We start from the raw sequence: 922746 nt of genomic DNA, 5'->3' as shown, positions 1-922746 counted from the left end.
ACGCTGTTAGATGTGTACCGTGCTGTCGATGTAAGCGAGGATGAAGAATTATTTAACTTTCATCAGCCCGTCATCGCATGCCCGATTGGTCAAGTGATGGATACGAGACTGCGGCATGAACTAAAAGAAGCACAAGCTGCACTTGAGAATCACCTCAAGCAAGTGACAATTCAGCAATTATTAACAGAGGCGGAATAAAAAAGCTCGTACATTAGAGCTTTTTTTCCACCTTTGTTGTAACCATTTCGATTATAACGAATGCACATCACCGTTGAACGAAAAATGAGGAGGTTAACAAATGAAATTATTAGTAACAGGCGCAACGGGACAACTTGGATCGCTCGTCGTCAAGCATTTGCTTACAAAAGTACCGGCTGAACAAATTGCAGTCAGTGTTCGAAATCCGCAAAAAGCAGCACATTTGAAGGATGCTGGGGTGGATGTACGCCATGGAGACTTTACTCAGCCAGACACCTTGACATCAGCATTTGAGGGCATTGACCGTCTGTTGATCATTTCAACAGCGGATGGAGACCGCGTGCAGCAGCATAAAGCAGCAATCGAAGCGGCAAAAGCAGCAAATGTGTCGTTTATTGCTTATACAAGTGTTGTCAATGCTAGAGAGAGTCAGCTTGTCCTTGCAAATGACCATGCCAAAACAGAAGAAGCCATTTTGGCCTCTGGCATTCCTCATGTATTTTTAAGAAACAACTGGTATGTTGAAAATGAAAAAGATACGATTCTGGCGTCAGTCAGCGGCGCACCATTTTTAAGCCCTATTGGCGACGGGAAGGTTGGCTGGGCGACAAGAAATGACTACGCAGAAGCGGCAGCAAATGCGTTAACACTTTCGGTTCATGATCAGGAGATATATGAACTGTCAGGACCGCTTCGATCGCACACTGAACTTGCACAAATTGTTAGTAAAGTGAGCGGAAAAGAAATCAAAGTAGAAAAAATAGATGTGGACACATTTGGAGAAATTTTAGCTTCAAATGGTGTACCGAAAGAAGCAGTGCCATTTGTCAAAGCCATTCAAAGCGGCATTCGCGATGGTGCTTTAGCCGTCGAAAGCCAAGATTTCGAAACATTACTAGGCCGTCCGTTAACACCTATTGAAGGAAAAATTCGTGAATTGATTTCAAAATAAACATAAAAAACGCCCTATGAAAAGGGCGTTTTTTTCATTTAGTCACACGAGCCATAAGTACAAATTTTAGACAAATCACTTCGTTGAAATTTCAGAAATTTGGGATTAAAATGAAATTAAGGTCTGTTATTTAGTCATCAGATGATCAGAATGATGAATCAAAATGCAGCAATAGAAGGGAAGTTCGCCGATGAAAGTCCATTTATTCGTTACTTGTTTAATTGACACGATGCAGCCAAATGTAGGAAAGGCGACAGTGGAAGTATTGGAAAGACTCGGTGTTGAAGTGGAATTTCCAGAAACACAAGTGTGCTGCGGGCAGCCAGCCTTTAACAGCGGCTATACAAAAGAGACAATCAAAGCAGCGAAAAACATGATCAAAGCCTTTGAATCAGCTGAATATGTTGTGACACCATCAGGTTCGTGCAAGGCGATGTTTTTAGAATATCCTCATCTTTTGAAAGAAGACCGAGAGTGGTCGGCCAAGGCTGAGGCACTTGCCGCAAAAACATATGAATTAACAGAGTTTATTGTAGATATATTACACGTGACAGATGTAGGGGCGAGCCTGAAAGGAAACGCGACCTATCACACCTCCTGTCATATGACGAGACTGCTGCGCATTAAGGAGGCGCCTTTTACACTGTTATCAAATGTCAAAGATTTGACGATGAAACCATTGCCCCGCGCAGAAAATTGCTGCGGGTTTGGAGGAACCTTTTCAGTGAAAATGACCCCTATTTCTGAGCAGATGGTCGATGAAAAAGTACAAAGCATAGAGGAGACAGGCGCTGAATATATCATTGGTGCTGACTGCGGATGTCTGCTGAACATTGGCGGGAGGCTGAACCGTCTTGATAAACCCATCCAGGTCATGCACATCGCAGAAGTATTAAACAGCCGCGGACTTTAAGAGGAGGAACGGCACATGAGTATGAAAATTGGAGAAAAGGCCTTTAAAGAACGGATCGGGGAAGGTTTAGAAGACGCTGTCATGAGAGGTGCTGTCTCCTCAGCACAGGAACGTCTGTATAAAAGGCGGCTGACTGCAAGCGAGGAGCTTGGCAATTGGGAAAAGTGGCGTGAGCTTGGCGAGGAAATCCGGCAGCATACGCTGACGCATCTTGATGACTACTTATATCAATTAAGTGAAAGTGTAAGTACACGCGGAGGTCATGTCTTTTTTGCGAAAACAAAGGAAGAGGCATCAGCATATATTCAAGACGTGGCACAGAAAAAAGCAGCCAAAAAGATCGTCAAATCAAAATCAATGGTCACAGAAGAAATCGAGATGAATCAAGCGCTTGAAGAGATCGGCTGTGAAGTGGTCGAAAGCGATCTTGGCGAATATATTCTGCAAGTGGATGACCATGAACCGCCTTCACATATTGTGGCACCTGCCCTTCATATGACGAAAGAACAAATACGGGAAGTTTTTCATGAGAAGCTAGGGTATGAGATGTCAGAAACACCTGAAGAAATGACGAATTTTGTGAGAGCCATCTTGCGTGAAAAATTCCTCGAAGCTGATATTGGTGTGACCGGCTGTAATTTTGCAGTGGCCAACACAGGGTCCATCTGCCTTGTGACAAATGAAGGGAATGCGGATCTTGTCACGGCTATACCGAAGACGCATATTGCCGTTATGGGAATGGAACGGCTTGTTCCAACGATGGAGGAACTGGATGTCCTTGTGGGTCTTTTGTGCAGAAGCGCAGTCGGTCAAAAATTAACTAGTTATATTTCTGTTGTGGGACCAAAAGGAGAAGGAGAAGTGGATGGACCAGAAGAATTTCACTTGGTCATTGTGGACAATGGGCGGTCAAATATATTAGGAACGGACTTTCAGCCTGTTCTCCAATGTATCCGGTGCGCAGCCTGCATCAATGTATGCCCGGTTTACCGGCATGTTGGCGGACATTCGTATGGTTCGATTTATCCGGGGCCAATCGGTGCTGTTCTTTCACCGCTTCTTGGCGGCTATGATGACTACAAGGAGCTCCCCTTTGCATCAAGTCTGTGCGCAGCCTGCACGGATGCTTGTCCAGTGAAAATTCCACTTCATGAGTTATTGATTAAACATAGACAGGTGATCGTAGAAAAAGAGGGCAGAGCGCCTAAAGCTGAAATGATGGCGATGAAAATGTTTGGCATGGGGGCATCGTCTCCCGGGATGTATCAATTTGGAACAAAAGCAGCCCCTGCGCTCTTGAATCGTATGGCTTCAAACGGACAAATTTCAAAAGGAATAGGCCCTTTAAAGAATTGGACAGATATTCGTGACCTGCCAGTTCCAAGTAAAGAAAGATTCAGGGATTGGTTTAAAAAGAGACAAAAGGAGGAGAAGTGATGAAGGGGACCATTTTTCACCGAGAGTCGTTTTTATCTCATATCCAGCATCAATTAGGTAAAAGCTCCTCCCCATCTGCATCAATTCAGCGTCCGAAATGGAGGAATCAAGTCCAGTGGGAAACAAACGGATGTTTGTCTAAAGATGAATTGCTCGAGCAATTGAAAAAGCAATGTCAGCAAATTCACACAAGAGTGGTCGAAACAACACCAGAGGAAGCGCCCTCTGTATTACGATTATTGATTATAGAATATGGTGAGGGTTCTGTAGTAACATCGCATGATCATCGTTTTGAACAATATGGATTCCGCCCTATGTTTGACAGCTTGCAACAAGACGGAATGTCCATCACCTGCTGGAATACAGACGCATCAAGAGAAGAAAACTTAAGGCAGGCAGAACAAGCGAAATATGCAGTTGTGTTCAGTGATTATACCCTTGCAGAATCAGGTACAGTTGTTCTTTCATCCCACCAAGGTCAAGGAAGAGCGCTGCATTTTTTACCGACGATGTATATCGTGTGTATAGAGAAAAGCTCGATTGTTCCGCGAATGATTCAGGCTGTTTCGGCTCTCAATCGCTCAGTAGAAGAGGGGGAGCAGGCGAAAAGTGCCATCCATTTCATATCAGGTCCAAGTAATTCTGCCGATATTGAAATGAATTTAGTAGTAGGGGTTCATGGTCCAGTTCAGGCCGTTTATCTGTTAATAGATGATGAATGAAGGCTTTCGTGATGAAAGCCTTTCAGCGTGTAGACAAACCCTCGCATTCTTTGTCAGTCCTGCGCGCCTGTGCTCACGAATGTTCAATTCGCTCCGCGCCAATGCTCGTCCTTCCTAGACTTCAAAGGTTTTCTATCACGCTGAAAAGAAGACAAAGGGCTAAAATAAAAATCATTTTAGCCCTTTGTCAACAATCTGGAAGGCTTTCGTGATGAAAGCTTTTTTTCATCCAAAAAGCTCACGCCAGTTTTAAAAAATCATCTTGCCACTAGGTGAATGGACATAGTAAGATGACGACATACAAGATGAACTGCTCATCTACTGCTGATGTAAAGGAAGCTGCTAATGGAAATGAAGACAACTGCTCAAACGAAATCAATTGCACTGCCGCTTGTGATTTCAATTATTGCCATTTCGTTTTCTGCAATCATTGTGAAATGGTCAAATGCACCTGCTGCTATTTTAAGTATGTATCGAATGATCTTTGCGGCGGCTCTCATGCTGCCGTTTATCCTGCCTAGAAAAAAAGAATTTCTCTCGATAAAACGCAGAGACTGGTTTTTCTTATGTATGTCAGGCTTCTTTTTAGGACTCCATTTTGTGTTGTGGTTTGGCTCACTGAAGCTGACGACAGTGGCAAGCTCTACCATTATTATCGCCCTTCAGCCAATGGTCTCCTTATTAGGCGGATTCCTCATTTTCCGTGAACGAACGACGATGTCTGCTCTATTGACGATGTGTGCAGCGATTGTTGGTGCCCTCATGATAGGCTGGGGAGATATTGGTCATAGCAAGGAAGCCATCTTAGGAGATATTTTATCCTTTTTGAGTGTGATCGCTGTTGTTTGTTATTTGTTAATAGGTCAACAGGCTGTAAGAAAAATATCTCATTGGATTTATAGCTTTTGTGTATTTGGTTTTGCCGGTCTTTTTTTAATTTTATTCAATCTGCTTCAGCAAACTCCTTTTATAGGCTATCCGGGTAAAGAGTGGGGAATTTTTTTATTGCTCGCCATCATACCTACGATGTCTCATGTCATTAATAATTGGCTATTAACCTATGTTAATGCGACAACCATTTCAATGAGTATTCTTGGTGAACCTGTTGGGGCAACGATACTTGCTGTATGGCTGCTTGGAGAGAAAGTCACACTGCTTCAAATGCTTGGCGGTCTGCTTGTTCTTTTAGGCGTCTTCTTCTTTTTGATGCAGCAGCGTCAAGGAATCGTGATGAAAACAAAAAAATCCGGTTAACTCCCGGATTTTTTACTCTTTTAAATCGTTTTTTTCAATCACTTTGTTTAATCTTGCTTCGATTTTTTTCAATTCCATTCGTTTTCTTCTGATCATGCGAAACGCGATGACAATGATGGTCACAATAAAGGCAATGAATAGAAGAGAGAACACTTGAAATAGAAGATCTCCCATGTTGAATGCCATATTCTCTCCATTTAACATACGTAAAACCTCCTTTTCTATCTATATATTACCATATTCAATAAAAGATTGAGATTTATCCATAATTTATCTATAATAGGTAAAATATCACTCATTAAAGGAGAACCAATATGAGAACTTTAGTCCTTTTAAGAGGTCTCCCAGGCGTAGGTAAATCAACATGGATTAAAGAACAAGGCTTAGAGCCTTACACTTTATCAGCGGATCAAATCCGGCTGTTGACGCAGCCGCCGCAGCTATCAGTCAATGGGAAACTAGAAATTTCAAGCAAGCATGACCACAAAGTTTGGTCTTTATTATTCGATCTACTCACAGCCCGTATGGAGCGCGGAGACTTTACTGTGATTGATGCGACACATATTTCAAGTAAATCGATTTCTCAATATAAGTCTTTAGCGACATCTTATCGTTACAGGGTGTATGTCGTCGATTTCGCGCAGGTACCCCTTGAAACAGCTCTTTTGCAAAATCGCTCACGTGAATCTCACAAAGTGGTGCGTGAATCTGTTTTGTATCAAATGAACGAGCGGTTAAAAACAGAAAAGGTCCCATCATGGGTGACTGTTTTGCAGCCGGAGGAATATCCGCAAGTGATGACCTATCAGCCTCGATCCTTTGATCAATATGAGGCCATTCATGTTTTCGGAGATGTTCACGGGTGTTACACCGCACTTACCACCTATTTGCAAGGAGACATCAAAGAAAACGAACTTTATATTTTTGCAGGTGACTTGCTTGATAGAGGCATAGAAAACAAAGAAATATTAGAATGGATGCTCGCCCATAGAGAATGCCGGAATGTCATCGTCATTGAAGGCAATCATGATCAGCATTTATACCGGTTTGCACATGGTGAAAAAGTTAGAAGCAATATGTTTAACAGGTATACTGCGCCTGAAATCGAAGCAGCAAACTTTGATTTGAAGGAAGTACGACAGTTTGTCAGAACCTTTCATCAGCTGACTTATTTTACGTACCATGATCAGACATTTCTTGTTACCCATGGCGGTCTTGCTCATTTGCCGAAAGAGCTTCTTCATGTCTCAACACAGCAGCTCATTCACGGCGTAGGAGAATATTCAGATGACATTGATCACTTATTTGTTCAAAATACAGCTGGGCTGGATATCATCCAAATTCACGGGCATCGCAATTTATATAGACTGCCTATTCACGCAACGGAAAGATCTTATAACCTAGAAGGTCAGGTAGAATTTGGGGGGCAGCTGCGGGTGTTGAAAATCACAGCTGACGGGATTGAGACTCATGAAATTGACAACCCAGTCTACAGAGCCTCTGAGAAAAAACAATCGGCTGCTGTTCTGCCAGATATATCACTGGATGATTTTTTAGCTCATTTAGATCAGCATGAATACGTACAGGAATTAAAGCTTCCACACCATATTTCGTCTTTTAATTTTACGAAAAAGGCTTTTAGTGAACGTCAGTGGGATGATGTGAATGTGAAGGCAAGAGGTTTGTTTGTCAATATGGTTTCAAAGCAGATTGTGTCTAGAAGCTACAATAAATTTTTTAACATTGATGAGCGTCCGGAGACAAGAATGCAGCATTTAGTGAACCATCTACAATTCCCTGTCACCGTATATGATAAAGCAAATGGATACTTAGGAACTGTTGGGTATAATGAAATGGAAGATGAATTGGTGTTTACGTCCAAATCGTATACATCACATGTGAAACAAAATCAGCATGCTACCTGGGTCGAAGAGCTATTTTATAAGACCTTCAGTGACGTGCAGGCTGATTACATCAAATCATACGTTCGTGACCACCATGTATCTCTTGTGTTTGAAGTCATTTTGCCAGAAAAAGATCCGCATATTATCACCTATGAACAAGATCAACTCATTCTACTTGATATTGTGAAGCGGCAATTAAGCTATGAAAAAGCACCATTCGCTGAAGTGAAAAGATTAAGTGAACAGCTTGGAATATCCTGCAAGCAGGAAGTGGCTGTTTTCCATGATTGGACGTCTTTTTATAAATGGTATCAAGCAGTCTCTCATGATGACACAATTAAAGAAGAGGGGTATGTTATTGAGGATGATCGCGGCTTTATGACCAAACTCAAGCTCCCTTATTATCAATTTTGGAAGCAGATGCGCGGGATAAAGCAGCGCGTTGCAGAGAAGCGTTCCTCGCAAAAATATATGAATGCTTTACAGACAGCGGAGCAAGCTAGATTTTATACATGGCTTCTTGAGCAAGAAGCAGATCATGTGAGGAATAGCACAATTATTGAACTGCGATCACAATTTGAACAAAGCGGTACTGCCCAAATGAATAATGATGAAATAAATGCATAGTCTAACAAAGAGTCTTTTCTAAGGAAAAGGCTTTTTTTGATGCAATTGAAAGGTGGACACTTATATGCCTGACCATATTGAAGTCATTCTTCGGACGATGTTTGCTTTTGCGATTTTATTTGGAGGAGCACGTCTTTTAGGGAAACAAACCATTGCGCAAATGAATATTTTTGATTTTATAGCAGCCATTAGCTTAGGTTCAATTGCAGCGAACCTGGCGTTTAATACAACGCTCCCGCTTCAGCACACAACGATTTCCTTTGTGTCACTTGTCTTGATTATTTATGTGATTTCCCTGCTTGCATTAAGAAGCCGGAAGATGAGAGGGTTCATGGCTGGTAAACCAACACTTGTCATACAAAATGGAAAAATTCTTGAAGAAAATATGAAAGGGATGAGATATACCCTTGATTATTTAAATCAGCAGCTGAGAGAAAAAGACATCTTTAATATTAGCGAAGTTGAATTTGCGATGATTGAAACAGATGGGCATATGTCAGTGAAAAAATATCCTTCGTTTGAAAATGTCACGCGGAAGGATCTTGATTTGTTCATGAATGCAGAGCGTTACATGCCGATTGAAGTCATCATGGACGGGAAACTCATCCAAAAGAACATACATGAAAATCAATTAACAGAGCAATGGATAGAAGAAGAGCTTAAAAAAAGGCAGCTTTCCTTAAAGGACATTGTTTATGCTGTTCGTTCAAGTAATGGAAACTTATATATTGATACATATGACGATCATATTCAGTCTCCAATCGATCAAGAATGAATGTGTAGTGCCGATGACACCCACATGACACAAATTTGCCAATCTTTATAAGTCCTTTGGATGTCATGTGACTAGGTATCATTTCTTAATTATTATTATTTTCAGAAAATGTGATGACGTAATAAAATAAGTATGTTTAAGTATAAATAGATGAAATTAAAATATTAATATAATATACCGCAAACGGAATGAACGTTCATTCCTATATTTTTATAAGGAGGGGATGAAGTGCCAGCAGTGACTGATAAACAAGAACAGATTATGAAGGCTTCACTAGACTTATTTATTGAACGGGGCTTTGATGGCACAACGATGCCGATGATTTCAAAAAGAGCAAACGTCGGAGCAGGAACCATTTATCGTTATTTCGACAGCAAAGAGGCACTCGTCAATATTTTGTATCAACGTAGTCTATCTACTTTTATCGAAAAAATGAACACAAACAGTCCAGATCCAAAAGCAAGTATCAGGGATTACTTTAAGCATGTATTTTATTGTTTGGTTTTGTTTACAAAGGAGAATCCAACCGGGCTATATTTTTTAGAAATTGATAATCGGTCCCATTACTTAGACGAGACAAGCAAAGAGAAAATGCAGCATTTGTTAAATGAGCTATTCCTTATCTTTGAAGAAGGGAAAAAGGATGGGATTCACCCGAATCTTTCAGGTAGAACCATTTTATCGATTGTATTTGGTGCCTTTGTGCAACTGCATAAACAGATCCTTGCAGAGGAAATAGAGCCAACAATTGAATTTATAGAGGAAATTGAGCAATGCTTATGGCGCGCCATTAGCGTTGCATCTAAATGAAATAAAGGGAGTGGGAATATGCAACAAACATCAATCATTCCAAAACCAAAAACATACGGACCGCTAAAAAACATCCCTCTGTTGAAAAAGGGAGAGCTATCTCAAACTTTTTGGCGGCTGGCAGATGAATTAGGAGCGATTTATCAATTTGAATTTTCAGATATAACCGGTGTTTTTGTTTCCAGTCATGAGCTTGTCCAAGAAGTATGTGATGAGAGCCGATTCGATAAATTCATCGGGATTAGTCTTGATAAAGCAAGAGCATTTGCAGGAGATGGCCTATTTACAAGCTGGACAGAAGAACCAAACTGGAGAAAAGCTCATCAAATTTTGATGCCGGCGTTTAGTCAGCAGGCGATGAAGGGCTATCACGAGATGATGCTCGATATTGCAACGCAGCTTGTGCAAAAATGGCAAAGAACAGGCCGCGATGAAGAAATTGAAGTAGCAGAGGATATGACAAAACTCACTTTAGATACAATTGGTCTTTGCGGTTTTGATTTTCGGTTTAACAGCTTTTATAAAGAGAATCAGCATCCATTTATCGAAAGCATGCTGAAAGGCTTAAATGAAGCGATGGACCAATCGAAAAGATGGCCGATTGCAGATAAACTCATGATCAAAAGAAGAAAAGAATTTGAGCAAAATGTCGATTTTATGAAGCAATTAGTAGATGATATTATTCAGGAACGGAAAAAACAAGATAAAACGGGCGATGATTTGCTGTCCCTTATGCTGCATGCGACGGACCCTGAAACAGGTGAGCGTTTGTCAGATGAAAATATCCGTTATCAGATCATTACCTTCTTAATCGCGGGGCATGAAACGACAAGTGGTCTGCTATCATTTGCGATTTATTTCTTATTAAAGAATCCAGAGAAACTAAAGAAAGCCGTCCAAGAAGCAGATGAGGTGCTACAGGACGGTCTGCCGACATTTAAGCAGGTGCAACAGCTAAGCTACACCCGTATGGTGTTACATGAGGCACTTCGACTTTGGCCGACTGCGCCTTCTTTCTCAGTTTACGCTAAAGAGGACACAGTAATCGGGGGGAAATATCCGATTCAAAAGAATCAAAGTGTCTCTGTTCTGCTCCCTAAATTACACCGTGATCCAGCGGTATGGGGAGAGGATGCTGAAGAATTTAAACCAGAGCGGTTTACGCATCCTGAGAACATCCCGCAGCACGCCTACAAACCCTTTGGGAATGGACAGCGTGCATGTATCGGTATGCAGTTCGCCCTGCATGAAGCTACGATGGTTCTCGCGATGGTTCTGCACAATTTAGAGTTAATTGATCACACATCATATGAGCTTGATTTAAAAGAATCTCTCACAATTAAACCTAACGATTTTAAAATCAAAGTGCGGCCAAGGAAGCAGCAATTCTTTATGGCACCGCCGAAAGAAGAACCGAAGAAAAGCACCAAATCTCATGAGTCAAAAGTGGCGAGTCACGGTACACCGCTGCTAGTTTTATACGGATCAAATCTTGGTACGGCGAAGCAAATAGCGAACGAATTGGCTGAAGACGGGAAAGCAAAAGGGTTCGATGTGACCACTGCGCCGCTTGATGACTTTACACGCCAATTGCCAGATACAGGCGCTGTCTTCATCGTGACCGCTTCATACAACGGACATCCACCTGACAATGCGAAGCAATTCGTGGATTGGTTGACGCGGGATGAGGCGCAGGATTTATCAAACGTGACATTTGCGGTCTTTGGATGCGGGGATCGAAATTGGGCGAGTACGTACCAGCGGATCCCCCGTCTAATTGATGAAGCTCTGGAAAGAAAAGGAGCCAAGAGAGTAGTTGATTTAGGAGAAGGTGATGCAGGCGGTGATATGGATGAGGATAAAGAAATCTTCCAGAAAACAGTCTTCGAACAGCTTGCAGAAGAATTTAAGCTCACCTTCCAAGAAAAAGGTAAGGAAAAACCAAACCTATCAGTTGCTTATACTAATGAGCTAGTGGAGCGTCCTGTAGCTAAAATATATGAAGCCTTTTCAGCTGTTGTATTGAAAAATGAAGAATTACAATCAGAAAAAAGCACGCGGCAGACAAGACATATTGAACTGAAATTGCCTGCTGGAAAAGCATACAAAGAAGGGGATCATATTGGGATTGTACCGAAAAATAGTGATGCACTCGTTCAGCGTGTGACCCGCCGCTTTAAACTAGATCCAGAGCAGCACATAAAGCTTTCATCTGAGAAAGAGGCAAGTCATTTACCATTAGATCATCCGATTCCAATCAAAGAATTACTTGCCTCGCATGTTGAGCTTCAAGAGCCTGCGACACGTACACAGCTAAGAGAGCTTGCAGCACATACTGTATGTCCGCCTCACCGCGTGGAACTTGAACAAATGGCTGGTGAAGCATATCAAGAAGCCATTTTAAAGAAACGAGTAACCATGCTGGATTTATTAGATCAATATGAAGCGTGTGAGCTGCCGTTTGTGCACTTTTTGGCGCTTTTACCAGGTTTGAAGCCGCGTTATTATTCGATCTCTAGCTCGCCAAAGGTAGATGAAGAAAAAGTCAGTATCACAGTGGCAGTTGTAAAAGGTAAAGCATGGAGCGGCAGCGGAGAATATGCCGGAGTCGCATCAACCTATTTATGTGGTCTGAAAGAAGGAGAAGAAGTAGCCTGCTTCCTGCATGAAGCGCAAGACGGATTCCAGCTGCCTCCTTCATCAGACATACCGATGATCATGATCGGACCAGGTACAGGAATCGCTCCATTTAGAGGATTTGTTCAGGCAAGAGAAGTGTGGCAGAAGGAAGGGAAGCAGCTAGGCGAAGCACACCTATATTTTGGCTGCCGTCATCCTCAGGAAGATGATCTGTATTTTGATGAAATGCAGCTTGCAGCGCAAAAAGGAGTTGTCCATATCCATCGTGCTTATTCTCGTTACGATGAGCAAAAAATATATGTCCAGCATTTGTTGAAAGAAGACGGCGGCATGCTGATCGAATTGCTTGATCAAGGTGCTTATCTGTATGTGTGCGGAGACGGAAAAGTAATGGCCCCAGATGTAGAGGCTACACTGATCAATCTCTATCAAAACGAGAAAAAATGCTCGAAGGAAACAGCTGAAAATTGGCTGACAGCTCTCACAAATGACAATAGATATGTAAAAGATGTGTGGAGTTGACAAAGAGGAAAGACCGCCTATTAGGCGGTCTTTTTCTGCTCTCATAGAAAAAGATCGATAGAATGAAGGTTGGGAAGATACAAAACACCTAATTTGAAAATGAAATATTTTGTAAAAAATAAGAATATTCTCTCATTTACTCCAATATGAAACAATCGTATGATTTTTGATATAGGACATAAAGGAGGAATATGATGAAAAAGGTGAAAATGTTACTCCCTTCTCTTCTCGTTTTTGGTGCTTTAAGTGTGCCTAGTTTTGCCCATGCCGCATCGGATTCAGTACTAACGTCTGATTATGACATGGTGACTTCTGATGGAAAAGTGATCTCTTCAAGTGATTTCCACAATGATACGAAAGCCCCCTCATCCTTTGACAAAGTGGATGATCTTTCTTCTACTGTTGGCGAAAAAGTAAAACCACTATCAAAATATTTAAAAGATTTTCAAACGAAAGTCGTCATTGGAGACGATGGTAGAACCAAAGTAGCAAATACAAGAGTGGCACCATACAATTCGATTGCTTATATTACATTTGGCGGCTCCAGCTGTACGGGGACACTCATTGCTCCTAACAAAATTTTGACAAACGGACACTGCGTATACAATACAGCATCGAGAAGCTATAGTGAAAAAGGAACTGTATATCCTGGTATGAATGATAGTACTGCGGTGAACGGTTCAGCAAAAATGACTGAGTTCTATGTGCCAAGCGGGTATATTAATACTGGTGCAAGCCAATATGACTTTGCCGTGATCAAAACCGATACGAATATTGGCAATACGGTCGGCTACCGATCCATCCGCCAGGTGACAAACTTGACTGGGACAACCATTAAAATCTCTGGATATCCTGGTGATAAAATGAGATCGACTGGTAAGGTGTCACAATGGGAGATGTCAGGTCCTGTGACGAGAGAAGATACGAATCTAGCATATTATACGATTGATACATTCAGCGGAAATTCAGGTTCTGCCATGCTAGATCAGAACCAGCAAATCGTTGGAGTTCATAACGCTGGGTATTCAAACGGAACGATGAATGGCGGTCCGAAAGCGACAGCTGCCTTTGTCGAGTTTATAAACTATGCGAAAGCGCAATAAAAAATAAAGCTTGTTTCCTTCATAGGGGACAAGCTTTTTTGTATGGATCGATTTAATAGGAGTCTTATTTCTAACCATCATTTTTTTTCATGTCTTCCGCGAACCACTCATACATTAAAATGACACATTTCCTTTCAGTCAAGATGATGCTTAAGATGGATGAGGAGGTCACGCGCTTTTGAAGATGAAAAAAGGCTGGATCGCTGCTGTCGCCTTATGTTTTGTGATATGGATGGGCACGTTGTTAGGTGGATTTGGAGAGAAGCAGGCAGCAAAAGGTGCTGATCGATATGATCATGTTGTTCAATTTCCAAAGGAACGATACCCTGAAACAGGCAGTCATATTCAAGATGCCATTCGAAAAGGGCATTCAGATGTGTGTACCATTGACCGAAATGGAGCAGATGCCCGCAGGCAAGAATCATTAAAAGGAATTCCGACAAAACCTGGCTTTGACCGGGATGAATGGCCGATGGCGGTTTGTCTTGAGGGAGGAAAAGGCGCAAGCGTTCAATATGTCAGTCCATCTGATAATAGGGGAGCAGGCTCATGGGTCGGCCATCAAATCAGTGGGTTTCCTGATGGAAAAAGAATATTATTCATTGTGAAATAAATCTGGAAAGAGTCTCCTTAGAGTGGGAGGCTCTTTTGTTTATCATCAGAGCCTATTCGAGATAGCAGGGACAAAAGATTCAGTGGTACAATCAATCTATAAGGTACAAAGACTGACAAGAAGAAAATGTGAAGGGACATATGCTTATGGATAAGAACCGTGCATTATACGATTTTTTTATGCAGCATGCAGAGAAGCTGACTGAAACATGGTATGAATCAATTGAGGACGATGATGCAGAATCCATATATCGTTCAACAGATTCCAGCATCATAGCAGAGCTAAAACGGCAGAATCAAGATTATTACCAGCATTTTATACGAGCTATTATTGAAGACAAGACGTATTTACATACTGAATTTAAAAAATGGTCTGAGGACTTAGCCAGTGATCCGAAGCACTTAAATACACCATTAGATTACGTCGTGAGAGAATACATGTCCAATCAAAGAGTGGTTCTGCATTACTTAAAAGAATTTATAAAACAGCGGCAAGATGAAATTGATATTGACCGCATCTTTTATTGGTATGATTTAATTTCCGAAGCGTTTAACATTTCAATCCATGTGTTTATCCAGCAATATGTGAAAAATACCACGAAGAAGCTTGTGGCTCAAAGAGATATGATTTACGAATTGAGCTCACCGGTGATTGTCTTAAAAAGCCAGATTGCGTTATTGCCTTTAGTAGGTGACATTGACACAGCTAGAGCAAAGATTATTTTAGAAAATACGCTAAAACAGTGCTCGCAAAAAGGTGTTCAGCATTTATGTATAGATTTATCGGGTGTTGTCATTATTGATACAATGGTGGCTCATCAAATCTTTGATCTTGTCACGTCACTTCGATTAATTGGAGTAGAGACGACCATTTCAGGGATTAGACCAGAAATTGCCCAAACAGCAGTGCAGCTCGGGCTTCCTTTTAATGAATTTCGCACGGCATCATCACTTGCTCACGCGCTGGACCGCATGACCGAATTTTCTCCAATATAAAAACCAGGCCGATGAAAGGCCTGGTTTTTATTTAGATGACAGCGTCAATTTTAGTTACTTTCCAATCTTTTTGTACTTTTTCGTACGTTACAGTTCGTTTTACTTTGCGTCCATCAAGTGTTGGGACTGTGAATTCATATGTGCGGATCGTTTGTTTTTTTGAAACAAGTTTGGGTGTGGCTTTTTCCCAATTGAGCATGTTGTCACCGTCACCGACTGGAACAGCCATTTTGCCTTTATGAACAATGAACTGATAATCTTTTAAACCATGTTTGATGGCATCTTTAGTGAAAACTTGAGATAGATAGCTGTTTAATTTTTTCTTTGTATCAAATGTTTTAGAAAGATAGTTGTACGTCATATCTTTATAGCTAAATGATTTTAATTTGTAATCAGAATGTTCTTTAATTTTGTAGCCTGACATTGCACTCCAAAAATGTTCTCTTGCATCAAGGGCAATATGTAACGCTTCTTTATTTGTCAAAGCGGCTGATTTCTTGGAAGCGGCCAATGTTGTCGTTTGTAATGAGATCATAAGCATAATAGCAGTTAATAAAACAAATAATTTTTTCAAGGCAATTGCCTCCTTTTCTCAATGAAAACTTCTTATGTTACAAATGTTACAATAATTACAGTGATATTACAAGTATTAAATCTAAATGTTCTTTTATTTCTTTTGTTTCTAATTATATAACGTTTGAGGGAGACAAAAAGTTTTCATTTTTTTTATTTTTCTTCTTAATGATTATTTAACCGTTCTAAAGAAGAATGAAACGTCTTTTGGAAAAATTTCTATTTAGACGTTTAACACACTCTTTTTTATTTATGACATATACTGTCGTGATGAATGTCTAAAGAAAGTGGTGTTTCGTATGTATCAACCGTATGAAGGTGTGTATAATGGGTATTCATATGATAGGCAGATGCAAGGATTTCCATCTGTTGGTATTCCTCAAGGTGGAGGGTTTCCTGGGTTTCCGATAGGAGGAGGAGGTACTTGGCCAGGGCAAGGTTCAGGCGGACACTCAGCACCGCCGGCACCGCCACAGCATATCATTTCCCAGTATCAGCAAGCACTCTCTCAGCCACAAAGTATGCAGTCGCTTATATCTGGGCAAGGTGTAGGCGGAGGCCATCAAACTGTACAATTTGCAGCGGGATGTAATAGAAGATGGACGATTGTGCTTTTGAGAAACGGTCAAGTATTTTTAATGTATATCCTTTCGTCACAGCCATTTGGCCGAACTACTGGCTTTATATGGCCGAACTTTACATTTGGTTCCTTCCCAAGTTCAAGTATTCTTGCCTATTCTTGTGCATAAAAGAAAAAGCCGGTTCTCATCGGGACTGACCCCCGATTTTGAGACAGGGATCAAAACACCTTTATGAAACAGCCAGTTGCCGAAACTCTTTTGGTGACTGGTTGTTTAATTTCAATTGAATTCGGATATTGTTATAATAATCAATATACTCTCTGACTGTTTTTTCTACAATGGCTGTTGTAGTCTTTGTCAGGTGGTGGAGATAGAATCCTTCTGATTTTAAACTGGAGTGGAAGGATTCGATGGGGGCATTATCAGCGGGCATTCCCTTACGGGACATGCTCATTGTAATGCCTTTTTCTTTTATCGCCTTTTGATAAGCATATGACGTGTAGACTGAACCTTGATCACTATGAAGTACGCAGCCTTTAGGCAGTGTCTGTAACTGGTTCAATGTTTCTAAAACAAGAGATACATCCTGTTTATCACCAATCGTATAAGCCACAATCTCACTAGTATATAAATCTTTTATGCTGGATAGATAAAGTGTTTTTTGCCCAAATGGCAGATACGTTATATCTGTCACCAGTTTTTCAAATGGCTTCGTGGCAGAAAAATCTTGTTTTAAGTGATTTTCTGCAATGTAATAGGGTTGACCGGTCTGTTTACGCTTTTTCATTTTCACACGACACTGTAAACCGTAGGTTTGCATAATACGTTGTACCGTCTTATGATTCATTTTCATTTCTTTCTGCAAGAGAGCTGTGATTTTACGATAACCGTACGTATATTGATATGATTCACAAAGTGATGAAATCAACTCGATTAGTTTCTGTTTTTTTGGCTGATGGTTTTGTTTTTTCCATCGATAAAATGAGGATCTTGCAAGCTCAAACATCTGACAAAATGCGCTTATACTTACTTGATTTTTTACGGTCTCGTAAATCGACACTAACGCTTCTTTTTTCACTTCCTTTCCCATTCTATATACTTTTTTAATATGTCAATTTGTTGTTTTAGAAAACGATTTTCTGTTTTTAACTTCTCGTGCTCATCTTGATATTCAGGTCCTTTCCCGTATGAATACTGCTTCCCAACTGGTTGATGAAACCGATGGTTTTCACCCTCACGATACCATTTCATCCACGTTTTTACTTGTGTCCTATTCTTAATTCCTAGCTTGTCCATGATTTCTTTTGTCGGGATCCCTGCTAATCTCATTTGAACGGCCTCTTCTTTTATGCTAATTGGATAACTAACTCTTTTTCCCATACAAAAACACCTCCAAATTGTTTTCAGGTATGCTATACCCGATTTTCAACTTAAAGGTGTTTTTATTTGTCTCGCTTTATGGGGTCAGTCCCCATCAGCAGCTGATGAAATACCGGCTTTTTTTAATGAATATTTCGAAATACGCCAATCACTTTACCTAGTATACTCACATTCTGTAAAATAATCGGTTCCATAGATGGATTCTCTGGCTGTAATCTAAAGTGTGTATTTTCTTTATAGAAACGTTTCACTGTCGCTTCATCTTCCTCTGTCATGGCGACCACAATATCTCCATTGTTAGCGGTGCTTTGCTGACGCACAATGACATAGTCCTTGTCCAAAATGCCTGCATCAATCATACTTTCTCCCATAATTTCAAGCATAAACACTTGTTCATCTGGTGCTGCAAAAGTCTCTGGAAGAGGGAAGTATTCTTCTACATTCTCAACAGCCGTGATAGGCAGGCCGGCTGTTACTTTTCCGATGACTGGGACGTTCATTACAGCACTCTTTGGAATATTCATTTCCTCTTCATCTAGTACTTCGATCGCTCTAGGTTTTGTCGGGTCTCTTCTAATTAAGCCCTTTGTTTCTAGTCTAGCTAAATGTCCATGGACCGTTGAACTGGATGCTAGACCGACAGCTTCTCCAATTTCACGGACGGATGGGGGATAACCCTTGCTTTTTACTTCATCTTTGATGAATTTTAGGATATCGAGTTGTCTTTTTGATAGCTTCGTCATCTTTTGCACCTCAAAACGTCAATTTTAAAGAAATTATAGCATGTTTTTCCTAACAGTACAAACATAGGTTCGAAAAAAACGTTTGACAGAAACGTTTGTTCGTATTTATAATGAGTGACAGAAAGAGCGAACACATATTCTATTAGGAGAGATGACATTATGAGGTTAAAAGAATCTATTATTTTTATTGGGGTATTCTCATTCATCGTTGGCATATTTCTCTCACTTATTGCAGTCACAAGCCATAATGATTCAAATCAGTATGTTAAAATAGAGGTTCAATCAGGTGATACTCTTTGGGGGTTAGCTGATCAAGTAAATGACAGCAAATCAATCGACAAAAATGCATTTATTGACTGGGTCACCGAACACAATGATCTTGCTTCAACAGAAATCCAGCCAGGAGACATTCTTGTCATACCCGTCAAAAAAGAGCATCCAGTCGTATATCAACTTGCAACAGTACAGTAGAAAGGTCGATTTTAGACATGAACGCAATCATTTATGCGAGAGTAAGCACTGTCAAAGAAGAGCAGGAAACCTCGCTGAAAAGACAAGAAGAAGAACTGCTGGCGTTAGCTGCTATACACAAGATGAATGTGGTCAAAGTCATCAAAGAAAAAGCAAGTGGATACGATCTAGATCGTGATGGTGTGTTTGAAATGCTTGCTGCACTGAAGGAAGAGTCAATCGACGCCGTTCTTATCCAAGATGAAACACGTCTTGGAAGAGGACAAGCAAAAATTGCGCTTCTTCATTGTCTATTTAAAGAGAACGTAAAGGTATACAGTGTGTTTCATAGAGGAGAGCTTGAGCTTTCAGAAGCAGATGAAATGGTCATTGAGATTGTAGGAGTCGTCGAAGAGTACCAACGGAAAATTCATAACCTGAAAATCAAGCGGGGGATGAAAAGGGCTGTTGAGCGCGGATATCAGCCTGAACTGAATTTAAGGCAGCAGGACCATGCACCTGGCCGTGAACGTATTGAAGTACCGATTTCAGAAATTGTTCGATTAAGAAAAAACAACATGACGTTCGCCGAAATTGCCGCAACTCTTCAGGCATTAGGTTTTGACATTTCAAAAGCAACGGTGCATAGAAGGTATCAGGAATACGAAAAAGGCCTTACCACCTAAAGCGTGATTTGTTGTCAAAATGATTGATATTTAGTAGTATGTAGAGAAAATGCTTTAAAGGAGTTTGTCATGATTTCTAAAGAACAGCTTGCAAGAATAAATGAGCTTTCAAAAAAGTCGAAAGAGACCGGTTTATCAGACGCTGAAAAAACAGAACAAAAGAAGTTGAGAGAAGAGTATTTGAAAGCTTTTCGTTCTTCTATGAAAAATACACTTAAAACCGTTAAAATCGTTGACCCTGAAGGAAACGATGTCACACCAGAAAAATTAAAAAGAGAAAAAGATCAGAACCTTCATTAAGGCTGTGATTTCTTGAATTTTGAAAAGATGGGAAGAATATTCTCGTCTTTTTTCATATTTGCATAACTTTTTAGGTGATCGATAAACTAAATGTGACAAAATCCTTCTTTTTCAGCGTGAAATAGTTGTGAAAAAAGGACAGTAGATTTATGATAATGGTGTACACAAGATACGGAAGGGGATTTATATGGAAACGATTGAATTGAAATCTATTGCAACAATACGTACTCTCTCCATAGACGCAATTGAAAAAGCGAATTCCGGTCACCCAGGAATGCCGATGGGTGCTGCACCAATGGCATACGCTTTATGGACGAATCACTTAAACGTAAGTCCGCAAAATCCAAATTGGTTCAACAGAGACCGCTTTGTTTTATCTGCAGGACATGGTTCTATGCTTTTATACAGCATGCTTCATTTAAGCGGATACAACCTGAGCATCGAAGATTTAAAACAATTCCGCCAATGGGGAAGCAAAACACCTGGACATCCTGAATTTGGACATACAGAAGGCGTAGATGCGACAACTGGTCCTTTAGGCCAGGGAATTGCTATGGCAGTAGGAATGGCACTTGCAGAAAGACATCTTGCGGAAACGTATAACAAAGACAACTTTCATGTTGTAGATCACTATACATACAGCATTTGCGGAGATGGAGACTTAATGGAGGGGATTTCCTCTGAAGCTGCTTCACTTGCTGGTCATTTAGGCTTAGGCCGTTTAATCGTTCTTTACGATTCAAATGACATTTCTTTAGATGGCGACCTAGATCGTTCATTCTCTGAAAATGTGAAGAATCGTTTTGAAGCGATGAACTGGGAAGTTCTTTATGTGAAAGACGGCAACAACATCGAAGAAGTAACAGCTGCTATTGAAAAGGCGAAACAAAGCACAGACAGACCTACATTAATCGAAGTGAAAACAACGATCGGTTTCGGGTCGCCAAACCGTGCGGGAACGTCTGGTGTGCATGGTGCACCGCTTGGCAGTGAGGAAGCAAAGCTGACGAAGGATGCTTACTCTTGGACGTTTGAAGAAGATTTCCATGTACCTTCTGAAGTGTACGATCATTTCAAAGAAGCTGTAAAAGACGCAGGACAGAAAAAAGAAGCAGCGTGGAATGAGCTGTTTGCGCAATACGAAAAAGAATATCCAGAGCTAGCAGCACAGCTGAAGCTTGCGATTGAAGGAAAACTTCCTGAGAATTGGGATCAAGAGGTTCCTGTTTATGAAGCAGGTTCAAGCCTTGCCTCCCGCGCATCTTCAGGCGAAGTGTTAAATGGCATTGCGAAGCAAGTTCCTTTCTTTATTGGTGGTTCGGCTGACCTTGCTGGATCAAATAAAACAACGATTAAAAACACGGATGATTTCGGAAAAAATAATTATGCCGGCAAAAACATTTGGTTCGGTGTCAGAGAATTTGCAATGGGTGCTGCGCTCAATGGTATGGCACTTCACGGCGGTCTTCGTGTATTCGGCGGAACGTTCTTTGTTTTCTCAGATTACTTAAGACCAGCGATTCGTCTTGCTGCCTTAATGGGACTTCCAGTCACATACGTCTTTACTCATGATAGTATCGCTGTTGGTGAAGATGGTCCGACGCATGAGCCGGTTGAACAGCTTGCTTCATTGCGTGCGATGCCTAACCTTTCAGTTATCCGCCCAGCAGATGGAAATGAAACAGCTGCAGCGTGGAAACTAGCTGTATCTTCAACGGATAAACCGACTGCACTAGTTCTTACTCGTCAAAACCTTCCAACGATTGACCAAGCACCAGAGAAGGCATATGAGGGAGTAGAAAAAGGTGGATACGTTGTGGTTGAAGCAGCTGATGCACAGCCAGAAGCACTTCTACTCGCTTCAGGATCTGAGGTTGGTTTAGCGATTGAAGCGCAAAAGGCACTTGAAAAAGAGGGTATCCGCGCGTCTGTTGTCAGCCTTCCTGCATGGGATCGCTTCGATCAGCAGTCAGACGAATACAAAGAATCCGTTCTTCCTAAAGCAGTGCGTGCACGTGTTGCGATTGAAATGGGCGCTTCACTTGGCTGGGAGCGTTATACTGGCCTTGATGGTGACGTGATTGCAATTGATAAATTTGGTGCTTCTGCTCCAGGTGAAACCATTATCGAGAAATACGGATTTACTGTCAGCAATGTAGTCAGCCGCGTGAAAGCGAAGCTGAATAAATAAACGATCTTCAAGCATCATGCTTTTTTGCTATCTGTTTGCAGAGCATTTTCATTCGCTCTGCAAACTTTTTTCTTTTTTCTTGTTTTTTTGACAAAACTAGTTTCTTCTTGCTTCATATATAGACAATTCTTTCTTTCACATTTTTGTATAATACAAGCAATAAATGAGATTGACGAAATGTGAAAGGAAGGGATAGACATGGAACGCCATTATTATATTTATTGGATTGAGGATGAATTTGCGCATCACTATTTTGGCAGAGAATCAATTTTGTTTCATTTGTTTGAGTCGTTACACTGGACGAACCGCACTGACGATGAGTTGGTTATGCTTGTGAAGCAAGTGGATTATGTGACGAAACGAATCCCTGCTTTTCATATGCACCAGCGTCTAATGAATAACTTAACGAACATTCACTATACACAAATAGGCTCGATTTACAGCGCCTCCTTACCAGATGGAAAAGGAACTGCAGCATTTATTATAAAAGACAGGTATATCCAAATGTCTGCCACTGGCAGTTATGAGGCAGAAGCGGTGTTTTTTGAAGTGCTGAGAAAAATCAGCCCTTGTTTTCTTGCGATGGACTTTAGTTCAAAGAAGCACGGGTGGCTTAATCCAGTAAAAGTGAGGAATTTTGTTTAAAAAAATAAAATTGAACGTGAAATGTTGTATAATAGCCTTTTGTTTAGTACACTTTATACGAGACAACATGAAGGAGGAAGAATTATGGATTTATGGGTTGTCATCCTTGTAGGCGTTGTTGCACTGCTTGCAGGAGTTGCACTCGGATTCTTTATTGCTCGTAAGTATATGATGAGCTATTTGAAAAAGAATCCACCGATTAATGAACAAATGCTTCGAATGATGATGATGCAAATGGGCATGAAACCGTCCCAGAAGAAAATCAATCAAATGATGAAAGCCATGAACAACCAAGCGAAATAATACGTACGATATTATGATCATAGATGGAACATGGTTATAAAGAATGGACAAGCGTTGTCCTTTCTTTATTCAATTCACCTTCATCAGACGCTTAAAACCACTGTACTTGCATGAATGAAGCAGGGAAGGTGGTTTTTATTATGGCGTCAAGCAACATGTAAAAAAACAAAAAACCCCTATGTCAGAGGTTTTTGTTTCGTTTATGGTCACCATATCAACTGTTCTAATAATTGTGCGGCATGTTTGATATCATGAAGTATGATTAGTTGGCTGAGTTTGAGTGTAAGTGTCGTTGATATTGTAAGAGGAGATGATCTAGCTGCTGGCTATGTTCGATGGTCACTGTTGATGTCATCCCATTGTGCAAGACAACTTTCATCAGCTCTTCTCTTTTTTCTTCGATTTGAGTTAATAATGATGTTTTTACCAAAGTCATGTTCCTTTCATGCAAATCTTGATAAAAAGAATCGATTCTATTATATCCATTTTAAGGTTTATTTTCAAATTTAAAGGATTCATTATCTTGATGTCAAATTAAATTATATAAGGTTTTAAGAGAATAGACCATCTTTATTGAGGTGATGTAAAAAAAATGAAATGATTTTGTCATCTCTTATTGTATATTGTAAGAAGGGGGTGTTCTTTTGACAGATTTGAATTACTTTTTAGCATTTGGAGCAGGATTTCTTTCTTTTATTTCACCGTGCTGTCTGCCGCTTTATCCAGCGTTTTTATCGTATATTACGGGCGTTAGTATAGATGAAGTGAAATCTGAGAAGGTGATGCTGAGAAGAAGAAGTCTGCTTCATACATTATTCTTTTTAGTTGGGTTCTCTATTATATTTATTGCGATTGGCTTTGGGACATCGTTTGTCGGGAAGTTTTTTAATGATTATCATCAAGCGATTCGTCAAATTGGAGCCATCCTCATTATTTTCTTTGGTTTTATGACTCTTGGCGTATTTAAGCCCTCTTTCCTCATGGGCGAAAAGAGAATACAGTTCAAAAATCGTCCTGCTGGTTTTTTTGGATCCATTCTCATCGGAATGGGCTTTGCCGCTGGATGGACACCTTGTACTGGACCTATTTTATCCGCTGTCATCACACTGGCAAGTAACAATCCTGAGTCGGCGGTCATGTATATGATTGCGTATATATTTGGATTTGCCGTCCCGTTTTTTATTCTCTCCTTTTTCATTACGAAAATGGGGTGGATCAGAAAGCGTCAGCAGCTCATCATGCGAATTGGCGGGATCATTATGATTGTGGTAGGGATTTTGCTGTTCTTTGATCTTCTCACATGGATTATCATCATGTTCTCATCATTGTTTGGCGGCTTTACAGGCTTTTGAAATCGTTTTCTACAGTCGCGGCGAATGGTTTTTTTTCGTCAATTGGAGTATATTATACATAGGCTGACCTTAAAGAATAAAGGAATGATTTGATATGATGATTTTGATCTCTTCTATAATAGCGATATGTATGGCGGTGGCCGTCATGTTTATTCGCATTAAGTCATCTGCAAAACCTGCAACTGCGAAAAAAATTATTTTACCTCCTATTTTCATGAGCACTGGTGCACTGATGTTTTTTGTTCCTATGTTTCGGGTAACTGGAGCTGAATTTCTAGAAGCGATCACAGTGGGGATGTTTTTCTCTATATTTTTAATCAAAACATCAAAGTTTGAAATTAGAGGCAATGACATCTACTTAAAGCGTTCAAAAGCATTTGTGTTCATTCTCATTGGACTTCTTGTCCTTCGTATCGGAATGAAGACCATCCTGAGTTCTTCTATTGATTATGGTTCATTAAGCGGTATGTTTTGGATTCTTGCCTTTGGCATGATCGTGCCTTGGCGCGTTGCGATGTATTTGTCGTTTAGAAAGCTGTCCAAACAATTAGATCCGCAGCAGATTCAAATGAATTAAACCTCCTTTAAAAAAGGAGGTTATTTTAATAACGATTCATATGGCGAGTGATCAATGTTTTTTTCTTGAAGGCGCTTCAGTAAAAACTTATGATCCCGCTTCGGTGTAGCCATAATGTAGCCGCGAATGATTAAGTCTAAATTAATGCTGGCAGCCTGTTCTTTTAATGCCAGCTCGCCAATTTTACCCGCAATTTTTTCTTTGGCAACATCTCTAAACAGCTCTGGAACAGGCAATACGAGTTCATTTAACAGCTGTTTGTCCTCATCCCGCCATAGGTGAAGGCTCTTTTGAATATATTCATCCTGCCAATCAAGTTCTGATTTCCCATCTTCCTTTGGCAATCGTTTTAAAAATTTGCGAAACATAAAAAAGCCACCGATTGCGAGTAATCCGATCATCACTGTACCCCAAAATAAAATGAACCACAAAAACCAGCCGCTTAACATGTTCTCACTCCTTATACCCCTTATCTCTCTATTTTATATTACATGAAGAGAGGATAGAAGAAAATAACAAAAATGTATGTCTATTATCTCTATAAACGCCCTTTTTCATTGATAGCCGCCCATTTACTAGAATGACCCAAACCAATCAATAGAAAAAGAATACATTATCATATAGCGACTCTACTATTTGGCCATGGTGGTTCGCAAAAGGTATTGACTTGAAACGAACGGAAGAGAGCCCACCTAAATAAAGGTGGGCTCTTAATGTTTGAAGTGCGGGATTTGAAAGGAAAATGCACCGTTTGGATGGTCGGAACATTTTTTAATTTTTATCGATATGATTCGGTTTTCATAATCTGTTTCAATGTCTTTGTCGTTTAAATAAAAAGGGAGCATCACGCTTTTTTCAATTGACTGTTCGCCTTCACCATTTGGTTTTTGTACTGTGTAAGTCATCGTCAGCTCATGTTCAGCGAAGGTCAGTTTTACATCAGTGATCGATAGGGTGGAGACATCGATTTCGATAATATAGTCACGGCTTGTTTCATAAAGATCAATTGGGAGGTGTTCATCATACCAGGCAAATGGATCATCCATTAAAACATTGAGCCAATCATCTATTTCAAGAAAATCAGAGGAATTCGATTGCTTTTCATTCTCCATAAACACTCCTCCATCACATCTCATAATAAATCATATGATGAAAATGGAAATGTGTGAAAGACCTAAAACATCCCGTTTGGTCACGGGATGAGAGAGGAATGTTTACATATCATGATGAGAATTGTTCTTTTGTCTTGTATGGTTGCGGTTTTTCACTTTTTTACTGCCTGATAATGGCTCAGGCTGTCCGCCTTGATGCTCCTTAGGAGAGTTTTGACGGATGTCTTTCCCTGTGTTTTTATTCGTCATGATTTTTGGCTCCTTCTTATTGATTCTTTTTGCGTTTTTTATTGTTTTGTCTTTGTTCTTCTGTTAAAACGAGTTGATCATCTTCCGTATAGCCTGCGCCATTACCCTGGCTTTTGGCTGCGTTCATGCCATTAATGACATGATTAGCTTTGCGTTTTGTCATGTTATATCACCTCATTTGTAGTATGAGCCCGCTCCGCTTCGTTTATGAAGAGTAATCATTTCCTGATGATAAGTTAAACTTATTGAATTTAATAAAAGCATTGTTATTTACTTATGTATGAATTTGTTTTAAGATGAAATTGTGAGAAAATTGTGGTGAAATACGACGATTTTTCTGAGAATTGAAATTGATCTTGATCATCAAAAGGGGGATTTTGGACATGTCGAAACAGCAGCAAGTCGCTAAACAAGACGCTTTTCAATCTAGAAAAACGTTTTCGACAAATGGGAAAACGTATCACTATTATTCGTTAGAAGCACTAGAGAAACAAGGAATCGGAAATGTTTCTAAGCTGCCTTATTCCATTAAGGTACTTTTAGAATCAGTGCTTCGCCAAGTAGACGGTAGAGTGATCAAGAAGGAACACGTTGAAAACTTGGCAAAATGGGGAACTGCCGAGGTAAAAGAAATTGATGTTCCATTTAAACCTTCTCGTGTTATTTTACAAGACTTCACGGGTGTACCAGCCGTCGTTGACCTTGCTTCTTTAAGAAAAGCAATGGCAGATGTAGGCGGGGATCCGGATAAAATCAACCCTGAAATTCCAGTTGACCTTGTTATTGACCACTCAGTACAAGTTGATAAAGCTGGAACTGAAGATGCATTAAACATTAACATGGATTTAGAATTCGAACGTAACGCAGAGCGTTATAACTTCCTTAGCTGGGCAAAGAAAGCGTTTAATAACTATCAAGCTGTGCCGCCTGCAACAGGAATTGTTCACCAAGTGAACTTAGAGTATCTTGCAAGTGTTGTTCATGCGATTGAAGAAGATGGCGAGATCATCACTTACCCAGATACATTAGTTGGTACTGACTCTCATACAACGATGATTAACGGTATCGGTGTACTTGGATGGGGCGTTGGCGGTATCGAAGCGGAAGCTGGTATGCTCGGTCAGCCTTCATATTTCCCAGTACCAGAAGTTATTGGTGCTAAATTAGTTGGAGAGCTTCCAAACGGAACAACTGCAACTGACCTTGCACTAAAAGTTACACAAGTTCTTCGTGAAAAAGGCGTAGTTAACAAATTCGTTGAGTTCTTCGGACCTGGTGTTGCACAATTGCCGTTAGCAGATCGCGCAACAATTGCGAACATGGCGCCAGAATACGGTGCTACTTGTGGATTCTTCCCAGTAGATGAAGAAGCGCTTGCTTACCTTCGCCTTACTGGACGTGATGAAGAGCAAATTAATATCGTTGAAGAATATTCTCGCGCAAATGGCTTATTCTATACGCCAGATGCAGAAGAGCCAATTTTTACAGATGTTGTGGAAATTGATCTTTCTCAAATTGAATCAAACTTATCTGGTCCAAAACGTCCACAAGATTTGATTCCACTTTCTCAAATGAAAGAGACGTTCCATAAACACATCGAAAGCCCAGCTGGTAACCAAGGGTTTGGCTTAGATAAATCAGAGCTTGATAAACAAATCGAATTTGATCTTTCAAACGGTGAAAAAGCTGTGATGAAGACAGGTGCGATTGCGATTGCGGCGATTACGAGCTGTACGAATACATCGAACCCATACGTTTTAATCGGAGCAGGTCTTGTTGCGAAGAAAGCAAGTGAGCTCGGTATGAAGGTGCCAAACTACGTGAAAACGTCACTAGCGCCAGGTTCTAAAGTTGTAACAGGATACCTTGTGAATTCAGGACTTCTTCCATATTTAAGAGACCTCGGATTTAACATTGTTGGCTATGGCTGTACAACATGTATCGGAAACTCAGGACCGCTTGCACAAGAAATTGAGGATGCTGTCTCTGAAAACGATCTGCTGATCACTTCTGTTTTATCAGGTAACCGTAACTTTGAAGGTCGTATCCATCCGCTTGTGAAAGGGAACTACCTTGCATCTCCACCATTAGTTGTGGCTTATGCACTTGCTGGTACGGTGAATATTGATTTAACAAAAGACCCTATCGGTGTCGATAAAAATGGCGAGAACGTTTATTTCAATGACATTTGGCCATCAATGGATGAAATCAACAGCGTCGTTAAAAGCACTGTTACACCTGAGCTATTCCGTTCAGAGTATGAAACTGTTTTTGACAACAATGACCGCTGGAATGAAATTAAAACGACGGATGATGCATTGTACAAATGGGATGAAAATTCCACATACATTGATAACCCGCCATTCTTTGAAAACCTATCAGTTGAACCTGGTAAAGTTGAACCGCTTAAAGGCTTGCGCGTCGTTGCGAAGTTCGGTGACTCTGTCACAACTGACCATATTTCTCCTGCTGGAGCGATTGGTAAGGACACACCGGCGGGCAAATACTTGCAAGAAAGAGGCGTGTCGCCTAGAGACTTTAACTCATATGGGTCTCGCCGTGGTAACCACCATGTTATGATGAGAGGTACTTTTGCAAACATCCGTATTAAGAACCAAATTGCACCAGGAACAGAAGGCGGATATACAACCTACTGGCCAACTGGTGAAGTGACATCGATTTATGATGCATGCATGCGTTATAAAGAGGATGGAACAGGTCTTGCGATTTTAGCAGGTAAAGACTACGGAATGGGTTCTTCACGTGACTGGGCTGCAAAAGGAACAAACCTTCTTGGAATTAAATTTGTTCTAGCTGAAAGCTTTGAGCGTATCCACAGAAGTAACCTTGTCTTCATGGGCGTACTTCCTTTGCAGTTTAAAGACGGAGAAAGTGCAGAAACTCATGGCCTAACAGGAACAGAAACATTTGAAGTTCATGTTGACGAAACAGTTCGTCCGCGTGATCTCGTCACTGTGAAAGCAATTGACACAGATGGAAACGAGAAAACGTTTGAAGTAGTGGTTCGCTTTGACAGTGAAGTCGAAATTGACTACTATCGTCATGGCGGTATCCTTCAAATGGTACTTCGCGAAAAATTGGCAAGCAACTAATTCAGCAAAGAAGAGAAGGCGATCTAACAGCTTTCTCTTCTTTTTTAAAATAGTGGAGGATCAATCATGTGGAAAAAAGGAATGGCAAGCGCTGTTTTACTTGTGTTGATTGGTTTACTTGCGTGGAATTTATTTGGGCCAAAAGAGCCCGCAATCGGTCTTGAAAAAGGCGATCAAGCCCCTGATTTTGAACTGAAAACCCTTGACGGCAAAACCGCCTCGTTATCTGATTACCGAGGGAAAAAGGTGCTCGTCAATTTCTGGGCGACATGGTGTAAGCCGTGCAGGACGGAAATGCCGGATTTAGATGCGATTAGGAGCGAAAATGACGGGGTCGAAGTACTAGCGGTGAATTTGACGACCACTGAAAAGAGTGTGGATCATGTGGCAGCATTCACAAAAGAATTAAAGGTGAGCTTTCCTGTATTATTGGACCAAAAAGGCATTCAAGCAAGATATCAGGTGCTTTCATACCCAACGACATACATATTAGATGAAAAAGGACGCATCATGTCTGTGAAGCATCAAATGCTGACAAAAAAAGAAATTGAAAAAGAGCTGGATCTATAATGATTCAGCTCTTTTGCTTATTTTCTAAATGTTTTGGCGAAAATGTAATCATACATATTTGGAGGTGAGTGGAATGAGAAGAAGAAAACGACGCACATTTGAAGAGCTTGTGCTTGAAAATAAAAAAGAATTATTAAGCAATGAGGAATTTTTAAACCAGCTTGAAGAAAAGTTGGAAGAGCGATTTAGACAAAAATAAGTTATGAATTATCCGTTTTCGTTCATCCTAAAGAAGAGGGAGGGATGAATGATGGGTAGAGAGCATGATAAACAAGCACAGTTTACACCAGACCATTTAGGGACGAAGCCTGTAGCATACAAACGGAATAAAGGTAAAAAGATGCATAATAAATCAAATGAACAGCCTGATGTGATCCAGACAAAGGGCGAATAAGGAGGGAATCGTGATGAATGACAAGTCATATCAATCCAATCCAGATGATCGTTCTGATAATGTTGAAAAGCTGCAAGATATGATCGAGAACACACTTGACAATATCGATGAATCTGAAGCAGCGATGTCCCTTTCGACAGATGCAGAAAAGCAAATGATCAAACAAAAAAACGATAACCGCAAAATGAGTATTGATGCGATGCGTTCTGAAATTAAGGATGAAGAAGCGGCAAGAAAGAATGGCTATACCGAATAAACCAGGGATTCCTGGTTTATTTTATTGCCTCTTTTAGAAGAACCATTTGGAATGTGGTAAAATGGCAGAGACAGACCTTAGGTTTTGATAGGAGAGCGATGAAAACGTGTATATATCAAAAAAAGAAATAGAAGTCCGTTATGCAGAAACAGATCAAATGGGCATCGTGTATCATGCCAATTATTTAGTCTGGATGGAAGTTGGCAGAACAGCATTGATTAAAGAATTAGGTTTTTCCTATGCGCAGCTAGAAGCAGACGGTGCTCTTGCGCCTGTGATAGACTTGCAGGTTCAATATAAAAAACCGTTGCTGTATGGTGAAACAGCAACCGTTCATACATGGATTGAAGAATATAATGGTGTCAAAACGGTGTATGGGTATGAAATTCAAAAACCTGATGGACAAACAGCGATTACAGGGACAACCGCGCATATTTGTGTAGATAAAGACACCTTTAGACCTATTCAATTTAGAAAAGCCTTTCCTGCCTGGCATAAAGTATATGAACAGTCGAAGAAACAGGTTTAATCCATGGCTTTTGGTATTAAACGAAACGATTTAAACGCTTGGAAAACAGCTGTCCAGCAAGGGAAAGTTGCTTTTTTAACACACTATTGGCTTGATGACCGTTTTCCAAATGCCAATACCGTCACAAAAGCTGCCTGTCAGGATATGAAGCAGTTAGTTGAGTGGGGAGAAAGACACGGATTAAAAAAAGAATGGATCCATGACCGCGCAGGGTTTCCTCACTTTGACTTGATCGGAGAACCGCAAAAAAGAATTCTGCAAAAGGAACGGTCTTTAGGAAACATTCTGGAGTATGGACTGTATATTGAAGTGTAAAACAAAAAAGATACCCGAGGGATGAGGTATCTTTTTTGTTTATTCATAATGAAATTCTGGTTCTTTCACGGACTCGTTATAATCAATATGCAGATCATGGTTGTCAAAGTACCAAATATCACTTTCCTCAATAAAGAAAGTAATACCTTCTATTTCAGCGGTTGCGCCGGCATTTTGAGGTTCATCTTTTGCGACGCCGAGAGAAAAGCCTTTTTGTACATTACTGCACCCGCCATATCTCACAAAAAAGCGAACTTGATCACCTTTTTCTAAATCTAATTCATCTTTGTACCAATTGAGTGCATCTTCTTTTATCGTTAATTTCATTGTGATCGCCCCTTTTTGAAGTCATGCTGTTTTTTAAAATGCAGGATGCAAAAACAGCTTTTCTTTACTTTTACCACATATTTAAATGGATGAAACGGCTAGAGCCATTTGATTTTCGGTTCAGTTTTGTTGAGAATTCGTTTGAGGTTGGCGATGTGTCTGTAGATCACAAAGCCAGCAAGAACGGCAACAACAATGATTAAGAATAGGTCTTTGGTGAATATGCTGTAAATAAATGTATAGATCCCGGTCAGCATAGATGATAGTGAAACATATTTACTAATGTATAAAAATAAGAAAAAAGCAGCGATCATCGTGATAAATAGGAATGGGGCATAAAATAGCAGCACACCGCCTGATGTAGCGACTGCTTTTCCCCCTTTAAATTTTGCAAAGACAGGAAAGCTGTGACCGATAACAGCAGCAACTCCTGCTAATAAGGGATGGATGTCCAGCTGCATGAAAAACGGTAAAGCTGAAGCAAGCGTCCCTTTTAGGATATCAGCAGTAATCACAATAGACCCTGCTTTTACACCAAGTGTACGAAATGCATTCGTCGCACCTAGGTTTCCGCTGCCATGTTCACGGATATCGATTCCCTTTGCAGCTTTCCCGACAATGAGACCGGATGGAATACTGCCGAGAAGATAAGCCAAAATAAACATCAAAGCAATTAACATCTGCATAACTCCTTTATATTCTCCCTCTTGTCTTACATTTTAACATGATCTTGTGAAAAACATGGGGAACTTTTTTTGAAAAAATCGAAAGCAGATGGATTCAGCTTTGTTTTTAAGCAGAAATTCGCTAAAATAGAGGAAAAGGAGTGTCTTGATGAACAATCCTACGAAAGAAGAAATTGGCCGTATATTAAAGAGCAGTAAACGAATTGCTGTTGTTGGATTATCAAATCAGCCGCACCGGACATCTTATATGGTGTCTAAAGCGATGCAGGATGCCGGGTATGAGATCATTCCAGTGAACCCTACGATCGATGAAGCTCTCGGTGTGAAAGCAGTCTCTTCTTTAAAAGACATAAAAGAGCCTGTCGATATCGTCAATGTTTTTAGACGTTCAGAGTTTTTGCCAGAGGTGGCAGAAGAGTTTCTCGAAATAGACGCACCTGTTTTTTGGGCGCAGCAAGGCATATATCACGAAGAAGCGAAAAGGCTGATTGAGGAAAATGGCAAGGTCGCCATCATGGATTTATGTATCAAGGTGGCTCATGCGATGACAAAAACTCATTAAATCGTCAAAAATCCTTGGTTTTTCAAGGATTTTTGCTTTTTTGTTGCAGAAACATATTTGCGATTCTAGAAGAAAGCGATAAAATAAGGCGACAGGGACATATCGGCAGCCTTGCATATCGAGAAAAAGAGCGATAAGATAAATATAGAACATTTGTTCTGTTTCGCTAAAACCATCATATGATTGCAGTTGGCTTATGAAACAGTCTTGTTTATAATGGACTTCTAGTTCTGATTGCAGAATATAGAATGATTCTCATAGCTGTGCAAAAGAGCATGTATTGGTGAATTACACATGCATGGTGATGATGCAGCTTATTAAAGTGGAAAGTAATGAGCAGCATGATCATCATTAAAATCTAGAGAGATCATTTGATGATTAGCCGGTTATGTTTGTTAGTGAAAGGGGATTAAGCATTTGGTTAAAAAGCAGCAAGTAGATTATAACGATGATTCTATTCAGGTGCTAGAGGGACTTGAAGCGGTCCGTAAGCGTCCAGGGATGTATATTGGATCTACGGATTCACGCGGTCTTCATCACCTTGTCTATGAGATTGTAGACAACTCTGTCGATGAAGTGCTCGCTGGCCATGGAGATCATATCATTGTCAAAATACATAAAGATAACAGCATTTCTGTCCAAGATAAAGGACGAGGAATGCCTACTGGTATGCATAAGCTTGGAAAACCGACACCTGAGATCATTTTAACGGTCCTTCATGCAGGCGGAAAATTTGGTCAAGGCGGATATAAAACAAGTGGTGGACTTCACGGAGTTGGGGCATCTGTTGTGAACGCGCTGTCAGAATGGCTCACTGTCACAATTGAACGTGACGGGTATATTTATCAACAGCGCTTTGAAAACGGCGGTAAACCTGTCACATCACTTGAAAAAGTCGGAAAAACGAAAAAAACGGGAACACTGATTCATTTTAAGCCGGACCCTACCATGTTCAGTGTCACGACCTATAATTTCGATACATTATCAGAGCGTTTAAGAGAATCTGCCTTTTTATTAAAAGGGTTAAAAATAGAGCTGATCGATGAACGGCATGATGTACAAGAAACGTTTTATTATGAGACAGGTATTGAGGCCTTTGTTGCTTATTTAAATGAAGAAAAAGATGTTCTAAGTGAAGTCGTCTCATTTGAAGGAGAGCATCAGTCCATCGAAGTAGATTTTGCTTTTCAATTTAATGATGGCTATTCGGAAAATATCCTTTCCTTCGTTAATAACGTCAGAACAAAAGATGGCGGAACACATGAGTCTGGTGCCAAAACGGCCATGACGAGAGCCTTTAACGAATATGCACGTAAAGTGGTTCTTTTAAAAGAAAAAGACAAAAATTTAGAAGGCACTGACATTCGTGAGGGACTGTCTGCTATTATTTCTGTCAGAATTCCTGAAGAGCTGCTTCAATTTGAAGGACAGACAAAAGGAAAGCTTGGGACAAGTGAGGCTCGTTCAGCTGTTGATGCTGTTATTTCTGAAAAGCTTGCGTATTTCCTTGAAGAAAACCGGGAAACAGCGACTCTTCTTGTGAAAAAAGCGATTAAAGCGCAGCAGGCAAGAGAAGCTGCTAGAAAAGCCCGTGAAGAAGCGAGGAGCGGCAAGAAACGGAAAAAGTCTGAAGCAACACTGAGCGGCAAATTAACACCTGCTCAATCTAGAAACCCAGCAAGAAACGAACTATACCTAGTTGAGGGTGACTCTGCGGGCGGGTCAGCAAAACAGGGGCGTGACCGTAAATTCCAAGCGGTGCTGCCGCTGCGCGGAAAGGTCATCAATACAGAAAAAGCAAAGCTTGCTGATATTTTCAAAAACGAAGAAATCAACACCATCATTCATGCAATCGGTGGAGGCGTCGGTGTCGATTTTAATGTAGAAGACATCAATTATGACAAAATCGTGATCATGACAGATGCGGATACGGATGGAGCGCATATTCAAGTGCTTCTCTTGACATTCTTCTACCGCTATATGAAGCCGCTGATTGAGCATGGCAAAGTGTTTATTGCACTTCCGCCTTTATATAAAGTCAGCAAAGGCTCAGGGAAAAAAGAAATCATTGAGTACGCATGGTCTGATGAAGAAATGGATGACGTATTGAAGAAAGTTGGAAAAGGATACACGATTCAGCGCTACAAAGGGTTAGGTGAAATGAATGCCGACCAGCTATGGGAAACGACAATGAATCCAGAATCGAGAACACTAGTCAGGGTCAAAATTGATGATGCTGCACGTGTGGAACGCCGCGTCACAACTCTTATGGGGGACAAAGTAGAACCACGCCGTAAATGGATTGAAAAGAATGTCGCCTTTGGACTTGATGAGGAAAGCAACATTCTTGAAAATGAAAACTTGTCGCTAGCTGAGGAGGTTTAAACATGGCACAACAAGAACGATTTCATGATTTACCATTAGAAGAAGTAATCGGCGACCGGTTTGGCCGCTATAGTAAATATATTATCCAAGACCGTGCACTTCCAGATGCACGTGATGGACTAAAACCTGTACAACGAAGAATTTTATATGCGATGTACGCAGAAGGAAATACGCAGGATAAAAACTTCCGTAAAGCCGCTAAAACCGTCGGTAATGTGATTGGTAACTATCATCCGCATGGAGACTCATCTGTTTATGAAGCGATGGTGAGAATGAGTCAGGAATGGAAAGTACGAAATGTGCTGATTGAGATGCACGGGAATAACGGAAGTATCGATGGAGATCCGCCTGCTGCCATGCGTTATACGGAAGCAAGGCTGTCTGCCATTGCTTCAGAGCTTTTAAAGGACTTAGACAAGGAAACAGTTGAATTCGTTGCAAACTTTGATGATACAAGCAAAGAGCCAGTTGTATTACCAGCGATGTTCCCAAACCTTCTCGTAAATGGATCAACAGGGATTTCAGCAGGTTATGCCACTGATATCCCGCCGCATCATCTTGGAGAGGTCATTGATGGTGTCATTAAACGAATTGAACAGCCGCATTGTACGGTTGAGGATTTAATGACGGTCATTAAGGGGCCGGATTTCCCAACAGGCGGTATCATCCAAGGTGTCGACGGTATTAAGAAGGCGTATGAAACAGGAAAAGGGAAGATTATGATTCGCGGAAAAGCGGAGATTGAAACCATCCGCGGCGGACGCCAGCAAATCGTGATCACAGAAATTCCTTACGAAGTGAATAAAGCCAATCTTGTCAAAAAGATGGACGAGTTCCGAATTGAAAGAAAAGTAGAAGGCATTTCAGAGGTCCGAGATGAGACAGACCGTACTGGGCTTCGAATCGTAGTAGAGCTGAAAAAAGAAGCAGATGCAAATGGTGTGTTGAATTTCTTATATAAAAACTCAGATCTGCAAATCCCATATAACTTTAATATGGTAGCGATACATAATCGAAGACCGACCTTAATGACACTCACAACTATATTAGATGCATATATTGCCCATCAAAAAGAAGTGGTGACGAACCGTTCAGCGTACGAGCTTCGAAAAGCGAAGGAACGCCACCATATTGTCGACGGCTTAATTAAGGCACTTTCCATCTTAGATGAAGTCATTGCCACGATCCGCTCCTCTAATGATAAGCGAGATGCAAAGAACAACTTGATGGTGAAATATGACTTTACAGAAGCACAATCAGAAGCGATTGTTTCACTCCAGTTATATCGTTTAACGAATACAGATATTACGCAATTAAGAGACGAAGCAAGAGAGCTGGATGTGCGCATAGCAGAGCTTGAAGACATTTTAGCGAATGAGAAAAAGCTGCTGAAGGTCATAACAAACAGCCTGAAAAAGCTCAAAAAGACATATGCTGATGAGAGAAGATCCGTCATTGAGGAAAAAATCGAAGAAATTAAGATTAACCTTGAAGTGATGATCGCATCAGAGGATGTTTACGTCACAGTCACGAAGGATGGTTACATCAAACGGACAAGCCAGCGCTCCTATGCTGCCTCTAACGGTAAGGACTTTGGTATGAAGGATACTGACCGTTTGATTCATCAGTTTGAAATGAATACAACAGATGTTCTTCTGCTGTTTACGAATAAAGGAAGCTACATTTATTGTCCTGTTCATCAGCTGCCAGATATACGCTGGAAAGACATGGGGCAGCATATTACGAATATCATTTCGATTGATCGTGAGGAATCAATCCAAAAAGCCATTCCAATAAAAGAATTTGATGAAACGTCATATCTTTTATTCTTTACGAAAGGCGGAATGGTGAAGAAAACAGAGCTTCTTCAATATAAAGCGCAGCGTTATTCGAAACCGCTTGTCGCCTTAAACCTAAAAGGTGACGATGAACTCGTAGATGTTCATGTCACAACAGGACAGCAGGAATTGTTTATTGCAACGAAAAATGGTTACGGTTTGTGGTTTGATGAAGAAGAAGTAAGTGTTGTTGGTCCGAGAGCGGCCGGCGTCAAAGGAATCAACTTGAAGGAAGGGGACGAGGTAGTCTCTGGCCAGATCATTGATCCAAAGAACGATGTCCTTGTGCTCACGACACAAAGAGGGGCTGTAAAGCGAATGAACCTCTCTGAATTTGATAAAACATCAAGAGCAAAACGCGGAGTTCTTATGCTAAGAGAATTAAAGAAAAACCCGCACCGTATTGTGGCTGTAATTGCTGCAGCACTGCACGATACACTTGAGATAGATACAGAAAAGGGGACAACGATTCCACTTGATATCTCTACTCTCAGAGCAAATGACCGCTATAGCAATGGATCATTTATTGTAGATGAGGAAGAGCAGGGAGAAGTCACTCATGTCCTTCTGACACCTGAATCCGCCTCAGATGACAATAAATAAGCAAACGAAAACCCCCTGCGACTGGGACTGACCCCATAAAGCGAGACAAATAAAAACACCTTTAAGTTGAAAATCGGGTATAGCATACCTGAAAACAATTTGGAGGTGTTTTTGTATGGGAAAAAGAGTTAGTTATCCAATTAGCATAAAAGAAGAGGCCGTTCAAATGAGATTAGCAGGGATCCCGACAAAAGAAATCATGGACAAGCTAGGAATTAAGAATAGGACACAAGTAAAAACGTGGATGAAATGGTATCGTGAGGGTGAAAACCATCGGTTTCATCAACCAGTTGGGAAGCAGTATTCATACGGGAAAGGACCTGAATATCAAGATGAGCACGAGAAGTTAAAAACAGAAAATCGTTTTCTAAAACAACAAATTGACATATTAAAAAAGTATATAGAATGGGAAAGGAAGTGAAAAAAGAAGCGTTAGTGTCGATTTACGAGACCGTAAAAAATCAAGTAAGTATAAGCGCATTTTGTCAGATGTTTGAGCTTGCAAGATCCTCATTTTATCGATGGAAAAAACAAAACCATCAGCCAAAAAAACAGAAACTAATCGAGTTGATTTCATCACTTTGTGAATCATATCAATATACGTACGGTTATCGTAAAATCACAGCTCTCTTGCAGAAAGAAATGAAAATGAATCATAAGACGGTACAACGTATTATGCAAACCTACGGTTTACAGTGTCGTGTGAAAATGAAAAAGCGTAAACAGACCGGTCAACCCTATTACATTGCAGAAAATCACTTAAAACAAGATTTTTCTGCCACGAAGCCATTTGAAAAACTGGTGACAGATATAACGTATCTGCCATTTGGGCAAAAAACACTTTATCTATCCAGCATAAAAGATTTATATACTAGTGAGATTGTGGCTTATACGATTGGTGATAAACAGGATGTATCTCTTGTTTTAGAAACATTGAACCAGTTACAGACACTGCCTAAAGGCTGCGTACTTCATAGTGATCAAGGTTCAGTCTACACGTCATATGCTTATCAAAAGGCGATAAAAGAAAAAGGCATTACAATGAGCATGTCCCGTAAGGGAATGCCCGCTGATAATGCCCCCATCGAATCCTTCCACTCCAGTTTAAAATCAGAAGGATTCTATCTCCACCACCTGACAAAGACTACAACAGCCATTGTAGAAAAAACAGTCAGAGAGTATATTGATTATTATAACAATATCCGAATTCAATTGAAATTAAACAACCAGTCACCAAAAGAGTTTCGGCAACTGGCTGTTTCATAAAGGTGTTTTGATCCCTGTCTCAAAATCGGGGGTCAGTCCCACTGGCAGGGGGTTTCTTTTATATACGGGTCATTTAGCTCTCGTGGTTGCCAAACATGCTTGTAATGGCGTGCACTACTTCAATTCCTTGGTAGACGAAAAGAGAAAGTGAAGTGACAGAGAATAGACCTAGAATGAAAATTCTTAAGAAAAATAACATCGTGTAAAACCTCCCAATTTTTGTTTTGATTTAGATGGTTGGGTTAAACACGAGCTTGTCGGAAATAAGAAGATTGATAGAACACTGCAAGTAAATGCTTCTTTTTCCGGTCAAATCGATCAGTATGAGTGATGCGTGCAAATCCAGCTGTCATGCTGCCAATAATCAGCAGTGCTGTAAATGCGGCAAATACTGCGCTCACATGTTTTTGTTTCTTTTCATCGCCCATTGTCTGAACGATTTTCATTTCATGTGATTCTTGATCGGCAACCACCTTTGCATGATGGTATACCTGAACGGAATGAGGCATTGAGAACAAATGAAAACTTGCAAGTGCTATGAATAAAACACCTAATTTTAATAGCATATTTTTTTTCATTTTTCTCACCCCTTCCTGGTTATTTTCATGATCTTACCACGTTTTCAGTTATTTGAAAAGTCTTATTTTTTTACTTTCCCTCTTTAAAAAAGCGATAAACATCAGGACATCTATAGGACTGTTTCACTTCATGAAAGGTTTCAATTTTATTTATTAAATTTAAAAAAAGTGCCATGATCAAGGATCAGACACGTTTAGTGAGTTTGTAATGAATGTGGTTTTGCTACAGATTTTGTAAAGATTCCTGCAATACATATGGCAAATAGAACAAAGATAAAGGCATGAAGCAGTCCTACTTGATTGGCAAGCAGCCCTAAAATAGGAGGGCCGGAAAGGGAGGCGGTGTAACCAGATAAGGTCACAATACTGACGCGTTTGACAGCGTACCGGCTATCATCGCCAGCTGCAGAAATGGTCAGCGGGAAGCCTAAAGATGCGCCAAGTCCCCATAAAAAGATCGATATCATACATACAACAAGTGAAATCTTCAAAATAACTAAGAATAGGCCGGCAGCTGCTGATAAAATCGCAACTCTTAGTAACAATACTCTGCCAAAGCGATCGATCAAACGTCCACTGATCAATCTGCCGCTAATCATGCCGCACAAAAACAAAGCATAGATGACCGTACTCATGGAATGTGAAACTTGGTAGCCATCCACCATTGCAAGTGGAATCCAATCATTGGCCGAGCCTTCGACAAACGCAAGACATAAGGCGATCATCGCAAGAGATATCGTTCGTTTGTTCAGCCATGCCATTTGAGTAGACTCAACTGTATCGGTCTGCTTCTCATGCTGATCCTTTCCTGTTCCATGCGGGATAAACCGTGTACAAATCAATATACTGAGGAAGAATAGAAGGGCGATAGCGAGAAGGTGTATCAATACAGAAACCCCTAAATGAATAAAAAGAATACCAGCACCTGCTCCAATTAAAGTCCCAATGCTAAAGGAAGCGTGCAATATAGGCAGAATGGTTTTCTTGATGCTGTACTCAATCTCTGTTCCTTCTAAGTTCATCGCCACATTGCACATGCCAGAGCCTGCTCCAAAAAGAAAAAGACCAGAAGTGACGACAAAGATAGAAGAGAGCGTTGAACCAATGGCAAGAGTAGTGAATCCAAAGAACATCAAAAAAGCACTGATCACAATCGCCACTCGGCCGCCTTTTTTTCGGACGAATACATTTGAAAGAACAAGTCCAACAATTGAGCCAACAGATAAACCGAGTAAAATAAGTCCCATTGTTCCTGTGTTTGCTTGTAATAAATCTCTAACTTCCGGTGTCCGTGAAAACCATGTAGAAATGGAGATTCCAGACATCGTAAAGATCACAATAATTGCTTTATACCACTTTAATTCCATCTAATCCCTCACATTTAAAGATGTATATGTTATTGAACAAATCTACTCGATTATAAATGAGACTTGCTGATTCGTAAATAACAGGAGGGAGGAACGTAATGAAAAATGTTAGCCAAATGAAATTTCTTTTGTTGAGAGGTGAAATTGCTGGGTACAAATTGAGATTGATGAGCATTTTTGCAATTGTACTGTTAGATGAACGTATTGACATTAGAATGTGATTGAATTTGGCAAACAGTCGCAATCGAACAATCAACTGGCGCAATGCAATAATGAACGATTGACTGCAATGCTCATGGCATCTAGCGCTGTGAATGTTTATGGCGGTGAAATCGTGCGAATATCATAAAAACATTTAGATGAATCAATTTAATTAATTTTTTCTTTTCTGTCTCAATAAGATAAGTATACTTAGTTTTGAGACAAGAGAAATTCGTTTGTAGTTTAACTTCCTAGAATATATATTATGTAAACTAAGAAATGAGAATACATACTTTCGGACATGTATCAGATTCCCCTTCCTTATTAAATTAAATTGGTCGTAAAGATCCTCCTGAGAACCTTTACGACCAATTTAATTTGTCTCATTCATTCCATTATTCATCCAGCCATTAAAATCCTCAATAATAACATTTTCTTCTTTTGAAAATAATTTTGTAGAGTCTCTCAGATCTACAATATGCTACAGCCCATGTTTTATATCCATTTGTATAAGTGAAATCATCACAAAATCATTTAACAACAAAAGTTAGTTAATATCCTGCTGTTTAAAATCTTGTTGTTCAACATTTTGGCGCTTATTCTGATATCCTACGTTATTATTACCCCAAAGGTTCTCGTAATCCCATCCTGTTAGCGCTTTCAAAACACTTCTTGTTTCATCATCAGCCTGTTCCATTGAACCATTATCCTTTAACCTATTAATTTCATTAATCATAATGGAATGAGTTTTCTTAGATAATTTAAATCTAAATGATATAACTAAACTAATACCGACTAGCCCTACAGTTCCGAAAAACAGAATACCTACAATCCCATTTATTGCTGTAGTAGACTGTGTCGTCGCACTTGCAACGAATCCACTTTCCTGTAAAATAACTCCTACCAAGAATGTGGCTAAAGCTGTAGTACTCTTGCGTGTAAAAGTCATAATACCTGCAAATATTCCTTCTCTTCTTTTACGTGTGACCATTTCATCTACATCAGGAATGAAAGTGTAAATATTCCATGGTATATAATATAATCCACTCTTTCCGATTCCTAAGATAACAGAGAAAGCATACAGCGCTATAACCATATAAGTTGGTTGTGTGAAGTATAAAAATATATAACCACTTATACATGTAATAATAGCAATATAAGATATTCTCAAAGATGGCGCAGGACCTATTTTAATCACGAGCCAACCAAACAATATTGTACATAACATTTGAAGTAATGAACCAATAGATAATAAATCGGCTGCGAGCACTGCATCTTTATTTAAAGAAAACACAACAAAGTAGACAAAGACAGCGTTTAAAATATCCATGGCCGTAAACGAACAAATATACATCGTGAGGTGCTGACGGAAACTTCTAATCCTAAGAGTAGATGTTAAGTCAATGATGAATTTTTTTATGGATTCTATAGCAGGTACTTTTTCTACACCATCAGGTTCTATCATGTCTTCTTCTATTTTACGTTCCCATGTTGTTCTATGTGTAATTAATAATGAAGCCATAAAAATAAAGGTGAAGATAATCCCATTGTAGAGAAAAACTTGCGGCGAATCTTTTCCGAATATTTCGAATAATCTGCCTGGAATAAAGGTAGCTAAAAATGTTCCTAGTCCTGAATAGATTAATCTTATTGTTGAGAGCTTGGTCCGTGCATTAAAATCATTCGTCATTTCAGCTCCAAGTGTTTCAAATGGAATTAATACCATTGCTGCAAGGAATTCTAACAAAATATAAACCGTTAAATAGTACCAGTAATTCATATCTGAAATCCAAAGAAGGGAATAAATAACCATCAAAGGGCTTCCAACTAGCAAAAAGAATCTGCGTCTTCCAAATTTTTTCCCAAGTTTTGTACGACCAAAATTGTCAGTGATATGGCCCATAAGTGGGCTTGCTAAAGCATCAATAATACGAGCAATTGCAATAATAGATCCTGCTTCAACAGGGGTAAGACCACAGTATGTAATGAAAAAATATAACATCCATGCGCCTATTATAGCGAATGCTCCCCCTCCAAATAAATCCATTGTTCCATAACCAAGATAATTTTTGAGTGTTAGTTTCCTGCTCTCAGTCCGCATTCTTATTTCTCCTTTCCAAGCCTACTTATAAATTTTTAAAAAAACATATAAAGTAATGATGTATGACAAGGAAATATAAAAATATTAAACACCTGAATACGCCATAAAACCTCCATCAACAGGAATTGTCACTCCGGTCACAAATGCTGACATATTATCATCAACAAGCCATAATAAGGTACCAAGAAGATCTTCTGGCGTACCAAACCTTCTCATTGGTGTGTTCGAAATAATCTTATGAGACCTTTCTGTATAACCTCCTTCTTCATTTAGGAGAAGGTTTTTATTTTGTGAGGTTAAAAAGAAGCCCGGTGCAATAGCATTTACTCTAATTCCTGCCTCAGCCATATGAACAGCTAACCATTTTGTGAAATTTTCAATTGCTGCTTTTGCCGCGCTATAAGCAGGCACTTTGGTCATTGGAGAAGGAGCACTCATAGATGACATGTTGATGACAACTGCTCCCTTTTGATGAACCATATGTTTAGTGAAAATTTGTGTAGGAATGAAAGTCCCCATAAAATTTAAATCAAATACATTTTGCACACTATCTGTACTTAAATGAAAAAAAGTATTTAACTCAGGATTAGTAAGGTCTTCTGTTTGAAATATTTCGTTGGTTGTATTTGCACTTGAGTGGTTACCACCAGCTCCATTTATCAATATTGTACACATGCCTAATTCCTCTGTTACAATCTTCTCGGCTTGTTCAACACTATCTTTATTCATCACATCACATTTAATCGCAATCGCTTTCCCGCCCATAAGGTTAATTTCTTCGGCTACCTTTTCACCCTTTTCGACTGTTCTATTTAAAATAGCCACAGACACGCCATGTCTAGCAAGTTCCTTAGCCATGGCGCTGCAAAGTACTCCACTCCCTCCTGTTATGACAGCTACTTTACCTTCTAAATTTTTATTTTCTTGTCTGTTTACCATGTAGCTTCCCCCTTTGCTTCTTTTAGTTTTAAAGCATCCCAAGCTCCCCACAAATACATAATTCCAAGTGCTCTATCATAAAGACCATATCCAGGCCTGCATTGTTCATCCCAAATGTGTCTTCCATGATCGGGTCTGCAATAACCTTTGAATCCGCTTTCATAATAAGCATGTATAATGGCTGAAACATCTACTGATCCATCTTTTGATCGATGCGATGTTTCAACAAAGTCCCCGTTATCATATACACGTACATTTCTTATATGAGTAAATGGTATTCTATCAATAAATTCGTGAATCATAGAAACTAAATCATTTTCTAAGTTTGCTCCTAAAGATCCTGTACAGAGCGTTATACAATGATATGGGCTGCTATTTAGTTGTAAAATTTTTCTGATGTTTTTTTGGTTCGTTACGATTCGCGGTAGACCAAAGACAGGCCAAGGTGGATCGTCAGGATGAATAGCCATTTTAATATCATGAAGTTCTGCAATTGGAATAACCTGATCTAAAAAATATTTCAAGTTGGCCCATAAATCATCTTCTGTTATATTTCTGTAGGCTTCAAAAAGTTGGTGAAGGTGATTTAACCTCTCTGGTTCCCAGCCCGGCATGGTTAAACTGGAATTCTCACTAATTTTATTTACTAACTCTTTCGGATCAATATCTTTAATTCGACTATGTTCATAAAATAGAGCTGTAGATCCATCAGAAAGTGTTTTATTTAAGTCTGTACGGATCCAATCAAATACAGGCATAAAGTTATAACATATGACTTTAACACCCACCTTTGCTAGCTTCTGAATTGTTTTTTTATAATTTTCTATGTATCGATCTCTAGTTGGAAGTCCGAGCTTAATGTCTTCATGAACATTCACGCTTTCAACCACTTCAATATGAAGGTTATGTTTATCAGCTAATTTTTTCATTTCTAACATTCTTTCTATTGGCCACTCTTCTCCTACGGGCACATCATGCAGTGCCCAAACAATTCCTTCCACTCCTGGAATCTGCTTTATTTGTTCCAGTGTGATCGTGTCGTTTCCTTCTCCAAACCATCTAAATGTCATCCTCATCTACCATCACCCCTAAAAATATAAGTAAAAACCTATTTTTATTTAAAATAATTTGGATATTCTTTCTTCAATAATTCTTTATCAACAAGTGCAATTTTCAAATGCTCTTCCATGATTTTTTCAGCTTTATTAGCATCTTGATCTTGTATAGCTTTTAAGATATTTACATGTTGAGAAAAAATATTATCCCAATTATAATCTGTTACTAGCCTTAACATGCGACTCCTATTAAAGTGTACATTCATCTGTTGAATAACTAACCATGTTTTTTCTTTTTTACACCGTTTGAAAATAGTTCTATGAAACTCCTCATCTAATTCAAACATTTTTTTATAGTCTTTTTTCTTAACGCAAATTTTTTGCATACTTAAATTCATATCTAAATCAATCATCAACTCTTCAGAAAATTCCTGACAGGCTAGTCTAATAACTGCTTTCTCGAGATGTTCTCTCATAAACCGTGCTTCCTCCACAAGGTTCAAATCAATTAAAGAAACAAATGTACCTCGTTGAGGATAGATACTTAATAATCCTTCTTGAGATAATTTTAAAAAGCTTTCTCTTACAGGAGTTCGACTCACATTAAATTGAACTGATATTTCTTTTTCAGAAATATTTGTCCCAGGTGGAAGCTTCAGGCTTAATATTTGATCTTTTAGCATATTGTAAACTTGTTCCCTCGTAGAGAGGTTTTGGTTTTTTAAATCAATATTCATTATTCTAATCCCCTTTCTCTAACATACTACCATACAAGTTCATTAGAATGGTAGACATTCATTTCATTTTTCTGAATATTTGTACTGTGAGTATTTGTTGATTCCAACTATGTAAGCGATGATCAATAAATAAAAGTGAGGGATATTAAAAAGAAAATTCAAAAAACTATACAAAATTCAAAAAGATTGAGTTATAATGTTTTTGAGCTACCATACTAGTATAACTAGAATATTAATAAGACTAACGGTACTCTGTTCTATCAGTTAGGTGAATCATTAAGTTTTTTGAAAGCGCTATCTCGTTATTGGAAGTGAAAATTTATCTTCTTGCAGAAGGGAAAGATTTATATGTCCAACATCGCAATTATAGGAACTGGATCTATTGCAACTGCCCATATCGAAGCTTATCTTGCAATGCCTGAAATGAGTAAAATTGTAGCTTTAGCTGATATTTATCCTGAAAAAGCAATGTCTGTAGCAACAAAATATAACCTAGAAGCACGAGTTGTCGCTAACTACCAAGAGTTATTGAATGATCCTACTATTGATGCCGTTTCCATTTGTACACCCCCTTATATGCACGCAGCCATTGCCATCGATTTTCTTAAAGCAGGCAAACATGTCTTAGTAGAAAAACCTATGGCTTCCTCTCTAAAAGAATGTGACGAAATGATAAAAGCATCTATTGAAAGCCAGAAGCTTTTATCCGTTGTTGCTCAAAACAGGTTTATGACTCCCATTATGAGATTAAAACATGTCCTTGATCAAAACCTAATTGGAAAAATCGCTCATACTCAAGTTGATTCTTTTTGGTGGCGTGGTCATAGTTATTATGATTTATGGTGGCGCGGTACATGGGAAAAAGAAGGTGGAGGTTGTACACTTAATCATGCTGTCCATCATATTGATATGTTGCAATGGATGTTAGGATTGCCGACTGACATTTTTGCAGTAACTAGTAATACCTTGCATGATAATGCAGAGGTTGAAGACCTTTCTATTGCTGTACTTCGCTATGGAAATGGCAGCTTAGCACAAGTAACCAGTTCTGTTGTTCATCATGGAGAAGAACAACAACTGATTTTTCAAGGTGAAAAAGCTAGAGTATCTGTCCCATGGAAAGTAAATGCTCAAATAGCTAAAGAAAATGGCTTTCCTCAAGAGAAAAATGATGAGGATTTAGAAAATCGTATTCAGGAAGCTTTTCATCAATATCCGGAATTACTATTTGAAGGACATAAAGGACAAATAAATAATTTTTTAATGGCTATCAAGGGTAGCCAGAAGCTGCTGATTGATGGAACAGAAGGAAGAAAAACACTAGAACTTATTACAGCCATCTATAAATCGGCAAACCTAGGTGTTCATGTGAAGCTTCCCCTTTTAGCAGACGATCCTTTTTATACACGTGAAGGAATGCTCGCGAACGTTAAGCATTTTTATGAAAAACAAAGCAGTGTAGAAAATTTTTCAGACGATACAATAACCGTTGGAGGAAATTACGAGAACATATGAGTTTAACGTTATTACGTTATAAGTATTAAAAATAAACTAGAAACTAGCTTGAGGAGGAACAATCATGCAGAAAAGTGATGGAATGAATTATGCTCCTAAGGGAAAAAGTGCCCCTGTCGTTACAGAAGGACAATTCGTAATGGCAGCTATAGGTCTTGATCATGGACACATCTATGCAATGTGCAATGGATTAACTGAAGCTGGGGCTACATTAAAATGGGTTTATGATCATGATCAGAAAAAAGTACAAGAATTTTGTAAAGCATATCCGGAGGTACAGATAGCCAAAAGTGAGAAAGAAATTCTCGAAGATCCAGATGTAAGGCTCGTGGCAGGCGCAGCCATTACATCTAAACGCTGTGATTTAGGGCTGCGTGTTTTAGATCATGGTAAGCATTACTTTACGGATAAATCCCCTTTTACAACGTTAGAACAATTGGAGCTTGCTCGTAAAAAAACAGCTGAAACGGGACTTAAATGGGCTGTTTATTATAGTGAACGTTTGCACGTGGAGAGTGCCGTATTTGCTGGTCAATTGATTGAGCAAGGAGCAATTGGCAAAGTGGTACAAGTTCTTGGAACTGGCCCACATCGTAGTAATGTAGAAAGCAGACCAAGCTGGTTTTTTGAAAAAGAATATTATGGAGGTATTCTATGTGATATTGGTAGTCACCAAATTGAACAATTCCTCTTCTATTCTGGCGCAAAAGATGCAAAAGTTGTACATAGTAAAGTGGGCAATTATAAACATCATCAATATCCAGAATTAGAAGACTTTGGCGATGCTACTTTGATTGCTGATAATGGGGCTACAAACTACTTTAGAGTAGACTGGCTGACACCTGATGGCCTTAGCACTTGGGGGGATGGGCGCACATTCATTCTCGGAACAGATGGGTATATTGAAATTCGCAAATACGTAGACATAGCAAGGGAGAAAACAGGAGACCATTTATACTTAGTAAATCAACATACAGAGCAGCATTTTTCTCTAAATGGTGAAGTAGGATTCCCTTACTTTGGTGAACTTATTTTAGATTGTTTAAACGATACTGAAAATGCTATGACTCAAGAACATACTTTTAAAGCTGCAGAACTATGCTTAATTGCACAACGAGACGCAATCTACGTAAATACGGAGTTTGAATTAAGTAAGATCTAAAAAAGTGAGGTGTTATTTTTGTTAATAACACCTTATTTCATTTCATTGAGATTTTCTAAACTTAAGTTTGAAGGATAAAGAAAATAAAATGTATAGAGGTGACTATATTGTCTACATTCCTAAGCGAAGATATGATGCTTAATCACGAAAGTTCAAAAGTTCTTTATCATGATTACGCGAAAAATATGCCAATCTATGATTTTCATACGCATTTAATGGCTGATGAAATTGCTACTAACAAAAAATATGAAAATATGACTGATATTTGGCTTAATGGAGATCACTATAAATGGAGGGCTATGCGATGGTTAGGCGTAGAAGAAAAATTTATCACGGGGAATGCAAGTGCCAAGGAAAAATTCTTAGCTTGGGCCCAAACTGTTCCATATACAATAGGAAACCCTCTTTATCATTGGTCACATTTAGAATTAAGTCGTTATTTCAATATAAATGAGTTGTTCTCAGAAAAAAATGCACATCAAGTTTGGGATATCTGTAATGAGAGATTAAATGAAAGTAACATGTCCACAAATGGAATTTTAGAAAAATTCAATGTGAAAGTTGTATGTACTACTGATGATCCAATCGATACTTTAGAATTTCATCAAATCATACGTAAAGATGTAGGAATTACAACGAGGGTCCTCCCTACATTTAGACCGGATCATGCTTTAAATATTGAACAATCAAATTTTGTGAATTATATAGAAAAATTAGGTGATTCAATCAACGGCGTTGTTTTAACATATGAAAACTTTATCGCTTCATTACATTCACGAATTGATTATTTTCACGCGAATGGATGCAGAATTTCTGATCATGGTTTTGAAAGTTTTCCGTTTTCACCAGCTACTGAACAAGAAGTGTCTTCTATATTTGTACGTGCTCTGCAAGGAAAAACACTATCCCTAGAGGATATCAATAAATTTAAAACAAACACTCTTATCCACCTGAGTAAAAAATATCATTCTCTTCATTGGACCATGCAATTACACATAGGTGCTTTAAGGAATAATAACACACGAATGTTCAAGTTAACGGGAAAAGATAGTGGGTACGACTCTATGTCTGACTTCCACCTAGCAAGACATTTAAATGGTTTTTTGAATGAATTAGACAAAGACAATCTTTTACCTAAAACAATTATCTATAATTTAAATCCCGCTCATAATGCGATTGTGGCCTCTACTATAGGGAATTTTCAGTCTTCTGATGCCAGAGCAAAAATTCAATTTGGGTCTGGGTGGTGGTTTAATGATCAAAAAGACGGCATGCTAGATCAAATGAAAACATTATCTAATATAGGTTTGCTTAGCACTTTCGTAGGTATGCTTACAGACTCAAGAAGCTTTTTATCGTTCCCTCGCCATGAATATTTCAGAAGAATTTTATGTCATTTATTTGGGACTTGGATAGAAAATGGTGAGCTTCCAAGGGATTACGAATTTATAGGAAAAATAGTCAAAGATATTTGTTATAACAATGCCGTGAATTATTTTAACATTGAAATAAATGAGACAGTACCAATAAAAACGAATTAATCATACCGTAAGATATAAATTTTCTTTCCTAATAAAAAGCTCATTAAAAAGAGTTTTCGCCTATAGAGAAAAGCTCTTTTTGACGAGCTTTTTCTAATCAATATCGGAAACTAATACGTTGTCTGAAAAGTCACCGAAATTTTCATCAAACTGCTGAAGATAAACTACCTCTTCATTCTTAAACAATCTGGTAGCGAAGTTTATATTTATAATTGCATGTGATTCAGGACCAGCTGCTGCTGAAAATAAGAAACACCGTTTAAGCTCTGTGCCATCTTTTTACTTTAAATTTAATGTAACCACTCCAATTGAAGAACCCTTTTTCAAGTCTTTGCTAAAACTCTCTAAACATTTATATAATAAAAATAAAGCTCATGTTCAGGAACACAAGCTTTGACTGTTTATTATGCTTATGCTTTTTTATAGCGTATGTACATGTCTCGTATAATCTTTGTCATAACAGACGTGCACATACATAAAAAAGTCACAATAGCCACCCAATACATATTTGACATATCAAACCCAGTGTAAGTAAATATGAAGATGGTTGAAGTAATAAATGTGATAATTAGAACCACACGAATCTTCTTAAAGATTAAATAACCAATAATCCCCCAAGCCAAATATAATAATGGCAATGTGAATAAGACAAGACCCATGGGTTGAAGATAATGTAAGTTAATATACTCCACTCTCCTTGTCAATTATTTCACAACTTCTAAGCTTGTCATTTCCCAGTCTTTATCAGATTTTAGCGGTATCTCCTTAGAGTCTTTGCTTTCAATATTATATTCAATAATTCTGGCAATAATTCCATCCTTATCTCTATTAGACATCTTCACCAATCCGAATACCTTGCCATCTAAAATCTTAACCTCTTCTAGGTGTTCATCTTCTGATTTTAAATTAAGTGGAATCTTTTCAGAAGATATCTCTTTGAGGTCTCTGTTAAATGTCTTGACTTCTCCTTCATAGGAGGCTATCGTGACTCTATCCTTGTCTACATGGGTCTTGTAGATAGTGAAACCATCATCCATGACAACCTTTCTTTTCGTAACGAGAGTTTTTTTGTCGAGTATAACCAACATAGAATTTTTCTTGCTATCAACATCGTCGTTTACGGCAACCAACAATTCCTTATCGTTCAATGAGTTCAAAGACTCATTGTTATCAGGGAAGAAAACTGAGTCAATGTCTATCTTTTCGTTTTTCTTTATGAGTTTTAGGGTCTATGGAGGACACTATAACGCTATCATTATTATTATTAATAACAGCATAAATTCTCCCATCTTCAAATATTGCCGAAGTCAACGACCCTTCAAGTTCAACCTGCTGCTTATCATTGTCATCCTCTTTCCAGTACACTAGCTCGCCTACTAAGCCATCTTCTGCATAACCAACGTTTATATCATGCAATATGTACCCATTAGAGTAATTAATAAAGAACGCACCCTCGTCTTCTGTAGATTTTGAAAGTGATTTTGTACTTAAAGGCTCTACCTTCCCAGTCTTTTTATTTAGAGCTACATGATAATTAGACCTGTTGGATGAAAAGTAGATATTATTATTGCTCTGAGTAGATGAGGTAAATCCCACGCAGTCTTTCATTGTTATACTCGACAATTTCTTTCCTTTATCATTGTAGTTAACCATCTCGCATCCTCTGTCCATTGTCTGCGAATATATGATAGCAAATTTACTATCTTTCATATTGCTCAATTCTCTCTTAGGTGAATCCACAACAACCTCCTCTTTCTTTGAACATGCTGTACATATTAATGCTATGGCGCAAGCTGATAAAAGTAACTTAAAGTATTTCATTCAATCATCTCCTTTCAATTTTAAACAAGCAAAACAATCGGGGAAGATCCCCGACTGCTTATTAACTTACTTTTTCTTATGATAAAAGACCTTCGTGTTGTTAGAGTTGACTAATTCCATTGGCGACACGACTAAATCATTTTTAAAATTGTCAATATCGTGTCCTTGATTTTTCCAAGCTCTCCAAGCTAATTGAGAGCAATAGAATTTTTTTGTAGTTTTCTTGTCAAAGAAGTTCAGGTTATATGGCTTCTTTTGACTAGCTTGTTTTTCAGCATACTTAGCCGCATTTACATATTTGGTATTATTAGACTTCTTCACCCATAGCCCATATACCTTCTTTCTTTTTCCCCAAGTATTTTTATAGAGTCTAACACCCTGCTGTTTAATGGGACTCCAATTCTTATGCCAAGCCTCTACAGTATTTGTCTTGGTTCTTGACACAACAGCCGCATGTCCAAAACCAATTGCAGAACTGCCTGAATTCAAGTCGTAACTAACCAACACATCTCCCTTAGTTCCTAATGCAGTAGCATTGGTATTCATCTTATCTTTCTCTTCGTTGTACTTAGGTAAATATTCGTCAATCACACCATCTTTGATATATTGTTCGATATCTTTCTGCGACTCTTCGAATATAGCTTCTGCTTTTGCTTCTGTAGATACAGAGTCATACTCCTTTTTACTCATCTCGTAAAGTTCATTAATCTGTTCAGAAGTCATTCCTTCTGCTTTCATTTCTTCTATTTCTTCTTTGGCTCTTTCATTGTTCATAGAAGGGTAGACATCTTTCGCTTGCGCATTTCCCTCCAATCCAAGCCCAGTGAATAACAGGGATGTTGACAACAAGGATGTGACAATAACATTACGTTTTTTCATATTATTACCTCTAATACCTTTTTTTAGTGTGGTCCACATTAATCATAATAATAGTTAATATGGATCATATAAACATATATAGAAATTTAAGGATACTTTAATATATGGTGAATTGACATCTGAAATTTGAGTGAATTTTTAAATTAAAAAGAGACTACTTTTAGTAGTCTCTTCATCTGCATTTAATTTCACAACCCCTCCTACCCTCTCAATAAATGAGATCGGTCGTAGAGGTTGTGCCTTTTTAAGCTTCCTTATTGGCTGCTACAGAAAATTAAATACTTTGGGATATTTCTTTTAAAAATATCTTTCTCTTTTCATCTGTTGTTAAGTTAACTCTCGAAAAATGAATCCATTTGGTGTCTTCATTTTTAATTCCCAAGTCAGCAAGAGTTCTGTTAATAAAAACGCTTTGAATCGCATTCCCAGCTTCAGATTCTATATAATCCTTATCTGTTGTAGATGTCGAGATCACGGTTGTTTTTTTAATATTTGTCAATAATCCCTTCAAAGCACCAGTATTTTTATCTTCCAAGAATGCGAAACCTCTTAACATCACTTTATCAATAAATCCTTTTAAAATAGCAGGTAAATCCCACCACCAGACAGGAAATATAAAAATTAATTCAGTTGACTGATTTAATTTCTCTTGATAATCCTTAACTAATTGATCAGGTGTTTCTCCTTTATGAAAATATTGCAATTCTTCAGCTGAAAAAACAGGATTAAATCCATCTTTATATAAATCGATCACTTGAAATGGTTCTCTCTTTGTTTCTAGATTTTCTGTAATGGAAGTCAAAATGGCATGATTATAGCTTCCATCCCAAGGATGTGCATAGACAATCGTTTTCATTATTCATTCACCCTTTTTTGTTATTTTCATCATATTTTGATGTACATTCATTTTATTGTATGCTATAACGTACTACAAGTACGGTAATTAAAGTGCGATACTAACCTAAAGGAGAGTGTGAAATGACTAAAGAATCCTTTACTGCTAATGTTGACCTAAAAGAAACTGGATTTGGATACACTTTATCATTAATTGGTGGGAAATATAAGATGACGGTACTGTATGCTTTATATGCAAACAATGCTCCTATTCGCTATAATCAGTTGAAACGAATGCTTGGGGTTATCTCTTTTAAAACATTAACCAATACACTTAAAGAACTGGAAGCGGATCAATTAATTAATCGTAAAGAATATCCTCAAGTGCCTCCAAAAGTAGAATATAGTTTATCGGAAAAGGGATTATCATTGATACCTGTATTAGATGCGATTTGTTATTGGGGAGAAGAACAAATGAAAAATAGTTAGACTGGGAAGAAATTACAATTGTTTGTTTAAAAATGCTTTCTCAGGAGCTTTTCCCTCGAATGCATGATTCGTGTAAATCCTCATTCAATAGATCAAGTAGATCTTTAGCTAAAGTCTTCGAACCTGATATGCCTTAAATATTATTGTTCCCTTGAATAGATCAGCAACATTTAATAGAATAGAGAGCCTCAAATAGACTCTCAGCAAAACTTTAAATATCCAAACCTTTTTAAAATGATCTCATTCGACCATTATGGTTACATTTGCATCAGGTGGATTTATGATATAGCGCAATCCAAAAGCTGCTTTATGATTGAGGGTATCTGCAATTAATACGTGAGAAGAAAATCTCCAGCTTCCTCTAAATGTTTTGCGACATCACCGATCCCATCATCATAGAAAAAAGCATGGGGAACAGAATAGACTAACTTAATCCAGTCTTTATCTAATGCTCTAATCATACGAATGGCTTCAGTGTTTAGTTCGATAAAATCATTAAGATGAGATTGGATGTTTAACTTGATGCCCTCTTGTTCAAATATAGGCATCAGCTCATCCATCGATTTCAAAAAAGCTGCCGAGTTTATCGACAGCTTCACTTTAATGATCCTTCTTCTTGTCTTGGTACAGCCTCTGTGTTACTTATTCAACTTCCGCCTTTTTAGTATTCTCTTGATCATTTCAGAATGATTCTAAAAATGAATGATTCCTAATTCTATTGATGTTTTAATTGCTTCAGCTCTTGAAGTCACATTTAGTTTTTGATAAATGTTTGTTAAATGTGCTTTTACAGTTCTCTCGGAAATTCCCATATCAAATGCAATTTCCTTACTCCGAAACCCTCTAGCTACTGCTTGCAAAACGAGCATCTCTTTTTCGGTAAGCAAGTGGTTGTCTGTTTTCAATTTTTCTTGAGGTTCTTTGTGTGCGGTTGATTCAAACACCTTTGAGGCCACATTTGATTGAAGTAAAATGTCTCCTCTGATGGCTGCTTCAATTGTATTGAATAAATTTTCTCTGCTGGCATCCTTTAAAAGGTAGCCTTTTGCACCAAGCTGTAACCCTTGGATCATTAATTTTTCTTCATTATAAGTAGTCAGAATGAGTACGGGAACTTTTATTTGAAGAGATTTCATTTCTCTAAGCATATCAAGCCCGCTCATCATAGGCATGTTGAGGTCAAGTAATACAAGGTCTGGGGATTTTTCTGTTATGACATCTATCCCCTTTCCCCCATCTTCTGCTTCTCCAACAACTTCAAATCTTTCGTCTGTTTCAAGAATTAATTTTAATCCTTCTCTCACAACATAATGATCATCAACAATCACAATTCGATAAGACACTGTATTTACTCCTTTTTCAAAGGTATGTTCACTATTACTTGTGTACCTTCATTTTTTTTACTTTTCAAATGAATCTGTCCACCAAGCAGCCGGACACGTTCTGACATACCAATGATGCCATAATGTCCAAAAGTGGATTCTAATTTTTTCTCATCAAACCCCACTCCATTGTCTGCTATGTCCAAATGGATGTGATCACCTTTTTGTATCATCACAAACTCGACATGGCTTGATTTGGCATGTTTTGAAATATTCGTTAAGCATTCTTTTATAATATAAACGGTATGTTCAATCAAAAAAGGCGACATATTCTGAGGTACAGAGATCTTTGTACGAATTGTGATGTTCGTTGCTGTCATAAATCGATTTACTTCATTTTTCACTGTTTCAGTTAAATCGTATTGATTATGACGATCCTTTCGAAGATCATCGATCACCAATCGTGCCTCACCTAATGTTTTTCGCGCTTGGCTCATTGATCCCTTGATAATGCTTTGAGCACGCTGGGTATTTTGATTCTCTAAATGTGCTTGAACAGCTTCCAATTGCATAATAATGCCTGCAAGCCCTTGTGCAAGGGTATCATGTAAATCTCTAGCCATTCTTTGACGTTCATTAGCAAGGGTTAACTCCTCCACCTGCTGATGTGCGAGTTCGAGTTCCTTTAGAAACGTTTGAGTTCGAATTCTAGCCTTTACTTGTCTAAAAAATAAGATAGAGTATGCAACGACCACAATAAGGATAAGAAATAAAATCGGAATGTAGACAGTCAGATCATCTGTATCATTAACCAAAATAAGAGCTAGAAAAAAAAGCACATAAAAACAAAGTCCTGTCAAAATAATCTTTAATGTATGATAGTATACACCGATGCTTTGAGAAATTAATAACGGTAAAAGACCAATTAAAATAACAGGAGAGGCAGCTTGCATAGCTAAAACACAAAGTAGAATAACGATTCCTTGTATGAAGAAATAAATCCAAGGCTTCTTCTGGAACCAATAAAATGACCACCAGTGCAAAATGAGATGAATCGCGATAAGGCCAGAAAAAAACAAACTTGAAAGCGATAAAGATGCTGTTAAAAACTGAAAAATCATCGCTGCAACATACACAAGAACGCCCCATAATAACGTGGGAATTCGGGAATAGATCATTTCATTAAATGGGTCTATCCGTTTCTTAACCATAAACTCTCACCTTCCAAACCCCATCATAACACGAAAAATACCGCCCGCCTTTTAAAGAGGCAATGGCGGTATTAGGATTTTAACATTTAAAAAAGAATACATTATATAATCTTCTTTTCTTTTTGAGCAATTGACTCTCCTTCAATATCAATATGCGGAAGCAATCGTGCCAGCCATTTTGGTAAGTACCAATTTGCACGCCCTAATAGCATCATACAAGCAGGGATAAAGGTCATTCTAATGACAAATGCATCGAATAAAACCCCAAATGCCAATGTTAATCCCATTGTTTTAATAATCAAGTCTTGAGCAAAAATAAAGCTTGCGAAAACGAAAATCATAATTAAGCCTGCTGCAGTTACAACTCTGCCACTATGCTGTAATCCAGAAATAACCGATTTCTTTGCATCATGAGATAGCAGGAATTCTTCCCTCATTCTACTAACTAAAAATACTTCATAATCCATTGCAAGACCAAATAATATTCCTGTCACTAGTACAGGCATAAAGTTTAACAACGGTCCTGCTGCAGGTATTCCAAACAATGAGGCAAGGTGTCCATCCTGTAAAACAAAGACAGCAAAACCTAATGTAGCAGTTAATGTCATTAAAAACCCTAGTACAGCCTTTAATGGAACAAGGAATGATCTAAATACAAGAATCATTAACACAAAAGCAAATCCAATAATGACTCCTGCAAATTTCGGTAATGCTTCACTGAGTCTATTTGAAATATCTATATTCACGGCAGTAGAACCAGTCACAAGAAACTCTGTATCAGTCACACTCGATTCATTTCGAATGTCTTTCACTAATTGCTTCGTTTCTTTTTCCTCAGGACCACTTCTAGGTAAGATTGTTAACATTGCGTACTCACCCGATGGATCAGGGATCGCCGGCGTTATTTGTTTGACACCATCCATTTTTTCTAACAATTTTGATGATTCCTCGATGGACTTGGACTTCATCGTTTTATCTGCTTGAGAGGCATCTATGATGACAACAAGTGGCCCATTAAACCCCTTGCCAAATCCTTCTGCTAAAAGATCGTATCCTTTACGTTCAGTTGTTTCTTTACCTTTCATACCGTTGTCTGGAAGACCAAGCTCCATATGAAGTGCTGGCCAGCTTACCAATCCTGTCAATAAAATGACACCTATCAATATTTTACCCGGATGCTTTTGAATAAATCTTGCCCAGCCCATTGTTTTTTTCTCTTTTTTTGGCTGTAATTTAGAAAATAACTTATTTTGCCTAGAAGGACTCACCTTATCTCCAAGAAGCCCTAGTATAGCTGGAACAATCGTGAGAGAAACAAGCATAACAGATAGTACCATAAAGGCTCCCACAAGGCCCATTATGCCTAAAAATGGTATGTCAACTAATACAAGTCCACATAATGCAACAATAACAGTGACGCCCGCAAATAATACAGCACTTCCTGCGGTACCCACAGCTCTAGCCGCAGCCTCATTTAAATTGTAGCCCTCTGCTAACAGCTGTCGATATCTTGAAATGATAAACAGTGCATAATCAATTCCTACTGCAAGACCAATCATTACCGCTAATGTGAGACTAAATGCAGACATTTCTACAAAGTTTGAGGTGATTAAAATGACCATAACACCTATTACTAACCCAATCACAGCCGTCAATATTGGTAATCCTGCGACCAAAAGTGAAGCAAATGTAAAGGCTAAAATCAAGAAGGCGAAGACAATCCCTATGATTTCAGAAATCCCGCCTACTTCAATTTCAGAGAATGTGACGGAGCCGCCTAATTCCGTTTGGATGCCCGCATCTTTTGAAATCTTTATGCTATTTAATACTTTCTCTTTTGAGGATTCCTTTACCTTATCCGCTTTCACTCGATACGTAATATCCGCATATCCTATTTTCTTATCTTTACTGATCGTAAAGGTCTCATATAAATCGGTCACTTGCTTAACTGCTTTATCCTTTTTAATTTCTTTTATCGTCTCATTAATTTTATGTTTCACTTTCTTTGCTTCTAAAGTTTTATCTTTAGGTGCTTTAAATATCAGACGAATCGTTCCCCCATCATCACCTGCTGGGAACTTCTTTTCCAAGAGATCCATCGCTTTTTCAGATTTTGTTCCTGGAATCGACATATCTCCATTAAATGAAACGCCTGTCCCTATTGTTGCTGCAACTACAGCTACTAAAATAAGTAACCAACCGATTAACATTCGTTTAGGCTTAGTAAAAGCAAAGTTTCCTAAGTTATATAAAAATTTAGCCATTCACTTACTCCTTTTTCATCGAATTCATGATATTCACCTCTTTATTCTACGTAATGAAATAGTCGATTGAAATTGTACTTTTGGGCAAAAGGGATTGTACATTTAGGCAAGAAAAAGAGCATCTCTTTTGAGATACCCTTCTATTTATAGAGAGCGTTCATTTTATCTATATCATCATCTGGCCAATTCCGGATCAGTTGTATTAGTCATATCTGGTTATTTTGATTTAATTCCTGCACCACAAAGAGGTATGACGATTGTTTCTTTTGATTCCTTTTTATATTTCATGTAGCCAGCAAAATTGACTGCAGATGTCACTTCCACATAAAATCCTTTCTCACTTAATTTAGAGCGAGCATTCAATATCTCATCTTCTTCAATATCTATAAATGTACCATTGGTATGTTGTACAGCTTCTAGAATTTGTTTGGAGCGTGCCGGGGCAGCAATGGCTATCCCTTCTGCTAAGGTCCCTGTATTCGTAACAGGCGATGCTGATTCCTCTTTATTTTGATAAGCTTTCACAAGAGGTGCACAGTTTTTCGCTTGTATGGCAATGATTTTCGGTATTTTATGAATCAGACCATTTTCAAATAACTCTTTAAAACCATAATAAGCACCTAGGAGGAGAGTACCATTTCCAACCGGAATGATTAAAGCATCAGGTGCTCCTTTTACTTGTTCATAAATTTCATAGGCGTATGTTTTTGTTCCTTCAAAAAAATAAGGATTATACACATGGCTTGCATAAAAAACGTTTTCGTCGTCTACTGCTTTTTGCGCCGCGGCTGCAATATCCTCTCGTGTACCGTGAATTTTTTTAATCGTTGCTCCATGGGCTTTTATTTGAGCGACCTTTTTAGGTGAAGTTTCATCGCTTAGATAGATGTCACATGCAATCTCGCAACGAGCTGCATAAGCGGCAATTGCTGTTCCTGCATTCCCGCTGCTATCCGCAATGACTTTTGATACCCCTAATTCCTTTGCCTTTGTCATTAAAACAGCAGCTCCTCGATCTTTAAAGGAGAGCGTAGGCATCATATAATCAACTTTTACATAAGTGTTTGGCTCATTAGGATCTAAAACGATTAACGGAGTTTGACCTTCACCCATTGTCACAGATTCCCAAGTCTTAGAACCTTTTGAAAATGGCATCGTTTCAGCATAACGCCATAATGAGTTTGGATAGTGATCCCAAGCCGCAATATCTATTTTAGGGGTATCTTTCACCAGGTTTAATACTCCGTTACAATCACATTTCCATAGAGTGGGTGTCATCTCATACTTTGTCCCACAATCGTTACAAATCAATTGATTCATCAATCATCAGCCCCTTTGAATAATTTTTTATATGAAATATACTTTTTTATATATCATGGGCAAAAAAATATTCTAAATATAAGAAATAGCATCAATTTCAATCTTGAAACCAAAATGTAATTCATTCGTTGGTACAACAGTACGTGCTGGTTTATGTTCACCGAAAAATTCAGTATAAACCGCATCTACTTTGTCCCATAAATGAATATCCGAAATGTATAATGTCATACGCAAAATCTTTTCTTTTTTACTTCCAGCTGCTTCTACAATCATTTCCACATTCTTAAGTGCTTGTAATGTCTCTTCTTCAATGGTGCCGAATTCTTTTTCTCTTGTTTCGGGATTGATGGCAAATTGTCCTGAAACATAGACCGTGTTTTGATGAATGGTTGCGAATGCATAGTGTCCGTTGGATGTTAGATTCCCTACCTCAAGGATGCTTTTCATTTCTTTTCTCCTTCATTCGATTTATGTTTGATTTCATCCAAATAGCTATAGACGGTGACTTTAGAAATACCTAACATAGATGCGACCTTCTCAACAGAACCTTTCATTAAAAAGATTCCCTTTTCATCCATGAACCTTATTAATTCAATTTTTTCATGGCGTTTCATGACTGGGTGAACACTGTTTTGAATGATCTGTTGAATCAATTGATCTACTATTCCTTCAACATTTTCAAGATCATCATTTGATGTTGTTTCATTCTCTTGAACTTCAACTTTTGTAGAAAGAAAAGTATCCATAAATTGCTGCATTTGATTCAATGCTTCAACATCAAAATTGATACAGAATGCACCGATCACCTTTTGCTTCGAATCACGAATTAATGAAGTCGAAGAACGAATGGTACGGTTGTCTTCGGTTTTAAATGTATACCCAGCAAGATAATCTTCTTTAAAATCTTCTGATTGTAAAACTGTCTTTACCAAATGATCAAATGATTGACCGATTTTTCTTCCCGTCACATGATGATTGACTGTAAACATGACAGATGCTTGAGGGTTCGTTAAATCATGAATAACTACTTCACAATTTGGTCCAAACATTTTTGCCGTAGATTTTGCTAAAGGAATATAACTCTCTAATAAATTCTTCGTATTTTCCATGCCTAAGCACCTCATTTGTTTATTCCACTAGATTATATAATTTTTTACATATAAAAACAATATGTAGATTTTTTTATATGTATTGAGAAAATATAAAAAAGCAGCCATTGACTGCTTTTTCTTTTGCTCCTTTCTAATTGACTTCTTGCTGGATTCCATACAAAATGACTTCAATTCCCCACCTGAACCGTTCCATTGATACGGTATCACCTGCAAACATTTCTTCTTTCAGGCTATGGATGAAAGGAAACCGCGTTTTGTCTGCATCATGAAATGCTTTTTTTGTATCTGAAATCTGCGAAGAGCCGTGTTTCTTCCAAGAGACCTTTTCGTATGCTACAGAAGATACGTATAACAGTAACATGTCTACTCCCCATGCAGCGGATGTAGATTTGATCCCGCCTTCATGCAATGCAGCGAGAATATGTTCGGTCAATTGTAAAAAGTTCGTTCCTTGCGGGATGGTGGAAAGAGAAATTTCAGCAAGACCAGGTTTTTCGAATAACAGTAGGAAATAAGTATGCAATATGTCAAATAACTGTTCTTTCCATGTGCCATTCACTGAATCTGGATAAACCATTTGGCCGAGACCATAATCCAATACGTAAGCACTTAGTTCTTGAAAATTGTTCACGTAGACATACAAGGATGCAGGACCCGTATCGAGTGCTTTAGCCACTTTACGCATACTCATGCCCTCTAACCCTTGCTCCTTTAGAAGCTCATAGGCGGTTTTCACAATGAGTTCACGGCTTAAGGGCTCTTTTGCCGGCCGAGACCGACGACTTATAATACGACGATTTGAATTGTTCATAATCTCTTTATAACATGTCAAAGTCAAATAGTAAATTGAGCATCAATCACCGTTCTCTTGAAAAGAATTCATCATTTCAGCAAACTTGACTGCAGCATCTTTTGAAAAACACAGTTTTAAACTTTTTTCTGATTCATGAGCTTTCTCCGATGAATATTCGTACATCATGTCTTCGTATTCTTCAATAGCCTTTTCAATATGATAAGGATTTCGGACAATTGCAAGTGCAAGCTCCATTGCATCAAACATCGCCATGTTTACACCCTCCCCTGCAAATGGCGACATGACATGAGCGGCATCACCGATAAGCGTTACTCCTTTATGGCGGTTCCATTTAAAACCGACAGGAAGCGTATAAATCCGTCTTGGAATGATGGCATCTTCTGCATAACGAATATAATTTTTCAGCTGATCGTCCCAATCACTAAATAACTGTAATAATTGTTCTTTTGCTTCTTTCGCTTGATGAAACGGAATACCACAAGTCTCAATCCAGTTACGTTCTACCATAAGGCTTGCATACACTTTGATTCGTCCATCTCCGTTTAACTGACCAATCAGTCCTTTATGGTCTGCTAAAGCAAACATCTTACCACGTTTATTAAATGCAGCTAAATCAGGGTGGTTCACCTCTACGTTGAGGATATTCAATTCCAGCATCGTGAGTCCGGCGTATTCAATATCAATATCTGTTAACAGAGGACGCACACGAGAAAAAGCACCATCTGCCCCAATTACAAGATCAACTGTCTCGACAACTCCGTTTTCAAAATGAAGCTCCGTCATGCCGCTTTCTAATGAAACGCAACTTTCTAGTTTATATCCATATTTGATGTTTTCAGCATCAATTTGATCTAACAGCAGTTCGCACAAAACACCACGATCAATTTCTGGGCGGGTACCTTTTTGATCTGATTCCGTTTCTTCATCTAAATAAATTCTTCCTGATTTATCAAGTAAGCGGAAATCTTCTCCTTCATAGCGGGCGTTCCTTTGAAATTCCTCATAAACTCCTGCTTCTTTTAAAGCTTTTTGACCTGTTTCTTCATGAATATCCAGTGAGCCCCCTCTTTCAAGACTCTTGTCATGCATCTCTCGTTCATAGATGGTCGTTTGTATACCGTAATTTTGCAGAATTAAGGCGAGTGTTAACCCCCCAGGTCCCCCTCCAATAATAGCGATCTTCTTTTGGTCCTTAGATAATGCCGTCATCGTATGCATCTCCTCTTCTTTATGGAAATCGTTTTAAAACCCCATCACATTTATATTATAACGAACACTGTTCGCAAAGAACAGTGTTCGTTTAAAAAGTTTATTTCACGATTGTGTACTTTAATGAAAAGAAACCAATCGCCCGCCGCCATATGATACACTCCAACTAGGAATGTGAAAGGATGTCGAATCATCACAATAATTCCTGAATCAGTCGTTTCCATTATTCTAATTCTGAGTGTAAGAGGTGTTTCTATGAATAAATTATTTGCAATGTTAATATTAGGATTGAGTTTTAGTGGTGCCGCTCTCATTCTTTCTGTCCCTTTGTTATTCAAGTCCAAACCAGAACAATTAGAGCTGGTGTTTGCAGCTGGATCAGCGGGCGCTTTCGCAGTATTCGCTGTCTCATGTCTAGTTCTTCGAAAACAATTCAACCGCTAAAAAACCTAAACAGCCGCCATTAGAACAATGGAGATTTGTTTAGGTTTTGTGACTTACCTTGATATGAACTTAAAGAATGTGGTACAAGCTAACCCCGATACTGAGAGCGAATAACACGAGTGCAGGGATTGCTTTTTTGAAGGGGTCTTTGGCTAATACGATTAGAGTAAAGGCAGCTGCCAGCATCGTGCCTCCTAACAATAAGCCTGATAATATTGCTATTGTTGGCATCCATATACCGATCAGCATTCCAGCTGCGCCGAAGAGCTCAAAGGCTCCAGTTAACACATTAAAAAAAGCAGGTAAACCAAATCGTTTGAACTCTTCTGCCATTTTTCCTGATATAATTTTCGACCCTGTTACAAAAAAGAAAACAGCCAATACAATTTGTAGAATAAGTATGAAAATCGTGATCACATCTTTCTCAATTATTTGACCAAAAAGGTGTCATTCAATGGACATAGCTTTCTGGAGTCATCTTTATAAAATCTCACTTTCACATTGAATGGTGAAATTTATATGTCATAGCATATATCGTACATAAATAGAGGTGGTTCTTACTTTACAGATTTATCAAGATGGATAGTCTGAATGAAATAATTTGTTCAAAAGTAATTTTAATTGTTGAATCTCTTCATCGCTTAATTGCTTTGTCACCGTTTGATGTGCATCCATGACAACAGGAAGAATGGCTTTTTTGACCTCGTCCCCTTTTTCTGTTAAAAGCAGGTGATGCGAGCGCCGGTCTTGTTCATTATAGATTTTTTTGACAAGCCCTTTTCGTTCCATTGACTGGATCATTCTGACGACAGTCGTTTGATTTTTATCAATTCCTTCTGCCAATTCTTTTTGAGTAGTTCCCTTTTCACTGCTCAGAATACTGATAATACTCCATTGTTCAGGAGTGACCCCATAAGGCTTTAACCTGTTCGTAAAATAATTTGTCATTTTGAGATCAGTACGATGAACGAGATAACCTATTAAATCTTGTAAATCCATGTAAACACCCTCTATGAAATTTTATATGCTATAGCATTTATATTAGTGAAGCCTTTGAAAATTGTCAAATCAACTATCTGCTTGTTTAAAATCAATTCCTGACAAAATATATGGCACTGCTGATTTGATAAACTCCTCTGATGATATGTGCGAACTATTTTTTCTCCACTCAACAGAAGCCCCGTGAATTCCCCAGCTTAAAAAAACAGCTGTGACCTTCAGAATTTGCTTTTCGACATTTGTATATTGATTGATTAACAATTGATAAAAAATAATTTCAAGCTGTTCCCTAACAATAGGAGCAAGTTCCGTTTCATATTCTACTTGGCAGCGGTTATGCAGAGATTGTTGAAAATTCGTTAATGCTTTAAAAATATTGATAATCGTATCTTCATCTAGTTTACGATGATTGAAATGAATACTTTCTAAATTAATCAATAATACTTCTGATAGCGTTTTATCCAGCAAATCGTATTTATCCTCAAAATGATAATAAAACGTCGCTCGGTTGATCATGGCTTCTGCTGTGACATCTTTGATCGTAATATCCTTAAATTCCTTTTTCGATGAAAGTTTCATAAAAGACTCCATGATTAACTTACGCGTTCTTAGAACCCGAGGATCTGTCTTTGACTGCGTCATCTTATCCCCCCTCCTTTTTCAACACATCTATCAATCTGTTGGATAAACAACAAATTGAAGAAATTATTGGTGTTGGTCTCACTCGTTGTGTCTTAAGATCTAATTGTAATGCAATTGATTGATTCAAACAACTTCTAGGGAATAGCGTTTCCTTGCAAAAATTGAGGAGGTAAATGAAATTGAAAAACAATGAGATGTTTTGTGATATAGAAACAGGAGTTTGTGGTGTAGGTGAAGATGAGGATATCCAGGTCATTGATTTTCAACAGCCTAAAAAAACAATAACGTTCTATTATGTAACAGATCCGATTTGTTCGCATTGCTGGGCAATTGAACCTGTCCTGCGTCGATTTAAAGAGCAATATGGACATTATTTTCATTTCCAACCTGTGTTGGGTGGACTGCTAGAGAAATGGCATGACGGTCCAATTGATCCGGCAAACGGAATTTATAAACCTGCCGATGTTGCTGGTCACTGGAGAGAGGTTGGAGAACATTCCCGCATGCCAATTGATGGGTCTTTAATGATTGACAATCCTGTTCAATCCTCCTACCCGCCCTCTCGCGTGTTCAAAGTAATTCAAAAACATCATGATGATGCACTAGCTTATACTTTTTTACGCCGTGCAAGAGAAGCGCTATTTGCCTTCAATCAAAATATATCTGATATCACCGTGTTGATTGACATCGTCAACAACCTTGGACTTAACGGAGATGTGATTGTACATGAAGCCGAACTCCCAAGCGGCCAAGAATTATTAAATCAAGATTTTGCTCTTGTTCGAGATCTTGGTGCTAGAGGTTTCCCAACGATCATCTTCGTCAACGAAGAAAATAAAGGAGTCAAAGTGACGGGTAGCCGGACATTTGAAGTCTATCTTGAAGGATTAAAGCAAGCTCTAAGCGCAGAAGAACTTCAACCGAAAAAGCGTCCAGCTGTTTCTACCCTGCTCGAAAAAGAAAAGCTTTTATTTTCTAAAGAAATTGAAGTGATGTACGATGTTGACCAATCAGATGTAAGGCTTTTTATGGAGAAGGAACTTCAGCAACAGCAGTATCAAATGAAAGAAGTGCTTGGGGAAGTCTATTTTACAACTTCAAAATAAGGAGAATGACGATGGCACACTTATTACAGGTGGATTTTAAAATGAAGGGCCCTTTCGGTGATGAAATGGCAAAAGAGTTTTCTGATTTAGCGAAAAGTATGAAGGAGGAAGACGGATTCATATGGAAAATATGGACAGAGAATCCGGAGAAAAATGAGGCTGGCGGAATCTACTTATTCGAAACAAAAGAAGCAGCTGAAAACTACCTTGATATGCATTCTAAAAGAATTACTAGCTTTGGAATAACAGACATCAATGCTAAAATCTTTGAGATTAATGCTCAGCTTTCTCATATCACAAAAGGTCCATTAAAAACTCATTAAGGTAGACACAACAAAAAAAGAGCGGCTGATGGCTGCTCTTTTTTTTGTTGTGATTTCATCGATTCATCCACTTTACATTTTCTTTTTTCTCTTCATTGACTATGAGCTGGAATACATCAGGTCTTGAATAATGTCCTACGACATCGAAGTCAAATTGACTAGAAGAAATATCACGCAAATCAAGATCTGCCAGCAGTATCTCTTCCTGACCATAGACAGGTTCTTTTATATATTCGCCTAACGGACCGACGATGGCACTTCCCCCTCGGCACATTTCATCAGGAGAAGATGCTAATTCATCATAGCAGGCTAAATCTTTAGGATACATCTCTTTATTCACATATTGATTACAAGATAGAACGAAGCATCGGCCTTCTGCGGCAATATGGCGAATCGTAGATTGCCATAGCTCCCTGGAATCTGCCGTAGGGGCTATATAGATTTGGACGCCTTTTGCATACATCGCTGCTCTAGCTAATGGCATATAGTTTTCCCAGCAAATTAAAGCGCCTATTTTACCATACGGTGTATCGAAAACCGGCAGTGTGCTGCCATCCCCCTCTCCCCATATGAGTCGTTCGGAACCAGTCGGCTTTAGTTTGCGGTGCTTTCCAAGTAAGGCTCCATCTGGTCCGAAAAACAATACGGAACAATATAAAGTCCCGCGACTTGATTCGTCATCTCTTTCAATGACACCGATGACGAGGTAGACACCAGCTTTCCGGGCTGCTTCTCCTAATCTGTCAGTCGTTTGACTAGGAACTGGAACTGAATTTTCTAAGTAACGAAGCCAGTCCTTTCTTCCTTCTGGAGAACGGCTTCCTACTGTGGCGCCAAAAGCTAGTCCTCTAGGATAGGCAGGTATAAAAGCTTCAGGAAATACAACAATATTGGCTCCTTTTTCTCCGGCCTCAAGTGTTAACGAAATGGCTTTTTCAGTACATGCTTCTCTATCCATAATGACAGAAGCAGCTTGCACAACAGCAACTCTACATGTTGACATCTTACCCCCTCCTTATTCTCAGTGTAAAAATAAACGTTTATAATGTACAATATATCATCATCATAATAAGTATGCCTTATTGGAATAATGGGAGGGTAAAATGAACATACGGGACTTTGAAATATTTAAAACGATTGCGGATTGTGGAAGTTTTTCAAGAGCAAGTGAAAAGCTTTTTATCGCCCAGCCTTCCCTCTCTAAAACCATTCAAAAATTAGAGAAAAAACTGGGTGTCATCCTTTTCGATCGGTCAAATCGAATTTTCAAGTTAACGGATGAAGGAGAGCTTGTATATGAAAAAGCGATTGCGGTGCTTCAGCAAATGAATGAGTTGCAAATGGAGCTGGGTGATACAGAAACGTATATTCGCGGCCATCTTAAGATCGGACTGCCGCAAGTGATTGGAACCTTTTTCTTTTCGAAAGTGGCAAAAGCTTTTACTAAAAAGCATCCAGATGTGACGCTCGAAATAATTGAAGAGGGCGGCTTACATGTAGAAAAACTCGTTGAGAAAGGCGAAGTAGATGCGGCCTTTGTTGTCATACCTGCGCAAAGTCTTGAATTAGAGGAACAACTCATTTTTGAAGCGCCATTTGTAGCTTGTTTACCAAAAAATCACGCTTTAAAAGATGAGCAACAGCTCTCACTCAAACAGCTTAAAGAGGAAAACTGGATATTGTTTGATTCTTCATTTGCGTTGAGTCAAGTGATTTTAGAAAGCTGCCGTAAGGAACATTTTGTTCCCAAAATCGCTTACAGCACAACACAATGGGATTTGCTGATGACATTAGTTCGTGATGAACTAGGAGTGGCGATCCTTCCAAGTCCTTTAACGGACATGTACAGAGATGCCATTTGTGTCAAACCCATTAGCAGTCAATATATTCCCTGGAAAATTGGAATTGTCGTGAAGAAAGGTCGATATAAGACACGTGCTTTGAAGGCTTTTTTAAAAATCGTCGCGGATATATACTCTGGGGATCAGAAAATAGGAAATTCATATGTTGTAAACAAAAATTGGAATTTAAGGAATATTTAATCTGAGGTGAATTGACATTCTGAATGTATCTCATGTTGAATGGAAAAAGACTGCTTTCAGTAAGCAGTCCATTTTGCTAAGCTTTCAAATATTCAAGCTGGAGCATATTGATATGTGAAAAGAGAATCTAACTATTTATCACCTGAATGATTTTTTCCTGAGCGTCTTGTGCCTCAGGGATTGGCATGACGACAAATACATGCAGCATTTCTGGATAAACAAAGGTTTTCATGTCAATTCCTTGTTCTGTTAGCTTTTCATCAAGCTTTATTGCATCTGGATATAAAATGTCGTGTGTTCCAATAAAATGAGTGATCTTCGCAAGACCGTTAAAGTCACCGTGAATTGGACTGATTAATGGGTCAGTTATCCCTTTATCTGCTGCCCAAATTTTTGTAATGACGTCTATTCCTTCAGGGGCTAAAATGGGATCTTTAAAGGCATATTCAGATATAAGAGGATTGCTTAAACTCATATCAACACATGCAGATAATAAAATGATATCCTTTGGCTGCGGCAGACCTTCCATCTTTAAGAGATGTGCCAAGCCAAGTGAGATATTTCCGCCCGCTGAATCTCCCATAATCGTTAATTGATTGGTACTCTCAACCGTTTTCAGTATTTCTTTATATAGATTTAAGATTTTCGGATAGGTATCTTGGTAGCTGTAATGAGGTAATTTAGGATAAATAGGTGCTATCACTTTGGCGTTAAGGGACCTAGCCATTTTATCCATGTACCACCAATGGAAATTGAGAGGCTGGTTTACCCAGGCACCACCATGTATATATAAAATCACCTTTTGTTTTTGCGACTTTTGGTCATTCAATGTGAAAACCTGCATTCCTTCGAAAGTCTGCTCCTTTACCTCACTTTTTAATTTCACATCATCTCCGATTGCATAAGGCTTTATATTTTCTATTTGAGACAGAAAGTTTTTGGTTCTTTCAACACTAGCAAAACTCTCTTTATTACTTTGGGACGTGAATAATTTTTCAAATTGAATACTTTCTTCAGAACGTTCTCCATTAAAAATGTCAATACTCATTTTGTTTTCTCTCCTTTAAGCAGATATGTTTATTCGTCATCCTGATTCATCACACGAAATGATTTGAGATACACTTGTACTTCTTTCTCAGGAGTCTTTAATAAGTTAGATAGAAGGTCTTGAATGAGACGAAGACTGTTAATTTTCTTTTCAATTTCTTCATGTTTTTGATGTACAATTCTTTTTAAAGTATCAAGTTCTATGTCTTGACTCAGCATTTCCAATATTTCTTTTATTTCCTTTAGGGAATAACCCAATGATTTGGCATCTTTGATCAATTGAATTTTCACAATGTAATCTTCTGTGTATCGTCTATAACCGTTCGAATGGCGTCTTGGGACAGGTAAAATGTTGTGTTCTTCATAGTAACGAATTGCGGCAGGACTTATTCCTGTTTGTTTGGCAAGTTCTCCTCTAGTCATCAACTCCGTCGTTACTCCTTTTTCGTGATTTTGTCTTTCTATATTTACATTATAAAGGTTGAACTATACTTCAAGGTCAAGATATGTTTTCGTGAAAAAAAACACCATCACATGCAGCCGGTTAAAGGCTCTGAGATGGTGTTTTAAATCATTCAATATGTTTTTATAGGTTTTCTCCATTTGATGCGATTACATTTTTGTACCAGAAGAATGAGTTTTTTAAGGTTGCTGTAAGGTTCAGATTAATACAGGTTAAGGTTGAGGTAGTACAATGTGTTTGTAGTAGTTAATAAATCATAGAGGTGAAACGTTTTGAGAGAAAATAAAGTCTTGTCATCATTATGTTACTTCAGTATCTTTTTCGCACCATTTTTGTTCCCAATTATCGTCTATTTCTTAGGTCAGGACGAAGTGAAATATCATGCGAAAAAATCATTATGGACGCATGTCATACCTTATTTGATTTTTGGTATTGGCATCCTTGGTTCAGGTTTACTTGGTATGAAAGATATCAGCCATGCGGGGCCTTTCTTAATTGCGACATATGCAGTGACATTCCTTGTTGCCATCTACTTCTTCATTTGGAACATTGTCAAAGGCATCAAAGTGTTTTCAGAATAAATAATAGGTGAAAAAAACGGTTCTGTTGTTGATCAGAACCGTTTTTTTGTATGTTTTCATGCTGGTAGTTGGATATCAATTGTTGTTCCTTTCCCCACGCTGCTGCGGATGGTGATATCCCCGCCGTGCTTGACGATAATATCCTTTGCAATCGCCATCCCAAGACCAGAGCCTGCATGCGAAACTCCTGTATTCGTCCCTCTGTAATAGCGGTCAAACACTTTTTCCAGCTCTGCTTCTTCTATTCCTTTGCCGTTGTCTTTAATCGTGATATGGTTTTTTTCTTTTTGTTCAAGCTGTACAGTGATCGTCACATCAGGATCGTTGTGAACGAGGGCATTTAAAATAAGATTGGTAACTGCTCTTCGAATGAGGATTTTATCAATATTCAGCATAAGCTTGTCTTCATTTGTTTGAAGCTCAATCGTCTGATCCGCATATCTTGAATCGTTTAAAATATCAATTAACGTTTCCCGCAGCAGTGACACAATGTTGACCAGCTCTTTATTTAGCATGACGCCGTTATTTTTCAGCCTTGTCGTTAAATTCAGATCCTCCATGACATCTTTGATGTAAAGTGATTTATTCTCAATGATGCCTGCGTAATGTCTGATGTCTTGCTTTGAAAGAGGATACTTTGGATCTTTGATGATTTCTGCATAGCCTTGAATAGAAGCTAGCGGCGTTTTAATATCATGAGAAATATGGGTGATCCATTCTTCCCGCATTTGCTCTAATTTGTCTTTTTCTTTTTTGCTTGAAGCGAGCTGCTCTGATAAGTGATTGACATTATAAAAGACATCTTTATAAATTCCTTTAGCGGGCAGATTTGTCGTGTAATCTCCGTTTGCCAGCTGCTGGATGCCATGAATGGCACGACCGAGCGGTTTTGTGAGCTGCCGGCTGAAAAAGTAACCAATGAGTAACGCAATGATGGCATCGATTGATAATAAAATCATCGTCCCGATATTGAATTTTGTCACTAAGTCTTTCGTGTCGAACGAGAATAGGTATTTTCCAATAGAAGGGTCTTTAAATCCGATAAAGTAGCTATATTCTTTGCCCTTTACTTTTTTTCCGCCAGCAAAAATGGTCGAAAATAATTGCTTATCCTTATATTTATGTAAGTTCACGATTTCTATTGGTGTATATTTGTTCTTTAATCCTTTAGGTGCCTGCGCATGATACACGTCTTGTCCATTTTCGTCTAAAATTTGAATCCATGCATTCTGTTGTTTTAAGGCTTGCTGCCCTTCTTTGTTTACGGTCATTCCTTGATCAGAAAAAGAGACGTATTGTTCAAATGATCTTGTGAAGGTTTCGGGCGTATTTTCCTCGTTATACTGGCTGTTTGCCTGAAGTACGAGCCAAATCATAAATACGAATAAGTTGATAAAGACCGTGATTATGGTCACGATAATGACAGAGACCATATATCTGCCTGTTAATCGCCATTTCATCCTTACGCATCCTTTACAACAAATTTATAGCCAAGCCCTTTGACTGTGATGAGAAACTCTGGTGTTGACGGGGAATTCTCTATTTTTTCCCGGAGTCTTCGTATATGAACCATTACCGTATTGTCAGAACCGAAAAAGTCTTCTCCCCAAACAGTTTGATAAAGCGTTTCTTTATTGATGACACGGTTCGGGTGCTGCAGGAAATAAGTCATAAGCAAAAGCTCTTTCGGTGTGAGCTCAATGACCGCGCCATTTTTAGTCAGTTCTGCTTGCTGCTCGTTTAACTCAAACGGCCCTTTTTTGATCACGGCATCGGCTTGAGTTGCCTGCCAGTATGAGACCCGTCTCAGCTGCGCTTTCACCCTGTAGGCGACTTCCTTTGGGCTGAACGGTTTTGTAATGTAGTCATCCCCGCCGATGGCAAGTCCTACAATTTTGTCTGATTCCTCTCCCTTTGCTGATAAAAAAATAATCGGAACATGGGAGGTCTCTCTGATTTGTTTGCAAATATCATAGCCTTCACCGTCTGGCAGCATAATATCAAGTATGACAAGATCGGGTTGTTCTTGATGGAATTTTGCCAAACCATCACGGGCAGTTGAAGCTGTTATGACGCGATCAATGCCTTCTCTTGTTAATACTGTGTTGATTAATTCTAAAATTTCTTTTTCGTCATCGATGATTAATACTTTGCTTTGTAGCTTTGGCATACATTGATCACTCTCCTGAAGTCATTGTCATTATTATACCCAATGTGCGTACATAGTGATAAAATCAACTTCCTATTTGCATAAAAAAAGCCGATTTTCTCATTTCAAAAGAAAATTGGCTTTTCGTGATTCAATTCATTCTAGCGTTTGACTACAAATGTGGTCACACTTTGAGCTGGGAGATGGGCCCAAAATTGATTACCTGATATATTTAAGTCTGTACCAGGCTGAAGGTTGCTGTTGCTGCTTGTAATCCATCTTGACGCTTGCGAAGCAGTTCCATTTTGCATCACAAAGTGTTGATTGACTCCTGTATTGTTTTTGTTAATCGCGACAATGACGACCTGGTTGTTTCCTTTATAGGCAGATACGAAAACATTTGGTTCAGGACTTTTCGTTGCATCAATTCTGATGTATCCTGGGCGTACAAATTTGGAGAAATGCGCCATGTTGTAACCGCGTTTACTGATCATTCCGTCTTCCTTCATAGGACCGTAGGATCTGCGGATGTACCACCAAACATATGCCTGAAAGTCCCCTTCTACCATCGAATGGTGAATATGCTCTGAAACCCCTAATGCCTCAGGCCAGCGGTCGGCTGAATTGTTATCGCTATTCGGGTAGTAGACCTCTGTCATCCAAAGCTCTTTTCCCCCTCCTTTTTGTTTGAATAGAGGATACGGAAGCTGGCTGATTTGGGTTCCGTACAAATGGGCTCCGAGAATGTCCATATTTCCAAGCGCCTGCGGATCGTTTAAGATAGGATCTGATATATTTTTAAGGTATTGAAAGGACTCTGGCGCAATCACGCGGGCATTAATGGAGCCGGCATTTTCTCTCATGAAACGCAGGATTTCTTGAGGAGTCCACCATGTCCATTCATGTGCATAATCGGGCTCGTTTTGTACTGATATCGCATAGAGGTTGACGCCATTATTTTTCATATACGTCACAAAATCGTTCAGATGCTGAGCATATGCGGCGTATTGATTGTATCTCAGCCGCTTTGCAGTTGTACCATTACGGTTGAAGGTCTCCACCATTTGGCTTGGAGGATTCCAAGGTGAAGCGATTACTAAAGCTCCATGATCTATGGCTCTTTTGGCAGTGGCGACCTCTCTGTGCCAATTATTTCTGTTCTCATCTACATAAATTCTTAGAATGGAAAATCCTAACTGATTCTGCCTATTTCCAAAGGCAGTTTCTCTTTGAGGTGCGGTCAAATCACCAATCCAAGCCGGGTGGTTCATTCCGCCAAATCCGCGAATCACTTGTCTTTCTGCATTGATATTAATATTGGCATCTGCTGCTGAAACTTCAGTCACGAAAGGTCCGATGAACATGACAGACAGCATGGTGAAGCAGACCAATAAAGTGCAGATTGGTTTTTTGATCATTGACATCAAATTTTTCCACTCTCCTATCATTTTGTCATCCTTTGTTATTGAGTAAACCGCCAGGAATCAAATTGAAATAGGTTTGCACCCGTTCCTTTAAAGACAAAAAATACGTTGTGTACGCCAGCTGCTCCGTTTACAGTTGTTTCTACTTCTCGCCAGTTGTTCGTTCCGCCTGTGGAAGGGACATTTAGTGTTCCGACGAGTCTGCCGTCAGGGCTTCCGAGGCGTACTTCTATTTTCCCGCCTGCATTTGATGCGACATTCGCTTTAAATGTTCTTGCGCCGTTTGATCCGAAATCGACGTTACTGGCAGCCACCCAATCTCCGTTTTGAATGTTTGTGACATGCTGATTATTGACCGGTCCGCCTGGGGCTGAGGAGGCCTCTGTTAAAATGCGTCCATTCCAAGCAAATGTTTCAGCTTCTACCCGCTGATAAGGATTCAGGTTCGAAAGCTGTTTGACCCCTTCAAAATTGGCTGCAACCTCTCGAAGGGAGCCGTCAGCATTATGCACAAGCTTATTAATGTGCGGAGATCTGTAGCCTTTTCCTGCTCCATATAAGGCAGAGCTGACCGTTTGGGTATGATACACGACATACCACTCGTTTTTAAAATTGAACACAGCGTGATGGTTGTTACCGCCTCCCCCGAAAAATGCACCCGGATTTTTCAGGAAGTGCCCTTTATACGTAAAGTTACCCATAGGACTTGAGCTCGTCATATAACCGATCTCACCAGGTGGTTTATCTGCTGGGTGGGAGCCGCCAAAGTTGATGCAATAGGAATAGTAATAGGTTCCGTTATACTTATGCATCCCAGAGTCTTCAAACATAAAAGGAGCATCAATGGTCGAGGCGCTGCCCACAACACTTGTCATATCAGGCCCTAGTTTTAGCACTCTTGCTGTTTTAGGATTGGCCCATTGTCCCTGCGTAGGATTAGAACCGCCTGGAACGCCTCCACCGGCATATAAATAACCAGTGCCGTCATCATCTACAAAAACGGCTGGATCAAACAGCCATACAACACCGGACATTCCAGGTGTATTTGGTGTGACGAGCGCTTTTCCGATAGGATCTGTCCATGGACCGATTGGGGAGTCTGCTGTCAGAACGCCAATCCCTCCGCCGCTGTTCGCGAAATAAAGGAAAAATTTATCCTTCCCATTGATTTTTTTCACCGCCGCTGATGGAGCCCAGGAAGCACCTGCCCATTTAGCAATTCCTCTGCCGCCATTTGCCCCATTTGCTCCGGCTACTGGAATCGCGCCATGATCTGTCCAGTTCACCATATCTGCTGAAGAGATGACGAAAACCCTATTCAAATTGGCAAAAGAATTATCTTTAATCGTTCCGTTGCTGTGATATTCATAGTCATCACTCGACATATAAATGTACACTCTTCCGTTATAGGTGAGCGCAAACGGATCAGCGCCCAAGTGGTGGTCTATGAGCGGGTTTGCATTTCCTACACGTTTAGCAATTGTTGTGCTTGCCGCACTCGCATCATATACGGGTAAAAAGCTCAGTACCAAAGCAAAAATCAATAAACCAACGCCGCACTTCATCCTCGTCCTCATCGTTTCATTTCCTCCTGTTTTCATCTTCCTAATATTGGGGTTTAGGCCCAATTTCAAAATATGTTGATAGGTACTGATGAAGAATGAATAGAAAGAATGATTTCTAGTGCAAATCCTTGATGGAATCAAGATGAAAACCCTTACTTTTTGACTAGGAGACAACAAAAAATGCAGTCTCCCATGCTGGGGCTGCATTTTTTCATCATGATTCATTGCATGTAGCTTACATATAACGAGCGGTGACCATTTTCTTTCTTGTGTAAAATTCTACTCCGTCAGTACCATTGGCATGCAAGTCTCCGTAGAAAGAATCCTTCCAGCCGGAAAACGGGAAGAATGCCATTGGTGCGGGTACACCGATGTTTACGCCGAGCATGCCCGCTTCGATGTTTTCGCGAAATTCTCTTATGCTTGATGCACTGTCCGTATACAGGCAGGCACCGTTCGCAAATTTTGATTGATTGGACAGGTCGATTGCTTCTGCTAATGAAGAAACACGGACAATTGATAAGACTGGGGCGAAAATCTCGTCCTCCCAAATTTTCATTTGATTTGTGACATGATCAAAGATTGTCGGTCCGACGAAATACCCTTCTCCATTTGTTTGATCATCTTGCCGGCCATCACGAATGAGGCTTGCTCCTTCTTCAATCCCTGACTGGATGTATTGAAGCGTTCGTTCTTTATGTTCCTTTCGAATGACTGGACCAAGAAAGACGTCTTCATTAATCCCGTTTCCAATGACGAGCTCGTTTGATTCATCAACTAATTTTTGAATCAACTCATCCGCCACTTCTTCTTCCACTGCGACAACGGCTGCGGCCATGCAGCGCTCTCCTGCTGATCCGAAGGCAGCCCCGATGATTTGTTTGGTTGCCGCGTCTAAATCCGCATCTTTGAGGACGATAGAGTGATTCTTTGCCCCTGCAAGTGCTTGGACACGTTTGCCATGCTCTGTTCCTTTTTTATAGACATATTCTGCGACTGGCTGAGAGCCGACAAACGATATGGCTTTGACCTTTTGATGTTCAAGCAGGCCGTTGACGACATCGTGCGCTCCATTGACAATGTTGAGAACACCTTTTGGAAGACCTGCTTCTTCAAACAGCTCTGTTAACCGTGCTGCAAGAATAGGTGTTCGTTCTGAAGGTTTTAAAACAAACGTATTTCCGCAGGCAATGGCAAGCGGGAACATCCAGCATGGAACCATCATTGGAAAGTTAAATGGCGTAATGCCGCCGATGACGCCAATTGGATAACGGTACATGCCAGACTCTAGCCCGGTTGCAATATCAGGCAATTGTTTTCCCATCATTAAAGTTGGGGCGCCGGCTGCGAATTCGACGCATTCAATGCCTCGCTGTACTTCTCCTTTTGCCTCAGTTACACTTTTTCCGTTTTCAATCGTGACAAGTTCAGCCAGCTCATCCCAGTTCTCAACGAGTAACTGCTGGTATTTAAATAAAATGCGTGCACGTCTGGGAACAGCAGTATTAGACCAAGTAGTAAACGCTTCCTGTGCTGCTTGTACCGCACGTTCAACATCTGTTTTTGTTGAAAGCGGCACTTCCGCGATGATTTCGCCAGTGGCTGGGTTATACACTGCTTCTGTTTGACTTGTTTCTGCTTCAATCCATTGTCCGCCGATATAATTTTTCAACGTTTGTACATCTGTTTTGGTCATGTTCCCTCTCTCCTCTTTGTTAAAGAATGTCTTGTTAAAGGATGTGTATGTATCGTCATTGTCTCATCTAACGGGCATTCATCTGTATACACTCTTTGTCAAATCAAACGGCAGTTTTGGTTTACGTTGTGATAAACTGGTTTGTTTGTGACATATGACACTAGAATGCCAAAAATTCATGGTGTTTTTTTGGTTAACTGTTGATTAACTTTAGAAAAATCATAATATTAAAATGGCCCTCAGTCAATCCTCTTTTTGCTTCATAACAAAAACCTGATGCGCGGTGCATCAGGTAGAGACTGGTTCATTTCTGTTATTTGGTTGATGCGGCATATTGATTTGGTTCTATATAATTTGGCAGCATCTCTCCATGTGCTTCAATGAGTTCATCACATAATTTAATGGTGTCGTCAATTGATAATTCAGCGCTTGTGTGTGGATCCAGTAGAGCCGCTTGATAAATGTGTTCTTTTTTACCGCTGATTGCTGCTTCAATGGTCATCAGCTGTGAGCTGATATTCGTTCGGTTGAGTCCAGCCAATTGTTCAGGAATCTCTCCGACATAGCATGGCATGATGCCGCTTCGATCTGCCACACACGGTACTTCTACACAGGCTTTTTCAGGCAGGTTGTCAATGAGCCCGCCAGTGTTTAGAACATTTCCTCCAAATTTAAAGGGAACGTTCGTTTCGATGGCTTCAATGATACGGGAACCATATTCTTTAGAGCGGGTATGTGTGATCTGTGTGTTTCCTACAAGGTCATGCTTCATTGTATTCCAATTTTTGATTTGTTCCTCGCAGCGTCTCGGGTATTCATCGAGCGGAATGTTAAACTGACCGATTAGTTCTGGGTACCTTGATTTGATGAAATATGGATGGTATTCGGCATTGTGCTCTGAGGATTCTGTGACATAGTAGCCGAATTTATCCATCAGTTCAAAACGAACCATATCATGATGCCGCGATTGCTGTTTTTCTTTTGCTCGTCTTTTGATTTCTGGATACAAGTCTTTACCATCCCGTTTTACCTCTAATAACCATGCCATATGGTTAATGCCGGCGATTTTTTCTTCAATGCCTTCATGATCCATTTCAAGAGATTCAAATAGGTCCTTTGTACACACCTGCACACTATGACAGAGACCAACCGTTTGAACCTGAGTATAGCGCAGCATCACCCCAGTCAGTGTGGCCATTGGGTTCGTGTAATTTAACAATAAAGCATTTGGGCAAACCTCTTCCATATCCTTTGCAAAGTCAAGCATGACAGGGATTGTTCGAAGGGAGCGGAAGATGCCGCCGATCCCTACCGTATCTGCAATCGTTTGTCTTAATCCGTATTTTTTTGGTATTTCAAAATCAATGACAGTACTTGGACGGTAGCCTCCGACCTGGATGGCATTGATGACATATTTCGCATCCTGTAAGGCTTCTTTCCGGTTGTGATAGGACTGGATGGTCACATTTGCACCGTAATTTGCTTTTAAATGCCGGAGCATCGTTTCTGATTCTTTCAGCCGGTTGTGGTCGATATCATATAATGCGAATTCAAAGCCTGCAAGGGCGGGAACAAACAGACAATCTCCTAATATATTTTTAGCAAACACGGTACTCCCTGCACCGATAAATGTAATTTTAGACATAGACGATTCTCCTTTTTACATCCATATTGGGCTAGCCTTTGACAGAGCCTTGTGAAAGCCCTGCGATAAAATGTTTTTGCAAAAGTAAAAACATCGTGACCATTGGCAGCATCGCAATGAGTGCAGCTGCCCCAACGAGCTGAAGCTGATGCTGATTTTGACCAAAAAAATGGGATAAGGCGACTGTGAGTGTATGCATCTCTTTATCTTGCAGAAAGAAGATAGCAAATTGATAGTCGTTCCAAATATACACGCAGGCAATGATTAACACTGAAGCGGTAATGGGCTTCAAAAGCGGAAATACGACAGTGAAAAAAACTCTGAGTGTCCCTGCCCCATCAATACGGGCAGCTTCTTCAAGTTCCTTTGGAATTGTCGACCTGATAAAGCCTGCGTATAAGAAAATCGTCAGCGGCAAAAAAGCAGCCACATTATTTAAAATAGCAATTTGATAGGTATTCATCATCCCGATTTGAACGACCATTTTATAGAGCGGGACAAGGGCTGTAAGCGGTGGAATGACCATAATGGCAATAAATAAAACATAGACTGCTTTATTCAGCTTTGTGTTCCTTCTTGCAAGCGGATAGGCTGCAAGAGATCCAAAGAAAATGAGCAATACAGCGGAACTGAACGTAATGATCACTGTATTCAAAAAGGACTGGCCAAGCTGAGCCTCTGTCCATGTTGTGCGGAAGTTTTCAAGATGCAGTGCTTTCGGAAACAGCCATTTTGAACTAAAATCTCCTATCCCCTTTAATGATGTCGTCACCAAAATATAAAATGGAATGAGGTGTAGCAATGTGATCAATAGTGCGAGGACGGAGTACCATTTTTTCTTGCGTTTATAGGCGTTATCCATCACACCTCGGTCTCCTTTCGTTTGAAATAAATCAGCGCTGCGACACTAATGACAAGGATGATGACCGCCATGAAAACCCCTTGTGTCGCTGCATAGCCTGCATCCTGACGTTTGAAATACAGATCATACATAAAGGTCGACATGGATTGCGAGGAATCTCCAGGACCGCCGCCTGTGAGTGCCACAATGACATCAAAGAGCTTGAGCCCGCCAATGACATTCAGCACAACATTAATGGTGATCGACGGCATAAGCAGCGGCAATGTGATCCGTCTGAATTGCTGGAGGCTCGATGCGCCGTCTAATTGTGCCGCTTCATAATAATCCTTTGGAATACTTTGAAGTCCTGCTAAATAAATGATCATCGCAATCCCGACGAATTGATATGTGTTGACAAGCACAATGATCCATGTGTTTAATTGCGGGTTGCCGAGCGCATTCATTTGATCAAATCCAAAAAACGTCACCACATCATTTAAGGCCCCGCCTTGGTATGCAAACACAAAATACCAAATATAGCCCATCGCAATCGGGCTGATCATGACAGGTAAATAGATGACCGTTCTTGTGATGGCTTTCATCTTTAAGCTTTGATTTAATAAAAGAGCATATCCAAGTCCGATGATATTTTGTAAGATGGTGCTCCCAATTCCATAGAGAAGCGTGTTTTTGACAACAAGCCATGTCGCTGGATCCTGCAGCAGCCTTTGATATTGCTCAAGACCAATCCATTGATAAGTTTGTGAGAAACCGTTCCAATTCGTAAAAGAAAGCTGAATGCCGTTCAAAAAAGGATAAATGATAAAGGTACTGACGACGAGAACAGCTGGCATGTACATCCACCAAAGTGAGGTGTTCTGGCGTTTTTGTATCTTTTGTTTTGGTAAAGAGGTGAATGCGGCTGGCTGCTTTGCTTTTGTGATGTCATTCATTGGCTTCACTCCTGTTTCAGCATCCATCGGCTATTGTTTTTTCAAACGCTTATATTCCTCTTCCATTTTCTTTGATAACTGTTCTGGTGTGATGGAGCCTGCTAATAATTCTTGCCCCGTTGTTGCCATGACCGCCCACATTCCGCTTGGTAAGTATTTTCGATCGAAATACGGTTCAATCTTCACCTGTTCGTATTGATCGTAAAAGGTAGAGTAATAGTTTTTCGCTTTCACTTGTTTTAGAGCTGTTTCAGAGGATGTGCCCTCTGCTATTTTTTTTGCGTTTTCAGGTTTTGCTAAAAAATCGATGAATTGTTTTGCTTCTTTTAGATGCTTAGAGTCTTTCCAAGCAGCGACAGTAAACCGTTCGCCGCCAATCCAGCTTTGTTCATCTCCTTCATGAATGGCTGGAACAGGCATCGTGCCTACTTTGATCGATGAATTCAGCTCTGTTGCTTCAGGTCCTAAGGATCCTCCGACAAAGGTGAAGGCGATTTTGTTTTGTGCCATGAGTTCAGGCGCTTGAGATAGTTTCGCTGTTAGGACATCCTTGTTTAAAAGGTCTTGATCCTTCAAATCTTTCATAAACTGGGCAAGCGGTGTATAGAGAGACCAATCAAATGATCCGTTTTCAAGTTCTTTTCCGTATTGATGCTTTTGATCGGTGATTAATAAAGGCGTCGCCAGCTCATCAAAGACTTGGGCAATATTTGAGTTATCTCCTCCTGGTATCCAGAGCGGCACAACATCTCCTTTACTTTTTTCTTTCACCGTCAGCAAAGCAGATTTTAATTCATCAAGTGTTCTAGGGACTTCAATGCCATAATCCTTTAATAGATTGGCATTAAAGCTAAGCCCGTCTTTTGCTTGATTCAGCGGATAGGCGTACACTTTGCCATCTTGGTCCTTTAAAATCTGGTCGAGTGAAGGATCAAGCTGTTTGACCCAATCCATCTCTTTTAAATCAGCCACATACTCGCTATAGCGCAGTTTGGCCCAGCCATGTGTATCAAACAGGTCTGGCATATCATTTGCCCCCATTTTGACGCGGATCATATCTTCATAGCTGTTGCCTGGGAAATTGGCATCGATTCGAATCTGTTGATGCTCCTTTTCAAACTCACGAATGACTTCTTCAAACGCTTTTCTTTCCCCGCTGTTGCTCATCGTTGAAAATAGCGTCAAGGTGATCTTTCCATTTGCTTCAGAAGAGCCGTTATTGCCGCAGGCAGACAACATCATGGTCAAGAAAATGGCTGCAGTCAGCAGCATGATTTTTTTATTCATGTTTTCCTCCTTTTGATCACTGAAAATTCAGACGATAATCGGTAGAATTCATGCAGTTGCGGAAACAAAAGAAGTCCATTATACTGGAATTCTATTCTTTTCAAAGAGATAAGAGAGCATATCGGCAGGCTGCCTTGTGTTCAGCATGATCTGGCCATCATGCTAAGCAGCTTGCTTTCTGCTTTTTTGTCTCTTTTTTTGTTAGCTGAAATCGATGGTTCACCTCCTTTCATGGATGAGACATGTACTGCCTCGCTCGATGAGTGTTGTTGGCACGACGACTTTTAGAGGAAGTTTTCTTCCGTTTATTCTCTCAAGCAAAAGCTTCAGGCCGACTTCCCCCATTTCTTCTGTATATACTTTGACGGTTGTAAGCGGCGGGCTTGAAAATGAAGCGGCTTCAATGTCATTAAATCCAACAATGGATACATCTGAAGGTATGTGTAGACCGGCTTCATGCAGAGCGCGCATTGCCCCGATTGCCATAGAGTCACTTCCAATGAAAAAGGCTTGCGGCAGTTTTCCTTTTTTGATCGCTTGCTGCATCAGCGTATAGCCTTCTTGCATGGAGTATTCACCAATGTGGATGTCTTCCATATGAAGAGTTCCCGCCTCCTGCATTCTTTTCATAAACGTCGTTTGTCTTTCGTCCTCAATCACAGCATTACCTTCAAAATAATGCTCCCGCTCTTTCCCGCCAATATAGCCTAGATGTGTATAGCCGAGAGATTGCAGATGGCGAATGGCGCGATCTGCCGCTCTGACAAAATCCACATGTACACAATCATACAAATCTTCATCCGCATAATGATTGATAAAAACAATGTGTTCCATTCGATTTGTCATTTTTTCAACCGTATCTGGGCTGATTCGTCCAATGACGATCAAACCGTCAATATCCTTTAGTATCGCCCCTTTATCCATGCTTCTTAGGCGAAAGGTATGGAGAGTGGACAAGCCTTGTTTGGCATATTCTTTTTCAATTCCTTTTCGAATCGAGGAAAAAAAGGGATCATTTAATTCTTCGTCAATGGATTGAGCGACAACGACACCGATGACTGGGGATTCAGATGGGCTTTTTTCTTCTGCTTGATCGGCTTTTCTTGCTCTCACTGGGGTGTAGTTTAACTTCTTAGCAATGTCGAGGATGTTTTGTCTCGTTGCGTGTGAAACAGCAAGCGTTTGATCGCCATTTAACACACGGGATACAGTGGAAACGGACACTTTTGCATCATGAGCAATATCTTTGAGTGTGGTCATAGGCAAACTCCTCATCGTTATTTGACTAAATATTTACTAAAGATATTTGAAGGATAACATATTAATAAAGCGCTTTCAATTATGAATTTGTGATTTTTCTTTTGTTTTTGGGTAAGTTTTGGTGAATGAATTGTGTTTTAGTAAAATTTGCGTAAAAAAGAGGATGGTTTTCATCCTCTCTTTTACTAACGTGATTCGATTGAGGCTGTTTCTTTTGCAAATATTTGCTTCATTTTGTCCCAAGCAGTATCGAGTTCTTTATGAAGTCCAAATAAACCTGAGGTGCCGATGATGTAGATCTCATTTCCAGCCTCAGCAAGCAGCCGGAACGTGCTCTCATTACAAGAACCGTCTACTTCAATTGAAAACGAGTATCCTCCGTGTTTTTTGATATTTCTCACCTGTTTAATTTTCTGAAGCATTTCTTTAATAAAAGGCTGTCCGGCAAAGCCTGGATCGATTGTCATGATCGTCACTCTGTCTATTAAATGAATAAAGGAATCTAATGCTGTAACAGGTGTGGCGGGATTTAGAACAAAGCCAACCTCACATTTTCTTTGGTGAATATGCCGGATCATTCGAAAGGCATCTTTTTGCACGACTTCTGGGTGTAAACAAATCATCGTTGCGCCTGCATCAATACATGCATCGATTAAAAATTCCTGAGGGTGTTCGGCCATTAGATGAACATCAATCGGTAAATTTGTTATTTTCCGAAGCTGTTCAATGAAAAAGGGTGATAACGTCATATTCTTCACATAATGCCCATCCATCACATCGACATGGTACCGGTCTGCTCTCGTGTTGAGAAGATGAATTTGTTCACGGAAGTGCGTTAAATCCATGCACATCAGTGAAGGTGAAAAAACGGCTGTCATTCTCTGGCTCCTCCTTTACAGCTGAAATAAAAACTTGATCAATCCAATCAAGATTCCGATGATACCAAAGTCTGTATCTCCGAACGTTGTCCCTTCAAAGCCAAGGGTTCCTAACACAGGTAATAAACAAGCGGGTAGAAAGGAAAGAAGCAATCCATTTACAAAGGACCCAGCGACAGCACCTCTTACCCCTCCTGTTGCATTGCCATATACGCCTGCTGTAGCACCGCAAAAAAAGTGCGGGACAAGACCAGGGACAATGACAGTTAAACCAAACAAAGGTAAAAGAAAAATGGATACGATGCCTCCTGCAAAGCTGCATAAAAAACCGATAATGACCGCATTTGGGGCAAATGGAAAAACAGTTGGCGCATCAAGTGCCGGCTTTGCCCCCTTCACGAATCGATCGGCAATCCCTTTAAAAGCAGGCACGATCTCGCCAATGGCCATCCGTACCCCTGCTAAAATAATGTACACACCAGCAGCAAACGTAATCGCCTGAATAAGAATGAAGACAGCGAAGTTCGTGCCCCCGCTAATTTGTTCTATAAAAGGAATTCCTGCAAACGGTGCAATGGCAAAGAACAGCAAAGCCATCGTAATCGAAATGGCAACAGATGTATCTCTTAGAAAACCGAGTGATTTAGGCACTTGAATGGTTTCCGTTGATTTTTCTGGAGATCCAACCCATTTGCCGATCATTCCCGCAGTAAAATAACCGAAAGTACTGAAGTGTCCGAGCGCGAGATCATTGCTTCCGGTGACTTTCCTCGTAAACGGCTGAAGGATTGCGGGTGCAATGACCATAGCTGCACCTAATATCATGGAACCAGTGGAGATGAGCACCCACCCGTGCATGCCGGCTGTCGAGAGAACGACGGCGAGCATCGCCGCCATATACAACGTGTGGTGACCAGTCAAAAAGACGTATTTAAAGGGTGTAAATCTTGCAAGTAACAAATTGACCAGCATACCAAAAATCATGATAAGTGCTGTCTGTGTACCGAATTCCTTTTGAGCAATGGCGGCCATAGCATCTGTATTTGGGACAACCCCTTGAATGTGAAAGGCTGCTTCAAACATCTTTCGAAAAACCCCAAGTGAATCAGAGACGACTGTAGCGCCCGCCCCTAATATTAAGAAACCCATGGTTGTTTTCAAGGTGCCTGACACAGTGTCTGCAGCAGATTTTTTCTGCAAAAGTAAACCGGCTAGTGCAAACAAACCGATGAGAATGGCAGGTGTGCCCAATATATCATTCATGATCAGTTCTATCATGATGTGAATCCCCCTTTTTCATGACTTAAATGTGTTGACGAAGGACGTCTTTAATGGCTTTCTGGTCTAACAAATTATTTAAGCCAGCCACATTTCTTGTGCCGTCATTCAGCTGGTCAATAATATCAGCTGCTCCGATATAAAGGTCTGCTTGTTCATTTTTACTTGTACTGAGATCGGTATGATCCACTTCAGCTTTAAGACCTAATTCTTCTAATGCTTTTTTGACATTCATTTCTACAATAAAGCTGCTTCCTAACCCGTTTCCACACACAACAAGAATTTTTTTCATTTTCTTACTCCCCCTTTATACTTGTGAAAATTGATCAATTAGTTTTTGAACCGATGCTAAATCTTCTGCTTCAATCAATTGTTTCGTCCGTTTCTCTTCACTTAACAGCATGGTCAGCTGTTTGAGTGCTTTCAAGTGGCTCATGCTGTCAATGGCAGCTAACACAATGACGAGCCGCACCTGCTTTTTTCCATCCTTTGAAAACGAAATGGGCTGGTTGAATGACATAAGCGTCATGCTCAATTTGTTCACGCCTTCCTCGGGCCTTGCATGTGGGATAGCCACTTGTGGTGCAATGACAATATAAGGACCATTTTGATGAACAGACTGTATCATGGCTTCCACATAACTTGGTTTAATAGCATTTTGCTCAAGTAATGGCTGCGACGCTTTTGTAATCGCCTCTTGCCATGTGTCGGCTGTTTGGTGGAGCTTGATGGTTTGTTCTGTTAATAAATCATTTAACACTGGGTTCCACCCTTTCTGATAGGATACATATGTGGGATGAAGCAGCTCCTGAATGTCATGAAGCAGTGCTTGTTTATTTTGTACAATGGTATGCTGCTGAATGATGTTGAATAAAGCGTTTACATGCTGCTCGTCAACCTTCGTTTCTAAGCCTTTCCCGTATTGAAGTAATGTTTTTTTCTCATAGGCAGTTAAAATAGGATGAACGAGATGAACTGGTTTTCCTTTAAACGATATAGGTGTTGTTGACACAACGAAATCTGCATCAACGGCTGCTAATTCTTCATATGCACGCTTTGATAACAGTCCGCGTACTTCAATGTAGCCGATTAATTCGAGAAGCTGAGTTTTCAGCATGTTACTTGTGCCAATTCCTTCTCCGCAGACAATGTATACAGAACGCCTGACAATTGATGAAATTCCTTCTCTTCTCATCCAGCTGCCAAAATGCATGGCGAGATATGCAATTTCATGGTCACTCAACTTTGAACAGGCCGCCTTTTCTAAATGGCATGCAACTTTCTGAGTGATTTCAAACACTTCTGGCTGTGTTTTTTTTATAGAATCCGTCAGTTCGTTGATCATACCAATGTGATAGATGAGCCTGTAATAAGCTGGAATTAAATGCATTGTTAAGTTTTGCTCTAATGCTTTTGGTTCTTGAAAGGAAATACAAGCATATCGCTGAAAGTCCAATATCATTTGTCTGGCGATGGTGCGAATGAGATGTTCTTCTGGTTTTTTAATTGATGGAAGTTTTTGTTTTTTGGCACTGAGCCATAAGGTGCTAAGAAAATAGATCTCATCATCATGAACAATGAGACTGGCCTCTTTTTGAATCTGCGCCATGAAACGAATAGCCGCCAAGCATTCCTCTGTTTCCTGCAATGTTCGCTTTTCTTCGTTTGAAATGTGTACAGCATGCCCTAGCTTCATCCGCTTGAAGTAAAAAAAGAGATCCAAAGAGAGCTGATCCAGCATCTCATCTGCAAATTCAAGCTTAAGTTCTTGTTCTGACTGCTGGAGGAGCTGGTGTACCCGTTTGGATGAAATAGGTCCCTTTAACCAAAACGATGGAAACGTTTTTTCGTTTTTGATCATTGTGCGAATGAAATATATATAAGGCTTGAGTGCCAATCGAATGGCCCTTTCGTCTCCTGACATCACATAGCCGCTTGCTGATTGATAGCGGAGCGTGATCTCCTGCTTTGAGAGCGCTTCTTTTAGCTGTTTCATATCCTCGAGCAAAGTATTTCGGCTCACCTTTGTCATCTTCATAAAATCATCAATTCTTAGGCAATGCTCGCTACATGCAATGGATAAAAGCAAGATGGCCCTTCGTTCCTTTACACATGGTTCATAATCTTGACCAATAAGAATGGTGTCGGCTTTTTGAATAATGACTTCTTTTTCATGAGGATTTAAATAATAGCCAAGATGGCCTTTTCGCTGCACACCACTAAGCTGATGTGTTTCCAGCCAGCTGTTCATTCGTTTGATTTCAGCGTAAACGGTTCGAGTCGAGACATTCATTCGATTCTGTAAATCTTCTATTGATAAATAAGATGTCGTATGAAGCAGCATAGATAGCAAAGTAGTGCCCCTTTTGGTTAAGTACAGTTGGAATTCCTCCTTTCTTCCCCTTTGGTTATAAGTCTAATCAACTCACATACATCAAAGAAGCCCAAATGTCTTCAGCGCGTGCTGTGCAGCGATTGTGTGCTCCTTTCATAAGAAAAACACACCATTTGAGTGTGCTTTCAGGTTTGTATACAAAGAGTCCTTTGTTTTCTTTTACTTGTTTGAGGACGAATAAACACAAAAAGCCTTGAATGGTATAAATCCAGTCAAGGTTTTTTCACTTCTTATCATTTTTATTTTTCCCATATGTGACGCTTAAATTTATTTTTTGTTTAAACTAAATCCAAAATCCAAATCGTTTTCAAATGAAATACAAATACACCAATCACCTTCTAATGATATAAAGTAGTGGTGCTGTGGGATATCTAAAAAATAGACTAGTAACTCTTCTAGATGTTTTAATTCAAACTGGTACCCAAACTCTGTAAGGTTATCCCCTATGTAAATTACTTGTAAGTTATTATCTAAATATTTTTCTTTTAATTCAGTTATAAATAGAAGAGCATCAGAAAGTAACGATTCATGATTTGAGCTCTTACTATGATGTTTATTGGTTTGTAGCCAATCTATTTTTGAACCAGCAAAATCAAATTTTTGGTCTATTAAGTCTAAATAAATTTTTGGATTTTTATGTACTTTGACATATTTAAGAAGGTCTTTTAATTCCAAATCCTTTATTAGATCTTCATCATAAGAATTCAATAAAATTAACCCCTTTTGTGTTTTTTAATGTCTTTCTTGTCAAAATCCATAGGAATCGCTGTTTCGACATTTTGTTGCAATCAATTCAGTGTACAATGCCATTGTAGCTTGCTGATCCGTCTCTGACAAAGCATATTCATCTTTTTGACCGAGTTATATTAGCAAAACTTCATTCTTCTATGTTCAATCCAAATAATAAATATAGTGCTGAGTTGAAGAATCTATTGTCATCCCCATTTTTTCATACAATTGTTGTGCTTTTATATTAGAAGTCGCTGTTTCTAAACAGATAAATCGGGCCCCTTTTTCGTTTGCAAATGAAAATGCTTTTTTCATCAATTGCTTACCTATCCCCTTTTGACGAAAATCGTTTATAACAAACAAATCATTTAAAATGAACGCATCTTTCATCGCGACAGATGAAAATGTTGGATACAATTGGACAAATCCTAAATACTGTTCATCTTGCTTTGCAACAAACAAAATAGACTCTTGTTTACGGTATCGTTCCGCTAGAAAATGATAAGCACCTTCTACATTAGAAAGCTGCTTATAAAATTGGCGATATTGATCAAACAGAACCGCAACTTGCATTAAATCATTTTCATTCGCTCTTACTATATCCATTCTTCTAACCCCTTTTCGTATCAATTAGTAGTATAATAATCGATATTCTGACATGTGAAAATGTACAGATTTATACTTTATAAAATGTCAGAAGGGAGGAATGAAGAGATGAAACATTATGTTTTCCCTTTCAGTGTCAATCAACCAAAATATAAACAAATTTATGAGCAATTTAAAACATTAATCGAGGAGGGAAATTTAAAAACAGGAGAAAATCTTCCTTCAATTCGTTCACTAGCAGATGATCTAGGTGTTAGTCGCCACACAACACTACAAGCATATGATCAATTATTAGCTGAAGGATACATTCAAGCCAATGAGCGTAAAGGCTATACTGTCAATGAATTTGAACCGATATTTCTTCACACTCCTATTCTTGAAGTACCTAGAACTCAACCAACACCATCGATCGATTTCATTGATTTCAAAGCAAGTGCTGTTGATGAGGAACAATTCCCTTTAAAAGTTTGGCGGCAAATTTCCAACAGAGTCCTGCAGCAATCCATTAGCTTTCAATATGGAAATCCTTTTGGAGAGCCGGAGTTTAAACAAGAACTGGCTGATTACTTATTCCAAGCGAGAGGTATGATCATTAACCCCAAAAACATGATTATTGGAAGTAATACACAACAACTACTGTTGTATTTAGGATTTCTATTAAAAGAAAGTTTTTCTAGTATGATTGTTGAAAACCCTGGTTATAGCGGTGTACGGGAGGTCCTTGATTTACATGGATTTGAAATTGAGAGTATTCCTGCATCAAAACAGGGCGTATTATTGGACTCACTCGCAAATAAAAATGGGAAATTATTGTATATTACACCTTCACATCAATATCCTACTGGTACTGCACTATCGATTCAACAAAGAATGGAATTGATTCAATGGGTACGATCAAATAACGGTTACTTATTAGAGGATGATTACGATGGAGAATTTCGATATGGACAAAAACCATTTCCTGCTTTAGCCTCTTTAGACGCTGCACATGTCATTTATTTTGGGACGTTTTCAAAAGCATTTCTACCTGCTATACGATTAGCATATATGGTTTTACCTGATTCATTAATCAATATCTATATTAGTCAATTTCAACATTTCGAACATAATGCTTCTTTACTGCATCAGCTGACCATGACTGAATTTATGAAAAGTGGGGAATGGACAAAGCATATTAAGCGTATGCGCAATACTTATAAAAGGAAAATGAACTTATTGGTTCAACAAGTTCACCATCTATTTGGAGAGCAGATTGAGATCATTGGTGACAAGGCAGGATTATATATCATGTTACGTATACACACTCCCTTTTCCGAAAAAGAATTAATTGAAAAAGCTCTGCAACAGCATGTAAAAGTTTATCCAACAAGTCATTTATTTATAGAAGATCCACCTGTACTACCTCACATACTGCTCGGTTTCGCAAACCTTTCTCTTGAACAAATCAAAAGAGGTATTTGTTTATTAAAAGAAGCATGGAAATAAGATTGATGGTTCATTTTTTGAAACTTTGAGCGTGAATTTTGTGAATCGACTCTTTATCACAATTTCACTTGACCTTTCTACTTTACCAATTGTGATACGGCTCACCGTCATGTCTCTAATATGAGGTCTAACCAGCATTGATTATGGACAATATAGGAGTAGTCTCTTTTGTAAACTTTCCAAGATTTCTACAGGCATTTCCCTGACCTTGATATCCTCGCCTAGGAAAAATAGCCAATTTGTTATTTCGGATATTTCTTCTGAATGATTAACATCGATAAAAGTCTTTAGAATGGCTGTAGTTTGGTAAGGGTTCGTATAAGAAATTGACATTTTGAAAGGATGGTATTTTTTGAACTGTGCAATTGCCTTTGGACCAAGTTCAAGGACAAGGTTGATTACTTCCTCCTGCTTACTTAGTTTTTCTAAAATCTTTTTCCTGCTTAATCTATTTTTTGTAGAGCATGGTTCTACATCTGTGAGATTGTCGACAGGCAAAATCCGTTTCTTCTCTTCCTTTAAATCAAAGCCTTCAATCAGCCACAGGCTTTTTTCACGATAAAGGTTCAAAAGGTAAATAGGATAGGACTTTATCACTTTCTCCTCTCTCATGGTAATCAGTAAATATCGATCCAAAATAAGCAGTTGGATTAATTTTTCTAACATGGGATGAGGGAGATCTGTCAAATCAAGCAGGTCAGGATTATTCGGATTAGTCCCTTCAAATAGCAAGAGGCGATTTAAAAGAACAAGGTCATCTTGCTGAGTTTCTGAGATGAGTCCTAGTAATTTTTCAGCTAAAGACTGGCGACTCTTTAAATAAGGGAGTTGTTGGTTTCTCGTGGCCATAAAGGCAATAAAAAGAGCTTTAATCTCATTATCGGTAAAACGAACAGTTGGCAGGACAGAGTTGTTCATCACAAAATATCCCCCGTCCCTTCCGACTTCTGCGACAAGCGGCATCCCCATAGCTTCAATTTCTCTGATGTCTCTAATTGCTGTCGAACGAGAGATATTAAATTCTCTCATGATTTCAGAAATTGTAAAGTGGGCGCGGTTGTTAATATAACGCATGATGGTATTAATCCGTTCAACTTTTTTCATCTGGTCCCTCTAAACAGTATCATTTTTTGACATGGTTTAAGCCTATTATATACCTATCAAGTGAAAGAAAGAATCATTTGATTCATTTTTTGAAGAGGATGTGTAGAATATGACAGATTATATACTAGAAGAAAAAGACAGCTTTAACGTGTTAGGTATTGGAACTGAACTTAAGAGTCATTACACAGACTATGCGGGCATCACGAAGGAAAAAGCAGACTTTTGGCAAGCAGTCACACAAGAAGGTAAGCTTGACACTTTAAAAGCCATTGCCACAAATGACTATATTTTTATCGTAAACGAAGCGGTAAATAACAAGCTGATGCATTATGTCGGGGTCATGACAGAGGAATCGTTACCAGAAGCAGACAGAGTGATTCAATTTCCTAAAGGGGAATATCTAATCGTTAAAGGGGAAGCTAAAACGGCTGATGAATTGCATCAAACGCTTACTGGTATTGCATTTGGTCAAGTCTTGCCTGAAGCAAAGAATTTCGCCTATGTTGGTGGACCAAATGCAGTGGTAGAGATGGGTCAGCGAAACGGCTTATTACTTGGTGAGATGTGGATTCCTGTTGTACGGAAATAAGAAGGATATGGAGGGATAGAAATGGCTTATATCGTTGATTTTAAAAATGTGTCTACGATTGGTTTAGAGTCTTCACCTGTAGCAGAAGCACTTGCTGGCTTACGAGCTAATGAGGCTCGTTACTTTATGAACAAATATAAGCATGAATTTACAGTATTGCCTGCTAGCGAAAGTCAAGATACCCTTGATTATGTGAACCGAGTGTTAAAAGAAGAACGTGAATTAGAGTTTGCAGCCAAACCTTTAGAAACGGCAAGTTTTCAAGTAGAAAATATCAAATGGACCTACGTCTTTTATGAGGATGGTCTTGCAATTAACGTCCTGTATACATTGGATGACCCGAAAAAACGTGCTGTTGGTTTTAAGCTTTCTGAAGGTATGGAAGTACCAAAGGAATTAGAAGGGAAATTTAAATTTGCTAGGCAGAAGTCTAAACTAGCTGGAACGATTCGTGGGTCATTTTTTAAAATTAAAGGGGAATATTGAACTCGAATTTGTGAATCTGATTGAACAAATAAATTAAAATTATTTCCCCTTCTAAACAGAGCAGCATTCTCTATGTATTATTAGAGGATGTTTTTCTGTTTATTGTACCAACTTCATTTCTTATGAAAAAGTTCGCTGTTAAAGTGGCTTGGCTATTTCACTGTTTAACATCTATACTTTTTTCAGACCTATATTCAAAGAAAATGATGTAAAGTATCCCTCATTCAAAAAACACTCACCATAAAATCTAATTAAATTTATTAATTGTATTGTCTTTAATCATCCTACTAATTTCAATACATAATTGCTCAACTATTTTCAGAGGTTGCTTTTGTCAATTGGCCAATCTATATCTTTCAAATGCCTTCCTTAACACCTCACTAATAGTTTTCTTATCCTGGGGATACTCTGTAATATACATGTTACAGACTTGCTCAAGATAATAGTAGAATGTTTGATAATCAACAATAACCTCATCATCATGAAGTGCAAATAGTACTCCATGAAAGGGCTCCTCGTCGGGTTCCAGATCATTTGGAAATGAGCAATCAACATCGTTAATTCCATAACCTACTCCCGTAGATAAATGCTGAACAATATTTACAAAGCTATCATCAGTAATGGCATTGAAAAAAGCCACCACAGGAAAATGTTCATCTCTTAACATTTGAGTTTCTAAAATTTTTTTTAACATACTCTGAATCCTCCCACCTATAATTCAGGATAAAACGAGATCACTGCCCCATCCTTATCTGTATAACCTCTCCATTTTATACCTTGTCCATTATAACCTTCCCATTAATCGAGGGCTTTTTCATACCAAGGCGGTTGGCGAGCGCTTCTTGTTCCTTTGCGATCTCGCGGGCTTCTTCTTGTTCTTTTTTGATTTTCAGATATTCAGAAGTTTGCTTCTCAATATCGCTTTTTGCCTTGTAGATTTCACTATTTTGATACGCTTTCTTGTCAAAATTCATAGGCGAAATCGCTTTTCCATCATTTGTCGCATTCATCATTTCAGCGTACAATGCCATTGTAGCTTGCTGTTCCGTCTCTGACAAAGCATATTCATCTTTTAAATTTTGATCAAACTCTCTTAGATCTTTGACCGTCTTTTTTCGTTCATCTTCCGCATCTTCTATTTTTTCATCAAAGGTTTGACTATCAAATACCTCTAGAGAAATGAGGTCATCAATGTCTTGAAAAATGGTTTTGAGTGCCTTTTTTTGATCCTTTACAATGCTTTTGGCGTTTTTGATGCCCATATGTACTGCGTTGTCTAAAAAGTGTTCCTCTATAAAGGTATCGCCGCCAAAGCTCGTATCATCCAGTGTTCCAGGAACACCTTCATGAAAGGCTTTTTGCTTATCAATGAAGCTAATAAACATGTCTACATTTCCAGCAAGCTCTTTATAAAAGCTTTTAATATTATCGGCACCTTTCCCAGTGAAATCATCACCAAGATTGGCAACATCTTGTAATGCCTTTTTTAAATCTACCATTTGTTCACGGAGTTCCTGATAGTGTTTTGCCCTTGTGTCCATGGCACTGGTTAGTGCTTTTGCATCAAGTATCTTACCCAGAAGAATTCACTCCTTCCTATTCATTGACAAGGTCAATTTTACCAATACAAGGAATGTCATGAAATGGGAATAAAGATACAAAAACAGCTTCTATTTGATCAGAGAAAGGTGCGTTTCTTCAAAAAACGGACACCAATCAAAGCATTTAAAGTGCTCAATGATCAGTGTCCGCAGGTTCTTCTTTCTGGACAACATATTCGGTTCGTTTTTCTTGTCTATTATACGATGATCCACATAAAAAAAGTTCTTATTCAGGATGTATTTATTTACGCAGTAATGGCTGAGTCGTGCATCGGAAAGCGCCACCAAAGCTTCTTGTTATTTTAAAATCAACATATTCCACTTTGATATCTCTTTTTTCTAATTCTTTTCCAATTGTATTTTTATATGCTATATCTGTTACATATACTTTTTCATTAATCGGTAGCCCATTAATAGCCAAATTTTGCGCATCTTTGTAGCTTACTTTTATTTTATCCCAATCTTTTAATTCATCTGGAATTCCGTTTGGTAGTGAGTCTTCATTCACAATCATTAGACCGTCTCGCACAAAACTAATGGCGCAATCAAGATGAAGTGTATTTTTTTCGAGTTTTACTTCAACTACTTTATAACCATCTGGTGTTAAATAATTACGGAGCCAATCGATTCCTTCTTTATTAGATGCTTGACCAGAGTTTCCAACAAAAATTGTTTTCCCGTACACAAGAATATCTCCACCCTCTAAAAACGGGCCAGTCTTTGAATTTATCCCCTTTGAAACATCGGGCTGTGGAACAGCAACATATGGATTCTTGTTTGCTTTTACTTCTTTTAAAAGGATATCTCTTGCTGGAAGAACTTCTAGTCTACGGTAGCTTGAAAAGAACGATCCTTCGATTATGTGATTTCCGATTGTAAAGAATGGATCTCTCACAAAGAAATTCGTAGCACCTGCTCCACCAGTTATACCATTTTCAGCTAAACCTAATTTCTTTTCATCCTCTGTTAAAAGGCGTGGCATTTGGGTGTCTACATCGTATTTCTGAAGTACTTTTTTAAACTCTTCACGCTCTTTTTCCATTTTGATTTGAATATCTTTCATATCTTCCATCATGTTTGGGCCGCTATCTTCCTCCGGAAAATAAACTTCAGACTGAGACAAAACGACACGTTTTAATGGAGCGAATTCACTTTCTACATACACACTTCCTTTATTTTTTTCGTTTTCAGCTGAGACTTTTTCCGCTTTTACTTTCACGCTGTCTGAGCTTTTTGACTGCGAACACCCTGTTACAATAATGGCCATTACCGCAGCAAAGCTAACTAAATGAATAAATTTTCTTCTCATTTCAATTAACCCTCCATTTTATTTATTTTGTGGTTAATCAAAATAGTAACGATTAAATCTTAAATATTTATTAACTCTTATGCTTTTTTTATTTTTAAAGTGGAAAGGTTTCAGCTTATGGTAACAATCCTTTTTCATCTCTAAACCTTTGAATCTATTCAAGTGATAGTTCACCGAATTCATCTTCTGTATATCAGATCCAAAGAAATCTAAAATTCTTCATCCAGTGCAGGTTTATTTTTTTCATTTAAAAAAGCACACCTAAAAATTATCAAGCCCTAAATTGAAAATAAGTTAAATAAATGAAAGGGTATAACATATTTTATATGACTTATATGTTATACCCTTTCTTCTTAAACTAACTTCACCTGTTAGCATTATTATTTTATTTTTTTTAGCATTTTAAAATTAGCCAACTTAACCCCCTTTTTTTCCACAGTTTGTGAACAAACAATTTTGTAACCTAGATGTTCAAAAAATGGCTTAGCTGTAATACTTGCTTCGGTATCAATTTCTAAAAGCTTTAGTTTCTTTGCCTCAGATTCGAGCATATCAACTAAAGCTGTGGCTATACCTTGTCCTTGATAATCTTTATGAACGAATAGTCTATCTAAGTACCCGTTATGCGTTAAATCGCTAAAACCAACAACTTTATCATTAACTTTAGCAACAAATGTTATATTTTGTTCCAATGATTCCTTCCAAGAATTAATTTTAAATTCTTTTTCATCTCTTGGTGCCCAAGCATCCAATTGTACTTGGGAATAATCTTTTGAATTTACGGAATGAACTGTTTCATAAAACAATGAAATAATCTCTTTTGTATCCGTATCCTTAAACTTTATAATCTTCACTTTCTGTTATACCTCCCCTTTTTAGGATAAGCATCCTAATATACTTATAATTATTTCATCAACTTCTTCTTGCGCTATACTGCTCCGTTAGTTGAAGGAGGGAGAACGTTGTTCTCTCTTATAAATTTTTATAGACATCTGCATATGCTACTTTCAGTTGCTCTCTTAATTGCCTATTTTCCTCTTCCAACTTTTTGTTTTTTCTTTTTAGAGATGCAATGAGAGCATCTTTGTTGTTTTCGTTCATTTCTCGCTTTACTTGTGTAGTTAACGCATCAGTGTGCTTTCTTACGATTTAGACTTAAGCAATTGCAGCTCTTGTTCCATTATTTCAGCTGCTTCTGAAATGAATTGAATGATTAAATCTAATTCTTCTGGTTTGTATTCGTTTGTGAGCTGTTTGGTTGATGTTGATAAGGATTGGAAGAGTTCTTTCACCTGTGATTTCCCAGCTGTTAGTGGGACAATGATGACTCTTCGTTTGTCCTTTGGGTCTTTTTCTCTTTTTGCGTAGCCCGCTTTTTCAAGCCGGTCAATGAGTGCTGTTACTGCACCGGAGCTAAGGCCTGTTTTTTCACTTAATTCCCCCGCTGTGAGGGGGCCGAGTTCGTTTAATAGATCGGCGGATTTGAGATCTGTTGGAAAAAGGCCGAGCGATTGAGCGGCTGCTTGGTGGAATAAAACGGTTCGTGTGGCGAGGCGCCTCATTGTATGTATGATCTGGGCTGCTCTGTCTTCAGCCTCGTTCTTTATTGACAACTTGTTCTCCTCCCTTTAAAATCAATTTATCTTGATCATCAAGATAAATGTTCTCTTACTTTATGGTTAAGTTGATCATAGCAAAAATAATGAGAGAACGTAAGCAGGAGGTAAATGAAATGAATCATGTGGATAAAGGCAAGGCATCCACTCGCTTTGTTGTCATCGGTTTGCTGTTAGGGATTTTTATGGCAGCGATGGACAATACCATTGTTGCAACAGCAATGGGAAGTATCGTAGCAGATTTAGGCAGTTTTGATAAATTTGCTTGGGTGACGGCTTCTTATATGGTGGCAGTGATGGCCGGAATGCCGATTTACGGAAAGCTTTCTGATATGTATGGTCGAAAGCGTTTTTTTCTGTTTGGACTTATTTTCTTTTTAATTGGATCAGCGCTGTGCGGTATCGCACAAACGATGGATCAGCTCATTATTTACCGAGCCATTCAAGGGCTTGGAGGCGGTGCACTTCTACCGATCGCATTCACGATTATCTTCGACATCTTCCCGCCTGAAAAGCGCGGAAAAATGTCTGGTATGTTTGGAGCAGTCTTTGGTTTATCAAGTGTACTCGGACCGCTTTTAGGTGCTATTATTACGGATTCGATCGGCTGGCATTGGGTTTTCTATATTAACGTGCCAATCGGTATTGTCAGTGTCTTCTTGATCGCCAGATACTATCAGGAGTCGCTTGAACATCGTAAGCAGAAAATCGACTGGTCAGGTGCCATTACACTTGTCGTTGCGGTTGTCAGCTTAATGTTCGCGCTTGAGCTTGGCGGTAAATCTTATGCTTGGGATTCGGTGCAAATCCTCACACTTTTTGCTGTATTTCTTGTGTTCGGTACGATCTTCTTTATTGTTGAGCGTAAGGCTGAGGAGCCGATTATCTCATTTTGGATGTTTAAAAATCGTTTATTTGCGACATCTCAAATTTTAGCGTTTTTATATGGCGGGACATTTATTATTCTTGCTGTCTTTATTCCTATTTTCGTGCAAGCGGTGTACGGTGAATCTGCGACAAGTGCAGGGTTCATTTTAACACCGATGATGATTGGATCAGTCATTGGCAGTATGATTGGCGGAACGATGCAGACGAAAGTGCCTTTCAGACGTCTGATGACCATCTCTGTCATTTCATTTTTCGCTGGGATGCTGCTGCTTGCCAATATGTCACCAGATACAGCAAGACTGTGGCTCACACTCTTTATGATGATATCAGGCTTTGGCGTCGGGTTCAGCTTCTCCCTTCTGCCGTCAGCTTCAATGAATGATCTTGAGCCGCGCTACCGAGGCAGTGCAAACTCGACCAATTCATTCATGAGATCACTTGGAATGACCCTGGGTGTCACGATTTTCGGAACGATTCAAACCAATGTGCTGACAAATCGTTTGGCAGATGCCTTTAGCGGAATGAAAGGAGCCCCTTCTCAAGTAGGCGATCCACAGGCTATTTTCCAAGAAGGTGCCCGCTCACAAATTCCGCCAGATATTTTAAATAAAGTCATCGATGCGATGTCACAAAGTATTACGTACGTATTTTTGCTTGCGTTATTCCCGATTGTACTTGCGGCGATTACGGTCGTATTTATGGGAAATGCACGGGTACGCACATCTAATGAAATGAAAGAAAACGAATAAAGGGAAAAAGCAGAGCGATAGCGGCTCTGCTTTTTTTCGTCTTATTGATATAATGGATGGGCTTTGCCCTCACTGCCAACGATTCGTATTTTCGATTGGACCATGTCTTTTGCTGCTTGTTTTGCTTTTTGTAAATACATACGTGGATCTAAACTTTCAGGTTCGTTTGAGAAATGATCACGTATCGCCTCGGAATATGCATTTTTCAGTTCAGTTGAGACATTCACCTTAGCCATACCAAGTGCCACGCATCGCTTGACATCCTCATCTGGTACAGCGGAACCGCCGTGCAAGACAAGTGGTACATCGACCAGTGCTGCAATTTGTTCTATGCGGGCAAAATCGATATCTGGCACCCCTTTATAAATGCCATGGGCAGTACCAATCGCAGGCGCTAAAGTAGGCACCCCAGTTTCTTCTACAAATTGACGGCATTCTGATGGAACGGCTTTTTCAGCATCCTTTTCGTCGACAACGATATCATCTTCTACGCCGCCTACCTTGCCTAGCTCTGCTTCGACATTCACACCTACTTTTAATGCAAGATCCACGACTTCTTTTGTCCGGCGTACATTTTCCTCATACGAATGCATGGATGCATCGATCATAACGGATGTATATCCGGCCCTGATACAGGTGAGAATCACATCAAAGTCTGTGCAGTGATCCAGGTGAAGACCGATTGGGATTTGATATTGATCAGCCGCCGCTTTCACTGTATCTGCAATCGCTTTTGCTCCAAGAGATTGAACTGTTCCAACCGTTGTTTGCAAAATCACAGGTGACTTTAATTCTGCGGCAGTTTCGAGCACCCAATAGATACTGTCAAAGGAGTGCACATTGAATGCCACAATTCCGTATTTTTCGTTTTTCGCAGCCTCAAGCATCGGTGTTGTTGAAAGTAAAGGCATGATCAAACATCCTCTCTAGTTAAAATATCCGTTTCTAATACAGCAAGCATGTCTTCATTTGTTCTTGTTTCCAGCAGTTTTTGTCGTTTCGCTTCATCCATTAAGCCTCGTGAAAGGGCAGAAAGAGCCTTTAAATGAGTGGTCCCTGCTTCATTTTTGGGGATCAGTAAGGATAAGAAGAAAAAGCAAGGCTTCCCATCAAAAGCGTCCCATTCAATTCCTGTTTCCGTGCGGACGATCACAAGTGCTGGTTTCGTGATGGCTTCTGTTTGTGTATGCGGAATGGCAAATCCATCTTGAAATCCGGTTGTACTAAGTGCTTCTCTTTCCGCTAAGCCTTTTTTGACATCCTCTGGTGAGGTGCAAATACCTGCTTTGTAGGCAATGTCAGCAATGGCTGCGAAAACACCAGCCTGTGAAGAAGCTGTTTCGTGAAGATTCATATAGATATGTTCCATCATTTCTCTTCCTCCCTCTTAAACTGCGGGTTTGTCTATTTTTTTACGGTAAAGGCCGTATAAAATTGCACCTACAAGTGATCCGATTAGTATGGAAAGCACCCACTGGAATGCCCCTGTGACGACTGGAAGGACAAGGAACCCGCCATGCGGAGCTGGAACCTGTACGCCAAAGAGATACGTCAATATAGCAGAGATGGCGGAACCAAACATGATAATTGGCAGGACAACGACCGGGTTTTTGGCCGCAAATGGGATGGCTCCTTCTGTAATATGTGTCGCCCCCAGAATATAGTTGATGGCGCCTGCATTTCGTTCCTGCGGCGTGAAATGTTTTCGGAAAATGGTTGTAGCAATCGCAATGATAAGCGGCGGTGTGATACATGCTGCTGACACACCTGCCATGAAGTAAAGGTTACCTTCTGCAAGTAAAGCCGTTCCTGTGACATAGGCTGCTTTGTTAAAAGGTCCTCCCATATCAAATCCACACATCGCTCCAACAATTAAACCTAAAAGCAGTGGATTCGTGGATTGAACTGCTGAGAGAAAATCCATTAATGAATTATTTAAGCCTGTGATTGGAACTAATAGAGGTGTCATCACAGCCCCAATTAAGAAAATACCAATGACAGGATAGATGAAAATTGATTTTAATCCGTCAAGTGATGCAGGTAATTTTTGAAGCAGGAATTGAAGAAGTACGATGATATACCCTGCTGCAAAACCAGCGATAATACCACCTAAGAATCCAGCGCCTCCATCATTTGCAAGGAGACCACCTATAAATCCAACGACCATCCCTGGGCGTCTTGCGATCGAATCAGCGATAAATGCTGCTAAAATTGGCACCATTAAACTAAAGCCGAGTCCGCCAATGCTTTTCAAATAGGCAGCAAACGGATGATACGTTTCATGCTTAGGATCAGCAGAGTAGATACCGAATAAGAAAGAAAGGGCAATTAAGACACCGCCTCCAACAACAAATGGCAGCATGTGTGATACACCGTTCATTAAGTGCTTATAGATGGTGTGTATCCATTTATTTGCCGACTTTTGTTGAGTGGATGAAGGAGCAGATGGTTTCTCCGTTCCAGAAGTTCTTCCTTTCACTTGATGAACGGGGGCATCTCCATTGATAATGCCTTGGATCAGTTCATTTGGCGTGCGGATACCCTTCGCTACAGGCACTTCAATCAGTGGTTTGCCGTGAAAACGATCTGTATTTACATCTTTGTCAGCTGCCACAATGACCCCATCTGCTTCCATAATGTCTTGATCAGTTAAAGCGTTTTCAATTCCTACTTGACCATGCGTTTCAACTTTGATGTCTACCCCTAGTTGCTCGGCAGCGATTTTTAATGCTTCAGCTGCCATGAATGTGTGTGCAATGCCTGTTGGACAGCCGGTTGCAGCGACAATTTTTTTACGGCTCATGTGTTATTCCCCCTTATATCTTCTGAATGTGTATATGCTCAATCAATGAATCAATGTCATGTAAATCACTTAAGCCTTTCGAAAACGCAGTGGATGCTCCCGTTGCAATGCCGTAACGTAAGCACTCTTCAGATGAATGACCTTCAAGCTGTTTACTAAGAAAGGCTGCGAGCATCGCATCTCCAGAGCAAGCGGTATTTACTACAGTGCCTGTCGGTGCGTTTCCTTTTAAGACGGCGTCTTTCGTAATGAACAAAGCCCCTTCTCCCCCGCGGGAAATAAGCACTTGCTCTGCACCCATCTCAATGAGCTTCTCTCCTGATTGAATGAGTTCTTTTTCTGACAAAGGATGTGTTTTGCCGAAAAAAGCAGCGATTTCTTCTTCATTCGGTTTTAATAAATACGGCTTGTATTGAAGCGTCTCAAGAACTGCTGCGGAGCTTGTGTCTAAAATGAACTTGACCTTCTGTTGATGACAAATAGCTGCTACTTCTGAAAAAATGCTGGCAGGAACGCCTTTTGGCAGACTGCCTGACATGATAAGGATGCCTCCCTGCGGGATAGCCGCAATTTTCTCACGAAAGGCGTGAAGCGCTTTTTCTTCAATCGCTGGACCTTGATTCACGAGCTTGTATTCTTCTGTCGTATTGATAAAAACATTAATGCGTGTGATGCCTTCAACCGAGATAAAATCGGTCTGAATGGAGAGATCCTTTAAGGATTGTTCAATATAAGAGCCTGAAAACCCAGCAATAAATCCTAAAGCAGTGCTGGTGAAGCCATATTTCTTTAACATAATCGACACGTTCACGCCTTTTCCATTCGGCTGATAATCTTCATCTTCTGTGCGATTGACTGCATTTGCCCGCATTTCTTTTAATGCAATATATAGGTCAATAGCAGGATTTAAGGTGCAGGTATAAATCAATTGGTTTCACCTTCTTTCTTTTCTCTAAAGAAAGTATCTCATACGATTCGGTGAAAATGTTTTCAGAATGTGTAAAGGTTTTCATGAGAAAAAGCCTTCCAGATCAAAGTCTCGAAGGCTTTCTTATTGGTTATTTCATTCGGATCACATAGGCGTCGAGTAAAATGCGGGCAATGACATGAAGAGACAGGCGGGATCTGACTTCATAATCTGGGAAGAAAGATTGTTCCCCTTTATATCCGACTAGTGTCATGTCTGATATTTTGCTTAATGTAGAATCTATTCTTGTCGTGACAGTAATGGTTGTCACTTGCTTCATGCTGAGGTTTTGACACGCTTCAACGAGCTCAGCTGTTTCACCATTTAATGAAACAAAGATGGCAAGCTCACTTTTTTCAATGTCTCGCGATTTCAGCCGAATGATATTGGGATCATCGTGTACTTCACATGTTTTTCCGATGAGCTGTAATTTGATGGTCATCTCTTTGGCGATCATCTCTGAGAAGCCTCTGCCGAAAATATAAATTTTGTCTGCATTATGTATTTTTTGAACGGCATCTTCAATTTGCCCAATACTTTGCAGCTGTATCGTTTTTAAAACCTCTTCTTCATTTTTCCGAATCGCTAGTTTGATGTCTTCATCAATATTTTTGAGCTGGTCGCTTGCATCTGTCATTTTCTTTTCTTGTTTCAATCGATATTTAAAGGATGTATAGCCGTTATAGCCAATTTTTTTCATCAGCCTGACTATCGTGGCAGTCGATACATTGGCTCTTTCGCTTAAAGTGACAATGGATAAGGTGGAGATATCCTCTAAATGCTTGTGAATATAATTGAGTAAATAACGTTCTGTTTCACTTAACGTTTGATATACATCGCTTGGGATGTTAAATAATGATTCATTCAATTCGATTCCCCCTTACTCATTTCATACTATAATTAATTGCCCAATAAAAACAAGATGATTCTTTTGTCATATATTTTGATGAACGGCGAAAATGAGTGAAATTTTAATTTTGACATAAACTAAGGAAAAGTTGTGTCTATGTGAAAGGAGCTGATCCGTATGCTTCATCTTTTGTTTTATCTGATCCTTCTCTATGTCGTTTATGTCTTTTTGACCGCATTTGTTTTGTTTTATTTACCGATACAAAAAACATGCAAAGAACATTGTATCTATAAAGCCTCTTCGATCTCAGGCGACGATCAGGGTACAAATCAAGTGATGCTTCTTGACGATGGTTTTGAGTCTGGTCAGGCCAGAATCCAAATGATACGTGAGGCAAAGAGGATAATCCGCCTTAGCTACTATTCCATTCAAAAGGGAAAAACAGCCGAATGGGTACTAGGTGCTTTAATTGAAGCCGCTGATCGAGGAGTGAAAGTCCAGCTGCTTTTAGACGGCATTTGCCACAGCTTGCGTGGACCGCTAAAGGATTTACGATATGCCGTGGCAAATCACCCGAACATGGCCATTCGGTTTTATGAGCCTTTTCGGTTATTTCAGCCATGGACGTGGCATAACCGCCTTCATGATAAGCTGCTGCTGGCAGATGGCCGAGTGGCTATAATGGGCGGAAGAAATATCGGTGATAAATACTTTGCAGATCAGCCCCCGAAAGACTTTGCATTTGACCGCGATGTGCTGCTCTATAACGACAAAAAAGGAAAAGTATTAGATGAAATGGAGCAATATTTCGTTTATTTATGGAATCATGACTTTACGAAAAGAACAAAAGCTGTATTCTCTAAACGAAAAGCAAAAAAAGGCTTAAAACTAAGAAAGAAACTGCTTAGATCCTATCAGGAGGCAGTGCATGCGAAAGAACCTTTTGTGATGTCGTCCTTTAATTGGGCAGCAGATGGCACCTCAGTGAAACAGATTGCATTTTTTACAAATCCTGTGGAGCGTTTCAATAAGCGTCCTCTTGTGCTGAAAAAACTAAACGATCTTGCTCACCGGGCAAAGCGTTCTGTGCTCATACAGACGCCCTATGTCATCCCGACACGTCCCATGAAAGACGGCCTCACTCCCTTAGCTAGCGGGATTCAAACGACAGTTGTCACGAATTCTCTTACAGCGACGCCAAATCCGTTAGCTTTTGCAGGTTACTTAAGCACGAAAAAGGAACTGATGAAAACAGGCGTTCATTTGTACGAATATGAAGGTCCGTATTCCATTCATGCGAAATCAATGGTCATTGATGATTATTTAAGTATTATCGGAACATATAATTTAGATGCGAGGTCTAGTTTTTTAAATACAGAGTCGATTTTGGTCATCGATAGTGCCCCGTTTGCGCTATCACTTACTGAGGCAATTGAACAGAAAATCGCTTATAGTTATCTCGTCGCGAAGGATAAAGCAGCTTATAAAGCGGGGTCATATGGGCAGAAAAAAAAGCCTTTAATGAAAAGGCTCCTTTTAAATGGTTTATCCGCGATAACCATTCTATGGCGGCGGTTGATCTAAAGGGCAGCTACTCTTGTGGCAGCCCTTTTCCTTCTGATTGCTCCTCTTCTGCTGACTCCAATTTGGTCAATTTAAACACCAAGATCCCCGCAACAATCACAATGACACCTAATAGTTTTGTGGTAGAAAATTCCACCTTCTCTAACCCAAGCCAGCCGAGCGAATCGAACAAAAGCGCGGAGCCGAGCTGTGAAATCAGGACAATCGAGATTCCATAAGTCGGACCAAGACGTTTAATGCTTTGAACGAGGCAGATGACCACCCCTACTCCAATGGCTCCGCTAATCCAGTACCACGCTTCCATATGTCTTAATTGAAACATGCCGGTTCCTTCTAACAAAAGACCCATCAAAAGTGAAGCAATAAAGCCCATACCTAGAACGAGAGTGGTCGTTGACCAAGAGCCTGTCTGCTCATTGACCTTACTGTTAAAAATGGTTTGTAAGCTGACAAGTGCGCCAGCTGCAATGGCTAATCCTATTCCTATGATCATGTATGTATCCCTTCATTTCTTCTATTCATAAATGTTTCGCTCCGCTATTTCTAAGAGTCCTTCCCGGTCAAGAATCGTAATCTCTCCTCTTTGCCTCTCGATCAGCCCTTTTTCACAAAATTGCTGAATCACCCTGTTAATATGTCGGTAGCTTGTACCAATTAAGCTCGCCGCATCTGTGAGACGAAGTGCGCTCGCGCTGTTATCGCCTGTTAATACGGACAATAAGTAGCTTGCGAGCCTGACCTCTACAGGATATAAAAGATGGAAGCTCAAATCGTTTGATTTCGTATAAAATTTGTTTGTGATGCCCTTTAGTAAAAAGGTTAAAACACGGGGATCATCCTTCGCATGGCGCATGAGCGCTTGATGAGAAATCCTTAGCATATGTACTTCTGTGACAGCCTCCACTGTATTGACCATATCTGTCTGCTGAACGTATTCAATATCTCCAATCGCTTCTAGAGGATGTTTAAAAGAAAGAATAAAGGTCTTCCCTTCTTTTGTGGTGGTGAAAATCTTTAATTTTCCTTTTACTAACAAGTACAAGTGCTCCCTCTGATCTCCCTTTGAACAAATCAGCTCACCTTGCTCATAGCGCCATAAGCTGACGTGTGATATGAGTTTCTGATGAAAGACGTTTTCTAATTCATGTGCCTTGAGATAAGAGGAAAAAAGTGATTTATCATGAAGCTCCTCCATCTAACGCCCTCCTTTATAGCTTTAAAATGATCACGCCTGCGATCATCAATAGAATTCCAGCATAATGCGGCCATTTCATTTTCTTTTTCTGTACACCAAACCATCCTTTTGCATCGATTGCAAAGGTGAAAGCAAGCTGTGCAATGAGTAAAGCAGCGATGGTCAGTGTGACACCGATCATTTGAATCGCAGTCACTTCGTTGAAAATAATAATGGCTGCAAATGCGCCGCCTATTAAATAAAGCGGCTTCACCTTTCGATATTCTCGAAAGTGTCCGTCACGTACGATCAGTAAAATGATCAGTGCGATCATAAAACCGGTCAGCTGCGTGATGGTTGCCGCCTGCCATGTCCCGATATCCTGGCTGATTCTTGCGTTTGCTACGCCTTGCAGTGTAATACAAGCGCCTCCTAATAAAGCGAAAATAACACCTTTCATTCGTTCAAATGCTCCTTCTTTTTCAGTCTAGTTCCATTAAAAGATAGATGCCCTCATGTTGAAAAGGACATATGTCCCACTTTGCGTATTATATCAGAAACTTTTTCTTTTACAGTTGCATCGTTTTAGATTTTTCACAGTGGGTACAGTTTTATATCACCTGAAAACAGAATATTGAATTGAATCACATATAAAAAGGAGACATGTCAGAATGAGAAATCAAGAGAAACATTTTATTAACGGAGAATGGATCGCATCAACAGGAAACGAAACGACGGAGGTCATCAATCCTGCTACAGAGGAAGTCATTGGCACCATTAGTTTAGGAACAAAAGAAGATTTAGACAAAGCAGTCAAAGCAGCTCGTGCCGCCTTCCCTTCTTTCTCAAAAACATCTCGAAATGAACGCGTAAAGATGCTGGAAAACATTGTGCGCGGCTACGAAAAACGTAAGGATGAACTAATTGAAGTCATGACACAAGAGCTAGGTGCACCGCTGAAAGTATCAGAAGAGGTTCATTACAAAATGGGACATGAACATTTTTCTAAAGCAGCGGAAGCACTTAAATCGTATACATTTACTGAGGACCGCGGCGGACATACCATTATAAAAGAAGCGATTGGTGTCAGCGGATTGATTACACCTTGGAATTTCCCAACGAATCAAACATCATTAAAAATCGCGGGTGCCATTGCAGCAGGCTCACCAGTTGTCTTAAAACCTGCAGAAATTACACCTTTTGCCGCAATGATTCTTGCAGACATCATTGATGAAGCAGGCGTACCGAAAGGCGTCTTCAACCTAGTAAACGGAACTGGTGATGTCATTGGTGACGGCATTAGTTCACACCCTGATATTGACTTTGTTTCATTTACTGGATCAGGTGCTGTCGGTTCTAAAATAATGGAAAATGCTGCAGACAATATTAAGAAAGTGGCTCTTGAGCTTGGCGGGAAATCCCCTCTTATCGTCTTAGATGATGCAGATGTGGATGAGGCAGCCGAAACAGCCGTTCATCATATTGCGATGAATACAGGTCAAGTATGTTCCGCAGCTACACGTGTGCTGATTCCTGAATCAATGAAAGACGCATTTGAAAAAGCGCTGCTGAATGCCCTGCCGAAGTTTACAGTTGGTGATCCGCGAGAAGATCACGCCACTGGCCCGCTTGTCTCCAAAAAGCAATGGGATACCGTGCAGTCTTATATTGAAAAAGGAATTGAAGAAGGTGCTCACCTGCTTGCTGGGGGAACTGGTAAGCCGGACGGACTAGACAAAGGATATTTCGCCAAGCATACTATTTTCACAAATGTGAAAAATGATATGACCATTGCGCAAGAGGAAATATTCGGACCCGTCATGAGTGTGATCACATATAAGGATCTGGATCATGCCCTTGAGATTGCCAATGATACAGTGTATGGACTTGCTGGGTATGTAGTTGGAAAAGATGAAAAAACATTAAAATATGCAGCTGAACATATTCGTGCTGGCCAAATTACCATTAACAATGCCGAAACAGATTACTTTGCCCCGTTTGGCGGCTTTAAGCAATCTGGTATCGGAAGAGAATGGGGAGACTTCGGAATCGAGGAATATTTAGAAGTGAAAGCTGTGATGGGACTTCCAACAGCATAATTTGAGAAAGGAGAAAAACCTTAAGGTTTTTCTCCTTTTTTATGATAGAAAGAATCTGCCCCCTCCTCCCTACTTATCCATCATGATTTTATATTTTTCGACCTTTGCTTTAGGAGGAAACGATTCTTGTAACTCATCAAACCAAACCTCAATCGTTTGACCCTGTGACAGCTCTTTAGTATCTACTTTCGTTAAATCCATAACGATGAGATCATTTTTATACTTTTCAATAAGAAGATGAGTTTTCAATGAATCATCGCTTTTTAGAGGCGTTTTATTGTTTATAAGAAGTAAATTCGTCTCCCCTTTTCTTAGCAGGATGCCTTTTTTTGAAAAAGGTGCTGTTGTTTTATTCTGATTGTATGTATCCTTTATATTGCCCTTTGGAGAATTGCACGCTACTAATAAAATAAGAAAAATCAAGATGACAAACCGAAAACATTTTATGTTTTTAAATTTTAGCTGCATCAACTTTCATACACCCCTTTTTAATTCCTTACGATCGCTTCTTCATTCAAAACCGCCCATTTTTCTTAAGGTGCTTTATACAGTTAAGCGATTCACCTTCAAGTTCCTTCACCTTGCAAAGGTATTAGAAATCTTAATCATGACAATCAATATTATATATTTTACTTAATGGCAAACTTTCGGTAAAGTTCAAATTGAACCTATATATATAATTCCTATCGAATTAATCTATGTTTATATTCCTTGTGAGGTGGATATCGTTGCAACTTCATGTATTGAACAGTCCGTTTAGTCAGGAGCAGGCAGAACTGCTTAATCAGCTGCTTCCGACTTTAACAGATCAGCAAAAAATTTGGCTTACCGGTTATTTATCAGCACAGGCAGCTTTAGCCGGATCAGAAAATACTGCCCTAGCCCCTTCTCCTTCTGCTGCAGCACCAGCGCAGCCTGTCAGCAAAGATGTGACCGTACTTTATGGCTCGCAAACAGGAAATTCTGAAGGGTTAGCAAAAAAGACAGCGCAGCATCTTGAAGAGAAAGGTTTTCAAGTGACGCTCTCTTCTATGTCAGATTTTAAACCAAATAGTCTGAAAAAAATACACAATTTACTGATTATCGTCAGCACACATGGTGAGGGAGATCCGCCTGATAATGCCCTTTCTTTCCATGAATATGTTCACGGCAGACGTGCACCAAAGCTCGATCATTTAAGCTTTTCTGTCCTTTCACTTGGTGACAGCTCCTACGAATTCTTCTGTCAGACAGGTAAAGAATTTGATGAGCGCTTAAAAGAGCTTGGCGGAACGCGTCTTTTCGACCGAGTGGACTGTGACCTTGATTATGATGAGCCGTTTTCTGAATGGCTTCAAGGGGTGGCATCTTCACTTAGCGAAGGCGAAGCCGCAGCAAACCCGCAAGAATCAGCGGATGCAAGCACTCAAACAGCAGCATCTGAATACTCAAGAACAAATCCTTTTTATGCTGAAGTGCTTGAAAATATTAACCTAAATGGCCGCGGCTCTAACAAAGAAACCCGTCATTTGGAGCTTTCTCTTGAAGGATCAGGACTTGTTTATGAGCCGGGTGACAGCCTTGGTATTTATCCAACAAATGATCCTGCGCTTGTTGATGAACTGATCACAACATGCGGATGGGATGCAGAGGAAGCCGTAACTGTTCATAAAAACGGTGACACACTTCCTTTAAAAGAAGCACTCACCTCTCATTTTGAGATTACCGTATTAACAAAACCTCTTCTTCAAAAGATGGCGTCCTTTACAAAAAGCGAAGCCTTGCAAGCCCTTTTAGAAGAAGGAAACGAAGAAAAGTTAAAAGCGTATTTAGCAGGAAGAGATTTAGTAGATGCTGCTCGCGATTTCGGTCCTTTTGAAGGAACAGCGGCAGACTTCACTGCGATTTTAAGAAAAATTCCAGCACGCCTTTATTCCATTGCAAGCAGCCTGAAAGCAAATGAAGAAGAAGTTCATTTGACGATCGGTGCTGTGAGATATGATGCTCACGGAAGAGAACGTCAAGGTGTCTGCTCGATCTTATGTGCAGAGCGCTTAGAGCCAGGTGATACGCTGCCTGTTTATATCCAGCACAATCAAAACTTTAAGCTTCCTGAAAACCATGAAGCACCGATCATTATGGTGGGACCAGGCACAGGCATCGCCCCTTTCCGTTCCTTTATGCAGGAGCGCGAGGAAGTTGGTGCAGACGGGAAGTCATGGTTATTCTTCGGAGATCAGCACTTTGTGACGGATTTCTTATATCAAACCGAATGGCAAAAGTGGTTAAAAGATGGTGTGTTAACGAAAATGGATGTGGCTTTTTCAAGAGATTCAGAGGAAAAAGTATATGTCCAGCACCAAATGAAGAAGCAAAGTAAAGAATTATTCGAATGGTTGGAGCAAGGTGCCTATGTATATGTCTGCGGAGATGAAAAACATATGGCGCATGATGTTCATAATACCCTTCTATCAATCATCCAAGAAGAAGGTGCGATGAGCAAAGAGAAAGCAGAAAGCTATCTAGCCAACTTGCAGCAGCAAAAACGCTATCAGCGTGACGTATATTGATTGAATGCTTGAAAGAAAGGAGCTTTTACTTACATGGTGAAGACAGCATTAACAGCGCCGGATGGACCTCCGAGCGACGTAGAGGAAATCAAAGAAAAAAGTGATTATTTACGGGGTACATTAAAAGAAGTGATGCTTGATCCGATTTCAGCGGGTATTCCTGATGATGACAACCGCCTGATGAAGCATCACGGCAGTTATTTACAGGATGATCGTGACCTGAGAAATGAAAGGCAAAAACAAAAGCTTGAGCCTGCCTATCAATTTATGCTGCGCGTCCGCCTGCCTGGAGGAATCGCCACATCCAAGCAGTGGCTTGTGATGGATGAGCTTGCTCATAAATACGGAAACGGTACGTTAAAGCTGACAACTCGTGAAACCTTTCAGCTTCACGGCATTTTAAAATGGAACATGAAAAAGACCATTCAAGACATTCATTCCACTATGCTTGATACGATCGCTGCTTGCGGCGATGTGAACCGTAATGTCATGTGTACGTCAAACCCCTATCAATCAGAAGTACACCATGATGTATACGAGCTCGCTAAAAAATTAAGTGATGACCTGCTTCCGCAAACAAGAGCGTATCATGAAATTTGGCTTGATGAGGAAAAGGTAGCAGCAACCCCTGATACAGAGGTTGAGCCGATGTATGGTCCGCTTTATTTGCCAAGAAAATTCAAGATTGGTGTGGCGGTCCCTCCTGCTAACGATATTGATGTTTTTTCGCAGGATTTAGGCTTCATTGCGATTATTGAAAATGATCAATTAGTCGGCTTTAATGTCGCGATTGGCGGCGGAATGGGCATGACTCATGGTGATACAGCGACCTATCCTCAGCTCGCAAAAGTAATTGGCTTTTGTACACCGGAACAAGTTGTAGAGATTGCCAAACAAGTGATCACTATTCAGCGTGACTATGGAAACCGTTCGGTGAGAAAAAATGCCCGCTTTAAATATACAGTGGACCGCCTCGGTCTTGAGAATGTAAAAGAAGAGCTTGAGCGCCGCCTTGGTTTTTCCCTATTAGACGCAAGAGATTATCATTTTGACCATAATGGTGACCGCTATGGCTGGGTAAAAGGCATCAATGGCAGATGGCATTATACGATGTTTGTAGAAGGCGGCCGGATCACTGATTACGATGATTATCCGCTAATGACGGGCATTCGTGAAATTGCAAAAATTCATACAGGTGACTTCCGCTTGACAGCGAATCAAAATTTAATGATTGGAAATGTCACATCTCATAAAAAGAAACAAATCGAGCAGCTCATTCAGAAGTTCGGTTTATCAGATGGCCAGCAGCACTCTGCACTGCGCCGCAGTTCAATGGCGTGTGTTTCTCTTCCAACATGCGGCTTAGCGATGGCAGAAGCAGAACGCTACCTACCGCGCTTGATTGACAAAATTGAAGAGATTGTCGAAGAAAACGGCTTAAGTGATAAAGAAATCACGATTCGAATGACTGGATGTCCAAATGGATGTGCCCGTCATGCGCTTGGTGAAATTGGTTTTATCGGGAAATCACCTGGCAAATACAACATGTATCTTGGCGCTGCGTTTGATGGCAGCAGATTAAGTAAACTGTACCGAGAAAATGTAGGAGAAGAAGACATTTTAAACGAGCTTGGCTCTCTACTCCCTCGCTATGCAAAAGAACGCGAGGAACATGAACATTTCGGTGATTTTGTGATTCGGGCAGGTATTGTAAAAGAAACAACAGATGGCACGAATTTTCATGTGCAATAAAAAAGACAGGACGCTCTCCTGTCTTTTTTTATGGACTCTGTTTCCTTTTCAAGTATTCACAAATGCTTTCGTACACCTTCGGATCGTCTAAAGAAGATAGGTCTGGTGAAGGCTGCTGTTCATAAGCTCCTTTTAATAAACGACGGACGATTTTTCCGTTTCTTGTTTTCGGTAAAGCTGAAATGAGATGAATTTCCTTTGGAGTGAGCGCTTTCCCCGCATATGAACCAACATGTGTTTTGAGCTCTCGAATGAGTGCTGCTTCTTCGAAAGACGGTGCACTGGTCACAATGAAACAAACTAGTGCCTCTCCCTTCACCTCATCCTTTACTCCAATCACAGCGGCTTCGTGTACGGCTGGGTGCCCGACAAGAATGGATTCAATTTCAGCTGGACCGACGCGTTTTCCTGCTGTATTAATGACATCATCCGATCTGCCCGTGATATGGAATGCGCCATCCTCTGATTGCCTCACCCAATCACCGTGTGTCCACACCCCATCAAATCGTTTGAAATATGTGTCTTCATATCGCTCCGGATCTTTCCAAAATCCACATGTCATGCCGACCCATGGCTTTTTCACAACAAGTTCCCCTACCTCATTCATAATGCTCTGTCCTGCCTCATTAAACACATCTGCCGCCATTCCTAAGATTGCCGCATTAAAAAGGATCGGTTTGATTGGACGAAGCAGCGTACTTCCTACAATACCGCCAGAAACCTCTGTTCCCCCTGAGTAATTTAAGATCGGAATGTGCTTTTGACCAATTGTGTCAAAAAGCCATTGCCATGGTGCTTCATTCCACGGTTCACCTGTAGAAATGATGGCTTTCACATGCGGCAGCTCAATGTCTGAAAGGTTTTGCTGCATCGCAGATCGAACAAAAGTTGGTGAAAGCCCAAAATGGGTGACTTTTTGCTCGTGGATGAATGACCAGAGATGCTGTTCATTTGGATAATCGGGGGCGCCGTCATATAAAACAATTGCAGCTCCATTGATCAAGCCACCAAAGACGAGAAATGGCCCCATCATCCAGCCCATGTCTGTGAGCCAAAACAAGCGGTCTCCTTTTGCAACGTCCATACAAAGACCGGCATCAAAAGCAGCTTTTACAGGAAAGCCTGCGTGTGTATGGACAGCCCCTTTAGGTGTACCGGTTGTTCCAGACGTGTATAAGATCATAAGCGGATCTTCATTTGAAAGATAAGTCGTTTCACTTAGTGGTTCTTCTTTTAACAAATCGTTTAGCTTGATATCCTCTTTATATCCAGTATGAGAGGAAGCGTGTACAATGACTGTTTTGACGGTCTTGGTTTTGTCGATTGCTTCTGCCGCACATTCCCGCATGTTGATCGTCTTTCCCCGGCGCGTCACGCTTGAGCCTGTGACGACAATACTTGCACCGGATGCGCGAATACGTACGGCTAGAGGCTCGCTTCCATAGCCGGAAAAGACTGGGCTAAAGATGACACCAATCTTTGCAAAGGCAAGCATAATGGCAGCCGTTTCCGGAAGCATCGGCATATAAATGACGGCCACATCCCCTTTTTGGATCCCCTTCTTCAAAAAACCAGCAGCGAGACGATTGACCTTTTCCTGAAGTTCGAGGAACGTCCATCTTCTCTCTTCTCCTGCTTCATTTCTCCAAATCACGGCTGGGTGATGCTGGGTTTCTTCATTCTCTGCCCATTTGTCAACAGCCGTTTCGACCACGTTGAGCCGGCCGCCTTTATACCAATTGGGCCACATGAATGAATCTTGGCCTAATGCAGCTTCATACGGCTCCTTCCACACGATGCCGACTGCCTTTTCGGCTTCTCTCCAAAACCAATCGGTACGCTCGATACTAGCTTGATAGAACGCATCGTAAGTTGTAAAACCAAGTGAATGCATCCATTTGTAAAGACGTGTTTGTTTCATCATCTGGTCTTCGGGTATCCACGCTGGTTTTAGGTTCATCATGAGGCCGCCCCCTTAGACCGGATAAACCGGATGTTTTCGTCTTGTAAATGTCATCTCTTTAGAGGTATAGGCTTGTAATCTACGACAAAGCTCATCTCGCAAATGGTCAAACGGGATGACACCATCAACAATCATTTCAGAGGCAAGCTCATATATATTCATATCTTCTTGGTATTCTTTGCGTTTCTCTTGTATAAATGCCGCCCTCTCTTCTACAGGCAGTTCGGCAATTTTATTCGCATAAACAGCATTTACAGCGGCTTCTGGCCCCATGACAGCAATTTGCGCCGATGGAAGAGCGAGACAGCAGTCCGGTTCAAAGGCTGGTCCTGCCATTGCATATAAACCTGCACCGTATGCTTTACGAACAATGACGGATATTTTCGGAACGGTTGCCTCTGACATGGCGGAGATCATTTTCGCCCCGTGCCTGATAATACCTGCTTGTTCCACTTTTGTTCCGATCATAAACCCGGGTATATCCGCAAGGAAAAGGAGTGGAATATGAAAGGCGTCACATAGCTGAATAAACTTGGCGGCTTTGTCGGCTGAGTCATGGAATAAAACGCCGCCTTTTACCCTCGGCTGATTGGCAATAAGACCGACAGGCTGCCCATTCATGCGGCCAAAACCTGTGATCAGCTCGGCGGCAAACAGCTTTTTGATTTCAAAAAATGACCCTTCATCAATGAGTAAATCAATGAGCTGATACATATCAAAAGGGGTATTCTGCCCTTTAGGGATAAGGTCTTGGAGGGTGATCTTTGATGGTTTAGGTGCAATTGCAGCTGCCCGTTTTGGTTTTTCTGTATAGTTGGCAGGCATGTAAGTTAAATAAGTGCGAGCGATTTGAATGGCTTCTTCCTCTGTTTTTGCTAAAATATCGCCGCATCCAGAAATGCTGCAATGCATTTTTGCTCCGCCCATTTCTTCAAGTGATACTTTTTCTCCAATGACCATTTCGGCCATTCGCGGTGAGCCTAAATACATTGAGGCATTCCCTTCGACCATGACGACGATGTCACAAAAAGCAGGAATGTAAGCACCTCCAGCTGCCGAAGGACCAAATAGTAAACAAATTTGCGGAATACGTCCAGACAGCTTCACCTGGTTATAAAAAATACGGCCAGCGCCTCTTCTGCCTGGAAACATGGCGATTTGATCGGTGATTCTAGCACCCGCAGAGTCAACTAAATACAGCATCGGGCAGTTGAGCTTTTCGGCTGTTTCCTGGATTCTAATGATTTTTTCTACCGTTTTGACGCCCCATGATCCTGCTTTGACGGTAGAATCATTTGCCATAACGCAAACAGGCTGCCCATTCATCCGCCCCGTCCCTGTGACAACACCATCTGCTGGTAAATGTTCATCCTGACACTCAGCAAACATGGCATCCTCAATAAAAGAATCCTCATCTAATAACAACTGGAGGCGGTCACGGACGAACAATTTTCCTTTTTTTTTGTTTTTTTGATGGTATCGCTCAGCCCCGCCTTTCAGAATCTGCTGTTTTTTCAGTTCATATTCTTCAATCATACTCATTCCCCTTTCTTGCTACCTGCCTCTGTATTGAGGCGTGCGTTTTTCTTGGAAGGCTTGAAGACCTTCCGTTCGATCTTCTGTATCAATGAGCCGTAAATAGGCTTCGTATTCCTTCGTCAGACCTGTATGCAAATCGTGATCAAGGCTTGATTGAATCGCTTGTTTCGCTTCTTTTAAGGCAAGCGGGCCATTTTTGATGATTTGTTTTGCAAGAGAGATGGCATCGTTCATGAGGGAATCTGCTAAAGAGATATGCTCAATGAGCCCGATTTGAATGGCTTCTTCTGCTTGTAATGATGCGCCTGTGAAAATAAGTTCTTTTGCTTTACCGAGTCCAATGAGCCGCGGAAGGCGCTGCGTCCCTCCGGCTCCTGGTATAATAGCTAGTCCTGTTTCAGGCAGGCCGAGTCTTGCTCCGGCTCGTGCAATGCGGAGATCACAAGCGAGCGCGAGTTCAAGTCCTCCGCCCAGTGCGTGTCCGTTCATCACTGCAATGACAGGTACAGGAATGGATTCAATTTCGATAAAGGTTTGCTGAATCGAAAGAACAGCTCCTTTTGCTTCTGCTTCTGTCATCAATCGTCGTTCTTTTAAATCTGCTCCAGCGCAAAAGACTTTAGAACCGGCTCCTGTAATGAGCAGGCAGCGGATGCTTTCATCGTGTTTGATTTCTTGAATGAGTTGATTGATCTCCTCCAGCATTGGAGCAGATAGGGAATTCGCTCGCTCTGACCTGTTTAAGGTCATTATGCCGATCTGTTCATCTTGTATCGAAAAATGGACCAATGATGTCATGTTATTCATCCTTTATGAAGTAGTCTGAGAGTGAAAAGCGCGTAAACAATGACTAGGCAGGGTTCGATCAACTTTTGCTTCAATCCATTCTGCCGCTTTAATTAATGCAGGAAGATGAATATTTGTCTCAATTCCTAGTTTTTGAAGCATATGCACCACATCTTCTGTCGCCACGTTTCCGCTGGAGCCAGGTGCATAAGGACAGCCGCCAAGCCCCCCGCTAGAGGCATCAAATATGGTGATGCCTGCTTTTAATGCTGTATAAATATTGGCAAGCCCCATTCCTTTCGTATCATGAAAATGAAGAGCGATTTTATCAGCAGGAAAGCGTTCAAGTAAAATGTCTAAGCGCCTTTCTACTTGAAGCGGATGGGCTTCACCGATGGTGTCACCGAGAGATATTTCATCAATGCCATAAGAAAGCAAAATATCCGTTAACCGCAGGATTTGATCCATTGGCACTTGTTTTTCATACGGGCAGCCAAACACAGTGGAAATATACGCGCGCGTGTTTTTTCCTGCTGCTTTTAAATCAGCTGTCATTTGTTTGATGACAGGAAGTGTTTCGTTGATGGATTGATTCATATTTTTCTTGTTATGTGTTTCACTCGAAGAGATAAACATAGCGCCTGTGTCAAGATTGGCTTCAAAAAAATGAGCTAAGCCTTTTTCATTGGGAATAAGTGCTGCATAGGTAATGTCGTCTTTTTTGTTTAAGGATTGGGTGAGTTCTTTGGCATCTTTTAAGGCTGGAACCCATTTAGGATGAACAAATGATGTGGCTTCAATATAAGGGAGCTGGGCTGTTGCGAGCAGATCAATCCACGTTCGCTTCTCGCCTGTGTCCAGCCAGACTGATTCATTTTGCAGTCCGTCCCGCGGGCCGACCTCCCTGATAAGCACACTCTTTGGTAATGCCATCTGGCTCCCTCCTATTCTGATAGTTCTAAAAGAACCTCTCCTTCATCGACAAACTCTCCCTCTGCCTTATACACTTTGCTGATGATCCCGGCCTCTTCAGCAACGATCGGAATCTCCATTTTCATTGATTCTAAGATGGCAACCTCTTGTCCTTTTTGCACTTCATCGCCTTGTTTCACAAGAAGTTTCCACAAGTTTCCGGCCATTTGAATTGTGACAGTTTTCATGAACGGTTTTCCTCCCTTTTTTTCATGAGAAAATCGGTTGTGATGCTGCCTTGTAAGAATGCAGAAGATCCGGCCATTTCCCTTAAAAGCGGTAAGTTGGTTTTGATCCCTTCTATTTCATATGCTTGTAAGGCCTCTTTTAATCGTTCTATTGCAAGTTTTCGTGTATCACCGTAAACGATCATTTTCGCAATCATTGGATCGTAAAAAGGGGTAATGATGCTTCCCTTTGTCACGCTTGACTCATGACGGATATATGGCGCTTCAGGCGTTAAAAGCTGAGTGATCGTTCCTGGTGATGGATAAAAGGTGACGGGATCTTCCGCATAAATTCTAACTTCGATGGCATGCCCGATTTGATGAATATCCTCCTGATTGAAAGAAAGCGGCTCACATGCAGCGATTTTCAGCTGCTCCTCGACAAGGTCAATGCCTGTAATTTCTTCTGTGACAGGGTGCTCTACTTGTAATCTCGTGTTCATTTCTAGAAAATAAAATTGTTGATGCTGATCAACTAAACATTCAATTGTTCCTGCATTTTCATACCCAATCGCTTTGGCTGCTTTGACGGCCATCTCCCCCATCTGTTGGCTCACCGATTCATCGAGACAGGCGGCTGGTGCTTCTTCAATGATTTTTTGATGTCTTCGCTGGAGTGAACAGTCGCGCTCAAATAAGTGAACCCCATGGCCGAAAGAATCAAAAAGGACCTGAATTTCAATGTGCCGAGCGTTTTCAATGACCTTTTCCATATACAGCGTCCCATCGTTGAAAAAGCTTTGCGCTCTTTTTTGATTCCCTTCAAAAGCCCTGTACAGCTCCTCGTCATTTTGCACGATCTGCATGCCAATTCCCCCGCCCCCGCTTGATGCCTTGAGCATGATCGGATAACCGAGTGACTGCGCTTGACTCACTCCTTCTTCTGCATCATGCAGCGGAGCTGAAACGCCTGGTACAATGGGGATACCTGCTTGAGCCATCGTTTTTCTTGCTTCAATTTTATTCCCCATTCGCTGAATGACTTGTGCGGATGGTCCAATAAAGGCCATTCCTTCGCTGCGGCAGCATTCTGCAAAGGCTGCATTTTCTGATAAGAGGCCATATCCTGGGTGGATGGCATCTGTATTTGACTGCTTGGCTGCCCTAATGATTGCTTCCATGTTTAAATAGCTTTCAGATACTTTTGCGCCTCCAATCGGATAGGCGCTGTCTGCTTCTTGCACATGAAGTGCATGCTGATCTGCTTCTGAATAAACGGCGACGGTGTGGATCCCGAGCCTTTTACACGTTCGAATAATTCGCCGGGCAATTTCGCCTCGATTTGCAATCAGTACTTTTTGAAACATCGCTGCCTTCACTCCTTTATTAGATCAAGCGCCTGCTTTTTCAGACGAAATTTTTGAATCTTCCCTGATGCGGTCATTGGATACTCGTCAGTGATGAAAAAATATTTAGGAATTTTGTAGCGTGCCATTTGCGACTGACAATAGCTGGTGAGTGTCTCAATGGTCACCGTCCTACCTTGTTTAAGCCGAATAAATGCGGCGGCTTCTTCTCCATACGTCTCGTCAGGTATACCAACGACCTGTGCATCAAGAATGTCCGGATGAGTATAAAGAACGTCCTCAATCTCTTTTGGGTAAACATTCTCCCCGCCTCTAATGATCATATCTTTCAGCCTTCCTGTAATTTTCACATAGCCGTCCTCATCCATCTCTGCTAAATCACCCGTATGAAGCCAGCCGTCCTGATCGATGACTTCATTTGTGGCTTCTTCATTTTTATAGTAGCCTTTCATCACATGATAGCCTCTTGTACACAGTTCGCCTTGTTCTCCTCTTGGTACTTCCTCCGGCGTAGCTGGAACGGTGATTTTCACTTCGATGTGAGGAAGCGCCCGGCCAACCGTTTGAACCCGTCTTTCAAATGAATCATCCGTTCTTGTTTGGGTAATGACAGGAGAGCTTTCGGTCTGTCCATAGGCAATCGTGAGCTCCTTCAGTCCCATTTGTTCAATGACGGCTTTCATCACATGGGATGGGCAAAGAGAACCTGCCATAATGCCCGTTCGTAATGTGGACAGATCGTATTGGTGAAAATTCGGATGGTCGAGTTCTGCAATGAACATTGTCGGGACGCCGTGAAGGACGGTGCACTTCTCTTTTTCCACTGTTTGAAGAACTCTCTCTGGATGGAAGGATTCAATTGGAATGATCGTTCCTCCTTTTGTGAGACAAGCTAGCACGCCAAGAACGGATCCAAAGCAATGAAAGAAAGGAACGGGGATACACATTCGGTCCTTTTGGGTGAGCTTCATACAATCTGCGATTTGTCTGGCATTGCAGACAATGTTTGTATGGCTGAGCATGACTCCCTTTGGGTAGCCGGTTGTGCCTGAAGTATATTGCATATTAATGACATCATCAGGCGCTAGCTCATCCATTCGTTTCTCCCACTCATGATTCTCTGTTCTTTTAGCAGCTGCTTGAATACTGTCCCAGCTGCGCATGCCCTTTGGCGTGTGCTCGCCAATATAGACGACACTTTTTAAATAAGGAAAAGATGAGGATGTGATCTCACCTTGATGAGCGTTTTGAAGCTCCGGTATGAGTTCTTCAAGCATTTTGACATAGGATGTCTCTTTAAAGCCGTCTACGATAAACAGCATGCTGCTATCAGAATGCTTGAGTAAATAAGCGAGTTCTTGTGCTTGAAAGTTCGTATTCACGGTGACAAGAACGGCTCCAATCGACGCGCAGGCGAATTGCAGCATAAGCCATTCAGGTACATTGGGCGCCATGATGGCGATATGATCCCCTTTTTGAACCCCTAATGCCATAAGACCTTTCCCAGTTTCCTTGACTTCTCGATAAAACGCTTCATATGAATAACGTAAAGAACGTTCTGGATACACAATGGCTTCATGTGCTGGGTGCTGCTCCCTTTTCTCTTTTAATAGGGAGCCGATCGTTTGTGGATGAATCGACATCATGGGTTTCCTCCTCCATTGATGGTAAGCGTTTTCATTATCGAATTACGCTAACAGTTGTCTTGCGATGACTAGACGCTGAATTTCAGAGGTCCCTTCTCCAATTTCCATCAGCTTGGCATCTCTCACCAGCCGTTCTACACCACTTTCTTTCATGTAGCCTGTTCCTCCGTGAATTTGGACAGCATCAAGACTTGCTTTTGTCGCCATTTCAGAAGCGAAAAGCTTGGCATAGGCAGCTTCTTTTGTAAACGGCTTGCCGTGATCTTTCAGCCAAGCGGCTTTCCACACCATTTGTCTAGCGAGTTCTATTTGCATCGCCATATCTGCCAGCTTAAACTGAATGGCTTGGAAGGAAGAAAGGGTCTGCCCAAATTGCTTTCTTTCCTTTGCGTAAGAGAGCGAAGCATCTAGTGCAGCTTGTGCGATGCCAACTGATAACGCAGCGATTGAAATGCGCCCCCCGTCTAATGTATATAAAAATTGCTTAAAGCCTTTCGCTGGGTCTCCTAAAATATTCTGGGCTGGTACACGTACACCGTCTAAAATGATTTCTGCTGTATCTGAACCGCGCACGCCCATTTTGTCATATGGATTTGTAATGGTCAGCCCTTTTTGCCCTTTCTCCACAATAAAGGCGGAGATGATTGGGCGGCCGTTTTCATCTTGATCCGAGACAGCAGTGACGATAATGGTTCTGGCAAAATTGGCGTTTGTGATCCAACACTTCTCCCCGCTAATGACATACTCTTGTCCGTCTTTGACTGCTTTTGTTTTTGTTCCTTTTGCATCTGATCCTGCGTTTGGTTCTGTTAATCCGAAGGAACCAAGTGCTGTCCCAGAAGCCAGCGGGACAAGGTGGTCCATCTTTTGCTCCTCTGTACCGAAGTAATAAAGCGGGCTTGCGCCTAAGGAGACGGCTGCGGCATAGCTAAGACCTGTACTGCCACACTGTTTTCCGATTTCTTCTACAGCGAGTGCATACGATATCGTATCTCCTCCTGAGCCGCCGTATTTCTCTGGAAAGGGGATGCCCATAAAGCCGAGCTCCCCCATTTTTTGAAACGTTTTGGCTGGGAATACGGCCTGTTCATCAATCGTTTGAGCGAGTGGTGCAATTTCTGCTTTGGCGAAATCTTTGACCATCTGGCGGATCATTTGTTGTTCTTTCGTTAATTCAAAATCCATCTTGCTTCCCCCTTTGGCTCTTTTCTATCATATTTATTAATCAAGCAGCTGCTTCATGCCAAGCTTGATTGAATTCAGAAAATTAAAACAAAAATAATAGAAAAAAAGCATGAACGAAGAAAATCTCATTCATGCTTTTTCGTTATTTCACTATTTTTGTAGAAGGCTTGCTTTCGTGATGAAGACGATTAAGAGCCGTAATCTTGTAAGTATCCATTTTCTTTTGATTAACTGGGAGGTCTTTAATCGTTGTTATGGCGCCTTTTTCTTTTCTAACGGTTTGCAGTAATTCATATGTTCCTTTATTTGTTAATCGATAGACTGCATAATAGGATACGGTAGAATGCGGATCATTTTTGATTTGTAAAGCCGCACCATCCGCTGTCTTTTTCACAGATTGAATGATTGGTTTTTTAGGTGCTTTCTGATGAAGCCAAGGCATCTCTGGAATGAGAGCTGGTTTGCGGTATGACTCTTCGATCAATCGATCCTTTACATTCAAAGGGTTGCGATTGAGATCCTTCAAGCTGAAATGCATGCTTCCCTGCACAAGCTGTGACTGCCTGTTCAGCTTAATCTGCCTAAAATATTCTTCAGGGTCAGACCAAGCAGGATCACTGTTTTGATTAATTTTATACGCCGCCTGCCCAATGTACAGGTGAACCGGCTCCCCTTTCACTTCATTTGACCACCATTTCGTCAGCACATCATAAGCGGCTGCTTGAAAGCCGATGCTCCAGTAAATTTGCGGAGTGACATAATCAATATCGTGCTGCTGAATCCACTCTCTTGTATCAGCATACAAATCATCATAGTTGGTCATTCCTGCAGTGGTGTTTGAACCAGTCGGGTCATCTTTTATGTTGCGCCATACTCCGAATGGACTAATACCAAATTTCACATACGGTTTTTCTTTCTTAACGGTGTCATTGATTTGCTTCACCAGCTGATTCACATTATCTCTTCGCCAATCTTCTATATGTGCAAATGCTTTTTTTCCATATGTTTCATACGTTTCTTGATCTGGAAATGGTACACCGGCTATTTTATATGGATAAAAATAATCATCCATATGCACTGCATCAATATCGTATTTTTTCACAACTTCTTCTATACCGCCGATAATGAAGTCCTGAGTTTCAGGAATACCAGGATTGTAATAAAGCTGATTACCATACGCAATCGTCCAATCAGGATGCTGTCTTGCAGGGTGATCAGCAGACAAACGGCTGAGATCAGTATGATTCATTGTGATTCGGTAAGGGTTAAACCAAGCGTGAAATTCAAGGCCGCGTTTATGAGCTTCTTCGATCATAAACTCAAGCGGATCGTACCCCGGATCTTTCCCTTGTGTTCCAGTCAAATATTCTGACCACGGCCCGTATGCTGAAGGGTAAAATGCATCAGCTGTTGGTTTAATTTGCATAATGACGGCATTCATATTCATCGCTTTGATTTCATCTAACAAACGAATAAACTCTTGTTTCTGCTCTGCTACGGGCAGCCCCTTCTTTGAGGGCCAATCTAAGTTATAAACCGATGCAATCCATACCGCGCGCATCTCTCTTGTGCTCTCAAGCTTCCCTTTTGGCACTGCACGAGCTGCTAGACTGCTAGAAGGAATCAATAAGAATACAAACATCAACATCAGTGTTAAAACTGTCATACTGATCTTTTTCAGCATGTTTTGCATCACCTCATATTCAGTTTATTCCGCTTTTTGTGAGGGAATGCCAGCAGATGGTGTAAGCAGAATGTTTTTCATTTCATTGAGCTGAAATTCAGGGACTTTGCAGGACTCAATTAAATACCGCTCTGCACTCCCATATGTCTCCAGCATCTCGTGCAGCACATCTTCAAGATAATCTTGCTGCACACCGACAAGCGGCTGAATTTGTTCTTTTGACACCCGGTATAAACTCATTAATCGGACAAATCGTTCCTGTCTTTTGACAAGCATTTGCACGCCTTCGTTAGACCGCATGTATTCACTTAAAACGACAGGCAGCGGTACACCTGCCGCTAACTGAATCAGGGCAGATAAAAAACCTGTACGGTCCTTGCCACTCGTGCAGTGAAGCATCAGCGGGTAATTGTTTTGATCTGAAAGCAGTGTGAACAGCTGCTGAATCTCTTCTTTACGCTCTGTCAGCATGCTCTGATATAAATCTTTCATGATCGGTGTAAATGAGAGAGACTTCCCTTCTGTTACCAGCATACGAAACATGGTCCATTTACTCGGCATCTTACTGTCAGGCTGCATCGGAATATGGACGATTTTGTCGTGTTCCTTGATCTTTGGTGGATGTGATTTACGTTCTGAGGCTGTACGGAGGTCGCAAACGGTTTGAATTCCGAGTGTTGAGAATATCTCGATGTCTTGTTTCGTCAAACGTGATAAGTCTGCGGATCGATAAATCATTCTCTCTTTGATCACCATTCCCTCTGTTGTTTGAAGTCCCCCTACTTCTCTAAAATTCGCAAGCTTTGAAAATGGGTTGTTTGATTGATTCATAGAAGTGAAAGTCCTTTCTGGTTCGTTCTTTTCTCTATCATACGCTTTTATATCAAAGGAGAAAAGAGAATCAATTGACCTAATCCATGTAAGAGAATTTATTGGTATAATGGAAAAAGGACATTCGGATTGATTGGAGATATGAAGCATGATAAAAACGAAACGGATTCAGCAAATCAAAGAGTATGTGTTTGACCGGGAATCTGCCTCACTTGATGAGCTTGTGGCGCATTTTGGTGTCTCAAAAAACACGATACGCCGAGATGTACAGGCGTTGGTCGAGTCCGGCGTGCTCAAAAAAGTGTATGGTGGAGTGGCTGTGAATCACTCAACGTTAGTGGTGTATCAGGAGCGAAAGACACGTCAGCTCAGTAAAAAGCAATTGATTGGTCAGACGGCTGCCGCTTTTGTAGAAAACGGGGATATGATTTTTGTTGATTCTGGTACAACAACGCTTGAGATGCTCCCCTATTTGACTGAGAAACAAGTGACCATTGTGACCAATAATGTGGATTTCATTACACAGGCAATGCCTTATGACAATCTCACCATCTTTTCCACTGGTGGGATGCTGGAAAGAAAAACGAATTCTTTCGTTGGCTATCAAAGTGTAGAGCGCCTAAAAGCTTATAATGTGAATAAAGCCTTTATCGCATCAACTGGTTTATCTATTGATCACGGCGTCACGAATTCGTCTCCGCTTGAAACCGATATTAAAAAGACGCTTGTTCAAAAAAGTGCCAAAACGTTTTTATTAGTGGATGATAGCAAATTCAATCATTACGCCTTAACCACGTTTTGTGATTTGCACGAGATTGATGTCGTCGTGACCAATCAGAAGCCAAATGAAGATTATCTTCAATATGGAAAAGAGCATGATGTACGGTTTGTCACGCCTATATCAAATGAATAGATGGACAAAAAAACGGCTCAGGAATTTGAGCCGTTTTTTGATTCATTGATTTCAAGCTGCATGATCATACGGAATAAAAATCGGTACACGGCCGAGATGACGTCAATGAAAGCCGTATCTTCGTGAATATCCTCAAGCTCAAGAAGCTGTAAATTCACATCAAATAAGCCATCTTGTCCATTAAATTGAAGCTGGGCACCATTTAATGGTGATAGCATGTCCTTTAGAATACCCGTGTCTTTTTTAGGACGTTTTAAACCGAATAACACGGTATACGTTTGAAACACTTCGTCCCATTCAATGGCCAATCCATCCACTTTCACGACATCAAACCACTTTGATTCGATATAAATAAATTCTTTTTGATGTTTTTTCACATATGTAAGCGGTGTGTTTAGAAATGAGGCGTTTTCTGTTTGAATCATGTCCTCTGATTCCTTGTCTACACGTTCTATATATACATCGCCAAAGCGGGCTTCTTCTTTTATTCTCGACCCTTCTAATGTCCAATTGCGGCGCGCCGCTTCATCATATTCGAAGTCTGTCAGCGCCTGTCCTTCTTTTAATAGTTCTTGTAAGCGATTTAGTAACGACATGGCTATGTCTCCTTTCTTCTTCATGTGCATTCATTATTTTAGCATAACTCATGAAAAGAAAGATATGTCCTAGCATATGATGGTATGATAGTGTCAAAAGAAACATCTCGGAGGGGTACGTTTTGCTCACAATGACACTGGCAGAAAAAATCGTAGACGAGGTTAAAAAGGTGCTGACTGAGGAAATCATCATCGCACAAACAAACGGCACCATCATTGCAGCAACAGATCCAGCGCGCGTTGGACAATTTCATGAAGGAGCGTATCTGACATCTTTTGAAGGACAGAAACGAATTCTCACAAAGGATGACCAGCAGCACATGAAAGGCGTCAAAGCTGGCATCAATCTGCCTATTTATTTTAAGCAAGAGGTCATTGGGGTCATTGGGATGACAGGAGATCCTGTACATGTGTCTCCTTTTGGCGAAATATTAAGAAAAATGACCGAGCTGCTTATTCATGAACATGAATTTTTTCAAGAAACTGAAACGGATGAACGGCAGCTTGAAGCGTTTGTATTCGACTGGCTCCATCTGCCAGAGACAGCAATGGATCTCACTGAAAAAGCGTCGCGGCTTCGGCTTGATATCAACAAGGAGCGCGCGGTTGTCCTGATCGATTGTCAGGATGAATCGTTTATGAAGCAGAATCAATACAAAGAATTGAAGGAAACGCTGCATCTCAATAGTCAGGAGATCATCGTCCGCTGGGGGCATGCCCGCTTTCTGATCATGCTGCAAACAACAGCAGATCATCGTAAAGCCTTGCAGCAGCGCCTATTTCACATCCATGCCTCTCTTACGGCGCGGAGCGCGCATGGAGTTTTGATTGGAGCGGGAAAACCAGCAGCTGCTCATTTGATGAAGCAATCCTTTCAACAAGCCTTTCGTGCATTAAAATTGGCACATGCTGATACGCCGATTGTATTTGATGAAGATTTAACGCTTGAACTTTTTATGGAGGAAGTGAGTCAGGAAACAAAGGAAGTGTTTCTTGATCGAACGATCGCTCCCCTTCTCCCCTATCCTGAATTAGTGAAAACATTGCGGATACTCATGACATCTGATTGCTCATTGAAATATACGGCAGAAGCGATGCATGTCCATATCAATACACTGCATTACAGGCTAAAACGAATCCAAGATTTAACGACACTTGATCCAAAACGCATGCAAGATGCCATGCTCTTTTATTTAGCCTTCATGCTATTAGATGATGATCTAAAAAAACGAAGCAAACAGCCTGATATTTTGTAGAATCGTCCATAGGCATGAGGCGATTCTTTTTTTATACTGAAAGAAACGATACGTCTCATCAATTGGAGTTGAATGCGTGTGTTAAATTCTGAATTTTTAAATCAATTAAAAAAGATTGTTGGTGCGTCTTACATGCAGGACAGTAAAGCCGATCGGCTTGCCTACTCTTATGATGCAACACCGAATTTTCAGCATATGCCAGATGTCATTGTAAGCCCGCATACGGCTGAGGAAATCCAGCAAATTGTCCGGCTCTGCGCCTCATACAACATACCGATCGTGCCAAGAGGATCAGGAACGAACCTTTGTGCAGGCACATGTCCCACACAAGGCGGACTTGTGATGCTGTTTACAAGAATGAACCAATTAATAGAAATAGATGAAGAAAACCTGACAGCAACGGTACAGCCTGGTTTGATCACACAGCAACTCATTCATCAAGTAGAGGCGAAAGGCCTCTTCTATCCACCTGATCCTAGCTCTATGAAAATCTCTACATTAGGCGGAAATATTAATGAAAATTCAGGTGGTCTGCGGGGGTTAAAATATGGTGTGACAAGAGATTATGTCCTTGGACTTGAAGTCGTTCTCCCAAACGGTGACATCATCAAAACAGGCGGCAAACTTGCAAAGGACGTTGCCGGATATGATATGACCCGTTTGTTCGTAGGTTCAGAAGGAACGCTTGGGATTGTCACAGAAGCCACGCTGAAACTTTTGCCGCTTCCAGAAACAAAACAAACGATGCTTTGCTTATATGAAAGCCTAGAGGAAGCCGCCGCTTCAGTGTCGGCGATTATTGCAGAGCGTATCATCCCTGCCACATTAGAATTTATGGATCAGCCGACTCTGGAAGTCGTTGAAGACTTTGCAAAAATCGGTTTGCCGACTGACGTTCAAGCGGTGCTGTTAATCGAACAGGACGGTCATCCTGAGGCAGTTTCCCGAGATATGCAGCGAATTGCAAATGTCTGTCAGCAGCACGGTGCAAAAGAAGTGAATATCGCTCATTCTGAAGAAGAGGCAAATGCACTTTTAACAGCGAGACGATCCGCTTTATCTGCCCTCGCCCGGTTAAGCCCGACGACCATTTTAGAAGATGCCACAGTCCCTAGGTCTGAAATTGCCCGCATGGTGCGGGCGATCGAAGACATTGCGAAGGAGTACAAAGTGAAAATCTGTACATTTGGTCATGCAGGTGATGGAAATTTGCATCCTACTTGTGCAGCAGATGCAAGAAATGAAGAAGAAATGAAGCGGGTAGAGGAAGCCTTTCAGGCCATTTTTGAAAAAGCAGTCTCACTTGGCGGCACCATTACGGGTGAACATGGCGTGGGTCTTATGAAAGCCCCTTACTTAGAACTAAAGGTTAAAAAAGAAGGCATTGCCGCAATGAAAGCGATTAAACAAGCGCTTGATCCGGAAAATATCATGAACCCTGATAAAGTGTTTGGAAAAGACGCAAGAAAGCGGGTGGTGATTTCATGAGTTCCTCTAAACAAACAGAGATTCAGCAAACATTCCAGCAGCAAATGGACGAAAAAGAGCTGCTCAATTGCATGCGCTGCGGCTTCTGCCTCCCTTCCTGCCCTACTTATATTGAATCTGGTCAGCAAGAAACACACTCTCCCCGCGGCCGAATTGCTTTAATGAAGGCGGTGAGAGACGGCGTCATTGAGCCAGATGAAGATGTCGAGCATTCACTGAATCTTTGTCTTGGCTGCCGTGCATGTGAACCGGTTTGCCCTTCCGGCGTCAAATATGGACGGTTACTTGAGGATGCAAGAGACATCATTCAGCAGCACAAAAAACAATCCATCCCTGTCAAACTTGTAAGACGTGCCGTGTTTAAAGGTCTCTTTCCTTCACAAAGCCGAATGCGGAAAGCAGCAGGACTTCTTCGCTATTATCAAACATCTGGTCTGCAAACGGCTGCCCGCAAAACTGGCATGCTGAAGGTGCTTCCACCGCACTTACGCCTGATGGAACAGGCGCTTCCAAAGGTGCCGCCTCAACAGAAAAGCCGTTTGACGGAATACAAAGCACTTGGCCCAGCAAGAAAACGTGTCGCCTTTTTTACTGGCTGTTTAATGGATACCGTTTTTTCCAGCACAAACGAAGCGACCATCCAGCTTTTGCAGCTGGCAGGCTGTGACGTTATCGTCCCTCCTATTCAGACGTGCTGCGGAGCGCTCCATGGCCATAGCGGTGAAAAAGAACAAGCGAAACAGTTAGCAAAGCGGAATATAGAAGCATTTGAAGAGATAGATGCGGATGCCATAGTCATGAATGCTGGCGGTTGTGGTGCCTTTTTAAGTGATTACGATCATTTGCTTTGCGATGATCCGGATTTTCAAAAGCGAAGTAAATCCTTCTCAAAGAAAATCACGGATATATCAGACATTTTAGTGGAACTCGAATTTCACCGCCGCATGCCGCTTGCTTTGCCAGAGCAGGTCATCACCTATCAGGATTCTTGTCATTTGCGGAACGGAATGGGTGTACAGCATGCACCAAGGATGCTGATGAAGGCCATTCAAGGTGTATCATTTAAAGAAATGAAGGATTCGGGCCGTTGCTGCGGCTCAGCTGGCATTTACAACATCTTGCAGCCAAAGATGTCGATGCAAATTTTAGATCATAAAATGACAGAAGCCACTCAAACAAAGGCCGCTGCCATCGTTACGTCTAATCCAGGCTGTCAGCTGCAAATGGCAGCAGGCATCAAACGCTCAGGGCACTCACCGAGCATGCGCGCCGTCCATTTAGCTGATTTATTATTAGAAGCCGTTCAATATGGAAAAAAAGCGTCCAGCCCAACAAGCTGAACGCTTTTTTTATGCATATCTTCAAACAATTGGTTAGATAATAGAGGCAAATCACGGAAGGAGCTGGTTCAAATGCTGAAGAAAAACAAACAACAAAAGGACCCGAATTCAGTATTTGAAGCATTGTCACGTTCTGCTGATTTTACAAATGAGCTGTCTCGAAATGGAGATTTCCTGTATAGGATTTCCTTTTTTCGATCTTTAATTAATGGACATCTTCTACATGAACAAATTCTCCCCTCCCTCAAACAACTGCACCTGACACCCACTCTTGAAGAGCTGAAAGAACGAATTCCCATTGAGCAGGCTGTGATCACGAGCGATCTTCAAAAAGTGGAACAAGCCCTTCACCGGGGCAGTATTGCCATTAGACTTGAGACAGACTGGGGCAAAACGCTTCTTTTGCCGATTGAAGAAAAGAAAGGCAGACAAGTAGGTCCGCCTGAGATTGAATTTGGCATTATCAGTGCACAGGAAGCATTTGTGGAGGTTTTAGATACCAATTTAAATTTGGTCAGGCGGCGGCTGCCGACGCCTAACTTGAAAGTTGAGGAAAAGAAGGTTGGTACGCTCTCTCAAACAAAAGTTGCCGTGCTATATATTGAAGATATCGCTAACCCGCAAAATATCGAAACCGTTCTTCAGCGAATTGAGGACGTTGATTATGATCAGATTTTAGATGCGAATTACCTCGCTCAAATGCTTTATGATGTGTCCAACACGATTTTTCCGTTGTTTTTGAATACAGAAAGACCCGACCGCGTGTCTTCAGGTTTATCAGAAGGGAAAATTGCCATATTAGTGGATGGCTCGCCTCATGTCTTGCTTGCCCCAACTATTTTACTTGAGTATTTTTCCACTATGGAAGACTACAATATGTCATGGATTGCGGCTTCTTGCTTTAGGCTGTTACGCATATTTGCTGTGATATTTTCCATTTTTGCGACACCTTTATATGTCGCCGTTTTAACCTTTCATTATGAACTGATCCCAAAGGATTTATTAGAAACCATTGTCTCCTCGCGCTATCTGGTGCCATTTCCTCCGATCATTGAGGCACTATTTTTAGAGATTTCGATTGAATTACTAAGAGAAGCAGGTTCAAGGCTCCCAGCTAAAGTCGGTCAGACGCTCGGGATTGTTGGAGGGATTGTCATTGGACAGGCTGCTGTAGCAGCAGGCTTAACGAGCAATATTTTACTCATTATTGTTGCCTTGTCTGCTCTCGCCTCATTTGTCACCCCTATTTACAAAATGGGCAGTGCCATTCGGCTGCTGAGATTTCCTTTTTTAGTTGCAGCACAGGTTTGGGGCGCATTAGGTATTGCTGTGATGGGCTCTTTTCTTCTCACCCATTTAATGAAATTAACCTCTATTGGCCGGCCGTATTTAGAGCCTATTTTTCCAATGCGCCTTGCTGATTTAAAGGGCAGTTTGATTCGTCCTCAGCTCCGTTTTTTGAACAAAAGGCCGGAAAATTTACGTCCGCAAAATGAAACCATCCACCGCTCTAAGCCGAAGCAAGGCCGCAAGGGGAAAAATGATTTTTATGAATAAGGAAGTGAAGGCATGAGCTCTTCTTCTGTCAAAGAGAAATTTCAAGTATCCCCTTATTTTGTGTTTTTTCTCATCAATGCCAATCAAGTCGGTGTCGGCATTTTAAACTTTCAAACAAACCTTGTTCGTTCTATCAATAACGATGGATGGATCGCTATTTTGATTTCTGGCATGAGCGTCAATGTGATGATCTTTCTCATGTACTTGATGTTTAAAAAGGCACCTTCGGATGAATTTGGTGAAATTACGCAATATGTATTTGGCAAATGGATTGGGCAATTATTCAACATTCTTTATATCTTATATTTTGCTTCTTTGTCGCTGACCGTCATCATCCATTATATGGATGTAATCCATGTATGGCTGTTTAAAGAAATTCCTGGTCTTTTGTTTGCATCTGTACTGCTGCTGCTTGTGTATTACATTCATACCGGCGGCTTTAGAACCATTGCTGGGTGGGCATTTTTTAGCATTGTACTGACGTATTGGATGACGTTTATTTGTTTTTATGCCATGAAATATAGTCACCTTCGTTTCATGTTCCCAATGTTTGATCATACATTTTCGCAGCTGCTAGTGGGAATCAAAGATGCATCCTTATCCATGTTTGGTTTTGGCACGCTGCTTGTCTATTATCCCTTTATTAAACAAGCTCAGACATCTCAAAAATTTGCTCACATGGGGGCATTATTTACGACATGCTTAAACTTACTCACTTTTCTCGTCTCTATAGCGTATTACTCAAGTGCTCAGCTCAAATTAACAAAATGGCCGACGCTAACGTTAACAAGCATTGTGAAGCTTCCGTTTATCCAGCGCTTTGAATTTATTGAAGTGTCTCTTTGGCTGTTTTTGATCATTCCAAATATCACGATTCCATTATGGGCTGCGAGCCGAATGGCAAAACAAGTGCTTCATACGAGCCAGCGCGTCACGTTCATCGGGCTCAGCATCCTCATTCTGATCATGTTTTCGTTTTTTGCCAGTGCAACTTCTTTTGAAACCTTTAATCAATGGGTGGAATTTAGCGGATTCATTCTGATCTATGGATTGATTGTCTGTATGGTCATTGCACTGATGCTGAAAAAAAGGAGGGTGAAAAAACGAGCATGAAACGTTATATACTCTCGGGTCTCATGTTGTGTAGTCTTTTGTTAACCAGCTGTGCAGAGCCCCGCCTTTTAGATGAATTAAATATCTCTCAGGCGGCAGGATTTGATTTAGTGGAAGATGGAGAAATGAAGGGCTTCTTTGTCTTCCCTGTCTTTAAAAGTCAAGAGCAAGGAAGTTATCAAATATTAAGCGCGAGGTCAAACACCATTAGTAATATTCAGTTTCTCGTGTCAGAAGAATCACCTTTCCCAGTAGTCATGGGCCAGGTGCTTGTTATTTTAGTCAGTGAAAAGTTAGCAAAAGAAGTCGGCATGATCGATTTAATGAATTACATTTATCGTGATCCTATCATTGGTTCACGCCAAGTGTTTGCCATTGTAGGCGGAGAAGTTGAAGAGTTATTATACACAAAAATGAATCAAACGAACTTAAATATAGGTGTATATCTCTCTGATCTGCTGGCCCAAAATATGCGAAATGGCAATGAACCTGTCACCAATCAGCATATTTTTATGAATCAGATGCTGGCAAAAGGGGTCGATGCATATCTCCCCTACATCAAGAAAACAAGTAATGGCATCAAGATCACAGGAGTCGCTCTGTTTGATCATGAAAAAATGGTCGGTCATATCCCCGGAAAAGACACGTTCACATTTAAAGCGATGATTGAAAACCATAAGAATGGCATCTACGAGTTTCAATTGGCTGATCATGCAAAGACCCATGTCGTCATTGAAAATATCAAATCCCATGTGTCTTACCGAATCAAACCAACGGAAAACCTAACAAAGAAGCCTCAGATCATGATTGATATCAAACTGAAAGGTGAATTAAAAGAATTCATGAAGTCCAAAAAAATTGATAAGCCATCTATATTGGACCATGTTGAAAAAGAAGTTGAAAAACGTGTCACAAAGCAAGGACAAGACCTTGTTCAATCCTTTAAAAAGCAAAATATAGACCCGCTTGGACTTGGCCTTAGGTATAGAGCAAAAGACAAAGCTTTGACACCAGAAAAATGGCAAGAAATTTATCCTGATGCAGATGTACAAGTTAAATGCCACATGAAGATTGTTCAAACCGGAGTCAGCCAATAAAAAGGCTTATTCAAATATGTCTTGCTTGTTCTCCAAGATGTTGGACACTTTCATTTTCACTCGTGGAACCTGATCTTTTTGATTAACATCATGTAAAATCTTATCTACTTCATTTTTATCAGTTTTAAGGATTTTAGGTGAATATTGTTCCACTAGGGCCGGCCTATTCCCTTTTGCACAGTTAGCCATTGTATCTAGTGCAATTAAGCAGAAAGGTCTTCCTTTGTTCAGCCAAGATTTCATTCTCTCCCAGGTTGGGCAGCTGACGGCTGCCAGCCTTCCCCACTGAACGGAAACGGTGCAGGCAAATAAAAGCCTCTAGCGGCCATTCTTTTTCACTGATCGATTTCAATTTTTCTAATATATGATGTAATCCCTCATCTTCTGGCAAACTGCTGGCTGCTGCCCATGAAAGTGGATAATGGAATTCTTCGTCCGTCTGATCCAAAAGTTCCCTCACCCATTCAGCGGCAAATGTATCTAGAACATCAGCCGCGATTTCTAATCATTCGTGATTTCACTTCGGCATGCTCCGTTTCATAAAATCTACTTTTAATAGAAGCCAAGATTTTTTGCTGATCGTGCTGTTTCAGAACGTCGATGACATCATCCTCAAGAAACCACCTAGTGATTGAAAAGTCTAATAAAGACTCCAAATCTGCCTAACGGCTTGTAATGTTGGTGCTTTCTCGCTTTTGGTGATGATGACTTCCTCCTCTAATTGAAAAGCCTGTCCGTCCTCCCCATAAAAATCATCGTGCAGTAAAAATTGTTTAGGAGAATGGAGAATAGCTAGGTTATACCATTCAATAGGCCGTAATGAATAGGTGAGTAGTCTTTCGTGGCATTGCTGGCATAATTGAAAAGGCTGTTTCGGTTCATCAGACCCTTCTACAACATTCATTTCGTTTTTTTGACAGGCTTCACATAAAGTAGTTGTCCCCTTTATTTTCACTTGCTTTTACTGCTAATGAATGGTCATTCTGCTTCTTTCAAATAGAGATTATTCTATCTATCACCCACGGCCATTAATCCATGTTGAATCAATTGAAAAGATATTCTAATCTTCATCCTTTACATCGGGGTCTTCTGGAATCGGTTCATTTAAGATCTCTTGGACGAGCTCTTTATATTGTTCGAGCTGCTTTAAATGCGTTTGAAACTGCCCTTGATAAATGAGATAAGATTCCCCGTCAAAGACGTAACGGATCTTTTTTTGCTGGATTAATTTTTCAATATACGCTTCTGATACTTCCAAGTATTCAGCCGTTTCTGCGATTGTTAAATACATGTATGTGCACCACCGTTCGTTTCATCTTACAAATTATATCACGAGCTGGTGAAAAAACAGATATCGCTTGTTCATGTTTATTTCATCTTTTCTTCACTGATTCGTCAACTCGCTTTTGTACAGTATTCATACACCCACTCAAACACTAGGAGGTGATGATCCTTCGCATGGCAAAGAAAAATATTCGGACCTATGCCGCATTTTTAACTGTAGGCGCTAGCAATACGATGATTGACTTTCTGTTCTTCTTTTTTTTAACTGCTTGCTTTGTTCCCTCTTTTCTTGCACAGTGCTTGTCCTATACCGCAGGAATGCTGAACAGTTATGTTTGGAATCGAAAATGGACGTTCCAAGTGAAAAAGAAAGCTGACAAGTGGGAATGGATCAAGTGGGCCACAGTCAACGGCGCAGCGTGCCTCCTCACCTATGTTGTCTTATATGTCATGCAGAAAGCAGGTTTCTCATTATTCATTAGTAAAGCGATTGGTACCCTTCTTGGCATGATGATCACTTTTACTGGAAGCCGCCTATGGGTTTTTCCATCAGAAAATAAACCATCAGAAATGGAGCGATGATTCAATGAATATCAAAAAAGCCGTTATACCAGCAGCCGGATTAGGCACACGTTTTTTACCCGCAACGAAAGCACAGCCAAAGGAAATGCTGCCTATTATCGACAAACCCGCCATTCAATACATAGTTGAGGAGGCTGTTCAATCAGGCATTGAAGATATACTAATTATCACAGGAAGAAATAAAAAATCGATTGAAGATCACTTTGACCGTTCGTTTGAGCTAGAACACACGTTGCTTGAAAAAGGAAAAAATGAACAGCTGGCTGAAATCAAACATATTGCGGATATGGCCAATATTCATTATATTCGTCAAAAGGAGCCTTTAGGTCTTGGACATGCGGTATTATGTGCACGTCATTTTACTGGCAATGATCCTTTTGCGGTCCTTTTAGGTGATGATGTCATGGTGTCAGAAAGACCTGCACTCTCTCAGCTCATGGAAGTCTTTGAAGACAAACAAAGAGAGGTCATTGGCGTCCAGCAAGTGGATCGTCTAGATGTCAGTAAGTATGGTATGATAAGACCAGCTAGAGTAGATGGTCAAGTGTTTGAAGTCACAGACTTAGTGGAAAAGCCAGCTATTCATGAAGCTCCTTCCGATTTAGCCGTGATGGGCAGGTATCTGTTAACACCATCGATTTTTCCTATTCTACAAGGAATCGAGAGAGGTGCTGGGAACGAAATTCAGCTGACAGATGCGCTGAAAATCATTGCACATGAATCACCCATTTATGCTAAACAATTAGATGGGATGAGATTTGACGTTGGTGATAAGCTGGGCTCATTTAAGGCAGCGGCTGAAATTGGATTAATGCGTCATGATATGCGGCCAGCCATGCTAGCATATATGCAAAGCATACTCATGAGAGAAGCAAAACAAGCATAGGCTCTTATAAGGATGCTTGAAGAAAATTCGTATTTAAAGGCAGAGTGAAATGAATGGGAACTTTTTTTAATGAAATTTTAACCTGGCTGACAAGCCTTGGTTATGTAGGTGTAGCACTAGGGCTGATGATTGAAATCATTCCGAGTGAAATTGTACTTGCCTACGGCGGATATATGGTGTCAACAGGCACAATTGGTTTTGTTGGAGCTGTTATTGCCGGCGTCATTGGAGGTACACTCGCCCAGTGTTTTATTTACTGGATCGGTCTGTACGGCGGAAGGCCTTTTTTAACAAAGTATGGAAAGTATTTATTCATCCATGAACATCATATCGCGACTGCAGAGCGCTGGTTTGACCGGTATGGAACCGGTGTAGTGTTTACCGCACGCTTTATCCCTGTTGTCCGCCATGCCATCTCGATTCCAGCGGGTATTGCCAAGATGCCTTTTTTGAAATTTGTTTTCTTGACAGGATTAGCTGCCATTCCTTGGTCCATCTTATTTATTTATCTTGGCATGCAGCTTGGGACAAAATGGGATCATATTCAAAGTGTTGCTCATGCTTATACAACCCCTATTATGGTCATTGCCATCGTCCTGATTGTTCTCTACTTTGTACTCAAAAAAATTCGGACGAATCGAAAACGGACAATCTAACAAAAACGCCTTTCACTGATCTGGTGAAAGGCGTTTTTTTATGAGTGTGCTGATTGTTTTTCCATATATCGGGATAGCTCAATTATCATTGCACCCATTCTCTCAAGTGACGGGGCAAGAATTCGGTCTATTCCCTCTTCTTTTAAAGCTTCAGCAGTGACTTTCCCGACAGCTACCGCCAGTACGTCCTGCTCGAATAATGATTGCAATTCTTCTTTTCTGCCCCAATCTGCGGCTAGTTTGAAAAAGGCGTGAACCTGGACAGCGGTTGTAAAACAGACAGCATGAACTTGTCCATCTTTCATTTCTTGAAGAAGCGTTTCAGCAGCCTCTGGTTCAGGTGGTGTGTGCTGATATGGTAAAAGCGGCAAAACATCTGCCCCCTTGTCACGTAAAAACTGAATGAGAGCTGGTGCATTTTCACCATGAAGCTGCACCATCACGCGTTTTCCTTGAAATTCCTTGTCTTCAAGCTTTGAAATCAAGTCACGAACCGTTCCGTCTTCATCAGAGACCTCTGGCTGAATTCCGCGTTTTTTCAACGCAGCAAAGGTTTTGTACCCTCTTGATGCAATATGTGCATTTGATAGAATGTTCATAAATTCTTTACCAAGCTGCAGCTCTTCTGCACTCTCAATCAATGTATCTGTACCGATGCCTGTTGTCAAGATCACCCAGTCGGCCCCTTGTTTCACAAAGGTCTCTATGCCTGGCTTTAATTCCTCTTTGGCTAAAAATACGGTTCCTTGAAGAGAGCGAATAACGGCTTGTCCTCCTTGCTTTTCGACAAGTATACGCATTTCTTCTGTTTTTCTCGTTCCACAAATAGCAATCGTTTTTCCAGATAAGCCTTTACTCATTTTATCCCTCTTTTTCTATCACATTTGATATGTATTAAATATAGATTTATTTGGAAGACGATGCAAGTGTCTACTAAAAAAGAGCTTGACGTTTCTATCGAATTCGAGTATCTTTTGTAAGTGCAAATTGTAGGAGGTCATTATGGAAAAAACAGAATGTTCAAGCAATTCGATTATCAATTGCAGACCCAACACCACTTGGTTTGTTTGGTTTAGCAATGGTGACGCTCGTTGCGTCCTCACAAAAACTAGGAATCACAGATGGCACTTCCCTTATTTTACCTTGGGCTATCTTCCTTGGAGGAATCGCGCAGCTGATCGCGTCCATACAAGATTCAAAGCATCATAATATTTTTGGAGCCACTGCCTTTGGCGCATTCGGTCTTTTCTGGATGGGTGTTGGAACGACTTGGCTCATTCAAGCCGGCGTTTTTGGGAAAACGCTTGCGGGAGCAGCAGATCCAAAACAGCTAGGTTTTGCGTTTGTTGGTTATTTGATTTTCAGCTTGTTTATGACGATTGGTGCAATGGAAACACATAAAGTGTTATTTTTGATTTTCGTCTTTATTGATTTCTTATTCATTGGTCTTTCCCTTAGCACTTTTGGTGTGATGTACGATGTGACTCATACCATGGCAGGTATTGCAGAATTGATCATTTCCCTGCTTTCATTTTATGGTTCTGCAGCTGTTGTCCTTAATACACATTTTGGTCGTATTGTTCTGCCAATCGGACAACCATTTCGCATTTTTACAAAAGCATAAATAAAAAAGAACTGCTCTGTGCAGTTCTTTTTTTATGTTTATTTTTCTTGTGCCTCTTGAAAGATCTCTCCGATTATTTCATACGATCGCATTCTTTCTTGATGATCAAACATATCCGAATTAATCATTAATTCATCTGCTTGAGTAGCTTCAACAAAGGCTTCTAATTCTTTTTTCACCTTTTCTTTATCCCCGATCATGGTTGAACTTAATTGTTCATCCACCATCGCCTTTTCATATGGGCTCCAAAGACCGTCCATGCTGTCGACAGGCGCCTTCAGTTTTCCTGGTGTGTTGCGAATGAGACTTAAAAAGCGCTGATAATGAGAGGTTGCCAAGTATTCAGCCCGCTCTGTTTGATCTGCAGCAAAAACCGTCACACCGACCATGGCATAAGGCTCTTTTAACACATCAGAAGGTCTAAACGACTGTCTGTACAACTCTAACGCGGGAATTGTATTTTTAGGTGAGAAATGTGCTGCAAAGGCAAATGGCAATCCAAGTTCTCCTGCAAGTCTGGCGCTAAAACCACTTGAACCAAGGAGCCAAATTGGAATGTCCAGACCTTCTCCTGGAACAGCTCTTACATGTTTTTTAACCTGACCAGTCGGCTTGAAATATTGACGAAGTTCTTCAAGCTGCTCTGGGAAATCTTCTCCGTTATGAAGATTACGTCTAAGCGCTCTTGCTGTTAACTGATCTGTCCCTGGTGCTCTACCAAGACCTAAATCAATTCTCCCCGGATACAATGTTTCAAGTGTGCCAAATTGTTCAGCAATGACAAGTGAAGAGTGGTTTGGCAGCATAATCCCACCAGACCCTACTCGAATTTTTTCGGTTCCTCCCGCAATATATCCAATTAAAACGGACGTTGCAGAGCTCGCAACCCCTTCCATGTTATGGTGTTCTGCCAGCCAGTATCTATGATAGCCCCACTTCTCCGCCTTCTTTGCTAAATCCATACTACGCTCAAAAGATTCTTTAATGGTACCTCCTTCTGTCACAGAGGATAAATTTAAAACGGAATAGGCTTTGCCGTGTAAAACTGATTGACTCATAAATGATGTCCCCATTTCTGTCAAAAATCATACTATTTTATACTTTCAACACCATAACACAAATCCATGAAAGATTTAAATGATTTGATTCGATGATTTTCGAAATGATGATTTTCTAGGTTTTACTTCCAATTTGTAAATTTGCACATAGAATGAAATATCAATTTTAGGAGATGGGCAATTTGTACAATCAATTCGATCACAAATGTCCCTTTTGCGGTAAATACCATGAACAGCCTCATTACAAAAGATCACGTCATGACCGTCCTCGAAAAAGAGACTGTCCATTCATTAAACAAGAATACTCAAAACAAAATATATCTCAAGAGAATCAACCTTGCCACATTGCAAAAGGAATAAAACAATCAAAACCAAATCAAAGAGCTGGACCAAGAGGCCCGGCAGGCCCAGCCGGTCCCCCTGGACCAACCGGAGCTACTGGACCTGCTGGCGGGTTAACCGGCGCCCTCCCTTTTGAGCCCTCACAATCACAAGATTACGATGCAGGGCAAGTGGTCACGTTTAATGGCAGTACTTACATTGCCAATGTTGACGATCCATCAGGAATACCTGGACTCTCCCCCGACTATACCCTTTTAGCTGCTTCTGGAGAAACTGGTCCTACGGGTCCTACTGGGATCGGATTAAGTGGTATTGAAGCCTATGATCCTGTTATGGCACCAACATATTCAGTAGGTCAAGTGGTCACTTATGGTGGTGGTACGTATATTGTGGATTCTGCACCACCTTCAGGTACGCCAGATACGTCGCCAGATTACACACTTTTAGCAGCACCGGGTGAAACTGGATCAACTGGTCCTACCGGCGCCACTGGGATCACCGGATTAACCGGACCCACCGGTGCGACGGGGATCACTGGAGCTACTGGTGATACAGGTGATACAGGCAGCACTGGACCAACAGGTCCTACTGGTGCAACTGGTATCACTGGATTAACCGGACCTACTGGTGCGACGGGGATCACTGGGTCAACTGGAGATACGGGCGCTACTGGGATCACTGGGTCAACTGGTCCTACCGGCGCCACTGGGATCACCGGATTAACCGGGCCTACCGGTGCGACGGGGTTCACTGGATCAACTGGTCCTACCGGCGCTACAGGGATTACCGGATTAACTGGAGATACGGGCGCTACTGGGATCACTGGGTCAACTGGAGATACGGGCGCTACAGGGATTACTGGATCAACTGGACCTACCGGTGCTACTGGGATCACTGGGTCAACTGGTCCTACCGGCGCTACAGGCAGCACTGGAGCTACTGGACCTACAGGCGCTACAGGCAGCACTGGAGCTACTGGACCTTCAGGCGCTACAGGGATCACTGGAGCTACTGGACCTACAGGCACCACGGGGATCACTGGATCAACTGGAGATACGGGCGCTACAGGGATCACTGGGTCAACAGGTCCTACCGGCGCCACTGGGATCACCGGATTAACCGGGCCTACCGGTGCGACGGGGTTCACTGGATCAACAGGTCCTACCGGCGCTACTGGGATTACTGGATCAACTGGAGATACGGGTGCAACTGGTATCACTGGTTCAACTGGACCTACTGGTGCTACTGGGATTACTGGATCAACTGGAGATACGGGTGCAACTGGTATCACTGGTTCAACTGGACCTACTGGTGCTACAGGGATTACTGGATCAACCGGAGATACGGGCGCTACTGGGATTACTGGACCAACAGGTCCTACCGGGACTACGGGGATTACTGGGGCTACTGGAGATACGGGCGCCACGGGGATCACTGGATCAACTGGACCTACAGGCGCTACAGGGATTACCGGATCAACTGGTGATACGGGTGCTACAGGCAGCACTGGACCAACAGGTCCTACCGGAGCTACAGGGATTACTGGGTCAACTGGAGATACGGGTGCCACTGGTATCACTGGTTCAATAGGTCCTACTGGTGCAACTGGTATCACTGGATTAACCGGACCTACTGGTGCGACGGGGATCACTGGGGCTACTGGAGATACGGGCGCCACAGGGATCACCGGATTAACCGGACCTACCGGTGCAACTGGTATCACTGGATCAACTGGTGATACGGGTGCTACAGGCAGCACTGGACCAACAGGTCCTACCGGGGCTACAGGTATCACTGGATCAACTGGAGATACGGGTGCCACTGGTATCACTGGATCAACTGGTCCTACCGGCGCTACAGGGATCACTGGGGCTACTGGAGATACGGGCGCTACAGGGATCACTGGGTCAACAGGTCCTACCGGCGCCACTGGGATCACCGGATTAACCGGAACTACCGGTGCGACGGGGATCACTGGATCAACTGGTGATACGGGTGCCACTGGTATCACTGGTTCAACAGGTCCTACCGGCGCTACTGGGATTACTGGATCAACTGGACCTACTGGTGCAACGGGGATCACTGGACCAACGGGTCCTACCGGAGCTACAGGGATTACTGGGTCAACTGGAGATACGGGTGCCACTGGTATCACTGGTTCAATAGGTCCTACCGGCGCCACTGGGATCACTGGGTCAACTGGAGATACGGGCGCTACAGGGATCACTGGGTCAACAGGTCCTACCGGCGCCACTGGGATCACCGGATTAACCGGACCTACCGGTGCAACTGGTAGCACTGGATCAACTGGAGATACGGGTGCAACTGGTATCACCGGATTAACCGGACCTACTGGTGCTACGGGGATCACTGGGTCAACTGGAGATAAGGGCGCCACAGGGATCACCGGATTAACCGGACCTACCGGTGCAACTGGTAGCACTGGATCAACAGGTCCTACCGGCGCTACTGGGATTACTGGGTCAACTGGTGATACGGGCGCTACAGGCAGCACTGGACCAACAGGTCCTACCGGCGCTACTGGGATTACTGGATCAACTGGAGATACGGGTGCCACTGGTAGCACTGGTTCAACTGGACCTACTGGTGCTACTGGGATTACTGGATCAACTGGAGATACGGGTGCCACTGGTAGCACTGGTTCAACTGGACCTACTGGTGCTACTGGGATTACTGGATCAACTGGACCTACCGGTGCGACGGGGATCACTGGGTCAACTGGTCCTACCGGGGCTACAGGGATCACTGGAGCTACTGGACCTACAGGCGCTACAGGGATCACTGGAGCTACTGGACCTACAGGCACCACGGGGATCACTGGATCAACTGGTCCTACCGGGGCTACAGGGATCACTGGAGCTACTGGACCTACAGGCGCTACAGGGATCACTGGAGCTACTGGACCTACAGGCACCACGGGGATCACTGGATCAACTGGTCCTACCGGGGCTACTGGAGATACGGGCGCTACTGGGATCACTGGGTCAACAGGTCTTACCGGCGCCACAGGGATCACCGGTTTAACCGGAACTACCGGTGCGACGGGGATCACTGGATCAACTGGTGATACGGGTGCAACTGGTAGCACTGGATCAACAGGTCCTACCGGCGCTACTGGGATTACTGGGTCAACTGGAGATACGGGCGCTACAGGCAGCACTGGACCAACAGGTCCTACCGGCGCTACTGGGATTACTGGATCAACTGGAGATACGGGTGCCACTGGTAGCACTGGTTCAACTGGACCTACTGGTGCTACTGGAATTACTGGATCTACCGGACCTACTGGTGCTACTGGAATTACTGGATCAACTGGAGATACGGGTGCCACTGGTATCACTGGTTCAACTGGACCTACTGGTGCTACTGGGATTACTGGATCAACTGGAGATACGGGTGCAACTGGTAGCACTGGTTCAACTGGACCTACTGGTGCTACTGGAATTACTGGATCTACCGGACCTACTGGTGCTACTGGGATTACTGGATCTACTGGAGATACGGGTGCCACTGGTAGCACTGGTGCTACTGGGATTACTGGATCAACCGGAGATACGGGCGCTACAGGGATTACTGGGTCAACAGGTCCTACCGGCGCTACAGGGATTACTGGATCAACTGGACCTACCGGTGCTACGGGGATCACTGGGTCAACTGGTCCTACCGGGGCTACAGGGATTACTGGGTCAACTGGTGATACGGGTGCCACTGGTATCACTGGTTCAACAGGTCCTACCGGCGCCACAGGGATCACCGGATTAATCGGACCTACTGGTGCTACAGGGATTACTGGATCAACCGGAGATACGGGCGCTACAGGGATTACTGGACCAACAGGTCCTACCGGGGCTACGGGGATTACTGGGGCTACTGGAGATACGGGCGCCACGGGGATCACTGGATCAACTGGACCTACCGGCGCTACAGGGATTACCGGATCAACTGGTGATACGGGTGCTACAGGCAGCACTGGACCAACAGGTCCTACCGGAGCTACAGGGATTACTGGGTCAACTGGAGATACGGGTGCCACTGGTATCACTGGTTCAATAGGTCCTACTGGTGCAACTGGTGCAACTGGTATCACTGGATTAACCGGACCTACTGGTGCGACGGGGATCACTGGGGCTACTGGAGATACGGGCGCCACAGGGATCACCGGATTAACCGGACCTACCGGTGCAACTGGTAGCACTGGATCAACTGGTGATACGGGTGCTACAGGCAGCACTGGACCAACAGGTCCTACCGGGGCTACAGGTATCACTGGATCAACTGGAGATACGGGTGCAACTGGTAGCACTGGATCAACTGGAGATACGGGTGCTACAGGCAGCACTGGACCAACAGGTCCTACCGGCGCTACTGGGATTACTGGATCAACTGGACCTACTGGTGCAACGGGGATCACTGGAGCTACTGGACCTTCAGGCGCTACAGGCAGCACTGGAGCTACTGGACCTTCAGGCGCTACAGGGATCACTGGAGCTACTGGACCTACAGGCACCACGGGGATCACTGGAGCTACTGGAGATACGGGCGCTACAGGGATCACTGGGTCAACAGGTCCTACCGGCGCCACTGGGATCACCGGATTAACCGGGCCTACCGGTGCGACGGGGTTCACTGGATCAACAGGTCCTACCGGCGCTACTGGGATTACTGGATCAACTGGAGATACGGGTGCAACTGGTATCACTGGTTCAACTGGACCTACTGGTGCTACAGGGATTACTGGATCAACCGGAGATACGGGCGCTACAGGGATTACTGGACCAACAGGTCCTACCGGGACTACGGGGATTACTGGGGCTACTGGAGATACGGGCGCCACGGGGATCACTGGAGCTACTGGACCTACCGGCGCTACAGGGATTACCGGATCAACTGGTGATACGGGTGCTACAGGCAGCACTGGACCAACAGGTCCTACCGGCGCTACAGGGATTACTGGATCAACTGGACCTACTGGTGCAACGGGGATCACTGGAGCTACTGGACCTACAGGCGCTACAGGCAGCACTGGAGCTACTGGACCTTCAGGCGCTACAGGGATTACCGGATCAACTGGTGATACGGGTGCAACGGGGATCACTGGTTCAACTGGACCTACTGGTGCTACAGGGATTACTGGATCAACCGGAGATACGGGCGCCACGGGGATCACTGGATCAACTGGACCTACCGGCGCTACAGGGATTACCGGATCAACTGGTGATACGGGTGCTACAGGCAGCACTGGACCAACAGGTCCTACCGGAGCTACAGGGATTACTGGGTCAACTGGAGATACGGGTGCCACTGGTATCACTGGTTCAATAGGTCCTACTGGTGCAACTGGTATCACTGGATTAACCGGACCTACTGGTGCGACGGGGATCACTGGGGCTACTGGAGATACGGGCGCCACAGGGATCACCGGATTAACCGGACCTACCGGTGCAACTGGTATCACTGGATCAACTGGTGATACGGGTGCTACAGGCAGCACTGGACCAACAGGTCCTACCGGGGCTACAGGTATCACTGGATCAACTGGAGATACGGGTGCCACTGGTATCACTGGATCAACTGGTCCTACCGGCGCTACAGGGATCACTGGGGCTACTGGAGATACGGGCGCTACAGGGATCACTGGGTCAACAGGTCCTACCGGCGCCACTGGTATCACCGGATTAACCGGAACTACCGGTGCGACGGGGATCACTGGATCAACTGGTGATACGGGTGCCACTGGGATCACTGGTTCAACAGGTCCTACCGGCGCCACTGGGATCACCGGATTAACCGGACCTACCGGTGCAACTGGTAGCACTGGATCAACTGGTGATACGGGTGCCACTGGGATCACCGGATTAACCGGACCCACCGGTGCGACGGGGATCACTGGATCAACTGGTGATACAGGTGATACAGGCAGCACTGGACCAACAGGTCCTACTGGTGCAACTGGTATCACTGGATTAACCGGACCTACTGGTGCGACGGGGATCACTGGGTCAACTGGAGATACGGGCGCTACAGGGATCACTGGGTCAACAGGTCCTACCGGCGCCACTGGTATCACCGGATTAACCGGGCCTACCGGTGCGACGGGGTTCACTGGATCAACTGGTGATACGGGTGCCACTGGGATCACCGGATTAACCGGACCCACCGGTGCGACGGGGATCACTGGATCAACTGGTGATACAGGTGATACAGGCAGCACTGGACCAACAGGTCCTACTGGTGCAACTGGTATCACTGGATTAACCGGACCTACTGGTGCGACGGGGATCACTGGGTCAACTGGAGATACGGGCGCTACAGGGATCACTGGGTCAACAGGTCCTACCGGCGCCACTGGTATCACCGGATTAACCGGGCCTACCGGTGCGACGGGGTTCACTGGATCAACTGGTCCTACCGGCGCTACAGGCAGCACTGGATCAGCTGGTCCTACTGGTGCAACTGGTATCACCGGATTAACCGGACCTACTGGTGCTACGGGGATCACTGGGTCAACTGGAGATAAGGGCGCCACAGGGATCACCGGATTAACCGGACCTACCGGTGCAACTGGTAGCACTGGATCAACAGGTCCTACCGGCGCTACTGGGATTACTGGGTCAACTGGTGATACGGGCGCTACAGGCAGCACTGGACCAACAGGTCCTACCGGCGCTACTGGGATTACTGGATCAACTGGAGATACGGGTGCCACTGGTATCACTGGGTCAATAGGTCCTACCGGCGCCACTGGTATCACTGGGTCAACTGGAGATACGGGCGCTACAGGGATCACTGGGTCAACAGGTCCTACCGGCGCCACAGGGATCACCGGATTAACCGGACCTACCGGTGCAACTGGTAGCACTGGATCAACAGGTCCTACCGGCGCTACTGGGATTACTGGGTCAACTGGTGATACGGGCGCTACAGGCAGCACTGGACCAACAGGTCCTACCGGCGCTACTGGGATTACTGGATCAACTGGAGATACGGGTGCAACTGGTATCACTGGTTCAACTGGACCTACCGGCGCAACTGGGATCACCGGATTAATCGGACCTACTGGTGCTACTGGGATTACTGGATCAACCGGAGATACGGGCGCTACAGGGATTACTGGACCAACAGGTCCTACCGGGGCTACAGGGATTACCGGATCTACTGGACCAACTGGAGATACGGGTGCCACTGGTATCACTGGTTCAACAGGTCCTACCGGTGCGACGGGGATCACTGGATCTACTGGACCTACTGGTGCAACGGGGATCACTGGACCAACGGGTCCTACCGGCGCTACAGGGATTACCGGATCTACTGGACCTACCGGGGCTACAGGCAGCACTGGATCAGCTGGTCCTACTGGTGCAACTGGTATCACCGGATTAACCGGACCTACTGGTGCGACGGGGATCACTGGGTCAACTGGAGATACGGGCGCCACAGGGATCACCGGATTAACCGGAACTACCGGTGCCACTGGTATCACTGGATCAACTGGTGATACGGGTGCTACAGGCAGCACTGGACCAACAGGTCCTACCGGGGCTACAGGGATCACTGGATCAACTGGAGATACGGGTGCCACTGGTATCACTGGTTCAACTGGACCTACTGGTGCTACTGGGATTACTGGATCAACTGGACCTACCGGTGCGACGGGGATCACTGGACCAACGGGTCCTACCGGGGCTACAGGGATCACTGGAGCTACTGGACCTACAGGCACCACGGGGATCACTGGATCAACTGGTCCTACCGGGGCTACTGGAGATACGGGCGCTACTGGGATCACTGGGTCAACAGGTCTTACCGGCGCCACAGGGATCACCGGTTTAACCGGAACTACCGGTGCTACGGGGATCACTGGATCAACTGGTGATACGGGTGCAACTGGTAGCACTGGATCAACAGGTCCTACCGGCGCTACTGGGATTACTGGGTCAACTGGAGATACGGGCGCTACAGGCAGCACTGGACCAACAGGTCCTACCGGCGCTACTGGGATTACTGGATCAACTGGAGATACGGGTGCAACTGGTAGCACTGGTTCAACTGGACCTACTGGTGCTACTGGAATTACTGGATCTACCGGACCTACTGGTGCTACTGGAATTACTGGATCAACTGGACCTACCGGTGCTACAGGGATTACCGGATTAACTGGGCCTACTGGTGCAACGGGGATTACTGGATCAACAGGGCCTACCGGTGCCACAGGCAGCACTGGGCCAACAGGTCCTACCGGTGCGACGGGGATCACCGGAACAACTGGTGATACGGGTGCTACAGGTATCACTGGGGCTACAGGACCTACTGGTGCAACGGGGATCACCGGGGCTACTGGAACAGGTGGTTTTACAGATACTGCACTTTATGCTGCTAATAGTTCTGGACCTACCATTGTTACTGTAGCCGGTGGAACGAATATTCCTCTGCCAAACTTTCAAAACATTACTGGTTTTACGGCAAACGGCACAAGTACTGTTTTTACCGTTCTCCAAACTGGAAAATATTATATTACGTATCAAGTCAACACCACTACAGCTCTTTTGATTAGTACACGTTTGCTCTTAAATGGAGCAACTACTATTTCTGGTTCTGTTCAATCACCTGTTATCTCAACTTCATTAATAAACAACACTGTTATTGTTAATTTAACAGCTGGTAATACCATCTCACTGCAGTTTTTTGGGGCGGTTGTCACAGCTATTTTAGTTGGCGGAGGTGGTGCTGCTGGAGCAGCCTTGACCATCATACGGCTTAGCTAAACAAAAAAAGAAAGGCTTTTTCAGCCTTTCTTTTTTATGTCTTCTATGACATTTATACATTGTTCAATATCATCAGATTGTAAAAGGTGAAAAATAGATTGGATGACGGTAAACTCTAAATTCCACCATTCTACTAACTGCAGTTTTTTGATTATTTCGGATGAAAACCGATATTTCATGAGCTGCTGGGGATTTCCTGCGGCAATTGCATATGGCGGCACATCTTTTGTGATCACACTATTTGCGCCGATCACGGCCCCGTTTCCTATACATACTCCTGACATAATCGTCGCACCATATCCAATCCATACGTCATGTCCAATATGAACATCTCCCTTCGATTTGGGGTGTCCTTTGATGTGGGCAGCTTCGTTGAAGATTTGATTAAACGGATACGTTGTGACCCAATCTGTACGGTGTTCACCACCTAGAAAAATTTTCACTTCGTTTGCAATGGAACAAAACTTCCCAATATTTAATGTCGTTCCTTCCCCCCAAGTCAACACTTGGAAATCTGGCCCGGCATAAGAAAAGTCACCGATATTGTGCGAGCTTAGTTCACTTCTTTGATTCAAAAACATAGAAGATCCGGCCTCCTTAAAAGTGAAAGATCTTCGTATGTATATGCTGCTCTACGCCTTCACATTATGATTGAACAAGCGCTACAATCTGTTTTTTCTTCCATACGAGCTGATAGTAGCTGTATTGGAGGAGTAAGTTTACAAAGAAAGCTGCAGGGTAGCCAATCCATATTCCTTTAATGCCAAGGGATGTATAGTGTGATAGCACATAAGCGACTGGTACTTCTACAAGCCAAATGGAACAAATACTAAAGATTGTCGGCCATAGAACCGTCCCGCTTGCTCTCATTGTGGCTGCAACAATTTGGGCCGTTCCAAAAATGAGATAGCTCCATAGTGTAATGACAACCAAACTATAGGCAATGTCTATCGTCTTAGGATCTGTTAAAAAGATAGATAAAATCTGCGGTGCAAAAATATAAACGAAAATAATGATACATCCGCCTATGGCGAAGTTAAGGCCTAACCCAATCTTAATGACATCTTTCAATCGATTCATATTCCCTGCACCAATGAATTGTGCTGCAAAGATCGAGACCGCAATACCAAGACTCACTGCCGGCATCTGCACATAACTCACGACTTGATTGACAACACCATAGGCTGCTGTCGCCTGTGATCCATAATCGTTAACAAAAGAAATAACGGCAATTTCTGATAAAGAAATGAGAATCATATTAATGCTTGATGGGATACTGAGCTTTAATAACGTTTTTAATAGATCCCCTTTCATCAATAAATGCTTTCTCACCGATGCATCAATGCGAAGCGGGTGCTTTGTCTTATATAAATAGATATGTAGAATAATAAACGTCACAATTGTTGAAATCACAGAAGCATATGCAGCACCGTATAAACCGAACGCCGGCAGTCCCAGCCAGCCAAATAATAAAATGGGCAGCATCAAAATATTCGTTGCCGTACTAATCATTAAGAAATAAAATGGTGTTTTCGAATCCCCTGTCCCTCGCAAGAAGGTCGTATAAACAAAATAAAGAAATAAGATCGGCATTGAGATGAATAGAATTCTAGCATAGCCCGCACTTTCCTCCACGATATTAGCGGGTGTTCCCATGAGGTTTAAGATATCTGTTGCGAAAAAACCTCCAATGATCGCTAAAGATACTCCGATCAAAAAAGTGAATGAAAGTGTTGTGCCAATAATTTCTTTTAATTTCTGTTCATTTTTTGCCCCGTACGCTTGTCCAATAAGGATCGAGCTTCCCGATCCAATTCCAATGGAAAAAGAAACGAGTAAAAAGAAAAGCGGAAAGAATGCAGAAATGGCAGCTACTGCATCCTCTCCAATCCATCTCCCGACAAGAACAATGGACACTAACTGTCCGATCGATTGCAAAATATTGCTTAGCAAAAGCGGGATGAGAAAAATGGACATGGTTTTTACTAAAGATTGATTGTTATCTAACGTCATGATGGTTCTCCTTCTCTCTCTAAATCTAAAGATTCTCAGCTAATATGCTGACAATACGATCTTCTATCTCTTTCCCTTTTTCGTCATCAACAAGGTGATTTAATAAGATGGAAAAAGCGAGCGTCTTTCCGCCCTGCGTATCAATATATCCAGAAAGTGTGCTGACCGTTGTTAACGACCCTGTTTTTGCACGTACTTTTTCTAGTGTAGCTGGTTCTTTTAATCTGTTCCTTAACGTCCCTCCGACCATTCGGTCACTTGCCCCTGCTAAAGGAAGCGCATGTTCATAGGTTTTAAACCATTTTTCTTTTTGAATGTTTGTTAAAAAGAAAGTGAACTGGTTGGCAGAGACAAGGTTAATAGGTGATATCCCCGATCCGTCACGCAGTACTGCAAGCGAAGGATCAACGCCAAACGCAGGAAGCCGTTCATTCATGACGTCCAGCCCAGCTTCAAAGCTCCCTTTGTTCTTCACTTTTTTTCCTAGTTCCTTTAGCAAAATTTCTGCATGAGTATTGTTGCTTAATTTCATCATAGGAACAAGCAGCTCTGATAATGGCATCGATGTATGGGAGGTAATTTTTTTTGCTTTTTTAGGAACTTGTTTGGATTTCAGTGGTCCTTTTACTTGAATGCCTTCCGCCTTTAACGCCCGTTTCATTAAGTCTAAAGCATAGGCGGACGGATCCCATAAAGCTACCCATTGTTTAGATGAGCTTGCTTTAACCGGAATGGTTCCAGTCAACGTTATCTTGTTAGTTCCGTGAGAGCGCTTAAAAGAAATTTTCTTTTTTCCGCCTTCTGGAACTGTTTTCACTTGATTGATGACTTGAGCGACATCCGTCTTCGGGATCATATCAAAGGCGGCTTTCTGTCCTGCTTTTTTTCCAGGTTTTACTTCGAGAATCACGGTCCCTGCATCATAATCTTGATTTGGTGAAGCCGTGAGGGCAGAAATTTGTGCACCGTAATATTGATCCTCATCACTCCAAGGCAGATCAATGGAGTATCTCGTGTCATCAAACCAAGTGTCATCTGCCGCAAGCTGTCCGCGAATGGTATGTATTCCGGCCTTTTTGACTTGTTTGGCAAGTGCTGCAAAATCCTCCTCTAATAAAGTCGGATCTCCGGTGCCGCGAAGATAAAGGCTGCCATGTAACGTTTTCTTTTGAATGGAACCATCCATCCAGATGTCTGTAGGGAATGTGTGTGTTTCTCCAAGAATATCAAGTGCGATGGCTGATGTGAGCAGTTTCATATTAGAAGCAGGAGTAAGACGGATATCGGCTTGATGTTCATAAAGAAGAGAGGTGTCAGAAGTATCGCGGACGCTGATGCCAGAGATCGCGCCCTCTAAATCAGGTGCTGTTCGGATGAATTCGTCTAAAGCTGTCATCCATTGAAGTGAATCGTCACGAGCTTTGAGTTGTTCATCTTTCGCTGAAAAAGGGAGAAATAAAATCGACAGGATACATATTTGTAAAAACATGAGTTGTGAAAAGCGCTTCACGCAATCCCTCCTTTTTGTTGCAGCCAATTTTAGAAGAATATGTTCATTATACACAAAAGAACGTTTGTTCTCAAAGGTTTTTTAAACAGAAAAGTCAGCTTTCTTTGACGAAAACTGACAAGCCCTTTACCTCTTTTCTGGATTCCAGCCATCGGTTCCGCGAAGAACAGCCTGAACTGTGATTTGACTTGCTTCATTTTGGGTTAAAATGGTTGACCATTTTACGCGGTTTGCTGGACTGCTTCCTGCTCCTGTCGATCCAAACTCTTTATATCTGGCCGTTCTTTCGTTGTCACGGTTATCCCAATTATGCCATCCCTCTGCTTTCACATGATCATCCATTTTTGTATGGAGGAATGTTACAGCCGAATGAGGTCTCCACGGACGACCTAAATAAACCGATTGCGCAGCTGCCGTCCCCTTTTTCAGCGTAGAGTCCATGAATACATAGCCGTACCTTTGCGCTTCTGTTGTGGATGCTGCAGTAATATACCCATTTCCAAGACTTTTTATTTCAGCTCTTTTAAACACAGCTGTGGCTGATCCAAAAATAAAATCGACCGTGCCTTCAATATAGCAGTTTTCATAATATTGCCGTCCTGTGCCTGTTGCATAAAGTGTATCTTGATAGCCTAACACGCGTATTTGTTTGAACACAGCCCTGTCACCAGACACATACAGCGCAACTGCCTGACCAGCATGTCTGCCAGCTGTATTTTGAAAGGTGATATTTTCTGCATAAAAATCGTTTGCACGAATCATTGTGCTTGAGCTGTTTGTTGTACTCCCAGTGCTTGCATTTGTATCATCATACGTAAGGATCGTGTTATGCTGGTTTTCGCCAATAAAGGATACGTGTGGTTTATTTTGCGGAAGCAATATTTTTTCTTTATATACGCCATTTTTAATATAGATCGTTGCCCGTTGTTGATTGTTTGCTGGAATCGCATCAATGGCAGACTGAACGGTGCGGTATGATCCGCTTCCCTTTTGATCAACGACAAGGACGCGGTTCGTTTCATACTGATGCCCGGCTTCTGCTGCTTGAAGTGAAGCGAAGTCAAAAAGAAAGAAAGACAAAACTATAACCATCCATACGTTTCTATATTTCATCACATATCTCCTCCTCGTTTTGTGAACGTTTTCTAAACATTCTTTTTGATCCTATTCCATACACGCACAAAAAAACACCCACGTTTTTATGTTGTGGATGTTTTTTTAGACTTCTCATATTGCATCGCATAAATCCCTTCATTTTCAATCCATTCACAAAATAGAACATCTCGATAGGAAGAAATATGCTGCTTTTTTAATTGCTCATTCAGCCAGGATTCATCAAAACCCGCTTCTTTTAGATCCTTTTTTAACATTTCGCCGTCAATAATAAACGTTCTAGGCAATTTGACTTCTTTTCCCTTCACGTTCACATCTTCTGCTGTGGCTGGTGCGTATTTCATTTTCGGAAGAACACTGACAGAGCCGTCAGTTTCCAAAATGGCATATTCAATTTCATTCAGTGCAAAATGGCCTTTTGCGCGAACCAGTGTCTGCAGCTGATTGATATCAAGCATATTCTTCTTCAACCGGTTGTAACGAATCTTCCCCTTATCAATCACAAGAGTAGGTCTTCCTTCTAAAAAAGCGCGAAGGGATTTAAAGCGCTGTGAAAGCGATTCAACTGTATAAATGAGAGCGCCCCATACCGCAACAGCAAATAAAATGTGCTGAATCTTGACTTCCGGATCAAAAATGGCGTTTCCGACCATTTCGCCTAAAATCAGTGCAGAAATAAAATCAAACGGCGTGATTTGTGCAAATTGTGTTTTCCCTAATAATTTTGTAATAATAAATAAAGCGAAAAATCCGATTAAGAGTTCGATCAAAATATTAACGAACGGCACAAAAATTCCTTCCTTTCTTGCTGCATTTATATACAGCATATACATGAAAGGAAGGATCTAAACCATTTATGAAGGCAATAAAATAAAGACATTGTCTCCTTCAACGAATGTTTCATATGTTTTAACGCATCCGTGATCTGGTGCTTGAACGTTTCCTGATGAAAGATCAATTTTCCAATCATGCATTGGACAGAAAACGTGATTCCCGCTGACCATCCCTTCAGCCAAAACGCCGCCTTTATGTGGACAGCGATTTTCAATGGCTTTGAACTGCTTATTAGAGGTTTGAAAAACAGCTAATTCAAGTGTACCGGCTTCAACTGTTTTCCCTAGCTGGAGCGGAAAATCTGATAGGGTGCCAATGTGAACTTTAACAACTGAAACTGTCATATGATCTCATCCCTTCAATTGATTTATACGGAAGCCGTCGCTTTTTGAAATAATTGTCTCGTGTCTTTTTGACTCTCGCGAAGCTCCTGCCAAGGCTCTTCATATGTTGAAAGCGCAATGTCCATTCTTTCGATTAAGGCTGCTCGTTTTTCATCATCCAGGAGTACTGATTGAATATGTTCTAACCCAAATCGTTCAACCCAAGCAGAGGTTCTTTCTAAATAATTTGCCGTTTCTCTGTAATATTGCAGGTATGCTGCGGCCATTTGCTCTACTTCTTCTGCTGTACTGACCTTCATTAATAAATCTCCAGCCCGCAGATGTGTGCCGCCATTTCCGCCGGCATACAATTCAAACCCTCCATCAATTCCCACAATGCCGAGGTCTTTAATTCCGGACTCTGCACAGTTTCTCGGACAAGCAGAGACGGCCATTTTTACTTTATGCGGTGTCGCGAGACCTTCAAATTTCTTTTCAAGTGCAATTCCAAGAGCCATGGAGTCCTGCGTGCCGAACCTGCAAAATTGTTCTCCAACACATGTTTTAACTGTTCTTAAAGATTTCCCATATGCATAACCCGATGGCATATCTAGATCCGCCCACACTTTTGGTAAATCTTCTTTTTTGACACCTAGAAGGTCAATACGCTGACCGCCAGTCATTTTCACAAGCGGTATTTCATATTTGTCGACGACATCGGCTATTTTCCTCAAGTCATTTGCATTGGTGACGCCTCCGTACATTCGCGGAACAACTGAATAGGTGCCATCGTTTTGAATATTGGCATGCATGCGTTCATTTACAAAGCGTGAACTCTTTTCATCTTTGTATTCAAGTGGATGAAGCATGCCTAAATAATAATTCAGTGCAGGTCGGCATTTTGAACAGCCCTCTTCTGTATTCCAGTCAAGTACATTCATCACTTCTTTGACATGCTGCAACCCTTTCTCTTTGATTTCGTGAATGACTTCATCTCGTGAAAGAGTGGTGCAGGCGCAGATGGTCTCTTTTTGAGCTGTCCTGCTTGCATCTTCACCTAGCGTATGCCAAAGAATATCTTCGACAACAGGCTGACAGCCTCCGCAAGATCGTGAGGCACTTGTACATTGCTTGACTTCCTGAAACGTTGTTAAGCCTTCTTTCTGAATGGCTTCCACAATCTGCCCTTTTGACACGCCATTACAGCCGCAAACGATATGGTCGTTTGCCATGCTGTCAATCATGCTTTCTTGCGCTGGATCATTGGAGGTTAAGACAGATACCTTCTCCATATCCGACATATCTATTCCTTCTTTAATGTACGAGAATAAACGAGGTCCATCGCTTGTTTCTCCAAACATGACCGCGCCTACTAATCGGTTTTGCTGGAAGACGAGTTTTTGATAGATGCCTTTTTGTTCGTCAAAAATCTTAATCGCTTTTTTCTCATCGTTTTCAATAAAATCACCAGCTGAAAATACATCAACTCCTGATACTTTCAGCTGTGTTGACAGAACAGAGCCTTCATATGGAGCAGGGTTCAAGCCGCATACATGCTTGGCAAGTACAGTCGCTTGATCGTATAAAGGGGCAACTAATCCGTACGTTTGTCCCCTGTGTTCCACACATTCTCCGACAGCATAAATGCCCGGGACACTTGTTTCCATAAAATCATTGACGATAATACCACGGTTCACTTCAAGCCCGCTTATTTCTGCAAGAATTTTACTTGGTTTAATTCCCGCAGCCATGACGACTAGGTTCGCCTCAAGTGTAGTGCCGTCTGAAAATGATAAACCTTCTACTCTTGTATCTCCTAAAATCTCATTTGTCTGTTTTCCTAGCAGAAATTTCATGCCCTGTTCTTCTAATGCTTTTTGAAGAAGCTGGCCTGCAATAGGGTCTAGCTGGCGTTCCATTAAATGAGAGCCGAGGTGAATGACATTCACTTCCATGCCTAAGTTTAATAGACCGCGTGCTGCTTCAAGCCCAAGGAGTCCGCCTCCGATGACTGCGGCTTTTTTGTACATAGTAGAGGCATTGACCATTTCCTCAGTGTCTTGCAATGTACGAAAAGCCGTCACGCCTTTTTTATCACTCCCTGGAATTGGCAGGATAAATGGACGTGACCCTGTTGCTAAAATCAATCGGTCATAATGCACGGTCCGTCCTTGATCACTGGTGACTGTTTGGTTCTCTGTATCGATCTTCACAATGGTCTCGTTTGTAAACAGCTGAATATCATGCTTTTGATACCAGTTCCAATCGTTTAACGTAATATCTTCGACCTTCGTATCCCCTTGAAGCACTTTCGATAAAAGAATTCGGTTATAGTTAGGATGCGGTTCAGTCCCAAATACCGTCATGTCGAATCGTTCGCCGTCTGTTTTTAAAATGTTTTCAAGGCTTCGAATGCCGGCCATACCGTTCCCCACTAATACGAGTTTTTCTTTCATGAAAAAACACCCCTCATGTGATCATTTTTTAGAAAGTACCATAATCTAAACATAGATGGAAAATACATGTTAAAATTTCTCACATAGTTTTTCATTCACGTAGGCTGACAGCTGTACAGGACAATATTTAAAACCTGGCATTTTACTGTACGGATCAAGTTGATCATCAATTAATTGATTAATTGATTGATGTTTGCTCCAATGAAATGGAACAAATACGGTATCTTTTCGAATGGTGTCTGATATGCGGCATCTGATGATAACACTTCCTCTTTTTGACTTGATGGTCACGAGCTCCCCGTGCTGAAGTCCATACGTTTTCGCTGTGTCAGGATGAAGCTCTGCATATGCTTCAAACTGTCTGGCAACAAGAGAGGTGCTCCTTCTTGTTTGAACGCCTGTTTGGTAATGAGCCATCACCCTGCCGGTCGTTAAATAAAGAGGGTATTCTTGACTGACGGGTTCCTTTGCAGCCTTTTTTCCGTGTGTGACAACGGCAAACTTCGCTAAACTGTCAGAATGTGAGAATGCATGTTCAAATAATCTTTCAGTTCCCGGGTCTTCTAAATGAGTACAAGGCCACCTTATACCATGTTCCTTCCTTAGCCTTTCATAGGTTATGCCTGAATAATCAGCCTTTGCACCTTTCGTTACGGCTCTTAATTCCTCAAAGATCTCTTCTGCGGATGAAAAGGAAAAATGGCTGCCTTTGCCTAATACAGCTGCTATTTCACAAATGATTTGCCAATCGTGCTTTCTTTGGTGTTTAAGTGGATATGTTGCTTCTCTAAGCGTAACGCGCCCCTCTATGTTTGTCACGGTACCTTCATCCTCTAAATATGACGAAGCAGGTAAAATTACATCTGCCAGTGCAGCTGTCTCAGACATAAATAAATCAACAGCAACAAAAAAGGACAAGTTCTTGATGGCTTGCTGAATCAAGTGCGCGTTCGGCCCTGACTGGACAGGATTTGAGCACATTAAAAAGAGCGCTTTGATCTCACCTGCCTGCATTTTTTCAAACATCTCAAAAGCAGACACGCCCTTTCCTGGGAGTTCTTTTTCATCAATGTTCCATCGTTCAGCCATTTCTTTTCTATGAGCAGGGTTTGAGATATCTCGATATCCTGGGAGCTGATCTGCTTTTTGCCCATGCTCTCTTGCTCCTTGGCCATTTCCCTGGCCGGTTATTGCGCCATACCCGCATCCAAAGCGGCCGATCTTCCCAGTAACAAGCAGAATATTCAGGAAATTACGCACAGAGGCTGTACCGTCTATTTGCTGCTCAATGCCTCTTGCTGTAAAAATCATGCCTGTCTTTTCTTGCGCGAATTTCCTTGCTATTTTCTGCATCACATCAATCGTCACGCCAGTTTGCTCAGCAATGTCTGGCAAGGAGATGCGTGAAATGTGCTCCTTTAGTTCTTGGAAACCTGATGTTCGTTGATGAATAAATGATTCATCGATTAAATGCTCATGCAGCATGATGTGTAATATGCCGTTTGCCAAGGCGGCATCTGACCCTGGTTTTAGGCTGACATGTAAATCGGCTAATTGGGCTGTCGGAGTTTTGCGCGGATCAATGACGATGAGAAATGCGCCATTGTTTTTTGCCTCTTCAATGTAGGGCAGGAAGGTTGGCTGACATTCCGCTATATTCGTTCCAACCAATATCAACACCCGTGCATGCTTGATGTCGCTTAAAGGAAAGGTCAGACCACGGTCAAGTCCGAATGTTTGATTTGCGGCAGTTGCTGCCGAAGACATACATAGTCTGCCATTATAATCGATGTATTTCGTTTTCAGCGCCACCCTTGCAAATTTTCCGAGTAAGTACGCTTCCTCATTTGTAATTGATGCGCTTCCGTACACACTGATCACATCATGGCCATGCGACAGCTGAAGGGATTCTATGTTTGTTTTGATTTCTTCGAGAGCCTCCTGCCATGTCGCTTTTACAAATTGTCCGTTTCTTTTGATCAGCGGGTGATTCAGGCGATCTTTATGAAGCGCGTGCTGGTGTGCATGCTGTCCTTTCATACAAAGTCTTCCGTGCGTAGTTGGATTGTGTACACCAATCGTTTGGTAGCGTGTTCGCCCTTCCACATGCTGCTCGATTAATTGCATTTTGCACTGCATACTGCAAAAAGGACATTGGGCTGGGAACACTCGCTTTTGTTCTTCCTGCTTTGATTTTTGCTGGGCATATTGTAAAAAAGATTGACTCATACCTTCACATCCTTATGTCTTACATTTCCTTGTCTTCTTTGGTCAAATTGCGCACAGAGCTCTTCTCTTATTTCCTCATCAAGTAACTTTTCTCGAATAGAAATGTTCCCTTGCCGGGAAAGCCAATCGCCAATGGATTCTTGAAAGTAAGCATTTTTTCTATACTCTTCAAGCAGCGCTTTTAAAAAAGGAATAAGCTCACTTGAATGAGCCAAGGTGTAAAAAAGCTGGCCTCCTATATAAATGTTCCATTCACCCAGCTGCTTTTTCAGACAGATGTCATCAATTAGAGCAAGTTTACACGTGCAAGAAGCACCGGTGATATGAATGGATGTGACAGCTGGTAAAAGTGTATCTTCCACTTGTCTTTCCAGCTCCATCACAAGTGACGTGACAGCTGGATCGTCACAGTCGCATGAAAGGATATGAGATAGTCTTCTTTTCTCATTAGGCATAATTGGCCAATGATTTTTGACGATTTGTGCCGCCTGTTTTGACACACCGATGAGCCGTATTCGTTTATGCTTTGTCAGCTCTGCCTGCTCAATCAGCCTGTTCTCTAACAAAGACGTAATGATTTTCAAAAAATCCAGATCAAGCAACCCTCCATATAATTGAGGAATCAACATGTCTTCCTGATCAGCAGCGCCGATTTTTTCCACCGATCCTTGAAATTGCTCGAGATAGTATTGAATGGCCGGACGGCAGATGCCGCAGCCGTGATTCGTTTTCCATTGAAAATGTCTTCTTATTTCTTCAGCATTCACCGGCTGCTGCTTTTTAATAAACGAAAAAATGGTCTGCTCCTCTACTTCTGTACATGGACAAAAAAAGGCCTGCGATTCCGTTTGTTCATGTGATGGTAACTGGCAGCAAGCACGGACGAGCTCTTGACAGCCGCCGCACCCAGTTGCTGCTCCTGTCTTTTTTTTCACCTCGTCTAAGTTTGTCAGCTGATGAACCGAAATGCTTTTTAAAATCGTCCCTTTTGTAACGGTTTGACATTGGCAGACGAGGTCTTCCATTTTTAATGAATCTAGTGGGGATGATGGCTTTTCATGAAGGGCTTTCATGACCACACTTTTATCACGTCCCACTTTTACATCTTGCAAAAGCTGATCGGCATTCCCCAGCTCTCCGACCAATAAAATACCTGCCAGCGCCTGACGTTCAAAGACGAATTTTTTATACACCTCTTGCTCTTCATCTAAATAAGTCACAGCTGACATAAACGGAGAATGATGTTCAATACATCCAGCAGAATAAATCGGCAAATCAGGTACTTTTAATTTTGTTGAGTAAATGGGCTTTGTTGTATGTGTGATTTTTTCTCCTAAAAAATGCTTAGCGAGCACCCTTGCTTGTTCATAAATGGGCTGAACAAGACCATGCACCATCCCTTGGTGCTCTGCACATTCTCCAATCGCATAAATATTCGGGACATTTGTTTGCATCACTTCATTAACGACAATGGCTTTTCTCGTGTGTATGCCATGATTCTCTGCAAGCTGTATATTCGGACGGATACCTGTTGTAAAAATAACAAGATCAGCATCCACGATGTCGCCATTTTTCAATAGAACGCCTTCTACCCTCTCACCGCCTAAGCATGCAATGGTATGGGCATTTGTTTTCACCTGAATGCCTTTTCGTATGAATTGTCGCTGTAATAATTCGGCAGCTGTTTCATCTAATTGGCGCTGCATCAGCCTCTCCGTATGATGAATGATGGTCGTTTCCAGCCCCGCAATCTGCAGACCGGCTGCTACCTCCACACCAAGCACACCGCCTCCGATCACTGCTGCTTGTTGATAATGCACCGCATCCGCACAAATGGCCTCATAATCATCAATTGTCCGAAAAGCGTATATCCCTTTTTTGGACACACCCTGAATAGGAAGAAAATTCGGCGATGAACCCGTTGCAATGACGAGCTTGTCATAGGGAATTTCCCGGCGCGCATCTGTCATGACACACTTTTGATTTGTATCGATATGTACAACTGATTCTCCTTTGTACAATGTGATGTCATGCGCGGTGTACCATTCTTTTTCCTTTAGTTGAATTTCAGCGAATGATTCGCTTTTTTGTAAAATCGACGAAAGTTTTATGCGATTGTAGGCAGAGTGCTTCTCTTTTCCAATGACTGTTATGGCATAATGTTCTGGCTGCTTTTGAATGATCTCTTCGATACATTTCATACTCGCCATGCCGTTTCCGATAAACACAAGTTTGCGTTTTGCCATCTGAAATCAACCTTTCTAAGCCTCTTGCTCGAGCACATTGTATGGATTGATTATGGCACACACTTGTAAAAAAGTGTTTATTCATGTCAATTTTTCTCACATAATACTTTCATTACATAAGTGAACTCGTTATCTTTAAGTCAGAAAATTCAAAATAGAGGAGGCGTTTTATGAAACTCTCAGAATTAAAATCAAGTGGTCATCCTAAGACATTGTTTGGTTCCTTTTTATATTTTGATGTGAGCTTTATGATTTGGGTTTTGTTAGGGGCGCTGGGTGCTTTTATTGCGCAAGATTTTGCTTTATCAACCGTAGAGAAAGGCATGATTGTGGCCATTCCAATTCTATCTGGTTCTTTTTTTCGGATTGTGCTTGGTTTATGCACCGATCGAATAGGACCTAAAAAGACTGCAGTGATAGGAATGCTTTTAACGACCATTCCGCTTGTTTGGGGGTTTATCGCTGGTACAACCCTTTCAGAGCTCGTACTGATAGGGATTTTGCTTGGAGTAGCAGGAGCAAGTTTCGCTGTTGCTTTGCCAATGGCAAGCCGCTGGTATCCTCCTCACTTACAAGGAGTAGCCATGGGGATTGCAGGCGCCGGGAATAGTGGAACACTAATCTCCACCTTATTTGGTCCAAGGCTTGCGGAGATTTACGGGTGGCATGCCGTAATGGGGTTCGCTCTGCTTCCGTTAAGTCTTGTCTTTTTGTTTTTTATTTTCACTGCTAAAGATGCACCAAATCAGCCTGCTCCTCAGCCGATTCGGTCGTACTTTTCAGTATTTCAAGTGAAATCGACATGGTTTTTCTGTTTGCTTTATGCGATCACATTCGGAGGGTTTGTCGGGCTTTCCAGTTTCCTCAGTATTTTCTTTGTAGATCAATATGGGGTTTCGAAGATTCATGCTGGTGATTTTGTGACCCTTTGTGTGGCGGCAGGCAGCTTCTTTCGGCCTGTGGGCGGTCTCATTGCCGATAGAATAGGCGGAATGAAAGTACTGCTTGCATTATTCGGAATCATCGGCATCTGCTTAGGAGGAGTGAGCAGTCTTCCAGCTTTACCTGTGGTTATTGCGCTTTTATTTGTGGGGATGATGTGCCTTGGGATGGGGAATGGCGCTGTTTTTCAGCTGGTGCCTCAAGTATTTCATAAAGAAATTGGGATTGTGACCGGAATTGTTGGGGCTGCTGGAGGCATTGGCGGATTCTTTTTACCTAATATTCTTGGCAGTTTAAAAGAATTGACTGGCTCATATACGTTTGGCTTTTTGACCATTTCCCTTTTTGTTCTTATTGTCTTCCTCTGTTTAGTCGTATCGCAGCTTAAACGTAAAAAAGTGTTAATCAACCATACCATTTCTGAATCATAAAAAGCCATGACCATATGCTGGTCATGGCTTTTCTTTATATTGTAACACCCTTTGTTTGACCTATTTTGGCAGAACCGAACTCCCCATTAAATAACGGTCTACCTCGTGCGCCACTTGTCTGCCTTCATTAATTGCCCAGACAATCAAGCTTTGCCCGCGTCTTGCATCTCCCGCTGCAAATACGCCTTCTACATTTGTTGTATATTCCCCATATTTTGCGTCAATGCGATTGTTTTTGCTGTCCACGCCAAAGTGTTTCACAAGCGGCTGTTCAGTTCCCTCAAAACCAATTGCAATAAAGACGAGCTGAGCAGGCCATACCTTCTCTGTCCCTGGAATTTCATGAAATTCAAACTTCCCTTGTTCGTTTTTCACCTTTTCCATTTGAATGGTATGAAGCTCTTTTAATTTCCCATTTTTATCTGCCACAATCTTTGTGGTTTGAATTGAATATTGACGCGGATCTTCTCCGAATTTTGCTTGTGCTTCTTCATAAGCATAATCCAGCGAGAAGACATAAGGCTGTTCTGGCCACATGTTATCCCCTACACGTGTATCCGGAAGCTTTGGATGCTTCCCGAATTGAACAACACTTTTTGCTTTTTGGCGAAGTGCAGTTGCGACGCAGTCTGCACCTGTATCTCCTCCGCCAATCACAATCACGTCTTTTCCTTTTGCATCAATGAAGTTTTTATCTTTAAATCCTGAATCAAGCATGCTTTTCGTTGCGAGGGTTAAATAATCCATCGCAAGGTGAATTCCTTTTGCTTCCCGGCCTTCAATCAACAGATCACGCTGCTTTTGTGCACCTGTACAAAGGATAACTGCATCAAACTGCTCTTTCAGTTCGTCGGCAGTTATATCTACGCCGATTTCTGTGTTCGTCACAAAGTCAATGCCTTCTTGTCTTAGAAGTTTGACTCTTCGCTCGACCACTTCTTTGTCGAGCTTCATATTCGGAATCCCGTATGTCAGCAGTCCGCCAAGGCGGTCAGAACGTTCGAACACTGTTACAGCGTGCCCTGCTTGGTTTAATTGATCAGCACTTGCAAGTCCTGCTGGTCCTGAGCCGACAATGGCAATTTTCTTCCCTGTACGGCTTGAAGGGATTCTTGGTGTGATCCATCCATTTTCAAAGCCTTTATCAATGATCGTGCGTTCGATATTTTTAATCGAAACAGCTGGATCATTAATAGCGACTGTACATGAACCCTCACAAGGCGCAGGACATACTCTCCCAGTAAACTCTGGGAAATTATTTGTTTTTTGCAGTCTTTCGAGAGCTTCTTTCCATCTCCCGCGATAGACAAGATCATTCCACTCTGGAATTAAATTGTAGATCGGGCAGCCAGACACGCCGCCCCTGATCTCCATCCCAATTTGACAAAACGGTGTTCCGCAATCCATACATCTAGCGCCCTGCTTCTTCAATACGTCATCTGTATAAGGAGCTGAATATTCTTTCCAGTCATTTTGACGAGTGAGAGGGTCACGTTCATTTGGCTTTTCTCTTTTATAATCCATAAAACCTGTTGCTTTGCCCATTGTCCTCTCCCCTTTCTTAATGAGCGAGGGCTGCTTTTTGCCCGTTTGCCGTTTCTTGATTTTTCGGTTTTGTGTTTGCTTCAAAGGCAAACATCACCGCTTCTTCATGACTGAGGCCCGCTTGTTTTTGTTCTTCGATGCTTTGAAGCATCATTTTGTAATTTCTCGGGATGACTTTGATGAATTGATTCTTTTCTTGCTCCCAGTTTTCAAGAAGTGCTGCTGCTTTTGAGCTGTTTGTATAATCAAGGTGCTCCTTAATCATTTGTTTCACTTCTAATTCTTCTTCATGATCTGTGAGCTTTTCAAACATGATCATTTCCATGTTACACATTCTTTTGAACTGTTTTGCATCTGATGTATGGATGTAGGCCACACCGCCAGACATACCTGCACCAAAGTTTTTCCCAACATCTCCTAAAATGACGACACGTCCACCAGTCATGTATTCACAGCCGTGATCTCCGATTCCTTCAACAACGACATGTACACCTGAATTACGAACAGCAAATCGTTCACCAGCACGCCCGTTAATATAAGCTTTTCCGCTAGTTGCACCGTAAAATGCGACGTTACCTACAATGACGTTTTCATGTCCATTTTGTACAAAGTGATCAGATGTTTTCACAGCAATTTTGCCTCCTGAGAGTCCTTTGCCGATATAGTCATTTGAATCACCTGTTAAATAGAGAGACATGCCCTTTGGTACAAATGCGCCGAAGCTTTGTCCAGCTGAACCAGTGAATCTTAATGTGATCGTATCCTCTGGCAAGCCCTCTTCCCCGTAGCGCTTAGACACTTCACTGCCAGTAATGGTTCCGGCCACACGGTTGATATTGCGAATGTTCAATGATAGATCAACCGGTGTTTGATGATTCAGCGCTTCTTGCACATAAGGAAGGATTTCATTCATATCCAGCGATTCGTCAATTTTATGATTTTGCGGTGTTCTGAATGTCCTCGCTCCTTCTGGCTGATAAAGCAGTGTTTCAAGGTTTAGCTGGCCTGCTTTCCAGTGAGCTTTTGCTCGTTCACTGACCGTTAGGACGTCCGTACGTCCGATTAATTCATCCATTGATGTAAAGCCAAGTTCCGCTAAGATTTCTCTTACTTCCTCTGCAATAAACATCATGAAGTTCACAATGTGATCAGGGTTACCCATGAACTTTTTGCGAAGCTCTGGATTTTGTGTGGCAACACCGACTGGGCAAGTATCTAAATGACATGCTCTCATCATTACGCAGCCCAGCACGACAAGTGGAGCTGTCGCAAAGCCGTATTCTTCTGCTCCTAAAATCGCAGCCATCACAACGTCGCGGCCAGTCATTAACTTTCCGTCTGTTTCAAGAACGACTCTCTCGCGAAGACCATTTAACACAAGTGTTTGATGCGCCTCTGCCAATCCAAGCTCCCAAGGAAGCCCTGTGTGTTTAATACTTGTTTTCGGTGAAGCTCCTGTACCGCCATCATACCCGCTGATGACAATGACGTCCGCAGTTCCTTTTGCTACACCTGCTGCAATCGTACCAACTCCGGCTTTAGATACAAGCTTGACACTGATGCGTGCATCACGGTTCGCGTTTTTCAAATCATGAATCAGCTGTGCCAAATCCTCAATGGAATAAATATCATGATGCGGCGGTGGTGAAATCAATCCGACACCTGGCGTAGAACCACGTACATCGGCCACCCAAGGATACACTTTATTTCCTGGCAGCTGTCCGCCTTCTCCAGGTTTTGCTCCTTGCGCCATTTTAATTTGCAGTTCATCTGCATTGACCAAGTAATGACTTTTCACACCAAATCGGCCAGAAGCGATTTGTTTAATCGCACTTCTACGGTCATCTCCATGTTCATCTACTGTAAAGCGGGCAGGATCTTCTCCGCCTTCTCCGCTGTTACTTTTACCGCCAATTCGGTTCATCGCAATCGCAAGTGCTTCATGCGCTTCTTTACTTAAAGATCCAAATGACATGGCACCTGTCTTAAAGCGGCGCACGATGGATTCAGTAGATTCAACCTCTTCCAGACGAACTGGCTTTTGTTTTGGCTGAAATGCAAACAAATTTCTGAGGAAGCCGATTCTTTCTTCATCTGCTGCCTTTGTATATTGTTTAAATAGATCGTAATCTTCATTACGGCATGCCCACTGGAGCGTATGGATCGTTTTTGGGTTAAAAGCATGGTGTTCTCCATCTTTTCTCCACTGGAATTCACTGCCTGATTCAAGCGTCTGGTCAGTTGCTGCTTGATACCCTGCTTCATGGCGAAGTTTCGCCTCATGGGCAATGGTGTCAAGATCAATCCCGCCAAGCTGAGAAGCTGTTCCTGTGAAATACTCTTGAATGACGTCTTCACTAATTCCGACTGCTTCAAAGATTTGCGCGCCTCTATAACTCTGTACAGTGGAAATTCCCACTTTGGACATGACTTTGACGACACCTTCTGTCACGCTTTTACCAAACTTTGTAACTGCTTCATCAAAGCTGATCGAAATCGCTTCGTCTGCAATCAGCTGTTTATACGTTTCATAGACAAGGTAAGGATGGATCGCATCTGCCCCGTAGCCAATCAGTGCGGCAAAATGATGGACCTCTCTCACCTCTCCAGATTCAACGATCAGACTGACCTTTGTCCGTAAGCCTTGACGCACAAGGTGCTGATGAAGTGCACTTAGCGCAAGAAGTGGTGGAATCGGTACTTTTTGTTCTGTCATTTCACGATCTGAAAGGATTAATAAAGAGACACCTTCTCTGATCGCTTTTTCCGCCTCTTCAAACATCGCATCCAGTCCGCGCTTTAAATCATCGGTGAAAAGTGTATGAATGGTTTTGCTTTTAAAGGCATTATGAACAATCGTTTTCAAGCCGTTAAATTGTCCGCTTGTTAAGACCGGTGTATAAAGTTTAATTCTTCGGCATGAATATTCATTTGGATGTAAAATATCGCCTTCAGCACCTAACCAAGTCATGGTTGATGTCACGAGCTGCTCACGAATGGCATCAATCGGCGGATTCGTGACTTGTGCAAACAGCTGCTTAAAATAATGAAAAAGAGACTGCGCACGATCTGATAACACAGCAAGAGGTGTGTCACTTCCCATTGAACCGATTGGGTCCTTGCCTTCCTCTAGTAATGGAATTAAATACTTTTGAATGTCTTCGTACGTATAATGGAACGCACGTTGACGCGTCAATAAATCATCCATTATACTAGAATTTTCTGAATTTTCTTCCGAGCGATTGACATGGACCATTTCTTCATCGAGCCATTTTTGATAAGGAAGTTCATTCGCAATGGTCGATTTCACTTCTTCGTCAGAAATAATTCGTCCTTCTTCTAGATCAATGAGCAGCATTTTACCAGGCTCAAGACGATCTTTATACTTAACATCTTCTTCATTCGTGTCGATCACGCCAACTTCAGAAGAGAAAATGATATGATCATCATTTGTGACATAATATCTTGCCGGTCTTAATCCGTTTCGGTCTAAGATCGCCCCGATTTGTTTACCATCCGTAAAGGAAATGGCTGTTGGTCCATCCCACGGCTCCATGAGAGAACTATGGTATTCATAAAATGCCCGTTTCTCTTTCGACATGTGCGTGTTTTCCGTCCAAGGCTCAGGAATCAGCATCATTGCTGTATGAGCAGGTGTTCGGCCTGCAAGCACAAAGAATTCAAAGGCATTGTCTAAAATGGATGAATCACTTCCGTCTGCATTCAGCACTGGCAAAATCTTGTCTAAATCGTCTCCGAAGGCTTCAGATACGAATTGTTGTTCTCTTGCTCTCATCCAATTGATGTTTCCTCTTAATGTGTTGATTTCTCCGTTGTGAATTAAGTAGCGGTTTGGATGGGCTCTTTCCCATGTCGGAAATGTATTTGTACTAAATCTTGAATGAACAAGTGAAAATGCAGAAACAAATGTTTCATCCTGTAGATCAAGATAAAACGCATCAACTTGATCTGATGTTAAAAGTCCTTTGTATACGATGGTTTGGCTCGAGAGACTGACAAAGTAAAATTGCTTTTCCTCTCTTGTTCCCCAGTTCTCAGCCTGTTTACGAATGACATATAATTTTCGTTCAAATGACAAACGATCTGTGATGTTGTCGTTTGCTCCGATAAAGACCTGTCTCACAACCGGACAGCTCTTCGCTGCGACAGTACCAATTTTTCCGGCATCGACAGGAACCGTTCTCCAGCCAATTAATGTTTGACCTTCTTGTTTAATGAACCCGTTGATTTTCTGTTCGATGGCTTGACGCGTTTTTTCGTCATCATCTTTTGAAAAGAAGACCATTCCTACCCCGTAACGGCCTTTTTCAGGAAGTGCAAATTCTTTGCAGTTCTTTCTAAAGAAAGCGTCTGGCAGCTGTACCATTAAACCGGCACCATCACCTGTATACGGATCACTGCCTTGCCCGCCGCGGTGATCAAGCTGGCACAGCATTTGTAATCCCTTTTTGACGATGCTATGTGTCGCCTCCCCTTTTAAATGGGCGTACAGTCCGATTCCACATGCATCATGTTCAAATTCAGGACGGTAGAGACCTTGTGGTTGTGGTAGTTGATTATAAGTCATCGTTTCTCTCCCCCGTTTAAAAGATCCGTTTTTTCACAGTAATAAAATCTCACAAACTCTGTAACTTATTTTAAGTTTTCAAATTGATATAAACAATATATAATTTAGATCAAAACAATCTCTTTTTGAGATAGATGGGTGTGAAGTGCAAAAATGGAGCTTCGTCAGTTACGTTATTTTGTAGAAGTCGCAGACCGTGAACACGTGTCAGAAGCGGCTGAAAACTTACATGTTGCCCAATCTGCTATCAGCCGGCAGATTGCGAATTTAGAAGAAGAACTTGGAGTGGCCTTATTCGAACGAGAAGGACGAAATATCAAATTAACGAAGATCGGCAGACAATTTTTAGATCATGTCAGAACTGCACTCAAAGCCATTGATTATGCGAAAGAGCAAATTGATGAATACTTAGATCCGCACAAAGGAACGGTGAATATTGGCTTTCCTACAAGTCTAGCAAGCCAAGTACTCCCTTCTGTTATCTCCGCCTTTAAGCAGGAATATCCAGAGGTCGATTTTTTACTTCGTCAAGGATCCTATAAATTTCTCATTGAAGCGGTCAAAAATCGAGATATCGATCTCGCCTTTTTAGGCCCTGTACCGACAAACGATTCTCAAATAGAAGGAAATATTTTATTTTCCGAAAGCATATATGCCCTTTTACCGGTTAGCCACCCCTTTAGCGGACAAAGGAGTATTCATTTAAGTGATTTAAGAAAGGATCATTTCGTGTTATTTCCTGAAGGGTATGTGCTGAGACAAATTGCGGTTGATGCTTGTAAGCAGGCAGGCTATGAGCCCACCATTTCATCTGAAGGAGAAGATTTGGATGCCATTAAAGGTCTCGTATCGGCAGGTATGGGCGTTACCTTATTACCCGAAAGCGCCTTTTATGAAACAACACCGAGATTTACAGTGAAAATTCCGATCGATTTCCCTCAAGTGAGAAGAACGGTTGGAATTATTGCATCTAAAACAAGAGAAATGTCTCCTTCTGCCCATGATTTTTATGTGTTTGTGAAGGATTTCTTTTCGAAAATTGAACAATATAAATAATTCACTAAAACAAGACATTTCATTTGTAGAAATAATCCCTCTTTGTATATGATGGGTTACAGAACAAAAGACTATATGGAAGAAAGGTATTCGTATGAAATCAATTTTATCGTTTTTAAAGCCGTATCGGCTGTCCGTTGTGTCCATTGTCATTCTCACTTTTTTAAGCAGTATGCTCCAGCTGTATTTACCGACGTTAACAGCAGATATCGTTGATGTCGGTATCGTCCAGGGAGATATTGCTTACATATGGAAGGTTGGCGGCTGGATGGTGGCTTGTTCTTTACTCGCCATTTTGCTCACCATTTGGAAGTCTTACTTGTCATCAAAGACAGCGCTTGGCTTCGGGCGTGATATGAGAAGACAGCTTTTTGTACATGTCGAAAAATTTTCATTAGAAGAATTTCAAAAGATCGGCACATCTTCCTTTATTACAAGATCAACAAATGATGTGAAACAAGTCCAAGATGTGACGATCATGATTTTACAAATGATGACGCGGGCCCCGCTCATGCTTGTGGGCGGAATCATTTTGGCTGTTTCCAGGGATGCTGTCCTGTCTCTTATCTTTTTAGCAGCCCTCCCCCTTCTTGGCGGATTCATCTATTTGGTGTCAAGAAAAGCCATTCCGCTATTTGGCCAGCTTCAGAAAAAAACAGACCGGCTGAATTTAATTATGCGAGAATCTCTTTCAGGCATCCGCGTCATTCGTGCCTTTAACCGTGTAGATGATGAAAAGGAGCGATTCCAAGAAGCCAACACGTCCTATAAGGATACTGGTCTTAGAGTCAACCGATTAATGGCTTACTTGTTTCCATTTATGCTGATCATCATGAACTTCACAAATATCGGCATTGTCTGGCTTGGGGCAAACCGAATTGATGCCGGGGAAATGGAAGTTGGGAATCTCATTGCCTTCATTCAATATGCGATGATGATTTTAATGGCACTTATTATGCTGTCGATGAGCTTTATTATGGTCCCAAGAGCACAAGCTTCAGCTAAACGCATGAATGAAGTGTTAAACATGGAGCCGAAAATTCAAGACAAAGAAGAGTCTATGACGGACCTGCGCACACCAGCTCAATCCATTCGCTTTGAGGGTGTGTCATTTTATTACTCAAATGCTGAGAAACCGGCCGTTCAAGGTATCACGTTTGAAGCCAAAACTGGTGAAACGACAGCCATCATCGGAAGTACGGGTTCTGGGAAAACCACGCTTCTTCAGCTGATGACGCGCTTTTATGAAGTGACAGAAGGCCGGATTACACTAGACGGTGTAGACATTAGAGAGCTGCCTCAAGAGAAACTGAGAAACCAGATGGGCTATGTCTCTCAAAAAGCTGTTTTATTCAGTGGAACTATTGCCGAAAATGTGCGCTTTGGCAATCAGGATGCAAGCGATGAAGACGTCTGGAAGGCGCTGCGAACTGCACAGGCCGAAGAATTTGTTCTGCAAAAAGATGGCGAAATTGATGCAGAAATTGATCAAGGTGGTTCCAATCTATCCGGCGGCCAAAAGCAGCGGCTTTCCATTGCAAGGGCGCTAGTGCGAAAACCATCATTCTATCTGTTTGACGATAGCTTTTCAGCACTTGATTACAAAACAGATGCGAAGCTGCGGGCATCATTAGAAGCAGAAAAAGCTCATGCAGCCCTCATCATTGTGGCTCAACGAATCAGTACAGTGAAGCATAGTGATAAAATCATTGTACTTGATGAAGGGAAAATCGCAGGTATCGGAACACATGAACAATTATTAAAGGACAATCTTGTATACCAAGAGATTGTCGCATCTCAGGAAGGTCAGGAGGTGGAGCGAGGATGAGTAAGAAAATGTCTTCCGGCATGGGCCATAAAGGCGGTCACCCTAAAGGGCCGGCCGCAAAACCGAAGGAATTTAAGAAAACACTGCTTCGTTTGACAGGCTACTTAAAACCTAGGAAATTTCAGCTGATCATCGTCTTCATTGCAGCGATTGGGTCAACTGTCTTTAACGTCATTAGTCCGAAGCTGCTTGGGGATGCCACCTCTTCCCTATTTGACAGCTTTACGAATGGAACAGCCGTTCAATTTGACGTCATTTCACGAATTCTTTTGCTGCTTGTCGTGCTGTACGTCGTTGCTTCTCTCTTTTCATTCGTTCAGCAATATGTCATGGCCGGTGTCTCTCAACAGACCATCGCTGAATTACGGAAAGAAGCAAATGACAAGCTCACACGTCTCCCCCTTCGTTATTTTGATAAAACAACCCACGGGGACACACTAAGCCGTGTGATGAATGATATCGATAATATTAATACATCGCTTCAGCAGGCGCTCACCCAAGTGATTACATCTGTGATTACAGTCATTGGGATTGTCGTGATGATGCTCTTCATCAGTCCGCTGCTTACGCTTCTTGTTTGTTTGACGCTGCCACTCAGCCTGTTTGCGATTCGCGGTATTACGTCATTTTCTCAAAAGCATTTTAAAGCGCAGCAAAAAGAGCTTGGGACGATTAATGGACATATTAATGAGATGTTCACAGGACATCAGACAGTTCGTGCGTATGGCTACGAAAAGAAAGCGATCGATACATTTGATCAATTAAATGAAAAGCTGTATGAATCATCAAGGAAAGCGCAGTTCATTTCTGGTTTAATGATGCCCATGATGACCTTTATTGGGAACCTTGGCTATGTGGCAGTCAGTGTAGCCGGCGGGATTCTTGTCATTAACGGGAATATTCGTGTCGGGGATGTGCAGGCGTTTATCCAATACACACAGCAAATGTCTCAGCCGCTTGTGCAAGCATCAAGTGTCGCAAACTTAGTTCAATCAGCGATCGCGTCTGCTGAAAGGGTGTTTGAAATCCTTGATGAGGAAGAAGAAAGTACCGAAGAAGATGCGGCAATTGATCTTGCATCACTATCAGGTGATGTAAGCTTTGAACAAGTTCAATTCGGATATGAAAAAGATCATCCGATTATTAAAGATTTGAATTTAGATGTGCAAGAAGGACAGACGGTTGCCATTGTCGGACCAACAGGTGCAGGAAAAACAACTATCATCAATCTTTTAATGCGTTTTTACGAATTAGATCAAGGCTCCATACGCATTGGCGGTGTCAAAACTACTGACATCAGCCGTCAGCAAGTACGAGACTTATTTGCGATGGTTCTTCAGGATACGTGGCTCTTTGAAGGAACGATTTACGACAACATTGCCTATGGCAGGCAGGATGTTTCCAAAGAGGATGTCATCAAAGCCGCCAAACATGCCTATGCAGATGATTTCATCCGCACGCTTCCAGATGGATATGACACACTGTTAACAGAAGATGCAGGCAACCTGTCTCAAGGTCAGCGCCAGCTGTTAACCATCGCCCGTGCCATTTTATCAGATCCAAAGATCTTGATATTAGATGAAGCAACAAGCAGTGTGGATACACGGACAGAGATGCATATTCAAAAAGCAATGAATGAATTGATGAAAGGCAGAACGAGCTTCGTGATTGCACACAGACTTTCAACAATCAAGGATGCAGACCTCATTTTAGTCATGAAGGATGGCACCATCATTGAAAAAGGATCGCACAGCGAACTTTTAAAACAAAAAGGCTTTTATGCAGACTTATATATGAGTCAATTTGCCGAAAATCAAGTGGGTTAACATCAAAAAAGAGGATAGACGCGCATGTCACATGCTGTCTATCCTCTTTTCATTTGTCATCTGCTCGCTTCTTCACTTTTACACTGAGCTTCGTTATATACTCTGCTTCATCTTTAGACATGAGCGAATGAAGTAAATACTCCTCAAATACATCTCCATCCAGCATCATGCCCTCTTTCTCGATTGCATCTAATAAATGCGAATAAGCAGATTCGATCTCTTCATATGTTCCTTGATCATACATCACCGCATAGAGCCCGCCAGGTTTTTTGACTGCCCCTGGGCCATCCATACGGCAGAACAGCTGATCTGACTCATCATAGTGCCGCTTACAGAACTGCTCCTTTTTTAAGACAGAACCATTTGCCGCAGCCCCTTTTATGCCAACTCCCTTTAAAAACTCCCCTACAATACGTGATATTTCTTCTACAGGTGTATTGAAGTCGATCGGGTTTGATGCACTTAGTATAACTGGTTCTTCTGGCAGCTCTTGAAACAGGACCTCCCCTATTTTCACAGTTGCTAATTCATGTGTCGTCTCCATCACCCGCATAAGAAAAGCCTGGATATCTTGAAGCTTTTCAATCTCTTGTTTGACCTTTTCTATTTGGTCGGCCGCTAGGCTTTGCAGTCTCTCGCGGGAAGGCTCTGTGAAGTATTGTTTTAACTCTTTGATCGGAAATTGAACAGCTCGCAGAGATTGAATCGCAATAAAATGGTCAAATTGCTCGAGTGTATAGTAACGGTATCCATTTTCATGAACACCAGCCGGCTTAAATAAATCGATTTTATCATAATACAGAAGCGTATCCTTTTTTACATCAAATAGCTTGGCAAATTCTCCAGTGAAAAACGTTTTTTGCACATCATTGATCATGATGAAGGCTCCTTTCTTGACTATGGAGTAACTCCACCCTTTATCATAACATGCAGAAACATCACTACGCAGAGAAAGGATAAGAAAATGAACAAAATAACTCAACATGAAGTGACATTAGCACAAGCAAATAAAGAGGATTTCCCTTCTATGAAAAAAGAGCTGCAGAAAGCTTTTACTGCTGGCGTGATTGACGCATTTGGCGGTGCAGAGGATGGTCCGATTCCTCCAGATGAAGTGATTGATGAGTCTTTTCATTCCAATGACCACATTGTTTATCATATTATGCTAAATGGTGAAAAGGCAGGCGGCGTTGTGATCAAAATCAACCAAGAGACACATCACAACTCGGTTGATTTGCTATACATCTCATCATCCTCTCACGGCCGGGGCATTGGTCAGGCAGCATGGAAAGCGATCGAGGCGCAATATCCAGAAACGATTGTATGGGAGGTTGTGACCCCTTATTTTGAAAAACGCAACATTCATTTCTATGTCAATAAGTGCGGCTTTCAAATCGTTGAATTTTATCACTTACACCATCCAGATCCAAACGCACCTCATGAAGCAGCAGATCCAGGCAATGAACCTTTAGCACCTGAGGAATTTGAATTTTTTAAATTTGAGAAGGTCATGAAACCAATAACAAAATAATTGAGATCCTTTCAACCACAAAAGTCGATCCTTCTACTACTATTCGAAGATCGACTTTATGATTTTTATTAATCTAGCGTTATTTTAAAACCGTCATATGCAAACATCATATCCTCAGGTAAGTATTCACCTCGTTGAATGATGTCTATGTCATGTGATAAGTGTGTTAAGATCATTTTTTTCGGTTGTAACTTTTGTTTTAACTCCATTGCTTCATTCACATCATAAACCGACCTTTTATTGGGCGGCTGATTTTCTTTCCAGAAAGAAGTCCCGAATATCAATGAATCAAGGTGGTAGAAAGGCAACCATTGCTCATCAGTTACTTGAAAGGAATCAGATAAATAGGCCCATTTATATCCATTTATTTTTTGAACTAAAATTCCATAAGACGAACCGTTATGACCATGATTTACTTTATGAAAAGAAATTTTATTGCCATCACTTACCCATTTCGTTGTTCCTACAAAAGTTAGCCCTTTTCTATTATTTAAGTAAGGAAATCGCTCCTTTAACTGATTAATTACATCTGGAGGACTCACTATTTGTACTTGTTGATTATGCCAGAAGCATAAATCTGCAAAATCACCTAAACCACCGATATGATCGTTATGAGAATGAGTTATAAACACAACTGAAGGAATTGTTCTATTATTATAAGTTTGAAACTGGATCTTGAAATCGGGTGAAATATCGATAAGATAGCTCTTGTTGCCTAAATAAAATTCACAACTCGGCCTAGTTCGTTGATTGTCTGGTAAGCCCGATTTACAAACTGGACACTTGCATAACAATCTAGGTACCCCTTGAGCATCGCTTGTTCCATAAAATATAAGTGAATCCATCTCATTTCTCCTTTTATAACTCAGCTAAATTTTAGATTTATTATCTAATGAAACCTACTATTCTCCATAGTTAATCAACATTTGTAATCAGACTACCAATTATAGTTATAAAAGTAAATATATTGATTGATATATATATATCCAAACTTTCTAATTATCTAAGAATTTCATTATTAATTTGAAAGCTAGTTTTTAAGTATTCGTGCAGTCTCACTAAAAAACACTACCCCATAAAAAGGTAGTGTTTCTTGAATCTTTTCTAGCTTCTAATCTGACCGTCACCACTTAGAAGCAGCTTAGTTGTCGTAAGTGCAGGAAGTCCCATCGGCCCTCTTGCGTGCAGTTTTTGAGTAGAGATGCCAATTTCAGCTCCGTAGCCAAGTGCGCCGCCGTCTGTAAAGCGAGTCGATGCGTTATGATAAACGGCTGCCGCATCTACTTCGTTTAGAAACGTGAGTGCATTTTTTTCATCTTCTGTCACGATGGCTTCTGAATGTTTTGTGCCGTACTGATCGATATGGCTGATCGCTTCCTCAATTGAATCGACTACCTTTACCGCAAGATCCAGACTTAAATACTCATCTGTCCAATCTACTTCCCCAGCAGGAACCGCGTTTGAGAAGTAAGACTCTGCTGCCTGATCGCCATGAACAGTGACATGGTGTTCCTGCAAAGCTTCATTTAATGAGGCAGCATTCTCTTTCAGCCAATCGCGATGAATGATCAGCGTCTCAAGTGCATTACATACAGCCGGACGATTCGTTTTTGCATTGATCACAATTTCAACGGCTTTTTTCACATTCGCGGTTTGATCAATATAGACATGACAGTTTCCTGTCCCTGTTTCAAGCACTGGGATAGTGGATTCTTTTACCACTGTTTTGATTAAAGAAGCTCCGCCTCGCGGAATTAACACATCGATCCATTCTTTTAGTTGAAACATCGCCTGAACCGATGAACGGTCTGTTTGTTCAATCAATTGCACCGCATCACGCGGAATTGTTGTTTGATCCAATGCTTCATGAATCACACTGACAATGGCTTTGTTGGAAGAAATAGCGGAGGAACCGCCTTTTAAAATCACTGAGTTGCCTGCCTTAAGGGCAAGGCCTGCTGCATCGACAGTGACATTCGGTCTCGCTTCATAGATCATCCCGATCACGCCGAGTGGTACTCTTCGGCTTTTCACGTGTAAGCCGTTATCAAGAGTCCATTCATCCAATATTTCTCCAACAGGATCTGTTAATCTCGTCACAAGCCGCAAACTTTCAGCAAACTCATGAATTCTTTCTTCATTTAACATTAATCGATCCATAAGTGCCTCTGAGAAGCCCTTTTCTTTACCAGCATCTAAATCCTTTTGATTCTCCTCTAAAATGAAGCTGCTTTTTTGCTCTAACGCTTCTGCCATTTTAAGCAGCGCGTCATTTTTTTCCTCTGTCTGAAGTAAACCAAGTTTTTTTGAAACGTGCTTTGCCTTTTTCGCTTTTTCTTTGACCGATGTGACAACTTCAGCTGTCAGTGTCATGGAATTCCTCCCTTTTTGGTTAACAAACTGGTATTGATAAATCTAAATGACAAACAAATGCTTCAAGATCGACAACATGCACGATTTCATCTTGTAACAAGTCACTCTTACGTGCGAGTTCATCTGATGCATAATTCACAACGCCAAGCCCTATTTCTCTTCCATCTTGATCTAAAATACGGACAACATCGCCTTTTTTAAACGAACCTTTCACATTGACAATCCCATCAGAATCAAGGCTTCCCTCACGGTGCATGAGGAATTCCTGTGTTTTCTCTTGAACCACGATCTCACCCTTTGGTCCAGAATGAAAGGCAATCCACTGCTTCTTATAGTTGAGCGGCGCTACATTTTCGTCAGCGGTAAAATAAGTGCCGTCCTCTGTCCCATTGATCGCTTTGTCTAAAATGTGAGGCGTATCGGCTTTTCCTAAAAAGCCGTTAATACCTGCGGCCATTGATATTTTAAAGGCATCGAGCTTTGATTTCATTCCGCCTGTACCTACGCTGCTGCCTGCGTCTCCAGCAGCTGCTTCGATGTCTTCTGTGATGTCTGTCACTTCGAGAATTCTCTTCGCATTTGGATTAGTATGAGGATTATCTTCATACAAGCCATCGATATCAGATAAAATAACAAGGAAATCCGCATCAATGAGTCCAGCTACTTTTGCAGACAATGTATCGTTGTCTCCAAACTTCAACCGATCGATCGTCACTGTATCATTTTCATTAATAATTGGGATGATGCCTCGATCCAATAACACGTTCATTGTGTTACGCACATTTTGATAGCGCGTTTCATCAGAAAAATCACTTCTTGTGATTAAGAGCTGTGAGGCAATATAACCGTGTGATAAAAATAAAGTAGAATATGATTCCATTAAAAGCCCTTGCCCAATTGAGGCAGATGCCTGCTTTTCCGGCAGTGTTTTGGGTCTATCGATAAATCCTAGTTTTCGGTAACCAGCTGCAACCGCACCAGATGAAACCAAAATGACTTCGTGTCCTTCATCTTTAAGTTTCACAATTTGATTGACGAGGTTTTCTAGTTTTTTCAAACTAATCTCACCTTGAAAGCTAGTAAGAGAGCTGCTTCCAATTTTCACAACAATTCGTTTTCTCTCTTTATCTGCGTACACCTTATCACTCCTGTACCTGAGCTCTATTTATATAGATACTTTTTGTTTTTGCTGATTGCTTATCTCTTTTGATCGATTGGCAGCATGTTTGACAGCTTGCTTGATCGCTTCTCCCCCGCCAAAATCATCTAATGCATTCAGTCCTGCAGCAGTTGTTCCATTTGGTGACGTAATTTTCTCTCTTAAGACTGAAGGATTTTCCTCTGTTTCTTGCAGCATTTTTGCCGCACCGAGGAGGGTCTGCGCGCCAATTTGGCGAGACAATTCCTTTGATAAACCTGCCTCTTCTCCTGCTTCTTCGATTCTTTCCATTAAGAAATAAAAGTAGGCAGGCCCGCTTCCAGCTATTCCAGTGAAGATATCCATTTGCTCTTCCTGAATGGTATAGACTTCGCCCATTTCAGATAAAAGAGCCTGACTTATGCTCATATGATCGTTTTTCACATAACGTCCAGCAGATAAAGCAGTCGCTGACGCCCCGATCGTACTTGATGTATTTGGCATGACCCTCATAACAGGCTGGCCTTCGTGCAGCATGTCTTCAATATACGATAGCTTCACACCTGCAAGGACAGACATGATGAGCTGATCTGGCCGAATATGAGGTTTTAATGATTCAAGTGCTGCTTCAGCATCCTTTGGTTTCATGGCCAGGATCAACATATCCATTTCTTCAAAAGGAAATGAATCCATTGCGGCTGTTTGGATTCCGTATCGTTTCGTTAGGTCATTCAATCGAAGTTGATTTTGTCTGTTTGTTGCGTAAATTTGGCCTAGCGGCATCTGTCCTGATCGTACAATCCCTGCGATCATTCCTTCCGCCATAGAACCTGCTCCAATGAAAGCAACTTTCTTTTGATCAATGATATTGATCCTCTCCCTTGTTCGCTTTTTGTTCGTGTTTTTCACACGTTAGTTATCGTAACATGATGAGAAATCGTGTCAAGAAAGAGCCAGCGCTTTTCAAAAGTCCCGAATGCATGGCCGGCAGCTTGCTGCAAGTATGTTAGCCGTGTTTTTCAAATACAGTAATTTAGATCAAAAGAACTATGATCATTTGAATCATAGGACCCTTTCGTTCGACTGAATTCACCATTTTATTTTTGGTTTCGGTGACTTCACTTCTATTTTTTAGAAAGCGCTCTCATTTTAATAACTTTCTATTTTCCTATATGGTGAATGTGCTTGAATCTTTCGATTAGACTATTGACATATTTTAGAAAACATGTCCGTTGAAATGATATTTTTCTGGTGATACCGTGAAAGAGAAATCATGTGAAAAAGGAGCGTTCATAATGAAAGTGAAAGAAAACTATGTCAATGTGATTCCAATGAAAGAAATCCGTTCTACCAATGACCTTCTTTTCCCATTCCCTATTTACAATGAGCTGCGTGCAGAGAGTGATATTAGATATGATGAGACAAGAAAGTGCTGGGATCTCTTTCGATATGCAGATATCCAGTCTGTTCTAAAGCAGCCTAAAGTGTTTTCTTCACAGCGAGGAAGAAGCACGTCTAAAACAAGTATTTTAACGATGGATCCTCCAAAACATACAAAGATGAGAGCGCTTGTGAATAAGGCATTTACCCCAAAAGCGATCAAGCAATTAGAAGATAAGATCAAAGACCTGACACATGATCTATTAAATCAAGTCAAGGATCAACGTACGTTTGATATTGTGCAAGATTTAGCAGCTCCCCTGCCAGTGATGATCATCGCTGAGCTTCTCGGTGCAGAGGTGCAGGACAGAGAGCTGATTAAAAAACATTCTGATGCCCTTGTGGCAGGTGCTAAGGATGAATCAAAAGAAGCCATTCAGGCTGTTGTAGATATGCAGAAACGCGCCGAAGAGGAGCTGTCCGTTTATTTTGCTCATTTGATCAAAAAACGAAAAGAAACGCCTGCCGATGACTTGATCTCACTTCTCATTCAAGCGGAAATCGATGGAGAGCGTTTAACCGAGAATGAACTGCTTGGCTTTTGTATTCTATTACTCGTTGCAGGCAATGAGACAACGACTAATTTAATAACCAATGCCGTACGACTGCTGACAGAGCAGCCTCATATCGCTGAAACAGTTCGACAGGACCCCTCTCTTATTCCTCAATTGACTGAGGAAACGCTGCGGTATTATCCGCCTGTTCAAGCCATTGGCCGAATCGCCGCAGAGGATGTTGAAATTGCAGGCGCACGCATTGAAAAAGGAGACTACCTCATCAGCTGGGTTGCTTCAGCAAATCGGGATGAACTGAAGTTTGAAGATCCAGATACGTTCCGGCTTGACCGGAAATCAAATCCGCATATGAGTTTTGGATTTGGCATTCATTTTTGTCTCGGTGCACCGCTTGCCCGGCTTGAAAGCAACATTGCGCTTGACGTTTTACTCCATACGTTTCAAGACATCACCTGTATTGCAGATCAGCTAAAACCTATTCAAAGCACGTTTGTTTTTGGGGTAAAAGAATTTCCTGTACAAGTCACCCGTTTTTAAAAGTCCCTTTTCAGGGGCTTTTTTTCATTTTCTTCAATTCATCATCTCTTTCTTACCTTCCTCCTCCGAACATGCTAAAATAAAGTCCATACAAAGTGATAACGGAATGCAGAAAGGAAGCCGAAAACTCATGACCGATTATACAGCGATGAAAGACGGAATATTCAAATCAGTTTGTTCGTTAGATTGCCCGGATCAGTGCGGTCTTTTAATACATAAAGAAAATGGAAAGATCGTGAAAGTGCAAGGAGATCCGGACCACCCTGTCACACAAGGAAACATATGCAACAAAGTGCGTAATGTCACAGCCCGTTTATATGATGAAAAAAGGCTGACCACTCCTTTAAAACGTGTTGGGCAAAAAGGCGAAGCACAGTTTGCGCCGATTACGTGGGAAGAAGCCATTGAAACCATTCGGCAAAAATGGACAAAGCTGATCGAAGAAAAAGGGTCAGAAAGCATTCTGCCTTACAGCTTCTATGGAAACATGGGCAACCTCAACGCAGAAGGTATGGACCGCCGCTTTTTTTACCGTCTTGGTTCAAGTCAGTTAGACCGGACGATCTGTCAGTCAGCGGGAACGACTGGCTATAAATATACAATGGGTGCGAGCATTGGGACAGATCCTGAAGACACCATTCATACGAAACTATTTATCTTTTGGGGCATCAATGCCGTGTCGACAAATATGCACCAAATTACCTTGGCACAAAAAGCGCGAAAACAAGGAGCGAAGATTGTTGTAATTGATGTTCACAAGAACCAAACCGGCCGGATGGCAGATTGGTTCATTCCGCTTCGGCCAGGTACTGACAGTGCGCTTGCCCTTGGCATCATGCATGTCCTTTTTAAAGAGGAACGTACAAATGAAGCATTTTTAGAGACTTACACGGTCGGCCATAAAGAGCTGCGCGAGCATGTAAAGCAGTATGATCCAGACACAGTTGAGCGCATCACGGGTGTGCCTAAGGATGACATCATCACACTTGCGAGAATGTACGCTGAGACATCACCCTCTCTTATTCGCATTGGGAATGGTTTACAGCATCATGATAATGGCGGGATGAGTATTAGAACCATTTCCTGCCTCCCTGCCCTGACTGGTCAATGGCTGCACAAGGGCGGCGGAGCGATGAAATCAAACTCTTCTTTTCTCAGCTATAATGAAACAGCTCTTCAGCGGCCGGATTTATTAAAAGAACGCACGCCTAGATCATTTAATATGAATCAGCTGGGCAGCGTGCTGACAAGCGCAGAGCCTTCCGTTGATTCTCTCTTTATCTATTCGTGCAACCCAGCGGTTGTAACACCAGAAGCGAATAAAGTAAGAGAAGGCTTGCTGAGAGAGGATTTATTTACAGTGGTTCATGATTTATTCCTGACAGAAACAGCGGCGTATGCAGACATTGTCCTGCCGGCGACATCAGCCTTTGAAAACGAGGATTTCTATACGTCATACTGGCATCATTATATTCAAATTCAGGAGCCCGTAATTGAACGCTACGGAGAAAGCAAATCCAATACTGAAGTATTCCGCCTGTTAGCCCATGCGATGGGCTTTGAAGATGAAGCCTTCCGCGAGACAGATGCTGAACTGATGGAACAAGCCCTTCATCATCCAGAAAATCAGCATTATGAGGACATTTCATACGAGGCATTAAAAGAAAAGAAATGGATCAAAGCGAAACGTGGATCTTTCGAGGAATTAAAGCTTCAAACCCCAAGCGGGAAAATTGAGCTTTATTCTGAACAAATGAAGAAAGACGGGTATCCAGCACTTCCAACCTATGTGCCCCTTTATCAGGAAAGCGATTATCCGCTTACCTTTATACCGGGACCGAACCATAACTTTCTGAATTCTACCTTCTCACTTCATGAAAAGCATCAAAAGCTTGAGAAATTTCCGAAGCTTCACATGAATGAAGAAGATGCAAAGGAAAGAAAGATTGAAGATGGTGACATGGTGCGTGTGCTGAACGATCGAGGAGAGTGTGAGCTTGTCGTGTCAGTCGGTCAAAATGTATTATCTGGTGTTGTGGTCAGTCAAGGATTATGGGCAGATCAAAAAGGCAAAAAGCATTTAGTGAATGGGTTAACGCCTGATCGATTGGCAGATATGGGCGGCGGCGCGACGTTCTTTTCTGGCAGAGTGGAAGTTGAAAAATTATCATAGAAAAAGTAAAAGCCAGCAAAAAACTGCTGGCTTTTTTATAAGCTTTTATCGTCCAATAAACAGCTGATTGGTCATCACATTCGCACTTCCGCTGCTCTGGTAGCCTTCTACAGTAAATGCCGTTTCATACATTTTACCCATTGGCATGCCTAAGCTTTCCCATTTATTAAAATGCGCACTGACGGAGACCGTTCCGCTTGTACGCTTTGTTTGCCGTACACTCCAGTATTGCTTGAAGGTCGCGATCCCGATAATGGAAGGCTGATTGACGCGGGTCGTTTCATAAATGTCATATGTGCCTCCATCAGCATAAAATGATCCTTTATACGCTCCTGTTGGACGATACGTGCCCCATGAATCAACAATGTAGTATTCTGCTAGTGGAGATTGTGTCCAGCCATAGACACATAAGTAGGAATTCCCACCTGGGTTAAAGGCTGCGTTGTAATTGATGGAGATGTTGCCAAGCTGATGATGAGTTTTAGTGGAATCAAACTTCTTTCCTTTCCGAAATAAAGCATTTCCGATATTGTTCCAGCCTGCACTAAATGCGCCGCCGTTATTGAGTGTCATCGAGGTGTTTCCGTGATCCTTCCATAATTCATAATCGTACCCGCTATGTGTACCCATTTCATTATTATAAATCGTTCTTGCATGAGCTGGCACAGCAGTCAATATCATCACAAATCCAATACACATCACAAACAACAGCCTCAATCTTTTCAAATTCATTTTCCATCCCTCTCCTTTTTTCATCCATATTGTTCTGTCATCCCTAAGGTGAAAAACCCATCACCTCCTTTCATGCAGACCTTTCTGCTAGATGGAACGATACTGCTTTAACCCGGCATGGATGTCTCTTGTTTGTGTATAAATCCTTTGATACAAATGAAATAGATCGGCATATACTTCCGCATGCTGCTGCTCTGGCTCATAAACAGCAGCTTGATGAATCAACTGATTAGCACATGCTTCAAGTGACGGATACCATCCGCAGCCAACCGCGGCAAGCATAGCTGCACCTAAAGCAGGCCCTTGTTCGTTGTCTAACTGGATGACTTCAGCCTGAAAAATGTCTGCTTGCATTTGAAGCCATGTCCGGCTTCTCGCACCGCCGCCAATAGACACAATAGAATCTATGTTTTTTCCTGCCTGCCGGAATAATGCGATAGATTCATTCAGCGAAAAGGTAATTCCCTCTAACACAGCCCTGACAACATGTGCCCTTTCATGCCTGCTGTCTAATCCAATCAAACTGCCGCGAATGGTCGAATCCGCATGAGGTGTTCTTTCCCCGACTAAATAGGGTGTAAAGAGCAATCCTTTCGCTCCTGGCGCTACATGAGCTGCACCTTCTAAAAGTGATTGAAACGATTCCTCAGGAGCCAGTAAGTGTTTTGCCCAGTTAAGACTATATCCTGCTGAAAGGGTGACACCCATTGTGTAAAAAGCGTCTTTTTTTGCATGATGAAACAAATGCAAATTCCCTTGAAGCTCCCTTTCATGATTCTCTTCGTAGGAGAGAATCACCCCAGATGTGCCGATACTGCATAACGTGCGGTCAGACGATAAAATGCCAGCACCAATTGCTCCGCAGGCATTATCTGCCCCGCCGGCAAAAACCTTCGCGTCTTCTTTCATCCCAACTTCACGTGCAATGTGCGGCAAAAGTGTACCAACCTCCGCCTCTGATGTGACAAGCGGCGGGCAAATATGAAGAGGAATATCAAATGCCTGACAAATCTCCTCACTCCACGTCTGTTCACCGATATTTAACAGCAAGGTGCCGGCCGCATCAGAATAATCGATATGGACAGCGCCTGTTAAACGAAATCTGACATAATCTTTTGGAAGTAAAAACATGTCGATTTGCTGATCAATATGTGGTTCATGTTCCTTTACCCATAATAATTTAGGCAGTGTGAATCCTTCTAACGCCTGGTTTTTTGTGATCTTTTGCAGCCGGTCTCCCAGCTTTTTTGTGATATGCGTACATTGTGCTGTCGTTCGTGTATCATTCCATAAAATTGCAGGGCGGAGCACTTCGCGAGATTCATTTAATAGAACTAAACCATGCATCTGTCCGGAAAAACTGATGCCTTCGACTTGTCTTGAATGGACAGGCTGCTTTGCCAACAGTTCTTTCATCACAGCGATTGTCTGCTCTACCCAATCCTCCGGGTGCTGCTCACAATACCCTGGTTTTTCTTGAATGAGGCGGTAAGGCATAGAGGCTTCGCAGCACACCTTTCCGCTCTCATCGACTAATATCGCTTTAACCCCGCTCGTTCCAAGATCAATTCCCATTACATACTTCATGTTTTCACTCCTTCAAAACAGGGCCGCCCCTTCAATTAATCTTCTAACAAGTATTGATTTAAACGAGCTTTCAGCTGTTCCTCTCTTCCCGATTCGTTTCTGATCAAAGGATGTTTCATCGCATATTCTTCTAATGTATGAAAGTTTGCCTTCCCTTCTGAAATGTCACGTCCAATTCCTTCAGAAAAGCTGCGATACCGGTTCTTTATAACATCCTCAAACACACGATCTTCTATGAGTCTATGAGCGACCCGCAGTCCTTTTGCGAATGCATCCATCCCAGCAATATGGGCATATAAAATATCTTCAAGTTCAAAGGAAGCTCTTCTCACTTTTGCATCAAAATTGAGACCGCCAGCCCCTAGCCCGCCATTTTGCAAAATTTCATACATGGCGAGAGTTGTGGCATACAGATCGGTTGGAAATTCGTCTGTATCCCACCCAAGAAGCGAATTTCCTTGGTTCGCATCAACAGAACCTAGCAGACCATGAATTCTTGCGACACGTAATTCATGCTCAAACGTATGACCAGCCAGCGTCGCATGATTGGCTTCGATATTTAATTTGAAATGTGAATCTAATCCGTATTGCTTTAAAAAGGCGATGGATGTCGCTGCATCTGTGTCGTATTGATGAGTTGTTGGCTCCTTTGGCTTTGGCTCGATTAAAAATTGGCCAGTGTACCCAATTTCTTTTGCATAATCAACAGCCATATGCAAGAAAGACGCCATGTGATCAAGCTCCCTTTTCATATCTGTATTAAGCAGCGTATCGTACCCTTCTCGTCCACCCCAGAAGACATAATTTTCTGCACCGAGTTCTTTGGCGGTTTCGATGCCTTTTTTAACCTGTGCGGCCGCATAGGCAAAGACATCTGCATGACAAGATGTCGCAGCGCCGTGTACAAATCTAGGGTGCTTGAACATATTGGCCGTGTTCCACAGCAGCTTTACTCCGCTTTGCTTCATGTATTCTTTCATTCTTTCTAAAATGATGTCTAATTGTTGATTGGTCTCTTGAAGCGTCTCCCCCTCTGGCGCGATGTCACGGTCATGGAATGAAAAATACGGAACATCCAATAGGTCAAAAAGCTGAAAAGCGACTTCCAATCTCGCTTTTGCTAAATCCATTCCGCTATAGGAGTCCCATGCTCTTTGCATCGTCCCAGTTCCAAACATGTCTGTTCCATCAGCAGTCAATGTATGCCAATAAGCAACTGAAAAGCGCAGGTGGTCTTTCATTGTTTTTCCGCCAATCACTTCGCTTGCATTATAGTATTGAAAAGCGAGTGGATTTTTTGATTGTTTCCCTTCATATTGAATTTTGCCGATTCCTTCTAGACTGTATAATGTTTTCATATTTGATTTAGCCATTCTTCATTCCTCCTGAGTACACTTTGTAAGTTGATACAACAAACTAATGATCAATCTATGAAAAAAACACTTTGAATTTTCCATATTTTTTAGTTTTTTAGAAATATTTTCGTTATAATAAAGTTAAAATCATCTTTCTTATCGAATACATGCGAAAAAAAGCAGCTCTTCTCAACTTAATCTAAAGACGAAACAAATGGAGTGGATAACGTGGATATCGCTGATCAGAACTTTGTCAAAAAAATAAATCAAAAACTTTTATTAAAAGAAATTCTCCAGCATGCGCCTATTTCGAGAGCAAAATTATCTGAACGCACTGGATTAAATAAATCGACTGTTTCTTCTCAAGTAAGTACGTTAATGAAAGAACATCTCGTCTATGAGATCGGTCAAGGTGAGTCTAGCGGCGGAAGAAGACCGGTTTTATTAATGTTTAATAAACGTGCTGGCTGCTCTATTGGGATTGATGTCGGCGTTGATTATGTCAATGGCATATTAACAGACCTTGAAGGGTCCATTCTTTACGAAGAACAGATCATGCTCCCATCCAGCTCTCCTGATGTGACGATACGTAAATTAATTGAATTAATACAGCAGCTCATCACACAAATGCCCTCTTCACCATACGGGCTCGTTGGCATTGGCCTATGCATACATGGGTTAGTGGATGCAGATGAACAAATCGTGTTTACACCCCATTCCAAATGGAAAAATGTTGATCTGAAAAAGACGCTCCAAGACACGTTCCAAGTACCGATTTTCATTGAAAATGAAGCAAATGCCGGTGCATATGGTGAAAAAATCTTTGGTGCCGCTAAACATTATGACCATTTGATCTATGCAAGCATTGGCACTGGCATCGGGATCGGAATCATCATCAATCATCATTTATACAGAGGGGCGTACGGCTTTTCTGGTGAAATGGGACATATGACGATCGATTTTAATGGCCCAACATGCAGCTGCGGAAACCGCGGATGCTGGGAATTGTATGCTTCTGAAAAAGCTTTGTTTCAGTCTCTTCAAACAGATGATCAGCATATCTCCCATCAAGATCTGGAACAGCTGGCCAAGTTAAATGATATGAAAACGCTCAATGCCCTGCGCAACTTTGGTTTTTACCTTGGCGTTGGTCTCACAAACGTCCTCCATACCTTTAATCCGCAAGCCATTATTTTAAGAAACAAAGTGATCGAATCACATCAATCGGTTCTACGCGTGATTGAGGAGGAAGTATCCTCGCGAATGGATACGCAATTCAGCTCACATGTAGAGCTGCTCCCTTCATCATTAGGACACAATGCACCAGTATTGGGGATGACATCTCTTGTCATAGAAGCTTTTCTGCAAGATGCCACTCTCACAACATGATCTATAGAATTTTCAAAAAGAGGCAGCCCATAGCGAGTTGTCTTTTTTATTCGTCTGTTTCTTCATAGCGAAAATAGTGAAAATCAGCAGGAAGACGCTCGCCGCTTGTATCTTGGCACTGCATACCGACAAATGCCCCTGTAAAAAACCCCCCACCTCGAATGAAATCATCGGATAAATGGATGGATTCAAGCGGTACATCAATTTCCTTCCACTCTTTTTGATCAAAAGAATAAGAATATTTATATGTCTCTTTCCGAACGGTCACTTTTAAATAGACATAAGTGACCTCGTCAGGAATGATGATTTTATGTGCCAATGGCTGAGAAAAGGCAAGGTTTTTACAGACAGATAGTTCAAGCGTGCGGCCAAGTTCCTCATCATATGTCACCTGGAGTGCTGTCCAGTTTTCCGTATTATAATAATTCACAAGACCTGCGGCTTGCTGAAAGTTTTCTGGGAAGAACGAAACAGCAGTCTCTGCCTCAAAATAAAAGCTTTGCCAGCGCCTTGCAACGAAAGCTTGGGTGAATTTAGACGTTAAGGATTCGTGACCGAATAACCTTAAATGCTGTGGTTTCTCCGTTAACGAACCAATCTGATCGGTAAACGGAATTCTTAATGTTTGAAAGTGTCTATTTAGTGTTGATTCTTTAAATTCATCGACTGTATGATAAGTTGGTGCAAAAACCTTTTCGTCGATCTCTGGCGCTTCAACCTCAAGTGTCCCCTCTTTTCCGCCTACAACATAAGGCCAGCCATCCTTCCATTCAAGCTTTTGAATCGCTGTTTCTCTTCCTAAAGGACACCACCCTCTCTGTTGAAAAATAGATTCCTTGCTTGATTGAATCGGGCGGCCAGTGAGATGAGCGAGATACCATTCATTTGTATGCGTTTGAACGATTGAAGCATGCCCGCATTTTTGAAGCGGATGTTCAGGCGTATGGAAGGCACTTAAAATCGGGTTATCAGGATGAACCTCATAAGGCCCTTCAATATGCGGGGACCGGGCGATTGTTGCTGCATGCTCATACCTAGTACCTCCTTCTGCCGTTAATAAGTAGTAGTAGTCACCGATATGATACAGATGCGGCGCTTCTGTCAGTTTAATCGGTGTGCCTTTAAAAATAACCTTCCGTTGACCGATGAGCTTCTTTTCAGCCACACTATATTCCTGCAAGGCAATACCTGCAAAGGAATGATGCTTTTCCCTATGATCCCACAGCATATTTAAGACGTATTTCTTCCCGCTGTGATCATGGAATAAAGATGGATCAAAGCCGGAGCTGTTGAGCCGGATCGGTTCACTCCAATCGCCGTCCACTTCGCTTGCCGTGACCAAATAATTATGACCGTCTTTAAATGGACCTTCCACGACTTTGATATCTGAATAAATAAGCCAAAACTGCCCATCCGCATAGCTTAAACACGGCGCCCATACTCCGCCAGAATCAGGATTTCCCTTCATATCCAGCTGCGACGTTTTTTGCAAAGGACGCGCAGCAAGTCGCCAATGGACGAGATCCTTTGAATGGTAAATTTGCACCCCTGGAAACCATTCAAATGTAGAGACGGCCATATAATAATCTTCTCCTACACGGCAAATACTTGGGTCGGGGTTAAACCCTTTGAGCACTGGATTGGTAATCTTCATTGAACTTCCTCCTCTTTCAGAGACCTACATTTTAAAATCGTCCATATGATCGATATATACCTTGTCTCTATTCTCAAGCTCCCGTACGACTTTTTTATGTTTTTCTTCATCTAGGTTATAAAAATTAATATCAATCATCGCTAAAATCAGTAAGCATACAGGAATCACCGTTGTCGTGATTAAAATGCCCAGTAATGCTTCTGGTGTTTGCATTTGATTCGCAATGTAGCCAAAGCGATCGAGTACAAGCCCTGGCACAATCCCGCCTAATGCCATCCCAAATTTAAAGAAGAATCCGATGATGGCATAGATGAGTCCGCCCATCCTTTTCCCTGTTTTATATTCGCCATATTCAACGGTTTCAGGAATGAGTGCCCACATGTAAGCACCGGCTGTAATACTCCCTGCAGCTGCGACGAGCCTGAAAACAAGTATTAAAGTGATTTGACTCGGCGGTATCACAAGTAATGCAAGAAGACCTACAATATTCAGCAATAATGAATAATTAAGCAGCTTTTTCTTTCCTAACAGCTTGTGCAGTTTTGGAATAAACGGCAGCACCATTAAAGCTGGCAGACTGCCAATGAGCCCGTACCATTTCACTAAATCTTCTCTGCCAAGGTTATACGTCACATAATAAATCCCGACAGAGTTACTGATCGAGTTCACGCCAAAAATAATAATAAAGAAAATGCTTAATACAACAAGCGGACGATTGACACGTAACTGGACAAAGATATCACTGAACTTAATTTTTTCCTCCGGCTTTTGAAGCGTGACACGTTCATTTGTGCTTTTAAAACAGAAAATAAGTAAAGCACCGCCAAGAACGCCGAGTAAAGCCATCGTCATCTGCCAGCCGAGTGCTGTATTTCCTGTTGTATCACTCAAAAAAGTCGCAAGAAAAGGAACAAAAAAAGCAACAACTAGACCTCCAAGATTAGCAAAAAGCATACGAACCGACGTAATACTGACAACCTCTTGGTTATTTCTTGTCATTGCGGAAGTTAAAGCACCATAAGGAACATTGATAAATGTGTATGTAAGCGATAAACCAACATACGTGATGTAGGCATAAACGAGTTTACCCATTTCAGAAAAATCAGGTGTTGTAAAGCAAAGGATGGCGAGTACCACAAAAGGAAATGCACCGAATAGCAAGTAAGGTCTGAACCTGCCAAAACGGCTGTTCGTTCGATCCACCATTGCACCAATAAACGGATCTGCAAGCGCATCAATGGCGCGAACAACTAAAAACATCGTCCCTGCTGCCGCCGCTGATAAACCATACACATCTGTATAAAAAAATAATAGATACGTAGAGACAGTTGCATAAATCAAATTACATGCGAAATCTCCTGAAGCATATCCCACTTTTTCAGACATACGAATCTTTTTTAAATTCTCACTTACCATGAGCTTTCTCCCTTCTTCTCTTAGCCTCTTCTAACGAACAGATGATGGAGGGCAGCAGCAGTCAATGCAAAGAATATAAAGCGCTTTCAATTTGTTGTAAAAATGAAGCTGAATATCTAATCTTTTCAGCTTAGCCCACATACGCAGCAAATGATTTGAATGACAGAATCATCCCCTTTAATGGTCGGATCATCACTTGGAAACCATCTTAGTTTATCGACTAAACAAACTAAGATGAATTCATTTTATAAAATCTGATCTGACTTTTCAATATTTTTTGAAAAAATAATCCAAATAATTGATTTCTTGTCATTTTTCCGGCTGAAATGACGTGAAAAACTGAAGTGAATCATTTAATGGTTGCAATTCAGCTCACCCCATGCTATATTTATCAAGCGATGAGCTGAATTGTGTAAGTCGGGTAACATGTCTCCTTGAGACACACACGAATGTGGCGTGTGGTTATTCCGCCTCAATACGCAAAAGACATCTTCTCAGGAAGATGTCTTTTTTCTTATCCTATTTTTGTCCCATTTTCAACCGGCTCATCTGTGGCTAGTAAAACCACGTCTTCTTTTGACGGCATGCCCCCTAAGACAAGCACTTCTGATTTGAACCCTGCAATTCTTCTAGGCGGAAAATTGACGACTGCTACGATTTGTCTGCCAGTGAGACTCTCAGCCGTATAACGTTTTGTGAGCTGGGCACTGGATTGCTTTAGACCAATCTCTTCACCAAAATCAATCTTGAGTTTTAATGCAGGTACTCTTGCCTCTGCAAAAAATTCTGCTTCTATAATCGTCCCAACACGTATATCTAACGCCAAAAACTGTTCAATATCTGCCATCTGATTCTCTCCTCTTCTTTCAAGGGTAAGTTCATTTACTAGAGTCATCTATTGTTTTTTCATTGTAGCACATTCATCTCGTAAAAAAGTGAGTCAAAAAGCCGATTCATTGCAAAATCTTTTTAGTTTACATAATAATTTTATCGTCATGTATTAAATGTTTGCATCCTGAAAATGAATTCAGTAAAATGGCAAATAATCCTACTGCTTCCTCCCAAATATATCAGGGAGGGGTTAACACTTGTTTACATTATCGGATATGTGGACGTTTTGCTGGTCGTTTTTCGTCATTCTTCCTATCGTTGCCATCCTGCATCAGCTTGGCCATATTATGGTCGCATGGATGTTTGGCGCAAAGGTTTCTTTTGCTCTTGGCAGAGGCAAAAAAGTATTGAAAGTAGGCGTTGTTGAAATTAGACGAATCTATTTTCTAGATGCATTTTGCCACTATGAAGAAATGAGGAAAAATAACCGGTTCTCGCACATTCTTGTCTACCTAGGCGGATCATTATGCAACCTGCTCAGTGTTCTCATACTGAATACAATGATCGCCAATGATATCCTGCCAGAACATCAATTTTTCTATCAGTTTGCTTACTTCTCAGTCTACTATGTATTTTTTGCACTGCTGCCAGTCCAGTATGCAGATCATCATCCGAGTGATGGGCAAGCGATTGTGAACATCATTCGGCACGGTGAACCATGTGACATCATTGACTAACAGGGTGACTTTCACTGTCAATTTGATAACGAATTGTTAAAAAGAGAATACCGAATAGCTTCATTTGATGAACGGCTGTGAGACTTTTATCTGTCTCCGGCTTCATATGAAAGCTTTCTTCCATTGGCAGTTTCATGGTGATAAAAGGCGTATGCAAATACAATCCTTCGTCACCGGTACTGCCTTTTGGACATGCACTTTTTAATAGAAAGTCCTCCTTTTCATTAAAAGGTTTTAAAAGAGCGGTCATCTGAGAATATGGCAGCGGCAGCGCAATATTCATATAGCCCGCAGCTGCATCGTGATGATGAGCATAAAGTGCAAAAAAGACCTGCTCCCCTTTTTCGTTGTGACGAATCCACGCCCTGACATTCTTTCGCTCTTCTTTCGGATGTTGAAATGTAGTCAGACGTCCCTTCATTTCATACGGCATACGAGATGTTCCCAAATAGAGCTGCCCTATTTTCTTAAAAATTGGCTGAAGTAAAAAAACAAACGGCCTCACCCACCAATGAAAACAGACTGCTGCTTTTAACGTAAATGCAGTCGGATTTTCATAAAACCTTCGAATCACAGGTGACACCCTTTCAGCTGAAAACGTCGTTCCATTTAAATCATCAAGTGAATCGACTAAACCGAGCTTCTCTTGATCATACATTCTTTCCTTTTGAAAAGAGATCAAATGAAAACGGCCATGCACTCTTGATATCGGAAAATCCTTCTGCTTCAATTGATCCTTTGGCCCTTCGATCAGCCATCCAATCAGACCTGGTAAAATAACAAAAAAGGCATTGATACTGCCATGAAACCAAATCATCTGATCAATGCTGATGTAGGTCACGCGCAAGAGCATGCCAGCGGAATAAAGAAGAGATAGCACGATCGTCCCCATTAACACGCAGCTAGAAAACACAATCAGCACTTTTGCCACTTTCGTTCGAAACCTTGTTTTCATACAAAGAATACCGTACAAATAGAGGGCAATGACATATAGCGTGACGCTGAACGTATCAAACAGACGGGAGAAGCTAATCCCAACAGCAATCATCAAAGGCGACAGCAAAATCACCCAGCCTGCCGCTTTGTATAAAGCTGTCTCTTTTTCTCTCTGTCTCCCTAAAAATCCATAGAAAAGCGGGATAAAAAAAGCAGAGTAATGAAAATGAATAGCGGTCAAAAGCACGATGATTGGTGAAAAGGTCATTACCTGTATATCTGCTGTGTACAGCCAAAACCAAAGCCCTCCTAAAGCGATATACATCCATGCACCATCGATCATCAATTCATGAAGCGGAAAGATTCCCCTTTTCAGCAAACGAGTAAAACCGTATAACGCCAAAATGATCGTATACAAAAACCAGCCAGATGCAAACAAGGCGGAATGATAGATGAATGCAGCCGTTGCACAAAAAGCAGCTAATGGAAAGGCTTTCATTAAAATGCCGATCAGTACTCCCGGCTTTCTCTCCCGCTCTTCCTTCGCAAAAAAGAATAAAACTGCAGGAAGGAAAAACAGAATCGCTATCAGTACAAACAACTCTGCTACCTGACCTGTCATTAAACGGGTGGCGATAAACCAGCACATGAAGAGGAGGCTTGATATCAAATGCCATTTATTCATCAAAAGACACCACCCTTTCAGTAAACCGGCCTTTATATGTAAAAAGGGTCCCAAACAGTCGATTTTTCACATGCACATGAATGGTATACTCACCTGTATGCTCCTCGTAGCCTTCTACGACATCTGACACACCATAAAGCCATGAAGGCAGCGGCCATTCACGTCCTAACATGAGCAGCTTCTGCCGGCCGGATTGAATGTGAAGGAACCCATGCTTTGTTACTGTAAAATGAAGCTCTGACATAAGAAGTCTAGGCTTTCCAAAATAATCTAGTACTTTATGACTCTTCTGATCAATGATCATATCTGCATCAAAGTGCCGTTCCTTCTTTGGGAAATAAAACGTACGAAACCAGTGCATACCCTCCTCTCCCTTATTGGTCATAAAGGGTTTATTGACAATTCGAAAGGGAATGTTTTTTCCTCTCTCAGGGAAAAAACAGCGAAACAGTGGACCAATTTTGAATAAAAATCGAATGAGCCAGGTCCCGCCGCCTATTTCCTCCATGGTGCCTTCAGCGGTAAACGCACGGTTGTATCTCTCTTTTAATTTTGGGTGCAGCTTATCGTAATCCTTTACTTGATGATGATGAACGACCATGTCTACCTCCCCTTTTTCGTTTGATCGAAAATACATCTAGACAATCTTTTAAATTAATCATCCCTGCAATAGATAGAATCAAAAATGCACTCATCACAAGCGGCTCATGAAGTGTGGTTTGTGGGGATAAGATCCCGATACAAAGCATCATCAGCAGAAACACGCTTTGAAGAATGAACAGATATTTCTTTGATAGCTTAGGTATGAGCCATGATACGCCTATAAGGGCATAAAACAATCGGAATCCGGTGCTATGATCAAAAGCAGAATGTGAAAAAGGGATGATCGCTTGGCATAACCAGACGATGGCAAACAGCAAACAAATTCCATAATGGGCAAGTGTTCTCTCCAGTAACAACCGAGGGTGCGTACCCTTTTCAAGCCACGTCTTTAGTGCGCCAAAACTAAAGGCTGTCATAAACCCTATCATCGGGCGAAAAAGAAATCGATCTGCCCACGCCCATCCTTTTCCTTCTTTCGGTTCATAATCAAATTGCGTTTGAAACACAATATGATCGTTCGTTTTCACATATTTCCAATAGCCGCCGCCTTCTTTGATAAAAGACAACGGGTGTGACGATTTGAATTTTAGCGAGGATGCCCGTTCATTCCGTTCATCCATCATTCTAGTTCGATATGCTCCTGTCCCTGTGACACTTACACCAAATCCAAGATGCTTTTCATACAAAAAAGTTTGGGGCTGTTTATCTTGAGGTCCATTTAATGAAATGGTTGAAAAACGCAAATCCCACTGTTCATGAAGCTTTGGATTTTGCGTATATTCCCATACTTTCTCTAAAGGTGCATGAATGGTTGTTTCCACATAAACAGGCTTTCTTTTCATCTGCCTCTACTCCTCTATGTGAATTATTTCACATAATAAGCATACCATGTTTCACAAAACTGTCAAATCTTTATTCGTTTTCTCTCAAAAAAATTATTCCAGAAGGATGCTTCTCTATGATATCGGTTCGCTGTAAAAAAAAGACCTGTCAAATAGACAGATCTTCTTTTTGCAATACTCCCGTGATATAGAGCCGGACCGCATAGCTCACACTTTCTTCAAGCTGTTCTTTTCGTTGAAATCCCTTTTTATTAGAAATATCACCGAAGCCGTGCAGTAAGCTTCTCAGTCCTCTGACGACATGCGTCATTTCCTCTTCTTTTACACCAAAGCGTGACATAATGGATTGAACAAACTGAACAAGGCGCTCTGCTGCAATACGTACTTCTTTTTCATTCATATGTGAAAAGGCAGCTTCATAAAGACCGGGGTGTGTTCGGACAAATTGCACATATTGTCTGGCAAAGGCCAAAACAGCTTCTTCTTTTTCTAGCCCCTCTGTGACTTGCATCCCTTCCTCACAAAGGATGGAGAGCCCCTTTACTGCAAGTGCTGCCTGAATCTCATGAAGGCCGGATACGTGATTATAAAGAGAAGGCGGCCTGATATTCAGCCTTTTAGACAATGTAGCAATGGTCAAAGCGGAGAAGCCCTCTTCATCAACAAATGCAGCCGCTGTATCCATAATTTTTTCTTGTGTAATTCCCATTCTTGGAGACACGGTTTACTGCACCCCTTTCATTAGCTGGCGCTGTCTTTTTCTAACGGCTGCTTGCAGCTTTTCATGTGGCTCTATGATAAGGTCACCATGTCCTGCAGCAAGACAGGATATGCGCAGCGCTAGTAATTTTTCAGCGCTTTTTAATGCGGTTTCCGCATCCCATGTGGCAAATGCCGGGAACGGGAAGCTCCACCGAAACTCACCCGTAACCGATAAGCCGCCTTTTGTCACAAGTGCATCCCCTGCAATGACAACTCCTGATCTTTCATCGTATAAAGAAATGCTGCCAGGTGTATGCCCTGGTGTTGCAATCACTTTGAGCGGCCCAATCTCATCTCCTTCTTCGACAAGCACATCTGGTTTTGTATGAATATTTTTTATAAAACTGCCTTTAATTTTTTGCTGAGGTTCATCAGGGAGCAAGGAAAAGTCACCTTCAAAAAGACGTGCATCACGTTTTGATAAATAGACGACTGCCTCTGGAAAAGCCTTCTTCACCTCATCTAATGCGCCGATATGATCCATATGACTATGAGTGAGAATAATCTTATGAATTGGTTTGTTCTTTTTACGGGCAAATTCGATGATCGAGTTCGCCGCCATTTTTAAAGCAGCATCAATTAAGATGAGTTCTTCTTCTTCCTCAAATACATAGCAATTTACCGGAAATAATCGCGGCATCAATGTAAGCTGGTGCAGACGGTCAAAAGTTGTCATTCTCATGATTGTCCTCCTAAAACTAATGTCGTTAGTTTTATATTAACTAATACCATTAGTTTTAGCAATCATTTTTTCATCAACCGCAATATAAATGTCAATTTGCGCTTCTTTTGGATCAATAGATCTTTCATCATACCATTCAAAATCACCTGTATAAGTGCGGTATTGACGCTGATCCCACGTCCAAATCTTGTGCCATGTTTCAAGCACGACCTCTTCAATCGGTCCCTTTCTCGTTCGAAATCTTGCATAGGTAGACGCAGGAATCTCTTTTACATGTTCGATCTGCTGATCCGCGAACTGCCCTGCTGTAAATAAATAAGAACCATGTTCATCTTTTTCATAATCTGAATACAGCCCTATGACTGGGGCTTGTCCTCCATGAAGCTGCTGCGCAAAAAATTCCTGCCAGAGCGGTGCAATCTTCCGCTCTTTTGTTTGCTCTATTTCGTTTGTTGTTCGAACAGACAACCCTTTGATCCATTGTTTCTTTAATAACACGATATCGTACATACATTCTCATCTCCTTTTTTCCCATCATATAAAAAGAAACCTGACAACTGTGTGTCAAGTTCCTAATCGCTTCATAAATTGTTTTAATTGGAGATTAAATGCTTCCTTGATATGCTTCGGTGAAAGAATGTCAACATCCGGTCCTAAATGAAATAGGAAACTATGCAGCCAATCGTCTTGCGGCACGGTCATTGCTGCAAGATACGTTCCATCTGAACAGACAATCAATTCGTTCTCATCCACCCATTCCTTCACTTTACCAACTGATGCTTCCGTTAACCTAAGCGTGAGTGTTGTGACTGATGGTTCTTCATGCCAAGAATCATTCCAGGGCTTCTCTTCATTTTTAATTTTTTTCGGCCTGAAATATCCCGAAATGGTGATGAGGTCTGTCATTCTTGTCAGCTTGAACAGACGAAAAGCTTTTTTCACACAACAAAACGCATATAAATACCAATGCCTTCCTTTTAAGACTAGCGTATAAGGCTCCACTTTCCGTGGAAGTGTTTCACCTTTCGCATTGCGATAAGTGAACTGAATGAATTGATGCGCGGAGGCAGCTGTATGGATCAGCTGAAGCTTCTTTTCTGCCTGGCTGTCTTTCCCCCATGAGCTTAAATCAATAAAGACATGGTGCTGTTTCTCGCTTTCATCGCTTTGTGGCGGAATGAGAGATTTGATTTTTTTCAGTACATGTTCACTTTCTTTAAAGGAGTATGCACTTGTCATGCTTTCTAGGGCTGTCAAAATAAGCTCTATGTCATCATCGGTAAATAATTTTTTCTCTAAACGATAGTCGTCAACAAGTGAAATGCCCCCGCCTGCTCCTTGTGTTGTCACAACAGGAATCCCGGCTTGATTGATGGTCTCAATATCGCGATAAATCGTCCTCACACTCACTTCGTGAAGTTCAGCGAGGTCCTTCGCTTGCACTTGCTTCTTGCTAATGAGCAGCATCACAATAGACAAAATACGATCGATTTTCATGCCTTTTCCTCTTTTTCATAAATGTAGGTTTTGATTTGATAAAAAAAGAAAGAATGGTAAAGATAAGGAACAGCCAGCATCGTTTACATCCCTGCACATGCAGGAGGAGGTTGCATCATGACACATCACGTGTGGCAGTTATTCATAATTGGGAGCATTATGCTGATCTGCATTATCTTTCGAATGAATCGAATGAGACGCTATCAGCGTGTACGCCCGATCAGTCTTTTGATGAGAATGTATGTATTTGGACTCACTGCCCTTATTCTTCTATCAGAAGGCTGGCAAAACCACAGTATTTTCATCTATGCCGCTATTGGTATGCTCTTTGGAAGCAGTCTGGCCGTTCATGCCTATGAGACGATCCGTATGAAAGAAGAAAATGGCCGTCTTTATGTGAAAACGAGTAAATGGATTGAAAGCTTCATTTTATGCTTATTTTTATCTAGACTTAGTTTTAAGCTGAGTGAGCTGACGAACCATTCGCTCACAAAAATTGGTGTCGTTGAACTGTATCAGCATATTGTGAGTGATGATGCCCTGACCATGCTCAGCTTTTTTCTGTTAGCTGCTTACTATGTTGTTTTTTCTTATCAAATGATGAAAGCAGGTAAAAGATCAGCACATATGCATCATGCGTAAAAACCTTCCTATATGAGTAGGAAGGTTTTTATTAGTCATGCTGCGCATGATGAATCATTTGTTCAAGTACTTCCATCACATGCTGATCTTCAGGGCTGTAAAAAATCGATGTCCCTGCTCGTCTAGATTTCACGAGACGAAGGTTTTTTAAAAAACGCAGCTGATGAGAAACTGTTGATTGCATAAGATTCAGCGTTTCTGCGATATCATTTACCGAGTATTCACCTTGAGACAGCAGGTGCAGAATACGAATACGTGTCGGATCAGATAAGGCTTTAAAAGTTTGGGAGACAAGAAATAAACTTTCTTCATCCAGCTCCATCCGTTCCTGTTCTTGATTTGTATTCAGTTCTTCCTTCATTTCGCTTCACCTTTCTTGTTAGTCAAATCACGACTTATTCTATGTATCATCATATACTAAAACGTGCGGCGTGCAAAGCGGGCACACTTTAGAAAAAAGATTTATTCAAATAGCATTGACACTTGGTAGCATTCTTTTTAAAATGAGCATTATTTATTCATTTTTTTAGAGGAGCTGATAGGCAAATTGACTGAAGAGCCAAGACTAAAACGCAGCCTGACTGTCTTTCCACTTGTTGTGATCGGGCTTGCTTATATGGATCCACTTGTCGTATTTGATTCATACGGCATTGTTGCTCAGCTGACGAAAGGACACGTAGCTGCAGCTTATATATTTACGCTGCTTGCATTACTATTGACAGCGCTTAGCTATGGGAATATGGTGAAGGCTTTTCCAAAAGCAGGATCTGCTTATACATATGCGCAAAAAAGTATTCATCCTCATGTCGGCTTCCTTGTGGGCTGGACACTTTTACTGGATTATTTATTTCTGCCTATGGTGAATTTTGCGATCGGAAGTGCTTATTTAACCGCAGCCTTTCCTGATGTACCTCATTACATTTGGATCATCATACTTGCTATCGCCATAACGACTGTCAATGTAATCGGTATTCGGCTTACAGCCAACATTACGGCGCTATTTGTGACGTTTCAGGTCATTGTCGCCGTCACCTTTGTTGGGTTTGTTATTTATGGACTCACGCAAAACGCTGGCAGTGGAGAGTTATTGTCAGCCCGGCCTTTTTATTCAGCGAGTTTAGATCCAGCGCTTATTTTTTCAGGAGCGACCATTTTATGTTTCTCCTTTCTAGGATTTGATGCGATTTCGACGATGTCTGAGGAAACCATTAAACCCAAAAAGACGATCCCGCTTGCCATTTTCTTAACAGTTGCGATTGGAGGCGTACTGTTTACTTTGACGTCTTATTTTTTGCAGCAGGTGTTTCCAAATTTTCAGCAGTTCAAACATCCTGATGCAGCCTCACTTGAAATTGCAGAATTTGTGGGCGGCGCATTTCTCCACTCATTCTTTTTAGCTGGCACAATGGTCGCTGTCATTTCTTCCTCCTTATCGTCACATGCGAGTGCAGCAAGGCTCCTATATGCAATGGGAAGAGATCAATCGTTACCGAAGCATTTCTTCGGGTATATTCATCCGAGATTAAAAACCCCTGTTTTTAATATTTTATTAATCGGAGCTTTCTCCTTAACCGCAGTCGTTGGCGAACTTGAAGTCATTTATTCCTTTATCAGCTTCGGCGCGTTAATTGGATTTACCTTTGTGAATTTGTCTGTTTTTGCATACTTTTTCGTCAGACAAAAACAAAGAGGTGTATTGAATACATTGAGATATGCAGTGATCCCTCTATGCGGGATGGCGTTTTGTATTTGGCTGTTAACAAGCATTAGTACAAATGCATTAATCATTGGCGTGATTTGGCTGATTATCGGTTTTGTTTATTTCTGCTTCAGGCTGAAAACACGACCTGAATTTACGTTTGGGTATGATAGATTATAAGGTTTTCACTTGGTATCCTGCACAGGATATGGCATAATAAAAAGGCTGTACTTCCCTTTTAAAAGCGGGGCAAAACAGGGGTGAACTGACCTTGAAAAAGAAAAAAACAGGATGTTTTGCCATTTCAGGCTGTTTCACGATTTTTCTCTTTGTTTTCGTATTAGCAGCCATTGCCATCTCCTTTAATCAAAAGGAGTTAAAAAAGCTGCCGATTGATACGGAATCAATTGTTTTGTCGAGATTGGATGATTACAAACCGCTTGTAGAAACAGAGTTAAGAGATCAAGATTTAGATCAGTATACCGCGTTAATCCTCGGTATGATGTATCAAGAATCAAAAGGCAGAGGCGGAGATCCAATGCAGTCCTCTGAATCTCTTGGTTTGAAACGAAATGAAATCAATGACCCTCAGAAAAGCATTAAACAAGGAGTCCATCATTTTTCGACTATGTACAAGCATGGAAAGAAAAAAGGCGTTGATTTGGAAACCATTATTCAAAGCTATAACATGGGAATCGGCTATATTGATTTTGTTGCAAAAAACGGGGGAAAACATTCCGAGAAATTGGCAAAGCAATACTCCAAAAAGCAAGTGAAACGAAACCCCAAGGTCTATACGTGCGGTGGCAACAAAGATAACTTCCGCTATCCGTATTGCTTCGGTGATTTCACTTACGCTGAAAAAGTAAAAGAAAAAACGAAAACAGTTGAAGAAAAGATGAAATTGGCTTCATCATCCTCACCATCATCGTAAAAAAAGCACTTCCGTAAAGGAAGTGCTTTTCATTTTATCGCTGTTCTTTCCCAATTTCCGGGAGGATCGTTTTTGCTAAATGCTGGTCCATTTCCTCATATTCATCATAATGAATCGTTTCATAGAGCTCTTTTCTCGTTTGCATATCCCCAAGTATCCCCTGCTGCGTTCCCTTTTCCATGATTTCTGTAAATAAACGCTCATACGCTTTTGCAGCAACTCTAAGTGATGACACAGGGTAAATGACCATTTGAAAGCCAAATACAGAAAATTCGTCTGCATGATAATAAGGCGTCTTGCCAAACTCCGTCATGTTTGCAAGGAGCGGACCTTTAATATAGTTTGACGCATGCGTGAAGTCCTCTGCTGTGATGAGTGCCTCAGGAAAAATAGCATCAGCTCCTGCTTCTACGTAAAGATTGGCCCGGCGGATGACATCCTCCATTCCATTTACGGACTTTGCATCGGTTCTTGCAATCACCAAAAGTGTTGGTGCCGCTTGTTTGATGGCTTTGATTTTTGCGACCATTTCTTCTACTGGAACGAGTGATTTCCCGTTTAAATGCCCGCATTTTTTTGGCATTTGCTGATCTTCAATTTGAACAGCTGCCACTTTGCTTTCAACCATTTCTTTTGCCGCTCTTGCTGCATTTAAAACACCGCCATAACCTGTGTCCATATCGACCAAAAGCGGCAGCTGGGAAGCTCGAATAATCTCCTTCGCTTTTTCAGCCATTTCTGTTGAATGGATCATGCCGAGGTCTGGCAGTCCTTTGCTGGCACAAAAAGCGGCACCTGATAAATAGAGCCCTTGAAAGCCCATTTTTTTCGCATAGAGCGCAGACATTCCATCGTGAACGCCTGGAATTTGAAATAAAGCTGATTTGTTCATTTGTTCTTTAAAGGCTGCGGCTAAATCAGCCTGACTTCTTTCTTCATTCACGATCCACACGCTAGCTCCCCCTTATATAACGAATAAGTCCATAAATGCTGGTACTGTTGTTGTTTTTAATTGATTTGGATTTTGGCAGAGTGACACAATTTGATCCACTTGCTTTTGCGGAAATCTTGTTTTCAAATGATAGACCCATTTCTTTTCAAGCAGCGGAATGCCTTCCTGTCTTCTTCTGCGATGACCAAGCGGGTATTCAATCTCAATTCGGTCTGTCATCGTCCCATCTTTAAAGAAAATTTGTACACAGTTTGCAATCGATCTCTTTTTCGGATCTAAATAATCCTCTGTATAACGTTTATCCTCTTTCACAACCATTCGATCACGAAGACGATCAATGGCCGGATTTTGCGCCGTTTCTTCTTCATAATGGTCCGCTGTCAGTTCACCATAAATCAGTCCTATGGCTGTAATATACTGCAAGCAATGATCACGGTCTGCCGGATTATAAAGGGGCCCTTTCTTATCAATAATCCGAATCGCTGACTCATGTGTCGTAATCTCTACCCGGTCAATGTCATCTAAACGATCTTTTACAGCATCATGCAGCATCACAGCCGCCTCTGCAGCTGTCTGCGCATGAAACTCAGCAGGGTAAGCAATTTTGAAAAGAACATTTTCTATGACGTATGATCCAAGGGGCTGAGCAAGCGTAAGCGATTTTCCTTTCATGAGAACATCTTCAAATCCCCACTTCTCTGCACTAAGCGGCGTTTGATAGCCCATTTCTCCTTTACGAGTCATCATTGCCAGTCTCACTCCGCGGCTTGTTGCATCCCCTGCTGCCCATGATTTCCTCGACCCTGTGTTTGGGGCGTGGCGATACGTCCTAAGCGGGGAATTATCAACAAACGCTTGTGATAAAACATGCTGGACTTCTTCCTTTGTTCCGCCAAGCATTGCACATACAACTGCACTTGTTGCCACTTTGACAAATAACACATGATCCAATCCATTTCGATTCAGACAATTTTCTAAAGCGAGCACACCTTGAATTTCATGTGCCTTGACGATTGCATGCAGTACGTCATTCATCGTTAGCGGCTCTTCTCCGTTTGCAAGGCGTGTTCTGCTGATATAATCACTTACAGCTAATATTCCGCCTAAGTTATCTGACGGGTGCCCCCACTCCTGTGCAAGCCACGTGTCATTATAATCTAACCAGCGGATCATACAGCCAATATCAAAAGCCGCTTGAACAGGATCTAGCACAAACGAAGTACCGGGAACTCTTGCTCCGTTTGGCACGACTGTTCCAGGTACGATGGGTCCAAGGTGCTTCGTACATTCTGGAAAATTGAGCGCCAGCATTCCGCACCCAAGTGTGTCTATGAGCACATACCGCGCCGTTTCAATGGCTTCTTTACTCGTAATTTCTCCGTCTACTGCATAGGCTGCGATTTCTTCTAATAGCTGATCTGTTTGATTGGCGACTGCTGTTTTGTTCATGTTCATTCCCCCGTTTTTCCATCATCATTTGAAACCTTTAATCCTCTTGGCCCTAAATACCGGACTCTCGGTCTAAAAATGCGATTATGCAAATGCTGTTCAATAACATGTGCGGCTAATCCGCTAGCTCTTGCAGCAAAGAAAATGGGTGTATAAAGTGAAATAGGAATTCCGAGCACGTAATAAATCGGTGCGGCGTAATAATCAAGATTCGGATAGAGGTTTTTCTGCTCTTTCATGTATGCCTCTCCTGCTACACACATGTCATATAGTGTTGTATCGCCTTTTGATTCCGTAAGCGTTTTCAATGAACGTTTTAAAAGAGCCGCTCGCGGGTCCATTTTTCTCATGTATACCCTATGTCCAAAGCCCATCATCTTTTCTTTTGCGGCTAATTTTCGTTCAATGAGCGCAAGAAATCCTTTTGTTGTTTTTCCTTCTAGAAGCATGTGCATGACAGCTTCATTCGCTCCTCCGTGCAGGTCACCTTTTAATGAAGAGATCGCTCCAGTAAAAGCACCATACATGTCAGAATGCGTGGATGCAATGACTCTAGCCGCAAACGTTGAATTCGGCAGCTCATGTTCACTATATAATGTAAGTGTTTGGTCAAAAGCGGTGATTTCGTCTTGTGTCGGGGTGCGTCCAGTTAGCATGGATAAAAAGTTTTCAGTGTAGGATTTGGTCTGATCTGGAGAAATAGCGGCGTCTTTTGTGAGAATATAATAGCTCCCAGCAACAATGGCCGGCAGCTGGCCTAGTAATCGAACTGCACGCCTCTTTTGGCACGCTTCAGATCGATCATGTAATGCGTCATCATACCCTGCAAGAGCAGATAAGCACGTTCTCATTGCATCCATAGGGTGAGTGGATTTTGGCAGCTTGGTTAAAATGGTTTGAATGGTTGGATGTAAGCTGGTTTGTGAGGATATATCTTGCTGAAATTGATGATATTCCATCTTATCTGGTAATCTTCCATAAATAAGCAGATAGGCTGTTTCTAAATATGTCTTGTTTTGTGCCAGCTCAATGAGGTCGTACCCGCGAATCACAATTTCCTCTTGCTCCACATCTAAGTATGATATGGACGTTTCGCTTGCCACAATGTCTTCAAGCCCCGGTTTATACTGCAATTGTTCAGTCATCATATAACCCCCGTTTCGTCCAATTGTTGATCTCCAAACGAGCAAACGGCCAGAAATGATGCGAATCTATAGATGGGAAGATACCGTGCAAGTCGGATACCCAATTCCCATTTTATCCAAAGCACTTCATCTTGTAAATAAAAGAACGTATGTCCAGTTGGACATACGTTAGCTGTAATATGGAGAAATCATGATATATACAATGACACCAGTGAGACTAACATAGAGCCAAAGCGGCATCGTCCAGCGGGCAATTTTACGGTGACGCTCGACCTGCATCTGTGCGCCTCTAAATAGTGTAATCAGTGCAAGCGGTACAATAATAGCTGAGAGCACAATATGTGTAATCAAAATAAAGAAGTAAATTGGACGGATGATCCCTTCTCCTCCGAAGTGTGTATCAGCTGCCATTGAATGATACGTCACATACGAAATTAAAAAGACAAGTGTTGTTGAAAATGCAGCAAAGATAAATCGTCTATGCGCTTTAATGTTCTTTTGTTTAATCATAATGAGTGCTGAAAGTAAGAAGATAAACGTAAAGCTGTTCATCACGGCATTCAGTAACGGCAGAAATGTAATATCCAGATGACTAAATTTATCTGTTTTTGGCATTAAAAATAATAAAGCGATTAATCCGTTTATGGCAATTGTTAAAATGACAACAATGCCGGTGAAATTTTTCGGTTTTTGATTCTGTTCGTTCATGTTTGAAAACCTCTCTTTATTAGTTCCGACTAAGAGTATGTTATTTAACTTTCTCTATAAAGTCAATGAATTCGCTGTCTTCGTCGAATTTTAGACAAACTTGCCGAAGATCGGCATTCTAACGGCTTGAAAGATCCATCCACTTCCTTTAAAATTGGAATTTATGTGATTTTTATCATTTCTTATATGAAAGGAGTAATGGACTTGTCAATCTTACAGGAAACACCCAAAGATGTGAAGACGTTAGAGCAAGAATTACAGCAATTGCAGTTCCAAATGTATCGAATGCAAGAAAATATGAAAGATATTTCGAAAAAGGCAAAGATCATTGGCATTGATCAGGCGAAAGAAGATGAATGGATGATTGTCTCTGCCATTGAAAATGCTGATACATGTAAAATCATGCTGACCGATTGTGAAAAAGCTTTTCGCGGACAATCTGATTTTTCCTTAATTGCTGAATATCCTGAAGAAGGAAAGATTCATATTGCTGATATTAAAGGCCCTCCCGATAATGGATACGGCTCAATCTGTATGAAGCATTTAAAAGAAATCGCAAGAGAGCAGAACATTCCAGTTATTACAGGTGATCTCGTCAAAAGAGATTGGAATCACGTGGACCGCTTGATTCACTTTTATGAAAAGCACCAATTTGATGTCCAAATTAATTGGAAAGAACAAAGCGGAGAAATTTATTGGGTGGACAGCTAACGACAAAAAACCAGCGTGTATGACGGAATATACGCTGGTTTATGTCGAAAATGCAAATTTTTCTGAAAAATATGTGTTTTTTTGACCAAAAAAAGGGTACAATAAAAGCATCAGGCCGCCACCTGATGCTTTCTTCCAAAAAACAATAAGTTACTAGTTAAGTACTTTCACTTTGACTGATTTTACGCCCCAATTTTTTGCTTGGGATTTGCTTGGTACATGTACATCAATTTTGTTACCTTTAATTGCGCCGCCAGTATCTGCTGCGATGGCTTCACCGTAGCCTTCAACATAAACCTTACTTCCTAATGGAATGACACTTGGATCTACTGCAATTACTTTTGCATTTGGGTTTTTGTTTAAGTTTACCCCTGTTGCAGTGATACCTGAGATGCCACCATCATTTGCTGTATAAGCCGTAGCCGTTACAGTCATTTCTTTTTGTACACTTTGACTAGCAGAAGATGATTCTGCTTTAGCTGTTTCCTTTTTAGGAGCAACTTTTTTCGTTGTTTCCTTTTTAGGAGCAGCTTTTTGTGTTGTTTGCTCTTTTTGGACAGGCTCCTGTTTTTGTACAGGCTCTGAGCTTACCGGAGCTGAGCTTTGACCAGCAACACTTAGTGTTGAACCAATCATAATTATATCTGAGTTTAAGTTATTCCAAGACTTAATATCGCTAATTGACACATTGAATTTTTGAGCGATTTTCCAGAGGCTGTCCCCCTTCTGGACTTTATACTGCTCCTGAGTTTTCTCTTTTGAAGAGATTGTCAATTTATCACCTACATAAATCATGTCAGTAGATAAATTGTTCCAACCCTTTAGGTCCTTTAGAGACACATCATTTTTTTGAGAGATTCCCCAAAGTGTATCACCTTTCTTCACAGTGATTTCCTTTGCAGAAGCTTGCTGTGCTCCAAATGCTGTTGTTGAGATTGCTGCAACAGCAACCAAGGACATAATAGTCTTCTTCATAAAGTAAATCCTCCCTTGTTAGCTTTTTATGGCGGCTAACGAGTGCTATCGTAACATATGTAAATGTCAATTCAATAACAAAACGATATGTTTTAGATTACAGTTCCTTTACATGAAACATCTCTCTCCATTGGTAAATCAGACCACAAAACAGCTCAATTACCCGCCATATCAAGGTTTTGAAAGGATCAGAAATGTCCTGATGAAAACGTGTCCAAACGCAGCGAAAAAAATTTATTTTTCTTCTTCAATCTCTTTATTTTTCTCTTTTTCTATAAATAAATGGATTTCTTCTAAAAAAACATCCCCGTATTTCTCTCTTTTTTGAGCGCCTATTCCCTTAATATGGAGAAGTTCTTCTTCTGTTTTAGGCTGAACGGCTGACATTTCCTTCAAGGTTTGATCAGAAAATACAACAAATGGCGGAACGCCCTGCTCTCTCGCCAGCTTCATTCTCACCGCTCTCAGCTGCTCAAATAATGCATCGTTTTCTTGAATCGCCTCTCTTTTAACTGCCTGCTTTTTATACACAGCCTCTTGTCCGACTAACACTTTCTTCCCTTTATATGTCACTTTTAATGTTGGATAAGCCCCTTCAGACATGTGCAAATACTCTTCTGTAATTAAAAATTCGATGAAATCACTGATTTGCTGGGCTGATTGCTGCTTCATTAAAGCATATGTAGGAAGACGGTTGAAACCGAGGTCAAGCACTTTTTTATTTTTAGAGCCTGCCAGTACTTGTGCAATCATCATTTTTCCAAATCGCTCGTTCATTCTAACCGTACACGATAAAACCATTTGTGCTTCTCGAGTAACCTCTTCACGCTCTCTCTCATCAAGGCAATTGCTGCATTTTTGGCAAGGGGTACTTGCTGTTTGATCAAAGTAGTCCATCACAAATTGCTGCAGGCATTGCTCAGTGTGACAGTAATCGACCATTTGTCTAAGTTTAAGCAGTTCATGCTGATAACGCACTTCATCCTCTGTTGACTGTTCAATGAGGAAGCGCTGCATTCGTACGCCCTGCGGCGAAAACAGTAAAATGCATTCACTTTGGAGCCCGTCTCTGCCGGCGCGTCCAGCTTCTTGATAGTAGCTTTCAATATCCCTCGGTATTTGATGATGAATCACAAAACGGACATTTGACTTATTAATTCCCATGCCAAATGCAGATGTAGCGACCATGACCTGGATGTCATCATTTAAAAACAGGTTTTGCTGCTCTTCTCTCACATCATCATCTAACCCGCCATGATAAATGCCCGCTTTGATCTTTTGTTTCTTGAGCCGATTATAAATATTTTCAGCTTCTTTTCTTGTAGCAGTATAAATAATGCCGGACTCAAGCTTATTTTTCTTCATATAATGTGTGATAAAGCGGTCACTATTTTCTCCTTTGACCACCTGAAAAGATAAATTCTCTCTAGCAAACCCAGTAAAAATGGTTTCTTCTTCGTTCATGCCAAGCTGTTCACATATATCCCGGTGGACCTTTTTCGTGGCTGTAGCCGTTAATGCGACAATCACTGGCCTTTTTGTCAGCTGATTTAAGCATTCTTGAATAAAGCGATAGCTTGGCCTAAAATCATGCCCCCACTCAGATATACAGTGTGCTTCATCAATTGCAATTAAAGGGATCGTTAACCGATCAAGCAGCTGAAAAAAGCGTTCATTTTGTAAACGTTCAGGTGTAATATAAAGCAGCTGATATTCCCCATTTTCACATTTTTTCAGCCTTTTATTCATTTCAGCTGCTGAAAGTGTGCTGTTTAAGAAGGACGATCGTATGCCCATCTCATTTAGCGCATCGACTTGATCTTTCATTAGAGAAATTAGCGGGGATACTACGATTGTTGTTCCTTCCATCATCAAGGCAGGAATCTGGTAGCAAACCGATTTCCCTCCGCCTGTCGGCATAATGCAGACGGTATCCTTCTGTTTGTTTACAATCGATTCAATGGCTTGCTTCTGTCCCTCTCTAAAGGCGTCAAAGCCAAAGTATTGTTTCAGGAGTGCTTCTGCTTGTTCTAACATCCAATTCCCTCTCCGTCTTTTGTTTTGTCTATTTTAACATACATTCATGCCTCTTCCGGCTGTCTATTCAATTTCGTTTTTTCACAAAATAAAAAGCCATTTTCCGAAATGGAAAATGGCTTGAATGATCATAGGAAAAGCTGCGGATGCCGTAATCTAAGTAAGAAAGTTTTAAACCACCACTCCTCAAAGTGGGTGTTTGCAGAAACGTTCCTGTCTTCCTCGCTAAGGAGGCATGACATTCCGGCTTCAATATAAAACTCCCTATTACAGCTTAAAGGTTAAAACTTAATTAACATTACGCACATCGCAGCCTTTAAACTATATTACACGAAAGTTTATTAAATTTCAAGAGATCTTTTTTCTACGAAAGACTCATGTATACAAGTTATTTGTTTATGTGTACATAAGAAAAAATTATTCTGAAAAAATTTAACCTTCACTTATGATCCTATTTTTCCTCATCTACATCCACATCTTGCTCTTCCTCTAATCTTTCATACGTATCTGAATGCATCTGATCCATTGTTTCTCTATTCGTTAAATCGCGCATTTGATCGGAGAATGAACGGTCAAACTCGTTTGGATCTTGAGTGTTTTCTTCATTTTTCTTTGCATCGATTGAATAACGTGTATATGGAACTGCTTTTAAACGCTCGTATGGGATCTCTTTCCCTGTTTTCTCACATATCCCATATGTTCCGTCTTCCATTCGTTTCAATGCTGCATCGATTTCACCTTCAAGCTGATCATCAACTTGATCCAGCGTTTGTTCTGTCATGCGGTCTAAATAGATGCTCCCATGATCAGCGATATGATTCCCAACACCATTTGAAATCTCACTCGATTCAACGAGCATCGATTCTTCTTTCTTTTTTGATCCCTTCACATCTTCTTTTAACTGAATCAATCTTTCGTATAAATCAGCTTGTTGTTCTTTAGTTAAGCCCACGGTCAATCACTCCTTTCTCATTACCTTCCCGCTGAATGGGAAAAGAAAACATCAAAAAAGCCGCCGCCTATTTGGCAGCAGCTTTCTTCTCTTACAGATGGCGAAGTGCTTCTTCTACTGATTTATCGCCTTTCATCAAGTCAAAGGACTTATTTTTCACATTGGATTCTGTTAAGCTTTCCACAAGAACAATGGCTACGTCCTCTCTTGAAATCTCAATGTTTTGATCATCTGGAATATGTTCGGCAGCTTCAATCTTTCCTGTCTTCCCCTCATGCAGCAAGGCACCTGGACGGACAATCGTATAGGAAAGACCAGACTGTTTTAAGTGCTCGTCTGCTTTTCTTTTCGCTTCATAATAAGTTTCCATACTTCCTTGCCCTTTTCCTTGGTTCGGATCATCAGCATTATAAGCACTAAGCATAACAAAATGCTGGATGTTTTCTTTTTTCGCTGTATCAACGAGGCGTTTTGCACCTTCTTGATCCACCGCAATGGTCTTATCTGCGCCTGTTTTTGATCCTGAACCAGCTGCAAAGATGACAGCGTCTGCTTGTTTCACAGCATCGGTCACATCGTTTTCAAGATCACCGATGACAGGTGCTGCACCAAGTTCTTTTAGCGCATCAGCTTGTTTTTCATCTCGAATGAGAGCAAGCGGCTCATGTCCTTTTTCTTTTAAATAACGAATGACAAGTCTACCTGTATGTCCATTTGCTCCTGCAACCAACACTTTCATTGTTCATTCTCCTTTCTATATCTGTTTCATCTTTATCCTTTTTTTCTATCATTCAAACACTTAAGCAGAAAAAAGCCCTTCCCATCAGATGGGAAAGGCTTAGCAATGTGCGGTCTATAAAAATAAGAACGAAGAATGAGAAAAGTGCATATGATCTATGTAATCGCAAGATTGATCAGCAAAGATGTTTTGTCAAAATGGCTTGCACATCACTCAAATCCGTCTCTTTAGAAAAGTCGAGTTCAAATACTTTTGAGCTTGTGACAATCAGCATACCTGTGTCCTGATCAAACACGCCAGCTTCTTGTATGGCAAAACTTTCAATTGATCGATACGGCAAGGAGACCCTGACTTTCTTCTTAGAAAATACGCGGTTATCGCCAAAGATCAGTCGTTTATTAGTAAAGCAAATTTGGTCGTGACGCAGTCTGTAAACAGCCTCAATTCTTTCCCCTTCAATCAATAAGGATTCGAATTTCTTATCATTTTGTTTACTGACAGAAAAAATACCCACGTAAACCCCCTCTTCCTGCATCAAATTCCTTTATGACAAAACGGCCACACGGCTCTGTGGGTACGTTTTATTCTCACTTATAGAATACGCTATAAATGGTTGTTATTCCATTACGAATAGATTAAATTTCATTTAACTTTTACTTTTTGATCCGATGCTCTTTCCTCTACTTATTTAGACAGTTAAACCAGGAAAAAAGTTTCAGTTCTTTTCGAGAAAAATGCTGAATCATTCCAATAAAAAAACAGTGATTATGCCAAATCACTGTTTTTCAAATGACTATTCGTCTTTTGGTGTATCAATCGTTCCCTCGGCATACACATCGGAAATCTGTTCAAGCGTAATCGCCATATCAGCGTCCTCGTGTTCATGCCATGCATTTTGATTTTTCTGCTCGTCATTTTGCTGCTTTTTCATCATCATCACCCTTTACTGTTTTTCTTAGTATGAGTGATGACCCTCAAAATCATTCAGCCGAAATATCTTCGAAATACTCCTTGTAATACCCGCCTACTTTACCCGTATTGTCCACGACAAACAGGAATTCCTCTGTTTCATTTTTCACTTCATATGTGCTTCCAACCGTTAATGCCCGGTCAACCATATATTTTTTCGCGTTAGTATGTACACATTTTACTTGTTTTAACGTTTGAGCCGTTTGCCAGTTTTGATGGATCATGATTTAAAAACTCCTTTTTTCATCTATACATTTATTGTAGCCAAATTTTTGCGAAATGCAATGAGTGTTATGGATTGCTTTCAAACATGTCGTGTAATATGATAATTGTATACGTTTACATCTGTGTGCGTATACAAATTCGTTGCATGTCCGCTTTCCCACCTAGAACTCGCAGAAAACAATCCATATCTTTAAGGAGGTTTGTTTATTTATGAGCTCTACAACACTTCAAATTAGTTCAAAACTCGAATCTTTTCTCCAAGGGACGAAAAAACTCTACATTAATGGTCAGTTTGTCACAAGTCACGATAACAAAACCTTTTCTACTCCTAACCCAGCCACAGGTGAAACCCTTATTGATGTATATGAAGCAGGTGCAAAAGATATTGATGAGGCCGTAAAAGCAGCAAAAAAAGCCTTTCATGGTCCTTGGCGCTCAATGTCTGCCGCTGAACGCGCCCGCCTCATGTTCAAGCTTGCTGATTTAATGGAAGAAAATCAAGAAGAGCTTGCACAGCTAGAAACTTTAGATAACGGAAAACCAATTAATGAAACAACAAATGCAGATATCCCCCTCGCTATTGAGCACATGCGCTATTATGCGGGCTGGACGACAAAAATGAATGGACAAACCATTCCTGTCAGTCAAGGATATTTTAATTATACCCGCCATGAACCGGTTGGGGTTGTAGGACAAATCATCCCATGGAACTTCCCGCTGCTTATGGCCATGTGGAAAATGGGCGCCGCACTTGCAACAGGATGTACCATCGTTTTAAAGCCAGCAGAACAAACGCCGCTCTCTGCTCTTTATTTAGCAGAATTAGTGGACAAGGCCGGCTTCCCAGAAGGCGTGATTAACATCGTTCCTGGATTTGGTGAAACAGCCGGAGATGCCTTAACTGATCATCCTGACGTGAATAAGCTTGCCTTCACAGGGTCAACAAGTGTTGGAAAATTAATTATGGAGAAAGCGGCTAAAACCATTAAGAGAGTCACATTAGAGCTTGGCGGAAAATCACCGAATATTATTTTGCCAGATGCAGATTTAAAGAAAGCCATTCCAGGTGCTTTAAATGGTGTCATGTTTAACCAAGGCCAAGTATGCTGCGCAGGCTCCAGAGTCTTTGTTCACCGGAGCCAATATGATGAAGTGGTCGATCAAATGGCCAAATATGCAGGATCACTCAGACAAGGCGCTGGTCTTCATCAAGATACGCAAATTGGACCTCTTGTAAGTAAAGAACAGCACGAACGCGTGTTAGGCTATATTGAAAAAGGTAAATCCGAAGGGGCAACAGCCGTTGTCGGTGGCGATTGCCCTTATGAGGCTGGTTATTTTGTCTCCCCTACTATTTTTAAAGATGTAGAAGATGAAATGACCATTGCCAAAGAAGAAATCTTCGGACCTGTCTTATCTGCAATTCCTTACGATTCCATTGATGAAGTGGTTGAACGAGCCAACCAGTCTGAATATGGATTAGCAGCAGGACTTTGGACAGAAAACTTAAAGCATGCCCATGATATCGCTGCACGTCTTGAAGCAGGAACGATTTGGGTCAACTGCTATAATGTTTTTGATGCCGCCTCCCCGTTTGGAGGATATAAGCAATCAGGTCTTGGCAGAGAAATGGGATCATATGCCCTTAACAACTATACAGAAGTCAAAAGTGTATGGATTAATCTCCAAGACTAATGACGTTAAGAAAGTCGGTGACCCTGTCATCGGCTTTTTTGTGTTTGCATGTGACAGGCCGGCTCCTGAATATAGTATGAAAGGAAAGGAGCATGGCCGCTTATGCAAGATTTTCATACAAAAGTAAACGAATTTATCGAAGAATTGCACATGCAAATGCAGCGTAGACAACGAGAAGATGGCGCCTTTGTTTTCTGCTTTGAAGGTCCAATGATGACAAATGCTTTTTTGATTATGCTGTTAAAGGCTGTTGGTGATACGGATCAGGCTTTGGTTGATCAATTAGCAGAAGCAATACGCGAAAAGCAAAATGAGGATGGGTCTTTTTCTTTGTATCATGATCAAACGGGCCATGTAACTGCCACTGTGCAAGGCTATTGCGGAATGCTTGTTTCAGGCAGGTTTCAACAAGATGAGCCGCATATGGAAAAAGCAGCGCAATATATTCGATCAAAAGGTGGATTAAAGAACGTTCACTTTATGACAAAGTGGATGCTCGCCGTCAACGGCATGCACCCTTGGCCGTACTTCTATGCACCACTTTCATTTTTACTCGTCCCTACATACTTTCCGCTGCACTTCTATCACCTTAGTGCATATGCAAGAATTCACTTTGTGCCAATGATGATTGCACTCAACAAACGATATACCTCTCATGAGAAATTCCCAAGCCTAGCACACCTTGATGCAAACATGACTAAAAATCCATTTGACTGGTTTATGGCAACAGAAGAACGTTCCACTCATCACTTTCTGTCTTACATGCGATCGTATACAGCACTTGACAGCCGGCTGGACTTTTTCGGATATGAAGCAGCAAAGCGATATATGTTTGACCGCCTTGAAAAAGATGGCACGCTGTACAGCTATTTAAGTGCAAGTATTTTTATGGTCTATGCACTGATGAGCCTTGGCTACTCACCGGGACATCATCTCATTTTAAAAGCAGTCAAAGGCATGAAAAAGCTAGTCACAAACTGTCAGGGCAGAATGTATGCAGAAAATTCCACATCCACAGTTTGGGATACAGCACTTGTCAGTTATGCTTCTCAAAAAGCTGGCAAAAAACAAGAAGACCCAGTCATCACAAAGTCTTTCTCATACTTACTGAATCGGCAGCAAATGAAGAAAGCAGATTGGGCGATCCATAACCGGCATGCTGCTCCGGGAGGCTTTGGTTTTTCAGATATCAACACGAATAATCCTGATTGTGATGATACACAAATTGTCTTAAAAGCCATTCCTCGAACGTACGCACCAATTCAGTGGCAACGAGGATTTCATTGGCTTCTTTCCATGCAAAACCGTGATGGCGGGTTCTCTGCTTTTGAAAAAAATCAAGATCACTTCCTGCTTCGACATCTGCCGCTTGAATCTGCGGAGGATGCAGCGATCGATCCATCGACTCCCGATATTACAGGCCGTGTGCTTCATCTCATTGGTCTTGAAGAGAAAAACATGTCACTACCTATTCACAGCCAAAAAGATCAATGTGTTAAGTGGCTCCTAGATCATCAAGAGAAAAATGGATCATGGTTTGGCAGATGGGGTGTTTGCTATATTTATGGAACGTGGGCAGCATTAACAGGACTAAAAGCTGCCGGCATCCCCTCCACCCATCCTGCTGTTCAAAAAGCGTGCCGATTTTTAAAGCAGATTCAACGAGAAGATGGCAGCTTCGGAGAATCGTGTAAAAGTGCAGAGGTAAAAACGTACGTCCCTCTCCCGTTTGGCACAGTGGTTCAGACCGCTTGGGCAGCAGAGGCACTTTTACAATATGAGAAGCCTGATGACAAAACGATTTTAAAAGCCATCTCATTTTTGATCCATCATCAGCACACGAGTGAAGCCTTGTACTATCCAGTAGGCATTGGCCTGCCAAAGCAATTTTACATCACCTATCATAGCTACCCTTTTGTTTTTCCCATGATGGCTTGTTCTACATTTTTAGAAGAAATGAGGCGTAAGAATGAATAAGGAAGAGTATCGAATGCAGCTCAAAGAGTGGCTTAGCTCCATTCAACCCGCTATTCAAGATGACAACATCCGTCAGAAAGTAGACCATTTATGGTTCTCAATGGATGATGAACATTCCAGTGAACAAGAGTGGTACGAACTGGCAGAACGTATTGCTGAGAATATGAAACCACAAGAAGACATGCGAGAGGTAGCAGCTGGAAGTCACAAGTTACCTCCTCTCCCTTACCGGTATGATGCACTAGAACCGTTTATTTCAAAAGAAATTATGTATTTGCATCATCAGAAGCATCATCAATCATATGTAGATGGTTTGAACCAAGCTGAGCTTGCATTAAAAAATGCAAGAAGAACCAATGATTTTAAAATGATCAAACATTGGGAACGGGAGCTTGCTTTCAATGGTGCGGGGCACTATTTACATTGTATTTTTTGGTTTTCCATGAGTCCTTCAGGAAAACGAAAGCCCACTGGACAAATGCTTCGTCTCATTGAACAATCGTTTGACAGCTATGATGCATTTAAATCTCAATTTTCAGCAGCGGCCAAACAAGTAGAGGGTGTTGGCTGGGCTATTCTCGTATGGGCGCCAAGATCCCAGCGATTAGAGATTTTACAAGCAGAACGCCATCAATTTTTGTCACAATGGGACGTAATCCCCCTCCTAGCGCTTGATGTATGGGAGCACGCCTACTATCTTCAATATCTGAATGAAAAACCGAAATACGTAGATCGTTGGTGGAATGTAGTCAACTGGCATGAGCCAGAAGCAAGGCTTAAGCAAGCACAGCAAGTGAAATGGACCCCTTTTTAAGACGATGCTCCATATAGGCAAATGCTTATATGGGGTATTTTTAGTTTACATAATTTTATTATTAACACCTTTATAAAGAATGGGTTGTTTTTTCAGAAAATTCGTTTAAAATAGGAAAGATATGTGAGGAAAGTGAGATGAAGCAATGAATGAACATTCTTTTAACCATTAGTCAATTTGCAGGAAGAACCTTTGCAATCTGGGTCATTATCTTTGCATGTCTTGGATTTGCTTTTCCTGACGTATTTTCTCAGATTGGACCGTATATCCCTTTTTTACTAGGCGTCATTATGTTTGGGATGGGGCTTACGTTATCCGGTGAAGATTTTAAGGAACTTTTTCGTAAACCTCTCTATGTGCTCATCGGGGTTTTGGCGCAGTACACACTCATGCCGCTGATCGCCTTTCTATTAGCTTACGGATTACGGCTGCCGTCTGAAATTGCAGTAGGCGTTATTCTTGTGGGCTGCTGCCCAGGTGGTACAGCATCCAATGTCATGACTTTCTTGGCAAAAGGCAATATGGCATTATCCGTAGCGGTCACAACTATATCGACCCTTCTTGCTCCCTTTTTAACGCCTCTCTTTATCTATATTTTTGCAAGATCATGGTTACCTGTATCACCGGAGGCATTATTTTTGTCGATTGTCCAAGTTGTGCTAATTCCTATTATCTTAGGTGTTATCGTTAAGGTGTTTTTCAAAAAACAAGTAAACTATGCGGTTCAAGCATTGCCGCTTGTATCTGTTGCTGGAATTGTGTTGATCATTGCAGCGGTTGTCAGTGCAAATAAAGAGCAGATTCTTCAATCTGGATTGCTGATATTTGCCGTTGTTATATTACATAATGCACTTGGTCTCTTATTTGGTTACCTGATCGCAAAGTGGTGCAAAATGGATATCCCTTCTCGTAGAGCGATCTCGATCGAAGTAGGCATGCAAAACTCCGGGCTCGGTGCAGCCCTTGCGACAGCACACTTCTCACCGCTCTCAGCCGTACCAAGTGCGATTTTTAGTGTATGGCATAACTTATCTGGTTCCTGGCTTGCGACGTATTGGTCAAAACGAGGACAACATGACAGCGAAAAGAAAAAAAGCTAGTACCTTAATAGGTGCTAGCTTTTTATAATTGAAGATTATCCTTCAAGTAATAACTGCTCAGGATCTTCAAGCAGATTTTTAATCGTAACGAGGAATCCAACTGCTTCTTTACCATCGACAATACGGTGGTCATAAGAAAGAGCTAAATACATCATTGGACGGTTCTCAAAACGTTCTTCATCAATTGCCACCGGACGAAGCTGAATTTTATGCATACCTAAAATTCCAACTTGCGGGCTGTTTAAAATCGGAGTTGAAAGCAGAGAACCAAATGTTCCGCCGTTTGTGATCGTGAATGATCCACCTTGTAACTCATTAAGAGACAATTTGTTATCTCTTGCTTTTTTCGCAAGATGACCAATTTCTTTTTCAATCCCCGCAAATGACAATCTGTCTGCATCACGGACAACCGGTACGACAAGTCCTTCGTTTGCAGCAACAGCGATGCCGATGTCATAGAACTTCTTCAAGACAAGCTCATCACCTTGAATTTCTGCATTAAGCAGCGGATATTTCTTCAGTGCTGCTACAACTGCTTTTGTAAAGAAGGACATGAAGCCAAGCTTGACATCATTTTGTTCTAGGAAGGCATCTTTACGACGCTTTCTTAAATCCATCACAGCTGTCATATCGACTTCATTAAATGTCGTCAGCATCGCTGCCGTTTGTTGAACTTCAACTAAACGTTTTGCAATTGTTTGTCTGCGGCGTGACATTCTTTCACGTTCAACTGGCTTTCCTGGTTGTTCAGTTTGCACCGCAGCATTTGCTTTTGGCGCGGCTTTCGGTGCACTTGCAGGTGCTTCATTCTTTTGATAAGAAGCGACATCCTGCTTTCGTACCCTGCCCAGCGGATCTACGGTTGGAATCTCAGATAAGTCTAATCCCTTCTCTCTCGCTAGTTTTCTAGCTGCAGGAGAAGCGATGGTTCTGCCATTACCAGCTTTCGGCTCTTCTTTCACTGCTTCTTCTTTTTGAGCAGCTGCCGGTTCTTCTTTCGAAGCTGGTGCAGAAGCTTGTTCAGGTGCTGGAGCTGCGGACTCGCTTCCGCCAGCTTCACCTGCTGCAATCGTTCCGATGACCTCTCCAACTTGTACTGTGTCACCAGAATCTTTCAGCACTTCTTTTAGTACACCAGATTCTTCAGCAGTCAGTTCGACATTGACTTTATCTGTTTCAAGTTCTAGCAGGTACTCCCCCTGCTCCACATAATCGCCCGGCTGCTTTAGCCATTGAGCAATCGTTCCTTCCGAGATTGATTCCGCTAATTCAGGTACTTTAATTTCCGCCATTTTTCATTTCCCCCTTAGTTTTTGCGAGTCAAGCTATCAGATACAATTCGTTCTTGTTCTTTTTTATGCACAGTTGGATCACCCTCAGCCGTACTTGAACGTCTTCTTCGGCCGATGTAACGTACTTTTACTTTTTCAGGCGCAATTTCACGTAAATATGGCTCAATGTATCCCCAAGCTCCCATATTTTGTGGTTCTTCTTGCACCCATACGATTTCTTCTAAGTTTGTCAGCTTTGTTAAAATTCCTTTAATATCTTTGGCTGGGAACGGATATAGCTGTTCCACTCTTGCAACGTGAAGCCAATCTTTCGGCTCTTCCATTTGAGTAAAACGATCACTAATATCAATGGATACCTTCCCGCTAGATAGCACGAGACGCGATACTTTTTCGTGATCATGTACAAGACCTGGCTGTTCAAGAACTGGACAGAACTGTCCATCCGTTAATTCTTGGACTTCAGACAATGTGTTCGGGTTACGAAGCAGACTCTTCGGTGTCATAATGACAAGCGGACGAATCTCTTCACGAAGCAGCATTTTCGCCTGTCTTCTAAGAATATGGAAATATTGCGCTGCACTTGTCAGGTTCGCAACTGTCCAGTTATTCTCAGCAGCTGATTGCAGGAAGCGCTCTGTTCTTCCACTTGAATGCTCAGGACCTTGTCCTTCATATCCATGCGGCAGCAGCATGACTAAACCTGATTTTTGTCCCCATTTTGCACGGCCTGCTGAGATAAATTGATCGAAATACACTTGAGCCGCATTTGCGAAGTCTCCGAATTGAGCTTCCCAAATCACTAACGTTTCAGGAGAATAGACATTATAACCATATTCAAACCCGATGACTGAGCCTTCTGACAGTGGACTATTATGAACAGTAAACGATGCATTTGCATCACTCAGTTCATGAAGAGCAATAAATTCATCACCCGTTTGACTGTCGTGAAGAACAAGGTTTCTTTGAGCAAAAGTACCACGCTCTGAATCCTGTCCGGTCATTCGAATTGGCGTACCGTCTTTTAATATTGATGCAAATGCGAGTGCTTCCCCAAGTGACCATTCTACTTTACGGTCATCTGTAAACACTTTTGCACGTTTTTCAAGGATCCGCTTCAGCTTTCCAAATACTTGGAAATCATTCGGCCAGCTGATCAATTCTTCATTCAGCTTTCGCAATACATCAAATTCTACTGATGTATCCACTGCTGGGAAGCCGTTTGATACAGGTTCTGGCAGTTCGATTTCTTGAATCGTATGCTCTTTCTTCGAAGGCACCTTTTTATAGGCTTCTTCTATTTTAGACGTCACAGCCTGCTCGATTTCTTCACGCTGTTCTTTTGTCAAAAGACCTTCTTCGACAAGTTTATCTGCAAAGATATTCTTGACCGTTTTGTGCTTTCTGACCGCATCGTACAGCATTGGCTGAGTTGTAGAAGGTTCATCCATTTCGTTATGACCGTATCTGCGGTAGCCGATCAAGTCAATAAGGAAATCCTTCTTGAAACGTTTGCGGTATTCTACAGCTAGCTGAACAGCCGCTAAACACGCTTCTGGATCATCTGCATTGACGTGAACAATAGGAATCTCAAACCCTTTTGCAAGGTCACTTGCATATTTCGTCGAGCGAGATTCATTGCTTTCCGTTGTAAACCCGATCATATTGTTGGCAATAATATGGATGGTTCCGCCTACTTGATAGCCTACAAGCTGGCTTAAATTTAATGTTTCTGCCACAATTCCTTCACCAGGGAATGCTGCATCCCCATGAATTAAGATGGCTAACGCTTTTTCAACGTCTTGAACTGGATAGCCTTTTTGAGTACGTGATTCCTGAGCGGCACGCGTGCTTCCTTCAATGATTGGATCAATGAATTCCAAGTGACTTGGGTTATTAGCAAGCGTGACTCTAGCACTCTTTGTATCTTCGTCTTTGATTTGACGGTCAGCTCCAAGATGGTACTTAACATCCCCTGTCCATCCGTAGCTGATGCCAATAGAGCCTTCTGATGGAACGAGCTCTTTATTTGGCGCATGCTGGAATTCTGAGAAAATGATCTCATATGGCTTTCCTAGCACATGTGCTAATACATTTAAACGGCCTCTGTGTGCCATTCCAATGTTAATATTTGAAGTCCCTTGTGTAACAGACTCTGAAATAATCTCATCAAGTACTGGAACAAGTGCGTCTAAACCTTCTATAGAAAAGCGCTTTTGCCCAACAAATGTTTTATGAAGAAACTGCTCGAACTGCTCAACTTCTGTTAATCTCTTGAATACAGAAACTAATTTATCTGCTGGTTTTTTCTTAAATAGTTCACCAGACTCGATCGATTTTGAGAGCCAGTTTCGCTCTTCGAAGTCATGCACGTGATCAAACTCAAATGAAATGGTACGCTTATACGTATTTCTCAAATGGTTAATGGCTTCTATGCCGTTTGAAATGTGTTTTGGTGCATCCGGACTAATAATAGAAATCGGAATATTCTTGACATCTTCTTCTGTTAAACCGTACTCCTTTAAAGGAAACAGCTCTTGTAGTTCCTTTTCTTTGCGAAGAGGATTGACGGAAGCATTTAAATGGCCATACGTTCTGATGTCTTCTGCCAGTTTAACGACTGATGCTATCTTTTGGATTTGTTCAGAAGTAACTACGCTATTTTCTTTTTTCCCAATTTCCTCCTTCATTTCACTCGGTGGTGCACCAAGTTCATCAAATATGCCTCTTAGATCTTCATCAACACTAGTAGGATCCTGGACATACTGATCGTAGAGCTCGAGCACATAGCCGAGGTTCGGACCATGAAATTCTTCCCAACTCAACGGTTGTTTCACATCATTTTGAAACATTTTGAACACTACCCCCAACTTTGATCATCAAGTGATTGAACACTATCTCGATATAACTTCCAGAACACAATGACCAAATTTATGTAATAAAACGCTTCCAATAATATTCTACCACTGTTTTGGATTACTTTCTACATTCTTTGTTCAATTAAAGATAAAAAATTCACAGAAAAACAAAAAATTTAAATCATTCCGAAAAATAATTTGAAGAAAGGGGCAAAACCTTATGCCCCAATGCTTTTATGCAGCAGTTTCTTCAGTAATGGATATAAAACATCTGGCAATGTATCGACATCTGGTACAAAAATGCTGAACTTGCCATACATATCTTGAATGGTTTTCATCTGCGATTCTTCTATCGGCGAATTGGATAAAAACACATTGATTACCTCAATGCCCTTTTTCCTCGCCTCAAGAACTGCTTCATGCGTATCGACAATCCCATTTTGTTCGTAGCTGAACGCAGCTGGCTCTCCGTCTGAAAAGACAATCAGAAACTTTTGCTCTTCTCTTCGTTTTAAAATCATCTTAGTCATTTGGCGGATCGCATAGCCATCCCGGTTATCCTCTTCTGGCTCAAGAGACATAATGGAAGGACCTGCATCAAATAGAGAATCTTTGAACGACACGACTGTGTTGAAGTAGTTTGGCTGACTTGTCTCAGTCACGTCGTTTGTATCTTCCCAAAACCCAACAATTTGATGTGGAACTTGCACGGATTTTAACGCTTCATGAAATAGAACAATGCCCTTTTTCGTCTCATCCATCTTGTCAAACATGCTCGCTGAACAGTCAACTAATAAGGTGAAAACAGCATCAATCTGCGAAGATGGTGCCTGTTTTTTATAGAAAAGACGCGGATTAGATTCTGTAAAATAGCGAATCAGCTTTTTGCTGAGACGTCCTGCATGAAGGTCTGTTTTAGGCCATGATTTTTTATGTTCAAGAGTTTTTTGGATCATTTGTTTTAAGCGTTTCTGGTAAGGCTCAATTTCCTTCGCATGCTGCTTGTATACATCGATTTGTTCTGGCCTAGGAGGATCTGGTGAAATCATGACTGGAAACGCATATTTGTTCTCTTTTCCATTTTCATGACCGTCTGCTCCGCTTTCTTCACCTTCAGCCTCTTCCAGCGCCTCAAGCTTTGAATAATCTTTTCGGTGTGTTTGCTTTGCAGAGCCTTGGACAGTTCCGAGTGCCTGATCTCCGTCATCACCTTCTCTTGCTGCATCCTTACCAAGATCACTTTTACCGCCGTGCTCTAAATCAAATTGAAGGAAGCTTTTGGATGGCGCTTCGGTTTCTCGATGCCACACTTCCATATACTCTTGGTGAATGTCTTCATCGCCTTCTTTTTCTCTGTCGACTTTGATGTCCTCACTTAATTTAGGTTTTCTTTTTAAGTCATGGAACAGCGGTTCTTTTGCCGCTTGTTCATAGTCCAATTCAGGGAAGAAAAAGTACGTATTCAGCATGTCCTTTTCAAGAAGCTCATCGAAGCCTTCCATTAATTCTTTTACAATAACTGCGATGTCTGCTGTTGAACCCGCATCATATACACGTTCAAGACTTGACTCAATAAACGGAATCATCGGGTTGATCTCCTCATGAAGAGGCGGGATCTCTTCGAGCGGAGAATCAGCTGTCAGCTTCACATAAATCGCACAAAAGAGTGCATCCGTTAAAATGCTTCGTTCTTGGTTAATTGTTAATTGCGTCTTAAAGTGACGCCGGTATAACTCTCTTCTTCGTTTAAATACCTTTTTTGTTCCAGGGCGGCTTCGTTTAATCCGCTCTTCAATTCGGATATCTTCAAACAGCATAAACAATTGTTTACATACATCAGGAATGGATAATGTATGGGCATAGCGAATGATCTCCTGAAATACAGTAAGATCGCTATAAACCGTCCCTACTGCACGAAGGAACACATCGCTTTTCAGCCCTGCTATCATATCTTCTTGTTTACGATCATCCCAAAAATGACTGATGAAAATTTTCTTTTCAAACGGTTCATAGTAGGACTGCACACCGTATTCAAGCTCGACATCATCACTTTTTGCTAACGTTTTGGCTAAATCCGTTAATTCCATAAATAGAAATGAATCGATTCTGCTGTCATTAAATTTGATGAATTTCAAAAGTCAGAACCTCACTCGAATAATGTTTGGGCGATATTTCTTACCGCTGCTTTTTCCCGGTCATCTTCCAGCTTTTCAACAATCCCTCGTTCAACGGCACGAAGCGGCGGGATGTATTGCGCAAGATCACAAGTATCTAAGAGCGCACGGATGGATGCTGCTTCTTCACTCACCTGTCCGTTATGAGCTTGTGTAATCAGGTCTGATGAGAGCTGTACGAATTGATCGATTAACCGCTCATCTTTTAAAACAGATTGAGATTGCAGTACATCTTTCAGGATACCGCCGCCGATATATGGAACGTCAATGACAACAAAACGATTTTTTAACGCTTCATTTAGAGGCACTGTGCCGACATATCCTTCATTGATTGCTGCAATGACGCCAAAGCCTTCTTCTGCTTTAACTACCTCACCTGTAAATGGGTTTGTCATCATTTTTCTGTAGTCGAGTACACCGTTTAAAATAGGCAATGTTTCTGGCTTTGCCATGTTGATTTCATCAATATATAAAAGATGGCCTTTTTTCATTGCTTTCGTCACAGGTCCTTCAATAAATTCAATCGAAGCCACCTGACCATCATTGTGGATGGTTTTATAGCCAATCAAGCTTTCAGCATCAAGATCTACCGAGCAGTTCACACTGTGCATCGGCTGCTGAAAGAAAGCGGATAATGTTTCTGCTAGTTTTGTTTTACCTGAGCCGGTCGGTCCCTTTAAAAGAACGTTTTTTCCTAGTGCTAATGCAATCATGGCATCTTGAATGATAGAAGTATCCTGTGATTCATAGCCGCCTGTTCCAATAAGGGGACGAAATTCTTCTTCCAGCATTTTTGCTTTTGCTTCAATCATTGCTTGAATTTCTTCTGGGAGTGATTGTTCGTTAAACATGTATGATTAATTCCTCTCTTCGATCATTTTCCTCACCAAGTATACTAAAAAAACCTTTATGCACTCAATACATAAAGGTTAGACTTCTGTTATTTTACCATTTCTTTTGTGATCGCTCCGCAAGCGATCCGTTTCCCTGAGTTCCCAGAAGGGTTACTTAAGTAATCATCTGCTTCTGCATGAATGATAAAACTTCGCCCATTTTGATCGATTAATTGATTTGGGCCTCCCTTTAACGTCACATCTGGTACATTCACGACAACATCAATTTGTCCATCTGCCCCTACCTCTAAATTAGGCATATCTCCAGCATGGTGCCCCTTTGGATTGTCAAAACCATGCTCTCTATGGGTTGGATTAAAGTGAGCCCCTGCCGTTTCAAAATCTGGCGCTTCACATATTCCTGTTTCATGAATATGAAAACCGTGAGGACCTGGCGGCAGTCCTTTCGCTTTCACATGCAGATCCAGCCCATTTTCTGAGGACTCTCTTATTTCAATGCTTCCTATTTTTTGTCCGCTTTCGTTTATGAGTGACGTCGTGACTGGTGCTTGTTTAGGTGCGGCAACTTCGCTTGTTTCTTCTGTCGTTTCTTTTTTCGGCGGTGCATGACATGCTGATGTGGTAAAGATCAAACATATCATGATCATCCACACTGACTTTTTCATTTGTGACTGCCCCCTTTTGTTATCAGTATGGACAATCACAGCAGCGGGCAAACAAAAAAAGCCGAAAATCGGCTTTTTTTAGAAGAAACGTTTTGCACCTAAGTAGGCTTTTTTCCAATATGGGTTGCTTAAGTTCGAGATTCCTACTCCATTGTCACTTGCATGAAGGAAATCTCCCCCTCCAAGGTATAGTCCCATATGAGAAGGGCCCGCTTTGTACGTTGTAAAATAAACAAAATCTCCAACTTGAGGTGTGCTTACAGAAGTCATCATATTCCAGTAGCCTGCTGTGCTTAATCTGGATACAGATGAAACCTTGTTAATGAGATAGTAAACAAAGCCGCTGCAGTCAAATCCTGCGGGTGTATTACCGCCCCATCTGTAAGGAACGCCTGTCAGCTTTTTCCCTTCTTGGATCATTGTCGTGATCTTTGCATTCATTGGTACATCATTTTTGTTATTGTCGACTGGCTTTGTTGAACCGTTAGACGTAGAGCCATTCGTTCCAGTTGAACCGGAAGCTGCACCATTGATTTTTAATACTTGTCCAATTCTAAGCACATCACTTTTCAAGCTGTTGGCTGTACGGATCGATTGAACCTGTACTTTGAATTGATTCGCAATTTTCCATAAGGAATCGCCTGATTTTACAGTATAAGATGTTGTTTTCCCGCTAGAAGACTGGTTACTGTTTGAATTGTTTGGTTTAGTAGGTTTCGGCTGACTTGGTTTTGATGCAGCCGTCCCTTTTACTTTCAATACTTGATTCGGATAAATCATATCAGATTTTAATCCGTTCAATGTTTTGATTTCACCAATCGACATATTTAGCGAATTCGCAATTTTCCAAAGTGAATCCCCTAATTTGACCTTGTATGTACTTGATGATGATGAACTATTTGAGTTCGTAGGCTTATTGCTTGAGCTGGAATTTGAAGATGAGTTTGAATTTGATGACTGGCTTCCACTCGTCTTCGTGCTTCCAGATACCTTTAGCTTTTGACCTGGTCGAATCAGGTCGCTGTTTAAGCTGTTTAGGCTTTTTAAGCTCGCAACTGACATTTTATGATTTTTTGCAATCAGCCATAAAGAATCTCCAAGTTTCACAGTATAGCTGGAAGTCGTAGAAGCACTTGACTTCGTTGCTTTTGATCCTGTTGATGAACTGGATTTCTTGCTTTTTTCGCCAGGAATTTTCAAGCTTTGTCCTGCAAAAATCATTGTCGTTTTTAATTGATTAAGAGATTGAAGCTCCGAAATACTTGTATTGTACTGTTCGGCAATCTTCCAAAGTGAGTCCCCGCTTTTCACCTTGATCGTCTGTGCTTCTGCCGGTGCTGCGAACACAGCTGAGCCAGCGATCGCTGAAACTGTGAGGCCGGTTACTACTTTTTTCTTCATAGAGGAATCTCCGCCTTTCATGATTTTGTCCAATAAGACTTATGTACTAGTTTTGAGTTTAGCATTTAATGGTTCTGCTTCTCTTGCACTATTTTATCTTTATTTCTATTATATTACTCGACATGAAGACGTTGGGCAATAACAAATAGGCTAAAGCAGCCAACTCAAAATGCTAAAACAAAGCCATATCGTTTCTATCGGCTGTTTGTTTTATTTATAAACATTTTTCAAGGAATTTTTAAGTTGACGTTTAGAAATTTGTCAAAACAAGCACGCTGCTAGTTTCATAGTTTTATTCTACATGACAAATTTTTCTGTATCAAATGACTTTTTACTTAATTGGCTGTTTTTTCTCCGCAAAAAAAAAGCATCCTTCGGAATGAAGAATGCAGCGTTCGTTTTTATTTTCTTATTTCCGGATCTTTTACGGTAAGCGGATAAAGCACGCCTTCTTTCGCAAACGACATTTTCCCCGTTTCTTCTGACACGACAAGAACAAGTGCATCAGTCATACCAGAGAGACCGATCGCTGCCCTATGCCTTGTACCGAGCGAAGGGCTCACTTTTTTTGATGTGAGCGGCAGCACATTTGCAGCAGAAACAAGTGTATTTTCTTTGACTAAAAGAGCACCATCATGCAGTGGATTTCCCGGGTAGAAAATGCTTTCTATTAAGGAAGCACTAATTTTCGCATGAAGGTTTGTCCCTTTTTGAATAAAATCCTCAACCTCATCCCGTCTTTGAATCACAATGAGTGCGCCATGCTTTTGTTTTGATAAATTCTCAATGGCTAAAGAAAATTGAGCAAATCCTGGTGTGAATTCTTCCATATACGCTTGTAAATAAAACGACGAAGCCTCTGCATGCATTTCATTAAACTGATCATGCAATGATTCGAGATCACAAAGTAAGCACTGCTCTGTCTCATCAAGAGAATCAATGATGTCACTTGCATCTTTCATAATGTTCATCAAATGTGTTCTCATTCCTGCTTTAAAGATCACTTCTTCGTTCGTCCGATGGATCATCTGACCTTTTCCCTCCTTCTTTCGCTTGTTGTTATAAAATAGCAAATTGTGCACATTCTATTTGTATGGAGGTGAACTTAATATGACCATTCAGAAAATCATCCAATATGCTTGCAGCATTTTAGGTGTTGTCAGTCTTTCTTTTATTTATGCCCAAATGTTTAAAAAAACGAAGCCATCTAAGAAAAATAATCCGACGGAGAATTGATTTTTTTACATAGCATGATATAATTCCTCTCGTTATTTCTGTTCAGAGAGGAACTTATGATGAGAGAAACGAATAGTATTCGAGCAAAGCTGACACTATTTTTAACCATTTTGATTCCGATTTTAATTACCCAAGCAGGTCTTTCGCTTATTACCTTTTTAGATACGGTGATGTCTGGAAAAGTGAGTGCAGAAGACCTTGCGGGTGTTGCGATCGGTTCTAGTATTTGGACACCTGTTTATACCGGACTTGCCGGTATATTGATGGCTGTTACTCCGATTGTGGCTCAGCTGATGGGGGCTGGGCATAAAGAAGATGTTCCCCGAGCTGTCTTTCAGGCGATCTATTTGTCCTTTCTTTTAAGTATCGCTGTGATTGTTATTGGTACGATCAGCGTTCCTTACATACTCGGAGGACTTGGACTCGAGCACTCCGTAGAGGATATTGCCCGGCATTTTCTCAGCTTTCTTGCTTTTGGCATCATCCCGCTGTTTGGTTATTCGGTGCTGAGGTCATTTATTGATGCATTGGGGAAAACACGTGTGACGATGTTCATCACTCTCACAGCACTTCCAATTAACTTTGTGTTAAATTATGTATTAATTTTTGGAAATTTTGGTTTTCCAAAGCTTGGCGGTGCGGGTGCCGGCCTTGCATCTGCAATGACGTATTGGGCGATTTTCATCATGAGTATTTGTATTGTTTTCAAAGCAGAACCATTTGCCTCATTTCGTTTGTTTCAAAAACTGCCTCGATTGAATATCTCCCGTATAGGGCAAATTCTGAAAATTGGTCTTCCTATCGGGTTTGCAATCTTTTTTGAAACGAGTATCTTTGCAGCAGTGACCCTATTAATGGGGCACTTTGATACCATTACTATCGCCAGTCACCAAGCAGCGATGAACTTTGCTTCTATCCTCTATATTTTACCGCTTAGTATTTCAATGGCGTTAACAATCGTTGTTGGCTTTGAAGCGGGGGCAAAGAGGTATAAAGACGCGCAAAGCTACAGCTATATCGGCATTGGAACGGCGGTTTTATTCTCGTTATGTACGGCCGCACTCATCTTGTTATTCAGACCAGAGATCGCTGGTTTATATACAACTGAATCAGCTGTTTTACAAATGACACAGCACTTTTTGATTTACGCGATCTTTTTCCAGCTGTCAGATGCGATTGCTGCACCCATTCAAGGTGCTCTGCGCGGCTATAAAGATGTGAATTATACGCTGATTGCTGCTTTTGTCTCTTACTGGGTGATCGGTCTTCCTGCCGGTTATCTGATTGGCACATATACCTCATTTGGGGCGTTTGGTTATTGGATCGGACTGATTGCCGGGCTTGCCGCCGGTGCCATCGTCCTCTTTATCCGTCTCAAGTTGATTGAAAGACGATATTCATTCTCAAATACATAATCAACCGAATCCTTCTCGGTTGATTTTTTATTTGATACACTACTCATCAAATGTTCATCATTAGATAACTTAATTGCTTATTTTTTTACTGCCCGGAAGCAGGAGGCATGAAAAGGTCATTGTTATTTTAATTTACGGACTTTTTTACTTTTAAATAGAATGTGATGAAAAGAGAGACAATGACGATCAGAAATAACATAACATAGCCGACATTTGATTTTCCTGCTGGTACCACTGTGATCGTTAAAATACCGATAAGCGAAATCTGACCTAATAACTTAAACGCATTGATTAAAGAGTTGACACGTCCCATAAACGCATTATCAACATAATGAAACAGATAGCTTTTTCTAAAAATTCTAATTGATGCATTTGCGTTTCCCAAAAGAAAACTTGCTGCAATAAATGTGAATGAATGAGGAATTATGAAAATAGCCATTATTGAGGTGGCAAAAAGAATCATAAACAAGATAATTCCCGGAATATCCTCGACTTTCTTCGACATTTGATACGTGATGAAGCCGGCGCTAATTGCTCCGATTGCGTAAAAAATATTTGCGATACCAATCACTGAAGGCCCCTCATTCAAGAAATGATAAACAAAAATCGGATCCAAATAATTTGCCACAATAATGACAATGCTAGGCACAAAAGTTGTTAATAAAAGAACAAACACAACTTTACGATGAAAAAGATATTGAAGTGATGATGTGAAATTCGCCCAATATGATACACTTTTTGTAGAATGGGATTGTTCCTTAATTGAACTGCTAGATTGATAAGGCAATTTATAAATGAGGATTGATGCGATAACGTATGTGATCACATTCATAATCAATATAAGGGTTATCGATATTTGTCCGATCAAACAAGCGGCTAAACCAGAGCTAATCATTAATGCTGCTTGACCTTGAACTTCTAAACTGCTATTCACTTTGCTATATTCACTTTGATTAAACATTTCCTGAGTTAGAGCTGATAAAGTTGGATATTTTATTGAGTCATATGTCGTATTGTACAAGGTCAATAAAACAACAAGTATCATATTAAGAAGTTTTGAAATATCAAAGAGAATGAGAAAAATAAACAGTGTGACTGCACCAATGATCTCTAATTTAAGAAATATGCTTTTTCGAGAGTGTCTATCAACCAAGCTGCCTAAAAAGGGCGAGGAAAAGAACACAAAAGCCATCGTAACCATAGTTAAAATACCATATAATACTGACTGATTTAATTGGTCTACTAACAACCAAATAATTAAATAAGAAGTAACTCCTGTACCCACAGTAGAAATAAGATTTGCCGCTAATAACAATCTTAGCTTGCCCATTATGATATCTCCCTTTTTGAATAAAATGTTCCTTCTACTGAATTTCAAATGATTAATATTCAGATAAATAGGTGTATAGGTAGAAATAATAGCAAATTTCATAACAAAATTCGCTTTTCAATAGGTGAAATTTACCATATCATATATTTTCAGTCAATACATAAAAAGGATGAGAAATATATTTCTAATAAAGAATTTGTTTCAATGATAGCTGTTAGATAAAAAAGAGAAAGAGGCTGTCAAAAACATATCGACAGCCTCTTTCTTATTTAATCATTCCATTGGTACGTCCAGAAAATTTCTTCATCGAACCATTTTTGGACGACTGGTTCTTTGTTTTTCAGCTTTTGTTCAAGCTCTCTCAGCATGCCTTCTGTTTGCGTTCTATGCGCTCTCAGTGCATTTAATTTGATATCTGCAACATCTGTAATATCAATCACAATATCGGCATTTCCAAGTACTTCTTCTCTATTTTTCGTAATGGCCATGCAGTATGTGACAGGACGGTCTTCTTTTTTCTTGCGGTATAGAGCACGAATCACAGCTTCGCCTGTCGCATCATGATCAGGATGGACACCGTGTCCTGGATAAAACGTCACAATGAGTGTCGGTTTGACTTCATCAATAATGGTTTCCATCACATCTGCCAAATACTCGTCGTCTTCAAATTCCAATGTTTTATCACGCAAGCCAAGCATACGTAAGTCTGTGATATCCATTTCTTTGCAGGCATTGATTAATTCCTGTTTTCTTAATTCAGGAAGTGTTTCACGGTTAGCATATGTTGGGCTGCCCATATTTCTGCCCATTTCCCCAAGTGTCCCGCATGCATACGTGACGGGAATTCCGCGTTTTCTGCTTTGTGCAATGAGACCTGCAACCCCAAAGGATTCATCATCGGGGTGAGGCAGCATCACTAGTACATGTTCGTTCATGACTTGTCACCCTTTCTTCTACACCTGAAATGGTGTTTCACTAATTTGTAATGAGATCGCTAGTTTCCCGTCTGGCAAGTGCCCAGCTAAAAGCAGTCGGCCTTTGTCATCAAACACATAATCGGTTAATCCTTCTGCGTAAATCCAGCCATCTTCTGTTTTCATTCCAACACGGTATGGACCTTGTCCTTTTATTTTCGCCTGTGAATAGACGACTTTCGCGTTGCGGATATACGCCACAACCGTCATATTTTGTTCATTTACATGAGCTGAATAAGAACCAGTTGTCGTTTCAAGATGAACGAAGACTGGACGATTTAAAAACGATTCGAGATGTGCTGTGACATCTTCCGTTTGAATTGGTTTCATGAGTGGTTCCTTCCTTCATTTTGAATTAATTCTCGCAGCTTTTTCGTATGTAAGCTGATCAGCTGCAGCTGATGATCATGCTTAAGCTCACTATCTAAAATTCTTTCCACAGCAAGCACATACTTTTGGTGCAATGATTTTCTCGCCCGTGGGTGTGTTCGTGCATCCAGTAAATCATCACAGATTGCCTCGTGTAAAGAAGACATATCATCAACATCAAGCTGACGATTTTTCCATAAAGATTGATAGGCGGCTGCAAGCTCATGAGCTGACGACATATGATCACCTCTACAGTTTTGGTAACAACTTATTATGACATGATCCGCCTGCAAAAAAAAGCAAACTGCTCGTTTAGCTTAATGAGAATTCGCTGTTTTTTTCATGCGTAATTGAGAGGTGGTAAACAGTAAAATCGCCACCCAAATACAAAGAAACGTCACAATTTTAGCTGCGGATAAGTGTTCGTGATAGACAAACAGCCCTAAAAACAGCGTAATCGTCGGTGCAATGTATTGCAGAATGCCCACTTGATAAAGTGGAATTCTTTTTGCGCCTTCTGAGAATAAAAGAAGCGGCACGGCTGTAAAAACGCCTGCAAAAAATAAGAGACCGAGCGACCCGAAGCTGTTAGGATTCATAGTCACCACAGGTTCTTTTAAGAAAAATAATAAGTACACAAGTGCAGCCGGTGCGAGAAGCAGCGTTTCAATCGTCAAACCAATCGCGCTCGTGAAGCTCATCCTTTTTTTAATCAAACCATAAAAACCGAAGCTAAGGGCCAATAAGAAAGCAACGACAGGAAATGACCCGTATTGAACTGTTGAAAGGATCACCCCAAATGCAGCAATGAAGATGGCAATGGTTTGCAATTTATTTAGTCGTTCTTTTAAGAAAATAATACCTAATAGAACGGATACAAGCGGATTAATATAGTACCCTAAACTTGCTTCTAGCATAAGACCATGATTGACTGCCCAAATGTATACATACCAGTTAACTGAAATTAAAATAGCAGATAAAAGTAATGAAAAAAATGCTTTACCATCCAGTAGGAGACCCTTTACTGTCTGCATCGCTGGGCGGACTTGTTTTAAATACAAAAGAATACCGCACATAAACACAAATGACCATAAAATTCTGTGCGCTAAAATTTCGCCTGACGAAATATGCTCCATCAGCTTCCAATATAATGGGAATAAACCCCAGAGTGTAAAAGATGCTGCCGTGTAGAGAACACCTTTTGATTGCTGTTCGTTCAATGTAACCATCCCTTTCTAAATCTAACGTATATTATAGCACGCACGCAGGTGAATGGGCATATACTAATTCAGGGCATTTAGAAAGGATGATTCGCATGTTCGACTGGAACCGATTATTCCCTTTTCAAAAGCAGTTCTCAAAGGAAGCCTTAAAGAATTCAGACCCTAAAGACGTTGAGCAGTATGTCAATCAAGTCATGGAAAGTGTATTCGGCTCGAATTATCCTGCTCAGTTCCCATTTCAGGACCCCCTTTCTCAAAATCAAAAAACGAGAGAAACTGACGTCCAAAAAGAAAAAGAGCCAGAAGTCGAAGTGTTCGAGACGACTGATCATGTGTTTGTCAAAATAGAACTTGCTCGTCCGAACACAGAAAAAGTCAAAATCAAACATACAGCCAATCTGCTGTTTATTGATCATTTTCCTGAAGAAGGGGCGCAAAAAAAAGTCGTCCTCCCTGCTGCTGTGAAACGAAAAGGAACGAAGGCATCGTATCAAGACGGCATTTTGGAAATAATGTTTTTAAAGCATGATGATCCAGGAATTTCTGAAATTGATATTCCATTATAAAAAGCCTGCTTTGGAATGGAAGCAGGCTTACTCTTTTTTCTTAATAATATGGTGGATATCCGCCGCCATATGGTGGTGGAGCAGGTGGTGGCGGTGGCGGGTAATAAGGACGGGGATAATTAAAAATCGCACTTCCTAGAAATCCGCCAAGCAGTCCGCCGACTAAAGGAGCTCCAAAACCAAAAAACAAAGGGACTCTGGATTCATATGGCGGAATGCCAGGGGCGCCGCCTCGAAAATACGGAGTATGAGGGTACATGCATTTCTCCTCCTTTGTCATGTGCCTAACATCAGCATATTCATCAGGAGTCAAAACGTTTGGGCAAACCTGAAACTAGGCTTGCTCCTTTTTCTCGTGAGGTCCCGTATACTCCCCTGCCCACCTAGATACCTCATGAAACACATCATGTAACGCATTCCCTTTTTCAGTTAAACTGTAAATGACTTTGACAGGCGTCTCAGGCAGGACAGTCCGCTCTATAATTCCTTCTTGCTCAAGCTCTTTTAAACGCTCTGCGAGCATTTTTTGACTGATAGATGGGATCGTGTCTGTGAGGTCTTTAAAGCGCTTTGGACCATCAAGCAATACATGAATAATGAGCCCATTCCACCTTTTGCCTAGGAGTAAAAAAGCTTGCTGAATGTGTGGACATAATTGGAATTCCATAAATTTCAGCCTTTCTTTTCATGATTGTTTGACAAACTAACGGTGTACAATTTAAAATATCTCTAGTTACAATAAGTAAGTTTCTCACTTTTTAGTTATTGTACCATACTATTTGTAAAAACGGGAGGAAATATCCATATGGCGACCGATCAAAAAACGATTGACATCTTAAAACAAAGAGCTTCAGTAAAAGAGTATGATACTACTCATGAAATGACAAAAGAAGAGTTAACAGAGCTTCTTGAAATCACAACGAAAGCACCATCTGCTTGGAACCTTCAGCATTGGCATTTCACTGTTTTCCATAGTGCTGAAGCAAAAGCGAAGTTACTTCCAATCGCGTACAACCAAAAGCAAGTATCACAAGCATCAGCTGTTATTGCAGTTCTAGGTGACCTTGAAGCTAACCAAAATGGCGAAAAAATCTACAGTGAGCTGGCTGAACAAGGCTTTATTACTGAAGACATTAAAGAAACATTGATGACTCAAATCAATGGCGCATACCAAAGCGAGCAATATGCACGTGAAGCAGCGTATTCAAATGCTTCATTAGCTGCTATGCAATTAATGATTGCGGCAAAAGCAATGGGCTATGATACGTGTGCAATGGGTGGCTTCAGTAAAGAAGCGTACATTAAAGAATTCAATGTGAGCGGCCGTTACGAGCCAGTTATGCTGATTTCAGTTGGTAAAGCAGCGAAAGAAGCTCATAAAAGCAATCGTTTCGACATCGAAGAAGTATCTGATTTCCTTTAAAAATTGGCATGGCCTCAGCTTTTATGCTGGGGCTTTTTATTTACATTAAATATTATTTCTCCATACTTTCTTTCATCTTCCCCCTCTTTTCATCATCACTCTTTCTCCTTTTTCAAGAATGAAAGCGTTATATTAGTATGATATTCATCAAAATGATTGTTTTTTCTGAAAATGGTCTTGTGATCTAATCTGACAACTGCTATTATTATGAAATTACAAAATATTCAGGAGGAAATCATGAGTAAAAAATTGATGCTGGCACTACTTATCGCGATTCCATTCATCGGACAGCTCGCATTGCTGCCTTTTGCGAATCGCATACATCCATTTGTCATCGGGCTGCCCTTTTTCCACTTCTGGCTCTTACTATGGATTGTACTCACGCCAATTTGCACATTTATCATTTACAGGATGCAACATTCAAATGGAGGAACTGACTAATGCAAGGAAATTTAACAGCTTTATTGATTACTGCAAGTATTATTTTCATCGTTGTGGTCATCGGATTTGCCGCTGGTCGTGACAAATCATCAAGACAGTCAGTTGAAGAATGGTCTGTCGGCGGGAGAAAATTTGGCGGACTGCTCGTCTGGTTCCTCGTTGGTGCAGACTTATATACAGCTTATACCTTCTTAGGTCTTACAAGTACAGCTTATACAGCTGGAAGCGTCGCTTTTTTTGCTATTCCCTATTCAGTTCTAGCTTATTTTATTGCTTATTTCTTTTTACCGAAATTATGGACGGTTGCGAAAAATCACAAGCTCACCACCCTTGCCGATTATGCACGTGAGCGGTTTGACAGCAAGCTGTTATCCAGTTTGATTGCGATTGTTGGAGTACTTATGCTGATTCCTTATATTTGTCTTCAGCTGAGCGGGATTCAAGATACGTTAACTGTCGCTGGAACTAGTTATATTAATGTGAATGCAGTTGTTATTATTTCATTTATTTTAGTCGCACTTTATACATTTTTTAGTGGTATTAAAGGTCCTACATATACAGCCATTATTAAAGATATTCTTGTTTGGGTGATCATGCTGTTTATGGTCGTTTCACTGCCAATCATTCACTTTAACGGCTGGACACCGATGATGAATACGTTAGCCAAAGAGGCGCCTCAGCTTCTAACGATCCCTGAAGGCGGACCTAAAGGCATTTTATGGTTCATTACTGCTTCAGGCGTTTCTGCCCTTGCTTTGTTTATGTGGGCACACGCGGCAACTGGGGTTTTTACAGCCAAAAGCGCAGATGCCATCCGTAAAAACAGCATGTTTTTGCCTCTTTATAATATTGTATTGATTTTGGTCATCTTCCTTGGATTTATTGCCTTTTTAGTCTTACCAGAAGATACAAATCCAAGATTTGCTCTTCTTCATTTAATTCAAACGTCATATGGCGGCGTGATGCAGGGACTCGCTTATTCAACGATTGCACTGGCTTCCCTCATTCCATGCTCCATCATGGCCATTGGCGCATCGAATTTATTTGCTAATAATTTATACCGTGACTTAATTCATCCGAATGTGTCACCTAAAAGATTGACCATCATAACACGTTCGATGGTGTTTATCGTCATCGGGCTCGCTCTTTTATTCGGGATGCTGTTCCCAACTGCACTTGTCACACTTCAGCTCATTGGTGTTTCAGGAATGGTTCAAATCTTCCCAGCTATTGCTATCAGCTTATTCTGGAAAAAACAATCGAGAGAAGCAACGATTACCGGGTTAGTCGTTGGAATCATTGTCACCTTTACAGCGAATATCTCACAAGTCACGTTTGGTCTTTATGAAGGTTTTCTTGGATTACTAGCAAACGTCGTGGTCATCTTGATTTTGAATCCATTCTTCCAAAAGAAGGTCACCTCCAATTCTGTCATGAATGATCTATTCGAAAAGGATGATAAAAAAACAGAAGCGATCACAAGATAAGAAAAAGCAGTCCCCTATGAGGACTGCTTTCATCTTGTAGACAAAGTCTACAAGATTTTTTGTATAACACAATTCAAAATGTACATGCTCGAGTTTTATTTTTTTACGGCATGAATATAATGAATCGTCTCAAAAGCCGATAGGTAATCTTCTCTATTGTTAAAATACAGTTCATTAATTTTATCAGGTGATAAATGTTCGTAAATGAGTAAATCTGCTTTCTCTAATACCTTTTCGATTTCAAAGTACGAAAAACATGATTTCATCGGTTCTCCGCTTATTGAAGCCATTTTCACCATATTTTCAACTCTATTAGAGGTTCCTTTTTCTTCGAATAGTTTTTCATCTGCATAATCAAAAACGATTGAACTCCCTGATGGAACCTTGGTGAATAAATAATCTATTAAGCTTGAAACTTCCTTTTTCGTTAAATAGTATGAAACTCCCAAAAGACTAAAGAACGTCTTTTTGTTATCAAATCCTTTACCTATTAGGTTTTGATAAGACAAATTTTTGGTGAAGTCCATAGAAACAAAATGAAGATTATTTGGGATTTTTAATTTAGCCTCGTCCAATCTTTGCTTTTTAAATTCTTGTGTAGTGGGATGATCAATTTCGAATATTTCTAAGCTACTTTCCAATTCTGGATGTCGGAAACTAAAAGTATCTAATCCAGCACCAAGTATGACATATTGGTTTAATCCTAACTCTACCTCATGAAGCAATACTTTTTCGCAATACGCAGCACGTGATAAGGTTATTGGAGATAGTTGGATTTGTGTAATCCATTTTAATATTTCTTCTGTATTTCCCTCGAATTTTTGTGCAATATCTTTGTTGAAGAAGTGTATGCCTTGAACCATATTCTCTTTGATGTCATTGAATTCTTTTTCAGAAATTAAGTCTTTAGCTATATAATCATCAAAGATTTTAGGGGTATCAAATTGACTATGATAGGATCTGCCAAAAGCCGATATTAACGAAGTTACACTTGACTCATCTTTCTTCATACAAACACACTCCTTCATTTTAGAACAAAAAAATAGGATTCCCCTGGCCAGGAGAACCCTATTATATATTTTAAAAATATAAAAGTAAATTATAGCACAATTAAATTTTTTTGTCAATTAAAAAATCATTTATGACAGCTTTTTTCGTACAAATATTTACACCTAGCAAACTAGACTTGGAAAGAATCGAGTCCAGCGTAAACACTTTATATTTTTATCAAAAAAACACAAAACCCCATCTTTACTTCAAGTAAGATGGGGTTTGTCTAAAGCAGTCCCCTTATGAGGACTGCTTTTTCTTTATTTCATTTCTTTTTTCAAGACTTCAATGGCTTTTTTCATTTGTGTATCGTTGTTCTTTAGCTTATCTTGGATCTTTGTCATCAGTACGGTCGTTGTATCTCCTGTCAGAATACCGTCTGCCTTCAGATCATTGTCTGTTTGGAAGCTTTTGACGATAGACTGGAATGCTTGATCGTACTCACCGTTTGCTTTTGCTTTGTAGCCAAGCGCTTGGAACATTTTTTGAGCCGCTTTGACTTCATCTCCATTGTCATTTAGCTCATACGTTTTTTTCGGGCTTAAGTAAGGCAGCTTTGCATAGCTTGGGAGAGCTGCTTTGACCTGTGGTTCAATTCCTTTTTTGTGAATCCAAGAACCGTCTGGTGTCAGCCATTTTGCAATGGTTAACTTGACACTAGAACCATCATTATAGTTTTGCGCATTTTGAACAGTTCCTTTGCCGAACGTCTTTTCACCCACAATTTGAATGCCTGAAGATTGATGCAGAGCCGCCGCCATGATTTCAGCAGCGCTGGCCGAGCCGCCATTTACAAGGACAACTGCCGGCTGATGGACTTTACGTTCTTTTTCAGCCTTGTACACTTGTTTTTTCCCTTTTTCTTCAACCTGCATAATGACTTTCCCTTTATCGATAAAGTCATTACTCATTTCAATGGCTTCTGTCATGATGCCGCCTGGATTATCTCTCAGGTCAATGACAAAACCTTTCGCCCCTTTTTTCTCGAGGTCATCAATTGCTTTATCCAGCTCTTTCGATGTGGTTTCAGCAAAGGACGTAATTTGGATTTCTCCTATTTTGTCTTTTGTGAGTTTTGCATAAACCGTTTCAAGCGGAATCGTGTCTCTTGTGATGGTCACATCTACATTGCCAACCCCTTGACGGTTGAGGTGCAGCTTAACATCCGTTCCTTTTTTTCCTCTGATGAGAGAGACTGCTTTATTGACCGACATTCCTTTGGTGCTTTTTCCATCCACTTTTAAAATATGATCATGCGGTTTCAAACCAGCTTTTTCAGCAGGAGAGCCTTTAATCGGCGCGACAATTAAAATTTGTCCATCCTTCTCTTCTACTTGTGCACCAATTCCTTCAAATGAAGAAGATATGGTATTGTTAAATCCTTCGGCTTCCTCCTGATCCATATATGTAGAGTATGGATCATCAAGTGATGCAATCATTCCTTGGATCGCACCATCTACTAGTTTTTGATCATCCGTTTTTTCGTAATACTCATCTTTTACCTTCGTATACGCAGCCATGAGTTTACTAAACTTCTCGTCTCCTGAGACGCTGACAGCACCTTGTTTTGTGATCACAAATGTAATCGCTGAGGACAGTGCAGCAGTCAACAGAATGGCTACCACGAACTTAACTTGTTTTTTCAAAAAAACACCACCTTTATCTCCTTTCATTATTATCAAGGACGATGCTTCATCCGTCAACCAAAGGATCAACTTCTATTTGAAAAGATAAGCCATTTGCCCTTCTATTGCATAATCTTTAGAGAGGAACAGATAAGGAAAGAAGGGATTTTATGAGTGACTATGTAGAAATGCTTGCCTATTTTGGCGTATCAAGTGCCCATCCTGGCGGAATAGAGTTAACAAAAACGATGATTGAGCATATAAAACTGCCGCCTCATGCACGTATACTGGACGCCGGATGCGGTACAGGACAGACGGCCGCCTATTTAGGAAATGTAGGTTATCAGGTGGAAGCCATTGATACGCATCCATTGATGATTGAAAAGGCGAACCTGCGATTCAAGCGGGAAGAACTGCCGATACGCGCTTTAGAGGCATCCATTGAGCAGCTGCCCTTTCCAGATCAATCGTTCTCTCTACTCATCAGTGAATCTGTTTTGAGCTTTACCAAGCTGCGTGATGCACTAGCTGAGATCAAGCGCGTCCTTGCTCCTGGAAGCCAATTGATTGCAAATGAAGCTGTGTTAAAAGCCCCTCTTACGCCTGAAGAGATGGCAGTTGTTCGAGATTTTTACGGCTTTCACTCGCTCTTGTCGCTTGAAGAATGGAAGGAGCAGTTAACCGAAGCGGGCTTTCGTGACATTCAGATTCTCTCATTCGATGAACATATGGGGCAGGAGGAACCAACAGAAATGGAATTATCTGAACACATACCGCCTTCTCTTTACGAGACACTGCAAACACATTACGATCTCATTCAAGCACACCGAAAGCAGTTAAGTCACATTCTATTTGAATGCACCGTATAAAATGAGCGAATCTCCTATATGTTTTGTCCAAACTCTATGAAGTCTCTCGCATAGGATAAGAGTGAATAGAGTTTTGTCATAAGGAGGAAAAACATGGAGCGCTACTACAAGCTTTGTCAGCAGCACATGGGGAAAGTCGCTAGAATCACTGATCGTAATGGCAGAGTACATGTCGGACGCATTGAGCGTGTGACAAACCGCAAAGTTTATATTCGTCCAGTCGGCGGGTCTCGCGGGGGCTATGGTTATGGCTATTGGGGCGGATATTACGGCTGGGGTGCAGCGTATGGCATCGGCCTCGGTTTCATTACCGGCTTCGCATTAGCAGGATTGTTCTTTTTTTAAAAGAAGAATAAGAGAAGGCCTCCCGAATAGCTGGGAGGCCTTTTACTTGTTTAGATTTTCTTTACTTTGTTCATGTATTCTTCAAATGTTAAATCGTGATCATGCATCGCTTTTGCAGCTTCTTTTCCAACATAGCGCAAATGCCACGGCTCATATTCGTATTTCGTAATGTCTTCTTTTCCTTTTGGATAACGGATGATAAAGCCATATTTATAGGCGTTTTTAGCCACCCATTTGCCGTCTGGTGTTTCACCAAACTTTTCAGAGATCTCAAATCCGGCACTTTTTGAGGAAATGTCCATGGCTAAACCTGTTTGATGTTCACTTTCGCCTGGTAGAGCGACTGCTTCTTGTGCTTTTTCTTTGCCTTTTAATTTGACCTCACTATCAAAAATGACTTTTTGACGGTCATAGGAGCGATAGCCAGATACTGCAGCAAGCTCGAAGTTTTCTTTTTTTGCACCTTTGAATAACTTCTCAAGCGCTTCCGCTGCTTCTTTGCGGATATATCGTTTTTCGATATCCTCCGAAAAAGAGAATTCTACTTTTGGTACAACGAGATCAGAAGGTTTATAGGTTCCTGGTAATGCATAATCTTTGTTGACAAGTGCTAGCACGTTTTCAGGATTTTGAATGGTTTTCAGACCGCTCACAACCTTGATGTCATTGAAATATTCACTCTTTAACGTCAGCTCTTGATTCGATGAATCTGCCGTATCGTTTGAGTTGTGCTGGGGAGATGAACTTGCTGCGTTTTTTTGTTCGTTTGTTTTGTTTGATTCAGATGTACCGCTTTTTTGATCCAGCAACTGGCAGCCTGATAGCGCGGCTGTCAAACCAAGAATCGATGCGATTGAGAGTATTTTGTAGCTTTTCTTCATGACATACCTTCCTTTTGCTCTTCTAAAAAAATAAAGATGCGCTACGTTGTAGCACACCCACTATACTATTATAAAACGGAGTCTAGCGCAATTAAGATCATTTCATCAAACGTTGTTTGACGTTCTTCAGCCGTTGTTTCTTCTCCTGTTAGAACATGATCACTCACAGTCAAAATTGATAACGCTTTTCGGTCAAATTTTGCTGCAAGAGAATAAAGAGCGGTTGTCTCCATTTCGATCGCTAGGATACCATATTGAGCCATAAGCTCAAGTGGTTTTTCATTGTAAAATTGGTCTGCTGTAAATACATTTCCGACTCGTACAGCGACATTTTTTGCTTCTGCCGTGTCGTAGGCTTTCTTGAGCAGGCCAAAATCAGCGCATGGCGCATAATCAATCGGTCCAAAAGCGACACGGTTCATTTGTGAATCTGTTGATGATGTCTGGGCTAAAATGACGTCACGTACATTGACATCCCTTTTGATGGCGCCGCAAGATCCAACACGAATTAAGTTTTGAACATCATAGCTTTGAATGAGTTCATTCACATAAATCGAAATAGATGGTACGCCCATTCCAGTGCCCTGTACAGAAACACGTTTTCCTTTATAGGTTCCAGTATAGCCATACATTCCGCGCACTTCGTTATAGCACTCAACATCTTCTAAATATGTATCTGCAATATATTTCGCACGAAGCGGATCGCCCGGCAGCAATACCGTTTCTGCAATTTGTCCTTTTTCTGCTCCAATATGTACACTCATTTTTTAGCCTCCACTTACGTTTACTATGTATTTTATCCTATTTATTATAAACGATCGAGCTTAAAAAAGAAAATACCAGCTGAAGCTCAAGCTGGCATCATCACTCATTTATTTAACTTATCGTCATCATTCGTTCACTGCGTTTCCATCCTGCCGGAGAGAGCTGATAATAGCACTTCCCCTTTTTCCTATCATCAATCACAACTATATCACCTGTTGTGATAAACCGCGCATTGTAATCATTAGGGACTGTATCATGTACATTAAATGTCGAGAATGCTTTTTCCAGTACATCAAGGTGTGTTCTGCCGCCAATCTTTGTCCGGTACACAGGCTGATGCCCGCTTGCAGCGCCATATTCAGGTGTCTGATAAATGGTTAAGTGAAATGCTGAAGGTTTCTTTTGAAAAAATCTCAACGTCAATTGCATTCAAATCCCTCCCCTTTCATATAAAATTGGCTGGGATCTGTCAATTTCCTTCTTCTATTTTTGTCGAATGACAGACAATCTTTCGTCAATCTTTTTACAAATAAGAAATAAAGCAAGTCCTATCGCAAAGCCTCCAGCGACATCTGTCAAATAATGCACGCCGATATACATCCGGCTGATGCCAATGACCAGAACACCCAGCCCCGTGATCAAATAGACGATTTTTTGTCTTTCTTTCAGCCATGGGATCATTTCAACTAATAGATAAGCGATAAAAGGATAGATGGTGGCTGCATTCATCGAATGTCCGCTCGGAAAGCTGTAATACGTTTCACCTACAAGGTGATTAAATGCCGGACGCTCTCTAGCAAACAGCCCCTTTAATTCATGATTGACTGTCTTTTCTGTGAAATATAATAAAAAAAGCAACATGATAGAGTAATAACGCTTATACATAAACAAGACCACACTAAAAATGAGCATGATGGGAACGAGCAGCGCGCTGATGCCAAAGTCCGTCAAAGCCAGCATGACATCATTTAAAAAAGGGAGTCTGATGCTTTCAAACCATAAGATGATCTGGTTGTCCAAATCTTGACAAACCCCAGATACCATGAGTGCAGCAATGGCGCCAAATAAAATAAAAAGAAATAGGATATACACGCGAAAGATTCCCCTCCCTCTCTCTTCAGAATCTCTTCAAAGTATAGTGCCTACCACGCCTCTTCTTCAACTATCATTGCTTTTTTCAGCATATATTCAAATGTAATGTCAGCCAGCTCAAACGTTTCAAGCTCAGCAGGTATGTACCCTCTTTTGATCAGCTCCATGTAGAAGAACTCCGCAATTTCCTCTGTATCAATCACCAAATCTGCTTCTTTCATTGCATTCCGCCTCCTTTTTTATGATGTATGAACGCCGGCTGTTTTTTATTACAGTTTGTCATAATGGCTCATTCCATACATATAAATGCAGTAAACAAAAAGAAAAGGGGCTTGAGGCAATGAAATGGTTAAGCATATTAGATGGAGAAACATTTGATCAGGTGATGGGCCGTATCTTGAGGGGATGGTTTTATGTGATTGCATTTTTTTGTGTGCCTTATTTTTTATTCGTGTTAGGACAAGTCTTTCTTTAACCAAAATGTTCGTGTAAACTTTCCAAAATAAAATCCATCATATCCTTATATTCTGGATCTTTGAAAAATTCGTAGAGAATTTTATAATCATTATAGATATCAAGAAGCTCATCCACTATAGATACAGCGAGAAATTCAAGTGAAGCTTCGCTTTCTTGTTTCTCTTCTAGCTGCAATAGAGCTGTTTGAACCATATCTTCTTCTAACTCTTTAGAGGTTTCGCCGACGTAATGCACAAAAAGAAGCTGATGAACAAACTGGTCCATCTCATATTTCCTTAGGACAAGCGTTAAATCTTCCTCTTCTGTTTCCAGCCACTCTCCGTCTTTTAGCCTCGTGAGTTCATAAATGACATCTTCCCAGCCATCTTCAAGGTAGCGCCATATTTCAGTCCGATGACCGATGATTTTAAATAGCTCTTTTCCGTAATCTTTTACATATACAACATCGCCAATGAGGAACTCATATTCAATGTCCAGCTTTTCTGTATCGACAATCACCCCGCTATACTCATCGTAAAGCTGAAGTGATGTTTCAAAATAAAGCACCTCATTATGATTGACCTCATATAAATAGTGCTGGTCAATTTGATGGACTTTTGTAATCGTTCCGACTGTGCCGTACATGACAACGACGACAATATCCCCTACTTGATATTTTGGTGCTTTCGCCTTCATTCTGTCTCCCCCTTGCCCGACTTTTGGTCTTAACGTATCGTATGCCGGCGCAAGGAATTCTGCATGGGCAACCACACCATGCAAAACGCCATTTTATTTCTCATGAAAAAACCGCCTCTCCATTCGGATAAGCGGTTGTGTGTTATTTTTTTTTGACTTCTACTTCGTATTGCTCAAATGCTTCGTCAAATGTCGTCATTGAGCTTAAATAATCACCATTTAATTCTAAATAGGCACACAGCTCATGATAATCTGTGGAAGCTTTAGGAAAGCTGTGATCCTCATATGCAGCATTTGCAAAATGGCTGATTTCATCTTTCGGTTTTGGATGTCTGAACTTCATTAAATAATGGTAAAACGACTTCACCTGTTTTTCCCTCCGCGACTCTCTATTTTGTTGTTATATTATACAGCAATTTGATGACTTGTATAGGCGGAGGTACAACTTATGATGAAAAGTCAAAGTAATTTCGCTTTAATAACCGCTCCATGCTCATTAATTCTTCATAGGAGATTTTTTCTGGAAGTTTTGTCTGATCCACTAAAATTAATTGATCTTCAATCTCTTTGACCGTCTCATCCTTTTGATAGGTCATCCCGCAATGCGTGCAGGAAATGGACGGCGTTTCGATGATTTCAATTGATTGTGTGCCCGTGATCAGTTCCCAATAGACTGTTGTCTGCTCTGCCTTTGCTTTGTTTTCCTCACACCAATCACATGTCAGCAAGGCTATTTCTCCTCCTTCACGGTTTGTTCTTTTTTGAGCTGCGCTTGATATTTCTTTTCTTTTAATTCATCTCGTTTTTCACGTTTGTTTTTGAGTGTGTCGTGCTCAGGATTTGTCTCATATGCTTCTCTACGTTTCATTCGGCTTAAATTCTCAGGCGTAAACGATCTCGCTTCATCCTCAAATAATGCTGTAACACCAATTGCCGGTTCTTGTTTCTCTTCGTAAATTTCATTGAAATACGCATCTGCCTGACCTGCGACGTAATGCTCTGGTTCTGGATATGAGGTGATGACACCTTCAAAGTTACGAAGGACGACTTTGTCAGGGCTTTGCGATAATAAATAATTTGGCTGTAAGGCAATTTTCCCTCCGCCTCCTGGCGCATCTACAACAAAGCTTGGTACTGCATATCCGCTCGTGTGTCCTCTTAAGCCTTCAATGATTTCAAGCCCTTTTGATACTGGTGTTCTAAAGTGGCCAATACCCTCAGATAAGTCACATTGATAAATATAATATGGTCTGACCCGAATCTTTACGAGGTCGTGCATCAGCTTCTTCATAATCGGCACACTGTCGTTAATACCTGCAAGGATCACGGCCTGATTCCCAACAGGGACGCCGGCATTCACAAGACGTTCGCACGCTTCTTTTGCTTCTTTTGTAATTTCAATACTTGTGTTGAAATGAGTGTTCAGCCAAACTGGGTGATATTTTTTCAAAATCTCGCACAGCTCATCTGTAATACGCTGCGGAAAAACAACCGGCGCGCGGGTTCCGATCCGAATGATCTCAACGTGCGGAATGTCTCGTAAGTTTTTCAAAATGTATTCAAGCACTTGATCATTGATTAACAGCCCATCTCCGCCAGAAATTAACACGTCCCGCACCTCAGGTGTTTCTCTAATATATCCAATTGCAGCATCTAACTGCTTTTTCGGCACTCCCATACCAATCTGGCCGGAAAAACGTCTTCTCGTACAATAGCGGCAGTACATGGAGCACTGATTTGTCACAAGAAACAGCACACGATCTGGATACCGGTGCGTGAGCCCCGGGACAGGTGAGTCCTCATCTTCATGCAGCGGATCTTCCAAATCATATTTTGTTTTATGAAGCTCTTCTGCAATTGGCACAGATTGCATACGTATTGGACATCTTGGATCGTCTGGATTCATCAGTGAGGCATAGTAGGGTGTAATGTTGAGTGGAATGGTTTTGGTGGAAATCTTCACCCCTTCTCGTTCCTCTTCTGTTAAGTTGACGATTTTTTCTAAATCCTCAAGCGTTTTCACGGTATGCGTCAGCTGCCAAATCCAGTCGTTCCACTTTTCTTCAGGTACATCCTTCCAAAGCTCTATGTCCTTCCAGTGACGCGCCGGTTCATACAATTTCTGATTCATATCCATTCCCCCTATCAGCATTCACTTTATACTATGCAAGTTATGTGCCAACATGGGAAAATGCCCCTATTCTTTACAAAAGGAGCTTTACCCGTCATATTCAATTGAATGTTGTGCCTACAATTCGGCACCTGCATATTTCTTCAGTTTATATTGCAGTGTTTGTCGAGGGATTTTTAAGGCGGCGGCGGTTTTTTTAATATTTCCATTATGCTGATGTAAAGCTTCTTGAATCAATGTTTGTTCAAATGAAGACACTTGATTTTTTAAAGAGGATTCAGATGTTTCTTTTTCCAGCTTTTGCTCACGTAAATGCGCCGGAAGGTATAGAGGGGTGATCTCTTCCGCTTCCTTTGGCATCATCAACACGGCATGTTCTATTGTATGTTTTAATTCTCTGACATTCCCAGGCCAGTGGTGAGCCATAAACAATCGTTCCGTTTCTTCAGAAAGACGTGTGACGTTTTTTGAAAACTGCTGATGATAGGTTTGAATGAAGTGGCGGGATAGCAGCGTGATATCTTGCTTTCTCTCACGAAGCGGCGGGATATGAAAAGATGACACATGCAGTCTATAAAATAAATCTTCTCTTAAAATTTGCTTTTTCACTGCTTCAAATGGGTCCATATTGAGCGCCGTAATGAGCCGAACATCCACTTGAATGGACTTTGCATCACCGATGCGGCGTACAACGCCATCCTCTAACACACGTAATAATTTCGTCTGAAGCGTGAGCGGCATCGCTTGCAGCTCATCAAGAAAAAGCGTGCCTCCATCAGCTAATTCGAAAAGTCCCTTGCGATCAATTGCACCCGTATAGCTTCCTTTGACAGATCCGAACAATAGACTTTCCAGTAATGATTCTGGGAGTGCTGCACAGTTTTGCGGAATGAACACTTGGTTTTTTCGGTCAGATTCATGGACAATGGCTTGAACGAGCACTTCTTTTCCTGTCCCTGTTTCACCGTAGACAACTACTGATGACGGATAAGCAGCTGCTTTTTTTGCCCTTTCAAGCATTTCTTTTAAAAGCGGATCATTTGTTAAAAATGAAGCAAAATCATGCATTTTTTCTACCCCAGCCACGTCATGTGTCCGCTTTTTTTGGCCTAAACGATTTGAAAGAGCCGACAGCTTCGATACATCTTTTGCCACTTCGACCGCACCTATTAACTCATTGTCTTCAATAATAGGCAATGTCGTGTTCACTGTTTCAATTCTTTCTCCGTTTTTATTCAAATAAGTTTGCAGCGAATGATAAATGGGCTTTCCTGTTCTCAAAACATGCATGAGCGTACTTGTTTTTTCAGTTAAAGAGGGATACACATCAAGGATGTACTTGCCAATCACCTCTTTTTTTTGTAAACAGTCAAACTTAGCGGCATTATGATTGTAAAAAATTGTCACCCCTCGATTATCTACAACGTGGATGGCTTCATCAATGGCTTCTAAAATTAATTCAAACCAATCTGCTCTTTCGACAACCTTCCCCATTCTTTCCCCCTCACTTTCAGTGCTAAAAAACCGGCATCAATTGCCGAGTTTTCAGCGGCTTGATCATCTCTAAATGGTTCCCTGTCCTTTTCATGTTTCGCTTTTTCCTTTCTACTTCCTGCAATAATTGTTAAAAAAGCACCCCTCTTATGAGGAGTGCTTTCGTCCGGATGTTTGATAAAGAGACATATCGAATTCTTGCAGCGATTCCCTATACAGCGGCACAATCGGCTTTCCTTCTAGAAATAACGTAAATTGGGATGGGTACAGCTTTATCGGCTGATGATAAAAAGCAAATCGTTTCACGACCTCAGGATCAATTCGGCAAAAGGTATGATGCACTAGTAAATAAACATCTTGTTTCCATTTAAACAGCCGCCTGTTTGGCGGACTGAAAACAGGAGAAGCTTGAATGATGCTGCCATCCTCAAATGCCTGAAGCTGATCATTTGAAATCGTATAGATCTCTTTTGGGTGAAACTGAAAATATTGCACGTCACGTTTTGAAGCAAACCGTCTTTTTTTCTGATCTTCAATATAAAAGAACGTTTTCCCATAATCTGCGGTAACGACTGTATAATTGGGTACTGCCAGCTTCTCTTTCATTTCATATTTCATCTCACATAACAGCGGAACACGGATCGCACGCCTGTTCTTTTCATTTATCCAGCGTTTTTCAATTCCATGAAATTTCCCGTCTGCGATTTGATAATATTCCCCTTCTTTTTCAATGACCGTTCCGTCAATTAAATCATACGGCATACTCGAAAATAGATGATGAAAGGAATGGGGCGTTTTATACGTTGTATCCAGTACATCTTTTAATGGAAAAAACGCAGCGAAATGATTCAGTCTCATCCAAAATACAGAATCTGCATGATGCCAGTGCTTTGGCTCATCGTCCCAATATTGTCCGTATTTTTCATGAATGAGTGGAAGCAAGCAGCTTCTGTGCATGACCGAACAATGGTCCACTTGAAAGGATGCATGCTCTAAGATTTGACCTGCTTCTCGAACATAGCTCGTTGTTTCCACTAAATGCTGATCAACATGCACGACCCGCTGCGAGGAATATACAATATCTACATGAGGATTCGACCGAAAAACATCCACCATTTTAAGCAAACGATCTTTATGGTACACAGTATCATCGGTTAAATAACAAATGAGTTCACCCGTTATACGGGTTAATGCTTCATTAATAAGCGTCGCATATCGTGCGGTTAACAGCCGTTTTGCCGGATGAACTGTGTGCGAATACAGCTGAATGCGTTCATCACTTAAATAGGGCTGAATTTTTTGAATGGTGCCCTGTTCTGAGCCATCATCCATAATCAAAAGCTCCCAATTTGGATACGTTTGTTCTATCATACTCTTTAGCACACGATCAATGAAATCTGGTTTATTGTAGCTTGTTAAAATCACCGATACTTTCATGATCATTATCCTTTTTGATTAGATTAAAAAGCCCCCCAGCTGACAATGTTCACATAAGGAACACTCACTCTTAGCTGATTTGTCGCGTTTTTAAAGACCGCTACCGTATCAAACAATTGCACGACAACCACGTTTTGAAGTACATCTCCATTGACTAAATGAACACGCGGCACCGGAATGCCAAGCTCAAGCCATGGACGAAGTAATTCTTTGATGTCTGACACATTCTCTTCCTCACTTTCTTCTAAAAGACGAAGAAGAAGTAAAATCAAGATGACTTCAAGCACTCCTTCCGACTCTAGTAAATCTTCGTTCCAACCATCTAATAATTGTTCAAATTCCATTCATAATCCCTCTCTCTTCACATTTAATCTTTACTAGAGTATGAGCGTCGCTTCATTTAGCCTCAGCATTTGAAAACATTTTTAAAAATGTGTGAACTGATTAATTGAAAAAAAGAATCAGGAATCAGCGTTATGCTTATGCCAAAAAAAATGAACGGCATATACATAGGGGTGAGTTTGAATTGATGAAGAAAGGATGGGGAAAAAATGAACGACAAGCGTGCCGAATTAAAAAAAGAACTATTGAAAGTGTTTTTCAGACCACTAACTCGTGCATTAACAGTTAACCTTGAAGAAGGAGGAGTTCAAATGGAAGAGAAATTGAATGATTTATTAAGTGAAGTGGCAGCTGAGGCATCACCTTCAGATTCTGCTACAACACTCGATGTATCTCAGCCAGCAAGATGGATTTTTGCAAGACTTTCACCAGGAACTGTCATTAGCATTGTCACTGATTCAGGAGACTTAATCGGGCCAGTTCAATTCGTATCATTCGATGCGTCAACAGGTGTTGTCTTTGTTACACAAGAGAGCTCTGTCACACCTACAGGCTCAGCAACGACTCTATTAGATGTAGATAAAGTTGAAAGTGTTACGTTCACATCTTAATGTGAGAGGGCTATCATGAAGCTTCTTTATATTAGCTCTGGCTACAGCGGAATCTATCACATGTTTGATCAATGGGTAGAAGAGAGCTTCATTGATTCCCCCTTTTCATGTGTAAAGATTGAACGAGAATCTCTACCCGCTCACATGCACAAAATCCGGACATTTTCTCCGGATTTTGTTTTGATGATGATCGGTGATCATGTTCCGAGCGAAGTACTTCATCAATTCAAACAAGAAAAGATCCCGATTGTTCTATGGATGACAGAAGATCCCTTTTATACAGATGTATCGGCTGCTTGCGCACAAGATGCGCGGATCATCTTAACAATCGATGAAGGGGTTTTGCCATTTTACAAACAATTAGGCGCTGATCATGCGCACTACTTTCCCATTCCGACAAATACACGTATCTTTCACAAAAATGAATCACTAGAAGAGATGTGCACGTATGACATTGCACTCATTGGCTACCCTTATCCCAACCGCATCAAAGCCATCGATACACTCTTGCAGCAAAACAAATGGCGTATTCTCGTTGCAGGTAAGGAATGGCACCGTCATTTAAATAAATCACGGAGACATTATCGAGATTTCACACTGATGACCAATTGGCTGAGTCCTCAGCAAATGGCGGACATTTATCAGCAAACATCGATAGTCCTGAATCCGCATAGGCCGGCTCAATTTGTATATAACAAAAACAAAGCCATGATTCAAAATATGAGTCTCAATAACAGAGCGTTTGACATTGCTGCAACTGGAAGTTTTCAATTGACGGATCTACCTCCTCCGCATCTTTTTTCAAGCTTTGCTTTTTACAAAGATGAGGACGATTTGATAGAACAGATTGAATACTATGGATCAAATGCAGATGAAAGAAAGGCGATCGCACTTAACAACTACGAGCAAACCGTTCGCTGGAATACATTTGATACGATGCCACAAAGGCTTTATGAGATCGTAAAAAGCGCCCTATAACTGGGCGCTTTCAGATTGTTGACAAAGGGCTAAAATGTTCTTGATTTTAGCCCTTTGTCTTCTTTTCAGCGTGATAGAAAACCTTTGCAGTCTAGGAAGGGCGAGTACCGGAGCGGAGCGAATTTGACATTCGTGAGCACCGGAGCACAGACCTGACACCGAATGCGAGGGTTTGTCTACACGCTGAAAGCGCCCTATAACTGGGCGCTTTTTCTTGCTGAATGCCAGCTTACGCATGATCTTCCGCATCTCGGCGAACCAATAAGACGTTCTCGGCCTCTTTCCTGCCTGCCTCTTGTTTCACCACAAGCGACCGCGTGTGATCCATCATATATGCTCCGACAGATCCTTCTAAAAAGGAATGAATGCATTCTTTTGCATAATGAGCATGAAAAGCATATACCGCACCATTAAGACGACCATACGTATATGGCTGCTCATGCTTTGGCATGAAAAAGTAATGATTGTCCTTATATAAAGTGGCTTCATTGTTTTCATGCAGTGTCCAAGTTTCATTTGGGTTCTCTAACGCCTCTGTAAAAGATGCCGTGCAGTCATATCCCCCCTCCACTAAAAGCTGCAAGCACTTCTCGATATCTGCCGGCTGTCTTAGAGGAGACGATGGATGCAGATATATCACAATGTCAAAGGTTTTCCCCTCCCGCTCTAAATAAGCAAGCGCATGCTTCACAGCTAACAGCGACGGCGTTTGTTCTGTTACATGTGTGCTTGGCAGTTCAATCACATTTGCTCCGTAGTGAGATGAAATGATTTGCGTATTGACATCCTCTGAAGAGACAATGACTTCATCTAACTCAATCATTTGCAGTAACGGCTGAATGGTCCAATAGATAAGCGGCCGCTCTGCCAATATACGTATGTGTTCATCATGCTGGCCGTCGTGACTTCTAAATGCAGGTATCATAGCTAAAATACGATTTCCCCTATACATGTCTTCTCTTCTCCCCTCGCGCACAGCTCCCTTACCATTTTCTTCTCGAGCTGACCGCAGTACTGAAGTATTCAGGTCTCTCGTTTTTCTAGTTGATCTCTTATCTCTCCATATTCTATTAAGACGACTAGCAGATGGTTATAATTTGTTCACCTAATTTATGCATGAAGTGGTTCTTTTCCTCAAACGAATGCCGCTCTTTCACATATGATGCAAAGTAGAGAAATGAGAGTTGGGGGATTAGATATGTCCAAACAGATAGAAACGTCTTTGAAGACCTTTTTTCGTGACAAAACGATATTAGTTACAGGCGGTACGGGGTCCATCGGCCGGCAAATCGTAAATAAATTAACAAGTTGCTCTCCAAAGAAGATAATCGTCTTCAGTAAAGATGACAGCAAACAATACATGATGAAAAATGAGTACGCAGATCATCCAGAGGTCGTATTCGCTTTAGGAGATGTCCGGGATGCAAGCCGCGTGAGACAGCTCGTCAAAGGTGTGGATATCATTTTTCATGCAGCGGCCTTAAAACAAGTACCCACTTGTGAAGATAATCCGTTCGAAGCCGTTCAAACGAATATCATCGGCGGGCAGCACGTCATTGAAGCCGCAATTGAACATGAAGTGAGTCATGTCGTCAACATTTCAACTGACAAAGCGGTTTCTCCAACTAATGCCATGGGTGCAACAAAATTGATTTCAGAAAAACTATTTTTCCAAGCAAACGAAAGTATTCCAAATCAAAAAACCAAGTTTTGCTCTGTACGTTTTGGCAATGTACTTGGATCTAGAGGTTCCGTCATTCCGATCATGCTCCAGCAGCTATTAAATGAAAAACCTTTGACCGTGACTGATCCTCATATGACACGTTTTTTTATGTCCATTGAAGAGGCTGTTTCCCTCACACTTCAAGCAGCAATCATGATGAAAGGCGGCGAAACCTTCATTCTCAAGATGGAGTCCTTACAGCTTGCCGATCTCTTAAAAGCGTTTCACGAATATGCCGCTCAAATCAATGCTAAATCTCCGGATATTCTTGTAGTCGGAAAAAGACCTGGCGAAAAGCTTCACGAGGAGCTCACATTCCCGCACGAAGCAGATGCACTGTTTGAACATGAACAATTTTATGCCATTTTACCAAGACCACATCTGCACCCTGCCTTTCAAAAAGTTGAATTAACGAATTACACCTCAAAAGAAGCACCGCTCATTACAAAAGAAAAGCTATTCAACATCATCGAACAATTACATCATACACATCATAAAAAATAAAAAATCGTCACACGGAAGCAGATGCTTTCCATGTGACGATTTTTAAATGGATCAATCAAATAGATGTTTCAAATCCCCGTAGCCTTCTTTTTCAAGATCATCCTTTGGGATAAACTTTAAAGCGGCTGAATTAATACAATACCGAAGACCGTTTGGCCCTGGTCCATCAGGAAAAACATGACCTAGATGAGAATCAGCTGTTTTACTGCGAACCTCTGTCCGCACCATTCCATGACTCGTATCAACCTTCTCTGCTACTTCTTCGTCTTCAAGCGGTTTTGTAAAACTTGGCCAGCCGCAGTGGGCATCAAACTTATCTAAAGAAGAAAAAAGCGGCTTTCCAGAAATGATATCTACATAGATCCCTTCTTCTTTATGATCCCAAAATTCATTTTGAAATGGCGGCTCTGTGCCATTATTTTGCGTGACTTCGTACTGCATGCGGTTTAATTCTTTTATACGCTTTTCTTTTTCATTTGCCATTACTTATCACTCCAATGGGACTCAATAAAACCGGCTCTGCCCGAACCGACATGATATCGTTCGTAGTGCATTTTGTTTTTCTTATAATAATGCTGATGATATTCCTCTGCTGGATAAAAAGGACCTGCGTCTAAAATTTCTGTAACGATTGGCTTTTGGAAAATCCCGCTTTGGCTCAGCTGCTCTTTCGATGCTTCTGCAAGCTTTCGCTGCTCGTCATGATGAACATAAATACCTGTACGGTAAGATTCCCCTCTATCGCCAAATTGCCCGCCATCGTCTGTTGGGTCTATTTGCTGCCAATATAGTTCTAGCAGCTTCTCATACGGGAACAAGTCAGGATCAAACGTGATTTGAACCGCTTCTCTATGTCCCGTTGTATTTGTACATACTTCCTCATAGGTCGGATTCACTGTATGTCCGCCAGTATACCCTGATTCAACTTTGATAATGCCCGGCTGTTCATCAAAAGGTTTAACCATACACCAGAAGCAGCCTCCTGCAAATGTGGCTAATTCTTGTTTTTCAGACATATTAGTGCCCCCTTCATTTAAAAAATGGTATCATCATATTATAACATGATAAAAAATAATGAAAATGATACGACTTGTATACCTAAAATAAAAGAAAGCATTCTGTCGTATCTTTAAAATATAATGGGGGTTTAATGATTGGAACAAAGAAAACAAATGATGTACGAAATGGACACTTTACTGAGAACCGTATTTAAGCAGATCCGTTATGAAATTAACAGCCTGCTCGAAAACGAATTATCTCGGAATGAATTTCTTATTTTAAATCTGCTCCGTGAGCAAGGTGCAAAAAAAGTAACGGAATTCGCTTCCATTCTTGGAGTGTCAGCAAGTCATATTACCGCTGTGACTGACACACTCGTAGAAAAAGGCTGGATCACCCGTATCCGTTCAAAAGAGGATCGCCGCATCATCAAAATCCACTTAACCGATAAGGGTAAGGAAATTACTGAGCATTTTGAGAAAAAGAAAACGGAATACTTTATGGAGCGATTTGAATCATTTGATGACGAAGAACTAAAAACCATGATCAAATTATTTAAAAAGCTGGATAAAAGTCAAAAGGATTAAGCATAGATTTTAGCGCTCAGGACATGCTACGGATAAAAAGAGGTGGAATGAACCATGACAAGCCCTTATCTTTGTCCAAACTGTAAAACAAACAGAACGCGCTTTAATCTCATTGAGCAGCTTTCAGAACCTGTAAAGCTAGATCCATCGACGGGAGCAGTTGTCGAAAGATACGAAGGAGAGCAGCTGTCTCCTTTTCACTTGAGTTATCAAGGTCCTCAAATGAAAGTCCAGTGCGGCGTTTGTGGTTTAATTGAGGAAGAAAAAACGTTCATTAAACTAGCTGAATATCATCAATATTCTTCTCCTTCTTAACATGCCGGCCTGACGGAATACGTCAGGCTTTTTTCTATGCTTCTTTTGCCTATACAGATCGCCTTTTTCATGCATACGCTACAAAAAACACCATTGTATGAGAAAGAAAGGATTGATGACATGCAGCAGCTCTTTTATCATGACTTTCCATATCGGCCATTCGCTGACATCTACGAGCATCTTCAAAGCAGCCCTTCATCAAAAGCCTTTATTCGATTATTTCACGCTGCGCCAGATCTAAGTGAGCTCGCTGTTTATGTGAACCGGAAGCAGGTAATGAAACCAATGCCTTACAGCCATTTGACGGCTTATATGGAGTGGGACGAAGGAATGTATGAAATAGAAGTGGTCAAATTGGCTACAAATGAGAGAATTCTTCATTCCCGCATTCGATTTAAGAGCGGCGAGGTCTACACATTATGTATCACAGGTGCACGTGCAGGCTTTGCACTGCTGACTGAGCAGCAGACTACTTTGATCAAACAAGAAGACCTGTCAGCACTTACGTTTGTACAGTTGTCTCCGGATCTTCCTTCTATAGATATATATGAACGAGACCAAGGGATCATATCGAAAGAACTTAATTATGTAAACAGCACCCACATTCATCATTTCTCTCCAAATAAATATCATTTTGAATTGAAAGCCGCTGGCACTCAAAGTGTACTGCTTGATATCCCAAAAGTTCATCTGCAAACAAAGCGTGCATACCTGATTCTGCTTCATGGTTTTGCTAACGGAGATCCTGAACTTATGGCAAAGGTGGTTTTGTCTCGGCAATTATAATAAAGAGCCTTTCCTAAGTGGAAAAGGCTCCTTAAGAGACATCTTCAGCTTTTTCTTGCTTTTGAAAATCAAAAGCAAGAATCATCGTGCCTAGAAATAATGCACAGTAGGCAATATTTAAGTAAAACTGATCGATATTTTCTGCTTTTAAAGCATTGGCAGCTGTTATGCCAAAGTACGCAGCAAATAAAAACGACAGTAAACTAAAATATTGATAGACTCGCTTCATGATTTCACTCCTGACTCACACGTTCTATTGCTTTGGATGATAATATGAAAATTCAATCTCATCGTTCTGTAGATCAATTTTGTTTGCTTTCACATACATATCATTCGTCAGCGGCATTTCTGAAAGACGCACTTCAACCGTTTTTTGATCCGGTTTTACATGAACAAATTCTGGCAGCTCATAGAACTGACCCATGTAGCTTAAAACAAAACTAATCGGAATGCTCAATTGTCCAATTGAAAAGTCATCCACTTTCAAAAGCACATCACCATTATCTTCAACAGTTGGCGTAAATGAGACGTTGGCATCAATCGTTGAAGAGAAAGCTTTAATCGCGCCTGTTACTTTCACATCTTGATCAATCGCTACATGAAAGTCTGGCATATCATTTGATCCTTGATTTTTCAAATAATCATTCACAAAGCTGGTAAGTGATTCCTTTGAGCTGGATATATTAAAAGCATATTCGCTTTTCACTTCTTTGGTTGAAGCGGATTGACCGCCTGGCAGCATGATCAAAATACCGCAGCCAATCACAATCAATAGATTGATTGCAAGTAAAATAAAAAATAAGCTTTTCCATTTTTTCATCTATTTCACCCTATTCCTTCGGCAGTCCTTCTTTTTTCACTTTGGAGAATAAACGATTTGCCATAAGAGAGTACCCCTTTTGGTTTGGGTGGAAATCATCATCTGCCAGTAATTTTTCATCAGAACCTTCTTCAAATAAATCTGCTACATTGATCATATCCGCATTGCCGTCTTTTTTGAGTTCCTTTTTGGCAGCGGCATTCCAGTCTTGAACGACTTCATCAATATCTCGCAGCTCAGACAAACTGAATTTAAAAGGATTGTACATGCTGACATACATGATTTTCGCATGGTCATTCTGTTCTCTCAGTTGAGCAAGAATGGTTTTAAAGCGCTCCTCAAAAGGACCTTGCTCTTTTTGAAAAGGAGCAAACGTCAAATTAAGCACATTTTGACGAACAACATGCATGAGATCATTCCCGCCGATCGTAAAGAAAATATAGTCAGCGTCTTTCAGTCCGTCCTGCACCTTTTTTTCTTTTAATCTTTTTAGTAAATCTACTGTTCTACTGCCTTTAATGGCATAGTTTTTTAATGTGACAGATTGCACGCCGTCCACAGCTTCTATCTTGTCACGAGTTATGCCTGCATAGCCTTTTTTATCTTGATCTCCGATCCCTTCTGTTAAGGAATCTCCAACCGCTGCGATGGTAATATGTTCTTTTACGTTTTGTGTGTCTTCTAGTTTATCCTTTATGCCAGCCTCTTGCGCGGAACATGCAGAAAGAACAAAAGCTAGAGACATCACAATCAAAATCAAACGAGCCTTCAAACGATGATGTCCCTCCTTTTTCTGATTAAAAAAGTGTATCATGTTTTCGCTCATTTGAACATCCTTATGCTAGCTTCGGCTAAGCGTTTTGATATCCTTGATGATGTCATCATATGGTGTGTTTTGCACGCCATCATAATTTTTCATCACTTTCCCTTCTTGATCGACAAGGAAAAACAGGGACTGATGAATCACTTGGTCTTCATCTTCAGGTTTTTTTACAATGGTTTTAAAGCTTTTCATTGCGAATTTTTCAATTTCTGACTGTGAATACCCAGTGAGAAAATCCCAATTTTTAAAGGACAATGGATATGCTTTTGCAAAATCTTTTAGCTTTTTCGGTGAATCGACCTCAGGGTCCACGCTAAAGGAAATGATATGCGCATCCAATTTTTCTTCTTTTAACCGTTTTTGCAGCTCTGTCATATGAGCGGTCATCGGCGGACAGATCGTTTCACAGCTTGTGAAAATAAAATCTGCTACCCATATTTTCCCCTTCAAATCATCCAATGACACCTTTTGACCATTTTGGTTTTCAAACTCAAACGGCTCTATTTGATAATTTAACGCATCCTTGATTTGTCCATTTGAACATGAGACTAAAAGAAGCACGCTTATCATCATAAGCGCACCAAGCAAGGCTCCCCTTTTTCTATCCATGATATGTCCATCCCCTTTTTCCATCAATCGGTATAAAAAGTAAAGCCTATAGCGCCCTTTCCGGTATGACACGAAATAATCGGTGTTGTGTAGGCAATATCAATCAGTGCTTCAGGTGTGTGATCAAGCAGCGCGTTTTTTAGCTTTTCGGCGAGTTCTAATGCATCTGCATGCGCTATGCCAATGGCTTGAACTGTTTTTCCTTTTACCGCCTGTACATACTGTTTTGTCAAATGGCGGACAAGCGCAGAGTAGCTTCTCACATTTGCTTCTGGCGTGTATACCCCGTCTGTTAAGCTGGCAATTGGTTTGATGTGAAGAAGTGAGCCGATCAGCGCCTTTCCTCTTCCAATTCTGCCACCTTTGACGAGATTTTCTAATGTATCGATTGTGACATATAGCTTGGTTTGAAGACGGATTTTATCTAATTCAGTGATGATGTCTTCACGGCTTGCACCCTTTTTGGCAAGTTCTGCTGCTTTGATGACTTGAAATCCTAATCCATAGGAAATAAAATTCGAATCAATCACCGTGATGTTTCCATCTACCATCTTCGAAGCGCTTTCAGCAGTTTGAACAGTACCACTCATTCCACCAGTTAAATGGATACTGATCACTTCACTTCCATCTGCCGTCAGTTTTTCATATAATTCGACGAATTGACCGATCGCAGGCTGAGACGTTTTCGGCAGTTCCTCAGCGGCCTCCATTTTTTCAATAAATTCATCTGGCTGTATATTCACTCGGTCAATATAATCAACTCCAGAAATGGAGATATTGAGCGGAATCACGTGAATGGAAAGATCATTGATTTTCTCTTGCGGAAGGTCCACAGTTGAATCTGTTACAATTTTAATTTGTTTCACTATCGTCTCATCCTTGCTGTCTTAGTCTTTACTTATGATATTACCTTATTTCCTGCATACTTGAAAACAACTCACCTAACGTTTTTGAAATTGTCACATTTTCTTCTTGTCACGAAAAAAATCCTTGCCAAACTGAGCAACGGCCACTTCAAAATGGCTGCTTCCCCCTTTTGACAAAGATTCCTGCTTACGCATTGTGTTTCAGTGTAGGCTCTTGATAGATCTGTTCATATGTGCTCCACTTGACGTTACGTTTCACATCCTCTCTGAAAGAGTACACAGCTCTCTTTCCTTTAGATACATAGACTTTTTTCAAGAAAGCTTCAAGTCTAAAGGTGAGCATGAAACGATACGTCTCATCTCCCTTTAGAACAGGGACTTCTGTTACCTTGATCTGAGCTCCATCCATCCGTCTAAAACATATTGTTTTGAGCAGCACAAACGATCAATCCTCTTTTCCAATTATCTGTTAAGCCTAAATAAATAGGTGGAATAAATCTTGATCTTTATTCACTTCAACATAGTGGAAGCCTTTTTTATCCATCCGATCAATCAGCGCGGCATAGTCATCTCTTTCTTTCAATTCGATGCCGACTAGCGCAGGGCCTTTGCTTCGGTTATTCTTTTTCGTATATTCAAAGCGTGAGATATCGTCATTTGGCCCTAACACTTCATCTAAAAATTCACGAAGTGCTCCTGCTCTTTGCGGGAAATTGACAATGAAGTAATGTTGAAGCCCTTCATAGATCATTGAGCGTTCTTTGATTTCTTGCATTCTGCCGATGTCATTATTTCCTCCACTGACAATACAGACAACATTTTTGCCTTTAATTTCCTCGCGATGGGCATCTAATGCTGCGATCGGCAATGCGCCAGCCGGTTCTGCTACAATCGCACATTGATTATACAGCTCTAAAATCGTTGTACATACTTTCCCTTCTGGTACAAGACTGATTTTATCAACAACAGATTGAAGCGATGTAAACGTCTTTTCACCAATCCGTTGAACCGCTGCTCCGTCTACAAACTTATCGATCGAATCAAGTGTCACAACCTCGCCCTTCTCATGTGAAGCATGCAGTGAAGCTGCGCCAAGCGGTTCGACTGCAATAATTTCGGTTTCTGGTGAGATATTTTTGATATATGTACCAACACCAGATAACAGACCTCCACCTCCGACACTTGCAAATAAAAAGTGAGGCTCCTCTTCGATATCATTTAATATTTCTACAGCAGTCGTTCCTTGTCCTGCCATCACATCCAAATCATCAAACGGATGGATAAATTCGCGCTTCTCTTCATCTCCGCATTTTACAGCTTCATGATACGAATCATCAAACGTATCTCCGGTTAAAATAATTTCAACATATTCTTTTCCGAACAGCTCCACTTGTGATACTTTTTGCCTTGGCGTCGTAGCAGGCATAAAGATTTTCCCGTGGATGCCTAAATATTTGCAAGAATAGGCAACACCCTGCGCGTGATTTCCAGCACTTGCACAAACAATGCCATTTTCTAGTTTATTTTTTGGAAGCTGGCTCATTTTATTAAAAGCGCCTCTTAATTTAAAGGAACGAACTACTTGAAGATCCTCTCTTTTTAAGTAGACATTACATTCATATCGTTCAGAAAGTCGCTCATTTTTTTGAAGTGGTGTATGAATGACTACATCCTTCAAATTTTGATGGGCTTTTAAGATGTCTTTCACTTGAATTAGCGTATTTTCTTTGAGCAACGGTTTCATGTACAAGATCCTTTCTCTTTAACCTTATTTAATTTGTCATTATAACATGAATATTCAAAAAATAAACCAATAGATCACGGATCAATCATAAATTTTATAAACTTTTTCGTTTTCCTGTACATTTGTTTTAATTGGGTGTTACAATTGAACCAATTAGAACCACAAAGAAAGGAATCACCCTATGGCTACACATTCGTTCACTTCTATATATGGAGATCATCAAGACATCAAGCATGCTATTCATCTGGCAAAACAATTCTCAGGAAACGACCAGCCTGTCTTGATAACAGGAGACATCGGCACAGGCAAAACGCTATTCGCCCAAGAAATGGCGAACGCATCACTGACACACATGTATTGCCCCACCTTGAATGAAGAAACCTTACAGAAAGCCTTCACAGAAAAAAACAATCAAATTCTTTATTTAGATGAAATCGGCGCATTAAGTATTTCTATGCAGCACCAGGTCATTCACTTTCTAGAAACGTCACCTGCAACAAAAGTAATCGCTTCTTCGTCTTTATCAATAGAGGCACTCAGGGTTTCTTCTACCTTTTTACCCGAGTTGTTTTATCGTCTGAATGTTCTTCATTTGGCCCTTCCGGCTTTAGCCGAACGAAAAACAGACATTCCTGTGTTAACAAATGCTTTCTTTCAAGAGCTGAACATGGCACCTGATATTGATCCAAGTGTTTGGGAAGCCTTGCAGCAGTATCCATTTGAAGGAAATGTGCAAGAGCTCAAAAATATCGTTCATTACGCTGCGGCCATACTCGAAGGCCACACAGTATTTTTACATCATTTACCGCCCTTTGTGTTAGCACCTCTTCCCTCAGCCGTAAAAGGAAAAAAGGAAGAACACCAGCTCACACTAATGGAAAAACAAGAATTTGTTTTCTTGCTGGAAGCCATTAAATCTCTCAATGAAAAAGGAGAAGCAGCCAGCAGGCGCATCTTGTCTGAATTAAGCAAACAAGGAGACATCCCGCTGACCCCTCAGCAGGTGAGAAACCGCTTAGATGATCTTGAGAAAAAAGCATACGTGACGAAAGGAAAAGGCAGGGCCGGAACAAAGATTACACTTGAAGGTCTTTCATTCCTGAAGTCGCTTGATGGTTATATACCGGTTCAATAAAAGGAGGAGATCCATTGTTTACTGTAAAAGAAGAAATTGCAAACGCCATTACACATGGCATTGGTGTTATTTTATCCATCCCAGCCATTGTGTTTCTCGTCTTATTCGCTGTTCAATACGGCACCGTCACAGATATTATCAGCTTTTCAATATTTGGTGCATCCATGCTGCTGCTCTATTTAAGCTCAACCCTGCTTCATAGCATTCGGCACAAAAAAACAAAAGATATTTTTGAAATACTCGACCACTCGGCTATTTATGTATTGATTGCTGGTACATATACACCCTTTTTACTTGGACCACTAAAAGGAGCACTCGGCTATACGCTCCTTGCGATTGTATGGGCCCTTGCTGCTGGTGGGATTGTCTTTAAAATCTTTTTCGTCAAACGTTTTATTATCGTATCCACCCTCGTCTATTTATTAATGGGCTGGATGATTATCATTGCCATCAAACCGCTTTACATCCAATTAACAGGTGTAGGATTTGGTCTCTTACTGTTAGGCGGCATTTTATATTCAGTCGGAACCATCTTTTATATTTGGCGGAAAATCCCCTATCATCATGCGATTTGGCACAGCTTTGTTCTCGGCGGCAGCGCGTCGATGTTCTTCTGTATTTTATTCTATTGCGTAAACGTTCCTGCTGCATGAAAAAAACCAGCATCCACTATTCGGATGCTGGTTTTTTCTTATGCACGCTTTTGTGCGAAATCACTGATCAAGACAGGTGCTTTAATATGAATATCGACATTAACAGGTCGCATTCTTTTCACGATCTTCCCCGTTAAAAGACGATCCGTTCCGCTTGTGTCAATTGGTACAAGCGGACAAGCGGATTCTTCAGCAAGCGCCTCTGCAATGTGACGATATGCTTCTGAAAGCAATATACTCTGCCCAGACATGATTCTTTCTTTTGCTTCTTCTAACAAGACCTCATCCGTTTGATTCTGATGGATAACCGCCATTTTATTCAGCCATTGTTTTAAAATCGGATATCGAAAGAGCTTCGGCTTTGCCATGAAAGCAAATGGCTTCTCAAGGTGGCCAATCAATAATGTCGTCGTAACTGGATTCAGCTCTTTTGTGACATAAATAACCGGGCCATCTGGCAGCTTCTTTTGCTGATGAATGGTCATGACTGATCCTGATTGATCAATACATCCCCGGGCAAACCTTTTTGCATGCTCATGAATGAGATGCATTCGTTTCGTATAGGAAATGCGTGGATCTGTTAATTCATGATCGTACAAATGCCTCATACTTTTTAAAAAGGATACAACAACATAAATCGTTAAAAACCAATAACGAAACAACCGTACTCCTCCTACTCACTTATCCTTTTTTGTCATATACGACAAATTCATAATTGTAGGGGTTCATTTCGTCACGATGGCCTTTTTCGCGTGATACAATCGTCCATTCGTCTTCATTGTAATACGGGAAATAGCGGTCTCCTTCAAACGCATAGTGAATGTGCGTGATATATAACCGATCCGCATATGGCATCATTTCTTCATACAGCTTAGACCCGCCAATGATAAATAACTCTGTCTCGCTTTCCCCAATTGCCAAAATATCAGCAATTGAATGAACAACCTCGCATCCTTCTGCTTTAAAAGAAGAACTTGTGGTGAGCACAATGTTTCGGCGGTTAGGCAGCGCTCGTCCAATAGATTCAAAGGTTTTTCTGCCCATGACAATCGTATGACCGCCTGTGACTTTTTTAAAATACGCTAGATCTGCTGGTAAATGCCAAGGCATTTGATTATCTTGACCAATGACTCTGTCTTCTCCTGTCGCCACAATCATGGAAATCATACACTGACTTCTCCTTTAATATGCGGATGCGGATCATAGTTCTCAAGCACAAAATCATCAAAGGTAAAATCAAAAATGCTCTTTACATCCCTTGTGATACGAAGCGTAGGAAGCGTGCGCTCCTCGCGCTCTAGCTGCATTTTCACCTGCGGAAGATGATTTTGGTAAATATGAGCATCTCCTAGTGTATGAATAAACTCACCTGGCTCAAGATTTGTGACTTTGGCAATCATCATCGTTAGAAGAGCATATGAAGCGATATTAAATGGCACGCCTAAAAAGATATCTGCTGATCTTTGATATAGCTGGCAAGAAAGCTTTCCGTTTGATACGTAAAATTGAAACAGACAATGACAAGGAGGAAGCGCCATTTGATCAATTTCCCCCGGGTTCCAAGCACTGACTATCAGTCGTCTTGAATTCGGGTTGTGTTCAATATCATGGATCAGCTTTGTGATCTGATCCACTGTCTCGCCGTCTCCGCTCGCCCACGATCTCCACTGCGCCCCGTATACACGGCCCAGCTCTCCATTTTCATCTGCCCATTCGTTCCAAATCCGGACACCATTTTCTTGAAGATATTTGACATTTGTATCACCTTTTAAAAACCAAAGCAACTCATGAATGATCGATTTCAGGTGTAATTTCTTGGTGGTTAAGAGAGGAAATCCTTCCTGTAAATCAAATCTCATCTGGTAACCGAACGTACTGATTGTACCTGTACCCGTTCTGTCACCTTTTTCATCCCCGTGCTGTAATACATGACGGCATAACTCTTTGTATTGTTTCATTTTTTTTCATCCTTTATTTATGTTCTTGTTGTAGTTTACCTTATTTCAGCTTTTGTTGAAACCAAAAAAACATGCCTGCATGATGGAGCAGACATGTTTTTCTTTTTATGCTTGATTCACTCGTTCCTGCTCTTCATCCTTAATATCTTGGTGTGAGTGAGCAATGCGGCTTGCAGCTGCTGCGGCAAGTGCAGCGACTAGGTCATCAAGGAAAGTATGCACTTCGCCTGGACGGCCCTCATCTAATTCTCGAATAATACCAAATTTCTCTTTATCTAAATAACCGAAGTTGGTCAAACCGATTGATCCATATACATTGACAATGGAAAGCGGAATAATCTCATCAATTCCATATAGCGGCTCATCTGTTTCAACTAAGTGCTGTAAAGGTTCTGGTAAAAGCTTTTTTTCTGCCAGCTGATCAAGGGCAAGTCCTGTTAAAACTGCATGGACAATTTCTCTTTTATTCAGCACTTTTTCAACATTTTCAATACAGACACTAAGTGGAAGGTTTGGATGATATTTTTCCTGGAGCTTCAGCACAATGTGTGCGATATCTTCAATTTTCACTCCGCGTTCGTTTAACATTTGTTTTGTAATCTGCACCATTTCGTTCATTGTATATTTTTTCAATTGGCATGACATCTCCTTCTAGTGGCTCATCCAGCTCGGCGGGGTGTTTTTATCCCAGTAAATATTACCGAGTTCATGATGCGTCTGGAATCCATCTTCTGCTGTATGGTAATGAAAGTTAAACCAATATCCGCTGTGAGGCGGCTGATCTCTTCTGACATGAAAACGGAGCAAATCTTCTCCGGTCTTGCGATTGTAAATGTGGAAGATTTTTTCGCCATTTCCGCTTGAAGGCTGATCAGTTAAAACAACATCTTGAAATTTTTCGTCATCTTTGAAATTTGTTAAATAGTCGGTTAACACTTGTTCAATCTTCGGCTGAATCTCTTCTCTGTACTCGTCCTCAATGACAGGTGTGATTTTACGGCCAAATTTGAGAAAGGATTGATTTTCTGCACTTGACAGCACCTCTTGCTTATATTGCTCAAAGGGGTCTATCTGCTCTTTGCTTTCCTCTTGCGTTAGTTCCCAGCTGCGCAATTCATCTGATGTATCATAAACAGCTGTATAAGGCGTTTTATCAGATGAAGAAAGTTCAGAGGGCTTGTCTGTCATCAAAGCCGATGGAGGAGAGACTAAACCAAAAGTTGCAATCGTAAAGAGCACAACAAGCGTTTTTCTCATCCACATCTTCATGATATCTAATTCCTTCCATAAGTTATCATACTGCTATTCTAGCATATAATGAATTTTCAGTCATTCAATTTGGCCGCCGATTTGAGACTTTCTTTTTCATAATAAAACGTTTACAATAGCAGTAAGGGCGACTAAAATTTGGGAGGAATGGGTATGCTTGAAGGGTTTTTTATTACGGCTTCCTTGCTGACATTATTTTATTTTGTCTATATGGAGATTACAGATTAAAAGCCCTAAATAAGGGCTTTTTTAGATGATTGACAAGGAATTGAAGGAGTTGTCTGCACACCTGAGCCTTTAGTGAGGGCTTTTTTCTTTCTCAATATATCCATAATGAAATTGGGCTGTTTTTCGTTTTAAAACGTGAAATTGATAGGAGTCTGCTAGAAATCGTGTGCTTTTCCAATGATCTTTTAAAACCACTCTTTTTCTCGCCACTCTCAGTGCTTCTTGGACGGCTGTTTCGTGGTCAAAGTCGTGCTCTGCTGCATGACGTAGCGGGGCGATACTTGCAGATTCTTGAATCGTCTCCTCAAACATCGGGTCAAAATAGACGACATCAAATGATTCATCAGAGAGCTTTTTTAGCTGCTCGATACTGTCTCCACTTACAACAGATATCCGTTTCATCGCTTCATCTGCCTCTCTTACCCCCGTCTCCCATGTGTTTAGTCCTTCTCGTACTAATAATGCTGTCATCGGATTCTTTTCGATACCGATGACCCTTCCATTCGTACCTACTCGCATGCTTGCTGTAATGGCATCTGACCCTAAGCCAAGCGTACAATCTAAAAAGGAATCGCCCGGCTGAAGCTGCGTGGCTTCGATTAAAGGATCCTTTTCTCCGCGCAGGAGCCTCTTCACTCTGAACATCGCTGAGCTTGGGTGGAAGAAGAATTTTTCACCATTTGGCTGATACCATTCGAATCTTTCATTCCCCACAACAAGGACGTCTCCTCGTTTCATCGCAAGCTGCTTGACGGATTGTTTGCGCCTGTCTACATACTCACCGTGTAAATCCTCTGCAAGGGCTTTTGCTGTTTCAATTGTTTCTTCATTTGCTCTAAAGCTTGTTGTGATAAGCATGCGGTTCCTCCATCATGATCAAGAAAAAATGCCCTGATTCGATCACAGGACATTTCAACATTTGTATTAGCAATGTTTTTCGAATGCAGATAAGACGTTGTTCATGATGTCTTCCATTTCATGACCTTCAATTTCTTCACGCGGGATAAAATGAACGAGTTCATTTCCTTTTAGAAGTGCCATAGATGGAGACGATGGCTCTTCGCCTGTGAAGTATTCTCTCATTTTTGCCGTTGCTTCCCTGTCCTGACCAGCAAAAACTGTTACAATTCGATCTGGAGTTTTTTCTGCCTTCATCACAGCTTGTGTAGCAGCTGGGCGTGCTAAGCCTGCAGCGCACCCGCATACAGAATTGACTACCACAAATGTCGTTCCTTCTTTTTCTTGCATCGTTTGTTCTACTTCTTCTTCCGTTGTTAGTTCTTGAAATCCTGCACTTGTCAGCTCTTGACGCATCGGTACAACGAGCTGGCGCATGTATTCTTCATATGCCATTGACATAAAAAAGCCCCCTCTATATAATCCTTATGTTGTGAATAAAGGATACTATAGAGAGAGCCAATTTTCAAATGTTCGATATTAGATTAAATTTTCATGATTCCGCCTGTATTGGCTGATGTCACAAGTTTTGAATATCTAGCAAGATAACCCGTTTTCACTTTTGGCTCAAAGCCTTTCCAGTTTGCTTTTCTTCTTTCCCATTCTTCCTCTGGAACATCTACGCTTAAAATGCGCTGCTCGATATCAACAACGACATGGTCACCATTTTCAACAAAGGCAAGCGGGCCGCCCTCAGCTGCCTCTGGAGAGACGTGTCCAATAGACAATCCGCGAGAAGCGCCAGAAAAACGTCCGTCTGTAATTAAAGCAACCTTTGGTCCAAGTCCCATGCCGACGATTTGTGAAGTAGGTGCAAGCATTTCAGGCATGCCAGGTCCGCCTTTAGGTCCTTCGTAGCGAATAATGACAACATGTCCTGCTTCTACTTTTCTATTAATGATGCCTTCAAGGGCTTCTTCTTGGGATTCAAATACGATCGCAGGTCCCTCGTGGCGTGTGATCCCGTCTTGTACCCCGCCCGTTTTAATGATGGCTCCATCTGGCGCAAGGTTTCCAAATAAAACGGCTAAGCCGCCTTTTTCAGTAAATGGTTTGTCAATTGGATAAATGACGTTATAATCTTTTACCTCATGCCCGGCAATGTTCTCACCAAGCGTTTTCGCAGTGACGGTCATTGTATCTAAATGAAGAGCTCCTTCTTTTTTAGACAATTCATTTAGTGCCGCTGTAACGCCGCCTGCTTCATGTAAATCCTCAATATAAACATCTGAAGCTGGAGCAAGTTTCGATAAATGAGGCACACGTTCTGCTACTTCATTGATGCGTTCAAGTGAATATTCAACACCTGCTTCATTTGCAATCGCCAATGTATGAAGAACGGTATTGGTTGAACCACCAAGTGCCATATCTAATGCAAATGCATTATCAATTGCTTTTTCAGTGACAATATCCCGCGGTTTAATGTCTTTTTTGATGAGCTCCATGAGTTGTTTTGCAGACTTTTTCGCAAATTCTCTTCGCTCTGGTGATGTCGCCAAAATCGTTCCATTGCCAGGAAGAGCAATCCCGAGTGCTTCCGCTAAACAGTTCATTGAGTTAGCTGTAAACATACCTGAACAAGATCCACAGGTTGGACAGCCAAACTGCTCTAATTCATTTAATTCCTCTTCATTGATTTTACCTGACTGGTATGCACCAACGCCTTCAAATACAGAAGAAAGAGAAATTTTTCTGCCATCACTTGTTCTACCCGCTTCCATCGGTCCGCCGCTCACAAAAACAGTCGGGATATTCACGCGCATCGCTGCCATCATCATTCCTGGTGTGATTTTATCGCAGTTAGGAATACAAACCATTCCATCAAACCAATGAGCAGATACAACGGTTTCTACAGAGTCAGCAATGATTTCACGGCTTGGCAATGAATATCTCATCCCGATATGACCCATGGCAATTCCATCATCGACGCCAATCGTATTGAATTCAAATGGCACCCCGCCAGCTTCACGAATGGCTTCTTTCACAATCTTCCCGAATTCCTGAAGATGGACATGTCCTGGGACAATATCAATATAGGAATTACATACGGCAATAAATGGCTTGCCGAAATCCTCATCCTTTACCCCCGCCGCTCTTAGTAAGCTTCGGTGAGGTGCTCTGTCGATTCCTTGTTTAATCATATTACTGCGTAGTTCTGCCATCTGTTTAAAAAGCCTCCTATACTACAAGTCTTGTTGACTGCATGATTTTGAGTTGATTTTATTTTACAAATTTTCTGTTTATTTAGCCACCTATGAATGACTGATGACTAACATGGCTGCTGAAGCAAGCGCTCAGCAAGGTTCGTGTCATAAAATCTGACCTCCAATATTCTATATTGGTACTACTATATAGAGTTTTTTCGCATATTTCAACAATATTCAAAATAATTTTTCTAAAAAAATTTTTCTGTCTATCATTTTTAGAAAAACAAGCTGCTTTTCATTGGCAGCTTGTTCATCTTTCTCATCATTCGGATGCATTCTTTCTACTTTCTGTCATTTGCTTCCATACAGAGCCTTTCGCTTCTTCTCCATGCTCAATGCGCTCAATCGCCATTTTCACTTGAAGACTGACTTCAAACTCAGGGTCTTGCTCTGCTTCTTTTAATGCTTCAAGTGCCGTTTCGTCTCCTTCTTCATAAAGGAACATAGCAGCACGCCAGCGGACAAGCTTACTCGGGTCCTTTAATGCTGCGATCATGGCTGCTATAGCACTAGGGTCACCAAGGTCAGAAATACAGTCGCCAGCCGTTCTGCGGACCGTCACTGTTTTGTCTTCGAGCCCCTTATATAAAATAGGCAGAATGGCAGGATCTTCAATCATGCCAGCATTCACAACGGCTTGTCTGCGAATAGACGTTTTTGGATCCTCCATTGCTTTCATTAAAACAGGTATATCCTTTTGCTCTGGCTGCATTTGCTCTAAATGGGCAAAACGTTTTTTCCAATCTTCCTCTTGCAGCATGTCTTCTGTTACATCATACGCCTTTCGGTTCACCTGTCTATCTACAGCTTCCTGTCCCTCTTTAACTGCCTCTGTTAATCGGGCTAAACGCTCATCATCATAGGCTGCTTGCAGCTCCTCTGTGACTTCCTGACCGATATCAGCAAATTCCCCAAAACGAACGCCGTGTTCTTTCCACACACGCTCAAACACGACATTGTCTGAGCTGCTTCTAAGCTTTAAAATGGCTGCTTGAAAACGTTCAGGCATGCCAAACCGTTCTTCTCTTTCACCATCTGACAGTTTGACCTGCATTGGAATACCATTAAACATTTGGACAAACACTTTCACTTCGCCAAATGTGTCATCACCTGACTGCGATCCTTCCTGAAGACCTTCTGTTTCTTGTCCAAAGGCTTCTCTGACCTGTTGTAAAATACCCTGCCAGTCAAACTTTGCATTTCGCTCGACCGCTAAGAAGTCTGCGACATGATAAACCCCTTTTACACCTTCAATGCTTAAAATACGCTTGATCATTTCTGGCGCTTCGTCTTTTTGATCCTTTTTGTAGTTGTTGCTTTTACCGCCTGCAAGTGCTTCTGTCAAAATAACCTTCATGGTATTCGGACTTGGCGTTGGTTCTATTGCTGTTATTTTCATTGATATATCCTCCTTACACACATAAAGACCCTACTCATCTGTAAGGCCGCATTCTTCTTTCCACTTCTTGATAAATAAACTCATCAATTCATGCCGCTCATCGGCAAGCTGCTTTCCTGCATGAGTGTTCATCAAGTCTTTTAATTTGAGCAGTTTTTCTTCCATATGCTTTAGCACAGAGCCCTGCTGCGTGTCCTTTGTATAATGGGGCTCACCTGTTGCGCCAGCATACGTAAACACTCTAGCGATGCCGCTTGCTCCTATCGCATCCAGCCTATCCGCATCTTGAACAATAGCCCCTTCTAACGTCATTGGCCTAAACTGCTTATGCCGATGACGAAAAGACATCGTTGTAATGATGTCCATAATATAGCGGATATCCCGCGTGCCCACTTCCCACAAAAGGAGCTGGCGCTCAAGCTGCTCCTTCGTAATCTTCCATTCACTTGACAGCTTTTCATCAATGACATCATGTACAATTGCCGCCATTTCGATGATAAAAAGAGAGCCGCCTTCCTGATTTGCAATACGAACGGCAAGCTGGCGCACACGAGCAACATGAGCCGCATCGTGTCCAGTCGGTTCATCCTTCAGCCTATCTGAAACAAAGGAGGCAGCTGCCTCCAATTGTTTTTGCTGCATGATCGTCAGCACCTTATTTGTCCAACAGAGCGATGATTGAGCTTTCCAATTCTTTTGGAGGTGTTTTCGGAGAGAATCGTTCAGTGACTTCTCCGTTTTGGTCCACGATAAATTTTGTGAAATTCCATTTCACTGTTTTTGTCCCAAGCACACCTTTCGCTTCACTTGTTAAATGCTTAAACAGCGGGTGCGCCTCTTCGCCATTGACATCTACTTTCGCAAACATTGGGAAGGTCACTCCATAATTCAAAGAACAGAATTCTTGAATGGCTTCTTCTCCTTCTGGCTCTTGGTTCATAAATTGGTTACACGGAAATCCTAAAATTTCAAGGCCCTTTTCATGATATTGATCATATAGCTCTTGTAATTGTTTAAATTGAGGAGTCAGTCCACATTTGCTTGCTGTGTTTACAATAATGAGCACTTTTCCTTTGTAGTCTGCCATCGATTTTTCCTCACCGTTAATGGTCTTGACCTGAATATCATAAATTGACATCTCATAGCCTCCTAGGATTCACTTTTTCTTATCGTAACATGCTTCTTTTAGAAAATCGCTTTTTATGCTCCCGTTTAAAAGAGTCCTGTCACACTGCCGTCTTCTAATAAATCCATTTCAAGAGCCGCAGGTTTTTTAGGTAATCCAGGCATTGTCAAAATGCTTCCAGTTAAGGCCACAATAAACCCTGCTCCTACAGATGGCTTTAACTCTCGAATCGTAATGGTAAAGCCTTTAGGTCTGCCGATTAAAGCTGGATCATCCGAAAGAGAATATTGTGTTTTTGCCATACAAACCGGTAAATGAGCCCAGCCGTTTTCCTCAATGGCTGCCAGCTGCTTTCTTGCTTTGGATGTGAGCGTGACCCCTTCTGCCCCGTATACCACTTTGGCTACTTTAGATAACTTTTCTTCAATGGAATCATTCTCTTCATACAAATAGGTAAAGTTGTTCTTTTTCTTTTCAATGAGTGCCGCTAGTTCCTCGGCAAGAGCTGTCCCGCCTTCTCCTCCTTCTTCCCATACATTCACGGCTTTGACTGGATGGCCATGTTTGCCGCACCAATCTTCTATCGCTTGAATCTCTTCTTTTGTATCCGTAATAAACCGGTTTACCGCGACGATATATGGAAGACCAAAAGCTTGTACGGTTTCAATATGCTTTTCTAAATTATGTATACCTTCTAATACGGCGTGTGCATTCTCTTCTTTCAGTTCGGTTTTCTTCATTCCGCCATGCATCTTTAATGCTCTAACTGTTGCCACAATAACAACTGCACCAGGTTTGAAATCACCAGTTCTTGTTTTAATGTGAAGGAACTTTTCTGCTCCAAGATCTGCTCCAAATCCAGCTTCTGTTACGACATAATCAGCTAATTTTGCTGCCATCTTGGTTGCAATTAAACTATTGCATCCATGTGCAATATTGGCAAAAGGACCGCCATGGACAAGGGCTGGAGTTCCTTCAATCGTTTGAACAAGGTTCGGTTTGAGTGCGTCTTTTAAAAGTAACGTCAGAACACCTTCATATCCAAGTGCTCCAACTGTGACTGGCTCGCCCTCTTGATTATAGGCAACAACAATAGAAGAAAGACGTTTTTTTAAGTCGTTTAAGTCGTCTGCTAAACAGAGGATCGCCATCATTTCAGAAGCCACTGTAATGTCAAATCCGTCTTCTCTAGGATACCCATTTAACTGACCGCCAAGTCCGACAACGACCTGTCTTAATGCACGATCGTTTAAATCAAGAACCCGCTTCCACACAATACGGCGCGTGTCGATGCCGAGTTCATTTCCGTGATGGATATGGTTATCAATAAATGCAGATAAGGCGTTATGTGCAGATGTAATGGCATGAAAATCTCCAGTGAAGTGAAGATTGATTTCTTCCATTGGCAGCACCTGTGAATATCCTCCGCCCGCTGCACCACCTTTAATTCCCATTGTAGGACCTAATGATGGCTCACGCATCGCAATGATCGCTTTTTTGCCAATTTTTTCGAAGGCTTGACCAAGGCCGACAGTTACAGTGGATTTCCCCTCACCTGCTGGCGTAGGATTGATCGAAGTGACAAGAATCACGTGCCCTTCTTTTTGTTCCTTTAAACGGTCAAAAATAGTCAAAGATATTTTCGCTTTTGTGAAACCATAGCTTTCTAATTCTTCGTCATGTATTTGCAGCTTTGCTGCGATGTCTTGAATCGGTCTCAGTGTAGCCTTTTGGGCAATGTCAATATCTGATAAATGCTTTGTGATCATAACAAAATGGCCTCCTTTTTTTACAGAAACAGCATTCTTTTTTGCTCTATTTTTCATTGTAACATAATTGAAACATTGAAATATCGCCAGAAAGTTCCTATAATGAAGTGAAATTAGCTTTGGTTCAGGGGGTGGCGAGTTGCCTATTAACATACCAGTTCATCTGCCGGCAAAACAAATACTAGAGAGCGAAAATATTTTCGTCATGGATGAGACAAGGGCATTCAAGCAAGATATCCGTCCTTTGAATATCGTGATCTTAAATTTAATGCCAAAAAAAATACAAACTGAAACGCAGCTGCTGAGAATGCTCGGAAATTCTCCTTTGCAAGTGTACTTCACGTTTTTGATTCCAAGTACACATACACCGAAGAATACGTCGAGAGAGCATCTAGATGAATTTTATACGACCTTTGAATCGATCCGCCATAAAAAATTTGATGGAATGATCATCACTGGCGCACCAATTGAGCACTTACCTTTTGAAGAAGTTTCTTATTGGAAAGAGCTGCAGGACATTTTAGACTGGAGTAAAACCAATGTGACATCTACCCTTCATATTTGCTGGGGTGCACAGGCAGGTTTATATCATCATTACGGGATTGAAAAAATCAAGCTTCCTGAGAAAAAATTTGGTGTATTTGAGCATCTTGTGAAAGAGAAAAAAGAAAGATTAGTCAGAGGTTTCGATGAAGTATACTATGTCCCACATTCTAGGCATACAGATATTAATACAGAACAATTAAAAAACACGCCGAATTTGAAGGTTTTGAGTATGTCTGAAGAAGCGGGTGTTTGTTTAATTGTTTCAGATGATGATAAACAAGTATTTTTAACTGGACATCCTGAATATGATACAGACACATTGATGCAGGAATATGAAAGAGATTTGTTGAAACATGATACAGTCCAAAAACCTGTCCACTATTTTATAGAAGATGGTGACACATTAGTCCCAGTAAATCGCTGGAAAGCCCATGCCACCTTATTGTTTATGAATTGGCTTAATTATTATGTTTATCAAGAGACACCATACGTTTGGGAATAAATAGACTGTCGTCTGATGATAAATCGACAAAATGTGTTAAAATACAAATGGCTCTGTCTTCCATTATCAATTGAATCTGTTTGTTTTTTAAAATTAGTTTAATTCTTTCGTAACGAATGATATGCTCTAACTGTTTATATGTTATCTTTATGTATATGTAGACCTATGAGATTAATAGTTTTCGTACGAAGTTTTGTTGTTGTTGATTACATTTGAGGTGAATATTCTTGAATACCAATAAAAAAATATTAATCTTGACCGCAAATTATGGAAATGGACATATGCAGGTAGCAAAAACACTGTATGATGAATGCAAATCCCAAGGGTTTGAACATGTTTTAGTTTCTAATTTGTATCAAGAATCGAATCCCATTGTGTCAGAAGTGACTCAATATTTATACTTGAAGAGCTTTTCCATTGGGAAACAATTTTATCGCTTGTTTTATTACGGTGTAGATAAAATTTACAATAAACGCAAATTTAACATTTATTTAAAGATGGGAAATAAGCGTCTCGATGAATTAATTCAGTTACACAATCCGGATATCATCATTATTACATTCCCGATGATTGTTGTACCAGAATACCGAAACAAAACAGGTAAAGTAATTCCAACTTTTAACGTCATGACAGATTTTTGTCTCCATAAGATTTGGGTACATGAAAACATCGACCGATACTATGTTGCAACCGATTATGTGAAACAAAAATTAGTGGAAATCGGCACACATCCAAGCGATGTCAAGGTGACAGGCATTCCTATTAGACCACAATTTGAAGCAGACGTGCCAAAATCGATGATCTATAAGAAATATGGATTATCATCAGACAAAAAAGTTCTTCTCATCATGGCTGGTGCTCACGGTGTGTTAAAAAATGTGAAGGAATTATGTGAGGCGCTTCTTCTCGACAGCGAAGTACAAATTGTTGTTGTATGCGGAAAAAACGCAGCGCTGAAACAATCGCTTAGCGAACTTGAAAAAGCACACCCAGACCAATTGAAGGCGCTTGGATATGTGGAACAAATTGATGAATTGTTCAGAGTAACAGATTGTATGATTACCAAACCAGGCGGCATTACTTTAACAGAAGCAACTGCAATCGGTGTCCCGGTCATTCTTTACAAGCCTGTCCCTGGACAAGAAAAGGAAAATGCTCTTTTCTTTGAGGATTATGGCGCTGCCATTGTCATTAACAGACATGAAGACATTTTAGAATCTGTGACCAACTTGCTGCAGGATGAAGAAAAATTAGAAACAATGAAACAAAACATGAAAAAACTGCATTTAAAACAATCTTCTCAAACCATTTTGGAAGATATCGTCGAGCAGTCAGATATCATCATGAATAACAAAACGTATGCTCGCGCATTATCATAAAAAGGTGTCCGTCATTGACGGACACCTTTTCTTTACCCTTGATTTCCATTTGTTGTGTATACTTCCTCAAACGGCTGAACGACAACAAAGCCGCTTCCGCTAAACTTCATTTGAATTGACTCTCCGCTTCCCCTGCCGATAAAGGTTTTAAATGAAACATCTGTCACAAATTCAGTTTTTAAATCCCCAGACCAAGCAACTGTCGCATTCGGATCTGTAAAAACTGAGTCACCCGGCTGAACAATGAGCGTCAGCGGCTCATAATGACTCGTAACCGCAACTAAGCCCGGCCCTTCTAATTTGACATTAAATAATCCGCCTGCAAGCATGCCAGACACTTTTTTCATCAATTTGATATCCCAGCGGACAGACGGTTCAAAAGCGAGCAGGTCGTTTCCATTAACAAAAACGGATTCCCCTTGAGCCAAACGAAGAATCGAGATTTTTTTGCCTTGATCTGCCACATATAATTTTCCATCACCTGTCGCCTTCATCAGTGAGGTGCCTTCTCCTGAGAGCATTTTTTTGAACATCTTTGAGACGCCGTGTTCAAAAACACCCTCACGTTCAAATTTGATTTTCCCTCGATAGGAAACCATGGAACCTGTTTTTGCCCAAATGGTGTCAGTCAAATTAATTTCTAAAAGCCTTGGTGTTTCAAGTTCGAAGACCCCTTCTCCTTTATCTTCTTGCTGCGTATTCTGAACAAATTCTTCAAGTGTATAACGATTCATGATTGCACCTCTTTCTGTATTTTTTTATATACGGACAAGCTGCATGTTAGGTTTCGAATAGAACGTTTTATATTTCATTGTTATTCACCAAAAAAACAAAAAAATCAAACATTCTGCTCAAAATTTGGCTCGATAGCTTGACGCTTTACTTTTGATGGTGTATAGTGGAACCATCATTTAACAACTGCAAAGTCGTTAGGTGATGAAAATTTTTTTTAGTACGCCAAAAGGTGTGCTACAGTACTAGGAGGAAAAAGCAATATGCAAAACGGTAAAGTAAAATGGTTCAATAATGAAAAAGGTTTCGGCTTCATTGAAGTTGAAGGCGGAGACGATGTATTCGTTCACTTCACAGCTATCGAAGGAGACGGTTACAAGTCTTTAGAAGAAGGACAAGAAGTTTCTTTTGAAATCGTTGAAGGTAATCGTGGACCTCAAGCTGCAAACGTAACAAAAATCTAATCAACTAAATCAATGATGAAACGACAAAATAAAGAGAGGCATATGCCTCTCTTATTTGATTTTCAGCTGAATTTCAATTGCTAAAATATTTTGCTTCAGTCGTTGTTCAATTTCAGAAATATCTTTTTCGAGAAAAGGTCTTCCCTTCTTTGCTACATCTACTAGTTGCTCTAGATCGCTGTACACCTCTTGAAATGTTCGATGTAATACCGTTTCGAAATCCTTATTATTCATGCCGGCCTTCCCCTTTTCCTCTATTATCCGTCACTTAGTCAAAAAGTAACTCAACCAAAACTTTCTATAGTTATATCGGCTCATTTTTCAGAATATGTTCTTTTTTTACACATTCTCTTCGTGTTTTTTTCATGAGCGGATGTTTGAGCAGGGAAAACCGTGTCACAGTGCTTACTTTTTAAGCAGTGTCTGTCCGTATTCTTTTATTTTCTCTCCTACTGTGCATTGCTGGATACAAAAGGAGTGAGCGTATTTTTTGCCATATTCTTTTCGAAAATGCTTCTTAATCAAACAATCTGAACAATACGTGTCTTGGAGATCCGTCAATTCTTGTACTGCTGTTTTTTTATCCACATTATTCAGCTCCGTCTGCTTCTAATTTCAATTTACTTTCGATTGGGACGTCTGCAAGCATTTGCCTTGCAAGCTGATCCGCTTCTGCATTTTGTTTACGATCGATGACTTCATAGGTTGGCGTGAGCTTCAGCTCCTTTAAAGCCGCTTCAATCCGGTCCAGCCATTTGTTATGTACATCATCATAACAAGGCCATTCTCCTTTTAATTGATTCATGACAACAAGTGAATCGCCCCTAATCGTGACAGAATTTCTGCTTGCCCCAAGGTCTTTTAACGCTTTTACTGCCTCAAATAAAGCCGCATACTCTGCTTCATTATTGGTGATTCCTTGGAAGGGATGATTTTTTCTCAAACGATAAGCATCTTCTCCAAGCTTATAGTACACGACAACGCCAAGGCCAGAGTCACCTGTTTCTTTGTGAAAACTTGCATCAAAATAGACCTGAAGCTGATTAGGTTCAAGCTTTAGTTCTTCATTTAGCTTTTCAAGTTCTTTAATAGACCACATCGCCCCTTTTTCATCTTCAAATGATAGGAGTGACTGTGGTTCTTTTTTGTCGATATGTTTTGCTAAAATCAAGGCCTCTTTTAACTCCATCCAATCTTCTTGGAAAAAAGCAATGGACCCAATCGATTTCACTTTCATTGTATAGTGCGCTCTTAATTTCATTGATCACATCGCCTTCCCGTGCTTTTAAGGTAAACGTTCGTTATGCTATAATCAAAAAGTTACATTTTACAATGAGAAAGGAAGTTCATGTCACTTGTTTAATGAAGGTATTTGGATCTTATTTGCGATCATTAATTTTATCATTGTTCTTCTATTTTATAAAGGATTTGGCAAAATGGGCCTTTTCGTCTGGATTGGCTTTGCGACGGTTGCTGCAAATTTACAAGTGGTCAAAACCGTTGAATTGTTTGGCTTAACAGCAACACTTGGAAACATTTTATATGGCAGTGTGTTTTTTGCAACGGACGTATTGAATGAAAAATATGGACAAAATGAAGCGAGAAAAGCTGTCTGGATTGGTTTTGCCACTCTTTTAACGCTTACCGTTGTCATGCAGGAGGCTTTGCTATTCCATCCCGCTCCATCTGATATCTCGCAATCATCGCTGGAAACGATATTTGGCTTTATGCCAAGGGTCGCACTTGGCAGTCTTGCTGCTTATATCATCAGTCAAATGTTAGATGTTTATGTATATTCGTTTATTCGCCGGATATTTCCTTCCGATGGTGCGCTCTGGGTGCGTAACGCTGGAAGTACGATGATTAGCCAGCTGCTTGATACACTGATCTTCACAACCATTGCCTTTCTTGGCACCTATCCATTTCATGTATGGATTGAAATCTTCATCACGACTTATGTGATTAAATTTATCGTCGCCGCGATTGCGACACCATATGCATATGCAGCGAAAAAAATGGTTCCGCTTGATGAAAGGGTGAAATAAATTGCCAGCTGAAATATACATTGATGGTGCTAGCGCAGGTAATCCAGGTCCTTCTGGCATCGGCATTTTCATTAAATATGATGGAAAGGCAGAATCTTTCTCGATTCCTCTCGGATCCATGAGCAATCACGAAGCAGAATTTACCGCTCTTATTGAAGGGATGAAAATCTGCGTAGAAAAAGGACTGCGTTCCGTTTCGTTTCGAACAGATTCACAGGTAGTTGACCGTGCGGCCAATGCAGGATTTGCTAAAAATCCAGCCTTTCAGCATTTTATAAAAGAGATGATCGAGCTTCAAAGCCAGTTTGATTTATTTTTCATTAAGTGGATTCCAAGCAAGGAAAATCAAGCAGCTGATCAGCTCGCTAGAAAAGCGATTCACCTTTCTAAAGGATGAATCGCTTTTTTTCGGTTATGCTAATGTATGAGGTGATACTGATTGGATAAAGAGAATAAAGGTCGTGTCACAAATGGGACAACCCCTCAAGGTGATGCGCAAACAAAAGATAAACAGCCACTATCTCAGCTCGAAAATAGAGCAAAGAAAAGCAATACAAAAAGATGACCTTAGAGATCAGCTTAGCTGATCTCTAACAAAGGGCTAAAATGATTTTTATTTTAGCCCTTTGTCTTCTTTTCAGCGTGATAGAAAACCTTTGCAGTCTAGGAAGGGCGAGTACCGGAGCGGAGCGAATTTGACATTCGTGAGCACCGGAGCGCAGACCTGCGGGCGAATGCGAGGGTTTGTCTATACGCTGAGAGATCGGCTTAGCTGATCTCTATTTTACTTAATCGATTCACCATCGGTTCAATCCCTTTGATTTGATGGTATCGCAGCATGGAAGCAGCTCGTTCTTGATTGATGTTCATTTTCGTCTCATCAATTGGACAGCTCAGCGGGACATCACATTTGATCTCTGCCAATAGACGGGAGAGCTTCAAATCTTCTAATCCTGCTTGCATTTTCTTTTGCTGTGCCGCCGTTAGTTCATGAACATTTTCTAATAACCCATCAATGGTTTGATATGTTTGAATAAATTTTAATGCTGTTTTTTCTCCGATTCCTTTGACGCCTGGGTAATTATCACTTGAATCCCCCATAAGTGCTTTCATATCGATCAGCGCCTTTGGAGAGATGCCCATTTCCTCTTCAAATAGGGCTTTTGTATAATGCTTATAGTTCCCAATTCCTTTTTGCATTAGAGCAACAGTCACTTGCTCATTCAAAATCTGAAGCAAATCTTTGTCTCCAGTTAGAACTGTCACACGTGCTTCATTCTGATAGAGTGCCGCCAGCGTGCCGATACAATCATCTGCCTCAAAGCCCTTTAAACCAACGTTTACAATTCCTAATTCTTCTGTCGCTTCCTTTGCTAAATCGAATTGCGGAATGAGCTCGACAGGCGCCTCTCCTCGATTTGCTTTATAATCTTGAAACAATTCATTTCGGTATGTTTGGCTTCCCATATCCCAGCAGCAAACAATATGAGTTGGCTCAAATGTCTGTACAGCGGTTAATAAATGCTTCAAATAGCCATTCACTCCATTTGTCGGGACACCGTGATCATTTATCATAAAATTGCGATGGACAGCCGTTGCATAGAACGATCTGAACAGAAGCGCCATGCCATCAACAAGCAGTACGTGTTTATTCATTCTTATAAACTCCCTTTTTCAAAACAATACTCCTATTCTATCACAGAACATAGAATTCGACATAAAAAAGGCGCCTTCTTCTTTTGGAAAAGAAGTGGCACCTTTGGATTACTTTTGACCGTATTGCATTTTTTTCGATTCTGCTTCTGCGTAGGACGGCATCTCTTTTTGTTTAGGATTACGCTCATCCTGCTTTTTTGCATGCTTCTTTTTTTCCATCATCATTCCCCTTTCTCGGTTCACTTGTTAAGATGACCAAAAAAGAGAAAGTTACTCTTTACTTCTGTTTTCGTTCGACATACTCCTTAACCATATCAATCGTGACATGCTTACGCAGCGGAACAATTCCGCCTCGTGCAAGCTCATTCATCTTTGAGGTAATCGCATTGATCTCGTCAGTTGTAAATGGTTCGTTTTGCTCACACTTGAAAACAGCAGTCTCTATTGCCTGCTCTCTTTTCTGCTCAAGCGCAAGAAACGACTTGATATGAGCATTCTGTTTTTGTGAATGTGCGGAAATCTCTTCGTGTACGCTCGTCATTTTTTATCAACTGCTTTCTTTTTTATATAGTCTATCATGGATTAAATGGTTTTCAACTGATTCTTCCATTCATTTGTTTGCTTGTATACTTGTTCTATCATCGCCTGCTCTTTCGCATCTGTCGTCAAGCTCATGATAAATGTTTGTTTTTGTTCACTCAGCTGCTTGAGCGCTTCTGTTTCATATCTTTCAGTAAAGGTCTTCACCATCATATCGTATCTGCTCTGTAATTCTTCTTTTTCTTTATCTGCCCATTTCGTCGTTAACTGGAAAAGGACATCTCGAATCGCTTCAATAAACGCTGCCTTCCCGTTCTGTTCAAAGAAAGCTTTCGCTGATTTTTGCTTCTTTAAGAGCGGTTCAAACGGCGTCAGGTCCGCTTCCACTTCAATTTGTTTCAGCTCTGCATTTTTCTCATCTGGCGGCGACAAACGGAGAGAAAAGTAAGGATCTTCTGCACACGCAGCCTGTAATCCTTTCTCCCACTCCTCTTTGAAATATTGAGTGATAAACGATTCCATTCGAATATCAAGCGCCTTTAGCTCCTGTACAAATTCAAATTCATAATCCTTTAGCGCCTGTTCAAGCGCTTTTTTCAACTCCTGCCTGAAGTCCCCTTGAGATATTCCAGGATAAAAGGCTGTCTTTAACAGATCATTTGCATAAAGTGACAAGCGCTGAACAATGTGGTAAAGCTGTTCGTGCAAGTCCTTTTTCACACTTTCTGTCACTAGCTTAGAACGTTTAATATGGCTCATTTGATCAACGATCGCTTCATAGGATGTGTCTATCTTTTTCTTTTCCGCTTGCTTTTCATCTTCCGACTGGTGCAGCGTCTCATGCAGCCTCTCAACTGTTCTACATAATGTACTAGCTTCAAAATACAGAAGCTCAATCGCATCTTTCGTTAATTCTTCTTCAATAAAATAGTCAAGCTGTGTTCTAAGCTGTGCATACTGGTTATAAGGCGATTGGCCCTTGCCTTCAATCTCTTCCTTACTCGATACATGATGAAGATTTGGATGCCTGATGCCTTCTTTTGTGAGCTCATTTTTCACATAGTCAAAGACGGTTTCAAGCTCTGCTTGATCCTTTGCGAGGTCAGCTGCATTGATAATAAAAAACATCTTATCCATGCTAAATGAATCTTTTACAAGCCCGAGTTTGCGTAAAAATGACCGGTCTGCTTTTGAGAAAGAATGCTGGTAGTAAGTTAAATAAAGAAGGGCATCAGCATCCTTCATATATTGAAAGGCAATCTCTGTATGGCGTTTATTCATACTGCTGGCGCCTGGTGTATCAACAATTGTCAGTCCTTTATCGGTTAAAGGTGTACTTAAATACACCGTCACTTCCTTTACCACACAAGAAACAGCCTCTTCAGCCACATATGGCTTTAATTCTTGAAGGGTGACATTAAGCGGCGTTTGTTTTTGAATGTAATCACGGAACTTGTCATGAGCATTTAAAAAATGCTCAACAATGATGCGGTGATCCTGTTCAAGCTCTCTTTTTTTCAGCGTTCGCTCTAGTTTCGCTTGAAACGTATCTCCCTTTTCTTCTGTTATAGAAAAACCGAGAATTTGATCGAGCTCCTCTAATATTTCCTGCTCGGTTTTGAAAACCACTTTCACACTTTCATGCGGATGGTCTTCTGTCGGCCTCGTCAGCTTATTGATCGTGGCCGTCGTTGGTGTAGGAGATGATGGCAGCACCTTTCTCCCAACTAGGGCATTGGCAAACGAAGATTTCCCCGAACTAAAAGCACCGAATAAGGCAAGTGTAAATTCCTTCGCTTGCAGCCGCTTTGTTCGTTTTTCAAAGGACTTTCTTTGAGATTGAAGCGCGTTTAATGGCATTAAAATTTGAGAGAGCTGCTCAAACTGGTCAATCGACTGCGCTGTCGTGATGTGCTGTGATTGACGCATTTGATCAAGCTCTGTATGCTGCTGATGTTCTTTCTCGCTTTCTTCCGCATGAGTTGACGTTTGATTCTGCTTTAGCTCGTCATGCTGCACCCGATGTTTTTTCGCATAAAACCAATCTTCTTCGACCTGCTCATTTGTTCCGTTTTGCCATATATCCCATATATGTTCAATATCTCTTCTGATTTGATCATTTTTTTCCATGCTTTGCTCCAGCGATTGGAGCTCCTGAGCTGCCTGGGCCCATTTTTCTTGCTGCTTTCCCTCTTCATTCATGAGCTGGGTTTTCAGCCTCTCGGTCATTTGTTCAATCAATGGTATTGCTTTCTGTTTGGTCTGTCTTTTCAGTGCTTCACCAGCATCTTTCGCATATTGTAAAACGTATTCATTAGAAAATGTTGCACCATGATGAATCACGTTTTCAAGCAGTGATTCTTCTACAGGTGTTTCAAATGCCATCACTTGATTTAATAGCTCTTCACCAAGCTGATGCTTCTTGACTTCTTTTTTGAGCAGCTCAGCAATATGCCAGTCCACTTCTGCTTTCATTCTTGCTTTGACATCTGCTAAGAAATCATTCGCACGCTTTTCTTTTTCCTGCTCGGTTTTATTTTTAGCGAACAGCAGTCCTACCTTAAAGCCAGGTGCTTTCGATTCAATATAGTCACTTGCGAGCTCTCTCATTTTAAATGGGGTTAGGTTTGCATTTTTTAAAATGTTCTCGACTTCAGAAGACACTTCATCTTCTAACTGTTTTGCTCCATTCTCAATGAAGCTTCTTTTCGCTTCAAGTTCCTTAACTTCCTTTCTTTTTTCTTGAAGCTGTAAATCAAGATCCTCTTCCTGCAGCTCTTCTTTTAGCGAGCCAATATGTTCTTTTAAAACATGCTCTATTTTCTGCTCGGTATAGGCGCGAAGCGATGCTTTCGGCAATGTTTGTAATTCTTGCAGTTTCTCGATTAAACGAATCATTTCGTTTCTTGGATGCGACTCATCAGTTACAGATGTAAAGTATAGATGTTCTTCTTCAATGCCTTCTTTTTGAAGCATATCAACTATTTGATTTTTGTAGTCTTCAAATGCTGTCTCATGCTCATCATGCCGGTCGACTTGGTTTACGATGAAATAAAGATTTGGCACTTTCTCTTTAATGGAGCGAATGAAACGAATGTTTTCCTCCGAATGAACATGGTTGTAGTGAACGACATAAAAAAGAGCATCTGCTTGATGAAGAATTGACGCAGCAGATAAAAAGTGGGCATGATCCGTTGAATCAATTCCGGGCGTATCAATCAGTGCCACCTTTTCTTCCAGTCCTCGATAGTCACCGCTAATTTCCACCATTTCAATCTGTTCTCCATCCTTACAAAAACGCTGAACTGCTTCTTTGTCATAAGAACCGCTCATTTTTGCAAAACGGCCATCTGAAGTGTGAAGCTTTACTTCACTCTCCCCTTTTCTCACGACGACCAAGTTTGCACTTGTTGGGATTGGGCTCGTTGGCAGGATATGATCATGAAGCAGATGATTCACAAGTGACGACTTTCCAGCAGAATAGTGGCCGGTAAATGCGATGTACACTTCTTCTTCTGCTTCCTTTTTGATAATCGATGCTAGTTTGGCTGCGCGTTCATGATCATCCCTTTTGAGAAGGCTTTGATATAAAGCACCTGTAGTTTGAACGAGCGAATCTCGAATAGACAAGTCTTTCATGACGATAAACCCCTTTGTTTTTAGAAAAGTCAGTTATGTATGTGATACCATTTTACACAAAATGAAGAGATTTTTCTTCTGATCTGAGGAAATAAAAAAAATCTGCTGCCCGATCAGTCACAATTGACTGCGATCAGGAAGCAGATTTTTTAGAAACACCTTTTAATACGAAGCCAATTAATAGGCTGTATACACAGACCGTACCGAGTAAGAAAACCATTGTCATGTGATCACCGTCCATCCTTCGTGATTGAGAATGCTTATCATTAATGAAAGTGTATCACAATTGATAATGATTTTCAATATTAATTTAATAAATACTGATTGAGCGCTTTCTCTTCTGTTTGAATTCTCACGGCCATCATCCATGCATTTAAACATGTGAACAAAATGGCGGTAAAATAGGCATTAAACAAAAGCGGGATCAGCATCAGCTCAATTGCCACCACTACATAGTTAGGATGCTTTAACCAGCGATAAGGTCCTTTTTTAACAATCATCGCATTTGGTACAACTAAAATCTTTGTATTCCAATACGTCCCAAGAGAACATAATGCCCAGTATCGAATCACCTGTGTGGCCAGCAGAAAAACGAGCAGCACAAGAAAATAGCGCGACGGCGGCCTGTTTAACCCCCATACCTCAACCATGAGTGAGAGAAAAAAGCCCGCATGCATAGCGACCATATAAGGATAATGACTAGCACCAAATTCAATGGCACCGATCGCTTTCACTTTCTTTTCATTTCTTTTGGCCACAAGCATTTCAATAAGCCGCTGACAAACGAAGAAACCAATGATCAGCCAAACGATCATGACATGACCTCCTCCCATTTCATGAGCAGAAGTTCTGAGGAAAAGCCAGGGCCAAGCGCTCCGCAAAGACCCAAATCCCCCGCTTCAGCGGATTGATGTTTAAGATAATGCTTGATGACATACATAACTGTGGCAGAGGACATATTCCCGTGTTGTTTAAGTACTTCTTTTGATGAAAAAAGCTGATCCTCTTGTAAGGATAGACTATCAATATAGGCATCAATCACTTTTTTTCCTCCAGGATGGGCAAGAAAAACCGATAGATCTTCTGCCGAATACCCTTGCTGCTCTAAAAATTGATCGACTTGCTCCTTTAACCAGCCTGAAATAATGGAAGGGATGTCACGGGAGAAAATAACCCGAAAGCCGTCACTTGTAAATTCCCAGCCCATCACATCCTCAGACTGTTTCATTGTGACGGATTGTGTACCAAGCACTCTAGGAACTGTTTTTAGATCGGCGTATTCAGATACACCTTTTTCTCCAGTTAAGAGTACCGCTGCTGTCCCGTCTCCGAACAAAGATGTACCGATTAAATTGCTTTTTGATTGATCTTGCGGCTGAAAGGTTAAACTGCACAGTTCACAGGCAACAACTAGTACCTTTGCTTCTGGAAATGCCCTTATGTATTCGTAAGCCCGGGACAATCCTGCCGCCCCGCCTCCGCACCCTAATCCCCAAATCGGCACTCGTTTCGTATAAGGCGAAAAAGGAAGAACGTTCATCAGTTTTGCATCAAGACTTGGTGTCGAAAGTCCGGTGCTTGAAATAAAAAACAATGCATCGATCTCTTCAAACGGAATCGGCTTTTTCAGGAACGCCTTCTCATGAAGACAATGTATGACCGCTTCTTTTGCATGAGCCAATGCTTTTTCCAAATAGAGATTGTTTTTCTCCTCAAAAGAGTGGTGCGTCTGATACCATTCAATTGGCTGCACAAACTGTCTGCTCTCGATTTCTCCGTTTTGAAAAGCTCTCAGCAGCCGGTCGATATCTTTAAACGATCGTTTAAATTGAGATCTTGCAAAATCAGCCGCCATTTTCTGATCCACATGATGTTTTGGAAGACTCGTTCCAACAGAAAGAATGTACGCCATCGGCTTCACCCCTTTTTTCGATTAATATCCCCTATCGAAAAAAGGATATACATGCCAAAACGTCACAATTCAGTCAAAATATTTTCCTCCGGCTAACTTTTTGTCTTGACGACAATTGATAAATATTGGATAATATAGGTGAAAACATGATGTAGTTTTCCTCCTTCACAGGTTCGTTCTAAGCCAAGCGAACCTGCTTTTTTTATGCAAAAAAACACTTCTAAAAGAGAAGTGTTCAGACCGTAGACCCACCCCTTTACTTTAAATGAAATTTCGATCATTATTTAGAATGATTTTATTTAAACATGAATGGATCACCTTTTTTTGCTGATCAACTCAAAGTAACAACCATAAATTTCTAATTTATTTGAATTTTCTATATTAAAAGGATTTTTCCCACTATATACTTAATCAATATGAGTACCAAGAAAAACAGTGAAAAAAGAAAGGATCTACAACATGGTTCAGCTCAAAATTTAATTGACTGGAGTGATTGTAATGAAAAAGGTTTCCAAAAAAAAGACACCCTACAACACGACACTTCTCTCAAAGGTAATTGGTTTAGTGCTTCTTACACTGTTTCTCTTTTTTATCTGGGATATGTCTAAACCCCATTTGCAGGCGACAAATGGGCAAGCAAAAAATGTTGCCAGCAGTGACTTCCGTGACACAAGCATCAGTCTGAAAGCAAAAGATCAGTCTACAAGAACATTGGATACACATTTTAAGACCAATCCAAACCAACAGGCAACGAATAAAACGGTCTATTTAACATTTGATGATGGTCCTTCTGCTACATCAATTCAGCTGTTAAATGTATTAAAAGCACATCACGTGAAGGCGACCTTCTTCATGCTTGGACCGCAAATCCAAGCACACCAATCAGCTGTGAAAAGACTTTATCAAGAAGGACATCAATTAGGTCTTCATGGCATGACGCATGATATAAACCTCTTTTATCAGAACAGCGAGTCTCCTGCAAATGAAATGAGAGAAGCTCAGCGTATTCTTGCCTCTGTTACAGGCGTCTACAGCCGTCTTGTAAGAACCCCCTATGGCAGTGTTCCAAATTTAACATATCATCAAAAAGTACGTTTAAACCAAAATGGCTTTATTTACTGGGACTGGACGATTGATAGCCTTGACTGGAGATATAAAAACTCACAATATGTTCCAGAGGTATTGAATCAATTGCAAATGTTTGAGAAAAATAAACCATGGAAACCAAAAGTTATCTTAATGCATGATCAACCCTCTACCACAAACTATTTAGATAGCCTGATTATACAGCTAAAAGCAAGGGGCTATACATTTGCAGTCATTAACGAAACAATGCCGCCGGTACAACATTAATAGTGCTAATCACAAAAAGCCCGTATCCAAAAGATGCGGGCTTTCAGCTTGTAGACAAACCCTCACACGCTCCTTCCTAGGATCCTAGGACTTCAAAGGTTTTTTATCAAGCTAAAAAGAAGACAAAGAGCTAAAATAAAAGGTCATTTTAGCTCTTTGTCCATAATCTGAACCCCTCTCCAAGAGAGGGGTTTACATAACAGATTGCTTAGGTTCTTCTACCAGGTCATGCCCGGCTTCTTTTTTAAAAGGAATCATGTGATAAATAATATGAAGCAAAATAGCGGTAAAGCTACCGGCCACGATGCCATTACTTGTTAATAATTTGATTGATTCTGGCAGATGCTCAAACATTTGCGGCACAACGGTGACACCTAAGCCGATCCCCACTGAGCATGCAACAATGAGCAGGTTTTCCTGTTTGGCAAAATCCACACGCGAGAGCATTTTAATACCGTAGGCAATGACCATCCCAAACATCGCAACCATTGCGCCGCCAAGAACGGACTTTGGAATAATCGTCGTAAATGCAGCAATTTTAGGAAAAAGTCCAAATAACATGAGCAATGCACCTGTCACAACGATAACTTGGTTTTTCTTGACGCCTGTTAACTGGATCAATCCAACGTTTTGCGAGTAGGCTGTGTACGGAAAAGCATTGAATATTCCGCCTAATAGCACAGCAATCCCCTCTGCCCGATAGCCTTTAGCCAAATCCTTCTCTTTTAATGAACGGTTTGTTAAATCACCTAGTGCGAAATAAACGCCTGTTGATTCAACTAATGACACAATCGCAACTAACGTCATGGTCATGATCGGTGCAAATTCAAAGGTCGGCATGCCAAAATAAAATGGCTCAATCATGCGGAAAACCTGGGCGTTTGCCACCTCAGCTGTTTCCACTTTCCCCATGAATGCAGCAACGGCTGTCCCAAGGAGAATACCGATTAATATGGCGATCGCCTTCATAAAGCCAGTTGTGAATCGATAGAGCAGTACAATGATAAACAGCACAAGGAAAGCAAGGCCTAGATTTTCAAAAGAACCATAATAAGCACTTCCTTCTCCTCCTGCCATATTGTTCATCGCTACTGGAATAAGGGTTATCCCAATAATGGTGACGACAGACCCTGTCACGACAGGTGGGAAAAATTTCACAAGCTTCCCAAAGAAAAAGGAAAGCAGAATGATGATACACCCCGAAGCAATAATACTTCCATAGATAGACGATATTCCATACTTAGAGCCAATCGCAATCATAGGAGAAACTGCAGTAAATGTACATCCCAATACAACAGGCAGACCGATCCCAAAGAAGCGGTTTTTCCATACTTGAAGCAATGTGGCAGCCCCGCACATGAAAATATCTGCAGAGATTAAGTAAGTCAGCTGTGCAGGCGTGAGCCCGAGCGCATCTCCAACAATGAGCGGCACAAGAACAGCACCGGCATACATCGCCAGCACATGCTGAATGCCAAGCGAGAGCGTTTTGACTTTTTTAGCGGCACTCATGATTGTACCTCCCGTACAAACGTGACTTTCCCTTCCTCAAGTGATTCAATACGTGCGAGGGACTCAACGCGGTAGCCCATTTGCACAAGCGCATTTCTTCCGGGCTGGAATGACTTTTCAATGACAATGCCAAATCCAGCTACTTTCGCCTTCGCTTGCTTTGCAATCGCAGCAAGCCCTTTCGCAGCTTCACCATTAGCTAAAAAGTCATCGATGATTAACACACAATCATTTTCACTCAAATGTGTATTTGAAATAGCAATCGTGCTTTCTACTTTTTTGGTAAAAGAGTACACACTGGCTGTTAACAGGTTATCCGTTAATGTGAGTGATTGACGTTTTCTTGCAAACACAACAGGTACTTGAAGAGCAAGCCCAGCCATCACAGCAGGCGCGATGCCTGAAGATTCGATTGTGATGATTTTTGTAATGCCATCATGCTTAAATAATCTAGCAAACTCTTGCCCAATCTCATGCATTAACACAGGATCAATTTGATGATTTAAAAAAGCATCCACCTTTAACACTTGATTTGACAGAACGATTCCTTCGTTCTCAATTTTTTGACGTAACAATTCCATCATTCTTCCCCCTAGCATATTGGCAAACATTCAATTTTTTGCATAAAAAAAGCATTGCTGTCCATGAGGAGCAAGCAATGCGAAAACGATCCACGGATCATCAGCTCAAACAAGAGCTGTTTCATTTTGCTCACTCATAGTCGGACCGTATCGGTGTCCGGTAGAAACTTGCGTGCCATCATCACGCGATTATATGAGTGTTATAGTGTTCAAATTATAACAAGATTTCATACGCTTGGAAAGCACTTTTCTAGAAAAATACCGAACTTAAATAATAGATCAGCACCAAATGTTCGTTTTTAGAATATTCAAGCATCAGAAAAGCACCCTTCTCATGAAAGGGTGCCCTTCTTTTATGATAAATACAGTTTCGTATATTTATCCGTTAAGTAGTCGATTAAATATTGAACATTTAATTCTTCGCCTGTTGCATCTTGAATGATTTCAGATGGCTTTTTCCGTTTTCCATGCTGGTGAACATGTTCCGTCAGCCATTCTTTTATCGGTGCAAAAGACCCAGTTTGAATGAGCTCATCAAAATTTGGTAAATCTTTGATCATTTGCTGCTTTAATTGCGCCGCATACATATAACCAAGGGCATATGAAGGGAAATATCCAAAGCTTCCATCAGACCAGTGAACATCCTGCAAAATACCGAGTGCATCGTTAGGAGGCGTAATGCCAAGATACGCTTGATATTTTTCATTCCAAAGTGCAGGCAGATCCTCAACCGCTACTTCTTCATTGAAAATTGCTTTCTCAATTTCATAGCGGATGATAATGTGAAGCGGATACGTCAGTTCATCGGCTTCAATTCGAATGTAAGTCGGCTTCGATTCATTCACTGCATGCACAAAGTCTTCTAATGAAACATCTTTAAATTGCTCAGGAGAGGCTTCTTGCAGTTTTTGATAATACGTTTTCCAGAAATCTTCGTGTCTGCCGATAAAGTTCTCAAAGAAAAGAGACTGTGATTCATGGATACCCATCGAAGTGCCATCACATAAAAGCGTTCCGCTCAGTGCTTCATCAATGTTTTGCTCATAGATCGCATGACCACATTCATGAATCGTGCCAAAGATCGCCATTCGAAAATCATGTTCATCATAACGGGTCGTTACACGTACATCGCCTCTGCTTAAAGTCACTGCAAATGGATGAACCGTTGTATCAAGGCGGCCTGCGTCAAAGTCATATCCTAATTCTTTTAAGAAAAAGAGGCTCAATTCCTTTTGTTTATCGATTGGAAAGCTTTTCGATAAAAATGAAGTATCCGGCTTATTAGGAGAGGCTTCAATTTTTTTCACGAGAGGAACGATGGCGTCACGAAGTGCACCAAATTTTTGATCAAGCTGTTCAACCGTCATATCTGGCTCATAGTTATTGAGCAGCACATCATAAGGCGTTTTTTTCACGCCCCAATATTGGATGAAACGCTTGTTAAAGTCAATGAGCTGTTTTAAGTATGGTGCAAAGAGTGAAAAGTCTGATTTCTCCCTTGCTTCTACCCAAACATGCTCTGCTTTTGACTGTAAAATCGAGTATTCTTTAAATTCTTCTTTCGGAATTTTGCTATTTTCATCATACTCTTTTTGTGATAATTCGAGCGCCTTCTGTGTATCTTTTGACAGCTCATCTCGATGTTTGTTTAATGCGAGAAGAATATCTCTCATTTCATCAGAAGTCTTCATATTAAAAATATCACTTGATAATTGACCGATCGTTTCAGCTCTAAAATCTGCACTTTTTTTAGGTGCTTGTGTTCTAGAGTCCCAATAAAGTAAATGGAGCGCCTCTGTATAATGGGCGATTTTCCCTAGTAATTGATAAAACGCTTTCTCAGTTGCTTCTAGACTCATGCGTTTGTTCCCCCAATCAATAAAATATGTATGTACGTTTCAAGGCTACTTCAATGAATGTTCTTTTGTCAATGAAAAAGGAGGATACACAGTGGTATCCTCCTCATTTGCAAGTTTTCACCTATTTAAGATGTGATGATGGGCTTCACTGGCAGGACGGATTCAATTTTACTTTGAAGCTCAGTATCTTCCTGACGGTCAAAGTAAATATGAATGCTTCCTGCGTCTTGGCTTGTCCGGATCAGTCTTCCGATACCTTGGCGTAAGCGAAGCAGCATATACGGAAGGTCAACTTCAGCATGTGCATCCTTTGCTTCATTCCGTTTCGCTTCAAATACCGGATCATGCGGCGGATAAGGAAGTCCCCAGATGATCACATTCGTTAATGATTGACCTGGAATATCAAGCCCTTCCCACAGATGAACAGAGCATAACACGGATGTCTCATCTGCTTGGAACTTTTGAACAATCGAGCTGATTTCCTCGTCTCCCTCAAAATATACGTCAAACGGCAGTGATTCATTTGCTGCTTCAAGCTGCTTTCTAAAGAAATGGAGTTCGTCAAATGAAGGGAATAATATCAGAGATCGTCCTCCATTTTCTTTCAGCTGTGTGATCACTTGCTGTGCTTTTTCCTCTTGTTCAGCGAGCTGCTGAATTCCGTGGAAATAAATCTTCATTTGTTCATCGTAATCATACGGTGAAGCGACACTCATTGATAAGTAATCTTTAATCCCAAGACTTTCAGCTAAATAATCAAAGGATTGATTCTCAGACAATGTAGCGGAAGAGAAAATATATGGTCTTTTTTGCGAGAATACTTTTTCGCCAAGCACCTCTGCAACCGTCTTCGGCATCACAACAAATGTTGTATCTAATTCCTGTTTTTCCAGCCAGCTAATGGCATTTTTTTGATAAAGCGATAAAGAATACGCCATTTGTTCAATGTATTCTTCCACAACAGATAATTCGTATTGATCGATCGTATACATCTCAGATTCAAACACGAGCGCTTCTCCGATTTTTTCAAGCAAGTCACACAATTCACTTGCAGAACGCTTTACCTCATCCACACGCCCAATTTCAAGCCGGTGCGAGCCTTTGACTTCTTTGGCATGTGTTTTTAAAAGATAAAAGAACTCATCGTTTGTTGCAAGTGCATCTTCAACAAGCTCTGCAAATTCTTCACGTATATCGTTTTGTAAAAGACGCTCCAAAAATGTTTCGAGCGTTGATTGCTTCACTCGGTAAGTCAACGCTTTTTGTGCGGCAAACTCGAGAAGGTGTCCTTCATCAAAGACAACGGAGCTATGCTCAGGAAGCAGCGGAAGCTGGCCCTCACGTTTTCGGGATTCTTTCGTCCACACATGCTCCATGTAAAAATCATGTGAACAAATGATGAGGTCTGTCGCTTTCCGGTAATGATCTCTTGATAAATTCAGACCGCAGCGATGACGCATATCGCACGTCAGGCAGTCCTGAAATGAGTCATAGCCAATTCGTGACCATTCATCATTTGATAATTCTGGATACTCTTTTCGATCGCCATACGGATAAAAGGTTTGCATGCCATGAGATTCATGAACAAATGAAGGCAGTGCTTCATAAATATCAAGCCACTTTTCATCATCTTCACGCTGCATCGTTTTTTCTAGTTTTTTTAAGCATAAATATTGATCATGCGATTTACTTAATCTCGCATCTATTTGAATATCAAGGTGATTGGCAATTTTATAGATATCACCTTCTTGTTTAACGAGCTGTTCAATTAACGTTTCGTCCGCACATGCAATAATTGCAGGCTTCCCTGTATACCTTGCATATGTGACGGCAAATAAAAGATAGACGATGGTTTTGCCTGTGCCTACCCCAGCTTCGGCAAACATTACACTTTTTTCTTTAAAGGCTCTTTCTAGCTGAAAAGCCATAAATATTTGTTCATCTCGAAGATCAAAGCCCTTTTCTGGCAAAATGTCATAAAACACATCACCAATCCAGTTGCCCAGTTCTTCGTAAAAATTATGTTCTTTTGATAATGAAAAAGGCAAACGAGATGCTGTCACCTGCTTCAACCCCCAACTTTTGAATCATTCAGACATTCAATAGTACCATTTACGCTGGGGAAACACAATCTTTTTTTATGAGCGCAGGCGATGTTGATAGTTTTCCTTCATTAAAAAAGCATGCTCAGAACGTTCTATGTATGCCTGAGCCAGTGCTAAATCTTCGATGGCTGCCGTAAGCTGAGCAGATTGTCCACCTTCATGCCCTTCTATTTCTTGAGCAGTCGAAGTGAGTGCTTTTTGGATTAACTGAATTTGATCATAATGAATCATGAAGACACCTCTTTTTTTAAAATCAAGTTCAGTTTATTCCGCCATGCGAGGAGTTATACCTTTTCAGCACAAAAAAGCCGCACCTTTTTTTCGGTGCGGCTTTTTATTACGATTCGGTTGTTTGTTTTCTAGGCGGGCGTTTTCCCCAATATTGATAATAATCTGTTTTGATAAATCCGTTAAACAGTTTTCTCTTTTTAGTCGCTTTTCTTCCGAAGCACTCTTCGAATTTTTCGTGTGACGTTAAGATGTAAATGGACCAGGTGTCTAGGTTCTTAAACGCTTCACCCATTCCTTGATACATTTTTTCAACTGCTGGTTTATCACTCAGTCGTTCACCGTAAGGAGGATTTCCGACAATCACACCGTACTCTTCTTTTGTTTGAAAGTCTTTTACTTGCATTTGCTTAAACTCAATCAGTTCACTTAATCCTGCTTCTTCTGCATTCATTTTTGCAATGTCTACCATACGATGGTCGATATCACTAGCAATAATGCGGAGCGGCTGGTCATAGTTTGCTTTTTCTTCTACTTCCACACGCGCTTTGTTCCATACGTCTTCACCGATCCATTCCCATGATTCAGACGCAAATTCCCGGTTAAATCCTGGGGCAATATTTTGTCCTATCATGGCTGCTTCAATGGCGATTGTTCCTGATCCACAGAAAGGATCCACAAACGGACGGTCAGGTGTCCAGTTCGTTAATAAGACGAGCGCAGCAGCAAGCGTTTCTTTAATAGGTGCTCCGCCTTGATCTACGCGGTATCCGCGCTTATGAAGACCCACCCCAGATGTATCAAGAGTAAGCACAGCTTTATCTTTTAAAAGAGCGATCTCGATTTTATATTCAGGTCCTGTCTCTTCAAGCCAATCAGATTGAATGTTGTAGGAGGATTTGAGCTTTTGCGCGATGGCTTTTTTGACGATGCGCTGGCAGTCCGGCACACTGGCAAGCTGAGATTTTACAGATTTACCGATGACAGGAAACGTACTGTTTTTCGGTAAAAAAGCGGCCCAGTCAATCGCCTTTGTCCGTTCAAAAAGCTCATCAAATGTTTTTGCCGAAAATTCAGCAACTTGTACCTTGATCCGATCTGCTGTACGCAGCCAAAGGTTTGCACGGCAAATCGCCAGAGCATCTCCCTTAAAAATCACTTTTCCGTTGTCGACTGTGCACTCATAGCCAAGGTCTTTTACTTCTTTTGCAACAACTGCTTCGATTCCCATTGGCGCTGTTGCGATGAGTGTATAGGTTTTCATTGATTTATCACCTGTTTTCTCGTTCTTTTATGTATTCAAGATAAAAGCTCTCCATATGTTGAAATAGGAGAGCTTTGTTTTCATCATGTTTATTATAACGGATATAACGTTCTGTAAGCCATGTTTTGTTCCATCGTACTGCAAACGGCAAATGCCTCGTACTCAGGTGGTAATCATCTATCTACAGAATTCTCTGTCCTTCTCTCCGTTTGGTTCCTTTGAGAAAGTTCCCCTACCAAGTTTGGGTTTCTCGCTCGAGGGGTTTACCGCGTTCCACTCTCACCATTTCTAGTGAGACTTCGTCACTGTGGCACTTTCAAGGATACTTTGCCATATCCTAAAAGGACGTAGGCATTTTTCCTGCCGTCAGCCTTTCCCAGGCTGCCCTGGCTTATTTTTTCGCCAGGCACGAACACTACGGGCATCTCAGCACCGTGCGAGCATGGACTTTCCTCTGCAATGCCCTAAATAGCATTACAGCGATTACCCGAACGTTAATCAACAAGCGTTATTATAAACGACAATGACATCTGGCACAAGCTTTTTCAGCAAGACTCAATCATAAAGTTTGCTGCCGAAAACGTGTTTCTCAAGGTTCGATAGTCTTTTTAAAATATCAAAGTTCGTTGTATTAGACTGTGCAGGCTGTCTTTTCCCTTGTTCAACAGCTTCTTCTAGCTGTTTTGACAAGTGAAGGTTTTCTTGTTGAAGTTTTTCGATTTCTTGGTTGAAGGTCTCATAGTCTTTAATGACCATATCTAAAAATTTATCGACTTCTTCTTGTTTGTACCCTCTGACACCTGTTTTAAATTCTTTTTCTAAAATTTCTTTCGCAGAAAGCTTTACTTTATCAGCAAGCATCTTTTTCACCTCATATCGTGAATTCATAGTATATTTTTTCAGAAATACGTGACGTTGTCAAATTTTCTCTTGCTTTTAATCAAAAAACGGATCTTCCGCCTCAACCTGCGCTCTTAGATCATCCATCGTGATGTACATAATGGGGTAATCGGTATAGGCTTCCGCTTCTCTTATCATATACTTCGGTGATCCCTCATGCTCGGGATCATATAAGACGAGTAGACCATCTGTTTTTTCAATAAAAAAGCGGTTCTTTTGTTTAAATTGTGCCGGACTTTCATACGGTCTATGCGTGACACTTTCTACAAAATCGGCCTGTGCAACAATTCCTTCATACAACTCTTTGTTTTGTTCATTCCAGCGCTCTTCCTGTTCGTAAAATGGCGTAATGACTGCAAGTTTTAACGCTGGATATTCCTCCTGAAGCTCAAACACCACTTCGGCTGTCCAAATTTCTGCCCCAAGCTGGCCTGATATGAGAACCCATTCCAGACCTTCTTCGATAAGGGCTGTCAGCCTTTTTTGAAGCTCCGCTTTTATGTATTGAAGTGCAGGCTCGTCTTGTTTGAATATCCCAAGCTCAAACGGCTTGTACCCTGTGACAGCAATAATTTTCATTTTTTCACCTGCTTTTAAAAAATGGGACTTATAAAAGTCCCATTCACTTTATCTGTTACAGCAAGGTCCACCGCAGTTAAAGTGTTGATGTGTTGCCGGGTCCACCTGAGAAAACGTATGCGGGAAGTAGTGAACATGTTGGAAATTTTGATGGTGAACATTTGTCACATGCTGCGGGTGGATATGCGGCACAATTGTTGTTGACTCGCTGTGTGTACAGCAATGATTCGTCGGATGAACAATTGGCTGTGTAACATTCGGATGGCAATGATGATGATGGTACATGTAGCATTCCCCTCTCCTTTATTTTCTTACATTAACAATGTATGAATCAAGAGGTGTACATGTACTAATGCATTAACCTATTTTAAAAGTTGGCAAGAAAAATATCTTTATAGTTTGAAAACACAAAAGCGACCAAAATGACCACAAGAAAAAACAAGTAGAAAAGACCCTTATACATGCTATACGCTCCTCATCCAATATCTAACGTTATTTTACAGGATTCGCGGCTTTTCTACAATAAAAGTGCTAAACAATTTTTATTTTCGGCCGAGAGCCGAACGTTGTCATTTTTTGCGCTTTCCCGGGTAATAATATTTCATTGCCCAGCTTTTCTCAATAGCCGTTTTTTTCGCTTCTCAAGCTCTTCCGTGTCTCGCTCGCTTAACGATGAGAAAGATAATAAAGATTCTGTGATGGAAAGAGCTGACCTTGCATCTTTTTGGCGATGCTCTTTAAACTTCGCAAGCTCTATACCCGCTTTTAATGCTAAATGGACATCACTTGATTCAAATAATGTTTCCCATATTCTAATCGCTTCATCCCATTCGTTTAGCCGTTTATATTGTAAGGAGAGATCATAAGCTGCCTGATTGGCATGCTCAAAATCAGCACCTGTTAATTCCCGCAAATGCTTCGTGGCTTCCTGTACATCACGATGCGCAAGGTGCCACCTAGCCAGTGCATATTTCTCATCGTGCTCCTTTACCGCATCCATAGAAAGAATTTTTTTGGATAGATGAATGTAGAGGCTGATTAATGATAGGACGTCTAATTCATTATGAGTCAAAATCCCTTCAATGAGCTTAGGATTTTGTTCCTTTAAAAAATGAAAATAGATCATCGGTGCCAAAAAACCCGGTGTGTCGCCTTCCCGGTGGACGTGCAGCTCTTCTTTTTCAACCACGGACAACGCCATTCGTTCATATTTATGCTTCCACAATCGTCTTGACCCGTGCAAAAGATCAAAATGGCCAAACTCTGGAAGTGCAGGGATTTGATCTCGTAATAAGGTATGTCTCGTTTTCACTTGCGGCCAATCGAATGATTTTCCATTATATGTTACTAGAGATTCTACGTTCACTTCATCGAGAAAGCTTTTATAAAGAGCCGCTTCATTTCCCGGATTCGTGAGCAGGTGCTGTTTCACGACTACTTTGTCAGCAAAAACCCGTGCATGTCCTAGCAAGAAGATCATATTTCCCGTCCCGCCAGATAATCCTGTTGTTTCTGTATCAAAGAAAAACAGTTCATGCGGCTTGTAACCTTTAGCCGATAGAGAATGCTGGATGCCGCTTTTGTTCCATGCCTCGATGATCTTTGGCAGTTCCGCAAACGAGTAGAGTCCATGCTTATCATTTAATGAATAGGTGACTTCTCGAATGAGACAAAAGGAATCCTCAAAGTGATATGGAGCTGCACCCAATTGCTCCCATTCCTTTAAAAATGGGATGTTTTCGGCCGTCACAGGCTGATGTTGTCCTTCCACTGCTTTTTGCCGTTTTTCATTTGGCTGGTTGTGCGACAGGTGCTTCTTCATTCGATTTAATTTTCCTTTTAAAGACATAAGTAGGTGCCTTCCTCCTTTCCCTTAAAATACAGACATCAATTCAACAATGCTGCTTTTTCCATTGACCTCTTTCATTTCCATGCCAATGCATGATGGACAGCCGTTCTCACAGCGGCACCGCTCTATCAGCTGAATGGCTGCACCTGCTATTTCATCGAAACGAGCTTGGACTTCTTTGCTTAAGCCGATTCCGCCAGGGTAGTGGTCATATAAAAAGACTGTCGGTTTACCGGTATGTGCCGCTTTAATTTGTGAAACAACATGAATATCTGAGCGATCGCACATCACAAAAGCAGGTACAATGTGCTGAAGAACATTTGCGATGCCAAGCAGCAGCTGTTCAAGTGTTTTCTCTTCAAATCTCCGCTCTGCTTCATGTAATTCAAACCAGGCCGCACTTGTATGAATTTCTTCTTCAGGTAAGTGAATCGGACCAGAACCGATATTTTCACCGGTGCTGAGCCGGATTTTTTTGAAAATGGTCGGCATTGCGTTGACGGTCACATCACCGTAGTGAACAGATACCGCTTCTTTCTCTGTCGTCTGATCAATTTCAAGCACCTTGAGCTGAACAGCTAAATTAGCATCTGTATAGTATTCTACATCCACCTGTTTCACATAAGCCTTCAAATGCTCGTAATCTAGCTTTTCTACTTGATACTGAACCCCTTCATGTAAATAAATCGCTTCATCATGAAGCAATGTCATTGCACTGAATCGATCCATCTCTCCAATAATCCGAACATTCGCTACGTCGGATTGATCCACAATCACCACATTTTCCTGGCTTGCAGACCGCAGGCTGATCCCATGCGCTGGGAACGATTGATCTGACCAATAATACCGGTTCCCGCTAAAATGAAGAACCCCTTCCTCATGTAAGTATTGCAAAATGTCTTCTACTTCCATGTCGCCAAACTGTTCATCCGTCCGAAATGGCAGCTCGTAAGAAGCACATTTTAGATGATCCACTAAAATAATGAGGTTTTCAGGATTGATTCTGGCTGCTTCAGGCGGTCTATTAAAGAAATATTCAGGGTGTCTGACAATATATTGATCAAGGGGTGAGGAACTCGCCACCATGATAATGAGCGCCTCCTCATGACGTCTTCCAGCACGTCCTGCCTGCTGCCATGTACTCGCTACACTGCCAGGATACCCCGTCATAATGCACACCTTTAGCTGACCTATATCTACCCCTAATTCTAGTGCGTTCGTGCTGACGACTCCTAAAATGTCCCCTTCTCTTAATCCCTTTTCAATCACGCGCCGCTCCTTTGGCAAATAGCCACCCCGATACCCGCGAATCGATTTTGGACCGATTTCTTTTTTCACAAGCTCTTGAATATGACTTAAAATCACTTCTACCCGTACTCTGCTTCTAGCAAATACGATCGTTTGGATTTTTTCTTTTAAAAATGTTTTAGCCAATTGATTGACGACAGTTGCAGCGCTTTGTCTAATATTTAATGGCTTATTCACCACTGGCGGGTTATAAAACACAAAATTCTTTTTACCGCTAGGCGCTCCGTTTCGTTCAATAAGATGCACTTTGCTCCCTGTGAGCTGCTGCGCCAGCTCTTTTGGATTCGCAATCGTTGCGGAAGTACAAATAAACACCGGATCACTTCCGTAAAATGCACAAATTCGCTTTAACCTGCGAATCACATTGGCCACATGACTGCCAAACACACCTCGATATGTATGAAGCTCATCAATGACAATATACTTCAAATTCTCAAACAAGCTGACCCATTTCGTATGATGAGGCAAAATAGCTGAATGCAGCATATCTGGGTTAGTGATGACAATATGTCCTGCTTGTCTGACTCGCTGCCGAATGGCTGGGGAGGTGTCCCCATCATATGTTTCACTATGAATCGGAACATCCATCTCGTGGATAATCTCGTTAAGTTCACTCTTTTGATCCTGTGCGAGCGCTTTTGTTGGGAATAAATAAAGAGAGCGGTTTGTCTGGTCTTCTGCAATCGACTGAAGAACAGGCAGATTGTAGCAAAGCGTTTTACCTGAAGCAGTTGGTGTAACAGTCACTACATGCTCACCATTCATTACACGTTCAAAGGCTTCTTTTTGATGAATGTACAATTCTTTCACGCCTCGTTTTTCAAGTGCCTTTTTTAGCCTGTCATCCACTCTTTCCGGAACGGGAGAGGTCTGTGCAGGCTTTGCTTCAATTTCATGCCAATGCTCTACCTGTTCGTCTTTCTTTAATTCTTCTATCAGTTCGTTCATTGTTTTCTTTTTCATATTGCGTCCACCTCTCATTCTAGTGTACCGAATATTTGTTTGCATGACTAGGCGGCAATTTTTTGATGCTGAGCTTATGAGCAAATACTTTGAACTGATGTAACAGTATCGATTACACTTCTATAGTGAAATGATTTTATCAAGGAAGAAGATGATCAGATTGAAAAACGAATTTAAGCCTTTATTTGAACCATTTACGTTTCCTGGAGGCGCCTCTATTGATGGCCGGTTAGTGGTTGCTCCAATGACACACTTTGGTTCTCATGACGATGGCACCATTTCAAAAGACGAAATTGACTTCATTACAGCTAGATCAAGTGAAATGGGCATGGTAATTACAGCATGTGCGAACGTGACTCCAGATGGAAAAGCATTTGAAGGACAGCCTTCTATCGCAAGAGATGAAGATATCCCTGGCCTGAAAAAATTGGCTTCAGCTATTCAGGCAAAAGGAACAAAAGCCATCATTCAAATTCATCACGGCGGCTCTCAGGCTCTCCCTCATTTAGTTCCAAACGGTGATGTGGTTGCGCCAAGTGATGTGTTTAAAGATGGAAAACAAATTGCACGCGCTTTAAAAGAAGAGGAAATTACTCATATTATCGACTCCTTTAAAGAAGCGGCAAGACGAGCGGTTCAAGCAGGGTTTGACGGCGTGGAAATTCACGGGGCGAACGGTTATTTATTACAGCAATTTTACTCACCGCATAGCAATCAGCGTACAGATCAATGGGGAGGAAATGAAGAAAAACGTCTAGCTTTCCCTATTGCTGTTGTAGATGCAGTCAAAGAGGCGATCAAAGAGCATGCGGCTAAACCGTTTATCTTTGGATACCGGTTATCTCCTGAAGAACCAGAAACACCTGGTTTAACAATGACAGAGACGTTTACATTAGTGGATGTTCTCAAAACAAAAAACCTCGATTATTTGCATATCTCTTTAATGGAGATTGGCTCTAAAGCAAGACGAGGCGCAGATTCTAATAAGACACGTATGGAACTGCTAAAAGAACGCTGCGGCGATACTCTTCCGCTTATTGGAGTAGGCAGCGTCATTACAGCTGAAGATGCACTCCATGCTTACAATCAAGGGATTCCTCTCATCGCTGTCGCACGAGAGCTGATCGTCGACCCAGATTGGGCAAAGAAAATTAAAGAAGGCAGAGAACAAGAGATTGAAACCGTCATTAAACGCAGCCAAAAAGACAAGTATCTCATTCCAGAAGGATTGTGGTCTGTCATGGAAGCGAGTCAAGGCTGGGTTCCAATGGAGGATTAATGTCCTCACCTCAATAAAAAAACTACCCTATCAATGGGTAGTTTTTTCTATTCATGGATTACTTCATTTTCACTGTAAAGAGCTTGGACGTCTGCTTTTCAACAGAGCCTTTTGGTTCTTTATCAAGTCGTTCGACCAGGTCACCATTCATAATCACAATCGGTGTCACTGTACTTGATGCTTTCTCTTCAATCAATTCTAAATCACACGTAATAAGAGGATCACCGATTTTCACTTTATCCCCTTCTTTAATGTGTGCTTCAAATCCTTCACCATTTAATCCAACTGTTTCAAGTCCGATATGAATTAGAAGCTCAAGCCCCGAGAGTGTTCGAATGCCAATTGCATGTTTTGTATGGAAGAGCTGAATGATTTCACCCTCTACTGGTGACACAATCGTCCCACTTTTTGGTTTTACTGCTACGCCGTCTCCCATCATCTTTTGAGAAAAGACGGGATCTGGTACATCAGTCATATCCATTAACTCTCCATCAACTGGAGAATAAATGACTTCTTCCTTTACATCATCTTGGTTTTTTCCGAAACCGAATAATTTTTTCAGCAATGTCTATTTGCTCCCTTCAAGCTTTGCTTCCTAGATCTATTCAGTGTATGAAACTTTGCACCCATACACCTTGCTTCATTAACACTATTTAATCATAATTTTTTCCTCTCATCAATTGATAACCGCCTGAGCCCTTTCTGCATAGGCTGTAGATGAGAGGTGATTCAGATGAAACATGAAGGCGAAAAGAAACATGAAATGCTGGCAAATGAAGATATGCTATATGAAGCGATTGAACACTTTTTTGCATCCTCCCCGTTTCACGAGATATTAAATAGTGCGGAGGCACTCATGACCACATCGCACTCACTTGCATCAATTACGACCGATGTGACTGAGGATGAACAAAATGTGTATATCGAGATTCAATTTCCAGACCATTTTGTCGAAGGAGACATTGCGCTAGAAGTAAAAGCCCAATATTTACACTTATCAGTGCAGGAAAAAATCAAAACAGATACGACTTCTTCGTATTCCAGCTTTACCAAAACCATTTTAATGCCGGCAAAAATAGATGAAACGAAAATGAAGAGTTTGTGGAAAGATCAATCGCTTCATGTGTCTGCGCCAAAGCAAACAACCCAATAGATCGATCTATTGGGTTTTAACTATGCTTTAAAAATGCTTGTAAATCCTTTCGCCAATGAGCCTACTTGATTCATTGTACTCATCATTTGGCCAGCTGTATCAAACATTTTGTTAAAATCGTATTGCCCATTAGTCTTTTTGAATTGTGACAGCACACTTTTAAATTGAGATGGCTGCTGTTTTTGCGGTCTTGGCAAAGGATAAGGATTCATCGGCGGCTGCATAGGCATCATGCCTGGCGGCTGCATTTGGGGTGGATTCATCGCTTCGGGCGGCTGTAAAGGCGGCACGTTTTCTTGGTATCCATAAGGCGGCTGATAAACAGTAGATGGTGCCTGGTTCATTCCACCTCCACCTTGATATGGCGGCATGAAATAGTCTGGAGGCTGCGGAGGCTGCTGCTGCATCTCTGAATACGGAAAAGGCCTTTGCTTGAATTGATTGAATTCATAAGGCTGCTGGTTTGAATAAGGGATCATCTATCTCGCTCCTCTCGCTCTCAACACATATTGATGTCACTCATATATTATGACCAAGAACAGAAGATGTGCCTAAAGAAGCCATAAGAAAAACGCAGCATATGTCTTCAGCTGCGCTTTTTGATTTCTTCTATTAAAAGGTTCAGTGTGTAAACCACTGACTCAACTAAATTTTTCACACGGGGTGCGTGCTGTTTACCAAAATAAGATTGCAGGACAACCTCTTTACCATTTTCTTTTACAGCTTCAAGCTGTTCTTGGTGTAAATATCTAGGTTTGGCCTGCTCAATAAACGAGATCGCAGCGGTGAGCCACTCTTCCATTTTCTGATCAAATGTAATAACGGCCGGCTGAATATCCGTATAAAAATCATAAGATGGGTACTCCTCTTCAGCCTTTCCCTTTTGGTACTGCTCATACGCTTCTTCGATCCATATTCTAAGCTCTTGTGTATGTTCAAGCAATGTTTGATTATCCAAAGTGTTCACCTCTATGAACCATCCTATCAAACGTTTACCTATTGCTCAAATAGAAAAGCTATCCGGCGTGATATGCCGGTCTTGCCGTCAGTTTATACTCGGCTGCATGAAGCTTCACTTCACAGTCCTTTACTTCTGATTCAAGCCTGTCAATCATTTGTTCTTGCTCTTCTATCGCTGCACGTTTTGTCTGCTTCACAGCAAGAGACAGCTCTTCCTCCACCGCATCAATTTTTCGCTCGATTTCCTCTAACAACTGCATAATGGATTCTTTTGATACAAATTCGCTCATCATCAGATTCCTCCTTTATCGTCTCTCGTTACATTCTCTTTTCTTTCTCCCCCTCCTTCACACATGACAAAACTAGAAGCAAATCGCCAATCTAAGTGTAGATGAGCGCTATTTCTTCCTTTTCGACAGATGCTTGTCCTTCTTTGTATGATTGCGTCCGATTGTGTAAATTCTAAGGACAAAAGGAGGTAGATTTCATGAAAAAGCAGCCAGCACCAAAAGAGCAAAAGCCAAAAGGGAAAGAAAACAGTACAGATCAGCTTGATAAAAAGCTCGGCGGTCCTAATCGTCCATCAACGTAAAAAAAGCAGGCACCCCCTGCTTTTTATTTATGCAAAAAATAGTGCTCTAATGAGAAAAGAAAACGAAGCTGTCTTTTTTTATGAAAATACCAGTCGGTCAGCTCAATTTGTTTTGGCAGCGGCTCTGCCTCAAATAAAGATGGACTCAATTTCTTTTGAAACCAATCTTCCCTTTGATCGTCTAATGAATGTGTCATCACCGGATAAACCGTTCGAAGAAAAGGTGTTGACCTTCTAGCGATCCCTAAAAAAGGCTCAAAATCAAACCGAGACCCAGTATGCGGAACGGTATGCAAAAAATGATAAAAATCCGAAAACAAATCGGCTCGAAATAATAGTTTCGCTAGTTTTTTTCCTAATGTAATTCGCTCCTTTACATTGGAAAACTTCCGTATGGTTAATCCGTACAAATGTCCGTCCACCGTTGGAAAAACAACGGTTTGGAAATGTCCCCACTCGCTGAAAAGATATTGAATCGAGTGAAAAACATTCTTTTTCAGAAGAGGATTTTGTATAATAGGAGATTGTATAGTATATTGTTCATTTATGATGAGTGCATAAAGCAGACGCTCTCTGTCACGCTTTAGCCAGAAACGTTCCCACTCAGCACTCATAAAACGAGACACAGAGAAATAAGGCAGCAGATGAAACAAAGGTTTATTGCACCTTTTAGACCATTCATACAAAAGAAGCTGCGGGTAAGCATCTGAAAAGATCAGCCAATTCGCTCTTTCATATGCTGTGAAAAAAAGGTGCCCCTGCTGATCCGTTAAACCTGGATGGAAGAGCTCGCCCTTTAAATCTGTCATGGACCACCCAGCATTTCTCGAGACAAAGGAAGCGAGCAGCGACCATTTCATCTCTGGATGCCGGTCATAAAAGCGCTTGTAAGCATTTGTCCTCGTGAGGTTGTCTTTATTTTTCGCTTTTGTTTCACGCAAAATTTGCTGAGTGATGATGTGCTCTTCTTGGGACAACATGGTGATCTCTCCAATACAAAATGCATTAAAAGGAGGCTGAAACTTGATGATTCGGTATCCAAACGGAAAATCGTATCAGCCCATTCAACAAATTGGGACAAAAAAAAGAATCAGCGGCGAATCCTCTTATAGTAACCGCGGGATGACGCTTGAGGCTGATTTAAATGAAACGAACCAATACTATTTGGTCAACGGGATCGCAGTCATTCATAAAAAGCCTACCCCAGTTCAAATTGTGAATGTGGATTATCCAAAAAGAAGTGCTGCTGTCATTAAAGAAGCCTATTTTAAACAATCATCCACAACGGACTATAACGGGGTGTACAAAGGTCGCTATATCGATTTTGAAGCAAAGGAAACCAAAAGCACTACCTCGTTTCCGCTCAAAAATTTCCACGACCATCAAATTGAGCATATGAAACAGGTTGAAAAGCAAGGCGGTATTTGTTTCGTTATTATATCCGCTTTTGGCTCCGTTTATTATTTGCCCGCTTCAGATCTCTTTTTCTTCTGGGAGCGGCAGCAGCAAAACGGCCGTAAATCCATTAGCAAAGACGAATTAATGGAAGCAGGTCACATAATGACACTTGGATATTCGCCAAGAATTGATTATATTAAAGTAGTGGAGACACTTCATTTTTCGGATGAAAGCAAGCAGCAATTACGTTCGAAAAAGGTTTAACACGAAAGGTTGAGATGTGATGTCTGATCAATTTACAAGTCGTGAACAGCGACGTAAAGCAAGTCAAGAAAACAATAAGAAGCAAAAGAACAAAAAAGGCAAAAAGAAAGCAGGTCTATTTAAAAAAATATTTTTATCTTTACTCGTGATCGGTCTACTTTGTTTAGTTGCCGGAATCACAACTTTTGCCGTTTTTGCATCAAGCGCTCCTTCTATTGATGATAGTAAGCTTAAAACACCATACTCTTCAAAACTTTATGATAAAGACAAGAAAGTGTTTGCAGAAGTTGGTGCAGAAAAAAGAACGTATGTCTCGATAAAAGATATACCCGATGTGGTAAAAGACGCGTTTATTGCGACTGAAGATGCACGTTTTTATAAGCACCACGGGATTGATCCAATCCGTATTGGCGGTGCCCTTGTCGCAAACGTTGAGGACGGCTTTGGGGCTGAAGGCGGAAGTACAATTACGCAGCAGGTTGTGAAAAACTCCCTCCTGAGCAATCAAAAGACGTTAAAACGGAAAGTACAGGAAGTATGGCTCTCGATTCAGCTTGAGCAAAAATACTCTAAAGATGAAATTTTAGAAATGTATTTAAACCGTATTTTCTTCTCTCCTTATGCTTATGGTGTTGGGAAAGCAGCTGAACAATTTTTCGGAGTGACAGATTTAAATAAATTAACTGTTGCACAGGCTGCCACACTTGCAGGGATGCCGCAGAGTCCTTCTGCCTATAACCCAGTGAAACATCCCGAGGCAGCGGAAAAACGCCGTAATATCGTTTTAAGCCTTATGAAAAAACAAGGCTACATTTCAGAAAAAGACTATGACGTTGCAAAAGCAACCCCTGTCAATAAGACAGTTGTCTCAGCTAGTAAATATAAGAGCCAAAACTCAAGTAAGTACTCTGCTTACATTGAAGAAGTAATGGAAGAAGTACAGAAAAAAGCCAAAGTTGATGCGTCAACTGATGGATTGAAAATCTATACTTCCCTTGATCGAAATGCACAGGATCATCTAAATGATATCATCAATGGAGATTCAGTTGGATTTACGAAAGGGATGCAGGCGGGTGTGACCCTGCTTGATACGAAAAATGGTGAAATTCGCGCCATTGGCGGTGGACGTGATGTACCAGCCGGCGGCTTTAACTATGCGACGGATGCAAAACGCCAGCCAGGGTCCACAATCAAACCGATCTTAGATTACGGCCCAGTCATTGAAAACAAAAAATGGTCAACATATCAGCAAATTAATGATGCACCATATACGTACTCAAACGGTACGCCGATTAATAACTTTGACAGAAGACACTTAGGGAAAATGTCGATGAGAAGTGCTTTGGCACAATCACGTAACATTCCTGCCCTAAAAGCTTTCCAAGAAGCTGGCATGGACAATGCCGTTCAATTCGCTAATAACTTAGGTATGGACTTACCTTCTGACATTCCAGAGTCCTACTCAATCGGTGGATTTGACGATGGTGTCTCCTCCCTGAAGATGGCTGGAGCATTTAGTGCATTCGGTAATAACGGATACTATAACGAACCGCATGCTGTCACGTCTGTTGAATTTAATGACGGTACAAAACTTGACCTTACGCCGGACTCAAAAGCAGCAATGAGTGATTATACAGCATTTATGATCACAGATATGCTGAAAACTGCTGTCCAATCTGGAACTGGTACACTTGCACAAGTACCGAACGTTCAAGTAGCTGGTAAAACAGGTACAACGAACTTTATAGAAAAAGATATTAAGACACACAATATCCCTTCTGGCGGTGCAAAAGATTCGTGGTTTGTCGGTTATACGCCGCAATACACAGCAGCCGTTTGGACTGGAATCGGTAATTCAAAAGATGCAGACGGCAAAGTATGGCTGAATGAAAACGAGCAGCGTGTTGCCAAAATTGTCTTCCAGCGATTAATTTCTCAAATTGATGATGGAAGCGGCTCATTTGAAAAACCAGACAGTGTCGTTGAAGCTACGGTTGAAAAAGGATCCGACCCTGCAAAATTAGCCGGACCGAATACACCAAGTGACAAGAAGACAACAGAATACTTTGTTAAAGGAACGGTACCAACAAAAGTCTCTGACACATACGAGAAAAAAGAAGCCGATAAGCCTTCTGATTTAAAAGCGGTGTATGATGAAGAGAAAAAATCCATCACACTGACATGGGGCTATTCTGACGACGCTGATGCTACATTTAATGTCAAGCAAGCAGTTGATAATGGCGGCTATAAAGATATTCAAAACAGCTCTGCTAAAGAAGCAGTCATCTCTGATGTGAAGCCTGGCTCCACATATAAATTCCAAGTGACAGCCACTGTAGATGATGTCACAAGTAAAGCGGCTTCTACCTTCCTCACCATTAAGGATGACGCAGATGAGGAAGAAAAAGCGGATGATGAGAATAAAGAAGAAGAAGAACCACAGAAGCCTGACGACGAGCAGACAGACCAAACAGACGATAACAAAAATCAGCCCCCTGGCACTGACGAGCAAAAGCCTGATGATAAAAAAGATCAAGATCAAGGCGGAAATACAGAAAACGGAAATAATGGTTCTTCTGGTGATGGCTCAGACAGTACAAATGGGAACAGCGGCAACTCACAAACAGACAATAAAGATAAAAAGAAAGATGATGAGAAAGCCAACTCTCAAAGTTCCAATTCGCAATCAAATTCTCCTTCTCGAAAAGAAGATGAATAATGAAAAAGCACTTGCCGTAGAAGGCAAGTGCTTTTTTTTAACGCTGCTGTCTGATTTTTTTAAGTGCTTCATATTTTCCATATTGCTTTTTTAATTCCGTGTATAGCTCGTCCAATTGAATAAAGCAGTGATATTGAGTTGGTTTTAGCAAAATGAACTCTAAACGTTCCGTCCAATTAATTGGAGCAACTGGAAATGTCTCTTGCTTGATATGTTCCCATTCAAACGTTTGGATACTCTCCCCTTTGATCCAGTAAAGCATCGCGATCATACTGACGATTCCTTGCAGCATATCATCTTCTTCACAGCGGGATTTTCTTGTTTGGAAACGAGGAAGCATTTTTTCTTTTAATTCGTTCCACAGCTCAAACATCACAGGAACAAATTCTTCTGTTTTCTGCCATGGAAGCTCGTCTGTTAAAGGTTCTGAAGATAGATCATATGCAAGTGGATTGGCTCTCAGTATATCTACTCGCTCACCTTTAATCTCTACCTTTTTTTCTTTTAGCTTTTCAACATATGTGGTGAAAACAGCTGCTCCGCTCATGCCAGCTTCACCAGTCCTTTTTTCAGCCTCTTCTGCCCTTCTCTGCACATATCAAGAAGCGGACACGATTCACACTGCGGCCGCTGCGCCTTACAATGATATCTCCCAAAAAAGATCAGGCGGTGATGCGTCACAGACCAATCTTCTTTTGGCACCTTTTTCATCAAGGTTTGCTCTACTTCAAGCACAGAATCCTTCCAGCGGCAGATGCCTAGACGCTTGCTGACTCGTTCTACATGTGTATCTACTGCTATTGCCGGTACCCCAAAAGCGACCGAAACGACGACATTTGCTGTTTTCCGGCCAACCCCAGGAAGCTTGACAAGCTCATCCCGGTCCTTTGGTACTTCACCGCCATAATCTTCAATCAGCATTTTGCTCAACTTTTGAATATTTTTTGCCTTATTCCGATAAAGACCAATCGAGCGAATATCTTGCTGCAGTTCTTCAAGCGGTACACTTAAATAGTCTTCTGGTGATTTATATTTTTGAAATAGCGTTTTGGTGACCTTGTTGACAAGCACGTCTGTACACTGAGCAGAGAGTGCAACAGCAATCACAAGCTCAAATGGATTGTCATGAACAAGCTCACACTCAGCCTCTGGAAACATATCTCCTATAATATCTAAACACTCATTGATTTGTTTTTTGGTTAACATGCCTTCTCCTTTATTGGTTATTGTTCCAGCCAATTATAAAAAGGAACTTGTCGTTTGTAAGTGGACGTCTCTTCTTTTGAAGGTGGCGTTTTCTGCTGAGAACGGAAATGCTGGCTATGCTCTTTTGCCTCTTCCGCCGTTTTCAGCCCTTTCTTTTTCCACTCAAATAAAATTCGATCAATATAACGGAAATTTAATTTCCCCGACAAAACGGCTTCTCTTAGTGCCAGACGAATCATCTCAGCATCATGATGGTCTTGATCCATCCAGATCGAAAGTGTTTCTCCTTCAAGAGGAGACAGCGGTCTGCCGAATTCATCTTCAAATAAAACATATAAAGATTTTTCAGCCTGCACATGATGTTTTTGCGCTTCTTTCGCCTGTTTTGCTTCTAAAAAGTCATACAGCACGCCCCATAAAGGTTCTACTGAGTAACGGTCATGCTGAATACCAGACCTGTCTTCAAATGGCTGAATCGAGATAAATCCTTTTTGAATGAGATGCTGAACCATATACGCACACTCTTCCGCTGAAATGGTCATACCATGAGAAAGCTCTTCAAATGTTTGGAAGAAAACGCCTTGTTCTTCATTCATTTTAATTTTAAGCATCACCATCATCTGTGATTCATTCAGTCCTAACTGCTCATAATGAGCAATCAGCAAATTGGGCAAACTTGTCGACCCCATTTGCTGCATATTAATAAATTGCTGCCTATTCATCGGATACACCTCTTCATTTTAAGTATATCACGTTTTATTTCACGTGCCCCTCTAAAAAGACGTTTGAAAAAGCCTCCATTTGTTGGAGGCTTTCATGTCTTAAGGGTATAAACGGTTTAATAATCTTGGGAAAGGAATGGTTTCACGCACATGCGGCGCTCCACTAATCCAAGCAACTGTACGTTCAAGTCCAAGACCAAAACCTGAATGCGGTACAGAACCGTATTGTCTTAATTCTGTATACCATTTGTAAGTTTCCTGATCAAGCCCATGTTCTTTCAATCTTGCTTCAAGAAGCTCTAAATCATGTACACGCTCAGAACCGCCAATAATTTCTCCGTAGCCTTCTGGTGCAATCAAGTCTGCACAAAGGACAACATCTTCACGATCCGGTGCTGGCTGCATATAAAACGGTTTTAATGATGTTGGGTAATGAGTGATAAACACTGGTTTATCATAGCTTTCGGCGATCGCAGTTTCATGAGGCGCTCCGAAGTCATCTCCCCATTCGATATCATCAAAGCCTTTTTCTTGCAAGAATTTAATCGCTTCATCGTAAGTGATGCGCGGGAATGGTGCTTTGATGTTTTCTAATTTCGCTGTATCACGGCCTAGTGTATGCAGCTCAACTTTACAGTTTTCAAGTACACTTTGAACAACATGAGACACATAATTTTCTTGATACTCAAGGTTTTCATTGAATTCGACAAAAGCCATCTCAGGCTCAATCATCCAAAACTCAATTAAATGACGTTTTGTTTTAGATTTTTCAGCTCTAAATGTTGGACCAAATGAGAATACTTTTCCGAGTGCCATTGCCGCAGCTTCCATGTAAAGCTGACCACTTTGAGAAAGGTATGCATCTTCATCAAAATATTTCGTAGCAAACAGTTCCGTTGTGCCTTCAGGTGCACTTCCAGTTAGAATTGGCGGATCTACTTTTACGAAACCTTCTTGATGGAAGTATTCATATGTAGCACGAATAATTTCGTTACGGATTTTCATAATGGCATGCTGTTTTTTAGAACGAAGCCACAAATGACGGTGATCCATTAAGAATTCTGTTCCATGCTCTTTAGGTGTAATTGGATAATCTGTCGCTTCATGAATCACTTCAATGGATTTCACTTGCAATTCAAAACCTAATGGTGAACGCTCGTCTTTTGTCACTTGACCTGTCACATAGACAGATGTTTCTTGTGTAACTGATTTCGCAAGCTTAAAGACTTCCTCTTCCACTTCTGCTTTTACTACGACTCCTTGAATAAAGCCTGTCCCGTCACGCAGCTGCAAAAATGCAATTTTTCCGCTTGAACGTTTATTGGCAATCCATGCGCCGATGGTTACTTCTTGATCGACGTGTTTAAACACTTGATTAATCGTTGTTTTCAACATAATTCCCTCCAAAGCCAGAAAGAAACTCACCTATTTGGCAGGTGTGAATCTTTAATTCATACATTTTATTATAACCGTTCTAAATCAGCATGGTCAACGCAAGACAGGAGAAACTACGGTGTTAAATTTTTTTCCACGTGTCCTGTCGAGAAGTCGACATAGCTGAAGCTATATTGATTGTTCTCATTTAAGTACGTCACTTCCCAAAGGAGTACGTCACCTTCTCTCGCTAATTTGACTTCTTTTAGCTTAGAGACCGTGTTCTCCTTTTGAACGGCTTGTACTGCTTGATTCGAGGTAATGCCTTCTTTTGCTTTTTTTGCGATCACTTTTTCCTTTTTGCTGGCAGGAACCCAAACGTAGATCGTTTCATTCTGTTTGTTTTTCCCTTCAACAATAAATTGTTTTTCTTTCCCGACAAAGGTTTCCACTTGCTCCACTTGTACGATGTTTGCTTGTTTTTTTGCTCGTTCGATCGCTGCGTCATGCCCTTGTTCTCTTTGTCCCATGGCAATTTGATAAATCCACGTAAAGCTGATGATGCCAATAAGCAGAACGAGAGCCACTACAGATGAAATAATCCAGACTATTTTTTTCATGTCAAGCTTCCCCTATGTGCGATATATCGTAAATACCGCTTGATTTTGGTCTTCTTGATCTAATGCTAATCCAAACATGAGATCTTCTCTTTTAAGCGTTCTGTTCAATAAGTCAACGATTTTGTATAGGTCTTCTGAATGCTTAATTTGAACAGTTGAAAGTACCTCTATTTTACTTTCCACTTCTAATTCCTCCTCGGTACGTAAATATTGTTAGTCATACTTTTCTGGACGGGAACCGATACTATTTTTACAACGGAACACAAAAAGCCGTTACGATAAATTAACTCCAAACCCACACCAGCTAAAGGCCGCTTATGACAGCGGCTTTTCGTTGTTAATGTCTTCTATATACGCTTCAAGTGACTCTTTTGACATCTCGTGAACTGGTGCATGAGGGAGTGATTCTAAAAATAGTTTTCCATATGAAGCGGTTTTCACTCGGCGGTCTAAAATCAGCAATGTGCCTATGTCTTTTTCTGAGCGCAATAAGCGTCCAGCTCCTTGCTTAAAGGTTAGCACAGCTTCTGGTAAAGCGACGGCTTTAAACGGGTTTTTTCCTTGTTTTTTAGCTGCATCACATTTTGCTTCAATGAGCGGTGAATCAGGCGGCCGGAACGGAAGACGTGCCATGATGACCGTTGTCAGCTCTGAGCCTGGAAAATCAACACCTTCCCAAAAACTACCCGTACCAAGTAAAATGGCTTGTTTTGCTAATTTGAACATTTTCGTTAATTTTACAGGGCTTCCGCCTGTCAAACCTTGAGCAAAAAGGGCGGACTGCATCCCTTCTGTTTTTAGCTCTTCATAGACTGCTTTTAACATCTCATGTGAATTAAACAAAACCAATATTTTTGCATGCTGCTGCTTTTCCATGATCTTAATATATCGTGCGGCTTGTTTCACATAATCTCGTTCATCACGGTTCGTAATCGGCGGCATGTCTGCTGGAACAATGACCTTAAGCTGTTTTTCAAGTTCAAAAGGTGAATCAATTTGCACAAGATGAGGGTAAAAATCTTGCAGGCCAAACCGTTCCAAGCAATAATCAAAGCGGTGATTGATGGTGAGTGTCCCCGATGTGAGGACAACACTCTTTTTATTCATAAAGAAGCGATCAGCCAAAAGTTCCCCAGTATCTAACGGCTGTGCATGCATAAAGACTGCGTTTTTCGCACCTTTTGCATCAATTTCAATCCAAACCGTTTCATCGTTTTTCGGTTCAAAGATAAACCGGTAAAGCGTACTGCAAAAAGTATGCATAAACGACATGACTTGGTCGTATTCCTCTGCTTCAAAGGCAAAGTGTTCTGTCAGCTGATCACTTTTTTGAAGAAGCTCATTTTTTTGTTGTTCATACAGCTTTTCACAAGCAATTAACAAGGAACAAAGCTTACTTGCCGTTTCTTTAATCCGTTTCCACTGAGCATGCTTTGAATGATGACGTACTCTATGAATGAGACGATTGATGTCGGCTTTTGGTTTTGTCCTTTTCACAAATGAATGGACGGTGCTAAAGAAAGCGTCACTTTCCATTTGAAGCTGATTGAGATACTCATCCATTTCGATAAAGGTGTCCGTCTGTAACCCTGCATGATGAAATCTCTTTTTCAGTTTCTTTAACAGTCCGCCTTGTAAGGAGCCAAGCTGCGTTAATTTCGCATGAAGCTGAATATAAGATGCACTATCCCCTAGTGTTTCATTGGCTGTTTTCTCGAATTGATGGGCTTCATCTATCACATATACGTCAGCATGCTGAAAGATAGACGATGCCTCCGATTGTGATAAGAGCAGACGATGATTCGTTAAAATTAAATCAGCTGTTTTTGCCCTTCTTTTCGCGCGCTCATAAAAGCAATACTCTTTAAAGCGGCGCTTTTTCGATGTAAACGGCATATGCACACAGGAAATGCGGTCTTTTATATTGGCAGCTCCTGACGGTAAATTCAGTTCAGATAAATCACCTGTTTCTGTTACAAGGAGCCACATTAAAATTTGCGCTTTCGTTAAGACGACATCATAGTTATCATCTTCCTCATGAAGCACATGCTCAAACTTATCTAAACAAATATAATGCGCCCGTCCTTTAAATACACAGGCAGCCGGCTCAAACGGGAGCAGTTGATTCAACATCGGCACATCGCGCTGAAGCATTTGCTGCTGCAAAAGAATGGAATATGTACTTATAATGACAGGTTTTCCTGATTTCTTCGCTTCTAGAGCAGCTGGGATGAGATAAGCCAGCGTCTTCCCAATGCCCGGTGCCGCTTCAATTAATGCATAGGCTCTTTCATGAAACACGTCTCTCACTTTATTCATCATCGTGAGCTGGCCTTCTCTTACTTCATAGCCTTCTATCGTTTGCGGGAGCTTTTTTTTGATTTCTTCAAACAGCTGTTCATCATCTTCACCTACTGTATGTGTCGTCTCAGTGATAGGATTGGTGACATCTTTTACAGAAAAAGAGCCGACTTCCACCAAAGAATCTTCCCGGCTTGCATGGCTCGTTTCAAGCTGCTTAATTAAAAGTCCTATATCACTTAAGAGATAAGAGGATAATCTGCGCAGCTGTTTCAGCACATTTGGCGGTGTATGTTTTAATTGATGCAATAATGTTAAAAATAACATGGCAGTAACTTCCGCATCACTATCCGCCCTGTGCGGGTGGTCATGTGGAAGCATGAGCTCTTCACTTAATTCAGTGAGCTTATAACCTTCAAGCTCAGGATAAAGAATTCTAGAAATCTCAACTGTATCAATTGCTAGCACATCCAGCTCATTTTTCCCGCATGCTTTTAGTTCATCATTTAAAAAATTCAAGTCAAAATGAACATTGTGCGCAACAAAATAAGCACCCTGTATGAGATCATACACCTCTTGGGCAATATCCTCAAAAAACACCGCATCATCAACCATATGCTGCTGAATGCCTGTCAGCTGTTCAATAAATCCAGGGATTGCTTTTCCCGGGTTCACATATTTTGAATACCGTTCGACAATTTGTCCATTTTCAATGACCACCGCAGCTATTTGAATGATTTTATCACCCTTTTTAGGTGAATTTCCGGTGGTTTCAATATCAACGACAACAAACCTTTGATCGGTCATAAAATGGACACCTCAATTCCTCGTTTCACCCTGAAGTGAAACACGCTCTGGACAAAATAGATGAAACAGAACAGCTTCTTTTCATAAAACTGTTCTGTTTCCATGGAGCTTGCGTTATAAAATCGTTCTCGCAGGCTCTTGCCCAATCATTTGTTCAATTTGATTTTGTTTATTTAACACGACCACTTTTGGTGTATGTGTCTTTGCTTCTTCTTCTGACAGCATCCCATAAGCGATAATAATGACTTCATCCCCTGGCTGAACGAGTCTCGCTGCCGCACCATTTAGACAAATGACACCGCTCTTTCTTTCGCCGGGAATAATATATGTTTCAAGTCTCGCGCCATTATGATTATTGACAATTTGTACTTTCTCATTTGCCATCATACCTGCCGCATCAAGTAAATCTTCATCAATTGTAATACTTCCTACATAATGTAAGTTTGCTTCTGTTACCGTCGCTTTATGAAGCTTAGATGTCATAAAGGTTCTATACATGTTTTTCACCGCTTTCAGGAACATGGAAAATCACATTATCAATTAGTCTTGCCCGTGAGAATTTCACCGCAATCGCCATAATGACTTGACCTGCTAACTGCTGAAGCGGCTCAAGTTCTGGATAAGAATAGATCTCAATATAATCAATTTCTCCGCCCGTGTGCACAAGTTCCTCTTCAATCAGCTGATACACACGACTGACATCACGTTCACCTTTTTCAACAGCTGACCGGCCTTTTTTTAATGCGCGGTATAAAGCAGGTGCTTCTTGTCTTTCTTTTTCTGACAAGTACACATTCCTTGAGCTTTTCGCTAAACCGTCTTCTTCTCTGACTGTCGGTACAGATACAAGGTGAAGATCAAAGAAGAAATCCTTGATCATCGCATCGATCACAGCGACTTGCTGTGCATCCTTTAGTCCAAAGTAGACATTTGTTGGTGACACAAGATGAAACAGCTTTGTGAGCACAGTGACAACACCGTCAAAATGTCCAGGACGTTTTTTTCCGCATAAGACATCCGTCCGCTTTTGAACCGTCATCGTAATAGATGGTTCATTTTGATACATTTCCTTCACATCAGGTGTAAATAAAATATCCACCCCTGCTCCTTCTGCAAGACGCTTGTCTCTTTCCATATCCCTTGGATAGGATTCAAAGTCTTCATTTGGTCCAAATTGCAAAGGATTGACAAAAATACTCATCACGACAATGTCATTTTGACCTCTTGCCTCTTTCGCCAGAGTCAGATGTCCTTCATGAAGAAAGCCCATCGTCGGAACAAAGCCGATGGAATGCTGCTTTTCTTGATGCTGCTTGATCAATTCTTTTAGCTCGTGAATATGGGTGACAACGTTCATTTTTTGATTCCCCCATATAAGCCATCAAGGACTTCTTCTTTGATATGAAACGTATGCATGTCCTCTGGAAATGTGCGTGCTTTTACTTCTTTTGTATATTGAATGAGCGCTTCTTCTAAAACAGTATCAATTTGCGCGTATTGTTTCACAAACTTAGGTGTTCTAGACACCCCGTATCCTACCACATCATGGTAAACGAGAACTTGTCCGTCTGCCTCAGCTCCTGCACCAATTCCGATCACAGGAATCTTCAGCATGTCGGTAATTCGTTTTGTCAGTTCGCCAGGTACGCATTCCAGCACAAGCGCGATTGCACCAGCTTCCTCACATTTCAAGCTGTCTTCAATCAATTTTTGAGCACTTTCGTGGTCTTTTCCTTGCACTTTATACCCGCCAAGTACACCAACTGATTGAGGTGTGAGGCCTAAATGACTGACGACAGGAATTCCGCCTCTTGTTAGAGCTTGAATGGATTCAAACACTCCATCTCCGCCTTCTAGCTTTAAGGCATCGGCACCGCTTTCTTGCATGATGCGAGCTGCATTTTTCATTGTTTCTTCTAAAGAATAATGGTAAGACATAAATGGCATATCAGTCACAACAAATGTGTCTTTTGCGCCTCTTTTCACTGCTTTTGTGTGATGGATCATGTCATCCATCGTGACTTGAACGGTAGAATCTAGTCCAAGTACAACCATCCCAAGTGAATCACCAACTAAAATCATGTCGACTTCCGCTTTTTCCGCTTGCTTTGCAGCTGGATAGTCGTATGCGGTCAGCATCACGATAGGTTCGTTTTGTTCTTTCATTTTGAAAAAATCTAGCTTTGTCTTCATTTGTTCCTCCTCATTCTGGAGAGGAGATGGCTTGCCTCACATCACATGCTTTGATTTCTCATGTGCGGCGAATCATCCCTCTGTCCAAGTCCCTTAGGATCAAGGCAGAAATTTATCAAATTTTTCTTCCTAACAGGTACAGTTCTTTGCAGATACTGCCCACACGAAGTATATCAAAAATGTGCCGGGTGTTCCACTCAAGTCGACTTAATCTCAATGTCTGCGGAGTAGATTTTTTGGATACCGTCCTCCGTTTCAAGCAATAAAACACCTTCTTCATTGATTCCAAGCGCCTGCCCCGTATATTGCCCATTGACGGTGCGGGCAACAATATGTTGACCGATCGTCATCGCAAACGATTCCCATAATTGTTTAATCGGCGCAAATCCTTGCTTCATATAATCATCATATCTTTTTTCAAAAGTGGACATGATCTGTTGTATGAGTGCAGCACGATCCACTTTTTCATTCAGTTCCATCCGCAGACTTGTAGCAACATCCTTTAGGTCATCCGGGAAGTCATCAGCTGTTTGGTTCACATTTATGCCCGGTCCAATAATGACCGCATGAACCTGGTCAGCTTCTGCTTTTAATTCAGTCAAAATGCCAACGACCTTTTTTCCATTCAACAAAATATCGTTTGGCCATTTAATAGTTGGATTGAGTCCTGTTTGCTGCGCAATAGCTTCTGCGATGGCTACAGATGCCAAAAGCGTCATTTGCGGCGCTTTATGCAGCGGAATTTCAGGCCGCAGAATGAGGCTCATCCAAATGCCTGTCCCATCTGGTGAATGCCACGTTCTTTGAAGACGCCCTTTTCCATTCGTCTGATGATCGCTGACAACGATCGTGCCGTGGGGCGCACCTTCATTTACAAGATCATGGGCAATCAGCTGAGTTGAAGCGACTTCTTTCTGAAAGTAAATATGCCTGCCGAAACTCTCTGTTTCCAGACCAAACAAAATTTCGTCCTCACTAATTTTGTCCGGTTTACGAAGCAGACGGTACCCTTTTCTTCTAACTGCTTCTACCTCATACCCCTCTTTTCGCAAATCCTCCATATGCTTCCATACAGCTGTTCGGGAGCAGCCAAGCTCATCACAAATTTGCTGACTTGAGACAAAGTCCTGGCTGGATGCTGTAAATAGTTCTATTAATCGTTTTCTAATTGCTGATCGCATGCTGTAAGCCACTCCTCTATGGCTTCTTTTCGGTTTTCCAAACGGTTTTGCAAAACGGCTTTTTTTATAAAATTAAGCTCCTCTGCAATCCATTTCCCAGACGACTTTTGCCGAAATGCCATTAAATCTTTTCCTGAAACAGCGAGGTCTTGGAGCTTTTTAATCGGCAGTGCATCATAAGAACGCTTCGCTGCCTCCAGCTCATCAAAGAAAATGCGGCGCTCATGTTTTAGCTGCGTGATCTTCAAACTAGATAAGAGCACGTGTTCACCAGCTTCAAACATGTTTTCCGCATCCCAGTCACAATCTACGTATTGACTAATAGCTACTGCGTCTTTCAAGAGCTTCGTTGACAGCTTCCATTCTTTTAAGAAGACCGCAGCCTCCGCTTCATCTAAACCTAGCAAATGGATGAAAGCCCCCCATACCTCTTCTAGTCCATCCAGTAAGTAATACGGAAAGGATTGGAAGGATTCATGAAGACGATCCTCTTTGAGACCTGGCAACTCTTCATATAACTTGGTAGAAATGAGCACTTGAATGGCCTGCTCACAATGACGGCCTTTTAAAAGCTTTTCCATTTCAATCTTTTTGCGCTCAACCGATATATTGGCAAGCAGATGCTTATCTTTTTTCATTGCTTCAGCCGTCTCATCAGCGAGCTCAAAGCCAAGCTGGCTTAAAAAACGGACAGCTCTCATCATGCGAAGCGCATCTTCTTGAAAGCGGCACGCAGGATCTCCTACGGTTTGAATTCGTTTCCGCTTAATATCCTGTTTACCGCCTACATGGTCAATGATTTCTCCATTTATATCCATGGCCATCGCATTAATCGTTAAATCTCTTCTTAAAAGATCTTCCTTCAGCGACGTGATAAACGCCACTTCTTTCGGTCTGCGAAAATCTTCATATTCTGATTCCGTTCGAAACGTCGTGACCTCATAGCTGACACCATCATGCAACACAATGACAGTGCCATGCTCCTTACCGACATCTACTGTTTTTTCAAATAAAGACTCAACCTTATCAGGTGTTGCATCTGTCGCAATATCGATATCACCGATTTCCCGTCCTAATAGAACATCTCTCACCGCTCCGCCGACAAAGTAAGCCTGATGCCCATGTTCGTGCAGTGTATGTAATATAGGGATCGCATGTGTGAATGGTTCATTCATCTTCATCATCACCTTCGATCAATTCTAGGTAAAGCTTTTCATATTCACTCACAATCTTATCAGAGGAGAAATGAGCTTGAACACTAGACTGAGCTGCCGCTGACACTTTTTCATGAAGCGCTTCGTCTTTCAGCAGTGACACTGCGTGATTTGCTGCTCCGTCTATATCGCCGAGCGGGACAAGAAACCCTGTTTCTCCATGTGTAATGACCTCTGGAATACCGCCGACATCTGTCCCAATACAAGGGACACCGCACGCCATTGCTTCAAGAAGCACAAGCCCAAAGCTCTCCTTCTCCGAAAGAAGCAGCTTCAAATCACTTATTGAATAAAGCTCCTCAACCTTCTCTTGCTTGCCTAAAAACAACACGCGGACTGTCAGTCCTAGTTTTTTCACAAGCTCGCATACAACCGATTTTTCAGGACCATCACCAATGAGCAGCAGCTTTGCCTGCACCTGTTCAGAAATCTTTTGAAACACATGAATCACATCATGCACCCGTTTCACCTTTCGAAAGTTTGATACATGGATGATGACCTTTTCGTTCGGTAAAAGACCATAATGTGTCTTTAGCAAATCGTGATCTTCCCGCAAATACACCCGTTCATCAACAAAATTATGAATCGTATCAATCTTTTTATCTGGTTTGATGAGATCGTACGTCTGCGCAGCTAATGAATGTGACACCGCCGTCACGCCATCCGATGATTCGATGGCGAACCGGATTACTTCCTTTAATGATGGATCATAGCCTAAAACCGTAATATCCGTTCCATGAAGCGTCGTAACGACTTTCACAGAGTGTCCAGTCATTTGTTTGGCTAAGAACGCACAGACGGCATGCGGGACCGCATAATGCGCGTGAATAATATCAAGCTTTTCTCGTTTTGCGACTTCTGCCAATTTACTTGCCAGCGCAAGGTCATAAGGCGGATATTGAAAAACAGCATATTGATTCACATCCACCTCATGAAAATAAATATTCGGATATACTTTATTAAGCCTAAACGGAATGCTAGAGGTAATGAAATGAACATCGTGCCCTTTTTCAGCTAAACGTTTTCCAAGCTCTGTGGCTATAATGCCTGAGCCGCCGACACTTGGATAACAAGTAATTCCGACCTTCAGTTTTTTCATAATTACCCCCCAAGTAAGTCATCGTCCATCAACAGTGGTTTCTTTGTGATAAACCCTTCTGCATAAGCTTTGTTGACTTCTCTTCCATACATAGACTCTCTCATTTTGACAAAATCAATATAACCGTTCACAAGAGGTGTCTCTACTGAATTTGCCGATTTAACAAATTGGCTTTTATACGCATGCAAGCTATCAATTTTTTGGTGCATCTCTTCAGAAATATCAATCACAAAATCTGGACGATGGTGCCCATTAATCATGTAATAATACATTTGGCTTATTTTATGCGCTGGCTGCTTGTATGAATCTTCAAATTTATGTATACCTGCAGAAAAAGCGGCCTCTTCTACAAGTGAGCCCGCATGGCCATGATCAGGATGGCGATCTTGGTGGTGCGGAGCGAAAATCAGTTTCGGTTTGTATGTTCGAATCACGCCCGCAATTTCCTTCATCGCTTCATCATTTAGATACAGCCCTCTATCTGGCAGTGTGAGCTGGATTCTCGCTCTGACACCTAAAATAGCGGCGGCGGCTTTTGCTTCTTCTTTGCGGCTCTCTACCGTTCCATTTGAAGATAATTCGGCCTGAGTTAAGTCGCAAATCCCGACGCGCGCCCCTTTTTTTACGTATTTTGCAATCGTTCCGCCCATGCCGATCTCTACATCATCGCTATGGGCACCGAATGCAAGGATATCAAGTTGTTTCATTTGTTCCTCCGTTTTTTGCTACATCTCGAAAATCAAACGTACCTTTATTTAAATTCCTGACTAAAATTTCAGCTGTTCCCATATTAGTGGCTAATGGTATGGTATACACATCGCAAAGCCGGATGAGTGCAGATACATCCGGTTCATGCGGCTGCGCAGTTAGCGGGTCTCTAAAAAAGAGCACAAGATCCATTGCATTATCAGCAATTAAAGCACCGATCTGCTGATCTCCCCCAAGTGGTCCTGACTGGAAACGATGAATGGGAAGCCCCGTCGCTTCTCTCACTCTTAAACCTGTTGTCCCTGTTGCGTAAAGTGTATGATCTGCCAAAATATCACGGTACGCGGTGGCAAATTGAATCATGTCACTTTTTTTCTTATCGTGAGCGATTAAAGCAATGTTCATCAGGAATCCACTCCTTATTAGTCGATGATATTTTCTAAACCATAGACGAGCTGATCAATATGCATGACCTGTTCCACTGAAAGCTTCACGCCTGACATAAAGGATGCACGGTTATAAGAATCATGACGAATGGTGAGCGTCTGTCCGTCCATTCCAAACAGTACTTCTTGATGTGCAATCATACCAGGAAGTCTCACGCTGTGCAGACGGATACCATCATAATCTGCTCCTCGTGCACCTTCAATTAATTCTTTCTCTTCTGGATGTCCCTGTTTCTTGCTTTCTCTTACTTCTGCAATCATTTCAGCCGTTTTTAAGCCCGTACCGCTTGGGGCATCTAGTTTTTTATCATGGTGAAGCTCAATGATTTCAACGTCAGGAAAATAATTCGCTGCCATTTTGGCAAATTTCATCATTAAGACCGCACCGACAGCAAAGTTTGGTGCAATAATACAGCCTATGCCCTTTTCTTCTGTTAATTGCTGAAGCTCTTTTAGGTCATCTTCTGAAAATCCAGTTGTTCCTACGACTGGACGCACGCCATGTTCAAGTGCTTTTTTTGTATGTACTTTCCCGATTTCTGGTGTTGTCAGATCAATTAATACATCTGGTGCTGTTTCTGAAAGACACACATCAATATCCGTATAAATTGGCGCATTAGATGTCGTATGAATCACATCAGATAATTTTTTTCCTTCATGCGCGTGATCAAGTGCGGCCACCAGCTCAAAATGGCCTGTTTCTTCCGCCAGCTTCACAGCCTCTATCCCCATTCTTCCTCTTGCTCCAGCGATTACTACTTTGATGGTTTCGTTCGTCATCGTCTCTACTTCCCTTCTTTTTTCGTCCAGCGGTCTTTATCTCTTGTATTGAATTTATGCATCACACGATCATGTGCTTCTTCTAGTGAAATATCAAGTGAATTAGCGAGGCATGTTAACACAAACAAAACATCGCCAATTTCTTCTTCCATGCTTTTTTCTGTTTCCGTTGTTTTTTTCGGCTTTTCTCCATAGTAATGGTTAACCTCTCTTGCCAGCTCCCCTAATTCTTCTGTCAGACGGGCCATCATCGCAAGCGGGCTGAAATAGCCTTCTTTAAATTGTCCTATGTAATCATCTACTTCTTGCTGCACGTGACGCAGCGTTTTTTCTTTCGTCATGAAGCTCATCCTCCTATCCATCTCTTACATGTTAGCGAAATCATAAATATTTGACAAATGTTTAAGACTCAGTTTGCTTGTTTCTCTCCCATACCATATAATATTATCGCTGTCTAAGCAAAAAAAGGAGTGGTCTCTTGCTAAAAGAAATTCGTCTTAAAAATATCGTCTTTATTTTAATAGGATCTGCGATTTTTTCTTTCGGTCTTGTTCATTTTAATATGCAGAACAATTTGGCGGAAGGCGGATTTACAGGTATTACACTGCTTTTATATTTTCTATTTCACATTGACCCATCTATTTCAAACCTTGTCTTAAACATTCCGATCTTTTTTATTGGCTGGAAAATGCTCGGCAGAACGATGTTTACTTATACAATAGTAGGAACAGTCAGTCTTTCTGTCTTTCTTGCTATCTTCCAGCGCTTTCAAATACATATGCCTCTCCAGCACGATTTAGCCTTAGCCGCCCTCTTTGCAGGTGTGTTTATCGGAACAGGCCTTGGGATCATCTTTAAATTCGGCGGTACAACAGGCGGTGTGGACATCATTGCAAGACTGATCAATAAGCATTATCAAGTGGCCATGGGACGAACAATGTTCATCTTCGACGCATGCGTCATTACCATCTCTCTTACCTACTTAAATTATAAAGAAGCAATGTATACACTAGTCGCAGTGTTTGTTGCTGCGAAGGTCATTGACTTCATGCAAGAAGGCGCTTACGCTGCCAAAGGCGCCATGATTATCTCTGAAAAAGACGACATCATTCAAAAGAAAATCACAGATGAAATGGAGCGCGGTGTCACCATCTTAAAAGGAGTCGGTTCCTATACGAAACAGGAGCGCAACGTTCTTTATTGCGTCGTTCCGAAAAACGAGCTTGTCCACCTCAAAAGCGTCGTGACTTCAGTCGATCCTCATGCGTTCGTATCTGTCAGTGACGTGCATGATGTACTCGGTGAAGGCTTTACATTAGATGAACACAAAAAGCCGCTCAATCCGCATTAAAAAAGAAGCACCAGTTTTGGGCTTCTTTTTTTATGATTTAGGATAATCAGCCTGACGTTTTTGCTTCTTTTCTTTTTCAGCACGATATTTCCGAAATCCAACATACGTTAACGTTAATAAAATGATACTCCCGGTTGTTAAGATGACCCATAAAAGTGATGGATCAGCTTCATCTTCATCGACGTGAGCAAACACACTCGATAAATCCTCTTCCAGCTTCGTGAGACGTTCAAGCTTTGTCCCACTTGATGCTTTTAAAAATTCACCTTGCTCAATCACTTCCATGTGCTGCTTAATCGTTTGGAGCTTTTCAGGCGAAATATCAATGGTTAAACTCGGATAGATCATATCGTATAAAGAAACCAGCTCATTCCAAGTTTCATAAAATGTCGTCGATTCTGGATCTTTCACTTCTTTTTTCAAAGTAGGAAAAGACCCCATAATGGGCTTCTCGAGCGAACCCCAAAGAGGCTCAGAATCCGACTGGATCGCATCGAGCAGCATTCTAAATTGAGAAGCATAACGAAGCTTTTCGCGCTCATTCAATTCTTCCTGCGGCAGCCCTTTGATCATATCTTGATAGCCAAGTGTAATTTGCCGAATCTGCGTATTCGTCAAAGTTCCACGCCAATTCTCAGCTTTAAATGTCTTTTCTACATACAATGCGACTTGTAATGCCTCATCATATTTAGCTTGTCTCGTTAATTGAAAGATGGAATCTGATAGTTCCGTTAATTCTTGCAGCGTGTTAGCAGCTGTTCCCTCACCCTTGACAACAGCTGGCTGTAATACGAGAAAAAATAATAGAATCATCGCGATTGGCTTTCGTTTCATGCAAGTCCCTCCTAGCCCTTCTCCTTACAGCGTATGAAGAAAAGGACAAGGTTAGACCAACATTGTTAAGGGAGTTCCAGCTTGACCGATTTTTTCGATAGAACGAGATAATACGAAACAAGAAGAACCGCGATACTTAACCAAAACGTCGCGTAGCCGATCTCATTTGAATAGGCAGACAACATAGAATAACGCGGCATCATACCAAATACATAATCAATCACATCGTTATGTAAAATCCAAATGCCAGCTACCACGAGATGTCGCATTTGAAAACGATAATACGGCGCAAACAATACGGCCTGAACCGCCATCGCAAAGTGAGACCCAATCAGCATGTATCCTTCCCACGGAAAATCATCAACAGATAAAAGCACAAAGATATTCATTCCTACCGCCCATAGCCCATATTTAATCAAGGTTACAAGAGCAAGTGCTTCAAAATAAGGAGCGTTTCGTTTCATTAAAAACGCAAGTAATACAAATAAAAAGAAAAAGCTGGCCGTTGGACTATCTGGTACAAAAGCTAAAAAGACAGCCGGCGTCTCTACGAGCTGCGGAATATACCAATAGTATCCATACACAGTGCCAAGGAAATTGATAATAAGCACCAGCACAAGCATGTAGCGCGTCGCTAGCAAATATTGAATCCATCTCATATGTCTCTTCACTCACGATCTGTTAAAATCAGAAAAAAGCTGACAGCGCCAGCTTTTTCTCTTTTGAGTATATCCTTGTACTTGCATTTAAACAACTGAATTATTTTGATTTGACCTCAGATAAATATTTAGAGAGCTTTTCGAGTTCTTCATCACTGCCTTTAAAGACACCCTTAGGCATGTTGCCTTTTCCTTCTACAGCGATTTTAGCGATCTCCTCAGGCGAAAGACCGTTGTCAACAAGTGACGGTCCGGCTGCTCCGCCCTGCATGTTATCCCCGTGGCAGGAGATACATGTCTGCTCTTGATAAATTTTATACTCCTCAGCTGAAGTATCAATTTCCGCTTCTTTCTTAATCTCACCTTGTTTTGCCGCTGCTTCCCAATCATGAGTTGCAACAGACTCCCACGTTAAATATGTTGCTGCGCCGACTGCAAGGATCATCATCCCGACTGCAATTGGTCTTCTATACGGTCTGCGTTCTGGACCTGAGTCAAGAAATGGTGCGAGCAAAAGTGCACCAAACGCAATTCCAGGCATAATCATCGCGCCAACGACAGTGAATTTTCCTGCAGCAAATTCATATTTTAATAACTGGTACAAAAATAGGAAATACCAGTCTGGCAGCGGAATATAGCCAGTATCTGTTGGATCAGCCATCCGCTCAAGCGGAGGCGCATGAACAACAGTTAGGACAAGAAATCCAATTAAAAAAACGGCACCTACAAGCCATTCCTTTAAAAGAAAGTTCGGCCAAAAGGCTTCTGTTTTTCCCGGATATTCGGAATAGTCTTTAGGTATGTTAGGTTTTCTTTCTGCCGGTATTCTGGAATCTCCGACAAACTTCATCCCTTTTCCCCTATGCAAAGTCATCCCCTCCTCATTGAACATTCATCAAACGCAACATTTTATAGCGGTCCAGAAATTCCTTGCTTACGAATCATAATAAAGTGGGCAGCCATCAGCCCAAATAATGCCGCTGGCAAGAAAAAGACATGGATAGCGAAAAATCTCGTCAGCGTTTGTGCCCCTACAATGTCCGGATGACCTGCAAGCAGCGTTTTGATCTCTTTACCAATGAAAGGTGTTGCTTCTGCAATTTGAAGACCAACCTTCGTCGCAAACAGCGCCTTCATATCCCATGGTAAAAGATAACCTGTAAAACCAAGTCCAAGCATCACAAAGAAAATGAGCACACCAACAATCCAGTTCAGCTCTCTAGGCTTTTTATACGCCCCTTGGAAAAAGACCCTTAGCGTATGTAAAAACATCATCACAATGACTAAACTCGCACCCCAGTGGTGCATCCCTCTGACAATCTGGCCAAATGCCACTTCATTTTGCAAATAATAGACAGATTCCCAGGCATTTTTAATATCCGGCACGTAATACATCGTTAAAAACATGCCCGAAAGGACTTGAATGACTGTCACAAAAAACGTTAAACCACCAAAACAATACACAAAAGCGGAGAAATGATGTGCTGGATTGACGTGCTCTGGCACCTCGTGATCCGCGATATCTCTCCATATCGGTGTAATGTCCAGCCGCTCATCTACCCAATCGTAAATCTTGTTAAGCATCGTTACCCTTCCCCTTTCGGCACAGCTTTTCCAAGATAGAGGTATCCGTCCTTCACTTGCTGCTTATAATGGTCAAGCGGTGCAAGCGGTGGAGTTCCGGGTACGTTTGTACCATCCTTGTCGTACAGCCCGTAGTGGCACGGGCAGAAAAATTTGTTTGGATTTTTCGGATCACTGTTCCAGTTCACTGTACATCCTAAATGTTTACAGATTGGCGATAAAGCGACAATTTCATCCCCTTCTTTGTACACCCATGCTGACCTAGATTCCTTTGACTCGTACCATGCATCTACTTGATCAATTTTAAAGTCAAAGCGCTTCGGTTCCTTTGTCAGTTCATCTACACTGACAACTTGAACCATATCCTGATCCTCTGTTCCTTTTAGCACAGGGTCAAGCGCAAAGCGAACCATAGGCATGAGCATTCCAGCGGCCATAAATCCCCCCACGCCGGTCAACGTGTAATTCAAAAATTGACGCCTGGACACTCCATGTCTCTTCTCGCTCATTTTTTTCTCCCCCCCTCAGGTCGTCAGCTACTTTATAACTGAATTAGAAAAAATTTCATAAAACTAGGACACCCTCATAATATATCAATCTATTCACAAGGTCAACATCCTAAAAAGCTATGTACAATGCAAATGTAAGGGTTTTTATGAAGGGTTCCATTTTTGTAACAAAAAGTTCAAAATTTGTTCTACACTGTCTTGAATGACTTTTTGCTTTAATTCAACCTTCAAATGCTCCAGCGGAACAGGCTTGAGCAAAAATAGCGATTCACTGATCTCAGCATGCTCTTTCCACTTGTGATCAGATGTGATCAATATGACATGCTGAAAATGATCTTTGAGCGACTGCTTCATTGTGAGTATGTCTTCTTGTCTCCGGTCACTCACTTCCAAATATGTATGTGGCGGAAAAAGAAAAACCCGTCCTTTTAACTGTCTTTCAAGTTCATCTGCTACAAGAATAGTAAATTCTCCCAAAGACACGGTTTGTTTCATTTGATCCGCATCAATCCCAACTAATGGAATGATAGCGGTATCAATGTAATCTTTAGATTGCAAAAAGCGATCCGCGTCCTCTGATTGAAACCTCATCAAATTCCCCTCTTTCATGACATAAGCCCTGCCTGTATAGGGCAAGGCTTATTCGTTCAGTTTATGACAATAGGCTTAATTCTTTTGCCAGCTTATTAAATGTTTCTTGATCATGACGGTCAAGTGCTTCATCTATCTCTTTCATAAGCCGTTCTTTTTGGAAAGTTGCGATTGAGTGCTCAAGCACTTTCTCAGCAAGATCCTTATCTTTTTCGTTCTCATAAAGATCCTTTGGAATATGAGGATTTGTTTCAAGAACCGCTGCATATTCCGGCGAACGATATGCAGAACGGAAATTCAATTGAATAAACAAATCCTGCTGTTTATTCAAACGAATATCATGAAATGACTTTTCAGCATCTGTCGTCATGATGTTTTCTTTATAAAATCTAAAGGGAACTTCATCCACACAATGTGTCGACATGATGATTCCCCTTGGGCAAAATTCTGCTTGCTCTACAAAATGAACCTTTTCCATCAAAGAGTCGTGACTCATTAAATAATTTAATATCCAAACACACTCTCTTCGCTTTAGCTGATAATGGTTTAAGAACCACCGGATAAATTCCTTCTTTTCATTGACAGAAACAGGGGTCTGCATGTTATTCCCTCCTCTATCGTAAATTAAATTGCTATACATGAATTATTCAACAAACCAGTTCTTCATTCCTGCAAACTATAAGGAAATTTCGTCTTCAATTCTTAAAATCGTTTCTTCAATTTCTTCATTCGTGCCATCTTTCTCAAGAACTTTGCGTAATAACGGCAATGCCTCTTTTTGTCTGCCCTCTTCTAAAAGGAACGAAGCGTATTCATATAAAAAGTCACGTTCCTCATCAAAATCAGGCAGGGCAAGCTTGAAATACTCGGCAGCTTCTTTGTATTCTTCTCGTCCGACAGAAGCAGATGCAGCATACCAATTCCATTTAGGATCATCTTCCCCAAAGCTTTTAACCTCTTTAATAACATCTAGAATTTCATCAAACAGCTCTTCATTTAAATAGATCGCCAGCAATGTTTGAACTGCTTCAATATAACCCGGATCGAGAGCAAGTGCTTCTTGAAGCAGTTTTTTCGCATCTTCTGAATCTCCATTTTTCAAATCAATCTTGGCACCATATAAATATAATTCTTTGTTATACTCATCAACTTTAATACCCTCTTTTACTACCTCTAAAGCCTCGTGATATAGTCCTTCTTCCTCATAACTTTTCGCTAAAGGCATATAAAGTGACGAATAGGACGGATCAATATCTTTCAATTCTGTCAGCTGCTGAATGGCTGTTTTCGTTCTGCCAGCCCTCATTGCTGTAAATCCGTAGCCAAAAAGAGTATTCGGGTCTGCTTGATCTTTTACTGCCTTTTCGTACCATTCAAGTGCATCCTCAAATTCTCCAGCTGTGCTGAGTGATTCAGCGAGCCGCTGATACACATTGACACCGCCAACCTCATGCTGTTGATCTGCCACTTTGTAGAAATAATCGGCCGCTTTCTTTGAAAGACCTTGAGAAAAATACAACTCACCTAATGCAAAATCGATGATGGCTTCATTCGGAAGTAGTTCTTTCGCTTTTAAAAGCTTTTGTTCACTGACTTCAAATAGTCCTTGCATTTGATACAAATCTGCCATTAACAATAAACTCTCTGGGTACGCATCATCATGTTCAGGAATCGTTTCTAATACTGCAATCGCCTTCTCTTCCTCATCAGAGTCAATCAACAGCTCTGCATAAAAACACGTTAAACCTGTTTCCTCTGGATATAAATCATGTAAATCACTGATGAGATTCCGTGCTTTATCGATATCTCCCCAATCATAATATAATTGAGCCGCCTGCGCCTTTTCTTCATCATGCAAATGCTTCTCTGCTTGAGCAAGTGTTTGGAGTCCTTTTTCAGTCTCACCTGCCTCAACTAATTTTATGGCTTCTTGTAATGAACTATTCAAATCAAACCGTTCCTTTCTGTTTCCAAAAACCTAAACTATTGTTACTTCATATCATAATCGACAGGTACGCATCCAGCAAATATGTTGCTCTTTTAAATTGAACCCATTTTTGTGTTTTAAAGACTGTTTTTCATTTCATCCTTTACGAAACTGATGATTTGTAAACTGCAAGCACTGTTTTTATCGAACAAAATGATTTTTTTCAAGGTTTCACCTTGAGACAAGCTATGCTATATTTCTGACAAATATGCAAAAGGAAAGAAAAAGCCTGAGGACATCCTCAGACTGTTTTCGTTAAGTATTCAATGTGTTCAAAGAAATTCGGGTATGAGACACGAACAGCATCTGTATCTTCAATCTCAATTGCTTGCTTTGTCACACATGCGGCAATTCCCAGCATCATACCGATACGGTGATCTCCGTAGCTTGAGACGACTGCGCCGCCTTGAAGCGTAGTTTTACCATGAATCTTCATACCATCATCTGTTGCTTCAATATCAGCACCGAGTTTTTTTAGTTCTGATACGACTGTATCAATTCGATTGGTTTCTTTTACCTTTAACTCAGCAGCATCTTTAATGATCGTTGTTCCTTCTGCTTGGGTCGCAAGAAGCGCAATAATCGGAATTTCATCGATGAGTCTTGAAATCATGTCACCAGAAATTTCAATCCCTTTTAATGATGAAGTAGATATCGTTAAATCACCATACGGTTCTCCGCCTTTGGCATCTACTTCATTGATCTCAAGGTTTGCACCCATAAGTTTCAGCACATCAATAATACCGGTTCTTGTTTTGTTTAGCCCGACATTTTTTAAAACGATTCGGCTATTAGGAACGATTGATCCAGCTACAAGGAAAAATGCAGCTGAAGAGATGTCTCCAGGAACAAATATATCTGTTGCTGTTAATGTCTGGCCGCCTTCAATGGAAACACTTTGTTCATCTTCAGCTAGTTTTACACCAAACATAGAGAGCATTCTTTCTGTATGATCTCTTGATTTATGTGGTTCAATTAATGTCGTTGTTCCCTCTGCTTGAAGCCCAGCTAAAAGGACAGCCGACTTAATTTGTGCACTTGCCACCGGAGATTCATAAGAGATTCCTTTTAAATGCCCGCCGCGAATAGAAAGTGGTGTATACTCGCCATTTGCTCTGCCGTCTATTTTGGCTCCTAGTTGTTTAAGCGGACCCGTCACTCGTTTCATTGGTCTTTTGGCAATACTCTCATCACCGATTAGTGTACTGTGAAACTCACAACCAGCTAATATTCCCATCATTAATCGAATGGTTGTACCAGAATTGCCCACATCAAGAATGTCAGACGGCTCCTTGAGCTCTTTCAGTCCCTTACCATGAATGACAACATCTGTCCCTTTTTGTTCAATTTCAACGCCCATCTTTCTAAAGCAATCAATCGTACTTAAACAATCCGCTCCAGGAAGAAAGTTTTTCACTACTGTGGTCCCATCAGCAATTGCACCAAACATCACTGATCGATGTGAAATAGATTTATCACCTGGGATATGAATTTCTCCATTCATAGGAGCATTTTTATGAATTTTCATGTTTGTCACCTCAGTCAGCATAAAATGTATCGTAATTCGCTCTATTTTTTATACAGATTTCTGCACGCTTTCGGTCGTCATCTGTTTGAAAACTAATGCGTAAAATCCCATTAATGTCTTCCCGTGTCTCAATAATACGGATATTTGTAATACTAATGTTTTCACTTGCTAGATGACCTGTGATCTCTGAAATAACCCCAGGGTGATCCGGAACATCGACATACAGATCATAAAAAGCAGGAATGGCTCCTTTTTTCCTTAGAGGAAGTCCATCGCGATATTCCTTTGCATCTTGAAAATAAGAGAACAATCCTTCAGCATCTTCTTGCTGTACGAAGGTTTCAATGCGGTTGATCTCTTTTTTCCATTCATGAAAACGGTCTAAAATCTTGTGTTTATTGTGCAGCAGGATATCCCGCCACATTGCAGGATTGCTTGAAGCAATTCGTGTGATATCACGAAAGCCTCCAGCAGCAAACCGTTTAACAAGTGGGAATTGTTCTTCAAAATGATGTGCTTGATGCACAAGGCTGGCTGCAACAATATGAGGGAAATGGCTAATAACACTTGTCACAGCATCATGTTCTTCTGGTGTCATCTCGATGAAATGAGCATTTGTCCCCTTTAACAAATCCATCAACTGATCAACAGCTTGACGGTTTGTTTCCTTTGCAGGCGTTAATATGTAGAACGCATTTTCAAATAAAAAGTCTTTCGCTGCAATAACACCTGACTTATGAGAGCCTGCCATTGGATGTCCACCAATAAATTGGTAATGCTTAGGCAATGCTCTTTCAGCAAAATGGACGACCTTTTGCTTTGTGCTGCCGACATCAGTGATTGTGAGTTCTCTATCAATTCCAGAGTCTGCAATATCGCTAAGCATCTTCACTGTTTGCTGGACAGGTGTTGCCAAAATAATGGTCGAAGCTTCTTCTAAGCCCGCCATAAACGAATCAGCGGCTAAATCAATGATACCCAGCTTTGTTGCAGCAACCATTTGCTCTTTGGAAACATCAAATCCTACAATTTTTTTATGAGGATACTCTTTTTTAATTGAGAGTGCAATGGACCCTCCAATTAAACCGAGTCCAGCGATTAATATTGTTTCGTTTGCATCATTCATATTCATCACCTGATTTTTCGCGAAAATTAAACAACCTATTTCAACAGCTTATATGTATTGAGGTTGGTACAATGAAAGTCATATCCCGCCTTAGGATATGACTTTCAGGTTATGCTACGCACGAATGCCTTGCATTAAATCGGCAAGTGTACTTAAAATTTCTTCATTTTGCTCTTTTGTTCCGACGGTAATACGTAAAGAAGTCGGAAAACCAAGTGCTTTCCCGGAACGAACAATGTAGCCTTTTTTCAATAATGCATTGAACAATTCATCGGCATCTCTTTTAAAATCAATCAGCACAAAGTTTGTTTGAGATGGATAGATATATAGTCCAAAACGGTCAGCAAAATCTTGATATTGCTTAAGGCCTGCTTCATTTTTCTGTCTGCATGCTTGAATGAAGTCTTGATCTTTTATCGCTGCACGCGCAGCTGCCTGAGCGATACGACTAGTATTAAACGGTTCTCTCGCTGGTTCAATGGCAGTAATCAGCTCTTCTGATGCAATTCCGTAGCCTACTCGAAGCGCTGCAAGTCCATACGCTTTAGAAAACGTTCGAAGTACAATGACATTTTGATAAGTTTTTAATAAAGATAAACTGTTTGGAAAATCTTCCGCACGAACGTATTCAAAATACGCTTCATCTAGTACAACAAGCGCGTGAGCTGGCACTTCGTCTAAAAACTCCACAATCTCAGATTCTGACAAATGATTTCCTGTCGGGTTATTTGGATTACATACCCAGACAACCTTCGTGTTTTCATCGATCGCATCCAGCATACCCTTCAGATCGTGAGCTCCTCCGTCTAAAAGAGGCACTTCTCGAATTTCAGCATGTTCAATCACTGCATTGTGACGGTATTGCGGAAAAGATGGTGATGGGATGACGGTATTTGTATGTTGGTCAAGGAATGCTCTCGCAATAATTTGCACAAGTTCATCTGAGCCATTCCCGAAAATTAATTGTTTTTCACTTACTTGAAGAAACTCAGCAAGCTCCGTTCTTAAACTTGCGCTGTATCCATCAGGATAAATCGCTAAATGTTCGAGCTCAGCTTGTATTGCCTCTCTTGCATGTACAGAACATCCAAAAGGGTTTTCATTTGAAGCCAATTTCACAATTTTGTCTAATTGATATTCTTTTTTGACCTCTTCAATTGGTTTCCCAGGTTGATACGGTTTTAGCTGTTTTAATTGATCTTTGATTTGCAAAATGTTTCACCTCATTTGAATGAATAGAGGGGACTAAATGTTTTTGCATATGTTTCAAATTCTCTTAAAGCCTCTTGGCGTGTATCACTTGCTAGCAATTGCTCTTGAAGCTCTTCAATTTTTTTCACAAGTGCACTTCCGACAACAACACCGTCACTCAGTTTATTCATTGAGTCTACCTGCTCTCTTGTTGAGATGCCAAAACCGACCGCAACCGGTATGTGACTCAGCTGTTTCACTTGTTGAATAAAATCTGTAATTGACGCGTCAAAGGATTGTCTGACACCTGTTACACCAAGAGATGAAACACAATACACAAAACCTTCTGCCTGCTCCACAATGTTTACTAATCGTTCCTTGCTTGTTGGTGCAACGAGTGAAATATATGAAATGTCATGTGTTTGACAGTTCTTTTGCAGCTCGCTGCTCTCTTCAAACGGCAAGTCGGGTGTTAAGAGTCCCGAAATATGATTTTTGCGCAGTAAAGCGAAAAAGTATTCTGTGTCTAATTGTAACACAGGATTATAATACGTAAATAGAATTACAGGAATTTTTACACCGTTTTTTTTCATCTTTCCTGCTAATTCTATCGCTTTTACGATATTCATGCCATGATTTAGAGCTCTTTTGGAGGCTCTTTGGATGACAGGACCGTCCGCTAGTGGATCGGAATAAGGAACACCTAGTTCAATCGCATGTGCACCGGCTGCTTGAAGGGAGATAGCTAAATCAATCGTGATGTCTTCTGACGGATCTCCCGCTGTGATAAATGGGATAAATAATTTCTCGCCTTGCTCTAATTGAAATGTGATCATTTTGCTTTCCCCTCACTTTCAAGCACGTTCATTAATGTATGCACATCCTTATCGCCTCTTCCTGACAGGCAGACAAGGACGATTTCATCTTCATTCATCGTCTTGCTTACCTCAAACGCCTTGGCTAGTGCATGTGCAGATTCAATTGCTGGCAGAATTCCTTCTTTTTCAGTCAGCAGCTTTAGGGCATCTAGTGCTTCTTGATCTGTCGCACTTACATATTGAACCCGTCCGCTCGCATGTAAATATGCGTGCTCTGGTCCAATTCCCGGATAATCTAAACCAGCGGAAATAGAATATGGCTCAATAATTTGGCCAAATTCGTCTTGGATTAAATAGGTCAAAGATCCGTGAATCACTCCTTTTGTTCCTTTCGTGATGGTTGCAGCATGGAGCTGAGTATCGATTCCTTTTCCAGCGGCCTCTACACCAATGATATCTATCTCTTCATCTAAAAACGCCCGGTACATTCCAATGGCATTACTCCCGCCGCCGACACAGGCAATGACTTTATGAGGAAGCCTGCCCTCTTTTTCAAGCAGCTGCTCTTTTGCTTCATCACCAATCATCCGCTGGAACTCGCTGACGATTTGAGGATACGGATGAGGGCCTACAACAGAGCCGATCATATAAAAATGATCACTGCAGTGCTGAACCCAATAGCGGATGGCCTCGTTGGTCGCGTCTTTTAATGTGCCATTCCCGCTTGTGACAGGTATGACTTCAGCGCCAAGCAGTTTCATTCGGAAAACATTGAGTGATTGTCTTTCCACATCTTCTTTTCCCATAAATACCGTGCAGGATAGCCCGAACTTTGCGGCCACCGTTGCAGCAGCTACTCCGTGCTGACCTGCGCCTGTTTCCGCGATGATGTTTGATTTCCCCATTTTTTTCGCAAGCAGGGCCTGCCCTAGCGCATTGTTAATTTTATGAGCACCTGTGTGATTTAAATCTTCTCTTTTCAAATAGATTTTTGCGCCGCCGAGGTATGCTGATAATTGGTCAGCATATGTAAGCGCAGTAGGTCTGCCTGAATAGTTTCGAAGTAGTGATACATATTCTGCTTGAAAAGCAGGGTCTTCTTTTAATTCACGAAATGCTTGTTCGATTTCTGCAAGTGGCTGCATGAGTGTTTCCGGGACAAATTTCCCTCCGAATTCTCCGTATCTGCCAATCTCATTTGGATATGCGTACATCATTTAACATCCTTTCTTCGAGCGCTTCGATCTTAGCGCTGCTTTTCTTCCCGTTTTCTTCTATTCCGCTTGAAAGATCGATCGCTTCTGGACCATAGACAAGGAGCTCTGCTACCGTTTTTGGTGTGATGCCGCCTGCAATTATGCAAGTCTTCCCTAGCCGTTTTGCATGTTTAACGTATAGAGGCACTGCCTCCCAAGCAAAAGCTGTTCCAGAGCCGCCTCTCATCCCTTTTACTTTCGAATCAATGAGGAAGCCATCGACAACAGGCGCAAATGCCGTCATTTTTTCAAGCGTTCTTGTTACATCGGACTCGTGGTGGAACACTTTCCAAACGACAGCCCCTGTTTGTTGTTTGATTTCTTTTGCGTCATCCTGCGTTTCATCTCCATGAAGCTGTACGATATCTAAAGGAATATATTTAGTGATGTCACACACTTTTTGTATCTCTTCATTTACAAATACACCGGCGATCTTTTTCTTACACTTTGTTTGGATGAGCCATTGTTTCACTTGATCTGGCTGGACTTGTCTTTTACTTGGAGCAAAAATAAATCCGATGGCATCTGCGTGAGATTGCGCAATGCATTCCACATCTTCTTGAGATACTGCTCCGCAATATTTTAAATAAGGCTTCATCGTATTCATTCTCCAAACAATGTCTGAACGGCTTTTTCTTGTGATTGTTCTCTCATTAATGATTCACCTACAAGGACTGCACCAGCTCCATGTTTCTTCACAAAGGTTAGATCATCGAATGTTTGAATACCGCTCTCACTCACTAGTAAGGCATCGTTTGGAACGAGTGGTGCGATCTCTTTTGTTTGTTCGACTGTTGTTGTAAATGTATTTAAATTCCGGTTGTTCACTCCAATGATTTCCGGAGTGAACAACTTTAAAATATTTTCCAGTGTATCTGCTGCATGTACTTCGACAAGGACATCAAGGTATTTCTCTTTCGCTTCAGCATAGAGCTCGTGCAGCTTTTGCGGCTCAAGTACTTCTCCAATTAATAAAATGGCATCTGCTCCGATACGTCTTGACTCTTCTACCTGTATGGAGTCAATGATGAAATCTTTTCTTAAAATCGGACGATCGATTTGTTTTTTAATTAGGGACAGATATTCGTTTTTTCCTTGAAAGAACGGTTCATCCGTTAAAACAGATAAGCAATCAGCGTTTGATTTTTCGTAAGCTTTTGCTGTTTGTAAAGGATCAAAATTCGGTTGAATGATTCCTTTGGAAGGAGACGCTTTTTTCACCTCAGCAATTAGACCAATTGAGCGATGAGGATTCATGAGTGCTTCTTTAAATGATCGTCTTTCAAAGTGTCCATCCTCTGGTAAATGCAATGTTTGGATATGTTCTTTTTTGCGGGCAATGATTTGATTAAGCATAAATCTCTTCCTCCTTCGTTTTTTGTTTTAAACGAGCCAATTGTTCTTTGGCTGCACCATTTTTAATTGTTTCAAACGCTTTTAATGTTCCTGCCATGAGGCTTTCTGACTTCCCTGCGACATATAAAGCCGCTCCAGCATTCAGGGCTGTAATATGAAGCGGCGCTCCTTCTGTTTGATGATTCAATATATTCTGAATCAATTTGGCACTCTCTTCCGGTGATTGGACCTGAATATCTGATAAATATCCTTTTTGCAGCCCAAAGTCTTCGGGGTTTAGTGTATATTCTGTCATGACATCTTTTTTGAGTTCAATCACATATGAATTTGCAGTAATCGTTAATTCATCCAGTCCATCTTCTCCGCAGACAAACAGCACATGTTCTGGCTCTAACGGCGCAAGGGCTTTCGCCATTAATTTCGCCTTTTCCTTTGAGTAAACGCCAATGATTTGCTTTTTCGCTTGCATTGGGTGGCAAAGCGGGCCTAATAGATTAAATACCGTCCGGAAGCCGAGCTGCTTGCGGACTGCGGCTACTTGTTTCATAGATGAATGATACAAGGGGGCAAATAAAAAGCCCATGTTTTTCTCCTGTATTTGTCTTCTTGTTTCTTCTGGTGTGGATTGAATGTGAATCCCAAGACACTCTAGTACATCAGCACTCCCGCTTTTAGAAGAAACTGATCGATTTCCGTGTTTGGCGATTTTAGCTCCAGCAGCGGAAGCGACAATGGCGGCAGCAGTTGATATATTAAAGGTGGAGAGTCCATCGCCTCCTGTGCCGCAAGTATCAACAACATCAAGCGATCGTTCCATTGGTTCTGCATTTTGCCGCATGGCTTTCACGAAGCCTGTCATTTCTTCAGCGGTTTCTCCTCTATGCGCTAAAATCGAGAGACTTGCAGCGACTTCCGCATCTGTTAAAGTGCCGCTCATCATATCATGCATGAGTTTATTTGCTTCATTTTCTGATAGAAAGCCTCCATTAACAAGAGCTGATAGTCGGTGATTCATCCTGCACACTCTCCTTTTCTGAGAAAATAAGTTCCGCAAGCTGAATGGCTTTCAGAAGTGCTCCTGCCTTGTTACAAGTTTCTTCCCATTCATTTTCCGGGACAGAATCAGCCACAATGCCGGCGCCTGCTTGTATAGAAGCGGTCTGATTTTTGACGCTCATCGTACGAATGGTAATACAGGAGTCAATATTGCCGTCGAATCCAATATAGGCAATACAGCCGCCATACGTTTCCCTTGGCTCAGGCTCCATTTCATTTAGTAATTGCATCGCTCTTATTTTGGGTGCACCTGTTAATGTACCTGCAGGGAAAGCGGACATGAGCGCATCAACTGGATGTGTATCCCGCTTTAACTTTCCTGTCACAATAGAGATAATGTGCATGACATGTGAAAAATTCACTACTTTTGTAAAGGTCGGTACGGACACACTGCCGTATTCTGCCACACGGCCTACATCATTTCTGGCAAGATCCACTAACATGTAATGCTCCGCTTTTTCCTTTTCATCTTCAAGCAGCTCTCTTGCTAGCTCAGCATCCTCTTCTCTTGTTCTTCCTCGTTTTCTTGTGCCTGCAATAGGATGAATTTCTAGATGCCCATTTTTAGCATGAATTAATCGTTCTGGCGAGCTTCCGACTAAATCACGATCTTTTAATTTCATAAAATACATATATGGAGATGGATTTACAATCCGAAGCACGCGGTATAACTCAAATGAACTCACTGACACAGGGATATCAAATCGCTGTGAGAGTACGCCTTGGAAAATATCACCCGCTCGAATGTAGTCTTTGATTTTTTCTACGTCTTTTAAAAATTGCGCTTTTTCATAGGTTGACGTCACATGTTCAAAGGACGGCGGCTCATTCATATTCCCTGATAAAATCAGTTCTTTCATATCAACCTTTGAATGGAGCTTGTGAATCATCTGTTCAAGCTGCTTTTGATTTTCTTTGTAAGCGCGTATTTTTTCGTCTTCTGTTTCATGTCCGGTTAGCTCGGTGTACTGGATAAAATGAACATGATTTGTTTCATGATCAAAGGCAATCATTGTTTGGCAGACAAATAATGTGCAATTTTCTGCCAGCGATGCGCTTCGGTGAGGCCTGACAGAAGGTTCAATGTTTGGGATCAGATCGTAGCTTAAGTACCCAACAGCCCCGCCTGTAAATGGGATATCAATATCTGGCGTTTTGATTTGATATTGCTCTTTCATCCAATCTAGCAGTTCTTTCAGCTCTTGCTTTTGCATGAATTCCTGCCCCGCAGCGTCACGTGCAATGTATTTGTTTTGGTCATCGTGTAAGGTTAAAAACGGGTGCAATCCAATGAAGGAATATCTCGACCAGCTGGAAGACTCATCTTTGCTTTCTAGCAAATACACAATATCTTGTTTGAGTTTTTCAACAATTTGAATCGGTGAGAGCGTATCGACTGTAATGGTTTCAACAATTGGGATCGTTTTGTAGGACTCACTGTCCTTTAAAAATTGGGTCAGGTTTGATTGGGAATTCATAAGCACACTCCTTAAATGGGATTAAGGAGAATGAGGGGACATATAGAGGGTTTGTATGAGTATACGAAATAAGCCTAAAAGAGGGTTACTCTTTTAGGCAGTATGATTAAATAGAAGTATCGTATCTCTGCTCAACTCTACTCATCTCAACTACCCTAGTCTCATTCTCATCTTCTCTAAGCTTGCAATGCCGTTTACACCTGTGTGTAAACTTCGGCTGTTCATATCGTATTATAATTCCTTGTTTTTTGTCAACTGTAAATCAGGGCGAAGCGTCACTGCTTCTTCCAAGTACACATGCTGTATGTCTTCCTGCTTTGTATCTGTCTGGACAGTCATTAAGACACGAATACATTGCTTTAAACCGCCATCAATGTCCAGTTCCTGCATACATGTAACAGGTACATATGTCCATCCTTCAATCTGACGAAGTGCTTTTGCCGGAAAAACGGAGTGAATATCTTGTGTAGCTGAAATCAAGATCTGCACGACACGTTCTGGATCTACTTGGTTTCTTGAAATGATCGCTTCTAGCAGCTGTTTCGTTTTGTTTAACACTTCTGTTTCTGTATCTTCTATCACAGTTGTAGCCCCACGTATCCCGCGAAACATCATAGACATCCCTCCTCCCGTTTCCATTCTTCGAGCCAGTAGTGCAGCTCATCTTTTGTGAAAGACTGTAAGGTGACGTCTCCAACCTGTTTTAATAAAACAAATTGAACACTGCCGCCTCTTGCTTTTTTATCACCAATCATCCGGTCAACAAATGTTTTCGTGGAAATATCTTGTGTGACTTGCACCGGGAACCCGAGCTCTTTCATCCACTCTTTTAGTTCCGTACGATTGAAACTGAGTCCCAGCTGCTTTTCGCTCACATACAGCGCAAACTGCATGCCGATTGCAATGGCATCTCCGTGCGTGATGGCGCCGTATCCGTACTCTGCTTCAATGGCATGCCCGAGTGTATGGCCTAAATTCAGAAATGCACGCACGCCTTGTTCTTTTTCATCTTCTTGAACAATTGACGCTTTGACTTGAATGCCTTGATACAGCATATGTGCCAGATCGCTCTTTGATATATCCGTCAGAGAACGAATGGACATCAGTTCTGATAAAAATTCTTCACTTGAAATCAGTGCATGTTTGATGACTTCTGCAAAGCCTGATCTTCGTTCAATTTGAGATAGAGTCTCAAGCATACTCGTATCATAGATCACAGCTTTCGGCTGATGAAACGCACCGATTAAATTTTTACCGAGCGGATGGTTGATCCCTGTTTTCCCGCCAACTGCACTGTCATGTGCCAGCAGCGTCGTCGGAACTTGGATAAAGTCAATGCCTCTCATATAAGTAGCAGCTGCAAAGCCAGCCAAATCTCCAATCACGCCGCCTCCCAGCGCAATGATGCAGGAAGAACGATCAAGCTGAAATTGAATGGCTTTCGTATGAATATGCTCAAATTCGGCAAAGGATTTTGACTGCTCTCCGCTTGGCACAACCACTTTGTTCACAGGCCACTTCTGCTGAAGTAAGCGAACCATCTCATCACCATAAATGGCATCAACAGCTGCATCTGTGACGATTAAGAGCTTCGTATAGGAATGCCCAGTGGAAGTTATCAAGTCAACGATATTGCGTTTAATCCCATCACCGATAAATACAGGATAAGTGGCTGAAGACGTCTTAACTTCCAGTGTTTTCATTAAAATTCCCTCTGAAGCTGGCGCATTTTTTCAACATTTTCTTTAATGCGGTCGATTTGGTCAAGGCCAAACTGCTCTACAACTGCATTGGCAATTTCCCATGCCACGACTGCTTCTGCGACAACACTTGCAGCAGGAACGGCACAGCTGTCAGAGCGTTCAATACTTGCAGAGAAAGGTTCTTTTGTTTCAATGTCAACGCTTTGAAGCGGCTTATAAAGCGTAGGGATTGGCTTCATCACTCCTCTTACGACAATTGGCATACCCGTTGACATTCCGCCTTCAAGACCACCGAGGCGATTTGTTTTTCTCGTATAGCCCTTTTCTTCATCCCAGATGATTTCATCATGGACCTCACTGCCATTTTTAGAGGCTGCCTCGAACCCAATACCGAATTCAACCCCTTTAAAAGCGTTGATACTAAGTACGGCGCCAGCAAGCTTGCTGTCTAATTTACGGTCATAATGAACATAGCTGCCAACCCCAACCGGCATTCCTTCAACGATGACTTCAACAATTCCGCCAATTGAATCACCATTTTTCTTCGCTTCATCAATCGCATCCATCATTTTCTGACCTGCTTCACTGTCATAGCAGCGAACAGGTGATTCTTCTGTTACCTTTTGCAAATCTTCAATAGACTCATATGCTGTATGAGCTGCCTTCACTCCGCCAATTTCGAGAACATGTCCAGCTACTTTAATCCCTAGATGCGCCAAGATTTGTTTGGCAACTGCGCCTGCTGCTACGCGAACAGTTGTCTCGCGGGCTGATGAGCGCTCTAATACGTTTCTCATATCACGGTGTCCATATTTGATCGCACCATTTAAATCCGCATGTCCTGGTCTTGGACGGGAGATTTGACGCTTCATTTCACTTTCTTCTTCTTCTGTGATCGGCTCTGCCCCCATCACCTTTGTCCAGTGCTTCCAATCGTTATTTTCAACAACAAGTGCGATTGGAGAACCCAATGTTCTCCCGTGGCGAACACCACTTAACACTTTTGCCTGGTCTTTTTCAATCTGCATTCTTCTTCCGCGGCCATGACCTTTTTGTCTTCTAGCCAATTCATAATTGATGTCATCCTGCTCTATGTAAAGTCCCGCTGGAACTCCTTCAATGATTGTGGTCAGTTGTGGACCATGTGATTCACCTGCTGTTAAGTACCTCATGACTCAATCTCCCTTCATCGCATTAACGCTTTTAAGTAAAAATATAATAACATACTTGCTACTAAAAAGTCAGCTACATACCCTTCTTTTGATAAAAGAAAGTATCAGCAGATGTCAGTCCAAACTTTTCTGGGTGAAAAATTTGCTCTGTAGAACCAACAAATAATACGCCATTTTGTTTTAAACTGCTGCTCATTTTCAAGTAAATTTCTTCTTTTGCCTCTTCAGTAAAGTAAATCAGTACATTTCGGCAGACGATGAGGTCAAGCTGTTTTTCATATGGATCTGCCAAAAGGTTGTGCTTCTTAAATTGAATATGCTTTCGAACCTCATCCTTCACAGTGTAAAAGGAAGAATCTTCTTTTGTGAAATATTTTTGCTTGATATGATCTGGTACCTCTTGCAGAGAGCGTTCATGATATCTGCCTTTTTGAGCTGACTGCAGAACTTTATCATCAATGTCAGTTGCAATAATTTGGAAGTCTTTCACAAGAGGATGACTTGACAGCAGCATGGAAAGTGTATATGGCTCTTCTCCTGTCGAACATGCTGCACTCCAAATCTTTAATGTACCGCCATTTTTCGAAAGCAGCGGCAGGATTTTTTGATCAAGTACTTCCCAGCGCTGATAGTTTCGGTAAAATTCTGACACATTAATCGTCATGCGGTCCATCGTCTCATCTAATAGTGCTCTGTCCTTTTCAAGCGCGGCCGCGAATGCTTCAAAATCTCTATATCCTTTTTTATCATAAAGTGATGTTAATCTTCGTTTCATTTGTGCTTCTTTATATAAATTCAGATCAACCCCGGTTAGTTTTTTCCATTTTCCCACAAATACTTGATATTGATCCATCAATGTCCTCTCCTGTCTCATCTATCTTTGTCCTAGTATAGCTGTTTTTGTCGAAAATTTATATCTTCTCATGCGAAATTTCGTGTAGAAAGTGTAATATAAAAAAAGCCAAAGTGCTCATTGGATGAACACCTTGGCTTGAACCTTAATAAATCCAGCTTGAGATGGTTTGATCCCAGCTTGTGAGTTCTTCTTGTTTGAAGAATAAGTTAATTTCTCTTTCAGCACTTTCTGGTGAGTCTGACCCATGAATAATGTTTTTCCCAACAGTCAATCCATAGTCTCCTCTTATTGTGCCCGGAAGCGCTTCCTTAGGATTTGTTTTACCGATAATCTGTCTTGTTACGTCTACTACCTGTTCGCCTTGCCATACCATTGCAAATACAGGTCCTGACGTAATAAAGTCAACCAATTCCCCGAAAAACGGTTTTTCTTTATGCTCTCCGTAATGTGTTTCTGCTACTTCCTTTGGAATACTCATTAGTTTTGCACCAACAAGCTGAAGCCCCTTTTTTTCGAATCTTGACACAATGTCACCGATTAATTGTCTTTCCACACCATCAGGTTTGATCATAAGAAATGTTTTGTCCATATACGTTCTCCACCCCGTCGTTATGTATGTATAGGCTTACATTGTTACAAAGTGATAGTATCATTTTTTATTATAATAATCAATTTTTGACAAAAAATTTCACAAAAAAACCAATCAACGTAACGTTGATTAGAATTTTCGTTTCCCAATATATTTTGCAATGGAGGCGAGTGACGTTCTCGCTCTTCCTCGAGGAAGTTTGTCGAGCTGTTCAAAAGCTTTTTTCAAATACATTTCACTCACTCGAATCGAGCGGTCAATCGCATCTGTTTGTTTGAGGCTTTCAATGACAGGCTTCAGCTGCTTCTCCGTCGTTTCACTATTGATCAGCTTCAATTGACCTTCTAGTGTCGGATTCTTCAGTGCATATAAGACTGGGAGTGTGACATTCCCTTGCAAAAGGTCTCCTCCAACAGGCTTGCCCAGCTCTTCTTCAGTTGATGTGAAATCAAGGACATCATCAATGATCTGATAAGACATGCCGACATAGTATCCAAACCAATAGAGGGCTTTATGTGTTTTTTCATCTGTACCTGCTGCAATGGCGCCTAATTGACAGCTGCCTGCAATAAGCAAGGCTGTTTTTCGTTTGATTCTTCTTAAATATGTACGCAGGTTCTGTTCCATATTATATTTATCTTTCACTTGCTCTATTTCCCCAAGACAGAGCTCAACGACCATTTTTGACAAAATTTCATGTGCCATTGGGTGGTTGATTTTTGTCATGTATTCAAGTGATCTTGCAAACATATAATCCCCTGTGTACATGGCAATTCTGTTATCCCATTTTGCCTTAATCGTTGGTTTTCCTCTTCTCAGCTCTGCATCATCAATGACATCATCGTGAACGAGTGATGCCATATGAATCAGCTCGAGGGCAACGGCAACATATTTAATTTTATTAATGTCATAGTCACCAAACATGCCTGAAAGGAGAACAAAAACGGGGCGGATTCGTTTTCCGCCCGCTTGCAGCAAATGAAGACCTGCTTCACTTAATAATGCATAATCAGAGCGAACTGTTTGTTCAAGCTCTTTTTCAATTATATCGATATCTTGATTTAAAAAAGAGATCATTGCTTTTAGTTTCATTATCTTCACCCAAATATCGTTTATTCAAAGCTTCTTTCCGATATGTGTTGCTGCTACACCGCCTGTAAATGGATGATACGAGACATCAGACAACCCGGCCTCTTCGAACAGAGCGGCGAGCTCTTTCATGCCAGGGAACGTTTTGGCTGATTCTTGAAGCCATGAATACTCCTGATAGCTTTTGGCAAACAGTTTACCAAAGAGCGGCATAATGTATTTGAAATAGATATAGTAGCCTTGCTTAAAGCCGATCATCTCAGGCTGTGAAGTCTCAAGACAGACAACCATTCCACCAGGCTTCACTACTCTTGTCATTTCCTTTAGCACCGTTAAATAATCAGGGACGTTTCTAAGTCCAAAACCGATGGTGACATAATCAAATGAGTTATCTTCAAAAGGGAGCTCCATCGCATTGCCATGAAGCAATTCAATCTGTTTGTAGCCCCCAGTTTTCACCTTCGTTTCTCCAACACTCAGCATGTTTTTACTGAAATCAAGGCCTTTGACTTCGCCTTTCTCTCCAACAGCATCTGCGAGCGCAATTGTCCAATCGGCTGTTCCGCAACATACATCTAATGCTTTAGAGCCTTTTTGCACATTCATGAGTTTCATTGTTTTATCGCGCCATTTTTTATGCTGTTTAAAGCTGATGACAGAGTTCATTTGATCATAGTTTTTATAAATTTTTTCAAATACACCGTGTACTCGCTGTTCTTTTGATTGCTGCATGACTTACCCTTCTTCCACTTTCTGATGGTACGCAGGCTCATTTTTCATATGATCCAAGCGATTTAATAGCTCTTTTTGAACGACCGGAGATGAAACAAGATGCTCCTTGATCGGCCGTTTGGCCTTTTCATAGCCTTCATTCTCAAAGTTGTCAAAGCACGAATAGGCGTCCGTATAACTATCGTTCAAAAAAAGTTTTAAATGTTTATCATCTTCTGCCTGTTTCATGAAACGCTTATAAACAAGGAAACGACTTGCAATCTCATTCCAATGCGTCAATTGAAAATGCTCAGAAATCCTTTGGAATAGTGCAGATTCAACTGTAGCTACACTTTTGTAAAAGTGCGCTGCATCTTGAATGGACCGGTCATACAGTCTAATTTTATGTTCATTGATCTCTTTGATCGCCGTAGCGAGCGTCCGGATCATATAGATGTCTTTCATGTCAGAGAGAAGAGAATAATAGAGACCGCTGAAATAGTCTCCTGCTAGGATGGTCAGCTGACGATTTTTGAATTCGTCTTGCTTGATGGCTGCAGCAGTTGTGACTTCGTCATGGGTATCAAGGGCAATTTGCACAAGCATCGCCGTTAAAATATAATTTTCTTTTTTCTCTGCATCAATTTGAGCTTCATCAAACATTGCATGAAAAAGAAGGAGCTTGTCTTCATCGATGAGTGGAGCGCGTAAATGCTTCGCCAAATAAGGATGAGAAAGCTTTTTATTTAATTTTATATTTAGATTAGATAAAATTCCGTAGATGTCTTGCAAAGATATCACCCTTGTCCCAAAAATTACAGTTTCATATGTAGCCCTGCACATTGTATAGAGATTTATTATACCATATCAGCTCTCACTTTTATGCTATCAAGTGCATACAAGTTCTTTATTTCTTTGCTTCGCTTTGAATTTCGCCGAAGCTTGTTTGAATGACAGCATCGCCTCTTACTTTGATCGCTGACGTATGCTCAGTAAATTGTGCAATGATTACTTCACCTTTATCGAGCTTCTCGGAATGGTGAAATCTTGTATCAGAGCCTCTTGTTAGGCCGATGACATTTACACCATTATCAATGGCTTTAATCACCACAAAATCAGATGCTTTATTTTCACTCATTTTGTTCACCTTCCATCTATTGAATTAGTCGTTTTTAATAAAGGAAAGCACTTCTGCTCTTGCGGCTGCATCATTTGCAAATGTGCCGCGGACTGCTGAGGTTACTGTTTTAGCGCCTGGCTTTTTCACTCCGCGCATCGTCATGCACATATGCTCTGCTTCAACGACAATCATCACACCATGCGGATTAAGTGTTTCCACCATACTATCTGCAATGGTTGATGTAATGCGTTCCTGAAGCTGCGGGCGTTTTGCCACGGCTTCGACAGCTCTTGCCAGCTTACTAAGTCCTGTTACTTTTCCGCCGCGCGGAATATAAGCGACATGGGCTTTCCCGTAGAAAGGCACGAGGTGGTGTTCACACATTGAATGGAAAGCAATATCTTTTACAAGGACGAGTTCTTCGTGGTCTTCGCCAAAAATGGTTTTAAAATGTTCTTTTGGATCTTCATTTAATCCCGAGAACACTTCTTCATACATTTTTGCTACTCGTTTTGGGGTATCAAGAAGTCCTTCACGGTCCGGATCTTCTCCGATTGCTTTTAATATATCGCGTACCGCGTGTTCGATTAATTCTTTATTTATTTCACTCATGTATTATATCCTCCAAAGGCGATTACATTTCATTCAGATTCTAGCACACTTCAGATCCTAAAAGCAAAGGAGAGCGTTCTAAACGAACCTTTTGATTCAAAAGGAAAAGCCCCTTATGAAAGGGGCTTTTCTAGACCAGTGTGAAACTGTATATGTATAACTCCTTCAACAGGATCATTACACATAACGATTATTTACCTGCCACCGCGTCTTTAAGTGCTTTACCTGGTTTGAAAGCAGGTACTTTGCTTGCAGGGATTTCGATCTCTGCACCAGTTTGTGGGTTACGTCCTTTACGAGCTGAACGCTCACGTACTTCAAAGTTACCAAAACCAATAAGTTGGATTTTGTCACCATTTTTAAGTGCATCTAAAATTGTATCAAAAACAGAATCAACTGCTTTTGTCGCGTCTTTTTTAGATAACTCGCTTGCTTCAGCAACCGCGTTAATAAGTTCTGTCTTGTTCATGCCTTTCACCTCCTCCCAAAAATATGCATTCAGTAGATTGTTATCATTTCTTCACAATTCATCTTCTTTCTATACCCTTTTTCAGAAAAAAAGAGCGTCTAGAAAGCGTTATACATGGCTTTTCATTAGAAAACAACTCTTTGAAGGAATGTTTGTCCAACAAAGTGAAGATTTTCTGTAAGTAGATTAACACATATGAAATACCATATCAAGCATTTTAAAGGGAAGAATCCTTATTCGTCAAGGATTAAGGGCACTTTTGCGAACGAATATTCCTAATTTCAACCTGAATCTGACTAATCTTTATACAATTGTCTTTTTATGACTCATTCTATACACAAAAAAAGACCCCATCAATGAGAGGTCTCAATTGCTATAAAATAATCGCGATCAAACCGCCTGATCCTTCGTTGATGATTCTTTCAAGTGTTTCCTTCAGCTTATATCTTGCGTTTTCCGGCATGAGAGACAGCTTTGCTTGAATGCCTTCTCTAACAAGGGAGCTGAGGGAGCGGCCAAATATATCTGAATTCCAGATGGAAAGCGGATCATCTTCAAAGTCTTGCATTAAGTAGCGGACGAGCTCTTCACTTTGTTTTTCTGTTCCGATAATCGGTGCAAATTCGCTCTCTACATCTACTTTGATCATGTGAATAGATGGAGCTACCGCTTTTAATCTGACGCCGAATCTTGATCCCTGCCTGATGATTTCTGGCTCATCTAAACTCATATCTGACAATGCTGGTGCTGCAATCCCGTAACCAGTCTGCTTCACCATTTTTAATGCGTCTGATACTTGATCATATTCTGTCTTAGCATGAGCAAAATCTTGCATGAGCTCTAGTAGATGGTCTTTTCCCCTAATTTCTACACCAACGACTTCTTTTAAAATATGGTCATATAGATCATCTGGCGCATACAGGTCAATCTCCGCAATCCCCTGACCCATTTCAATTCCTGCTAAACCCGCTCTTTCGATAAAATCAAATTCACTGAATTGACCAACGACACGGTCGACATCTCTTAATCTTTTAATATCCTTTACGGTTTCCTTCACTGAATCCTGATAGCTTTCTCTCAGCCAGTGATCTTCTTTCAGCACCATCACCCAGCTTGGCAGGTTCACATTCACCTCTAGAACTGGGAATTCATATAATGCTTCACGAAGAACACTGAGTACGTCTTGTTCTCTCATACTTTCTACGCTCATGGCGAGTACTGGAATATCATACTTTTGGCTAAGTTCCTGCCGCAGCGCTTCTGTTTCAGGATGATATGGCCTCACAGAGTTGATGACCATAATAAACGGCTTTCCAACCTCTTTGAGTTCATCAATCACACGTTCTTCAGATTCAATATAATCATGTCTTGGGATTTCTCCAATAGATCCATCTGTTGTAATCACAACACCTATTGTTGAATGCTCTTGAATGACCTTGCGTGTACCAATTTCCGCTGCTTCATGGAACGGAATTGGCTCTTCATACCACGGCGTATTGATCATTCTAGGGCCATTTTCATCTTCATACCCGCGCGCACCAGGGACAGTGTATCCCACACAATCGACAAGCCTGATGTTGACATCAAGACCGTCACTCACGTGAATAGATGCTGCTTGATTCGGTACAAATTTTGGCTCTGTGGTCATAATGGTTTTTCCTGCTGCGCTTTGCGGCAATTCATCCTGTGCTCTTGCACGATCTGCCTCATTATTGATATTCGGGAGCACCACGAGCTCCATAAACTTTTTAATAAACGTAGATTTCCCTGTACGAACAGCGCCAACGACTCCTAAATATATATCGCCTCCTGTTCGTTCAGCGATATCCTTGAAAATATCGACTTTTTCCAAGTGATCCCCTCCCGGACTTGCTATCCTCGTTTTCAAATTAAATACTCTATACTTCAATCAAACTGTGCTTGAAAGGTGTCTGGACAATATATGTGTATGACGTTGTCCTATTTGAATATGACACCTTTTTGTTTTGAGAGTAAGTTTAGCCATAAAAAAACCTTTCTCCTCATTTATATGCAGAGGAAAAAGGTTCATTCTTGTTTATGACGTCTTTTTTTCTAAAAAGGCAGGCTCACCTTTTTTGTTGATGGTATATGGGACAGAAAACGCGGGTACAAACGGGGTTTCCTGCCAATATACATCTTGAATGTTTTCATCTGGTTTCAGCTTTTGCTTCGTATTCTTCAAAATATGAGCAAAATCACTGCGGTAGTCTACATAGATTTCGCCGTTTGATGAAATCAGTAATGGGAGGGAATTCCCTGTCACAGGACTCATGACCGCAGGCGGCGATTTTAATCCTAGTTTTTTTTCATTTAACGTATATAAATTGGCTGATACTACTTTGCCGTATGGCGGATATGTATGTTCATCTTGATACACCTTAATCCTAAGCCGTAATTCATTGATGGTCTGCGTCATTTTGACATCAAGCAGTTTCACAGTTGGTTTTTTTTCGACGTCTGTGAGGACATATATATATTCGCCCCCGCCTTCATAAGATGTAGACGGTACATCGTGTAAATATCTTGGTGACAAGCGCTTAAAGTCGATGACATATTTCTGATAAACCGGCGTGTCTGCTTCTTTCGTTTCTATAGGCAGAAGACCATTTGTTGCTTTTTGAAATTCCTCAATCGCTGTCTGTACACTTTGCAGCTGCTCTTCGTATGGCACCCGGTTTTCAGCTTTGCGATTCTCTGGATACAGACATCCTGTTAATAAAATAAGTGCTAACAGCGTGACACTGACTTTTGCTTTGATCATCACATTCTTCCTTTTTCTTTATTCATTGACCGGTCCGCTAAAGACAACTAAAAACACAATGATACCTGATATAAGCATCAAGCTGTAGGCGACGGTTGAGGCTGTTATTTTAAGAAATTTACTTTTCAGCTTAAACCTGCTGAAATAAATGGTTACTACGGCTAAAAACATGAGCCCCATTGAACCAAGTGCAAACCACATCTTGATTAAAGCAAAACTCATCGTGCCTGTCCCCCTTCAAAACGAACGAATTGTAAGCGTTTATATTTCATTCTAAACCAAAAATAAGGTAAATATCAATCATTTTTCCAATCATTCAGAAAAAAGTGCATAAAAAAACTGAAGCAAAGAGGGGGACTCTGCTTCAGTCATTGGATCGACTATATTCCTCATTCTGTAGAGGCAAAGCTCTATTCAAACTTCATTGCTATGTTATGCAAGTCTTCCCCTTCTTGCATCCTCTACATGCCTAAGTTCAGTCTTTCCTTTTATTTTGTTTGGTTTTCAAACATGTTCACAAGGTCTTCCATTTCATGTGTTTTCACACGTGCCATCAATGATTCTACAGCATCGTCAACCTTTTTCCCTTCAAACAGGACGCCGTAAAGAGCCTCTGTAATCGGCATGCTGACCTTGTATTCTTTGGAGAGCTGATAAGCGCCTTTTGTCGTGCGGACGCCTTCGACAACCATCCCCATTTTTTCAAGCACTTCTTCGAGCTTATATCCTTTACCAAGTAAATTCCCGCAGCGCCAGTTACGCGAATGAACACTTGTACATGTCACGATCAAATCGCCAACGCCTGTTAATCCGGCAAATGTAAGGGGATTCCCTCCCATTTTTGTGCCTAGACGTGCGATTTCAGCGAGTCCTCTAGTGATAAGCGCCGCTTTTGCATTGTCTCCATATCCAAGTCCGTCTGTGATCCCAGCCGCTAGAGCAATGATATTTTTCAATGCGCCGCCAATTTCCACCCCAATCACATCAGGGTTTGTGTATACTCTAAAATGATTGTTCATGAACAAATCTTGAACAAATTGAGCTGCTTCAATATTTTCTGATGAGACAGTGACAGTTGTCGGATGACGCAGACCTACTTCTTCTGCATGACTCGGCCCTGATAGGACAACGACAGCCTCTCTTTTCTCAGATGGGACTTCTTGTTCAATCATTTGAGAAATTCGAAGAAGTGTATCTGGTTCAATTCCCTTACTGACATGAACAAACGGCACCTTCGATGAGATCAGCTCATTTGCCTGCTTTAATACCTCACGAATGGCCTTTGTTGGCACAGCAACAATAATCGCCTCTGCCCCTTCTAAAGCCTGCTTCATATCAGTTGTCGCCTGAATAGACGCTGGCAGTTCGACATTTGGCAAATAATCATGATTTTCATGCTTCTCATTGATTTGATCAATAAGCTCTTGTCTATGTCCCCACATGTGTACATCATGATGATTATCAGCTAATACAAGCGCAAGAGCTGTTCCCCAGCTGCCTGCTCCAAGTACTGAAATTTTCTTCATCCTGCTCACCCTTTTTATTTTCTCGCTCTCGCAAATATTTTAATCGGTGTTCCTTCAAAACCAAATGCATCTCGAATACGGTTTTCTAGGAAACGCTCATAAGAAAAGTGCATAAGCTCTGGATCGTTTACAAACACAACGAAGGACGGAGGCTTAATGGCCACCTGTGTTGCATAGTAAATTTTCAAGCGCTGTCCGTTATGAGTCGGCGTTGGATTCATCGCCACCGCATCCATGATGATATCATTTAAAATATTGGTTTGAACGCGCATTGCATGGTTTTCACTCGCTGTGATAATGGACGGCATTAATGTATGAATTCTCTTCTTCGTAAGAGCTGACATAAACAAGACAGGTGCATAGTCAAGAAATTGAAAATGCTCGCGGATGTTTTGTTCAAACTCCTTCATCGTACGCTCATCTTTTTCAACAGCATCCCATTTGTTCACAATGATCACAACAGCTTTTCCTGCTTCGTGTGCATAGCCTGCAATACGTTTATCCTGCTCAATAATGCCCTCTTCACCATCAAGTACAACAGCGACAACATCAGAACGATCAATGGCTTTTAATGCACGAAGCACACTGTATTTCTCTGTTGTTTCATATACTTTTCCTTTTTTCCTCATACCTGCTGTATCAACAATAACAAAGTCACGCTGATTGTACGTAAACATCGTATCGACAGCATCTCTTGTTGTACCAGCGATATTGCTGACAATGACGCGGTCTTCTCCGAGCATAGCATTCACTAAAGAGGATTTCCCAACGTTCGGGCGGCCAATTAAGCAGAACTGGACAACTTCTTCAGCATATTGCGTATCCGGTAAATTCTTAAAATGTTCTGCCACTGCATCAAGCAGATCACCAAGACCTAATCCGTGTGTTCCAGAAATCGGATACGGCTCGCCAAATCCGAGTGCATAAAAGTCATACACGTCGCTTCTCATTTCAGGGTTGTCCAGTTTATTGACAGCAAGTACAACTGGCTTTTTCGTGCGATATAAAATTTTTGCGACTTCTTCATCCGCAGATGTCACGCCATCTCGGCCATTCACCATAAAGATAATGACATCCGCTTCGTCCATTGCGATTTCTGCCTGATGGCGAATTTGCGCCAAGAATGGCTCATCTCCAATATCAATTCCACCAGTATCTATTAAATTAAAGTCATAATTTAACCATTCAGCAGAGCTATAGATTCGATCTCTTGTTACACCAGGTGTGTCTTCTACAATCGATATTCTTTCGCCTGCGATTCGATTAAAAATTGTAGATTTTCCAACGTTGGGCCTTCCAACAATGGCTACGACAGGTTTACCCATAGTACCCTTCCTTTCAATCCAGCCGCGATTCAATATGTTCATCATCATGTTTCAACCGGGATTTAAAATTTTCATTCAGTTTTATGAAATAAACCCTTCAAACATGAAGGGTTCAACTTATATATTATATCAATTTTTAATCAGACCACAATGAATAACTTAAAAATGTTTGACAATCAAGTAAAGATCTTCTCCAATGCCGTGTGCAATTCCGTCTAAAATGGCCTCTAAATTCATGGCATACATGTCGAGCTCTTCTTTATTTTCACAGAAAAAAACCGCTGTTCCGCCAATAACCCGCTCTTTATTTGTTGTTGCCACAGCCAATATAAATTGTTCAATGGTGTTCGCCATGCCTTATTACCTCACTTTCTTTTTAATGAAATCTGTCGGCATTCTAATGGCATTTTCTAAAATAGGCACCTCTTCTAATACACGGACAGCTAAATCTTCACGCTGCCATTGCGGTAAAATGAACACGCCAAGTGTGCCGTTATTCAGATCACGTTTTGCGAGCGGACAGAGCGATGGTTCACCAGAATCGCGGTACACGCCAAGCACGTTTGATAAATCAAATAAAATTGCTTGCCGCTGTCCAAGGTTGGCAATCGTTGTAGCAGAATTGAAATTTTTCGGCGTCAAAATAAAGCCCATCCCATGTTCTAAAATGAGTTTTTGCTTTTCGGGCAGCCCGATATTCATAATGTATATATCATTCACATAAAGCCCTGCCCCATCAAAGCGAAGCTCGCCTTTTTGAATGCTGACGATATCCTTTAATTGACTGCCTGACATTAATAGCTTTGCCATGAAAAAACAAAGAATACCGACCACTGTTCCAACAACAAGTGAGAAGAAAATACAGGCTGTCGTTGTAATAAGTGCAGTGAGAATCGCAATATAATTTCGACTTTCAAAGGCAATGGCAATGCCTTCTATATATGTACTGCCTCGTGAAACAAGCTCATACGAATCCATTTGGGTTAACGTATTTCTTTCCATATTTCTGACATCTCGAAATTGCGTGGCTGCCAAAGTGAGAAAAGTAATCGCCGTAAATTCCTCCTGAATCAGTGCAGGCATAATGATCGCACCTAAGCCTGACGCAATAAAACCAAGCGCAATGTGAATCACTTGTCCATGAATATACGTAGGATATTGCCGGTAATCCGTTCTTAACATGTAAAGTCTGGCTGCCATCCCAAAGATGACACCAATAATCACAGGAAACGTATAGTCTGTCATGTTGATTTTGCAGCCCCTTTTACTGATTTTCTTGATGAACGGGCGTTCAAGAGCTTTTCAAGCTGATCGACACCTAATAGGAAGACCGCTCCTTGAACAACGAAGGAAAGAAAAGAGAGGTCCCCTATAACAATTGATGATGTGAGGCGGTGAACCGTCAGCGCATAAAGGGCTTCGCCGAGACATACTGACATCATCCATAGGGTGATTCGTTCCGCTAACGGCTGTCCATATGTCATACACATTAAGATCAGCAGGGAAAATACAACCCAATCCACCTTTATTATCGTGAACCAAACGGGGTCATATAATGCAAACATCATAAAAAAGGCATACGCACTCACCATTGAGCCCAATTGCATGATTCTCATGATTCGATAACTAGACTTGAATATGACGAAAGCAACACATGCATATAAAAAAGTCATCAAAAATCCCGCATTGATGCTTATATCTAAAACGGATATCATGACATGACTGAATATAATATGGACAAGTACACAAATGCCCAGCACGCTGCGCCACAAACTTTTTTCCATGATAAATGTCACCATAATCCAAACGAACCATATAGACCAATAATAGTACAATGCCTCCAACGCCTCATCACCTCAATTACATTATGGGAAAATCTCCAATTTTTAAACATGCAGATCATTACCCGCTTTGCATGAAATAAACAAGAGGTGACACCCTAATGATTGAGGAGGGATGCATGATGGGAAAAGATAGACAGGAAAAACGTTTAAAGGCGTCAAAAAGAGTGGAATCTGACCGTGATCAATCCATTCATCATAAGGGTGCAACAACATTAGAAGGTCCAGAAAGCGCTCGAAAAAGAAATCAATAAAAAAAGGCATGTGATGATCACATGCCTTAGATTTGTTGACAAAGGGCTAAAATGTTCTTTATTTTGGACCTTTGTCTTCTTTTCAGCGTGATAGAAAACCTTTGCAGCCCTAGGAAGGACGAGTACCGGAGCAGAGCGAATTTGACATTCGTGAGCACCGGCACGCAGGACTGACACCGAATGCGAGGGTTTGTCTACGCGCTGAGGCATGTGATATCACATGCCTCTCTTACTATAGTACGTTGTGTCGACGCCTCTTTCTTTGAGCCAATGACTTGTTTCCCCTGAAATCACAACCTGAGCTTGTCTCAGTTCTTCAATCGTCTTCACGCCAAGCACTGTCATCATCATCTTGATATCTTCTTGAAGATCCATGATATCAGCGATGAGGCCGCTTTCTCCTCCACTTGTCAGTGATTTTAAGAAAAATCCAGCAAGACCAGCAGCAGATGCGCCAAGAGCGATTGATTTGGTTACATCAAGAGCATCTTGAATACCTCCGGAGGCTAAAATCGTTTGATTCTGAAAGGCTGTATGTACTTCAGCAAGACTCGCTGCAGTTGGAATCCCCCATTGATCAAAATAACGAAGTGCTTTTTGGCGGCGGAGATTTTCAATTTTAGAAAAGTTCGTTCCACCAAATCCGCCTACATCAACTGCTGCAACCCCAGCATGAAATAACTTTCTTGCCGTTTCCTTGCTCATGCCAAATCCGACTTCTTTCACGACAACAGGCACACCAACTGATTCAGCGATAGCTGCAATCCGCTCAAGTGCTCCCCTAAAATCGCGATCCCCTTCAGGCATGACAATCTCTTGGATGACATTCAGGTGAATCTGGAGCATATTTGCCTCGAGCATGTCGACTGCTTCCTGAGCTTGCTTCATTGTCGCTTCACTGCCTAAATTTGCAAATACAATTCCATCCGGATTAACTTTACGAACGACTTCATATGTTCGTCTTTCTTCTTTATCTTTCAGTGCAGCCATTTGTGATCCAACTGCTACTGGGATATTGGTCTCCTTCGCTGCGATCGATAAAGAGCGGTTGATCTCATAGGTGGATTCTCCGCCCCCGCCAGTCATTGCATTGATAAAAATTGGCGAACCGAAAGTCAGTCCGCCAATTGTCGTATGTGTATCAATTTGTGATGTCGCAAGATCTGGTAAACTGGCGTGAACGAAGGAAACATCATCTAAACCTGTTGCTGCATGCTGGCCAGTGGACAACGCATGCTCAATATGCTGCTTCTTTCTTTCTGCTCGCGTCAATTTTGATCACCAAATTATTTTAGTTTATTGAGTTTATCGCCGATCAGGTCACCAAGCTGGAATCCGCTTGTGTTTTCTTCTTTCGCCTGATATTGACGATAATCCTCTTCGATTTGTTTTTCAGGATTTTCTTCTAAATCACGAATGCTTAATGAAATGCGCTCTTCGTCTTCATTCACATCAAGCACTTTCACTTTCACAGTCTGCCCTTCTTCAAGGACTTCTTGCGGCGTGCCGATATGTTTATGAGAGATTTGGGAAATATGCACAAGCCCTTCTACACCTGGCAGAATTTCAACAAATGCACCAAAGCTCACAAGACGCTGAACAGTTCCTTCAAGCACATCACCTTGTTTTACCTTTTCACCAATTTGGCTCCAAGGTCCTGGTAATGTTTCTTTAATAGATAGTGAGATACGTTCGTTATCACGATCAACAGCAAGTACTTTAACTTGGACTTCCTGTCCTTCTTCTACTACGTCAGATGGCTTTTCAACATGCGCATGGGATAGTTGAGAAATGTGAACTAATCCATCAATGCCGCCAATGTCAACAAATGCACCAAAATCAGTAAGCCGCTGCACTTTACCATCAATCACACTGCCTACTTCAAGCTTTTGCAGGAAGTCTTGCTTTTTGTCTAATTGCTCTTGCTCAACGACTGCACGGTGCGAGAGAATCACGCGATTTTTTTCGCGGTCAAGTTCTACCACGACAAGTGAGAGTGTTTTCCCTTTGTAATCTGTGAAGTCTTCTACATAGTGTGCTTCTACAAGAGATGCAGGAATAAACCCACGCACACCAATGTCAACGACAAGACCACCTTTTACAACGTCTTTTACTTCAGCTTCAAATACTTCTTTTGTTTCAAACTTTTTCTCTAGGTCTTCCCAAGCGCGGTCTGCATCAACAGCACGTTTCGATAAAATCAAAGCATCGTCTTCGACCTTTGTTACTTTAAGCTCTAACTCGTCGCCATCTTTCACGACATCTGATGCTTTTTCAACGTGAAGACTTGATAATTCACTGATTGGGATGATACCAGGTTGTTTCACATTGACGATATCTACATTGACATGCTTGTCCTCAACTTTAGAAACAATCCCTTTCACTACATCTCCAACCTCTGGTACCTGAACATCGATTTGATTCATTTCCTCTGTCATTTCGATAACCTCCTTGGTCCAAACCTACACAGCTTAGTTAAAACGACTGGGCGAATATGTGTCTTAAGCATGATGATTGCCAGCCGAATATGTATTATAGAAACATTCAAATCAATATAATTGCTTGAATGATCAATAAAAATAGTATTAGTATAAACTTCTAATAAAAGACCTTGTTTGTCAAGAGATAAACCTCTAACTTATAAAAGTTTTCTAAAATTTCTTACTGTTTCTCCACGCGGTCTGCTGCATCTAAAATTTTCCCTGCCACCTCTTCAATAGAAAGAGAAGTTGTGTCAATTTCAATGGCGTCATCCGCTTTCTTCAAAGGTGAAACTTCGCGCTCAGAATCAAGCTTATCGCGTCTTGCAATCTCTTCGATCAGCTGATCGTAATTGACATCGTAGCCTTTTTTCTGATTTTCTTCAAAGCGGCGTTTTGCTCTTTCTTCTACTGATGCAAGCAAGAAAATTTTCACTTCGGCATCTGGAAGTACGTGAGTGCCTATGTCTCTTCCATCCATAACGACGCCGCCTCGTTTGCCAAGCTCTTGCTGCCTTCGGACCATTTCTTCCCGAACAGCTCTATGCTTTGCAACAACCGATACTTGGTTGCTTACGCGGTCTGTGCGAATATCCTCTGTGACATCCGTATTGTCTAGATGGACTTTTTGACCCTCGCCTGTTGTTACGAGTTCAATGACCGTTTTTTTCAGTAATGAATCAAGTGCCTGTCCGTCTTCAAGATCTACACCTTGATTGAGTGCCGCAAGTGTAATCGCGCGGTACATAGCGCCTGTATCAATATAAATATATGATTTTTTTGCTGCGACAATTTTTGCCACAGTGCTTTTTCCTGCTGCTGCAGGACCATCAATTGCAATAGATAATTTCTTTTTCATAATACCTCTCCTTGATTGAATCTCCCTTATGAATTGTAACACGATCACCGCTCAAACGGGGGAATTTTCTATCAATCCTTCTGCTTAAACGTCTCAATCCATTCTTCAATGCTCATGTTATTTACACCCTCATACTGCACGACTTTTGACAAAAAGAGTTCTCCTTTCGTCAAATGAAGTGTGATCTGAACGGTTAGCAATAAAACAAGCTGAATGAGTACCACTTTCAATAACCATCTTTCCATTGTCTTCATACAAAAAGCCTCCACGCTAGATTCTTTCCTCTCTAGTATGGAAGCTTTTTACACCCTTTATTCTTATGCTTTTTTTACACGTGTTAAAAGCTGCTGCTGGAAGCAGTATTTCATGATGTGCTGCTGGTGGTCATTTGTGATCTCAGAAAACTCCATGATCGCTCTTGTTTTGCCAGACTGTTCATCTTGATATACTCGACTCATCTCTGCAACCGCTTTTATTTTCACGGGCTCTTTCAAAGGAAGTTCAAATTCTGTGACCACTTCTCCATATTCTTTCAATGACACGCCTTCAGGAACAGCAATCGCCACGCCGCCAGCACTCATATTCACAATAAACGTTTCAAAGGCCTCTTCATCCGTTTGCATGATGGTGGCTTTGACCATCGTATCCACTCTCAAGTATGCTCTTCGCTGAAGCCGGATCATTTCTTCTTTTGGCGGAATGGAAATAACAATCATCGGGATATCTTCTTTTCTTTTTCCGATGACTTCGCTTGTACATTTGTATGGAATTTGACTTTCGTCAAAAAAGAACACGGTGATTTCTGTTTGCTGGTTTAAGTAGATGGTGCGTCCCGTTTCTTTATCAGCTGGATAATTAATGCAAATATCATCGTTATTATTTTCCAAAACCTTCGATTTTGCTGTTTTCACTTCTTTATTCTCATTGACATATTCAATTGTGATTGCATCCCCTATTTGTAACATTCCTCATCACTCTTTTCATCTGTGAAATCGTATCCTCTCCTATATTAAACCATGTCTAAAACAAAAGGAAAAGACTTATTAGCCTTTTCCTTGCTTCCTTTTCTACAGGTCTTTATATATAGGTTCTGCGTTCTTTAGTTTATCTACCCGTTCTTCTTTTCCAGTATCTGCATTAATGAACATGCGGTACGTATCGTTTTTTATCGTTCCAAGGAACTCATAGCATAGAACTTCCTCTGACATATCATTTTGCACAATCGCTAAATGAGTATCTTCGATCTTTACATGCTGATTCAATGTTTTCTTCGCTTCTTTTTGTGAGATTTTAGGCGCTTTGATGTCTCGTGTTTTATGATTCATCAAGTAGTCTTTCGCTGAAAACCCAACAACCTCGCCATCATCCAATGCGACTTTCATGCGTATACTATCTGGATAAAGCAGGACATTTTTTTGAAGAGGCACATAGGTAAATACGCCGATATTATCAAATTGTGCACTTTCATCTAAATGGAACGATTCTGTGTTAAACCCTTGCTTTTTTAAGAAGCTGAGTGCTTTTTCTGATGCATCATTTAAACTGATTTTCTGTTTTTTCACGTCACGATTCTGAAGGAGGTAGACTGGGTGTCCTCCTTTTTCAGTCAAGTCTAAGTAAAAGTTTGCATGACTGTCTGGATCAGACATCGATAAGCTGTAAACGTCACGATTGGTTTTGCTGCCGCTTTTTCTCACTTTAAAATGCTGGTTGTGGTCGGGTGTGAATTGCTGTGCAATGCGGATCGCTTCTTTTTTTGAAATCTTATCGCCTTTTAAATGATTGTAGCCTTGTGTTTCTTTTTCTGTCGACACATTTGTAGGCCCAAGATCAACATCTGCAAATGCATCTGCATTTCTCTCGACTGTTTTCAACCCGTCAATGATGGTGTTGTCGTTCTTTCGATCACCGTCAGCGAGCGCCATCTCAACATCCATCCATTTTAAGTTTTTATTAAGAACGAGGTGCTGCACTTGTCTAAGTTCGTTTTGGATATCTGACGCTTGATCATATAGTGCTGTAATGGTTTTGTGTGTATCTTTATTTAATGGTTCATCTGATAAAGATTTGACTGATGATTTGTAGCTGAAGTCTCCGACATTCGCCAGGAATTCTTCCGTTTTATTAAACGGCATCAATGTAAGCGGGAGTTGACTGACATTGTTATGCGCTTCCGATGACATTCTCCATACATCTGCAAGTGCTGGTGAGATCGATGTTTGACTGTTCATCGCAAGTGTTGCACCCAGTTTGTCATGCAGCTGATCCACCTGATACGTTAAATCGTGGAAAGCTCTTTGGTAGTTATTCTCAGCATGAAGCAGTACGGCGTCTTTTTCTTGATGTTCTTTATAGCCCCAGTAACCTGTTGAGATGACAGCAATTCCTAAAATAGCAATCAATATTCCTCTGATCATTTATTTACACCTCTTTTTATTCGCAGAATATATGTTTCCCGATTCGTTTAATTTGTGGTCTTCCCCAAATCCATGGACTTGTTGCTGTATCAGGATTAAAGTAATAGATCGCACTCTCAGACGGGTCCCAGCCATTGATTGCATCAAACACAGCCTTTTTGGCCGTTTCATCTGGCGACATATAAAATTGACCATCTGCTACAGCAGTAAACGCAAGCGGTTCAAAAATGACCCCTGCAATCGTATTTGGAAAGGTCGGATTGTTCAAACGGTTTAAGATGACGGCAGCGATGGCCACCTGTCCTTCATACGGCTCACCTCTTGCTTCACTGTAAACAGCTTGCGACAAGAGCTGAATGTCATTACTAGAAAAACCACCAGGCATGTTGGCTGCTGTTTGTTTCGGTGTTTGATTCCCCTGCTGGCCGCCTGACTGATTGCCAGACTTCCCAGATGATCCACTTTGACTTTTTTGATTTTCTTTTGTACCTTGAGCTGTCTTTTTTTGCGAGCTTCTTTGCGCAGGAGCCTTTGTTTGCTGATCAAGAGGCTTTCCGCCATAATGGGTAAACTGGTTCCCTTGCTGCAGCTGCTTTTGCACAAACTCTTTGTAGTATTTCGTCTTTTGAACTAATAAGTTTTTTGTTTTCTGACCTACAAGTCCATCGACCTTCTTCATGCCAAATTGGTTTTGAAAGTTGCGAACGGCCCAATACGTCCCCCAGCCATAGACGCCATCGATTTTGCCATTGTAAAAACCATTGTATTGGAGCCGCGCTTGCAGCTCGACTACATCTTCTCCTGTTGCCCCGCGCTGGATGACTTGGCTGGTGAAAGCTTCACTTTTACTCGCTGTCAAAAGTGAAGACGCAAGAAGAACGATTGAGAAGATAAGAACGATTTGTTTCATGAAACGAGCTTTATCCATATTTGATCCTCCTGTACTTTTGATGTTTGAATATATGTTTCTTCCGATCCCTATTTTTATACATTCAACACAGGAGAGAATTGGATGGAAAAGACAAAAAAACGCCCTATAAACAAAAAGGACGTTTTCCAAATTAAATTTGCACCATTTTTACCGCACGGGCTTTTTTTGCTTTCCTTAAACCAAACCACCATAAAAAAATCATAAACGGCACCATGATATATCCCCAGTTTTTCATCCCTAATAGAATGAAATCATACAGGCCGTGAAACAGCACAGGGAGCGTTAAAGAAAGGAACAGCCATTTGCGCTGCTCTTTTTTATCAGAGAAACGGGCTTTTCCGATATAAAAACCCATCACAACACCAAATAATGCGTGACTTGATACAGGTAGTAAAGCACGGGTAAATGCATATTCGACCCCATGACCGACTAAATAAAGAATATTTTCAAGTGTTGCAAAACCAAGTGAGACACTCGTTCCATACACAATCCCGTCATAGTGTTCGTCAAACTGGGCATGCGCATAAACGCTGACCATTAAAATGAACCATTTTAACGATTCCTCTAAAAAGCCCGACGTCACAAATGAAATTAAGATAGGGTTTGTTGCGATATTTTCCTCTTGAAGGACATATTGAATAAACATGGTTGGAAACACAAGTATGACACCTAGCATAAAAGATCTGATGACCATGTGAACCGGCTCATTGTCGTACTGATCTTTTAAATAAAAATAACTTAAAAGTGCGATGCCGGGAGCTAAACCTGCTGAGATGATTGCGATCATAACCAGACCTCTTTCCCTACATTATCCTTCATTATCGTACCATGATTTACCCTTTTTTTATATGACTCGGGCCCATTTTTCTAAAAATATCTTTCTATATAATCCCAATTTATATAAAAAGAACCGAACCCCTTTGAAGGATTCAGTTCATTTTTTATCCGTTGATTCTTTTGTTGATTTCTTCTGCAATGAGTCCGCCATGAAATCTTCCATTTTCGATAAAAATTTCATTGGCATTATTTCCAGCTGCAATGACTCCTGCAATGAAAATGCCTTCAACATTCGTTTCCATCGTCTGTTCATCAAATGCTGGGCGGCCTGATTCTTGGTCAATCGTGACACCCATTTTTTCTAAGAAAGAATGATCTGGATGATAGCCAGTCATGGCAAATACATAGTCACTTTTCACTCGATCCGTTTGATCTTGCTGATTTGTAAAAATCACATCTTTTTCTGTGATTTCTTTCACCTGCGCGCCAAACTCCATTCGAATTGTTCCATTACGGACAAGCGCTTCAAACTCTGGTAAAATCCAAGGTTTGATGCTGGATGAATATTCAGTTCCTCTATACAGCACAGTGACTCTGCTTCCACATTTCACAAGTTCTAGCGCAGCATCCACACTGGAGTTTTTCCCGCCGATCACCGTCACATCTTTATCAAAATATGGATGTCCTTCTTTAAAATAGTGATACACGTGAGGAAGGTCTTCTCCTTTGACGTTCATATAGTTTGGATGATCATAGTAGCCAGTCGCAATGACGACGTAATCACATGAATAGTTGTCTTTTGATGTACTCACCGTAAAACGGCCATCTTGTTTTGTCACGGCGTTTACTTTTTCAAAAGCATGCACACGCAGGTTTTTTCGTCTGACGACCTCTCGGTAATAGGAAAGTGCCTGAATACGAACGGGCTTACGGTTTTCAGTAATAAAAGCGACATCACCGATTTCAAGCTTTTCACTTGTACTAAAAAAGGTTTGATGTGTTGGGTAATGATAAATACTGTTCACGACATTCCCCTTTTCAATCACAAGTGCATCAATCCCAATTTGCTTGAATGCGATGGCAGCTGATAACCCGCATGGGCCGCCTCCTATTATGATCGCTTTTTCTTGTTTCATTTGTTCCACTCCTGTCAATTCACTGCAATAACAATTGCTGGGCTGTTTGATTCTTTGTTCCATTCCATAAAAAAATCTCCTATTTAAGGATAGGAGATTTTAAGGCGCGATGCAAATAAGCCGCTTAAATCCAGCCTCTGAATCGAGAAGCTTCAGCCATTTTACGTACACCGACCATATATGCAGCAAGACGCATATCGATTCGGCGGTTTTGCGCCATTTCATAAATATTATTAAATGATTTCACCATCATATCTTCTAAACGAGTTTCAACTTCTTCTTCAGTCCAGTAGAACCCTTGGTTATTCTGAACCCATTCAAAGTAAGAAACAGTTACACCACCCGCACTCGCAAGTACGTCTGGAACAAGCAGTACACCACGATCTGAAAGAATTTTGGTTCCTTCCAGTGTCGTTGGACCATTTGCTGCTTCTACGACAATTTTGGCTTTAATGTTTGCCGCATTATCTTCTGTGATTTGGTTTTCAATGGCTGCAGGTACTAAGATATCACAATCCAGCTCAAGCAGCTCTTGGTTTGTAATTGTATCGTTAAATAGTTTAGTGACGGTTCCAAAGCTGTCACGTCGGTCAAGCAAGTAGTCAATGTCTAGACCATCTTCATCGTATAATCCGCCGTATGCATCTGAAATCCCTACGATTTTTGCTCCAGCATCATACATGAATTTAGCTAAGTAGCTTCCTGCATTTCCGAATCCCTGTACGACAACACGAGCTCCGTTAATGTCAATTCCTTTTTTCTTCGCCGCTTCTTTGATGCAGATCGTCACACCTTTTGCTGTTGCAGTATCACGTCCGTGTGATCCCCCAAGAACAATTGGTTTTCCTGTAATAAATCCTGGCGAGTTAAATTCATCAATTCTAGAATATTCATCCATCATCCATGCCATAATTTGAGAGTTCGTAAACACGTCTGGTGCTGGAACATCTTTTGTTGGTCCAACGATTTGACTGATGGCGCGAACATAGCCGCGGCTTAATTTTTCAAGCTCTCTGAATGACATTTCTCTTGGATCACAGATAATACCGCCTTTTCCTCCGCCATAAGGAAGATCCACAATTCCACATTTTAAACTCATCCAAATTGAAAGCGCTTTTACTTCTTTTTCCGTAACGTTCGGGTGGAAACGAATTCCGCCTTTTGTTGGACCGACAGCATCATTGTGCTGTGCGCGGTAACCAGTGAAAATTTTCACCGATCCATCATCCATACGTACTGGAATTTTGACCGTTAATAGACGAATTGGCTCCTTCAGCAATTCATACACTTCCTGCGGATACCCTAATTTGTCTAGCGCTTTATGTATGACGGTTTGAGTTGACTTTAAAACATCTAGCTTATCTTCTGCGTTATGAGCGGCGTTTTGATCGGCTGCCATTAAAATAAACCCCCTAGAAATCTTTCATGATCTACTGCTCCCTTTCAAGCAATAGTATACACCTTCGTACTGGTAAAGCAAAGGTAAAAAGCGTTTTTTATCAAAATAAAATATCAGCGTTTATAAATATAAAAAAGGATATAAAAAAATACTGTTGTTTCATCACAACAGTATTAAATATAATAGATAAAAGTGATTAAAAATACATTTGAATCGTTTTCACAGCATCTTCTTGCATGATCACTTTTCCATATTCTTTTAGCCGGTGAATGGTGAGTGTCGTAGGTGAACCAAACTCTGCTAAAATCGAAATGACTGTATCAGCAGATAATTCTCCAACATCATCCAGGCTGAGATAATATTGACCTTCATAATGGTAAACTGTACCCCCTAAAAGTCCAATACGACTTAAACTATGGGACAGTTGAATCACATCTTCAAACGAGGCAAATTGATAGAGCACGTGCTTGCTCTCGTCGAGCTTGACTTGCATCTCAATGTAATCTTCATCAAACTCATCATCAGCATCTTCCTGCTGACTCTTTGTGACAATGACGACCATCCCCTGCGCCTGAAGAGAAAATACTTCAACAGCAATCGGTCCATTCGCTTCAAAACCGAGCTCCTGATTCGCCTCGTTCATCATGTCTTTAAACAGCTGATGGACTTTGAACGAATCTTTCCAAAGGTCTTCTTTCGTAAGACCTCGGTCTGTCAGGTCATCTAGTGTGAGAAAAATTTTGATTTTATTATAATTCAGACGCTCCAGTCGCATAACGTTCCCTCCTGCCTCTTCTAAACACACATCATACTGTAGTATATGAGATGATGAGTCATAGGTTCTTAATTTTGTATTCAGTTTACACTGTGTCAAGACGGAAGACAAGCATGAAGCTATGCTTACGGTGACTTTTATGGAAAATATTGAGGGTGCCGCAAGTTAACGCGTTTTTAGAGGCATTAAATAGATCAGATGCGTTTCTGGTTCTGCTCCTAGACGCATTGGAATCTTTGTGGTCCCGTAGCCATTACTAATGAGAAAGAACGCACCTTTTACCTGGCCTGTTCTTCCTTTTTCATACGGACCAAATTTCCCAATCCGGATCTGTCCCCCATGCGTATGACCGCTCAGGACAAGATCGATTCCCTCTTCTTCACTCATCAAATGATGCACATCTGGATTGTGTGATAAGAGAATATTGACATCATCTTTCACAAACTCAGGCCGTATCGCTTCATAATCTGCTTTTTCAAGCCGAATATCATCAATTCCCCCGATTTTAATTCGCTGGCCTTCGAAATTCCATACAGCCGTTTCATTTTGCAAAGTCGTGACATCATATGCATGAAGAATCTCTTTAAACTTTTGCTGGTGCAGCTCATGATCATTATTTCCCCAAACAAAATAAACCGGCGCAATTCTTGATAAACGTTTCACATTTTCTTCAATCCTTGCATAGGGTACACCTTTTTCTGCTAAATCTCCGCCAATCATAATCACATCTGGCTCTTCCTGTCTGATTTCTGCTAATAAAGTGTCACTGATGAGACGTCTGTGTGTATCAGAAATAAAGAAAATGACAGCAGGCCGGTCTGATTGAAGTGCTTCTATTGTAAAGTAATGCTTTTTGATGTTGTTTTGTTTTGCCGTTTTCACCATTTTTGCCGTTACACACACACCTGTTGTAACAGCCGCAATGGCGGCAGTAAATCCGATGGCATATTTCATCACAAATGGCTCCCTTACATATCTTTCTTTCATAAGACGCTTGAATGAAAAAAGACGTTTCAACTGTTAAACGTCTTTTTTTCTCATTTATTTACTTTCATAATAGAGATTAATGTCATATTGCTTCTGCATATAGTGAAAAACCGTCTCGCGCTCTTTCCACTGATTTGACTGCGGCCATAAATCTGTGCTTTTTTGTATAATTTCACATCGAAGCCGATGATATTCATCCTCAGCCTTTTCTTCTTTTTTCTTATAGTAATAAGATGCGTAAAAAGCAAAGACCTCAGCCATGATCCAAAACAGAAAAACTTCATGACCAAGCAGTGTTGCAATCATGGCTTCTGGCTGAAGCGAGCCGCCTCCTGCATTTGCCGTGATCACAAAATAAAACAAAAGAATGGCCAGCGATAGAAGGGCTGTCCATTGCCATCTTTTGCACTGCTTGGCAAAACCCTCATATTTATGCTTTCTTTTGATCAATGTTTCCATCATTTTCTGTGTCGGCTGATCCATATATCGGCTGATTGCGTGCAATGTCATCACATACACCCTGTCCCTTTTTTCTACATATGTATGTGCGTACTTCTTCAATCATGTCAGGTGATTAGTTTTCTAGTGGAATATTCAGCACTTGACCACTGTACACGCTGTTACCTTTCAAATGATTATAGGCTCTAATTTTCTCTTCACCCGAACGGTTTTTGTAATACTTCATTGAAATTCGATACAGGTTTTCCTCTGGACCAACAGTGTGCTGCACGACACGAACTGGCTTTTCTTCCTGCTGCTTTTTCTCTTCGGCTTCTTTTCGTTTTTTCTCCTCCTGCTGCTTTTGCAGGGCTAGCTGCTGCTGTTCACGCTTTTTGGCAGCTTCGGCTCTCGCGCGTTCTTTTTCTTTTGCTGCTTGTTCACGCTCTTCTTTCTCTTTAGCAGCTTTTTCTTTTTTCTTCTGTTCAGCTTTTTCTTTCAATCGCTGTTTTTCTTTTTCTTCATCTTTCTTTTGCTTCTCATCATCAGACGCATCCGCTTTATCAGCATTAGAATCATTTTTCGTTTCGACAAGTGCTGACGGGACTGGGTCTGTGTCAGCACTTGATGTAGAATCAATATTATATACATCTTGATTATTATTATGGTTGATTTCCTTTGACGTGTAGTAGATCAAAAGGAAGAACACCGTGACGACGATAATAGGAAAGATAATAGCCAGTGTTGTAAACAATGGATTGCGTACCTTTTTCGTGCGCTGCTTTTTATATTCATGAAAATCTTCTCGTGTAGGAAAGTGAGAGTCATCTGAAGGCTGTACTTCTTCTTCAAAAATTTTCTCTGCATCATCGTCATGGATGTTTGTCAGCTGCTCCTTCTTTCTCTTCATTCTCGACATTTCTTCCATGTTCATCCCTCCCCCTATATTTCAAACGAATTTGACAAGCAAAGACTAAGTCAATGACAAAATGGGTCATGACAGGAACAAATAAATTCCCCGTCCACTCGTATAAAAGTCCTAAAAAAATACTAATAGAAACCACAAGGATAAACAAGAGTATTTTTGATAAGTAGCGAAAGTGAAGGAGCGCAAACACAATACTGGCAATTTCCAATCCAAATTGCTGCTGGACGATCCCTCGGAATAGAATTTCCTCTGAAAAGGCGATGAGCAGTGTTAACCAAACAATATGCGGGATGCTGCGGTTTTTGAACATTTTTTCATTTAATCCGCCATCATCATACATATGAGCAGGAAACACCTTCATGACAATCGCATCCACAATGATCACAAGCACAGCGCCGCCAATTCCATAAGTTAGTATCCGCGCATCTTGAATCTTCCAAAGGGATGTGAAATCTGTCCAATGACCGAACATAAATATACCTAGTAAAAAAGAAATGACCAGCATCAGCAGCTGCGTGAAATACAGCTGTTCTACCACTTGTCGATCGGTTAATTTTTCGATGATTCGGCGATGTTGTTCAATCAATGCTGCGCCTCTTTTGTCAAATAAAACATACGATGCAGCACGGTCTTCCAGTGTGTCATTTCATTCAGCTCCAATGGTTGATCTTTTTTTTCATAATCAGACAGGTCAAGTCCGCAAGAAGAGCAGCAGCTGCCAGAGGATGCACTCTCCGTTTGATCAAGCTGTTCGTAAAAGTATGATAACAGAGATTGTCTAAAGCAGCTATGATCTGTGATCCGCTCCTTAAATTGCCACACTTTTCTCAGTTTTTCAGTTTGTCTGTCCTGCAATTTCTCTTTCAGTTTCATCAGGAGCACACGAGGCTCGTCAGACTGATACATCCTGTAATAATGGATCAGCATTCTTGCACGTGTCTCCTGAAGCCCTGATTCCATCAATTGTTCACGTAATTTCTTTTCATCATTTGTCTGCATTTGTGTCAGCCTGGCTAAGAAGTAATCAATTTCTGGATCATCAAAGCCTTCTGCTTGTATTAAATGCTGTTGAATATCTGCATCCTCTTCTGTATATAAAAGAATGCTCACACTATTTTCCCCGTCCCGCCCTGCTCTTCCAATTTCCTGCATAAATGCTTCAATTGACTGCGGCGGGCTCATATGAATAACAAATCGTATATCTGCTTTATCAATTCCCATTCCAAAAGCACTTGTACAACAAATGAGATCAAGCTGTCCGCTGATAAATTGCTGCTGAATAAGCATGCGGTCTCCTGCATCCATCCCGCCATGGTAATACTCTACACGCTGATGGGTTTTTTGTTTCATAAAAAGCGCCATATCTTCTGTCATTTGCCGGGTTGGGCAATAAATCAGGCCGGGGCCTTGCAGGAATTCAACCAGCTCAATAGCCCGTTTCTCTTTTGCTTCTTTCGTTTCGTGCGCTTCTTTGACCAATGCGATGTTTGGCCGGTTGACAGAATGAATATGAAAGTCTGGATGCTGCAATCTTAACGTTTGCACGGTATCTTTAAGTGTTTGTTTCGTTGCAGTTGCCGTCAGCGCTAAAGCGACAGGTTGACCTAACGCTTCTCTCCATTCTCCCAGCTTGGAATATTCCGGACGGAAATCATGCCCCCACTCAGATATACAATGGGCTTCATCGACGACGAACAGACCAATATGCATTGATTTGAGCTGTTCTAGCAGCACCTCTGACATTAATGCCTCAGGGGCGACGAATAAAAATTTATATGATGGCAAATGCCGAATGATATGTCGTCTCTCCTGAAAAGACAATGTGCTGTTCAGTGCCGCCACTCGTTTTTCTCCACGCATTTTCATTCGTTCGACTTGGTCCTCCATAAGCGATAACAGCGGCGAAATAATGAGAACTAATCCATCTGTCATATAGCCGGGAATTTGATAGCAGATGGATTTCCCGCCGCCAGTGGGTAGCATGGCAACCGTATCTTTTTGATTCAGTACACTTTGAATAATGTCCTCTTGACCTGCTTTAAATGAGTCGTAACCAAAATATCGCATGAGCGTCTGATGAAGCTTATCCATTTGCTTTCACCATCCTTGTCAGAGCCAATCTTATTTGAAAATAAGTAAATGGATGTTCGAGTTTTTCTTTAATCAGCTTCATTTTATTTGTTTGAAGCTCCCTGGCTACTGCATGAATGGCCTGCTGCTCTTCTTCGCTCACATACGCCTCTATTGAGAAGCTCGGTTCATGTATGGACAACTCGACAATATGGTCTTCGATCGTTGCCTTTTTTAATGAACGAATGTGAGCAATCTGATCAATGTCAAAGCCTTTTTGCACAAGCTCGAGCGTTTTATGGGTAGAGGTTGTTAGCACACGTTTGAATTCAAGGTCACCTACGAGCTGCTGCATGACCTGCGCCTCACCTTTTTGGGCAGCATGAATAAAATAATGGAGGACATTCCAAAAAAGCAGGTACACATACCACACATCTTCTTTTAGCCACTCTGCCATTTGCTGATACGTACGCCCAATTCTTTCATTTGACGTCAATGAATAAACAAAAATCAGCGCCTCTTGATCACTTATATGGGTAAGGAGCTTGTCTAGTTCATGATGCAGCTCTTCTGAAAGCTTATTCTTCTCGTGATGCTGTTTTAAGAAGGACTTCGTCCAGCTTTGTACAGATACATCTCTTTGTATTGGGACATATTGATGTGATCCAGCCAGATGGTGAGAAAGCACTTGTACAAGTAACGAGAGCCTCATCCATAGCACCTTTGCTTTAGCATGATATTTGGCACCATGAAAATAAGCGGGCATCGGTTTTTCTGAAAAATACTGGTTTAGCATATGCTGTCCTGCATCTGTAACAGTGAATGTCTCCCCTGTTTTTTTGATGTAGTGCTTTTCGTCAAGCTTTATAACAGAGCGATTCAGCTGATCCCTCGTAAACCCCGGGTAACAGCCGAAGTACTTTGAAAGCTGAAACAAACTGGCGTCCTGTATAGTTTGTGATGATTTTTTTCCTTTAAAAAGATGGTAGACAGCACTTATGGAGCGTTCGCCGTTCAATTTATGTACGCTGTCCATTAACATGACATCCAAGTAATGAAGAGTCATTCGCCAAAGCACCTGTCTTCCTGACAAAATTCGAATATTTTCTCCCTTTATTTTAACAGATTTCATAGAAGAAGAAATGTTTAAACTCAATTTGTGGGGGAAAGTTATGAACAAACCCTTATGTGATAAGCATTCTCAATCACTTTACAGTTGAAATGTGAAATTAAAATCATTACAATAAGGTTTGAGGAAATTGTTTTTTATCGGTGAAACTAAAAAGGTTAGACCATTTGTTCCATCGAACAATCTGGGAGGTATTTTTTTAACATGGCAAAATATACAATTGTAGACAAAGACACATGTATTGCTTGCGGCGCATGCGGTGCAGCTGCTCCAGACATTTATGATTATGATGATGAAGGCATTGCATTTGTTACGCTTGATGACAACCAAGGGACTGTAGAAGTTCCAGAAGTACTTGAAGAAGATATGCTTGATGCATTTGAAGGATGTCCAACGGATTCAATCAAAGTTGCGGACGAATCTTTTGAGGGTGACCCGCTTAAGCATGAATAGTATAAAAGCCCCTTATGCAGGGGCTTTTTTTATATTAACTATTTTGAAGTCGGCGTTTATTTTCAAACCATGGACGCATTTTCACAAAAATGAGGCTAAACACGATGGTAATGATGATGCCTTTTATAAAGTTAAATGGTAAGATCCCTGCTGTAATGGTCGTCTTGAGCGCATGATCGGATAGTTCCGGCGCGTTTAAGAACCATGTGTAAGCTGGCAGGAATAAGAAATAATTTAAAATACTCATCATCACAGTCATAAGCAATGTACCCACGATCATAGACCATGCCATCCCTTTTGCTGATTTGATTTTTTTGAACATAAAGGCGACTGGTAAGATAAATAGTGTGCCTGCAATGAAGTTTGCGACTTGCCCAACTGGAACGCCGGACATACTGCCTTGAATGAGGTAATGCAGTACATTTTTTAATGCCTCAACAGCAATCCCTGCACCCGGTCCATAAATTAAAATGGCAATAATCGCCGGGATATCACTGAAATCAATTTTCAAATACGCTGGAAGACCCGGGAAAGGAAAATCCAATAAAATTAATACAAACGAAATACTGCTGAGCATACTGGTAACGACTAAACGCTTTACTTTACTTTGATTCAATATTCTCTCTCCTTTTCGATCAAATCTTTCGAAAAGAGGATTGTTCCATTTTAGCCACAAAAAAACCGCCCATAAAAATAGGAGCGGGGAAATTGGGCTAGACAAATAAACGTGTGAACATGAATGTTTTCAACGTTTACGAACCTCCATCTTCTCCCATCCAGACTATACTGTCGGCTTCGGAATCACACCGAATCCTGCCAAAAAGGCTCGCGGGCTTAGAGACTATGCTCATCACCGCCGGTAGGGAATTACACCCTGCCCCGAAGATTGATCATTATTCAATTCGACATCATTATATATGATATATGAGCATTTGTACAGATAAAAATCCTGAGCAAATTCATCAGTTTTAATAAATCGTAAAAAACACAAAAATTCTAATGACAAATGCGCAAAAATTGGTTATCTTTTGTTTAAAGGTGTTCATTCTTTATAAAGACACAAAGAAATGTTCGTGTTTCCTTTTTCACTTTACTGCTTTAATTTGATTGACACAGTGAAAAGGAATATGGTAAATTATCAGATATTTATGACGTTTATTTTAGGAGGAAATCTAACGATGTTTCGAGTATTAGTCTCAGATAAGATGAGCAATGATGGTCTTCTACCACTTTTAGAATCAGATTTTGTTGAAATTGTCCAAAAAAATGTAGCAGAAGCAGAAGATGAATTACACACGTTTGATGCCTTACTTGTCAGAAGTGCCACAAAAGTAACGAAAGAGCTTTATGAAAAAATGACTTCATTAAAAATTGTCGGCCGTGCCGGTGTGGGAGTAGACAATATTGACATTGATGAAGCGACAAAACACGGTGTCATTGTGATCAATGCACCAAACGGTAATACGATCTCAACAGCTGAGCATACGTTCGCCATGATTTCATCACTTATGCGTCATATTCCGCAAGCCAATATTTCTGTCAAATCAAAAGAATGGAACAGAGGCGCATATGTTGGTGCTGAGCTTTACGGAAAATCTCTAGGGATTGTCGGCTTAGGAAGAATCGGAAGTGAGATCGCCCAGCGTGCAAGAGCCTTTGGCATGACAGTTAACGTGTTTGACCCATTTCTCACAAAGGAACGTGCAGAAAAAATTGGTGTCAATGCGAAATCACTTGATGAAGTACTCGAAGTATCAGATATCATTACTGTACATACGCCATTAACAAAAGAAACACGAGGACTTCTCAATAAAGAAACGATTGCAAAAACGAAAAAAGGTGTTCGCCTTGTAAACTGCGCACGCGGCGGTATTATTGACGAAGCTGACCTTCTTGAAGCTCTTGAAAGCGGTCATGTTGCAGGAGCTGCACTTGATGTATTCGAGGTAGAACCTCCAACTGATAATCCGCTAGTGGATCATCCACACGTCATTGCAACTCCGCATCTTGGTGCCTCTACAAAAGAAGCACAATTAAATGTGGCAGCGCAAGTATCTGAAGAAGTCCTTCAATTTGCAAAAGGTCTTCCTGTCATGTCATCTATTAATCTACCAGCGATGACAAAAGACGAGTTCAAAAAGATCCAGCCTTATCATCAGTTTGCAGGAAAACTTGGACGTCTTGTCTCTCAATCAATGAGAGAACCTGTAAAAGAAGTAGGCATTTCTTATGAAGGCTCTATTTCAAAACTCGAAACATCCTTTATCACCAAAAGTCTCCTCTCAGGCTTTTTAAAAGAGCGTGTTGATTCGACTGTGAATGAAGTAAATGCTGGAATGGTGGCAAAAGAACGCGGCATTAGCTTTAGTGAGAAAATTTCTTCCAGCGAATCTGGTTACGAAAACAGTATTTCTATTGAAGTCAAAGGTGATCTTTCAACCTTTACTCTAAAAGCGACTTACATTCCGCATCTAGGGGAACGCGTTGTTTCTATTAATGGATTTAATATTGATTTTTATCCAGATGGACACCTAGTCTATATCCAGCATACAGATGCACCTGGTGTGATTGGAAAGGTTGGACAGATTTTAGGCGACCATGATGTCAACATTGCAACAATGCAGGTAGGACGTAAAGAAAAAGGCGGCGAAGCCATTATGATGCTTTCTTTCGACAAGCATCTTGAGGACGAAATTGTGAAAAAATTAACTGAAGTGCAGGATATTCTATCTGTCCGCCTGATTGATCTATAAAAAACAGTAATAAACCTCATGCTTTGCATGAGGTTTATTTAGTTGAAACCATTAAACGGTCTCCTGTTCGAATGAGATGAGTCGTCAGCTCATTGATCTTTTTCAATTGTTCCACAGTCATTTCGTGCGCCTTTGCTATCGACCACAGGGTATCCCCTTTTTGAATGACATATGTATTTTTTTCATGTCCATTTACATGAAGAGCCGGCTCTTTGAAACGTTCCACTGCAATCATTTTGAGCGGATCTATCGCATCCTCTTTGCTGACTGACCAATTTCCACGATGTACCTCAAAATGTAAATGAGTGCCTCTAGAAGCTCCTGTGTTGCCAATGATGCCAATCGGCTCTCCCGCTTGTACTTGGTCACCCTTTTTCACAAAACGCTCGTGTAAATGAGCATAGACGGTTTCGTATCCATTTGGATGCTGAATAAATACAACTTCTCCATATGTAGCAGATACATACGAACGCGCGACCACACCTTTACTTGCAGCAAAAATGGATTCTCCTTCTGGCGCAGCTATATCTAATCCCTTATGCGAGCCGCCTCTTGTCCCAAACAAGTCAGTGACTTCTCCTTTCACTGGTTCCACCCATTCGTTTGTCTTCTGCGCATGGGCAAATGGCGCTAAGATCAAGAACAAAAAACAGCTGGCACCTATGAAACAATACCTTTTCATCAGTGACTCCCCTTCTTTGAGGTTCTTTTCATGACAGCTTAGTATACAGCAAGAAGGCCGTTTTCTATACATAAAAAAAAGAACGCAATGACTTGCTTGCGTCCTTTAACGATCTTTGATGACAACAGGATTCGGCAGAGCCGGCACCTCTATTGGTTCGTTCATTTCATATGGTCCTACTTGATCTGTTCCTGCATATTGAATGGTGACATCTGTAAAACCAAAATCTTTCGCTGTAAGCAGCAGACCTTCAATGAGTAGAGTATGATCAATTGAGTCCGTTAATTGTGCTGATGCTCCAAACGTGATGGTCACATGCTTACCTTTTGATGTCACTTCTTTAATTGGTTCTTCTTCTTTAATTAATGGTTCAAGCCCAGAATCACTCGTGCGTTTCATGGCCTCTACCGCATCTTCATAAGAAGAATAATGCGTTTTTGAGGGCACCAAAAAAGTCCCGCTCTTATTTTCTAACACGTAATAAGCTTTCTTCGTTTGTTTATCAATTGATATCGTGCCAATACTGCTAGCCCCTAATTGAAGATGAGAACCTTTGTCTGATTTGACTTCCACTTGTTTATACCTGCTCCATTTGAGCGTTTCTTTTACCATATCTTTAAATCGATTGGCTTCCTTTATCGTATCAAGGGACAAATCATTTTTTAACTGAAAAACAAGTGTATTCCCCTTTTCACGAAGGTCCACCATCTCAAGATAAGATCGAAGAGGCTTTGTCATTTCAGGCAGCTGCACCTGTTCATATGTGCTCATCATTTCCTGCAAATGGTCCTGTTCATTTTCTTTTTCAATACTAATGGGAACCACTTGAGATGTTGATTCATCTATGTATGCAACCGTCATATACTTTTGCTTATCTTCATGAGAAACAACATGCGCGGTACCATTTGTCTGTTTCACAGGCTCTACTGTGGCATTCACCTGTCCTTTGTCAGCACTTGAGTCCATTTTCATCTGTTGATGATGTTCTTGAGCAGCCGGCTGAAATAAATGAGGAGAAATTAAAAACGCCATAAATAAAACCACAACGGTTGCCACCGCTGGACCGATCCATTTGACACTTTTCTTTTTCTTCCCGCTTGCCATCAGCATCTGCTGGTATATCTGCTTAGATGAACGGTTGTCCTCCACCTTTGGAAGCTGACTTAGTAACACCTTGATTCGTTCTTCGCTCCAATCGGACCTGTTCGTTTTCATTCACTAGCTCCTCCTTCAAAAGCTCCATATGTTTTCGGAGCACTTTCAGGCCTCGGTGCTGCGTTGTTTTGACTTTGCTTTCCGAGAACTTTAGCGCCTTTGCCGTCTCCATGATTGAGTAGCCCTGGATAAACCTTAAAATGATGACAGCTCTTTGATCAATCGTACAGTGATCAAGTGCGGCATAAATTTCTTTTGTATTTTCATCCTGTACAGCCAGTTCGTCTGGGAGCAAGTCTGGGTCTTTTACATCCTGCTTATCCCAATCAAACGTGCCAAGCACCCGTTGTCTAATGGTTTGCTGTTTGCGAAACCAGTCAATCGCTACATGCCTTGCAATTGAAAACAGCCATGTTTTCTCGCTGCTTCTTCCTTCAAAAGTTTTATATGAGTGAAGTACCCGAATGTAAACCTCCTGCACGAGATCCTCTGCCTGATTTTTATCTTTAACCATATAAAATAAAAACTGGTACAAATCTTGATGGTACGAATCATATATTTTTTGAAAGGTTTCATGCATAGGAAACCCCTCCGTTCACTTATTTTTGTCGAGTGACACTTACAAAACGTTACATTACAACTTTATGACAAATATATTACAAGTTCGACAGTTTGGAAAGGGCTTTTTGTTTAACTTATCCTTAAAAATTTGAAAATAGAAAAAACACTTCATTTTCTTTCGAAAAGAAGTGTTTCTCATGTAACAAGATTCTTCGTCAAGATTAGACGAGTTCCTGCTTTTTTCTCGGAATATAGAAGGTAAAGTGAGTACCTGCCCCCGCTTTGCTGTGAGCATGTATGGAGCCTTGATGCGCCTCTACGATGTTCTTCACAATCGCAAGGCCAAGTCCAGTACCAGATCGTCCTCTTGTCCTTGCTTTATCGGCTTTATAGAAACGTTCGAAAATAAAGGGCAGATCCTCTTCGGGAATTCCGCTCCCCGAATCTTTCACATCCATTTTCAGCCCGTTCTCCACCGATTGAACCGAAAAGTGAACCTCTCCGCCCTCTGGTGTATGACGAATGGCATTATCAATGAGATTCGTAAACACTTGCTCAATCTTATCTGGATCGAATACAAAGTACGGTTCATCCACTTGAATATCATACGTAAGGTCGATTTGTTTTTCTTTCGCAATGCCGAGAAACTTACGGTAGATCTTCTCAGTCAGCTCTTCTGTATCTGTTGATTCAAGATTCAGTGTAATGTGACCTGCTTCCATTCTCGCTAGATCTAGAAGATCATTCACAAGTCGTCCCATTCGCAGTGATTCATCATAGATAATTTGCGCAATCTCTTTCTTTTCCTCTTCTGAGCCTGCGATATCATCTACAATCGCCTCACTGTACCCTTGCAGCATGGCAATTGGCGTACGAAGCTCATGACTGACATTGGCAATGAAGTCTTTTCTCAGCTTGTCAAGTCTTCGTTCCTCCGTCATATCACGAAGGACCGCAACTGCTCCCCTGACATCCTGCTGATTATAAAGCGGAGACATGAGAAGAACCCAAGTACGCCCTTGCAGTGTGACTTCGATCATTTGCTCTTTTTCTGTGCTGACAGCTGTATGAAATAGCTCGCGCGCTTCCGGCGGCAGTTCATCTCCATCTTTGATCTTCATATTTTGCTCGTAATACCATGCCTGCAAAAATCGTTCTGCAGGAGGATTCGTCATTAAGATCGTTCCATCAATATTGATGGTGATAACGCCATCTGCCATACTGCTTAAAATATTAGACAAATGTTCTTTTTCTTGATTTAAGGCTGTGATATGGAATTTAAGCTGCTTCCCCATTTGATTAAAGGCGATAGCCAGTTCTCCAATTTCATCTTGCGTTAAAATAGGAATCTTTGTATCAAATTTCCCTTTCGCCAAATCTTGAGCACCCTCTCTCATCTTTCTGAGAGGATAGGTGACACGTGTTGACAAGAAGAAAGCGAATATAGTGGTCAGTACAATGGCAATTCCGGCTGCTAAGAAGATGTAGCGCGTTGTGTGTTTCGTTGTTTGTTCTACAGCGAGGAGTGACTGAGAAAGAAAGACCATGCCTTTTTTTCCGTTCGCCTCAAATGGAACACCGACTACAATCCGTTCATCTTTTTGATTGCCTGCATCAGGTTCTGCACGTTTACTGATTTTTTTACGATCTTTCAGTGCTTGATTTAAATCGCTGTCCGCTTCAATTTGTTTCTTTGTAATTGCAGGAAGCTTCCCGTCTTTTTCAGACGAATACCACTCTAGCCCGTCCTCTTGGATGATCGCAATACTCGTCAATTTGTCAGCAAGTTCTGATGTAATTGACCTTGCAAGCGATTGATCCTCATGGCTTTCCAAAATGACCGCTACTTTGTTTGCCATTTGTGTTAAATCAGACTTTGCTTCTTCTACATGATAATTCTCAATGAACTCTAAAAGAAGCACAGTTAAAATAGATAAAACGATCAGGACGAGGAAAAGAATGGTTAACCATAGCTTTCCTACAACACTTTTCCACAGTTTCATTCAGCGCCGACCTCAAATTTGTACCCGACGCCCCATACAGTTACGATTTTTTTCGCTGCTTCTGGTGACACTTTATTCAGTTTTTCACGAAGTCGTTTGACGTGGGTATCGACTGTTCGTAAGTCTCCAAAGAACTCATATTGCCATACTTCTTTTAACAGCTTTTCTCTGTCATAAACCTTATCTGGTGTTTTTGCAAGGAAATATAAAAGCTCATATTCCTTCGGCGTGAGGCTGACTTCTTTGCCATCAGCGGTCACCCTATGGGCATCATGGTCAATAGAAAGATGAGAAAACACAAGAACATCCTTTGTTGTTGTCCCAGTATTAAGATAAGACGTTTGAGACGATCTTCTGAGCAATGCCTTTACACGTAAAACAACTTCACGCGGGCTGAAAGGTTTGACGATGTAGTCATCCGTTCCTGCCTCAAATCCTTGAACGCGGTTGGCTTCTTCTCCTTTTGCCGTCAGCATAATGATTGGAGTCGCTTTTTTGTCTCGAATTTGATTACACACCTCGATTCCATCTGTACCAGGCATCATTAAATCGAGCAAAATGAGGTCGTAATCGGTTTGAAGCCCTTTTTGAATCGCCTCATCTCCATTTTCCGCTTCATCGATTTCATAATTTTCACGTTCTAAATACATTTTTAAAAGGCGGCGAATTCTTGCCTCATCATCTACGACTAATATTTTCGTTTGAGTTGTGTGTTCCATTAGACAGTCCTCCTGCTTTCTCCGTTGTTACATTCATTTTAACAAAAAGCCGAATTGAATCATAAAAGTTGGCTTTTCCTTGTGTTTATGCGTAAGAATGAAGCCCTGCAATAACAAGGTTGACAAAGATGAGATTAAACATAATAATGGCGAAGCCGATCACAGCAAGCCAAGCCGACTTTTCGCCATGCCAGCCTCGCGACAAGCGAAGATGAAGATAGGCTGCATAAAAAAGAAACGTAATCAATGCCCATACTTCCTTCGGGTCCCAGCCCCAAAACCTAGTCCATGCAATTTGCGCCCAGATCATGGCAAAGATCAGCCCGCCTAGCGCAAATACAGGGAAACCAATCGAAACAGCTCTATACCCAATTTCATCGACTAAATCTAGGTTCACCTGTTTTACTAGCGGTTGAAGCAGTGCGCTCAGTCGTTTGCGAATGATCAATCGAATGAGTCCGTATATAATCAGACCCACGCCAAATGACCATAACACTGTATTGACCTTTCTACCTGAAAAAACAGGCGGCAGCTCAACAAACGGCTCCAAACGATCTTCCGTCACAAGCTCCCCTTTATGAGGTCCGACAAGAGCTGGCAGCTCATAGACCATCTCACTTTTTTCTTTGTTTTTATCGATCCAATTAAATGTTGCTTCATATCCTGTCATTCTAAAGATAGACGTGACAGCGATAAATGCAAGTGTGACGACAATCATAAACATGACAAGCTCTAAACCAAACGTCTTCTTCCCTGGCTTTGTTTGATCCACATGCTTTAATAAAAAGATGACACCTGCCACAAAGCTGATGGCTAAAATGGCTTGGCCAAGTGCTGCTGTTGTCACGTGAATATAAAGCCAATTACTTTGAAGTGAAGGAATCAGCGGTGAAATGTCTGATGGAAACATACTTGCATAGGCAATAATCAATAAAGCGATTGGAAGTGTGAATAAACCAAGTACAGACACTTGATACACAAAATATAAAATGATGAATGCAAGCACCAGCATCATGCCAAAAGCGGTTGTGAACTCAAATAAATTACTGACTGGTGCATGACCAGACGCGATCCATCTTGAAATAAAATAGCCCAACTGGCTCAAAAAACCGATGATGGTAAGCGTAATGCCAATGAGTGCCGCCTTATTCCTGCGCGGTCCATCTTCTTTCTTTTTTCCTTTAATGGCACCACCAAAAAAAGGAACTGCCGCTAAATAAAATAGAAAAGCTGCAAATAACAGATTTTCACTGACTGCCGCCATCTAATCCTTCCCCCTTGCTTTTGCTGATACTTGTTGTATCAGGCAGTTCTTTTTGATCTACTGGCTGTTTGATGCCACTTCCGCTCAGTAACACGTTAAGATCGGACTTTAAGCCGAACCAGTTTTTGTTTGTATGTCCTGCCACAAATACTTTTCCATCCTTTGCCGACAGCCAGATTCTTCTATGCTGCCAATACATCCCCTGCACGACACCAATCATGAAGATGATTCCGCCTACAATGAGCACCCCAAGTGTTAAATCCTTTCTAACAGTTAACCCTGTGACGTTTTTCGTTTCAACCCGATCAAACTTCATTTTATATAGATTGTTATCTGAACCCTCTACTGTCTCTTGAATGGCCACAAAGCTTTTTTCACCTTTAGGTTTTTCAGGAGAAATCATTTCAAACACGAAAGCAGGATTATTCGGATTCCTTGTTTTCGTACTCGGCGTTCCATCATCGTCAAAATAAAAATCAGGCAGATAGCTCATCACTTTGACTTTGTAACCGCTACCAAGATCATATTCTGACTTAGGCTCCAGCAGATTAATCTTCACTGTACCGAAAGATTTTTCTGTATCTTTACGAATCAGCTGAAAGACCATTTGATCGAGTTCATTTTGTTTAAAATCCACTTGATATAATGAGAAATTGTCAAACTTGAGCGGTTCATTCACTTTGATATCGTGTTCTGTGACCTGCTTCAGCTTGGGCTTTTCACCCAATACAACTTCTCCTTCACGTTTGTATAAGACGGCATCCGTTTTATAGCTTTTCACCACTTGACCGTCGCCAGCTTTTTCAATAGCATTCTCAAACACTTCTTTTTCATTCCCAGATTGATAGCGATCAATTGAAAACGCATTATTTTTCAAGAAGTATTGACCATCCGTGCCTGGAATCGGTGCGGTTTCACCTTCTCTGACCCACAGCGTTTCATCCACGTACATGCCCGGGACAAACCGGAGCATCGATCCAATGAGAAAGATGATTAACCCAATGTGATTGACGTAAGGTCCCCAGCGTGAAAAACGTCCTTTTTCGGCTAAAATATGCCCATTTTCTTCTCGCACGCGGTAACGCTTTTGTTTCATTGCTCTTATGATGCCTTCATATGTATGCTGATCTAATGTTTTGTCTGTCTCGCTGAACAGACGCTGTCTTCTCATAAAGCCTTCTTTTTTAATAACCCCTTGGTTTTTGAGTGCTCGATAAAGAGGAATAACGCGGTCGAGACTACAAATGACAAGGGAGATTCCAATTGATGCGACAAGAGTTAAAAACCACCAAGAATTATAAAGATCATGGAATCCAAGTGTGTAATACAGCTTGCCAAACGATCCATATTGCTCTTCATAATACGTGGAAGCAGATGCACCCGGCGGAATAAATCGCTCCTGCGGAAAAATCGTTCCAAGCGAAGAAGCGAGCAGTGTAATGACAATCAGCCACACACCCACTTTAACGGAAGAAAAAAAGTTCCATACTTTATCAACAATCGTTTTGTTGTATGTTTGCGAGCGCCTTGCACTGCCGTCATATCTCATATCAAGCAGCTTTGAAGAGTTTTTCTCTTTAGCCGCAATGGGATTCCCGCATGATTCACATAGAACAGTACCGATTGGATTAATATGTCCACACTCGCACTTTACCTCTTTCATTCTATGACCCCTTTGGTTTAATCAAATTCATATACTCATAGATTTGACGTTCTGTCATTGTTCCCTTTATGACTTTGATTACGTTGCCTTCAGGATTAAGCAAAAGCGTAGTTGGCAGCTGCCCAATATCATATGCCTCTGTCACTTGACGATCTTTGTCCATGGCAACAGGAAAATTCACGCCATAGGATTCCATAAAATTTTTCACGGCAATCTTGGATTCCGCAACATTGACTGCAACAATTTCCACACCGCGATCCTTGAACACTTCATATTGATTCGCCATATAAGGAAATTCTTGTTTACACGGACCACACCATGTACCCCAAAAATTAAGAAAGACACCTTTGCCTTTTAAGTCCTTTAACTCAATCCGATCCCCATCCACAGATTGAAGGACAAAGTTTGGCGCAATAGATCCTTCTTTGACTCGATCCTGTTTGGCAAATACTGAGTTATACATTGTATAACATAGTGCAGCAAGCATCACGAGGAGAATGCCCGTCCGCATGAAAAACCGTCTTTTTTTCATCTGAAGTACCCCTTCCCCATAGACATTCAGGTAAATTATAGCATTCTCCTTCTTTTGATGCTTCTTCATTTTTTGAAGTTTATGTGAAAATTAAAAAGCGCTTTTCCCATGATCCGCAATTGCTCGCAGGCGCTTTACTTCATGCGGAGACAATTCTCTGCGGTCTCCTGGTCTCATACCTTCAATATGAAGGAACGAATATTGCTCTCTTTTTAGCTTTAACACATCATGTCCAATCGCTTCAAACATGCGGCGCACCTGTCTGTTTCTGCCTTCATGAATGGTTAATTGAACAATACAAGTTTGCTTTCGTTTATCAATAGAAAGCATTTTCGCACGAGCAGGTGCTGTTTTTTTATGATCTAACATGATCCCTTTTTCCAGCTTTCTAAGCAGTTCCTTTGATGGAATGCCTTTTAGCTTCGCTGCATACGTCTTATCAATTTCGTATTTCGGGTGCATGAGCTTATGGGCAAATTCCCCGTCATTTGTAATCAAAATCAAACCGCTCGTATCATAATCTAACCGGCCGATTGGATAAAGGCGCTGCGGGACATCATCAAAGAAATCTGTGACGACCTTACGTCCTTTATCATCCTCGGCAGCAGAAATGACGCCGCGCGGTTTATAAAGCATAAAGTAAACCGGTTCTTCCCTTTCAAGCTTTAATCCATTGACTTCAATTTTATCTGAAGAGCCCACCTTCACTCCGAGCTCTGTCACTGTTTGACCATTAACGGTAACTCGTCCTTCTTTAATTAATTCTTCAGCCTTTCGTCTTGAAGCGACGCCGGCATGTGCAATTACTTTCTGTAAACGTTCCATTTGTCTTTCACCTCATGTACTATCTTACTTGCTTGACTTAAAACAAACAAGCATTCGTGGAAAAATAAGCGTTTCGTCTGTCTAATTTCAGCTAAAAAACGATTTTCCATCCATGAAATACAAAAAAGCGCCTGATTAGGCGCCGCTAAATAACAAACTGACGATAATCACAGATGCAATGACACCAATGAGATCTGCTAGCAAACCTACTTTCAGCGCATCTCCCATTTTTTTAATACCGACTGCTCCAAAATAGACCGTTAAAATGTAAAGGGTGGTGTCTGTTGACCCTTGCATGACAGCTGCGAGCTGGCCAATAAAAGAATCTGGGCCATAGGTCGCTATCAAGTCAGACGTCATTCCGAGTGCAGCCGTTCCTGATATCGGGCGAATAAATGCAAGCGGCACGACTTCTGCCGGGAAACCAATCGCTGTAAAGACTGGTTTTAACAGTCCCATGACAAAATCAAGCGCACCTGACGCACGGAATATCGTAATGGCCACAAGCATACCGACTAAATAGGGAATGATTGAAAAGGCAATTTGAATGCCCTCTTTTCCTCCCTCTACAAATGTTTCATAGGTTGGTACCTTTTTAATGGTTCCCGCAATCAAAATCCCTGCGATGATCAGTGGAATCAAAGCAAGTGACAGCCAGTTAATAAATGCCACAAGATCACCCCCGCCTGCTTCTGCGATAGTGGAAATATCGATCGATGAGAATTGCACCGATTCCTGAAATGAGTGTTGCTAAAATGGTTGGTCCTACAATGTCTGTTGGCTGATCTGCCCCATACGTCATTCTTATGGCAATGACGGTGGTTGGCACAAGTGTGATAGAGGATGTGTTGACCGCTAAAAATGTAATCATAGACCGGCTTGCCTCGTTTTTTCCGCCGTTTAATACTTTCATCTGCTCCATCGCCTTAATCCCAAGCGGTGTAGCAGCATTCCCGAGACCAAAGAAATTCGCCATGAGATTGGACAAAATATACCCCATTGCAGGATGATGAGGCGGAATATCCGGGAATAGCTTTGAAATAAAGGGCCGGCACAATTTACTAAAGAAATTTAACAGCCCTGCCTCTTCGGCAATCTTCATGAGCCCGAGCCAAAAAACGAGAACACTAATCAAACCAATCGAAATGGTGACCGCTTCTTTTGAGCCCTTAAATACAGCCTCGTTCACTTCCTGCATCGTTCCATTAAACATCGCATAGACAAGACCGATGACAGTGAGAAATACCCAAATTAGATTGACCATGAAGATCCGCCTATAGATGTCTGAAAGACAGACTTAAACATTTCTTGGAAGCTTTTTTGAGGCATGCGGTTTCGTTTATTTTCATAAAAAATCGGTAATTGCTCGATCACCTGTCCATCTAATAAAATCGTCATTTTTCCAACAACATCTGGGATGGCTTCAGCGTTTTTTTTCCATTTCTTTTTAGGGGTGAGCATTTCCGTTTCAATTTTGACAAGTTTTTTCTCATCTTCATTTAAAAAATAGTCCACATCACGCTTGATAAACGCTTTTTTTTCGTAAAAGGTCCCTTTTAATGAAGCGAGCCTTCCTTTTTCAGCAAGCACATACGTTTTGTAGTGATCAAATGCATATTCAAACATAGAGATATGATCCTTCCAGTCGTCCGGCGCATTAATGGTCACAGCGATCAGCTCAGCATCCCCTTTTGCAGCGGTTGAGACGAGTGTGCGTTTTGCAAGCTTTGTATATCCCGTTTTCCCTCCAGTTGAATATTGGTATAAGCCGGTGAGCAGCTTGTTTTTATTTTTCCAATAGCCTTCCATTGTCTTCGCTTTATAGAAAGTCGTACCGGCAATTTTTTGATATTGTTTATGCTTCATCGCGTATTTTGTTAGGATTGCCATGTCATAGGCTGATGAATAATGATTTTTATGATCATCGAGTCCGTGCGGATTTTGAAAATTCGTATTCTCCATTCCTAATTCAGCCGCCTTTTGATTCATCATAAAAATAAATCCTTCTAAGCTGCCGCCAACATGCTCTGCAATGGCAACAGCTGCATCATTTCCAGAACGCAGCATGAGCCCGTACGTCAAATCTTCTAAGCTCACCTTCTGCCCTTCCTTTAAATAAATGGATGAGCCCTCCGCTTGAATCGCACGTTTTGATACTTTAACGGTATCTTTCATTTTTCCTGATTCAATGGCTAATACAGCCGTCATAATTTTTGTAATACTGGCGATTCTTCTTTTTTCGTGCTCGTCTTTTCCAAATAGGACTCTGCCTGACTGTCCATCTATTAAAATGGCGCTTCTTGCACTCACTGATAATGAAATGTCTGCTTTGGCATGTGAGGAAAAAGGCAGTAAGAGTGTAAATAGAAGAAGGACTGCTGTTCCAATTTTTAAATAGGGCATGTTCATTCACGTCCTTGTCCGTTTTGTACAAGTGTATGCTCAGCTGAAAAAGTTATGATGCCTCGTCCATAAAAAAAAGCGCCTCTACATATAGAGGCGCTTCTTCCAGTTGCTTATACCATTTTCACTTGCTGATGAGAAGTCGTATATTCCAGCTCTTCTCTCATCGCTAAAAAGTCTTTTTCTAATAAAGAAAATAATTTTTTCATATCAGCGGATACTTCATGGTGAAAAACAATGCTGCTTTTTCCTGTATAAGCCGAACGGCTGTCTTCATACCATGTATCCTTTTTTGGCGTAAAAAATTCTTCAATACATTGATGATAAATACGGTGGAGCATCTGCTGTGCGGCTTGCTGCGGGAATGTCTGCTGCTGGCCAATTTTCCTGCAAACTGCTGCTGCATCCTCACTATACACTGCAAGCTTCCGTAATGTACTCAATATGTCACAATAATAGGCTTCCGCTTCGGGGTTTAATCGTTTCAAGCTTGATAAGGTGGTTTCGTTCAAAAAACCATTCATTTCAATTGCAACCTTTGATAAAAAGACGCCTGCTTGATCAACTTGAGCCTTTACATTCATATGTGCCATTTGTTTCGTGTTTACCTTCCCCTCATGGCTTTGTCACCATTTTATCTGTCATCAAAAGATTTTAGACCTAAAATCTTTTTTATATTTTACCATACATTTTTCCTTCTTTTGAACTATTTTATGTCTTCAAATGTTTGATTGAAGTTTTCAAAAAATAGATCGGCCTCTTCTTGTACTCCGTCTGCTTCCACATTCTCTGGAAGCGGTGGTAATTCGTCTAAGGCTTTTAAACCAAATTGCTCTAAAAAAGTAGGGGTTGTCCCATAAAGAATCGCTCGCCCCGGACCATCGGCACGTCCTACTTCACAGAGCAGTGCTTTGGCTACTAAGCTATGAAGTACCCGCTCTGATTTGACTCCTCTAATCTCCTCTACCTCACTGCGTGTAATGGGCTGTTTATAAGAAACAATTGCAAGCACCTCAAGCGCTGCCTGCGACAAACCTTTGGATGGTGTTTCGACCAATTTTTTTAAATAAATACTGTATTCCTTTTTCGTCAGCAGCATATATGAATCTGCATATTCAATGAGCTCGATCCCTCGTTCTTGTTTTTGGTATTCTTCTTTTACAGCAGACATAATGTCGAGTAATACCGACTCATCTACTTCAAGAACAGACATGAGCTGTTTTCTTGTTAAGCCTTCGTCACCTGCTGCATACAGCAGCGCTTCTAAGATGGCTTTCCAATTCACGATATCAAGCGTCATGAATCGTTTCACTCCCTATGATATAAATGTCTTCAAAGTTCCCTTCCTGCTCTAGCATAATTTGATGACTTTTCATCAATTCGAGAACAGCAAGAAACGTCACGACAAGGTGTTCCTTTTGATCATGTTGAAATAGAGTCATGAAATTGGTCCGCTTTTTTGTTTTTCTTAAATGGTTCATAATCTCATTCATTTTGTCTTCAATCGGGATTTCTTGTCTTGTAATCTTTGATGGTGCTGGTTTCGTTATTTTCTTTCGATTTAATACCTTTTGGAACGCACCTAACATATCATACACCGTTACGTGTAAATTTGTGTCCTTCGCTTCTGATTCTTTTGCAAATTCGCTTAAATCACTCGGTGGTTTTGTAAAGGCATTTTGCCTTTCTTCTTCGCGTTCCTTTAATTCTTGTGCTGCATTTTTATACTTGCGGTATTCAATTAATTTGCCAATCAGCTCTTCGCGAGGGTCTTCTTCCTCTTCGAGCAGGTCTTCATCAAACAGCTCTTCCTCTTGTTTCGGAAGAAGCATTCTGCTTTTAATACTCAGGAGGGTTGCAGCCATGACCAAATATTCGCTCGCAACATCGAGCTCAAGCTCCCTCATCGTGTGGACATATAATAAATACTGCTCCGTAATTTTAGCGACGGGAATATCATAAATATCAATTTCCAACCGGTTGATTAAATGTAAAAGCAAGTCCAAAGGACCTTCGAACGAATCTATTTTCACCTGATATTCCAGCATCATTTTCTCACCATTTCTACTGTCTTCTAAGTACCGTTTCACCGGCTAACCTTTAGTATAAGACAGGATAAAGCTCTCGTCCAATATAATTTCGGCCATGATGCCTTAGGCAAATCGAGAAAAACTGTGGATCCGCCCATACCAATAAGGGCATTTATACATAGAATACCATTGTAATCAGAACTGATGAAAAAGGAGGCCGTATCATTATGGGAGATGGCTATAACTTCGGCGGAGGATTCGCGCTAATTGTCGTGCTTTTCATCTTGCTGATCATCGTTGGCGCGGCTTGGGTTTATTAAAGAAACAGAGCGTCCTTTTCACTAAAGGGACGCTCTTTCTTCTTTTCTTTTCGATATGTTAGACTGAGAGTGGAAAAGGAGATGACCGCTGTGTATCCTGAAGCGTACGTGGCTTTTTTACACGAATTTCATACGACAAGAGATTATTTTGAGTGTCATGAAATTCTAGAGGAATATTGGAAAGAAGATCCCCCTGAGCAGCGCAAAGAATATTGGGTCGGGCTCATTCAGCTCGCAGTTGCCTTGTATCATCAAAGACGGGGAAATGGAAAAGGAGCAAAACGGCTCATTTCTAACAGTCTTCACTTGTTAGAAGCAAATCGTTCAGTTTTATCGAATCTCGGTCTGGATGATGAGGCATTTCTGCTGCTTCTGCGAACGCTGAAAAAGAAGATGGATGAAGACATGCCCTATGAGAGTGTGATGCTGCCGATCAAAGATGAAGCACTTCTGTCTTTATGCCAAGAAATGGCCCAAAAAGAAGGACTGCTCTTTGGACAGGAAAGCAACTTATCCGATACATTTTTAATCGAAAAACATAGACTCCGTGACCGGACAGATGTATTGCTGGAACGACAAAAACAGATCGAACGTAAAAAAAGCAGAGGACTGTAGCCTCTGCTTTTACATGTGTGATATTTAATTTGTTTCACTGTGACACTTATGAAAGAAGCCTTGCGTTAATTCATTTGGAATGAGAGTTTTGGTTTTAAATATCTCTTCCACGGCTAAAACCATTTCCTTGCCGATTCCTTGATCACGATGGGATGGATTCACACTAATATGCTCGATTTGTACTTGGTCGTCTGTTTTCAGCACACCAATAGCACCTACGATATCCTCGCCATCTTTCCATAGGAACAGCTGCCGATCTTCATCCATTTCATATGACTTCATCGTCTGCTGAAGCTGTTTGACGTCTTTCTCACCCGGCATAAAGGACAGGAGTCCCATGGCAATTTTTTCAAAAGACCTCTTGTAACGAATTAACATATATACCCCTCAATATTCAAATTATCCTAATTTCCAGCAAATGGCTTATGAATCATTTGCTCATCACACATTATAAACATTTTTATACCGTTTTTAAACTCTTTTTCACTAAATTAAGAAAACGTTCGATTTAGATTCGCCATTTCAATAGCAGCTGCAGCCGATTCGCTGCCTTTATTTCCAGCTTTTGTACCAGCTCTTTCAATGGCTTGTTCAATCGATTCTGTTGTCAGTACACCAAAGATAATCGGAACCCCTGTTGACATAGCACTTTGGGCAATTCCTTTAGCCGCTTCATTACAAACGTAATCATAGTGAGTCGTTGCGCCTCGGATCACGGTTCCAAGTGTAATGACTGCATCATATTTTTTGGTTTCAGCTAATTTTTTTGCCATGTACGGAATTTCAAAAGCGCCTGGTACCCACACAACATCGATATCATCACCGTTTGCGCCGTGTCTGAGTAATGTATCTTCTGCTCCATCTAGCAGTTTACTTGTAATAAAATCATTGAATCTTGCTACGACAATTGCAAATTTTAGTCCTTCTGCTACTACATGACCTTGTATTGTATTCATATGTTGATCATCCTTTTTTGTGATTTTTATTTTGTTTCAATAGTGGCTGTTCGATGATTGTTTAAATATGTCTGTAATGCTTCTATTGTCAGCATCTTTAAATCATGCTGTTTTTGGATCTCATTTAGTTCAGGGACGCGCGCCATTGATCCATCTGCATTCATAATTTCACATATGACACCCGCTGGCTCTGAACCTGCCAGTTTAGCAAGATCAACCGCTGCCTCTGTATGACCTGGTCTTTCTAGTACACCGCCCTCTTTTGCAATGAGCGGAAAAACATGACCTGGTCGGGCAAACTCTTCTGGTTTTGCGTCTTTATTTAACATGGAAAGCATGGTCGTGGAGCGCTCAAAAGCACTAATACCAGTCGTCGTTGTCACATGGTCGATGCTTACTGTAAATGCTGTATGGTGTGCATCCGTATTATGTTCAACCATCGGATGCAGATTCAGGTGTTTGGCGATCGACGCATCGACTGGCGTACAAATGAGGCCTCTTCCATGTAATGCCATGAAGTTAATCACTTCAGGCGTGGCATGCTCAGCAAGTGCCACAAAGTCTCCTTCATTTTCTCTGTCTTCATCATCTACTACGATAATGATTTCTCCTTGTTTAAGGGCATTTACTGCCTCATCAACTGAATGATACATACAATCGCCTCCTAGAATCCGTGCTCTTTTAGAAATGATGGGGTCAATCGAGATGGCTGTTTTTCGCCTTGCTCTTTTGTTAAAAAGCGATAAATGTATTTACCGATCATGTCACACTCTATATTCACGATATCCCCCATAGATTTAGTCGGGAAAATAGTTCCTTCAAGCGTGTGAGGAATAATAGAGACTGTGACATATGAATCTCGCAAATCGAAAATGGTCAAGCTGACACCATCTATTGCGATCGAACCCTTTTGGGTGAGCATATCTGTGAGGGTCTTGTTCATCTTTAAATCATAGTAAATGGCATTACTCTTCTTTTCTATCCGGGTAATGACAGCCGTTCCATCAACATGGCCTGAGACAAAGTGGCCGCCAAATCGTCCATTTGAGGACATGGCTCGCTCTAAATTCACTGGACTGCCTTTTGTCAGCTGATCCAGTGATGTTGCTTTGACCGTCTCTGGCATCACATCTGCCGCGAACTGTTCTTTTGTGAAGCTTGTGACCGTGAGACATACTCCATTAATGGCGATACTGTCTCCGAGATGAACATCTTCCAGCACACGGCTGCATGTTATGACAATTTCCATGGCATCTGCTGATTTTTTACTTAATGACTGGACGGTGCCGACTTCTTCAATTATCCCCGTAAACATGTGATCCTCCCTTTCTTTTCATTTGTATTTCTCACTTTTTAAAAAAGCGATGTTAGGGACATGTGATCGATTGAGCACCTTCGTCGCTTTTTATGGTCCATACAAGGTAAATGAGGGATCACCTAATAAACACTGCATGCAGTCTACTAACGACAAAAACATACAGAAAGCCCCGGAAAAAATTCCGGGGCTGTGGCTTTTTTGCATCAGAAATAAAACTATGATCAACAAATATTTTTCGTTCATAGCTTTCTTTATCCTTCTCCCATCCAGACTTTCACTGTCGGCTTCAGCTTTTCACTGAATCAACCGTTAATAAATTAACGGGTCACGGGCTGTAAAGCATTTGCTTTATTACCGTCGGTCGGGATTTTCACCCTGCCCCGAAGGATACAATCGATATTTAGCTGTCCTTATGGGCTATTATAGCGATCCTTGTTGTTAAATGCAACAATCATGATTTCTTCACAAAAAAAGCCTCCTTATAGGAAAGGAGACATGTTAATTAACGACTTTTACTACTTTTATCAGTCCATCTATTCTTTTTTCATTACTAAAGTAGGCTTTAATACGATCGCCTTTTTTCAGATCGGCCACATCATCTTCAAATTTCTTTCCATTAAAAATAATTTTTGTGCCATTCTTTGCTTGACCGTAATATTCATCTCCATCAATTTTCGTAATGGTATATTCATAGATGGTGTAATCTTTATCATTATTTGTTAAGCTCTCGCCAATAGCTGTTGGCACATCTTCAATTTTCATGCCATTCATGTATAAATAACCTGCGCCTAAACAAAGCAGTAAAACAAATAAGATCGCAATTTTTAATTTAATTTTCCCCATATTTAGAACCTCCATCATCTGCACTTCGCCTATTTGTATGTTTTATTCCTTCTTTTTTTGAAATAAAACCAAAAAAGCTGATTTTCATTAATGGTTACTTATATAACGATTCAGATGGCCCTTTGGTTCCACCTCTTAATCATTACATATGATACGAATATGCGTTCTTTATTAAGGGGGTCTTTTTCCTATTTATCAGTTCGTAACACACCATACTGCAGCTTTTCGACTAGATTCTTTTTTCGAGTGCGAATAAGTCTTCCTCTAACAATTGGGACCGCTGGACAGCGATGCTGCGGCTGTCACGAACCCCTTGATTATAATAGTAGCTTCCAAGGTTTTTTGTGATAAATTCTAGTATATTGATGGCTGCTAATTCACCAATCTCTTCTTCTCGTTCTTCGGCAAAGTAACGCTGAATGGTCGTCACCATTTGATTTTTTTCTTCTTTTGTGAGTGGTTTCAAAGTCTCCCCTTCTTTCTTTTCGTTTTCTTCATTTGCATCTGGATGTGCTGGCATCCCACAAATACGAATGTTTGTTCTCTTATCATATCATAAAAACAGCTTCTGTGCATGACTGCCCTATAAGAAAAAGCGTAATTTGATGTATTGGATCAAATACGCTTTCACTATGCTGTATGATTTTTTCACGGAAGCTGTCATAGCGTGTTGTCCATTTTATTTTAAAATGGATAAGATCGTCGCTACAGAATGATCTACAAATGAACGCTCTGGGCGTGACTTCATGAGTACGGTAAGCCCGATGAAAGAAACGACCAGTGTCTGTGCTAAGGCTTTCGCATTCAAGCCGCTTTCGAGCTCACCCGAGCGAATACCTTGCACAATCTTTTCTTCAAATATGACCGAAAGATACATCTGATGTTCTCTTGTCAGAATTTCAAATTTCTCTTCGTGTGGAGCAAGTTCCACTATTGTATTAATGCAAAAACAGCCTTTACTCGGGCCATCTCTATATTCTTCTTCCACTACATCTGCAAATAATGTATGAAATGCTTCCTTTACAGATGGATTGTTTTGAAGTTTTGTTCGAATACGGGCTGCATGCTGCTTTGTATATTTGCGTAATGCAGCCTCAAATAATTCCTCTTTATCTCCAAAGGCTGAGTATAAGCTTGGCCGCTGTATTCCCATTTTTGCAGTCAAATCGCTTAACGTTGTAGCTCTATACCCCTTTTCCCAAAAAAGCCCCATTGCATCATCCAACGCTTTTTCCTCATCAAACTCACGCTGTCGAACCATCATCAATTCCTCTTTTCAATAATAAAATCATTTCACCAAGACAATTATTCATTTTTATTTGTAAGGATATCATTTTCTTATTCATTACCAATTAGTACATTATAATTTTATTTTATTCATGTAAACATGTCAAACTGCCTTTCTTCTTTCAAGAAGAACACAAAATAACCGGATTAAACTCTTGACTTTAAAACATTTTGTTGGTTATCCTTAACAGGAATCATTTTATACCGATCAGTATATTATACTTTTGAGTATAAAAAGGAGAGGATGCAATGAATGGTTAAAGATAAAATGACTCCAAGAGATCATCCTGATATGAGAACTGCTCATTTACGATCAAAGATGACTCACTATATGGCACTACTTTTTGCAGCAGCGTGCGGGATGGCTGTTGCAAACATATACTTCGCACAACCGTTACTAGATTCACTGGCAGACGAGTTCGGTATCACGTATTCATCCATCGGTATTGTCATTACGATTACTCAGCTTTGTTATGCGGCGGGGCTGCTACTGATAGTACCACTTGGTGATCTGCTGAATCGACGCCGGCTCATCATAGGTCAGATGCTTTTATCTGTGCTTGCCCTCATTCTAGTCGGCATCGCTCCTATCGTCACCGTCCTATTTCTAGGATTAGCAGTGGTTGGACTGCTCGCTGTAGTCACTCAGGTACTCGTTGCGTTTGCAGCAAGTTGGGCTGCTCCAGAAGAGCGCGGCCGTATAGTCGGCTTGGTGCAAAGTGGAATCGTAATCGGCATTCTTCTCGCCCGAACCTTTGCTGGTGTATTAACCGATTTTGCTGGCTGGAGGTCTGTTTATCTTGTTTCTGCCGTCATCATGCTTATCCTAACTGGCGTATTGTTTCGAGTGCTCCCGGGTGATGACAGCAAAAGAGAGTCATTATCATATGTTCATCTGCTTCGTTCAATGTTTATATTGTTTATACAAGAACGAATCCTGCGCATCCGCGGGATTTTGGCTCTTCTGATTTTTACCGTCTTTGGTACGTTATGGACTTCACTCGTGCTGCCTCTCAGTACCGCACCATACTCTCTTTCACATACTGCCATTGGCGCATTTGGTCTTGCTGGAGCAGCCGGAGCGTTAGGGGCTACTCGGGCAGGCATCCTTGCTGATCGAGGTTTTGGACAGTACACAACCGGTATAGCCCTTTTCCTATTATTCATTTCATGGTTTTTCATCGGTTTGACTGAACATTCACTTATTGCATTAGTTATTGGCATTATCATTCTTGACCTATCTGTGCAGGCAGTACACGTGACCAATCAGAGTATGATTTTCACAGTACGGCCTGAGGCGAGAAGCCGGCTTACTGCCGCTTACATGATTTTTTACTCCATCGGCAGTGCGACCGGTTCAATTGTTTCAACCAGTATATACGCGACCTATGGCTGGAGCGGAGTATGTCTTTTTGGTGCCTCTATCAGCGCTTTAGCCATTTTGTATTGGATCATCACCTACCGCCTAACGGAAGAACTCACAGTAGTCTCAGAAACAAAATAAAAAAACACCGCGATTAAGCGGTGTTTTAGATTAAGCATCTACAACTTCGACTTTTTCCATGCCTTGACCTTGCTCCATATCAAGTACAGCCTCGATACCAGATGTTACCTTGCCAAAAACAGTGTGAACACCGTTTAAGTGCGGCTGCGGGTCATGTACGATAAAGAATTGGCTGCCGCCTGTGTCTTTACCAGCATGCGCCATTGATAATGAACCTCTTTCGTGCTGATGTGGATTTCCTTCTGTTTCACATTTAATTGTGTAACCAGGACCACCCGTTCCATTACCGTTTGGGTCGCCGCCTTGGCTGACGAAACCAGGGATCACGCGGTGGAATTTCAATCCATCGTAGAAGCCTTCATTCGCTAATTTTTCAAAGTTTGCTACTGTACCTGGAGCAGCCTCTGGGTAAAGTTCAAACTCAATTTTCTTTCCATTCGTTAATTGTATGTATCCTTTTTTCGCCATTTTTCACATTCTCCTTTCAGGTTAAACAACGCTCATTATAGCACATTTTTGGTGATGTTAAACATCCCCTGCTCTTCGATTGTCATTTACCTCTTAACTGATGATTGATAAAATAGGGTTGCTTCATTCTTTTTTCCTAATAAAATGATATCTGACTAAATGATATGTTTTCATTTATTGGAAAAGGGACACATCTTAAAAAGAAAATTGAAACGTCGAGCCAATTTGTTACGTCTATATGATGGAGTGCACTACTTTACGTGTACTCAAAAGATGAGTTTCTCTTGAAAGAGGAACGCTTTCGACTTGAAGGAGGTCAACATGTTTAAAAAAATGATGCTTGGTATGATGGCAGCGCTCCTTTTCCTTATTGGTGCGCCAAAAGTCAGCTTAGCGGATGCAGCTGTCGGCGATGTCATCGTCACACTCGGGCAAGACTTAACTCCGGCTGATCGCCAGAAGGTGCTTGACGAGTTGAATCCACCTGAAAATGCGACAAAAATTGAAGTAACCAATAAAGAAGAGCACGAATATTTAGGAAAATACATCCCTCGTTCTTCTATCGGGACGAGAGCATTATCATCTTCATCGATCACCATTGAAAAATCAGGTACTGGTCTGACTGTGGACACACACAATATCAAGACTATTACAGATGAGATGTATTTAAATGCTTTAATGACAGCAGGTGTCAAGGATGCCAAGGTTGTCGTGACTGCGCCATTTGAAGTATCTGGTACAGCCGCACTGACAGGCTTACTAAAAGCGTATGAGGTGTCAAGTGACAAAGCCATTCCAGAAGATGTGAAGCAGGTAGCAAACGAAGAGCTTGTGACAACTTCTAAATTGGGTGACTCTATCGGGAAAGACAACGCTTCTGCCCTTATTGCAAAAATCAAAGATGACATTGCAAAAAACGGTGTCCCTAAAACCACGAAAGAAGTAGAAGAAAAAGTGGATCAGGCTGCTTCTGATTTAAACTTAAATCTGACGCAGGATCAAAAAGATCAGCTTGTCTCGCTCTTCGATAAAATGAAAAACATCAATATCGATTGGAACCAAGTAGGATCTCAAATTGATAAAGCAAAAGACAAGATTACTAAATTCATAGAATCAGATGAAGGGAAAAACCTCCTTCAAAAGATTTGGGATTTCTTTGTCTCCATTTGGAACGCGATCGTCTCTGTATTCACTGGAGGAAAATAATTCATGAAAAAAAGCTGCCTGTACACCAGGCGGCTTTTTTAAGTAGATGATTTCACTTTTGATTGATACGGTAAATCAAGTTTGACAATGTCCTCATATGTTTCACGCTCAACCACAAGCTGCGCTTCCCCGTCCTCTACAAACACAACAGCTGGGCGCGGGATGCGGTTATAGTTGTTTGACATACTATAGCCGTAAGCTCCGGTACAAAAGACAGCTAATAAATCCCCTTGTGATAACTCTGGCAGATCGATATCCCAAATAAGCATATCTCCGCTTTCACAGCATTTACCGGCAATTGAAACCGTTTGATCATGCGTTTGGCTCATTTTGTTGGCACTTGCCGCTTCATATTTCGCTTGATATAAAGCTGGACGAATGTTATCACTCATTCCGCCGTCTATCGCAACATAATCGCGGATTCCAGGTACATGTTTTGATGATCCGATCGTATAAAGAGTCGTCCCAGCATCTCCAACAAGAGAACGGCCTGGTTCTATCCAAATCTCCGGCATATCAAACTCATAGCGGGCCACGTTCTCTTTCACAGCTTGGATAATTTTCTCGACATATTCTGTCGCAGGAAGTGGTTCATCCTCTTCTGTATAACGAATCCCAAAGCCGCCGCCTAAGTTTAACACTGTAGAAATAAAACCAAATGATTCTCTCCATTCATCCAGCTTCAAAAAGATTTTATCTGCTGCAAGGACAAAACCAGCCGTATCAAAAATTTGTGAACCGATATGACAATGGACTCCTAAAAGCTCGATGACTTCTGATTCAAGCACTTGTTTCACCGCTTCATCTGCTTGTCCATTGTGAAGATCAAAGCCAAATTTTGAATCCTCTTGACCTGTCGTAATGTAATCATGCGTATGCGCCTCGACACCAGGCGTGATGCGGAGCAATACTTTCACTTTTTTTGACAGCTCTTGACCAAGCTGTTCAATGAGCTTCATTTCATAGAAATTATCCACAACAATACAGCCGATCCCATGCTCTAGGGCCATTTTTAATTCTTCTCTGCTTTTATTATTGCCATGGAAATGAATTTTTTCTACTGGAAATCCAGCGCAAATGGCTGTGTGAAGCTCACCTCCTGATACGACATCAAGAGATAATCCTTCTTCTTTGGCAAGCTGAAACATAGCGATGGAGGAAAATGCTTTACTCGCATATGCTACCTGCGCCGTTAGTTCTTCTTCTATAAATGCTTTTTGAAAGCTTTTTGCGCGCTCCCGTATTAAAGCCACATCATATACATAAAGTGGTGTCCCATACGTTTCAGCTAAAGAAACGGCATCAACACCACCAATTTCTAAATGACCGAGTTCATTTTGTCTGCAAGTGCCGTGTAAATACAATGTCATTCCCTCTTTCTCCGCTTCGGCTGAAAAAAGGCAGCTGCGTGAGCTGCCTTTTGCCGTGTCTCAAAGTTAAAAATACAATATCACAATCTTCAGCCACTTTCAATGAGCGTTAAGAATTTGGCGGAATTTTTGATCTGTTTTGAGGGTGAACGATGCTCGGCCTTACTTTTGAGCCAGGAACAGACGTCCGAATCAGCACTTGCCACAAAGCCTTCCCATTGAAAGGAAGGAACGGCCACATATAAGGCGTCTGCAATGAACGAATGGATGTTAAATAAATGATTAACAACGTAAAACCAATGATAAGTCCATTCAGCTTAAAGATTGCCACTAGTGCTAGGATGATGAGCCTTACAATCTTATTGGCGACACTCAGCTCATAGCTTGGCGTTGTAAAGGTACCGATCGCAGCCAGCGAGACGTATAAGATGACCTCTGGTGTAAACAAACCGACATCAATGGCGATTTGTCCAATTAAAACAGCCGCGATCAGCCCCATGGCGGTCGACAATGCGGTTGGCGTATGAATCGCTGCCATCCTTAAAAATTCCACCCCGAAATCAGCAAGGAATACTTGAAGAATGACAGGGATATGAGAAGGTTTATTAAACCCGATATAGCTTAAATTGTCAGGCAGGAGATTTGGTTCGAGGATAAAAAGAAACCAAATCGGCAAAAGAAAGGTAGAACATAAAATACCTAAAAAGCGTACCCATCTTAGGAATGTACCAACGGCCGGTGCCTGGCGGTATTCTTCTGCATGCTGAACGTGGTGAAAAATAGTGGTTGGTGTAATGATGACACTAGGGGATGTATCTGTAATGATGATGACATGCCCTTCTAATATGTGGTTAGCAGCGACATCCGGACGCTCGGTGTAACGCACTAGCGGAAAGGGATTATATCCTTGCTTAATAATAAATTCTTCAATCGTTTTATCAGACATCGTCAGCCCATCGACTTTGATTCCTGATACTTCTTTTTCTATAATATCGACAAGATCTGGATCTGCAATATCTTCAATATAGCAAACACAGACATCCGCTTTTGAACGTTCGCCTACTTTGAGCATTTTGTATCGCAGCTTTTCATCCCGTACTCTTCTTCGAATAAGCGCTGTATTCACAATAATGTTTTCAACAAAGCCGTCCCGTGCTCCCCGGACAACCTTTTCTGTATCCGGCTCCTCAGGCATTCTGCCAGGATAGCTTCTAACATCAATGATAAATGCGTAGTTTTCACCTTCTACAACGACTGCTACAAGCCCAGACAGCACTTGATCTACTGCTTCATCCAGCGTTTCTACCTTGGAAACCTGCTGATTGACAAGGCGGTTCTCGACTACATGTGCAAGATCATCTGATTCAGGTTCGTTATCATTGATTTCGATTAGTTCTTTTAATAAGTAGATGATATACTGCGTATCACACAATCCGTTTACATAGTAAAGCTGGACTTCCTGATCGTGTATATAAATTTTCCGAACACCAAGGTCAAAGCTGAGACCCATTCCGACATTTTCCTTGAAGTAATCTTCATTTTTCTTCGGATCTCGGTACACGTTTACCTTGTCTTTCTTCATAGTAACCACTCCTTTCTAATATTAATTCCACTGCTTTCATCGTGATTGGAGATCCCTTGCTCAGATCATCTTTCCGTCCCATCTTGCCAATATCTCCAATCCCGACAACGAACGGAAGGTTGAGGGAGTCAAGGCAATACACTGTATCCCCGCTCATTTTATGGGGCTCCATTTCGGGAAGACCGTGTTTGTCGACACCATATTCTGTCAGTTCACCTTCCCGGTCAATGGAGACATGGACCTTTGTCCATTCTGCTTGATGTGTCTTGGATGCAACTGCGATCGCACCAATGACTTCAATTTCAGGATGGCGCGCCACATGTTTCATTGCCGTCTCCCCTGTTCCTTCACCTGTCAGGCCAGAATCATCAAACATCACAAAGACTGGATCATACGGCGTTTTTAAAATCATCTGGACAAGTTCAGGTCCTGTCCGCTTGCTTGGATTTCCTTTTGAGCTGGAAATACATCGCCCGCCGACGTTTTTAGCAGCAAGCTCAATGGTTTTGGCAGCATATATATCTCCGTCTGTCACTAAAATGACTTTCCGTCTTTGCCCCATATTTGGTTATCCTTTCGGTTTAAAGATAAGTGCGACAATAAATGAGAATAAAATCGCAGCTGATATTCCAGCAGAGGTTAATTCAAAAATACCGATACCGATGCCGATGAATCCATGTACATCTGCCTGATGCATTGCCCCATGAAGCAAGCTATGACCAAAGCTGACGATTGGTACGGTGGCGCCTGCACCTGCAAATTCAATAAATTTATCATAAATACCGAATCCATCTAAAATGGTACCCGCTACAACAAAAGTAGTCATGACATGTGCAGGCGTGAGTTTGAGTACATCTAGCAAAAGCTGGCCAATGACGCAAATAAGTCCGCCTGCCACAAAAGCGATAAGGTAATCCATTAGCTCTCTCCTCCTGCACGCTCAAATACGACACCGTGCGCAATGGTTGGGATGGTCTCTTTTTGCTGAACCATCATCGGGCTGAGTAACGCCCCGGTTGCCACGACGAGTACTCTTTGCAAATTCCCTGCTTTCATTTCTTGAAAGATATGACTAAATGTCACAATAGCTGAACAAGCACAGCCGCTGCCTCCAGCGAATACGTTTTGATCGGGCGTATAGATGATTAAACCGCAATCATCGTGCTTTCGCCCAAGCTGAATACCGTCTTCTTTCAGAAGATCCTTTAAGATCGGCGAACCAATGCCTGATAAATCTCCAGTCAAAATCAGATCGTAATCATCTACTGTTCTTCCTAAGTCTTCTAAATGCTGCTTGATGGTGTCTGCCGCTGCCGGTGCCATGGCCGATCCCATATCAAATGGATCTGTAATGCCAAGATCCATGACCCTGCCTACCGTTGCGCTCGTAATTTGAATGTCAGAGGCTTCTTGGCTGATAATAACGGCTCCGCTTCCTGTCACTGTACTTGTTGCTGTATCTGGCTTTTGTCCGCCGTATTCTGTCGGATTACGAAATTGGCGTTCTGCGGTCGCATTATGGCTGCTTGTCGCAGCGATGGCTCTATTTGCAAAGCCGCCATCAATGAGTGCTGACGCAATGGCAACCGATTCCATTGAGGTGGAGCATGCCCCAAACAAACAAAGGAAAGGGATCTTCAGTTCTCTTGCCACATAGTTTGCAGTGACGTTCTGATTGAGTAAATCCCCAGCCAGCAAAAGGTCAATATCGCTTTTTTGCAAATTTGCTTTTGATAAAGCACTTGATATCGCATCATCCATGAGCTTTCTTTCAGCCATTTCCCAGTTCTTTTGATCACAGTGCATTTCATCGTACGTTTTATCAATTAAATGACCAATCGGGCCTTCTTTTTCTTTCGGTCCTGCAGCGGTTCCTTCTGCATTGACATAAAGCTTGTTCTCAAATACCCAAGATTGTTTACCTGTTAGTTTCACCTTTCATTCCTCCTACGAAAACATCTTTTCCAAGACGTATCGAATGATCCCTACGACATATGCCGAAACGACACCAAATACAATGACGTTCCCAGCGAGCTTAAACATATTTGTGGCAACACCTAAAACAAGCCCTTCACTTCTATGCTCAAGGGCAGCACTTGTCATGCTGTTTGCAAAACCTGTCACTGGTACAGCCGATCCTGCTCCAGCAAACTGTCCAATTTTATCGTAAATACCAATTCCAGTTAATATAGAAGAAATTAAAATGAGGGTTGCCACCGTCGGGTTCCCTGCTGTCTTTTCGTTAAAATCAAAAAAGTGGATATAGAAATTTTGCAGCCCCTCACCTATCAGACAGATTAAGCCGCCAACTAAAAACGCCTTGATGCAGTTGAGGACATAAGGAGGTTTGGGCTGATATGTTTTCACCTTAGATGGATAGTTTTCTTTTAAACTCGACACGTGTTGTTCCCTCCAATTTCTTAAATATAAATAAGCCAATGAAATAGTGAACCAAATACCTTTCCTAAGACGATGGCCATGAGCAGCAAAACAATTTTCCCGTCCATTCCAATTCTTTTCGTTAATATAGGAAGTACATTTAATACTTCAGTAAGTGCAGCTGCAAGCATACCGACGAAGATGCCTGATAAAAGACCAACCGGCAGCGCCAGCCATTTGGTTAAATGCAGATGCATTTGACTTAAGGTGGCCCATCCGCCAACGACCGCCCCGCTAATGACAGCCGCCTCGTATCCTTGAATAAAGCGCTGCGTTTTGGTTAATTGCATTAAGCGGGGAATGATGCCAAGCACTGTAAGAAATGCCACAAATCCTGCTCCGACCGTTAAACCGCCGCCAAGTCCAACGAGGACGACAAAAAGCCATTTACCGATCATGGATATCTTTCAATGTTTCTTTATTTTCGTTGAGTGCGACATAATGATCGAGATCGAGCTGATATTTAAACATTTCCACTTCGAGCGGACTTGGTTCTTCATTTAAACGCTTTTTAAATACATGATTGAAAAACAAAATCATGCCAAAACCGAGTCCAAAGCTATATGGAATTTGTAATAAATACGGATGCTCAACCGTTTTTCCAGTGATCATTTCATATAGACGGATATGAACGAGCCGCATACTGACATCCTCGTGGAAATTCATAATGGCAAGCGCCGCTCCGACAAATAATAGGAGCCATACAAACACAAATAAAACGGGAGAAAGCTGGCGTTTGCCTGTATCAATTTCAACAATGGCTTCAGAGCCGCCAACGGTTTGAATGTCGATATCTGGCCACGTTTTTTTGATTGTTTTGACGACATGCATGATATCAAGAACGACGATGTGACGATCCTTTTTGCTGACATGATACACCGGCATTTTGCTAAGCTTTTGCACAGCAAACTCATCACCAGTGATTTGGGCGATATCCTCTAAATAAATGAGCTGATCAATACCAGTCTTGATTCGATGGCGCAGCCGAATAAAGATTTGTCCGTCCATCCAAGTCACTTCCTATACGATGGGTTAAAAATAGTATGTGGTGAAAAATGGTTCTCATACCGACAGAACTTCATTTACCGGTAATTACCACACAAAAAAAAGCCAGCCGAATTGGCTAGCTGTCTTTTTGATCCATTTGCATTTGAATTTGTTTTAGAATTTTCTTTTCAAGCCGTGAGACTTGAACTTGTGAAATGCCTAGTCTTTCTGCAACCTCAGATTGTGTCTGGTCTTTATAATACCTTAAATACACAATGAGTTTTTCCCGTTCTTCTAATTCCTTGATCGCTTCTTTCAGTGCGATTTTGTCAAACCATCTTTCTTCAGAATGATCGGCAATTTGATCAAGCAATGTAATCGGATCCCCATCATTTTCATACACCGTTTCATGAATGGATGATGGGGAACGCACCGCTTCTTGGGCAAGGACAACATCCTCTGGTGTGATATCAAGGTATTCGGCAATTTCCTGAACGGTCGGCATTCTTCCATGAGACTTAGACAATTCATCCCTTGCCCGCCGAATTTTATTTCCGAGTTCCTTTAGTGACCGGCTGACTTTGACCGTTCCATCATCCCGAATGAATCGCTGAATCTCACCAATGATCATTGGAACAGCGTACGTCGAAAACTTTACATCATATGACAAATCAAATTTATCAACAGATTTCAGCAGTCCTATACAGCCAATCTGAAACAGATCATCTGGTTCATATCCCCTATTTAAAAAGCGTTGAACAACGGACCAAACAAGACGCATGTTTTTTTCTACGAGGAGGTCTCTTGCTTGCTGATCACCGTCTTGGCTTTTTTTGATGAGCTCTTTGACTTCATCATTTGACAGCTGGGCTTTTTTTGCTTGCTTTTTTACCTCCACATCCATATGAGCAGCTCCTTTAATTACAAAGCGCTTTGCTTTTTGATAGATGCTTTGTTAAACGGATGGTCGTGCCCATTTCTGGAGATGAGTCCACCATGACATCATCCATAAAATTCTCCATGATAGTAAAGCCCATTCCAGAGCGCTCTAAGTCTGGTTTTGTGGTGAAAAGCGGCTGTCTTGCTTCCTCAAGATCTGTAATACCCATCCCTTCGTCACGGATGGTGAGGTAAACGACATGATCATCTAATGTGACATGGATATGCACCTTGCCATCTGGATTCCCATCATAGCCATGGATGATGGAGTTTGTCACTGCCTCAGATACAACGGTTTTGATCTCTGTTAATTCATCTAAAGTCGGATCAAGCTGGGCGATAAATGCCGCGACTGTTACCCTCGCAAACGATTCATTTTGGCTTAAGGCCGAAAAAGTCAGGTTCATTTCATTTCTCATGATGCCACCCCCAATGTTTGCAAAGCCGTTTGCTCTGAAGGCTCCATACGAATGATTTTAAACAAGCCAGACATATCAAATAACCGGTTCACCGCTGGCGAGATGGCACAGACGACCATTTCCCCGCCAAGCTGCTTAATTTCTTTATATCTTCCTAAAATCACTCCGAGTCCAGAGCTGTCCATAAACGATAAATCAGCCAGATTCAGCACAATGTGGCGAATATCCTCTGTTTCCAAATAATTCGTCACCTTTTGTCTCAATGTTTCTGCGGAGTGATGATCGAGCTCTCCTGTTAACCGAATGCAAAGTACGCTCTCTTTTACTTGAAAATCAATACCAAGGCTCATTTTTTATTCCTCCTTGCTCTAATTTCGGATAAAGAGTGTTTCTCTTTTATATGAAGTAAATCCTTCACCATGACAAAACTAGTGACCATTCGTCACATTTAGATGTTCTTTTCTTTTTCCTCATAGCAAAAAGACTGCCAATTACAGCAGCCTTTCTCCTTTTATTTCCATTTCACAAAATCAGCCATTGCTCGTTTGAAGAAAGTCCAAACGCCCGCTTTTTCCATTCCTTCTTTTGCTTCTACAGGGCTTTCATGCAGCACTTTTCCGTCTTTTTTCAAGACGATCGTACCAAGTTCCGTTCCTTTTGAAAATGGAGCCTTGACATCATGAGACAATTTGATTTCTTTTTTGATCTGATCCACATTTTCGCCTTTTTTCGTTAAAAGGGAGATCGGTTCAGAAGTAACGAGCTGAATGTTTTTCTTTTTCCCTTTGCTCACTTTGACCTCCGCCACATCTTGCCCTCGTTTGTAAAGCGGGTGAGTCGTATATTGACTAAATGCGTAGTCTAACATTTTGACTACCTGAGCGTTTCTGTCTTTCGGAGTGCTTGCGCCGAAGACAACGGCAATGACGCGCATGTTGCCTTTTTTAGCAGATGCAGTTAAACAATATTTCGCTTCGCCTGTAAAACCGGTTTTCACCCCATCGACACCCGGATAAAATTTAATCAGACGGTTTGTGTTGACAAGCCAGAATTTTTTATCTGTGTTTTGCCGGAGATAGTCTTCGTAGACACCTGTGAATTTGGTGATTTGTTCATATTTCAACAGCTCTTTTGCCATTATTGCCATATCGTGAGCTGTGCTGTAATGGTCTTTTTCAGGAAGTCCTGTTGGGTTTTGAAAGACTGTTGAGTTGAGGCCAAGCTCTTTCGCCCTTTTGTTCATCTGCTCTACGAACTGTTCTTCAGATCCTGCAATATGCTCTGCCATGGCAACTGAAGCATCATTTCCTGACGCAATCGCAATGCCTTTCAGCATTTCTTTCACGGTCATTTCTTCTCCTGGTTCAAGGAAGATTTGTGAGCCTCCCATGGACGCTGCATAGTCGCTCGTTCTGACCTTGTCTGTCATTTTCAGTTTTCCCTGATCAATGGCTTCCATGATGAGAAGCATCGTCATGATTTTGGTCATACTTGCGGGTGCAAGCTTTTCATCGCTGTTTTTGTTGTAAAGTATCTTTCCTGTGTCACGTTCTATTAAGATCGCTGATTTGGCTTCGTGTGCCAATTCTGATGTTTGTTTTTCTCCTGGTTTTTCAATTTTTTCTTTTGCTGTCGCTGATGGTGAAACCATTGAGATAAGGATCATTAAAATAAACAATGCACATATATGACGTTTCAAGTGGCAGACCTCCATTATCGTAATCCTTTCTATTTTTTCCTCATACAGGCTGTTTTATTCAGAGATCGTATGATTGCAAATAAAAAAGCCTTCTGCTTGGGTAGCAGAAGGCTTCTGGACACATGCTATGAAAGTTGTTTGACGATGTCTTTTACTAAATCAAGAAAACTTGCTTTCACTTTTTCCGTTACTTCGATCACTTCATCATGAGACAGCGGCTGATCCAAAATACCAGATGCCGCATTGGAAATGCATGAAATGCCAAGCACTTTGATTCCTGCATGACGCGCAACAATGACTTCTGGAACAGTCGACATTCCTACCGCATCTGCTCCAAGTGTTCTTAGGAAACGAACTTCAGCAGGTGTTTCATATGAAGGGCCTGTCATCCCTGCATAAACCCCTTGCTGTACAGATATACCTAAACGCTGGGCTGTTTCTTCTGCAAGTGCCAGCAATTCTTTATCGTACGGTGCAGACATATCAGGGAAACGAACGCCTTGACTGTCATTTGGGCCAATTAATGGATTGGTTCCCATCATATTGATATGATCTGTGATCAGCATGAGATCTCCTGGACGGAATGACGTATTCACACCGCCAGCTGCATTTGTGACAATGCATGTTTCAATGCCAATTTCTTTCATCACACGGACAGGAAACGTCACTTGCTTCATATCATATCCTTCATAGAAATGAAAACGTCCTTGCATCGCGCAAACGACAGTGCCTTTAAGCGTTCCGATCACGAGCTGCCCTGCATGTCCCTCTACTGTTGAAACAGGAAATCCAGGAATATCTTCATATTTTATTTTGATTGGATTTTCAATCTCATCTGCTAAAATGCCAAGCCCTGATCCTAAAATCAATCCAACTGTTGGTACATATGTCGATGCTTGTTTAATGTATGCCGCCGCTTCTGAAAACTGTGCTCCCACGAGATTTCCCCCTATTTGAGTTTAGATAAAAAGCTTGTTCCGTATTTTGGCATCGCTATCTTGAAATTATCTGCAACGGTTGCCCCAAGATCAGCAAACGTTTTTGCTGTTGGCAGTTCATTTGCTTCCTGATGCTTTTTACTGTAAGCAATGAGCGGAACGTATTCTCTTGTATGGTCTGTTCCGTGATGAACCGGGTCATTTCCATGATCTGCTGTGATCACAAGAAGATCATCCTCTTTCATCAGGTCAAACACTTCAGGAAGACGTGCGTCAAATTCCTCTAGTGCTTTTCCATAACCCTCTGGATCTCTTCTATGTCCGTAAAGAGCGTCAAAATCAACAAGGTTTAAAAAGCTGAGTCCTGTAAAGTCTGTTTTAAGTGTATCGACCAGCTTGTCCATTCCATCCATGTTCGATTTTGTTCTGAGAGATGATGTGATTCCTTCGCCGTCATAAATATCAGAGATTTTTCCGATCGCAATGACATCGAGCCCATCATCTTTCAATTCATTCATGACTGTACGGTCAAATGGTTTTAACGCATAGTCATGACGGTTTGGCGTTCTAACAAATGCGCCAGGCTCTCCGACAAACGGACGAGCGATAATCCGTCCAACCATATATTTTTCATCTAATGTAAGTTCACGGGCAATTTCACAAATACGGTAAAGCTCATCTAATGGCACAACTTCTTCGTGCGCAGCAATTTGCAGCACAGAATCCGCAGATGTATAAACGATTAAATCGCCTGTTTTCATGTGCTCTTCGCCAAGCTCATCTAAAATTTCCGTACCGGACGCGGGTTTATTTCCAATAATGCCTCGGCCAGTTTTTGCTTTTAGTTCATTTAATAGTTCATCTGGGAATCCGTCTGGAAAGACTTTGAATGGTGTGTCTATGTAAAGACCCATGATTTCCCAGTGTCCCGTCATTGTGTCTTTACCGTTTGATGCTTCTTGCATTTTTCCATAATACGCAAGCGGTTTTTCATCCGCTGGAATTCCTTTGATTTCTTTAATATGACTCAGCCCAAGCTTCGCCATATTCGGCATATGAAGCCCGTTCATTTTTTCAGCAATATGTCCAAGTGTATCTGCACCTACATCATTAAAATCAGCAGCATCTGGTGCTTCCCCAATCCCTACTGAATCCATTACGACGAGGAAAATGCGTTTATACTGATAATCAGGCATTAAAAAGCGCCTCCTTCAATATTCTTGTCTTTTGACCTTTCAAACAGAGAGAGGTCAGACATCTCAAGTATAAACCGTTTACAAGCCAGTTGACAACCATAAACGGTGTAAACAAAAAAAAGCATGACACCCGTTCACCGTGTCATGCTTTACTTATGCCCTTGGATGGAATTTGTGATACACATCTTTCAGTCTTGTTTTCGTCACATGTGTATAAATTTGTGTTGTTGAGATATCGGCATGTCCGAGCATCTCCTGTACGGCTCTTAAGTCCGCACCGTTTTCAAGCAGGTGTGTAGCAAATGAATGTCTGAGCGTATGAGGCGTCAGTTCCTTTTGAATCCCTGCTTCGATGGCTCGTTTTTTTAAGTTCTTCCAGAAACCTTGCCGCGACATTTTTTTTCCGTGATGATTGAGAAATAGGGCATCTGACGGCTGTTTTTTTAACAGCTTGCTTCTTCCCTTTTCGATATATTCTTCAATCGCGCTTGCAGCAGCTTCACCAATTGGCACAATTCGCTCTTTTCTTCCTTTTCCAAAACAGCGGATAAAACCCATTGTGAGGTGAACATCCGCAAGGGTCAGATCCAGCATTTCACTGACGCGAATGCCAGTTGCATATAAGAGCTCAAGCATTGCTTTGTCTCGGTAGTCAAAGGGCGTGTGCTGATTTGGTGTATCAAGCAGCTTTTCGACCTCTCCTAATGATAGAACTTTCGGTAAAGTCCGCTCTGTTTTTTGCGTTTCAATGTTCCATGACGGGTCATCCGTTGTCACTTTTTCCCGAAGCAGAAATTGATGAAAGGAACGAATCGATGATAGATGCCGTACAGACGTTTTACTCGATTTTCCTTCCTCTTTTAGCTTCTTTAAATAATGAATAATATGCAGGCGCGTGACATCGCCAATATCCGTCAGCTGTTCATGTGTCATTAAAAAAGACAAGTAGTTCTGTAAATCTCTTTTATAAGAAACAATGGTATTTTCAGAGAGTCCTCTCTCTACTGTCATAAAATGAATAAAGTCGGATAATTGATCGTTCAATGATTTCTACTCCCCGTTTTGATAAAAATAAATCAATCGGTCTTGCCAGTTGTCTTGATTCGGCTGATCCATTTCCATCACTTTAATTGCTGCACCCTCTGGTTTATCATAACGATGGTAGCTTTCATATTCTGAATTTATCCATATCATAGCATAATAGAACAGGACGGTAAAACCAGTGAACAAGATAAATACTTTCATCACTTCACCTGTTGTTTTGAGCCATTTTCGCATGATCTTCATGTCCTTTCTCACCTTCTCATTACTTCAGCATATGCCAGGTAGGACAAGGAATATACAGCGAAAATGCAAAAAACCTCTTCATCTTAAATGAAAAGGTTCCAATTCGGATTATTTGCCGGATTCATCATCATGACACCGGTGGCAGATACCATGGAATGTCAATCTATGATCCTTAATTTTAAATTTCCAGTCACGTTCAATAATCTCTTCGACATCTTCTAATAAATCATCTTCTATCTCATCGACTGTTCCACATTCCATGCAGACAAGATGATGATGGAAGTGAGCGGCTCCTTCTTTGCGAAGATCATATCGCGAAACGCCGTCTCCAAAGTTAATTTTATCAACAACTTTCAGTTCAGTGAGCAATTCTAACGTCCGATAAACAGTAGCAAGACCAATTTCAGGAGACTTCTCTTTTACGAGGAGGTATACATCTTCTGCACTTAAATGGTCTTCTTCATTCTCAAGCAGTACTCTTACTGTTGCTTCACGCTGTGGCGTGAGCTTGTAGCTGGAAGAATGAAGCTGTTTCTTAATTCGATCAATCCTATTTTCCATTGACTTTCCCTCCTACGCCACATTACTTGATCATTATATCAAATGATGTGCTGAGAGCCAACTATAATCATTTTAAATTGATAAATAAATTGATTATTAATTAATAACTATTATAAAATAATGCCTGCCAGCTTTTTCATCAGCATGAATGATACGTACGATTCAAAAAAGGACGAAAGGGCAGCAAGCGCTAAAATCATCAGCAGAACAGATGCATATCGGCCAAACCACTGGACGGGTGCTTGACTGATGGTTTTTTTCATGAAAAGCTGTCCAATGAGACGGATGGAAAATGCAATCGCACAGGTGCCAATCACTAAATAAGCTGGAATGAGCAAAATGTTTTGCGGAAGCACCGATACGAACGAGAGAAAAAATCCACTCAGCCCCATTTGATTCACGAGAAAACCAACAGTAAACCCAACAACAATTCCTTTTAAAAAGATCATGAGAAAGATGAGCGGCAGACCAACGATGGATATTCCCAGTATCCACATAAGACCTAAATATTTCATATGATGCAGAAAGCTTTGTATAAACATTTCTTTTGATTCTGCTGCTTTCTCATTTGTCAGCTGACTAAAAAATTGATTTAAATAATAGAATAAATCCTCTTTCTGACTGAATGTCATGCTATTGACAATGATGGCCCCGAAGATCACACCCATTAAAAAGAGTACAGAGACAAATAAATAAATCGAGAGATGATCTTTTACGTGCTGAAGAAGATGTTCCTTCCAAGACTTTTTCCGCATGTGTCTTCCTCCCAAATAGTAAGGTTACTAGATTCTATGAGAGAGATTACGAAACATGACAGTTTTATCGAAAGAAAAAAGAGAAAGCAGTCTGCTCACTGCTTTCTCTTTTTCAGTTATCGCGCGGCTTTTTGTACGTTCACAAGCCCTGCACCATAATAAAAAGGTTCTCCAAGTTTTGTTGCCGTTTTTGACAGTCTCTCACGCACTTCATCGTTTGTCAGATTCGGATGTTTTGATAGAATGACAGCCGCAGCCCCCGCTACATGCGGTGACGCCATTGACGTTCCGCTCATGTAGCCATATTCGTTATGAGGAATGGTGCTCAGCGTTGAAACGCCTGGTGCTGAGACTTCCACTTCCTCGCCAACAGATGAATCAAAGGCTCTTTGCTTTCTTTGGTCTACTGAAGCAACTGCCATCACTGAGCTGTATTTAGCCGGATAGTCAATCGTATTGAGAGATCCATAACTTCCTTCATTCCCTGCAGAAGCCACAATGAGAATCCCTTTATCATACGCTCGATCTACCGCTTCTTTCAGCGCCTCAGATTCACTTGCGCCCCCCATACTAATATTGATGACATCCATGTCATTCTCAATGGCCCATTCAATCCCTTTAATGATCCAGCTATAGTAGCCGTCACCATTTTCATCTGCCACCTTGACAGCATAGATAGAAGCCTTTGGCGCAACACCCACGACACCTACCTTATTATCTAATGCGGCAATTGTGCCTGCCACATGCGTTCCATGTTTATGCGGGTCAACAAGCGGATCAGACTCTGCCGGAACAAAGCTCACCCCGCCGGTGACATGTAAATCCTCATGTTTGCCGTCGATGCCGCTGTCAAGGACTGCTACTTTGACATTCTGTCCAGCGTATCCTTGTTTATGTACCTTTTTTGCTTTGATGCTTTTAATGCCATATGGAATAGTTTGACTGCTTGTTTTTGCTTTTTGGTCTTCCTCAATGAAGGCCACTTCTTTTGCTTCATTCAGTTTCTTTTTCGATGCCTCATTCAACGACACTTTCATCATATCTATTTTCTCTATTGATTCTTTCACATGCCCGCCAGCTTCTTCTACAAGCTGTTTTTGTGTTTTGTCTTGAACGGAAGAAGAAAAGCCGATCATGTACTCTTTTTTTGCTTGCTCCTTTGCTGAAATATCTGACGCGCCAAACATGACCGATGCCACAAGCACACTTGCCATACAAAGCCCTGCTCCAAATGACTTGACGTTCACGATACTCACTCTCCCTTTCGTTTCTTTTTGTCATTTAACTACATTTTTAGACAAAAAGAAACGACCGTTTGTCCTATTTTTTAAAATTTTTCCATTTATTTGATCTAGTTGTCATAAAAAAGCAAAATAAAAATGCTTATGATCCTCTTGATAGTGATCATAAGCATTTCGTCCTTTATGTTTCTTCATCATGTGCTGCAAGGTTTCTTGTTTTGTTTTTGTCTTTCTTTCGTGTGTGCTAAAATGCGGAATGTCTCCTCTCGACAGTTCTGGATTTCGGCTCTGCTGCCTTTGGATATGCTCTCGTTTTTTCTTTGCTTTGCTTTTTCCCATTTGGCAAAACTCCTTTCGTTGACGTTATGATACACGATGTTGCATAAAAAAGATAGACGTATACACGCCTATCTTTCTGTTTTCACCATATCAAGATGCGGAATCCCATCTTCATCATAAACATGTGAGACGGCCTTGAAACCAAATGATTCGTAAAATGACTTCAGGTAGGCTTGCGCCTGTATTTTGACACTTGTTTCACCTAGTTCACTAAGCTTTTCCAAAGCCTTGATGAGCAGCATCTTTCCATACCCTTTTTTCCGGCCGGCCTGCGTCACAAGAATGCGGCCGATGGACGCCTCCTTGTACATGATCCCGTTTTGGAAAATTCGGCAATAAGCCACAATCGTGCCGCTCTCTTTTGCGATGAGATGAAGCGCTTCTTGGTCCCGGTGATCAATTTCAGGATAAGGGCATGTTTGTTCTACAACAAACACGTTGACTCTTTCCATGAGAATCAAGTAAAGATCCTCTTTTGACAATTGTTCAAACGTTTGACATGTCCATTTAATGTGACTCATGATTGATATCCACCTTACCGTATACTCCGCCTCCACCAGCGATCAGTCCCACTTCACCCTTCCTTGCTTTGATGATGTAGCCCGCTGTCTTTTCTGGCAGAACGGCTTTTAGTTCTTGTTCTGTTGCTTGATGTAGAATATTCATCTCTGTGTGAAACACGGCTTTTAGCTTCTCCAGCGTTTTGGGTCCCACACCCGGAATAAACTGAAGCGGGAGCTGATGAACATAAGGAGGTCTCGTTCCTTTTTCACTTTCTTGGTCAGCAAGCTCCTTTAAACGCTCACTCACTCCTTTTGTCATCCGGGTATGTCCGCATACGTGGCACTCTTCTTGATCTGGTGCGTGAGGTCTTACCCCGCATTTCTCGCAGGTCGTATGATAGTACTTCCCAAGCCGCGGAGCAAGTCCATAATTTCCAGTAACGGCTCTGCCATCTTTTTCTTCTAGGGCTAGCTTGAATTCTTCAAAAGAGGCATGATCCATTTTGATTTTTGTATATTCACGCGCGATTTTTCCTAAAGAATGAGCATCTGAATTCGTTAAAAAGGGATAACGGTTCAGCTCACTCAGCTGGGACGCCATTGACGTATCGCAGCTAAGACCAAGCTCAACAGCATCAATAAGATCAGGATCAAATACTTCTGTTAAAGAAGTGTTGACGCCTTTGCCGTATAGACTTTTATGCGGCGTGAAAATATGAGCAGGAATAAACAATCCTCCCAGCTCCTTAACCTTGCGTTGAAGTGTTTTCCCATCAACATAGAGGCGCTGTGAACTCAAATGCACATTTTTCATATGAAGCGAAAGCCATGCGGAAAACTCAGACATTTTGTGTAGTGTGGGCATAAATGCAAGCACATGAATCGGACCCTTTGAATGGTCATCATTGATTTCTAATTCACTGCCTAAAAGCAGCACTGTCTGTCCAAATGATAAACCGCCGTCATTTAGTTCAGTGTACCTGCCTTCCTCTACACCTTCTATTAATTCTTCTAGGACTTCTGGAGATTGTGCATCAATCACACCAATCATCCCCATCCCTTTACTTTCTGCAGCTTCAATAAGAATTTGATCAATTGTCAGTGACCTTGCACCTGTAATTTTGACAGCTCTGCCTGTTCTTGTTCTGCCAATATGAATATGGATGTCTGCAAAAAATTCCTTCATTTTGTTGACTCAAGTACCTCTTGCAGTTGTAAGTACTGAATGGCATAGGCTGTTTTTGCATCATAAATATGCTGCTCTTCAATGAGGTGCAAGGCTTCTTCTAATGAAACTTCCATTACTTCGACAAATTCATCTTCATCCAGCTCTCTTTTTTCTTCAAGCGGAACTAGCTGATCCGCTAGATAGATGTGGACAATTTCATCTGCAAAACCAGGTGATGTATAAAAGGCCGTCAGCTTTTGAAGCTGCTGAGTTGTATATCCTGTTTCTTCTTCCAATTCTCTTAATGCTGTATGTTCCGGCTCTTCCCCTTTTTCTAGTTTTCCGGCCGGGATTTCAACAATGGATCTCTCTAGTGCTTTACGGTATTGTTTGACCAAGATGATTTTATTTTCGTCTGTACGTGCAATGACGGCTACTGCACCAGGATGTTTAATGATTTCGCGTTTGCCCTGTTTTCCATTAGGCAATTCTACATCTTCAAGAACCAAATCAATAATTTTTCCGTTGTATAATTCTTTAGACGATAATGTTTTTTCTTCAAAGTCCTTCAATTTTGTCAGCTCCTCGTTCTACTTTCACTTTTTACTTCATTTATTTTAACATAGATGATTTAAGAGAAGCGAAAAGCAAAACGCTTGCTTCAATGCGCCATTTGAAATCACCTAGCTTGAATTCCTTATTTTTTTCACTTAATGTGAAAGGATAGGAGTGTGATGGAATTGAAAAAAAGACGAATAGGCACCTCAGATCTCTTAGTGAGCGAAGCGGCACTAGGATGCATGTCTCTTGGGACTGAAAAAGAAAAAGCGCTCTCTTTATTAGATGAGGCCATTGATCTCGGAATTAACTATTTGGATACAGCCGATTTATATGATTTTGGGACAAATGAGGAAATTGTCGGAGAAGCCATTAAAAACAGACGGCAGGATTTGATTTTGGCGACAAAAGGCGGCAACCGCTTTGAAAAAGGCAAATCAGGCTGGGACTGGGATCCTTCAAAAGCGTACATAAAGGAAGCAGTAAAACAAAGCCTCAAGCGGCTTCAAACAGATTATATTGATTTATATCAATTACACGGAGGCACGATTGATGACCCCATTGATGAAACGATTGAAGCTTTTGAAGAATTAGTAGAAGAAGGGGTTATTCGTTATTATGGCATTTCATCTATCCGTCCAAATGTCATAAAAGAATATGCCAAAAAGTCGAATATCGTAAGCGTGATGATGCAATATAGTTTACTCGACCGCCGCCCAGAAGAATGGTTCTCTCTTCTTGAAGAACAAAGTATTAGTGTCGTCGCAAGAGGTCCTTTAGCGAAAGGATTATTAACTGAAAAGCCACTTTCTCAAGCAAGTGCAGCGATTCAAAAAAATGGCTATCTTCAATATTCATTTGAAGAGCTCCAGCAGATCATTCCTTCTTTAAAGAAAGTCGCTTATGACCTATCACTCACTGAACTGTCCATTCAGTACATACTGAAACATTCTGCGGTCAGTTCCGTTGTATTTGGCGCAAGCTCGGTGGATCAATTAAAAGAAAATATAACAGCAGCAAATGCACGTTCTTTAAGTGATCAAGAAATCAAAGCATTGACATATTATACAAAACCATCTGTGTATGAGGCGCACCGGTTCAAATAAGAAAAAAGATCACATCTGTGATCTCTGAGATTGTAGAAAAACTTATGTTTTTCTACAATTTTTTATTTTAGCGTATGTATGAGGCTCAACCGGCTGTGGAGAAGCCTCTATTGCACAGCTCCGTTTATGCACCTTTTTTCTGGAGCTAATTGTAGCTTATTTGATCAGTCCGAAAAAGTGGATTTTCTCTATTAAAAAAGAGAAGAGGGCAGAAGCGTTTTTCTTTTAAGCACTTATGTTTCTGCTGTGGATCTATCTCAATGATGATGAATTGAAAAAAGGAGCTTCATTGCTCCCCTTTTTTAGCTTTTATACTTTCTCCAGTCTAAATGGCTTTCATCTAGCAGTTCTGAAAAGCTTTTGTTTTTTTCTTTTTCTTTCTGCTGCCGAAGGAGGTCTTGTCGTTTTTGTTCTTCTCTTTTTTCTGTCTCGACGGCAAGGTTCTGCTTCATTTGAAGAAGCTGCTGTTTGACATCATCGTTTATGCCGTCCTTTAATTTCGCTTGATCTTGTTTGGTCTTTTTCATTGTGCCTCTCTCCTTTTGACTTAGTGTATCATCCGTTTTATTTTCTGAGCAAGAGGCACGCCAATCTACCAACATGTGGTATGATCATCATAGGAAAAACTTCGGAAAGGAGGAATCGGCTAGATGAAGAAATGGATCGCTATATGTGCCTTCATATTATGTCCACTCGCTGCAATCGGCATTTTTTTCACCAATAAAATGATGTATATTCGAAAATTAACGGATGAAGAGCTCATCAAACGAGAATCAGATGGAGGCCATTATCATCACGAGGAATTTCAACAGCTTAAAAAAGAGAAAGTGTGTATTCCTTCAGCATTTGGTTATGATCTCCATGGTTATTTTGTGCCGTCTTCTCAAACAACACGCACAATCGTCCTTTGCCACGGTGTTACCGTCAGTTTGATTAATTCCGTTAAGTATATGAAATTATTCCAAAAGCTCGGATGGAATGTGATGCTTTATGATCATAGAAGACATGGGATGAGCGGCGGAAAAACCACGAGTTATGGATATTACGAAAAAGAAGATCTAGCGAAGATCGTAAAGTGGCTCAGACAAAAGCTCGGAGAAAGTGCCATTATTGGGATACACGGAGAATCAATGGGTGCAGTCACGACCTTGTTATATGCCGCAAAGCCGGAAGCAAACGCCAATTTTTACATAGCAGACTGCCCTTTTGCTTCTTTTGAGGACCAGCTTCTGTATCGATTAAAAACAGATTTTCGCCTTTCTGGGCAATGGATTCTTCCACTAAGTGATCAAGTGTTGAAATGGCGGGATGGATACCGCATCCGGCAGGTTTCCCCTCTTGATGTGATTGATCAGGTGAAAGAACCGGTACTTTTTATTCATAGCCGCCATGACGACTATATCCCCTGTGAGCAAAGTCAGCAGTTATATGCACGAAAAAAGGGTGGCAAACAGTTATTTATTGCGCCACACGGTGCGCATGCAATGTCTTTTAGCGAAAATAAGGAAGCTTATGAGCAAGAAGTTCAAGCATTTCTTCAAAGATTTGAATTGAATGAAAATAAAAGAGGAGAATGAACAGCAGTTCGTCCCCTCTTTTTGAGCTAACTTATGCGATAGTCACCACTGTTGTATGGTGTCTGCCCGCAAGCTCCATATGGCTCTCTTCCGATTGCTGCTGACTCATGACCGATAATCCTGCAGTTGCTGCCAATAAAAGAACTATCAAACTCGTTTTCATATAAATGACCCCCATTTTGAATTTTTGATATAGCTTGAATTTTCCTTTCGTAAAACCGGGTAGATACTTCAAAGAGTCCAAGCTCATTGTAATAATGAGCCGCATCAAGTGCCAATTCCTCAATATCTGGGTATAAGCGCTTGTCCTCGAGCAGGTCTAATGTATCGTCTATGATTGTTATGTCTGCATCAACGTATAATGCTTTTAAGAACTGAAATTTGCAGATGTAAATTTCATCTTCTAATTCACAGGCCTTCATAATACCTTGTTGATAGAGGGTTAACGACTCTTCTATTTGTTTTTGTTTAAACAGGATTTGTGTCAGCATAAATAGTGGGTCTAGAGAGCGATTAAGATGGGTTAAATTCTCCTTTTCAAACACTTCAATAGAGTCTTTCAGATAACGGCTTGCTTCCGCAAGATCGTTCATTTGATAATAACAGTTACCTAAGTTGAAAAGGGCCGAACCTATGACTCGAGGGTTTCCAATTGAGCGTGCTCGCTTTAGAGCATTTTTAAAGTAGGGCAATGCATGTTCATAGCATTTCAAATCATCATAGTTTGCACCAATGACAAATTCACAGTGGATGATTCTCAGCGTGTACGTTCTGTAGGCAGAATACGTATCTAACGCTTGCAAGGCATAGTGCATCGAAAAGTGGGTTTGTTTCATGTGGTAGTAAATTTCTGCTAATTTAAAGTAAAATTCTGCTCTTTCTATATCATCTGATATGAGATTGAGCTTTTTTTCTGCTGAGCGGTAGTAAGCAATGGCACTTAAATAGTTTCTCTGTTCAAATTCAAACATTCCTGTGAAAAAATGAACATAATATTCAAGCATATCCGTTAATTTCGTTTGTGAATGTTCAATCGTTTCTAGCAAATTCTTAATCTCTTCATCATTCGAGGCTTTCTTTGCCGGTTCAAAATATTCAAGCATCACCTTATGGCGAAAATCCATCAGCTGGTAAAACAATAACAAGTTTTGATCCTGCTCCATCTCGAGGATTTCCTGCTCGATCTCCGCCTTCAGCTTCTCTGCTTTCATCACATGAAATCCGCAAATCTGCCTATACCATTCGTTTATTTTGATTCCAACCTGAGGCGATGACAGCTTGAGCTTCAATTCACTTTAGCACCTCCCTTCTCATATACGATACATGTTGTATTCTATCACATTTCCTCGAATGGAAGAAATATGAAAAGTCGTTTTTCGCAAAGTTTTCGGTATCCCGCAATAAACGCTGCAAATGCCTATTTTTCGGCATTTATAGCTACTATTTTTTTATTTCCAGCTTGCTCATTTTGTCGAATTGTTTGTTGAAAAACGGCTTTTTTTCGCTTCAAAAGATCATTTTTCAGATTAGACAACCGTGCTGTTTGATGAGATGATGAACGCACGAAAAAAACCCTTTCGAAAAAGGGCTTTTATAATACATCTGTTACTTGTTCCATATTTTCTTTGATCCAATTGACAGCTAATTCGAGCGTTGGAAATTCTTCTGTTTCAAATGTGACTTCATCTTGAAGAAGCCAAACGTCCTTTTTCACCGAATCCATTCCACCTATTGACCAGTGCAAAAGGCTATAGGGATGATTGTTATTTAAAAACGACACCCATGTTTTATTCTGTGCCGTATTTTGTATCACTTTTAGCTTTTGATCCACTACATTTCCACCTTACTTTACAAATATACCCATTCTTGGGCTGAGTATTTGTTGAGGACTTTTCAACATGAGTGTGTTGGCTTTTTCATTAAAATCAATCGTCATTTCCTCGTCAAAAAAGACCTTTTGTGCTGTGTGTATATACAGCTTAAAGAGCTGATTATGCTTGAGCTCTTCCCATTCACCTGTTCGTTCACCTGTGAGCCAAATCATTGGGACACCGCTTACCGCACAGCCGCACCCATCTGAATCATAGCGAAGAAGCAGTTCTTTTGTTTCATGCCCTGCTTGTTGTTTTGTAAGGAACGCTGCTGCTGGTTCTGTTATATGAATATACATGCCGAACATCCTTTTTTCGTTGATTGTTACATTGTAACATATCAGTCATCAATTAAACATGTTCACGCCCTGTCAGCTCTTATGTCTGATCTTTTTCTTTAACTGATCTGACCAATTGTACGCTTCTTGTTCAATTTCTTTAATGAGCCCATCTTTTCCTTTCATATAACTTGCCATATCTTCAGGATAGGCTTTTGCCAATTGACGCTTTTTATCTGCATAGGCTTTGGCACGATCAGGTGAAGCTTTTAAATAATCTCGGAACACCAAATGCCTTTTTACATCATCATGTCCAGCTTCATAGGCGTGAACGTGATGTGTTCGGTTCAAGCCGCCTTTTCTAAAAAAACGTCTTCCCTTGAGTCCATTTTCTCCGAGCGGTTCATATCCAAGCTGGCGAAACAGATGGTTACACTCATCTAAGCCGCTGATATGTTTTACCTCTAGCAAGATATCAATAATTGGCTTAGCGGCCATTCCTATGACTGACGTACTGCCAATATGGTGGCCATATATCCAGTTGTCTCCAACTATCTTTTTCAGCTTGTCATGCTCCTCTTGAAATTGTTCTGGCCAGCTCGATTGGTATTCAATCACTTCCACCTTTCGAAGCATCAAACGTTCCATTTTTGTTAACATCAGATTGTTTTCCACCTGCAAACGGTCCTTCTGTTTAAATCCTAGTTTTTCATAAAGCTTGATTGCTGGTATATTTGCTTCCGCTGTTGTGAGCTCGATTGTTTTTTGATGCTGGATAATGGATTGCATGAGCGCTGTCCCGATTCCTTGATTGACATGATGAGGGTGCACAGCTAACCGGCTGAGGATGATCCGATCGTCGTGCAATTCATATGAAGCGATCCCTATCAAATGCCCCTCTTTTTCAAATCCTATGAAAATCTCTTCTGTTTCCATTATGTCTTTAATCGTTTCTTTTAAGGGCGGTAAATCTTGATAGCCAATTTGTTCTGCCTCCCGCTGATATGCGGACAATTGGATATGTAAAATCTCTTTTGCTTGTTCTTTATTTTTTTGATTCAGTCTGATGATCATGCGTTCGCCTCCAGCTTTTTCACAAATAGCACCCGATCTTCATGAATGCCGTCGTAATCTGAAAAAACCGAAATGCCATCCACTGTTTTATCTCCCTTTTCTATCTGAAAACCGAGCTTTGTATGGTAAGCAATCGAGACTTTATTTACAGGAGCTGTAATGGCCTTAATCGTTGTTCTTCCTTCCTTTTCAGCCGCTTCATAAAACGCTTGATAGAGAATTTTGCCAATCTTTAATTTCCGGTGGTCTGGATGTACCCCAACAAAGTGAATATACGCTTCATCTGAATGCGATTGCGATAAAAAACCGACTAAGAAGCCGATCAGTTCACCTTTTTCAACAACGACAAAACTTGTTTGCTGAAAATGTTCGAAAAATAGCTTTGGCAATTTCGCGCGCAAATCTCTGCCTCCCCACCAGTTTTGAATGACGGATGTGACCGCGTAAAAATCTGACGGCTTCACTTGACGTAGCATGATGGCCTCGCCCCTTTTCATTTTTAGCTGCATCTCTCTTTTTTCACAAAAAATCAACTGTTTCAATAGTCTACCTGTCTGATCAATTGTTTGTAAAGGTGATGTATCAGCCTTTTTTCCTTTCAGCTTTGTTGGTTCTTCGTCCTTTCGCCGTCATCTCCTTTTAAATCTTCACACTTATTTCAAAAAGTTCACTTTTTGTGCGAAAGATTCATTCTTTTGTTATGTTAAAATTGTTCATATAAGAAATGTAACAAATGTTTATTGGAGATGATGATATTGGTTTGGATTGTTACTTCACTTGTTGTGTTTAGTCTTTTAAAGCTACTTGTCACTTCACTGCCTTCCGGTGTTGTTGAACGCCTTTTTAGTCGTTATGCAGTGCATGCAAAAGTAACAAGTGATCAAACAACGATGACGTTTCAAGGACGTCCACTCGATGATCAGCAAACATCTGAAATTATTCAACATTTTAATGATGCGATCTTTATTGAACGCTATTATATTTATCCTGGTGACGAAGAGCGTTTTCTTCATCCTCAGGAAGGGCCGGCACCGCTTACTATGCAAACAAAGCTTGGCAAGCATGATGTGACCCTTTATCTGTATCATTACGATGACCACGTGGATGTGGTGCGGCAGTTTACCCATAAGCCTAAGAAAAAGCTAACGGCCTATCGTTTGCGTTCTGAGCCGCTCCAAACATCAAATAACTTAGCACATGCTTAAAATAGCTCATTTTACACAGATGAGACGAAGTGGAGACACTTCGTCTTTTTTGTATGGATTTATACTCTTCCCTTTGAATGATTTACCAGTATCAATTTCACCTTCTGGCGGTTACAATAATACAGAACATACGTTCTAAGAGGTGAAAATCATGAATGAACGAGCCATTCTGCTTGTGGATATGCAGTCGTTTTATGCGTCAGTCGAAAAAGTGGAGGCTCCCCATTTGAAGGATGTGCCGCTCATCGTCTCAGGAGATCCCGAGCGGCGGAGCGGGGTCGTACTTGCGGCCTGCCCGCTCGCTAAAAAACGGGGCGTACAAAATGCATCAAGATTATGGGAAGCACAGGAGAAATGCCCTGAAGCCGTCGTCGTACGTCCACGTATGCAGCGCTACCTTGATGTTTCTGTCATGATGACAGAACTGCTTGAACAATACACGGATCTTGTCGAACCCTATTCAATTGATGAACAGTTTCTCGATATTACGGGAAGTGTGACACTACTCGGTTCGCCGCGCGAGATCGCTCAAAATATACAAACGACCATTATGAACCAGACAGGCATTTACGCACGTGTTGGCATTGGTCCTAATAAAGTGCTCGCTAAAATGGCCTGTGATCATTTTGCTAAAAAAAACAAATCTGGCATCTATGAACTTCGTGCAGACCGGGTTGCGGCTGATTTATGGCCGCTTCCGATTGGAAAATTATTTGGTGTCGGCAAACGGATGGAGCACCATTTAAAACGAATGGGCATCAGTACCATCGGGACGCTTGCTACTTATCCGTTAGACCGGCTAAAAAAACGCTGGGGAATCAACGGGGAGCTTCTGCAGCGAACAGCTTTAGGACACGATCCCTCCCCGGTCACTCTTCACACACATGATCAGCAAAAAGCGGTTGGGCATCATATGACCCTTCCCCATGATTATGCGTCTTTTGAGGACATCAAAGTCGCCATTCTTGAATTGAGTGAAGAAGTGGCAAGACGTGCGCGCTTTAAGCATTATGTTGGGCAAACGGTGTCTGTTGGCGTAAGAGGCGCTGATTTTTCTCATCCGACTGGATTTCATAGACAAATCAAGCTCCATTCACCCACACAGTACGGGACAGATATTGCAGATGCAGCCATTCAGCTATGCCAGCAGCACTGGGACGGCCAGCCCATTCGCAGTGTAGGCATTACTCTCTCGCAGCTGCAGCCTGACAGCCAATATCAGCTGAGTTTATTTGATCACCATTTAAAAAAAGACAGACTCAGCAAAGTATTTGATGCGATCCATATGAAGTATGGACCTGCTGCACTCTTGCACGCTTCGTCCCTAACAAATGCAGGGCAGGCGTATCACCGCGCCGAAAAAATTGGTGGACATTACAAATAACGGAGGCGAACAGCCATGAATCCCAATAAATTAACACCCGGATACAACATCATGTGGGAATCAAGCCGAATGATGCTCCCAGAGCACCGTGAACAGCTGCTTGCTCAAAAACGGAAGAAAAAAGAATACACGCCTCCTCCACTGAGCACTGATCAGTTAGAGGAAATGAATTTTTTGATCACACAGTCGATTACAGAGGACCAAGCGATTTGCGTGACATATGCTGCAGCAGGTATGAAACAGCAGTTTTGGGGCTGGGTGAAAGCCATTCATTATGAAACGCAGCGCATAAAAATCGTCAATGATGAAGATGTTCTCCACCTGTCCTTGCAGCAAATTGTCGCGATTGATCTTGATTAAATTGTCTTTAAGTGATCGTACGAATCAGCATATCTAAAAGACATAGAAGCACCGAGAGAAAAAAACAAGATTTCGAATTTGCGTAGCCATAAAAAGCTCCTCTGCCATATGGCGGATGTCTCCTCCATCAAATTGTGTATTTAATTTGCACAATTTTTCATGTATGATTGGAACATCTTAACACTCAGGGGAGAAACAGCATGAAAAATAACTTACGTACTTTACATCCACTTAGTTGGACAATCATCATCGGTACCATATTCGGCAGAATGGCGACGTCCATGAGCATTCCTTTTTTAGCCGTTTATTTGACACAAGTCAAAGGGGCCTCAGCTTCTTCAGCTGGGTTAATCATTGCCGTCAGCTCTCTTATTGGGATCGTTGCGAGTTTTTACGGCGGCTATGTTTCTGACCGAATCGGCAGAAAAAAAGTCATGCTTCTATCCATCTTCGGTTGGTCATTTGTCTTTGTTGGCTTTGCGTTTGCAGATGCCATTTGGGTCTTCTTTCTCATGAACGCTTTAAACGGACTGTGCCGGGCACTGTTTGAACCAACGTCTAAGGCGCTCTTATCTGATGTCACCCCATCAAGTATTCGGTTGTTTGTTTTTAATTTACGGTATACGGCCATTAACATTGGTGTAATCTTCGGCCCGCTGCTTGGCTTATATCTTGGGTCATCGAAAACAACGTTTCCTTTTCTCGTCGCTGCCTTCATTTATTTGTTATACGGATTAACGCTGGCTTGGCAATTTCAGAAGCATCCAGTTGCTGCTCCAGAAAACACGAAACAAATCAGCGTCAAAAAAGCCCTTTCCATTATCCAAAAAGATACGGTCTTTAGCATCATTCTCATCGGCGTTACCTTATGTTCGTTCGGATATTCACATTTAAGCTCAACACTGCCGCAATACTTATCAGCGTCACCTATGATTGAGGATGGTCCTAAACTGTTTGGATATCTTTTATCTTTAAATGCAGTTGTTGTCATTGTCATACAATACCCGCTCATCATGATTGCAAAGCGCTACTCCACCATTTTGTCGCTGACTACCGGGAATATTCTTCTTGCAGGCAGTTTGTTTGCCATTGCTTTTTCACAAAGTCTCGGCATGCTTGCTTTCATCATTGTCGTGTTTACAATTGGGGAAGTTCTGCTGTTTGCGATGATGGATCTTTTTGTAGACAATATTGCAAAGCCAGAAGTAAAGGGATCGTACTTTGGTGCGATGGGATTTTCTCAGCTCGGCAGCGTGGTCGGACCATTTGTCGGCGGACTGTGCATTGACTATTTTGGCGCAGCCCATCCCCTCTCCATTTTTACGGTCTTGTCGATCATCACCATCGCAGGCGTTCCGTTCTTACTCATTGGGTACTATCGTCTGAAAAAACGATCGGCAGCTGCCGTAGCTGTTAAAGTAAGTGGAGGTCATTAAAAAAAAACCGCTCTCTCGTTTGAGCGGTTTTTTCTTTATACGCGGCGGATGGCGATCTCTTCCACCTTGTGCTGATCACCTTTTTTCAAAATGAGGTCAGCTCGATATTTTGTCGGTAAAATATTTTGATATAAATTAGGGCGATTTACGGTATTCCAAATCGTGCTTGCCATTTGATCTGCCTCTTCATCCGTCAAATCTTTATATTGATGAAAAAAGGATTCAGGATCTTGGAAGGCTGTTTCTCTGAGCAAACGAAACCGTTCTTTATACCATGATTGAATTTGCGTTTCAGCGGCGTCTACATAAATCGAAAAATCAAAGAAATCTGATACAAACACACGCGGTTCATCCTTCAGATCATCCAGCGCTGGTGATTGGAGCACATTGATTCCTTCAATAATGACAATATCAGCATCCTCTACTGTTTCATACACCCCTTCCAGCCGGTCATAGGTCAAATGCGAATATACCGGGGCATGCACAGTTTGTTTACCTGATTTTAATTCATTTAAAAAAGACAGAAGAGCTTTGACATCATAGCTTTCCGGGAAGCCTTTCTTTTCCATCAGTCCTCGATCCTTTAATTCTTTTTGAGGATATAAAAAGCCATCTGTTGTCACAAGACTCACCTTCAGCCCATCTCCAAGCCTCGATAAAAGCGTTTCAATGATACGAGCCGTTGTGCTTTTCCCGACAGCTACACTTCCAGCAATTCCAATTAAAAAGGGGATTTTGGCATGATGCGGGTAGTTTAAAAAGGCATTCACATGCTGGTTTTTTTGTTTTTCTGCAAAGACATGTAATGTCAGAAAACGAATAAGCGGTATGTAAATATCTCGAACTTCTTCAAGCGATAAATAGTCATTTAACCCTTGCAGCGCTCTTGCTTCTTCTTCAGAAACAGATACCGGCATATATTCTCCAAGAGCTGCCCAAGCCTCTCTCGTATGGCGTGTATATAGCGTATTAAAATCTAGTCGCGTGTCACTCAAAGTCTTTCCCACCAATCTTCACTAAACTCGTAACCCAAAAAGACGATAATCCGATTGTAGCCTAAAATGAAGGCGCTGTCTTTATTTTTCAACTAAAGTTTGCTTGTTTTGCGAAAAAAAGCATTAAAATAAGGAATATGAGGGTAAATAAGAGTATTCAGTACGATAGATAGAAGGGAGCACACCAAATGAAATATGTGATGATTGGCGGAGATGCAGCAGGAATGAGCTGCGCTATGCAAATATATAGAGAGGATCCAGATGCACACATTGTTGCTTTTGAAAAAGGAGAGATTTTCTCATATGGACAGTGCGGACTCCCCTACTTGATCGGCGGTCTCGTTGATGATCACAGAAAGCTGATCGCACGCAGTGCTGAAACCTTTCGTGACAAATATGGAATTGACGCCAGATGCTTGCACGAAGTGACCTCCATTGACCCAGAGCAAAAAACAGTATCGGGTCATCATACGAAAACAAAAGAACCCTTTACAGAAAGCTATGACCGCCTCTTAATTGCGACAGGAGCAAGCCCTGTCACACTGGATTTAGACAGCCAGCCATTAGAAGGCGTACATGTATTAAAAACCATTCCACATGCGCTGTCCATTTTAGACCATTTAAAAAAGGACATCACACATGTCACGATCATTGGCGGTGGATATATTGGCCTTGAAATGGCTGAAAATTTAAAAGCGCTGGGAAAAAACGTACATATCATTCAGCGGGGAGCAACCCTCGGCCCGGGCTTTGACTCCGATATGGCAAAATACCTGAAAGAAGAGGCTGACGCCAAGGGCATTCACGTATCACTTGGAGAAACGGTACAGCAATTAGAAGGCAAGTCACATGTCACAGCTGTTATCACAGACAAACAAACCATTCAAACAGATATGGTCATCATGGCCATCGGCGTCACTCCTCAAACCTCCTTTTTACATAATACCGGAATTAAGCGGCTTCAAAATGGCGCTATTGCAGTGAACCAATACATGCAAACCAATATAAAAGACATTTATGCTGCCGGTGATTGCGCGGCGACCTATCACCGCATCAAAAAATCACTGGATTATATTCCACTCGGCACAACTGCGAATAAACAAGGGAGAATCGCAGGATTTCATATGACAGGGACAAACCGAGCGTTTCAAGGCGTGACTGGAACAGCTGTCATGAAATTTATGGACATGACAGCGGGACGAACAGGCTTATCAGAAAAAGAAGCCGAAGAAGCGGACATTCCTTTCTCCGTCATCACTATTGATAGTACAGATCGCGCAGGGTATTACCCAGAAGCGGAGAAAATGAAAGTGAAATTGATCTACCGAAGCGATGACCATACTTTGCTTGGTGCCCAAATCATCGGGAGAAGCGGTGTAGATAAACGGATCGATGTAGTAGCGGCTGCCCTTTACCAAGAGCTGACCGTAACAGATCTTGAAGATTTAGATATTAGCTATGCACCGCCTTTTAACAGTGTATGGGATCCGCTTCAGCAAGCGGCAAGACGGATATAGAAAGTGTCACAATGAAGCTTTACCTCAAAAAAAGAAACCAGTTAAAACCGGTTTCTTTTTTGTTACTTTTTCATCATCGCTTTGCGTGCTACTTTTTCAAATAAAAATGGAAACAGCTGATACAATTTGCTCCCAGCATTCATCCAGCCAGGCAGATTAATCTCTCTCTTTTTCGTCATCATGGCTGATACGACCTTCCCTGCCACCTTATCCGCACTCAGCATCATAAAATCAACGTTCTTCACATATTCACCGCTGCGGTCAGCGATGGTAAAGAAGTCTGTTGCAATCGGTCCTGGATTGACCGTTGTCACGTGAATGCCTGAGTCTGCCAGCTCCATTCTGAGGCTGTTTGAAAATCCAAGAACGGCATGCTTTGATGCGGAATAAACAGCTGATTTGGGTGTCGCAATCTTTCCTGCTTGGGATGCGATATTGATAATATGTCCCTGCCCTCTTTGCTTCATCTCAGGGATGACCTTTTTCGTGCAGGCGATTAAGCCAAACACATTCACCTCAAACATCGACACCATTTCCTCTATGGAGGCATCTTCTACGAGATCGAATACGCCAAAGCCGGCATTGTTGACCAAAATATCGACCGGCCCCACTTCTTCATACGCGCGATCAATGTCCTCAAGCTGGCTGACATCAAGCTGAGCAATGTGACACACCCCGCCAGCACTCATAATTTTCTCTTTCACACCAGTAAGCTTGTCCACTCGTCTTGCTGAAATAATGATTTCTGCGCCTTCTTCTGCTGCCAAGTACGCCATTTTTTCACCAATGCCCCCAGATGCGCCTGTAATCCAAATTCTTTTTCCTGTCAATCGTCCCATGCGTTTCACTCCTTAGTTTGCCCTGTAATAGACGATTCCGTCTTTTTGCACTTCTTCAATTTGCCCAGCCGCTAAGAGCACATCGAGCTGACCGACTGTCTCTGACATCGTTAAAAACAAGGCCTCTTCATACATCACAGGAAATAACTTACGGCAAAGATGAAAGGCCGTCATTTCTTTTTGTTTAAGCAGCTGATACATCGTATTTGCTCGTTTCTCTTGTTTCTTAAATCTTTCTTCAATCAATTCATGGTGGGATGTGATGAGCTGACCGTGTCCTGGATAAATCGTCTTGATTGGCAGACGCAATAACCGATTGAGTGATGCTTTATATTGAAGCAGTGATTTTTGACGTTCCTCGCCTTCATACGGTGCTTCCATTAACGGATTTGAAGAAATGGTCGTCAAAAGCAGGTCGCCTCCAATAAAATTCCCCGTTGTTTCATCTAGAAAGGAAAGATGAGACTGTGCGTGTCCGGGTGTTTCCATCACAAAGAAGTGTTCATGCCCGCTTAAACGATCACCTTCTTTTATGATCTCATCTACATGTGAAGTACAAGAATATGTATAAGATTGCTTCACTATTTTTTCACACTCATTTTGTCGAAGCGGGACACCTAACTGCTGAAAAAAAGGAATCATAAAATCCACTTGGCGCTGCTTAAACAGTGGATCCTGACTAATATATGGCTCATTTAGCTGGTGTCCGATCACACGGACATGAGGTTTCATCAAATTTAATAGACCGACATGATCTGCATGATGATGGGTCAGCACCACCTGATCAATATCGTCTATCGATAAACGATGTTCCTTTAATTGCGTGACAAAGGCATGCTCTGCCTCTTCTGTCATCGGCCCGCAATCTACTAAGGTTACGGCCTCTCCTTTTAATACATATGCATGCACATCCCCAACGGCAAACGGCGTCGGGATGGATAATTGAATGATCTCTTCTTTCACTTTTATACGTCATCTCCTGCTTTTTGACTCATGATTGTGGGACTCAGTCTTCTTACTTCATTGTATCTTGCAAAAGGCAGACTGTCATGCGGTTTAGATGGGCAATTTTTTAACTGCCCCTATTGACATAAACTTGTCCATCGTTGCATAATGAACAACAAATATATGATGCGCGATGACAAGGATTAGTAAGCAAAATAATGATGCAAGAGAGTGAGGTCCGCCGGCTGAAAGACTTCACCATCCTCTTATTTGCTGAACCTGCCCTTTGAGCTGTTAGGCAAACCTAAACGTTTCCCGCGTTAAGGGACTAGAGCTGAGTATGCATGTTTGCATACTAATTGAGGGTGGTACCGCGAAAAACCTTTCGTCCTTTTCAGGCGAGAGGTTTTTTTATTTTCTACAAGGAGGAGCAGCTTATGAGTAAAATTGGATTTATCGGTGCAGGCTCAATGGCAGAGTCTATGATCAAAGGTTTATTAAAAAGCGGCATGATGTCGAATGAAGATATCATTGTCACAAACAAAACGAATGAAAAACGATTAGAAGAATTACAGGTACGTTATGGGATCAAAACGGATTTCGCTCGGTCCTTTATTTATGAAGAAGCGGATATTCTCGTTTTTGCCTTAAAACCGAAGGATGCAGAAAGCGGAATTTCTGAAGTCCAGCCTCATTTACATGGACAGTTAATCATTTCTATTTTAGCGGGTATTTCCATTGAAACGATTCAACACTATGCTGGCGGAAAGACTGCAGTCGTTCGTGCGATGCCAAATACATCAGCGGCGATTCAGCAGTCAGCAACAGGTATTGCCGTAAGTCATGAAGTCACAGAGGAGCAAAAGAAAAAGGCCGTCGAGCTGTTTGAAACAATCGGGCATGTCACAGTATTAGATGAATCGCAGCTAAATGCTGTGACAGCCATCGCAGGCAGCGGCCCTGCCTTCATTTATCATTTGATTGAAGGAATGGAGCGAGGTGCTTCGGAACTTGGAATGGATCAAGCAACTGCGAAATTACTCATTTGCCAAATGATTGCGGGCGCCGCCAATATGCTTCAAGACAGCGGAAAAGAACCTGCCGAACTGCGCAAAGAAATTACAAGTGAAGGCGGAACAACAGAAGCCGGCCTGAACACATTGGCTGCCTATCAATTCGAAGAAGCCGTTGTCGATTGTGTCAAAACAGCCACAAAACGCGCAGCAGAATTAAATGAATTGTTTTCAGCAAGTACGTATAAATGAATTTGAAAGCACCTGTTTTGATGACAGGTGCTTGTTCATTACCTCTTTGACATGATGACTTTGATTTGGTCCAGATGATGTTGTTCATGTAAAGCGATGGTTTCAGCTAATCTTTGGACGGTCATCAATCCTTCTTCCGGATGCAGACCGAATTGTTCCCATATATCTTTTTCTAATAGCCGAAGCGTGTTGTTTCTTCTCTCTTTCATCCGTTTGATCAATGCTTTGATCTCCTCTGCGTTATACCATTCATACGCTCTTTCTCTCACATATATTTCAGGATCATACGATTGAAAAGGCGTGTGATCATCTGATATCGCCTGCTCTATCCGCTCTGACCAGACTTCTTCTGTGTCATACAAATGCCCGGCGAGCTGCTTGATTGACCATTTCCCCTCCCCTAAAGATTGATCCAGTGTGTTATCATCACAAGCCTCCACTAGCTTCTCTAGTTCACTCATACTTTCCTGAAGCGATGTGATGATGTCTGTTTTTGTTAATTTCCCAGTTTCCATTTAATTTTCTTATCCCCCTTCAAATAAATGTAATTCTTCTTAATATCATACTCTATTCAACCAAGTGGAAGAATCGTTTATTTATAAATAGAAGCCCTATCATCAAGATAGGGCTTTTCATCACATCTACTTACTTTTTCTCTAATAAAGCATGAATCGTTGATTCTAGTAGTTCTGGCAAAATGCCAAAAGAGAATGGGACGTGCAGCCGCTCTGTCCATTTGTGCGGGTCCTTTCCTAGTGGACCTACGTTGATGACTGGAACGTAAAGGGCTTCCTTTTCTCCTTGTGGTAAAGAATAGCCTTTTTGGTAAAGCGGCATATTGGTCGTGTAATGACCTACCTCCTGCTTTTCGAGCTGCAAGTAACTTAAATCAGACAATCCCGGGAAATATTTCACTTCCTCTACTTCAAGTCCATACAACTCTTTTGCCTCTTTTTGAATCTTCTTTAATGTCGTCTGAATATGCGGATCTTCTGTTGAGGACACAGAAGGGTAAAATGGCGGACTATAAAATAGCACAATCAGCGGCCCTTCTTCCTTACAGAGTGTCGTCAGCTCCGAGACAATTTTCGTTGAAAAATCACGATCTCCAAGCTCACCTCGGTTGGCGAATGCATAGTTGACAATGCGCTCGACTTCCTGTTCACCAGAGCGTTCTGCGGCTTTTTGATACAGCTCGTAATACGTGAGAACCGTAACCCTAGTGTCTATTGGTGTAAAGTGTTTAAAGCGCTGAAAGTCAGCTGTTTTCTGCTGAAGATTGGCCTCGATTTGGTCTGCTGCTTGCTTCGCAGTTTCATAGAGAAGACCGTGCAGTTCTTCACTTGAACGTTTCATCATGAGCACATTAAATAAAGATACAGCTGTGTGAGGTGTTTGAACAGAATAGGCTTCTTTTAAGTCTTTTTGCATTAAGTTCGTCGGGGGCGGTGTTACTTCACCATCTACTTCCTCACAATAATCACTATTGAGCTCTAACAGCCTGTTTAATTCAGATACCATAAAATTCGCATTTAAGCCTGAGAAAGGCTCTCCTACATGCGTTTCGATCCCTTTACAGAAAAATCCAGCTAATACCTTTCCTATGCTGCCTGTATACATATAATGATGTTCATCCCCTGGATACTTTTCAAACATGGGCTCACTGTTTAAACAAGCAGTATAGTCAAGATCATGCTTTTCTTTGAGCTCCTTTAGTTTCGGCACAGCCTCAAGCATTCCTTGTGAATTCACTTCTTCATCAGGAACTGTGACGAGCAGGACATTTCCATCAAATGTTTCTGTCATCGCTCTTTCCAGCATAGAAAGCTGCACGGTGAGACCTGCTTTCATATCCATGGCCCCTCTTCCAAACAACCAGTCTCCTGAAGTAAGGTCCTCTCTTGCCCTCTTTGGAAGAAGCGTACTTTTTTGCGAAAAGGAGGCCATTAACTCTTCAGGCTTGCATGCCATGTTTTGAAATTCGCCGTAATCTTCTGTATCGACTACATCAAAGTGGCTAAGAAGCAGCACGGTACGCTGGAGCGTACTGCGCTTCACAAGTGCCGTTAAATAATACCGGCCATCTTTCATCGGATGCAAAGCCAAATGATCAGGGTTCTGCTCAAAATAAGGCCGCTCCCTTAGCAAGTAATATAAATATTCCGCTAACGCGACTTCTCCTGTTGTACCTGATATGCTTTCATACTGCATAAGAGCTGTCAGGAGCTCCTTTAGTTCACTCTCTGTTTGCCATTTCATCCGTTCTCCCCCTTTGATGTCTCTATCTCTCCATTATACAAAAACGTGTATAAAAGCTATATTCTTTGAGCACCTTTTATGACGAAAGTTTGAATGGCTGTTATAATCGGCTATACAATTCCATGAGGAGGCGAAGATATTTGGAAACAAAACTCTTTTCACCTTGGACATTAAAAGGTGTTACACTGAAAAACCGCATCGTGATGTCCCCGATGTGTATGTATTCATCCTATGACCGTGATGGGAAATTACAGCCTTTCCACTTCACACATTATATTTCCCGTGCACAAGGTCAGGCTGGCCTCATCATGGTGGAAGCAAGTGCTGTTTCTCCCGAGGGAAGAATTAGTGATCAAGACCTCGGTATATGGAGCGATGAGCACATTGAAGGTTTCGCTTCATTAAACGAACAAATTAAAGCATATGGAACGAAGACAGCTATCCAGCTAGCCCATGCAGGACGTAAGGCTGAACTTGATGGAGACATTCTTGCACCGTCAAGCATCCCATTTGATGAAACATCTAAAACCCCTGTCGAGATGTCTATTGATCAAATCAAAGATACTGTTCAGGCGTTTCAGGATGCAGCTGTACGGGCAAAAAAAGCGGGCTTTGACATCATTGAAATTCATGGTGCACATGGCTATTTAATCAATGAATTTCTTTCACCGCTGGCGAACCATCGAACAGACGACTATGGCGGCTCACCAGAGAACCGTTATCGTTTCTTAAGAGAAGTCGTAGATGCAGTCAATGCCGTATGGGACGGACCTTTATTTGTCCGTGTGTCGGCTTCTGATTACACGACAAAAGGACTTGATATTGCAGATTATATTGGGATTGCCACTTGGCTCAAAGAGCAAGGTGTCGACTTAATTGATGTCAGCTCAGGTGCTGTCGTACAGGCAAAAATCAATACATTCCCCGGCTACCAAGTAACATTCGCAGAGAAAATAAAAGAAGGTGCCGGCATTCAAACAGCTGCTGTTGGTCTCATCACATCTGGTGTACAAGCAGAGGAGATTTTACGAAATCAGCGTGCGGATTTGATCTTTATTGGCAGAGAATTTTTACGGGATCCATACTTTCCAAAAACAGCTGCTCAAGAGCTCCGTACCTCCATCGAAAGCCCGCGTCAATATGATCGTGCTTGGTAAAAGCTCTTAGGAAAAAAGGTGTCTATTTTTCGAAATAGGCATCTTTTTTGTTTTTAAGAGAAACATATCTGCCTTTTGTGCCGTCTTTTAGCTAAAGAACCACTTAGAGGAGATGGAAGAATGAATTCGGCAATGATTGAAAAAATGTATCATATAGATGGACACCACTTTTATACAAAACATCGTCAAGGCAAAAGGCAAGCCACGATTATCTTTGAAGCAGGCTACGGGATTTCTAGTGATACGTGGTCGAATATGGCACGTGATATTGACCCAGAGCTTGGGGTTTTCTTATACGACCGTTTAGGAAATGGAAAGAGCAGTGAGAGCGGTGAAGGAAGAACCTTGCATGACCTCGCTGATGATTTAGATGCGCTGCTGAAAGAAGCCAATATTCAGCCGCCATTTCTTATTGTCGCTCACTCATTTGGCTCACTTGTCAGCCGGCTATGGGCAAGCCGCAGAGGAGATGATGTCATTGGCATGGTGCTGTTAGACCCAGCAAGTGAGGAGCAAGAGCAGGTGATCCTGCCGCTTTTATCAAAGGAAGAACGCACTTCATATATGGCGCAATTCACAGCAGAATGTACGCATGAGGATTTTCAGCAAATGCTAAGCACAATCAAAGAGGAGCAAACTCATTATGGGATGATGCCGCTTCTTGTCATTTCATCAGGTAAGAGCCGGTTGTTTCATCCCGCGCATGAAGCTTGGCTCAGACTTCATAAACGCATGCTGTCTTTGTCATCTCAAAGCGGATGGATTCAGGCGCAGAACAGCTCGCACTATATTCATCATGATGAACCGCATATTGTACAGCTGGCCATCTATGATGTATGGTGCGCAGCCAAACAACCTGTCTCCTATTATCAAACTGCCAATTAAAACAAGAAACTCCTTGACCCGTTATGAGTCAAGGAGTTTCTTTTATTTATGCCGTTGGAGCAGATTGACTTTTTTTAGAAAGCAGCTTTTCAATGCTGACAAGCTGAACACATAATGTAAAGATGTCGATCGCTTGCTCTAGTTCTTCAAGTGCCGGGAATGTTGGTGCAATGCGAATGTTACGATCAAGCGGATCTTTTCCATATGGATATGTTGCACCTGCACCTGTCATTGTGACACCTGCTTCTTTTGCTTTTTGCACAACAGCTTTTGCACAATGATCAAGTGTATTTAAACTAATGAAATATCCACCATTTGGCTTGTGCCACTCAGCGATGTCTTTCCCGCCAAGTTTTTCGTCAAGAATGGAAAGAACGAGGTCAAATTTCGGCTTAATGATCGCTGCATGCTTTTTCATATGTTCCTTCAAGCCTTCTGGATTCTTAAAGAAACGAAGATGTCTTAGTTGATTGATTTTGTCTGGTCCGATCGTTTGAATCGAAAGCTGCTTTTGAGTGAAGCTCACATTGTCCGGGCTAGACGCCATCAGTGCAACACCTGAGCCTGGGAATGTAATTTTAGATGTAGACGCAAACATAAACACACGGTTCGGGTATCCTGCCTCTTCTACTGCGTGAAAAATATCTTTTAACGTATCAGGTGTATCCGTTAGATGGTGGACTGCATATGCATCATCCCAAAAAATACGGAAGTCGTCTGCTTTTGTTTTCATTGAAGCTAGGCGGTCAACGACCTCATCTGAATACGTAATGCCGTCTGGGTTGCTATATTTCGGTACACACCAAATGCCTTTAATCGCTTCATCTTCTGCGACCAATTTTTCTACCTGATCCATATCAGGTCCATCAGCCTTCATATCAACCGTGATCATCTCTATGTTAAATAGCTCACAAATAGCAAAGTGACGGTCATACCCTGGGCTTGGTGCAAGGAACTTTACCTTTGGCAGCTCTCCCCAAGGTGTTGTGCTGTCACATACGCCGTGAGTCATCGCACGTGCAATGGTATCATGCATCATATTCAGGCTTGAGTTACCGCCGATGATGATTTGTTCTGGCTTTAAATTGAGTACTTCTGCAAAAAATTTCTTCGTTTCAGGAAGGCCTGTCAAGCCGCCATAGTTTCGGACATCTGTGCCATCTTCAGCTGTCATTGCATCCTTTGATGTCACAACATCGAGCATGCCCATAGACAAATCGAGCTGTTTTGGTGAAGGCTTCCCTCTAGACATGTCTAAGTGCAAGTTTTTACTTTTGTAAGTTTCATACTCATTTTGTAGTGCCACATATAAGTCATTCAATTCTGCTTCACTTAATGCTGTAAAACCGCTCATCTTTGATTGTGCCTCCCGTATTCTTCATAGTTTGATTCGTCATTTGTTTTTCTTCACCATTTTACCACTACCTGAAAAAGAGCGTCATCATAAATATCAAAAAAATCACACAACTTTTTTTGACGATTTATCCAATTTTTACAGGCTGCGTTCAATGGGGAATGAAGAGAAATCATGTGCAGCTTCTGTCAGCGGGAATATATCGCGGGCTTCTTTCAACAGTTGTTTCAGTGCTTCTTCTCCTTGGTAACGTGCACTTATATGGGTCAAAATGAGCCTTTTTGCGCCTGCTTCCAGTGCTGTTTTCGCTGCCTGTTCTGTTGTGCTGTGATAATAATTGTAGGCTAAATCTGCATCTTCTTTACCGAATGTTGCTTCATGGACTAACACATCCGCATTTTTGGCAAGCCTTGTTATATTCTCGCACAAACGGGTATCTCCTGAAAATGCAACGATTCTCCCTTTTTTAGGGGGTTCCAAATAATCGGTTCCATCGATGATTCTTCCATCTTCGAGTGTCACGGTTTCCCCATTTTTCAACTTCTGATACAAAGGTCCAGGTTTTACACCGATTTCTTTTAGGTCTTCGGCTTTTAGTGAACCAGGCATATCTTTTTCCACAATCCGATATCCGTAAGCTGGTATTCCGTGAGAGACTCTTCTTGCTTCTACTTGAAAGGTATCATCTTCAAACACGATCCCTTCATCTATTTCTATGATATGCAGTGGATATGTCAAATGCGTTTGCGAGGCTGAAAGTGCTGCGTTCACAAAGGCCTTGATGCCCTTTGGTCCATAGATTGTCAATTCATCCTCCCCGCCTTGAAAGGATCTGCTGCCAAGAAGTCCCGGTAGGCCATATACATGATCACCGTGCATATGTGTGATAAATATTTTCTCGATCTTTCTCGGTTTAATCGTTGTATGTAAGATTTGATGCTGCGTCGCTTCTCCGCAATCAAAAAGCCACACTGCATTTCTTTCTTCTAAAAGCTTTAGCGCTGTGCAAGTGACATTTCTTGTTTTTGCAGGTATGCCTGCACCTGTTCCTAAAAAGAGCAGTTCCATTTACTTTTCCTCCTAAAGCCGGTATACAATATCTTCATTCATATAGAATACATGAAGACAAGGTAAATGTGAATTCAGCGGAATTTTTGAAAAAAGTGAAATGAGAGCAGAAAAAGTCGAATCAAATGTTTGCTTTACGAACAATGAAGCTTTAAAATAAAGAAAATGTACATACATTCTCGGTTTTTACAACAATGCTACGAATAAAGTGAGGTACTTCTCGTGAATACAGAAACTAACAACCCTAAAGCAGTCATTGTCATTTTTGGCGCAACAGGAGACCTTGCCAAACGCAAGCTCTACCCTTCTATACATAGACTTTATCATAGCGGTAAGCTAGGTGATCAATTCGCTGTTGTCGGAGTTGGACGCCGCCCGTGGTCTCATGAGGACCTCAGAGCTGTGGTAAAGGAATCTGTTTCTTCTGATGATGCAGAAGCGAAAACAGAGGAATTCATTTCACATTTCTATTATCACGATTTTGACGTATCAAGCCCTGCTTCCTATCAAGCGCTTAACACGCTTTTAACAGGCCTTGAAGATACGTACAGTATCCCAAATAACCGCATGTTCTATTTAGCTATGGCACCTGAATTCTTCGGAACGATTGCGAAGTTCCTAAAGAGTGAGGGCGTATCAGAAACAACCGGCTGGTCACGACTTGTCATTGAAAAGCCATTTGGGCATGACCTGCCAAGTGCCAAAACATTAAATGAAGAAATTCGTGATGCATTCACAGAAGATCAAATTTATCGTATTGACCACTATCTTGGTAAACAAATGGTTCAAAACATTGAAGTCATCCGCTTTGCGAATGCTATCTTTGAACCACTTTGGACAAACCGCTATATCTCAAACATTCAAATTACATCCAGTGAATCCTTAGGGGTTGAAGACCGGGCTCGATATTACGAAAATTCTGGTGCACTAAGAGATATGGTCCAAAACCATATGCTTCAAATGGTTGCCCTTTTAGCAATGGAGCCGCCAATTAAACTCAATACAGAGGAAATCCGCAGCGAAAAACGGAAAGCATTGCGCGCTCTTCGTCCTTTTTCTAAAGATGAGGTCGATCAATTCTTTGTCCGCGGACAGTATGATGCTGGTACAATGGATGGCAATGTCGTTCCTTCTTATCTGGAAGAGCAAAATGTTGATCCGAACTCAAACACAGAAACGTTTGTGGCGGGGAAACTGCTGATTGATAACTTTAGATGGGCCGGGGTGCCATTTTACATTCGTACAGGAAAACGGTTAGAAAAGAAATCTACTCAAATCGTGGTTCAATTTAAAGACATTCCAATGAACCTGTACTATGGAAACGGGAATGCCATGCATCCAAACTTACTTGTCATTCACATTCAGCCAGATGAAGGCATCACCCTTCACCTGAATGCTCGAAAGCTCGATGGCGGCACGTATGCGAAACCGATTAAGCTCGATTACCAAACAAACTATAACGACATCATGAATACACCAGAAGCCTATGAAAAGCTGATTCATGACTGCTTGCTAGGCGATGCGACAAACTTTGCTCACTGGGACGAAGTGGCACTTTCTTGGAACTTCGTTGATCCGATTTCTGAGAAATGGGCAGAAAGCAAAACATTAAAACCAAACTATCCTGCTGGTTCTATGGGACCGAAAGAAGCTGATGAGCTTCTAGAAAAAGATGGATACCATTGGTGGAACATATAAAATCAAATGAAAAAAGAGCAGTCTCCCTTGGGGGTTCTGCTCTTTTTTTAACGTCCTGTTTTCGTGATTTCAACCGTTGAAAAGTCAAATTTATCATAGCGATGATGGCTAAATGAATATTCAAATGGCTGCCCTGCGTTTAAATAAGCAACCTGTTCGACTTCAAGCACAGGATCTGTTGGGTCACACCCTAAATACTGCTGATCCAGCTGATCTGATTTAGCCGCTCTAATTTTCTTGTGCGCTCCTGCTATTTTTAAATGAAGCTGATTTGAAATGTAGCCATAGATAGAACCCAGCAGAACTTCTTCATCTATGCCCTTAATGAGATTGACAGGCATAAACGTTTTTTCTAATACATAAGGCTCTTCATCCACAAGACGGAGCCGGATGATATCGTAAACAGGTGTGGTTGAGTCAATAGATAGATGGGCTGCCACCTCTTCGCTTGGAAAATGGACATCAAAATGAATGATTTGAGTCGTGACGTTTTTATCCGCCATGACTTTTGTGAACCCTTTATTTTCATGGCCTGATACATTGATTGCCCCTTGATTAAGCGCTGCCTTTACTATAAATGTACCGTGGCCTCTTTTTCTAAAGAGCAGACCTTCTGCAACGAGAAGATCGAGCGCACGTTTCATTGTCATTCTGCTGCATTGAAATTCGGCGGCAAGCGAGTTTTCATCTGGAATGGGTTGATCTTCTGGATAATATGCTGTTGCTATTCGTTTTCTGATTTCTTCTGAAATGAGTTCGTACTTCTTCATCTCACACCACCAACTGACTTGTTTTTTCATAGCGCTTTATTCTAGAAGGAAATATGGCGTTTTTTAGCCTTCCTCTCATTTTACACTAAGGGATGTGAGCTTAAAAGGTGCCAGCCATTTTTGTTTCATCCACTTACCGTCACATAAGAAAAATACTTGCTCTTTTCAAGGAAAGAGCAAGTATTTTGATTAAAAACCGTTATTCTCTGAAACTGATTGAAACCAGTATCCACTTTTCTTAATCGTTCGTTTCCCGTCTTCTTGAAGATCAACTGAGACAAATCCATAACGGTTTTTATATGCATTCGACCAGGACCAGTTGTCCATAAAGGTCCATAGATGATAGCCTTTCACATTGCTTCCTTCTTGAATGGCTTGATGCACCCATTTGAGATGCTCAGAAATAAAGTCAATGCGGTAATCGTCATGAATCATTCCTTCTTCATCCTTAAACCGCTCTTCTCCTTCGACGCCCATTCCATTTTCAGAAATAAAGCATTCAATATTATCATAGTCTGTTTGAACTTTTTTCAATATATCGTAAATGCCTTTTTCATAGATTTCCCAGCCTCGATACACATTCATTTTTCTCCCCGGCATCTCAAAAGAATCAAAATAATGATTCGGCATAAATGGTGCTTGAGGATGCGGCATATGCTCTTTCGCTTTCACTCTTCTTGGCTGATAATAATTGATGCCAAGAAGATCAATCGTATTCTCTCGAATGAGCTCAAGGTCCCCTTCTTCCATACTTGGCATAAAGCCTTCTTTCTTTAAGACTTCTACTAGCTTTTCCGGGAAATGACCCTTCACCGCAGGATCTAAGAAGGAACGGTTAAAGAAAGCATCAGCCATCTCTGCTGCTTCTACATCGCGCGGATTCTGGCTTCGCGGGTACGAAGGGGTCAGGTTTAGGATGATGCCAATCTTACCGCCTTGCTGCAACTCTTTATAAGCCGCAATCGCCTTAGCATTTGATAAAAGTTCATGAAAACCGACCTGTACAGCCTTTTGGAAGTCGACTTCGTTTGGATAATGAAAGCTATACATATATCCGCCCTCTACAGGAACAATCGGTTCGTTATGGGTAAACCATTTTTTCACCCGGTCGCCAAATAATTGGAAGCATAATGTCGCATAGCTGACATAATCGTCGACCACTTGTCTGTTCACCCAGCCGCCTTTCTCCTGCAGCGCCATTGGCATATCGAAATGGTACAGGTTTACAAACGGCTCGATATCATGTGCAATCAATTCATTGATCACATCATTGTAAAAAGATACTGCTTCTTCATTGACGGCACCTGTTCCTTCAGGTAAAAGGCGTGACCATGATATCGACAGCCGAAATGAATTGTGGCCAATTTCTTTCATGAGACGGATATCCTCTTTATATTTTCGATAAAATTGAGATGTCACGTTCGGCCCTACGCCATCAAAAAAACGAGTCGGCTCTTGTTCAAACCAATGATCCCAAATGTTCGGTCCCTTTCCATCTCCAGGGACGCTCCCTTCCGTTTGCGTTGCAGAAGCAGAAGATCCCCACCAGAAACCTTCTGGAAATGTATATGATTGTTTGTTAGTTTCCATCGACATGTATTGAGTCTCCTTCGCCTTTGATGTTTGTTTCCTTCGTTTTTTCTGTTGTCGTTATTTTTTCATTTTTCACATTCATACGGTCAATAAATTTCAGGAACGGGAACCAAATGACAAACACAATCATCAGGTTAAACAACTGAAGCAGACCGCCCGCTAGTGAATTTGTTGCCATCATTCCGCTAATAAAGATCGGCACTGTCCATGGGATATTCACACCTGTCGGGGGCGGTACAATGCCTGATGCCATCGCAAAATAAGTAATACATGTAATGACCATTGGCGCCAAAATCCACGGAATGAGAATAAGCGGGTTCATGACAATCGGTAAACCGAAGATAATCGGTTCATTGACGTTAAATAATCCTGGTCCTAAACCAAGCTTGGCTACTTGTTTTAATTGCTTACTTTTCAGGAAAATTAAAATCGTAAACACAACAGCAAGCGTCATACCGGTTCCACCCATTCCAACCGTATAGATTTCAATAAACTGCTTGCTGATAATATTAGGAACCTCACCTGTTTTTGTGTAGCTCTCTAGGTTTTGAATGGACAATGTATTCCAAATCGGATCCATGACAGAGTTGATAATAATTTGGCCATGGAGCCCAAAGAACCACAGAATTTGTATAAAGAAAACAGCGATCAACGTCGGAATGATACCGCTTCCAAGACCGACAAGCGGCGCCTGAATGGCATGATAAATCAAATCATGCATATTTGTTTTAAAACCTTGTGTAATGATGATATTAATGAGCAAAAACGTTGTAAGTGTCAAGGTAGCCGGGATCAGTGCAGCAAAAGACTTTGCAACAGCCGGCGGAACCCCTTGCGGCATATTGATCACAAATTTCTTTTGGACAAAATAACGATAAATTTCAGCAGACAAAAAGCCTGTGATCATTCCTAGGAACATCCCCTTTGCGCCTAAACGATCGACTGGAATAACGCCTGCAATCGTTGCACCACCTTCTTGTTCTAGTAAAAACGGAGTCAGAAGCAAGAAAGAGGCTAAAGCAATCACACCGCCAAAGACAGCTTCCACATCATAGCTTTTTGATAAATAATAGCCAATCCCAAATACAACAAACACACTCATAATGCTGATGGTCGCACTCGGTGCGATATTCAGTGCAGACTGGACTCCTTCCAGTGCTGTTTGACTCATGATTTTATCTAAAAATGGCAAATTCATCAGCACAACCATAATGGAACCAAAGATGGTGAGCGGGAACGCAAGCATAAAGGCATCCCGTAATACGCCTAAATAGCGGTTGTTGTTTAATCTCCCAGCAATCGGAACCAAAATGGCACTTATTTTATCAAACATTGGTTTCCCCCCTTGTTTACACCCTTTATTGTTTAAGCGATTGGAATATCGGCAGGAGCTCTCCCACAAGCTCCTTGATGGTAATGGTCGACATTAAGTGATCTTCAGCGTGCATGAGCAGTAAGGAAAAGGATGTTGTTTCTCCTCCTGCCTCTTTCTGTACGAGTTGAAAATGGATGTCATGTGCATGCCGTAAATCTTCTTCCGCTTCCTTCATAAGAGAAAATGCCTCTTCTTCTAGACCTTCTCGATATTGTTTAAGAGCCTGAAGCAATTTGCTGCGTGCATTCCCGCTGTGTAAGATCAATTGAAAGCTCACTTGTTCATCCGTGAGCCCTTCGAGTGTTTTCTTTTCCATCCTTTAAGATTCCCCCATCAATGTAAGTGCCTGTTCATACGCTTTTTGTCCATCGGCAAGTCCGTACGCCTGCATATCAATGACCTCTACCTCAATCCCGTATTTTGCTGCTTCTTTTTGAAGGTCTCCTTTTAAAAAGCTCATTTGCGGTCCGATTAACACAACATCCGCATTCGCCATTTCTTTTTTCGCTTGATCTTGCCCCACTGCCCAAATTTCTGCTTTGTCCCCAATTGAATCAGCGTGTGCTTTCATCTTTGTCACTAGTAAACTCGTAGACATTCCCGAACTGCATGCTAATAAAATACGTTTCATTTCTCTCACCCCATTGTTGTAATAAAAGCGCTTCCAATTAATATTATATATTTTTATTTTTAAATGTCTAGACATTTAATTTTATTTGTCTGTATTTAATATAAAAAAGAGCGTACAATACGCTCTTTTTCTTAATTATCTTATCCTTTTCCTGCCTGGAACCCAGGATACTTTGTCATGCCGCCGTCTACATATAACGTCAAGCCTGTGACATAGCTGGCTTCTTTTGATGCCAGCCAGACAGCGCATGCTGCCACTTCTTCTGGCTTTCCAATATAACCGATTGGAATCAGCTCAATCACGCCTTTTTTCAAAGCTGGATCATCGAATTTCTCCGCATTAATCGGGGTATCAATGGCGCCTGGTGCAATACTGTTTACACGGATTTTTTTAGGGGCATATTCAAGCGCCAATGTTTCTGTCAGAAGCTTGGCGCCTCCTTTACTGGCTGCATAATGCACAAAATGAGGCCAAGGAATTTGCTGATGAACCGACGACATATTAATGATCGAGCCTTCTATCCCATGATCCGTCATATACTTCAGTGCATCACGGCATCCTAGAAACATACCTGTTAAATTGGTAGACATCACTTTGTTCCAATTATCCAGCGTCATTTCGGTAGAAGGCACTTCATTTTCAATGCCTGCGTTATTGATCATGACATCAAGACTGCCAAATGTATCAACGGCTTTATCAATCATTGCCTGCATATCCTCTTCTTTTGATACATCTCCCTTGATTTTCACAGCCTGTCCACCATTTTTTTGAATATCTGCAATGGTTTCATCCGGATTTTCTTTATCGGAGAAGTAATTGATCACCACATTAGCTTTTTCTTGTCCAAATCGGCGGGCCATCGCTTGACCAATCCCTGTACCTGCGCCTGTAATCAGAACTGTTTTTCCTTCTAAATCTGGATACATTCGTGTAACCTCCTATTTTGTAAAGCCTAGCAGCACACCGCCTGCAATGATCATCAAGCAGCCTGCAATGACAAAGCTTTTTCTAGATGCTTTCTCTTTTAATAAGTAAATGCCGCCTAGTGTTGAGATGACAATCCCAGTTTGTGACATCGAAAAGCTGACGGCTACGCCAATTAATGGAATAGCCAAAAGCAGCCCAAGATTTCCTGTTGACCAAACAAGACCGGCAATGATATTTCTAAACGTATATTTGCTAAAGGGATCCTGCTTTAAACTAATCGCTAAGGATGAAAGCAGCATGCCGACGGATTGCGGGACAAGTGCAGACCAGCCATCAATATCAAACCATCTTAAAATGACGACATATCCGACGTAGCCAACGGTTGAGATAAGCAGAATAATGATTCCTTTTTTAAAATTCCCTCCATTCTCGCCGCCATTCTTTTTTTGACCGAGTGATGTCATGACAACACCTGCAATGATCAGTAAAATGGCGCAAGAACCAATGAGTATAACCGTCATCGTCTGCCATTCTTTGAAGACCATGACGCCAAATAGCGTTGTGCTCACAAGCTGCATGCCCGTTGATAAAGGAACCGCTTTAGACACACCGAGAAAAGCAACACTTGAAAGCTGATTCATTTGTCCAATACTCCAGAAGATGCCTGAAATGATGGAAACCGCGAAAATAAGCGGTGTCAGCTCTGGCATTTTGATGAAAAACGCTGCAATCGAAAATAAAAACGCACCGAGCGTAATGCCGAGGGTTTGCTGATACGCATTCCCGCCTAGTTTGACACTGATGAGAACAATACTTCCCCAAAATATCGCTGGGAGAAGTGCATATAAGATGCCCACTTCTATCCCTACTTTCTTGTCTTTTTTACATAGCATCCCTCTTTTTCGCATTTTTAGCCGAAAATATGCAAACAAAAAAACCTTACCAAAGGTAAGGTTTTTCAGTCGTTCTCTATTTATTTCATCCATTCAGTATGGAATACGCCTTCTTTATCTGTGCGCTCGTACGTATGTGCACCGAAATAGTCACGCTGTGCTTGAATTAAATTCGCTGGAAGGACAGCTGTGCGATAGCTATCAAAGTATGCAAGTGCACTTGAGAATGAAGGAACAGGAACTCCTTGTTCCACTGCAAGTGAAATGACTTTACGAAGTGATGATTGATAGTTTTGAGCAATATCCTTAAAGTATGGATCAAGCAATAGGTTTTTCAGTTCAGGATTACGGTCATATGCTTCTTTAATTTGTTGTAAGAAGGCTGCACGAATGATACATCCGCCGCGGAAGATCATCGCAATTTCACCGTATTTCAAATCCCAGTTATATTCATCAGACGCTGCTTTCATTTGCGCAAAGCCTTGTGCGTAAGAGCAGATTTTACTCATGAATAGGGCTTTTCTAACCGCTTCGATCAGCTCTTGTTTATTCTCAGCTGATTTTGCCGGCTCAGGACCTTCAATCAATTGACTTGCTTCCACACGCTCATCTTTCATTGCTGAAATGTAGCGCGCAAAAACAGACTCAGTAATGATTGGAAGCGGGACACCTAGATCAAGTGAGCTTTTGCTTGTCCATTTTCCAGTTCCTTTTTGACCAGCTTTATCTAAGATCACATCCACAAGCGGTTGGTTTGTTTCTTCATCCACTTTTGTGAAAATGTCAGCTGTAATTTCGATTAAATAGCTGTCAAGCTCGCCTTTATTCCACTCTGAGAATACTTCATGAAGCTCCCCTGCTGACAATCCAGCTACATGCTTCAAGATAAAGTATGATTCAGAGATCAATTGCATATCTCCGTACTCGATACCGTTATGAACCATTTTGACATAATGTCCTGCTCCATCTGGGCCGATATAAGTAGTACAAGGCTCGCCATCTACTTTCGCAGAGATCGCTTCTAAAATTGGTTTCACTAGCTCATGCGCTTCTTTTTGACCGCCTGGCATGATAGAAGGACCTTTTAGCGCGCCTTCTTCACCGCCGGAAACACCTGTGCCAATGAAGTGAATTCCACTTTCTGCAAGCTCTTGATTACGTCTTTGTGTATCCTTGTAATATGTATTTCCACCATCAATTAAAATGTCACCTTTCTCTAGGTGAGGAAGTAATGATTGAATGGTTGCATCTGTTGCTGCACCAGCTTTTACCATTAAAAGAATTTTACGCGGTGTTTCAAGCGACTGAACAAATTCTTCGATGCTGTATGTGCCAACAACGTTTTTTCCTTCTGCTTCTTGAAGAAACTCTTCTGTTTTGCTGCTAGATCTGTTATAAACGGATACGGAGAAACCGCGGCTTTCAATATTGAGGGCAAGGTTTTTCCCCATAACGGCTAGTCCAACCACACCGATTTGTTGTTTTGACATAATTCTGACGTCCCTTCTAACACACTATATTGATTACTGCTGAAATGATGTACCCTTTGAAATTACCACAACATCACCTCTTTTATCAAGTTTTCAGGCTAGTCATTTCCTCTTTCGTCCTGAAAAAAATCTTTATTAAAACTTGTCCCGCTTGTTTTGCTCTCTTTTTCCTTAATGGTGATCCCTCTTTGCACCAATGGTTTTCCATATTTTTCTTTCAGTCCATCTAAAATGGTTTGGAGAGGCTCTTCTTTTGCATCTTCTGTATATGAAAATAAATCAAGCTGTTTAACAGCTGCTTTTCGTTCGACAAGGTCTGTCCCTGTCACACCTAAGAGCCTCACTGGCTGGTCATTCCAATGTTTAAGGAATAACTGCTTTGCCGCTTCAAATATGTCTTCCTTTCGATCCGTTGGATTCGTAAGCATGACACTTCGCGTGATATTTTTCCAGCTTGCATACCGAATCATGATGAGCAGCCGATTCGCCATCACTTCTTTTCTCCTTAACCTTGCACTCACAGAGTGTGACAGCTTATCAATTAACGTGACAAGTTCATCTGAATCATCAGAATCATGAGGAAGAGTGGATGAATTGCCGACGGATTTAAATTCGTATATTCTTTCTGGATCCACGATGCCGTCATGTTCACCATTCGCCTTTTGCTTTAATCTCGGTCCATTAATGCCAAGCAATTCTTTTAGCGTATACTCATTCGCTTTCGCTAAGTCTTCAATGGTATGAATTCCGATTTTTTTTAATTTATCTGCCGTTTTTTGTCCAACCCCGTGCATGTCACCAGCCGGAAGCGGCCAGAGCATGTTCGGAACATCTCGTTTACGCAATATGGTGATGCCCATTGGCTTTTTCCAATTAGACGCCATTTTCGCTAAAAATTTATTCGGTGCAATGCCGATACTTGAAGGTAGCATCAGTTCCTCTACAAGCCTTGTTTGAATATCATGAGCCGTTTTTACCGCATGCTCGGCATATGGCGTATGCGTTAAATCAATATAGCCCTCGTCAATAGAGACAGGTTCGACTAAATCACTGTATTCTCTTAGTATTGTAAACATCTCTTGTGAGGAGCTGCGGTACCGGTCAAAGTTCGGGGTGCGGACAATGAGTCCCGGACATAGCCGCTTCGCCTCCCACAAGGGCATCGGGGGCTTCACACCTAGTGCTCTTGCCTCGTAGCTGCACGTCACAACAATCCCTTTACGCTCTTTTGCATTTCCGCTGATGGCTAAAGGTTTCCCTCGCAAAGAAGGATCATACGCCATTTCTACATTGGCATAAAAAGCATTCATGTCTATATGAAAAATAATATTTGACATTGGCATAACCCCATTTTCTTGTCTACCTGTATTTTGATCAGCTGTTTTCTAATATCCCTTTTATGCTCAATTATACATTGATTGATTTCATCTTTCCTCAAAAAAACCTTCTCTAAAAAAGAGAAGGTTCCCCGTCCGTTTAAACTTTTTCTTCAAGTATACCATGTTGATATTGAATGTCCTCATATGTGAATACTTCATTTTTTTGATGATTTAAATGTTTCACAACAGGAGTGGGCTGCTGATTAAAATTCATACTCAAACTTTGATTGGAGTAATGTCCAGCCGGATCAATATAATACTTGTAATCAATGACTCTTTCTACATCAATTTCAGCGTAAGCAATTCCCTCTGTTTCAGCTGGAACCATATCACTGATCGGTTCCCCGTCCGGCCCGTAAATGCACGTATGCCCGCTCTTAAATGTTTCAAAGTAATCTCTTTGCTCCTGCGTTAAACAAATCATCTCTTTCATTTCTTCCGTATATATAGATGATGTCATCAGCACAAATGTCTGTGTCGCGATAGCATAATATCTACTTGATATTTCATCATCAAAATAACCTGGCCAAGAGGCTACATGTACCTGCTCATTTTGGGCATTCATCGCCATAAGATCAAGTGGGACTTGATGCTCCCAGCACATCAATCCGCCAAGGTTTCCAATTTCAGTTTGAAACACCGGCATCATACTTCCACTTCCATCCCCCCAAATGAGTCTTTCTGCTACAGAAGCTCTCATTTTCCGATGTTTTCCTATTAAATCCCCATTAGGATTAAACCAAAGCTGAGCTAAATAGAGAGAACCGCCATCTTTTTCACTGCATGATATACAAACGTACGTTTCATTTCTCTTTGCTGCCTCACTGATTTTTTGAATGGCTAAGCTAGGGATTTCAACGGCATTTTTATATAATTCATGATAGAACTTTCTCGTATATTCTGGATGACCAATAAAAGCAAACCAAGGATAACCAGGTAAAAATGCTTCTGGGAATGCCACAAGCTTTGCACCATTTGAAGCTGCCTCGTCGATCAGTTCACATGATTTCTCAACGCTTGCTTCCAAATTTAAGTAGACAGGTGCTGCTTGCACGGCAGCTGCTCGAAACTTTGGGTAAATACTTGTCATATTCAAAACCTCCATTTCTTTTATCCCCCTCATTATAGGATAGGAAATATGAAGTTTGGATGACATTTACTATTTTATGAAAAATAAGGAATTTTATTTAATAGAGAAAACACGTGGTTCTGTTAGACATTTAACCATGTGTATAGTACACTGTGAGTAATGAAATGGATGTGATAATCATGATTATTGATACATTCAATGAAGTCTTTTTCCTTGTTGAATTCTTTACGATTATTCTTCCAGCGCTGACGGCCATCGGCATTGCGTTTTTACTAAAAGACTGCCGTATGAACGAACATCTTGGTGGACATCGTTTGGAAGAGTTGGACGCATCTTGCTTGAATCGAACAGACTTTCTGTTTATCATATATGATCGCATTACAACTTGGATTAGTAAAGTCATTCGAATGAAAAGATCATCTAATGATGATGAAGACCATTCGCTTCCTCTCACTAATTAAATTTTTTTAATCATGAGGAGGAAACGAATTGAAACGTTTATTGACTGTTTTTACGACTTTATGTTTGATGATGATTGCGTCACCTGCATTTGCAGCGAGTGCGCAAACGAATACGAGCTCTGATGGGTTTTTCCATCATTATTTTGTTCAGCCTTTTTCTGAGCTGATCATTTGGCTTGCGAACTTTTTCCATGATGATTATGGTTTATCTATTATGTTCGTCACCTTGATTGTCCGCCTGCTGATTTTCCCGCTTTTTGCGAACCAATTTAAGAAGCAAAGAGTCATGCAGGAAAAAATGGCACTGGTGAAACCACAGATTGACCAAATACAAAGCAAATTGAAGAAAACGAAAGAACCTGAAAAACAAAAAGAACTGCAAATGGAAATGATGAAAGTATATAAAGAGAACAATGTGAACCCGCTGGCAATGGGCTGTCTGCCTATGCTGATTCAAATTCCAATTGTTCTTGGCTTTTACTCAGCGATCCGCTCAACACCTGAGATCGCAACTCATACGTTCTTATGGTTTAACTTAGGACAAACCGATTTATTGGTGGCGGTCTTTGCAGGAGCTATGTATTTCTTGCAATTTTATGTCACTCAAAAATATGCGAAGCAATCAGGCACCCAGACAGAGGCTGCGCTGAAACAGGCGAAAGTGATGGGCATGATTTTCCCAATCATGATGCTGTTTCTTTCAATCAATGCACCCGCTGCTCTTCCTTTATACTGGATGACAAGCGGACTATTACTCACGATTCAAACGATTATTTTAAATGTCATGTACCAAAAATCAAAAACGAAAGCTGCGGCTAACGAACAAGCCAAACCAGCTGCTGAATAAAAATAAACCCCTTATCTAGAGATAAGGGGTTTTCAAATTGTTGACAAATGGCTAAAATGATTTTTATTTTAGCCATTTGTCTTCTTTCAGCGTGATAGAAAACCTTTGCAGCCCTAGGAAGGACGAGTACCGGAGCGGAGCGAATGTAATATTCGTGAGCACCGGCACGCATACCTGACACCGAATGCGAGGGTTTGCCTACACGCTAAAAGCCCTTATCATTAGATAAGGGGCTTTTCATTATGCCAATTCTTCTTTCAACCGGTCTGGCAATTGATCGAGGTCCTCAATTTTCCCAAGGAACTTATTTGGGTCCACTTGTAAAATCATTTTGTTTTCTCTCTCCACAACGCCGAAGAAATATTCAGAGGCCTTCGTGTTCATATGAAATGGCTTGATCTCGCTTTGCTCGATATCGATGATATCTTTTGCATCTGAGACAAGACAGCCAATCATTTGATCGTTTACTTCAAATAGCAGCACCTTGGACTGCTCGTTCACATCAAGAGGTTTTCCATGAAGCATCACACCTGTGTCACTGACAGGAATGACCTCTCCTCTTAATGACATCAGCCCTTTAATTTCTTTTGGAAGGTTCGATACTTCTTGTAAGTAAGGGACCTTTTCAATCGAACGAATATGCTCTACACTGATGCCAAAATCCTCTTGTCCCACCTGAAAAATAATAATCTTTTGCGTGCTCACAGAGTCTCCTGCCTTTACGATGGATTTGTCGTTTCTTCGATAATGGCGAGAACCATTTCAGCTGTTTTGACTAATTCTTCAATCGGCATTTTCTCATTTTTCGTATGAATATCTTCATATCCAACAGCTAGGTTGACAGTTGGGACGCCGTTGCCTGCAATGACGTTTGCATCACTGCCTCCGCCGCTCGTCTGCAGTTCTGAAGGACGGCCAATTTTTGCTGCCGCTTTTTTCGCCACTTCTACGACTTGATCGCCGTGTGAGAATTTGAAGCCTGGATACATGATGTCAATTTGTACATCGGCACTTCCGCCCATTTCTTTAGCGGTTTTTTCAAAGGCTTCTTTCATCTTCGCTACTTGAGCTTCCATTTTTGCTGGTTCTAAAGAGCGTGCTTCCGCCAAAATATCGACTTGATCGCACACAATATTCGTTTGTGTTCCGCCTTCAAAACGGCCGATATTCGCCGTTGTTTCTTCATCAATCCGGCCAAGCGGCATGCTGGCAATTGCTTTAGATGCAATGGTAATCGCAGACACACCTTTTTCAGGCGCGACACCTGCGTGAGCTGTTTTTCCGTAAATCGTTGCGCGAACTTTCGCCTGTGTTGGTGCAGCTACGATAATCGTACCGACCTTGCCATCTGAATCAAGGGCATAGCCGTATTTCGCTGTCATCAAATTCGGATCTAACGCTTTTGCTCCAACAAGACCTGATTCCTCGCCTGCTGTGATCACAAATTCAATTGTCCCATGCGGTAAATTTTTCTCTTTCAACACACGGACCGCTTCAAACATAGCAGCAAGTCCTGTTTTATCGTCAGCGCCAAGAATCGTTGTTCCATCTGTTTTCACATAGCCGTCCTCAATGACTGGTTTTACGCCATTCCCTGGTACAACTGTATCCATATGAGAAGTGAAATAAATCGTATCTGCCTCTTGATTTCCTTCTAATGTGCAGACAAGGTTGCCTGCGCCGTGGCCTGTTACCGCTTTTGAATCGTCTTCAACTACTTTTAGACCAAGCTGCGAGAATTTTTCTTTTAGGACTTCAACAATTTTCTCTTCGTGTTTTGTTTCTGAATCAATCTGAACTAATTCTAAAAATTCGTCTAGTAAGCGTTTTTCATTGATCATGATGATGCTCCTCCTCTTATAGCGGCATGTTGCCATGCTTTTTTAACGGTCTATCTTCTTCCTTACTGCGAAGCACATCAAATGAGCGGATCAATCGCTCTCTCGTTTCAGCTGGCATGAAAATATCGTCTATCAGACCTGCCTGAGCCGCTTTCCATACACTTGGTTTGTTCATAGACTCGCGCGAAGCAGGATGAACGATTTCGTCTGCGAACGTTTTCCCCATGACATCAATTTCGGCCTCTGGCCATGCATAAACAAAGTCAGCGCCTAAGCCCTTACTATTCATCGCGACATATGCACCGCCAAACGCCTTTCTTAAAATCACAGTGATTTTTGGAACAGTTGCTTCAGCGTACGCATATAAAAGCTTTGCACCGTGGCGGATAATTCCCGCATGCTCGGCTTTCTCCCCTGGTAAAAAACCAGGAACGTCCACAAGGGTTAAGATCGGAATATGAAACGCATCGCAAAATCGAATAAACCTGGCCGCTTTATCGGCAGCGTCGAGATCAAGGCTTCCTGCCAATACCTTTGGCTGATTGGCAACAATACCAATGGAGGCTCCTTGTAATCTGGCAAAACCTGTGACAATATTTTTTGAGAAACAAGGCTGCGTTTCAAAGAATGAGTCTGGATCGGTTATCGCTGTCACCACTTGTTTGACATCATAGGTGCGTGATGGATCCTTTGGCAGGATGCTGCCTGGATCGGCGGTATCATGCTTTCGTGCTTCAGTGTGCATGACAGCCTGCTGTTTCGTTTGTATGTACGTTAAAAGAGTTCGAACTGCTTTTAACACGTCCTTCTCATCTTTCCCAGTATAGTGCACATTCCCGCTTGTCTGATGCTGAACACTTGCACCGCCAAGACGGTCAGGACAGACCGTTTCTCCTGTTGCCTTTTCTATTACTTTCGGACCAGTTAAAAACATATGAGCTGTTTGCTCTGTCATGAAGACAAAATCAGTCAATGCAGGAGAATAGACTGCACCTCCAGCACATGAGCCTAAAATAACAGATATTTGCGGGATTCGACCAGAGTACAGCACATTCCGTTTAAAAATCTGTCCGTATCCTTCTAATGATACCACACCCTCTTGAATTCTCGCACCACCTGAGTCTTTTAGACCGATGACCGGCATCTGATTTTTAGCTGCCAGGTCCATTAAAGAAGCAATTTTTTTCGCATGCATTTCGCCTAAAGAGCCCCCATATACTGTTGCATCTTGAGCATATACACATACTGGCTTTCCATGAATGAGTCCCGTTCCAATGACGACACCGTCACCAACATGCTCTGACAGATCACCTGTTGCAAATGACTGAATTTCCATTAAGCTGCCCTCGTCAAGAAGTGTATGCAGCCGCTCTCGCACCGTCAGCTTTCCTTTACTTCTGTGAGCTGCTGCTCGTTTTTCGCCGCCGCCCATTAACGCTTTCTTCCGCCATTCAGACAAGTCATTGAACGATTCATTCATCGCTATATTTCTCTCCTTTCAAGGACTCGCACAATTCAAATAACACACCTGACGTTTCTTTAGGTGAAATAAATGCAATCTGCTTACCGCTGGCGCCCACCTGTGCTTTTTTTTGGAGAAGCTGCACGCCAAGATGATCGAGACGGATAAGATCACCCTGAATGTCACCTGATTTTAGCGCAATATGATGGAGCCCCTCTCCTCTTTTTGCTAAAAAGGTATGTAGTTTGCTGCGTGCTGATATCGGCTCAATTAATTCAATGTGCAGATCATGAAGTGAAGCGAAGGACGCTTTAATCTCCTGCTCAGGAATCTCTTGTATGTCTGAAAAATGCCAGTTAAATAGCTGATGAAGCGTTTGAGATGTTTCTTTAATAGAAAAGACGGCAATGGCAATATGATCGATTTGGTTCATCCGTTCACTTCCTTTGCTGATCACTTGTCGCATATGAAAAAACCAGATAAAATAAAGGCAAGTGCGGTTTTCGCAAAAATCTTCGGTAATAGGGGTGCGATATGTCTCAAAAATTCATGAAATTTATGGTATTGCTTATGATTAGCCTGCTGTTAGTTTCTTCACTTTTAGCAGGAGCAGCAGCCTTTTTATAAGGTTTGAATAAAAAGCAGACAAGCAGGTGATTCGTGATATCAACGAATGGCCTGTTTGTCTTTGGCAAGCGTTTCAAAGGAAGCACTTGATTTTGTAATCCATACCTTGGTGCCAATTGGCAGCTGATCAAACAAAAGCTCTACATCTTGATTATGAAGTCTCACACAGCCTGCCGTGATAAATTTCCCAATCGATGTTTCGTCACTCGTTCCATGAATTCCGTAGGTTCTGCCATCTGTTCCTCGTGCATCAAACCCAATCCATCTTCGCCCTAGAGGATTATTCTTCGCACCGCCTTCAATATTTTTTCTTCTGTAATAGGGATCTTTCGCTTTGATCATAATGGTAAATTCACCTTCTGGCGTTAAATCCTCTGTTTTTCCTGTTGAAGCCGGATATACTTTTTGAATTTTCCCTTGATCAATAAAGGCCAGTTCATTCGTTTGTTTATTAATAATGACAAACGGGTCACCTGGAAGCGGGTTTTGTCCAAGCGGCCAGATAGGTGAAAGGGACATGGTCAGTACGGTATAAAATAAAAGACGCATAGGCTCCTCCTTTTTCATTAGATTGACCAATGAAGGAGGAACTCATGCGTCTCTATTCTTTCATCCCTTTAAAATAGCTTTTCAGTACTAAATATTGTTCCATTTCACCGAGGAAATGAAAGAGTGCAGCTCTTGCCTCAAATTCTTCTCGTGTTTGCGGTAGCGGAAGTGCATCGAACTCTTCTTTCATATCAATGAGACGTCTTAAAAACTTATGCGCTGTGTTCCCTGGGTGAATATGTTCGCGTAAGTCTCTAATGTATTCTGCAATGATTTGTCCATGCTCCGTTGTGACGGAAATCGACGTAATTTTGGGCAGCACACGCTCAATGATTTCAAATTGCTTTTGTCTCATGTTGAAATAATGATAATACAGGTTTTCATGTCTTAATACATGGTTTTCAACATCACGGTATGCAAGAGCTTTCGCTTCTTTGATCAATTGATGTGTCTCTGGTATTTCTTTTCCTGTCCAGTCTTGTTTCCCTGTCATTAAATATTGCTCGATTTCCTCAAAGATTTTAGCAAAGTTGGCTTCAATCTGTTCGCTGTAGCGTTTGAGTTTTTTATCAACACTTGGCATATAGAGGTTCATAATGAGCGCTACCCCAACACCAATGGTAATCAGCAGCAGTTCATTCCAGATGAGATGCAGGGTAATCCCGCCAGACATGTATAAATGGAGGATGATGACTGAACTTGTGACAATCCCTTCTTTAATTCGAAGCAGAACCGTTGTCGGAATAAAGACAAGCAGCATCAAACCGATCACAAAAGGATGATACCCAATCAGATCGAAAAATAAATAAGAAAATAAAATAGCAAGACTGCATGCTGCAAAGCGGGCTCCCGATGCTAAGAGGGATCTTTTCTTTGTTACCTGAATACACAGGATCGTAATAATCCCGGCAGCTGAATAATTTTGCAAGCCAAGCAATTGTGCAATATAAATAGCGATCGCTGTTCCTAATGCTGTTTTCAGCGTTCGGTAGCCGATTTTAAACATGGTGTGATTCACTCTTTTCTGTCTTGTTTCCATTCACTTTTGTGAAATGATGAACTTTTTTTACTTTCCCCATTATAATCAAAAAAAGAAGGAGATGTTAAGTCTCCTTCTCTTATTTCTTTATAATATTTTTTGTAAGAAGTCTTGCGCACGCTGTGAAGACGGTGATTCAAAAAATTGTACAGGGTTTGCATCCTCTACTATTTTCCCATCATCCATAAAGATCACGCGGTCAGCCACTTCTTTTGCAAAGCCCATTTCATGTGTGACGATGACGAGTGTCATTCCAGATTGAGCCAGCTCTTTCATGACCTCTAATACTTCCTTGACCATTTCTGGATCTAGGGCAGACGTTGGTTCGTCAAACAGCATAATGTCTGGTGTCATCGCAAGCGCACGCGCAATCGCCACACGCTGCTTTTGACCGCCGGACAAACGGTTTGGGAAATCATCTTTTTTCTCTAAAAGCCCTACCTTTTTGAGCAGGTCTTCAGCTTGTTTGATGCTGTCTTCCTTCGATTGATTCTTCACATTCATTGGAGCATACGTGATATTTTCCAGCACAGTTTTATGCGGGAACAGATGGAAATGCTGAAACACCATTCCGATGTTCTCACGCACTTTTAGTGCATTCGTTTTTGGGTTGGTGATTTCGGTGTCCTTAATCGTAATGACACCAGAAGTCGGCTTTTCAAGTAAATTTATGCAGCGAAGGAACGTCGATTTTCCTGAACCAGATGGTCCAATGACCGCAACAACTTCCCCTTCTTTAATGGTGGTGTCGATCCCCTTTAAAACTTCGTTTTTACCAAAAGATTTTGTGAGTTTCTCTATTTTAATCATTTGATTTTAACTTCCTTTCCACCGATTTGCCGACAAAGGTGAGAACAAGCACGATGACATAATAGATAAGACCCGCAAAAATAAGCGGTTCAAGATAATTATACGTGACGGCCCCTGCTTGATAGGCTCGTCTCATGACATCGCCCAGTCCAATGACTGTTACAATCGCTGATTCTTTTGTCAGTGTAATCGTTTCATTCACAAGTGCAGGTGAAATATTTTTAAACGCCTGCGGAAGCAATAAGTCCTTCATCATTTTAGCATAAGGGATGCCTAAAGCAACGGCTGCTTCTTTTTGACCTTTATCAATGGCATTAATCCCCGCACGAATAATTTCAGATACGTATGCCGCCGAGTTGAGTGAAAATGCAGCTACAGCAGCCCAGTATTGGTCGATTTGAAACCCAAGAAGCTGAGGCAGACCAAAATAAATAATGAGCAATTGAAGCACAAGCGGTGTGCCTCGGAAAATTGACGTATAAAAATCTGCAAGCCAAATGAGCGGTTTAAACACACTAATTTTACAAAGCGTTAATAAAATTCCTAAGATAAATCCAAGAAAAAGGGATACCACTACTATAGAAAGCGTGACCTTAAGTCCTTCTAGAATAAAGGGCATCTGAGGTATTACATCTTTAAAATCCAACATGACATTCTCCTTTTATTTGCCTTCAGACGAAATCAAAAAATAAAACAGGAAAAAAGTTCAACACGAGTTGAACTTTTCAGCGCTTTCTATTTTCATGAATGACGCTGATCCTTTTCCTGACTTACTTTTCATCAGCAAACCATTTTTTAATTAACTTATCAAGTTCGCCATTATCTTTCATTTCTTTTAATGATTTATTAAATTTCGCTGTTAAGTCGCTGTTTTTCTTGAATGCAATGGCTGAACCTTCGTTCGAGCTGTTCAGTCCAAACGCTTGGAAATCTTTTTCCTTTTTCAAGTAACCAGCAGCTACTTTATCTTCAATAATTGCTGCATCAAAACGGCCTGCTTTGATCTCTTGAATGATATCAGAAATTTTATTGCGGTCTTCAACGGTTAGGTTATATTTCTTTTGCAGTCCATTTGCTTCATCCTGTTGAATAGAACCTAATTGAACGCCGACTGTTTTGTCTTTTAAATCTTTCTCTGCTTTTATACCGCTAGATTTCTTTGATACAACCAAGTTTTCAGCATTATAATAAACATCAGAGAAATCAACTTGCTTTTTACGTTTTTCTGTAGGTGTCATTCCTGCAAGGACAATATCAGCTTTGTTTGTTTTAAGTGCTGATACAAGACTTGCAAAGTCCATATCTTGAATTTCTAGCTTGTAGCCATTTTTTTTCGCTAGTGCAGTTGCAAGATCTACATCAAAACCGACAATTTTATCTCCGTCTTTTGATTCAAATGGCGGATAATCTGCTGATGTCGCCATAACGAGTGTCTTGTCATCTCCTGATGCGTTTGAATTATTAGAAGAAGTTCCACAAGCTGCGAGTGCAGCTGCAAGACCAGCTGTCATAAGTAATAATAACCACTTTTTCATATGATGATGCCTCCCAGTATTTAAAATCATGTGTTGATTTGAATATTTATTCACTATAATGTATTTTAAACACTTTCTTTTTAAGATGCAATAGTATTTTGCTAAAATTATTTTGATTCTATTGTCTTATATAAACAAAAAGCAGACCGATCTAAAGACCGGACTGCTTTATATTTATTCATTCAAAAGTCACATGTTAGATTTCTTCGCAATGCTCATCGAAAGCGGCTTGTAGTTTTGACACGACTTCCATTGGCTCATGCCCTTCAATTTCATGACGTTCAACCATTTTAATGATTTTTCCATCTTTTAATAAGGCAAAAGATGGTGAAGATGGCGGGAAGCCTTCAAAGTATTCACGGGCTCTTGCCGTTGCCTCTTTGTCCTGTCCAGCAAACACTGTCAGCAATTGATCTGGACGTTTATCGTAATGAACAGAATAGCCGGCAGCTGGTCTTGCAATACCGCCTGCACAGCCGCATACTGAATTCACCATGACAAGTGCCGTTCCTCTTTTAGTCAGTGCTTCGTCTACTTCTTCAGCTGACGTGAGCTCAGTGTAGCCTGCCTGCTTAATTTCTTCTCTCGCTTGTTTCACAATATCATTCATAAATAAATTAAAATCAATATTCATGTCCGTCCACTCCTTTTGCGTACCAAAACCATTTTAACTCCATCATATCAAGTAAAACGCCTGCGGGCAAATGTGTTGTCTTTTCCTTCGCCTCTTTTTCCGAACATCGTTTATGAGCTGTCAAATTGGGGAAAAGTGATGATAAAGAGATGAAAGGGAGAACTGCGTGATGGCACAATTCAAAAAAGCGATGCTCATTTATAATGGAAATGCTGGACAAAAAAACATGGAAAAAACACTCGGTCAAACAGTGCCTCTTCTTTCTCTACATATTGATGAACTCATTCTGAAACCAACAAAGCAGCCAAATGATGCTTATGATTTCTGCCGTCATATTGATGAGACGGTGGAATTGCTCATTATATTAGGCGGAGATGGAACCGTGCATGAATGCATGAACGGTATTGGCGGTTTAGAAAAAAGGCCCGCTGTAGCGATATTGCCAGGCGGGACATGCAATGATTTTTCTAGAACACTTGGTATTCCTCAACAAATGCAAAAAGCCGCTCAAATGATTGTAGACGGCAAAGAGAAAAAGGTCGACTTAATCAAAGCAGAAGATCGATACGTGTTAAACTTTTGGGGAATTGGGCTGATCGCAGACACGTCCAACAATATTAACGACAAGGAAAAAGCCGTACTCGGCAAAATCAGCTACTTCACTAGTGCCCTGCGCACCTTGCAGCAAACAGATCCTTTTCACGTACGTATTGAGACAGAAGAGGAAAGCTGGGAAGAGGAAGCCGTCATCGTTCTTGTCATGAATGGACATTTTATCGGTACAAATAAAATTGATTTGCCTCATGCAGCCATTGATGATGGAAAAGCAGAAATCTTAATTTGCAGAAATACGAGTTTCTCTGCTTTAAAAGAAATCTTCTCAATGAACCGGGAAGAGCTGGAGGATTTCACCGGCGATCTGTCTCTCATTCAAGCGTCCAGTATTCGTATCCACACAAAAGAGGAAATGGATGCTGATACGGATGGTGAGGTTTATATGAAGGCCCCCTCTTCTTTAGAAGTGTTAAAACAGCATTTGACCTTTATTGTTCCAGCAGAATAAAAAAATGCCCGACATCATTTTGATTCGGGCGTTTTTTTGATATAGCGTCTGTATAAATATTCAAGTGCATATCCGAGAAGTGTCCCAGCGAGAAGTGATATTCCTAAAAAGCTATTGGCTGCTCCTTTAAACCCGCCGACAATCAGCAGACAGTACACGATTTGAATGATTGAAACGATCGATATGATAAGCAGTAATCGTTCAGGATGATTGCGTGATTTAGAAATGTACCGCAGAAAAGCGAAGGCAATCGCTGTGATAAACATGAGACCAATCGTTAGAAAAGCAAAAAAATCTAGTCCAGACATATCATCGCTCCTTTCTCCTAGATGTGGAAATCCCCCTCTCATGCCGGGAGGGGGAAAATATTGTTTTAATAAACAGATGTCTGCTCGTCGATGCCTTCAAGGATTTGTTTAATTCGCTGAAGGAATCTGCCGCATACAAGACCATCTAGTACTCTGTGATCTAATGAAAGACAAAGATTGACCATGTCTCTTGCCGCAATCATTCCGTTTACTATCATTGGACGCTTCACGATCGATTCTACTTGTAAAATCGCCGCTTGCGGATAATTAATGATTCCCATTGATTGTATCGAACCAAAAGATCCCGTGTTGTTGACAGTGAAGGTACCGCCTTCCATATCACTTTGCTTGAGCGTCCCTTGTCTCACCTTAGACGCCAGCTCATGAATTTCTTTGGCGATGCCCTTAATGGTCTTTTCATCCGCATCCTTAATGACTGGAACAAAAAGCGCGTCATCTGTAGCGACAGCAATCGAAACATTGATCGCTTTCTTCTGCACAATTTTATCTCCTGCCCACATGCTGTTCATTTCAGGGAATTCCTTTAAGGCTTGAGCCACTGCTTTGACAAAGAACGCAAAGAACGTCAAGTTAAAGCCTTCTTTTGCTTTAAACTGATCCTTCAGCTGATTTCTTCTTGTCACTAGATTTGTCACATCGACTTCCATCATCGTCCATGCATGCGGAATTTCATGTTTGCTTCTCAGCATATTGGCCGCAATTGCCTGACGGATCGGCGTGACTGGCAGCTCAACATCACCAGGCATGGAAGGGACGGCAGGCGCCGCTTTTGCTTGAGATGACTGCGCAGGCTCCGGTTGAACGGCACGTTCATTGACAGGTGCTGTCTTCTCTTTGACGCCGCCGTTTTCAATGAGCTGGAGCAAATCTTTTCTAGTAATTCGGCCGCCTGCTCCCGTACCTTGAACAGCCGCTAAATCAATGCCATGCTCATCTGCTAAACGAAGAACGGCTGGAGAGTAACGTTTCTTTTGACTTTGATTCTCATTTGTTTGATCTGCTTCAGGCGCTTCGCTTTGCTCAGGTGCTTCTTCTTTTGCACTCTGCTGCTCGCTTCCTTCTACTTCAATTTCACAGAACACTTCTCCTACTTGCAGCGTCTCGCCTTCCTCAGCCGATAGCTTTGTAATCGTTCCTGTAAAAGATGACGGGACTTCTGCGTTCACTTTATCCGTCATGACTTCCGCAATCGGATCGTATTTATTCACATGATCGCCAGGTGAAACGAGCCATTTGCTAATAGTTCCTTCTGTTACACTTTCACCTAGCTGAGGCATTTTCATTTGTTCAATTGCCACTTTGAAACCCTCCTCTTTCTTAAAACGCCGCCAGCTCTCTCATTTCAGCTTCTACCTTATCCGGGTTGACCATGAAGAATTTCTCCATTGCCGGCGCATAAGGCATTGCCGGAATATCTGGTCCAGCAAGACGTTTGATTGGTGCGTCTAAATCAAATAAGCAATGCTCCGAAATGATCGCCGCAACCTCACTCATGATGCTGCCTTCTTTTGTATCTTCAGTTAACAGAAGCACTTTACCTGTTTTAGAAGCCGCTTCTATAATCGCTTCCTGATCAAGCGGGTACACTGTTCTCAAATCGAGAATATGAGCGGAAATGCCGTCTTTAGCAAGGCGGTCTGCTGCTTGCAGCGCAAAATGGACACAAAGGCCATATGTAATGACCGTGATATCATCGCCTTCACGTTTCACATCTGCTTTTCCAATCGGAAGAGTGTAATCCTCTTCAGGTACTTCTCCTTTAATCAGACGGTATGCACGTTTATGTTCAAAGAACAATACAGGATCTGGATCACGCACTGCAGCCTTTAAAAGACCTTTGACATCATAAGGTGTAGAAGGCATCACAATCTTCAAACCAGGCTGGTTAGCAAAAATGGCTTCGACCGATTGTGAATGATAAAGTGCCCCGTGTACTCCGCCCCCGTAAGGTGCGCGGATGACCATTGGACAGCTCCAATCATTATTTGAGCGGTATCTAATTTTTGCAGCCTCTGAAATGATTTGGTTGATTGCAGGCATAATGAAATCCGCAAATTGCATTTCTGCAATTGGGCGCATTCCATACATTGCTGCCCCAATACCTACACCAGCAATGGCTGATTCTGCAAGAGGTGTATCCATGACGCGCGCTTCTCCAAATTGCTCGTAAAGACCCGCTGTCGCTTTAAATACGCCGCCTTTTTTCCCGACATCCTCTCCGAGCACAAACACTTTCGGATCTCGCTCCATTTCTTCTTTCATCGCCAGTGTAATGGCGTCTATATATGACATAACAGGCATTTTTCTTCCCCCTTACTCCGCATACACGTAACGAAGTGCGCTTTCTGCATCAGCATAAGCTGCGTTTTCCGCTTCATCAGTAGCTTCGTTTACGATTTGCATGATTTCTTTTGTCATCTCTTCTTTCATTTCTGAAGTCATGACGTTTCCTTCGATTAAATACGTTTCATATTGGATGAGCGGATCTTTCTTTCTTGCTTCGAGCACTTCTTCTTTTTCTCGATAGCTTGAATCATCGTCATCACTTGAGTGCGCAGTTAAACGGTAAGAGATCGTTTCAATCAATGTCGGGCCTTCGCCTCTAGCCGCACGGTCTCTCGCTTCTTTGACAGCCGCATATACTTCAAGCGGATCATTTCCATCTACAGTGACGCCAGGCATACCATACCCAATCGCACGATCTGAAATGCGTTCACAGGCTACTTGTTTGTCATATGGCACGGAAATCGCATACTTATTGTTTTCACACATGAAAATAACAGGCAGTTTATGCACAGCAGCAAAGTTTGCGCCTTCGTGAAAATCTCCTTGGTTTGATGAGCCTTCACCGAACGTGACAAAGCTGACAAAGTTTTTCTGCTCTAATCGTCCAGCAAGGGCAATCCCCACCGCGTGAGGAACCTGCGTTGTTACAGGTGAAGAGCCGGTCACAATTCGATTTGCTTTTTGCCCAAAATGCCCTGGCATTTGTCTTCCGCCTGAGTTTGGATCGTCTTGTTTTGCGAAACCAGACATCATTAAATCTTTTGCTGTCATTCCAAAAGCAAGGACAACTCCCATATCACGATAGTAAGGTAAGACGTAATCTTCTTCTCTATTAAGAGCAAATGCAGCGCCTACTTGCTGCGCTTCCTGTCCTTGACAAGAAATGACGAATGGAATTTTCCCCGAACGGTTTAAAAGCCACATCCGTTCATCGATTTTTCTCGCTAAGAGCATTGTTCTATATATATCAATTGCTTGTTCATCTGATAATCCTAATTCCTGATGACGCATGTTACTCATCATGTTTCCCTCCTTGATTAAAAATGGATCGCCTTCCCGTCAACAGCAAGCGCTGCCTCACCAATCGCCTCTGATAAGGTCGGATGCGGGTGTATCGTCTGCCCCACTTCCCACGGGGTTGCATCAAGTACTTTGGCTAATCCAGCTTCAGATATCATATCTGTTACATGAGGACCAATCATATGAATTCCTAAAATATCATCTGTCTTTTGATCGGCAATGATTTTGACGAATCCATCAGACTCCCCGTACACAAGCGCTTTTCCAATCGCCATAAATGGAAATTTCCCTATTTTGACTTCAAAGCCCTGCTCTTTTGCCGCCTGTTCAGTGAGTCCAACACTTGCAGTTTCTGGGTGAGAGTAAACACATTTAGATACGAGCGTTTCATCGAGCGGCTTCGGATCTTTCCCAGCCATATGTTCTACAGCAATCATACCTTCGTGTGAAGCGACATGTGCCAGCTGAAGCCCGCCAATGACATCTCCTATTGCGTAAATATGCGATTCTTTCGTTTGATAATGTTCATTCACGACAATGCCTTGTTTTTCGGTTTGAATGTCCGTGTTTTCAAGACCTATGCCTTCGATATTAGGTACTCTGCCGACTGAAAGAAGAAGTTTTTCCGCTTCAAACGTCTGAATGTCTCCATCCTTTTCCGCTTGAATTGTCACGAGATTCTCCTGCTTTCCTACACTATCTGGCAGTACCTTCGCATTTGTCACAAAAGTGATGCCTTTTTTAGATAATAGTTTTTCCATTTCTTTAGAAATGTCATGATCCTCTGTTGGCAAAATGCGGTCTGCAAACTCAATCACAGTGACGTTCACACCAAAATCATTGAGCATAGACGCCCACTCGATTCCGATCACTCCGCCTCCGACAATCAGCATCGACTGTGGAAGCTCTGGCAGTTCAAGTGCATCATCTGATGTGAGGATGTGTGTTCCATCTGCTTCAAGCCCTGGCAGCACACGCGGTCTTGATCCTGTCGCGATGATGACCTGCTTTGGAATGAGCATTTCATTTTCCTCTCCATTTGCCATTTCTACGGAGATCGTTCCTGGCATTGGAGAAAAGATAGATGGGCCAAGAATACGGCCGATCCCTTCATATACATCAATTTTTCCTTGTTTCATTAAATGTTTGACGCCGCCTGCTAGTTTTTCGACGATCTCTGTTTTTCTTTTCTGCACATTGACAAATTGCAAGGCAACGCCGCCTGCCTCAACACCAAAATCAGCTGCGCGTTTGACGGTTTGATAAACTTCTGCACTTCTGAGCAGCGCTTTAGACGGAATGCAGCCTTTATGAAGACATGTTCCGCCAAGCTTTGATTTTTCTACAACTGCTGTTTTCAATCCAAGCTGTGAGGCACGGATGGCTGCCACATAGCCGCCTGTGCCTCCACCAAGAATGACGAGGTCATATTCAGTTGCCATGACTTGTCACACCTTTCTCGATCCGTTGATCATTTGGGTATTCTTTCGGTGATTCTTCTTCTTTTAAAATACGAAGCGCACCTTCTGCTAACGATTGCAGCTCATTTTCACCTGGATACACGACAACATCTGAAATCCAGTCAATATAGCCGCGAATACTTGATGTAATCTGTTTGCTGTACGCAAGGCCGCCTGTTAACACAATCACGTCAACTGCTCCTTTTAAGACAGCACTCGCTGCACCGATTTCCTTGGCAATTTGATAACTCATTGCTTCATAAATAAGCGCAGCCCGCTGATCACCTGCTTCAATCATGCGTTCCACTTTCACAGCGTCTGTCGTGCCAAGATAGCCCGCAAGTCCGCCTTCACCAATAATGCGTTTGAGCATTTCCTCTTGGGTATACTCACCCGAAAAACAAAGATTTACAAGATCACCTGTCGGCAAGGTTCCCGCACGCTCGGGGCTGAAAGGACCTTCGCCGTGCAGACCGTTATTGACATCGATGACTTTTCCTTTTTCATGAACACCAATGGTGATACCGCCGCCCATATGAGTAATAATCATGTTTAAATCTTCGTAACTTTTTCCAAAAGAAGCAGCTGTTTTTCTTGCGACCGCTTTTTGATTTAATGCATGAAAAATGCTTTTTCTTTCAATCGTTGGCAGCCCTGAAATACGAGCAATTGGTTTTAGTTCATCCACTACAACTGGATCGACAATAAAAGCTGGGATATTCAGGCCAAGTGCAATTTCTCTCGCGATGATTCCGCCGAGATTGGATGCGTGCTGGCCGGCATATCCTTCTTTTAGGTCTTCCACCATTTGCTCATTGACTTCATATGTGCCTCCTTCAATCGGACGAAGAAGACCGCCGCGCGCACAAACTGCATCAAACTTTGAGATGTTCATCCCCTGTTCATGCAGTGTTTTCAAAATGGTTTCTTTACGGAATGAAAATTGATCAATGATATGAGGAAACTGCTTTAATTCCTCATCTGTATGTCTAAGTGTCGTTTCAAAAATAGAACGTTCATTATGAAACACACCAATTTTTGTTGAAGTAGAGCCAGGATTAATCGTGAGAATACGCCATTCTTTTGTCAGCAAAAACAAAACCTCCGTTTCAACTCATTCTTCAAATTAGCGACGGCTTAAAATATGTTGACCATTTTGCAAGAATTGACTTCTTGATTTGCGCATTCTTTCAATTCTCTCTTCAGCCAATCGGTCTGCCGCTTTATATGTTGGAATGGCATCACGGTTTGAGATTTCAATCACTCGTTCAATATTTTGATAAATGCCTTCGACTTTTTTCATCGCACGATCTGCATTATAGCCATAAAGCTCATCAGCAACGTTAATCACACCGCCTGCATTGATCACATAATCAGGAGCATATACAATCCCCATCTCATGGATAAGGTCTCCGTGATGCGTTTCTCTCAGCTGGTTATTTGCAGCACCTGCAATCACCTTTGCTTTTAACTTAGGAATGGTCACATCGTTAATGGTTGCACCAAGTGCGCACGGTGCATAAATATCACATGCTTGATCGTAAATATCGTCAGGGTCGACTGCTTTTGCGCCGAAGTCTTCAACAGCTCGCTTGACAGAGTCTTTGTTGATATCTGTGACAATGAGCTGCGCGCCTTCTTCGTGCAGATGTTTACACAGGTTGTAAGCGACATTTCCAACACCTTGGACGGCAATTGTTTTTCCTTCTAATGAATCGGTCCCAAATGCTGCTTTGGCAGCGGCTTTCATCCCTTTGTATACACCGTAAGCAGTGACTGGAGACGGATTTCCGGATGAACCAAATGCAGGAGAGATCCCTGTGACAAAATCTGTTTCTTCATGAATGAGATCCATATCTTCTACCGTTGTACCAACATCTTCCGCTGTAATATAGCGGCCATTCAGCCCTTGAATGTAACGTCCAAATGCACGGAACATTTCTTCATTTTTGTCTTTTCTCGGGTCGCCGATGATGACCGTTTTTCCGCCGCCAAGATTAAGTCCTGCTGCCGCGTTTTTATAAGTCATTCCTCTTGCTAGACGCAGTGCATCTTCAATGGCTGCTTCTTCGTTTTCATACGTCCACATTCTCGTTCCGCCTAGTGCCGGCCCAAGTGTTGTATCATGAATCGCAATAATGGCTTTTAAGCCAGACTGCTCATCCTGACAAAATACAAGCTGTTCATAATCGTATCGTTCCATATATTTAAAAAGTTCCATCGTGTTATTCCTCCTATTACTTCCGCTTAATTTGATGTACAGATGGCAAGTGCAATTGAATAAAGCTTACTTTCGGCTGAATCCGACCGGCTTGTTAAAGCAATCGGCGCCTTCGCTCCTGCCACCACAGCTCCCACCTTTGCATGTGCAAAGTAGATGAGAGATTTATAAAGAATGTTTCCTGCCTCAATTGTTGGCACAAGCAATATATCTGCATGGCCGGCTACATCACTCGTAATATTTTTATGAGAAGCTGCCGTTTGAGAAATGGCATTATCTAAAGCGAGAGGCCCATCAATCAGGCATCCAGAAATCTGCCCCCGCCGGTTCATTTGCGCAAGACTTGCCGCAGTCAAAGTTGAATCCATTGCCGGATTCACGACCTCCACCGCAGAGAGCACTGCAACCTTTGGCATGTCGTTACCGACAGCTTGTGCTACTTGAACAGAATTGATCGTTATCTCCTTCAGCATATTTAAATCGGGCGCGATGTTCATCGCAGAATCCGTGACATAAATAAAGCGGTCAAAGCCCGGCACTTCGAATGCCGCAACATGTGATAGGACACTTGCTGTCCTGAGCCCATATTCTTTATTCAGTACCGCTTTTAAAAGAACGGCTGTCGGGACATGCCCCTTCATCAAAATATCTGCATGCTTCTCGCTCACTGCCTGCACGGCAATTTTGGCCGATTCTTCGGGAGAATCTGAATGAATAATATCTATCCAGTCCTCATTGATTTCATGCTGCTTCACTAGCTCCTTCAGGTTGCGTTTGTTCCCAACCAGGAGAAAGCGAGCGACCTTTCGTTCAATTGCCATCTTGATGGCATGAAGCACTTCTTCGTCTTCTGCATGAGCCACAGCCGCTGTTTTATTCTGCAGCCGGGCGGCTTTCATAATCAGATCGTCAAGCTTCATATATGCCCACCTTTCCTTGTGCTCGGTTCATGTTTTATATGCAAGTTCCGTGCCAGTTTGAAACGCAGTGAAATGAGGCAGTTCGCATGACATTCATGCAATCTTTTGCAGTTTACATGCATTTTATTGCATGCTATCTTTTGCAAGTTGATATTTATCCATTTTATAGTAAAGGTTCCGAATACTGATCCCTAACGTTTTCGCTGTTTTCGTGCGATTGAATTGATGCTTTTCAAGGGTTTGTTTAATGAGCTGCGCTTCAAATGCCTCAACAGCATCCGATAGCGTCTCTCCCTCAAATTGACTGACAGCCAGTTCCTGCTGCTCTTTTTCTTCCTGATCTTCTGACTCCATGAACGAAATATGCCCCTCATCAATCCATTCTTCTTGCGGGTTCAAAAAGATCATGGCTCGTCCAAGTACATTTTCAAGCTCTCTTACGTTCCCAGGCCACTTATATGACCGCAGTCTTTTGAGAGCCTGTTCCGTTAAGCCGCTCACGTTCCGTCCATAGTCTAAATTGATCTTTTGGATGAGACGTTTGCTTAACGACTCAATATCCTCAAGACGCTGCCTTAGAGGCGGGATGGAGATCGGATATCTGTTCATCCGATAATATAAGTCCTCTCTGAACTTCCCTTCCGCCATCGCTTTTTCGATATTGACATTCGTTGCCGTGATGACACGAACATCGACCGGTATAGCCTTTGTTCCGCCTACTCTTACAATTTCTTTCTCCTGCATGACGCGCAGCAGCTTCGCCTGTGTACTTGGCGTCATTTCACCAATTTCATCTAAAAAAATGCTGCCTTGGTTCGCCTCTTCAAACAGCCCTTTTTTCCCGCCGCGCCTTGCACCAGAAAACGCTCCTTCTTCATAGCCAAAAAGCTCTGACTCTAAAAGGGTCTCTGATAAGGCCGCACAGTTGACCCGTACAAAGCGATTATATTTTCGGTCACTTTCATTGTGAATGGCATGCGCAAACAGCTCTTTTCCAGTTCCTGATTCTCCCCGGAGTAATATCGTGGCTGGCGTTTTCGCGCCTAGCTTTGCCTGCTCAAGCGCCACAAGCATTTGCTCACTTTCCCCAATAATGTCTTCAAAAGTGTACTTTGCTTCAAGTGTTCGGATGAGCTGTCTTGCTTTATTTAATTCATTCGTGAGTGATTGAATTTCTGATACGTCATGAATGACACCGACACTGCCTTTTAAGATGCCATCAACGATGACTGGGGCTACGTTGACGATCACATCTTTTTTATTCGGCCCGACTTTCATTCTGACGCCTCGAACTGGTCTTCTTGTTTCAAGTACCTTCAGATGCATGCTTTCTCCTTCAGAAATATCTGCACCTGCTGGTTTCCCCACAACTTCTTTATCTGTTAATCCAGTCATTTTCGTGTAAGCTCGGTTGATTAAGATCCCTTTTCCCTGTTCATCAACAACTGATATGGCTTCATCCGACGATTGAATGATCGCCTCCAGCATCGTTCGCACTTCTTTAAGGTTTGTCACTTCCTCCGCAAGCTCAACGGCATCTGTAATATCTTTAAAGATGGATAAAGCGCCTAGCATTCTCCCCGCGTCATCAATAATTGGCAAACGCGTTGTGACAATTTGTATTTGCTGATTCAGAAACTGTTTTTGATTAAATTCTGGCTCTCTCGATCTTAAAATGTCGGGTAGCTTTGTGTTTGGGATTACTTCTCGTATGTGGCGGCCAATCGCATCTTTTTGCGAACATCCAACCATTTTGGCTGCTGATCGATTAAATAGGACGACTTCTTCATCCATGTTTATAAAAATCATCCCGTCGTTTGTTGCATTAAAAATGCGGTCATGCTTATAGGTTTGTTCCTTTAAAATTTGAATCAGCTGCTGTTTTTCTGACATTAATTCTGAGATCACGTAAGCCATCGAACTTGGAACAATGACAGCGTGCTCTGGCTTTTCTTCCATCAGTTCTTTCAGCACTGCTGAACTGCCTGTTGTTTCAATGATGATATCAATGTCATCTTTTATGTATTCTTTCCAATCCGTTGTCGTATCAATTCCATTCTTTTTCGCTTCTGCCATCCCCGGTGCCTCAAGATCAAGGTCGGCGATCGCAATGATTTGAATCGTATTTGTTTTCAGCAATGTTTCAAGCAATGCTGATCCACCCTGTCCTGCACCGACAATCAAGACTCTCTGCATCCCGTTACCCCTTTATATGAAAAAATTTGCACACCATATTTTTCCGTTGCAAAAAATTGCACAACTCTTATATTACCACGTTTTCCTTTCTTGACAAAATATTTTTTGAATTAGACAATGGAAGTAAATGACGTTTAAGGGGACATTTGATGGGGAGAATACTTGCACTAGTGATTATTTTAATACCTGGCGCGCTTGCAGCACTTGGGATTAAGCTGCTGCGTGATACTGTTTTCGGCATCATCATTGAGCCATTTCCATTTTTATGGCTGCAAGGAATTGCAGGGTTGGTATTTTTAGGGGTGGGACTTTATGTAGTGGCTGGCTTTATTTTATATAGAGACCGTAAACGAAATAAAGTAACTGCTCGCTTTAAGCAGAGATAAAACGTGAAAAAAAGACCCGCTGATAATAGCAGGTCTTTATTTCATCTCTTCTCTTATTTTCACGGCTCGATCAGGAAAATCAGTGAAAATGCCATCGACACCTAAGGAAAACATGTTTTTCATTTGCTTTTCACTATTTACTGTAAACGGCCTGATCACTTGCTGAGATGCATGGAGAACTGACACAACCTCTTTGGTCACACCTGCACCCTTGATATTCGGATGGTAGCCTCTTGCTGGTACTGTTTTTATATACATCTCCGGCTGATGAATCACATCCATTGTGAGAACAGCTAGTTCAACATGCGGCATCAGTTTGTGAAAAAGAGCTAAACTGCCGTGATGAAACGATGAAACAAGTACACGATCTTCTATTTGAAAATGCTCAATTTGCTTTTTTACTTTCTCCTCGATACCCGGATATCGATAAATGGAGTTTTTCAGTTCAATATTGATGATCAATGATGATTGCTGCGTCACTAGCTCTAATACTTCCTCTAAAAGCGGAATGGATACAGCACCGGTTTCTTCATAGAATGAATGACTCGCATCTCCTGCTTTTAATTCTTCATATGTATGGTCTTTTACTAAACCTTTCATATTCGTTGTTCTGTTTAGTTTCTCATCGTGAATGACAGCAAGTCTGCCGTCTTTTGTCAGCTGAACATCCAGCTCAATTCCGTCAGCTCCCGAATGGAGTGCATGCTCGAAGGCTATCATGGTGTTTTCAGGATAGATGCCTTTAAAGCCTCTGTGTGCAAAAATTTTCGTCATAGGTCACCTCTAAATATGATGCTTCCTTTCATTATGACGTGTCTTTTTTCATTTTTCCAGTTTGAGCACATAAAAAAACCTCTTCTGATTCGTACGAAGAGGTTGACAGATAAATTCGATCACGTAATCGCTCTGATGGCTTGCTCTGTCGTCTCTGCGTCAAGAGCAAAAAGGGAAGAAACAACTGCGACTGCTGTAACAACGGTTACACCTAACAACAACTTTTTCATAAGATAACCTCCACTTTCTTTTGAAGTATTTGTGCATCGAATTTCTTTTCAAGAAAACGAATGGCGTTTTGATAGTCATTTCGTTCTTTGAAGTATTTCGATATTTGTTCAGACAAATCCTCAAGTTCCACATATAATCTATTTTTTTCTATGTAGTCTAATTTTTCAGAGAATACGTCTGCTGCCCCACTATTCTCGCACATCAAATCCAAAATTTCAAATTTTACTATATATTCATTATTTTGGATATCGCAACTATACAGAATACCCTCTTTAATATATCCCCTCGCCTCTTGATCTCCTAGATGAACCAAGGCATTTGCCAGAACATATAAAGACTGGATGTAATAATGGCTATTATCACGGTGAATTTGAATGCCCATCCCTTTTTTGGCATAATGTGCGCTTTTTTCATAATCATGCTTTGCATAATAAAGAACCGCTAAATTGTGATAGCATTTCCCAATCAGCACTTCATTGTTAATGCGCTTACTTTTCTCAAGTGCTTCTTGATACTTTTCCTCTGCTTCATTGAATTGGAACAAATCAATACAATTACTTGCATGTAAAATCAAGCTGTCAATCGCCTGCGCTGTGTACTCTTCATGCGCTTTGAATGTATCAATGGCTTTTTTAATATGATTAATGGATATGAAATTTTGTTTCAGTTCGTAATAGACCGAAGCAACCTTATGGTGAAAAGTTCCTACTTCCAGATCTTCATTCACACGTTTTAGCCGCTGTTCTGCAATTTTGTAAAAACTGATGGCTTCATCATACTTTTTCACATATGCAGCATATTGGCCTTTGTAAAAATAAAAATAAAAATTAATAATGTCATCTGCCTTATCATCGAGCGTTCCGACACTTTTCATAATTTGATTGGCTTTTTCAATATTTCCAAGTAACATTTCATGTCTGCCGTCAACAAGCTGATAATAAAGGAGAACTTCACGGTCTTCATCTGTATTTTTTAGCAAATTCTGAATTTTCTCTTTATAGACAGCAGATTTTTCTAGGTCATTCTGAGAAATGACCCTCGTCCACTTGCTAATTTCGTTCGCTACCTCAGCAGAGTGGATTTTCAGCTTCCCCATAACCTCACCCTCTTCTTTTCATTATTATAGCATAGTAAAAGAATGTGAAAATTATTAAATTCGACAATGGGAATATTCAGTTCAAATGGCACAATCTCTAAGAAGCCAGTGACTTTAAAACGCCAATCAATCAGGTCAATAGAAATAGAACTTTCGATCTCGTTTGCTTTAATTACCAAATCCATAAGACCTTTTCCTCTCATCCTTTTTCTTACGAATGAGCGTTTTCTTCTTCTATTTTGAAAACTTAACGATCGATTGGCGCAGCTGATTACCACTACTTTATGTCATTTTTATTTTATTCATGCTTTATTTTTCATTTTATTCTGAAAATAAAGATACCCGTTTGTCCAATTTAAACATTAAGATGATTTTATCAAACCTAACCAATTTTTGACAACATCTTTCAAAATAAAAAAACGTCTCAATAAAGAAACGTTTTTTATGAAAAATATACTAGCTTGCTCTATGCTCTAAACGCAGACGATCGGCTACCATGGCAATAAATTCTGAATTGGTTGGTTTCGCTTTTGACATGCTGACAGTATAACCAAAGAGTGAGGAAATGGAATCAATGTTTCCTCTGCTCCAAGCCACTTCAATGGCATGACGAATCGCTCGTTCTACCCTGCTGGCAGTCGTGTTAAATTTCTTCGCAATGTCTGGGTACAACACTTTAGTGATGCTTCCGAGAAGCTCAATGTCATTGTACACCATAGAAATCGCTTCTCTTAAGTATAAATAGCCTTTAATATGAGCGGGCACGCCAATCTCATGAATGATGGTCGTAATGCTCGCATCTAAGTTTTTACGTTTCGGTTCAGGTTTGTTACGAAGAACACTGTTTTGGATAGATGAAGAGCGATGGGTAACTTGTGTGCCGTTTCCACTGACTTGACGAATATGACCTACTAGGTTTTCCATATCAAATGGCTTTAAAATGAAATAGGATGCGCCCAAATCAACTGCTTTTTTCGTGACATCTTCTTGTCCAAATGCCGTTAGCATAATCACACTTGGCTGTTTCGTCATTTCATTGTTTTCACGGAGGCGTTCCAGTACAGCAAGACCGTCTAAATGAGGCATGATAATATCTAAGAGGAGAACGTCGGGCTCTTTATCTTTAAATAATGTCAGGCATTCCTGACCATTATACGCCACGCCAAGTACTTCCATATCTTCCTGTCCCTCAATGTACTCTGTCAACAGGCCAACAAGCTCTCGATTGTCATCAGCTACACACACTTTAATTTTCTCCACGTTCTTTCCTCCCCAATGTCGATTCCTTTAGTCTTTTGCATTTCTCTTCTGAGTGTTCAATTCGACAAAACCATGCTATCCCCTTTAAAAAACTTTAATTTTCCGAATAATAGAGCATTATCTAGCTTTTTCTACGTTTTTCTTAACGAATCGACGATTATTGCAATTTGACAACATGCTTTTTTCCATTTTGTCGAAAAATCTCTTTTTCCTTATTTTATAACATGATGGAAGAGAAAGAAAGGGTAGAAAAAAACTGCCGGAAGATTCGCGGCAGTTTGATGATCAGCTTGCTTTTTTGTTTTTTTGATAAAGATCGATTCCTGCTTCTGACAGCATCCATTCAATGTGTACGCCGTACCCGCTAGTCGGATCATTGACGAATACGTGTGTGACTGCTCCAATGACTTTGCCATTTTGGATGATGGGGCTTCCGCTCATTCCTTGGACGATTCCGCCCGTTTTGCTTAAAAGACGCTCATCTGTTACCTTTAATACCATTCCTTTAGTTGCTGGGAATTTCTGAGGTGTTGTGCTGACGATTTTAATATCAAACTTCTCCACTTTATCATGATCCACAACAGTTAAAATTTCTGCTGGGCCTTCTTTTACTTCATTTGATAAAGCGACTGGAAGTGGTTTATCTGCTATATGATTTTCAAGCTTTTCGGTTAACGTACCAAAGATACCAAAAGGGCTGTTGCGGGAGATATCTCCTATTGTTTTTCTTTCGGAAGAGAATCTCGCCAATTTTTCTCCAGGATTACCTCCTGTGCCTTTTTCAATCGATGTCACGGTTGATCTGACAATTTCACCATTGTCGACAACAATTGGTTTTTTTGTATCCATGTCAGAAATCACATGCCCAAGGGCACCATATTTTTTAGATGAAGGTTCAAAAAAGGTCATCGTGCCGATTCCTGCTGCAGAATCACGAATGTAAAGACCAATTCGATAGATGCCTTCACTCGCATCTTTTGCGGGTGTTAATGTTGTTTGAAAGGTTTTATGATCTCTCTTTACGAGCAAACGAAGCGTTTCACCCGTTTTCCCGGCTTTCTGGATAAATGGGGTGAGGTCATTCATTTTCTCCATTTTTTGACCATTGATTTCAATGATCATATCCCCTGATTGAATGCCTGCGGCTTCACCTGGTGATTTTTTGCCGTCTGCTGTTGTGATTTGATGAAAACCTACAACGAGAACTCCTACAGAGTGGAGCTTGACGCCAATGGATTGCCCTCCAGGAATGACTTTTAATTCAGGGAGAACGTCAACTTTTGTTTTCTTAATAGGAAATCCTTTAAAATCATAAACAATTTCAGCTTTTCCCGCCTTTTGTCCTGTAATATCCAGCTGATTCTTTTTCTCTGAAAGGCTAAAGGCTGGCGAAGAAGCATTGGCTGACGCTTCAATCGATGTGTCAATCGAGTGCTTCTGTTTTTCAAATACAGCAACATTTGTTGGAATGCTGATGTACTCCTTCACTATGCTCATAAACCCTGTACTTATTAAAGAAACAAGGAGAATCACACCAATGGCTTTTCTCATCTTTTCGGGCATTCATTTTTCACTCTCCTCGCTCCTTACCCACACCAGAACACTCATGTTTTGGCTACATCTTTACTTTTGCCTTCTTCGAGAGGATTTATAACCGGCAGCTTTAGAAAATGATTGGATAAATTGATAAAAGAAAAAGACGATTTTTTGGGTATATACGCGGGTTTTTAGACAACATAAAAAAAGGCAGCCGATGATTCAGCTACCCTGTTGTTTTGACATCATTTGCTTGGTGCAATAGTTCTTTTGCGTGCTGTTTTGTCAGCTCTGTCACTTCCACACCGGCAATCATCCGGCCAATTTCACTCACTTTTTCTTCATGACTTAATGGTTTGACACTTGTCAGTGTTCTGCCCGCTTTCGAGCGTTTCGAAATGAAAAGATGTGTGTCGGCCATTGCTGCTACTTGAGGCAGATGTGTAATGCAGAGCACTTGTGACCCAGACGCTACTTTGTGAATTTTTTCGGCAATGGCCTGTGCGACTCTGCCGCTGACGCCTGTATCAACCTCATCAAAAATAATGGATGTGACGTCTTGTTTGGCTGAGAAAATACTCTTCACAGCGAGCATGACACGTGAGATTTCTCCTCCGGAGGCTACTTTCGATAAAGATTTCATCGGTTCGCCTGTATTTGTAGAAATGACAAATTGTGCTTGGTCGATTCCATTTTTTCCGAGCTGGACAGGTTTTCCGTCTAAAAGCGGACAATCTGTGCTGCCAAAAGGCGCATATCGAACAGAAAAAGCTGTGTCAAATGCTGACTTCTCCATATACAAATCCTTGAGCTCCGTTTGAATTTGCTTGGCTAGCTTTTTGGCCCATTTTTTTCGCAGCTCCGAAACATTAAGTGCTTCAAGCAGAGCATCACGACTCATCGCATCCAGTTTATTTTTGAGCGTCTGGAGGTGGCTGTCTCGATTTTGAATTTGATCTATTTCTTCTTCAATCTTCGCCGCATACTCCAAAATTTCCTCAACGGTTGTGCCGTATTTTCGTTTTAACTGCTTCATTTCATTCAGCCTGGATTCAATAAAATCAAGACGAGCCGGATCGAATTCTAATTGATCCAGCATGCTTCGCATTTGGAAGGTTGAATCCTCTAATAAGTAGTAGGAGTTCGACACTTGTTCGGATAGCTTCTTCAAATCATCGTTGATCTCAGACACCTGCTCAAGCTCGCTTGAGGACATGCCAACCCAATCAAGTCCTCCTTGTTCATTACGCAAGGCGTTATACGCGTTTTGAAGTGAGGAATAGATTTTTTCGTAGTTGCTGATTTGATGACGCTCTTCCTGAAGCCTCTCATCTTCTCCTGGCTCTAATTGCGCCGCCTCAATCTCCTCTAGCTGAAATTGCAGTAAATCTAACCGGTGCACCATTTCCTGCTCGTTCTCAGACAGCTGCCTTAGCTTTTGAGCCGTCTTCATATATTGATCATATGCTTCTTGATACTGCAAGAGAGCCGGTGCAATTTCTTCTGCCCCAAATTGATCAAGCAAATGCAGATGATTTTCATCTTCCATGAGCAGCTGGTTATCGTGCTGACCATGTATATCAAGCAAAAGCCGTCCTACTTCACGTAAAATTGAGATGGTGACAAGCTTTCCATTAATACGGCAAATGCTTTTCCCGCTGTTGTTAATATCACGGCGGAGGATCATCATTTCATCTGACGCATCAATTCCTTGCTCTTCGCAAAGAGCAAATACAGGATGATCGGCTGGTACAAGAAAAAGCCCTTCCAGCTCTGCCTTTTTTTCACCGTAGCGGACAAATTCAGAAGAACCTCTTCCTCCCACGAGAAGTGAGACAGCGTCAATCATGATGGATTTTCCGGCACCTGTTTCCCCCGTTAGGACCGTGAGTCCTTTTTCAAATGAAACCGTTAACTCTTCAATGATTGCAAAGTTTTTAATGGTTAGTTCTGCTAACACTCATTTGACACCTCTTTTAGTAAACCTGATTCTTTATAGAAGCTCTAAAATTTTGCTCGAAACTGTCTCTGTATCATCTGGGGTGCGGCAAATGATTAAAATGGTATCATCCCCGCAAATCGTTCCCATAATTTCTTCCCAATCTAAATTATCCATTAAAGCACCAATCGCCTGAGCATTACCCGGCATTGTTTTAAGAACAATCAAATGACTGGCAGCATCCATTTTAATAAATGCATCCATCAGGGAACGCTTCAGCTTTGACAGCGGGTTAAACCGCTGATCCGCAGGAAGACTGTATTTATATGTCCCATTGTTCGTCGGAACTTTCACTAAATGTAATTCTTTAATATCTCTAGAAACGGTCGCTTGTGTGATGTTATATCCATCGGCTTTCAAAATATCGACCAATTCATCTTGTGTTTCGATTTCTTGGCTTGCAATGATTTCTCTAATTTTAATATGCCTTTGACCTTTATTCATATATTAGACCCCCCTAGGCGTTTCATTCTCAGTTTGTCTTTACGTTCTATGTTATATGATGCACACTTCAAAAAACAAGCATTACGTGAGATACAGCCGATTCTCATCTTTTGACCATGTAAAAAGGAATAATAGCGAGCTATTATTCCTTTTGTTTCAACGAGTTCATGTGTCAGCCGGCTCAGGGCTGTTTTTCTTCTCTTTCAATACGGAGTGGGCTTCCTTGACGATCTTTTCAAGTTCTGAAACCGGAAGTGCCGCATTTTCTTCTTGATCAGGATGAAGCACTAAATGAAGCAGAAATTCAATATTTCCGTCTCCTCCAGTGATAGGCGAAAATGATACAGCTTTTACATCATAGCCTTCTTTAGCAGCAAATTGATTCATCTCTTCTAGTACACCCAGGTGGACAGACGGCTCACGCACGATGCCTTTTTTCCCAACAAGCTCTCTGCCCGCTTCAAATTGAGGCTTAACGAGTGCAATACAGTCACCACCGGGAACAAGAATATGCTTTAAAGCCGGCAGAATGAGTTTAAGTGAAATAAAAGATACATCAATTGATGCCACTTCTGGCAATCCTTCAGTAAAATCAGCTGGAACTGAATGGCGGAAATTGGTGCGCTCCATGACGATGACCCTGTCATCCTGCCTTAATTTCCACGCAAGCTGATTGTAGCCAACGTCTACAGCATATGATTTGACCGCTCCATTTTGAAGAGCACAATCTGTAAATCCGCCTGTTGATGAGCCAATATCAATCAGCAATTTCCCTTCAACTGTCAGGTCAAATTCTTTGAGCGCTTTTTCGAGCTTCAACCCGCCGCGGCTTACGTATTTGAGAGGATTCCCTTTCACTGTGAGCGGTGTATCACGAGCAATTTTCTCTCCTGGTTTATCCAAACGGTTTTCATTTGAGTAAACGATACCTGCCATGATGGCACGCTTTGCTTTCTCTCTTGTTTCCATTAGTCCTTGTTCGACTAATAAAACGTCAAGTCGTTCTTTCTTTGATGTCATGATCCAATTCCTTTTCTTGGTGCTGCAGGAAGCAGGTCACGTAAAGTCTCAGCAACCTGTGCTTTCGTCAGACCAATTTCTTCGAGCAGAGCATCAACACTTCCATGCTCAATAAATTCATCTGGGATACCCATGCGTTCTACTTTGATATGTGATGCTTTCTTGTCGTGTATATATTCTAATACGCTGCTGCCAAACCCGCCTTGGAGCACAGCTTCTTCAATCGTTAAAATCGGAATACCTTCAGAAAGAATATCATTTAGCATTGCTTCATCAAGCGGCTTAATAAACCGAGCGTTGACGACACGAATTGATTTCCCTTCTTTTTGAAGCTCCTCAGCTGCTTGCAGCGCCATTTTAATCGTCGTACCGAATGTTAAGATCACGGCATCCTTCCCTGGACGAAGAACCTCCCAAGACCCAATCGGAATGGTTTTCAGCTGTTCATCCATTTTCACGCCCAGCCCATTTCCGCGCGGGAAACGCATGGCAATAGGACCGTCATCGTACTGAATGGCTGTATTGACCATGTGCTGACCTTCATTTTCATCCTTCGGCATCATAAGTACCATATTCGGCATATGACGCATGAAGGCAATATCAAACACGCCTTGATGCGTTTCTCCATCTGCACCGACAAGACCCGCACGGTCAATCCCGATAAATACATTGAGGTTCTGGCGGCAAATATCATGCAGCACTTGATCATAAGCTCTCTGCAGGAATGTTGAATAAATCGCTAAAAATGGCTTCATATCCTGCGTTGCAAGCCCAGCTGCCATTGTGGCTGCATGCTGCTCAGCAATCCCTACATCAAACATTCGCTCAGGAAATTCCTTTGCGAAGCCTTCAAGTTTTGAGCCAACAGGCATCGCAGGCGTGATGGCCACAATTCGCTCATCTTTCCGCGCAAGCTTTCTGACTGTTTCACTGACAAGACCACTCCATGACGGTGCAGCAGCTGCTGGTTTTACAAAATCACCTGTATCAATTTTGTATGGACCTGTGCCGTGCCAAGTCCCAATTTTATCGGATTCTGCCGGCTGATAGCCTTTTCCTTTTTTCGTGATGACATGCAGCAGGACAGGACCTTTTGTTTTCTTTGCATATTCAAGGTTTTCAAAAAGATCTTCATAAGAATGTCCATCGACAGGACCTAAGTAAGTGAATCCCATTTCCTCAAAGAACATGCCAGACACAAGTAAATATTTGAGGCTGTCTTTAATACGCTCTGCTGTGGCAGCAAGCTTTCCGCCTACAGCTGGAATCCGCTTGAATAAATATTCGAGCTCGTCTTTTACCCATTGGTATTTGCCTGCTGTGCGCAGTCTGCCAAGCATTGTGTGAATCGCACCGACGTTTGGTGCAATACTCATTTCATTATCGTTTAAGATGACGATCATATCTTTCTTTTCATCACCGATATGATTCAGAGCTTCCAGCGCCATACCTCCGGTTAATGCACCATCTCCAATAATCGGAAGGATATATTCATCTGTCCCTTTAATATCCCGCGCAGCCGCCATCCCCATTGCGCCAGATAATGAGGTTGAGCTATGGCCTGTTTCCCAAACATCATGCTCACTTTCGTTTCGTTTAGGAAAACCGCAAAGTCCTTTATATTGACGAAGTGTATCAAACTCCGCTCCTCTTCCAGTTAACAGCTTGTGAACGTAAGACTGATGTCCAACATCCCAAAGGAATTTGTCTTTCGGGCTGTCAAATACTTTATGAAGGGCAACTGTGAGTTCAACGACACCCAGGTTCGGACCGATATGCCCGCCAGAGTTAGCTAAGGACTCAATTAAAAACATGCGAATGTCAGCACTAAGCTCCTCTAATTCTGCATTTGACATTCCTTTTAGAAACGTTGGATTTTTTATTGATAAAAGATCCAATCAGGATCAACTCGCTTTCAACAAAATTTCTATCTACATATATAATGCCTTATTCCTAGGAAAACCAAGCAGGAATAAGAGTTGTCTCATCATGATAAACTGTTTACAGTTTACCACAATTGCTCGAAGACCCTCAAATCTAGGCTGTTTTTAATGATCTCTTGAGGCGATCAGATCACATAACTCATGCAGCAATTGCTGCTCTAATTCAAGATTTGAGACGATTTCTTTTGCACGTGTGATGTGCTCGTGCAGCTTTTCTTTTGCTCCTGAAAGCGTTAATAAAGAAGGATATGTCGACTTTTCATTCGCTGTATCAGAGCCGACCCGTTTTCCTATTTTTTCTTCGCTTCCTTCGAGATCTAAAATGTCATCACGGATTTGAAAAGCAATCCCGATATGATAGCTGAATTCTCTTAGTTTTTCGATATCGTCATCTGATGCTCCTGCCAGCATTGCACCTGCTGTAACGCTGAATGTGAGTAGCTTTCCTGTTTTCCGGGCGTGAATGGATTCTAGTTCAGCAAGCGGCACTTGTTTTTGCTCTGCTTCCATGTCATCAAATTGACCGCCAACCATTCCTAGTGCACCTGCTGACTTCACAAGCTCATCGATGATTCTGAGCTTTTGGTCAGCAGAGACGCTGTTAGATAGCTGCGATGTAATCAGGTGGAAGCTTTCCGTTAAAAGAGCATCTCCAGCGAGGACCGCGGTTGCTTCCCCGTATACTTTATGGTTGGTCGGCTTTCCTCTGCGAAGGTCATCATCGTCCATGCAAGGAAGGTCGTCATGTATCAATGAATACGTATGAATCATTTCTACAGCACAGCCAACCGGTATGCCATCTTCTTCGTTTTTTCCGTAGGCATGTAATAAAGCAAGAACGAGAACTGGACGAAGTCTTTTCCCTCCAGCTTCAAGAGAGTAAAGCATCGAAGATTTTAGGTCTTCTGGAATCTTCAATTCCTGGACATATGTAAATAAATAATCTTCAATGGCCTGTTTTCGTGTTGTTAAAAAATCCTGCAAATTACTTGTCACCAGCATCTGCCTCCTTCACTGAGAAAGGAGCCAGCTCACCGTCCTCTTTTAAAATGAAATCCATTTGCTTTTCAACGTGCTGTAATTTTTCATGACAAAGCTTTGAAAGTGTCATGCCTTCTTGGAAATAATGAATGGCTTGCTCAAGTGGTACATCTCCTTCTTCGAGCTTCCCAACGATCTCCTCAAGACCTTTCATCGCTTCTTCAAATGTCATTTGTTCTTCTTTTTGTTTATTTGATTCTGTCATGATGATTGCCCCTCCTTCTCAATAACCTCACAAATCAGACGTCCATCCTTCATGGTGATAGCCAGCTGATCCTTCGTATCGACTTGATTCACACTTTTAATCAGTTCATCATCTTTATAGGCTAAACTATAGCCTCTTTCCATCACTTGAAGTGGATTTAATGCATTTAGTTTACCAAGAACAGATTGGAACTGCGAATGTATTGTTTTCATTTGCACATTCATGCTGCGAACGAGCTGTTCTGTTTCATTGGCGTGGCGTTTCTTCGCCTGAAGCAGCTGCTCTTTTGGATGGAGCGGCTTCAGCCTGTATGTTTGGCGGTCTAGTTGACTGCGTTTTTGTTCAATTTGTCTCGTCAGCTGTTTTTGAAAACGGTCAAATACCAAATCGAATTGCTGCTCTTTTTGCTCCTGCAATCGTTTTGGAAAACGAAAGGCATAAGAGGATTGCAGCGCCACAAGACGGTCTTTCGCTTGTGAAGTTCGATTTTTCACAGCCCTTGTGAGCCGAATGTCTATGGATTTGATTCGTTCTATTAAATCGGCTGTGCTTGGAACAGCGAGCTCAGCTGCTCCTGTTGGTGTGGGTGCTCTCATGTCTGCAGTGAAATCACTGATCGTAAAGTCCGTTTCATGCCCCACTGCAGAAATGATTGGAATGTCTGATGCGAAGATCGCTCTTGCGACAGCTTCTTCATTAAAGGCCCAAAGTTCTTCAATCGAACCGCCTCCTCTTCCGACAATCAAGACATCACAGAGCTGTTTGTCATTTGCTTCCTTGATCCGCTCTACGATTGAACGGGTGGCATTCTCACCTTGGACTAGCGCCGGAAGCACAATGATTTTCGCCTGCTGATAGCGCCGGTTAATCGTTGTAATGACATCTCGAACAGCCGCTCCTGTTGGGGATGTAATGACACCAACAACCTCTGGATATTCAGGAATTGGTTTTTTATAGCGCGCATCAAATAAGCCTTCACTTGCCAGCTTTTTCTTCAGCTCTTCATAAGCAAGATGAAGAGCACCAACACCATCAGGCTGCATTTCTTTTGCATATAATTGATAGTTGCCGCTTGGTTCATATACTTGAATCCCGCCGCGTACAAACACTTTCATTCCGCTCTTTGGTGAAAAAGGCAGCTTTGATGCGGAACGCTGGAACATGACAGCTTGCATGCGTGCGTTTTCGTCTTTTAAGGTGAAGTACACGTGACCTCTTGAATGTATCTTCACATTGGATAACTCACCTTTGATCCAAATATCTTCTAAATGCGGATCAACATCAAATTTTCTTTTTATGTATTTTGTAAGGGCTGTGACCGTCACAAAGGCTTTTTCACTCATGACGTATTCCTCCTCTTCAAAAACGCACATTCATCCACCGGCAGTATGCAGGTGGATGAATGGATAAAGCTTATGCTAATGTACGTTTTGCTGATTTAACCGTATTGTGTGCAAGCATCGTAATCGTCATTGGACCGACTCCGCCAGGGACTGGTGTGATGTAAGAAGCTTTTTCTTTTGCTTCTTCAAAATCAACATCCCCAACAAGTTTCCCAGTGTCCAAACGATTGACTCCTACATCGATGACAATTGCGCCTTCTTTGATTTGGTCAGCTTTAATAAAGTTTGCTCGACCGACGGCAACAACTAAAATGTCCGCTTTTAACGTATGTTCTGAAATATTCGCCGTTCTTGAATGGCAGTAAGTAACCGTTGCGTTTTCATTTAACAGCAATTGTCCAACTGGTTTGCCGACAATATTGCTGCGTCCAACAACGACTACTTCTTTTCCAGAAAGACTGACACCCGTTTTGTTCAGTAATTCAACAATGCCTGCTGGTGTACAAGGAAGGAATGTATCTTCCCCAAGCAGCATTTTCCCGATATTTAATGGATGGAAACCATCCACATCTTTCTCAGGTGAAATACGTTCAATGACGGCTTTTTCAGAAATGTGTTTAGGCAGTGGAAGTTGAACAAGAATCCCGTGGAATTGATCGTTCGCATTGTACTGATCAATCAGCTGAAGCAATTCTTCTTCTGTTAAAGAAGCATCTAAATGATCAAGCTGGAAATGCATGCCCATTGCTTCTGCTGCTTTTTTCTTCCCGCGTACGTAAGAAAGTGAAGCCGGATCATCACCGATTAGAATAACGGCAAGACCAGGTGTGACTCCTTTTTGTTTTAGCTCTTCTACTTCTTTTGCTAATTGTTCACGCTTTTCTTTTGCTGTTTCTTTCCCATCGATGATTGTTGCTGTCATGTCGAATCCTCCTATTGCTGCTTTAGGTCGTTTTTAATGTTTGAAAGTACACCATTTACAAATTTCGGTGCTTTATCATCGCCGAATAATTTGGCGAGTTCAATCGCTTCATTCATTGAGACACTAAGTGGGATGTCTTCTTGATACACCATCTCGTACACAGACAGCCTTAAAATGGCTCTGTCTACGTTTGCAATACGATCGAGTTTCCAATTCACTAGATGCTGAGAGATCATGTCATCAAGCTTGTCCTTTTGTTCAAGCACACCGAAAACCAGTTCCTCGAAGAAAGGATCTGATTCTTGTTCATCCAGCGCATGTGTAATGGCCTCTTTCGGATCAATATTGCTCACATCAATTTGAAATAATGTTTGTAGCGCCTTTTCTCTTGCAGTTCTTCTTTTCATTATTTACTCCTTTAACCACTTTATCCGCTTGTCGTTAAGCCATACAGAGATCATAACATATTTTGACCGTGGTCGCACCAAGATCCATGCGAGCTGTGACGAAAAACGAATCAATCAACGCGTGACGTTATCAATATTCGGAAATTACTCAAAAATGGGCTTTAAAAAACCAAAGAGGCAATGCCTCCTTGGTTTCACTTGAACCCTTCTTTACATTTCTTGATCTACTTCAGCCTCAGGTGCTTTTGTATCAAATTGAATGCCAACGACATGAATGTTAATTTCATTAATCGTTAAGGCAGTCATGTTCAAAAGGGTTTGACGGATATTTTCTTGTACAGCAGTGGATACCTTTGGAATGGATAGGCCAAATTCAACCACACAATACACATCGATTGTGATTCCTTCATCAGAGACATCTACTTTTACACCTTTACGGTGATTTTTCTTACCAAAGCGTTCTGCTACATCAGCAGCGAAATTGCCGCGCATTTCGGCAATGCCTTCGACTTCTGAAGCGGCGATCCCAGCAATGACTTCAATCACTTCTGGTGCAATTTGCACTTTTCCCAATTGATCTTCATCAAGGTTCATTTCAAGCAAATTGTTTTCTGACACGATCATTCACCTCCGAAAGCTGTGATTATTTCATGATTTGGTATGTTTCTAAAAACTTCGTATTAAAATTACCGCTCACAAATGTTTCATGCTCGAGCAATCTAAGGTGGAATGGAATCGTTGTATAGACTCCTTCAATGACGAATTCTTGAAGCGCACGTTTCATTTTTGCAATCGCTTCTTCTCTTGTCTTACCATATGTGATCACTTTTGCAATCATGCTGTCATAATATGGCGGAATCACATAGCCCGGATAAGCGGCAGAATCAACACGTACTCCTAAACCGCCTGGCGGAAGATACATTTTAATTTCACCAGCTGAAGGCATGAAGTTTTTCTCTGGGTTCTCTGCATTGATGCGGCATTCGATCGCCCAGCCTTCATATACGACATCCTCTTGTGTAAGAGAAAGCTTCTCACCTGATGCAACCTTGATCTGTTCTTTGATCAAGTCTACACCTGTGACCATTTCTGTCACAGGATGTTCTACTTGAATACGAGTATTCATTTCCATGAAGTAGAACTTCTCTTCATTATAATCATAAATGAATTCCACTGTTCCAGCACCAGTGTATTCAACAGCTTCTGCTGCTTTTACGGCTGCTTCACCCATTTGCTCACGGATGTCTGCATTCAGTGCTGGTGATGGCGTTTCTTCAAGAAGCTTTTGCATTCTTCTTTGGATCGAGCAATCACGCTCTCCTAAATGAATCGTATTGCCATGCTGATCTGCAAGCACTTGGATTTCCACATGTCTAAAGTCTTCAATGAACTTTTCTAAATAGACACCAGGGTTCCCAAAGTTTTGTGCCGCTTCCTGCTGCGTGATGGTCACTCCGTTAATAAGCTCTTCTTCTGTACGAGCCACACGGATTCCTTTACCGCCTCCGCCTGCAGTTGCTTTAATAATCACAGGATACCCAATACTAGCTGCTGTTGAAACAGCATCATCAAGATCTTTTACAATTCCTTGAGAACCAGGAACGATCGGGACGCCTGCACTCTTCATTGTTTCTCGCGCGACATCTTTCGTTCCCATTTTGGAAATCGCTGACGCAGTTGGGCCAACAAAGATCACATTACATTCCTCGCAAAGCTCTGCGAAGTCTGCATTTTCTGCTAAAAAGCCGTATCCTGGATGGATGGCATCTGTCCCTGTTAATTTTGCTACGCTGACAATATTCGTGACATTTAAATAACTATCTTTAGAAGCAGTCGGTCCGATGCAATATGCTTCATCAGCCATTTGTACATGCAGCGCATCGCGATCCGCTTCAGAAAATACCGCAACAGTTTCAATTCCAAGCTCCTTACAAGCGCGGATAATTCTAACTGCGATTTCTCCTCTGTTTGCAATTAATAGCTTTTTAATCATGATCGTACTCCTTACTCTGCTTTCACTAGAAAGAGGGGTTGTCCGAATTCTACAAGCTGACCGTTTTCAGCTAGTACTTCGACGATTTCACCTTTTACTTCTGCTTCGATTTCATTAAACAGTTTCATCGCTTCCACGATACATACAACTGAATTTTCCTTCACCTTAGAGCCTGTTGTCACGTATGGATCTGCTTCTGGTGAAGATGAAGCATAAAATGTGCCAACCATTGGGGATGTGATTTTATGCAGATTTTCAGACGCAGCTGCCTCTTGTGCAGGGGCTTCGGTCTGAGCTGGAGCTTGTGCTGTAGGAGCTTGTTGAGCTGGAGCTGCTTGGACTGGAGCCACTGGTGCTGGTGCCGCAACTTGCTGAACGACTTCTTTATTTTTTTTCAGTTTGATTTTTGCACCTTCGTTTTCGTACGTAAACTCATCGATTGTAGAGTCGTCAATTAATTTAATCAGTTCATGAATTTCTTCGATTTTTAACATGGATTTGCACCCCTATGTATGGATTTATCTTTTTATTATAGGCTAGTACTAAAAGTACATACTATAACCATCTTACAGGAGGATTTCAATGAATTCAACTACTATTGTGGTGAAGCGCCTCGCGTAAGCACCTTGGAGAGGGCGTCAAGCCGCATCAAAAAACGCCCTTTTCGGTAAAAGGGCGCCAGTTCTTTTTTATTGATTAGTCGGCTCAAAAGTGACAGCTACATTATCAAGACCTCTCATTTCTTTTGTGACCATATCAATAATATCCGCTGCTTGAGACTTTGATTTTTTATCAGAACGAACCGTGATGCTCACTTTGTCTCCTTCAGCACTTACGAGCGCATCTTTATAGCCTTTTGTTTTGATCAAGGTTTCGAGCTGACGCTCAGTTCCTTCTGCCTCACTAAGTGCGGTCATTTGATCGTATGCTTCACTTTTTTCTTGTGCCGTTGCATCGTCACTGGACACGATTTCGTTGAATTCTTCGCGCTGCTTGCTTCGTTTATCTTCAAGCTCTAGTCTGTATGTTGTAAAAAGCTCATCATCTGTTTGCTCTGACACAGCCTTTCCTTCTTCACCGCTTGTTTCGATATCCTCTTGTTTGCCGTTTGTTTCTTTGTCAGTGGATTTCTTATCTGCACCTTTATCCGTCCCTTTATCCGTCCCTTTATCCGTCCCTTTTTCTGTTTCAACCTTTTTCTCTTCAGTGCCTTTTGATTTCGTATCTTCTACTGTCACTGCATTTTCACCCTGTGGAGACATGATATAGTACACACTTAATACGACAACTAAACTTAGCATCGTTAATAGCCACACCGTTTGTTTTTTTAACATCATTCCGAATCCTCCTTGATTTTTTTAGGGGCAACAGCCACTCTATGGCTCGGTACATCAAGCACTCGTGTAACCGCTTCAATGATGGTTTTCTTTATTTGAACGTTGTCTACTCCTTGAGCAACAACGAGGACACCTCGAATTTCTGGCTTTTTCGTTTGAACAACAACTGGTGTTTCTTCATTACCATTTTTGATGATGACCACTTCTTCTTCTTTTGTTTGATCGGTGACACTTCGCACGCCGCCTTCTTTATCTGTTTCCTCGGTCGTTGTACTTTTATTGGATTTGTTTTTTTCAAACACTTTTAAAGAAGTTGCATCTACATTGACCACAATTGATACATCCTCAACGCCAATGATGGTCTCTAAAATTTCTTTCAGCTGATTTTCGTATTCCTGCTCTACGTCCTCAATTGAATTCTTTGGTTTACCTGAGGATGCCGGTTTGAATACCTCCTGCTCTTCTGAGGATGTTTTTTTAGATGCAGGAACCGCAGCTTGTTGTTTGCTTGATGGCGGTGACAAGATCTGACTGACTAACATGAAAGATACGCCGATAATGAATACAAGCAGCAAGTAATGGTGCTTCGTTAATTTGGGTTTTCCTTCACCTTTTTCAGGCGGCTGGAAGAATGATTTCAGCTTTTGTTTCCAGTCCTTGTTATTCATGATCTGCTGCGTCACCTCCCTCAATGTTCAGCGCGATATGCTCAGGACTCGTATTCCAAACATCAGCAAGTGTCTCTTTCACCCTCGTGATCTCTTTGCTAGAAGATCCAGCGCTTTCCTCCTTTTGCCTGGAGAGATCAATGTCCACCTTTGCCACCGTTTCTACAGCATCACCTGTGAGCGGGGAAAGAACTGCTTTGATGCGAAATTGATCCGCCTCCATATTCTGATCCAGATGCTCCTCATCAGCCAGCACTTCTACGTGTTTCATTTCATAGCTCTCCTTCTCCAGTGGCTCCTTTGCGCTTTTTTCTAGTTGGACAGCCATTTGCTTTAAAATATATGCACGCTGAGAGGCTTGTATTTCTTTTTTTTCTAAATTCATCTGATTTTTTATTTCTTCTGACTGCGCTTCTTCCTTCCCTTTCATCAATTCTGAAAAAATTTGGTCAGGATCTGCTCGAAATAAAGCAAAAATCGGATTGAGCATCACCACGATTAGCAGCAGGCTGACGACCATTTTTGCATACTTTTGCATGCTCGAATTGGGAAGCAGAAGATCAATAACAATCGCAAATAAGATAAAGAGAATAATGCTTGTGATCCATTCCGTGAGAAAGCTCAAAAGGTGTCCCCTCCTTACTTCATCATCATGGTCAGGTTACCCGCAGTAATGATGACGGTAATGCTTAAAAAGAACATGAGCGACACAACTGCAAGTGCGGCAAATATATACAGCACACTTTTTGAAATGACATCAAGACAGCTGATGATGGGTCCGCCCCCTAACGGCTGAAGGATGGCAGCCGCAAGCTTATAGATAAGGGCTAACGAAAGTACTTTAATTGCCGGGAAGGCGGCAATTGAAATCAAAATGGCGACCCCAACTAGTCCGACTGTATTTTTGAGCAAAACTGAGGCGCTGATCACAGTATCCGTCGCATCTGTAAACATTCTGCCTAGGACAGGGATGAAGTTTCCGGTAATGAATTTGGCTGTACGAAGGGCGATTCCATCAGTAACCGCCGCAGATGCACCCTGAACGGAAATGACGCCGAGAAAAACGGTTAAAAAAACGGCAAGCCCGCCAATTGCCACATTTCTTAACAGCTGAGCAAGCTGGGTGACCTTGTATTGTTCGGTCAGCGTACTAATAATGCTCAATATCGCTGATAAAAAGATGAGCGGGAGAACGACATACTGTATGAAAACACCGCTCGTGTTCATTAAAAATAAAATAACGGGATGAAAGAATCCGGCTGAGACAAGCCCGCCTGATGAAGCAATAAGCGCTAGTAAAAGAGGAATAAGAGCAAGAATAAAGCTGGTCATCGTTTGAATGGCCTCTGTTGCATAGGAAATCGCCACATGAAAGCTGTTGAGTGCAATAATGATCAGCACCATATAAACAAGAGCATATGCGACTTTGCTGACGGTGCTTTGTTCAAAGGCATTTTGCAAAAGCTGCAAAAGCGAACAAAAGATGGTGAGTAAAATGAGAGTACCTAGGAGCTTTCCGTTTGCAATGACCTCGTGAAATAGATAATGTACAAAGGCTTTCAGCCATGTTTTGGGAGACAACTCTTTATCGCCGTCAATCATTTCCTTCACTGTGCCCTTTTGGCTTTCTGGCAAAAAGCCGCCATACTCGTCCAATATGGTTTCCCAAAAGTCACTGATGGAATGAAGCTCAAGTGCATCAGCCTGTCCATTCGCCACTTCTTCTGCTGCTGGCTGTTCATTAGATAAAGGTTCTTTTTCTTCTGCACCTGCATGAGGAGCAATCAGCCAAAAGAAAAGCATCAATCCTATAACAGCAGTCACCCGTTTCATTATCATCACCTCTTTTCATTTACGTCATGGACGGGATCATTCCTAAGATCGTCTCAATGATGACTGTTAAAATCGGGACCGCCATAACCAAGATGAGGATCTTGCCGCCTAGCTCTATTTTTGATGCAATGGCGCCTTGTCCAGCATCCTTTGTCAGCTGAGCGCCAAATTCCGCAATATAGGCAATACCAATGATCTTCAATATGGTTTCAACATACTTCATATTGACGCCGGCACTTGCCGCAATTTTTTCAATCATCGAGATAATGGCATAGATTTGATCAATTAAATAAAGAAAAATCACACATCCGGTAAAAACCACAAGCATAAAGGCGAAGGTTGGCTTTTGTTCTTTGACGATTAATGCTAAAAAAGTAGCGATTAAACCAAGTCCAACAATTTGTATGATTTCGATTTGTAAGCCCTCCCCTATCCTTGAAATAGAAATACGGCTTTAATCTTTTTAAACAAATCGTCTACAATGGTTGCCACCATAAACAAAATGTAGATAAACCCAAGCAGCGTCACCCACTGAGCGTACTCTTTCTTCCCCATTTGGTCTAAAATCGTATGGAGAAAGGCCACGACGATGCCTACTCCGGCAATTTGAAAAATGACGTTTACATCAACGCCCATGCTCTCGACTCCCTTCCTCTCACATCAATAAAAGAATCAGTAGTAATCCGCTTAAAAACCCAAGGCTTCTGACCATTTTTTCATTTTTTGCTTGGGCGATTTCAGCTTCTTTCTCCTCTGATTCCAAATGGCCTAAAGCAAGCTTGATATACTTTTGCTGAGAAGTGACATCATGCTGGCCAAGTGTTTCTCCAAAGTGTTTCAATGCCTCATATTCGCCTTTTTTTAATACGGTTTTTTTCCAAACATCCTCAAGACTTTCGTTCCATGCATGACGTGCAGAAAAAGTCCCCAATTTCAGCTTTTCTGCAAATTGTTCAAACAGCTGATTCACAGGAGGACCTACCTGCGCTGCAATTTGCTCTGCCGCCCGCGCTAAAGGGGTTTGGCCATACATAATTTCAGCTTCAAGAGACTGGAGAGCAAACCGCAGCTGCCGAATTTGTTTAGGTCTGTCACTATATCGTTTGGCAAACTCGAATCCTCCCCAAGTCGTGGCCGCGACAATGAAAATAGCGCCAATGAGTTTTAACACACTCCCCGCCTCCATTTCATCTCTTGGCCGTCCCCGCCGTACATCCGCCCAATCGTGCCTGGTCCATTGTTTCGATTTAATTCAACATATCGTTCAAACACACGAAGCTCCCATAACGGCTTAAATGAGGGACGTTTATATACATCTTCAAGTGAATAGCCATGAGCTGAGACGATGATGTTGACTCCGGCATGAATCGCTTCTAAAAGTGCCTCGACATCCTCACTTTTTCCGATTTCATCGACAATCATGACCTCTGGGCTCATAGACCGAATCATCATCATCAACCCTTCAGCCTTTGGACACGCATCGAGTACATCAATCCGGTGGCCAAAATGGTGCTGCGGCACCCCTCTGATACATCCGGCGATTTCAGAACGCTCATCAATAATGCCTGTTTTTCTAGGAGGAATTGTCTTTGTACCTGTACTAGCAAGACGGGCTATATCCCGGAGTAATGTTGTTTTCCCCGTTTGCGGTGGACCGATGATGAGTGTATTGTGCCAGTGTTCTTCATATAAATAAGGAAGAAAAGGAAGCGCAATCCCGATTTTTTCTTTGGCAATGCGGATGTTAAATGAAGAGATATCTCTTAACCCTTTGACGAATCCATTTTCAACGATCACCTTTCCTGCAAGTCCCACCCGGTGTCCGCCAGATATGGTGATATAGCCCTGTTTTAGCTCTTCCTCAAGTGTGTACATGCTGTAATTGCTCAGCCTGCCTAAAAGCTGAGACGCATCTTCCCCTGTTGTGTGATAAGAAAGAAAACGTGGTTTTCCTCCTTGCATCAGTTCTATAGGACGATCCGTGCGAATGCGGATTTCTTCTATTTGCGCCCATTCTGCCTCTTTCAACAGTCTGAGTTCTTGTCCAATCGAGTTCGGGAGAATATCCAACAAACTCCGCAACGAATTCCCCTCCTTTTTTTCTTCTCTAAAATGTATGATGTGAGCCGTTAATTATGCCAAGCCGTTTCACTTATAGATCCCAACGAGAATAAACACGACACCAATGAAAATAAACACGAGCTTGGCATAGGATAGCTGCCCTGCAATTTGATAGATTCCAATCGTCATCGTGATAATAAAAATGAGCGGCCCGATAATCGCCAATATACTATTAATGACTACCGCTTTCCGTACATCATTTGTGATTAAAATGAGGATGGCTGCCGTCAGTTCAATAGCGGCAGATAAGAACCTCATACCTGCCATTGCAGCGACTGACGGGTGTAGACCTGGGAGAAATTGTTTCATATAGAACCTCCAGCTTTTTTTACACTATATGCTTGACTAGCTGGAAGTAGTCTTGTTTTTCAGGAAGAAAGAGAGATGAATGAGAGAATTGGGAGAGGGCTTTTCTTAAGGAGTCATTTTTCCAATAAAAAAAGACTGTAAACACGAGGTTTACAGTCTTTCTTCGTTCATTACGCTCTTGAGACGTATGAGCCGTCTGATGTATTAATCACTAGTTTATCTCCTTGGTTCACAAAGAATGGAACGTTGACGATTAAACCAGTTTCAGTTTTAGCAGGTTTCGAGCCGCCTGATGTTGTGTCACCTTTAATACCAGGCTCTGTTTCTACTACTTCTAGTTCTACTGTGTTTGGAAGTTCTACTCCAAGTGTTTCAGCACCGTACATCACGATTTGAACAGACATATTTTCAAGCAAATATTTCAGTTCATCTTTAATTTGTGCTTCACTTAGTTCAAGCTGCTCATAAGAACTTGTATCCATGAAAACATGCTGATCGCCATTTGCATACAAGTATTGCATTGTTTTTGTTTCGATTTGAGCTTTTGCTACTTTTTCGCCTGCGCGGAATGTTTTTTCTTGAATGGCACCAGTACGCAGGTTACGCAGTTTCGAACGAACAAACGCTGCGCCTTTCCCTGGTTTTACGTGCTGGAAATCCACTACTCGCCAAATACCGCCGTCCACTTCAATTGTCAGGCCAGTACGAAAATCGTTTACTGAAATCATTTTGTCATCCTCCTACATTTCACCATCATAATATGATAAGTTCTTTCGGTGAGTGGGTCAATCGTTTATTGCCGTCAGCTGTCAGGACAATATCATCCTCAATTCTCACGCCGCCGACATCTGGCAAGTAAATTCCCGGCTCAACTGTGACGACCATTCCCTCTTCTAAGACGACCTCTGATCGTGAGGAAAGGCCTGGTGCTTCATGTACTTCCATACCCAGCCCATGCCCAGTTGAATGCCCGAAGTATTGACCAAAGCCATACTTTTCAATGATGTCTCGTGTGATGCGATCAGCTTCTTTTCCTGTTAAGCCTGGCTTGATTCTATCCACACCAGCGTTTTCTGCTTCTAATACGATATGATAAATTTCCTTTAGCTTGTCGCTTGGTGTTCCAACAGCAATCGTTCTTGTCATATCAGAACAATAGCCTTTATAGTAAGCACCGAAATCGAGTGTCACTAAATCACCAGATTCTATGACCTTTTCACTCGCTCTTCCGTGCGGGAGGCTTGAACGAACACCTGAGGCAACAATCATATCGAATGAAGATCCTTCAGCACCTTCTTTTCTCATGAAAAATTCAAGCTCGTTCATGACAGCAATTTCCGTCAGGCCCGGCTTGATGTAAGTGAGAATATGATCAAAGGCGTGATCTGCAATCTTCGCAGCTTCCTCTAATATCTTAATCTCTTCACTAGACTTAATCAAGCGCAACTTTTCAACTGATTCAGAGACTGGAACAAGCTCTATACCGCCTGCTTTGGCTGCGTACTGCTGATACGTGGCAAATGTCATATGGTTTTGTTCGAACCCAAGGCGTTTCACTCCAAATTCCTTTGCCGTTTGGGCAGCCGTTTCCACAATGTTTCCTTTATGTTCAATGATGTCATAGCCTTTGACTTGATCCTTCGCTTGCTCTGTATAGCGGAAGTCTGTGATAAAAGCTGCCCGGTCCTTTGAAACGACAGCAAGACCGGCTGATCCGGTAAAGCTGGTCATATACTGTAAATTAAAACTGCTTGTAATGACAAGGCCATCGATCTCTAATTCACTTAAAAGTGCTCTTAGTTTTTCAAGTTTCATGATGCTACTCCCCCTTCACTGACTAAATAGCGAATCGCCAATTTATACCCTTCTAAGCCAAGCCCAACGATTTGTCCTTGGCATACTGGAGCAAGTACAGAATGATGGCGGAATTCCTCTCTCTTATGAACATTTGTGATATGTACTTCAATGACTGATAAAGAAATACTTGCAATGGCATCTCTCAGCGCATAGCTGTAGTGGGTAAATGCACCCGGGTTAAACACGACACCATCGTACTGATCTTCTGCTTCATGGAGCGCATCAATCAAATCCCCTTCGTGATTTGATTGGAAGAACGTTAATTGGATGTTTGCTCGTTCTGCGAACTGGAACAAATCCGTCTCTAAATCTGTCAGCGTCTTACTTCCATAAACAGCAGGCTCTCTTTTGCCAAGCCTATTTAAATTGGGTCCATTCAGCACAAGAAAATGAGGCATATGAACACTCCTTCACCCTAATTTAATCTATAGCGATATCTATTTCTTTTTCCTTAGAAACCTTTCGTTTCCAAAAATATTTTATCATATGAATAGGTGATTTACACTTTATTCTGTCTTTTTCCCGAGTGCCCTCGCAAGCTTCTGACTCGTCAATTCATTATATTCAAACGAAATGCTGTACCCGACAAACATGCCATATAAAATATATAGGCAAAATGTCGTGACAATGGTGCTTTGCTGCAACTCTTGTACTTGCTTTACATCTGGGAAAATGGGATTAAACACGTAAAAAACGAGCAGCCATAAAAGCCCGCCATATATCAAACCCATCCAAAAACCTTTGATCCTTTTTAAAAGCCCATAATAAATAAAGGCCGCTCCAATCGATAAAATTCCTAACAGCACAATACTGATAAAAGTGCCAAGTCCTCCCTTTTTCCAATCTCCAAGTACAAATGGCTGAAGCAGCATATTCGGACTCACCTCTGAAAAATGAAACACATGGGTCAGAAACCCGATAAAGCCCCAAAAAACCCCGCCGACAAAACCTGTAGCAGCTGCTCTTGCCACAAGTGATGTCGTTTGCACGGACTGATTTTTTTCTTCTTGGTTTTTCTTTTCATCACGTTTCAATTGTGAACACCTCCAGCAAGTAGTATGTCCAAAATGTCATGAAAAAAAGGATTTCCATGCGTGAGTGTAAAATTTTTATAACAGGGTATACTGGCTAAAAAGAGGTAGATAGAATTCTAGTAGATAATCGACCTGTGCGCTAGTGATTTCCCCTCATTTCCTGTACAATAAAGGTATAAGGAAATGCATGTAAATTACAGGAAACAGGCAGGTTGATGAAATATGTCCAATCAAACAAAACCTCCAGCATATGGAGGGCAGGCAGTTGTCGAAGGTGTCATGTTCGGAGGTAAAAAGAACTATGTGACAGCGATTCGGCGAAAGGACCAGTCCATTGAGTTTTTGAAGCTTCCCCGGACCTCCAATAAACGAACCGCCTTTCTCAAGAAAATCCCCTTTGTCAGGGGTGTTGCTGCACTTGTTGAAGCAAGCGCAAACGGCAGTAAGCACTTAAACTTCTCCAGTGAGCGATATGACTTAGATCCTTCTGAAGATCATACTCTTGAAAAAGAACAAAAAGGCTCGAAATTATCCATGATCTTCGGCATTGCTGTGATCGGAGTTCTCTCTCTACTCTTTAGTAAATTTGTCTTTACACTAGTACCTGTCTTTTTAGCAGAGCTTGTGCGCCCCATCTTTTCAGGGAATTTCGCACAAATCGCAGTGGAAACATTCTTCAAATTGGTCCTTTTATTAGGTTATATTTACTTTATTTCCATGACCCCTTTAATTAAAAGAGTATTTCAATATCATGGGGCAGAACATAAAGTCATAAACTGCTATGAACAGAACCTTGACATCACAGTGGAAAATGTCCAAAAGCAATCCCGTCTGCATTATCGATGCGGCAGCAGCTTTATTTTATTCACTGTCATTGTCGGGATGTTCGTCTATTTACTCGTACCGACAGATCCTTTATGGGTGAGAGTTCTGAACCGCTTGGCGCTCATTCCGGTTGTTCTGGGCATTTCATTTGAAGTGCTTCAGCTTACGAACAAACTCCGAGAAGTGCCTGTGCTTAAAGTGCTTGGCTATCCTGGCCTTTGGCTGCAATTGCTCACAACAAAAGAACCCTCTGACGTTCAAGTCGAGGTAGCCATTGCAAGTTTTAATGAACTTCTTCGTTTAGAGGAAGCGTCTCTGAAACAAGCGTCAGATTCTGCTCATCAAGTGATCTAGCTTATAAATCCGGTAAATTCCTTCGGAGGTGGACAGTTATGAATCGCCGAGTACATCCTGCTTTTACCATTATTTTCGCTTTAGGTGTTTTGGGATTTGTGTACTTACTCACAACGAACCCAGGCAGACTTTTTACCATGCTGCTATCTGTTGTGATCATTGGAGCGGCCCTATTTTTCCTATTTAGATGGCTGATGAATCGAAGAACTGGAACAGAAGGCAATCTTTATCGTAAAGCAGTCAAACAATCAAAACGTCGCTACCAGCAGCCTAAACCAAAAACGAAAAGCCAGATGAAAAATCGGGTCACTCATTTGCGAAGCGTGCCGACTGACCACAAGTCTAAGCCCGTCCTTCTCAAAAAGAAAAGCCAAACACATTTGACTGTGATTGAAGGCAAGAAAAACAAAAAGAAGAATCGCGCCTTATTTTAAAATGTCCAGCTTTTTAAAAATTGCTCGGCCTTCTGTCTGCCTAGATCGACGAGCGCCTTTTTCTTTTCTGTCATGAGTTGAAAATCAGTGGCAATGACGTGTTCTACAGGAATAAAAATAACATGACGTTCGTGTTTTGTGGCGATATGTCTTTCGTCATGAGCACCACGCATCGTTTCAAAAAGAGCGCCAAACAGTTCAAACGCATTGCGGATGGAGTGTTGAGGGCGTTCTTTTTCGTTTGGCGTTAATGTAACACCAACGAACGGTCTTTTTTTCTCTTCAGCAAACAGCCAAATTGGAAAATTGCTAAGCACTCCTCCATCTACAATGGTACAAATGCCTTTTGAAGACTTCAGTTTGACAGGTTCGAAAAAATACGGCAGGCTGCAGCTCATTCGAATGGCCCTCGCCACGGAAAACCGCTCTGGATTTAAGCCATATGAAGGAAGGTCGTCTGGCAAAACGAGGATTTTTCCATTCGTTAAATCGGACGCAACAATTTTCAGCGAATCTTTTTTGAGGTCTCCAAACACGGTGACCCCTTTTCGTTTTAGTACATCGGTCAGCCATTTTTCCAGCCGGTCTCCTTTATAAAGACCTAGACGCCAGTAAATGGATACCCACCTAAGCATTTTAAACGGGATGAATTGACATCGCCTATCAAGCAATTTGTGTTCATCCATTTCATCTAAAAGCGACCGAATTTCCTGGCTTGTAAAACCCGCTGCGATGAGTGAAGCAATGATTGCTCCAGCACTTGTACCAGCAAGACGGACAAATTGAAATCCTCTCGCTTCAAGCGCTTCATAGGCACCTGCAAGCGCTGCCCCCTTAATGCCTCCACCTGAGAACACACCATCTATCTTCATCAAGGAGCCCCCTTTGATTTCACGCTAATAATAGTGTAGGAGCATTTGCTTTCAATTAGAACTTTAATCAAAAAGGACACCCTTAGCACAGGTGTCCTTTTTGATTAAGATTCTTGATTTGTTTGTTCGTTTTTCTTTTGAATCGCTTTCAGCTGAACAGATCGCTCATCGTTTTCTTCAAAGAATTGAACAAGATCGCCGATGCGGTCAATGCTGTTCCAGCTGAGATGATGTTCAATGCCTTCTACATCATCATAAATTTTCTCTTCATCTACACCAATGATTCTTAAAAATTGCTCTAGCAGTTCATGTCTGTATACGAGACGTTTTCCAATTTTTTTGCCTTTCGGGGTTAAAATTAGACCACGATACTTCTCATAAATGAGGTATTCATCTTTATCTAGCTTCTGAACCATTTTTGTTACAGAGGAGGGATGGACAGCGAGTGCTTCTGCAATATCAGAGACTCTGGCATATCCTTTTTCTTCTATCAGCATATAAATTTGTTCAATGTAATCTTCCATACTAGGCGTAGTCATAAAACCCCTCCATAATGCACCTTTACTTAATAATCAACCCAATTCTACACCAACGTTCATTAAAAAACAAGGAGTGTCCATCGTCTTAACGCTTGTAATTCCAATCATCTGAGGCATATTTCGTTTTGGCGAGATGATGGACAAACGCTAATTCTTCATCTGTCAGCTCATAAGGCTCAAGCTCAATATTTAATCCTTTTTCAAACCCTTTTTTAAACGCAGCACGCGCATCGTCTATCGTACATGTTCGGTCTGAGATTTCATTGATGGCAACCGCTTTGTTTTTAAAGCTTCGCTGCATCCGCTCTCTCACCCGGTCGTTTGGATATAGGAACAAATCGAACAATTTGTCCTCATCAAGGTCAATTAAAATAGATCCATGCTGGAGGATGACACCTTTTTGTCTCGTCTGAGCACTGCCCGCTACCTTTCTGCCTTCTACAACAAGCTCGTACCATGAAGGGGCATCAAAGCATACAGATGATCTTGGGTTTTTTAAGCTTTCCTTTTCTTTATCTGTACGAGGAATGGCAAAATACGCATCGAGTCCCAGCTCTTTAAAGCCCTCTAAAATGCCTTCTGAAATAACGCGGTACGCCTCTGTCACCGTCGCTGGCATTTCTGGATGTTCCTCTGACACAATCACGCTGTAGGTCAGCTCCTGATCATGAAGTACTCCCCGTCCTCCGGTTGGTCTGCGGACAAATCCAAGACCATATCGCTTGACGGCTTCTAGGTTGATTTCTTTTTCAACGTTCTGAAAATACCCAACAGATAATGTCGCCGGATCCCATCCATAAAAGCGGATAACAGGCGGGATGAGCTTCTCACTATGCCAATAAAGCAAAGCTTCGTCCATTGCCATGTTAAAGGCAGGGTCTTGGTTTCCTGAATCAATGAAACACCATTTCTCTTTTTGCATATAAAATCCCTTCTCTTTTACGTAGTCAATGTTAGATGATGGTGGTGACCACCGGTTTTCTCTCTTCATCAGTCTATCAAATAGGGACGGAATTGAAAATAATTCTTACCATTTATGATGACAAGTTTCTTATGCTTTACTATAATAGTATTTGTCTAAAACGTACCATCAGACAGGCTACTGTGCTGATGCTCAAGAAGGAGTCGAGTTGTATTGTCAATATTCAACTATATCGTCCTCTCACTTTGTGGACTTTTCGTTCTTTATTCCATCGGCAGCTACATTTATCAGCAGCGCATTATGAAAACGCTGACGGAAGAAGAATTTATTAAAGGTTACCGCAAAGCCCAGCTCATTGATGTGAGAGAGCCAAATGAGTTTGAAGGCGGACATATTTTAGGGGCAAGAAATATACCCCTTTCCCAACTAAAGCAGCGCAAAAATGAAATACGTCCTGACAAGCCTGTTTATCTCTATTGTCAAAATAATTTCAGAAGCGGAAAAGCAGCCCAAACTTTACGTAAAAACGGCTGCCGTGAGATTTATAATTTAAAAGGCGGCTTTAAAAAATGGGGCGGCCGCATCAAAACGAAGAACTAACAAAAAAGACTCTGGGAGCATGATTTCCCCCTGAGTCTTTTTTCTTTATTTTCTTTCAAAAACGAGAACCGGGTTCCGTGCGGCCTTTGTTTCGTCCATACGTTTGACAACCGTTGTATGAGGCGCTTCCTGTACCACTTCAGGATTCTCTTCTGCTTCTTTCGCAATTTGAATCATTGCTTCGATGAATGCATCAAGTGTTTCTTTTGATTCTGTTTCAGTCGGTTCAATCATGATACATTCCTCTACATTAAGCGGGAAGTAAATCGTTGGCGGATGGTAGCCAAAATCAAGTAATCGTTTGGCAATATCCAGTGTCCGCACACCTAATTTTTTCTGACGTTTACCTGAAAGGACAAATTCATGCTTACAGTGACGATCAAACGGCAAATCGTAATGAGCACTTAAGCGGCGCATCATATAGTTCGCATTTAACACCGCATTATCGGTTACAGCCTTTAAGCCGTCTGGACCCATAGAGCGGATGTACGCATAAGCTCTGACGTTAATGCCAAAGTTGCCATAGAATGGCTTCACGCGTCCAATTGATTCAGGACGGTCATAATCAAAGTAAAAACGGCCTTCCTTCTTCACAAGCACTGGCTTTGGCAAGTACGGAATCAAATCCTTTTTGACGCCAACAGGACCTGAGCCAGGACCTCCGCCTCCGTGTGGGCCTGTAAAGGTTTTATGAAGATTTAAGTGGACAACATCAAATCCCATATCACCCGGTCTTGCTCTGCTTAAAACAGCGTTCAAATTAGCCCCGTCATAATAAAGCTTACCGCCCGCTCCGTGAACGATTTCAGCCATTTCTAAAATATTTTCTTCAAATAGGCCGAGTGTATTCGGGTTTGTAAGCATTAAAGCTGCTGTTTCTTCATTGACAACGCGGCGTAAATCTTCTAAATCAACAAGTCCGTTTTCATCAGATGCGACGGTAATGGTTTCAAATCCAGCCACTGTCGCAGATGCCGGATTCGTTCCATGAGCAGAATCAGGCACAATGACTTTTGTACGATGATGATCTCCTCTTGCTTCATGATACGCACGGATCATCATGAGTCCCGTCCATTCGCCATGTGCTCCTGCCGCAGGCTGTAATGTCACAGCGTCCATCCCCGTAATTTCTTCAAGATGGTCACCTAGATCGTATAGTAATTCTAATGCACCTTGCACAGTGTCTGCCTCTTGCAGTGGATGGACCTGTGAGAACCCTGCAAGGCGTGCAACCTTTTCATTAATTTTTGGATTATATTTCATCGTACAAGAGCCAAGAGGATAAAATCCGGAATCGACCCCATGATTGCGTCTTGATAATGCTGTATAATGACGCATAATATCAAGCTCAGATACTTCAGGAAGCTCAGCATCCTCATCACGGATGTACGTCTCATCAAATAAAGACGGGATCTCCTGTTCAGGTACATCTAAATCTGGCAGGCTGTATCCTATTCTTCCTTCTTTAGATAATTCAAAAATAAGCGGCTGATCTTGTTTATTCATGGCGATCCCCCAATTCCTTGATAAACGTATCAATTTCTTCTTTTGTTCTTAGCTCTGTCACGGCTACAAGCATGTGCTGCTGAAGCTCTGGGTAGTCTAGCCCTAAGTCGTAGCCGCCGATGATTCCTTTTTCCAGCAATCGTTTATTGGCTTCTTTCACAGGCTCCTGTAACTTGATCACAAATTCATTAAAATGAGCTCCTTCTACATCCGCCTGCAGTCCATATTTTTCTGCCTGCGTCTTGGCATAATGGGCTTTTTGCACGTTTTGATAAGCGATGTCTTTTATGCCTGTTTTCCCTAGTGCCGTCATGGCAACAGAAGCAGCTAATGCATTTAATGCTTGGTTTGAGCAAATATTTGACGTCGCTTTATCTCTTCGGATGTGCTGCTCACGTGCTTGAAGGGTAAGAACAAATCCACGAACACCATTTTCATCTTCTGTCTGCCCGACTAAACGACCTGGCACTTTTCGCATCAACTTTTTCGTCACAGCAAAATATCCGCAATGAGGTCCGCCAAATGCAGCTGGGATGCCGAACGGCTGCGCATCACCAACGACAATATCAGCCCCGAGTTTTCCAGACGGCGTCAACAGCCCGAGTGCGAGGGGATTACTAGAGACAATGAACAGGCTTTTTCCTTTATGTGCAATAGGTTCAATGTCTTTTAACGGCTCGACTACACCAAAAAAGTTTGGATATTGCACGAGAACTGCTGCTGTATCATCGCAAACGGCCTTTTCCAATGCAGCTAGATCTGTCTGCCCTTTTTTCGCAGGCACTTCAACGACTTCAATATGCTGTCCTTTGGCGTATGTTTTCAGCACCGCTCTTGATTCAGGGTGAACCGTTTCAGAAACAACCACTTTTTTCTTCTTTGTGTGTCCCGCAGCGAGCATCGCCGCTTCAGCTAGTGCCGTCCCGCCATCGTACATCGAGGAGTTGGCCAGATCCATACCAGTCAGCTCAGCAATCATTGTTTGAAATTCAAAGATGGCTTGCAATTCACCTTGCGAAATCTCCGGCTGATAAGGTGTATACGCTGTATAAAATTCAGAGCGTGAGATAACATGATCGACAATGACAGGCTGGTAATGATCATATACACCTGCACCAAGAAACGATGCATAGGAAACTGTATCCTTATTCTTTGCAGCTAGCCGGGATAATTCCCTTACAAGCGCTGTTTCAGATGCGGCTTCTTTGATGTTGTATGCTCCTTTGAATCGAACTTTCTCTGGGATATCTGAAAAAAGCTCATCAATCGACTGAACGCCGATGACATCCAGCATTTCTTTTTGATCTTGCTCTGTTTGCGGCAAATACCTGTGCTTCATCCTCTATTCCCCCTCGTTATTTGGCTCTTTTATAAAATGGTGTTGCGACGATTTTGGCTTTTAGACGTTTTTTGCGAACTTGTACTTCAACCTCTGTTCCAAGCTCCGCCTCTGAAGTTTCGATCAAAGCAAGCCCGACATTTTTCTTTAATGTTGGGGATTGGGTACCCGTTGTGACAATCCCAACCTGCTTTTCTCCTGAAAAGACTGGATAATCTGTACGCGGAATCCCTTTATCAATCATTTCAATGCCGACAAGCTTTCGCTTCAGTCCCTCTTCTTTTTGTTTTTTGAGTGCTGCTTTTCCGATAAAATCAGCTTCTTTATCCGTTTTGACAGCAAAACCAATGCCGCCTTCTAATGGAGAGATATCCTTTGTCAGCTCCTGGCCATAAAGCGGGAGCCTTGCTTCAAACCTCAAGGTGTCACGTGCACCGAGTCCGCATGGTATTAATCCTTTTGGCTGACCTGCTTCTAATAAAGCAGTCCAAATATGGACCGCATCTTCTGACTGGCAGTAGATTTCAAAGCCGTCCTCCCCTGTGTAGCCTGTTCTGGAAACAAGCACTTCTTTATTTGCGACCTCAGCTTTTGATAAAAACGTAAATGGTTTAAGCGATGTCACCTCTTCATCCGCCACCTCTTTGATGATGTCAGCGGCAAGAGGTCCTTGAAGCGCTAGCAAGGCGGTTTGATCAGAAATATTTTTGATCAATACGTCATCCTCCCCTTGGTGCTTCAAGAGCCAATCTACATCTTTTTCGATATTTGATGCATTGATGACAAGCAAATAGTGATTCTTTTCTTTTTGGTAGACGAGCAGGTCATCTACCGTTCCGCCATCTTCATAACACATGGCTGTATATAGTGCCTTACCGTCTGTCAGCTTAGACACATCATTGGTTAATAACCTTTGTAAAAAAGGAAGGGCATCTTGACCTTTGACGTCCACCTCACCCATGTGAGACACATCAAAAAGCCCTGCTTTTGTTCGAACAGCTTCATGTTCTTCTTTAATGGAAGAAAATTGGACAGGTAATTCCCAGCCCCCGAAGTCAATGGTTTTTGCGCCAAACGTTTCATACGCATGAAAAAGCGGTGTTCGTTTCAACATCAATCGTTTCCCCCTTTTTTCTTACAGTGCAAATGCAAGCTGAATTTTCAGAAAAAAATCACAGCAAAAAAGGACAGAGCGCTCCCTTTTATCAAAAAGAAGTCTCTGTCCTTGCACCTGAAAGTTTACAGCACAATATCATTGTGCGTTTTCCCCTTTGGTGGTTTGCTAAAACCCTTAAGCAAACACTCTCCAGAGTTGCGTCCGGTAAGAGTACTTTTGCCTGAGAGATTCACTGAATCATTCAGCTTGCTCCTTCGGCGCCTGCCAGTGCAAAATAACCGCCAAGTCTCTCCCCATACCATCATCCGCTCATATTTTTCACATCTATTGGACATACTATCAAAATGGGTGACTTATTTTCTAGATCACTTACCAACATCCTACCATTAGAAATGGATGAAGAGCAACAGAAAAATCATTAACATTTTTAAAATAACCATTCGATATCGTTCGCTTTTATTCATATATCTAGTCTTTTAAAGACCTCTTAAAAAATGAAGCGTTTAAAAACAGAACAATTTTATCAGACCCTACTAGAAAGAAAGGCAGGCGACCACAATGAATATTCAAACGATTTTTGATCAGGAATGGACAAATGAATTTCAACAGCGGCTTTCAGCAGACGGCCCCTGGGCGAACTGGGATATGTATCGTTTAGCGACGCAGGTTCAAAAAGTCACAGCCATTGATTCATTCGAGGGGCTGCAAGCTCCTGCGCACCTGCCTGCATTCACACCTTTAAAGCACCAGCTCGAAGTAGCCAGAAGAGTCGTAGAAGAAATGAATGGGAAAGCCATTCTAGCAGATGAAGTGGGACTTGGAAAAACCGTAGAAGCAGGACTCATTATCAAAGAATACATGATTCGTGGACTTGCCAAAAAGATTCTCATTCTCGTCCCCGCCTCTCTTGTATCTCAGTGGGTACAGGAGCTGCGGACGAAATTTTATATTGATGCTGTTGAACAAAAAAAGAGCTATGTGTGGGAGCAGTGTGACGTTGTGGTTTCTTCCATTGACACAGCCAAAAGACAGCCGCATCGAGACACGATTTTATCGATTGCCTACGATATGGTCATTATCGATGAAGCACACAAACTGAAAAACAATAAAACGAAAAACTATGAATTTGTGAGAAACCTGAATAAGAAGTTCTGCCTGCTGCTGACAGCGACACCTATTCAAAATCGGATCGGAGAAATATTTAATCTCGTTTCCCTTCTGAAGCCAGGCCACCTAGGAAATGAACATCAATTTAAAGATGTCTTTGCCAAAAAGGACTTGCAGCTTGAAGACCATGACCGATTAAAACAGCTCGTCAATAAAGTGATGATTCGAAACCGAAGACAAGACACAGGCATCGAGTGGACAAAACGGCATGTCAAAACGATTTCTATTGATTTCTCTCCGACAGAACAAGCCCTGTATGATGAAATCTGCAAGCTGAAAGAGAATCCGTCTTATACAAAGCATATGTTTTCCATTATGACCTTGGAACGAGAATGCTGTTCAAGCCGTGAGGCAGTTTATATGACGATTAAAAAAATGCAGGAAGAAGAAAAGCATATTCTCGGATCTTCTGCTATAGCGCAAATCATGGAGAAAATCAATCAAGTTGAGCAAAACTCAAAAGCGCTTGAAGTCGTCAAACTCATTCAGCAGTTAAATGAAAAGGTGATTATTTTCACCGAATACCGTGCGACACAAATTTATTTACAATGGTTTCTACAGCAAAATGGCATCAGCTCCGTTCCATTTCGGGGCGGCTTTAAGCGGGGCAAAAAAGATTGGATGAAAGATTTATTTAGAGAACGGGCGCAAGTGTTAATTGCTACAGAAGCTGGCGGCGAAGGGATCAACCTGCAGTTTTGTAACCAAATCATCAACTACGACCTCCCGTGGAACCCGATGCGTTTAGAACAGAGAATTGGACGTATTCACCGCCTTGGCCAAGAGCGAGATGTCCACATTTACAATATGTCAACGAACGGAACAGTTGAGGAGCACATTTTAAAGCTTTTATATGAAAAAATTCAGCTGTTTGAAAACGTCATAGGCGATTTAGATGATATTTTAACGAGAATTGATATTGAAGAAGTCGAAACAGAATTGCATCAAATTCTCTTCCAGCATGAACCAGGAGGAGACATGAAAAAGAAATTAACCCAGTTTGCTTCTTATTTATCTGAAGCACAAACACCACTTTTAGAAAAAAGACAGCAAGGCTCATAAAGGAGAGTTGATCAATGGAGCAGCGTGACATTCACACCTTTCTTCTCCGTTTTTTCAAGGCGAATCAATGCAGCATATTAGAAGAAAGTGCAGGACATATGACCGTCCAGCTGACAATCGAAATGGATAAACTGATTATGAACCGCCCTTTTTATTGGCACTGGCTTGAAAAAACTGGCGGTGTACCTGAACCGCGGCAATTGACTTTCATCACAGATCAAAAAAAAGCAGGTGATAAGATCGAGGGTGAATTTATCCATTTCGGCTCCCCTCGGTTATTTCAAATATTTGAGGCGGTCAAAGAGCAGGGCCGTTTTATCCGGCTTTATGAACGAGTGACCCCGCTTTCAAACAACCAGATCCCACTTGAGCCATGGCTTGGTCTCAATGTAAAAATTTCTTACCTTGCAGACCGGAAGAAAGATAAGCTTTTATCATTAGGCCTTCATCTCATACGCGGAGAAGTCATTGAACAATTTCAAGAAAAGCTGGAAGCCCGCGAGCTTTCGTCTCAAATTCCCGATTATTGCTTTACGATGAGCACAATGATTAAGCCAGAGAGCGGAGTCAAACGGCTCTACAGCCTTATGGAGCATTATGCCCATGAGGAGCCGGACGACTGGGCAGTGCGAGCCGTTCAAAAATGGAAGGAAGACTCCGAACTTTTAAACCAATTTTATGAAGGGACTTCAGACACATCTGTAGAATATGAAATAGAAAGACAAGCACTCAAAACTTTATACGAACCAAAAATCAGTCTTACGATTGAAAATGGCGGACTTTTTTACTTACAGCAAAAAAGAGGAGGTTGACTGATAGTCCCCCTCCCTTTTATGTGACATACAATTTTCGATCAGTCTAAAGCTAAGTTTGTCTGTTTGTATTGGGCGGAAACATGACGCAAGCAAACTATGAGGTCTTACCACCTAAGTCTTTCCATTTCATGCGTTAAGTGCCTGAAATACATGATTCAGTATTTTAGGAGGGTATTTGTATGGAAAAGAAAACGAACAAATTAGACAGTGAATGGGTTCAATTATTACGCGAAGCTCGTAATGCAGGACTAACAGTTGAAGACGTCCGTCATTTCCTCAAATCAAATGAAAAGTCCTCTAAGTCTCCCCCTCTGGTAAGAAGTCATTCTATCAAACCTTTCTGAATGTGCTATAATATCGAAAGGAAGGTGATGACATTGATTGGCCAGCGTATTAAACAATACCGCAATGAAAAAGGCTACTCACTATCAGAACTGGCCGAAAAGGCTGGGGTAGCGAAGTCTTATTTAAGCTCAATAGAAAGAAACTTGCAAACAAACCCCTCCATTCAATTTCTTGAAAAAGTCTCCGCTGTTCTGGACGTCTCGGTTCATACACTTTTAAACGAAAAAGATGAAACCGAATACGATGGTCAATTAGATAGTGAATGGGAAAAACTAGTTCGAGATGCAATGACATCAGGGGTTTCGAAAAAGCAATTTCGTGAATTTTTAGATTATCAAATCTGGAGAAAAAAGCAAGAAGAGGAGTAAAGCGCACGTTTTAGCGCATACTCCTCCAATTGCTATGCAGACCTTGATATCAGCCTAAAGACTGGCTTTATTTTTTATCTTCGCTGTGTGCTTTTTCGTTTTCTTTCACGTAGCCTTTTTCATCCGTATGCTTTTTTGGATTGATCGTTAAACCATTCCACTGAGTCGCTTCGAAGGAAAGATCAATTTGAATCGCATCGCCTTGGTATTTATTTTGGATATAGTGACCAGCTTTATCCTTCGTCTGGTCATTGATAAATTCAATGATCATTTCCATTTTATCGTAATCAAACGGATTCTTTGGAATGCCGTCATACTCTGGAGCCACTGTTCCATCAACAGTTGCTACATTAATTTTCCCACTTTCATGTAAAAACTTCTCATCGACGGCATGACGAAGCTTTTCAAATGCGGTCTGATCCTGTTTTGACGTTAATTGATGCAAGTCAAGCAGGTTTGCATGGTCTAAAATAATGTTTTTCGGATAACCATTTCCACCTTCGGCTCCAACCGTAAGAACACTCACCTGAAACTGGCTGAGAAACTCTTCAGCTGTATTTTTACCGCCATTCTTCGCGGAAGATCCATCTATAAACTGGCTGTAATCAAGACTCATCAGCACTTGGTTTATCGCTAGTGATCCCTTATTATCAAAATGAAATTCTTTCTTGATCCGATCACCAGGTTTTAAGTTCGAAAGGTTGATGGCGCCGGAGTTCTCTTTAGCAGATAAATCCAGCTCTCCTGTCGAGTAGACCGCGTTTGCCTTTTCAATATCATTAAACGCCGCCCATGTTCCCCCGCCAATTAATGCAAGACCTAAAGCCCCTGATAATACACCTAAACGAATTGATTTCTTCATTGCCATGAATAAACCCCCTAATATATTGTTTTATTGAAACCTGATTAGGTTACAAACGATTTAAGCTTGTTCCTCTGACATATGTACATCAGCCGTGTGTCTACGATGTTTCGCTGCGCCCACAAAATGAATGGTTGAATAAACGAGCAGCATGACACCTGGTATAATAAGGAGCAAAGCAGTTCCAGCTGATGTCCCTGCATACGAAAGAAGCTTTCCTGCATATGGGATGCTTATTCCCATATACTGCGCAGTTACCTGATCCGCTTTTACCAGCGTGCCGTCCTGATACATATTTTTGTCACCCTTCGTCTCAAACGCTTTATTTGCTCCCTTTCCCTTCTCCCCAACAATTCGATGGGTTACATAGGACTGATCCTGTTTCGTTTGAAACGTGATAATATCTCCTTTTTTGAGCTTCTCAGGTGAGGCAACTTGTTTTACGACAATCAGTGACCCAGCTGAAAATTCTGGTTCCATCGAACCTGATAATACTTGCTTCAATTGATAACCGAAGATCTGAGGTTCTCCTCCTGTTGTTCTTGATGACAACACGACAATAATAGAGGCTATCATCACCGTGAACACCATCACATAAAGAATACTCCCAGACATCTTCATCCATTTTTTCATAACCCCTTCTCCCCTTCGCCTATCTTTTTTTCACTTTAAAAGACATCTCCATTTAGGACGTCTTTTCTTGACACTTTGAGAGCACCATCGGTTTAGACCAAAAGTACGCCTGATCTGATGCGCCAAACCCTTTAGGATAATAGATTTTAAATGCATAGATTCCATTTGTTTTTGCTTTATCTGTCGTGACAGTCGCTGTTTCTTGCGACAATAGGGACTTTATGGAGCCCTTTTCAAGAATATGACCATCTTGCAATGGCTTCTGATCACTTCCCATTTTATGTAACTCCCACTTCCATTCAGAATACGCAATAGGCTGTCCACTATTTTTTAGTGTCATGCTCAGCTTTTGAGGTGCGCAGACTGTTCCTTCGATCATCGTTTGATCGATAAGCTCCAATTGACTTTGATCCCATTTTTTCGGCTGACAATGCTGATCTGTCTGTTCAAAATTTTCACATGTTTTCATGACAAAGTTTTTGTGCTCGACATCGTTAAAAGAAGCATTTGTTGGTGTCATGATGGAAGACGTCAAAATCAAACAAATGGCACAAAAGAGTACAAAGAGCGACTGTTTCATTAATCCCTTCAACTCCTTGAACAATTGTTCTTTAAAAAGAACGATTATATACAGTATAAGGAAATACCTATAAAAACCAAAACGTCAAATTAGTCCATTTTGTTCTTAAACAAGAACCATTACGAGAAAATTCTTCCATTTTCTCATTCTTTCGCCATATTCAATATTTTTTTGTGTGACATTTGTACTTCTTAAAACTTACATAAAAATGTAGGATTTGGTCAGGATAATAAGAGGTGAGGTGATGTTAAGTGAAATATGGAAAAATCATAATCATGCTCAGTTTACTGCTGAGTCCTATGATCCTAGACGTCAAACCTGTGAATGCGAGAGGTTTGACTGCGGCAGCAGATCAATGGGAAATGCGGGCAGTCAAAGAAGCAAAAAAAAGATACCCGCTAACGCAAGTCTTATTTAAACAAAAAGTATGGGACCGCCACCGCGATAAGGAATCTGTGAAACAGTATCATATTACGTTAAAAGACCATACAAAAGAATTTGGGGTGTTTGTCACCATTTCCTATAACCCTTACTCAAACAAGGTGAATAAAGTAATTGTTGTGGAGGAATACAGCTAAAACGGCATAAAAAAACCGCCTGCTGGCGGCTTTTTACTTTCGGCGGTGTCGCTGACGTTTTTTAAGCATCATTGAGAAACCGAACGGCAGAACCCCAAATAAACGCTGTGAAAACGGCGGTTTCGTTTCCATTTTTTCTTGTTTGTGTTCCTTCCGTTCGTCACGTGGTGTATTCATATATTTAATGATTTCCTGCGTCATATATTTTACATAGTCATTTGTTTTCAAGCACAATCACCTCTTCTTTCTTCAAGTGTTACCAGAAAGAGGATGATTTTATACACTGGCTAATCAGGGTTTGCCCATCTCATGATTTCACCGGTCTGCCCATCCAGCATTAGTTCCCGCTCATCGGATAAACCATCTTTTATTTTCACCTTCACCAAAACAAGGACAAGTTTTTTCTTTCGATCACATTTCATCTGCTTCAGTGTCACACGGCCTTCTTCAGTATCAATATGGGTTTTCTTTTTCTCACAAATACGTTCTACTGTGCTTGCAGCTTCACTCGTCCCCACCCTAAAAAGCTGCTGTTTTTTATAAAAAGAAATCGTCAGCTCTGCACTTCTCAGCTCTTTTTGAAACCCTATCGTTATCGCTCCTAGGATCAAGAGAAAAAATAGAATCGCCGAAAGTACATGCGGATAGATAAACCCTTCCTCTCTTTTCACGATTTAGGAACCACCCCTTTATATGTGAAAAAAACGGCTTCATACACCTTACCAGATTCATCTGTGACTTTCAGGGCAGCTCTATGCTGACTCGTTCTTACGTGAAATTGTTTCACCTTATGCAATAAAGGAAGGTGTCCAGCTTGATCCGTTCGTTTTCGAAGCATCTCTTGATATGGCTCAATCGTTACCACTCGCCCTTGATCGGAAATATACTCTAACACTTTTCCTCCTTTCACCGATTTCACAGCAGCTGCGCGACTTAACTCCTCATCTAATTGCAGGACAGTCTGTTTCCACTCCATTTGAGAAAATCGATTGATATCTTCAAAAGGACGAGCTTTCTCCGCTGCTGAAAAGATCAGCACACAGCCAAAAGAAAGAAACAGAAATAGCTGCAATTGCCACAAAGCTTGTAGAAGGGTAAAAGCTTGTTCATCGGCCCACTTGCCGAAAGCATATGGTCTGCTTTTTTTGTACTTTGTATGAAACACATCCTTTCTGTTTACGCCAATTGAAAACATATGTGATCTCGCCTCTCTTCTTTTTGATGGAAGATGTTGTCCCATTTATGAACGCTTCATTCATCTGTTCATGCAAAATCTGATAAGCTTCAAGTTTGGCTCTTACTTCCTTTTTCCCCATCATGAGTTTTTCGTAGACAGGCATGAGCACAAGTGCAGCAAATAGAAAGAGATGACAAGCAAACAGCGTCTCAAACGTACTAAATCCTCTATTGTTTTTGAACATGGATTCGCCCGCTTCCTAAATAGATCGTGAGTTTATACGATTGACTGCCAAATTCGACAATGAGAGATCCACCGCTGCTTGGATGTCCGTTTGCATTAAAATAGATATCTTGCGAGAATGTAGAAGTTTTGATGCTGCCTTTTTTATGCTGATAAGAAGCAATGACTTCGTTACTCTTTTGGTCTATTACCTGATAAGATACATGCGGCGGATGGATCTCAACATGAACACGTGTTTTTTTGATAAATGCAGTATATGATGCCAATTGAAGATCTTGTTTCATGATGTTTATTTGTCTTTTGGCTTCAGCGCTCTCTATTATATTTGGGATTTTCCCTCCCATGATCGACAATAAAATCGATAAAACAAGTAAAATCAACAGCTGTTCAATCAGGGTAAAACCCTTCTCATGTAAAATTAATTTATTCATGCTTCACGTTGCCGTTTTGAATGACAATCGCTTTTCCATTAGGACAAGTTAACCCCTTTTTGACATAACCTTCTTTTTCTAATTCAGCTAAAGATGGCGTCTTCCCATCATGCTCCAATTCATATGCCATCACTTGTGTACTGACCATTGATTTGAGCCCTTCACAGCCCTTTGCCTGAATAGCTTGGTGATGACGTGTGATATTCGGTATGGTAATGAGTAAAAGAATGGATATTACGAGCATGACAATTAACATTTCTAACAGGGTAAATCCTTTATCATTCATGTTTCTGTCCTCCTTCTTACACTTGCTCCATTAATTGATACATTGGTAAAAGAATAGATAAATACACGATGAGTATCAGAAGTGCTGTCACCCCATAAATAACCGGCTGCAGCCAAGAAATCCATTTTTCAATTTTCAGTTCTGCATTTTCTAATAGAAATTGGCTGTACGTGTACATTTCTCTTGCAAGCTTTCCGCTGGCTTCACCATGCTTGATGATGGCTGCAAAATGTTTTTCGAAAAAAGGACTCACGCTTACTTGATGTGCCATACTTTCTCCTTTTCTTAACTCATCCATCATTTGTTCACCTATTTCTTGAAGAAAAGGCAGGTAGCTTTGCTGTTTAAAAGCTTGCAAACCTTCGTACATCGATAATCCAGCCTGAAGCAGTCCGCTGAGCTGAAGAGAAAAAAGGTACGTATGCATCAGCTGCATCCCTTTATATAAAAAAGGCAGTTTACTCATCACCCTTAATTTTTCAAGGGTCGACTTTTTCCTAAAAAACACAGCATAATATCCGGTAAGACAGATACACATACAACTAGTGATGAGCAGAAAAGCATGAAGGAATTGAAACATTCCAAACATTCCTTGAATCAGCCAAGACATGCGAGTATCCATTGATGAGTACAAAACAGAAAATTGAGGAATGATCATATTCTGAACGAGTATCAGCACGACCAGAACCGTGAAGATGAGGAAGAGCGGGTAACGTAACATGCGCTTGAATGTGTCTACTTGCCTGATTTTTTTCTCTAAAAAACGGGCGCTTTGTTCAAGAGCTCTTGCCAGGCTGCCGTGCTTCTCTGAAAAACAAAGAATAGCGATGGCTTCCCGCTGAAAATGAAGTCGCTCAAGCACAACGTAAAAAGGCTCCCCTTCAAGCAGCCACTGAATACCTGGCGTTAATCGCTGCTGCTGTTTTTTTGATAACTGAATATTCACCATCGTTAATGCCTCAACCAATGTATATCCAGCTTGAATCAATTGAGCAAGTTTCGATAAGAATTCAGCTTGTTCTTTTTTAGACCAAGCTTTAGAGGCTCGCTTCTTCATAAACCCAGCGATGATATGTGCTTTTTGATAAATAACCGAGTGCCACTCCTTTCCGAATTAATCTTTGTAGTGTTTCGTATGACGAATGAGCGTATTCTCCTTTGGCCTCTTTGATACAATCACCAAGCTCCTTTCCATAAAGCAATTCAAATACATTTGTTCGTCTGTAAGGACGATTTAATTTACAGTAAAGCTGACATGTTTCCCCGCAAAAAGGGCATATAAGCTCAATTAATCGCTGGGCAGCAATCGCAACCATGGTTTGTTCGAGTTCATTCATCGTCACACCAAATTCAAGCATGCGGTAAAGGGCTCCTTTTGCATTTTTTGCATGAAGCGTACTCAATACTAAATGGCCTGTCAGTGCTGCCCTAATCGCCGTTCTAGCCGTTTCCGCATCTCTTATTTCTCCCAGCACAATCATATCTGGATCATGTCTTAAAATAGCGCGTAATCCAGCGGCATACGTGATGCCGGCTTTTTCATTCACTTGAACCTGTAACACTTCTTCATTCCTCGTTTCGACAGGGTCTTCAAGGGTAATAATATTTCGATTAAAATTCTTTTTTGCAAACTGGATTAATGAATATAGTGTTGTTGTTTTCCCTGAATTTGTTGGCCCAGTAAATAAAATGAGTCCATGCGAATGCTTCAAAAATGATAATAATCTAGTTGAGGCTTTCGGAAATAATGATAGATGTTTTATTTTCGGAACATGATCCTGCGGTAAAATTCTAATCACTAAGCTCTCATCATTCACTGTCGGCAAGGTAGACATCCGAATAAACACTTGTCCTTTTCTTAGCATCACAGCTAGTGAGCCATTTTGCGGTCTCCTTTTTTCCCCGATATCCATAGAAGATAAAAATTTAAAATGTGCAATAAGCCTCTCTCCGCTTTTTTTATCAATCGTTCGCTGCTGGATTAAATCTGAGTCAACACGGAAAGACACCGAAGCTTCCTTTTCTTTTGGCACAATATGCACATCAGAAGCCCTCATGCGGCATGCTTCTTCTAGCAGCTCTTGCCTTAAATATTCAATCCCATACAAGTGGATCACTCCTTTCTCTGACCACATTGTAGGATGGAGAAACCTGAATGACAAAAGAGCAATTTATGATTTTCATGACTAATCAAGCATGAAAACCCTCAACTCGTGATGCATCACATCATTTTTTAGAAAAGAGCATATAAAAAAACCTGACTTTTACAAGTACAGGTTTTTTGGTCATGATGTGGCTTCTTGCGGCTGCTCTTCAAAGATGCGAAATCCTCTTTTTTCTAACGCTTTTGCAAGGCTATGCTCAGTATTTACTTTTGAGAAATCAATGCCGAGTTTCACTACAGTTTGAGCGATCTCTGGGCGAATGCCTGAAATAATCGTCTCAATTCCTAGCAGCTTCGCACTATCGACCACTTTAAACAACTGATAAGCGACCATCGTATCAACAACGGGAACGCCAGATATATCAATAAATAAGTGCGTTAGACGAAGTCTAGATGCCTGTTCTAGTACGGATTCCAAAATGATTTTGGCCCGATACGTATCGATTTCTCCGATCAGTGGCAAAATCCCGATTTCCTTTGATACTGGAATAACAGGGGCACTCAGTTCTTGAATCATCTCTCTTTGTGCATTCAGCTGACTGAGTGTCACGCGGTCATATTCTTCTGATAAACGCTCAATCATATCATCAAATGTGGCGTGAAAGTGCTGATTCCACTGACACACATCTTGCAGCGTCACTTCAAGCTCTGTTTCTTGGGTGAATGTCTCAATTCTCGAACAGAAAATGTGGCGGAAGATCTTAAATTGTCCAATGATTTCATATAGCGGCACCTCGTGCACTGCTCGATCACGTGCAATATCAACAGACCACTTTTTCAAATGGTTTTCTACTTTGTCTGACAGTGTCACAAGTGTTGCTGCAATGGTTTGAATAAAAGCTGTGTTCTGTTCCTTCAGCTTCATTTCCGTTTCCTCTGAAGCATGTTTAGAATATAATGAGCCTTCTTCTGTTCTTGTTTTTAGCCATTCTTCGGTCATGACAGGGGCTTCTTTTAGGATAAATTCGTATAATTGCTTTGATTTTTCATTTTTCATTTATTTCTTTCGCTCCTTTTTCACTCGTGACATCAACTTTTATGTATAAATGACCGCAGATGGTGAACAATATCATTACACGTTTGATATTGGGCTATAGCCAAGTGGTAAGGCAATGGACTTTGACTCCGTGATCGTTGGTTCGAACCCAGCTAGCCCAGTTCAGCACAAAAACGAAGACGGCTGAAGCTTGTTTCAGCTGATCTTCGTTTTTTATTAGGAAACTGATTGATGAATCGCTTTCTTCTTTGATATTTTCATGAGTTCTCCTGGATTATAACCTACTACCAATTTATTTCCATCAATAATGATTGGTCTCCGTAGCAGTTTTGGTTTTTCAATGAGAAGCTGTAAGACCTCGTTTACTTTTAAGTCATTAATATTTAAATTTAAGCTTTTAAAAGCTTGACTTCGTGTGGCTAAAATTTCATCCATTCCTTCTGTTGTTAAAGAAAGGATCTTTTTTAATTCATCTAGAGTTGGCGTTTCTCTGAAAAGGTGACGCTCTTTAAAATCAATTTGATTCGCCTTTAACCAATGTTTTGTTTTGCGGCAAGACGTGCAGCTCGGGTATGAATAAAAAGTAATGTCACTCATTAGTCTTCCTCCTTAGGTCGTTAACCTTTTCTCTTATGGAGTAAGTACCCTCATGTATTTCGCCATAAACACTTTTTCTTCACTTTTTCAAAAAAATTTTTTCTACATTCAAATTAAATTGTTCACACGTTGTCAAAAATGTAAATGTTTACATAACAAGTGGTGATCAGCTATAATATGAATCAAAGGGGTTTTTAAGGGGAGGGAAAGAAATGAATCGCATGTTCCGCGTGCTTGGCTTTTGGACGGGTATTTTTGCTGTCATGTTCTATTTAGGACATATGAAAGATGCATCGCTGCTGTTCTTCGGTCAAACCGTTCTTTTTGTATTTTTATCCTACTTGAATTTATCCGAAAGAATGTATATTTACATTTTCGGAGCGTACTTGACGATTTTCTTTGCCGGATTTACATATTATTCGATTTTCATCATGGTTCCCGGTACCGGACATTAATTGAAAAAAGCATCTCTTTAAAAGAGATGCTTCAGATTGTTGACAAAGGGCTAAAATAATCTTGATTTTAGCCCTTTGTCTTCTTTTCAGCGTGATAGAAAACCTTTGCAGTCTAGGAAGGGTGAGCACCGGAGCGGAGCGAATTTGACATTCATGAGCATCGGAGCGCAGACCTGACACCGAATGCGAGGGTTTGTCTACACGCTGAGCATCTCTTTAAAAGAGATGCTTTTTTCATGCCTGCGATTAAAGAGAAAATCCATTAATAAATGGATTTTGCTCCTGCTCCGTCTGAACAGTGGTTTCCCCGCCATGTCCGCTTAAAACAAGAGTTGATTCTGGCAATGACAATAATTTATGATGGATTGATTGTAGCAGCACTTCCTGACTGCCGCCTACTAAATCTGTTCTCCCGATGCCGCCTTCAAATAGCGTGTCACCAGAAATAACAAAGCCCTCTTCCGCCGAATAGTAAGACACACTGCCAGGTGAATGCCCTGGTGTATGGAACATTTCTAATGTAAACGACCCAATTTGAAGGGTTCCTTCTGACGTAATCAATTTTTCAGCTTCTTTGACCGTAATTCCATTCCCAATCAAACGAGCTGAACCGTTTAATTCAGCGTTCGTGAGCCATTCTTTTTCATTTTCATGTACATATAGCGGCACTCCCCACTCTTCGCGTACCTCATCTGCCGCACCAATATGATCAAAATGAGCATGTGTCAATAAGACAGCAAGTGGTGTGAGCTGTTTTTCTTTTACATAGGAAATCAGCTTTTGCGCTTCACCGCCTGGATCAAAAATTAAGCATTCTCCCTGCTCGTTTTTCCAAATATATGCGTTCGCTTGTACATAGCCTAGTGGCATTCTTCTCCAATTCATTTTCATCACCTACTTTATTCATTCTTTTTTATTATGAAGGCTATTCAATAAAAATTCAAACAATCGTCAACTGGAATCTACTCGACAAGCTTTATGAAAACGGTTAAAATGAAAAGAAAGGAAATCAAGGGGATTGATGACAAAGGGGGACTTTCACATGATGCTCGTCATTATTTTTGGTCTAGTCACGATTTTAGCTGCGCTCGGCATCTATCGCTCACTAAAAAAAGTGAACGTACTTGCCATCGCTTTTGCTGGCGCTACATTTTTGGTTTTTGGATGGTTCACTGTCATGACCATCATCTATAGCGGTTATCCAACTGCACATTAAAAAGCCTGCATTTAGCAGGCTTCGGATTGTTGACAAAGGGCTAAAATGATCTTGATTTTAGCCCTTTGTCTTCTTTTCAGCGTGATAGAAAACCTTTGCAGTCTAGGAAGGACGAGCACCCGAGCGGAGCGAATTGAAACATTCGTGAGCACCGGAGCGCAGACCTGACAAAGAATGCGAGGGTTTGTCTACACGCTGAAAGCCTGCATTTAGCAGGCTTTTTTTATTGATGTAAGTGCTTATTCACGCTTTCTAATTTGCTTGTAAGCGTTGTGGTTTGATCCCGTCTGTCATCGATGCGAATATTGGTCGCTACTCGGTGCAATCCCTTTTCAAAAGGGGCTTCATGAATGCGCTGAATGACCTCAAATAAAACAGATAATTCGCCTTCAATTAACGTATTCATCGGTGTTAATTGATATTTGATTTTCCCTTCTTGTTGAAAGCCTTCTAAAATTCTTTGTACATCTGCTACATAAGCACTGACACTTGGTGTTTCAGTGCCTATCGGAATGATGGTGACGTCTGCTATAGCCATCGTTTTTCCCCTTTCAATTAAATTCTTATGTTTTCTCGTCCTCATTGTAACCTATCCTCATTCAATCATGCCATGCTCACGTTGCATTTAAGGCAGGTTTGTCTCGTTCTATTGTCAAATCCGCTCGCTCTACCTTCCCGATCTTTGTAAACAGAAGCAGGCATATACCAGAAACAGCTTCAATGATGCCGCCAGCCGCAATGACATACCCAGACCCAAATATTGTTGCCATATAGCCGCCAAGGAGGGCGCCTAACGGAATCATTAAGTAGGAAATCATGTTGATGATCGCATACACTTGCGGCTGATCCTCAGCCTTTACTGACAATTGAATCATCGTATGTTCGGGTACGTTAACTGCACTAATGGCTGCTCCTAAAGCAAAAGCTGATATAAACACAAGAGGCAACAATGCATTCATGCCTGTGATGAAAAAGGCGATTCCATCAACGATCCCAGCGCCTATAAACAGCAATCCATACCGATTCACTTTTATCTTTGTCAAAACAAATCCCATCAAAAATGCGCCTAGTGCGGTTGTGACTTTGATGAATGAATAGACGACTGGTCCACTATGTAAGTCTTCAGTTAAATAAATAACAGACAATGCTTCCCATGGTGCCGCAGCAAAGTTTGAACAAACACAAAAAATCGCTAAGGGAAACAAAATATGATGACTTCTAACAAGTGAAAAACCTCGAATTAATCTTTTGCCGTAAGATAATCCTTTTTTGGCTTTATCGATGATGACTTCTGTTTGATATGAAATCATTAGCACCAATAAAGCGGACAAGAGGTAAAGTGGAATGATCACAAGCATTGTATAACCTACTCCTACAAATGCAATCATGACACCACAAATCGTGACCGTCACAAGTCTTACTACATGACTTGCTGATTGGATCGTTGCATTTGCTTTTTGTATGAGGTCCTCATGGACAAGCTTTGGAATAATCGATACAGATGCCGGTTCATAGGAGCCTCCTGTCGCTGAATGCAGCAGCATACAGCTAATGATGAGGACTAATGGTGTGAAACCATAAAAATAACTGACCATGATCACAAGGATAATCGCTCCTCGTGTTAAATCAGCAAAGCACATCCAAAATTTCAACTGATGCGGCTTCATCATAGGCGTAATAAATGGCCCAACAATTGCTTGAGGAACAAAGCTGACTGCAATAAAAAAAGCTGTCCCGATGGCCCCTTTTCCTCCTAGTACCAATAGCCATAAGATGGTGTTGAAAGATAAACTATCAGCCGTAATTTTGCACATTTTAGAAACAAATAAATAAGTGAAATTTCTTTTCCACAGGCTTTGAGCACTCAATAGTCGACATCTCCCTAAATCATATCCTTTTTTTTACATCCATATCTTTCACAATAGCTTACAAGAAAGCCTTCGTCAATTACTTCAACATTGTTTTTATTGACCATAAGCAATTGATTGTTGCTCCAATATGAAAAAGCACCAGACAGGTGCTTTTAACACTTACACGCTTCCCATAAAAGCCGCTTTGTTTTTTCATAAATCGAATCAAATTGATCCATGGAAAGAGGATTTTTCCCTAGACCAAGCTCGACTGTATAGCCTTCACTATGAAATTGATAAATAAACCAATCGCGATAGCCTGCATAGCTGTCGAGATATTGGATCGGTTTGTAGCCGCTCACTTGTTCGAATCGTTTGACCGTTTCTTTTGAGATGGCTGGCTCATGGCCAAGAAAACCCCAATAGATCTCTTCTCCTTGTGTATGAAGGGCGATCAGCCGGTCAAATCGTTTTCGCAACGCAAGATTTGCCATCGCTTTCGCTTCTGGTTCTGTTAATGGCTCTCGCCCAGGATAATCACGGTAGGACGGTGCCTTCGACTGATGACGATAATACTCGATTTCCCAATAAGCAGGGAATTGATTGTTTAAATCTACACCTCGAATATTTGCTTTCCATTCCCGGTAATCAGAATATCCACCGTTTAGCAGTATGAATTCTTCACGATGAATACCTAGTGACTCCGGTCCATTACGAACCAAATCCACCCCATCTGGATTGACCATTGGCACGATGGATAAAGCGGTGGTCTGGAGGATATGAACCGCCTCATAATGTCTTGCCTGCACCGGGTCAGACGCTGCTAAGCAAAGCGATTTCAGCCATTTTAATAAAACAGATGTCGTGATCCATTCATTTGCATGAAATGAGGCATTGAGATGAATAGAATGTAAATGTTGAACAGGCTCTGTTCGGATTTCATAAATAGGTGTATCAAGCACTGATTGGCCAACGACACTGATATGAAGAAAAGGAAATACAGCTTTCAAGCGGCTCAGCTCTTCTTCTAATTGAGCGCTATCATATTCAAATGTTCCATTGATCCAATCATCGGATTGCTGCAGTCTATAAGGTGCGATAAATCTCTGTACATCACCTATCGAATCAAATACATGGACTCCTTCTGGAAGTCTATATCCCGGTAAAAGAAGCTCATCAGTGCTTGATTGATTAGATAAATGAAAAGCAGCTTTGCCAATGCCAAGCTGCTTTGCCACATCATCCTTCCCTGTTTCATGCAGCTGCCATTCAATTTTTCCAAACGACGTTGTCTTCATTTACATCCCTCCTCTCATACTATATGAGCCGTCAGGCAAAAAAAGAAAACCTCTGCTTCTAAAATAGCAAAGGTTTTCTCATCTGTTAGGACGCCTTTTTCAGCTCCGTTTCACCTTCTTTTTTGGATGGTGAATGGTCCGGGCTGTTTCGATCATAAAATCTAAGAAGATCCCCGTAAATGATTTGATCAGAGAATTGAAGCTCCTGCTTCGCTTTCTCTTCATAAGACTGACACACGTTTTTATCATCTGCTGGCTCGCCTGTTTCTTTATTGTAGCAAACACCATCTGTAAAAATGCTGTCCTTCGTAATAAAGCTTCCATCACGGAGTACTGTAAAGTCATTCGTATCTTTCGATAAAAGGTCATGACCAAATTGAATTTGTTTACTTGTATCAATTCCTAGAAGATTGAGTACAGTTGGGCGGATATCGACCTGACCGCCTACCGTATCAATTTCTTTTGGATGTTGATCTGTCACCCCTGGAATGTGTACAACAAACGGGACTTTTTGAAGCTGCACTTCTTCAAATGGCGTAATCTCTTTATTTAAGAATTGCCCCATAGCTTCGTTATGGTTTTCAGAAATTCCGTAGTGATCCCCATACAAAACAAAAATGGAATTATCGTATAAGCCAGCTTCCTTCATCTTTTTAAAGAAAAGCTTAAGGGCTTCATCTTGATAACGCACTGTAGGGAAATACTTGTTCAGCGTTTTACTCTTTGAATCATATTCATCAATGAGCTTATCTTCTTCATCTAAATCAAAAGGGAAATGGTTCGTTAATGTAATCAATCTCGTATAGAAAGGCTGCGGGATCGATTTCATTAATTCAGCGGACTGTTCAAAGAACGGACCATCTTTCAGTCCCCAGCCAACCGAATTTTCTTCATTCACATCAAATGATTTAATATCAAAGAACTTGTCGTAGCCAAAGCTATCGTAGATAAGGTCGCGGTTCCAGAAGCTTTTGTTATTCGCATGAATAACAGAAGAATGGTAGCCCTCATCCTTTAACAGCTCAGGTGTCGCTGTATACTCATTACTTGGATTTGTGAAGAACACAGCCCCTCTACCTAGTGGATAAAGAGAATTATCTACAATAAACTCTGAGTCAGATGTTTTCCCTTGACCTGTTTGGTGGTAAAAATTAGTGAAGTTATAGCTCTTCTTGATCAATTTGTTTAAAAACGGAGTAATTTCTTTCCCGTTTAATTTTTCATTGATTACGAAACTCTGTGTAGACTCAAGTGATACAAGAATGACATTTCGTCCTTTTGCTTGACCAAATGTCTTTTCATTACGGTCCGTTTGATTTGCGCTTACATAGTTTTCAATTTCAGTTAAGCTATTACTATCAGCAAGAGCTCGTTGGGCGGACTGCTTCGATTGCAATACCCCATCATAAATATGGAAGTTATATAAGCTGATATTTTTCACCAGCATCTCACGGTCAAATGAGCGAGTAAGCAGTTCTGGTCTTTCTGTTTCAGCTAAACCAAGGTTAAAGAAAAATGTAGCTGCCACAAATAAGTAATATGCCGCTCGTTCTTTTCGTGAAATTGTGACATCTGTTCTAAAGGAAGGCTGTTTTTTATAGAGCCAAATTAAAATGATGATATCAACGAACATCAGTAAATCGACTGGTTCAATTAAAGAGGTAATACTTGACCCGAGGTCACCCATATTGTTTGTTTGAAATAGGACGGGGATGGTTAGAAAATCACTATAGAATCGATAAAACACAATGTTGGCTAACAAAATGAATGTCAGGATAAAGCTTGTCACAATGATATATCGATTGCGATTTTTTTCTTTGAAAAATAAACCGATACCGAAGATAAACAAGAGAAAGCTAAGTGGATTAATAAACAGGATAAACTCCTGCATGAAATTTTCAATTTTAATATTGAAGCTAGATTTATAGATAACATAGGTTTTGACCCACATGAGCAATGTCGCAATCAGTAAAAATGAAATCGCCTTTAATCTTTTCTTTCGCATTGTAACCTCCTTATGCTAAGCACGCACCTAGGCTCTGGATATACCCTAATTATTGGTGCTTCTTGAAAAATAACTAAAGTATATCTTATCCTGTATATGATGGAAAATCAATGTCTTTTTCCTTATGACAAACTTATGAATATGCTAAACATTCAATTTCATGCCTATCTATCGCTTTTTTTAATAAAAATGACATCATTATGACTTTTTGTTCAAGACAGCCATTTGTTTTTTGCCATCCATGCACCGCCGATGACCCCTGCATCGTTTCCGAGTGATGCAATTACCACTTCGACATCGTCTGCGCAAGGCGGGAAAGCATGTTGTTTCACAATGCGCTCTACTTTACTGCGAAGAAGTTCACCTGCTTTTGAAACACCGCCGCCAATCACAATTTTTGTTGGGTTTAAAGCACTAGCAAGATTCGCTAGGACAAGTCCAAGATGTGTCGTCACTTCTTCTACGACACGCATTGCAAGATCATCTCCATTTTCTGCCGCTTCAAATACATTCTTTGCTGATAGCGAAGCGAGAGTGCCAAGTGAAGATGTGTGCTGCTCGGTTTCTAATTTATCCTTTGCAATCCGGACGATGCCAGTTGCAGATGCGATCGTTTCAATACAGCCTGTTCTTCCGCAGTTACACGGTGCTCCTTGGAATGGAACGGCACAAATATGGCCAATTTCTCCGCCAGCACCTGTCTCCCCTTGAACAACTTCACCGTTTACGATGATGCCGCCGCCAACCCCTGTTCCAAGTGTGACCATCAGGATATTTTTTGCGCCATCTCCTGCACCCTTCCACATTTCACCGAGTGCAGCAATATTCGCATCATTTTCAATGACAGATGGAAGCCCCGTCTCTGCCTCTAGATGATCTTTCAACGGATAGTTTGTCCAGCCCAGATTCGTTGTTTTATAGACGATTCCAGATACTTTATCAACAGGTCCAGGTGCACCCATTCCGATCCCAATAAGTGCTGATTTCGGCATACTGATCTCAACCAGTTTATGGTCAATTGATTTGGCAATATCGACTGTGATCGTCTGCCCAGATTTATCCGTAGGAATCTCCCACTTATGCTGTATTTCACCATATAGATTAATGAACGCAAGCTTAATTGTCGTACCGCCAAGATCAATACCTACAAACCAATCCCCTGTCATATGCCCTCCACCTTCACATTGTTTTTCGATTTAATTTGGCTAGTTCCATTTGAAGAATGGTCATTGCATTTGACCATTCGGCCCGGTCAATAACGCCCGATGTATACATTTCCTTCAATTCGTCTGCCATAAATTCTAATTCTACTTCACGATCTCCGAAATACACATAATTTCCAAATCTCATGAGCAGCTGCTGTACATCATATAACGTTTTCATTGTTTCCACCATTTCTTCTCATCAACAGATAGGATAAGCGTATTCATAAATGCGCTTTCAGTCAAGTCATTCAACGTGTTTGACTATTTTCGATATATTGTTTCAACTTTAAAAATTGATCATTTTGAGGATCTTGTTTTAACGCTTTCTCTAATAAATCCTCTGCTTTCGCTTTCTCTCCTTTTTCTACGAATAACAACGATAAATGATACAGTTTATTTGGATCATCTGGATCTTTTTCAAGCGACTTTTGCAAAAATTGAATAGCTTTATCAAGACGGCCCTGCTGCGCTTCCGATAGTGCATAGATATGAAGTGCCTCAGCTGATGCATCTTGATCGTGCACATATTCCTCTAGTCGTTCACTTGCTTCGCTATATTTTTTCTCATCAAATAAACTCGCTGCCTCACTTGCAGCCGCTGCTTCCTTTTGATCGTCAGAATGAAACCCTGTATACAACCCAAAACCGCTAATAAAGAGCAAGGCAGCACTCGCAAGAAGCATTTTGACAGGCTGCACCTGTTTAGGCAGACGGACGGCTAATGCCGTGAAAAAACCGCCAACCAGACCGCCAAGGTGCCCTGCATTATCAATACCTGATACAGTGAAGCCTATTCCAAGGTTGATGAGGATAATGACAATAATATTTGTACCCATCGTCCGAAAGAAAAGCTTCCGGTTGGAGATGGCTAAATATAACAGTGCACCTAAACAGCCAAAGATCGCCCCTGATGCGCCGGCTGCAATTGCCGTATTAAACACAAAGCTCGCTATAGAGCCAAAAATGCCGGAAATCAAATAGATGAGCAAAAATCTTCCCGACCCATAAATTCTCTCAACAGCCGCTCCAACGGACCAAAGAGCAAAAGTATTAAAGAGTAAATGCGTCAAGCCAATATGTAAAAACATTGGTGTAATCAGGCGCCACCATTCTCCATCTAAGATCAGCACATTATTTTTAGCACCAAATGCTGTTAAAGTTGCCGTATTGGTACTACCGCCAGACAGCTCAAGTAAAAGAAACATTACTACTTGAACAGCAATCAGCAAGTAGGTGAAAATGGGTCTGCCATTTTGAAAAACAGCCAATTCTCGTTCACGCTGCTTTTCCTGATCATCAAATGCTTGAAGCACGTTTATTTTAAGCTGCATTGCATCCTCAGCTGTGTCTCGCTTCGCTTCTTCTACATCTACTGCAAGCGATGTATTCAGCCATTTTTGCAGTTCGTTTACATCGTTTTGAAGCTTCTCTACATTGAGCAGCACAGGAGTAACTGTCACCTTATTCTCTTTTTGCGGCTGACCGTTTAGGTCTTCCCAATCATCTACTGGAACATCAGTTGTAAATTGCAGCTGCAAGAGATGAAGAGATCGTTTACGCATAGCTTCTCTCAGCTGATTGATCCGGTATGTTTGCTCCTCGATATCTCGAACGATCTCTTGCCTAAAATTCACATCTTTTCTATATAGACGGATAAGATCATAACCTGAGTTTCGTGGTGCTTCAAAAAAAATTTCATTTTCTGGGTACGGACTTTGAATCATCTCGTATCCTTTTTGTCTTAGTTCATCAACAACTCGCCAAAATAGACTATCTATGACATTCATACATTCGCGCTCCATTTTTTACATTATTATAGCAAGAATCGTTCTTATCCGCATTTCTAAACAAAAAAATCCCGGCTTTTGCGGGATTAGAATGCTTGGCGAATAAATTTCGTCCGAAAATATGGAATTTTCATCAGCCATTTAATTAAAAAGTGACGTACTTGATTTTGGCCTAAAATCAAATTCATGAGCCGATAACGATTTTGCACGAGAACGAATGCAAACAGTGTGAACACAATGCTCCAAATCATTTTATTCATCATATTCCCTCCTATGTTCGTATCGTGGCTTAAATAGGATTTGTTTATGCATGAACCATCGTTTTTATCGCTTAAAAGGTCCCTTTCATAAGCAGGCCTTCACAATCTAATCCCTTGTTCTTTTGATTGAATATAATAGACCTCTCCGCACTTTGATTGATCATAAGAAACTTCAAATCGATGAAGGTCGATTAAATCCTTGAACGTATGAGGCATCTTACAATTCGGCTCTAACTCCTCCACCTTGTGCGGGAAGTAACTGTCGTATGGATTTGGTGTATGTACATATACAGCGTCGCAACAAGGGTCATGTTCGTGAATACAAATCCAAGTTTGGTATGGCTTTTCAAAACATATCCCCCGTCAGCTAAAATGCCTTTTAATGAAGAATGTTGATCGCTATCGTTCATATGACTTTTATTCATAAGCAAGCACTTTCACTCAACACAAAAAGCCCGTTCATACGTATAAGCAGCGGACTTTATTTTGGATATAAGGTACCTTTCTCACTGACCATGATTGAGACCGGGATGTCGTGCGTTTCAGCCGGAATATGCTCAGTTTGCTGTACTGACAAACAAAGGGCAAGCGTTTCACCGTGATAGTCAGCTAAGTAGCGGTCATAATAGCCGCCCCCATATCCGATACGGTAGCCTTGTCGATCGAAGCACACACCAGGCACAATGATCAAATCGATTGAATCTTTATGTACAGCGGCCGACGTCAGTGGGTCTGGCTCTGATAGCCCAAAGTAGCGGGATAACATTTTCGTTTCCGGTGTATATTCATAAAACGTCATCTCTTTTGTTTCCGGAAAACAGGTGGGTACACATACTGTTTTCCCCTCCTGCCATGCTTTTTCAATTAGAGGCATTGTCGGTACCTCTTTTCCTCTAGACATGGTAAGTGCAATCGTATTCGCTTGTTTCCATGCTGGCAGTTGAAACAAATGCTCATGAAGTAAAGCGGTGCTTCGCTTGAATTCCTCGGCACTCATCTCGTCCAGCTTGGCTAATGTTTGAAGGCGAAGCTCTTTTTTCACACAGATCATCTCCCATCATAAAAAAACAGCAGGAAAATTCCCTGCTGCTTACTTTGTTTCACGATGTAAAGTTTGTTTTTTATCACGTGAGCAATACTTTTTGAATTCAACGCGATCTGGATTGTTTCGCTTATTCTTTTTAGTAATATAGTTACGCTCACCGCATTCAGTGCAAGCTAGAGTAATATTTACGCGCATGTTTTTCCCTCCAAACTAAAATCAATTCACATTCAGACCTAACTATAATACCACTTCTAGCTTAGGAATGCTAGAATGTTTTTTCACCAATTTCAATTTCAGTGCAATCCGTCCGCGTTCTGATCTATATCGCACGGTCATTTCATGAAAAATGGCCTGCTCCCCTATAAAACGTCAATCTTTGTCGTACTGTATACATGAGAAACCCTCTTTTATTTTGACAGCGAGCAAGGTTTTCATACTCGTTTTTCATATAAAAAGAAAAAAGATGAAAAAAAGGTGATTTTTTCAGCAATTCCTTTTGAAACTAGCTTTTTTATGGTATAAAAAAGAAGGGTCGAAAACTGTCTGAAACAATCATGAAAGCTTTTATGGCTTTCAGCATTAAAATATGAATAAAAGGTGATGAAACATGGAAATTGCAATTATCGGATTGCTTGTTGTCAGTATCGTACTGATCGCATTCTCATATTTTCAAAGAGAGCCGATTAAAGAAGTCGAGCAGGAACTTGAAACACTTCAACTATCTGCAATGCAAGAAATCTATAAACTGAAAAAGAAAATGAAGGTTCTTGAAGAAGAATTGCTTGAAACAAACATCGTCGTCCGCAAACATTCAGAAATTGATCCATCTATCGCAAGACAAATCATTTCAAAGCATCAAAATGGCATGTCTCCTGAAGCCATTGCGCGCGCTGAGCATGTATCTGTAGAAGAGGTCAACATGATCATTAAAGACAACGAGAAGGTGCTTGTATGACGAAAAAAAGCATCCAAACGTTTGCGGCAGGTATGATTCTTGCAACTGGTGTTCTGGCGATCGTTTTTTTCCTCACTGGAAAAGATGAAGCGGCTGCTGATACAACAACAAAAGAAACGCTCGCAGCGAAAGTAACAGACACTGACGTGAAAAACTATTTAGACTCTAAAAAAGAAGTCTCCGTCAGCCGTGAAACATATCAGCAGCTTCTTGATTATAAAGAAAAAGCACTGAAGGCAAATGAAGACGGCGATTCTAAGAATGATAAAGAAACATCTAACAAGCCTAAAGGCAAATCGATCAAATTCGTCATTAAAAATGGGATGAGCACAAGTGATGTTTCAGACATGCTTGAAAAGGACGGAATCATCAACTCGTCTAAAGATTTTAATGATTACGTGATTGACGCCGGCTACCATAAAGAAATTCGTGCAGGCAAGTTCAATTTAAAAACAGGGATGACGTTCAAACAAATCGTCAAAGCCTTAACAAAATAACAACAAAAACCCCCTGGCGGCGATGACCTCCAGGGGGTTTTTATTATCCAAATCGACCAGATATATAATCATTGGTTCTTTGATCATTTGGCTCAGAGAACATCACATTCGTATCATTGACCTCAACAAGCTCCCCCATTAAGAAGAAGGCTGTTCGGTCTGATACCCTAGCCGCTTGCTGCATGTTATGCGTCACAATGGCAATCGTGTATTTCTCTTTTAATTTCATAATCAATTCTTCAATCTTTAATGTTGAGACAGGATCAAGCGCTGATGTTGGTTCATCCATTAATAAGATGTCTGGACTTGTAGCAATGGCTCTTGCGATACAAAGACGCTGCTGCTGACCGCCAGAAAGACCTAATGCAGGCGCACTTAATCGATCCTTCACTTCATCCCAAAGGGCAACATCACGAAGCGCTTTTTCAGCAATTTCTTTCAATTGCTGTTTGCTCTTCACTCCGTGAATTCTTGGCCCGTAGACGACATTATCAAAGATAGACTGAGGGAATGGGTTCCCTTTTTGAAAGACCATCCCGACGTTTTTACGCAGTTCCACTAAATCGACACGGCCTTTTAAAATATTGTCACCGTTATACATCATATCCCCGGTAATTTTCACACCTGGCACTGTTTTGACCATGAGATTTAAGGTCTTTATAAATGTTGACTTTCCGCAGCCGGACGGACCGATAATCGCCGTGACTTCATGCTCTCTAATGTCTAAATCAATATGCTTCAGTGCGTGATGCTGTCCGTACCAAAGGTTCATATCATTCACACGAAACACTTCTTTTTTGGCTGTTTCAGTTGCTACTGCATTCATCAAAATCCACCCGCCTTATCCAAATCGACCATTGATATAGTCTTCTGTTTTTTGCTGCGCAGGACGTGTAAAAATACGTTCAGTGGCATCATATTCTACTAGATCACCGTTCAGGAAAAAGGCCGTATGATCAGATACACGTAACGCTTGCTGCATGTTGTGTGTCACAATGACGATCGAATAATCATTTTTCAACTCTGATAGTAACTCTTCAATTTTTGCATTTGAGATCGGATCTAGGGCAGATGCTGGTTCATCTAATAAAAGAACGCTGGGCTTCATCGCAAGTGTACGTGCAATACAAAGGCGCTGCTGCTGGCCGCCGGATAATGACAACGCCGAGCGGTGCAGACGATCTTTGACTTCATCCCAAAGCGCCGCTTTTGTTAAACTTTCCTCTACCGCATCATCAAGCACTGATTTTCTTTTTTCACCTGCATACTTTAACGCGTGGGTAATGTTATTGTAGATTGATTTAGGAAATGGGTTTGGTTTTTGGAAAACCATACCGATCTCTCTTCTCAAATTCACCACATTAATACGGTCATCCAAAATATTGAGCCCTTCGTACATGATCGCCCCTTCACTTCTCGCACCTGGGATCAAGTCGTTCATGCGGTTAATGCTGCGTAAAAAGGTTGATTTCCCGCAGCCGGATGGGCCAATTAATGCGGTAATTGCGTTTTTCTCTATTTCAAATGAAATGTGATTGACCGCTCTTTTTTCACCATAATAAATGCTTAAATCCTGCACCTGTAAAATCTGTTCCGCTTGAAGTGGAGCCTTTTTTGCTGCAATCTCTTTTTTTTCTGCTAGCATTTGAACCATATCCCCTTCACACCTCTCTCATATTATTTTGACGTAAGCTTCTTATGAATAAATGAACCAAGCCATCTAGCTCCTAAGTTGAATACTAAAACTGAAAGCACAAGTACGGCTGAGGCACCATTTGCAATGGCCTCTGCATCTGGAATAATTCCTTGTGTATTGACGCTCCATATATGAACGGCTAATGTTTCTGCCGGTCTAAAAATATTCAGCGGTGACGTATCAGAAAATGGACTCCAGTTTGTAAAATCAAGACGCGGTGTGGTGAGACCTGCTGTGAAAAGAAGCGCTGCTGCCTCGCCGAAGACTCTTCCAGATGCTAAAATCGCACCGGTAATAATAGAAGGAATCGCACCTGGAATCAGGACCGTCTTCACTGTATGCCATTTTGTCACACCAAGGGCAAGTGATGCTTCCTTTTGATCCTTCGGTACAGAGCGAAGTGCGTCTTCTGTCACCCTAACCATCACTGGCAGGTTAAACACCGTAAGCGCAAGAGCTCCTCCGATGATTGTATAGCCCCATCCTGTTAAATTGACAAACATAAGTAAACCAAACATACCAATGACAATGGAAGGAAGTGAAGACAACACTTCGATACACGTGCGAATAAAATCAGTGACTTTGTTTTGAGGCGCATATTCAGCCATGTACACTCCGCCCCCGACACCAAGCGGTACTGTGATCATCATTGTAATAAACAAAATGTAAAACGAGTTAAACAACTGATCCCTAATGCCGCCGCCAGAGCCAATTGCACTTGAGCGGGTTGTCAAAAAGTCAAAATTTAATTCTTTTGCACCGTTGAAAATGATATAAGAAAACAAACCAATTAGGATCGCCGTAATAATGGCGGCACATAATCCAAAAACAAACGTGGCAAAACGATCAGTCATTTTGCTATTCATTAAATCTTCCTCCTAGACGACAAGTATCTGATAATGAGAATGAACATAAACGATACAACTAGAAGGACAAGACCCATTGACCAAAGTGTATTGTTTTCAACACTTCCATACGTTGTGTGACCCATGTTTAACGTAATAATGGTTGTTAATGTACCAGCTGTATCCATAATGCTCTCTGGTAAATTACGCGTGTTTCCAATGACCATCTGAACGGCAAGGGCCTCACCAAATGCTCTTGCCATTCCAAGCACAACCGCTGTCATTAACGTCGGAAACGCTGCTGGCACAAGAACACGTCGGATCGTTTGCCATCTTGTTGCGCCTAATGCATATGATCCTTCGCGTAAACTTTTTGGAAGTGATGCCATTGCATCAGTTGCAATAGATGTAACGGTTGGCAAAATCATAATAGACAGAACGATCGTTCCTGCTAACAAACTGTGCCCTGAGCCGCTTGACTTGAATTGTCCAATAAACGGCACTAATACTGTAAGACCTATGAATCCGTAAACAACGGATGGAATCCCTACAAGCAATTCAATGACTGGCTGGAGAATTTTACGTCCCCATGCAGGTGCAATTTCTGTCATAAAGATCGCTCCTGCGATGCCTAGCGGCGCTGCAATAAGTGCCGATAGAAGCGTGACGGCAATTGATCCAAAGATAAAAGGAAATGCGCCGTACTCCGGGTTTTCTGCTGTTGGGTTCCAATTGATACTGGTTAAGAACTCAATTGGGCTTACACCATTTACGATGAAAGATTGTAAACCCTTAATGCCAAGGAAGATGGTGATGGCGATGGATACTGCAATCATTAAGAATGCGCAGAATCTCACCAAAATACTTCCTCTTACTTCATCCATTTGCCTATTTTTCTTCGAGCTGATCAGTCGATCGCTCGCTTCTGTATGTTCTATCTGCTTCATCTTTTTCTACACTCCTATGAATGTCATAAAAGGAAAAGTGAAATGCTCCACTTTTCCTTCATCAGCAATTCAAGACCTCTTACTTATCTGATTGTTTGCCTGCTGCGTCTCTTTCTACTTTCATATTAGAAACTGAGATGTAGCCTTGGTCTTTGACGATTTCTTTTTGTACTTCGTCACTCATAAGGTAATCTAAGAATTGTTTTGCTAGACCTTCCGGCTCACCTTTTGTATAAGAGTGCTCGTATGCCCAAATTGTATATTTACCGCTTTCTACATTGCTTTCTTCCGGTTTCACACCATCAATGCTAAGCGGTGTAATTTTATCTTCCTTTAAATAAGAAAATGCTAGGTATCCAATTGCACCTGGTGTTTCTGCAATGATTTTTTGCACATTATTTGAAGATTCTTCTGTAATACCTTCTGCAGGTGTTGCGCCATCAAGTGCATATTTCACAAACGTTGCACGAGTTCCTGAAGAATCAGGTCTGTTAACAAGCGTGATTTTTTGGTCTTTCCCACCAAGCTCTTTCCAGTTTTTGATTTTACCAGTGAAGATTTTTTTCAATTCGTCCTTTGTGATGTCTTTGACACCCACTTCAGGGTTTACAGCTGCGGCCATTCCAACAACTGCTACTTTGTGGTCTTTTAAAGCTTTTGCGTCGATTCCGTCTTTCTCTTCAGCGAATACATCTGAGTTACCAATTTGTACAGATCCTTCTGATACTTGAGAAAGGCCTGCTCCAGAACCGCCGGCTTGTACTTGAATATCGGCTTTTGGATGTTTATCCATGAATTTTTCTGCTGCCGCAAGAACTAAAGGCTGCATCGCAGATGATCCTGAGATGGTAATGGAACCTGATGCCTCATCTTTGTTTGAAGCATTTCCTTTACTGTCTTTTGAATCTCCGCTTGAGCTGCTGTTTCCGCATGCTGTGACGAATGCTAACAATGCGATAGTAAGGAAAGTAAGCAGCCATAATTTGTTCTTTTTCATTTCAAGAATACCCCCTGAATAATTTGTCCTACGAGTAATACATTAAAGGTTCTTTATTAATTTCGTTTAAATGGAATGTTAAGGTTTTGTAAATGTCGAAGTTTTGTAGAGAAATTGCGGCGTTTTTTATGAATTTTGTCAATTTATATCGGAGTTTTTGAAGAAAACGTAAAAAAACGCCCACAAAAAGTGAGCGTTTTTACCTATGAAAGGTCTAGTTATTTGTTTCTGCTTCATTTTCAATTTTGTTTTTGTTTTTCGCCTGTGTATCATTGCTTTCCTGTTTTGATTTCAGTTCAAAGTACTTGTCTAATACTTGTTCACCAATATCATTTGTAATTGGATATCGCTGGTTGTAGTCTTGATACACCCATGGCACGACAACAGAAATGGCCACTTCTGGATTATCAGCAGGCGCATACGCTACAAGAGTTGTGTTATACGTCGGTGTACCGCGCTTGCTTTTAATTGGACCGTCATAGAATGATTGAGCGGTTCCTGTTTTGCCTGCTGGATTATACTTTTTGTTGCCAAAGTTTGAATAGGCTGTCCCTCTTGGGTTCTGCATGACAAGCTTAAAGCCTTGCTGGACACGCTTGATTTCATCACTTGTCATGTCTAGCTTATTCAATACATCTGGTTTGACGGATTCCGTTACAGCTCCAATACCGCGCTGCGGATCTGGCTCTCTTACTTCTTTGACAAGCTGCGGACGTAAACGATACCCGCCATTTGCAATGGTTGAAACGTATTGCGCCATTTGCAGCGGTGTAAATGTATCATACTGTCCAATCGCATAGTCAAGTAAAAGGCCCGATTGTGTAGACGATCCTCTGTAGCCTGTTGCTTCGTTTGGCAGGTCAATACCTGTTTTAACTCCAAGGCCAAATTTACTAAAATTGTAGCGGAACGTATCAAATGCTTTCGGATCAATTGGGAGCGGCTGATTCTTACGATATTCGCTTTTCCCAATGGCGATTGCTGTTTTAAACATATACACGTTTGATGAACGCTCTAGTGCTGTTAAATCATTAATGAGTCCCATATTTTGATAGGATTTCTTTGGCGGTGACTGGGCGATATAGAGGGGTTCATCGTATTGGGTACTTCCAATATGAATAGCGCCTGTTTTATATCCAGTCAGTACCGTTGCCCCTTTTACGGCTGATCCCATCGCATATGAGGAAGTCATCGTTCCTAAAGAGTAGTCATCGAATTTGTATTTTCCGTTTTTGTTAGAAATCTGCTTACCCGCAACAGAAAGAACCTCTCCGTTTCTTGGGTCCATCATGACAACAAATGCGCGATCAAGAAGCTCAGTTCCCCCTCTTTGTTTCGCACTTCTCAAGTTCTTTTCAATAATTTTTTCAACCGCTTTTTGCAGCTGAATATCAATTGTAAGCACAAGGTCTTTCCCGCTCTTACCTTCTGTTAACACTTTAGAGCTTGTGACATTGCCCTGTTTATCCGTTGTACTTTGTTCTTTTTCCTTTTGGCCCTGCAGGACATCTTCATATTGATATTCAAGATAGCTTTTTCCTACACGGTCATTTCGGCTGTAGCCGAGTGATAGATAATGCTCAAGAAGTGACTGCGGAAGACCTTCATCACTCGAAGACACACTGCCGAGCATACTGCGGAGCAGTCCTTTATACGGATAGCTGCGTGACCAGTCTGTCGTCACATCAACACCTGGCAGCTCGTCCAAATGCTCAGAGACATAAGCAATTTCACTTGGCTTTACATCTTCATTTTTAATAAATTGAGGCGTCAGTGCATAACCTGCATCCATCTGCCTTTTAATGGCAAGCACTTGTAAATCTTTTTTCGTCAGTTGATTTAATTCCTTGTCTGTGATGCGTTTTAACTGAAGCTCATATAGTTTATCATCAGAGACCTTATCGTCACCCTTTAATTCTGATTCCTTTTGAACAAGCTTTTTCGATTCATTCGGATGCGTTAAGATCCAGAAATCTTTTTTGTCACGATCTGTGATTTTTTTCGTACTCACATGAATCATATCCGCTAATTTTGATGCCACTTTGAGCCGCTCTTCTTGTGAAGTCGTCGAGGTTCTCGTATATGTAATGGCATTTAGTGCTTTATTGCTGACAATCGTATTGTAGTTTCGGTCGTAAATTTTTCCGCGCGGAGCAGATGAGCTGACATTCACATCCTCTTGTTTTTCTGCCTGCTTTTTATAATCTTCTCCATTGACTATTTGCACAAACCCGAGTCTAACGACAACGCCGGTAAAAATAATAAACGCAGCTAAAAATAATAAATTCAGCCGGATCGGAAGTGTTTTGCGCCCTTCCTTCGCGTCTTTTTTGTTTTTCTTGTTTCTCATCACATCACCTTTTCTATCAAGAAAGAAATGGCACCCCTTTTTGTGTATAAAAGGTGCCATCATCATTTTAGCGGTTTTTCTATCATTTATCTAGAAATTTGATGTTCCATTGGTAAGAAATTTTACCTTTCTCCCTTAATAAGGTTCGTGTGAGAAACTGGCTTTTGACCGTCAGCCTCTTTCATATCAGCTGTTTTTTCTTTCAAATGAATATCTTTTACAAAATAATAAATGAGGGTATGTCCCGCTCCGAGCACAACAAGAGATGCAGGGATTCCGAGCTCATCACCTAGTAAGGTGACAGACAGCAGGAACAAAACAATTGAACAAATTCGGCCAGCATTTAAAAATAGCTCTCTGACCACAATATATTCAATTCGGGCCTTTCTGGCATACCTTGCATGGCCGATGACATCATATGTTAAGGATACATAAGGAACAAGCAGGAGCGGATATCCTATTGCAATGGCTACCGCATACATCAGAAGTGAAACATAGGACAAGTGGAAGACGATTAAAAACAAGGCGCCGTATAAAATCAGCCCGCCAAGCATGATAGCCTTCTTCCGCCACTTTTTCTTAATCAAACGTGTAGCGAAGAAATATGCAAAAAACGCAACACCTGAATTCACTAAACCAAACGTCCCGAGAGCAAGCTCACTGTTTGTTGCAATAAACACGAAGACACTGATTAAGAAGACAAAGACCCCTTCACGAAGCCCTTGAAAAAAATGAGCTGTTGTAATCTTACGCCAATTCTCGTCTGCATGGCGTTCTTTCCAAATTTGTTTGATGATAAATTTGCCTTTTGACTGCCTTCTTTTGAGGAAAAAGCTCATCACAACCGCTAGTGAAAACAAAAAAAGCGATAACGTGAAAATGACTGTGTAGCCTGTATCATCCGTTAACTGAGAAATGACAATCCCCGCAATGAGAGGACCAATCATGCCGGCAGTTGAAGTAAGCACTCCGAGAAATCCATTAAAGAAGTCTCTTGTTTCGGGCTCGGTGATTTCAAAGGTGAGTACGTTAAATGCAAGCCAGTAAAAACCATAACCGATCCCAAGGACACTTCCCAATAAAACAAGCCGTGCGGCCGCTTGTTCTCCTGCCATTAAAACAATTAAATAAAAAGCGGCTAAAAAAATGACACCGAAACGAAGGACAAACGCCCGGTCTATTTTTTTAGCGAGCCGGCCAGCGAATAAAAACGTAATGGGCTGAAGCACCACAATGGCCAAGTTATAAATCGCAAGATCCGTGAATTTCCCAGACTGTTTCCATAAGTACACATTTACAAACGTATTCGAAAGCGCAATGGCAAGTGCATATAACCCGCCAATCGTGAGGAGGAGCAATAAATCTCTTGTAACATCCATGTCCCCGAACATTTTTTTTAATCTGCTCATACAATTCATTCTCCTTTTCTACACAATAGTCTGTCTCATCAAAAGGCAGATATGTAAAAAAAGGAGGGAAAATATAAAAAGACCTGCTTCTCTTGAAAGCAGGTCTTTTCGAATCAAATCATTATTTTGCTTCGCTGTAAAGGCGAGCTACTTCATCCCAGTTCACAACATTCCAGAATGCTGAAATGTAATCAGGACGACGGTTTTGGTAGTTTAGGTAGTAAGCATGCTCCCAAACGTCTAATCCTAGAATTGGCGTTTTTCCTTCAGTTAAAGGAGAATCTTGGTTTGGCGTGCTTGTGATTTCAAGTTTTCCGTTGTTCACAACAAGCCATGCCCAACCAGAACCAAAGCGTCCTGCAGCTGCTGCAGCGAAATCAGATTTGAATTTTTCAAATCCACCTAATTCTTTTTCGATTGCATCTGCAAGTTCACCAGTTGGTGCGCCGCCACCGTTTGGTGAAAGAAGCGTCCAGAATAATGAGTGGTTCACATGTCCTCCGCCATTGTTACGTACAGCTGTACGAATGTTTTCAGGCACTGAGTTTAAGTTAGCCACTAGCTCTTCAATTGATTGATCTTCAAGAGCTGATACACCTTCGATTGCTTTGTTTAAGTTTGTTACGTATGTGTTGTGGTGTTTTGTGTGGTGAATCGTCATTGTTTCCTTGTCGATATGTGGTTCTAATGCATCGTAAGCATATGGTAATTCTGGAAGTTTAAAAGCCATGGTTAAATTCCTCCTTAAAATGTATGTACTGAAATGCTTCCTTTTGTAAGTCAGCAATTCACCCTACTCAAAGAGTATCAAAAGAAACAGCTTGTTTCAACGTTATTGCTCATGTTCTGAAACATTTCAGTGTTTATTTTGTAATTAGCCCTTTTGAAAAAGTTTTAAACACCCTTTTTCAACTAGCGTAGGACATAAAATAAAAAGATGCCCAGCATCAGCGCTTGAATCAATCCTTTTGCAAAAACACCTGATACAAATCCAATTAATGAGCCTAATCCAACTTTTACACTCGTCTTCAGATCTTTTTGATGAACAAGGAGCTCTGCAATGACACTCCCGAGAAATGGACCAATAATAATTCCTGCAATGGGTATCACAAAAGGACCAGCTAATAACCCAATGGTGCTTCCCCAAATAGCTGCCTTGCTGCCACCAAAGCGCTTTACCCCAATAAGATTTGAGACATAATCTGCCGCAAATAAGACGGCAGTAAACATGGCTTGAATAAGCCAGAACGTCAGTGTTAGCGGCTCGAAGCTAAAAAAGAAACCATATAGAATAAATCCGAGAACCATAAAGACCACACTCGGGATAATTGGATAAACCAGTCCAACAAACGCAATGATAAATGCACAGCCAATCAGTATCCAATACAGAACGTCCAAGACCCTGCCGCCTCCTTTTTATTTGCTGTATACATTATGCCTCATTCCCTCTATCTTAACCAGTGATGAAGGCCATACTTGTACTTGATGGATAGACATTGATACAATATGAGAAATAGAAAAGAATGTAGGAAGTGAATGGGTATTGAACGTATTTAATCTATTGTTAAAAGGAATTTATTCACCAAAAGATATTGCTAAAGCACGGTTTACAGGGATCGGTAAAGCGATTTTATTCATTTTTATCCTCTCAATCATCGCAGCAGTTCCTCAGGGGTATCATATGAGCCAAGAAATCTCGAATGCGATGTCAGGATTTCAGCATGTGATCAAAAAAGATTTACCCGACTTTTCAATCGAAAAAGGAAAGCTTCAAGCAGATCAAAGTGAACCAATAGAAAAAGAAGAAAACGGCATCACGATCATCTTTGATCCTGCTGAAAAAATAAAAGCAAGTGAGCTTGAATCAAAGCAAACGGCTATCGCTTTATTAAAGGAAAAAGCAGTGATTGCCATTGATGGACAAACGACAGATATTCCATACCAGCTCCTTGGTGGAACACTGACAAAAGATGAACTCGCTAGCGTCACAAATCAGAACCAAGCGATTATCATCCCTGTCATCTGTGTACTGCTATATCTATCAACTGCGGCTCTCATGTTTATCAGCGCAACATTCCTTGCGATGCTTGGTACATTTATTAAACGAATGCAGCAAAAAGAGCTGTCCTTCCAAATGCTTTGGAAGCTCTCCGCTTATTCACTCACATTAACAACGGTCTTTTTCGCCATTATGAGTGCATTAAACACGCCTGTTGCAAACTCATTTTTATTAAATTGGGTCATTAACTTTATCTTTTTATATCTTGTTGTGAAAGAAATTCCTGCAAAAAAAAGCAAATGATCAATCCAACATGGATTTGTCTACACAATGAAAGCTCCCCCGGATCGGAGGAGCTTTTTATGTATGGTCATGCTAGGACTCATCAGGATGAATGATCGCAAACAAATAGTGATCCTCCCACACTCCATTAATCTTTACTTTTTTACGATTTAGTCCCTCATTTTCAAAACCTGTCTTTTCAAGTACACGAATGGAACCCTTATTACTCGGCTTTACTCCAGCCTCAATACGATGGAGATTCAACTCAAAAAAGGCATAGTCAATGATTAAACGAATGGCTTCTGTCATATATCCATTTCCGCCCTGCCTTTGATCGAGTACATACCCAAGCCATGCTCCTTCTATTGGACCTCTTACGACAGAACTTAATGAGATCGTCCCAATTAAAGCATCGGTTTCATTTAAGAAAATACCATGCATGTAAGATTCATCTTGTGCACTTCTTTGCACACCGCGCTGAATCCGTTCAATTTGACGAGGTAACGTGAAGAAATCATCTTTGACCAAAGGTGTAAATTCTTGAAAATATGAGCGATTCTCAAGCTCTAATGTTAACAGTGATTCGGCATCATTTTCTGTTAGTGTTCTCACATATATATGCTGACTAACCTTCTTCATAAAATCCCCCCCTTATTATTTTATCATAATGTCCATATGAGGTTGCTCTCCTATTTACTACACCAGCGGGCCAAGAAGTTTTTATTACAAGGCTTACTAGAACTAACTAGAACCATCCTTTCCAGCTTTTCTCCTCTTTTTGGTTCTATCATTTCAGGACATGCATAGACTGAAGTAAACTCTTAAAAGCGGTGAGTAAAATGCGGCGAATTCTTTTTTTACTAATCAGTTTGTTTGTCCTCTTTATTATCTTTTTTGATTTAAAAAATGGAACCATTCCTGTTGAAGAAAATCCAGCCGTTCCAGCAAGTGCCCTTCAAACAGCTGAGAAAAAGACATATAAGAACGTCACTGTAAAACAAGGTGAAACAGTCCTCTCCATCGTACATACAAGCAAGCCGCTTGATGACGTCATTAAAGATTTCGAGGAGCTGAATCAAGGTGTGAAAGCGAACGAAATCAGGGCCGGCAGCACATATAAGTTTCCTGTCTATAAGAGATAAAACGTTAATTCCTTGTCATTCATACAAAGAGACTGTTACAATATGAACTGTAAAACACGACGTACACGGCAAAGGATTGCTTGTACACTAAGGAGCGATTGACAAGTGAGTGAAGTCACACATCGTACTAAAACGCGTCCCGTCAAAGTGGGACCTTTAACTATAGGTGGAAATAATGAGGTTGTCATTCAAAGTATGGCAACAACCAAAACACATGATGTCGAAGCGACAGTCGCTGAAATTAAACGTTTAGAAGAGGCAGGCTGTCAAATCGTGCGTGTCGCATGTCCAGATGAGCGTGCAGCAAATGCAATTGCGGACATTAAAAAACAAATTAACATCCCGCTTGTTGTGGATATTCATTTTGACTACAAGCTTGCGCTGAAAGCGATTGAAGCAGGCGCAGACAAAATCCGAATCAATCCAGGAAACATCGGAAGAAGAGAAAAAGTAGAAGCGGTTGTCAAAGCAGCAAAAGAAAAAGGCATTCCAATTCGTATTGGCGTAAACGCTGGTTCATTAGAGAAAAAAATTCTTGATAAATACGGCTATCCAACAGCAGATGGTATGGTCGAAAGTGCACTGCATCACATTAAAATTCTAGAAGACCTAGACTTTCATGACATCATCGTCAGTATGAAAGCATCTGATGTAAACCTTGCAATTGAAGCATACGAAAAAGCGGCTAAAGCCTTTGATTATCCTCTTCACCTTGGGATTACAGAATCAGGTACGTTATTTGCAGGTACAGTCAAAAGTGCAGCTGGACTTGGCGCTATTTTGAATATGGGGATTGGGAACACACTCCGTATCTCATTAAGTGCTGACCCAGTTGAGGAAGTAAAAGTAGCACGTGAATTGTTGAAATCATTTGGTCTTGCATCAAATGCAGCAACACTGATCTCCTGCCCAACCTGTGGACGAATTGAAATTGACCTCATCAGCATTGCCAATGAAGTCGAAGAATATATTTCTAAAATCAAAGCACCGATTAAAGTAGCAGTTCTCGGCTGCGCTGTTAACGGTCCTGGTGAAGCACGTGAAGCGGACATCGGAATCGCAGGCGCTAGAGGCGAAGGCTTATTATTCCGTAAAGGTGAAATTGTTCGTAAAGTACCAGAAGAAACAATGGTCGAAGAACTGAAAAAAGAAATCGATAAAATCGCTGAAGAACATTATGCGAAAATGGAAGCTGAAAAAGAAAAACACGCGAATGCCTAACAAAAAACGCCTGACTGTGACGTCAGGCGTTTTTCTGTTCTTGTTAAAAGAACGGGGTGATAAATATGCCTAGGATGACGGAAACAATTCCGATCCCAATTGACCACGCGCCAAGCGCATGTGCTCCTTTTCTTCTTGCAATATAACCAACGACGATTGCCGCTACCCCTAATAGCACCGGCAAGACAAATAATGAGATAATCGCAATCGCGAGTGCTGTATAGCCTATCCCTTTACTGCCTGAATCGTCACCTGCATGGTCACGTCCTCGTCTATCTTCTCGATCTCTTGAAGCTTGATATGGCTCTGCAATTTCAGCAGCTGTTTCCTCTAAATAGCCATCATCATTACTAAAATGTGTGTCGATTTCACGATCATTTCTTCTGAAATCCTCGTCTCTTTCCATGATCAATTCCCCCTTTTGGTTAATAGAAAGGAGCTTTTTTAGTATGAGCAAAAATGTCTGTTTCATGTTTGCTAAAACTTGCTGGAATTGTGAATTGATTATGTTACACTTTAAGAGTATAAAAATGAGGAGTGTGGGCATGTTACGTTTAGGAATTGATATTGATGGTACAGTGACGGCACAGGACACCTTTGTTCCCTACTTAAATGAGTCGTTCCAATGTGCCATGACACTAGATGATATGACAGAGTATGATTTGACGAAGCTTTTAAAGATTTCTCAAGAAGAATTTTGGGGCTGGATGGATCAGCACGAGCCTCTTATTTATAAACAGGCAAAGCCTGCTGAGGATGCAAAAGAGATCCTCGACCAATTGAAGCAGCAGCACAAACTGATTTATATTACAGCAAGAAGGCAGCAGCATTCGGATATTACCTACAAGTGGTTTCAAGAACATGATGTGCACTATGATGCTATTGAGCTGGTTGGCGGTCATCATAAGCTGGAAGCCGTTCAAAAGCACAAGATTGATGTATTTTTTGAAGACCATCATGGCAATGCCACAATGATTGCAAAAGAAGCTGACATCCCGGTTATTCTTTTTAACTCCCCTTATAATCAAATGCCAATTGACGACAGAATTATTCGCGTGAACAACTGGCAGGAAGCGTCTCAATGGATCAAACAATACGAACAGCGTCTGCAAACTGCTTATTAATATAACTGAGTGAGCACCGAAGCGGAACAAACCCGAGGAATAGTCTACACGCTGAAGCCGATACATTTAATGTATCGGCTTTTTTGATGGAGCAAGCTGCCCTTCTTTCATTAGAAAATGGTACAGTGCCCCCTTCATGCCTGCCTGATTCAAGTAGTAGCAAGTTTCCAGCTTCACCTGAATATTCTTCCACGCATGCAGTGTATGTAAATGTTTTTCAATGTTTTGTAATAAATCTGGTCTTGCACTTACGCCTCCGCCAATGAGGATTTTCTCTGGGTTAAGAACAGTCGCTACATTGTAAATGCCAATGGCTATTCGCTTGTACCATTGATCCACCAGCTTCTCAATGGCCGGATCATGCTTCGTCTTTTCAAAAATTTCTTGGCCGTCTATTTGAGTACTTTGCGGAATTCCTTGCTTTTCTTTATAGCTCCGAATTAATCCTGCTGTTGAAGCGCTGCTGTTGAGAGTTGTAAACTGGCCATTTTCCGTTTCTGTCAGCATCATGCCAAATTCACCACCGCGGAAGGAAGCCCCGCGCACAAGCTGACCATCAGCAAAAATACCACCGCCAACACCCGTGCCAATCGTCATACAAATAAAGCTGTCACAATCTTTCGCATTGCCGCTATATTTTTCTGCGAGAGCTGCACAGTTCGCATCATTCTCCACTTCTACACGAAGAGAAGTTTTCTCTTCTAAAAGTGTTTTTACATTTTGACCATTCAAGGCGATGATGGCGCCTGCAAATTCTGTATAACCTGATTCACTGTCCACAAAGCCCGGAAGACTGATGGCGATACCGCTGACATCCTGCATCCTTTGATATTGCATGACCACATTCGCCATGGCTTCTAAAAACGGTTCAAGCTGCCGGCAGTTCGTTTCATAGTCACCGCTTGTGACCAGCTCCCCATCCTGATCCATTAATCCATGTTTTGTTCTCGTCCCGCCTACATCAAACACGACATAACACGCCACTTTTGACCCTCCCTTTACTCCAAAAGACACAAATTTCTTCAGTACCTTGTTCTCATTTTAATGAAACAGCCGCCCTTTGTAAAACGTTTTCAAAAAGACAAGAGAAATCGCAGATCTGCGGCTAACTGATTCGGTTTTGAAGTATCAATAGAACACCATTTAGCATGAAGTTTATTATCCATTACATTAACAATAGAAAAAGCAATGGAATTGATTTTCCATTGCTTTTTAAGTTAATTTATATACTTTTCTTGGTACGCTTTAAATTGTTCTTCGTATTTTTGCAACTTTTCCCCATCAACTTTTGAATTTAATTTCGGTTTTCGTTTTCCAATCACCATCACATCTTTATCAACAATAGGACTTGATAAAAAGATGTATGGTGCAAAACGATCACACTTCGTATTTGGGAGGGTTACGGATAACCTGGCATATTCTTCTGTCGGGAATTGGTTCGAAATTTCAAGTTGCTTGAGCCCCTCTAATTCCGATATCGGCTCTAAAGACTCGTCCTTCACTTTTATATTTGATAAGCACAGATATTTTAAATTCTTGAGGTATCTTAAAGGTTGAAGAGTATTTATATTTAATGTATTCCAAATCCCGCCTGACAATTGTAACAATTCTAAACCAGTGTTTTTTTGCAAAGGGGCTATGTCATTTAACTTTGAAAAATCTGTTATGGATAAAGATTTTAAAAAAGTGTTTTTTGATAAATCCCATAAACTTTGTGCCTTTGTATTCCATTCAAGTGCCAATACCTCAACATCTTTAAGAGAACTGATGATTGATAAATCTTCTACTCTTAGTTCATGCACAAAGAGCATTTTGGGATTAACTAAGCTCAAGATCGTATTGAAATCCTTTTGGTTCACTTTGTAAATCCACAATTTCGTCAGCTTAGAAAAAGATTTCAACCTTTCAATATTTTTTGTTTTTCCTGTGATTAACAACTCAGTGGAATTTTCATCTACATCGGCTAAATCATGAACAACTTCTGATCGTGCATCATTACGAAAAATATATTCAGGGTGTTCTTTTAGCATTCTTTTACCTCCACATCTACTAATGACGGATTATCTAAATTAATTTTATCAGAATTTTGGAGTCAAAACATGATCATCGTTAGCTCCTCCCGATATTTCTAACAAGGGAAGTTAGTAAAATGCCTATATAAAAACAAATAAAAGAACTCCAATTCAAATACGAATTGGAGTTCTAATCAGCTGACTGATTTATTTTTTCCACTTTAAAACCGAACCTGTTACTCTGCGGCTGGCTGTTTTATGAATGAACTTCCTTCGGTTCGCAGGAAGGACACGTTCCGTATATTTCAAATTTATGTCCGCTAATATGATAATCCTCTAGATCGGCGTCCAGTTTGTCCATAGGGCAGGCATCGATCTCCTTTGTTTTCCCGCATTCAAGACAAATAAAGTGATGGTGATGATGGGAAAATGAACATTTAAAACGGAATAGTTTCTCTCCTGACAATTCCGTTGTTTCTAATATTCCAAGGTCTTCATATAGTGACAAGTTTCGATAAATTGTATCAAAGCTAAGACCAGGGTAGTCTTCACTTAGTGCCGTCAGCACATTTTTAGCGGTCAAGTATTTATCAGAATCAGAAAACAATTGAAGCATGTCTTCACGTTTGCTTGTATATTTGTAGCCTTTTTCCTTTAATAAATCAAGCGCTTCTTGTACGTTCATGTTGATTCCCCCTTTTGAATTTCCCAATAAAAATACATCCGATTAAAATCAAAATGGACAGCATCACAATGGTTCCGCCTGGCGCTAAATCTAGATAATAGCTTAAGATCAACCCTGCCAATACAGACAATTCACCGAACAAGATCGAAAGGAAGATCGCCTGTTTGAAGCCTTTGGCAATGCGGATACTTGCCGCAACAGGAAGTGTCATGAGCGCAGAGACAAGCAGTGTACCGACGATACGCATCGATGCCGCAATGACAAGTGCAACAACTAAGATAAAAATGAAATGAATCCATTTCGCTGAAATACCAGAAGCCTTTGCATGCTCTTCATCAAAAGAAAGTAAAAATAATTCTTTATATAAAAGCACCACAACTAACACCACAATGAGTGAGATCCCAACAACAATCCAAAGATCTAATCTTGACACCGCACTGACACTTCCGAATAAATAACTAAACAAATCTGTATTAAAACCATTTGCTAGTGAAATGAAGATAACGGAAATCCCAATACCGCCTGATAAAATAATGGGGATCGCCAGCTCCTGATAATGCTTATACACGGAACGCAGTCGCTCAATGAACAATGACCCTGCAACAGAAAAAGCCATTCCTAAGTAGAGCGGGCTTACCCCTGTCAAAAGCCCAAACTTTTTATCAAGGAATAGACTTGCGGCAATACCGGCAAGTGATACGTGACTAAGGGCATCTGCAATAAGCGAGAGCCTTCTTACGACAATAAATACACCAAGTAAGGGCGCAATAAAACCGATCAGTAACCCTGCGATAAACGCATTTTGTAAAAATTCATAATGAAAAAATGGAAATAGCATTATTCATGTCCCCCATGATGGTGATGATCGTGATGAATCACTTGAATGTCATGCCCGTAAAATTGGGATAGCGCCTGATCATCCATTGAATCAAACGCTTCCGCATCCCCATGGAAATGCAGTGTCTGATTTAAGCAAGCCACATGGGTGACTTTATCAGAAACGGTGCCAACGTCGTGTGTGACGAGAATTAAAGACATTCTTTTTTCTTTGTTCAATGTTTCGAGCAGCTGATAAAAGCCTTCTACTGTCCGCTGATCGACCCCAACCGTGGGCTCATCCAAAATGAGCAGCTTCGGCTGACTGACAAGCGCACGGGCAATAAATGCACGCTGCTGCTGCCCGCCAGAAAGCTCACCGATGTTTTGATGCTTTAAATCCTGTATGCCAACTGAGCGAATGGCCTCTTCCACTTGCCATTTATCCTGTTTGCTCATTCGTTTAAACAAACCAATTTTCGCGGTCAGTCCGCTTGCGACGACCTCATATACAGAAGCAGGGAAACCCGTATTAAAGCTATTCGCCTTTTGAGAAACAAATCCAATTTGATCCCAGTCTCTAAATTTTGAAACAGGCGTGCCAAATAGCTTTAATTCACCTTGCTGCGGTTTTATGAGCCCAAGCAGGCATTTTAATAAGGTTGTTTTACCAGATCCATTCGGTCCAACAAGTGCTAGAAAGTTTCCTTCCTCTACTGTTAAATGAATGTGATCTATGACATTTCGCTGTCCATACGAGTACGAAATGTCCTTCATTTCAATAATTGGCTTTGCCATGGATCTTTCCACCTTCAATCAATATAAAAAGAATGATTACGATTTATACAACAAAAAGAAAATGGCTTTTGCCATTTTCTCTGTTCATACATACATTTCATTATATAAAAGAAAGATAAAAAAGTAAAATAAAAGCTAATGAATGGCTGTTTTGAACTTACCGCCTTTTGTTTCATGCGTATCCATAATCGTAATAAATGCTTGGCCATCAATTTCAAATACAATGGATTTCAGCTTTGTAATTTCAAGCCTTGTGACAACGGCGTAGATGACATCTTTTTCTTCATCTGTATAGCCGCCTTTTCCTTTCAGCTTTGTCGTTCCCCTGCCAAGTCGATGCAGAATCGCATCTGAAATTTCATCATAATAATCTGATACGATAATAACAGCTTTTGTTTCATCAAGCCCTTGAATAACAGCATCAATTGTTTTCATTGCCAAATAATATGTCATCACAGAATACATAGCCTGCTCTGGTCCGAAGACAAAGCCCGCCCAAATAAAAATGAACACATTGACGATCATGACAAACTCACCGACGGAGAAAGGAATTTTTTTCGTCAGAAGAATTCCTAAAATCTCTGTTCCATCCATTGAGCCTCCATTACGGATGACAAGTCCAACACCAAATCCAAGTAATAGCCCGCCAAATACAGTGGCTAAGATCGGCTGTGTTGTAAATGCCTCTACGTGATGAAGTGAAGATTCAATCACGGCTAAGCTGACAATCCCAATCACAGTGGAAATCAGAAAGGTTTTCCCAATATGTTTGTATCCTGATATCATAAATGGAATATTTAAAATGACAACAATCGTCGCAAAATTAATAAACGGGTTATCTGTAAAGAGATAATCCAAAATAAGCGAAATACCGATGATGCCTCCATCAATAATATTGTTTGGCACTAAAAATAATTCAATGCTGACTGCTGCACATGCAGCACCTACTAGAATCAGAAAAATTCTCAAAATAAAATGAGGCACTGATTCCTTTTTATGCTGTTTACTATTTGCCATACGTTCTCCCTTCTACACATGTTAAATTTTCAATGAACATTTTATTCACTTTACTATTTTATCATTTCACAGAATAAAATAAAATTTTTTGCACATTTTCCGTTTTCGCCCATACATTGTTACAGAGGGGAGGAATGGAATTGATTTTAATTCAAAAAATTGTCCTGCAGCGGCTCAATCAGATCACAGCAAATGATTTGTTAAGGTATGCGAAACAGTATGGCGTCAGTTTAACGTCTAATCAAGCTGCTGAGGTTGCCAAACTCATGAACGGGAAAAACATCAATATTTTTAATGATTCAGAGCGCAACCGGCTTCTTAAGCAAGTGGAAGCGATTACTTCTAAACAGACAGCACAGACTGTGAATGATCTGTTTAACCAATTTACAAGTTAGGCAAAAAAAGGGCCGCATTTAGCGGCACCTCATCATGTTGCATCCTTTTTTATTGACCCGTAATTTTATCTAGTAAGCCTTCATCAAATTGCTTTTCTTTCAGCATCGCAATTTCGAATTTGTAAGGTGGTTTTTTGTTCTTTTTATCTTCACCTACATAAGGCGTTTCTAGAATTTTCGGCACATCTTGAAGCTGGGGATGATGCACAATATAGCTCAGTGCATCGAAACCAATTTCACCAAAACCGATATTTTCATGTCGGTCTTTTCTTGCGCCTTGTACGTTTTTACTGTCATTAATATGAAGAACTTTGATTCGGTCAATGCCGACAATTCGGTCAAATTCTTCTAACACACCATCAAAGTCGCTCACAATCGGGTAACCAGCATCGTGCGTGTGACACGTATCAAAGCAGACAGAAAGAGCTTCGTTATGTGTCACTCCATCAATAATTTGGGCAAGCTCTTCAAAGCTTCTTCCGCACTCTGAGCCTTTTCCTGCCATTGTTTCAAGTGCAATTTGAACCTCTTGACCTTTCACAATGACTTCGTTTAAACCTTCAATGATTTTTTGAATCCCTGCTTCTGCCCCTGCTCCGACATGCGCACCCGGGTGGAGAACAATTTGTCTTGCTCCCAGCGCTTCCGTACGCTCAATCTCAGAGCGAAGGAAGTCTACACCAAGCTCAAATGTCGCTGGATTCACCGTATTTCCAATATTGATAATATACGGAGCATGCACAACGATATCCGTCATGCCATGCTCTTTCATATGCGCTTGTCCAGCTTCAATATTCAGGTCTTCAATTTTTTTGCGGCGCGTATTTTGCGGTGCACCTGTATAAATCATAAACGTATTCGAACCATAAGAGGCAGCTTCTTGACTCGCTGCAAGAAGCATATGTTTTCCGCTCATGGATACATGTGAACCAATCTTCAACAATGTTTCCCCCTACTTTCCATTACGCTTTGACTTTCTACGTTCCTGTCTTTTGATTTTATCCATCTCACGTGTCATTTTCTTTTTATATCCAGGTTTGACGGCTTTCGGTTTTCTCACAAGACGTTTTGCTTTTTCTTCAATTTCATTTGGTGCTTTTTTACGTCTTTGACGCTTCAGACGGTCATCTGCATCTCGCCATTCGCCATGAACAATGGTTTTGTTTTCAAACACAACGCCCATTTTCTCAATTTGAATGAGTGCATCCTCATCAGCCAGTTCATAAATGGTCATAGCAATTCCAGATGAACCAGCACGAGCTGTTCTTCCAACGCGGTGCACATAAAAATCAAGATCAGATGGAAGTTCATAGTTAATCACGTGGCTGACGCCTTTAATGTCAATTCCGCGTGCTGCAAGATCAGATGCCACAATATAAGTGAACTCCAAATCTTCAATTTGTTTCATGACTTTTTTACGTTCACGCGGCGTTAATCCGCCATGGAGCACACCGATTTTCATTCCTTTTTCTTGTAAGAATGCGGCGATTTCATCAACAGTTGTTTTTGTATTGGCAAAAATGATTCCTAAATAAGGCTGTACATTCGTCACCATTTCATGAAGCAATTTTAATTTATCACGCTGTTTAGACGGAACTAAAATATGCTGAATATTTTCTGCTGTAATCCGTTTTGGTTCAACATGCGCATACTTTGGATTGTCCATATATTTTTTCAGGAAAGGCTTTAGTTTTTCCGGGATGGTTGCAGAGAACACAAGCATTTGCAGCTGTTCTGGCATTTGTGCACCAATACGGTCCACATCTTCTAAAAATCCCATATCCAGCATTAAATCCGCTTCATCAATGACAAGAGAGGTCGCTTTGTAAACATTGAGCGCCTGCTCATGAATGAGGTCAGCAATACGTCCAGGTGTGCCGACAACCAAATGCGGCTGGTTTTTTAGCTTTTGAATTGATTTCTGCTTGTCCGTTCCGCCAATATAAAGTTTTGCTTTGATCTCTTCTTCTGGAGAAGCATTCTTTAAAATCGTTTGAGCTTCTTTGAAAATTTGATTGGCTAATTCTCTTGTAGGTGCAGTAATCACCACTTGTACCTGCTCTTTGCTTGGATCAATTGAATGAATCAGCGGCAGTAAGTACGCATGAGTTTTTCCTGTTCCTGTTTGTGACTGGCCAATCACGCTTTCTCCTTTTAAAACAGCAGGGATGATTCTTTTTTGAATATCAGTCGGCTCATAAAAGCCTAGTTCATGAATAGCATCTATAATAAAAGGCTTTAATTCATATGTCGTAAATTTCGTTTCTTTCATGTTTTCACTCCTTAAGGCAATGCCTTTTTGCTCATCTCCTCATTATAGCTGATTTTCAGTAAAAAAACCATGTCCGCTTTTCCTACAGGAAACCAATTGATGCTTCCTTGCATAACCTATGAAGAGAAAGAGAATGCAGTAAGGGAGGTACAAGTATGTTAGGGCAAAGGCCTATGGGCGATTTTCAGCCGCGCCGTCCCTCACGCCGGCACCTTGGAAATGGCGGACAGCCCGGAATTTTTCAAAGAGGGCAGCAGCCTCCTATCCAACAGCCTTTTCAAGGGCAAGGCAATCCATTTCAGCAAATGATGCCTCGCTCCCCGTCTGTACAGGGAGGCGGTTTACGAGGGATGGGCGGAATTCCAGGAGGTGAGAGCCGTGCACTAGGCGGCGGTGCAGGAATTAAAGGCATGCTCGCTAAATTTCTTCCTGGCGCAGGAGGAGCTGGAGTCTCTGGAGGTGGTGCGGGATTACAAGGAATCCAGAGCTTCACAAATCCTGCGACCCTCTCAAGCATGTTAGGAAATGTTCAAAAAGTGCTCGGAATGGCGCAGCAATTTACGCCAATGATTCAGCAATACGGTCCTTTAGTGAGAAATTTGCCTGCGATGATTAAACTGTACAGCCAGCTTGGCAGTGCGGATGATGAAGAAGAAAGTGCAAATGATGCTGATGCAGAATCAACAGAGACCAGCACGGAAACAGAAGTGACCGATGAAGAAGCACAGACTGATGAAATAGAAGAAAATGAAGAATCAGAAGACATCCTAGTCAAAAAAGCAGCACCGCACACATCATCTGCTCCTAAAGCAAAACCGAAAAAAAGATCTGGCAGCTCTGTTCCAAAACTATATGTCTAGTGATCTTTTAACGGCGAATTGTTCACTGCGTATAACAATCTTTGATATATACGCTTACTTTGGCTATAATGGAAGCAAGAGAATGATAAAAAGCCGTTTTTTACGGCTTTTTATATTGTTCTTCTCTAGCAGCACTTCCCTACAGGAGGACGAATAAATGAATGTAATTAAAATATCGCCGCGTGGCTATTGCTATGGCGTTGTCGATGCAATGGTCATTGCTAAAAATGCCGCACTTGATAAAAACTTGCCACGCCCAATTTATATATTAGGTATGATTGTGCACAACAAACATGTCACTGATGCCTTCGAGGAAGATGGAATTTACACACTGGACGGACCAAACCGCTTAGACATTTTAAAGCAGGTTGAAAGCGGAACAGTCATTTTCACGGCTCACGGCGTTTCTCCTGAGGTTCGTCAAATCGCAGAAGAAAAAGGCCTTGTCGCCATTGATGCGACCTGTCCCGATGTAACGAAAACACACGAACTCATTTCAGAGAAAACAGCCGATGGCTATGAGATTATTTATATTGGGAAAAAGGGTCATCCTGAGCCAGAAGGAGCTGTCGGAGTAGCCCCTGATAAGGTACACCTTGTCGAAACTGAAGCCGACATTGAGGCGCTCGATTTAACATCAGAAAAACTGCTCATCACGAACCAAACGACGATGTCTCAATGGGATGTCCACGACCTGATGGAGCTGATTAAAGAGAAATACCCTCACGTTGAGTATCATCAAGAAATTTGCCTGGCGACACAGGTACGTCAAGAAGCTGTATCGCAGCAAGCTGGCCAAGCCGATTTAACCATTGTTGTCGGCGATCCAAAAAGTAATAACTCTAACCGTCTCGCACAAGTGTCAATGGAGATTGCTGGAACGCAGGCTTACCGTATTGGCGACTTAAGTGAACTCAAGCTGGAATGGCTGCAGGGCGTCAAAACCGTTGCCGTTACTGCTGGTGCTTCAACACCAACACCTATTACAAAGGAAGTCATTCGTTTCTTAGAAAACTATGAACCAGATGATGAAACGACTTGGAAGATTGAACGAACAGTTCCTCTTTCTAAAATTTTACCTCGCGTCAAAACAAAGAAATAAGAAAACGTCAGAGCGGAAATGCTCTGACGTTTTTTGTTTACATAAATTGAAATGGGTTTGTGTTTGATTCAGAAACAAAGAGCTGTACGTCATATTTTTTATCCGCACATAGCGAGTGAAGCTTCGCCTTTACCCCTTCTTTCATGATCTTTTCAGCATAATGGCCTGGGTCCACAACGTTCAGCCCTAGCATCATAGCATCGTGCGCAACATGGAAATAAAGGTCTCCTGTCACATACACATCTGCACCCATTCTTTTCGCTTGATGGATGTATTTATTTCCGTCTCCGCCAAGCACCGCCACTTTTTTCACAACAGCGTCTTGGTCTCCTACAAAACGAGCACCATTCACATCTAGCTTCGTTTTCACAAATTGCGTGAAATCTCTAAGTGTCATTGGCTCATTTAGCTCTCCAATACGTCCAAGACCTTTTTGAATAGGAGGAAGGTCTGTCGTGTGTACACTATAGGCGACTTCTTCATAAGGATGTGCTTTGATCATTTCGCGAATCACTTGTTTTTCTATACTTGCTGGGAAAATGGTTTCAATTCGCACTTCTTTCACAAATTCTAATTGACCCGACTCACCAATAAACGGCTCAGCTTCTTCTGATGGCAGAAAGCTGCCTGTCCCTTCATTTGAAAACGCACAATGGCTGTAGTTGCCAATATGGCCGGCACCCGCATTTCCTAAAGCTGTCCGGATGGCCTCTTCAAATTCCTCTGGGACATACAGAGCAAGCTGTTTGATTGGATCTTCGTATGTCGGCACTAACACTCTTGTTTCTTCAAGCTCTAAGGCCTCAGCAAGCAGGTCATTGACTCCGCCATCAGCTACGTCTAAATTCGTATGTGCCACATATACCGCAATATCATGTTTGATGCATTTTTCAATGATACGTCCAGCCGGCTGATCCGTCGCTACATGTTTTAATGGACGAAAAATCGGCGGATGGTGAGCAATAATGAGATCCACTTTTCGCTCGATCGCCTCATCTACTACATTCTCTAATACATCCAAGGTGATCATCACATTGGTTACTTTTTTATTTAATGTCCCAATCTGAAGACCAATTTTATCCCCTTCCATGGCGTATGCCTTTGGCGAAAACTGTTCAAACAATTGGATGATTTCATGCCCGTTTACTGTTTTAGCCAACAGTCAAAACCTCCTTTAGCATCTTTATTTTCGCATTCAGCTCTTCAAGGCGCTCTTTGTTTTCTTCTGTCCGCGCTGCCTGCTGAATTTGACTTTCTATCTTCTCCATATGCTGAAGCTCTTGCATCCACTTGCGCCGGAAGACGTCATTTTGCTCTTTCGCAAGAAACGGGCCAACCAGCATACCTGCTTCAAGTGACATCCCTTCATAGGCTTTATTTTTGTCGCCTTTTTCTGCGATGATGATTTCGTATATTTTGCCGTCCTCTTCTAAGATGACTTCATCTAACAAATCATACCCCTCTTGATAAAGCCATAAACGAATATGATAGGCATGGATATTCGGCTGAAGAATGAGCCTCTCATGGCCTGCGAGCTTATGCTTGCCTTCATTTAGAATGCTTGCGATGAGTGCCCCGCCCATACCTGCAATCGTCACTGCATTCACTTCGCCTTTTTCAATGACTTCAAGGCCATTTCCTTTTCTAACAGATATCTGTTCATCTAATTCAAGTCTATGTACTTGCTGCTGCGCCGATTGAAGCGGTCCATCGGTAATTTCACCAGCAATGGCTTTCACTGCTTTTTGATGCAGGATCGCATAGCATGGCAAATAGGCATGGTCTGAGCCGATATCAGCGAAGACTGCCTCATCTGGTAAAAAGTCTGCGACTTTTTTTAATCGTTTCGATAAATTCATTTCATTCATACGTATCACTACTTTTCTTTAATGTTCATACTTGTCTATCTTATATAAATTATGGACTTTTTAAAAGTCGTTTTCAAATGAAAAAAGCTCTTCTTTTGAAAAAGAGCTTTTTGTGTAAGATTATTTAATTTTAGACACCCATTCCGCCATTTCATCGAGCTTTTCATTTGGAATCAGCCCGCCTGGCATCCCGTTGCCGCCTTCTTGAATTTTCTTCTTGATGTCAGCTACTTCAAGCTTGTCTCCAACACCTTTTAATGCAGGACCTGCGCCGCCTTCATAGTTTTCCCCATGACAGCTTAGACAGTTCTGTTTATACAATTCTTCCGGCGTCGCATTTGCTGTCTCTTCTTGCTTTTCCTCTTTGCCCCCAGAGGCAATTTTTTCTTCATCTTTCAGCCCCTTCATTGATAAGAAAAAAGTGAGTCCAATACCTAAAATGGCAATCAATAAAAATGGTATAAGTGGATTCCGTTTCATTTCTTTCATCCTCCCCTTTGTGAAAACCCCTTTGAGACTATGCAAACAATTCTAATTCTACTTTAATTTTACAAAAAGTAAACGAATTATGATACAAAACTTTGGTCAAGTTCACAGATTAGACAAAAATGATTCTAGATGAGAAATGAAGCCTTCAGCACATTTAGATGTATTTTTTATACATCTTTTCTCTAAGAACGTTGCAAATTCATTTGTTATTCAGTAAAATATAATCAGATTGAAAAAAGCGTTTTCATTTTTGATAAGAAAGAACGGATCTCTTTCAAGATCCGTCCGGTTTCTACTCTAAGAAGTCTTTTAATCGTTTACTTCTGCTTGGGTGTCTTAATTTACGAAGAGCTTTCGCTTCAATTTGTCGGATACGCTCTCTTGTTACGCCGAACACCTTTCCAACCTCTTCTAACGTGCGTGTTCTTCCGTCGTCTAGTCCGAAACGCAGTCTCAGCACATTTTCTTCACGGTCAGTCAGCGTGTCTAATACATCTTCAAGCTGCTCTTTTAAGAGTTCATATGCAGCGTGGTCAGATGGAGATGTCGCCTCTTGGTCTTCGATAAAATCGCCAAGATGCGAGTCATCTTCTTCACCAATAGGTGTTTCTAAAGATACAGGCTCTTGCGCAATTTTAAGAATCTCTCTTACCTTTTCTGGAGTTAAATCCATGTCTTCAGCAATTTCCTCAGGCGTTGGTTCTCTGCCTAGGTCTTGCAGAAGCTGTCTTTGAACACGGATCAATTTATTAATGGTTTCCACCATATGAACCGGGATCCGGATTGTTCTCGCCTGATCGGCAATCGCACGTGTGATCGCCTGTCTAATCCACCAAGTCGCATATGTTGAGAATTTATAACCTTTGCGGTAATCAAACTTCTCAACCGCCTTCATCAGACCCATGTTTCCTTCTTGAATCAAGTCAAGGAACAGCATACCACGACCGACATAGCGTTTCGCAATGCTGACAACAAGACGAAGGTTCGCTTCCGCTAATCTTCTTTTTGATTCCTCATCGCCCTCTTCGATCTTTTGAGCATACGTAATTTCTTCTTTAGCAGATAACAAATTGACGCGTCCGATTTCTTTTAAATACATACGAACAGGATCATTGATTTTGACACCTGGTGGTACGCTTAAATCATTCAGGTCAAATTCTTCTTCTGCTTTAGCCAGCTGCTGAACATTTGGGTCTTCTGTCTCTTCGTTTTCACTAATGAGCTCTACACCCTGTTCGCCTAAGTATTCATAGTATTCATCCATTTGGTCTGATTCAATTTCAAAGCTAGACATACGCTCTGCAATTTCTTCGTATGTTAAAACGCCCCGTTTTTTACCCGTTTCAGTGAGCTTATCTCTCACCTGTTCAAAGGTTAATTCAGTTTCGGTTTCGTGGGCTTGTTTATCAGCCATTATGGATCCCTCCTTCCAAAGCTTGCAACGAATTCTAAAGTAACTTGCGATTTGCTTATGCCCTGCTTTTCTCTCTCTATCAAACAGATGACGAAGCAAATAGGAATAAAATAAATAATGATGAAGGCAAGATGCTTGCGGTCTTATGCTCCTCCCGTAAAGGATTCATTGCCAGCCGTAAGTCCTGTCATTAATAATAGACGTATTACTTCAGCGAACGGTTCAACTGAATAATTTCTTTTGCAAGTGTTGCCGCTTTGAAGAAATCTTTTTGCCTCTCCGCTTCTGCACGTTCTAGTTCTTTTTCCTTTATCATTGACAAATTCCGATGATTCAACACTTTTTTTACATAATCACTTAATTCAGCTTCACTTAGTTCGTCTCCGACTTGAATCATCAATATATCTGTCAACAGCTGGTTCATGACATCATCTTCTATCCGGTTCATCAGGTGCTGCGGTGTTGGTTCTTTACCTTCTTCATACAAGGCATAAATGTACGTTGCCAGCGCCCTGTGCGAATCTATATTAAATTCAATCCCGACCCTGTCAAGTACTTTGCGGATCACGTCATCGCTTTTTAACATATGAGCAAGCAGCATTCGCTCCGCATTTTCATATGCCGGCCGCAGACGCTTTCTTCTCACTTGTGTTGACAGATGTGCACGCCGTTTTTCAAGCCCGTTTTCTTCCTGCGTGCTTTTGGCTTCTTGCCGCTGCTGTTTTTCAAACAGCTCCAGTTGTTCTTTTAATGAATCAAGTGAGATCGAAAACTCCCCAGCAAGCTGTTTCATGTAAATCTCTTGCTCCAAAGAGCCGTTTAACCGGCTGATTTCTCGGAGAACCTGCTTCATATAAGTAAGACGGTCTCCTTCGTCTGATAAGTTTTTTCCTCTTCGGAAAAAATTCATCTTAAACGTCATTAATGTCACACTTGCATCTATGATGTCATTCCTAAATTTCTCGCCGCCATATTTACGAATGTAATCATCTGGATCAAGTCCATCTGGTATCATGGCAACGCGAACTTTACATCCTCTTTTTCCAAGCAATTCTGACGCTTTCATGGTTGCTTCGTATCCGGCAGTATCAGAGTCATAGCAAAGGATGATCTCTTCTACGTTCCGCCTGAGAAGCTTTACGTGCTCTTCTGTAAGAGACGTACCCATTGTTGCAACACTTTCACCGACACCTGATGTAACAGCTGAGATGACGTCTGCAAATCCTTCAAAAAGAACTGCCCGTTCGCGTTTGCGAATATGCATACGTGCGTCATGAAAGTGATAAAGCAGCTTACTTTTATGGAAAAGCGGCGTTTCAGGACTATTCATATATTTAGGCTGCTGATCACCAAGCGATCTTCCGGAAAAAGCGATGACCGTTCCATGATGATCATGAATGGGAAACATGACACGATCTCTAAAGCGGTCAAAAAAGCCTGTGCCGTTTTCACGTTGAATCAAAAGACCAGCCTTCTCCATCATCACAGGATCAAACCCTCGTTTTTCTAAAAACTTGGTCACGAAATCCCAAGAATCAAGAGCATACCCGATCTCAAACTTGGCAATTGTTTCATCCGTAAAGCCTCTGGACCGTAAATAATCGAGTGCGTTTTGACCTTCCTTTGTATTTACCAGCAAATGGTGGTAAAATTTCTTAAGAAGCTCATGGGCCTCAATCATTTTATGATCTGCAGTGTCCTCTTGCTGAGAGGAGCTAATCTGAGCATTTGCCACCTGATCAGGCAGATCAATATGGTACTTATCAGCCACATGTGAAACGGCTTCAATAAATGAGTAGCCTTCCATTTGTCTGAGGAACGAGAACACATTACCTCCTGCACCACAGCCAAAACAATGGAAGATTTGCTTATCTGCTGAAACAGAGAATGAAGGAGTATTTTCACCATGGAATGGACAAAGACCGAAGTAATTTCGACCTTGCTTTCTAAGCTGTACGTATTCTCCAATCACTTCGACAATGTCTGCGTTTTTTTGGATCTGCTCCAAAAGTTCATCTGGTATACGTTTGCTCATCCTAATAACACTCCGTCGTACATTATTCGCCTTTTAATTTAAAAATCCTTCATGATTCGACAGGATTTTTTGTAGTTGCGCCATAAATCGCTTCTTATCCTCTTCTAAAAGCTTTTTGGGACCTTTTCCGTATACACCTTTTCTTCGCTGTTTGCTAGAAACATGCCTGCGCTCCAAATCAAAATCAATTGTTTCGTTTGTGTACATTCGTCCTCTTTCAGACAGAACAATGACCTGTCTCGGAAGCAGTAAGGAGGCAAGACCAATATCTTGGGTGACGACAATATCATGTGCGGCAGCTGAGTTTGCAATGACTAAGTCCGCTGCTTCCTTATGTGTATCTACAAACCGCCAATCTTCAAGTGGAGATCTTTTGGTTTGAAAATGCTCATATGAAGCAATGAACGTCACTGGTACTTGAAATTGAGATGCGACAGAAAGGATTTCGTCTTTTACAGGACAAGCATCTGCATCGACATAAATCGTCCTCTCTTTTTTACGTTCATTCAGGTGACTAATTCTCCATCCCTCCACCTTATTCCTGCTTTAGAGAAGCAAAAAGACCATACTTTTCCCCCATAAAGCAATCAACAGTAAAACTCATTTTGTCGAAAAGTTATGTTCAGAATCACTTGACTTCTGCCAATATTAGTTTATTCGTTCTTGACTTAACTTAAACCTAAAATCAATCATTTTATCACAATTTTTTATTATAATACAAATGCAGCAAATATGCCATTGTTTTTGTTTACCCGTTTCCTACCATAGGAAAAACCCAGGAGGAGCATCCTGAGTTTATTCGGAACCTCTTTTGGTCAGCATTTGATGAATGACATTTGCCGTTTCCTCAACTGCTTTATTCGATACATCAACGACTTGGCAGTTAATACGGTCAACCACTTTTTCAAAATACTCTAGTTCCTCTTTAATCCGCTCAATGTTCGCATAAATAGCGCGATCATTTAAACCAAGAGATTTTAAACGCTCTTTGCGAATATGATTTAGTTTGTCTGGACTAATTTTCAAACCGATACATTTCTTCGGATCAACTGAAAATAACTCTTCTGGCGGATCAACTTCAGGTACAATTGGGACGTTCGCTACCTTCAGCCGTTTATGCGCCAAGTATTGAGATAATGGTGTCTTGGACGTGCGTGATACACCAATGAGTACAATATCAGCCTTTAGAATGCCTCTTGGGTCTCTGCCGTCATCGTATTTCACAGCGAACTCGATGGCTTCAACCTTTTTAAAATAGTCTTCATCTAATTGACGTACACGACCCGGCTCATGTTTCGCTTCATTTCCATATGCCGTCTCCATTTTATCAATGAGTGGACCAATGATGTCATAATAAACGACACCGTTTGCTTCTGCTTCTTCGATTAAAAATTGGCGCATTTCTGGCACAACAAGAGTAAAGCAGACGATCCCATTATCTGCTTTCGCCAATGAAATGACTTCTTTAATCGTACCAACATCCTCTACATACGGGATTCTTCTAATATTTGAATGGTCTGATGAGCCGCCATCAAATTGGCTAAGTGCCGCTTTGACCACGAGCTCTGCCGTTTCACCTACTGAATCTGATACCACAAAAATTACGCGATTACTCATAACATCCCCTCGCAGTCTTCTGTCATTAGATTATTTCGTTCTCTGATAAGCTGACAAGTATTTTCGTCATGTTTGTTTTCGTAATTCTTCCGACCACTTCAAAGCCTTTATCCGTATCTTTTATCACAGGAAGTGCATCTATTTGCTTTTCAATCAAGTGCTTCGCCACATCCATAATGAAATCTTCCTTGCGGCAAACGGTAATGTTCGGCATTCTTGTCATAATAATATGGACAGGTATAGATGGAAGCTCCTGTTTCCCTATACTTGCGCGAAGGAGGTCTTTTCTTGATAACACGCCTGTTAAAATAGAGTGATCGTCCACAACGAATAATGTGCCCACATCCTCTAAAAACATCGTACAAATCGCATCATAAACCGAAACATTCTCATGTATCACCACTGGAATGGATTGAAAGTCTTTCACTTGAAGTTTTTTCAGCTTATCTGCGAGAAGCTGCGTGCCTGTTTTTCCTGTGAAAAAGTAGCCGACCCTTGGTCTTGCTTCTAAAAAGCCTGACATTGTTAAAATGGCTAAATCCGGTCTGAGGGTCGCCCTTGTTAAGTTCAGCCGATCGGCGATATGCTCTCCAGTGATCGGACCATTCTCTTTGACAATCTGTAAAATCTGCTCTTGCCGTTTATTTAACTCGATTGTACTCACCACCTTTAAATAGAGAGAGCGAAATCTTTACTTTATGTATATCATTTTCATAACTCATCATATTATAGCGCATCTTTGTCCGAATGAAACAAAAATCCACTCAAAAACCGTGAATTAAATGAGTAAAAAACGATTGCCCTTCGGAAAAGGCAACCGTTCTTAGGTATTTATTTTACAATTAAATTGTTCATATTCGCAAATGATTGAATCACTTTGGCTAGTTTAACCATTTGTGCCAAACGATTTCGCTTCAGTTTTTCATCATCCGCATGAACCATTGTGTGATCGAAATAATGAACGATCGGTGTTTTTAACGTATCCAGCGCCTCAAGTGCCAAGCTGTATTGTCCTGCTGCTACATGTTCCCTTACAGCTTTCACTACTTGCTGATACGCCTCAAACAGCTTTTGCTCATGTTCATTTTCAAACAGTTCAGGCTGAATCTCTGCGTCTTCCCCTTTTTTACTAATTGAAATGACGCGTCCCAATGCTTCAGCCGTTTCTTTGAAGCTTTCTTGTTTCACACTCTCTTCAAGAACAGCTGCTTTTTTGACGACTGCATATGGCTCAATATTTTCAACATCCAGCACTGCATCAACAACATCATGGCGAATATGCTCTGCTTGAAGAACATATTTTAAACGATGCGTTAAAAATTCAATCAGAGCAGCTTCATGTTCTGCCTTTACTTGAGCAAGTGATAACAGCTCTTTAAATGAAATATTCCAATGACGGTCGAGGAGGATTTGAACGATACCGCTCGCTTGTCTTCTAAGTCCATAAGGGTCTTGAGAACCCGTTGGGATCACATCAATTGAGAAGAATGAACAAATAGAATCGAGCTTATCTGCTACTGCCACAATCGCACCAATCAAAGTGGACGGCGCATCGTCACCAGCAAAGCGCGGCATATAGTGCTCGTTGATGCTTCTTGCCACTTCTTCATGTTCACCAAGAGCTCGTGCATATTTCTCACCCATGATTCCTTGTAATTCTGGGAATTCATAGACCATTTGAGTCACAAGGTCAAACTTCGAAATACTTGCTGCTCTAGCCACACGTTTAGTTGTTTCGTCATCTGCTCCGACATGCGCCGCTAGACGGGTTGCAATGTCTGTCACTCTTTTCAGCTTGTCGCCGATTGTTCCAAGTTTCTCATGGAATACCACTTTATCAAGCTTTTTAATATTGTCTTCAATCACTAGTTTTTCGTCTTCTTTATAGAAGAATGCAGCATCTGATAAACGCGCACGAAGTACTTTTTCATTTCCTCTTGCGACATTTTCCAGCGCCTCACTGTTTCCATTTCTGACTGTAATAAAGTGCGGCAATAATTCTCCTTGCTCATTTTTCACAGGGAAGTAGCGCTGATGCTCTTTCATTGTCGTCACCAATACTTCTTCCGGCAATGCAAGAAACTCTTCTTCAAAGGAACCAGACAGCACAGTTGGATATTCTACAAGATCGTTCACTTCTTCTAGAAGTTCAGGATCAACAGGAATGACCCAGCCTTTTTCAGTAGATAGCGTATCCAGCTGTTCAGTAATTAATTGTTTTCTTTTATCTGAGTCTGCAATCACAAATTGATCGCGCAATGTTTGTTCATAGGAAGCAGGTGAGTCAATGCTGGCTGTTGTACCAAGGAAACGGTGTCCTCTTGTCTCACGGCCGCTTTTCACCCCAGCAATTTCAACAGGTACAATCTCTTCTCCAAATAAACAAACAATCCATTTAATCGGACGGATATAGCGTAAATCCTCGCTTCCCCATCTCATGTTCTTTGGAAAACTTAATGAAGCGGCGATCTCACCTAACGCTGGCAGAAGATCTTTCACTTGCTTTCCTTCTTGAAACTTTTGAACATGGACATAATCCACTCCTTTGATCTCTTTGAAATAGAGATCATCTGTTGAAGCACCTTGTCCTCTGGCAAAACCTTCAGCTGCTTTTGTCCAATTTCCTTCAGCATCTTGGGCAATCTTTTTAGCTGGGCCTTTTGCTTCTTCTTTGATGTCTTCTTGTTTTTCTGCGACACCTTTCACAAGTACAGCAAGACGTCTTGGTGAGTTGAATAAAGCAGTCTCTTCGAATGAAATATTTTGCGTTTCAAACCATGCTTTTACTTTTTCACCTAGCTGCTTTGTGCTTTCTGGCATGAAACGAGCCGGCATCTCTTCTAAGCCGATTTCTAGTAATACATCTTGTTTATTCATGAGAAGCCGCCCCCTCTTTTAGCATAGGGAATCCCAGTTTTTCGCGTTCTTCATAATAGGTTTTGGCTACTTTTCTTGCTAACTGACGCACTCTTCCGATATAACCAGTTCGCTCAGTCACAGAAATAGCGCCCTTTGCATCAAGCAGGTTAAACGTATGAGAGCATTTGAGGACATAATCGTATGCTGGGTGAACAAGCCCTTTGTCCATTTGGCTATGTGCTTCTTTCTCATAGGTTGTAAATAGCTCGAACAGCATGTCAGTATTAGATGTTTCAAATGTATAAACAGAGTGCTCATATTCAGCCATTAAGAATAAATCTCTGACCGTAAATCCGTCTGTCCATTCAAGGTCGAAAACATTTTCTTTGTCCTGGATGTAAGAAGCAAGACGTTCAATACCGTATGTGATTTCAACAGAAACGGGCTTACATTCTAAGCCGCCGACTTGTTGGAAATACGTGAACTGCGTAATTTCCATCCCATCAAGCCATACTTCCCAGCCAAGTCCTGCACAGCCAAGAGATGGATTTTCCCAGTTGTCTTCTACAAAACGAATGTCATGTTTCAGCGGGTCAATGCCAAGTGCCTTCAATGATTCAAGATATAGTTCTTGAATATTGTCAGGTGATGGCTTAATGATCACTTGAAATTGATGATGCTGATACAACCTATTTGGGTTTTCTCCATATCTGCCATCAGCCGGGCGTCTTGAAGGCTCTACATATGCTACCTTCCATGGCTCAGGGCCGATGCTTCTGAGGAACGTGTATGGACTCATCGTTCCCGCACCTTTTTCTGTGTCATACGCCTGCATTAATACGCAGCCTTCATTTGACCAATGCTTTTGCAGCGTCAAAATCATGTCTTGAATATTCAATGATCGCACCTCCGTCTTTTCTACACCAACCGCTATGTATGGCGGGTGGGATTAGAACCTTGTAAGAGAACACAAAAACTCCCGTCTCTATGCTCGCAAGGTTCTTGCAAACATAGGGACGAGAGTTTTTCCCGCGGTTCCACCCTATTTGCTGGTGTCGTAGCATCCAGCCGCTTTGTTTTACGTTGCTCAAGAATGCCTTTCGTTACGCCTCCATCCTTAGCTCACACCGCCCTAAGGTCGCTTTTATGGATTTTACGTAAGTACTTCTTTCTGTCAATGCAACATATTTTATCTTAGATGATCTTACAAAAAGTCATGGGAGATGTCAACTTTTGTTTTCGTCACCCATTAGCTTTTTCATGGATTCCATCTGATTCATGAATTTTTTTGATTTTAAATAGAGGCCGGAATATTCGTCATAGTAGTGATCAAGCACTTGACGAATTTCTTGTTTCGTCTGCGGCTTCACATCGACCTGACCAAGCCTTGATAAATCAAAATAATGAAACAAACGGAGCAGCCTTGCAGCTGCAGGGGATAAGGGCAGTTTATATGGATCTTTCGAAAAACAATTTTGGCAAATGAATCCGTTATCTCTTATCGAGAAATGGAACTGCCCTTCTTTTTGACCACAGTGGACACATTGATCCAGTTCAGGCTTCATCCCCATCACTGATAACATTTTGACCTCTACGATAAATAAAATAATATCAGCATCTGTGCCTTCATTGAGATGACGCAGAGATTGAAGCAGAAGCTCAAACAAATAAGGGTTTGGCTTTTTTTCTTCTGTCCCTTTATCAAGTAATTCCGTCATATATGCAGCATAAGCGGTCAGAAATAAGTCTTCCCGAATGGTCCGCATACTTTCAATCATTTCGCCTTGCTGGAGCGTTCCAAGTCCTGTTGATGATTGGATGAGAAATGTACCGTATAAAAACGGCTGGCTTATAGCTGACAGGCGGCTGTTTGATTTTTTAGCGCCTCTTGCCATCACGCCAATTTTTCCATGTTCTCTAGTGAGCAGCGTGACAATTTTGTTTGTTTCGCCATAATCTGTTGTTCTAAGGACGATTCCTTCACTTTTAATGAGCATTTGTCTACACTCCGAGCTCTGGAGGGGGTCAAGAATTATAAGATTGGAAAATCAAATCGTGCTATTTCTTCTTCAAGTACATCGGGTCTTTCCAGGTTCTCCTTTTCTAACTCTTTGAAAAGCAGATACGTGTCAACGCTTCCTGTTTGTGAAAATACGTTCCATGTAAAATTCAACATAAAAACCCCACCTTTCTTTATTAGAAGCAGCAACGCTACATCCAACATATTAATTTTATCTTGACCAGGCTACCTCCATTTCATGATAAACAATTTTTACTAATCGAACCGCACCATTGTCAGATTTGCTGACAAATGCAGCGATTTTTTAATATTCGTCTTCTCTAAATCCGAAATCACGCAGGTGAGTGGATTTATTACGCCAGTCCTTCTGAACTTTGACCCAAAGTTCTAAATACACTTTTGAGCCTAGAAGTGCTTCAATATCTCTGCGCGCTTTTTGTCCCACTTCTTTTAATAAGCTGCCTCGTTTACCAATGACGATCCCTTTTTGCGAATCACGTTCTACGACAATGGTTGCCGCAACATGGATCTTACCATTTTCATCTGGCTTAATCGATTCAATCGCAACCGCAATACTGTGCGGAATCTCTTCTCTCGTTAAATGCAGCACTTTTTCACGAATTAATTCAGAAATAATGAACCGCTCTGGATGATCTGTTACTTGATCTGCCGGATAAAATTGAGGGCCCTCTGGAAGATAACCTTCAATCTGCTGAAGAAGCGTATCGATATTGTTTCCTTCAAGAGCTGAAATTGGCACAATTTCCTTGAATGGATAACGCGTGCGGTATTCATCAATTAAAAGGAACAGTTCATCTGGATGAATTTGGTCAATTTTATTCACGACAAGGAACACCGGTGTAGATGTTTGCTTTAGTCGTTCAATGATGAATTCATCACCTTTGCCATAGCCTTCCTGTGCGTTGATCATAAACAAGATCAGGTCGACTTCCTTCAGTGTATTTTGAGCCACCCTCATCATAAAATCACCAAGCTTATGCTTAGGTTTATGAATCCCCGGTGTATCGATAAAGATCGTTTGTGATGTGTTTGTTGTCAGTACACCTTGCACTTTGTTTCGCGTCGTTTGGGGCTTATCACTCATAATGGCGATTTTTTGTCCAATGACACGATTAAGAAAGGTTGATTTTCCTACATTTGGTCTTCCAATAATTGATACAAATCCTGATTTGAAGCTTTCGTTAGTCATTTAAATCCTCCGGTGAAAATGCGCCTGGCAATAGTTCGTTTACTGTTGTTTCGTATATATGTCCTTTTAAGTTCGTTAGAATCACTGGCATATCAGGTGCACATAGCTCTGAAATGACCTGTCTGCATGCGCCGCACGGCGAAACAGGCCGGTCTGTATCAGCCACCACTGCTAACATTTGAAAAGATGTAATGCCTTCTGAATAGGCTTTAAAAAGTGCTGTTCTTTCCGCACAATTACACATACCATATGCTGCATTTTCAATGTTGCAGCCGCCATACACTTTTCCATCATTCGACAGTAATGCTGCACCGACTTTGAATTTAGAATAGGGTACATATGCAAAATCTCTTGCTTTGATTGCTTCTGAAATCAACTCTTGTTTGTTCATTCCTAGTTCCCACTTTCAGAAGAAATGGTACCACTGTCACATTTATATTTTACATAATTCACGTGACATTTTCACGCCCATTTCTAAAAATGTTAATAAATAGTAATATTGTTCTATTGCATGATCTTCGGTAAGAAGATGATCAATCCAATCATAACCGAAATCGCGGCGTAAACGCAAACAGCGCCTGCCGCAGCGTCCTTCGCTCTCTCTGCAAGCGGGTGCCTTTCTTCTGTCATCAGATCCACTGTATGTTCAATGGCTGTATTGACAAGTTCAAGCGCAAACATCCCCCCGCATAGAAGAAGAACGATCAGCCATTCAAATGGGTCAATGCGGAACCAAAAGCCGCAGATCACCACGATGATGGCTGCGACTGTGTGAAATCGAAAATTCCGTTCATTTAAGAAAGTTCGCCATATTCCTCTAAATGCATAGTAAAAACTCCGAAAAAAACGGGCGAGCGGCCTTCTTTTCTTACGATGATCTCGAAAGGCCATAATCATCCAAGATTTTTGTCTGTTTGGCGAACATTTCTTTTTCATCTTCTTCTGTCATATGATCAAACCCAAGCAAATGAAGGAAGCCATGAATCGTTAAGAATCCAAGCTCTCTCATAAAGGAATGTCCATATTCCTCTGCCTGCTCTTTCGTTCGATCCACACTAATAATAATGTCACCAAGTACAGGCGGGATATCATCCGCTCCAATGATTTCAATCTCCCCTTCTCCTTCTTCCTCAAGTGCAAAGGAGATTACATCTGTTGGCGCGTCTTTTCCGCGGTATTCTTTATTGATTTGATGAATCTCTTCATTCGAAACAATCGTCACTGATACTTCCGCTTGATCCTTGACCTCAAGGGCGTCTGCAGCAAACTGAAGAAGCTTTTCCACTTCTTCAAGCTGCTCTTTTGTTACTTGTCCTGTTTCATCTATTAAATCGATTAACAATGTCATTTACTTCACCTTCTGCTTCGGGGCATCTGGATATTCAATCCGAGAATGGAAAATCCCCTTTAATGTTGTACAAATCGTTTGGCTGATAATATTTAATTCTTTAAATGTCAGGTCACATTCACTAAATTGCCCGTCCTGCATTTTATCTGAAATAATGCCTTTGACAAGCTTTTCAATCCGCTCTGGATTTGGATTATGCATCGAACGAACCGCCGCTTCAACGCTGTCAGCCACCGAAATAATCGCTGCTTCTTTTGATTGCGGCTTTGGACCAGGGTAACGGAACTCTTCTTCTGTCACCTGGTCATCACGCTCTTTTGCCTTATAGTAAAAGAACTTTAAAAGTGACTTCCCGTGATGCTGTTCTGCAATGTCGACAAGCTCTTCAGGAAACTTCTTTTCTCTCAGCATATCAGCGCCATCTGTCGTATGGGCAATAATAATATTTTTACTCAGCTGAGGAGAAAGCTTGTCATGCGGATTATCAATGTTCATTTGGTTTTCAATAAAGTATTGCGGCCTTTTCGTTTTCCCAATGTCATGATAATAAGCGCCGACCCTTGCTAAAAGACCATTTGCACCGACTGCTTCACATGCGGCATCCGCTAAATTCGCCACCATGACACTATGATGATATGTACCTGGTGTCTCGGTTAAAATCTTTTTGAGCAGCGGATGATTTGGATTGGATAATTCAATCAGTTTCATTGTGGAAAGAATACCAAACATGCTCTCAAAAACAGGCATTAACCCAATGACCAAGATAGATGATGCAAACCCTGACACAATCGCCATCATGAGGTTCACACCGATTTCAAGCCCTGATGGTGAAGAGTTTTGGATCAGTGTAATGGATAAAACCACAAGTACATTCACCAAAGCCACCAAAAGTCCGGCTTGCAATATTTTTGATCTTGCATTATGTTTTCTTAAAAATAAAATACCAGCCATCCCGCTCACAAGATAATAAGCGCAGATCACATAGTTAAAGACGCCGGTTACTCCTTGATTAAACATCATACTGCCGCAAAGAGCAAATACAAGACCGGAGAAGATCGCTAACCGCTCATTAATAAGTAGCTTGATCAGCATCGTGCCAAGTGCCACTGGTACGACATAGCCTATCGTCGTATACTTCGTTTCCTGGAAGAGGCTGAACACTTCCATGATAATTAATATAATCGTGAAAATAAGCGAGTAGAGCAGTAAAGACTTATTCTTATGGACAAGCGATTTTTTCCTCGATTCAAGGGAATGAATAATCGCTGCTAAGAAAAGGCCAATTAATATGAGAAGACCACTGACAGGCTTAAATAAATTTGAGCTGTTTAACAGACCCGTGAGTTCTAATTTGCGATAAACTTCCCGGTCGATGAGCTCTCCTTCTTCAACTAAGATTTGTCCTTGCTTAATTTGCACAGGCTGAATATTGTCAGCCGCTTCCTGTCTTTTCTTCTCTGTTGCCACTGGGTCAAATACATAGTTTGGAATGATCGCAAATTCACCGATTTCTTTCGCTGCATTTAAGTATTTTGATGGAATTGAATTGTTTTTAAGCTCTGTTTTGACTTGTTTTTTCTCATCTTGTAATTTCGCTGCTGTGATTTCTTTACTCATCAGTGAATTCACCACTGTGATGATGGAATCCTTAGTAAATGAGAGATTTTCATCACTTGCCTGGAGCAATGCTTTGATGGATTGATCCGAAACAGCCTCCTGCATATCTGTTGTGAGCTTTTCTTTGACACGCTTGACCATTTCTTGATCTGATGGCGCGTTCTCTTTATCATCAGCTGCTTTCTTCTCTTCTTTAATGGCTTCAAAGAGGGATGAGATGAGGTCTACGCGATTATCAGAATACGCTTTTTTGAGCGTATATTGATCTTCTACCTGATCTGTTGCTTCTTGTTTCTTTTCTTCTGTCGCTTCTTGATCATCAACGGTTGACGGAGAATAGATGGTCTGTTCGCTCACTGAAAATAAATCTAAATCGAGCGATTCAGGCTTTACATGGAAGAAGAGCACCACGAATAAAATGGCTGCTAAACCAGCGTACAGCAAAACATTTAAATAACGTGAGCGCTCCATTTTCTGAGGTTCTTTTTTAGACAGCAGTCTTTTGCGCTTACTGCCTTTTTGATTCTTTCTCAAGGAAAGTACCTCCTTTTTTACTTTAAACCACGATCGAAACAAAATGACCCGATGAAGACGATCGGGTCACTCAGTTCATTTTTGCTTTTCGTATGCGCCAATGATCTTCGCCACAAGCGGGTGTCTGACCACATCTGTCTGGTCTAATTCAATAAATGAGATGCCCTTGATCTCTGCAAGCATGTCCTTTGCAGCCGCAAGACCTGACTGCATGCCTTTTGGCAGATCAATTTGTGTAATATCTCCTGTAATGACCATTTTAGAGCCAAACCCAAGTCTCGTCAAAAACATTTTCATTTGAGCAGGCGTTGTATTCTGCGCTTCATCTAAAATAACAAATGCATCATCAAGCGTCCGGCCTCTCATATAGGCAAGGGGCGCTATTTCAATCACGCCGCGCTCGATTAATCGTTCCGTATGATCACTGCCAAGCACATCATGCAAGGCATCATATAGTGGTCTTAAATAAGGATCTACTTTTTCCTTTAGATCGCCTGGCAAAAAGCCAAGACTCTCTCCTGCTTCAACAGCTGGTCTTGTCAGGATAATCCGTTTTACATGTCCATTTTTCAGTGAATGGACCGCATTGACGACTGCCAAATACGTCTTTCCTGTACCAGCAGGTCCAATTCCAAAGACTAAGTCATCTTTTTTCATCGCCGCAGCATATTCCCGCTGGCCGATTGTTTTCACCCTGATCGACTTTCCTTTGGCATTTTTCGTAATTTCATCTTCATACATATTTTCAAAATAATTCAGCTTGTTCTTTTGCGCCATTTTAATGGCATAGACGACATCCCGTTCAGATATCTCAATTCCTTTACGGATGAGATGTAAAAGAGATGTGATCAAACGGCTTACTGTTTCTCTAGATGCTTCCTCACCAGAAACATACACTTTTTCTCCACGCGTAATAATGGAGACGTTCAGCTCGTTTTCCATTAGTTTCAGATAAGCATCTTGATTGCCAAATAAAGCAATCGCTTCATTTGGGCTATCCAATTTTTGTTGAATCTCAAGTAAATGTTCTGTCATTCTCTAGTCTCCCTGAACAATAGGTGTTGGTTGAACAATATCTTCTATTACTTGGTAAAGGATGATTAACTTAACTTTACCATTCCCTGTTGTCTCGTGCAAAACTTTTTCACTTTTCACCTCTCCTGTTTGACCTAGCTTCTCTTCTAATTCTTTTTTACCCATTTTAATCCCTGCTTGAACCGCTTCTTTATTTGTGTATTCTCGATTTATTTTCTCACTTTCACGTGTGATTTCCTTTTCATAAGAGAATGGGAGCTGCATGTTTAAGAAATGAAGCGGATGAATTTCTGTTTCTGTTTTTGGCTGCTTAAAATCATCCTTTTTAAAAGAAAAGCCCCAAAATGGCAGTGAGCCTCCAAATGCGGAGAGCTTGTGCTTTGTCTTCATTTTACCCGTAAAGACGTCAAAAGATGTTCGAAGAGGGACAGAAACTTCAGATCGATACCACGTTTCACCATATATTTTCGCTTTGGCTCCTACCGTTTTTTGCTGATCTTCGCTGCCAATGAGTCCAGAGACAAGCATCTGCCCTTTTTTTACGTGTTCATCAACCGCGGCGAGCGGCTCCCCTTTTTCTACATACATTCTCGTGATAACAGCCTTTTTCTTGGCGACAATATGCTGTGGACTCGTGTATTTTTCTTTTTCAGGTTCATTCTTTTCCACAACTTTCATTTGAAATGTTGTGCCGTTTAGTTCAACGCCGACCCATGTGATGCTTTGAATATTGGTTGTGAGGGATTTTTGAATTTTTTCAGGTGTTCCCATTAGAAACTGAAAACGGCCTTTTTGCACCCCAATGTCGTCTAAATGCTTTCTCATTTGATGTTCAGTTTCAGGGTTGGCTCCTTTAATATCAATTTTCCATACCATGTTTGAAAGCGCCAATATCGTTACTAGAAAGCATACAATCCCAAGCGTAAATCCGATATTCTTCCTTGACCAAAGGAGTAGAAACGGAAAGCCCTTCTTTTGATGAAATGAACATGTCACGTCATGATGTCTGCGTGCTTTTCTGAAGGCATGTACATCTGATAAGCGAATAAATAAGCGCACGCTGTCTTGACGGCGGCTCACTTGAAACATTGTGATCCCCTGCCTCGTGCACTCATTGATAAGCCGCTCAATGCCGTTTCCTTTGATCTCCACTTCCACTCTGCCAATAAAATAGGCGAACCATTTATTCTTCACGCTTCTCCCCTCCGTCAGTTAAGAATCAATATAACGGACCTCATCGATTTTCCCTTCTAATAAAATCTCTTCTGGCAAAATCGTTTTAATCACAAAATCTTTCCCTGAAATAATGCATTGTCCCTGTTTGAGCATCAGCCTTACCTCTTGATCACTGAAAAGCAAAAGCCCTTTATGGTTCTCTATGTAAATGTGGAGTCTGCCAACCATCGTAATACGGGGAAGATCCATCATCACGTCTGGAGGGATTTCAAGTGTTCTTGTCAGCCATGCTTTAAGTCGATTTTTTCTTTTTCCCATTCAATAAGAACCCCTTCCCACCTCATGTGTATGAGATCAAACTGAAAGATGGTGAGACTGATGAGAAAGCCTCTATATCATCCTATTCCTCAGGGGGTCATATCATGCTAATGAATCCCGTAAAACAGCCGTTTCAGCATTTTCTTTATGAAAAATCGTCATCAAGCAAAAAAAAGCCCCCTTTTTTGAAGGGGACTTTCTACTTTATCTTTTATATGGCCGTTTCATTGTTCTGTGCGGCTTTTTCGCGCGCGGCTCTCCAAATACTTCTCCAAGGATCATTCCTTGAACAATTGTATCTTGGTTGAGTTTCTCAATGATTTTTGGCCTCACTTCAGCAGATGCAGCCTTTGGCCTTGTCAGCTCTCTTTCAAGCGATTGGAACTCTTTATTCAGCTCGTTTTTTCTTTCTTCCATTTCGGCAAGTGTAGCCGTATAGCGATCTTGTAAGGACTGAGAAGTTTTTTTCTTCATCCCGCCATGATCATGTACATCGCCGAAATCGTCCAGCTGATCCGTCACGACTGGATCTGGCCTCGTTTGCTTTGTTTGCTTTTGGGGCACCGGCTTACGCTGAGGAGCGGGCTTCTTTTGCTGATTCTGCTCTTCGTTCTCCTCTTGTTTGCCGATTTTCCCAAAGACGGCAGAGATGATACCGATGATAATCGCAATTAGTAGCGGATTTTCAAATAGAATGTCCAATGGGCTCCCTCCTTAAAGCGTGAGAGGATGCTTATTTGTTTTCATTATCAGATGGACCTTTTGTCATTTTACCAAATGAATCTCTCATATCCGTATCAGCATCGATATTCTTAATGTTCATGTAGTCCATGACACCAATATTGCCTTCACGTAATGCTTCAGCCATTGCAAGTGGTACTTCAGCCTCTGCTTCAACGACTTTCGCACGCATTTCTTCAACTTTCGCACGCATCTCTTGTTCTTGTGCAACAGCCATTGCGCGGCGTTCTTCCGCTTTCGCCTGTGCGATGTTTTTGTCTGCTTCTGCTTGGTCTGTTTGAAGAATTGCCCCGATGTTCTTACCGATATCAACATCTGCGATATCAATCGAGAGAATTTCAAATGCAGTACCTGAATCTAATCCTTTACCAAGAACCGTTTGAGAAATCATATCAGGATTCTCAAGAACCTTTTTATGATTATCGGATGAACCGATTGTAGAGACAATCCCTTCACCTACACGGGCAATAATCGTTTCTTCCCCTGCACCACCGACAAGTCGGTCGATGTTTGCACGAACTGTAATACGTGCTTTTGCTTTGACTTCAATCCCGTCCATCGCAACACCAGAGATAAATGGTGTTTCAATGACTTTAGGGTTTACACTCATTTGAACTGCTTCAAGTACGTCACGGCCTGCTAGGTCGATGGCTGCACAGCGGGCAAAGTTCAATTCGATATTCGCGCGTTGAGCTGCAATTAATGCGTTCACAACTCGGTCCACGTTACCACCTGCAAGATAGTGGCTCTCCAGCTGGTTAATCGTCACATCAAGACCTGCTTTATGTGCTTTGATGAGCGGGTTGACCACTCGGTTTGGAATCACTCGGCGCAGTCTCATTCCTACAAGTGTAAAAATGCTCACTTTTACGCCAGCCGCTAGGGCAGAAATCCACAGCATCACCGGTACAAAGGTGAAAAAGATCGATAGAACAATCAAACCTGCTGCGATAATCACAAATAATAGTAAAGTAGATGGATCCATTTTATTCCTCCTCTAAAATCAGTATATCTATACTTTCCTCACGACAATGCGTGAGCCTTCCGCTTTCACAATTTTTACTTGTTCATCCTTGTCGATAAATGCACCTTCTGACACAACATCAATGCGCTCATCTCCGAGTACAATCGTACCAGATGGACGAAGTGCAGTGGCTGTAACTGCGATTTGTCCAACAAGATCCTCTCTTGTTTCATTTGAGACATAACCGCTTTCTTTATTGGTTGAATCGGTTAAAATGAACTTTTTAAAGAATTTCATACGTTTCCCCAACACCTTTGTCAATAAAATAACTGCTATGATTGAAACAGCAGTGGCAATCAAGATGGAAATCGCCATTTCTGTAAAGCTTCCAGCTGCTAAAAATAAGCTGACAACGACACAGATCAGTCCAATGACACCTACGATTCCCCCTGGCAAAAACAATTCCAGAATGATGAGTGCAATCCCTGCTAAAAACAGGAACAACGTCTCATATCCTGCAAAACCTGCCACGAGATGACCATAAAAGAATAGAAGAAGCGCTGTCACTCCCATGGTGCCCGGGACCCCAAAGCCAGGAGAATAAAGCTCAACAATTAACCCTAAGCTTGCAATGGATAAAAGGATTGGAATGACAATTGGGTGCGTAAGAAAACGCGCAACCTTTTCAGCAAAGCTCACTTCATCGTATTGAACAGAAGCGTCTTGTAATTTCAGCTTCTGAAGCAAGTCATCCATATTTTTTGCTTCCCCTTCTGCATACCCGAATTGAAGCGCCCGGTCTGTATTGAAGGTGAGCAATTCTCCTTTTGGTGCACCAGCTTCTTTTGCGTCTATATCTACATCCGCCATGGCAAGAGCATACTTTGGATCACGCCCTTGCTTTTCGGCAGCATCACTCATTTCAGCAAGCCATAGAGATTCTGATTTTTGATCGGCAGCATTGCCTTCTCCATCAATGATCGCAGCAGCCCCCATTTTTCCATTCGGGGTCATATAAATTTGATCGGCATTTAGCGCGATGAAGGCTCCGGCTGAAAGCGCTCTATGATTGACAAACGCTGTCACTGGGATATCGGAAGCACGGATAGTATCTGCGATTTCAAGCGCTGCATCGACAGCACCACCCGGTGTATTGATGTCGAGAATAATATGCTTCGCCCGCTCCGACTTTGCCTGCTCAAACGATCGTTCAATGAATTTAGAAAGTCCTTTTTCTACTGTTTCTTCAATTGGGATAACATGAACTTTCTGATCTGCTGATTTCGCGGTCAATTGAACCCCTAATAACAAGCATATTATAAAACAACTGAAGAGAGCAATAGAAATTTTTATTTTTTTCATCTATTTGGTGATCCCTCCTCTCTTTCTTCCATTTTACTGTTCCTTTACATACGTTACAAATGTATCATAGGTTTCATTTTTATATGACAGAATCATGAGGGCATAAAAAAAGTACCCTTCTAACAATAGAAGGATACTTTTTTATTGAGACAGCTGCTCGCTGACAAGTCTGTTAATGACAGCTCCATCAGCTTTACCTTTTACTTTTGGCATAATAGCGCTCATGACTTTACCCATGTCAGCCTTCGAGGAAGCACCTGTTTCAGCGATCGTTTCTTTCACGATCGTTTGCAGCTCTTCTTCAGAAAGCTGTTCAGGTAAATAAACGTCTAATATGTCAATCTCTTTTTGAACTTTATCTACTAAATCTAAGCGATTAGCTTTCGAAAATTCATGGAGGGAGTCTTTACGTTGCTTAATCTCGCGGGAAAGGACGGTTAGTTCCTCATCGCCGGTCAAACTGTCTTTCTTAAGCTTAATTGCTTCATTTTGCAGCGAAGCCTTTACCATACGAATGACAACAAGCTTGTCTTTCTCACGGTTTTTCATCATAAGCTTCATATCAGAATTTAATTGCTCAAGAAGACTCATAAAATCCACCCTCTTTAGAATTTACGTTTTCTAGCAGCTTCAGACTTTTTCTTGCGCTTTACGCTAGGCTTTTCATAAAATTCACGCTTTCTTGCTTCTTGCAATGTTCCAGTTTTGGATACACTGCGTTTAAAGCGACGAAGAGCATCTTCAAGCGATTCGTTTTTTCTAACGACCGTTTTTGACATTCTCTTTCCCTCCCTCCGAATACACCAATCGACTGCATTAAAAAAAGATATACATGCAAAACATGTACCTAGACATTATAATATAAGCCTAGTGTGAGGTCAACTAAGTGATTTGGAAATATATTTTCGTCATGAGCAGGTAGACAAGTCCATATATTCATTGGTAAGAGGAGGACTTTTCTATGATGGCGATCATTTATTTTTGTGCACTTATTTTCATTTTTCTATGGTCAATGGGTTTGCTGAGGAAAGGATTAATGGCGCTTGCGTCGTCTCGTATTGAGAAATCACTTCTTCTCTTTACAGATCACCCGGTAAAAGCATTCTTGGTCAGCATTGTGTTTACAGGGGTTCTACAAAGCAGTTCTGCTTTTATGGTTATCGTCATTGGCTTTGTCAGTACTGGCATTCTCTCTTTTAAAAAATCGATCCCAATGATTCTTGGAACCAATATCGGCTCAACGTTTACGACTGAATTTATCGCCATTAAAATGGACGTGTTTATGTGGGTTTTGATCATAGCCGGTCTTGTATTTATCCTTTTTGGCAGGACATCTATTAGATATGCAGGTAAAAGTTTATTTGGACTCGGGATGATCTTTTTTTGCATACAAGGCTTCTCAAAAATTGCAGGGATGATGACAAGCCAGCCTGAGACATTGCGTTTTCTTGAAATGATGCAACATTCAGACTGGACAGCGCTGCTTTCGGGTACCATTTTCACAGCAATAGTTCATTCGAGCTCAGTCTGTATCGGTATTTTAATGGGATTTATGAATGAGGGAACTGTGGCACTTCAGGAAGGCATCAGCTTTGTGTTAGGGTCCAATATTGGGACATGTATTACGGCTGTGATGGCTGCGATATCCGGCGGCTACGCAGCACGTCAAACGGCTTATGCACACGTCGTATTTAATGTACTCGGGGTTCTTTTATGCCTCCCGTTTCTCGCCCTAATCACAGAGGTTGTCGCCCTTCTCGCAAGCTCTCCTGCCCAGCAGATAGCGCATTTCAGCCTGCTGTTTAATGTGGCAAGCTCTCTCCTCTTCTTCCCATTCATACGCCCTTTTCACGCATTGATCTTGTGTCTCATGCCGAATCAGACAAAATAAAAGAAACCGGCTTGCCCTTTTGGGTGCCGGTTTCTTTTATCTATTATGAGGTCATTCTCACTTTGTCTGGCTGCACATCATCGCTGATGCGAACGAATTGTCCTTCGTTATAAGGATAGCCCGCTTTCGTAATTTTCACTTTGACCAGACGTCCGATCATGTCCTCTGTTCCTTCGAAAACAACCTTCATATAGTTATCGGTATAACCAACATAAAGATTGTGGTTTCCTTCTTGTTCTTTGAAGGATTCTTCCGGAATAATCTCTAGCACATCACCCTCATATGCTGATGCATACTCTTTCGCAAGCTGGTCAGATAGAGCGATCAAACGGTGGACACGTTCGTTTTTCACATTTTCATCCACTTGATCTTCCATTCTTGCAGCTGGCGTGCCTGTACGTTTGCTGTAAGGGAATACGTGCAGCTCAGAGAATTGATGGTCTTTGACAAAATTGTACGTTTCCAAGAACTCTTCTTCTGTTTCCCCAGGGAATCCAACGATCACATCAGAGGTGACAGCAAGTCCAGGCAATGCTTTTTTCAGCTTTGTTAAACGCTCTGCAAAGAATTCCATCGTATATTTACGGCGCATTCTTTTTAGCACAGTATTTGAACCAGATTGAAGCGGAATGTGTAAGTGTCTGACAATTTTATCTGACTGATCAAGCACTTCAATCACTTCATCTGTAATTTGACTTGCTTCAATAGATGAAATACGGATTCGTTTTAAGCCAATGACACGTTTGTCTAATTCTTTTAGAAGCTTTGCAAAGTTATAATCCTTTAAGTCTTCTCCGTATCCGCCTGTGTGAATACCTGTGAGCACAATTTCTTTATAGCCCGCATCAACAAGCTGCTGCGCTTGATTGATGACCTCTTCTGGATCACGAGAACGAAGAAGGCCGCGCGCCCAAGGAATAATGCAGAATGTACAGAAATTGTTACAGCCTTCTTGGATTTTTAATGAAGCGCGCGTTCTGTCTGTGAAGGCAGGAACATCAAGTTCTTCAAACACACGGGCTTTCATGATATTACCAACACCGTTGATCGGCTGTCTTTCTCTGCGGTATTCTTCAATATAACCTAGTAATTTATGTCGGTCCTGTGTTCCAACCACAATATCAACACCAGGAATCGCCATGATTTCTGCTGGTGATGTTTGCGCATAGCAGCCTGTTACACAAATGACACCATCCGGGTTATGACGAATGGCTCTTCTAATGACTTGGCGGCTTTTCTTATCGCCTGTATTCGTGACCGTACATGTATTAATGACATATACGTCTGCTTTTGATTCATACTCTTTTCTTTCATAGCCAGCTTCTTTAAACAGCTGCCAGATCGCCTCAGTTTCATAGTGATTGACCTTACAGCCAAGTGTATGGAACGCTACTGTTCCCATCATGATTCACCTCTTAATAACTCTGTTTGATAAGATATAGCAGAAAGCGCATATAAAGGAGCAGTTTCCGTTCTTAAAATGCGTGGTCCAAGCCCGCAAATGACTGCACCAAGCGTTTCAAGTTCTTCAATCTCCTTTTCTGCCAAACCGCCTTCAGGCCCAAAAACCACTAGCAAGGTTTGTCCGCCTTTCATCTGTTGAAGCACAGTTTGAAAGCTGCTTTGCTCTCCTTCTTTCGATGATTCTTCGTATGCAACGACACATTTATCGAATTCACCAGCTAATTGCGTCAGCTCTTTAAACGTTGATACTGAATAAACACGCGGAATGATATTCCGGTAGGACTGCTCGGCTGCTTCTTTCGCAATTTTCTCCCAGCGCTCTCGTTTTTTATGTGACTTTTTTTGGTCAAGCTTTGTAATAGAACGAGCCGCTTGAAACGGAATAAAAGCACTTGCGCCAAGCTCTGTGCCTTTTTGGATAATGAGCTCAAGCTTATCTCCTTTTGGAAGACCGCTTGCAATCGTCACCCTAATCGGAAGTTCTCTGTCCTGATTTGTCCAGCTTTCAAGGTGACAAATCACTTCTTCCTTTGTTATTGTATCAATTTTACTGAGCGCTTCAAAGCCGTCTGTCGTTAAACAAAGGATTTCCTGCCCTGCTTTCATCCGCATGACATTGGAAAGATGATGTACATCTTCACCTTTTATAACGATGGCTCCCTTTGTGGTCACTTCTTCTTTCGTGAGGTCGATAAAATATCGTTGCATACGTGTCCTGACACCTACTCGCTTTATTTTTTCGCTATAATGCTGACCCAATCTTCCATTGACAGCACTTCAACAATATCAAAACCTGCTTCTTCTAATGCTGTTTTGACTTGTAATTTCTTTTGTCCAATGATGCCTGATGTAATGAAATAGCCATCTTTCTTCAATAGGTCATAGGCTTGATCTGTAAAGCGCAAAATCACTTCTGCCAAAATGTTGGCGACAATCACATCACGCTCACCTGAAATCCCATCAAGCAAGTTGTTTTGTTTGACCGTCACTTGTTCACTTACACCATTTAATTCGATGTTTTGCTTCGCACTTTCTACCGCAACGGTGTCGAGATCAAAGGCTTGAATATCCTTTGCACCAAGCATTGCTGCTGCCACACTTAAAATTCCAGAGCCTGTTCCAACATCAATCACCGTATCGTTTTCCTTCACATAGCGCTCAAGCGCCTGAATGCAGAGGACGGTTGTTGGATGCGTACCTGTTCCAAATGCCATTCCAGGGTCCATTTCAATAATCAGTTCATCAGAATGAACCGGTGTATATTCTTCCCACGTTGGAACGATGGTGAATTTTTCAGAGATTTTCACAGGATGATAGTATTTCTTCCATGCGGTGGCCCATTCTTCCTCATTTACTTCACAAATTGACAGTGTATTGCGTCCAAGGTCAATATCGTATAGAAGAAGGTTGTTGATGGCTTCTTTGATCTCATCTACCGTTTCCATCAAAAAGCTGTTCATTGGAAGATAGGCTTTGACAATGACACCTTCCTCCGGATAGTCATTCGGATCGAGCTGGTAGATCTCACCGTATACATTTTCACGTTCCTTGACTAAATCAAGCGGATCCTCAATCACGACACCACTTGCACCTGCTTCATGCAAAATATTGGTGATTGGTTCCACCGCTTCATTTGTTGTATGGACGCTAATTTCTGACCACTTCAATACTACCAACTCCTTATCCGTCTTACTCGCCTTTAAATGCGCGTTTTACCTTATCGAAGAAGCTCATTTCTTGTTCGTCCGGTTTATTTCCGCTCACTTCAGCAAATTTTCTAATGATATCTTTTTGATTGTCTGTTAAATTTGTCGGTGTGACGACTCGTACAACGATATGCTGATCGCCTTGGCCGTAGCCGCGTACATTTTTTACACCTTTACCTTTGAGTCTAAACTTCGTGCCAGTTTGGGTGCCAGCAGGAACTTTTAATTTTACTTTTCCGTGTAATGTCGGCACTTCAATTTCGTCACCTAATGCAGCTTGGGCAAAGGTGAGCGGCATCTCGCAGTAAATGTCATCTCCATCACGTTCGAAGAATTCATGCGCACGCACATGGAACACAACGAATAGATCGCCTGGAGGGCCTCCATTTACACCTGGTTCTCCTTGACCAGACACTCTGAGCTGCTGGCCATCATCAACACCTGCAGGGATCGTCACGTTAATTTTCTTACGCTTACGCACTTTGCCAGAACCGCCGCATGTTGAACATTTATGATCAATTTGTTTCCCTGTTCCGCTGCAGTAGTTACATACTCTGCGGTTGACCACTTTACCAAATGGGGTTGACTGCTCAACGTTTAATTGACCAGAACCGCCGCAATGTGAACAGGTTTTCGCCTGCGTCCCAGGCTTCGCACCTGATCCATGACATGTTTCACACGATTCTTCACGAGGGATTTCAATCGTTGCTTCTTTTCCAAATGCCGCTTCTTCAAACGAAAGCGTCATTGTATATTGCAGATCCGCTCCTTGGCGCGGTGCATTTGGATCTCTTCTTCTGGCCCCGCCGCCAAAAATACTAGAGAAGATGTCATCAAAGCCGCCGAAGCCGCCAAAGTCTCCTCCTCCGCCAAAACCGCCGCCGCCAAAGCCTTGGTTTGGATCGGTATGACCGAACTGGTCATAATGCGAACGTTTTTGATCATCAGAAAGGGTTTCATAGGCTTCTTTTACTTCTTTGAATTTCTCATCTGAGCCAGCTTCTTTATTAATATCAGGGTGATACTTTTTTGAAAGCTTGCGGTATGCCTTTTTGATTTCGTCCTTTGAGGCGCTCTTACTTACGCCAAGCACTTCATAGTAATCACGCTTACTCATCTCTTCACACTCCCGATTTTCTCACATAAATACGATTGTATCATTTTGATTTAACCTTTTTCAATTCCTTTCATCGTTGAAAAGAAAAAAAGTCAAAGCCAAGAGATCCTGACTTTGACTTTCTGACGAGTACGTTTCAGCAGTCTTTTTCAAAAGTAAAGGTGATTATTTTTTCTCTTGATCGTCGTTTACTTCTTCGTATTCTGCATCCACTACATTGTCATCTGCTTTTTGAGCACCTTCAGCGCCTTCTTGCTGAGCTTGTGCTTGTTTTGCAGCTTCTTCATAGAGCTTTGTCGTTAATTCTTGAACGATTGTTTGCAACTCATCTTTTTTCGCTTTGATGTCTTCAAACTCGCCTTTTTCGATCGCAGCTTTTAGCGCATCTTTCGCGTCATTTGCTTTTTTCACTTGCTCTTCATCGATTTTGCCTTCTAGATCTTTTAATGTTTTTTCAGTTGTAAACACTAATTGATCTGCTTCGTTGCGCACTTCGATTTCTTCTTTTTTCTTCGCATCTGCTTCAGCATTTTCTTCAGCTTCTTTGACCATTTTTTCGATCTCATCATCAGAAAGACCTGAAGAAGATTTGATTGTGATGTTTTGCTCTTTGCCTGTACCCATATCTTTCGCACGTACGTTGACAATACCATTTTTATCGATATCAAAAGATACTTCAATTTGCGGTACGCCGCGTGGTGCTGGCGGGATATCAGTCAATTGGAAGCGGCCTAATGTTTTGTTATCTGCAGCCATCGGGCGCTCACCTTGTAAGACATGGATGTCTACAGCTGTTTGGTTGTCAGCAGCCGTTGAGAATACTTGAGATTTACTTGTTGGAATTGTTGTATTGCGTTCAATCAGCTTCGTGAATACGCCGCCCATTGTTTCAATTCCTAAAGAAAGTGGTGTTACGTCAAGAAGAACAACGTCTTTGACATCCCCTGTGATGACTCCACCTTGGATCGCTGCACCAAGTGCAACTACTTCATCCGGGTTTACACCTTTATGAGGCTCTTTGCCTGTTTCTTTTTTGATTGCTTCTTGTACTGCAGGAATACGAGTTGATCCACCTACAAGGATGACTTTATCAATCTCGCTAGCAGATAAACCAGCATCTTTTAGTGATTGACGTACAGGTGTCATTGTGCGCTCTACAAGATCTGCAGAAAGCTCTTCGAATTTAGCACGCGTTAACGTTAATTCAAGGTGAAGAGGTCCTGCTTCTCCAGCTGTGATAAATGGCAGTGAGATTTGTGTAGAAGATACACCAGAAAGATCTTTTTTCGCTTTTTCAGCAGCATCTTTTAAACGCTGAAGCGCCATTTTATCTTTAGAAAGATCAATGCCATTTTCTTTTTTGAATTCAGCCACTAGGTGATCAATGATGACTTGGTCAAAATCGTCTCCACCTAGACGGTTGTCCCCAGCAGTTGAGCGCACTTCAAAGACGCCGTCTCCAAGTTCAAGAACTGATACGTCAAATGTACCGCCGCCAAGGTCGTATACAAGAATTGTTTGATCTTCATCTGTTTTATCTAAACCATATGCAAGTGCAGCTGCTGTTGGTTCGTTGATGATACGTTCTACTTCAAGACCAGCAATTTTACCAGCATCTTTCGTAGCTTGACGTTCTGCATCGTTGAAGTAAGCAGGAACTGTGATAACAGCTTTTGTTACTTCTTCGCCAAGATAGCCTTCAGCGTAAGATTTAAGGTGCTGAAGAATAATCGCAGAGATTTCCTGCGGTGTATAGTTCTTGCCTTCAACTTCTACTTTATAATCTGTACCCATATGTCTTTTAACAGACATGATCGTGTTCGGGTTTGTAATTGATTGACGTTTTGCTACTTCACCCACTTGGCGCTCTCCGTTTTTAAAAGCGACAACAGATGGTGTTGTACGTGCTCCTTCAGCGTTTGCAATGACTTTTGGCTCGCCGCCTTCAAGTACTGCAACACATGAGTTTGTTGTTCCTAAGTCAATCCCAATGATTTTACTCATATTCGATGACCTCCCATTATGTAGTTATTGATTTACTTTTACCATTGATGGACGAATAACTCGGTCTTTGAGTTTATAGCCCTTTTGCAATTCTTCTACAACGATATTTGAATCGTAGTTTTCATCTTCAACTTGCATGACGGCTTGATGAAGGTTTGGATCGAACTCTTTGCCGACAGCTTCAATTGGTTCTACGCCTTCATTTTTCAACGCATCTACCAGCTGGCGGTAAACCATTTGCATTCCTTCTAACAAACTTTTCGTCTGCTCATTGTCTGGATCAATTCCAAGCGCTCTTTCAAAGTTATCAAGAGCTGGGAGAAGATCACTGACAACATGTTGAGAACGATATTTTTGCACGGTCTCCACTTCAGTTCGAGCACGGCGTTTATAGTTTTCAAAATCTGCTTGAACACGCAGAATTTTGTTTTCTTTTTCATCTAGAAGCTGCTGCAATTCATCGATTTTTTCTTGGAAGGCAGACTGTTCATCATGTGTTACTTCCTCAGTATCTGCTTGAACTGCTTCTTCTTGTGCTTCAACCTCTGCTTCATGCTCAGGTGTCTGTTTTTCTTCTGACATTGTGTTCACCTCCCTCAAAAGATTCAAAAATACGAAGGGGCTGTGCCCCTATCTTTTATCACCCTACTCATCATACAAATTGGAAAGTGCGTTTGACAAGTCTTTTGATACATGATGCAAGAGACTGACAACCCTGCCATAATCCATACGGGTTGGACCGATGACGGCAATGGAGCCGAGTGATTTTTGATCAATCGAATAAGTAGCTGTGATTAAGCTGCAGTTCTCCATCGCTTCCAAATTGTTTTCTGAACCGATTTTAATGGTGATTCCTTGCTGATTTGGATGAAACAGCTGCATGACATCATTCTTTTGCTCAATAAGCATCATAAGTGAACGGATGCGGTCAATGTCATGAAACTCCGGCTGATTCAACATATTAATCTTCCCGCCAAAGAAAAGTTTTGATTCATTTTGAGTCGATGTAAATGTATTGCCGAGCGCATCTAAAATATGATCATAATCTTTTAAATGCGTACGAAGAAGCATGACAACTTCTTTATACATTCTGTCCTTCAGCTGATCCATAGGAACTCCGGCTAGGCGGCTGTTTAAAATATTCATCAGCTTCTCAATATCGGAGACATCGAGGTGCTCAGAGAAGGTAATGGTTTTGTTTTCAACATGTCCGCTGTCTGTAATCATGATCGCCACTGCTTTGTTTGGCTGAACAGGGACAAGCTGAATTTGCTTTAATCGATTTTCACTTAGCTTTGGACCAAGCACAATCGATGTATAATTTGTGAGATCTGATAAAATTTCCGCCGATTTTTGAACTGTCTTTTCCAGCTCAAAAATTTTCTCCTGAAAGGCCGACTGGATGAGCACAAGCTCTTTAGACGACAGTTTTCGCGGAGAGAGCAAATGATCTACATAATAACGATATCCTTTTTCGGAAGGAATTCTTCCTGATGAAGAATGGGTCTTTTCAATAAAACCAAGTTCCTCCAAATCAGCCATTTCGTTTCTAATCGTTGCAGAGCTGAATGTAATGTCTTCTTTTTTAGAAAGAGTCCTTGATCCAACTGGCTGCGCCGAACGAATAAAGTCATTAATGATGACTTGCAGAATCAAAAGCTGACGATTTGTTAACATCATCATCACCCCTGTTAGCACTCTCTTTCAACGAGTGCTAATTGTATAAACAAAATTACCAAACTCAAATTAAAATGTCAATTATAACTCACCGAGAAACGCTTGAAATACTTCATTTCCTAACAATTTTCCTTTTCTTGTTAAACGAATCCCATTGTCATCTTTTACAATGAGGCCTTTTTCTTCTAAATCTTCAAGAACAGTGGAAAAAAGTGCTTCTGGCGCAGCACCATATTTCGCTTGGAAATCGGCACTTTTCACCCCTTCAATCTTTCGAAGGCCTAAAAACATTTCTTCTTCTATCTGCTCTTCTTTTGTGACCTGGTGTGTTTCCTTATACGGGAACCCTGTTTGGTCAATCAGCTCCAAATAATGTTTCACCGGCCCTGCGTTCACATTTCGGATGCCATCTACATACCCGTGTGCACCTGCACCAAAACCGAAGTAATCTTCATTGCTCCAATAGGTTAGGTTATGCTGGCTCTCAAAGCCAGGTTTGGCGTAATTACTAATCTCGTACTGCTTTAATCCATGGCTCTCCATTTCATCCATCACAAGCTCATACATTTCAGCCTCACGTTCTTGCGGCGGTAAATGAAGTTTTCCTTTTTGCATTAAGTTGTAAAAAACGGTTTTCGGCTCGACGATGAGTGAGTAAACCGAATAATGCTCTGCCCCCAGCGAGAATGCCGTCTCAAGTGAATTCATCACATGATGCTTTTCTTGATGCGGCAAGCCAAACATGAGATCGAGGCTAATATTGTCAAATCCAACCGCTCTAGCTCGCTCAAAGGACGTAAGGACATCCTTCTTTTGATGAACTCGTCCGATTTTTTTGAGTAAATCGTCTTCAAAGGTTTGAACGCCAAAGCTCAGCCTATTCACACCGGCTGCCTTTAGCACTTGCAGTTTCTCAAGAGATAATTCGTCTGGATTTGCTTCTACTGCAAATTCAATCAGGTTTTTTGTCGGTTTTAATACGCGGTGAATGCTGTTCATGAGCTTGTCTAACTGGCTGACAGTCAGTGATGTCGGGGTTCCCCCGCCAATAAAAATCGTCTTTAGTTCCTGCTCGCCTTTTTGCTCGATCGTGTGCTGCATCTCTTTTTCAAGAGCCGCTAAGTATTCATCGACTGGCTGCGTTTTAATGAAAAATTTATTGAAATCACAATAGTGGCAAATGTGCTCACAAAATGGAATGTGAATGTATGCTGCTTTCATTTGATGACACCTTCTTTACAGGTAAAGAGCCGCAGTTTATCGCTGCGGCGCCTTTGTTTGTTTTCGACTATAAACGTCAAGGCGGACATTGTAAAGCAGGTTGCCTTGAGGATGTTATTTTTTCGGTGTGCTGTCGTCCATCTTCAGCACGGCCATAAATGCTTCTTGCGGGACTTCAACAGAGCCCACTTGCTTCATGCGCTTTTTCCCTTCTTTTTGCTTCTCAAGAAGCTTTCTTTTCCGGGAAATATCTCCGCCATAACATTTAGCAAGTACATTTTTACGCATCGCTTTAATGGTGGAACGAGCAACGATTTTTTGACCGATTGCTGCTTGAATCGGTACTTCAAAGTGCTGGCGAGGAATCAGTTCTTTTAGCTTTTCTACGATGATCTTGCCTCGTTCATATGCGTAATCGCGGTGAACGATAAAGGAAAGGGCATCGATTTTTTCGCCATTCAGCATGATATCCATCTTCACCAGCGTAGATGGACGGTAGCCAATCAGCTCATAATCAAAGGACGCATAGCCTTTTGTGCTGGACTTTAGCTGATCAAAGAATTCGTATACGATCTCTGCCAAAGGAATTTCGTACACAATGCTCACGCGGTTCGCATCAAGATACTGCATATCAATGAAATGTCCGCGCTTTCCTTGGCAAAGCTCCATCACAGAGCCTACATAATCATTCGGCACCATCATTGTTGCTTTTACGTAAGGTTCTTCAATTCGCTCAATCTTTTGCGGATCAGGCAGATTGGACGGGTTATCTACGACGATTTTTTCTCCATCTGTCATATACACATCGTAAATAACACTTGGTGCTGTCGTAATCAGATCAATTTTAAATTCACGTTCAATCCGTTCTTGGATGATTTCCATATGAAGCATTCCAAGGAACCCGCAACGGAAACCGAAGCCAAGTGCTTGGGATGTCTCTGCCTCATATTGAAGTGAAGAATCATTAAGTTCAAGCTTTTCTAATGCTTCACGTAAATCGTTGTATTTCGCTGTATCAATTGGATAAAGTCCGCAGTACACCATTGGGTTTAGCTTTCTGTATCCTGGCAGTGCTTCTTTCGCAGGGTTCTCCGCACTAGTGATCGTATCCCCCACACGTGTATCACCGACATTTTTAATCGCAGCGGTTAGGTAGCCAACATCTCCAACGGTGAGTTCGTCTGTTGGCATGGCTTTTGGTGTGAAAACGCCGACTTCAAGCACTTCAAATTCTTTACCCGTCGCCATCATTTTAATTTTCTGACCAGGTTTGACGGTTCCTTCAACAATTCGTATGTACGCAATAACGCCGCGATACGCATCGTAGAGAGAATCAAAAATAAGGGCTTGAAGTGGTGCTTCTGGATCTCCAGCGGGAGCTGGCACCTTTTCAACGATTTGTTCTAAAATATCCTCGATTCCAATACCCGCCTTAGCAGAGGTGAGAACAGCTTCAGACGCATCCAACCCGATGACATCTTCAATTTCTTCTCTTACACGCTCAGGCTCTGCACTTGGCAGATCGATTTTATTGATAATCGGAAGAATTTCTAAGTTGTTATCAAGAGCTAAATAAACGTTCGCAAGTGTCTGTGCTTCAATTCCTTGTGCTGCATCTACTACGAGAATCGCACCCTCACAGGCAGCTAGGCTTCGAGATACCTCATAGGTGAAGTCGACATGCCCTGGTGTATCAATCAGGTGCATGATATATTCTTCTCCATCCTTCGCCTTATACTTCAGCTGGACAGAGTTTAATTTAATCGTTATGCCGCGTTCACGCTCTAAATCCATGGAATCAAGCAATTGTTCTTTCATTTCCCGTTGAGTAATCGCCGCTGTTTTTTCCAAAATACGGTCCGCCAATGTGGATTTCCCATGGTCAATATGGGCGATAATGGAGAAATTTCGAATTCTTGATTGCCGTTCTAATCGTTTTTCTTTATCTGTCACAATCTATCACTCCTACTATAAAACGCGGGTTGCGCTAGGTTAGATTATATCAATAGGGCTGTAAAGATTCAATCGAAATCAAGAAAAGCCGCTCATCGGTCAGCGGCTTTGATCAAAAGAGTGATATCTCATGAAATTCGTTTATTTCCCATTTACCCAATCATAAAGAGAACGGGCTGCATGTGTCATGCCATCAGACAGGGCTTTTCCTGCCTTGGAAAAGGCATTAAAGCCCTCTATTTCCTCGAGCTGCTTCTGTTTTTCGGCAAGATCCTTTTCTGTAACAGCCGTTCCTAAGATAGAAGCTTCCTTTTCTTCATCGTCGTTCATTTGAATGGAGAAAGCCCCTTTTAATTGCGGATCATGGTAACCCTTCATTTGCAGCATGCCATTATTCGCTTGCTGCATTCCTAAAAAGACACCAAACAGCAAGACCAATCCTAAAATAATGGTTTTTCCAATAAATGAGCCCATATCCGTCACCACCTTAAGAGCGTTTTTTCTCATCCTTTGCTTTGCCATCCACCTTTTCCGCGTCCCAGAAAATGTCGCTGAACACATCAGCTGCTGCATTGGATGCATTTCTTAATTCTTCCATATTATTGTCCACTCCGCCAAATTCTAAAAGAAGGGCTTTGTCGGATAAATCTTGATTATAGATTCCATTATCGCCAATTTCTCCTTTGGCAAACACACCGACACTAAGACCTTTATATTTTTTCTCCATCAAATGGTGGAACTCTGTCGCAAGCTTCAAGTTTTTCTCATAGCTTTGGTTCTTCTTCCCAACAACAAACGCAATTCTCGCATATTTCTTCCCTTTGATTTCGACAGTCGTATCTTTCTTTCTTCTAGAGTCCCGGTGAATATCAATTAAATAATCGAGGTCATCATTTTTCGCTATGGCTTCTTTCACGACCAATCTTGATTCATTGTAAGACTGCGGATACTTTAATCCTTTTTTCACCAGCCTTTTTTCAATTTCGGTTTTGTCGACTGTATTGCCGATTCCTTGCTGATCAAGTGCTTTTCCAAACATGTCACCGACAAGGGTGACATTCACTTTTGAGTGCCGTGCATTATTTGGATTCGTTTCTCCTTTTAAAAATGGTAAATATGATTCCGTGTTATGTGTGTGATAAATGTACACAGCTTTTCGTTTTCCTGTTGACCGGTCCGGTTCTTTGGCAGGCTTTTTCGGTGTATCATCATCGAGCTTGTCCAGCTCAGCCAAATTTGCTTCTTTTTCATCTTGGATCACTTCACTAGGCGGCGGCGATTCCATTGGCATATTGGTATAGTCTGTTCCTTCACCAGCTAAGATGATTTTTGTATCAAAATGTTCAAAGCCTGGGAGTTCTCTTCCTAGGAAACTGCGCGGGTCTTCTAAATTAATACTGGTTGCAAGCTTCAGTGACAGCCCAGAGAAATGAAATCCTTTTTGATCTTTTGGGACTGCTGAGGCGAAATATTGGTTTTCCATGCCCATTAATGTGGCAAAAAATGCGCCAGAGAGCTCATCTGCTACACCATATAACGAGGCTTGCGGCCTCAACTCGGGTTTTAAAGAGGTCAAAGCCCCTGATATCACAAACACCACAACAAGAGAGGCAATAAATAAGAAAATGCTTTTTACTACTTTCGTTCCATTAATCGCAACGACCAACTGTCGAGGACGGCGGGGTCTTTTTTTCATGATTTACTCCCTCCAGCACGCTTTCTAGTAATTACACTATGAGCGAGCTAGAGAAAGTAGAACCGATTAATGATTATATGAACCCATGTTATCTTGCGTGATTTTTTGATGAAGCGCTGTGTTTAATCCGTTGGCAAGTACGTTTGCCATATCATCAATGAATGTATCTACTTCCTTAGGCGTGACCATTAAATTTTGCCCCAGCGGCGCAAGCACTTCGTGGATCAGCTGCCTTTTCTCTTCTTCAGGAAGGGTTCCTACGATGCCTAAGAATGATTGACGCGTTTCCTCATCTGGCAAGTCTTCTTCGTTTAGCACTTTTTTCTTCCCGAATGTCAAACCAGCCGGCACAAGAGAGCGGGATGGTCTATCATCTTTCAGTTCTCTACCAAAATGCTTTAAGACATAATCAATTGTGTCACTTGCAATGGTTACTGCATCCACCACTGTCGGAACGCCAATCGCAATCACTGGAATTCCCAATGTTTCTTTGCTTAATTCTTTTCGCTTATTCCCTACACCAGAACCGGGATGGATTCCTGTATCAGAAATTTGAATGGTTGTATTCACTCGTTCCACCGCACGAGCAGCAAGGGCATCGACCGCAATGACAAAATCAGGCTTAGACCGCTCAATCACGCCTTGGATAATGTCACTTGTTTCAATACCGGTCAGTCCCATCACCCCTGGAGACAAAGAGGATACCGGGCGATAGCCTTCCTGAACATTTTCCGGCTGCAATTCAAAGAGATGGCGAGTCACAAGCAGGTTTTCAACTGTGAGAGGGCCTAATGCATCTGGCGTGACATTCCAGTTTCCCAGTCCTACTACAAGACAGCTTGCATCAGCCTGAATGCCTCTGTCTTTTAGAAACTGAGCAAAATGATGGGCAAAGACTTCAACGACTTTTTCTTGCATCTCAGAATCTTTCTCCCGAATGCCTTGTGCCTCAAACGTCAAGTATGTCCCTGCCTTTTTGCCGGTCAGCTCCTCCCCTTCTTTCGTGATTTCCACAGTACGTATGCGGATGCCTTGCTCTTCTTTTTCCTTTTCGACAATCCCTTGGATCCCGTCCTTTTTGACGACATTCGGATCGTTCTCTTGTTCTAGTATCTCTTTTGTTTCAACAGCGAGGTCTGTCCGGATTTGATAAACGCTTAAATCAAGTTTTTGTTTCTCCATAAAAAGACTCCTTCCACCAAGTAATTAACAGTAGTCTTTCCATCTCTTTAAAGAAACATTCGAGCACGTCATCAATGAAAAATACTTTACATTTATATTGCATTCTAAAGGTGTGTTTGATAGAATACAATTTGTTCTATTGTGAAGATTTAACCTTAAGACAATTGTGTTTAGGTTGTATCTTAGGAGGTGAAACACATGCCAAATATTAAATCAGCGATCAAACGTACAAAAACGAATAACGAACGCCGTGCACATAACGTAACTATCAAGTCTGCGATGCGTACTGCGATTAAACAAGTTGAAGTTTCTGTAGCTAACAACGATGCTGAGCAAGCAAAAGCTGCTCTTGCTTCTGCTGCAAAACGCATTGACAAAGCCGTTAAAACTGGTCTTGTACACAAAAACGCAGCTGCGCGTTACAAATCAAGACTTGCTAAACAAGTAAACGGACTTTCTGCATAATGTTTGCAACGCCTCAGTGATGAGGCACCTGTTTAACTGTACGTCCGTCCTGACCGGCCCTGCCATAAGGACAGACTGGCAATTATACATTTAACAAAAACGACCCTCTTTTTAGAAGGTCGTTTTTTTATGTTCAAGCGCCTAACAATCGAAGCAGAAACAATTCTAACAGCAGCTGCTTGTCCTTTTTACCCGTCTTCATTTCATAATCAATCGTTGAAAGCTCTTTGACGATCTGCTTGAGCTCTTCTTCTGAAAACAATCTTGCCTGATCCATCGCAAGTTTGACCCTGAATGGGTGGACTTTTAGATTTGAAGCAATTTGTTTTTGTCCATATCCTTGCTGAGCGAAGTACTTCGTCTGCAAAATCAACCGAAATTGAGTTGAAATGAGTGCTAATATTTTAATGGGTTCCTCATTTTGCTTTAGCAGGTCATAAAACATCTGCATGGCCTCAGAGCGGCGTCTGTTTACAATTTGATTAATCAGCTCGAAAATATTTTGCTCTAAGCTTCTGGCAACGAGCTGATTGACATCCGCTAACTCAATTTCCTCCCGCTCTCCAATATATGTACTAAGCTTACGAATCTCTTGGAATAAAGAGGATAGACTCCCGCCGCATAGCATCACAAGCTGCTCAGCCGCTTCAGATGTTATCATCTTTCCTTCTGTCTTCACCAGTGTGATGGTGAAATCAGTTGTTTCTTTCGGGTTTAACTCTTTCGCCTCAACGACAGCAGCTTTCTTTTTTAGCAATTTGGTGATTTTTTTACGCTCGTCCAGCTTTTCATATGGTGCTAATAACACGAGAATGGTATAGGGCGCTGGCTTTTCTAAATATGCTTCTAACACAGAAAGCTCATGCTCGATCTTTTCCTTTTTCTTTTCAGCTGTAAGAAAATAAGGATTCTTGATCACGACGAGACGTCGTTCTCCCATAAAAGGAAATGTTTCTGCATCCGTCACAGCCTGTTCAAGCGGCACCTCTTCCATATCGAAGATGGAGTAATTAAAGTCCTTCGTTTCTTCGTCTACAACAGCTTGTCTCAATTTAGCAGCGGTTTCTTGCAGTAAATATGTTTCTTTCCCATATAAGCAATAAACGGGATGGATATCCCCTCGTTTTAAATTGTTCCATACATCAAAGACCATCAATTGAATCCCTCTCTTTCACTTCCTCCTCTATCCTAAAGTGTGTGAAGACATTAGTAAAGAGGAAGCTGAAAGTGCCGCCTCCTCATTTATAGTAAACGTCCGGCGCAAGCTCCCGGGTCAGCCTGCTGTCAGACGATATTCATAAAATGATCATGAAAATGGAAAACGGTTACTTTACCTTCTAGCAATTCCAAATGAGTTCAAGTATACTAAAATTAGCCAGGAGGGATGAAAATGAATGAATTTGAAAAAAATGTTCAAAGCAAGCGGAATGATGTGACCGACTCAGCTGTTGGTTTTATCGTCACATTCGGATTTTTCGCCTCAATGTTTATTTTGGCAACCATTATACACCTCGTTGGATCTTAACTTCATGAAGGTTACATGACTGCCATTTTGGCAGTTTTTTTATTGATTTTGTAAGATATCATATGGAGGATGAGTGTAAAACGTTCCTTGCTTATCAAGAAATTCATACGTCACGCTCCCATCGATATCTGTACGATACACCTTCATTTGCTGGTCCTTTAATTTTTTCAAGACTTCCTGATGCGGATGCTGATAACGATTGCGTTCACCTGCTGAAATGAGTGCATGTGAGGGCTTGAGATGCTGAAGCCATTCTTCGCTTGTTGACCCTTTACCCCCGTGATGTCCAACCTTTAAGACATCTGCCCGCAGATCAGGATAGGCTTCTATAATGTCTCGCTCTCCTTCTTGTTCAAGATCTCCAGTGAGCATAAACCGCTTCCCGCCTAGGGTAAATGTCAAAACGAGTGAATCATTATTCTTACTTGTCACTCGATCACGCGACGGATGAAGAACTTCAAATATTTGCTCTCCAATCTGAAGCTGATCTCCTCTCTCTAATTCATCAATCATAATCCCTTGATCAGCTGCTTCTTTTAACAGCTCCGCATCCTCTGGACTACGGGCAAAGCCTTTTGGTATCGCCAGCCGCTTTACTTTATTTCGCTTGATTAAACGAACCGCTTCTCCCATATGGTCTTGATCCGCATGCGTAAGAATCAGGACATCAAGTTTTGCTATACCTTTAGAATGCAGAAACGGGATCAGCGTTTGATCACCGATCGAAGATACTTTACGCCTTTTTTTCCACGGTTCTTCTTCAAAAGAAAGTCTGCCTCCTGTATCTACAAGCAGGTGCCCCTTTCGATAAGGCAGCTGAATAAACAAACTATCCCCCTGCCCTACATCCAGCATCGTAACTTCCCCTTTTTCGAAAAAATTCGGGGTGAAATAGTGTGCACTCAAAACACCAATGAGAAAAAGGATCGGCACAGCATAGGATTTCACAGAAGTTTTGCACTCCATCACAAATAACAGAACAATTAAGGCGCTCACCTCAAGAAGAATATGCCACCAAGCAGACTTCATAAAAATCAAGTTGAATCCATCAAAAACAGCCATATAGGCTGACAATTGATGACTAAGCTGAATCACCGAATCAAGCAGCTGAAACAATGTTTGTCCAAGCGGAAGATAAACGATAGTGAAAAGAAAAAAGAGTAAGGATAGTGGCATGACTACCGTCGTATAAAAAGGAACAAATATCATGTTCAAAGGAACGCTAAGCAAAGAAAATTGATGAAAATGATATAAAAGAACAGGGAGCGAAGCAAGCTGTGCAATGAAGGAAATAAGGAATAATTGCATGACTGAACTTTTTGATTTCGATAAAATCCTAGTCGATAACAAAATAAAAAACGTCACCACGAATGAAAGCTGAAATCCAATATCGAATAAATAAAGAGGATGAATTGCTAATAAGAATAAAAACGTAACGCTTAATACCACAGCTGAAGGCTGTTTCATTTCTTTTGGCAGACTAGTCATCACTAAATAGATTCCTGCCATCAGGCAAGCTCTTAAAACAGATGGTGCAGCACCTGTCAAACAAGCATAAACAGGAAGAAAGCATAATAAGAGAATACGTGCAGTCTCTCTTGTCACGCCCGCACGAAGGAGACACCAAAATAAACACGCAAGAAGCGTTTGCACATGCAATCCTGAGATCGCTAGTAAATGAATAATGCCGAGCATTTGATAATCTCTTAATGTCTCAGGGTCTATCAAATCGCGTTCTCCAAAAATAAGAGCCTGTACAATGCCCACAGAGTGTTCTGGTACATGGTCCTCTAAAAATGTCAAACCTTTTTGCCGCATCGCTTGAAGGTAATAGGAAGAACCGTCTATTTTTGTACAGTTTTTGATCGACTGTGGCAGGAAAATGGCGTCAATGCTTTTTGATTTTAAAAATTGATCGTATTGAAACCCGTTAGGAATGGTTGCTTGTTTTGCTGGACGAACATCACCTGTCATGTGACAGCTCATACCAGGTTCTACATCTTTTAATGCCTCCTTTTCACGCTCAGTTTGAATTGTATAAAAAGTGGCTAGCCGTTCATGATCTGTTGATACAGTCGCTGAAAAACGATTGCCATCTGTTTTCGGAATGCTTTCAATCACAACGGAACCGGATAGACGTTTTTCTTGTGCAGGTTGATTCGTTTCAAGAGACTCATGAACCATAAAAATGAGTGTATAGACAGCCCCGCATAGGCTGACCATTAAAAAGAGCTGAGGGACTTTTTTCAGTAGGCTGAGAAGTAATATGACGAGAAGAAAGAGAAGGAAATACATATGAAGATGATATGCAGCCAGAGCAATTCCAACAGCTGCTGAAATTGCCCCAAACGGCAAATATTTAAACATAGGAAGTAAATAGTTGATTCGCCTTCTCATGCATATCGCGAATTTCTGTTTCGCTAAGTCCTGATTCACTCAGCTTCCCAATTAAATCTGCAACAAAGGCCAATTTTTCTTGATTTTTTAAGTCGATGATCATCTCATCTAATTCAACTTGCTCTGTTTGAACACCCGCCTGCTCGAATAAATCAACGGCATATGGGTGATTTTTATAATCCTTTGCATAGTACACTGTTCGTATGCCCGCTTGAATGATGGCTTTACAGCACTGTAAACAAGGGAAATGCGTGACATATATTTCAGCATCAGCTGTAGGTGCACCAAATTTAGCACATTGTAAAATAGCGTTCATTTCTGCATGGATGGTGCGAACACAGTGATGATCAATGACATAGCATCCTACATCTGCACAATGAACGTCTCCGGCAATGGAGCCATTGTACCCCCCTGCAATAATGCGCTTGTCCCTTACGATGGTCGCCCCAACAGCTAACCGCTCACAGGTGCTTCGTAAAGCAAGCAAATGGCTTTGTGCCATAAAATATTGATTCCATGAAATTCTTTCCACGAGCTGATCCCTCCAGAATGATGGTTGATATTAAGTGTACATGCCTTTCTTCTATACCGTCAATTCTACTTCACGGTCAATTGACTTTTCAGCCGTTCAATCGTCTTTTCCCCAAAACCTGAAATGTTCCGCAAGTCTTCAATTTGTTGAAATTCTCCGTGTTCCTCTCTATACGAAATGATGGCTTCTGCTTTAGCTGGTCCTATGCCGTTAATGGTTTGCAATTCGGCTGCATCGGCCTGATTGACATTGACACCCTGACTCTTTTCAACGCCCGTTGATGCGTCAGCCGATACTGTTTGCGTCTCTCTTTCCGCTTCCCCCTGCTTCCGAACATAAATCATCATACTATCCTCTAATTTTGCTGCTTGATTGATTTCAATCGTGTCTGCTTTGCTGGTAAAGCCTCCTGCCCTTTGAATCGCTTCTTCTACCCGAGCATCAGATTGAAACGTATAAACCCCTGGCTTTCTTACAGCTCCTTTGACCTCTACAAAAATCGTTGATGGCTCTTTTTCTGTCTTTTCTTGTTTTTCTTCTAATGTGACTTGTATGTCTTTATTTCCCTTCAATACACTTGGTTCTCTGCTGTCCTCCCCTTTTCCAGTGAAAAAGAAGAAACTGATGATAATCACAACCATGAGCCCAGCTGCAATATAAAGACTGTATTTTTTCAATGGAATGAGTCGCTTCACTTACTCACGCTTCTTTCAATCATATTTTTCTACTGCTCAACATACTGTTTAGAAGATAACAGATCCTACGCGTCTAAGGAGGGAGAACGTTTGAATATAGGGTTAATCGGTACAGGAAACATGGGTACCATACTTACTGAGGCATTTATTGAATCAAAAGCAGTTAATCCCTCATCGATCACCATTACAAACCGAACCATTGAAAAAGCGTTCAATATAAAAAAGAACCATCCAGAACTTGAAGTAACGAAACAGCTTTCAGGTGCTGTCACGAATAAAGATTTCATTTTTGTTTGTGTCAAACCACTTGATATTTATCCACTTTTAAAAGAGCTGAGCCCTCTTTTAACGGAGCAGCAAACCATTGTCATCATTACAAGTCCGGTGCATCCTGAACAGCTCCAGGATATCGTTCCTTGTCAAACAGCCAGGCTGATTCCAAGCATTACAAACCGCGCTTTATCAGGTGCATCTCTTTTAACTTTTGGTTCATCATGCAATGCCGCGACAAAAACAGCTTTAAGACAGTTAGCTTCGTGCATTTCAACACCAATTGAGATCCATCATTCGATTACAAGAGCGGCTTCCGATATTGTCAGCTGCGGACCTGCTTTTATCAGTTTTCTCGTTCAGAAAATGATTGAAGCGGCCGTAGAAGAAACAGATATTTCTAAAGAAGAAGCCACCACCTTATCAGAGGATATGCTTGTTGGACTTGGCCGTTTGATTGAAAAAAGAGTCTATACCCTTCCAACACTGCAAGACAAAGTATGTGTGAAAGGCGGCGTCACTGGTGAAGGCATTAAAGCACTTGAAGCAGGTGTGCAAGATATGTTTCACCGGCTCTTTCAAAATACCCATGAAAAATTCGATGAAGATTTAGAAGCGGTTGCACATCAATATCCACCAAGTGTGTTCACTGATGATCGCAGAAATTAATCATCTTTGCAATAAGCGAAAAAAGGGTTTTAAAAAACCATCGTTCTATTAAACGATGGTTTTTGGTTTCTTAGCTGAGATGAAATATCTTTCGGCGAATTCACCGGGGGCTTCATTTGTAAAATCAGCGGTCACTTCTATCTGTTCAAAGCCAGCGGACTCAAGGAAAGCTGCATATGTTTCAAATGAAAATGTGCGCTGTTCATGTGTCTCATCATAACGCTGATACATGTCTCCGTCCTTTACAAAAAAGCTTAAATCATGAATGACCGAATACATGTCATCCCCTTTATCGCTCTGCCAAATATAGCTGATCTCTTCATCTTGATCTGCATAAGTTGAACCTGGGAATACCTCTTCCATTTTATAAGGCGTATGAACATCAAAAAGTAAAACCCCATCTGCCTCTAAAAGCTGAAACATGTTTTTAAAGGTTTTTTTGACGTCATTTTCGTTTTTTAAGTAATTCAAGGAATCACAGCAAATAACGGCTGCCTGGAAGGCTTGTTCAAAGCCTGTAACCTCTCTCATATCTTGATGCAAAAATTGAATCGACTGATTTTTCGTTTGCGCTTTTTGCTGCGCGAAGGCCAGCATTTCTTCACTAAGGTCAATTCCTGTAACCTTGTGGCCCTTTTCAGCTAACCGAAGAGAAATCTCTCCAGTTCCACAGCCTACATCGATGATGGCAGCATTCGGTTTAATATACTGCTGGATCCACTGAACCCATTCATCATAAGGTGCATGTGTCATGAGCTCATCATACACACCTGCAAACCCTTGATAAATCATGAGTTAATGCCAAGTGAAAGCGTTTCTCTCGGCGCATCTCCCCATAGCTTTTCTAGATTGTAGTATCCTCTTTCTTCTTTGTGGAACACATGGGCAATGACATCACCTAGGTCAATCAATACCCATCTTGCTTCATCAAAGCCTTCCATCTTTTTCACTTCGATTCCGCTTTCCTCTGCAAGATGTTTTACTTCTCTTGCAATGGCTTGCACTTGTTTATCAGAATTCCCGTGACAAATAAGAAAATAATCTGCAACAAGTGAGATTCCTTGCATATTAAGGGCAATAATATCCTCAGCCCGTTTATCATCGCATGCTCCTGCTGCGACGTTTAAAATTGATGATGAATCCATCCAAAATTCCTCCTTAGTTGTTCTTATGCACAAGCGAGTTGTAAGTAGCAAGCGTATCTGGAAAGACTGGCTGATTCTTTTTCATTAGAAAACTGATGGTGTTTTTTAATGATTGGATCAGTGCACGATCTAGATCATGCTCTGCTAACTCCCTTACTTCTTCGACACCAGGGAAATGACGTCCTGGTTCTATATAATCTGCGACATAAATGACTTTTTCAAGTAAAGTCATGTCTGGTCTGCCGGAAGTATGAAATTCAATGGCTGTTAACACATCGTGATCGTCAATTCCAGCTTCTTTTTTGACCAAATAGGCACCAACCGGGGCGTGCCAAAGCTCAGGCGAATATTCAAGCAATAAAGGGTTCATCTGCTCTTGCTCGATAATCCCCTTCATTTCTTCCTTTGGCCTAAATTTCGCATAATCATGAAAAATAGCGGCGATCTCTGCTTTTTTCACATCTGCACCGAACCGTTCCGCTAATGAAATGGCTGTCTCCATGACTCCAAGTGTATGTGTATATCTATGCTCTGTTAACTGTTCTTTGACACAGTTCAATGCTTCTTCACGATTCATATAAATGATGCTCCTTTATATAACGCTCAACAGCTTTCGGAATCAAATAATCAACAGGTATTCCCTGCTCTATTCGCTGCCTAATCAATGTCGATGATACATCAAAAGCTGGAACATCTGCAAATAAAAGCGGATATGCCGTATTTCCAACGTAACCCGGTCTTTTCATCCCAATAAAGGTGATCATTTGAAGCAAATCGTCGATCCGATGCCATTTTGGCAAATACTCGACCATGTCCGCTCCTATCATAAAAAAGAACTGATCTTCTGGATGACGCTTCTTTAACAGATCCACTGTATCTACCGTATAAGACGGACCCTCCCGCTCCATTTCAATGAGCTCGAGCCGAAAATACGGATTTGACTGAATCGCTGCCTCCACCATTTTTATCCGGTGATGACTATCTGCTCGTTTCCGTCCTGCTTTATGAGGAGGCATATGGTTTGGGATAAACCAAATTTCATCCAGCCCCACTTGAGTCCGCACCTCACTTGCCATCAGCAAATGCCCGTTATGGGGAGGATCAAACGTACCGCCGAACAACCCTATTTTTTTCATATCGTATCCACCTTTACGGCAGCTTAATTTGTTTATTTTCCTTAGATTCTTTGTAAAGGACAATCACATTTCCGATCGTTTGAACGAGTTCTGCCTTTGCACCTTTTACAAGTGCTTTCGCAACTTCTGTTTTGTCCTCGTCGCAATTTTGCAATACGCTGACTTTTAATAGTTCTCTTGCTTCAAGCGCCTCGGAAATTTGCTTGACCATATTGTCATTTACCCCGCCTTTTCCAACTTGAAAAATAGGTGATAAATGATGTGCTTGTGCACGTAAAAAACGTTTTTGCTTACCTTTTAACATGGTGTTCCTCCTAATTTCTCTATGACAATTGACTTCATTTTTCCGGCATCAGGCGTGATACCTGTCCACAGTTCAAAGGCTCTTACTGCTTGTCCAACAAACATGCCAACCCCATCTACTGTTTTCAAGCCTAACCTTGCTGCTTCACTGAGCAGTTTTGTTTCTATTGGATTATACACAATATCACAAACGACCGCTGTTTTTTTTGCGTTCGCTAAAGAAATCGGGGTTTCTTCAACATTCGGATACATGCCAATCGAGGTCGTATGGATGATGACATCATATTCCCCAAGCCGCTCTTCTGCTGTATTTAATGTGATTGCATGAGAGGTGATTTTCCCCTCTGCGCTTTCAATTAAAGCTTCAGCTTTTTCAATGGTGCGGTTCGTAATATCAAAGCTCTTCGGTGCATACTGAGCAATTGTCGTATAAATCGCTCTTGCCGCTCCGCCAGCACCAATCAGAAGAAATGACAGCTCTGATAACGGCTGATCCAAGGCTTCAAGCAATGAATGAAGAAACCCTTCTCCATCTGTATTGTACCCAACGAGCTGATCCCCTTCGAGCCGCACCGTATTGACGGCACCGAGGCGTTCAGCTGTCACATCAATTTTGTCAAGGTACTGCATGATTTCTACCTTGTGCGGAACAGTGACGTTAATGCCGCTGATTCCTAACGCTTTCATGCCGCTAACAGCCTCTTTCAGGGCATCATTTTCTACTTGAAAGCCATGATAGTGTCCATCAATTCCAGCATCCTTTAGTGCTGCATTATGAATATCCGGAGACATTGAGTGGCCAACAGGGTTTCCGATTACTCCGTATAAAGGTTTCAAGGTCTCTCCCCCTTTGAACATTTAAATTAACGAACGTCTCATAAACACATGAACGCCTTTTGGCGCATAAACTTTGATTTGCTTACCCGCATCATTTGCAGTGACCCAGCCTAAACCTGAAAAGACGATGTCCATTTTTGGCTGATCAATGGTAAAGGTATGCGGAACGAGCGGCGGGAAATCTTCCATTCCCTCTTTTGATGGCGGTGACAGCAGTTCCCCTGCATGTTTTTCATATAAATCATCTGCGTTCTCCAGCTTTGTACGGTGAATGTTCAGCTCATTTGGCATATAGCAGACAAATGATGTTCTGCCGCCTTTTACGTAATCAAATCGAGCGAGTCCGCCAAAATAAAGCGTTTGTGCTTCATTTAATTGGAACGTTCTCGGTTTCAATTCTTTTTTCGGCGTTAAAATCTTCAGGTCATTTTTGCTGACATAGTGCGCCATTTGATGGCGATTGATGATGCCCGGCGTATCGAATAAAGCAGACCCGTCATCAAGCGGAATTTCAATGGCATCAAGTGTAGTACCTGGATATTGGGATGTAGTAATGACGTTCTCTTCGCCAGATACTTCTTTGATGATTCGATTGATAAATGTTGATTTTCCAACATTTGTACAGCCGACGACATAGACATTTCTTCCATCGCGGTAATGATCGATCGCTTCCATCACCTCAGGTACGCCCTGGCCTCTGCTTGCACTAATTAAGAAAACATCGATAGGGTTTAATCCGTTTTCCTTTGCTTCCCGTTTCATCCAATGAATCAGACGATCTTTTTTCACGGATTTCGGTAAAATATCCACTTTGTTGCCGACAAGTAAAATCGGATTACCACCGACAATACGGCTCAGTCCATTGATCCAGCTTCCGTTAAAGTCAAAAATATCAACGACCTTCACAATGAGAGAATCTGTCTCTCCAATGCTGTGCAATATATTTAAAAAGTCGTCTTCTGTTAAAGAAACATCTTGAATCTCATTGTAGTTCTTTAACCTAAAACAGCGCTGACAGATCACATCTTCTTTCAATAGAGATGCTGCCGGCGCATATCCTAATTGATCTTTATCTTCCGTCTGAATGGCTACACCGCAGCCAATACAAACAACCTTTTCCATTATTACTCTTCCTCCCACTGAATGTGGCCCTTACGCTTTAAGGCTCCTAAAATTCTGCGTTCAATCTGCCTGTTAAACTTTGTGAAAAATCCGTCCGAGGCAGCAACAGGAACGACCAAAATCGTATGGAAGCCATGACGATTCCCGCCAAGAACATCTGTCATGAGCTGATCCCCAATGACAACCACATCTTCTTTTTTCAACTGCATATCAGCGACTGCCTTATTAAAGGCTCTTCCCATAGGCTTTCTCGCTTTATAAATAAACGGGATATGAACCGGTTCAGAAAAAAGCTTGACCCTTTTTTCATTATTGTTCGATACAATCGTCACTTGTATCCCGTGATCTTTCATTTCTTGAAACCATTCAATTAAGCGCGGTGTCGCACTTGGACGGTCCCATTCTACTAGTGTGTTATCTAGATCGGTAATAATTCCTTTTACATTTCGTTCTTTTAATTTTTGCGGTGAAATGTGGAAAATACTTTTCACAAATTCATCCGGTAAGAAATACTTCTTTAGCACAATTTGCACCCTTTCTTCCATTGGTTTTCAGCGATTGTGTCGAATCAAATCACAATTTGTCTGTCTATCGAATACAATGAAAAAGTTTTCGACATATGATGAGGACCTTCAACAGGTGTGGATAATTTTACACACATTATCCACCTATATTTCATCACGCTTTCATTCAATTATAAACACTCTACCCACAAGTTATCCACTTAACCATGTGGATAACAGAACGATTGTTCTTGTTTCCCATTCATGGTAGATTAAAGGTACTTCAAAGACAGTCGATCAACCTATGATGATATGTCTTTTCCTCAAATTTTATGCCAACTTTTTCAGGGGAGGTGTTTTTCCCATCATATGGGTTTCTAGTATGAAAAAGCTGTCAGATGATTTACTTATAGAATCGTATTATAAAGCAAATGAAATGAACTTAAATCGCGACTTCATTGAATTAATTGAGACAGAAATGAAAAGACGTTCGCTCGGGCATATGCTCTCTGTTTCCTCTTAATTCCATATCACAGGAACCATGCCTCCCGAGCACTCTCCTTTTTTAAACTCAGGTGACTGATATTATATCACTTGCGCTATAGGCTTACTACTATTTTCCGTAAAAAACACCCCTTCTGATGAAAGAAGAGGTGTCTTAATTGCAAGGCTGTTCATTCCAAAACCATAACCCTCCGCCTACGACTAAAATGACCACAAGGAACACAACAAGAAAAGCGTAACCGATTCCTGCTCCTTGTGCTGGATAAGGCGAACACGCAGGGTAAGGATAAGGACATCCCCACATATCAGTTACCTCCTTCTAGGAAGATATACTGTTAGACTATGCTGGATGAATGGTCTTGTTTAGGCGGATGGCCATCATTTAAAAATGTTTGATGACTTCACGCTCTTTGATTTCGTTATAAATAATTCTCGCCCCTTTTGGTGTCATATGATTGCCAGAAGGGTCGATCAAACCTGACTGAATCAGAGCTCGATCACTGTCTTCACCAGCTTCTCGGATGAAAGCTTTCCAATTGTCGACAAGCGGCACCTGCTCATCCTTCGCTACTTCTCTCGTGATATCATTATAAGAGTTTTGCCAAGCTCTTGCCCCGCCTCTCCCGGCAAAATAAGATGACTTATATCTAGAGTAATAATACAAGCCCTTTTTCCCGCCTTCTACAACAGGCACACAGGTCATGAGAATCGGGGTAATGCCTTCTTTTCTACTTTCAGAAATAAAGTAGGATAAATTTTCTTTAAACCGTTTTTTCGTCACTCGGGGATGTTTCCCGTCTAAAATCGCCGCATCATTCGTACCGAACATGATGAGGACGTAAGTTGGTTTCTGTTTTAAAATATCCTGCTCAAAGCGCAGTTTCGCGTCTTCAGTCGTCTGCCCGCCAATGCCTGCATTCTTCACTTGAATTTGGCCGCGCTCGACGTTTTTCATGAGATTCACCCATTTTTCAGATGTTGGATAATCTCGAAAGTCCCAGTTTGATCCTCTTGTATTGCTGTCACCAAATGCAATGACGCTTTCTTGAGCTGGCTTAGAGCACCCAGCGGCAACACATAATAGGATGAAAAGGAAAACATATTTCTTCACAACATTCACCTCCAAAAGCCCTCTTCATATAGTAAACGACAAGACTTTTGGTTTCAATGAATGACTGTTTTTGACGAATGCTTCCTATTGCAGTTGAACGGGCATATATGCTTTGTCATGTTGCAGCAGCTCACTTACTTTTACAAATTCATAGCCTCTCTTCTTTAATTCAGGAATCACTTGTTTCAATGCTTCTACCGTTTGCTTTCGATTTCCCCCGCCATCATGTAAAAGGATGATATCGCCGCCCTGAATATGATCAATAATTCGGCTTGCAATTTTATGTGCACCTGGTCTTGACCAGTCCTTCGGATCTTGTGTAAAGGACCACATGACCACATCATATCCTTGCTTTGACAGAATGCGGAATGATTTCATGGTTAAGCGTCCACCAGGAGGGCGAAATAATAAGGGACCGCCAGGCTGGAGTGAAGCGATATGAGCCGCTGATTCTTTTAATTCCCGCTTGATCTCCTTTGACGACAAAAGGTCAAAATACGTATGATTCATTGTATGATTGCCGAGTTCATTCCCTTCGTCCACAATCCGTTCTGCGATCATTGGATATGCATGGATTCGGTTCCCTATCACAAAAAAGCTCGCATTCACTTGATGCTCCTTCAGCACATCCAATATTTGATTCGTATACACTGGATGAGGTCCATCATCAAAGGTGATCGCAATCTTTTTCCGTTCCGCTCTCATGTCCCAAAAGGCACGCCCCGTTTTTTCAAGATCGACTCGTTTTAATGTACGTGCCTCTACTTCATTAGGAACAAAAGCACATAGCAGCCATATACACATCAAGATATGCAGCCCTCTCATTCGACCGCCTCCTCCACCGAACATCATTACCGATAAATTGCCCGCTTTCTCATCAATTCATACAAGCTTCATGGTGATATCTGCTTCTTTTTCAAATAAAAAAAGCCGGCCATATTGGCCCGCTCTTTGTTTCACGTTTGGTTTCTCTCTTCAACTGTCGAACGTTGCTTAGAATTCATACAGACACTCTCCTTCTTGGATTTGATTTTGAGCCCATAATAATTTCTGATAATACTGGTTGGACTTTTTGTATTGTTGAGAGGCTTCTAAGGCTGTCGCAATTTCTAGTGAGATATCCTCTATATAAGAGTATAGGCTAAGTTTTTCCAAATAATCAATGGTTTTTTGCAGTTGGTCTTCATTGATTTCCTGAACATATAAAGCATCCAGATACTCAAACATATGACAGAACAGCTGGTCTTCATGCTTCTTTGCAGCTAATTTCCCATCTTCTAATATGCGCAGAGCATCCGCCTGTTCATTCTGTCTAAAAAGCAGCTTCGCCAGCGTATAGAGCGTATGCGGAAGCGTTGGGAGCAGCTCTTTGCGGGCAAGATCAGCAGATTCCGTTAAGTATCGTTCCGCTTCCTCTCTATAGCCCAGCTCGCCATAACATTTTCCTAAATTATAGAGTGCTGAACTGTATATGCGCGGGTGATCAATTTGAGATGCTAGCTGTTTTGCCTTTTTCAAATGAGGCAGTGCCCGGTCTTTTCGTTTTAAATCTTGATAGTTTCCCGAAATGACAAAGAGACATTGAATGATGCGAATCGTATACGCATCATGCTGATCGTATATTTCCAGCGCCTTTAAAATATGGTGCATGGAGACATGTGTTTGTTTCATGATATAGTAGGCTTCTGCCACTTTAAAATGAAACTCTGCCTGCTCAATATCATCGAATACCATGGACAGCTGCTTTTCTGCCACTCGATAATATTTGACGGCTTCTAAATATTCTTTTTGACTAAATTCATGCATGCCACGAAAAAATGCATGGTAATAATGCAGCATATCAGATAACTCATGATTGGAGTTTTCGATTTTATCGACTAGATTAGATACTGAGAAAGGTTTATATTTTGAAGGGTGTATATAGTCAAGCATGATTTGGTGCCGAAAACACATGAGCTGATAATAAATCAGTAAATGCTGGTCCTCTTCCATCTGTTCAATTTCCGCTTCAACTTCCGCTTTCAAGATTTCCGCATCTGGAACACTGAACTGCCGTATCATTCGATACCATTCATTAATTTTCATACCTACATGTGAAGATAGAACCTTCCCCATGTTCCGAAAAAACCCCTTCCTTTTCGGTCTAATATTACATATTTTAGCACGCTTCTTGACCGCCAAGCACCGCAAAGAAACCGCAAACATATGAGAGGGGCTGTAAAAAGAGACGAACATTTTTCGAAAAACATGATTTTTTCATCGTACAGACACAGACAATCCCTCCTTCACATACATTTGAGGATATAGGCAGCGGCCTAAACATGGTGGAGGTGAAAATCGTGGCAGGAGTATTTACAGCGATGGGATTGATGGTCAAAGAATTGGTGTTTTTAGTGTCCTATGTCAAAAACAATGCCTTTCCACAGCCCCTTTCGGGAGATGATGAAAAAAAATACTTAGCCCTCATGGCACAGGGCGATGAACATGCAAGAAACATGCTGATTGAACATAACCTTCGGCTCGTCGCCCATATCGTAAAGAAATTTGAAAATACCGGGGAAGACGCTGAAGACCTCATCTCCATCGGGACGATCGGACTCATTAAAGCCATCGAAAGCTATTCCTCTGGAAAAGGAACAAAGCTTGCAACGTATGCAGCGCGGTGTATTGAAAACGAAATTCTCATGCACTTACGCGCGCTCAAAAAAACAAAAAAAGACGTCTCCTTACATGACCCAATCGGTCAGGATAAAGAAGGCAACGAAATTTCATTAATTGATGTCTTAAAATCTGAAAATGAAGATGTAATTGATACCATTCAGCTCAACATGGAGCTTGAAAAAGTAAAGGAGTATATCGACATCCTCGACGGCCGAGAAAAAGAAGTGATCGTCGGCAGGTTCGGACTTGATTTAAAGAAAGAAAAAACGCAGCGGGAAATAGCCAAAGAGCTTGGGATATCGCGGAGCTATGTGTCACGGATTGAGAAGCGTGCGCTGATGAAAATGTTTCATGAGTTTTACCGGGCGGAGAAGGAAAAACGGAAACGGGAGAAGGGGAAGTAAAAATGAATTTCCTAACTTCTAACAAAAACAGACCTCATGAGGTCTGTTTTTTATTTTGGCACTAAGCTACTGTCTCTTGACTGCGATGTCCTCTTTGCTAATTAAATATAGTTTGTTATTATCTTGATCTTTGCTAGGATAATGATCAACTAAATATTTTCTCAAGATATTTAATTCAGCCATATCAATCATTTTTGACTCAATTGCATTTTCCCACATTACAATTAATGTTTCATCGTCTATTACCTCTAGCACTTGAGGAACAAATTTTTTATTTTCTCGTCTATACGCTTGATACGCTGTGTAAGAAACTGCATCTAGTACTGAATACCAGCCATATTGTTTTTGTTCATCTTTTTCTTTATTAGCGTACTCAGCTACATCCATATAATCTTCACTATCTATATAATTACATAAATCATCTGCCCTTAACTCTTTGCCAGAAAGCCATTTCCAACAATCATCTAAAGCTTTTTCTCCTATGTGGTAACCATCATCTTCTTTATCTATGAATGTATAGATTTTTTCAACTATTGCTAAGCCTAGGGCAACTTTAGCTTCTTCACTAAGGTCATTTATAAAATCCATTCTATAGCCTCTTTCCTATTTTTTCATTTTAACTACATTTTTCTGTAACACCATTTTTAACATCAGCAGCCGACATTATAACGGAACTAAAATCATTGATAATCCTTCTTATAATAATTTCACAAATGAAATAGCAGCACTTTTTAATGTTACATATAAATTCACTATCGAACGATTCGTGACTTTAAACCTATGCTATAAGTCATGAATTATTTTGTCTAATTTTGTCGAAAATCACCATTTTAATATTTTCTATATTATAATGTTTCCTGTATTACTAAAATGTGTATTTAGAAGGGTGCAGACTAATGAAAAAAGCTAAACTAATTTTATTCTTATGCTTTATGGCAGTTCTAACTGCTTGTGGTAACACTAACAGCTCAACTGAGCCGGCAAAAAAAGAAGAAACGAGCAAAGAGGCTTCAAAAGAATCAGCACAAAAAGAGAATAAACCAACGTCAGGACGCTTATCAAAGATTGGGGAGTGGAAGAAAGATAAAAATGGTTCTACACTGACTTTGAAAAAGATAAACGACAAACAAAAAGAAATAGATTTAAGTCCTATTAAGATGAAAATACAAGATGTTAAAGTTTTTGAATACAGTAATTTAGGTGAAGACGATAAAGAGCTTCTTTCTGATAATCAATATGAAAAAGATAAATATCATAGAATACAAATTACTTATACGACTGAAAACACTTCCGATAAAGATGTTTTGTTTTCTGGTGTTGATGTTATTACCACTAATACAAAAAAACAAATCCAAGTCAATACGGCTAATTTGTATACGGATAAAGGTGTTGGTTCTTTTTATGGTAAAGTCGAAAATGAAGGTATGGTTGTAGTTCCTTTACTGGTAGATGATGTTTCGGATTTGAGTTCAATCACACTTCACTTAAGTGATGTTTATCTAAATGACAAACCTGAATTATTGCATGATGGGGCAAAAGTTAAATTCGATTTTTAAATTCTGCACCCCCCTTTTGACATTAATAATTAAATTCTCATGCACTTACGCGCGCTCAAAAAAACAAAAAAAGACGTCTCCTTACATGACCCAATCGGTCAGGATAAAGAAGGCAACGAAATTTCATTAATTGATGTCTTAAAATCTGAAAATGAAGATGTAATTGATACCATTCAGCTCAACATGGAGCTTGAAAAAGTAAAGGAGTATATCGACATCCTCGACGGCCGAGAAAAAGAAGTGATCGTCGGCAGGTTCGGACTTGATTTAAAGAAACAAAAAACGCAGCGGGAAATAGCCAAAGAGCTTGGGATATCGCGGAGCTATGTGTCACGGATTGAGAAGCGTGCGCTGATGAAAATGTTTCATGAGTTTTACCGGGCGGAGAAGGAAAAACGGAAACGGGAGAAAGGGAAATGAAAATAAACTTCCTAACTTCTAACAAAAACAGACCTTATGAGGTCTGTTTTTTATTTCGGCAATAAGCTACTGTCTCGCTGCATTTCTTTTGATAATAGCTGGCACCTTAGCCCTCAAGAACAATGGCAAGATTTTGATCATGTTCATGAACTAAGACATGAAGGAAATCAATTCATCATGCCCCACTATTTAGAGAGCTGCAGGAAATGATGGCAAAGCGATTTGCATATCAGTATTGTATTCTGCATTTATGCTTAAAAAATGTAAATACGAAAAATAAAATATAATGCTTCGTGTATTCTTGCTAATCAATTTTAAATGTTGTTATTTGATACCTGTCAGAAAGCTTAGTATAATCAATACAAGAACAAACATTCGGGATATTAGAAGCAAGACGTTTAGTAATTGTAGATAAACTACCAAACTACCGCTTCCCCAAAAGAACAACTTGCTGCAAGAGACCCTATAAACCGTAACAGTTTCAAAGGTCCATGTTACGAAAACAAGGTTGATATTATGATTGGTTCTAAACTGACACCAGGCCATGTACATTGTGTCGTTTAATTCAACAAGAATATCTTTCAGAGATAGCAGTAATTAAACAAACAATTTAACTTTGGAGTGATCATAATGAATAGGTTTTTTGAGTACAACTGGCAGGTTAGAGACGAATGGATTAACTGGTGTAATCAACTAACAACAGAAGAGTTGTTACAAGACCGCATAGGTGGAGTAGGGAGTATTTTATACACTCTTTTTCACATTATCGATGTTGAATATAGTTGGATTCGAGGTATTCAGGGTAAAAAAGACGTGGTATTGGATTTTGATGATTACAAGACTCTGGCGAAAGTAAAAACACTCTCAATGACTTTACGACATGAAATAGTTGAATTTTTAAAATCTCATTTAGATGAAAAACAAGATCGAATGGTAACAGTTCCTTGGGATGAAGATGAATACACTAAAGATGAAATATTACATCATATAATTGCCCACGAAATTCACCATATCGGTCAACTTTCTGTTTGGGCAAGAGAAAAAGAATTAACACCTGTATCTGCTAATTTTATCGGTAGAAAGTTAAAATCAGTACATCCTTATGAAAAGTAAGGTCAGTTAAAGATCCATTCATTTATCCCACTATGTTGTTTTCTTTTAAAAAATGCTCAAATAATTGCTGACCTTTCTCTTCGATTTGAGCATCTTCAATTGAATATTCCCCAATGAATAAGCCTAAATGATCGTATTCCTCATAACTCTTTAAGAGATTCAACCCGTAACTTTTTTGATCAAAAAACAATAACCATCTTCCTGTTTCTAAACTCTTATCTTTCATTTGTACACACTTTCACCTTACTCCCCTAAGTTTTCACATCATGCTGAAAATCAATATTCCTCAACTCGACCCATTCAACAGAGTCCGGTACCTTTTTTGTCGTCAAAAAATGTTGAACGATTTGATACGCCTGATTGCGATCGACATAGCTGCACGATGGTACATACAATGGTGATCCAGCGACCAAATGCTCGATCGTTTCAATCTTTTCTACCTTTTGAAAAGGGACTAAAAAATCTGGATATCTGATGATAAAGAACCCATGCGGTTCAGTATAAAAGAAAACTAGACTTTCAGATTCCCAATCTTCCTCTATCTCAATGGAAGATTCCCCGTTACCTTGTTTCCAATACTCTTCCCCCTCCTGAAAGAAGATTCTTTTCATGAATTCTTCTCCGGGATTTTCTATCGGAGCTCCTGTAGGCCCATAGTATAAAAACATCAATATCGCTCCTTCATGCCTATATCAATTTGGATTTAACCAATTGTTCTATTCCCCTCAAAATCATGAAAAGCTTGTGTTTGTTGGTTTAATTTTAGCATGTGATATAGCTTTGGGTTTAGCTTTTGAAAGGTTTGAGTGCTGACCCATTTTACTTCTTCAATATCCTGATCCGGATCTAGAATGTTCATCTCTCCCCCGATCATTTCCGCAAAGAACGTAATGATAAGCGCATGATGTTTTTTATCTTGAAAGAATGCTTCTCGAACCGAATGAAGTTCCTTTACTTTGATCACATACCCTGTCTCTTCTTTCACTTCGCGGATGACAGCCTGCTGCAGGTGTTCACCTTTTTCCACAGCACCGCCTGGAAGTTCCCAATATCCCTTTACATTCTTGACTGTTAATAGATTTTCTTCCTCGTCATAAATAATAGCTGAAACCACGTCTACTCGTTTCAAATGAATCCCCCTCAACATTCTCCATTCACATCAATTGCCAAATATATGACACGAACTGTTCGTTTTAGACATTCTAATTATACTGTATCCTTGATATATGATAATGGAGGTCATAGCATGTGGATGATCATCATTTTACTTATTGTACTCATAGGATTTACAGGAAATATCGTTTCTCTTTTGAGACGTCAAACGAGACAATCAACCAGCTGTTAAAACATCAAATACCGAAAAAAACACCTCGTGCAACTAGCAGGAGGTTTTTCAATAGGAGAAATCTTATCGTTTTTCATCAAACAACATATATCTAATTCGCCGAATATAATGGAGTGCAATATGACCGAGACATAAAATGAGCCCAATCATCGCAAGAATATAGATGGGCAGCATCAAACCAGGTACATAGTTTATGACAAATGCCAAACTAAACGCTGTCAGCATATATATGCTGATCAACCTCATCAACACCATTCGAAGCCCTCCCTTTCTACAATCACTTTAACATATTTTCCCTTTATTTTCATAATTAACTTTAAAAAAGATGCGAATCCACTAAGACTCGCATCTTTTTTACGTATTCAATTCACCTTTTTCGCCCGTGCTTCCTTCCACTGCTCAAGCTCCGATACTGTTAGTAATTGATATCCTTGTTTGGTCAATTCCTTGATGATCGTGACAGCCGCGTTTGCAGAGGTGTCATAGATGTCGTGCATTAAGACGGTTTCTCCGCTAGACGCATGTGTGAGAATGTAGTTGGCGACGTATTGGCTGTTGCGATATTTCCAGTCTTCAGGATCTACATCCCAAAGTGTGACTTTCATGTTGACAGCCGCGTTGATCTGCCCGTTTGTTCCACCATATGGCGGTCTAAAGTGAATCGGTGTGAACCCGCCTGCTTTTTCAATGATTTGCTGCGTATCTTCTACTTGTTTGATAGCTTGTTTTATCGGGAGTCTTGTGAGTAAAGGGTGGTTATAAGTATGATTTCCGATTTCATTTCCACCTTTTCTGATCTCACCTAGCATATCGGGATAATATTGAACCCTGCTTCCTAATACAAAAAATGTCGCATGTCCTTTGTTTTCTTTTAAAGCTGTTAAGATTTTTGAAGTCGTTGATGGATTTGGTCCATCATCAAATGTAAGGGCAATGGCTTTTTGATTTGGGTTGAATACTCCCTGTTTTGGAAGTTTTACGATCTTTCTTTTTGCGATCGGTTCTTTTTTCTCGTTTTTGTTCTTTTCTTTATTGATGTATTCTGGCTTTAACATTCCTTTAAGCAGTGTTTTCTTAATCGCCAGCACTTGAGGGCCCTTATTGTCTGGTGCAATTTGCCCTGCTGGAAAATAGAATTCAATAAAACGATCTTTGATGGCAAAATACTGATAATGCTCTGCCTTAGGAGACGTTCCTTGTTTGAGCAAATGCTCGTTTTCAGCAAGAGAGCGATCTTTTTTCAACTCCTCAAATGTCATTTGAGACAGTTTTTGCAGACTTTCTTTTTTTGATAAAAATAGATCATCTATCGATAAAAACTGCTGTTTCTTGAAATCAAAATTGAAAATCTTCGTTTCATGTGCGCCTTTTACTCCGCCTTTCAATTCATATGTATTGAATTTGATCGCAGCGGTTTGTTTGGCATAATGAGTAATCACGTAATCTATGTTTAATTCGTATCGATGATCTTCATCGACATCGCTTGCTTCACTAAATGATGTTTTGAATTTGTCCAGCGCTGTTTCTGCAAATCTTTTCATCTCTTGATCTAGCTTTTTTTGATGAAACACAGGATAGTTCACAGCATATCTCAAGTATCTCCCGTCATTCACGAGGGTCACAATTTCAACTTCTTTATAGCTCGCATCCGGTTCTACCTTCTTTTTCTCTGTCCCGCTTGCCTGCTGATTATGATAAAACGCAGCGATTCCGATAATCATCGCAAGTCCGCATAGGACGAGACTGACTTTCCATTTAATTGACACAATGATTCTCCTCTCGTGATGCCGTCATGCCTGAATGACGTGTGTTTGTAGGATAGACTTTGCATGCCCCCTTTTTAGTTTGCAAATCACACAATTGTCACATTTTAGACACATTTTTAGAGAGGAATAAAAAAAGGACTTGATTTCTCAGTCCTTTGATTACTTTTGCATATATAGTTGAAATAATTTCGTTTCTTCATCAATGGAACGCGCTCGATCAAATGCTGCTCTGACCGTCTTTGTATTGTTCATGAGCTCGTACAGCATGGTCAGCACAAAGATAAATGCTGCATTCCCATCGATGTAATCGTCCGGTGCCGTATAAGATGTAGCTCCTGCATTTAAGAAAGCATCTGCTAGATTTTTCTCTCCTAGTGTGCAGCCTGTAGAGATGACATGAATTCCTTTTAAAAAGGCATACTGCTTGATTTCATCCGCTCCAAAAGCAGTATCTCTAGGCTCCTCATCTTCGTATACATCTTCCCCTAATTCAGGCATGATAAATGCTCCTTCTTCACCGTGAAACGATAAAAGAAGGTAATCTATTTCTCCTCTATTTCTACCAGATAACAAATGAATCAGGTCATTTGGTCTTCCAATCCAATGCATATCGACTTTCGCGCCGAAGTTTTCAAGTGCTGCACGCAGTGCAAAAGATTCCAGCTCACTATTAGGTCCTGCTGCTAATGTGATGCGCATGGCTTGTTGATCCACTTCTATCTCCTCCAGACTATGATAAAAATAAAACCATTTTTTCCTCATCTGCATATGTATCAGTCCATTTTAGCGCTTTTTCTTCGACAGCGTACGACTCAAATCCAACAGAGCGATAGAGGCGTTTGGCTGAGTGATTAGTTGTCACCACCGATAAATATATTTGCTCGATATCCTGCCGTTCTCGCGCAAAGGAAAGAACTTTTGTCATCAAGGCCTGGCCTGTTCCTTCTCCGCGTGCACTAGGTGTTACATACATCGCTGTCAGATTCGCTCGGTGCTTTAACTTCTGCAAGGATTCTTGGATGAGCGTGACTGCCCCCACAAGCTGTTCATGATGAAAGGCGCCAAATGTCCACATAGAATTCGCCGAAGCAAAACGCGCTTTATATTTATCCGCTATATTGATTGGCTCTTCCTCATAGCTCATTGCAAAGCCCTCTGGATTTAATCGCAGTGCTTCTAGTCTGAGTGCTGCATATTCTTCAGTATCATCTGGTGTTAACAATCGAATATTCAGAAAATCGCCTCCAAAAGAATGATGGATACTTCTAATTTTATCTTGAAAGGAGATTTTGATCAAAAGATATTGGCCCCTCTGCACATATCTCTTTATCTATATGCAAATTAGACTCGCTTCCCCACCTGTAAAAACAAGGTATTTCCGATCATGTTTACGTGTTTTATTCTAGCAAAAACGATTCTTTTCTCACTTATCTTTTCACTTTATTTATATTAATCTATAACTAATTCATGAAAAAAATGAAAAAAAAGGATTGCGGTGAACTAAAAGATATCTTAAGATATCATAGTAATAAAAATACAAAAAAGGGAGGAATTTGATATGACAGAAACAAAAAACGAAATCAAACTACATGTTCTTTTTGGTGCTTTAGCAGTAGGATTCCTTATGCTAGCTCTTTTTTCCTTCTCGCTACAAATGCTGCCCGTTGCTGATCTAGCAAAAGAATTTGGTATTCCAGGCAGTGTTGCAGCAGTTGTTCTGAACGTGGTTGAAGCGGGCGGGGCTGTTACAACAATTATCTCCATTTTAACTGCTGTAGGATCAGGTGGTCTTTCTCTCATTGCAGCGGCTGGTAAAGAGACAATTCGCCAGTACCTTAAAAACGAAATTAAGAAAAAAGGCCGTAAAGCTGTTATTGCTTGGTAATTCAATTTTATGACCCAATAGAAGGAGACTTTGTTCTCCTTCTATTTAAATTTTTATGCAGGTGAGAAGATGTTATATCCATTATTATCACTACTTCTATCAATTAGAATGAAACAACAATATTCAAATCTAGCTCAGTTTATAATACGCAGGGTTCCATTTTTCAAATCGTTTTCTTCTAAACAATACATATTATTTTCTTGCATCCTTGATATTTTATTCGGATGCCTGATTGTATTCGTTATTTCTTCATATCTTTACTCCCCGGTCTATCAAATAGAATGGGAAAGTGCTTTTGTGATATTTTTGTTCCTTTTCTCTATTGTCAAAGGAATTGAATCTTATAGAAGAACACATATTCTTCCTTTTGAAGAGTTGATACAGCTTGCACCTATTTCCGCGAGACACCTTTTTCAAACGCTTTTGTTTTCTGAGTTGGTATGGCTACTATTTACGAGCTTGAGTACTTATTTGATCTATTTTCTCTTTCAATATTTCATTGCTCAAACACATGACTGGATATTCTGGTTGAAGCATCTCAATGTTATATTGACAGGCTTCTTACTTTTTATGGTCAGCAATAAGATATTTGGTGCTTACATCTATAACATTGTCGTAAAAAAAATTGGGATCATTCGTGTTATTTTTTTCGCAAGCATCTCTTTACTTTTCTTCTTATTTGGAAGGGTTCTAATATCGAACATTATTTTCCCTTTTTATCACACCTTCCGACAACTTTTTCAATCAATTTCTTCGCTTGCAGAAGATGCGTTTTGGATTACACTTTCAAACAACTTGATGTCTTTATATCAGAATAATCTTCAACAAATCCATCATGCTTTATTTTCACAGGATTCGGTATTTCTACAATTTCTAGCGCTTTTTACTTCACCTGTCACATTTCTCGTGGTGATATTAGTGGCAACACTCGTCATGAAGACCCCTGTTCGCTGGATTCCGACTGGAAAAGAGCATGATCAAAGCTCAAAACATTTTAGAGATTTATTTTATTGGTACTTTCAAGCACTTGATAAAATTCAGAGCTCGCTGTTTCAAAAGAATATGCTGATTCAAAAAGACCTTAAGGTGCTAAAAGAAAAAAGGTGGCTGCTGTCTAAAGAGTTTTTTAATTATATGTTCATGTCGTATGAAGCCTTCTTCTATGTCGGGGTTATGACCGGTTTGATCTCGCTTATTGATCATCAAGCCTTGCAAATTCAGCTATTATTCACATTAAATGTGATGATTTTAGCTAATCAAACATATGAAATGAGAATGCTGACCCCTTCTATATTTTCTTTGAGTGCTGAAAAAAAGAATATTTGGCTCTATGAGCTTTCTCAAACATCTCTTATGCAATTTTTCTTATCAAAAATCCAGTTATTTTATTGTTTATTTTCCATACCGTCACTCTTTCTACTGTTCATTAATCTATCAATCATGAGTGTATATCACCTTTTTGATGTTCAGATACTCATTCAATTGGTGGCATTGGGGATTGGCTTTTTCATTTTTCCATTGATTCAGTTGTATTTGTTTCCATTCACAACGAAATTCAATTTTATTCACGAGCATGAAATAGGGACAACCAATGAAGAAATAGAAGTTATCGATAAAGGACAAGCCTTTGCAAGGAATTTTCTCGTGTTGCCTTTCATGTACTATATGATCTTGACCTCTTTTCTACCTATTTTGCAGCATTCTACAAGTCTCATAAGCGTTCTGTTTGCTTTATATTTTGTGATCGTTTCAGTAATTTGCTGGGTGTTATGCCGCAAGACCATCTATAAAGGGATTGAATATGTTGAAAAAAATAAGATGTTTTATATCGGAGAATAGACTGATTCTACGCCTCGGTTACCTCTACGCTGCTATCTTTATTGCAGCTGTGCTAATCGGAAGCCTTCTTCCTTATGATCAGATTCCTTATCTTAAAAAAGATGAAGAGATGTTTTTTCTATCTATTTTCTTAAACAATTTACAAGTAGGAATGGCGATATTGGGCATTGGAGCTTTTACAGGCGGCATCATGTCTGCAGGCATTCTTTTTTACAACGGCTACATTATCGGCAAACTCGTTCAGTATTTGATTGTCAATCACGAAACGCAGCAGCTATTCACAGGACTACTGCCTCATGCTTTCATAGAAGTTCTTGGATTAATTCTGTTTTCAATCGTCAGCTCTTATCCTTTTATTTATCTTTATCGATTTATAAAAGGAGAAACAATTGAATTAAAAAAACTGATCCTAACTGTGCTTCAACTGATTTTTGCAGCAGCCGTTCTCTTATTCATAGCATCTCTTTTAGAGCAATACGTTAGCCATGTACATCTACCATAGAAGAAAGGAGAATGTGGTTCCATGGAGCTACTTCTACGACCTAAGCAATTTTTCAATCAGAATCAATCGATTAAAACCATTGTAGGCCTTGTCTTACTATCATTATTTGTGTCGACTGTTTTTTTAACATTTTTTATTATTGATTTGTTAGTAGATGAACCTTTATCCACTGGGAAACAACTTGCCAGCATTGTTTTTATCTTTTTGCTGACAATCCCGCTTTATTTCATTTTAAATTTTCTCAGTACTGTCCTAACTTCTATTTATATGTATTTTTTTCATAAAGCTTTTATTTTACGCAAAATGTATCTTGTTATTTTGGTTTATAATGCATTTCTTTTATTAGTGAATAGTGCAGCGATCTATTGTGTGATGGTGTTACAATTAGATCACTATTTTCTCTTGATTCAAATAGTTTCCTTCTTATTCAACTTATATCTTTTACGCATCCTTTATGATGGAATTATTTACTATGCTGAAGGATCAAAAAAAGCTGCCTTAGCAACTGTGATCTTGTATATGCTGGTGACTACTGCGTTTGTTATTGGAGGATTCATCAATGGCTAAACTTCAAGTGTCTCAGCTATCTTTTCGCTATGAAACAACAGAAGAGACTTCTCCCCTTCTCGATCATGTGTCATTTGATCTGAAAGAAAATGATCGAGCTTGTATTATTGGAAAGAACGGCAGCGGTAAATCGACACTCTTAAAGATCATCGCAGGTCTGCTTCCTTCAGCATCAGAATCGATTTTACTTAACGAGCAGCATCACCCTGGAACCGCTCAATATAAAAGTCTGGTAGCGTACATTCCAGATAAACCTTTAGTTTATGATGCGCTCACTGGTTTCGAGCATATGGAGCTTATCCAGTCTTTATGGAAAATGAAAAAGTCGGAAAAGGTTTTATATAAAGAGACCTTTCTATCGCTTTGTGATGCATTTGATTTAACTCATGCCCTAAAAATGCCTGTCAAACAATATTCATTGGGCATGAGATATAAACTTTTCTTTAATTGTATGGTGGCAAGATCTCCAGAGCTGATCATTCTTGACGAGCCTTTTACCTCTCTTGATGAAGCCTCTCAAATACAATCGATTTCTTTATTAAAAAAAGAGTTCTCACATCGATGTGTTTTATTTACAAGCCATCAGCGCTACCTTTATTCAGAATTAGGAAATCGTTTCTTCCAGCTGGATCAGGGACAATTAAATGAAATGGAACGTTAGACTTACAAAAGGCATCCCATAAAAGGATGCCCCCTTCATTACCACTTACAGCGCTTCACCGGACGGCAGCAAGGGTTTTTGATATCACTGCCGCAATCGTATTCTTCTACAATATACTCGTTGTGAGTCGATTCAGTGACAGGATAGTAGTTTTCTATTCTTTTAATGTTTTTATTGACGTTTGTGATATGCGTTGGATGAATTTTTCTGATCGTTTGTTCATTCGTTCTTGTTTTGACAATTTGACGCGTGGGGAAAACAACCGTTTCTTCTCTGCGAGGTCCAAAGAAGAAATCATCTAATCGATTTCGGCTCATCTCAACACCCCTTCAAGTTGTCTTTCACTTACACTCTATCGTATGTCAGAGGCATCTTTCGTGATTAGATGCTTGTCTATTTTTTAAAAAATCCACTATCGACCTCGTTTTCTCTTTCTTTACAAAAGGGCAATTTTAACATATTATACAAATGATATATTGAGAAGAAAGAACGTCCATGAAAACAAAACATAAGCTCTTTTTATTCACTGCATTTTTTCTACTCATCATCAAATAAGAGGTGAACGATATGATCAACACGACACAGCCATTCGAACGAAACAAGCTAGACATTGCACTTGAACTAACTCAATTGCATCTGAATCAATATCAAACAAATCATCCTGATCAACTGAGTGAAATTTACGCGAAATATTACGCGCTGCTTGAAGTGCTGGATTTGTCTTCCTATGATCAATTGATTGATTTACTGCCAAATGAGCTCAAACAGACGCTTGAGTAAAAAAACCATCTACCCGCATGGGATAGATGGTTTTCTTTGATTTATACACGTGCAGCCATATCGGTTTCGATTTGCTCTAAGCTTCTTCCCTTTGTCTCGACTAGCACAAATCGGGTGAATAACAGCCCGATTAAGCAGATGACACCAAATGAGGAGAAAATGACCCCGAAGCTGAATTTGTCTGCCAGGATAGGGAACACGAGTCCAACGGCTAACGATCCCGTCCAGTTAAAGGCAGATGAAATACCTGCGCCGATACCTCTGACAGATAGCGGGAAAATTTCGCCGATGATGATCCACGTGATCGGTGCCCACGAGAAGGCGTAGCACAAAATAAAGCAGCAAAGTGAAATCAATGTCACCCAGTTTAAAATTCCTTCACTGACGCCAAGTGCACCTAATGCGGCGGGAGCAAAGAAAGAAAGAGCCATGCCCGATCCCCCTACAGTGAGAATCGTTCGGCGGTCGAAGCGGTCAACAAATTGTAAAAAGATCACGGTCGTGACGACAAAAATGACACCGACGATGACTGTAAAACCTGCGGCGACCTGTGGCGCAAGACCAACATTCCGAGCGATACTCGTTGCATAATAGACAATGGAGTTCGCGCCTTGAATTTGCTGAAGTGTCGCCATCCCAACCCCGATAAAAAGAGCCATTCTGAATTTCTTTTGAAACAATTCACGAATACCCGAGCGTTCTTCTTTGGCCACTTCTAAAATCTCCTGCATTTCTGATTCGATTTCTTCACGGGAAGAACGCAGTGATCCTAATACTTCCCGTGCTTTATGAGCCATGCCGTGTTTAATCAAATATCTCGGAGATTCAGGAAGCTTCAGCATGCCAATATAAAGCACGATCGCAAATAAAGCGGCACTTCCCAGCATCCAGCGCCAGCTGTCCGGAATGGGTTCAAACACAAATGCGACAATATAACTGAGCAATAGACCAGTTACAATCATGAGCTGATTGAGTCCAGATAATTTCCCACGGATTTTAGCAGGAGCGATTTCAGACATATAAGCCGGAACCAATGATGAGGCTGTTCCTACTGCTGTCCCTAAAAAGATACGTGCAATGGTTAATGAAATCTCTTCTGGTGCGATAGCAGATCCGATCGCTCCGACAAAAAAGATAACGGATGAGACCAAAATGAGCTTTCTACGACCAAATTTATCCCCTAACAGACCGCTTAAAATGGAGCCGATAATCGCCCCACCCATTAATGAAGAGACAACGATTCCAAGCCATAATGGGCTGAGCTGGAATTCTTCCTGAATATGTCCTTCTGCCCCTGCAATAATACCAATATCATATCCGAACAAGATGCCCGCAAAGGACCCGAAAAAGAAGATAAATTTACTTGACACTTTTTTCTCCAAGTGGATGACCCCCTCACTTAATAAACCGCTTTCATTTCACCCAGTGCTTCCACTGTAACCAGCAGAAGACCTTTCCCCCTTCTATAAAACCACATATTCTGCATCGACAAGCTTTGCAAAATGAACAATTTGATCAACCGTTAAATTGAGAGACACGACTGTATGATGGCCCCCGCCTTCTTTAATCCATGCTTTGACGCCATCCTGAAAATTCGGTTTGATTTTCCACAATACACGTGCAACTGGTAAATGAGGTGCTGCTTCCTCTGGCTCAAAGGCTTCGACTTCTTGTATAAGCCATTTGAAATGTGTTCCAAAATCAGCAATGGAAACAACAACACCTTCGCCTGCTTTTCCATCAAATACAAGACGTGCCGGATCTTCCCGGTTTCCGATTCCAAGTGGAGACACGACAATGACGGGTTTTGTATGGGCGAGCGCTGGATCTACTTCGAGCATATGAGATTGCAGCACTGCTTCCTGCCCAGACGTCATTTCATATGTGTAGTCCTCCATAAAACCAGTGGATTGATGATGGCTCATCACTTTTAATAAGCGGTCCAGTGCGGCCGTTTTCCAATCACCTTCCCCAGCAAAGCCGTATCCCTTTGCCATCAGCCGCTGTACCGCAAGTCCAGGCAGCTGCTTCATCCCATGTAAATCTTCAAAGTTTGTTGTAAAGGCATTATAGCCGCCTTCATCTAAGAAACGTTTGATGGCGATCTCATATCGCGCCTGCACCTTGACACTTCTTTCCCACTCTTCAACGGAATACGTTCCATAATTTACATCATATTGCGTTAAATACTCAGCAAATAATGCATCTACCTCTTCTTCCTCTACTGCATTTACATATTCGACGAGATCGCCTATTCCAAAGTAATCAACGGTCCATCCTAATTGAATCTGCGCTTCGATTTTATCGCCTTCTGTCACAGCCACATGCCGCATGTTGTCGCCAAACCGGGCTACTTTGATGTGAAAGCTCTCATGATAGGCAGCCGCAACATCCATCCAATCAGCAATTTGCTGCTGCACTTCAGGCTTTGACCAATGACCGGTCACAATCTGGTTTTGTTTATTTAAACGTGCATTGATATAGCCATATTCTCTGTCTCCATGTGCGGATTGATGGAGATTCATATAGTCCATGTCGATCGTGTCCCACGGAATCTTTTCATAATATTGTGTGACAAGGTGCAAAAGAGGCTTTTGCAAAAGGCTGGTGCCGCGTATCCACATTTTTGCTGGAGAAAATGTATGCATCCACGTCATCACGCCGACAACTTCATCGCGATAATTGACCTCTTTCATAAGCTTTGTAATTTGATCGGCACTGACAGCCAGGTCCTGCAAGATCACTGGATAAGGAAGTAAACCGCTCTCATTTAAAGCATCCGTCATCTTTTGTGCATCTGCTTTTACTTTTTGCAGTGCTTCATCACCATATAAATGCTGTGACCCAACGATAAACCAAAATTCTTTTTTCTGACTTGTTAACATAGATATCCCTCTTTTCTTTATCTTGAAGGTTTTTGTCCGTAATACGCATGCTTTCCATGTTTTCTTAAGTAATGTTTATCTAAAATTCGCTGCGGCAATGGCTCCGCAAATTCGTTCAATTGCTTGGCAAAAAGGTTCATTTTGGCGACTTCATCTAAAATTACACTGTTTGTGACCGCGCTTTTTGCATCTTTCCCCCACGTAAATGGACCATGCCCTTGAAGCAATACACCCGGCACCGCCATCACATCTAGGTTTCTTTTCTGAAATGTTTCGATGATCAGATTGCCCGTTTCTACCTCATAACCGCGATTGACTTCTTCTTCTGTTAGAAATCGAGCGCACGGAACGGCGCCGTAAAATGTATCGGCATGTGTTGTGCCCATTGCTGGTAAATCAAGACCTGCCTGCGCCCAAACGGTTGCCCACATGGAATGGCTATGTGAAATGCCGCCAATTTCCTCAAAGTGTTTGTAAAGAACTGCATGTGTTGCTGTATCTGACGAAGGACTGAATTCTCCTTCCACCACTTCACCATCAAAGTTCACCACGACCATATCTTTTGCTGATAGTTGGTCATACGCTATGCCGCTCGGCTTAATCACAAACAAACCACTGTCACGATCACATGCACTGACATTGCCCCATGTAAATTTCACAAGTCCGTATTTTGGCAAATCTAAATTCGCTTGATACACTTCTTCTTTTAAACGATCTAGCATACCGTCGTCACTCCTTTCTTTGGCATGAGATGCGCTACCGCCGCTTCTTCAATTGCAAGCCCCTTTTGATAGCGCTTTAAAAATTCATCAAAGCCTTTGACATCGAGTGGATCAGGTTCCATGAGCTCTTCTGATGTATGGGCAAATACGCGATGGGTGAGAAATTCAGCCAATGTTTGCTGCTGATGATGGACCATATATGAAGCAAGGACAGCCATCCCAAACGCACCGCCTTCTCCGGCTGTGGAAACGACTGATACAGGTGTATTCAGCGCTGCGGCAACCATTTTTTGTCCAACGAGCGGTGTTTTAAATAATCCTCCATGTCCTAGTAAGCGGTCAATTACTACATGTTCCTGTTCCTTTAACCGGTCCATGCCTATTTTCATTGCACCAAAAGCGGAGAACAAATGGGTTCGCATGAAATTAGCGAGGTTAAAGCGGCTTTCAGGAGACCTGACAAAAAGAGGTCTTCCTTCTGGCAGTCTCGTAATATTTTCACCAGAGTAATAGCCATAGCTTAAGAGTCCGCCGCCATCTCGATCTGCTTCTAAAGCTTGCTGCAATAACGATTCGTATAACCTTTCTGACTCCACTTGCATGCCTAGTGCTTCAAATGCCTCTCTGAATATATTCATCCAAGCGTTTAGGTCACTTGTACAGTTATTCGCATGAACCATTGCAACTGGCAGTCCATCCGGCGTCGTAACCATATCCACTTCTGGATACACACCTTTTAGATCCTGATCCAGCACAATCATGGCAAAAACCGACGTCCCAACAGAAATATTCCCCGTCCGTCTTTCTACACTGTTTGTCGCCACCATTCCCGTTCCAGCGTCACCTTCCGGCGGGCAAAATGGAATGCCTGGCTGCAAATGTTTTCCTTGATCCAAAATGGCTGCCCCTGCTGCCGTTAATACACCAGCTTCTTCGCCTGCTAAATAGACACGCGGCAGGAGGTGGCGAAGCTTCCACGGATAGCCTTTTTCTGCAATCAATGCTTCAAATTGCTGGAGCATTTCTTCATTGTAGTCCTTCGTTTGTTCATCAATTGGAAACATCCCGGACGCATCGCCAATACCAATGGCCTGCTTTCCGGTTAACAGCCAGTGAATATATCCTGACAAAGTGGTCATATACTCTAATCGGGGTAGATGTTTTTCATCTTCTAATACCGCTTGATACAAATGGGCAATACTCCATCTTTCTGGAATATGAAATTGAAATACGTCAGTCAGCTTTTGACTCGCCTCGATGGTCGTTGCATTCCGCCATGTTCGGAACGGAACGAGAACCTCTCCTGTATGATCACATGCTACATAGCCATGCATCATCGCTGATACCCCGATTGAGCCAATCGTTTGAATGGTCACACCATACTTTTGCTCGGCCTGCTCTTTCATCTCTCGATACGCCACTTGCAGACCTGTAATGATATCAATTAAGTTGTACGTCCATATTCCATCCTCAAGAAAACTTTCCCATTCATATGCACCTTGTGCAATTGGCTGAAATTCCTCATCTATTAAAATTGCTTTAATTCGTGTTGAACCAAATTCAATGCCTAAAGATGTCCGTCCTTCTTTCAAGGCTTTGGCCGTCTCTTTGTGATTCAATCTGCGTTCACCCCCATTTTGATAGCGGTTTCAATTTTCATTTTCTAGATTCATTGATTCTCTGGTACAATCACAATATAATATTTGTACGTACATATGTCAATAATAAATATAGTTGTACATACATAATGTGACAAAAACCTTCATTTTTTCTGAAGGGATCATGATAGAAAAGGAAAGCGCCTGTTTTTGATTCGACAACCATGTTAAAATATGTCCATACAATTTCTTCTCAATCCGAGTAGATGATCAACTGAGAAAGAAGTGAAACAATGAAAAAGAAGTACCAGATCATTATTGATGATATAAAAAGCAAAATACTCACAGGGGATTACCGGATCGGGGAGCGTATTCCAACCGAATCAAGCCTGCAAGACATGTATCAAGTAAGCAGACATACAGTTCGAAAAGCCATCTTAGAATTGTCCAGCGAAGGATTTTTGCGCAGCGAAAAAGGTTCAGGCACATTTGTGACCAATCAATATCAAACAAAGCCTGCGGGACATGCACATATGAAAACGATTGGGGTCATTACGACATACATATCCGATTACATTTTCCCTTCTATCATTCGAGGCATTGAAAGCCGATTAAACGAAGAGAACTATTCCTTGTTACTGGCAAGCACAAATAACGATGTTGAACAGGAGAAAAAAGCGCTGGAAATGATGCTGTCGTTTGGTGTGGATGGACTTATTGTCGAACCGACGAAAAGCAATTTATATAACCCAAACATCTCGTACTATTTATCCTTTAAAGAACAGGATGTACCGCTCATTATGATCAATGCCTATTATGAGCAGTTAGAGGTTCCTTTTCTCTGTTTGGATGATGTAAAATCCAGCTATTTAGCCACAAAAGAGCTGATCACCTCTGGCCATCAGCAAATTGGGCTTATTTCAAAAACAGATGATTTACAGGGAAAATATCGGATGAAGGGCTATATTCAAGCGCTAGGTGAAGCTAAGCTTAATTTCCTGCCTGAGCATGTGCTCTTTTTCGATACAGAATCGAAGCAGCATTTGGGGGAGCAAATTAGCACATTCCTGATGGCGCACAGACATGAGCTGACTGCCCTTGTTTGCTATAACGATGAGGTGGGATTAGAAGTTGCAAATGTATGCAGCGAAATCGGGCTGTCCATTCCAGATGATCTCTCGATTATTGGACAGGATAATTCGTATATTGCCCAGAAAAATGCCCATGTGAAGCTGACAACACTCACCCATCCTCAGGAGCAAATGGGCCGGGATGCAGCTGACTGGATGATTAAAAAAGTTCAAGGGAAAAAGAATCTCCCTGATCAAACGTTTTACGAGCCGGAATTGGTTCCAGGTGAAACGATTAAACAAATGAATGCAAGAAAAAAATGAGCCCTTCCCGCAGGAGGCTCATTTTATTTTAGATCAGCATATCCATCAGATCATACGCGATACGATCGGGAGAGTCTTGCGTGATTCGATTACGGTAGTTGGATAAAACAACCACGCCTGCTTTTGAATGCGGGCGGAAGCCCATGAAGCTTGAGAATCCCGACGTCGCCCCATTATGGCAAATGAGTCCTGTGTCATCGATGACCCAGCCGAGTCCCGTTGACATGTTCCTGCCCATATCCCGTCTTGGTTCATGCGTGATTTTCCAAAAAGAATCCGCATCTGCGTGTAGATGAGCCGAGAGAAATGACAATAAATCTGTGATGGTCGAGCGAATAGCGCCAGCTCCTTGATAGTCAAGCATATGAAGCGGCGGAACCTCTTTCCCATTTTCCCGATGCCCTAAGATCATCTTTGCTTCTACATTATCCTTGATCGTAATAAAGGTACTTGATAGATGAAGCTCATCCACGATATATTCCATCAATAGCTGTTCATATGTTTTGTGACGAGACCAGCCCATGATTAAACCAAGCAGCCCCATACCCACATTGGAATAACGAGATGGAAAGCTTTTTGGCTGATTCCACTTTTTCGAGTTTAACAGTTTCATTAATTCATCGAGTGAATATTGACAGAACATATCTCTTCTCACTTTAGGAAGGAAGCATAGCTGCAAATCTCTAAGAAGACGATGCGGAGGAAGACCAGACGTATGGGTTGCCAGCTGCTCTATTTGAATGGGGTGATTCTTTCGAATGTGAGGACAATACAGAGAAATCGAATCATCGAGTTTCATCTGCCCTTTTTGCATCATGCTTGCCAATATACTTGTCGTAAAGACTTTTGAAATCGAGCCAATCTCAAAAATGACATCCTCTGGCTGCACGCGCTTTTTTATAGGGTGATCCCCGAAATGAAAGACATGCGTTTCCCCTTGATGAATCAGTCCGATGACAAGCAGTGCGTCCTTCTTTTTCTCTGTATAAGAGGAAGCGATTCTCTGTACTTCTTGTTTGAGCGTCATTCATTCTCATCCTTTCTCTTCGTTTTGATGTGGGATCAATTGATCAAGCTTTTCATAAATCGATGTCAATGTGTTGATCTCATCAAAGGTTAATGCTGAATAATATTTTTCAATAATCGCAAGCTCTACCTTTCGCATATTCTCAAGGTACGTTTTTGCTTTCTCAGAAAGTTCAACATGCAATTCCCTCCGGTTATTCGGGTTAATGCTGCGGCGAATCCATTCTTTTTTTTCAAGCGTGTTTAACAATTGACTCACTGCACTTTGAGTAATCCCTAATTGCTGGGCAATTTGAATAGGGGAACTTCCCCCTTTCTGCTCAATAAAATTCAGTACAATATGCTGCTTATCGGTTAACTCATCTACAAATAATTCTTCAAACTCTAATCGGAGCTTTTGATGGATGCGCGCTTCGATATTGTTTAGCTCTTGGATCATAGCTGTTTTGGATATCACTTTTATCACCTTCATAATTAAGATACCTTAAGTATAAAGTAACCTTTATATTAAAACAAGAAAAAATCCCCATCTTTTAGAAAGATAGGGACCTTGCCTATTACGCTTCTTCTTTAGGGGTAGGTACTGCGCATACGCCATCTGCACATGCTGCTTCAAATGAATTGGCAGCCGCTTTTTCAGCCTGTGCTGCTTCCTCTGTCCAAGCCGTTTCAAGTGCACGCAGGAACGTATCGGCTGGCTGTGCACCTGCAACTGAATACTTGTCATTGATCAAGAAAAACGGAACAGCATTGATACCAAGCTGTCTCGCTTCTTGTTCGTCTTTTCGGACATGATCGGCAAATGCTTCGCCGCCCAAAACTTGCTGCACTTCCTTCACATCAAGACCTGCTTTTTCTGCAATGTCTAAAAGGGTTTGACGGTCCCCAACATGCTTTCCATCTGTAAAATATGCTTGAAACAGCTCTCCCATAACGAAATCGCCTTTCCCCATTTGACCAGCATATTGCGCCAATCGATGAGCATCAAAGGTGTTTGTCAACACGAGCGGATCAAATTGAAAATCGATTCCTTTCTCTTTGCCGGCCTGCTTCACCTGCTCATTCATCGCCATTGCCTGGCTGCGGCTCATGCCATATTTTTTGACAAGCATATCATGGACATCATAATCGACCTGAGCAGGTGCATGTGGATCAAGCTCGAAGCTTTTAAACTCGATTTCTACCTGTTCCTTCTCTGGGAATTGTTCAAGTGCTGTTTCCAGCTGTTTTTTTCCTATATAACAAAAAGGACAGGCAATATCTGACCAGATTTGTACTTTCATCTTCATCTTCCTTCCGTGTTTACGCTTTTTCTTCAACGATGTAACAATTATAGTTACATCAAATAGAAGATGTCAAGATTCTGATCTTGGTTGAAATGAAAAAGCCTCTCCTTCTAAGAAAGGAAAGGCTTTGAAAATGACTATTCTAAATTTGCATGGTGACCGTACATTGTATGTGTATCGAGCTCTTTCATTTCCATTAACCGCAAAATGACCGCATCGTATGTCAGAAGAAGCGACTGCTCAAATAGTGAGCCCATTGGCTGAATGGTATGATGACTTCCTTCCTGTTGATCCTTCGGGGCACCTGACAGTAAGATGACTTCATCTGCTAGATCAGCTATAGGTGATTCAGTTGAAAGCGTGAAAGCTGCCACTTTTCCGCCAATTGCTTTTGCCTTTTTTGCAAGGACAAGCAAAGACTCTGTACGGCCAGATCCGCTCCCCACAATCAAAAGATCCTCTTCTGTAAAGGAAGGCGTATTCGTTTCACCAATGACATAAGCCTTGACGCCAATATGCGTAAGTCTCATCGCAAACGATTTTCCCATCAAGCCAGACCTGCCTGCACCTGCCACAAAGACTTTTTGTGCAGATAAAATACTTGTGACCAGGCGCTCTGCTTGTTCGTCTTGAATGGCTGACGAATGCTCAGAAAGTTCATTTAAAATGACTTTCACATAGTCGCTGGTCTTCATGATTGTGCGATCAGCTGTTTCATTTGTGCAGCCACTTCTGCTTTATTGTCCTGGCTTGCGATACCGCCGCCGACAATGATTAAATCAGGGTTTAATTTCACGACTTCAGGTAACGTATCAAGCTTAATTCCGCCTGCAATCGCTGTTTTCGCCTGCTTGACAACTTGTTTAATCGTCATAAGATCAGCAAATGAGTTTTGACCAACCGCTTGCAGGTCATAGCCTGTATGCACACAAATATAATCGACTCCAAGCGCATCCAGCTCTTTTGCACGGCCTGCGATATCTTTGATGCCAATCATATCAACTAAAATTTGTTTCCCTCTTGCTTTCGCTTCTTTCACCGCTCCTTGAATGGACATATCTTCTGCCGCTGCAAGAATGGTGACGATATCTGCTCCAGCTTCGGATGCCTGCTGCACTTCATAGCCGGCAGCATCCATAATTTTCAGATCAGCGAGTACACGTAAATTCGGAAAAGCCTGCTTGACTTCTTTTACAGCACGAAGCCCTTCGTTAATCACAACAGGTGTCCCAATTTCGACCACATCAATGGATGCTTCTACTTCTTTAATTAGCTCAATCGCTTCTGGTATATTCACTAAATCTAATGCTAATTGTAATTTCATCAACTTTCACTCCCGTTTTTCATCTCATCTTCAAGAGCTCCGCGGATGATGCATCTTGAACGATGAAATGAGTATAACAACAGGAATGACGCAATGTAAGTACGCACTTTTTTTTTACATACTATACTTTTCCGCATATGGTTACAAAAAAGATACTGTCTTTTGGGCAGTATCTCAACGTGATTGAAAAGAAGAAAAGGGCTAAAATAAAGTAATTTTAGCCCTTTGTCTACAATCGGTAATATGACTATTTATCGTCCTTTAAGAAATTGCTGTCGAGATATTGTTTTCCCCAATCATACATCGCCTCTAAAATCGGCATTAAGCTTTCTCCTAATTCTGTGAGAGAATACTCAACCTTTGGCGGAACGACAGGATAAACCTCCCGGTGCACAATGTGATCTTCCTCTAATTCTCTTAGCTGATTGACAAGCATTCTTTGCGTAATCCCAGGCATTAACGACTTTAACTCACCAAAACGTTTTGTCCCTTCTCTGCCAAGGTGCCATAAAATCAGCATTTTCCACTTACCGCCGATAATATTCAGCGTCAGCTCTTTTTCGCAATTGAACACTTTATTTTCCATTCGTGATGACAACGACATACACTCCTTTAATAACAAACCACTTAGATTTCATCATAACTGCAACAAAATGGATTGTCGAACATATGGTCTTCGTTATTGATTTTGTTTTTTAACAAAAGCCATCACAGCCTCTGTCATTTTTTGTGCTTCTTTTGGCGCTCTGTCTGATCCAAACCATTTGTTCAGATCACTATGGCTTAACGTATGAACCCGAAAAACAAACCGAGAGCCTTTATCATGATTTAGTTTTTCTGCAAATCGGTACACCTCAGGATTATCCCAGCCTGTAACCAAATAGACGGGAGGTACATTCTTTTGATTCATATAAGTGACAGGTGATGCCTTTGTCCAATTCTCCTCTTGTTTGCCAAAGACTTTTTTGTACGATGGGATGGCTTGTATAAATTGATTGAGGTTTAACGGCCCGTCTAGAACAACAATGGAATTGATCGTTTTTGGCGACAGCCCCACACGTTTTAAGTAGGTCGAATCTGTGGCAACCAGCGCCGTCAAATGACCGCCTGCTGAGTGACCCATGACATTGATTTTTGATGAATCGATTTGATATTCATCCGCATGATCCTTCACCCATTTAATGGCGTTTGCCGTATCATCTGCCATCTGCTCGTAGTTGGCATCAGGGTGAAGCCTGTAATTCATTGAAACAAACACATACCCTTTACCTGTAAAATAATCAGCCTTTGAAGCGACTCTATTCTTATCGCCGCCTGTCCAGCCGCCGCCATGGAGATAGATCATCACTGGATGCTTCTTCTTTTTGTCTTCATCTTTGCCCTTCGGCATGTACATATCGAGTGTTTGCTGTTTATTTTGTGTGTCTGCATAATGGATATTGGTTGTCGGCTTAGGCTGGTTGAAACGGAACACAAAGAATGCGCATACCAATAATCCAGCGATGACAACCGCAAATAAGAGCCATTTCATGATTCGATTCAATGTCATTGCACCTTTCTGTGTTGGGATGGGGGAGCACGATTAGCAGATATGTAGATAAACTAGCACGATTCATTCGATACTAGATTCATATAGGAAGTGTAAAGCAATACAATTGATCAAGTCGTAATATTCATTATACCCCTTAAAGTGGTGAAATTCATTGATTTGATTTAGTTGGTTGACACTGAAATCAGGAATTTGATACTGGATTTTATATTTAATAACCTTTTACCACCCATTATAAGACTCACCACTTTCTTAAATCGTACTTTATGCTGAGAAACTTTTTTTATCTTAAGTATTAACTCTTTTCAGAACAAGTTAAATGTGAAATCGTAGCCAGAGTGAATTATTTATAAAATAAGAAATCCTCTTCTCATTAATAAAGAAGAGGATTTATGTTAGAAACAAGGGAAGAAAGGTCTAAATGAAACTAACAACTTAATTAACATTTTAATTAATCATTATTGGAGTAATTCTGAATTAGTTCATTTTTAAAATTAGAAGGAAGCTTTTGGTTTGGAAATACAACTGAAATCCAATCTAATACGACCTCATCCAAAGTTCTCCATGTTTTAAAAATTTGATTATTCTTGAGCTCTATTTCACTCGTTCCTAATACTCCTATTTCATAACCCCTTTCCCCATAAATCATCCATTTCGCAGATGGGGAAACCCATATCACTCGTGAAGCAATATTCATAATACTATCATTAACATTATTTTTTGGGAAATCCGTTAAAATATCAAGATAATTATTTGATGAGATGTTTAAGGGTAATTTCACCCAATAATAATAACCAAAATCACGATAAAAATTATCTATACTTTTCTGGTTATCTAATACAGCCATTAATATATATTCATCTTTATGATATATAGCTAGGTTTTTTAACATCTCCCAACTGTCATCCGATAATAACCAATGAAATTCTTCGAACAGAAAGTACTGTGGTAATGTTTTAAAAATTTGATCAGGAAATGTTTTGGAATCATTATAGATTCCATTAATAAAAGACTGATAATGCTTAAATTCCTTTGGATCTGTAATAAACAAATTTTCCACTATATCCTCCTCTAATGTTTTAATCTAATTTTATGGGTGAATTTCTTTTTCCCTCTAGGTGTGTATTCTGCGGTAGGGAAGGGCGTTGATTTAGCATGACTCCTCAACGAATATTTCCGTCCATCTTTGGTCATTGTAATGACATTTCCATTATGAACAGATTTTTTCCATCCTTGTCTTCTAAGATTTTTTTCAAAATCCCTCTTACTTACATTTGTAGAATAATTCTTAGTTCTTGAACCTTTTTTAGTAACATCTCTATAACTAGAATACGTTCTTTTTGCTTTAACTTTCTTCCTTGAAAGTTTATAGGACTTCTTCCCAGTACTAAATACTTTTTTCGCTCCCTTTAACTTTCCACCACCCAAAAATCCTGATGCGGCTGCTACCGCCACACCCTTCCAACCTTTTCCTGATTTATGTGCTTTGTATCCATCATATACCGCAAATCCTGCATTGACAACAAACCATACCCAATGGCCGTCTGGGTCTACATTCATGACTGGGTTGTTGTTTCCATAGGTATATCCGTTTTGATCTAGTGCATCTCCATCGCTTCCTGGGTCTGGGTCAAGTGATAGGAATACACCGTTTCTCGGTTCATAGTAGCGTGCAATTAAATAGTACAGTCCTGTTTCTTCGTCGAAGCGGTAACCAGCATAGCGATATGGGTTTCCTTTTACTTCTTCATCTTCTTTTACTTTAGTTGGAACGCCCCATGTATCATATTCGTACTCGGCGACGATTTTTCCTGCACTATTTGTGATGGCTATGACATCACCGTGTGCATTGTAGTGATAGAAATATTTGTTTCCATTTTGTGTGAATGCAAGGAGTTGTCCACTCTCACCGTATGTGTATGCTTTTGTGACTTCGTTGTCTCCATCTGTTTCGTATAAAACATTCAGGCTGTCGCCGTCATAAAAGTAATTGGTGACTTTTCCATTCACTGTTTTTTGAATTCTGTATCCACGCTCATCATATTTGTAAGTGACAAATGGCTTGTCTTCGCCTTTTTTCTTGATGGCCGTTATGTTATCTTCTGCATCCCATTCATAAAGGAATTGTCCGTCAGACGTTCGGTTGCCATTTTTGTCATAAGTTAAAGTCTCATCATTTACCTTTGTCAGTTGGTTCATGATGTTGAATGATGCGTTGATTGTTTTTTTAGTGCCATTTTTTTCAGTCGTAACTGTTTTTCTGTTTCCAAACCCATCATATGTGTACTCAATGACCGTGCCATCTGGATGAGTTTCTTTGATCAATTGATCTAATTTTCCATATTCATAACGAATCTTCCCGTTGGTGCCTTTTTCAATCGTTATTCTGTTTCCACTTTGATCATATTCGTAAGCTTCGTTTAAGATCGTTGCCCCTTGGCTTGTTCCAATGTGCAAATCATTAATTAAATTGCGCTCATCATAAGCAAAGCTAGCACCACTGCCGTTACCTGTAATAAAGGACTGAACATTTCCATTTTCATCATAATCAAACGAATACGTAGAACTCGAATCCTTCATCTGCGTCATTTGATCAAGCTTATTGTAACTGAATTGGTTCGTTCCTTTTTGATTTCCGTGTGTCCACTCAAAGGATTTTAGTTTATCTGAATCGGCTGGATACGTCCAAGTTTGGCTGCTGCCACGCTCTGTTAACTTTGTGATGCGGTTTTGTTGGTCGAACGTTCTGTTTTTGGTTGTGTTTTGTTCTTTGTTAACAACCGTTGTTTCGTTTCCGTTTTTATCATAGTTAAAGTTATATTTTTCTGTCCCATTGTATGACTTGGATTTCACTCGGTCTGTTCCATCATACGTGAGAGACACTTCATGTCCATTTGCAGAAATGGTTTTGATTAAGTTGCTATTCGCATCATATTCACTTTTCAACACATTTCCTAATGGATCAATGGTTTTTGTCAATTTGCCCATTAGATCGTATTCGAATTGATACGTCTGATCTGACTCTGCACGAATGGTTTTCGACTGTTCATTGCCCTCTTTATCATACGTTCTCACAATGGATGTCCCATTAGATAAAGTGATTTTCTTCAGCTGATCAGCCTGGTCATATTCGAATGTTGTTTTTTCGCCTTTCGCATCTGTTTCAGAAAGCTTATTGCCTGTTTCGTCGTAGGCAGATTGAGATGAGTAACCAAGCTCATCCTCTTCTTTAACTGCATAGTTCCCTTTTCCGTCGTAAGTCGTTCTCGTTAAAAGACTACCTTCTACTAGACGAATATCGTCAAACCAAACCGTTCCAGTCGCGCTTTTTTGGAAAACAATCTGTACGTCGACTTTTTTCAATGGTTTTGTTTTTGGTATGACAACCGCTGCTCGGTTCCACTCCTGTGTACCGGTTGGGAATTTCGCATTAAACGTTCCTGTTGTGCCATCTGTATACGTAACGGACGCTTGAAGTGAGTAGTCATTTTCATTTGAGGCTTTGACATTTTCAGCCTTAGACATCCCAGTCAAGGTGACATAAACAGATTGATCATTCGCACTTTGTTCAATTGGTACAGATTGTTTATAGATGGCATTTGCTTGAGTTGAAGAGGTTCTGGTCATTTTTAACGAAACGTCATCATTAAAGCCTTCTTCATTATCTAATGAACCACCTGACCCGCTCCAGCTTGTTGTTTTATCCGTAAAGGAATTATTTTTGACTGGATTATAACTTGATGAAACTTCGCCTTTTTCCAGCTGAATTTCATCGAACCAGGCTTTTCCTTTTCCAGCCTTATCTCGATGATCCACTTCCATATAGATCACAGCTTTGCCTGCATGGGATGGCGTCGTAAACGTGACTTGGCGTTTTGTCCAATCGTTTTTGCCTGATAGTGTGCTGTAGCCGTTGCTGATCCATTGAATTCGTTTATTGTTTGTATCTCTTAAATCAATGTTAAAAAATGCTCTTGCTTTCGTTAGTTCTGTCTTTATTTTCCCACTCAGTGTATACGTCGTATTTGGCTCTAGTGTTACTTCTTGTGTAGCCGAAGAATAGCCAAGTTCTGTTCCTTCAGTTGTCGACTGTGAACTGACCTCTAATACTCGGCCTCCCGATAACGCACCACTTTTCCCAGCTATTTGCGCTAATTTCCCGTCATCCTTAGATGCTGTAAGCTTCCAGCCAGTTAGCGTATCTTCAAAACTGCCATTTTTTAATATACTCGCGCCTGCAGCAAGTTCTTTACTCGTTTGTATCAAATTCCCGTACGAGTCATAAATACTTACTGAAGACATATTTCCACTTTGATCCGTTTCAGATACAGCATCTAATCCATCGTAGGCGATATCTGTAATATCTCCTTCTGTATCTTTCACTTTAGTGACATCATTGTTTTTGTTATACTCGTAGGTTTCTGTCCCGTAAGCATCTTTCGCCTGAATGACGTTGCCATTTTTGTCATACGAATAGCTTTCTGTAGCTTTTCCTTTCTCTACATCATTTGGGTCAGTTTCTTCTACGATTTGGTTGCCTTCATATTTGGTTTTAGTGGTAATCTTAAGCCCTTCCGCATCATCTACAACTTGAATTGGATTGGCTGCTTCGTTATACGTATACTGTATTTTTCGCCCGTTTGGCTGCGTTAGCATGAGTGTCTTTTTAGATAAATCATATGCATACTCAAAGGTTTCTTTTTTTGCATTGATTGCCTTGACTAAACGATGATTTTCATATTGGTATTCTGTAAAAACAGGCTGATCTTTTGTACTGTTTTGAGAGAATTGTTTAATCAATCTGCCTTCTTTATCGTATTCATATGAGATACTTGTTCCATCTGAATCTATGACTTTCGTTAGTAAACCTGCATCATACTCATATGAAAGCTTTTTCCCTTTTGGTCCTTGAACCGACATGATATGACCATCTTCATCATAATCCATTGTTATTTTTCGGCCAGAAGCATCTTCCATTGAAGTGAGCTGATTGTTTTCGTTATATTTGTATGTCGTTGTATTTTTATGTCCATCTACAACCTTGGTGATTTTCCCACCATTTTTACTAAAGTGTGCAAAGGTTTGATCCTTCGTTTTTAACATGTATTCATCTTTTGATTCCGTTAGTTCAAGGAAAATACCTGTTGGTGGTTGATACGTTCCATCTGCTTTTTTTGTAAAAACATGAGTTGTGGCATCTTCATCAAGATAGATGACACCTTCTTTTGTTGGCGTGATACTCGTTTCTACATCTGCGTACCACCCTTGACCAAACAGGTGGTCAGCTGCATCTAAACTATTGTACGTTCGACCCATTCCAAGTCCTGGTCCTCTTCCATCAATCGACATTTCTTCTTCACTGACAATCACATTCCCAGTTGCACCATTAAGCTGGCCGTCTGGTATATCAATAATCGACCAGTAATCCTCTGATCCAAGGAATTCGGCCCCTTCATGGAATGTCGGGTTAAAGGCTGGTGTCGGAATGGTTTCTCCATTTGCATCGTAGGCGGAAAGGGTAAAGGAGTAGTTCTTGCGTCCTTTATAATTTCCATTTGCATTTTCATATACTGGTGATGGGTCTAGCGCTAATTCTCCGCCCTTTCCATCTGTATGAAGCACATATTTCCCACTTTTAATTTCAGCAGGAGTTGGCCAAATATTCTTGTTTTGTGTTGTCCAATGATCGACATCACCAACATCAAATGATTGATATGCCTTACCATTATAGATGTTAATTTTATATCCTTTTGCATTTTTCACTTTGTCCCAATGTAAATTGAAATAACCTGTTTGGCTCTCTTTAGTATTTGTATAAGCATATCCAGATAAAGCTTTCGGTCTAGATAAATCAGGTAAAGTTGGTCCAGCTGGCGGTGAAGCAATGGCTTCTCCATCTTTATTATAGGCAATCACTCTGAAGGAATAATGTTTTTGAGCCGCATCTCCTCCAGCATTTTTGTAAGTCGCACCAGGATGAATTGGAAGCTCTGCCCCTTTTCCATCTTGGAGGTGCAATGCATATTTACCTGCTTTAATCTCAGCAGCTGTCGGCCATACTTTTTTCCCTTTTGTTGACCATGAAGTTTGATTCCCAAGATCCAATGTCTCATAGCTTTTCCCATTAAACATTTGTATTTTATAACCGGTCGCACCGGAAACTGAATTCCATGAAAGATCAAAGTAACCTGTTGCATTATTATTATTGAATCCTTTTGTACTAGGTGCTTTCACTCTAGCCACATTCGGCACGACAGGTTTTACTTTTGCCGACATTGCGCCTTCACCTTGGTCAAAAATCGCACTTACAGCTACCCAATAATTTTTACTTGTCGCATAATTGCCACCTGAGTTTTTGTAAACTGGGGAAGGATCAACTGCTAATTCAGTTCCACCTTTTCCGTCTAAATGAAGTTTATATTTTTTAGCAGCAATCTCGCTTGCTGTTGGCCATATATTCTTTCCTTTTGTACTCCATGATGCCACATTTCCAACTGAAATGGCTTCATACTCTTTTCCGTTGTATAACCACACTTTGTAGCCTTTTGCACCAGCTACCTTTTTCCAACTTAAATTGAAGTAGCCTGTACCATTTCCATTACTAAAACCTTTTACAGTTGGTGCATTTGCTTGTGGAATGGTATACGTTACTTCAATGACTGGTTTATTGGTAGAGTTTGTTGATGAGATTATTTTTTTCCAATGGTCTTGCCCATTTCCATTTGCATGTAATTTAAAACCATAGTTAGCTGTTCCGCTATTCCAAGCTTTGATGGTTGATGTCACATCATAGCTCGCCCATTGTCCTTTATATACATTGGCTTTGCCGATGTTTTTAGAGCTTGGTTTATTGTTCCACGTTAGTTTTGTATGATCATAGTTGGCATTCACTGTATCCAGCCAAAGGCCAGTTGCTTTCGTCCCGTAATATGAATGAGCAACATATGTTTTGAGCGTCGCTTTTGTTACATTCATATTTTGAATCGGCTTGAATGAATTAAACTTCATGAAAGCGTAGTTTGTACCAGTTGTTTTATCATAATAACCGGTTTTCAGTACATAACTTTTCAGATTAGCATCCCATTTTTGCGTAGAGGATGAATAGTTTGTTGTTGGGTATTTACTCATGATGAATGTGTCTGCTGACACAGATAAAGAAGTCGAAGGATCGATAGACACAGGATAAACTCGTTCAGGATCTTTGAGCCATTTTTCATCTGCTGTCACACGAAGTAAATAGCCATCGTCTTCTTTTTCTAGTTTAAAGCTCACATCTTCTGAGCGAGCCACTTCACCTGACTTTTCATCTAAATTAGAATCAGTCATAAATGGTTTTGGGACTTGAAAAATGTTCCGCTTTTTCTGATCATAAAATGTAATAGAACCGTCTTCCTCAATTTCCCCAGTTAGATCTGTTTTTATTTCAAATGTAAAAGAATTGTAGCCATCATATCGATTAAGTACAATATCTTCTTTGATGTTTTCATTAAAGGTAAATGATCGTAAATCTATATTTGGAAATACCTCTTCATATGTAAGCTCGTTGGTGTTCTCTTTAAATTGTGCTGAGGTATCCTTGGAATTGATTTCTGATTTATTTTTACCTGAAGCTTTTAAAATTGAAAATTCCATTTGATGCTTCTTGTGTTCAAATGTAGCATATAGTCCTTGCTTCATTTGCTTTTGAAAAGTCGATTCTAATCTCGCATTTTCTGTCTCTATTTCTTTTTGCGAGATCGTCTTTAATTCAGGAGAGATGTCCTCCCACTCAGCGTCTGAGGCCTCTTTTATATGAATAGGATCAGGATATACCTCTTGTGTAAATACACCCTCTCCTTCATAAAAAAGTTTGCTGTTTTCTGTTCTTTCTGAAAGAACTTCTCCGTCTTTTCCAATTTCATCTTCGTCAACGCCTGCCCATTCCAGGGCTTTTGAATCATCAAACTCTTCTAAGCTGTTATGACTTGATTTTGTATTTTTGTCATGCTCTTCTGCAAAAATATCAGAAGGTAACATTGATAAAAGCATCACAAAGGCTAGTAGTGCCGCGATATTCCTTTTCCATTTTACTTTTCTTTTTAGGTTCATATTAATCTCCTTATCATATATTTGTAACATTTGTAACATTACGCCATATATAATAATACATTTGAAATGATACTTCAATATATTTCTATAAATATATCATTCTTTCAAACTAATCCATATATCATCAGCTTATCTATATATCCCCTTTTTCACACATAAAAAAGCATCCTAAACGGATGCTTCAATCAAATGATATTTTTTCAAAATACGATAGGTAATTTCTTTTGCTTCTAGTCCGGTGCCTTCGATATTTGTGGCGAAGATGTAGGTTTTGTTTTCATGTTTGATGAAGCCTGCGTACCAGCCGATGCCTGAGCCGGAGCCTGTTTTTCCGTATAGGATGGCATGTTTCTCTTCTTCTTGGATCATCATTCGTTTGACCTTTCTCATGACAGACAGGTCAAATGGGAGACTTTCTTCATATAGCTGTTTAAGAAAATGGACTTGTTCTACTGGAGAAATTTGTAACGTACTGCTTAACCAAAATTGATCGATTCCGCCAGATATGTCTTCATTTCCATAATGAATGGCTTTCACCCAATGGCTCATGCGTTCTTCTCCGATGTCACGCGCCATGGCTTGATAGTACCAGACGACTGAATCTCTCATGCCAGAACCCAGTGTATGATCCTTATTCCAGTTATCAATCTCTCTTTTTACTCCGTCCCAATATTTGATGTCATATTCATCTCTCACTGCGCCTGTTTGGAGCCCGATGAGGGCATTTGCCACTTTAAATGTTGATTGTGGGGCAAAGCGCTCGTTCGCTCTTTTTTTGTTATATACCCATGGCGATTTTTCTTTTACTTCTTGGATGACAAATGTGCCTTCCCTGTCTTTCATGAATTCATCTACTGACCACGCTGGTGATGTTCCCTCACTTGATGAAGGAAGGCCGATACAAAGTGCCATCAGCATGAAGCCTGAAAACAGCCATTTCATATGCTTTTTCTTCAAAAAAATCGCTCCTTTTCCTATGATTTCTATTGATTGTAGCATGCCTGAGCGATGAGACATAAGGGACGCTTGTCCTCTTTTCTGCCAAATAAAAAAAGCCGGTTTCATCCGGCTTTCTGATCAGATTAGCTTTCTTTTTTCTCTTCTATGGCCTGCTTCGCGATTTTTGAAATCGTCATATCATCCATTGGCGGGTTATGGAGCCCGGCACGAATATCTCGATAGTAACGCTGCAGCGGACAGCCAAGGCTTAAGCTTTTTGCACCGACTAAACGCATGGCTTTATCAACCACTTGCAGACTATGATTGACGACTGTATGCTTCACAGCTCCGAATTCATTGAGTAACAGCTCTCTTTTTTCTGGCTGTTCATACAATGTTGTCGTTGAATAGATGACGTGGCGTGCTTGCTTTAGTAGTAAATCAATTTCGCCAATCAGTGTTTGGACATTCGGCAGGTCACTTATCGTTCCGCTGATACTGTTCGGTGAATGGGTGATGGCATACTGAACAGCATAGTCTCTTGCCGCTTGTGCAATTCCTAAATAGCAGGAAGGAATATGTGCGATCCAAGGGTTTAACGTACCGCCCCGAGGTCCTTTTTGCACTTCAACAAGCATATCATCTGAGACCACAACCTGATCTAAGATTAAATCATGGCTTTCTGTTCCTCTCATGCCGACAACATCCCATGTTTCTTCTATAGAAACACCTTTTGTATCACGGTGAATTAAGAAGAATCCCATCGCTTCTTTTTCTTCGATCCATACGCCGACTAAAAAGTATGTGAGAGCTGGTGACATCGTTGTGAAAATTTTACGTCCATTGATCACCCAGCGATCACCTGATTTAATCGCTGTTGTCCCAGGCTTACCGCCTCTTGTTGGGCTGCCGGTCTGCGCCTCACTCACAGCGCGGTTGACAAGGGCGCCCTTCTTCACTTCTTCCGCAAAGAATTGCAGCTGTTTCTCATTCCATAGTTTCTTTTCATAAATTTCACCAACAACCCCTTGGTGCCAGCCGATCGATAAGGCAGTCGCTCCGTCCATGCTGCCAAGCGTTTCTTGAAATAGAACCATATCCGTTACAGATTGACCCCCGCCTCCATATTCAGCGGGAAGAGACAGGGCTGTATATCCCATGTTTACTAATGATTCGATATTCTGTTTAGGAAAATAAGCCCCTTCATCATGTTTTTTTGCGTTTTGTTCGATCGTTTCGCGAAGAGATTCCAGCTGATTGAGCCATGTTTTTTGAAAATCGGTATCGACAAATAATGCTTTAGACAAAACGTATCCAACTCCTCTGTTTCTCACAATCTATGATATCTCATTTTTCCAATCGGAATAAATAAAACATACTTTACTTATAGGATTTAATGTGTTAAATTTTATCAATATTAAGTACATCTGTCAAAGGAACGTGATGCTTTTATGATCTCAGCTACTAATCTACATAAATCTTATGGGCAGACCCATGTGTTAAAAGGCATTGATTTCACTGTACAAGAAGGTGAAGTGGTCGCAATTATTGGACCGAGCGGATCAGGAAAAACAACACTTCTCCGCAGTTTAAACAGCCTCGACATTCCAGACAAAGGAGAGCTGACTGTTGGAGAAGCCACGATTCAATTTGAACGATATCATAAAAAAGATCTATTAAAACTAAGACAGCAATCTTCCATGGTATTTCAGCATTATCACTTGTTTCAAAATAAACGAGCACTTGAAAATATTACAGAGGGATTGATTGTGTCCCAAAACATGTCTAAAAAAGAAGCAGAAAAGGTTGGAGAGCAATTTTTAGCGCGGATTGGACTGCTTCATAAAAAGGATGCATTTCCAAGTGAATTATCCGGCGGCCAACAGCAGCGGATTGGAATTGCCCGTGCTCTTGCGATGAATCCTGCGGTGCTTTTGTTTGATGAACCAACGTCCGCACTGGACCCCGAGATGGTCGGAGAAATCCTTGAAATGATCAAAGATATTGCGAGCCAAGGGATGACGATGGTCATTGTGACGCATGAAATTTCGTTTGCAAAGGATGTAGCGGATACGGTGATCTTTATGGCAGATGGAGAAATCGTTGAAAAAGGCTCACCAGAAGACGTCCTCATGAAGCCTCAGCATGAACGAACAAAACAATTTTTATCCAGGATTCATCGCGGAATGTGGCAAGGATCGGAGGAAGACATATGAAGAAAAAGACAGCATTCATGACGGCTGGTGTCCTTCTGTTTCTCCTCTCTCTGATTGGCTGCAGCAGTGTGAAAACAACAACAGATGATGGAAAACAAATTGTGAAAGTCGCTCTGAGTGCAGAGGTCAATCCACCCTTTTTAGCCACAAATGACCGAAACGAACCGATTGGCTATAACATTGATTATTTAAATGAAGTGGAAAAAAGACTTCCGCACATACATTTTGATTACATATTTGGCGAGGAAGAATCCAATTTAATTGGTGTTGGCGCGGGGAAGTTTGAAATGGCAGCTAATTGGTTTTTCAGTAACCCTGAACGCGAAAAACGGTTTCTTTACCCTAAAGTTCCGTACGGCTATTCGATGACAGGTTTAATTGTGAATGAATCAAACCGGGATATTCAATCGCTTGACGATATGACATCAAAAAAGCTCGCTCCTGTCAGTCCCAGCGGCGGATTGCGTTCCATATTAAATCAATATAATGAAGAACATGATCCAGATATTCCGCTGACAACCATTGAAAGCCCTTCAAATGAACTCAACTTAAAGCGTGTTGAAAGCGGACGATCCGATGCGGCTTTTATGAATATATCGACCTTCGATACCATTCAAAAGCATCTGAACCTAAAGGTCAAAGTGGGCGGCATTGTGTCAAAGGAGCCGATCTATCTTGTCTTACAGCCAAGTGAGAAGCAGCTTGCAGCAGATTTGGACCGAGTCACACAAGAGATGATCGATGATGGAACACTGCCTAAGCTTGCGAAAAAGTGGTTTGGGGTTGATTTCTTTCAAGATATTGACTACATCTCAGAGCAAGGCTATCAATATGAAGAAAGGAAGGAAGCATCATGACGTTTACAGCTGGAGATTGGCTGCGAATCTTTTTACAGGTGCTTGAACGCCTGCCACTCACTTTTCTCATTATTGCAGTGTCTTTGTTTTTCGCCATCATAATAGGGCTCTTATTTGCATGCATTCGTATAAAACAAATCCCAGTGCTGAAGCAATTGGCTGTTATCTATTTATCTTTTACACGAAGTACGCCATTAATTGTTCAGTTGTTCTTGATTTATTTTGGACTGCCCCAGCTTTTACTTGTGGCAGGGATTCAAATCAATCATTGGGATCGTGTGCTATTTGTGATGATGACATTCTCTTTACATACTGGCGCTTATTTATCTGAAGTCTTTCGCAGTGCGTATTCATCAGTTGGGAAAGATCAGCTGGAAGCCGCCTACATTGTTGGGATGACAGATACGCAGGCTTTGATCAGGATCATTATCCCGCAGGCCTTTCTCATTGCCCTGCCAAACCTCGGAAATTACACCATTGATCTCGTGAAAGACACGGCGATTGCCTTTACGATCGGGCTCATCGATATTATGGGACAGGTGAAGATTATCTTAGGGAACAACTACGGAATCGGCATGTTTGAAGTGTATGTAATCATTGCGATTGTGTACTGGCTCATTTGTATGAGCATTGAATTAGTCACCATGCTGCTTGAAAAGAAATTTGTAAAAGGCCGCACCAGTCTGTCACGTTAAGGAGGCGATTAGATGCAAACCATTGATATTCCATTTGCGATTGACCAAGTACCACATATTCTAAAAGGTGTTCCTTTCACCTTATTAATTGCACTTGTTTCCATGGCTGTGAGTCTTGTGATTGGATCTGTTTTTGCTTTCATTCGTCTCTTTCGCATCCCTGTACTCAGACAGCTCGTTACGCTCTACGTCTCCTTTTTTAGAGGAACGCCGCTTATTGTTCAACTGTTCGCTTTTTTTTATGGGCTTCCTTTTGTTCTAACTAGTATAAGCGGCACATTCGGGCTGACCCTTCACCCGGATATGGTCTCCCCATTAGCTGTGGCCCTTATTACCTTCAGTCTGCATTCAGCCGCTCATTTAACAGAGGTGGTCCGGAGTGCACTTCTCGCAGTAGACAAAGGGCAGCTTGAAGCGGCAAAAATTGTAGGTATGACAACTAGGCAAGCGATGCTGCGTATTATTTTGCCGCAGGCATTTGTTGTGGCCTTACCGAACCTAGGCAATCAGCTCGTTCAGTTATTAAAAGCGACATCTCTTTCGTTTACAATTGGGGTACTCGAAATCATGGGTATTTCCCGGATCATTGCAAATGACGGCTATCAGTTTTTAGAAACTTATCTCGTCTCTGCTTTGATCTATTGGATGCTGAGCATTTTCTTTGAATTAGCTTTTGCATTATTAGAGAAACGTGTCAGCGTATACGGAAGAACTCTCGGACGTTAAAAAGTCGATCAGGCACAAAAACCTGATCGACTTTTTTATTCACCCTTTTTTGGTGTGTTAAACAGTTCTTTTGGTGCGGGTTTGAGCTTTGGTGCTGAGCCAAATACGACAGGTGCAGAAATATATCTGAACTCTCCTTTTCCATCCATGCTGCGGCCATGTGCCCATCTGCCTTCCTTGCTTTCTTCCCCTCTTGAGAAGTTAAACAGGTCATAGGATACTTGCTGTTTTTCTAATGAACGAGGGAAGGTGGTTGGTACGACGATATCCCCTTCTCGCTCTTCTAATTCCTTAATTGCGGCAAGCCACATATTTTGATGATAAGTATCACGAGCTATAAGGAAAGAGAGCATATCTTTCACACCTCGATCATCGGTCATTTCGTAGAGCCTTGTGACCTGAAGTCTCCCTTGTGATTCTGCATTTAAATTGGCTCTAAAATCAGCCATTAAATTTCCGCTTGCAATGATATACTTAGCATTCCACGGATACCCTTGACTATCCGCTGCCATTGCCCCTAAACCGGCAACAATTGCATGCTGCGGGTTCATTCCGCCCATAACAGCCGCAAGTGCTGGATCGCTTTGATACGCCTGTTCCTGTTCTTTTACCGGTGCTTTATCAAGCAGACGTGCGATCATCGTCGCCAGCATTTCGACATGGCCAATTTCCTCTGTACCAATATCAAATAATAAATCCCTATATTTTTGGTCTGCCCGGCAATTAAAGCCTTGAAATAAATATTGCATCATCACACTGATTTCTCCATACTGTCCGCCTAATACTTCTTGCAGCTTTTTCGCGTAAAGCGGATCAGGCTTTGAGGGCTTTGCTTCATATTGCAATTCTTTGATGTGATAAAACATGATGTCATCTCCCTTATCATGAAACATCTTTTCAATTATCACTATTCAACCGCAGCTCTCATTATGAAAATACCTGATCACATAAAAAAAGAGAATGGCTTATGCCATTCCCTTTGTCATCTTACTTATTCAGCACTGACTAAAATTTTCACTTGATCTTTTTCATTGATTAAAGCATGGAAGCCATCCTCGATCACATCGTCCAGCTTGATTTTTTTCGTGACGAGTGTGTCTGCAGAGAAATAGCCTTTTCTCATTAAGTTTAATACAGATGGGAATACGTCTCTGTAGCCGATAATTCCTTTTACTGTACGTTCTTTGATGACGATATCATTCGGCATAATTTCTGCGCCTTTTTCCCAAATACTCACAATGACTGTTTCACCTGAAATTCTAGTTGATTGGATTGCTTGCTTCAATACAACAGGTACACCTGTCACTTCAAAAGATACATCGACGCCACCGTTTGTACGGCTAGCAATTTCTTGAACAACATCTTCATATTGAGAAGGATCAACAATGATCGCTCCAAGCTCTTTTGCTTTCTCTTGGCGTTCTTTTGATAATTCAACTGCATAAATATCAGTAGCACCAGCTGCTTTTAATGCTTCGATGACAAGTAAACCGATTGGTCCGCAGCCAAACACAGCCGCTGTATCCCCAGCTTGTACTTTACTAGAACGAACCGCATATAAAGCAACTGCAGAAGGCTCGACAAGCGCGCCTTGCTCATATGAGATTTCGTCTGGTAATAAATGAAGTAATTCTTCATCCACTGATACATATTCAGAGAATCCACCGCCGCCTCCGGCAAGTCCTAAAAAGCCCATGTTTTCATCTAAATTATAAGCACCTTGATGCCCGTGAGTTGCAAAAATAGGTTCAACAACCACTCGATCGCCTACTTTATAATTGCTCACGCCTTCTCCTACTTCAACAACTTCGCCAGAGAACTCGTGTCCGAGCGTAATGGGTGCTTTTTCTTTTGTAAGTGGATGAGGTTCATTCACAGGAATGAAGATCGGTCCGCCCAAATATTCATGTAAATCACTACCACAAATGCCGCACCATTTTACTTTAAGTTTCACTTTTCCTGGAGCAACTGTTGGTTCATCAATTTCCTCTAGTCGAATGTCTTTTTGATCGTGCCAGCGTAGTGCTTTCATTTGTAAGACTCCTTTTCTCATCAATTTAATTAACTTACTTAAATAATGATAACATAATTTTTTTAATTTTCTAAGTAGGATGCACTATTTTTTTGACAGTCAATGGACGAAAGATGACAAAACATAGCAATAGACAGATCAGAAGCATACATATACACCCAATAATGACGGAAATTCTGATCGATAAAATATGAGCGAGTCCACCGAATATTCCTGTCATGATCATCGTCAGAATGGCTTCAACCAACGCATAAAAGCTGGCTACCCTCCCCATCACCTCTACCGGAATATTCGTTTGATAGAACGTCATAAAGCCTGTGTTCGCAAATGCTAAAAAGAAGGCTAATATAAAAAATCCACCGGCGGCTGCAACTAGACTGCTGGAAAATGCATAAATAAGATAGCCAAACGCCACAAACAAACTGCCGGTTCCAAGCATCAGCGAAACTGACAGCCTTTCGACAATGACCGAATTAAGACTTGCCCCTGCGATGATACCCGCTCCAGCTATACTGACAAGAAGGCCGTATTCTGTATCAGTCAGCAATAATACTTCTTTTGCAAAGGCTGTTTCAAGTGAGTCAATGGCCGTAGGAAGGACCGATATCGCCGCACTAAATAATAAATATACCGCCATGATCTGGCGTGACGTCAGACTAAATTGCAGAACAAGCTTTGCATCCTCTTTTAACATTGAAAGGGAAAACCCCTTTTGTCCAGAATCTGTTTTGAGCAAATTCGGTAAACACATCGTTAACAAAGCAGATATCAACAGGCAGATGGCATTTACATAAATTGAAAGAACAGGAGTCCCGATTAGAAAGAGCAGACCAGCGGCGGCGGGCCCAAGTAAAAATCCACCGGATTGTAATAAAGAGCGAATGGCATTAAACCGTTTTCGGTTATCGGCTGGGATTAGTCCTGTCATATACACCATCGACGCTGGATGAAACATCGCTTGTGCCATCTGTATGAAAAACACCATGACATACAGAATGAGCAGATGTCCTGAGAATAAGGCAAAAGGGATGCATGCAATGAGCAGAGCGCGGGTAATATCTAAACTGATCATCACATTCCGCTGATTCAGCCTGTCAATCAAACTGCCAGACCAGCTATTGGTCAAAAGAGCAGCCGCAGGTCTTAGCAAATAAACTGCTGTTACAGCAAGTACAGAGCCCGTTTCTTGAAAAATAAGCAGATGGAGGGCAATCATATAAATCCATTCTCCTATGTTTGCGATCCCGATGGCTCCAAGCAAAATACTCATATCCCGCCAATGTTTTTTCATCATGGTCCCCCCTATTTGTCATAAAAAAAATCCCGCCCCCAAGACATTTCTGTCTTGAGGACGGGATTTACTCCGCGTTGCCACCTCAGTTCATTCATCTGTTGCCAGATGAACCTTAGCGGGTGATCATTCACCCTTCTCTGTAACGGGAGAAGTTCGCTGCACCACCATCTGAGGGAATCCGGTGCAGAGCTAAGAGGCTTGGTTCCATCATGCTTCCCAGCTCCTTCTCAGCTTCACGGAGTTCTCTGTGTGGGGCAGCTATGATGTACTCTTCTCTATTTGCGCTGTGTCTTTTTTTCATCACGATCTTCAGCTGAATTGTTACATATTGTACTGCGCCTCGATCAAAGCGTCAATGTTTTTCATGTTAATCCGCATAAATCATTTTTCTAGTCATGCCTCCATCAACGACCAAATCTGTGCCGGTCACAAATTGATTGTCTTCATCAGTTAAATAAAAACAGGCTTTCACAATATCCTTTGGCGTACCGACTCGATTGGAAAGATGCTGCTGATGGTCAATTTCTCGAAGACTTTTCTCATCCTTCGTTTCAATCCATCCAGGGGAAATGCTATTCACCGTAATGTGATCCTGACTAAAAGAAACTGCCAACGCATGAGTAAGCGCTGAAATGCCGCCTTTTGAGGCAGCGTATGCTTCTGTATGAGGCTCTGACATGGTAGCGCGGGTAGATGAAATGTTCACAATAGACCCGCCTTTTGGATTTTCTTTTATATAACGTGCTGCTTCTCTTGCACATAAAAAAGTCCCTCTTAGGTTCGTTTGTAACACACGATCCCACTCATCGACCGTTACTTCATAAGGCGATACAGTACACATGACACCAGCATTATTAATGAGAATATCAATCGTTTTAAAGCGCTCTGCCGCAAACGACATTAAGCGCTGAATATCCTTCTCCTGTTTCACATCCGTTTTGATGAAATAAACTTCATAGGACTCTTTTCTCAGCTGCTCCTCCAAACGCTTTCCCTTTTCTTCATCTATATCAGCAAGCACCACTCGCGCTCCTTCTTTTGCATAGCCCCAAGCGATCATTTCACCAATTCCATTGGCTGCACCTGTGATGACGACCGTTTTATTGCGAAAGTTCATCGTTTATCCAATCCTTTCTCCATCAGATGTTGTCATCATACCATTCTTATATAGACGATACATAGTCACATGAAACATAAAAGAACACCCTCCAAGTGATCGTGTCATAGGAGGATGTTTCTTTGGAATTCATTGATCAAAAGCAGCTTTTAAAATGTCTAAGTAGTCGGCTTTCGTAACGGTACGAACATTGCTTGATGTAGAGCCGTTTTGTTCTGCTAATTCAGCCATTTTTTCAAAATCTTCTTCTTTTACATAAGATAAATCTTTTAGTGCTGGAATACCTAAATTTTTTGTAAAAGTATACATGCCATCAATTAATTTTTGAATCGCCACATCATCTGAATCCGTTTTATCTGCAAAGCTCATTATTTTGGCAAGCTCTGCGTGTAACACCTTGTTTTCAGCTGCATTGAATTGCATGACATAAGGCAAAAATACCGCGTTTGCGATACCATGAGGTGTATCATAAAGACTGCCAAGAGCTTCTGCTAAGCAATGAACGGCCGCGACATCAGCTGAACCGAAGCATAAGCCGGCTAGTAAACTACCTTCTTGCATTTTGTATCTTGCTTCTAGATCAGAGCCATCTTCATATGCTGCTGGTAAGTATTTTACAATGGTCTCCATTGCACTTGCACCCATTGCTTTTGAAATAGGATTTGTTACTTTACAAGAATAGCCTTCAATAGCATGTACCAATGCATCAACGCCTGTTGCGGCTGTTATGCTTTTTGGCACCGTTAATGTAAGAGCTGGGTCTAAAATCGAAATGGTTGGCCGAAGCAAGGCATGTTTTAATGTGATTTTTTTATGTGAAGCAGCTAACGTGATGACAGATGAACGTGTTACCTCAGAGCCAGTACCAGCCGTTGTTGGAATACAAATTAGTGGAGATAGATTAGCATATGCCTTCTTCCCTGATATATAATCTTCAGGAATGCCGCCATTTGGCCCTAATAAAGCAATTGCTTTCGCCGTATCCATTGGACTTCCGCCACCAATCGCAATAACCGCTGATGCTTGTTCTTTTCTAAAGAGCTCTGCACCAGCTAGACATTCATTATCTCTAGGGTTTGGAGATACTTGATCAAATACAAATACAGAATAACCTGCTTCCTGCAAATACGCTTCAATAGGCTGAATGAGCCCTGCGTTTCTCACACCAGAATCTGTCACAATCATCACTTTGGCACCTGGCAATAAAAGATCCTCCACTATAGATCCAATTTCTTTTGACTGATCAGTCCCCATCATTATGTTTGTTTGGCAATGATATTCAAAATTCCTCATGATTTTTCTACTCCTTCATTTAAGTTTGTTGAGTGAGCCGTTTGTTTTTCTGCTCCCCACCACTCTATTTCTTTTAAACCTGGTATGCTAGATGCATAAAAGACTGGATTTTTGCCTAACAGCCTTTGTTGAATATAATCATCTAAAGCGGCAAAAGCATATTTTCCTAGGATAGCAATTGCAATCAAATTGACGATTGCCATAATGGCCATCGACAAGTCGGCCAACGTCCAAACGATTTGTAAGTTGGCCACAGCTCCAAACATGATCATCAATAATACCATGATTCGATACGTCAATAACGCTGTTACACTATTATGGATAAAGCCGATATTGGCTTCACCATAATAGTAGCCTCCTACAATAGAACTAAAAGCAAAAGTAAATATAGCAAATGCTAAGAAAATACTAGCCCAAGATCCAAAATGCTGTGCCATTGCGGCTTGTGTAATTTCGATACCAGATAATTCACCTGCTGTTTCTACTGTCGATAGCATAATAATAAAGGCTGTACAGCTACAAACCACTAATGTGTCAAAAAATACACCTAACAATTGAACAAATCCTTGTTTTACTGGATGCGTAACATTGGCGGCAGCAGCAGCGTTTGGTGCACTACCCATTCCTGCTTCATTTGAAAAGAGCCCCCGTTTTACACCGTTCATTATCGCAGCACCAATGCCGCCTCCAACGATTTGTTCTAATCCAAATGCACTTTTCATAATACTTGCTAATGCTGCGGGTACAGCACCGATATTAGTGACAATCACATAAAGTGCTAAAATGATATAAAATGCCGACATAATTGGCACAATGATTTGTGTAAAATTAGCGATTCGCTTCACACCACCAAAAATAATGCAAGCTGTAAAAATTGTGACAAATAGCCCCATGGCAATCGGGCTGATCCCAAATGAATACTGAAAGGCATTTGTAATTGTATTCGTTTGTACAGCGTTAAAAATTAAGCCGAAACTAAGAATAACAGAAAAGGCAAAAATCCTACTTGGCCATTTCAATCCGAATTGCTTTTGAATATAGTAACCAGGGCCTCCTTTAAATCCGTCATTTGTTCTCACCTTATAAATTTGTGCCAGTGTACTTTCGACAAATGCAGAGGCTCCTCCTAAAACGGCTGCAAACCACATCCAGAAAATAGCTCCAGGACCACCAACAGTGATAGCAATCGCAACGCCTGCCATATTTCCAGTACCAATTCTTGTAGCAGCTCCAATAAAAAAAGCTTGCATAGATGAAATTTCATGACTTCCCTTTTTGGCTTTGGGTGCTTTTTCAAAAATAGAACGGAAAATCTCTTTTAGTAAGACAATTTGCATAAATTTCATTCTCACTGTAAAGTAGATTCCTATGCCTATTAACATGAATACTAAAATATATGTCCATAAAAAATCATTCACTGAATTAACAATCACTTCAAACAAAGCCATCTCCCCTTTGTAAATCTGAATATTTGAAATAACAAAAGATTGCAAGCGCTTACTTTTATGATAGTGAAAATGTTATGATCTATCTATAGAAGTTTTCTGATTGTATCAATCGGCTCATCCGATTTAGGGAGGTTTGAAGTTGGAAATCAAACAACTGATGATGTTCCAAACAGCATCAAAAATATTAAACTTTACAAAAACTGCACAAATGCTTGGTTATGCTCAATCTAGCATCACAGCAAATATTGTGGCATTGGAAGAAGAGCTAGGAACGCCTCTATTTGAAAGGCTTGGAAAAAGGGTGATCTTAACAGAAGCTGGCAGACAATTTCAACATTATACAGATGAAATTTTAGGCTTAACAGGGGAAGCATTAGAGGCTGTTGGTGGGATGAATGAGCCAAGCGGCATTTTGAGAATATGTGCATCTGAAACACAATGTACCTACCGGCTTCCTCATATTTTAACGGACTTTCAAACCAAGTATCCAAAAGTGGAACTGATCTTCCGCCCAGGAATAGCGGAAAAGGATGTCTTAACTCTATTACTTGAAGGACAAATTGATGTCGCCTTATTATCCATGAATCCTGTAGTATCCTCACATTTACTTGTAAAAGAATTAAAAGATGAACCGATGGCCATTGTATGCTGTCCAACAAATCCTTTGAGCAAAAAACAAAAAGTATATCCCATTGATTTAAACGAGCAACGATTGTTGTTAACTGAAGAATGTGATTATCGCTACGCCTTCGAACACTCATTAACACAGGCAGATGCAAAACCAAGAAGTAAACTAGAATTGGCAGATGTAGAAGCCATAAAAAAATGTGTAATGGCAGGCTTAGGAATCGCTGTACTTCCTGAAATTTCTGTAAAAAAAGAAATAACAGAAGGCAATATCATCAAAATCAACTGGATGGAACCCTGTTTCTCAACGAAGATTCAACTATTTTGGCATAAAAACAAATGGATGTCCCCTGCTTTAAAGGCATTTGTGGATTTAACAGAGGATTATATCCTTTTAAACGGGTAATATGAGCATTTTTCTATTCCTTTCATTGCCGCGCCTCCAGAAAATACTGAAGAGTTATTGTATACAAAATCCCTCTATAGCTATATAGAGGGATTTAGGCTTTTTAAAAGGTAAAAGTAATTTCTTAGAAAGAGATTAATAGGATCGGATATTTTTCAAACCAATCACCATAAAAACAATCGTAAAAGCAGCTAAAACTGTTATGTCTAATAATAAGATAGTGTGATTGACAGTACCGCTCATAATCTCACCAAAACCAGACATCATCCATGTTTGCGGTATAGCCAACGAGATCTTCTTCATCATGTCTGGAACGATATCTAATGGCCAATAAATACCGCCTAGCATGCAAGTTCCTACTATGATAATCGCACTAAATACTTCAGCTTGCTTTTTTGTATGAGATAAGGTTGCAATCATAAAACCTAAACTCACAACAAGACCAATAACGAATGATCCAAACACTAAAATGCGCATAAAGTTTCCTATGTATACATTGAAAAATATTGATAAGATGGTCAGAAGGATACCCAGTTGTATCCATCCAAGAAGAAAATAAGCTATGAAATATCCCAATAACACAGATATTTTATGAATGGGACTCGAAAGCAATCTTTGCCAAGTATAATCTTTATACTCTAAATGAATGGATGATGCAGAGCTTGAAATCGCAAACATCATAAACATAATAGTAAAGCCAAGCGGTATTAAATTCGGTTGCTGGCTTGCCTCACCATCTTGATTTTTTTCAACCAATGAAATGGAGCCAGATTCATTTAACTTGTTTAAAGCATTGGTGAGAGAAACACTTTTTTGCTCTTTCACACCCTGATTGATTTGATAAATGATGGCCGCTGTCTCTTTTAAATAGGGAGATAAGACAGCATATTCCTCAGTTTTCTTATAAACTGTCACATCAAAAATCTCTTTATCTTTCAGATGGGACTTTAACGGGTTTGCGACTTTCACAGACGCAATGACCTTTTCTTCAGATACTAAATCTTTCGCATCGCTTTCAGTCGCCTTTACCCAGAGAAATTTGGTGTTTTTTTCGAGAATTTGAAAAATTTCTTGATCCAGTTTACCTTGACTGGGCTCTAGAATAAAAGCAACTGTCGGTTTCTTTGTATCAGATGCGGTACTACCAAAGATAAAACTAAATACGATTGGCATCACAAATAAAAAAATGAGGATCAATGGGGACTTTAATGTTTCTTTTAACTTTAACGTTATAATGGCTAATATTTTATGCATAACGATGCTTCCTTTCAAAAGACATTCTTAATAAAGCAATGATGAAGAAAGCTAGTCCCATCCCACAGCTAAGTAATAATCCGCTTTGAATTTCACTAAAATCAGCACCTGCCATACTTTTCAAAAACATTTGAAGTGCAAGAGAATTAGGTAAAAAATAGCTGATATCAATCACCCATTGTGGGAATAAGTATAAGGGCACCATACTCCCACCTAAAGCCGCTAACACTTGAGTGCCTAAAATCCCCACACTGTTAAACGTTTTTTCTCTTTTGATAAAAGAACCAATCAGCACCCCGAACCCCGCAGCATTTAATATAAAACTACATCCGATCATCACAACAGTAAAAGGCTCTCCCCAGTTCACCATAAAGACCAAACTAGTAAATAAAATAATGACCGCAAGTTGAATCATACTCATCAAAACAATACCCAATAACTTCCCAACGATGTAACTCGTATTGCTTAATTTTGATACAATCAGCCTTTTATAAACATCTTCCTCTTTTTCCTCTATCATACTTCCAACTAGAAAAACAACAGTCATTAATAAAAAAAGCACACCCATCCCGCCGGCGTAGTATTGGAAGGATGTAATCGGCTGGCTGTTGATATGAATATTCCTCTCGTTCACAAGTTCTTTTTTCAGTTGATCAGACGCGATTTCCACTTCTTTACCTTGATTCAACGGCACCAGAATACGATTCATATGATAATTTTGAAAGAATTGCAAAACTACATTTCCCAGAACCATTTCCTGTAAATTCGAATTAGGCCCTTTCAAAATATTCAATTGCACATGATCATGATTCAATAGGCTTTTTTCAAAATTCGGCTTGATGATTATCCCTATTGTAATGTCTCTACTATTTAAATCTTTCTCCAGCTGATTTTTCGAGGTGCTCTTCACATCAAATATGTCACTTAGTTCACTCTTAGACAATGTTGAAAGAAACATTTTACTTGTAGCGGACTTATCTTGATCTGTTATTCCTACTCGAAATGAATTGATCCTGATTTCACTATCTTTCTTCATGTTATCTCCAAATGCTGCACCTAAAATAGCAATTAATATGATGGGCATAAAAAAAAGTGTAAAAAAGCTTTTCTTATCCCTAAAAAACAATAATAGATCTTTCAGTACAACCCAAATGCTCATATGCTCACCTCCAAACAGCCTAATCCCTCAATTTTTTACTAGTTAAATATAAAAATACATTTTCTAAGTTTGGTTCTACGATTTCTGCTGAAATAATTTGAACATTTAATGCAGTCACACCTTGAATGAGACGACTTAATAGCTGCTGAGGATGTTGATCAAATATTTTAATTTGATTTCCATGAATCACAATTTCCTTTAACGGATCTTCATCATTTATGTATTGGCACACACGATCTATTTCGCTTTGTCCATGTTCACGTTTAATAGTAAAAATAATTTCTCTTTGATTGCCAACAAGCTTACTTAATTCATGTTGATTCCCAATGGCAAGGATCGATCCGTGGTCCAAAATGGCCATTCTTTCACATAAATATTCGACTTCTTCCATGTAATGACTAGTATATATAATTGTCATCCCTTCACTATTTAACTTTTTTACTGTTTCTAATATGTGATTTCTTGATTGTGGATCTATGCCTACAGTTGGTTCATCCATAATTAATAGTTTCGGTTGATGCAAAATCGAGCATCCGATATTCACTCTTCTTTTCATTCCTCCAGAGAATACTTTCACTTGGTCATTTGCTCTATCTTCAAGACCAATTAACTGAAGTGTTTCTTGTACTCTGCTTTTTAACTTCTTTCCTTTGAGTCCGTACATTCTCCCCCAAAATATTAAATTTTCTTTTGCTGTCAAATGTAAATATAAAGCGATCTCTTGCGGGACAATACCAATCATTTGCTGTGCTTTTTTTGTTTCTTTGTTTAAATCTAAACCTTCAATCGTTACAGAACCGCTTGTTGCGCGGATAAGCCCTGTCAAGATACCAATTAATGTGGATTTCCCAGCACCATTCGGCCCCAATAGACCAAACGATTCTCCTTTTTTTAAGTGAAAGGTTACCCCTTTTAATACCTGTTGATCCTCATAATTTTTCTTAATGTCATGTACTTTTAGCAACCTATCTCTCTCCTCTATTCTGCCTTTCGTTCTCTCACATAAAATCCCTAAAAATATTTACCATCCAATCAAACCATAATATATGGTATAAAATTCTACTAAATATTAATATTTCCAATCTGTTCATTTTAACATGTTACGTAATGCAGGAGAATAGTACACGCTTTTATAAATGTTGAAAAAACGCAAAAAAACTTACAAGGGGTTCTTGTAAGTTTTTTAATCAATATGTGCGGATCAAATACTAATTTCAGTCATATTACAGCACAGGAGGGGGTCACCACTCACAAATGTTTGATCCTGCTTTTTCCAGCAAGTTTAATCGACATTTTTATTCTTTCCTGAAAAGTGCGATCCAGTCATCCACCTCTATTGATTCTATTTGATCCTCTGTCATGTTCAATCTATAATATTGCTTTATTTTCTCGTTAGCATCTAACAAGTATTTCGTAACGTTCTCTTCTTCCTTTAAAGTTTTCGTTGTTCGCTTGACCCATTCTTGAAAAGGGTAACGTTTTTTTCGCATCATTGATCTTACTTCTTTTATTCCCTCTTCTAAAAACAATTCCCGCCATTGTTCTGTAGATAGACAGGACACATGACTTGGGTCTCTCAATCGTTCCAGCTGATTGATAAATAGTGAAAGCTCTTCATCATTTGGCGAAACATTATCAATAAAGCAAAACAGACCATTTGACTTTAATACACGAGATGCCTCCTTGGCAAACTGTTCAGGGTGCGGGAAATGGTGTGCTGCAATTCGGCATGTGACCATATCAAATGTGCCATCTAAAAAAGGAAGGCTTTCTGCATCCGCTACTACATAAAAAATTTGTGGATACGCTTTTAAATGAAGTGATGTATTCAAAAGCATCGCTTTCGTTAAATCCGTCGCAAACACTTGATTCACATATGGAGCCAGTGCTTTTGCGGTATGCCCGCCACCAGTTGCTATATCGAGTACGACCCAGCTTTCTTCTGGGGCTGCCCATTCAACAATTAGATCCAGGTCTGCTCCCTTTGCGTGAGTTTGACTCGTCACATACTTTTCTGCATTTCTCCCAAATTGTTCTACTACTCTTCTTTTGGCCTGATCTGAATTCAACTGATTCCTCCCCTTTCAAATACATTGGATTTTCCACAATAAAGAGCCGTCCCATTTTATTGAGCGGCTCCTTTCATGTTAAAAATTTATCGAGAAAGCATCCCGTGCGGGTCAATGACAAATTTCTTCGCCACACCCGAATCAAAGTCACTATATCCTTTAGGGGCTTGATCAAGGTCAATGACGGTCGCATTGACGGCTTTGGCGATCTGTGCTCTTCCGCTTAAAATGGATTTCATTAGACTGCGATGATATTGCATAACAGGGGTTTGGCCTGTCACAAAGGTATGAGCCTTCGCCCAGCCAAGTCCAATTCGTACTTTCAGAGAACCGACTTTTGCATCAGCATCCACTGCTCCTGGATCTTCTGTGACGTAAAGCCCTGGAATTCCAAGTTTGCCGCCAACTTTGGTAATATCCATAATCGTATTTAAAACGGTCGCAGGTGCTTCTCCCTGATCTCCATGACCCGAAGCTTCAAAGCCGACACAATCGACGGCACAATCGACTTCTGGCTCCCCTAAAATCTGCGTGATTTGTTCGCCGATTCGATCGTGTTTTCGTAAATTGATCGTCTCGCAGCCAAAGCTTCTTGCCTGCTCCAGTCTTTGCTCATTCAGATCTCCAACAATCACAGCAGATGCGCCAAGCAGCTGAGCCGAATGTGCTGCTGCAAGACCTACTGGCCCAGCACCTGCAATATAAACGGTTGAACCAGGCTTTACTCCAGCCGTATAAGCACCATGAAAACCTGTCGGGAAAATATCGGAAAGCATTGTGAGATCAAGTATTTTTTCCAACGCTTGATCTTTGTCTGGAAATTTAAGCAGCTGAAAATCTGCATATGGAACCATGACGTACTCGGATTGGCCTCCAACCCATCCGCCCATATCTACATATCCATAGGCAGAGCCTGGACGGTCCGGGTTTACATTTAAGCACACATGGGTTTTTTGTTCTTTACACATTACGCAGCGTCCGCATGCAATATTAAACGGAACGGACACGAGATCCCCTTTTTGAATAAACTCTACATCTCGTCCAACTTCAACGACTTCACCTGTAATTTCATGACCAAGGACAAGCCCCTCAGGTGCAGTCGTACGCCCTCTCACCATGTGCTGATCACTTCCGCAAATATTCGTCGTCACTACTTTTAAAATGACGCCATGCTCACATTTGCGTCCCACATTGGCTTTAGGTACACCTGGGCCGTCTTTTAAGACCAAATCAGGGTATCCAATATCCTCCACTGCTACTTTTCCTGCTCCTTTATAAACAACACCTTTGTTTCCCGACATGATTTCATTCCTCCCTTTTGTTTAAAAATGAAGTCTCTACAATTTTCTCTATTTCTAAGGCAATTCCCTTCTTCAAACAGCACATTATGTGAAAAATAAGGAGGTACATGTCTATGGGAGAAAGAAAAATGTGTCTTCCAGTGAAATAAAAAAGAAAATATTGAAAAAAAAGCTAAACTTTTGCAGAACGATGTCGATATAAGAAATAAGCCAGACAGGTATCCTTAATCGACAAACAAATTCCTTATATATACTATCATTCCTTACACACCTGGCTGGCGCCTACATCACATACAAAAGGCTCTTCATCTGAAGAGTCTTTTTTATTTTTATATTCGATTGCAGGTAAAGAGGCTCCTCTGACGAAGAGCCTCTTTTTTGATTGCTTGTTCATTACCTGGGAAATATTTTCATCATTTTAAGGCTTTGATACAGATGTATGTATCATAGTGATAAACCGAGACTTCTCTAAAGTGATATGCTGAAAACAGGCGGCTGATCTCTTGTTCACTGTACGATGAAAAAGATGTTGACCGTTTTTGTTCCTTTATCAGCTCCTGCTTTTGGAAAGATAAAAATACTTCTCCATCCACTTGAAGAACGCGGTACACTTCCTTCATGACTTGCTCAATATCCTTCAAGTAATAGATCGTCTGCACCGTAAATAATTTATTGAATGATCTGTCTTCAAAAGGTAATTGCTCAGCCTTACCAAGCGTAATAACGGCTTTGTCCTGTTCTGCAAGTTTCTTATGTTTTCTTTTTGCATATTTAATCATTTGACGAGAGGCATCTACCCCATATACTTTTCCGCGGTCAAGTTTTTCTGCTACCTTTGATAAGGTGATGCCTCTTCCAGTCCCAATTTCTAAAATTCGGTCATTTTCTTGTATATTTAAGAGTTGAAGCGTCCATTCATTGATATTATGATGATTTTTTTCCATATAGCGGGCAACCCATTTTGAGAACAAGCCTTTTGGTTCCCTCATCTGTTTTCCAATCCAGCTTTGAATCAATGTTAACACCTGCTTTTCACCAGTAAATAAACTATTTACAAATTTTCTTACTTTTCATATCGGCTCTCACCTAACAAAAATTAAGACCTAGTCCTAATTTATTTGTCCTTTATAAGACGCTCCTTTTCAGAAAATGTTTCGCAGAAAGTGAAAATTTTTTAACCAAAATAGGCGTTTTCATTATTTGTGCTCATATTGATTTCGTTTTCTGCATGAGCTGCATAATTTATAAATGTATCTTGATTAGATAAAGGTGGTGCTAGATTATGGGCTTTGGCGGTTATTCTGGAGGCTACTGCGGTGGCTACGGTGGCGGTTTTGCAGGCGGATTCGCATTGCTTGTTGTACTGTTCATTTTGTTGATCATCATTGGTGCAAGCTGGATTTGCTAACGTAAAAGGAGCAGGAAACCATGACGTTTCCTGCTCCTTTTCTTTAATACCAATAAGTCCGGTACTGATACATATAACGTCTGAGCATTTCCTCTTGCTCTCTTTGCATGCGGTATGGATTACCGTACCCGTGCTTTAAGGAATGCGGAATAGATGCATATCCGTGCCCGACAGACGGAAACCTCATATATGGTGACATCGACATTCATTGATCACCTCACAATCTCCTTTTACGGTTATCATATGTGCAGGTGATCAATGTGGAGCGTGTCTAAACCTGGTCCTTCTCCATCGTATAACAATCAAGCATGGCAAGCATCATAAACATGTCAATCTCCCCCTTTTCACATTTTTCATTTCTTGTTTTAGTTCATATACTTTAGTTGTTTCTGTTTCATTTCTTCATAAATTGTTTCGACTTCTTGTTCGTAAAGAACGGTCTCAATATCCTTGTATTTACGCTTGATCGTCAAAGTAATAAAAAATAAATGGATTGTCATATACGCTCACCTCCCTTCAGTTCGCAGCATGCGAAATAGCCCGCAGATCTTCTTTATCAGTTGACCTGCGGGCACACAAAAATGCAGATCAAAAGACAGTGTCTTCTAACCTGCAATGGATGATACGTGTGAAATCCTCGTTTACTTAAACAGTTTTGAAGCGTGCACCGTATAAGGCAAAGGAAGGACACGAACTCTTCCACAGGCTGATGACATGATGAAATTGTTGGTTGAATTGATTACAAGTAGATACGAATAACATATTCTTCAGCCTCCTTTACGTTTTTTTTTAATTACTTTGTAAGTATATCCAGCAAGCACCATTTTGTAAACCTGTTTTTAGTAATATAGATGATTTTTGTGTTTTTGACTAAATTTCTACAGTTATTCTTGTCCGATTGTCCAATACAATGAAAAAAAGCCTCCTCAAGGCACATGAGGAGACTTTCGAATTAATCTTCATCTAATTCTTGCAGTTTCTTTTGAAAGAAAATCGCGCGTTTCACACAAACAAACGCTGCTAATAAGAAAACACAATCAATTCCCATCATCAGCATTTTTGGAGATGCTTCGATGTGCTGATTCGGTAAAATTGTACCAATATATAAAAAGGTGCTGACAGCAAGCAAAATAAAAGCGTACTGCTTGTAATCTGTCACTAAACCACTCCACTTTTTCTTCACTTGTTTCACCTTCCGTCATCAATGTCTATTCATAGCTTAACATAGTGAGAGAAAGCGAGGGGCATGTAAATCTATCCATTCGCCAGCGCGCTTAGTCCTTGCTTCAGATCATTCAGTAAATCATCGATATCTTCAATTCCGGCCGAAATACGAATTAAACCATCTGTAATGCCAAGCTCCTCCCGGCGGTCTTTTGGAATGGACGCATGGGTCATCCGGGCAGGGACAGAAATTAAGCTTTCAACCGCTCCAAGGCTCTCTGCGATCGTAAACAGCTTCAGCTGGCTTAAAAATACATCGACATGTTCTTCTTTTCCAATATCAAAAGAGATCATGCCGCCGAAGCCTGATGCTTGTGTTTTCGCAAGTTCATGGCCAGGATGAGTACCGAGACCTGGATAATAAACACGTGTGACGGCTGAATGTTGTTCTAAAAACTCAGCGATTTTCTGTGCATTTTGTTGATGTGCTTCCATTCTTAGTCCAAGCGTTTTGATCCCTCTCATGAGAAGCCATGAATCCTGAGGTCCAAGAATTCCGCCTGTCGAGTTTTGAACAAAGTGCAGTTCTTCTCCAAGCTCTTTCGTCGCTGTGACGACAAGCCCGCCTACAACATCACTATGGCCGCCTAAATATTTAGTCGCACTGTGCAGAACAATGTCCGCGCCATATTCAATCGGTTTTTGGAAATACGGTGTGAAAAATGTATTATCGACAATCATCAAGATGTTGGCATCCTTTGTCAATTCGCCGATGGCTTTTAAATCCGTCATTTTGAGTAAAGGATTGGTTGGTGATTCAATGTAAACGGCTTTTGTTTCAGGTAAAATGGCTTTTTTCACTGCTTCAGGATCACTTGTGTCAACAAAGGTTGCATGAATGCCAATGCGGTTTAGCACCTTTGTGATGACGCGGTAGGTTCCACCGTACACGTCATCTGTCAGGACAATATGATCTCCGCTGTTAAACAGCATCATCACAGCCGTAATGGCTGCCATCCCTGAACCAAATGCGTAGCCGCTTGCTCCTCCTTCAAGATCACGAATGACTGTTTCCAGTGCTGTTCTTGTTGGATTCGCTGTTCTAGAGTATTCATACCCCGTATGTTCGCCTGCTTTTGGCTGCTTATAAGTGCTCACTTGATAAATAGGAACAGACACGGCGCCTGTTCTTTCATCACCCGTTGTTCCGCTGTGAATCATCATTGTTTTTGGTTTCATGCTATTTTCCTCCCTCATAAATTCCTTTACTTAAATATCGCTCACTGCTGTCAGGAAAAATGGTGACAATGACTGTCCCAGGTGCTGCTTTCTTTGCTTCCTCTAAAGCGGCAAATAAAGCGGCACCAGAAGAGCTGCCGATGAGAACACCTTCTTTTTCAGCTGCTTCTTTCACCATTCGAAACGCATCATCATCACTGACAGTGTAAATCTCATCGAATAAAGCCTGCTCCATATAATCTGGGATAAATTCAAGGCCAATCCCTTCCGTTTTATGCGGGCCCGGATTCCCACCATTTAAAATGGACCCTTCAGGCTCCACAACTACTGTTTTTATCGCCTGATGCTGCTCTTTTAAATAGGCGGCACAACCTTGAAAAGTTCCTCCAGATCCTGCTCCGGCCACGAATACATCGATATTCCCTTTTAAGTCGGACCATAATTCGGGACCGAGCGTTCTGTAGTAAGTCAATGGATTTACTTGGTTTTTAAATTGTAAAACACAATAGGCATTGTCAAGGCTTGCCTCTAGTTCAAGGGCTCGATCAATCGCACCCTTCATGCCTTCTTTTCTCGGCGTATGAATAATCTCTGCACCGAGCGCCTTCATCACCTGTTGTTTTTCTTGACTAAAATGTTCTGGTACAAAAAAAATGGTCTGCAATTGATGCTTCCTTGCACTTAGGGCAAGCCCAATGCCTGTGTTTCCAGCGGTCGCTTCAATAATGGTTCCGCCTGGTCGCAGTTTGCCAGATGCTAATGCTTCTCTAATGAGCATGTCGCCTAAACGATCCTTAATACTTCCACCTGGATTCATCATCTCAAGCTTTGCATACACCTCAACACCTTCTGGGACGCCAATCCCTGACAGTTTTAAAAGCGGTGTGCGGCCAATTAATTCTGTAATATCCTTTATGACAGCCATATGATTCCCTTCCTTTGCATGGAAAAGAAGGGGGAAACCCCTTCTTTTATTGTGTTTGCTTTATCATACGCAAGACAAGATCGGTTGAGTGAATCGCTGCTTGCTCAAGGAATTGATCAAAGGAGATATTAGATTCTTTCCCTGCAATATCCGATAGCGCACGAACGACAACAAATGGCGTACCAAAGAGCTGGCAGACCTGTGCAACCGCTGCGGCTTCCATTTCCACCGCATATAGCTCTGGAAACTTCTCTCTCACAAACGCTACACGATCCGGATCATTCATAAACGAATCTCCTGTTGCAATCGTTCCTTTTGCGACTTGAATATGATCGATCTCTAAAGCAGATTCCTCTGCCAGCTTCACAAGCTTTTCATCTGCAATGAAAGCAGCTGGAAGTCCCGGCACTTGTCCATATTCGTAATCAAAGATGGTCACATCTACATCATGATGTCTCACATCAGTAGAGATGACAATATCACCTACATTTAATGAGTGATGGAAACCGCCAGCCGATCCTGTATTGATCACATAATCTGGCTGAAAGCGGTCAAGCAGTAATGTTGTGCTGACCGCTGCATTTACTTTTCCAATCCCTGATTTTAATAAAATCACTTCTTTATCTTCATAAACACCTGTTGTAAATTCACACCCAGCGATGTTTTCTTGTGTAGCATTTTTTAGTTGATCTCTTAAAATCGTCACTTCTTCTTCCATTGCACCTATGACTGCGATTTTCAAATCAAAAACATCCTTTCATTCCCTTTTCTTCGCTTCTACGATCCAAACAAAATCATTCATTTGATGAAAGGACGTGCTAAAACCTTCTTCTTCAAAGATTTGCTTTAGCACATCAATGGATGGATAATATTCCGTTTCTAAATCCTCTGCAAGCTGATCGAATCCTGAGGCTCTCGCTTTGTCGATCTCAGCTTGATGTGCTGCTTGATTTTGAAACATTGTATCAGCAAAGACTATTTTACCATCTGAGTGAAGGATGTTGCTATAGGTGTGAATAGCTTGTTTTTTTTCTTCGTCGGTTAAATGATGGAAAGCATATGAGCTGACGATCGTATCTGGCTCAAAAGGCGGCACTGGAAATGATAAAAAATCCCCATCATGAAATACATCTGGTACTCCTTTTTGAAGCGCCGCTTTCTTCATGGCATCTGATGGTTCAACACCAAACACGTTTTTTTCAGCTGCAAGGAGCAGCGCTGTTAGATTCCCCGTACCGCTTCCAAACTCAAGAACATTTTGGCCTGAGCGGCGGGCAATCTCTTTTAAAATAGCCGGATACCGGCGAAACACTTCTTTATACTGCTCGTCATGACCACTTACCGTGTCGTCATAAGAGTCAGCCCAATGATCAAATAAAGAAAGAAACTCACGTCCCATTTTCTTTCCCTCCACTTTATCTATTTATTCCTATGCGTATAGTATGTTTTATTCCGTCGAACAGTTCCTATCCTACCACAACTTCTGTTTCTTTCCTACTAAAAAATACTGGGAGAGACCGAAAAATATTTGCCCTTCTGAGGGAGAGAGATTAAGATGAATGAAGAGTATAGAGAGGTGAATCAAATGGATTTTCAGTTGGATTTTTTAAAGGACAAAATTGAATTTTTTGAAGCATCGTCTTTAAAAGAACTTGAACAAAAGATCCAGAAACAAATTGAGCATAATCAGGCGATCCTGCTGACCGTTCATTCTGTCAGTCATCAAACGACTGTGATCGATGAGCGGATTTTGTATACAGCAGTTGTTCATTTTAAAGCGAATGTCTAAACAAAAAAAGATAGCAGATCTGCTATCTTTTTTTCATGTTTATCTTAATTTTTCAACCTTCACAGGTTTCCAGCCTTTTTCATCTACCCACGTAATTTCCACGCGGTAGCGTTCACCTGTTGATTTATCACGGATGGTTCCTTTTGCATCTTGAGGACCTCCGTTATTTCCTAACCAAAGAACGGTCATTTGATCTTCTGAAATTCCTGTCGCATAAGACATGGCTTTGATCATTTCTTTCCAGTCTTTTGATTTGGAATCATAGGTTGCTGTATGTGAACCGGATTGCTCTGTTCCGACAGGCTCCCAGTCATCGTTTTCGTATGTTTTGTCTACGTCACTCGTTTTGCCGCCATCTGTTTCTTTGGCGTCTTTTAACGCATCTTTATTAGGCTTATCTTCATCATCTGTCTTCTTCGTATCGTCGTCTTGATCAGATGAATCATCTTTTTTTGCATCTGAATCATCGGATGTGTCTTTCTTTGGATCTTTCACATCTTCTTCTGAGTTTTGTTTATTTTCACTTGTTGCAGGTGCCGTTTTTGATGGTTCTTTCGCTACATCTGTATCTTTCGGCTTATTAAAAATTAACAAACTCGATGCGACAACCAAAATAAGCACCACAACGATACCAATTAATATGTTAAGCACCATATTTGCCTTTCTGCGCTTATCACGATGTTCAAATCGAGAATTTCTACTCAAAATCTCTGCACTCCTTTGCCTCTGTTCCCTAAGTCGTTACTATTCTAACATGTCATGAAGGGATGTTCTATGTCTGTTTCTTTTCAATTTCATTGACCTTTTTTACAATATCATAAAACGCATCATTTGTCTTAGCCCGGCCACTTGTCTCGTCAAGGTGAACAACGACAAGAGCGTATTTTGGTTTTTCTACCGGAAAGTATCCAGCAAACCACTTATGATAAAGCGGATTCCCCTTTTTGTCTTGACTGCCGGTTTGGGCAGTACCTGATTTTCCCGCCACATCGTATGGTAAATCTTGAAACCTTCTTCCGGTTCCCTTGTCAGAGGTCACCACCTGTCTTAAGTATTTTTGCAGCTTTTGAGCTGTATAGCGGTTGATGCTGCCCGCTTCAGGTCGTTTGTTTTGAAAGGACAGCATCGTTGTTCCATTTTGATACAGCACTTTTTCTGCGATTTTCACTTCTTTTCGTTCTCCTCCTCTTGCGATCGCAGCCATCATATTCGCGATTTGCAGAGGAGTCGTTTTGACATTTTTTTGTCCTATTGCGGTTTGTGCAATGGCTTTTTTGACATGCTTGTCTCTTTTATCTCCCCACACACTGCCTGTTTCTTCACGATCAAACTGTTTGAAGTGCTGCTTATGATAGACATCCCCTTCCCAGCCAGCTCGATCTATGAGTCCAAGCTTAGAAGCCGTCTTTTCGATGATTTGATCATCTGTTTGAATGAGCCTTTCAGCAAGTGTCGCAAAGGTATAATTGCAGCTCTGCGAGAAACTATCAGTCAGATTCAGCACTTTTTGTTTTCCTTCAGGCTCTCCATATAAATTCTTTCGACAGTCATACATGGTTTGTGGCTGGTCAAGATTTTTTTCGATTGCTGCGGCAAGTACAGCCGTTTTAAAGACAGAGCCTGGTGCAATGGCTGTCAGCATGTAATTTCTTGCCTCATGCCGGTTTTTACTTGTGACATTTGGGGTACTCGCCATCGCCAGCACACTACTTTTTTCAATGTCGAGCAGAACGGCACCGCCTTTTTCAACGCCTTGTTGTTTGAGCACCTTCTCCATTTCAGCCTGCATGTCTTCATCTATTGTTGTCTGTACCTGAAGTGGATAAAAGGAATGAGCTTCTGCTGTATATTTGACGTCCATACCGAACAAAGGGTTTCCCCTTCCGTCCACATGATATAACAATTTTGTGTCTTGCTCGGGTAATAGAAATTCGTCAAAGGTGCTTTCCAGCCCAAATGTGCCGATTTCAGTACGAATGGAAAGTTCTTTTTTGTCAGGATACCGCTTTCTCAATAGTTCTGGATTCTCGCTTGTGAAACCTAATGTGTGGAGGGCAAGTCTTTTTTTGTCCTTCTCTTTCATATATACGCCGTACACACCTGAATATTTCATATCATTGATGTCTTTCAGCTTTTTTTTCGTGATGTCATCTTTTAAAATGAGAGGTTTTTTCGTTTCTGTCAGCTGTTTTTTGAGTTCATCTTCTTCCATCTCAAGAATAGAGGCGGTTTGCTGAAGGTGTGGAAGATCATATTGCAGGAAAGGAAATAAGATAACCGCGGGCTGTTCTTTTGTAAGAAGCGCTTGGCCGTTTCGATCTAAAAACTCACCGCGCCCGTCTGAAATAACAACTTCTTCTGTCCGCTGTTTGACACTTTCTTGTATTAAATTGATATCAAGCTTTGAAAACGATTCTGTGAAGAACAGCTGAATTTCTGCCAGTCTAAACAGAAGACCGAGCAATAGTAAAAAAATAATCGCACCTGTCCATTGAATTCTTCTTTTTTTGCGCATAAAAACACCTCGTCCCTATTGTGGACGAGGTGTTTACCTGATAAACGTGATTATGAAATTTTTACAATTTGGACGAACATTTCCCCGCCAGGTGTTTGAACGGTTACTTTGTCGTCTACTTGTTTACCTAAAAGGCTTTTTGCAATAGGTGAATCGTTTGAAATCTTTCCTTCGAACGGATCAGCTTCTGCGCTTCCCACAATTGTGTAAGATTCTTCTTCGCCGTCTGGTAATTCAACGAATGTCACCGTTTTACCAAGTGAAACAACATTTGAATTTCCTTCATCTTCAATAATTTTGGCATTACGAATCATATTATCAAGCGTTGTAATACGGCCTTCTACAAACGCCTGCTCTTCTTTGGCAGAATCATATTCCGAGTTTTCAGAGAGGTCTCCAAAGCTTCTAGCGATTTTAATACGCTCTACAACCTCTTTACGTTTAACCGTTTTCAAATATTCAAGCTCTTCTTCTAATTTACGTTTTCCTTCTTCTGTCATTGGAAATACTTTTTCTTGTGCCATGAATCATTCACTCCTTCTATTAATCCTCATCATACAAATTTCTGCACGTGAGTGACGACTGAAATATACAAGAATGAGGACATGTTCAGGCCCTCATTCCTTCTGTCCCATATTCGTAAAAGTCCATCTTACATGGCGTCCCTTTTAGATGCAACTATTATGCCTTTTATTAGACAGGACCACTTGCAGCGGTCTAAAATCGCACAAACTGTGGAAAGGCACAGGAAGCTCCTGTACCTCGTTCGGCCATTTCGATCATATGTAGAAGAATAGCTTTCCCATTCTCCATCTTCCAATACATAATATGGTCAGTGTACGATATGTCTATGCTATATTATTACAAAATTGCTTTTTGATCAAGAATTGTTTGAAAATTTGTGATGATTTGTTTGTCGTTTTTTTAATATACTTTTTTAACTTCATTCTTTCGCTATGTTGTAGTGATTTCTCCATCTCTTCTTTTCTTCATTGTTTTATTATCATATCAAACCCTCAAGATTCTTTCTGAGAATGATGCTTTAATAAATGTTCACATATTATTAACAAATATTAACAAGGAAATATTTGGTTTTTGTTGAATTCTATCAATGCAAGACCAAATACATGCTAGGGAGTGTTTTAAATGAACATGAAGAAAACAATTGTTTCTGTTCTATCTATCTCTACCTTATCTTTTTCACTAATGGGCATGGCTTCGGCCAAAGAAACAGCAGATTTCACAGTCAATAGCAGCTCGTCTGGATTTCAAACTTTAGATGTGATTTCGATTCAAGATTACAGTGTATCTTTAAGAGTTGGTGAGCAATACTCGGTCTATAATTCTGCAGCTACACGTTATTGGACAGATAAACAGAGTGTAGCTTCTGTTAGCTCTAATGGAATAGTGACCGCAAATTCACCTGGCAAAGCCACGATCACTCTTTATAAAGGGACGTCTGTCTTAGGACAAGTTTCCGTTACTGTTTATTAATATGATGCTGAAAAGACCTTTACAGTGTAAAGGTCTTTTTCTTCTCCACCTATTACTCTGCTCGGTTTTGAAGAATCGTTTGAATTTTTGTGACCATTAAGTCGATGGCCACATGGTTTTGGCCGCCTTCTGGGATGATGATATCGGCGTATCGTTTTGTCGGTTCAATGAATTGATTATGCATCGGTCTGACAACAGATACATATTGTTCGATCACAGAGTCGATCGAACGGCCTCTTTCCTTCGTATCGCGTAAAATGCGGCGGATGATGCGAAGGTCTGCATCTGTATCAACATACAGTTTAATATCCATTAAGTCTCTCAAACGTTCGTCTTCAAGCGCAAAGATACCTTCAACGATAATGACATCCTTCGGCTCAACATGAACCGTCTCTTCTGAACGTGTGTTCAGCTTAAAATCATATATTGGTTTTTCAATGGATTCGTACCTTAAGAGCTGTTCCAAATGCTCAAACATCAGGTCATTGTCGAATGCAAGCGGATGATCATAGTTCGTGAGCAGGCGCTCTTCAAATGGCATATGACTTTGATTTTTGTAATATAAATCTTGCTGAAGCATGAGGATGGAATGTCCTTTAAATTTTTCATAAATCGAATTGGTGACGCTCGTTTTACCTGAACCCGAGCCGCCAGCAATACCAATGACAACTGGTTTACTCCTCATGTGGCTGTTATTTCCCCTTTCTCATCATGTTGCTAGGGTATACTTTTTGATCAAGCTTGAATTTGACGATTTGCAGCGGATGACGAGCGGCATCTAGTTCATTTCCTTTTTCATCCCAAATCGTCTCAATTTTGCATGTGAAATTCTCAATTTCTGGTCCGAAGAATTCGACTTCGTCGCCTTGCTTAAAGAAGTTACGCTGCTGCAATGTCACGATTTGTTCTTTTTCATCATAATGAAGAACAAGACCTGCGAAATCAAATGTCGTTTTCTTTCCATGAATGCCAAACATTTGTTCATCTGTTCCTGGTACGCCTTCGAAAAAGGCTGGCGCTGTGTCACGGTTTGCGCATTTATCTAATTCATCTAACCATTCCTGCTGAATGACAAAATTGTCTGGATCAGCACAATACGCATCGATGACTTTACGATACACACTTACAACAGTGGCAACATAATGAATGGATTTCATCCGTCCTTCGATTTTTAAGCTGTCAATTCCCATTTCGATCATTTGAGGAATGGATTCAACAAGCTTCAAATCTTTTGGACTCATCGCAAATGGTGCATCTTCTTCACCAAATAAGGGCGCTTCCTCAGAACCTTCTAGTTTATAAAGATCATAATCCCAGCGGCAGGACTGGCAGCAGCCTCCACGGTTAGAATCTCTTGCCGTCATATGGTTACTGAGCACGCAGCGGCCAGAGTATGCAATACACATTGCACCGTGAATGAATGTTTCGATTTCAATATCGACCTTTTCTTTCATTTCTCTAATTTCTAGCGCACTTGTTTCACGTGCGAGCACTACACGCTCAAGCCCTTCTTCCTTCCAAAACTGAACAGCTTTCCAATTTGAAAGAGATTGCTGTGTGCTTAAATGGACTTCAAGCTTCGGTGCAACCCGTTTACATGTTTCAATGATCAGTGGATCAGCTACGATAATGCCTGCTACTCCAGCGCCTTCGATCCCTTGAAGGTATTCCTCCAGCCCGTCCATGTTTTCATTGTGGGCAAAGATATTCGTTGTCACATAAATGCGTGCGCCATATTTGTTTGCAAATGCGACGCCTTCTGCCATTTCTTCAATTGAAAAGTTATCTGCATTTGAGCGAAGTCCAAATTCTTTCCCGCCAATAAAGACAGCGTCAGCTCCGTAATGTACGGCAATTTTCAGCTTTTCCAAGTTTCCTGCGGGTGCAAGCAGTTCTGGTTTTTTTGTAATGACACGTTTCCCATCAATCATTTCAGAAATACCATCTTTCAATAATGCCATTTCCTCTGCCTCCTCTTATATTAATAAACCGTTTCTTTAAAGAAGAATCCTGTATCAATCGAACGATTCACTGGCTGAATCTCTTCAATCCGGTTCACCCAGTCTTCTTTCTGATCTTCATACGCGTCTTTGTCAGTCGTCAGTAAATCAATTGCTTTTCTATAGAGTGATGTCACCTCTGTCATATAAGAAAGTGACTTTAAAATTCCGTCAATTTTAAATGAGTCAATGCCTGCGTCAACAAACTCTTCTAATTCGTCAATCATACACACATCATTTGGACTCATAATATGTGTCCCGTTTGCATCCTCGAAAATAGGGTATTTGTTTTGACGCTCTTGGTCATGCAGGAATAGCCCTTCCTCCATATTTCTGCCTTCGACGTCCATTTGTTTGCCCTGATATTCAAAGTAGTTGCCGATGAGCGTACGTTTCGATTGAAACATACATGTCATGCCATGAACTTGAATTTCAATCTCCACCTCAGCATTTTCTTTGATGTCGATCACACTGTCCATGTTCAGCTCTTTAGCAAGAACAGCACGCGATGCGCCTTTTCTGCCCCAGTAGTTACAAGTGTAATAGTTGGTTCCAGTCGTTTCTGTACTCCAGTGAAGATTCAGGTTCACCCCTGTTTCCTTTGCGGCCATGATCACGGCTGGGTCTCCAAAGACGACGCCGTCCACGTTTAATGAATCGAGAAAGGTTAAATAATCTCCAAGCAGCTGCACGCGGTCATTATGAAAAATCGCATTCATTGCCACATACACTTTTTTGTGATGGGCATGTGCAAGCTGAACCGTTTGTTTCACATCTTCTCTTGAAAACTCACCTGCAAGACGAATACCGTATGTTTGTTCGCCTATTAAGAATGCATCAGCTCCTGCCTCAATTAATGGCAGTACGTCTGACACGCTGCTTGGCGTCACAAGCAATTCTGGTTTCTTCATGATTGGTCACCTCTTTTTGTACTAATGGCGATCCCGTCCCCAACTGGAATAATGCACGTTTGGAAATCAGGGTTTGACATAAGCCATTGATTATATCGATCAATTTTTCCAATTAATTGTTTTTTTCGTTTATCTTCAATTTCTTCTTCATAATTTGTCGCCACTAAGCCTTTGAATAATACATTGTCTGTAATAATCATTCCGTCATGAGCGAGCATCGGTTCAAACAGTTCAAAAAAACGCTTGTACTGCCCTTTTGCAGCATCAATAAAAATCACGTCATAGGGCGCCATCGTTTGGACCGTTTTAGCCGATTCCATTGCATCACCAAAAAACACGTGTATTCTTTCTTTTAACTTTAATTCCTCAATGTTCCGTGTCGCTTCTTCATAGCGCTTTGCATTGCGCTCAATCGTATAAATCTCAGCATCTGGCAGAGCTGTTGCCATTCGAATGGCGGAATAGCCAATCGCTGTCCCGACCTCAAGAATTTTCTTCGGCTTTTTCATCGAAAGCAGCTGCAATAAAAGCTCGATGCTCACCTTTTCCATAATTGGCACATGATGCTCTTTTGCATATATCTCTAATTGAGCGATTGCATCAGGACTTGGGTGAATTAAATGTTCAATATAATCATTTATTCGATCATCTTCGATAGTCATTATCTGTCTAGCTCCTTCATGACCTGAAAAAGAAGAGTCCTGCCTATTGCAGCTCTCTTTCTCGTCAATCTTTCGTTCATCTAAGTAAAAACAACCCGATATATTTTACCACAAAGAAGTGGTAATTGCGAACCTATAAAATGGATATTCCAACGAAAAAAACTGCAGGCAATCTCATATTGTCTACAGTCTTTTTCGATTCACTTGTACGTTAATTGCTGCCTGTGATGTATTTCGCTTTTGCTTTATTATGCTCATTTAACGTTTTCGTAAATACGACTTCGCCATTTTTCTTCGCAAGGAAGTAAACGTAATCCGTTTTCTCTGGATGCAGAGCGGCTTTCCAAGAGGATTCACCAGCATTTGCAATAGGTCCAGGCGGCAGCCCTTTGTTGTTATACGTGTTATAAGGAGATTTCACTTTCAGGTCTTTGTAATAAACGCGGGATTTATGCTCACCTAGTGCATAAAGAACGGTTGGGTCAGTTTGAAGCGGCATGTCCTTTTTCAACCGGTTATAAAATACACTTGAGATTTTTGCCCGATCTGTCTTTTCTGTTGCTTCCATTTCAATCAGTGATGCCATCGTTAACACATCATGTATGGACATGTTTCTCTTTTTCATGTCTTTTTCATACGTTTTCACGTATTGATCTGTTTGTTTAATCATCGCTTCAATGATCGTTTCGAGTGACTCATCCTCACGATAAAATGGATACGTAGCAGGGAATAAATAACCTTCTAACGGATGTTTCACCTGTTTTCCATCCACCTGTGATGTCACGGTTTTCGGATACTTTTTCATTAACGTTTGAATAAAAGCAGGATCATCCAGCTTCGCTTCAACTTCCTTCGCTGAAAAATTCGTCTGGTTTGCAATAATGGCTGCAATATCAGACAGCTGTTTTCCCTCAGGAATCACTAGCTGAAAGGCGTAATCTGTCCCGCCAGATGTCAGCTTTTTAATCAGTGTGTCTGCGTCCATTGTTTGTTTTAAATGAAAATAGCCTGCTTTAAAGCCGGACGCTTTTTTGTATTTTGCATAATAAGTGAAAATCGTGTCATTCGAAATGAGCCCATTATCTTTTAAAATGCCTGCAATTTCGCGGACAGATGTCCCATTTGGAATATGAATATTGATGGTTTGTTTACTTTTTTGATCGACCGGTCCGAGTGCTGATTTAACATATAAAAAGCCTGATAATGCTGCAATGATGATGACAGCAAGGACAGATAACAGGACGATCCCCATTTTTCTTTTGAAGAATGGTCGTTTCTTTTGTTCTGAAAACATGCATGGCCCTCCTCACATCTAGCTTTTATAGTACATGATTCGACGGAGTTCGGCAATTACTTGCTTATGCATCTCATGACAGAACTTGACATAACACGGCTAAACCAATGCCGCCACCGCTTCCAATAGCAGCCATGACATAACTTCTATTCGGTAAGGCGTGCGCTTCATAAAATAATCTCACCATCATAGCAGCTCCTGACGCGCTGTAAGGGTGCCCAAGGCAAAGTGCACCGCCTCTTTTATTGATCCGGTCATATGGTATACCCAGCGTCCGGGCGATAAGTGCTGGTTTCAGCGCAAACGCTTCATTGATTTCAAATAACGCCACTTCTTCTGCTTTTATGTTCTCTTGATGCAAAAGTTTCTTGATCGCATCAATTGGTGAAGCAGCTGGAAAATGAGGATGTATCGCTGTCACAGCGCTTCCGACATACCGTAACATCTCCTTATATCCACTCGCTTCCGCTAGCGATCTTTCCATCACAGCGACAGCAGCTGCTCCGTCTGCTTCCTTACAGCTATTGGCGGCGGTCACAGTTCCTTTTCCCGGTAAAAATACAGGCTTTGCCCGTTTGATCAGCTTTGCCATCGGTCTTATTTTAGCAGCCGCTTCATCTATGCTCATCCCATCAATCGAAACGATTTCTTCTGAATATGTACCATGTGTGAATGCCGCTAAACTTCTTTCCCAGCTTAAAAGGGCATAGTCATCTTGTTCTTTTCTCGTGACAGAAAATGTCGACGCGGTCAGCTCTGCCGCTTCCCCCATATGCGGATCTCCTATCCACTCCGGTGAAAAGCGCGCTCTCTCTTTCATTGGTGATCTAGAAATGCTCTCAGTCCCGCCAGCAATATACTTTGAGCCCTCCCCCGATTGAACCATGACGCAAGCTGTTCTGATGGCTTCAAGTCCCGATGCACATTGCCTGTCAATCGTCATACCAGGAACATGTAAAGGAAGACCTGCTTCTAATGAGGACAGACGGGCCATATTTCCTCCGCCTCCGACGACATTGCCTAATATGACGTCATCTGGTGTCATGATCTGAGACAAATGCCGAATAAGGGGAGCGGCTAATTGCTCTGGGCGATAATCCTTCAGCATCCCATTTTTGTCACCGAAGGGTGTTCGTTTTGCTTGTACGATTACTGCTTGCATGACAATTGCTCCTCCGCCCACCTTTTCATGCTCGCGCGGGCTATTTTTCCGCCGGATGTTTCCATCATTTGATCAATTACAAGCCATTTTTTTGGTACCTTGTAGGCCGCAAGCTTTTCTTTGACAGCTTGTCGAACCGCCTTTATTTGCGGCACTTGCTCCAGTATGGCAACAGGGATTTCACCCCAATATGGGTCAGGAACGCCAACTACAATCGACCGTTTTATCTCTGGCTGTTCATTTAGCACGCGCTCGATTTCCTCAGGAAAAATATTCAGTCCCCCATAAACAATCATGCCATTTTCGCGGCCGCTCATATACAGATAACCGTCTTCATCCAGCCATCCCATGTCGTAAACTGTCAGCCACTCCTGCGGGGGTTTCTCCTCATGTAAGTAGCCTGAAAAAGTCATTGGGCTTTTCACATAAATCCTCCCTGTTTCATTTGGCTGACAGACAGAATGATCGGGGTGCCTTACTTCTACTTGAATGGAGGAGAAAGGCCGTCCAACAGAAGAAGGTTTTTGCAGAAAATCATTTGAAGACAAATAAGAGACAAAACTTAACTCTGATGTGCCATAAAAATCAAAAAAAGTGACATGTGGATGCTTGGTGACGAGCTGTTCTTTTGAAGAGATGCTCCAATCTGCTCCCGATGACATGACAAGAAGCGGATGGTCCCCTCTAAAAGCATCGATTTGCAGTAACGTTTCTGTCATTGTTGGGACAGTATACATAACGGTGATATCACCTGTCTTTAAGGCTTTCTTTGCTTTTCCTGGCACAAATTTTTCTAAAAGCGTCACTGTGCCGCCAAAGTATAATGTACTGATGGCACCATATAAAAAGTGTGAGGATAAAAGTGTACCTAATATGAGAACATGATCTTGATGAGTGATTCCAAATGAAGCGGTGGTCATTCGAAAGCTCTCGATCCATGACTGCTGACGCCTAATAAAGGCTTTCGGTGAGCCCGTTGATCCTGACGTAAAACCCATATAAAAGACTGGGTCCTTCTCGGTATCACTTTTGCTGAATGGACTGTCTGTGAGAAGGCTCATTCTTTCCTTCCATTCAGATAAAGAAATAATCGGTATGTCTACGCTGCTTTGTTCAAATCTTTTCATCAATCGATCCTCTATAATGGCGAGGCCTGCCTCACTTAACAAGAGCTTTTCTACACACTCCTCATGACTCCATCTCGGATCAAGCGGAACGGCTGTCCACCCAGCACAAGCAGCGCCCGCAAATATTTGCAAGAAAGAAGCACCATTTGATAATAAAAAAGCGATTCTTTTTTGCTGATATGCCGTTCCTTGTAACCACTTCGCTGATCTCTGTACTCGTTCGTACCAATCTTGATATGTAATGCTTTCTTGCTCATCGATGATGGCAATCTGATCTGGTTTCATTTCTGCATGCACTGCATAGCTTTCCGTTATTCTGATCAAACTGCACGCCTCCCTTTATGCAGATCCCTTTTTCGATATGACATGGCCTGAATGATTTTGATTGTAAAGACAGCACACATGCCCGCTTTGATGAAATCACCTGGAAGATAAATTAAACTAAGAAAAGCTGCCTGCGTGACCTTAATATGCATCATCATGGCTTGAAAAGGAATGCCGCATAAATATAAAATCCCAATACTGCAAACCGCATAGATCGCAAAAAGACGCAGTGCGGATACTTTTTTCAGCCGATTCACCCATAGGCTGATCATGAAGGCAGCAATTGGATAAGCAAGTAGAAAGCCACCGCTTGGCCCAAAAAAGACCCCAATTCCGCCTCTCCCTCCTGATAAAAGAGGTGCGCCTGCTGCCACAACCAAAAGAAAAAGACATAAACTGATCAGTGCTTGCTTTGGCTTTAACAGCCCCCCAGCAAGCAAAAGACCTGCGGTTTGCAATGTAATCGGTACAGGTGTAAATGTAAGTAAAATCGGCGGAATCAAGCCTAACATCCCGATGACTGCTGTCATTAATGCTATTTGCATCATATCTTGTATTTTCAATATCCATGCACCTCACTCAATTTATTGTTAAAAACAGAGTAAAAGGTGCAGCTCATTATGTCAACATAAAATGAAATTAAGTTAACATAATAGCCGTAAAAAAGACCTGTGAAGAAAGATCATGAAGATCTGTTCACAGGCCTTTTATTCGTTCTATTCTTCGTCTTCTTGATCTAAGAACGTATTTAACGTTTCTTCAATCATGTCCCACTCTTCATCCGTTTCAATCGGCTCTAGCTCGCCATCTTCACCGTCTTCATTCGGTGTGAAGCTTGATGCATGAATTTCAATTTCCTCATTGTCTTGCTCAGAAATTGGGTAGTAAAGAACATATGATTTGTTAAAATGGTCGCTTTCAAAAGTAAATAGTACTTCGCAAAGCTGTTCATTTCCATTATCATCAACGATTGTAATTTGCTTTTCTCCGTGTTCCATTTGATTCACCTCATTTTAATTTAAGCTGTCTAAATATCCTTGCAGGATCATGACAGCCGCCATTTTATCAATGACTTTTTTACGCTTTTGTCTGCTCACATCTGCAGAGATGAGCATTTTTTCCGCTGCCATTGTTGACAGACGCTCGTCCCAAAGCACAACAGGAACATTGTACGTGTTTTCTAGCACTTTCGCAAATGATTGGCTGGCTTCGCCTCTTGGACCGACCGTACCGTTCATATTCTTTGGAAAGCCAAGTACAATTTTATCTGCTCCGTATTCCGCTATGATCTCAGACAGGCGGCTGAGACCAAAGTCTCCGCCTGCTTCATCAATTTTAATTGTTTCAATCCCTTGCGCTGTCCATCCCATTTCATCACTGATCGCAACACCAAGGGTTTTCGTGCCTAAATCCAAGCCTAAAATTCTCATGTTTTACGCCTCTTTATGTGTCTCTAAGTACGATTTAACCAATTCCTCAATTAATTCGTCTCGTTCTAGTTTACGAATTAGGTTGCGTGCATCCTGATGTCTTGGAATATAAGCAGGGTCGCCTGACAGCAAGTATCCGACAATTTGATTGATCGGGTTGTATCCTTTTTCTTGGAGTGCGTCATGAACTGTAATGAGCACTTCATTCACATTGGTTTCAGCTGAATCATCAGAGAAGTTAAACTTCATTGTCTTATCAAATGAACTCACTGCTTCTTGCACCTCTCTTCCAACATTCTACTAGCAAGCTTTTTTCTAACCGCTCATCTAATACCATTATTCTACACTACATCGCCTGATTATAAAACGGATTTGACAGATTCTTCGACAGTTGCCAGTGCTTCTTCAAGCTTTTCTGGTTGTTTTCCGCCTGCTTGAGCCATATCTGGACGTCCGCCTCCGCCTCCGCCGCAGATTTCAGCTGCCTGCTTCACAAGCTTTCCTGCATGCAGACCTTTTTCAATCACGTCTTTAGTCACTCCTGCTGAAATGTTTACTTTTCCGTTTTGAACGGCTCCCAGCACGATGACAGCTGATCCTAATTTAGCTTTCAAGTCATCAACCATTGTTCTTAAATGGTTCATGTCTTTAGCGTTTACTTTTTCAGTTAATACTTTCACTCCGCCAACTTCTGTCACTTTCTCTAAAATAGAGCCTGCTTCTGCTTGGCTTAATTTCGCAAGGAGAGATTCGTTTTCTCTTTGAACCTCTTTTAAATCTGCCTGTAATGAAGCAATCCGTTTTGGTACATCCTTCGTATTTGACTTCAGCTCACTTGCTGCCTGCTCTAAAATCGCCAGCTGGTCATTTAATTCTTCATAAGCACCTTTACCAGTCACAGCTTCAATACGACGTGTTCCAGCACCAATACCCGACTCAGACGCAATTTTAAACAAACCGATTTCCGCAGTGTTTTGCACGTGACAGCCGCCGCATAGCTCAATGCTGTAATCGCCCACTTGGACAACACGCACGATATCGCCATACTTCTCGCCAAAGAGCGCCATTGCACCCATTTCTTTTGCTTCAGCAATTGGTTTCAGATCAATAGCAACAGAGATACCTTCCCATATCTTTTCGTTCACGATTTTTTCAATTTGAGACAATTCTTCTTTCGTCACTTGTCCAAAATGAGAGAAATCAAAGCGAAGTCTGTTTTCATTCACCAATGACCCTGCTTGGTTTACGTGGCTGCCTAATACATCTTTCAGCGCCTGATGCAGAAGGTGTGTCGCTGTATGGTTTTTCACAATGCCTTTTCGAAGAGCTGATTCCACTTCAGCAGTGACCTCGAGACCTTTTTGAGCCGTACCGCTTACAACGACTCCTTCATGGACATGCTGACCGTTTGGCGCTTTTTTCACATCTTTGATCTCAATGATGGCTTCTGCACTTTTTAGTGTTCCTTTATCCGCTACTTGTCCGCCGCTTTCCGCATAGAAAGGTGTTTCATCTAACAAGATTTGCACCGTGTCTCCTTCATGTGCTTCCGAGACAATTTCACCATTTTGAAGCAATTCGATAATGCGAGTATCCGCAGTTAAATTTTCGTAGCCAACAAATGTGCTTTCTACTTTAATATCGCCTAATGCGCCGCCTTGAACCTGCATACTGCCGACATCTTGTCTCGCATTTCTTGCCCGTTCACGCTGCTTCTCCATTTCCGCTTGGAAGCCTTCTCGATCAACTGTCATGTTCTCATCTTCTGCATATTCTTCTGTCAGCTCGACAGGGAATCCATACGTGTCATACAGTTTAAATACATCTTCACCTGAAATCTGTGTGCTGCCTTTGTCTCTTTCTTTTTTAATTACTTCTGACAAAATGGCTAACCCTTCGTTCAGTGTTTCATGGAAGCGTTCTTCTTCGTTTTTGATGACTTTCGCAATAAATTCTTCTTTTGCTTGTACATCTGGGTAGAAATCCTTCATGATCTCAGCAACAACTGGCACTAGATCATACATAAACGGACGGTGGATATGGATCGTTTTTGCATAACGCACAGCACGGCGCAGCAAACGTCTTAATACATATCCGCGGCCTTCATTGGAAGGAAGTGCTCCGTCACTTACAGCAAAGGCAACTGTCCGGATGTGGTCAGCAATGACTTTGAATGCTGTATCCTTTTCCTTTGTTTCGCCATAGCTTTCTCCAGAAATGGTCTCAACTGCACGAATAATTGGCATAAATAGGTCTGTATCGAAGTTCGTCGGCACATTTTGAATGACAGATACCATTCGTTCAAGACCCATCCCTGTATCAATGTTTTTCTTCGGAAGTGGTGTGTATGACCCATCTGGATTATGGTTGAATTCAGAGAACACAAGATTCCATACTTCTAGATAACGCTCGTTTTCCCCGCCAGGGTATAATTCTGGATCGTTCAAGTCGTGACCGTATGATTCGCCTCGGTCATAGAAAATTTCTGTATTCGGTCCGCTTGGGCCCTCGCCAATATCCCAGAAGTTTCCTTCAAGACGAATAATACGTTCTTCAGGCACACCAATTTTATCTCTCCAAAGGATATATGCTTCTTCGTCCTCTGGGTGGACTGTCACAGATAACAAATTCGGATCAAAGCCGATCCATTCGTCACTTGTGAGGAATTCCCACGCCCATTCAATGGCCTCTTCTTTAAAATAGTCACCAATAGAGAAGTTGCCAAGCATTTCAAAGAACGTGTGATGGCGTGCTGTCTTCCCTACATTTTCAATATCATTCGTACGAATCGATTTTTGCGCGTTGCAAATACGCGGATTGTCAGGTACGACGCGGCCATCAAAGTATTTTTTTAATGTTGCCACACCACTGTTGATCCATAAAAGTGTCGGATCATCATGCGGTACAAGTGACGCACTCGGTTCTACAGCATGTCCTTTTTCTTTAAAAAAGTCTAAAAACATTTGACGTACTTGAGCTGAAGTTAAAGTTTTCATTCAAAAATCCTCCCTTTTCATTCATCAATCTCCACACAAACACAAAAACATCCCGCCCTATGCAAGCACAAAACGACTTACACAGGGACGAGATGTTCTCGCGGTACCACCCTGATTATAGACAAATTCGTCTATCACCTTCACATCCGATAACGCCGGAAGAGAGCGGCAGTGTTTATCTGCACTCGGGACTAGCTTCCGTTAAAGGTCTGATAAGGCTTTTCTCAGCAAATAAAGCCTCTCTCTGCAACAGCTTTTTAACGTACTCGGGTCCGTCATTGAATTTCAATATGTATGAATCGAAATTATTATAGACAACTCGGCTCGTCTTGTCAATGAACGCTTCGCCTCATCAGGATATATTGCACAATGACCACCCTAATAATCGCAGCTGTTGGTACTGCTAAAATCATCCCAATTAAGCCAAACAGCTCCCCTCCTGCTAGCAAGACAAGCATAATCACAACAGGATGCATATGAAGACTTCGCCCTACAATGATTGGACTGAGGACATTACTCTCTAAAAATTGAAGCACCGCTACTGTGATCAGCACAATGATGACCGATTTCACCGAAATGGTAAACGCAATAAAGACGGCAGGAACTGCGCCAATAATCGGTCCAAAATACGGTATCACATTCGTTGCTCCTATCATCATACCAAGGACGAGCGGGTACGGGATATGAAAAAGCCAAAGCACAATCGCTGCTGCACCCCCGATTAAAGAACAGACAAGCAGCTGCCCTCGAATATAATCACCAAGCGATTCATCCACTGCTTTGACAAAAGCGTGCCCCCTCTTCCTAAATGATGGCGGCGTTAAATACCATGCCGCCCGCTTCATCATGTTCATGTCTTTTACCATATAAAAAACAAGAAAAGGAATGAGTGCTGCGACTAATGCGTAATCAAGTAAAACTTTACAGCTAAGAATCATCCGCTCAGCGCCGTTGGCTGCATATGTCTCCGATTGAACAATAAAGCGATCCAAGCGGTCGTGAAGTCCGTCAGGCCAGTGACTCGTATGACGATGAATATGTGATAATGCGCCATTATACGTTTCGGCAAGGACAGGAATCTGTTCTGACAGCTCATTTAACTGCGTGATCATAACAGGCGCTCCTTTATAAACCGCAAACCCAATCCCGCCAAAAAACAGGACATAGATCAATAGGAGGCTGACTGTTCTTGGCAGTCCTCTTGCATGCAGTCTTTCAACAATAGGATAAAGCAGATAAGAAATAAAAATGGCAATGAGAAGCGGAATCAGAACCGCCTTCAGCAATAAAAAAATAGGCATCCATAACTCGTCAAGCTGCAGTAAAATGAGCAAGGATGCAAGGACAAGCAGAACCCCTGCAGCATATATCAGAAATTGGATCGGACGTTTCTTCACCTTTTTCACCTCTCTTCTTATTGTTTAACCATCTTCTGCAATTATCCACGTAAATAAAATTTGTCCTAACTTTGTTAAAAATGAATACACATGAAACATACAGCTCCATCCAAAGTCACTGTTTGCTGTAAAATCTCGTCAGAAAATATTCCATCATTTACTTCTTTTTACACAAGTTGTGCTAGAATCCACTTTAGCTTTAGCCAATGATACACAAGAGGAGGTTCTTCATGATCACATTCGAAGAAGTCAACAAGCATTATGGCCAGTTCCATGTACTTAAGGACATTAACCTACATATTCAAAAAGGGGAGGTTGTTGTGATCATCGGTCCTTCAGGATCTGGAAAAAGCACGATGCTCAGATGTATCAATCGTCTTGAAAGCATTGATGAGGGAAAAGTTCTCGTCAACCAAGTGTCTGTTCAGCATCCGAAGACCAACATCAATCTTGTCAGGCAAAATATCGGCATGGTCTTTCAGCATTTTCACCTTTATCCGCATAAGACGGTACTTGAAAACATTATGCTTGCGCCGATGAAGGTCAAAAAAGTGAGCAAGGAAGAAGCAAAGGAAACAGCTGAATTTTATTTAAATAAAGTCGGCATTCCTGAAAAAGCAGACACCTATCCTTCAAGACTCTCTGGCGGACAGCAGCAGCGCGTTGCCATTGCAAGAGGGCTTGCGATGAAGCCAGAGGTCATGCTTTTCGACGAACCGACATCTGCACTTGATCCAGAGATGATCGGCGAGGTATTAGATGTGATGAAGCAGCTGGCCCGTGAAGGCATGACCATGGTTGTCGTCACGCATGAGATGGGCTTTGCCCGCGAAGTGGCCGACCGCATTGTTTTTATTGATGAAGGCAGAATTCTTGAAGAATCAACACCGGCTGCATTTTATGAAAAACCGCAAGAGAAACGTGCCCAATTATTTTTAAGCCGTATTTTAAATCACTAGGGGGAATGGTTTAATGAAAAAAATGAAACGCTTTGGCCTGCTGCTCTTTATGACTTGCTGCATCGCCGCTTTGACTGCTTGTGGATCTACTGAAAAAGGCTCAACTGATGCAAAACAAGGAAGCTCATTAGAAGCCATTAAGAAAGACAAAAAAATCATTTTCGGTGTAAAAAATGACACACGTTTATTCGGTCTAAAAAATCCGAGCAGCGGCGATATTGAAGGATTTGATATTGACATTGCAAAAGCCATCGCAAAGGAAATACTCGGCGATAAAGGAAAAGCAGAATTCAAAGAAGTCACATCTAAAACGAGAATTCCTTTGCTTCAAAAAGGAGATATTCATGCAATTGTTGCGACCATGACAATTACAGAAGAGCGTAAAAAAGAAGTCAATTTCTCAGATGTATACTTTGAAGCAGGACAATCACTGCTTGTGAAAAAAGGAAGCGACATTCAATCCATTGATGATCTTAAAAAAGGAACAAAGGTGCTGGCCGTGAAAGGCTCTACTTCTTCTCAAAATATCCGTGAGAAAGCACCTGAAGCATCCGTATTAGAATTTGAGAACTATCAGGAGGCTTTTACAGCCTTAAAATCAAATCAAGGGCAAGTGCTGACAACTGATAATGCGATCTTATTTGGTATGGCAGATGAGGATTCAAATTATGAAGTGGTCGGCGGCACCTTTACAGATGAGCCTTATGGTATTGCTGTGAAAAAAGGGGATCAAGAATTAACAGATGCGATCAATAAAGCATTAAAAACGTTAAAAGACAATGGAGAGTATGACAAGATTCTTAAAAAATGGATCAAAGAATAACGTTTGATTCGTCAAGATCGATGCCTCAGGTGAGCCGCTTATTGGCTCCCCTGTTGATCAGGAAGGAAGTGAACTGATTGCTGCGGTTTTCCATTCTCACTGAAAACTTTCATCTTTATTTAGAAGGTTTTAAATATACCATTGGTGCAAGTGTGATTGCTCTGATTGGAAGCTTTTTGATCGGTACACTCATTGCCGTTATGAGAATTGCGCCACTCAAGCCGCTCAACTGGTTAGGGACGGCTTACGTGGAATTTATTCGGAATATTCCGTTATTATTGATCACCTTTGTTTTCTTCTTTGGTTTACCCGTGCTGGGTATTGTAGCAGATGGCTTTACTGCTGGTACGATTGCTCTTGCCATTTATACCTCTGCCTTTATTGCTGAAGCCATTCGTGCAGGGATACAAGCTGTGCCGCTTGGACAAATGGAAGCAGCACGCGCTTCAGGCCTGTCATATGGCGGTACGATGCGGTATATCATTTTGCCGCAGGCGATTAAAATCGTCATTCCTCCTCTTGGGAATCAATTTATAAACCTTGTTAAAAACTCCTCGATTTTAGGTGTCATTGCAGGGTTTGATCTTATGTATCAAGGAGACCTTATTGCATCTAGAACATTTGTGACGTTTGATGTCTACATCTTTGTTGCGATGTTCTATTTGCTATTAACCATTCCGCTTAGTCTAGGTGTTGGTTATTTAGAAAGAAGATTAGCAAGAAGCCACTAGAAAGGAGGAAACATCATGGATTTTATAGGTGCCTACCAGCCTGATCATCTCGCCTTTTTACTTGAAGGATTTGCTGTCACCTTAAAAGTGGCTTTTATCTCCATCATTTTGAGCTTTATCATTGGATTAGTCGTTGGCACATTACGGTTCGCTCAAATACCGGTTTTATCGAAGGTGCTTGCGGTAGTTGTAGAGACCATTCGAAACCTGCCGCTTTTGCTGATCATCTTTTTCACGTATTTTGCATTGCCTGAGATCGGCATCAAGCTGAGTATCACAGCCTCTGCTATTGCGGCTTTAACCGTGTTTGAATCCGCGATGCTGTCAGAAATTATTCGGAGCGGCCTTAAATCAATTGATAAGGGTCAGATCGAAGCAGCCAGGTCTTCTGGTTTAACCTATATTCAAACATTAAAAATGATTATTATGCCGCAGGCACTGCGCCGAATGGTACCGCCAATTGTCAGTCAATTCATATCCCTTTTAAAAGATACGTCGCTTGCCGTAGTCATTGCGCTTCCAGAATTATTACATCACGCACAAATATTAAATGGTCAGAGCCAATCCTATTTACTGCCTATTTTCCTATTGGCGGCTATGATGTATTTTGTCGTCAATTTCAGCTTATCCATTCTTGCAAGACGATTAGAATACAGGCAGGCATAAAAAAGGACATCCGCTCATAGCGGATGCCTCAGTGAAAAAAACAAAGGGCTAAAATGAAAATCATTTTAGCCCATTTTGTTTACATCATTCTCATAACACGTTTTCTTAGCTTTTTCATATCCCGCTTTGATGGCATATCATATCGGCTTGCAAAGTGATATGCGAGTGCACCTGCACCAAGCGTTAATAGTGAAGAAGTCATTTTGCCCATTCGAAATTCCCCCTTAACACTTATAGTTGAATTGAACGTTCATCGTCACTAAACAGATCATCTAAGCTGCTTAGTGTCCCGTCTTCCTCCACTTGGTGTGTAGATATTTTGCCTTTTGACAGTGTCAATTCAATAAAACAGCCCCAGCAATAATATTGATTGACCCCAATTTTTCCGATGTCTTTACATTTGCAATTTGGGCAAATGAGCATAATCAGCACCTCTTTACGTTCGGTTTAGAACCAGTGCTTCCTTTTGAACGTTCATCAAGGTTCCGGCAGCCTGCAGCTGTTTCCGAATCCCTGATAGCTCTGTAAAGAAGCCGTCCGAGAGTTCATATGCTACGATTGTGCCCGAATTTGAGCAAAAGTATACATCTTCCAAAATGCCTAAATTTTCACCATCAGGCGACTGCATCATTTTCTTTTTTAATTTCGAAAATAACAAGGATGGAGCAGAGGAATCCATGCCTATTCCCTCCTGGCAGCTCACATATAAACCTTTGTCTGTCAGCTGATCAAAAGCAGAGAATGGAATGAGGGCACTGTCTTTCTTTTTCCCCTCTAACACATATCCTCCGCAGCTGCCTCCGGCTAAAAAGCAAATATCTTTTATGGAACCAAGTGATTGGGACAGCTCATCTGTATAGATCGTCATTCCTTCAAGTTCTCGGCATGTTCTCAAAATGTGCTCAACCACCTTTTGCGGAACAGTCTTATCGTGTGCGTTTGCTTCATGACTCATACGAAGAAATGGCTTCCATGAACGGAATGGGTGAAACTCTTTTCACGCTAAAAGGCTTCCATATGGAAGCCTTCTACTCATGCATAAAATCAAACGGAGTGATTCCCTCCATGCCAATATTTGCGTCATGTACGCTAAACGGAAGCTCTTTTTGGAGCGCTTCAAGTTCAGCATCCATGATTTGTTCGGTTTGCACGAGCCGCATCGTTAAGGACGTTTGTCTGAGGGAATCCTCATTGTTTTTCACGCCCCACTCCAGCGCTGATTCCTCGCCGCACAGTATTAAAAACTTTTTACTGCGTGTAATGGCTGTGTACAGCAGATTCCGCCGAAGCATTCGGTAGTAGCTTCTCACGACTGGCAGGACAACAATTGGGAATTCACTGCCTTGTGATTTGTGAATGGAGCAGCAATAGGCGTGTGTAAATTGATGAAAATCCTTTTTCGTAAAGGTGATTTCATTTCCATCAAAGGAGATGACGGCCATGTCTTCTTTTTCTGTATTTTCTTTTGCATAAAAAATCGAGACAATTTCGCCGATATCACCGTTAAAAATGTTGTTCTCCGGCTGATTCACAAGCTGAAGCACCTTATCACCTGTCCGGTACACCACATCACCAAACGGGATTTCTCTGCCTTTTGGTTTTTTAGGATTCAAAATGTGCTGCAGCATTTTGTTGAGCTCATTGATGCCTGCTTTTCCTTTATACATCGGTGCCAGCACTTGAATGTCCTTTGCTGAAAACCCTTTTTGAGCAGCATTGCTGACGACTTTCTCAATGACTTCTTTCATTTGATCAGCTGAACACTGAATGAAGGACCGATCCTTTGAGCGTGCAGTAATATCTTTTGGCAGCACACCATTTTTCATATCATGTGCAAGTTCAACAATGGTTGAGCCGTCTGCCTGCCGGTAAATATCTGTCAAGGTAACAGCCGGCACGGCTTTTGAGGCAAGCAAATCCCGTAAAACTTGGCCTGGTCCGACAGAAGGCAGCTGATGTTCATCCCCTACCATAATCACTTGAATATGATCAGGAATCGCTTTAAACAAATGATTCGCAAGCCAAATATCCAGCATACTTGATTCATCAATGATGACAAGCTTTCCTTCAATTGGCTGTTCCTCATCATGCGAGAAGCCCTCCGAACCGTTCCAGCCTAGCAGCCGGTGAATGGTGACAGCTGGAAGCCCTGTTGATTCTGTCATCCGTTTAGCCGCCCGTCCAGTTGGTGCCGCAAGTACAAATGGGAACGATTCATCTTTTTTATAATCACTCGGATCAAGAGATACACCGTGAAGATCACTGTAAAGCTCGACAATCCCTTTAATGACTGTTGTCTTCCCTGTTCCAGGCCCGCCTGTTAAAAGCAGCATCGGGGACATGAGTGCCTTTTGAATCGCTTCCTTTTGTGTCGGTGCATACTGAACGCCTAACCGCTCCTCCAGCTCCCCAAGTGCAAGCAGAAATTCTGATTCAGGAAATTGATCTGCATATTCTGTTTGGGAGACGATTTTTTGAATGCGTTTGGCGACACTTTGCTCCGCATAAAATAAGGATGGATGATAGCAGCGGTCGTCTTCAATGATCATTTCTTTTCCTTCGCCAAGTGCAATGATCTGATTGGCGACATCCATTTCAGTCACTTTGTAATCATTACCTGTTTGGTTGAGCAGTTTGCGGGTTTCGACGATCAAATCTTTTGTTTGTATGTACGTATGACCGTCCTGAAGACTAGCTGTCTCCACTGTATATAGCAAGGCGGCACGAATCCGCTCTGGGTCATTTCCTGAGATCCCTGTTCTAGCGCCAAGCTCATCCGCCTTAATAAATCCGATTCCTTCGACATCCTTAACGAGCTGATAGGGATTTTCCTCGATTTTCTGCAGCGTTTCACTTTCATACACTTGGTAAATCTTCATACTGAGCTGTGGACCAAAGCCATATTGATTCAGGCTGATCATAATTTGTTCCAGCCCTTGATGCTCCTGAAGCGCTGCGGCCAGCTTATCCGCCTTCTTTTTTGATAAGCGCGGAACATCATACAAAACAGCTGGGTCACGCATAATTTTATGGAGCGTCTGACTGCCAAGCTGCCCCACGATTTCTTCAGCCGTCTTTTTCCCTATCCCCTCAAATAAATCACTTGAGAGATAATGAATGATTCCTTGCTTCGTTGTCGGCACTTCCTTTTGAAAATGAGTGGCCTGAAACTGTTCACCAAATTTCGGGTGGCTTGTGACTTTGCCATAGAAGGTGTAGGTTTCCTCCTCATGAAGTGCTGGGAAGTAGCCTGTGACAGATGCTGTTTTTTCCTCTAAGTTTTCCGATGTTTCAATGACTTTCACCTTTAACACCGAGTATAAATTACTTTCATTATGGAAAATAACGGCTTGAATGGTCCCCTTTAAAAACGGTTCGTCCTCAAGCTTCATTTGATCTGGATGTTCCTGCACAGGTCTTCCCTCCTTCCATTTATTCTGCCTCTTGAATCAGCTTTTGCGCATGTAGTGCCAGCATATGGTCAGGCTGCACGTCAATGGCTTTACCCAGCATCTCAAGTGCTTCGTCTTTTTTCTCTAAGTACGCATACGCAACCCCTAAATTATAAAAGGCATCTGCATGCTGAGGATCACGCGTGATGACTTCGGTAAAAGTTGTCACCGCTTCTTCCAGCATGTGTTCATTGGCTAAGCACATGCCAAATTGAAATCTTGCTTCGTTATCTTCTTCGTTTAGTTCAACGGCACGCTGAAGATACGGCATCGCAAGCTTAGGCTGCTCTAATTTGATAAGCGTCTGCCCGAGCATATAAAACAAATCACTATTTTCCATGCCCGCTTTTAGTGCTTGTTCAAAGTAGTCTTTCGCTTTCATAAAGTCTTCTTTTAATGTATACACATTTCCTGCCCCGTAATAGGCTGCGGCTGCAGTGTGATCAAGTTCAATTGCCTTTTGAAAGAAGTTTAAAGCACGTTCAAATTCATTGATACTTGAAAGTAAGTTCGCAAAGTTAATATATGGAACCGGATCCTTCGGGCTTTCTTCGATCGCTTTTGTAAAAGCTTCAGCTGCTTTTTCGATATTCCCTTGATTCAAGGCTTCTATGCCGATTTCGTTATGATTCATTCGCTCTCTCATCCTTTCATTAAAAAACCTCAACAGCGACGTTGAGGTTTTGAAAACATGTTACACATACGACAGCTTTTGACCACCCTTGAAGACATCATCAATTGTACCGCCGCCAAGACATTCGTCGCCATCATAAAAAACAACCGCTTGTCCCGGAGTAACAGCACGAACAGGTTCATCAAAGATAACCATTGCTTCTTGCTCACCTGTCATTTTGACCTTCACATGGTGATCTTCTTGACGGTATCTGAATTTTGCTGTGCAAGTTAATTCACCGTTTTCCCCGACAATATGAGGACGAGTCCAGCTGATATTAACGGCTGAAATACTTTCAGAGTATAAAAGTGGATTGTGGAAGCCTTGTTCAACAAACAAGATGTTTTTCTCCAAGTCTTTCCCAACAACAAACCAAGGATCACCGCTGCCGCCAATGCCAAGTCCTTGGCGCTGACCGATCGTGTAATACATCAGTCCATCGTGCTCCCCTTTTACTTCTCCGTCCATTGTCTGCATCACACCAGGCTGTGCAGGCAAATATTGACTAAGGAACGTTTTAAAGTTTCTTTCCCCAATAAAGCAGATACCAGTTGAATCTTTTTTCGCTGCTGTTGCGAGCTCTGCTTCTTTTGCCAATTCACGAACCTTTTTTTTCTCTAGATCACCGATTGGGAACATGACTTTATCAAGTTGTTCCTGAGTCAGCTGATTTAAGAAATACGTTTGGTCTTTGTTTGCATCAAGACCTCGCAGCATTTTGACTTCATCGCCTGTTCTATCAACACGGGCATAGTGGCCTGTTGCCAAATAATCTGCACCAAGTGACAGTGCATGTTCAAGGAATGCCTTGAACTTAATTTCTTTGTTACACATGACATCTGGGTTTGGCGTTCTGCCCGCTTTATATTCATCAAGGAAATATTGAAACACTTTGTCCCAATATTGCTTCTCGAAATTCACTGCATAATAAGGGATTCCAATTTGGTTACATACGCGGATGACATCCTCATAGTCCTCCGTTGCTGTGCAAACACCATTTTCATCAGTGTCATCCCAGTTTTTCATAAATATGCCGATGACATCATAGCCTTGCTCCTTTAGCATAAGAGCGGCAACTGATGAATCGACTCCTCCAGACATACCGACCACAACTCGTGTATCTTCTGGTCTTTTTGTCATCTTCATCAACTCCAATTTCAATGAAACAACATGCGCGTTTCGTTCTTTAGGTGCTTCGCTGTTTCATTTTTCACACACGAACAAAAGGAAGCATTTATTTGGCTAGGCGTTTGACAACAGCCGCTATCTTACGTGCCGCCTGCTTCACATGATCCTCTTCATTCCCAAGACCGAAGCTTATTCTGACTGAGGACGTCAGCTCTTTTGCTTCTTCGCCATACATGGCGCTTAACACGTGCGAAGGAAGGACAGATCCAGCCGTACATGCCGATCCGCTTGAAACAGCAATCCCTTCCATATCTAAATTCACAAGCAGCGATTCAATGGAGACACCTGAGAAATGAACATTTAAAATGTGCGGTAATGTCTCTTTCGGATGTCCATTGATAGAGAAATTGAGTGATTCCTCTTCGAATACTTGCAGCATAGTTTCTTTGAGCTTACCATAATGCATCGCTTTTTCTCTTCTATTTTGCTTCGTTAATTGAACAGCTTCTGCAAGCCCAACAATTCCTGCCACATTTTCAGTGCCAGCACGGCGCTTTCTTTCTTGTTCGCCACCGAATATTTGCGGAGAAAGTTTCACGCCTTCGTTTACATATAAAAAGCCAGTTCCCATCGGACCATTCAGCTTATGGCCAGAAGCAGATAAAAGATCAATATGAAGGTCTGCTGAATCGATTGGCATTGTTCCAAACGCCTGCACGGCGTCTGTATGAAAATGAGCAGTGTGATCACGTAGAAGTTCGCCAATGGCTTTGATTGGCTGAATCACACCTGTTTCATTATTGCCGTACATGATGGTTACAAGAATCGTATCATCTCTCAATGCTTGTTTTAATTGCTCGAGATGAATCAATCCAGTTTCATCCACATCTAAATATGTCACTTCAAATCCTAGCTTCTCTAGGCGTTCACATGTATGCAGCACCGCATGATGCTCTGTTTTTACTGTGATGATATGTTTTCCTTCATGCTGTCTTGCCATGGCAACACCTGTGATCGCCAGGTTGTCCGCCTCGGTTCCACCGCTTGTGAGGATGATCTCCTGCGGTTTACAGTGTAATTCTCCTGCAATGACTTCTCTTGCTTCATCGAGCCACTTTCTTGCCTCGCGCCCATATGAATGAATACTAGAGGGATTGCCAAATATCTCTGTAAAGTACGGCATCATCTTATCCACAATACGCTGATCCATCGGCGTTGTGGCCGCATGATCTAAATAGATTCGTTCCATTTCCGGTACACCTCTGATCTAAATATAGAACATATACGAGTCTTGATCCCCGTCATCTGTGTAGCTTGCCAAGTCTTCAAGAGTTGTATTGTCTAGTACGTCTTTTACTGCATCACGAATACGAATCCATAGTTCACGCTTTGCTGGTTCTTCGTTTTCGATGACTTCAACAGGACTAATTGGTCCTTCTAATACACGAATAATATCACCTGCTGTGATCTCGTTTGGTTCATGTGCAAGAACATAGCCGCCATACGCACCGCGGATACTTTTTACAAGACGGGCATTGCGGAGTGGTGATACAAGCTGCTCTAAATAATGCTCAGACAAATCATTGTTTTGAGCGATTGATTTTAATGATGTAGGGCCTTCGCCATGTTTTTTGGCTAATTCGATCATGATCGTCAGACCATATCTGCCTTTAGTTGATATTTTCAAGTTAAACACCTCTGCGTTTTCTATTCTATGTCATCAATTATTATTCTGATTTCATATACGCTGATATATAGACCAAAAGCAATTATATCATACTTTCAGCCAACTTTCATTTACGGGTACTGAGCATAATAGGAGGACGCATCCCTTTTCTATTTGAAGAAATTTCGGTACTCTATACAAACAAGACATTGCTATAGGAGAGATAATTATGAAACCTTTAGCGTACCGGATGCGCCCGAGTCATATTGAAGACATTATTGGGCAGGAGCATCTTGTTGGAGAAGGTCAAATTATTAGACGAATGGTCGAGGCAAAACATTTATCCTCGATGATTTTATACGGACCGCCGGGTATCGGTAAAACTTCGATTGCAACCGCAATTGCTGGCAGTACAAGCATTGCTTTTCGTACGTTGAATGCGGTCATTCATAACAAAAAGGATATGGAAGCTGTCGCCGCTGAAGCAAAAATGAGCGGCCAGGTGATCCTTATTTTAGACGAAGTCCACCGGCTTGATAAAGGAAAGCAGGATTTTCTTCTTCCTTATTTAGAAAATGGCATGATCATTTTAATTGGCGCAACGACAGCTAATCCCTATCATGCGATCAATCCTGCCATCCGAAGCCGGACACAAATATTCGAGCTGAAGCCGCTTGAAACAGAGCAAATCAAAGCTGCGTTAACAAGGGCCTTACAGGATGAGCATCGCGGGCTTGGCGGTTATGAGGTGACAGTTGACGATCAAGCGATGAATCATTTTGCCAATGGATGCGGAGGAGACGTGCGTTCTGCTTTAAATGCACTAGAACTCGCTGTCTTATCGACAAAAGCTGATGAGACTGGGCATATCAAAATCACTCTTGCCGCAGCAGAAGAATGTTTACAAAAAAAGAGTTTCTCACATGACAAGAATGGTGATGCTCATTATGATGTCCTCTCGGCTTTTCAAAAATCCATTAGAGGATCTGATACAGATGCGGCGCTGCATTACCTTGCCAGACTAATCGAAGCAGGAGACCTTGAAAGCATTTCAAGAAGATTACTCGTGATGGCTTACGAGGACATTGGCTTAGCCAGTCCGCAGGCAGGCCCCCGCGTGTTAAGCGCAGTACAAACAGCAGAAAGAGTCGGCTTCCCAGAAGCACGGATTCCGCTGGCGAACGCAGTGATTGAGCTGTGTCTTTCTCCTAAGTCCAATTCGGCATATAAGGCGATTGATGCCGCACTTGGTGACATTCGGACAGGGAAAATTGGTGAAGTTCCAGTTCATTTAAAGGATGCTCACTACAAAGGCGCCACAGCACTCGGAAGAGGCGTCGATTACTTGTACCCACATGATTACGAAAACGGCTGGGTGAAGCAGCAATATTTACCTGATCCGCTGAAAAACAAGCAATACTATGTACCGAAGCAAACCGGGAAATTTGAAGGTGCATTGAAACAGGTCTATGAGAATTTAAAACGCCAAAAATAAAAAAAGCCCCCTGCATATTCGCAGGCGGGCTGTTTATTTATCCTTCACACGTGTAATCGGAATATCTTTTAAAAGCTTCATAATGACATGGCCACCCATGATCAGTCCGGCAACAGACGGAACGAATGCATTGGATGATGGCGGCATTTGCGCCTTGCGAATCTTCGCTTCATCATTTCCAACTTCTTTTCTGACATCTTCACGAATGACAATCGGACTTTCGTCAGAGAAAATGACTTCAATTCCTTTACGAATCCCTTCCTTACGCAGACGTGTTCTCACAACTTTTGCAATAGGATCGGTATGTGTTTTTGAAATATCATCAATTTTGAAGCGTGTCGGATCTGTTTTGTTCGCAGCTCCCATACTTGAAATGATATTCACACCTCGTTTCAGACACTCTTTCATTAAATGAATTTTATAGTGAATGGTATCTGAGGCGTCAATGACATAATCAAGCGGATACTCAAAAAATTGCTCGTATGTTTCCTCTGTATAAAACATCTTGAGCGCAACAACTTCACATTCTGGATTAATATCAGCGATTCTCGCCTGCATTAAGTCAACCTTTGGCTGGCCAACTGTCGATAGCAATGCTGGAAGCTGACGGTTCACATTTGTAATATCAATATCATCTTTATCAACAAGTACAATACGGCCAACGCCTGAACGAGCGAGTGCCTCTACTGCGAATGAACCAACGCCGCCCACACCAAGCACTGCAACTGTACTGTTTTTTAGTATATTTAAGCCTTCCTTGCCAATGGCAAGCTCGTTTCTTGAAAACTGATGTAACAAGTGCCTCACTCCACCTTTATTTAAAATGAATCGAAAGAATCATATCACATTCAGACTTCTCCGTCATCCTTCTCTAAAAGAAAAAAACACAAAAAAGTCCCGATGACGCCGCCAGCATTTCCTTCGTTTTGAACCCCGCACCATGCAGGTGGGTGCTTTCTTCCTGACTTTATAAGTCCTCTAAAGAGGCATTTATGCAGAAAGGAAAGGCAAGCTCCCGTATAAAAAAATGTTCGGTCAAAACTAAGTAACCACCGTACGTATCAGGACTTTATTTATTGATTGATGAAAGCATATCATAGGCATGTTGCTTTTTCAAGCGTTTACATCCCTATAAACATGCGCCTATTTTACTGTTTTACTTTTGCTTTAATCGCTAAACTCAGCTCATCAAGCTGCGCCTCGCTCACATGGCCAGGGGCATCTGTAAGAACGCAGCTCGCACTTGCCGTTTTCGGGAATGCAATCGTATCTCTTAAGTTAGAGCGGCCTGCAAGCAGCATCACTAAACGGTCAAGCCCAAGCGCGATTCCGCCATGCGGAGGAACACCATGCTCAAAAGCATCCAGCAGGAAGCCAAATTGTTCGTAAGCCTCTTCTTTTGAAAAACCAAGTAAGCCAAACATCTTTTCTTGAATGTCCTTTTCGAAAATACGAATAGAACCTCCGCCAAGCTCGTAGCCATTCAGCACAAGATCGTAAGCCTGTGCCTTCATGTCTTCTGGGCTTGTTTCAATTAATTCAAGATCATCGCGAACTGGCATTGTGAATGGATGGTGAGCAGCATAGAAGCGGCCTTCTTCTTCATCCTTTTCAAGCAGAGGCCAATCGACAACCCATAAGAAATTGAATACAGACTCATCGATCAATTCAAGCTCTTTACCAAGTTTTAAGCGAAGTGCACCTAGCGCATCATGGACAACAGACGTCTTATCTGCAACAAAGAGTAAAAGGTCGCCTTCTTCAACTTGAAGCTGTTCTTTTAATTCAGCTTGCTTTGCTTCATCAAAGAATTTAGCGATCGGACCTTTTAATTCAGTCCCTTCTGCTTTTAGCCAAGCTAGACCTTTTGCACCGTAGTTCGCTGCAAATGCACCAAGGGCATCAATGTCTTTTCTTGAGTAGTTCGCTGCAGCCCCTTTTACATTGATGGCTTTCACAGCTCCACCATTTTTCACAGCTCCGCTGAACACTTTGAAATCTGAGTCTTTTACCGTGTCTGAAATGTTCACTAGCTTCATCTCAAAGCGTGTATCCGGCTTATCAGATCCATAAGAATTCATTGCTTCATCGTATGTCATACGAGGTAATGGCAATGCAAGGTCTACACCTTTGACATCTTTCATCACCTTCGCCATCATCTCTTCAGCAAGCGTCATGATGTCCTCTTGACTCATAAAGGACATTTCAATATCGACTTGTGTAAATTCCGGCTGACGGTCAGCACGCAAGTCTTCATCTCTAAAACAGCGGGCAATTTGATAATAACGGTCCATCCCAGAAACCATCAGCAATTGTTTAAATAATTGCGGAGACTGAGGCAGTGCATAAAATTCTCCCTCGTGTACACGGCTTGGAACAAGATAGTCACGCGCACCTTCTGGGGTACTTTTCGTTAAAATTGGTGTTTCAATGTCTAAAAAGCCGTTGTCGTCTAAGAAATGGCGGAATGCTTTTGTGACTTCATGTCGCATTTTCATTGTTTCAAACATTGCAGGGCGGCGAAGATCCAGGTAACGATATTTTAAACGCACATCTTCTGATACCTCATCTGCTTGGTCTGAAATCACAAATGGAGGAGTCTTTGCTTCATTTAAAACGGTGACCGTTTCGACTTGAATTTCAATTTTGCCCGTTTTTAAATTTGGGTTGATCGTTGCTTCTTCTCTTGCGACAACCGTTCCTTTAATATCAAGAACGTATTCATTACGAATTGATTCTGCTGTCTCAAGCGCCTCTTTTGATAAGTCTGGATTGAAGACAACTTGTACAATCCCTGTACGGTCGCGCAAATCAATAAAGATTAATCCGCCTAGGTCACGCCTTTTTTGAACCCATCCTTTTAATACAACTGACTGACCAATTTGGTCTTCTGTTACTTCTCCACAATAAAAAGTTCTACCAAACACAAACATTCCACTCCTTCTTTACGCTTTCTGGTGAGCCTTCAACATTTGAATCAGCTCATCAAGCTTCACTTCAATTTGTTCACCCGTTGTCGTATCTTTCACATTCACAATTTGCTGTGCAAGCTCATCTTCACCAAGAACTGCAATAAACTTGGCTTTTAATCGATCAGCCGCTTTAAATTGTCCTTTTAGTTTCTTCCCTGTGTAGTCCATTTCACTTGAGATACCTTCTTTTCTCAGACGGTTTAATAATGAAACAGAATAATCCTTCGCTTCATCTCCGAGAGCAGCAATGTATAGATCAATACCATCTTGCAGAGGAAGCTCAATTCCTTCAGCATCGATCGCAGATAAGAAACGTTCAATACTCATCGCAAATCCGATCCCTGGTGATTCAGGACCGCCAATTCCTTCAACGAGCCCATCGTAACGGCCGCCGCCGGCTAATGTTGTAATCGCACCAAAGCCTTCTGCATTACTCATGATCTCAAATGCTGTGTGATTGTAGTAATCAAGACCGCGTACTAAATTTGGATCGACGACATACTCAATGCCTATATCCGACAAGTATTGTTTGACCTTTTCAAAATACGTCCGCGATTCCTCATTTAAGAAATCTTGAATGGATGGAGCAGTTGCCATCAGTTCGTGATCACGATCCTTTTTGCAATCAAGAATACGCAGCGGATTTTGATGTAAACGCGTTTGACAGTCATGACAGAATTCATCAATTCTTGGCTCAAAGTGTTCGACCAGTGCTTTGCGGTAGTCTGCACGGCTCTCTTTGTCACCAAGACTGTTAATGACGAGTTTTAAGTTAGAAAGACCTGCTTTCTCATACACACTCATCGCAAGCGAAATGACCTCTGCATCAATAGCAGGATCCTTGGAACCAATCGCTTCTATCCCAAATTGATAAAACTGACGATATCTTCCTGTTTGCGGACGTTCATAGCGGAACATTGGTCCAATGTAATACAGCTTTGTTGGCTGAGCCGGCTGTGCGAACAATTTATTTTCAACATAAGAGCGTACAGTTGAAGCTGTTCCCTCTGGACGAAGTGTGATGCTGCGTCCTTTTTTATCTTCAAATGTATACATCTCTTTTTGAACGATATCAGTTGATTCGCCTACTCCCCGTGCAAACAGCTCTGTATGCTCAAAAATCGGTGTGCGGATTTCTTTGTATTGAAAGGCTGCACATGTATCTCTCGCAATTTGTTCAACATACTGCCAGCGTTCTGACTCTCCAGGTAAAATATCCTGTGTGCCTCTTGGAATATTAAAACTCATTTTTCGTCCTCCTACGACCATCATTCATTTTTTATGTGGACATATAAAAAACCCCCGCCTCTACTATGTGTATAGTAGGGACGAGAGTTATACCCGTGGTGCCACCCTAGTTGGAACATAATCCAGCATGTTCCCGCTCAAATCCTTAACGCAGATTCACGTTCTCCGCCTATTGACTCATTTTTAGAGCGTTCAGCAGGAAACCTACAGAGTGTTCTTTCGTGATAAATGCCATGCGGATTCGCTTTCAGCCTAAGGCGATTCCTCTCTGCTCACGCAATTTACCCTACTATTCTCTATCATCAGTTCCACATTTTAAATTTTCAAGTGTGTTGATTTATATTATAATAAGGTCGGTGCTGCCACTCTGTCAACCCTTGCCGTGCCTCTTTTTCTTTTCCAGCTCTTCTTTTGACGTACATCCGTATTCAGATGCGGTTTCTTCAAGGAAACCTGGCTGATCCATTTCGTCGTGCTGCCAGCGGTCAATATCACGATGTCCATTATATTGCACTCGTCCTAATTTTCTGCTTAATCTCATGTTTGTACATCCTTTTATCACATTTTTATTTAGTATAAACAGATTGATTCATTTTTATTAGGGAAACTGCAAGGAATTCATCCACTACATAACGAATTAACATTCATCGGTTTTACAAGGGAGGGGAAAACACCGTTTTGAATCTGAAAAAACACAATCAAATGATGATGATGCTTACTTGTTTTGTTCTCATCGCCAGTTCTTTGCCTATGACGCATGCCACAGCACAAACAGATCAAGCTGTGGTCGCAACTGATGAAATCAATGTGAGAACGGGCCCTGGTTTAAGCTATGGAATCGCAGCTGTTGTGAAACGCGGCGAAAGTTATCCCATCCTCACTGAACAAGGAGAATGGGTGCAGATCCAATTATCAAACGGACAAAAAGGCTGGGTTGTCTCATGGCTGATCACCACATCATCCAGCGCTCAAAAATCCGCGAAGCCAAAGACGCAAGGTCAAAGCACAGCTGGAGGCAGTACAATTACATCGACAGCTTCCGACCTTCGCATCCGGACAGGCCCTGGGACTTCCTATCAAGTGATTGGTACTTTCCCGCAAGGCGCTTCCGCTAAAAAGCTCGAGACAAGCGGCGAATGGACGAAAATTTCGTATAAACAAGCAGAAGGCTGGGTTCACTCTGATTATGTTTCAGGGGGGCAGAAAACATCTCAATCAAGCTCCGGCGAGTCCTCTCGCTCTAACCAGACAGGCACAGTTGGCGTATCGAGCTTGAATGTGAGGCAATCGGCCGCACCAAATGCACAAGTCGTCGCTTCACTTGCCCGCAACACACAGATCACCATTTTGCGAGAGCAGAATGGCTGGTATGAAATTGAGGGGAAAGGCGTAAAAGGCTGGGTTGCAAGCTATTACATTGTCACAGGCAAAGGAGCAGGCTCTGCACCTGAAAAGAGTTCATCCTCTTCGGCTTCTGAGCAAAAAGCGTACATTGTCTATGACGGCACCAACATTCGAAAAAGCGCTTCTACCTCTGCTGGAATTGCAGAAAGAGCAACCAAAGGAGCTGCCTATCAAATTGTTCGGACGCAAGGTGACTGGTACGAGGTCACACTATCAAATGGCGGGACTGGCTATGTGGCGAGCTGGGTCGTTCAAACGAAGAAAAATAGCAGCGAAGCGCCAAGACCTCAGCAGGATTCATCGTCTGGAACTGGTTCTTTAAAAGGAAAAACGATTGTTCTTGATCCTGGTCATGGCGGAAAAGACAGCGGCACAATTGGCGCAGACGGTGCTTTTGAAAAGAACATCACCATCAAAACCGCCAATTTACTGGCAGGCAAATTAAGGGCTTCTGGTGCAAATGTTTATTTAACAAGAAGTGATGATACCTTTATCAGCCTTCAATCAAGGGTGGCAACATCTCATTACCGAAATGCAGATGCATTTATTAGTCTTCATTATGATAGTTTTATGGACCAAAGTGTTAGAGGAAGTACAGCGTATTATTATCAAACAGCAAAAGATCAGCAATTAGCGTCAAGCGTTCATTCCGAAGTCGCAAAACGCTCTCAAATCCCTGATAAGGGTGTCAAATTCGGAGATTACTTTGTTTTAAGAGAAAACAAACGCCCTTCCCTTTTATATGAACTCGGGTACTTAAGCAATCCTCAGGAGGAAGCGATCATTTATAGCGCCTCTTACCAAGAACGAGTCACAGAAGGAATGACTGAAGGATTAAAACAATATTTCCGTTAAAAAGAAAGAGGCCACTGCGCCTCTTTTTTGTTTATCCGCAAAAGAAAAAGACTCTAAACAAACTCCCGCATGAGTTCATCTACAGTCTAAAGAGAATCTATTCTTTGCTGTCCATCAAGATCGTGACCGGTCCTGAATTGGTCAATGACACGTCCATCATCGCGCCAAAACGGCCAGTTTCTACATGAATGCCTTTATCTCTAAGGGTTTTATTGAAACATTCATAAAGCGAGTTGGCCGCATCCGGCTTGGCGGCTTTCATAAAATTCGGCCGTCTGCCCTTTCTCGTATCACCATATAGGGTAAATTGTGATACAGACAGAACGCTTCCTTTTATGTCCAATAACGAACGATTCATTTTCCCATTTTCATCTTCAAAAATACGTAAATGTGCAAGCTTCTCAGCTAAGTAAAGCACATCTTCTTCTGTATCTTCGTGTGTGACACCAACAAGCACCATATATCCTTCGCTTATGGCACCTGTGATCTCTTCTTCTACCTTCACAGATGCATTTGTCACACGCTGCACTACAAGCCTCATAGACGATATACTTCCTTTCTAATTCATGAATCGGCGAACAGAGTAAATGTCTTTGATTTGTTTAATGCGTTCGACTACTTTGTGCAAATGGTTAATATTTTGGATAAAGATCGCCATATGGATCGTCGCCACTTTGTTACGATCAGACTTCCCAGAAACAGAGGAGATGTTCGTTTTGGTTTCGTTGACTGCTTGAAGCACCTCATTGAGTAAGCCGCGTCGATCATATCCTAATATTTCAATTTCCACATTGTATTCTTTACGGTTTTTAGCAGGCTGCTCATGCTCCCACTCAACCGGAATTAACCGCTCCTGTGCTTCTCCTGTCTTGACGTTCGGACAGTCCTCGCGGTGAACAGATACACCTCGGCCCTTCGTAATAAAACCGACAATGCTATCACCAGGAACAGGATTACAGCACTTAGATAAGCGGACAAGCAGGTTATCAATTCCTTTGACCCTTACGCCAGCTTCCCGTTTTTTCCCGTGATACGTCTTTGGTTCCACCGTTACTTCTTGAACAGTTTTCTCTTGCTCTTCTTGATCTCTTTGTTTTCTTTCTTTTTCCGTTAAACGATTGGCGACCTGTAGTGCAGTAATGCCGTTATATCCAACAGCTGCATACATGTCCTCTTCGTTTGAAAAATTAAATTTGTCAGCCACTTTTTGCAGGTTTTCAGCTGTCAGAATGTCTTTGACGTCAAACTCAAGGTTTTTAATTTCTTTTTCCACAAGCTCTCGGCCTTTTTCGACATTTTCTTCACGGCGCTGTTTTTTGAAAAACTGTCTGATCTTGTGCTTCGCTTGGGAGGTTTGGGCAAGCTTGACCCAATCCTGACTTGGCCCGTAGCTGTGCTTTGATGTCAGAATTTCAATAATGTCACCTGTTTTTAGTTTGTGATCGAGTGTGACCATTTTGCCATTGACCTTGGCACCGATCGTTTTATTCCCAATTTCCGAGTGAATCCGGTAAGAGAAATCAATCGGAACTGAGCCCGACGGCAGTTCAATGACGTCTCCTTTTGGTGTAAACACAAACACCATATCAGAGAAAAGATCAATCTTTAACGACTCCATAAATTCTTCTGCATCTGTGGACTCATTTTGGAACTCAAGAATTTCTCTAAACCAAGAGAGCTTCTTCTGGAAGACCGCTTCTTCCGTTGATTCTGCTGACTCTTTGCCTTCTTTATATGCCCAGTGTGCCGCAATCCCGTATTCTGCAATTTCATGCATTTCCACTGTACGGATCTGAACTTCAAGCGGATCGCCTTTTGGCCCAATCACCGTTGTATGAAGAGACTGGTACATGTTCGGCTTTGGCATCGCAATATAATCCTTAAACCTGCCTGGCATCGGCTTCCAGCACGTATGGATAATCCCGAGCACAGCATAACAATCTTTAATGCTGTCAACCAAAATACGAACGGCAAGCAGATCATAAATTTCATTAAACTGCTTATTTTGCAAGACCATTTTGCGATAAATGCTATAAATATGTTTTGGTCTGCCGGAAAATTCAGCCTTGATGTTCACCTCAGACACGCGGTCTTTCACTTCATTGACGACCTCGTCCAAGTATTCCTCACGTTCCGCTCGTTTGCGCTTCATCAGATTCACAATCCGGTAATATTGCTGCGGATTTAAATAGCGGAGTGCTGTATCTTCAAGCTCCCACTTAATCTTTGAAATCCCTAATCTGTGTGCAAGCGGTGCAAAGATTTCAAGTGTTTCATTTGAAATTCTCCGCTGCTTTTCCTGCGGAAGATGTTTGAGCGTTCTCATATTATGAAGGCGGTCTGCCAGCTTAATCAAGATCACGCGGATATCCTGCGCCATTGCAACAAACATTTTTCGATGGTTTTCGGCCTGCTGTTCTTCTTGTGATTTATATTTAATCTTCCCGAGCTTTGTGACACCATCAACAAGCATTGCAACTTCCTCGTTAAAATGCTCTTTTAAATCCTGTAATGTCACATCTGTATCCTCAACTACATCGTGCAGGAAACCGCCTGCAATGGTTGATGGGTCCATTTCAAGATCAACAAGAATGCCCGCCACTTGAATTGGATGGATAATATAGGGCTCACCAGATTTCCGGTATTGCTCCTTGTGTGCATTTTCAGCATATTCATATGCTCGCTCTATAAATTGAATATGTTCAGCGGACAGGTATTCTCTTGCCTTGTCAATGACCTGCTGCGCCGTTAAAACTTGTTCGTTCGCCATGGAATCACCTTTTTAAATGAAAACTGTATTGTAGTTTATTATCAAGAAAAATTCGATAGATGTAAAGAGAAGAAGTCCGCTAAAAGATTTTTGATAGGAAAAAAGCACCCTTCTTACCGAGTGCTTTTTACGAAAAACTCCATTAGTATTGCATTAACGTCATGATGTCGTAGCCGTCAAGCTTCTTTCTGCCGTCCAGATACGTCAGCTCAATCAAAAATGCAATCCCTGCCACAACGCCGCCTAATTCCTCTACAAGCTTGATGGACGCTTCAATTGTTCCACCAGTTGCCAATAAGTCATCAGTAATCAGGACACGCTGACCAGGACGAATCGCATCTTTATGAATCGTTAATACATCTTTACCATATTCCAAGCCGTAATCGACTTTAATGACTTCACGAGGAAGCTTTCCTTCTTTACGAACCGGTGCAAAACCTACACCAAGTGCGTATGCTACAGGGCAGCCAATAATGAATCCACGCGCTTCAGGTCCAACAATAAGATCAATGTCTCTTTCCTTCGCGTATTCAACGATTTGATCCGTTGCATAACGGTACACTTCGCCTTTATCCATCAACGTTGTAATATCTTTAAATTGTACACCTTCCTTTGGGTAGTCAGGTACAACTGTCACATATTGTTTTAAATCCATCTTTTCCTTTTCCTCCTCGTACGTCAAAGCACAGGTGAGACTTCGCTCATCATGCTATTCAGCCATTCCTTCAGCTCTTTAGCTGAGGAATATGTTAGTGTTTGATCGAGTTCCATCAATCGTTGTTTTGCTGTATAGGACGCTGATGCCGTTAAATCTTTTTTAGGGGCATCAAGTACTATTGACAGCACACCATTCTCTATTTTAACAAAACCGAGTTCAAAAAACACCTTTGTCATAAAAATGATTGTATCTTTTGTCCAGCCTCTATGTTTGGCAAGCTCCATTCCTTGTTCTTTGATAGGAAAACTTCCCCGTTTAAACAAGAACCCATAAAACCATTTGAATTGGTCACGGCTTGGGAAAGAGGACATAAAATGATCTTCTTTTCTTTGAAAAACCGTATATATTCTGGCAGGCTTTTGGTTTTCTAAAAGCTGCTTCAGCAATTGCTCATCTGCGGGAACATCCGCAAAGACCACATATTTTCCGTGTACATTAAACGATGATACATTTTCTGCATGAACATGATGAATAGGGATATCGACGTCCTGTTTTGTTGCTTCATCAAAACAGACAATCAAAGATTTTTCTGAATCAAGCGTCGAAACTTTTTTCTCCCAATCCTTTTTCCCACGCAGATCAAACAGCTGCCATTCATCAACTCGTGCATCTTTTAGCATGAGCTGGGGTTTTTTCCGGTTATTCCACTCATTGACGGACATTTCTCCAATCACGGAAATGCGGCTTCCTGGAACAATTTCTTCTTTTAATTTCCCTTGGTGAAAACCGACACAATCAAGCAGCTTGTCATCGTCTTTCAGAGACATTTTAATATGGTTGTGATTTGCCCCAATCGTTCGGATATCTTCAAGCTTCGCATCTTCAATCATAATGAACGGTTTTGGGTTTGACATACCGAATGGCGACAGCATCCCCGCTTCTTCAATCGCTTCAACCGTCAATTCGTCTACCTTACACACTGCATCGACCCGCTGGATTGGAATAAAATCTTCTTCCGTCAATGTTTCATTTGCATATTGATTTAATCTTTCCCTTAGTAAATCGACATCATCCGCTCGAAGTGTCATCCCTGCTGCCATCGGATGCCCGCCGAAATGCGGAAGGATGTCGCGGCATTTGCTTAGATGGAAAAATAGATCGAAGCCAGGAATACTCCGGGCTGATCCTTTTGCCATTTGCGTCTCTTCATCTATTCCAAGTACAATCGCCGGACGAGAGAAAGTATCCGTCAATTTAGAGGCAACAATTCCGACAACGCCTGGATTCCAGCCAGCTTTCGCTACAACGATCGCAGACTGGTCATCATCTGCCTCTTCCACCAATTGAATCGCTTCTTCTGTGATCGTACTGACAATCTTTTGTCGTTCTTTATTCAGTTCCTGTACAAAACGAGCGAGCTCTTCTGCTTCATCCTTATCCTCAGTCATAAGAAGATGAACGGCTGGATCTGCCTGTTCAATTCGCCCAACAGCATTCAGCCTTGGCGCAATTTGAAAGCCGACCGTTTCCTCATTGGCTTCTTCTAGAGTAGCTCCCGCTTCTTTCAATAACGCTTTCAGCCCCGGTCTATTCGTCTGTCGAAGCTGCACAAGACCTTTTTTGGCGAGCCACCTATTCTCATCATGAAGCGGTACAAGATCTGCGATTGTCCCGATTGCTGCAAGATCTAACAGCTGAACTGGCAGCTTCCCAAGAAGTGCATGCGCCACTTTAAACGCGACACCTACACCAGCAAGTTCTTTAAAGGGATACTCACAGCCCGGCTGCTTAGGATGGACAATGGCAAGTGCCTCAGGCAGCTCCTCACTTGGTTCATGGTGATCTGTAATGATTAGGTCTAACCCTATTTCTTTTGCAATACGTGCTTCATTGACAGCAGCAATGCCTGTATCGACCGTGATGACAAGCGATGCTCCTTGCTCCTTGATATATCGAAATGCCTGTTCATTAGGCCCATAGCCTTCTTTAAATCGATCTGGAATATAAAAGTCTACTATCGCAGACCGCTCTTTTAATGTATGTAAAAGTACAGACGTACTTGTCACACCATCTGCATCATAGTCTCCGAAGATCACAATCGATTCCTGCTCTTCGATCGCTTTGTTGATGCGCTCTACTGCTTCTTTCATTCCTTTTAATAGGAATGGATCATGAAATTCGGCTTTTTGATCAAATAAAAAAGACCTCGCCTCTTCTACTTCTTCAAGTCCTCTTTTTACGAGAAGCGATGCAGTCAGCGCTGAAATATTCAGATTTTCAGAGAGTGATTTCACTTTTTCTTCGCTTGGATGTTCATATTCCCAGCGCATTTTGGATAATAACATAAATTCACCCCTCAACCACACTATTATACTAGAGTGGCCTGAGGGGTTTCAATTTTTATTTTATGAAATTGTGCTGGAAGATTATTTTTCCTTCCGGTCAAATGTTGCTGGCTGTTCTTTTAAAGGTGTGACATGCGTTTTCTTTTGAAGATCTTTGTCTGCCTTTTTCGTCGAAGCAGCAGGTGCAGCGGCTGCACGCTCAGCTTTTAATGCTTTTAGTTCGCGTTTCAGTTTCACAATTTGGAAGATCCCTGCAAAAGCCACAATCAGTCCGCCCATTAAAACAGAACCGATAATGACAAGGATCAGCGGCCATTCAGCCGTTCCAAATAAGTAGTGTACCTCGACAGGCCGTACATTAATCACGGCAAATACTGAGACAATTAATACGAAAATAAATGCGAGTATGATGGTCCATTGTTGTTTGTTCATCTACAAATCCCCCAAGCTTTTTCTTTTATTCTTCCCTTTTCACTGCCTTTTTTAAACACAGAAAGAAAGCAGTGGAAGAAAACCTATCAGCATGGGCATGATCAGCTGCTGAGTTTTTCTTTAATCAGGTTCTTTAATTCTTTTCTTTCTCCAGAAATGACAAGGGTATCCCCTTCTTCGATGATGGTATCTGGTCCTGGATTTAAAATCTTCTCATGTGATTTTCTCACAATGGCGATGACTGTTACTTGATAGTTTTGGCGAACATTGAGGTCACCGATGCTTCTTTGAACAGCTGGTGCATTCTTTTCAATTTTAAACCATTCAATCACCAGTTCATCAATGGCTACCTCTACGGTTTCAAGCGCTTTCGGCTTATAGACCATGCCGCCTAAAATAGCTGCGATTTGTCTTGCTTCTTCATCGTTTAGCAGGATGCCAGAAATCGTTTCTTCGTGGTCGTCCTCCTGAAAATGATACATTTCTCTTCTGCCGTCATCATGCGTAATAATGGCAAGTTTCTCATTATTTCTTGTGATCATTTCGGCTTTATGACCGATACCTGGCAGTTCAGTTTCCCGAACCTTCATAACAGCCCCTCCAATGAATAAAGCCAAATGCCTAAACAGACACTTGCTTTCTATACTGGTCTAAACGTAAGTCATTATAGCAAAAGACCATTTCAAGATCAATGAAACCCAAAATGTTTTTTCAAATCTTCTTATTTTCAGAAAAACCGATAGAAAAAGACTGCCGAAAAGGCAGTCTTTCTAGATTAAATATCTTGATCTGTATCTATCTTAGCTGGTTTTTTCAGCTCACGGCCTTTCCACATCAGCCAAATTTGTGCCGCGATGTAAAGGGATGAATACACCCCTGTTAATAAGCCGACAAGTAAGGCGATGGAGAAGTTTGTAATCGACGCTGATCCGAAGATAAGCAGTGCGACAACAACGACAACTACAGTCAGTACCGTGTTGACAGATCGCGTAAAGGTTTGCTGTAAGCTTAAGTTCACAATGTACGATAGATCTTCAATGGTTTTCGGTTTACGTTTCTTCATTTGCTCACGAACCCTGTCGAAGGTAACGATCGTGTCGTTGATCGAGTACCCAATGACTGTGAGGATCGCGGCAATGAAGGTGACATCTACCTCTAAGCGCGTAATACTAAAGAAGGCGACAATAAAGAATGCGTCGTATAGCAATGAGGCAATCGCCGCAATCGCCATTTTATATTCAAAGCGGATGGATACATATATAATGATCCCAATTGAAGCAATAATAATGGCATATAATGCATTACGGGCAAGCTCTTTTCCGACAGTCGGAGACACTGTACTTACGTTTGGTTCAGTGCCGTATTTATCTTTGAAGTAATCTTTTACTTCAGCAATCTTTTCTTTGTTTGGCACGCCGACAAACCGTGCGGCTGCCTGGTTTTCTTTTTGACCCGATAACACGACACTGTCCGTCTCAAGACCAAGCTTTTTAAAGTCTTGCTCTACTTGTGCAGTTGTCAGCTTGTGATCGCTTTGAACATCAATTCTTGTTCCACTAGCAAAGTCAATACCAGCATTGAGCTTGAAGAGCGAAAGGACGATGATTCCCGCAATAGTAACAGCTATGGAGAAAATCATAAAGCCTTTACGTTTGCTAACAAAATCCCATTTATCAAATGGCGTTTTCGGTTCGGTATTTTCTGTTGTTTCATGAATATTCATGATGTCTTTTTTGCGGACACCAAACCAGCCCTTTTTGCGGTCGAGCGCGCGGCTCTCTACAAGCAGTCCAAGAAGGAATCTTGATAGGAATACAGCCGTGATAAAGCTTGTTAAAATCGAGAGGATGAGCATTGTTGCAAATCCTTTTACAGAGCTTGTCCCGAAGAAGAACAGCACTCCGCCGGCAATAATACTTGTTAAGTTTGCATCAAAGATGGTTGCAAATGATCTGCGGTTCCCTGACCTGAAAGCAGAACGGACAGATTTGCCGAGCTTCAGCTCTTCTTTGATCCGCTCATAAGTAATAATGTTGGCATCGACAGCCATCCCTACCCCTAGAATAAGTGCGGCAATTCCAGGCAGTGTCATGACCGCGCCCATCCAGTCAAACACTTGCAGCGTAATGTAGATATAAGCTGAGAGTGTGATGACAGCTATAAGACCAGGTAATCGGTAATAAAGCAGCATGAATAAGAAGATAAATGCGATTCCTACAATTCCTGCAAACACTGTTTCGTTCAGTGCTTGTTCACCAAACTGTGCACTCACAGATGTGGAATATTTTTCAGTTAATTTCACTGGCAATGCCCCGGCATTTAAAATACTTGCAAGGTCTTTTGCCTCTTGAACAGTAAATTTCCCTTCAATTTGTACGTCACTGCTGTTAATCTCTTGATTCACATTTGGTGCAGATACATACTTGTGGTTTGATTTTGAGACTTCTTTTTTGAAGGAATCTCCTTTGTGGTAATCAAGCCAAATGACAAGCTGATTATTTGGTGCCATCGCTGCTACTTTTCTTGTAACGTCACCAAATTTTTTCGCATCCTTTAGTTTAACTGTGACAATTGGCTCATTCGTTTGACTGAATGTTTGTTTTGCACTGTTTTCGACTAAGTCAGCCCCGTTTAGGAGCTCTTTATCATTCGTATCTCTGAAGGATAGCTGCGCTTCAGTGGAAAGAATTTCCCTTGCTCTGTTTTGATCTTTTACCCCTGCAAGCTGCACACGGATACGATTATTGCCTTCAATCGAGATGTTCGGCTCACTTACACCAAGAACGTTTGCTCTTCGGTTAAGTGCTTCCACTGTACTAACGAGAACACTATTTGTGATCTTGTCCTCTTTTTTCACTGGATGTACATCATACAGGACTTCAAATCCACCCTGTAAATCCAGCCCTAGCGTCATATCTTTCGCAACAGGCTTTGTTAGTAAGCCTACGCCAGTTCCGATTAACAGAACCACTAAGAAAAACGCAAGAATGCGCCCTTTTTTCATTATGTATTTCCTCCTTAAACACCTGAATCCATTAAGATGGCTTATTTCAACAGTTCATCAAGCATATTCTTGCCATCTTCACTGTCCAAAAAAGCAGACGTTTTAAACGACTGAACGGTTGCATAGTTCATAAATTCGCCTATTTTCACAGATAAAATATCTGCAACCATTTCATGAATCGGATACTCTTGTTTTTTCTTCCACTTCTTATTCTCTAAGTATGACCATAATTCCTCTAAATCTACATCTTTATAGCCCAAAACGATGAATTCTTCAAGCTTACTGAACAGAAAAGGCTTTAAATGGTCTTTGTATATAGCTGCTGGGTGTTGTGTCATTGCGTAGCTCCCCCTTTTCAGTTTTTTATCGAGAGACTTGTCATGCTTGGACGATATACACGCATATCTTATTGTATATGATTCTATGTCGTTTGAGAAGGCAGGTGATCTGTGATTTGACGAAGCAAACGTTTTTAAAGGGGACCATTATTTTAATTTTAGCAGGTTTTATTACGAGAATATTGGGTTTTGTCAATCGAATTGTCATTGCGAGGTTCATTGGCGAAGAAGGGGTCGGGCTTTATATGATGGCTGCACCCACCTTTTTTCTCGCCGTGACGCTCACGCAATTCGGACTGCCTGTCGCTATTAGTAAGCTCGTTGCAGAAGCAGAAGCCCGGGGTGACAAACAGAAAACAAAACGTATTCTGGTCATGTCCCTTGCGATAACGGGAACACTCAGCCTGATATTCACGCCGCTTTTTTTATGGTTTGCGCCCATCATGGCAGAAAATATGCTGACTGATCCTAGAACGGTCTATCCACTGATTGCTATAACCCCCGTCGTACCAGTCATCGCCATTTCCAGTGTGTTAAGAGGCTATTTCCAAGGCAGACAGCAGATGAGCCCGCTTGCGATGTCTCAAGTTCTGGAACAGGTCGCAAGAATTTCACTAGTGGCGGTATGTACAACGGCTTTCCTTCCTTACGGGATTGAATTTGCGGCAGCAGGTGCGATGATTTCATCTGTGATTGGAGAGATGATTTCACTTGCTTACTTACTGATTGCCTTTCGCTATAAAAAGACCATTCGTATTCGAAAACGATTTTTTAAGGCGATTCATGACGGGAAGGACACGTTTAAGCAGCTGATGAGCATTGCCCTGCCAACAACAGGCAGCCGTTTTATCGGGAATATTTCGTGGTTTTTAGAGCCGATTGTTGTCGCGCAAAGTCTTGCCATTGCTGGTTATGCGGCTGTAGAGGCGACAAGACAGTACGGGGAGTTGACCGGTCTTGCCCTGACCCTTTTGACACTGCCTAGTTTTATTACGTATTCACTCTCCACTGCACTAGTCCCGGCGATCAGTGAAGGAATGGAACAGAACAAACGTAAAACGGTCGAATACCGGCTGAAGCAGGCGATGCGCCTTTGTTTACTCAGCGGAGGCATTTCATGTATTATTCTTTTCGTTTACGCAGAAGATTTAACGCTCTTTATGTATGGTTCATCGCACGCGGCCATTTATGTGAAATTCATGGCACCATTTTTTCTTCTATATTATTTTCAAGGGCCCCTTCAAGCCGTGCTTCAAGCACTCAATTTAGCTGGTGCGGCGATGACCAACAGCCTGATTGGGGCTATTGTAAAAACAGGGATGATTTTTGTCCTTGCTTCACAGCCTGGCTTTGGCATTATGGGCGCAGCACTTGCGATATTAATCGGCATCATCCTTGTCACACTGCTCCATGCGGCAACTGTAGGAAAGGTGCTGCCTATTCATTTACCATTAAAGGAATATGGGCTCTGCGTCCTTGTGATTATCGGTACGGGGGCTGTCAGCCTTTGGCTGAAGTCTCAAGTAAATGGACTCTTTTCTGCTCCACTTGAACTTGTGACACTCATCTTTGTTACGGGCACGTTGTATGTCATTCTATTAATCTGCCTTGGCCTAGTGAAACGAGAAGAGCTGCGCCGCATCCCGTTCATCGGGAAGCTGTTTTAGCTCATCTCTTTTTAATCACTTCATCTTTCAAATCAATATAAAACGTTTTTTGATTAAAGCTGCAGTAAGAGATTTGATCGATATCATGATAACCTCTTTTAGCAAGCTCATCTTTCAGCCACTGTTCATTTTGATTGATTTGCTTCAGGTGGTCATGCTGCACTACACCGTCCGCAATAAGTGGAAGCTCAAGCGCTGCATGTTTGCGCTTGTTTTCTTTTTCGACAACAGCGAGCTTGCCAGACGGCTCTAAAATGGCATAAGAGACATCCTGAATGCTGTCGATGTTATTTTCTCTTAATTGAATGAGCAGGTCATCAAAATTGTATCGCTGTTTTCTCATCGCACCCTCGTCTATTTTCCCATTGATAATGAGCAAGGCCGGTTTGCCGTCAAGAAAGCGCCGGACACCTTGGAATTTCAATGAGAGGTAGGCAAGTGTGATTTGAATGAAGGTTAACAGCAGGATTGGCCATACCGTATGTAACATGTGATCCTCTACTTCTTCTATGGCGAGAACTGCAATTTCAGCGATCATCATAAAAATGACTAGATCTAAAATACTGAGCTCGCCAATTTCCCTTTTGCCCATTAAGCGAAAAATAAACCAGATAAGAAAATATAAAATGATGGTTCTCATGGAAATGATCAAGATGTCCTGCATGTGATGTAAACCCTCCTTCTCCAACATAGCTTGTGTCAAAACACTTTATTTATGTAGAAAAGAAACGTCTGAAACATGTCTATTTTTTCTTCACTGTGAATACATTTTAGTAAAAGACAAGCTTCGTTCAATTGGAGAGGAGACGAATTTACATGCAGGAAACGAAACAAATTGGAAAAGGTATTTTATCCGGCTTAATTGCCATTTTTGTCGTGATGGTTGTCACAAGTTTACTTGTGTCACTCATGCTTACATTCACAAGTATGCAGGAATCATCATTTAAATGGATGATTATGATTTTGTCCTTTGCTGCCCTTCTATTAGGAGGCATCATTTCTGGCGGGAAAGCAAAGGAGCGTGGCTGGCTAATTGGTGCGATCACGGCGATGATCTTTTCCCTCACTGTATTTTTATTTCAATATTTGGGGTTTGGAAAAACGTTTTCACCAGAGCAATTCATCTATCATGGGGCATTTTTAGGCATTTGTATGCTTGGGGGAATGATTGGCGTCAATCTTCGAGGCAAATAAAAAAAGAGCGAATCATATCGCTCTTTTTTTATGGCTATGTATCGGAGGATTAGCCTTTGTCAGCTAATTCTCTAATAGCACGACGATCGAAAGTTAAACGGTTGTTTTCGCTTGTTTTGATGACCACTTTTGATTCATCAATGTAGTCGATTTCACCGTGTAATCCACCGATTGTGACGATTTTATCGCCTTTTGATAAAGATTGCTGCATCTGACGCACAGCTTTCTGTTGCTTTTGCTGTGGACGGATTAACAAGAAGTAAAGCACAGCAAACATGACAACAATCATAATGATTGAACCCATACCACCATCCATTCTATTTCACCCCTTTCTAAAGCATTGTAAAGCCTTTCGTTTATGCGTTAAAAGTTTTTCGCATTCGGTTTGTTAAAGCCATAACGCTCAAAAAACTCTTCTTTAAAATCACCTAAACGATCCTCACGGATAGCTTCTCTCACTTGCTCCATTAATTTTAACAGAAAATGAAGATTATGATAAGTTGTTAATCGAATTCCGAACGTTTCATTTGTTCGGATGAGATGTCTAATATAGGCGCGTGTGTAGTTTTTACATGTATAGCAGTCACAGTTTTCATCGATTGGTCTAAAGTCACGCTCATATTTTGCATTTTTCACAACAAGACGGCCTTCACTTGTCATCAAGGTACCGTTTCTTGCAATTCGCGTTGGCAGTACGCAATCAAACATATCTACTCCGCGAATGGCGCCATCAATTAAGGAATCTGGCGAGCCGACACCCATTAGGTACCTCGGCTTGTCTGCCGGTAAAAATGGTGTTGTGAACTCTAGTACACGATTCATCACATCTTTTGGTTCCCCTACAGATAAGCCTCCGATGGCGTAGCCTGGGAAATCAAGTGAAACAAGGTCTTTTGCACTTTGTTTTCGAAGCTCTTCGTATTCTCCGCCTTGGACAATCCCAAACAGTCCTTGATCCTCTGGACGCTGGTGCGCTGTTAGACAGCGCTCTGCCCATCTGCTTGTCCGCTCCACAGAACGTTTCATGTAATCGTACTCTGCAGGATACGGCGGGCATTCATCAAATGCCATCATAATATCAGAGCCAAGTGCATTTTGGATGTCCATGGCTTTTTCAGGAGATAGGAACAGCTTGTCTCCGTTTAAATGATTACGGAAGTGAACGCCTTCTTCTTCAATTTTTCTAAATTCACTCAATGAAAAAACTTGGAACCCGCCTGAATCTGTTAGAATGGCTCGATCCCAGTTCATAAATTTGTGCAGACCGCCTGCTTCTTTTACGATATCGTGACCTGGACGGAGCCATAGGTGGTACGTATTGCTTAAGATGATGCCTGCATCCATTGCCTTTAATTCTTCAGGCGCCATTGTTTTGACTGTAGCCAGTGTCCCTACTGGCATAAATACAGGTGTTTCAAAGGAGCCGTGCGGTGTATGAACGCGGCCAAGACGTGCACCTGTTTGTTTGCATGATTTAATGAACTCATAACGTATCGGTAATTGCGACAAAAATGAGCCCTCCTGTCTTTGTTGTATGATGTTATTGAATCAGCATGGCATCGCCAAAGCTGAAGAATCGGTATTCCTCTTTCACAGCCTCATTGTACGCTTTTAGTACGTTCTCTCGTCCAGCTAATGCGCTGACAAGCATAATTAACGAGGATTTTGGCAGATGGAAATTCGTGATCATGCCATCAATTGCCTTGAATGTGTAGCCAGGGTAAATAAAGATCGACGTCCAGCCGCTTGAAGCTTTGAACTCACCATCATGTGCACTTGCAATGGTTTCAAGCGTTCTTGTCGATGTCGTGCCGACTGAAATAATCCGCCCGCCTTCCTTGCGAACGCGATTAAGCTCATCAGCTGTTTCTTCATTCATTTCATAAAACTCTGCGTGCATTTCGTGTTCTTCAATACGTTCTGCACTTACCGGACGAAACGTACCAAGCCCAACGTGCAGCGTAATGAAAGCAATGTGTACACCTTTCGCTTTCAGCGCATCCAACAGCTCGGTTGTAAAGTGGAGACCGGCAGTTGGCGCAGCAGCGGAGCCGACCTCTTTTGAATAAACGGTTTGATAGCGTTCACGATCGTCAAGCTGTTCTTTAATATAAGGAGGTAGCGGCATTTCCCCAAGGGATTCAAGGACTTCATAAAAAATGCCGGTATACTGAAACTCAACTTTTCTTCCGCCATGTTCTAATTCTTCTGTACATACCGCTTGAAGCCGTCCATCACCAAATGTGATCACTGTTCCTTTTTTCACTCGTTTGGCTGGTTTTACAAGTGTTTCCCATTTGTCTCCTTCCTCTTGTTTTAAGAGAAGAAGTTCAACTTTTGCACCTGTATCCTCTTTCATTCCAAACAACCGTGCCGGCAGAACGCGTGTATTATTTAAAACGAGGCAATCACCCGTTTGAAAATAATCGGTAATTTGTGAGAATGTATCGTGTGTCACTTCACCCGTTTGTTTGTTTAAGACCATCAGTCTTGATGCGTCACGTTTTTCAAGCGGTACTTGTGCAATTAATCTTTCTGGTAAATCAAAATCAAATAGTTCTAACTTCATTTCCTTCACCTATTCTGTAGTTAACTAGTTAACGTTATTTCATCCGTCCAAAGATATTCAGTAATATCGTGAGCACGATGCTAATGACAATGCAAGTGATCACAGGAAAAAAGAACGTCACATTTCCTTTTTTCACAAAAATATCACCTGGAAGCTTACCAACCAATTGAAATATTAATCCTGCGGCAAAAAGGACACCACCTAAAATCATCAATATTTTAGGGAATTCAGTCACGAATCGGAACCTCCATTTGAAAGTGTTCATACGCTTCTCTTGTGACGACTCGTCCTCTTGGTGTTCTTTGCAGGAAACCAATTTGCAGTAAATACGGTTCGTACACATCTTCAATCGTATGTGATTCTTCTCCAATTGTCGCTGAGATTGTATCAAGCCCAACAGGACCGCCTCTAAATTTTTCAATCATACTTAAAAGAAGCTTATGATCGATATGGTCGAGGCCCAGTCTGTCGACTTGAAGACGCTCAAGGGCATCTTCCGCAATGTCCTGCGTAATGGCATGATTCCCAAGCACCTGCGCAAAATCTCTTACTCTTCTGAGCAAACGATTGGCTACCCTCGGTGTTCCCCGGGAACGTCTCGCAATCTCTTCGGCTGAGCGAAGATCAATCCCAATCTCAAACAGTTCGGCTGTTCTTGCCACAATGTGAGCCAAATCTCTTTGCTCATAGTATTCCAATCTTGCATGTACCCCAAACCTATCACGAAGCGGCGCTGTTAACAGCCCGACACGGGTCGTTGCACCTACAAGCGTAAATGGCGGTAAATCAAGCCGTACAGAGCGTGCTGTATCTCCTTTTCCAATGACAATATCTAAACAAAAATCCTCCATTGCTGGGTACAGCACTTCTTCAATTGAGCGCTGCAAGCGGTGAATTTCATCAATAAACAATACATCACCTGGCTCAAGAGATGTTAAGATGGCCGCCAAATCACCAGGACGCTCAATCGCTGGTCCTGACGTTGTACGCAGCTGAACATTCATTTCATTGGCAATGATCGACGCAAGCGTTGTTTTCCCAAGTCCAGGAGGTCCATATAAAAGGACGTGATCAAGCGTTTCCTGCCTCATGCGGGCAGCTTCAATAAATACGCTGAGGTTATCCTTTACTTTTTGCTGACCGATATATTGGCTAAGTGTCTGTGGCCGCAGACTTTGCTCAATGGCTGATTCATGGTTGTCTGCTTCAGTTGAGACGAGCCGTTCATCCATGAGACATCACCCTATTTCAACATTTTTTGTAAAGCTTTTTTCACATATTGATCGGTTGTGAGATTCTTTTCTTCTTTTAATAATGGAAGAACCTTTTTGATTTCACGATCACCGTATCCAAGAACACTTAAGGCTTCAATCGCTTCATCTAATGCAGTTTGCTGCGTTTCAACCTGAATGTGATCCTCGTGATTAAATAAGTTGCCAATCATTTCTGGCACTACATCTGCAAGTTTTCCTTTTAGATCCAGAATGATTTGACGTGCTGTTTTTTTGCCCACTCCAGGGAATTTAATCAGGAACGCTTCATCTTCACGTTCTATTGCTGAAATGACAGCGCCAGGATCACCGGAAGCAAGGATGGCGAGTGCACCCTTTGGCCCAATTCCTGTGACATTTAACAGTTTTGTGAACAGCGCTTTTTCTTCTCGTGTTTGAAAACCGTATAACGAGAATGCGTCTTCCTTTATGTAATGATACGTATAAATCGTTTCTTGTTTATTTACTCGATAGATAAACGGGTTTGGGGTATAGACTTGATATCCCACTCCGCCGTTTTCAATGACAACATATTGCGGGCACACATAATCAATGGTCCCTTTTACAAACTCTATCACCGTTTTCACCTCTTTGACTGTTCTTCATTGTAACATAAATCGAAGAGAAAACCGCAATAAAAGTTAACATACGTTCGCTCAGTACATTTTTATGATGAAACCACGAAAAACAGCTTGCGGCCTTCACACCAGCAAGCTGTTACACGCTTTAAAACGATATTTCATTTCGGTAAGGCTTCATGACTTCAAGCACATGCTCAAATTCATCCTTCGTTCGAAAAGGAATACCTTGCTCAAGCTGCTTCTCCACATGACTTTCTAAACGGGACGTATCAATTTGAAAAAAGAGATGAATAGGCTCCGCCCAGCCGTCAGGCCTTCCATGAAACGTAGAAATCACACCGTCCTCTGATAATCCGATATATCCATTTGCTTTACTTAATGGAGAGATATCATCAATTTGCTTTCTAAAAAGGGCAAAATCCTCTTTTTGCTCTACCAGCGTCCAGCCTTTATACTGCGCCCAGAATGTGTCTTTGTCTTCTAATGATGCCCGGTGTCTTTCAATACTCACATCGCCATCAAGATAGACTTTTTCAAGCTGGACGGTGATAGAGTTTGACTGCTTTTGCAAGTGTTCTTTTCCTTCCATATCCGCAGCGAAAAAAAGCACACTTGTCATGATAAGTCCTGTAACGAAACATTTCATCTTCACTTTCACTATTTACACCTCTTTAGAACATGAGATCGATGCATGACATATGTAGTTTGACCCATTTTTCTAAACATTAACCAAATCGATCATTCAAATGTATGGTAAGAGTCTTTCGTTGTATCCTTCATTCGTAAATGTTATGTTTTATACAATCCATTGCTTTATCGAATGACACGGTTTTTTCATCATTCGTTTTTCAGCCGCATAAACTGAAACCAAAGAAGGTGAAGTCAATGTCAGATGTCAAAAGATTAGCCGAATCGATTCAGTATCATGAAGAGAAACGTTTTCATAAGCTTGCCTATAAACCGGCAGAGCTTGAACTGTGCGGCAAAGGAAGAAGTGCCTATGTCTTTTTATACAAAAAAGACGGCAAGAAAATGGCACTAAAAGTCTTTTTCCCTTCTTATCAGCATATTGCCCGCAAAGAGGCTGCCATTTACGAAAAACTTTCCGGTTCGTCTTACTACCCTGAGATTTATGAGTCTGGGGATCAGTATATTTTAATGGAATATATTAAAGGCTACACATTCTATGAATGCCTTACAAAAGGAATTCCTATTAAAAAACAAATGATTGAGCAAGTCGATGATGCGCTGGAGGAAGCGCGTGAGAAAGGATTGAATCCTTCTGACATCCATCTGCGCAATCTGATCTTAACAAAAGAAGGACGGATCAGAGTCATTGATGTTGCCAGATTCACGCAAACGAAAGCATGTCATCAATGGGATGATTTAAAAGCCGCTTATGCCTATTACCAAAAACCTTTTTTCCCTAAAAAAGCACCGCGTCTGTGGCTTGAAGTGATTGCTTATTTGTATAAAAAGAACTGGCTGTCCCGCGGGCAGCTTAATAATCGAAATGATTTTTCTGCATAATGAAAGCCGCTCAAAGAGAGCGGCTTTCTGCGCGTAGACAAACCCTCGCATTCGGTGTCAGTCCTGCGTGCCGGTGCTCACGAATGTCATATTCGCTCCGCTCCGGTACTCGTCCTTCCTAGACTGCAAAGGTTTTCTATCACGCTGAAAAGAAGACAAAGGGCTAAAATCTGAATCCGCTCTCTCCGAGCGGCTTTCTGTTGTTATTCTGTTTCTACATGGATACTATTGACGTTTAATAGGTTAATGATTTCATTATTCAGCTTAAACCAATGATTGGCTTCTTCAATTTTTTTATACACATCATAGGTAGCTGGGCGTTTTAGCTCGAAATCAAGCACTTCCCCATTGTTCATATGAAATGTTACCTTAAATACTTTCATCATAAGATCACCTTCCACTCTTCTTGTTCGCTGGTCAAAAAGATCAGCTCTTTTCATTCATTCTCTATTCAACTCGTTTCCCCTCCTTGTTTCCATTCAAACCCAAGAAGTTTAAATTTTGTTTAAATTCACACAACATATCTATCTCTCAGATCTGCAAAGAAGTATATTGGTTAAAAAGGAGGCTGCCCTTGATGAAGCAGAAAAAGAAACGAACATCTCCAGAAAAACAAACAGTCTTTTTTCATTTAACAGATGCTCTCATTCCGAGTGTGGACATGATGGCATATGCAGCAAAGGCATTTTTTCACCTTTTAAGAAAAGCCTTTTCAGCCGTTTGATAAAACCCCGCACAGCATCGTGCGAGGTTCTTTTTTAGGGCTGATAAATTTGACTTCCCTGGCTGACAAACTCCTTCGCCTTCTTTTCCATCTCTCTTTTCACTTCTTCAGATTGATTGCGGATATCATGGGAAATTTTCATACTGCAAAACTTCGGTCCGCACATCGAGCAAAAGTGAGCGGTCTTAGCGCCTTCAGCAGGCAATGTTTCATCATGGAACGCCAAGGCTCTTTCTGGATCCAGAGACAAGTGGAATTGGTCCCGCCATCTAAATTCAAATCTCGCTTTTGATAATGCATCATCACGCTTTTGAGCAGCAGGATGTCCTTTTGCTAGATCAGCGGCATGTGCGGCAATTTTATAGGCGATCACGCCTTCTCTCACATCTTCTTTGTTCGGCAGACCTAAATGCTCTTTTGGCGTTACATAGCACAGCATGGCTGTTCCGTACCAGCCGATCATGGCAGCGCCGATGGCGGATGTAATGTGATCATACCCCGGCGCGATATCTGTTGTAAGTGGCCCTAACGTATAAAATGGTGCTTCCTTGCAAATGTCCATTTGCTTGTCCACATTCTCTTTGATTTTATCCATTGGGACATGTCCGGGCCCTTCAATCATTACTTGCACATCATGTTTCCAAGCGATCTCTGTTAATTCACCTAACGTTTCAAGCTCTGCAAACTGCGCCTCATCATTGGCATCAGCAATCGAGCCTGGTCTAAGTCCATCTCCAAGAGAAAAGGCGATATCATACGTTTTCATAATTTCACAAATGTCTTCGAAGTGGGTGTAGAGGAAATTCTCTTGATGATGAGCAAGACACCATCTTGCCATAATCGCACCGCCTCTTGAAACAATTCCGGTCACCCGATCGACTGTCAGCGGAATATATCTTAATAGCACGCCCGCATGAATCGTGAAATAGTCTACACCTTGCTCTGCTTGTTCAATTAATGTGTCTCTATACACTTCCCACGTCAAATCTTCTGCGACTCCATTCACTTTTTCAAGGGCCTGATAGATAGGAACGGTTCCTACTGGGACTGGGCAATTCCGAATGATCCATTCTCTCGTTGTATGAATATCCTTTCCAGTAGACAGATCCATCATTGTGTCTGCCCCCCATCTGATCGCCCACGTCATCTTTTCTACCTCTTCATCAATGGATGATGTGACAGCTGAATTGCCAATATTCGCATTGATTTTGACATGAAAATTCCTTCCGATAATCATTGGTTCACTTTCAGGATGGTTAATGTTCGAAGGAATGACGGCTCTTCCGCTCGCTACTTCCTCTCTAACGAACTCAGGGCTTAGCTCTTCTCTTATTGCGATAAACTCCATTTCAGGCGTAATGATGCCTTTTTTGGCATAATGCATTTGCGTCACGCGCGCTCCTTGTTTCGCGCGGAGCGGTATATGATGAAAATCAGTCTGGATAGAATGGAAGGACTCCTTCTCCCTTGAACGATATCCGTTATCTTCCGGTTTTACATGACGCCCTTCATAGCTTTCTGTATCTCCTCTTTCTTCAATCCATGCTGCCCTAAGGCGCTTTAATCCCTTTGTGACGTCAATATGAACGTTCTCATCGGTGTACGGTCCACTTGTATCATATACGCGGACTGGTTCATTTTGAATGTCGCCCGCTTCTGTCACAGTATGTGAGAGCGTAATCTCTCTTTTTGGCACTAAGATATCGGGTCTTGACCCTTTCTCATACACCTTTTGGCTGCCGTCAAAGCTGGATAATAATGATTGGTTGGATGGGACACTTTTCTTTTCTTTCATTTGCTGTTCTCTCCTTTTCTTCTTGTCACCGGACAGGATGGAATCAGCACCAGCAAAAAACCAGGCTCTATTTAAAGAACCTGGTTTCGTCGTCAGAAATAAACATGCATATCATTGATATGATCCATGCATCATCTTCAACTTCCCCACGCTGGTACGAGCCAGATCAGGTCCAAAGGGTTAAGAAGCTTATGCTACTCTCTCAGCCCATTTACGGGCACCCCTAGTCACTTTTATTGATTTCCACATCAGTGTAGCATAGAGACATCGTGAAAAAAAGAGAATTCAGGAAAATAGTTCCTTTCCCCTACAAGCTTTATAGACCATGTTGATATACAGACTTCTATACATAATCTGTTCCTCTTATTTCAATTAAATTTGAAATAATCGTTGATCCTTTTCTCCTATTATGTATAATTAATCTAAACGGAGAATTTTTATACAATTCATTAATCAAAGGAAGTTCTAGTCGATTGCAAACATTTCTCACATTTATCGTCGTAGGATTCTCAATTGCTCTGCCTGTTGGAGCAATCACGGTTGAAATGACAAAACAGGGACTGAAAAACGGATTCTTTCATGGTTTAACTGTCGGAGCAGGCGGTATGACCATAGACTTATTACTCATCTTGGCTTTATATGCTGGATTTGCTCAGTTTTTATCTTTGCCGTTTGTTCAAATCCCGCTCTGGCTGATCGGAGCTGTATTCTTAATGATTCTCGCATACGATTCCATTAAAAATGCGGATCAAGATATCCATTTAGCAGGAGAAAAGGTCAATAAATCATTCGCGAAAACATATCGAAATGGCTTGCTCGTGGCGGTATCTCCTGGAAATCTTGTGTTCTGGGTTTCTGTTTTTGGTGCTGTACTTGCGGATGCTTATACAAAAACAGATTCATCTGAATTTATGCTGGCTGCCGGCGGTATTTTGGCAGGGATTCTCCTTCATGACATCGGTCTTCTCACACTTGTATCCTTAACAAGAAAAGTGATGAATCGGACGATGATCAAGTGGACATCCATTATTGCTGGTATTTTATTACTAGGGTTTGGCTGTTATTTCTTTTACGAATTTTATATAGGCATCAAGGTTTATTTTTAAGAAAAGGCTAAAGTTCGTGATGAACTTTAGCCTTTTCGATGTCAAACTACCGGGTCATGCCTGTTTGACCTGTTTCAAATTGCGTTCTTCTCATATCTCTAAAGCGTGTGAATGCACCTTCATCTTTTATGACTTGGACTGCTCTTCCATCCGCATAACGAGTCGCTGCTTCTTCTACTTGTGATACGCCTTCTGACGTCAGGCGGCCATCTGATTTAATGGCAATATACACATTCTCATCCGTCACCATAACTTGAGAGTCTGCCACGTGATTCATTTTGTTGACGCGGTTGGCAATTTTTCTTGAACGCTGGATGTTCTCTTGTTTATCGTAGCCTGAGAACGACATTTGGTTATGATAGTTCATATCTCCATGACTGTAGCGTCCATCTCCACCTGTGAGAGGCATTCGATCATCAGCTTGAGGACGTGTACGGTAATCAACATTCGTTGTATTTCTACCGTTCATTCCCTCCATGAGTTCAGAAACTGGTCCTTGATGATCTTGGTTGTTGTCTTCCGCTCGTTGATTCGAATGATAACCAACCGGCTGGCCTGATTGATTATGACGTGTATCGACACCTGCGTTATTATTTGCACCACATGCCGTTAAACCAATAGGAAGAAGCACTAATGCGATTGTTTTTTGCCATTTTTGCAAACGAAAAACCCCCTGTACAAATTCAAACTCATGAGCGCGAAACAGGCTCTGTTTTAGCATGTACAGTTAGGAGAAAAATCAAGCTGTCAGTTATAAACAAAAAAAGGAACGATTGAGATCGTTCCTTCTGATTGGTGACAAAGGGCTAAAATGTTCTTGATTTTAGCCCTTTGTCTTCTTTTCAGCGTAATAGAAAACCTTTGCAGCCCTAGGAAGGGCGAGTACCGGAACGGAGCGAATTTGACATTCGAGAGCACCGGCGCACAGACCTGACACCGAATGCGAGGGTTTGTCTACACGCCGAAAGGAACGATTGACATCGTTCCTTCTGTCATTAATCTTCTTCTTCTTCCTCCGGCCTTGCAAAAACGGATTGACCTGGATATGGCTGCATATAAGGCTGAGCTGGATAAGCCCCCATTTGGCCATAAGGAACAGGATTCGGATAATGTCCCGGCCAAGGCTGATGATGCTTCATGCCATCATCGCATCCGCAGTCTTCCTTGCCATATGCTGCATTTGAAACGTTGGGATAGAAGCCTTGATTTGCGTTGGCATTTGCGTTGGCGTTGGCGTTGGCGTTTGAATGCATATGGTGATGCCAGTGATGTCCGTCGTTTGCATGATGCTCAAGATTTTCTCCATAGTAAGCTGGCGCTTGATACGCAGGATAATACGAATGAGCCGGATATGGATATGGCATCATGTGATGGTGATAATATGGCTGGATAGGATAACATAGGCCTGATCCCGGTAAGATTGGCGATGCCGGCACCATTTGCTGCGGATATGGATACATTGCTGGCATGTAATGACCATAACCATAATAAGGATCATATGGTTCATGATGATGGTGCTGGTGATGATGCTCCTTATTTTCAGCTATTCCTCCTACCGCTGCCCCTCCCACATTTGGCATTTGCGGGAAGTTAGGAAGATTTGGGTAATTGCTGTGCTCCATATCTTTTCCCTCCTCCTTTTGATGCGGAATATGAATAAACGGATCATACCCCTTTGCCACTTCATCTTTTAGATGACCTTTATTTTCATGATGAAAATGGTCCTTGTGATCTTTATGTTCCTTATTTTCATGATGGACATGACCCTTGTTATCTTTATGGTCTTTATTTTCATGATGAAAATGATCTTTGTGATCCTTTTTGTCATGAACGTGATCTTTTTTCTCGTGATGATCTTTTTTGGGAGGAGGCGTGAATGGCTGGTAGAGATTGGTCTGATAATAGTTCACATCGACTTGCGGAAAAACTGGCTGTTCGATCTTTGGCACTGGCGGTACATAAGGTACCGGTTCATTTGGCTTTTCCTTCGGTTTCGTATCTTGCACTTGCACGACATCTTTTGGCTTTTCTTTCACATACGGATGTTCTTTCGTTTTTGGCATTTCTTTTACTTTGTGATGATCTGTTTTCACAGGAACACCACTAGATGGAATCTTAATCTTCATACCTGGCATGATCAAATCAGGATTACTGAGCTGTGAATTTAGTTTTTTCAATTCTTGAAAGTCGACTCCATATTTCTTTGAAATTTTCCAAAGGGAGTCTCCTTTTTGCACAATATGAATTTTCAACGTTTTCCCCTCCTATGCAAAACGTGAACGTAACGGTTATGTCAGAAGTACAATATGTTTCAACATAAATTTATGCCTATTTACAAGCCGATATGATAAAAACTTGTTTTCTGATAGGAGGGGCTGATTCATTATTTAATGGCGAGCATTTTCTCGAGTGCAAGCAAAGCGTCTTTCGTGATGTCTTCATTGACCTGTATCAACCCGGCCGGCTGACCCTTCTCAATGCTTTCAAGTGACCATAGCAAATGAGGCAGATCAATCCGGTTCATAGTCAAGCATGGACACATATCTGGGTTGAGGGATTCAATTTGTTTATCTGGGTGCTGCGCTATGATCCGTTTGACTAAATTCATCTCTGTTCCAATTGCCCATTTGCTTCCTGCTGGTGCCTGTTTAATCGTATCAATAATAAATTTCGTTGAACCTGCTAGGTCAGAAGCCCTTACGACCTCATGCGTGCATTCAGGGTGAACAAGAATTTGAATGTCACGGTCTTTTTTTCTCATTTCTTCTATATTTCGAACAGTAAATTTCTCATGTACGGAGCAATGGCCTTTCCATAAAATCATCTTAATACGGGAAAGCGGCTGATCGGTGATGAGCTTTTCTTCTATCTGATCCCACACAGCCATTTCCTCTAGATGAATACCTAAATCAAATGCTGTATTACGCCCTAGGTGCTGATCAGGGAGAAACAGAATCCGTTCTTTTTGTGTCAGCGCCCACTCGAGTACTTTTTTAGCGTTTGACGAAGTAACAGTCGCCCCGCCATGCTTGCCGACAAATGCTTTAATATCTGCTGTTGAATTGACATACGTAAGCGGAAGTATTGTATCCCCAAAGAGTTCAGTGAGCTGCTCCCATGCTCTGTCTGTTTGTTTCATATTTGCCATATCTGCCATTGAACAGCCTGCCCTCATATCTGGCAATACGACGCTTTGATTCTTGTTTGACAGCATATCTGCCGTTTCTGCCATAAAGTGAACACCGCAGAACACAATGTATTCAGCCTCGTGATTGTCAGCAGCGATTTGTGCCAGCTGCAATGAATCTCCTGTTGCATCTGCAAATTCGATGACCTCATCCTTTTGATAATGATGGCCCGGTATAAAAAGCTTTGAGCCAAAAGCCCGCTTAATGTCTAACACTCGCTGCTTCATCTCATCTTCAGAGCGGTGTTTATATTCATCTGGCATCATGACTGCATGTTGATTGGCTAATACATTAAGCATGGACATGAGTCGTTCCCCCTTTATGACTGAATTCCATATTCATACTGAAATCAAATGCTGTAGCAGAATGAGTCAGAAAACCAAGCGAAATAAGATCGACTCCTGTCCCCCTGTAGCTTGGCAATGTCTCTAGCGTGATGCCCCCTGAAGCCTCTGTCAGAATGGACTCTGGTGTCATTTGTTTAAAGCGTTTTACCTCGGCCGGAGAGCAGTTATCAAACATAATGACATCCACTTTTGCTTCAATGGCTTCCATTAGCTGCGTTTCTGATTCAATTTCCACTTCAATTTTCACCATATGACCGGCATATGCTCTTGCTTTCTCTACAGCTTCACGGATAGAACCGCATGCGGCAATATGATTATCTTTAATCATTACCCCATCCGATAAACCAAAGCGATGATTTTTTCCACCTCCTATCTTTACTGCGTATTTTTCTAACATACGCAAACCTGGTGTTGTTTTTCTCGTATCACAAATCGTGATAGACGGGTCACCTAATCGCTGCACCGCCTCATGTGTTAAGGTGGCGATACCTGTCATTCGCTGCAATAAATTTAAAATGACCCTCTCTCCCTTTAATAAGTCGTTGACTGGACCCTTTATTTTCGCCAGTACAGCACCAGAATGAATCAAATCACCTTCTTGAAAAAACAATTCAGTTTGAATCTGTTCATTCAACAGGCGGTACCCTAGATCAATCACTTGTGATCCTGCCAATACACCAGATTGTTTCGCAATGATAAAAGCTGTTCCCTTCTTGTCTCCAAAGATGGCATCAGCTGATACATCTCCAAAGCCAATATCTTCTGTGAAAAAATGAGTGAGCATTTGTTTTAACTGTAAACGTTCCATTTGGCACCGATCCTTTCATTTTTCATGATATGAACGTGACCTTTTTCATGAACAATCTGCCTGCCCTGCCATAACGTATCGCTTCGCTCTGGATAATCCATTCGATAATGGCCCCCTCTGCTTTCTGTACGGAGTAATGCAGATTTAGCAAGGCAAACCGCTAATGCCCATTGATTGCTTAATTCGATCTGTTCATTTGTGATATCCTTCACATTAATTTGCTGAAAATTGACATGCTGCAACGAATGAAGCAAAGTCTGTAAACCTTTTTCATCTCTCACAATGGCCGCATATGTTGTCATCCATTGTCTAAGCTGAGCTTTTGAAATCATTGGGACCTGCCATATTTCTCGGATAGAAACAGATGAGCTGGTTTCTTTCTGTTTAGGCAGCTGCTTCATTCTCTGTGCCGCTTTGCTGCCTAACACGAGACCTTCCAGAAGGGAATTACTCGCCAATCGATTCGCACCGTGTAAGCCGGTGCAGGCCGCTTCTCCAATGGCAAATAGCGCTGGAACAGTGGTTTCTCCATATTCATTGACGCTGATTCCGCCCATTAAAAAGTGCATACCGGGGGAAATTGGCAGCCTGCCGCTTGCCATATCGACGCCTGCACGCTGACACATCGCATCTATTGCTGGAAAACGAGCTGAAAAATGCGGAATTTCATGGATGTTAAGATACAATTGATGACCTAATTGCTGCTCATGAAAAATAGCTCTAGCGACCACATCTCTAGGTGCTAAATCAGCTTGTGGGTGAATACCTTTCATGATCCGCCTGCCTGTTTCATCTTCTAAATAAGCTCCCTCTCCCCGCACCGCCTCTGAAATGAGACCAACTGCTTTTCCAGCGATTGTTAAAAGAGTTGGATGGAATTGAACAAATTCGAGATCCACTAATTGCGCCCCGGCTCGATAGGCCATCATCAGCCCGTCTCCTGTTATAGAAGGATCATTTGTGTTTGTCTCATATAGGGAGCCGCAGCCGCCAGTTGATAAAACAACGGCATCTGCGGCCATTGTATGTACGTGTCCTGTCTCGTCTTTCCATACAACACCCGTACATGTCCCTTCATGAACCAATAGATCAATGACATGATGATATTCGTATAAATGAATATGTGAGCCGAGCTGGCTTTTTAGATACTGCACAAGGGTTTTGCCTGTTTGATCTCCTCCCGCATGCAAGATGCGATGAGTGCTGTGAGCTCCCTCTTTGCCTAATTGCGGCTCTCCCATCTCATCTTGATCAAATGGACAGCCTTCTGCTACGAGCTGGTCCACAAGGTGTTTTCCAAGTCTCACGATTTCTTGTACGGTTCTTTCATCATTGTGGTCACAGCCGGCAGCTAGTGTATCTTGCACATGCTGCTGAACTGAATCATGTGCTGAAAAGGCAGCAGCGATTCCTCCTTGTGCCAGCATGGAATTACTAGATGAAAATTGTTTTTTTGTCATCATGATGACCTGGCAGCTTTTCGAAATGGTTTTTGCAAAGGAAAGCGCTGCAATGCCTGATCCCACCACAATAACTTTTTTGATTGATGACACCATCGCCCCTCCTGTCATTTACACCTGTCTTGACACATATCATTACACAACACTAAAATAAATACAAGAAAAAAATTTTACACGGGAGATGGATGGGTTGGTTTATTTAGATTACGCAGCTTCTACACCTGTTTCAGAGGAAGCATTGCATGTTTTTGAGCAGCTAAGTAAAAATTTCTACGGAAATGCAAGCAGTCTTCATGATGCTGGGGGAAAAGCAAATGACATATTGACTTACAGCAGACAATCACTCGCTGCCATAATCGAGGGTGAACCAGATGGGGTCTACTTTACAAGCGGTGGAACTGAATCCAATCTCCTTGCGATTCAATCGATCATCAATGGGCTGTCAGCACATCAACAGCATGTCATCACAACTTCAGTTGAGCACCCTTCTGTTCATCATGCAGTTAGCAGCTTAGAGCAGCTTGGCGTAAAAGTCACGATCATTGAACCGAATCAGGATGGAATCATTACACAGGACATTCTCAAAGAAGCATTATTACCTGAAACAGGACTAGTATCTATTCAGCACGCCAATTCAGAAACAGGGATTATCCAGCCGCTTGCTGAATTAGCGCCTCTTTTAAAAGAAAGAAACATTCTTTTTCATACAGATGCTGTGCAAACATTTGGAAAGATTCGTGTGTCCATCAAAGAACTTGGAGTCGATGCCGTGTCCATCTCAAGTCATAAAGTGTATGCTCCTAAAGGTGCTGGTGCCGTTTATATGGGCGCACATGTTCCTTGGAAACCTTTATATAGAGGTGCAGTTCAGGAAAATGGCTTACGTCCAGGGACAGTGAACGTTCCGTGTATCGGTGCTTTTGCTGCCGCAAGTGAACAAACGATGCTTAGGCTGGATGAACAGCATAAATTAGATGAGCAGCTGCGTGATTATTTTCTTCAGCAGTTAAAAATAAGACAGCTGCCTGTTCGTACACTTCAGGACAATGTCAATCGCCGCACGCTGCCTCATATTATTGGTTGTTTTTTTGAAGGGTTTGAAGGACAATATGTAATGTTAGCATGTAACCGGCATGGGATTTGTCTATCAACTGGAAGCGCATGTGCTTCTGGTTATCATCATCCTTCCCCTGCTGTGAAGGCATTGCGTGTATCAGATCGTAATGCCCTACAATTTATTCGACTATCATTTGGATGGCAGTCATCAAAAGATGACATCGATCAGCTTTTGCATACTTTTGAGCATTTGCAAAAGGAGAAGAAGGGAGCTTAGGACGTGGAGCAAGAGAGGAAACTCATTGGCGAAGAAAGAAGAACCGCCATTTTAGAGTGGCTGAAAGAAACAGACACACCGCTTACCGGGAGCTTTTTAGCTAAAAAAGCGGCTGTCTCTCGACAAGTCATTGTACAAGATATTTCATTATTAAAAGCAAAAAACGAACCCATTATTGCCACAAGCCAAGGCTATGTGTATATGGCAGCGCAGCATGCGCCAGAAAGAGAAATTGAACAAATCATCGCCTGCAAGCATGATCCTGCTCGTACAGAAGAGGAACTGACCTTGATTGTAGACTTTGGAGTGACGGTGAAAGATGTGATCATTGAGCACCCTGTTTATGGTGAACTGACGGCCTCTATTCGCGTCAGCACACGGAAACAAGTCGCTGATTTTGTCCATCATATTTCTAACACTGGCGCGTCCTACTTGTCAGAACTAACAGACGGCGTGCACCTGCATACTCTCACTTCTTACAGCCAAAAGCAGCTTGACCAAGCCATTCAAGCGCTGGATAATGCTGGATTTTTAATAAAAGACTAAAAAAATAGTGTCCTCACGGGACACTATTTTTCATTCGTTAATTCATATGTTTGATAGCTGCCGAGCAGCTTGACCTCACAGCCGATCGCTTCTAATTCTTGAATCGCACCAGGGACTAGGACATCATCCATTTCTTTTTCAATATCAATAATAAATAAATAATGTCCAAGACCTGTTTTTGTCGGACGAGATTCAATTTTTGACAAGTTAAGATTCCGCCAAGAAAAAGCAGACAGCACGCGGTGCAATGCGCCTGATTGGTCATCCTTAGGCAGACTGACCACAATGGTCGTTTTTGGCTTTGATGAAAAACCAGAATTCATTGGGAACGATGCGTTAGGATCTTTATGTAAAATCACAAAGCGTGTATGGTTGTGCGGATAATCATGAATGTCTTTTTTCGCAATCGTCAAACCATACGTTTTTGCGGCAATTTCATTAGCAATAGCCCCAACAGCTTCATCTGGATGCTCACTGATGTATTTTGCTGCATATCCTGTTGATTCCACTGGCCGATGAGGAATATGAGGGTACTGCTTTTTTAGAAATTGATGACACTGGGCAATCGCGTGAGGATGCGACTGAATGACATCTAACGTCTCCCAGCTCTCCGCTCTTGATGGGTGGACAAGCAAATGCTGCCGAATTGGTGCTGTCATCTCCCCCACAATGGACAACGCTTCTTCATGAATTAAATAATCAATCGTTAAGTTCACAGATCCTTCGAGTGCATTTTCAAGTGGAACGACCGCCAAATCGACTTCGCCCTTTGACACAGCATCCATACATTGCGGAATCGTTGCATAGGCACGCTGCACCGCATCTTTTGGAAAACAAGAGCATACGGCCAAATGAGTAAATGTTGCCTCTGGTCCAAAATAACCTACAGTTAATTGCTTCATCTGCTATGATCTCTCCTTTTACGCCCCAGAACCTAGAATTTCGACTTTTTCGACAAATTCAAGCTTTCTTAATTGATTCATGACGGTGTTGATATCATCTGCCATACCAGCTGTACTAATTGATAAGGTGACATTCGCTCTTCCTTGCAGTGGAATCGTTTGGTGAATGGATAACACATTACAGCCAGAGTCAGCCACAATTTGAAGCAGTCTTGACAAAGCCCCAGACCGATCCTCAAGGTGGAAAAACAATGTGATGATCTGCTCTTTCACCATTGTATAAAATGGAAAAACAGCATCTCGGTATTTATAAAAAGCACTGCGGCTTAAATCCGCTTTTTGAACAGCATCGGCAACTGAATCCGCTTTTTTGCGATCGAGAAGCTTTTTGACTTCAAGCGTTTTTCGCATCGCATCTGGAAGTACATCCTCTCTTACTAAATAGAACGTTTCTTCTTTCACCTGTTTTCTCCCCTTTTAAAAACGGGAGAGTCCATGGTCTGGACCCTCCTGTTGATCAATCAATAAATTCGAATTCAAATTCAAGCAGACGAATGATGTCGCCATCTTTTGCACCGCGCTCACGCAACGCATCATCGACACCCATTCCGCGCAGCTGTCTAGAGAATCGTTTAACGGATTCATCTCTTGAGAAGTCTGTCATCTTAAACAGCCGCTCAAGTGCTTTACCCGTTAACACAAACGTGCCATCAGGATCTCTTGAGATCTCAAATGGTGCATCGCCCTCATCAAACCTGTACATCACGCGGTTATCCGACAGCTCCTCTTCATTATAGAGCGGGAATTCCGGTGTTGTTTCAAGCTGATTGGCGATTTCAAATAAGAGCTCACGAAGCCCTTCTCTTGTGATCGCGCTAATCGGGAACACTTTATAGTCATCCGTTAATTTTTCTTTAAATACCGCTAGATTGTCAGCTGCATCTGGCATGTCCATTTTGTTCGCAACAATGATTTGCGGACGCTCTGTCAATCTCATATTGTATTGCTCAAGCTCTTCATTAATCGTCACATAGTCTTCGTATGGGTCACGCCCTTCAAGTCCAGACATATCAATGACATGGACAATGACACGTGTACGCTCAATATGACGTAAAAATTGATGACCTAAGCCAACGCCTTCGTGCGCTCCTTCGATCAGTCCTGGCAGATCCGCCATAACAAAGCTTCGGTTATCGTCTGTTTCAACAACTCCGAGGTTCGGCACAAGCGTTGTAAAATGATAATCCGCAATTTTTGGTTTCGCAGAAGAGACAATCGAAAGCAGCGTTGACTTCCCGACACTTGGGAAACCAACAAGTCCAACATCTGCAAGTACTTTTAATTCTAAGATGACGTCACGTTCTTTACCTGGCTCACCGTTTTCAGACAGCTGTGGTGCAGGATTTGCTGGTGTTGCGAAGCGTGAATTTCCACGTCCGCCACGTCCGCCTTTGGCAATCACAGCCCGCTGCCCATGCTCTGTCAAGTCAGCTAGTACTTGTTCCGTCTCTGCATCTGTTACAACCGTACCCGGCGGAACTTTGACAATCATTTCTTCCGCATTTCGGCCATGCTGGTTTTTACTCATTCCGTGCTCGCCGCGGTCAGCCTTGAAATGACGCTTATAACGAAAGTCCATTAACGTTCTGAGTCCTTCGTCTACTTCGAATACAACATCTGCACCATTTCCGCCGTCGCCGCCTGCTGGGCCGCCCTTTGGTACATATTTTTCACGACGGAACGCCACCATACCGTTTCCGCCGTCACCGCCTTTAACATACACTTTAACCTGATCTACAAACATAACTTCCTCCGTTTCTCTGCATCACATATCTCGTTCTTGCCTCAAACAAAGCTCAATCATGGACTCATGAGGCGTCACATGAAATTGCGTTATACTCATACATGGATAGTTTGCGTCATGAAACGCATTTAACGCATCCAAACTTGTTAATTTTCCTTGGAAATCAAAATATAAGATCACATCATTTTCTTCATGATCTGTTTGGAAAGTGACCGTTAAATGATTTTCAGTTTTTTGACAAACTGATTGATCGAATATCGAAAACAACTCCTGTGATACCGTTAGCAGCTGCGATTCATATGCTGATAAGTCTCGGGTTTCACCAAGCACTTCATATTCTAAGGTGATAAAATGCGACTCCCAATTAAATGTTAGAAAGTAATAGGCCAATTGGGGAATTTTTAAATTTGAGAGTTTGGATTCATGCTGTGCTTCAATGACCATTTCTTCTATAATTTCAAACACGCGGTCATATTTTTCTAATGTCAAGTTGCCTTTGATCAGCTGTAATTTATTCATCCAGTCGTGTCTTGAACGACTGAGCAGATAGATCAATTCATTTGTTAATGCAACGTGAGTTAATTTTTCATTTTCTTTACTTGGTATCTCTTCCATTATCGCACTCCCAATCGTTTGGTCTCTCTTTTAGGAGTCTTATCATCAATATGTCTCCCTGAATTATAACAGAGAAGACAGCATAGAAAAACACTAGTTATGTGAGGAAAGGTTGTTTTTTCTGATCGTATAGGAGAAAATGAGGCAAAGTCAGCAAACGTTCTTTGATATTTATGGAGTGCATTTTCTTTTATCATCTTCAGGTACTGCTTGTAAAAAGTGAAAAAAACTCCAGTCAATGACCGGAGTTTTTAGCAATTATTGTGCCGCAGGATATACGCTCACTTTTTTACGGTCACGACCGAAACGTTCGAATTTAACCGTTCCGTCGATTTTAGCGAAAAGAGTGTCGTCGCCTCCGCGTCCAACGTTTTCACCTGGATAGATTTTCGTTCCACGTTGACGATAAAGGATAGAACCACCAGTTACGAATTGACCATCAGCACGTTTAGCGCCTAAACGTTTAGACTCAGAGTCACGTCCGTTCTTTGTAGAACCTACCCCTTTTTTAGATGCGAAAAATTGAAGATCTAATCTAAGCATGAAGTTCACCTCCTATTTTTTTGTTGATATTCTCACATAATCGTGATAATCTCGTTCAATTGTCTCTAAGGAAACGACCATGCCTTCTAAAAGCAGCTGGGCTTTTTCAAAGGATACTGGATCTGTATCAGCTGGCAGTTCAAAAGAGAAATAGCCGCCTTCTTCACCAATATCGAGCAGTGGGTCCAATCCTGTCAGTGCAATAATTGAATTGACTGAGCCGAAAACAACAGCAGATACACCTGCACAAACGAGATCCTGACCTTTTTCAGCAAACTCGGCATGTCCAGTCATCTGAAAAGACGTAATGCTTTCATCTGCTGAAGACCGAGTAATGGTTGCTTTGATCATATCACTCACACGCCTTAAGCGTTGATTTTTTCGATAACAACTTTAGTGTAAGGTTGACGATGACCTTGTTTCTTGTGGTTGTTTTTCTTCGGTTTGTACTTGAACACAGTAATTTTCTTACCGCGACCTTGTTTTTCAACTTTAGCCGTTACTGTTGCTCCAGCAACTGAAGGGTTACCCACTTTGACAGTGTCTCCGCCGACAAACAATACGTTTTCGAAAGTTACTGTTTCACCTGCTTCAGCAGCTAGTTTTTCAACATAAACAGTTTGACCTTCTTCAACTTTTACTTGTTTACCACCAGTTTCGATAATTGCGTACATCTCTGCACCTCCTAATAAACTCAGACTCGCCGAATACAGGGGGCCATAGGCTCTTTGCACCTGCTCCGCGCGGTTGTAGCACGGGTGCTACATATCCATAACATTAAAAAATATATCAAACTAGACGCAGAATGTCAATGTATTTTCACTATTAGTACGGTAAAAGAAGCTCTTCCATTGAGGAGGTAGTTCTGCGATCTGAAAAATACGCATGGAGCAGTTCATTTTCATCAAGCTGGCTCATCTTCACGCCATCTCTTTCAATAATAATTGGATGCTTACAGCCTCTTTGAAATCGTGCCATCACTTCGTATACTTTTTCCTCTGCACTTGCTCTCAGCGGAATCAGTTTTTCTACCTTTTGCTCTTTTTTACCGTAATACCGTTCTAGTAAGAAGCGAACCCTGACGTAATGCCGCTGCCTGTGCTCCATTACGAGTGAATAAGCTAAAAAAGTGAGCAGCACCCAGCCATTGAATTGCAGCGGTGCAAACAAAAGTAACCCTCCTGTCAATAGACCGAAAAAGACAAGTGAGCCTTTTATTGCTAGGGCATGTGCACGTTGGAAAGGGTAAAAAACAGATAAGAGCAAAAAGAATAATTTTCCGCCATCAAGCGGCCAAACGGGCAAAAGATTCACAAGGAAAATCGCCATATTATAAAAGGTAAACATCGTATAGACGTCGTGCGAGATAAGAGAAGCCTCCATGAAAAGCCATGCCATGAGCTGGAGCGGTACATGCTGAAGCGGCCCGCACAAAATGACCGCCAGCTCTTCTTTTAACGGACGGTTCCCATGTTCCTCTACTTCCACCGTTCCGCCAAATGGCAGTAAAAAAATCCGCCGAATGCGCCAATGATAATAGCAGGCAGCCGCTGCATGTCCAAGTTCATGGACACAGACGATCACGAGCAGACAAAGCAGCGGCTTGATTTGACCTGACAGAATCGCAAACGCCATCACAATCCACAGCAGCGGATGGATGTGAATTTTCGTCAGCATGAGCAGCCATCTATTCAAAGGTCATCACCTGAATGGGATCGATAAATTGTTCATTTTGCTTAATGGCAAAGTAATACGTACCCTTCCCTTGATCATCAAGCGAAATCTGGCCAATTTTTTCACCCTTATCGACAAAATCGTATAAGGCCACATCGGCTTTCTTTAATTGACCGTACCAGCTATAGCTGTTATCTGCATGCTGCACCACCACGGTAAGCCCTGTATCGCTTTGCTTTTTCACCTCGACCACGTAGCCTTCCTTCATACTATCAATCGCTTCAGCTGATGTCTCGACTTTGACCCCTGCTCCATTTTGCGTAAAGGATTCCTGCACTTTACCAGAGGCAGGAACAGCGAGTTCTTGATTCGCTTGGACATCCTTTTGACCATCTTTTTTCTCAGTTAAAAAGGCCAGAGGATGTCCAACTGTTTTTTCAAACCAGCGGTTGGCAGCAGCAAATTGAAAATCTTGCTCAAAGGTCTGAGTAATCAATGGCTTCAGCTGCTGAAACGGACCTGCCTGACCTTTAAATGAAATGGCTGTAATCAACACAAGGGACGCTGATAATAAGCATTTAAGCACAAAGGTATTAGGGTTAAATAAGGGATGACGGTATTTCTTTGTCTGGTGAGACGCCGGTTCATAGGAGGTCGAGCCAGAATGCTTCTCTTCCTCTGTCAGCATAACCCATGGCGGGATATCTTCTTTTTTCTTGAAAGCCGTCTTCTTAGGGGGAGCAGCTGGCTGCTTTGTTTTGCGGCGCTGCGCGATTTTCTTTCGGTACTCGTCCACTCTTTTCATGAGATCACCCTTTACATACAAACAGTTTGTACATTTTATGTAACAACCTCATCTGATATGCAACAAAAAGACCGATTCTCATCGAATCGGTCTCAGCGTGTAGACAAACGCTCGCATTCGGTATCAGGTCTGCGCTCCAGTGCTCACGAATGTCAAATTCGCTCCACAAAGGTAGCCGCCTTTCCTAGACTGCAAAGGTTTTCTATCACGCTTAAGTGATTATGCTCTTACACCAAAAAATGCTTTCAGTTTTGCAAACATTCCCTTGTTTTCTTCTTCAAATGATTGAAGCGGTACTGATTCGCCTAGTACCCGGCGGGCAATATTGCGATATGCAATCGATACTTTATTTTTGGCATCCATGACAATTGGTTCACCATTGTTTGAAGCCTTAATCACATCATCATCATCTGCTACGATGCCAAGTAGATCAATCGATAAGTGATGTACAACTTCATCCACATCCATTGAATCGCCATTTTTCGCCATGTGTGTACGAATACGGTTGACAATCAAACGAGGCGGTTCGATATCTTCTTGTTCTAACAAACCGATGATTCGGTCTGCATCTCTCACAGCTGAGATTTCAGGCGTCGTCACGACAATGGCCTTGTCTGCACCGGATACAGCATTTTTAAAGCCTTGCTCAATTCCAGCAGGGCAGTCAATGACAACATAATCAAAGTCTTGTTTCAATGATTGAATTAATTCTTTGATCTGTTCCGGCTCTACAGCCGTTTTATCGCTTGTTTGAGCAGCAGGTAAAAGATACAAAAGATCCTCGAAACGCTTATCTTTTACAAGCGCTTGGTGAATTTTGCATCTTCCTTCTACTACATCGACTAGATCATAAATAATGCGGTTTTCAAGCCCCATCACGACATCCAGATTCCGAAGACCGATGTCGGTATCAACTAGACACACTTTTTTCCCTTGAATTGCTAGTGCTGTGCCTAAGTTTGCAGATGTTGTTGTTTTGCCAACGCCGCCTTTTCCTGAGGTAATCACAATAGCCTCGCCCAATTTCACATTCCTCCCTCAAGCCTTGTCAGATTAGGTCTTATATGAGCCAATTGCTGCAGGCGTTCAATGATCATATTGCCATCTATATCTAAATAAGCACATTCCATTTCATTTCCATCTTCTTTTTGGTCTGGTGCACGGTTAAAAACTTGTGCGATGCGAAGCTGTGTTGGAATCATATGTGATGCCGCAATAACAGCCTGTTTGTTGCCATTACATCCAGCATGTGCCACACCTTTTAATGCACCAAGCACAAAAATATTTCCCCCTGCGCGAATCGTTCCGCCAGGATTGACATCTCCTATTAATAAAAGATCTCCTTCGACATATAGCACCTGTCCAGAGCGCACAATTTTTGCTACAGAAGTAATTTCAGCCTCTGCTTTTAATCGTCTCGCCTCTTCAGTTGACATGACGTCACTTTCAATTGAGTGGATAACGAGATGTTCATTTTCAGACACCGCTTCAGTCAAACGTGTCTCCTGATCCTCTGTTAAATAACGAAAACCAAGCTTAATATGCACATTGACCTTATGTCCTTCTCTTCCATCTGTATATTGCTCAAGTAATAGAACCTCTCGCAAGCCAGAAAGAAGGTCATCAAACGAACAGTCATCATTTAACTGTAACGTTAATCCGTTTTTTGTACCTTTTATCGTCACATATTGCTGTTTTTGAGTTTTCAAGATGCTCACCTCAACAACATACTCATTTCGCCGTAATTGGACAAACTCCTGCTTTTATTCGTCGATCAATCCTTGTTTCACATGGATGAAAAAGAGCCTAAACGGCACAACAAGTATGAGAGACGCAGCAGTATTTAAAAGAATCGTTGGAATAAAGCGTTCGATGACATACGTATTAAACGGCATAATCCCTGGTTGAATTGTCGCTTGAACGCCGTATACATAAAACTCCATCACGGAAACAGCAATAATCGACAGAAAGACGACGACTAACATATTCGTTTGCAGAACTTTAAAGGCTTTTGCTAGCAAATAGCAAAGCGCCCCAAAGCCAAACATATGAACACCAAGTATGCCTGTATATGAAATATCATATAAAAGTCCAAAGATAAATCCGTAAATCACACCATATTTTTGATTCACAAAAGCAGTCATAAATACAAGTGCGAGTAAAATGAAATGAGGAGCTAAAATTTGATTCTCTGAAACAAATGGGAGCTTCACTAAATCAACAAAAATGCTGTCAAATACGAAGATAAACAACATGACGAAAGCAAGAAGGACACGTTTCACGAGCCTTCCTCCTTCGTCAATTCAGATGCATCTGCCGTACTTGTGCTGCGATTCACCACAATCACGCGGTCTAAATTGTTGAGTTGAGCCGCTGGTTCTACGTAAATGATCTTTGTCAGGCCGTAATGGTCTGGCTCAATTTCACTCACCTTACCAATCGTCAAGCCTTGCGGGAATACGCCCCCTGCTCCAGATGTTTCAACAAGATCTCCTTTTTTGACATCCCCATCTGCATCGGATTTCAGAATATTCATAGTCAGCATTTTTTTCTTGCTGTCATAACCGTTAATGATTCCATTGAGTTCTTCTTTGCCCTTTTTCGCAAAAATTTTCGTTGAAATTCTATTATTTTGGTCAGTAGAGCTTAGCAACCTTACAGTCGAAGTAAAATTGTTGAGCTTATCACTTTCAATTTTCCCAATTAACGCACCACTCTCATTTGTGACCGCCATATCTTTGTCAACGCCTTGTTTTTTTCCTTTATCAATCATTACAAAGCTATCCCAAAGAGATGGGTTTCTTGCGATAACAGTTGAGAGAATTGGCGTGTAGTCACGAATAGAGTTCACATAGCCGAGCTGCTTGCGAAGCTTTTTGTTCTCATCTTCTAGTTCTTGAAGTTTCGCCTCATATTGGGTTTGTCCATCAAGTTTTTTTCGAAGACGCTCGTTTTCATCGTATGTGTTCTTTAAATCTTGTACGTTCCCATAAATACCGGCAATAAATTGTGATGGTTTATGAAAGACACCTTGAAAAAAGCCTGTCGTATCCCCCACTAATTTTTCCGGCCATGAAGCACCTCTGCCGCTTTTCACTGAAAAACCAATCATGGCCACCAGTACGATGACACAGACAAGGAGCAACATTAATCTTTTATTCATAAAAAACTGCGGCATGTCTTACACCTCTTTAATTACGCCCGATTATCGATTATCTTTTGATTTTCCTTTGAACAAATGAATATGTTCTAGTGCTTTCCCTGTTCCGATTGCCACACAGTCAAGCGGGTCTTCTGCAATAATGACTGGCATTTTCGTTTCATCACTAATGACTTTGTCAAGATTACGCAGTAATGCACCGCCTCCTGTTAAAACAATTCCGCGGTCCATAATATCTGCTGCCAGCTCAGGCGGGGTTTTTTCAAGAGTCATTTTCACTGCATCGACAATTGTTTCCACCGTATCGCGAAGCGCTTTTGCAATCTCTTCTGCTGTAATAGAGATTGTTTTTGGCAGACCTGTTAAAAGGTCACGTCCGCGAATGTCCATCTCATCATGTACATCAGGCTGCGCAGAACCGATTTCCATTTTAATCGCTTCTGACGTACGATCACCGATCATCAAGTTATACGTTTTACGGATGTAGCTGCTGATCGCATCATCCATTTCATCTCCTGCCACGCGGATTGATTGTGATGTCACGATGCCGCCAAGAGAAATAATCGCTACTTCTGTTGTACCGCCGCCAATATCCACGACCATACTTCCTGTTGGCTCCCATACAGGCAGGTTAGCACCGATTGCCGCAGCAAATGGCTCTTCAATCGGGTATGCGTCACGTGCACCAGCTTGTCTTGTTGCATCAATGACTGCACGCTCTTCTACAGCTGTAATACCAGATGGTACACATACCATAACGTAAGGTTTACGAGCAAAAAGCCCTTTGCCTTTTAATGCTTGATTAATGTAATATTTCATCATTGTTGCTGTCGTCTCGTAATCTGCAATGACTCCGTCTTTCATTGGGCGTAATGCCACAACATTACCAGGTGTACGGCCAATCATGTTTCTAGCATCATTTCCGACTGCCACTATAGACTTCGTATCAGTTTCCAAGGCTACGACCGAAGGTTCTCTCACAACAATGCCTTTTCCTTTAATAAAAACAAGCGTATTCGCTGTTCCAAGATCTATTCCAAGGTCTTTTGTACCAATTCCAAACATATGTATGTATCTTCCTTTCTTAAACCAAAATTCCCTTAGGGAAAAACTCATAAACTCTATTATATCGTAAAACATTGAAAAAAAAAGTGTTACAAATACCCTTTTTCCTTCAAACTCACAAATTTTTGATCACCTATGACAAGATGATCAAGCAGCTGTATTCCAATCAGCTTTCCACATTCAAAAAGTCGCTGTGTGACTTCAATATCTTCCCTGCTCGGCGTCGGATCTCCAGATGGATGGTTGTGCACACATATAAATGAAGCAGCGGACCGTTTAAAGGCCTCTTTGAAAATTTCTCGCGGATGAACGATGGATGAGTTCAAACTGCCAATAAACACAGTATGTTTATGAAGAACCTGATTCTTTGTATTGAGGTATAGACATACGAAATTCTCTTGTTGTAAAAACCTCATATCTTCCATCACATAGTTTGCCCCATCCTCTGGTGTGCGGATCACATAGCGGTTGTCCGTTGTTTGATGGTGTAATCTAGTGCCGAGTTCTAAAGCAGCTAATAGAGAGACCGCCTTCGCCTTTCCAACTCCTCGAATCTTCGACATTTCTTCTATTGAGGCTTCTCTTACAGAGCGAAGACCGCCAAATGTTTGCAGAAGTCTTGCGGAAATTTGAAGAACTGATTCCTTTTTTGTGCCTGTCCTTAAAAGAATCGCCACAAGTTCATGGTTTGACATACTGCCGGGACCATATTTCATAAATCGTTCTCTCGGCTTTTCATCTTTGGGAAAATGCTTTAGCAACATAGGGAAATCGTTCATGATGCCCACTCCTTTTAGATTCCTTCCTGTCATCAAAAAGGGGTGATTCCAAATGTTTCGAGCACTCTAACTGTTTTAGCAATAGGGAGACCTACAACGGAAAAATAATCACCATCTATTTTTTGAACAAACAGTGCGCCTTTTCCTTGAATGCCATAGCTCCCCGCTTTATCAAGCGGTTCTCCCGTTTCGATATAGCGGTCTATTTCATTTTGCGTAAGTGTCCAAAACGTCACTTCTGTCTGTTCATAAAATGTTTCTTTTCTATTCTCTGACTGAATCGTGACACCCGTCAAGACTTGATGTGTCTTTCCTGACAATAATTGAAGCATTGAGGCTGCTTCTTCCTTGTCTTTTGGTTTCCCAAGACATTTGCCGTCAATTGCAACAATTGTATCTGCACCAATGATCACAGCTTCGGGATATAATGTTTGAATATCACTTGCTTTTTGTTCTGCCAACCATTGGACGTTCTCTGCAGGAGAAAAGTTTCGATTTATTTCTTCTTTTAATTGACTTGCTTGAATGTCATAAGAAAACCCTGCTAGATCAAGCAATTCTTTTCTTCTAGGTGATTGAGATGCGAGAATCAATTGGTTCATGTTTGTTCATCCTTTCAGGGTTTAGCCTAAGAAGTAAGATACCCATTCATCCTATCAAATGTACATCTTACCGACAATTTACGAAAATTCATTTTTCATGTTCCTTCATCATTATGTTGGATGCAAAAGAAAAAAACTAGTCATTTTTTGACTAGTTTGGTTTCTTAAAATATGATTTTACGTATTTAATTGATCAAGCAGTGCCTGCTGAGATTTCCACCCGTTTTCAGCAGTAGGTTCATTTAACAGCTGCACCGCTTTCAGCAAACTGCTTTTAGCTGGTGCGTCCATTGTTTTGGCACTTTCAAGCTCAGAGATCAGCTGCGTAACATCCTTTTGATCCACATCATCCCCTGCAATGACCTTAGAGGATAAAACAGATGCCTTTTCTATTAAACTAGTCAGCTCCTCGGGTACTTGAAATGAGAGCTCCTTGCCTCCCCATGCCTCAAAGTGCTGATCAATCAGCTTTTTCCCTACAGCACTTGTCATGCCCTGTTCTGTCGCAAGCCCAGCAATGACATAATAGCCATCATCCATTGAGACCTTTTTCCCTGCATATCCAGCTTCTTTTAAACTGCCAACTAATTCATCTGCTCCTTTTTCAGAGGAAAACTTTCCAGCCTGTACGACATATGTTGAAAAACTGCCAGAAGCGCTTTTTTCATCTTTATTCTCTTTTGATTCATCAGCAGTATCTGCTGGCGGCGCATCCCCGCCCGCTTTCATTGGTGATTGATTTCCGGACCCTGAAACGCTGATATCTCCCCCTGATGGATTCTGAGTACCATCTTGGCTTAAGCTAAGTGCAAACACACCAAGGCCTGTCCCAAGAACCACTGCAAACACAATCGTTGTCATCACTCTCTTAAACGGACCGCGGTTTTTACCGAACTTCTGATCAAAGGAGCCTTTTTTCTTTTGATAAGGTGTGACGACCTTTGGGTCAGAATGATAAATATGATCAGCTGCATCATCCCAATGGAAATCTTCTTCTTTTGGTTTAGCCGGTTCTTCTTCGGAAGCAGCTGTCTCCTGTTCTGACTGCCTTTTTTCCTCCCAATTCGAAAACGTCACTTGATCATCCTCTTGCTGTTTTGGCGGCTGGTGGTCATCTTCATGAAGCATTTCTTCTTTGCCATTAATATTGACTTTTAACCCTTGTTTTTTTGCCTGCCTTTTTTTCACTGTCATTCCCCGCTTTCTGACATTGTTTGTAAGAAAGACCTTTTTGTCCAATGAATCAGCGCGAATGTAACCCGTCCTTCTTTCTGTTTCACACTTTAACATAGCGGATAAAAAAAAGAACAAGACTTTTGTCGGCAAGCAAAAAAAGTGTTCGCCAATTTTTTCAACCGATCGACCCGGTGAACGGGAGCATGACATGAGCTCCATAGAGATACAGCCAAAAAGAAAAAGAGATCGCAGGAACAAAAGGAAAAGGCTCATCTAATCGAAAAGAAAAAACCTTCGCATAGACGATGCCAGCGATACACGAGAGGAAAAGAATGAGAAGGAATGGCTTAAAGCCAAAGCAAAATGCAAGCACGCTGAACAGCTTCATATCTGCTCCGCCCATGCTATTTGGCTTGAAACGCTCTAAACTATAAAACAAGAGAAAGCAAAAAAGAAGCGAAGCCGCTCCTTCCCACCAAATAAGAAGAGGTTCAAGCGTGCGGTATATGACGAAAAGAGGGAAAAAGAAGAGAAACAGCTCGTTTGGCACCCTCATATAAAGAAGATCGCTCACGACAGCAATCACAAATAAACTACAAAGAATCACAAGAAAAAGACCTTCAAACGAAACACCAGCAATTCTATACATGAGCAAAAAAAGACTGCCTGACAGCAGCTCAACTATTGGATATAGCATAGACAGCCGAGTGCCGCAATGTTTACAAGTCCCCCTCAATAATGCATACGAAACTAGCGGGATCATCTCGCGCAAGGAAAGCGGCTGTTTACAGGCTGTGCAGTGAGAACGAGGAAAAAGAATCGACCGCTTCAGTGGCAGCCTTTCACCAACTAGATGAAAGAACGATCCCATGGTGATACCTATAAGAAACACAAAAATGCCAATCATATATCGTGGCCCCTTCCGAGAATAAGATAGACCGGATTTTACCATGACCGTATTCATTGAGCACATAGTAAAAATATGATTTTACTTCCCTTCTGCACATGAAAAGAAAAAAACGCAAAAGGCATTGAAGCCATTTGCGTTTTTTTGTTACCCGATCATACGATTTCGTATATCTGAAATAAAATAAAGAGAGCCTGTCACAAGAATCACTGCTGAAGGATCATCACTTTTTTTCTGAATGAACTCAAGCACTGTACGAGGGTCATCATCATACGATTTTGCATCTAACTGACTGCATACATAAAGCTTTTCAGCTGATTCGGCTCTTGGAAAATCAAATGAAACAAAATGGATAGAAGAACTTACAGCATCAAGCTTTTGAATCATTTGCTTGTACGGCTTATCTTTTAAAGCACTAAAACATATATGCACCTGTTTACTAGAAAAATGAGCTTGTACAGTTTCAATTAAACGGTCGATCCCTTCTTCATTATGAGCGCCGTCTAAATACACTGGGGGCTGATCTTTAATCTTTTCAAATCTCCCAGCCCAAACTGCCTGCCGAATGCCCTCATAAATTTGCTCTTTTGTCACAATAATATAGCCTTCTTCCTCCAGCCATTCAATGAGTAAAACAGCAAGAGAAGCATTTTGCCTTTGATGCGTTCCAATTAATCCAGTTTCAAGCTGCGGATACTGCCCTCTTGATGTGCGTAACGTGAAACGTTCCCCTGTTTCTGTCGGCTGCTGCTCATCAAAGATACAAGTATCATGTAATGAAATACATTCAGCATTCTTTTCTTTGGCTGTGTTTTGAATGACCGCAAGAGCTTCAGGCTGGTGAACTGCCGTGATCATCGGAATACCCTCTTTGATAATGCCCGCTTTTTCAGCTGCAACCTGTTCAATTGTGTCACCTAAAATGGCCATATGATCATGACCAATTGACGTAATCGCTGTTAAGATAGGCACAGCAATATTTGTAGAATCAAGCCTTCCGCCAAGCCCTGTTTCCAAGAGGACAAAGTCTACTTGGTGCACTTGAGCAAAATAAGCAAATGCACATGCTGTAATGATTTCAAATTCTGTTGCTGCGCCAAGCTCTGTTTGATCTAATTCATCAACAAGAGGCTTGATTTCATTCACCAAACTCAGCCATTCTTCATCCTCTATAGGCGCTCCGTTCACGCTGATTCTTTCATTGAACGTTAGTATAAATGGGGAGGTGAAAGTTCCGACTGAATAGCCGGCTGCCTGTAAAACAGAACGCGTAAACGCAATGGTTGATCCTTTACCATTTGTACCTGCAACATGTACTGCTTTTATGCTTTGTTCTGGATTTCCTAGTCTGTTCATCAGCCATTTCATTCGTTCAAGACCCGGTTTTACGCCAAAGGCCAGTCTGCTGTGAATCCACTCAATCGATTCATGATAGGTTGTAAACAATGTCATCTCTCATTTCATACGAAATTTTCAAAAAAGACGGCTCCATTTCATTAGGAGCCGTCTTTTTAACCTTATGCTTTCAGCTCTTCAATACGCTTTTGAACAGCTTCGCGTTTTGCGACATAATCACGTTCTTTCGCACGCTCTTCTTCTACGACACTTTCAGGCGCTTTTTTCATAAAGCCTTCATTGCCAAGCTTTTTCTGTACTCGTTCCACTTCTTTTGTCAGCTTATCAAGCTCTTTTTGCAGACGAGCAATTTCTTCGTCTAAGTTGATTAAGCCTTCAAGCGGCAGAATGAGTTCTGCTCCAGAAATGACAGCCGTCATCGCTTTATCACTAGCTGGGACATCTGTGCCAATTTCAAGAACACTTGGGTTCGTGAAGCGCTCAATATATGAACGATTTTTCTCTAAACGTTCCTGAACATCAGATGTAGATGCTTTAATGTAAAGCTCAACTTGTTTGCTCATTGGCGTGTTCACTTCACTGCGAATGTTACGAACAGAACGAATGAGTTCAACAAGCAGCTTCATATCAGCAGAAGCTTGTTCGTTGGAAAGCTCCGGCTTCACTTGAGGCCATGCCGCTACAGTAATAGACTCACCTTCATGCGGTAGATGCTGCCAGATTTCTTCTGTTAAGAACGGCATAAACGGATGTAAAAGTCTCATCGTTTGATCTAATACATACGCAAGGATCGAACGAGTCGTTTTCTTTGCTGCTTCATCTTCACCATAAAGCGGAAGTTTCGCCATTTCAATGTACCAATCACAGAAATCATCCCAAATGAAGTTGTATAAATGTCTGCCCACTTCACCGAATTCATACTTGTCAGCAAGCTGTGTGACACTTTCAATTGTTTCATTTAAGCGTGTTAAAATCCATTGATCAGCAACTGATTTTTCTCCTGATAAATCAAGCTCATCATACGTTAAACCATCCATATTCATTAAAGCAAAACGGGATGCGTTCCAAATTTTGTTCGCAAAGTTCCAAGTGGATTCTACCTTTTCAAAGCTAAAACGAAGATCCTGACCTGGTGAGCTTCCAGTAGCTAAGAAATATCTTAATGAATCCGCACCGTACTTGTCGATGACCTCCATTGGATCAATTCCGTTGCCGAGCGACTTACTCATTTTACGTCCTTGTTCGTCGCGGATGAGCCCATGAATGAGGACATCTTTGAACGGTTTTTCTCCTGTGAATTCAAGACCTTGGAAGATCATGCGGGAGACCCAGAAGAAAATGATGTCATAGCCTGTTACAAGCAGATTGGTTGGATAGTAGCGCTTGAAGTCTTCACTGTCTGCATCCGGCCAGCCCATTGTAGAAAACGGCCAAAGCGCTGAACTAAACCATGTATCAAGCACATCGTTATCCTGTTCCCAGTTCTCAATATCTTCTGGTGCTTCAAGTCCAACGTATACTTCTTTCGTTTCTTTATGATACCAAGCCGGAATGCGGTGGCCCCACCATAGCTGACGAGAAATACACCAGTCACGGATATTTTCCATCCAATGTAAATATGTCTTCTCAAATCGATCTGGAACAAATTGAACTTGGTCGTCTCCTTTTTGCAGATGAATGGCTTCGTCTGCCAGCGGCTGCATTTTCACAAACCATTGTGTCGATAAATACGGTTCAACGACAGCTCCACTGCGCTCACTATGACCAACTGAATGCATGTGGTCCTCAATTTTGAACAAAATGCCTTCCTCTTGTAAATCCTTCACAAGCTGTTTGCGGCATTCGAAGCGGTCCATTCCTTTGTATTGCAGGGCATTCGCATTCATTGTGCCATCTTCATTCATGACAAGAATACGCTCTAACCCATGGCGGTTTCCAAGCTCAAAGTCATTCGGGTCATGAGCTGGTGTAATTTTCACAGCACCTGAACCAAACTCCATATCGACATAGTCATCACCGACGATTGGGATTTCACGGCCTGTAATTGGTAAAATCACTGTTTTTCCAATCAAATGCTGATAGCGTTCGTCATCAGGGTGTACGGCTACAGCTGTATCCCCCAGCATAGTTTCAGGTCTTGTTGTCGCAATTTCAATTGAACCTGTTCCATCTGAAAGTGGATATCTCAAGTGATAAAACGCACCTTGAACATCCTTATAAATCACTTCAATATCAGAAAGTGCCGTTTTCGTTGCAGGATCCCAGTTAATGATGTACTCTCCGCGATAAATAAGCCCTTTTTCATATAATTGAACAAACACTTGGCGAACGGCTTTATTCAGACCTTCATCTAAAGTAAAACGTTCACGGGAGTAATCGAGACCAAGGCCCATTTTCGCCCACTGGCTGCGAATAAAATCTGCATATTCTTCTTTCCACTTCCACGTTTCTTCTACAAATTTCTCCCGGCCAAGGTCATACCGGCTGACGCCTTCTTCGCGAAGCTTTGCCTCGACTTTTGCTTGAGTCGCAATACCGGCATGGTCCATACCTGGAAGCCAAAGAACGTCATAGCCCTGCATCCGTTTCATACGTGTCACGATGTCTTGGAGTGTAGAATCCCATGCATGCCCAAGGTGCAGTTTACCTGTCACGTTTGGTGGAGGAATGACGACTGTATATGGATCTTTCGTTTTATCATTTTGTGCTTCGAAGAATTTCCCTTCAAGCCAGTACGTATAGCGGTCTTTTTCAATCGCATTTGGATCGTACTTTGTTGGCATTTCTTGATTATTTGTTCCCATTTGTGTAACCTCCACATTTTTTCGGCTGATGAAACATAAAAAAGCCTTTCCATCCTTATAAAAGGACGAAAAAGCTTTTTCGCGGTACCACCTTTTTTCACGAGACACATACACGTGTCCCATACACTCTAAAGGATAACGGGGTTCTCCCGAATTTCTCTACTTGTTCATTCAAGAAATTAAGCTCACAGGCGACCTTCCAAACAAGTACATCCTAGGAAACCTTTCAGCTCTTGGCTTCCCTCTCTTTAGGGTCTTGCTCGTACTCTTCCTGATCCACGCTTACGATATATCACGTTCATCAGCACATACTCATCTTTTATTAATATTACTAAATGCCTTTTGTTTTCGTCAATCATCTTTTCCGCTTTTCTTCTTCTTTATACAAATTGGGCAGGCACCCTTCGCCCTTTTGCCCATATGATAATAACAAAATGAAGAAGGAGGGCGTTTGATTTGAAGAAGATCAATCCTTACACACTTCCCCCCTGGCTAAGACAAATTCGGGCAGTTGCTTCCCAAGTCGTTCTCCCGATTGCTATATTTCAAGGATTTCGTACGATCATTTTCCCTACGACATTTGACGTCCTCATTCTAGGTATTCTTATTTTTCTCGCCTGTGCCTTTCATCTTGATTGGTTTTAAAAACTCATCATTATGTACCTGCCCATATAAAGCCAACGCAGTATAACCTCGTCATTCCGCCGATGACGAGGCACTTTGTTCTTCTTCAAGCCGTCTAGCCTGCTCAATCTCGTGAATCTTCATGACGGTCGGCTCTGAATTTTTCATCTGCCAATATGCTCTTAACAGCTGCTGACAGCTTTCCATTTCATCCTGCCCGCCAGCTTCATAGGCTTTTATCGTATCAAACAGACCTTGCGGATAAGCAAGGTAGCTCAGAAATAAATGCAATTCTTCCTCCCGAAGAGGGTTTCCTTTTTGGTACGTATAAAACAAGGAAGTACATTCAGGACAAGACGTGGGGTAGGTTTTGAAAGTCCGAAAGTAAAAGGTTAGAAGATCATAAATGGGGGCAGCTTTTTTAGACCGCTCAAAATTGGTGAAATGTCCTGTCCCTACATCATTATACAAAAAGTGATGGATCGATAGCTGCCCATGATTGAGCACAACACGTGTTGTCTCTTTGTCTTTCATTTCTTCATGCCAATCTTCTAAACGTTCAAGCGCAAATTCACTGGCAGACATCGCCTCTGAAAAATACATAGCAGCGGCCAGCTCAAATGGCGACATATACCACGTTTGTTCTGCCCGCTCTATGAATCGTTCATACATGTCTTTCTCTGTTTCCCATTTGGTCTTGATTTGGGTGTAATGCGCTTCGATCTCTTGCTCTGTGATATCCATCATGACTTCAGTCCGCTTATGAAGTCTCGCAATCTCTTGAAATAAATATTCATGCTTATCGTCTTGCTCTTCTCTCTTTTCATTCGTCAGCCACGGCATCAGATAGTATGCATACTGGCTTTCCCGATGACTTGAGAAAAAGGAACCGCTCTTCGTCCGATAAATCGGTACAAAGGAGCGATAGCCCTTTGATTCCAGTTCAAGCATTTGTTCTGTAAATTGTATATGCCGGCTGGCTTTTACTCGCTTTAGAGCAAATACACCCTGCTTTGTATAGACCTTGATGACAGCAGGACTGACAGGTTCAATATATTCAGCCTCAAGCCCGTATTCGTATAAGACAGATTGGATTTCATCCACGTTCACTCACCACATTTTCTCGGTCAGTCATCGTTTGCTATGCATTGCTTTTTTGATATTCAGGAATATAAAGAATCTGCCCTTCCTCAAGCTCCGCATCAATCGATAATGAGTTCGTGCGAAGAAGCTGCTGCACATTCAACTGATATCTCTCACAAATACGATCGACCGTATCTTCTTGCTGTACTATACATATTTTCATGCGAGAAAAATCTTCCTCCTCCTGCTTAGCGAACAGCTTTGTTAAATAAAGAGAGTTCTCACTGCCAGACGTTTCTCTCACGTCTTCTTCAAGCTCCTCTTCTTCTTGAGCTGACTCATATATTTTAGGTGCTTCCCGTTCATATAATCGCCCGAGCTGATATTCGTCATCGTGCGCTTCTTGCTCAGGTTCCACTTGATAAGCAGGTGATTCAAATGCCGGATACGACTGTACCGTTTCTTCCTGCTCTTCGGCAGCATCCGAATCCTTTCTCACTTCCACTTCAAAGAACGTATCTTCCCGCTCTTCTTCTTCTAAAAGCTTAGGCGGTTCAAAAAATGGCGGTTCCTGCACCTGAGCTTCAGGGATGGATCGATAGCCAGACGCCACGGCTTCTTCTTGGTTAATCGGCTGATCCGGCTCTTCATGTTCTTCTAATTCTTCCAGTTCTTCGGGTGCTTCCTCTACTTCCCTCACCAGCTCTATCTCAATTTCTTCTTCCTCTTCTTGTACTGCCTGTTCCTCTTGCTCGGCGCGCGTGTCATGTTGGAATACAGGCTCCGACTCTTCATTCTCACGTTCTTCGCCTTGCAGCTCTTCATATTCTTCTTGTTCCGGCTGCAACTGATAATCGTAGACCATATCGCCATAATCCACTTCAGAACGATGGACAAATTCATACGGCTCCTCTACAGGCGCCGGAGGCGTTTCCTCGTCTAATAAGCCCTCAATGGCTAAATCAGCCTGAATGGTAAGCAAACGATTCTCTGTCAGCTGGTAATCAAACGCATCAATAAACACAAACACATCATTTAAATGACTAATTTTGTTCTTCGGAATGGTGATATCGACTGGAAATTGATGCAGAAGCTCCGCCGTTCCGTCTTCTCTGACCTTTACCTCATCTGCTTCCCTGTATGTTGGAAAGGAACTCAATTCACCCAATAGCTCCTCTTGATTTATGTTGTATTCTCCTGTTAGCTCGAGTGAACCTCTAATAGAAACATAATCATTCACTTCTTGAACGAGAATGTCAGGGTCGAGAGAAATTGACAGCAGCTCACTGACTTCCTGTCCGCTTTTGAAATAAATGGATTCTTCTACCGAAAACTGTAATCGATTGTTTTGAGACAAGTCGGTGTCCTCCTTTCATCTAATCCTTAAAAAATAAAATTAGATGTCAATACAGTTGTATGTGGGAGGAAGTGAAAATATGATTGGTTTTCTCCAATGCAAAAAAGCCGATATGTCTCCATATCGGCTTTTGTTTTATCGACGTAATTTTTGAAAAACCTTTTCCACTGTCTCAATCGTATATTCGATGTCTTCATCTGTATGAGCTGTTGACAGGAATAGTCCTTCAAATTGAGAAGGCGGGAGGAAGATGCCGTGATCGGCCATTTCTTTGTAAAATTCAGCGAATAAAGCAAGATCAGCTGTTTTCGCTTTGTCATAATTGATCACTTCTTCATTTGTAAAGAAGAATCCGATCATGGAACCCGCACGGTTAAACGTTAATGGAATTCCGTATGCTTTCGCCGCTTTCGAAATGCCTTCTTCTAAACGGTCACCTTTTCGTTTAAACTCTTCATAAGACTCAGGTGTCAGCTGTTTTAGGGTTTCTAAGCCTGCTGTCATCGCAAGAGGGTTACCAGATAACGTTCCCGCTTGATAAATTGGACCACTTGGCGCGATTTGTCTCATAATATCCGCTCTTCCGCCATAAGCACCGACTGGAAGACCGCCTCCAATCACTTTACCAAGGCACGTCAGATCAGGTGTGATGCCGAAATAGCCTTGCGCGCAGTGATAATCCACACGGAAGCCTGTCATGACCTCATCAAAAATGAGTAATGATCCGTATTGCTCCGTGATGTCTCTTAGTCCTTGCAAGAAACCTTCTTGCGGAGGGACAACCCCCATATTTCCTGCAACTGGCTCTACAATGACACCCGCGATATCGTCTCCAAATTCTTGAAAAGCAACTTGAATGCTTTCTAAATCATTGTACGGCACTGTGATTGTGTTGCTTGCAGTCCCTTCAGGAACACCAGGACTATCTGGCAGTCCAAGCGTTGCCACTCCAGAACCCGCTTTAATGAGCAAAGAATCGCCGTGGCCATGATAGCAGCCTTCAAATTTCACAATTTTATTTCTGCCTGTAAAACCGCGAGCTAGACGAAGTGCACTCATCGTCGCCTCTGTACCAGAGCTGACCATACGAATGACTTCGATGGAAGGAACCCGTTCTGATACAAGTTTAGCTAATTCATTTTCAACTAACGTAGAAGCACCGAAGCTTGTCCCATGTTCTGCTACTCGCTGAATGCTTTCAACGACACGGTCATTCGTATGTCCTAAAATAAGCGGTCCCCATGATAAGACATAATCGATGTATTCATTTCCATCAATATCATAGATCTTGGAGCCTTTGCCTCGTTCCATAAAAATCGGGTCTGTGTTGACTGATTTAAATGCACGCACAGGGCTGTTGACACCACCAGGCATTAAATGCTGTGCTTCTTCAAATGCTTGCTTTGATTTTTCATAGCTACGTCCCATTTCAACGTCCTCCTGTCTATCCGTTCTTTATTCTGAGAGCCATTTTGCTGCATCTTTTGCATGATACGTGATAATGAGTTCTGCTCCTGCACGTTTCATGCTTGTCAGCATTTCAAGAACAAGCTCTTTTTCAGAAATCCAGCCATTTTGAGCAGCGGCTTTCACCATTGCATACTCTCCGCTCACATTGTAAGCAACAACAGGGAGTGTAAATTCATTTTTCACATCACGCATAATGTCTAAGTAAGAAAGGGATGGTTTGACAATTAAGAAGTCAGCTCCCTCTTCTACATCAGATTGCGCTTCTCTTAGTGCTTCTAAACGGTTTGCAGGGTCCATTTGATATGTTTTACGATCTCCAAACTGCGGTGTACTATGTGCCGCATCACGGAACGGACCGTAAAAAGCACTTGCATATTTCACCGCATATGACATGACAGGTACATGAATAAAGCCTGCTTCATCAAGTGCCTCACGAATGGCAACAACAAATCCGTCCATCATATTTGAAGGCGCGATGATATCTGCACCTGCACGCGCTTGGCTGACAGCAGTTTTCGCTAATAGCTGAAGAGATTCATCATTTAAAATTTCTCCATCTTCAACGATTCCGCAATGTCCGTGATCTGTATATTGGCATAAGCAAGTGTCTGCAATAACCACGAGCTCTGGGAAATGCTTTTTGATTTCAAGCGTTGCTCTTTGAACAATGCCATGATCGTGATACGCCTCACTGCCTACATGATCTTTATGATCTGGCACACCAAATACAATGATTGATTTAATGCCAAGGTCCACAAGCTCTTGGACTTCTTCTTTCACAAGGTCTACAGAAATGTGATATACACCTGGCATTGAAGAGACTTCTTTTCGGACATTTTCTCCCTCTACAAAAAAGATCGGGTAAATGAAATCAGATGGTCTTAAAAAGGTTTCTCTGACTAATTCTCTCATTCCTGCGCTTGTCCGCAATCTGCGGTGTCTGTTAAATTTCATCAATGGTTCAACTTCCTTTCAGATAAACGGCACATTAAATCAAGCATTCCGTCTATCGTATAAGTATCTGGGGTTTCAGATGAAATCCCGTATTGAAGCAGTGCCTCTTTTGTCAGAGGACCGATCGTCACAAAACAGGTGTCAGATGCAGCAAGCATCGCTGCGTCTGGTTCCATCACATGCATAAAAGAATGAACAGTGGATGAGCTCGTAAATGTAATAAAATCAAATGATTGCTTCGTCATTGCCGATTTAAGAGCAGCAATTCCTTCCTCATCCTTAACTGTTTCATATAAAATCCATTCTTTTACCTCTATGCCGAGCGGAATGAGGGTCTCTTTCACCACATCTCGTGACAGATGCCCTTTTGCTACAAACACACGCTCTCCCGGGCGTACATGGTCAAGTAATGCATCTGCCAGTTCTTCCGCTATAAATCGTTCTGGCACCACATCCACCTTTAAGCCGTGCTGCTCAAGATAGGCAGAGGTTTTCTCTCCTACAGCAGCCACTTTCAAATGGGTTAAGCTCTTATGTAAATGATGGTCTTTTATGTAATTCAGAAAAAAAGACGCACCATTCACACTCGTGAAAACAAGCCAGTGGCTATTTTCTAAGTCCTTTAAAAAGGCCTGCGCTTTTTCTTTTGTGAGCGTAGGCTCAAACCGAATAAGAGAGGTTAAAACCGCATGACCGTTCAGCGCTTCGATCTTTTGCTGAAACACGCCCGCTTGACGTTCATTTCGAGTGACAAGCACCGTCTGTCCGTGAAGCGATTTGCCTATGCTCATTGAGACAGATCCTTTTTCACCTTGTCGATCAAATCCTTTGCTCCCTTATCAACCATCTGCTTCGCACACGCTGTTCCAATTGCCTCAGGGTCAGTGCCTGTGACGGTTTCTCGAATAATCGTGTGCCCATCAGCAGATGCAACAAGACCTGTTAGTTCAATTTCATTATGCTCATTCATCGTTGCATAGCCAGCGATCGGCACCTGACAACTTCCATCCATTTGTTTGAGGAAAGCTCTTTCTGCAAGAACCGTTTTCTTCGTATATTCATTCGTAAATTGGGCGAGAAGCTTAAGCAGCTCTTCATCATCCCCGCGGCACTCAATCGACAGTGCGCCTTGTCCAACAGCAGGCAGACAAGTCTCAGGAGATAAAAATTCCGACACGACCTCTTTGCTCCAACCCATTCTAGACAGACCGGCAGCCGCTAGAATAATGGCATCATACTCTTCATTTTTCAGCTTTTCCAATCTCGTATCAATGTTTCCTCGAATCCATTTAATCTCAAGATCTGGTCTCTCCTGAAGAAGCTGGGCGCTGCGCCGTAAGCTGCTCGTTCCCACAATTGCGCCCTTAGGCAGTTCGCTGAGACTCAGATGATCCTTCGAAATAAGTGCATCCCGCACATCCTCACGCTCAGGAATACAGCCAATGACTAAACCTTCTGGAAGAGCAGCCGGCATATCCTTCATGCTGTGCACTGCCATATCGATGTCATGATTCAGCATCGCCTGCTCGATCTCTTTAACAAACAGTCCTTTTCCGCCAACCTTAGATAAGGTCACATCTAAAATTTGATCACCCTTTGTCACAATTTCTTTTATTTCAAAAGAATAAGAAGGGTTTAGTTCAGACAGCTTTTGAATGACCCATTTTGTTTGTGTAATTGCCAGCTTACTTCGTCTAGAACCTACTTTAATTGTACGCAATACGTCTTCCTCCCGACAATGCCTTTAAGACTCATCATTATTGAAACCAATGAAAGGTTGATAAGCTACCAAGCAGAAAATAATTAATCATCAGCACAAGAAATGAAGCGACATTCCAAAATGCCACGATTTTGCCCTGCATATTTCTCACCAATCTGATATATAAGTAAAAGCCATATAAAAACAGCATTATAAACGAACCAAGCACCTTTGCATCTGTCCAGTACAACGTATCATACGAAATATATGCCCAAATGATGCCAAGAATTAAACTAAGCAAGAGCATTGGCACACCAATAATGTTTAATACGTACGCCATATGATCGAGCTTTGATAAGTCTTCGATTCTCAGAAGCCATTTTCCCCATTTTTTCTTTTTCAGTAAACGATATTGAAAGAGATAAAGCAGTGAAAACGCAAATGAAAGAGAAAAGGCACCGTAGGATAAAATCGCCATCGTAATATGAATCACGAGCAGTTCACTCGTCAGCTTCCCCGTTAGTTCTGCTGAATGGAGGTCAGATGGTGTAAAGGTATGAATCGCCATCATGGAAAAACCAATCACATTTGTAAAAAAGACAATAAATTCAACACGCAATACCTTTGTGAGCACAAGAGAAAGTGTCACAAGCACCCACGTATAAAAATATAACCCCTCTGCTACATTCAACACAGGGAATCGGTCTGTTTCCATCATAATATAGAACATGTAGACTGTTTGCAGCAGCCAGACAATAGAAAGCAACCAGAAAGCCATTTTTCCAGCCTTCCGGTTGTGTTGAAGAAAATCTATGAAATAGAACAAGACACTTAGTGCATAGATTAAGATCGTCGCTTCATTGAGTCTCGCTACAATGGATTCCATCATCGCTTAATCACTCACTGGCAACTGTAGCAAAGCCTTGTGCCATATTTGGTTTGAACAGCTGAAATGATCCTTGCTCCACCTGCATCGGCTCGACCTTTTGCTCTTCATCTTCAACCTGTAAATCAAAGATTTCTTTAAAGAGTAAAAGCTTTTCCTCTGCATTCGGCTCCGCGGCAATTTCTTTTGCCTTTAAGATAGGATCTTTCAGCATTTGGTTGATGATGCTTTTCGTATGTTTATTTAACAGCTTCATTTCACGGTTTGTGAGGTTTGGAAGCTTCCGCTCAATACTCTGCATCGTATCGGCTTGAATTGTGAGTGCCTTTTCTCTAAGTGCAGAAATGACCGGAACAACACCTAACGTATTCAGCCATTGCTTAAATTCCACAATTTCTGCTTCAATCAGAAGCTCAACCTGCTCAGCCACTGCACGGCGCTCTTTTAAGTTGGCAGCCACGATGCCTTCAAGGTCATCAATGTCATACAAAAAAGCACCTTCTACTTCAGAAATGGCTGGATCTAAATCACGGGGTACAGCAATATCTACCATAAATAGAGGTCTGCCTTTCCGCTTTTTATTCGCACTTTCGACCATTTCTTTTGTAATGACAAATTGTTTCGCACCCGTTGAGCTGATTAAAATGTCCGCTTCAGATAATGTTTTTTCTAATTGGTTTAAGCTCTTAGGCTCTCCTGAAAAACGACCAGCCAATTCCTTTGCCTTCTCAAACGTTCGATTGATAACCGTTACTTGGCCAATTCCTTGACCTTGAAGGTTTTGAGCCGCCAATTCGCCCATTTTGCCCGCACCAAGAATCAGGACATGCTTATCAGAAAGACGTCCAAAGATTTTTTTGGCTAGCTCAACAGCTGCATAGCTGACAGACACGGCATTAGACGCAATATCTGTTTCCGCATGAGAGCGTTTTGCAACGGTGACCGCCTGTTTAAATAAATAATTGAAAACGGTACCAATGGTCTTCTCCTCTTGAGCTACTTTAAAGCTGGAACGTACTTGACCGAGTATTTGCGTTTCACCAATGACCATGGAATCAAGTCCACAAGCCACACGGAATAAATGCTCAACCGCTCCATCGTTTTCATAGAACTTCAAATATGGAGAGACATCTTCCTTTTCTAAACCGAACCAATCGGCTAAAAATCTTTTTATATAAAACCGTCCAGTATGAAGCTGATCTACTACTGCGTAGATCTCTGTTCGATTACATGTTGAGATGACGATATTCTCTAGAATGCTTTTTTCTTCTTTAAGCTTGGACATCGCTGTTCCGAGCTCACTCGGTTCAAAGCTCAGCTGTTCCCGTATCTCAACAGGGGCTGTTTTATAATCTAAACCCACAACAAGAATATGCATAACTTCAGCTTGCACCCCCAACGCCCTGTCTAATTTATAATAATTACAATATAGAATTTATTATTTATAATGATTATAACATATATTCATTTTTAACTGGATAAAAATTGTGAACAGATTTCAAAAATGTTGTGATATAGTAGAAAAATGTTCGACATCAATTATGCCATATCATCACTTCAAGCAATTTACCAGATTTGGCGCGTGCGGACAAATGATCTGCTTAAAAGAAGGTGACATCTTTGAAGAAGAAATCCATTTTGCTGCCGCTCACTTTACTGGCTGTAGCGCTATATGCCATTCTCTCAGGAGGTCAATTTGACATTTGGAAGGATCAAGAGAAATGGTATACACTTGTACTGCTTTTTGGTCTCGCGTTCTTATATCAAGGAAAAAAGGAGCAAGAAAGCGCTCATGTGTTTATCGGTATGCTCATGACAGGCCTTTCGCTACACTTTATTCTTCAGCCTAAATTGGACCACTGGCCAGACACATTTACAATGATTGTGTTCATCGTAGGACTTGCACTCTTTGTGAAATCATCTCAGAAAAAAGAATATCGTATTGAAAGTGTTGTGCTGATCGCACTCGGTCTGTTCCTTTATTTCTTTCAGCAAATTACAAAACAGCTAAGTTCCCTTTCGATCCCTACTTCCGGCTTTGAATTGTACTGGCCTTATGTACTGATTGCTGTCAGTCTCCTCTTATTATTTTTAAAAAGGAAATAACTTATACAATAAAAAAAGCATCTGCTCATGGCAGATGCCTTCAGCGTAAAGACAAACCCTCGCATTCGTTGTCAGTCCTGTGTGCTGGTGCTCACGAATAGCAAATTCGCTCCGCGCCAGTACTCGTCCTTTCTAGACTTCAAGGGTTTTCTTATCACGCTGAAAAGAAGATAAAGATAAAAAAGCATCTGCTCATCACAGATGCTTTTTTTAGCTGTTTACCTTCGCAAGGATCGCATTCCAGGCTTCATCTTTCCCCTTTTTTGTTTCAGAAGAGAATAAGATGAGTTCATCTGATGGGTCAATGTCGAGCGTCTGTTTGACGACTTTCGCATGTTTTTCCCATTTGCCTTTTGGAATTTTATCCGCTTTTGTTGCGATGACGATCACGGGAACTCCGTAATATTTAAGGAATTCATACATGTTCACATCATCTACTGATGGCTTATGGCGCAGATCCACAATTTGGACAACTGCTTTTAATTCTTCACGCATTGTAATATACGTTTCGATCATTCTACCCCAGGCTTCACGCTCTGTTTTTGATACTTTGGCAAAACCGTAGCCCGGAACGTCCACAAAATGGAGCATATCATTAATAATGTAGAAATTAAGCGTCTGTGTCTTACCTGGTTTAGAAGACGTACGCGCTAAATTTTTACGATTAATCAATGAGTTGATGAACGAGGACTTTCCAACATTTGATCGTCCAGCAAGCGCGATTTCAGGCAGTCCGCCGCTCGGGTACTGCTCTGGTTTCACCGCACTAATGACGATATCTGATTTTGTTACTTTCATCTTCCCTCTCCTACCAACGCTTTCTCAAGCACCTCATCTAAATGTGAGACCGGAATAAAGGTTAGTCCTTCTCTCACACTTTCAGGAATATCATCAATATCCTTCTCATTGTCCTTTGGAAGAATAATGGTTTTCAACCCTGCACGATGTGCGCCTAATGCTTTTTCTTTTAGTCCGCCAATCGGAAGCACTCTCCCTCTTAACGTTATCTCTCCTGTCATACCAACCTCTTTTGACACAGGACGTCCTGTGAGTGCTGATACAAGAGCCGTCGCAATGGTGATACCAGCTGATGGCCCGTCCTTTGGAACCGCACCCTCTGGAACATGGATATGAATATCGTGCTTTTCATTAAAATTAGGATCAATGTTCAGTTCATCTGCTTTGGAACGAATATAACTGAATGCCGCCTGTGCAGATTCTCTCATAACATCACCAAGCTTACCTGTTAACAAGAGCTTGCCTTTACCAGGAGAAAGTGATACCTCAATTGATAAGGTGTCTCCGCCAACGGTCGTATACGCAAGTCCTGTGACAACCCCGACTTGGTCTGTCGTTTCAGCCTGACCATAACGGTAAAGTCTTTTTCCGAGAAATTCAGATAAGTTCTTTTCCGTCACCGTGATACGTTTACGGTCTTCAGCCACAATCGCTCTTGCCGCTTTTCGGCAAATGGCCGCAAGCTGACGCTCTAATCCACGAACTCCTGCTTCTCTTGTGTAATAGCGAATCGTATCATAAATCGCTGCTTCACGAAGCTGCAAGTTCCCTTTCTTTAATCCGTGCTCCTTTAGCTGCTTCGGCAGTAGATGATCTTTCACAATCTCTGCTTTTTCAACCTCTGTATACCCTGCAATCGTGATAATCTCCATTCTATCACGAAGTGGACCTGGAATGGTTGCTAAATTGTTGGCAGTGGCAATAAATAACACCTGAGATAAATCAAATGTCTCTTCAATATAGTGATCGCTAAAGTTGTGATTTTGCTCAGGGTCCAGCACTTCAAGCATCGCAGAAGACGGATCACCTCTAAAATCAGAGGACATCTTATCGATTTCATCTAAAAGAAACACCGGATTCATAGTACCTGCCTTACTCATTCCGCGAATGATACGGCCTGGCATCGCCCCTACATACGTTCTTCTATGTCCGCGAATCTCAGATTCATCACGCACCCCGCCAAGTGAGACACGGATAAACTTTCGGTCAAGTGATTTAGCAATCGATTTGGCAAGTGACGTTTTCCCTACCCCAGGAGGTCCTGCTAAGCAAAGAATCGGTCCTTTTAATGAATTGGTCAGCTTCTGTACAGCAAGGTATTCAAGCACACGTTCTTTGACTTTTTCCAGCCCATGATGCTCATCATCTAAAATTTCACTTGCAAGCTTTAAATCTAGACGATCTTCTGTATAGATGCCCCATGGAAGATTGATCAGCCAATCAATATAATTTCGAATGACAGAGCTCTCCGCAGAGCTTGAAGGAATTTTTTCATAACGATTCAATTCTTTTAACGCCGTTTCACGAACAGACTCAGGCATGCTGGACTCTTCGATTTTAGACATTAATGAACTGACTTCGCCTGTTTTTCCTTCCTTGTCTCCAAGCTCTTTTTGAATGGCTTTCATTTGTTCACGCAAATAATATTCTTTTTGCGTTCGTTCCATTGAACGTTTGACGCGCTGGCCAATTTTCTTTTCAATTTCCAGCACTTCTTTTTCATTGTGAATTAAGCTGATGACACGATTCAGACGTTTTTTGACATCCACTGTTTCCAGCACTTCTTGTTTGTCCTTTAATTTGAGCGGCAGGTGAGAAGCGACGATATCTGCCATTCTCCCTGGTTCCTCAATATCCGTCACCGTTGCATATGTTTCAGCTGATATTTTTTTTGAAATTTTTATGTACTGATCAAAGTGATCTAACAAAGTGCGCATGAGTGCTTCTGCTTCTGCGTCCTTTAATTCTTCTTCTGTCAATTCTTTAATATCGACGGACGTATAGTCCTCAAGCTCCACGTATGATTCGATCTGCGCTCGATTTAAACCTTCAACGAGTACACGAATCGTTCCATTCGGCAGCTTCAGCATTTGTTTAATTTTTGTGTAGGTGCCGACTTTGAAAATTTCCTCTTCACCTGGTTCATCTATTGAAATTTCCCGCTGTGTTGCTAGAAAAATCATATGATCGTTCATCATCGCCTGTTCTAATGCTTGAACAGACTTCTCGCGTCCAACGTCCAAATGCAAGACCATTGTTGGATAAACAAGCAAGCCTCGCAATGGAAGGAGCGGAACATTCTTTTTGATTTCATCTGCCATGTTGATTGACACCTCCGTCACTAGTATGAATCATTATAATATACCTGTTTCAGTCTTGTACAATGTAAAAGACTTAAGAAATGATGATCTTACCGTAGTATACCCTTTCTTTTTATCTTGAAAAAGAAAAAAAGATCTATTTCACTAAAAAATCCCCATATGTGATGGGGATTAAACAGATTTTCTTTTCATTTCGTCTTCTAGTCCATCTTTCTTCTCGTCTGGCGGATTGACCAGACAGTGATCCAGCACCTCTTGGAAGTGCTTCACAGGCACAATGGTGACCCCTTCAATCTCCTTTAAGATCGACTGCTGATTGTCATAAGGAATAATGACGGTTGTGGCACCAGCCTGCTTCGCTGCCTTAATCTTCGGTATCACACCACCGATTGGCTTCACCTGGCCCTGCAATCCGATTTCACCTGTCATTGCTGTCAGATGATCAATCGGAATTTGATGTATGGCTGAGAAGATTGCGGTCGCCATGGCAATCCCAGCAGACGGTCCATCAATTGGGGCACCGCCTGGAAAATTAATATGGATGTCAAATTCATTTGTCCGAATACCTAAATTTCGAAGCACCGTTAATACATTTTCAACTGACCCTTTGGCCATACTTTTTCGTCGAATAGATTTCGACTGATTGCCAATGCTTTCTTCTTCTGCAATGCCTGTAATATTGATACTTCCCTTTTCAAGCGCCTTACAGATATTCACTTCAATCTCAAGCAGGGCACCGCTGTTTGGTCCATAAACAGCCAGTCCGTTGACGACCCCCACTTTTGGCTTTTCTGGTACTTTTTGTTCATATCTTGGTGTCAGCTGGCTTGAATGAATAACCCATTCTACATCTTCAATCGTGATGTCTTTTCGGTTTTCCGTCACCGCCATACCAGCGGCAATCTGCACCATGTTGACCGCTTCACGTCCATTTTTCACATAGGAGGTTAACAAGTTCAGCCCTTCATCACTTAATTCCTTTTGAATTTTTTGGACAGCCTTAGCAGCGACGATTTTCAGTTCATGCTGGTCAAGGTCTTTAAAGAAAATTTCTAAACATCTGGATCGAATCGCTGGCGGAATTTCTTCAGGTGTTCTTGTCGTCGCACCAATCAATCGAAAATCAGCCGGAAGCCCATTTTGAAAAATATCATGAATGTGATTCGGAATTTGAGTGTTTTCCTCACTGTAGTAAGCACTGTCTAAAAATACTTTCCGATCTTCAAGAACTTTCAGCATTTTGTTCATTTGGATCGGATGCAGTTCACCAATTTCATCGATAAACAGAACCCCGCCATGAGCATGCGTAACGGCTCCTTGTTTTGGCTGCGGAATGCCTGCCTGTCCCATCGCTCCCGCCCCTTGGTAAATCGGGTCATGCACGGAGCCAATGAGTGGGTCTGCAATGCCACGTTCATCGAATCTTGCGGTTGTGGCATCGAGCTCCACAAATACCGCATCTTTCTTAAACGGTGAATCAGCATGACGTTTCGCTTCTTCCATAACAAGACGGGCTGCGGCTGTTTTTCCCACCCCCGGTGGTCCGTAGACAATGACATGCTGAGGATTCGGTCCGCACAGCGCTGCTTTTAGAGCACGAATGCCATCTTCCTGCCCTACAATATCTTGAAATCCCTTTGGCCGGACTCTTTCTGATAAAGGCTCACTCAGCTTGATTGACCGCATCTTTCTGAGTGCTTCCATTTCTTTCTTTGATTCTTTGTCTATCGTCACCTTTTGTGTGCGCTGATTTCGCAGTAAGTTCCAAAAGTACAGCCCGATGACGATACCAAAGAACAGCTGTATGAATAATACGATTCCTGTCCAGCTCAATCGGTGCTCCCTCCTTCATCTATCTTATGTATTGGTTTCTGTCTGCTAGTATTTCCTAGAGCTGGACGGAATAAACACGTCTTCCACGATAAATAAAAAACTCCTGAATCTAAATGATTCAGGAGTGATAACTTCTCTTATGCAGATGTTTTTGTATCTTTATTAACGACTGTGCCATCTTTTAACACAAGACGCGGCGGCTCACCATCAGCAACCGTTGCACCAGTGATGACACATTTTTCAATATCATCACGAGATGGAAGGTCAAACATGACATCAAGCATGATGCCTTCAATGATTGAGCGAAGACCACGAGCTCCTGTTTTACGCTCAATTGCCTTTTTCGCAATTTCGCTAAGAGCATCTTCTTCAAATTCAAGCTCTACATCGTCAAGCTCAAGCATTTTTGTATATTGCTTAACAAGCGCATTTTTAGGCTTCGTCAAGATTTCTACAAGTGCTTTTTCATCTAACGGCTCTAGGCTTGCAATAACCGGTAGACGACCGATGAATTCTGGAATTAAACCGAAGCGAAGCAAGTCTTCTGGCAGTACCTTTGATAGAAGGACTTCTTTTTCAAGATCTTCGACTTTATTTTCCGCACCGAATCCAATGACTTTTTGACCTAAGCGGCGTTTGATGATTTGCTCAATCCCGTCAAAGGCTCCTCCACAAATGAAGAGGATGTTCGTCGTATCAATTTGAATGAATTCTTGATGTGGGTGCTTACGTCCACCTTGAGGCGGTACACTAGCGACTGTTCCTTCAAGAATTTTCAAAAGGGCTTGCTGGACGCCTTCCCCAGATACATCGCGAGTGATAGAAGGGTTTTCTGATTTTCTTGCTACTTTATCGATCTCATCGATGTAGATAATGCCTTTTTCCGCTTTTTCTACATCATAATCCGCTGCCTGGATCAGCTTTAGTAAAATATTCTCTACGTCTTCACCAACATAACCTGCTTCAGTTAATGATGTTGCATCTGCGATCGCAAATGGAACATTTAAAATACGAGCAAGTGTTTGAGCAAGTAATGTTTTACCGCTTCCTGTTGGTCCAATCATAGAAATATTACTTTTCGAAAGCTCAACATCATCAATCTTGCTGTTGGAATTAATCCGTTTGTAATGGTTATACACCGCTACAGCTAAGGATTTTTTCGCATTGTCTTGTCCGATGACATATTCATCAAGAATCTCCCGAATTTCATGAGGCTTCGGAACATCCTTGAATTCAACTTCTTCCTCAGTGCCGAGCTCTTCTTCAACTATTTCCGTGCAAAGCTCGATACATTCATCACATATATATACGCCAGGTCCTGCGACCAGTTTACGCACTTGATCTTGCGTTTTTCCGCAAAACGAGCATTTTAATTGACCTTTTTCCTCGTTGAATTTAAACATTCTTTCACCCCTTATTCTTCTTCACTTGCCTGTAGCTAACAGTCAGCTACCTTTCTGGGTCCAGTATGTATGCATTTTACCATACTTTCCTAAAAGACGGTAACGATGTGTTTCTAACACTGCACATTGAGATATGTATGACAGAAAGATGCGACTTACACTATCGTTTCCAAAAGAAGCGATGATAAGTCAAAAATTGTACAAAACAAGGCACGAGTCACTCGCGCCCTGTTTTATTATTATGCACCATATTAACGGTTTTCTACAAGAAAATCAATTGCTTTACGAACTTTTAGATCTTCTTTCATTGCTTCAGTAGATCCGATCGCTTGTTTGATGTTTTCAATTGGCATGTTGTATGCTTCAGCCATTTTTGAAAGTTCTTCTTCCACTTCTTCGTCAGACACTTGTAAGTTTTCTGCAGCAGCAATTGCTTCAAGTGTTAGGTTAGATTTAACGCGTTTAGCAGCATCTTCTTTCATTTGCTCTTTCAGCGCATTTTCATCTTGTCCAGAGAATTGGAAGTAAAGCTCAAGGTTCATTCCTTGCATTTGAAGACGTTGTTCGAATTCTTTCATCATGCGGTCTAGCTCTGTGTCAACCATCGCTTGTGGGATGTCAACTTCCGCATTTTCAGAAGCTTTCGCAACTAACTCTTCACGAAGTTTTCCTTCTGCTTCGTTTTCTTTTGCTTCTTCAAGACGTTTCTTCGTTTTTTCAGTTAATTCAGCAAGCGTTTCTACTTCTTCATCAACATCTTTAGCGAACTCATCGTCAAGTGCTGGAAGTTCTTTTGCTTTGATTTCATGAATTTTCACTTTGAATACAGCTGGTTTACCTGCAAGGTCTTCAGCATGATATTCTTCTGGGAATGTAACTTCTACGTCTTTTTCAGCGCCAGCTTCAAGACCAACTAATTGCTCTTCGAAACCAGGGATGAATGAACCAGAACCAACTTCAAGAGAGTAGTTCTCAGCTTTTCCGCCTTCGAATGCTTCTCCATCAACGAATCCTTCGAAATCAAGAACAACTGTATCGCCGTTTTCGATTGCGCCTTCTTCTTTGACAACAAGCTCAGCTTGACGGTTTTGCATGCCTTTTAGCTCTTCTTGTACATCTTCGTCAGTGACAGCTGTGTCGTCTTTTTCTACGTTAAGACCTTTGTAGTCACCAAGTTTTACTTCAGGCTTCACTGTTACTTTTGCAGTGAAGATTAAGCTTTCGCCTTTTTCGATTTTCTCAACATCGATTTCAGGGCGGTCAACTGGCTCGATACCAGCTTCGTCGATTGCTTTTGGATATTCAACTGGAAGAAGAATATCTAGTGCATCTTGATAAAGAGATTCTACACCAAAACGCTGCTCAAAAAGACCACGTGGTACTTTCCCTTTACGGAATCCAGGGATTGATACTTGCTTAACCACTTTCTTAAATGCATCATCAAGTGCTTTGTTAAATGTTTCAGCGTCAACTTCTACAGTTAGAACGCCTTCGTTACCTTCTTGTTTTTCCCATTTTACTGACATGTGTGTTTCCCTCCAAAAATCTATTCAGATTGTGCGTTGCTCCATTCTAAAGCATCATAAAGACTTCGTCCAATCAAAAACCACGCACTCCGCTAAGAAGCTTGCATTATGTATACAACATTTGACTTGATTATACATATCGTCTTTCAACCGTTGGAATCTGACAACTGCACTATATATGCACAAATACAACCATTATATTATAACATAACAAGTGCGTCTTTCAACTAAATCGACAAATTACAAATAAGAAATTTCTTCAATATCTTTCAGCATTGTGCAAGCTTCTCTCAGCTCTCGTTCGTTAAATTCATACAATAGATGCAATTCTTCGAGTTCAATCTCAATCCCATGCATTTCATAGCCGACTTTATGAAGTGCCGCTGCCCAAAGACTCGGATCTGTGTACTTAGGAAGAAATGGATACAGCACGAATAAGTGCCGGCGCCATAACTCTTCCACGCCTTGGTAAAGGGTTGGGTTCTCATTGCCGAGCGTGTCGTCGAGCATACGAAGGACTTGCTGAAGAAGCGGCATCTGCTCTGGCTTTACAGCCTCAGAAGGAATAAGTGTTAAAGAATCACCGAATTTTGTCACATGAACCGGCTTTGCCACATCATGATCTGCCAGAAGCTGCAGGATCATTGATTTGACCAAAGGGTTCCCATCAGGATTTTGTAAGATAGTATTTAATAGACCCATGTGCGGTGTAATATTCCGGTCTTTCAATGAATGGATGAACTGCACCTGTTCTTCCGGCCGCTCCAGCATGTCATCTATATTGACCTCACTTCCGGCGTCCTCATCATCATCTAAAATCTCTTCAGGTGAGTCGATCATTTTTCTACTAAATTCGAGCAGTTTGTAAAAATGCTCCGCGCTTTCTGCCGGAAGATGGTTTTCCTCGAGCACAGCCTCAATCGTCTGTTTGACTTCTTCATATTCTTTCAGCTGAATTAAGATCGTCATATACACTTGGAGCACAGTGAAATAGTGACCATATCCTTCATGCAGCATTTTTTCACAAACACGCTTTGCATCCTGCAGCTCACCCAGCTCCAGAAAACAAATGGCCATTCCGAGGTGAATATCGGATTCTTCATCGTCATCATACGATTTTGCTTCTGAAAACAAGTGAAGCGCCTCTTGATACTGTTTATCTTTTAATGCTGCCATTCCTTTTTCAATCAGTCTTTCTTTCAGACGAGGAAACAAAATGACATTGTCTTTCTTCTTGTCATGCTTCATGCTTACGTTCCTTTCGGGCGCATATTTTTTATCAGTTTACCAACGAAGATTAGTAAACACAAGTAACGAGAGGTTTTCATGCAAAAAAGAAGCCGTCACACCTCGGGCGGACAGCTTCTCGTTGCTTAGGCGCGCAGCCAGCTGCTGCGCTTTTCTTCAAATGCTTGAATGTCATCTTCTAGTAGTAATGTTAATGAAATCTCATCATAACCATTTAGGAGCATTTCTCTCCAGTGAGGGTCGACTTGAAAAGGGGTGATATTCCCTTCGTGATCTTCTATTTGCTGTTTTTCAAGATCAACCGTCATCTCATATCCTTTGTTCTCATATGACGCAGCGAAGGTTTTCCACACATCATAATCAAGGCGAATCGGAAGCATCCCATTTTTAAAGCAGTTTTGATGAAATATATCTGCAAATGATGGTGCGATGACAATTTTAAAGCCATAATCATCAAGCGCCCAAGGAGCATGTTCCCTAGATGATCCGCAGCCAAAGTTCTCCCCTGCGATCAAAATGGATGCTCCTTCATAAATCGGCTGATTTAGTTCGAAATCGGGATTTGGGCTGCCATCGGCTAAATAACGCCAGTCGAAAAAGGCAAAGCGGCCATATCCTGTTCGTTCGATTCTTTTTAAAAATTGCTTCGGAATAATTTGATCTGTATCTACATTGATTCGGTTAAGCACAGCGGCTTTTCCTTTATGAGTGACTAAAGGCTCCATCTATGACAACTCCTTACACGACTGTTTTCTCTTGATTAAACTTCCTGACATCGACAAATCGGCCATGTATCGCAGCCATTGCAGCCATTGCCGGGCTGACAAGATGCGTTCTCGCACCCTTCCCTTGACGCCCCTCAAAGTTACGGTTTGATGTGGACGCGCAGCGCTCGCCCTCCGGTACCACATCGTTATTCATACTAAGACACATACTGCAGCCAGATTCTCTCCATTCAAATCCTGCTTCAAGGAAGATTTCATGAAGACCTTCTTCTTCTGCTTGCAATTTGACACTTTGAGAGCCAGGCACCACAATCGCTCTGACATGATCTGCTACTTTTTGTCCTTCAATCATAGAAGCAGCTTGGCGTAAATCAGTCATTCTTGAGTTCGTACATGAGCCGATAAAGACATGCTCAATCGTAATATCTTCTATACGCTGATGCGGGTGGACACCCATGTATTCGTAAGCACGAATCGCTTCTTTTTGATCATCTTCTTGTGCAAAGTCCTCAGGTCCTGGGATTGATGCATCCACAGGGAGTACCATTCCTGGGTTAATTCCCCACGTAACCATTGGTGAAATCTTATTTCCATCTAACACAATGGTTTTATCATAGGTTGCACCTGGATCTGTTCTAAGTTCTTCCCATTCTTTAATAGCTGCTTCGAAGTCTTCGCCCTGCGGTGCATATTTGCGGCCGCGGCAATATTCGAAGGTGATTTCATCAGGTGCAATCAATCCTGCTCTTGCGCCTGCTTCAATTGACATATTACAAACGGTCATCCGCTCATCCATCGTCATGTTTCTGAATACTTCCCCCGTGTATTCAATGACATAACCTGAGCCGAACTTCACACCGTGCGCACCAATGACAGCTAAAATGACATCTTTGGCAGTTACCCCTTTTTGAAGCTTTCCGTCTACTCTAATTTCTAACGTTTTCGGACGCTGCTGCCAAAGTGTTTGTGTAGAAAGTACATGTTCAACCTCACTTGTACCGATTCCAAAGGCAAGTGCGCCAAACGCGCCGTGAGTTGATGTATGACTATCTCCACAAACGATTGTTTTCCCCGGAAGTGTCAATCCAAGCTCCGGTCCAACGACATGGACGATTCCTTGGTCAACACTATGAAGGTCAGCAAGACGAACGCCAAATTCCGCACAGTTGCGCTCTAAGGCACTCACTTGCTTTTTAGCAATCTCATCTTTGATCACAAATCGATTCACAGTTGGGATGTTGTGATCCATCGTCGCAAACGTGTTTTGAGGTCTTCTCACCTTGCGCCCTTTTTGTCTTAATCCTTCAAATGCTTGAGGTGATGTCACTTCATGCACCAAGTGCAGATCAATATATAAAAGGTCTGGTTTCCCCTCGCCGCTTTTGACTACATGCTGATCCCATATTTTTTCGATGATTGTTCGAGGCATAACCCTTTTCCTCCCTCTATCTAATTCCACAAGATTCTATTTATACAATGGTTTGTACGCGCTGCTTGAGTGCGTCTACAACCGCATTAGTAATTTCTTCAGTCGTTTGATATGTTCCCTCTTTTGCTGCTAAATCTTTTGTTCGTTTGCCAGAGGCAAGAACAGTTTCCACAGCTTCTTCTATTGCAGCCGCTTCTTCTTCTAATGCAAAGGATGTTCTAAGCAAGCTTGCTGCTGATAAAATGGTTGCCAGAGGGTTTGCAACGTTTTGCCCCGCAATATCGGGTGCTGAACCATGAATTGGCTCATATAAATGAAGGCCAGTGCTTGATAAACTAGCAGATGGCAGCATGCCGAGTGATCCAGTAATCATCGAAGCTTCATCGCTTAAAATGTCACCGAACATATTCTCTGTTACAATGACATCAAATTGAGCGGGCTTGTAAATCAGCTGCATGGCAGCATTATCGACGAGCATATGCTCAAATTCAACTTCTGGATATTGGGCAGCAACTTCTTCTACCGCATCCCGCCATAGTTTACTAGAAGCAAGGACATTCGCTTTATCCACAGACGTCACTTTTTTCCGTCTCGTTAAAGCCATGTCGAACGCTTCTTTTAATACGCGGACAATTTCTTCCTTTGTATAAAGGAGCGTATCAACGGCAGCTTCTTTTCCTTCATCATCCGTATAGCGTTCGCTTGGTTCACCAAAATAGAGACCGCCTGTTAATTCACGAACGATGACGAAATCGACTCCGTTAATGTGATCCTGTTTTAACGGAGATGCCTCGCTTAAACTATCGAACACCTTTACAGGGCGGATGTTTGCAAATAAGTCCAGCTGTTTACGAATGGCGAGTAAGCCTTTTTCTGGACGAAGCTCTGGCGGGTTTTGATCCCACTTTGGTCCGCCGACTGCTCCTAATAAAATCGCATCAGCGCTTTTGCATACATCTACTGTTTCCTTTGGTAGCGGGTTGTTTTTTTCATCTATTGCGATACCGCCAATGAGCGCAGTTTCGAATTCGAATTCATGCCTAAATTGCGCCGCTGTCTCTTGAAGGACAGCGACTGCAGATGTCACGACTTCCGGTCCGATTCCATCGCCGGGCAAAAGTGCAATTTTCTTTTTCATGAGAACCTTCCTCCTTTCCTATGAGATCGCGTGATGTTTCTCAATTTCAATCAGATTTGATTTGAAGATTAAATGCCTGTTCACTGCATTGACGTAAGCTTTCGCCGATGCTTCAAGCACATCTTGCGCTACTCCGCGTCCTGCTGTTTCTTTTCCTTCTATTGAAACAGTGACATATACTTCAGCTAGTGCATCTCTGCCTTTTCCATTTGATTGAATGCGGTAGTCCAGCAAATGAATTCTTTCCTCCATACAGCGCTCAAGCGTGTTGTACACAGCTTCTACACTGCCTGCACCTGTAGCTGCTTCTTGGATGACTTCCTGTGTTTCTTGATTTTTCAGAGAAACCGTTGCTGTTGGCATTTGTTCTGTTCCATAGTGCACTTGCAGACTTTCAAATTCGTAACCGATTTTTCGATCTGCTACTTTTTCTTCTAATATGATAGAGATCAAATCATCATCGGTAATTTCTTTCTTCTTCTCTGTCAAGTTCTTGAAAGTCTCAAAGAATTTATTGATTTCGTCTTCCGTTAGTTTAAAGCCTAGTGTTTTCATGCGGTCTTTAAACGCGTGTCTTCCGGAGTGTTTTCCAAGGACAAGCACATCTGTTGTCACACCGACAAGCTCTGGAGAAATAATTTCATAGGTTGTTTTTTCTTTGAGGAAACCATCTTGGTGAATACCTGATTCATGTGCAAAAGCGTTGTTTCCAACGACTGCTTTATTACGCGGCACAATCATTCCAGAGTATTTGCTCACTACATCACTTGTACGCTTAATTTCATTCAATTGAATCGTTGATTCGACCTGGTAAAAGTCTTTTCGAATATGAAGAGCTACTGCAATTTCTTCTAACGCGGCATTTCCAGCGCGCTCGCCAATTCCGTTGACAGCCGTTTCAATTTGATCTGCTCCATTTTCAATAGCAGCAAGTGAGTTTGCCACAGCCATTCCTAGATCATCGTGACAGTGAGCGGACAAGTTGACGCGGTCGATATTTGGAACGTGTTCCTTCATATATTTAAAGATATTTCCGTACTCTTTTGGCGCTAGGTATCCAACTGTATCTGGCAAGTTAATGACACTCGCCCCCGCATCAATGACCTTTTCTACAATTTCTGCTAAGAAAGCAAGATCTGTACGGCACGCATCTTCTGCTGACCATTGGACAACTGGAAAACGTTCTTTCGCATATTTCACCATTGCGACAGCCTGTTCTACAACTTCTTCACGTGTTTTCTTTAGTTTATGCTTCAGGTGAATGTCAGAAGTGGCAATAAAGACATGAAGCCTTGGCTCCACCCCATCTTTTAATGCTTCCCATGCAGCATCAATGTCACCTTTCACACATCGTGCAAGACCAGCAACAGAACAGTTTTTAATCGTTCTTGCTATTTCTTGTACGCCTAAGAAATCCCCTCGGGATGAAGCGGGAAAACCCGCTTCAATGATATTAACCCCAAGGCGCTCAAGCTGCTTTGCAATGATAAGCTTTTCTTGTGCATTTAAGTTCACTCCTGGTGATTGCTCTCCATCCCGAAGTGTTGTGTCAAAAAAATTAATTTTCCGCACCGACGCTCACCGCTTCCTTTTTCTTTCCTTGTTTAACGAAAGGCATCATTTCACGAAGCTTTCTACCAACGATTTCAATTTGGTGCTCATTTTCATTTGCATTGATCGCATTGAAACGTGGGCGATTCACTTGGTTTTCAACAATCCATTCTTTTGCAAATGTTCCGTTTTGGATATCAGTCAAAACAGCTTTCATCGATTCTTTTACTTTTGCATCCACAACACGTGGTCCTGATACGAAGTCACCCCATTGTGCTGTATCAGAGATTGAATATCTCATACCTTCTAATCCTTCTTCATACATAAGGTCAACGATCAATTTCAGTTCATGCAGACACTCGAAGTATGCAAGCTCTGGCTGATAACCAGCTTCTGTTAACGTTTCGAATCCTGCTTTTACTAGTGAAGTAAGACCTCCACAAAGAACTGCCTGCTCACCGAATAGATCCGTTTCTGTTTCTTCTTTAAATGTTGTTTCAAGAACGCCCGCTCTTGCTCCGCCGATCGCTTTTGCATAAGCAAGTGCTTTGTCTTTCGCTTGGCCAGATACATCTTGATAGATAGCAAATAGGGCAGGTACACCAGCGCCTTGCTCATATGTTCTTCTCACAAGATGTCCTGGACCTTTTGGAGCTACTAGATACACGTCTACGTCACTTGGAGGAACAATTTGATGGAAGTGAACGTTGAATCCGTGTGCGAATACAAGTGAGTTGCCAGCTTCTAATTGATCTTTGATTTCTTCATCATATACTTTCTTTTGCTGCTCATCTGGAAGTAGTACCATGACTACGTCTGCTTGTGCTGCTGCTTCTTTTACTGTGAATACTTGATGGCCGTCTTCTTGTGCTTTTGTATAAGATCCGCCTTTTCTCACGCCGACGATCACATCTACGCCGCTTTCTTTTAAGTTCAATGCATGTGCATGACCTTGTGATCCATAACCAATGATCGCTACCTTTTGACCATTTAATACGTTTTCTTGAATATCACCGTTATAATATACTTTTACCATTTGACTCTCTCCTTTTTGTTTAGACAATTGAAATTGTTTTATTTGTTTGCGGCTTTTGCTGATTATCTCTCGCAAAGGCCGTGGTGCCAGTTCTGGCGACTTCTTTAATGCCGTATGGCTTAAGTAATTCAATGAGTGCTTCAATTTTTGAAGACTCACCTGTCACCTGAATGACGACACTCTCTCTGCTCACATCTACAATAGAAGCTCTAAAAGGTTCAATGACCCCCGTGATCTCCATTCGAGATGCTGGTGCAGATACGACTTTTATCAAAGCCAGCTCTCGCTGAACGATTGATTGGTTTGTAATGTCTGTTACTTTCAGAACATCGATTTGTTTGTTCAGCTGTTTTGTCAGCTGTTCGATGTCTTTCTCCTGGTCTACATGGACGACGAACGTGATGCGTGATACATCTTGAATCTCAGAATGGCCGACCGTAATGCTTTCAATGTTGTAGTGTCTTTTGGTAAAGAGGCCTGTGATTCTGTTCAGTACGCCTGATCGATTTAATACAGTCAACACAATAATTCTTTTCAAGGTTTCACCCCCACCATCTCATGAAGTCCTTTCCCTGGTGCTACCATTGGGAATACTTTTTCATCTCTCGCTACATTGACATCGATGAAAACAGGCTCTCTAGAGGTTAAGGCTTCTTCAAGCTTTTCTTTCGCCTCTTCATCTGATGAGATTCTGATTCCTTTAATGCCATAAGCTTCAGATAATTTGACGAAGTCTGGCTGCTCTGAAAATTTAGAATGTGAGTAGCGCTCTTCGTAGAAAATTTCTTGCCATTGTCTTACCATTCCAAGGCAGTGATTATTGAGTACAATCACTTTGACTGGAAGGTTCAGCTCACGGATAACGGCAAGTTCTTGCAGGGTCATTTGGAAACCTCCGTCTCCTAAAATCGCTACAACGGTTGCCTCTTGATCAGCCAGCTGAGCGCCGATGGCTGCTGGTAATCCGAAGCCCATTGTGCCAAGGCCTCCAGATGTTACCCACTTATCTGCATTTTCAAATGGATAGAATTGTGCTGCCCACATTTGATGTTGTCCGACATCAGTTGCGACAATGGCTTCACCTTTAGTGAATTGATGAATGTATTCAATCAGCTTTTGAGGCTTAAAGCCTTCAGCTTCGTTTTCAACGTACCAGAGTGGATATTCTTCCTTCCACTGATCTAATTGGTTTTTCCATTCGTCAGCATCTGCTTGTTTCCCGTCTTGCTTGATCAGTTCTTCAAGGACTAGCTTACTGTCGCCAACAACTGGGATATGGGTATGAATGTTCTTGCCGATTTCCGCTGGGTCGATGTCAATATGAGCCACCTTCGCATGTTTCGCAAAATGATTGAGGTTTCCTGTTACCCTGTCATCAAATCTCGCTCCGATTGAAATGAGCAGGTCACATTGATGAAGAGCCATGTTCGCTGCATACGTGCCATGCATACCAGCCATCCCTAGGAAAAGAGGATGCTTTGCCGGGAATCCACCAAGTCCAAGCAGTGTATGAGCGACTGGGATTTGCTGCTGCTCTACATACTGTCTTAATTCTTCAGATGCTTTGCCATGAAGAACGCCAGCTCCTGCTAGAATAACTGGTTTCTTCGCTCTGCTGACAGCTTCTACTAATTTGCGAATTTGCAAATAGTTCGGCTCTACTTTTGGCTGATAACCAGGTAAATCAATTGGCTGATCATATTCAAACGTTCCTTCAATGCCTGCGACATCTTTTGGAATATCAATCAAAACTGGACCAGGTCTGCCTGTTGTTGCGATATGGAATGCCTCTTTAATGACACCCGGTAATTCCTCTGGATTTCTTACCTGGTAGCTGTGCTTAGTAATTGGCATTGTGATGCCGAGTACATCTGCTTCTTGGAAAGCATCCGATCCAATGACTGAGGTTGCCACCTGCCCTGTGAATACAACAAGGGGAAGTGAATCAATCATCGCATCTGCAATTCCTGTGACAAGGTTTGTCGCTCCAGGTCCTGATGTTGCAATGACAACTCCCGGTTTACCAGATACCCTTGCGTATCCTTCTGCTGCGTGAATCGCTCCCTGCTCATGTCTTGGAAGGACATGAAACAAACCAGAATTGTAAATTTTATCGTAGATCGGCAAAACCGCTCCACCTGGATATCCAAAAATGACTTCTACTTTTTCTCTTTTGAGTGCTTCAATTAACATGAGTGCACCGTTCATCGTTTGTGGTGCTTTTGATTTTTCCGTCTCCATTTGTACATTTGTCCCCATTTGATTTCCTCCTCTTTGTCTTGCTTCAGTCAAGTCCTTTCACCCTTTTCTATTCAAGATAGAGATATGAGACCATATAAAAAAGCCTTCTCACCCCACAATGACACTACTTTTCACTAGGTCAAAGGGGCGAAAAAGCTTTGTTTTTTCGCGGTACCACCCTTGTTCACGGCAAATCCTGCTGCCGTCTCATGGACATCTTTCGTCCATTTTGGTAACGAGTGAGCAATGTCACTCGGTCTGCCCTACTATCATTTCAAGCAGACACTCAGAGGTGAGTTCACTTTAGAAAGTAACACCGGTTTCCAGCTAGCACCGGCTCTCTGTAGATACTGACTCTAAAGCTACTAGTCCTCTTCAACGTTTATCGATATCTATTTAGCTTGCATGAATGTTTTCATCTGCAAAAACGACTTTTTCTCCTTCTTCAACTACTCGCTTGCGGAATTGTTCAAGAAGTTTGTTTGTGTGGAACCCAGGTTTCCCTTCACCGATTGTACGGCCGTCAACTTTTACAACGGCGATGACTTCGGCTGCAGTACCTGTTAGAAATACTTCTTCAGCTGTATACACATCGTGTCTTGTGAATGGTTCTTCTTTCACTTCGTAGCCTAAGTCTTCTGCAATCTCCATGATGGAATTTCTTGTAATGCCTTCAAGTGCGCCGATATAACCTGGCGGTGTATAAAGCTTGCCTTTTTTATAAATAAACACGTTGTCTGCAGAACCTTCCGCCACGTACCCTTGATCGTTCAGCATCAATGCTTCACTCACACCGGCCATATGGGCTTCGATTCGGACAAGAATGTTATTCAAATAGTTTAATGATTTCACTTTTGGGCTAAGGACATCTGGACGATTTCGTCTTGTTGGAACCGTTACAATATCAATACCCGTTTCATATAGGTGCTTTGGAAAAATGGCCAGCGGCTCTACAATGATCACTGTGTTGGCTCTCCCGCAGTTGTTAGGATCTAAACCAAGATCACCCGCTCCTCTTGAGACGACAAGGCGGATATAGGCATCCTTTAGGCCGTTCCTTTCAACTGTATGAATCATTTTCTCCGTGAGTTCCTCAAGTGAATATGGAATGTTCAGCATAATGGATCTGGCGGAATCATACAGGCGGTCTAAATGTTCTTTCATTCGAAAGATATTTCCGTTATACACGCGAATCCCTTCGAAAACACCGTCGCCATATAAGAAGCCATGATCGTAAACTGAAATTTTCGCATCCTCTTTTTTCACGAGTTCATCGTTTAAAAAGATCCATTGTTCCTTTTGGTCTTCCATTTTCAGTGAGCACCCTCTCTTTCAAACAAAAAGTAGTTGAATTTTCAGACACTTTATATTGAAGCGTCTCTCGCTTGCACTGCGTGTTTGTTTAGCTTTTGTTGAACCCATCTTACGCCGCTTTCCATACAGTGTCAACAGCATTTTTAAAATTATTAGACAATTTAGACTAATCAAAATTAAATGTATACGCTTACACCTTTGCTAGACAAGGAATGAAAAAACTTAAAATTTTTTGTATTTTTTCTTCAATTTATTTACTTTACATGAACGCTTTTCTTTTGAGAAAACTTTTGTGATATTTTTTCACATGATTTTTGATGAATATTGTGAGATTTCAATAACTTGGTTTTTTCTTTTGGCATGCCTTTCTAAAGCGTTTTCCTATGAATTTATGATAGAATGAGAGCATCTAATAGAAGGAGGGCAATACATGGCTAACATCAGAGGTTATATCGGTACGTATACAAAGGGAGACAGTAAAGGTGTTTATACATTTACATTAAATACGGACAAGCAGCAGATTGAGCAAGTAGAAGTTGCTGCTGAACTTGAAAATCCTACATATTTAACCGTGTCAGAGGATCAAAAGTTTGTTTATGCTGTTGTGAAAAAAGGATCACAGGGCGGCCTTGCTGCGTATCAAATTGATTCAACAACAGGCAGACTTCACTTCATCAACCAAGAGCTTGCCGATGGAGCTTCTCCTTGCCACGTCAGCGTGGACAGTCAAACGAAAACGGCGTATACAGCGAATTATCATAAAGGGTCAGCAGAGATGTATGAAATCGATGCTGAAAATGGCTCAGTGATCCGCACACTCTCACAGGCGCAGCATGAAGGAACTGGCCCTAACGAAGATCGTCAGGAAAAACCGCATACTCACTTTATGGGTCTCACGCCAGATGAACAATTTGCAGTGGCTGTTGACCTTGGAACAGATGGAATTTATACGTATAAGAAAGAAGACGGCAAACTTGAGCTTGCTCATACATTTGAAACAAAGCCAGGCAGCGGACCTCGTCATATCACATTCCACCCAACGAAACCTGTGGCATATGTAATGACAGAGCTAAGCTCCGAGGTCATTGTGCTTCGTTACTTTGAAGATGGTCATTTTGAAGAAATCCAAACAATCGCGACCATTCCAAGCGATTTTACAGAGAACAATCAAGGCAGTGCCATTCATGTCTCTTCAGACGGCCAATTTGTTTATGCAGGAAATCGCGGTCATGACAGCATTGCGATTTTTAAAGCAGACGCTGACGGCCAATTAAGTCTTGTCGAGATTGCTTCTTCTGAAGGAAACTGGCCTAGAGATTTTGTACTTGATCCAACAGAAGAATTCCTCGTCGGTTCAAACCAAGAATCTAGCAATCTTGTGTTATACAAACGCGACAAAGAAACAGGACGACTCACTGTCTTACAATCAGACATTACCGTCCCTCATCCAGTTTGCGTGAAATTTTTAGGATAAAGAAAAAAGCCTCTAATAACGGAGGCTTCAGATTGTTGACAAAGGGCTAAAATGATTTTGATTTTAGCCCTTTGTCTTCTTTTCAGCGTGATAGAAAACCTTTGCAGTCTAGGAAGGACGAGCACCGGAGCGGAGCGAATTGAAACATTCGTGAGCACTGGAGCGCAGACCTGACAACGAATGCGAGGGTTTGTCTACACGCTAAAGCCTCCAATAACGGAGGCTTTTTTTATGCAGACGGCATACCGCCATCCTCAAGCTTTTGATCAATCAAAGACGTATCGGTTTTTTCGCCGAACCATTTTGATAGCCTGTCTTTTGCTTTCCCTTTCACATCATCATCAATGTACATTGCTACTTGAAGCAGAGCAAATGTAATGGCTCCTAAATCATCTGTATAGCCGACACCAATCAATGTATCAGGAATGAGATCAAGTGGAAGGATAAAATATCCGAGTGCTCCAATAATCAAAGTCTTTGCTTTGACCGGCACTTCGGGTTTTTGCAATGTATAGTAAAGTAATAGCACAGCATAGACAAGAGAGACACCAGCTTTTTGTGCCGTCTTTTTTAACTTTTCCCAAAAGGCATGATCATTAAAATGCTTCTTCGAACGCTTTAATAGTTCTTTTTTCTCAGAACGATTCATCATATCGCCTCCATCTACAGCATAGCCCTTTTCCCTTAGTTATACAAGATATCCGCCGATTCGACAAACAAAAAGCAGCAGAAAGCTGCTGCATTCTACTGCTCTTTGTAAAACTTTTCAATTGCCTTATCGATGTACACCCATCCTTTATAAGACACATGAATCGTATCTTTAAAGAAATATGGATCGTACTCATGCTTAGTCAAATCTGCGACTTCATACCCATTATCTCGAATTTGACGATTGATTTTTTCATAATAACCTGTACGGCCTTCTTTCGGAAAACCGGTGTAATCATACCACTTTCCGTTGACAGGAATCGTCACAAACAAAGGCTTTGCCCCTGCCTGTTTTAAAATATCCAGCATGATCTGAAAATCTTTGTATTCTGGTGATTCCGCATAAGAATGACCTTCACGGGAATCCTTCATCTTTTTCATGATCGGTTTCAGCTTGCGGTCAAACAGTTTTTGGTTAATATAAAACGGGTTGTCCCCTGCTCTTTTCGCACCAAAAATGCTCGCCTCTTTTTCAAGCTCAGCCCATGTTTTTCCTTTGACTGAAGGAGACGGTTGAAGCTTGCGCTCAGGGCCCGATCCAATTGTATAGTACATGTCTTTCTTTTGAAGCATGCCATAATACATTTTCGCAATAGGAGAAATCGCGCCATAAGCGAACTTGTTCCCAGATAGCTCTGCTTTAAAAAGCTCTGTAATCACCATGTCGTTTTTGACTGCTTTAAACTTCATGATTCTTTTGATAAGCTCTTTTTTTACAGTTGGATCAATTTCTTTATTATAGGCGAGATTCAGCGCTTGAAGAGCTGAATAGTTCGGTGCAAAGTGATTCTCGTCAGATCCCCATTTCACAAACCATTGCGGGGACACGATAAATACAAGCTTCTTCCCTTTTAATTCATCCATATGCGCTGCAAAGTTCATCGCATGAATTAATGATTGCGATCCACCTTTTCCAATAAGATAAGGTGTAAACCCTTGAGGATTCTCATGAAAGAAATTCGAAGGGTGATATGGATCAAAACGTGATAGTTCAGAAGATCCATAGATCGGCAAATAAGTTGGATCTTTTAGCATTTCATCTTGTAAATAAAGCCCTTGAAACATCCCTGGATCTAATTCTGTGGCTGACTTTTGTAATTTGTCTTTTGGGATCAGGTGTGAGAGCCATGCATTTGGTACAAGAAGAACACCAATGAATAGAACAGCCGCTAAAATAAGCGGCCCAAAAAAACGCTTTTTCATTACTTCATCTCTGCCAGCTGCTCAGCAATATGATTCGGCGTATCCCACACATCACGATCGAATTCTGTAATCGGAACAGTGATTCCGAGTTGACTTTCAATTGCCATAAGCAGTTCTACTGTACCAAATGAATCAAGAAGACCTTCTTCAAAAATCGCAATCTCTGGATTTTCTTTCACAACGTCATCCTGACAAACCTCTGCAATAATACCGTATACTTGATTTTTAAATTCCATAATTTTCTACTCCCTTAATCATTAATGATGAAATGGTTTTCCTGAAAAAATATAAAATCCGAAACAAATCACATGGAATGTAATAATGATCGACACAACCATTGTGACCTTATTATCCGGCCACCACTTGTGCTTTTTATTCCATTTCTCAAATAAATTGTAACCGGACATGACAACTGCATGATATAGTCCGTAAATAATATATTGAAGGGCAAGACCATGCCAAGCACCCATCAATAGAAAGAGGATAAAGTACCCAATATTTGAAACAGCCATACGGTTCTTGATCCACTTCTTTTTGGTCATAAAGAACACAAATCTCATAAACACGTAGTCTCTGAACCAAAAGGACAGGGACATGTGCCAGCGATTCCAGAAGTCTTTAATGTTTCGGCTGATAAATGGTTTATTAAAGTTCTCTGGTGATTTAATGCCCATAATATAACTCACACCTACAGCAAATGCTGTATATCCAGCAAAGTCAAAGAACAAGTACATGCTGTAAGCATACATATACGTTAACTGCTGAACAAAGTGACTGCTGCTAATGTGATGAATATTCATCAGAATATATGTGTGAATCAGATAGCCTATAATGAACTTATATAAGAAGCCAATAAAAATTTTATGAATACCGGCATATAGAAGATCACTGTATGCTTCCTTTTCAGGCGGTGTATCCATATCCTTTTCAAATCGGCGGTAACGATCAATCGGACCTGATGAAATCGTCGGGAAAAAGACAATGAAATAGACCAAACGGTGAATCGGAATTTTCTTCTTAATCAAGCCGTCTCTTGTCTCAATAATTAACTGAACACCTTTAAATGTTAAGTACGAGATCCCCAAAAAGCTCAGCCAGTTCATTGGCGGCGGTTGATGCGGCTGATGAGTTAAAAAGAACGGTAAAATCTTTGACAGCACAAGCGGTAAAATAGATGCCACCACTGCTGTATAGAAAACGGATGCCTGATTCGCCTTTAACCGGTATGCAAGGTACAGGCGGATGATTAGGACTTGCCATACCGTGAACAAGAAGAGCAGCAGCGCGCCATGCGCATCCTTTGAGAAAATAAGCGCCAGCGCCACAACCGTTGCAAACATGTTGTAGCCCTGCATTCTTTTGCCGCGCAGACCAAGAATGATCGTCGGCAAAAGAAGAATACCAATTAGAATGAAGAAAAAGAATGAACTAAACGGAATCATAGAAGAACCTCTTTCGCGATTCTCTTACGGTCAACCTTCCCGTTTGGCGTCATGTACAGCTGCTCAAGATAGACAAACTTTCTTGGAATCATGTACGCTGGCAGTGAATCCGCCATTTCTTTCTTAATCGCACTTGTCAGCTGATATTCTTTTTCAAATGAATGAGCTGCTGGGACAATCGCTGCAATCAAGTACTCGACATGACCGTTTGGCTGGAATGGTACAATCACACAAGCATTGACATAGGTTGTCTCGCTTACATGATATTCAATTTCTTCAAGCTCCATCCGGTATCCATGAAGCTTAATTTGATAGTCGAGACGGCCATGGCACGTAATTAATCCATCATGCGCCACACCTGCGTCACCTGTACGGTAAGCAGGACGTCCTTCGTATTCAAAGAACACTTTATCTGTCAAGGCTTGTTCACCTAAGTAGCCTCTCGTGACGCTTGGCCCCACGATGACAATTTCCCCTTTTTCACCATCAGGAAGTGTCTTGCCTTCTTCATCTAAAATGACGATGTCTGTATCAGGTTTGGCATAGCCGACTGGTAAAGAATCGTGCTGATCAAGAATCTCCTGCGTCACTTCAATTGATGTGATCGCGACAGTTGCTTCAGTTGGACCATACGTATTAAAGACCTGCGCCTTTGGAAAACGCTCCAGAAGTGCACTTGCTACAGCTACAGGAAGCGCCTCACCGCAGAACAAGAAAACTTTCAGCTCTGGTAAAAGCTCCCCTGTAAAGGAAGGGTCCATTAAGCACATTTGCACAAAAGAAGGTGTTGATGTCCACACTTCAACGTCAGATTGACCAAGTGCTGCAAACATATCCTTTGGCTTATTGACGAGATCTTTTACTAAACAGTAAAGCGTGCCGCCTGATTGAAGCGCTGGATAGAGATCCATCACTGATAAGTCAAAAGAAAATGGTGCTTGATTTAAGAATGTACGTCCCTCACCAATTGGGAAGTCACGGCACATCCACTCTGTAAAGCTTTCTAAATTATTGGCTGTTACCTGAACGCCTTTCGGTTTTCCGGTACTGCCAGACGTATAAATAATGTAAAAAACATCATCTTGTTGAACCCACTGCGTGGATGGCGGTGCTTCTTTTTCAAGTGCTAAAAGCGATGCCGCACTCTTCACTTCAATGTGCTCTTCTACATCTAATACATTATGCTCATTTGCACAAATCAATAGACTGGCTTTTGAGCTTTCAATAATTGAGATGATGCGCTCGACAGGTATTGAGATATCGACCGGAATATACGGTCTGCCTGATTTCACACTTCCTAAGAAAGAAATCAGCATCTCTGGCTCCATATGACCGTATACAATGACAGGTTCACTGCCAGTTGCGATTGCATCGATCGCACCAGCCATTTGGTCTGATAAAAGCCAAAGCTCATCATATGTGATCGACGCATGTTGAGAAACAAATGCTGGCTGTGTTGGTTTCGTTTGCTGGTATTCATGAATCGTTTGTAATAGTTTCATAATCTAATCTCCAATTAAAAATCGTTGTAAATGAATGATCCCGTATTTGCTGTGTGGAATCCGTAAATAAAGAACAATAATAGCAAAATAAGTAAGTAAAAGCTTGTATATCCTATCCATTTTACAGACTTATTTTCTGATAGCTTTTTGAATAGCATATTGATAACCTCTTTTCTTTTGACACTTATAGAGACGCATGGATCATCAAAAGAGTTTCATATCAAACCATAAATTTTTTAAAAGATGCTAAAAAAATGTCGAACCTTGGAACGTCTCTTTTGAGCAAAGCTGTCTTATTGTAACAAAGATTTAATACATTTGAAATAAAATCCGAGCTTAAATTTGCCTTAAAATTGCTGAAAGCTGTCGAGAAGCAGCATATTCTTCTTTAGATTTATTCATTAACAGCTAAACAATGAAATAGAGTTCCATATTCATCTGAATTAAGTTACATTAAATCATATAATAATTAATCTTCTAAATGGAGGGCTCATCTATTGTCAAAAGGACTTATTCATCATATTGAACTAAATGTTTCGAATTTAAAGAATTCGATTATTTTTTGGGGGTGGTTTTTAGAGGAGTTAGGCTACGAGCCGTATCAAACCTGGGAAAGCGGTCGAAGTTGGAAATTGGGAGAAACTTATATCGTTTTCGTACAAACGGAGGGACGATTTATGGACATACCCTATCATAGACGCAGGGCAGGTCTAAACCACCTGGCTTTTCATGCCAGTTCCCGGCAGCAAGTAGATGATATGACTGAAAAGTTAAAAAGCATGGGGGTTAAAATTCTTTATGCCGATACACACCCCTTCGCAGGCGGCGATAAACATTACGCAGTTTATTTCGAAGATCCTGATAGAATGAAAGTTGAATTGGTGGCACCTTAATTTAGTTTGACTAGAGAAATAAAAAGAACCCATGATTTCATGGGTTTCTCGTCATTCCATGATAAGAAAATCCGTCACAAGGCAAGCGGGTTCTCCGTTTTGATCTTATACACCTTACTTTTTTTAGTTGGAGAAAGAATATTCTCTCTTTTGCATATTTACCGCTTTACAATGCCTTTTTCATTAGGGAGGTTAATTTAAAAATGCCCTTCCAATGGAGGGCGGTGCTATTAACTATTTTCTTTTGAGTATTTCTTAATCAATGCTTCGCTAATTCTGCTTACGATATAGATCGCAACCGCTAAAATCAGCATCAACGGAAACATGCTTAAACGATTATCTGCAACATATACAATGATCCCCACAATGATAGCCACTACGATTCCCGTTAAAAAATGCTTCACCGCCATCTCACCCCTTTGTATAAATCATATACATTTTATTACACAAAAGGTTTAATTGAAATGATTTCCATAAAATCAAAATCAGCAAGTTTCGTTTGTCCGCTCTTAAAGTAGATTGCTATCCCCCTTATGTTGTTCGCACAATTTCCATATGTTAAAATCAACTAAAATATCTATTTAATGGATCAATCAGGAGGTCATTAAGTGTCACAGCAAAGCACGCCATCCAAAATGTTATTAATTACTTTACCCGGCGCTATTATTGCCGTTGTGATGATCTTAGGGAAAATTGATACACCTGTAACAAATGTTTTATTTTATCTTGTGGCTTTAGTGTGATGGGTTTAGTTGTTTCAATCTTAGTAAAAGACTACAGAAAAAAGAAAAATTAACTCCTCATCTTGGGAGCTGTCGTTTATGCAGCTCCTTTCTTTATGTGGACGCTCTCAAAGTTCGAAATGAAAGCAAAAACATTTGGAATGAAAAAGAATTAGAAAATCAAAATAATAAAATACACTTCTCCTCCTTCGCCTTCATACATTTCTCAACTTCCGATAAATTGGTCTGCAATTTTTATTACTTCCCAACCTTGATTGCTGACGTAATACGTTGAATTACTTGTTTTTGAACATGTTCAATACCTTGAAATTCCAACCTACTTATGAAAGCTCTCTGAAACTCTTCAAATAACTCCTTCACAAGTTTATTCATTATTAATACTTGGATTAGCAGTAAACAACATAGATATTAAAAGGGAATAAGTACGTTTGGAGGGAATTAAATGACACAAGAGTCTGATGAGCGTAAGTTGCAACAAATAAAACAAATGCAACAGATGTTTCTAGAGAAAATGAAAACTCAACCTTATCCCATGTACCCTAATTACGGAAAAATCACACGCTATGAAGAAATCCCAATTAATTTACCTGAACAACGTCAACTTCGTCATCCTGGTGTAGAAGGTTTAATGGTACCACTTCCAATTATTGAAAATACAAATTACAAAGGGAGTGGTAAGTTAGCGGGAAAAGTTGCTCTTATTACAGGAGGGGATAGTGGTATTGGTGCAGCCGTAGCCATTGCTTTCGCAAAGGAAAGTGCTGACGTTGCGATTGCATACTTAGATGAACATGAAGATGCTAATAGAACAAAAGCAAGAATCGAAGAACTCGGGCAACGTTGTTTATTGATGCCAGGAGACTTGCGAGATAAAAGGCAATGTATCACCATTGTAGAGAAAACAGTAAAAACCTTCGGACGTCTAGATGTTCTATGTAACCACGTTGGTATCCAATTTCAACAACCAAGCCTTCTTGACATTACAGACGAACAATTCGATGACACCTTTAAAGTCAACATATACTCACATTTTTACACAACCAGAGCAGCGCTTCCTTACTTAAAACCAGGCAGTTCTATTATCGGCACTTCTTCAGTCGTAACGTATGTAGGTGAGCAACAAATGATTGATTATACAGCCACAAAAGGTGCAATTGTTGGTTGGACACGTGCTTTGGCTAAAAATGTTGTAAAACAAGGAATTCGTGTAAACGCTGTTGCTCCAGGTCGAATCTGGACGCCACTCATTGCAGCAAGCTTCTCGTCAGACCAAGTGGGTGTATATGGAGCATTTAACCCAATGGAACGAGTTGCCCATCCATTTGAACTCGCACCAACATTTGTTTATCTAGCTTCTGATGATTCACGTTTTGTTACAGGTCAAGTGCTGCATGTTGACGGTGGGGAATCCACACATTCCTAATATAAGGGGGTCATTGGATTGAGATATGAATTTAATCCAGAAGTAGAGTTATTACTTGTGAATCATTCAATGAAAAAAGTTACTATGGTTTATATGGAGCATTCATGGCTAATGTCTGAAATTGGACGTAGACCGCCTTATTATTGCTATCCAAATTATGAACTGAATTATCCAATCATTTAAATAAATCGCAGTTATTCAGGAACGTTTAGGGCATACAAAAATGGATACAACTATGTCAATTTACGCTCTTGTCATTGAAGAAGCTGATCAGAAATCAGCGCTACCCATTTTGATAGCTTCTTTGATACAAAAACAGGGAACGGAAATACTTAAAAATAAATGCGCTCCCAAAACCCTGTTTTGAAGCGGGTTACAAACTTATGTTCCAAAGAACAAAAAAGCCTGAAATCCTTGATAATAAAGGGTTTCAGGCTTTTTTCTTAGTACGTCCCAGGAGAGATTCGAACTCCCGACCGACGGCTTAGAAGGCCGTTGCTCTATCCTGCTGAGCTACTGGGACATGTTGTTATGTATTTTGCTTTGGCATATTACCTCAGCGACAAGATTTATTATATTACTATTGTTCTTTAAAGTCAACGGTTTTTCGAAAGTTTTTTCATAAGGGGCAAATGCTGCACCCTTATGAAATACCTTCCAATGTGACAGTGTTTTCGAGGTCTTTTATGACCTGACCTTCGTCCGTGAAAAACTGTACATTTGCTTCGCTTCCATCTAGTGTCAGTATAGCATAGCTGCGCTCTTTTCGCACTCTTGGCAGGTGCACACTGCCTGGGTTAATGAGGAGTTTTCCTCTTAGCAGTTCACTGCCTGGGATGTGCGAGTGGCCAAAGCAGATAATGTCTGCGCCTAGCTCTTCTGCACGGTAGTAGACTTGAAGTAAGGATTGTTTGATGCCATGCAGATGTCCGTGAGTGAGAAATAGTTTTCCGCCTCCATCAAGTGGGAGCAGGAGCTCTTCTTCAAAATCGCCCATAAAGTCACAATTTCCTTTGACGACTTTGTATCCTTCGAGTGCTGGGTGGTTCGTTTCGAGTTCTGAATCTCCGCAGTGAATCATCATGTCAACTTCAGCTGCATGCCGTTTGGCAATGGTTTGAAGTTCGTCTGTGAGTCCATGACTGTCACTAATGATGAGTATCTTCATGGCTTCATTCCCCCTTATTCATTTGCGTCTAGCAGTGATGAAAGCTTTTGAAGCGCGACCGCTCGATGGCTGATCTTGTTTTTCTCCTCTGGTGATAACTCGGCCATCGTCTGGTCTTTGTCTTTGACGATGAAAATTGGGTCGTATCCGAAGCCATTTTCGCCGATCGGCTCTTCTGCGATGAAGCCTTCTACTGATCCTTCTACCGTCTTTGTTTCTTTTCCCGGTATGCTGACAGCAAGGGCACATCTGAATCTGGCTGTACGGTCTTCTTTTTCAATGCCTTGAAGTTCGCTCAGCACTTTTTCCACATTCTCCGCATCGTCTTTATGCTCACCAGCGTATCTCGCTGAATACACGCCAGGTTTTCCGCCCAGATAATCAATGGACAGACCGGAATCGTCTGCAATGACCATTTCACCTGCTTTGGCTTGGATGGCCTCGGCTTTGATGATGGCATTTTCTTCGAAGGTTTGCCCTGTTTCTTCAATTTCTTCAGTAAAGCCAATGTCTGCTAGTGTTTTGACCGTGAATCCTTTTGGCTCAAGAATGGCTTTGAATTCTTTCGCTTTGCCCGCATTGTGCGTTGCAATGATGGCTGTTTTCATCCTGATCAAACCCTTCTCTTTATTCGATGACTTCTCCTGTTACTGCTTTTTGCTTTTCGATTAATTCTTTGATGCCCTTTTCGGCTAAATCAAGCAGTCCGTTTAGCTGTTCTCTTGAGAATGTCGCTTCTTCGCCTGTTCCTTGAAGTTCAACAAAGCGACCAGCGCCTGTCATGATGACATTCATATCTACTTCAGCAGAAGAATCTTCTTCATAGTTTAAATCTAACAGAAGACCTTGCTGAGAATCAATTCCGACGGATATCGCCGCTAAATAATCCGTAATCGGGTTTTCTTTGATGACTCCTTCAGCTCGTAGCTTTTGAATCGCGAGTGTCATGGCAACAAAAGCACCTGTGATGGACGCTGTGCGTGTGCCGCCGTCTGCTTGAATGACATCACAATCAATCCAAATGGTGCGTTCGCCAAGCTTTTCTAAGTCAACGACTGCGCGGAGTGCTCGTCCAATTAAACGTTGAATCTCCATAGTACGTCCTGTGACTTTTCCTTTAGATGATTCTCTTATCGTTCTTTGTGCAGTTGCTCTTGGAAGCATGCTATATTCTGCTGTGATCCAGCCTTTTCCTTCTCCTCTTAAAAAAGGAGGTACGCGGTCTTCGATCGATGCGTTACAGATCACCTTCGTATTTCCCGCTGAGATTAAGACAGAGCCTTCTGGGTGCGTGATGTAGCCTGCCTCTATTTCAATTTTTCTCAATTCGTCATATTGTCTTTCATCTAATCTCATGTTTTACCTCCGTTACGATATACATTCCTCGCGGGTGACAGCGGGGTTCTCCTACTAACTTTGACAACCTCAGCTCGTTCTAATCGCTTGGAATAAAAAAGAGGCAGCGAATATGCATGCCTCTTTTTCTCCATTATATCAATGTGTGACGTTAAAAACTACCTGTATTCACTTGTTCTGGTCGTGAAACCGGCTTTGTGAGCTCTGCTCCCTTTTCGTTCACAAGCTCAGCCTTGCCGTTCACCTTGACAGATACGCTTTTGACGTCCGGCAGCTCGGTTAATGTGAGCACAATGCTATCAAGAACTTTTTGTGAAATGACCTTTTTCTTTTCATCTGCACTGCCAAAAATCGATTCATTGAAATCAAGTGTCACATGGCCATCTTTTACTTTTGGTACATCATTCAGCTTCACATCTTGATCGAAGTCTGTAAGCAGATGGCTTTTTTTGCTTGGTCCAGAGACGAGCTCATCAATCGCTGCTGTAATCGGATCATCCTCGTCTTTTGGTGCTCTTGTGGTGACCGGAACGTAGTAGGTCTGTTCATCAGATTCAGCTAAATAGTATACCGTCACTGGCTTTGTCGATGTCATATCAGCGGCAGCCTCGTGCTGGATATTTATACCGTCCTCTCTGCTTAAATCATCTGAGATTGGCGTACCGTTCACAGGCATTTCTTTTAGTTCATGTCCATTCATCTTCAATTTGACTTTGGCTATGGAATCAAACTGGGTTAGCGTCCAAGTGACAGATTGCAGGATGCGCTGTTCGTCTTCTTTTTTATAGTTTTTAAATTCATTTGAAAAATCCACAACCGCCGTTCCGTCTTTAATATCGACAGATACACTCGTGTCCGCTGGCAAAACTGCTCTGAATCCATTCGGCATTAAGTTAGAAATAGGTCCCCCGTCCACGAGATATTCAAGGGTTTGTTTGGCACTTCCTTCATTTTTCGGCAGCGGAATGGATTGAGATACGACATACCCGTTTTTATCAATTAAATATAATTCTCTCATCACTGTATCAGCCTGCTTCTCTTCTTTTCCTTCTTTGGCTGTTTGTTTGTCTTCTTTATTTTCTTTCACATATGTGACGTTTTGTGGTGGATCAATCTCTGTTTTCGCTTGGTCTGTTTGAAACAATCCGCATCCTGACAAAAGCATGGCTGACGCGATACACGTAACAGCTGCTGTAGATCCTTTTTTCAGCATACTTCACCCTCCTCTAGTAGTTTGTACTACTATGTATACGAGCTCCCTCGGAGGATTAGACCCTTTTCATAAAAAAATAACCCACTTCAAATAGAAGCGGGTTATTGCTGGTAGATGTGTTCAAGTGACACGGTTTCGACCTTCCCTGGCAGGTAGCCAAACCAGTCACGAGCGATGTTTTGAAAATTTTGCTGCTGTCCTGTTGTGTAAAATGTATGGACAGGCGCTTCTTTAGAGGTATTTAACAGCCCTTTATATGAAAGAATCGTACTTGCTTCTCTCGCTGTCTCATCTCCTGATGAAATGATGCTGACATCACTGCCCATAAAGCGCTGAATCGGTTCTTTTAAAATTGGATAGTGTGTGCAGCCAAGAATAAGTGTATCAATTCCTGTTTCTTTCATCGGTTCAAGGGAATCTTTCACCACTGCCTCTGCTGTCTGATCTAAAAACGTACCGCTTTCCACAAATGGGACAAGGAGCGGACACGCCAGACTTTGAACTGTTAGGCCTGCTTTTAGTGACAGCAGTGCTTCTTTGTATGCCTCGCTTTTGATCGTATTGACTGTGCCAATAACGCCAATATGCTGGTTGTTTGTCACCTTGATCGCTGTGCGGGCACCGGGCTGAATGACGCCAATGACCGGAATATCAAGCGTTGCTTTGATTTCATCCAGTGCGATCGCCGTTGCTGTGTTGCATGCAATGACGAGCATTTTAATATGGTGGTGTTTTAATAAGTAGTGTGCCATTTCCCACGTATATTGAAGAACTTCTTCTTCTTTCCGCGGGCCATATGGACATCGTTTTGTATCGCCTACGTAAATGATTTTTTCTTTTGGCAGTTGTCTCATGATTTCCTTTGCAACGGTTAAACCGCCGACGCCGGAATCAATGACGCCGATTGGTTGATCCAACAAAATCGCCTCATTTTCTTTTCATTTGCTGCTGTAGTTTCGTTAAGGATTGGTTGAAAACGATGGCTTCTTCTTCTGAGAAAGCCCCTAGAAGTTCACTGACGTATTCTTGGCGTTTAGCAATCACTTCTTGAATGATCCTCTCGCCTTCAGGCAATAAATGAATGCGAACCACGCGGCGGTCAGATGGATCTTTCACCCGTTCGACAAGTTCACTTTTTTCCATTCTATCAATTAAATCAGTGGTTGTGCTGCAAGCCAAGTACATCTTTTGTGACAGCTCGCCTATTGTCATATCTCCGAATTCATAAAGCCACTGAAGCCCGATGAATTGTGGAGGCGTAATCGTATATTGATTCAGGATTTCTCTGCCTTTTTGCTTAATAATTGCGGCAATGTGGCGCAATGATTTTTCAATCTCTGCAACATGGCCTGACTCATTCGTTTCCATTTTATTGATACCTCACTATAGCATCTCACTTTGATTAAAACGTACATGTCTATTTTCCTCGTTTTTCAAAGAAAATGCAAGAAGAGACTCATGGAAACCATATAGAAATAACCGGTTCCTTCCCGATATGGAAGGAAAACCGGCTGACTTTAGAGCTCTAGCTCACCCATACGCAGAAGCTCGACTACAGCCTGTGAACGGCCTTTGACTCCTAGCTTTTGCATGGCATTCGAAATATGATTTCGAACAGTCTTTTCGCTAATAAAAAGCTCGCTTGCAATTTCTTTTGTTGTTTTATCTTGGACGAGCAATTCGAATACTTCTCTTTCTCTTTTGGTTAATAGCGGCTTGGATTGAAACTCTTTCTCCTTCAAGTATTGTAACCCTCCTTGCTAAGGTGAGAGCTCTAGTCTCTATAGAATGGGATTCTTTATAGTCGAGATATCATATGCCGAGTGCCTGAGGTAGGTGACGTTAAAATCAAGAAATCCCGCATATCAGCGTCCAATTTCTGCGCTTTCATCCACGCAAAAAAGGACGAGTCTCCTCCCGAGACATCGTCCTTTTTGTGTGGTATTTAAAAGATTGAAATGGCGCCTGTTAACAAGGCAATAAGTGTTGTAAAAAGGGCAGTTAACACGGTCCAAAGTAGTGCGTATTTTTGCAAATCGCCGATATCTTTATTCAGCATACCGACAAGCAGCATCGTTGAAGCCACAAGCGGGCTCAGTAAGTGGACAGGCTGTCCTATGATAGAAGCACGTGCAATCTCCACCGGATCAATCCCGTAAGCTGCGCCGGCTTCAGCCAAGATTGGCAGCACCCCGAAGTAGTAAGCATCATTTGAAAGAACAAATGTAAATGGCATACTCGTCAAAGCAACAATCAGCGGGAAAAATGAGCTGTAGGAATCTGGAATCATGTAAATGACCAAATTGGCAATGGCCTCAACCATTTTTGTTCCTGAAAAGATCCCTGTGAAAATCCCTGCTGCAAATACAAGTGTAATGACCGTTAATGCGTTTCCTGCATGCGATAAAATTCGCTCGCGCTGATCTTCAACCTTTGGATAGTTGATCATAAGAGCGATGACAAATCCAATTAAGAAGAGTACAGGAATTGGGATGATATCTAGAACTAGTGTGGCCATGACAGCAATTGTTAAGAAGAAGTTAATCCAAATCAGATTCGGTCTCTTAATATCGGCTACTCCATCTTCAATTGACGCAGCCAATTCAGGAGAAATGGACATCTCTTCTTTGTACTGAATCTCTGCAATCCCAATCCGTTTTCTTTCTTTTTTCCCAAGTACGTAAGCAGTAAAAAGTATAAAAAGACCGCCTCCAACCATCGTTGGGAGTAATGGAATGAAAAATTCGCCTGCATCTAATCCAAGCGCCGCGATTGCACGAGTAGCTGGACCGCCCCATGGCGTCATTCCGCTCATAATACCTAATGATAATAATGAAATTGTTCCTAAAATTAATGGGTTCATCCCAATTCTTAAGAAAAGTGGCAGCATAGCTGATACGGTAATCATGTACGTTGTGGTTCCATCACCATCTAATGCAACGAGCATAGACAAAATTGCTACCCCAAAAGCAATTTTGACAGGATCACCTTTCACAATACGTAGAATGAGTTTAATCAGAGGATCAAACAATCCAGCATCCAGCATGACTCCGAAGAATAAAATCGCAAATAACAATAAAGCAGCTGATGGTGCAACAGTTTTCAGTCCATCAAGCATCATGTCCCCTAATCCTTTGTTAAAGCCACCGATCAATGCAAATATGATAGGTACAACGGTTAGAGCCACCACCGGATGCATACGTTTTGTCATAATGAGAAATGTAAATGTCAAGACCATCAAGATCCCTAAAATAGCTAGCACTTTATATCCCTCCATCCTCTTCTTTACATGATCTGCAAGCGCCCCCTTGCACTTGCGATCTATATGTTAGCGCTTTCTATTTCAAGGATATAATAGCTTTTTTTATAATGAAAATATCGATTTTTTCGTCTATTCAATAAATTTCTTTTATAATCAACCTTGCTGATTTCTTAAAAACTCAATGAACGCTTTCACAACAGACAAATGAAGTGAATCTGGCTGGTACATGAGCCATGTATCTCTTAAAACAGGCTGTCCATCTTTATACGAAAGACCTTTTACAAATAACTCATCACTTGGTCTGAGGCAAATTTCCGGGACAATGGCATAGCCCAAACCATGCTTCACCATCTCTTTTGATGTATCCTGACGGTCTGTCTCCATCGTTACAAGCGGAGGCATTGTGAATGTTTCCTGCCACCATCTGTTAATCAGCCGTTTCAATGAACTGTCTGTATGATAGTCAATGAGCGGCAGATTCGGGAGATCCTTTAGCTGGATTTCTGATTTTGAAATGATGCAAAGACGCTCTTTATCGAGCAAAAAACGCTCTCCATTCCAGTCATAATCGCCTCTTAAAATCCCTAAATGCACACTTGATGTTCCTAATAAATCCATTACCTTTGTACTCCAGCCTGTGTTGACCATAAATTGAACATGTGGATACTGCTTAGAAAATTCTTTTAATATTTCTGGCAGTTTATACTGGGCAAAGTTACTTGAGACCCCCAACCGGATCGTTCCTTTGACCTTTTTTTGCATATTGAGCATGCCATCTTTTGTTTGCTGCAGCTGTTTGAGCATGTCATTTGCATATTTAGCCAAGTATTCTCCCTCTGATGTAAATTCAATTCCTCGTTTTCTTTTAAAGAAAAGCTTCATATCAAACTCCTCTTCAAGCTGTTTCAATCGATAGCTTAAGGCAGGCTGAGAGACAAATAATTTTTCTGCCGCTTTTGTAATGTTCTTTTCTTCATAAAGTACCTTTAAAAACCGCCAATCTTTTTCATCCATTGTATGCCCTCCTTTTTTACTAATTATAAAATATTTTTATTGATTTCTCTTAAAATAATGTATTTAACTTATTTCTTATTATACTTTACCATTTTGATTAGATAAACAGTTAATTAAAAATTGAGGGTGAGAGTCATGAGAAAAGTTCCAATCACAATCATGCGAGGCGGTACAAGCAAAGGAGTATTCATTCACGCAAACAATGCACCATATGAACACGATGAGCTCGAAGCATTTCTATTAGACATTATGGGCAGCCCTGACCGGCTGCAGGTCGATGGAATCGGCGGCGGTAATTCTTTAACAAGCAAAGTGGCCATTATCGATAAAGCCACACGCCCAGATGTGGATGTGAACTATACATTTGCACAAGTCAGTATTAATGAGAGATATGTCGACTTTAAAGGAAACTGCGGGAACATCTCATCAGCCGTTGGGCCGTATGCGATCATTAAAGGACTTGTTCAAGCGGTTGAGCCCATTACAACTGTACGTATCCTCAATACAAATACAAATAAAGTCATTACGGCAGAGGTCGAAGTTGAAAATGGAGAAGTGAAATTTGAAGGACAGGCAGAAATTCCAGGAGTAAAAGGAACTGGTTCTCCTATTTATTTATCCTTTGAGAAACCTGAAGGCGCTGTTACAGGTAAAACCTTTCCGACTGGAAACAAAGTTGATACGATTCAAACGAAGTTTGGGGAGATTCCAATCTCGATCGTTGACATTGCAAATCCAATTGCCTTTATTCGTGCCAAAGATATTCAATTAAAAGGAACTGAATTGCCTGAAGAGTTTACAGACGAATTACTGGATGATTTAGAAGAAATTCGTTCTCTCGCTGCTGAAATGTGTCATTTTGCACCAAAAGAAATGGCCACATTACAGTCTCCAGCCGTACCAAAGCTTGCGCTCATTAGCGAGCCTGCTGATTATGTAGATACAAATGGAATCTTGAGACGAGCAGAAGATATGGACATCATCGTTCGTATGCTATCGATGCAAAGACCGCACCAAGCACTTGCCATTACCGGCTCTGTCTGCGTGACGGCCAGCTGTTTCTTGGATGAAACGCTTCCTTCTCAGCTGTTTCAAGGACAAGGTGACACACTTCGTATTGGGCATCCTGCTGGTATAATGCAAACGGAAATTGACACCTCTCAAAACAGAGTCAAAGTCATTCGAACGGCAAGAGAAATTCTAGATGGAGTTGTTTTCACAAAACAAGACTATGTGATTCAGCCTCATATTAAAAGAGAAGCTTAAAGCAGACGATGTTCTCGTCTGCTTTTTTTAATGCTGGAGCGGTGCATCGATATCTCCGGCAGAATGAGCTTTTATCTGCCCTTTCTCATCTTTTAGCTGGAGATGACCGTAGCGGTTGACTCCGCAGCAAATGCCCTCTTCCCATGTTTGTTTTTCACGATCTAACGAAATCCGCAGCGGTTTATGAAGACGATATAATCGTTTGTTGTAGAGGGCAGTGAGTGCTTCAAACCCTTCATTCTTCCAGCGTGTATGATATTTTTCAAAAGCCGTGGCAAGTTCCTTCACAAGCTGATCGGCGTTTACCTCTGTAAGCTCTGATAGGCAAATGGTTTTGTACGGAACATGCTCCGGCTTTGTCTTCACATTGATGCCAATCCCGATATAAATGGCGTTACGGTCCGCTTCAATCAATGTGCCTGATATCTTTGCTTCATTAATAAGAATATCATTTGGCCATTTGATCGCCAGCTGATCCTCAGCCCTTATGAGAGGTTTGAGTACATCGTAGATCGCTAGTGCCGTCAGCGGAGCAATCGTTGACTGGGTGGAGAGTTCTTCTGGCGGCAAAACCGTCATGGTTAAAGCGACATTCCCTGCAGGCGTTTCCCACGGTCTGCCCAGCCTGCCTCTTCCTGCTGTCTGCTGATGTGCATAGACAGCAAATGAGGGTATTTCTCCTTTTTGCATAAGCCTTTTTGCTTCATTATTTGTACTATCAATGGTGTCATATTGAAAAATCTTCATGTGTTCTCCTTTTGTTTCTTCTTGATATGATCCTTTTATTATAACAAAATGAAGCTTACACGATGATGAGAGCTCTATGTTACTTATTTCGTTGAGCTTGAAATGTCTCTTTTTCTTCCTCTGTAAATGGAACAGAAGCGCCTGTTTCTTTATTAATTTGCACCATGGTGACTGAGCCTGTAAAGCATGGTTCCTGCTGCTCGTTTTCTCCTAAATAATGAAGGATAAGTGAGCTTGATCCGACTTTTTCCGGCTTTACATACACACGAAGCCTCTCCCCAATCTCCACCTGTTTGATGTAATCACATTGCAGATTTGCCACGACTGTAATCGTCTCTTTCACACGTTTCATTCGTTTATCAACAATTCCCGTTTTTTGAAAAAAGGCAATCCGTGCTTCTTCAAAATAGACAAAAGGGGTGACATTGTTCATATGGCCAAACATATCCGTTTCTGAAAAACGGACAGTCGTTTCAACATAAAATCGAAAGGATGCTCTCCATTCTTCAAATGGTTCCTCAATATATGATGGAAGTCTCACTTCATCATCTCCTTATTCATCAATAAACGCCTCTCCCATATTGGAAGAGGCGTTTATTTTGTGTTCCATCCAGCCTCTTGTAAACACTCATCATGATTGGCAAAGAGGACTGAATGTGATGTTATTCTGCGTGATCGCTTCCGAAGAAGTTACGGAAAGCTTGTAATGTTGTATCTCTGTTAAGTGCTGCAATTGACGTTGTCAGCGGGATTCCTTTCGGACAAGCCTGCACACAGTTTTGAGAGTTCCCGCAGTTCGCAAGACCGCCGTCACCCATAATTTCTTCTAGACGGTCTGACTTATTCATCGCACCTGTCGGATGTGCGTTAAATAGACGTACTTGCGAAAGCGGAGCAGGGCCCATAAAGGAAGACTTATCATTCACGTTTGGACAAGCTTCAAGGCAGACACCACATGTCATACATTTAGAAAGCTCATACGCCCATTGACGTTTTTTCTCAGGCATTCTTGGTCCAGGTCCAAGATCATATGTGCCATCGATCGGCACCCATGCTTTTACTTTTTTCAAGGAGTTAAACATACGGCTTCTATCAACCTGCAAGTCTCTCACGACCGGGAATGTCTTCATCGGCTGGAGACGAATCGGCTGATCTAACTTGTCAATCAAGGCTGTACATGACTGGCGCGGTTTTCCATTAATGACCATAGAACAAGCTCCGCACACCTCTTCAAGACAGTTCATATCCCAGTTGATCGCCGTTGTTTTTTCACCTTGTTTATTGACCGGGTTACGTCTAATTTCCATGAGTGCAGAAATGACGTTCATATTTGGGCGGTAAGGGATTTCGAATTCCTCATCATAAGGCTTTCCATCTGCGGTATCTTGACGTGTGATAATGAATTGAATTGTGTTTTTTTCACTCATCTTATTTCTCCACCTTTTTCTTCGAGTAATCTCGTTTACGAGGTGCAATTAACGATACATCGACGTCCTCATAGTGGAATGCAGGCTTTTGATTTTTCCCTTTGAACGTAGCCATCGTTGTTTTAAGGAATTCTTCATCGTTTCTCTCTGGGAATTCCGGTTTATAGTGTGCGCCTCGGCTTTCATTCCGGTTATATGCCCCGATCGTAATGACTCTTGCCAGCTGAAGCATGTTGTCAAGCTGACGCGTGAAGGCAGCGCCTTGGTTGCTCCATGATGCTGTATCGTTGATGTTGATCTTCTTGTAGCGCTCCATTAGTTCTTCAATCTTCTGATCTGTTTTTAAGAGTTTGTCATTGTAACGAACCACTGTAACGTTATCCGTCATCCATTCTCCAAGCTCTTTATGAAGCACGTACGCATTTTCTGTTCCGTCCATGCTGAGGATGTTGTCCCATTTCTCCTGCTCTTTCTTCACGGCACTGTCAAATGTTGCTGAAGAAAGGTCTTCCGCAGATTTCTCAAGACCGCTAATGTACTTCACTGCATTTGGTCCAGCGACCATTCCGCCGTAAATCGCAGAAAGAAGTGAGTTTGCACCAAGTCTGTTTCCGCCGTGCATTGAGTAATCACATTCTCCGGCAGCGAATAGACCTTTGATATTTGTCATTTGATCATAATCGACCCATAATCCGCCCATTGAGTAATGAACAGCTGGGAAGATTTTCATCGGCAGCTTGCGCGGGTCGTCACCCATGAATTTTTCATAGATTTCAATGATTCCGCCAAGCTTAATATCAAGCTCTTTTGGATCTTTGTGAGAAAGATCAAGATATACCATGTTCTCTCCGTTGATGCCAAGCTTTTGCTCGACACATACGTCAAAGATTTCACGCGTTGCGATGTCACGCGGTACAAGGTTCCCGTATGCTGGGTATTTTTCTTCAAGGAAGTACCAAGGCTTCCCGTCTTTATATGTCCAAACACGTCCGCCTTCACCACGAGCTGATTCACTCATGAGACGAAGCTTGTCATCTCCAGGGATCGCTGTCGGGTGAATTTGAATGAATTCTCCATTTGCATAATGCGCACCTTGCTGATAGACGATGGATGCAGCAGATCCAGTGTTAATCATGGAGTTCGTTGATTTACCGAACACGATTCCAGGACCGCCTGTTGCCATGATGACTGCATCTGAACGGAAGGATTCAATTTCCATTGTCGTCAAGTTCTGTGCGACAATCCCGCGGCACACTTCCTCATCATCTAAAACAGCGCCAAGGAATTCCCAGCCTTCATATTTCGTGACAAGTCCTGCTACTTCATAGCGGCGAACCTGCTCATCCAGTGCGTATAATAGCTGCTGGCCTGTTGTAGCTCCAGCAAACGCTGTACGGTGGTGCTGTGTTCCCCCGAAGCGGCGGAAGTCCAATAATCCCTCTGGTGTTCTATTAAACATAACACCCATACGGTCAAGTAAGTGGATAATGGACGGCGCTGCTTCACACATTGCCTTTACTGGCGGCTGGTTGGCTAAGAAATCTCCGCCGTATACCGTGTCATCAAAATGCTCATAAGGTGAATCCCCTTCACCTTTTGTATTGACCGCTCCGTTGATTCCGCCCTGTGCACATACAGAATGCGAACGTTTCACAGGTACGATTGAAAATAGTTGAACAGCTGTTCCCGCTTCTGCTGCTTTAATAGTTGCCATGAGACCAGCTAAGCCGCCTCCGACAACGATGATGCTAGAATTACTCATTGTAGCCCCTCTCCCTCTTCTACTAATCTATTTCCTCTTAAACAAAAGCGAAAATTGCTCTTAGCCCTACATATGAAAGCGCTATAAATATACCTAATGTCACATATGTTGAGATTCGTTGTGAGCGTGGTGAAACGGTAATTCCCCAGCTGACAGCAAATGACCACAAGCCATTAGCAAAGTGGAAAATAGTAGATAAAACGCCGACAATATAGAAGCCTAGCATAAATGGAGAGCTTAAAATATTCGCCATCATGTCATAGTTGACTTCAGCTCCAAGCTGAGCTTGAATTCGTGTTTCCCATACGTGCCAAGAGACAAAAATCAATGTGATAATACCTGAAATCCTTTGCAGTCTGAACAGCCAGTTTCTTAAGTAACTGAAGCGAGACGTGTTGTTTTGTGCCGTAAAGGCTATGTACACCCCATAAACAGCATGATAGATCAGTGGTAAGAAAATCACGAACAGCTCAAGCGCATACCTAAAAGGAAGCTGTTCCATAAAGTGTGCAGCTTTGTTAAACGCCTCTGGTCCATTCGTCGCAAAGTGGTTAACCACTAAGTGCTGTATTAAAAATAGACCGACCGGAATGACGCCAAGCAAAGAATGCAATCTCCGATAAAAAAATTCTTTGTTCCCCGACATTACTTTACCCCCTAGTAAAAAAAGTGCAATTGCTTGAAAATTGTCTTACCCCCGCTTCTTTCAATTGTAAGCACTTTATTCAAATTTATTGACAATTTCATTTTACTCCTATGTCAAAAAAGCGTCAAGAAACCGCGTACATAAATTAAAATTTTCCGAAATTTAAAAGTTTTAAATCAAAATTCGTTTTACTACAATAAGAATTTCTTAGACTTCAGAGAAAACTCTGTCATCATATGCCCACATAAGCTATAATAAATTGTTGAAAGAGGGGAGCCGTACAATGAATAAATTCGAATCTAACTTAGAACAGCTAAAAGAAATTGAAGTCAATGGATTTGCCTACGAGCTGATACGCGAAGTTCTGCTGCCAGATATTCTTGGTCAGGACCATTCATCTATGATGTATTTTGCGGGTAAACTGCTTGCTCGTAAATTTCCTCAAGAGTCATGGGAGAAGATCCCCGAATTTTTCCATGATGCCGGATGGGGGACTCTCACAATGGTCCATTCGAAAAAACAGGAAATTGAGTTTGAGCTCGAAGGTCCACTAGTATCCAATCGACTCACCTATCAAAAGGAGCCATGCTTTCAGATGGAAGCCGGTTTTATTGCTGAACAAATTCAGCTTCTAAATGAGCACGTGGCTGAATCCTATGAACAAGTGAAAAAGCGTGCTGAGAAAGTCATTTTAACCGTTAAATGGGATTTAAGAGACCCTAGCTAACAATGCTTATGAAAGGCGTGGACTTCGTGTCACGCCTTTTTTATATGTCTTCATCTATCATAGCATACTTAATGAATGGGTTTACGCACGTTTCAGCCGATTCCATATAGAAAAAGAGGCGATCCTCTTTCATGAGATCACCTCTTTACCTTTTTAAGAATGAGCAGCGGCGCTTACCTTTGATAAATCAAACGCATCATGCAGCGCTTCAACCGCTTTGACCATATCATCACGGCCGACCACTGTTGAGACTTTGATTTCAGACGTACTGACCATTTTCACTTGAATGTCTTTTTGTGCTAACACAGCGAACATTTCAGCTGCTACGCCTGGGTTTGAGACCATTCCAGATCCCACGATGGATACTTTCGCTAATTTGCTTTCTGTCTCAATCTGCTCGTAGCCAAGCGCCCCTTTATATTCTTCTAATACTTCAACTGTTTTGGACAAATCATCCGTTTTGACAGAGAAAGAGATCGACGTTTGATTGGTGCTTGTGACAGACTGAATGATGATATCAACATTGATATTCTGTTTCGCAAGCGTCGTAAAGATGGTCGATAATGTTGTTAAACCGCTTGAAAGCCCGCACACCGTCACACGTGTAATCTGATCTTCAAATGCGATGCCTCTGACGACTAAATTTTGTTCCATGGATGATTCCTCCTCAATTAACGTACCCGATTCATTTTCAATACTAGAACGGACTTCTAGCGGGACTTGATAATTTTTCGCAAATTCAACAGCTCTTGGATGCAGGACCCCAGCTCCTAAATTAGCCAGCTCAAGCATCTCATCGTATGAAATACCTGCAAGTTTCCGTGCAGATGATACATAACGCGGATCTGTTGTAAAAACTCCTGGTACATCTGTGTAAATATCACATTTATCAGCTTTTAGTGCGGCAGCCAGTGCCACAGCAGTCGTATCTGATCCGCCGCGTCCAAGTGTTGTGATATGTAAGTCATCTGCAATTCCTTGGAAGCCTGCCACAACAACGACTTTCCCCGCACTTAATTCATCTTTTATTCTTGATTCATCAATGTCCACAATTCTTGCGTTTCCGTGTACGTGCTCTGTTTTCATACCAGCCTGCCAGCCTGTAAAGGAAATGGCATCATAGCCTCTTCTTTGGAGCGCCATCGATAATAATGAAATGGTCACTTGCTCACCAGTTGCGAGTAGCATATCCATTTCTCTTTTGCTTGGATCGTCTGTGAGTTCTTTCGCTAGGTCTACTAGAACATCCGTTGATTTGCCCATCGCTGAGACAACCACAACCACATCATGTCCTGCCTCGCGTTCAGCGATCACTCTCTCTGCGGCATTGCGAATTTTTTCTGTCGACCCAACGGAAGTTCCGCCAAATTTTTGTACAATAAGTCCCATGTCTACCACCCTTTTTCAAAAGTTCACGTGTGAGAGAAGAGGCAGCTTTGGAGAATGCCCGCTCACCGCAAATAAAAAAACAATGAGAGAACAAATCTCCCATTGCTTTAAAATCATCATTAAACGATGCAAACAATGAGATAGCCCTCCAAGAAATCAATTCTTGACAGCCCTACATTTCTTCAATGTACAGCCAGCGAATAAAATGAGTGGATTTTATTCACTTCGGCGACGCTCCCCTTTCAGCCCTCTTCTTAGATCCCATCGATCTCCGAAGGCTTACTCTTGAAGTTCGCACCTCTATCTTCAACAAACAACACGTTCATTTATTAAATTAGTCACATCTTAACAGACTTTTGGAAAAAGTACAATCTATTTTTTTAATGCTTCCATTAAAAGTTCAGCCGTCTGTTTCGGAATGCCAGCCTCCTGAAAATCTTGGATAGAGGCTTCTTTCATCTTTTTCACAGAGCCAAAATGTTTGAGGAGCTGCTTTTTACGCTTTTCTCCGATACCTGGTACATCGTCTAAAATAGACTGAAATGCATTTTTTCCGCGCAGCTGCCGGTGAAAGCTAATGGCGAACCGGTGCACTTCATCTTGAATGCGCTGCAATAAGTAAAAAGCCTGACTATTCCGCTCCAACGCAACAATTTCGAGTGTATCTCCCATCATGAGATTTGAAGTCCGGTGTTTTTCATCTTTTACAAGACCTGCGACCGGGACAGACAGATTCAATTCATTTTCAAGCACATCGATGGCTGCGTTGATCTGTCCTTTTCCTCCGTCAATTAAAATTAAATCTGGCAGGGGCAGTTCATCCTTTAACACGCGGGTATATCGTCTTCTAATGACTTCACGCATGGATGCATAATCATCTGGTCCTGAGACGGTTTTAATTTTGTATTTTCGGTATTCCTTTTTATAGGGCTTCCCGTCCTGAAAGACGACCATGGCAGAAACCGGGTCTGCTCCTTGAATATTTGAGTTATCAAATGCCTCGATTCTGTATGGCATATAAATATTAAGCGCATCCCCGAGCTGCTTCACCGCACCAATTGTCCGCTCTTCATCACGCTCAATGAGCGAAAATTTTTCTTTTAAGGCGATCTTGGCATTTTGATGGGCAAGTAAAAGTAAATCCTTTTTCTTTCCTTTTTTCGGCTGGTGAACGTTCGTTTCAAGCAATTGCTCAATCATCTCTTGATCGACACTGTCCGGCACCAAAATTTCCTTCGGCAGAAAATGGTTGTTCTTTTCATAAAATTGCCCCATAAACGTGAGGAACTCTTCCTCAGGGTCCTGATACATAGGGAACAAGCTGACATCACGTTCAATCAATTTCCCCTGTCTTATAAAGAAAACTTGGACACACATCCAGCCTTTATCATAGGCATAGGCAAAGACATCTCGATCTGATAAATCACTCATCGTCATTTTCTGTTTTTCCATCGTTGAGTCGATATAAGCGATTTGGTCTCTTAGTTCTTTTGCCCGTTCAAACTCTAAATTCTCAGCAGCTTCCTGCATCTTTTCGGTGAGTTCTTTTTTGATTTGCTGATGTCCTCCGTTTAGAAACCTTGTGATTTCGTCCACGAGCTGCTTATTCGTTTCCTCAGAAATGTCATACACACATGGCGCAAGACATTGTCCAAGATGATAATAAAGACAGACGCGGTCAGGAAGGGTGGCGCATTTTCTCAGTGGATATAAGCGGTCGAGCAGCTTTTTCGTTTCTCGAGCTGCTTGTACGTTTGGGTATGGACCGAAATATTTTCCTTTGTCCTTTTTTACATTGCGGGTGACGATCAGCTTAGGATGGCGTTCATTCGTAATTTTTATAAAAGGATACGTCTTGTCATCCTTGAGCATGACATTGTATTTTGGGTCATATTTTTTGATTAAATTCAGCTCTAAAATGAGCGCCTCGATATTAGAAGAGGTGACAATGTATTCAAAATCTTCAATTTCACTGACAAGCCGCTGCGTTTTGGCATCATGTGATCCAGTGAAATAAGAGCGCACCCTGTTTTTTAAAACCTTTGCTTTTCCCACATAAATGATCGTATTTTGTCTATCTTTCATTAAATAACAGCCTGGTTGATCCGGCAGGACTGACAGCTTTTCTTTGATTAGTTTGTTCATATTTTCATCCGTCCTTGTTTTCCTCTTTCACTCCTTCTAGTGTATCACGAACATTTGTTTTATACCATATTGAAAGAAAAGCGGCTCTCGTCTTTACGAGAACCGCTTCAATGATTATGCCGCTTGGGCATGGATCGCTTTATAGATGTTTGTTGACAAGCTCAGCAAGTGCTTCTTTTGGTTTGAAACCAACAGAAGTTTCTACAACTTCACCGTCTTTTAAAACAAGAAGTGTTGGGATACTCATAACGCCGTATTTACCAGCAGTTTCTTGGTTATCGTCTACATCAATTTTTACAATTTTCATTTTGTCGCCCATTTCTTGATCAAGTTCTTCAAGAACTGGAGCAATCATTTTACAAGGTCCACACCATGGTGCCCAAAAGTCTGCAAGAACAACACCCTCTGCAGTTTCTTGTGAAAATGTTGCGTCAGTCGCTTTTACGATTGCCATTATTCATTCCTCCAATGTAAATTATGCTTTTTAGTATAGCATCTACCAATGTGACTTGCGAATGAAATGCTTACGAATCATTTTTTAGGAAATGAATTAAAAAACAAACCGTATAATCGCACCAATAACAACAATCGCACCGATGATCATTAGAATGGTTCTAAGCATATGACATGACACCCTTTCCGCTTCATTTACAATGTATGATGCCCCAACATTCTTCTCATCAAACATCGAAATATGCAATCAAGCGAGGTCGACAGTTATCATGACCACTGACATTGGCGGCAGCTCTACCGTTAATTCGCCGGACTTTACAGTCATTTGCTGAAAGTCTTTTGGCTGAACAGAATGAGGATCATCGAATGTATTATGCGCATTCATGCGATCTGCCGTCAGCACACGTCCAGTGACTTTCGTTTGTTCATCAATCCCTTCAATGGCAAGGGATATCTCTGTTTGTTTATGCGGATTCAGATGACAGCAGCTAATATGCATCTTACCTGATGAACGCGAGGCTGACACACTGACCTGAGGAATTTTTTCACCTCTTCGTTCATACGGCGGTGAAACGAACTCCACTTCAAGCGCTTCTTCCTCTTGATGCACTTGAAACATGTGAAATACATGATACGTAGGCGTCAGAAGCATCTTTTCGTCCTTTGTTAATACCATCGCTTGCAGCACATTGACTGTCTGAGCTATATTTGCCATGTGAATCCGCTCGCAATGGCGATGAAAAATATGAAAATGGAGGGCGGACACAAGGGCATCTCTTAATGTGTTTTGCTGGTACAAAAACCCAGGATTTGTACCAGGCTCTGGATCATACCATGTCCCCCATTCATCAATGATCATCCCGATTCGCTTGTCTGGGTCATAACGATCCATGATTTCTCCATGGTCTTTGACAAGCCGTTCCATTTCATAGGCTTTTTTCAGCGTGATAAACCATTCATCCTCATCGAATTCAGTCGCTGATCCTTTCTTTTCCCATGTACCAGGTACGGTGTAATAATGTAAACTGAGCCCATCCATCCACGGTGCGGCCCGCTCCATCAATACTTTCGTCCAATTCACGTCATTTGAGTTTGCGCCGCAGGCGATTTTGTAAATACGCTGCCCTGCAAACTCTCTTACGTACGTTTGATAGCGTTTATATAAATCTGCATAGTATTCTGGCGTCATATTCCCGCCGCAGCCCCAGCTTTCATTGCCTACACCAACATAGGTCAGCTTCCAAGGTTCTTGTTTTCCGTTTTTAATGCGCCAGTCTGACATAGGTGTCCCTTTTGGAAATGTCATGTATTCGACCCAATCGGCTAATTCTTGAACAGAACCGCTCCCCACATTGCCGCAAATGTATGGCTCACATTCAAGCAGCTCACACAATGCCATAAATTCATGCGTTCCAAATGCATTGGATTCAACCGTACCACCCCAATGGGTATTGACCATCGGCTTTCGTTCACTCAGATCACCTACACCATTTGCCCAGTGATACTCGTCTGCGAAGCAGCCCCCCGGCCACCTCAGCACCGGAATATGTAATGCTTGAAGGGCCTTCAGCACATCGGTACGAATCCCTTCAATATGATCAATCTCTGAGTCTTTCCCTACCCAAATCCCGTCATAAATCCCTCTCCCTAAATGCTCCTGAAAGTGCCCATAAATGTGTTTAGAAATGCGTCCGATCACGTCATTGACTTTTACTGTCCCCTTCACTTGTCAACCGCTCCTTTTCTGCTTGATCACATACAAAAAAACCCAGAATACCTAGGCATTCTGAGTGTATGAGCGTTACGAGTGGATATTCATCTTTTTTAACTCTTCATTCAAAAGCGGTACCACTTCAAACAAGTCACCGACGATTCCGTAATCGGCGATTTTGAAAATTTCAGCTTCTGGGTCTTTGTTAATTGCTACAATGACTTTACTGTTAGACATTCCCGCTAAATGCTGAATCGCTCCTGATATCCCGCATGCAATATAAAGATCAGGTGTGACGACTTTTCCCGTTTGACCAATTTGCAAGGCATAATCGCAATAGTCAGCGTCACAGGCGCCGCGGGAGGCTCCGACTGCTGCCCCCAGCGTCTCAGCGAGTTCATTCAGCGGTTCAAAGCCTTCCTTGCTCTTAACCCCGCGCCCTCCAGCAACAATGACCTTTGCTTCAGATAAATCTACACCTTCTGACGTTTTTTTAATGACTTCCTTCACGATCGTCCGAAGGTTCTGAATATCGACAGGAACCGGTGTGACTTCTCCGCCTCGTGACGCATCCCGTTCAAGTGGTGCCACGTTGTTTGGCCGGATGGTTGCTAGAAGCAGACGGTCTGTCGAAATGACTTTTTCAAAGGCTTTCCCAGAGTAAATCGGTCTAGTGAAAACAAGATGTTCTCCGGTAACGCTTACATCGATCGCATCTGAAATCAAGCCAGTCTGCAGACGTGCGGCTATTTTCGGCGACAAGTCTTTTCCGATCGACGTATGGCCAAAGAGCACAGCATCCGGATCAACCTGATCTAATATGGCTTGAAGCGCCTGCGCAAAACCATCTGACGTATAATATGAAAGGTGCGGATGCTCCACAATCATCACGTGATCCGCTCCATAGTAAAGCAGTTCATCTGCTTGGTCTTTGACGTCATCCCCTATTAACACGCCAATGACCTCACCGCCATCTGCCACTTTGTGAGCGGCAGCAATGGCTTCAAATGTCACATTTCTTAACTTACCGTCACGACTTTCTCCAAGTACAACAACTTTTTTACTCATCTTCAAGCTCCCCCTTTTTCTCGTGATATCGTAAAGTGGATGTTTAGATGACTTTTGCTTCATTTCTGAGTAGATCTGTCAGTTCTTTGACTTGATCCTGAAGCTCGCCGCTCAGCACCTTGCCACCCTCTTTTTTCTCCGGTAAGAAACGTTCAATTGTTTTGATTTTATATGGTACATCATCTTCATCTAGATCTAAATCATCAAGTTCCAATTCTTCTAAAGGCTTTTTCTTTGCCTTCATAATGCCTGGTAATGATGGATAGCGGGGCTCATTGAGTCCTTGCTGCGCTGTGACGACAAGCGGGAGTTCGGCAGAAATGACTTCCACATCACCCTCTGCATCTCGTTCAATCGACGCAGAGCTACCGTCAATTTGAATACTTGTTATTGTTGTTACATATGAAAAGCCAAGTAATTCAGCAAGACGCGGGGCTACCTGTCCAGAGCCGCCGTCAATTGCTACATTCCCTGCTAAGATTAAGGAAGCCTCTTTGTCTTTTAAATAGTGATAAAGAATGGTAGAAGCTGAATATTGGTCCCACTCTTCTAGGTCATCTTCGACGTTTAATAAGACGGCCCTGTCACAGCCCATAGCAAGTGCTGTTCTCAGCTGTTTCTCCGCATCCTCACCGCCAACTGTCACAACGGTCACTTCTCCCCCGTGCTCATCGCGAAGCTGAATGGCTTCTTCAATGGCATACTCGTCATAAGGATTAATAATGAACTCTGCTCCATCTTCTTGAATTGCACCAGACTGAATAGAAATTTTCTCTTCCGTGTCAAACGTACGCTTCATCAAAACAAATATATTCATTTATTTCTCCCCCTTGTGTCGTACTTATCCCTTATTCCCCTTTAAAGTTCGGTTTGCGTTTTTCGATAAAGGCCTGGATGCCTTCTTTGGCGTCATTTGATTGGAAAACCTCACCAAATTTTTTGGCTTCCAGCTTCATTCCTCCGTCATATGAATACAATTTTGTTGCGTTCAATAAATCAAGCACATATTCAAGTGATTTTGGGCTTTTCGCTGCAAATTTCCCTGCAAGTGTTTTAGCCGCTGCGAGCGCTTCTTCCTCTGTTTCTGCCAGCTTTGTAACAAGGCCGCACGTAAATGCTTCTTCACCTGTAATCGGTTCAGCTGTTCCCATCATTTCAAGCGCTTTAGCAGAACCAACGTAGCGCGGTAGGCGCTGCGTGCCGCCGAATCCTGGAATAATGCCAAGGTTTAGTTCTGGCAGTCCAAGCTTCGCATCTTTTGTTGCGATTCGGATATCACAAGACATGGCAAGCTCAAGGCCTCCACCTAATGCTGCTCCGTGAATCGAGGCAATGACTGGTTTTGGACATTGTTCAATCCGCTCAAAGACTTGCTGTCCTCTATCAGCGAGGCTTGCATAATCAGACTCTTCCTGTAAAGTCGTAAATTCTTTAATATCAGCACCTGCTGAGAAGAATCTGCCTTCTCCGTGGATCACAATCGCTCTTACTTCTTCATTCTGTTCGAGCTCATCGAACATGTCATTAAGCTCTGTGAGCAGCTGAGAGGATAAGGCATTTGCAGGTGGGTTCTGAATCGTGATGAGCGCTGTCTGTCCTTCATGATGTAAGCTGAGTATTTTTTCCATGTCAATCATCCTTTTTCACATTGTCTTTAGGATTGATGTATTCCGTTTAACAGTAGATCATGTACATTTTCTGCGAGTGCAGGCAGATCATACTTTTGATCATTCATGACCCATGTTGTTGCGGTTTCATCAATCGTCCCAAATACCATTTGTCTCGCTAAGCGGACATCTAAATTTTGTCTAAATTCTCCTGTTTTCTTTCCTTCTGTTAAAATCGACTCGAGCATATTTAAATACCCTTTTAGCACCTCATTGATTTTTTGCCGCAGCTCAAGGTTTGACTGCCTGAGTTCAAGCTGTGTCACAAGAGCCAAATGATGATTTTGCGCCAGCATGCGAAAATGCTCCTCAATCAACAGTAGAAGCTTTTCTTTTGCAGACGGCTTCTTTTGAATATCTGTCTCCATCCGTTCGATGAATTGTCCCATTTTTTCTTTGAACAATGAGATGAGAATATCCTCTTTGTTTTTGAAGTAGAGATAAATGGTTCCGTCTGCCACCCCTGCTTGTTTTGCAATCTTTGAAACTTGTGATTGATGATAGCCATTCTCTGCAATCACTACAACTGCTGCATCAATAATTTGCATGTACTTCGGTCTTTTCTGCTTCAATGTGCTTCGTCCCTTTCTAAATTGAATGAGCATTCATTCATAACTTAATGTTAAAAAGAAACGGGTGATTTGTCAAGAGCTCTTCTTCTTTCTTTTCAACCTTTATCATACCAGAGCAGACAGTCATCATTCAAATCATCCGGCCGCTTGACCGGATGATGAAGGTCGTTAGTTCTTCGATTGATCGACAGGTGTCTCAGATGATACGGCGTGCTTTCTTTTTTCTTCTTCAATTAATACTCGGCGCAAAATTTTTCCGACGGCCGTTTTAGGCAGTGATTCTTTAAATTCATACACGCGCGGTACTTTAAATGAAGCAATTCTCGTTCTCACAAAGCGATCGAGTTCATCCTCTGTTATATAAGCATCCTTTTTCGGCACAACAAACGCTTTTACTGTTTCTCCTCTATAAGGATCTGGTATGCCTGCGACAACGACTTCTTGTACAAGCTCATGCTCGTAAAGGGCTTCTTCGACCTCTCTTGGGTAAATATTATAACCGCTCGCAATAATGACATCTTTTTTCCGGTCAACGATATAGAAAAAACCGTCCTCATCCATATACCCAATATCTCCGGTGAAAAACCATCCATCTCTTAATACAGCTGCTGTCTCCTCTGGCTGATTCCAGTAGCCTTTCATGATCTGCGGCCCTTTGACGATAATTTCTCCGTGCTCATATGGTTCTTTGAGGCCACCGGTTTCCTCGCAATAAATGCCTGCATCTGTCCCAGGCCATGGACAGCCAATGCTGCCTGTTTTGTTCGCCCCCCATAAAAAGTTAGAATGAGTCACTGGTGAGGTTTCTGAAAGACCATACCCCTCCACTAAACGTCCTCCTGTTAATTTTTCAAAGCTCTGTTTGACTTCAACAGGAAGAGCCGCCGAGCCGCTTAAACATGCAGTGATGGACGACAGGTCATATTTTTCAATGTTCGGATGATGCAGCAAGGCAATATACATGGTTGGTGCACCTGGAAAGAGTGTCGGTTTCTGTTTTTCAATCGTTTTAAGGGTATCAGCTACGTCAAAGCGTGGAAGTAGAATCATTTGATGCCCTTCTTTGACAGCAAGATTTAATACGGTCGTCATTCCGTATACATGAAAAAACGGAATGATGCCAAGGATTCGTTCTTTTCCTCTTGTCGTTTTATACATCCAAGAAGCGCACATTTCAGTATTCGCAAAAATATTTGTATGCGTGAGCATGACCCCTTTTGGTAAACCGGTCGTTCCGCCTGTATATTGCAAAACAGCGACATCCTCTTTCGGTTCAAAGGCAATCGCCGGGATCTGTTCCCCTGATGAATCTCTCATAATTTGTGAGAAGTGATGAATGGTGTCACTTTTCTCTACTTGGATGACCATTTTATTTTTTCTTTTTTGGACGATAGGAAATAGAATGTTTTTCGGAAATGGTAAATAATCCTGTAGTTTGGTGATGATCAAGTGCTCCATACTTGTCAGCGCTTTCATTTTATAGGCCTTTGGATACAATAAATCCAATGTAATCAACACTTTTGAGCCGCTGTCCTCCATTTGATATGCCAATTCTTTCTCCGTATAAAGCGGGTTCGTTTGAACAACGATGCCGCCTGCAATTAATACAGCATAATAAGAAATGATCGATTGAGGACAGTTTGGCAGCATGATCGCTACTCTGTCACCTTTTTTCACGCCAATTTTCATCAGATGACCAGCTAGTTTCAATGCGTCTTCCTTGAGCTGTTCATAGGTGATGTTTTTTCCTAGAAAATGAATGGCTGTATGCTCAGGTGCAGCCTCTGCGGAGCTGAATAAGTAAGATTGTAACGTCTCATTTGGGATGGTGAGTTCGTGGGGAATTTGATTCGGGTAATGCAGAAGCCAACGTTTATCTGACTGCATAAAAACCCTCCTTCCTGAACTTTCGTACCATTTTATTATAGCAAACTTTTCCTTAAGGCAGTTTGCTTTTTTCAAATAGAGCTTGGTTCCAAGACATCTTTACTTCTTTACCGGTGTTTCGATTGATGCTCTTTTTCCTTCATGATGCCACTGTTCATATAATCCACCAATTGCACGAAATGACTCATTTACTCTCTCCACGATCTGTTGATGGATACTCGGATCATTCGGTAAATGCGTCTGAATGTTGTCGACTTGATACTGCCTCATCATGTCTATGTAGACCGTGAGAAAGATCGTGTCTTCTAAAATCCAGTAAATGACTTCATCCGCCGCTTTTGTTCTTTTATGCAGCATTTGAATTCCTCGTTCATATTGAATGAGAATATAGCCACTCGAATCGATTTGAACATAAGGGCTCAAATCATCAAAAAATCCATTCGTTTGAAATGGACGTGCTATATACGGTTCATATATGTCTCTTGGCAGGGAAGTCATTTGGAGACAAGTATCAATGCGCTTTATGAGTTCGTCTTTTTGCAGAATTTGCTTCATGTGATTCGCCGCCTTTGATGAGATAAAAGCTGCCAAGGGACCCCTGACAGCTTTCTAACTTTGTCTTCTTCATTTCACAGGAACATGTAAACGGCACCAATGACCGCAAAAGTGCAGGCAACTACGATTAATACTTTTGCTAGCTTTTCCATGTCGTCTCCTTAAATGCCGGCTGCTACTACATAAGACAGCCCAACTGAAATAATGAGTGAAATAAACCCGACCGCTCTATTATCATTCTCAATCTCTTTGTCTACTTTAAATCGTGGTGTTAAAAATTCAAAAATGAAATAGCTGACAAGCAGCATCACAAAGCCGTATACGCCCCATCCAATCATTTGCAGAAGGGAATTGTGCTGTGCAATAGAATGCTGAAACACATTCGCAATCCCAAAGATCTTTCCGCCTGTTGCCATGGCAACAGCTAAGTTCCCCCGCTGGATCTCTTCCCAGTTTTTATAGGAGGTAACGAGTTCAAAAATGGTTAGAAATAAGACAAGACATAGGACGGCCACGCTGTAATAGGCGGCAATTTCCACAAGTTCATTTTCCCAAAAGGCTTTCATGCGTTTTCTCCTTTTTACTTTAATTCGACGATGGTGACGCCTGATCCTCCCTCGCCTTGTTCCCCAAAACGAGCATTTTTCACACTTCGGTGCTGTTTCAATAATTCCTGAACCCCTTTTCTAAGGGCGCCAGTTCCTTTTCCATGAATGATCGACACACGCGGATAACCAGCTAAGACAGCATCATCTAAATATTTCTCGACTCTGCTTAAGGCATTTTCATAACGCTCTCCCCTTAAGTCGAGCTCAAGTGATACATGATAGTCTTTTCCTTTGACTGCTGTAATGGCTTTCTCCTGCTTAAATTCAGGTGCTGATTTGATAAATTCCATGTCTTTTTCTTTTACTTTCATTTTTAGAATGCCCATTTGGACACTCCATTCTTTGTCACCTGTTTGTTCAAGCAGCGTTCCTTTTTGCCCGAAGGTGAGCACTTTCACTTCGTCGCCTGATTTTAGCTGTCTTGCTGCTTTTTTCACCGGCTCTGGCTTTTTCTTCCGGTCAAACTCAGGGACTGCTTCTTCAAGACGTTTTCTCGCATCGATGAGTTCATGCTCTTTGAATGAGCGATGCTCATTTTTTATCGACCGAAGCTCTTGAATGATGCCTTCTGCTTCTTTTGAGGCTTGTTCAACTTTTTCTGCCGCTTTTTGTTCAGCTTCTTCAAGCAGTTTATCCTTTTGCTCATTCCATTCAAGAATTTGTCTCTGTAATTCTTTATGAAGTTTTTCTGCTTCTTTTCTATAGACTTCTGTCTCATGCAGCTCTTCTTCTGCTTGTTTCTTGCTGTCTTCTAATGAAGCAATCATTTGGTCTACTTCATTATGTTCAGCATGCATATCCGCTTTTGCCCGGTCAATGAGGTGATCCGGTAAACCAAGACGTTTAGAAATTTCAAATGCATTACTTCGTCCGGGCACACCGATGAGCAAGCGGTACGTTGGTGATAAGGTTTCAATGTCAAACTCCACGCTCGCATTTGTGACACCTTCTCGGTTATATCCGTATGCCTTCAGCTCAGGATAATGAGTCGTTGCGATGACGCGTGCATTTGTTTGATGCACCTCATCTAAGATACTCATAGCTAGTGCCGCACCTTCAGCAGGGTCTGTTCCTGCCCCTAATTCATCAAATAACACGAGTGAGTTAGATGTCAAATTCTTTAAGATATCTACAATATTGACCATATGAGATGAGAACGTACTCAAGCTTTGCTCAATGGACTGCTCGTCTCCAATATCAGCAAAGACTTGATCAAAAACAGCCACTTCCGAGCCTTCTTCAACTGGGATATGAAGCCCCGCCTGCGTCATCAGGGTAAGAAGACCAAGCGTTTTTAAGGTAACTGTCTTACCTCCTGTATTTGGTCCAGTAATGACGATGGTTGAAAAATCTTTGCCGAGTTCAATGTCATTTGCCACAACCTGATCCCTAGGCAATAGTGGATGTCTTGCCCGCTTTAAATAAATCTCCCCTTGATCGTTCACAGCAGGCTTTGTGGCTTTTTCTGCCTTTGCATATTTGGCTTTAGCAAAAATAAAATCTAACGTCTGGAGCTCCTTTACATTGTGAAGCAGTTCCTCAATATGTTCTGACACGCTCGCTGTCAGCATTTGAAGGATCTTTTCGACCTCTTGTTTTTCTTTTAAACGGGTTTGCTGCAAGGTGTTATTTAAATCCACGACCACTTGCGGCTCGATAAAAAGAGTTGCCCCAGATGATGACTGATCGTGAACAATTCCGCCGTAATTCGAGCGGTACTCCTGCTTTACTGGAATCACGAACCGATCATTACGAATGGTGACAATCGTGTCTGACAGCATTTTTGAAGCAGATTGTGAGCGAATCATGGATTCTAATTTATCTCGAACTTTTGATTCTAAAGAACGTAATTGCGTACGTATTGTTCGTAGCGCCGGAGTTGCATGATCAAGCACTTCTCCATTATCACCGATACAGCTTTCGATTTCTTTTCTGACTTCAGGCAGTAATATCAGCGTCTCTGCATATGTATGAAGGCGCGGTATGTCTACACCATCTTCATACAGGGACGTGAGAAAGTGCTTCATATTTTTCGCAGTGTATAACAGCGCTGCAATTTCCATGAGTTCAGACGGGCTTAATGTACTGCCGATTTCTGCCCGTTTGACCCCGCGTCTAATATCCGTCAGCCCGCCAAATGGCGCCGATCCCTTTAAACGGATAACATCCTGGGCTTCTGATACCTCTTCCAGCAAATGCTGAATGGTTTCTATATCCGTCAGCGGCGTTAAATCCTGCGCTCTTTCTTTTCCTAATGAGGATGCGGTATAGGACATGACTTTTTCTTTTACTTTATGAAATTCTAATGATGCTAACACTTTTTGTTGCAGCATGGTCCAGCCTCCTAACGACTACCTGTCACGCGTTAAAAACTTTTTGATCTCGTTTAGAGAAAAAGTATTCACGACATTTGCTTTTGGTGTCCAGCCTTTTCTTGCAGCTGTTACACCAACTTCCATATGATCCAGCATGGTGATATTGTGCGCATCTGTATTGATCATGATGTTCACACCTGCTTCGTTTGCTTTCATTAAATGCTCTGTTTTCAAATCAAGTCTTGACGGGTTGCTGTTCAGCTCTAGTGCAGTTCCCGTTTTCTTCGCAAGCTCTATAAGCTGATCTATATTTAAGGCATAGCCGTCCCGCCTGCCGATCAAACGGCCTGTTGGGTGTGCAATTAAATCCACATGATGATTCCGCAGAGCATTTTCAAGGCGCTCCATTATGACTTCCTCTTGCTGAGAAAAGCTCGAATGGATAGACGCAATCACAAAATCCATGTCTGCTAAAAAGTCATCATCATAATCTAATGATCCATCCGGGAGAATATCCATTTCGACCCCTTTGAAAATGTGAAAATGCTCGAATTCTTGATTCAGCTTGTCAATTTCTTTTGCTTGCAGACGTAAACGTTCTTTTGTTAAACCGTTTGCTACTTTTAAATATTGCGAGTGGTCTGTAATCGCCATGTATTCATAGCCTTTTGCGATACATGCCTCTGCCATTTCGCGAATAGAAAATGCGCCGTCACTCCAAGTCGAGTGCATATGAAGGTCGCCTTTAATATCTTTTAACTCTACAAATTGCATACTTTCTTTATACGTATCAATTTCCGCTCCGGTTTCACGAATTTCTGGCGGAATGAGCGGAAGTTGAAAATGCGCATAAAAAGCAGCCTCGTCTTCAAACGTTTTTACTTCTCCAGTTTCAATTGTTTCCACACCATATTCACTAATACGCTCTCCGCGTTCCTTTGCCAGTTGACGCATGCGAATATTGTGATCTTTTGAGCCAGTAAAATGGTGCAGCGTTGTTGCAAATTGGTCTGTTGTCACAAGCCGGAAGTCTACACTGATCTCAAAATCAAGGGCAAGAATGACAGATACCTTCGTATCACCGCTTGCGATGACGTCTTTGACATCATCAAGTGCAACGAGCTGCTCTCTGACTTGTTCAGGATTGTCAGTCGCGATGATATAATCTAAATCTTTGACAGTTTCCCGTGCACGTCTTAAACTGCCAGCTCTTGAAAAACGAAGAATACCCTTCATCTGTTCAAGCGCATGATCAATCCGCTCTGCCACATCTAATGCAAAGCCAATTGGCAGTCGTTCTGGCTGTTTTCCAGCCTCCTCAAGAGCAGCGAGAATCTTTTCTTCTGTTTTTTTACCGAAGCCTGCAAGCGCTTGTACTTTTTCCGCTTCGCATGCTTCCTTTAACGACTGTGCATCATGGACACCAAGCTCTTGGTAAAGCTTAGCAATCTTCTTCCCGCCAAGCCCTTGCAATTTTAAGAGCGGGACAAGTCCTTCAGGCACTTCTTTTTTTAATTGTTCGAGTGTTTCTGATTGTCCTTTTTCGATATACTCTGTGATCACAGCAAAGGTTCCTTTTCCAATGCCGGGTAATGCTAATAGATCATCTATTTGAGAAAGGCTGCGGTCGTCTTGTTCCAGTGCCGCTGCTGCTTTACGAAAGGCAGAAATTTTAAAAGGATTATCTCCTTTTAGTTCCATATATACTGCAATTGTTTCAAGAAGTTTGATAATATCTTTTTTATTCATCTCTCATCCTCCAGCCGCTTTGGCATCTTCCTATATAAATATACAAACTTTCCCTTCATCCTACAACTTTCTGTCATGGAATGAGAAAAAACTTCTCCAGGAAAGGAGAAGTTTTTAAACTCCATACGTCGACCATAGGTCTTTGACAAGACCGGACAGGTAAGGGGTGTTGTTTACGATCACATCTGCTAACATTGATTTGCTCATCATTGTTTGCAGCGCATCTAATGGAAGTAATGCAGCGACAAACAATAGAATAAACACAAATAAATAAGTTTCAAGAAATCCTAAAACACCGCCAAGCAATTTGTTCACCTGTTTAATCACAGGTATACTTGCAATGGTTGTGAGCAATCCGCCAATGATGGCGAGCAGGATTTTGGTCAAGATAAACAGAATGATAAACGCAATGGTATTATAATAAGCTGTTTCTAGATTCCCACTAAAGAAAGCGAGCTGCGGTTGACCGCCGCTAAAATTAGGTGCCGGAATCCACGTAAGCTGTGGTGCCAGTGACTGATAAAACATGGAAGCCACTAAGATAGAAACAACAAAGCTGATCAATTTAATAAATTGAAGAATAAACCCGCGTTTTAGACCGACAAGCGTTCCCATAAGAAGCAAAAACAAAATGATGATATCGATCACGGTAATTTCATTCCTTTTCTTTTAGCTGAATCTCTAATTTTTCGTATTGCTCTTTTAATTTCAAGTAGTCGTGGACGACATTGACTGCTGTCAGTACAGCTAATTTGTTTATATCAAGGTATGGATTTTTTTCATTTATTTCTCTCATTTTATCATCAACAATTGACGCAACATGTCGCATATGCATCTTCGTTTCTTGTCCGATGATCGTATAGGACTGTCCGTAAATCTCAACTGTTGTTTTCGTTTTACCGCCGTCAGACAACGTTTCTCCTCCATTCCACGAGAATCCTAGTCTCTATCATAACATGTTTAGACATTGAATGGAAAGACGAGCCCTTCCCTGTTATGGTACACTTTAGAAATCAATGATATCAAGGTAAAAAGGAGTTATCCACTGTGCCCCAATCCGTTTTAAAAGCAACATCAGAAGACCTCAAAAAGATGAAGAGCGCGTATGCGCACCATTTAACAGACACTTTGCCGCCAGGCGCCCTCTTTCAAGCAAAAGTCCCTGGCTGTACGATTACAGCCTATCGATCTGGGAAAGTGCTCTTTCAAGGACAAAAGGCAGAAGCTGAAGCCAGTCAATTCAGCCATTTACAAGCATCTGATACGAAAAGTCAAAAAGCACCTGCTGTCACAAAATACAGTCCCCCGCCCGGCATTGCTTCCATGTCGGTCATCGGTTCAGATGAAGTAGGTACAGGTGATTATTTCGGACCGATCACAGTCTGTGCGGCCTATGTTGATGCCAGCCAGCTTGCTTTAATGAAAGAGCTTGGCGTAAAAGACTCAAAAGGATTAAAGGACCCGCAAATTATCAACATTGCCAAGGATCTCATCAAAACCATTCCGTTCAGCCTTCTCGTTCTCCGAAATGAAAAGTACAATACCATGCAGGAAAAGGGCATGAGTCAAGGAAAAATGAAGGCACTGCTTCATAATCAAGTCATCACCTCTGTGCTAGAAAAACTGGGCGGACAGCAGCCTGAGGCCATTTTGATTGACCAATTTGCAGAACCAGGCATTTATTTCAAGCATCTTGCTGGAAAAAAAATCATTCGGGAGCGGACGTACTTTAGTACAAAAGCAGAGGGCATCCATTTGTCAGTCGCTGCGGCTTCCATTATCGCAAGGTACGCCTTTTTAATTGAAATGGACAAATTATCACAGGCTGCAGGCTTTGACATTCCAAAAGGAGCCGGTCCTCATGTAGACAAGGCAGCCGCCAAGCTCATCAAGCTGCATGGTGAAGATGCTTTACGTCAATTTACAAAGCTGCATTTTGCCAACACACAAAAAGCGAAAAAAATGTTATAAAAAAAGCTAGGGCCCATAAGGCCTTAGCTTTTTTCTTTAACCGCGTAAGACGGCTTGATACGTATCTTCTAGTGCTTTCAATACTTTTGTATGAACAGCTGTGACTTCTTCCTCGGTCAACGTTTGTTCAGGGTTTAAATATTGAAGAGAGAATGCAACAGATTTTTTGCCTTCTTCCATATGTTCCCCTTCGTACACATCAAATACAGATAGGTCTGTGAGCAGCTGGCCGCCTGCTTCATAGATCACACGCTCCAGCTGTCCGCTTGAGATATGCTGATCGACAACAAGTGCGATATCTCTTGTCACAGCAGGGAATCTCGGAATCGCTGTATATTTCATATCCTTCGTTTCAGATGTCATCACATCTGTTAAATCAAACTCGAAGACATACGTTTCTTTTAAATCCAATTCTTTTTCAACGACTGGATGCAGTGCGGCAACAAAGCCAATGACTTGACCATTTAAATGAACATCTGCTGTTCGCCCTGGGTGTAGACCCTCACGTTCTGCTTGAACATAAGTGATTTGGTCTGACACACCAAGCTTTTCGAACAATCCTTCAGCAATTCCTTTTGCTACATAAAAATCAACGGCTTTTTTCTCGCCCTGCCAAAGATTTTTATGCCATAAGCCTGTCAGCGCACCAGCGACATGTTCTTTTTCCACTGGTTTTGCTCCTTCAGCTTCTGCTAAGAACACAGAGCCTGTTTCATAAAATCCAAATGAATCAGCTTGTCTTGCCAAGTTATATGCTACAGAATCAAGTAAGTTTGGCAGAAGACTTTGTCTTAGCACACTGCGTTCCTCACTCATTGGCAGAGAAAGTCTCGTTTCATAAGCTGGATGCAGGGCAAAAGCTGTGGACTTATGCTGATTCGTCAATGAATACGTAATCGCTTGAGAAAGTCCTGCGCCCTCTAAGAAACGTCTTACCTTTCTGCGCTTCACTTGGTATGGCGTGAGACCGCCAACAGTGCCAGCTGTCGCAGGCAGTGTAGATGGAATATTATCGTAGCCGTATAATCTTGCGACTTCTTCAATGAGGTCTTCTTCAATCGTAATATCCATTCTGCGGGAAGGAACCGTTACGACAAGAACATCATTTGATTCGCCCACTGTGAAGCCTAGTTTGTTGAAAATCTGAATCATATCTTCTTTTGAAATGCTCATTCCAAGCACCTTGTTCACACGCTCAGTTGATACGTGAATGACATTCATACTTGCTTCAAGGTGATTTTCCTCAACTGTACCGCTTAGTACTTCACCGCCTGCATACAAGCTGATCAATTGAGCTGCTCTTTCTGCTGCCGGCTTCGTACGCTGCGGATCGAGTCCTTTTTCAAATCGTGTGCTTGATTCACTGCGAAGTCCAAGGTCTCTAGATGCTTGACGGACTGTTTGACCGTTGAAATATGCCGCTTCTAAAAGAATCGTTGTCGTCTCATCTCGTACCTCTGATTCAAAGCCGCCCATGACGCCTGCTACCGCGTGCGCTTTCGTTCCATTCGTGATGACAAGATGCTTTGATGACAATGTACGCTCTTGCTCATCGAGTGTTTGAATGATTTCGCTGTCAGACGCTTTACGAACGACCACCTGCTTTGAACCAAAGCGGTCATAATCAAAGGCATGAAGCGGCTGGCCATATTCAAGCAGTACAAAGTTTGTAATATCCACGACGTTGTTAATTGGACGGATGCCTGCATTCATCAATCTTGTTTGTATCCAAAGCGGTGCTGGTCCAACCTTTACATTTTTAATGATCTTCGCTGCATAAAGTGGATTCGCTTCTTGATCCTCAATTTTAACAGAAATATAGTCTGCTGCTTTTTCAGAAGAAGTGTCATGCGCCGTATCAGGAAGCTTGATGTCTCTTCCTAAAATGGCGGCAACCTCATAAGCGACACCCAGCATATTCAGGGCATCGGCACGGTTTGGTGTTAATCCAAGCTCAAGTACCGCATCATCTAATTGAAGTGCTTGAAGGGCATCATCCCCTGGTTTCACGTCATTCGGGAAAACAAAGATGCCTTCTGCATATTCTTTTGGTACGAGCTTGCTCTCTACGCCTAATTCTTGCAGAGAACAAATCATGCCATGAGACTCTTCACCGCGCAGTTTTGCTTTTTTAATTTTAAAATTGCCAGGAAGAACTGCGCCAACCGTTGCGACGGCCACATACTGTCCTTTATCCACATTCGGAGCCCCGCAAATAATTTGCACTGGTGCCTCTTCGCCGATATCAACAAGACATTTGTTTAATTTATCCGCATTCGGATGCTGTTCACGTTCAATGACGTGTCCAACGACAACTCCTTTGATGCCTTCACCTTTATATTCAACGGCTTCCACTTCAATTCCGCTTCTTGTGATTTTTTCTGCTAATTCATCCGGCTTGATGCCTTCTAAATCGACATAGTCTTCTAACCATTTATATGAAACAAACATGTTGATTTCCTCCTCTTAGTCCTGCTTGAATTGCTTTGTGAATCTAATGTCATTTGTGTAGAAATGGCGAATATCATCAATGCCGTATTTCAGCATCGCGATTCGTTCCACACCCATTCCAAAAGCAAAGCCTTGGTAAGTTTCTGGATCAAACCCGCTCATTTTCAGGACATTCGGATGAACCATTCCTGCACCTAAAATCTCAATCCAGCCTGTTCCTTTACATACAGAGCAGCCCTTCCCGCCGCATTTAAAGCAAGACACATCGACTTCGACAGATGGTTCTGTGAATGGGAAAAAGCTTGGACGCAGTCTAATTTCACGATCTTCACCAAACATTTTTCTTGCGACTGTCTCCAGCGTTCCTTTTAGATCACTCATGCTAATATTGTGATCGACGACAAGCCCTTCAATTTGCATAAATTGATGTGAATGAGTCGCGTCATCACTGTCACGTCTATATACTTTCCCAGGACAGATGATCTTCACAGGACCTTGTCCTTTATATTTCTCAAGTGTACGTGCTTGCACTGGTGATGTTTGTGTTCTCATTAATGTATCTTCAGTAATATAGAAGCTGTCCTGCATATCACGTGCCGGATGCTCCTTTGGAAGATTCAATGCTTCAAAGTTATAATAATCCGTTTCCACCTCAGGACCTTCCTCAACGGTATAGCCCATTCCAATAAATAAATCTTCAATATCTTCGACAACTATCGTTAATGGATGTCTTGCTCCCATTTTGATTGGACTTGCCGGCAATGTAACATCGATCGTTTGAGAGGCAAGTTTTTTCTTCACTTCTTCTGCTTCCAGCTGTTCATTTTTTTCAGCAATGGCACCAGCAATCTGCTCTCTTACTTCGTTTGCGAGTGCACCCATTTTCGGTCTTTCTTCTGCGGAGAGCTTGCCCATTCCGCGAAGTACTTCTGTAATCGGTCCTTTTTTCCCTAAGTATTGAACACGAATGTCATTGACCTCTTTGAGCGAGCTAGCTGCTTCAACCTTCGCTATCGCCTCTGTTTCAAGCTGTTTTAACGTTTCTTGCATGAGTGTAATCCTCCTTTTGATATACAAAACCGCTCGGATAAACGGCTGTTTGATCGTTTGAAGACAATAAAAAAACCCGTTCCTCCATAAAAGAAGGGACGAGTTGTGGTCGCGGTACCACCCTTGTTAAGCACAAATGCATGTGCGAATAAGCTTCATTGACATAACGGAATCAAACGAATCCGGTTCACCTTTACGCAAAACCTGCGGTCCCGGTGACAACTCCAGAGGTGAATTCCTGTTTCAGCATTCCTTAAATGCACTTTCAGTCTACGATGCATTCTCCCTATAAGGCCGCTTCTTGAAACAATCTTCCTCTATCATGGTTTTTAAAATATTAGTTTCATTATAGTGAAAATGAACGCATGTTGCAACATTATCCACGCAAATGATAGACAAGAACAGCGGCTGCAACAGCGACATTTAATGATTCTGCCTGCCCATACATTGGCACATATAAATTTTGGTCTGTCATTTGCAGAATCGCTGGATCAATACCTGCTCCTTCATTTCCAACAATTAATGCAAACGGACCTTCTGCCGTTACGCTTTTATACTCTTTCGCATCTTTTAAAGCACTTCCGTATACAGGTATGCCTCGTTCTTTCAGTTCGGTGATCGCCTGTTGAAGGGTTTGCTTTAAGATAGGCAGGTGAAAATGAGACCCTTGTGCCGAACGAAGCGTTTTTCCGTTAAATGCATCAACTGTTCCTTCTCCTAAGATCACAGCATCAAGACCAGCGGCATCTGCTGTCCGAATGAGTGTGCCTAAATTCCCCGGGTCCTGTACTGCGTCTAATAGAAGAAGCCGTTCAACCTTCTTTTCTTCAAAAACTGGAACTGCACAGACCGCGGCAATGTGCTGAGGCGTTTCCGTTTCTGTCATGGCAGAAAAGGCCTCTTCGCTCAGTTCATACAGCTCAATGTCAGGCTGGATATGAGAAGGAAGCATATCGGGAGAGGTGACCATTAATTCCTTCACGATCCCGCTCTTTAGTGCTTCTTCGACTAAGTGTATTCCCTCAACGAGGAACAGCCCCGTTTTTGTTCTTTCTTTTTTCGTATGGAGCTTTTTCCACTGTTTAATGTTTGTGTTTTTAGCTGATTCTATATATTTCAAGCGACGTTAACTCCTTTAATTATCATGAATTTATTATATCTCATGCACACTACATAATAAACCTGTCTTTGAGACAGAATAGGGCTATTACCATCAAAAAAGGAGTGTGGGCAATGGATTTTAATTTAAGAGGCGCAGTCATTCAAAACATTACTGGCCATAATCAAGAGCAGCTTGAACATACGATTTTAGATGCCATTCAAAGCGGCGAGGAAAAAATGCTGCCAGGCCTTGGCGTATTGTTCGAGGTGCTATGGCAAGAAGCATCAGAAAACGAAAAAAATGAGATCCTTGAAACATTAGAGCAAGGCTTAAAGCCTCAGCAGCAGCAATAAAAGAAGCCGGTTTGCTTATAAAAGCAAGCCGGGCTTTTTCATTTAGCCAGTGATAGGTGTTTCCATCCGCAGCGCTGGATCACGCCAGATTTCGACCCATTTTTTAATCGCAAACACAATAATCACAAAACCTAAGATCAACATGATGATTGAAAGCACCGCATTCAGTACGCTGTAGCCGGATGCTTCTGGATTGAGATATACATTCGCTACCATCCAATAGCCTGCATAATTCACCGTCACATATAAGTAAGCAAGCGGAATTAAACAAGTGAGCATATATCGCCTTTTATCTGCAATTTTTAATACAACGGTTGCCCCAATAATTAACCCAACCGAAGCCATTAACTGGTTTGAAACCCCAAACAGCGCCCAAATAGAGCCAATGTCCCCTGAGTAAAGTAAGTATCCCCACATAAAACAAGCAAGCGCACTTGCAAACACCGAACCAGGTACCCAGTCAGTTCGTTTAAGCGGTTTATATGCTTCACCTAAGAAGTCTTGAATCAAATAGCGAGCCACACGTGTCCCCGCATCAATAGCAGTTAAAATAAAGACAGCCTCAAACATAATGACGAACTGGAAGAAGTAAGAAGCCAAATGACTAAAGAACGGAATCCCCGTAAAGATATATGCCATCCCTACCGCTAATGTTACGGCACCACCCGTTCTTCCTTCTAAATCAAGGCCGATTTCCTTACTCAGCTGCGGAAGGTTTTCAACACTCATACCGAGTGTACGGAACACTTCTGGCGTACTGTTTATCGCAAAATAATCCCCTGGATGCAGAGCCGTAGCCGCAATTAAAGCCATAATCCCAACTAAGCATTCTACCAGCATTGCGCCAAACGCAACAGGCTTCATATCACTCCAGCGGTCCAGCATCTTAGGCGTTGTCCCTGAACCAACAAATGCGTGAAAACCAGAAATGGCTCCGCAAGCAATCGTAATCGAAATAAATGGCCAGACAGGACCAGCTAATACAGGTCCTCCTCCATTCACAAACTCTGTAAACGCCGGGAATTGAATGGACGGATTCACGACAAAGATTCCGGCAATCAGCGCAATGAATACACCAATTTTCATAAAACTACTTAAATAGTCCCTCGGTGCGAGCAGCAGCCAAACTGGCAGAGCCGCAGCAAAGAAGGCATAGATCGGCAGAGCAAGAGCAAGCGTTTTTGTATCAAGTGTTAAAAAATCACCAAGTACCGTTCCTTGAATATTTGGCCCAAGGAATACACCAAACATCAGCAAAATAAATCCGGCAGATGTCGCCAGCTTTAAATTGCCTGTTTTTTTATAATACAGACCAACCCCCATCGCAATCGGAATTGTGATTCCAACTGCAAATGTCCCCCAAGGGTTACGTTCTAAAGCATGAAGCACAACCATAGACAAACCTGCCATTGTGATCGTAATAATAAACAGCATCGCAAGCCCTGTACAAAACCCGGCAACAGGTCCCAGCTCTTCCTTCGCTACCTCTGATAATGATTTCCCCTTTTTTCGCATCGACGCAAATAAGACGACTAGATCATGTACAGCTCCGCCTATGACTGCACCAATTAAAAGCCAAAGGAGACCAGGTAAATATCCAAATTGAGCGGCTAAAATCGGACCCACTAACGGACCAGCAGCTGCAATCGCAGCAAAGTGATGCCCAAATGTGACCCATTTATTTGTCGGCACATAATCTTTCCCGTCCTCTAGCGTGTGAGCCGGTGTAGGATGATCATCTGTGACCTTTAATACCTTGACCATCATAAATGTGCCATAAAGACGATAGGCAATCGCTAAAATACACATAGATCCTATTACAATTGTAACCGCATTCATTTAACCATCCCCTTTGTATAAACAATTTGTTACAAATATAACATAAATTGATTGATTTTTCTTTCTTTTAAAACCAAGTTGACAAATAAGAATAATGTGTTTATTCTTAAGGTAGCTTCACCTACTTCCATAAACTCTCTTTTGACAGGGCATTCTATGGCTCTGTCCTTTTTATTGCTTTCATCTTACAAAAATAAACGCTCGATCACATGTGCCTTATTCACTAGGAAATGTTCTCTTCTTTTACCACAAACAGTTCTTTTGACGCATCTTAAAAAACACCGTTCATTTCCTGGGAAATTCAATAAAAAAAGCCTTTCCCCTATACTGAGGAAAGGCTTTATTACTTAAGAACCGTACGTAATCTGTTCAACAGTTTTTTGATCAAGTCTTTTGATCACTTCTGTTAAAAGCTTCACTGCATTTTCATAATCATCTCGGTGAATCATTGCGGCATGTGTATGAATATATCTACTCGGAATCCCGATAGATAGTGATGGAACACCATGACCTGTCAAATGAATACCGCCAGCATCTGTCCCACCGCCAGGCATTGAATCATATTGATAAGGAATGTTCAGTTCATCCGCTGTTTGGACAACAAAATCACGAAGTCCTTTATGAGAGACCATTGAAGCATCAAATACAACAATCGTTGGTCCTTTGCCAAGCTTGCTTGTTGCTTCTTTCTCAGTGATGCCTGGTGTATCTCCTGCAACACCTACATCAATGGCAAATCCAATATCAGGCTGAATCGAAGCCGCTGCTGTTTTAGCTCCACGCAGGCCTACTTCCTCTTGGACAGTTGCGACGCTGTAAGCAATATTCTCATGCTGAGCATTGTGTAAGTTTTTCATGACATCAATTGCCACTGCACAGCCAATGCGGTTGTCCCATGCTTTTGCAAGGAGCATTTTTTCATCATTCATGACTGTAAACTCAAAGTAAGGAACGATTTGATCTCCAGGCAGCACGCCCCACTCCATTGCCTGTTCTTTGCTTGACGCCCCAATATCAATAAACATATCCGTAATCTCAATTGACTTTTTGCGAGCTTCAGGTGACAAGACGTGTGGTGGTTTTGAACCAATCACACCTGTGATCTCTCCCTTTTTCGTCACAATGGTGACACGCTGGGCGAGCATGACCTGTGACCACCAGCCGCCGACTGTTTGAAAACGAATGTAGCCTTTGTCATCAATTTTTGTCACCATGAATCCTACTTCATCTAAGTGACCTGCGAGCATAATTTTAGGTCCGTTTGCGTTCCCTTCCTTTTTAGCGATCAAGCTGCCAAGGCGGTCTGTAGAGACTTCATCTGCATATGATTCTATGTATGTCTGCATGACTTTTTTGACATCACGTTCATTTCCTGGAATCCCTTTTGCATCCGTTAGGTCTTTCAGCATAGTTAATGTTTGATCTAGCTTTGTCATTCCATTTATCCTCCTTTATCTTCATGGTGCATTCTTATTATACAAAACCTCTTTCGTTCAATACGATCTTTTTATGAATATTTTTTCGTTTAACGAAATATTTTTTTAAAAAAAGTTGAAACCTTTTGGTGTTTTCATTCGTAGTACATCAGATAACGGTATTGGAGGTGCATCCTGTCATGTTTGTAATCCTCATGAGACTTGCTCTTGTTGCATTGCTTGTCTACATCTTCTACATGGCGGTAAAATTCTTCTCAAATCCGAGAAGAAAGCTGAAACAAGCACAATTAAAAGAAGGCTTTTATTTTATGGACGAACAGCAAAATGCGCGCAAAAATTTTAATTTCGTCTATAAAGGTGTCTTGTTTGAAGGGGAGAAGCATGTTCCTTCTAAGGATCATCCTCTGTTTGTCCACTCCATTTACGTTTGGACGGAGTCACCTGAGAAGCTAAGTGAATTTACATTAGAAGACTTTGAAAAACTAGAGGAAAACATTATCGAGCGTTATCCTCAAACAAAAATTGATTGGGATCAGCCCATTAAAAAAATCAAACAAAAAAAAGGAGCAGACACGCCATCCTGATGGCGTCTGCTCCTTTTTCAAATAACTTGGATATATCCTAATAGGATCAGCTGCAAAATAATTAATACAGGCATGCCGATTTGAAAGGCAGGATGCTTTGTTTTATGCCGGAAATACTGCATTCCTAGATACGATCCAGCAGCGCCAAAAAGCACCGCAGCACTCCATAAATGCGCCTCTGAAATTCTCCATTTATGTGCTTTGGCCCGGCGTTTATCCTCACCCATGAGAAAAAAGCCGTAGCCATTCACCAAAATAAGCAGCAGAATCAAAGCCATATTCATTCATTTCACCTCACATGATGAGAAAAAAAGATCACCCCTCGAAGGAATGATCTTTTATAAAACTTACTTGTCTAGTTGTGCTTTTGCAGCATCAGCAAGCTGATTGAATGCACTTAGGTCATTCACAGCAAGGTCAGCAAGCATTTTGCGGTTTACTTCGATACCAGAAAGCTTTAAGCCATGCATTAAACGGCTGTAAGAAAGACCGTTCATACGAGCTGCAGCATTGATACGAGTGATCCATAGTTTACGGAAGTCACGTTTTTTCTGACGACGGTCACGGAAAGCGTAGTTTCCAGATTTCATCACCTGTTGGTTTGCTACTTTGTATAATCTATGTTTTGAACCGAAATAACCTTTTGCTAATTTAAGAACCTTTTTACGACGCTGACGCGACACAGTTCCGCCTTTTACTCTTGGCATTGTAATTCCCTCCTATGAGTCCTATTCCAAATTACTTGATGTTTGCAAGTTGTTGTTTGATACGTTTGAAATCTCCAGCACTTACGATTGCGCTCTTACGCAATTTACGTTTTTGCTTTGTAGATTTGTTAGCGAACAAGTGACTTGTGTACGCATGAGAACGTTTAAGTTTACCAGAACCTGTTTTTTTGAAACGTTTAGCAGATCCACGGTGAGTTTTCATTTTTGGCATTGGATGTTTCCTCCCTCTGTTACTTTACTTTTCGACTTTTGGTGCAAGCATGAGGAACATGCTGCGTCCGTCCATCTTAGGTTTTGTTTCTACTGTTGCTACTTCAGCGCAAGCTTCAGAGAAACGGTCTAACACGCGCTGTCCGATTTCTTTATGCGTAATCGCACGGCCTTTAAAACGGATAGAAGCTTTCACTTTATCTCCCTTTTCAAGGAATTTGATTGCATTACGGAGCTTCGTGTTAAAATCATGTTCATCGATTGTCGGGCTCAACCGAACTTCTTTTAAGCTAATGATTTTTTGATTCTTACGTGCCTCTTTTTCCTTCTTCTGCTGTTCGAATCGGAACTTACCGTAGTCCATGATTCGGCAAACAGGTGGTTTTGCATTTGCAGCAACTAACACAAGGTCAAGATTGGCTTTCGTAGCAATTTCCAGAGCTTCCTGGCGGGTTTTAATTCCCAGCTGATCGCCATTTTGTCCGATCAAACGAACTTCACGCGCACGAATACCTTCATTAACTAATTGATCTTTGCTAATAGTGAGCCACCTCCATGAGATTTTGAATTGAGTTCACAATTCATTTTGACCATTTCGTTGTATGTTTTACAGGCAAACAAAAAGTGTGGGCATATAAAACACCCACACTGCGAACATTTGCATGAAAAAATAAATGTACGGTCAACCTGTCAACTACAAACATGTGTCAATCAGGTGAGAAGCGGGTGCTTCTGCTTGTGATATCTATTCAATTCGTTAATTATTTTACACAATTTTCATTAGTCCGTCAAGTACCCGAACTCTTGAAACAACTTTTTCAGTTTAACATGATGAGACGAATTGGGCAAGACTTTTCACACAATGACGCCATCAAAGAATCAACTGCATAAAGATTGGGATGACGATAACGGTCACAACTCCTACGACCACAACGGCGATACTCGCCATAGCTGCTTCTACTTCTCCCATCTCAATTCCAACCGAAACCCCAAGCGCATGTCCTGATGTACCAAGTGCAAGACCTTTTGCCACTGGGTTTTTAATGCGGAACAATTTTAAGAAGAAGGCACCTAGTGCATAGACAATGACTGCGTTAAATATGACCGCAAAGGCTGTAATATCCGCGATTCCGCCAATATCCTTTGCAATCGGAAGGGCAATCGCTGTTGTCGCTGCTTGTGGAAGCATGCTTTTCATCACAGCCGCATCTAAATGAATCCCTTTTGCTACGAGATATACGATCGTAATAGAACAAAGTGAACCTACAAAAATAGCGGATAAAATTTGCCACCAATATTTTTTAAGCAAGGCTCGCTGCTTATAAAGCGGGATAGCGAAAGCAATCGTGGCAGGCTCTAAGAAAAATTTGATAATCTTGCCGCCCTCATTATAATCTGCGTAGGAAAAACCGCCAACTTTCAAAAATAAAATGCCCAGTACCATCGCCACAAACAGCGGTGTGAACAAGAAGAAACCTTTTGATTTTTTAAATAAGAATGTCCCTATCCCAAAGGCGACTAATGAGACAACAATGCCAAAATAAGGACTCATTGTACTTGTACCCATTTTGCATCTCTCCTTTAATGCGTACTTGAAGCTGGTTTATTTGAATGAGAAGGAGCAGATTTACTCTCCTTTATCTCTTTACGTTTCTGCGGTCTTTCTGATAATTGCATGAGAAGCTGCGAAAACAGCCCTGTCGCTGCAAGTAGCATAATAGTTGCAATGATAATGACACCGACTACTTGCACACCTACTTCTTGCATGACACCTAGTGATTGAATAACTGAGATCCCAGAGGGAACAAATAGAAAGCTAATGAGTCCTGTCAATGATGTACCTAATTGCTCGACCTGCTCCAGTTTGACGATTTTCGTTGTTAACAAAACAAATAATAGAACCAAACCAATGACGGATGCGGGCATCGGTATCGGTAAATACATTGAAATGAGATTAGAAACGAACATTACGGTTGCAAAAATAAATGCTTGAGATAGAAATCCATATACTTTCGTGGCACTCATGCCCCTTCACCTCTTTCTTCGACTGCCCTCAGTATAAGGCATGAAATAAACGAATGAAGCGTTTACAATAAAACTCGCTGGATTCAATGACTGAAATGCAAAAAACGAGTATTGAAATACAAACAAAAAAAGCCCTCCTACTCTAGCAGGAGTGACTTCTTTAATTCTTTGGCATATGTGCGGCTGACAGGAATGATAGACCCGTCTGTCATATGCAGATTATACGTCGAATTAAACCACGGCTGTACTTCTTTCATATGAGAGGTATTCACGATATAGCTGCGATGGACTCTCATAAAGTAAGCCTCAGGAAGTTTCTTTTCAATGACCACAAGCGGTTCTGTGACCTCATACATGTGATCTTTTGTTTTCACGACCTTTTTCCCCTCGCTGAGTCCTACATACATGATCTCTTCAACTTGCAGGATCACAATTGAGTCATCGACTGAGATCGCTAATTTTTGCTGGTGAGGCGCTTTCTCATCTGACAGCTGATGCTCTTGCGTCTCAATGGATTTCCATTTTTTAAACTTCTGAATGGTCTGCAAAAGCCGCTCTTCATCAAATGGTTTTGTTAAGTAATCAAGGGCACTTACCTCAAACGCCTTCAGCGCATATTGATCAAAGGCTGTCGCAAATACAACCGCTGGTGGATCAGACATCCGGTTGAGCCTTTTGGCAATATCAAATCCGTTCTCACCAGATAAATCAATGTCTAAAAAGAGCAGATCCGGCTTATGATCGACCATCCGGTCAAACGCAGATTCTATATTTTCTGCTTCCTCTATTTGAACATCCTCTTTCGTTCTTCGTAATAAGTATTTTAATTCATCTCTTGCTAACACTTCATCATCTACGATTAATACCTTCATCAACGAGAATCATCCTTTTTTACATAGTCCATCGGAATGCGAAATGAGATGTCAGTGCCTTGGTCACTATGAATGGATAAAGCGGCTTGTCTGCCAAAAATCCCTCTTAACCGCTGATCTAAATTAAAAAGGGCTGTCCCTGTTCCTTCTAGTGATTCGACAGGCGCTTTCAATAGCTGAGCCATCTTATCATCTTCAATCCCCTGTCCATTATCTGTCACTTTCATATAAACATGCCCATCTTTCATCAAAGCGGATACGATGACTTCACAATTCGTTTGATGTTTAGGAAAGGCATGTCTCACTGCGTTTTCAACAAGCACCTGAAGCACAAAGGGCGGAATCAGCACCTGCTCCAGCTCCTTTTCAATTTGAAAGGTCACATGATATTTATTTGGAAACCTTGCTTGTTCAAGTGACAAATATGCCTCCACATGCTGAATCTCCTTCTGCATTGGAATCAGCAGCTGGCGGGCGCCTTGCATATTTGAACGGAAATAAATACTTAGCTGCAGCAGCAGCTTCCTTGCCATCTCCACATTGGTTCTGCATAAAACAGAGATGGTATTAATGGCGTTAAATAAAAAGTGCGGGTTCACTTGTGCTTGAAGTGCTTTGATCTCTGCATCTTTTAAGAGGCGGCTTTGGGTTTCTGCCTCCCCAAGCTCAAGCTGTGTGGAAAACAGCATCGCCAAACCTTCTGCAAGCTCCTCTTCCACCCTGCTTAATCCGACCGGAGAATTGAAATACATTTTTAACGTTCCGATCGTTTGACCGTTAGAAGTGAGCGGCAGCACGATTGCCGCTTCAAGAGGGCAATGGGCGACAGAACAATTAATTTCGCCCTTCGAATGTGCCTTCATAATCTTGCCGCTCATCAAGACTTGTTTCGACAGCCCCGTAATCAGGCTTTTAGATGGAATATGATGATCTGTTCCATCTCCAACATGCGCTAAAATCTTTTCTGTGTCTGTTAAGGAGACCGCATCTGTTTCAGTCAACCGATGAATGATCTCCGCCACACTTTTACAGGACTGTTCATTTAACCCTTGGCGGAAAAAAGGCAGTGTTTGATCGGCGATCGAAAATACACGATGTGTCTGCATCGCTTTTGCCTGCTCTTCTTGCCGAATGACTGACTGTAAAATAGATAAAAAGATAAAGCTGCCGATTCCATTTACAAAGATCATCGGCAGGGCAATGATACTGACAAGCCCCCATGCATCAGCAAAAGGCCTTGCAAACAGAAGGATAATGATCATCTGTAATGATTCCATCGCCACACCAAAAAGGGCTGCTTGGCGAGGAGTGACCATTCGATTCCTCCGCTTAAACCTACTACCGACATAGCCTGCAATGACACCCGCTAAAATGGAAGAAATCGCACAGCTGAGCGCAGTGCTTCCTCCTAGAGAATAGCGATGAATTCCAGCTAAAAGCCCTGCGCCAATCCCTACAAACGGCCCCCCGATCAAACCACCCATTTCGATCCCCATAATTCTCGTATTGGCGATAGAGCTGGACGAGCCAAGATGATAAGAAAACTCATGATTCATGACAATTTGCTGCTGGATTTCAATACCTGTGTAATTGCTGATAATACTAAAAGAAGCAAAAATGAAGACTAGGATTGCCTTTTTCCTAAATCCTTGATTATGTAGCAATAGATTGCGAAAGCCCTTCACATGGGCAAGCACAAATCCTAAAATAACGATGATCCCCACACGCTCGATCATCATGATAATTAAATGAAGCAAACCGGCCACCTCAAATGATGTATGTCATATCTATTGTCTTTCTATTCTATCATGTGCGGTCAATGATCAAATATCTCTCAAATCTTTTCTTTATTGCCCTCTTCTTCTATTGTAAAATGAACATGAGCCTGTCACTTGCAATTGAAGGTAACACATACATAACAAGGGAGAAGATCATGAAAGCCGTATTTTTCGATTTAGATGATACTTTGCTTTGGGATGAAAAAAGCATTCATACAACTTTTCAGGAAACTTGCCGCGAAGCGGAAAAGAAATATGGACTTGATCCAGAATCGTTTGAACAGATTGTACGTGAAGAAGCAAGAAAGCTGTACTCTTCCTATGAAACATATGATTATACTGTCATGATCGGCATTAATCCTTTCGAAGGACTGTGGTCGAATTTTAGTGAACCGATTAGCGAAGGCTTTCAAAAGCTGAACGCCCTTGCACCAGAGTATCGCAAAAACGCTTGGACCAACGGCTTAAAGACAGCGGGAATTGACGATGAGGCATTTGGTCAATATTTGGCTGATTTCTTTGCAGCTGAGCGCAGAAAACGCCCATATGTCTATGAAGAAACATACCCTGTTTTAAACCGCCTGAAAGGCAGCTACGAATTGCTCCTTTTAACAAACGGAGATCCTAGCCTTCAAAAGGAGAAACTAGCAGGTGTTCCTGAGCTTGCACCTTATTTTAACGAAATTGTGATTTCAGGAGATTACGGGAAAGGCAAACCGGATCCAGGTATCTTTGAGCACTGCCTTCAGCTGTTAAACTTAACAAAAGACGAAGTGATCATGGTTGGAGATAATCCGAAAACAGATATTCTCGGTGCATCTCGCGTTGGCATCCAAACCGTTTGGATCAATCGCCATGGCAAGAAAAACGAAACAGATGTGACGCCTGATTATGAAATCAAAGACTTACATGAATTGTTTGATATATTAAAATAGAACAAAAAACACCCTTCTCCTGACGAGATTGGGTGTTTTTTTATTTTTAGAGCTATATGATTGCCGCTAGATTTTGCGCTTGCCGGTCTAAGCCGCGTGCTGCTTCTCCTACAACAATGAATTCCTCGCTTGCCTGCTTTACAAGATTCCGGTTTGTAAACACGGTTGTCTTTGCCCGGCTTGTTCCGCTGCTGACCTTCTCTACTTCTGTATGGATCGCCTTCACATATTGATCTACCTTGACGATCGCTTCTTTTGAATTTGTTGCAAGCTTTCGAATTTCTGCTGCTACAACACTAAAGCCATTTCCATAGGAACCCGCATGTGCCGCTTCTATTGCCGCATTTAAGGCGAGCAGCTGGGTTTGTGAAGAAATACTGTTAATGGTTGCAGCAATGGAGCTGATGGACTCTACCTGCTCCGTTAATCCTTTTAGCAAGCTCATATTTTGATCGGTTTCGTTTGCTATATGATCAAAGGAGGCATTGACACTTTGACTATGCTGAATGCCAACTTCTGCTCGTTCCATTAATTTCGCAGACATCTCCTTTAAGCCTTCTACAACCTGTTTCATTGTGTGTTCTCTCTCCGTAATATCTGTTGCCACTTTCACAACACCCACTACAGTTCCTTCTTCATCTTGAACAGGTGAATATGTCGCTTCAAGCCATAAGGTGCTGCCGTTTTTTGTGATCCGCTGCACCTTTTCCTGAAAGACTTGACCTTCTCTCAAACGCTTCCAAAACATGTGATAGCTTGTGTGTTCTGTAATATGCGGAGGACAGAACTGTCTATGTTTAAGACCGATCATCTCTTCTTTAGAATATCCCATGGCTTTTGCAAAAATATCGTTCACCCATAGAACTTCACCTGTCACATTAAATTCAATCATTGCCAGCGAGTGCTCTAATGCACGAAGAACAGCTGATTGCTCCAATACATGTGACGATAAATTGTTTGTTGTTTGCATCATCGCTTTCATTCCCCCAATTTGTCTCAAACCAATAGTACATACTTACCCTTACTTTTGTACTATCTAAACGTCTCTTTTTAAGAATTGGATCACTAGTGGAGGAGGTTTTCCAAAAAGAAAAAAGCCAGTGATCTCAAGAGAATCACTGGCTGCTTATTATTTTTTTGCTTCTGCTACTGCATGTTTCACAAAGGCTTCAAGATCCATTGTTTCTGAATCTTGTTCCCCGTATTTTCTTACATTGACAGCGCCATTTTCTGCTTCTTGATCTCCGACGACAAGCATGTACGGAATCTTTTGCATTTGCGCTTCTCTAATTTTGTACCCAATTTTTTCATCGCGGCTGTCAAGCTCTACACGAAGACCTTCAAGCTGCAAACGTTCTTGCACTTTTTTCGCATAGTCTAAATGAACAGACGGTGAAACTGGAATGACTTGGAATTGTACAGGTGCCAGCCATGTTGGAAGGGCTCCTTTGTACTCTTCAATTAAGAAGGCAACAAAGCGTTCCATTGTAGAAACAACGCCTCTATGAATGACAACTGGGCGATGGTGCTTTCCATCTTCTCCGATGTATGTGAGATCGAAGCGTTCTGGAAGTAAGAAATCAAGCTGTACAGTGGATAATGTCTCTTCTTTTCCAAGAGCTGTCTTCACTTGTACATCAAGCTTCGGACCATAAAATGCCGCTTCGCCTTCTGCTTCATAGTAGTCGTGACCAAGCTCGTCCATTGCATCCTTCAGCATCGATTGTGCTTTATTCCACATCGCATCGTCATCGAAATACTTCTCAGTATCTTCTGGATCACGGTAAGATAAGCGGAATGTGTAGTCATTCAAGCCAAAGTCTTGATACACTTCTTCAATTAGGCGAACTGTACGGATGAACTCGTCTTTGATCTGATCTGGACGAACAAAGATGTGTGCATCGTTTAATGTCATACCGCGAACACGCTGAAGGCCGGATAAGGCACCTGACATTTCATAGCGGTGCATTGTACCAAGCTCCGCAATACGAATTGGCAATTCGCGATAGCTGTGCGGCTCGTTTTTGTAAATCATCATATGGTGCGGACAGTTCATCGGACGAAGAACAAGATCTTCGTTGTCCATTTCCATCACTGGGAACATGTCTTCTTGATAATGCGCCCAGTGTCCTGATGTTTTATACAATTCAACATTCGCAAGAACTGGTGTGTACACATGCTCATAGCCAAGACGCACTTCTTTATCGACAATGTAACGCTCGATGACGCGGCGGATCGTTGCGCCTTTTGGCAGCCAAAGCGGAAGTCCTTGACCAACCTTTTGAGAATTCGCAAACAGTTTCAGCTCTTTTCCAAGCTTACGGTGATCGCGTTCTTTCGCTTCTTCCAGCAGACGTAAGTGCTCATTTAAATCTTCTTTGCTGAAGAAAGCTGTTCCGTAAATACGCTGAAGCATTTGGTTGTTACTGTCACCTCTCCAGTATGCACCTGCAAGGCTTAACAGTTTAAACTCTTTGATTTTCCCTGTAGACGGCAAGTGAATCCCACGGCAGAGGTCAAAGAATTCACCCTGCTCATAAATCGTTACAGCTTCACCTTCTGGAATCGCCTCTAACAGTTCAAGCTTCAATTCATCACCAATCGCTTCAAAGCGCTGTTTCGCTTCTTCTCTTGATACTTCAATTCGCTCAATTGGCAGATTGCTGTTAATGATTTTTTTCATTTCTTTTTCAATCTTTGGTAAGTCTTCAGGTGTGATGGCAACATCGATGTCCACATCGTAGTAGAAACCATTTTCGATGACAGGACCTACGCCAAACTGAACGTGATGCTCTTTTCCATACAGGCGTTTGATTGCCTGTGCTAGCAAATGTGCTGTGCTGTGGCGCATAATGTCGAGTGCTTCTTCACTTTTATCTGTGATAATCTCGATTGTTCCACTTTCTAATAGCGGCGTACGCAGATCTATTTCTTTACCGTTCAATTTACCGGCAAGTGCTTTTTTCTTTAGGCCCGGGCTAATTGATGCCGCGATGTCTTCTGTTGTAGCTGTTTTGTCAAACTCCTTGACTGCTCCATCTGGAAATGTAAGTTGAATTTGTTCTGACATCTCTGGTCACTCCTTTTTTTGGCAATATAAAAACCCCGCCCCCTGGAAAGGGACGAGGTTGAATAAACGGAATCGTGGTTCCACCCTTTTTCCCGTATTTGCAGCTTACTTTTTCATAAGCAAATACGGCTTGTGTTTCGATAACGGGAATTCCCGTCAGCCATTACTAAAAAGTTCACAGCTGATGTTCAAAGGTGGTAAAGCAAATGGTCCTCTGCTAGGAAGCTTTCAGCCGCGGCTTCCCTCTCTTTAAGCGGGTGTTCATTTGTTCATGTCCTTATCAATACGGTCTCTGTATGAAGTTACACCGTATTATAAAACGTTTTTTCGTGAAAATCAAGAAAGCTTTTCACTTTTCTTGTTGAAATGAGCATGTACAAATTGAACATTCTGCTCTTGGAATGAATGAGACGGGAACACCTCGACCCTTTCTTGAAAAATATTTTGAATGGTTTGCACCATCGAGTGACCTGTATCATTTGTAAATAGGTCAATTTTTTGCGGTGCAATAGAGACGAGCGGTGCAATCAGCTGCGAATCAATATACATTGGATGCTCTCTTACAAACTGTCTGTCTATGTATTGTTTTTGATCACGCTCAGAAGCGTAGCGAAATTCCCAAATCACCAGGCGGTCCTGATGCACAACATGTACTTTTTCGAGCCTAGGCTCTCTTGCCATCACATAGTCTCGAAGTGATTGAATGAAATTTTGATACTCTTGTTCCATTTTGTATTCTTCAATGGACACTTCAACATAGTTCTTCAGCCTTCGGTCATACTCTGACAGCCTAAATGTCATAAATGAACCAATTGAAAAAACACCTTGCTGTAAAGAAATCGCCTCAAGCTCCTTTTTTAAAAGGGCTTCTCTAGGCGGGTCTTGATGAATGCCGGGAATATCATCTAAGTCCCCATTCATGATACTGTGAGCGATGGAAAGAATTTGGTGCTGCTCTTCAGGATCTTTAAATAAATAGGTGTTTTCAAGGATGCTGCGCATGCGCTCATTTTCTTTGCATTCCAAAAAAAAGTGAACCAATAATGGCCGCACAATGTGCTCAAGTGCTTCTTCTGATCCCTTCGCCTCTATGAGAAGCCGGTCTTTCCCTTGTTGAATTGACATGTGATGCCGACTGTCCAAGTGTTCAGCAAGATGTAAAAAAGCGGCGGTATCATATTCATCTTCAAAGATTATTTCAAGCATGTTTGTCCCCCCTAACGACATCTGTTACATATATATGGGGAGAACATAAAAAATAGACGCCTAAAATAAATCAGGCATCTTTCTTTTTAAAATGAGTGGTACGGAGATAAAGATCAAATAAATCAAACAAACAACCACTAAGGCCGCATAATTGCCGCTGACAAAGCTTGAGCCGAGAACATTTAACGCAATTGTCCCCGGTATTAAGCCTAAAAAGGTGGCTGCCACAAATGCACGATAATTTGCACGCGAAGCGGCTGCCGCATAGCTGACAAAATCAAAATGAATCGGTGCAATACGCAATAACAAAATATAAAGAAATCCATGCTCCTGAATACGGGACGTCACCGCTTTCAGCTTCCGGCTGTTTGAATCCGTTTCCTTCTTTTTTGCTCGAAAGGTTGAAGCAATCATGAAGGAGCCTGTTGCCCCGGCTGTAGCTCCAATGAGGGCATAAATCGTCCCAAGGACACTGCCGAATGCCAAACCTGCTGCCAAGGAAAAGACCGTAATCGGGACGAGAACAAACGGGCGGAAAAGAGATAAAAAAAGAAAAACAAAGGGAGCCAGCATCCCAAATTGAAGCACCCAATTCTTCACATCTTTTGGCGCAAGCTGAAGATGCTGTTTGTTCAGCCACCACAGTGCAGCAGCAAGAATGCCAATCACAAGAAAAAGCAGCCATTTTCTTTTGTTCATTTCATTTGCTCCTCCTTCAGGTGACATACGCTTTTATAAATGACGGCGGTTTTCTCCTTCAAGCAACACTGGCTCTGCTAAATAGAGAATCCGTTCCATTAAACGAGCGGCTTTGACCTCTTCTTTTTCCCCACGCTGTGAGTACGTAAAGTGATGCTTCAGCTCGTTTGGTGAGAAATTAGAAGAGAAAAATGTCGGCAGCTGCTCTGCCATACGGTATTGTAAAATCGTTCCGAGCAGCTCATCCCGCACCCAGCTTGTCATCGATTCTGCACCAATATCATCAAGCATTAAAATTGGGGTGGACTTGACCATATTCAGCTTTTCTTCTAGCGTATGATCAGCTAATGAATTTTTTAACTCTCTCACAAATTCAGGCACGTAAACAAGTAGGGATGGGTATTCTTTCTCCGCTAGCTGCTGTGCAATAGCTGCCAGTATATACGTTTTTCCTACTCCAAACTTTCCGTGTAAATACAAGCCTTTTCCTTTTCCAGTCTCATCATAGCTTTGGAGGAATTGACCTACTTTTTGGATTACCTCTTGTCTTCCCACAACGTTCAGATCAGCGAACGTCGCTTGAAGGACATTTTGCGGAATATACATGCTTTTCATCAGCTCTTGCTGTTTTTTCTGTCTATCGAGCCGCAGTTTGACTGGGCAAGGCGAATATTCAATATCAATACTCTGACCTTTGATCACAAGCTTCGGGTGATACCCATCTAAAATGGCATTGACGTTTTCGTCATCTAAGCAATAAGAGCAGCCCTTCGACTGCTGCACATATTCAAAGAGCCGGTTCAAGCTGCGATTGATCATGTCTTCATGTATCTCTTCTTGATGCTTCTGTAAAAAGGCCTTCACATCTTTATCAGATAACACACTTTCTTTAATCTGATTGTATCTCACGCGAAAATCTACTCGTCCTTTTAGCTGTTCAAATGAACGACCGATCGGTTTCATCCCATCTCACCTCACCTTAATGTGCATTGTACTTTTTCATATTTTTAAACTGATCTAACAGTTTTTCTTTTTCTCGTTCGAGGTCTTCTGTAGACAGACTGTCCGTTTGCTCTTTTGCCGGCTGTTCTTTTGTTTCGGTTTCTTTCATCCAGTCAGGCAGTTTCTCTTCCCTGACGACTTTTCCTGAACCATATGTGCTGCGCTGCTTTTTCTGCTGCGCCCACTCTGTCATTTGTCTGTTTTCTTCTTTGGCAATTTTCATGGCCGCTGCTACGGTTTTGATTTTCTTTCTCACCCAATGAGCGGCGATTTTTTGCATATATGTTTTTGACAGCTTCATATCTGTTTTGAGTAATGTATAGTAGATGAGAACATTCATGACACCTGGCTCTAGCTGCTGCTCGAGCATGATATCTTCGACAATTCTTAAGTCGGCATACGTTGGCTCAATGCCATCTGCCATGTCTTTTAGCAGCTCCCTAGGAGAAATATGATCCAGCTTTTCAATCAATTTTGCATCTGGAGTATCTGCCGCCGGCGTCTTTGAAGCATCTTGGCGCAAGTGTCTTGGCTGTTTTTGATCAATCAGTTTTGGCTGTTCGCCTCTGTATTCAATTTGGTACCAGTCTCTTGCTGCTTTTCTCAGCTCTTCTGTTGAGATCATTTGATCCGAACCGCATGCACCTGCTACAATATTTTGCATTTGAAGCGGGGTGATGCCGTATACAACAGCTAACTTCTTAATTGTTTCTTTTACCTGCTTTGTCAAAGCCTTTCTTGGAATCATCATGTCAGACATTCCCGCTAACAATAGATCAAAATCAAAGGATTCGTCTGAGAGCGGTGCCGGCTGACTCGATCCAACGGTCACATATTCATAGCCTTGATCAAGCGATGACGCCTGATGAATTTCTTCTGTCATCTTGCGTTCGCCTGGCTGCAATACGTGAAACACTTCTTCAAACGAACGTGAAATGTTCTTTGCTTCTGCAGGAACACCTGGATATGAGAAATAATCACGCAGCTGCATATATTTTGCTTTTTCTACACGATGGTACAGCAGGACATTCAGCATACCATCTTGGAAAAACTCATCCGGTCTTAGCGGCGGTACAAGCTCATATGTAAACAGTCTGCCTTCTTCCGTTTCCTGTTCATATGTGCGGAGTAAGCCGATCGCTTCAAGCTTTAAACGTTCCTCAAAAATATCATTTAAATTCGTCTGCAGCATGACCATGAGCTGCCGATGAGGTGCAGGTTTCCCCCACATACGATTTTGTTCCAGCTCACCCCAAAGCGTCATGTATAAGCTGAAAGCGGACATGCCAATAAGCGGCTGATATAAAAGAGTGATGAGCTGTCTATCGATGTCACCGAGCAATGAAGCGCTTTTGACGACATACGGATCGACGGCTAGCACTTCCTTCCAATGCTCTGTCATATGCTGATCCTCCCCATGAATTGCGATTGTTTCCATTGTACACTCTTTTTACGTTTTACGCTTTACGCAGGAAAAAGAGCATGAAGAATCTCCAGCTCTTTTAGCGTTCTTTCTTTAATAGATCTTTTAATTCATCAATAAAGACATTGATATCTTTAAACTGCCGGTAAACTGAGGCAAACCTGACGTAAGACACTTCATCAATTTTCGCCAGCTCGTCCATGACCATTTCACCTACAAGCTCGCTTTTCACTTCTGACATGCCTTGATTGCGCAGTTCTTTTTCGATATTAAAGCAGACATCCTCCAGCTGCTTTAAAGCGACAGGACGCTTTTCACACGCTTTGATGAGTCCTCTCAGCATTTTTTCCCGGCTGAATTCTTCTCGAATCCCTTCTTTTTTCACCACAATCAGCGGTAATTCTTCTAATTTCTCAAACGTCGTAAAGCGATATTGGCAGCTTTCGCACTCTCTTCTACGACGGATGGATTTCCCTTCATCTACTGGTCTTGAATCAAGCACCCTTGTGCCAAGGTGCTGACATGTGGGACATTTCATTTCATCAGCTCCGATCTATTCTTGGAAGTTGTTTGTCTAGTTCATCATAAAGGGACAGAACGGTTTTTTGACTATAGCCGAAATCTGTGGGCAGAGCCGTTTCTGTTGTCACATTAAAATCGACAGCTGTTTCAAAAGGACGAATTGAAATGACAGTCGCCACGAGAAAGGCTTTTTTCGGCAATCGTATGTTTGCGCTGATTTCACCTCGTTCTGCTGAAACAGATGTCACTTGATAGGAATCGCTTCGGGAAAGCATAGCTTCCACCGCTTGAAAAACTTGTGCATTCGTCGATTTGTAGTAATGGCTTTTCAGTTCTGATACTGGATGTTCGTCAGCTGTTTCTGTATGGTTTGACATGAATCGTTTAAACTTTTGTCCTAAAATCATACACGTATCCCCTTTGCCATAATGCCTCTTTCTTTATTTTATAAAAAAAACCTTTGTTTTCCTAGAACAAAAGTATAGACAAGCTGGGGAATGTTGGATTTTTTATCAAATAAATATAAAAAGGAGCATAACACAAAGGCATTCAATGCTTTTGGCCAGCTCCCATTGCAATCTTTTTTATGTTTACAGTGCTTTGGCTTGTGCCTGTTTCACTTGTACAGGTCCCATGCCTCGAGGAATTTCGATGTTTTCTCTTGTTTCAGCACCTAATTCATCTCCGATATGATCTGCTGCAATATTCGGATCTAGGTCGCCGCAAGTATAAACATCTATGCTCGCATAACCATGTTCAGGAAAGCTGTGAATTGTCAGATGAGATTCAGAAATAATGACAACTCCACTTACTCCTTGAGGTGCAAATTTGTGAAAAGCAACCTCTCTTACCTCAGCTCCTGATTTCAAAGCTGCATTTACAAACGTTTTTTCAATAAAATCCATGTCGTTCAGTTTATCACAGTCGCATCCCCATAGCTCGGAGATAACGTGACGTCCGATTGTTTCCATCATGGACCCCCCTTTAAACAAGAATGAAAGAGTGAAGTTCTAAGCAGCCGGACCGGACATATACCACGGGGGAAAGTTAGTCCTAAGAGGTCCTAACCCTTTAAGTATACCCGAATGAGTCTGCGAACAAGAAGTTCACGAAAAATAGTATACTTTGTTTAGACCCATTTTGCAAGCTGTGTTTTTAGTGGGATTTTCTCTCATTTCTTGAAAAAGGGACGTTCATCTTCTTCATTTCAAACAGCAGACAGCTCTTTCATCTGTGCCCCGACAAACTTCACAAGGTCAACCACTCGGCATGAATAACCCCATTCATTGTCATACCATGCAAGAACTTTCACTTTTCTCCCTTCCATTACCATCGTTGTCAGTCCATCAACGACTGCTGAATAAGGATTCGTGTTAAAGTCCGTAGAGACAAGCGGCTCATCTGTGTAATCTAAAATACCGGCAAGAGATGTTTTAGATGCATTCGAGAAGGCTGCATTGACTTCTTCTGCTGTGACATCTTTTTTCAAGTCAACAACAAGATCAACCATCGACACATTGGAAACTGGTACGCGAAGTGCAAGTCCGTGCAATTTCCCTTTCATGTGCGGAAGTACTAAAGAAAGCGCTTTAGCGGCACCCGTCGTAGTTGGAATAATGGACTGAGCACATGCTCTCGCCCGGCGCAGATCCTTATGCGGGTTATCGATATTTTTTTGATCATTTGTATAAGCATGTACCGTTGTCATTAAACCATTGTCGATGCCAAATTCATCATCTAACAGTTTCACAACTGGTGCTAAACAGTTTGTTGTACAAGATGCGTTTGAAATAATGACGTGTTTTTCAGGATCAAGATCATCCTCATTGACGCCCATCACAATCGTAATGTCTTCATTTTTACCTGGAGCTGTTAGAACGACTTTTTTCGCTCCGGCATCTATATGGCCCATCGCTTGATCTTTTGAATTAAATTTACCTGTTGCTTCGATCACGATATCAATCCCAAGCTCTCCCCATGGAAGCTGCTTTGGGTCTCTATTATTGAGCAAAAGCACTCTTTTGCCATTCACAATCAAGGCGTCATCTTCTGCTGTCACATCGCATTCGTAACGTCCATGATTTGTATCATATTTAATTAAATGTGCTAGCGTTTCGGCAGGATAGCTTGCGTTCACCGCTACAATTTGAATTTGATCATCAAGCATTGCTTTTCTGAAGACCATGCGTCCAATTCTGCCAAACCCATTGATCGCTGCTTTTACCTTCATGAACAGGTCACTCCTCTATTATGTGTTATACTCAATAAATTTATTTATGAAATTAGTATATCACATTAGAATGTAATTGCCAGTATATAAACGTATATTTTCTAAAAAGGGCTGTTCTTTTCAAAGGAAATCAGAATAAAGCATAAAAAAAGAAGAGTACGTGTATGTACTCTTACTTATCTGTATGTTCCCATTCATTTAATATGTTCTGCAATTGCCTTCTGATAAAAGCAAGGTCTTGTGTGTTCTCTATCACGCGGTCTGCTTTTTTACATTTCTCCTCAAGAGGCTGCTGAGAGTGAATACGATTCAGCGCTTCTTCCTCGCTGAGGTCATTTCGATTCATGAGCCGCGATAGCTGCAATTCAGGCGTTGTATACACCACAATGATGCGGTCGACGAGACTTTCCAGCTGACTTTCAAATAAAAGCGGGATATCGAGGACAACGAAGGTTTCCTTCTGACTAACCCCTTCATCTCTCTGTTTGAGCATTTCTTTTCTCACTTCAGGATGAACAATCGCATTCAGCTGCTTTCTTTTCTCTTCATCAGAAAAAATGATGGCTCCAAGCTGCTGCCGGTTCAGCTCCCCATTTGGCAGGAGAACATCCTCACCAAAGGTTTGAACGATTTGTTGAAGAGCTGGTGTTCCTTTGGCAACCGCTTCTTTTGCAATGACATCTGCGTCCACGACCCGGATGCCCTGCTCTTTTATCATCTGGGAGACGGTGCTTTTTCCACTAGCAATCCCGCCTGTTAATCCAATGACAAGCGTCAATTGATTTCCTCCTTTACAGCTTCCACACCCCAATTAAAATGAGCAGAAGCCCTGGTAAGCATGCAAGTTTATCGATCCAGCGCCAATTTGCCAAGTAATGACCGGCACGGAGCCCGATACACACAAAGAGTGAGCTCATCACGGCCACAGTGATACTCATGACAATTGGAGAAAAGCCTAGAATCGCAGCGCCAATCCCTGCGCCAAATGCATCAATGGATAAAGCAATCCCAAGAAGCACCGCTTCTATTCCATTGATCGTCCCAGAACGGTCAATATCTGCACTTGTCGGCTTTCGCAAAATTTGAATAACAAGACCAAGCGATTGCACTTCCACATTGAGCAATGTCTTTTCATGAAGAAGCAAATCACGCTCTTTCGCTGGTTTGTAAAATTGATAAAGGACCCAAAGTCCAATGGCGATTAAAATGCCTCCACCAAGTTTATCTGTCACTGAGACAGGGAGGAATGTCGTCAGCAGGCTGCCAATCAGCATGGAAATGAGCAGCACAATCCCTGAACAGCATGCAATAATGACAATCGCTTTAAATGGAATCTTCATTTTACGAAGGCCATACGTAAAGCCTACAGAAAAGCTGTCAATGCTGACTGCAATAGCTAAAAACAGGAGCGAAATCGAAATCATACCTGAACTCTTCCTTTCTGTTCATGCAACGATGATCAAGAGTCTCTAGGCGTCCTTAGACTCTTCTTCACTATATGAAGAGCAGGTGGGCTGTGTGTCAGTCTACACCTTGCTGAAAAATGAATGTTTTTTATCGTATGCACAGCAAAAAGGAAGCATGCTGATGGCTGATTTTTATTGAGGACGTTTTTGGCAGGTCACACAAAAATGAGTGCCGCGCCCTCCGACTACTGTTTTCTCAATGATGCTTCCGCATGTTTGACAAGGCTCTCCCCGCCGGTCATACACAAGAAGCTGCAGCTGAAATGTGCCAATATCACCTTGTGAATTGATATATGAGCGAATCGTGCTTCCTCCTGCATCTACCGCCACTTGAAGTGTATCGATAATATGCCTGTGAAGCACTTTACACGATTCAAGGCTGAGCTGATTCGCTTTTGTTTCTGGATGAATGCCTGCTTTAAACAAAACCTCATCTACATAAATATTACCTAGTCCCACGACAATCTTTTGATCAAGCAGCGCTGTTTTGACCACACGGGATGTTTTTTTCAATTGCTCCCATAAATATTCCGGAGTGAATTGATCATCAAAAGGCTCATATCCCAGCTGTGAGAGCGGGAGTTCCTTTTCTTCTTCACCCGGCTGAAATAAATGCATCGTGCCAAATTTACGTACATCATGGTACCGAAGCTCAGTACCGTCTGTAAACGTAAAGACGACGTGTACATGTTTATCGTATGGCTCATGCGCTTCATGTACACGGTATTTCCCTTCCATCCTTAAATGGGAGACCATTACGTAGTGGTCTAAATGAAAGAGCAGGAACTTTCCTCTTCTTTCAATGGTTTGTATCGTTTCTCCTACCATCCTTCTTGCGAACTCTTCCGGCTCCCCAGGACGTTTGATGATATTTGGCCATTTGATATCGACCGTTTCAATCGTTTTTCCTTCGACTAACCGCTTGAGTGTGCGCCGGACGGTTTCAACTTCTGGTAATTCCGGCATGCTCCTCGCTCCTTTTTCTCTCTCTATTATTTTGCGTCGTACCAAGATGGCCCTGAAGCAAAATCAACTTTTAGCGGCACATCTAGCTGAAGTGCATTTTCCATGACTTCAGGGACAATTTTTTCAAGTATGGCAATTTCTTCTTTCGGTGCTTCGAAGATCAGTTCATCGTGCACCTGTAATAAAAGATTTGCCTGCAAGTTTTCTTCTTTTAACTTTCGCGCCATATCAATCATGGCTTTTTTAATAATATCAGCCGCACTACCTTGGATCGGTGTGTTCATGGCTGTTCGTTCGGCAAAGCTTTTGATATTAAAATTACGGCTTGTAATATCCGGGATATACCGTCTGCGTTTGAGAAGCGTCGTGACATATCCTTTTTGTTTCGCTTCCTGCACGATCTCTTCCATATAGGTTTTCACGCCTTTAAAGCTTGTTAAATAGCGTTCGATAAAGGCGGCTGCTTCTTTTCTTGTGATCCCAAGATTTTGAGATAATCCATAGTCACTGATTCCATATACAATTCCGAAGTTGACAGCCTTGGCTTGTCTTCTCATAGAGGAAGTCACTTCTTCTTCTGAGACATGGAACACGTCCATCGCTGTCTTTGTGTGAATATCCATATCTTGCGTAAACGCTTCGATCAAATTCTCGTCCTGAGAAATATGAGCGAGTACACGCAGCTCAATTTGAGAATAGTCAGCAGCAAACATGAGCCAGCCTTCTTTTGATGGAACGAATGCTTGACGAATCTTCCGTCCTTCTTCTAAACGAATCGGGATGTTTTGAAGGTTTGGATCTGTTGAGCTTAATCTTCCTGTTTGTGTGAGTGCTTGATTAAATCTTGTATGCACTTTATGGGTATCCTTGCGCGTTACTTTCATTAAGCCTTCCACATAGGTCGATTGCAGCTTTCCAATTTGGCGGTAATGCAGAATGGACCGAATGATTTCGTGCTTATCTTCAAGTTTTTCGAGAACATCCGCAGATGTCGAGTAGCCCGTCTTTGTCTTTTTAATAATCGGCAGACCTAATTTTTCAAAAAGAATCACGCCAAGCTGTTTAGGAGAATTGATGTTAAACGTTTCTCCTGCTAAGCGGTGAATGGTTTCTTCATATTCTTTCAGCTTTTTCGTTAATTCTTCACCCATCTTTTCTAGGCGCTCAAAATCTACCTTTACGCCAAGGGATTCCATTTCACCTAAGATGAGGGCAAGCGGGAGCTCTAAGTCTTCATACAGTTCAAGCTGATCATTTTTTTCTAACGCTTCAAGTGTTAAATCATGCAGAGCAGAGATCGCCGCTGCTTTTCGTCCAAGATGTTCCTTCAGTTCATCTTCAGGTGGAATCGCCTGCTTTGCTCCTTTTCCGTACACTTTTTCATCAGAAAGAGCGATGTTGAGACCGTATTCCTTCGCCACACTTGCAACGTCCTCATACGATTTCTGAGGGTTGACGACATAGGAAGCGAGCAGGACATCGTTATCGACACCTTTTAGATCGACATCATGCCATCTGAGGGCGACAACTGCTCTTTTTGAATCAAAGACCCATTTCTTCTTCGTTTCATCCTGTACCCATTGTTTAAATGCGTCTGATTGAAGCGCATCTTCTTTCGTGATAAAAAACGCACCGTTTTCATTATGAATCGCAAAACCGATCAAATCCGCTTCATGATAATTATCTCCTAGCTGTTCTACCACAAGGGCGGCATGATCTGTCAGCATCTCATCCGTTACATCCGTCATTTTTTTCACTTCTAATGCTTCTACTTCGACCTGTTCACCTGTTTCTGGTGCTTCTCCTAGACGCTCTAGGAGCGTTTGAAAGCCTAGTTCTTTATAAAGAGAGATCACTTGATCCATATGAGGGCCTTCATATGCGAGATCCTTGCTTGATACATCAATTGGCGCTTCTACAAGAATCGTTGCGAGTTTTTTACTCATCACCGCTTGATCTTTATATTCTTCAAGCTTTTCTTTTAGCTTTTTCCCGCTCACTTCGTCAATATGTTCAAGCAGATTTTCAACCGTTTCAAACTGCTTTAATAATTTAATCGCTGTTTTTTCACCTACACCTGGCACCCCTGGAATATTATCTGAGGAATCTCCCATCAAGCCTTTCATATCGATGATTTGATCTGGGCGCAGTCCATATTTCTCTTCAATATGAGCCGGTGTGTAATATTCTACTTCTGTAATGCCTTTTTTCGTAATCGCCACCGTCGTATGGTCTGTTGAGAGCTGCGTTAAGTCCTTATCTCCTGAGAAAATTTTGACTTCAAAGCCGTCTTTTTCTGCCTCCACAGCCAATGTCCCGATAATATCGTCAGCCTCGTATTGAGGAAGCTCGTACCTTTTTACCTGATAGGCATCTAATAGTTCACGGATGAACGGCATTTGTTCTGATAGCTCTGGCGGCGTTTTTTGTCTTCCGCCTTTATATTCTTTAAATGTCTCGTGGCGGAACGTTGTTTTTCCCGCATCAAATGCAACGAGCATATGGGTTGGCTTCTCGTCCTCGAGCATCTTCATTAAAATCATTGCAAAGCCGTAAATGGCGTTTGTATGAACGCCTTTATCATTTGATAATAGCGGCAAAGCAAAAAAGGCTCGGTAAGCGAGACTGTTTCCATCCACTAGTACTAATTTCTTTTTGTCTGTCATGTTTTAATCCTCCATCGGCTGAGCCATTTCAGCCGTCTCTTTCACACATTGTATCATCATTTTATCAAAGTTTATTTTGAAAAGAAAATAGTCGAACCTGCATAAAAAAGGGACGAAAACAACAAGTGTTTTCGTCCTTACAAAATTGGCTCCTTGGATGAAGGGGTTCCTATTCATCCTACCAATGATTGTTTAACTAAACATGAATTCATTGTAAAGATCATGTAAATTTTAACGCAACTTTCCTTTTTTCACTATTTTGATTTCAGACTCACTGTAAAAGTCGTTCCTTTGCCTTGTTTGCTATGGACCGAAATCGTCCCTTCATGCGCCTCCACAAGGTGTTTGACAATCGCAAGACCAAGACCTGTACCGCCTGAATTTCTACTTCTATCTTTATCAATTCGATAAAATCTCTCAAATATTCTTGGAATCTCGCTTTTCTTCATGCCGATTCCTGTATCTGCTACATCAAATTCATAGGCGCCTTTCCGCGGTCTTGCTGAGATGGTGACACTCCCTCCCTCTGGTGTATAGGTAAGGGCATTGTTCACGAGATTGAGGAAGATTTGCTTTAATCTCAGCGGATCTGCCATCACATAGACAGGCTCTTTCGGGATACGCACTTGTAATTGAATGCCTTTTTCTGCGGCCTTTTGTTTTAAAAGGACTTCAATCTCTTGAATGATTTCTGTCGCATTGGCGTCTTGAATATTCAATTTGAAATGCTGCTGCTCGATTTTGGAAAGATCGAGTAAATCTTGAATGAGAGTTTCGAGACGGACACTCTCTTTTAGAATGATGGAAAGGAATTGTGTCAGCGCTTCTTTGTCATCAATCGCTCCATCAAGAAGAGTTTCGGAGAATCCTTTAATCGACGTAATCGGTGTCTTTAATTCGTGAGACACATTGGCGACAAAATCTTTTCGCATCTGCTCCAGCTGCTTTGTTTCTGTCACGTCATGAAACACAAGGACGATTCCTTTCCATTCATCGTCTGTACTTAAAATGGGAACACCATCCACCTGGAAGTAGCGCCGTTCGATGTCAACGGCTAGGCGTAAAAACTTTCGTACCTTCGTTTCTGTCATGAAAATTTCGTCAATCAGCTCAATAATTTCTTCATGTGTAAATGCTTCATGGTACAGCTTGTGCATGTAAATGTGCTTTTGTACTTTAAACTGCTTGCGGAAGGTTCGATTGACTAGGTTGATATACCCCATCTTATCAATCAAAATAATCCCTGCTCCGATGTTTTCAATGACTGTTTGCAGACGGTCTCGCTGCATCTCCCCCGTGCTTGTCATTTCTTGAAGACTTTCTGCCAGGCGCTTCATTGATGTATTAAGCTCACTTGTTTCAATGATCAGCTCTTCATAATGATTGGTATCATAGTTCCCGCGTTCCAGCTGTTTGGCTACCTTTGTGGCATAATCTATCGGTTTTACATATTTCATCGACATGCGGTATCCAAAGAAAACGATGATAATAATCGCCGAGCTAAGACAAACGGCTAATGCGAGCCAAAGCTGGCCGTCAATTTCATTTAAAGGCTGGAATGACGCGTGGAGAAATAAATAGCCTGCCGGTTCGTTTTGTTTCAGGATAGGGACTGCGTAATGAAACAGCGCATCCTTCTCATCCTCAATGACGACTCCTTTTGTTTGAAGTCGTTCATTGTTCAATGTGTTTTGAATGATGCCCCTTTGCTCCGCTTGACCTGTTGTATGTATGATATTCCCCTTCAGATCCACAATTGACGCATTCATATCGAGATGCTGCTTTGCCTGATTGAGGATTTCTTTGTTTTGCTTCGCCTGCAGATCATCACCATCCATGGAAGAAAGAAGAAAGCTCGATTCATTTTCCATACGTTCCGTTAATTTTGTTTCATAAAAAACATGGAACATGTGATCCAAAAAAAGGCCAAGTGCAACAAACACAATAAAAAGGAGAAAAATAAGTCCCGAAAACAGGCGGGTTCTAATTTTACTCATTTGGCTTTGGCTCCTCCAATTTGTAGCCTAAGCCGCGAATGGTTTTAATATATGTTGGTTTTTTCGTGTTCTTTTCAATTTTGTCCCGCAAGTGGCTGATATGCACATCCACAATACGAGTGTCACCTGCAAAGTCATAATTCCAAACGGCACTGAGCAGCAGATCACGTGTGAGGACACGTCCTTTATGCTTGGCCAAATAAAGCAGCAGTTCAAATTCCTTCGGCGTAAGCTCTAGGCGTTCTTCTTGGAAGTAGACTTCGTAGTGTTCTGGTAAAATGCGCAGTTCACCAATTTTGATTTGGTCTGCAATGACCTCTTCCTTCTCCTCTTGCGTGGGAACAGGCTGAGATTGCTGCGCTCTTCTCAAGATGGCTTTTACCCGCGCACCAACTTCTCTAGGACTGAATGGCTTTGTCATGTAATCATCGGCTCCAAGTTCAAGACCGAGCACCTTATCAAATTCATCGTCCTTTGCTGTCAGCATTAAAATAGGGAACATCATTTTTTGAATTCTCAGTTGTTTGCACACTTCAATGCCGTCCATCTTCGGAAGCATTAAATCTAATACAATGAGATCAGGCTGTTCACTTGCTGCTTTTTCAAGCGCTTCTTCGCCATCTCTTGCTGTGACGACATCATAGCCCGCCCTTTCAAGGTTATAGCTTAGAAGTGTTACAATCGATTCTTCATCATCCACAACTAATATTTTTTTATTCATGTTGTGCCTCCAATTAGTGATTTCCCCTGCATCCGTTTTTTTGTATCTTATGTGAAAAGCGAGAAGTCATGCTTTCTCTTTCATTTTAACGAAAGCTTAACAAGAGGACAATTTAAAATTTCGACAAGATTTGTTTTGTAAACAAAAAGAAGGCCCCTCATAAGAGAAGCCTTCTTTTTTTCATATTAAGACAATACTTTCATGACGTTCTTAACAGATTCAACCGAACGGTCAAGCTGACTTCTTTCTTCTTCTGTCAGCTCAAGCTCAATGATCTGCTCAAGGCCGTTTCCACCTACGATTGTTGGTACTCCAAGGTAAATGCCTTCGTAGCCATATTCACCTTCAAGGTATGCAATCGTTGGGATGACGCGGCGCTGATCTTTTAGAATCGCCTCAACCATTTCTACTAGTGAAGCAGCAGGTGCATAATAGGCACTACCGTTACCTAATAGGTTTACGATTTCACCGCCGCCTTTTCTTGTTCTTTCAACAATCGCATCAATTCGATCTTTTGGAATCAATGTTTCAAGCGGGATACCGCCTGCATAAGAGTAACGAACAAGCGGGACCATGTCGTCGCCATGTCCACCAAGGACAAAGCCCGTCACATCTTTGACAGATAGGTTTAATTCTTGAGCAACAAACGTACGGAAACGTGCTGTATCAAGAATGCCCGATTGTCCAATGACTTTTTCTTTTGGTAATCCTGATTCTTTATAAACGGCATATGTCATTGCATCAACAGGGTTTGTTAACACAACAATAATGGCTTCTGGAGAATATTTAACGATTTCGCGTGTCACGCTGCGCATGATTTTTTCGTTTGTTGACACGAGATCGTCACGGCTCATTCCCGGCTTTCTTGCAATTCCTGCCGTAATGACCACGACATCAGAACCGGCTGTATCTTCGTAGTTAGAAGTGCCTGTAATGTTCGCATCGAAGCCTTGAACAGGGCTTGCTTCCAGCATATCAAGAGCTTTCCCTTTTGTTGGGTTTTCAAGCTGCGGGATATCAACTAATACGACATCCGCTAATTCTTTTTGAGCTGTTAGAAATGCTGTAGTTGCTCCAGTAAAACCTGCTCCGATGACAGATACTTTTTTACGCTTGTTTGCCATTTCCTTTTTCCCCTTTAACTTTAAAGTTTAAGAATCAAGACAAGTTTTTGATGAGCTCGTCAGCAAACTCAGAACATTTTACTTCTGTTGCGCCATCCATTAATCTAGCAAAATCGTACGTGACGACTTTAGATGCAATTGTTTTTTCAACAGATTGAATCACTAGATCAGCTGCTTCCTGCCAGCCAAGGTGCTCAAGTAAAAGCACGCCTGATAGAAGAACAGAAGATGGATTCACTTTATCAAGACCAGCATATTTTGGTGCTGTTCCGTGAGTCGCTTCAAAAATAGCGTGTCCTGTTTCGTAGTTGATGTTCGCACCTGGCGCGATACCAATTCCACCAACTTGTGCTGCAAGTGCATCAGAGATGTAATCTCCATTTAAGTTCATTGTAGCCACAACATCGAACTCAGCTGGACGAGTTAGGATTTGTTGAAGGAAAATATCTGCAATGCTGTCTTTGACAATGATTTTGCCAGCAGCTTCTGCTTCACTTTGCGCTTTGTTTGCCGCATCTTTTCCATCTTGTTCTACAATACGATCATATTGTGCCCATGTAAAGACCTTGTCGCCAAACTCTTTTTCAGCCACTTCGTAGCCCCAGTTTTTGAAGGCACCTTCTGTAAATTTCATGATGTTTCCTTTGTGAACAAGCGTCACAGATTTACGGCCTTGGTCAATTGCATATTGGATAGCCGCTCTGACAAGACGGGATGTTCCCTCTTCAGAAACTGGCTTGATTCCGATACCTGACGTTTCTGGGAAACGGATTTTGTTCACACCTAATTCGTTTTTCAAGAAGTCAATTAACTTCTTCACTTCGTCTGAACCTTTTGCATACTCGATACCTGCATAGATATCTTCTGTGTTCTCACGGAAGATCACCATATCTGTGTCTTCTGGACGTTTCACAGGAGAAGGTACGCCTTTGAACCAGCGAACTGGACGTAAGCATGTGAATAAATCAAGCTCTTGTCTAAGTGCCACGTTTAATGAACGGATTCCTCCGCCAATTGGTGTTGTTAGTGGTCCTTTAATTGCAATTAAATATTCACGAATGTCTTCAAGCGTTTGCTCAGGAAGCCACTCTCCAGTTTTATTGTAAGCTTTCTCACCTGCATATACTTCTTTCCAAGTGATTTGCTTTTCACCTTTATAAGCTTTTTCTACAGCTGCTTCAAGTACTCTTGATGCTGCTTTCCAAATGTCAGGACCGATTCCGTCCCCTTCGATAAACGGGATAATTGGATTATTTGGTACATTCAATACGCCGCCAGTAACTGTAATTTTTTCGCCTTGTGACAATGATATTACCTCCCAGGTTATGTAGTGAATATTTGAAACTTCTTGGCTTGATGTCTGCAAGCAAAAAAGTTTTTCACGTGATTCGTTTTTTTGTTGATATAGAGGCTGATTGGCCTTTTGAAATCAGCCCCCGCTTATTCTATAAACATTAGTCTCTTTCACTGATCGGAACAAAGGTTTGAAGATCAGGTCCAATGTAGTCAGCTCTTGGACGGATGAGACGGTTGTTGTCATATTGCTCTAGAATGTGAGCAATCCATCCAGAGAATCGGCTGATCACGAAAATTGGTGTAAACAAGTCATGATCAATACCAAGACTGTGATATACAGATGCAGAATAAAAATCAACATTTGGCGGAAGATTTTTCTCTGATGTCACGATTTCCTCTGCGCGAACAGACATTTCATACCATTTCGGCTCGCCAGTGAGATTTGTTAAACGCTGGCTCATTTCTTTTAGATGCTTTGCACGCGGGTCACCTTGACGGTATACACGGTGGCCAAAGCCCATAATTTTTTCTTTCTTTTCTAGCTTACCATGAATATAGGAATCTACGTTTTCAACTTCGCCAATTTCTGAAAGCATCTTCATCACGCCTTCATTAGCGCCGCCATGAAGCGGTCCTTTCAGCGCACCGATAGCCGCTGTCACACCAGAGTAGATATCTGATAGTGTAGCAACACATACACGTGCTGTAAATGTCGATGCGTTTAATTCATGATCCGCATGTAGAATAAGTGCCTTATCAATGGCTTCAATTTCTACTGGTGACGGCTCTTCGCCATTTAGCATATACAAGAAGTTTGCAGCATAGCTGTATTCTTCTTTTGGCTGTACAGGCTCAAGTCCCTTGCGAATACGTGAAAACGCAGCGACTAGTCCAGAAATTTTCGCCTGTAAGCGAATCGCCTTTCTGTAATTCGCTTCTTTGTCCATAATCTCTGATTCGTCATCGAGTAAACCTAGTAAGGATACCGCTGTACGAATCGCAGACATTGGATGAACCCCATCGAGCGAATAAGATTTAAAATGCTCAATGATTTCTTGCGGAATCTGAGCATTTTCATTGAGCTGCTGTTTTAATTCACTCAGCTCCTGCTCATTCGGCAGCTTTAAGTGCCATAACAGGTAGACAATTTCTTCGAATGTAGCTTTTTCAGTTAAATCATCGATATTGTACCCTACATAAGTAAGAGTATCATCAATAATTGAGCTTACGGATGAAGTTGTTGCCACGATACCTTCAAGACCTCTTGTTGCTGTCATGTTCAATCTCCCCTTTTTAAAAAGATTCCCCTTCGTTGCAGAATTCTCACTTTTTGAAAGCGCTATCCAATCCGAATAAAATGGCAGATTCATAAAAGAAAATGCTTACATTTACCTATACGGTTAGAGCGCTTTTAGCCTCATATCTCTTGTGTGATCAATGAGTTCAAAATTAAGCCTATTCCCATTATAAACAATAATCAGACATTTGTTAAATGTTTAACTATAATTTTTTTTGATATTTTTTTTTCCAGTCTTCCATATCAGGCATGGAATAAAGGGATTTTGCTTCTTTTAATATATTTAATTATGTTTTTTTGCAAAAGCTCACGCAAGAAAAAATTTAAAAAAGAAAGTGGCGTGAACCACTCTCTTTTCACCCGCTGAAAAATTTCACAGCCTGCATCGCCAAATAAGCAATTCCTGCCCCGATAAGCGGTCCAACAGCCACACCTTTAAATAAGCTGACTGCCAAAATGGTACCAAACACAAGCGCTGCCGTAATATGCGGATCATTTTCGAGTAGCACAATGCCGTTTTTTGCAATTAATGCTACTAATATACCCGCTCCAAGAGCTATCCAAGCATAGGAAGATTTCATCGCTTCTCCAAGCTGCTTAAATCCAATGTCACCTGTTGCAATCGGGACCAGCACAGCAATAGTAATGACGGTGACTCCCCAATTAATGCCTTTAGATTGGAGAACCGGGAATATTTTTTGATCCAGGCCAATCAGCTTAATCGCAATCAGCACAGAGACCGCTAAAATTAACGAATTGTTTTTTGCAATAAGTGCAATAACGAGTAAAAGAACCAAAAACAAATTTGCTTGAGTAAACATACGCCGCTCCTTTCTTTCTTTTTATTGCGACCTTTTCATATTACTAATATTTTTGAATAAAATGAAGTATCGGACATGCTTGTTTTTTGGAGGGGATTGTGTGAATCACGCCTATGTAGCCATTTTTCTGCGAAGTTTGATGATGATCAGCATTGCTGTTTTTGCGGTTGTCTTTTTATATCAGTCTTTGCCGTTTTTATATCCTTTTTGGATCGCCCTTATCGTGTCTTGTTTAATTCATCCTGCCGTATGCAAAATCGAAGAGATCACCGGGATGCCGAGAGGACTTGTTGTGGTCATTGTGCTCTTGCTCTTTTTAGTCGCAGCCGCCGGCTTAATGACGCTTTTAGTTGCGGAAATCATTTCAGGAAGTGCTTATTTGGCAAAAGTGCTGCCTGGCCATCTTGATCAAATGATTGGTATTGTAGAGCAATTTTTCACAGACAAGATTCTGCCTTTATATCATGATATGACGGCCCAATTTAATACACTTCAAGCAGGTCAAAAGGAATCGATTTTGGGACAAATTCAAGCACTCGGTGATGAAGCTGCCGCAAAAATCGGGACTTTTCTTTCAAAAACACTCGAGCTTATTCCAGCGTTTTTAGGTCTTTTGCCTGATGCAGCAGCCACTCTGTTATTTTCTGCTCTCGCAACTTTTTTTATCACGAAAGATTGGTTTACGTTAAAATCATATGGCTCACGTATCTTTCCCGCAAAATGGATGCAGCATACACGCGCCATTTTATCTGAGATCAAAAAAGCTATTACCGGCTTTATGAAGGCACAGCTTCTGCTTGTCGCCATGACGATTGGTATTGTGTTGATTGGACTCATCATTTTAAAAGTCGAACATGCCCTTGTGATTGCTTTATGTATTGGGCTCGTCGATTTACTTCCATATATCGGGAGCGGCACTGTTTTTCTACCGTGGATCATTTATTCTGCTATGACAGGAAATCTTTCCCTCGCCATTGGACTCGGCATTTTGTATATTGTCGTCCTCATTCAAAGACAAATATCAGAGCCAAAAGTCTTAAGCAAATCCATCGGACTTAATCCTTTAGCAACGCTTGTGGCGCTATTTGTCGGGTTAAAATGGTTTGGTTTTCTAGGACTTGTGATTGGCCCTGCCTCCCTTGTCGTGTGGCAGGCATTCCGTAATGCAGGAGTTTTCAGAGATATTTATGAGTACATTCGGTATGGCATGCAAAAATAAAAGAGACCTTCAGCTGAAGGTCTCTTTAGCGAATGATCGTATAGCGGTTACGATTAGACATGTTTCTAAGCCAGCGTTCAAAGAGCGGCTTGATTCCCTTTCTCGTCACCGGAATGAGCAGCAAAGCCCCAATGATATCCGATAAGAAGCCTGGAATGAGCAGCAGCAGACCGCCAATGAGAATACAAAAACCATCGACAATCGCTCCCCCTGGCATCTTGCCATATTGCAAATCTCGCTGCACTTTTTGGAAGGCTTCTATTCCTTGTTTTCTTGCGAAATAAGCACCTAATGCACTTGTCAGCACGATGAGCAGCATCGTTGGCAAAATGCCAATGATTTTACTTGAGATTAAAAATAAACTAATTTCCACCGCAGGGAACAGAATTAATAATAGTAGAAAATATTTCTTCAACCATATCACCTCATGGGGTATCTTTCATCGAAAGCTGTTTACTTTTTTTAGTGTAACATAAAAAAAGAGAGGAGTCAGACAACTCCCCTCTAGTATGATTTAAAGGACGCTTGCACGGCCTTTGTAGATCGCTCCGCGTGCTGGATCTACTGTAATCTCTTCGCCTTCTTTTAATAGTGTTGTTGCGCTGTCAAGACCAACAATCACTGGAATGCCAAGGCTTAGTCCAACAACTGCTGCATGACTTGTTAAGCCGCCTTCTTCTGTGATAAGGGCAGATGCTTTTTCTAAAGCTCCCATCATATCACGATCTGTGCAGTTTGCGACTAGGATCGCACCATCGTACATTTTTTCTTCTGCTTCTTTTCCGCTTTGTGCAATGACAACCGGTCCAAATGCAGATTTACGGCCAATCCCTTGACCTTTCGCAATAATGTCACCAACAACATATACTTTCATTAAGTTCGTCGTACCTGTTTCACCAACCGGCACACCTGCTGTAATGACGATTAAATCACCGTGTCTTACATAGCCTGTTTCAATAGACTTCTCTACTGCATTCTCAAGCATTTCATCAGTAGACGTCGTTTTTGATCCGCTCTTTGCAAATACACCGAATACAAGAGATAGCTTTCTCGCAACTGATTCGTTTGCAGTAACTGCTACGATTGGTGCTTTTGGTCTATATTTTGAAATCATTCTTGCTGTATGTCCGCTTTCCGTAGGTGTCACAATGGCTGCTACATCAAGCTTCATTGCTGTATGTGCAACAGATTGACCGATCGCATCTGTAATGCTGACTTCTACTTCTTCGCTTCTGCGAGAAAGAATGGCTTTATAGTTTAGTGCTTCTTCTGAACGTGATGCAATGTTATGCATTGTTTGTACGGCTTCTACTGGATATGTTCCTGCTGCTGTTTCACCAGAAAGCATAATCGCATCTGTGCCGTCAAAAATAGCATTTGCCACGTCACTTGCTTCCGCGCGTGTTGGACGAGGGTTACGCTGCATGCTGTCCAGCATTTGAGTCGCTGTGATGACAGGCTTGCCTAAACGATTGCATTTTTTGATCAGCATTTTTTGAACAAGCGGTACTTCTTCTGCCGGGATCTCTACACCAAGATCTCCACGCGCAACCATTAAACCGTCAGATACCTCAAGGATCTCGTCGATGTTATCAACACCCTCTTGGTTTTCAATCTTAGGAATGATTTGAATATCAGCCGCATTGTTCTTTTCAAGAAGCTCACGAATTTCAAGAACATCAGAAGCTCGTCTCACAAAAGAAGCTGCGATGAAATCGACGCCTTGTTCAATTCCAAACAGAATATCATTGGCATCCTTTTCTGTAATACCAGGCAAGTTTACACTGACGCCAGGTATGTTGACGCCTTTTTTGTTTTTGAGTGTGCCTGTATTCATGACTTTTGTGACGATTTCTTTGCGGTCCATGTTAATTTCTTTTACTTCTAAACCAATCAGACCATCATCTAATAGAATCGTTGAGCCTACTTCTATATCATGAATTAAATCTTCGTACGTCACACTAATTTTTTCCGTATTTCCAACAATGTCTTCCATACTCACGATAAGATCAGCACCAGCGACTAGCTCAATTGAGCCGTTTTCAACTGTACGTGTACGGATCTCTGGACCTTTTGTATCTAGAAGGATCGCAATGTCCTTGCCTAATGTTTTACCTGCTTTACGTATGTTTTCAATGCGTGCACCATGCTCTTCAAAATCTCCATGGGAGAAGTTTAGTCTGGCTACATTCATTCCTGCTTCAATCAATTCAGTCAGCTTTTCAATGCTTTCACTTGCTGGACCGATTGTACAAACGATTTTTGTCTTTCTCATTACTGTTCCTCCTAAGGTCTTCTCGTTTTATATAGAGAGCTCTTGTGAAAGTCGGTACATATTTTTATCGACTGTATGTTTTTTATCTAAGATTTCTAAAATATCGTGATGGACAAGTTCATTGCTTTGAATGCCTACACAGCGTCCGCCTTTTCCTTCAAGAAGAAGCTCGACTGCATATGCTCCTAAACGGCTTGCCAGTACACGGTCAAACGCACTCGGAGAACCACCGCGCTGAATATGTCCTAAGACAGATACACGTGTTTCAAGGCTTGTCTCCTCTTCAATCCGCTTACCAAATTCAACACCGCTGCCTACGCCTTCTGCAACGATGATGATACTATGCTTCTTGCCTCGTTCGTGCCCTCTTCTTAACCTAGCAATAATTTCGTCCATGTCATAGTCTGCTTCAGGAATCAAAATAGATTCTGCTCCGCCCGCAAGACCTGACCAAAGAGCAATATCACCAGCATGTCTTCCCATTACTTCCACTACGTATGTACGTTCATGAGATGTGGCTGTATCACGAATTTTATCAATGGCATCAATGACAGTATTCAGTGCTGTATCAAAACCAATAGTGAAATCAGTACCTGGAATATCGTTGTCAATCGTGCCAGGGACACCTACACATGGAAAACCGAGCTCAGTTAATTTCTTTGCTCCCATAAATGACCCGTCTCCACCAATGACAACAAGTCCTTCAATACCGAATTTTTTTAAGTTTTCAATTCCTTTTTCACGACCTTCAACTGTCTTGAATTCAGGACATCTTGCCGTGTAAAGTTTTGTTCCTCCACGATGAATGATATCGCCTACTGAACCTATTTCGAGTTTCTCAATTTTACCGTTAATTAGACCTGAGTATCCATTATAAATACCGTAAACTTCAACATTATGGTAAATTGCTTTCCTTACAACTGCGCGCACAGCTGCATTCATTCCTGGGGAATCCCCACCGCTTGTTAAAACTCCTATACGCTTCATCTTTTTCACCTCAGAGACAATATGAATTAAACATACCATTTCCACTGCTTGAAAACAATCATGAGCAAATTTGGATGTTTTCAATACGAATTTCTAAAACCGTACTTATTATACAATTAAATAAACCGTTTTTAAACAAAAGTTAAGAACGTCATGAAAGCAAATCTCTCTGAAATCCGCAGAGACAAGTGCGATAAACCTTATCATATCAAGGTTTTCAGACGTTTCAAATTTTATGAAAACAAAAGAAAATTATTTTCAAATAGCGCTTACACGAGGTCGATTTTCATGAAAAAAAATAAACGCCAGCCAAAAAGGCTGTACGTTTATTTAGTTTACCCCAATATATTGATTTTCAATCGATACTTTCCCGATTGCTTTGTATTTTTCATATCTTTGTTCGACTAGTTCTTCAGGCGTTAGTTTGAGCAAAGATGTAAGTGATTGTTTTAATGTTTTTTCCATGTAAGCTGCTTGTTGTTTCACGTCTCGATGTGCTCCACCTTGCACTTCTTTAATAACATCATCAATAATATCTAATTCTTTTAGGTCAGGAGCGGTAATTTTCATTGATTCTGCAGCTTTTTTCGCAAGTGATGAGTCCTTCCAGAGCAGTGCTGCTGCACCTTCAGGTGAAATCACTGAATACGTTGAGTTTTCTAGCATAAATAGGTGGTTTCCTACGCCTAAGCCTAGTGCACCGCCACTTCCGCCTTCTCCAATGACAATACAGACAACTGGTACACGAAGTCCTGCCATTTCGAATAGGTTTTTCGCAATTGCTTCACTTTGTCCGCGCTCTTCAGCTGCTTTACCAGGATAAGCTCCTTTTGTATCAATAAAGCAAATGATCGGGCGATTAAATTTATCTGCTTGTTTCATCAAGCGCAGCGCTTTACGGTAGCCTTCTGGATGAGGCATTCCGAAATTACGGCGCAAATTTTCTTTTGTATCTTTACCGCGCTGATGGCCAATAACAGTGACAGGAAGCCCTTTAAACGTGGCAATTCCTCCAACGATCGCTTCATCATCACCATAAAAACGGTCACCGTGACATTCGAAAAAGTTGTCAAACAGCTCTTGAATGTAATCGAGAGTTGTTGGGCGCATCGCATGCCGAGCAATCTGCACTCTGTCCCACGGCTTTAAATTTGTATAAATGTCTGCTTCAAGCTTGCTCAGACGTGTTTCAAGGCGCTCAATTTCTGCACTTAAATCCATTTCTGAGTTTTGTGTGAACTTTTTCAGTTCATCAATTTTCGCTCGAAGTTCAATGACAGGTTTTTCAAATTCTAGTTCTCCAGCCACTCTCGTTCACCTCCTGTGCTGTGTAGCGCTAAGATTCGGCCTAGTGTTTCTTTCATTTCTGCACGATGGATCACAGCATCAAGCTGTCCATGCTTCATTAAAAATTCAGCCGTTTGGAAGTCCTCTGGCAGGTCTTCACGAATCGTTTGTTCAATGATTCTGCGGCCTGCAAAACCAATTAAAGCACCAGGTTCTGCAAAATTGTAATCACCGAGAGACGCAAAACTAGCTGATACACCGCCAGTTGTTGGGTTCGTCATCACAGAGATAATCAAACCTTGATCCTCGCTGAACAGTTTTAACGCTGAACTTGTTTTTGCCATCTGCATCAGACTGAGAATTCCCTCTTGCATTCTCGCTCCGCCAGATGCAGTAAAGATAATAAAAGGCACCTTGTCCGCTTTTGCTTTCTCGATTGCCAGTGTGATCTTTTCACCAACAACGGATCCCATGCTGCCCATACGGAACGTGGCATCCATGACAGCAATCACAGCACTTTGACCTTCAATTTCACCTTTACCTGTGACAATGGCTTCATTCAAAGATGTTTTTTCTCTGTCTTTCTCAAGCTTTTCTTCGTAGCCTGGGAAACCGAGCGGGTTTGCTGAAATGAGGTGCCCGTTAAATTCTTCAAATGTGCCTTCATCGACAAGGCTTTCAATACGCTGTTTTGCATTCATTTGCAAATGTCTGCCGCAATTCATACAAACACGTAAATTTTTATCTAGTTCTTTGGTGAGCATTATTTTTTTACATTGCGGACATTTGGTCATGATGCCTTCAGGCACATCTTGACTTGCCTGTTCAGAGGGTACAGATGCATATTTTTTCTTTTTACTGAAAATATTCTTGATTGACAAATGACTACCTCCCTTTTTGAAGGGTTTTTTCTTTACACGCACATCCACTATTATAGGACATGTCATAACTGTACCGAAACTATTGTACTTTTTTTGTCAAACGCTGTCATCCTTCATTCAATTTTTTCAGTGGGGAATTGATGAGAAATGAGTATGTGTTTGGGGCGCTGAGCGGTTGATATGTTTGAATTGTGAACGTCTACAAAAAAATCTCATTCCGGATGAAAAAATTTTCGCGTTAGAGAGGAAATGGTGCACGTTTTTCCTCCAATTTCAGAAAGAACGTGCACACTTTTCCAGTTGATTATTCGCCGATAATCGTTAATTTTCTTGTTTTTTCAGCGACAGCTTCTGGGTCGACTTTGATTCTTGCAACGCCAGTTTCCATTGCTGCTTTTGCTACCGCTTTTGCCACCGCTGGTGCAACGCGTGCATCAAATGGTGCAGGGATGACATATTCAGCTGACAATTCTTCCTCTGAAACAAGAGAAGCAATCGCTTCAACAGCTGCGATTTTCATTTCTTCGTTAATGTGAGTTGCACGTACATCTAATGCTCCGCGGAAAATTCCTGGGAATGCCAGTACGTTGTTCACTTGGTTCGGGAAGTCAGAACGGCCAGTTCCTACAACACTTGCACCTGCTTCATGTGCATCTTCTGGCATGATCTCTGGATTTGGATTAGCCATAGCAAAGATGACTGGGTCTTTTGCCATTTTTCCAACCATTTCTTTTGTTAAAGCGCCTGCTACTGAAACCCCGATAAAGACGTCTGCACCTTCAATGACTTCTTCTAATGAACCTTCTTTGCGGTCTTGGTTCGTGAATTTAGCCACTTCGTTTTTCACTGCATTCATACCGTTCGGACGGCCTTCATAAATTGCGCCTTTCGTATCACACATAATGATATCACGTACACCGAAATGATAAAGAAGCTTGATAATCGCAATTCCTGCTGCTCCGGCGCCGTTTGCCACTACTTTGATTGAAGACATAGATTTTCCAGAAAGCTTCAGTGCATTCACAAGTCCTGCTACTGTCACAATCGCTGTTCCGTGCTGATCATCGTGGAAAACTGGAATGTTTGTCTCTTTTTTCAAGCGCTCTTCGATGATAAAGCAGTTAGGAGCTGCAATATCTTCAAGGTTTACACCGCCAAAAGTCGGCTCAAGAAGCTTCACTGTTTCAACGATTTTGTCTACATCGTTCGTTGCAAGCGCGATTGGGAAGGCATCTACGCCTGCAAAGCTTTTGAATAATACAGCTTTCCCTTCCATTACTGGAAGAGATGCTTCTGCGCCAATATTTCCAAGCCCTAAAACAGCGCTTCCGTCTGTGACAACAGCGACCATATTGCCTTTCATTGTATAATCATACACTTTGCTTGTGTCGTCATAAATTTCTTTACATGGTTCTGCAACACCAGGTGAATAAGCCAAGCTCAAGTCTTTCGCATTTTTCACTTGTACTTTTGATTTTGATTCGAGTTTGCCTTGATTCTCTTTGTGCATATGTAATGCTTCTTCTCTTAATGACATGTGATGAACACTCCTTCAAGTGGAAAATGATTTAATGATTTGCTAAGTTGATAAGCACATACTGGCAGTTTTAAATACACAGAATCTTTAAAATGATAACACAATAGGTGAATTTGTAAAACATATTCAGGCGATTTGTCATCATTTAATCACAACGTTTTGTTCACCGAGCAGCTCTTTTAACTGGAAAATCACAGCATGATCTGCATGAACTTTGTATGCATCTGGAAGTCTCATCGTCTTTTTTTGCTTCTCATAATACAAATAGACATCTGCTTCTCCGCTGTGCATCGAGAGGACTCGTTTTACTTGCTCTAACAGCTCCTGCGAATGATTCTCTTCTTTCACCCGAATATAGACAGACTCTTTTCTCTTTGTGTCCATCTCTTCAAGCAAAGCAGCTTCTTGCACGATGATTTGGCTGCTGTCATTTCTGACATCTACTCTGCCTTCAACATAAAGCATGGTGCCCTCCTCAAGTAAAGGGGACAGCTTTCTAAATTGCTCTGGAAAGACGACGCCTTCCATTTCTCCCGTTTCATCCCCAAATGTAACAAATGCCATCGATTGTCCATTTTTTGTCCGAATCGATTTCACTTTTGTCAAAAGACCACCCATTGAGATTTTTCGCTTTATATAGGAAGAAAGTCTGATGATTTCCACTGCACCATTCTCTCTTAAGCGGTCTCGGTACGCTTGTACTGGGTGATTTGATAAATATAACCCGAGTGCCTCTTTTTCAAATTGCAGGAGGTCAACAAGCGGCATTTCTTCTATCTCCGCATATTTTGGCTTAATGGAGAAGGTTGTATCCCCAAGAAAGTCCAGCTGATCCTCTGGATTTAAAAATGACACGTGATCTAACGCAATATCTATCGATGCTAATAACGAAGCACGATTGGGATAAAATTCATCCATCGCCCCTGAAAAAATGAGCGCTTCAATCGTTTTTCGGTTGACACTCTTTGGTGATACTCTTGCACAAAAATCAAATAAATCTTCAAACGGCTTTTCCTGTCTTGCTCTGTATATATCCTTTACAGCTGACACTCCGACATTTTTAATCGCTCTTAAGCTGTAGCGGATCTCCCCTTTTTCAACCGTAAATGGAAATTCACTCTTATTAATAGAAGGCTTCAACACAGATATCCCTTTTTCCTTCGCCTCATAGAAATATTGAGCAATTTTGTCTTCATTTCCAATTACACTCGTTAAAAGACCGCACATAAAATATAACGGATAATGCGCTTTTAAATAAGCAAGCTGAAAGCCAATCATGCTATATGCAACAGCATGGCTTCTATTAAAACCATAGTTTGCAAATTTGACGATTAAGTCATAAACGTCATTTGCAATGTTAACAGGATACTCCTTTTTTAGGCATCCTTCAACAAAATGGCTTCGCTCTTCATCAAGGACCTTTTTATCCTTCTTCGAAACAGCTCTTCTTAATAGATCTGCCTCGCCCAGCTGAAATCCAGCCATCTTCGCTGCAATCAGCATGATCTGCTCCTGATAGACGATGACGCCATATGTATCCTTTAATATGTCATACAAATCAGGATGAGGATAAGAGACCTTGACTCTGCCATGCTTTCGGTCGATAAAAAGCGGGATATTTTCCATTGGACCTGGACGATAGAGGGCATTGACCGCCACGATATCTTCTAAACTAGACGGCTTCAGACGTCTCAGCACCTGACGCATCCCCTGTGATTCAAGCTGGAATATCCCAGTTGTATCTCCCGCAGATAACAATTCAAACGTTTTCTGATCTTCATATGAAATGTCACTAAAGTTAATGTGGACGTTTTCCTGTCTTTCAATCTGGTTTTTAATGGATTCAATTAATGTTAAGTTTCTGAGCCCTAAGAAATCCATCTTTAAAAGTCCGAGATCTTCTAAATAATTCATGGCATACTGCGTTAAATACACACCTTCATGGCCGTCTTGAATTGGAACGACCTCTGTCAGCGGCTCCTCGCTCAGCACAACGCCAGCTGCATGTGTCGAGGTGTGTCTTGGCAAGCCTTCTACCTTTAAAGCAGTTTGGAAGACCTTTCGAAGCTCTTCGGATTGCTGAAGCATCGTTTTTAATTCAGAAGATGCAGTCACCGCTTCTTTCAGCGTCGTTCCTGGCTTTGATGGAATCAGCTTGGCAAGACGGTCCGCTGCCTTTGAATCAATTCCCATCACACGTCCAACATCCCTTAAAGCAGCCTTTGCTGCAAGTGTTCCAAACGTGACAATTTGCGCTACATGCATGTCTCCGTATTTGTCTTTTACATAAGAAATGATTTCATCTCTTCTCGTGTCGGGGAAATCAATATCAATATCTGGCATGCTGATTCGCTCTGGATTTAAGAAGCGCTCAAATAAAAGACCGTGACGGATCGGATCGACATCGGTAATAAACAGAACATATGCAACAAGTGAACCCGCTGCTGATCCCCGTCCAGGGCCTGTGACAATTCCTTTGTCATGCGCATACTTCATAAAATCCCACACAATGAGAAAATAATCACTGAAATTCATTTTTTGGATAATGCTTAGCTCATATTCAAGCCTTTTGACATACATGTCATTTGAAGCAATCTTTCTTTGCTTCATCCCTTCTGCACACACTCTGCGTAAAAACTGATCTGCTGTTGATTGATCAGGAGTTGGATAGGATGGGAGTTTTGTCTGACCAAGTTTTAAATCGACTTCACAGCGGTCTGCAATCTCCACCGTTCTTGTCAGCAGCTCTCGATCATCTCTATACCATTCCAACATTTCTTCAAATGATCTGAAATGCTTTTCTCCTCGGTCTTCCTCTATCTCTGAAAGCTGTTCTCCCGCTTTAATGGCCTTTAAACACGTATAAGCCATTTTGTCTTCTCGATTGATATAGTGAACATCACCCGTCGCAACAAGAGGAATGTCTGCACTTTGTGAGACGTCCCGCAGTTTGCCAGTGAGCGATTCGTCCTGCTGAAATGGCTGAAGTGCGATATACACATGTCCCTCGCCGAATATATGCTTCAATTGTTTGGCGGCTTCACGTGCTTCTTCTACCTGATCATGCCGCAAAAGCGTTTCAATATACCCAGATGCGCCTGGTGTAATGGCAATGAGCCCGCGATGATAGCTTTTGAGCCATTTTTCTTTCAGTCCGGCTTTTGATTTTGATTTCAGCACACTGCTGATTTTGATCAGGTTTTGATAGCCTTCATTGTTTTTTGCAAGGAGTACCAAGGGATAAGCCTCTGTCTCTTGTTCATCTACGAAGACAGAAGCAGTTAAACCGATAACCGGCTTGATGCCATGTTTTTTACATTCCTTATAAAATTCAACCGTTCCATACATCACATGGTCATCGGTAAGAGCGAGCGCCTTGCAGCCAAGTTCTTTTGCTTTCAGCACAAGCTCCTTTACTTTAGCTGCACTGCTTAACAAACTGTATCCACTGTGGACCTGAAGATGAACATAAGACATGCTTAATCCACTCCTTTCGTCTAAAGTCATTCTTTCATTATAAAACGCGATGCGGTGAGAAACAAATGTTCTTTCTTTTCTCTCCGTTCATACTTGTCCAGCACACACCATATATTGAATAGAGTGAGGTGGACAAAATGGATGTGAAGGAAGCTTTTATTCCGAATTTTATCAGCTGTTATTTTATCGCCCTTGGGGTCATTTTGGGTGGTGCTATCATAGGCGGTGTTGGTGCGTATTTATCTGGTCAGCCGCCTTTATCCATTATTACTAGTCTTGCCAACCGTTTGAAAATTTGGGCGCTTGTCGCCGCTATCGGCGGAACATTTGATGCTGTTTATAGCTTTGAACGAGGCATTTTCGAAGGAAACACACGTGATATTTTCAAGCAGATTTTATTAATTATCTCTGCCATGGGCGGTGCACAAACGGGGTATCTCATTATTACGTGGCTCACCCAGGAGCATGTGTCATCATGAGGGTGCCGGAGCTGTATAAACGCCCAGGCTGGCAGCGTTTTTTTTGCGGGAATGATGTTTGGTGCGATTGTAAGCTGGCTTATTTTTCTCTTTACTTACGGAACCTTTCAGGAAAAGCAAGTCACACTGCTGAGAAGCCAGCAGCATCATATGGACAGTCTGAAAGAACAAATCACACTCTATCGGGAAGATTTGCATAAGTTAAATGAGGATAATAAGAAGCGGCTGCTGATCCAAAGCGTAGATGTTCATCTCGTGAATCGTGAGCAATATAAAATCCCAGAGCCAGATACGCTAAAGTTTGAAGATCAGGTCAAGGAGGATATCTCAGAAGTCATTACAAAGGATATTGAAAGTGTTTATAAAACAAAGGAATTACTAAAACGGACAGTAGAAAATAAAGAATATACCATTCGGGAAAAGGCATATCGCGCGAAAGTGACAGAGCTGACAATTTATACGAAGCTTTCGCTTGAAGTACGTATTTCATTTGCTGAATAAAGAGGTTGTGGAATTTTTATGAATTTCTGCCCTCAATGATCGCTTTTCACGCTTCATTTTTATACACTAAAAGTAGAACGAGATCTTAAATAGAAAGAGGTGAGGACAATGGAGGTTTACAGCTATCGTCAAATGGCACGAGACAAAGCAAGCCGAATCAAAGACGGCATGTGTGCTTATGCTGAGACAGAAATGATGGCTCATTTAATTAAAAAAGAATTAAAGCATCAAAATCTCCAAGCCTATGAAGATTCAACAGACATCGGCTGCTGGTTTATCCCTGTATGCAAGTAACCCTTTTCTCCATGACAAAAAAGAGAGAAGGGACTTACTATCCCTCCTCTCTTATGATGATGATTTACATACTTCTTCTAAATCACGCAAAATCTCATCTGCTACTGCCCAATCATAAATGGACGCACCGGCTGCAAGCGGGTGGCCGCCGCCATGATATTTTTTCGCAATCGTGTTAATGACGACACCTTTAGAGCGGAATCTCACACGAATCTGATCATTTTCTTCCACAAAAAAGACCCATGCCTTAATGCCTGCAATATTTCCTAGTGTCCCAACAAGCTGTGAGGCCTGCTGCGCTGTTGTTTGGAACGATTCCAAAATTTCACGCTTAATGAAAACAGATGCAACTCCGTTCTCTGACAAAGAAATATGTTGAAAAATATAGCCATTTAATTTCACGACATTCAAATCTGTCTCATACAATTGATTGAAAAGATCTGAAGATGAAAATGGATATTCGATGAGTTCCCCTGCATATTTGAGTGTCTTTTTCGTTGTGTTTGGGAAAAGGAAGCGGCCTGTATCTCCTACAATGCCGGCATAGATCAATTCAGCCGCCTTTGTATTCAACTGATATCCTTCTTCTTTCCCCTCTAAGTACAATTCATAAATCATCTCGCTCACAGAGCTTGCCTCTGTATCCACCCAAAGCAAATCACCATAAGGATCTTCATTCGGGTGATGATCGATTTTCATCAGCTTATCGCCCATTAAATAGCGCTGATCATCGATTCTTGCTTGATTGGCCGTATCACAGACAATGACAAGGGCTCCTTTATACACGTCGTCTGGTACCTCATCAAGTTCATATAAAAATGAAAGGGATGGCTCAGGCGTTCCTGTCGCATAAATATTTTTTTCTGGATAGGTGGCACGCAAGATTTCCGTAAGGCCGCACTGCGATCCATACGCGTCAGGATCTGGTCTTACATGTCTATGGATGATGATGGTGTCATATAATGATATGGTTCTAATCAGTTCTTTTTTCATAAAAACTCCTTCTCATGCGATACTCTTTTTATTATTAAATCATAATCTATCGTGACGGAAAAGTGAGGAATAGACAATTTATTCTAGTAAGCAAGCCTATTTACGTTTAAAATAGGGTTGTAACCACTTACAATGGAGGCTTGGCACATGCTTGTTTTGATTGTGTTTATTATTTGTTCTGCCATGTTTTATTTATACTACAAAGCAAAAAATGTCCGTACGAACCGGCCAGTCGAGAAAAAATTCTGGTCGGCGAAATCCAGTATGGCCCTTGGCTGCTTTGTCCTGCTCTTCGGTGTGAATCAATTATTTTTAAACCGCTCGTCACTCGCATTTGTCATCGGATTTATTTTTGTTGCTGTCGGTATCGGCAGTACGTGGGCCGGGTATAAAGCCTACAAGCATTATCTTCCGCTCTTTTTAAAGGAAGGCGAAAAGGATCACGCGTAATAAGGAAAGGGGCGACATGAGTTCGCCCTTTTTATCATTATCCCCTCTCCATCAGCTGCACCATTAGCATCGCTTTTCCTACGATATTCGATTGATGGTACACCTCGACTTCCAGCTTTCCAAACTTGCGTCCTACTTCTAAAATATTGGGCTTGATCTGGATTGTGGATTCCATTTGGACCGGTTTTAAAAAGTAGACAGAGAGACTCTCAACGATCAGTTCGCCCTTTTTATGAGATTTTAAGAAGCGGTTGGCTGATTCGATTAAAATTTGTGTGAACACCCCATATGAAATGTTTCCAAGCTGGTTCGTCATTTGCGGGGTGACCTCGTATTGATAAACCGCATCTGCTTTTGGTTTCTCTGTATCGGTTTCTTTAAACCCTCTTGAGACAACATCATCCAGCTTTTCTCCGACCTGTGGCTGCTTTTGAATCATTTGGAGTGCCTTGAGGACATCCTGACGGCTGATCATACCAATCAGCTTCGCATGATCATCCACAACTGGCAGCACCTCAATGCCTTCCCATACCATCATTTGTGCAGCTGAGGCGACAGATGTCTTGCCAATAACTGTCAGCGGATTTTTCGTCATCACTTTTTCAATCGGTGTGGAGCGGTCATGCCCCGCAATATCCTTTGAGGTGAGAATTCCGTGAATCTTCATTTGATCATCAGCGACCGGGAAACGGCCGTGGCCCGTTTCATAATTCTTTTCATACCATTTTTCAAGCTTATCCTCTGGTGATAAATACACGGTGCGTTCTATCGGTGTTAAAATATCTTCTACAAGCACAATCTCTTTTTTAATCAATTGGTCATAAATGGCTCTGTTTATGAGGGCCGCTACGGTGAATGTATCGTAGCTTGTCGATAAAATTGGCAGCTCTAGCTCATCTGCGAGCTGAATGATTTCATCATCTGTGGAGAATCCGCCTGTGACCAGCACAGCCGCCCCTGCCTCTAATGCCTGCCTGTGGGCATTGATCCGGTTTCCGACGATGAGCAGGTTGCCAGCAGCCGTATAGCGCATCATTGCGTCCAGCTCCATCGCTCCGATGACAAATTTGTTTAAAGTTTTATGTAAGCCGGCGCGTCCTCCAAGAACCTGTCCATCAATGACATTGACCACTTCAGCATATGTCAGTTTTTCAATATTTTCTTTTTTCTTTTGTTCAATTCGAATGGTGCCGACTCGTTCAATGGTACTGACGAATCCTTTATTTTCAGCATCTTTGATGGCCCGGTAAGCGGTGCCTTCACTCACTTTCATTTCTTTCGCTATGCGCCGGACAGAGATTTTCTCCCCGACATCTAATGAATCAATATACGATAAAATTTGCTCATGCTTTGTCGCCAATCCCGTTCACCCTTTTTGTTTTCAGCGTTTTCATCTATGTTTCATTATAAGGGCAGGAGGCTTTTAATAGCAATTTGTCTTTTCTTTCGACAGATGAAGGCAAACAAAAAAGCCGGCATTTGTGTGCCAGCTTTTTTCATATGAGGATTAAATCTCGATTGATTCCCCGCTGTTTAACACATGACCGACGCCGCCATGCAGGCTGTCTGCAAATGCATGCGGATCCTGTTCAATTGGCGGGAATGTGCTGTAGTGAATCGGAACGACCTGTTTTGCCCGCAGCCATTCTGCTGCGATTCTTGCATCCTCTGGTCCCATCGTGAAGTTATCCCCAATCGGAAGGAATGCGAGTTCAATATGATTCAGTTCACCAATCAGTTTCATATCTGAAAAGAGTGCAGTGTCTCCTGCATGATAAATTGTTTTGCCCTCTGCGGTAAATAAAATACCTGATGGCATCCCTGTATACGTAATCGTCTGTGCCTCTTCATCAATGACAGCTGAACCGTGGAACGCTTGCGTGAGCTTCACTTTACCAAATTCAAACTCACGTCCGCCTCCAATAGAAAGCGGGTGCGTTTTCACCCCTTGCCAGCCTAAATACGTGGCAAGTTCGAAAGGCGCGACAACAAGTGCATCATTGTTTTTAGCGATTTCAATGGTGTCGCCGATGTGATCTCCATGCCCATGTGTCAGTAAAATGACATCCGCTTTCACATCTTGCGGTTTGATATCTGTGTGCTTATTTCCATTTAAAAATGGATCAATCCAAATATGGTATCCGTTTGTTTCAATGTGTACAACTGAATGTCCATGATATGTAGCTTTCATGTAAGTATATCCACCTTTCAATTTTTGATCTCAAATCATTTATTCCCTCTATAAAAAGCTGAAAAACTTAATGCCTGTGAATGACGTTAAGACCACCTGTAGCTTCAATGACGGTCCCTGTAATAAGATCTGAACGGTCATCACATAGAAATGAGATGATACGTCCTATATCCTCTCCAGTGCCAGACCTGCCTATTGGCGTTTCATCGTCTTTGATTTGACGGGCTTCCTCTATTGTCGATTCTTTCATGTCTCCAACGATTTTGCCTGGACACACCATGTTGGCGGTGATGCCGTTTTCGGCTTCTTCAATCGCAATGGTTTTCGTCAATGATGCAAGACCCACTTTTGCCGCTCCAAAGGCTGATCTGTGCATCCAGCCTGGCGCATGGTCTGCACCTTGGAAGCCGTAAGTGATAATACGGCCAAAGCCTTGTTTTCTCATCATTGGAATGACCATTCGGAACAAATGGAATACTGCTGATAGGTTGCCTTCCATCATTTGATACCATTCATCTTCAGAGTAATCCGCCAGTTTTTTTCGTTCAAAAATATAAGGACCAGCATTGTTAATTAAGGCATCAATCCGCCCAAATCGCTCTGCTGCCAGCTCTACCATGTTTTTCAAATCTTCTTTTTTTGTCACATCACCTTGGACAAATTGAAGCTTATCTTCGTACTGCTGTAATTCTTCTTTCATCTGCCGGACAGCTTCATCATCACTTCGATAATTCACTGTCACAGAATACCCCATATTCAGTAAAGACTCGGTGACTTTCCGGCCAAGCCCTTTAGAACCCGCTGTTATTAATGCGTGTCGCACACAATCTCCTCCTAAAGCAAAGGTTGCAAGTTCACGTGTTTCTTTTGTTATCTTTACTTTACTATAAACCGGCATCTAGCGCACTTATGAACCCTTTATCGATATGAGTCAAACAGTATAGGGTGATTCATCCACTTTTTCAGATCCCATGAGCCATGGATATCGAGCAGCAGAGAAACAAAACGATAGCACTCTCTCACCTCATGAAGATCACGAGGAAGCGGGCAAATCTCTTCATAGCCCAATTGAACATTGCGGGCAGCTTCTTTTGTCAAAAGGTATTCCAATGCAATAAAATCAAACGCTGCTGGTCCAAATACGACATATTCCGTATCAACTAAGCTCGCTACTTGATCATCTTTTTCAATATATTGAGACGGATCTAAATCAATTAAAATGAGACTAGCTGAATCAGGAGTCCTTAGCTTTTCAATCTTTTGCTGCACAATTTCTGCATAACAGTGAAATTCAGGCTGATCCTCGTAATATCGGTCTATGAGTTTGGATACAGCCTTTTTTAACACAGCATGGAATTCTCTCAAATGCTTCTTTTCAGCTCCGTAGACTGCACCAAAAAAGTCAGTACGATATGAATGAAGATGTGCTAGTTTCCTCCCATAATCCTTATAAAAGTCTGATGAACGTCCCTCAAAAGATGTACAGGGTGTTCCTTCTACTTTTTCCATTACATAAAAATGTCTCCCTGCCTTCTTCACTTTACGAACAACTTCTGGAATATGAAAGGAATTCGTATGAGACAGCTTTTGATTGATTTGATCGATATTCTCTTGTACAGTACGGTCATCTACTCCATAGATCATCTTGATCCCAGACACAAATTCACTTTCTTCTCTTGCAGTTTTAGGAGATTTGACTACATATTCCGTTTTATCTTGTAAGGAGATCAGCCACACGTCATTAGCCCGTCCATCATATTGTTCTCCTAACGTTTTCACTGATACGATCGGTTGATGAAACAAAGCCTCAAGCGTTTTCTTCATGGTCTGCTGTCACTCCCTCTTCTGCTTGGCGACGGTATGCTTTCATTTTCTCCAATGATCATCAATCTCCTTTTTCCATGACAAAAAAACCATCCGTATAAACGAATGGTTTTTGAAATGTTATTACGCTAGGCAGGCTTTTGCTTTTTCTAGAGCGAGCTGAATTTGTTTGAATCCAGTTCCGCCTGCACTTGTTCTTTTTTCAACAGCAACATATGGATCAAGAACAGTGTAAATGTCTTGTTCAAAAAGATCGCTTGCTTCTTTGAATGTTTCAAAAGGAAGATCACTTAGATACATACCTTTTTGAATACATGTATACACAAGCTTACCAACGATTTCGTGTGCTTCACGGAATGGCATGCCTTTTTTCGCAAGGTAGTCAGCCACTTCTGTCGCATTTGAGAAATCTTCTTTTGTTGCCTTTTTCATGACATCTTCGTTCACTGTCATCGTTTGAATCATACCTGTGAAGATTTGCAGGCTCCCAGCGATGGTTTTCACTGTATCAAACATGCCTTCTTTATCTTCTTGCAGGTCTTTGTTATACGTAAGCGGCAAGCCTTTCATAATCGTAAGAAGACCCATCAGGTTGCCATACACACGGCCTGTTTTCCCGCGGATTAATTCAGCCATATCCGGGTTTTTCTTCTGCGGCATCATGCTGCTGCCTGTTGCATACGTATCATCGAGTTCAATGAATTTGAATTCTTGCGAGCACCATAAAATGATTTCCTCACAAAAACGTGAGAGGTGCATCATCACAAGGCTGCTATTAGACAAAAACTCTAAAATGAAGTCCCGGTCACTCACACCATCGAGGCTGTTTTCGTAAATGTGGTCAAAGCCAAGCTGCTCTGCTGTATATTCACGATCAATCGGGAATGTCGTTCCTGCTAACGCTCCGCATCCAAGTGGAGACACGTTAATTCGCTTCAATGAATCTTGAAAGCGCGCTTTGTCACGCTCAAGCATCCAGAAATAGGCGAGCATATGATGGGCAAACGAAATAGGCTGTGCACGCTGCAGGTGTGTATATCCTGGAAAAATTGTTTCAACGTGCTGTTCTGCCTTTTCTACAAGCACGGTTTGAAAGGAAGAGATCAGTTCAATAATATGCTCTACTTGGTTATTCAAATATAAGTGCATATCGGTTGCGACTTGATCATTCCGGCTTCTCGCTGTGTGCAATTTGCCGCCAAGCGGACCAATCTCATCAATGAGCATTTTTTCAAGGTTTAAATGAATGTCCTCATAATCCACTGAGAATTCCAGTTCATCCGCCTCTGCCTTTTTCATGAGCGTATTCAGTCCGTCTTTGATGGCAGCGGCTTCCTTATCATCGAGAATACCGCATTTATTCAGCATACTTGCATGAGCAAGGGAGCCGGTCAGATCTTCTTTGACTAATTGTTTGTCGAAATGAATGGACGCGCCAAACTCATCGACCCATTTTTCAGGTGTTTTTTGAAATCGGCCTCCCCAAAGCTTTTTCATGCTTTAACCTGCTCCTTTTTATTCACGATGCTGTTTACTTTTGTCGGTAAGCCCCAAAGGTTAATAAATCCTACAGCTGCATCATGATCGAATTCATCTGCTTTTGTATATGTTGCTAGATTTTCATCGTAAAGTGAATATGGTGATTTACGTCCCTCTACAATGGCATGGCCTTTAAATAGTTTCACACGTACAACACCTGTTACGTTCTGCTGTGTTTCTTGTAAGAATGCATCTAGTGCTTCTTTAAGTGGTGAGAACCATAAACCGTTGTATATTAATTCAGCCATTTTTTGTTCAACGATTGGTTTAAAGTGTGCGACTTCTTTGACAAGCGTTAAGTCTTCAAGCTCTTTATGTGCTTTAAGAAGTGTGACAGCACCTGGGCACTCGTACACTTCACGAGATTTGATACCAACAAGACGGTTTTCAACGTGATCGATTCTGCCAACACCATGCTGACCAGCAACTTCATTTAAATGAAGGATGAGGTCAGATAATGAATATTGGATACCGTCAATCGCTGTCGGTTTTCCCTTTTCAAATGTGATTTCAATGATTTCTGGTGTGTCAGGTGTTTTTTCAAGCGGATTTGTCAGATCGTATGCACCTTCTGGCGGCGCAGCCCAAGGATCTTCTAAAATGCCACATTCGTTACTTCTGCCCCAAAGGTTTTGGTCGATTGAATATGGGCTGTCTAAGTTAATCGGAATTGGAATACCGTGTTTTTGTGCATATTCGATTTCTTCATCACGAGACCATTTCCATTCACGCACTGGTGCAAGAACTTCTAGGTCTGGATTTAATGCTTTAATGGATACTTCAAAGCGAACTTGGTCGTTCCCTTTTCCAGTACATCCATGAGCGACTGCTACTGCATTTTCTTTTTCTGCCACTTCCACTAATTTTTTTGCAATAAGCGGACGGGATAGTGCAGATACTAGTGGATATTTTCCTTCATACATTGTGTGTGCTTGTAATGCAGTGAGTGCGAACTCTTCAGCAAATTCTTCTTTTGCGTCAATCATGTATGATTGAACTGCTCCAACTTGAAGTGCTTTTTGCTGAACGAATGCTAGGTCTTTTCCTTCACCTACGTCAAGGCAGCAAGCAACGACTTCGTATCCTTGCTCTTGTAACCATTTAACTGCAACAGAGGTATCAAGACCTCCGGAATATGCTAATACAACTTTTTTATTTTGTGACATGATTGAAAAGCTCCTCTCGCTTGTTTTGATTCTGTGAATGTTTTTTTGCATAAAAATAAGTTTTAATTTATAAACATGCATTTAGTATGTATACACTGTAACAAGGAAAAATTGTTTTTTCAACCCCTTTATGAAAAAAACTCTGCCAAATTTTCTTGGCAGAGTCATTTTGGGCTATGTTTGATCCTTTTCAAGCTCTCGTAAGACGTGAGGAAGCTCTGGAATCACAAGTTTTGTCATGGCTAAACGAACGGCTCCGGTAGATCCTGGTGTGGCAAAGACAGCTTTTTGATTGACGACTCCTGCTGTTGCCCTGGACAAAATAGCGGCTGAACCTATGTCTTCTGTATAACTGAGCATGCGGAAGATTTCGCCAAAGCCAGGGAGCTCTTTGGAGAAAAGAGGGGTGATGGCTTCAATGGTCACATCCCTTGCGGCAATTCCTGTCCCGCCATTTAACAAGACCGCATCTATTTTCGCTTCGCTTGTTCCTTCCAGCACAGCGTCTTGAATGGCTCCAATATTATCTTTTACGATATCGTATGCAAGAACAAGATGTCCCTGTTCTTTGAGCAAATCGATCATCAGACGGCCGCTTTTGTCTGTTTCTTTCGTTCTTGTATCACTGACTGTAACGACTTTTACATAAAGCCTCTCTTTCGCCTCACGTTTATGTTCTGTCACGCTCATCTTTCGCACCGCTCCCTTTTGCTTCGTATTGGACAACATTATAGCATGCTGCTTTTAACAGAAAAAAGCTCTTTTCCAATAAGGAAAAGAGCTTTTCTAACTTGATTACGCTAAACGCATAACGTCTCTTGCAATCATTACTTCTTCATTTGTTGGGATGACAATCACTTTTACAGGAGAGTGCGGGTAGCTGATGAATGCTTCTTCGCCTCTCATGTTGTTAAGGGAAGGATCCCAGTAAACGCCCATGAATTCTAGTCCACGAAGTACACGTGCTCTTACTTCTGAACTGTTTTCACCGATTCCAGCTGTGAAGATGATCGCATCTACGCCATTCATTCTTGCTGCATAAGAACCGATGTATTTATGAATACGGCTCGCAAAAATATCAAGAGCGACTTCTGCACGGTCGTTTCCTTCTTCTGTTGCTTCTTCGATATCACGAAGGTCACTTGACAGACCAGACACACCTAAAAGACCACTCTTCTTATTCAAAGTAGAAAGCACTTCTTCAGCAGTATGTCCTGTTTTTTCCATAATGAATGGAATAAGGGCAGGGTCAATGTTACCTGAACGTGTACCCATTGCAACACCAGCAAGTGGTGTGAAGCCCATAGATGTATCGATTGATTTTCCGCCTTCAACTGCTGCGATACTCGCACCATTTCCAAGGTGGCAAGAAATCAAACGAAGCTCTTCTAGAGGACGGCCTAATAGCTCTGCTGCACGCTCTGTTACGAACTTGTGGCTTGTCCCGTGGAATCCGTATTTACGAATACCAAAGTTTTTGTAGTAGTCGTACGGAAGGCTGTATAGGTAAGACTGCTCTGGCATTGTTTGGTGGAATGCTGTATCGAACACAGCAATCGCTGGTACGTCAGGCAGAATTTGTTTGAATGCTTTGATTCCTACAACGTTTGCAGGGTTGTGAAGTGGTGCAAGCTCTGAAAGCTGATCAATGTCATTGATGACCTCATCTGTTAAAACAACAGAATCGCTGAATTTCTCTCCGCCGTGAACGACGCGGTGTCCTACGCCATCAATTTCATTAAAGTCTTTGATGATGTTAAATTCAATTAGTTTTTCAAGCAGCATTTTAACCGCTACTGCGTGATCTGGAATATCTGTCACTTCTGTTTTCTTTTCTCCATCTACAGAAATCGTGAAGATACTGTTGTCCATTCCGATTCTTTCAACAAGCCCTTTTGTTAAAACGGTTTCTTCTGGCATGTCGAACAATTGGAATTTAAGAGATGAGCTTCCTGCGTTGATTGCAATAATTTTGGACATTACTGTCGCTCCTTTTACTCAGTTGTTATATAAGGTTTCACGTTTTTTCCGGTGCTATATTCAACCTGTTTGACGGGTCTTTTATAGTTTAACGATAAGTCCGAAAAATATCTGACTTTTTCATTTAAACATTGAAAACTTTGCATTTCAAGTGCGCCTTCAAACTGTTATCGCTTACATCAATAAGTCGTTATTTTCTGAATAGTAAAATATCCAGATTATTGACAAAGAGCTAAAATGATTTTTATTTTAGCTCTTTGTTTTCTTTTCAGCGTGATAGAAAACCTTTGCAGCTCTAGGAAGGGCGAGCACCGGAGCAGAGCGAATTTGGGATTCGTGAGCACCGGAGCGCAGAACTGCGGGCGAATGCGAGGGTTTGTCTACACGCTGAAATAGCCAGAAATAACTCTGGCTATTCTTTCGTTTCTTTTTCTTCTATAAACCACTGGTCTAATTTTCTCATCACACCGACCATTGCTTCCTTCTGTGAGAAAGACGGCAGATTGGCAAACAGCATCCGTTTTGGTGCTTCCAGCCCTTCTTTTTTCTTCTGCATCACAAATAAGCTTTTGGCGTGTTTTTTGTCCTTAAACATGGACACTGGCAGCTGAATTAAAGCATTCATATACGCATGGTCTTTGATGAAATCCTTTAATTGTACGCTCTCTTTCCCTTCAAACAAGTCGTTTGGAATGATGAAGAATAAGAAGCCGCCTTCTTTTGTGTATTGCAGGCTTTGTTCAATGAATAAATAATGGGCAAAGGCATGTCCTTCTTTTGCCTTTAATTCAAAGTCCGCTGCACGCTCATCATTTGGATAATAGCCGACTGGGAGGCTGCATACAGTGACATCCACTGGTGAGATCAGAAGCGGCTCAAGACTGTCCTGGTGGAAAAGCTCGACTTCTTTCTCTTCTAAATTCGCCTGAGCCCAAGCAATTTTAATGAGCACATCATCAATTTCAGACGCAAAACCGCGCTTTGTTTCTGCGGTGAGATTGTTTAAGACAGCAAGCAGTAAGTTTCCTGTTCCCGCTGCTGGATCAAAGACAACAAGTTCTTTTTGACCTTCTAAAAATTTATTCACCAAATAGCTGACAAACATTCCAATCGTATCTGGTGTCATCTGGCGATTTGGATGAGAAATATCCTTTTGACCTTTCAATACGGCGAGCTGAAACGCTTTACGAATCTGCTCATGATCATAAGAAGCAAAATCTGCTTTCTCTATTAAATCCTTTAATAAACCGTTTCGATCATTTGCTTGGAAAAAGGCTTCTCCTGCTTCAGCCAATGCTTCAATATAGGAAATGCTCTGTTCCTTTTTCAATCGAATAGAAGCTGTATCGAGCAGTTCAAAAATAGTACTTACTTGATCTTTCTGCAATGCTTTTCTCTCCTCGCTTTGTTAAAAGCTATATGTTCTCATTGAAAAGAGCCCCAGGTTGAAGCCGGAGCTCTTGTCGATGCTGCTTTTATAACAGTGATTTTGCAGCTTCAATGGCTTTTTCATAATTTGGGTGATTCGTTGCTTCACTTACGTATTCAGTGTAAACCACTTTTCCGTTAGGGTCTAATACGAAGACTGCGCGCGCCAATAAACGCAATTCTTTCATATACACTCCGAATGCTTCACCAAATGACATATCTCTGTGATCAGATAATGTTTCAACATTTTCAATTCCGTTTGCTCCGCACCAGCGTGCTTGTGCAAATGGAAGGTCTGCACTAATCGTATAAATATTGACCGGACCTAAACCGGCTGCCTCTTCATTGAAACGTCTTGTTTGTGCGTCACACACACCTGTATCAATAGAAGGAATCACTGAGATGATCGTCACTTTTCCTGCTAAATCAGAAAGTGAAACTTCTCCAAGTGAGTTCGTTAAAACCGTAAAATCAGGAGCCTGCTCGCCTACTTTTACTTCATTTCCTACAAGCGTGACAGAACTTCCTTTAAATGTGATCGATGCCAAAACAATTCCTCCCTTTTCAAATGTATGGTTCTATCATAGTAGAGAAAGCAAAAAACTGCAAAGCCTAATCGTCCATTTTGAAAAAAAAGTTAACTGCAGGGCAGCTAACTTTTTAAAGGTCTATGTCATCTAGTTTTCGTTCTTTGTGACGATGCTCCCGTTCATCCTTCTTAAACATGTGCTGAAGACGTTCAATTGCTTGAGGAGCAGAATCCAATATTTTATCGAGCAGATGTGTGTGTTCATCCAAATGAAGCATTCGTACGCCATTTGTTCCCACAATTAAAAAGGCGATTGGTGTAATCGATACTCCCCCACCGCTTCCGCCTCCAAATGGGAGTCTCGGTTCTTTTCGTTCTTGTTCATCAGAACGTTTTTCTTTCTTTTGGTTCCCGTTAAATTCACTGCCGCCGGCTGCAAATCCAAAACCAACCTTTGACACAGTGAGGATGACACTGCCGTCAGGGGTTTCGACTGGATCGCCGATGATTGTATTCACATCTATCATTTCTTTTAAGTTTTCCATCGCTGTCTTCATGAGACCTTGGATTGGATGATCTGCCATTTTCGGGTTCCTCCTTAAACAGATGATTCATTCTTCGTTGCTTGAAGAGAGGCACTTTTTCTCGCCTTTCTCCCTTTTAACCAATGGACAAGTAAACGAATGGCTGCAAGCATAGCATGTCCAATACGAAAATAAGCTATACATGTAAACTGAGTCTGTGACACGTTGTGCTGAAAGGCTGGAATGACTTCATATACCGGTTTATGCTTAAAGGTGAGATGCTCCTGCATAAAGGCAAGCAGTGCTCCTTTAACTGACCACACACCGCCGGCTGCTACACCTGTTAAAGCGGCGTCATGAAAGCCGATCCATGTCGACCAGTGAAACGAGACAACTCTTATGTGAATGAAAAACTTGCGCATGATCCGGTTTAAATCGACAACCTCTTTTGTGATGCGCTCCATTTGATGAATAATTTGCTTCATATCACGTTTTCCCACTTTTTTATGCATCGATTCTTTTTCGTGATCAGGCGTTTTAGCGCTCTCCATTTTCTTTTCACGAATATCAATCGTTTGATCTTCTGGATTGACCCTCACCATCGGAATCTCTTTTTTGAGCCTGACCAATCCATATAAGGTGATGACCTTCAGTGCAATGTGGTCATTGTCGTTTGTATGCGAATAGTCCAGCGAAATAGTTACTTTCATGAAAATCAACAAGATCACAAGAAACAAAAACACTGCGATCCAAACGTAAAGCACTGTGCTCACTTCCTCCATAACAAATGATGCTTCCCCTACGATTATGGCTCTCATTCTGGATTTTATACCCAATCAACAAAAAAGAGTTTGACCGGTACCCGGCCAAACTCCTCTGATTATACGTTTGATTCTGTTTTTTCATATAAATGTTCATGGACGACCGCCGTATCGGCAAAGTAGTCATGAACCCCTTGCTTTTTCGGTGAGAACCCAACGATAGCATAGAGAACAAAGATCGTATTAATGTAGCGTCCCACAATCTCTCTAAAGAAAATAACATCCCATGCCAGCTTCTTCTCAGGCTGTAGCGAGACCACTTTAATCCCAAACACCATCTTGCCAAGTGTTTGTTGAAAGATTTTCGTCATGATGGCGAAATAAAGGAGGAATACAATCGTCGTTGTGACGGAAAATGGAGAAAACCATCCCCCTCCTTTGGACCAGCCGAACAGACTAAAGATGGGAGAAACCGTCAAATGGTTTACACCCCAAACGACGAGCCAATCAAGAATAAACGCCCAAAATCTAATCCAAAAACCTGCAAACGCCTGTGCTTCAATTGAAGCGCGCTTCACAAAGGCCGGCTTCGATTCTTCCTCTTGGCTGCGGCTTTCGCTTACTTCATCGAATGTAGAATCCATCTATGATCCCTCCTTTATTTTGAATAGAGATACATCGGTTTAGACCCATTTGAGCCAGCCAGTGTTTCTTTTAAATTCAGAAAATCAATTTCGCTTTTAAAGAGCTTGCTTGCACTCATGTTGAAGAGAGAGTTCCAGCCAAAGCTTTGAGAATAGCTGATCACTGTTGCTCCTTTTAAGCCTTTTTCATTTTTCTTCATCGCTTTTAGTGCATCTTCATAATACCCAAGCTCATCGACTAATCCGTTCGATTTTGCCTGTGTTCCGTCATATACCCGGCCGTCAGCAATTTTCTTGACGTTCTGTTTTGACATGCCTCGTCCTTCAGAGATCACTTTGACAAATCCTTCATAAGAGTTATCGACCATGCTTTGCATGATGTTGCGCTCATCTTTTGTCATATCACGATTTGGAGACATGATGTCTTTGAATTTCCCGCTCTTAATCGTTTCATATTTAATGCCCAAATTATCTGCCAGCTTTGAATAATTCAAGCTTTGCATGATGACACCTAACGATCCTGTTAATGTTTCAGGTGAAGCAAAGATTTTCTTCGCTGGAGTTGACACGTAGTAACCGCCAGAAGCTGCCATTGAGCCCATAGATACGTAAATCGGCTTTTTCGCTTTTTTCACTTCTTCTAATTTTTTATGTATTTCAGCACTTTCATAGACACCGCCGCCAGGAGAGTTTACGCGCAGCAGTACACCTTTTACAGAAGCATCCTCTTTCGCTTTATCTAGTTCCTTGAGGAAGGCACGATGATCATAACCTTCTCCACCTAATAGGCTCGATGCGCCGCCATTATCTTGAATGGTTCCATTAATCTCAAGAACAGCAATCTTGCCTGCACCGCTGCCATTCTCTAGTACCTTCTCTTCTATTTCATCCCCAAATTGATAGCTCATTTTATTGTCATTGAAGCTATCGAACAAGGCCATCGTGACACTAATCACAATTGAAAATCCGAAAACACCAAGTGCAATAATTAACGCTACCCATCTTTTCGCATTCATCTTTTTCTCCTCCTTTTTGTCTCACTTCATTCATACGAATGCCCACATGAAATGTTTCACAGGAATTGTGGTTTTTTTACATTTCATGTAGGCATATGATAGCACCTCTCTTAAATAACGATCAACTTTACATCGTCTACTTAGACATACGCATGACGAAAAATTGGCTTTTTTATCCTCTCCCTGCACCTAATAGGCTAGATCTTCACCGCAACGAAACACCTAAACCATTCTTTCACGAGAAAACGGCTATTCAATTATGCTCAGGATCCAGCCATTTCAAATCACTCACATCGACTCATTTCTCAAAAAGCAAATTCGATCATGAGGCGTGTCTCTCTAATGTTTTTACTTTCATATGAAAAAAGTGTAAAATGTGAGCAAGGGTTTTCATGTAAGCCCTTTATTATTGGAAATTATTTTTGACAGCAAAGGGGAGAACGTCAATGACAGACAATCGTCGCAATGTATTTTTCTTTTACAAAAAAGATCATGAATTGGATGGACACATTTCTTCTCTCGAGAAGCTCGCTACCGACCAAGGCTTTCACGTCGTCAAGCGTGCAGAGGATGCCCACATTATTGCTTCAATTGGCGGGGATGGCACATTTCTTCAAGCAGTCCGCAAAACGAACTTTCGGGATGACTGCTTGTATGTAGGGGTATCAAAATCAGAAAATACGCACCTATACTGCGATTTCTCGTTAGAGCATTTTGATAAAATGATTGATGCCATGAACACTGAACAGCTTGAAGTGAGAAAATATCCGATCATCGATGTAAGCGTTGACAGCACAAACCAGTTCCATTGTTTAAATGAACTGTCGATCCGCTCCAGCATTATTAAAACATTTGTGATCGATGTGTATATAGATGATTTCCACTTTGAAACTTTTAGAGGCGACGGCATGATTATTTCCACTCCGACTGGCTCAACGGCCTACAATAAATCCGTGAGCGGCGCCGTGGTTGATCCAATGCTTCCTTGTATGCAAGTCACTGAGCTTGCATCGCTGAATAATAACTCGTACCGTACATTAGGCGCTCCTTTCATCTTAAGCAGTGACCGCAAGCTGACGCTTAAGGTAGTGCAGGATGGAAACGATCATCCAATTATCGGGCTTGATAACGAAGCGCTCGGCACAAAACACGTCAAACAAATTGACATTGGCCTTTCAGGAAAAGTGATTAAGACGGTCAAATTAAAAGACAACTCTTATTGGGAAAAAGTAAAACGCAGATTCCTTTAATCTGTCAGATTGTTGAGAATTTATCGTGCGCTGAAAGCTCCTTTATGGGGCTTTTTTTTATGTCTTTTCATTCACGGTCATGGTTATGGTATGATGTCACAAGTATGAATGTACGAAAAGGAGAACACGATGACATTACAACATTTTGATCAATATCCACTAAGTGATGAATTGAAACAAGCGCTTGAAGCGCTTCACTTCCATACACCAACACCTGTTCAGCACGAGACATTATCCGTTGCTTTTTCAAAGCAGGATTTAATCGTCAAATCTCAGACTGGGAGCGGCAAGACTGCAGCCTATGGTCTGCCGATTTGTGAAATGGTTGATTGGGCTGAAAATAAACCTCAAGCCCTCATCCTCGTTCCAACACGAGAGCTCGCCATGCAGGTCAAACAAGACCTCACAAGCCTCGGGCGATTCAAACGAATCAAAGCCGCAGCCATTTATGGAAAAGCCTCTTTTCAAGCCCAGAAAGTAGAGCTTTCACAGAAAAACCATATTGTGTGCGGGACACCAGGCCGCATTTTGGATCACCTTGAGAAAGGTACCCTTTCTTTAGAAAATCTCAAATTTTTCGTGTTAGATGAAGCAGATGAAATGCTGAACATGGGATTTATCGATCAAGTCTCTTCTATTATTCAGTATCTGCCGCCAAAGCGCATGTCGATGCTGTTTTCAGCGACAATGTCTGATGACATGAAGAAATTGAGCAAACAGTTTTTACAATCACCCAAAGTCATTGAGATCGCACGTGAAGAAACGTCTGTACAGCAAATCACCCACACCGTGATTGAAACAGAAGAAGAATCGAAATTCTCCCTTCTTCAGCGTACGATCGTCATTGAAAATCCAGATAGCTGCATTATTTTCTGTAATACACAAGACCGGGTGAATGAACTCACGATGAAGCTGGACGAATGGGATGTGCCCTGTGACAAAATTCATGGAGGCATGAGACAGGAAGACCGTTTTGATGTGATGGATGAATTTAAAAAAGGTGAATTCCGTTATCTGATCGCAACAGATATAGCAGCCCGCGGAATTGATGTCAGTGATATGACACATGTGATTCATTATGATCTTCCTTATGAAAAAGAGCGCTATATTCACCGAACTGGTAGAACAGGCAGAGCCGGAAAAAGCGGAAAAACAATTGCGTTTATGACAAAGAATGCAAAGCCGCTTATTGATGAATTAAAGCAGGATGCCGGCATAGATTTTCAAACTCAGCCTTATCCAACGAAAGAAGAAGCAGAGACGCATGTAGAAAGCTTTGAAGAAAAGATTGAAACGCCGATTCAAAAGGAAAATAAACAGGCAGGCGTTGAAAAGGATATTATGAAGCTTTATTTTAACGGCGGGAAGAAAAAGAAGCTGAGGGCTGTTGATTTCGTTGGGACCATTGCCAAAATAGAAGGCGTTGCCTTCGATGACATTGGGATTATTACGATTCAAGACACGAAAACATATGTAGATATTTTAAACGGCAAAGGCCCTCTTGTGCTGAATGCCATGCGTCACACAACCATTAAAGGCAAGCAGCTAAAAGTACATGAAGCACGTTCTTAAAAAGTGAAGGCCCAGCGCCTTTACTTTTTTATTTATGATGTAATAAGCGCACAAACCTTGATCCCATCAGCCTTTCCTGCGTCCAACATGACAAATGTCATATTGAATACATGATGGGTGCTACTATGAGCATGACACCTTTCCTTCTATACTTTGAAGTAGAAAGAAACGGAAAGGACTTGAACGTTCATGACGACTTCAACAAACACACAGCAGCAAGCCACTTTAAGAAAACAAGTAGGTCAATTCTCTGGTGCTGATTCGAAAAAAAGTATCATTCAACTCTTTAATACATTCATTCCATTTTTAGGGCTTTGGTTTCTTGCCTATTATAGCCTGAATATCTCCTACCTTTTAACCCTCTTCTTTGCGGTTATTGCAGCTGGGTTTTTAGTACGTGTCTTTATTATTTTTCACGACTGCTGCCATCAATCCTTTTTTAAACAGAAGCCGCTAAATCACCTGTTCGGTTTTTTAACGGGCGTACTCACCCTTTTCCCTTATCTTCAATGGCAACGAGATCATTCAATTCACCATGCCACAAGCAGTAATTTAGATAAACGAGGTACTGGCGACATTTGGCTCCTAACAGTCAAAGAATATCAAGAAGCATCAGCATGGACGAAATTTCGCTACAGATTTTATCGTAACCCTTTTGTGATGTTTATTTTGGGACCGATCTTTGTCTTTCTCTTAAAAAACCGTTTCAACGTCAAAAATGCTCGTAAAAAAGAGCGTTGGAACACGTATTTCACAAACGTGAGCATCATTGTGTTAGCAGCCGCAACATGTCTTCTTTTTGGCTGGCAGGAATTCCTGCTTGTTCAAGGTCCGATCTTCCTGATCTCAGGATCTATCGGCGTATGGTTGTTTTATGTACAGCATACGTTTGAGGACTCTTACTTTGAAGCAGATGAACATTGGAACTATGTGCAGGCAGCTGTAGAAGGCAGTTCTTTTTACAAATTGCCAAAACTACTTCAGTGGTTAACAGGCAATATCGGTTATCACCATGTCCATCATTTAAGTCCGAGGGTACCGAATTATCATTTGGAGCATGCACATGATCATAGTGAGCCGCTTCAAAATGTTCCAACCATCACTTTAAAAACAAGTATCGAGTCAATGAAATTTAGACTTTGGGATGAAGAAACGAAAGCATTCGTTACCTTTAAAGAAGCACGGCAATCTAAGAAGATACCGGCACCTGTCATTAAAGGAGACATTCTAAAGAAAAATGCATAATTGGTGCAAGCTCTTTCTTACACTAGAAGGAGCTTGTTGTCATTTACAGGATGCAACCATAAGTTGAATTTGATAAAGTAAAGAAAAAGAACGAAAACGAAAAAAGGTGGCACACGGATGAAAAAACAGTTTAAAATTCAAAAATTGCATGGGATTTCTCCCTATATATGGGCCATTTTTTTCATCCTGCCCTTCTATTTTATCCTTAAGACACCTTCGACTTTAGGTATTGTGATCGGCATTATTTTGAACGTCGTCTTTTTCGCTGTGTATCGTTTTGCCTTTGTCGCAAAAGGCTGGTCATTATATGTCTTTGGCCTTTTATTGATCGGTATTTCAACTGGTTATGTGATGCTCTACAGCTATATTTATTTCGCTTTTTGCATCGCCTATTTTAACGGACATATTAAACGAAAAGTCCCCTTTTATATCTTGTACTATATCCATCTGGCGAGTGCCGCCGTGGCAGTGAACTTTAGTTTGATCTTAAAAAAGGGCTGGTTTCTCACACAAATTCCTTTTGTGGTGATCACCCTGATTAGTGCCATTCTTCTTCCTCTCAGCGTTCGGAGCAGGAAGGAACGTGAACGGCTTGAGGAGAAATTAGAATATGCCAATGAACGGATTGCTGATCTTGTGAAGCTTGAAGAAAGACAGCGCATTGCACGCGACCTGCATGACACCCTTGGACAAAAGCTTTCTTTGATCGGTTTAAAAAGTGATCTTGCCCGTAAACTCGTGTATAAAGACCCTGAACAGGCTCGTGCCGAACTCAAAAGCGTCCAGCAAACCGCCAGAACGTCTCTCAATGAAGTGCGGAAGATTGTTTCCTCCATGAAAGGCATCCGAATTAAAGATGAAATGTCGAACATCGAGCAAATTCTCGAAGCAGCCGGAATTGAGTTGATCTATGATGAAAAGGAAGCACCGAAACACATCTCACTTCTGAACGAAAACATAGTGAGCATGTGCATCAAAGAGGCAGTGACAAATGTCGTCAAACATAGTGATGCGACTGTTTGTAAAATCACCATTCACCAAAAATCAAAGGAAGCCATCGTCACCGTTGAGGATGACGGAACATTTAAAGGCGACTATCCATCCTCTCAAACGAAGGGTCACGGCCTTTTAGGAATAAGAGAAAGATTAGAATTTGCAAATGGCCGCCTGCGCATTGAAACAAAAGACGGGACAAAGCTCATTATGAGCATTCCAAATGATTCAGCAGCAAAAGAAAAGGAGGGGATGAAATGATCAACATCTTTATCGCAGAAGATCAGCAAATGCTGCTTGGTGCACTCGGTTCACTTCTCGATTTAGAAGACGATATGACGGTTGTTGGGAAAGGTACGAATGGCCAAGATGCCATCGATTTTGCCAAAACACACCCTGTTGATATTTGCTTAATGGATATTGAAATGCCGGGAAAAACCGGACTTGATGCAGCGGAAGAGCTTAAAGGATCAGATGTGAAAATCATCATTTTAACGACCTTTGCCCGCTCTGGTTATTTCCAAAGAGCGCTAAAAGCTGGCGTCAGCGGCTACATGCTGAAAGACAGCCCAAGCGAGGAGCTGGCAAGTGCCATTCGCAGTGTGATGAAAGGGAAAAAGGTGTACGCACCTGAATTGATGGAAGACTTATATAGTGACGAAAACCCTTTAACGGAGCGAGAGAAATCGGTTCTTGAACTTGTCGCAGACGGTAAAAACACAAAAGAAATTGCAAAAGAACTGAGCATTAAAAGCGGCACTGTCCGGAACTACATTTCCATTATTTTAGATAAGCTAGAAGTGAAAAACCGCATCGAAGCCATTACACGATCAAAAGAAAAAGGCTGGTTTAAATAAGAAAAAAGATCAGGACACATGCTGCCTTGATCTTTTTTTTATCGAAAATTCCCCCTTTATTTTTTATCACCAGCTATCAAAATGTCATTGACAACAGACCACAGTCCTATGATATGATATCCAAGTGATAATAATTATCATTATCACTAATACAACCAAATATACGGCTATGTGCCGATTTCAAAGGAGTCTACATTCATGAAGAAAATATTGTTCCCTCTGATGCTCATCTTTGTACTTGCATTGAGCGCATGTGGCAATAGCAGCAGCTCTTCCTCAAATAAAGGAAATCAATCAACATCATCAGACAAAATTACATATCAATCTGAAAATGGGCCTGTGAAGCTTCCAGCACATCCAAAACGTGTTGTTGTTCTTGGTTCTTACACAGGTAATGTCATGTCACTTGGTGTGAACCTCGTCGGCGTTGACTCTTGGTCCAAAAAGAACCCTCGCTTCCAAAAGGAATTAAAAAATGTGGAAGAAGTATCGGATGCCAATGTAGAGAAAATCATGAAGCTAAAGCCTGATGTCATCATTGGCTTAAGTAATACTAAAAATGTAGAAAAGCTCAAAAAAATCGCACCAACCGTTTTGTTTACGTATAACAAAGTGGATTACCTTCAGCAGCAAATTGAAATCGGTAAAGTATTAAACAAAGAAAAAGAAGCAACAGCTTGGGTAAAAGATTTTAAAAAACGCTCAGCTGAAGCGGGAAAAGAAATCAAAGCAAAAATCGGTAAAGATGCAACAGTTTCTGTCTTTGAAAGTGGCACAAAAGACCTTTACGTCTTTGGAGATGCATGGGGCCGCGGAACAGAAATTCTCTATCAAGCAATGAAACTGAAAATGCCTGAGAAAGTGAAAGAAAAAGCATTAAAAGCCGGCTACTATGCGGTTTCACAGGAAGTCATCCCTGAGTTTGCTGGAGACTATATGATCATTAGTAAAAATAGCGAAATGGACAATTCCTATCAAAACAGTGAAATTTACAAGTCCATCCCAGCTGTCAAAAAACATCGTGTGTATGAAGCCAATGCAGAGGAATTCTATTTTAATGACCCACTCACACTTGAATTCCAACTATCATTCTTTAAAAAGCACTTTTTAGGTAAATAAGCTGAAGCAAGGGACCTCTTCCCTTGCTTTTTTCTTGTCTGCTTCTAGCGGCAGAGCCTTTTTTCCGCTACAATGACAACAAGCGAATACAAAAAGTGTGGTGCTGATTTTGTTTAAGATTCTACTGATTGAAGATGATACAACCCTCTTCCAAGAAATCAAAGAACGTCTAGTCAACTGGTCCTATGATGTCTATGGGATTCAAGATTTTCATCAGGTGCTGCAGGAATTCACGTCTGTCCAGCCTGATCTCGTCATTATTGATATTCAGCTGCCAAAATACGATGGCTTTCACTGGTGCCGGATGATTCGGCATCATTCAAATGTTCCAATCATCTTCCTTTCCTCAAGAGACCACCCTGCTGATATGGTCATGTCGATGCAGCTCGGTGCTGATGATTTCGTGCAAAAGCCCTTCCATTTTGACGTGCTCATTGCCAAAATTAGTGCTGTTCTTCGCCGCGTGCATAATTATAATGCAGAACCGGCCAGCCTAAAAATGTGGTGCGGCGCTGCGATTGACCTAGAAAAAAACACCGTAACAAATGATCACGGTGAGGTTGAATTAACGAAAAATGAGTTATTTATTCTCAAGGAATTGATTCAGCATAAAAATCATATCGTCAGCCGGGAATCACTCATTCAAGCATTGTGGGAGGATGAACGATTTGTCAGTGACAATACACTGACTGTAAACGTCAACCGGCTCAGAAAAAAACTAGACGAGATCTCCCTTGGCGCCTTCATTGAGACAAAAGTGGGTCAAGGCTATCTTGCAAAGGAAAAGGATGATCAATGATGCTGCAGGCATTTCTAAAAGAACGAAGAAGCTGGATTCTTTTCTTTCTTAGTTTGCAGCTCCTCATTCTATTTGTTGCTTATTTGGATACGACCATTCCCATCGCTTCTCTTTTTTATATTGTGCTATTGTCTACGTTTCTCATGATTGTCTTTCTCTTTTTTCGATACCGAAAAGAAACAGCTTATTATGAGAGGTTGAAAGAATGGGATGATGACATTGAACATCAAATGCGGCTAGCCCCCACTTCCCCATTTGAGCACCTTATCCATGATGCGACGTCAGAGCAAATTGCACGCTACCGGCGGATGGCAGCAGATCAGAAAATCGCTCTTGAAGAAGAAAAAGATGAATTACTTTCTTGGATACATGAGGTCAAAACACCGCTGACAGCGATGCGCTTAATGATTGACCGCTTAACAGATCAGCCGCTGAAATCAAATATGACGTATGAGTGGCTCAGAATCCATTTATTACTCGATGCCCAGCTGCACCAAAGCAGAGTACGTCATATCGAAAATGATTTATTCATTGAAAAGCTGGACCTGCAAAGCATCATAACAAAAGAAATCAAAGCGCTCCAATCATGGTGTATGCAAAAAGGAATCGGCTTTGAGCTGACGCTGGAGGAACGCACCGTATTAAGTGATATAAAATGGTTATCCTTTATGATCAGACAGGTACTCACAAATGCAGTCAAATACAGCCATTCTTCCGATATTGTCATTGAAAGCAAGCAAATAAATGACCAAGTCATGCTGACGATCACAGATCAAGGCAGAGGAATTGATCCAAGAGACATCTCTCGTATTTTTGAAAAAGGCTTTACCTCAACTAAACATCACAATGACACCGCCTCAACAGGAATGGGGCTCTATTTAACGAAAAAAGGAGCAGACGCTCTTCATATCACGATCGAGGTCAACTCCACGATAGATCAAGGTACAACCTTCACCTTCATCTTTCCGAAAAAGAATGATTTTGTTCATATTGCGAGCATGTGAAAAGCAATCACAATCTCTTCGCGGCTGTCAAAACTTGCGCGAAGAGATTGTGGTGGCTTACTTAGGAAATACTCCCCGCTTCTCTGCGAAAAACATCTCCCATCTTTCTCCGTCTATAAATACTTAAGATCAGCCCAACAGCCATCATTTCTAGAAGAATATGTGAACCTCCATAGCTCATGAAAGGCATAGACACTCCAGGTAAAGGCAGAAAGCCAAAGTTTGTGAAGATGCTTAAGAGACATTTTGCTGCAAAAACAGCGGCTAAACCTGTCATGACCATTTTGCCATAAGCCATTTTCACTCGTTTTGCTGTATGAAATACTCTGTGAATAAAAATGACAAACAACAGAATCGCAATGAGCCCTGCCAACCAGCCAAATGAATAAATGATATATGTAAACATCCAATCCGTGTGAACTTCAGACATAGCATAAGGTGTGATCTGAAGCCCGTTTGAGCTGAATTCATGAATTCTATAAAAGAAAGGGTGCCCATCTGCTTGAAAAAGAGAAAATAATTCAACCATCACATATAAAATGCCTGCTGCTGTCAGCATAATGATTTGCCATAAACTTGCGCTAGACACATACATCACGGTTAAGCACATGACCAGACAGATAACAGTCGCAGGAAGAAAACCAATCGTACTGATTAAAATAATCGGTAAAGCCATAACCCCTACTCCAAACCAAGCTTTGTACGCATTCTCCCAATTCCATTTGTGAAAGATACCTGCTAAAGAAATGGCTAGAAGAAAAGGAATAATCTCAGTCAAATTTATTGATACATCACGTATTCTTAAAAAAAGAATACCGTTCACTCTTTCCCCGAACATCATCGAAAAAATCAGCGTTCCGACTGTCCCAATGTATAAATGCCAAGAGTATTTCAATAAGCGCCGATAATCGAATGAAAACAAACCAAACATAAGCACTAAACCCACTAAATAAAAGACAAGGCTTTTATAAAAAATGTTCGTGTTTTGAAGATTTGTAAAATCTGAATGAAACTGCAAAAAGTACATCACAAACAGCCCGCAAAAACAAGTGGCTAACACTAGAAGAATTGTTTTAAAATCGATTTGGGTTTTATGTGTTTCATGGAGCTGCATTCCGAGAATTTCCGCATCACCAATTTGGTTCAACGCTTGATCTACCGCCTCTTTTTCAGGCACCCCAGCATTCATCGCTTCCTCTTTTAGTGTGTATAGATGATCCATCAGTTCAAGCTTTACACTCGAATGAACATCTTTATTTTTAATTTGTTTACATACACTTTTGACATACTTCTCGAACTTTTTATCTAATCCCATGCGATTTTCTCTCCGTTCAATACGCCATCGACTGCATGTTTGAAAACGTTCCATTCTTCTTTCTTTTCCTGTATCAGTGCTTTCCCTTGCTCATTGATTTTGTAATACTTTCTTTTCCGGTTGCCATTCCCTTCGCCCCAGTAAGAAATAATAAATTCTTTCCCCTCTAAATTGTGCAATATAGGATAGATTGTTCCTTCTTTAAAGCTGAAAATCCCTTCCGACTTCGCCTCCAATTCTTTAATCATTTCATATCCATACATCGGTCTTTCATTTAATAAGCTTAATATAAGGGTAGCTGTACTTCCCTTTAGAAGCTCTTTACTCACTTTCATTCTTAGTTACCTCCAATACATAGATTTACTATGCATACATTTAATATGCATATCATACATGAATAAAATAACCATGTAAAGCTTCAAAACGCCACCATGACATGAAAAATCATAGAAGATTGATACATAAGAGTGAAAAACCAGATAAAATAAATAGGTAAAGAAAACTCACCTTACATAAGAAACGGGTTTACATAAAATTTGTTTAAAAAACAAGCATGTGACAACAATGTCACATGCTCGTCTGTTTTGTTCGCCAAATCGAAGGACGTCTGGCAGGCTTCTTTTTATACTAGAGATATCAATTAAAAGAAAAAGGGGTTCAGCAAATGAACATTTTAGAAGCTCGCAAAATTTATAAAAGCTATGGAAATAAATTCAACAAACAAGAGGTGCTGAGCGGTATTGATTTAACCATTGAAGCCGGGGAATTTGTCAGTATCATGGGGCCATCAGGCTCGGGGAAAACAACCCTTCTGAACGTATTGTCGTCTATCGATCATGTGTCCAGCGGATCCATTCGTATTGCAGATGCTGAGATGACGCAAATGAAGGATCAGCAGCTTGCTGAATTTAGAAAAAAGCAGCTTGGCTTTGTTTTTCAGGATTATAACTTACTTGATACACTCACGGTCAAAGAGAACATCCTCTTACCATTATCTATCTCCAAAACGCCGAAGAAAGAAGCTTTCGAACGTTTTCAACAGCTTGCGGAGGACATGGGCATTTATGAACTAAGAGACAAATATCCGAATGAGCTCTCTGGTGGACAAAAACAGCGGACATCTGCGGTTCGTGCCTTCATTCATGAACCGAGTCTTATTTTCGCGGATGAACCTACCGGAGCGCTTGATTCCAAATCTGCCTCTGATTTACTCAATAAACTGCAAGATTTCAATCGCAAACGAAAAGCGACCATTGTCATGGTGACACATGATCCTGTCGCAGCCAGCTATTCAAGACGCGTCATTTTTATCAAGGATGGACAGATTTATACACAGTTGAATAAAGGTGCTTTAGAGAGAAAGATGTTTTTCGAGGATATTATGAAAACGCAAGGTGTTTTAGGTGGTGTGAAGCATGAACATTAATCAGCTCATCTTCCGTAACTTGAAGAAAAATTTGAAGAATTACTATTTATATGTGTTTGCTCTCGTGTTTAGTGTGGCGCTCTATTTTTCTTTTGTCACCTTGCAGTACTCACCTGCACTTGATGATGTAAAAGGCTCCATTAAAGGCGGCGCTTCAATTAAAGCCGCTTCAGTTCTGCTCATTGCTATCGTCGGTATTTTCCTGCTATATGCGAATAGCATTTTTATTAAGCGCAGAGGAAAAGAAATAGGTCTCTTACAGCTCATTGGTATGACGAAACAAAAAATTGCCAGACTGCTCAATGCAGAAAACTTTATCCTATACGTGACCGCCATGGTTATCGGCATCATTGCCGGCTTTATCGGTTCAAAGCTGATGCTGATGGTGTTATTTAAAGTGACCGGTGTTAACGCCATCGCCAATCTGCATTTTTCAGGCATGGCTCTTTTGCAGACACTCATCGTCTTTTTCATCATCTATGGATTGATTATGTTAAGAAATAGATGGTTTATTAATAGACAGACGATTTTATCTTTGTTTAGAACCACATCTTCGACAGAACAGCGTGTGAAAAAAATCTCTGTGTTTGAAATCATCATTGGGGTTTTCGGTATTGTCTTGATCAGCTCAGGCTATTATATTTCTTCTAAGCTTTTTACCGGCTCATATACGTCCATGCTTGAGTTACTTTTAGCCATGATTTATATTCTAGCCTCTGTCATCATCGGTACCTTTCTTTTTTACAAAGGCTCTGTTTCTTTCATTGCCAATATCGTACGTAAAAGAAAAAATGGCTATCTCGCCATTCATGAAGTGTTATCTTTGTCATCCATTATGTTCCGGCTAAAATCAAATGCACTGCTTTTAACGATTATTACAACCGTATCTGCACTTGCCATCGGTTTGCTGGCTCTTAGCTACATTTCCTATTACTCAGCAGAAAAAACCGCTGAACAACAGATCCCATCACATTTCGTCATGGGCTCAGAGAAAGAAGCCAACACCTTCACTCGTGCACTTTCTGACAAACAAATTGCGTATGATCTAAAGCAGGTCAAAGTGATTCGAGCAAAATTTGATGCAAAAAAACTCATGGATATGGATGCAGAGTTAAAAAATATGAATAATGAACCAGGCATATTGACACTGCCTGTAATTAGTGAGAAAAACGCACCAAATATCCATGTGGAGAACAACGAAGTGATTTTAAGCGGCTACAGTGATATGTTAAAGAAATTCATGCCGATTAAAAGCTCAGGCGATGTGAAGCTTCTCATCAAGAAACCGCTCGATTTGAAAGTTTTGGATTTGAAAAAAGATTATCTCATTTCTAACAACTTCACTTTTGGGGGTCTGCCTGTTGCCGTCGTGAGTCAAGATGTTTTTGAGCAGCTTGATCAACAGAAGGATCCTAAGCTACAGCTCGACCAACAAAAAGGTCTGCAGCTTGATAAAAGCCAATATATAGCAGTCAACATAAAAGATAATAAAAATCTTGAACAAGCAAATAGTGTGTTTACCTCTTTAAAACTAGGTGACAACAGCATGTCTCAATTGGCTTCAGCTCAACAGCAAAAGCAAACAATAGGACTGATGATGTTTGTCGTCGGATTTTTAGGTCTCAGCTTCCTTGTCACATCAGGCTGTATTTTATACTTTAAACAAATGAATGAAAGTGAAGAGGAACAAAGCTCTTACACGATCTTACGAAAACTTGGTTTTACAGAGAAAGATCTGTTAAAAGGTATTCGGCTTAAACAGCTATTTAACTTTGGGATTCCGCTCATTGTCGGGTTGCTGCACAGCTACTTTGCAGTACAGTCAGGCTGGTTTTTCTTCGGTGGTGAACTGTGGACACCAATGCTCATCGTCATGTCGATTTATACGGTGTTATATTCTATTTTCGGATTCCTATCTGTCCAATATTATAAAATGGTCATTAAAGAATCCTTGTAATCTCATCCCCATAGGCAGCTACCTATGGGGATTATTTGTTTATGATGGCGTTGATTCAAACTTGTGCGATAGAATATGATCTCTTGCCGCATAAGCTTTTCGTTTGACCTCTTCTAGGTTCACACCGACAAGCTTTCCGTTTTGTTTCACTGCTTTTCCAGCAACGTAAACAGAATCAACATTTGAAGGATGTGCCGTTTGGACAACCGCTCCAGCTGGATCTGACATCGGAAGAAGATTCATGCTTGTCCGATCGATCAGAATGAAATCAGCTTCTTTCCCAGGTGTAAGTGACCCAATTTTATGATCAAGCTGTAATGCACGTGCACCATTGATCGTCGCAGCCTCAAGCATTTGATAAGCAGACAGCCCAAGTTCAGGCCCCGGCATGATCCCATCCATTAACAACGATTGATTTTGGATCGCGCGCTCTGCTTGAAGCCCGAATTTCATTTGGGCAAACAAATCTCCCCCTGTCGCAGTCACTACATCTACACCGAGCGTTGGAAGAACACCTTGTTCAATTGCCAGTCCTGTGACAGGATAACCGTGACCCATCATCATTTCAATTTCAGGTGTAATGGATATGGAGCTTCCGCTGTCTGCCAGCATCTTCATTTGATCCGCATCGATGGCATTGATATGCACCATATTCAAATCCGGCCCGAGTAACCGTGCTTTGTGAAGCCGCTCAATCGATCGATCCTCCGCTCCCCAATTCCCAAAGCCAATGTGCATACTGCATAGAGTATCTAAAGACCGGGCTGTTTCAATTTCAAATACCGACGTCTCCCATGAAGAAAACTCTGGACCACGAATCGCAAGTCCCATTGTTAAAAGCTGATCTGATGATTGAAAATGCGCTTTTTTCACACGTGCTGCGTCCTCCATATTGGTGAGCGTACTTTCCCTATCCCAATATTCAGCATCTCCAGAGGAACCAAAAGCAAAAACAGCTCGTATGCCCGCATCTTTTAATCCTCCAATGAGCTCTTCTGTATGATCCATTGAATTGATCATCGTCCAGTCTAAAAACGTGGTCACACCTGCATCTAAAGCCTCTAATGCCCCTAAATAATTGGCAATTCGATCGTCGGATGGGCGTCTCATCGCTCCATAGTTGCCATAATAGATTTTGCTCAAATATGTCTGCAAAGACCAATCTGTCCCTATGCCCCGGATGACAGACTGCCACACATGCCGATGTGTATCTACAAGACCTGGCATGATGACCATATCAGATGCATCAACGATGTCAGCATCACTTACTTCAATTGAAGGTCCTACTTCTAAAATGTATTTCCCTTCAATTAATAAATCTCCCCTTTCAAGAAAACCTACAGATGGATCCAGTGTTAAGAGAGCTGCATCTTTAAACAATGTTTTCTTCATCCATATCCCCCTTTTCAAATGACGAGGATGAGTCCCTCGCCTCAATGTCATTTTAAAACAGAACAGGATCAAATTAGAAGAAAAGTGACTTATCAAAATATATTAAGAGCTGAAGTTTCTGAAATAGTTGTATGTGCGCTTTAATTTGATGTCATGCTTCCCTTTTGGACTTTCCATCATCCCAAACTCAAAGAACTTCACAGGTTTGATACCGACATATTGTAAGAGAGCTCGTTTCATTAACATCTTGTGCGCATTTTGTAAAAAGAACAAAGGGTAGTTTGTTGGTCCTTGCATTGTTGATACACAAACGGCGCTTTTCCCTTTTAATAATCCTTCTGGCAGCAGACCGCCTGTTTGGCGATAGGCGAAATTCGCAGCAAACATGCGGTCAATAAAGCCAAGGAGCATAGCTGGCGGCCGCCCCCACCAAATGGGATAAACGAACACGATCTTGTCCGCCCACTTGATCTTATCCTGATACACCTGAATATCAGGGTCCTTATGCATATCACGTCTTTTTTTCTCTTCATTAAAAACAAGCACAGGATTAAATTTGTCTTGATATAAATCGATGATTTTCACTTCTTGAACGATTGGATTTTCTTCGCTGCCTCTAACAATTTCTTTAAAAAAAGCACCATTTAAACTATTGTGATGAGGGTGAGTATAAATAATGAGTACATTCATCTTTTTCTCCTTTAGTTATCATTCGATAATAAAAGGATATACCTCAATCGATTAGTTGTCAAATGATAATTGTTTTTCGATAATAAATTTGATATGTTACATAGGAGGTGATCATCATGCAACATCCACATTTCTTCAAGGAATTCGTCGCATTTGCGTCTACTTTTTCAGAGTTAAAACATGACTTGATGAGCAAAGTCAAACCACCAGAATTAACACCCTTACAATATTTGATTTTAGAGCAGCTAGCGGTCAGCGAACCGCTTACCCCTAGTGAAATCGCAGACTGCCAGCATATGTCTCTTCCAAATGTCAGCAGAGAACTGAAAAAACTGCACGAAAAACAATTCATTGATAGAGAAGAAGACTGTAATGACAAACGAAAGCATGTCATTATGCTATCTGGCAAAGGCCGTGCCTGTATGAACGAAGCCTTCCAGCATATCGAAAGGATGCTAATAGACAGCCTATCTCCCTCAGACATAGAACAAATCGATGATATCGTACAAGCTCTCCGTCTATTAAATCAAACGATCTTCAAAAAATGACCCAATCCTGCATGAGCGCTGCGCTCATGCAGGATTGGGTTGCTGCACTTCCAACATGTACAAAAAAAGCGCTGGATCATTACGTCCAAACGCTTCTTTGTTTCATTCTCTATGTACCTTTACACAATCAATTGATACGCAATGTATAATGCAACCAGCCAGATCATGACCGCCGAAGCTTTATTGATACGGTTCATCCACTTGCCGTTTGTATCTAACTTTCCTAACATCTTCCCTAAAAGGGCGAGCCCAATAAACCATAACCAGGACACGATGATACAGGCAAGTGTAAACGCCAGCTTTTCTGTCCCGCTATATTGCAGCGAATTCGTACCAATGACACCTATCGTATCGAGAATCGCGTGGGGATTTAAGAGAGAAACTGAACAAGCAAATACAATTTGTTTTCTTGCAGGCATTAATTTCTGCTTCTCTTGATCACCTGATGATGAGCTTGTGTTCCATACAGACCATCCCATATACACTAAAAAGCAGAAACCAATGATATAAAGACCGATTTGCAGCACAGGAATGGTAAACACCACAACAGAAACCCCTATGACAGCTAAAGCAATTAAAAGTGTGTCACAAAGAGCAGCCGTGATGACGACAGGCAATGCTCGATAAAAACGAGGCTGCAGCGCTCCTTGTTGAAATACAAATACATTTTGTGCGCCCAAAGGTAAAATGAGACCAAAGGCAAGTACAATTCCATGAATGATCGCAATGGACATCTACTAACATTCTCCTTTTTCAGAAATTCCTACATATTTTAACACAAAGTATCCTGCCTGCTTTCAATGAATTTCATTTTCCATACAAAAAAAGCGCTGGATGTTTCCATCCAAACGCTTCTCACTTCTTTATTATTTACCTTTTCGTGCAAGCTCTCTTTCTCTCAGCTCTACACGGCGGATTTTCGCTGACGGAGTTTTTGGCAGTTCGTCAATGAATTCGATTTCTCTTGGGTATTTGTACGGTGCTGTTGTGTTTTTCACATGTGTTTGCAGCTCTTTGATCAATTCATCACTTTGCGCAGTTCCATCACGAAGGACGACGTATGCTTTGACGATTGATCCTCTGATTTCATCTGGGCTCGCCACAACTGCACATTCCTTCACTGCTGGATGCTTGATCAGTGCATCTTCTACTTCAAACGGTCCGATCGTATAGCCTGAGCTGACAATGATGTCATCTCTGCGGCTTTCAAACCAGAAGTACCCATCTTCGTCTTTTTTCGCGCGGTCACCCGTAATGAAGTAATTTCCTCGGCGCTGCGCCTTTGTACGCTCTTCGTCTTTATAGTATTCCTTAAATAAAGCCGGTGTTTCGAGATGGACCGCAATGTCTCCAATTTCTCCAGGTGCGCAGACGTTTCCGTCCTCATCAATGATATCTACTTCGTTGCCAGGGGTTGGTTTCCCCATACTGCCTGGCTTGATATCCATCCCTTTTAGCACCCCTACGAGCAGTGTGCTTTCTGTTTGGCCATAGCCGTCTCGTACTTCTATATCGAAATGCTTTTTGAATGTATCAATGACTTCACGGTTCAATGGCTCTCCCGCAGAAACAGCACTATGCAGCTTCGGCAGCGCGTACTGACTCAAATCATCTACTTTTGCCATAAAGCGATATTCTGTCGGTGTACAGCATAGGACATTGATTTCATTTTTTTGAAGCAGCTCTAAGTATGTATTTGGATTGAATTTTCCTCCATACACAAAGCCTTCTGCTCCACTTCCTAACACAGATAAGAGGGGACTCCACACCCATTTTTGCCAGCCTGGTCCTGCTGTCGCCCATACTTTATCTCCTTCATTAATGGAGAGCCATGCTTTGGCAGCTGTGCGTAAATGTGCATACGCCCATCCGTGTGTATGAACAACCCCTTTTGGGTTCCCTGTTGTACCTGATGTATAGGATAAAAACGCCATGTCTGTGCGCTTTGTATCAGCCAATTCAAGTTCGTTTGATTGCTCTTCCTTTTGCGCTAGAATGTTTGTCCAGCCATGATCGTTTTCACCGATTGAGAATGTTTTAAAATCGTTTGGCTTTTTGGTTCCGTCGAACGATTGAATGAATGAAGAGTAAACGATCGCTCCCTTTGCTTCTGCATGTTCAATTCGGTAATCTAAATCTTTCGCACGCAGCATTTCAGAACAAGGAATCACGACCATTCCTGTTTTTAAAATCGCTAAATAAATGCTGTATGCCTCGAGCATGCGCGGCACCATCACAATGATTTTATCGCCTTTTTTGAAGCCTGCATTTAATAAAACATGTCCAATTTTATTTGCTTCTTCCACTAATGCTGCATATGTCACATGCGCTTCGTGGCCATTGCCGTCCTGCCAGTGCAGGGCCATTTTCTCCTTGTCATGACTGAACGCTTCAATCTCACTGACTAAGTTATATTGTTCTGGTGCAATTAAGTCTTCTCTTTTCATGGTACAGCTCCTTTTAGCCTCTTTCTTATGAAACGAAACATGTTTCAATTTACCTATTCTAACACTCATAACTGAAAAATGCTTGAATTAGGACCTACTCCTAGTATTATGCCATAATTTTTTAAATCCGTCTCCTTTTTTAAAAATATTCTAACTATTTATATGTACAAAAAGAAAAGAGCGGGAATGATCCCGCTCATAAGCCATAGCTTTTTAATTGTGTGTCTTAGAAAGATCCGCCACCCATATGTTGTTGAGCGTAAGATACAAGACGCTTAGTGATTTCTCCACCAACTGATCCGTTAGCGCGAGATGTTGTTTCTGCACCAAGGTTTACACCAAATTCAGAAGCGATTTCGTACTTCATTTGGTCGATAGCTTGTGCAGCGCCTGGTACTAGTAATTGGTTAGAACTGCTTTGTCTGTTTTGTTGAGCCATGTGTTCTCACCTCCTTGTGAATATAGAATGTGTAGAAACACATGACTTCATGCGATTGATTTTATGGTAATTATTATGAAATTTTCGTTTTAGAATAAATCAGCGAATTCGTCTGCCGCTTTCTTTTCATTTGTCACAATAATCGTTTCAATTTGCTCTACTGCCTCGTCCAGCATCGGCTCAAAATCTGCAAAGCTTTCGTAGCGTTCTACCTTCTCAAGCTTTGGTTTTGTTTTAGGGGACGGCGGCGTAAAGATCGTACAGCAATCCTCAAAAGGCTGAATGCTTGTATCGTATGTGCCGATTCGTCTTGCTTCTTCAATAATGTCATTTTTATCGACAGCAATGAGCGGGCGGATGATTGGTGTATTGGTCACATGGTTAATGGCATACATGCTTTCAAGTGTCTGACTTGCCACTTGACCAAGGCTTTCACCGGTAATAATTGCAAGAGCATCACGCTTTTCTCTTATTTTGTCAGCTATTTTCAGCATCATTCTTCTTGTTGATGTCATCGTATAGTTTTCAGGTACTTGTTTGTGGATCAGTTCTTGAATTTTTGTAAATGGTACAATATGAAGCTTTACTTCGCCTCCATATGCTGCCAGGCATTCTGCAAGATCAATGACCTTTTGCTTGGCACGTTCACTTGTATACGGCGGACTAAAGAAATGCACAGCTTCAATTTGAATTCCGCGTTTCATCGCTTGATAGCCGGCAACAGGGCTGTCAAAGCCGCCTGAAAGCATGAGCATCGCTCTTCCACTAGAACCAACCGGCAGGCCGCCTGCACCTTTGACATCCTTAAATGTAATGTACGTCGCATGCTCTCTTATTTCAATGCGTAAATGCACATCCGGTTGTTTCACATTGACCGTTAAGTTTTCCGTATTCCTTAGAACATGTCCGCCAATTTCGCGGTTCATTTCATTTGAATCAAGTTCAAATTGTTTATAAGAGCGTTTTGTTGAGACTTTAAATGTATTTCCTTGTTCATATACTTCCTGTACAGCTGTTAGTGCCGCATTTTTAATCGCATCTAGATTCGTTTCACATTTAACCGCAAGACTAAAACTCTGAATGCCAAATACACTTTTGAGCTGTTCTGAAATCAGATCAGGGTCTTCTCCGTTCAGCATAATCGTGATACGGTCTCTATCAGATGCATACTTTAATGCTTCAAAATCCTTTAAGACGTACCGAATGTGCTGTCTTAGTTTTTCAATGAATTTCTTTCTATTCTTCCCTTTTGTTGAGATCTCACCAAAACGGACTAAAATATGATCATATTTCATGCTGTTATCTCATTCCTTTTAATTTTTTCACACTTTGTGCGATCGATGTGATGATTTGCGGCGTTAGCTCTGGCCCTTGTCCATACGTCAAGCTGATTCTCATACTGCTTTTGGCTACTTCTTCTGGTTTTCCCATTGCCAGCAGTACACGGCTCGGCTCTTTTTTCTTGGCTGAGCAGGCAGAGGTTGTAGAAACATATATGCCTTCTTTTTCAAGCATATGGAGGAGGACTTCGATTTGAATACCCGGCACTGAAAAATTCACAATGTGCGGCGCACTTTGCGCCTGCGGTGTGTTCATCACAATACCTTCTATGTCTCCAAGCTGTTTTTGCAGCTGCGTTTTTAAGTTCAGCATCTTATCATGATGCTTGTTCAGCTGTTCAAACGATTGTTTCATGGCTTTTGCTAGGCTGACAGCTCCAGCAGGATTTTCAGTGCCCGAACGAAGACCTAATTCCTGCTCTCCTCCAGTAATGAAAGGGGCGAGAAAGGTATCTTTCTTTAAAAAGAGCGCTCCTGTGCCTTTTAAGCCATGAATTTTGTGGCCTGACATCGTCAAAAGATCTACATCCAGCTGTTTATTGAGTGCTACTTTGCACATTCCCTGCACCCCGTCGACATGAAAAAGAGCGTTTTTGGCATGCTCACGAATGATGCCAGCAGCTTCTTCAATCGGCTGGATGGCACCCGTTTCGTTATTGACGTGCATCATGCTGACAAGCACTGTATCAGGACGAAGCACTTTTTTTAAATGCGTCATATCTGCATGGCCTTGCTCATTTACTTGAATATAGGAGATATCAAAACCAAATAAAGCCTTCAGCTGTTCAAACGATTCAATGACAGAAGGATGCTCAATTGCTGTCGTCACAATGTGCTTGCCACGATTCATTTTGGCGAGAGCTGCTCCCTTAATGGCGATGTTATTCGCTTCTGTTGCACCAGAAGTAAAAATAATCTCATATTGTTTCAAGCCTGTATAGTGAAGCATTTGTTTTCTCGTTTCATTTAACAGCCGGCTTGCATCTATTCCGAGCTGATGAAGCGAAGATGGATTTCCAAAATAACGCTCACTCACTTGCTGATATACTTGTAAAACCTCTGGATAAGGCTTCGTTGTTGCACTATTATCAAGATAGATCATAAATGTAACTCCTTACAAAAAGCTTAAAAAATAAATGCAATTATATGTTACCATAATGAAGTCAGACAGAGAATTTTCTGAAAATGGCAGTTGACAACTTTTCATTTTCACTATATCATCCTTAGTGCAATTGTCACATAAACATTTAAATTGTCAGAATATTTTAACTTGAGACACTACACTGATTGAGATTGAGGAGGGACTATTTTGAAAAATAGTTTAAGTATAAAAGAGACGATAGCTATTGGTCTAATGCTTTTTGCATTATTCTTTGGCGCAGGAAATATGATTTTCCCACCTGTTCTTGGACAATATGCAGGTGAGAATGTATGGCTCGCCATCGGTGGATTTTTACTCACAGGAGTAGGTCTTCCGCTTCTAGGGGTAATTGCAGTCGCACTGACAGGTACCGGTGCAAAAGGCCTTGCTGATAAAGCTCATCCTAAATTTGGAACCATTTTCACCGTCATTCTGTATTTGTCCATTGGACCATTTTTCGCTATTCCGAGAACAGGTACGGTTTCGTATGAGATAGGATTAGCTCCTTTCCTGTCAAGTGCCCAATCTACTTCATGGGTACCGCTATTCATCTTTACCGTTGTGTTTTTCGCCATTTCATATCTGCTCGCGTTAAATCCTTCAAAGCTGGTTGATCGAATTGGTAAAATTTTAACACCGATCTTATTAACGGTTATTGCCATTATTGTCATTAAAGCCATTGCTACGCCAATGGGAATGATCGGTGCTCCTGATGCAACATATAAAGCAAACCCGCTCTTCACTGGCTTTTTAGAAGGCTATAAAACAATGGATGCTCTTGCTTCTATCGTTTTTGGGATCGTCGTGGTAACAGCTGTTAAAGACAGAGGCATTACGGAGCGTAAATCTCTTGCAGCAGCTTGTATTAAAGCAGGAGTCGTGGCTGCTATTGGACTGGCACTCGTGTACATTTCACTTGCCTATGTGGGTGCTTCAAGTACCGATGCAACGGGAATGGTTGGAGCAAATGACGGCGGCAAACTTCTTTCACTTTCTGCCAACTTTTTATTCGGTTCTGCTGGTAACATTGTACTTGGCGCAGCCATTTTATTTGCTTGTTTAACGACGAGTGTTGGACTTATTTCATCTTGCGGGGAATATTTTTCAAAGCTTTTCCCTAGCTTTTCTTATCGGTCAGTCGTTCTAATTGTTTCTTTATTTAGTACACTGGTTGCAAACCTTGGATTGGCACAAATTATTTCTCTATCTGTTCCAGTACTTGTGACCATCTATCCATTGGCCATTGTCATTATTTTATTGTCATTCCTTGACCGCTGGATTAACGGTAGAAGACTCATTTATATCGTATCTCTCATCTTTACTGGTTTCTTTGCCATCATTGATGGATTATTAGCAGCCGAAGTCAATCTAGGGGGCTTGCCTAAGATCTTAGGTTCAATCGTTCCGTTTTACGATTTAGGGATTGGCTGGATCGTACCAGCTATTCTCGGAGCTGTGATTGGTTTACTTATTTCGATGTTTACCAATCCGCCGAAACAGCTCGCCTCCTAGTTATCGTGAACCAAAACATCCTCTTCTTCTGTGGAAGGGGATGTTTTTTATTGTTCTTCATATACTAAAATAGAAAAATTCATGACTTTTGTACGAAAACACATGTTGACATCAGGCGTACATCCTTTATAATTAGTGAATGTTAATGAAGAACCGTTTTAGCAGCTAATTAACAGAATATTTCAACATAATATTGGAGGCTTTATATTCAATGAAGGCAACATTGTCGACAAAAGATACGATTATTATAGGTTTTATGTTATTTGCTTTATTCTTCGGCGCCGGAAATATGATTTATCCACCAGAGCTTGGGCAATATGCCGGAACAAATGTATGGAAAGCAATGGGCGGATTTTTATTAACAGGTGTCGGTTTACCTCTACTCGGTATTATTGCGATTGCTTTGACAGGGCGTGATGCAAAAGGACTTGCAGATAAGGCTCACCCAGTGTTTGGAACAGCATTCACCGTCATTTTATATTTATCCATTGGGCCGCTTTTCGCTATTCCGCGTACAGGAACAGTTTCGTATGAGATTGGGGCATTACCATTTTTATCAAGTGTGCCAGCTTGGCTGTCCCTTCTTTTATTTACACTCGTCTTTTTCGGTATTACGTATTACCTTGCATTAAATCCAACAAAAATCGTGGATCGTGTAGGGAAAATATTAACACCGATTAAATTTACGATCATTTTGATTATCATTGTCAAAGCCATTTTGACACCGATGGGCGTCATTGGTACACCAGATGTATCTTATAGCAACGGATCGTTTTTCAAAGGGTTTTTAGAGGGCTATAAAACGATGGATGCTCTTGCTTCGATTGTATTTGGAATTGTGGTCATCAACGCGATTAAAGGACGCGGTGTGACAAGCAAAAAGGCACTGGCTTCTGCTTGTATCAAAGCGGGTTTGATTGCAGCTGCTGGATTAACCTTCGTTTACCTATCACTTGCGTATCTAGGTGCTTCTAGTACACATGCCATTGGATTCATTGGAGATGGAAGCAAAATCTTAGCTCAGTCTTCTCAGTTCCTTTTCGGCAGTCTAGGAAATATTGTGTTAGGTGCCGCCATCACAGTCGCTTGTTTAACAACAAGTATTGGTCTTGTTACATCATGTGGAGAGTATTTCTCGAATTTACTTCCTAAGCTTTCATATAAAATGGTCGTGACACTTGTTACATTATTTAGTTTCATCATTTCTAACTTTGGACTTGCTCATATTGTTGCTTTCTCTGTTCCAGTCTTAACAGCGATTTATCCGCTGGCGATTGTGATCATCGTTCTATCACTTGCTGATAAATGGCTTGGACATAGAAGACCAGTATATGTCCTCTCGTTAATTTTAACAGGGTGCATCAGCTTATTTGACGGCTTAGCAGCAGCAAAACTTCCAATCGGTCCAGTAAAAGACTTCTTCCAAACAGTGCTCCCTTTTTATGACCATGGCATTGGCTGGCTTGTCCCTGCGATACTTGGAGTCGCAATTGGGTTCGTGATCTCCCTTTTCACTTCTTCTGCTTCAGAAGAACGCCAGAAACAGGCGTCATAATACAAAAAAAGCTGAAGTCCTATCAATGGACTTCAGCTTTTTTATTGATGCTGATATTCTTTTTCTTGCTGAGCTAATAGCTTCTGAACGGCTCCAGGTGATGCTTTTTCCACAGCAGCTGCTGCTACATCAAATGAACCGCTATAATCATACGCATAAAATCTTCTCTCTGCCTCTTTTAATTGTTCTGAAAGAATATGATTTTGGCTTCTAAAACGATTGCCGTATTGAATGATTCGTTCAATTTGATCCACTTTAGTGAGCATTTCTTCCGTCTCATCCACAACATGTCTCACTGTGTCAGAGGCTTCTTTTAATTGCCCATTCACGGCTGGCATGTTGAGCGGCAGGTTCTCCAGCTGCTGCTGCACTTGCTGAATCATCTCCTGCGACTTTTCAGCCTGCTCTTTCATGTCAGCAGGTACACCTGGAATATTGCTTTTTTGCAGCTGACGCACTGTGTCTGTCAGCATCGTTTTAAGCTCAGCCAGTGTTTCTCTCGCTTGGAGCTCTTCTTTTCTTAATGATTGAAGATGATCTTTAAACGTGTCATGCAATGCTTTTGCTTCATCGATAAAGGTCTCAAGCTGATTGATTTCATCCATTAATAATGAATATGCTACGTGGTCACGATCAAGCTTCTCGCGAATTTGTTTCATGAGCTTTTCAATTTCTTCTAAGCGTTTTTCGAACGCCTTCTGTTGATCAAGCTCTCCGGCTGTCAGTTTATAGCTTTCTTTTACAAGAGCTGTTTCTGCCTTAGTTTGGGTGTGATCCTGCTCGAGCTTTTCAAATGCTTCCGTCAGCTCAGGCATTTTGCTTTTGATTTCCTGACCTGCTTCTACTTCCGCTTCCAGCTGATCATACAGCGTCTGAATGGCATCATCAATCATTTGCAGAATGCTTGATGCCTCATCCAAATTGAGTTCATCAATAAGCAGTTTTTCCGCACGGGTCAGTTGTTTGTTTAAGTTCTCAAGCTCTTTAGTGATCTGGATGTGCTCGAGCTTGTAGCCTTTGTCTGTCATTTCTTTATATCCGTCTTTCAGCTTCGTCAGCTGGCCTGGTACGGTTTGTTTGCAGTCTGCAATGAGCTTCGGTACATCATTGATATACAGTTGAAGCTGATCGAGTCTGCGGTCTTGCTCAAGCAAAATCTTTCTTGCTTTCATATAGTTGCCGTTTTCTGTCTCTTCCTCGTACTGCTTGATCCCTTCCCAGGCCTCGTCTAAGTCCTGCTCCATTTTGTCATAAAGGGTACCATATAAATGGCTGTACGCAAGCAGATTTTTTCGAACTGTTTGATATTGTTCTTTGACCTTTTCAATGTCCTTGCGATTTTGCTCCTCGCTTGTGACAAGGTCTGCAATCTCTTTTAAAATGTCTTCAATGTTCGAATCAGCAGCACTCAGCAAGTCCTCAATGTGCGTTAGAACCTGCTTGGCTTTGGAGAATCGATATTTATCAGAATACTCTTCTGCATCATATAATAGCTCCTCTACCTTTGGAAGATGGGCTGTGACGATATCGTCCCACTCTGCACGCCATCTTTCAAAAAATTGCTCTGTTTCTCCGGTCATTTTTAAATGTTTGATTTTTGAAATTTCTTCTACAATTGATCTGTTTAAAATTTCAATTTTCCATGCTTCCAATCGGTCAATTTCTTTATATATATTTTTTCGCAGAAAATAACCGACTGAAAACAAAGCAAGCAAAATGACAATTAAACCGATGATTAACTCCATAATGAGCCCCCTTGTTGTGATCTAAGTGATGTCAGGGTAAAAGTGTCCCGAGTAGACCTGAGAACCCTTTCGTGTCCGCTTTGCATTTGTTTTTTATAAGCAGGATCGTATGTTTTCCAATACCATCCATTCACGGTTTTATGTATGTTTTTTCAAGAAAGTATTTGTGCGCTTTCTATCATTTGATCACACGTATCAATGTGACCTGCTTTTATGTATGCGGAAGCTGTCGTTTTCATTGTTATTATGATACCATGTAACCAGCATTTTTGGTCATGATTTTTCATTATTTTCGCTGATAAACATCACGTTTTTCAAAATATCGACAAGAGGTGACGACATGCTGAAACAAGATGCACATCTACATACACCGTTTTGCCCGCACGGCTCGCTTGATCCTTTTCATTCTTATATTGAAAAAGCCATCAAAAAGGGATTTGATTCCATAACCTTTACCGAGCATGCCCCGCTGCCTCCATCGTTTCAAGATCCAACACCTGAGCAGGATAGTGCCATGAAGCTCCAAGACCTTGAAGCGTATATAACGAAACTGGCTCAGCTGAAACAAGAATACAAAGGGCAATTAATAGTAAAAACTGGACTTGAGGTTGACTATATCAAAGAGTATGAAGAGGAAACAAGAACCTTTTTAGACTGCTACGGTTCAGAACTAGACGACGCCATTTTATCTGTTCACTTTCTTCCTGCTGGCGATGATTATATTTGCCTTGATTTTGACGAGCATGCCTTCCAGCAGCTAATAAGCATCTATGGCAGCATCGAACAGGTCTACCAAAGCTACTATGACCAAATTCATTCTTCTATTCTATCATCTTTAGGCCAATATAAGCCAAAGAGAATCGGTCATATCACCCTTGTCCAGAAATTCAAACAGCTTTTTCCATATGAAATGTCACCTGAACTTTGTCAAAAGGTCACCCTTTGCCTTGAAGAAACGGCAAAAAAAGGCATGTCCTTAGATTTTAATACATCAGGTCTTCGTAAAACATATGCCAGAAGTATCTATTTAGATCCATGGATGATTGACCTTGCCAAAAAGAAAAAAATTCCGCTCATATTCGGCTCTGATGCCCATCAAGCGGAAGATCTCGGATATGCTTATGATCAATTCGAGGACATCATGAGGTTCAGATGAAAATCTAGTGACGGCTCTTTTGGTTCTAACAGATGATGAAGCGAGCGGCTCAGCTCCTTAAAGTACATTTGATAGAAATACGGCTCACTTGGGTTCAAATAAAGCACCTCTGTTAAATATTGCGGCTGTAAATATGGCATCATAAGAAGTGATTTTAGCTGAATCATAAAGGATGCAAGTGAAAGCTGCTCACAAATAACATGGGTGCTTTTTCCTTTTTCAATGATAAGCTGAAACAAATACTTTTCTTTTGTTAAATATGTCGACATGATTTCTCTGATGAGTGTCGAATCAATCGTCACCTCCCGATAAACGAAACGGGTTAATTGACGGTGCTTGTGCTGATAAGATAAAATATCAAAAACCACATGTAGTAAACATTCTTTTGCGTGACGGGTTTCCATGTGATGGAGATGTGATTCAATCATCTGAATATAACCTTCATAAAAATCGGATACGAGCTGCTCAAGCAGCCCTCCTTTTCCTTGAAAGTAATAAGAAATGTGGGCAACGTTGACATTCGCTTCCTTCGCAATCTCACGGACAGAGGTTCCAGAAAATCCTTTTTGGTTAAAAAGTCTGATGGCAGCATCCATAATACGGTCTTTTGTTTGCACGGTTGTTGATGTTTTCATCCGCTCACCCCTCTTCATGTGTACATACTTCAAGATGAAGGCGGAAGTTCCTTTTACAATTGCTCGACAAATCCCACATGCGAGACGCAAGTTATGTATTTTTAAGATAGAAAGTAGGAGATTTTCATGTTTCATGTCGAAAAACAGTCTGGCGATCCTTCAAAAGACTACCAATTGCTTGTCAAACAGGTAGAAGCCATTACAGATGGTGAACCTGATCTGATTGCCAACTTGGCAAATGCAGCTGCGTTACTCTATCACACACTTCCTGAAGTCAATTGGGCAGGGTTTTATTTAGCAAAGGACGGCGAGCTTGTGCTTGGACCGTTTAACGGACTGCCTGCATGTGTGCGTATCCCTTCTGGAAAAGGTGTTTGCGGTACAGCATTTGCGACTGGTGAAGTACAGCGTATCGCTGATGTCCATGCATTCCCTGGACATATTGCCTGTGATGCAGCATCGCAATCTGAAATAGTCATTCCGCTCAAGGTCAATGGACAGATCATTGGGGTGCTCGACATTGACAGCCCTGTGAAAGACCGCTTCAGTGAAGTAGATGAGACCTACCTTATTCAATTTACAGACATTCTCCAACAGGCGTTATCCGTCTCAACAGATGCGTAATCATGCAGAAAAAAGCAGGCACATTGTCTGCTTTTTTATTTTTCTTTATATAATGGGGAACGTCACCTTTACCTCTAAATAGGTTGACTTCTCCTATCCAGCGTCATATAATAGAGTTTGTGTGAAATATGGCAGCCTTTTTGTTCGGCTTTTTTGTATCATTTTGTTCCTTCTATATGAAGGTGCATCTTGTAACTCCCTGCTGCTGGAGCGAGGATGCATGAAAACATAATGACGAAAAAGAGGAAGAACAGACGGTTTTTATTTTTCACAAATAAAAACAATAAGGAGGAGTCACATTATGGCTCGCTATACAGGTCCAAGTTGGAAGATTTCCCGCCGTTTAGGCATTTCATTAAGCGGAACAGGTAAGGAACTTGAAAAACGCC

Annotated in this window: 946 protein-coding genes, 2 tRNA genes, 3 other RNA genes, 7 pseudogenes, 7 riboswitches and 9 other annotated features (2 of these 974 running past the window's edge); of the genes and pseudogenes, 224 read left to right on the top strand and 734 right to left on the bottom strand. The window is 41.4% G+C overall.

The features are described from left to right. The 6 genes from JVX94_RS05430 to JVX94_RS05405 all read left to right on the top strand — a co-directional run. Positions 1-198 carry the final stretch of an Rrf2 family transcriptional regulator gene (locus JVX94_RS05430; RefSeq protein WP_144470614.1) on the top strand. It extends 216 nt beyond the left edge of the window, so 198 of the gene's 414 nt are visible here — the last part of the coding sequence; its start codon lies off the left edge, out of view; the stop codon is at positions 196-198. A 100-nt stretch (positions 199-298) separates the two neighbouring features. After that, positions 299-1150, top strand: coding sequence for an SDR family oxidoreductase (locus JVX94_RS05425; RefSeq protein WP_205184792.1), 852 nt, complete (start codon positions 299-301; stop codon positions 1148-1150). Between the two features lie 190 nt (positions 1151-1340). Continuing rightward, a complete protein-coding gene (locus JVX94_RS05420; RefSeq protein ID WP_203129863.1) occupies positions 1341-2063 on the top strand; it encodes a (Fe-S)-binding protein in 723 nt (240 codons plus the stop codon). 15 nt (positions 2064-2078) lie between these two features. Further along, positions 2079-3500, top strand: coding sequence for a LutB/LldF family L-lactate oxidation iron-sulfur protein (locus JVX94_RS05415; protein WP_205184789.1), 1422 nt, complete (start codon positions 2079-2081; stop codon positions 3498-3500). Further along, entirely contained in the window at positions 3500-4222 is a 723-nt protein-coding gene (locus JVX94_RS05410) for a LutC/YkgG family protein (RefSeq protein ID WP_205184787.1), read from the top strand. Before JVX94_RS05415 ends, JVX94_RS05410 begins: the two co-directional genes overlap by 1 nt. 345 nt (positions 4223-4567) lie before the next feature. Next, on the top strand, positions 4568-5476 hold the full coding sequence (locus tag JVX94_RS05405) for a DMT family transporter (protein ID WP_144470624.1): 909 nt from the start codon (positions 4568-4570) through the stop codon (positions 5474-5476). A gap of 12 nt (positions 5477-5488) precedes the next feature. On the opposite strand, the gene JVX94_RS05400 is transcribed toward JVX94_RS05405, so the two are convergent. Beyond that, positions 5489-5680, bottom strand: a complete 192-nt coding sequence (locus tag JVX94_RS05400; protein WP_144470626.1) for a hypothetical protein — start codon at positions 5678-5680, stop codon at positions 5489-5491. A 110-nt stretch (positions 5681-5790) separates the two neighbouring features. Between JVX94_RS05400 and JVX94_RS05395 the strand changes: the two genes are divergently transcribed. The 7 genes from JVX94_RS05395 (at position 5791) to JVX94_RS05365 (ending at position 15465) form a co-directional block, all read left to right on the top strand. Continuing rightward, a complete protein-coding gene (locus JVX94_RS05395; RefSeq protein WP_205184786.1) occupies positions 5791-8007 on the top strand; it encodes an RNA ligase in 2217 nt (738 codons plus the stop codon). A 64-nt stretch (positions 8008-8071) separates the two neighbouring features. Then, positions 8072-8782: a DUF421 domain-containing protein gene (locus tag JVX94_RS05390; RefSeq protein ID WP_095408603.1), complete on the top strand. Its 711-nt coding sequence runs from the start codon at positions 8072-8074 to the stop codon at positions 8780-8782. A 261-nt stretch (positions 8783-9043) separates the two neighbouring features. Next, the gene (locus JVX94_RS05385; RefSeq protein ID WP_206762025.1) at positions 9044-9592 is read left to right on the top strand and encodes a TetR/AcrR family transcriptional regulator; all 549 of its coding nucleotides are present in this window, start codon (positions 9044-9046) and stop codon (positions 9590-9592) included. An 18-nt stretch (positions 9593-9610) separates the two neighbouring features. Continuing rightward, positions 9611-12754, top strand: coding sequence for a bifunctional cytochrome P450/NADPH--P450 reductase (locus JVX94_RS05380; RefSeq protein WP_205184785.1), 3144 nt, complete (start codon positions 9611-9613; stop codon positions 12752-12754). 194 nt (positions 12755-12948) lie between these two features. Continuing rightward, positions 12949-13857 carry a trypsin-like serine peptidase gene (locus tag JVX94_RS05375; protein WP_039178896.1) on the top strand — a complete coding sequence of 303 codons (909 nt, stop codon included), beginning with the start codon at positions 12949-12951 and terminating at the stop codon, positions 13855-13857. A 232-nt stretch (positions 13858-14089) separates the two neighbouring features. After that, entirely contained in the window at positions 14090-14470 is a 381-nt protein-coding gene (locus JVX94_RS05370) for a NucA/NucB deoxyribonuclease domain-containing protein (RefSeq protein WP_223250982.1), read from the top strand. A gap of 146 nt (positions 14471-14616) precedes the next feature. Next, the gene (locus JVX94_RS05365; RefSeq protein WP_095408608.1) at positions 14617-15465 is read left to right on the top strand and encodes an STAS domain-containing protein; all 849 of its coding nucleotides are present in this window, start codon (positions 14617-14619) and stop codon (positions 15463-15465) included. A gap of 31 nt (positions 15466-15496) precedes the next feature. Here JVX94_RS05365 and JVX94_RS05360 read toward each other — a convergent pair whose 3' ends face one another. Then, the gene (locus tag JVX94_RS05360; RefSeq protein ID WP_095408609.1) at positions 15497-16039 is read right to left on the bottom strand and encodes a DL-endopeptidase inhibitor IseA; all 543 of its coding nucleotides are present in this window, start codon (positions 16037-16039) and stop codon (positions 15497-15499) included. Positions 16040-16337: 298 nt separating this feature from the next. On the opposite strand from JVX94_RS05360, the gene JVX94_RS05355 reads away from it, so the two are divergent. Then, positions 16338-16787 carry a hypothetical protein gene (locus tag JVX94_RS05355; protein WP_095408610.1) on the top strand — a complete coding sequence of 150 codons (450 nt, stop codon included), beginning with the start codon at positions 16338-16340 and terminating at the stop codon, positions 16785-16787. 61 nt (positions 16788-16848) lie between these two features. On the opposite strand, the gene JVX94_RS05350 is transcribed toward JVX94_RS05355, so the two are convergent. Both JVX94_RS05350 and lexA read right to left on the bottom strand, forming a co-directional pair. Then, positions 16849-17999, bottom strand: a protein-coding gene (locus JVX94_RS05350) for an IS3 family transposase (RefSeq protein WP_205183496.1) whose coding sequence is annotated in 2 segments (ribosomal slippage) — positions 16849-17726 and positions 17726-17999 — 1152 coding nt in all. Because the reading frame shifts where the segments join, the coding sequence is not laid out codon by codon here. 122 nt (positions 18000-18121) lie between these two features. Next, entirely contained in the window at positions 18122-18742 is a 621-nt protein-coding gene (gene lexA, locus JVX94_RS05345; RefSeq protein WP_034283422.1) for a transcriptional repressor LexA, read from the bottom strand. 159 nt (positions 18743-18901) lie between these two features. On the opposite strand from lexA, the gene yneA reads away from it, so the two are divergent. From yneA to JVX94_RS05315, 6 genes are all read left to right on the top strand, one after another. Continuing rightward, complete coding sequence (gene yneA / locus JVX94_RS05340; RefSeq protein WP_024425130.1) at positions 18902-19213, top strand: cell division suppressor protein YneA; 312 nt, start codon at positions 18902-18904, stop codon at positions 19211-19213. Positions 19214-19230: 17 nt separating this feature from the next. Further along, positions 19231-19878 carry a YneB family resolvase-like protein gene (locus tag JVX94_RS05335; RefSeq protein ID WP_203129872.1) on the top strand — a complete coding sequence of 216 codons (648 nt, stop codon included), beginning with the start codon at positions 19231-19233 and terminating at the stop codon, positions 19876-19878. 69 nt (positions 19879-19947) lie between these two features. Further along, the gene (locus tag JVX94_RS05330) at positions 19948-20178 is read left to right on the top strand and encodes a DUF896 domain-containing protein (protein ID WP_048240230.1); all 231 of its coding nucleotides are present in this window, start codon (positions 19948-19950) and stop codon (positions 20176-20178) included. A 187-nt stretch (positions 20179-20365) separates the two neighbouring features. After that, positions 20366-22369 (top strand): transketolase, encoded by a 2004-nt coding sequence (gene tkt / locus JVX94_RS05325; RefSeq protein ID WP_095408611.1) that lies wholly within the window; start codon positions 20366-20368, stop codon positions 22367-22369. Between the two features lie 198 nt (positions 22370-22567). Continuing rightward, positions 22568-23014: a sporulation inhibitor of replication protein SirA gene (gene sirA / locus JVX94_RS05320; RefSeq protein ID WP_024425134.1), complete on the top strand. Its 447-nt coding sequence runs from the start codon at positions 22568-22570 to the stop codon at positions 23012-23014. An 84-nt stretch (positions 23015-23098) separates the two neighbouring features. After that, positions 23099-23317 (top strand): YneF family protein, encoded by a 219-nt coding sequence (locus JVX94_RS05315; RefSeq protein ID WP_003212379.1) that lies wholly within the window; start codon positions 23099-23101, stop codon positions 23315-23317. A gap of 262 nt (positions 23318-23579) precedes the next feature. Here JVX94_RS05315 and JVX94_RS05310 read toward each other — a convergent pair whose 3' ends face one another. Further along, positions 23580-23753 carry an aspartyl-phosphate phosphatase Spo0E family protein gene (locus JVX94_RS05310; protein WP_369810454.1) on the bottom strand — a complete coding sequence of 58 codons (174 nt, stop codon included), beginning with the start codon at positions 23751-23753 and terminating at the stop codon, positions 23580-23582. 208 nt (positions 23754-23961) lie between these two features. Here JVX94_RS05310 and JVX94_RS05305 point away from each other — a divergent pair, with 208 nt between their 5' ends. Both JVX94_RS05305 and JVX94_RS05300 read left to right on the top strand, forming a co-directional pair. Next, on the top strand, positions 23962-24669 hold the full coding sequence (locus JVX94_RS05305; protein ID WP_064498509.1) for a cytochrome c biogenesis CcdA family protein: 708 nt from the start codon (positions 23962-23964) through the stop codon (positions 24667-24669). A gap of 94 nt (positions 24670-24763) precedes the next feature. Next, a complete protein-coding gene (locus JVX94_RS05300) occupies positions 24764-25246 on the top strand; it encodes a CcdC family protein (protein WP_047203110.1) in 483 nt (160 codons plus the stop codon). Positions 25247-25266: 20 nt separating this feature from the next. Here JVX94_RS05300 and JVX94_RS05295 read toward each other — a convergent pair whose 3' ends face one another. The 4 genes from JVX94_RS05295 to sspO form a co-directional block, all read right to left on the bottom strand. Continuing rightward, positions 25267-25695 (bottom strand): DUF2621 domain-containing protein, encoded by a 429-nt coding sequence (locus JVX94_RS05295; protein WP_024427086.1) that lies wholly within the window; start codon positions 25693-25695, stop codon positions 25267-25269. Between the two features lie 261 nt (positions 25696-25956). Then, entirely contained in the window at positions 25957-26358 is a 402-nt protein-coding gene (locus JVX94_RS05290; protein ID WP_095408612.1) for an Hsp20/alpha crystallin family protein, read from the bottom strand. Positions 26359-26460: 102 nt separating this feature from the next. Beyond that, positions 26461-26607 carry a small acid-soluble spore protein P gene (locus tag JVX94_RS05285; RefSeq protein WP_205184784.1) on the bottom strand — a complete coding sequence of 49 codons (147 nt, stop codon included), beginning with the start codon at positions 26605-26607 and terminating at the stop codon, positions 26461-26463. Between the two features lie 16 nt (positions 26608-26623). Beyond that, complete coding sequence (gene sspO / locus JVX94_RS05280) at positions 26624-26770, bottom strand: small acid-soluble spore protein SspO (RefSeq protein WP_034283440.1); 147 nt, start codon at positions 26768-26770, stop codon at positions 26624-26626. Positions 26771-26990: 220 nt separating this feature from the next. On the opposite strand from sspO, the gene acnA reads away from it, so the two are divergent. The 7 genes from acnA (at position 26991) to JVX94_RS05245 (ending at position 31784) form a co-directional block, all read left to right on the top strand. Then, positions 26991-29720 carry an aconitate hydratase AcnA gene (gene acnA, locus JVX94_RS05275; RefSeq protein WP_095408614.1) on the top strand — a complete coding sequence of 910 codons (2730 nt, stop codon included), beginning with the start codon at positions 26991-26993 and terminating at the stop codon, positions 29718-29720. A 66-nt stretch (positions 29721-29786) separates the two neighbouring features. Then, positions 29787-30290, top strand: coding sequence for a TlpA family protein disulfide reductase (locus JVX94_RS05270; protein ID WP_095408615.1), 504 nt, complete (start codon positions 29787-29789; stop codon positions 30288-30290). Positions 30291-30363: 73 nt separating this feature from the next. Next, the gene (locus JVX94_RS05265) at positions 30364-30489 is read left to right on the top strand and encodes an FbpB family small basic protein (RefSeq protein WP_003211002.1); all 126 of its coding nucleotides are present in this window, start codon (positions 30364-30366) and stop codon (positions 30487-30489) included. A gap of 51 nt (positions 30490-30540) precedes the next feature. After that, positions 30541-30684, top strand: a complete 144-nt coding sequence (locus tag JVX94_RS05260) for an acid-soluble spore protein N (protein ID WP_008357830.1) — start codon at positions 30541-30543, stop codon at positions 30682-30684. Between the two features lie 13 nt (positions 30685-30697). Further along, positions 30698-30940 carry a small acid-soluble spore protein Tlp gene (tlp, locus tag JVX94_RS05255; protein ID WP_111291032.1) on the top strand — a complete coding sequence of 81 codons (243 nt, stop codon included), beginning with the start codon at positions 30698-30700 and terminating at the stop codon, positions 30938-30940. A gap of 106 nt (positions 30941-31046) precedes the next feature. Further along, positions 31047-31469 (top strand): acyl-CoA thioesterase, encoded by a 423-nt coding sequence (locus tag JVX94_RS05250; RefSeq protein WP_095408617.1) that lies wholly within the window; start codon positions 31047-31049, stop codon positions 31467-31469. 3 nt (positions 31470-31472) lie between these two features. After that, on the top strand, positions 31473-31784 hold the full coding sequence (locus JVX94_RS05245; protein ID WP_205184782.1) for a hypothetical protein: 312 nt from the start codon (positions 31473-31475) through the stop codon (positions 31782-31784). 39 nt (positions 31785-31823) lie between these two features. Here the strand turns inward: JVX94_RS05245 and JVX94_RS05240 are convergent, their stop codons facing one another. Both JVX94_RS05240 and plsY read right to left on the bottom strand, forming a co-directional pair. Continuing rightward, positions 31824-32111, bottom strand: a complete 288-nt coding sequence (locus JVX94_RS05240) for a HesB/YadR/YfhF family protein (protein ID WP_024425145.1) — start codon at positions 32109-32111, stop codon at positions 31824-31826. Positions 32112-32209: 98 nt separating this feature from the next. Then, entirely contained in the window at positions 32210-32791 is a 582-nt protein-coding gene (plsY, locus tag JVX94_RS05235) for a glycerol-3-phosphate 1-O-acyltransferase PlsY (protein ID WP_024425146.1), read from the bottom strand. Between the two features lie 75 nt (positions 32792-32866). Between plsY and JVX94_RS19685 the strand changes: the two genes are divergently transcribed. The 5 genes from JVX94_RS19685 (at position 32867) to JVX94_RS05215 (ending at position 39451) form a co-directional block, all read left to right on the top strand. After that, complete coding sequence (locus JVX94_RS19685) at positions 32867-32995, top strand: hypothetical protein (protein WP_257995200.1); 129 nt, start codon at positions 32867-32869, stop codon at positions 32993-32995. Next, complete coding sequence (locus tag JVX94_RS05230; RefSeq protein WP_095408619.1) at positions 32946-33359, top strand: CoA-binding protein; 414 nt, start codon at positions 32946-32948, stop codon at positions 33357-33359. The genes JVX94_RS19685 and JVX94_RS05230 overlap by 50 nt, the downstream gene beginning before the upstream one ends. A gap of 417 nt (positions 33360-33776) precedes the next feature. Next, complete coding sequence (gene parE / locus JVX94_RS05225) at positions 33777-35744, top strand: DNA topoisomerase IV subunit B (protein ID WP_095408620.1); 1968 nt, start codon at positions 33777-33779, stop codon at positions 35742-35744. 2 nt (positions 35745-35746) lie between these two features. After that, positions 35747-38185, top strand: a complete 2439-nt coding sequence (gene parC / locus JVX94_RS05220) for a DNA topoisomerase IV subunit A (protein ID WP_095408621.1) — start codon at positions 35747-35749, stop codon at positions 38183-38185. A 115-nt stretch (positions 38186-38300) separates the two neighbouring features. After that, positions 38301-39451 (top strand): IS3 family transposase gene (locus tag JVX94_RS05215; RefSeq protein WP_205183496.1). Its coding sequence is split into 2 segments (ribosomal slippage): positions 38301-38574 and positions 38574-39451, totalling 1152 coding nucleotides; the frame shifts between segments, so codons are not numbered across the junction. Between the two features lie 73 nt (positions 39452-39524). On the opposite strand, the gene JVX94_RS19680 is transcribed toward JVX94_RS05215, so the two are convergent. From JVX94_RS19680 to JVX94_RS05205, 3 genes are all read right to left on the bottom strand, one after another. Continuing rightward, the gene (locus JVX94_RS19680) at positions 39525-39650 is read right to left on the bottom strand and encodes a hypothetical protein (RefSeq protein WP_254966705.1); all 126 of its coding nucleotides are present in this window, start codon (positions 39648-39650) and stop codon (positions 39525-39527) included. 43 nt (positions 39651-39693) lie between these two features. Further along, a complete protein-coding gene (locus JVX94_RS05210; protein WP_142944916.1) occupies positions 39694-40029 on the bottom strand; it encodes a hypothetical protein in 336 nt (111 codons plus the stop codon). A 194-nt stretch (positions 40030-40223) separates the two neighbouring features. Then, complete coding sequence (locus JVX94_RS05205; RefSeq protein ID WP_095408623.1) at positions 40224-41396, bottom strand: MFS transporter; 1173 nt, start codon at positions 41394-41396, stop codon at positions 40224-40226. A 98-nt stretch (positions 41397-41494) separates the two neighbouring features. Here JVX94_RS05205 and JVX94_RS19675 point away from each other — a divergent pair, with 98 nt between their 5' ends. After that, on the top strand, positions 41495-41617 hold the full coding sequence (locus JVX94_RS19675; protein WP_275891460.1) for a hypothetical protein: 123 nt from the start codon (positions 41495-41497) through the stop codon (positions 41615-41617). Positions 41618-42144: 527 nt separating this feature from the next. Here JVX94_RS19675 and JVX94_RS05200 read toward each other — a convergent pair. The 4 genes from JVX94_RS05200 to JVX94_RS05185 all read right to left on the bottom strand — a co-directional run bounded on the left by JVX94_RS05200 (position 42145) and on the right by JVX94_RS05185 (position 46429). Then, a complete protein-coding gene (locus tag JVX94_RS05200) occupies positions 42145-43698 on the bottom strand; it encodes an MFS transporter (protein WP_095408624.1) in 1554 nt (517 codons plus the stop codon). Positions 43699-43782: 84 nt separating this feature from the next. Then, the gene (locus JVX94_RS05195; RefSeq protein WP_197197902.1) at positions 43783-44637 is read right to left on the bottom strand and encodes an SDR family oxidoreductase; all 855 of its coding nucleotides are present in this window, start codon (positions 44635-44637) and stop codon (positions 43783-43785) included. Then, positions 44631-45713 carry a mannonate dehydratase gene (uxuA, locus tag JVX94_RS05190; RefSeq protein WP_095408626.1) on the bottom strand — a complete coding sequence of 361 codons (1083 nt, stop codon included), beginning with the start codon at positions 45711-45713 and terminating at the stop codon, positions 44631-44633. Before uxuA ends, JVX94_RS05195 begins: the two co-directional genes overlap by 7 nt. Positions 45714-45751: 38 nt before the next feature. Further along, positions 45752-46429 carry a GntR family transcriptional regulator gene (locus JVX94_RS05185; RefSeq protein ID WP_205184781.1) on the bottom strand — a complete coding sequence of 226 codons (678 nt, stop codon included), beginning with the start codon at positions 46427-46429 and terminating at the stop codon, positions 45752-45754. Positions 46430-46777: 348 nt separating this feature from the next. Here JVX94_RS05185 and JVX94_RS05180 point away from each other — a divergent pair, with 348 nt between their 5' ends. The 3 genes from JVX94_RS05180 (at position 46778) to uxaC (ending at position 50647) form a co-directional block, all read left to right on the top strand. Beyond that, positions 46778-47944 carry a Gfo/Idh/MocA family protein gene (locus JVX94_RS05180; protein ID WP_205184779.1) on the top strand — a complete coding sequence of 389 codons (1167 nt, stop codon included), beginning with the start codon at positions 46778-46780 and terminating at the stop codon, positions 47942-47944. A 64-nt stretch (positions 47945-48008) separates the two neighbouring features. Then, positions 48009-49106, top strand: coding sequence for a Gfo/Idh/MocA family protein (locus JVX94_RS05175; RefSeq protein ID WP_197197904.1), 1098 nt, complete (start codon positions 48009-48011; stop codon positions 49104-49106). Between the two features lie 107 nt (positions 49107-49213). Further along, positions 49214-50647: a glucuronate isomerase gene (gene uxaC, locus JVX94_RS05170; protein ID WP_205184777.1), complete on the top strand. Its 1434-nt coding sequence runs from the start codon at positions 49214-49216 to the stop codon at positions 50645-50647. Between the two features lie 704 nt (positions 50648-51351). Here uxaC and JVX94_RS19540 read toward each other — a convergent pair. From JVX94_RS19540 to JVX94_RS05150, 4 genes are all read right to left on the bottom strand, one after another. After that, positions 51352-51795 carry a hypothetical protein gene (locus tag JVX94_RS19540; protein WP_240193803.1) on the bottom strand — a complete coding sequence of 148 codons (444 nt, stop codon included), beginning with the start codon at positions 51793-51795 and terminating at the stop codon, positions 51352-51354. A gap of 40 nt (positions 51796-51835) precedes the next feature. Beyond that, complete coding sequence (locus JVX94_RS19535; protein ID WP_240193802.1) at positions 51836-52468, bottom strand: hypothetical protein; 633 nt, start codon at positions 52466-52468, stop codon at positions 51836-51838. Positions 52469-52534: 66 nt separating this feature from the next. Next, positions 52535-53347 (bottom strand): septation ring formation regulator EzrA, encoded by an 813-nt coding sequence (locus JVX94_RS05155; protein WP_205184775.1) that lies wholly within the window; start codon positions 53345-53347, stop codon positions 52535-52537. A gap of 274 nt (positions 53348-53621) precedes the next feature. Continuing rightward, the gene (locus tag JVX94_RS05150) at positions 53622-54203 is read right to left on the bottom strand and encodes an NAD(P)H-dependent oxidoreductase (protein ID WP_144485341.1); all 582 of its coding nucleotides are present in this window, start codon (positions 54201-54203) and stop codon (positions 53622-53624) included. A 122-nt stretch (positions 54204-54325) separates the two neighbouring features. Between JVX94_RS05150 and JVX94_RS05145 the strand changes: the two genes are divergently transcribed. After that, positions 54326-54670: a winged helix-turn-helix transcriptional regulator gene (locus tag JVX94_RS05145; RefSeq protein WP_095408632.1), complete on the top strand. Its 345-nt coding sequence runs from the start codon at positions 54326-54328 to the stop codon at positions 54668-54670. Between the two features lie 252 nt (positions 54671-54922). Here the strand turns inward: JVX94_RS05145 and JVX94_RS05140 are convergent. From JVX94_RS05140 to JVX94_RS05100, 9 genes and pseudogenes are all read right to left on the bottom strand, one after another. Next, positions 54923-55254 (bottom strand): annotated as a pseudogene (locus JVX94_RS05140) (TIM barrel protein); the annotation flags it as partial. A 108-nt stretch (positions 55255-55362) separates the two neighbouring features. Beyond that, positions 55363-56013: a response regulator transcription factor gene (locus tag JVX94_RS05135; RefSeq protein ID WP_144485345.1), complete on the bottom strand. Its 651-nt coding sequence runs from the start codon at positions 56011-56013 to the stop codon at positions 55363-55365. A gap of 5 nt (positions 56014-56018) precedes the next feature. Continuing rightward, positions 56019-57203: a sensor histidine kinase gene (locus JVX94_RS05130; RefSeq protein WP_205184773.1), complete on the bottom strand. Its 1185-nt coding sequence runs from the start codon at positions 57201-57203 to the stop codon at positions 56019-56021. A 101-nt stretch (positions 57204-57304) separates the two neighbouring features. Continuing rightward, the gene (locus JVX94_RS05125) at positions 57305-59467 is read right to left on the bottom strand and encodes an MMPL family transporter (protein ID WP_205184770.1); all 2163 of its coding nucleotides are present in this window, start codon (positions 59465-59467) and stop codon (positions 57305-57307) included. 216 nt (positions 59468-59683) lie between these two features. Further along, positions 59684-60787: a threonine synthase gene (locus JVX94_RS05120; protein WP_205184767.1), complete on the bottom strand. Its 1104-nt coding sequence runs from the start codon at positions 60785-60787 to the stop codon at positions 59684-59686. A 72-nt stretch (positions 60788-60859) separates the two neighbouring features. Next, positions 60860-61234, bottom strand: coding sequence for a RidA family protein (locus tag JVX94_RS05115; protein WP_095408637.1), 375 nt, complete (start codon positions 61232-61234; stop codon positions 60860-60862). Beyond that, complete coding sequence (locus JVX94_RS05110) at positions 61231-61896, bottom strand: helix-turn-helix transcriptional regulator (protein ID WP_205184765.1); 666 nt, start codon at positions 61894-61896, stop codon at positions 61231-61233. Before JVX94_RS05110 ends, JVX94_RS05115 begins: the two co-directional genes overlap by 4 nt. Positions 61897-62029: 133 nt before the next feature. Next, complete coding sequence (locus JVX94_RS05105; RefSeq protein WP_186318642.1) at positions 62030-62710, bottom strand: TetR/AcrR family transcriptional regulator; 681 nt, start codon at positions 62708-62710, stop codon at positions 62030-62032. Positions 62711-62752: 42 nt separating this feature from the next. Continuing rightward, positions 62753-63922 (bottom strand): FAD-dependent oxidoreductase, encoded by a 1170-nt coding sequence (locus JVX94_RS05100; RefSeq protein WP_205184763.1) that lies wholly within the window; start codon positions 63920-63922, stop codon positions 62753-62755. A 255-nt stretch (positions 63923-64177) separates the two neighbouring features. On the opposite strand from JVX94_RS05100, the gene JVX94_RS05095 reads away from it, so the two are divergent. Next, positions 64178-64366 (top strand): hypothetical protein, encoded by a 189-nt coding sequence (locus JVX94_RS05095; protein ID WP_095408640.1) that lies wholly within the window; start codon positions 64178-64180, stop codon positions 64364-64366. Between the two features lie 69 nt (positions 64367-64435). Here the strand turns inward: JVX94_RS05095 and JVX94_RS05090 are convergent, their stop codons facing one another. The 3 genes from JVX94_RS05090 to JVX94_RS05080 form a co-directional block, all read right to left on the bottom strand. Then, the gene (locus tag JVX94_RS05090; protein ID WP_144470665.1) at positions 64436-64783 is read right to left on the bottom strand and encodes a DoxX family protein; all 348 of its coding nucleotides are present in this window, start codon (positions 64781-64783) and stop codon (positions 64436-64438) included. A gap of 156 nt (positions 64784-64939) precedes the next feature. Next, positions 64940-65365: a MarR family winged helix-turn-helix transcriptional regulator gene (locus tag JVX94_RS05085; RefSeq protein ID WP_095408642.1), complete on the bottom strand. Its 426-nt coding sequence runs from the start codon at positions 65363-65365 to the stop codon at positions 64940-64942. A gap of 69 nt (positions 65366-65434) precedes the next feature. After that, entirely contained in the window at positions 65435-66007 is a 573-nt protein-coding gene (locus JVX94_RS05080; protein WP_095408643.1) for a TetR/AcrR family transcriptional regulator, read from the bottom strand. A gap of 179 nt (positions 66008-66186) precedes the next feature. Here JVX94_RS05080 and JVX94_RS05075 point away from each other — a divergent pair, with 179 nt between their 5' ends. Both JVX94_RS05075 and JVX94_RS05070 read left to right on the top strand, forming a co-directional pair. Continuing rightward, positions 66187-67113 (top strand): DsbA family protein, encoded by a 927-nt coding sequence (locus JVX94_RS05075; protein WP_205184760.1) that lies wholly within the window; start codon positions 66187-66189, stop codon positions 67111-67113. Between the two features lie 11 nt (positions 67114-67124). Continuing rightward, positions 67125-67436, top strand: coding sequence for a monooxygenase (locus JVX94_RS05070; protein ID WP_095408645.1), 312 nt, complete (start codon positions 67125-67127; stop codon positions 67434-67436). A gap of 55 nt (positions 67437-67491) precedes the next feature. Here JVX94_RS05070 and JVX94_RS05065 read toward each other — a convergent pair whose 3' ends face one another. Next, positions 67492-68439: a carbon-nitrogen hydrolase family protein gene (locus JVX94_RS05065; RefSeq protein ID WP_144470671.1), complete on the bottom strand. Its 948-nt coding sequence runs from the start codon at positions 68437-68439 to the stop codon at positions 67492-67494. A 100-nt stretch (positions 68440-68539) separates the two neighbouring features. Between JVX94_RS05065 and JVX94_RS05060 the strand changes: the two genes are divergently transcribed. Further along, positions 68540-69478 (top strand): LysR family transcriptional regulator, encoded by a 939-nt coding sequence (locus JVX94_RS05060; protein WP_205184758.1) that lies wholly within the window; start codon positions 68540-68542, stop codon positions 69476-69478. 127 nt (positions 69479-69605) lie between these two features. On the opposite strand, the gene JVX94_RS05055 is transcribed toward JVX94_RS05060, so the two are convergent. Further along, positions 69606-70526, bottom strand: coding sequence for an alpha/beta hydrolase fold domain-containing protein (locus tag JVX94_RS05055; RefSeq protein ID WP_095408650.1), 921 nt, complete (start codon positions 70524-70526; stop codon positions 69606-69608). Positions 70527-70555: 29 nt separating this feature from the next. Next, positions 70556-70948, bottom strand: coding sequence for a MerR family transcriptional regulator (locus JVX94_RS05050; RefSeq protein WP_095408695.1), 393 nt, complete (start codon positions 70946-70948; stop codon positions 70556-70558). A gap of 312 nt (positions 70949-71260) precedes the next feature. Between JVX94_RS05050 and JVX94_RS05045 the strand changes: the two genes are divergently transcribed. Beyond that, positions 71261-71569 carry a magnetosome magnetite crystal formation protein family gene (locus tag JVX94_RS05045; protein ID WP_025093214.1) on the top strand — a complete coding sequence of 103 codons (309 nt, stop codon included), beginning with the start codon at positions 71261-71263 and terminating at the stop codon, positions 71567-71569. Positions 71570-71625: 56 nt separating this feature from the next. Here JVX94_RS05045 and JVX94_RS05040 read toward each other — a convergent pair whose 3' ends face one another. The 16 genes from JVX94_RS05040 to JVX94_RS04965 all read right to left on the bottom strand — a co-directional run bounded on the left by JVX94_RS05040 (position 71626) and on the right by JVX94_RS04965 (position 90275). Next, positions 71626-73029 (bottom strand): sensor histidine kinase, encoded by a 1404-nt coding sequence (locus tag JVX94_RS05040; RefSeq protein ID WP_095408651.1) that lies wholly within the window; start codon positions 73027-73029, stop codon positions 71626-71628. Between the two features lie 2 nt (positions 73030-73031). Beyond that, positions 73032-73739 (bottom strand): response regulator transcription factor, encoded by a 708-nt coding sequence (locus JVX94_RS05035; protein WP_203129895.1) that lies wholly within the window; start codon positions 73737-73739, stop codon positions 73032-73034. Positions 73740-73879: 140 nt separating this feature from the next. After that, the gene (gene xynC / locus JVX94_RS05030; protein WP_205184757.1) at positions 73880-75145 is read right to left on the bottom strand and encodes a glucuronoarabinoxylan endo-1,4-beta-xylanase XynC; all 1266 of its coding nucleotides are present in this window, start codon (positions 75143-75145) and stop codon (positions 73880-73882) included. Positions 75146-75180: 35 nt separating this feature from the next. After that, a complete protein-coding gene (locus JVX94_RS05025) occupies positions 75181-76719 on the bottom strand; it encodes a glycoside hydrolase family 43 protein (RefSeq protein ID WP_197197917.1) in 1539 nt (512 codons plus the stop codon). 223 nt (positions 76720-76942) lie between these two features. Then, positions 76943-78403: a CoA-acylating methylmalonate-semialdehyde dehydrogenase gene (locus JVX94_RS05020; RefSeq protein WP_205184755.1), complete on the bottom strand. Its 1461-nt coding sequence runs from the start codon at positions 78401-78403 to the stop codon at positions 76943-76945. Between the two features lie 313 nt (positions 78404-78716). Continuing rightward, positions 78717-80048, bottom strand: coding sequence for an alpha-glucosidase/alpha-galactosidase (gene melA, locus JVX94_RS05015; RefSeq protein WP_205184753.1), 1332 nt, complete (start codon positions 80046-80048; stop codon positions 78717-78719). Between the two features lie 31 nt (positions 80049-80079). Next, positions 80080-80910: a carbohydrate ABC transporter permease gene (locus JVX94_RS05010; protein WP_205184751.1), complete on the bottom strand. Its 831-nt coding sequence runs from the start codon at positions 80908-80910 to the stop codon at positions 80080-80082. Continuing rightward, entirely contained in the window at positions 80910-81842 is a 933-nt protein-coding gene (locus tag JVX94_RS05005; RefSeq protein ID WP_205184749.1) for a carbohydrate ABC transporter permease, read from the bottom strand. Before JVX94_RS05005 ends, JVX94_RS05010 begins: the two co-directional genes overlap by 1 nt. Before the next feature lie 30 nt (positions 81843-81872). Further along, positions 81873-83129 carry an ABC transporter substrate-binding protein gene (locus JVX94_RS05000; RefSeq protein ID WP_203129899.1) on the bottom strand — a complete coding sequence of 419 codons (1257 nt, stop codon included), beginning with the start codon at positions 83127-83129 and terminating at the stop codon, positions 81873-81875. A 219-nt stretch (positions 83130-83348) separates the two neighbouring features. Then, on the bottom strand, positions 83349-84389 hold the full coding sequence (locus JVX94_RS04995; protein WP_205184747.1) for a LacI family DNA-binding transcriptional regulator: 1041 nt from the start codon (positions 84387-84389) through the stop codon (positions 83349-83351). Positions 84390-84574: 185 nt separating this feature from the next. Beyond that, positions 84575-85267, bottom strand: a complete 693-nt coding sequence (alsE, locus tag JVX94_RS04990; protein WP_205184745.1) for a D-allulose 6-phosphate 3-epimerase — start codon at positions 85265-85267, stop codon at positions 84575-84577. Positions 85268-85282: 15 nt separating this feature from the next. After that, a complete protein-coding gene (locus tag JVX94_RS04985) occupies positions 85283-86545 on the bottom strand; it encodes a PTS ascorbate transporter subunit IIC (RefSeq protein ID WP_203129901.1) in 1263 nt (420 codons plus the stop codon). Between the two features lie 25 nt (positions 86546-86570). Then, positions 86571-86837: a PTS sugar transporter subunit IIB gene (locus tag JVX94_RS04980; protein ID WP_039179043.1), complete on the bottom strand. Its 267-nt coding sequence runs from the start codon at positions 86835-86837 to the stop codon at positions 86571-86573. 15 nt (positions 86838-86852) lie between these two features. Beyond that, a complete protein-coding gene (locus tag JVX94_RS04975) occupies positions 86853-88898 on the bottom strand; it encodes a BglG family transcription antiterminator (RefSeq protein ID WP_345890806.1) in 2046 nt (681 codons plus the stop codon). A 309-nt stretch (positions 88899-89207) separates the two neighbouring features. Continuing rightward, the gene (locus tag JVX94_RS04970) at positions 89208-89648 is read right to left on the bottom strand and encodes a rhs-associated protein (RefSeq protein WP_205184744.1); all 441 of its coding nucleotides are present in this window, start codon (positions 89646-89648) and stop codon (positions 89208-89210) included. Between the two features lie 183 nt (positions 89649-89831). Further along, positions 89832-90275 carry a GNAT family N-acetyltransferase gene (locus JVX94_RS04965; RefSeq protein WP_144470704.1) on the bottom strand — a complete coding sequence of 148 codons (444 nt, stop codon included), beginning with the start codon at positions 90273-90275 and terminating at the stop codon, positions 89832-89834. Between the two features lie 108 nt (positions 90276-90383). On the opposite strand from JVX94_RS04965, the gene pdxR reads away from it, so the two are divergent. Continuing rightward, complete coding sequence (gene pdxR / locus JVX94_RS04960) at positions 90384-91760, top strand: MocR-like pyridoxine biosynthesis transcription factor PdxR (RefSeq protein ID WP_205184742.1); 1377 nt, start codon at positions 90384-90386, stop codon at positions 91758-91760. Positions 91761-91901: 141 nt separating this feature from the next. Here pdxR and JVX94_RS04955 read toward each other — a convergent pair whose 3' ends face one another. Further along, on the bottom strand, positions 91902-92864 hold the full coding sequence (locus JVX94_RS04955) for a helix-turn-helix transcriptional regulator (protein ID WP_144470710.1): 963 nt from the start codon (positions 92862-92864) through the stop codon (positions 91902-91904). Between the two features lie 109 nt (positions 92865-92973). On the opposite strand from JVX94_RS04955, the gene JVX94_RS04950 reads away from it, so the two are divergent. Together JVX94_RS04950 and JVX94_RS04945 are read left to right on the top strand one after the other, a co-directional pair. Beyond that, positions 92974-93453 carry a GyrI-like domain-containing protein gene (locus JVX94_RS04950; protein WP_095408665.1) on the top strand — a complete coding sequence of 160 codons (480 nt, stop codon included), beginning with the start codon at positions 92974-92976 and terminating at the stop codon, positions 93451-93453. Positions 93454-93474: 21 nt separating this feature from the next. Continuing rightward, on the top strand, positions 93475-93939 hold the full coding sequence (locus JVX94_RS04945) for a DUF8821 family protein (RefSeq protein WP_034622069.1): 465 nt from the start codon (positions 93475-93477) through the stop codon (positions 93937-93939). 334 nt (positions 93940-94273) lie between these two features. On the opposite strand, the gene cdiI is transcribed toward JVX94_RS04945, so the two are convergent. The 6 genes and pseudogenes from cdiI to JVX94_RS04920 form a co-directional block, all read right to left on the bottom strand. Beyond that, complete coding sequence (gene cdiI / locus JVX94_RS04940; RefSeq protein WP_240193801.1) at positions 94274-94633, bottom strand: ribonuclease toxin immunity protein CdiI; 360 nt, start codon at positions 94631-94633, stop codon at positions 94274-94276. Between the two features lie 107 nt (positions 94634-94740). Further along, positions 94741-95480: pseudogene (locus tag JVX94_RS04935) on the bottom strand (T7SS effector LXG polymorphic toxin); the annotation flags it as partial. 301 nt (positions 95481-95781) lie between these two features. Continuing rightward, a complete protein-coding gene (locus JVX94_RS04930) occupies positions 95782-96849 on the bottom strand; it encodes a dimethylarginine dimethylaminohydrolase family protein (protein WP_205184740.1) in 1068 nt (355 codons plus the stop codon). Between the two features lie 380 nt (positions 96850-97229). Continuing rightward, positions 97230-97703: a GNAT family N-acetyltransferase gene (locus tag JVX94_RS04925; protein WP_205184738.1), complete on the bottom strand. Its 474-nt coding sequence runs from the start codon at positions 97701-97703 to the stop codon at positions 97230-97232. A gap of 118 nt (positions 97704-97821) precedes the next feature. Then, positions 97822-97965 (bottom strand): annotated as a pseudogene (locus tag JVX94_RS19530) (DUF6262 family protein); the annotation flags it as partial. Positions 97966-97991: 26 nt separating this feature from the next. Continuing rightward, positions 97992-98411, bottom strand: a complete 420-nt coding sequence (locus JVX94_RS04920) for a MarR family winged helix-turn-helix transcriptional regulator (RefSeq protein WP_223250989.1) — start codon at positions 98409-98411, stop codon at positions 97992-97994. 170 nt (positions 98412-98581) lie between these two features. Here JVX94_RS04920 and JVX94_RS04915 point away from each other — a divergent pair, with 170 nt between their 5' ends. Continuing rightward, entirely contained in the window at positions 98582-100102 is a 1521-nt protein-coding gene (locus JVX94_RS04915) for an MDR family MFS transporter (RefSeq protein ID WP_205184736.1), read from the top strand. A 41-nt stretch (positions 100103-100143) separates the two neighbouring features. Here JVX94_RS04915 and JVX94_RS04910 read toward each other — a convergent pair whose 3' ends face one another. The 5 genes from JVX94_RS04910 to JVX94_RS04890 all read right to left on the bottom strand — a co-directional run bounded on the left by JVX94_RS04910 (position 100144) and on the right by JVX94_RS04890 (position 104740). Further along, positions 100144-101013 carry a class II fructose-bisphosphate aldolase gene (locus tag JVX94_RS04910; RefSeq protein ID WP_095408702.1) on the bottom strand — a complete coding sequence of 290 codons (870 nt, stop codon included), beginning with the start codon at positions 101011-101013 and terminating at the stop codon, positions 100144-100146. Positions 101014-101015: 2 nt separating this feature from the next. Continuing rightward, a complete protein-coding gene (locus tag JVX94_RS04905) occupies positions 101016-101474 on the bottom strand; it encodes a PTS sugar transporter subunit IIA (RefSeq protein WP_095408703.1) in 459 nt (152 codons plus the stop codon). A 15-nt stretch (positions 101475-101489) separates the two neighbouring features. After that, entirely contained in the window at positions 101490-102905 is a 1416-nt protein-coding gene (locus tag JVX94_RS04900) for a PTS fructose transporter subunit IIC (protein WP_203129913.1), read from the bottom strand. 13 nt (positions 102906-102918) lie between these two features. Further along, complete coding sequence (pfkB, locus tag JVX94_RS04895) at positions 102919-103833, bottom strand: 1-phosphofructokinase (RefSeq protein ID WP_205184735.1); 915 nt, start codon at positions 103831-103833, stop codon at positions 102919-102921. Between the two features lie 130 nt (positions 103834-103963). Then, a complete protein-coding gene (locus JVX94_RS04890) occupies positions 103964-104740 on the bottom strand; it encodes a MurR/RpiR family transcriptional regulator (protein ID WP_111291178.1) in 777 nt (258 codons plus the stop codon). Positions 104741-104899: 159 nt separating this feature from the next. Here JVX94_RS04890 and JVX94_RS04885 point away from each other — a divergent pair, with 159 nt between their 5' ends. Continuing rightward, positions 104900-106306: a phospholipase D-like domain-containing protein gene (locus JVX94_RS04885; protein WP_205184733.1), complete on the top strand. Its 1407-nt coding sequence runs from the start codon at positions 104900-104902 to the stop codon at positions 106304-106306. A 7-nt stretch (positions 106307-106313) separates the two neighbouring features. On the opposite strand, the gene JVX94_RS04880 is transcribed toward JVX94_RS04885, so the two are convergent. The 3 genes from JVX94_RS04880 to JVX94_RS04870 are packed head-to-tail and all read right to left on the bottom strand — an operon-like array spanning position 106314 to position 107940. Further along, positions 106314-106799, bottom strand: a complete 486-nt coding sequence (locus tag JVX94_RS04880; RefSeq protein ID WP_205184731.1) for a DMT family transporter — start codon at positions 106797-106799, stop codon at positions 106314-106316. A gap of 21 nt (positions 106800-106820) precedes the next feature. Next, positions 106821-107501: a Crp/Fnr family transcriptional regulator gene (locus JVX94_RS04875; RefSeq protein WP_205184728.1), complete on the bottom strand. Its 681-nt coding sequence runs from the start codon at positions 107499-107501 to the stop codon at positions 106821-106823. 13 nt (positions 107502-107514) lie between these two features. Further along, a complete protein-coding gene (locus tag JVX94_RS04870) occupies positions 107515-107940 on the bottom strand; it encodes a DMT family transporter (RefSeq protein WP_111291186.1) in 426 nt (141 codons plus the stop codon). Between the two features lie 211 nt (positions 107941-108151). Between JVX94_RS04870 and JVX94_RS04865 the strand changes: the two genes are divergently transcribed. Further along, positions 108152-109579, top strand: a complete 1428-nt coding sequence (locus JVX94_RS04865) for an aldehyde dehydrogenase family protein (protein WP_205184725.1) — start codon at positions 108152-108154, stop codon at positions 109577-109579. A 69-nt stretch (positions 109580-109648) separates the two neighbouring features. Here JVX94_RS04865 and JVX94_RS04860 read toward each other — a convergent pair whose 3' ends face one another. Beyond that, complete coding sequence (locus JVX94_RS04860; protein WP_223250990.1) at positions 109649-110047, bottom strand: DUF3221 domain-containing protein; 399 nt, start codon at positions 110045-110047, stop codon at positions 109649-109651. A 260-nt stretch (positions 110048-110307) separates the two neighbouring features. On the opposite strand from JVX94_RS04860, the gene JVX94_RS04855 reads away from it, so the two are divergent. Together JVX94_RS04855 and cysI are read left to right on the top strand one after the other, a co-directional pair. Next, entirely contained in the window at positions 110308-112128 is a 1821-nt protein-coding gene (locus JVX94_RS04855) for an assimilatory sulfite reductase (NADPH) flavoprotein subunit (RefSeq protein ID WP_205184723.1), read from the top strand. Between the two features lie 33 nt (positions 112129-112161). Further along, the gene (gene cysI / locus JVX94_RS04850) at positions 112162-113880 is read left to right on the top strand and encodes an assimilatory sulfite reductase (NADPH) hemoprotein subunit (protein WP_111291195.1); all 1719 of its coding nucleotides are present in this window, start codon (positions 112162-112164) and stop codon (positions 113878-113880) included. A 28-nt stretch (positions 113881-113908) separates the two neighbouring features. On the opposite strand, the gene JVX94_RS04845 is transcribed toward cysI, so the two are convergent. The 10 genes from JVX94_RS04845 to JVX94_RS04800 form a co-directional block, all read right to left on the bottom strand. Continuing rightward, positions 113909-115843, bottom strand: coding sequence for an AMP-binding protein (locus JVX94_RS04845; RefSeq protein WP_205184721.1), 1935 nt, complete (start codon positions 115841-115843; stop codon positions 113909-113911). Positions 115844-115855: 12 nt separating this feature from the next. Further along, positions 115856-117379 (bottom strand): acyl-CoA carboxylase subunit beta, encoded by a 1524-nt coding sequence (locus JVX94_RS04840; RefSeq protein WP_144470742.1) that lies wholly within the window; start codon positions 117377-117379, stop codon positions 115856-115858. A gap of 18 nt (positions 117380-117397) precedes the next feature. Then, the gene (locus JVX94_RS04835; RefSeq protein ID WP_144470744.1) at positions 117398-118180 is read right to left on the bottom strand and encodes an enoyl-CoA hydratase; all 783 of its coding nucleotides are present in this window, start codon (positions 118178-118180) and stop codon (positions 117398-117400) included. A 12-nt stretch (positions 118181-118192) separates the two neighbouring features. Then, the gene (locus JVX94_RS04830; protein WP_205184718.1) at positions 118193-119101 is read right to left on the bottom strand and encodes a hydroxymethylglutaryl-CoA lyase; all 909 of its coding nucleotides are present in this window, start codon (positions 119099-119101) and stop codon (positions 118193-118195) included. Positions 119102-119112: 11 nt separating this feature from the next. Continuing rightward, complete coding sequence (locus tag JVX94_RS04825; RefSeq protein ID WP_205184717.1) at positions 119113-119328, bottom strand: acetyl-CoA carboxylase biotin carboxyl carrier protein subunit; 216 nt, start codon at positions 119326-119328, stop codon at positions 119113-119115. After that, on the bottom strand, positions 119325-120674 hold the full coding sequence (locus JVX94_RS04820) for an acetyl-CoA carboxylase biotin carboxylase subunit (RefSeq protein ID WP_205184715.1): 1350 nt from the start codon (positions 120672-120674) through the stop codon (positions 119325-119327). Before JVX94_RS04820 ends, JVX94_RS04825 begins: the two co-directional genes overlap by 4 nt. An 8-nt stretch (positions 120675-120682) precedes the next feature. After that, entirely contained in the window at positions 120683-122320 is a 1638-nt protein-coding gene (locus JVX94_RS04815) for an AMP-binding protein (RefSeq protein WP_205184713.1), read from the bottom strand. A 42-nt stretch (positions 122321-122362) separates the two neighbouring features. Then, positions 122363-123505 carry an acyl-CoA dehydrogenase family protein gene (locus tag JVX94_RS04810; protein ID WP_095408721.1) on the bottom strand — a complete coding sequence of 381 codons (1143 nt, stop codon included), beginning with the start codon at positions 123503-123505 and terminating at the stop codon, positions 122363-122365. A gap of 142 nt (positions 123506-123647) precedes the next feature. Further along, on the bottom strand, positions 123648-125189 hold the full coding sequence (locus tag JVX94_RS04805; RefSeq protein ID WP_095408722.1) for a glycoside hydrolase family 10-like protein: 1542 nt from the start codon (positions 125187-125189) through the stop codon (positions 123648-123650). 24 nt (positions 125190-125213) lie between these two features. Further along, positions 125214-126020, bottom strand: a complete 807-nt coding sequence (locus JVX94_RS04800; RefSeq protein WP_240193800.1) for a tyrosine-protein phosphatase — start codon at positions 126018-126020, stop codon at positions 125214-125216. Positions 126021-126168: 148 nt separating this feature from the next. Between JVX94_RS04800 and JVX94_RS04795 the strand changes: the two genes are divergently transcribed. Further along, complete coding sequence (locus tag JVX94_RS04795) at positions 126169-126933, top strand: DeoR/GlpR family DNA-binding transcription regulator (protein ID WP_197197420.1); 765 nt, start codon at positions 126169-126171, stop codon at positions 126931-126933. Between the two features lie 17 nt (positions 126934-126950). On the opposite strand, the gene JVX94_RS04790 is transcribed toward JVX94_RS04795, so the two are convergent. Then, positions 126951-127529 (bottom strand): branched-chain amino acid aminotransferase, encoded by a 579-nt coding sequence (locus JVX94_RS04790; RefSeq protein ID WP_144485413.1) that lies wholly within the window; start codon positions 127527-127529, stop codon positions 126951-126953. 122 nt (positions 127530-127651) lie between these two features. Here JVX94_RS04790 and JVX94_RS04785 point away from each other — a divergent pair, with 122 nt between their 5' ends. The 6 genes from JVX94_RS04785 to JVX94_RS04760 all read left to right on the top strand — a co-directional run bounded on the left by JVX94_RS04785 (position 127652) and on the right by JVX94_RS04760 (position 135380). Beyond that, positions 127652-128785: a CdaR family transcriptional regulator gene (locus JVX94_RS04785; protein WP_205184710.1), complete on the top strand. Its 1134-nt coding sequence runs from the start codon at positions 127652-127654 to the stop codon at positions 128783-128785. 78 nt (positions 128786-128863) lie between these two features. Further along, complete coding sequence (gene glcD, locus JVX94_RS04780) at positions 128864-130273, top strand: glycolate oxidase subunit GlcD (protein WP_205184708.1); 1410 nt, start codon at positions 128864-128866, stop codon at positions 130271-130273. Then, positions 130270-131613 carry a (Fe-S)-binding protein gene (locus JVX94_RS04775; protein WP_205184706.1) on the top strand — a complete coding sequence of 448 codons (1344 nt, stop codon included), beginning with the start codon at positions 130270-130272 and terminating at the stop codon, positions 131611-131613. Before glcD ends, JVX94_RS04775 begins: the two co-directional genes overlap by 4 nt. Positions 131614-131685: 72 nt before the next feature. Beyond that, positions 131686-133170 (top strand): spore germination protein, encoded by a 1485-nt coding sequence (locus JVX94_RS04770; RefSeq protein WP_205184704.1) that lies wholly within the window; start codon positions 131686-131688, stop codon positions 133168-133170. A 12-nt stretch (positions 133171-133182) separates the two neighbouring features. Then, a complete protein-coding gene (locus JVX94_RS04765; RefSeq protein WP_205184702.1) occupies positions 133183-134283 on the top strand; it encodes a GerAB/ArcD/ProY family transporter in 1101 nt (366 codons plus the stop codon). Then, complete coding sequence (locus JVX94_RS04760; protein WP_203129935.1) at positions 134280-135380, top strand: Ger(x)C family spore germination protein; 1101 nt, start codon at positions 134280-134282, stop codon at positions 135378-135380. The genes JVX94_RS04765 and JVX94_RS04760 overlap by 4 nt, the downstream gene beginning before the upstream one ends. Positions 135381-135561: 181 nt before the next feature. On the opposite strand, the gene JVX94_RS19525 is transcribed toward JVX94_RS04760, so the two are convergent. The 3 genes from JVX94_RS19525 to JVX94_RS04750 all read right to left on the bottom strand — a co-directional run bounded on the left by JVX94_RS19525 (position 135562) and on the right by JVX94_RS04750 (position 136671). Further along, entirely contained in the window at positions 135562-135828 is a 267-nt protein-coding gene (locus tag JVX94_RS19525) for a hypothetical protein (protein WP_223250986.1), read from the bottom strand. 192 nt (positions 135829-136020) lie between these two features. Further along, complete coding sequence (locus tag JVX94_RS19520) at positions 136021-136335, bottom strand: hypothetical protein (RefSeq protein WP_223250987.1); 315 nt, start codon at positions 136333-136335, stop codon at positions 136021-136023. A gap of 105 nt (positions 136336-136440) precedes the next feature. Continuing rightward, positions 136441-136671, bottom strand: coding sequence for an excisionase family DNA-binding protein (locus JVX94_RS04750; RefSeq protein WP_039179160.1), 231 nt, complete (start codon positions 136669-136671; stop codon positions 136441-136443). A gap of 167 nt (positions 136672-136838) precedes the next feature. Here JVX94_RS04750 and JVX94_RS04745 point away from each other — a divergent pair, with 167 nt between their 5' ends. From JVX94_RS04745 to uptA, 3 genes are read left to right on the top strand one after another with little or no spacing between them, the layout of a single operon-like run. Beyond that, positions 136839-137246, top strand: coding sequence for a GtrA family protein (locus JVX94_RS04745; RefSeq protein ID WP_223250988.1), 408 nt, complete (start codon positions 136839-136841; stop codon positions 137244-137246). 4 nt (positions 137247-137250) lie between these two features. Next, complete coding sequence (gene galU / locus JVX94_RS04740) at positions 137251-138132, top strand: UTP--glucose-1-phosphate uridylyltransferase GalU (RefSeq protein WP_095408732.1); 882 nt, start codon at positions 137251-137253, stop codon at positions 138130-138132. A 53-nt stretch (positions 138133-138185) separates the two neighbouring features. Further along, on the top strand, positions 138186-138788 hold the full coding sequence (gene uptA, locus JVX94_RS04735; protein ID WP_034284052.1) for an undecaprenyl phosphate transporter UptA: 603 nt from the start codon (positions 138186-138188) through the stop codon (positions 138786-138788). 38 nt (positions 138789-138826) lie between these two features. Here the strand turns inward: uptA and JVX94_RS04730 are convergent, their stop codons facing one another. Beyond that, positions 138827-139648 (bottom strand): uroporphyrinogen-III synthase, encoded by an 822-nt coding sequence (locus JVX94_RS04730; RefSeq protein ID WP_205184699.1) that lies wholly within the window; start codon positions 139646-139648, stop codon positions 138827-138829. Between the two features lie 167 nt (positions 139649-139815). On the opposite strand from JVX94_RS04730, the gene JVX94_RS04725 reads away from it, so the two are divergent. Next, positions 139816-140412: an acetate uptake transporter gene (locus JVX94_RS04725; protein ID WP_205185507.1), complete on the top strand. Its 597-nt coding sequence runs from the start codon at positions 139816-139818 to the stop codon at positions 140410-140412. Between the two features lie 38 nt (positions 140413-140450). On the opposite strand, the gene JVX94_RS04720 is transcribed toward JVX94_RS04725, so the two are convergent. After that, positions 140451-141470, bottom strand: coding sequence for an LLM class flavin-dependent oxidoreductase (locus JVX94_RS04720; protein WP_095408734.1), 1020 nt, complete (start codon positions 141468-141470; stop codon positions 140451-140453). 182 nt (positions 141471-141652) lie between these two features. Between JVX94_RS04720 and JVX94_RS19670 the strand changes: the two genes are divergently transcribed. Then, entirely contained in the window at positions 141653-150595 is an 8943-nt protein-coding gene (locus JVX94_RS19670; protein ID WP_345890805.1) for a hypothetical protein, read from the top strand. 20 nt (positions 150596-150615) lie between these two features. On the opposite strand, the gene JVX94_RS04710 is transcribed toward JVX94_RS19670, so the two are convergent. From JVX94_RS04710 to JVX94_RS04670, 9 genes are all read right to left on the bottom strand, one after another. Beyond that, the gene (locus JVX94_RS04710) at positions 150616-151176 is read right to left on the bottom strand and encodes a CatB-related O-acetyltransferase (RefSeq protein ID WP_095408736.1); all 561 of its coding nucleotides are present in this window, start codon (positions 151174-151176) and stop codon (positions 150616-150618) included. A 64-nt stretch (positions 151177-151240) separates the two neighbouring features. After that, on the bottom strand, positions 151241-152608 hold the full coding sequence (locus JVX94_RS04705) for an MATE family efflux transporter (protein WP_203129939.1): 1368 nt from the start codon (positions 152606-152608) through the stop codon (positions 151241-151243). A 25-nt stretch (positions 152609-152633) separates the two neighbouring features. Next, positions 152634-154118, bottom strand: a complete 1485-nt coding sequence (gene dacB / locus JVX94_RS04700; protein ID WP_205184694.1) for a D-alanyl-D-alanine carboxypeptidase/D-alanyl-D-alanine endopeptidase — start codon at positions 154116-154118, stop codon at positions 152634-152636. A 126-nt stretch (positions 154119-154244) separates the two neighbouring features. Continuing rightward, a complete protein-coding gene (locus JVX94_RS04695; protein WP_205184691.1) occupies positions 154245-155231 on the bottom strand; it encodes a pectinesterase family protein in 987 nt (328 codons plus the stop codon). 86 nt (positions 155232-155317) lie between these two features. After that, entirely contained in the window at positions 155318-156058 is a 741-nt protein-coding gene (locus tag JVX94_RS04690) for a DUF421 domain-containing protein (RefSeq protein ID WP_186437311.1), read from the bottom strand. 27 nt (positions 156059-156085) lie between these two features. After that, a complete protein-coding gene (gene nirD, locus JVX94_RS04685) occupies positions 156086-156409 on the bottom strand; it encodes a nitrite reductase small subunit NirD (RefSeq protein ID WP_024422642.1) in 324 nt (107 codons plus the stop codon). A 23-nt stretch (positions 156410-156432) separates the two neighbouring features. Continuing rightward, the gene (nirB, locus tag JVX94_RS04680) at positions 156433-158844 is read right to left on the bottom strand and encodes a nitrite reductase large subunit NirB (protein ID WP_205184689.1); all 2412 of its coding nucleotides are present in this window, start codon (positions 158842-158844) and stop codon (positions 156433-156435) included. 69 nt (positions 158845-158913) lie between these two features. Beyond that, complete coding sequence (gene nasC / locus JVX94_RS04675) at positions 158914-161073, bottom strand: assimilatory nitrate reductase catalytic subunit NasC (RefSeq protein ID WP_205184687.1); 2160 nt, start codon at positions 161071-161073, stop codon at positions 158914-158916. Next, on the bottom strand, positions 161070-163319 hold the full coding sequence (locus JVX94_RS04670; protein ID WP_205184685.1) for an FAD-dependent oxidoreductase: 2250 nt from the start codon (positions 163317-163319) through the stop codon (positions 161070-161072). Before JVX94_RS04670 ends, nasC begins: the two co-directional genes overlap by 4 nt. Before the next feature lie 170 nt (positions 163320-163489). On the opposite strand from JVX94_RS04670, the gene JVX94_RS04665 reads away from it, so the two are divergent. After that, positions 163490-164692 (top strand): nitrate/nitrite transporter, encoded by a 1203-nt coding sequence (locus tag JVX94_RS04665; RefSeq protein ID WP_205184683.1) that lies wholly within the window; start codon positions 163490-163492, stop codon positions 164690-164692. Positions 164693-164752: 60 nt separating this feature from the next. Here JVX94_RS04665 and gltD read toward each other — a convergent pair whose 3' ends face one another. Together gltD and gltB are read right to left on the bottom strand one after the other, a co-directional pair. Further along, positions 164753-166237 carry a glutamate synthase small subunit gene (gene gltD / locus JVX94_RS04660; RefSeq protein WP_024428371.1) on the bottom strand — a complete coding sequence of 495 codons (1485 nt, stop codon included), beginning with the start codon at positions 166235-166237 and terminating at the stop codon, positions 164753-164755. Between the two features lie 16 nt (positions 166238-166253). Beyond that, complete coding sequence (gltB, locus tag JVX94_RS04655; protein ID WP_205184681.1) at positions 166254-170825, bottom strand: glutamate synthase large subunit; 4572 nt, start codon at positions 170823-170825, stop codon at positions 166254-166256. Positions 170826-170978: 153 nt separating this feature from the next. On the opposite strand from gltB, the gene gltC reads away from it, so the two are divergent. The 3 genes from gltC (at position 170979) to JVX94_RS04640 (ending at position 175535) form a co-directional block, all read left to right on the top strand. Further along, entirely contained in the window at positions 170979-171881 is a 903-nt protein-coding gene (gene gltC / locus JVX94_RS04650; RefSeq protein WP_034280677.1) for a glutamate biosynthesis transcriptional regulator GltC, read from the top strand. A gap of 94 nt (positions 171882-171975) precedes the next feature. Beyond that, positions 171976-173709, top strand: a complete 1734-nt coding sequence (locus tag JVX94_RS04645; protein WP_205184679.1) for an ABC transporter ATP-binding protein — start codon at positions 171976-171978, stop codon at positions 173707-173709. After that, positions 173706-175535 (top strand): ABC transporter ATP-binding protein, encoded by a 1830-nt coding sequence (locus JVX94_RS04640; protein WP_205184677.1) that lies wholly within the window; start codon positions 173706-173708, stop codon positions 175533-175535. Before JVX94_RS04645 ends, JVX94_RS04640 begins: the two co-directional genes overlap by 4 nt. Positions 175536-175584: 49 nt before the next feature. Here JVX94_RS04640 and JVX94_RS04635 read toward each other — a convergent pair whose 3' ends face one another. Then, positions 175585-176412, bottom strand: coding sequence for a MerR family transcriptional regulator (locus JVX94_RS04635; RefSeq protein ID WP_197198162.1), 828 nt, complete (start codon positions 176410-176412; stop codon positions 175585-175587). 87 nt (positions 176413-176499) lie between these two features. Here JVX94_RS04635 and JVX94_RS04630 point away from each other — a divergent pair, with 87 nt between their 5' ends. After that, positions 176500-177066: a GNAT family N-acetyltransferase gene (locus JVX94_RS04630; RefSeq protein WP_197198163.1), complete on the top strand. Its 567-nt coding sequence runs from the start codon at positions 176500-176502 to the stop codon at positions 177064-177066. A 68-nt stretch (positions 177067-177134) separates the two neighbouring features. On the opposite strand, the gene JVX94_RS04625 is transcribed toward JVX94_RS04630, so the two are convergent. The 4 genes from JVX94_RS04625 to proC (JVX94_RS04610) form a co-directional block, all read right to left on the bottom strand. After that, positions 177135-177911: an MBL fold metallo-hydrolase gene (locus JVX94_RS04625; protein ID WP_197198164.1), complete on the bottom strand. Its 777-nt coding sequence runs from the start codon at positions 177909-177911 to the stop codon at positions 177135-177137. Positions 177912-178170: 259 nt separating this feature from the next. Continuing rightward, a complete protein-coding gene (locus JVX94_RS04620; protein WP_205184675.1) occupies positions 178171-179439 on the bottom strand; it encodes a glutamate-5-semialdehyde dehydrogenase in 1269 nt (422 codons plus the stop codon). A 19-nt stretch (positions 179440-179458) separates the two neighbouring features. Continuing rightward, positions 179459-180577 carry a glutamate 5-kinase gene (gene proB / locus JVX94_RS04615; protein WP_095408754.1) on the bottom strand — a complete coding sequence of 373 codons (1119 nt, stop codon included), beginning with the start codon at positions 180575-180577 and terminating at the stop codon, positions 179459-179461. A 27-nt stretch (positions 180578-180604) separates the two neighbouring features. Next, a complete protein-coding gene (gene proC, locus JVX94_RS04610) occupies positions 180605-181402 on the bottom strand; it encodes a pyrroline-5-carboxylate reductase (protein WP_240193799.1) in 798 nt (265 codons plus the stop codon). Between the two features lie 470 nt (positions 181403-181872). Here proC (JVX94_RS04610) and JVX94_RS04605 point away from each other — a divergent pair, with 470 nt between their 5' ends. Then, on the top strand, positions 181873-183069 hold the full coding sequence (locus JVX94_RS04605) for a cytochrome P450 (RefSeq protein WP_205184669.1): 1197 nt from the start codon (positions 181873-181875) through the stop codon (positions 183067-183069). A 130-nt stretch (positions 183070-183199) separates the two neighbouring features. Further along, positions 183200-185242 carry a molybdopterin oxidoreductase family protein gene (locus JVX94_RS04600; protein WP_205185504.1) on the top strand — a complete coding sequence of 681 codons (2043 nt, stop codon included), beginning with the start codon at positions 183200-183202 and terminating at the stop codon, positions 185240-185242. 45 nt (positions 185243-185287) lie between these two features. Here the strand turns inward: JVX94_RS04600 and JVX94_RS04595 are convergent, their stop codons facing one another. From JVX94_RS04595 to xylA, 3 genes are all read right to left on the bottom strand, one after another. Further along, entirely contained in the window at positions 185288-185974 is a 687-nt protein-coding gene (locus JVX94_RS04595; protein ID WP_095408758.1) for a glycoside hydrolase family 11 protein, read from the bottom strand. An 87-nt stretch (positions 185975-186061) separates the two neighbouring features. Further along, positions 186062-187561: a xylulokinase gene (gene xylB, locus JVX94_RS04590; RefSeq protein ID WP_205184667.1), complete on the bottom strand. Its 1500-nt coding sequence runs from the start codon at positions 187559-187561 to the stop codon at positions 186062-186064. A gap of 35 nt (positions 187562-187596) precedes the next feature. Continuing rightward, the gene (gene xylA / locus JVX94_RS04585) at positions 187597-188934 is read right to left on the bottom strand and encodes a xylose isomerase (protein ID WP_205184665.1); all 1338 of its coding nucleotides are present in this window, start codon (positions 188932-188934) and stop codon (positions 187597-187599) included. A 210-nt stretch (positions 188935-189144) separates the two neighbouring features. Between xylA and xylR the strand changes: the two genes are divergently transcribed. Next, positions 189145-190305: a transcriptional repressor XylR gene (gene xylR / locus JVX94_RS04580; RefSeq protein ID WP_205184663.1), complete on the top strand. Its 1161-nt coding sequence runs from the start codon at positions 189145-189147 to the stop codon at positions 190303-190305. 46 nt (positions 190306-190351) lie between these two features. On the opposite strand, the gene JVX94_RS04575 is transcribed toward xylR, so the two are convergent. From JVX94_RS04575 to csaA, 3 genes are all read right to left on the bottom strand, one after another. Further along, positions 190352-191959 (bottom strand): glycoside hydrolase family 43 protein, encoded by a 1608-nt coding sequence (locus JVX94_RS04575; protein ID WP_203128533.1) that lies wholly within the window; start codon positions 191957-191959, stop codon positions 190352-190354. A gap of 24 nt (positions 191960-191983) precedes the next feature. Next, complete coding sequence (locus JVX94_RS04570) at positions 191984-193375, bottom strand: glycoside-pentoside-hexuronide (GPH):cation symporter (RefSeq protein ID WP_095408763.1); 1392 nt, start codon at positions 193373-193375, stop codon at positions 191984-191986. A gap of 514 nt (positions 193376-193889) precedes the next feature. Next, on the bottom strand, positions 193890-194222 hold the full coding sequence (gene csaA, locus JVX94_RS04565; protein ID WP_041109443.1) for a chaperone CsaA: 333 nt from the start codon (positions 194220-194222) through the stop codon (positions 193890-193892). A 241-nt stretch (positions 194223-194463) separates the two neighbouring features. Here csaA and JVX94_RS04560 point away from each other — a divergent pair, with 241 nt between their 5' ends. After that, on the top strand, positions 194464-194943 hold the full coding sequence (locus tag JVX94_RS04560) for a site-2 protease family protein (RefSeq protein WP_041109445.1): 480 nt from the start codon (positions 194464-194466) through the stop codon (positions 194941-194943). Here JVX94_RS04560 and JVX94_RS04555 read toward each other — a convergent pair. The 7 genes from JVX94_RS04555 to JVX94_RS04525 form a co-directional block, all read right to left on the bottom strand. Beyond that, positions 194933-196564: a YndJ family protein gene (locus JVX94_RS04555; RefSeq protein WP_205184661.1), complete on the bottom strand. Its 1632-nt coding sequence runs from the start codon at positions 196562-196564 to the stop codon at positions 194933-194935. The two genes, JVX94_RS04560 and JVX94_RS04555, sit on opposite strands and share 11 nt — an antisense overlap. Beyond that, the gene (locus JVX94_RS04550) at positions 196557-197165 is read right to left on the bottom strand and encodes a DUF4166 domain-containing protein (protein WP_205184659.1); all 609 of its coding nucleotides are present in this window, start codon (positions 197163-197165) and stop codon (positions 196557-196559) included. The genes JVX94_RS04555 and JVX94_RS04550 overlap by 8 nt, the downstream gene beginning before the upstream one ends. Continuing rightward, entirely contained in the window at positions 197128-198009 is an 882-nt protein-coding gene (locus JVX94_RS04545) for a hypothetical protein (protein WP_111292943.1), read from the bottom strand. The genes JVX94_RS04550 and JVX94_RS04545 overlap by 38 nt, the downstream gene beginning before the upstream one ends. 148 nt (positions 198010-198157) lie before the next feature. Further along, positions 198158-198730: a TetR/AcrR family transcriptional regulator gene (locus JVX94_RS04540; RefSeq protein WP_205184657.1), complete on the bottom strand. Its 573-nt coding sequence runs from the start codon at positions 198728-198730 to the stop codon at positions 198158-198160. Positions 198731-198733: 3 nt separating this feature from the next. Continuing rightward, positions 198734-199453: an MBL fold metallo-hydrolase gene (locus JVX94_RS04535; RefSeq protein ID WP_095408768.1), complete on the bottom strand. Its 720-nt coding sequence runs from the start codon at positions 199451-199453 to the stop codon at positions 198734-198736. Between the two features lie 36 nt (positions 199454-199489). Next, the gene (locus JVX94_RS04530; RefSeq protein WP_205184655.1) at positions 199490-199963 is read right to left on the bottom strand and encodes a GyrI-like domain-containing protein; all 474 of its coding nucleotides are present in this window, start codon (positions 199961-199963) and stop codon (positions 199490-199492) included. A 54-nt stretch (positions 199964-200017) separates the two neighbouring features. Next, a complete protein-coding gene (locus tag JVX94_RS04525) occupies positions 200018-200950 on the bottom strand; it encodes a helix-turn-helix transcriptional regulator (RefSeq protein WP_205184652.1) in 933 nt (310 codons plus the stop codon). Positions 200951-201067: 117 nt separating this feature from the next. Between JVX94_RS04525 and JVX94_RS04520 the strand changes: the two genes are divergently transcribed. Next, on the top strand, positions 201068-201592 hold the full coding sequence (locus JVX94_RS04520) for a CcdC protein domain-containing protein (RefSeq protein ID WP_144484365.1): 525 nt from the start codon (positions 201068-201070) through the stop codon (positions 201590-201592). Between the two features lie 31 nt (positions 201593-201623). On the opposite strand, the gene czrA is transcribed toward JVX94_RS04520, so the two are convergent. Further along, the gene (czrA, locus tag JVX94_RS04515; RefSeq protein ID WP_024422670.1) at positions 201624-201953 is read right to left on the bottom strand and encodes a Zn(II)-responsive metalloregulatory transcriptional repressor CzrA; all 330 of its coding nucleotides are present in this window, start codon (positions 201951-201953) and stop codon (positions 201624-201626) included. A 186-nt stretch (positions 201954-202139) separates the two neighbouring features. Here czrA and JVX94_RS04510 point away from each other — a divergent pair, with 186 nt between their 5' ends. Together JVX94_RS04510 and JVX94_RS04505 are read left to right on the top strand one after the other, a co-directional pair. Continuing rightward, positions 202140-203471, top strand: coding sequence for an APC family permease (locus tag JVX94_RS04510; protein ID WP_205184650.1), 1332 nt, complete (start codon positions 202140-202142; stop codon positions 203469-203471). A 91-nt stretch (positions 203472-203562) separates the two neighbouring features. Then, positions 203563-204225, top strand: a complete 663-nt coding sequence (locus JVX94_RS04505) for a lysozyme family protein (protein ID WP_095408773.1) — start codon at positions 203563-203565, stop codon at positions 204223-204225. Positions 204226-204259: 34 nt separating this feature from the next. Here the strand turns inward: JVX94_RS04505 and prpB are convergent, their stop codons facing one another. The 4 genes from prpB to JVX94_RS04485 form a co-directional block, all read right to left on the bottom strand. Continuing rightward, a complete protein-coding gene (gene prpB / locus JVX94_RS04500; RefSeq protein WP_095408774.1) occupies positions 204260-205177 on the bottom strand; it encodes a methylisocitrate lyase in 918 nt (305 codons plus the stop codon). A 12-nt stretch (positions 205178-205189) separates the two neighbouring features. Further along, positions 205190-206626, bottom strand: coding sequence for a bifunctional 2-methylcitrate dehydratase/aconitate hydratase (locus JVX94_RS04495; protein ID WP_095408775.1), 1437 nt, complete (start codon positions 206624-206626; stop codon positions 205190-205192). Between the two features lie 2 nt (positions 206627-206628). Then, positions 206629-207771: a citrate synthase gene (mmgD, locus tag JVX94_RS04490; RefSeq protein WP_144470847.1), complete on the bottom strand. Its 1143-nt coding sequence runs from the start codon at positions 207769-207771 to the stop codon at positions 206629-206631. A gap of 168 nt (positions 207772-207939) precedes the next feature. After that, positions 207940-208479: a DUF420 domain-containing protein gene (locus tag JVX94_RS04485; RefSeq protein WP_024422676.1), complete on the bottom strand. Its 540-nt coding sequence runs from the start codon at positions 208477-208479 to the stop codon at positions 207940-207942. Positions 208480-208677: 198 nt separating this feature from the next. Here JVX94_RS04485 and JVX94_RS04480 point away from each other — a divergent pair, with 198 nt between their 5' ends. Then, the gene (locus tag JVX94_RS04480; RefSeq protein WP_223250994.1) at positions 208678-209190 is read left to right on the top strand and encodes a GNAT family N-acetyltransferase; all 513 of its coding nucleotides are present in this window, start codon (positions 208678-208680) and stop codon (positions 209188-209190) included. Between the two features lie 153 nt (positions 209191-209343). On the opposite strand, the gene JVX94_RS04475 is transcribed toward JVX94_RS04480, so the two are convergent. From JVX94_RS04475 to JVX94_RS04440, 8 genes are all read right to left on the bottom strand, one after another. After that, entirely contained in the window at positions 209344-210165 is an 822-nt protein-coding gene (locus JVX94_RS04475; protein ID WP_095408778.1) for a LysM peptidoglycan-binding and 3D domain-containing protein, read from the bottom strand. A gap of 234 nt (positions 210166-210399) precedes the next feature. After that, entirely contained in the window at positions 210400-212202 is a 1803-nt protein-coding gene (gene recQ / locus JVX94_RS04470) for a DNA helicase RecQ (protein ID WP_205184648.1), read from the bottom strand. Between the two features lie 133 nt (positions 212203-212335). Next, positions 212336-212521: non-coding RNA, 6S RNA (gene ssrS / locus JVX94_RS04465), on the bottom strand. A gap of 132 nt (positions 212522-212653) precedes the next feature. Further along, positions 212654-213154, bottom strand: a complete 501-nt coding sequence (locus tag JVX94_RS04460; RefSeq protein WP_111926555.1) for a TraR/DksA family transcriptional regulator — start codon at positions 213152-213154, stop codon at positions 212654-212656. A 91-nt stretch (positions 213155-213245) separates the two neighbouring features. Beyond that, positions 213246-213893, bottom strand: a complete 648-nt coding sequence (locus JVX94_RS04455) for an SDR family oxidoreductase (protein ID WP_111292994.1) — start codon at positions 213891-213893, stop codon at positions 213246-213248. Positions 213894-214068: 175 nt separating this feature from the next. After that, positions 214069-214407 (bottom strand): PH domain-containing protein, encoded by a 339-nt coding sequence (locus tag JVX94_RS04450; RefSeq protein WP_095408782.1) that lies wholly within the window; start codon positions 214405-214407, stop codon positions 214069-214071. Between the two features lie 279 nt (positions 214408-214686). Then, positions 214687-214824 (bottom strand): DUF4025 domain-containing protein, encoded by a 138-nt coding sequence (locus JVX94_RS04445; protein ID WP_075611524.1) that lies wholly within the window; start codon positions 214822-214824, stop codon positions 214687-214689. Positions 214825-214873: 49 nt separating this feature from the next. Beyond that, entirely contained in the window at positions 214874-215086 is a 213-nt protein-coding gene (locus JVX94_RS04440) for a DUF6501 family protein (RefSeq protein ID WP_024422683.1), read from the bottom strand. A 211-nt stretch (positions 215087-215297) separates the two neighbouring features. Between JVX94_RS04440 and JVX94_RS04435 the strand changes: the two genes are divergently transcribed. From JVX94_RS04435 to JVX94_RS04420, 4 genes are all read left to right on the top strand, one after another. Then, positions 215298-216782, top strand: a complete 1485-nt coding sequence (locus tag JVX94_RS04435; protein ID WP_095408783.1) for an aldehyde dehydrogenase family protein — start codon at positions 215298-215300, stop codon at positions 216780-216782. A 102-nt stretch (positions 216783-216884) separates the two neighbouring features. After that, the gene (locus JVX94_RS04430; RefSeq protein ID WP_205184646.1) at positions 216885-218759 is read left to right on the top strand and encodes a terpene cyclase/mutase family protein; all 1875 of its coding nucleotides are present in this window, start codon (positions 216885-216887) and stop codon (positions 218757-218759) included. Beyond that, positions 218752-219573: a superoxide dismutase gene (locus JVX94_RS04425; protein WP_095408785.1), complete on the top strand. Its 822-nt coding sequence runs from the start codon at positions 218752-218754 to the stop codon at positions 219571-219573. Before JVX94_RS04430 ends, JVX94_RS04425 begins: the two co-directional genes overlap by 8 nt. Positions 219574-219722: 149 nt before the next feature. Continuing rightward, positions 219723-220673 (top strand): bile acid:sodium symporter family protein, encoded by a 951-nt coding sequence (locus JVX94_RS04420; protein ID WP_205184644.1) that lies wholly within the window; start codon positions 219723-219725, stop codon positions 220671-220673. 35 nt (positions 220674-220708) lie between these two features. Here JVX94_RS04420 and odhB read toward each other — a convergent pair whose 3' ends face one another. The 7 genes from odhB to cdaS all read right to left on the bottom strand — a co-directional run bounded on the left by odhB (position 220709) and on the right by cdaS (position 230942). Beyond that, complete coding sequence (gene odhB / locus JVX94_RS04415) at positions 220709-221965, bottom strand: 2-oxoglutarate dehydrogenase complex dihydrolipoyllysine-residue succinyltransferase (protein WP_034280584.1); 1257 nt, start codon at positions 221963-221965, stop codon at positions 220709-220711. A 14-nt stretch (positions 221966-221979) separates the two neighbouring features. Beyond that, positions 221980-224814, bottom strand: a complete 2835-nt coding sequence (sucA, locus tag JVX94_RS04410) for a 2-oxoglutarate dehydrogenase E1 component (protein ID WP_144470861.1) — start codon at positions 224812-224814, stop codon at positions 221980-221982. 224 nt (positions 224815-225038) lie between these two features. After that, a complete protein-coding gene (locus JVX94_RS04405) occupies positions 225039-226955 on the bottom strand; it encodes a vWA domain-containing protein (RefSeq protein WP_205184642.1) in 1917 nt (638 codons plus the stop codon). 11 nt (positions 226956-226966) lie between these two features. After that, the gene (locus JVX94_RS04400) at positions 226967-227845 is read right to left on the bottom strand and encodes an ATP-binding protein (protein WP_095408789.1); all 879 of its coding nucleotides are present in this window, start codon (positions 227843-227845) and stop codon (positions 226967-226969) included. 89 nt (positions 227846-227934) lie between these two features. Then, positions 227935-228513, bottom strand: a complete 579-nt coding sequence (locus JVX94_RS04395; protein ID WP_205184640.1) for a superoxide dismutase family protein — start codon at positions 228511-228513, stop codon at positions 227935-227937. Between the two features lie 78 nt (positions 228514-228591). Next, positions 228592-229914: a C40 family peptidase gene (locus JVX94_RS04390; RefSeq protein WP_144484389.1), complete on the bottom strand. Its 1323-nt coding sequence runs from the start codon at positions 229912-229914 to the stop codon at positions 228592-228594. Positions 229915-230315: 401 nt separating this feature from the next. Next, positions 230316-230942, bottom strand: a complete 627-nt coding sequence (gene cdaS / locus JVX94_RS04385; protein WP_044332896.1) for a sporulation-specific diadenylate cyclase CdaS — start codon at positions 230940-230942, stop codon at positions 230316-230318. A gap of 82 nt (positions 230943-231024) precedes the next feature. On the opposite strand from cdaS, the gene JVX94_RS19665 reads away from it, so the two are divergent. Continuing rightward, the gene (locus JVX94_RS19665) at positions 231025-231150 is read left to right on the top strand and encodes a hypothetical protein (protein WP_008359993.1); all 126 of its coding nucleotides are present in this window, start codon (positions 231025-231027) and stop codon (positions 231148-231150) included. Positions 231151-231209: 59 nt separating this feature from the next. Beyond that, on the top strand, positions 231210-232565 hold the full coding sequence (locus JVX94_RS04380; protein ID WP_144470867.1) for an MATE family efflux transporter: 1356 nt from the start codon (positions 231210-231212) through the stop codon (positions 232563-232565). A 127-nt stretch (positions 232566-232692) separates the two neighbouring features. On the opposite strand, the gene JVX94_RS04375 is transcribed toward JVX94_RS04380, so the two are convergent. From JVX94_RS04375 to rarD, 5 genes are all read right to left on the bottom strand, one after another. Then, positions 232693-233895 carry an MFS transporter gene (locus tag JVX94_RS04375; protein ID WP_205184627.1) on the bottom strand — a complete coding sequence of 401 codons (1203 nt, stop codon included), beginning with the start codon at positions 233893-233895 and terminating at the stop codon, positions 232693-232695. A 269-nt stretch (positions 233896-234164) separates the two neighbouring features. Further along, positions 234165-234830, bottom strand: a complete 666-nt coding sequence (gene bshB2, locus JVX94_RS04370) for a bacillithiol biosynthesis deacetylase BshB2 (RefSeq protein WP_048239423.1) — start codon at positions 234828-234830, stop codon at positions 234165-234167. Positions 234831-234848: 18 nt separating this feature from the next. Beyond that, complete coding sequence (locus tag JVX94_RS04365; RefSeq protein WP_095408795.1) at positions 234849-235199, bottom strand: YojF family protein; 351 nt, start codon at positions 235197-235199, stop codon at positions 234849-234851. Beyond that, positions 235196-235477, bottom strand: coding sequence for a hypothetical protein (locus JVX94_RS04360; protein WP_095408796.1), 282 nt, complete (start codon positions 235475-235477; stop codon positions 235196-235198). The genes JVX94_RS04365 and JVX94_RS04360 overlap by 4 nt, the downstream gene beginning before the upstream one ends. A gap of 78 nt (positions 235478-235555) precedes the next feature. Continuing rightward, positions 235556-236467, bottom strand: coding sequence for an EamA family transporter RarD (gene rarD, locus JVX94_RS04355; RefSeq protein ID WP_240193798.1), 912 nt, complete (start codon positions 236465-236467; stop codon positions 235556-235558). A gap of 86 nt (positions 236468-236553) precedes the next feature. Here rarD and JVX94_RS04350 point away from each other — a divergent pair, with 86 nt between their 5' ends. Next, positions 236554-237027, top strand: coding sequence for an Hsp20/alpha crystallin family protein (locus tag JVX94_RS04350; RefSeq protein ID WP_039179316.1), 474 nt, complete (start codon positions 236554-236556; stop codon positions 237025-237027). A 40-nt stretch (positions 237028-237067) separates the two neighbouring features. Here JVX94_RS04350 and JVX94_RS04345 read toward each other — a convergent pair whose 3' ends face one another. Together JVX94_RS04345 and JVX94_RS04340 are read right to left on the bottom strand one after the other, a co-directional pair. After that, positions 237068-237286: a hypothetical protein gene (locus JVX94_RS04345; protein ID WP_024422697.1), complete on the bottom strand. Its 219-nt coding sequence runs from the start codon at positions 237284-237286 to the stop codon at positions 237068-237070. Positions 237287-237361: 75 nt separating this feature from the next. Further along, complete coding sequence (locus tag JVX94_RS04340) at positions 237362-237694, bottom strand: winged helix-turn-helix transcriptional regulator (protein ID WP_095408799.1); 333 nt, start codon at positions 237692-237694, stop codon at positions 237362-237364. A gap of 138 nt (positions 237695-237832) precedes the next feature. Between JVX94_RS04340 and JVX94_RS04335 the strand changes: the two genes are divergently transcribed. The 3 genes from JVX94_RS04335 (at position 237833) to JVX94_RS04325 (ending at position 240378) form a co-directional block, all read left to right on the top strand. Continuing rightward, positions 237833-238450, top strand: coding sequence for a nitroreductase family protein (locus JVX94_RS04335; protein WP_095408800.1), 618 nt, complete (start codon positions 237833-237835; stop codon positions 238448-238450). Between the two features lie 237 nt (positions 238451-238687). Then, complete coding sequence (locus JVX94_RS04330) at positions 238688-238891, top strand: DUF3311 domain-containing protein (RefSeq protein WP_048239417.1); 204 nt, start codon at positions 238688-238690, stop codon at positions 238889-238891. Next, positions 238891-240378, top strand: coding sequence for a sodium:solute symporter family protein (locus JVX94_RS04325; RefSeq protein WP_095408801.1), 1488 nt, complete (start codon positions 238891-238893; stop codon positions 240376-240378). The genes JVX94_RS04330 and JVX94_RS04325 overlap by 1 nt, the downstream gene beginning before the upstream one ends. Positions 240379-240473: 95 nt before the next feature. Here JVX94_RS04325 and JVX94_RS04320 read toward each other — a convergent pair whose 3' ends face one another. Both JVX94_RS04320 and JVX94_RS04315 read right to left on the bottom strand, forming a co-directional pair. After that, on the bottom strand, positions 240474-241388 hold the full coding sequence (locus tag JVX94_RS04320) for a class I SAM-dependent methyltransferase (RefSeq protein WP_095408802.1): 915 nt from the start codon (positions 241386-241388) through the stop codon (positions 240474-240476). 300 nt (positions 241389-241688) lie between these two features. After that, the gene (locus tag JVX94_RS04315) at positions 241689-243074 is read right to left on the bottom strand and encodes a S41 family peptidase (RefSeq protein ID WP_048239415.1); all 1386 of its coding nucleotides are present in this window, start codon (positions 243072-243074) and stop codon (positions 241689-241691) included. Positions 243075-243223: 149 nt separating this feature from the next. On the opposite strand from JVX94_RS04315, the gene JVX94_RS04310 reads away from it, so the two are divergent. Continuing rightward, positions 243224-243922: a class I SAM-dependent methyltransferase gene (locus JVX94_RS04310; RefSeq protein WP_048239414.1), complete on the top strand. Its 699-nt coding sequence runs from the start codon at positions 243224-243226 to the stop codon at positions 243920-243922. A 93-nt stretch (positions 243923-244015) separates the two neighbouring features. Next, the gene (locus JVX94_RS04305; RefSeq protein ID WP_048239413.1) at positions 244016-244267 is read left to right on the top strand and encodes a hypothetical protein; all 252 of its coding nucleotides are present in this window, start codon (positions 244016-244018) and stop codon (positions 244265-244267) included. Positions 244268-244317: 50 nt separating this feature from the next. Here the strand turns inward: JVX94_RS04305 and JVX94_RS04300 are convergent, their stop codons facing one another. The 5 genes from JVX94_RS04300 to JVX94_RS04280 all read right to left on the bottom strand — a co-directional run bounded on the left by JVX94_RS04300 (position 244318) and on the right by JVX94_RS04280 (position 247226). Further along, positions 244318-245148 (bottom strand): M15 family metallopeptidase, encoded by an 831-nt coding sequence (locus JVX94_RS04300; RefSeq protein ID WP_048239412.1) that lies wholly within the window; start codon positions 245146-245148, stop codon positions 244318-244320. A gap of 68 nt (positions 245149-245216) precedes the next feature. Continuing rightward, complete coding sequence (gene deoD, locus JVX94_RS04295) at positions 245217-245912, bottom strand: purine-nucleoside phosphorylase (RefSeq protein ID WP_012010274.1); 696 nt, start codon at positions 245910-245912, stop codon at positions 245217-245219. 112 nt (positions 245913-246024) lie between these two features. Then, entirely contained in the window at positions 246025-246342 is a 318-nt protein-coding gene (locus tag JVX94_RS04290; protein WP_095408805.1) for a YodL domain-containing protein, read from the bottom strand. 54 nt (positions 246343-246396) lie between these two features. Next, the gene (locus tag JVX94_RS04285) at positions 246397-247005 is read right to left on the bottom strand and encodes a phosphatase PAP2 family protein (protein ID WP_205184625.1); all 609 of its coding nucleotides are present in this window, start codon (positions 247003-247005) and stop codon (positions 246397-246399) included. Positions 247006-247055: 50 nt separating this feature from the next. Further along, positions 247056-247226 carry a YozD family protein gene (locus JVX94_RS04280; protein ID WP_064497481.1) on the bottom strand — a complete coding sequence of 57 codons (171 nt, stop codon included), beginning with the start codon at positions 247224-247226 and terminating at the stop codon, positions 247056-247058. A gap of 119 nt (positions 247227-247345) precedes the next feature. Here JVX94_RS04280 and JVX94_RS19660 point away from each other — a divergent pair, with 119 nt between their 5' ends. Then, positions 247346-247480 (top strand): hypothetical protein, encoded by a 135-nt coding sequence (locus JVX94_RS19660; RefSeq protein WP_255290989.1) that lies wholly within the window; start codon positions 247346-247348, stop codon positions 247478-247480. Here JVX94_RS19660 and JVX94_RS04275 read toward each other — a convergent pair. The 7 genes from JVX94_RS04275 to cgeC form a co-directional block, all read right to left on the bottom strand. Continuing rightward, positions 247477-248157 carry a hypothetical protein gene (locus tag JVX94_RS04275; RefSeq protein WP_039179337.1) on the bottom strand — a complete coding sequence of 227 codons (681 nt, stop codon included), beginning with the start codon at positions 248155-248157 and terminating at the stop codon, positions 247477-247479. The two genes, JVX94_RS19660 and JVX94_RS04275, sit on opposite strands and share 4 nt — an antisense overlap. A 142-nt stretch (positions 248158-248299) precedes the next feature. After that, the gene (locus JVX94_RS04270) at positions 248300-248524 is read right to left on the bottom strand and encodes a YozE family protein (RefSeq protein ID WP_024422709.1); all 225 of its coding nucleotides are present in this window, start codon (positions 248522-248524) and stop codon (positions 248300-248302) included. A 79-nt stretch (positions 248525-248603) separates the two neighbouring features. Next, the gene (locus JVX94_RS04265) at positions 248604-248885 is read right to left on the bottom strand and encodes a YokU family protein (RefSeq protein WP_048239407.1); all 282 of its coding nucleotides are present in this window, start codon (positions 248883-248885) and stop codon (positions 248604-248606) included. A gap of 2 nt (positions 248886-248887) precedes the next feature. Further along, positions 248888-250288: a lysine 2,3-aminomutase gene (kamA, locus tag JVX94_RS04260; protein ID WP_144484414.1), complete on the bottom strand. Its 1401-nt coding sequence runs from the start codon at positions 250286-250288 to the stop codon at positions 248888-248890. A gap of 117 nt (positions 250289-250405) precedes the next feature. Then, positions 250406-251782 carry a sigma-54 interaction domain-containing protein gene (locus JVX94_RS04255; protein WP_205184624.1) on the bottom strand — a complete coding sequence of 459 codons (1377 nt, stop codon included), beginning with the start codon at positions 251780-251782 and terminating at the stop codon, positions 250406-250408. A gap of 147 nt (positions 251783-251929) precedes the next feature. Next, the gene (locus JVX94_RS04250; protein WP_205184623.1) at positions 251930-253225 is read right to left on the bottom strand and encodes a glycosyltransferase family 2 protein; all 1296 of its coding nucleotides are present in this window, start codon (positions 253223-253225) and stop codon (positions 251930-251932) included. Positions 253226-253242: 17 nt separating this feature from the next. Beyond that, positions 253243-253563 carry a spore maturation protein CgeC gene (gene cgeC / locus JVX94_RS04245; protein ID WP_111290295.1) on the bottom strand — a complete coding sequence of 107 codons (321 nt, stop codon included), beginning with the start codon at positions 253561-253563 and terminating at the stop codon, positions 253243-253245. A gap of 207 nt (positions 253564-253770) precedes the next feature. Here cgeC and JVX94_RS04240 point away from each other — a divergent pair, with 207 nt between their 5' ends. After that, positions 253771-254172, top strand: coding sequence for a hypothetical protein (locus tag JVX94_RS04240; protein WP_095408811.1), 402 nt, complete (start codon positions 253771-253773; stop codon positions 254170-254172). A 15-nt stretch (positions 254173-254187) separates the two neighbouring features. Continuing rightward, a complete protein-coding gene (locus JVX94_RS04235; protein ID WP_205184622.1) occupies positions 254188-255150 on the top strand; it encodes a CgeB family protein in 963 nt (320 codons plus the stop codon). A 229-nt stretch (positions 255151-255379) separates the two neighbouring features. On the opposite strand, the gene JVX94_RS04230 is transcribed toward JVX94_RS04235, so the two are convergent. Beyond that, a complete protein-coding gene (locus JVX94_RS04230) occupies positions 255380-256102 on the bottom strand; it encodes an acylneuraminate cytidylyltransferase family protein (protein WP_205184621.1) in 723 nt (240 codons plus the stop codon). A gap of 246 nt (positions 256103-256348) precedes the next feature. Here JVX94_RS04230 and JVX94_RS04225 point away from each other — a divergent pair, with 246 nt between their 5' ends. Next, positions 256349-257377 (top strand): SDR family NAD(P)-dependent oxidoreductase, encoded by a 1029-nt coding sequence (locus JVX94_RS04225; RefSeq protein ID WP_111290301.1) that lies wholly within the window; start codon positions 256349-256351, stop codon positions 257375-257377. A 51-nt stretch (positions 257378-257428) separates the two neighbouring features. On the opposite strand, the gene msrB is transcribed toward JVX94_RS04225, so the two are convergent. After that, positions 257429-257860, bottom strand: coding sequence for a peptide-methionine (R)-S-oxide reductase MsrB (msrB, locus tag JVX94_RS04220; protein WP_048239398.1), 432 nt, complete (start codon positions 257858-257860; stop codon positions 257429-257431). Then, complete coding sequence (gene msrA / locus JVX94_RS04215; RefSeq protein ID WP_205184620.1) at positions 257860-258393, bottom strand: peptide-methionine (S)-S-oxide reductase MsrA; 534 nt, start codon at positions 258391-258393, stop codon at positions 257860-257862. The genes msrB and msrA overlap by 1 nt, the downstream gene beginning before the upstream one ends. A gap of 138 nt (positions 258394-258531) precedes the next feature. On the opposite strand from msrA, the gene JVX94_RS04210 reads away from it, so the two are divergent. The 3 genes from JVX94_RS04210 to JVX94_RS04200 all read left to right on the top strand — a co-directional run bounded on the left by JVX94_RS04210 (position 258532) and on the right by JVX94_RS04200 (position 260064). Next, positions 258532-258963 carry a MarR family transcriptional regulator gene (locus JVX94_RS04210; RefSeq protein WP_007500780.1) on the top strand — a complete coding sequence of 144 codons (432 nt, stop codon included), beginning with the start codon at positions 258532-258534 and terminating at the stop codon, positions 258961-258963. A gap of 54 nt (positions 258964-259017) precedes the next feature. Beyond that, a complete protein-coding gene (locus JVX94_RS04205; RefSeq protein ID WP_205184618.1) occupies positions 259018-259278 on the top strand; it encodes a DNA alkylation repair protein in 261 nt (86 codons plus the stop codon). Between the two features lie 120 nt (positions 259279-259398). Beyond that, the gene (locus JVX94_RS04200; protein WP_205184616.1) at positions 259399-260064 is read left to right on the top strand and encodes a DUF4397 domain-containing protein; all 666 of its coding nucleotides are present in this window, start codon (positions 259399-259401) and stop codon (positions 260062-260064) included. Between the two features lie 31 nt (positions 260065-260095). On the opposite strand, the gene ypmT is transcribed toward JVX94_RS04200, so the two are convergent. From ypmT to ilvA, 7 genes are all read right to left on the bottom strand, one after another. Next, a complete protein-coding gene (ypmT, locus tag JVX94_RS04195) occupies positions 260096-260293 on the bottom strand; it encodes a protein YpmT (protein ID WP_024422723.1) in 198 nt (65 codons plus the stop codon). Positions 260294-260317: 24 nt separating this feature from the next. Then, a complete protein-coding gene (locus JVX94_RS04190; RefSeq protein WP_205184613.1) occupies positions 260318-260884 on the bottom strand; it encodes a YpmS family protein in 567 nt (188 codons plus the stop codon). Between the two features lie 10 nt (positions 260885-260894). After that, positions 260895-261656 (bottom strand): SGNH/GDSL hydrolase family protein, encoded by a 762-nt coding sequence (locus JVX94_RS04185; protein ID WP_223250997.1) that lies wholly within the window; start codon positions 261654-261656, stop codon positions 260895-260897. Between the two features lie 69 nt (positions 261657-261725). Beyond that, on the bottom strand, positions 261726-262316 hold the full coding sequence (locus tag JVX94_RS04180) for an SCO family protein (RefSeq protein WP_197198183.1): 591 nt from the start codon (positions 262314-262316) through the stop codon (positions 261726-261728). A 23-nt stretch (positions 262317-262339) separates the two neighbouring features. After that, positions 262340-263182: a DegV family protein gene (locus tag JVX94_RS04175; RefSeq protein ID WP_095408817.1), complete on the bottom strand. Its 843-nt coding sequence runs from the start codon at positions 263180-263182 to the stop codon at positions 262340-262342. A 187-nt stretch (positions 263183-263369) separates the two neighbouring features. Next, positions 263370-263621, bottom strand: coding sequence for a YpmP family protein (locus JVX94_RS04170; protein ID WP_024422728.1), 252 nt, complete (start codon positions 263619-263621; stop codon positions 263370-263372). Between the two features lie 36 nt (positions 263622-263657). Beyond that, positions 263658-264926, bottom strand: coding sequence for a threonine ammonia-lyase IlvA (gene ilvA, locus JVX94_RS04165; protein ID WP_205184611.1), 1269 nt, complete (start codon positions 264924-264926; stop codon positions 263658-263660). Between the two features lie 181 nt (positions 264927-265107). Between ilvA and JVX94_RS04160 the strand changes: the two genes are divergently transcribed. Both JVX94_RS04160 and trhA read left to right on the top strand, forming a co-directional pair. Next, positions 265108-266061, top strand: a complete 954-nt coding sequence (locus JVX94_RS04160; RefSeq protein ID WP_205184609.1) for an AAA-type ATPase lid domain-containing protein — start codon at positions 265108-265110, stop codon at positions 266059-266061. A 14-nt stretch (positions 266062-266075) separates the two neighbouring features. Beyond that, positions 266076-266714, top strand: coding sequence for a PAQR family membrane homeostasis protein TrhA (gene trhA / locus JVX94_RS04155; RefSeq protein ID WP_095408819.1), 639 nt, complete (start codon positions 266076-266078; stop codon positions 266712-266714). A gap of 38 nt (positions 266715-266752) precedes the next feature. Here trhA and JVX94_RS04150 read toward each other — a convergent pair whose 3' ends face one another. The 12 genes from JVX94_RS04150 to JVX94_RS04095 all read right to left on the bottom strand — a co-directional run bounded on the left by JVX94_RS04150 (position 266753) and on the right by JVX94_RS04095 (position 277627). After that, positions 266753-267376: a lysophospholipid acyltransferase family protein gene (locus JVX94_RS04150; RefSeq protein WP_197198184.1), complete on the bottom strand. Its 624-nt coding sequence runs from the start codon at positions 267374-267376 to the stop codon at positions 266753-266755. Positions 267377-267395: 19 nt separating this feature from the next. Beyond that, positions 267396-267881 carry a dihydrofolate reductase gene (locus tag JVX94_RS04145; protein WP_205184607.1) on the bottom strand — a complete coding sequence of 162 codons (486 nt, stop codon included), beginning with the start codon at positions 267879-267881 and terminating at the stop codon, positions 267396-267398. Beyond that, positions 267878-268672, bottom strand: coding sequence for a thymidylate synthase (locus JVX94_RS04140; RefSeq protein ID WP_024428141.1), 795 nt, complete (start codon positions 268670-268672; stop codon positions 267878-267880). Before JVX94_RS04140 ends, JVX94_RS04145 begins: the two co-directional genes overlap by 4 nt. Before the next feature lie 105 nt (positions 268673-268777). Next, positions 268778-269305 (bottom strand): phosphatidylglycerophosphatase A family protein, encoded by a 528-nt coding sequence (locus JVX94_RS04135; protein ID WP_095408822.1) that lies wholly within the window; start codon positions 269303-269305, stop codon positions 268778-268780. Between the two features lie 18 nt (positions 269306-269323). Beyond that, a complete protein-coding gene (locus JVX94_RS04130; protein WP_144470899.1) occupies positions 269324-269941 on the bottom strand; it encodes a YpjP family protein in 618 nt (205 codons plus the stop codon). A gap of 297 nt (positions 269942-270238) precedes the next feature. Continuing rightward, positions 270239-271027 carry a class I SAM-dependent methyltransferase gene (locus JVX94_RS04125; RefSeq protein WP_205184605.1) on the bottom strand — a complete coding sequence of 263 codons (789 nt, stop codon included), beginning with the start codon at positions 271025-271027 and terminating at the stop codon, positions 270239-270241. Between the two features lie 66 nt (positions 271028-271093). Next, positions 271094-271528 carry a BrxA/BrxB family bacilliredoxin gene (locus JVX94_RS04120; RefSeq protein WP_095408825.1) on the bottom strand — a complete coding sequence of 145 codons (435 nt, stop codon included), beginning with the start codon at positions 271526-271528 and terminating at the stop codon, positions 271094-271096. 83 nt (positions 271529-271611) lie between these two features. After that, the gene (gene ilvD / locus JVX94_RS04115; RefSeq protein ID WP_024422739.1) at positions 271612-273288 is read right to left on the bottom strand and encodes a dihydroxy-acid dehydratase; all 1677 of its coding nucleotides are present in this window, start codon (positions 273286-273288) and stop codon (positions 271612-271614) included. A gap of 307 nt (positions 273289-273595) precedes the next feature. Beyond that, positions 273596-274732 carry a conserved virulence factor C family protein gene (locus tag JVX94_RS04110; protein ID WP_095408826.1) on the bottom strand — a complete coding sequence of 379 codons (1137 nt, stop codon included), beginning with the start codon at positions 274730-274732 and terminating at the stop codon, positions 273596-273598. A 30-nt stretch (positions 274733-274762) separates the two neighbouring features. Next, positions 274763-275374: an HD domain-containing protein gene (locus JVX94_RS04105; RefSeq protein ID WP_197198186.1), complete on the bottom strand. Its 612-nt coding sequence runs from the start codon at positions 275372-275374 to the stop codon at positions 274763-274765. A gap of 13 nt (positions 275375-275387) precedes the next feature. Beyond that, a complete protein-coding gene (locus JVX94_RS04100; RefSeq protein WP_095408828.1) occupies positions 275388-275870 on the bottom strand; it encodes a glutathione peroxidase in 483 nt (160 codons plus the stop codon). A 74-nt stretch (positions 275871-275944) separates the two neighbouring features. Then, positions 275945-277627, bottom strand: coding sequence for a formate--tetrahydrofolate ligase (locus JVX94_RS04095; RefSeq protein WP_205184603.1), 1683 nt, complete (start codon positions 277625-277627; stop codon positions 275945-275947). 139 nt (positions 277628-277766) lie between these two features. On the opposite strand from JVX94_RS04095, the gene metA reads away from it, so the two are divergent. Then, complete coding sequence (metA, locus tag JVX94_RS04090; protein WP_095408830.1) at positions 277767-278675, top strand: homoserine O-acetyltransferase MetA; 909 nt, start codon at positions 277767-277769, stop codon at positions 278673-278675. Positions 278676-278902: 227 nt separating this feature from the next. Continuing rightward, positions 278903-280054: a diglucosyl diacylglycerol synthase gene (locus tag JVX94_RS04085; RefSeq protein WP_095408831.1), complete on the top strand. Its 1152-nt coding sequence runs from the start codon at positions 278903-278905 to the stop codon at positions 280052-280054. Positions 280055-280086: 32 nt separating this feature from the next. Here the strand turns inward: JVX94_RS04085 and JVX94_RS04080 are convergent, their stop codons facing one another. Then, a complete protein-coding gene (locus JVX94_RS04080) occupies positions 280087-280788 on the bottom strand; it encodes an AIM24 family protein (RefSeq protein WP_144470909.1) in 702 nt (233 codons plus the stop codon). A gap of 261 nt (positions 280789-281049) precedes the next feature. Between JVX94_RS04080 and cspD the strand changes: the two genes are divergently transcribed. Continuing rightward, positions 281050-281250 (top strand): cold-shock protein CspD, encoded by a 201-nt coding sequence (gene cspD / locus JVX94_RS04075; RefSeq protein ID WP_003215784.1) that lies wholly within the window; start codon positions 281050-281052, stop codon positions 281248-281250. A 51-nt stretch (positions 281251-281301) separates the two neighbouring features. On the opposite strand, the gene JVX94_RS04070 is transcribed toward cspD, so the two are convergent. The 3 genes from JVX94_RS04070 to JVX94_RS04060 all read right to left on the bottom strand — a co-directional run bounded on the left by JVX94_RS04070 (position 281302) and on the right by JVX94_RS04060 (position 282511). Then, positions 281302-281484, bottom strand: coding sequence for a hypothetical protein (locus JVX94_RS04070; RefSeq protein WP_039179402.1), 183 nt, complete (start codon positions 281482-281484; stop codon positions 281302-281304). Positions 281485-281655: 171 nt separating this feature from the next. Next, positions 281656-281838 (bottom strand): zinc-finger domain-containing protein, encoded by a 183-nt coding sequence (locus JVX94_RS04065; protein WP_024422748.1) that lies wholly within the window; start codon positions 281836-281838, stop codon positions 281656-281658. 1 nt (position 281839) lies between these two features. Continuing rightward, on the bottom strand, positions 281840-282511 hold the full coding sequence (locus JVX94_RS04060) for a ribonuclease H family protein (protein ID WP_205184601.1): 672 nt from the start codon (positions 282509-282511) through the stop codon (positions 281840-281842). A gap of 94 nt (positions 282512-282605) precedes the next feature. Here JVX94_RS04060 and JVX94_RS04055 point away from each other — a divergent pair, with 94 nt between their 5' ends. The 3 genes from JVX94_RS04055 to JVX94_RS04045 are packed head-to-tail and all read left to right on the top strand — an operon-like array spanning position 282606 to position 283860. After that, the gene (locus JVX94_RS04055) at positions 282606-283295 is read left to right on the top strand and encodes a queuosine precursor transporter (protein WP_003215661.1); all 690 of its coding nucleotides are present in this window, start codon (positions 282606-282608) and stop codon (positions 283293-283295) included. 1 nt (position 283296) lies between these two features. Further along, positions 283297-283692: a reverse transcriptase-like protein gene (locus JVX94_RS04050; RefSeq protein ID WP_203128560.1), complete on the top strand. Its 396-nt coding sequence runs from the start codon at positions 283297-283299 to the stop codon at positions 283690-283692. 42 nt (positions 283693-283734) lie between these two features. Then, a complete protein-coding gene (locus JVX94_RS04045; protein WP_003215584.1) occupies positions 283735-283860 on the top strand; it encodes a hypothetical protein in 126 nt (41 codons plus the stop codon). Between the two features lie 203 nt (positions 283861-284063). Here the strand turns inward: JVX94_RS04045 and JVX94_RS04040 are convergent, their stop codons facing one another. From JVX94_RS04040 to JVX94_RS04015, 6 genes are all read right to left on the bottom strand, one after another. Beyond that, entirely contained in the window at positions 284064-284951 is an 888-nt protein-coding gene (locus tag JVX94_RS04040; protein ID WP_095408835.1) for a 5'-3' exonuclease, read from the bottom strand. Between the two features lie 277 nt (positions 284952-285228). Next, complete coding sequence (locus JVX94_RS04035; protein WP_144470921.1) at positions 285229-285492, bottom strand: YpbS family protein; 264 nt, start codon at positions 285490-285492, stop codon at positions 285229-285231. 41 nt (positions 285493-285533) lie between these two features. Then, positions 285534-289130, bottom strand: a complete 3597-nt coding sequence (gene dynA, locus JVX94_RS04030) for a dynamin GTPase (RefSeq protein WP_205184600.1) — start codon at positions 289128-289130, stop codon at positions 285534-285536. 133 nt (positions 289131-289263) lie between these two features. Further along, positions 289264-289350 carry a Fur-regulated basic protein FbpC gene (locus tag JVX94_RS04025; RefSeq protein ID WP_226340839.1) on the bottom strand — a complete coding sequence of 29 codons (87 nt, stop codon included), beginning with the start codon at positions 289348-289350 and terminating at the stop codon, positions 289264-289266. An 85-nt stretch (positions 289351-289435) separates the two neighbouring features. Then, the gene (locus JVX94_RS04020; RefSeq protein WP_111290340.1) at positions 289436-289945 is read right to left on the bottom strand and encodes an isoprenylcysteine carboxyl methyltransferase family protein; all 510 of its coding nucleotides are present in this window, start codon (positions 289943-289945) and stop codon (positions 289436-289438) included. Next, complete coding sequence (locus JVX94_RS04015; protein ID WP_205184598.1) at positions 289942-291042, bottom strand: type III polyketide synthase; 1101 nt, start codon at positions 291040-291042, stop codon at positions 289942-289944. The genes JVX94_RS04020 and JVX94_RS04015 overlap by 4 nt, the downstream gene beginning before the upstream one ends. Positions 291043-291540: 498 nt before the next feature. Between JVX94_RS04015 and JVX94_RS04010 the strand changes: the two genes are divergently transcribed. Next, positions 291541-292395, top strand: coding sequence for a polysaccharide deacetylase family protein (locus JVX94_RS04010; protein ID WP_205184596.1), 855 nt, complete (start codon positions 291541-291543; stop codon positions 292393-292395). A gap of 192 nt (positions 292396-292587) precedes the next feature. On the opposite strand, the gene pbuX is transcribed toward JVX94_RS04010, so the two are convergent. From pbuX to JVX94_RS03950, 12 genes are all read right to left on the bottom strand, one after another. Continuing rightward, positions 292588-293907, bottom strand: a complete 1320-nt coding sequence (gene pbuX / locus JVX94_RS04005) for a xanthine permease PbuX (protein ID WP_205184593.1) — start codon at positions 293905-293907, stop codon at positions 292588-292590. Beyond that, on the bottom strand, positions 293904-294488 hold the full coding sequence (gene xpt / locus JVX94_RS04000) for a xanthine phosphoribosyltransferase (RefSeq protein WP_041117773.1): 585 nt from the start codon (positions 294486-294488) through the stop codon (positions 293904-293906). The genes pbuX and xpt overlap by 4 nt, the downstream gene beginning before the upstream one ends. Before the next feature lie 117 nt (positions 294489-294605). Then, a riboswitch (purine riboswitch) is annotated at positions 294606-294705 on the bottom strand. Positions 294706-294841: 136 nt separating this feature from the next. Further along, positions 294842-296347: a carboxypeptidase M32 gene (locus tag JVX94_RS03995; RefSeq protein WP_205184591.1), complete on the bottom strand. Its 1506-nt coding sequence runs from the start codon at positions 296345-296347 to the stop codon at positions 294842-294844. A 125-nt stretch (positions 296348-296472) separates the two neighbouring features. Beyond that, on the bottom strand, positions 296473-298410 hold the full coding sequence (locus JVX94_RS03990) for an ATP-dependent DNA helicase (protein WP_205184588.1): 1938 nt from the start codon (positions 298408-298410) through the stop codon (positions 296473-296475). A gap of 75 nt (positions 298411-298485) precedes the next feature. Then, positions 298486-298683, bottom strand: a complete 198-nt coding sequence (locus tag JVX94_RS03985) for a hypothetical protein (protein WP_111290353.1) — start codon at positions 298681-298683, stop codon at positions 298486-298488. Between the two features lie 106 nt (positions 298684-298789). Further along, positions 298790-299944: a THUMP domain-containing class I SAM-dependent RNA methyltransferase gene (locus JVX94_RS03980; protein ID WP_144470931.1), complete on the bottom strand. Its 1155-nt coding sequence runs from the start codon at positions 299942-299944 to the stop codon at positions 298790-298792. A gap of 109 nt (positions 299945-300053) precedes the next feature. Next, positions 300054-300439, bottom strand: an RNA gene (gene rnpB, locus JVX94_RS03975) — RNase P RNA component class B. 60 nt (positions 300440-300499) lie between these two features. Next, complete coding sequence (gene gpsB, locus JVX94_RS03970) at positions 300500-300805, bottom strand: cell division regulator GpsB (protein WP_012010336.1); 306 nt, start codon at positions 300803-300805, stop codon at positions 300500-300502. A gap of 75 nt (positions 300806-300880) precedes the next feature. After that, positions 300881-301423 (bottom strand): SLOG family protein, encoded by a 543-nt coding sequence (locus tag JVX94_RS03965; RefSeq protein ID WP_170123411.1) that lies wholly within the window; start codon positions 301421-301423, stop codon positions 300881-300883. Between the two features lie 48 nt (positions 301424-301471). After that, complete coding sequence (cotD, locus tag JVX94_RS03960; RefSeq protein WP_080967839.1) at positions 301472-301708, bottom strand: spore coat protein CotD; 237 nt, start codon at positions 301706-301708, stop codon at positions 301472-301474. 316 nt (positions 301709-302024) lie between these two features. Further along, a complete protein-coding gene (locus JVX94_RS03955; protein ID WP_197198197.1) occupies positions 302025-303272 on the bottom strand; it encodes a ribonuclease H-like domain-containing protein in 1248 nt (415 codons plus the stop codon). 24 nt (positions 303273-303296) lie between these two features. Continuing rightward, complete coding sequence (locus JVX94_RS03950; protein WP_197198198.1) at positions 303297-305543, bottom strand: DEAD/DEAH box helicase; 2247 nt, start codon at positions 305541-305543, stop codon at positions 303297-303299. Positions 305544-305703: 160 nt separating this feature from the next. On the opposite strand from JVX94_RS03950, the gene JVX94_RS03945 reads away from it, so the two are divergent. Then, the gene (locus JVX94_RS03945; RefSeq protein WP_224928710.1) at positions 305704-306822 is read left to right on the top strand and encodes an NADH-dependent flavin oxidoreductase; all 1119 of its coding nucleotides are present in this window, start codon (positions 305704-305706) and stop codon (positions 306820-306822) included. 58 nt (positions 306823-306880) lie between these two features. Here JVX94_RS03945 and JVX94_RS03940 read toward each other — a convergent pair whose 3' ends face one another. Beyond that, positions 306881-307387 (bottom strand): PTS sugar transporter subunit IIA, encoded by a 507-nt coding sequence (locus JVX94_RS03940; RefSeq protein WP_095408850.1) that lies wholly within the window; start codon positions 307385-307387, stop codon positions 306881-306883. Between the two features lie 168 nt (positions 307388-307555). On the opposite strand from JVX94_RS03940, the gene JVX94_RS03935 reads away from it, so the two are divergent. Next, positions 307556-307975: an Hsp20/alpha crystallin family protein gene (locus JVX94_RS03935; RefSeq protein WP_095408851.1), complete on the top strand. Its 420-nt coding sequence runs from the start codon at positions 307556-307558 to the stop codon at positions 307973-307975. A 20-nt stretch (positions 307976-307995) separates the two neighbouring features. Here the strand turns inward: JVX94_RS03935 and JVX94_RS03930 are convergent, their stop codons facing one another. The 3 genes from JVX94_RS03930 to JVX94_RS03920 all read right to left on the bottom strand — a co-directional run bounded on the left by JVX94_RS03930 (position 307996) and on the right by JVX94_RS03920 (position 309225). Further along, positions 307996-308454 (bottom strand): YppG family protein, encoded by a 459-nt coding sequence (locus tag JVX94_RS03930; protein ID WP_238409343.1) that lies wholly within the window; start codon positions 308452-308454, stop codon positions 307996-307998. 107 nt (positions 308455-308561) lie between these two features. After that, the gene (locus tag JVX94_RS03925) at positions 308562-308942 is read right to left on the bottom strand and encodes a YppE family protein (protein ID WP_240193796.1); all 381 of its coding nucleotides are present in this window, start codon (positions 308940-308942) and stop codon (positions 308562-308564) included. Positions 308943-308991: 49 nt separating this feature from the next. After that, positions 308992-309225 (bottom strand): DUF5446 family protein, encoded by a 234-nt coding sequence (locus JVX94_RS03920; protein WP_238409345.1) that lies wholly within the window; start codon positions 309223-309225, stop codon positions 308992-308994. A gap of 197 nt (positions 309226-309422) precedes the next feature. On the opposite strand from JVX94_RS03920, the gene sspM reads away from it, so the two are divergent. Next, the gene (sspM, locus tag JVX94_RS03915; RefSeq protein WP_012010346.1) at positions 309423-309527 is read left to right on the top strand and encodes an acid-soluble spore protein SspM; all 105 of its coding nucleotides are present in this window, start codon (positions 309423-309425) and stop codon (positions 309525-309527) included. A gap of 23 nt (positions 309528-309550) precedes the next feature. Here sspM and JVX94_RS03910 read toward each other — a convergent pair whose 3' ends face one another. Next, positions 309551-310507: a DUF2515 domain-containing protein gene (locus tag JVX94_RS03910; RefSeq protein WP_048239359.1), complete on the bottom strand. Its 957-nt coding sequence runs from the start codon at positions 310505-310507 to the stop codon at positions 309551-309553. Positions 310508-310553: 46 nt separating this feature from the next. Here JVX94_RS03910 and recU point away from each other — a divergent pair, with 46 nt between their 5' ends. Together recU and JVX94_RS03900 are read left to right on the top strand one after the other, a co-directional pair. After that, a complete protein-coding gene (gene recU / locus JVX94_RS03905) occupies positions 310554-311189 on the top strand; it encodes a Holliday junction resolvase RecU (protein ID WP_095408853.1) in 636 nt (211 codons plus the stop codon). 19 nt (positions 311190-311208) lie between these two features. Beyond that, positions 311209-313908 (top strand): PBP1A family penicillin-binding protein, encoded by a 2700-nt coding sequence (locus JVX94_RS03900; RefSeq protein ID WP_144484480.1) that lies wholly within the window; start codon positions 311209-311211, stop codon positions 313906-313908. Between the two features lie 37 nt (positions 313909-313945). Here JVX94_RS03900 and JVX94_RS03895 read toward each other — a convergent pair whose 3' ends face one another. The 17 genes from JVX94_RS03895 to JVX94_RS03815 all read right to left on the bottom strand — a co-directional run bounded on the left by JVX94_RS03895 (position 313946) and on the right by JVX94_RS03815 (position 328900). Next, positions 313946-314455, bottom strand: a complete 510-nt coding sequence (locus JVX94_RS03895) for a YpoC family protein (protein ID WP_144470943.1) — start codon at positions 314453-314455, stop codon at positions 313946-313948. Further along, positions 314452-315114 carry an endonuclease III gene (gene nth, locus JVX94_RS03890; protein WP_144484483.1) on the bottom strand — a complete coding sequence of 221 codons (663 nt, stop codon included), beginning with the start codon at positions 315112-315114 and terminating at the stop codon, positions 314452-314454. Before nth ends, JVX94_RS03895 begins: the two co-directional genes overlap by 4 nt. 17 nt (positions 315115-315131) lie before the next feature. Next, positions 315132-315836 carry a DnaD domain-containing protein gene (locus tag JVX94_RS03885; RefSeq protein ID WP_095408857.1) on the bottom strand — a complete coding sequence of 235 codons (705 nt, stop codon included), beginning with the start codon at positions 315834-315836 and terminating at the stop codon, positions 315132-315134. A gap of 99 nt (positions 315837-315935) precedes the next feature. Next, on the bottom strand, positions 315936-317228 hold the full coding sequence (gene asnS / locus JVX94_RS03880; protein WP_087975939.1) for an asparagine--tRNA ligase: 1293 nt from the start codon (positions 317226-317228) through the stop codon (positions 315936-315938). 116 nt (positions 317229-317344) lie between these two features. Then, positions 317345-317830: a cell wall elongation/penicillin-binding protein regulator TseB gene (tseB, locus tag JVX94_RS03875; RefSeq protein ID WP_095408858.1), complete on the bottom strand. Its 486-nt coding sequence runs from the start codon at positions 317828-317830 to the stop codon at positions 317345-317347. Positions 317831-317842: 12 nt separating this feature from the next. Next, positions 317843-318013, bottom strand: coding sequence for a YpmA family protein (locus JVX94_RS03870; protein ID WP_065214698.1), 171 nt, complete (start codon positions 318011-318013; stop codon positions 317843-317845). A 132-nt stretch (positions 318014-318145) separates the two neighbouring features. Further along, complete coding sequence (gene dinG / locus JVX94_RS03865) at positions 318146-320938, bottom strand: ATP-dependent DNA helicase DinG (RefSeq protein WP_144484489.1); 2793 nt, start codon at positions 320936-320938, stop codon at positions 318146-318148. A gap of 114 nt (positions 320939-321052) precedes the next feature. Next, positions 321053-321436, bottom strand: a complete 384-nt coding sequence (gene panD, locus JVX94_RS03860) for an aspartate 1-decarboxylase (protein WP_024422780.1) — start codon at positions 321434-321436, stop codon at positions 321053-321055. Continuing rightward, entirely contained in the window at positions 321429-322295 is an 867-nt protein-coding gene (gene panC, locus JVX94_RS03855; protein ID WP_144470950.1) for a pantoate--beta-alanine ligase, read from the bottom strand. Before panC ends, panD begins: the two co-directional genes overlap by 8 nt. Further along, positions 322292-323131 (bottom strand): 3-methyl-2-oxobutanoate hydroxymethyltransferase, encoded by an 840-nt coding sequence (gene panB / locus JVX94_RS03850; protein WP_024422781.1) that lies wholly within the window; start codon positions 323129-323131, stop codon positions 322292-322294. Before panB ends, panC begins: the two co-directional genes overlap by 4 nt. A gap of 197 nt (positions 323132-323328) precedes the next feature. Further along, entirely contained in the window at positions 323329-324312 is a 984-nt protein-coding gene (locus tag JVX94_RS03845) for a biotin--[acetyl-CoA-carboxylase] ligase (protein ID WP_205184583.1), read from the bottom strand. Then, positions 324285-325487 carry a CCA tRNA nucleotidyltransferase gene (locus JVX94_RS03840; RefSeq protein ID WP_095408863.1) on the bottom strand — a complete coding sequence of 401 codons (1203 nt, stop codon included), beginning with the start codon at positions 325485-325487 and terminating at the stop codon, positions 324285-324287. Before JVX94_RS03840 ends, JVX94_RS03845 begins: the two co-directional genes overlap by 28 nt. Next, entirely contained in the window at positions 325480-326625 is a 1146-nt protein-coding gene (gene bshA / locus JVX94_RS03835) for an N-acetyl-alpha-D-glucosaminyl L-malate synthase BshA (RefSeq protein ID WP_205184580.1), read from the bottom strand. Before bshA ends, JVX94_RS03840 begins: the two co-directional genes overlap by 8 nt. Positions 326626-326627: 2 nt before the next feature. Beyond that, the gene (gene bshB1, locus JVX94_RS03830; protein WP_144470956.1) at positions 326628-327332 is read right to left on the bottom strand and encodes a bacillithiol biosynthesis deacetylase BshB1; all 705 of its coding nucleotides are present in this window, start codon (positions 327330-327332) and stop codon (positions 326628-326630) included. Further along, positions 327319-327738: a methylglyoxal synthase gene (mgsA, locus tag JVX94_RS03825; protein ID WP_095408866.1), complete on the bottom strand. Its 420-nt coding sequence runs from the start codon at positions 327736-327738 to the stop codon at positions 327319-327321. Before mgsA ends, bshB1 begins: the two co-directional genes overlap by 14 nt. A 17-nt stretch (positions 327739-327755) precedes the next feature. Beyond that, positions 327756-328559: a 4-hydroxy-tetrahydrodipicolinate reductase gene (dapB, locus tag JVX94_RS03820; protein WP_095408867.1), complete on the bottom strand. Its 804-nt coding sequence runs from the start codon at positions 328557-328559 to the stop codon at positions 327756-327758. Between the two features lie 5 nt (positions 328560-328564). Further along, positions 328565-328900: a nucleotide pyrophosphohydrolase gene (locus JVX94_RS03815; RefSeq protein ID WP_024422788.1), complete on the bottom strand. Its 336-nt coding sequence runs from the start codon at positions 328898-328900 to the stop codon at positions 328565-328567. A gap of 137 nt (positions 328901-329037) precedes the next feature. Here JVX94_RS03815 and JVX94_RS03810 point away from each other — a divergent pair, with 137 nt between their 5' ends. After that, positions 329038-329910, top strand: a complete 873-nt coding sequence (locus JVX94_RS03810) for a YitT family protein (RefSeq protein ID WP_024422789.1) — start codon at positions 329038-329040, stop codon at positions 329908-329910. Between the two features lie 30 nt (positions 329911-329940). On the opposite strand, the gene ypjB is transcribed toward JVX94_RS03810, so the two are convergent. The 36 genes from ypjB to JVX94_RS03630 form a co-directional block, all read right to left on the bottom strand. Further along, positions 329941-330744, bottom strand: coding sequence for a sporulation protein YpjB (gene ypjB, locus JVX94_RS03805; protein ID WP_111290391.1), 804 nt, complete (start codon positions 330742-330744; stop codon positions 329941-329943). A gap of 65 nt (positions 330745-330809) precedes the next feature. Next, the gene (gene lhaT, locus JVX94_RS03800; protein WP_095408870.1) at positions 330810-331403 is read right to left on the bottom strand and encodes a lipoprotein heptaprenylglyceryl N-acetyltransferase LhaT; all 594 of its coding nucleotides are present in this window, start codon (positions 331401-331403) and stop codon (positions 330810-330812) included. 100 nt (positions 331404-331503) lie between these two features. After that, positions 331504-332271: a menaquinol-cytochrome c reductase cytochrome b/c subunit gene (locus tag JVX94_RS03795; protein ID WP_095408871.1), complete on the bottom strand. Its 768-nt coding sequence runs from the start codon at positions 332269-332271 to the stop codon at positions 331504-331506. Positions 332272-332312: 41 nt separating this feature from the next. Next, positions 332313-332987, bottom strand: a complete 675-nt coding sequence (gene qcrB, locus JVX94_RS03790; protein WP_003215804.1) for a menaquinol-cytochrome c reductase cytochrome b subunit — start codon at positions 332985-332987, stop codon at positions 332313-332315. Between the two features lie 2 nt (positions 332988-332989). Then, positions 332990-333496, bottom strand: a complete 507-nt coding sequence (locus JVX94_RS03785) for a ubiquinol-cytochrome c reductase iron-sulfur subunit (RefSeq protein WP_007500911.1) — start codon at positions 333494-333496, stop codon at positions 332990-332992. Between the two features lie 144 nt (positions 333497-333640). Further along, positions 333641-334087 (bottom strand): YpiF family protein, encoded by a 447-nt coding sequence (locus JVX94_RS03780; RefSeq protein WP_144484498.1) that lies wholly within the window; start codon positions 334085-334087, stop codon positions 333641-333643. Positions 334088-334148: 61 nt separating this feature from the next. Next, positions 334149-334688 (bottom strand): ReoY family proteolytic degradation factor, encoded by a 540-nt coding sequence (locus JVX94_RS03775; RefSeq protein WP_008344562.1) that lies wholly within the window; start codon positions 334686-334688, stop codon positions 334149-334151. 75 nt (positions 334689-334763) lie between these two features. Continuing rightward, a complete protein-coding gene (locus JVX94_RS03770) occupies positions 334764-336035 on the bottom strand; it encodes a tetratricopeptide repeat protein (protein WP_095408873.1) in 1272 nt (423 codons plus the stop codon). Between the two features lie 280 nt (positions 336036-336315). Continuing rightward, positions 336316-337602, bottom strand: coding sequence for a 3-phosphoshikimate 1-carboxyvinyltransferase (aroA, locus tag JVX94_RS03765; RefSeq protein ID WP_095408874.1), 1287 nt, complete (start codon positions 337600-337602; stop codon positions 336316-336318). A 10-nt stretch (positions 337603-337612) separates the two neighbouring features. Continuing rightward, positions 337613-338728: a prephenate dehydrogenase gene (locus JVX94_RS03760; RefSeq protein ID WP_095408875.1), complete on the bottom strand. Its 1116-nt coding sequence runs from the start codon at positions 338726-338728 to the stop codon at positions 337613-337615. 114 nt (positions 338729-338842) lie between these two features. Beyond that, complete coding sequence (gene hisC / locus JVX94_RS03755) at positions 338843-339940, bottom strand: histidinol-phosphate transaminase (RefSeq protein WP_205184577.1); 1098 nt, start codon at positions 339938-339940, stop codon at positions 338843-338845. An 11-nt stretch (positions 339941-339951) separates the two neighbouring features. Continuing rightward, positions 339952-340755 carry a tryptophan synthase subunit alpha gene (gene trpA / locus JVX94_RS03750; RefSeq protein WP_095408877.1) on the bottom strand — a complete coding sequence of 268 codons (804 nt, stop codon included), beginning with the start codon at positions 340753-340755 and terminating at the stop codon, positions 339952-339954. Beyond that, positions 340752-341951 (bottom strand): tryptophan synthase subunit beta, encoded by a 1200-nt coding sequence (trpB, locus tag JVX94_RS03745; protein WP_205184574.1) that lies wholly within the window; start codon positions 341949-341951, stop codon positions 340752-340754. Before trpB ends, trpA begins: the two co-directional genes overlap by 4 nt. After that, entirely contained in the window at positions 341932-342600 is a 669-nt protein-coding gene (locus JVX94_RS03740) for a phosphoribosylanthranilate isomerase (protein ID WP_205184571.1), read from the bottom strand. The genes trpB and JVX94_RS03740 overlap by 20 nt, the downstream gene beginning before the upstream one ends. Beyond that, the gene (trpC, locus tag JVX94_RS03735; RefSeq protein WP_205184568.1) at positions 342597-343349 is read right to left on the bottom strand and encodes an indole-3-glycerol phosphate synthase TrpC; all 753 of its coding nucleotides are present in this window, start codon (positions 343347-343349) and stop codon (positions 342597-342599) included. The genes JVX94_RS03740 and trpC overlap by 4 nt, the downstream gene beginning before the upstream one ends. Then, positions 343342-344364, bottom strand: coding sequence for an anthranilate phosphoribosyltransferase (gene trpD / locus JVX94_RS03730; RefSeq protein ID WP_095408881.1), 1023 nt, complete (start codon positions 344362-344364; stop codon positions 343342-343344). The genes trpC and trpD overlap by 8 nt, the downstream gene beginning before the upstream one ends. Further along, a complete protein-coding gene (gene trpE / locus JVX94_RS03725; RefSeq protein ID WP_205184566.1) occupies positions 344336-345883 on the bottom strand; it encodes an anthranilate synthase component I in 1548 nt (515 codons plus the stop codon). The genes trpD and trpE overlap by 29 nt, the downstream gene beginning before the upstream one ends. 231 nt (positions 345884-346114) lie before the next feature. Continuing rightward, complete coding sequence (aroH, locus tag JVX94_RS03720) at positions 346115-346498, bottom strand: chorismate mutase (protein ID WP_205184565.1); 384 nt, start codon at positions 346496-346498, stop codon at positions 346115-346117. Beyond that, complete coding sequence (gene aroB / locus JVX94_RS03715) at positions 346495-347586, bottom strand: 3-dehydroquinate synthase (protein ID WP_144470973.1); 1092 nt, start codon at positions 347584-347586, stop codon at positions 346495-346497. Before aroB ends, aroH begins: the two co-directional genes overlap by 4 nt. Beyond that, on the bottom strand, positions 347586-348758 hold the full coding sequence (gene aroC / locus JVX94_RS03710; protein ID WP_024422806.1) for a chorismate synthase: 1173 nt from the start codon (positions 348756-348758) through the stop codon (positions 347586-347588). The genes aroB and aroC overlap by 1 nt, the downstream gene beginning before the upstream one ends. Before the next feature lie 73 nt (positions 348759-348831). Beyond that, the gene (locus tag JVX94_RS03705; RefSeq protein ID WP_205184564.1) at positions 348832-349611 is read right to left on the bottom strand and encodes a CheR family methyltransferase; all 780 of its coding nucleotides are present in this window, start codon (positions 349609-349611) and stop codon (positions 348832-348834) included. A 145-nt stretch (positions 349612-349756) separates the two neighbouring features. Then, on the bottom strand, positions 349757-350203 hold the full coding sequence (gene ndk, locus JVX94_RS03700) for a nucleoside-diphosphate kinase (protein WP_061109293.1): 447 nt from the start codon (positions 350201-350203) through the stop codon (positions 349757-349759). 129 nt (positions 350204-350332) lie between these two features. Beyond that, positions 350333-351295: a heptaprenyl diphosphate synthase component II gene (hepT, locus tag JVX94_RS03695; protein ID WP_048239331.1), complete on the bottom strand. Its 963-nt coding sequence runs from the start codon at positions 351293-351295 to the stop codon at positions 350333-350335. A 24-nt stretch (positions 351296-351319) separates the two neighbouring features. Further along, positions 351320-352024 carry a demethylmenaquinone methyltransferase gene (locus tag JVX94_RS03690; RefSeq protein WP_024422810.1) on the bottom strand — a complete coding sequence of 235 codons (705 nt, stop codon included), beginning with the start codon at positions 352022-352024 and terminating at the stop codon, positions 351320-351322. A 3-nt stretch (positions 352025-352027) separates the two neighbouring features. Then, entirely contained in the window at positions 352028-352795 is a 768-nt protein-coding gene (locus JVX94_RS03685; RefSeq protein WP_095408888.1) for a heptaprenyl diphosphate synthase component 1, read from the bottom strand. A gap of 115 nt (positions 352796-352910) precedes the next feature. Further along, positions 352911-353141 carry a trp RNA-binding attenuation protein MtrB gene (gene mtrB, locus JVX94_RS03680; RefSeq protein ID WP_008344541.1) on the bottom strand — a complete coding sequence of 77 codons (231 nt, stop codon included), beginning with the start codon at positions 353139-353141 and terminating at the stop codon, positions 352911-352913. Between the two features lie 24 nt (positions 353142-353165). Then, entirely contained in the window at positions 353166-353735 is a 570-nt protein-coding gene (gene folE / locus JVX94_RS03675; RefSeq protein ID WP_003215789.1) for a GTP cyclohydrolase I FolE, read from the bottom strand. A 190-nt stretch (positions 353736-353925) separates the two neighbouring features. After that, complete coding sequence (hbs, locus tag JVX94_RS03670; protein ID WP_003215863.1) at positions 353926-354204, bottom strand: non-specific DNA-binding protein Hbs; 279 nt, start codon at positions 354202-354204, stop codon at positions 353926-353928. 373 nt (positions 354205-354577) lie between these two features. After that, the gene (gene spoIVA, locus JVX94_RS03665) at positions 354578-356056 is read right to left on the bottom strand and encodes a stage IV sporulation protein A (protein WP_008344534.1); all 1479 of its coding nucleotides are present in this window, start codon (positions 356054-356056) and stop codon (positions 354578-354580) included. Positions 356057-356260: 204 nt separating this feature from the next. After that, a complete protein-coding gene (locus JVX94_RS03660; RefSeq protein WP_144470979.1) occupies positions 356261-356986 on the bottom strand; it encodes a hypothetical protein in 726 nt (241 codons plus the stop codon). 18 nt (positions 356987-357004) lie between these two features. Further along, complete coding sequence (locus JVX94_RS03655; RefSeq protein ID WP_034280421.1) at positions 357005-357208, bottom strand: DUF2768 domain-containing protein; 204 nt, start codon at positions 357206-357208, stop codon at positions 357005-357007. 266 nt (positions 357209-357474) lie between these two features. Beyond that, positions 357475-358512: an NAD(P)H-dependent glycerol-3-phosphate dehydrogenase gene (locus tag JVX94_RS03650; RefSeq protein WP_095408892.1), complete on the bottom strand. Its 1038-nt coding sequence runs from the start codon at positions 358510-358512 to the stop codon at positions 357475-357477. Between the two features lie 14 nt (positions 358513-358526). Then, a complete protein-coding gene (der, locus tag JVX94_RS03645; protein ID WP_060697190.1) occupies positions 358527-359837 on the bottom strand; it encodes a ribosome biogenesis GTPase Der in 1311 nt (436 codons plus the stop codon). Positions 359838-359996: 159 nt separating this feature from the next. Continuing rightward, positions 359997-360191 (bottom strand): capping complex subunit for YIEGIA, encoded by a 195-nt coding sequence (locus JVX94_RS03640; RefSeq protein ID WP_008344527.1) that lies wholly within the window; start codon positions 360189-360191, stop codon positions 359997-359999. A 6-nt stretch (positions 360192-360197) separates the two neighbouring features. After that, positions 360198-361082, bottom strand: a complete 885-nt coding sequence (locus JVX94_RS03635; protein ID WP_095408893.1) for a YIEGIA family protein — start codon at positions 361080-361082, stop codon at positions 360198-360200. Further along, positions 361079-361672, bottom strand: a complete 594-nt coding sequence (locus tag JVX94_RS03630) for a YphA family membrane protein (RefSeq protein ID WP_481748190.1) — start codon at positions 361670-361672, stop codon at positions 361079-361081. Before JVX94_RS03630 ends, JVX94_RS03635 begins: the two co-directional genes overlap by 4 nt. 128 nt (positions 361673-361800) lie before the next feature. On the opposite strand from JVX94_RS03630, the gene JVX94_RS03625 reads away from it, so the two are divergent. Further along, positions 361801-361932 carry a YpzI family protein gene (locus JVX94_RS03625; protein WP_075611569.1) on the top strand — a complete coding sequence of 44 codons (132 nt, stop codon included), beginning with the start codon at positions 361801-361803 and terminating at the stop codon, positions 361930-361932. A 216-nt stretch (positions 361933-362148) separates the two neighbouring features. On the opposite strand, the gene fni is transcribed toward JVX94_RS03625, so the two are convergent. From fni to JVX94_RS03540, 17 genes are all read right to left on the bottom strand, one after another. Continuing rightward, a complete protein-coding gene (fni, locus tag JVX94_RS03620; protein WP_111290431.1) occupies positions 362149-363204 on the bottom strand; it encodes a type 2 isopentenyl-diphosphate Delta-isomerase in 1056 nt (351 codons plus the stop codon). A gap of 14 nt (positions 363205-363218) precedes the next feature. Continuing rightward, complete coding sequence (rpsA, locus tag JVX94_RS03615; RefSeq protein ID WP_041085926.1) at positions 363219-364370, bottom strand: 30S ribosomal protein S1; 1152 nt, start codon at positions 364368-364370, stop codon at positions 363219-363221. 223 nt (positions 364371-364593) lie between these two features. Next, positions 364594-365271 (bottom strand): (d)CMP kinase, encoded by a 678-nt coding sequence (gene cmk, locus JVX94_RS03610; RefSeq protein WP_205184562.1) that lies wholly within the window; start codon positions 365269-365271, stop codon positions 364594-364596. Positions 365272-365342: 71 nt separating this feature from the next. Next, the gene (locus tag JVX94_RS03605) at positions 365343-365525 is read right to left on the bottom strand and encodes a DUF5359 family protein (RefSeq protein ID WP_024422820.1); all 183 of its coding nucleotides are present in this window, start codon (positions 365523-365525) and stop codon (positions 365343-365345) included. Between the two features lie 63 nt (positions 365526-365588). Further along, positions 365589-366236 (bottom strand): flagellar brake protein, encoded by a 648-nt coding sequence (locus tag JVX94_RS03600; RefSeq protein WP_205184561.1) that lies wholly within the window; start codon positions 366234-366236, stop codon positions 365589-365591. A 102-nt stretch (positions 366237-366338) separates the two neighbouring features. Beyond that, entirely contained in the window at positions 366339-367688 is a 1350-nt protein-coding gene (ypeB, locus tag JVX94_RS03595; protein ID WP_144470985.1) for a germination protein YpeB, read from the bottom strand. Positions 367689-367704: 16 nt separating this feature from the next. Next, positions 367705-368616: a spore cortex-lytic enzyme gene (sleB, locus tag JVX94_RS03590; protein WP_205184560.1), complete on the bottom strand. Its 912-nt coding sequence runs from the start codon at positions 368614-368616 to the stop codon at positions 367705-367707. Positions 368617-368749: 133 nt separating this feature from the next. After that, positions 368750-369406: a glutamic-type intramembrane protease PrsW gene (prsW, locus tag JVX94_RS03585; protein ID WP_073206127.1), complete on the bottom strand. Its 657-nt coding sequence runs from the start codon at positions 369404-369406 to the stop codon at positions 368750-368752. A gap of 154 nt (positions 369407-369560) precedes the next feature. Further along, positions 369561-370532, bottom strand: coding sequence for a YpdA family putative bacillithiol disulfide reductase (locus JVX94_RS03580; RefSeq protein ID WP_144470987.1), 972 nt, complete (start codon positions 370530-370532; stop codon positions 369561-369563). Between the two features lie 124 nt (positions 370533-370656). Continuing rightward, positions 370657-371931 carry a Glu/Leu/Phe/Val family dehydrogenase gene (locus JVX94_RS03575; RefSeq protein WP_007500982.1) on the bottom strand — a complete coding sequence of 425 codons (1275 nt, stop codon included), beginning with the start codon at positions 371929-371931 and terminating at the stop codon, positions 370657-370659. Positions 371932-372127: 196 nt separating this feature from the next. After that, positions 372128-372706 (bottom strand): genetic competence negative regulator, encoded by a 579-nt coding sequence (locus tag JVX94_RS03570; RefSeq protein WP_024428080.1) that lies wholly within the window; start codon positions 372704-372706, stop codon positions 372128-372130. Positions 372707-372871: 165 nt separating this feature from the next. Further along, complete coding sequence (locus JVX94_RS03565) at positions 372872-373660, bottom strand: metallophosphoesterase (protein ID WP_095408903.1); 789 nt, start codon at positions 373658-373660, stop codon at positions 372872-372874. Between the two features lie 87 nt (positions 373661-373747). Further along, entirely contained in the window at positions 373748-374203 is a 456-nt protein-coding gene (locus tag JVX94_RS03560; protein WP_025093048.1) for a DUF2663 family protein, read from the bottom strand. Between the two features lie 64 nt (positions 374204-374267). Further along, positions 374268-375059 carry a LysM peptidoglycan-binding domain-containing protein gene (locus JVX94_RS03555; RefSeq protein WP_205184558.1) on the bottom strand — a complete coding sequence of 264 codons (792 nt, stop codon included), beginning with the start codon at positions 375057-375059 and terminating at the stop codon, positions 374268-374270. After that, a complete protein-coding gene (locus JVX94_RS03550) occupies positions 375004-375645 on the bottom strand; it encodes a CPBP family intramembrane glutamic endopeptidase (RefSeq protein WP_205184555.1) in 642 nt (213 codons plus the stop codon). The genes JVX94_RS03555 and JVX94_RS03550 overlap by 56 nt, the downstream gene beginning before the upstream one ends. Then, complete coding sequence (locus JVX94_RS03545; RefSeq protein WP_205184553.1) at positions 375642-377150, bottom strand: RecQ family ATP-dependent DNA helicase; 1509 nt, start codon at positions 377148-377150, stop codon at positions 375642-375644. Before JVX94_RS03545 ends, JVX94_RS03550 begins: the two co-directional genes overlap by 4 nt. Further along, a complete protein-coding gene (locus JVX94_RS03540; RefSeq protein WP_205185502.1) occupies positions 377143-378195 on the bottom strand; it encodes a YpbB family protein in 1053 nt (350 codons plus the stop codon). The genes JVX94_RS03545 and JVX94_RS03540 overlap by 8 nt, the downstream gene beginning before the upstream one ends. A gap of 267 nt (positions 378196-378462) precedes the next feature. Between JVX94_RS03540 and JVX94_RS03535 the strand changes: the two genes are divergently transcribed. Beyond that, complete coding sequence (locus JVX94_RS03535) at positions 378463-378711, top strand: ferredoxin (RefSeq protein WP_003215700.1); 249 nt, start codon at positions 378463-378465, stop codon at positions 378709-378711. Positions 378712-378745: 34 nt separating this feature from the next. Here the strand turns inward: JVX94_RS03535 and JVX94_RS03530 are convergent, their stop codons facing one another. Continuing rightward, the gene (locus JVX94_RS03530; RefSeq protein ID WP_080967836.1) at positions 378746-379327 is read right to left on the bottom strand and encodes a riboflavin transporter FmnP; all 582 of its coding nucleotides are present in this window, start codon (positions 379325-379327) and stop codon (positions 378746-378748) included. 144 nt (positions 379328-379471) lie between these two features. Then, positions 379472-379602, bottom strand: a riboswitch (FMN riboswitch). 287 nt (positions 379603-379889) lie between these two features. On the opposite strand from JVX94_RS03530, the gene serA reads away from it, so the two are divergent. Continuing rightward, a complete protein-coding gene (gene serA / locus JVX94_RS03525) occupies positions 379890-381464 on the top strand; it encodes a phosphoglycerate dehydrogenase (RefSeq protein ID WP_024422834.1) in 1575 nt (524 codons plus the stop codon). A 34-nt stretch (positions 381465-381498) separates the two neighbouring features. Here the strand turns inward: serA and JVX94_RS03520 are convergent, their stop codons facing one another. From JVX94_RS03520 to JVX94_RS03450, 15 genes are all read right to left on the bottom strand, one after another. After that, the gene (locus JVX94_RS03520; protein WP_144470999.1) at positions 381499-382146 is read right to left on the bottom strand and encodes a M23 family metallopeptidase; all 648 of its coding nucleotides are present in this window, start codon (positions 382144-382146) and stop codon (positions 381499-381501) included. A gap of 105 nt (positions 382147-382251) precedes the next feature. Then, on the bottom strand, positions 382252-383361 hold the full coding sequence (locus JVX94_RS03515; protein WP_144471001.1) for a sigma X negative regulator: 1110 nt from the start codon (positions 383359-383361) through the stop codon (positions 382252-382254). Next, entirely contained in the window at positions 383273-383881 is a 609-nt protein-coding gene (gene sigX, locus JVX94_RS03510; protein WP_024422837.1) for an RNA polymerase sigma factor SigX, read from the bottom strand. The genes JVX94_RS03515 and sigX overlap by 89 nt, the downstream gene beginning before the upstream one ends. A gap of 202 nt (positions 383882-384083) precedes the next feature. After that, positions 384084-385865 (bottom strand): ATP-binding protein, encoded by a 1782-nt coding sequence (locus JVX94_RS03505; RefSeq protein WP_095408910.1) that lies wholly within the window; start codon positions 385863-385865, stop codon positions 384084-384086. Next, positions 385862-386584, bottom strand: a complete 723-nt coding sequence (locus JVX94_RS03500; protein ID WP_003215596.1) for a response regulator transcription factor — start codon at positions 386582-386584, stop codon at positions 385862-385864. The genes JVX94_RS03505 and JVX94_RS03500 overlap by 4 nt, the downstream gene beginning before the upstream one ends. An 85-nt stretch (positions 386585-386669) precedes the next feature. Further along, complete coding sequence (gene ccsB, locus JVX94_RS03495; protein WP_095408912.1) at positions 386670-387848, bottom strand: c-type cytochrome biogenesis protein CcsB; 1179 nt, start codon at positions 387846-387848, stop codon at positions 386670-386672. Further along, the gene (gene resB / locus JVX94_RS03490) at positions 387832-389511 is read right to left on the bottom strand and encodes a cytochrome c biogenesis protein ResB (protein WP_144484530.1); all 1680 of its coding nucleotides are present in this window, start codon (positions 389509-389511) and stop codon (positions 387832-387834) included. The genes ccsB and resB overlap by 17 nt, the downstream gene beginning before the upstream one ends. Before the next feature lies 1 nt (position 389512). Beyond that, positions 389513-390043: a thiol-disulfide oxidoreductase ResA gene (gene resA / locus JVX94_RS03485; protein ID WP_205184551.1), complete on the bottom strand. Its 531-nt coding sequence runs from the start codon at positions 390041-390043 to the stop codon at positions 389513-389515. A gap of 90 nt (positions 390044-390133) precedes the next feature. Further along, positions 390134-390868 (bottom strand): 23S rRNA pseudouridine(2605) synthase RluB, encoded by a 735-nt coding sequence (rluB, locus tag JVX94_RS03480; protein ID WP_024422842.1) that lies wholly within the window; start codon positions 390866-390868, stop codon positions 390134-390136. Between the two features lie 135 nt (positions 390869-391003). After that, positions 391004-391540 carry a spore maturation protein gene (locus tag JVX94_RS03475; protein ID WP_041085969.1) on the bottom strand — a complete coding sequence of 179 codons (537 nt, stop codon included), beginning with the start codon at positions 391538-391540 and terminating at the stop codon, positions 391004-391006. 4 nt (positions 391541-391544) lie between these two features. Next, positions 391545-392132, bottom strand: a complete 588-nt coding sequence (locus tag JVX94_RS03470) for a nucleoside recognition domain-containing protein (protein ID WP_095408915.1) — start codon at positions 392130-392132, stop codon at positions 391545-391547. Beyond that, positions 392120-393271 carry a D-alanyl-D-alanine carboxypeptidase family protein gene (locus JVX94_RS03465; RefSeq protein WP_095408916.1) on the bottom strand — a complete coding sequence of 384 codons (1152 nt, stop codon included), beginning with the start codon at positions 393269-393271 and terminating at the stop codon, positions 392120-392122. Before JVX94_RS03465 ends, JVX94_RS03470 begins: the two co-directional genes overlap by 13 nt. Positions 393272-393384: 113 nt before the next feature. Beyond that, the gene (locus JVX94_RS03460; protein WP_205184549.1) at positions 393385-393864 is read right to left on the bottom strand and encodes a YpuI family protein; all 480 of its coding nucleotides are present in this window, start codon (positions 393862-393864) and stop codon (positions 393385-393387) included. 113 nt (positions 393865-393977) lie between these two features. Continuing rightward, positions 393978-394571 carry an SMC-Scp complex subunit ScpB gene (gene scpB / locus JVX94_RS03455; protein WP_060697219.1) on the bottom strand — a complete coding sequence of 198 codons (594 nt, stop codon included), beginning with the start codon at positions 394569-394571 and terminating at the stop codon, positions 393978-393980. Then, the gene (locus tag JVX94_RS03450) at positions 394561-395319 is read right to left on the bottom strand and encodes a segregation/condensation protein A (RefSeq protein WP_024422848.1); all 759 of its coding nucleotides are present in this window, start codon (positions 395317-395319) and stop codon (positions 394561-394563) included. The genes scpB and JVX94_RS03450 overlap by 11 nt, the downstream gene beginning before the upstream one ends. Positions 395320-395528: 209 nt before the next feature. Between JVX94_RS03450 and JVX94_RS03445 the strand changes: the two genes are divergently transcribed. Together JVX94_RS03445 and JVX94_RS03440 are read left to right on the top strand one after the other, a co-directional pair. Continuing rightward, positions 395529-395621: a YjcZ family sporulation protein gene (locus JVX94_RS03445; protein WP_012010430.1), complete on the top strand. Its 93-nt coding sequence runs from the start codon at positions 395529-395531 to the stop codon at positions 395619-395621. Positions 395622-395711: 90 nt separating this feature from the next. Continuing rightward, positions 395712-396236: a DUF309 domain-containing protein gene (locus JVX94_RS03440; RefSeq protein ID WP_205184547.1), complete on the top strand. Its 525-nt coding sequence runs from the start codon at positions 395712-395714 to the stop codon at positions 396234-396236. 24 nt (positions 396237-396260) lie between these two features. Here the strand turns inward: JVX94_RS03440 and JVX94_RS03435 are convergent, their stop codons facing one another. From JVX94_RS03435 to JVX94_RS03405, 7 genes and pseudogenes are all read right to left on the bottom strand, one after another. After that, positions 396261-396614, bottom strand: coding sequence for a GNAT family N-acetyltransferase (locus JVX94_RS03435; protein ID WP_048239303.1), 354 nt, complete (start codon positions 396612-396614; stop codon positions 396261-396263). A gap of 113 nt (positions 396615-396727) precedes the next feature. Continuing rightward, positions 396728-397192, bottom strand: a complete 465-nt coding sequence (ribH, locus tag JVX94_RS03430) for a 6,7-dimethyl-8-ribityllumazine synthase (RefSeq protein ID WP_029706184.1) — start codon at positions 397190-397192, stop codon at positions 396728-396730. A 47-nt stretch (positions 397193-397239) separates the two neighbouring features. Beyond that, a pseudogene (gene ribB / locus JVX94_RS03425) lies at positions 397240-397845 on the bottom strand (3,4-dihydroxy-2-butanone-4-phosphate synthase); the annotation flags it as partial. Between the two features lie 11 nt (positions 397846-397856). Continuing rightward, the gene (ribE, locus tag JVX94_RS03420) at positions 397857-398507 is read right to left on the bottom strand and encodes a riboflavin synthase (protein ID WP_095408921.1); all 651 of its coding nucleotides are present in this window, start codon (positions 398505-398507) and stop codon (positions 397857-397859) included. Positions 398508-398760: 253 nt separating this feature from the next. Next, positions 398761-398902: riboswitch (FMN riboswitch) on the bottom strand. 106 nt (positions 398903-399008) lie between these two features. Beyond that, entirely contained in the window at positions 399009-399353 is a 345-nt protein-coding gene (locus JVX94_RS03415) for a hypothetical protein (RefSeq protein WP_008344451.1), read from the bottom strand. A 229-nt stretch (positions 399354-399582) separates the two neighbouring features. Then, a complete protein-coding gene (locus JVX94_RS03410; protein WP_205184543.1) occupies positions 399583-399819 on the bottom strand; it encodes a DUF2164 domain-containing protein in 237 nt (78 codons plus the stop codon). Between the two features lie 213 nt (positions 399820-400032). Then, entirely contained in the window at positions 400033-400614 is a 582-nt protein-coding gene (locus JVX94_RS03405; protein ID WP_205185500.1) for a TetR/AcrR family transcriptional regulator, read from the bottom strand. Between the two features lie 279 nt (positions 400615-400893). Between JVX94_RS03405 and JVX94_RS03400 the strand changes: the two genes are divergently transcribed. Continuing rightward, complete coding sequence (locus JVX94_RS03400; protein WP_144484541.1) at positions 400894-402144, top strand: MFS transporter; 1251 nt, start codon at positions 400894-400896, stop codon at positions 402142-402144. Positions 402145-402174: 30 nt separating this feature from the next. Here JVX94_RS03400 and JVX94_RS03395 read toward each other — a convergent pair whose 3' ends face one another. Further along, positions 402175-402612, bottom strand: coding sequence for a peptidylprolyl isomerase (locus JVX94_RS03395; protein ID WP_008359679.1), 438 nt, complete (start codon positions 402610-402612; stop codon positions 402175-402177). 321 nt (positions 402613-402933) lie between these two features. Here JVX94_RS03395 and JVX94_RS03390 point away from each other — a divergent pair, with 321 nt between their 5' ends. Continuing rightward, positions 402934-403818, top strand: coding sequence for a DUF1002 domain-containing protein (locus JVX94_RS03390; protein WP_024422856.1), 885 nt, complete (start codon positions 402934-402936; stop codon positions 403816-403818). Positions 403819-403856: 38 nt separating this feature from the next. Here the strand turns inward: JVX94_RS03390 and lysA are convergent, their stop codons facing one another. The 23 genes from lysA to JVX94_RS03275 form a co-directional block, all read right to left on the bottom strand. Then, the gene (lysA, locus tag JVX94_RS03385) at positions 403857-405182 is read right to left on the bottom strand and encodes a diaminopimelate decarboxylase (protein WP_205185498.1); all 1326 of its coding nucleotides are present in this window, start codon (positions 405180-405182) and stop codon (positions 403857-403859) included. Positions 405183-405297: 115 nt separating this feature from the next. Continuing rightward, positions 405298-406770, bottom strand: coding sequence for a spore germination protein (locus JVX94_RS03380; protein ID WP_206762062.1), 1473 nt, complete (start codon positions 406768-406770; stop codon positions 405298-405300). After that, positions 406724-407332, bottom strand: coding sequence for a stage V sporulation protein SpoVABEA (gene spoVAEA, locus JVX94_RS03375; RefSeq protein ID WP_111290525.1), 609 nt, complete (start codon positions 407330-407332; stop codon positions 406724-406726). The genes JVX94_RS03380 and spoVAEA overlap by 47 nt, the downstream gene beginning before the upstream one ends. 6 nt (positions 407333-407338) lie before the next feature. Continuing rightward, a complete protein-coding gene (gene spoVAE / locus JVX94_RS03370; protein ID WP_024422860.1) occupies positions 407339-407689 on the bottom strand; it encodes a stage V sporulation protein AE in 351 nt (116 codons plus the stop codon). Then, positions 407689-408705: a stage V sporulation protein AD gene (gene spoVAD, locus JVX94_RS03365; protein ID WP_095408926.1), complete on the bottom strand. Its 1017-nt coding sequence runs from the start codon at positions 408703-408705 to the stop codon at positions 407689-407691. Before spoVAD ends, spoVAE begins: the two co-directional genes overlap by 1 nt. A 12-nt stretch (positions 408706-408717) precedes the next feature. Then, positions 408718-409170, bottom strand: a complete 453-nt coding sequence (gene spoVAC / locus JVX94_RS03360) for a stage V sporulation protein AC (RefSeq protein WP_048239296.1) — start codon at positions 409168-409170, stop codon at positions 408718-408720. 20 nt (positions 409171-409190) lie between these two features. Further along, a complete protein-coding gene (locus JVX94_RS03355; RefSeq protein WP_048239295.1) occupies positions 409191-409607 on the bottom strand; it encodes a stage V sporulation protein AB in 417 nt (138 codons plus the stop codon). Then, a complete protein-coding gene (locus JVX94_RS03350; protein ID WP_034280357.1) occupies positions 409597-410217 on the bottom strand; it encodes a stage V sporulation protein AA in 621 nt (206 codons plus the stop codon). Before JVX94_RS03350 ends, JVX94_RS03355 begins: the two co-directional genes overlap by 11 nt. Positions 410218-410332: 115 nt before the next feature. After that, the gene (gene sigF, locus JVX94_RS03345) at positions 410333-411100 is read right to left on the bottom strand and encodes an RNA polymerase sporulation sigma factor SigF (RefSeq protein ID WP_024422864.1); all 768 of its coding nucleotides are present in this window, start codon (positions 411098-411100) and stop codon (positions 410333-410335) included. Between the two features lie 13 nt (positions 411101-411113). Then, positions 411114-411554, bottom strand: a complete 441-nt coding sequence (gene spoIIAB / locus JVX94_RS03340; RefSeq protein WP_024422865.1) for an anti-sigma F factor — start codon at positions 411552-411554, stop codon at positions 411114-411116. After that, on the bottom strand, positions 411551-411904 hold the full coding sequence (gene spoIIAA / locus JVX94_RS03335; RefSeq protein ID WP_024422866.1) for an anti-sigma F factor antagonist: 354 nt from the start codon (positions 411902-411904) through the stop codon (positions 411551-411553). Before spoIIAA ends, spoIIAB begins: the two co-directional genes overlap by 4 nt. Positions 411905-412065: 161 nt before the next feature. Beyond that, complete coding sequence (locus JVX94_RS03330; protein ID WP_414429560.1) at positions 412066-413220, bottom strand: D-alanyl-D-alanine carboxypeptidase family protein; 1155 nt, start codon at positions 413218-413220, stop codon at positions 412066-412068. A 158-nt stretch (positions 413221-413378) separates the two neighbouring features. Further along, positions 413379-414191 carry a purine-nucleoside phosphorylase gene (locus tag JVX94_RS03325; RefSeq protein ID WP_034622381.1) on the bottom strand — a complete coding sequence of 271 codons (813 nt, stop codon included), beginning with the start codon at positions 414189-414191 and terminating at the stop codon, positions 413379-413381. Positions 414192-414202: 11 nt separating this feature from the next. Further along, positions 414203-415387 carry a phosphopentomutase gene (gene deoB / locus JVX94_RS03320; RefSeq protein ID WP_197198225.1) on the bottom strand — a complete coding sequence of 395 codons (1185 nt, stop codon included), beginning with the start codon at positions 415385-415387 and terminating at the stop codon, positions 414203-414205. Positions 415388-415540: 153 nt separating this feature from the next. Continuing rightward, positions 415541-416431: a site-specific tyrosine recombinase XerD gene (gene xerD, locus JVX94_RS03315; RefSeq protein ID WP_111290533.1), complete on the bottom strand. Its 891-nt coding sequence runs from the start codon at positions 416429-416431 to the stop codon at positions 415541-415543. 6 nt (positions 416432-416437) lie between these two features. Then, positions 416438-416665: a YqzK family protein gene (locus JVX94_RS03310; RefSeq protein WP_003215798.1), complete on the bottom strand. Its 228-nt coding sequence runs from the start codon at positions 416663-416665 to the stop codon at positions 416438-416440. 117 nt (positions 416666-416782) lie between these two features. Next, on the bottom strand, positions 416783-417235 hold the full coding sequence (gene fur, locus JVX94_RS03305; protein WP_003215577.1) for a ferric iron uptake transcriptional regulator: 453 nt from the start codon (positions 417233-417235) through the stop codon (positions 416783-416785). Between the two features lie 110 nt (positions 417236-417345). Then, entirely contained in the window at positions 417346-417990 is a 645-nt protein-coding gene (gene spoIIM / locus JVX94_RS03300) for a stage II sporulation protein M (RefSeq protein ID WP_203128587.1), read from the bottom strand. 116 nt (positions 417991-418106) lie between these two features. Continuing rightward, on the bottom strand, positions 418107-419237 hold the full coding sequence (locus tag JVX94_RS03295) for a S8 family peptidase (protein WP_205184540.1): 1131 nt from the start codon (positions 419235-419237) through the stop codon (positions 418107-418109). 111 nt (positions 419238-419348) lie between these two features. After that, a complete protein-coding gene (locus tag JVX94_RS03290; RefSeq protein ID WP_048239288.1) occupies positions 419349-419570 on the bottom strand; it encodes a hypothetical protein in 222 nt (73 codons plus the stop codon). A gap of 68 nt (positions 419571-419638) precedes the next feature. Then, on the bottom strand, positions 419639-420091 hold the full coding sequence (locus JVX94_RS03285) for a GNAT family N-acetyltransferase (RefSeq protein ID WP_144484550.1): 453 nt from the start codon (positions 420089-420091) through the stop codon (positions 419639-419641). Next, positions 420078-421259, bottom strand: a complete 1182-nt coding sequence (locus JVX94_RS03280; RefSeq protein WP_048239286.1) for a TIGR00375 family protein — start codon at positions 421257-421259, stop codon at positions 420078-420080. Before JVX94_RS03280 ends, JVX94_RS03285 begins: the two co-directional genes overlap by 14 nt. Further along, complete coding sequence (locus tag JVX94_RS03275; protein WP_095408935.1) at positions 421256-421813, bottom strand: NUDIX hydrolase; 558 nt, start codon at positions 421811-421813, stop codon at positions 421256-421258. Before JVX94_RS03275 ends, JVX94_RS03280 begins: the two co-directional genes overlap by 4 nt. Positions 421814-421981: 168 nt before the next feature. Here JVX94_RS03275 and JVX94_RS03270 point away from each other — a divergent pair, with 168 nt between their 5' ends. Further along, positions 421982-422905 (top strand): aldo/keto reductase, encoded by a 924-nt coding sequence (locus JVX94_RS03270; protein WP_095408936.1) that lies wholly within the window; start codon positions 421982-421984, stop codon positions 422903-422905. Positions 422906-423207: 302 nt separating this feature from the next. Here the strand turns inward: JVX94_RS03270 and JVX94_RS03265 are convergent, their stop codons facing one another. Further along, a complete protein-coding gene (locus JVX94_RS03265) occupies positions 423208-423432 on the bottom strand; it encodes a YqkE family protein (RefSeq protein ID WP_024422881.1) in 225 nt (74 codons plus the stop codon). A gap of 123 nt (positions 423433-423555) precedes the next feature. Here JVX94_RS03265 and JVX94_RS03260 point away from each other — a divergent pair, with 123 nt between their 5' ends. Beyond that, the gene (locus JVX94_RS03260) at positions 423556-424482 is read left to right on the top strand and encodes an alpha/beta hydrolase (protein WP_197198228.1); all 927 of its coding nucleotides are present in this window, start codon (positions 423556-423558) and stop codon (positions 424480-424482) included. A gap of 26 nt (positions 424483-424508) precedes the next feature. On the opposite strand, the gene JVX94_RS03255 is transcribed toward JVX94_RS03260, so the two are convergent. From JVX94_RS03255 to JVX94_RS03235, 5 genes are all read right to left on the bottom strand, one after another. Beyond that, on the bottom strand, positions 424509-425771 hold the full coding sequence (locus JVX94_RS03255) for a response regulator aspartate phosphatase (RefSeq protein WP_024428051.1): 1263 nt from the start codon (positions 425769-425771) through the stop codon (positions 424509-424511). 302 nt (positions 425772-426073) lie between these two features. Then, positions 426074-426313 (bottom strand): YqkC family protein, encoded by a 240-nt coding sequence (locus JVX94_RS03250; RefSeq protein ID WP_095408938.1) that lies wholly within the window; start codon positions 426311-426313, stop codon positions 426074-426076. A 12-nt stretch (positions 426314-426325) separates the two neighbouring features. Further along, positions 426326-426652 (bottom strand): iron-sulfur cluster biosynthesis family protein, encoded by a 327-nt coding sequence (locus JVX94_RS03245; RefSeq protein WP_205184537.1) that lies wholly within the window; start codon positions 426650-426652, stop codon positions 426326-426328. A gap of 72 nt (positions 426653-426724) precedes the next feature. Next, the gene (locus JVX94_RS03240) at positions 426725-427705 is read right to left on the bottom strand and encodes a GNAT family N-acetyltransferase (protein WP_205184536.1); all 981 of its coding nucleotides are present in this window, start codon (positions 427703-427705) and stop codon (positions 426725-426727) included. Continuing rightward, positions 427702-428181, bottom strand: coding sequence for a GNAT family N-acetyltransferase (locus JVX94_RS03235; protein WP_205184534.1), 480 nt, complete (start codon positions 428179-428181; stop codon positions 427702-427704). Before JVX94_RS03235 ends, JVX94_RS03240 begins: the two co-directional genes overlap by 4 nt. A gap of 279 nt (positions 428182-428460) precedes the next feature. Here JVX94_RS03235 and JVX94_RS03230 point away from each other — a divergent pair, with 279 nt between their 5' ends. The 4 genes from JVX94_RS03230 to JVX94_RS03215 all read left to right on the top strand — a co-directional run bounded on the left by JVX94_RS03230 (position 428461) and on the right by JVX94_RS03215 (position 432090). Beyond that, complete coding sequence (locus JVX94_RS03230) at positions 428461-428910, top strand: YfmQ family protein (protein WP_024422888.1); 450 nt, start codon at positions 428461-428463, stop codon at positions 428908-428910. Between the two features lie 151 nt (positions 428911-429061). Next, positions 429062-430294, top strand: coding sequence for a DNA polymerase IV (locus JVX94_RS03225; RefSeq protein WP_111290551.1), 1233 nt, complete (start codon positions 429062-429064; stop codon positions 430292-430294). A 15-nt stretch (positions 430295-430309) separates the two neighbouring features. Then, positions 430310-430654, top strand: coding sequence for a YolD-like family protein (locus tag JVX94_RS03220; protein ID WP_041086037.1), 345 nt, complete (start codon positions 430310-430312; stop codon positions 430652-430654). Between the two features lie 200 nt (positions 430655-430854). Further along, the gene (locus tag JVX94_RS03215) at positions 430855-432090 is read left to right on the top strand and encodes an MDR family MFS transporter (RefSeq protein ID WP_111290553.1); all 1236 of its coding nucleotides are present in this window, start codon (positions 430855-430857) and stop codon (positions 432088-432090) included. Positions 432091-432125: 35 nt separating this feature from the next. Here the strand turns inward: JVX94_RS03215 and coaA are convergent, their stop codons facing one another. Then, a complete protein-coding gene (gene coaA, locus JVX94_RS03210) occupies positions 432126-433085 on the bottom strand; it encodes a type I pantothenate kinase (protein WP_024428044.1) in 960 nt (319 codons plus the stop codon). 188 nt (positions 433086-433273) lie between these two features. On the opposite strand from coaA, the gene JVX94_RS03205 reads away from it, so the two are divergent. Beyond that, the gene (locus JVX94_RS03205; RefSeq protein WP_205184532.1) at positions 433274-434602 is read left to right on the top strand and encodes a CoA-disulfide reductase; all 1329 of its coding nucleotides are present in this window, start codon (positions 433274-433276) and stop codon (positions 434600-434602) included. Between the two features lie 62 nt (positions 434603-434664). Here JVX94_RS03205 and JVX94_RS03200 read toward each other — a convergent pair whose 3' ends face one another. Together JVX94_RS03200 and JVX94_RS03195 are read right to left on the bottom strand one after the other, a co-directional pair. After that, positions 434665-435441, bottom strand: a complete 777-nt coding sequence (locus JVX94_RS03200; protein WP_205184530.1) for an SDR family NAD(P)-dependent oxidoreductase — start codon at positions 435439-435441, stop codon at positions 434665-434667. A gap of 12 nt (positions 435442-435453) precedes the next feature. After that, positions 435454-436404 (bottom strand): MBL fold metallo-hydrolase, encoded by a 951-nt coding sequence (locus tag JVX94_RS03195; protein ID WP_205184529.1) that lies wholly within the window; start codon positions 436402-436404, stop codon positions 435454-435456. A 166-nt stretch (positions 436405-436570) separates the two neighbouring features. Continuing rightward, positions 436571-436782 (top strand) — a binding site (T-box leader). A 41-nt stretch (positions 436783-436823) separates the two neighbouring features. On the opposite strand from JVX94_RS03195, the gene proC (JVX94_RS03190) reads away from it, so the two are divergent. Continuing rightward, on the top strand, positions 436824-437651 hold the full coding sequence (gene proC, locus JVX94_RS03190; RefSeq protein WP_205184527.1) for a pyrroline-5-carboxylate reductase: 828 nt from the start codon (positions 436824-436826) through the stop codon (positions 437649-437651). Between the two features lie 38 nt (positions 437652-437689). Here proC (JVX94_RS03190) and JVX94_RS03185 read toward each other — a convergent pair whose 3' ends face one another. Both JVX94_RS03185 and JVX94_RS03180 read right to left on the bottom strand, forming a co-directional pair. Further along, positions 437690-438166, bottom strand: coding sequence for a DinB family protein (locus tag JVX94_RS03185; RefSeq protein WP_095408945.1), 477 nt, complete (start codon positions 438164-438166; stop codon positions 437690-437692). A gap of 130 nt (positions 438167-438296) precedes the next feature. After that, positions 438297-439910 (bottom strand): M20/M25/M40 family metallo-hydrolase, encoded by a 1614-nt coding sequence (locus tag JVX94_RS03180; RefSeq protein ID WP_205184525.1) that lies wholly within the window; start codon positions 439908-439910, stop codon positions 438297-438299. 140 nt (positions 439911-440050) lie between these two features. Between JVX94_RS03180 and namA the strand changes: the two genes are divergently transcribed. Together namA and JVX94_RS03170 are read left to right on the top strand one after the other, a co-directional pair. Then, positions 440051-441067 (top strand): NADPH dehydrogenase NamA, encoded by a 1017-nt coding sequence (gene namA, locus JVX94_RS03175; protein ID WP_095408947.1) that lies wholly within the window; start codon positions 440051-440053, stop codon positions 441065-441067. Between the two features lie 120 nt (positions 441068-441187). Beyond that, positions 441188-441952: an alpha/beta fold hydrolase gene (locus JVX94_RS03170; protein ID WP_024422899.1), complete on the top strand. Its 765-nt coding sequence runs from the start codon at positions 441188-441190 to the stop codon at positions 441950-441952. A 46-nt stretch (positions 441953-441998) separates the two neighbouring features. Here JVX94_RS03170 and JVX94_RS03165 read toward each other — a convergent pair whose 3' ends face one another. Both JVX94_RS03165 and rnz read right to left on the bottom strand, forming a co-directional pair. Further along, on the bottom strand, positions 441999-443306 hold the full coding sequence (locus tag JVX94_RS03165) for an aspartate aminotransferase type Ic (protein WP_205184524.1): 1308 nt from the start codon (positions 443304-443306) through the stop codon (positions 441999-442001). Positions 443307-443444: 138 nt separating this feature from the next. Continuing rightward, on the bottom strand, positions 443445-444374 hold the full coding sequence (gene rnz / locus JVX94_RS03160; protein ID WP_111292920.1) for a ribonuclease Z: 930 nt from the start codon (positions 444372-444374) through the stop codon (positions 443445-443447). Positions 444375-444596: 222 nt separating this feature from the next. Here rnz and zwf point away from each other — a divergent pair, with 222 nt between their 5' ends. Further along, complete coding sequence (zwf, locus tag JVX94_RS03155; RefSeq protein ID WP_095408951.1) at positions 444597-446072, top strand: glucose-6-phosphate dehydrogenase; 1476 nt, start codon at positions 444597-444599, stop codon at positions 446070-446072. 47 nt (positions 446073-446119) lie between these two features. Here zwf and JVX94_RS03150 read toward each other — a convergent pair whose 3' ends face one another. The 10 genes from JVX94_RS03150 to JVX94_RS03105 form a co-directional block, all read right to left on the bottom strand. Beyond that, positions 446120-446842 carry a GntR family transcriptional regulator gene (locus JVX94_RS03150; RefSeq protein ID WP_095408952.1) on the bottom strand — a complete coding sequence of 241 codons (723 nt, stop codon included), beginning with the start codon at positions 446840-446842 and terminating at the stop codon, positions 446120-446122. Between the two features lie 189 nt (positions 446843-447031). Beyond that, entirely contained in the window at positions 447032-448438 is a 1407-nt protein-coding gene (locus tag JVX94_RS03145) for a glycoside hydrolase family 1 protein (protein ID WP_095408953.1), read from the bottom strand. Further along, positions 448422-449768 carry a PTS cellobiose transporter subunit IIC gene (celB, locus tag JVX94_RS03140; protein ID WP_095408954.1) on the bottom strand — a complete coding sequence of 449 codons (1347 nt, stop codon included), beginning with the start codon at positions 449766-449768 and terminating at the stop codon, positions 448422-448424. The genes JVX94_RS03145 and celB overlap by 17 nt, the downstream gene beginning before the upstream one ends. A gap of 25 nt (positions 449769-449793) precedes the next feature. Next, positions 449794-450126, bottom strand: coding sequence for a PTS sugar transporter subunit IIA (locus JVX94_RS03135; RefSeq protein ID WP_205184522.1), 333 nt, complete (start codon positions 450124-450126; stop codon positions 449794-449796). Positions 450127-450129: 3 nt separating this feature from the next. Beyond that, positions 450130-450441 (bottom strand): PTS sugar transporter subunit IIB, encoded by a 312-nt coding sequence (locus JVX94_RS03130; RefSeq protein WP_205184519.1) that lies wholly within the window; start codon positions 450439-450441, stop codon positions 450130-450132. Between the two features lie 140 nt (positions 450442-450581). Beyond that, entirely contained in the window at positions 450582-451367 is a 786-nt protein-coding gene (locus JVX94_RS03125) for a glucose 1-dehydrogenase (protein ID WP_203128599.1), read from the bottom strand. Between the two features lie 12 nt (positions 451368-451379). Beyond that, positions 451380-452225 (bottom strand): GRP family sugar transporter, encoded by an 846-nt coding sequence (locus JVX94_RS03120; protein WP_162842532.1) that lies wholly within the window; start codon positions 452223-452225, stop codon positions 451380-451382. A 116-nt stretch (positions 452226-452341) separates the two neighbouring features. Continuing rightward, on the bottom strand, positions 452342-453751 hold the full coding sequence (gene gndA, locus JVX94_RS03115) for an NADP-dependent phosphogluconate dehydrogenase (RefSeq protein ID WP_034622350.1): 1410 nt from the start codon (positions 453749-453751) through the stop codon (positions 452342-452344). A 98-nt stretch (positions 453752-453849) separates the two neighbouring features. After that, positions 453850-455094, bottom strand: a complete 1245-nt coding sequence (locus JVX94_RS03110; RefSeq protein ID WP_095408957.1) for a DNA polymerase IV — start codon at positions 455092-455094, stop codon at positions 453850-453852. Positions 455095-455227: 133 nt separating this feature from the next. Next, positions 455228-456235, bottom strand: a complete 1008-nt coding sequence (locus tag JVX94_RS03105; RefSeq protein ID WP_186437300.1) for a carbon-nitrogen hydrolase family protein — start codon at positions 456233-456235, stop codon at positions 455228-455230. 164 nt (positions 456236-456399) lie between these two features. On the opposite strand from JVX94_RS03105, the gene JVX94_RS03100 reads away from it, so the two are divergent. Then, positions 456400-456681, top strand: a complete 282-nt coding sequence (locus JVX94_RS03100) for a hypothetical protein (RefSeq protein ID WP_024422910.1) — start codon at positions 456400-456402, stop codon at positions 456679-456681. 28 nt (positions 456682-456709) lie between these two features. Further along, the gene (locus JVX94_RS03095; protein ID WP_053070188.1) at positions 456710-457528 is read left to right on the top strand and encodes a membrane protein insertase YidC; all 819 of its coding nucleotides are present in this window, start codon (positions 456710-456712) and stop codon (positions 457526-457528) included. Between the two features lie 240 nt (positions 457529-457768). Here JVX94_RS03095 and JVX94_RS03090 read toward each other — a convergent pair whose 3' ends face one another. The 4 genes from JVX94_RS03090 to mce are packed head-to-tail and all read right to left on the bottom strand — an operon-like array spanning position 457769 to position 461264. Then, on the bottom strand, positions 457769-458233 hold the full coding sequence (locus JVX94_RS03090; protein WP_034280289.1) for a chemotaxis protein CheW: 465 nt from the start codon (positions 458231-458233) through the stop codon (positions 457769-457771). A 14-nt stretch (positions 458234-458247) separates the two neighbouring features. Continuing rightward, complete coding sequence (locus tag JVX94_RS03085) at positions 458248-459369, bottom strand: tripeptidase T (RefSeq protein WP_111292258.1); 1122 nt, start codon at positions 459367-459369, stop codon at positions 458248-458250. Positions 459370-459385: 16 nt separating this feature from the next. After that, on the bottom strand, positions 459386-460849 hold the full coding sequence (locus tag JVX94_RS03080) for an acyl-CoA carboxylase subunit beta (RefSeq protein ID WP_144471059.1): 1464 nt from the start codon (positions 460847-460849) through the stop codon (positions 459386-459388). Continuing rightward, positions 460842-461264: a methylmalonyl-CoA epimerase gene (mce, locus tag JVX94_RS03075; protein ID WP_205184516.1), complete on the bottom strand. Its 423-nt coding sequence runs from the start codon at positions 461262-461264 to the stop codon at positions 460842-460844. Before mce ends, JVX94_RS03080 begins: the two co-directional genes overlap by 8 nt. A gap of 101 nt (positions 461265-461365) precedes the next feature. Between mce and prli42 the strand changes: the two genes are divergently transcribed. Then, a complete protein-coding gene (gene prli42 / locus JVX94_RS19655; protein WP_149126490.1) occupies positions 461366-461458 on the top strand; it encodes a stressosome-associated protein Prli42 in 93 nt (30 codons plus the stop codon). Between the two features lie 39 nt (positions 461459-461497). On the opposite strand, the gene JVX94_RS03065 is transcribed toward prli42, so the two are convergent. The 6 genes from JVX94_RS03065 to JVX94_RS03040 all read right to left on the bottom strand — a co-directional run bounded on the left by JVX94_RS03065 (position 461498) and on the right by JVX94_RS03040 (position 466025). Beyond that, positions 461498-462007 carry a L,D-transpeptidase gene (locus JVX94_RS03065; protein WP_111292260.1) on the bottom strand — a complete coding sequence of 170 codons (510 nt, stop codon included), beginning with the start codon at positions 462005-462007 and terminating at the stop codon, positions 461498-461500. 52 nt (positions 462008-462059) lie between these two features. Next, positions 462060-463013 (bottom strand): aromatic acid exporter family protein, encoded by a 954-nt coding sequence (locus tag JVX94_RS03060; RefSeq protein WP_024422917.1) that lies wholly within the window; start codon positions 463011-463013, stop codon positions 462060-462062. Positions 463014-463133: 120 nt separating this feature from the next. Then, a complete protein-coding gene (gene artM, locus JVX94_RS03055) occupies positions 463134-463856 on the bottom strand; it encodes an arginine ABC transporter ATP-binding protein ArtM (RefSeq protein ID WP_034280282.1) in 723 nt (240 codons plus the stop codon). Beyond that, positions 463849-464505 carry an arginine ABC transporter permease ArtQ gene (gene artQ / locus JVX94_RS03050; protein ID WP_003215691.1) on the bottom strand — a complete coding sequence of 219 codons (657 nt, stop codon included), beginning with the start codon at positions 464503-464505 and terminating at the stop codon, positions 463849-463851. The genes artM and artQ overlap by 8 nt, the downstream gene beginning before the upstream one ends. Before the next feature lie 121 nt (positions 464506-464626). Further along, on the bottom strand, positions 464627-465391 hold the full coding sequence (locus tag JVX94_RS03045) for a transporter substrate-binding domain-containing protein (protein ID WP_095408963.1): 765 nt from the start codon (positions 465389-465391) through the stop codon (positions 464627-464629). Between the two features lie 196 nt (positions 465392-465587). Further along, entirely contained in the window at positions 465588-466025 is a 438-nt protein-coding gene (locus JVX94_RS03040) for a BrxA/BrxB family bacilliredoxin (protein ID WP_205184513.1), read from the bottom strand. A 169-nt stretch (positions 466026-466194) separates the two neighbouring features. Between JVX94_RS03040 and JVX94_RS03035 the strand changes: the two genes are divergently transcribed. After that, the gene (locus JVX94_RS03035; protein WP_144471061.1) at positions 466195-467088 is read left to right on the top strand and encodes a YegS/Rv2252/BmrU family lipid kinase; all 894 of its coding nucleotides are present in this window, start codon (positions 466195-466197) and stop codon (positions 467086-467088) included. Positions 467089-467102: 14 nt separating this feature from the next. On the opposite strand, the gene JVX94_RS03030 is transcribed toward JVX94_RS03035, so the two are convergent. The 9 genes from JVX94_RS03030 to JVX94_RS02990 all read right to left on the bottom strand — a co-directional run bounded on the left by JVX94_RS03030 (position 467103) and on the right by JVX94_RS02990 (position 477520). Next, the gene (locus JVX94_RS03030) at positions 467103-467396 is read right to left on the bottom strand and encodes a YesK family protein (protein ID WP_024428019.1); all 294 of its coding nucleotides are present in this window, start codon (positions 467394-467396) and stop codon (positions 467103-467105) included. Positions 467397-467461: 65 nt separating this feature from the next. Continuing rightward, positions 467462-468715: a dihydrolipoamide acetyltransferase family protein gene (locus JVX94_RS03025; protein ID WP_095408965.1), complete on the bottom strand. Its 1254-nt coding sequence runs from the start codon at positions 468713-468715 to the stop codon at positions 467462-467464. A gap of 19 nt (positions 468716-468734) precedes the next feature. Further along, the gene (locus JVX94_RS03020; protein ID WP_095408966.1) at positions 468735-469718 is read right to left on the bottom strand and encodes an alpha-ketoacid dehydrogenase subunit beta; all 984 of its coding nucleotides are present in this window, start codon (positions 469716-469718) and stop codon (positions 468735-468737) included. 12 nt (positions 469719-469730) lie between these two features. Beyond that, positions 469731-470723, bottom strand: coding sequence for a thiamine pyrophosphate-dependent dehydrogenase E1 component subunit alpha (locus tag JVX94_RS03015; RefSeq protein ID WP_111292264.1), 993 nt, complete (start codon positions 470721-470723; stop codon positions 469731-469733). 17 nt (positions 470724-470740) lie between these two features. Beyond that, positions 470741-472165 (bottom strand): dihydrolipoyl dehydrogenase, encoded by a 1425-nt coding sequence (gene lpdA, locus JVX94_RS03010; RefSeq protein WP_144484591.1) that lies wholly within the window; start codon positions 472163-472165, stop codon positions 470741-470743. Beyond that, entirely contained in the window at positions 472155-473276 is a 1122-nt protein-coding gene (buk, locus tag JVX94_RS03005; RefSeq protein WP_414429540.1) for a butyrate kinase, read from the bottom strand. Before buk ends, lpdA begins: the two co-directional genes overlap by 11 nt. A gap of 33 nt (positions 473277-473309) precedes the next feature. Next, positions 473310-474404, bottom strand: a complete 1095-nt coding sequence (gene bcd, locus JVX94_RS03000) for a branched-chain amino acid dehydrogenase (protein WP_003215658.1) — start codon at positions 474402-474404, stop codon at positions 473310-473312. 26 nt (positions 474405-474430) lie between these two features. Beyond that, entirely contained in the window at positions 474431-475324 is an 894-nt protein-coding gene (yqiS, locus tag JVX94_RS02995) for a phosphate butyryltransferase (RefSeq protein WP_111292267.1), read from the bottom strand. Positions 475325-475447: 123 nt separating this feature from the next. Further along, positions 475448-477520, bottom strand: a complete 2073-nt coding sequence (locus JVX94_RS02990) for a sigma-54 interaction domain-containing protein (protein ID WP_205184511.1) — start codon at positions 477518-477520, stop codon at positions 475448-475450. A gap of 149 nt (positions 477521-477669) precedes the next feature. Here JVX94_RS02990 and JVX94_RS02985 point away from each other — a divergent pair, with 149 nt between their 5' ends. Beyond that, positions 477670-477906 (top strand): DUF2627 domain-containing protein, encoded by a 237-nt coding sequence (locus JVX94_RS02985; RefSeq protein WP_111292269.1) that lies wholly within the window; start codon positions 477670-477672, stop codon positions 477904-477906. Positions 477907-477942: 36 nt separating this feature from the next. On the opposite strand, the gene JVX94_RS02980 is transcribed toward JVX94_RS02985, so the two are convergent. The 29 genes from JVX94_RS02980 to JVX94_RS02840 all read right to left on the bottom strand — a co-directional run bounded on the left by JVX94_RS02980 (position 477943) and on the right by JVX94_RS02840 (position 503279). Continuing rightward, positions 477943-478680, bottom strand: coding sequence for a glycerophosphodiester phosphodiesterase (locus JVX94_RS02980; protein WP_205184508.1), 738 nt, complete (start codon positions 478678-478680; stop codon positions 477943-477945). A 226-nt stretch (positions 478681-478906) separates the two neighbouring features. Further along, on the bottom strand, positions 478907-480007 hold the full coding sequence (locus tag JVX94_RS02975; protein ID WP_095408972.1) for a Rap family tetratricopeptide repeat protein: 1101 nt from the start codon (positions 480005-480007) through the stop codon (positions 478907-478909). A 456-nt stretch (positions 480008-480463) separates the two neighbouring features. Continuing rightward, positions 480464-481267, bottom strand: a complete 804-nt coding sequence (gene spo0A / locus JVX94_RS02970) for a sporulation transcription factor Spo0A (RefSeq protein ID WP_024422935.1) — start codon at positions 481265-481267, stop codon at positions 480464-480466. Between the two features lie 285 nt (positions 481268-481552). Beyond that, the gene (gene spoIVB, locus JVX94_RS02965; protein ID WP_048239243.1) at positions 481553-482830 is read right to left on the bottom strand and encodes a SpoIVB peptidase; all 1278 of its coding nucleotides are present in this window, start codon (positions 482828-482830) and stop codon (positions 481553-481555) included. A gap of 199 nt (positions 482831-483029) precedes the next feature. Continuing rightward, positions 483030-484763, bottom strand: a complete 1734-nt coding sequence (recN, locus tag JVX94_RS02960; protein WP_197198246.1) for a DNA repair protein RecN — start codon at positions 484761-484763, stop codon at positions 483030-483032. A 33-nt stretch (positions 484764-484796) separates the two neighbouring features. Further along, positions 484797-485246, bottom strand: a complete 450-nt coding sequence (gene ahrC, locus JVX94_RS02955; RefSeq protein ID WP_024422938.1) for a transcriptional regulator AhrC/ArgR — start codon at positions 485244-485246, stop codon at positions 484797-484799. 165 nt (positions 485247-485411) lie between these two features. Further along, positions 485412-486266, bottom strand: coding sequence for a TlyA family RNA methyltransferase (locus JVX94_RS02950; RefSeq protein ID WP_095408976.1), 855 nt, complete (start codon positions 486264-486266; stop codon positions 485412-485414). Beyond that, on the bottom strand, positions 486263-488164 hold the full coding sequence (dxs, locus tag JVX94_RS02945) for a 1-deoxy-D-xylulose-5-phosphate synthase (protein ID WP_111292271.1): 1902 nt from the start codon (positions 488162-488164) through the stop codon (positions 486263-486265). Before dxs ends, JVX94_RS02950 begins: the two co-directional genes overlap by 4 nt. Before the next feature lie 150 nt (positions 488165-488314). After that, positions 488315-489211, bottom strand: a complete 897-nt coding sequence (locus JVX94_RS02940) for a polyprenyl synthetase family protein (RefSeq protein WP_420796794.1) — start codon at positions 489209-489211, stop codon at positions 488315-488317. Further along, a complete protein-coding gene (locus tag JVX94_RS02935) occupies positions 489195-489455 on the bottom strand; it encodes an exodeoxyribonuclease VII small subunit (RefSeq protein ID WP_003215880.1) in 261 nt (86 codons plus the stop codon). The genes JVX94_RS02940 and JVX94_RS02935 overlap by 17 nt, the downstream gene beginning before the upstream one ends. Continuing rightward, on the bottom strand, positions 489452-490798 hold the full coding sequence (xseA, locus tag JVX94_RS02930; RefSeq protein WP_048239238.1) for an exodeoxyribonuclease VII large subunit: 1347 nt from the start codon (positions 490796-490798) through the stop codon (positions 489452-489454). Before xseA ends, JVX94_RS02935 begins: the two co-directional genes overlap by 4 nt. A 70-nt stretch (positions 490799-490868) precedes the next feature. Then, the gene (folD, locus tag JVX94_RS02925) at positions 490869-491720 is read right to left on the bottom strand and encodes a bifunctional methylenetetrahydrofolate dehydrogenase/methenyltetrahydrofolate cyclohydrolase FolD (RefSeq protein WP_024422943.1); all 852 of its coding nucleotides are present in this window, start codon (positions 491718-491720) and stop codon (positions 490869-490871) included. A gap of 11 nt (positions 491721-491731) precedes the next feature. Then, the gene (nusB, locus tag JVX94_RS02920) at positions 491732-492127 is read right to left on the bottom strand and encodes a transcription antitermination factor NusB (protein ID WP_034661255.1); all 396 of its coding nucleotides are present in this window, start codon (positions 492125-492127) and stop codon (positions 491732-491734) included. A gap of 210 nt (positions 492128-492337) precedes the next feature. Further along, a complete protein-coding gene (locus JVX94_RS02915; protein ID WP_034280262.1) occupies positions 492338-492745 on the bottom strand; it encodes an Asp23/Gls24 family envelope stress response protein in 408 nt (135 codons plus the stop codon). A 25-nt stretch (positions 492746-492770) separates the two neighbouring features. Beyond that, entirely contained in the window at positions 492771-494120 is a 1350-nt protein-coding gene (accC, locus tag JVX94_RS02910) for an acetyl-CoA carboxylase biotin carboxylase subunit (protein ID WP_039179872.1), read from the bottom strand. A gap of 11 nt (positions 494121-494131) precedes the next feature. Next, positions 494132-494614 (bottom strand): acetyl-CoA carboxylase biotin carboxyl carrier protein, encoded by a 483-nt coding sequence (gene accB / locus JVX94_RS02905; protein WP_095408980.1) that lies wholly within the window; start codon positions 494612-494614, stop codon positions 494132-494134. 195 nt (positions 494615-494809) lie between these two features. Then, on the bottom strand, positions 494810-495454 hold the full coding sequence (locus tag JVX94_RS02900) for a SpoIIIAH-like family protein (RefSeq protein WP_205185497.1): 645 nt from the start codon (positions 495452-495454) through the stop codon (positions 494810-494812). Further along, entirely contained in the window at positions 495454-496125 is a 672-nt protein-coding gene (spoIIIAG, locus tag JVX94_RS02895) for a stage III sporulation protein AG (protein ID WP_024428005.1), read from the bottom strand. The genes JVX94_RS02900 and spoIIIAG overlap by 1 nt, the downstream gene beginning before the upstream one ends. Beyond that, positions 496118-496750, bottom strand: a complete 633-nt coding sequence (spoIIIAF, locus tag JVX94_RS02890; protein ID WP_095408982.1) for a stage III sporulation protein AF — start codon at positions 496748-496750, stop codon at positions 496118-496120. Before spoIIIAF ends, spoIIIAG begins: the two co-directional genes overlap by 8 nt. A gap of 14 nt (positions 496751-496764) precedes the next feature. Next, positions 496765-497958: a stage III sporulation protein AE gene (spoIIIAE, locus tag JVX94_RS02885; protein WP_205184505.1), complete on the bottom strand. Its 1194-nt coding sequence runs from the start codon at positions 497956-497958 to the stop codon at positions 496765-496767. A gap of 19 nt (positions 497959-497977) precedes the next feature. Next, positions 497978-498391, bottom strand: a complete 414-nt coding sequence (spoIIIAD, locus tag JVX94_RS02880) for a stage III sporulation protein AD (RefSeq protein WP_087978339.1) — start codon at positions 498389-498391, stop codon at positions 497978-497980. Continuing rightward, entirely contained in the window at positions 498388-498594 is a 207-nt protein-coding gene (gene spoIIIAC / locus JVX94_RS02875; protein WP_003153142.1) for a stage III sporulation protein AC, read from the bottom strand. The genes spoIIIAD and spoIIIAC overlap by 4 nt, the downstream gene beginning before the upstream one ends. Positions 498595-498613: 19 nt before the next feature. Continuing rightward, complete coding sequence (gene spoIIIAB / locus JVX94_RS02870; protein ID WP_205184502.1) at positions 498614-499129, bottom strand: stage III sporulation protein SpoIIIAB; 516 nt, start codon at positions 499127-499129, stop codon at positions 498614-498616. Continuing rightward, positions 499123-500040, bottom strand: a complete 918-nt coding sequence (gene spoIIIAA, locus JVX94_RS02865; protein ID WP_205184499.1) for a stage III sporulation protein AA — start codon at positions 500038-500040, stop codon at positions 499123-499125. Before spoIIIAA ends, spoIIIAB begins: the two co-directional genes overlap by 7 nt. A gap of 66 nt (positions 500041-500106) precedes the next feature. After that, entirely contained in the window at positions 500107-500388 is a 282-nt protein-coding gene (locus JVX94_RS02860; RefSeq protein WP_024422953.1) for a YqhV family protein, read from the bottom strand. Positions 500389-500558: 170 nt separating this feature from the next. Beyond that, positions 500559-501116: an elongation factor P gene (efp, locus tag JVX94_RS02855; RefSeq protein ID WP_024422954.1), complete on the bottom strand. Its 558-nt coding sequence runs from the start codon at positions 501114-501116 to the stop codon at positions 500559-500561. Positions 501117-501141: 25 nt separating this feature from the next. Continuing rightward, positions 501142-502203 (bottom strand): M24 family metallopeptidase, encoded by a 1062-nt coding sequence (locus JVX94_RS02850; protein WP_240193795.1) that lies wholly within the window; start codon positions 502201-502203, stop codon positions 501142-501144. Further along, positions 502200-502643: a type II 3-dehydroquinate dehydratase gene (gene aroQ, locus JVX94_RS02845; RefSeq protein WP_205184496.1), complete on the bottom strand. Its 444-nt coding sequence runs from the start codon at positions 502641-502643 to the stop codon at positions 502200-502202. Before aroQ ends, JVX94_RS02850 begins: the two co-directional genes overlap by 4 nt. Before the next feature lie 108 nt (positions 502644-502751). After that, positions 502752-503279: a YqhR family membrane protein gene (locus JVX94_RS02840; RefSeq protein ID WP_095408987.1), complete on the bottom strand. Its 528-nt coding sequence runs from the start codon at positions 503277-503279 to the stop codon at positions 502752-502754. Positions 503280-503501: 222 nt separating this feature from the next. Between JVX94_RS02840 and JVX94_RS02835 the strand changes: the two genes are divergently transcribed. Further along, positions 503502-504458, top strand: coding sequence for a DUF1385 domain-containing protein (locus tag JVX94_RS02835; protein ID WP_205184493.1), 957 nt, complete (start codon positions 503502-503504; stop codon positions 504456-504458). Between the two features lie 38 nt (positions 504459-504496). After that, positions 504497-504892, top strand: a complete 396-nt coding sequence (locus JVX94_RS02830) for an SA1362 family protein (protein WP_039179905.1) — start codon at positions 504497-504499, stop codon at positions 504890-504892. Here the strand turns inward: JVX94_RS02830 and JVX94_RS02825 are convergent. From JVX94_RS02825 to JVX94_RS02815, 3 genes are all read right to left on the bottom strand, one after another. After that, positions 504889-505764 carry a patatin-like phospholipase family protein gene (locus JVX94_RS02825; protein ID WP_095408989.1) on the bottom strand — a complete coding sequence of 292 codons (876 nt, stop codon included), beginning with the start codon at positions 505762-505764 and terminating at the stop codon, positions 504889-504891. The genes JVX94_RS02830 and JVX94_RS02825 overlap by 4 nt on opposite strands. A gap of 104 nt (positions 505765-505868) precedes the next feature. Further along, complete coding sequence (mntR, locus tag JVX94_RS02820) at positions 505869-506303, bottom strand: transcriptional regulator MntR (RefSeq protein ID WP_003215946.1); 435 nt, start codon at positions 506301-506303, stop codon at positions 505869-505871. A gap of 85 nt (positions 506304-506388) precedes the next feature. Further along, complete coding sequence (locus tag JVX94_RS02815; protein ID WP_048239227.1) at positions 506389-507225, bottom strand: lipoate--protein ligase family protein; 837 nt, start codon at positions 507223-507225, stop codon at positions 506389-506391. 219 nt (positions 507226-507444) lie between these two features. On the opposite strand from JVX94_RS02815, the gene JVX94_RS02810 reads away from it, so the two are divergent. Continuing rightward, complete coding sequence (locus JVX94_RS02810) at positions 507445-507825, top strand: rhodanese-like domain-containing protein (RefSeq protein ID WP_024422963.1); 381 nt, start codon at positions 507445-507447, stop codon at positions 507823-507825. Between the two features lie 45 nt (positions 507826-507870). Here JVX94_RS02810 and gcvPB read toward each other — a convergent pair whose 3' ends face one another. The 3 genes from gcvPB to gcvT are packed head-to-tail and all read right to left on the bottom strand — an operon-like array spanning position 507871 to position 511784. Continuing rightward, positions 507871-509331 (bottom strand): aminomethyl-transferring glycine dehydrogenase subunit GcvPB, encoded by a 1461-nt coding sequence (gene gcvPB, locus JVX94_RS02805; RefSeq protein WP_205184490.1) that lies wholly within the window; start codon positions 509329-509331, stop codon positions 507871-507873. After that, entirely contained in the window at positions 509324-510670 is a 1347-nt protein-coding gene (gcvPA, locus tag JVX94_RS02800) for an aminomethyl-transferring glycine dehydrogenase subunit GcvPA (protein ID WP_205184487.1), read from the bottom strand. The genes gcvPB and gcvPA overlap by 8 nt, the downstream gene beginning before the upstream one ends. A 16-nt stretch (positions 510671-510686) precedes the next feature. Next, entirely contained in the window at positions 510687-511784 is a 1098-nt protein-coding gene (gcvT, locus tag JVX94_RS02795) for a glycine cleavage system aminomethyltransferase GcvT (RefSeq protein WP_095408992.1), read from the bottom strand. A 103-nt stretch (positions 511785-511887) separates the two neighbouring features. Beyond that, positions 511888-511982: riboswitch (glycine riboswitch) on the bottom strand. A 3-nt stretch (positions 511983-511985) separates the two neighbouring features. Continuing rightward, positions 511986-512092, bottom strand: a riboswitch (glycine riboswitch). Positions 512093-512345: 253 nt separating this feature from the next. On the opposite strand from gcvT, the gene JVX94_RS02790 reads away from it, so the two are divergent. From JVX94_RS02790 to sinR, 4 genes are all read left to right on the top strand, one after another. Next, the gene (locus JVX94_RS02790; protein WP_144471086.1) at positions 512346-514016 is read left to right on the top strand and encodes a DEAD/DEAH box helicase; all 1671 of its coding nucleotides are present in this window, start codon (positions 512346-512348) and stop codon (positions 514014-514016) included. A 14-nt stretch (positions 514017-514030) separates the two neighbouring features. Beyond that, positions 514031-514828, top strand: coding sequence for a YqhG family protein (locus JVX94_RS02785; RefSeq protein WP_111292279.1), 798 nt, complete (start codon positions 514031-514033; stop codon positions 514826-514828). A gap of 182 nt (positions 514829-515010) precedes the next feature. Beyond that, positions 515011-515175 (top strand): anti-repressor SinI family protein, encoded by a 165-nt coding sequence (locus tag JVX94_RS02780; RefSeq protein ID WP_095408995.1) that lies wholly within the window; start codon positions 515011-515013, stop codon positions 515173-515175. A 33-nt stretch (positions 515176-515208) separates the two neighbouring features. Further along, positions 515209-515544, top strand: coding sequence for a transcriptional regulator SinR (sinR, locus tag JVX94_RS02775; protein WP_024422969.1), 336 nt, complete (start codon positions 515209-515211; stop codon positions 515542-515544). 67 nt (positions 515545-515611) lie between these two features. On the opposite strand, the gene tasA is transcribed toward sinR, so the two are convergent. The 3 genes from tasA to tapA are packed head-to-tail and all read right to left on the bottom strand — an operon-like array spanning position 515612 to position 517619. Beyond that, the gene (tasA, locus tag JVX94_RS02770) at positions 515612-516412 is read right to left on the bottom strand and encodes a biofilm matrix protein TasA (RefSeq protein ID WP_111292280.1); all 801 of its coding nucleotides are present in this window, start codon (positions 516410-516412) and stop codon (positions 515612-515614) included. A gap of 54 nt (positions 516413-516466) precedes the next feature. Then, the gene (gene sipW / locus JVX94_RS02765; RefSeq protein WP_205184484.1) at positions 516467-517039 is read right to left on the bottom strand and encodes a signal peptidase I SipW; all 573 of its coding nucleotides are present in this window, start codon (positions 517037-517039) and stop codon (positions 516467-516469) included. Positions 517040-517091: 52 nt separating this feature from the next. After that, positions 517092-517619, bottom strand: a complete 528-nt coding sequence (tapA, locus tag JVX94_RS02760; protein ID WP_095408998.1) for an amyloid fiber anchoring/assembly protein TapA — start codon at positions 517617-517619, stop codon at positions 517092-517094. A gap of 299 nt (positions 517620-517918) precedes the next feature. Here tapA and JVX94_RS02755 point away from each other — a divergent pair, with 299 nt between their 5' ends. After that, positions 517919-518197 carry a DUF3889 domain-containing protein gene (locus JVX94_RS02755; protein ID WP_223251017.1) on the top strand — a complete coding sequence of 93 codons (279 nt, stop codon included), beginning with the start codon at positions 517919-517921 and terminating at the stop codon, positions 518195-518197. Positions 518198-518230: 33 nt separating this feature from the next. Here the strand turns inward: JVX94_RS02755 and JVX94_RS02750 are convergent, their stop codons facing one another. From JVX94_RS02750 to JVX94_RS02715, 9 genes are all read right to left on the bottom strand, one after another. After that, the gene (locus JVX94_RS02750) at positions 518231-518425 is read right to left on the bottom strand and encodes a YqzE family protein (protein WP_024718846.1); all 195 of its coding nucleotides are present in this window, start codon (positions 518423-518425) and stop codon (positions 518231-518233) included. Between the two features lie 59 nt (positions 518426-518484). Next, positions 518485-518868, bottom strand: coding sequence for a competence type IV pilus minor pilin ComGG (locus JVX94_RS02745; RefSeq protein ID WP_205184482.1), 384 nt, complete (start codon positions 518866-518868; stop codon positions 518485-518487). Then, positions 518865-519392: a competence type IV pilus minor pilin ComGF gene (gene comGF / locus JVX94_RS02740; protein WP_186437312.1), complete on the bottom strand. Its 528-nt coding sequence runs from the start codon at positions 519390-519392 to the stop codon at positions 518865-518867. Before comGF ends, JVX94_RS02745 begins: the two co-directional genes overlap by 4 nt. Beyond that, entirely contained in the window at positions 519304-519618 is a 315-nt protein-coding gene (gene comGE, locus JVX94_RS19650) for a competence type IV pilus minor pilin ComGE (RefSeq protein WP_144484624.1), read from the bottom strand. Before comGE ends, comGF begins: the two co-directional genes overlap by 89 nt. Beyond that, positions 519602-520048 (bottom strand): competence type IV pilus minor pilin ComGD, encoded by a 447-nt coding sequence (gene comGD, locus JVX94_RS02735; protein WP_205184480.1) that lies wholly within the window; start codon positions 520046-520048, stop codon positions 519602-519604. The genes comGE and comGD overlap by 17 nt, the downstream gene beginning before the upstream one ends. Continuing rightward, a complete protein-coding gene (gene comGC / locus JVX94_RS02730; RefSeq protein ID WP_024422977.1) occupies positions 520041-520334 on the bottom strand; it encodes a competence type IV pilus major pilin ComGC in 294 nt (97 codons plus the stop codon). The genes comGD and comGC overlap by 8 nt, the downstream gene beginning before the upstream one ends. 16 nt (positions 520335-520350) lie before the next feature. Continuing rightward, the gene (comGB, locus tag JVX94_RS02725; protein WP_144484630.1) at positions 520351-521391 is read right to left on the bottom strand and encodes a competence type IV pilus assembly protein ComGB; all 1041 of its coding nucleotides are present in this window, start codon (positions 521389-521391) and stop codon (positions 520351-520353) included. After that, positions 521372-522442, bottom strand: coding sequence for a competence type IV pilus ATPase ComGA (gene comGA, locus JVX94_RS02720; protein ID WP_240193794.1), 1071 nt, complete (start codon positions 522440-522442; stop codon positions 521372-521374). Before comGA ends, comGB begins: the two co-directional genes overlap by 20 nt. 177 nt (positions 522443-522619) lie before the next feature. Further along, on the bottom strand, positions 522620-523495 hold the full coding sequence (locus JVX94_RS02715) for an STAS domain-containing protein (RefSeq protein ID WP_095409007.1): 876 nt from the start codon (positions 523493-523495) through the stop codon (positions 522620-522622). Between the two features lie 90 nt (positions 523496-523585). On the opposite strand from JVX94_RS02715, the gene JVX94_RS02710 reads away from it, so the two are divergent. Continuing rightward, positions 523586-523656, top strand: a tRNA-Gln gene (locus JVX94_RS02710). A 55-nt stretch (positions 523657-523711) separates the two neighbouring features. Here the strand turns inward: JVX94_RS02710 and JVX94_RS02705 are convergent. Then, a complete protein-coding gene (locus JVX94_RS02705) occupies positions 523712-524092 on the bottom strand; it encodes a Spx/MgsR family RNA polymerase-binding regulatory protein (RefSeq protein ID WP_007501232.1) in 381 nt (126 codons plus the stop codon). A 212-nt stretch (positions 524093-524304) separates the two neighbouring features. Here JVX94_RS02705 and JVX94_RS02700 point away from each other — a divergent pair, with 212 nt between their 5' ends. Further along, positions 524305-524547, top strand: a complete 243-nt coding sequence (locus tag JVX94_RS02700; RefSeq protein WP_003217440.1) for a DUF2626 domain-containing protein — start codon at positions 524305-524307, stop codon at positions 524545-524547. A 246-nt stretch (positions 524548-524793) separates the two neighbouring features. Here the strand turns inward: JVX94_RS02700 and JVX94_RS02695 are convergent, their stop codons facing one another. Beyond that, on the bottom strand, positions 524794-525432 hold the full coding sequence (locus tag JVX94_RS02695; protein WP_095409008.1) for an MBL fold metallo-hydrolase: 639 nt from the start codon (positions 525430-525432) through the stop codon (positions 524794-524796). A 157-nt stretch (positions 525433-525589) separates the two neighbouring features. Between JVX94_RS02695 and JVX94_RS02690 the strand changes: the two genes are divergently transcribed. Further along, a complete protein-coding gene (locus JVX94_RS02690) occupies positions 525590-525763 on the top strand; it encodes a DUF2759 domain-containing protein (protein WP_003217333.1) in 174 nt (57 codons plus the stop codon). A gap of 223 nt (positions 525764-525986) precedes the next feature. On the opposite strand, the gene JVX94_RS02685 is transcribed toward JVX94_RS02690, so the two are convergent. The 10 genes from JVX94_RS02685 to rpmG form a co-directional block, all read right to left on the bottom strand. Then, on the bottom strand, positions 525987-526301 hold the full coding sequence (locus JVX94_RS02685) for an MTH1187 family thiamine-binding protein (RefSeq protein WP_048238883.1): 315 nt from the start codon (positions 526299-526301) through the stop codon (positions 525987-525989). 76 nt (positions 526302-526377) lie between these two features. Then, positions 526378-527631, bottom strand: a complete 1254-nt coding sequence (locus tag JVX94_RS02680; protein ID WP_095409009.1) for an MFS transporter — start codon at positions 527629-527631, stop codon at positions 526378-526380. Positions 527632-527786: 155 nt separating this feature from the next. Beyond that, a complete protein-coding gene (locus tag JVX94_RS02675; RefSeq protein WP_144471100.1) occupies positions 527787-528911 on the bottom strand; it encodes a M14 family zinc carboxypeptidase in 1125 nt (374 codons plus the stop codon). Between the two features lie 85 nt (positions 528912-528996). Then, positions 528997-530916, bottom strand: a complete 1920-nt coding sequence (locus JVX94_RS02670; protein ID WP_095409011.1) for an LTA synthase family protein — start codon at positions 530914-530916, stop codon at positions 528997-528999. Between the two features lie 212 nt (positions 530917-531128). Then, positions 531129-532082, bottom strand: coding sequence for an ROK family glucokinase (locus JVX94_RS02665; protein ID WP_048238887.1), 954 nt, complete (start codon positions 532080-532082; stop codon positions 531129-531131). Between the two features lie 13 nt (positions 532083-532095). Next, positions 532096-532299: a YqgQ family protein gene (locus JVX94_RS02660; RefSeq protein WP_144471102.1), complete on the bottom strand. Its 204-nt coding sequence runs from the start codon at positions 532297-532299 to the stop codon at positions 532096-532098. 70 nt (positions 532300-532369) lie between these two features. After that, positions 532370-533908 carry a rhomboid family intramembrane serine protease gene (locus JVX94_RS02655; protein WP_197198257.1) on the bottom strand — a complete coding sequence of 513 codons (1539 nt, stop codon included), beginning with the start codon at positions 533906-533908 and terminating at the stop codon, positions 532370-532372. Positions 533909-533994: 86 nt separating this feature from the next. Continuing rightward, on the bottom strand, positions 533995-534168 hold the full coding sequence (locus JVX94_RS02650; protein WP_162473402.1) for a hypothetical protein: 174 nt from the start codon (positions 534166-534168) through the stop codon (positions 533995-533997). 481 nt (positions 534169-534649) lie between these two features. Further along, positions 534650-535210 (bottom strand): 5-formyltetrahydrofolate cyclo-ligase, encoded by a 561-nt coding sequence (locus tag JVX94_RS02645; protein WP_203128616.1) that lies wholly within the window; start codon positions 535208-535210, stop codon positions 534650-534652. Between the two features lie 48 nt (positions 535211-535258). After that, positions 535259-535408, bottom strand: coding sequence for a 50S ribosomal protein L33 (rpmG, locus tag JVX94_RS02640; protein ID WP_008360061.1), 150 nt, complete (start codon positions 535406-535408; stop codon positions 535259-535261). 412 nt (positions 535409-535820) lie between these two features. Between rpmG and JVX94_RS02635 the strand changes: the two genes are divergently transcribed. Continuing rightward, positions 535821-536168, top strand: coding sequence for a hypothetical protein (locus JVX94_RS02635; RefSeq protein ID WP_060697348.1), 348 nt, complete (start codon positions 535821-535823; stop codon positions 536166-536168). After that, complete coding sequence (locus JVX94_RS02630; RefSeq protein ID WP_111292698.1) at positions 536165-536665, top strand: endolytic transglycosylase MltG; 501 nt, start codon at positions 536165-536167, stop codon at positions 536663-536665. The genes JVX94_RS02635 and JVX94_RS02630 overlap by 4 nt, the downstream gene beginning before the upstream one ends. A gap of 43 nt (positions 536666-536708) precedes the next feature. Here JVX94_RS02630 and pstB (JVX94_RS02625) read toward each other — a convergent pair whose 3' ends face one another. The 9 genes from pstB (JVX94_RS02625) to JVX94_RS02585 form a co-directional block, all read right to left on the bottom strand. Beyond that, a complete protein-coding gene (gene pstB, locus JVX94_RS02625) occupies positions 536709-537491 on the bottom strand; it encodes a phosphate ABC transporter ATP-binding protein PstB (protein WP_041106885.1) in 783 nt (260 codons plus the stop codon). A 15-nt stretch (positions 537492-537506) separates the two neighbouring features. Further along, on the bottom strand, positions 537507-538319 hold the full coding sequence (gene pstB, locus JVX94_RS02620; protein WP_034280171.1) for a phosphate ABC transporter ATP-binding protein PstB: 813 nt from the start codon (positions 538317-538319) through the stop codon (positions 537507-537509). Positions 538320-538342: 23 nt separating this feature from the next. After that, positions 538343-539227: a phosphate ABC transporter permease PstA gene (gene pstA, locus JVX94_RS02615; RefSeq protein ID WP_095409018.1), complete on the bottom strand. Its 885-nt coding sequence runs from the start codon at positions 539225-539227 to the stop codon at positions 538343-538345. Then, entirely contained in the window at positions 539227-540153 is a 927-nt protein-coding gene (gene pstC / locus JVX94_RS02610) for a phosphate ABC transporter permease subunit PstC (protein ID WP_041086203.1), read from the bottom strand. The genes pstA and pstC overlap by 1 nt, the downstream gene beginning before the upstream one ends. A 79-nt stretch (positions 540154-540232) precedes the next feature. Continuing rightward, positions 540233-541150, bottom strand: a complete 918-nt coding sequence (locus tag JVX94_RS02605) for a phosphate ABC transporter substrate-binding protein (protein ID WP_041086205.1) — start codon at positions 541148-541150, stop codon at positions 540233-540235. Between the two features lie 214 nt (positions 541151-541364). After that, positions 541365-543500: a peptidoglycan D,D-transpeptidase FtsI family protein gene (locus JVX94_RS02600; RefSeq protein ID WP_205184474.1), complete on the bottom strand. Its 2136-nt coding sequence runs from the start codon at positions 543498-543500 to the stop codon at positions 541365-541367. 122 nt (positions 543501-543622) lie between these two features. Continuing rightward, entirely contained in the window at positions 543623-544909 is a 1287-nt protein-coding gene (locus JVX94_RS02595; RefSeq protein WP_095409022.1) for an MFS transporter, read from the bottom strand. Positions 544910-545030: 121 nt separating this feature from the next. Continuing rightward, positions 545031-545639 (bottom strand): superoxide dismutase SodA, encoded by a 609-nt coding sequence (sodA, locus tag JVX94_RS02590; protein WP_144470784.1) that lies wholly within the window; start codon positions 545637-545639, stop codon positions 545031-545033. Between the two features lie 182 nt (positions 545640-545821). Further along, on the bottom strand, positions 545822-546307 hold the full coding sequence (locus JVX94_RS02585; protein ID WP_039180001.1) for a DUF456 domain-containing protein: 486 nt from the start codon (positions 546305-546307) through the stop codon (positions 545822-545824). Positions 546308-546452: 145 nt separating this feature from the next. Between JVX94_RS02585 and JVX94_RS02580 the strand changes: the two genes are divergently transcribed. Beyond that, positions 546453-547211, top strand: coding sequence for a DUF1189 domain-containing protein (locus JVX94_RS02580; protein WP_095409023.1), 759 nt, complete (start codon positions 546453-546455; stop codon positions 547209-547211). A gap of 72 nt (positions 547212-547283) precedes the next feature. Here JVX94_RS02580 and JVX94_RS02575 read toward each other — a convergent pair whose 3' ends face one another. Beyond that, positions 547284-547829, bottom strand: coding sequence for a GNAT family N-acetyltransferase (locus JVX94_RS02575; protein ID WP_095409024.1), 546 nt, complete (start codon positions 547827-547829; stop codon positions 547284-547286). Positions 547830-548029: 200 nt separating this feature from the next. On the opposite strand from JVX94_RS02575, the gene JVX94_RS02570 reads away from it, so the two are divergent. Next, positions 548030-548332 (top strand): hypothetical protein, encoded by a 303-nt coding sequence (locus JVX94_RS02570; RefSeq protein WP_039180007.1) that lies wholly within the window; start codon positions 548030-548032, stop codon positions 548330-548332. A 105-nt stretch (positions 548333-548437) separates the two neighbouring features. Then, entirely contained in the window at positions 548438-549553 is a 1116-nt protein-coding gene (gene ispG / locus JVX94_RS02565; protein WP_095409025.1) for a flavodoxin-dependent (E)-4-hydroxy-3-methylbut-2-enyl-diphosphate synthase, read from the top strand. Positions 549554-549596: 43 nt separating this feature from the next. On the opposite strand, the gene JVX94_RS02560 is transcribed toward ispG, so the two are convergent. Continuing rightward, the gene (locus JVX94_RS02560; RefSeq protein ID WP_039180010.1) at positions 549597-549959 is read right to left on the bottom strand and encodes a DUF308 domain-containing protein; all 363 of its coding nucleotides are present in this window, start codon (positions 549957-549959) and stop codon (positions 549597-549599) included. A 139-nt stretch (positions 549960-550098) separates the two neighbouring features. Here JVX94_RS02560 and JVX94_RS02555 point away from each other — a divergent pair, with 139 nt between their 5' ends. Continuing rightward, complete coding sequence (locus JVX94_RS02555) at positions 550099-550677, top strand: 5' nucleotidase, NT5C type (RefSeq protein ID WP_144471114.1); 579 nt, start codon at positions 550099-550101, stop codon at positions 550675-550677. 66 nt (positions 550678-550743) lie between these two features. Here the strand turns inward: JVX94_RS02555 and JVX94_RS02550 are convergent, their stop codons facing one another. From JVX94_RS02550 to JVX94_RS02525, 6 genes are all read right to left on the bottom strand, one after another. Continuing rightward, a complete protein-coding gene (locus JVX94_RS02550) occupies positions 550744-551661 on the bottom strand; it encodes an ROK family protein (protein ID WP_197198259.1) in 918 nt (305 codons plus the stop codon). Between the two features lie 233 nt (positions 551662-551894). Beyond that, the gene (locus JVX94_RS02545) at positions 551895-552707 is read right to left on the bottom strand and encodes a leucine-rich repeat domain-containing protein (protein WP_205184472.1); all 813 of its coding nucleotides are present in this window, start codon (positions 552705-552707) and stop codon (positions 551895-551897) included. Between the two features lie 238 nt (positions 552708-552945). Further along, complete coding sequence (gene zur / locus JVX94_RS02540; protein WP_095409029.1) at positions 552946-553374, bottom strand: zinc uptake transcriptional repressor Zur; 429 nt, start codon at positions 553372-553374, stop codon at positions 552946-552948. Further along, positions 553352-554212, bottom strand: a complete 861-nt coding sequence (locus JVX94_RS02535; protein ID WP_095409030.1) for a metal ABC transporter permease — start codon at positions 554210-554212, stop codon at positions 553352-553354. The genes zur and JVX94_RS02535 overlap by 23 nt, the downstream gene beginning before the upstream one ends. Beyond that, a complete protein-coding gene (locus tag JVX94_RS02530) occupies positions 554212-554988 on the bottom strand; it encodes a metal ABC transporter ATP-binding protein (protein ID WP_203128618.1) in 777 nt (258 codons plus the stop codon). The genes JVX94_RS02535 and JVX94_RS02530 overlap by 1 nt, the downstream gene beginning before the upstream one ends. Positions 554989-555123: 135 nt before the next feature. Further along, entirely contained in the window at positions 555124-556005 is an 882-nt protein-coding gene (locus tag JVX94_RS02525; RefSeq protein WP_095409032.1) for a YitT family protein, read from the bottom strand. A 140-nt stretch (positions 556006-556145) separates the two neighbouring features. Here JVX94_RS02525 and JVX94_RS02520 point away from each other — a divergent pair, with 140 nt between their 5' ends. Then, positions 556146-556400: a DUF2624 domain-containing protein gene (locus JVX94_RS02520; protein ID WP_095409033.1), complete on the top strand. Its 255-nt coding sequence runs from the start codon at positions 556146-556148 to the stop codon at positions 556398-556400. Positions 556401-556449: 49 nt separating this feature from the next. Here the strand turns inward: JVX94_RS02520 and JVX94_RS02515 are convergent, their stop codons facing one another. Together JVX94_RS02515 and JVX94_RS02510 are read right to left on the bottom strand one after the other, a co-directional pair. Next, positions 556450-557343, bottom strand: a complete 894-nt coding sequence (locus JVX94_RS02515) for a deoxyribonuclease IV (protein ID WP_144484654.1) — start codon at positions 557341-557343, stop codon at positions 556450-556452. A 9-nt stretch (positions 557344-557352) separates the two neighbouring features. Further along, entirely contained in the window at positions 557353-558672 is a 1320-nt protein-coding gene (locus JVX94_RS02510; protein ID WP_034280145.1) for a DEAD/DEAH box helicase, read from the bottom strand. Between the two features lie 155 nt (positions 558673-558827). On the opposite strand from JVX94_RS02510, the gene vrrA reads away from it, so the two are divergent. Together vrrA and JVX94_RS02500 are read left to right on the top strand one after the other, a co-directional pair. Then, positions 558828-559532, top strand: coding sequence for a VrrA/YqfQ family protein (gene vrrA, locus JVX94_RS02505; protein WP_205184470.1), 705 nt, complete (start codon positions 558828-558830; stop codon positions 559530-559532). A 157-nt stretch (positions 559533-559689) separates the two neighbouring features. Next, positions 559690-560634, top strand: coding sequence for a 4-hydroxy-3-methylbut-2-enyl diphosphate reductase (locus JVX94_RS02500; protein WP_095409037.1), 945 nt, complete (start codon positions 559690-559692; stop codon positions 560632-560634). A 37-nt stretch (positions 560635-560671) separates the two neighbouring features. On the opposite strand, the gene JVX94_RS02495 is transcribed toward JVX94_RS02500, so the two are convergent. From JVX94_RS02495 to rpsU, 25 genes are all read right to left on the bottom strand, one after another. Next, complete coding sequence (locus JVX94_RS02495; protein ID WP_144471122.1) at positions 560672-561793, bottom strand: Nif3-like dinuclear metal center hexameric protein; 1122 nt, start codon at positions 561791-561793, stop codon at positions 560672-560674. Next, on the bottom strand, positions 561786-562502 hold the full coding sequence (locus JVX94_RS02490) for a tRNA (adenine(22)-N(1))-methyltransferase (RefSeq protein ID WP_197198263.1): 717 nt from the start codon (positions 562500-562502) through the stop codon (positions 561786-561788). The genes JVX94_RS02495 and JVX94_RS02490 overlap by 8 nt, the downstream gene beginning before the upstream one ends. 120 nt (positions 562503-562622) lie before the next feature. Continuing rightward, complete coding sequence (cccA, locus tag JVX94_RS02485) at positions 562623-562982, bottom strand: cytochrome c550 (protein ID WP_095409040.1); 360 nt, start codon at positions 562980-562982, stop codon at positions 562623-562625. A gap of 301 nt (positions 562983-563283) precedes the next feature. Beyond that, positions 563284-564405 (bottom strand): RNA polymerase sigma factor RpoD, encoded by a 1122-nt coding sequence (gene rpoD, locus JVX94_RS02480; protein ID WP_008342392.1) that lies wholly within the window; start codon positions 564403-564405, stop codon positions 563284-563286. Positions 564406-564610: 205 nt separating this feature from the next. Beyond that, a complete protein-coding gene (gene dnaG, locus JVX94_RS02475) occupies positions 564611-566440 on the bottom strand; it encodes a DNA primase (RefSeq protein WP_048238910.1) in 1830 nt (609 codons plus the stop codon). Positions 566441-566473: 33 nt separating this feature from the next. Then, complete coding sequence (locus JVX94_RS02470; RefSeq protein ID WP_024423016.1) at positions 566474-566974, bottom strand: YaiI/YqxD family protein; 501 nt, start codon at positions 566972-566974, stop codon at positions 566474-566476. 261 nt (positions 566975-567235) lie between these two features. Then, complete coding sequence (locus JVX94_RS02465; RefSeq protein WP_008342399.1) at positions 567236-568057, bottom strand: pyruvate, water dikinase regulatory protein; 822 nt, start codon at positions 568055-568057, stop codon at positions 567236-567238. 25 nt (positions 568058-568082) lie between these two features. Continuing rightward, positions 568083-568721, bottom strand: coding sequence for a transcriptional regulator CcpN (ccpN, locus tag JVX94_RS02460; protein WP_024423017.1), 639 nt, complete (start codon positions 568719-568721; stop codon positions 568083-568085). Between the two features lie 167 nt (positions 568722-568888). Then, positions 568889-570934 carry a glycine--tRNA ligase subunit beta gene (gene glyS / locus JVX94_RS02455; RefSeq protein WP_205184468.1) on the bottom strand — a complete coding sequence of 682 codons (2046 nt, stop codon included), beginning with the start codon at positions 570932-570934 and terminating at the stop codon, positions 568889-568891. Beyond that, complete coding sequence (gene glyQ, locus JVX94_RS02450; protein ID WP_205184466.1) at positions 570927-571814, bottom strand: glycine--tRNA ligase subunit alpha; 888 nt, start codon at positions 571812-571814, stop codon at positions 570927-570929. Before glyQ ends, glyS begins: the two co-directional genes overlap by 8 nt. Before the next feature lie 111 nt (positions 571815-571925). Further along, positions 571926-572103: a binding site (T-box leader), on the bottom strand. 39 nt (positions 572104-572142) lie between these two features. Beyond that, entirely contained in the window at positions 572143-572913 is a 771-nt protein-coding gene (gene recO / locus JVX94_RS02445) for a DNA repair protein RecO (protein WP_095409043.1), read from the bottom strand. A 35-nt stretch (positions 572914-572948) separates the two neighbouring features. Beyond that, a complete protein-coding gene (locus JVX94_RS02440) occupies positions 572949-573092 on the bottom strand; it encodes a YqzL family protein (RefSeq protein ID WP_003217288.1) in 144 nt (47 codons plus the stop codon). A 148-nt stretch (positions 573093-573240) separates the two neighbouring features. Beyond that, entirely contained in the window at positions 573241-574146 is a 906-nt protein-coding gene (gene era, locus JVX94_RS02435; protein ID WP_007501305.1) for a GTPase Era, read from the bottom strand. Then, positions 574139-574537, bottom strand: coding sequence for a cytidine deaminase (locus tag JVX94_RS02430; protein WP_008356263.1), 399 nt, complete (start codon positions 574535-574537; stop codon positions 574139-574141). The genes era and JVX94_RS02430 overlap by 8 nt, the downstream gene beginning before the upstream one ends. A gap of 113 nt (positions 574538-574650) precedes the next feature. Beyond that, positions 574651-575037 (bottom strand): diacylglycerol kinase family protein, encoded by a 387-nt coding sequence (locus JVX94_RS02425; RefSeq protein ID WP_024423020.1) that lies wholly within the window; start codon positions 575035-575037, stop codon positions 574651-574653. Beyond that, the gene (gene ybeY, locus JVX94_RS02420; RefSeq protein ID WP_061408615.1) at positions 575015-575494 is read right to left on the bottom strand and encodes an rRNA maturation RNase YbeY; all 480 of its coding nucleotides are present in this window, start codon (positions 575492-575494) and stop codon (positions 575015-575017) included. Before ybeY ends, JVX94_RS02425 begins: the two co-directional genes overlap by 23 nt. Next, entirely contained in the window at positions 575495-577606 is a 2112-nt protein-coding gene (locus tag JVX94_RS02415) for an HD family phosphohydrolase (RefSeq protein ID WP_391509730.1), read from the bottom strand. A 114-nt stretch (positions 577607-577720) separates the two neighbouring features. Next, entirely contained in the window at positions 577721-578680 is a 960-nt protein-coding gene (locus tag JVX94_RS02410) for a PhoH family protein (RefSeq protein WP_041118006.1), read from the bottom strand. A 3-nt stretch (positions 578681-578683) separates the two neighbouring features. Then, positions 578684-579874, bottom strand: a complete 1191-nt coding sequence (gene yqfD / locus JVX94_RS02405; RefSeq protein WP_095409048.1) for a sporulation protein YqfD — start codon at positions 579872-579874, stop codon at positions 578684-578686. 18 nt (positions 579875-579892) lie between these two features. Continuing rightward, positions 579893-580174 (bottom strand): sporulation protein YqfC, encoded by a 282-nt coding sequence (gene yqfC, locus JVX94_RS02400; protein WP_012010618.1) that lies wholly within the window; start codon positions 580172-580174, stop codon positions 579893-579895. Between the two features lie 204 nt (positions 580175-580378). After that, the gene (locus tag JVX94_RS02395) at positions 580379-580876 is read right to left on the bottom strand and encodes a hypothetical protein (protein ID WP_144471128.1); all 498 of its coding nucleotides are present in this window, start codon (positions 580874-580876) and stop codon (positions 580379-580381) included. A gap of 31 nt (positions 580877-580907) precedes the next feature. Continuing rightward, positions 580908-581900, bottom strand: a complete 993-nt coding sequence (gene floA, locus JVX94_RS02390; protein WP_024423026.1) for a flotillin-like protein FloA — start codon at positions 581898-581900, stop codon at positions 580908-580910. 27 nt (positions 581901-581927) lie between these two features. Continuing rightward, positions 581928-583241, bottom strand: a complete 1314-nt coding sequence (locus JVX94_RS02385; RefSeq protein WP_111291678.1) for an NfeD family protein — start codon at positions 583239-583241, stop codon at positions 581928-581930. 141 nt (positions 583242-583382) lie between these two features. Next, positions 583383-583832: a GatB/YqeY domain-containing protein gene (locus JVX94_RS02380; protein ID WP_041086254.1), complete on the bottom strand. Its 450-nt coding sequence runs from the start codon at positions 583830-583832 to the stop codon at positions 583383-583385. Between the two features lie 14 nt (positions 583833-583846). Next, entirely contained in the window at positions 583847-584020 is a 174-nt protein-coding gene (gene rpsU / locus JVX94_RS02375) for a 30S ribosomal protein S21 (protein WP_003152957.1), read from the bottom strand. A gap of 182 nt (positions 584021-584202) precedes the next feature. Between rpsU and JVX94_RS02370 the strand changes: the two genes are divergently transcribed. Beyond that, entirely contained in the window at positions 584203-585132 is a 930-nt protein-coding gene (locus JVX94_RS02370) for a Na/Pi symporter (protein ID WP_095409051.1), read from the top strand. 43 nt (positions 585133-585175) lie between these two features. Here JVX94_RS02370 and mtaB read toward each other — a convergent pair whose 3' ends face one another. The 12 genes from mtaB to gpr all read right to left on the bottom strand — a co-directional run bounded on the left by mtaB (position 585176) and on the right by gpr (position 599152). Next, positions 585176-586534, bottom strand: coding sequence for a tRNA (N(6)-L-threonylcarbamoyladenosine(37)-C(2))-methylthiotransferase MtaB (gene mtaB, locus JVX94_RS02365; RefSeq protein ID WP_073206350.1), 1359 nt, complete (start codon positions 586532-586534; stop codon positions 585176-585178). After that, positions 586534-587304, bottom strand: a complete 771-nt coding sequence (locus tag JVX94_RS02360) for a 16S rRNA (uracil(1498)-N(3))-methyltransferase (RefSeq protein ID WP_205184464.1) — start codon at positions 587302-587304, stop codon at positions 586534-586536. The genes mtaB and JVX94_RS02360 overlap by 1 nt, the downstream gene beginning before the upstream one ends. A gap of 23 nt (positions 587305-587327) precedes the next feature. Further along, complete coding sequence (gene prmA / locus JVX94_RS02355; RefSeq protein WP_048238922.1) at positions 587328-588263, bottom strand: 50S ribosomal protein L11 methyltransferase; 936 nt, start codon at positions 588261-588263, stop codon at positions 587328-587330. Between the two features lie 22 nt (positions 588264-588285). Beyond that, positions 588286-589419, bottom strand: coding sequence for a molecular chaperone DnaJ (dnaJ, locus tag JVX94_RS02350; protein ID WP_024427952.1), 1134 nt, complete (start codon positions 589417-589419; stop codon positions 588286-588288). 165 nt (positions 589420-589584) lie between these two features. Beyond that, positions 589585-591423 (bottom strand): molecular chaperone DnaK, encoded by a 1839-nt coding sequence (gene dnaK, locus JVX94_RS02345; protein ID WP_048238923.1) that lies wholly within the window; start codon positions 591421-591423, stop codon positions 589585-589587. Between the two features lie 24 nt (positions 591424-591447). After that, on the bottom strand, positions 591448-592005 hold the full coding sequence (gene grpE, locus JVX94_RS02340; protein WP_111291680.1) for a nucleotide exchange factor GrpE: 558 nt from the start codon (positions 592003-592005) through the stop codon (positions 591448-591450). 63 nt (positions 592006-592068) lie between these two features. Beyond that, positions 592069-593100: a heat-inducible transcriptional repressor HrcA gene (gene hrcA, locus JVX94_RS02335; protein ID WP_003217350.1), complete on the bottom strand. Its 1032-nt coding sequence runs from the start codon at positions 593098-593100 to the stop codon at positions 592069-592071. An 81-nt stretch (positions 593101-593181) separates the two neighbouring features. Beyond that, positions 593182-594321: a radical SAM family heme chaperone HemW gene (gene hemW / locus JVX94_RS02330; RefSeq protein WP_144471133.1), complete on the bottom strand. Its 1140-nt coding sequence runs from the start codon at positions 594319-594321 to the stop codon at positions 593182-593184. Positions 594322-594435: 114 nt separating this feature from the next. Further along, the gene (lepA, locus tag JVX94_RS02325) at positions 594436-596274 is read right to left on the bottom strand and encodes a translation elongation factor 4 (protein WP_111291682.1); all 1839 of its coding nucleotides are present in this window, start codon (positions 596272-596274) and stop codon (positions 594436-594438) included. Positions 596275-596415: 141 nt separating this feature from the next. After that, a complete protein-coding gene (locus JVX94_RS02320; RefSeq protein WP_024427951.1) occupies positions 596416-596748 on the bottom strand; it encodes a YqxA family protein in 333 nt (110 codons plus the stop codon). Between the two features lie 13 nt (positions 596749-596761). Next, entirely contained in the window at positions 596762-597970 is a 1209-nt protein-coding gene (locus JVX94_RS02315; protein ID WP_205184462.1) for a stage II sporulation protein P, read from the bottom strand. A gap of 66 nt (positions 597971-598036) precedes the next feature. Continuing rightward, positions 598037-599152: a GPR endopeptidase gene (gene gpr / locus JVX94_RS02310; protein ID WP_024423041.1), complete on the bottom strand. Its 1116-nt coding sequence runs from the start codon at positions 599150-599152 to the stop codon at positions 598037-598039. A gap of 198 nt (positions 599153-599350) precedes the next feature. Between gpr and rpsT the strand changes: the two genes are divergently transcribed. Further along, entirely contained in the window at positions 599351-599617 is a 267-nt protein-coding gene (gene rpsT / locus JVX94_RS02305) for a 30S ribosomal protein S20 (protein ID WP_024423042.1), read from the top strand. A 133-nt stretch (positions 599618-599750) separates the two neighbouring features. Here the strand turns inward: rpsT and holA are convergent, their stop codons facing one another. Continuing rightward, positions 599751-600770 carry a DNA polymerase III subunit delta gene (gene holA, locus JVX94_RS02300; protein WP_197198268.1) on the bottom strand — a complete coding sequence of 340 codons (1020 nt, stop codon included), beginning with the start codon at positions 600768-600770 and terminating at the stop codon, positions 599751-599753. Between the two features lie 237 nt (positions 600771-601007). Here holA and JVX94_RS02295 point away from each other — a divergent pair, with 237 nt between their 5' ends. Further along, a complete protein-coding gene (locus JVX94_RS02295; protein ID WP_012010638.1) occupies positions 601008-601142 on the top strand; it encodes a YqzM family protein in 135 nt (44 codons plus the stop codon). A gap of 39 nt (positions 601143-601181) precedes the next feature. On the opposite strand, the gene JVX94_RS02290 is transcribed toward JVX94_RS02295, so the two are convergent. From JVX94_RS02290 to JVX94_RS02280, 3 genes are all read right to left on the bottom strand, one after another. Continuing rightward, entirely contained in the window at positions 601182-603509 is a 2328-nt protein-coding gene (locus tag JVX94_RS02290) for a DNA internalization-related competence protein ComEC/Rec2 (RefSeq protein ID WP_205185495.1), read from the bottom strand. Then, the gene (locus JVX94_RS02285; RefSeq protein ID WP_039180075.1) at positions 603502-604071 is read right to left on the bottom strand and encodes a ComE operon protein 2; all 570 of its coding nucleotides are present in this window, start codon (positions 604069-604071) and stop codon (positions 603502-603504) included. Before JVX94_RS02285 ends, JVX94_RS02290 begins: the two co-directional genes overlap by 8 nt. Positions 604072-604136: 65 nt before the next feature. After that, positions 604137-604766, bottom strand: a complete 630-nt coding sequence (locus tag JVX94_RS02280) for a helix-hairpin-helix domain-containing protein (RefSeq protein ID WP_205184460.1) — start codon at positions 604764-604766, stop codon at positions 604137-604139. Between the two features lie 90 nt (positions 604767-604856). Between JVX94_RS02280 and comER the strand changes: the two genes are divergently transcribed. Further along, positions 604857-605705, top strand: coding sequence for a late competence protein ComER (gene comER, locus JVX94_RS02275; protein WP_024423047.1), 849 nt, complete (start codon positions 604857-604859; stop codon positions 605703-605705). Between the two features lie 48 nt (positions 605706-605753). On the opposite strand, the gene JVX94_RS02270 is transcribed toward comER, so the two are convergent. Genes JVX94_RS02270 through JVX94_RS02235 form a run of 8 tightly spaced genes read right to left on the bottom strand, consistent with a single transcriptional unit; the run spans position 605754 to position 610772 of the window. Then, positions 605754-606497: a class I SAM-dependent DNA methyltransferase gene (locus JVX94_RS02270; RefSeq protein WP_205184457.1), complete on the bottom strand. Its 744-nt coding sequence runs from the start codon at positions 606495-606497 to the stop codon at positions 605754-605756. After that, a complete protein-coding gene (gene rsfS / locus JVX94_RS02265; RefSeq protein WP_003217467.1) occupies positions 606494-606850 on the bottom strand; it encodes a ribosome silencing factor in 357 nt (118 codons plus the stop codon). The genes JVX94_RS02270 and rsfS overlap by 4 nt, the downstream gene beginning before the upstream one ends. Before the next feature lie 13 nt (positions 606851-606863). Further along, the gene (gene yqeK, locus JVX94_RS02260; protein ID WP_111291689.1) at positions 606864-607427 is read right to left on the bottom strand and encodes a bis(5'-nucleosyl)-tetraphosphatase (symmetrical) YqeK; all 564 of its coding nucleotides are present in this window, start codon (positions 607425-607427) and stop codon (positions 606864-606866) included. Further along, the gene (locus JVX94_RS02255; RefSeq protein WP_205184454.1) at positions 607417-607986 is read right to left on the bottom strand and encodes a nicotinate-nucleotide adenylyltransferase; all 570 of its coding nucleotides are present in this window, start codon (positions 607984-607986) and stop codon (positions 607417-607419) included. The genes yqeK and JVX94_RS02255 overlap by 11 nt, the downstream gene beginning before the upstream one ends. Positions 607987-607999: 13 nt before the next feature. After that, positions 608000-608290 carry a ribosome assembly RNA-binding protein YhbY gene (gene yhbY, locus JVX94_RS02250; protein ID WP_008342507.1) on the bottom strand — a complete coding sequence of 97 codons (291 nt, stop codon included), beginning with the start codon at positions 608288-608290 and terminating at the stop codon, positions 608000-608002. Next, on the bottom strand, positions 608284-609126 hold the full coding sequence (gene aroE / locus JVX94_RS02245; protein WP_205184452.1) for a shikimate dehydrogenase: 843 nt from the start codon (positions 609124-609126) through the stop codon (positions 608284-608286). The genes yhbY and aroE overlap by 7 nt, the downstream gene beginning before the upstream one ends. A gap of 21 nt (positions 609127-609147) precedes the next feature. Further along, positions 609148-610248 carry a ribosome biogenesis GTPase YqeH gene (gene yqeH, locus JVX94_RS02240; protein WP_095409067.1) on the bottom strand — a complete coding sequence of 367 codons (1101 nt, stop codon included), beginning with the start codon at positions 610246-610248 and terminating at the stop codon, positions 609148-609150. Between the two features lie 2 nt (positions 610249-610250). Then, positions 610251-610772: a YqeG family HAD IIIA-type phosphatase gene (locus JVX94_RS02235; protein WP_008356191.1), complete on the bottom strand. Its 522-nt coding sequence runs from the start codon at positions 610770-610772 to the stop codon at positions 610251-610253. A gap of 361 nt (positions 610773-611133) precedes the next feature. Here JVX94_RS02235 and JVX94_RS02230 point away from each other — a divergent pair, with 361 nt between their 5' ends. Beyond that, complete coding sequence (locus JVX94_RS02230; RefSeq protein WP_003217327.1) at positions 611134-611274, top strand: sporulation histidine kinase inhibitor Sda; 141 nt, start codon at positions 611134-611136, stop codon at positions 611272-611274. A 135-nt stretch (positions 611275-611409) separates the two neighbouring features. On the opposite strand, the gene JVX94_RS02225 is transcribed toward JVX94_RS02230, so the two are convergent. From JVX94_RS02225 to JVX94_RS02210, 4 genes are all read right to left on the bottom strand, one after another. Next, the gene (locus tag JVX94_RS02225) at positions 611410-611559 is read right to left on the bottom strand and encodes a hypothetical protein (RefSeq protein WP_162842499.1); all 150 of its coding nucleotides are present in this window, start codon (positions 611557-611559) and stop codon (positions 611410-611412) included. Between the two features lie 78 nt (positions 611560-611637). Continuing rightward, positions 611638-612366 (bottom strand): SGNH/GDSL hydrolase family protein, encoded by a 729-nt coding sequence (locus JVX94_RS02220; RefSeq protein ID WP_240193791.1) that lies wholly within the window; start codon positions 612364-612366, stop codon positions 611638-611640. An 84-nt stretch (positions 612367-612450) separates the two neighbouring features. Beyond that, positions 612451-613191, bottom strand: coding sequence for a polysaccharide deacetylase family protein (locus JVX94_RS02215; RefSeq protein WP_095409069.1), 741 nt, complete (start codon positions 613189-613191; stop codon positions 612451-612453). A 168-nt stretch (positions 613192-613359) separates the two neighbouring features. Then, positions 613360-614481 (bottom strand): response regulator aspartate phosphatase, encoded by a 1122-nt coding sequence (locus tag JVX94_RS02210; protein WP_095409070.1) that lies wholly within the window; start codon positions 614479-614481, stop codon positions 613360-613362. Between the two features lie 221 nt (positions 614482-614702). Between JVX94_RS02210 and sigK the strand changes: the two genes are divergently transcribed. Then, positions 614703-615431 carry an RNA polymerase sporulation sigma factor SigK gene (gene sigK / locus JVX94_RS02205; protein ID WP_034738387.1) on the top strand — a complete coding sequence of 243 codons (729 nt, stop codon included), beginning with the start codon at positions 614703-614705 and terminating at the stop codon, positions 615429-615431. A 66-nt stretch (positions 615432-615497) separates the two neighbouring features. On the opposite strand, the gene JVX94_RS02200 is transcribed toward sigK, so the two are convergent. Next, the gene (locus JVX94_RS02200; protein WP_205184450.1) at positions 615498-616019 is read right to left on the bottom strand and encodes an Imm6 family immunity protein; all 522 of its coding nucleotides are present in this window, start codon (positions 616017-616019) and stop codon (positions 615498-615500) included. Positions 616020-616327: 308 nt separating this feature from the next. On the opposite strand from JVX94_RS02200, the gene JVX94_RS02195 reads away from it, so the two are divergent. The 3 genes and pseudogenes from JVX94_RS02195 (at position 616328) to JVX94_RS02185 (ending at position 618520) form a co-directional block, all read left to right on the top strand. Beyond that, positions 616328-616987 (top strand): hypothetical protein, encoded by a 660-nt coding sequence (locus tag JVX94_RS02195; protein ID WP_095409072.1) that lies wholly within the window; start codon positions 616328-616330, stop codon positions 616985-616987. A gap of 33 nt (positions 616988-617020) precedes the next feature. Beyond that, positions 617021-617407, top strand: a pseudogene (locus tag JVX94_RS02190) (sigma-70 family RNA polymerase sigma factor); the annotation flags it as partial. Positions 617408-618037: 630 nt separating this feature from the next. After that, complete coding sequence (locus tag JVX94_RS02185; protein ID WP_205184447.1) at positions 618038-618520, top strand: DinB family protein; 483 nt, start codon at positions 618038-618040, stop codon at positions 618518-618520. A gap of 22 nt (positions 618521-618542) precedes the next feature. Here JVX94_RS02185 and JVX94_RS02180 read toward each other — a convergent pair whose 3' ends face one another. The 7 genes from JVX94_RS02180 to JVX94_RS02150 form a co-directional block, all read right to left on the bottom strand. Next, complete coding sequence (locus tag JVX94_RS02180; protein WP_144471147.1) at positions 618543-618746, bottom strand: DUF3986 family protein; 204 nt, start codon at positions 618744-618746, stop codon at positions 618543-618545. 25 nt (positions 618747-618771) lie between these two features. After that, positions 618772-619188 (bottom strand): hypothetical protein, encoded by a 417-nt coding sequence (locus tag JVX94_RS02175; protein WP_144471149.1) that lies wholly within the window; start codon positions 619186-619188, stop codon positions 618772-618774. A gap of 35 nt (positions 619189-619223) precedes the next feature. Continuing rightward, positions 619224-619649 carry an NUDIX hydrolase gene (locus JVX94_RS02170; protein ID WP_205184445.1) on the bottom strand — a complete coding sequence of 142 codons (426 nt, stop codon included), beginning with the start codon at positions 619647-619649 and terminating at the stop codon, positions 619224-619226. A 279-nt stretch (positions 619650-619928) separates the two neighbouring features. Continuing rightward, entirely contained in the window at positions 619929-620120 is a 192-nt protein-coding gene (locus JVX94_RS02165; RefSeq protein ID WP_048238943.1) for a hypothetical protein, read from the bottom strand. Between the two features lie 107 nt (positions 620121-620227). Continuing rightward, complete coding sequence (locus JVX94_RS02160) at positions 620228-621631, bottom strand: polysaccharide deacetylase family protein (RefSeq protein ID WP_205184443.1); 1404 nt, start codon at positions 621629-621631, stop codon at positions 620228-620230. A 159-nt stretch (positions 621632-621790) separates the two neighbouring features. Beyond that, positions 621791-622345 carry a delta-aminolevulinic acid dehydratase gene (locus JVX94_RS02155; RefSeq protein ID WP_144471159.1) on the bottom strand — a complete coding sequence of 185 codons (555 nt, stop codon included), beginning with the start codon at positions 622343-622345 and terminating at the stop codon, positions 621791-621793. Between the two features lie 16 nt (positions 622346-622361). Beyond that, positions 622362-622928: a GNAT family N-acetyltransferase gene (locus tag JVX94_RS02150; protein ID WP_240193790.1), complete on the bottom strand. Its 567-nt coding sequence runs from the start codon at positions 622926-622928 to the stop codon at positions 622362-622364. Positions 622929-623189: 261 nt separating this feature from the next. On the opposite strand from JVX94_RS02150, the gene JVX94_RS02145 reads away from it, so the two are divergent. From JVX94_RS02145 to JVX94_RS02125, 5 genes are all read left to right on the top strand, one after another. Next, on the top strand, positions 623190-623516 hold the full coding sequence (locus tag JVX94_RS02145) for an uberolysin/carnocyclin family circular bacteriocin (RefSeq protein ID WP_095409078.1): 327 nt from the start codon (positions 623190-623192) through the stop codon (positions 623514-623516). Positions 623517-624434: 918 nt separating this feature from the next. Continuing rightward, positions 624435-625355: a hypothetical protein gene (locus JVX94_RS19500; protein WP_240193789.1), complete on the top strand. Its 921-nt coding sequence runs from the start codon at positions 624435-624437 to the stop codon at positions 625353-625355. Further along, positions 625318-625857, top strand: a complete 540-nt coding sequence (locus JVX94_RS02135) for a stage II sporulation protein M (RefSeq protein WP_223251007.1) — start codon at positions 625318-625320, stop codon at positions 625855-625857. Before JVX94_RS19500 ends, JVX94_RS02135 begins: the two co-directional genes overlap by 38 nt. Before the next feature lie 21 nt (positions 625858-625878). Then, positions 625879-626424, top strand: coding sequence for a hypothetical protein (locus JVX94_RS02130; protein WP_034280043.1), 546 nt, complete (start codon positions 625879-625881; stop codon positions 626422-626424). Continuing rightward, complete coding sequence (locus JVX94_RS02125) at positions 626417-627085, top strand: ATP-binding cassette domain-containing protein (RefSeq protein ID WP_144471160.1); 669 nt, start codon at positions 626417-626419, stop codon at positions 627083-627085. Before JVX94_RS02130 ends, JVX94_RS02125 begins: the two co-directional genes overlap by 8 nt. 38 nt (positions 627086-627123) lie before the next feature. On the opposite strand, the gene JVX94_RS02120 is transcribed toward JVX94_RS02125, so the two are convergent. After that, positions 627124-627402, bottom strand: a complete 279-nt coding sequence (locus JVX94_RS02120) for a spore coat protein (protein ID WP_048238948.1) — start codon at positions 627400-627402, stop codon at positions 627124-627126. Between the two features lie 250 nt (positions 627403-627652). On the opposite strand from JVX94_RS02120, the gene JVX94_RS02115 reads away from it, so the two are divergent. Next, a complete protein-coding gene (locus JVX94_RS02115) occupies positions 627653-627865 on the top strand; it encodes a hypothetical protein (RefSeq protein ID WP_024427922.1) in 213 nt (70 codons plus the stop codon). 41 nt (positions 627866-627906) lie between these two features. Here JVX94_RS02115 and JVX94_RS02110 read toward each other — a convergent pair whose 3' ends face one another. The 4 genes from JVX94_RS02110 to JVX94_RS02095 form a co-directional block, all read right to left on the bottom strand. After that, the gene (locus JVX94_RS02110; RefSeq protein WP_048238949.1) at positions 627907-629247 is read right to left on the bottom strand and encodes a sugar porter family MFS transporter; all 1341 of its coding nucleotides are present in this window, start codon (positions 629245-629247) and stop codon (positions 627907-627909) included. 81 nt (positions 629248-629328) lie between these two features. Continuing rightward, positions 629329-630750: an L-arabinose isomerase gene (gene araA / locus JVX94_RS02105; protein ID WP_205184439.1), complete on the bottom strand. Its 1422-nt coding sequence runs from the start codon at positions 630748-630750 to the stop codon at positions 629329-629331. A gap of 17 nt (positions 630751-630767) precedes the next feature. Beyond that, on the bottom strand, positions 630768-631472 hold the full coding sequence (locus JVX94_RS02100) for an L-ribulose-5-phosphate 4-epimerase (RefSeq protein ID WP_095409084.1): 705 nt from the start codon (positions 631470-631472) through the stop codon (positions 630768-630770). Further along, positions 631466-633091 (bottom strand): xylulokinase, encoded by a 1626-nt coding sequence (locus tag JVX94_RS02095; RefSeq protein WP_205184436.1) that lies wholly within the window; start codon positions 633089-633091, stop codon positions 631466-631468. Before JVX94_RS02095 ends, JVX94_RS02100 begins: the two co-directional genes overlap by 7 nt. 272 nt (positions 633092-633363) lie before the next feature. On the opposite strand from JVX94_RS02095, the gene JVX94_RS02090 reads away from it, so the two are divergent. Then, positions 633364-634464 carry a GntR family transcriptional regulator gene (locus tag JVX94_RS02090; protein WP_095409086.1) on the top strand — a complete coding sequence of 367 codons (1101 nt, stop codon included), beginning with the start codon at positions 633364-633366 and terminating at the stop codon, positions 634462-634464. 28 nt (positions 634465-634492) lie between these two features. Here JVX94_RS02090 and JVX94_RS02085 read toward each other — a convergent pair whose 3' ends face one another. From JVX94_RS02085 to JVX94_RS02035, 11 genes are all read right to left on the bottom strand, one after another. After that, positions 634493-635491: a serine hydrolase domain-containing protein gene (locus tag JVX94_RS02085; RefSeq protein ID WP_205184433.1), complete on the bottom strand. Its 999-nt coding sequence runs from the start codon at positions 635489-635491 to the stop codon at positions 634493-634495. A gap of 6 nt (positions 635492-635497) precedes the next feature. Next, complete coding sequence (locus tag JVX94_RS02080) at positions 635498-635962, bottom strand: MarR family winged helix-turn-helix transcriptional regulator (RefSeq protein ID WP_206762067.1); 465 nt, start codon at positions 635960-635962, stop codon at positions 635498-635500. Between the two features lie 85 nt (positions 635963-636047). After that, entirely contained in the window at positions 636048-636773 is a 726-nt protein-coding gene (locus JVX94_RS02075) for a DsbA family oxidoreductase (RefSeq protein WP_205184430.1), read from the bottom strand. Between the two features lie 140 nt (positions 636774-636913). Beyond that, positions 636914-637471 carry a 6-phospho-3-hexuloisomerase gene (hxlB, locus tag JVX94_RS02070; RefSeq protein WP_205184428.1) on the bottom strand — a complete coding sequence of 186 codons (558 nt, stop codon included), beginning with the start codon at positions 637469-637471 and terminating at the stop codon, positions 636914-636916. Beyond that, positions 637468-638100, bottom strand: a complete 633-nt coding sequence (gene hxlA / locus JVX94_RS02065) for a 3-hexulose-6-phosphate synthase (protein ID WP_024423080.1) — start codon at positions 638098-638100, stop codon at positions 637468-637470. Before hxlA ends, hxlB begins: the two co-directional genes overlap by 4 nt. Positions 638101-638347: 247 nt before the next feature. After that, positions 638348-638704 carry a transcriptional activator HxlR gene (hxlR, locus tag JVX94_RS02060; protein ID WP_012010675.1) on the bottom strand — a complete coding sequence of 119 codons (357 nt, stop codon included), beginning with the start codon at positions 638702-638704 and terminating at the stop codon, positions 638348-638350. Between the two features lie 75 nt (positions 638705-638779). Next, entirely contained in the window at positions 638780-639649 is an 870-nt protein-coding gene (locus JVX94_RS02055; protein WP_205184426.1) for an alpha/beta hydrolase, read from the bottom strand. Positions 639650-640100: 451 nt separating this feature from the next. Further along, a complete protein-coding gene (locus tag JVX94_RS02050) occupies positions 640101-640709 on the bottom strand; it encodes a hypothetical protein (RefSeq protein ID WP_061408695.1) in 609 nt (202 codons plus the stop codon). An 11-nt stretch (positions 640710-640720) separates the two neighbouring features. Further along, the gene (locus JVX94_RS02045) at positions 640721-647737 is read right to left on the bottom strand and encodes a DNRLRE domain-containing protein (RefSeq protein WP_205184423.1); all 7017 of its coding nucleotides are present in this window, start codon (positions 647735-647737) and stop codon (positions 640721-640723) included. A 168-nt stretch (positions 647738-647905) separates the two neighbouring features. Beyond that, positions 647906-648694, bottom strand: coding sequence for a BPU family class D beta-lactamase (gene blaBPU, locus JVX94_RS02040; protein WP_275891459.1), 789 nt, complete (start codon positions 648692-648694; stop codon positions 647906-647908). A gap of 125 nt (positions 648695-648819) precedes the next feature. Beyond that, positions 648820-649983, bottom strand: coding sequence for an acyl-CoA dehydrogenase family protein (locus JVX94_RS02035; protein WP_205184420.1), 1164 nt, complete (start codon positions 649981-649983; stop codon positions 648820-648822). A gap of 144 nt (positions 649984-650127) precedes the next feature. Between JVX94_RS02035 and JVX94_RS02030 the strand changes: the two genes are divergently transcribed. From JVX94_RS02030 to JVX94_RS02015, 4 genes are read left to right on the top strand one after another with little or no spacing between them, the layout of a single operon-like run. Beyond that, a complete protein-coding gene (locus JVX94_RS02030; protein ID WP_024427908.1) occupies positions 650128-650892 on the top strand; it encodes an amino acid ABC transporter ATP-binding protein in 765 nt (254 codons plus the stop codon). Next, positions 650889-651749, top strand: a complete 861-nt coding sequence (locus JVX94_RS02025; RefSeq protein WP_095409093.1) for an amino acid ABC transporter substrate-binding protein — start codon at positions 650889-650891, stop codon at positions 651747-651749. The genes JVX94_RS02030 and JVX94_RS02025 overlap by 4 nt, the downstream gene beginning before the upstream one ends. Continuing rightward, the gene (locus JVX94_RS02020; protein WP_025092844.1) at positions 651746-652444 is read left to right on the top strand and encodes an amino acid ABC transporter permease; all 699 of its coding nucleotides are present in this window, start codon (positions 651746-651748) and stop codon (positions 652442-652444) included. The genes JVX94_RS02025 and JVX94_RS02020 overlap by 4 nt, the downstream gene beginning before the upstream one ends. A gap of 12 nt (positions 652445-652456) precedes the next feature. Beyond that, positions 652457-653170, top strand: coding sequence for an amino acid ABC transporter permease (locus JVX94_RS02015; RefSeq protein ID WP_144471173.1), 714 nt, complete (start codon positions 652457-652459; stop codon positions 653168-653170). A gap of 35 nt (positions 653171-653205) precedes the next feature. Here the strand turns inward: JVX94_RS02015 and JVX94_RS02010 are convergent, their stop codons facing one another. The 6 genes from JVX94_RS02010 to JVX94_RS01985 all read right to left on the bottom strand — a co-directional run bounded on the left by JVX94_RS02010 (position 653206) and on the right by JVX94_RS01985 (position 660354). Then, the gene (locus tag JVX94_RS02010; RefSeq protein ID WP_205184417.1) at positions 653206-654036 is read right to left on the bottom strand and encodes a manganese catalase; all 831 of its coding nucleotides are present in this window, start codon (positions 654034-654036) and stop codon (positions 653206-653208) included. A gap of 125 nt (positions 654037-654161) precedes the next feature. Further along, positions 654162-655202 carry a 2,3-butanediol dehydrogenase gene (locus tag JVX94_RS02005; protein ID WP_025092841.1) on the bottom strand — a complete coding sequence of 347 codons (1041 nt, stop codon included), beginning with the start codon at positions 655200-655202 and terminating at the stop codon, positions 654162-654164. A gap of 70 nt (positions 655203-655272) precedes the next feature. Continuing rightward, positions 655273-656493, bottom strand: a complete 1221-nt coding sequence (locus JVX94_RS02000; RefSeq protein WP_205184414.1) for an MFS transporter — start codon at positions 656491-656493, stop codon at positions 655273-655275. A 370-nt stretch (positions 656494-656863) separates the two neighbouring features. Further along, the gene (locus JVX94_RS01995; RefSeq protein ID WP_205184411.1) at positions 656864-657613 is read right to left on the bottom strand and encodes a glucose 1-dehydrogenase; all 750 of its coding nucleotides are present in this window, start codon (positions 657611-657613) and stop codon (positions 656864-656866) included. 129 nt (positions 657614-657742) lie between these two features. Next, positions 657743-658906, bottom strand: a complete 1164-nt coding sequence (locus tag JVX94_RS01990) for an iron-containing alcohol dehydrogenase (protein ID WP_205184408.1) — start codon at positions 658904-658906, stop codon at positions 657743-657745. Next, positions 658903-660354 carry an alanine/glycine:cation symporter family protein gene (locus tag JVX94_RS01985; RefSeq protein ID WP_205184405.1) on the bottom strand — a complete coding sequence of 484 codons (1452 nt, stop codon included), beginning with the start codon at positions 660352-660354 and terminating at the stop codon, positions 658903-658905. The genes JVX94_RS01990 and JVX94_RS01985 overlap by 4 nt, the downstream gene beginning before the upstream one ends. Before the next feature lie 139 nt (positions 660355-660493). On the opposite strand from JVX94_RS01985, the gene JVX94_RS01980 reads away from it, so the two are divergent. Continuing rightward, positions 660494-661387 (top strand): LysR family transcriptional regulator, encoded by an 894-nt coding sequence (locus JVX94_RS01980; protein WP_205184403.1) that lies wholly within the window; start codon positions 660494-660496, stop codon positions 661385-661387. 135 nt (positions 661388-661522) lie between these two features. Here JVX94_RS01980 and JVX94_RS01975 read toward each other — a convergent pair whose 3' ends face one another. The 6 genes from JVX94_RS01975 to JVX94_RS01950 form a co-directional block, all read right to left on the bottom strand. Next, positions 661523-662641, bottom strand: coding sequence for an ABC transporter permease (locus JVX94_RS01975; protein ID WP_205184400.1), 1119 nt, complete (start codon positions 662639-662641; stop codon positions 661523-661525). Beyond that, positions 662634-663800 (bottom strand): ABC transporter permease, encoded by a 1167-nt coding sequence (locus tag JVX94_RS01970; protein ID WP_095409102.1) that lies wholly within the window; start codon positions 663798-663800, stop codon positions 662634-662636. The genes JVX94_RS01975 and JVX94_RS01970 overlap by 8 nt, the downstream gene beginning before the upstream one ends. A 19-nt stretch (positions 663801-663819) precedes the next feature. Continuing rightward, positions 663820-664764 carry an ABC transporter ATP-binding protein gene (locus JVX94_RS01965; RefSeq protein ID WP_205184397.1) on the bottom strand — a complete coding sequence of 315 codons (945 nt, stop codon included), beginning with the start codon at positions 664762-664764 and terminating at the stop codon, positions 663820-663822. A gap of 331 nt (positions 664765-665095) precedes the next feature. Beyond that, a complete protein-coding gene (locus JVX94_RS01960) occupies positions 665096-665869 on the bottom strand; it encodes a class I SAM-dependent methyltransferase (RefSeq protein WP_095409104.1) in 774 nt (257 codons plus the stop codon). A gap of 86 nt (positions 665870-665955) precedes the next feature. Beyond that, a complete protein-coding gene (fdhA, locus tag JVX94_RS01955) occupies positions 665956-667170 on the bottom strand; it encodes a formaldehyde dehydrogenase, glutathione-independent (protein WP_144471195.1) in 1215 nt (404 codons plus the stop codon). Positions 667171-667583: 413 nt separating this feature from the next. Next, positions 667584-668186: a class I SAM-dependent methyltransferase gene (locus JVX94_RS01950; RefSeq protein WP_144471537.1), complete on the bottom strand. Its 603-nt coding sequence runs from the start codon at positions 668184-668186 to the stop codon at positions 667584-667586. A gap of 266 nt (positions 668187-668452) precedes the next feature. Between JVX94_RS01950 and JVX94_RS19745 the strand changes: the two genes are divergently transcribed. Continuing rightward, positions 668453-668578, top strand: coding sequence for a YjcZ family sporulation protein (locus JVX94_RS19745; protein WP_008342643.1), 126 nt, complete (start codon positions 668453-668455; stop codon positions 668576-668578). A gap of 43 nt (positions 668579-668621) precedes the next feature. On the opposite strand, the gene JVX94_RS01940 is transcribed toward JVX94_RS19745, so the two are convergent. The 7 genes from JVX94_RS01940 to JVX94_RS01910 all read right to left on the bottom strand — a co-directional run bounded on the left by JVX94_RS01940 (position 668622) and on the right by JVX94_RS01910 (position 673305). After that, positions 668622-668783: a hypothetical protein gene (locus JVX94_RS01940; RefSeq protein ID WP_155267112.1), complete on the bottom strand. Its 162-nt coding sequence runs from the start codon at positions 668781-668783 to the stop codon at positions 668622-668624. Positions 668784-668943: 160 nt separating this feature from the next. Then, positions 668944-669078, bottom strand: a complete 135-nt coding sequence (locus JVX94_RS01935) for a YrzI family small protein (RefSeq protein ID WP_065214597.1) — start codon at positions 669076-669078, stop codon at positions 668944-668946. A 452-nt stretch (positions 669079-669530) separates the two neighbouring features. Beyond that, positions 669531-669761, bottom strand: a complete 231-nt coding sequence (locus tag JVX94_RS01930; RefSeq protein WP_048238968.1) for a YrhC family protein — start codon at positions 669759-669761, stop codon at positions 669531-669533. A 71-nt stretch (positions 669762-669832) separates the two neighbouring features. Continuing rightward, positions 669833-670981, bottom strand: a complete 1149-nt coding sequence (locus tag JVX94_RS01925; protein WP_205184394.1) for a bifunctional cystathionine gamma-lyase/homocysteine desulfhydrase — start codon at positions 670979-670981, stop codon at positions 669833-669835. 1 nt (position 670982) lies between these two features. After that, the gene (locus JVX94_RS01920; RefSeq protein ID WP_144471199.1) at positions 670983-671906 is read right to left on the bottom strand and encodes a PLP-dependent cysteine synthase family protein; all 924 of its coding nucleotides are present in this window, start codon (positions 671904-671906) and stop codon (positions 670983-670985) included. A gap of 46 nt (positions 671907-671952) precedes the next feature. Continuing rightward, the gene (mtnN, locus tag JVX94_RS01915; RefSeq protein ID WP_024423101.1) at positions 671953-672648 is read right to left on the bottom strand and encodes a 5'-methylthioadenosine/S-adenosylhomocysteine nucleosidase; all 696 of its coding nucleotides are present in this window, start codon (positions 672646-672648) and stop codon (positions 671953-671955) included. A 15-nt stretch (positions 672649-672663) separates the two neighbouring features. Then, complete coding sequence (locus JVX94_RS01910) at positions 672664-673305, bottom strand: class I SAM-dependent DNA methyltransferase (protein ID WP_205184392.1); 642 nt, start codon at positions 673303-673305, stop codon at positions 672664-672666. Positions 673306-673491: 186 nt separating this feature from the next. Between JVX94_RS01910 and JVX94_RS01905 the strand changes: the two genes are divergently transcribed. Further along, positions 673492-673695 carry a YrzA family protein gene (locus JVX94_RS01905; RefSeq protein ID WP_048239190.1) on the top strand — a complete coding sequence of 68 codons (204 nt, stop codon included), beginning with the start codon at positions 673492-673494 and terminating at the stop codon, positions 673693-673695. A 39-nt stretch (positions 673696-673734) separates the two neighbouring features. Here the strand turns inward: JVX94_RS01905 and JVX94_RS01900 are convergent, their stop codons facing one another. The 3 genes from JVX94_RS01900 to greA all read right to left on the bottom strand — a co-directional run bounded on the left by JVX94_RS01900 (position 673735) and on the right by greA (position 676734). After that, positions 673735-674400 carry a YrrS family protein gene (locus JVX94_RS01900; RefSeq protein WP_205184390.1) on the bottom strand — a complete coding sequence of 222 codons (666 nt, stop codon included), beginning with the start codon at positions 674398-674400 and terminating at the stop codon, positions 673735-673737. A gap of 67 nt (positions 674401-674467) precedes the next feature. Then, entirely contained in the window at positions 674468-676210 is a 1743-nt protein-coding gene (locus JVX94_RS01895; protein WP_205184388.1) for a peptidoglycan D,D-transpeptidase FtsI family protein, read from the bottom strand. A gap of 50 nt (positions 676211-676260) precedes the next feature. Next, positions 676261-676734 (bottom strand): transcription elongation factor GreA, encoded by a 474-nt coding sequence (gene greA, locus JVX94_RS01890; RefSeq protein WP_008358505.1) that lies wholly within the window; start codon positions 676732-676734, stop codon positions 676261-676263. 622 nt (positions 676735-677356) lie between these two features. On the opposite strand from greA, the gene JVX94_RS01885 reads away from it, so the two are divergent. Then, positions 677357-677704 carry an Ig-like domain-containing protein gene (locus JVX94_RS01885; RefSeq protein ID WP_205184386.1) on the top strand — a complete coding sequence of 116 codons (348 nt, stop codon included), beginning with the start codon at positions 677357-677359 and terminating at the stop codon, positions 677702-677704. Positions 677705-677756: 52 nt separating this feature from the next. Here JVX94_RS01885 and udk read toward each other — a convergent pair whose 3' ends face one another. From udk to JVX94_RS01820, 13 genes are all read right to left on the bottom strand, one after another. Beyond that, positions 677757-678389: a uridine kinase gene (udk, locus tag JVX94_RS01880; RefSeq protein WP_024423106.1), complete on the bottom strand. Its 633-nt coding sequence runs from the start codon at positions 678387-678389 to the stop codon at positions 677757-677759. A 7-nt stretch (positions 678390-678396) separates the two neighbouring features. Next, on the bottom strand, positions 678397-679665 hold the full coding sequence (locus JVX94_RS01875) for a peptidase U32 family protein (RefSeq protein WP_024423107.1): 1269 nt from the start codon (positions 679663-679665) through the stop codon (positions 678397-678399). 20 nt (positions 679666-679685) lie between these two features. Further along, positions 679686-680615 (bottom strand): peptidase U32 family protein, encoded by a 930-nt coding sequence (locus JVX94_RS01870; RefSeq protein WP_144484744.1) that lies wholly within the window; start codon positions 680613-680615, stop codon positions 679686-679688. Continuing rightward, positions 680612-681277: an O-methyltransferase gene (locus JVX94_RS01865; protein WP_039180249.1), complete on the bottom strand. Its 666-nt coding sequence runs from the start codon at positions 681275-681277 to the stop codon at positions 680612-680614. Before JVX94_RS01865 ends, JVX94_RS01870 begins: the two co-directional genes overlap by 4 nt. A gap of 211 nt (positions 681278-681488) precedes the next feature. Further along, positions 681489-682571, bottom strand: a complete 1083-nt coding sequence (gene mltG, locus JVX94_RS01860; RefSeq protein WP_144484746.1) for an endolytic transglycosylase MltG — start codon at positions 682569-682571, stop codon at positions 681489-681491. 73 nt (positions 682572-682644) lie between these two features. Continuing rightward, positions 682645-683733, bottom strand: coding sequence for an acetyl-CoA C-acyltransferase (locus JVX94_RS01855; RefSeq protein WP_205184384.1), 1089 nt, complete (start codon positions 683731-683733; stop codon positions 682645-682647). Beyond that, entirely contained in the window at positions 683721-685181 is a 1461-nt protein-coding gene (locus JVX94_RS01850; RefSeq protein WP_205185493.1) for an acyl-CoA synthetase, read from the bottom strand. The genes JVX94_RS01855 and JVX94_RS01850 overlap by 13 nt, the downstream gene beginning before the upstream one ends. Further along, on the bottom strand, positions 685181-685747 hold the full coding sequence (locus tag JVX94_RS01845; RefSeq protein ID WP_205184383.1) for a biotin transporter BioY: 567 nt from the start codon (positions 685745-685747) through the stop codon (positions 685181-685183). Before JVX94_RS01845 ends, JVX94_RS01850 begins: the two co-directional genes overlap by 1 nt. 153 nt (positions 685748-685900) lie before the next feature. Next, positions 685901-686182 carry a DUF1292 domain-containing protein gene (locus JVX94_RS01840; RefSeq protein WP_024423112.1) on the bottom strand — a complete coding sequence of 94 codons (282 nt, stop codon included), beginning with the start codon at positions 686180-686182 and terminating at the stop codon, positions 685901-685903. A gap of 15 nt (positions 686183-686197) precedes the next feature. Next, a complete protein-coding gene (ruvX, locus tag JVX94_RS01835) occupies positions 686198-686614 on the bottom strand; it encodes a Holliday junction resolvase RuvX (protein WP_024423113.1) in 417 nt (138 codons plus the stop codon). Positions 686615-686617: 3 nt separating this feature from the next. Next, positions 686618-686884, bottom strand: a complete 267-nt coding sequence (locus tag JVX94_RS01830) for an IreB family regulatory phosphoprotein (RefSeq protein WP_008358522.1) — start codon at positions 686882-686884, stop codon at positions 686618-686620. Between the two features lie 89 nt (positions 686885-686973). Continuing rightward, positions 686974-689610, bottom strand: a complete 2637-nt coding sequence (alaS, locus tag JVX94_RS01825; RefSeq protein ID WP_144484754.1) for an alanine--tRNA ligase — start codon at positions 689608-689610, stop codon at positions 686974-686976. A gap of 80 nt (positions 689611-689690) precedes the next feature. Beyond that, positions 689691-689898 (bottom strand) — a binding site (T-box leader). Between the two features lie 44 nt (positions 689899-689942). Next, a complete protein-coding gene (locus tag JVX94_RS01820) occupies positions 689943-691007 on the bottom strand; it encodes an AI-2E family transporter (protein ID WP_205184381.1) in 1065 nt (354 codons plus the stop codon). A gap of 230 nt (positions 691008-691237) precedes the next feature. Between JVX94_RS01820 and JVX94_RS01815 the strand changes: the two genes are divergently transcribed. The 4 genes from JVX94_RS01815 (at position 691238) to JVX94_RS01800 (ending at position 694186) form a co-directional block, all read left to right on the top strand. Beyond that, positions 691238-691966: an amino acid ABC transporter ATP-binding protein gene (locus JVX94_RS01815; protein WP_048238982.1), complete on the top strand. Its 729-nt coding sequence runs from the start codon at positions 691238-691240 to the stop codon at positions 691964-691966. 13 nt (positions 691967-691979) lie between these two features. After that, positions 691980-692789, top strand: coding sequence for a transporter substrate-binding domain-containing protein (locus JVX94_RS01810; protein ID WP_197198303.1), 810 nt, complete (start codon positions 691980-691982; stop codon positions 692787-692789). 77 nt (positions 692790-692866) lie between these two features. Beyond that, positions 692867-693520 (top strand): amino acid ABC transporter permease, encoded by a 654-nt coding sequence (locus JVX94_RS01805; protein ID WP_144471224.1) that lies wholly within the window; start codon positions 692867-692869, stop codon positions 693518-693520. Positions 693521-693535: 15 nt separating this feature from the next. Next, the gene (locus JVX94_RS01800; protein WP_024427867.1) at positions 693536-694186 is read left to right on the top strand and encodes an amino acid ABC transporter permease; all 651 of its coding nucleotides are present in this window, start codon (positions 693536-693538) and stop codon (positions 694184-694186) included. A 79-nt stretch (positions 694187-694265) separates the two neighbouring features. Here the strand turns inward: JVX94_RS01800 and JVX94_RS01795 are convergent, their stop codons facing one another. The 8 genes from JVX94_RS01795 to cymR form a co-directional block, all read right to left on the bottom strand. Then, positions 694266-694397 (bottom strand): YrzQ family protein, encoded by a 132-nt coding sequence (locus tag JVX94_RS01795; protein ID WP_003216198.1) that lies wholly within the window; start codon positions 694395-694397, stop codon positions 694266-694268. 20 nt (positions 694398-694417) lie between these two features. Further along, positions 694418-694609, bottom strand: a complete 192-nt coding sequence (locus JVX94_RS01790; protein ID WP_003216308.1) for a hypothetical protein — start codon at positions 694607-694609, stop codon at positions 694418-694420. A 13-nt stretch (positions 694610-694622) separates the two neighbouring features. Next, positions 694623-695141, bottom strand: coding sequence for a PRC-barrel domain-containing protein (locus JVX94_RS01785; protein ID WP_095409171.1), 519 nt, complete (start codon positions 695139-695141; stop codon positions 694623-694625). Between the two features lie 73 nt (positions 695142-695214). Continuing rightward, positions 695215-697599, bottom strand: a complete 2385-nt coding sequence (gene recD2 / locus JVX94_RS01780; RefSeq protein ID WP_205184378.1) for an SF1B family DNA helicase RecD2 — start codon at positions 697597-697599, stop codon at positions 695215-695217. A 19-nt stretch (positions 697600-697618) separates the two neighbouring features. Then, on the bottom strand, positions 697619-698272 hold the full coding sequence (locus JVX94_RS01775; RefSeq protein ID WP_025092425.1) for a tetratricopeptide repeat protein: 654 nt from the start codon (positions 698270-698272) through the stop codon (positions 697619-697621). Positions 698273-698332: 60 nt separating this feature from the next. Further along, entirely contained in the window at positions 698333-699451 is a 1119-nt protein-coding gene (gene mnmA, locus JVX94_RS01770) for a tRNA 2-thiouridine(34) synthase MnmA (protein ID WP_205184376.1), read from the bottom strand. 94 nt (positions 699452-699545) lie between these two features. Beyond that, positions 699546-700688 carry a cysteine desulfurase family protein gene (locus JVX94_RS01765; RefSeq protein WP_111292117.1) on the bottom strand — a complete coding sequence of 381 codons (1143 nt, stop codon included), beginning with the start codon at positions 700686-700688 and terminating at the stop codon, positions 699546-699548. Positions 700689-700706: 18 nt separating this feature from the next. Further along, entirely contained in the window at positions 700707-701126 is a 420-nt protein-coding gene (gene cymR / locus JVX94_RS01760) for a cysteine metabolism transcriptional regulator CymR (RefSeq protein WP_024423125.1), read from the bottom strand. Positions 701127-701334: 208 nt separating this feature from the next. On the opposite strand from cymR, the gene JVX94_RS01755 reads away from it, so the two are divergent. Then, positions 701335-702600 carry a replication-associated recombination protein A gene (locus JVX94_RS01755; protein WP_205184373.1) on the top strand — a complete coding sequence of 422 codons (1266 nt, stop codon included), beginning with the start codon at positions 701335-701337 and terminating at the stop codon, positions 702598-702600. A gap of 33 nt (positions 702601-702633) precedes the next feature. On the opposite strand, the gene JVX94_RS01750 is transcribed toward JVX94_RS01755, so the two are convergent. The 5 genes from JVX94_RS01750 to JVX94_RS01730 all read right to left on the bottom strand — a co-directional run bounded on the left by JVX94_RS01750 (position 702634) and on the right by JVX94_RS01730 (position 707361). Continuing rightward, positions 702634-703398 carry a tRNA threonylcarbamoyladenosine dehydratase gene (locus JVX94_RS01750; protein WP_024423127.1) on the bottom strand — a complete coding sequence of 255 codons (765 nt, stop codon included), beginning with the start codon at positions 703396-703398 and terminating at the stop codon, positions 702634-702636. Positions 703399-703490: 92 nt separating this feature from the next. Continuing rightward, a non-coding RNA gene (gene ssrS, locus JVX94_RS01745) (6S RNA) lies at positions 703491-703671 on the bottom strand. 77 nt (positions 703672-703748) lie between these two features. Next, a complete protein-coding gene (aspS, locus tag JVX94_RS01740; RefSeq protein WP_144484770.1) occupies positions 703749-705527 on the bottom strand; it encodes an aspartate--tRNA ligase in 1779 nt (592 codons plus the stop codon). Positions 705528-705545: 18 nt separating this feature from the next. After that, positions 705546-706820, bottom strand: a complete 1275-nt coding sequence (gene hisS, locus JVX94_RS01735) for a histidine--tRNA ligase (RefSeq protein WP_095409177.1) — start codon at positions 706818-706820, stop codon at positions 705546-705548. A gap of 73 nt (positions 706821-706893) precedes the next feature. Next, positions 706894-707132: a binding site (T-box leader), on the bottom strand. A 58-nt stretch (positions 707133-707190) separates the two neighbouring features. Then, positions 707191-707361, bottom strand: a complete 171-nt coding sequence (locus tag JVX94_RS01730) for a YrzK family protein (protein ID WP_003216250.1) — start codon at positions 707359-707361, stop codon at positions 707191-707193. Between the two features lie 137 nt (positions 707362-707498). Here JVX94_RS01730 and JVX94_RS01725 point away from each other — a divergent pair, with 137 nt between their 5' ends. Then, positions 707499-709079 (top strand): N-acetylmuramoyl-L-alanine amidase family protein, encoded by a 1581-nt coding sequence (locus JVX94_RS01725; protein ID WP_205184370.1) that lies wholly within the window; start codon positions 707499-707501, stop codon positions 709077-709079. A gap of 97 nt (positions 709080-709176) precedes the next feature. Here JVX94_RS01725 and dtd read toward each other — a convergent pair whose 3' ends face one another. The 8 genes from dtd to JVX94_RS01685 all read right to left on the bottom strand — a co-directional run bounded on the left by dtd (position 709177) and on the right by JVX94_RS01685 (position 718626). Further along, positions 709177-709620, bottom strand: a complete 444-nt coding sequence (dtd, locus tag JVX94_RS01720) for a D-aminoacyl-tRNA deacylase (RefSeq protein ID WP_095409179.1) — start codon at positions 709618-709620, stop codon at positions 709177-709179. Positions 709621-709638: 18 nt separating this feature from the next. Further along, positions 709639-711849, bottom strand: coding sequence for a RelA/SpoT family protein (locus tag JVX94_RS01715; RefSeq protein WP_047203353.1), 2211 nt, complete (start codon positions 711847-711849; stop codon positions 709639-709641). 142 nt (positions 711850-711991) lie between these two features. Next, positions 711992-712504 carry an adenine phosphoribosyltransferase gene (locus JVX94_RS01710; protein WP_024423133.1) on the bottom strand — a complete coding sequence of 171 codons (513 nt, stop codon included), beginning with the start codon at positions 712502-712504 and terminating at the stop codon, positions 711992-711994. 23 nt (positions 712505-712527) lie between these two features. After that, positions 712528-714852 carry a single-stranded-DNA-specific exonuclease RecJ gene (recJ, locus tag JVX94_RS01705; RefSeq protein ID WP_205184367.1) on the bottom strand — a complete coding sequence of 775 codons (2325 nt, stop codon included), beginning with the start codon at positions 714850-714852 and terminating at the stop codon, positions 712528-712530. Between the two features lie 81 nt (positions 714853-714933). Beyond that, the gene (locus JVX94_RS01700; protein ID WP_095409182.1) at positions 714934-715284 is read right to left on the bottom strand and encodes a LapA family protein; all 351 of its coding nucleotides are present in this window, start codon (positions 715282-715284) and stop codon (positions 714934-714936) included. A gap of 101 nt (positions 715285-715385) precedes the next feature. Further along, complete coding sequence (locus JVX94_RS01695) at positions 715386-715874, bottom strand: cation:proton antiporter regulatory subunit (protein WP_041115109.1); 489 nt, start codon at positions 715872-715874, stop codon at positions 715386-715388. A 185-nt stretch (positions 715875-716059) separates the two neighbouring features. After that, positions 716060-718288: a protein translocase subunit SecDF gene (gene secDF, locus JVX94_RS01690; RefSeq protein WP_144471246.1), complete on the bottom strand. Its 2229-nt coding sequence runs from the start codon at positions 718286-718288 to the stop codon at positions 716060-716062. A gap of 41 nt (positions 718289-718329) precedes the next feature. Continuing rightward, positions 718330-718626, bottom strand: coding sequence for a post-transcriptional regulator (locus JVX94_RS01685; protein WP_003216788.1), 297 nt, complete (start codon positions 718624-718626; stop codon positions 718330-718332). 116 nt (positions 718627-718742) lie between these two features. On the opposite strand from JVX94_RS01685, the gene spoVB reads away from it, so the two are divergent. Further along, entirely contained in the window at positions 718743-720293 is a 1551-nt protein-coding gene (gene spoVB, locus JVX94_RS01680) for a stage V sporulation protein B (RefSeq protein WP_205184365.1), read from the top strand. 1 nt (position 720294) lies between these two features. On the opposite strand, the gene JVX94_RS01675 is transcribed toward spoVB, so the two are convergent. Then, positions 720295-720957 carry a DUF421 domain-containing protein gene (locus tag JVX94_RS01675; protein ID WP_048238997.1) on the bottom strand — a complete coding sequence of 221 codons (663 nt, stop codon included), beginning with the start codon at positions 720955-720957 and terminating at the stop codon, positions 720295-720297. Positions 720958-721109: 152 nt separating this feature from the next. Between JVX94_RS01675 and JVX94_RS01670 the strand changes: the two genes are divergently transcribed. Continuing rightward, positions 721110-721487 (top strand): TIGR04086 family membrane protein, encoded by a 378-nt coding sequence (locus JVX94_RS01670; protein WP_048238998.1) that lies wholly within the window; start codon positions 721110-721112, stop codon positions 721485-721487. A gap of 49 nt (positions 721488-721536) precedes the next feature. Here JVX94_RS01670 and yajC read toward each other — a convergent pair whose 3' ends face one another. The 7 genes from yajC to JVX94_RS01635 form a co-directional block, all read right to left on the bottom strand. Beyond that, on the bottom strand, positions 721537-721803 hold the full coding sequence (yajC, locus tag JVX94_RS01665) for a preprotein translocase subunit YajC (protein ID WP_003216659.1): 267 nt from the start codon (positions 721801-721803) through the stop codon (positions 721537-721539). A 47-nt stretch (positions 721804-721850) separates the two neighbouring features. Then, the gene (tgt, locus tag JVX94_RS01660) at positions 721851-722996 is read right to left on the bottom strand and encodes a tRNA guanosine(34) transglycosylase Tgt (protein ID WP_024423141.1); all 1146 of its coding nucleotides are present in this window, start codon (positions 722994-722996) and stop codon (positions 721851-721853) included. A gap of 31 nt (positions 722997-723027) precedes the next feature. Continuing rightward, positions 723028-724056: a tRNA preQ1(34) S-adenosylmethionine ribosyltransferase-isomerase QueA gene (gene queA, locus JVX94_RS01655; RefSeq protein ID WP_205184362.1), complete on the bottom strand. Its 1029-nt coding sequence runs from the start codon at positions 724054-724056 to the stop codon at positions 723028-723030. A gap of 34 nt (positions 724057-724090) precedes the next feature. After that, entirely contained in the window at positions 724091-724291 is a 201-nt protein-coding gene (locus tag JVX94_RS01650) for a DUF2905 domain-containing protein (RefSeq protein WP_142945542.1), read from the bottom strand. Beyond that, positions 724284-725288 (bottom strand): Holliday junction branch migration DNA helicase RuvB, encoded by a 1005-nt coding sequence (ruvB, locus tag JVX94_RS01645; RefSeq protein ID WP_095409187.1) that lies wholly within the window; start codon positions 725286-725288, stop codon positions 724284-724286. The genes JVX94_RS01650 and ruvB overlap by 8 nt, the downstream gene beginning before the upstream one ends. An 11-nt stretch (positions 725289-725299) precedes the next feature. Further along, positions 725300-725905 (bottom strand): Holliday junction branch migration protein RuvA, encoded by a 606-nt coding sequence (ruvA, locus tag JVX94_RS01640; protein WP_111292124.1) that lies wholly within the window; start codon positions 725903-725905, stop codon positions 725300-725302. Between the two features lie 148 nt (positions 725906-726053). Beyond that, positions 726054-726554, bottom strand: coding sequence for an intercompartmental signaling factor BofC (locus tag JVX94_RS01635; RefSeq protein WP_073979823.1), 501 nt, complete (start codon positions 726552-726554; stop codon positions 726054-726056). Positions 726555-726793: 239 nt separating this feature from the next. Between JVX94_RS01635 and JVX94_RS01630 the strand changes: the two genes are divergently transcribed. Further along, a complete protein-coding gene (locus JVX94_RS01630) occupies positions 726794-727438 on the top strand; it encodes a serine/threonine protein kinase (RefSeq protein ID WP_034279877.1) in 645 nt (214 codons plus the stop codon). Between the two features lie 203 nt (positions 727439-727641). Here JVX94_RS01630 and JVX94_RS01625 read toward each other — a convergent pair whose 3' ends face one another. After that, complete coding sequence (locus JVX94_RS01625; RefSeq protein WP_008342761.1) at positions 727642-727824, bottom strand: hypothetical protein; 183 nt, start codon at positions 727822-727824, stop codon at positions 727642-727644. Positions 727825-728015: 191 nt separating this feature from the next. On the opposite strand from JVX94_RS01625, the gene JVX94_RS01620 reads away from it, so the two are divergent. Further along, positions 728016-728162, top strand: a complete 147-nt coding sequence (locus JVX94_RS01620; RefSeq protein WP_162842506.1) for a hypothetical protein — start codon at positions 728016-728018, stop codon at positions 728160-728162. A gap of 34 nt (positions 728163-728196) precedes the next feature. On the opposite strand, the gene thiC is transcribed toward JVX94_RS01620, so the two are convergent. Next, entirely contained in the window at positions 728197-729957 is a 1761-nt protein-coding gene (gene thiC, locus JVX94_RS01615) for a phosphomethylpyrimidine synthase ThiC (RefSeq protein WP_205184359.1), read from the bottom strand. A 126-nt stretch (positions 729958-730083) separates the two neighbouring features. Continuing rightward, a riboswitch (TPP riboswitch) is annotated at positions 730084-730192 on the bottom strand. A gap of 238 nt (positions 730193-730430) precedes the next feature. Here thiC and JVX94_RS01610 point away from each other — a divergent pair. Next, on the top strand, positions 730431-731063 hold the full coding sequence (locus JVX94_RS01610; RefSeq protein WP_024423148.1) for a LysE family transporter: 633 nt from the start codon (positions 730431-730433) through the stop codon (positions 731061-731063). Positions 731064-731109: 46 nt separating this feature from the next. Here the strand turns inward: JVX94_RS01610 and JVX94_RS01605 are convergent, their stop codons facing one another. From JVX94_RS01605 to nadB, 5 genes are all read right to left on the bottom strand, one after another. Then, positions 731110-731724: a YhcN/YlaJ family sporulation lipoprotein gene (locus JVX94_RS01605; RefSeq protein ID WP_205184356.1), complete on the bottom strand. Its 615-nt coding sequence runs from the start codon at positions 731722-731724 to the stop codon at positions 731110-731112. Positions 731725-732058: 334 nt separating this feature from the next. Then, a complete protein-coding gene (safA, locus tag JVX94_RS01600) occupies positions 732059-733315 on the bottom strand; it encodes a SafA/ExsA family spore coat assembly protein (RefSeq protein ID WP_205184353.1) in 1257 nt (418 codons plus the stop codon). Positions 733316-733446: 131 nt separating this feature from the next. Continuing rightward, positions 733447-734556, bottom strand: a complete 1110-nt coding sequence (gene nadA / locus JVX94_RS01595; protein WP_205184350.1) for a quinolinate synthase NadA — start codon at positions 734554-734556, stop codon at positions 733447-733449. Next, positions 734543-735406, bottom strand: a complete 864-nt coding sequence (nadC, locus tag JVX94_RS01590; RefSeq protein ID WP_205184347.1) for a carboxylating nicotinate-nucleotide diphosphorylase — start codon at positions 735404-735406, stop codon at positions 734543-734545. Before nadC ends, nadA begins: the two co-directional genes overlap by 14 nt. After that, positions 735388-736962: an L-aspartate oxidase gene (gene nadB, locus JVX94_RS01585; RefSeq protein WP_205184344.1), complete on the bottom strand. Its 1575-nt coding sequence runs from the start codon at positions 736960-736962 to the stop codon at positions 735388-735390. Before nadB ends, nadC begins: the two co-directional genes overlap by 19 nt. 94 nt (positions 736963-737056) lie before the next feature. Here nadB and JVX94_RS01580 point away from each other — a divergent pair, with 94 nt between their 5' ends. Together JVX94_RS01580 and JVX94_RS01575 are read left to right on the top strand one after the other, a co-directional pair. Further along, positions 737057-738199, top strand: a complete 1143-nt coding sequence (locus tag JVX94_RS01580; protein WP_205184341.1) for an IscS subfamily cysteine desulfurase — start codon at positions 737057-737059, stop codon at positions 738197-738199. Between the two features lie 3 nt (positions 738200-738202). After that, positions 738203-738745, top strand: coding sequence for a transcription repressor NadR (locus tag JVX94_RS01575; protein WP_095409199.1), 543 nt, complete (start codon positions 738203-738205; stop codon positions 738743-738745). Positions 738746-738768: 23 nt separating this feature from the next. Here JVX94_RS01575 and pheA read toward each other — a convergent pair whose 3' ends face one another. From pheA to JVX94_RS01475, 20 genes are all read right to left on the bottom strand, one after another. Next, positions 738769-739647 (bottom strand): prephenate dehydratase, encoded by an 879-nt coding sequence (gene pheA / locus JVX94_RS01570; RefSeq protein ID WP_024423155.1) that lies wholly within the window; start codon positions 739645-739647, stop codon positions 738769-738771. Positions 739648-739665: 18 nt separating this feature from the next. After that, entirely contained in the window at positions 739666-740109 is a 444-nt protein-coding gene (locus JVX94_RS01565; protein WP_008342790.1) for an ACT domain-containing protein, read from the bottom strand. Between the two features lie 55 nt (positions 740110-740164). Further along, positions 740165-741451, bottom strand: a complete 1287-nt coding sequence (gene obgE, locus JVX94_RS01560; RefSeq protein WP_144471272.1) for a GTPase ObgE — start codon at positions 741449-741451, stop codon at positions 740165-740167. Between the two features lie 21 nt (positions 741452-741472). Then, positions 741473-742066 carry a sporulation initiation phosphotransferase B gene (locus tag JVX94_RS01555; RefSeq protein ID WP_111292133.1) on the bottom strand — a complete coding sequence of 198 codons (594 nt, stop codon included), beginning with the start codon at positions 742064-742066 and terminating at the stop codon, positions 741473-741475. Positions 742067-742324: 258 nt separating this feature from the next. Further along, a complete protein-coding gene (gene rpmA, locus JVX94_RS01550) occupies positions 742325-742609 on the bottom strand; it encodes a 50S ribosomal protein L27 (RefSeq protein WP_003216586.1) in 285 nt (94 codons plus the stop codon). 12 nt (positions 742610-742621) lie between these two features. Further along, on the bottom strand, positions 742622-742960 hold the full coding sequence (locus tag JVX94_RS01545) for a ribosomal-processing cysteine protease Prp (protein WP_034279847.1): 339 nt from the start codon (positions 742958-742960) through the stop codon (positions 742622-742624). A 14-nt stretch (positions 742961-742974) separates the two neighbouring features. Beyond that, complete coding sequence (rplU, locus tag JVX94_RS01540) at positions 742975-743283, bottom strand: 50S ribosomal protein L21 (RefSeq protein WP_003216781.1); 309 nt, start codon at positions 743281-743283, stop codon at positions 742975-742977. A gap of 12 nt (positions 743284-743295) precedes the next feature. Then, positions 743296-743368 (bottom strand) — a sequence feature (ribosomal protein L21 leader region). A 66-nt stretch (positions 743369-743434) separates the two neighbouring features. Continuing rightward, the gene (locus JVX94_RS01535) at positions 743435-744304 is read right to left on the bottom strand and encodes a M50 family metallopeptidase (RefSeq protein WP_095409201.1); all 870 of its coding nucleotides are present in this window, start codon (positions 744302-744304) and stop codon (positions 743435-743437) included. Then, positions 744297-745088, bottom strand: coding sequence for a M23 family metallopeptidase (locus JVX94_RS01530; protein WP_205184338.1), 792 nt, complete (start codon positions 745086-745088; stop codon positions 744297-744299). The genes JVX94_RS01535 and JVX94_RS01530 overlap by 8 nt, the downstream gene beginning before the upstream one ends. Positions 745089-745307: 219 nt before the next feature. After that, on the bottom strand, positions 745308-746111 hold the full coding sequence (minD, locus tag JVX94_RS01525) for a septum site-determining protein MinD (RefSeq protein WP_017358134.1): 804 nt from the start codon (positions 746109-746111) through the stop codon (positions 745308-745310). Between the two features lie 2 nt (positions 746112-746113). After that, the gene (gene minC / locus JVX94_RS01520) at positions 746114-746797 is read right to left on the bottom strand and encodes a septum site-determining protein MinC (protein ID WP_039180377.1); all 684 of its coding nucleotides are present in this window, start codon (positions 746795-746797) and stop codon (positions 746114-746116) included. A gap of 54 nt (positions 746798-746851) precedes the next feature. Next, the gene (gene mreD, locus JVX94_RS01515; RefSeq protein WP_205184336.1) at positions 746852-747370 is read right to left on the bottom strand and encodes a rod shape-determining protein MreD; all 519 of its coding nucleotides are present in this window, start codon (positions 747368-747370) and stop codon (positions 746852-746854) included. Then, positions 747367-748266, bottom strand: coding sequence for a rod shape-determining protein MreC (gene mreC, locus JVX94_RS01510; protein WP_095409203.1), 900 nt, complete (start codon positions 748264-748266; stop codon positions 747367-747369). Before mreC ends, mreD begins: the two co-directional genes overlap by 4 nt. Positions 748267-748293: 27 nt before the next feature. Then, positions 748294-749313 carry a rod shape-determining protein gene (locus JVX94_RS01505; RefSeq protein ID WP_007501538.1) on the bottom strand — a complete coding sequence of 340 codons (1020 nt, stop codon included), beginning with the start codon at positions 749311-749313 and terminating at the stop codon, positions 748294-748296. A gap of 89 nt (positions 749314-749402) precedes the next feature. Beyond that, positions 749403-750077: a RadC family protein gene (gene radC / locus JVX94_RS01500; RefSeq protein WP_189310207.1), complete on the bottom strand. Its 675-nt coding sequence runs from the start codon at positions 750075-750077 to the stop codon at positions 749403-749405. Between the two features lie 47 nt (positions 750078-750124). Further along, positions 750125-750694 carry a Maf family protein gene (locus JVX94_RS01495; RefSeq protein ID WP_144471278.1) on the bottom strand — a complete coding sequence of 190 codons (570 nt, stop codon included), beginning with the start codon at positions 750692-750694 and terminating at the stop codon, positions 750125-750127. Between the two features lie 177 nt (positions 750695-750871). Beyond that, complete coding sequence (locus tag JVX94_RS01490; RefSeq protein ID WP_238409371.1) at positions 750872-751888, bottom strand: SPOR domain-containing protein; 1017 nt, start codon at positions 751886-751888, stop codon at positions 750872-750874. A 157-nt stretch (positions 751889-752045) separates the two neighbouring features. Further along, positions 752046-752777 (bottom strand): prepilin peptidase, encoded by a 732-nt coding sequence (locus JVX94_RS01485; protein WP_205184333.1) that lies wholly within the window; start codon positions 752775-752777, stop codon positions 752046-752048. A gap of 147 nt (positions 752778-752924) precedes the next feature. Next, positions 752925-754229 carry a bifunctional folylpolyglutamate synthase/dihydrofolate synthase gene (locus tag JVX94_RS01480; RefSeq protein WP_205184330.1) on the bottom strand — a complete coding sequence of 435 codons (1305 nt, stop codon included), beginning with the start codon at positions 754227-754229 and terminating at the stop codon, positions 752925-752927. Positions 754230-754294: 65 nt separating this feature from the next. Further along, on the bottom strand, positions 754295-756937 hold the full coding sequence (locus tag JVX94_RS01475; protein WP_144484808.1) for a valine--tRNA ligase: 2643 nt from the start codon (positions 756935-756937) through the stop codon (positions 754295-754297). Between the two features lie 58 nt (positions 756938-756995). After that, positions 756996-757225 (bottom strand) — a binding site (T-box leader). A gap of 168 nt (positions 757226-757393) precedes the next feature. On the opposite strand from JVX94_RS01475, the gene JVX94_RS01470 reads away from it, so the two are divergent. Next, complete coding sequence (locus JVX94_RS01470) at positions 757394-757582, top strand: hypothetical protein (RefSeq protein ID WP_003216497.1); 189 nt, start codon at positions 757394-757396, stop codon at positions 757580-757582. A 51-nt stretch (positions 757583-757633) separates the two neighbouring features. Here JVX94_RS01470 and ysxE read toward each other — a convergent pair whose 3' ends face one another. The 8 genes from ysxE to hemA form a co-directional block, all read right to left on the bottom strand. Further along, a complete protein-coding gene (gene ysxE, locus JVX94_RS01465) occupies positions 757634-758665 on the bottom strand; it encodes a spore coat protein YsxE (RefSeq protein WP_095409209.1) in 1032 nt (343 codons plus the stop codon). A 37-nt stretch (positions 758666-758702) separates the two neighbouring features. Beyond that, positions 758703-760001: a LysM peptidoglycan-binding domain-containing protein gene (locus tag JVX94_RS01460; RefSeq protein WP_144471286.1), complete on the bottom strand. Its 1299-nt coding sequence runs from the start codon at positions 759999-760001 to the stop codon at positions 758703-758705. A 135-nt stretch (positions 760002-760136) separates the two neighbouring features. Then, complete coding sequence (hemL, locus tag JVX94_RS01455) at positions 760137-761429, bottom strand: glutamate-1-semialdehyde 2,1-aminomutase (RefSeq protein ID WP_048239021.1); 1293 nt, start codon at positions 761427-761429, stop codon at positions 760137-760139. Positions 761430-761456: 27 nt separating this feature from the next. After that, positions 761457-762425 carry a porphobilinogen synthase gene (hemB, locus tag JVX94_RS01450; RefSeq protein ID WP_029706177.1) on the bottom strand — a complete coding sequence of 323 codons (969 nt, stop codon included), beginning with the start codon at positions 762423-762425 and terminating at the stop codon, positions 761457-761459. Continuing rightward, positions 762425-763216 carry a uroporphyrinogen-III synthase gene (locus tag JVX94_RS01445; protein ID WP_095409211.1) on the bottom strand — a complete coding sequence of 264 codons (792 nt, stop codon included), beginning with the start codon at positions 763214-763216 and terminating at the stop codon, positions 762425-762427. Before JVX94_RS01445 ends, hemB begins: the two co-directional genes overlap by 1 nt. Further along, on the bottom strand, positions 763213-764145 hold the full coding sequence (hemC, locus tag JVX94_RS01440) for a hydroxymethylbilane synthase (protein ID WP_056768028.1): 933 nt from the start codon (positions 764143-764145) through the stop codon (positions 763213-763215). Before hemC ends, JVX94_RS01445 begins: the two co-directional genes overlap by 4 nt. A gap of 37 nt (positions 764146-764182) precedes the next feature. After that, positions 764183-765013 carry a cytochrome c biogenesis protein gene (locus JVX94_RS01435; RefSeq protein WP_025092450.1) on the bottom strand — a complete coding sequence of 277 codons (831 nt, stop codon included), beginning with the start codon at positions 765011-765013 and terminating at the stop codon, positions 764183-764185. Positions 765014-765020: 7 nt separating this feature from the next. Next, a complete protein-coding gene (gene hemA, locus JVX94_RS01430; RefSeq protein WP_024427831.1) occupies positions 765021-766388 on the bottom strand; it encodes a glutamyl-tRNA reductase in 1368 nt (455 codons plus the stop codon). 242 nt (positions 766389-766630) lie between these two features. Here hemA and JVX94_RS01425 point away from each other — a divergent pair, with 242 nt between their 5' ends. Next, positions 766631-767116, top strand: coding sequence for a hypothetical protein (locus JVX94_RS01425; protein WP_034279808.1), 486 nt, complete (start codon positions 766631-766633; stop codon positions 767114-767116). Between the two features lie 210 nt (positions 767117-767326). On the opposite strand, the gene yihA is transcribed toward JVX94_RS01425, so the two are convergent. From yihA to ilvE, 14 genes are all read right to left on the bottom strand, one after another. Next, on the bottom strand, positions 767327-767914 hold the full coding sequence (yihA, locus tag JVX94_RS01420; protein ID WP_056768031.1) for a ribosome biogenesis GTP-binding protein YihA/YsxC: 588 nt from the start codon (positions 767912-767914) through the stop codon (positions 767327-767329). Then, the gene (gene lon, locus JVX94_RS01415) at positions 767911-770235 is read right to left on the bottom strand and encodes an endopeptidase La (protein ID WP_056768035.1); all 2325 of its coding nucleotides are present in this window, start codon (positions 770233-770235) and stop codon (positions 767911-767913) included. The genes yihA and lon overlap by 4 nt, the downstream gene beginning before the upstream one ends. Positions 770236-770406: 171 nt before the next feature. Further along, a complete protein-coding gene (gene lonB, locus JVX94_RS01410; RefSeq protein ID WP_205184328.1) occupies positions 770407-772068 on the bottom strand; it encodes an ATP-dependent protease LonB in 1662 nt (553 codons plus the stop codon). Between the two features lie 137 nt (positions 772069-772205). Continuing rightward, positions 772206-773471: an ATP-dependent protease ATP-binding subunit ClpX gene (gene clpX / locus JVX94_RS01405; protein ID WP_024423180.1), complete on the bottom strand. Its 1266-nt coding sequence runs from the start codon at positions 773469-773471 to the stop codon at positions 772206-772208. 251 nt (positions 773472-773722) lie between these two features. Beyond that, positions 773723-774997, bottom strand: coding sequence for a trigger factor (gene tig / locus JVX94_RS01400; protein ID WP_058838324.1), 1275 nt, complete (start codon positions 774995-774997; stop codon positions 773723-773725). 240 nt (positions 774998-775237) lie between these two features. Further along, the gene (gene ddcA, locus JVX94_RS01395) at positions 775238-776245 is read right to left on the bottom strand and encodes a DNA damage checkpoint antagonist DdcA (RefSeq protein ID WP_205184325.1); all 1008 of its coding nucleotides are present in this window, start codon (positions 776243-776245) and stop codon (positions 775238-775240) included. 125 nt (positions 776246-776370) lie between these two features. Then, positions 776371-776970: a 3-isopropylmalate dehydratase small subunit gene (gene leuD / locus JVX94_RS01390; protein ID WP_024423183.1), complete on the bottom strand. Its 600-nt coding sequence runs from the start codon at positions 776968-776970 to the stop codon at positions 776371-776373. Positions 776971-776983: 13 nt separating this feature from the next. Beyond that, complete coding sequence (gene leuC / locus JVX94_RS01385) at positions 776984-778399, bottom strand: 3-isopropylmalate dehydratase large subunit (protein WP_048239029.1); 1416 nt, start codon at positions 778397-778399, stop codon at positions 776984-776986. Positions 778400-778439: 40 nt separating this feature from the next. Continuing rightward, positions 778440-779537, bottom strand: a complete 1098-nt coding sequence (leuB, locus tag JVX94_RS01380) for a 3-isopropylmalate dehydrogenase (RefSeq protein ID WP_056768045.1) — start codon at positions 779535-779537, stop codon at positions 778440-778442. Between the two features lie 18 nt (positions 779538-779555). After that, a complete protein-coding gene (locus JVX94_RS01375; protein WP_024423186.1) occupies positions 779556-781109 on the bottom strand; it encodes a 2-isopropylmalate synthase in 1554 nt (517 codons plus the stop codon). Next, a complete protein-coding gene (gene ilvC, locus JVX94_RS01370; protein WP_024423187.1) occupies positions 781096-782124 on the bottom strand; it encodes a ketol-acid reductoisomerase in 1029 nt (342 codons plus the stop codon). The genes JVX94_RS01375 and ilvC overlap by 14 nt, the downstream gene beginning before the upstream one ends. Before the next feature lie 19 nt (positions 782125-782143). Beyond that, positions 782144-782662, bottom strand: coding sequence for an acetolactate synthase small subunit (gene ilvN / locus JVX94_RS01365; RefSeq protein WP_007501584.1), 519 nt, complete (start codon positions 782660-782662; stop codon positions 782144-782146). After that, complete coding sequence (gene ilvB / locus JVX94_RS01360) at positions 782659-784383, bottom strand: acetolactate synthase large subunit (protein ID WP_024427826.1); 1725 nt, start codon at positions 784381-784383, stop codon at positions 782659-782661. Before ilvB ends, ilvN begins: the two co-directional genes overlap by 4 nt. A 122-nt stretch (positions 784384-784505) precedes the next feature. Beyond that, positions 784506-784753: a binding site (T-box leader), on the bottom strand. Between the two features lie 8 nt (positions 784754-784761). Continuing rightward, complete coding sequence (gene ilvE, locus JVX94_RS01355) at positions 784762-785676, bottom strand: branched-chain-amino-acid transaminase (RefSeq protein ID WP_205184323.1); 915 nt, start codon at positions 785674-785676, stop codon at positions 784762-784764. A 433-nt stretch (positions 785677-786109) separates the two neighbouring features. On the opposite strand from ilvE, the gene JVX94_RS01350 reads away from it, so the two are divergent. Further along, positions 786110-787153 (top strand): lactonase family protein, encoded by a 1044-nt coding sequence (locus JVX94_RS01350; protein ID WP_144471298.1) that lies wholly within the window; start codon positions 786110-786112, stop codon positions 787151-787153. A gap of 229 nt (positions 787154-787382) precedes the next feature. Here the strand turns inward: JVX94_RS01350 and JVX94_RS01345 are convergent, their stop codons facing one another. The 6 genes from JVX94_RS01345 to JVX94_RS01320 all read right to left on the bottom strand — a co-directional run bounded on the left by JVX94_RS01345 (position 787383) and on the right by JVX94_RS01320 (position 792172). Continuing rightward, on the bottom strand, positions 787383-787802 hold the full coding sequence (locus JVX94_RS01345) for a YkvA family protein (protein ID WP_034279788.1): 420 nt from the start codon (positions 787800-787802) through the stop codon (positions 787383-787385). Between the two features lie 95 nt (positions 787803-787897). Beyond that, on the bottom strand, positions 787898-789064 hold the full coding sequence (gene dltD / locus JVX94_RS01340) for a D-alanyl-lipoteichoic acid biosynthesis protein DltD (protein ID WP_095409221.1): 1167 nt from the start codon (positions 789062-789064) through the stop codon (positions 787898-787900). Continuing rightward, a complete protein-coding gene (gene dltC, locus JVX94_RS01335; protein WP_024423191.1) occupies positions 789064-789300 on the bottom strand; it encodes a D-alanine--poly(phosphoribitol) ligase subunit 2 in 237 nt (78 codons plus the stop codon). The genes dltD and dltC overlap by 1 nt, the downstream gene beginning before the upstream one ends. A 21-nt stretch (positions 789301-789321) precedes the next feature. Beyond that, positions 789322-790506: a D-alanyl-lipoteichoic acid biosynthesis protein DltB gene (dltB, locus tag JVX94_RS01330; protein WP_095409222.1), complete on the bottom strand. Its 1185-nt coding sequence runs from the start codon at positions 790504-790506 to the stop codon at positions 789322-789324. Next, complete coding sequence (gene dltA / locus JVX94_RS01325; protein ID WP_205184321.1) at positions 790503-792008, bottom strand: D-alanine--poly(phosphoribitol) ligase subunit DltA; 1506 nt, start codon at positions 792006-792008, stop codon at positions 790503-790505. Before dltA ends, dltB begins: the two co-directional genes overlap by 4 nt. A 14-nt stretch (positions 792009-792022) precedes the next feature. Further along, on the bottom strand, positions 792023-792172 hold the full coding sequence (locus JVX94_RS01320; RefSeq protein WP_024427820.1) for a teichoic acid D-Ala incorporation-associated protein DltX: 150 nt from the start codon (positions 792170-792172) through the stop codon (positions 792023-792025). Between the two features lie 333 nt (positions 792173-792505). Between JVX94_RS01320 and JVX94_RS01315 the strand changes: the two genes are divergently transcribed. Next, a complete protein-coding gene (locus JVX94_RS01315; RefSeq protein WP_205184319.1) occupies positions 792506-792901 on the top strand; it encodes a VOC family protein in 396 nt (131 codons plus the stop codon). Between the two features lie 230 nt (positions 792902-793131). Here JVX94_RS01315 and JVX94_RS01310 read toward each other — a convergent pair whose 3' ends face one another. Then, a complete protein-coding gene (locus JVX94_RS01310; RefSeq protein WP_144484822.1) occupies positions 793132-793311 on the bottom strand; it encodes a hypothetical protein in 180 nt (59 codons plus the stop codon). Positions 793312-793509: 198 nt separating this feature from the next. Here JVX94_RS01310 and JVX94_RS01305 point away from each other — a divergent pair. Together JVX94_RS01305 and JVX94_RS01300 are read left to right on the top strand one after the other, a co-directional pair. Then, a pseudogene (locus tag JVX94_RS01305) lies at positions 793510-793697 on the top strand (hypothetical protein). Positions 793698-794086: 389 nt separating this feature from the next. Further along, on the top strand, positions 794087-795067 hold the full coding sequence (locus JVX94_RS01300) for an SDR family oxidoreductase (RefSeq protein WP_126681504.1): 981 nt from the start codon (positions 794087-794089) through the stop codon (positions 795065-795067). A 449-nt stretch (positions 795068-795516) separates the two neighbouring features. Here the strand turns inward: JVX94_RS01300 and JVX94_RS01295 are convergent. From JVX94_RS01295 to JVX94_RS01250, 10 genes are all read right to left on the bottom strand, one after another. Then, positions 795517-795590 (bottom strand) — tRNA-Arg (locus tag JVX94_RS01295). Between the two features lie 120 nt (positions 795591-795710). Continuing rightward, on the bottom strand, positions 795711-796235 hold the full coding sequence (locus JVX94_RS01290) for a YfcE family phosphodiesterase (protein WP_197198330.1): 525 nt from the start codon (positions 796233-796235) through the stop codon (positions 795711-795713). A 14-nt stretch (positions 796236-796249) separates the two neighbouring features. After that, positions 796250-796852, bottom strand: coding sequence for an XTP/dITP diphosphatase (locus tag JVX94_RS01285; protein ID WP_095409231.1), 603 nt, complete (start codon positions 796850-796852; stop codon positions 796250-796252). A gap of 10 nt (positions 796853-796862) precedes the next feature. Beyond that, positions 796863-797591, bottom strand: a complete 729-nt coding sequence (gene rph, locus JVX94_RS01280) for a ribonuclease PH (protein WP_024427165.1) — start codon at positions 797589-797591, stop codon at positions 796863-796865. Between the two features lie 151 nt (positions 797592-797742). Then, the gene (locus JVX94_RS01275; RefSeq protein WP_048239038.1) at positions 797743-798804 is read right to left on the bottom strand and encodes a GerMN domain-containing protein; all 1062 of its coding nucleotides are present in this window, start codon (positions 798802-798804) and stop codon (positions 797743-797745) included. A 101-nt stretch (positions 798805-798905) separates the two neighbouring features. Further along, positions 798906-799724, bottom strand: coding sequence for a glutamate racemase (gene racE, locus JVX94_RS01270; protein WP_373271705.1), 819 nt, complete (start codon positions 799722-799724; stop codon positions 798906-798908). Positions 799725-799731: 7 nt separating this feature from the next. After that, on the bottom strand, positions 799732-800172 hold the full coding sequence (locus tag JVX94_RS01265) for a MarR family winged helix-turn-helix transcriptional regulator (protein ID WP_024423206.1): 441 nt from the start codon (positions 800170-800172) through the stop codon (positions 799732-799734). A gap of 149 nt (positions 800173-800321) precedes the next feature. Further along, a complete protein-coding gene (gene gerE / locus JVX94_RS01260; RefSeq protein WP_003184172.1) occupies positions 800322-800546 on the bottom strand; it encodes a spore germination transcription factor GerE in 225 nt (74 codons plus the stop codon). Between the two features lie 203 nt (positions 800547-800749). After that, complete coding sequence (locus JVX94_RS01255) at positions 800750-802066, bottom strand: CitMHS family transporter (RefSeq protein WP_205184317.1); 1317 nt, start codon at positions 802064-802066, stop codon at positions 800750-800752. 153 nt (positions 802067-802219) lie between these two features. Next, complete coding sequence (locus tag JVX94_RS01250) at positions 802220-803080, bottom strand: LysR family transcriptional regulator (protein ID WP_024423208.1); 861 nt, start codon at positions 803078-803080, stop codon at positions 802220-802222. 135 nt (positions 803081-803215) lie between these two features. On the opposite strand from JVX94_RS01250, the gene JVX94_RS01245 reads away from it, so the two are divergent. Further along, positions 803216-804346: a 2-methylaconitate cis-trans isomerase PrpF family protein gene (locus JVX94_RS01245; RefSeq protein ID WP_111292407.1), complete on the top strand. Its 1131-nt coding sequence runs from the start codon at positions 803216-803218 to the stop codon at positions 804344-804346. A 27-nt stretch (positions 804347-804373) separates the two neighbouring features. On the opposite strand, the gene JVX94_RS01240 is transcribed toward JVX94_RS01245, so the two are convergent. From JVX94_RS01240 to JVX94_RS01220, 5 genes are all read right to left on the bottom strand, one after another. Further along, the gene (locus JVX94_RS01240) at positions 804374-805093 is read right to left on the bottom strand and encodes a biotin--[acetyl-CoA-carboxylase] ligase (protein ID WP_205184316.1); all 720 of its coding nucleotides are present in this window, start codon (positions 805091-805093) and stop codon (positions 804374-804376) included. Positions 805094-805172: 79 nt separating this feature from the next. Then, complete coding sequence (locus JVX94_RS01235; RefSeq protein WP_044335316.1) at positions 805173-805634, bottom strand: acyl-CoA thioesterase; 462 nt, start codon at positions 805632-805634, stop codon at positions 805173-805175. Between the two features lie 121 nt (positions 805635-805755). After that, positions 805756-806520 carry a succinate dehydrogenase iron-sulfur subunit gene (sdhB, locus tag JVX94_RS01230; protein ID WP_034279749.1) on the bottom strand — a complete coding sequence of 255 codons (765 nt, stop codon included), beginning with the start codon at positions 806518-806520 and terminating at the stop codon, positions 805756-805758. A 1-nt stretch (position 806521) separates the two neighbouring features. Further along, on the bottom strand, positions 806522-808282 hold the full coding sequence (sdhA, locus tag JVX94_RS01225; protein ID WP_048239041.1) for a succinate dehydrogenase flavoprotein subunit: 1761 nt from the start codon (positions 808280-808282) through the stop codon (positions 806522-806524). A gap of 37 nt (positions 808283-808319) precedes the next feature. Beyond that, on the bottom strand, positions 808320-808928 hold the full coding sequence (locus tag JVX94_RS01220; protein ID WP_024423213.1) for a succinate dehydrogenase cytochrome b558 subunit: 609 nt from the start codon (positions 808926-808928) through the stop codon (positions 808320-808322). 283 nt (positions 808929-809211) lie between these two features. Here JVX94_RS01220 and JVX94_RS01215 point away from each other — a divergent pair, with 283 nt between their 5' ends. After that, positions 809212-809655: a YslB family protein gene (locus JVX94_RS01215; RefSeq protein WP_024423214.1), complete on the top strand. Its 444-nt coding sequence runs from the start codon at positions 809212-809214 to the stop codon at positions 809653-809655. A 153-nt stretch (positions 809656-809808) separates the two neighbouring features. Here the strand turns inward: JVX94_RS01215 and JVX94_RS01210 are convergent, their stop codons facing one another. The 15 genes from JVX94_RS01210 to zapA form a co-directional block, all read right to left on the bottom strand. Further along, positions 809809-811044: an aspartate kinase gene (locus JVX94_RS01210; protein ID WP_095409235.1), complete on the bottom strand. Its 1236-nt coding sequence runs from the start codon at positions 811042-811044 to the stop codon at positions 809809-809811. A gap of 133 nt (positions 811045-811177) precedes the next feature. Further along, a riboswitch (Lysine riboswitch) is annotated at positions 811178-811355 on the bottom strand. 61 nt (positions 811356-811416) lie between these two features. Continuing rightward, entirely contained in the window at positions 811417-813189 is a 1773-nt protein-coding gene (gene uvrC, locus JVX94_RS01205) for an excinuclease ABC subunit UvrC (RefSeq protein ID WP_024423216.1), read from the bottom strand. A gap of 139 nt (positions 813190-813328) precedes the next feature. Then, a complete protein-coding gene (trxA, locus tag JVX94_RS01200) occupies positions 813329-813643 on the bottom strand; it encodes a thioredoxin (protein ID WP_007501629.1) in 315 nt (104 codons plus the stop codon). 246 nt (positions 813644-813889) lie between these two features. Next, entirely contained in the window at positions 813890-815368 is a 1479-nt protein-coding gene (locus JVX94_RS01195) for an alpha-N-arabinofuranosidase (RefSeq protein WP_144484901.1), read from the bottom strand. A 75-nt stretch (positions 815369-815443) separates the two neighbouring features. Then, on the bottom strand, positions 815444-816421 hold the full coding sequence (locus JVX94_RS01190) for an electron transfer flavoprotein subunit alpha/FixB family protein (RefSeq protein ID WP_095409238.1): 978 nt from the start codon (positions 816419-816421) through the stop codon (positions 815444-815446). Between the two features lie 43 nt (positions 816422-816464). Then, positions 816465-817238: an electron transfer flavoprotein subunit beta/FixA family protein gene (locus JVX94_RS01185; protein WP_048239049.1), complete on the bottom strand. Its 774-nt coding sequence runs from the start codon at positions 817236-817238 to the stop codon at positions 816465-816467. A 31-nt stretch (positions 817239-817269) separates the two neighbouring features. After that, the gene (locus tag JVX94_RS01180; protein ID WP_095409239.1) at positions 817270-818049 is read right to left on the bottom strand and encodes an enoyl-CoA hydratase; all 780 of its coding nucleotides are present in this window, start codon (positions 818047-818049) and stop codon (positions 817270-817272) included. 26 nt (positions 818050-818075) lie between these two features. After that, on the bottom strand, positions 818076-818660 hold the full coding sequence (locus tag JVX94_RS01175; RefSeq protein WP_024423221.1) for a fatty acid metabolism transcriptional regulator FadR: 585 nt from the start codon (positions 818658-818660) through the stop codon (positions 818076-818078). 168 nt (positions 818661-818828) lie between these two features. After that, positions 818829-820547, bottom strand: coding sequence for an AMP-binding protein (locus JVX94_RS01170; protein WP_205184314.1), 1719 nt, complete (start codon positions 820545-820547; stop codon positions 818829-818831). A 99-nt stretch (positions 820548-820646) separates the two neighbouring features. Next, entirely contained in the window at positions 820647-821102 is a 456-nt protein-coding gene (locus tag JVX94_RS01165; protein ID WP_205184311.1) for an immunity 63 family protein, read from the bottom strand. A gap of 161 nt (positions 821103-821263) precedes the next feature. After that, positions 821264-821668, bottom strand: coding sequence for a DUF350 domain-containing protein (locus JVX94_RS01160; RefSeq protein WP_008345990.1), 405 nt, complete (start codon positions 821666-821668; stop codon positions 821264-821266). A 14-nt stretch (positions 821669-821682) separates the two neighbouring features. Continuing rightward, the gene (locus JVX94_RS01155; RefSeq protein WP_205185488.1) at positions 821683-824040 is read right to left on the bottom strand and encodes an endonuclease MutS2; all 2358 of its coding nucleotides are present in this window, start codon (positions 824038-824040) and stop codon (positions 821683-821685) included. A 21-nt stretch (positions 824041-824061) separates the two neighbouring features. Beyond that, entirely contained in the window at positions 824062-825774 is a 1713-nt protein-coding gene (polX, locus tag JVX94_RS01150; protein ID WP_205184308.1) for a DNA polymerase/3'-5' exonuclease PolX, read from the bottom strand. A 114-nt stretch (positions 825775-825888) separates the two neighbouring features. Further along, on the bottom strand, positions 825889-826422 hold the full coding sequence (locus tag JVX94_RS01145) for a CvpA family protein (RefSeq protein WP_205184306.1): 534 nt from the start codon (positions 826420-826422) through the stop codon (positions 825889-825891). Between the two features lie 7 nt (positions 826423-826429). Continuing rightward, entirely contained in the window at positions 826430-826687 is a 258-nt protein-coding gene (zapA, locus tag JVX94_RS01140) for a cell division protein ZapA (protein ID WP_012010831.1), read from the bottom strand. Positions 826688-826821: 134 nt separating this feature from the next. Between zapA and rnhC the strand changes: the two genes are divergently transcribed. Continuing rightward, complete coding sequence (gene rnhC / locus JVX94_RS01135; RefSeq protein ID WP_205184303.1) at positions 826822-827745, top strand: ribonuclease HIII; 924 nt, start codon at positions 826822-826824, stop codon at positions 827743-827745. 36 nt (positions 827746-827781) lie between these two features. On the opposite strand, the gene pheT is transcribed toward rnhC, so the two are convergent. The 3 genes from pheT to JVX94_RS01120 form a co-directional block, all read right to left on the bottom strand. Further along, complete coding sequence (pheT, locus tag JVX94_RS01130) at positions 827782-830196, bottom strand: phenylalanine--tRNA ligase subunit beta (protein ID WP_205184301.1); 2415 nt, start codon at positions 830194-830196, stop codon at positions 827782-827784. A 15-nt stretch (positions 830197-830211) separates the two neighbouring features. After that, the gene (gene pheS, locus JVX94_RS01125) at positions 830212-831246 is read right to left on the bottom strand and encodes a phenylalanine--tRNA ligase subunit alpha (RefSeq protein WP_039180518.1); all 1035 of its coding nucleotides are present in this window, start codon (positions 831244-831246) and stop codon (positions 830212-830214) included. A gap of 376 nt (positions 831247-831622) precedes the next feature. After that, on the bottom strand, positions 831623-832366 hold the full coding sequence (locus JVX94_RS01120) for a TrmH family RNA methyltransferase (protein WP_197198346.1): 744 nt from the start codon (positions 832364-832366) through the stop codon (positions 831623-831625). Between the two features lie 113 nt (positions 832367-832479). Between JVX94_RS01120 and sspI the strand changes: the two genes are divergently transcribed. Beyond that, positions 832480-832701, top strand: a complete 222-nt coding sequence (sspI, locus tag JVX94_RS01115; RefSeq protein WP_024425725.1) for a small acid-soluble spore protein SspI — start codon at positions 832480-832482, stop codon at positions 832699-832701. A 42-nt stretch (positions 832702-832743) separates the two neighbouring features. Here sspI and cstA read toward each other — a convergent pair whose 3' ends face one another. Together cstA and JVX94_RS01105 are read right to left on the bottom strand one after the other, a co-directional pair. Then, a complete protein-coding gene (gene cstA / locus JVX94_RS01110; protein WP_144484912.1) occupies positions 832744-834540 on the bottom strand; it encodes a carbon starvation protein CstA in 1797 nt (598 codons plus the stop codon). A 347-nt stretch (positions 834541-834887) separates the two neighbouring features. Beyond that, positions 834888-835976 carry a M42 family metallopeptidase gene (locus tag JVX94_RS01105; RefSeq protein WP_203128716.1) on the bottom strand — a complete coding sequence of 363 codons (1089 nt, stop codon included), beginning with the start codon at positions 835974-835976 and terminating at the stop codon, positions 834888-834890. Positions 835977-836155: 179 nt separating this feature from the next. Between JVX94_RS01105 and JVX94_RS01100 the strand changes: the two genes are divergently transcribed. Beyond that, on the top strand, positions 836156-836560 hold the full coding sequence (locus JVX94_RS01100) for a hypothetical protein (RefSeq protein WP_024426127.1): 405 nt from the start codon (positions 836156-836158) through the stop codon (positions 836558-836560). Between the two features lie 17 nt (positions 836561-836577). On the opposite strand, the gene JVX94_RS01095 is transcribed toward JVX94_RS01100, so the two are convergent. From JVX94_RS01095 to JVX94_RS01060, 8 genes are all read right to left on the bottom strand, one after another. Then, the gene (locus JVX94_RS01095) at positions 836578-836844 is read right to left on the bottom strand and encodes a DUF1294 domain-containing protein (protein ID WP_024426128.1); all 267 of its coding nucleotides are present in this window, start codon (positions 836842-836844) and stop codon (positions 836578-836580) included. Between the two features lie 63 nt (positions 836845-836907). Beyond that, positions 836908-837267: a 50S ribosomal protein L20 gene (rplT, locus tag JVX94_RS01090; RefSeq protein WP_003216409.1), complete on the bottom strand. Its 360-nt coding sequence runs from the start codon at positions 837265-837267 to the stop codon at positions 836908-836910. Between the two features lie 31 nt (positions 837268-837298). After that, a complete protein-coding gene (rpmI, locus tag JVX94_RS01085) occupies positions 837299-837499 on the bottom strand; it encodes a 50S ribosomal protein L35 (protein ID WP_003216324.1) in 201 nt (66 codons plus the stop codon). A 24-nt stretch (positions 837500-837523) separates the two neighbouring features. Further along, positions 837524-838039, bottom strand: coding sequence for a translation initiation factor IF-3 (gene infC / locus JVX94_RS01080; RefSeq protein WP_024718649.1), 516 nt, complete (start codon positions 838037-838039; stop codon positions 837524-837526). Positions 838040-838110: 71 nt separating this feature from the next. Further along, positions 838111-838242 (bottom strand) — a sequence feature (ribosomal protein L20 leader region). Positions 838243-838369: 127 nt separating this feature from the next. Then, positions 838370-839065: an antiholin-like protein LrgB gene (gene lrgB / locus JVX94_RS01075; RefSeq protein ID WP_024425719.1), complete on the bottom strand. Its 696-nt coding sequence runs from the start codon at positions 839063-839065 to the stop codon at positions 838370-838372. Positions 839066-839079: 14 nt separating this feature from the next. Continuing rightward, complete coding sequence (gene lrgA / locus JVX94_RS01070; RefSeq protein WP_065214547.1) at positions 839080-839523, bottom strand: antiholin-like murein hydrolase modulator LrgA; 444 nt, start codon at positions 839521-839523, stop codon at positions 839080-839082. A gap of 137 nt (positions 839524-839660) precedes the next feature. Then, positions 839661-840398 carry a LytR/AlgR family response regulator transcription factor gene (locus JVX94_RS01065; protein ID WP_041115035.1) on the bottom strand — a complete coding sequence of 246 codons (738 nt, stop codon included), beginning with the start codon at positions 840396-840398 and terminating at the stop codon, positions 839661-839663. Beyond that, positions 840395-842152 carry a sensor histidine kinase gene (locus tag JVX94_RS01060; RefSeq protein ID WP_095409250.1) on the bottom strand — a complete coding sequence of 586 codons (1758 nt, stop codon included), beginning with the start codon at positions 842150-842152 and terminating at the stop codon, positions 840395-840397. The genes JVX94_RS01065 and JVX94_RS01060 overlap by 4 nt, the downstream gene beginning before the upstream one ends. 176 nt (positions 842153-842328) lie before the next feature. Between JVX94_RS01060 and JVX94_RS01055 the strand changes: the two genes are divergently transcribed. Then, positions 842329-843108: an HAD family hydrolase gene (locus JVX94_RS01055; RefSeq protein ID WP_034624190.1), complete on the top strand. Its 780-nt coding sequence runs from the start codon at positions 842329-842331 to the stop codon at positions 843106-843108. Positions 843109-843160: 52 nt separating this feature from the next. Here JVX94_RS01055 and JVX94_RS01050 read toward each other — a convergent pair whose 3' ends face one another. The 20 genes from JVX94_RS01050 to JVX94_RS00955 form a co-directional block, all read right to left on the bottom strand. Beyond that, the gene (locus JVX94_RS01050; RefSeq protein ID WP_205184299.1) at positions 843161-844081 is read right to left on the bottom strand and encodes a methyl-accepting chemotaxis protein; all 921 of its coding nucleotides are present in this window, start codon (positions 844079-844081) and stop codon (positions 843161-843163) included. Between the two features lie 156 nt (positions 844082-844237). Further along, positions 844238-846178, bottom strand: a complete 1941-nt coding sequence (gene thrS, locus JVX94_RS01045; protein ID WP_111292676.1) for a threonine--tRNA ligase — start codon at positions 846176-846178, stop codon at positions 844238-844240. 45 nt (positions 846179-846223) lie between these two features. Beyond that, positions 846224-846471: a binding site (T-box leader), on the bottom strand. 43 nt (positions 846472-846514) lie between these two features. Next, positions 846515-847384 (bottom strand): putative sporulation protein YtxC, encoded by an 870-nt coding sequence (gene ytxC, locus JVX94_RS01040; protein WP_111292677.1) that lies wholly within the window; start codon positions 847382-847384, stop codon positions 846515-846517. Positions 847385-847444: 60 nt separating this feature from the next. Further along, entirely contained in the window at positions 847445-848083 is a 639-nt protein-coding gene (locus JVX94_RS01035; protein ID WP_144471338.1) for a TVP38/TMEM64 family protein, read from the bottom strand. 33 nt (positions 848084-848116) lie between these two features. Next, positions 848117-849046, bottom strand: coding sequence for a primosomal protein DnaI (dnaI, locus tag JVX94_RS01030; RefSeq protein ID WP_095409255.1), 930 nt, complete (start codon positions 849044-849046; stop codon positions 848117-848119). A gap of 16 nt (positions 849047-849062) precedes the next feature. Next, positions 849063-850487, bottom strand: a complete 1425-nt coding sequence (gene dnaB / locus JVX94_RS01025; protein WP_095409388.1) for a replicative helicase loading/DNA remodeling protein DnaB — start codon at positions 850485-850487, stop codon at positions 849063-849065. Positions 850488-850587: 100 nt separating this feature from the next. Continuing rightward, entirely contained in the window at positions 850588-851046 is a 459-nt protein-coding gene (gene nrdR / locus JVX94_RS01020) for a transcriptional regulator NrdR (RefSeq protein WP_003216720.1), read from the bottom strand. A 4-nt stretch (positions 851047-851050) separates the two neighbouring features. After that, positions 851051-851437 carry a cytosolic protein gene (locus tag JVX94_RS01015; protein WP_205184297.1) on the bottom strand — a complete coding sequence of 129 codons (387 nt, stop codon included), beginning with the start codon at positions 851435-851437 and terminating at the stop codon, positions 851051-851053. 183 nt (positions 851438-851620) lie between these two features. Further along, the gene (speD, locus tag JVX94_RS01010) at positions 851621-852001 is read right to left on the bottom strand and encodes an adenosylmethionine decarboxylase (protein ID WP_003216492.1); all 381 of its coding nucleotides are present in this window, start codon (positions 851999-852001) and stop codon (positions 851621-851623) included. A 236-nt stretch (positions 852002-852237) separates the two neighbouring features. Continuing rightward, complete coding sequence (locus tag JVX94_RS01005; RefSeq protein WP_024425707.1) at positions 852238-853260, bottom strand: glyceraldehyde-3-phosphate dehydrogenase; 1023 nt, start codon at positions 853258-853260, stop codon at positions 852238-852240. A 172-nt stretch (positions 853261-853432) separates the two neighbouring features. Further along, positions 853433-854038, bottom strand: a complete 606-nt coding sequence (coaE, locus tag JVX94_RS01000) for a dephospho-CoA kinase (RefSeq protein ID WP_095409257.1) — start codon at positions 854036-854038, stop codon at positions 853433-853435. A gap of 13 nt (positions 854039-854051) precedes the next feature. Beyond that, positions 854052-854684 (bottom strand): sporulation membrane protein YtaF, encoded by a 633-nt coding sequence (gene ytaF, locus JVX94_RS00995; protein WP_024425705.1) that lies wholly within the window; start codon positions 854682-854684, stop codon positions 854052-854054. A gap of 174 nt (positions 854685-854858) precedes the next feature. After that, positions 854859-855692: a DNA-formamidopyrimidine glycosylase gene (gene mutM, locus JVX94_RS00990; protein ID WP_024426140.1), complete on the bottom strand. Its 834-nt coding sequence runs from the start codon at positions 855690-855692 to the stop codon at positions 854859-854861. Between the two features lie 26 nt (positions 855693-855718). Beyond that, positions 855719-858358: a DNA polymerase I gene (gene polA / locus JVX94_RS00985; protein WP_095409258.1), complete on the bottom strand. Its 2640-nt coding sequence runs from the start codon at positions 858356-858358 to the stop codon at positions 855719-855721. 254 nt (positions 858359-858612) lie between these two features. Then, complete coding sequence (gene pnpS, locus JVX94_RS00980) at positions 858613-860355, bottom strand: two-component system histidine kinase PnpS (protein ID WP_144484929.1); 1743 nt, start codon at positions 860353-860355, stop codon at positions 858613-858615. Then, a complete protein-coding gene (locus JVX94_RS00975; protein ID WP_048239065.1) occupies positions 860348-861076 on the bottom strand; it encodes a response regulator transcription factor in 729 nt (242 codons plus the stop codon). Before JVX94_RS00975 ends, pnpS begins: the two co-directional genes overlap by 8 nt. 185 nt (positions 861077-861261) lie before the next feature. Further along, the gene (gene mdh / locus JVX94_RS00970; protein WP_008356047.1) at positions 861262-862200 is read right to left on the bottom strand and encodes a malate dehydrogenase; all 939 of its coding nucleotides are present in this window, start codon (positions 862198-862200) and stop codon (positions 861262-861264) included. A 34-nt stretch (positions 862201-862234) separates the two neighbouring features. After that, positions 862235-863506, bottom strand: coding sequence for an NADP-dependent isocitrate dehydrogenase (icd, locus tag JVX94_RS00965; RefSeq protein ID WP_024424789.1), 1272 nt, complete (start codon positions 863504-863506; stop codon positions 862235-862237). Positions 863507-863654: 148 nt separating this feature from the next. Continuing rightward, positions 863655-864773 carry a citrate synthase gene (gene citZ, locus JVX94_RS00960; RefSeq protein WP_024424790.1) on the bottom strand — a complete coding sequence of 373 codons (1119 nt, stop codon included), beginning with the start codon at positions 864771-864773 and terminating at the stop codon, positions 863655-863657. Positions 864774-865149: 376 nt separating this feature from the next. Then, positions 865150-865614, bottom strand: a complete 465-nt coding sequence (locus JVX94_RS00955; protein WP_007501699.1) for a DUF441 domain-containing protein — start codon at positions 865612-865614, stop codon at positions 865150-865152. Between the two features lie 100 nt (positions 865615-865714). On the opposite strand from JVX94_RS00955, the gene ytvI reads away from it, so the two are divergent. Further along, positions 865715-866833: a sporulation integral membrane protein YtvI gene (ytvI, locus tag JVX94_RS00950; RefSeq protein WP_205184295.1), complete on the top strand. Its 1119-nt coding sequence runs from the start codon at positions 865715-865717 to the stop codon at positions 866831-866833. A gap of 25 nt (positions 866834-866858) precedes the next feature. Here the strand turns inward: ytvI and JVX94_RS00945 are convergent, their stop codons facing one another. The 7 genes from JVX94_RS00945 to dnaE form a co-directional block, all read right to left on the bottom strand. Continuing rightward, positions 866859-867248 (bottom strand): FxsA family protein, encoded by a 390-nt coding sequence (locus JVX94_RS00945; protein WP_025092259.1) that lies wholly within the window; start codon positions 867246-867248, stop codon positions 866859-866861. A 99-nt stretch (positions 867249-867347) separates the two neighbouring features. Then, a complete protein-coding gene (gene pyk, locus JVX94_RS00940; RefSeq protein WP_095409262.1) occupies positions 867348-869108 on the bottom strand; it encodes a pyruvate kinase in 1761 nt (586 codons plus the stop codon). Positions 869109-869135: 27 nt separating this feature from the next. Continuing rightward, positions 869136-870095, bottom strand: coding sequence for a 6-phosphofructokinase (pfkA, locus tag JVX94_RS00935; protein ID WP_041086887.1), 960 nt, complete (start codon positions 870093-870095; stop codon positions 869136-869138). A gap of 330 nt (positions 870096-870425) precedes the next feature. Then, a complete protein-coding gene (gene accA / locus JVX94_RS00930) occupies positions 870426-871403 on the bottom strand; it encodes an acetyl-CoA carboxylase carboxyl transferase subunit alpha (RefSeq protein ID WP_024424795.1) in 978 nt (325 codons plus the stop codon). After that, on the bottom strand, positions 871388-872263 hold the full coding sequence (accD, locus tag JVX94_RS00925) for an acetyl-CoA carboxylase, carboxyltransferase subunit beta (protein ID WP_034279640.1): 876 nt from the start codon (positions 872261-872263) through the stop codon (positions 871388-871390). Before accD ends, accA begins: the two co-directional genes overlap by 16 nt. 304 nt (positions 872264-872567) lie before the next feature. Beyond that, positions 872568-873800: an NADP-dependent malic enzyme gene (gene ystJ / locus JVX94_RS00920; protein ID WP_205184293.1), complete on the bottom strand. Its 1233-nt coding sequence runs from the start codon at positions 873798-873800 to the stop codon at positions 872568-872570. A 141-nt stretch (positions 873801-873941) separates the two neighbouring features. Next, positions 873942-877277: a DNA polymerase III subunit alpha gene (dnaE, locus tag JVX94_RS00915; protein WP_205184291.1), complete on the bottom strand. Its 3336-nt coding sequence runs from the start codon at positions 877275-877277 to the stop codon at positions 873942-873944. 137 nt (positions 877278-877414) lie between these two features. On the opposite strand from dnaE, the gene ytrH reads away from it, so the two are divergent. The 3 genes and pseudogenes from ytrH (at position 877415) to JVX94_RS00900 (ending at position 878551) form a co-directional block, all read left to right on the top strand. Next, positions 877415-877756, top strand: coding sequence for a sporulation membrane protein YtrH (gene ytrH, locus JVX94_RS00910; RefSeq protein ID WP_024424798.1), 342 nt, complete (start codon positions 877415-877417; stop codon positions 877754-877756). Next, a pseudogene (ytrI, locus tag JVX94_RS00905) lies at positions 877753-878257 on the top strand (sporulation membrane protein YtrI). The gene ytrH and the pseudogene ytrI overlap by 4 nt, the downstream one beginning before the upstream one ends. A 108-nt stretch (positions 878258-878365) precedes the next feature. Beyond that, positions 878366-878551 carry a YtzJ family protein gene (locus JVX94_RS00900; RefSeq protein ID WP_003216400.1) on the top strand — a complete coding sequence of 62 codons (186 nt, stop codon included), beginning with the start codon at positions 878366-878368 and terminating at the stop codon, positions 878549-878551. A gap of 51 nt (positions 878552-878602) precedes the next feature. On the opposite strand, the gene JVX94_RS00895 is transcribed toward JVX94_RS00900, so the two are convergent. Next, positions 878603-879544: a DHH family phosphoesterase gene (locus JVX94_RS00895; RefSeq protein ID WP_024424800.1), complete on the bottom strand. Its 942-nt coding sequence runs from the start codon at positions 879542-879544 to the stop codon at positions 878603-878605. A gap of 147 nt (positions 879545-879691) precedes the next feature. On the opposite strand from JVX94_RS00895, the gene JVX94_RS00890 reads away from it, so the two are divergent. Next, positions 879692-879994, top strand: coding sequence for a YtpI family protein (locus JVX94_RS00890; protein WP_003216665.1), 303 nt, complete (start codon positions 879692-879694; stop codon positions 879992-879994). Between the two features lie 37 nt (positions 879995-880031). On the opposite strand, the gene JVX94_RS00885 is transcribed toward JVX94_RS00890, so the two are convergent. The 14 genes from JVX94_RS00885 to sppA all read right to left on the bottom strand — a co-directional run bounded on the left by JVX94_RS00885 (position 880032) and on the right by sppA (position 893596). Beyond that, a complete protein-coding gene (locus JVX94_RS00885) occupies positions 880032-881354 on the bottom strand; it encodes a CBS domain-containing protein (RefSeq protein WP_034279630.1) in 1323 nt (440 codons plus the stop codon). A gap of 147 nt (positions 881355-881501) precedes the next feature. Further along, on the bottom strand, positions 881502-882185 hold the full coding sequence (locus tag JVX94_RS00880; protein ID WP_048239072.1) for a metal-dependent hydrolase: 684 nt from the start codon (positions 882183-882185) through the stop codon (positions 881502-881504). Between the two features lie 67 nt (positions 882186-882252). Then, positions 882253-883008, bottom strand: a complete 756-nt coding sequence (locus JVX94_RS00875) for an SDR family oxidoreductase (protein ID WP_034279624.1) — start codon at positions 883006-883008, stop codon at positions 882253-882255. Between the two features lie 95 nt (positions 883009-883103). Next, positions 883104-884009 carry a phosphotransferase gene (locus tag JVX94_RS00870; protein WP_205184288.1) on the bottom strand — a complete coding sequence of 302 codons (906 nt, stop codon included), beginning with the start codon at positions 884007-884009 and terminating at the stop codon, positions 883104-883106. A 123-nt stretch (positions 884010-884132) separates the two neighbouring features. After that, positions 884133-885506: an argininosuccinate lyase gene (argH, locus tag JVX94_RS00865; RefSeq protein ID WP_205184285.1), complete on the bottom strand. Its 1374-nt coding sequence runs from the start codon at positions 885504-885506 to the stop codon at positions 884133-884135. Beyond that, positions 885503-886714, bottom strand: a complete 1212-nt coding sequence (locus JVX94_RS00860) for an argininosuccinate synthase (RefSeq protein WP_048239076.1) — start codon at positions 886712-886714, stop codon at positions 885503-885505. The genes argH and JVX94_RS00860 overlap by 4 nt, the downstream gene beginning before the upstream one ends. 174 nt (positions 886715-886888) lie before the next feature. After that, complete coding sequence (locus JVX94_RS00855) at positions 886889-887404, bottom strand: MogA/MoaB family molybdenum cofactor biosynthesis protein (RefSeq protein ID WP_205184282.1); 516 nt, start codon at positions 887402-887404, stop codon at positions 886889-886891. Positions 887405-887509: 105 nt separating this feature from the next. After that, positions 887510-888694, bottom strand: coding sequence for an acetate kinase (locus JVX94_RS00850; protein ID WP_007501728.1), 1185 nt, complete (start codon positions 888692-888694; stop codon positions 887510-887512). A 412-nt stretch (positions 888695-889106) separates the two neighbouring features. Beyond that, complete coding sequence (locus JVX94_RS00845; RefSeq protein ID WP_205184279.1) at positions 889107-890081, bottom strand: class I SAM-dependent methyltransferase; 975 nt, start codon at positions 890079-890081, stop codon at positions 889107-889109. Positions 890082-890169: 88 nt separating this feature from the next. Next, positions 890170-890670 (bottom strand): thiol peroxidase, encoded by a 501-nt coding sequence (gene tpx, locus JVX94_RS00840; protein ID WP_048239080.1) that lies wholly within the window; start codon positions 890668-890670, stop codon positions 890170-890172. A 112-nt stretch (positions 890671-890782) separates the two neighbouring features. Next, positions 890783-891235, bottom strand: coding sequence for a GerW family sporulation protein (ytfJ, locus tag JVX94_RS00835; protein WP_007501733.1), 453 nt, complete (start codon positions 891233-891235; stop codon positions 890783-890785). Positions 891236-891249: 14 nt separating this feature from the next. Continuing rightward, the gene (locus JVX94_RS00830; protein ID WP_144471357.1) at positions 891250-891957 is read right to left on the bottom strand and encodes a DUF2953 domain-containing protein; all 708 of its coding nucleotides are present in this window, start codon (positions 891955-891957) and stop codon (positions 891250-891252) included. Positions 891958-892055: 98 nt separating this feature from the next. Next, on the bottom strand, positions 892056-892580 hold the full coding sequence (locus tag JVX94_RS00825) for an RDD family protein (RefSeq protein ID WP_048239082.1): 525 nt from the start codon (positions 892578-892580) through the stop codon (positions 892056-892058). A 14-nt stretch (positions 892581-892594) separates the two neighbouring features. Beyond that, positions 892595-893596: a signal peptide peptidase SppA gene (sppA, locus tag JVX94_RS00820; protein ID WP_095409271.1), complete on the bottom strand. Its 1002-nt coding sequence runs from the start codon at positions 893594-893596 to the stop codon at positions 892595-892597. A gap of 446 nt (positions 893597-894042) precedes the next feature. On the opposite strand from sppA, the gene JVX94_RS00815 reads away from it, so the two are divergent. From JVX94_RS00815 to JVX94_RS00780, 8 genes are all read left to right on the top strand, one after another. After that, entirely contained in the window at positions 894043-894846 is an 804-nt protein-coding gene (locus JVX94_RS00815) for an NAD kinase (RefSeq protein ID WP_024424814.1), read from the top strand. Between the two features lie 129 nt (positions 894847-894975). After that, positions 894976-896418: a DEAD/DEAH box helicase gene (locus tag JVX94_RS00810; RefSeq protein ID WP_203128727.1), complete on the top strand. Its 1443-nt coding sequence runs from the start codon at positions 894976-894978 to the stop codon at positions 896416-896418. A gap of 189 nt (positions 896419-896607) precedes the next feature. After that, the gene (gene desA, locus JVX94_RS00805) at positions 896608-897663 is read left to right on the top strand and encodes a Delta(5) desaturase DesA (RefSeq protein WP_095409273.1); all 1056 of its coding nucleotides are present in this window, start codon (positions 896608-896610) and stop codon (positions 897661-897663) included. A 117-nt stretch (positions 897664-897780) separates the two neighbouring features. Further along, entirely contained in the window at positions 897781-898917 is a 1137-nt protein-coding gene (locus JVX94_RS00800) for a sensor histidine kinase (protein WP_095409274.1), read from the top strand. Beyond that, entirely contained in the window at positions 898914-899513 is a 600-nt protein-coding gene (locus JVX94_RS00795; protein ID WP_041115006.1) for a response regulator transcription factor, read from the top strand. Before JVX94_RS00800 ends, JVX94_RS00795 begins: the two co-directional genes overlap by 4 nt. 198 nt (positions 899514-899711) lie before the next feature. Continuing rightward, positions 899712-900632 carry an iron-hydroxamate ABC transporter substrate-binding protein gene (locus tag JVX94_RS00790; protein ID WP_205184277.1) on the top strand — a complete coding sequence of 307 codons (921 nt, stop codon included), beginning with the start codon at positions 899712-899714 and terminating at the stop codon, positions 900630-900632. 109 nt (positions 900633-900741) lie between these two features. Further along, positions 900742-901431: a response regulator transcription factor gene (locus JVX94_RS00785; RefSeq protein ID WP_205184275.1), complete on the top strand. Its 690-nt coding sequence runs from the start codon at positions 900742-900744 to the stop codon at positions 901429-901431. After that, positions 901431-902435 (top strand): sensor histidine kinase, encoded by a 1005-nt coding sequence (locus tag JVX94_RS00780; RefSeq protein WP_205184273.1) that lies wholly within the window; start codon positions 901431-901433, stop codon positions 902433-902435. Before JVX94_RS00785 ends, JVX94_RS00780 begins: the two co-directional genes overlap by 1 nt. A 61-nt stretch (positions 902436-902496) precedes the next feature. Here the strand turns inward: JVX94_RS00780 and JVX94_RS00775 are convergent, their stop codons facing one another. After that, entirely contained in the window at positions 902497-903750 is a 1254-nt protein-coding gene (locus tag JVX94_RS00775; RefSeq protein WP_205184271.1) for an FtsW/RodA/SpoVE family cell cycle protein, read from the bottom strand. Next, positions 903741-904085 carry a PadR family transcriptional regulator gene (locus tag JVX94_RS00770; RefSeq protein ID WP_095409279.1) on the bottom strand — a complete coding sequence of 115 codons (345 nt, stop codon included), beginning with the start codon at positions 904083-904085 and terminating at the stop codon, positions 903741-903743. Before JVX94_RS00770 ends, JVX94_RS00775 begins: the two co-directional genes overlap by 10 nt. A gap of 329 nt (positions 904086-904414) precedes the next feature. Between JVX94_RS00770 and JVX94_RS00765 the strand changes: the two genes are divergently transcribed. Both JVX94_RS00765 and JVX94_RS00760 read left to right on the top strand, forming a co-directional pair. Then, positions 904415-905176 carry an ABC transporter ATP-binding protein gene (locus JVX94_RS00765; RefSeq protein ID WP_012010889.1) on the top strand — a complete coding sequence of 254 codons (762 nt, stop codon included), beginning with the start codon at positions 904415-904417 and terminating at the stop codon, positions 905174-905176. After that, complete coding sequence (locus JVX94_RS00760) at positions 905166-907133, top strand: ABC transporter permease (RefSeq protein ID WP_205184269.1); 1968 nt, start codon at positions 905166-905168, stop codon at positions 907131-907133. Before JVX94_RS00765 ends, JVX94_RS00760 begins: the two co-directional genes overlap by 11 nt. 39 nt (positions 907134-907172) lie before the next feature. Here the strand turns inward: JVX94_RS00760 and JVX94_RS00755 are convergent, their stop codons facing one another. Both JVX94_RS00755 and JVX94_RS00750 read right to left on the bottom strand, forming a co-directional pair. After that, positions 907173-908525: an amidohydrolase family protein gene (locus JVX94_RS00755; protein WP_205184267.1), complete on the bottom strand. Its 1353-nt coding sequence runs from the start codon at positions 908523-908525 to the stop codon at positions 907173-907175. A gap of 102 nt (positions 908526-908627) precedes the next feature. Next, positions 908628-909215 (bottom strand): NAD(P)H-dependent oxidoreductase, encoded by a 588-nt coding sequence (locus JVX94_RS00750; protein WP_205184264.1) that lies wholly within the window; start codon positions 909213-909215, stop codon positions 908628-908630. A gap of 116 nt (positions 909216-909331) precedes the next feature. Here JVX94_RS00750 and JVX94_RS00745 point away from each other — a divergent pair, with 116 nt between their 5' ends. Beyond that, complete coding sequence (locus tag JVX94_RS00745; protein WP_095409284.1) at positions 909332-909763, top strand: MarR family winged helix-turn-helix transcriptional regulator; 432 nt, start codon at positions 909332-909334, stop codon at positions 909761-909763. Between the two features lie 119 nt (positions 909764-909882). On the opposite strand, the gene JVX94_RS00740 is transcribed toward JVX94_RS00745, so the two are convergent. The 5 genes from JVX94_RS00740 to JVX94_RS00720 all read right to left on the bottom strand — a co-directional run bounded on the left by JVX94_RS00740 (position 909883) and on the right by JVX94_RS00720 (position 915091). Next, positions 909883-910497 carry a LysE/ArgO family amino acid transporter gene (locus JVX94_RS00740; protein ID WP_205184261.1) on the bottom strand — a complete coding sequence of 205 codons (615 nt, stop codon included), beginning with the start codon at positions 910495-910497 and terminating at the stop codon, positions 909883-909885. A gap of 132 nt (positions 910498-910629) precedes the next feature. Next, positions 910630-912210: an acyl-CoA synthetase MbcS gene (gene mbcS / locus JVX94_RS00735; RefSeq protein ID WP_205184259.1), complete on the bottom strand. Its 1581-nt coding sequence runs from the start codon at positions 912208-912210 to the stop codon at positions 910630-910632. A 226-nt stretch (positions 912211-912436) separates the two neighbouring features. Beyond that, positions 912437-912649: an alpha/beta-type small acid-soluble spore protein gene (locus tag JVX94_RS00730; RefSeq protein ID WP_024424829.1), complete on the bottom strand. Its 213-nt coding sequence runs from the start codon at positions 912647-912649 to the stop codon at positions 912437-912439. A gap of 89 nt (positions 912650-912738) precedes the next feature. Beyond that, complete coding sequence (gene thiI, locus JVX94_RS00725; RefSeq protein ID WP_205184257.1) at positions 912739-913944, bottom strand: tRNA uracil 4-sulfurtransferase ThiI; 1206 nt, start codon at positions 913942-913944, stop codon at positions 912739-912741. 4 nt (positions 913945-913948) lie between these two features. Next, entirely contained in the window at positions 913949-915091 is a 1143-nt protein-coding gene (locus JVX94_RS00720; RefSeq protein ID WP_205184255.1) for a cysteine desulfurase family protein, read from the bottom strand. A 207-nt stretch (positions 915092-915298) separates the two neighbouring features. On the opposite strand from JVX94_RS00720, the gene brnQ (JVX94_RS00715) reads away from it, so the two are divergent. Then, positions 915299-916642, top strand: a complete 1344-nt coding sequence (gene brnQ / locus JVX94_RS00715; protein WP_144471380.1) for a branched-chain amino acid transport system II carrier protein — start codon at positions 915299-915301, stop codon at positions 916640-916642. Positions 916643-916853: 211 nt separating this feature from the next. Beyond that, positions 916854-918197 (top strand): branched-chain amino acid transport system II carrier protein, encoded by a 1344-nt coding sequence (gene brnQ, locus JVX94_RS00710; RefSeq protein WP_205184253.1) that lies wholly within the window; start codon positions 916854-916856, stop codon positions 918195-918197. Positions 918198-918238: 41 nt separating this feature from the next. Here brnQ (JVX94_RS00710) and ezrA read toward each other — a convergent pair whose 3' ends face one another. Next, positions 918239-919942, bottom strand: a complete 1704-nt coding sequence (gene ezrA, locus JVX94_RS00705) for a septation ring formation regulator EzrA (RefSeq protein ID WP_205184252.1) — start codon at positions 919940-919942, stop codon at positions 918239-918241. Between the two features lie 340 nt (positions 919943-920282). Between ezrA and hisJ the strand changes: the two genes are divergently transcribed. Next, positions 920283-921098, top strand: a complete 816-nt coding sequence (gene hisJ / locus JVX94_RS00700) for a histidinol-phosphatase HisJ (RefSeq protein ID WP_095409292.1) — start codon at positions 920283-920285, stop codon at positions 921096-921098. Here hisJ and refZ read toward each other — a convergent pair. After that, positions 921068-921733, bottom strand: a complete 666-nt coding sequence (gene refZ / locus JVX94_RS00695) for a forespore capture DNA-binding protein RefZ (RefSeq protein WP_095409293.1) — start codon at positions 921731-921733, stop codon at positions 921068-921070. The two genes, hisJ and refZ, sit on opposite strands and share 31 nt — an antisense overlap. Before the next feature lie 126 nt (positions 921734-921859). Between refZ and JVX94_RS00690 the strand changes: the two genes are divergently transcribed. Further along, entirely contained in the window at positions 921860-922357 is a 498-nt protein-coding gene (locus tag JVX94_RS00690) for a GAF domain-containing protein (protein ID WP_095409294.1), read from the top strand. A gap of 301 nt (positions 922358-922658) precedes the next feature. Continuing rightward, a protein-coding gene (rpsD, locus tag JVX94_RS00685) for a 30S ribosomal protein S4 (protein WP_039180654.1) crosses the window boundary here: on the top strand, positions 922659-922746 show its 5' portion. Its footprint extends 515 nt past the window's final position; only the first 88 of its 603 coding nucleotides appear in the window; its start codon is at positions 922659-922661; its stop codon lies off the right edge, out of view.

The sequence above is a fragment of the Bacillus sp. PDNC022 genome (assembly GCF_016919285.1).
Classification (GTDB): domain Bacteria; phylum Bacillota; class Bacilli; order Bacillales; family Bacillaceae; genus Bacillus; species Bacillus safensis.
This window is presented reverse-complemented; position numbering and strand designations above follow the sequence as displayed.

What these genes read in the sequence shown, in the direction of transcription:
- JVX94_RS05425 (WP_205184792.1), top strand. Translation starts at nt 299, where the DNA reads ATGAAATTATTAGTAACAGGCGCAACGGGACAACTTGGATCGCTCGTC.
- JVX94_RS05420 (WP_203129863.1), top strand. Translation starts at nt 1,341, where the DNA reads ATGAAAGTCCATTTATTCGTTACTTGTTTAATTGACACGATGCAGCCA.
- JVX94_RS05415 (WP_205184789.1), top strand. Translation starts at nt 2,079, where the DNA reads ATGAGTATGAAAATTGGAGAAAAGGCCTTTAAAGAACGGATCGGGGAA.
- JVX94_RS05410 (WP_205184787.1), top strand. Translation starts at nt 3,500, where the DNA reads ATGAAGGGGACCATTTTTCACCGAGAGTCGTTTTTATCTCATATCCAG.
- JVX94_RS05405 (WP_144470624.1), top strand. Translation starts at nt 4,568, where the DNA reads ATGGAAATGAAGACAACTGCTCAAACGAAATCAATTGCACTGCCGCTT.
- JVX94_RS05400 (WP_144470626.1), bottom strand. Translation starts at nt 5,680, where the DNA reads ATGTTAAATGGAGAGAATATGGCATTCAACATGGGAGATCTTCTATTT.
- JVX94_RS05395 (WP_205184786.1), top strand. Translation starts at nt 5,791, where the DNA reads ATGAGAACTTTAGTCCTTTTAAGAGGTCTCCCAGGCGTAGGTAAATCA.
- JVX94_RS05390 (WP_095408603.1), top strand. Translation starts at nt 8,072, where the DNA reads ATGCCTGACCATATTGAAGTCATTCTTCGGACGATGTTTGCTTTTGCG.
- JVX94_RS05385 (WP_206762025.1), top strand. Translation starts at nt 9,044, where the DNA reads ATGAAGGCTTCACTAGACTTATTTATTGAACGGGGCTTTGATGGCACA.
- JVX94_RS05380 (WP_205184785.1), top strand. Translation starts at nt 9,611, where the DNA reads ATGCAACAAACATCAATCATTCCAAAACCAAAAACATACGGACCGCTA.
- JVX94_RS05375 (WP_039178896.1), top strand. Translation starts at nt 12,949, where the DNA reads ATGAAAAAGGTGAAAATGTTACTCCCTTCTCTTCTCGTTTTTGGTGCT.
- JVX94_RS05370 (WP_223250982.1), top strand. Translation starts at nt 14,090, where the DNA reads ATGGGCACGTTGTTAGGTGGATTTGGAGAGAAGCAGGCAGCAAAAGGT.
- JVX94_RS05365 (WP_095408608.1), top strand. Translation starts at nt 14,617, where the DNA reads ATGGATAAGAACCGTGCATTATACGATTTTTTTATGCAGCATGCAGAG.
- JVX94_RS05355 (WP_095408610.1), top strand. Translation starts at nt 16,338, where the DNA reads ATGTATCAACCGTATGAAGGTGTGTATAATGGGTATTCATATGATAGG.
- lexA (WP_034283422.1), bottom strand. Translation starts at nt 18,742, where the DNA reads ATGACGAAGCTATCAAAAAGACAACTCGATATCCTAAAATTCATCAAA.
- yneA (WP_024425130.1), top strand. Translation starts at nt 18,902, where the DNA reads ATGAGGTTAAAAGAATCTATTATTTTTATTGGGGTATTCTCATTCATC.
- JVX94_RS05335 (WP_203129872.1), top strand. Translation starts at nt 19,231, where the DNA reads ATGAACGCAATCATTTATGCGAGAGTAAGCACTGTCAAAGAAGAGCAG.
- JVX94_RS05330 (WP_048240230.1), top strand. Translation starts at nt 19,948, where the DNA reads ATGATTTCTAAAGAACAGCTTGCAAGAATAAATGAGCTTTCAAAAAAG.
- tkt (WP_095408611.1), top strand. Translation starts at nt 20,366, where the DNA reads ATGGAAACGATTGAATTGAAATCTATTGCAACAATACGTACTCTCTCC.
- sirA (WP_024425134.1), top strand. Translation starts at nt 22,568, where the DNA reads ATGGAACGCCATTATTATATTTATTGGATTGAGGATGAATTTGCGCAT.
- JVX94_RS05315 (WP_003212379.1), top strand. Translation starts at nt 23,099, where the DNA reads ATGGATTTATGGGTTGTCATCCTTGTAGGCGTTGTTGCACTGCTTGCA.
- JVX94_RS05310 (WP_369810454.1), bottom strand. Translation starts at nt 23,753, where the DNA reads ATGACTTTGGTAAAAACATCATTATTAACTCAAATCGAAGAAAAAAGA.
- JVX94_RS05300 (WP_047203110.1), top strand. Translation starts at nt 24,764, where the DNA reads ATGATGATTTTGATCTCTTCTATAATAGCGATATGTATGGCGGTGGCC.
- JVX94_RS05295 (WP_024427086.1), bottom strand. Translation starts at nt 25,695, where the DNA reads ATGTTAAGCGGCTGGTTTTTGTGGTTCATTTTATTTTGGGGTACAGTG.
- JVX94_RS05290 (WP_095408612.1), bottom strand. Translation starts at nt 26,358, where the DNA reads ATGGAGAATGAAAAGCAATCGAATTCCTCTGATTTTCTTGAAATAGAT.
- JVX94_RS05285 (WP_205184784.1), bottom strand. Translation starts at nt 26,607, where the DNA reads ATGACGAATAAAAACACAGGGAAAGACATCCGTCAAAACTCTCCTAAG.
- sspO (WP_034283440.1), bottom strand. Translation starts at nt 26,770, where the DNA reads ATGACAAAACGCAAAGCTAATCATGTCATTAATGGCATGAACGCAGCC.
- acnA (WP_095408614.1), top strand. Translation starts at nt 26,991, where the DNA reads ATGTCGAAACAGCAGCAAGTCGCTAAACAAGACGCTTTTCAATCTAGA.
- JVX94_RS05270 (WP_095408615.1), top strand. Translation starts at nt 29,787, where the DNA reads ATGTGGAAAAAAGGAATGGCAAGCGCTGTTTTACTTGTGTTGATTGGT.
- JVX94_RS05265 (WP_003211002.1), top strand. Translation starts at nt 30,364, where the DNA reads ATGAGAAGAAGAAAACGACGCACATTTGAAGAGCTTGTGCTTGAAAAT.
- JVX94_RS05260 (WP_008357830.1), top strand. Translation starts at nt 30,541, where the DNA reads ATGGGTAGAGAGCATGATAAACAAGCACAGTTTACACCAGACCATTTA.
- tlp (WP_111291032.1), top strand. Translation starts at nt 30,698, where the DNA reads ATGAATGACAAGTCATATCAATCCAATCCAGATGATCGTTCTGATAAT.
- JVX94_RS05245 (WP_205184782.1), top strand. Translation starts at nt 31,473, where the DNA reads ATGGCTTTTGGTATTAAACGAAACGATTTAAACGCTTGGAAAACAGCT.
- JVX94_RS05240 (WP_024425145.1), bottom strand. Translation starts at nt 32,111, where the DNA reads ATGAAATTAACGATAAAAGAAGATGCACTCAATTGGTACAAAGATGAA.
- plsY (WP_024425146.1), bottom strand. Translation starts at nt 32,791, where the DNA reads ATGTTAATTGCTTTGATGTTTATTTTGGCTTATCTTCTCGGCAGTATT.
- JVX94_RS05230 (WP_095408619.1), top strand. Translation starts at nt 32,946, where the DNA reads ATGAACAATCCTACGAAAGAAGAAATTGGCCGTATATTAAAGAGCAGT.
- parC (WP_095408621.1), top strand. Translation starts at nt 35,747, where the DNA reads ATGGCACAACAAGAACGATTTCATGATTTACCATTAGAAGAAGTAATC.
- JVX94_RS19680 (WP_254966705.1), bottom strand. Translation starts at nt 39,650, where the DNA reads ATGTTATTTTTCTTAAGAATTTTCATTCTAGGTCTATTCTCTGTCACT.
- JVX94_RS05210 (WP_142944916.1), bottom strand. Translation starts at nt 40,029, where the DNA reads ATGAAAAAAAATATGCTATTAAAATTAGGTGTTTTATTCATAGCACTT.
- JVX94_RS05205 (WP_095408623.1), bottom strand. Translation starts at nt 41,396, where the DNA reads ATGGAATTAAAGTGGTATAAAGCAATTATTGTGATCTTTACGATGTCT.
- JVX94_RS19675 (WP_275891460.1), top strand. Translation starts at nt 41,495, where the DNA reads ATGAAAAATGTTAGCCAAATGAAATTTCTTTTGTTGAGAGGTGAAATT.
- JVX94_RS05200 (WP_095408624.1), bottom strand. Translation starts at nt 43,698, where the DNA reads ATGCGGACTGAGAGCAGGAAACTAACACTCAAAAATTATCTTGGTTAT.
- JVX94_RS05195 (WP_197197902.1), bottom strand. Translation starts at nt 44,637, where the DNA reads ATGGTAAACAGACAAGAAAATAAAAATTTAGAAGGTAAAGTAGCTGTC.
- uxuA (WP_095408626.1), bottom strand. Translation starts at nt 45,713, where the DNA reads ATGAGGATGACATTTAGATGGTTTGGAGAAGGAAACGACACGATCACA.
- JVX94_RS05185 (WP_205184781.1), bottom strand. Translation starts at nt 46,429, where the DNA reads ATGAATATTGATTTAAAAAACCAAAACCTCTCTACGAGGGAACAAGTT.
- JVX94_RS05180 (WP_205184779.1), top strand. Translation starts at nt 46,778, where the DNA reads ATGTCCAACATCGCAATTATAGGAACTGGATCTATTGCAACTGCCCAT.
- JVX94_RS05175 (WP_197197904.1), top strand. Translation starts at nt 48,009, where the DNA reads ATGCAGAAAAGTGATGGAATGAATTATGCTCCTAAGGGAAAAAGTGCC.
- JVX94_RS19535 (WP_240193802.1), bottom strand. Translation starts at nt 52,468, where the DNA reads ATGAAATACTTTAAGTTACTTTTATCAGCTTGCGCCATAGCATTAATA.
- JVX94_RS05155 (WP_205184775.1), bottom strand. Translation starts at nt 53,347, where the DNA reads ATGAAAAAACGTAATGTTATTGTCACATCCTTGTTGTCAACATCCCTG.
- JVX94_RS05150 (WP_144485341.1), bottom strand. Translation starts at nt 54,203, where the DNA reads ATGAAAACGATTGTCTATGCACATCCTTGGGATGGAAGCTATAATCAT.
- JVX94_RS05145 (WP_095408632.1), top strand. Translation starts at nt 54,326, where the DNA reads ATGACTAAAGAATCCTTTACTGCTAATGTTGACCTAAAAGAAACTGGA.
- JVX94_RS05130 (WP_205184773.1), bottom strand. Translation starts at nt 57,203, where the DNA reads ATGGTTAAGAAACGGATAGACCCATTTAATGAAATGATCTATTCCCGA.
- JVX94_RS05125 (WP_205184770.1), bottom strand. Translation starts at nt 59,467, where the DNA reads ATGGCTAAATTTTTATATAACTTAGGAAACTTTGCTTTTACTAAGCCT.
- JVX94_RS05120 (WP_205184767.1), bottom strand. Translation starts at nt 60,787, where the DNA reads ATGAATCAATTGATTTGTAACGATTGTGGGACAAAGTATGAGATGACA.
- JVX94_RS05115 (WP_095408637.1), bottom strand. Translation starts at nt 61,234, where the DNA reads ATGAAAAGCATCCTTGAGGTAGGGAATCTAACATCCAACGGACACTAT.
- JVX94_RS05110 (WP_205184765.1), bottom strand. Translation starts at nt 61,896, where the DNA reads ATGGAAAATACGAAGAATTTATTAGAGAGTTATATTCCTTTAGCAAAA.
- JVX94_RS05105 (WP_186318642.1), bottom strand. Translation starts at nt 62,710, where the DNA reads ATGAACAATTCAAATCGTCGTATTATAAGTCGTCGGTCTCGGCCGGCA.
- JVX94_RS05100 (WP_205184763.1), bottom strand. Translation starts at nt 63,922, where the DNA reads ATGACGGCATTATCTAAGGACCAAAAGAAGATCGCTATTATTGGAGGG.
- JVX94_RS05095 (WP_095408640.1), top strand. Translation starts at nt 64,178, where the DNA reads ATGAATAAATTATTTGCAATGTTAATATTAGGATTGAGTTTTAGTGGT.
- JVX94_RS05085 (WP_095408642.1), bottom strand. Translation starts at nt 65,365, where the DNA reads ATGGATTTACAAGATTTAATAGGTTATCTCGTTCATCGTACTGATCTC.
- JVX94_RS05080 (WP_095408643.1), bottom strand. Translation starts at nt 66,007, where the DNA reads ATGACGCAGTCAAAGACAGATCCTCGGGTTCTAAGAACGCGTAAGTTA.
- JVX94_RS05070 (WP_095408645.1), top strand. Translation starts at nt 67,125, where the DNA reads ATGGCACACTTATTACAGGTGGATTTTAAAATGAAGGGCCCTTTCGGT.
- JVX94_RS05065 (WP_144470671.1), bottom strand. Translation starts at nt 68,439, where the DNA reads ATGTCAACATGTAGAGTTGCTGTTGTGCAAGCTGCTTCTGTCATTATG.
- JVX94_RS05060 (WP_205184758.1), top strand. Translation starts at nt 68,540, where the DNA reads ATGAACATACGGGACTTTGAAATATTTAAAACGATTGCGGATTGTGGA.
- JVX94_RS05055 (WP_095408650.1), bottom strand. Translation starts at nt 70,526, where the DNA reads ATGAGTATTGACATTTTTAATGGAGAACGTTCTGAAGAAAGTATTCAA.
- JVX94_RS05050 (WP_095408695.1), bottom strand. Translation starts at nt 70,948, where the DNA reads ATGACTAGAGGAGAACTTGCCAAACAAACAGGAATAAGTCCTGCCGCA.
- JVX94_RS05040 (WP_095408651.1), bottom strand. Translation starts at nt 73,029, where the DNA reads ATGAAATGGCGATTAACAGGCAGATATATGGTCTCTGTCATTATCGTG.
- JVX94_RS05035 (WP_203129895.1), bottom strand. Translation starts at nt 73,739, where the DNA reads ATGCCAAAGCTACAAAGCAAAGTATTAATCATCGATGACGAAAAAGAA.
- JVX94_RS05025 (WP_197197917.1), bottom strand. Translation starts at nt 76,719, where the DNA reads ATGAGGACGAGGATGAAGTGCGGCGTTGGTTTATTGATTTTTGCTTTG.
- JVX94_RS05020 (WP_205184755.1), bottom strand. Translation starts at nt 78,403, where the DNA reads ATGACCAAAACAGATGTACAAACGTTGAAAAATTATATCGGCGGACAA.
- melA (WP_205184753.1), bottom strand. Translation starts at nt 80,048, where the DNA reads ATGTCTAAAATTACATTTATCGGTGCAGGGAGTACCGTGTTTGCTAAA.
- JVX94_RS05010 (WP_205184751.1), bottom strand. Translation starts at nt 80,910, where the DNA reads ATGGATAACGCCTATAAACGCAAGAAAAAATGGTACTCCGTCCTCGCA.
- JVX94_RS05005 (WP_205184749.1), bottom strand. Translation starts at nt 81,842, where the DNA reads ATGAATGACATCACAAAAGCAAAGCAGCCAGCCGCATTCACCTCTTTA.
- JVX94_RS05000 (WP_203129899.1), bottom strand. Translation starts at nt 83,129, where the DNA reads ATGAATAAAAAAATCATGCTGCTGACTGCAGCCATTTTCTTGACCATG.
- JVX94_RS04995 (WP_205184747.1), bottom strand. Translation starts at nt 84,389, where the DNA reads ATGACCACACTCAAAGATATTGCTCATGATGCAAAAGTGTCCGTTTCC.
- alsE (WP_205184745.1), bottom strand. Translation starts at nt 85,267, where the DNA reads ATGACAGCCGTTTTTTCACCTTCACTGATGTGCATGGATTTAACGCAC.
- JVX94_RS04985 (WP_203129901.1), bottom strand. Translation starts at nt 86,545, where the DNA reads ATGATAGAACTGATCATGAATGATATATTGGGCACACCTGCCATTCTC.
- JVX94_RS04980 (WP_039179043.1), bottom strand. Translation starts at nt 86,837, where the DNA reads ATGAAAAAAATTCTTGTTGTGTGTGGAAACGGGTTAGGAAGCAGCTTT.
- JVX94_RS04965 (WP_144470704.1), bottom strand. Translation starts at nt 90,275, where the DNA reads ATGGATATAGTAAGAGCGAATGAAAATGATTTAATGCAAGTTGCGGTT.
- pdxR (WP_205184742.1), top strand. Translation starts at nt 90,384, where the DNA reads ATGAAACATTATGTTTTCCCTTTCAGTGTCAATCAACCAAAATATAAA.
- JVX94_RS04955 (WP_144470710.1), bottom strand. Translation starts at nt 92,864, where the DNA reads ATGAAAAAAGTTGAACGGATTAATACCATCATGCGTTATATTAACAAC.
- JVX94_RS04950 (WP_095408665.1), top strand. Translation starts at nt 92,974, where the DNA reads ATGACAGATTATATACTAGAAGAAAAAGACAGCTTTAACGTGTTAGGT.
- JVX94_RS04945 (WP_034622069.1), top strand. Translation starts at nt 93,475, where the DNA reads ATGGCTTATATCGTTGATTTTAAAAATGTGTCTACGATTGGTTTAGAG.
- cdiI (WP_240193801.1), bottom strand. Translation starts at nt 94,633, where the DNA reads ATGTTAAAAAAAATTTTAGAAACTCAAATGTTAAGAGATGAACATTTT.
- JVX94_RS04930 (WP_205184740.1), bottom strand. Translation starts at nt 96,849, where the DNA reads ATGAGAAGAAAATTTATTCATTTAGTTAGCTTTGCTGCGGTAATGGCC.
- JVX94_RS04920 (WP_223250989.1), bottom strand. Translation starts at nt 98,411, where the DNA reads ATGAGGCGCCTCGCCACACGAACCGTTTTATTCCACCAAGCAGCCGCT.
- JVX94_RS04915 (WP_205184736.1), top strand. Translation starts at nt 98,582, where the DNA reads ATGAATCATGTGGATAAAGGCAAGGCATCCACTCGCTTTGTTGTCATC.
- JVX94_RS04910 (WP_095408702.1), bottom strand. Translation starts at nt 101,013, where the DNA reads ATGCCTTTACTTTCAACAACACCGATGCTTGAGGCTGCGAAAAACGAA.
- JVX94_RS04905 (WP_095408703.1), bottom strand. Translation starts at nt 101,474, where the DNA reads ATGATGGAACATATCTATATGAATCTTCACGAAACAGCTTCTTCACAG.
- JVX94_RS04900 (WP_203129913.1), bottom strand. Translation starts at nt 102,905, where the DNA reads ATGAGCCGTAAAAAAATTGTCGCTGCAACCGGCTGTCCAACAGGCATT.
- JVX94_RS04885 (WP_205184733.1), top strand. Translation starts at nt 104,900, where the DNA reads ATGCTTCATCTTTTGTTTTATCTGATCCTTCTCTATGTCGTTTATGTC.
- JVX94_RS04880 (WP_205184731.1), bottom strand. Translation starts at nt 106,799, where the DNA reads ATGATCATAGGAATAGGATTAGCCATTGCAGCTGGCGCACTTGTCAGC.
- JVX94_RS04875 (WP_205184728.1), bottom strand. Translation starts at nt 107,501, where the DNA reads ATGGAGGAGCTTCATGATAAATCACTTTTTTCCTCTTATCTCAAGGCA.
- JVX94_RS04870 (WP_111291186.1), bottom strand. Translation starts at nt 107,940, where the DNA reads ATGAAAGGTGTTATTTTCGCTTTATTAGGAGGCGCTTGTATTACACTG.
- JVX94_RS04865 (WP_205184725.1), top strand. Translation starts at nt 108,152, where the DNA reads ATGAGAAATCAAGAGAAACATTTTATTAACGGAGAATGGATCGCATCA.
- JVX94_RS04860 (WP_223250990.1), bottom strand. Translation starts at nt 110,047, where the DNA reads ATGCAGCTAAAATTTAAAAACATAAAATGTTTTCGGTTTGTCATCTTG.
- cysI (WP_111291195.1), top strand. Translation starts at nt 112,162, where the DNA reads ATGGTGAAGACAGCATTAACAGCGCCGGATGGACCTCCGAGCGACGTA.
- JVX94_RS04845 (WP_205184721.1), bottom strand. Translation starts at nt 115,843, where the DNA reads ATGATGAACCTAAAACCAGCGTGGATACCCGAAGACCAGATGATGAAA.
- JVX94_RS04840 (WP_144470742.1), bottom strand. Translation starts at nt 117,379, where the DNA reads ATGATTGAAGAATATGAACTGAAAAAACAGCAGATTCTGAAAGGCGGG.
- JVX94_RS04835 (WP_144470744.1), bottom strand. Translation starts at nt 118,180, where the DNA reads ATGACATCATTGGTCCATTTTTCGATACAAGATGAACAGATCGGCATA.
- JVX94_RS04830 (WP_205184718.1), bottom strand. Translation starts at nt 119,101, where the DNA reads ATGGCATTACCAAAGAGTGTGCTTATCAGGGAGGTCGGCCCGCGGGAC.
- JVX94_RS04825 (WP_205184717.1), bottom strand. Translation starts at nt 119,328, where the DNA reads ATGAAAACTGTCACAATTCAAATGGCCGGAAACTTGTGGAAACTTCTT.
- JVX94_RS04820 (WP_205184715.1), bottom strand. Translation starts at nt 120,674, where the DNA reads ATGTTTCAAAAAGTACTGATTGCAAATCGAGGCGAAATTGCCCGGCGA.
- JVX94_RS04815 (WP_205184713.1), bottom strand. Translation starts at nt 122,320, where the DNA reads ATGATGTCGATTCATCCACAAACGATCGGCTCCCTATTAAAAGAGAAA.
- JVX94_RS04810 (WP_095408721.1), bottom strand. Translation starts at nt 123,505, where the DNA reads ATGGATTTTGAATTAACGAAAGAACAACAAATGATCCGCCAGATGGTC.
- JVX94_RS04805 (WP_095408722.1), bottom strand. Translation starts at nt 125,189, where the DNA reads ATGCTGAAAAAGATCAGTATGACAGTTTTAACACTGATGTTGATGTTT.
- JVX94_RS04800 (WP_240193800.1), bottom strand. Translation starts at nt 126,020, where the DNA reads ATGAATCAATCAAACAACCCATTTTCAAAGCTTGCGAATTTTAGAGAA.
- JVX94_RS04795 (WP_197197420.1), top strand. Translation starts at nt 126,169, where the DNA reads ATGATAAAAACGAAACGGATTCAGCAAATCAAAGAGTATGTGTTTGAC.
- JVX94_RS04790 (WP_144485413.1), bottom strand. Translation starts at nt 127,529, where the DNA reads ATGTCGTTACTAAATCGCTTACAAGAACTATTAAAAGAAGGACAGGCG.
- JVX94_RS04775 (WP_205184706.1), top strand. Translation starts at nt 130,270, where the DNA reads ATGAGTTCCTCTAAACAAACAGAGATTCAGCAAACATTCCAGCAGCAA.
- JVX94_RS04770 (WP_205184704.1), top strand. Translation starts at nt 131,686, where the DNA reads ATGCTGAAGAAAAACAAACAACAAAAGGACCCGAATTCAGTATTTGAA.
- JVX94_RS04765 (WP_205184702.1), top strand. Translation starts at nt 133,183, where the DNA reads ATGAGCTCTTCTTCTGTCAAAGAGAAATTTCAAGTATCCCCTTATTTT.
- JVX94_RS04760 (WP_203129935.1), top strand. Translation starts at nt 134,280, where the DNA reads ATGAAACGTTATATACTCTCGGGTCTCATGTTGTGTAGTCTTTTGTTA.
- JVX94_RS04750 (WP_039179160.1), bottom strand. Translation starts at nt 136,671, where the DNA reads ATGTATTTAACAATCGCAGAAACGGCTGAATACTTGGAAGTATCAGAA.
- JVX94_RS04745 (WP_223250988.1), top strand. Translation starts at nt 136,839, where the DNA reads ATGGCAAAGAAAAATATTCGGACCTATGCCGCATTTTTAACTGTAGGC.
- galU (WP_095408732.1), top strand. Translation starts at nt 137,251, where the DNA reads ATGAATATCAAAAAAGCCGTTATACCAGCAGCCGGATTAGGCACACGT.
- uptA (WP_034284052.1), top strand. Translation starts at nt 138,186, where the DNA reads ATGGGAACTTTTTTTAATGAAATTTTAACCTGGCTGACAAGCCTTGGT.
- JVX94_RS04730 (WP_205184699.1), bottom strand. Translation starts at nt 139,648, where the DNA reads ATGAGTAAAGGCTTATCTGGAAAAACGATTGCTATTTGTGGAACGAGA.
- JVX94_RS04720 (WP_095408734.1), bottom strand. Translation starts at nt 141,470, where the DNA reads ATGAGTCAATCAGTTTTACACGGCAAAGCCTATTCCGTTTTAAATTTA.
- JVX94_RS04710 (WP_095408736.1), bottom strand. Translation starts at nt 151,176, where the DNA reads ATGTTTTTGAATCAAAGAAGTGAACTAAGCTCGCACAATATCGGTGAC.
- JVX94_RS04705 (WP_203129939.1), bottom strand. Translation starts at nt 152,608, where the DNA reads ATGACGTTAGATAACAATCAATCTTTAGTAAAAACCATGTCCATTTTT.
- JVX94_RS04695 (WP_205184691.1), bottom strand. Translation starts at nt 155,231, where the DNA reads ATGAAATATAGAAACGTATGGATGGTTATAGTTTTGTCTTTCTTTCTT.
- JVX94_RS04690 (WP_186437311.1), bottom strand. Translation starts at nt 156,058, where the DNA reads ATGCTGTATATAAATGCAGCAAGAAAGGAAGGAATTTTTGTGCCGTTC.
- nirD (WP_024422642.1), bottom strand. Translation starts at nt 156,409, where the DNA reads ATGACAGTTTCAGTTGTTAAAGTTCACATTGGCACCCTATCAGATTTT.
- nirB (WP_205184689.1), bottom strand. Translation starts at nt 158,844, where the DNA reads ATGAAAGAAAAACTCGTATTAGTGGGGAACGGTATGGCCGGCATTCGA.
- nasC (WP_205184687.1), bottom strand. Translation starts at nt 161,073, where the DNA reads ATGAGTCAATCTTTTTTACAATATGCCCAGCAAAAATCAAAGCAGGAA.
- JVX94_RS04670 (WP_205184685.1), bottom strand. Translation starts at nt 163,319, where the DNA reads ATGGCAAAACGCAAACTTGTGTTTATCGGAAACGGCATGGCGAGTATG.
- JVX94_RS04665 (WP_205184683.1), top strand. Translation starts at nt 163,490, where the DNA reads ATGAAACTCTCAGAATTAAAATCAAGTGGTCATCCTAAGACATTGTTT.
- gltD (WP_024428371.1), bottom strand. Translation starts at nt 166,237, where the DNA reads ATGGGCAAAGCAACAGGTTTTATGGATTATAAAAGAGAAAAGCCAAAT.
- gltB (WP_205184681.1), bottom strand. Translation starts at nt 170,825, where the DNA reads ATGACTTATAATCAACTACCACAACCACAAGGTCTCTACCGTCCTGAA.
- gltC (WP_034280677.1), top strand. Translation starts at nt 170,979, where the DNA reads ATGGAGCTTCGTCAGTTACGTTATTTTGTAGAAGTCGCAGACCGTGAA.
- JVX94_RS04645 (WP_205184679.1), top strand. Translation starts at nt 171,976, where the DNA reads ATGAAATCAATTTTATCGTTTTTAAAGCCGTATCGGCTGTCCGTTGTG.
- JVX94_RS04640 (WP_205184677.1), top strand. Translation starts at nt 173,706, where the DNA reads ATGAGTAAGAAAATGTCTTCCGGCATGGGCCATAAAGGCGGTCACCCT.
- JVX94_RS04635 (WP_197198162.1), bottom strand. Translation starts at nt 176,412, where the DNA reads ATGATCAATGATGTGCAAAAAACGTTTTTCACTGGAGAATTTGCCAAG.
- JVX94_RS04630 (WP_197198163.1), top strand. Translation starts at nt 176,500, where the DNA reads ATGAACAAAATAACTCAACATGAAGTGACATTAGCACAAGCAAATAAA.
- JVX94_RS04625 (WP_197198164.1), bottom strand. Translation starts at nt 177,911, where the DNA reads ATGGATTCACTTATATTTTATGGAACAAGCGATGCTCAAGGGGTACCT.
- JVX94_RS04620 (WP_205184675.1), bottom strand. Translation starts at nt 179,439, where the DNA reads ATGACACTGACAGCTGAAGTTGTCACATCGGTCAAAGAAAAAGCGAAA.
- proC (WP_240193799.1), bottom strand. Translation starts at nt 181,402, where the DNA reads ATGGCGGAAGGAATGATCGCAGGGATTGTACGATCAGGACAGATGCCG.
- JVX94_RS04605 (WP_205184669.1), top strand. Translation starts at nt 181,873, where the DNA reads ATGAAAGTGAAAGAAAACTATGTCAATGTGATTCCAATGAAAGAAATC.
- JVX94_RS04600 (WP_205185504.1), top strand. Translation starts at nt 183,200, where the DNA reads ATGACCGATTATACAGCGATGAAAGACGGAATATTCAAATCAGTTTGT.
- JVX94_RS04595 (WP_095408758.1), bottom strand. Translation starts at nt 185,974, where the DNA reads ATGAATTTGAAAAGATTGAGGCTGTTGTTTGTGATGTGTATTGGATTT.
- xylB (WP_205184667.1), bottom strand. Translation starts at nt 187,561, where the DNA reads ATGAAGTATGTAATGGGAATTGATCTTGGAACGAGCGGGGTTAAAGCG.
- xylA (WP_205184665.1), bottom strand. Translation starts at nt 188,934, where the DNA reads ATGGCTAAATCAAATATGAAAACATTATACAGTCTAGAAGGAATCGGC.
- JVX94_RS04575 (WP_203128533.1), bottom strand. Translation starts at nt 191,959, where the DNA reads ATGAAGATTACCAATCCAGTGCTCAAAGGGTTTAACCCCGACCCAAGT.
- JVX94_RS04570 (WP_095408763.1), bottom strand. Translation starts at nt 193,375, where the DNA reads ATGGTAAGTGAGAATTTAAAAAAGATTCGTATGTCTGAAAAAGTGGGA.
- csaA (WP_041109443.1), bottom strand. Translation starts at nt 194,222, where the DNA reads ATGGCAGATATTGAACAGTTTTTGGCGTTAGATATACGTGTTGGGACG.
- JVX94_RS04555 (WP_205184661.1), bottom strand. Translation starts at nt 196,564, where the DNA reads ATGAATAAATGGCATTTGATATCAAGCCTCCTCTTCATGTGCTGGTTT.
- JVX94_RS04550 (WP_205184659.1), bottom strand. Translation starts at nt 197,165, where the DNA reads ATGGTCGTTCATCATCATCAAGTAAAGGATTACGATAAGCTGCACCCA.
- JVX94_RS04545 (WP_111292943.1), bottom strand. Translation starts at nt 198,009, where the DNA reads ATGAAAAGAAAGCCTGTTTATGTGGAAACAACCATTCATGCACCTTTA.
- JVX94_RS04535 (WP_095408768.1), bottom strand. Translation starts at nt 199,453, where the DNA reads ATGAGAATGACAACTTTTGACCGTCTGCACCAGCTTACATTGATGCCG.
- JVX94_RS04530 (WP_205184655.1), bottom strand. Translation starts at nt 199,963, where the DNA reads ATGTACGATATCGTGTTATTAAAGAAACAATGGATCAAAGGGTTGTCT.
- JVX94_RS04525 (WP_205184652.1), bottom strand. Translation starts at nt 200,950, where the DNA reads ATGAAAATCGATCGTATTTTGTCTATTGTGATGCTGCTCATTAGCAAG.
- JVX94_RS04520 (WP_144484365.1), top strand. Translation starts at nt 201,068, where the DNA reads ATGACACATCACGTGTGGCAGTTATTCATAATTGGGAGCATTATGCTG.
- czrA (WP_024422670.1), bottom strand. Translation starts at nt 201,953, where the DNA reads ATGAAGGAAGAACTGAATACAAATCAAGAACAGGAACGGATGGAGCTG.
- JVX94_RS04495 (WP_095408775.1), bottom strand. Translation starts at nt 206,626, where the DNA reads ATGAACAAAACAGCAGTCGCCAATCAAACAGATCAGCTATTAGAAGAA.
- mmgD (WP_144470847.1), bottom strand. Translation starts at nt 207,771, where the DNA reads ATGACTGAACAATTGCAGTATAAACCGGGGCTTGAAGACATTGTGGCA.
- JVX94_RS04485 (WP_024422676.1), bottom strand. Translation starts at nt 208,479, where the DNA reads ATGAACGAACAGAATCAAAAACCGAAAAATTTCACCGGCATTGTTGTC.
- JVX94_RS04480 (WP_223250994.1), top strand. Translation starts at nt 208,678, where the DNA reads ATGGACTTGTCAATCTTACAGGAAACACCCAAAGATGTGAAGACGTTA.
- JVX94_RS04475 (WP_095408778.1), bottom strand. Translation starts at nt 210,165, where the DNA reads ATGAAGAAGACTATTATGTCCTTGGTTGCTGTTGCAGCAATCTCAACA.
- recQ (WP_205184648.1), bottom strand. Translation starts at nt 212,202, where the DNA reads ATGTTAGAACAAGCAGAAGCACTCCTGAAACAATACTTTGGCTTTGAC.
- JVX94_RS04455 (WP_111292994.1), bottom strand. Translation starts at nt 213,893, where the DNA reads ATGAAAGTGTTGGTTGCAGGAGCAAATGGACATACAGGTAGACTTGTC.
- JVX94_RS04445 (WP_075611524.1), bottom strand. Translation starts at nt 214,824, where the DNA reads ATGAAAAAGCAGCAAAATGACGAGCAGAAAAATCAAAATGCATGGCAT.
- JVX94_RS04440 (WP_024422683.1), bottom strand. Translation starts at nt 215,086, where the DNA reads ATGATCCATCAAAACTGGCAAACGGCTCAAACGTTAAAACAAGTAAAA.
- JVX94_RS04435 (WP_095408783.1), top strand. Translation starts at nt 215,298, where the DNA reads ATGAGCTCTACAACACTTCAAATTAGTTCAAAACTCGAATCTTTTCTC.
- JVX94_RS04430 (WP_205184646.1), top strand. Translation starts at nt 216,885, where the DNA reads ATGCAAGATTTTCATACAAAAGTAAACGAATTTATCGAAGAATTGCAC.
- JVX94_RS04425 (WP_095408785.1), top strand. Translation starts at nt 218,752, where the DNA reads ATGAATAAGGAAGAGTATCGAATGCAGCTCAAAGAGTGGCTTAGCTCC.
- JVX94_RS04420 (WP_205184644.1), top strand. Translation starts at nt 219,723, where the DNA reads ATGAACATTCTTTTAACCATTAGTCAATTTGCAGGAAGAACCTTTGCA.
- odhB (WP_034280584.1), bottom strand. Translation starts at nt 221,965, where the DNA reads ATGGCGGAAATTAAAGTACCTGAATTAGCGGAATCAATCTCGGAAGGA.
- sucA (WP_144470861.1), bottom strand. Translation starts at nt 224,814, where the DNA reads ATGTTTCAAAATGATGTGAAACAACCGTTGAGTTGGGAAGAATTTCAT.
- JVX94_RS04400 (WP_095408789.1), bottom strand. Translation starts at nt 227,845, where the DNA reads ATGTTTAACGAACAATCACTCCCAGAAGAAATTCAAGCAATGATTGAA.
- JVX94_RS04395 (WP_205184640.1), bottom strand. Translation starts at nt 228,513, where the DNA reads ATGAAAAAGTCAGTGTGGATGATCATGATATGTTTGATCTTTACCACA.
- JVX94_RS04390 (WP_144484389.1), bottom strand. Translation starts at nt 229,914, where the DNA reads ATGAAGAAAAAAGTAGTAACCGGCCTCACAGTTTCAGCGATCGCTGGC.
- cdaS (WP_044332896.1), bottom strand. Translation starts at nt 230,942, where the DNA reads ATGATCCATCGGACGAACGAAGAAGTGATCTTTAAAGCAGGAATGAGA.
- JVX94_RS19665 (WP_008359993.1), top strand. Translation starts at nt 231,025, where the DNA reads ATGACCATTCAGAAAATCATCCAATATGCTTGCAGCATTTTAGGTGTT.
- JVX94_RS04380 (WP_144470867.1), top strand. Translation starts at nt 231,210, where the DNA reads ATGAGAGAAACGAATAGTATTCGAGCAAAGCTGACACTATTTTTAACC.
- JVX94_RS04375 (WP_205184627.1), bottom strand. Translation starts at nt 233,895, where the DNA reads ATGGGCAAGCTAAGATTGTTATTAGCGGCAAATCTTATTTCTACTGTG.
- bshB2 (WP_048239423.1), bottom strand. Translation starts at nt 234,830, where the DNA reads ATGAACGAACATGTACTAGTGATGCTGCCTCACCCCGATGATGAATCC.
- JVX94_RS04365 (WP_095408795.1), bottom strand. Translation starts at nt 235,199, where the DNA reads ATGAAACCAATTCAAACGGAAGATGTCACAGCACATCTCGAATCGTTT.
- JVX94_RS04360 (WP_095408796.1), bottom strand. Translation starts at nt 235,477, where the DNA reads ATGTCGTCAGCTCATGAGCTTGCAGCCGCCTATCAATCTTTATGGAAA.
- rarD (WP_240193798.1), bottom strand. Translation starts at nt 236,467, where the DNA reads ATGGTTACATTGAACGAACAGCAATCAAAAGGTGTTCTCTACACGGCA.
- JVX94_RS04350 (WP_039179316.1), top strand. Translation starts at nt 236,554, where the DNA reads ATGTTCGACTGGAACCGATTATTCCCTTTTCAAAAGCAGTTCTCAAAG.
- JVX94_RS04345 (WP_024422697.1), bottom strand. Translation starts at nt 237,286, where the DNA reads ATGTACCCTCATACTCCGTATTTTCGAGGCGGCGCCCCTGGCATTCCG.
- JVX94_RS04340 (WP_095408799.1), bottom strand. Translation starts at nt 237,694, where the DNA reads ATGGAATTCCAATTATGTCCACACATTCAGCAAGCTTTTTTACTCCTA.
- JVX94_RS04335 (WP_095408800.1), top strand. Translation starts at nt 237,833, where the DNA reads ATGGCGACCGATCAAAAAACGATTGACATCTTAAAACAAAGAGCTTCA.
- JVX94_RS04330 (WP_048239417.1), top strand. Translation starts at nt 238,688, where the DNA reads ATGAGTAAAAAATTGATGCTGGCACTACTTATCGCGATTCCATTCATC.
- JVX94_RS04325 (WP_095408801.1), top strand. Translation starts at nt 238,891, where the DNA reads ATGCAAGGAAATTTAACAGCTTTATTGATTACTGCAAGTATTATTTTC.
- JVX94_RS04320 (WP_095408802.1), bottom strand. Translation starts at nt 241,388, where the DNA reads ATGAAGAAAGATGAGTCAAGTGTAACTTCGTTAATATCGGCTTTTGGC.
- JVX94_RS04310 (WP_048239414.1), top strand. Translation starts at nt 243,224, where the DNA reads ATGAGTGACTATGTAGAAATGCTTGCCTATTTTGGCGTATCAAGTGCC.
- JVX94_RS04305 (WP_048239413.1), top strand. Translation starts at nt 244,016, where the DNA reads ATGGAGCGCTACTACAAGCTTTGTCAGCAGCACATGGGGAAAGTCGCT.
- JVX94_RS04300 (WP_048239412.1), bottom strand. Translation starts at nt 245,148, where the DNA reads ATGAAGAAAAGCTACAAAATACTCTCAATCGCATCGATTCTTGGTTTG.
- deoD (WP_012010274.1), bottom strand. Translation starts at nt 245,912, where the DNA reads ATGAGTGTACATATTGGAGCAGAAAAAGGACAAATTGCAGAAACGGTA.
- JVX94_RS04290 (WP_095408805.1), bottom strand. Translation starts at nt 246,342, where the DNA reads ATGCAATTGACGTTGAGATTTTTTCAAAAGAAACCTTCAGCATTTCAC.
- JVX94_RS04280 (WP_064497481.1), bottom strand. Translation starts at nt 247,226, where the DNA reads ATGAAAGAAGCAGATTTGGTGATTGATACAGAGGAAATTGCGGAGTTC.
- JVX94_RS19660 (WP_255290989.1), top strand. Translation starts at nt 247,346, where the DNA reads ATGAAATGGTTAAGCATATTAGATGGAGAAACATTTGATCAGGTGATG.
- JVX94_RS04275 (WP_039179337.1), bottom strand. Translation starts at nt 248,157, where the DNA reads ATGAAGGCGAAAGCACCAAAATATCAAGTAGGGGATATTGTCGTCGTT.
- kamA (WP_144484414.1), bottom strand. Translation starts at nt 250,288, where the DNA reads ATGAATCAGAAATTGTATGAACCGGCGCGTCACTGGAAGGACATAGAG.
- JVX94_RS04255 (WP_205184624.1), bottom strand. Translation starts at nt 251,782, where the DNA reads ATGGGGAAGGTTGTCGAAAGAGCAGATTGGTTTGAATTAATTTTAGAA.
- JVX94_RS04250 (WP_205184623.1), bottom strand. Translation starts at nt 253,225, where the DNA reads ATGATCATGAAAGTATCGGTGATTTTAACAAGCTACAATAAACCAGAT.
- cgeC (WP_111290295.1), bottom strand. Translation starts at nt 253,563, where the DNA reads ATGGAATTTGAACAATTATTAGATGGTTGGAACGAAGATTTACTAGAG.
- JVX94_RS04240 (WP_095408811.1), top strand. Translation starts at nt 253,771, where the DNA reads ATGAACGACAAGCGTGCCGAATTAAAAAAAGAACTATTGAAAGTGTTT.
- JVX94_RS04235 (WP_205184622.1), top strand. Translation starts at nt 254,188, where the DNA reads ATGAAGCTTCTTTATATTAGCTCTGGCTACAGCGGAATCTATCACATG.
- JVX94_RS04230 (WP_205184621.1), bottom strand. Translation starts at nt 256,102, where the DNA reads ATGTATAGGGGAAATCGTATTTTAGCTATGATACCTGCATTTAGAAGT.
- JVX94_RS04225 (WP_111290301.1), top strand. Translation starts at nt 256,349, where the DNA reads ATGTCCAAACAGATAGAAACGTCTTTGAAGACCTTTTTTCGTGACAAA.
- msrB (WP_048239398.1), bottom strand. Translation starts at nt 257,860, where the DNA reads ATGGCAAATGAAAAAGAAAAGCGTATAAAAGAATTAAACCGCATGCAG.
- msrA (WP_205184620.1), bottom strand. Translation starts at nt 258,393, where the DNA reads ATGTCTGAAAAACAAGAATTAGCCACATTTGCAGGAGGCTGCTTCTGG.
- JVX94_RS04205 (WP_205184618.1), top strand. Translation starts at nt 259,018, where the DNA reads ATGACAAGCCCTTATCTTTGTCCAAACTGTAAAACAAACAGAACGCGC.
- JVX94_RS04200 (WP_205184616.1), top strand. Translation starts at nt 259,399, where the DNA reads ATGCAGCAGCTCTTTTATCATGACTTTCCATATCGGCCATTCGCTGAC.
- ypmT (WP_024422723.1), bottom strand. Translation starts at nt 260,293, where the DNA reads ATGAAGCGAGTCTATCAATATTTTAGTTTACTGTCGTTTTTATTTGCT.
- JVX94_RS04190 (WP_205184613.1), bottom strand. Translation starts at nt 260,884, where the DNA reads ATGAAAAAATGGAAAAGCTTATTTTTTATTTTACTTGCAATCAATCTA.
- JVX94_RS04180 (WP_197198183.1), bottom strand. Translation starts at nt 262,316, where the DNA reads ATGGATAGAAAAAGGGGAGCCTTGCTTGGTGCGCTTATGATGATAAGC.
- ilvA (WP_205184611.1), bottom strand. Translation starts at nt 264,926, where the DNA reads ATGAAACCGTTGCTCAAAGAAAATACGCTAATTCAAGTGAAAGACATC.
- JVX94_RS04160 (WP_205184609.1), top strand. Translation starts at nt 265,108, where the DNA reads ATGGCTACACATTCGTTCACTTCTATATATGGAGATCATCAAGACATC.
- JVX94_RS04145 (WP_205184607.1), bottom strand. Translation starts at nt 267,881, where the DNA reads ATGATTTCCATGATTGTGGCGACAGGAGAAGACAGAGTCATTGGTCAA.
- JVX94_RS04140 (WP_024428141.1), bottom strand. Translation starts at nt 268,672, where the DNA reads ATGAAACAATACAAAGAGTTATGCCGTCATGTATTACAGCACGGGGAT.
- JVX94_RS04130 (WP_144470899.1), bottom strand. Translation starts at nt 269,941, where the DNA reads ATGAAGATGTGGATGAGAAAAACGCTTGTTGTGCTCTTTACGATTGCA.
- JVX94_RS04125 (WP_205184605.1), bottom strand. Translation starts at nt 271,027, where the DNA reads ATGCTTATCACAACAAGCTTTAGAGCAAATGAAGAAACAATTGAAACA.
- JVX94_RS04120 (WP_095408825.1), bottom strand. Translation starts at nt 271,528, where the DNA reads ATGTCAATGGCATATGAAGAATACATGCGCCAGCTCGTTGTACCGATG.
- ilvD (WP_024422739.1), bottom strand. Translation starts at nt 273,288, where the DNA reads ATGGCAGAACTACGCAGTAATATGATTAAACAAGGAATCGACAGAGCA.
- JVX94_RS04110 (WP_095408826.1), bottom strand. Translation starts at nt 274,732, where the DNA reads ATGAAAATAACAGCAATAGAACCAACGCCAAGTCCGAATACCATGAAG.
- JVX94_RS04105 (WP_197198186.1), bottom strand. Translation starts at nt 275,374, where the DNA reads ATGCAGCAAAAACAATTGGAGGCAGCTGCCTCCTTTGTTTCAGATAGG.
- JVX94_RS04100 (WP_095408828.1), bottom strand. Translation starts at nt 275,870, where the DNA reads ATGTCAATTTATGATATTCAGGTCAAGACCATTAACGGTGAGGAAAAA.
- JVX94_RS04095 (WP_205184603.1), bottom strand. Translation starts at nt 277,627, where the DNA reads ATGATCACAAAGCATTTATCAGATATTGACATTGCCCAAAAGGCTACA.
- JVX94_RS04080 (WP_144470909.1), bottom strand. Translation starts at nt 280,788, where the DNA reads ATGAATCGTTATACACTTGAAGAATTTGTTCAGAATACGCAGCAAGAA.
- cspD (WP_003215784.1), top strand. Translation starts at nt 281,050, where the DNA reads ATGCAAAACGGTAAAGTAAAATGGTTCAATAATGAAAAAGGTTTCGGC.
- JVX94_RS04070 (WP_039179402.1), bottom strand. Translation starts at nt 281,484, where the DNA reads ATGAATAATAAGGATTTCGAAACGGTATTACATCGAACATTTCAAGAG.
- JVX94_RS04060 (WP_205184601.1), bottom strand. Translation starts at nt 282,511, where the DNA reads ATGAAATTAAGAGCGCACTATACAATGAAAGTGAAATCGATTGGGTCC.
- JVX94_RS04040 (WP_095408835.1), bottom strand. Translation starts at nt 284,951, where the DNA reads ATGAATAAACACGTACTGCTTGTTGATGGCATGGCGCTTCTGTTCAGA.
- JVX94_RS04035 (WP_144470921.1), bottom strand. Translation starts at nt 285,492, where the DNA reads ATGACGAGCGTACACGAAGAGATTTCCGCACATTCACAAAAACAGAAT.
- dynA (WP_205184600.1), bottom strand. Translation starts at nt 289,130, where the DNA reads ATGAAAGACTTGTCTATTCGAGATTCGCTCGTTCAAACTACAGGTGCT.
- JVX94_RS04025 (WP_226340839.1), bottom strand. Translation starts at nt 289,350, where the DNA reads ATGGTTTTCTTACTCGGTACGGTCTGTGTATACAGCCTATTAATTGGC.
- JVX94_RS04020 (WP_111290340.1), bottom strand. Translation starts at nt 289,945, where the DNA reads ATGATCGTTTGGCTGATCATTGGTTTCTTCGTTTGTCAGCGGCTTATT.
- JVX94_RS04015 (WP_205184598.1), bottom strand. Translation starts at nt 291,042, where the DNA reads ATGGCGTACATTCTTTCTGTTGGAACGAGTCTTCCAAAACATCATGTG.
- JVX94_RS04010 (WP_205184596.1), top strand. Translation starts at nt 291,541, where the DNA reads ATGAAAAAGGTTTCCAAAAAAAAGACACCCTACAACACGACACTTCTC.
- pbuX (WP_205184593.1), bottom strand. Translation starts at nt 293,907, where the DNA reads ATGAGTGCCGCTAAAAAAGTCAAAACGCTCTCGCTTGGCATTCAGCAT.
- xpt (WP_041117773.1), bottom strand. Translation starts at nt 294,488, where the DNA reads ATGGAATTGTTACGTCAAAAAATTGAGAACGAAGGAATCGTTCTGTCA.
- JVX94_RS03995 (WP_205184591.1), bottom strand. Translation starts at nt 296,347, where the DNA reads ATGAGTCTAGAAGCAACTGAGAAAGCGTTTTATCAATTACTAGGGAAA.
- JVX94_RS03985 (WP_111290353.1), bottom strand. Translation starts at nt 298,683, where the DNA reads ATGATTCATTATGATCAAATTCAGTTAATCCAAAAAGCACTCACTTCG.
- JVX94_RS03980 (WP_144470931.1), bottom strand. Translation starts at nt 299,944, where the DNA reads ATGAAAACCTATACACTCATCGCAACAGCGCCAATGGGAATCGAAGCA.
- gpsB (WP_012010336.1), bottom strand. Translation starts at nt 300,805, where the DNA reads ATGCTTGCTGATAAAGTAAAGCTTTCTGCGAAAGAAATTTTAGAAAAA.
- JVX94_RS03965 (WP_170123411.1), bottom strand. Translation starts at nt 301,423, where the DNA reads ATGAAAATTATTGCTGTCACAGGGTACAAGCCGTTTGAGCTTGGGATA.
- cotD (WP_080967839.1), bottom strand. Translation starts at nt 301,708, where the DNA reads ATGTACCATCATCATCATTGCCATCCGAATGTTACACAGCCAATTGTT.
- JVX94_RS03955 (WP_197198197.1), bottom strand. Translation starts at nt 303,272, where the DNA reads ATGTCTTTAAAAGGAAAATTAAATCGAATGAAGAAGCACCTGTCGCAC.
- JVX94_RS03950 (WP_197198198.1), bottom strand. Translation starts at nt 305,543, where the DNA reads ATGAAAAAGAAAACAATGAACGAACTGATAGAAGAATTAAAGAAAGAC.
- JVX94_RS03935 (WP_095408851.1), top strand. Translation starts at nt 307,556, where the DNA reads ATGAAACATGAAGGCGAAAAGAAACATGAAATGCTGGCAAATGAAGAT.
- JVX94_RS03930 (WP_238409343.1), bottom strand. Translation starts at nt 308,454, where the DNA reads ATGATCCCTTATTCAAACCAGCAGCCTTATGAATTCAATCAATTCAAG.
- JVX94_RS03920 (WP_238409345.1), bottom strand. Translation starts at nt 309,225, where the DNA reads ATGAGCGAATTTGTATCAAAAGAATCCATTATGCAGTTGTTAGAGGAA.
- sspM (WP_012010346.1), top strand. Translation starts at nt 309,423, where the DNA reads ATGAAAAAGCAGCCAGCACCAAAAGAGCAAAAGCCAAAAGGGAAAGAA.
- JVX94_RS03910 (WP_048239359.1), bottom strand. Translation starts at nt 310,507, where the DNA reads ATGTTGTCCCAAGAAGAGCACATCATCACTCAGCAAATTTTGCGTGAA.
- recU (WP_095408853.1), top strand. Translation starts at nt 310,554, where the DNA reads ATGATTCGGTATCCAAACGGAAAATCGTATCAGCCCATTCAACAAATT.
- JVX94_RS03900 (WP_144484480.1), top strand. Translation starts at nt 311,209, where the DNA reads ATGTCTGATCAATTTACAAGTCGTGAACAGCGACGTAAAGCAAGTCAA.
- JVX94_RS03895 (WP_144470943.1), bottom strand. Translation starts at nt 314,455, where the DNA reads ATGAGCGGAGCAGCTGTTTTCACCACATATGTTGAAAAGCTAAAAGAA.
- nth (WP_144484483.1), bottom strand. Translation starts at nt 315,114, where the DNA reads ATGTTAACCAAAAAACAAATCAATGAGTGTTTAGATATTATAGGAGAT.
- JVX94_RS03885 (WP_095408857.1), bottom strand. Translation starts at nt 315,836, where the DNA reads ATGAATAGGCAGCAATTTATTAATATGCAGCAAATGGGGTCGACAAGT.
- tseB (WP_095408858.1), bottom strand. Translation starts at nt 317,830, where the DNA reads ATGAAAAAAATAGTCTGGATTATTTCATCTGTAGTGGCTCTCGTTCTG.
- dinG (WP_144484489.1), bottom strand. Translation starts at nt 320,938, where the DNA reads ATGACCGATCAAAGGTTTGTTGTCGTTGATATTGAAACCACCGGAAAT.
- panD (WP_024422780.1), bottom strand. Translation starts at nt 321,436, where the DNA reads ATGTATAGAACCTTTATGACATCTAAGCTTCATAAAGCGACGGTAACA.
- panC (WP_144470950.1), bottom strand. Translation starts at nt 322,295, where the DNA reads ATGAACGTTGTCACCCATATTCACGAGCTAAAAGAATTGATCAAGCAG.
- panB (WP_024422781.1), bottom strand. Translation starts at nt 323,131, where the DNA reads ATGAAGACAAAGCTAGATTTTTTCAAAATGAAAGAACAAAACGAACCT.
- JVX94_RS03845 (WP_205184583.1), bottom strand. Translation starts at nt 324,312, where the DNA reads ATGCGATCAGCAATTAGAAAACGATTAATAGAACTATTTACAGCATCC.
- JVX94_RS03840 (WP_095408863.1), bottom strand. Translation starts at nt 325,487, where the DNA reads ATGAATGAACCATTCACACATGCGATCCCTATATTACATACACTGCAC.
- bshA (WP_205184580.1), bottom strand. Translation starts at nt 326,625, where the DNA reads ATGAAAAAACTGAAGGTCGGAATTACTTGTTATCCAAGTGTCGGCGGC.
- bshB1 (WP_144470956.1), bottom strand. Translation starts at nt 327,332, where the DNA reads ATGAAACAACTTGATATCCTTGCATTCGGTGCCCATAGCGATGATGTA.
- mgsA (WP_095408866.1), bottom strand. Translation starts at nt 327,738, where the DNA reads ATGAACATTGCTTTAATCGCTCACGATAAGAAAAAAAGTGACATGATT.
- dapB (WP_095408867.1), bottom strand. Translation starts at nt 328,559, where the DNA reads ATGACGAACGAAACCATCAAAGTAGTAATCGCTGGAGCAAGAGGAAGA.
- JVX94_RS03815 (WP_024422788.1), bottom strand. Translation starts at nt 328,900, where the DNA reads ATGACGAAAGAAAAAACGCTGCGTCACGTGCAGCAAGAAGTAGATGAT.
- ypjB (WP_111290391.1), bottom strand. Translation starts at nt 330,744, where the DNA reads ATGAAACGAAAGCCAATCGCGATGATTCTATTATTTTTTCTCGTATTA.
- lhaT (WP_095408870.1), bottom strand. Translation starts at nt 331,403, where the DNA reads ATGAGATGGATTCAATATTTGCTAGCGACGCGCTACATGCTTGTGCTG.
- qcrB (WP_003215804.1), bottom strand. Translation starts at nt 332,987, where the DNA reads ATGCTTAACAAGATTTACGATTGGGTAGATGAGCGGCTGGACATTACA.
- JVX94_RS03785 (WP_007500911.1), bottom strand. Translation starts at nt 333,496, where the DNA reads ATGAGCGAGAAGAGACATGGAGTGTCCAGGCGTCAATTTTTGAATTAC.
- JVX94_RS03780 (WP_144484498.1), bottom strand. Translation starts at nt 334,087, where the DNA reads ATGAGGTTTCAATCAGAGGACGCGGATCGCTTTTTGCAATCTAAAGAT.
- JVX94_RS03775 (WP_008344562.1), bottom strand. Translation starts at nt 334,688, where the DNA reads ATGCAGACCCCTGTTTCTGTCAATGAAAAGAAGGAATTTATCCGGTGG.
- aroA (WP_095408874.1), bottom strand. Translation starts at nt 337,602, where the DNA reads ATGAAAATTCATAAAAATGCTCCTATGAATGGAGAAATTCATATCCCA.
- JVX94_RS03760 (WP_095408875.1), bottom strand. Translation starts at nt 338,728, where the DNA reads ATGAATGATGCAAACGAAACAATATTAATCGCTGGACTCGGTTTAATT.
- trpA (WP_095408877.1), bottom strand. Translation starts at nt 340,755, where the DNA reads ATGATCACATTTCAATTAGAGCAAGGCGAGAAATTATTTATCCCATTT.
- trpB (WP_205184574.1), bottom strand. Translation starts at nt 341,951, where the DNA reads ATGTACGCATATCCAAATGAGATTGGCAGATACGGAGAATTCGGAGGG.
- JVX94_RS03740 (WP_205184571.1), bottom strand. Translation starts at nt 342,600, where the DNA reads ATGAATACGATGAAGCCTTATTTAAAATATTGCGGAGCAGTATCTCAA.
- trpC (WP_205184568.1), bottom strand. Translation starts at nt 343,349, where the DNA reads ATGCTTAATCAAATCATTGCCCGCAAAAAAGAACATATCCAAACATTG.
- trpD (WP_095408881.1), bottom strand. Translation starts at nt 344,364, where the DNA reads ATGAATCACCGACTATCAGCTCTTGTTAATGGAGGCTTTCTATCAGAA.
- trpE (WP_205184566.1), bottom strand. Translation starts at nt 345,883, where the DNA reads ATGAATTCCCAATCAAACCTGACCCAATTTTTAAAGGACAGTGAGTCC.
- aroH (WP_205184565.1), bottom strand. Translation starts at nt 346,498, where the DNA reads ATGATGTTTCGCGGGATACGTGGGGCTACAACTGTGATAGAAGATACA.
- aroB (WP_144470973.1), bottom strand. Translation starts at nt 347,586, where the DNA reads ATGAAAACACTGGAAGTTAAGACGTCTTCAGCCACTTATCCTGTATTT.
- aroC (WP_024422806.1), bottom strand. Translation starts at nt 348,758, where the DNA reads ATGAGGTACTTAACAGCAGGTGAATCACATGGTCCACAACTGACCACA.
- JVX94_RS03705 (WP_205184564.1), bottom strand. Translation starts at nt 349,611, where the DNA reads ATGGATCAATATCAAGTATTTGTGGGAAAATGGAAAAAACTAACCGGG.
- ndk (WP_061109293.1), bottom strand. Translation starts at nt 350,203, where the DNA reads ATGGACAAAACATTTCTTATGATCAAACCTGATGGTGTGGAAAGACAA.
- hepT (WP_048239331.1), bottom strand. Translation starts at nt 351,295, where the DNA reads ATGAAACTAAAAGCAATGATCTCTTTTTTAAATCAAGATATCGATATA.
- JVX94_RS03690 (WP_024422810.1), bottom strand. Translation starts at nt 352,024, where the DNA reads ATGCAGCAATCAAAAGAACAGCGAGTACACGGTGTATTTGAAAAAATT.
- mtrB (WP_008344541.1), bottom strand. Translation starts at nt 353,141, where the DNA reads ATGAGTGAAAATAAAGCATCTGATTTTGTGGTGATTAAAGCCATTGAT.
- folE (WP_003215789.1), bottom strand. Translation starts at nt 353,735, where the DNA reads ATGAGTGAAATAAATAAAGAATTAATCGAACACGCGGTACGCGATATA.
- hbs (WP_003215863.1), bottom strand. Translation starts at nt 354,204, where the DNA reads ATGAACAAGACAGAACTTATTAACGCGGTTGCTGAAGCAAGCGAGTTA.
- JVX94_RS03660 (WP_144470979.1), bottom strand. Translation starts at nt 356,986, where the DNA reads ATGATCAAAGCAAAAGTCAGTGTCACGCTGTTAGCACTTATTTTATTA.
- JVX94_RS03655 (WP_034280421.1), bottom strand. Translation starts at nt 357,208, where the DNA reads ATGAGTTTTGCTTTAATCAAGATGTGGTTTGCACTTGGTTCAATGGGG.
- JVX94_RS03650 (WP_095408892.1), bottom strand. Translation starts at nt 358,512, where the DNA reads ATGAAGAAAATTTCAGTACTTGGAGCAGGCAGCTGGGGAACAGCTCTT.
- der (WP_060697190.1), bottom strand. Translation starts at nt 359,837, where the DNA reads ATGGGTAAACCTGTCGTAGCCATTGTTGGAAGGCCCAACGTTGGAAAA.
- JVX94_RS03640 (WP_008344527.1), bottom strand. Translation starts at nt 360,191, where the DNA reads ATGGCGAACACCATTGAACAATTTATATTGGCTGTGGCAACAACAAAT.
- JVX94_RS03635 (WP_095408893.1), bottom strand. Translation starts at nt 361,082, where the DNA reads ATGACAGACTATACGTTTCCTGTGATTATTGGTGTCATCTTTGGGATG.
- JVX94_RS03625 (WP_075611569.1), top strand. Translation starts at nt 361,801, where the DNA reads ATGGGAAAAGATAGACAGGAAAAACGTTTAAAGGCGTCAAAAAGAGTG.
- rpsA (WP_041085926.1), bottom strand. Translation starts at nt 364,370, where the DNA reads ATGACAGAGGAAATGAATCAAATCGATGTTCAGGTACCAGAGGTTGGA.
- cmk (WP_205184562.1), bottom strand. Translation starts at nt 365,271, where the DNA reads ATGAAAAAGAAATTATCTATTGCAATTGATGGTCCTGCAGCAGCAGGA.
- JVX94_RS03605 (WP_024422820.1), bottom strand. Translation starts at nt 365,525, where the DNA reads ATGAAGACAATGGAAAGATGGTTATTGAAAGTGGTACTCATTCAGCTT.
- JVX94_RS03600 (WP_205184561.1), bottom strand. Translation starts at nt 366,236, where the DNA reads ATGTTACAAATAGGGGATGCAATCACAATTGAATATGTCAATGAGAAT.
- ypeB (WP_144470985.1), bottom strand. Translation starts at nt 367,688, where the DNA reads ATGATCAGAGGAATATTGATTGCTATTTTAGGAATTGCTGTCATCTCA.
- sleB (WP_205184560.1), bottom strand. Translation starts at nt 368,616, where the DNA reads ATGGATAAAGCTCGTTTCATGAAACAAATCGTTCTTATCTTCTCAATC.
- prsW (WP_073206127.1), bottom strand. Translation starts at nt 369,406, where the DNA reads ATGATCGCAATCATCTCAGCAGGTTTAGCTCCCGGCATCGCACTTTTA.
- JVX94_RS03580 (WP_144470987.1), bottom strand. Translation starts at nt 370,532, where the DNA reads ATGAAACAAGAAAAAGCGATCATAATAGGAGGCGGCCCATGCGGGTTA.
- JVX94_RS03575 (WP_007500982.1), bottom strand. Translation starts at nt 371,931, where the DNA reads ATGGCAGCCGATCAAAACGCCGCTCATAACGCAGAAGATAAGCTAGAT.
- JVX94_RS03570 (WP_024428080.1), bottom strand. Translation starts at nt 372,706, where the DNA reads ATGCGACTGGAGCGTCTGAATTATAATAAAATCAAAATTTTTCTCACA.
- JVX94_RS03565 (WP_095408903.1), bottom strand. Translation starts at nt 373,660, where the DNA reads ATGAAATATGCCATCGGATTTACTGCCGCCATTGCGGCTGTTACAACA.
- JVX94_RS03560 (WP_025093048.1), bottom strand. Translation starts at nt 374,203, where the DNA reads ATGACATTGCACGCAATCAGCCGATATATGGATCAGCCGACACAGAAA.
- JVX94_RS03555 (WP_205184558.1), bottom strand. Translation starts at nt 375,059, where the DNA reads ATGGAAGAAATGTCGAGAATGAAGAGAAAGAAGGAGCAGCTGACAAAC.
- JVX94_RS03545 (WP_205184553.1), bottom strand. Translation starts at nt 377,150, where the DNA reads ATGGATAAGCTTCATCAGACGCTCATGCGATATTTTGGTTACGACTCA.
- JVX94_RS03540 (WP_205185502.1), bottom strand. Translation starts at nt 378,195, where the DNA reads ATGACTCTTCATTACTTGGATGTCATGTTAATGGACAGCGTACATAAA.
- JVX94_RS03535 (WP_003215700.1), top strand. Translation starts at nt 378,463, where the DNA reads ATGGCAAAATATACAATTGTAGACAAAGACACATGTATTGCTTGCGGC.
- serA (WP_024422834.1), top strand. Translation starts at nt 379,890, where the DNA reads ATGTTTCGAGTATTAGTCTCAGATAAGATGAGCAATGATGGTCTTCTA.
- JVX94_RS03520 (WP_144470999.1), bottom strand. Translation starts at nt 382,146, where the DNA reads ATGAAAAGGTATTGTTTCATAGGTGCCAGCTGTTTTTTGTTCTTGATC.
- JVX94_RS03515 (WP_144471001.1), bottom strand. Translation starts at nt 383,361, where the DNA reads ATGAAAACGAACAGGTCCGATTGGAGCGAAGAACGAATCAAGGTGTTA.
- sigX (WP_024422837.1), bottom strand. Translation starts at nt 383,881, where the DNA reads ATGCATGAAACCTTTCAAAAAATATATGATTCGTACCATCAAGATTTG.
- JVX94_RS03505 (WP_095408910.1), bottom strand. Translation starts at nt 385,865, where the DNA reads ATGAAACTGTGGAAAAGTGTTGTAGGAAAGCTATGGTTAACCATTCTT.
- JVX94_RS03500 (WP_003215596.1), bottom strand. Translation starts at nt 386,584, where the DNA reads ATGGAACACACAACTCAAACGAAAATATTAGTCGTAGATGATGAGGCA.
- ccsB (WP_095408912.1), bottom strand. Translation starts at nt 387,848, where the DNA reads ATGGCGGCAGTCAGTGAAAATCTGTTATTTGCAGCTTTTCTATTTTAT.
- resB (WP_144484530.1), bottom strand. Translation starts at nt 389,511, where the DNA reads ATGAAAGAGGTAAAGTGCGAGTGTGGACATATTAATCCAATCGGTACT.
- resA (WP_205184551.1), bottom strand. Translation starts at nt 390,043, where the DNA reads ATGAAAAAAAGACGGTTTTTCATGCGGACGGGCATTCTCCTCGTGATG.
- rluB (WP_024422842.1), bottom strand. Translation starts at nt 390,868, where the DNA reads ATGGAACGTTTACAGAAAGTAATTGCACATGCCGGCGTCGCTTCAAGA.
- JVX94_RS03470 (WP_095408915.1), bottom strand. Translation starts at nt 392,132, where the DNA reads ATGGTCAATCTAATTTGGGTATTTCTCACTGTCATCGGTCTTGTCTAT.
- JVX94_RS03465 (WP_095408916.1), bottom strand. Translation starts at nt 393,271, where the DNA reads ATGCCCTATTTAAAAATTGGAACAGCAGTCCTTCTTCTATTTACACTC.
- JVX94_RS03460 (WP_205184549.1), bottom strand. Translation starts at nt 393,864, where the DNA reads ATGGCACATATGAATGTAAAGGCTCAAGTTGATCAAGCAGGCGTCTTT.
- scpB (WP_060697219.1), bottom strand. Translation starts at nt 394,571, where the DNA reads ATGACGCTTGATATCGTGAATTGGAAAGCCATCTTAGAAGCGCTGCTG.
- JVX94_RS03450 (WP_024422848.1), bottom strand. Translation starts at nt 395,319, where the DNA reads ATGCTGGAATATCAGGTGAAAATAGATTCGTTCGAAGGTCCTTTGGAC.
- JVX94_RS03445 (WP_012010430.1), top strand. Translation starts at nt 395,529, where the DNA reads ATGGGAGATGGCTATAACTTCGGCGGAGGATTCGCGCTAATTGTCGTG.
- JVX94_RS03435 (WP_048239303.1), bottom strand. Translation starts at nt 396,614, where the DNA reads ATGTTAATTCGTTACAAGAGGTCTTTTGAAAAAATTGCCATGGGACTC.
- ribH (WP_029706184.1), bottom strand. Translation starts at nt 397,192, where the DNA reads ATGAATACAATACAAGGTCATGTAGTAGCAGAAGGACTAAAATTTGCA.
- ribE (WP_095408921.1), bottom strand. Translation starts at nt 398,507, where the DNA reads ATGTTTACGGGGATAATTGAAGAAGTCGGCACCGTCCAGTCATTAAGT.
- JVX94_RS03415 (WP_008344451.1), bottom strand. Translation starts at nt 399,353, where the DNA reads ATGGGGAAAATTAAATTAAAAATTGCGATCTTATTTGTTTTACTGCTT.
- JVX94_RS03405 (WP_205185500.1), bottom strand. Translation starts at nt 400,614, where the DNA reads ATGGTTCGACAGCGTGAGTTTGATGAGGAAAAAGCGTTGGATGATGCA.
- JVX94_RS03400 (WP_144484541.1), top strand. Translation starts at nt 400,894, where the DNA reads ATGGTTAAAGATAAAATGACTCCAAGAGATCATCCTGATATGAGAACT.
- JVX94_RS03395 (WP_008359679.1), bottom strand. Translation starts at nt 402,612, where the DNA reads ATGGCGAAAAAAGGATACATACAATTAACGAATGGAAAGAAAATTGAG.
- JVX94_RS03390 (WP_024422856.1), top strand. Translation starts at nt 402,934, where the DNA reads ATGTTTAAAAAAATGATGCTTGGTATGATGGCAGCGCTCCTTTTCCTT.
- JVX94_RS03380 (WP_206762062.1), bottom strand. Translation starts at nt 406,770, where the DNA reads ATGAAGAAAGACAAGGTAAACGTGTACCGAGATCCGAAGAAAAATGAA.
- spoVAEA (WP_111290525.1), bottom strand. Translation starts at nt 407,332, where the DNA reads ATGGGGCAAAGACGGAAAGTCATTTTAGTGACAGACGGAGATATATAT.
- spoVAE (WP_024422860.1), bottom strand. Translation starts at nt 407,689, where the DNA reads ATGGATTACCTTATCGCTTTTGTGGCAGGCGGACTTATTTGCGTCATT.
- JVX94_RS03355 (WP_048239295.1), bottom strand. Translation starts at nt 409,607, where the DNA reads ATGATCGGTAAATGGCTTTTTGTCGTCCTCGTTGGACTTGGCGGCGGT.
- JVX94_RS03350 (WP_034280357.1), bottom strand. Translation starts at nt 410,217, where the DNA reads ATGGACGGACAAATCTTTATTCGGCTGCGCCATCGAATCAAGACTGGT.
- sigF (WP_024422864.1), bottom strand. Translation starts at nt 411,100, where the DNA reads ATGGATGTGGAGGTAAAAAAGCAAGCAAAAAAAGCCCAGCTGTCAAAT.
- spoIIAB (WP_024422865.1), bottom strand. Translation starts at nt 411,554, where the DNA reads ATGAGAAATGAAATGAACCTGACTTTTTCGGCCTTAAGCCAAAATGAA.
- spoIIAA (WP_024422866.1), bottom strand. Translation starts at nt 411,904, where the DNA reads ATGAGCCTTGGTATTGATTTTCAAGTAAAAGAGAGCGTACTTTGCATT.
- JVX94_RS03330 (WP_414429560.1), bottom strand. Translation starts at nt 413,220, where the DNA reads ATGATCCTTATCTCAATGGTTTCACCATCAGCGACAGCAAAAGAAAAA.
- deoB (WP_197198225.1), bottom strand. Translation starts at nt 415,387, where the DNA reads ATGCCTGATTATCAGTATAAACGCATTTTCCTCGTCGTAATGGATTCA.
- JVX94_RS03310 (WP_003215798.1), bottom strand. Translation starts at nt 416,665, where the DNA reads ATGCGAAAATGGCTCAAAACAACAGGTGAAGTGATGAAAGTATTTATC.
- fur (WP_003215577.1), bottom strand. Translation starts at nt 417,235, where the DNA reads ATGGAAAATAGGATTGATCGAATTAAGAAACAGCTTCATTCTTCCAGC.
- spoIIM (WP_203128587.1), bottom strand. Translation starts at nt 417,990, where the DNA reads ATGCGGAAAAAGTCTTGGAAGGAACATCTTCTTCAGCACGTAAAAGAT.
- JVX94_RS03290 (WP_048239288.1), bottom strand. Translation starts at nt 419,570, where the DNA reads ATGGGAAAAAGCAAAGCAAAGAAAAAACGAGAGCATATCCAAAGGCAG.
- JVX94_RS03285 (WP_144484550.1), bottom strand. Translation starts at nt 420,091, where the DNA reads ATGAGTCACATTAAATGGACATGTCAAACGTTTGAACAATTGTCAAAA.
- JVX94_RS03280 (WP_048239286.1), bottom strand. Translation starts at nt 421,259, where the DNA reads ATGAAGGAATTTTTTGCAGACATCCATATTCATATTGGCAGAACAAGA.
- JVX94_RS03265 (WP_024422881.1), bottom strand. Translation starts at nt 423,432, where the DNA reads ATGAAAAAGACCAAACAAGATCAAGCGAAATTAAAGGACGGCATAAAC.
- JVX94_RS03260 (WP_197198228.1), top strand. Translation starts at nt 423,556, where the DNA reads ATGAAGAAATGGATCGCTATATGTGCCTTCATATTATGTCCACTCGCT.
- JVX94_RS03245 (WP_205184537.1), bottom strand. Translation starts at nt 426,652, where the DNA reads ATGTATATTCATATAACAGAACCAGCAGCAGCGTTCCTTACAAAACAA.
- JVX94_RS03240 (WP_205184536.1), bottom strand. Translation starts at nt 427,705, where the DNA reads ATGATCATCAGACTGAATCAAAAAAATAAAGAACAAGCAAAAGAGATT.
- JVX94_RS03235 (WP_205184534.1), bottom strand. Translation starts at nt 428,181, where the DNA reads ATGCTACGTCAAGTGAAGCCGTCAGATTTTTACGCGGTCACATCCGTC.
- JVX94_RS03225 (WP_111290551.1), top strand. Translation starts at nt 429,062, where the DNA reads ATGAATGAACGAGCCATTCTGCTTGTGGATATGCAGTCGTTTTATGCG.
- JVX94_RS03220 (WP_041086037.1), top strand. Translation starts at nt 430,310, where the DNA reads ATGAATCCCAATAAATTAACACCCGGATACAACATCATGTGGGAATCA.
- JVX94_RS03215 (WP_111290553.1), top strand. Translation starts at nt 430,855, where the DNA reads ATGAAAAATAACTTACGTACTTTACATCCACTTAGTTGGACAATCATC.
- JVX94_RS03205 (WP_205184532.1), top strand. Translation starts at nt 433,274, where the DNA reads ATGAAATATGTGATGATTGGCGGAGATGCAGCAGGAATGAGCTGCGCT.
- JVX94_RS03200 (WP_205184530.1), bottom strand. Translation starts at nt 435,441, where the DNA reads ATGGGACGATTGACAGGAAAAAGAATTTGGATTACAGGCGCATCTGGG.
- proC (WP_205184527.1), top strand. Translation starts at nt 436,824, where the DNA reads ATGAGTAAAATTGGATTTATCGGTGCAGGCTCAATGGCAGAGTCTATG.
- JVX94_RS03185 (WP_095408945.1), bottom strand. Translation starts at nt 438,166, where the DNA reads ATGGAAACTGGGAAATTAACAAAAACAGACATCATCACATCGCTTCAG.
- JVX94_RS03180 (WP_205184525.1), bottom strand. Translation starts at nt 439,910, where the DNA reads ATGAAATGGCAAACAGAGAGTGAACTAAAGGAGCTCCTGACAGCTCTT.
- JVX94_RS03170 (WP_024422899.1), top strand. Translation starts at nt 441,188, where the DNA reads ATGAATTCGGCAATGATTGAAAAAATGTATCATATAGATGGACACCAC.
- JVX94_RS03165 (WP_205184524.1), bottom strand. Translation starts at nt 443,306, where the DNA reads ATGAGCGGTTTTACAGCATTAAGTGAAGCAGAATTGAATGACTTATAT.
- rnz (WP_111292920.1), bottom strand. Translation starts at nt 444,374, where the DNA reads ATGGAACTGCTCTTTTTAGGAACAGGTGCAGGCATACCTGCAAAAACA.
- JVX94_RS03150 (WP_095408952.1), bottom strand. Translation starts at nt 446,842, where the DNA reads ATGAAGAAGTACGAACTCATTTCAGAAGAAATCAGAAAACGAATAGCA.
- JVX94_RS03145 (WP_095408953.1), bottom strand. Translation starts at nt 448,438, where the DNA reads ATGTCGATGGAAACTAACAAACAATCATATACATTTCCAGAAGGTTTC.
- celB (WP_095408954.1), bottom strand. Translation starts at nt 449,768, where the DNA reads ATGTTTGATAAAATAAGTGCCATTTTGGTTCCGATTGCTGGGAGATTA.
- JVX94_RS03135 (WP_205184522.1), bottom strand. Translation starts at nt 450,126, where the DNA reads ATGGAAAAGAAAACACTCGAAGGGCTCACGGATGAACAAGTGAGCTTT.
- JVX94_RS03130 (WP_205184519.1), bottom strand. Translation starts at nt 450,441, where the DNA reads ATGAAACGTATTTTATTAGCATGCAGTTCGGGAATGTCTACGAGTTTA.
- JVX94_RS03125 (WP_203128599.1), bottom strand. Translation starts at nt 451,367, where the DNA reads ATGTATCCAGATTTAGAAGGAAAAACAGTTCTGATTACAGGCGCAGGT.
- gndA (WP_034622350.1), bottom strand. Translation starts at nt 453,751, where the DNA reads ATGTCAAAACAACAAATCGGTGTGGTTGGACTAGCCGTTATGGGGAAA.
- JVX94_RS03110 (WP_095408957.1), bottom strand. Translation starts at nt 455,094, where the DNA reads ATGCCAATGTCAAATATTATTTTTCATATAGACATGAATGCTTTTTAT.
- JVX94_RS03105 (WP_186437300.1), bottom strand. Translation starts at nt 456,235, where the DNA reads ATGGAGGTTTTGAATATGACAAGTATTTACCCAAAGTTTCGAGCAGCT.
- JVX94_RS03100 (WP_024422910.1), top strand. Translation starts at nt 456,400, where the DNA reads ATGATTATTGATACATTCAATGAAGTCTTTTTCCTTGTTGAATTCTTT.
- JVX94_RS03085 (WP_111292258.1), bottom strand. Translation starts at nt 459,369, where the DNA reads ATGATCAATGAAAAACGCTTACTAGACGAATTTTTAGAATTAGTTCAG.
- JVX94_RS03080 (WP_144471059.1), bottom strand. Translation starts at nt 460,849, where the DNA reads ATGAATGAATCGTTCAATGACTTGTCTGAATGGCGGAAGAAAGCGTTA.
- mce (WP_205184516.1), bottom strand. Translation starts at nt 461,264, where the DNA reads ATGAACCAAATCGATCATATTGCCATTGCCGTCTTTTCTATTAAAGAA.
- prli42 (WP_149126490.1), top strand. Translation starts at nt 461,366, where the DNA reads ATGTCTCAAAAATTCATGAAATTTATGGTATTGCTTATGATTAGCCTG.
- JVX94_RS03065 (WP_111292260.1), bottom strand. Translation starts at nt 462,007, where the DNA reads ATGCGTCTTTTATTTTATACCGTACTGACCATGTCCCTTTCACCTATC.
- JVX94_RS03060 (WP_024422917.1), bottom strand. Translation starts at nt 463,013, where the DNA reads ATGTTTAAAATCGGCTACCGAACGCTGAAAACAGCATTAGGAACAGCG.
- artM (WP_034280282.1), bottom strand. Translation starts at nt 463,856, where the DNA reads ATGATTAAAATAGAGAAACTCACAAAATCTTTTGGTAAAAACGAAGTT.
- artQ (WP_003215691.1), bottom strand. Translation starts at nt 464,505, where the DNA reads ATGTTGGATTTTAAAGATGTAATACCTCAGATGCCCTTTATTCTAGAA.
- JVX94_RS03045 (WP_095408963.1), bottom strand. Translation starts at nt 465,391, where the DNA reads ATGAAAAAGTGGTTATTATTACTTATGACAGCTGGTCTTGCAGCTGCA.
- JVX94_RS03040 (WP_205184513.1), bottom strand. Translation starts at nt 466,025, where the DNA reads ATGAATATTGATTTTAATTTATTTATGAATGATATTGTGAAACAAGCG.
- JVX94_RS03035 (WP_144471061.1), top strand. Translation starts at nt 466,195, where the DNA reads ATGGCACAATTCAAAAAAGCGATGCTCATTTATAATGGAAATGCTGGA.
- JVX94_RS03030 (WP_024428019.1), bottom strand. Translation starts at nt 467,396, where the DNA reads ATGTCTGGACTAGATTTTTTTGCTTTTCTAACGATTGGTCTCATGTTT.
- JVX94_RS03020 (WP_095408966.1), bottom strand. Translation starts at nt 469,718, where the DNA reads ATGCCTGTTATGTCATATATAGACGCCATTACACTGGCGATGAAAGAA.
- JVX94_RS03015 (WP_111292264.1), bottom strand. Translation starts at nt 470,723, where the DNA reads ATGAGTAACATGCGTCATCAGGAATTAGGATTATCAGATGAACAAGCA.
- lpdA (WP_144484591.1), bottom strand. Translation starts at nt 472,165, where the DNA reads ATGGCAACTGAATATGACCTCGTCATTCTTGGTGGAGGCACAGGCGGC.
- bcd (WP_003215658.1), bottom strand. Translation starts at nt 474,404, where the DNA reads ATGGAACTTTTTAAATATATGGAACGATACGATTATGAACAGCTTGTA.
- yqiS (WP_111292267.1), bottom strand. Translation starts at nt 475,324, where the DNA reads ATGAAGCTTGACGATCTGATTATGAAAGCCGCCCGGCTGCAGAATAAA.
- JVX94_RS02990 (WP_205184511.1), bottom strand. Translation starts at nt 477,520, where the DNA reads ATGCAGAGAGTCTTGATTGTCGGTGCAGGACAGGGTGGATCAGCATTG.
- JVX94_RS02985 (WP_111292269.1), top strand. Translation starts at nt 477,670, where the DNA reads ATGGGGAGAATACTTGCACTAGTGATTATTTTAATACCTGGCGCGCTT.
- JVX94_RS02980 (WP_205184508.1), bottom strand. Translation starts at nt 478,680, where the DNA reads ATGACGAAAATTTTTGCACACAGAGGCTTTAAAGGCATCTATCCTGAA.
- JVX94_RS02975 (WP_095408972.1), bottom strand. Translation starts at nt 480,007, where the DNA reads ATGGGGAAGCTGAAAATCCACTCTGCTGAGGTAGCGAACGAAATTAGC.
- spoIVB (WP_048239243.1), bottom strand. Translation starts at nt 482,830, where the DNA reads ATGCCCGAAAAGATGAGAAAAGCCATTGGTGTGATTCTCCTTGTTTCT.
- ahrC (WP_024422938.1), bottom strand. Translation starts at nt 485,246, where the DNA reads ATGAATAAAGGTCAAAGGCATATTAAAATTAGAGAAATCATTGCAAGC.
- JVX94_RS02950 (WP_095408976.1), bottom strand. Translation starts at nt 486,266, where the DNA reads ATGACATCAAAGAAAGAACGACTTGACGTTTTATTAGTCGAACAAGGA.
- JVX94_RS02940 (WP_420796794.1), bottom strand. Translation starts at nt 489,211, where the DNA reads ATGCTGGTGACAAGTAATTTGCAGGATTTTTTAACAACACGAAAACAG.
- JVX94_RS02935 (WP_003215880.1), bottom strand. Translation starts at nt 489,455, where the DNA reads ATGACAGAATCAAATAAACAAAAAGAAGAACAAATGACATTTGAAGAA.
- xseA (WP_048239238.1), bottom strand. Translation starts at nt 490,798, where the DNA reads ATGAGTGAAAAAGCCTTTGTGACGGTCACAGCCCTTACAAAATACATA.
- folD (WP_024422943.1), bottom strand. Translation starts at nt 491,720, where the DNA reads ATGACAGCAACAATCATCGATGGGAAAGAAACAGCAAAAGAAAAGCGT.
- nusB (WP_034661255.1), bottom strand. Translation starts at nt 492,127, where the DNA reads ATGAAAAGAAGAACTGCAAGAGAAAAGGCGCTACAAACATTATTTCAA.
- accC (WP_039179872.1), bottom strand. Translation starts at nt 494,120, where the DNA reads ATGATTAAAAAGCTATTAATTGCAAACAGAGGAGAAATCGCAGTTAGA.
- accB (WP_095408980.1), bottom strand. Translation starts at nt 494,614, where the DNA reads ATGTTAAAAATCGAAGAAATTCATGAACTGATTAAATTAATTGACGAC.
- JVX94_RS02900 (WP_205185497.1), bottom strand. Translation starts at nt 495,454, where the DNA reads ATGTTAAAAAAACAAACGGTGTGGCTATTAACGATGCTAAGTTTAGTT.
- spoIIIAG (WP_024428005.1), bottom strand. Translation starts at nt 496,125, where the DNA reads ATGAATAACAAGGACTGGAAACAAAAGCTGAAATCATTCTTCCAGCCG.
- spoIIIAE (WP_205184505.1), bottom strand. Translation starts at nt 497,958, where the DNA reads ATGAAACGGGTGACTGCTGTTATAGGATTGATGCTTTTCTTTTGGCTG.
- spoIIIAC (WP_003153142.1), bottom strand. Translation starts at nt 498,594, where the DNA reads ATGGGCGTTGATGTAAACGTCATTTTTCAAATTGCCGGAGTAGGCATC.
- JVX94_RS02860 (WP_024422953.1), bottom strand. Translation starts at nt 500,388, where the DNA reads ATGAAACAATTTCTCCCAGGTCTACACCCGTCAGTCGCTGCAATGGCA.
- efp (WP_024422954.1), bottom strand. Translation starts at nt 501,116, where the DNA reads ATGATTTCAGTAAACGATTTTCGTACTGGCCTGACAATTGAAGTGGAC.
- JVX94_RS02850 (WP_240193795.1), bottom strand. Translation starts at nt 502,203, where the DNA reads ATGAAACTTGAAAAACTAAGAGCACTTTTAAGTGAATTAGAGATCGAT.
- aroQ (WP_205184496.1), bottom strand. Translation starts at nt 502,643, where the DNA reads ATGCCTCATTTTCTTGTGCTGAATGGACCCAATTTAAATAGGCTTGGC.
- JVX94_RS02835 (WP_205184493.1), top strand. Translation starts at nt 503,502, where the DNA reads ATGTCCAATCAAACAAAACCTCCAGCATATGGAGGGCAGGCAGTTGTC.
- JVX94_RS02830 (WP_039179905.1), top strand. Translation starts at nt 504,497, where the DNA reads ATGAATCGCCGAGTACATCCTGCTTTTACCATTATTTTCGCTTTAGGT.
- JVX94_RS02825 (WP_095408989.1), bottom strand. Translation starts at nt 505,764, where the DNA reads ATGAAGATAGATGGTGTGTTCTCAGGTGGAGGCATTAAGGGGGCAGCG.
- mntR (WP_003215946.1), bottom strand. Translation starts at nt 506,303, where the DNA reads ATGACTACGCCTAGTATGGAAGATTACATTGAACAAATTTATATGCTG.
- JVX94_RS02815 (WP_048239227.1), bottom strand. Translation starts at nt 507,225, where the DNA reads ATGCAAAAAGAGAAATGGTGTTTCATTGATTCAGGAAACCAAGACCCT.
- gcvPB (WP_205184490.1), bottom strand. Translation starts at nt 509,331, where the DNA reads ATGAATAAACAAGATCAGCCGCTTATTTTTGAATTATCTAAAGAAGGA.
- gcvPA (WP_205184487.1), bottom strand. Translation starts at nt 510,670, where the DNA reads ATGAAGCACAGGTATTTGCCGCAAACAGAGCAAGATCAAAAAGAAATG.
- gcvT (WP_095408992.1), bottom strand. Translation starts at nt 511,784, where the DNA reads ATGTTGAAACGAACACCGCTTTTTCATGCGTATGAAACGTTTGGCGCA.
- JVX94_RS02790 (WP_144471086.1), top strand. Translation starts at nt 512,346, where the DNA reads ATGAATATTCAAACGATTTTTGATCAGGAATGGACAAATGAATTTCAA.
- JVX94_RS02785 (WP_111292279.1), top strand. Translation starts at nt 514,031, where the DNA reads ATGGAGCAGCGTGACATTCACACCTTTCTTCTCCGTTTTTTCAAGGCG.
- JVX94_RS02780 (WP_095408995.1), top strand. Translation starts at nt 515,011, where the DNA reads ATGGAAAAGAAAACGAACAAATTAGACAGTGAATGGGTTCAATTATTA.
- tasA (WP_111292280.1), bottom strand. Translation starts at nt 516,412, where the DNA reads ATGGCAATGAAGAAATCAATTCGTTTAGGTGTATTATCAGGGGCTTTA.
- sipW (WP_205184484.1), bottom strand. Translation starts at nt 517,039, where the DNA reads ATGAAAAAATGGATGAAGATGTCTGGGAGTATTCTTTATGTGATGGTG.
- tapA (WP_095408998.1), bottom strand. Translation starts at nt 517,619, where the DNA reads ATGAAACAGTCGCTCTTTGTACTCTTTTGTGCCATTTGTTTGATTTTG.
- JVX94_RS02755 (WP_223251017.1), top strand. Translation starts at nt 517,919, where the DNA reads ATGATCCTAGACGTCAAACCTGTGAATGCGAGAGGTTTGACTGCGGCA.
- comGF (WP_186437312.1), bottom strand. Translation starts at nt 519,392, where the DNA reads ATGTTTTCAATTGGCGTAAACAGAAAGGATGTGTTTCATACAAAGTAC.
- comGE (WP_144484624.1), bottom strand. Translation starts at nt 519,618, where the DNA reads ATGTTCAAAAACAATAGAGGATTTAGTACGTTTGAGACGCTGTTTGCT.
- comGD (WP_205184480.1), bottom strand. Translation starts at nt 520,048, where the DNA reads ATGAATAAATTAATTTTACATGAGAAGGGTTTTACCCTGATTGAACAG.
- comGC (WP_024422977.1), bottom strand. Translation starts at nt 520,334, where the DNA reads ATGAATGATAAAGGATTTACCCTGTTAGAAATGTTAATTGTCATGCTC.
- comGB (WP_144484630.1), bottom strand. Translation starts at nt 521,391, where the DNA reads ATGAAGAAGCGAGCCTCTAAAGCTTGGTCTAAAAAAGAACAAGCTGAA.
- JVX94_RS02715 (WP_095409007.1), bottom strand. Translation starts at nt 523,495, where the DNA reads ATGAAAAATGAAAAATCAAAGCAATTATACGAATTTATCCTAAAAGAA.
- JVX94_RS02705 (WP_007501232.1), bottom strand. Translation starts at nt 524,092, where the DNA reads ATGAGTGACATTACTTTTTATTCATACCCGAGCTGCACGTCTTGCCGC.
- JVX94_RS02700 (WP_003217440.1), top strand. Translation starts at nt 524,305, where the DNA reads ATGAATCGCATGTTCCGCGTGCTTGGCTTTTGGACGGGTATTTTTGCT.
- JVX94_RS02695 (WP_095409008.1), bottom strand. Translation starts at nt 525,432, where the DNA reads ATGAATTGGAGAAGAATGCCACTAGGCTATGTACAAGCGAACGCATAT.
- JVX94_RS02690 (WP_003217333.1), top strand. Translation starts at nt 525,590, where the DNA reads ATGATGCTCGTCATTATTTTTGGTCTAGTCACGATTTTAGCTGCGCTC.
- JVX94_RS02685 (WP_048238883.1), bottom strand. Translation starts at nt 526,301, where the DNA reads ATGGCTATAGCAGACGTCACCATCATTCCGATAGGCACTGAAACACCA.
- JVX94_RS02675 (WP_144471100.1), bottom strand. Translation starts at nt 528,911, where the DNA reads ATGAAGACAACGTCGTTTGGAAAAATTGAATGGCAGCTGCATGAAACA.
- JVX94_RS02670 (WP_095409011.1), bottom strand. Translation starts at nt 530,916, where the DNA reads ATGCGAAAGAAAAGATTAAAGGCGATTTCATTTTTACTGATTGCGACA.
- JVX94_RS02665 (WP_048238887.1), bottom strand. Translation starts at nt 532,082, where the DNA reads ATGACAGGGGATTGGTTTGTAGGTATTGATCTTGGCGGTACGACAATT.
- JVX94_RS02660 (WP_144471102.1), bottom strand. Translation starts at nt 532,299, where the DNA reads ATGAAAACGTTATATGATGTACAGCAGCTGCTCATGAGATTTGGAAAT.
- JVX94_RS02655 (WP_197198257.1), bottom strand. Translation starts at nt 533,908, where the DNA reads ATGAATGTCATAGATAGTCTATTTTGGCGAGTTGTTGATGAACTAAGA.
- JVX94_RS02650 (WP_162473402.1), bottom strand. Translation starts at nt 534,168, where the DNA reads ATGAATAAAATGATTTGGAGCATTGTGTTCACACTGTTTGCATTCGTT.
- rpmG (WP_008360061.1), bottom strand. Translation starts at nt 535,408, where the DNA reads ATGCGCGTAAATATTACTCTAGCTTGCACTGAATGCGGTGAGCGTAAC.
- JVX94_RS02635 (WP_060697348.1), top strand. Translation starts at nt 535,821, where the DNA reads ATGGAAATTGCAATTATCGGATTGCTTGTTGTCAGTATCGTACTGATC.
- JVX94_RS02630 (WP_111292698.1), top strand. Translation starts at nt 536,165, where the DNA reads ATGACGAAAAAAAGCATCCAAACGTTTGCGGCAGGTATGATTCTTGCA.
- pstB (WP_041106885.1), bottom strand. Translation starts at nt 537,491, where the DNA reads ATGAATGCAGTAGCAACTGAAACAGCCAAAAAAGAAGTGTTTCGTGTG.
- pstB (WP_034280171.1), bottom strand. Translation starts at nt 538,319, where the DNA reads ATGGTTCAAATGCTAGCAGAAAAAAAAGAGATTGCAGCAAAAAAGGCT.
- pstA (WP_095409018.1), bottom strand. Translation starts at nt 539,227, where the DNA reads ATGAATAGCAAAATGACTGATCGTTTTGCCACGTTTGTTTTTGGATTA.
- pstC (WP_041086203.1), bottom strand. Translation starts at nt 540,153, where the DNA reads ATGAAGCAGATAGAACATACAGAAGCGAGCGATCGACTGATCAGCTCG.
- JVX94_RS02605 (WP_041086205.1), bottom strand. Translation starts at nt 541,150, where the DNA reads ATGAAAAAGAACAAATTATGGCTGCTTACTTTCCTTACTATCGCATTG.
- JVX94_RS02600 (WP_205184474.1), bottom strand. Translation starts at nt 543,500, where the DNA reads ATGAGAAACAAGAAAAACAAAAAAGACGCGAAGGAAGGGCGCAAAACA.
- JVX94_RS02595 (WP_095409022.1), bottom strand. Translation starts at nt 544,909, where the DNA reads ATGAGCAGATTAAAAAAAATGTTCGGGGACATGGATGTTACAAGAGAT.
- sodA (WP_144470784.1), bottom strand. Translation starts at nt 545,639, where the DNA reads ATGGCTTTTAAACTTCCAGAATTACCATATGCTTACGATGCATTAGAA.
- JVX94_RS02575 (WP_095409024.1), bottom strand. Translation starts at nt 547,829, where the DNA reads ATGAAGAAGGTTAGTCAGCATATATATGTGAGAACACTAACAGAAAAT.
- JVX94_RS02570 (WP_039180007.1), top strand. Translation starts at nt 548,030, where the DNA reads ATGCGGCGAATTCTTTTTTTACTAATCAGTTTGTTTGTCCTCTTTATT.
- JVX94_RS02560 (WP_039180010.1), bottom strand. Translation starts at nt 549,959, where the DNA reads ATGGAAAGAGACGAGGATTTCAGAAGAAATGATCGTGAAATCGACACA.
- JVX94_RS02555 (WP_144471114.1), top strand. Translation starts at nt 550,099, where the DNA reads ATGTTACGTTTAGGAATTGATATTGATGGTACAGTGACGGCACAGGAC.
- JVX94_RS02545 (WP_205184472.1), bottom strand. Translation starts at nt 552,707, where the DNA reads ATGCTAAAAGAACACCCTGAATATATTTTTCGTAATGATGCACGATCA.
- zur (WP_095409029.1), bottom strand. Translation starts at nt 553,374, where the DNA reads ATGAACGTACAAGAAGCGCTTGATTTATTAAAGGAAAAAGGCTACAAA.
- JVX94_RS02535 (WP_095409030.1), bottom strand. Translation starts at nt 554,212, where the DNA reads ATGCTATTTCCATTTTTTCATTATGAATTTTTACAAAATGCGTTTATC.
- JVX94_RS02530 (WP_203128618.1), bottom strand. Translation starts at nt 554,988, where the DNA reads ATGGCAAAGCCAATTATTGAAATGAAGGACATTTCGTACTCGTATGGA.
- JVX94_RS02525 (WP_095409032.1), bottom strand. Translation starts at nt 556,005, where the DNA reads ATGGCAAATAGTAAACAGCATAAAAAGGAATCAGTGCCTCATTTTATT.
- JVX94_RS02510 (WP_034280145.1), bottom strand. Translation starts at nt 558,672, where the DNA reads ATGAAAGAAACGAAATTTACGACATATGAATTAAAGCCTTTTATTATA.
- vrrA (WP_205184470.1), top strand. Translation starts at nt 558,828, where the DNA reads ATGTTAGGGCAAAGGCCTATGGGCGATTTTCAGCCGCGCCGTCCCTCA.
- JVX94_RS02500 (WP_095409037.1), top strand. Translation starts at nt 559,690, where the DNA reads ATGAATGTAATTAAAATATCGCCGCGTGGCTATTGCTATGGCGTTGTC.
- JVX94_RS02490 (WP_197198263.1), bottom strand. Translation starts at nt 562,502, where the DNA reads ATGAATGAAATGAATTTATCGAAACGATTAAAAAAAGTCGCAGACTTT.
- cccA (WP_095409040.1), bottom strand. Translation starts at nt 562,982, where the DNA reads ATGAAACGGAATCCACTTATACCATTTTTATTGATTGCCATTTTAGGT.
- rpoD (WP_008342392.1), bottom strand. Translation starts at nt 564,405, where the DNA reads ATGGCTGATAAACAAGCCCACGAAACCGAAACTGAATTAACCTTTGAA.
- dnaG (WP_048238910.1), bottom strand. Translation starts at nt 566,440, where the DNA reads ATGAGCAAACGTATACCAGATGAACTTTTGGAGCAGATCCAAAAAAAC.
- JVX94_RS02465 (WP_008342399.1), bottom strand. Translation starts at nt 568,057, where the DNA reads ATGAGTAATCGCGTAATTTTTGTGGTATCAGATTCAGTAGGTGAAACG.
- glyS (WP_205184468.1), bottom strand. Translation starts at nt 570,934, where the DNA reads ATGAATAAACAAGATGTATTACTAGAAATCGGCTTAGAAGAGATGCCG.
- recO (WP_095409043.1), bottom strand. Translation starts at nt 572,913, where the DNA reads ATGCTCATTAAAAGTGAAGGAATCGTCCTTAGAACAACAGATTATGGC.
- JVX94_RS02440 (WP_003217288.1), bottom strand. Translation starts at nt 573,092, where the DNA reads ATGTTGAATTTTACATGGAACGTATTTTCACAAACAGGAAGCGTTGAC.
- era (WP_007501305.1), bottom strand. Translation starts at nt 574,146, where the DNA reads ATGACTAACGAAAGCTTCAAATCAGGATTTGTATCAATTATTGGAAGA.
- JVX94_RS02430 (WP_008356263.1), bottom strand. Translation starts at nt 574,537, where the DNA reads ATGAACAAACAAGAGTTGATTTCAGAAGCAATCAAAGCAAGAGATTTT.
- JVX94_RS02425 (WP_024423020.1), bottom strand. Translation starts at nt 575,037, where the DNA reads ATGGCCTTTCGAGATCATCGTAAGAAAAGAAGGCCGCTCGCCCGTTTT.
- ybeY (WP_061408615.1), bottom strand. Translation starts at nt 575,494, where the DNA reads ATGACATTGTTAATCGATTTAATAGATGAAACAGGACAAGTAACAAAA.
- JVX94_RS02410 (WP_041118006.1), bottom strand. Translation starts at nt 578,680, where the DNA reads ATGACAGAACATTTACTTGAGATTCAACAAAAATTGGATAGCCCAAAT.
- yqfC (WP_012010618.1), bottom strand. Translation starts at nt 580,174, where the DNA reads ATGGGAAAAAGAAAAAATCGACTTAAAGCATGGCTGACAAGAACACTT.
- floA (WP_024423026.1), bottom strand. Translation starts at nt 581,900, where the DNA reads ATGGATCCATCTACTTTACTATTATTTGTGATTATCGCAGCAGGTTTG.
- JVX94_RS02385 (WP_111291678.1), bottom strand. Translation starts at nt 583,241, where the DNA reads ATGAAAAAAATAAAAATTTCTATTGCTCTCTTCAGTTGTTTTATAATA.
- JVX94_RS02380 (WP_041086254.1), bottom strand. Translation starts at nt 583,832, where the DNA reads ATGAGTCTTCTTGAGCAATTAAATTCTGATATGAAGCTTATGATGAAA.
- rpsU (WP_003152957.1), bottom strand. Translation starts at nt 584,020, where the DNA reads ATGTCAAAAACGGTCGTTAGAAAAAACGAATCGCTTGAAGATGCTCTT.
- JVX94_RS02370 (WP_095409051.1), top strand. Translation starts at nt 584,203, where the DNA reads ATGATGGCGATCATTTATTTTTGTGCACTTATTTTCATTTTTCTATGG.
- mtaB (WP_073206350.1), bottom strand. Translation starts at nt 586,534, where the DNA reads ATGGGAACAGTAGCGTTCCATACACTTGGCTGTAAGGTCAATCACTAT.
- JVX94_RS02360 (WP_205184464.1), bottom strand. Translation starts at nt 587,304, where the DNA reads ATGCAACGATATTTTATCGACCTCACGAAAGAAGAAGTGACCACAAAG.
- dnaJ (WP_024427952.1), bottom strand. Translation starts at nt 589,419, where the DNA reads ATGAGTAAGCGTGATTACTATGAAGTGCTTGGCGTAAGTAAGAGCGCC.
- dnaK (WP_048238923.1), bottom strand. Translation starts at nt 591,423, where the DNA reads ATGAGTAAAATCATTGGGATTGACTTAGGAACAACAAACTCATGTGTT.
- grpE (WP_111291680.1), bottom strand. Translation starts at nt 592,005, where the DNA reads ATGTCAGAAGAAAAACAGACACCTGAGCATGAAGCAGAGGTTGAAGCA.
- hrcA (WP_003217350.1), bottom strand. Translation starts at nt 593,100, where the DNA reads ATGTTAACAAATCGTCAGCTTTTGATTCTGCAAGTCATCATTAATGAC.
- hemW (WP_144471133.1), bottom strand. Translation starts at nt 594,321, where the DNA reads ATGAAAGCAGCATACATTCACATTCCATTTTGTGAGCACATTTGCCAC.
- JVX94_RS02320 (WP_024427951.1), bottom strand. Translation starts at nt 596,748, where the DNA reads ATGGGCTCATTTATTGGAAAAACCATTATTTTAGGATTGGTCTTGCTG.
- JVX94_RS02315 (WP_205184462.1), bottom strand. Translation starts at nt 597,970, where the DNA reads ATGAAAAAAAGACCCCGCCGTCCTCGACAGTTGGTCGTTGCGATTAAT.
- gpr (WP_024423041.1), bottom strand. Translation starts at nt 599,152, where the DNA reads ATGGAGAAACAAAAACTTGATTTAAGCGTTTATCAAATCCGGACAGAC.
- rpsT (WP_024423042.1), top strand. Translation starts at nt 599,351, where the DNA reads ATGCCAAATATTAAATCAGCGATCAAACGTACAAAAACGAATAACGAA.
- holA (WP_197198268.1), bottom strand. Translation starts at nt 600,770, where the DNA reads ATGGTCTTTGATGTATGGAACAATTTAAAACGAGGGGATATCCATCCC.
- JVX94_RS02295 (WP_012010638.1), top strand. Translation starts at nt 601,008, where the DNA reads ATGAATGAATTTGAAAAAAATGTTCAAAGCAAGCGGAATGATGTGACC.
- JVX94_RS02290 (WP_205185495.1), bottom strand. Translation starts at nt 603,509, where the DNA reads ATGTTTAAATATTTGCCGTTTGGGGCAATTTCAGCAGCTGTTGGAATT.
- JVX94_RS02270 (WP_205184457.1), bottom strand. Translation starts at nt 606,497, where the DNA reads ATGATTTATCAAGGGTTTGCAGGTGTGTATGATGAGCTCATGACACAT.
- rsfS (WP_003217467.1), bottom strand. Translation starts at nt 606,850, where the DNA reads ATGGATTCATCATCAATTTTAAACGTCGCAGCAGGAGCATGCGATGAT.
- yqeK (WP_111291689.1), bottom strand. Translation starts at nt 607,427, where the DNA reads ATGAATCGTGAAGAAGCATTGAACTGTGTCAAAGAACAGTTAACAGAG.
- JVX94_RS02255 (WP_205184454.1), bottom strand. Translation starts at nt 607,986, where the DNA reads ATGAAAAAAATAGGGTTGTTCGGCGGTACGTTTGATCCTCCCCATAAC.
- yhbY (WP_008342507.1), bottom strand. Translation starts at nt 608,290, where the DNA reads ATGTTAAAAGGTAAGCAAAAACGTTTTTTACGTGCACAAGCACATCAT.
- yqeH (WP_095409067.1), bottom strand. Translation starts at nt 610,248, where the DNA reads ATGGAAAAGGTTGTTTGTATTGGCTGCGGTGTAGCCATTCAGACGGAA.
- JVX94_RS02230 (WP_003217327.1), top strand. Translation starts at nt 611,134, where the DNA reads ATGAAAAAGCTGTCAGATGATTTACTTATAGAATCGTATTATAAAGCA.
- JVX94_RS02225 (WP_162842499.1), bottom strand. Translation starts at nt 611,559, where the DNA reads ATGTGGGGATGTCCTTATCCTTACCCTGCGTGTTCGCCTTATCCAGCA.
- JVX94_RS02215 (WP_095409069.1), bottom strand. Translation starts at nt 613,191, where the DNA reads ATGAGAGGGCTGCATATCTTGATGTGTATATGGCTGCTATGTGCTTTT.
- JVX94_RS02210 (WP_095409070.1), bottom strand. Translation starts at nt 614,481, where the DNA reads ATGGGGAAGGTTCTATCTTCACATGTAGGTATGAAAATTAATGAATGG.
- JVX94_RS02200 (WP_205184450.1), bottom strand. Translation starts at nt 616,019, where the DNA reads ATGGATTTTATAAATGACCTTAGTGAAGAAGCTAAAGTTGCCCTAGGC.
- JVX94_RS02195 (WP_095409072.1), top strand. Translation starts at nt 616,328, where the DNA reads ATGAAAAAAGCTAAACTAATTTTATTCTTATGCTTTATGGCAGTTCTA.
- JVX94_RS02185 (WP_205184447.1), top strand. Translation starts at nt 618,038, where the DNA reads ATGAATAGGTTTTTTGAGTACAACTGGCAGGTTAGAGACGAATGGATT.
- JVX94_RS02180 (WP_144471147.1), bottom strand. Translation starts at nt 618,746, where the DNA reads ATGAAAGATAAGAGTTTAGAAACAGGAAGATGGTTATTGTTTTTTGAT.
- JVX94_RS02175 (WP_144471149.1), bottom strand. Translation starts at nt 619,188, where the DNA reads ATGTTTTTATACTATGGGCCTACAGGAGCTCCGATAGAAAATCCCGGA.
- JVX94_RS02165 (WP_048238943.1), bottom strand. Translation starts at nt 620,120, where the DNA reads ATGGTGTTGATGAGGTTGATCAGCATATATATGCTGACAGCGTTTAGT.
- JVX94_RS02145 (WP_095409078.1), top strand. Translation starts at nt 623,190, where the DNA reads ATGACAGAAACAAAAAACGAAATCAAACTACATGTTCTTTTTGGTGCT.
- JVX94_RS02135 (WP_223251007.1), top strand. Translation starts at nt 625,318, where the DNA reads ATGTTGAAAAAAATAAGATGTTTTATATCGGAGAATAGACTGATTCTA.
- JVX94_RS02130 (WP_034280043.1), top strand. Translation starts at nt 625,879, where the DNA reads ATGGAGCTACTTCTACGACCTAAGCAATTTTTCAATCAGAATCAATCG.
- JVX94_RS02125 (WP_144471160.1), top strand. Translation starts at nt 626,417, where the DNA reads ATGGCTAAACTTCAAGTGTCTCAGCTATCTTTTCGCTATGAAACAACA.
- JVX94_RS02120 (WP_048238948.1), bottom strand. Translation starts at nt 627,402, where the DNA reads ATGAGCCGAAATCGATTAGATGATTTCTTCTTTGGACCTCGCAGAGAA.
- JVX94_RS02115 (WP_024427922.1), top strand. Translation starts at nt 627,653, where the DNA reads ATGATCAACACGACACAGCCATTCGAACGAAACAAGCTAGACATTGCA.
- araA (WP_205184439.1), bottom strand. Translation starts at nt 630,750, where the DNA reads ATGTTAACAAGTCAGAAAAAAGAATTTTGGTTTATCGTTGGGTCACAG.
- JVX94_RS02100 (WP_095409084.1), bottom strand. Translation starts at nt 631,472, where the DNA reads ATGCTAGATCGTTTAAAAGAAGAAGTGTATCAAGCGAATTTAGATTTG.
- JVX94_RS02090 (WP_095409086.1), top strand. Translation starts at nt 633,364, where the DNA reads ATGAAAAAGAAGTACCAGATCATTATTGATGATATAAAAAGCAAAATA.
- JVX94_RS02085 (WP_205184433.1), bottom strand. Translation starts at nt 635,491, where the DNA reads ATGACGCTCAAACAAGAAGTACAGAGAATCGCTTCCTCTTATACAGAG.
- JVX94_RS02080 (WP_206762067.1), bottom strand. Translation starts at nt 635,962, where the DNA reads ATGAAGGTGATAAAAGTGATATCCAAAACAGCTATGATCCAAGAGCTA.
- JVX94_RS02075 (WP_205184430.1), bottom strand. Translation starts at nt 636,773, where the DNA reads ATGAAAGTACAAATCTGGTCAGATATTGCCTGTCCTTTTTGTTATATA.
- hxlB (WP_205184428.1), bottom strand. Translation starts at nt 637,471, where the DNA reads ATGAAGACCAGCGACTATGTGAAAGTCATTTTAAATGAACTTTCTGAG.
- hxlA (WP_024423080.1), bottom strand. Translation starts at nt 638,100, where the DNA reads ATGAAATTACAATTAGCATTAGATTTAGTGAATATACCAGAAGCGATT.
- hxlR (WP_012010675.1), bottom strand. Translation starts at nt 638,704, where the DNA reads ATGTCGTTGTCATCACGAATGGAAAATAAAGTGTTCAATTGCGAAAAA.
- JVX94_RS02055 (WP_205184426.1), bottom strand. Translation starts at nt 639,649, where the DNA reads ATGACATTGAATCGAATCATGAAATGGCTCTTATTTGCGGTTGTCATC.
- JVX94_RS02045 (WP_205184423.1), bottom strand. Translation starts at nt 647,737, where the DNA reads ATGAACCTAAAAAGAAAAGTAAAATGGAAAAGGAATATCGCGGCACTA.
- JVX94_RS02030 (WP_024427908.1), top strand. Translation starts at nt 650,128, where the DNA reads ATGATCTCAGCTACTAATCTACATAAATCTTATGGGCAGACCCATGTG.
- JVX94_RS02025 (WP_095409093.1), top strand. Translation starts at nt 650,889, where the DNA reads ATGAAGAAAAAGACAGCATTCATGACGGCTGGTGTCCTTCTGTTTCTC.
- JVX94_RS02020 (WP_025092844.1), top strand. Translation starts at nt 651,746, where the DNA reads ATGACGTTTACAGCTGGAGATTGGCTGCGAATCTTTTTACAGGTGCTT.
- JVX94_RS02015 (WP_144471173.1), top strand. Translation starts at nt 652,457, where the DNA reads ATGCAAACCATTGATATTCCATTTGCGATTGACCAAGTACCACATATT.
- JVX94_RS02010 (WP_205184417.1), bottom strand. Translation starts at nt 654,036, where the DNA reads ATGTTTTATCACATCAAAGAATTGCAATATGAAGCAAAGCCCTCAAAG.
- JVX94_RS02005 (WP_025092841.1), bottom strand. Translation starts at nt 655,202, where the DNA reads ATGAAAGCACTACGCTGGCACGATCAAAAAGACATTCGACTAGAGGAA.
- JVX94_RS02000 (WP_205184414.1), bottom strand. Translation starts at nt 656,493, where the DNA reads ATGAAAAAACATTGGCGGGATATGAGTATTTTGCTTGGAGCCATCGGG.
- JVX94_RS01995 (WP_205184411.1), bottom strand. Translation starts at nt 657,613, where the DNA reads ATGAACTTTCGCAATAAAACGGTCGTCATCACAGGTGCAGCCAATGGA.
- JVX94_RS01990 (WP_205184408.1), bottom strand. Translation starts at nt 658,906, where the DNA reads ATGAGGAATTTTGAATATCATTGCCAAACAAACATAATGATGGGGACT.
- JVX94_RS01985 (WP_205184405.1), bottom strand. Translation starts at nt 660,354, where the DNA reads ATGGCTTTGTTTGAAGTGATTGTTAATTCAGTGAATGATTTTTTATGG.
- JVX94_RS01975 (WP_205184400.1), bottom strand. Translation starts at nt 662,641, where the DNA reads ATGCATAAAATATTAGCCATTATAACGTTAAAGTTAAAAGAAACATTA.
- JVX94_RS01970 (WP_095409102.1), bottom strand. Translation starts at nt 663,800, where the DNA reads ATGAGCATTTGGGTTGTACTGAAAGATCTATTATTGTTTTTTAGGGAT.
- fdhA (WP_144471195.1), bottom strand. Translation starts at nt 667,170, where the DNA reads ATGTCGGGAAACAAAGGTGTTGTTTATAAAGGAGCAGGAAAAGTAGCA.
- JVX94_RS19745 (WP_008342643.1), top strand. Translation starts at nt 668,453, where the DNA reads ATGGGCTTTGGCGGTTATTCTGGAGGCTACTGCGGTGGCTACGGTGGC.
- JVX94_RS01940 (WP_155267112.1), bottom strand. Translation starts at nt 668,783, where the DNA reads ATGTCGATGTCACCATATATGAGGTTTCCGTCTGTCGGGCACGGATAT.
- JVX94_RS01935 (WP_065214597.1), bottom strand. Translation starts at nt 669,078, where the DNA reads ATGACAATCCATTTATTTTTTATTACTTTGACGATCAAGCGTAAATAC.
- JVX94_RS01925 (WP_205184394.1), bottom strand. Translation starts at nt 670,981, where the DNA reads ATGAAACCAAAAACAATGATGATTCACAGCGGAACAACGGGTGATGAA.
- JVX94_RS01920 (WP_144471199.1), bottom strand. Translation starts at nt 671,906, where the DNA reads ATGGCTGTCATAAAGGATATTACAGAATTAATTGGCCGCACACCGCTT.
- JVX94_RS01910 (WP_205184392.1), bottom strand. Translation starts at nt 673,305, where the DNA reads ATGGGACGTGAGTTTCTTTCTTTATTTGATCATTGGGCTGACTCTTAT.
- JVX94_RS01905 (WP_048239190.1), top strand. Translation starts at nt 673,492, where the DNA reads ATGGATTTTCAGTTGGATTTTTTAAAGGACAAAATTGAATTTTTTGAA.
- JVX94_RS01895 (WP_205184388.1), bottom strand. Translation starts at nt 676,210, where the DNA reads ATGCGCAAAAAAAGAAGAATTCAATGGACAGGTGCGATTATTTTTTTA.
- greA (WP_008358505.1), bottom strand. Translation starts at nt 676,734, where the DNA reads ATGGCACAAGAAAAAGTATTTCCAATGACAGAAGAAGGAAAACGTAAA.
- JVX94_RS01885 (WP_205184386.1), top strand. Translation starts at nt 677,357, where the DNA reads ATGAACATGAAGAAAACAATTGTTTCTGTTCTATCTATCTCTACCTTA.
- udk (WP_024423106.1), bottom strand. Translation starts at nt 678,389, where the DNA reads ATGAGGAGTAAACCAGTTGTCATTGGTATTGCTGGCGGCTCGGGTTCA.
- JVX94_RS01875 (WP_024423107.1), bottom strand. Translation starts at nt 679,665, where the DNA reads ATGGCATTATTGAAAGATGGTATTTCTGAAATGATTGATGGGAAACGT.
- JVX94_RS01870 (WP_144484744.1), bottom strand. Translation starts at nt 680,615, where the DNA reads ATGAAGAAACCAGAATTGCTTGTGACGCCAAGCAGCGTGTCAGACGTA.
- JVX94_RS01865 (WP_039180249.1), bottom strand. Translation starts at nt 681,277, where the DNA reads ATGACTATCGAAGATGATCGAATAAATGATTATATTGAACATTTAATT.
- mltG (WP_144484746.1), bottom strand. Translation starts at nt 682,571, where the DNA reads ATGTTTTCAGAACAAAAGAAACGACCATTCTTCAAAAGAAAAATGGGG.
- JVX94_RS01855 (WP_205184384.1), bottom strand. Translation starts at nt 683,733, where the DNA reads ATGCAAGCAGTAATCGTACAAGCAAAACGAACACCCTTCGGTGACAAA.
- JVX94_RS01840 (WP_024423112.1), bottom strand. Translation starts at nt 686,182, where the DNA reads ATGGAACACGGAGAAAAGCAAATTACAATCGTTGATGATAATGGAAAT.
- ruvX (WP_024423113.1), bottom strand. Translation starts at nt 686,614, where the DNA reads ATGAGAATTTTAGGCTTGGATTTAGGCACGAAAACCCTTGGTGTTGCG.
- alaS (WP_144484754.1), bottom strand. Translation starts at nt 689,610, where the DNA reads ATGAAAACTTTAACTTCAGCTCAAGTACGTCAAATGTTTTTAGACTTT.
- JVX94_RS01815 (WP_048238982.1), top strand. Translation starts at nt 691,238, where the DNA reads ATGATCACATTCGAAGAAGTCAACAAGCATTATGGCCAGTTCCATGTA.
- JVX94_RS01810 (WP_197198303.1), top strand. Translation starts at nt 691,980, where the DNA reads ATGAAAAAAATGAAACGCTTTGGCCTGCTGCTCTTTATGACTTGCTGC.
- JVX94_RS01800 (WP_024427867.1), top strand. Translation starts at nt 693,536, where the DNA reads ATGGATTTTATAGGTGCCTACCAGCCTGATCATCTCGCCTTTTTACTT.
- JVX94_RS01795 (WP_003216198.1), bottom strand. Translation starts at nt 694,397, where the DNA reads ATGGGCAAAATGACTTCTTCACTATTAACGCTTGGTGCAGGTGCACTC.
- JVX94_RS01790 (WP_003216308.1), bottom strand. Translation starts at nt 694,609, where the DNA reads ATGCTCATTTGCCCAAATTGCAAATGTAAAGACATCGGAAAAATTGGG.
- JVX94_RS01785 (WP_095409171.1), bottom strand. Translation starts at nt 695,141, where the DNA reads ATGAGTCATGAAGCAAACGCACACGATAAGACTGTTCCGCAAAAGGTG.
- JVX94_RS01775 (WP_025092425.1), bottom strand. Translation starts at nt 698,272, where the DNA reads ATGAATCATAACGAAATCGGCATAGAAGCCTTGAATCAAGGGAATATC.
- mnmA (WP_205184376.1), bottom strand. Translation starts at nt 699,451, where the DNA reads ATGACAAAAAGACCAGAAGATACACGAGTTGTGGTCGGTATGTCTGGA.
- JVX94_RS01765 (WP_111292117.1), bottom strand. Translation starts at nt 700,688, where the DNA reads ATGGAACGAATCTATTTAGATCATGCGGCCACAACGCCGATGGATCAG.
- JVX94_RS01755 (WP_205184373.1), top strand. Translation starts at nt 701,335, where the DNA reads ATGAAACCTTTAGCGTACCGGATGCGCCCGAGTCATATTGAAGACATT.
- hisS (WP_095409177.1), bottom strand. Translation starts at nt 706,820, where the DNA reads ATGAGTTTTAATATTCCAAGAGGCACACAGGATATTTTACCTGGAGAG.
- JVX94_RS01730 (WP_003216250.1), bottom strand. Translation starts at nt 707,361, where the DNA reads ATGAGATTAAGCAGAAAATTAGGACGAGTGCAATATAATGGACATCGT.
- dtd (WP_095409179.1), bottom strand. Translation starts at nt 709,620, where the DNA reads ATGAGGCTTGTAGTGCAGCGTGTGACAAATGCATCTGTGAAGGTAGAA.
- JVX94_RS01715 (WP_047203353.1), bottom strand. Translation starts at nt 711,849, where the DNA reads ATGGCGAACGAACAAGTTTTAACGGCGCAGCAGGTCATTGACAAGGCA.
- JVX94_RS01710 (WP_024423133.1), bottom strand. Translation starts at nt 712,504, where the DNA reads ATGGATTTAAAACAATATGTGACAGTTGTACCTGACTACCCAAAGGAA.
- recJ (WP_205184367.1), bottom strand. Translation starts at nt 714,852, where the DNA reads ATGTTATTATCCAAAATGCGCTGGGAATATGAACATCCAAGCGAAGAA.
- JVX94_RS01700 (WP_095409182.1), bottom strand. Translation starts at nt 715,284, where the DNA reads ATGAACAAACAACAATGGACCATCATACTCGCATTTATTTTCGTATTA.
- JVX94_RS01695 (WP_041115109.1), bottom strand. Translation starts at nt 715,874, where the DNA reads ATGAAGGTTCGGGAAACTGAACTGCCAGGTATCGGTCATAAAGCCGAA.
- secDF (WP_144471246.1), bottom strand. Translation starts at nt 718,288, where the DNA reads ATGAAAAAAGGGCGCATTCTTGCGTTTTTCTTAGTGGTTCTGTTAATC.
- JVX94_RS01685 (WP_003216788.1), bottom strand. Translation starts at nt 718,626, where the DNA reads ATGACACAACACCCAGCAGCTATATACAAAGACCATTTAAAGCCTTTT.
- JVX94_RS01675 (WP_048238997.1), bottom strand. Translation starts at nt 720,957, where the DNA reads ATGCAGGACATCTTGATCATTTCCATGAGAACCATCATTTTATATTTT.
- JVX94_RS01670 (WP_048238998.1), top strand. Translation starts at nt 721,110, where the DNA reads ATGCAGGAAACGAAACAAATTGGAAAAGGTATTTTATCCGGCTTAATT.
- yajC (WP_003216659.1), bottom strand. Translation starts at nt 721,803, where the DNA reads ATGGATGGTGGTATGGGTTCAATCATTATGATTGTTGTCATGTTTGCT.
- queA (WP_205184362.1), bottom strand. Translation starts at nt 724,056, where the DNA reads ATGAAGTTAGAACTATTTGATTTTGATTTACCAGAAAGATTAATTGCA.
- ruvB (WP_095409187.1), bottom strand. Translation starts at nt 725,288, where the DNA reads ATGGATGAACGGCTCGTCTCAACTGAAGCAGACAACCATGAATCAGCC.
- JVX94_RS01635 (WP_073979823.1), bottom strand. Translation starts at nt 726,554, where the DNA reads ATGAAATGTTTCGTTACAGGACTTATCATGACAAGTGTGCTTTTTTTC.
- JVX94_RS01630 (WP_034279877.1), top strand. Translation starts at nt 726,794, where the DNA reads ATGTCAGATGTCAAAAGATTAGCCGAATCGATTCAGTATCATGAAGAG.
- JVX94_RS01625 (WP_008342761.1), bottom strand. Translation starts at nt 727,824, where the DNA reads ATGATGAAAGTATTTAAGGTAACATTTCATATGAACAATGGGGAAGTG.
- JVX94_RS01620 (WP_162842506.1), top strand. Translation starts at nt 728,016, where the DNA reads ATGAAGCAGAAAAAGAAACGAACATCTCCAGAAAAACAAACAGTCTTT.
- thiC (WP_205184359.1), bottom strand. Translation starts at nt 729,957, where the DNA reads ATGAAAGAAAAGAAAAGTGTCCCATCCAACCAATCATTATTATCCAGC.
- nadA (WP_205184350.1), bottom strand. Translation starts at nt 734,556, where the DNA reads ATGTCCATGCTTAATGTATTAGCCAATCAACATGCAGTCATGATGCCA.
- nadC (WP_205184347.1), bottom strand. Translation starts at nt 735,406, where the DNA reads ATGGAACGTTTACAGTTAAAACAAATGCTCACTCATTTTTTCACAGAA.
- nadB (WP_205184344.1), bottom strand. Translation starts at nt 736,962, where the DNA reads ATGGTGTCATCAATCAAAAAAGTTATTGTGGTGGGATCAGGCATTGCA.
- pheA (WP_024423155.1), bottom strand. Translation starts at nt 739,647, where the DNA reads ATGAAGCAATTAACTGTAGGTTATTTTGGACCAGAGGCAACATTTACT.
- obgE (WP_144471272.1), bottom strand. Translation starts at nt 741,451, where the DNA reads ATGTTTGTAGATCAGGTTAAAGTGTATGTTAAAGGCGGTGACGGCGGA.
- JVX94_RS01555 (WP_111292133.1), bottom strand. Translation starts at nt 742,066, where the DNA reads ATGGAAGAGATACCAAGTAAAGAAAATGAAAAATTAACTCACGTTGCA.
- rpmA (WP_003216586.1), bottom strand. Translation starts at nt 742,609, where the DNA reads ATGCTTAGATTAGATCTTCAATTTTTCGCATCTAAAAAAGGGGTAGGT.
- JVX94_RS01545 (WP_034279847.1), bottom strand. Translation starts at nt 742,960, where the DNA reads ATGATCAAAGCAACCATTACTCGGTCTTCAGCAGATGAAAGCATTACG.
- rplU (WP_003216781.1), bottom strand. Translation starts at nt 743,283, where the DNA reads ATGTACGCAATTATCGAAACTGGTGGTAAACAAGTAAAAGTTGAAGAA.
- JVX94_RS01530 (WP_205184338.1), bottom strand. Translation starts at nt 745,088, where the DNA reads ATGAAAAGAGTGGACGAGTACCGAAAGAAAATCGCGCAGCGCCGCAAA.
- mreC (WP_095409203.1), bottom strand. Translation starts at nt 748,266, where the DNA reads ATGCCGCAGTTTTTTATGAATAAAAGATTAATGTTGCTCCTTGTCTGT.
- JVX94_RS01505 (WP_007501538.1), bottom strand. Translation starts at nt 749,313, where the DNA reads ATGTTTGGAATTGGTACAAAAGACCTTGGAATAGATCTTGGAACAGCG.
- radC (WP_189310207.1), bottom strand. Translation starts at nt 750,077, where the DNA reads ATGTTGCTAAAGCATTTTCCCAAAGATGAAAAGCCGAGAGAACGATTT.
- JVX94_RS01495 (WP_144471278.1), bottom strand. Translation starts at nt 750,694, where the DNA reads ATGAACCAATTGATTCTCGCATCTCAATCACCTAGAAGAAAAGAATTG.
- JVX94_RS01490 (WP_238409371.1), bottom strand. Translation starts at nt 751,888, where the DNA reads ATGACAGTGAAAAAAAGGCAGGCAAAAAAACAAGGGTTAAAAGTCAAT.
- JVX94_RS01485 (WP_205184333.1), bottom strand. Translation starts at nt 752,777, where the DNA reads ATGATTGGCATTTTTGTGTTTCTTATAGGTATCACCATGGGATCGTTC.
- JVX94_RS01480 (WP_205184330.1), bottom strand. Translation starts at nt 754,229, where the DNA reads ATGACATTGTTTACAACCTATCATGAATCGATTGAGTGGATTCACAGC.
- JVX94_RS01475 (WP_144484808.1), bottom strand. Translation starts at nt 756,937, where the DNA reads ATGGGAACAAATAATCAAGAAATGCCAACAAAGTACGATCCAAATGCG.
- hemL (WP_048239021.1), bottom strand. Translation starts at nt 761,429, where the DNA reads ATGGGACGTAGCTATGAAAAATCAAAGCAAGCATTTGAAGAAGCACAG.
- hemB (WP_029706177.1), bottom strand. Translation starts at nt 762,425, where the DNA reads ATGAAATTTAACAGACACCGCAGATTGCGGACAAGCGCAGGAATGAGA.
- JVX94_RS01445 (WP_095409211.1), bottom strand. Translation starts at nt 763,216, where the DNA reads ATGAGCATAGGCAAATCGCTTCACGGACAGACGGTGCTTGTCACTCGA.
- JVX94_RS01435 (WP_025092450.1), bottom strand. Translation starts at nt 765,013, where the DNA reads ATGATGGAATCCATTGTAGCGAGACTCAATGAAGCGACGATCTTAATC.
- hemA (WP_024427831.1), bottom strand. Translation starts at nt 766,388, where the DNA reads ATGCATATTCTTGTTGTGGGTTTAGATTATAAAACAGCCCCTGTTGAG.
- yihA (WP_056768031.1), bottom strand. Translation starts at nt 767,914, where the DNA reads ATGAAAGTAACAAAATCAGATATCGTCATTAGTGCGGTGAAACCAGAG.
- lon (WP_056768035.1), bottom strand. Translation starts at nt 770,235, where the DNA reads ATGGCAGATGAAATCAAAAAGAATGTTCCGCTCCTTCCATTGCGAGGC.
- clpX (WP_024423180.1), bottom strand. Translation starts at nt 773,471, where the DNA reads ATGTTTAAATTCAACGAGGAAAAAGGTCAATTAAAATGCTCGTTTTGC.
- tig (WP_058838324.1), bottom strand. Translation starts at nt 774,997, where the DNA reads ATGTCAGTAAAATGGGAAAAACAAGAAGGTAACGAAGGCGTTCTAACT.
- ddcA (WP_205184325.1), bottom strand. Translation starts at nt 776,245, where the DNA reads ATGAAGCATGACAAGAAGAAAGACAATGTCATTTTGTTTCCTCGTCTG.
- leuD (WP_024423183.1), bottom strand. Translation starts at nt 776,970, where the DNA reads ATGGAGCCTTTAGTCACTCATAAAGGAAAAGCCGCTGTGCTTAACCGA.
- leuC (WP_048239029.1), bottom strand. Translation starts at nt 778,399, where the DNA reads ATGCCTCGAACAATCATCGAAAAAATATGGGATCAGCATGTAGTCAAA.
- leuB (WP_056768045.1), bottom strand. Translation starts at nt 779,537, where the DNA reads ATGAAAAAGAAAATTGCACTTTTGCCCGGCGATGGAATCGGACCGGAA.
- ilvC (WP_024423187.1), bottom strand. Translation starts at nt 782,124, where the DNA reads ATGGTAAAAGTATATTATAACGGTGATATTCAAGAAAACGTATTAAAT.
- ilvB (WP_024427826.1), bottom strand. Translation starts at nt 784,383, where the DNA reads ATGGGGACAAATGTACAAATGGAGACGGAAAAATCAAAAGCACCACAA.
- ilvE (WP_205184323.1), bottom strand. Translation starts at nt 785,676, where the DNA reads ATGGAAGACCAAAAGGAACAATGGATCTTTTTAAACGATGAACTCGTG.
- JVX94_RS01350 (WP_144471298.1), top strand. Translation starts at nt 786,110, where the DNA reads ATGGCTAACATCAGAGGTTATATCGGTACGTATACAAAGGGAGACAGT.
- JVX94_RS01345 (WP_034279788.1), bottom strand. Translation starts at nt 787,802, where the DNA reads ATGAATCGTTCTGAGAAAAAAGAACTATTAAAGCGTTCGAAGAAGCAT.
- dltD (WP_095409221.1), bottom strand. Translation starts at nt 789,064, where the DNA reads ATGAAAAAGCGTTTTTTTGGGCCGCTTATTTTAGCGGCTGTTCTATTC.
- dltC (WP_024423191.1), bottom strand. Translation starts at nt 789,300, where the DNA reads ATGGAATTTAAAAATCAAGTATACGGTATTATTGCAGAGGTTTGTCAG.
- dltB (WP_095409222.1), bottom strand. Translation starts at nt 790,506, where the DNA reads ATGATTCCGTTTAGTTCATTCTTTTTCTTCATTCTAATTGGTATTCTT.
- dltA (WP_205184321.1), bottom strand. Translation starts at nt 792,008, where the DNA reads ATGAAACTATTACAAACGATTCATGAATACCAGCAAACGAAACCAACA.
- JVX94_RS01310 (WP_144484822.1), bottom strand. Translation starts at nt 793,311, where the DNA reads ATGGCGGTGAAGCATTTTTTAACGGGAATCGTAGTGGCTATCATTGTG.
- JVX94_RS01300 (WP_126681504.1), top strand. Translation starts at nt 794,087, where the DNA reads ATGACACAAGAGTCTGATGAGCGTAAGTTGCAACAAATAAAACAAATG.
- JVX94_RS01290 (WP_197198330.1), bottom strand. Translation starts at nt 796,235, where the DNA reads ATGAAGATACTCATCATTAGTGACAGTCATGGACTCACAGACGAACTT.
- rph (WP_024427165.1), bottom strand. Translation starts at nt 797,591, where the DNA reads ATGAGATTAGATGAAAGACAATATGACGAATTGAGAAAAATTGAAATA.
- JVX94_RS01275 (WP_048239038.1), bottom strand. Translation starts at nt 798,804, where the DNA reads ATGCTGAAAAAAGGATCTACAGCAGCTGTTACGTGTATCGCGTCAGCC.
- JVX94_RS01265 (WP_024423206.1), bottom strand. Translation starts at nt 800,172, where the DNA reads ATGGAAACGAATGAGTCAGGCCATGTTGCAGAGATTGAAAAATCATTG.
- JVX94_RS01250 (WP_024423208.1), bottom strand. Translation starts at nt 803,080, where the DNA reads ATGGATGAAAAAGATTGGCGGTTTTTAAAGGTACTTTATGAAGAAAAG.
- JVX94_RS01245 (WP_111292407.1), top strand. Translation starts at nt 803,216, where the DNA reads ATGAGAAAAGTTCCAATCACAATCATGCGAGGCGGTACAAGCAAAGGA.
- JVX94_RS01240 (WP_205184316.1), bottom strand. Translation starts at nt 805,093, where the DNA reads ATGAAGATTTTTCAATATGACACCATTGATAGTACAAATAATGAAGCA.
- sdhB (WP_034279749.1), bottom strand. Translation starts at nt 806,520, where the DNA reads ATGAGTGAAAAAAACACAATTCAATTCATTATCACACGTCAAGATACC.
- sdhA (WP_048239041.1), bottom strand. Translation starts at nt 808,282, where the DNA reads ATGAGTAATTCTAGCATCATCGTTGTCGGAGGCGGCTTAGCTGGTCTC.
- JVX94_RS01220 (WP_024423213.1), bottom strand. Translation starts at nt 808,928, where the DNA reads ATGTCGGGGAACAAAGAATTTTTTTATCGGAGATTGCATTCTTTGCTT.
- JVX94_RS01215 (WP_024423214.1), top strand. Translation starts at nt 809,212, where the DNA reads ATGAATAAATTCGAATCTAACTTAGAACAGCTAAAAGAAATTGAAGTC.
- JVX94_RS01210 (WP_095409235.1), bottom strand. Translation starts at nt 811,044, where the DNA reads ATGGGACTTATTGTACAAAAATTTGGCGGAACTTCCGTTGGGTCGACA.
- uvrC (WP_024423216.1), bottom strand. Translation starts at nt 813,189, where the DNA reads ATGAACAAACTAATCAAAGAAAAGCTGTCAGTCCTGCCGGATCAACCA.
- trxA (WP_007501629.1), bottom strand. Translation starts at nt 813,643, where the DNA reads ATGGCAATCGTAAAAGCGACTGACGCAACATTTTCACAAGAAACTGCA.
- JVX94_RS01190 (WP_095409238.1), bottom strand. Translation starts at nt 816,421, where the DNA reads ATGAGTAAAAAAGTTGTTGTACTTGGAGAAAGTCGTGACGGTAAGTTA.
- JVX94_RS01185 (WP_048239049.1), bottom strand. Translation starts at nt 817,238, where the DNA reads ATGAATATATTTGTTTTGATGAAGCGTACGTTTGACACGGAAGAGAAA.
- JVX94_RS01180 (WP_095409239.1), bottom strand. Translation starts at nt 818,049, where the DNA reads ATGGAAAAAATACTCAGCTTACATCATGAAGGACAGACAGCGCTCATC.
- JVX94_RS01170 (WP_205184314.1), bottom strand. Translation starts at nt 820,547, where the DNA reads ATGCAGTCAGATAAACGTTGGCTTCTGCATTACCCGAATCAAATTCCC.
- JVX94_RS01165 (WP_205184311.1), bottom strand. Translation starts at nt 821,102, where the DNA reads ATGAAGCAAATTCTGCAAAAAGACGAACTCATAAAGCGCATTGATACT.
- JVX94_RS01160 (WP_008345990.1), bottom strand. Translation starts at nt 821,668, where the DNA reads ATGAAAGCCTTTTGGGAAAATGAACTTGTGGAAATTGCCGCCTATTAC.
- polX (WP_205184308.1), bottom strand. Translation starts at nt 825,774, where the DNA reads ATGAATAAAAAAGATATTATCAAACTTCTTGAAACAATTGCAGTATAT.
- pheT (WP_205184301.1), bottom strand. Translation starts at nt 830,196, where the DNA reads ATGTTTGTTTCATATAAATGGTTAGAAGACTATGTCGATTTAGAAGGC.
- pheS (WP_039180518.1), bottom strand. Translation starts at nt 831,246, where the DNA reads ATGCAAGAAACGTTAAAACAGCTTGAAACAGAGGCGATAGCGAAGGTT.
- sspI (WP_024425725.1), top strand. Translation starts at nt 832,480, where the DNA reads ATGGATTTTAATTTAAGAGGCGCAGTCATTCAAAACATTACTGGCCAT.
- cstA (WP_144484912.1), bottom strand. Translation starts at nt 834,540, where the DNA reads ATGAATGCGGTTACAATTGTAATAGGATCTATGTGTATTTTAGCGATT.
- JVX94_RS01105 (WP_203128716.1), bottom strand. Translation starts at nt 835,976, where the DNA reads ATGACAAAGCTAGATCAAACATTAACTATGCTGAAAGACCTAACGGAT.
- JVX94_RS01100 (WP_024426127.1), top strand. Translation starts at nt 836,156, where the DNA reads ATGTTTGTAATCCTCATGAGACTTGCTCTTGTTGCATTGCTTGTCTAC.
- JVX94_RS01095 (WP_024426128.1), bottom strand. Translation starts at nt 836,844, where the DNA reads ATGAATATGGCTTTGATTCTGCTGCTTATTTTGGTGAATGGCTACGGC.
- rplT (WP_003216409.1), bottom strand. Translation starts at nt 837,267, where the DNA reads ATGCCAAGAGTAAAAGGCGGAACTGTGTCGCGTCAGCGTCGTAAAAAG.
- rpmI (WP_003216324.1), bottom strand. Translation starts at nt 837,499, where the DNA reads ATGCCAAAAATGAAAACTCACCGTGGATCTGCTAAACGTTTCAAAAAA.
- lrgB (WP_024425719.1), bottom strand. Translation starts at nt 839,065, where the DNA reads ATGGGTACAAGTACAATGAGTCCTTATTTTGGCATTGTTGTCTCATTA.
- lrgA (WP_065214547.1), bottom strand. Translation starts at nt 839,523, where the DNA reads ATGAGTGCCACGAAAGTATATGGATTTCTATCTCAAGCATTTATTTTT.
- JVX94_RS01055 (WP_034624190.1), top strand. Translation starts at nt 842,329, where the DNA reads ATGAAAGCCGTATTTTTCGATTTAGATGATACTTTGCTTTGGGATGAA.
- JVX94_RS01050 (WP_205184299.1), bottom strand. Translation starts at nt 844,081, where the DNA reads ATGATGCAAACAACAAACAATTTATCGTCACATGTATTGGAGCAATCA.
- thrS (WP_111292676.1), bottom strand. Translation starts at nt 846,178, where the DNA reads ATGTCAGAACAAATTCAACTTACATTTCCAGATGGAGCAGTCAAGGAG.
- ytxC (WP_111292677.1), bottom strand. Translation starts at nt 847,384, where the DNA reads ATGCTTGAAATAATCTTTGAAGATGAATATGATACCGCCGCTTTTTTA.
- JVX94_RS01035 (WP_144471338.1), bottom strand. Translation starts at nt 848,083, where the DNA reads ATGAACAAAAGAAAATGGCTGCTTTTTCTTGTGATTGGCATTCTTGCT.
- dnaI (WP_095409255.1), bottom strand. Translation starts at nt 849,046, where the DNA reads ATGAAACCGATCGGTCGTTCATTTGAACAGCTAAAAGGACGAGTAGAT.
- dnaB (WP_095409388.1), bottom strand. Translation starts at nt 850,487, where the DNA reads ATGACAGAGCATTGGAAGGAAGTGCTAGCCGTCGATCCGTATGTCGTC.
- nrdR (WP_003216720.1), bottom strand. Translation starts at nt 851,046, where the DNA reads ATGAAATGTCCCACATGTCAGCACCTTGGCACAAGGGTGCTTGATTCA.
- JVX94_RS01015 (WP_205184297.1), bottom strand. Translation starts at nt 851,437, where the DNA reads ATGATTTTAGGACAAAAGTTTAAACGATTCATGTCAAACCATACAGAA.
- speD (WP_003216492.1), bottom strand. Translation starts at nt 852,001, where the DNA reads ATGGAAACAATCGGACGTCACGTTATCTCCGAGCTATGGGGATGCGAC.
- JVX94_RS01005 (WP_024425707.1), bottom strand. Translation starts at nt 853,260, where the DNA reads ATGAAGGTAAAAGCAGCGATCAATGGGTTTGGCAGAATTGGACGCATG.
- ytaF (WP_024425705.1), bottom strand. Translation starts at nt 854,684, where the DNA reads ATGATTTCGATTTCGCTCCTGTTTTTAGCTATTGCAGTCAGCATTGAC.
- mutM (WP_024426140.1), bottom strand. Translation starts at nt 855,692, where the DNA reads ATGCCGGAATTACCAGAAGTTGAAACCGTCCGGCGCACACTCAAGCGG.
- polA (WP_095409258.1), bottom strand. Translation starts at nt 858,358, where the DNA reads ATGACAGACAAAAAGAAATTAGTACTAGTGGATGGAAACAGTCTCGCT.
- pnpS (WP_144484929.1), bottom strand. Translation starts at nt 860,355, where the DNA reads ATGAGTAAAATTAGAACCCGCCTGTTTTCGGGACTTATTTTTCTCCTT.
- JVX94_RS00975 (WP_048239065.1), bottom strand. Translation starts at nt 861,076, where the DNA reads ATGAATAAAAAAATATTAGTTGTGGATGATGAAGAATCGATTGTAACA.
- mdh (WP_008356047.1), bottom strand. Translation starts at nt 862,200, where the DNA reads ATGGCAAACAAGCGTAAAAAAGTATCTGTCATCGGAGCAGGTTTTACT.
- citZ (WP_024424790.1), bottom strand. Translation starts at nt 864,773, where the DNA reads ATGACAGCAACAAGAGGTCTTGAAGGTATCGTGGCAACAACTTCATCC.
- JVX94_RS00955 (WP_007501699.1), bottom strand. Translation starts at nt 865,614, where the DNA reads ATGTTTACTCAAGCAAATTTGTTTTTGGTTCTTTTACTCGTTATTGCA.
- pyk (WP_095409262.1), bottom strand. Translation starts at nt 869,108, where the DNA reads ATGAGAAAGACAAAAATCGTTTGTACAATCGGTCCAGCAAGTGAAAGC.
- pfkA (WP_041086887.1), bottom strand. Translation starts at nt 870,095, where the DNA reads ATGAAGCGTATAGGAGTTTTAACAAGCGGTGGGGATTCCCCAGGAATG.
- ystJ (WP_205184293.1), bottom strand. Translation starts at nt 873,800, where the DNA reads ATGTCATTAAGAGAAGAAGCATTACATATGCACAAAGAGAATCAAGGC.
- dnaE (WP_205184291.1), bottom strand. Translation starts at nt 877,277, where the DNA reads ATGTCTTATGTTCATCTTCAGGTCCACAGTGGATACAGTTTGTTAAGC.
- ytrH (WP_024424798.1), top strand. Translation starts at nt 877,415, where the DNA reads ATGGATGTGAAGGAAGCTTTTATTCCGAATTTTATCAGCTGTTATTTT.
- JVX94_RS00900 (WP_003216400.1), top strand. Translation starts at nt 878,366, where the DNA reads ATGGAGGTTTACAGCTATCGTCAAATGGCACGAGACAAAGCAAGCCGA.
- JVX94_RS00895 (WP_024424800.1), bottom strand. Translation starts at nt 879,544, where the DNA reads ATGAAAAAAGAACTGATTAGAACCATATCATTATATGACACCATCATC.
- JVX94_RS00890 (WP_003216665.1), top strand. Translation starts at nt 879,692, where the DNA reads ATGCTTGTTTTGATTGTGTTTATTATTTGTTCTGCCATGTTTTATTTA.
- JVX94_RS00880 (WP_048239072.1), bottom strand. Translation starts at nt 882,185, where the DNA reads ATGAAAGCTACATATCATGGACATTCAGTTGTACACATTGAAACAAAC.
- JVX94_RS00870 (WP_205184288.1), bottom strand. Translation starts at nt 884,009, where the DNA reads ATGAAGAAAACGCTTGAGGCTTTGTTTCATCAACCGATCGTATCAGTG.
- argH (WP_205184285.1), bottom strand. Translation starts at nt 885,506, where the DNA reads ATGAAAAAGCTTTGGGGAGGCCGATTTCAAAAAACACCTGAAAAATGG.
- JVX94_RS00860 (WP_048239076.1), bottom strand. Translation starts at nt 886,714, where the DNA reads ATGTCACAAAATAAAAAAGTTGTATTAGCATATTCCGGAGGTCTTGAT.
- JVX94_RS00855 (WP_205184282.1), bottom strand. Translation starts at nt 887,404, where the DNA reads ATGAGCGTGACAGAACATAAACGTGAGGCGAAAGAGAGGCTTTATGTA.
- JVX94_RS00850 (WP_007501728.1), bottom strand. Translation starts at nt 888,694, where the DNA reads ATGTCCAAAATTATTGCAATCAACGCAGGAAGCTCATCTCTTAAATTC.
- ytfJ (WP_007501733.1), bottom strand. Translation starts at nt 891,235, where the DNA reads ATGGCAGATCATCCAATCCAAGGTCTCATGAAGACAGCGATGGAAAAC.
- JVX94_RS00830 (WP_144471357.1), bottom strand. Translation starts at nt 891,957, where the DNA reads ATGGAGGAAGTGAGCACAGTGCTTTACGTTTGGATCGCAGTGTTTTTG.
- JVX94_RS00825 (WP_048239082.1), bottom strand. Translation starts at nt 892,580, where the DNA reads ATGGATTCTACATTCGATGAAGTAAGCGAAAGCCGCAGCCAAGAGGAA.
- sppA (WP_095409271.1), bottom strand. Translation starts at nt 893,596, where the DNA reads ATGAATGCGAAAAGATGGGTAGCGTTAATTATTGCACTTGGTGTTTTC.
- JVX94_RS00815 (WP_024424814.1), top strand. Translation starts at nt 894,043, where the DNA reads ATGACAGACAATCGTCGCAATGTATTTTTCTTTTACAAAAAAGATCAT.
- JVX94_RS00810 (WP_203128727.1), top strand. Translation starts at nt 894,976, where the DNA reads ATGACATTACAACATTTTGATCAATATCCACTAAGTGATGAATTGAAA.
- desA (WP_095409273.1), top strand. Translation starts at nt 896,608, where the DNA reads ATGACGACTTCAACAAACACACAGCAGCAAGCCACTTTAAGAAAACAA.
- JVX94_RS00800 (WP_095409274.1), top strand. Translation starts at nt 897,781, where the DNA reads ATGAAAAAACAGTTTAAAATTCAAAAATTGCATGGGATTTCTCCCTAT.
- JVX94_RS00795 (WP_041115006.1), top strand. Translation starts at nt 898,914, where the DNA reads ATGATCAACATCTTTATCGCAGAAGATCAGCAAATGCTGCTTGGTGCA.
- JVX94_RS00790 (WP_205184277.1), top strand. Translation starts at nt 899,712, where the DNA reads ATGAAGAAAATATTGTTCCCTCTGATGCTCATCTTTGTACTTGCATTG.
- JVX94_RS00780 (WP_205184273.1), top strand. Translation starts at nt 901,431, where the DNA reads ATGCTGCAGGCATTTCTAAAAGAACGAAGAAGCTGGATTCTTTTCTTT.
- JVX94_RS00775 (WP_205184271.1), bottom strand. Translation starts at nt 903,750, where the DNA reads ATGGGATTAGATAAAAAGTTCGAGAAGTATGTCAAAAGTGTATGTAAA.
- JVX94_RS00770 (WP_095409279.1), bottom strand. Translation starts at nt 904,085, where the DNA reads ATGAAAGTGAGTAAAGAGCTTCTAAAGGGAAGTACAGCTACCCTTATA.
- JVX94_RS00765 (WP_012010889.1), top strand. Translation starts at nt 904,415, where the DNA reads ATGAACATTTTAGAAGCTCGCAAAATTTATAAAAGCTATGGAAATAAA.
- JVX94_RS00760 (WP_205184269.1), top strand. Translation starts at nt 905,166, where the DNA reads ATGAACATTAATCAGCTCATCTTCCGTAACTTGAAGAAAAATTTGAAG.
- JVX94_RS00755 (WP_205184267.1), bottom strand. Translation starts at nt 908,525, where the DNA reads ATGAAGAAAACATTGTTTAAAGATGCAGCTCTCTTAACACTGGATCCA.
- JVX94_RS00750 (WP_205184264.1), bottom strand. Translation starts at nt 909,215, where the DNA reads ATGAATGTACTCATTATTTATACTCACCCTCATCACAATAGTTTAAAT.
- JVX94_RS00745 (WP_095409284.1), top strand. Translation starts at nt 909,332, where the DNA reads ATGCAACATCCACATTTCTTCAAGGAATTCGTCGCATTTGCGTCTACT.
- JVX94_RS00740 (WP_205184261.1), bottom strand. Translation starts at nt 910,497, where the DNA reads ATGTCCATTGCGATCATTCATGGAATTGTACTTGCCTTTGGTCTCATT.
- mbcS (WP_205184259.1), bottom strand. Translation starts at nt 912,210, where the DNA reads ATGAAAAGAGAAGACTTAATTGCACCAGAACAATATAACTTAGTCAGT.
- JVX94_RS00730 (WP_024424829.1), bottom strand. Translation starts at nt 912,649, where the DNA reads ATGGCTCAACAAAACAGACAAAGCAGTTCTAACCAATTACTAGTACCA.
- thiI (WP_205184257.1), bottom strand. Translation starts at nt 913,944, where the DNA reads ATGAAATATGATCATATTTTAGTCCGTTTTGGTGAGATCTCAACAAAA.
- JVX94_RS00720 (WP_205184255.1), bottom strand. Translation starts at nt 915,091, where the DNA reads ATGATCTATCTTGATAATAGTGCAACAACGAAGCCTTATCCAGAGGTT.
- brnQ (WP_205184253.1), top strand. Translation starts at nt 916,854, where the DNA reads ATGAAGGCAACATTGTCGACAAAAGATACGATTATTATAGGTTTTATG.
- ezrA (WP_205184252.1), bottom strand. Translation starts at nt 919,942, where the DNA reads ATGGAGTTAATCATCGGTTTAATTGTCATTTTGCTTGCTTTGTTTTCA.
- hisJ (WP_095409292.1), top strand. Translation starts at nt 920,283, where the DNA reads ATGCTGAAACAAGATGCACATCTACATACACCGTTTTGCCCGCACGGC.
- refZ (WP_095409293.1), bottom strand. Translation starts at nt 921,733, where the DNA reads ATGAAAACATCAACAACCGTGCAAACAAAAGACCGTATTATGGATGCT.
- JVX94_RS00690 (WP_095409294.1), top strand. Translation starts at nt 921,860, where the DNA reads ATGTTTCATGTCGAAAAACAGTCTGGCGATCCTTCAAAAGACTACCAA.